This window comes from Segetibacter sp. 3557_3, from assembly GCF_004354985.1.
Classification (GTDB): Bacteria; Bacteroidota; Bacteroidia; order Chitinophagales; family Chitinophagaceae; genus Segetibacter.
This window is the reverse complement of record NZ_SMSK01000001.1, coordinates 403701-1235065: the sequence shown is the minus strand read 5'-3', so window position 1 is coordinate 1235065 and position 831365 is coordinate 403701. Positions and strand designations below refer to the sequence as shown.

The window sequence follows — 831365 nt, the reverse complement described above, 5'->3', positions numbered from 1 at the left end:
TTACTCTTCTATAGGACCTCTAACGGTCAATTTGAAACTCAAAAAGCTGTCAGAACCACACTCTTGTTTGAAGTAAGCATTCAATTTGCGTAACGGTCTTAATTGCAAAGGGTTTTTGGGTTTACAAATTACCCCAAAGTTGCAATCCAGGAAACATCAGCGTGCTTATAAGGACACTCTTGTACGATTGGGAGTAGCTGGGCAAACAAATTACAATCGGCTTAACTAAACGACATTGAATGGTGTATAGTTACCTGCGAATGCCACGGGATGCACAACTTTACCTATGCAGGCTTTTGGCTTTTCCCCAATCGATACGGCTACAGACGGGACGCTCACGGGTGGCTCAACTATTTAAGTCTTCTTCCCGGCATTAACATTTGAGAGCTGCCATAGCCCGGAGAATGCATCTGGGTAAAGAACGGTGCGTCGCCCAAGTGCCTGGAACTATCTACGGGCTATAGTTCACGCCTTCAATTTCGAAAAACTAAATTCTAGACATTGATTTACCTATCTTCAAACGGAGAACCTGTTTACAACCATAGCCTGGTAAAGCGAATTGTTTTATGCCTTGTATGAGAGACTGCTTTCGTTATTTTTTCGGCGGCCTTGTTGCAATACTATTTGCGGCATGTCGCAATCCATCGAAAAAAGAGCCCCTGTTTTCATTATTGGAAAATACCGGCATAAGCTTTTCCAATAACGTGCAGGACGGACCGAAAGAAAACAGTTTTCTTTTCCGTAATTTCTACAATGGCGGAGGTGTTGGCACAGGCGACATTAACAACGATGGACTTGCCGATGTACTGTTTACCTCTAACATGGGGGAGAACAAGTTGTACCTGAATAAGGGTGATTTTCGTTTTGATGATATTACTGCAAGTTCGGGGTTGCGACAAGATAGCCTTTGGAATACCGGGATCAGTTTCGCAGATATAAACCACGACGGTTGGCTGGACCTATACATATGTAGTTCGGGGCACATGTCTACCGGTAAAAGAAAAAACAAACTTTACATCAATAACCGGGATCTTACTTTTACAGAATCTGCTTCGCAGTATGGGCTGGATATTAGTGCATATGCAACCCAGGCTTCGTTTTTTGATTATGACCGGGACGGTGACCTCGACATGTTTTTAATTAACAACAGCCCAATACCCGTAAACCAACTTGGGTATTCCAATAGACGCGACCTTTTTGAAGCAGAATGGCCGGTTGCCGACTTCCTGAAAGGCGGAGGGGATCACCTTTACCGAAACGATGATGACCACTTTACCGAAGTCACCAAAGAGGCGGGTATTCATGGTAGTTTAATCAGTTTTGGACTAGGTGTATCAGTAGCAGATGTAAATGGCGATCACTGGCCCGACGTATATGTATCCAATGATTCTTACGAACGGGATTACCTGTACATCAACCAGCAAAACGGAACGTTTAAAGACGAAGCTGAGCAATGGATTCAGCATACCAGTTTCTCATCGATGGGAACAGATATTGTCGATGTAAACAACGACGGCTATCCCGATATGTTTACAACAGACATGTTGCCGTACGACGACTATCGACTAAAAACAACAGGCTCATTTGATAACATCGACCTATACCGGAGCAAATTCAATGCTGGCTTTTACCACCAGTTTGTGCAAAACTGCCTTCAACTCAATAACGGAAATGGTAAGTTTTCCGACATCGCTTTTTTTAGTGGTGTTCAGGCTACCGATTGGAGCTGGGGCGCGTTGATGTTTGATGCGGACAATGATGGTTGGAACGACATCCTTGTTTGCAATGGTGTTGCCCGGGACGTCACAAACCTCGACTTCATGGATTTTTTTGCAAACGAGGTAAATCAAAAAATGGTGCTTACCGGTAAAAAAGAAAGCGTTGAAGAGTTGCTCAAAAAAATACCACTTACGCCTTTGCCCAATAAAGCATACCGCAATAATAGAGACCTTAAGTTTATCTCAAGTGAGGTGGATTGGGGACTCGATAAACCGTGTTTTTCGAATGGTGCCGCTTATGCCGACCTCGACAATGATGGCGATTATGACCTTATCATCAACAACATCAATGAGCAATCATTTATTTATCGCAACAACTCGCAACAGCTCAAACAAGCCAACTACATCAGTCTTGTGCTGGAAGGGTCGGGCAAGAATACATTTGCAATTGGAAGCCAGGTAAAGGTTTATGCCGGCGAACAGCTGTTTTGTCGCGAATTAATACCATGCCGGGGTTTTCAGTCGTCTGTCGACTACAAACAGGTTATTGGGCTTGGCGCGATAAAGGATATAGATTCTGTAGTAATAACCTGGCCGGATGCAACAACATCTGTATATCCTAAAACGGGGATCAACAAAACTTTGAAAATACAGCAATCAAAAATGTCGAGCCCGGCATTCAGCACGCCCTCGAAAGCTGATCCCTTGTTTACCGCTGTAAGCAACTTTTTTGAAAAACATGTCGAAGACAACTACACCGACTTCTACGCTGAGCGTGAAATTCCGGAAGTGCTCTCAAGGGAAGGACCAAGAGCCGCCGTTGGTGACGTAGACGGAGATCAGCTTGACGATGTTTATATCTGTGGGGCTGCGGGGCAGGGTGGTACCCTATACCTGCAAAATGCAAATGGGTCATTCCGCAAAAAACCAACAACGGACTTTACAACCTACCAGGACTTTGAAGACGTGACCTCGCTTTTTTTCGACAGCGATAAAGATGGCGACCAGGATTTGTTTGTTGGCTCGGGTGGAAACAAACATAGCTCGGAAAGCAGAGAACTACAAAATCGTTTATATAAAAATGATGGCCGAGGGAACTTTAAGATTGATGTGAATGCGCTTCCAAACAGTGGTATGAACAACGGGGTTGTTGTAGCCAATGACATTGACGAAGATGGTGACCAGGACCTGTTCATTGGAAGCAGGAGTACCCCCCAGATATATGGACTGACCCCGCAGAGTTACCTGCTTATGAATAATGGTGATGGGACCTTTATCGATCAAACATTGAACATGAACAAAGAGCTGGCGTTTGCTGGCATGATCACCGGGGCATGTTTTGCAGATGTTTGGGGAAACAGTGGCAAAGAACTGGTGCTAACCGGTGAATGGATGGCACCGCGTGTATTTAGTTTTACCGGCGGCCGTTATATTGAGGTGCCCACCGCATTGGGTAAGCTTCATGGATGGTGGCAATGCGTTTCTGCAGCCGACCTCGATGGAGATGGTAAGGATGATCTTGTGTTCGGAAATATTGGTGAGAACTTTTACCTGTGCCCCAATGAATCCAATCCGGTTAAGTTGTGGATAGCCGATTTTGACCATAACGGTTCAGTTGACAAGATTATTACCAGGTCGATCAACGGAAAAGATATGCCCGTTTTTTTGAAGAGAGACATGGAGGACCAGATCCCATACCTCAAGAAGCTTGCTTTAAAGCACCAGGACTTTGCGGTGAAGTCCATCCAGCAACTATTTCCACCTGCTGATCTTGAAAAGGCTGTTGTAAAAATTTTCAACTACCCATCATCATGCGTAGCGCTAAACCGGGGAAATGCAACTTTTGAAATCAGTAAATTACCCCCGGCTGTACAGTTCTCTTCGGTTAACGCGATCCTTGTAAAAAACATCAATAACGATCAGCTTCCTGACCTCGTTATTGGAGGCAATAACTTTAACTTTCTTCCACAATTTTGCAGGCTCGATGCAAGTTTTGGAGACGTTTTAGTGAATGCCGGTAAAGGCAGGTTTGAAGTTATGCATCCGGCAGTTTCCGGGATTGAGATCAGGGGTGTAGTGCGCGAAATTAAACAGGTTGATACCCGGTCGGCCAGCTTACTCCTCATTCTGCAAAATGACAATAAACCCGTTGTTTACAAAATTCCAACATATCCCTTTTCGAATTCGCCTGCTAAACGGGTGCAAAAAAAAAGTTGATTGATGCACCTGCCCAATTTGCTGACCCTTGTGCTTTACAGCTGGTTACTTGCAGTCGTCCTTTCTTGCAATGGCTGTCGCCCCGAAACCCCTGTTCATACCATGTTCAAGGTGTTGCCCGCAGAGCGGACCGGGCTAAACTTTGTCAACAAGCTTACGCCTCATGCCGAGTTCAACATGTTTAATTACATGTATTACTACAACGGGGCTGGTGTGGGCGCCGGCGACTTTAATAATGACGGCCTGATCGACCTCTTTTTCGCTTCAAACCAGTCTGCTGATAAACTGTACCTAAACAATGGAAACCTGGTGTTCCGCGATGAGACCATTAAGGCGAAAATTCCTGCTGACTCCGGGTGGTCAACAGGTGTGTCTGTTGTTGACATCAACAACGATGGATTACTTGACATCTATGTTTGCCGGGTTGGCAACTACGAATCGCTACGCAGCAAAAACCAGCTACTTGTTTGTCAGGGCATAAGTGCAGATCATATACCCTGGTATAAAGATGAGGCTAATAGGTATGGGCTTGATTTTTCGGGATTCAGTACCCAGTCTGTTTTTCTTGACTATGATATGGATGGTGATCTCGACATGTTCCTTTTGAACCATTCTGTTCACCAGAACGGATCGTTTGCTGAGCGCAAAAACTTCATGGGCACTTACAGTCCCCTTTCAGGTGATCGTTTATACCGCAACGAGTATACGTCATCACTAAAGGCCGGAAAACTTCATGCGGCCTCTTTTACGGATGTGACAAAACAATCCGGAATCAACAGCACTGCCATCAGCTATGGGTTAGGAGCTGTAGCATCCGACATCGACCTGGATGGCTATCCCGATATGTATGTCGGCAACGATTTTCATGAAAATGATTACCTGTACATAAACCAACACGACGGTACTTTCAATGACGAGTCATCTAACCGGCTCATGCACACCAGCCAGTATAGCATGGGGGTTGATGCGGCAGACATCAACAATGATGGACATCCCGAGATCATATCGATGGATATGTTGCCTTCCGACCCTTATATACTAAAACGCTCGTTGGGAGAAGACGATTACAACATATTCAACCTTAAGCTGAGTTTTGGCTATCAATACCAGTACACCAGGAACAACCTGCAACTTAACCGTGGAAATGGTATGTTCAGCGAAGTAGGACTTTATGCCGGGGTGTATGCCACCGACTGGTCGTGGGCGCCCCTGTTTATGGATTTTGACAATGACGGCTATAAGGACCTGTTTATTTCAAACGGTATACCCAAGCGATTAAACGATATCGATTACATTAATTATTTGTCGAACGTTGAAGTCCAGGAAAAAATCCGCTCGAACCGGTTACAGGAAAAAGACATGAGCCTGATCAATAAATTTCCACAGATCAAAATACCCAATAAGTTCTACCGGAACGTCCAACACGCATCTTTCCGTGATGTTGGGGTGGAGGTAGAAGGAAACGTTGGGACTTATTCAAATGGATCGATTTACGCCGACCTGGACAACGATGGCGATCTTGATATTGTTGTAAACAACATTGATGAACCGGCGATGGTTTACGAAAACAAAACTGCTGTAAACCCGGCAAACGACTACCTCGAAATCAAGCTCAAAGGTCCACCAACAAACCTGAATGCCATTGGCGCAAAAGTGTTGGTCTATGCCGGTGGTGGTGTTCGCACCTATGAGAAGTACCCGGTGCACGGCTTTCAGTCAAGTATGGAAATACCACTTTTCATCGGACTTTCAGGAACCCGGGTTGACTCCATGCTGCTCATCTGGCCCGACAATACTTACCAGCCAATTACAACTTCAACAGAGGGGAAACGGGTAGCAATGTCATTCAAACCAGGCCTACCTGTGTTCGACTATGCGCGCGTTAAAAACTCTCATATAGTTGCACCTGTTATTGCTACAGATATTACAACAGCAACAGGGATAGATTATTTGCATACGGAAAACGCCTTCAATGAATTTGATCGTGAGCCACTGATTCCTCATATGATATCCCGTGAAGGACCTGCCCTGGCGGTTGCGGATATAAACCACGATGGTCTTGATGATGTTTTTATTGGCGCCGCTAAAACTTACAAGTCAGCCGTATTTCTCCAGGACAGCAAGAGCCGTTTTAAAAAGATAATACAACCTGAACTCGAACAGGATAGCATGTTTGAGTTTACTGATGCCATTTGGGTTGATGTAAACAAGGATACTCATCCCGACCTCGTGCTGGCTTGTGGGGGAAACGAATATTTCGGCCAGGAAGATCAGCGATCCCCATCTGTCTTTATCAACGATGGCCAGGGCAAACTTTCTAAATTACCCAACGCATTCCCTGGAATTTTTTTAACCGCTTCGTGTGTGACCGCAAACGATTTCAATAACGATGGAAGTCCTGACCTTTTTGTGGGCGGACGAAGTGTGCCCTGGAACTATGGTGAAAAACCGTATTCTTATTTGCTGCAAAATGATGGTACGGGTCACTTTATTGATGTCACCCAACAGCTTGCACCCGGCTTGGCAAACCCGGGGTTTGTTACCAGCGCTCAATGGATTGACATTGATAAAGACAAACGGGCTGATCTGCTGCTTTCCCTGGAATGGGGAGGCATAATCGCCTACCTGGATAAGGGTGGAAAATTTATTCCGGCAACAATTACGGACTTATCAGGATGGTGGAACTTCGTGCTGCCTGTTGATATTGATAAAGATGGTGATACCGATTTTGTAGCCGGTAACCTGGGTCTGAATAGCCGGCTTCATGCCGGCAAGGAAACGCCGGTACAATTGTACTTCAACGATTTTGATGACAATGGTAAAAATGATCAGCTGCTGACGTATTATCTGGATGGACGGGAAATTCCGTTTGCCGGCAAAGACGAGTTACAAAAGCAAATGCCTTTTCTTAAAAAAAGGTTCTTGTATGCTGAAGACTTTGCAAAAACATCACTGACAGATATATTTTCTTCCACCAAATTGGCGCAAGCTAAACGTCTCACTGCAAATTATTTTGCAAATGCAATACTTATAAACGATGGCAAGTTAAATTTTAACATACAGCCATTACCATGGCAGGCCCAACTCTCCACCTACCGCGACGCTGCCGTTATCGATGCTAATGGCGATGCTTACCCTGATATACTGCTCGGAGGTAATTTCTATGGCAACACGGCCCAGACAGGAAGGTATGATGCCGATTTTGGTTCCGTGCTGGTTAATGATGGTACCGGACAATTCAGGCATTCAAATTTACCGGGGCTCGCAATTAAAGGGGAGATCAGAAAAATAAGAGCACTTAATATTGGAAAGAAATCCGCTTACGTGCTGGCGCGAAACAACGATAGTACAATGGTCATTAGCATAACCAGGTAATTAAAAAAGTTTGTTACATATTTTCCTTAGCATATTAAGTCTACAACTAAGGAATATAAGGCGGGTAATAAACTTTTAATTTTACGTGCTGACTGTCCATTGCATTTCTCGGTTCAACCATAAATTTCTCGTAAGGAACGGCAACCTGCGAAATGTTATGATCCTTCATATACCTTAACATCGCCTGGTGAATGCGACCGACATGGACGTAGTCTCCCTCATATTCGCCCACAACGATGTGCGCTTTTGGCATCTTCATCATTTCAATTGGCGGCCGAACAAGAACCCTCTTCTCAATCGACAAACCTGCCATCACAAAAGTGGTATCATTTCTAGATGAATCAACATAAAACATCTTTTCGGCTTTGCCGGTGTATCCTGCTGTAGTAAGTGCCCGTTGTAGCGCACCAGATAATGCCCTTAAACAACTTGAGATTGCAGGTTTCGAACAAGCCATTCTATTTACAACTATCAGGGTGTCTTCTACCGGTACAACCCTGATGTTGTAACCATAGTATTTATCAGGATCCTCTACGTGACTTTTTAAGCTGTTTAAACAGGATTGTATACTTGTCCTAGTTCCGAAGAAAGCCCCCAGTTTTTCTCCTGCCAGGTTTCTGAATGAACTATTCACCTGCCACGAAACTGCCGTAGTAGCCTCGTTCAGCGGGTGGACGCTAATGGTATGAAGAATCCCTTGTTTATTGTTTGATAGCTGTAAACCCAGCGCTTCCTTCCGTTGCAAAACATAACGGTCTTGAATAGTCACCAATAAGGTGTTGTCGATGCTTTTAATAGCAGCGGGGTCTGGCCACCATATCCGCCAGTGATGAAGATCGTTAAGCAGGTATTGAACTTTCTCGTATGAGCCTTCTATTATAATTGAACGGGTTTGCGAGACCGGGATAGGTAAAAAGTATATGATCACAAGGATGATCAGGAAAGCAATCGGCAATTTTAATTTCATAAAAGAAAGGCGGATGTTATCCTGTACTACTGGGGCATACTATAAAGCCGGGTCATTTACAAATGTATGCATTCAGCTGTGATGCGCCGGATCTCTACTCAGGCGACAACAAAGCTGATCCGCGACAGTGAGCAGGATTAGGCCAATGTCGGCATAAACTTACCTTACCTGATCACCAGTTTTTGAACAGTAACTGCTCCATTTACGTCAATGGCTCTTAGAAAATAGCTTCCTGGAGGCAACGCGGAGATGTTCAGCTTTTGATTACCCTCCGGTTGTAATTGTAATACGAGTTTGCCGGTGTTGTCCAGTATCTGTGCTTTTTTAAGTTGCCTGCCGGTTACCCGGATAAAGTCTTTTGCGGGATTTGGACTGATTGTAAATCGTTGTTTACCGAGGCGAACGGTATTGGTAGGCGAGTAGGTTACGCTGCTATCTTTATCGGTCATTTTGAGCCGGTAGTGTACAACTGCTCCATCGGGCAACGTCGATACGGTATAATCTGTAAACTCGTACTGTGAAGACCCGCGTTGCGCAAGTACCCTTCCAAGGTCTGAAAAATTGATACCATTGGTACTTCGTTGTATGATGGTGTGCGAGGTATGCATTTCGGCCGCTGTGCTCCATTTACAATCAACATAAATCCCGTTCAAGACGCTGACAAAGTTCACAAGTACAAGTGGTAAAGCCTGCGCATCTTTGCGGAAGGCCGCTACAACAAAGTTATTTGAGCCCCAGCCGGCAGCATAGATCCGCGAACCTTGTATCCTTACGGTTTCAATCAAATCATGCTGGGCCGACATGGACATGTGTACAACACCGTTGACTCCAAAGGTGGGGTCAAGATTACCCTCCGGATGATACCTTGCCAGAACAAAATCAAACTGCGTTCCGCCATACCCGCCCGCAACTATTTTGCCGTCACTCTGTATATCGATGCTGGAGATAATTGCGTTTGCGGTTACTGCACGGGTTGTCGTTTTCCCGTCCACATCAAAACTCAGGTCAGGACTACCATCCGGGTTATATCTGGCTAAGGCAAACTCGTTTACACTATTGCCGAGGTAATTGAAGCCAGCGGCAACGATTTTTCCGTCGGCGAGAACTGCCAGGTCATTAATGTAGGCACCGCTGCCAGCAAAATCTGTAATTACAACGCCATCGTCGTCGAAACTCGAGTCAGGAACACCAGCCGTGGTATACCTAATTATTCCGAAGTTCAAAGTTTCATTTGCAGCGATGTGACCGCCAACGAGAATCTTACCGTCACTTTGTATTTCCAGGGTTCGCGCCTGATCTGTGCCCAGGGATGTTGTCGTCATTCCATTAACACCAAAGCTGGAGTCCGGGCTTCCGTTTTGATTAAATCGTGCCGTGAACATCGAGACTGTGTTAGGTGTGGTAACTCCTGCGATAACGATCTTTCCATCCGACTGTATCGCAACATCATACGCTACTCTTCCCCTCAATGTATGCGGAGGTGCAATAATTCCGTCCGAGTCAAACATTGAGTCAAGCGTTCCGTTAGGATTGTATCTTGCCAATGCGATTTCGTTTGACAGTAAGTTGTTGGAAAAACCGGCTGCAACAATTTTTCCGTCTGTTTGGATCGCGAGGCCAAGTATTACGTCGCCGTATTGAGTAATTGGGGTAGACACCGTTCCATTCCCATTAAATGTTTGATCAAGGCTTCCATCGGTATTGTACCGGGCAAGGCCAAAGTCCTCACTATTGTTAACAATAACTCGCCCTCCAACGACTAACTTACCATCCGCTTGTATAGCCATCGCATTTCCAAAAGAACCCGTTCCTATCCTGGTTTGTACAACCCCGCCAACTCCAAAGGTCGGGTCAAGGGTACCTGGTTGTGCAATAGCAGTGGTCCGGCTAAACAGGAGCACGATAGTAAATAAGTATAATTTATTCATGGGTCAGTTTTTTAATGAGTTAACCAGCGATTAAGGGCTGTAACGATAACGACAATCAGCAAAATGGCACTTTATTCTGAACTATAAATGCAGCTTTTTCTATTAGAAAGTTAACATAATCCAACACCCTACGGCCAGTATAATTACCAGTTTATTAAACTTACTGTAGCTGACTTGCCCATACAAATAATACGATCGCTAAACCTGCCTTGTATTGCATCTTGCTCTTGTACCAACTTTAATGTTCCGCCGTATTCATATGAGCTGTTGCAACTTATCAAGCAGGTACGCCCAAACCCCTAAACACAAAGATTTACATTCATACATTCCCTCTAAATGCGAGGGACTTTGATCACGACGCTTTATCTTCAATGTGATTCCCTCCGCTCCAAAAAAAACTTGCTTATGAAAAAGTTTTTTCTCCTGTTCATTATTTCAAGTAATGTAGCTGCCCAGTCGCCGGATCCCTGGAAAATCACTGCCCCAAGTATTGACGCTGCCAACTACCACGGGATCACTGCAGCAAATGGCATGATTGGTATTGTATCTTCACCCGAACCCTTGCAGGTAAAGGATGTTGTTCTTGCGGGGGCCTACGATCTTTACGGGCGTGGAAGGGTAAGTAATTTCCTCCGGAGTTTCAACTTGCTGAATGCCTGGCTTGAAATCGATGGTCAACGTATAAACCGAAGCAACACAACAAACCTGCAACAGCAACTTGATATGCGGCATGCCGCATTCACTTCCTCTTTTTCGGCGGCAAATGCCTCCGTAACTTACACCTACTACTCGCTGCGGCACCTTCCCTTTACAGTATTGATGGATGTTACGGTTGAAGCCAATAAGGCTATCACCATTACAGGTGCAAGTGTCATGGAAGCACCCGATGCGCTTAAAGAAGTTCAGAACTATTACAACGAAATCGACCGGCCACATACCACCATCAGCCTGCTGACCTCAAGTGCAAGGAGTCCAACAGGCAAATTGCTGATGTGCGCGTCCAATACATTCATGTTTTCTGAGCCGCATGGCAATGAACCCAGGATCATTCATGAGATGTGGGACAATAATATGCACCTGGTAAAGTTTACGCGTAAGCTTAAAGCAGGCGAGCGATATACCTTTTCGATTGTAGGGTCATCAATTACCTCTGCTCATCATGATGATCCCCTCAACGAAGCGGAACGTATGACCATCTACGCAAAACTCCAGGGTAGGGAAAGGCTGATCAACTTTCACAACGCCGCCTGGGACAACCTTTGGAAGAGTGATATCACCATTGATGGCGATGCGCAAACACAACACGATGTACACAGTATGTTGTATCACCTTTATTCGTTTGTACGCGAGGGTACGTCCTTGAGTCCCTCGCCTATGGGGCTTTCGGGGCTCGGCTACAATGGTCATGTATTTTGGGATACCGAATTATGGATGTATCCTGCCGTACTTGTACTTCATCCCGACATGGCTAAGAGTATGATTGAGTATCGTTACCAGCGCCTTGAAGCAGCGCGGCGTAATGCTTTCAATCGTGGTTATAAGGGCGCAATGTTCCCATGGGAGAGTGCTGAAAGCGGGGTAGAAGAAACACCCGTTTGGGCGCTGAGTGGTCCGTTCGAGCACCACATCACAGCATGTGTTGCCATTGCAGCCTGGAACTACTATTGCGTTTCGCAGGATAAAACATGGCTCCGCGAAAAGGGTTGGCCAATACTTTCTGCTACGGCTGATTTTTGGGCAAGCAGGGTCGAAAGAAATGGGCATGGTAAATACGATATCCGCAATGTTGTTGCTGCCGATGAATGGGCCGAAAATGTAGATAACAACGCATTTACAAATGCAGCGGCAAAGGCAAACCTGCAATTCGCAGCACTTGCCGCAGCAGTTCTAGGTATCGGGCCAAATGCGGATTGGGAGTTGGTGTCCAAAAACATTCCGATACTTCAACTCCCCGACGGAACAACCCGCGAGCATGCAACCTACAATGGCGAGGGTATAAAGCAGGCAGATGTAAACCTGCTTGCATACCCGTTAAAAGAAGTTATTAATCCAACCCGTATCCGGCAAGACCTTGAATATTATGAAAAAAGGGTTCCGCACGAGGGCACCCCGGCCATGACACAAGCGGTGTTTGCGCTACTTTATGCAAGACTTGGCAATGGCGAAAAAGCACTCCATTGGTTTAAAGACGGCTATTTGCCAAACCTGCTTCCCCCGTTCCGGGTAATCGCTGAAACGAGGGGTGGAACCAACCCTTATTTTGCGACCGGTGCCGGTGGAATGCTGCAAGCTATGTTAATGGGCTTTGGCGGCCTGGAGATTACACCTAAAGGTATTGTACAAGTAAAATCAAAGTTGCCCGCAGCATGGAAAAGCATTACGATAACAGGGGTAGGTATCGATAAAAAGACATTCAGCATAAAAAACTAATACAACAGAAGACGTATGCCGAACATGACCAAAAGTCTTTGGTAGCCGGCGGGATAGCCCTGATTGGACTTTGGTGGCGACGCTCCGTTCAAATATCGATCGCTCTTCAACGCGTTTCCCGATACGTTGCGTGTTTAAAATTTGAAACCAAAGTCATTTAGTTAAGCGGCTTATGAAGTCGAGGCTGCTTTAAGTAACTGCAATACTCGCATGCGAGCCGCCAGGGTGTTAGTGCGCTTGAAACGATTTGCAATAAGATTAATCCTGTTGGGTCAAAAAGAACGCACTTCAATAAACAGCCTTGATCTTAGATCATCACGACAATGTAGCGTGTGTAAACATGCTTTGAAATCCTGTTGTATTCCATAAATCATTTAAACGGTGTATCACTTCCAGGCAAAGCCGGTTGTCTGCGTGATATTTTACTTCAAACAAAATAGTCGTATATTGTATACCAATTCTAATGATTGTGCGAAAAGTCGCTCCAGCTCTACTTGCCTGCATCATGCTTTTTAATACCATAGGGTACAGGCTGTTTGTTTCCTGCCTTCAAAACCACAATGATCAACAACTGGAGATAAAATTTGACAACAGCAATTACGATGATGAGTCACTCGTTGAAATCAAAATACCAGTCAATTTACCTTACCAGATCAACCGGCCGGAATATGAACGTTTTGATGGCGAAATTGAAGTTGACGGAATCCTGTACAAGTACGTAAAGCGGAAAGTGGAAAATGATACTTTGTTCCTGCAATGTATTCCCAACACCGCAAAAATGAACCTCACTATTGCTGTAAACAAGCTATTCAAATCCACAGCGGGCCTTGACGATCCCGGTGTGCCGATGGGTGCAAAATCTGCCATTGTAGTAAAAAAATTATTTACAGAATACGACGATAGCCTCTTTAGCTACCGAAGTATTCGCCAGTCAACTCCGGCACTTGCACATGCTCTCGCGTCGTGTTCAACGGGCCTGGCTTCAAGACCGCACACCTCCCCTGAACAGCCCCCGGAACAACCCTCTGCCTGATCCGGTACTCCCCATAGGTGCACCAGCGGTGCACAATCTTCAACTTATTGTTTTATATGAGATTATTATACCTGTGCTTTACTGCACTTGTTGTGTTGTGTGCCTGCAATTCTAAATCTGACTACAAAGCCGTCTTTAGCAACCCGGAACTATATTCAAAAACTGTTCATGCGTTAAATACAGTTGTCATGGGCAATAACTTCAGCCCGATTGTAGCATCACGCAATTACCTGTACGCAAATATCGCTGCCTATGAAGTGATAGCTGCGGGCTATCCACAACAGTACAATTCGCTTGCGACAATGATACGCGAACTTCCGGATATGCCAAAAGCCCCGAAGGATGAAATCAACTATGAGTTTGCGGCGCTACTTGCATTTTGTAAGCTGGGTGAAACGGTTACGTTTCCTGAAGGCAGTATGCAACAATATACCGACACCTTGAAGATTACTGCACGCGAGCATGGCATGCCAAAAGCAGTGGTTAATGGGTCTGTTGAGTTTGCCGACAGCATTGCTGCTGTTATCCTGCGCTGGTCGAAAAAAGACAACTACGCGCAAACCAGGAGTGCCGAACGATACACCGTTACAGATGAAGAAGGCCGATGGATTCCAACCCCTCCGGCTTATACATCAGCAATGGAACCGCACTGGAACAAGATCAGGACCCTCGTTATGGATAGCGCCAGGCAATTTTTTCCACCCCCGCCGATTAAGTTCAATATCAAGGATACGAACAGCGCATACTACAAGCAGGTTATTACCTCGAAGCGTACCATAGAAAACCTTACTGAAGAGCAAAAACATATTGCCGAGTTTTGGGACGATAATCCGTTCAAGCTGAATGTATCGGGGCACCTGATGTATGGCACAAAAAAGTTTTCACCTCCGGGGCATTGGATGAGCATCGTTGGAATCGCCTCTAAAACGGCGAGGGCTGATTTCGCGACTACCGTATATGCTTATGCAAAAACGAGCATCGCCCTATTTGAGGCGTTCATCCAATGTTGGGATGCGAAATATTGCTACAACACTGCGCGCCCTGAAACGATTATCAACAAATACATCGATCCTTCGTGGCAACCATTTTTGCAGACACCCCCGTTTCCCGAATACACGTGCGGACATTCAACTTGTTCGTCGGCAGCAGCCGAAGCACTGACCAGTGTGTATGGCGACAACTTTGCCTACACTGATACTTCCGAACTTGAATTTGGAATTAAGAGCCGCTCGTTTAGTTCATTCAGGCAGGCAGCCGACGAAAACAATTGGGCGAGATTTTATGGCGGCATTCACTTCCATCCAACATGCGTGGTTAGCAGCGACTACGGCAAAAGAGTTGGCGCGCTCGTGGTAGAAAAGCTCCGCATGAAAAAATAATCCTTCATTTTCAACCTAACTAACATGCAATCAAATCTAATTACATCATTACTCATAGTATCCTTAATTGCAAGCGTACATACCGGCTATGCGCAGGGTTGTGTAGCCATCCGCAATGGAGGTAGTTCTTGTACAAATCAAGCCGGCGTCAGCCATGAAAAAGGTTGGCAGTTTTCAACAAATTACCGGTACTTCAAATCGTTCAGGCACTATCGTGAAAACCACGAAGAAAAAGAACGCGTTGAAAAGGGTAGCGATGTACGTAACTACTCCAATTTTCTGGACCTGACTTTAGTAAGAAACATCAATAGCCGCTGGGCTGTTGCGGTTAATGTGCCCATGTCTGCTACTACCCGTACTTCGTTATACGAACACGATGGCAGGACCCGCCACAGCACATCATCTGTTGGATTAGGCGACATCCGGGTTGCAGCATATCGATGGCTTGTTGACCCAACAAAGATGACCCGGTTCAATATGCAGCTTGGCCTCGGTATCAAGTTCGCCACAGGCGATTACCGCTACCAGGATCTTTTTTACCGCAACGACAGCACAAAAGTACTTGCCCCGGTCGACCAGTCGATACAGCTGGGCGACGGAGGAACAGGACTTACCACGGAAGCCAATCTTTATTATAATTTCTCAAACAAACTAAGCCTGTATGGAAACTTTTATTACCTGGTAAACCCGCGGGAACAAAATGGAACATCCACGGCCCGTGGTGCCACGCCAAGTGCAGCCAACATTGCAAACGGAAGTTTTGTAATGAGTGTTCCAGACCAGTACATGATCCGCCTTGGTGTAAATGCAAAGTTCAAGAACTTGAATGCGTCCCTTGGGGTAAGAGATGAATGTATTCCGGTGCACGACCTTATTGGTGGAAGTAACGGTTTCAGAAGACCGGGTTATATCATTTCGGCTGAACCCGGGCTGAACTACAATTTTAAAACATTTACGGCTTATGCCTATGTACCGGTTGCGCTCGTGCGCGACAGAACCCAAAGTGTACCAGATAAAATCAGGAGCAATCTAACCGGTACGCGCACTGTTGGAGATGCTGCATTTGCAGATTACAGTATAAACCTGGGACTCGCATTTCGTTTTCAATAACCCCAACAGTCAAATGAATTAGTACAGTCTGTTGAGTTGCCTTTTGCTGTTCCCAGTCTTACCGACATGAGGCAACGCTTTCTATTATAATGGCGGCAGGTATGAGCTGCCGCCATTATAATATCTTAGTCGGAAATTCGTTAACTCCGTCAACAAACCCCCAACCAATCAACTTTTCAACTTTCTTCCTTAATACCACAATACCCAATACCTTCATACCAACCCCAACCAATCAACTTATCAACCAATCAACCTTTCAACTTTCTTCCTTAATACCTTAGTACCTCAATACCACAATACCCAATACCTTCATACCAACCCCAACCAATCAACTTATCAACCGATCAACTTTTCAACTTTCTTCCTTAATACCATATACCCAATACCTCAATACCAACCCTCAACCAATCAACTTATCAACCAATCAACTTTTCAACTTTCTTCCTTAATACCTCAATACCCAAAACCCAACCTCCCTCACGACCCCTCCTGTTTCTCGTATACCAGCGCACCACCTTTACCAAATAGCCGTAAGGCGATTTCTTTGCCTGCCCCTTCCGTTTGTTTAAAGATCATCTTTTGATCGTTTACGATGTTTTTGCCGGTAGCACTGTTTACATTGATGGTAACCTCATATTTGTCACCTTTTTTCTCGAAGCTGATGTCGGCAACCGGTTGGCTAACTGCCGCATCGTCGCCCCAACGGATATTACACTTTCTTAATTCTTTAAGCACATCCTGCGTATTATCGTCGTTTACCCCGGAGGTAGTTAACAGCATGTTCATTTTTAAGCCGGAAAAGGGAAGTAGCTGAGGGTATTCTTCAAGTAAGGTATTGCTGTAAAATCCAAAGTTTTTCTTGTTTCGGCTATAGCCTTTTGCAAGACCTTCATACAGCCGGCCGAGAAACAGCTTTTCGTTACTGGTATCAAGCGTAACTTCTTTGATCATATCGTCGTAGCCTTTCATAGCATCGTCTTCATCACCATCCTGCCATTGCATCTGGTAGGTCAGTAACCGGAAATATCGGTTAAGGTTAGGGCGATTATCGTTCTTCTGATAACCCTGGTATTTTTTAATGAAGAAAGCAGGGCTGAAGTCTTTAATCAGGAAAGCTGCTTCATCGAACGTAGTGGTACTTTCGGCGCAAAAAAGATCGTATACCACACGGCCGCGCTCAGGATTAGCGGACAGTTGGTTGATCAGAACATATTGCAGCATCATCTTTTCCATCTTTAACGAAGCCAGGTTGTACAACGAAGATGGAGAATACCACCATCCTTTGTTTAAGAAGCTCACCAGTGCCATTTTACGTTCAATTACCTGCAACCGCAGCAGGTTGATGGTAAAATCGTACTGACTTTGGGTGAGTGTTGTGCCAATGTGCAACTCTTTAAATGCAGCGGCTTTATTGATGGCCATCTCTGCGCTATCGAGTTGCCCGTCGTACAGGTAGCTTCTTCCCAGCGAAATGTTGTACCAGCCAAACCCCGGGGTTGAACCTGAATATTCAATGGCATCTTTAGAGGTGGTCATGGCTTCCTTTGTACGCCCGGCATACACATCGAGCATGGGGAGGTAATAATAAGGCTCCTTTAAAAGTTTGTTGCTGCCGAACTTAAAGCGGTCCTTGTTGATAAAGTCGTAGGCAAGCGCAAAACTGCCCACTTCGTGTTTCATGTTGCCATAGTTGTTCCAGGAAACCCCGCCGCCTTCCGCCATCCGCTGGTAGTAGTATTCGCTACTGTCGTAGTTCTTGTTATAGCAATGCAGCAGGGCAAGGTAGTGGTAAACATTCTGCCTGTCAGACTCAGACTGGTCAGGACCAAACCATACGTCGTTCACAGAACGGTTGCGCTCGATTCGTGCAAACGCCTCGTAGCAGTAAGCAAAAGCCATCTGCTCATTTGCTTCGACTGAGTTCTTTAGAAAGGGAAATTTTTCGGATGTAAAAAAGCGGTTACGGTGGTATGTCCAGGCTTTTGTTGTGGTTGTAAACAGGTGATTTTTCGGAAAGTTGTAGCTGTCGATCCTGTCTAACACCCACATCACACTATCGGGCATTTCAAGGTTATCGTAGCACTCCCGAAGGCTGTTAGCAATTTGCAGCAGGTCGGCATACTTGTTTACAAACTGCATGTAAACCTGGGGCGCACTAAACAAGGTTTTCATGTCCCTGCCATAGTCTTTTTGAAAAAGTGCAAAAGCTTTCCTCAGCGGGGGTATCGCATTGCGGTAACCCAGGTAATCGCTGCTTTTATCTACTTTGTAGCTGCCTTCGAACATATAGCCTACATAATAGGTACTGTCAAGCCGTATAAACTCCCGGCTCCTTGGCAAAGCATCTTTATCAGTTGGGTTAACCCCTGCTCGTTTTGCATCGATTTCGTAGCGTTTTGCTGCATTTGGCTGGGCAACTACCGTATTGCAGAAACAGGCAACAATGGCATACACCAATGCCATTAACCTTAATGTAAGTTGATAACGCGTGCCCATGTTTATTCTTGCCTGACTTGTGTTTGTTATGGATGATTAATACGAATTGTCCATTCCGGCTAGGCGGTAATCTTCATCTTGCCAAGCCGGTCCATTTCTTTGTCGAGTATAGCATTTAGTCCTTTTGCTTTTGCGTCACGGTTCCTGAAGATCAGCCTGTGATCAAGTACAGCAGGGGTGATTAGTTGTACATCGTCTTCGGTAACAAACGTGCGACCGTTTACCAGGGCAAATGCTTTAAGGCACTTTAAAAAAGTAATCCCGCTTCTTGTTGAAGCACCCAATACAATGTCCGGATGCCGCCGGGTGTCCCAAACGATGTTGCGCACCGCTTTCACAATCTCTTCGTGAATAAAGACCTTTTCGGTTTGCGACTGAAGAAATAAGATTTCCTCCATGCTTAAAACCTGGTGTATATGTTCCAGGTTATCTGCAATACCGAGGTAGTTGTTGTAGATGGATAGTTCAGTCTCTTCGTCAACGTACCCAAATATGATCTTGATAAAAAAGCGGTCCAGCTGAGCCGCGGGCAGGGGATAGGTGCCTTCCATCTCAACCGGGTTTTGGGTAGCAATGGTAAAAAACAACTGTTCCAGTTTATAAGTCGAATCGCCCATAGTGATCTGGTGTTCGGCCATACACTCGAGCAAAGCAGACTGCACCTTCGGAGAGGCACGATTAATCTCATCAGCAAGGAGCACGTTACAAAAGAGCGGTCCTTTTTTAAAGATGAACTCTTTCTTAACATCGTCGAAAATGTGTGAGCCGATCAGGTCCATTGGCAGGAGGTCGGGGGTAAACTGGATCCGCTTAAAGTTTACGCCACCATCCTGGGTACGGCCGGCGATACTTTGGGCCAGTGTTTTCGCCATAACTGTTTTGCCCGTACCGGGGTTATCTTCCATCAGGATATGACCCTTTGCGAGCAGGGCGGTCAGTATAAATTGTATTTGTGTACGCTTACCCTTGATAACGGTCTCAATGTTATCGACCAGCCGCTGAATGTTCGTAAGTGCCTGGTCGATCTGAATCTCCTGTTCCATGCTAGGTTAGTTTTGGTTTGGTAAAGTAGTGTAGCGTATTGTATATGTTCAAGAAGCGACTCACCCTTGTTTTAAATGGTACCCTTGCTTTGATCGCGGTTATAAAGCCGGGGTAAAATTCGCGAACCAGGTTTTCTTCGGCCGGTGTTAAAGGCACCTTGCTGTACTTCAATTTTTGGTACACGTTTGAAAAACCCGCGAAGCTGGTTCCAAAACGGTTGTCCGTTTCATTGGCGTACTGTGTTGGACTTTTGTTATCGCGTGGCATTCCCAATTGGTTCAGGTAATACATTCCCGCATTGTAAATGTTGTACGCCTTATTACGGGGGTCCGCACTTGTTTTTGCCTTGGCATTCAGGTATTGCCAGATTAACCATGGCAACGAGAACAGGACCACAACGAAACCGCCGATAATCGCAAGGGATATCCAAAGCAGGCGTACCCAGTCGACCGGCTTTGATACGGAAGATGCAAGTGATGACTTCTGCTTTTTCTCCTGTTCGGTTTCCATGATCTTGATTTCGTCGATCGGTGCGGGTACAGGTATCTTTTTCAGAATTGATCCAAAACTGTCCGTCGGCTCGGGTGTCCGATCCTTGAAAATTTCAGCGTAAGAAACCGCGACGATATTGGTACCCTTTTTTATGTCGGAAAGTTTTGCTGCCCCCGTGTCTTTTGTAACTGTTGCTACCGATACATCCAACAATACTTCAGGCGGTGTTGTCGCGGGAAAATTTTGGTCGTGGTACAACACCTTGTTCACCTTCATCGTAACCCGTTTTGCAATTGTATCAACGGTAAGCGCAGTGCCGTCGGCAACCAGGTAAGCCTTTTGCGTATTCATTGGCGGGGTGCCATCCGGCTGAGGCGATTGTTGTGTGTTTGCGTCAGGAACGGTAGTGTCGAAATCTATCCATCCGTAACCCGGAAAATACAGCTGTACCCATGCATGTGCCTGGTCGGCATAAAACCAATACCATCCCGGGTTTTTGCTGCTCCGGTCGACCGTTAAGAATCCTGCTGCGATACGCGACGGGATACCTAACGCACGCAATAAAAACAAAGTTGCACCTGCATAATAGGCGCAATAGCCTTTCCGGTTTTCAAAAAGAAAATAGTTTAGCTTGTTTGCACTCGGCAGTCCGGGTATGCCGGGATTGTCGCTGTATTTAAAGAGTGGCTGGCCAAATTCGTCCTTTCCCAAAAAGTAATCCCGGATAGCGATCATCTTGTCCACTTCTGTTTTCGCGTCTTTTGTAATCTCGAGCGCAAGGTCACGAATACGGTTGTACTCGGCATCGTGCGGCATAAACGTAAAGTAATCGATAAACTTTTTATCCAGTCCATCGTAACTGCCGGCACCGCGGAGTTTCTCAAAGCGCACTTGCTGGAAATCGCTGAGCTGTTGATTTCCTGCGGGATTATAAATGAAGTAGGCGCTATTCAGATCACTAACCCACATCTTTGCCTTATAAGCGCTTTTGTAAAGGCTTTTATATTCATTTTCAACCGGGATCGGTTGGCAAAAGAAGGCTGTTGATGGTGCTATAAACTCATCGGGTGAAAGGATGACTTTGTACACGTCGGCTGTTACGACTTTTCGGTTCAGTGGCGCATTCGTGTTTTTGATTACTGTTGAATCCGACTTTGCAAAGTAGAGCGGGATACGGGAAGGATTTGGCGCAAACAAATCATTGTAAGGCATTTTGTCGTCGGTTTCGAACGTTTGTGTAAGCGTATCGAAACGGGTATAATAAGTTGAAGTAAAATAAAGCGGGTTGGGTGTTTTTCCATCCGTAAAGTAGTTGTCGAGTTTGGCGACAAAAACAAGTCGCTTATCCTTCGACAGCGAGCTTGTTAAACGGGTTTGATCTTTATTGCTTATAGAACCGTCACGGTTCTCTTTTGTCATGCTCTCTTTTCCGCCTTTATCATTATTGCTTTTGCCATTTACTCCACCCCAATCGGTTTCGATTGCTTTGAAGTCTTTCTGGAAAATCAGCAGCAGGCTAAGCAATACCAGCCCCGCGAGTAGTAGAAAACCGGCCAGCCGTTTTGTAATAAACCAGGCTACGCCCTGCTCATCTTCGTTCATATTACGGATGAGTTCCGCAGTATAGATGATGTAAAAACAATAAACCAGCACAGGTGCGAATGCAAGTATGAGCCGGGCAGCGGTGATGTCGACCATTTTACTGACCACGATAATCTGCATAGCCAGCAGGAAAACAGACCAGAAAATGGTAAAGTACCTTGATCGGGAAAATCCGTAACCTGCTATCCACGCCGTGGAAAACAGGAAAGTGAATATGAGGAACTGCACCGAAACAAAAAAGGCATCGAACTCACCCACCGTTATTCGTCCCAGTAATTTGTAAGCAATGAAGTATAATAAAAACAAGAGGGCAGCAGTGGTTACAAACCTGAACCGGTAGCTATAAAAAATAATGGCAGTAATTATGCCTGCCGCGAAATACCAGCCCTGAACAAACCATTCATTACGCAGGACTGCATAATACTGGTTTACGTTCCATAATAAATAAAAAGCGAGCGCTATTGTGGGCAATGCCAGCAAAAACAATTGCGCGATCACTTTTTTCCAGCTATGAACCTTTCCTATTTGCATTAAGTTGAAACAAGTTTAGTGTTTGCAGGTTTCGCCTGCATTTATTAATTCTCTTTTTCGGTGCATTTTTGAAGCAGAACCTCAAAAATGCAGTTTGTACGGTTTGTGCAATCGTCGCCAAACCTAATTGTTACCGGGCTTACCCCCTTTATATAACACTTAGTTCTGCACTGACCGTATCTCTTACGCTATATAATGGCGATGTTCACTATTGTGGTCTTACTTTGCCGCTATGAAAAACAACCTTTGAACCGAGCGTGGCAACGATGTAAAATCAGAGCTATACTGCCGGTCCCCAAAAAAAAACCGTGGTTGTTAAGCAGAATTTTAATAGCTGTTCGCTCGCCCCATTTGCTAAGAAACCACAGCATTCTGGTACTTGCCAATGATCTCTTCAATTACCCGCTCATTCTGCCTGACCCTGGCACGTAGTGGCGAGATGTTCCAGCCGATCCTGTACTTTTCGATATCATCTTTTTCGTGTTGAACGAAGAGCCATTGCACCCATGCAAGCGGGTTCTGGCTTTTTAAGCTATCGGTGAGTTTTACAAAAACAAAGCTGATATCGCGGCCATGCCGTTCCAGGATTTCCTGAACCTGTTGCGGGTCGCTCATTGAATGGATAACCACTACTGATGCGTCGCTTGTTTTGCAATAGGTTCGCAGTTCGTTGTTGGTTTGCCACTTGCTTGTGCTAATCCGGTATTTAACCGCCTGCTGCTCATCGGCGACATTTGGTGCCTGTTTTTCGTGGTCAGGAATAAAACGTACGTCAAATCCCCGTTTTACAAGATCCTGGTAAACGGTCCAGGTAAAAACTTTGAAATAGTTCAAAAAGGGCACTTCGGCGGCACCATTTCCATTAACGTTGAACGTGGTGAAGAAAGTAGCGTACAGGTATATGTGCGATGCATACGGATCCATAATCTCCGGGATACGTACCACAAGCTCCTTGTTTTTAGCATAAATCTTCCAAACAATCCTTCGAACATCATCGTTTCCTTCGAAGTTTTTATAGTTCAGGTATTCCCCTTCAACTTTTCTCAATTCTTCGATCCGGGTATTTGTTTCTTCCGTTTTCCTGGGAGCAACGTTAAGGTCATTCATCTTTCGGCCCGATGGCTGCGTAAAGAAGTGGCTGTTTGCCGGTAGGTCTACAGCAATCGAGAAAAACTGGAACACGTCTTCGAAGTATAATATGGCTTTTTGAACGTGGTATTCCTTTATTTGTGGCAGTGGCCAGTGATAAGTTCCTTCAAGCGTATTGTTGAAGAATTTCCTGCTGCTGTTTTCAAGAAGCGAAAACTTATCGGAAAAGTAGCTTTGGTCGTACTGCAAACGCAGTTTTATAAATCCAAATAACGGTTTAATCACCGGCTTCATAAATAGCCGGACGGTTTGTTTGTGTTGCAGTTCGCCTGCTTTATGATCGGCGCTGATTTTAAATACCACGTTGCCTTTTTTTCTGTTCCAGGTGAAATAAAAAAATGAGATCAGCACTGAAGCCAGGGCGAGCACCACAAGCACACCTGCAAACGCTAATGCAATTGTAAGCAGTAAACGGAAGATGTCGGAAAAGGCATCAGCATCTTCGCGAAGGTTACTGTTTAACCACTTATAAGCAACAAAGCCAGCTATTAGAAACAGCAGGAAATACAATGTGAAGGGGATGTAAAAACCTGACTTTCTAATTTGATTCTTCAAAGCTGGAATGCTCATCATTATTCTTTCGGGGCGTTAAGGTAAAGAAAGATGAAATGGTAGAAAAAACTGTTATACGGCCCACGGGATTTTTATAGAATTCTTTGCTTTTCTTTGTCGCCCGCATGTCTTCACATATCACCTACACCGCATGCCCGGCATGCAAGAGCAACCTGATCGCACCTGCACTCACCTGTAAGGATTTTACGGTAAGCAAAACGTTGTTCGAGGTTTGGCAATGCAACAGGTGCACCATCAGGTTTACCCAGCATGTTCCCGATTCAAATGCCATTGGCAAATACTACCAGTCTGAAGATTATGTTTCGCACAGTGAAACAAAGGAGGGCCTGGTAAATCGTTTATATCACCTTGTTCGAAACTATACCCTTAAAACGAAGCAGCAGCTGGTCAACCAGGTTAATCAGTCAGCAACCGGTTACCTGTTAGATGTAGGCGCCGGTACAGGTGCGTTTGCAAGGGTAATGAAAAAGGCAGGCTGGAGCGTAACCGGCCTGGAGCCCGATGTAAGTGCCAGAAAGAAGGCGTTGGATAATTATGGTATTACACTTGAACCACTCGATGCTTTGTATGATTTGCCATCAGCAAACGTGGATGTCATTACGATGTGGCACGTTCTTGAACACGTGCACGACCTGCATGGTTACCTGGCAAGATTTGGTGAACTGTTGCGCGAAAATGGTACACTGATCGTTGCCGTTCCGAACTATACCAGCAGCGATGGAAAACACTACGGCGAGTTTTGGGCAGCCTACGATGTTCCGCGTCACCTTTACCACTTTTCACCCGCAGGTATGAAAACACTCATGGCATCTCATGGGTTTAACGTAGTTGAAACCAGGCCAATGTGGTTCGACAGCTTTTACGTAAGTATGTTAAGTGAACGGTACAAGGGTAGGGGGAACCTGCCAGCAGCAATGTGGAACGGCCTGGTATCGAATAGCCGGGCAACCGGGGATGCCGAAAAATGCAGCTCGGTAATCTACATCATTAAAAAAGCAGGTTAATCCTTACAATGATTGCACCAACTCCCGGAGACCAGTCGCCTGAAAACCAGGATACCCCGCTTAAAACTTCATTTCAAACATTACCGGCCAGTTTTTGCCGGTAACAAGAAAGGTTTTGGTTTCGGGATTGTAAGCAATGCCATTCAGCACGTTGCCCCGGTTTGGATCCGGGGTTTCCTTTACTGCTTGTTCGAGAATACCAGAAAGGTCTACCCGACCAACAACGTTGCCCGTATTCGGATCAATCTTCACGATGTAGTTGGTGTTCCACAGGTTGGCGTAAATAAACCCGTCAACATACTCCAACTCATTAATGTTGGAAACAGGCCCGTTATTATCGGTAACGCCAACAGTTTTGATTAACCTGAACGTTGATGGGTCGCGGTAGTACAAGTTACTGCTGCCATCGGTAACAATAAGGTAGGTACTATCGGTTGTCATGCCCCAACCTTCGTTATCGTTGGTGAGGGTTTTTATTTGCTTAAAGGTCTTTGCATCGTAAACCAGTACCACTTTCTCCTGCCACGTCATCTGGTAAATGGTATCCCTCAAGACAGTTAGTCCTTCGCCGAAGTATTCATCTGCAAGCTTTAGTTCTTTTTCAGTCTTGCCTGAACCCGGATTGATTTTAAGCAGTTTACTAAAGCCCTTGTTTCCCGTGCTTTCGTATATCGATCCCTCGTACCATTGCAAACCTTCGGTAAATGAACTGGTATCATGGGGATGGGTGCCGAGCAGGTTATAGCTAATACTGGCAGGTGGGGGAGTTGGCGTATAGTTATTGTCATCTGATTGGCTGTCAACCTTATCGTTACATGAACTTATGATTAAAAGTAAAAATAAAACAGGGCTTAGCTTAAACATTGGTCGTGTGTATAAATTCAAAAATAAGGAAGTATAGGCTTGGCCGGCCGTTTAGTTAACCTTAAACAACTGTACTGCCTGTTCGGCAATAATAGGGGTTAAAGCCACACCCATGCCGTTACAGGCAACAAGTGCATGCACATTTTGTGTTAAAGAACGAACAAAAGGTTTTTTGTCGTCGGTGAAGGCCATAGTTCCGCTCCACCGATCCGTAATGGAATAAGGCTCCCTGCGAGGCAAATGGCTGTTCAGAAAGCGCTCCAGTTCATCCTGGATCACGCTGCTGATGCCTTCTGTAAGCGTGTATTCTTCCTCGAAGGATTTGTTTCTTGCACCACCAAGCAGGATACGGTTGCCCAGGTTGCGGAAGTAGTAGTAGCCATCATCAAAGTGAAAGGTTCCCTTAAGCGCTAAACCGGGAACAGGAGCAGTTACCAGTACCTGTCCCCTTGCCGGGATAATGTTTGTATTTGTGGCCAGGTCGCCGGTCAATGCATTAGTGCAAATCAGCAGTTGCCGGCACCGCAGTTCGCAGTGCTCTATATCCAGGTGCACCCAATCGCCTGTCGATGTCCACCCTTTTAACCCGGTAGAAAATAAGACTTGAACCCCGCTTGCCACAACAGCCCGGAGCAGTGCCTTCACGAGTTTACCGCTATGCAGGCTACCCTCAAGCCTATTTTCGACCATACTGTCCATTCCCCGAAACCCAAAACGTTCTAATTTTTTGTTTGACCAGGAGAAGCTTTCAGCTGATCCGGTGATTCCTTTCATCCCCTTGTTGAGCAGTTTCACGACTTCGCGCATCTTGTGTTCGGGCTGTATCACTTCAATAAAACATTCATAGCCGCCGCAATGATCGTAGTCGATTTCTGCATCGCCAAATACCTGCCGGATTTTTTGAATTCCCCTATATCGCATTTCAACAACCTGCCACATCTGATCTTCGCCCATAGAACCAATGTTGTTAAGCATCTCGGTCGGACTGCCAAAACAAGCAAAACCGGCGTTTCGGGTAGAAGCACCGCAGCTGATGTGCTCTTTCTCAAGTAGGGTAATTTTTGCGTTAGGGTAGGCTTGTCGCAGTTCCCACGCGCACCATAAACCGCACAACCCCGCGCCTGCAATTACAAAATCGGCGTCGTTGTAAAAAGCTTCACGTTCCCAGATACTGATCATGTTGCTAAATTATTAACAGGCTGTTTGGCAAGTTAAAAGTAATATTCACCGATCACCATTTTCCATGGTATAGTTTTTGGCTTCCCTTGCCAAATGATTATCATGAGATTAGCTGTAACATTCTTATTGGCGTGCGTAATGGTTGTCAGCGCAGACGCCCAGGGATTTAAAAATATTTTTAGAAAGGATAGTACAGGTAAAAGCGCAGTCGACAGGGTGCTGGGCGGCAACGGAAGCCAGGTGGGTGGATTGTCGGTGAACGAAATCGCAAACGGATTAAAGGAAGCACTTACCATTGGTGTTCAAAAAGGGTCGGGTAAACTTTCGGCGGTCGATGGTTTTTTTAAAGACGCTGCCGTAAAGATATTAATGCCTGCAGAGGCCGTGAAAGTTGAACAGAAGCTACGCGCACTTGGCCTTGGCAAGCAGGTTGACAACGCGGTTTTAACTATGAACCGGGCCGCTGAAGATGCGGCCAAAAGTGCATCACCGATATTTATCAATGCCATTAAGCAGATGACGATCCAGGATGCTGCAGGAATATTAAAGGGTGGGGACTTTGCCGCAACCGATTACCTTAAATCAAAAACAACGCTTGAGCTTACAAATGCCTTCAGGCCGGTAATTGAGAAATCCCTGGAAAAGGTGGATGCTACCAAATATTGGACGACTTTGTTCTCGACCTATAATCGTTTTAGCACAAACCAGGTAAACACCGACCTTACGGCGTACGTTACGGAAAAGGCACTTGCGGGCATATTCCACCAGGTTAGCCTCGAAGAGCAAAAGATCCGGAAAGATCCTGTTGCAAGAACAACCGACATATTAAAAAAGGTATTTTCAAAACAATAGACGTGAACATACTTTGCTTAAAAGGGAACAGGTGCCCAACCAGGCACCTGTTCTCTTTTATGTTGTCCTCTAATTCGGTCAGCATGCTTAATCTTTGCAAGACGGGTCTAACTTTTTTTGAACTAAGTCTCGACTGCTAAGTAAACGGAGCTTTTGAATTTAGGATTAGTATTCAATCACCCTGTCCGTTACTGCTTTTCCCCTTACTGTAACGATATAGATCTTATTGTAAACGCCGTCGGGCAATTGCTGGTATTTTGCTGCACCTTCCAACAGATTTACAAGTGTTGGTACCGTATTGGAATGCCCGGCAACAACAATCGTTTTGCCTCTCAGCTTTAGCAACTCCTGCGAAAAGCCTTCCTGGTTTTGTGGATTGTATTCTTTTATTTCTTTACCAGCCTTTTCGGCCCAAGGCTGTAAGGTCTGCCTTGTTCTTTTGTAAGCAGTGGAATAAAACTCATCTGGTAAATACTGTTTTAGCGTAGCCTGTAGTTGTTGTGACCGCTTTTTACCCGCGGCGGAAAGCTCAGGATCGTCTCCGCCCACCGTATCTTTTTCTGCATGCCGCACGAGTATAATCGTTGTAGGGCTGTCTGCGACTGTGCTGTCCGTACGTTGTGCATAACTGTTATTGAAACTGCCGCAGATAAACATCAGCAGCAATAGGGCAGGGTATTTTTTCATGATTGTTTCTATTGTTCCGGCAATTTACCCATTTCGGTTGTACCAGGCTTGCCTGTCATCATTTTCCCGGCCAATGCGGTAAGGTGCACGGCAACTTAGCCTGAACTGGTTGGATCAAATTCACCGTGGAACACCCGGCAGAACAGAACACCTGTGTTATATCAGGCAATGCGCTATTTTTAGCGAAATTTTCTGTTTGAAGACCATTTTTACTGAACCGCAAATTAACCTTACCATTCAGCGCCTGGCGCACCAGGTATTGGAAAATCATCCCGGGTTAGAAGACACCGTTATCATTGGTATGCAACCACGGGGAATATACCTGAGCGACAAAATTGTTGGTGAACTGAGCAGGCAGATCCTTCCAGGCAAGCTTAATTACGGCAAACTCGACATCACCTTCTATCGCGACGACGTACGTAAGCAATTGCACGTACCCAACAAAACAGATATCAACTTCAGTATAGAGAACAAACAGGTAGTGCTGATTGACGACGTATTGTATACGGGTCGTACCATCAGGGCAGCCCTCGACGCCTTACTCGATTTTGGCAGACCCGCAAAAGTTGAACTGTGTGTATTGATCGACCGCCGTTTTAGCCGTCAGCTGCCTATTCAGCCCGACTATGCCGGGAAGGTGATTGATGCGCTGATCACCCAGAAGGTCATTGTACAATGGAAAGAAAAAGATCCCCTGACGCAGGTAATCATTACGGAATAAGCGCAGCAGTTTATTCCATTTTGCCACCATTCACCAAGGTTATAACGTGTTTACCCTAATTTAGCGCCCCGAGATGAAACTTTCCACCAACCACCTCTTAGGCATCAAAGACCTCACCCCCCAGGATATCCGGTTGATATTAGATACCGCCCAACAGTTTAAAGAAGTTTTGCAACGTCCCGTAAAAAAGGTTCCCTCCCTTCGCGATGTAACCGTCGTTAACCTTTTTTTTGAAAACTCAACCCGCACCCGTATTTCTTTCGAACTTGCCGAAAAAAGGTTAAGTGCCGATGTCTTGAATTTCACGTCCAGCGCCTCTTCCGTTTCTAAGGGAGAAACCATGCTCGACACGGTGAATAACATTCTTAGCATGAAGGTGGATATGGTGGTACTTCGGCATAGTGCCAGCGGTGCACCGCATTTTTTGGCAAAGCATATTTCGGCTGCTATCATTAATGCAGGCGACGGCATCAATGAGCACCCTACACAAGCATTGCTCGATGCCCTGTCGATGGAGGAAGCCTTAGGAGGTAGTCTTAATGGCAAAAAGATTGCAATCATAGGCGACATCATGCACAGCCGGGTTGCCCTTAGCAATATATACCTGTTAACAAAATTGGGCGCCGAAGTTACCGTAGCCGGACCGCCTACCCTTATTCCTAAGTACATCAGCGAAGCATTTGGCGTAAAGGTATCGTACAATATAAAAGAAACCCTGCAGTGGTGCGATATTGCCAACGTTTTGCGTATTCAGCTCGAGCGCCAAAATCAGCCTTTGTTTTCATCACTTCGCGAGTACAACCTTGCGTACGGGATAAGCCGGAAACTGCTGGAAAGCCTTGGTAAAAAAGTCGTGATTATGCACCCTGGTCCGATTAATCGTGGGGTAGAGCTCGACAGCGATGTGGCTGATGGTCATGAAAGTATCATCTTGCAACAGGTCGAAAATGGGGTCGCGGTCCGAATGGCTGTATTATACCTGCTCGCCAATCGTGAAAGTTGACCTTCGGATTTGCCGGCGGGTCGATAGTTCTTTGCCGGTTTTCACCATTACAGCTAACTTTATTATTCATCAGCAACTCCCATCATGCGCATCTGTTTATTTCCCGGCACTTTCGATCCCGTTACCCTTGGTCATACCGACATCATCGACAGATCGCTGAGTTTGTTTGACAAGCTGGTTATCGGGATCGGCAAAAATGCAAATAAGGCACCCATGTTTTCTGATGAACAGCGCCTTGACTGGGTCAGGGAGATTTACCAGCACGAGCCAAGGGTGGATGCACTGGTCTACGAGGGGCTTACTGCCGACTGCTGTAAAACCATTGGTGCAAACTTTATCCTTCGCGGTATTCGTTACGTAAGTGATTTTGAGTACGAAAAGGCAATTGCGGATATGAACCGGAGCCTGGACCCTTCGATTGAAACCATTTTTCTTACCTGCCTGCCACAGTACACCTCCGTGGCTTCAACCCTTGTACGCGACGTTCTGCGCAATGGCGGCGATGTTAGCCAGTTTTTGCCCGATGCGGTCAACAAGTCCCTCCAGCGAAATAGCGGCCGGTCTAAACAGGCTAACCCTGCTAAGGCTTTGCACTAAGTACCATTCAACTAACCAGGACTGCTCAATCCTTTCAGCTGCAAACTATGTTCAATTTGCAAAGCTTCACACTCCTGCTGCTTTACGAGTTTTCTTTTTTTTGACGTGAGCATTCGGCCTCTGGGCAACATCGTTGTGTCACTCACTTTTACTACCAGCTCGTTACTCAACCAACCGAAGCGAGTAAACGCAAAAACCGAGGTTATTAAACGACACGCCCGCAGCATCTTGGTTGTTGGGGAGCTATCTATTGAAGTCCTAATTAATCTGGTTCTTATTATCGTAGTATCGCTCTACTATTTCAATAATGTTGTCATAAGTGTTCGAGAGGTATTCACTTAGTTCCTCCTCGCGTACCCACCGTAATTCCAGAATGTCCTCTTCTTCCTGGGGCACGAGTTGCTGATTGCCGGTAACCTCCATTGCATACCAATAGGTTTCCTTCTCAATCTGTTTGCCTTTTTCTTCGTACAAATGGTGGGTAATCCCAACTAACTCACCAAGTACAACTAATTGCAAACCTGTTTCTTCTTCAACCTCTCTTACCGCACATTCTTCTATCGACTCGCCATCATCCAGCTTTCCTTTTGGAAGATCCCATTTACCGCGCCTTAACATCAGCAAAATAGCCTTGTCTTCATTTCTTACAATACCACCTGCTGCAACAATCCTTTCTGCCATGCTTACACTTTTTTAGTAGACGGCAAAGGAACAATAATCTGGAGTAATTACCACAAAGCAAAACAGGGGAATCTTTAACGGACATATGGTGGGTGAAAGGAGTGCTCACATCCAGTGAGATGATATACTGCTGAAGCAAAGAGCAAGGGTTATTTTACAATATCCTTCCTGATCCCAAAAGAATCCATTAAGATCTAATCAACCTGTTCATCCATATTCCATAGTTTTCCCATCATCAACCATAAAATCATACTCCATGAAATCGCTGTAATTAACGTGCGGCAGTTTTAATGCAACCTCCATTATCTTCGCAAACATGACAAATGAAAAAGCTGTAGCCGAAAAGCTGCTCCAGGTGGGAGCAGTAAAACTAAGTCCTGAGAAACCATTTACCTGGGCCAGTGGCTGGAAGAGCCCGATCTATTGTGATAACCGAAAAGTATTGTCCTTTCCTTTCGTTCGCGATTTCGTTAAAAGCGAGCTTTGTAACGTGGTGTTCCAAAAATTTCCTGATGCCGATATTCTTGCAGGGGTGGCTACTGCAGGCATTGCCTGGGGAGCTATGGTAGCCGATCAGTTGAAGTTGCCGTACATCTATGTAAGGCCAAAGCCAAAAGAACATGGCCTCGGAAATCAAATCGAGGGGTTTTACGAGAAAGGACAAAAAGTAGTCGTTATCGAGGACCTGATCTCCACTGCCAAAAGTAGTTTGCAGGTGGTTGATGTGCTAAGATCTTCGGGGCTACAGGTAGAAGGTATGGTTGCTATTTTCGACTACGGTTTTGAACACGCAGCATCGGCCATTGCGGCAGCAACACTCGAATACAGTTCCTTAACAAACTACCCGACCTTGATTAGCCTTGCCATAGAAAAGGGGATAGTAGAACCTGGAAGCCAGGAGTTATTAAACGAATGGCGAGTAAATCCCGCAGAGTGGCAGGGAATTTGAAAATAGGTTTCACCTAAATACCTCAGAAAATATGAAAAGATCATTGATGATTGCTGTTGCTGTAATTTGTTTTGCGGCTGCTTCTATCGGGCAAAGCCGTAAACCTGAATGGGTAACCATTAAAACGCCGAACGTACGCTGTTGGGAGTGTAAGGTCAGGTTGGAGAGCTATATGAAGAGAGAGCTTTCACAAACCGAAGGAGGGATCATGAAAATGCAAATAAACCTCCTGAGTGGAACGACCAAGGTGCAGTTCTGGCCCGACCGGGTAAATACTAATTATATCAAAACCGCGTTTGCAAATGCAGGTTTTGATGCCGATGAAATTACCGCAGAAGAAGATAGCTATAAAAAATTGCCACCATCATGCAAGAGGGCTGAAGATGGCGGGGGACCTCAAAAGGGCAAACCTTGCCATATGCAACCGGTAAACTAAATATTCCCAAAACAAAAAAAGCCGTAGCGCACGCTACGGCTTTTTTATGCCCAAAAGTTTAGAAAAGGTCAACCTTATGTTTGCCTTCATAGTTGAATGGCATATTGATAAACAGCCCGCTTTTGCCCACCCGGGTACTGCCTTTTGCACCCACCAGAACTTCTTTATTAAAAAGCACATTCAAGGTGTTTTTGAAAACGTTTTTCATATCTACTTCCATACTTGCCGGGAGGCTGAATTCGGAATGCTTCTGAATATGCATCAGGGTATCAAGGGTAAACTTTCCTACAAAATTATTCTCCAGGTAAACGTCGCAATTCACGTTTTTAAGATCGATCTCAAAATTGTTCGGATTGAAGTAGACGAGGTCCAGTGAAACTGTTGAACGGTCAAAACCCCAATTTGAAACTTTGAAGTTCTTCATGTCCCGGTACTCAAAGGAGACAGGTTTCTTGCAGGAAGAGATTAAACCGACTGTCACCAACAGCAAAACGAGCTTGTACATTAAGAATGTGTTTTGCTGCAAAATAACAACATTACCAGACTTCGCTGAGAAATCCTGTGAGTTTAACAGCTTTTTCGTATACTAAAGAATTTGGCATAATTTCAACTTTTGCTTGCAGTTTTGAAAATGCATTGCAGTTAATATCTTTAGTACTGTTGTATTTTATAGTGTATTAGTCTTCAGCACCTTAAGAGTCTTGTTTGTAGTTTTATTTTAAAAGTTAATTTGCACTTCACCACTTTTTTTTTCATTAAGATTCCAACATTGTTAACAAATGACCTTTATTCATTAAAAAGCTTATGCAATTAATTGACAACCAATACTTGCCGTGCATTTATTTGATCAAGACTTTAATTAATGAGTCATATTTTGTTTTAGAGTACTGCGAAAACTTTCAAAAGATGAGTTTTCGCAATCGTTGTTGTATTGCCGGCAGTAATAATGAGATTGAATTAAGTATTCCCCTTCGCATGGGACGGGAGCAACATACCCCGATCCGACAAGTCGAGATGGATTACTCAGGCGGCTGGAACAAGCAGCATTGGAAGTCCATTCAATCCGCATATGCCCGTTCGCCCTATTTCGATTACTATGGTCCGCAGCTTAAGGCGCTGCTCCATTCAGAGGTGGCACTGCTGTTTGACTTCAACCTGGTTGCCCTCAACTGGGTTTTTGGCGCGCTTAAACATGATTGCGAGATCCTCCTTACGAGCAGCTATAAGCCATCATACAATGGCACATCCGTTATTGATAACCGGAACAGGTGGCGCCCAAACAACTACCGGTTAGTGCCTGATAGTGAGCTCCCTCGGTACACCCAGGTTTTCTCAAACAAACATGGGTTCAGGAAAAATCTAAGTATCATAGACCTGCTTTTCTGCGAGGGTCCTAACGCTGCTGCGATGCTGAGAGATTAAAAGTGTGGTTAACGTTTTGACTGAAAGACTGATTACTAATGCCGTATGGTGAGTGATGCGGAATTGTATTGAGTAGTTTATGAGGGGATATACCTGGGCCTAAACCCGATACATAGGCTTGCATGCAGTATTCCCTTAGTGACTGCGCTTTTTTAGGTGCATTATCGTAATTTGCTCTGCGTAATCATCCTTTCCCACCTTCATGAAAAATGGCTCACTCCTGGTTTTAATGTTTTGTTTTTTCCTTACTGGGTTTGCTCAGGATCTATCTAATAAGGGAAAGGACTTTTGGGTTGGTTATGGTTATCATGCGCAGATGGTTACCTCTAATAGCCAGCAAATGATACTATATTTTACGTCCGATCTGGCAGCTAACGTTACTGTTGAAATTCCCGCACTCAATTGGACCAGGACATACACTGTGCCGGCAAACGGAGTGGTAGAGAGTGCCCTCATGCCAAAAATTGCCACGCAGGATGCCCGGCTGGTTGCCGAAGGTGTTTATTCAACAGGTATTCACATCACCAGCGATAACCCGATTGTGGCGTATGCCCACATCTATGATGCAAACGTGTCGGGAGCAACCCTTTTGTTTCCAACAAACACGTTGGGACAGGACTACTATTCCCTAAATTTCAGGCAATCTTCAAATACGATCAATGCCAGCTCTTATGCTTTCGTGATCGCCACAGAAGATAACACAACCGTTGAAATAACACCAAGCGCTCAAACAAAAACCCATGTTGCCAACGTTCCTTTTACGGTAAACCTTAACAAGGGTCAGATTTACAACCTCCTGGGCCAGACAACGGCCAATACAGGGGTAGACCTTACCGGAACGAGGATAAGATCTGTCAGCACCGGAACAACCTCATGTAAGCGGATAGCTGTATTTTCAGGAAGTGGCCGCCTTTCTATTAGTTGCAACAATTCTCCATCAGCATCATCCGATAACCTGTTTCAACAGGTTTTTCCAAAAAACGCATGGGGTAGAAGATTCCTTACGGTACCAACAGCAACCCTTACCAATAACTTTTATAGGATAGCGGTCGGCGACCCATCAACCATTGTAACGGTGGACGGTGTCAGGCTTACCAACCTTGTCTCTAACTTTTACTACGAATTCCAGAGTACCACCCCTAAAGTAATTGCATCAGACCAACCGGTCCTGGTTGCCCAATACATTACGAGTTCAGGCACTACAGGTTGCAACAACATTACAGATGTAGGTGACCCGGAAATGATCTACCTGAGCCCGGTAGAACAAACCATAGGGAATATCACCCTCAACTCAACAGGGCGATTCAATATCTCCGAACATTATATTAATGTCGTGATCAGAACTTCCGGTGTGAGCAGCTTCAGGCTGGATAACGTTGCCCGTCCAACCAGTTTTCTACCGCACCCGGTGGATAACAGCTATTCTTACGCAAGGTTTTCTGTTGCAGCAGGTGCGCATAACCTGCGATCTGATTCTGGATTTAACGCCATTGCATATGGGTATGGAAGTGCTGAATCGTACGGATACAACGCAGGTACAAATATTCGTGACCTTAACCAATTCGTCTCCATCAAAAACGAATATGCCACCGTTAACTTCGCTGCTACCTGCAAAATAACCCCGTTTAATTTTTCCATTACACTTCCATACGAACCCAACTCAATAACCTGGGACTTCGCTAATAATCCGAATCTTTCACCAAATGTGCCGGTGAAAGACAATGCTCCGGGGGCGGATAGCGTATACCAACGTGATGGAAAAACCTTAAGGCGGTATACCTTGCCAGGTTCCTACAGCTTTGCAGCTGCAGGCACTTACCCGGTGAAAGTTTTTGTAAGTAACCCCAGCTCCGATGGTTGCCCGGGAGAGCAGGAGCTTAGCTACGACGTTGAAGTATTTGAAAAGCCTGTTGTGGACTTTTCGTTTGCCCACAACGGTTGTGTCAGCGACACTGTCTTATTTTCGGAAACGACCCTGCCCGGCGCCCGGCAAACCATCAAATGGATGTGGGACTTTGGTGACGCTACAACGGATACGGTAAAAAATCCCCGTAAGCTATATAGAAGCGCCGGCACCTATAATGTACGGTATGGTTCAGTTAACGACGTAGGTTGCTTCAGCGATATTACTAAGCCAATTACCAGATTAAATCCGCCCCTCGCAAACTTTGGGGTCGTTTCGCCTGCCTGCCTTGGCCAGGTTACAACCTTTACGGATAGTTCTACAACAAGCGCTGGAACGATTAGCAAATGGACCTGGATCTTTGGGGACGGCCGGGTAGTGTCAGCTACAAACGGAGCACCCGTTGTGCATACCTATAGCACAGCCGGTCAATTTACCGCTGCTTTAGTGGTAGAGTCTAGTTCAGGCTGCAGAAGTGATACTGCAAAGAAAACGGTTGTTATTGGAGCAACACCCATAGCTGCATTTAGCTTTCCTGCGTCAGTTTGCCTTCCCCTTGCAAACACAACATTCACTAATCAGAGTTCCATTGGCGACGGCTCTCAACAAACCCTTGCTTATTCATGGGAGTTTGGAGATGGGGCAATTTCCTCAGCAGCAACCCCAACTCATCTGTATTCATCAGCTGGTCCATTTCCCGTTAAGCTTACCGTTACAGCTCAGAATGGGTGTACAGATGATACAACCCGGCTTTTCAATACCATTCAGCCCCAACCTGTGGCGGATTTCAGTGTAAATAGTGAAACTTGCCTCAACGACAGCGTGGCTTTCACCGACAAGAGCACTTTAAGCGGTGGCAACGTTGTACGATGGCGTTGGGATTTTGGGGATGGATCAACCGATACCACCAGGAACCCGGTACACAGGTACACCAACCCCGGTACTTACACGGTCAGGCTATCATCAATATCGCCCGCCGGCTGTTCAAGTGATACGGTCACCAAGTCCGTGGTGGTAAATCCTTTACCTACACCAGCTTTTCTCACATCTGCCGCCTCTTGCGTGGGGCAACCTATCACCATTACCGATCAATCCGCCGCCAATTCGGGTTCCATTGTACAGTGGATATGGAATTTCGGCGATGGCACAACGGCAAACAACCTTAATGGAACCGCTTTTACCAAAATATATAATACCGCCGGCAGTTATGTCGTATCGCTTATCGTTGTTTCCGACAAAGGCTGCCGCAGCATAGCCCTTGCCAAAACACTGGTGGTAGGTACCGCTGCAATTCCGAATTTCAGGGTGCCACGTCTCTGTGCCACAGATGCAGTAGCCGCGTTTACCGACAGTAGTTTTCTGCCCGGGGGCAGCCAGTTGGGCCTTACTTATGCCTGGAACTTTGGGGATGCAAATGCCGGCCCGGGTAACCTGAATACTTCCAGCTTGAAAAACCCCACGCACAATTATTCATCAGCAGGAACCTATAATGTGTCTTTAACGGTTACATCTCCTACAGGTTGCGAGGCTACAGTGTCTAAACCCCTTGTTGTAAGTGGTGCGAACCCTATTGCGGACTTTTCTATACTCAACGGCGCAAGTCAATGCAGTAACCAGGTTGTACAAATTGAAAACCTGTCAACGGTAGCACCCGGGGAAATCACTCGTCTGGAAATCACCTGGGATTTTACAGGGGCACCAGGTGTGGTGATCATCGACACGAACCCGACCTTAAACAAGCGCTATTCGCACCAATACCCACCGGCAGCAACAAACATCACCTACCAGGTGAAGCTCCGTGCATTTTCGGGAGCGGCATGCGTAGGGGAAAAAATCTCAACCATAACGATCAATGCCAATCCTATTGTCAGGTTCTCGCAGGTTCCCGGTATATGCATCAATGCGTCACCACAACAACTTACCCAGGCATCGGCAAATGTTGCCGGCACTGGTGTATTCAGCGGGCCCGGTGTTACACCATCAGGTCTTTTTAACCCGGCAATATCAGGGGTTGGAACCTTTACTTTGAAATACAGGTTTACGTCAAACGCGGGTTGTACCGACTCAGCAAGCCAAACCATTACCGTATATGATCAGCCTTCGGCGCGGTGGACAACTACGCTACCCACTTGCGTAGGAAGCCCGGTATCTTTCCGGGATTCGTCTGTGGCCGGCTTTGGAAAAATCGTTCAATGGAAGTGGGATTTTGGCGATGGCACAACCGAAACGTTTTCCAACGGCAATCCTTTTACGAGAAACTTTGCTTCTACCGGCACCTACACGGCAAGTCTTCAGGTATTCACGGATAGCGGATGCCAAAGCCAGGTGTCTGCCAGAACATTGAAAGTGAATCCTCTTCCCGTTGTTGATTTTACTTTACCCGGAGTAGTATGTCTTCCAAATGGACAGGCCCGCTTTACAGATAACTCCACAATAGCCGATAGCAGTGAAAGCGCATTTACGTTCCGGTGGAATTTCGGGGATCCGGCAAATTCAGCGACCGGGTCAGGCAAGTCGCCTGTGCACAGGTATTCTACACCAGGTCCATTCAACGTAACGCTCTCCGTTACTTCAGGAGAAGGGTGTACTTCGAGCACAACTAAATCGCTTACCAAAGTTCTTCCGCAGCCCAGGGCGAACTTTTCGATAGCGCCGGCGGAGGCATGCATTGGTGCAAACTTCGTATTTGCCGATCAAAGTAGTGGCAACACCAGCAACCTGGCTACCTGGTACTGGAATTTCGGCGACGGCACTACGGCGCAAATGCAGAATACCAGTCGAACTTATACAACAGCCGGCAATTATAATGTAAGCCTGGTAGTTACAAATACGGATGGATGTAGTTCGGATACGACCATTCGTCCTGTAATTGTCTATGCTATACCAACTGTAAACGCAGGACCGGACATCGTGGTTTTGGAAGGTGGTTCAGTAACATTGGATCCTGAGATCACGGGATCAGGTTTGTCTTTTAAATGGACACCATCAACTTCTCTTAACAATGATACACTGCGTCGGCCAACGGTAACCCCGCTCGCTGATGCAACGTATAGGATAACGGCAACGTCACGTGGAGGATGTAGTGCAAGTGATGAGGCTCGGATAATCGTGCAATCCGGTCCAAAAATACCAAATGCGTTTTCCCCCAACCGCGACGGAATAAATGATACCTGGGTGATCCAGCACCTGGAAACATATCCTTCCGCAACGGTAGATGTGTTTAACCGGCACGGGCAGTTGGTTTACCATACAACAGGCTATACCCGACCCTGGGATGGCACGGTAAACAACCAGCAACTTCCTGTGGGGACTTATTATTACATTATCAACCCGAAAAATGGCAAACCACCATTCACCGGTTCGGTTACCATTCTAAGGTAATTGCCCGTTTTCACTTTGCACAATTTGGCTGAGCGGGTAAGTAATTAGCGCCTATTTAACTATTTTTAGAATATGAAATCATTTATCGGAAGCCTTGTTGTGGTGTTGTTCTTGTGCACAGGAAAAGGTTTTGCGCAGCAGCGGCCACACTATACCCAGTACATCCTGAATAACTATATCATCAATCCGGCCGTTGCTGGTATAGAAAACTATACGGATGTCAAGATCAGCCACCGTCATCAATGGGTGGGTTTGCAGGATGCGCCGGTCACTACCTACGCGACAATTCATGCTCCACTTCGGAAAACAGATTATCCCCGGGAAACTGCAACAGGCTTTGCCGCTTCCGGCGAGAATCCCCGAGGGCGCTCTTTTGTGCAGGAGTATACGGCTGCCGAGCCGCACCAGGGGATAGGTTTTACCATGCTTAATGATCGTACAGGTCCGCTCAACCGGTTTGGCGCCTCAGCCATGTTTGCTTACCATACCGGCATATCACCACAAACAAGTCTTGCTGCCGGCATTTCAGCTGGGGTTCAGAGCATAACACTCAATACCAGCAAGCTCGATTTCGGACCTGCTTTCCCGGTGGATCCTTCGGTTGCAGGAAGTGGTTACCTGAACAGGTTAAGTCCGGATGTTAGCGCAGGACTTTACCTTTACTCGCCGCAATATTTTGTTGGTCTTTCTGCACAGCAAATCATTCCGTCAAAGCTTAAGTTTTCAGAAGATACCGTAAGGCTGGCGGGCGGAAAGCTTATACCGCATATGTTTTTGACTGCAGGGGTTAGGTTGTTCCTGAGCGAAGACGTAAGTTTTATGCCTTCAACCTTAATAAGATATGTTAATCCTATACCTGTTGGGTTTGACCTGAATGCGAAGTTTCAGTACCGGGATTTGTTGTGGGTAGGGGGGAGCTACCGTTTTAAATATGGTTATGCTGCGATGCTGGGACTAAATGTGAACAGTACTTTTAACATCGGTTATTCCTACGATTATACGACTACCCGCCTCAATACGGTAAGCCAGGGAACCCACGAGATCTTGATCGGTTTCTTATTGGGCAACAGGTATGGTGATTGGTGCCCGCGGAATACTTTCTAATCTTCCATCTTATCTGGTTTTATTCTCATTAACATCCCCCTTCTTTCGTCGGGCATTGTTGCGACATGCGTTTACTTTCCCCTTTTACGGGCTGGCTAATTATTTTTGAGCTGTTCGATCCTCATATCAAATAATACCAGGTCGCGTGCTTGAAGATCAGCGATCCCGGTATATCAAAAAGCTTCACACTGATAAGCCTGACGGCGTATCACTAAACCAACTTATTGATCGTCAGTTGGCTGCATACCCAAGTGATCAATTGAATCAAGTTAGCACGTGGATAATTTTAAGCGTGGAGATGCCTTTATATTGGGGTACTCTTGCGAAATAAAAAATGGTGTAAGCTTATCACCAGGAATGTTAAGCTTACACCATTTAAAATCTTAGTTACTAAATGCGAACAATACGCAGGCGTTTCACAACCTTTTGGCGGGTAGAAGGCGGAGCTGTTAACTCGACTTCTTCAATAATCTCTTCTGTTACATGCTCGTCGCAAGTCGAGTGCGGTAAAACCTGCACTTTCGGAACTTCCTTGTATTCATAAGAGTAAGTTCTTGACGCATTGCGTACCGGCGCAGGAGGACAGTTTGCAACTGCTGGTGATATTATAATTGGTGAAGGCGGTAGTACCAAATTTGAAAACCTGAGTTGTAGTGCCTTTGCTTCTTCAGCATGAGCCTGTGCAAGCTCAGCATAGTAGAGGGCTTCCTTTTTGATGGCTTCTCTATCTTTAGTTGATTGCGCCTTAGCACTCTCCCTGGTTTTCTGACGGGTGATTACCTGGACCCTGGTTCCTTTGGTATCAAGTTTAAATTGGAGGTTTTTAAGCTGCGACAAAGCACTTTCAACCTGTTTTTCGATTTTAGCTGAATTAACGAGTGTGTTCCAGGACTGATTGTTTTTAATGTGAAGACCTTCCCTGTACAAGTCCACTTCAGCCGATAGCTCCTGCCACTTTATGTTCGACAGTTTTTCTTTAGCAAGTAGTTGCAATTCTTTGTTGAGCCGGGCAGAGTCAAGTTTAAAGTCTTTCAGGTGCTTTTCCAATTCGAAGTGAACATTTGAAGCAATAAATTCCTGGGCATGATCAACAGCAGGATCAACCACTTCAGCTACCAGGGTGCCCAAATCGTTTACTTCTAAATTCTTGCTAACCCGGTTAGATTTTAGCGGCGCCAGGCCAATTTTGGCTTTGATGGGTTCGGATAGGAAATAAACCGGGTTGAAAAGAATGTTGTCGGTTTTTACCACATCCACTTGTTGGTTAACCGCCTGGCTCACCAGGGTTGTTTTAGAAATATTTCCAGGCTTAGTCGTGCTGCGTTTTTGTGGTGTAAAGCCGGCGACCATTCCGAATATGAGCGTAATGCAAAGCAGGGCCAACACCTGGCGGCGGTAGTTCACTTGTTTTTCATTTCTCTCAATCATTCTTTTAACCCGTGTCAGCAAAGCCCTGTTGTTGTCAACTGCCGCCATTGCAAGTGAACCGTTTGAGGCAACTTTGTTAACTGCAATTTTTAGTAATGCGCGCGCGTAAGAGGCAGCGCTATATTGGTACTGCAACACCCAGTCGTCGCAGCAATTTTCGCGTTCGCGACGAATACTCTTGCTGAGCAACTGCATAAATGGGTTGAAGAACAGGGTAATTTCAATGATGGACAGCAGGAGATTAATGAGATAGTCGTGCCTTTTAATGTGTGCAAGCTCGTGTAGGAGGATGGCTTCAACCTGTTCGGTGCTGAGGTTGTTCACCACACTGATGGGCAGTAAGATCATTGGTTTAAGGAAGCCAACGGTAACAGGGCTTTCTACCAGACCTGACAGGAAAAGGCTAACCTTTCTTTTGATCCCAAACTGCGCGGCGAGCCTGCTGGTAAAGAGCCGCCAATCGATATGTGCCTTTTCGATTTCTCTTGTTCGAAGAATATGTGTTTTCCGGTAACAACGAATGGTTTTCACCGACATAAAAGTAAGCAATACCATATACGCCAGCGAGAGGTAAGGCAGGAATACCTCCGCCCGGACCATCAGCAGGTAAATTTTCTCGCTTACAGAATAACCTGGAAAGCCGGAGTCGATGTTGGCAAAAAACGGAAGGCCGTTTGTTTGTACGAAAAAGTTGTAATAGTAACAGAGGGTGCCCGAAAACCAGACGAACCCTGTTAGGTGAGAGAGTAATGCAACCTGATAAAGCCTGTGTGCTGAAAGCCTGGTTACGGATGAAACGAAATAATACAACAACCAGAGCAATGCATATTGCCATAAGCTGTTAATGATTGCGTACCCCAAAGCCTGCAGGAACGGAGATTGGGTCACCTGGAACATACCTATTGTTTTTTGAGGTTGTCGAGTAGTTGTTGAATTTCGTCCAACTCTTCTTTGTTCGGCACGTGATTACCAAGTGCCTGCATTACCAGCTGTGTGGATGATCCACCAAAAAGGCTGCTGATCATTTTGCCAACAAATTGGGTTTGCGTTTTTTCGCGGGTAACAATGGCCTGGTATACATGGGTTTTAGCGGAGTCATCTCTTTTTACGAGGCCTTTCTCAAACATGATCTGCATGAGTTTTAGAGTGGTGGTATAACCTGCCTCTTTAGATTGCAAGATCGTTTCATGTACTTCACGAACGGTGGCTTTTCCCTTATCCCAGAGCACTTGCAGGATCTCCAGTTCTCCTTCTGTTGGTTTGAAATGCTTTATATCTGTCATTTACGATTGTTTTCGTACCAATATTACAGTTTTCGCCCGTAATGAAAAAATCTTCGTACATCTTTTTTAATTTTGTTTGACGAAGATTGGGTGATGAAGGATAAAAGGTGCAAGCATCCTATCTCATTGGCTCTTAGAACCAATTCTCGCATTGATACTATGGTAAATGAGACGAAGCGGGGGAGGAAGAAGATGCGTTTTCCAATTTATAAAACCTGCTTTGCTCAATAAAGCTATGCGGTACAAGGGAGTGACACAACCGGAGCCAAAGTAAAGGTCTTCTGCCGGTCCCCAAAAAAATTACCTTGTATTCGAGCCGGAGCGTAAAAGAGCGCGCATGCATAAAAAAGCCCGGCAGAAATGCCAGGCTTTGTTCTTTTTTGATATGATCGTCTTAACAGCAATTAGCTGAGGCGTACTAATCTTCTTTAATCCGAAGCACAAAATCAGCATCCTGGCTGCCAAAATACTTGCGGTATTTTTTGGTAATACGTGCAGGCTGTTCTTTTCCGTCTACAACCATAATCCCGTCTTTATATTTTACTTCGGTTTTACTGCCCGATACAAGTCCGTCTCTTTTAAGTTCTCTTACGAGTTCATCAGTAGGCGAGTTGTCGTCTGCAGGGGTCACACTCCGGCTTGCTGCCGGTTGGGTAAGCGCCGTTGTTGGCTGTAGCCTGTGAACATTTGCAGAGGATTCGTTGCTATGTACATGGGCGAGTGTAGGTGCAATTACAAGCGAAACAATCGACATAAGCTTGATGAGGATGTTCATTGAAGGGCCGGAAGTATCTTTAAATGGATCACCTACCGTATCGCCGGTTACAGCAGCCTTATGCGGATCACTGCCTTTTTTGAATGTTTGCCCGTTGATGTCGACACCTTTTTCAAACGACTTTTTTGCATTGTCCCATGCACCGCCAGCATTATTCTGGAACATTCCCATCAATACACCACTGACGGTAGCACCGGCCAGGAATCCACCGAGCGCTTCGGGCCCCAGGAGGAAACCAATAATCAGCGGAGAAATAATTGCGATGGCACCGGGTAACATCATTTTTTTGATTGATGCCTCTGTTGAAATAGCCACACATTTATCGTATTCCGGCTTGCCCGTGCCTTCCATAATACCGGAAATTGTTCTGAACTGTCGACGCACCTCTTCCACCATTGCCATTGCGGCTTCACCGACTGCGCGAATTGCAAGTGAGGAAAATATAAAAGGGATCATCGCACCAACAAACAGGCAGGCTAATACGTCTGCTTTATAAATGTTGATGGCATCCTGGAGGTCGTAACCATTTTGTTTGACCACGCCAACGTATGCGGCGAACAATGCCAGCGCCGTGAGTGCGGCAGAAGCAATAGCAAAGCCTTTACCTGTGGCAGCTGTAGTGTTGCCGACCGCGTCGAGAATGTCGGTTTTTTCACGAACCTCTTTGGGCAGTTCACTCATCTCCGCAATACCACCAGCGTTATCGGCAATCGGTCCGAATGCATCAATAGCAAGTTGCATGGCTGTTGTTGCCATCATACCGGCGGCAGCGATAGCCACACCATATAAACCGGCAAACTGGTAGCTACCCCATATACCTGCAGCTAAAACGAGGATGGGAAGAAAAGTACTTTCCATACCTACGGCCAAACCACCAATTACATTTGTTGCATGGCCCGTACCCGACTGGCGGATAATGCTCATAACCGGGCGCTTACCCATAGCGGTGTAATATTCGGTGATCATACTCATAAGGGTACCTACCGCAAGACCAACGGCAATGGCGCCAAACACCCGCATTGGTGTAAAGGCAAAATCGCGGAGGTTCATGGTTTCGGGTAATATCCAGATTACCAGGAAGTAAGAAGCGATAGCGGTTAAAACGATTGAACCCCAGTTGCCCATGTTCAGCGCACGCTGAACGGCATCAGTACTAAGACCGGCATTGTCGGATATTTTTACAAAGAGGGTTCCTACGATTGAGAAGAGAATACCTACGCCTGCAATCATCATTGGCAGCAGGATAGGCGCCATATCGCCAAACTGGTTTAGCGCTTCAGCGGGGATAGTGGTTTCGCGGCCGAGAACCATAGTAGCCAAAACAGTGGCGACATATGAACCGAAAAGGTCGGCACCCATGCCCGCAACATCACCCACGTTATCGCCAACGTTATCAGCAATGGTGGCCGGGTTTCTTGGATCATCTTCAGGAATGCCGGCTTCTACTTTACCTACCAGGTCGGCACCTACGTCGGCCGCCTTGGTATAAATACCGCCACCTACACGGGCGAATAGCGCGATACTTTCAGCACCAAGGGAGAAACCAGTAAGCACTTCAATGGTACGCTCCATTTCCAGGCTGTCGACAGCTGCGCCGGGGGCAAATAAAGCTTTAAGAATAATAAACAAGCCGCCCAAACCAAGCACCGCAAGACCGGCAACACCAAGGCCCATTACGGAACCACCGGTGAATGAAACGGAAAGTGCTTTTTTAAGGCTGGTTCGTGCTGCCTGCGCGGTACGCACGTTGGCGCGGGTTGCAATCTGCATTCCAATGTAGCCAGCAAGGGCACTAAAAAATGCACCAAGAACAAAAGCCAGGGCAATGCTCCAATGGCTGTTTGCATTGCTATAGCCCATTATCGCCAGTAATACACCGGCAATGATCACGAAATAAGTAAGGATTTTATATTCGGCCCGCAGAAACGCCATTGCGCCCTCGGCTATATAACGGCTGATCTCCTTCATTCGGTCAGTCCCCGCATCCTGCGACGACACCCACCTAAACTTGATAAGCGTGTACAAAAGTCCAATAACACCCATCACGGGTACTGCGTAAATCAGATTATCCATAAGCGATCGTTTCTTTTTTTTGGTGGGCAAAAATAGGGTAAAATGCAGTAAAACAGGAATACATGGTATTTTAATGAAATAACACGTTAAAGTAGTGTATTTAAGTTCTTTGTGGCAAAAATTTAAGAAATCACCTGCTTTCGCCTTGGGTGTATATACGCTTGTCTGATTAAAAACTGTTTACAATGGCATGGTTGTCCGTTCCCAATAGCGCTGGTATCAGGACCCTGATGTAGCCATTTATCGCTTGTAATCGCCAGCGGTGGATCACAACGCGGCTTCGTGATAAACCACTGGTTTAAACAAGACCTTGGTTTTATCTTCAGCGATCGGCTTCATCACTAATTAAACCCGTTTATGACCTGGCAACGTAATGGCTTTACCATTGATACTAACAAAGACCAACTTGATCTTAATTATATACACGAGTTTTTAAGCACGCAATCCTATTGGGCAGAACAAATACCCTTCGACATCGTGAGGCGATCAGTGGAAGGCTCCCGTTGCTTTGGGGTATACCGCAATGAAAAACAAGTTGGTTTTGCGCGGTTGATTAGCGACGCAGCAACTTTTGCATACCTGGCGGATGTATTTATTGATGCTAGCCATCGTGGGCAGGGTCTGGGTAAGTGGCTTATGGAAGTAATCCTTGGTCATCCTGATGTGCAGGATGTGCGGGGGATCATGTTAGGTACAAAAGATGCCCATTCGTTGTACCAGAAGTTTGGATTTACAGCTATCGACGATCGGTTTATGCGACTGCATTTCCCTAATCGTTATAAACAACAACAACCGGCGAAGTAGGCCGGTTGTTGAAATTAAGTGATTTGATTTAGCCTTCGAGTTGCAGGACTTTTTCAAAAAGTTCCTCGTACATTTTATTCAACATCCCGAGTGATTGCTGCACCTGCTTGTAAGCATTCTCCAGGGCAACAAACTTCTGGCGGTCTGAAAAGTTTTCGGGTTGCGCAAGGTCGGCTTCGATTCGTTTTTTCTCTTGTTCAGCTTTGTTGATGTCTTCCTCAAGCGTAGCGAGGCGTTTTTGCTGCTTCTGCAATTCTTTCTGAAGCTCTTTGTTGATCGGTTGGTTTGGGATGGCAGGAGCCACCGGCTGCTTAGGGGTACTTACAGCAGCCCCGTTTGTATGTGGTTGGCCATTAGAATCCGGCAGGGGTTTCTTTTGATCCTTTTCCATCGCCGATATTTCGGTTTTTGCAGGTTTTACAGGCTTTGGCTGATTGTCTTGCCTTGAGTTAGCCTGCTTTTCCATACGTTCATTCCAGGCAACCCATTCATCATAACTTCCTTTGAATTCCTTGATTTCGTGGTCTACGATTTCCCAGATCTTATTGGCCGTTTTTGAAATGAAATAACGGTCGTGGCTTACCAGTATATAGCTGCCTTCATATTTATTGAGTGCTTCTGCAAGCAACTCAACCGTATGCATATCGAGGTGGTTCGTCGGCTCATCCAGTATAAGAAAGTTGGCTTTACTTACAATGGTTTTTGCAAGCGCGACCCTTGCCTTTTCGCCCCCGCTCAATACACGTATTTTTTTCTCTACATCATCACCACTGAAAAGGAAAGCACCTAAGAGCGCACGCAGCTCTACTTCTGTTTTCTGGCTGCCTGCATCTTTCATTTCATCAAGTACGGTATTGGTCAGCGTTAATGCTTCCAACTGGTGCTGGGCATAAAAGCTATCATCTACATTATGGCCCCATACGCGCTCTCCGGTAAAGGGTTCCGTACCCGCAATCATTCGAAGTACGGTCGATTTGCCTTTACCATTTGCCCCGATCAGGGCAATCTTGTCACCCCGGTCAATTTCAGCTGAGGCGTGGTCGACAATCTGGAGTTTGCCAAAATTTTTGCTGACGTCTTTCAGCGACACCAGTACCCTCCCGGGAACCTTATCTATTCTAAAATTTATGCGAAGGTCGGGACGCTCCAATTGAACATCTTCTACTACATCAAGCCGGTCGAGGCGCTTCTGTACGCTTTGTGCCTGTGCTGCTTTACTGGCCTTTGCCTTAAAACGTTCAATAAAGCGTTCCTGCTGACGGATGTAGTCTTGCTGGTTTTCAAAAGCACGTTGCTGCATTTCAATCCTGACCTCTTTTTCTTTTTCGTAGAAGTCGTAGTTACCCGTGTAAATATGCAGCTGACGCTGGTATAACTCAACGATCTTGTTAACCATCTTGTTCAGGAAGTATTTATCGTGGCTCACGATTACCACACTCCCTTTATAGTTAATCAGGTACTTTTCGAGCCACTCGATCGATGGAAGGTCAAGGTGGTTCGTCGGTTCATCCAGCAACAGAACGTCCGGTGCCTGCAGGATCATTTTTGCAAGCAATACCCGCATGCGCCATCCTCCGCTGAATTCTTTATAGGGTCTGCTGAGGTCGTCGTTGCTAAAGCCCAGTCCATGTAAAACCTCTTCAGCTTTGTAATTTACATTGTAACCATCGAGCACATCCATCTCATGCAGTGCGTCCGTATATTTTATGAGCAACTCTTCGTTGTCCGCATCTTTTTCCAACTGTTGGCCATACAGTTCAATATCTTTCTCGAGTTGCCTCACTTTCTCAAATGCTCCAAGTGCTACTTCGGTTATGGTTTCGTTGGTATCGAAACTCAGCAGGTCCTGGTGCAGGTATCCAATCGTGGTATCGCGTCCCTTTTCAACTGTGCCCACAGAAGGCTGGTATTCGCCAACCAAAACCTTTAATAAGGTCGACTTGCCCGTTCCGTTATAGCCGATGAGCCCGATGCGGTCACCGGGCTGAATATGCCAGGTTGCCTCACTTACGATAACCCGGGCGCCAAATTCAAATGTTACATTTTGTAATCCGATCAACATATACTGTCTGTTTTTACATCAACCTTAAGGGTCGATGTTTTGCTATTCGCTTCCCCGGCGCCTGTTAATGGCCCATCCCAGCAGGTGAACTACTTTTTAAGTATTACGAACTTTTATTTATGAATTAGTGTCCTGCTTAGTGTATCAAAACGCCGGTTTGAAACCCGCACGCCAAATCGCACTGAACCGGCAGGTTTATACACTTATGTTATTGTTAATTAAACCAATCTACTACCGCTTCCCGGTAATTGGATACGCCTGCAAAACTATACTAATGCTTTTGGATAGCAATTTGATTTACTTTTACAAAAACAAAAAATATGAAGCGAATCGTGCTGTTTTCACTTGTTTCTATTATGGCGGCATGTGGCGGCGAAGATAAAAAGACCGAAGTTGACAAAGATGTTCCTTTGGTGCAGTCAAAGAATACCAGTGCATTTAGCGAGTCATTCAAGTCGTTGTTGACGAGCTATTATGCATTGAAGGATCACCTGGTACAAACGAATGACAGCCTGGCGACCTCGTCGGCACAGCAGGTAGTACAGGCTGCAACCGGCTTACAGCTTAAAGACCTGAAAGCAGATAGCAGCATCGTTGCAATGACTAAGACCTATGTTGAAACTATAGTGGCCGAAGCACAAGGACTTGTTGGTGAGAAAACGATTGAGGAAAAAAGAAAGTCTTTTCAAATGATCAGCGACAATATGTATGACCTCATACGGACCGTACGTTACGACCAGGAGGTGGTTTACCACCAATATTGTCCAATGGCATTTAGTGATGCCGGTGCTTATTGGCTAAGCAATACTTCAGACATCAAAAACCCCTATTTTGGTAAAAAGATGCTTGAATGCGGTGAGGTAAAAGACTCGCTTGATTTCAGGGTACAATAATCAAAATCTCAACGTCCTTTATCAATGCTATTCTTCTGACCCAGCCTGTGTCCGGATTTTCGATCGTTGCGGGCTCTACAGCATAGCATTATAGGGTATATCAGTTGAACAAGGCGGTTTAAATAACCTAGATAATTGCTAAAGAAAAACCTCCGGCGTCCCTGGAGGTTTTTTGCTTCCGGAAGTTGCGGTTCACCAGTGCCGATTTCGACAAAATTGAACAATAGGTACGCATCTGGTGTAAATTTGCATGGCTCAATCCCCGACCCCTTATGAAATTATTGCTGACTGTTGCTTTAATGTGTTCGTTCTTCTTCCTGCGTGCACAAGATAGAGTCACTTTGAACGGGTATATTAAAGACTCGCTTACGGGTGAAACGCTCATAGGTGCAAACTTATCCATCAGGAATGCAGGCAAAGGTGTTACCTCCAATCAATACGGATATTTTTCGTTAACTGTTGCAAAAGGCAATTATGAACTGGTATGTTCGTTCATCGGCTATCAAACCCAAACCATAACACTCGCTCTAAACAGCAGTCAGCAGCTGGACGTTTTACTTGTTCCGCGAAACTTTATCATCAATGAAGAGGTAGTTGTTACCGGGCGCAGAAGAGACAACAACGTGAAAACGGCTCAAATGGGCAAAATCGATTTGAGTATGGAGACCGCCAAGTCACTGCCGGCTTTCCTTGGTGAAGTTGACATCATGAAAACCCTTCAGCTGATGCCCGGTGTACGGAATGCCGGTGAAGGAAACGCGGGTTTTTATGTCCGGGGAGGAGGACCGGATCAGAACCTTATCATCCTTGATGATGCGGTTGTTTATAATACCGGACACCTATTTGGCTTCTTCTCCGTGTTTAATTCAGACGCTATTAAAAATGTCTCTCTGATCAAAGGTGGGATGCCTGCGCAATATGGTGGACGCCTGTCGTCGGTAGTTGATGTAAGCATGAAAGAAGGTAACCTCCGCAAAACCCAGGGAGATGCAGGGATCGGTCTGATTGCTTCAAGATTCTCTATCCAGGGACCATTAAAAAAAGACAAGGCATCTTATATCCTGTCAGCCAGGCGTACTTATATTGATGCGCTGATCAAACCATTTGTTGCAAAGACGGCGAATGCTTACGGTTCAGGTTACTATTTCTACGATCTGAATGCAAAGATGAACTACATCATTTCCGACCGGGACCGGATCTATATAAGCGCATACGCGGGCAAAGATGTGTTCACTTTCAATAACCAAAAGCGATCATTCAACACCAATGTTCCATGGGGCAATGCCACCGCAACCGTAAGATGGAACCATGTTTTCAACCGTAAATTGTTCGCCAATGCCACAGTAGTATACAACGACTACAATTTTGCATTTTCCGCAAAACAAAACGATTTTCTCATCAAGCTCTCCTCAGGTATCCGCGACCTGAATGCAAAAGCCGATTTCGACTTCTTCGCCTCGACGGCCCACAAAATCAAGTTTGGCGGACAATACACTTACCACACCTTCTTTCCAAACATATTAACCGCTGAGCAGGGGAATACGAGCTTCACCCCAAATAATGTAAAGCTGAAGTACGCCAATGAATATGGAGTTTACCTCCAGGACGACTGGGACCTTAGCGAAAAGCTAAAGCTGAACTATGGGCTTCGTTACAGCCACTTTCAACAGGTTGGTCCTTACACGAGCTATATAACAGACGAGAATAGCAACAAGCTCGATAGTGTAAGCTTTAAACGCGGACAAACCGTAAAGAACTATGGTGGACTGGAGCCGCGTGCCACCATTCGCTATGCGCTCGATGAGTCTACTTCAATTAAGGCTGCGGTTACCCGAAACCTCCAGTACATCCATTTGGTAAGTAATGCCGGTTCAACTTTGCCTACCGACCTTTGGGTGCCAAGTACCTTCCGGGTTAAACCCCAGATTAGCTGGCAATATGCAGCCGGAGTTTTCAAGAACTTCAATAACAACATGTTCGAAACATCGGTTGAGTTTTATTATAAGAGTATGCTCAACCAAATTGAATATAAAGAGGGCTATGTTCCATCGTTAAAAGACCCTGAAGAAGAATTTACGTTTGGGAAAGGCTGGAGTTATGGATCGGAATGGTTCATCAACAAGGTAAAAGGAAAACTAACCGGCTGGGTTGGATATACGTTAAGCTGGACATGGAGAAGATTCGAACAACTAAATGATAATAAGAAGTACCCCAGCAAATTCGATCGCCGTCACGATTTAAGCGTTGTTGGCACCTATACATTCAACAAGCGGTGGAAAATGTCGTCGATTTTCACTTATGGAACCGGGAACGCAGTGTCAGTTCCTGAACGCTTTTACTTCTTTAATGGAATACTTACCCAGGAAAACAGCCGGATAAATTCATACCGGTTAAAGCCCTATCACCGCATGGACTTCTCCGCTACACTTACCCCGGAACATAAAAAGAAGCGCAGATACACCGACAATTGGGTGTTTAGTATTTATAACATCTACAGCAGGCTTAATCCTTATTTCATTTATTTCGATCAGCAGGGAAGTGCGTTCAACGGCGATCTAAAGATTGAGGCCCGGCAGGTTTCATTGTTCCCGATAATTCCCGCAGTTACCTGGAATGTACAATTTTAAGGTTGCTGTGAGGGTCGAAACTCAATATTTACCACAGCGTTTTTCTGCTCTGTAGAGGTAATGAAAAGTTCATATCGCTTGTTGCCGGCGGTAATAATCATTAATGCAGTATTTGGAGGAATTTGGCCCAGGTTTTCTGCGACCATTACAAATTCATGAAGGGGCTCATTTTCATTAGCCTTTATATTAAAGCTGATCGGTTTGTCGGTCAGGCGCTTCCGGGAGACAATTAATTGATTGTTGTAGTACACACTGATGGTATCGCCGTCGATATCACCGTTATCGTAAAGCTCAATTTTCAGGTCACGCTCAGCAGTGTAAATTGTTTTAACCAGTTCGTTGCTACGCTTCTTTAAGATCTCGGGCTTGGGAATTAATCTTGGTTTAACCGGTTCATCCTTTGGCTTTGCAATCTCTTCTTTCACCGAAGGTGGCGAAATGATTACTGGTGGCGTACCAGATGGTCTCGTTTCACTCCTGGTGACCGCATCTTCTGCACCTGGCTTAAGCTTCGGTTTAGCTGAAGCCAGAGGTGGTTTAGGGGAAGTTACAGGCGGCCTTCCAGGTAAGGTGCGAGGTTTTGCCGACGCAACCGGGGGTTTGGCGGTGCCAACACGTGGTTTGGCTGAGGCAACAGGAGCTTTAGCGCCCGGCTTTGTTACCGGGGTACGCGGCTGTACACGGGCCGTAGCTGTAGAGGGACGTTTCGCAGGTGGAACAGGTTTCTTTAGCGGGGTTTTTCTCGCCAAGTCCTGTTGTTTTTTAAGCAGGTCGTTTTCCTTTTTAAGCAGGAAATCTTCTTTTTCAAAATCGGTGGTCGTTTTACGTTCAAGGTAAACCCGCCCTTCCCCGCAATCGCCTCTACCATTTACATGGCGACTTGTATATGTTCCGGTTAGTGTTTCAAGTGTACCCATTTTTGCATACTCCAGGTAGCAGGTCATCAGGCATGGGGAGCTTTGCCCTTCAATCTTTAGTTCTACCAGCGCAAGCTCATTTAAAACAACGTTATTGGTTTTTGGAGTATAGATGCCCTGGAAGTTCGCTTTGCCGTAAAAAACGGTTGTTTTATAAGAATAAGTAACGCCGCGAAGGGCGTTGTTAACTGCCTGGTCGATCTGGATCTCAAACTTATATCGCTCGTCTGAGAAACCAAAGCTGCTCTGGGCAAAATGCCCACGCCAAATTCCCGTGAGCGTTTGACCGCTGGCGGTGATGGCAAGAAACACAATAAAATTGACCAGCGTAAACTTAAATCTCATGTAACAAATGTATGGTTGCGGTTAGCATTAAGTGCACAAAGAAGCGTTAAGGTTTACAGGCGGATATTGGCAGAAATGGTTGGTGAGAATATCGGAGAATAGGTCACAAAAATAAACCGCTAAGTGGTTAAACCCGCGGTTTGATTTTATAACGTTAGCATTATAAAAGTAAAGCTAATCAGGCAATGCCTTTAAGTTTTTTCACTTCTTCTGTAAGCTTTGGAACAATTTCAAATATGTCGCCTACGATGCCATAATCGGCTGCTTTAAAAAAGGGTGCTTCAGCGTCTTTATTGATTACTACAATCACCTTGCTTCTGTTCACTCCTGCCAGATGTTGAATAGCGCCGGAAATGCCAAGGGCAACGTATAAATTGGGCGATATTGCTTCGCCTGTCTGTCCTACGTGCTCATGATGTGGGCGCCAGTTGCTGTCTGCTACAGGCCGGCTACATGCCGTTGCTGCACCCATCGCTTTTGCCAGGTCTTCAACAATCCCCCAGTTTTCCGGTCCTTTTAAACCACGGCCTCCGCTAACCACCACTGTTGCCTCGGTAAGCGGAACTTCACCGGCAACTTTATCGCTCGACGTTACTTTTACTTTAGGGCTGTCGACTGTTATTGTTGTAGGGACGACCTCTGCAACACCGGTTCCCGCTACTGCTTTGTAAGCATTTGGATTAAGCGATACAATCTTGATGTCGGTATTTAGTTTAACAAAGGCATAAGCCTTGCCACTGAAAACATTTTTCTTCACTACAAATCCATTGGTGGTGTCAGGCAGCCCAACGGCACCTGCTACCAGCCCTGCTTTTAACCGGGCCGACAACCTCGGTGCAATGGCCCGGGCAGTCAGGTTATGGGCAAACACCAGCACGGTTGCGCCCGATTGTTGAACCACTTCTGCCAGTGCTTTTGTGTAAACCTGCGCATCGAGGTGGTTGAGAGCCTCATTTGCTACGTGGTAAACCTTTTTAACACCGTATTGGCCCAGCGCGCCAAGGTCGTCAGATACGCTGCCCAAAACAACTGCCTCGGCGGTGGTTCCGGTAAGCTCAGCGATCTTTGCGCCATATGATAATGCTTCGTAAGTTGCTTTCTTTATATGTCCTTCTGCCTGGTCGGCAAATATGAGAACTGCCATGTCAATTTTTTTTAAGGGATTAATTGGAAGCTGCTACTGTTGTTCAATGCTGAAACCATGGTAAAACTTACCCGGTAGAAGATCAGATTACACGAGCCTCTTCGTGTAATAAGCGAACAAGTTCACCCACATTGTCGGCACTTACCATCTTTACGCCGGCCTTTGCGGGCGGGAGTTCGTAGTTAACATAGGTTGTAAGTTTCTCTGCATCCACCGGCTCTACAACCTTAAGTGGTTTGGTACGCGCAGCCATAATGCCACGCATATTGGGTATACGCGCGTCGGCCATACCCTTCATACAACTTACCACTACAGGCAGACTTACTTCGTTTGCTTCTTCACCACCGTCAATTTCGCGGCTAAGGTTAGCGGTTGTACCATTCAGGTCGAGTTTTGACGCTGCAGAAATATATGGCAGATCAAGGAGTTCGGCAACCATGCCGCCGATAGAGGCACCATTATAATCGATGGTTTCTTTGCCTGTCATTATCAGGTCGTATCCACCCTGGCGGGCCACTTCCGCTATTTGCGATGCGATGTAAAAGCTATCAGAAGTTTCAGTGGTATTAACGCGTATGGCCTCGTCGCCACCCAGTGCCAGCGCTTTGCGGATAATGGGATCAAGGTCGGCACCACCTACACTAAGCAGGTGCAGCACAATGGTGGGGTCCTTTTCTTTAAGTTCAATTGCACGCACCAGCGCATACCATTCGTCGTATGGGTTTATGATCCATTGCACCCCTGCTTCTTCAAGTTGGGTATTCCCATTTTTGAAGGTTATTTTTGCCGTGGTGTCCGGCGTTTTGCTGAGACAAACTAAGATCTTCATTTGCTGAATTTTTTCAAAGCTTTGTACCCAACTTCAGTAAATCAATGGCAATAATCGATGTGGTAACGAAGGGTAAAAGCTCCCGTTCAAAAAAAGTTGTTTATGCAACTAAATGCAAATATAACTGACGTTTTATTTACTACAACAGCTTTAATAATTTATTTTTTTTGTGTATGGATAAGATCGGCAAGCTTCACGAATTATTAAAATTCAGCCCGGATGATAACTTTCTTCAGCATGCGCTGGGGCTCGAACTTATCAAGATAGGCGATGAAATTGCAGCAAGAAAATTGTTTGAAACCATTCTTCATCGCGACCCGGGTTATGTGGGAACATATTATCACCTGGCAAAATTGTGCGAGCGGGTGGGGGAAGACAGTCTTGCAAAGGAATGGTACGAAAAGGGTATGGTCGCTGCAAAAAAGGCAGCCGATCACCATGCCTACAATGAATTGCAATCGGCCTACGAGGACCTGATTTATTGATTTTTTTGGTTACCGGCATTTTTCCAAAGCCAGGCCCCGGTTGTGTCACTCACTTGTACCGCAATGCTTGTTTCAGCTTTTTACCGCGACTGGCAAACTGGTGTTCTGCCCCGGTTATATCGGGGTTAAAGCTGGTTGTAGCAAGATGTTAAAAGCAGCAAAACCGGGTTCGCGTGTCCTTGTGCGATCGCTTTTCAGCTTTACGGCGCATGCACAAAACCCTATATTTGCCCGTATAGATAAACATATATGAGCGAAGAAAAGAGCCTGAATTTTATTGAGGAGATTATTGAAGAAGAACTGGCATCGGGTGCGCGCAAGTCAGTTGTTACCCGTTTCCCTCCCGAGCCTAACGGCTACCTGCACATCGGTCACTCAAAAAGCATATGCCTTAATTTTGGACTAAGCGCCAAATACGGTGGTACAACCAACCTTCGCTTCGACGATACAAACCCTACCACAGAAGAAACAGAATACGTTGACAGTATAAAGGCCGATATCAAATGGCTTGGTTTCGAATGGACAAATGAACTGTACGCATCCGACTATTTTGAACAGCTTTATGCGTTTGCCGTTAAACTGATCAACAAAGGCCTCGCCTATGTTGATGATAGCACAGCAGAGGAAATAGCCGCACAAAAGGGAACACCAACCCAACCGGGCACGGGTAACGAATACCGCAACAGAACCGTCGAAGAAAACCTCGACCTTTTTGCACGCATGCGTGCGGGAGAATTTCCCGACGGCGCAAAAGTGTTACGCGCAAAAATTGATCTGGCGAGTCCGAACATGCACATGCGCGATCCACTCATGTACCGCATAAAACATGCACACCACCATCGCACTGCGGATACATGGTGCATATACCCGATGTACGACTTTGCGCATGGGCAAAGCGACAGCATTGAACACGTTACGCATTCTGTATGTACGCTTGAGTTTATTCCTCATCGCGATCTTTACAATTGGTTTATTGAGCAGCTGGAAATATACCCCAGCCGGCAATATGAATTTGCCAGGCTGAACCTCACCTACACGGTAATGAGCAAGCGGAAGCTGCTCCAGTTGGTTAACGAAAATCTGGTTGATGGTTGGGACGACCCAAGGATGCCAACCATTGCGGGTTATCGCAGGCGCGGGTACACACCCGAAAGCATTCGCGTGTTTTGCGATAAAATCGGTGTTCAAAAAAGAGAAAACATTATCGACCTCAGCCTGCTGGAATTCTGTATCCGGGAGGACCTGAATAAAACTGCCCTTCGCCGCATGGCAGTGCTCGAACCCGTAAAACTGGTCATCAATAACTATCCCGACGGACAAACAGAGGAGCTGATGGGAGAAAACAACCCGGAAGCAGTAGATGGCGGGGGTAAGCGCAAAATCCCGTTTGGCAAAGAACTCTGGATCGAACGCGAAGATTTCATGGAGGACCCACCAAAGAAGTTTTTCAGGTTGGGTGTTGGGCTAACCGTAAGGCTCAAGTATGCCTACATCGTTAAATGCACGGGTTACAAAAAGGATGAGGCGGGCAACGTAACCGAGGTATACTGCGACTACATACCTGAAAGTAAAAGCGGTAACGACACCAGCGGGATAAATGTAAAAGGCACCATCCACTGGGTTTCTGTAAAAGATGCTTATACCGCCGAAGTAAGGTTGTACGATCGCTTGTTCAGGGTCGAAGATCCAAATAAAGAAGAAGGTGATTTCAAATCTTACCTAAACCCCGATAGCCTCACGGTGCTACCAGCCGTGTATATAGAGCCATCCCTGCGCGAGGCAAAGTTTGATGAACGTTACCAATTCCTGCGAAAAGGCTATTTCTGTCTTGACCAGGATAGCTGGACGGATAAAATTGTATTTAACCGCACCGTTTCCTTAAAAGACTCGTGGGCGAAAGAAACCAAGAAAGGTTAGGTCATGCCACGAGGCACCCCGGCAATATGGATCTGTTAAAAGCATTCCACCACGAGATCAGCAAGCTTGCGCCCGGAAGTGCGCAGCCATTTTACCTGGTTGCAGTAAGCGGTGGGGTAGACAGCGTGGTACTTTGCAACCTCTTTCAACAATCGCGCATCAACTATGCAATAGCTCATTGCAATTTTCAGCTTCGTGGTGACGAAAGCGAGAGGGATGAAGCTTTTGTTCGATCACTGGCAGCAAAGTACTCTCGTGAAATATTCGTCCAGAAATTTGATACCGGGAAGTATGCATCAGAAAACCGGCTTTCTACACAGGTTGCTGCCCGCGCCCTGCGGTATGCATGGTTCAGGAGTTTACTAAGTGACAAGGGTACTCCAGGCTTTATTGTGACTGCACACCATGCCGACGATAACATTGAAACTGTGGTAATGAATTTCTTCAGGGGAACGGGGCTGAAAGGGCTTGCCGGGATGGACCGGCATTTTCAGCAGGTATTCCGCCCGATGCTCGACTTTCGAAAGAAGGATATTTTAGCCTACGCGAAAAATCATGCACTCGAGTTTGTTGAAGACTCATCAAATGCTTCAAGCAACTATACCCGTAACTATTTCAGGAATGAACTATTACCTGCTTTGCAGCAAGTGTTTCCCGAAGCAGAAGAAAACATACTCAGGAATATTCAACGTTTAAACGAGGCGCAAATGGTGTACGAGGAAGCCATCGCGCCAAAGCAACGGAAGCTTATTGAGGTCAGGGGAGACGAGGAGCATATACCAGTTTTGAAGCTGAAGCAGTTTCAGCCGCTGCGTACAATGGTGTGGGAGATCATCAAAACAAAAGGATTTTCTGCTGCGCAAACCGATGAAGTTATCCGGCTCCTCGATGCCGGCAATGGAAGTTATATCGAGTCCGATGATTATCGCATTTTGCTGAACAGGAAATGGCTTATCCTTTCGCCAAAACCTGGGCAGGACCCCGGGGCGATATTCCTGGTCGAAAGTACCGACCGCAACGTTCATTTTGAAGGAAAGCAGCTAGCCATTCAGCCAATCCATGTTGACGCATCGTTCTCAATTCCGGGCTCACAGCAGGTTGCCTGTGTAGATGCAAAGGAACTCCAGTTTCCGTTGATGCTCCGGCGTTGGAAGACCGGTGACTATTTCTATCCGCTCGGTATGAAAAAAAAGAAAAAGCTCAGCCGTTTCTTTATTGACCAGAAGCTTTCCAGGATACAAAAGGAAAATGCCTGGGTGCTCGAAAGCAATAAGCGGATCGTGTGGGTGCTCGGGTACCGGATAGACGATCGCTTTAAGCTTACTAAAGCAACCTCAAAGGCAATCCGGTTTTCGCTGGAAGACTGATGTAAACGACTTTCCCGTTGAGCGATAATCTGAATACTGCTAATAACATACAGGTTGTATAAGGGCTAACGTTTGGACTACATTTAAGGTCGCGCAGCTTGTCACCTATAATTTTCCGAAAGGTTCTGGATTAAACAGATTGTCACAGATATATTTAATTGTGACAGAAACATCATTTAACATGTTTTTTGGTAGATTAATGTTCAGCCTTATTAAGGTGTGACGAACAAACAATTCGGGTCGACGAATAAACGAGGGCGGTCAGAATTGGTGATATCCCCATTGCTAATTCAGTATAACGGATACACGCAATTGCCCTATTGATTTACACACCTGGATGAATGGAGAGCCGCTTTGAATTGAAAACTGAAGATCCGCATTGCTTTGCCGATGAAGTGATTGCGACGCAACGATGACGCTATAGAAAACCAATGCAGGTACCAAAAATGGATTAAGAAGATGTGTTCACCACGAACAGCTACTAGTTAAAGTAATTCATTACTTCCAGGTAAAAGTGGGTGAGTGGATTACGGGTCGTAAGCGCGAATGAGGCCACTATATAAATCCCGACCCCGGCAACTGCGCCAAAAATATGTGCCGAATGGTTGATGTTTCCATGACCACGTTTTGCTATGTAAGCTGAAATAATCAGGAACAGAGGGCCGAAAATAAACCCGGGAATCATAAAAGGAATAAACAGGATGCCCATTCCAGCGGTCGGCATTAACATTATTCCTGCAAATACCACTGCTGAGACCGCACCGGAAGCTCCAAGACTGCGGTAATAATGGTTGTGCTTATGTTCAACATAGGTTGGCAGAAGACAGAGGAATTGCGATATCACATAAAGGCTGATATAAACGATAGGCCCAAGACTTCCAAACACAATATTAAATCCCCGCTCGACAAATTCGCCAAAGCTGTACAGCGTAAACATGTTGAACAGCAGGTGAAAAAAGTCACCATGGATGAGCGCACACGACCAAAACCGGTACCACTGGTTGTGCTCCGAAACAGCCGGTGGATCAAAGATCATTGTTGCAGTCAGACGTTCATTTGAAAAAGCTAAGAAGGAGAAAATACAAGTAATGGCTATGATGATGACGGTAATACTAAACATAGGGTGCCAAGATACAGGTTTTATACATGGTGATACTTTTCGTTCCTGATGATGGTACAGGCACGGTATACCTGTTCAGCCAGGATGAGGCGCACGAGTTGATGAGGAAAAACAAGAAGTGAAAGTGACCAGACGAAGTTAGCCCTTTGTGCAACCGACTCGTGAACGCCAAACGCACCACCAATCAGGAAGACCAATTGCCTGACGCTGTTGTTTGCACGTTGTTCAATAAAACCTGCCAGCTGGGGCGAACTTTGTTGCTTACCGGTTTCGTCAAGCAAAACCAGGTAATCTTCCTTTTGCAGGGCACTTAAGATGTTTGCGGCTTCGAGTTTCTTAATCTCTTCGGGGGTAGAATTGGTTGTTTGTTTTGCGGCCGGTATCAACTTCCATTCGAGCGGGTAATATTTTGAAATCCGCCTGGTAAAGTCATCGACACCCGGTTTTACATATGGTTCGTGTACTTTACCCACCGCCCACAACTGAATTTTCATACTCCAAAGTTAAATGAACTGTTTTTTGATCATGAGGCATAGGGAAGAATTAAATTGCATATACAATTGTAGTTATGTATCACCTGCTGACGTGTGGCTTCCTCCTTAGCGCTCTTTGTTGCTTTGCTCAACCCGCGAATAACCGTATATTTCTCAACAATCAATTTGCCCGGGAAGTGCGTGGCGACAATACCGCCAGCTTTTACCAGAGCCCGCAAATGAACCGGTACGACCTTAAGTATCTTAAACTTGATTTTACCGTTCAGCCGCCCGGAAGGGCAATCAGCGGTAGTTGTACTTACCGGGCATTGGTTAAACAATCCCTTGATACCTTCGTTCTTGAGTTGCGGGATCATTTGACGGTGGACTCGGTTTTCGTAAACGGCACAAGGCGCGTTTTTGACCGCAGCCCCAACCACATCAATACGATTGTAAGCCCCTCCATTCCGGCTGGAGCCACTATAGAGGTAACTTATTTTTACCGCGGCAATCAACAAAATGGCATTCACAGCGGAACAAATATGGCTACCGGGCTTACTTACCTGGCAACTGTTTCAGAGTCGTTCCAGGCTAGAGAGTGGTTCCCCGCCAAGCAAGTGCTTTCCGATAAAATCGACTCTGCTGAAATCTGGATTACTACCAGCGACACCAACCTCGTCGGTTCAAATGGCTTATTGCAGTCGACGGTAAACCTACCGGGCAATATGCGGCAGTACCGGTGGGCAACTCGTTATCCTATGGCTTATTACCTGGTATCTTATGCAGCCGCCAACTACCTTTCGTATACCAATTATGCAAAACCACGTGCAATGGCGCCGGACTCGGTGCCCATTCTCCATTACCTTGGCAAAACCTCCGGCTATTTCGCGGGTGTAAAGGGGCAACTGGACAAAACACCTCCGTTCCTCGAAAAAATGAGTGAGCTGTTCGGCCTTTATCCATTCAGCCGCGAGAAGTACGGGCACTCACAGGCATTTATTGGCGGAGGTATGGAACACCAAACCATGACCACGTTGAGTAGTTTCGATGATCACCTCGTTGCTCATGAACTCGCTCACCAATGGTTCGGCGACAATGTTACCTGTGCTACCTGGAACGACATATGGCTGAATGAAAGCTTTGCCACATACGCCCAGGTTTTAATGCAGGAATACCTGCAGCCCCTTTTTTCAACCACCCCTGCAAAACAGATGAGTGATGTTCACCAACACATTATGTCGGCACCGGGTGGAAGCGTTTATATTGCCCAGCAAGACCTTTACGATGAACGGAGGATATTTGACAGCCGCCTTTCTTACAACAAGGGGTCAGCCGTACTGCATACTTTAAGGTTTGAGCTGCAAAGCGACACCCTTTTCTTTACCATACTTAAGCGCTACCAGCAGCGCTACAAAGATTCTGTTGCTACAACTGTTCATTTTAAAAAAATTGCGGAAGAAGTAAGTGGACGTGACCTTACCACTTTTTTCAACCAATGGATATACGGCGAAGGTTTTCCTGAGTACACCGTGGTATACAACCGAAAAGGAACAGACTCACTGGTAATCCGGGTGAGTCAAACCAGTTCGATGCCAGCAGTAACACCCCTGTTTCAGGGACTGGTTGAATTTAGAATTAAGTCGGATGCTGGCGATACCCTGGTTAAGCTAAACCTGACCCAGCTTAGTCAAACCTTTAAGATACCTTACCGCAAGGTGCCCTCAGGGTTAGAAGTAGATCCTTTTAACTGGATTGTGAACAAGACCGGAACCATCCAGATGGGTGAACCTGAACAAGAAGTCAATTATCTAAGTTTGCAGCTTTCGCCGAACCCGGCAAGAAACCTTGTAGTTGCGCGATTTCTGCCTTCGACGTTTAGCGAAATCGCGTTGGTTGACGCTGCAGGAAGGCGATTATACACCCGGAAAGTGGGGGCGACGGAAACAGTGTCAAGTATTCCGCTATACTTTCCTCCCGGAGTTTATTTTATTACAGCATGGTCTCAACAGGAACGGCAAACCCGTAAACTGGTAATCGTTCGATAGGATCGCGCCATAATTGAACAGAACGTAAATCGGCCGCGGAAATCCGCGGCCGATTTAGTATAGACTTAGCAATCAGGTTGTTGGGTCCTGAGAATGGGTGCCCTCAATTTCGTTACAATTGCTCGGTGTAGACCATTCCGGTAGAGCCATTAAGTACATCATTTAATAAAAAGTTCTGGTCGTTTGCCGGGCCACTTACTTTTACTGCTCCATCCAGATTCAGGTCAGCGGCTGAATAAACATTATCGATCACCTTGCCGATGGAACCACCCAGCAGGTCATTTAAGATATGGTCCTGGTCGTTTTGCGGGCCTACGTACCGAACATTACTGTTGCTGTTAGAGTTGCCGGCGCGCATGAGCCACCTTCCCCCTGCTTCAACCGTTGATGTATAAGACTGGTTTTGGAAGGCTTTTGTTGCTGCGGAGGTGAAGTCATAATTTCCTGCCCCCGAGCTGAAGTCGATTGCACCCGATGAACGAATTCCTAAATGGTTACGATGCCTGACCGCAACAAAATATTTGCTTGCGGACACACCCTCAAACCTGATTTGTGTATCTGTTCCATTTTTTTCTACCACCGTGCCGTCTTTTTTTAGCAGGGCCGCTCTCCGGGCAACAACGGATGAAGGATTAGCGCTGTCCCGAAGTTCAATCAATACCCAGTCAACAATGTCGGGGTTAGACAGGAAGAAGTTCTCCTTTACCGACTCGTTTCCGGAATAATTAAATGGTGCAGTGTTAAACGGGTGTGATTTTGCATGCGTTTCCAGGATACCCTCGCTGTTGAGAAAATTGTTCATGGTGCCGCTTGCGCTATTGTAGGCGCCCTGGAGGAAGACCTTGCCACTAAATGAAACGGCGGCTACCGGCGCTATGGAAGGCTGCTCACACTGTGCTGCGTTGAAGATGTCGACACCATATTGAACCATTGCTTTGCCATCGTAGTGTGCATAATCAAACAGACCGTAGCTGTCGGTGTCAATCAGCACAGCGTTATTTGCCGGATCCGAAGCGTACTTGATCTGTGCATTTCGAACAAAGTCACGATAAGGGAATGCCGGGCCGGGGGCATTTACTTTACCGATTACACGCTTGTACGGATTTAATGGAAGTTTGTTTTTCTCTGCGATACTCTTCCATAATGTATCAAAAGCGGAGAAGAAGCTTGACAAGGCTTCAAAGTATTGTTTGGCGCGCGACTCCGCAGTACCCTTTGAGTCATTTTCACCCCCCACCCATATGATCGCTTTAAGGTCAAGTTCGTAGCCTTTCGCAAGCGCCTGCTCAACAGCCATCGGCAACCATTGTGTCAATTGTGAAAATCTTGAACCTTCTCCACCGGTATATGGAAATACGGGTTTCCAGTCGACAACCATGGATGTATTTGCTTGTCCTTGTTTGTACAGGAATCGCTGACGGGGCTGCTGGTCCTGGAGGCATTTCATAAAAGCAACCTCGGGTCCGAATTGGGTAAGGTCAGCATAATTCTCGCACATCGTATTTACACCCGGGGTAAGTGGTTCGATCTGTGCCGAAAATGCACCCCGGCCAGGATTCCAGATATCAGTTAATGGAATTACATTGTTGTAAGTCTGTTTGTCCTGGTCCGTCATTAACGACATTGGGGTCCATCCGGCATTTGACTCTCCAAGGAGTACATAAAAGGGTACTGTAGCCATTTCAATGAATTTTGGTTTAAATGATGAGCGGGTAAAATAGGGCGCTTTATTAATGAATCAAAGCACTTCATAAATTCTATTCACCACCGGCAATTTTCTTTTCACAAATGTGGTAACGGCCGTTAACGGACTGGAATGGCAAAAATCGCTAACTAAAATTTATACAGTGAAGGGAATAAATTTATGCATTAACCCGCACTTCGTGTGGGTAGTTTTTGGTTCTTATCCCTATTACTTTCTTGCGCACTAGCCCCTTTTTCATTTTTTTTTGCACATTGGTGAGTGCTGGCTTCATCAACAGAACGGCGCAAAGAAATCTTGCTACCTGGTGCAAATTTTTTTAATCAATATCAATTTGCCGGTCATTTCTATTTCTGAAAATTAGGCGCATTAATTCGCCGTTAAAATCCATAATCAAGTGAATTAATAAACGTTTTCACAGGCTCGTCCGGAGTTAGCATCAAAGACGTTGTTGGTAATTTAATTTTAGAAAAAAATTCAACGACTTTCTTGTACCTCTTAATGGATCAGGCTTTTTCAAGCAAGTCTGCTTTAATCGCATATTGACATTGTTCAAGTGAATAAAGTTACTTGTTTATATAGAGGGCTCATTTTACCTGAATTTTATTGCTTTTTTTTTCAGGAATCAAAAAATAAGTGTGCACATTAAAAAAGTGGGGTTCAATGAGCGTGTACATTACCCAAAATCTAAGACCGTAGATGGGTTTATATCTCTCGTCGGAGAATGCAATACATTTTACTGTTTCCGCGGGTTGTCCGCCGATGGTTCAAGTGTCCAGATGTCGTTGCTATACACAAATCGGGGTTGCCCCGGCGTACCACCATATTTGCCGCCGGTAAGAAAAATTTTCCCCTGGTGAACCGTTGCAGCAATTCCGCCGCGGGGTGTCCATGGTGCCGCTTCACTCGTCCATTGTTTTCCATTTTCACTAACAAACACCTCACTTGAAAATTGCTGATTTCGATTGCATCCGAGTAGCCATATTTTATTGTCGAAAACGATAGCTGCATAACCAAAGATATTTGCACCAGCAACGATCTGGTCGGTTTCTTTCTGCCAGTCCAGGCCGTTCACAGAACTCCAGACATCGTTGTTCAACAGAAAGAGTTTGCCATCCAGTTCAACCACCTGGCTGTTACTCCGCCTGCCAAACGGCAGGCTATCTTTTACCTTCAACCAGGTAACAGCATCGGCAGAATTCCAGACGTCGGAAAATATGACACCATCTCTTTCGCCACCAATTATCCATATTTTATTTCTAAATACAAATGGGTGATAGAAATAGCGTGCAGGTAAATTACTATTGAGTGTAATTGTATCCCACTTAATATAATCTTCGGTTTTAAATATAGCCGGAATAAAGTGGTACTGCTCTATATTGCCCTTGAAGAACCCAAGACCGTAAATGGCATTCCGGAAATAAACATAGTCAAGGAAGCCATGGTTATGAATGGCATTTAATAGGGGAGATTCCTTCCATTGCATACCATCAGCCGAGTACCAGGCGCCGTCGTGATGAAAGCTCCACAGGGTGTCACGAATACTAAACAATTGAAAGTTGTACGATGGTTTCCATGGTCCGTTGTCCACAAGTCTTTTCCAGACATAGTTGCTGGAATACCCGGACGCTTCATGCCTAATATTAGTATGGTGCACCGAAGTTTCGTGGCATTGAACTACGGAAAAAAGCAGCAAAACAAAAGCATGAATTTTCAATGTTAATCAAATTACAGGTAGGAAAGATAGCTGCCTGAAGCGCAACTTTAATTAACGCATAGATGCATTAGTCGCGCCCGCTTTTGATGGTTGATCATCTGTTAACTTACAATTATAAATTGATTTTTCCATTAACCTACTTGTTAAATTAAAAAGCAATTTTGCGCATGCATGCTCCGGCGTTTGCACCAGGCAGTATAGTGCGTCCAGCACCTTGTCGGCGACTTAGGGGTTCAAGCCTTGTAGTTATTTGATCACCCCTTAATTTACGTACCTATGTACTTTAGGCGTCAACCCGTACGGCTACCGGTTCTTCTGAATGATAGTGGTACATTAACCGTAATTATTTAGTTTGCTTCAGACAGAGTACCGTTGCAACAACGGTACTCCATTTCGTTTAGGTTATCGGTAATTTGGATTATGTACGAGGCAGGACAAAGGTGTGCGCTGAACGATTGCTTCTCGTAAAGCAAGCATATTGACCAGGCGAAAGTAAATGTAACTCTTTCCCAAGCTGCTTCAACTTCATGGGTGTTTTACGAAATATTCATTTATGCTTCTTCCATAGCTTTTAGGTCCAGCTTTTTCATTTTGAGCACAACATTCATAACACGTTCTGCTCTTGCAGGGTCGCTCATTAACGCTCCGATATTTGTCGGTACAATTTGCCAGGAAACGCCAAACTTATCCTTTAACCAGCCACACCTGCTTTCCTGTCCGCCCTCCGTCAATTTCTCCCAATAATAATCTATGTCGTCCTGGGTATCACAATTCACCACAAATGAAACGGCTTCGTCGAATTTAAATTGGGGCCCACCATTTAATCCCATAAACCTGCTTCCATTTACTTCAAATATTACGACCATCGGCGTATCGGTAATAATCGTTGCGTCTTTGAAAACCGAACAGTAGAAATCGGCTGCTGCTTTTGCCTGGCCATCAAACCATAAGCACGGATAAATTTGATTTGTCATAACGTAATTTTTAGAGCGGTATCGAATAGTTATTACTGCAAGTTTACGTCGGACGACTTACGATTAAAAGGGTGTAAAAGGACGAATAAAGGGTTAAATGCGCCATGAATTCCGCCTGGCAGGGGTGCGTTGGCCAGCTTGTTAAAAACTTTGGTGGTCCTATTGGGGATTGTTAGAAGATGAGGTAGCCAGGACGCTAAGTCTTGGGCCGGTAATTGGCCTGGTATTGTCTCCCGGACGCCGACAAGTCTATCGACCCGTTTTCTGTTTTACATAGGTCTCCTGGTGACCGGCATCATAAGCATAACAGCCCGAAATAAATGTAAGTTTTTCCGCTTCAATTTTGAAGAATACCTTGTCTGCAGTTGTATCGTTGTTGTAGATGATGCGTTTTGTAAATTCTCCTTTAGGAAGTACCATGCAAACGCTGGCCTCAACCGTGGTATCTGCCACTACAGTATACTTACCACTTTTAACGAGTTGCCCGGCCTCATACATTTCAAAATCTGTTTCCGTAAACTTAAGGTTGTTGCCATTGCCGGGTGGATGTTTAGCAACACCCGGGCGCATACCACCCGAACTTTCACTCAGCGTCCATGTTCCAAAAAGCGAAGCCTGGGCAGCCTGGCTATTGGCACCATTGTGCCGGCTGCAACTTTGTAGCACAACAATCGCAACTATTACCAACACTATCGTAGAAACTCTTTTCAATGGATCAATTTTTAAACAATCGGATCACGCATTGTCAGCGAATATACCATAAGGGATTCAAGTAGCGCTAACGAAAGCAAAGTGAAGTTAGCCCAGGTTTCGTTTCAAAAACCTTCTTGCGTTTGTTAACTCGGGTCGTTCTTTGTTGCCGGGCCCAACCGTTTCAATCAATTTTTGGTAATATGCTGCGGCTTTGTCGCTTTCGCCTGATTGTTCGGCTGCAACCCCGGCACCATACAAGGCGTTAAATCGGTTTGGGTGTTTCTCCAAATCTTGTTCATAAGCTTTTAAGGCTTTGTCCGCCTTGTTCAACTGTAAGTAAAGATCGGCGCAGAGTTCCCTTGCCGGCAACACTTCGCCCGGTGTGGTGGGGTGTTTTTCTGTGCTGTCTTCCATGTCGGCTGCGAGTTCCATCAATGCAATTGCTTCGGTCCGCTTACCTTCTTTACACCGCAGCCATGCTTCAGCCGTTTTTATTTGTATCATCACCTGGTTGGCTTTATACGGATCTTTTTGTTCGATCAGCGCGGCGTGAAGGGTATGTAGATTTTGCAAACCGGCCTTTGCACGAGCAAGGTCGCCGGTGTGGATAGCACCCATTGCACGGGTGAATTGAATGATTGCATTTTGCCAGGGAAAGTTTTTCCAAACGATGTTTGCATTATGCACTTTCAATTGAGCTGCTTCTCTCCAACGTTTATTCTCGAGCAATAGCCGCGAGGGGATCGCTGCGAAGGCATAGGCCACTTTAAAAGTGACGGGCTGAACTTCGTTAATTGTTTTCAGGTATGCCAGCTGCCGTTGTGCCGCCTCGTTATCACCTTTTTGCAGGTAGCCATAAACCAGGTAGTCTAATCCATGAATTTCTTCATCCCAGTGCCCCTTCATACCGTTTGCGTCGGCATAACACTTTGCAGAGGCAACGGCTGCAAGGTTCGATTTTATACAATCTTCCCAAAGTCCCAGCCTGGTGAAAATGTGCGAGGGCATATGCAGCGCGTGCGCCGACGAAGGCGCAACAGCCGCGTATTTTCTTGCCGCCAGCAGTGCGCGTGCTGCGAGCTCAGGTGAGTCGTAGGAATGAATAATATAGTGTACCACCCCGGGATGGTTGGGTTCGATATCATAAAGTTTGTCAAGGATCGCCCCCGCTTTTCTCTGCCTGGTAAACGCCTTATCCGACGGGCTTGCAGCAGCATTCAGTGCCAGGGAATAAAACAGCGCGGCCTCTATATCATTGGGATAGGTGGTGTACAGTTTTTCCATTGCAGCCTCAAACTTTAAACAACGGCTGTAATGGTCAAGCGTTGACCAATCGTCGTAGAAGGTGCCAATGGCACTGATATAATCAGCCTCCTTTTGTGTTTTCCCCGCTATTTGCCGGGCGATTTTCAACGCCCTGGCGCCTTTTGCCAACTCATCTGCTGTTGGCGGTGCCCATATCGGATGAAAGTTAGCCATTGCCACACCCCAATACGCCATTGCGCAACCCGGCTCCATCCGGATGATAGCTGCAAATGCCTTTTCGGCTTCGTCGTATTCAAAAGAATGCAACAGTTTCAGCGCAAGTTCAAAATCTGCTTGACGCTCGCTGCAGGAGATACTAAACCGGACGGTGCCAAATTCATTGCCTCCACAGGAGATGATGTCACCCGTTTTAAGTCCAATCGCGCTCAGTTCGGCTTTGGTGGGCGCTGAAGCTTTTTGGTGGCACCCGATAACAAGCATAGTGAACAACACCATAGCCAGCCCGGGTATGTCGAGGCTCAAAATGCTGCTTGTTGTTTTAAGGTGAGTTTGTGGCATCTGCACCGGAATTTTAAGGGGTTTGAAACCTTTGGGGGCTTTAATATACGCAATGCTTTTGGGGCGTGCAATGCCGTTGTTGAACAGGGTTATCCTGTTAAAACGGAGCGTCGCAACGGCTGCCGGATATTAGCACAGAAGCTCAGTACAAAAAAAGTTCCCTCACCTGGTCTTCAGCCTCCTGAATATTCCGCAATCCCGTTTGTACAGAGCTGGTCGACTTAGCTTAATTTTCATTGCTTCAGTCGACCTGAACAGTTGCCGAAAGCTAAACCTGGCGGTTACGTAACGGTTGTCACAGGAACAACTTTTCATGCCGGTTTTTAAAAACTGGCAGCTTGACCAACAATTATTTTACCTTATTTCATAAAAATACCCCGGCTCACATACTCAAAGAAGGAAACATGATCAGGTACAGGTGCCATACCGGGCACGCTTATTCTGCCGAAAGCCTGCTCACTTCCATTACAGAGAATATTGAAGATACCCTGTGGGGGGCAATTCGTGGTGTAGAAGAAAGCGTCTTGTTATTTAATAACCTGGGGGACCATTACGCGGAAAAAAATGAGCCAAAACTTGCAGCCATGTACTTCAAAAAAGCGGCCGACGCCACCCATCGCGCAAACCCGGTACGCGATATCGTTACCAACCATGAACAACTAACAAAAGACAGCATTAGTGAACAGGCTAACGAGACCTGGTGAAGCTTGCGAAAGCAAACTTGAAGTGAATTTTTTGGCTACGGGCATTTGTTATTTGTGCACCAGTTGTTGCGTCGCATTCCGTTCATCTGAATCTTTTCATGGCGTCGGAAAACTCTTCCCACATATAGAACTGCAACAGCAACAAACCTCCTGGTTTTCCTGTTGTCCGGAGGTGAAAACAAGGGAACCAGCCGGTTTGCGAAGATGACGGTCGTTGGATAAGCAGATTTCACGGCAAGGGATTGCGTAGCGGACACCTCATTGAATTAAACCTGGTTTCGGGTATTACAAAGCACAATTGTTTTGCCGGATAGCTGAGGTAACAGTAATAAGGTTTTAAAGCGTCACAAACAGAAAGTGTAATGGACAAAATCGAGTCGTTTTTAGATGAACAGCCGGCTGGGTTCCTTTTCGTATGTATAGGAGCTTCAGCGGGGGGCATACAGGCGCTTAAAGAATTTTTTCAGCATGTTCCTACCGATTCAAGGCTTGGCTATGTTGTTATCCTGCATCTTCCTCCCGACTACGACAGCAAACTGGCGGAGGTACTCCAGGCTACCACGACAATCGGGGTTCAACAAATAACAGGCAAAGTAAAACTCGAGACCGACAATGTTTATGTGGTGCCACCAAACCAACACCTTGTATTACAGGATGGCTTTATTGTGCCTACTGAAAACGTGCGGGCAGAAGAAAGACGCGCCCCTGTAGACATTTTTTTCGGAGCCTGGCGGAAGCTTACGGTCCCCGGGCGGTTTCTGTCGTTTTATCCGGCACCGGCGCCAATGGTTCTATGGGGCTCAAACGCGTGAAAGAACTGGGAGGGGTAGTCTTTGTACAAAATCCCCGTGAAGCAGAGTATAATGAAATGCCGCGAAATGCAATCGCCACAGAACTCGTTGATGAAGTACTGCCCGTTGCCGAAATCCCCAGTGCCATTCTAACTTATCGAAACAACATTGGCACGGTCCAGCTTACGGTTGAACCAAAAAACGCTCCCGAACAGCAGCAGCAGGCGCGCTGTTGAACCCGGATTTGTGGCAATTTTAGTCTCCGACAATGGCATCGGTTTTGAGCCCGAATATGCACAAACCATTTTCGAAACATTTACAAGGCTAAATCCGGCAGACGAATATGAAGGTACGGGACTGGGTTTAGCGTTGTGTAAGAAAATTGTTGAACGGCATGGCGGCGCTATATCGGCGACCGGTGAGCCTGGTAAAGGGGCTCAGTTCAGGATAGTACTGCCTTTATCGTAAGTCTGTAATGGACAAAAGAGCTTGATCATGCTGAAGAATATTTTACTATTGGACGATGATTCGGACGATGCCGAATTATTTTGTGAGGCGTTGCAAGACGTTGCGCCGGAAACAAATTGTGTTGTATATAAAGATTGTACGAAAGCCCTGCGGCAACTGGGTAATGATGAAATTGATTTACCTGAATTTATTTTTTAGACATTAATATGCCAGGTAAGACGGGCTGGCAATGCCTTACTTTCCTAAAGGCCCATCACCGCTACCACTTATTCCGGTGATGATGTATTCCACATCTTCTCACCCTGAAGATGTTGAAAGAGCACGGGAGCTTGGCGCAGCAGGTTCTTTTCCAAAACCAGACAATTTCAACACCTTAAAAGCACTTTTAAGTTTGGTGATGCAAAGTTGGAAGGATGGACATTTTTCTAACAAAAATGATCGATCTTCCTTCGTGATTTTGCCTCAGGCTGGTGGTGGCCGGGATGTTTCCGGTGACCAGGCGGCAACCCTCGTATCCCGGGATCAATGAGGATGGCTGTTAAAGCATTCCCGGTGTTTGTACCCGGTATTCGATAGTTATTTAAAGCGCTTTAGACGTAAATAAACCAGTATTAATGATAAACATCGCAATAGCAGAAGACGATAAAGAAGACTTCTTATTGCTAAAAGAAGCCATCGAAACAGTTCTGCCTAAAATCAATATCATTCATTCAAAAGATGGACAGTTATTCTTGCAGTCGTTAGATGATCATGCAGAGCCGGACCTGATATTCCTTGATTTAAATATTCCAAAAAAGAATGGTATTCACTGTCTGGTTGCATTGCGGCAGCAGAAAAAGCTGAAGTGTACACCGGTCATTATCTATTCAACTTCATTGGATGTAGAAGACATAGATTGCTGTTATAAACATGGATGTACCCTTTACCTTGTTAAACCACCTTCTTACAAAGACCTGGTTACCCAGGTTAGAAAGATTTTCTTCCGCATTGGCCTTCCCAGGGAGAACCTTAAATTCAAAGAGATGTTTGTTGTTCAGAAACAGCTGTAACCTTCTGTCTCTCCGTGTACCCCATCGGGATTGAGAAAAACTTTGCGGGAGTTCCGAAGGGCGGATTTGTCGTTCTGACGACTGAAAGCATCCCGGGGCGACAACAACCAGTTGCATATAAGCTTGCTCCCCGCTGGTGTACGTGACCCGATACTATAGCAGCTTTGAGGCTCGCAAAGCCGTGAAAGTAAAAGCGAATTATTTGTAAGTATTCTTAGGTGAAATAAGATTTAGTCGTAAATTTCATCAGGATTCATATTGGATCCTTACAATACTGTCTCGTATGGGTCCCATCTCGTTGATAGTTTTAACGATTGCTGCAATTGTCTTTTCTGCCGGGGGAATCCTGTTGGGCAGGCTATTTAATAAGGGTAGCATCAACAAGCAAAAAGGGCAGCCCTATGAATGCGGTATCCCCGTTAAAACATCACCCTGGCACCAGTTCAATGTGGGCTACTATCTTTTCGCCCTTTTATTTCTCATCTTCGATGTTGAACTTATTTTCATGTACCCGTGGGCAGTAGTGGTTAAAAAGATCGGTATTGCCGCGCTGATCGAAATCCTCATTTTCATTTTTATATTGTTTATGGGCTTTTTATATGCGCATAAAAAAGGAGCCCTTAAATGGATGTAAGAAAAGAAATACAGGACACGAACAATGCCTTTCCCGGGCAGGTGATTCCTACCCAGGGCGGTGGAATAATTGCCTCCACTTTCCAGGACATCATCAATTGGGCACGCTCCAATTCTTTATGGCCACTCACATTTGCAACCAGCTGTTGCGGTATCGAAATGATGAGTGTTGCTTCGGCTAAATATGATTTTTCGAGGTTTGGTTTCGAGGTTGCAAGGGCAACCCCGCGACAGGCTGATGTTATCATCATCGCAGGTACCATCGTAAACAAAATGGCACCTGTGTTAAAACGATTGTACGACCAGATGGCCGACCCTAAATACGTAATAGCAATGGGGGCATGTGCAATCAGTGGGGGACCCTTTTTCTACAACACCTATTCGGTGGTCAAAGGAGCTGATCACATCATCCCTGTCGACGTTTATATCCCGGGTTGTCCGCCCCGGCCTGAAGCCCTTTTACATGCCTTGATTGCTTTGCAGGAAAAGATAAAAAGCGGGCTTACCAGGGAGCAGATAAAAGCGCAAACATCTGTCCATGACCAATGAAGAAGTAAAAGCAATCTTATCTGGAATTGAGCCTGCCGTGAGCTTCGACGAAACAGGTGAATGGATCAACATATTGGTTGATGCCAGTGCTTGGAAAGACATCGCCCTGCTCCTACGGAAGAAACATGAATTCGATTACCTTTTTTGTGTCACCTGCATCGATTGGAAAACCCATATGACGATGGTGTACCACCTTTCGTCAACGTTACATCGGTTTACAATTGTGATTAAGGCAAACCTGGTACGTGACAATGCGCAAATTGCTACAGTATCTGATATATGGAGAACTGCTGAATTTCATGAGCGCGAGGTGTACGAACTGTTTGGAGTTCAGTTTATTGGTCACCCTGATTTGCGTAGATTAATATTGACCGATGATTTTGAAGGTTTTCCCTTGCGCAAAGATTTCGAGGACCCGGTGAACATGATACGTTTGTAGGTTGGGTATTGGGTATTATGGTATAGGGGATCAAGGAAAGCCAATTTGGGTGATAGGAAAGGAGGTATTGGGTATTATGGTATTGTGTATTAAGGAGAGTTAATTTACAGAACCGCAGAGAAGGGGAGAGGCAGAGGTCACGCAGAGAAATATTTGATTAGGTAATGTGTATTGTAGTAGGGTATTTAGGAAAGCCAAATGCGGAACCGCAGAGAAGGGGAGAGGCAGAGGTCACGCAGAGAAATATTTGATTAGGTAATGGGTATTGTGGTATTGGGTATTAAGGAGAGCCAATTTGGCTAATAGGAAAGGAGGTAATGGGTATTATGGTATAGGGTATTAAGGAGAGCCAAATGCGGAACCGCAGAGAAGGGGAGCGGCAGAGGTCACGCAGAGAAATATTTAATCAGGTATTGGGTATTGTGGTATAGGGTATTAAGGTATTTAGGAAAGCCAAATTGTAAATGGTTGGAAAAGAGACTGGGTGTTGGTCGTGCTATTATCTTGAGCGCTTCTTTGAATACATTTTAGTTGGCGTGCATCCGGATCTCGTTTTTAAATTGAGTTGGTAAGCATATCGTGAACCCATTTTACATTTTGCATTTTTAATTTTGAATTTTCCCGTTGTATAGCCAAACCGAAATATTAAAAGATGAAAGGTTATTAACTCCTGACGGTAGTGAAGGTGAGCTGGTGATCAATATCGGTCCGCAGCACCCGGCAACGCATGGGGTGTTGCACCTGGTGATTACGCTTGAAGGCGAAACGGTCAAACATGTGGAACCTCACCTGGGCTATATTCACCGGTCGATTGAAAAAATGTGCGAAAGCCTGAGTTACCGACAGTTTATTTATGTGACCAGCAGGATGGATTACCTCTCTGCACACATCAATAATCACGCATGTGCGATGACGGTTGAAAAAGGTTTGCAGATCGCCATTCCTGAGCGGGCACAATACATCAGGGTAATCATGGATGAACTTACGCGTATCGCCTCGCACGAACTCTGGTGGGGTGCAATGGCAATGGATCTTGGTGCATTTACGCCCTTTTTTTATGCTTTTCGCGAGCGGGAAACGATCAACGAAATAATGGAGCAAACGTGTGGTGCACGGCTGACCATGAATTATATGGTGCCCGGCGGCGTGATGGCCGATATCCACCCGACGTTTCAGCAGAAGGTAAAAGACTTTATAAAACTGTTTAAGTCCAACATCGACGAAGTTGATGAACTCGTTACGGGTAACATCATCTTCCAGAGCAGGATGAAAGGTGTAGGTTACCTCTCCTGTGAAGACGCGATTTCCTATGGCTGTACCGGTCCTGTTGGTCGTGGCAGCGGGGTGCACTGCGATATCAGGAAGATCTATCCCTATGAGATTTATAGCCAACTGCAGTTTGACGAAATCATTGAAACTGGCGGTGATTGTTTTAGCCGCTACCTCGTTCGGGTAAAAGAAATGAAGCAGTCGATCCGCATCATTGAACAATTGATCGACAATATTCCGCCCGGTGACTACCAGGCAAAAACAAAAGCGGTACTGAAACTGCCCAAAGGAGAGTTTTATACAAGGGTGGAAACTGCGCGGGGTGAACTGGGGGTGTATATTGTTAGTGAAGGCGGAACAACACCTTACCGGATCAAGTTCAGGTCACCCGGATTTTCAAACCTGTCCGCTTTGAACCATATGGTACGCGGCAGTAAGATCGGCGACCTGATGGCTACAATGGGAACTTTGGACCTGGTCATCCCGGATATTGATAGGTGAATGCAGAATTATGAATAATGAATGCAGAATTATGAGTTTAGAGTTATGAGTTGATTATGTTGTATGTTAAATGTTGAATGGGAGGTAAGTTATGAGTGCAGAATTTTGAATTGTGAGTGTAAGGTTAAGAATTGATAATTTTGGACAATTTAAAACAATGGGGTTTTTTGGGGAGTTTTTTTGGGACCGGCTGAGGATAATAATTCGACTCCGGTTGTGTCACTCACTTGTACCGCATAATGCAATTCAACTGGTGTTTGGCGTAGTGTTGATCGGGGCTCAGGTTTACTGAAGAGCATAAACCAAGTTATTAATTTTGAATTTATCAGTGCAATTCAACTGGTGTTTGCCGGGGTATTGATTGGGGCTCAGGTTTACTGAAGAGCATAAACCACATTTTGCATTTTTAATTTGAATTATTTGCAACTCGCCCCCTTTCCTTCCGGGATGTCAATCGGAGACCAGGTTTACTGAAGAGCAAAAACCAAATTTTACATTCTGCATTTTTAATTTTGAATTATTTGCAACTCGCCCTTTTTTCTTGCGGGATGTCAATCGGAGACCAGGTTTAATATTGAGAACAAACGAGTTTTTAATTTTGCATTTTTAATTTTGACTTTTGACTTTTTAATTTTCCTTTTTGTTTAGTTTACAAGGTATAACCAATTCGATACAAACCTGGCTGGTCCGGAATTTTACCGGCACCTGGGTATTGGTAATCGAATGTGCTATTGTAATGTTGCTTGCCATAACGCTCTTCGCAGTACTCGGACTTGTACTGGTATGGATGGAAAGAAAAGTAGCCGCACACATGCAAATACGGCTGGGTCCAAACAGGGTAGGACCAATGGGCATTTTTCAAACCTCTGCCGACACGCTTAAGCTGATCTTAAAAGAGGGACTAACCCCCGATGGCGCGGACAAATTGTTGTTTAACCTCGCCCCTTTTGTGGTGATGATTGTAGCCATGCTCTTGCTTGCACCGATCGCTTTTGCGAGAGGCTTCCAGGTATGGGACATTAATATCGGGGTTTTATATATCACTGCAATATCCTCGCTTTCTGTTATTGGTATATTAATGGCCGGTTGGGCAAGCAACAACAAATATTCGCTACTTGGCGCCATGCGCAGCGGGGCGCAAATTGTGAGTTACGAACTTTCAGCAGGGCTGTCTATTCTTACTATTGTAGTACTCACAGGTAGTTTGCAAATCGGCGACATCATCAATGCGCAGCAAAACGGATGGTGGCTTTTCAAGGGGCACATCCCTGTAGTGATCGCTTTTGTAATCTTTATGATCGCTGCAACTGCCGAAACAAACCGCGCACCTTTTGACCTTGCGGAGGCGGAGTCGGAGCTTACTGCAGGTTTTCACACAGAATATTCAGGAATGAAGTTCGCCCTGTTTTTCCTCGCAGAGTACATCAATATCTTTATCGTTTGCGCGATTGGTGCAACACTCTTTCTTGGTGGGTGGATGCCCTTGCACATCGGCAGCTGGGAGGGCTTTAACCATGTCATGGATTATATTCCATCATCAGTCTGGTTTTTTGTAAAAACTTTTTTATTGATTTTCCTGATGATGTGGTTCAGGTGGACCTTCCCGAGATTACGGGTGGACCAATTGCTGAGCCTGGAGTGGAAGTATTTACTACCCATCAGTTTATTTAACCTGCTGTTGGCTACTGTAGTTGCAATTTTTGAATGGCATTTCTAACGTACTGCCAATGCTACACTGCTGTTCACCAACATAACACCGAACCGCTGAACGGTTGGAGAAAAGGGATCGCTGCGACGACCAATCAGGAACCTAATATACGCTTAGCCATGTTTTTAAAAGACTATATTGTTGATATTTTCAGGGCCACAAAGTCACTGTTAACCGGGATGAAACGTACGGGCTATTACTTTGTTCATCCGAAAGAAATCATCACGGAGCAGTATCCTGATAACAGGGACACCCTGGTAATGGCAGATCGGTTTCGGGGTGAAGTGATCATGCCACATGACGAGAATAGGGAGCATGCCTGCACCGGCTGTACCGCATGTGAACTTGCCTGTCCTAATGCCACCATTAAAATTGTCACGAAATTCGACATAACACCAGAGGGCAAAAAAAAGAAAGCCCTGGACACGTTTGTTTATCACCTTGAACTTTGCACCATGTGTGGCCTTTGTGTTGAGGCTTGTCCTACTGATGCCATCAAAATGGGACAGAAGTTTGAGCACAGCGTTTACGACCGCAGTATGCTAACCAAAAAATTGAATCTTCCGGGCTCCAAAATCAGGGAGGGAATAGAATAACCCGGTTACCTGGTCGCCTGAATGAATACGTATTGTGAACATAAACCAGTTTAGATGACTGCATCACAGGTTTTATTCTATGCCATTTCTACCGTTATATTGGGCTCAGGTATTCTTGCCGTAACGTCCCAACGGATTTTTCGATCCGCTATCTGGCTTTTACTTTGTTTGGTGGGCATTGCGGGTTTATACTTTTGGATGCAGGTTGAATTTATTGCTGCTGTTCAAATTGTCGTTTATGTCGGTGGCATTGTCGTCCTCATCATTTTTTCCATTTTCCTTACCCAGGAGTCCGGCAAAGAACTCCCAAAACCAATAATGAGGCGAACGGTGTTTGCTTTACTCGCCACTTTGTTTGGGTTTGCCTTTACGTACAACCTGGTTTATGGTCATGGCTTTGCTGCGCCAACGGGGGAAGCATTCAATGTTTCGGTGGCGGAAATTGGTACGCAAATGCTTAGCACCACCAACAATGGCTATATCCTGCCCTTTGAAGTGGTGAGCATGCTTTTGCTTTCCGCGATGATAGGTTGTATTGTAATTGCTATGAAGCCGCCTTCAAACAAAAACGCCGGGGCCGATATGCTGTTTGCGCAGGATGTACCGGGAACCCGGTTGATCACACCCGGAGTAGTTGAACCGGATCTAATAAGCGAGGAGGTTTAATATGTATGATGTTCCACTTAGCCATGTCCTTTTTGTAAGTACTGCCCTGTTCTTTATTGGTATGTACGGACTGTTTACCCGCCGCAATATGATTACTATGCTAATGGCATTAGAACTGTTGCTGAATAGTGTAAACATCAATTTCATTGCTTTCAATAAATACTTATATCCCGGTAAACTGGATGGTGTATTCTTTACCATATTCATCATTACGATCGCTGCCGCTGAGGCCGCTGTTGCAATTGCCATCATCATCAACCTTTACCGGAGTCATAAATCAATCGACATCGAATCTGCAGCCGAACTTAAATTCTAACTAATGGCAGGCTATACTTACGTCATCCTGGTACCACTAATTCCGTTGGTTACTTTTCTATTGCTGGGATTGTTCGGCCGATACCTTGGCCGTTCGTCGGGGATGATCGGCACAGCTGGTTTGCTCGCGGCTACGTTACTCTCTTTTCTAACTGCCTTCCAATACTTCTTTGGTGCCAACCACGTTAACGGAGTATATGAACCCATTTCTGCTTTTAAACATACCTGGCTCCAATTTTCGCCGGGGCTCTCCATAGACATGGGGATCATGCTTGACCCCATTTCGGTTATGATGATTGTTGTGGTAACCTTTATTGCACTAATGGTGCACCTGTTTAGCCTGGGGTACATGAAAGGTGAAGAACGATTTACCACCTATTATGCATTCCTTTCTCTTTTTACCTTTTCCATGCTGGGCCTGGTACTTTCGGTTAACATCTTCCAGGTATATATGTTTTGGGAGCTGGTTGGTGTTTCGTCGTACCTCCTGATCGGCTTTTACTTCCAAAAAGCGTCGGCAGTAGCCGCCTCAAAAAAAGCGTTTATCGTAACCCGGTTTGCGGATTTCGGATTTCTTATTGGCATCCTGATCCTTGGCTTCTATGGTGGCAGTCTCGACATTGCAACCCTCGTAGAACGATTAACCAATACGGCATCCCCGGAGTTTATTGCTATTACAGCAGCCTCCTTTTTTGGCATATCTGTACTGACCTGGGCGCTAACGCTCGTGTTCATCGGCGGGGCGGGTAAGTCGGCCATGTTTCCCCTGCATGTTTGGCTACCCGACGCAATGGAGGGACCTACCCCGGTATCGGCACTGATCCACGCTGCAACCATGGTAGTTGCCGGGGTTTACCTCGTTGCCCGGCTGTTCCCTATTTTTTCAATGAACTCCGCCGTATTAAGTCTGGTGACCTGGGTGGGTGTAGCCTCAGCCCTTATAGCAGCCATTATCGCCTGTACCCAAACCGATATCAAAAGGGTGTTGGCTTATTCAACCATGTCGCAGATTGGCTTTATGATGTTTTCGCAGGGACTTTCAAAAACGTCCGGCGAAGATGGACTGGGCTACATGGCCTCCATGTTTCACCTGTTTACCCACGCCTTTTTTAAATCGCTGCTGTTTCTTTGCGCAGGAGCGGTTATACATTATGTACACAGCAACGAAATGCGCGACATGGGTGGCCTTCGAAAGCTGATGCCGGTAACGCATGCCTGCTTTTTAATAGCCTGCCTGGCAATTGCAGGAATACCACCATTTGCGGGGTTTTTCAGCAAAGAGGAAATTTTGCTAACGGCATGGAACGAAAACCTGTTTGTGTACGGGATCGGGTTGTTCACCGCCGCGGTTACTGCGTTCTATATGTTCAGGCTTTACTTTTCTATCTTCTGGAGTCAACCTTTCCCGACACATGCAAAACAGCCGGCAACGGCACATCAACAGGAGGGAAGCTTAACCATGCAACTTCCGCTCGTGATATTGGCGCTTTGCACCATTGCCGCGGGCTTGGTGCCGTTTTCAAAATTTGTTACCGCAGATGGAAGACCCTTGGAAACCCATTTTAATCCCCTGTTTTCTGTTCCGCCGGTGCTGCTCTCAATAATTGCGATACTTGTTGCAGCAGAGCTGTTTAAACACGGAGATGGCAGGGCTGCAAACATTGCTGCAGGTCTTGGCCTGGTGTATAAAGCTGCAAGCAAGAAGTTTTACGTCGACGAACTCTACTTATTTGTTACAAAGAAGATCATATTCCCATTTGCCGGGAGACCTGCAGCATGGTTCGATAGAAATGTGGTAGATGGTTGCATAAACGGCTTAGCATACATCACCGCCTCCACCTCAAACGCGATACGTTGGGTTCAGTCGGGACGACTTCAACACTATACGCTTTATTTTTTTGGAGGTATCGCCGGTCTTGCAATCATATTTATCTACTTATGGAAGTAGCACCAGGATCAGGATCAACCCAAGGTTGTAACACCCTGCCCGATATCACCAACTATCGGGCGGACCGATATAGTAGTATCAGCCCAGTATTCAAACTTCATCTTCCATGCTTTTATCCCTGCTGATCATATTCCCTTTGCTTACTGCGCTTGCAATTCTTTTTTGCAAGGGTCTTAAACAGGTGCGCAACATCGCTTTGTCGGGTGCCGCACTGCAGGCAGGGTATGTTGTATACCTGCTATTGCTGTTTGTACAAGAGGACATAGCAGTTAAGGGGATGGCTTTTCAATACGCTTGTAGCTGGTTTGAACCACTTTCCATAAACTACCATGTGGGTGTAGATGGAATATCGATGGTCATGATATTATTAACAGCTTGTATTGTCTTGGCGGGAGTCCTTGTTTCCTGGGCAACCGAAACACTGAGTAAAGAATTTTTCTTTTTGCTCATGCTGCTTAGTCTTGGTGCTTATGGATTCTTTATTTCGCTTGACCTGTTTACCCTGTTTTTCTTTTTGGAAATTGCGGTTATCCCAAAGTTCTTGCTGATCGGCATATGGGGAAGTGGCAAAAAAGAATACAGCGCCATGAAACTTGCATTAATGCTAATGGGCGGCTCAGCACTTGTGTTTGTCGGCCTTGCCGGTATATACTTCAACACGGGAACGTTTGACCTTCTTGCGATTGCGGCAAATCCGATTGCCCGGGATGTGCAGTTAATCTTTTTCCCATTTGCGTTTTTAGGATTTGGCGTTTTTACGGCGCTCTTTCCTTTTCACACCTGGGTGCCTGATGGCCATGCTTCGGCGCCGACTGCTGCATCGATGTTTCTCGCAGGCATTTCAATGAAGTTGGGTGGCTATGGCTGCCTGCGGGTTGCAACGTTCCTCATGCCCGATGCTGCACATGCCTGGTCATGGGTGATCATCTTACTTGCAACCATTGCGATCATTTACGGCGCCTTCGCTACCATGATGCAAACCGACCTTAAATACATCAACGCTTATTCATCAGTAAGTCATTGTGGATTTGTTTTGCTAGGTATCGGTATGCTTACCAAAACTTCCATCAATGGAGCTGTATTGCAAATGGTATCGCATGGTTTGATGACGGCGCTGTTTTTCGCTGCAATCGGCATGATCTATAGCCGCACCCATACGAGAATGCTGGCGCAACTCGGCGGACTGTTAAAGGTTACACCCTTTATTTCAACCGTATTTGTGATCGCAGGTTTATGTTCGCTTGGGCTGCCGGGTTTAAGCGGCTTTGTAGCAGAAATGACCGTGTTTATGGGGGCATGGCAAAACCCCGATAAATGGTACCGGTTGGCAACCATACTTGCGTGTGCATCTATTGTTGTTACAGCGGTTTACATTTTACGCGCAACGGGTAAAACCATCATGGGTCCGATGAGCAGTACCTATGAAAACCTGGTTGATGCAAAGTGGAATGAAAGGCTTGCGGCAGCTCTTCTGATTGCAGGAATATTGTTGATTGGTCTTGCCCCGTTCTTAATTAACCAGCTGATATCACCCGGTACCGAGGTCATCATGAACCGGGTTATTGGCTTTAGTAAGTGATCCCAGATTGCCGGTCGAGTGCTTTCATCAGCAATATCCGGAATGACTGATACCTGAACTCTTAAAAGACTGTCCTTATGTGGGTTGATGTGCTTTTGTTGATGAAACAGGAATTGATGCTGGTCGCAATGATTTTCTTCATCCTCTTCCTGAAACTTGGCCGCGAACGGTCAAACGAAAGCTATATCAGCATCGTCAATGTTTTATTGTTGATCAACCTTGTGGCTGGCTTTATCGGTAGCAAGCAAGGAATGCTTTTCAATGAGATGTTTCGCACCAACGAGCTTATGGTGCTTGAAAAAAATATCCTGAGCCTTGCCATGCTCATCATTTCGATGCAGTCCTCCGTTTGGTTAAAAACACATAAACACGTTCCTGAGTTTTACGTGCTTTTGCTTTCAACGATGCTGGGTATGTTTTTTATGATCTCTGCAGGCAACTTGCTGATGTTCTATCTTGGCCTCGAGCTGTCGACCATACCACTGGCTGCTGCCGCAAATTTCGACCTGGTGAAACGACAGTCCTCTGAAGCCGCTTTGAAGTTGATCTTCTCATCGGCGTTCTCTTCGTCACTATTGTTGTTTGGAATATCGATGATCTATGGTACAACTGGCAGCCTCACCTTTTCGCAGATACCACCACTGCTGACCAATGATCCGCTCCAGATCTTTGCATTTATTCTCTTGCTGGCTGGCTTTGCATTCAAGATTTCAGTTGCCCCTTTTCACATGTGGACAGCCGATGTTTACGAAGGCGCACCTGTGGCGGTAACTTCTTTTTTGTCGGTGGTTTCAAAGGGAGCAGTTTTATTTGTTTTTATTTCTGTGCTGTACACGGTATTTAAACCGTTAGCAGCCGCCTGGTACAACATGCTGTTTATACTTTCCTTGCTCACCATTATCACGGGTAACCTGTTTGCGATCAGGCAAAACAATTTTAAACGATTCCTGGCCTTCTCTTCCATTGCCCAGGTTGGCTTTATCCTGGTTGGCATTAGCGGTAGTTCGCAATTCGGAACAGCATCGGTGGTCTATTTCGTTCTCATCTATGTTTTTTCCAACCTGGCGGCATTCGGCGTAATCGCGTTGGTAAGTGGGCTCACCGGCAAAGAAAATATTACCGATTACAAGGGCTTTTACAAAACGAACCCGTTGCTTTCCTGGATCCTTACCATAGCTTTATTTTCGCTCGCGGGGGTGCCACCCACTGCCGGGTTTTTCGGGAAATTCTTCCTGTTATTTGCGGGTGCAGGCAAGGGAAATTTCCTCTTTATCACCATAGCTGCATTGAATATGATCATTTCTTTTTACTATTATCTCCGGGTGGTCAGGGCGATATTCATGGACGAAAATCCTAAGCCCATTGAAACACTCCGTATTCCGCTGCTCCCGCGGATTGCCTTGTATACCTGTACGGTTGGGGTGTTGACAGTTGGCTTCATTCGTTTTATTTACAACTACATTCACGCTTTAAGCACGGGTTTGTAGGCATTTAACCTGGCAACATCTCACCAGGCTAAGCCTCTAACAACCTTTCTAAAACCGCAACATGGCAATCAACAAAAATCATGAAGTAGAGGAATTGGGTGGAACCAGGTGCGCAATAGTTGAGAAGAATGTCAGTCAGCAGAGGGCCGATTTTTTGGCCCATGTGCTCCGGCTAAACAAGTATACCGTTGTAGTGGAACCAAGCCCTGCGCCTAAGGCCGCGGCTGTTGCAAAGCCGGGCACCGAGGTTCCTTTACTGCAAGTGGAGGCACCGCCAGCTTTTACTGTTGCCGTAACCGACGTTACCTTCAACCCCATAAATGCGATTTTCGGCAGGTTGCTCAAAACAAGTGGCGGACAGGTGGTAACGCTTTCGTACTGGCAGCAGAAAGAAGCAACGCCAAATGATGAGGTGCCTTATTTTGATTATAAAGATTCAATTGAACAGCAGAGGTAAGTTGTAAGGAGCATACGACTCTGTTACAATCATCTCTTGCAGGTTGTACCTGGGGGCTAATGTTGTGGAATATAAATGTCGAAACGCGCGCCATGATCAGGCTCGCTGCTCGCGGTAATAAACCCGTTGTGGTTATCTACAATTTTCTTTACAATCGATAGACCGATACCTGTGCCATCGTATTCATGCCGCCCATTCAATCGCTGGAATACTTCAAAAATTTTTTGGCTGTGTTTGGGATCAAAACCAATACCATTGTCGCAGATGGTTATGTGGCAATATTGTTTATCGTTGGAAAGCCGTTCGCTCAGTGTGGTATTGCCCACCTCAATACAACTTGTAATGGTGATAACAGGGCTTACGTCGGGTCTTGAAAATTTTATTGAGTTGCCAATGATATTTTGTAACAGTTGGTTGAACTGGAAAGGGATCACCGAAGCAAGGCACAGTTTCGAAGCTTCAATTTTTCCCTGTTTCGAATGCAGTTCTTCGGCAAAATTTTGCGTTACCTCTTCAACAATGTTACCCAGGGCAATTTTCTCGAAAACCTTATCGTGCACCTTCACCTGGGTATACATGATCAGGTCTTTAATCAAGGTTTGCATCCGTTTTACCGACCTTATTAAACGGTCGAAATATTGTTTGCCGCTGCCCGAAAGATTATCGTAATCGCGTTCCAGGATGAAGTTGGAGAAAGTTTCGATCTTGCGTAGCGGCTCCTGCAGGTCGTGGCTTGCAACATGCGCGAACGACTCTAACTCAAGGTTCATCTTTTCAAGTTCGGCATTCTTCTCCTCGAGTACATCTGTACGCTCTTGCCGTTCGCGGGTAAGCGCAGATTGGCTTTCTTCAAGTTGTTCCGCCGCATCGAGGTGAAAGCTGATTAAATCTGCAAACAGGTTAAACATCCCCAGGATTTCCGGGGTATTAATCCGGGCAGGTTTCGGATCGATGGCGCAGAGGGTTCCAAAAAAACTGCCGTTTCGCTTGAAAACGGGAACAGAAATATAGCTTTGAAAGCCATATAGTTTGGGAGTATGGTGCCGGGCATAAACATTGTCATCATCCACCTGCTCAATTACTACTGCCTGGCAACTCTGCCTGATCTCATGGCATATGGTAGATTCCACCTTTAGTTCATCCCCGGGGCGTAGCCCGAAGTTAATGCGGTCAAGCACACTACAGGTGATCCAGCGATCTTCTGTAACTTTCGCGATAGCCGCAAAACCCATTCCTGTTGTTCGGCAAACTACATCAAGAATTGTTGCAGTAATAGATACTTTCTGCATCAATAGTACATCCGGGGGTAGGTTTGTTGCGCTTTGATCCAAATCCATGATCACCTGAAACTTTGCTGCAATGTACAATACCATGCACACAATATCCACCCGTAGTAAAATCATATTATAATGCCTGATGTCGATAGTAGTTACGCCAATGGCGTGCTCCACTTCTAGCTTCGTCTAAATCAAAAACGCTGGTATCCCTTTTCCATAATCGATTTTACCCCCTAGCTGATAATACAGCATGATTTTCAGCTAATTTTTTCTGAGTCATCAACAAAACCAAACCCCTATCCCTTATCCTGCATGTTTCTGTCCAGTTGATCCAGCGTTCGAAGCTTTTCGTTTACCTGTTTTAGCTTACAGCGTAAGTCGCTGAACTGCATCACCGGGCAATCCCGCAATTGTTGTTCAATGTGTTGCAGCTCTAAATTTAATTGATGTCGTTGCGCTTCACGCGCATTTGGCTCTGCCATCCTTAACCCTTTAAAGTTTATATATTAAAAAGTGGTCATGTATAAACCTGATCAAATTAGAAGCCACTGCAATCGAAAATCATGTTATAAAAAAACAAAAGTGAGTCCTGCTTTTCGTTGTTGCTGAGCCTGGTCAATTGTGCTGGTATGTAAGCACAAAATGGCTGCAATGGGTTTGGGATGTTACAGGCAACGTACGTTTCGGAACGTGGAGAAATTTTAACAACTGGTGTCATTTATGCCCGTGCATTACAACAGTTTGCGAATATTTCATAAGCTGGTTTTTTGGTGACCGGCATTTGTTTTCATGGCGACATCGTTGCCACGCTCGCTTGTACAATTTGTTCTTTGGGGAGCACCCGTTCGTGTGGCTGTCGTCTTGCTATGTTTCAGGCCACTTTAATATAACCTGAATGCCTTAATTTCCGGCATGAACAAGATCTGCAGTACGTTTATTTTCCGGCTTTCTTTACTTATATTATTGGTTCCCACAACGATGGCGGCACAGCAGAAGAATAAAGCAAGTGTATCGGGTGAGTTTTACCTGAACCCTGTTTTAGGCGGCGACTACCCCGATCCCTCAATCGTGCGCGACGGCAAAGATTATTATATGACGCATTCGTCCTTTGAATACTATCCTGGTTTGTTAATCTGGCATTCTACTGATCTGATTCATTGGAAACGGATCGCTTATGCGCTTACCAAAAATGTCGGATCGGTTTGGGCACCTGATATCATCAAACATAATGGTCTGTATTACATTTATTTTCCTGCAAACAAAACCAACTGGGTGGTAACGGCTAAAAATGCGGCGGGGCCATGGTCTGCTCCTGTGGATTTGAAACTTACTGGTTTTATTGATCCCGGGCATGTAGTGGATAAGGATGGAACACGATACTTATACCTTTCAAACGGGTTTATCATCCAGCTTTCAGCAGATGGGCTATCAACAGTTGGTGCGCCTAAGCCGGGGTATAAAGGCTGGCAGTTTCCAAAGAGCTGGAGTACCGAATGTTTCTGCCTCGAGTCTCCAAAGTCTACAGTAAAGGATGGCTGGTTTTACCAAACAGTTGCCGAAGGCGGAACGGCTGGTCCGGCAACTTCGCATATGGTGGTGTCTGGTCGTTCCCGTTCGCCCTTCGGACCCTGGGAAAATTCCCCGTACAACCCAATAGTACATACAGAGAACAGGAGCGAGCGCTGGTGGAGCCAGGGACATGGATCCCTGGTTGACGATGTAAAAGGAAATTGGTGGATGCTCTATCATAGTTACGAAAAGCATTTTCAAACACTCGGCCGTCAAACCCTGATGTTACCCGTAGAATGGACAAAAGACAACTGGTTTCGGATACCAGGAGGCATACAGAGTGGCAATCCTATTCGTAAACCAATGGGAGCATCTGCCGCATTTACCGACATCTTATCCGACGACTTCTCCACGCCAGCGCTGGGCTTACAATGGCAATCATTTAAACAGGTTCCGGCTGACCGGGTTGCTATAAAAGATGGTAAGCTTGAGTTGCAGGCAAGGGGCAACTCATTTGAAAACAGTCCGCCCCTACTGGTAAATGCAGCTGACCGCAAGTACGAGATCAGTGTTGAATATACGATTCCGCCAAATGCCACTGCAGGGCTCACCCTGTTCTACAACAACCAGGGTAACATGCGCATCGGGGTAGACTCCGGTCAATTTGTGGTTTTTAACCAGCAGAACCGCAAAATCAGTGTCAAAAACCACCTGGGTAGTCATGGCTACCTTAGGATTTTAAACGACGAAAATGAAGTTAGCTTCTACTATAGTAACGATGGCAGGCAATGGAACCGGGTAGAACGTACCATTGATGCAACCGGCTTTAACCACAACATTTTTGGTGGATTTATGAGTCTTCGTGCGGGCTTGTTTGCCTTTGGAGAAGGTGTGGTTCAGTTTGACAATTTTATATACCGGAAACTGGAGTAGCGGTATGTGGCACGCAGTACTCACCGCCAGGTGTGCCCAGGTACAATAATATTTAAGTGCACTAACAGCCAATTGAAATTGCCACCCATTATGGGTAAAAAAAAAACCGCCTGTTGATTACAGGCGGAAAAAACAGTAATATGAAAAAAGTGGTGTAAAGTTAACCTGCCAACATGTTCCGCTACGTTAGAATCACATTATAGATTTCATAATCGCCTTGCAACGAGGCGGTAAACCAGCGGAGCGTTCCGAAAACAGGTCTATTGTTTTTCCTTATTTGGGTATAGTTAATACGGCATGAAAGCGTACAATATGCAACCTATCTTGTTGTCGTAAGCCATCTGTACGCCACAATTGCTCCTATAATTATGAGTGCGAGCAGCAGATAAATCCATAGGTTACCTGAAGGCAGTCTTCTATTTGTTTCCATAAACAGGTATTAATGACTAGATGAGTAGATACAAACAAGATACCATTTCTTATGCCCATCCTATGACTCAGACCGGTTAGCTTATCGCGCAACAATTCCGGGCACTAATCAGCGAACAACAACGGGGCAAGTGCAAGCCACAGATCAAAGGTTATACCCGGCAACTGTAATGTGAGGTGGAGTTGGCTGAATATTGAACAAAATGTACAAGAGTGCGACGCAACGATGCTAAATTGTAGCACTTTGCCCGGCCCATAAAAATCGTGTGGGTACATCGTAAGTTCAATGCATTAACCAATATGAATACCAGTTGCAAGCCCTCCTGCATTTCTTTGTTCCTGCTAATTTTTTTACCGGTGTTTGCCTGGACGCAACAGCCAGTTCCTGCAGACAACGCCATCCGGATCGGTGTTGACGGCAAGCTGTCGTACAAAACGGAAGCCAATGGCGACCGTGTTCCGGACTATTCGTATTGTGGCTATATGCTTTCGGAAACTTCGATTCCGGATGTTGCGGTTAAGGTGATCGTTCCGGCAATGGGGACTGATGCTACGGCGCGTATACAAGCGGCCATTGACCAGGTAGCTTTGTTGCCGATAGATGCCCGGGGCTTTCGTGGTGCCGTGCTATTAGAAAAAGGCAGGTACCTCATTGGCGGCAGTTTGACCATCAGCGCCTCTGGTGTGGTATTGCGCGGCAGTGGGTCTGGCCCGGATGAAACCGTGCTGGTCGCCACCGGGGCCGACCGGGAAACACCTATCAGGATAACCGGTAAAGATGACCTCGCAACTGAAAAGGCGATTGCTGTTGATGACGCCTATTACCCGGTAAACACGACAAAGCTCAACTTTAAAACAGCACACGGCTTTAAACCTGGCGACCAGATTATGGTTACCCGGCCGTCGACTAAAGAATGGATCGCTAAAATAGGTGCTGATAAAATTGGCATTTACGTAGACTATCAACTCACTAAATGGGATGCCGGGGACTTTGACCAAAAATGGTATCGCACGGTAGCCGGGGTTGACCCACAATCCATTACGATTGATGTGCCGCTTACCAATTCGCTGGACCCCACATATGGTGGCGGCACGGTAGCCAGGTATACGTGGAACGGACGGATCGGAAATGTTGGGGTGGAAAACCTGCGTTGTATCTCAACGTATGATTCTACAAACAAGAAAGACGAAAACCATCGCTGGATGGCCATAACGATGGACAATGTACGTGATGCATGGGTGCGCAGGGTAGTGGCGGAACATTTTGTGAGCTCAGCAGTAGCCGTGTGGGAAAGTGCAAGCCGGGTAACGGTTGAAGATTGCAAATCGTTGGCGCCCGTGGGAGAGATCGGCAACCACCGGCGCTATTCGTTTCATACCCTTGGTCAGCAGGTGTTGTTTCAGCGCTGTTATGCGGAATACGGTTACCACGATTTTTCTGTCGGTTTTACGGCGGCAGGTCCAAATGCCTTTGTACAGTGTTACGCTTATTTGCCGCACCATTTCAGCGGTGCGATTGGGGGATGGTCGACAGGCGTATTGTTTGACAAGCTAACAATTGATGGCGGCAACCTGGAACTTGCTTACCGCGATGTTGACGGGCAGGGTGGGGGATGGAGCACCGCTAATTCTTTAAGCTGGCAAACCAGGGCGGCCCAGCTTCATTTGGATGCACCACCAGGGGCACAAAACTGGGCCTATGGCAGTTGGGCGCAGGGATATGGCAACGGGCGCCACGAAATGCCAAGAAGCTTTTTAAAGCCCGAAAGTATTTTTTACGCGCAGCTGGAAGCCCGAACTGGTAAACGGAGCCCGGAACAGGACAAGATACTTGTTTACGAGTCGGACAGGAGCACGGCATTACAGCCCGAAACTGCAGCCAGGGTAAGCGAGCGATCCAAATTCCCTGACCTCGTCATGGAAAGCTGGATCGATTCGATGATCCGGAAATACCCCGTCGGATCGGACATGTCGCAGGCAAAAACAATGGGCAATGTAACCGCAGGGAAGGCAGCCGGTGATGATTCGAAGGCATTGCCGATCTCCCTTCAAAATGGCTGGATTGTGCGTGGCGGCCAGGTATTAACGGGGCGTAAAGGGCGGACCTCACTTTGGCGTGGCACCACCCGCCCCGGCGAGTTGAGCAGGGCAGCGACAAATCTCGTGCGTTTTGTGCCCGGCAGGGTAGGTAAGGGTTTAACCGACAACCTGGATACGGTGGTTAGTGAGATGCAGCGAAACCGGGTTGTTGCCATGCAAAATTTTCCCGCTCTCTGGTACGAGCGCAGGCGCGACGATCATGCGCGTACACGGAGGGCAGACGCAGACGTTTGGGCGCCGTTTTATGAGCAGCCTTTTAGTCGCAGTGGACAGGGCGAAGCATTTGATCGCCTCAGCAAGTACGACCTGACGAAATGGAACAGTTGGTATTGGTTACGCCTGAAGCAATTTGCAAATCTCGCAGATCAGAAGGGCCTGTTGTTTATCCAGGAACACTACCTCCAGCACAACATTATAGAAGAAGGTGCTCACTGGGCCGATTACCCCTGGCGAACAGCGAACAACATCAACAATACCGGGTTTGCAGAGAACACCCCTTATGCAGGTGATAAGCGCGTGTTTATGGCCGACGAGTTTTACGATACGAGCCATCCTGTGCGCAGGCAACTACACCGGTTATACATCCGGAAGAGTTTGGATGAATTTAAAGGCAACACGAACATCATGCACCATCCCGGGCATGAATATACCGGCCCTGCACACTTTCTGCAGTTCTGGCTCGATGTGGTTGGCGAATGGGAGCGCGAGAATCACCCTGTAATGGTACTGCTCTCCGGCACGAAAGACGTGCAGGATGTTATTCTTGCTGACCCGAAAAGGTCTCACCTTGTAGACGCTATAGATGTGATACAATGGCAATACCGGAAAGACAGTAGCGCTTATGCACCAAAGGGTGGGCAGAGCCTTGCAGAGCGGCAGTATGCACGCATCATGGACGTAGGAGAAACCTCTTTTGGGCAGATCTACCGTGCTGTAGCAGCGTTTAAAAACCAGTACCCGCAAAAGGCGATTGTGTATTCGCGCGGCGGTGCCCCGTTTACCAACTGGGCGATCTTTATCGGCGGTGGATCGCTCGCAACCCTTCCCGATATTAAAGATGCCCGGTTTTTTACCGAGGCGGCGAGCATGCTTCCGGTGGTTAGGGCAAACCAGGACAGCATACAATATTTGTTGGGCAAACCAGGCCTTGGTTACGTGGTATTTAGTTTAGGTGGCAATACCATTGATCTTAGTGGTAATAAGTCAACCTATGCGCTAAACTGGATCAATCCCGGTACGGGCGAAGTTGTTCGCACCAATAAAAAGATTGTTGGCGGAAGGATAAGTGCAGTGCAGCCGCCGTTTAAAGGGGCGTGGGTGGCATGGTTAAGAAAAGGGCGGTGAGTAAGAGTGTAGAGTTATGAGTGTAGAATTATGAATTTAGAATTATGAATTTAGAGTTATGAGTGGTCGCCATTTCAAGTGTTGTCACCTGGAACAAAGACAGGCTGTCCTTGCAGGTGTTGTCACTCTCAATTGCCGGATGCTGGTGTTGTCACCTGCCGCCGTTGCATCTGTTGTCACCTGCAACTCTCAATGGCCGTTTCAGGTGTTGTCACCTGAAACAAAGATATGCCGCCGGATGCAGGTGTTGTCACCTGCAACTCCCCAGACCCACAGGTTTGCCAGCGCACAAAAGAGCAGCGACAATGGCCGCTGCTGGTACCCGGTTTAACCCGGCTGCAATATTCCCGTTACTCCACCGCTTTCACCTCAATAAAGTCGGGACCGTTATCAACCGGGTAGCCTGCGATTTTGCTGCCTTTGATGGTGACCACTTTATCAACAAAGTTGTCCAGGTTTACGGTCGAACTCTTTAGTGCGTACTTATTGCCTTCATCGGTAATAATGTGGGTGCCGTATTGCCAACTGCTCACCTCCAGTTTTTTCAGGAGCCCCTTAAATGCAAAGGGGTAATTTTCTTTGGGCACGACAACCGTATTGTTTTTACTGCAGCCTGATAAGGTAATAGCTGCAACAAAGACGAAAGAACAGATTATTGCTTTCATAGTTTTACTGTTTTGAAATGCTGACATAGCAACAAACCAGACCGTTGCATTTATAAAGCCAAAAATTGTTAAAACCCCTGGCAACGTTTATCCCATTAGCAATTAGGTGAATGGATTGGTTTCTCAGCCGCAGGCATATCACTGTTCCTTAACCGTGAAGACCTGCTCGCCATAAAGTACGTCATCGGTAGTAAGGCCCTGGATTACCACCCTGAACTTACCGGGGATATCGCCTGTATAAAACGAGATTTCTGCTTCACCGTTCTCGTTTGTCAATTGGGCATGCTTCCAATATAGAGTCGACAAAAATTCACTTGCAGGGGGATTGAATTTAGCATAGTCAGCGACGTAAAATTCCTTTGCGCGGTAGACCGCGTCAACCAGGAACAGTTTACTCCTGTTTTCCTTTTCGAGTTCAGCGCAACCTTTATAGATGACACTTGAGCTGCTTCCCTTTATGCCGTAAGACCTGCCCATAACCGGTTGAGAACCGCCGAACGGGTGATTTGGACAGTTTAGAATGTTGTACATACAGACGTAGTCGCCACATACATTGGCACCATAGGCAAAAACCCGGTTGTCTTTTTTTTTGGTCACGGTAACATCCAATAGTCGTTTGCCGCCTTCTTCCGATTTCAGCACAACGCTTTGACTGGTCTGCATAAAGTTCGGTGTGCTGAAATCATCGAACACCAGGCTTTGCGCAAGCTTTTGGTTCATTGCTTTATACGGGTCATTTGTTACTATGGTGTATTGGTCCTCCTGTTTCCCGTTTACAGATAGTTGCAGTTGTTTGTCGAACGGAGCAATCATAACGCTCTGTGGTAAGGTAAAATTGCCGCTGCTGTCGGTGCCAACCAGGTCTACCTCGGGCAATTTAACCACCAGCACATCTAATGGTAAGGGGCTTTGCCGGCGTTTTAAGACCGCCTTACCTGTGAAAGCAAGGGATTTGTTTTCGGTTAAGGTATCGGTGGCAGTCGTTGTAGAAAGGTCTTGCCAGGTATACCTTCTCCAACCTTTAACCAGGAGCAGGTTTTCAAGGTATTCCCGGGTCTCGCTGTCACTGCTTCGGAGATTGGTCTTGAAAGGAAAGGACTGGAGTTCATGCCGCAGGTAATGAAAGCTCGTGATGTCTGTCATTTTTTTTACGTCGAGCCGGTTATCCTGCACACAGGCAATTGACACCATGCTTTTTAGTGGTTGGTGGCGTGTGTCTGTTACCCGAAACTTAATATTTACTTTTTGCCGGGCAACGTATGACGAGGAGTCAGTTGAGATATTTACCTGCACGTTTTTATTGAAATGCGCATAAAACAATCGTTCTGCCCATGGTCTTCCGCCTGAGTCAACAATGGTTACGGTATTGAGTCCCTTGGGCACTTCATCAAGTGGAACTTTGATGGTCATCATTTTTCCTGATGAAATAACAGATGCGTTCAGGAACACCGACCTGTAATTATGGACCAACAGGCTCCAGTTTTGTCCGGCAACTGTATGCTTCAACTGGATAACGAGGGTGTCGTCAGTTAAGGCCGTGCCCACATGAAGCACTGGTCCCTGATCAAGGGCAGGCGGCAACGGAAATAATGCAGGAGAGTTGTTTAATTTTAGCTGGTAGTGTTTGCCGGGTTGCGGGATGAATTGAAATTTTCCCATACCAAATGCATTTGTTTGTACCGGGTGCAATTGTGCCCCGTTCTCCAGCAGAAAACCGTTTACGGGTTCCGGTTTGCCTTCTTCATTCACTACTTCAAAACCAATGTTGGCAAGGGATCCATTTACGAGGTTCCCACCTTCAGGATAACACTTTAGCCGGAATTCTTTTTTATAAACCGGCAACCTCAGATTAAAGGTTCGTATTTCATTTTTGCTGCTGATTTCTGCCTGGAGTATATTGTTCTCGCCGGTTAATGCTTTTACCGGCACTTGAATTTTAGCCTCGCCAAAGTTGTCTGTTTTGAGTTTTCCCCAAATCAATGGCTTTGACCTGTCACCTACATAATAAGTCACATCGGCACCTCTTACAAGTGAGATTTCCTGGGTATAAGATTTAAGTAGTACCACCACGCTGTCTGCACCCGGTCTCAGGCTATCAGCCAGGCTGAGGTTGCTAATAAAGCCGTTGGCTTTAGTGGTTTTAATGGTAACAGGTTGAACAAAAAGTGCGGGTGGTGCTCCATTCACGACCACATTGGTGTAGCAAATAAAACTATAGTCACCTGTAGGCAGAGAGTCTGGAAGAAAGAGATTACCGAACGCCAGCGTTTTGTTCAATACGAATTTACCTGAAGTTAGAATCGATCGGTCGTCGTTCCTGATGAGCGCAACCGAAAGGGTATGGTGCTCACCCCTCGTATTGCTGTTGAGCAGGTACCCGGTAAACCAAACGTTTTCGTTATTGGTAAAGATATTTTTGTCGAAGTGCACATACAACGTTGCCGAAGGTTTCTTTAAAGCATACCAGCCAACTCTTGTCAAAATGGAATCAATGTGCTTATTGTCGTTTTGGGCACTTGCCCTAACAACAATTAGCATCATCAAAAAGGCAACAGCAAGCGGGGTTAAGCGCATTCCGGGATGATTGATTCTTTAAGATGAATATAGGCAGCATTCGTCTATAAGCACGTAAACAAATCTAGTGAATGGTCTTATATGAGCTTTTACAAAACACGAGCAGTTAAGGTAATACGCGTACTTAGGCGGGACTACGGTTTAGGGCACGAAATGTTGACGGACGTGCATTCCGGAATTCGGCGGAATAGCTTTTGAGCAATCAACTATGTCGCGGTGAATTCGTACTCACCCACAAACCCCCAGGGACCACCAAGATATTCCCACAATTGCAAGCCAGCGGCAATGGTTTGCATGGGGGAAAAGTCTGCTAATAGCTGTTCAAGTAACGCCTTCGCTTCTGCCGGTGGTACTTTGTTTTGAATGGTAATATGCGGCCAGAGCTTTTGCTTGTCCTGCGCGGTTAACACATCTTTCCAGTGCTTTTGTAAGCGGGAATGTAGCGATTGTAGCTCGCTGCTTTCGACTTTAAACGCCACCCCTTTGCCAATGGATACGGGCGCGGTAATCCGAAGTTCAAAAGGCTTTTGTGTGGTAGCTGCCTCTTTTATCGTGTTGGTTATGGCAGGCTCATTGGGCAGGGCGTGAAACAAGGTCAGGTGCGCATCAATAAAGTTTCTTTCCGGTGGAAAATGTGCTATCCTCAGCTGGTTAAACAAAGCTGTCGCTTCTTTACCCATAGCTAACGTAACGATCAGAGGTGGATTGGTCATTTGCATGGAAAGCACAGGCTGTAAAAAAAGTATGCCCATGCTTTCAGTCATACAGTATTCGCGCGTTATGATTGTCGTTTTCGGCTTTTTTTCTGTGCTGGGTTAAGCTGAAATATGTTTTAATTTGTTTGTTGTTTCAGTTCAGTTCACCCTAACTGCATTGTTCCCCTGGATCGTTGCCGGGTTCACCCATTCGTTAGCCGGTGGAACGTTCGTTCAAAAGGCTTTCCCCGGGCAGATTAAAACTGTGCAGATCATTTGAACAAACCGCCTGACTGTACTGAATGAATCCTGATTATAGATTATTTTGCCATATGGGTAAGATCGGGGGTGGTAAAAAGATCCGGGTTTTTCTGCTGACCATTGTTTTGGCAGTACTTGTTTACGGGATTGTTTTTGTTTCGAAAGCTATTCCCATATTGAGTGGGTTTGGTGCAAAAACACTTTGTTCCTGCGTTTACCTGAGTAACCGGTCGCCATCAGATGTTATCAGTAAGGAGCTTGGGGCGATGCCGCTTTCGCTGGGAAGTTTTTCGATACACAATGGCGACTCATCAGCAACAGGAAGTGTGCTGGGAATGGCTCCAAGAAAAGCGATTTACCGCGAGGGGCTCGGCTGTACACTTGTTAGTGAACTTATTGAAGAACAAATCAGGTCGGAGTTGCCGCGATTGTTGTCTTCCGGAAATCACGGGGATACAGCTTTGGCCCCAGGTTTCCAGCTTAAGGATAGTTTGTTATCACTGGCACAAGCCGCCAAACTTAATACCGCTGTAAGCGAGGCATTTCGTGAAAAGGGAACGGATACATTAAGACGGTCGAGAGCAGTTATCGTGTTACACAAGGGAAAGATTGTAGCGGAGCGTTACGGTGACGGCTTTAATCAACAAACGCGTCATACCGGGTGGTCGATGACGAAAAGTATAAACAGTGCTTTGATTGGTATACTCGTTAAGCAAGGACGTTTGAATATCACTGATCATAATCTTTTTCCTGAGTGGAGCAACGACAAGCGAAAAAACATCACCATTGATCAATTACTACATGCGAACAGTGGTTTGAAATGGGACGAAGAATATGCAACACCAAGTCCTGCGACCAACATGCTTTTTATGCAGTCCGACATGGGCAGGTATGCAAGCAGCTACGAATTAGAATTTGAACCCGGCACCCGTTTCGAGTACTCCAGTGGAAGCGCAAACATGCTTGCTTACATCATCCGAACGAGAACAGGTTCAGCTTACTATCAATTTCCATATGATGAACTTTTCAGAAAGATAGGAATGTCGGGCGCAGTTATGGAGCCCGATGCAAGCGGTACATTCGTTGGATCTTCTTACTGTTTTGCCACTCCACGAGACTGGGCCAGATTTGGCTTATTATACCTGAACGATGGTGTCGCCAATGGCGAGCGTATTCTGCCGATGGGGTGGGTCAGTTATACCACTACACCTGCGAAGGGCGCCCTACTAGGCGAGTATGGCGCCCAGTTTTGGCTAAATGCCGGGGCGCCTGGCGATCCTGCAAGGCGTAGCTACCCATCGGTACCTGCAGATTGCTTCTGGGCCGATGGCTATGAGGGACAATCCATCTGGATCATTCCATCTAAACAATTGGTAGTGGTACGTCTTGCACTGCAACAGGGCAACAGGTTGAATGAAGATCAGTTCCTCGCAGAGATCATTGCAGCGTTAAATTGAGCCGTAGGGGGAAAGTTATTATACCCATTCGCAGCATGGTGCGATCACTTGAATGCATACATACTCGACACCATTTCGTTGATATCCGCCGAACTCCCGGTAAACGGGCCAAACGATTGAATCTTCAGCGTAGCCATTGCTGCCCCGTATATGCCTGAGTCTTCTATTGAAGCCCCGTTAATTCTTTTGAATAAATATCCGGCCATATAAGTGTCGCCGCAGCCTGTTGTATCAATCGTTGCAGTTGGTGGAAATGCAGGAATGTTAACGAAGAGGTCGTCGCTATAAACAAGGGAACCTTTACTGCCAAGGGTGATCACGACTTCTTTAACACCAAGCCCTGCCAGGTACTTTGCACCCTCTTTTACGTTACTGGTTCCTGTAAGGGTTTCGAGCTCGAATTCGTTTGCTTTTAGTATGGTCACATGTTTAAGCAATTCCTCCTTGCTGTTCCAGTCGGTATAGGACACCTTTTTATTTTTTACATGTCGTAATAGTCCCTGCACATCTAATGATATTATACCTTTTGAAGCAAGTACAGGGAATAGTGCTTCTGAAAAGTCCTGGTAAAGCAAAGGGCCAAGGTGAAAAATCCCGGCACTAACATCCGGAAGTGACGCTACCGTAAACGGATCAGCGATGTTCAGAACATTTTGATCACGATGATCAGGATTTTCACCATATATGTTCTCGAAGTATACGGTATGTGTGCTCGGTAAGCTGATCACCTCAACCCCGTCTGTTCTAAGCTTATCGATAATGTACTGCTCACCAGGAGCTACAGCGGTTACCAGGAGGTACCGTATGTTAAGGTTCCTGAGTGCCATGGACATATAAAGACCGGTGCCACCGGGCAAGTAGTTCACAGAAGCGGGTGTTTGTATTTTATCTAGTGTGATATGTCCTATTGTGCAAAGCTGGTACATCTATCCGTTTTAAAGTTGTGCAAAATACCGTTATTTCTATTTCAATAAGCCTTCTATTGTCGGGAAGAAGGTAAACCCTAAGCCGGTCCGCAATTGTTCCGGCTAACAGTACCCGGGCGGAAATGACAAAGCTCGAACCTGCAGAGCAGCATATTTACAGCGTTGAATAATTCCGGCAGGGCGAAAGCGTATCGTTGCCGTTATTGTTAATATGAGCAAATATTCCTGAAATTTGCCGCCATGATCAGAAGGAAACCGCAGAATTGGTTTAGGATGTTATTCGTGTGGAATGGTTCGGTGTTGCCACAATTGCTACCGCGGCTGGGATTGCTATTTTTGTTGTCAAGCGTTATTGTTTTCTTCAGGGGCACGGTCTACCACTATAAAATACCTTTGAATCCAACCCCGTTCACCCTGTTTGGTATCACACTGGCGATATTCCTGGGGTTTAGAAACAGCGCGAGCTACGAGCGCTTTTGGGAAGGCAGGAAACTCTGGGGCGCGCTTTTGATCGACTGTCGTTCACTTGCGCGGCAGGCAATTACACTTAGTGGTTACGAAGAGAAAAGTCCTGAGGTGTTAAGATTTATTCACCAGCTTATTGCTTTCGCATATGCCCTTAAACATCAACTCAGGCGGACTGACCCCACTGCTGATTTTGATCGGTTGCTTTCACCTGAGTTATGCGTTCACCTGCAGAACAAGCAATTTAAACCGGTTATCCTGGTAAAACACATGGCAGCATGGGTGAAGTTAGCCCGGGACCAGGGCCGTATCGAGCCGGTGGTGCAGGTGGCGTTTGATGAAAACCTGAATAAGTTATCTGAAATCATCGGGGGTTGCGAAAGGATTGATACGACACCGATACCCTATAGCTACCGCGTGCTTCTACATCGCACTGTTTACCTGTACTGTTTTCTGTTGCCATTTGGTTTTGTGGACAGCCTTGGTTGGCTCACCCCGGTAATCGTTACGTTTATAGCTTACACCTTTGTGGCACTTGAAGCCATCGCGGATGAGATTGAAAATCCTTTTGGAACTGAGCCCAATGACCTTGCACTAAATGCAATCTGCCGTACGGTGGAGTCATCGTTGTTAGAGATGGCTGACAGACCCTTGCCTTCTTTCCGGGAAGACAATCGATATGCGATAGATTAAGGAGTTGTAAAAACCTTCTCTAATACCCGAATGCTTCTGACAAGGGTGGATGTTGTATGGCTAATTTCTTCAATGGACACTGCTTTGATCCGGGGTAAGCGCGCAACCTGAGGTATTGTAGTTATTTCAAAACTAGACTTACAACAGAACATGGATATCTTCGATCAAAACAATTTTTCGAGACTGATTATCCTTATTCTCGAAAGATGTTTTTCGTTGAGAAGAGAGTGACCTCGATTGTGCCAGGTCATCCGCAACAAAAAACCCGTTTTAGACGGGTTTTTTGTTGCTGAGGGTGATAAGGAAGCTCACGAAAGTGGTGTGGGTGTAAAACCGTTAATTAAGATTCAATATCGTTTACTTAAGGTGAGTGGCAGAAATCGGTAAATAAAGCGATGCGGTACAAGGGAGTGACACCCGTCCGAACGGGGTTCATCCGGGCGGGCAACGATGGCAAATAGAATTCCCACAGCTGGTCACCAAAGATTTCTCTTAAGTAAACGACATTGAATTAAGATTGTGAATTCTGTACCTCGCTCCAAACGAAGTCTTCTATTTCATCAAAGAGGCTTCGTGTTCTTTCCTTCCCCTTGCTTTGTTCTTCATATTTGTTGGTCAGGTTTAAAGCTAGGTTATACATCTCCTGGCTGGCAGACTGATCTAACGCTTCGTAAAATCCCTGAGGTTTCTTGTGGTCTTCAAGATTTCTCATGTAAACAAGTACTTCTACTACTTCGAAGTGTGTTTTCTGCCACGATTCAAATCCATTTGGAAAATCTGGGATAGCCATGTTCAACAATTTGTAGGTTTAGTAATAATGAGAAACTTGCTGTTGTTACTGGTGATTTCGGCCTGAACAACAGCGTGAATGTATTCTATAGTTGTAACACCATTCGCTTTAAAAATGAAGGCTCGAGTTAAACTTCACAAGATCCGATGGCATAAGGGATCAAGAGCTTGCCATCCATTATAGCTGGTCCTTTTCCCACGATATATCCACTCCAGCTCTGACAGCTACCTGTGCTAAGATAAGCGGGTTTGACCAGCTTACAAACAGATACAGGTTCTTATGTACTGCCGGGTTCACTTATGCCCGGAAATTCAAGCTAGTAAGCACTGCGGTTAGTATGGTTCTATTGAGATTTCACTGCTGTTTGGGCAAACCTCAGGTGGCTTCTTTGATACTAATCCTGTGCTCAGCGACGATTCCAGGGCCGACCGCAGTTGTGATAACGGTGATTGACAATCAAGTGGCACTATGAGTAAAAACAGCGACTATGGCTGAGATTATTGCATCAATCTCGTATAGTCAGCATTTGTTTAATTGCTCGGCAGCCGTAATGCGCTGCTGCATACGCCGGGCTAAGCCATGCTGAGGGGCGATCTGCCTGAAAGTTGTTAGGGGCAATAATTTACAAAAGCAATAACCCGGTTAGAGCTAACAAACTTCTAACGCATCAGCATCAAAATAAGCAGGAGGAAAAGTTGCGAATCCCCTTGATATAATTAGGATAAGTATATGATCGTCCCAAAGAATCCAGCCTGCGAACTTTGATTTGTTGAATTTAAAGGACTTAATTGCATGAGCCCTACGGCAGCGTAAATAATCATTTAATTATTAGAAGGCTTATCGGCCGACCACATATGCGCGCAGCCCAGATAAATAAATTTTACTTGAGAATGATCAATCTTGAAACAACAACCTGTTAGCCAGCCACATCTTATTCATTCTTGAAATGACCATCTAAATCAAATTAAAGTGAGGAACAAGGTTTCTACTAATAGGAAAGGATCTCTTGCTGTGTTTGCGGCAAGCCTGTTTATGCTTAATTGTTTAAGTACGGGTGCAGAAGCCGTTGCACAGGCTGCAAACGCTGCCGCGGCACAGCCAGAAGCCGGCCAGATACCTCCACATCCACCGAGATTGCCCGAAGCTGCTATCCCTGCATTTCCGGGAGCCTGGGGGGCAGGTATGTTTACAACCGGAGGACGTGGAGGTAAAGTAATTGCCGTTACAAATCTTAACGACAGTGGCGACGGCAGTTTACGTATGGCTTTAGAAGCAGAAGGGTCACGTATAGTGGTCTTTCGTGTTGCAGGTACGGTACTACTAAAGGAAGACCTCAATGTCAACCACCCCGATATCACCATTGCTGGTCAATCTGCCCCTGGTGATGGGATCTGTATTGCCGGTACGCTGAACGTAAACACGCACAATGTAATCATCCGGCACCTGCGTGTACGCCGCGGTGTTCCAACCGGCGGACAAGGTGATGATAATATTGGTGGTAATCCGCATCATCACATCATCATCGACCATTGTTCGACCAGCTGGGGAATGGACGAAAATATTTCGCTTTACCGCCACATGAGGCCATCCTTTGATGGTAAAACTCAGGTTAAAGATCCCGCAGAAAATATAACCATCCAGTGGACAATTTCAAGTGAAGCCCTCGACGCCAGGGGACATGCTTTTGGCGGCACCTGGGGCGGCAATCCTTCAACATTCCATCACAATCTTTTCGCAAGTAATACTGCCAGGAATCCGTCTATTGGGATGTCGGGCGCATTCGATTTCCGTTACAATGTTATTTTCAACTGGGGTCATCGCTCAATTGATGGTGGAGATGAGACTTCTATGGTTAACCTCATCAACAATTACTACAAACCTGGTCCGGCGACGAGTGATAACATAAGGGCAGTGTTTGCCCGCATCGAACAGCGAAGCATGTATTCCCCGGGTAGTGCATGGTCCGAAGGTAATTGGTACCCCAAAGCAACCAACCGTCCGGGTAAATGGTATGTTGCCGGCAACACCATGCATGGCAACGATGAGCTCACCAACAACAACTGGGCTGGTATGCGCGGACCCGGGAACCTTGCACGTGTAAATACCCCGTTTGAAGGCTGGCCCGTGGCACCACACCACACAGCCCCCGTTGCTTATGCGGCTGTGCTGGATAAGGTGGGTGCAACCTTGCCTAAACGAGATGCTGTTGACACCCGTGTTACAGAAATGGTACGCAAAGCAAAACCGATGACTACAACAGGAATTATTAAAAACGTAGCAGAGGTTGGTGGATATCCTACCCTTACATACGATCGTGCCCGGGTTCCTGTTGACAGCGATGGAGATGGTATGCCTGACGAATGGGAAATCAACGCCAAACTTGATCCAAAAAATGGAAAGGATGGTGCTATGGATTCCGATGGTGATGGTTATTCCAATGTGGAAGAGTATCTTAATGGAACAAATCCACAGGAGCGGATCAATTACCGCAATTTTGGAAATAACGTAGATACAATCAGTTAAAGACCCTGTCGCCAGGGCGCATCGATCATAAAGGTTAAAGATTAACAATGGTTAAGAAAACATGGCTTACCGGGATATTTACTTTGATGGTTCTAACCACCTTTTCACAACAACAATCCACCCTTAAAACCAGACGTTTCGTTCCAGCGGAACTCGCCGATACCTCCTGGCTCGATTCCCTTCGCCACGTCCAACTGGCGAACGCCAAAGACATCGGCGTGTTTCATGATTTCACGTTCACGGACGCACTCGCCGCAACGGGCATCTCCTTCCGCGGCAACATCGTTGACGATGCAGGCAAAACATACAAGGCCGTGCACTACGACCATGGCACAGGGATCGCCGTGGCAGACGTTGACGGCGACGGATTACTCGATATCTATTTCGTCAACCAGGTGGGCGGCAACCAGCTCTGGAAGAATCTTGGCAGGGGAAAATTCAGCAATATTACGGCCCTGTCCGGCGCCGCGATGATGGGCAAGGTTTCGGTTGCGGCCTCGTTTGCCGACATCGACAATGACGGCGACGAAGACCTGTATGTCACCGCCGTTCGCGGCGGCAATAGCTTGTTCGAAAACGATGGACATGGCAAATTCCGCGACATATCGGTGAGCTCAGGATTAAACTACAAAGGCCACTCTTCAGGCGCTGTTTTCTTTGATTACAACAACGATGGCAAGCTCGATTTATTCCTCGCCAACGTCGGGAAATACACCACATCCGTATTGGGTGGAGATAAGTACACGTATTACGTAGGTTTTGAGGACGGGTTCGAAGGGCACCTGCATCCCGAGCGAAATGAGTCGAGCCTGTTGTTCCGGAATGACGGACGCAATAAGTTCACGAATGTGACCACTGCCGTAGGCTTAACCGACTACTCCTGGTCGGGCGACGCGAGTATAGTCGATGTCAACGAGGATGGCTGGCCAGACATCTACCTGCTCAACATGCAAGGCGACGACCAGTACTACGAGAACGCCGGCGGCAAAAAGTTCGTAAGGAAAAGTCGTGAAATTTTCCCACGTACGTCCTGGGGTGCAATGGGTGTCAAAGTGTTTGATGTCAACAACGATGGCAGGCTCGACATCTACATCACCGACATGCACTCGGACATGAGTCACGAGGTAGGGCCCGAACTGGAGCACATGAAGTCAATGATGATGTGGCCAAAATCCTTCCGTGGCACCGGCATGACGAGCATATGGGGCAATTCCCTTTTCATCAGGGATGGGCCCGGCAAGTTCCACGAGGCTTCGGACCAGATGAACGCCGAAAACTATTGGCCCTGGGGACCAAGCATCGGTGATCTCAATGCCGATGGCTATGACGATATCTTTGTCGCAGCTGGAATGAGCTATCCATTTCGTTACAGTGTCAACAGCGTGAAGCTGAACGATGGGGGCAAACGGTTTGCCAATGCGGAGTTCGTGCTCGGCATCGAGCCGCGGAAAGATGGAACAACAATGCCATGGTTCGAGCTCGATGCGTCAGGCAAGGACCGGAGCCATCCAGACGCAGCTGGGGCGAATGGCCGATTGTCAATCTGGGGTTCGAAGAGCACCCGATCGGCCGTAATTTTTGATGTAGACGGCGACGGCGACCTCGACATTGTCACAAATGAATTCAACAACGTCCCGATGGTCCTCGAGAGCAACCTCTCAACAAAGACCTCGATTCACTATATCAACGTAAAGCTGGTGGGTTCCACTTCCAATCGAGATGGCTTTGGTGCAGTCGTCACGGTAACAGCCGGTGGCTCCAAGTACGTTAAGGCAATGGACGGAAAGTCTGGTTATCTGTCGCAGAGTGCAATGCCACTCTACTTTGGCCTGGGGGCTGCAACCTCCGTGGATCGTATTGACATTGCCTGGCCATCTGGCAAGAAGCAGGCAGTTACGACGGGCATCAACATGAATGGCACCACGACCGTGCGGGAGCAGTAGGGGTTTGTTTTAGAATAATTGCGTACATAATTTTCTTGTGTAGCAAAAGAATGTTCTATGTTTTCCTTTATGCATAACATGCACCCGCCATGGTAATGTTTGAGGTGTAATTTATAATTCTACACGGTATTATGACGAACTGCAGTCTTCAAGTGCTTCTCACATATGATCGCTTCTTTAGTTAGAGATTTGATTTCTTTACTTAAGCAGTTAATTCGGGACCAAAATTTATTATAACGAAACGCACAGGACATCCGGTGTCGTAGAATACGAGCGCGGGCTTGTTGTTCGGAAGATTTTCACAGCTTTTTTTATGCAAGACATAGCCTTCATTCAGTGATAATAATAAGTTCTGAATTGGTCGCCTTCGGCCTCTGCAATCAAATGCTTTTATAATGCAAATAAGCTTATTGCTTCGCCCTGCGATAAATCAGCTTTTACAATGATTGCCATCACCTGAATTCCACATCAATTGTAGCACATTTGATAAAAGCTTTGCTATGCCGCCACCTTCCAGCCGACCGATATATTCCGCCACAAGACACCCTCAGGATATACACACAGCCCTGGAAGTTTAAGATTAGAAGATCAAGTGATCGTTGCAAAGACTCCTTAATTATACCCTTTGATATGCCTTTTATTTTTTTATGGTTGTCGTCCTTATTAAACAAACCTTTTGAATGTTGTTGACTATAAACCAGGCTGGCAATACGCTGAGATAAACCACTACTAATTATGTTACGCATGCTCTTTTTGTTGATCATTACACTACACGGGTTAATCCATTTCATGGGGTTTGCAAAGGCCTACCAGTACGGTAATATCACCCAGCTTACCAGGCCAATCTCAAGGCAGGCAGGTATTTTATGGCTAATTGCAGCTCTTCTTTTCCTTGCCGGCGCTTTGCTTTTTCTGTTGAAGAAAGAAAGCTGGTGGATGATATTACTACCCGCCGCCGTGATTTCACAGCTACTGATTATCGGGGTGTGGAGCGATGCAAAGTTCGGCACCATTGCCAACGTGATCATCGCAGTAGCTGCTGTTCTGACCATTGGAACCTGGATATTTGAGCGCACATACAAACGCGATGTGGCGGAAAATACTAAAGGGCTCCCAGCCACCGCAAACCTGCTGATTGAAAGAGATTTAGATCACCTTCCTCCGGCTGTACAACGCTACCTGCGATATGTAGGCGTGATTAACAAGCCAAAGGTGTACAACTATAAAATTATCTTTCGGGGCGAGATGCGCGACAAGGGTAAAGATTGGTTTCCGTTTACCTCTGAGCAATACAATTTTGTCGATCGGCCCACACGACTTTTCTTTATGAAGGGTACTATGTTTGGTGTAACGGTACCCGGCTACCATGCCTATAAAAACGGGAACGCCAGCATGCAAATTAAGTTGTTTGGTTTGTTTCCTATTGTGAATGAAACTACCGGTGTTCTGAACAAGGCTGAAACCGTTACGATCTTCAACGATATGTGTCTGATGGCGCCGGCATCGCTGATTGACCCCTCCATTAAATGGGAGCAGCTCAGTGAAAACGCTGTAAACGCAACATACACTGTAAAGGAAAATACCGTCTCAGCAACATTGTATTTTAATGATCATGGTCAACTCGTTGACTTTGTATCTGATGACCGGTATGCCATCGCCGAAAAACGGAAGTACCGGTTTTCAACACCGGTGAGCGACTACAAGACGATCAATGGATTTAATCTGCCCGGTTATGGCGAGGCAGTCTGGCATTACCCCGACGGGAAATTTACCTATGGAAAGTTCTACCTTAAGGATGTACAATATAATATTCAGTAACGCAGTCAATTTGAAAGGGCTTGTATTGTTTTCATACAATTAATTTACATGTGAATTATATTTCTCCTCTATTTTATCGGGAGTGCATCTTTGCCACAGCAAACCTCCAACTTAAGTACACCCGCCTTAAGCTCATCGGAACAGAGGTTGTAAATGTTACTAATTAATTTAAACAATTGAAGGATGTTAAACAGGTAACCTGGTGATCGTAACAACGTTAATTGATGTAATCCAATTTATTCTTTCCCCCTGCTTGTACAGAGGCAATTAAAGTGGGAGCAGCTAATTATGGAAGATGTCAAATTACATAAATTACCCAACGAGTTATCATTTGTGTGTTCACTCATGTTTAGGTGTGTATCGCAAAAAGCAGCAATTCTGTACCGCACTATGAAACAAAGTGGAATGCCTAATACATTGTTCATGCAACAGTAATGAACATTTTCCAGCCGATATACAATTTCCTGTTTCAAAAGAAATAACAAAGCCAATTCTTTTGGTACGGGCATTGGTTCATCCATTTGGCATCGTTGCGTCGCATTCCGTTCATCGGCAAATCTTTGGGGAGCGCCAGCTTCTCTGTTATAGCTGCCACCACTGGCAATAAATTGGCATTATCAAGAAAGATGAAAGCAGGGGCGGATGTTTGGCTCAACCTGCCGCGCCGGACACTCGAAGCTTCCGGGACCAGTGGAATGTCGGCAGCAATGAATGGTCATCCCGGACGGCTGGTTTCCAGAATTTGCTATAGATCGGAACAACAGCTTTGTATTGCCATCCGCTGATTGTTGCTTTCCGGATGAATTGCAGGATGATCAGGATGCAGGGGCTTTATACGATCTACTTGAATTTGAATTGCTCCCCTTGTATTACAATTATCCTGACATTTGGATGTATATGATTAGAAGCAGCATGCAGGATATTGTGCCACTGTTCGGAAGCAATTGAATGGCTTCTGCATATTATGATCACCTTTATTATCCTTGATTACAGTTAGATTTTGCTGCTTATGGGTTTTTGCCGGAGTTGACAAAGTCGAAACTACCCGCCCCGAATGCCAGGGAAACGTAAAAGCCACGGGTTGCATATGGGGGACCTGCGATACGGCTGCTTTCCATCATCCATTTTTTGGATTGAAGGCTAAAATTATATCCAGCTTTCAGCCCGGCGATCCATCCAAGGTAATACCGTTCAGCGTGGTTGAAAGGGGATAGAAGTACGTCAGTGCTGATGCCGATTGCAAATGATGGAATGGCCAGAGATTTTTCGCTCAAATTAAGCATCTTGAAGTTTTCAAAAGAGTAGGTTGAGAGCAGGAACTTGGTTGCGCCCGCTGCAAACGTCGGGTATATTAACACCTTGCTATTGTTGTTTATGATGTACCCATACTTTAGTCTTATTGAATTAAAAATCGGTTCGGCATATTGGATACCTGAATGATGCCGCTGTTGCCAGTTAAAGGTCAACTCCGTAGCATATACATCACGCCCTTTGCGGTAAAAACCTTCAATGCCAACACTTCTATAGTTGTCGGTAAATCCGTTTATTCCTTGTGGCGAAAGCTGAAGGAGATGGTTGGCGGAGGAACGGGCGTTTTGATGTCCCGCCATAACTGTGGCACCGATACCTTCAAGCTGCTGGCTATGTGCAGCATTTGCAAAAATTGCCATACACAAGAGTAGGTGTAAACTTCTTTTCATGACGCCTGGTGTTGTTTATGCTAAAGTACCGTGGAGACTATTGAAAATTACTGACTATAGTTATCGTGACGGCTGATTGTGCTCAACCCGCGGCTGCAACAATTTATAAAATATCATGAGATTTATTGTGACTTAGTGATGTGCCCGGCTGCCCGGTAAGTAAGCCCATAAAACTGCATTACCGGGCGGGCAATTCACGGATATAAGTTCGCTAACACCAATTCTATCTGGATACCTCTAAGGCGCCGATTTGGAGCAAGTGTAGCTCAATTTAACGCTGAGTTTCCGATGTTCTTATTCTTACCATTGCCCTTGTGGTTGTATAAGCCCCGTTAACACAGTCGGACGGGAATAGCCCGCCCGGACGCCCTATAATGTACCGGAGTGAACGCTGAAGAGTTTCAGGTAAACTCATGTATATGCGAGCTGCTACGCGTCAGGCATACCAGTGACGTACATCATTATATTTGAGTCCGGAGTTCAATTATTTTGACGAAAGAATCTAAAACAGGAATTGCCAGGAAGCTTCGCACTTTAAAACCGTACCCTTTTCAGGAATAACGGGTTAAATAATAAGACCGGTAGAAAATTGCCATTGCACAAAGCTTTATTGCGCGCCTGCATCCGTTTCTCAGATTATAATGTGGGAAGTTCGGCATAAGCTCGTATACATTGTCCTGTTGATGCCAGTTGGCACGCAGCCCTGGTAAGCATCATGTTCCAGACTGATCATAATCATAAACAAACCGGTTGTCCCTCATAGTGGAAATATTGTTCGCTTATTCTTGATAAAAATAGATTGATGAAAAAAGTATTGATTGTTTTTGATGGGCCAAATTATTCGGAAGGTGCACTTCGCTTTGTTGCAGGATTAAACGCATTACAGCCGGTGCTTGCAACGGCGGTTTGTATGCCCCGTGTTGATGATACAAAACAATGGTCTGCTTTTGCACTTGGGAACCCTGGTGAAGCGGGCGTTTTTTTACCCGCGCCAGACAATGATGACGAAGCCGCAATGAACGCAAACAAGCTTCGGTTTAAACAGCACTGTGAGCAAAATTTACTAAAATACCGGCTGCATAATGATTGCTCCAGTTTCCCATTTCGCGACTTGAAAAAGGAGACGCGTTTTTCGGATGTCATGGTTTTAGGGGAGCAATTGTTTCTCAATCAACTGCCGCGCCAGCAACGGTTTACTTATCTTACGGACACACTACATACGTCAGAATGCCCGGTAGTAGTTGTTCCCGAAGCATATGACTTTCCACAGTATAATATTCTGGCTTACGATGGTAGTTCTGAGTCTGCATTTGCCATCAAACAATTCGCTTACATTTTTCCTGAACTCGCCCGAAACCCGACAATGTTGGTTTATGTACAACCAGATGAAAGCAAGGAAATTCCCGAAATGGATTTTATTGAAGAACTTGCTACACAGCATTATGTTCATCTTACTTTTTTTAAGTTGAACATCGATCCCGCTTTGCATTTTGGGACATGGCTTGAAAACAGTTTGTCTTCGATTTTAGTCAGTGGTGCTTATGGTCGCTCGATAATCTCGCAATTTATAAAAAGAAGTTTTGTGACCGACCCGGTTCGGGAGCACCTGTTACCTGTTTTCATTTGTCATAGATAACTTCATCTTTTTTTACAATTCTTCGAATTCAGCATCATGAAAATACTTCTTCGGAGGTTGATTGTTATTACCGCGATAATTGGCTTAAGCTGGGGAATACTCACCTTGTGGGCCGAACGTACCGGTTCAGCCCGGTTTGTTCAACTGGGTAATCGTTCCAGTAAGACAAGGGTACTAGTTGTTTATGATCCTGATCCATTTTACGATCTGGATGCAAAGGTTTGCAGCTCTATTGCGAAAGCGCTGGCTACCCATGAATTTGCTGTCGACCTGGTGTCGGTTGCCGCAAGCCCTGACTCTTTTGACCAGTATACACTCTATGTTTTTTGCGCTAATACATATAACTGGCGACCGGATTGGTCAGTCGCGGGGCTGCTGCGCAAACATTCGCTGCACAATAAGCCCGTTGTAGCTATTACACTTGGCGCGGGGTCAACCGAAGCTTCTCAGGAGTACTTTGAACGGCTGATCGCCCGATCTGGCGGACACGTTGTTGTATCAAAAGCGTTTTGGCTTTGGCGTCCCAATAATGAGCAAAGCAGTAAGTCAAATGTTGATGTTGCGGTTTCTCAGGCATATGCATTAGGGCAGTCGATTGCAGCCGGCCATGCGAACCACGACCCTTATGTTACACCGTGAGATACATTGGTTTGGTGCACAAACGATACAGGTTGATTTGCATACATTATCACAGAGACAAGAATGTAATTATAGATACTTTCACACGTATCGCCATTGGAGCCTGTATTGGCGAAGCCCAGTTGCCACGTATGTTACTGATCAGTATCCGGCTTTATCTTAAGCTCGGGTGACCTGATAAGGTAGCCGACAAATGGAGTTTGACGAGCACGAGAAAACTACTGTGCACGTAAGGCAATCAACACCTGATTTCAGGAGCTGAAAGTCGAAAACGTTCTACTATCAATGTGGCGTTGAGGATCATTTTACCAGGTGACGCCAATCATGTAATTAGGCGGAAACTGTACCTAATTTGGCTCATTATCAAGAACGAGATTTAAAGGAATTATTTTCTATTCAGACAACGCTTATTTAAATCATTAGCATAAGACAATGAAAAAGTTTCTAGCCGTATTTGACGGATATAAAATGTGCGATTCTACGCTGCAGTATGCAATTCAATTATCAAAGGCCGTAAACGCTCATTTAGTCGGTGTTTTTCTGGATGAGTTTATATACCGGAGCTATAATGTTGCTGCTGTTATGGAATCCGGTAACGATTATGAAAAGGTAATGGCAAAGCTCGACGAGGAAGATCATCACAAAAGGGATGAAGCCGTACGGGTTTTTCAAATGGCATGTAGTAAAGCCGGAATACACTGTTCCATTCATCGGGATAAAAACATCGCCTTGCAGGAGCTCAAGGAAGAGAGCATGTTTGCCGACCTGATTTTCATCAACGAATATGAAACATTCACCAGGCACAAAGAAGAGCCTCCAACCCGGTTTATTAAGGAGCTTTTGGGCGATGTTCAGTGTCCCGTACTGGTAACGCCTAATGATTTTAAGATCATAGATAAGATCGTTTTGCTTTATGATGGTGCACCATCGTCTTTATACGCCATCAAAATGTATAATTATCTCTTCTGTGCACTCCCGCATATGCCTGTGGAGGTTTTTACCGTCAAGAATGACCTGGAAGATCTTCATCTTCCCGGCAATAGAAAGATGAGAGAATTTATCAAAAGGCAGTTTCCAGATGCCGTTTTCACCGTGACGAAAGGAGATCCGGAGGAACAGATACTTGGTCATTTAAGAAATCACGAGCAAAATGAATTGGTAGTGCTAGGCGCTTATCGGCGTACGGAGATGAGCCGATGGTTTAAGATGAGTATGGCTGATGTATTGATGAGGGAGTTGGATATGCCTATTTTCGTTGCACACAATAAGTAAATGGACGTTTAAAGACGGCTTGAGTTGCTAGTATTAAATAGGGTTTTCCACAGATATTCTCTAATTGATCAGTGTTTTGCATTAGACAGCATCCGCGTATTTTGACAGGTAACCGTATTGTAAGAAGGTCATTGTTAGAAAGCGAATCATTAATTATTCTCCTTAGTCGTTTTCTGAATCACAAATATATTAGTTATGAAAAAAATACTCGTTCCAACAGATTTTTCGCAAACGGCGGAGAAAGCTTTCCGGTTCGCAGTAAATCTTGCGTTGAAAGTTGATGGAGCAATTGTTTTGTATCACGTGTACACGCCGGTAAACAGTACATTTATTGGTGTGGAACAAGATCGGCGCATCTACAATGCTCAAATGAAGGATAAGGCATTAAAGCGTTTACAACGTTTAAAGAAGAAGGTTGCCGGAGAGCCATGTTCCATCGCAATAGAAACCATTGTTGCCCGTTCGCCTTTGACAGGAAGCATCCTGAGTTTTGCCCGACAAAACGAAATTGACCTGATTACAATGGGCACCCAAGGTGCCAGCGGACTAAAGAAGGTATTGGTGGGTTCAGAAGCTTCGCGTATCGCCGGAGAAAGCCCAGTTCCGGTGCTGCTGATACCTGAAAAGTTTGAGTGGAAGGATCCGCGCGATATCGTGTTCGCCACGAATTACGATTTTTCCGAGCTCCATGCATTGCAGCTTGCCATCGAATTTGCTAAGATATACGAAGCAGGCATAACAGTCGTCCATTTTTTTGAGCTTACTGCAACACGAGATTCCCTGAAAATAGAAATGGGATTTTTTCAAAGGTTTGCTGATCACATCAAGAAATTATTTAGTTCTTGCCAGATAGCATTCAAGCCAATACTGACCGATTCCGTGGAAGAAACAATTGAAAACCTTAGTAGAGAAGTTCCTTACGATACTATGGTGATGGTCAGAAGAAATAAAACCTATCTGCAAAAGCTATTCTCAAAGAGTTTCACAAGGGCGATGTCGTATGTTACCACCATTCCTCTGCTTATTGTTCCAGCTGCATATAAGCCCAACCAAAACCACGCCGACGGATTAACCATCATGGATAATCATCGGCAAGTTTCAAATTAAGGGGCTATAACATATATTATTGGTTGAACATGGTATAGGATGCGTCCGTATGTTGGCCTCAAAGATCGACAACATCAACCAGTTTAATTTCTTGCTGATTTTTGAGCTTAGCTTAGAACAGTTAAACTACCATTAGAATTTTTAAAGTACATCAGGCATATGGGCATGCTGATCAGAGGTGTTAATTGGGTATTCGGTGCAGCACGTTATTCGATGGTGCCCCAGACGACACTAATTTTGACTGAACCCGCGAGGTTGGGTGATGAATTGATCAGCTGTAGTATCTGTTCATGACTGTACTTCTTCACCACCTTCTCGCGTATGAGTGCATCTTTTTTTGTGGGCCGTATTTCAAGGTAAACAAGCTTCCAGGGTACTTCCTTACGGGTGTAAGTTGACTCGCCACGGTTATGTCTTTCCAATCTAAGACCAGGATCTTCGGTAAAACCTTTATAGTAGGAGAGGTCTTTTTGACTTTGTATGATATAGACGTAAAAGGACATAAAAAAAGCCACCTGTATAAGGCGGCTTAAAAGCGGACCGGACGGGACTCGAATGGGTACCCAACCCCGTTGGGGATGACAGGAGCGGCATGCTAACCAACTGACCTATCCATTGCGTTCAGCGATGAATTGATCAACTGCTCCATCTGTTCATGACTGTATTTCTTTAACACCTTCTCCCGTATAAGCGCATCTTTTTTTGAGTGCAATATTTCCAGGTAAACAAGCTTCCATGGCATCTTATGTCGGGTGTAAGCAGACTCATCACTATTATGTCTTTCCAATCTAAGACCAGGATCTTGGGTAAAACCTTTATAGTAGGAGAAATCTTTTTGACTTTGTATAATATAGACGTAAAAGGGCATAAAAAAAGCCACCTGTATAAGGCGGCTTAAAAGCGGACCGGACGGGACTCGAACCCGTCCCCAACAGGGTTGGGGATGACAGGGCGGCATTCTAATCATTGATCGAATTTAATTTCGAAGTGATCAACTGCTCAATCTGCTCATGGCTGTATTTCTTTAACACCTTCTCCCGTATAAGCGCATCTTTTTTTGTGTGCAGTATCTCAAGGTAAACAAGCTTCCATGGCATCTTATGTCGGGTGTAAGCAGACTCACCACTATTGTGTCGTTGCAATCTAAGAACAGGATCTTCTGTAAAACCTTTATAGTAGGAGAGGTCTTTTTGACTTTGTATGATATAGACGTAAAAGGGCATAAAAAAAGCCACCTGTATAAGGCGGCTTAAAAGCGGACCGGACGGGACTCGAACCCGCGACCTCCGCCGTGACAGGGCGGCATTCTAACCAACTGAACTACCGATCCATGGTAGATATTAAAACTCAAAAATGTAATAAGAACTAATGTTTCTCGAACCCGTCCCCAACCTGTTGGGGATGACAGGGCGGCATTCTAACCAACTGAACTACCGATCCATGGTAGATATAAAAACTCAAAAATGTAATAAGAACTAATGTTTCTCGAACCCGTCCCCAACCTGTTGGGGATGACAGGGCGGCATTCTAACCAACTGAACTACCGATCCATGGTAGATATAAAAACTCAAAAATGTAATAAGAACTAATTTTTCTCGAACCCGTCCCCAACCTGTTGGGGATGACAGGGCGGCATTCTAACCAACTGAACTACCGATCCAAAACCAACCAAAACCTCCGTTTTGGGATTGCAAAGATAAGGGGAAATGATTTTTTCAAACAAATCTTTTATAAAAAAAATGCAAGGCTTATTTTTACCATCTTAACAGTCGCATATGCCTGAATACCCGAACAGACAGTTCCTTGATTTCGAGAGACCGATTAAAGAGTTATACGAACAAATTGACCAAACGAAGAAACTTGCTGAAAAGAATTCAAAGGTTGACTACTCATCTACAATCCGCCAACTTTATGATACTATAGCTGACAAGCGTAAAGAAATCACCGAACGCCTTACGCCATGGCAACGTGTTCAGCTCAGTCGTCATCCGGATCGACCGTATACCATGAAGTACATCGAAAAAATGTGCACGAACTTCGTGGAACTACATGGCGACCGGAATGTAAGGGATGATAAGGCAATGATAGGGGGCTTCGCGCAGATCAATGGTGAGACCGTAATGATCATCGGGCAACAAAAAGGTACCAACACCAAGATGCGGCAAATGCGAAACTTTGGGATGGCCAACCCCGAAGGCTATCGCAAAGCATTACGCCTGATGCGGCTTGCGGAAAAGTTTGATAAACCGGTTATCGCGTTGATTGATACACCCGGTGCTTTCCCCGGCCTTGAAGCGGAAGAACGGGGTCAGGGTGAAGCCATCGCCCGAAACATCTACGAGATGATAAGGCTAAAAGTGCCCATTATTGTCGTAATCATTGGCGAAGGTGCAAGTGGTGGCGCATTGGGCATAGGAGTAGGCGATCGCGTTTTCATGCTTGAAAACAGCTGGTACACCGTGATCTCTCCCGAAAACTGTAGTACCATCTTATGGAGAAGTTGGGAAAAGAAAGAAATTGCAGCGGAACAACTTCGCTTAACGGGAACCGACATGAAAAGTTTTGGGCTGGTTGACGACATCATTCCTGAACCACTTGGCGGCGCGCATTGGGATTATAACGAAGCATCTTCGATCTTACGATCTTATCTCATACCGGTTATTCGCGAACTCAAACAAATTGATCCGCAGGACCGCATAAATCAACGGATCGAAAAATTTGGCAAAATGGGCTTTTGGGAAGAGTTACCCGAATAATCAAGTTATCATTTTTTAAGCTATACAATGAGTTTACGAGATACTTTGAAAGGTACCGGTGTTGCATTGGTTACACCTTTCACGAGCAACCAGCAGGTTGATTTTGATGCGCTGGGCAATTTGATTGAGTACGTTATACGTGGTGGTGTTGAATACGTTGTCACCATGGGTACTACCGGCGAAACGCCAACCCTATATAAACAGGAGAAGTTAGACATCATCAACTTCACTTACGATAAAGTTGGCGGAAGGTTGCCTGTGGTTGTTGGTTTAGGTGGAAACAACACCCGCGAACTGTTGAATGATTTGGAGACTTACCCGCTTGACAAGGCAACGGCTATACTAAGTGCAAGCCCATATTACAATAAACCCTCACAGGAAGGCATTTTCCAGCATTATAAAGCCCTTGCTTCCGCAACATCGAAACCGATTATACTATACAATGTACCAGGCCGCACAGGAAGTAACATCGCTGCTGAAACAACACTCCGCCTAGCAAATGAGGTAGGGAACATCAGCGGAATAAAAGAAGCGAGTGGCAACATGATACAGTGTATGCACATCCTCAGGGATCGCCCGCGTGAATTCATGGTCACGAGTGGAGATGATCATCTTGCCCTGTCGTTGATTGCGCTCGGTATGGACGGTGTGATCAGTGTTGCGGCAAACGTTTTTCCAAAAGACTTTAGTGAGCTTGTTCGCTGCTCACTAAAAGATGAATACAAGTCATCCCGCACCCTGCACAACAAAATGCTCGAAGGCTTCGACCTCATGTTCGCAGAAAATAACCCGGCTGGCATCAAAGCATTCCTTACCGAATTTGGACTTATACAAAACCATTTCAGGTTACCGGTGGTTCCATTAAGTGAACACATCCACGATAAAGTAAAACGATACCTCGCTACATTCTAAATTAGGAGCCGCCTGACAAGCGGCTTTTTTATTTCACCAATGGTGGTGCACCAACGGGTTTTCTAACGGGGGCTTGCTTGATTACATGCAATGGTTGATCCTTGCCTGGGTACGTGTTATTGATTACATTCCGGTGGTTATCATCAATTCGGTTGCGAAATTGCTTTCGGGTTTCAAAGCTCCCAGCGGGCAACGATGTTCCCAGGGGTTGCTCTTGGCGGGTACAACAAAGTCCTACATGACTAGTATATTACTTGTGTGAAACAAACTCAAAAAAACAAATAAAATAAAAATCAACTTCTTTGTTTTGTTTGATCCTATTCCACTATTTTCGCAGCGGCAAGTCTTATACGACCAGCTCCTATTGAACCCCCCAGGGCAGGAATGCAGCAAGGGTAGATGGTTGTAGCGGTGCGATGTAAGTAACTTGCCATTTTTTTTGCCCCTACCTCATCGGGTATCCGATGGTACACCTTAGCTTCAAACTCATCTTCCTACTTACAAGTTAGTTTCGCGCGATATAACTACGCGCGGATGCATTCCCATTTTATCATTGATTAAAAAAAAGATTGCAGGAACCAGGATGACTTTATACCAGGAAAACTTGTAGTAAGAATCGGTTATTGAAGGGACCTATATCAGGTCGCTAAATTCTTCTTTTTACCACGTTTAAGATCATCAAGTATTTCCTGTTCTGTTCTAAGTGCTTCAACGGTCTCTTTCCGTTTGATATAGATGGTGACTGATTTTGTCACCTGTGGATTACTCTTTAATGCAACACTGATTACAACAGAGTCAAATTTGTAGGAGGAGTCGATGATGATTGAATTGCCGTCCCACTTGCCTGCAGAACTGCTAAAGCTAACCTCATCCGACATTAATGGGAGAAAACTTCCGGTGGAAAGCTTGCCATCTACATTGATGTAGTTGTGAACTCCTTTCTTAAGGCTATCGGTATAAAGATTAAAGTAAATGCTGTCGATCTTTTGAGACCAGCCTGAACCAGCTAAAAAAACGCCAATAATGGAGAGTAGAATTTTCACTTACATCAACCTGTTTATATTAACAAAGGTATTCTACCAATAATGCAAACCACGATCCTTGTTTAACAGCAATAATGTTAAAACCCTATTCTCCGGCTATTCAGCGAGTTTACTGTTGTAATCCCAATAAGCTCATCATGTCTGCCTGCAAGCGGACGATAATACACCAGGATCGTATAATCATTTTCTGTCTCGTTGAAGTTGCCATCGGTTTGCTCCGCAAGGGCAACCGAATTTTTGTTTCTGATATCCCGGGTTACATAGGTATAACTATAAAAGCCTTGCTTTAACATCACGGTTTTCTCATAATACCCGAGCTCGGCATTGTATTTCATTGCCGATGTATCGTTTGTATTGAAGCTGTTCAATTCCCCAACTAAATAAACGTTTTTGTCCGGGTAAGGCGTATGATCGTTTGGAACAAATGTAAAGTGAACGCTGGCATAATCGCCCTGCCACCACGGATTGCCGGTATCGGTATTTTCAACAATATAGTAACCATTATAATCCCTGAAGTTTACGTATCGTTGTTGGCTTCGTTCAGGATCAGGCTGCAGGAAAATATCAAGCGACCGGTCGTTCGTAACCAGCTTTGCAATGCGCTCGCCCTTTAACCTGAAACTTCTCATATCCGCCCAGCGAAACTCTTTTCCCGCTGGAAAAACAGCATCGTTTTCAGCATTAAATTCAAGCATATTCTGCCGTATAAACGTGGGCCGGAGATTTAGTACAGCGTTATCCCACCGGTTATTTTGAAGAATCACCACTTTAATATCCTGGTTCGGATTAAGGGAATTTAGCTGGGCTTTGCTTACGGAGAATTGTACTTTCTGGTGGGTTCTGAAAAGCTGGCTGTTGAAAGGTTGTAGTATCTGCGCAGCTATATCAGCTTTCTGGTCCACAACAAGTATTCTGCGGGTAAATGCAAGCTTGTTTACGTCGCCATCGAGGAATACTTTTAACAGGTAGTTGCCGCTTTTGGTCGGTATGGAATTGCGGTCAGGTATATTGGCCTGGTAATGTATGTATCGCGTAAACGCAATTGACGAAACCCGGTATTGGTTCATCCTTACCTGCGAGAATCCTTTCAGGTAGTCAAATGTGCTGAGGTTTGCAGGGCGCCAGTCTGAATTGCACAATTCAAATGTATAAAAGTAACTTTTTACCCTTGCATCCAGGTCGTCGAAATGCAGCTCCAGTGTTTCAGCTGAATTTACATTGGTGATGGCATAACTGGTTTGGTTATTCAGTTGAAAAAGCTTTACGCCTTTTATCGAAGGCATATAAACTACATCGGGATCTACCTGTGCTTGCACAGCAAAATAGGTCATGAAAGCCAGCAGGAAGCTAAAGATTCGGCTCATCCTTGTTTATTGAAATTTAAACCTACAACAATCATTGCAATGCTAAATGCTTTTGTTGTATTGGAGGTGTAAGTGTAGTTTTGGTAAAACTAAAACCATGCCGATTGGATATTGCAGTTGCTATTGCTAAACGCATCGCCTTTAACGCATCTCAATCATTTTCAAGGTTTATCATACGCCTGGCAACTGCTGCAACGGTAGTCAGTGTTGCAGCCATGATCATCACACTTGCGTTTGTTAATGGATTCCAAAAAACCGTTAGCGAAAAGGTATTTAGTTTTTGGGGGCACATCAGGGTGCAGCAATTCGAACCAAGTAAATCACTTGTGGCCGAAGAAACTCCGCTTGAAAAAAATGCCGATGTGCTTTCAATTCTCCATCAGATACCCGATGTCGGCACCATACAATCGTTTGCAACCAAAAGTGCCGTACTGCAAAAAGGCAGCAACATCGAAGGGGTATTGTTTAAAGGTGTAGAACAAGATTATAATTTTAGTCACCTGCAAGCTTTCCTAAAGCAGGGTAGGTGGTTGCAGTACACGGATGAATTGTACAGCCGCGAAATTGTTTTGTCGCAACCCGTTGCCGAGCAATTGCAGGTTAAAATAAACGATACCGTAAACATTCATTTCATCGACGCTGCGGCAGGGAAAAGCAATTTCAGGCGCTTACGGGTTACCGGCATTTATCGTACTGGTATCGAAGAGTACGACAAACTTTTTGTTATTGGCGACTTGCGCCTCGTTCAACGATTAAACAACTGGAAAACGTCGCAGATTGGCGGATACGAGATATTCATCAACGATTACCACAAAATGGATACGGTGAACACCGTGATGTATGATCTCTTACCCGCCGAATGGATCAGTCGCTCCGTAAGAGAAATCTACCCCAACATTTTTGATTGGTTAAACATACAGGACGTTAACCGAAACGTCATTTTCGTAGTAATGTCGCTGGTTGCAATCATCAACCTGGTTACTTGCCTCCTTATCCTCGTGCTCGAGCGAACCCGTATGGTTGGTATTTTAAAAGCAGTCGGCGGTCGCAACTGGCTCATCCAGAAAATATTCCTTTACCATGCTTCATTCATCACAATCTTTGGCGTCGGGCTGGGGCTTATTGTCGGGGTTGGGCTTTGCCTCCTTCAACAGTATACCGGCTTTATCCGGCTCGATGAATCGGCATACTATGTATCGCAGGCCCCTGTACAAATTGTATGGTGGCAGGTTGTCGCTATCTGCCTGGGAACAACTGTTGTATGTTTTTTTGCTCTTATCATTCCCACATTAATTGTCCGGAGTATTCAACCGGTGAAGGCAATTCAGTTCAGGTAATTTTTTGGTGACCGGCATGGAGGCTTTGCGCAACATCGTTGTGTCACTCACTTGTACTTGCAACGCGCTATTCAGCTTTTAAAAGCAGCTCTACAAACGCCATTTGCAACGCTAAAAATAATGCAAGTACTAAGCTGTGGTATCAGCTGACATAGGGGCAAGTTAACGACCCATCATTTCAACTCCAATAACACTAAGCTTATAAACGGCTGCAAAACCACTATAAGTCAACGGCCTTCCCATTTATGGTTACATTGTTGAATTGCACCTTGCCTACATTGGTAAACTTGTAAGGTGTTTTCACACTATCTATTATTACATTGATCATTCTGAAGTTCTCAATCGGAGATTCCTTGTAGGCCTCCAACACCACGCCGGTCTTTCCACCTTTTTTCACCGTTACATCGCGCACCTCAATGTTCCTGATTACGGGCATAAAGTTGCCGGCGTCTTCATACATCATCGTCGCAATTACCACCTCTTCTTTCACTTGCCCAACCTGTATGTTGCGCATAAAGATGTTTTCTGTAACACCACCCCGGGCGGAGCTGGTCTTAATCCGGAGTGCCCGATCAAGCAAGGGACTGTTCATTGAACAATTTTCTGCAAACACGTCTCTCACTCCTCCTGATATTTCGCTGCCGATAACCACACCGCCATGCCCGTTTGCCATTGTACAACCTTGTATTACGATGTTTTCACTGGGTATATTAAGCCGGCGACCATCTGCATTTCTGCCTGACTTAATTGCAATGCAATCATCCCCGGTGTTGAAAAAACAATCTTTGATCAACACGTTTTTACACGACTCCGGATCACAGCCATCATTATTGGGTCCATGACTTTCAACAGTAACTTTTTGGATCGTAACATTAGTACAAAGCACCGGGTTTAGTATCCACATCGGCGAATTGATAAAGGTCACACCTTCAATAAGTATATTTTCACAACGATAAGGCTGTACAAATTGTGGACGTAAATAGAAGCCAGGCCCAAACTTTCTTTCTGCGACAGGTACATTTTTCTCCGCCATCAGGAAAAGCGCCGCACGTTTGTCTTTATCCGTTTGGTTTGGTGTTCCGGGTTTCCAGCCATCTTTAACGTTACCCTTCCACGGCCACCAGTTGGTCTCGTTCGACTGGCCGTCAAATACACCTTCGCCGGTAATAGCAATGTTCTTTTGCTCAAATGCATAAATAAATGGTGAGTAATTCATCAGCTCAACACCTTCCCACCGGCTAAATACCAGTGGCAGGTAATCGTCGGGGTTCGTAGAAAACTTTACGGTAGCACCTTTTGCAACGTGAAGGTTTACATTGCTTTTCAGGTGTATGGGCCCTGTCAGGTAATTGCCTGCCGGAACAACCACACGCCCGCCGCCACTTTTGTTACAAGCCGCAATGGCATCCCTGAATGCCTGGGTGTTATCTGTTGTTCCGTTGCCACTGCCGCCGAAGTCTGAGATCGGAAAATCTTTCCGTGGAAATTCCGGGGCTTTAATTTGGGCGAGGATACCTGGTAATGCTGCCCAGCTTTCGGCTCCGTCTACCTGCTTGGAAAGGGATTTGGTTTTGCAGCCATGGCCAAAGGCGGCAATCACGGCCAGCGCAAGGAGAACCAATTGTAATTTGTTTTTCATACAGCTTCTTTTTTAAACCAGGATGGTCAGCGGGTTTATGCCACAATATCTGCTTATTTAATAATGCCAATAGAAAAAGGGTGATAAAACGATGCCAATGTTTACGAAGATTAGTGGTTTTACGCAACTTAGCATGATGAAACTAATAAACTTGCTAATGCTGTTTTTTGCTTTCCAGGTATTTGCTAAAGCCCAAAACAGCCCCGCACCGATTAGACTCGTTCAGTTTGTAATTACACCAAATTCGGCAGACTGGAATTATAGGTTAAATGAAAGCGCCACAGCAAAAATTAGTGTTTTAAAATTTGGGGTGCCCATTAAAAACGTGATAGTCAGTTACGAAGTCGGGCCGGAGATGCTACCGCCCGACAAAAAGCAAACGATCACCTTAAAGGAGGGAACAGGAGAGATAGCCATTGGAACAAAAGCGGTGCCGGGGTTCCGGCAATTGGTAGTAAGAACCAACATCAATGGCCGTGCCTACTCCGACCAGGTTAAAGTTGCCTTTGAGCCGGAGCGTATACAGCCAACAATCACATTGCCGGCCGACTTTGCTGAGTATTGGGACAGTGCAAAAGCACGCGCAGCAAACATACCAATGGATGCGGATGTCACCCTGCTCCCCGAACAATCAACCACTACGGTCAATGTTTACCTTGTGAACCTCCAAAATGACCGGGTGGGTAGAAGAATTTACGGTTACCTCTGTAAGCCAAAAAAGCCGGGGAAGTACCCCGTTGTTTTTTCACCTCCCGGCGCAGGTATCAAACCTGTCACTGCTTCTACTTCGCTTGCTGAAATGGGCTTTATAACGTTCAACATCGAGATACATGGTATATCGCCCTTGGTTGACGCAGAAACTTACCGCAACATAACGAATGCTTTCGGCGAATACTGGCTTGACCAGTTGGACGATAAGGATAACTATTACTACAAAAGTGTTTACCTCGGTTGCATTCGCTCCATCGACTTTTTATGTGGTCTTCCTGAATTCGACGGCAAAAACGTAGTTGTCAGCGGCGGAAGCCAGGGAGGGGCGCTTTCAATTGTTACCGCTGCATTGGACAAACGGGTTACCTGCCTTGTGGCATTTTACCCGGCGCTGAGTGACATAACCGGTTATTTGCATGGCCGTGCAGGAGGCTGGCCACATATGCTTAACCAACGCGCCCAGGCCGTTAACAATACACCTGCAAAGCTGCGCACCATCGCCTATTATGATGTGGTGAACTTTGCCAGGCACATCAGTGTGCCCGGCTTCTACAGTTGGGGTTATAACGACAACACGGTGCCGCCCACTTCGGTGTTTGCCGCGGTGAATGTGGTTAAAGCACCAAAGACGATAGCTATTACACCGATTTCAGCACACTGGCGATTTGAAGAAACCAACCAGGAGTCCATTGACTGGATCAGGAAACAATTAAAATAATTGGTGTATAAGTGGCAGACCTGGTTTGTAGTAGTACCTGCTAACACAAGCCTTATTCATCAACAATCTTTCCTTTTGCAAGCCGCAAGGTTTTCGTTATACTCTCCGGCAACTCTTCCTGGTAATGGGTTACATAAACCAGTGTAATGTTCCGTACCCGGCAAATTGTGTCGACCAGGTTGCGAAAAAAAGTTTGTTGATAGGGTTCAAAACCCTGGCAGGGCTCGTCGAGGATAAGAAGTACCGGGCTTTTTACCAACGCTCTTGCAAGCAGGCAAAGTCGCTGTTCTACTAACGAAATCTGCCTTAGGCGTTTCTCAGCAAGGCCGGAGATACCTAATAGTTTCATCCACCTGAGGGAGATCGCTGCCGTGGATGGATTACTCGGTTTGAATAAACCTATCGTATCGTGGAAACCAGACTCTACGGCGTGCAGGCAGTTCGTTTCGCCCGGAAAATATTGGTATAGCTCCGAAGAGAAAAAGCCTATTTTCTTCTTGATGTCCCAAATACTTTCGCCTGAACCCTTTTTCCTGTCGAAGAGTATAATGTCGTTTGCAAACGCTTGCGGGTTGTCGCCATTTATGAGACTCAGAAGGGTAGACTTACCTGCGCCGTTGTGCCCCAGCAGCGCCCAGCGTTCGCCCTGCTTTATGGTCCAGCTCACCCCATCAAGAATAACGTTTTCACCATATCGGATTGACACGTTGTTCATCAACACGATTTGTTCAAACCGGGGCATCTTTTGTATAGATAGGAGGTCTGCAATCTCCTGTTCGTTCGGCGGTTCTTGGCTATTAACAGGTGCTTCGGCTTTTAGCTCACTTATTGGAATTTTAGTAATGGTATTATCCGGGTTGGCCACAACTGCCTGCCGTATACATGTAGGAAGCTCGGTTCCCGATGTAAATATTACTACGGTTATGCCTGAATTGGCGATTTCATCAATGAGCTTTAGTATCTCGGCCCTTGAGCCAACATCCAGGCCGGTTAACGGATTACTCAGCAGCAATAAAACGGGGTTGCGTAAAACTGCTGCTGCAATCATCACTCTTTTTGTCTCCCCATTAGATAGTTTGATGAGCTCTTCGTCGAGCAATGGCTCAAGGTGCAGTTTTTCAATGGTGCGCTTTACAGTCCAGTGTGCATGCTGGTCATAGTATTTAACTGTATTCAGGAATTCTGAAACCTTCAAAGCGTTTTCCGAGTCAGTTGAGTTAAAACGTTGTTGGTAGTAAAAGTCGCTGGTATTGGATAACGTGCGAAAGCTATGTTTCCCCGATACCACAGCAAACAACTTATGTGGCGACAGCAATGGGTCGGTAAGGGTGTTTGCAGTCAGGTAATCTTTGTAGAAAGGATATTTTGTTTTACCACTTACAATGTTCGCTGTTCCGGCAATTGCATCCAGCAAAGCATTTTTCAGCGGCTCGTTTTGTCCGACTACCGCAAGGTGCTCCTGATTATTTACATCGAGACTAATGTTGGTAAAAGACCTGCCACCAACCGGGCGGATGGTAACTCCGGTAAAGGACAGTAAAGTATTTTGCATGCATCACTTATTAGCGTTCAAATGTACAGTCTTAAACTTTAAAGCAACCCGTGAACGGTATCAAACAAAACAAAAAAAGCCTCCATAGCTGGAGGCCTCTTTGATGAGATTTGAGGGTTTATTGTATGTATTCAAATGGCTTTGTTTCGACCAAAACATTTGTAAGTGCATCAATTTTCTTTTGCGTTTTAATGTATCCATTGGCATCAAGTACGTATTCATATTTATAATCCGTTTTTTCGCCGTTGGGATTAAAATTAGAATGCTTGATACGCTTTGGTAGATGATTCCTGAACTTGCCATAGATACGTAGGTATGGATCAACCCAAATGTCTTCAGGATTTATCCTGTTTTTGTCGGCAATAAACGGCCCACCCACCTGATACCAGAAAATGGTTTCCATGATTAATTTGTTTTGCCAGTTGGTATATTTAATGTTGGACAAGTCGCCATTTGCATCATAAACAAAATCGTAATGACCGCTATTGCTGGAAATTTTGATTAATTGTTTCAAAGCGTTATACGTATAAGTGTCCTCCCAATAAAGTTGCCATTCACCGTTATATAACTTTTCTGCCCGGATGCTCGCCGCCAGGCCTTGAGCATTCAATTGGTATACAAATCTGCCGGTGATATTCCCCTGGTAATAAGTCGTAGCGATATGACTTGTCTTACCATTCTGGTTAACGATTGAATAAGCAGTGTGATTGTTGGCATTATAGCTAACCTGTGATAATTGTAATAATGCCGTGTAAGTTAAGGTGGTCTCGCCATGCTTGGATAACTTAGGACTAAGCGTGATAGGACCAGTGGTAATGTTTTCGGATGTACCGGTAACTAAGCTTTCATCGGATGCCCTGCCAGTATTGTTCAGATAGTCTTTTGAGCACGAAGTAAGTGCAAATGCAAAGGCGATTGTAATTAATGATGTAATTTTAAAGTTTGACTTTTTCATTTTTTTTCTTTTTCTATTTATTTGAATTTTTATTTATGATGTAAAGCTATTTCGCAGGTTATGTCGTTGCAATTCTAAACAGCAAGCGGTGAGTGTGAAAGAACAAATGGTAAATTCGAATTAAACGTATGCGCAATTGCTGTTTAATTTGAAGTAATTCAATTTAAATTGTTGCTGGATTTAACATCTGCTCGGCCTTATAATACCGGAAGAAAGTTTATTAATCATATATTTTCGAAGATTGCTTCGCTGCACTCGCAACGACGGGGACTGCGATTGCAATGACGATTGCTGAGATTGAGTTAGCGATGCTACAACATGGGATTGCTTCGCTACGCTCGCAATGACGAGGACTGCGATTGCAATGACGATTGCTGCGGTTGAGTTAGCGATGCTACAACATGGGATTGCTTCGCTGCGCTCGCAATGACGAGGATTGCTTCGCTGCGCTCGCAATGACGAGGATTGCTTCGCTGCGCTCGCAATGCTGGGGATCGCGAGCGCAATGACGGGGACTGCGATTACAATGACGATTGCTGAGATTGAGTTAGCGATGCTACAACATGGGATTGCTTCGCTACGCTCGCAATGACGAGGATTGCTTCGCTGCGCTCGCAATGACGAGGGCTGCGATTGTAATGACGATTGCTGCGGTTGAGTTAGCGATGCTACAACTAGGGATTGCTTCGCTGCGCTCGCAATGACGAACAGCATGCTGCGCGCTTAATGACGAAGTATGCAGGGTATTTCATTCATCATTCATACTTCATCATTCATCATTACTAGGGATTGCTTCGCTGCGCTCGCAATGACGAACAGCATGCTGCGCGCTTAATGACGAAGTATGCAGGGTATTTCATTCATACTTCATCATTCATCATTACTAAGGGATTGCTTCGCTGCGCTCGCAATGCTGGGGATCGCGCTCGCAATGACGAACAGCATGCTGCGCGCTTAATGACGAAGTATGCAGGGTATTTCATTCATACTTCATCATTCATCATTACTAGGGATTGCTTCGCTGCGCTCGCAATGACGAGGGCTGCGATTATAATGACGAAGTATGCAGGGTATTTCATTCATCATTCGTACTTCATCATTCATCATTACTAAGGGATTGCTTCGCTGCGCTTGCAATGACGGGGACTGCGATTGCAATGACGATTGCCGCGCAATGATGATCGTTAGATTAAAAATGCATCTTTTGTATTTGCCGGATTATATTTAACCCGTACGTAACTGCCTGTTTGAATGGCTTTGAGATCGTTCATTGAGTATAGCGACCTGATTTCAACCACAAAGTTTTTTCCTTTATCCGGCATAACCTGCACCTGAATGGTTACCTGGTACTTCATATTGATATAGCGCCCTGTTGGTGTAACCGACAACACCATCGCGTTTGATTGAAGGTATTTTTTGTTCCAGTATCTGCCTGAGAGATAGTTTAACTTCTTAACCGCCGGCAATTGTGCCAGCAGGAGCAGGAAGGTTAAACCTATGGTTAACACAATAATGTTTATGTAAAGTAATAGCGTGTGCATATGCTTGCCTTATGATGAATCGTGGCGCACTGTTATTTGCTCATTATGGATATACAGTACAAGAGTGCGACGCAACCGGGGTCGCCCAATGCCATGCTGCCGGGTCCATAAAAAGACAAATCTGTGTTCGAAGTGTAAAGCAAGCACCTGCTGCAGTAATAGTCAAAAGCAGTAATCTAATGGTTGGTTTGAAACAACGAATGGTTGCTACGACCTGAGATTGAGTTGTTGCATGACCTCCTCTTTTTTCCGGCGCGAAACCTCTACTTTACTGCCATCAGAGAGAACAAGACTCTCGTGATCACTGGTCATCCTGCTGATGTGGCGGGGATTTACCAGGTGTGATTTATGTGTGCGGATGAAATAAAATTCTTCCAGCATTTCTTCAAAATGCTTTAGGGTTTTGCTGGCCAGGAAAGGTTTTTTTGCTACTAAGTGTATGTGGGTATAACTCCGGTCGGCTTCGAGGCGCAAAATATCGTCAATCATAAAAAAGTGCACCCCTTCTGTTGAGGGTACTGCTATTTTGAAGTCCCTGATCTCTTTCTTTTCCATGTTGGTGACCAGGTTTTCGAACAGCTTTTTTTTCAGCTGAACGGACTCGTGTTTCTCCTGGTGCCGAATTACCGCAGCACGGAGTTCATCGGGGTCAACCGGCTTAAGCAGGTAGTCTAAGGCACTAAAGCGGATAGCCTGTATGGCATACTGGTTATAAGCGGTTGTAAAAATGACATCGAACTCGGGTTCTTTCAATGAGACCAATAGATCAAATCCGTTTTTGTTGGGCATTTCAACGTCGAGAAAAACAATTGATGGCTGATAGGTTTCCATCACATGCAATGCCGCATCGACCGAATCGGCTTGCCGGATTTCTGTAATTTCAGGTATAAAGTTGACCATGTAGTGGTGCAGGATGTTCCTCGCCTTCAACTCGTCGTCAACAATCAGGGCCTTTATCATAATCGTTGTTTTTAGCTTTTTAAAAAAGCAGATAGTTCAACCACCACCTTTGTTCCGGTGGGAGTTCCGTCTTCGTCGTATTTGTCGATGATTTCGAAACGCGCATGATTATTTTGTCGTTGTAATACATTGAGCCGATCCTCGGAAATCTTTAATCCTTTGGACTCATGCCGTTTTGCTTTGCTTTGTTGCTGTTTAAGCGCGTAAGATCTTTTCCTGCCTATTCCATTATCGTCGATAATACACTGGAACAGGTCCTCGTCTTTTTTAATGAAACATATACGCAACTGGCGCTCACCTTCTTTGTGCATGAGGCCGTGCCATAACGCATTTTCGACATAGGGTTGTAATAACATCGAGGGTACAAGTATATCCGTGTCGAGCTCGGGATCGATGTTGATTGCATAACTGAAGCTTTGTTCGAAACGCATTTTTTCCAATTCGAGATACAACTGCAGTACTTCAATTTCTTCCTCGACCGTTACCATGTCTTTCCCGGAATTATTGAGCACCATTCGAAACAACTTGGAGAATTTGTTCAGGTATTTACTGGCGTCAGCATATTTTTCGGTAACGATACATTCCTGTATACTGTTGAGGCAATTGAATACAAAATGGGGGTTCATCTGTGCACGTAGTGCCATCAACTGACTTTCGGCAAGCAGCTTATTAATTTCAAGCAATTTGAGCTCGTTGTGTTTTACGGAAGCTTCGGCCTGCGCCTCAGCTATTTTGTTTGCACTAATGGAAGCTATAGTGGTGAGGGCTTTCAGGTGATCCTCTGTAAAAAAATGCTTTTTACTGTGTTCCGAGTCGATGATGCCGATTACCTGCTGATCATGCATGATTGGAACAGCAAGCTCAGAGCACCGGCTTTCGTCGTCGACAATATATCTTTCATCAACCGTAGTGTCGCCGATCATCAGCGGTTTACCCGTTTCCGCAACGGTGCCAACGATGCCTTTACCAATGTCGATCATGATAGGGTTGATGATCTCATGCCCCCTAGGGTTCTTGGGCCCGTAAGCAGCTTTTTGTACTAGCTTGTTTGTTTCTTTGTCGAGCAGGTACACCACGCAATCCTCAAACTGGAGCTGGGAAATACAGTTACGGGCAATATCCCAGCAGATTTCGTTGACTGAATTTTCGCCGTAGATCGAATTTGCGAAGTAGTCGATGGTGGTATTAACATTGCGCCGGAGTTTTACTTTTTTTCGCCATTTGTAAAATTGCCAGGCCAGCACCAGCAGTAACAAAAGAACGATGCCTGCAAACCACCAGGTTTGATAGAAGGGAGGCCGTACTGTAATTGAGATGGCTGTAATCAAGGCGCCGGTGTTCCTCGTGCCCTCGCTGCTTTTTACTTTGAAGACGTACTTGCCCGCGGGTACATTGGTATAGGTGGCCGTTTGATTCCGCTCACAATAATTCCAGTCTTTGTCGAAGCCTTCCAGTTTGTACGCGTATTGCAGGTCGGGTAAATCGTTGTGATTAGGCGAGGAAAAGTCGAATGAAAAATGATTCTGCTGAAAGCTCAATTGTATCACTTTATTTTTGTCGAAAGGTTTCTCATCCTGGAATACCCGGAAACCGGAAATGAGTGGTGCTGAGGGCTGTTGATGTTGCCGGTACTTGCGGCTGTCGATTACCACGAGGTGATCCAGCATTGCAGCATACAGGGTATCACCCTGTTGAACAAGGCTGTTCCAGTGATCGTTAAACGAGAATGTGGCTTTGACATTTACCTTCGAGACGGCATTTGTTCCCAGATCGATGCAATACAAACCTTCGCGGGATACACCCCACAAGCGATTTTTACTATCTACACAAAGGTCGGAGAGCCTGTAAGGAGGCAGTCCTTCCGTTTCCGTTACCGAGTCAACAACTTTTCCGGAATAGGTGCATTTCAGCAGTTTGGAAGGGGTACTTAACCAGATGCCACCATTGTGGTCAGCCATTGAGTACACACTTATGTTTGTAAGCCTTGGGTCGACCGGCCCGCGGAAAATTTCGGTTTTCGGATCAAATATGCGTACACCATCGGAAGATCCACTTACCCAGATATGACCATCACTTGTTTCAAGGCAAGCAAAACTTCGCTTCATGTTCATGTCTCCCCATTTTGGGCTGGATCCGTTGAACTGTATACAGGTTTTGCTGGCTGGATCAAACCTGAACACGCCCGAGTTCCATATTCCGAACCATACAAAACCACGCTGGTCTTCCCGGATCCACGAAATGGGCCCGCTAAAACGCTCCATGTCGTTTTTAAAGCCAAATGCCGTAAACCGTCCTGTCGCCGGATCCAGGATCCAGATGCCATGACTACTGCCGCACCACAACTTGTTGTTGATCCACTTCAGGTCAAATAATTCGTTCCAGTAGATATTGGATGTGGGTGAAAAATGAGTGAAGGTTTTGTTAGGGGTGGCGTATTTTACGAGCCCATCCATTTTTCCGAGCCAATAATTGCCTGCCTTATCTGTTGCGAATGCATTGATGTTTCCAAATTCTACGGACAGGAAGTAGGGGTAGGTGGGCGATTTGATAATATTCAGCAGAAAGTTCTGCGGCTCAAGTTTGCTAACGCCATTAATTGTTGACAGCCAGATGTTGCCGAATTTATCCTGGAACGCATCGTAAAAAAAGCCATAGGCAATCGAATAAGGCATGTCGCGGTTATACGCTATATTTTCAAATCGGCCATCTGCCAGCCGGATAAATGAAGTATACCGGTGGGTAGATATCCACAAACGATTGTCTGAGTCGTAGAACAGGGTATTGCAACCGTCTTTTAGGTTCCAAAGGTTATTGTTGTTGATGATGGGGGTTTCTTCAAAATGATTCGTTTTGAAGTCGTAAAACAATAGTCCGTGATCGCTTAATGTGCTAACGGCTATGCTGCCACTGCGATTTAAGGCAATGGAAAGTACCTGGGCCTGAACAAATATGGGCCAGCGATAAGGATTGTTGTTTGCCGAATACAATTGTTGTTTATGCAGATCTATGCAGAACAGGCCTTTTGGCGTACCCACCCAGAGGTAATCGCGAACAGGGTCGTAAGCAATGGAACCCTGAAGAATAAGCGCGGTATCAAGTGCTTTCAGGTGAGGGTATCTTTCCGCTGCATTTACAAAAGCGCTTTGAGCGTAGATGAAGAGTCCGCGCCCGGTCGCCATCCAGGTAGTGCCTGACTTGTCTTTTAAAAGCTTTATTACGGTTGACTTTACCGGGTGGGTGGTCTTAACGGGAAGTTCGCGAAAGGCATTTTTACTCTTTGAGTATATGCCTGCGCCGGAATTCGTGCCAAACCACAATTCGTCATTGTTGTGTTCGAGGATGGTGTAAATGGCCGTACCTAGCGAGGGAGGGTACTCCGTGTGCTGGTGGTTCCAGGTTCTGAAGTGACTGCCATCGTAGCGGTTCAGGCCGTTTTCGGTTCCGATCCATACGTAACCTTCGCTGTCGGTGTAAGTGCATCTTGCTTCCCGGGAGGAAAGCCCGTCTTCCGGTTTCAGGTTAGTAAAAAGAAACTGTGCGCTCAGGAGGTTCGGCAACAGCAGAAGGTATAGTAGTCTCGTTACCATGCAGGAACCAAGATATAAAGATTTGCTGCTGATCAGAAAGAATATAAGGTTGCAATTTCCCAATGGCGACTCTCATTTGACAAGCGGGGCACGGGGCTAAAGGGGTGTCTACTTATTAGGGTAGTTTTCTTGTTTAGGTCGCGAGGTATTAAGGTCTTCGAAAAAGTTAATTGAATGGTCGGAAGATTAACCAAAGGGTTTGGGTTCAAACTTAGGAACTTTAATTGACAACATTTTTGGGGGATAAATACGATTGTGTAAGAAATGTCGTTTAATAAGCGGAAACCCTGGATGACGAGCGCGACTTAGGGCATAATGCCTGGCACTTAATAAGTTGATACCTATTGCCCTTAATCATTATAGCTGAATTGAAAATAGCTGTGGAATATAAGGATTTCTTCTTACCTTTTAAACGGAATTTAATAGGCTAATGGACAAATACGCTGTAGTTTTGTGGTACAAACCGGGGCAGTATTGTGTGCTTTTATCAAGCAAATCAGGGCCAAAGACAACCTATAGCCGGATTTTATCATCTTTATCAATCATCTCACAATCTTACATATGACAAAAGCATTTTTTTCGAAAAGTTTAGTGGCTGGCTTCTTGGTTCTTTCAGCCCTGGGGGTCTCTGCTCAAACGATGCAAGGTTCGTTGCGTAAAGGCAGTTCGCCACGTACGGTTGACATTTACCTTAAGCCTTCTGAAACGTTTTCGCAAAGGGATGAGTCTATGACCTTTGTTTTAGCTGTTCCAGCATCGGTTACCCCCGCACCAACCCTGGGTTCTGCAGGTGTAACTGCAAACACTACCGGTCCGGTTAGAGGTATCGCAGGCCTCCAGCCCTCTTTTCTCGAGGTTAATCTGGGGAGCACTTCAAGGGAAGTTGTGGTAAGCAAGCAAACAATTGATGAGGTTCCTTATTTTATATACACCTTTATTTTTGCTGGTACAGCCAACACCAAGCATAACTGGACGGCGGGCGTAGAACAAAAAATGTTCAGCATCCAGTTCAACGGCTGTACTTCAGATTGTGATCCAACAAAAGCACTTTTGGTTAACCTGCCATCTGGTGGCGCACAGGGAAGCGCTTATTGGTACTTCCAATCAAACACCCTCGGCGATATTACCAACTACAAAGCACCGTTTTACAAAAACGAACAGTCAAAATCGCCTTTAAACGGCAACAGTCCTAATGGATCTAAGCTGTCTTACGTAGGTGCTGCAGAACAGGTACAGGTAACCAAACCTGTGATAGAAGCGGTTGTTGAGAAAACAACGCCTACTGTTTACCCTACTGTTACTTCAGGACTGGTAAATGTAAGGTTGCCTCGCGGACGTGAGAACGCGACAATCGCAGTTTTTAGCGGATCAGGCGAGGAAGTAGCGGCTAATGCATCTAAAACGCTGAACCGTTCCATCAATCTTTCAAATTTGGCGAGCGGCACTTACTATGTTAAGATCCTTGACAAAGACAAAGAAGTTTCTACAACTAAGGTTGTTGTTCAGAAATAAAATTATCACCAATCATTTAAGGCTCCGATCACTTACGATCGGGGCCTTTTTTTTTGCCCATCATCAAGCCAGGCGGGTTTCTCAGCCCATATTGGTCTTATCCAGTCGGAAATAATGAAGCGGTCGCCCGTATGAGGCACTGCCGTTTGGCGGAAGGCATACGGCCGTTGAACCCTGTTAATCCCAAGTCAGATGCTTGAATTTGCCCTAGCGTGCCTATCCTATAACGAAAATCTACCAGGCAAGTCTGTTCTGAATTTCACGCGGACTCGTACATTCGAGGCCTTGGCGTGATCGAAACTGGTGCATTGGCCCACCATTATGTTATTAACGCGGGCTATTGCCAGGAAACTTCACCAGTACAGTTGTCAGATACCAGTTTGATAAGCGCCAGTGCTGTATGCACAAAAAAAGGACAGCTTGGTTAAGCATTCAAGGTCAGCCCTGTTTACAGACGACCGCCGTTATGGATACTTTACTACAAGGGTATCTTGGAGGAACAAAGTCGGGTTACATAACAGCTAATTTCCGCAAAGCCAGTGAAATCCGTCCATGGATGCGGTTTGCAACAGACTTGGCAGGGTAGGGTAGTAAATAAGCCGCTCGTATGGAAATACTCCCAACCAGTGCTGTTTGCACAACAATATCTGTTTGGTACTGTCAACAATTGTTGTTGCTGCACAGAAGAAGTAGTCTGACTATATTCCTTTGTCCATGGTTTTGGTGATCGCATGGAATAGGAGTGTTGTGTACGGCAGAAATGATTGCCCGCATTTTACCCCTGTTACGGAAGGTGCGCAAATAAAAAAGGGAGCAAATCCGTCTCCGGATAGTGCTCCCTTCTATTAAACAGCCTCTTCAGTGCGACGGCCTACTAAGTATAATTATCAGATGGCGATTTGTTTTTCGGTCATCATTTTTCTGAGGTTGATCAAACCATAGCGCATTCTTCCAAGTGAAGTATTAATGCTGCAATTGGTCATTTCGGCGATTTCTTTAAAGCTGAGGTCAGCGTAGTGGCGTAGAACGATCACTTCTCTTTGCTCATCAGGCAGTAAATCTAACATCTTTCTTACGCTATCGTGTGATTGTGATTGCATGATTTTGCTATCCGCCCCGGCTTCGGACATATTGATCACCTCGAAAATGTCCCTGTCGTCGCTGGTCTTGATAGATGGGGTACGCTTTACTTTACGAAAATGATCAACACACAGGTTGTGGGCGATACGCATTGCCCATGGTAAAAACTTGCCTTCTTCGCTGTAACGATCTTTGCGAATGGTGTCAATCACCTTAATAAATGCATCCTGGAACAAGTCTTCAGCAAGGTATTTGTCTTTAACAAGAAAAAGAATTGAAGCAAAAATCTTGTCTTTGTACCGGTTGATCAGTACTTCCAGGGCAAGGCTGTTTCCTTGTTGAAACGCATGAACCAGTTGAGTGTCGGTTGATTGTGCAAGTGTTTTCATAAGAATTGGTTTGTTTGGATGAATAAGATTTTGAATAGAATAGTTGGATTAGTTCTCGTTTTCCTGATACCTGCCGGAGTTTGTATCCGTTGCTATCATGATGTAAAACAACACCAATTTACCGGTACCCTGTAAGCAGAAGAGGTTAGCGGATAACCGGATTGGTCATATTGTAAGATTTATTGCCTGGATGCTTAAATTTTTTCGAAATCATTAGAATTCACATAATGATACGTGTTCAGCGCTCTGTAGCCGTTTACCCGCCAGCAGCCATTCGTTGTAACCTGTCAGCGAATTTGACCTTGATCCGATCAGAATGACAACGCCAAATGACAGCTTAGCCCAAGGCACTATATACAAACTGCTATAAATGAAAAAGACCAGCTATCGGGCTGGTCAATTCGTTTGTGTATGGTAAGAAGCGTTATTCTGCAGCGACCTTTGGTTTACGTCCGCGTTTTTTTGGTGCTGCCTCAACTTCACTAACCACATTTTTCGAACCTGGCTTTCTGCCTCTTCTTTTCGGAGCTGCGCCATCTGCAGCATTTGAATTTTGACTGGCATTTGCATCTTTTGAAGGATTCAAATCATACTCCACTTTTATATTCAACATCGCTTCTGTTCCAAATACTTTAATCAGTCCGTCTGCAAAATCCGGGGTAAAGTCCTGGGTTTTCAATACAATGGTTGCTTCCATGATATTAGTTTTTAAAATTGAACCGCGAAGCTAGGCGTTTAATATTTTCAGCTGCTTAAAAGGTGAACTTAAATACTACGATATATATAATATTAAAAATCCATTAACGGTAATTATTCCTTACCATCCCGTGATTACCGCCTGTAGATCCAGTTCTAAGCTTAACTAAACAAGACGTTTCATTCAGAAATGTTTTTTTAGTAACCAGCAGAGGAATATGGGTTGAGCATCGTTGCCCGCCCCGATGAACTCCGTACGCAAGGTGTCACTCACTTAATTTCACTTTTCGTCGCACGGATTGTTTTGGACCCGACCCGTTAATCTCCATCGCAAATCGTTAGCCACCTGCGACGGAATTACCGGGTTGTCCGCACACCATAATCCTTAAACCAATCATACAAGCAGATTAATCAACAATGAGTCAAGCTACCTTATTTGGGATCTGCTGAAGTTCATACCCGCTATGCTTATTGGTATCCAGGCATACATGTGTTCAATGCTGTTAATTACTTCTAGATAAGGAAATGCTCGTTTCCTGAATTCAATTCAGCATTGTTGCCGCAAGGTCCCCAACATGGCGCACTTGTATGGCGATAAACACCTGCCCCCAGCTTGTAATGATCGCCTTGCTGTTAACCTAACAGTAACCTAAGCATTAGCTAAGATTGTAGTATGTTTAAAGATATATAAACATCAATTTTGGCTATGATCAAACTAAATGAATTACGGTTGGGCAACCTGATTACCTGGAACCCTGCTTTGGTAAACCCAAAGATTACACTTACTGCTTTAATGGTCGAGATAGCTGAAATAAGAATTGATACGATCGGTTATGGATCGTCGAGAATGGAGCACCGTGTTGAACCTTTCGAGGATGACCTGATCCAATTGGAGCCTATATTCAAAAGCCTGGAAGAATTCGAACCGGTAAAATTATCCGCCAAATTGCTCGAAGCAGCCGGGTTCCAAAAACATAAACAAGGATGGGTGAAAGCGTTAATTGAGCTAGGCGGCGAAGATCATGAGTTTGTTATTTCGCTTGCAGGTAAGAAATTGCCGGTTGAAAAGATAACAACCCTGCACCAGCTTCAGAATATCTATTTCGCCTTATTCGGATACGAGCTTGACTTTGTTGCGTAAAAAGAGCCTCCTTCTAAAATAAAGCACGCTCCTTTTCGTTACAGCTTGTTACCAAACTACAACCTACATGCAAATCTATGTATCACCTCTTATTAGTAGCCGCTCATCTGGCCATCCATTATACCTGTTTGATGTCCTAACTGTCAAAAGCCTGCAACATTTCATCTAGCCCTGTATAATGAGTTCACGGTTTTTTAATTGTAGACTTTGTTAAATATGAAATACATTCGCCAGCATTTTGTTAAAAATCCGGAATCGGCTGCTGCTAATCCAAATTCTAATCCTCATCATCGTTTTATGAAGCATCTCTTTACAATTTTCTTTCTATTTGTTCTTTCTTTAATGAGTATACCGGGTGCTTTTGCACAAGCTCCTCAGATGCAGGCCTCGATCAGGCCTGGCGCTACAGTAAATTCAGTTGATGTTTATTTTAAATCTTCTACTACATTTTCTGGCAAAGATGAGCAGTTAAGTTTGACCTTATTGGTACCTGCTACAACAACGCCTCAGCCTTTTTATACCACTGGCTCTCCCGTGACCACGGCGAATGGTCTTGGCCCGGTTGCCGGGATTGGTGGTTTAATTCCTTCTTTTTTGGTGAATAACCTGGGAACCCAAAGTCGGGAGGTAAACCTTTCCACCCAAACAGTAAATGGGGTTTCTTATTATGTCTACACCTTTGTGTTTGCCGGCGCTGGAACAGTTGATCACAGTTGGACCGTAGGGGTTGAACAACAGGTTTTTAGTATACAGTTTAATGGCTGTCCGAGTAACTTTAACCGTGACAATACCATCCTGGCAAGTTTGGCCAATGGTGGAAGCACGGGAGCAAACTATTTTTATTTCCAGGTGCTTGTTTTTGGGGATGTCACTAATGAACAACAACCATTTTATCAGACTACCGGTTCAACGACACCTGTAAATGGGGGATCTTATACGCAGAACTCATTTGTCAGCATCGTTCCCAACAATCAACCTCCGGTACTTTCGGGAGGTAGCAACACCACGGCTTCGATAGCGGAGAACAGCACGGTGGTTAGAACAATTGCAGCCACCGATGCAGACAATGACCCACTTACCTACGCCATTAGTTGTGGAGCAGACGCTAGCCAGTTTAGCATTTCAAGCACCGGGGTATTATCATTTAACACTGCTCCAAACTTTGAAAGTCCAGCTGATGCTAACGGTGATAACGTATATGAAGTTGTAGTGAGGGTAAGCGATGGCAAGACCACGGCCGACCAAACACTATTGGTAACTGTTACTGATGTAAATGAAAATGCAACCGCAACCGTTACTACCAATGCACCAACTTCGGTTAGCACAACTGCTGCTACATTGAACGGTTCTGTTAATGCAAATGGTTCTTCAACCACGGTTACGTTTGAATATGGCCTTACAGCCGCTTATGGTTCTTCTGTTCCTGCTACACCTTCACCGGTTACGGGTACATCAGCAACCGCGGTTTCAGCAACAATATCATCACTTGCCCCAAATACCCAATACCACTACCGTGCTGTTGGTGTTAACGCAGGTGGAACCAGCAATGGCAACGACGTAGCGTTTTACACCCTGGCAAACACACCAGGTGCACCAACGGTAAGCAATGCTACTACCAGCACACTTGATGTATCGCTTGCCTCTTCAGCAAACGGCAATCCTGCAACAACAGTTTATGCAATTGCAGTAGGTGGACAGTATGTACAGGCAAATGGTACACTCGGAGCAACACCGGTGTTCCAGACAATTGCAGCATGGGGAACAAGAACCGTTACCGGTCTGACCCCTTCAACCAGCTATAGCTTTACCACCCAGGCAAGAAACGGCGATAACGTCCTGACAGCATTCAGTGCAGCCGGAACGGGTTCAACACTTGCTCCTCCGAATTCAGCAACCGTTATTACCAATGCACCAACTGCGGTTAGCACAACTGCTGCCACATTGAACGGTTCCGTTAATGCAAATGGTTCTTCAACCACGGTTACGTTTGAATATGGCCTTACAGCCGCTTATGGTTCTTCTGTTCCTGCTACACCTTCATCGGTTACGGGTACATCAGCAACCGCGGTTTCAGCAACAATATCATCACTTGGTCCAAATACCCAATACCACTACCGTGCTGTTGGTGTTAACGCAGGTGGAACCAGCAATGGCAACGACGTAGCGTTTTACACCCTGGCAAACACACCAGGTGCACCAACAGTAAGCAATGCTACTACCAGCACACTTGATGTATCGCTTGCCTCTTCAGCAAACGGTAATCCTGCAACAACAGTTTATGCAATTGCAGTAGGGGGACAGTATGTACAGGCAAATGGTACACTCGGAGCAACACCGGTGTTCCAGACAATTGCAGCATGGGGAACAAGAACCGTTACCGGTCTGACCCCCTCAACCAGCTACAGCTTTACGACCCAGGCAAGAAATGGCGATAACGTCCTGACAGCATTCAGTGCGGCCGGAACGGGTTCAACACTTGCTCCTCCGAATTCAGCAACCGTTACTACCAATGCACCAACTTCGGTTAGCACAACTGCTGCCACATTGAACGGTTCTGTTAATGCAAATGGTTCTTCAACCACCGTTACGTTTGAATATGGCCTTACAGCCGCTTATGGTTCTTCTGTTCCTGCTACACCTTCACCGGTTACGGGTACATCAGCAACCGCAGTTTCAGCAACAATATCGTCACTTGCACCCAATACCCAATACCATTACCGTGCTGTTGGTGTTAACGCAGGCGGAACCAGCAATGGCAACGACGTAGCGTTTTACACCCTGGCAAACACACCAGGTGCACCAACAGTAAGCAATGCTACTACCAGCACACTTGATGTATCGCTTGCCTCTTCAGCAAACGGCAATCCTGCAACAACAGTTTATGCAATTGCAGTAGGTGGACAGTATGTACAGGCAAATGGTACACTCGGAGCAACACCGGTGTTCCAGACAATTGCAGCATGGGGAACAAGAACCGTTACCGGTCTGACCCCTTCAACCAGCTACAGCTTTACCACCCAGGCAAGAAACGGCGATAACGTTCTGACAGCATTTAGTGCAGCCGGAACAGGTTCAACACTTGCTCCTCCGAATTCAGCAACCGTTACCACCAATGCACCAACTGCGGTTAGCACAACTGCTGCCACATTGAACGGTTCTGTTAATGCGAATGGTTCTTCAACCACCGTTACGTTTGAATATGGGCTTACAGCCGCTTATGGTTCTTCTGTTCCTGCTACACCTTCACCGGTTACGGGTACATCAGCAACCGCGGTTTCAGCAACAATATCATCACTTGCCCCAAATACCCAATACCACTACCGTGCTGTTGGTGTTAACGCAGGTGGAACCAGCAATGGCAACGACGTAGCGTTTTACACCCTGGCAAACACACCAGGTGCACCAACGGTAAGCAATGCTACTACCAATACACTTGATGTATCGCTTGCCTCTTCAGCAAACGGTAATCCTGCAACAACAGTTTATGCGATTGCAGTAGGTGGACAGTATGTACAGGCAAATGGTACACTTGGAGCAACACCGGTGTTCCAGACAATTGCAGCATGGGGAACAAGAACCGTTACCGGTCTGACCCCTTCAACCAGCTATAGCTTTACCGCCCAGGCAAGAAACGGCGATAACGTTCTGACAGCATCTAGTGCAGCCGGAACGGGTTCAACACTTGCTCCTCCGAATTCAGCAACCGTTACCACCAATGCACCGACTGCGGTTAGCACAACTGCTGCCACATTGAACGGTTCTGTTAATGCGAATGGTTCTTCAACCACCGTTACGTTTGAATATGGGCTTACAGCCGCTTATGGTTCTTCTGTTCCTGCTACACCTTCACCGGTTACGGGTACATCAGCAACCGCGGTTTCAGCAACAATATCATCATTTGCTCCAAATACCCAATACCACTACCGTGCTGTTGGTGTTAACGCCGGTGGAACCAGCAATGGCAACGACGTAGCGTTTTACACCCTGGCAAACACACCAGGTGCACCAACGGTAAGCAATGCTACTACCAATACACTTGATGTATCGCTTGCCTCTTCAGCAAACGGTAATCCTGCAACAACAGTTTATGCAATTGCAGTAGGTGGCCAGTATGTACAGGCAAATGGTACACTTGGAGCAACACCGGTGTTCCAGACAATTGCAGCATGGGGAACAAGAACCGTTACCGGTCTGACCCCTTCAACCAGCTATAGCTTTACCGCCCAGGCAAGAAACGGCGATAACGTTCTGACAGCATCTAGTGCAGCCGGAACGGGTTCAACACTTGCTCCTCCGAATTCAGCAACCGTTACCACCAATGCACCGACTGCGGTTAGCACAACTGCTGCCACATTGAATGGTTCTGTTAATGCAAATGGTTCTTCAACCACCGTTACGTTTGAATATGGGCTTACAGCCGCTTATGGTTCTTCTGTTCCTGCTACACCTTCACCGGTTACGGGTACATCAGCAACCGCGGTTTCAGCAACAATATCATCACTTGCCCCAAATACCCAATACCACTACCGTGCTGTTGGTGTTAACGCCGGTGGAACCAGCAATGGCAACGACGTAGCGTTTTACACCCTGGCAAACACACCAGGTGCACCAACGGTAAGCAATGCTACAACCAGCACACTTGATGTATCGCTTGCCTCTTCAGCAAACGGTAATCCTGCAACAACAGTTTATGCAATTGCAGTAGGGGGACAGTATGTACAGGCAAATGGTACACTTGGAGCAACACCGGTGTTCCAGACAATTGCAGCTTGGGGAACAAGAACCGTTACGGGTCTGACTCCATCAACCAGCTACAGCTTTACGATTCAGGCAAGAAATGGTGATAACGTCCTGACAGCATTTAGTGCAGCCGGAACGGGTTCAACTTCTGGCAGCTCTGCAGGAAGTAGTATTACTGACAACTTCCGTACACGCCAGAACGGCAATTGGGGTGATGCAAATACCTGGGAGTCATCGCCAGATAACTTCAGCACCACTGTAATTAGTCCGGCTACAATCAGCCCCGACTTCAGGGCTGGTACAATAACCGTGGGTCATGCGGTTGCTGTTGCAAGCCCTGTTACTACCGATCAAACAACAGTGTCACCTTCTGGTGCGCTAACGGTAACTACAGGTAGTCAACTCAACATCAACGACGGTACGGGCTTCGACATCACAGTTAATGGTACGCTTACTGTTACCGGTGGAGCTAATATGATCGTAAGATCAGGTGCTGCTGGTACTGCATCGGTAGGACCATCTTCCGGGACAATAAATGGCGAGGTTACAGTTGAACGTTACATTCCTGATAACGGCAGAAGAGCATGGCGCCTGTTGAGTGTACCAGTTGCGGGTTCACGCACCATCAGGGAAACCTGGCAGGAGAATGGACGCAACATTGCAGACTCTGGTACAATCATCACCTCACCACTGTTTAATGGTTCAAATGGATTTGATATGACTTCACCGGCTTCATCAATATTGATGCACAATCAGGGTGGAACGGCAGGTGCAACGTGGTCGAATGTTCCTTCCACATTGGTTCCATTGTCAACAAATCCTGGTTACATGTTATTCGTAAGGGGAGATAGGACCGCTACACCATTCAACAGCCTTCATACCCCAACAACCCTCCGTAGCATGGGAAACCTTAAAATGGGTACCCAAGCGCAGGTGGTTTCATCAACCGGCCCAGGCTATACACTTGTGGGTAATCCTTACGCGTCACCTGTCGACTTCGAAACCATAGCAACTACACCCAACCTGAACCAGCAGTACTACATTTGGGATGCAAACCTCACCGGGCGTTTTGGTGTGGGAGGCTTTAGGGTAGTAGAAAGAACAGGGGCAAATACCTACCGTCAAACTCCTGAAATTGCTGGTGGAACAACCAGTGACAATACGCTTCGTTACCTTCATTCAGGTCAGGCCTTCCTGTTGAAGGCTTCAGGTAGCGATGCTAACGTTGTATTTACCGAAGCTTCAAAAACGGATCAGGTATCTACAGTTAATCCGTTCAGAACACAGGACGCGCAGCCCCAACTCTTAACCAACCTGATGATCGTAGCTGCCGACAATAGCACAACGCTCGCAGATGGCACGAGGGTTCGGTTTGATAAATCATACTCACCGGCTGTAACTCATGAAGACGTAATCAAGATCAGCAACTTCGCAGAAAACCTTGGATTACGCAGGGAGAACAAGCTGATGATCGTTGAAAAACGCCATGAGGTTGCTGCAACAGATACGATTTACCTTGATATAACGAACATGGGTGTGAAGTCTTATCAACTGGAAGTAACCGGTAAAAACATGCCTGAAGGTTTAGTTGGATATGTTGTAGACAAATACAAAAACACGCAAATTCCAGTAAGTCTTACAACCACCACTACTGTATCCTTTGATGTTAATGCAGACCCCGGATCTTCAGCAAACGACCGGTTTATGATCGTGTTGAGTCCGGCAAATGCGCTTCCCGTAACAATGCGTTCGGTGAAAGCGTTGCAGCAGGGTAACAACATCGCCCTGGAGTGGAAAGTACAAAATGAGACAAATACCGCTAGCTACGAAGTTGAAAAATCAACCGACGGTCGTACCTTTAACGCTGTTAATTCACAAAAAGCCTTGAACAATGGTGACGCAACCTATCAATGGCTAGACAAAACTGTATCAGAAGGGTCTAACTTCTACCGGATCAAAATAGTTTCAACTGGGGGACAAGAACAGTACAGTGCTGTAGTAAACGTAGAAGTTGGTAAGAAAAGGTCGTTCTTCCAGGTCTATCCAAATCCGGTTACAAATGGAATGATCAATCTTCAGTTTGTGAACAAGCCACAGGGATTGTACACGGTGCGTTTGGTAAATGCATTAGGACAGGCAGTGTTAACCAGCCAGGTTTCTCATGAAGAGGGTAGCAGTACCGAACCGATCAATGCTGGTAACCGCTTGTTGAAAGGACAATATATACTTGAGATTATTTCAGCAGGCAACAAAAAAGAAACTATAAAAATCATCAATTAGAATCCATTATTTATATGAAGCAAGCATTAAAAACAAAAATTGTTTTTTCTCTTCTATCTGTTGCAGCCGCATTGCTGCCGATTATTACTTATGCTCAGGATCCGGGTGAGGATCCTGATGTACCCATCGACGGCGGTCTTACGGTACTCATAGCTGCGGGCGTTGGCTACGGAATTAAGAAAGTTCGCGACGAACGCAAAAAAAGGAATACCTCCGAACTTTAATACAGCGGTGATCAATTTTCAGGCTGCCTTTTCGAAGGCAGCCTTTTTGTTTTCAAAACCTCCTATCGTTCTGGTTTTAGATCCAAACTGTTGCACCAAATTGTATTGCCAACAGTACATCCGGATTTGAAACCCAACAGAACCCGGTTCGTTGGCGACAATAATGAGGGATCCATGTCCGGTTCGCCACCAGGAACATTCGTGCAGAGTTTGTATCGTTATGAACTAGCCATGCAACTGCATTCGAGCTGTTGGTTAAATATGTTCCTTCAGGACCGCAGTATGCTGCTGGCAACAGTCGTTTTTTGGATTAGGTTCAATAACAAAAACGTTGGAAATAGCTGGCTTTTACCTGGGCATAATAATTCCCCGACAGCCGGAATGATCATCAATCTCTGGAGCGTAGACAGGTGTAAATGGCAGGATTATTTGCTGATGAACTTTACAAAAGATCGCTTTGCTATCGGCAACAACGTTTCTTCAAGCGGATAGGCGAGGTCAGTGTCGATATGATACACTGCCGGGTTTGGCAGTTCTTTACGGTTTCGGATGAGTTCCGCTTTTATGCTTTCGGGTGAGTTGCTCACACTCCGCTGCCATTGCTGAATATAATGGGTATGGATACCGCGGTACTTTTCATCGTGTTTTTCAAAAATGGAAAGCCGGTAATGATACACTGTTGTTGCATTTCCCTTTACATCGCGCAACATAAGGTAACCTTCATTAGTATCGAGCGGTACAAGGCCAACCGGGGCTATGATCAGTTTGGTTTCAACATATTCATATATTTCCGCTCCATTCTGGATCGTGCCTTTGATCCTGGTTGCAGAAAATTGGATGATCTCTTCAAGTTCCTTCATCAGTTCATCGTCTTCAATCATTCGCTCGTAAACGAGTTGAAGTTTTTTGATGTTAATCTCTGTAAGCTGTTTTGGAAAGTGCTCCTGGAGAAACTTTTTGTTTTCCCTAAATGAAACAATGTTGTTGTAATGAAAGATTACATCAGCAAGTTGGGGATATAGCTTATGCTCATTGAAGTATTTTCCAACTTCCTGCAGATAGGCCAGCAATGTATATTTTTTGAGCTCGAAATCGATATAGCCTTCAGCAAACCATGTTTCAGACAATGTTTTCATACGATGTGCTTTGGTGAACTTCACATCAATTTACATCATAACACTTATTATATCATAAATAATTAGAACGGTTTAACCTGTCGATAACGATTGCCAGGCCAAAAATTCCTGAAGGGGATGTAGCGCAGGGTTACAACAAAGGAACTGAAATTGCAGTACAAAAACATTAGTCAACTGATCCGGGGCGTCTTCCCCTTTCACTTCGTGACTCATTGATGCTAAAAAGCAATGATGTTTGAAAGTAATCTTTCACCGTTCCGGCGCCGTCGGCACGGTAGTCGTATTGTCTTAGGTAGCCCGACTGCAAGGTAAAGAGTTCCGAAAACTGGTACCCTACGCCGAGAAAAAATCTATTCCGCTCGAAGTGGGGTTTCCGGTTGTTAAGGAATATTTCGTTAAAGGAATTCAGGTACACCGTATTTGTTTCTACCTCCCGTTTATTCAACGGCAGAATGGCATTAACACGGTACCGGAAACGATTTCTGAAACCGGAGCTAAAAAAACGTTGTTCCACGCGGTAGCGATGCTCAAGTTTTACCCGGTCAATATCGTTTGTTACGGTAAACTGCTGCCAGGTCCTGAATTCGCTTGTTTGTACAGTCTTGAAATTCGCATCCGGCGAATAGGTTACATACTGACCCATCGCGACCACTACCGAAAGCTGCTTTCGAAAATTGTAGCCTATGCCTCCTTTATACTCGTGGTAATGAAAGTCGTAATAAAATTTTTGGGAACGTGCTTGTGCTTCAAAAAAGGTACTCCACTTGTTATTAAAGGTAAACTTGCCGTTTATTACGTTCCAGGTTCCAAGCCCCGGGGTTTGCCCGTTAACCTGTATCGAGATGAAAAAAGCCAACAAGAAGAAGTTGGCTTTGAAAAGCTTTAATTTTTTTAACATGGCTATTTGTCGGGCAACCCGCACATTTAACTTACCGGAATTCAATAATCTGCCGAATGCTATGTTTTGCGGTTAACGTCCCAGTTTTCAAATTCTTTTGCTACTGCGGTTAAAAAGCTCGCCCCGACACTACCATCTACAACCCGGTGATCGTAGCTAAGTGAGAGGTACATCATATGCCGGATCCCGATAGCATCACCGTCCGTAGTTTCTATTACAACGGGTCTTTTCTTAATTGCACCAACCGCTAGAATCGCTACCTGGGGTTGATTAATGATTGGTGTACCCATAAGGCTCCCGAATGTACCCACGTTTGTAATGGTGAACGTGCCACCGGATATGTCATCCGACTTTAATGCATTTTTACGGGCATTATCAGCAAGAGAGTTTACCGACTTACTTAAGCCTACAAGGTTCAGGTGGTCGGCATTTTTTATGATCGGAACAATCAGGTTGCCACTAGGTAGGGCAGTGGCCATACCAATGTTGATATCCTTTTTTAAAATAATCCGTTCTCCATCGACAGAGCAATTAACAAATGGAAATTGTTTAATCACCTTTGCTACGCACTCAATAAACATTGGGGTGAACGTGATTTTCGTTCCTTCGCGATGTTCAAAGTCTTTTTTCACCTTTTCACGCCACATCACCATATTGGTCACGTCGGCTTCTGAAAAGCTGGTTACATGCGGGCTGGTATGCTTACTGTCTACCATATGTTTAGCGATCAGCTTACGCATACGGTCCATTTCGATAATTTCAACATTACCCTGTACAGGCTGAGGGGCAACATTGGTGCGATCAGGCGCTTCAGCAATCTTTGACTTCTCAACAGGTATTTCGTCCAGGCTTGCCGCTGTTTCGACAGCTTTGTTTTCGGGTGCCGGTTTTTGCTGCGGTAAATCAACCTCCTGGTCTTTGCTACTCTTCTCAGGCGCTTTCTCCTGGCCGCGCATGGGTATAGGCCTGCCGGTTCGCTTATTTTCCAGGTATAGCAGAATATCTTTTTTCGTTACCCTGCCATCAGCCCCGCTGCCTGCCATATGTTCAAGTTCACTCAGCGCTATGCCTTCACTATTCGCAATGTTCAAAACCAATGGTGAATAAAAACGGTTGGTGCCTGCAATTGGTGCTGCACTCCCCGGTGAATGTGGAACGAAAGGTATTGCGTCTGTTGTAGGTTCTGATTCCACCTGGGCGGGAGCCTGGGTTTGAGTTGCAGCGGGAGTTGGTGTTGGTTGATTGCCTAAGGTTGCGTTTACATCAGTTTCAATTCTTGCTATAACCTTACCAATGGGAACTACATCATTTACGTCATACAGTATTTCAGCGATCCTGCCCTCGGCTGTTGACGGTACTTCACTGTCCACCTTGTCGGTGGCAATGTCGAGCACCGTTTCATCAAGTTCTACGCGATCGCCTGGTTTTTTATGCCATTTCAAAACGGTGGCTTCGGTAATACTCTCGCCAAGTTTAGGCATAATCAAATCCACTGTTGCCATGCTGTAATTATTGATAGGATGATTTTGGTCCGGGCATTTGTTCTTTTCTCAACATCCTTGCGCTGTATCCCAACCTGCCTGTGGGTCGCACTACTGTACGGTAAAACAATATCCATTGGAATATCATAACTGGCAAAGCTTGTCAAGCTTGCAAAGATGTCCGTTTTGCCGCACATTAACAAAACGCGCTGTTATGGCTAAAGGTATAAAGGAGGTGTTAAGCCACGGTTTCGTGTTCCCGCATAAGTATTCTCAACATGTTAAGGGCATTAACCGCAGTGAGTTCGATATTCCGTGTACGGTCAAAGCGAAAGTTGAACTTTTGCGTAACGGTTTTACCATGCCCTGATACCCCTATCCAAACCAATCCTACAGGTTTATCAGCCGTTCCGCCGCCTGGTCCCATAATGCCGCTGACCGCAACCGAATAGTCGGTGGCCATTAACTGACGAACTCCATTAGCCATTTGCCAAACGGTTTCTTCACTCACGGCTCCGGAATTATCCAGTGTGTCGGCATTCACCCCAAGCACCTGCTCTTTTATGCTGTTATCGTAAGAAACAACTCCTCCGACATAATAGGCTGAAGAGCCCGGAACACGGGTTATCAGGTGTGAGATGTATCCGCCAGTGCAACTCTCGGCGAGAGATAGCGTTTTTCCTTGCCTGACCAGGTTTTTACCAATGGCTTCTTCAAGCGTTATGTCTTCGTTGATCACCATCACATCGGCTACTTCCTCCTGTAATATGCCGAATAACCTGTTTACTTCGGCAAGTACCGCTGCCTGGTCATCACCTCGGCCGGTTAGCCTTAGGCGAAGTAAACTGTAGTGCGGGAGGTAAGCCAGCTTTACGTAATCCGGCAGGCTCGCTTCATAATCCATTAGCCGTTCCGCCAGGAAAGACTCCCCAATGCCGGCCACCAAAAGCGTTTTATGTACTACAGACTGCAACCGGAAAATAGAGGGGAGCCGGGGCAAAACGTAATCCTGCATCATGCCCTTCATCTCAAAAGGAACCCCCGGCATACTAATAAACACGGTGCCTTCTTTTTCGAACCACATGCCTGGCGCAGTTCCATTAGCATTTTGTATTACGGTACAAACATCGGGCACCTCGGCCTGTTTTAGATTTCGCTCGAGCAAGGGCCTGTTCAGGTACTTCTGAAAAATGGTTTTTACATTCTCCAGTGCTGCTTCATCAACACGCATCTTCCCGCCAAAGTACTCGCATAATAATGGCTTGGTAATGTCGTCGGCAGTAGGCCCAAGTCCACCGGTCATCAATATAATGTCTGCCTGCTTACGTTCTTCATCAAGTGCACGCCAGATTTCATCGTACACGTCGCCAACCGCCACACGGCGTTTAACCCATATTCCAAGTTTGTTAAGTTCCTGTGCCATCCAGGCACTGTTCGTATCTATGGTCTGGCCAATCAGCAGTTCATCTCCGATGGTTATAATGGTTGCAGAAACCGGTGCTTTAGTCATACAATTGGTGAGGTTGTAAGTATCCTTTAATTTTAGCGCAATGTAGTCACAAGTATGAGAATGTGTAAACTCCTGATTTTTTCTGTTTTTTTACCTATTTCCCTTTTCGCGCAAAGCTTATCACAAAAACTCGACGCCGGTATCAGAAAGCTGTTAAGCGATAGCCAGGGTAAACATGCGATTGTGGCTTTGTACGTAGTAAACGCTGAAACAGGTAAAGTTGTTTACGACCATAATGCCCAGGTTGGGTTGGCTGCCGCAAGCAGCCAGAAGATATTGACCAGCATTGCCGCTCTTGAGTTGTTAAAACCATCATTCAGGTTTGAAACAGCCTTAGGTTACACCGGCAACATTAGTAGCGGAATATTAAATGGCAACCTGGTGCTTACCGGATCCGGTGACCCTACTTTGGGAAGCTGGCGATATCCCGCAACTAAAGAGACGGTTCTACTGGACAATTTTGCTAAGGCAGTTAAGAGTGCCGGCATAACAAGCATCAGTGGAAATATCCTTGTTGATGCGGCAAGCTGGGAAACCCAGACTATTCCTGGCGGCTGGATCTGGGATGACATCGGCAATTACTATGGTGCAGGGGTTGCTGCACTAAACTGGCGCGAAAATCAATTCGACCTTAAGTTGAAGCCTGGCAGAAAAGAAGGTGATCCTGCAAGCGTGGTTTCAACATTGCCGCCGATGTATGGGGTTCACCTGGTAAGTGAGCTCACCACGGGTAAACGGGGTAGCGGGGATAACGCCGTCATTTACCTTGCGCCAGGCAGTACATCAGGGGTTGTCCGCGGAACCATTCCCCTTGGTGAGGATCCGTTTACCATTTCCGGGGCCATGCCCGATCCTTCCGTACAATTCACCAACACCCTTTCCAGCCATCTCAATACGCTAAACGTGAGCATCGGTACATTGCGTGACAGTGCTCAGTTTACTTCCCAAACAGTTGTCACAAATAAACTATTGGTACATCAATCCCCTCCGCTTGACAGTATCAATTACTGGTTCTTAAAACGAAGCATCAACCTATATGGCGAAGCCCTGGTAAAAACAATAGCCTTTCAACATTCGGGGTTTGGAAGTGCTGATACCGGGCTCGCAACGATAAAACGTTTCTGGCGCGAGCGTGCCATTGATCCCGCGGAGATCAACATGCTTGACGGCAGCGGTTTATCTCCACAGAACAGGTTAACTGCACATGCACTCACAACGGCTATGCAATACGCCAGAAGCAAACCCTACTTTACCCAGTTCTACCAGGCACTACCTGAAATCAACAACCTGCGGATGAAAAGCGGCTCAATCGGCGGAGCAAGAAGTTTTACAGGCTATGTAAACGGAAAAACCGGTTCGTATACTTTTGCCATCATCATCAATGGCTACACCGGTTCGTCGTCGGGGATTGTGCGACAGCTATACAATATACTCGACATACTTAAATAATTATCTTCACCTAAACCAACATAAATATGAAAGAACAGAACTTCAAAAATCATAGCCAGATCGTTCCCGCTTACCACATTGTAACTTACCTGGCGGTTCTCGCTTTACTAATTGGTTCATTTGTAAACTTGGCAAACAGCAGCCACGACAATCTTTATTCGGCATCACTTATCTGCTTAATCGCCCTTATTCTTGTAAGCTTAACCATCTTTACGCGTTCATTTGCACTCAAAGCGCAGGATCGTGCCATACGAGCGGAAGAGAATTTCCGCCATTTCTACCTGACCAACACAGCACTCGACAGCAGGTTGAATATGTCGCAGGTAATTGCGCTCCGTTTTGCATCCGACGCTGAGTTTCCACCGTTGGCAAAAAAGGCTGCAGAAGAGGGAATGGCTGCAAAGGATATCAAGCAAGCCATCAAAAACTGGCGGGGAGATTATTACCGGTTGTGAGTTCAGCTGGTTGCTGACATAGCGTTGCTGCATTTGGTTGCGCCGGGTTTTGATGAATAAAATATTGCGCTACTAAGGCTAGGGTGTGTCCATAATAAGGCACATGGATAGCGCGGATTGAACGGATGGTCTTATCTCTGTTCAATTAAGAACACAAGTATTCCCATCCCTTCAACATCGGCTTCAGGTACTAACTACCTGGAAAGCTTGATGACCGACTTATGGAGCGTTGAAATAGGTGACTAACTTATCGCGAAGTGCTTCGGGCATTACGGTCTTTGCTTTATTATCTGCCCTGATAAAGTACAATACAACCCGGCCTGTCGTCAGCAGTTTTCCCGACTCGTTATATACCTCCTGGTGAAATTCAATCCGGTGATCCAGGGGCATTTCACGGAGCGTGGTTTTAACTGTTAACAGGTCATCGTAATACGCAGGGCGCACGTATTTTGTCTGCAGTTCAACAACCGGCATAATCACTCCCATTGCTTCCATGTCTTTGTAAGTGAAACCAAGCTGTCGTATGCTTTCAACTCTGCCAACTTCAAAGTACTGTGCATAGTTGCCATAGTAAACAATGTTCATCTGGTCTGTTTCAGCATAACGAACCCTTAGTTGGCAGGTACTTTCGAACATAGGTGCTTTTTATTGTTTCTACGGCAAAGATTAAAAGTATACGCAATATACGGTGATCAACTTCCGAAAGTGCACCTAATACTTCACTCACAGCATGGGTCTCATTCACTCGTGCAATCTTCGTTAGCCTCAACTCCAAAACTCTATCCTTGAATTCGCGGGAAAGATGTGCTAAATACGAAATGTTATGCATTGTTTATCCACATAAAATGGAATGGTCTTTGTTCAGCAGGGCTGTGACTATCTTTGAAATTCTTTTTGACTTTTTATTAAGAAAGCTTGAATACTAAGCGCTCTTTACCACCGTTACCTTTAATTTATGGTCAACATACATAAAAAACTTCTCCTTTCCTCAGCATTGGCTTTGGCTACGATAGGGCAGGTAAACGCCCAGGCTACCAAAACTAACAACGACCCCGATGCTGACTTTAAACTTGCAAAGGAGCTTTATCAAAAAGAGCAATACAGCCTTGCTTACCCGCTATTCAAAAACATTCTTTATGCCCCCGCTCAGCAGAGTAACCTTCCACTAACCGTTAAGGAAGAGGCAAGGTTCTATACCATCGTTACCGGCTTAAAACTAAACGAAACTGCTGCTGAATCTGCTGCGAAAGACTTCATCAACCTTGAATACAATACACCACGTAACCAGGTATTGAGTTACCATCTTGGCGAATATTATTTTCGTAAGCAGAACTTCACCGAAGCAAATGCTTATTACGAGAAAGCAGGTATCAGCAACCTGAGCAACAGGGAAATTGCAGACGTAAAGTTTCACCAGGCATACGGTTATTTTACCACGCAGGATTTTGCACAGGCTAAACCTATGTTTAACGCCATCAGGCAAATTCCTACTGATCCCAATTACCTCGACGCAAATTATTATTACGGCTTTATTTCATTTTACGACAAAAATTATAAAGAGGCACTTGCCTCTTTCAGGAAAGTTGAAAATGAACCCACTTACCAAAAGATTGTTCCCTATTATATTGCTGAAATACTCTACTTCAATGGCGAAACAGACAAGGCAATTCAATATGCGGAAGAAAGCCTGAAAAAAGGTGGTCAATATTATGATATCCAATTGCAACAGTTGTTGGGTCATGCTTACTTTCAAAAGAAGGAGTATCAGAAAGCGCAACCCTACCTGGCAAATTATGTAAGTAAAGCTGAAAAAGTACGCCGCGAAGATCTCTATGAACTCGCCTATACTTACTACGAAACAAAACAGCTGGATAAAGCAATCACCGGATTCAAAGAGCTTGGTGGAAAAGAAGACTCTCTTGCACAAAATAGTATGTACCTGCTGGCAGACTCCTATCTGAAAACAAATCAGAAAGCTAATGCGCGTAGTGCCTTTTTGTTTTCTGCGTCAAACAGCAGCAACGCTGTTCAAAAGGAGATTTCACAGTTCAACTACGCAAAGCTCTCCTTCGAGCTTGGCTTTCCAGATGTTGCAGCAACAGAATTGCAAACATTTATCGGGCAGTACCCATCGTCAACTTATAACGCTGAAGCACGTGAATTGCTGGTGAGTGTATTGGCGAGTACGAATAACTATCGCGAAGCCATCACCCTTTACGAGAGCCTCCCCGTAAAAAGCGAAACCTCAAAAAGGATATACCCCCGAATTCTTTACGGTCGTGCAGTGGAACTGGTAAATGATCAGCAGATCGAAAAGGCCGACGACTTGTTTACGCGTATCCTTACCCTTCCATACAATGAACAACAACTGCCCTTTACAAATTTTTGGAAAGGCGAAATTGCTTACCGCATCAATAACTTCGACCAGGCTATTGAGTACCTCAACCTTTACCTGAAAAACCCATCAAGCAATGGTGAAGTAAATAGCCAGCATGCGCGTTATAACCTTGCGTATGCTTACATGCAAAAAGAAAACTATACCCAGGCCCTCAGTCTTTTTGAACAAATCAGCCGCTCACTTAATACTGCTTCCACCCCTGTTGAACAGGATGCCTTTCTACGGAGTGCAGATGCTTATTTCATGACAAGGAATTACAAGAAGGCGCTTGATATGTATGATGCGGTTATCCGCAGTACACTGCCGTCTGCTGACTATGCCTTGTACCAGAAAGCCCTGATCTCAGGTGCAGCCAACCGCAGCAGCGAAAAGATCACATTGTTAAGAAGCCTCGAACAGCGCTTTCCAAATAGCGGGTTGGTGACCGATGCCAACCTCGAAATCGCAAACACTTTTCTCGGTGAAGAAAACTTCAGGGAGGCAATTACCCCATTAAACAAAATCATTGCAGTAAAAAATAGTCCATACTTGCCGCAGGCATACCTTAAGCTGGGTATTGCTTACTTCAATCTCGAAAATAACCGGGATGCTCTGGACAATTTCAAAAAGCTTATTTCCGCTTTCCCGAATTCTGCCGAAAGTGACGATGCCGTTGAGTATGTGCGTAACATCTTTATCGATGATCAAAAGCCTCAGGACTTTGTTGAGTTCATGAAACAGAGCGGCAAAAATGTTAGCTACGGCGAAGAAGACTCGCTCACCTATGCATCTGCAAACAACCGCTACGAGAATAATGATGTAACAAATGCACAGTCGGGTTTTACAGCCTACCTGTCGAAGTTTCCTGAAGGCCGGTATGCCATCGACGCCAGCTTCAACCTTGCGGAAATTTATAATGGTAAAAAAGACTTCACGAATGCACTTAAGGGTTATTCATATGTAGCATCGAAGGCACCAAATAAGTATGCCGAAAGGGGAGTGTTGCAGGCCGCAAGAATTAATTTCTTTGAGGTAAAAGATTACAGTGCCGCTGAAAACCTGTACAACCAGCTAAAGTCAATTGCTACAAGCGAGGATACCAGGCTTGAAAGCATGCGTGGGCTGCTCCGTTCTCAATATCGCCTGAACAAGTGGAACGAAGCTGTTCCAAATGCACAGGAACTGCTTACCCAAAAAAGTATAGCAACCGATGACCGCATCATGGCCAATATGGTCCTCGCCAAATCATATCATGCAAAAAAAGATATCGAAGCTGCAACAGGTAGCTATCGTACAGTAATCGGGCTGGGTAAGTCAGAATTCGCGGCCGAAGCACGCTACCAGCTTGCAGCCATCCTGTTCGACCAGGGCAAATTTGCTGATGCTGAAAAGGCTGCCTTCGATGTTGTAAATAAAGCCGGTTCTTACGAATACTGGACAACTAAAGCATACATCCTGCTGGGGGATATTTATTGGAAACAAAAAGATTACTTCAATGCCGAAGCCACTTTCAAAAGCGTTGCTGAAAACGCCACCATCAGCGAGTTGAAAGAAGAAGCACAGGCAAAACTAAAATCGGTAGTTGCCGAAAAAAGCAAAGGAAGTAAACTGGTTGAGTAATTGCACAAAAACAATACATGAAAAGAATCCTGATAATAATGGCTTTCGTTGTAGGCGCATCATCATCATATGCGCAAACAAGAAACGCAGACAGCAGTAAGAAAACGGTGGTGGTAACCTCGTCATACAAGCCGGTTTTAAAACCCGTTACCAAAATAAATTTCAACGCTACTGCTCCTGCACTCGACTCTTCGAGGCCGATATTGAATTATAATGTCCCGTCTCAAAACCTGTTCTTTTCGTATCAGCCCGTGGCCTTAAAACCACTGGCACTTGCTGTAGACTCGACATTGGATTGGGAGAACCACAATTATGTAAAAGCGGGTTACGGAAACTTCAGCACCCCTTACCTTCAGGCAAAGCTTTCATTGGGTGATGGCAAGGGTTCCATTATGAACCTCCATACAAAGCACATTTCTTCGAAAGGTAAGATCCCTTTTCAACAATATAGTCGCTCCAGCGCTGTTGTTGATGGTGTATTAAATTCTTCTGGCAATAACGAATGGCGCGGCAGTGTTGGCTTCGAAAACAGCACCCAGCACTGGTATGGCTATAGGCCCGATACACTAAAGTTTACCAAAGATCAGTTGAAGCAAACATTTAGCACTTTTCATGCGAATGCAGGATTTCGCAATCGCGAGAAAAATGCATTCGGTATCGATTACAACCCTTCACTCGGTCTGAACCTGTTCGGCGACAATCGCGGTGGTAAAGAAACCAGTCTTCTTTTAAATGCACCCATTACCAAAACCGTTGCAGAAGATTTTTCGATCAATGTTGGTTTGGTGGCCGACCTTACCAGCTACTCCAGGGGGTCAGGCGAAAACATAAAAAACAACCTCTATTATCTTAATCCATCCTTACTCATAAAAAAGCCAACCATTACGGTTAATGCAGGTGTAACACCATCGTGGGACAACAGCCAATTTAAGTTGTTGCCCAACTTTACGGGTGTGCTCAAGTTGCCTGATTATCCGTTTGCCATACAGGCAGGTTGGATTGGTTATTACAACAAAAACACTTTTCAATCGCTTGCTGCATTTAACCCTTATATCTTCCAGCCAACTGAGTTGCTAAACACGCGTATTACAGAACAGTACGCAGGCTTTAAAGGATCGGGTGGTAACCACTTTACGTACAATGTTCGGTTGTCCGCGCTACGTTATTCAAATGCTGCCTTGTTTATCAACGACTCCATCGATGGCAAAACATTCAGAACGGTATACGAGCCAAGTATGAAAGCAATCAGGTTACATGGCGAAATGGGCTATACCGTGCAGGATAAGTTTTCACTCCTTGGCGCCATCAACCTCACAAACTATCGTGCACTTGAGGTTTACGACAAAGCTTTCGGACTGCTCCCGGTTGAAGTAACGGCTGGATTGCGCTGGCAAATTCTTAAGGATCTGCAGTGGAAAAGTGACTTCTTCTTTTGGGATGGCCCTCAGTACATGGATAAGAACAAAAATAATCGTAAACAAAAGCCGGCAGTTGATTTAAGCACCGGGCTGGAGTTTACCATACTTCCGAAACTAAGTCTTTGGTTACAGTTCAACAATCTGTTGAACAACCGCTACGAGCGTTGGAACCAGTACGAAGTACTTGGCTTTAATGTGCTCGGTGGGGTAGTGTATTCTTTTTCTCAGGGAAAAAAATAGATGCATAATTTTAGGATAGCAATCCCGGTGGTCAAGACAAGTTTCCGTTCTTCACCACCGGGATTTACTTTTCAGGCACCTTGTGCAAATGTTCTCGGTTGTTCCTGAATTGTCAATTGTATATTCGCCCTCTCAAAACAGCTCACATGGTCGAATTGCTTTATAAATATTTTATCCTGCACAAGAGCCTTGCTATTCCCGGCATAGGTTTCTTCACCATGAACCAGCAACCCGCTCAGCTGGACTTTGTTCATAAAGTTGTGTTGCCGCCCGTACCACAAATCAACTTTTTACCCGGGTGCGAACAGGTTGATGAGTCAATCGTCGACTTTGTAGCTGATGAAACCCGCTCGTCGCGCGAGAAGTCGTCGCAGATCATCAGTCGTTTTTTTGACACACTTCGAAACAACCTATACTCCAATAAACAGGTACAACTGCCGTTTTTTGGCCTGTTGGAAGTTGGAGCCGATGGGCCTACTTTCCAACCTGCGGCAAGCATGGTCAGTTATTTTGCACCGGCGCATGCCGAGCGCATTGTCCGGGAAGATGCGGAACATCACATTCTTGTTGGCGACGCGGTCCGCACCAACACACAAATGCAGCAACATTTCCATGAAGGTTCACGCAGAAACACAACCGACCGATGGTGGATATATGCATTAATCATTGCAATTGTCGCCATCGCTGCTATAGCCTTTTATTACTGGAGAATGCAATCCATGCAGCAGGCATAACCAAAGCTCTACTAATCTGGGCGGGAAGGATTATGCGTTTAGCGACCCGTAAATCGCCACACTTTTGAACTTTTTTTTGTTGACCGGCAGCAAACCCCGGTTGAGCAGTTATTGTGTCACTCACTTGTACGGCATATCGCTATTCGGCGTGTCCCCCTGTTGTAAAAGCCTGCGTCTGCCGATCAGTTCCCTGTAATTTGATTTTTTACTTCACTTGTAATTTTCGTATTGCTGCGTTCACACACACCATAATCATACTCGTGCGCTCACTGCGTTTAAGTAACCCTTTTGTTCCTTAAACTAAAGCAATCTTCTACACCTGCGTTCGTCGGTCTTTTAATCCCGACTATTCAAATATGCCCTCCGACAGATTTTTGAAAGCTTCCATCGCCCCGTGGTATTCGCAGGTGCGTGCGCCGGCTTTGTTGCCATTATAGATGATGGTTCGCCAGTCTTCGGTATTCATAGCTTCAATTACCGGAAGTGAAAGCTTGCTCAACTGGTACAATACCGCACCCACAAAAGCGTCACCTGCGCCGGTGGTATCAACAGGTTTTACCGCTATGCTGGGCACCATTGTTTTTTGGCCGCGGTGCACCAGCATGGTGCCTTCTTTGCCAAGGGTAATGGCAAATGTTGCCGTAGTATGGTTGGCAAAAATTGTAGCAGCTTCGTTAATCGACGAGCTATGGGTCAGCAGCATCGCTTCTTCATCGCTGACCTTAAAAAAATGGCACTGCTTTAAAAAGTTCCAGGATTGTTGAATAAAGCCCTGGTGATCGTGTGAAAACAAGAGCTGGCGATAGTTCGGGTCGAAGCTGATGATCTTATTGGTATTCCGGGCTTTATCCAGTAGGGAAGTATACGCAGCTTGAAGTGGTCCGGGTAAAAAAGCAGTTGCCGAACCAAAGTGAATAATGAAACATTCATCCAGGTCTATACCATCGATGTCCTCAATAGAAAGCTGGCCGTCTGCACCCCGATTAAAAACAAAGTCGCGTTCGCCGTCATGCATCAGCGAAACAAAAGCGATCGTAGTAAAGTAATTACGGTCGCGAACCATCCAGACGGTGGAAACGCCAAAGTCTTTCATGACGTTTACAAGCTGGTTGCCAAAAGGATCGTCACCGACCTTAGCCGCAAGTAATACTTCCCCACCGAGCGCGGCAATAGCAGCTGCAACATTGGTTGGTGCGCCACCGGGTTTCTTTAAGAAGTGTTCACCATTTGCTAACGACGAGGCATTGTCAGTGCAGATCATGTCAATCAATGCTTCGCCGATACATAGGATTTTCATGCCTGGTTTAGTATACATATCATAGAATGGTTCGCAAAAGGTATTTAACCCAGTTGGTTACTGTTAAAAAAGGTATGAGGTACAAGAGTGCAACGCCCCCGTCCGAATGGCTTCAGCCGGCCGGGTAACCAAGGCCCAAACAGCGAATAAGTGCCCGGTCCATAGGTATTCTTCTGGTTTCGCAGGAAGAATTTTAGTTTCCCAATTCCGCATTTTTTTTTGTTTGATTTCGCAAAACATGCTGCTATTGCTTTGCTTTTGGCGCATTTCCAGCTGATCGAAACATTTGGTAAAACTTCAGGTACACCCCATTACTCCATCCAAAGCCGTCTTGCGTGGGGTATTCGCCGCCACCGCTTTCAAGATGGATATTTTCAATATTGTATTTCTCCAGCATTTTACCCGTGCCGGCATAAACAGTTTCATTTATCCTCATCCATCGTTCGGCAACTGATTGTGCGAGTTCGGTGTAACGATAATTAACAAGCCCCTGGACTGCAAGAAATTGCAGTGGCGCCCACCCATTTGGCGCATCCCATTGTTGGCCGGTATGGTAAATGGTTGTAACCAGTCCACCGTCCTTTAAAAATTTGTTTTGAATATGCGTTTGCACCAACTCTGCCTGTTTATGGGTGGCCACCTGCATAAACAGCGGAAGCACACCGGCAAGCGACCAGATATGGGTTGGAGATGCTTTAGTAAAGTTGTAGTCAAAGAAATACCCTGCCTTTTCATTCCAGCAATATTTCTGGATAGCATCGCTGCGCTTGTTTGCGCGATCGGTGAACCGGGCTGCCTGTACATCCTGTTGCGTCGCTTTGCTGGCCGAAGCCAGTATGCTTTCATATTTATAAAGCAGGCAGTTCAGGTCTACAGGAATGATGTTGGTAGTTTCAATAGCGGTAAGGTTAAAAGTGTCGGCAAACCAGCGGCTGCTAAAATCCCAACCGCTTTCCGCACCTGCCCGAAGGTGGGTGTACACCAATCGATCCGTACCCGTGTAGGCTAATCCATTCTGAACATCTTCATAATACGACTCTTCGCGTGGCGCCTTTTTGTCGTCCCAGTAGCGGTTCACAATTTCGCCTTCAGCCATCCGGACCACTCTTCGGTGTGCGCTTCCGGGCCTTAAACCCGTTTCTCCTTCCATCCACCATTTATATTCTTTCATCATTGCGGGCAGGTACTTCCGGTAAACCGCATTGCCTTTCTTTTGCTGCAGCAGTTGCACCATCATGGCAAAGTACGGTGGCTGCGACCGGCTGAGGTAATACGAACGATTGCCATTTGGTATATGACCATAACGGCTGATGAGGAAGCTAAAATTATCAAGCATGTTTTCAATGAGATCATAGCGATTGCTTACGGCTAACCCAAGCATGGTAAAATAGCTATCCCAATAGTAAATCTCGCGAAAACGGCCGCCCGGCACAACGTAAGCCTTGGGTAAAGGAAGCAGTGAACTGTACGGCTGTGTGATGTCGGCCTTCCTGGTGAGCGTTGGCCATAGTGCCTCAAGGTGTTGCTTCAGTGTTTTTGACCCTACGACTTTTGAACCAACGCTAACCGGAACCTCGAAGTTTTCAAATACGAACTTTCGTAAAGTTGCGCTGTCTGCACCCGTTTTCTTGATGGTTTGATATTTAGCAAGGATGATTGCGGGCGATGTTTTTGGCAGTGCATCTACAAAACTCTTGTTATCGCCTAAGGCCCTCTTTAGTTGTACGTCTACAAACAGGTTGCCCCAAATCTGATCCGGCGTTTGTGGCTGCTTAAATTTTTCCGTCGGCCTGCCCTGGTTGACATAGGTTTTAGCTCCGGAACGTTCAACCCCTCTCACCGACTGCGAGAAAGTGCCCGCGGCAACGAAGTAAACGATAAGGAATGTTGTGAGTTTTTTCATTCGGCAGTTTAAGGCATGTTATCTAAGGCATTACCCACCTGGTCATCAGGAAATAAATATACCATTAACTTTCGTTTATGCCCTGGCTTTAGCACAGCACGATGATAAGGAATTGCTGTTATACAAGGTTGTACTCGTAAGCTGATCATTGCGCTTTGCCAGTCGGGCAGCAATACAACATATGCAGCTGTTACCTATATTTGAGTAAACTAAACCCTATTGTACTTGCGGCTCTTTATAGCGCTGATGTTTTTGGCTATTGGTGGGCTTGCCAGCGCCCAGTCGCAACAGCCATACCTTTTTTCCCATCTCGGCTCCAGGAACGGACTTGCTGCTGATGATGTTGTCGCCGTACAACAGGATGCAAAGGGCTACCTGTGGATCGCAACCCTTAATGGTCTCCAGCGGTACGATGGTCATCGGTTTATAACCTTTCAGCACAGTAGCAGCCGCCCTTTTTCAATTGCCAGTGATGAGATCAGGGCTATGAAGTTCGATGGCCGTAACCGGCTGTGGCTGCTCGCCGGCGACAATAACATTGGCTACCTGAATACGATTGATTACACTTACCACGAAGTTCCGGTAAGATGGCGAAACGGGAAAGCGCTCCATACTGACGGGCATCTTGCAGCGGACAGTAACGGCCATATTATGCTGATCCTCGACCGGCTTGGGTTATATACATACAATGATAAACAAGGCGCTTTTACGACCGATAACCCTTTCCAGATTCCCTTTAATTGGGAAGTGCGCGAATTTGTGCACGTGAAAAAGCAGCAGGTATACTGGATAGCCTGCGACTCTGGCCTTGTAAAGTACGACGCAGCAAGACGGATGGTGATTAGCCGGCTAAACAATCCTGCAAACGATCCTGTAATCAACGCTTTTGCAGGGCTGAGGCACCTAACCCACCCGTTCCACGACAACACCGGCCGGTTTTGGATATACTCCTGGGGGCCTAGCGGACCTGGTCCATACCTGTATAGTTTTGATCCGCACACAAAGAAAGTTATGGAGTGGGAGGCTCAGTTGCTTCAGAAACTCAAATATGTTTATCACGAAGTTGCAGGCATACGCGAGATAGCCGGAAAGCTGTATGTATATGGTGGAAGCGTGTTTGCCACTTTTAATGGTAAAAAAGAAACTTTCGAAATTATCCCCGGCAATCTTTCAGGCGATTTTGCGATGCGATACAATGGTGTTCGTGACCTTTTTACCGATAGGGAGTCCAATGTTTGGGTGAGTACCGATAAAGGTCTTTACTACTTTAATCCATCAGCCCAGTTTTTTCATACCATCGTAAACAAGCGGCCAGGAAAGGACTCCGCTTTCACCCCCGACGTAACGGGTATCTTGCAAACAGGTAGCAATGAGATTTTGGTTAGTACCTGGGGCAGCGGATTATTTGCTTACGACAGTTTGTTTCAACCTGTAAAGAAAGACTTTGTACAACGCTCGCTGCAACTTGGAGAAGGGATGCCCTGGTGTATTTATAAGAACCACAATGGCGACATATGGAGGGGCAATCAGGACGGTTACTTGTTTATTTCGCGCAGCAATGGCACATCCGAAAAATTGCAACCACCAGTATTTGAGAAGCGCACAATCCGCCAAATTGCAGGTGACCTGAACGGCAACCTTTGGTTTGGAACACAGGGCGGGCATCTTGTAAAATATACGACGGCTACAAACCAATTTTCACTGGCGCACCGGTTTGGCAGCAAGATACTTCGACTTTTTACCGATAAGCAGGGCATCATGTGGGTATGTACATCTGCAAGCGGGGTGCTCAAGGTAAATCCCGTATCAGCTGAAGTAAGTGAGTCTTTTACGGTAAAAGGTCCGGAGAACAGCAGGCTGAGCAGCGCCGGCGCCACCGACATCATTCAGTTTAACGACAGCATTTATATCATTGCCGGTTCCGGACTAATTATCCTTAACGACCGGACCAACCGCACCGCAACACTAACCCGCGAGGATGGATTGCCTTCCAATAATGTTTCGAATATCATCAAAGACCGACAGGGATACATTTGGGTAACTACCGCCAACGGGCTTTGCAGCATTAAGATGGGCGATGAAATTATAGTTACGAGTTATAATGAAAAGGACGGTATCAAGCCAAATGCTTACAATCCTGGTGCAGCTGTCATGTTGAATGATGGCCGGATCGCAATAGGAACCTCTCACGACCTGGTGGTTTTTAAGCCCGGGAAAATGATGCAGGGTGGGGGCAAACCCCCCGCTGTTCATGTCACCGGCTTTTCTGTAATGGGCAAGTGGTTACCTGTAGACTCCCTATCACGCCTGCGCAACATTGAATTGCCAAACGATAAAAACGCTGTTATCGTTGAATTTTCAACCTTTAGTTACCTGAATGAATACAGCATCGAATACATGATGGAAAACCTGGACAAGGAATGGAACGTTGCGGGGGAAACTTTCCAGGCAGTGTATAATTACCTGCCTCCCGGTTCTTACACGTTTCGAATTCGGTGCAGCGACGGCGAGGGAAACTACTCGGGACAGGTAACGGCTTTGAAGATAAAGGTGAAGCCCCCATTTTGGGCGACCTACTGGTTTGTTAGCCTGCTAGCGTTAACCTTTGTCGGTGTCTTGTATTGGTTTGATAAATTCAGGATTTCGCGAATTCGGGAAACAGCGCGTGTTCGTGCCAATATTGCCAACAGCCTTACAAGGGATATGAGCAGCACGCTTACCAATATCAATATGCTTAGCGAGCTGGCAAAGGTGAAAGCCGAAACCGACCTTGTCAGAACAAAAGAATACGTAAGCCAGATCAGTGAAAGTAGCTACCGCATGATGGAAGTAATGGACGATATGGTCTGGAGCATTCACCCGGAAAATGATGAGATGAAGCATACCATCTCACGTATGAAGAAGTATGCGGGACAAATTCAATCAAAGTATCATGTGGAAGTGGCGATAAACATCGGCGATCCTGTAAAGCGGATCCGTTTAGATATGCACAGCCGCCACGAGTTATTCCTGATTTTTAAAGAGGTATTGCTTAATGCAGGGAAGCATGCCGAATGCCGGTTTGTTGATGTTGACCTGCACTGCGAAACGGGTAAACTGGTGTTGAAGATTCTTGACGACGGAAAAGGATTCGACGTTGAAATGGTGAGTTTTGGCCGGGGTCTAAATGAAATACGCAAGCGCGCAACCTCGCTAAAGGGTAAGTTGGATATTCATTCTGAAATCAACACGGGCACGGTGGTCAGGTTGGTAATTCCAATATAAGCAGGGCCACCCGCACTATTTTCCCATCCACTTTTTAAAGTCCGTGACTTTTTCGCGACTTACGAGGGCTTCTTTATCAACCGCCGGTTTCAGGTGGAGCAGGAGCCGGTTTCCAAAGTAATCGTGTATCTGGTCCACGCTGGCAATAGACACATAAAAAGAGCGGCTGATACGAAAATACTGCTCTGGGTTGAGCATCGCCTCAAGATCGTCCATGGTATAGTCTACAACAAACTTCCGGTTGTCTGTTGTTTTAAAAAAGTTTAATCTGCCATCACTATAGAAGTACGCAATTTCATCCGTTTCGATGCTGACCAGCTTTTGAGCATGTTTAACCAGGAACCTTTTGCGATATTCTTTTGGCTGAAGTTTCTGCTGTAGTTCCTTTACCAGGCTGTCTACATTAAGGGTTGCGGGCTCCGCAGGAACGCTGTAAATTTTCCGGAGGTTTCTCATTTTTTCCAATGCTGCTTGTAGGTCTTCTTTCTGCACGGGCTTGAGCAGATAATCAACGCTGTTTACCTTGAAAGCTTTTATCGCGTATTCATCATACGATGTCGTAAAAATAACGGTGCTTTTTACTTCAGTCTTGTCGAAGATTTCAAAACTCTGACCATCTCCCAATTCGATATCCATGAGTATTAAATCAGGCGCGGGATTGCTTTCCAACCACTGTACCGACGACCGGATGCTGTCTGCAATGCCTACGATTTCGGCAGTCTCATCTACGCTCGCAAGTGTTTTACTGAGCTTTTTTGCTGCAAGTTCTTCGTCTTCAATAATCAGTACTTTCATCTCCTTAGGTTGTAGGGTTTAGTAATGTGCATTTGGGATTTTGCCCACGGCGCACAAGGATTGTTACCTCTAAGATAGCCGGGTAATTGTTAATTACACGAATAAAACAGTCAAATCTCACCTCAATATATCCTTGTATTTAAAGAACAATGGCACGATTAGGTATGGCCCGGTATGACTGACTCAACTCTTCAATTCGAGACGTTGTCCGGGGCCTTTTATACGGTAAGGCAGGCTAGGGCAGCAGCGGAACAACAACAGAAAACTCCTTTCCATCATCATTCACCAGGATGTCGTCCTGTTTCATCAGCCGATACTTATTCATGATGTTGCTTAGTCCCACCTTGTTTGAAGTAACGTTCCTGAGTTTACGTTGCAGGTTATTGCTAACGATCAGCCGGCCGCTGTTTGTGGTCATAATCATGATTTGCAACGGGCTTTCTTTCAACATCATGTTGTGCTTTACCGCATTTTCTACCAGCATCTGCAGGGTCAGGGGTGGTAGCTGGTACTGGAAATACTGTTCATCAATCCGCATCTCCATATCAAGCCCTTCGCCGTACCTGGTTTTTAGCAGGTGAAAATACGATTGTACAAAAAGTACCTCAGCGTGAAGGGTTGTCAGTCCTTCTTCGTTTGTCCGTAAGAGGTAGCGGTAAACCTTGCTCATTTCGTCTAAAAACTTTTCGGCTCTTTCGGGTTCATCGCTGATCAGGGATGACAGTGAATTCAGGCTATTGAAAAGAAAGTGTGGGTTCACCTGGCCCTTTAGCCCTTCCAACTGGCTCTGGAGATTCACCTTTTTCAGGTTTTCTGCCTCATCGGCAAGGATCCGCCATTTTTCATAAAAGGACGCGCCTTCGTTAAGGCTTGTAGCCAGTAAGTTAAATATAAAGCCGGCTACGAGCGCTGAAGTATAGTCATGCCAGTTGATCTCGTAGTCCATAAAGCCCACGTAATCGTAACCCAGGAAAATGATCGTTATGCCTGCTACCATTATCCCAACATACGCGAGAAGACTTAACCCGATCCGGGTGAAAGTTTGACTGTACCGCGGAAAGCGGATTTGCATGATACCGGCTACCATACCGCATAGGGTATATACAATCAGTAATATAATAAGGGTCGGAAGAGTAGACATGAAAAAGCTCCGGAAATCTGAGAAGTAGTTCCCCTTAAACACGAAAAAGTTGATTGCAACAGCAATAGGCGGCATAATGATCAACATGATCATCCATTCTTTCTTCGAGTAAGCAAGGGGTTTTATATCGAGCGTTTGTATCATCGTAAACCTGGCGCCTTTAAGATAAACAGGCTCTGCAAAGATCAACTGAATCGCCGTATCAATCGCCCGACTATTTGATGAATTGTAACTTTCGCTGTTTCAATTGATAGGAAGCAGAACTACCCGGGTTGCCCCATGTACCAACCATTACAAAATTGCATTTTCTCCATAAACGCCTTAGACCAACGAGGTACAAATGGTGGTGCGTGCTGAAGCATACTGACGCCGAAGGAATACAGCCAAAGGTTGTTATCGAGCCGGCAGGGAGATCGGTATTCCGGATTTCATATATTTATTGTTTCAACCTTATTTTCTCCATTATGCACCTTCGTAAAACCAGCCTGAAGTTTCTTGGCGTTATCAGTAGCCTGCTCCTCATATGCTGGATAAATGCGCCGAAACCGTTAACCATCTATCTCATCGGCGACTCCACCATGGCGAACAAGCAGGAAAAGGCATACCCGGAGACTGGTTGGGGTATGGCATTGGGGCAATTTTTTGACAAGGGTGTTAGCATCGATAACCGGGCAATGAACGGGCGCAGCACTTTGTCCTTCCTGAATGAAAATCGCTGGCAGCCAATCGTTGATCAGCTTAAAAAGGGTGATTATGTTTTTATTGAGTTTGGGCATAACGATGAAAAAATAACAAAACCAGGGGTTGGCACCTCGCTTGCCGACTTCCGGAAAAACCTTTTAAAGTTTGTAACCGAAACCCGGGCTAAAAAAGCGACCCCGGTCTTATTGACACCTGTTGCCCGGCGGAGTTACAAGGATGGGGTGTTTACGGATTCACATGGGGCCTACCCGGATGTAGTCAGGAGCCTTGCTGACTCAATGAAAGTGCCAATGATCGATATGCACCAAAGGAGCGAGGCACTCATCAGGCAGCTTGGTGAAGAAAAAGCAAAGGGGTTATTCAACTATGTCGACTCTGGCCATGTGAACTATCCGACGGGTAATAAAGACGATACCCACTTTAGCCCTGTTGGCGCAAAAAAGATGGCAGCACTTGCTGTAGCAGGTTTACAGCAATTGGGTATCGACCTGGCAAAAAGAGTAGTGGCTAAGGTGGACCCAAAAACACTTGCTTACGACTTTGTTGTTGCAAAGGATGGAACCGGCCAATTTAGCACTGTACAGGAAGCAATAAATGCCGTACCGGATTTCAGAAAAAAGACTACGACCATCTTTATTAAAAATGGGGTTTATAAAGAAAAGTTGGTTTTGGCTGAATCTAAAACCATGGTTACACTCATCGGCGAGAGCCTCGACAGCACATTCATCACCTACGACGACTATAACCAAAAGAAAAACATTTTTGGCGAAGACAAGGGTACCTCTGGGTCTTCGGGATTTTACATTTACGGTCCCGACTTTAGTGCACGCAATATAACTTTCGAGAATACCGCTGGCCCGGTGGGACAGGCCGTTGCCGTATTCGTGGCCGGTGACCGGGCAAAGTTCAAAGACTGTCGCTTTCTTGGCTTCCAGGACACCCTTTACACTTTTGGCAAAGAGAGCAGGCAATATTATAAAAACTGCTACATCGAAGGAACGGTTGACTTCATCTTTGGTTCCTCAACTGCCGTTTTCGATAGTTGCACCATCTTTGGCAAGCAGGGCGGCTACTTTACGGCTGCTTCAACCCCCGAAAACAAGAAATTTGGCTACGTTTTCCTGCATTGTAACATAACCGGTAGTGCACCGCCAAATTCATTTCTCTTGGGCAGACCATGGCGGCCCTTTGCTAAAACGGTATTTCTATATTGTAGCCTGGGAAACCAGGTTGCACCCGCCGGCTGGAACAACTGGAGCAACCCGGCAAACGAGAAAACAACTTACTACGCAGAATACAAAAATGTTGGTACTGGTGCCGCAACAGCCGCCAGGGTTCCATGGGCACACCAATTAACGGCGGAAGAAGCACAACAATATACTGCCATCAATGTGCTCTCCGGTTGGGATCCGAATGCAGCAGATTAATTTAGCAGTATCCTGACCATGGTTCAACAATTTGCGCAAAATGTTGTTATGTTCCGAAGTATTGACGTTAACAATCATTTTTTTGCAGCGGGCCAATGTTTTACCTAATCATCAGCAGCACACGCCCTTAGAAATGTGAAATCTTGGTGCAAGTCACTTTTTAAGGGTGTTCCTGCATACTTTTGCTCACTTATAACTCGCCTGCAGTCGCACATCAAAAAAGGTTAACCAGTTTAAACATGACAAATCAGAAATCATTTTTAATTATTGACGATGATGTTGATGACCAGGAAATCTTTGCTGCAGCTGTTGAGGAACTGGATGATGACATTCGTTGTATAACTGCATTCGACTGTGATGAAGCTCTTGACTTCCTCAAAAAAAATATGGATGAACTTCCTGACTACATTTTCCTTGATCTGAATATGCCGCGCGTCAATGGGCGGCAGTGTTTAGTTGAGCTCAAAAAGTTACCAGGTGTTAGAGACGTGCCTATAGTTATATATTCAACTTCTTCCTTGAAAAAAGATATGGAAGAAACTCTTGAAATGGGTGCAAGTCACTTTCTTGTGAAACCCAGTAAATTTGATGAGCTCTGCGGTGCACTAAAGCAGCTTTTAGCAAGTGATTACACCATGAGCAAACTTGAAAATTAATGTTTTAAGCTGATTTTAAGCTACTTACAGATCCGTTAAATGTTTATTAAGACGGGCAGTTATCCTCCTATCCCCACAACATTGTCGTAAGTTTGTATCCGCTCAGCACTAATGATTTCTATCAGTCGCTGTCTGCAATCCCTCCTCTACCACGATCACCGTTTTTAGTCATCATCATTAATTAACGCAATAGTCACTGAATGAATATTTCAATGATCCGGAAATTCACGCTCATCGCCGTTTCAGTTTTCTTACTGCACTTCCTTTTCGTTTTTGCATCGAATACTATTTCTTCAAATACCGCGGTTGTCAATATTGATGAAAAGATAGTTGCTGCCGACCCCTCATCAGACTTAAAGAAAACAAGCCTGTATGACTCCTTAAGATTAAATGATCTTGGCTTGTCACGCAAAGCTTACGATTTTGCAATGAGTGGATACAGAACTTTACTTGCTTCAGGAAAAGTGCGCAACAAACAAGTGCTTTCTATTGCTGATTTTAGTTTGCCCTCCAGCCGCAAACGATTGTTTATTCTCGATCTGGAGAAATCAAAATTGCTTTTTCATACCTATGTTTCTCATGGACGGAACTCAGGCAGAGAAGCAGCTAATGAATTTTCTAACGAGGATGGCAGCTTCAAGAGCAGCATCGGTTTTTATACTACACAGGATACCTATTCCGGAAAACATGGGTATTCTCTTCGTTTAAATGGCGAAGAAAAGGGTTTCAACGATCGTGCACTTAGCCGCGGAATAGTAATGCATAGTGCAGCTTATGTTAACGAAAGCCTCATAAAAACCCAGGGATATATTGGTCGCAGCCAGGGTTGTCCGGCTGTAAGTGAAAACCTTCACAAGAGCATCATCTCAAAGATCAAGAGTGGCAGTTGTTTTTTCATATACGGAACAGATAAATATTATGCTTCACACTCCAGGCTCGTGAATAAACTTGTATGAGCATGCACTGAAGCGTTGCTGATAAATATTAATTAGAAAAGCCCCGATTTCGGGGCTTTTCTAATTTGACCGGGTAGGGCAGTTTCACCCCTGCTTTTCCACTCTTGGTGCAGAACTATACAACGTGTCTATACGCAACACAAACCTTTTCGGTGATCTGGATTAGCTCACTCTATAGATCATTGTAGCAATATAGCCGTTATGCGACAATTCAACCCTATGAACAGTGATACAGCAACGATAACCCGGAGTCTGCGACACGACGCTTGTTCATTAACCTGTATCAGGCACATCTTCAAACCTATTCAAACCGGTCGACACCATCCCCTAAACACATGCATCATCACGCGCGGCGATCCCTGTTACAAGTTATCCCTGCTGATGCTAAAAGTCTTATCGGGCTTTTACCCGTACAACCTAAACTAAAAACAACAGCCCCAAATTTGGGGCTGTTGTTTTAAAGAAGCTCTTTAGGGATTGCTTTGCTGCGTTCCAAACGCACAATGGCGACTCTTACTTTGTTGCCTTGCTCAGGTAAGCGGGTTTATTTTCCGATACAAACATCTTTTCCATCAGGTGCTTATCGTGTCCGTAAATATCTTCCCTGAAGTTTAATAAACCGTTATCATCAACCCAGGCGGTATAATAAGTAATAACCACCGGCACAGCATCTTTAAGCTTTACATACTTTTCCGTTTCCTGGTTCATAGCTTCATCAATCTTTTCCGGTGTCCACTCAGGGTTATTTCTCAAAAGGTAATTGGCCATTTTTACGGGATCACTCAGCCGGATACAGCCATGACTATAGGCGCGCTTGTCCTTGTTGAAAAGGCTCTTGGCAGGTGTATCATGAAAGTAAATGTCAAAGTCATTCGGGAAGAGAAACTTCACCTTACCCAACGAATTGTCGGGGCCAGGTAGCTGCCTGATTGCAGGAATACCTTCGTCATAGGTGCCCTTGATTTCCATATTGTGCTGTGCCAGGTAATTCGGATTGCGCTCGATTGCCGGTAAAATCTCCGACTTAACAATCGACTCCGGGATGTTCCAATATGGGCTAAAAACTACCTGGTTCAGGTTCCCTGTAAACATCATAGAATTATGACCTTCTTTACCAACAACTACGTTCATGTCAAAGGCCCTTTTATCTCCTTCGTATACGTGGAGAACAAATTCAGGTATATTAACAATGATGAGATTTCCTTCAGGCTGACTAGGCATCCAACGCATCCTGTCCATGTTGATCAGGAGCTGTTTTAAGCGTTCGGTCACCGGTACGTTCATTTCTTTTACAAGTGCCTCGGTGACTACCCCGGTTGGCGTATAGCCAAACCGCTGTTGAAAGGTTTTTATAGCACCAACCAGTGTATCATTAAAGATATCTGTTGTATCGCCTTTTGGCATTTCGCCTGTCACCTGCAAACGACGTTTTAGTGCAAGTACTTCAGGCGCGGCCGCGCCTTTCTTTAACTTGGGCAATTTACCCACCGGCTGCCAGCCGCCCGCTTTAGCAATATCATAATAACGCTGCAGCTCCGCTTTCAGCAATTTATAGGGTTTATTGATGTCTTCGAAATACTTGTTGTCTTTATGCTTTTTTGTAAGCAGCGAGTCGGCCAGGTACAACGCATCTTCTTTCTTGCGCGGAACAAAGCGTTCCATTTCTTTCCGCTTTACGGTTCCTGGCTCAAACGCCTTGGTTGCATATTGAATGAAGTGTTGGGTTAGCTTTAATTCAGTAGCAAGTAATGATGTATCAGATGCCTTAAGCGACAATTCTTCTTCCAGAACGAGGCTGGCCATTTTTCGCTTTAAACGTTTATCAGCAAAACTGCTGTCATTACTATAAGTGGTGTAGTGGTTGTGCAGGTTCCAGAATGCGCGTGCCTGCTCGGTTAAACCTTCGCTGGAAAACCAGGCAAACTGGTAATTGCGGGCGTTGTAAAAACTACGAACACGTCGGGATATGGTGTCGTTAAGTTGTTGCCTTTCTATAAACCTGACAACGGCCATGCTGTCTAAAAAAAGGTCATTGTAGGCATTTTCGGGGGTAATGCTCAGATCGCGTTTACTGATCTTTTTTTCGGTACTTGCGGGGCTATCCGACTCGGATTCTTCATTGTTTTTCCCGGCGTTTTTGCAGGAAAATACGATTACTGAAAACACTAATGGTAATAAAAGTTTCTTCATATGGTTCTGTCTTTTACAAAACCCATGCCTTAAAGAACAGTAGATTAATCCAAAGTTATAAAGAGCTGCACCTGTAGAGTTTATGGAAGCAAACCGTTCTATAATCAATGGATTGCTTAACGTAAACTTCACCTGTTTCCTTGCTTTGTTCCGCGGATCATTCGGAGTTCCCGGCGTAGTGCGAAGTGAAGTAGGATGATGGAGAAAGGAGCCAATATTAACAGCCGATTATTTTACAAGAGGGATAGTGTTCGTTGTAAATCTTTTTCATTGCTTTATTAACCCGGAGTTTAGTAAAGCACCCTGCAAAATTGCTATTACTATTCCCAACCAGGGACTCAACAATGATTACGGGTTAACGGGGTAACTCCTTTTACATGTAATCGGGTACCGCCAACTACCTCACAAAAACAGTTTTTCAATTTCACGTCTCATTACCTGAAAGTGCTCGTCGGCAGCAACCTGGATCTCCTGTTCGGGAGTATTGTTCAAACGTAGCTGCACGGCAGCATACTTTTCTGCTGCGCTTTTTCCACTATCGCAGATGATAAACTTATAGCCAAACTTCTTTTCATAGTCCGCCCCGGCAGTAGCCAGCATTTTCCTCATCTCCCTATCGTTTTCACTTGCTCCCTGCTGTGACTCACGATCTGCTCCCGGAATTCCTTCTCCTGACTGCTGTTCTCCGGAACCTGGCTCACACTTAAAGCCCTCTTTCCATTCTTCCGGACTGCACTCATCCCAAAGTCGCTCCGCTGCGTCCAACATATTTACCAGGTCTTCAAATGGCGGTTCTTCAACCATCTTGTCTATCCACTGTTGCGAACCGCAACAAGATTGTAACAGGGTTCGTTTCTGTTCTGCTTCCAATTGGTCATATTCGGAGATCATCATAACAAAAAGGTATTTGGTTTTAAGATGTAGTCATTTGGATCTGCCTCGGATTACACTTGCTGCTGCCGTATGCCGATCAAAAAACTATACCAGTATTGCAGATCGGTAAGCTGCCGCAGCAAACAGGTAATACATAGCTAAACCATCATTAATTGCATACAAACTCCATATCCCGCCACCTCGTGAGTGCTACCAGACGGGCAGGTTGATCCAATCAAGTATTGTTTTTTTGGGACCGGCGATTGTCCTCTGATGAAACGTCGTTGCCACGCTCGCTTGTACGGCATAACCTTTATGAGCAAGAGTGGTCCATATATCTGCAAAGCATTTGTGCCAGGGTGGTTATAGGAGGAATAGAAATCGGTCTTCTAGCACAATCCCGAAGATCCATATTAAAGGGCAAAATAGAGCTATGAAAAAGCGCGTTTCACAAACATCCTGGTTGTTGTGTAAGCCGCGCATTGCTCCAACAGTACAAGCGAGCGTGGCAAGAAAAGCCGGGTAATGATCGGCTGTTCGTCCCAAAAAAAACGCAGTGCTAACTTATGTTGCAGTCATTTTATTGGTAGCAATGGAAGACATGCTTTACGGCCGATCTGCAATGATCAACCGGGCATAACAAATACGTGCTAGCCGGTAAGTTCAACGCCTTAAAACACTATATTTAAGTTTCATTACAAGTTCCCGGGTTTACCCCTGCTTACACGGTATAAAATAAGCTGTGGCATTAGCAGAACCAATGTTATGTTCGGATAGGGGTTGTTACGGGTGCGCGGAGTTGTAACGATGTATCTACCTCTATGATAACGCGCAGCCTAACCTGGCCAAAGCCCTTTTACAGTTTAAATACCCGATTACAACCCTGGAACTTTATGTTTTCATCCATAAGAGTCATTTGCGTTCTACTATCTTTCCTGGCTTGCCAGCAGGTTTTCTCCCAGGACTTCTCCAATAAAGGAACCGATTTTTGGGTGGGTTACTCTAATCATGTTGCGATGTACTCCACCCTTAATGGCGCTGTGAACCCTTCGGGAGGTTCGCAGAACATGGTATTGTATTTTACTTCCGATCAAACTGCAAATGTGAGGGTAGAGATACCGGCTACAGGATGGTCGGCAAACTATGTGGTAACCCCAAACACGGTCACCGAATCAGCAACCATTCCAAAAACGGGAACCAACGATGCAAGATTAGCTACAGAAGGTTTATCAAACCGCGGAATTCATATCACCAGCGATAAACCGGTTGTCGCCTATGCCCACGTGTACGATGGATCCGTATCCGGTGCCACCTTGCTTTTTCCTACAAACACGCTTGGACAGGATTATACTGTTCTTGGTTTCACCCAGTCTTCCAATTCCAATTTGTCGTATCCGTTCGCCTTTGTAATTGCTACTGAAGACAGTACCGTAGTAGAGGTAACTCCCTCAGCTGCTACTTTAACCCACGCCGCCGGGGTTCCATTTACGCAAACACTAAAGAAGGGTGAGATATTAAACCTGCTTGGCCAGATTTCGGGCCAGTCGGGTGTTGACCTTACGGGCACTCGTATAAGATCGATTAGCACGGGTACAACCGGGTGCAAGCGGATTGCTGTTTTCTGCGGCTCCGGTAAGCTAAATATCAGGTGCAATGTTAACGGTAACGGGTCTGCCGATAACACCATACAACAGTGTTTTCCGGCCAATGCGTGGGGAAGAAAATATATCACCATCCCCACGCGCGATATGGCCAACAACTTTTTCAGGGTAATGGTTAGTGATCCATCTACCAGTATAAAGTTAAACGGGGCGCCGCTTACAGGATTGACTAACGGCCGTTATTACGAATTTCAGTCCGCCGCCACAAACATCATTGAGGCAGATAAGCCGGTGATGGTTGCGCAATTTATTACTACTGCAAACCAGTGTACCAATACCGCGCTCGGCAGCAGCGGCGATCCGGAAATGATTTACCTGAGCCCGGTTGAACAAACCATCAATAAGATTACCCTGAACTCAACATCGTACGCTGTCATCAATCCCAACAATCATTACATTAACGTAGTAATGAAAAGCGCTGGGGTAAATTCATTTATGCTTGATGGGGTAAACTCAGCAAGTTCTTTTGCACCGCTACCAAACGACCCGTCTTACTCCTATGCGCAGTTTAAAACAAAGGCAGGCATACATAACCTCGTAGCCGACTCGGGCTTTAATGCAATTGCTTATGGCTTTGGAAATGCAGAAAGTTATGGTTACAACGCCGGCACCAACGTGCTCGACCTTTACCAGTTTGTGTCGCTGCAAAATGAATTTGCAACCGTCAATTTTCCTGCAACATGCAGGAACACCCCATTTTTCTTTTCCATCACCCTTCCATACCTGGCAAGTAGCCTAAGCTGGCGCTTCAACAACAATCCCAATCTTACTCCGAATGCCGACATCGATAACGCTGCTCCTGCGCCTGACAGCTCGTTTGTGCGCGATGGCAGAACCCTATATGTGTACAAACTAAAAGGCGCATTTCGGTTTAGTACTGCAGGCACATATGGTATAAAAGTGCTGGCTAATAACCCCACCGCCGATGGTTGCAACGGAAAACAGGAAATCAGTTATGAAATCGTAGTTTATGATCCACCACAGGCAAACTTCAGCACCATCTTTACCGGGTGCATCAGCGATACCGTTCGTTTCAGCGAAAATGGAAACGGTTTTGGCAGAGCTTTTACCAAATGGCGTTGGGACTTTGGCGACCAGACTACCGACAGTGTTAAGAACCCTTTGAAAAAGTACAACCAGGACGGAAGTTTTCCGGTACACCTAAGAGCAATAACAGACATCGGGTGTGTTGCGGATACAACAAAATCGATCAACATTAACAACCAACCGATAGCACGTTTTGATAACCCCGCCTCGGCCTGCGTGGGCAGCAATGTTACCTTCACCGACTCGTCAGCCATAATTGCAGGCAACCTGGTTAAGTGGACCTGGAACTTTGGTGACGGAAGCAGCATTGTTAATACCACCGGTGCACCGGTAAATCACCCATTTACTACTGCAGGCAACTTCACTGTTTCGCTAGTTGTTGAAAGCAGCACCGGGTGCAAAAGCCTTGCTTATAGTAGGATCGTTAATATAAATCCTGCACCTAACGTAGATTTTAACCTGCCGGCGGTTTGCCTTCCGTTGGGAGTCGCAAGATTCCAAAATCTATCAACCATCAACGACGGGTCCGCTAACTCGCTATCTTTTCAGTGGAACTTTGGCGATAACACTATTGATACTGCCCGGAATCCCGTTCATACTTACGCAAGTGCAGGACCGTTTATGGTGGGTTTAAAGGCCTATTCAGTCGCGGGTTGTAGTACCGAATTGCAACGGCAGGTTAATAATATCTATCCCGCCCCGGTGGCAGGCTTTGATGTGGCTCGCGAAATTTGTTTTCGCGATACGGCAATTTTTTCGAATAAAAGTAATGGCAGTGGAAGTGCGATCACAAAGTGGTACTGGAACTTTGGCGATGGCTCAGTTGATAGTACCCAAAATCCTAAACACCGCTATGCTGCTCCGGGTAGCTACACCATACGATTGTATGTTGTAACAGATAAGGGTTGTGTAAGCGATACCATACCAGGAGTCATCCTGGTAAATGCCTTACCGGTAGCAGACTTTACCGTGCTGAACCCCACATGCGAAAAACAGGTGGTTGTGCTAAACAATCAATCCTCATCTGCTGCAGGGAACCTCACGCAATGGAACTGGAATTTCGGCGATGGTACACTAAGTAATATTGCAAATGGAACGCCTGTAAATCATACCTATAATCAGAGTGGTACATACAATGTACGGTTATCAGTGTTGTCCGACAAAGGTTGTAAAAGTGATACCACGGCAAAAAACCTGGCGATATATAAACAACCTGTCGCAGATTTCATTTTGCCTAAAGTTTGCCTTGCAGATGCGGCTGCGCAATTCATCGATAGTAGTTATGCAACTGACGGAAGCACTTCAACTATGACTTACCTGTGGAACTTTGGTGATGGCAACGCAACAAACGCTAACCCGAACAGCAGCACCGACAAAAATGCCGCGCATAAGTACACTGCAACCGGAAACTATACAGTGTTATTAACAACCACTTCAGCAAACGGCTGTATTGGTACCTCTTCAAAAATCTTTACGGTAAATGGCGATAAGCCCATTGCTGATTTTAACTTTATCACCGGGCAGACCAGTTGCTCCAACTTGCCGGTGCAATTACAAAATACCAGCACGGTTAATTTTGGCAGCTTAACAAAGGTGGAGATTGTTTGGGACGTAGCCGGCGCGCCTGCTGCTGTTACGACCGACAATAATCCTACAGCAGGCAAGGTCTATGCCCATCGATATCCCGCTTTTCAATCGCCGCTGGTGAAAACATTCCAGGTAACCCTGCTTGCTTATTCCGGCGGAACCTGTGTAAGCAGTAAAACGCAATCATTCACGCTGGCGGCGAGCCCTGTAGTGACGTTTGGCACCTTGTCCGGGGTGTGCCTGAATGACACCGCCTTTCAAATTACCACTGCACGCGAAACAGCAGGTTTATCGGGATCAGGGTTGTTCAGTGGAGCTGGTGTTTCCTTAAATGGTTTGTTTAACCCCGCCACGGTAGCGGCAGGAACCCATCTGATCAAATATGTTTATACCACCAATGAAGGATGTCGCGACTCCGCGATTGCTGCGATAAAGGTTTCACCTGTTCCTACACTAAACGGCGGCCCCGATCTATTCGTGTTGGAAGGGGGTAGAGCGCAACTGAATGCAACTGCAAACGGCATTGGACTAAGCTACCGATGGACCCCGGCAACATTCCTGGATGCGGATAATATACTCAGGCCATACACAAGCCCGACTACAGATATCGTGTACCGGCTCACGGCGCGATCGGTTGACGGATGTTCCGCTACGGACCAGGTTAACATAACGGTACTAAAGGCGCCAACGATACCAAATGCTTTCTCACCAAACGGTGATGGCATCAACGACACCTGGAATATTCAATACCTGGATACCTACCAGGGTGCAACGGTGCAGGTGTTCAACCGGTACGGGCAACTTGTATTTAGTAGCATCGGTTATACAGTGCCCTGGAATGGTTCCGTAAAAGGCACAGTGCTGCCAGTTGGTGTTTACTACTATATTATCGATCCTAAAAACGGACGGAAGCAGATTACCGGATCGGTAACCCTATTGAGATAAGTACTGATTGCGCCCAAGAATAACCTGAAAATGATAGGAATGGAGTTATGCTGCGCGATGCTCTGCTTTGTTGATGATTATACCAAGCCAAGCATATAACAGAAGGTGACCGTTCGAATGACCATTCTGTCAACCGGGTCTGTTAACTGATTGCAGAACGTGGTAAAGACCCCTATTTGGCAGGAGAACCATCACAGGTATTGTTGCAGGAGTTCGCCCCAATACCTGGCTTTGTGTGCCTCACCGGGTAAAAAGTCGAGCCGGTTGCGAATGCCTTTCTCCTGCAATAGGGTGCTGAGCAGGATGTTGTTTTCAAGGAAAGCGTCTTCAAGGCCAATGGCCAGTATGATCTCGATCTTCTGGAGTGACCGGATCAGTTGCTCATCATTGAAGTTTTGCAGGTACTGAACAGGGGTATTGAAATAGACGTTTTCATCCCAATAACCGTCAAACAGGTCGTCAAAGTATTGAAGCTTAAGGGTCAGATCATATCTGCCGCTCATGCCAATTACTTTTTTAAAGAGGTGGGGATACCTGAAGCAAAGGTTAACTGCATGAAACGCGCCCAGGCTACAACCCGCCGATATAAGCCCGGGGTTTTTGTTCCTTGATTTTATTAGCGGAATAACTTCGTTAAGAATGTATTTTTCGTAGCAGCTGTGACGTTTGACCCGTTCGGAGGGATGAAGATCTTTTGCATAAAAACTGTTTCCATCAACACTATCCACACAATACACCTGTATTTTGCCACGACTAATTTTATCCCTGATTGCACCGATTACTCCCCAATCTTCGTAATCATAGAAGCGCGCCATCCTGGTAGGGAAAAAAAGAATCGGTGTACCCCGGTGACCGAATATCAATAGTTCCATATCTCTTTCTAAATTCGGACTATACCATCTTTGATATTCTCTTTTCATAATGAGGGGATTAGGTTCACATATCTATTGCCGGCGGGTGTTCCGGGATCAATTTAAAAAGCTTCATTTCACCCGCTCTAACACTTTCCATAATGGTTTCTTTCCATAAGGCGTATCCTTTTTCATTAATGTGCAAACCGTCAGGGTCAAGATATTCTTTTTTTGGATAACCTGTTTTATCCGTCATTTTATCGTGAACATTTATAAAGCACATATTGCGGCCGAGCCGGTTGATTTCCGCTTCAATGAGCTTGTTTGTGTACCTGATTTTATCAACAATATCCCAGCGGGTAAAGCTGGGCTTTATGGAAATAAAGCCTAGTGGAATGTCGCCATAACGCTCGTGAATCATATCCACCAGTTCCTTAAAGAAAAGAAAGACTTCTTCTGGATGGCGGCCATCGCCAAGGTCGTTATCACCTGCATACAAAATAATTGACTTTGGATTAAGGTTGGTAAAGATGCGATTGAAAAACCAACCACACGCCGCGAGTGTAGATCCGCCAAAGCCGGTATTTACCGGTGCATAGTCCGCAAAATCTTCCTGGAGCGAATCCCATAGTCGTATTGAGGAACTGCCATAAAAGACAACCCCGTGTGGCTCTGTAACAATGGAAAGATCTTCTTCAAGTCTTTTTACCTCATCCTCATACCAAAACATGAAGTGTAAATTTAGTGGGTGAAAAATGTTTGTTGTGCCTGGTTAGTCGTTAACGGGTAAACATAAGGATAACTTAATGTGGCTTACCGTGAACAGGCATGACGTGAAAACCGGACCCCTGGTTGCTTTTTTTGCAGACGCTTATAATGAAGACTGCAGCTCCATGTGCCTAAAGTCGCGAGATTGAATTTGTCTGGTAAACAATCACCAGAGTCAACGGGTGCTTAAAAACGATTGGTTCGCAACACCACCTGGTAGCCGGGATACTGAATATCTCCATTTTCTTCAGCTGTAATAAACAGGAAAGCTGGTTTAAATGCACTTACCGTGGTTAAGGAAGCCTTTAGCGTACTCGTAAATATTCCACTTGAGGTTTTCAACTGGCCGATGTTTTTTGTTCCGTTGGCATCAGTTTCAATCCATACCACATAAGTGCTTTTAGGTGGCTCAAGTCTTTTGGGGGCAGCCAGGTTTTTGATATCTACCTCAATGCGGTAATTGTTGTTGCCATCTTTTTTGTACTTAACTACGCCTTGTGCAGCAGGCACCGCCGTCGATGTTTGAAAACTGATTTTTTTCGAACAGGAGCTTACTGCGAGCACTGCAATTAAGACCAAACTAACGAACCCGGCACGACTTAAAACAGATGTAAACTTTGCATTTTTCATAAACAATATTTTTCATTTTCTAATTCAGGGCCATATTCAATGCTGCCTGGAGGATTTTTGCTGAAGCAAAAGAGAAAATTGTGCCGGAAAACCCGCCTTCCTTAAAAAGCTATGCAGGCGCATGCCGGGATCTTAGTGTGCAAATAATTACCTAATAAAATGCTGTATCAATTGGTATTCACTCGCCTGCACTGTTCCCTGGCTTCAATTGAAAACTGGCCGCTTCGAGCACTCCTTCGATATTCTGCGCAAGTTGACGCATCCGGTATAATCGTTCGCTTGCATCATCACTCCGTTGTGGTTCAGGGCAATTGAACTCGCCTGGCTGCGAACGCACTTTAAAACCCAGCTTATGTGCCAGCACAAATGCAAAGGGACGCCAGCCCCAGCCTATGCTATCTGGTAGCCTGCTGAAATAAGGGATTAGTTCGCGCGTAAGCAGAAAGGGACCATAAGTGTAGTCGAGTTCTTGTTTAATCACCTCGGTGCAACAAAAGTTGATGGTGGTTTCTGTTTTTTGTTGAAACTCCGGGAAGGTTGAGAATGCCCCCGCAGAGCGGGATGCTAATACAATTCCGGTGTGCGCATCTGGCGAAGCATCCATTAAAAAGCCGGCGAGGGACTCTCTGAAAAATGCTTCCTTGTCCGGTTCTGTATAAAAGATAAATGTCCGTCCGGACTGAGATGCAGCCTTTAGGCTCGTATGTACTTGTCCCCATAATCCCCGTACTTTGGACTCGACGACCGTAAAATTTTCAAAGCCATTTAAGAAGTCAATAAACGCCTGGGGTGATCCACCGTCGCAGATAAATACGGGAATGTTGTGTGCCGCCAGTTGGGTTAATGCGTCTCTTAGCAGTTGTTCTTCTTCGTGATCCCGTGCCCAGGTGATGGTTGCTACGGCAACATCTGTAATTTGCATAGTGTCAAAGTGTTCTTTGCGGCAATAATAAGCGATAATTTTAGTTTTTTGTTCCGCTTCACTTTGTAGTGGCTACTTATAATCATCTATAAACCAGTACGCTGCCAGCCACAACCTGTCCGGTTGGCTTACACGCAATTTTGTTAAACACCTGATAATGGACTTCGAGCAATACATTAGTCAACTGCAGCTTCAGCCACACCCGGAAGGTGGGTATTACCGCGAAACGTACCGTTCTCCTGCAATCATTCCCTGTCCTGCAGGCTTCGATGGCCCGCGAAACTGCTCGACAGCCATTTACTACCTGTTACCGGAGAATCAGTTCTCAGCCTTCCACCGGATTAAAAGTGATGAGTGCTGGCACTTCTACGCAGGTGGCACATTGTTGATCCATATACTTGAAAGGGGAGGAGCATATACCTGTATACGCCTTGGCGCTGATCTTAGCGCTGGCGACGTATTCCAGTATGTAGTACCGGCAAATGCCTGGTTCGCCTCGGAGCCTGCCCCGGGAACCCAATATTCGCTGGTGGGCTGCACGGTGTCGCCCGGGTTTGATTTTCGCGATTTCGAGATGGCGGACCGTTCGATTTTAAATGCATTTTTCCCTGGTAATGCCACGGTAATAGACCGGCTCACCCGGTAAAACAATCCAGGCCAGTTGCAGTGAGCCCCGAATAAGGCACTGATGGCCTTTTTACCTAATCGTACCGTCTGGCCAGTCATTTCAGTCTTCCCAATTGCTGACAACCCAGGAACCAGGTGCGATTTTCTAAATGCTTGTTTTTTGTGTTTAGTCGACAAGCTTAAACAGCCCTTCAATCAGGTCCCGGTATATCAGGGTAGGGGCATTAAGAACAAATGTATCTTCACGAAAACAACCGGTACATGAACTTGAAAAGATTGCTGTTGTCCATATTTTCATCCCTGTTTTTCGTAGGTATCTATGCCCAGGTTAAGCCTTCTACTGCTCGTGTCGGCATTGCCAGGCCCAGGGCTGTTGCTGAGTTTAGGGCCGCATGGATTGCAACCGTAGCAAACATCAACTGGCCATCGCGTCCCGGATTAAGTACTGCCGAGCAACAAAAAGAAGCACTTGTCTTGCTTGACTTCCTCAAGGATCATCATTTTAACGCGGTCATTTTCCAGGTGCGTCCGCAAGCTGATGCACTCTACAATAGCAAGCTCGAACCATGGTCTTATTTTCTAACCGGCAAACAAGGCCAGGCACCTGAACCGCTATACGATCCGCTTGAATTTTGGGTTGAGGCTGCCCACGACCGTGGACTCGAACTGCATGTCTGGCTAAATCCTTATCGCGCGCACCACAAAGATGGTAATGAAATAAGTGAACAGTCGATCGTTAGAACCAACCCTGAACTTGTAGTGAAACTAAAGGAAGGCTACTACTGGATGGATCCTGCACAAAAAGGAACCCAGGAACGTACAACCAACGTTGTTTTAGACATCGTTAAGCGTTATGATATTGATGGGGTGCACTTCGATGATTACTTCTATCCTTATCCGTCATATAATCTTGGCGAAGATTTTCCGGACTCAACCAGTTGGTCGGCATATCAACTTGGTGGCGGTAAATTATCCCGGGGTGACTGGAGACGTGAAAGTGTAAACACCTTGATTAAACGATTGCATAGGGCGATCAAAAAAGAGAAACCCCATGTAAAATTTGGCATCAGTCCATTTGGAATATGGCGACCCGGCAATCCCGGGTCAATCGAGGGGTTTGACCAGTACGAGCAGTTATATGCCGATGCAAAACTTTGGCTGAACAAAGGCTGGATTGACTATTTCGCACCGCAATTGTATTGGCCCATAAACCGCATTCCACAAAGCTTTCCTGTACTACTGGGCTGGTGGCAGAAAGAGAATACCATGGCCAGGCACCTCTGGCCCGGTATAAACGTTGGTGCCGATACCGGTTACCGAACCGTAAACGAAACGGTAAACCAAATCCTGGTATCGCGCGGAATGCTGCCCCAAAGCAAGGGGGTCATCCACTGGAGTTTGTCGGCTGTTATGCGCAACGTAAACTTGTCAGCTGCATTGCTGCAGGGGGTTTACCGGCCGCAGGCGCTTGTGCCCCCGTCGCCGTGGCTCGACAGTAAGGCACCTCAACCCCCGGTCGTAAAGATGATGAGCCAGGGTGACGATTTAACCATCAATTGGGTGCCTGCCGATGTGAACGATGCGTTTGAATACGTAGTCTATTATCAATATGGCGACAAATGGAGCTACCAGGTTTGTACACGTAAAACCAGGTCGATCACAATTAAAACCATTTCCGAAAGTTCAAAGCAACCACTGACCCAGGTTGGCGTATCCGCGGTAGACCGGCTCGGTAACGAAAGCAAGTGGAATGCCTTACCAACAAACCAGTGATTGCCTGGTGAATACCGGGAACTGAAGTAGCTTTTGGAACCGGGGATGGAAGCCGATGAGAGAACTCCGTCGGAAGCCAGCCGCAACCCGGTCTGTTTAAAGCAGCAAGTGCTTAATATTATTCCCCACTTACAACGCACGTGCATCCGAGTCACAACAAACGGGCAATTCCAATTCGGTCTTTTTTTGGTGACCAGCATTGGTACCTTGATTGATCTTTTGTTGTGTCACTCCCTTGTACTTTTTGTAACGCTATTCAGCAATGACCAACATGTAACATCCCGCTTTTACTCATATAATACAGCCGAATGCAAACTGCAGATCGCAATGAGTCGACCCATCGTGTTTATCTTTTAAAATCGAAAGATAGGGGGGAACAAGATTTGTAATAACTGTACGAAAACGATGTTTTTACCCATTGGTGACGATAACAGAGACCGGAAGATTACCCCTTTTATAAACTACCTGCTGATTGCTTTAAACATATTTGTATTTATCTATTGGCAGGGTATCGGTTCAAATGTTCCGTTTACGTTTGCATATGCAGCAGTGCCGGCGGAGATACTAACGGCCTCCGATATTGTTACCCGTCCTGAAATCGTAACGGATGCACTTGGCAACCAGGTTGAACTTCCCGGATTGCAACCTACACCAATTCCCGTTTTTTTTACCCTGGTTTCTTCTATGTTTATGCACGGCGGTATAGCGCACCTTTTTGGTAACATGTTGTTTTTATGGGTATTTGGCGATAATCTCGAAAACGTATTGGGTCATCTTAAGTACCTGATGTTTTACCTGCTTTGCGGGATACTTGCCGGCCTTAGCCATGTGTTTAGTACGGTAATCCTGCCGCAAAGTATGCTTATCCCTTCGCTTGGCGCCTCAGGCGCGATATCAGGGGTAATGGGTGGCTACCTGCTTTTGTTTCCACGAAGAGGTGTGCATGTTTGGATATTCTTATTTGTAATCACCTTACCGGCATTCCTGGTTGTTGGAATTTGGTTTGTCTTTCAATTGCTCAATGGATTGGGTACGTTGGGTGGACAGGAGGGTGGGGGTATCGCCTATGCTGCTCATATAGGCGGCTTTATATTCGGGTTGCTGCTCGTAAAAAGGTTTCTAAATAAAACTCCGGCTTACCGTGGGCAACGCTCACGGAATGTCAGGAGTTGGTAGACAACCTAAAAAGCTTATTTGCAGAATCCTTAAACCCGGCTAAAGATCATCACCAATGTGTTGTAACGGCTTCGGGTTGTTTAAGATGTGTGTCCCCGACCAATGCAGAATCCTTGCAGGTGTAAGGTCAGGAGCAGGGGTGAGGTCTTTACGTTTTACACCGGCACAAGGTAGAATACTAAGCAGGATGATTTGGTAGATTGGAGGACACCGCATCAACAGCAACGGCGCTACCATCCCGAAGTTTGTATTGTTATTGGCAGATTTTACAATATCAATCTCGTTTTGTTCATCACAAGGTGCTCAGGTATAATTCTTCAACCTTCTTCCGCGCCCAGGGTGTTTTTCGTAGAAAGGTTAAACTTGACTTGATACTTGGGTTGTTTGTAAAGCAGTTGATGTTTATAATTCTACCCAAATCTTCCCAACCGAAATGTTCCACGAGGTAGGTGAGAATCATTTCGAGTGTTTTACCATGCAGGGGATCGTTTGACGTCATCATAATGTAACAGTATCAGCACTCACGATTTTTGCGCAGCAGGGTACCAATTTCTCAGTCGCACGTCAATCGAGGCATCCCCGGAATTTACAACCGTCTTAAAGGTATTTACATCTTGTCCGCGGTAATGGTAAGGGTATACCACCTTTGGCTTAAAGGCAAGAACACCGCTTGCTGCCTGGCTCACATCCATCGTATAAGGAAGGTTCATACAAACGAATGCAAAATCAATATCTTTCAAAGACCGCATCTCAGGTATATCTTCAGTGTCGCCCGAAATGTAAACATTTTTGCCACCAATCGATAACACATAGCCATTTCCCCGTCCTTTTGTGTGGAATGCATCTGCTGCTTCCGGGAGGTTATACATGGGCACGGCAGTGATGCCAATGCTTTGCTGCATTGTCTTATCGCCGTTATTTAAAATGATCACCTTTGTTTTTTCCATCGTAGCAGGAAGCTTGTCGGCAACTGCCTGCGGCACTACCAAAACAGCTTTTGAAGTGTTGATGGCTTCAATTGTTTTTGGGTCAAAATGATCCCCGTGAATATCAGTAACCAATATAATATCGGGAGCTGCAAGTCCGGTGAAAGCCGTTGCTCCACCTGTTGGGTCCACGTAGATGTTCTTTTTGTTGTAGCTTAAAACAAGGGTTGCGTGGGTGATTGGCTGAATGGTCATTTCGCCACCTCTAACGTTTTCACGATCCGGGCTAACCAATTGAGCATGTGAAAAGGTAATACCAACAGCCAGGAGCAGCGTAAAGGCAAGTTTGCGTTTCATGTTGAAGCTTTTAAACGGATTTGAAACAACCCTTTACAAACTTCTATAAGCTTTGTTTAGAAAACAAATAAATGTTTATGCGTTCCGGCGACGCTTTTGTCAGCTATCACAGTATCTCTCTGCATTTCAATTATACCTGTCGTTGCGCATCAACGTATGTTCCTGAAAGCCTTCGGGTTGAGATTGTAAGCTTCAGTTTGGGTTAACGGTCCACCATGCTTTCACCTAACGGTCCTATTTTGTTGTGAAACCGCATGGTGGTACGCAGTTTGACAAGGTACGGCATGGATAGATATATACTCTTGCTTACCTTTTTTGGCCTCGCCGCATTTGGCATGGCCTGGATGCCGGCAATAACAAAAAAGACAGGTGTATCGTATGCAATAATTTATATTCTGTTGGGGATAATCTTGTATGTTCTTTTCCCTGGTATTATGCCTGATCCTGATCCTGGAAGCAACCTGGATTTCACCGTGCATCTTACGGAACTGGTGGTCATTATCTCACTCATGGGAACCGGGATTAAAATCGACCGGGGTTTCTCAATTACTAATTGGGCCTCACCGCTTCGACTCGTTTCTGTAGCCATGTTGCTTTGCATCGGAGCAGCGGCATGGCTTGGCTATACCTTGCTCAGATTCGACATAGCGGCTGCATTGCTGCTTGGTGCAGTGCTCGCGCCTACCGATCCCGTTCTTGCTTCGGACGTGCAGGTGGGACCGCCGAATGAACGAAAGAAATCAGAGACCAAATTCGCGCTTACTGCTGAGGCTGGCATGAACGACGGGATGGCTTTTCCATTTACATGGCTCGCTATTCTGCTCGCATTGGGCAGTTCTGCTGAAGGCACCGGGGTCGGATATTGGTTTGGATTTTATCTTTTATACAAATTAATTATTGGTGCAGTAGTGGGCTATTTACTTGGCAAGGCTGCAGGCTACCTCGTTTTTCGCGTTGCTGAAAAGTCTAAGTTTTTAGAAACACGAGACGGGTTTCTCGCCATTTCACTTACACTGGCTGTATATGGTATAACAGAATTGGTTCACGGGTACGGCTTTGTTGCAGTTTTCGTTTGTGCAATCAACCTCAGGCATTTCGAAAAAACACACGATTACCATCATGATCTGCATTCATTTACCGACCAGGCCGAAAGGTTGTTTGTGGCGTTGCTCCTCATTCTTTTTGGTGGATGCCTGGTAAATGGAATTTTAAAACCGCTTACCTGGCAAATGGCGCTGTTTACCGTGTTGTTCCTCCTGGTTGTGCGGCCCGTGGCAGCATATCTCAGTATGTACGGTAAAGATGCGCATCTAAAAGAAAAACTGGCGATCAGTTTTTTCGGCATCAGGGGGATGGGCTCCGTTTTCTACCTTGCATTTGCTTTTAAAAGTGCCGACTTTGATTACAAAGATGAGCTTTGGGCAATCGTTGCATTCACCATATTGTTATCCGTAATCATTCACGGCATAACCGCAACACCAATCATGCAACATCTCAAGGAAAAGCTACCACATGAGGAGATCCCGGAATAGGAGCTGAGGTATTGGGAGTTGAGGTATAGGGTAGAAGATGCTCAGTTGCACGATTTAAAATATAGCTTGCACGGTTGGTTAGAAGCATCGGATTAGCCTTCTTTGTGCTCAGTATCTTTCTTAAACACCTGGTTTAAAAAAGGGGTGATCAGATCAATCGGTACCGGGAAGATGGTGGTAGAATTATTTTCGACCGCTATCTCGCGCAAGGTTTGCAGATACCGGAGGGTTAGTGCACTCGGTTGTTCGCTTAATACTTTTGCCGCATCCGCCAACCGCTGCGAAGCCTGGAACTCACCTTCTGCAGATATCACTTTACTGCGGCGTTCGCGTTCTGCTTCAGCCTGGCGTGCCATTGCCCTTTGCATTTCCTGTGGCAGGTCTATTTGTTTCACCTCAACGGTAGAAACTTTTATGCCCCAGGGTTCCGTTTGGTTATCGATGATTTGTTGCAGACGCTGGTTGATTTTCTCTCTTTGACCGAGCAGGTCGTCAAGTTCAGATTGTCCCAAAACGCTTCTTAGGGTCGTCTGCGAAATCTGGGATGTTGCCATCAAAAAGTTTTCAACTTCTACAATGGCTTTTTCTGGTTGAATTACCCTGAAGTAAATAACGGCGTTTACTTTTATGGAAACGTTATCCTGGGTGATAACATCCTGTGGTGGAACATCCATAACCACGGTGCGCAAACTCACCTTTACCATTTTTTCAATAAATGGAACTAACAAGATGAGACCAGGACCGCGCACACCCACCATCCTTCCCAATCTGAATACCACCCCGCGCTCGTATTCATTTAAAATTTTTATACAACTGCCAAGCAGGTAAATAATAAAAACGACAACAATGATGAGTGTGATGGGTAAATTATCCATAGTTATTACATTTCGTGACTACCTGTTGAAAGCTCAGCTTTATCACCAATCTGTTCTACAGTCAAGGTCAGGTTATCAATTCCTTTAACAATTATGCGTTGTCCCTTTTGGAGGTTTCCTGTTAGCGCATTTGCTTTCCAGATTTCTCCATGCACCCTAACTGTTCCCGATGGCACAAGATCCCGCAACACCTCACCCGTTTCACCAATGATCCCTTCCATTCCCGTAATTGGTTTTGCTTTCTGTCCCTTAACAACCATGTAAACGAGGAACAGGAAAAACAGGGCAGTTAATACGGTTGCAGATATGATTACGCCTACCGATATCCTGATGAATTCAAGCGCAGAGTCGGTCTTAATTAACATCATCGACCCGAGCGCGAGCGAAATTACACCCCCAATACCGAGTATGCCATGACTTACAATTTTTACTTCCAAAACAAACAACAAAATAGCAAAAATGATCAGCGCAAGCCCGGCATAATTTAATGGTAAGGTGTGTATCGAATAAAACGCCAGGATCAGGCAAATGCCTCCGATGACCCCGGGGGCAACGGCTCCAGGACTATATAGTTCGAATAAGAGTCCATAAAATCCAAGCATCATCAGGATGTACGCTACATTCGGATCACTTATCATGTCGAGTAAACGCTCAACGAAGCTCATCTCCAGCACCTCTGTTGTAGCCTTACCGGTTTGAAGGGTTTTTGTACCCGAGGGCAGGCTAATTGATTTTCCATTGATGCTGTCTAGCAGGGCTTCTTCAGATGGAGCAACCAGGTCCACTACCCGTTTGGAAACTGCTTCGGCTTCTGTGATGGATACACTATTACGGACCGCTTCCTCCGCCCAGTCGAGATTTCGGTTTCTTTTCTCCGCAATACTCCTGATAAAAGCCGCTGCATCATTTGTTGTTTTGTTTGCCATTGTAGAGTCCATTCCACCCTGCATATTAACCGGGTGTGCTGCGCCGATGTTTGTACCCGGAGCCATTGCTGCAATATGCGCCGCCATGGTAATAAAAACACCTGCTGAACCTGCATGGGCACCGGACGGAGAGACGTAAACAATAACGGGAATAGGTGAGCCCAGTATGTCACTCACAATCACCCGGGTCGATTTTAATAAGCCACCCGGGGTATTGAGGTGAATGATAAGACATTCTGCTTTTTCAGCAGCAGCTTTATCAATACCGTTTTTGATAAACGAGGCAGAAGCCGGATTGATAGAACCATCAACCTTGATGGATATGACCTTTTGTGCATTGGCAAACAGGAAAGCCAGGCATAAAACAATAAGTAGGTGAAGGCGCTTCATAATACAGGTTGATTAGTTCAGCAGCTTAAGCACAACGTAATTTAGTCGATTTTGCGCCTTTATTACATCGTTTTACGGATTTTGAAAACGCCCCGGTGTTAATTCCGCGCGTGTGCACCAACGTTCCTTTTACATTAAATGAAAAAGACCGGAACAAATCCGGTCTTTTTCATTTGAGCCTTATTATCAATCGTTATAGGTTACTTCCCTTTTACCAGTTTTACCTGTCTTCTTGTAGATCCCTGCATTATTTCAGCTACATAGATTCCAGATTGGTAGTCTGAACCCAGCCTAAGCACCTGTTCGAAAGGAACATTCTGCCGCTGTTCCATTATCCGGCCTTGTGCATCCATTACACGTATGCTAATTTTCTCAGCAGAGGACCCAGAAAGTCTGAGGTTGAAAGCGCCATTCGAAGGGTTTTGAAGAACATCAACCATGAATTGGTTTCCTGCAACAACTTGTTTTGCGTCAACATTCACAGCCATTGTCCGCTTGTCGTTCTTTGGTCCTCCACCTCCCTGGCCTTCAGGGTATCCATGATTGTTCAACGGGCAACCAAGGTTATTCAACATTTCGAGGTAACTCGCAAGTGCATTAGGTGAATTAAAGTTGCCGCCGCTGTATGTTTTTCCAGCCACGTTAATAGCCGGTAATGTAGCAGATCCGGTATTAAACATAGAACGTACAGCTGTAATAATCTCGGCAGTAGTATAGGGGTAAAAACCCTGGCCTGCATTCAGCAAAGCCGCAATTCCTTGTTTTGCAACCTGGTTGTAGCCTCCGCCATTTAAGTCAAGGCCGGCGTCTAGGGTAGTGCCACCCAGTGTAATCACATTGCGACCATTTGTGATGCCAAATTCTGTTGAAATGATGTCTGTACGTGCATAACCTGCATCAGTCCAGGCCTTAGTTGCTGCGTTCTTCCAATAACCATGACTACAGCCGTAATTGTCGCGGTCGGTTGGACAATCAGCAGGGCCCACCTCGATAATTACGGGAAGAGGGGTTGGACCGAGATCTTGGCCATTCGGCAAGATAATGTTCTGGTTGTACCAATCGTTCCATTTTCCGAGCGGATTAATGGGTTGGCCATGGTATAGATATGGTTCCATAATCAGGATCTGTGTATAGTCTTCACCATTGGAAACGTTTCCGCCATGATTATTCGGCTCGTCGATATTCCAGTTTCGATAATTATTACAGTTTGGCTGACCATTGGACCAGGCAAAGTTGCCTTCATTGTTGACGTCGGTAAACCCAATCCATGCATTTCTTATATCGTTCCAACCGGCGCCAGGTGCTTTTGCCTGCCCACCATATTTGGAAGCATTATAAGCAAGCATTAAGTTGGTAATGCACTCGTTTTCGGCAGCATTGGCAATTGCCGCAGCATACACATGATTGTCGGGGACAGCAGTTTTACTTTGGAAATCTGCAACTCTACCGCTGATCTGATTACCGAAGAAATAGCCCTGGGTGATATAGTAATTATGGCCGGAGCAAGATCCCAAAAAGTCGTATCCAACCACCGGCCCCTGTGCCACGGCGGCGTTTAAAAAACAGAGCATAATGAAGATTGCGAGAAGCTTACATTTCCCTGAAAAGTTCAGTACAAAGGTTTTCATAATTCTTACGTTTAAGGTTTAAGGAAAAGAATGAAAAATGTTTACGACGGTATAAAAGTTTGTACGGCGCGTGTTTTAGAACATGCATACGCGCAGGAATCTTACCGGGTCCACCCGGATAGTTCACCCGCCTGAAAGCAGGAGCTTTAAATGTTTCGGTTTTTTGCACAGGTTCCCCCTGTAAGTAATCTGGCAATTCTTAGCACTGCAGTGTACCCGGTAATTGCGATTACAATACCAGCCAATTCTCAATTACCAGGTATAAATTGTTTATGAACAACTGTTCACAGAATGTTGGATTGGACTATTGTGCCAAAGGGCGAAGAAAAGATTGGTGAAATCCAGAATATTGGTTTACGGGTTTTGAGATTTTCAGGATTACCCAGGGAACCTGATTGAAACTATTTTACAAAGAATTAAAAACAATGCACATAATTCTTGCCGTTTAATTTGTGTCGCCGCCGTAAAGTAAATATGTTTTCACAATTTATGCAAGTTTCCACATAACTTTTTCCGGGTATCTATAGTGTGTTTTTTTACACCGGATTCCAGGTGTTTTCAAGTCGGCGTCTACCACAGCATCGCAGTATAAGCTGCTTAATCCAGAAGGTTTATCAATCCTTTGAAGGATACTTATTGTTGTGTTTATTGCGGCCAACCTGGTGGGAGAAGAGCGAGCATCCGGCGGCCCACTGGTCCCATAGGTCCAACTGGTTGTAAACAGGACCCGTGCCTGGGTAGTCATCCCGATGAAGTAAAGATCAATTTAGTATCTGGTTCCATTTAGCAATTTCTCTTCTTTTCAAAAATAATTGCTGCTTCGCTTCATAGACCTTGTTCTTGATTGTTTTTCTATAGCATAGAATGTATCGTTGATAAACCCATTTGGTATTACAATTCTTGTACAATGACTATAATAAACGTGTAATTGAATTGACGGTAAACATTCAGAATTAGATTTCGCACATCTTTTAGAACCAGAATTCAGGTGTACTGATCGTTGCTGGTGAATCAGTAATTCCGTTTGCGCTGTTAACCGTTTTCATACTGATAAGTTGGTCGTAATTCTTTTAATTAAATAATTAATTGGGGTATGGATTATTGTAAATAAGCACCCTAAAATGCTTAATAATTAATTGCGTTTCGGGTGATGATTAATTCAATAAATTGTTTAGACCAGGACAACAGGTTAACCTCGCACATTAAGAAGTTTATATCCTTACTATTCCATTCTAACTGCGGTTTACCTACGCGTTTTCTTGCATCAACCCCTTTAGTTCTGCCCGGATATCAGCCTTACCACTTGTGTAGTCTTGCATTACCTACTATGCTCTGTTATATGTTTGAACAGATGGGTCATGCTAAGTTTTACATTATCACGATGTTTCACTCCGAGAGCGGGGTTTAAGACGAAACTGACCTTCCATGAGTAGCACATCAACGGCGGGAGAGGATAGATGGTATCACGCTTTAACTTAGTTGTGCCAGAAGTACGCTTAGCGTGAAATTAGTTCTTGTTGGTAGCTGAGGTCCTCTCTTGTCGCTTTAGCAGTTTCTTTCATTTAACACCGTTACTTTTGAAGTTAATTCGATTATATGCCGCACGAAGCCATATCGGTATTCGACATGTTTAAAATAGGGGTGGGGCCTTCCAGTTCTCACACCCTCGGTCCGTGGCGAGCTTCCCTGCGTTTGCTCGAAAGCATACGTGCCAAAGCAAGCCTGGATGATGTGCGGGCCGTTACCGTAATGTTATATGGTTCTCTTGCAAAAACAGGTATTGGACACGGCACTGATATCGCAGTAATTCTTGGCTTATGTGGCGATGACCCCGAAACTGTTGATGTAAGTTCGATAACCACTCGAATTCAGGAGATATCAACCGGCAAAACCTTAATGCTTGGCGGGGCAAATAGAATCAATTTCGAACCGCAAGTGAACGTTGTTTTTCTTTTCTCCGAAGCACTCGCTTTTCATCCAAACGGGATGACTTTCCTGGTTCAAATGAACAATGGTCATCAATGGAGTGAAACCTATTATTCCATCGGGGGAGGTTTTGTCGTAAAAGAAGGAGAGGACGAATCAGCGGGTACACCTGTTGATTTACCCTTCCCGATAGATACCGCAGATGACCTGCTCCACTGGTGTATAAAAACAGGTTTGCCCATTTACGAAGTAGTGCTTGAAAATGAAACGGCCTGGCGAGCCGAGCAGGCGACCCGCACTGGCCTGCGCAGGATCTGGCAAACAATGAAGGAGTGTATGTATCGGGGTTGCCATACAAAAGGTACCCTACCGGGCGGCCTGTTTGTAAAACGTCGTGCTTATGATCTTAACAAAAAATTGCTTGGCCAGGCCGTTTACCACGACTACACCACATGGATAGAGGCAATCAAAAAAGGCGGGATGGATTTTCGTTACATCCTCGATTGGGTAAGTTGTTTTGCGCTTGCTGTAAATGAAGAAAACGCTGCATTCGGTCGGGTGGTTACTGCGCCGACCAATGGGGCCGCAGGCGTTATTCCTGCCGTGTTGCAATACTTTATCTGCTTTGCGGGGGGCGAAGACGAAGAAAAGATTTTCCGCTTTTTACTAACAGCTTCTGAGATTGGCAGCATCTTCAAAAAGGGTGCAACTATCTCGGCAGCCATGGGTGGTTGCCAGGCTGAGATTGGCGTATCATCGGCAATGGCAGCTGCTGGACTTACGGAGGCCCTCGGCGGCAGCCAGCGCCAGGCGATGATGGCTGCAGAAATTGCAATGGAACATCATTTGGGCATGACCTGCGACCCTATTGGCGGATTGGTGCAAATACCCTGTATTGAAAGAAATACGATGGGTGCAATCAAGGCTATAACCGCTTCTCAGCTTGCGTTACAAAGTATGCCCGACTATGCTAAAGTTTCGCTGGATAAGGTAATTGCAACGATGTGGAACACCGCGCTTGATATGAACAGTAAATACAAGGAAACGTCTGATGGTGGCCTTGCAGTTCAGCTGCCAATAAGCCTTAGCGAATGTTGATATGGTAGGGGGGCACGTGGCTTAAGTTGAATAAAGAACCAATCGTACAAGAGTGCGACGCAACCGGGGATGCCCGTAGGTTCAAAAGCAGGGTCCCAAAAAAATGGGTCCTTATATCGTGCATTTTTGCCGGAACCAATTATGCTCGCTTACGGGGAGAAAGTGTAGATGTGGTGCAACTGCTATGGGAGGACATTGTTGTTGCTCTGCTAAATTCAACCATAAACGGGCACAAACAAAACAGCCTGCTAAATGCAGGCTGCCTATCCGATAAAATTTGTTACAGAGATTAGAAACGCTCGAGGTTGCTAAAAAAGAAGTTGCCTTCGATTGCCGCATTTTCGTCGCTGTCACTTCCGTGAACCGCGTTTTCGCCTACTGATGCTGCAAAGTTTTTTCTAATGGTGCCTTCCTCGGCCTGGGCGGGGTTGGTTGCGCCGATCAATTTTCTGAAATCAGCAACCGCGTTTTCCTTTTCCAGGATTGCCGCAACTATAGGACCGCTGCTCATGAAAGTCACCAATTCGCCGTAAAATGGTCTTTCTTTATGTACAGCATAAAATTCGCCTGCTTTTTCGTTGGTCAGCGAGGTCCATTTCATTGCTTTTATGGAGAAACCCGCTTTGATGATCTGGTCGAGAATCGCTCCGGTATGACCTTTTGAGGTTGCATCGGGCTTGATCATCGTAAATGTTCTGTTGCTCATATCTTTAAAATTTGCGACGCAAAAGTAGTAGATATAACTCCTAAACCTAAAATTTTATGAGCACGTTTGCGCTCCCTGCAAAAATGTTTTTGACGTTGTAGCACAAATAAATGATTTTTGCGCCCTTTCTATGCAAGCATTACAGGCCTTTTACGATCAGCTCACTATTCCCAGGAAGGTTGTTATCACTACTCACCAAAAGCCGGATGGGGATGCCATGGGTTCTTCCCTGGGTTTGTATCACTTTTTGATACAACTTGGGCACACGGTCACGGTGATCTCTCCTACAAACTGGGCGGGGTTTCTAAAATGGATGCCCGGCTGTAAAGGGGTGATAGATTTTGATTATGATCGTGAAAAAGCGCTTGGGGCGCTAAACGAAGCAGAACTGCTTTTCTGCCTCGACTTTAACGTACTGCATCGAACCAAAAATATGGAGCCCTACCTGGCTGCGCTTGAATGTACCCGCATTCTGATCGACCACCACGAACAACCCCAGCAAGGCGTATTCCATTACGGGATCAGCGATACCTCGAAAAGTTCTACTGCCGAGATGGTTTACGACTTCATCGTGGACAGTGGATATGCCGACCTGATTGATGTACCCATTGCTGAATGTTTGTATACGGGAGTGATGACCGATACGGGTTCATTTCGTTTTCCTGCTGCTTCGGCCAGTGTGCACAAGATGGTGGCCGTTCTTAAATCAACTGGCTTCAGACATACCCAGGTGCACGAAAATATTTATGACAACTTTCTTGAAAACAGGGTTCGTTTTACGGGTTTCGTTCTGTTAAACCGGATGGAAGTATTTTATGAATACAACACTGCTTTAATGGCCATATCGAAACAGGATCTGCTCCGGTTTCACATCAAAACAGGAGACACCGAAGGTCTTGTAAATTACCTCCTTACTATCCAGGGTATGAAGCTGGCAGCTTTAGTGATAGACAGGGATGAAGAAAGAAAATGGAGCTTCAGGAGCAAGGGGAATTTCGACGCTAACACCTTTGCCAGAACCCACTTTGAGGGTGGAGGTCATTACAATGCCGCTGGGGGTCGCAGCAGTGAATCGCTGGATCAAACTGTTCGAAAATTTAAACAGGTTATTAAAGAATACGCAATACAATTACAGTAAATTATGAAACGATTATTTAGCATTATTGGGTTGGCTGCACTTGTTGCTTCGTGCAATCCGAAATATGACAAAACACCTTCGGGTCTTGCCTATAAGATCATCAAAGGAAACGGGAAAGAAAAAATTCAACCCGGCCAAATTCTAAAAATTAATGCTGCCGTAAAAATTGCCAGCAACGACTCAGTCTTGTTTTCAACCTACGGTCGTTTGCCGGAGTACCTTCCTTTTGACACCGCTGCAAAGAACACACACGATTTTACCGAAGTGTTGAAATATTGCTCTGTTGGTGACAGCCTTATTACCATTGCGCAGGTAGATACCCTGGTTAAAAGAGGTGGGGTGCAATACAACGATTTTTTAAAACGTCGCGACCAGATTGTAACCAGCATACGTATCCTGCAGGTAATGGCATCTGATGAGGCTAAAACGAAAGACCAGCAAGCTGAACTTGAGAAAGAGAAGAGCAGGGAGATTGCAGATGTACAGGCCTACATTACCAAAAACAAAATAAAAGCGCAAAAACTTCCTAGCGGGGTTTTCGTTGAAGTTACCAATCCGGGTAATGCCAACAAAGCCTTAACCGGTAAGCAGGTTTCTGTGATGTACAAAGGATCGTTAATGACTACGGGAAAGGTTTTCGATAGCAACCTGGATACAGCTTTTCACCATACTGAACCCCTTTCACTTGTTATGGGATCGGGCCAGGTTATTCCGGCATGGGAAGAAGCACTTCCTTACTTTGGCGAAGGTGGCAGCGGACGTATACTTGTTCCTGCTCTTATGGCTTATGGTCCAGGTGGCAAAGGGCCCATACCTCCATATTCCAACCTCGTTTTCGACGTAACAGTTAAAAGCGTAACCGACGCGCCAAAGCAGCAACCACAACAACAGATGGATCCCCGTATGTTACAGCAATTGCAGGAGCAAATGCAGCAACAGCAACAACAGCAGGGTCAGCAACCGCCACAAGGGCAGGGGCAACCGCAACAACCTCCACGTTAATTGTTATCTTTTACGAATAAGAAAAAGCCACCGCAAGACGGTGGTTTTTTTATGCTTCAGAATGGTGATTTCTTGGTCGGCGGTATATGTTAATTGCCGGTCATTGTTGCCCGCCCGCTGCGCAGTCGGACGCGTATCACTCACTTGTACCTTGAGTGCTTCGGGCGGCTGTTATCCGGCAAATTAAACGATACTGCAGAACAACGAACTCAGCACCCATATAAATACAAAAGGCTGCCGTTTAAGGCAACCTTTTGTAATATTGGTATGTACCCCAGATCAGGATTTCCATTGTTTATAGGTGTTTATCAAACCGTTCGTCGACGTATCATGATTGGTCACCGGTTCGGCGCTTTGTAGTTCCGGCAGAATTTTGTTGGCCAACTGTTTGCCAAGCTCAACACCCCATTGGTCGAAGCTGAATATGTTCCATATGATACCCTGTACAAAAATTTTGTGTTCGTACATGGCAATCAGGCTGCCCAGGGTTTTAGGCGTGATCAGTTTTACAAGAAAAGAGTTGGTTGGTTTATTTCCTTCAAACACCTTGAATCGCAGTAGTTTCTTTACCTCTTCTTTTGATTTGCCGGAGCTTTCTAATTCGCTCTTTGCCTCTTCTTCCGTTTTGCCATTCATCAACGCTTCGGTTTGCGCAAAAAAGTTACTGAGTAGCTTGGCATGGTGATCGCCAATCGGGTTATGGCTTCTTGCCGGTGCAATAAAGTCGCAGGGGATCACCAGGGTTCCCTGGTGAATAAGCTGGTAGAAGGCATGTTGGCCATTTGTTCCGGGTTCTCCCCAGATTACCGGACCCGTTTCATAGTTAACTTCGTAACCGTTTCTATCTACACTCTTACCATTACTCTCCATATTTCCTTGCTGGAAATAGGCCGCAAAACGACTCATGTATTGGTCATACGGCAATATCGCTTCGCTTTGTGCGCCAAAGAAGTTGGTGTACCATATGCCCAGTACGGCCATTACCACGGGAATGTTTGTAGCAAACTTCTCAGATGCAAAATGCTCGTCAACCTGGTGGGCACCTTTCAGCAGTTCTTCAAAGTTGTCGTAACCAATGGTAAGCGCTATGGATAGACCTATTGCACTCCAAAGCGAATACCTTCCACCAACCCAGTCCCAAAAAACAAACATGTTTTCGGGAGCGATACCAAATTTAACCACCTCTGCCTGGTTGGTGCTCAGCGCAGCAAAATGTTTGGCAATGTGCGCTTCATCATGTGCATGGTGTAGGAACCAACTGCGTGCGGTATGCGCATTTGTCATGGTTTCCTGCGTCGTAAATGTTTTACTGGCGATCAGGAAAAGCGTTTCTTCGGGGTTTACTTTTTTTAGGGTTTCAGCGATGTGGGTGCCATCGATGTTGCTTACAAAATAAGTCTGGATGTTAGGTTGCCAATAAGGTTTAAGTGCTTCAGTAACCATCACCGGGCCCAGGTCACTCCCGCCAATACCGATGTTTACGATGTAACGAATAGGTTTGCCGGTGTAACCCTTCCAATTGCCACTGTGCACTTTTTCACAAATCGTACGCATCTGCTGTTGCACCTGCCGTATAGCAGGCATAACATCTTCGCCGTTTGCGAAATAAGGTTTATTGGAAAAGTTTCTTAACGCAACATGCAATACCGATCTGTCTTCTGTTTCGTTTATCTTCTCGCCATTAAACATTGCATCAATAGCGTCTTTAACCTTGCAATCTTCTGCCAATTGCAATAGCAGCTGCAAGGTTTTGTTATTGATGATGTTTTTGGAATAATCAAATAAGATGTCATCGAAACACAGTGAGAACTTTTTAAAACGGTCATCATCTCCCGCGAATAGTTTTCTTAGATGGTTACGCTGCATTTCTTCGTCGTAATGCCTGCGAAGTAATAGCCACGCCTGGGTAATGGTCGGATTGATCTTTGGGAGCATAATTGCTTGTTATTAGCTTTTTTTTTTGCCGGATATTCGATTCGCACTTTACAGATTTTTGATCACCTGTATGGTTCTTTGTACCATTTCAAAAGTAATATCTAAATGTAAAACCATCCGAACTTGTTTTTTTGAAATGGCTATCGTTACAATTTCCTGTTCCCTGAATTTATCCACAAGCTCCTGGGCAGTAAACCTGCCTTTGACTTCAAATATGAGGATATTGGTTTCTACGGGCAGGATCTCGCCGGTGAAATCTTTTTGTGCAAGTGCCGCAGCAAGCATCGCGGCATGTTTATGATCCTCTGCCAGGCGATCCACATTGTTTTCCAGGGCATAGATCCCTGCTGCAGCCAGGAAGCCTGCCTGGCGCATTCCACCACCAAATACTTTGCGTAAGCGCCGAGCTTTTTTTACCAGTTCATTGGTTCCGATGAGCACGCTGCCAACCGGTGTACCCAGGCCTTTGCTGAGGCATACGGAAATACTATCGAACACTTCGCCGTAATGACGGGGCGATTGATTACCGGCAACAATTGCGTTGTATAACCTTGCCCCATCAAGATGAAGCGCCAGTTTATGCGCAAGACAAACTTCTTTTATCCTTCTGAATTCTTCGAAGTCGTAACAACTTCCTCCGCCGCGATTTGCGGTATTTTCAAGGCTTACAAGGCTGGTTACAGGCTTATGAATGTCGTCGGGATTAATACTTTCTAAAACCTGCTCTGCAGTTATCCGGCCCCGATCGCCCTCTATCGGCCGAACGGAACTTAGCGAATTGAACGCAACCCCACCACCTTCATAAATATAAATGTGGGATAATTTATCACAGATGACCTCGTCCCCGGGTTGGGTATGGCATTTAATGGCAATCTGGTTGGTCATTGTTCCGCTGGGGCAGAAGATGGCAGCTTCCATTCCAAATAGGTCAGCTGACAATATTTCCAGCCTGTTTACGGTGGGGTCTTCACCATATACATCGTCTCCTACTTCGGCCCGGCACATTGCTTCAAGCATCCCGGGTGTAGGTTTGGTGAAAGTGTCGGAGCGAAAATCAATCATAATGGGCACGAATTTACGTGAATAGCACTTACATCCGGAGGCATAATTCCCCGATTTTTCGGGCTTAAAAATTGGGCTTGAAAGTGTTTTAACGTAAATGGTTATTTGATTACGCGATCCATTCCCGCATGTATGAGTCCCCCGTGTTAGTACGGTCGTATTATTACCAGATCAGGTGTACTTGCGCCGGAATATACGTGTGCGTTCATGAACAATAAGGAGCTGGACGGAATAATACTAAAATATTCGGTTAATTATACCCTAAAACACGTAGATATATGGGTTTTCCCTTTTAAAAACCGATGTTCCAACGTAGTTTTGCACGCATTTTGTTCCTTTTTTATAATAATGGCTCACAGTTTTGCAACATACCCGATAGGAAATGTGTCTTATTAGCGGTTTCTATTCATTAATACATATACATTATGAGGCAGCTTAAAATTGCCACTCAGATCACAAACAGAGACTCGCAGGCGGTTGAAAAATACCTGCAGGAAATCTCCAAAATTCCTATGATTACCCCTGAAGAAGAAACTATTCTTGCTCAGAAAATCAAAATGGGGGATCAGCGGGCTCTGGAAAGGTTAACAACAGCTAACCTTCGTTTTGTGGTTTCAGTAGCAAAGCAATATCAACACCAGGGATTATCTTTAAGCGATTTGATCAACGAGGGGAATCTAGGGCTTATCAAAGCAGCCCAGCGTTTTGATGAAACTAAAGGTTTCAAATTTATTTCTTATGCAGTTTGGTGGATCCGCCAATCGATCCTGCAGGCATTAGCTGAGCAAGGTCGCCTGGTAAGACTTCCACAAAACAAGATTGGAACTTACAACAAGGCGAACAAAGCCTATATGGCTTTCGAACAGGAGCATGAAAGGGAACCCAGTACAGAGGAGTTATCCGAGATACTGGAAATGAGTGAAACGGAGATAAACAACATCTTTCAAAGCAACACCCGTCATACATCATTGGATGCGCCGGTGCACGAAGCGGAAGATGTGGCGATGGGTGACCTTTTACAAGGTGGCGACGATACAGATGATGATGTAATGAAGGACAGTTTGAGAGAGGAGATACGTCGTGTATTAAAATCTTTGTCTCCCCGTGAGGCAGAGATCGTTAATGCTTACTTCGGATTGGATGGAGAAAACGGTGTAACAATCGAGCAAATTGGCCAGAAGTACGACCTGACAAAAGAGCGTATCCGGCAGATCAAAGAGCGTGCAATCAAACGCCTTCAGAAAGCGCGGTATAGTAACGCCCTAAAGGCTTACCTGGGATAGTATAATTGACTTGAAATAAAAAACCCTTCATCCAAAGATGAGGGGTTTTTTTATTTGTATTGATTATTTACTTATTCTGATTGAACAAGGCGCATTAATTCGTCAAGTTTGGGTGACAGGATGATTTCTGTACGCCTGTTTTTAGCCCTGCCATCAGCTGTTGAGTTTACGTCGACCGGCTCGTATTTGCTTCGTCCCGCAGCCTTAACCCTGATCGGATCAACCTTATAGCTGTTGGTAAGTATCCGTACGATAGCGGTAGAACGGGCCGTGCTCAGGTCCCAGTTGTCGGAGTACCGGCCTTTCATAGGAATTGAGTCGGTATGACCTTCAATTTCAATATTGATATCGGGATTGACATTCAATACTTCAGCAAGTTTCGACAGTGCCTGGGTGCCTTTTTGATTAACTACTGCGCTTCCTGAAGGAAACAAGAGGTTTTCCTGCAGGCTTACATAAACTTTCCCGTTTTTAGTAGCTACCGTCAGTTCATTGGAATTGAAACTCACCAGCGCATCTGAGATTTTTTTCCGGAGTTCCTCACGGTTTTTCTTCTGCTGATCCATTAGTTCCTGCAATTGCTCAAGGCGCTGTTGTTGATCCGCAATCTGCTTTTGGCTTAAGGTAAGTTTACTCGAAGCGTCCTGTAGCTTATTGGATGCATCCCGGTTAGCCGCGTCAAGTCGTTGATTGATCGAGTCTACCTGGCGCTGGAGCCCGTTCCGGGTTCTTTCAAGGTTCCTGATGTTTGTTTCCAAACCAAGCACGTCTTGCTCGTATTTGTTGATTCGGGTAGCCTTATTGGCACTATCACTCCTTAAATCGCTGATGGTATCCTGCGCCTGGAGGAATTTCTTTTTAGCAACACAGGAGGTAAGAGAGAACAGAAACAACAATGCAACTGTTAAGGTTGTTTTGGTCATGGTAATATTTTTCCGATGATGCGTAATTATCGTGCCATAACGACTGATTATGAAAACAGGCTGTTGATTTGCAATACCCCTGAGCATAAATACAAACTTAAGAACCATTAATTTTGCCGGCATGAAGCCATACATTGTCATTGTACTTGCGGTGTTTTTTTTGGCTTGCGAAAAAGGCATCACGATCCAACCTGAGAACCAGCCGGCGAAACTGGTAGTGGAAGCCCAGATTGAAAACGGACAGCCTCCCATAGTTCAACTTAGCAATTCGCTGAACTTTTTTAGCCTTATTACAAGAGCAATGCTGCAGGGTTCATTTGTACATGACGCGGCTGTAACCGTGTCGAATGGCACCTTGTCGCAACCATTGATAGAATATAAAGTGCCGATTGACAGCGGGTATTTTGTTTATTATTATGGCTTGCCTGCCGGAGCGCCCTTATTATTAGGAGAGGAGGGCAAGACTTACAAGTTAGATATTCGTGTTGGCGGGGCGGTGTACACTTCCAGCACAACCATACCGGTGCTGGCAAAAACGATTGACAGCCTTTGGTGGAAGCCAGCCCCAAGGGTAGAAGATACACCAAGGGTTACTCTTATGGTTAAGGTTACGGATCCACCCGGTTATGGCAATTACATCAGGTACTTTACCAGGGTGAACCGCGATCCGTTTTTTCCGGGTGCCAGTTCTGTATTTGACGACCAGATAGTTGATGGTACCACGTACGAGATACAGGTAGACAGGGGTATCAACAGGAACGATACCCTGGATGAAAAGGAATATGGGTTTTTCAGGAGGGGGGACACCGCAACCGTTAAGTTTGCCAATATTGATAAAGTGAGTTTTGAGTTTTGGCGTGGCCTTGAATACAGCTATCAAAGTGTTGGAAACCCGTTTTCAACCCCAACAAGGGTAGTAGGAAACATTAGCAACGGCGCACTGGGCGCATTTTGCGGATATGCCGTTCAATATAAAACCGTGATCATTCCTAAATAAAAGATCCTAGTTTGGCCGCTACCTGCAAGCTTTATAAAACAGCAGCATATTGCCACGATTGGTGCTATAGCAAAGCCCGCATGTAAAGCAAAGCAACACAAGGGATATATAAAATATAAAATACAAGCATGGAGAATAATACAGCAGAAAAAGTCCATTGTCTGATTATAGGTTCGGGACCGGCAGGTTATACGGCCGCCATTTACGCAGCACGCGCTAATATGAAGCCGGTGTTATACCAGGGTATTCAACCTGGCGGACAACTTACCATTACAACTGAGGTGGAGAATTATCCCGGTTACCCCGAAGGAATACAGGGTCCGGAGATGATGATCAATTTCGAAAAGCAGGCTGCCCGGATGGGAACAGATATTCGGTACGGTCTTGCCACCAAGGTAGATTTCATGGAGCATCCTTACAAAGTATGGGTGGATGACGACAAGTTAATTGAAGCTGACGCCGTTATCGTTAGTACCGGCGCCTCAGCAAAATGGCTTGGCCTCCCGAGTGAGCAGCGGCTGAATGGTTATGGGGTTAGTGCATGTGCGGTTTGTGATGGCTTCTTCTTCAAAGGCAAAGATGTGGCCATTGTAGGTGCGGGTGACACGGCTGCTGAAGAGGCACTTTATCTTTCAAAATTGTGTTCAAAGGTACATATGCTGGTGCGCAAAGACCAGATGCGCGCATCGAAGGTGATGCAGGATCGGGTATTTAAAGCACCCAACATTGAGGTGCATTGGAACTCTGAAACAGATGAGGTGTTGGGCGAGAAGAAAGTGGAAGCGATCCGGATTATTGATACCAAAACCAAAGCCTTGCGTGAGATACCGGTGAGTGCGTTTTTTGTTGCAATTGGACACCAGCCCAATACAGATATCTTTAAAGGCTGGCTCGATATGGACGACGAAGGCTATCTCAAAACAATACCCGGTACCAGTAAAACCAATGTAGAAGGTGTATTTGCAGCTGGCGACGTACAAGACAAAATTTACCGGCAGGCAATTACTGCTGCTGGTACAGGTTGTATGGCTGCACTTGATGCCGAACGCTACCTGGCGATCAAAGGGTTCATCTAAGCATTATCATTGTAAATCATTTAACAGGCTCAACTATTTACAGGCGGTCATCTTAGGGATGATCGCCTTATTTTTGACCTATATGATCACCGTTCATTTAAAAAAACTTGCTTTTTACAGCTACCATGGGGTACACGAAGAGGAAGGTATTGCAGGAGGGAATTTTGAAGTGAATGCCCTGGTGAGGTACAAGCCCAGGCAGGGAATTATCAGGCAGCTTGAGGAAACGATCAACTATGTTTCCCTTTATGAAATCATCAAAGACCGGATGAACCGGCCTTCGCCTCTTTTAGAAACAATAGCCATGGAAATTGCGGATGTTTTTTTGGAACAATTTTCGTTAATCAGGGAAGTTGAAATATCGATCACAAAATTGCAGCCTCCAATTGCTTCGTTTGTCGGAACTGTTGGCATTACTTACCAGAAAAAAAGAAACGACTAAAATGAGATTTTCCGTATTAATCTATCTGTTGCTTTTGGCTCCAATGTGTTTTGCACAGGACGTAAATGTGCTATTGAAAGAAGGTGAAAATTTTGAAAGGTCACTGAAAGTCGCTGAGGCACTTGAAAAATACAAGCAGGCTGTAGGTGCTGACGCTAACAACATCAATGCACTCATCAAGGCGGCGGAATTATCTGCTTCGATTGGGGCGCGGCAAGCAGATAAAAAAGCAAAGAAACCTTTTGTAGACGCTGCAAGGCAATATGTTGATAAGGCGCTCGCGATTGACCCTAATAATGCCGATGCAAACTATGTGATGTCGATGGTGGCCGCAAGACTTACTGAAACGGAAACCGAGAACAAAAAGATCATTGAAAATGTAAAAAACATCCAGGTGTATGCTGCAAAAGCTGTTGCACTAAACCCCAATCATGCAAGGGCGAACTTTTCGTTGGGCAAGTGGCATTTCGAAATGGTACAGCTATCATGGGTTAAACGTGTTGCGGTAAAAACATTTTTCGGCGGTATGCCGGATGCAACTATCGAAGATGCAATCAAGTACATGGAAAAAGCCCGGAGCGTTGATCAGTACTTTGTAGTCAATTACCTGGAGTTGGCAAAGGCTTATAAACACGACAACAAACCGGCAAAGGCAATCGAGGTGCTTAATAAACTCGTTCGGTTACCCAATCGTACCCCTGATGATGCCGGGTACAAAGCAGCTGGCAAAAAGCTGCTGGAGGAAATGCAATAGCTATCGTCCTCTTTTCGCTGTGCATTACGCTCTCTCCTGGCAGGGTTGATGAGGGTTGTATTGCTAACCGGTAAAAAATTAGCAGACGAAACTTTGCTTTAGCCAATCCTTCACCATCAGCAAACCAATCTACAATAAGGTTCCTCTGTTTGCATTTGCCCGCACGACTAGTGTTCCGATTTTTCTTTTATTCGCGCCACTACAAATAGCCCGGTTCAAATTCGGCCGCAAGTGCTTTGGCGCCGCTACCAGCTAATTTTTTGGTATACTTGCACCGCAATAGAAAGCAGATGGCCAACAAGATTTTTAGTATATACAGTCCACAATCACCGGGTGAAGTTTATGACGATGACCAGCTGATTCTTGAAATTGCAGACACTCATATCGCCTGCCAGGTTAAAAGTTCAAAAAGCAGGACCATCGCTTCCTTCGAATTGTTTAAGATTGCGAAATCTACCAAGTTTTTAAGAGGGGTGCTCGCCGACATTCTTCCGCATTCAAAAATTTTGCAGGAGCGATATGTAAAAACTAAGGTCTTTGTTCAGAATGCCCGAAGTGTGCTGGTGCCTGCACCATTGTTTAATAAGAATAAAGCTGCTGATTACCTAACCGCAACCAGCCAGCCCCAGGGTAATGTTATCGTCCGGCACGAACACGTTGACACATTTGGCGGTATCGTTAACGTTTACAGCCTGCCAAATTCAAGCGAGAACGACTTTCCGGAAACACTAGGTGAAATAGAAATTCATCATACCTATAGCCAGATTATACGCAGTTTCCCGAATGACCTGCCAGCTTCGAATGCTGTTTTCAAGGTTCAGTTTTACGGTAATCACTTTATTGTTGCCGTTGCTTCTAACGGGGTACTCAAATTGGTGCAATCTTACCAGTACCAGGTGCCTGCTGATGTATTGTACTACCTGCTGAATATAACGGAGCTGGTGAATGCCGATGTACAAACGCTAAAACTGGAGATCAGTGGAATGATCGATTTGAACTCGCCGCTTTATAAGGAAGTAGAAAAGTACTTTAGAAACGTGGTTGTGGAAGAAGCGGATAGCCGGTTGATCCACCTTGATGCAAGTGAATACCCAATGCATTATTTTACGCCCATCTTTAATCTTGCCCTATGAGAATAATCTCAGGTACCCTTGGCGGAAGAAAGATAAACCCGCCGGCGAACATGCCCAACACCCGGCCAACAACCGACATTGCAAAAGAAGGTCTCTTTAACATACTTAACAGCCGGATAGATTTTGAGGGCTTGAAAACACTTGACCTTTTTGGTGGAACAGGAAGCATCAGCTACGAACTGGCATCAAGAGGCGCAACAGACCTTACGATAATTGAGAAGGATACCGCGATGTACGACTTTATAAAGAAGACCGCCGCTATACTTGCAATCGAAACTTTCAAAGTGATCAGGCTCGATGTGTTTTCCTACCTGTCTACCTGTACAGAAAAGTTTGATTTTATTTTTGCCGGTCCGCCATATGCACTTGGCAGCATTGATGAATTGCCGAAAGTGATCATGCAAAAACAATTGCTTTCGCCCGCTGGTATTTTCGTGTTGGAGCATACGCCAAGAAACGAGTATACCAATTTTGATGGGTTTGATTTCCAGCGGAACTATGGCACGACTATTTTCTCCTTTTTCAAAAACAAGGAATGAACAAACCTATTTTTGTCACCGGCATTGGCACAAGTGTAGGTAAAACCCTGGTGGCGGCAGCGGTTTCGGAAGCCCTCCAGGCTGATTATTGGAAACCTATCCAGGCTGGTTTTGGAGATGATTTTGACAGTGTAACCGTAGGTAACCTTGTAAGCAACGGGATTTCAAAGGTGCACCACGAATTTTACAAACTATCCATGCGCAGTTCTCCACACCTGGCTGCGGAAAAAGACAATGTACGTATTGACCTCTCTGTATTAGAACGTTCCTTCCGGCACCTGTCGAGTGTTAACCCTCACCTCGTGATTGAAGGTGCAGGTGGCCTGATGGTGCCACTGAATGAAAAAGAGTTTGTGGCTGACCTGATTGCCAAGCTTGATGCAAGAGTGATCATTGTAAGCAGAAATTACCTTGGAAGTATCAATCACTCCCTGCTTACCGCTCAACTCTGCCGTCAACGAAATCTCAACATTCTTGGCTGGGTATTTAATGATGAAGTAATGGGATATGAGGAAGACATTGTTAAATGGTCGGGCTATCCTTCGCTGGGACGCATTCCCTTTACGCAGACCATTGATAAAGCATTCATTTCAGAACATGCCGAAAAGCTAAAGCCGCAATTAGAAAGATCATTGCAACAGGATCCCGCAAAGAAACCAAACCGGTAGAGACCAATTGTACATGACAAAAAAAGAAGTTCGTAACCTTTATAAAGCTAAGCGGTTCTCACTGTCTTCACCCGAGCGGATGAAGATGGATGACCTGATGCTGATATGGTTTCAGCGACTGGCCTTTGACACGGTTACAACGGTGCTGAGCTATTGGCCCATAGAAGAGCGTGGTGAAATGAACACGCATTTATTTGTACGCTATCTCGAATACCTGATACCCGGATTGCGTGTGTGCTACCCCGTAATCAACCCGGATACAGCTGAAATGACGGCATTTGAAGTTAATGACGACACTACATTTAAGCTGAACGAGTACAACATTGCGGAGCCGGAAAATGCTGTTGCTGTTGATCCCCACGACATTGACATGGTGTTTGTTCCATTACTGGCCTTTGATGCAGAAGGCTATCGTGTTGGATATGGAAAAGGGTTTTATGATCGCTTCCTGATGCGATGCAGCCCCGAGGTAAATAAGGTCGGGTTTTCCTATTTCGAAGCAATAGATAAAATCGATGACCGCAATCAATTTGATGTACCTTTAAATTACTGTATCACGCCACAGAGATTGTATGAATTTTAATTTTTACCTGCTGAAGTCATTCAGGATTCTACTTTTCCCCTTTTCTCTGATTTATGGCCTGATTGTAATAACCCGCAATTTCTTATTCAACAAACAATTCTTTAAATCGGCCCGCTTTAATATGCCGGTTATATGTGTCGGTAACCTTTCAACAGGGGGCACCGGTAAAACGCCAACAGTCGAGTACTTGCTGCGGCTGCTCAGGACCGACTATAAAGTTGCAACACTCAGCAGGGGCTACAAAAGAAAAACCAGGGGTTACGCCCTCGCCCATGAGTCAACTACAGCGTTGGAGATAGGCGACGAGCCTATGCAGTTTCACTATAAGTTTCCCGAAGTAGCTGTAGCAGTAGGGGAGGAAAGGATTGTTGCCATACCACAGTTGCTGCATGATCGTCCTGATACCGAGGTGATCATTTTAGATGACGCATTTCAGCATAGAAGTGTGCAGGCGGGGTTTAATATATTGCTTACCGATTGTTCAAACCTGTTTACCCGCGATTTTTTCCTGCCAACAGGCGACCTCAGGGATCAGCGTCAATCTTACAAGCGGGCACAGGTTATCATCGTCACCAAATGTCCGCCAACACTCACGGAAGGTGAAAAAAAGGTTATCCGCGACGAAATCAAACCATTAAAAGATCAGCATATCTTTTTCACCAGCATGGAATATGAAACGCCATATCATGTAATCACCCGCGAAGAACGACGCATAACCCATAATGATGAAGTGGTGCTGTTTTGCGGAATTGCCAACCCGCGGCCGTTAAAGAATCACCTTGGGGAGCAGGCAAAAACATATTCCGAACTGTTGTTTGCCGACCACCATATTTTTACAATAGATGATCTAAAGGAAATAGAGCATAAGTACCGGCAAATCCAGTCGACGGACAAGTTTATTTTAACCACGGAAAAAGATGGTGTACGATTAATGAAGTTTCAGCAACAGCTTACCCACCTTCCGGTATATGTTTTGCCTGTACGTCATCAATTCCTTTTTAATGAAGGGGAGCGGTTCAATAATCTGGTTAAGGCCTTTATCAATAATTTTCATACGCAATCAAAAACACCATGAGCAAGAAAGAACAAAAGCAACCCAGGCGTAAGGCTGGCACCGCGAATGATCCGAAGGGTATACTGGAAATTACCAGGAGTGGTTTAGGCTTTGTGGTCATGCCCGGTGACAGCGGCGATATATTGGTTAGACCAGGCAACTTCAATTCAGCGCTCAACGGCGATACGGTACGTGTTGAGGTTACTAAAGAAAACGACCGCAACGGGAAAAGAGAAGGGAGAATAGTGGAAGTTTTGACCCGTAAGCAAAACGAATTTGTTGGGCACATACAGCTTAGTACCAACTACGCCTTTTTTGTTCCCGATACCGATAAACCAATGCCCGACCTTTATATTCCACTTGAAAACCTCAACGGCGCTAAAAACAAGGAACGGGTAATTGCCAGGATTACCAATTGGGAAAACGGCAGCAAGAAACCTGAGGGCACAGTTGTGCAGGTGATTCATGCGGAGGACGAAAGTAACATCGCCATGAAAGAAATTTTAGCGGAGAATGGTTTTCCGCTGGAGTTTCCTGACGAGGTACTTGAAGAAGCCGAAAGGTTGCCCGACATTATCGGCGAAGACGAAATCAGTAAGAGAAAGGACTTTAGAGACGTGCTTACTTTTACCATCGACCCGGTTGATGCACGCGATTTCGATGATGCATTGTCAATAAAAAAACTTACTGATGATCTATACGAAATCGGGGTACACATTGCCGATGTAAGTCATTTCGTGGTTCCCGAAACAGAGCTCGACAAGGAAGGTTATCACCGGGCTACCTCAGTGTATTTGCCTGATCGGGTAAACCCAATGTTGCCCGAGCGCATTTCAAACGAGTTATGTTCGTTACGGCCACATGAAGACAAACTTACCTTTTCCGCAGTTTTCGAGATGAATACAAAGGGCGAGATTAGTCGCCAGTGGTTGGGCAGAACCGTGATACATAGCAATCACCGGTTTACTTATGAAGACGTGCAGCAGATTATTGAAACGAAGCAAGGTCCACATGAAAATGATGTTTTGCTTTTGAACACCATTGCACAAACCCTAAGGTCGGAGCGTTTTAGAAAGGGTGCAATAAACTTTTCTTCAACCGAAGTGCGGTTTAAATTAGACGAGAAAGGAAAGCCCGTTGGTATCGTTGTAAAAGAAAGCAAAGAATCGCACCAGCTTATTGAAGAGTTTATGTTGCTTGCAAATAAAGCTGTTGCAGAAACAGTATCTAAGGTTAAGGTACGTCAGAAAGATATTCCATTTTCTTATCGGGTTCACGACAGGCCCGACGAACAAAAGCTTGCGCCTTTCATTGCATTTGCCACCAAGTTTGGACATCGTTTCGATATATCCTCGCCCGAGAACATTGCGTCGAGTTTCAACGCAATGCTTGAAGCGGTTAAGGGAAAGCCAGAGCAACATGTGCTGGAACAACTGGGCATAAGAACAATGGCCAAAGCTTTTTACACCACCGAAAACATCGGCCACTATGGTCTCGGCTTCGAAAATTACTGCCACTTCACTTCGCCCATCAGGCGCTATCCCGATATACTCGTTCACCGGGTACTTGAGTCGGTTCTGCAAAAGAAGCCCGTCATCGATAAAAAGATGGAGGAGAAAAATAAACATTGCAGCGAGCAGGAACGAAATGCCATGGATGCAGAGCGTGCAGGAAATAAGTACAAGCAGGTTGAATTTCTTAAAGATCACCTCGGGGAAGAGTTTGAGGGGGTAGTTAGCGGGGTTGCAGGGTTTGGATTTTGGGTGGAAACGGTTGAACACAAATGTGAGGGACTAGTTACCGTTACCAGCCTCATCGATTACGACGACTTCAGGTTGGTGGAAGGCGACTACGCACTGGTTGGAAGGCGAAGCGGCAGAAAGTTTAGAATGGGCGATCGTGTTACAATACGGGTGGTGGCTGCGAACCTAACGAAGCGCCAGCTTGATTTTGAATGGGTGATAAAAGCAGGTCTTGACCAGGATGAGCGGCAGGCACCTGAAAGCATAAGTAAGCCAAGGGGCAGGGAGCGCACGGGGGTACCGGCAAAACCAAAAGCAGGAACACGGGAGAAATCAAAACGCAAAAAGAAAGAATAACATCCCCCCTACAGCTAAGAGGTATTTCAACGAACCCAACCTGCTTCGGATAACAAACGGGTAATTTCTTTGCAATGCTTTTTTGGGGACCAGCATGCGTACCTCGCTGATCTTTGGTTGTCCGCCCGGATGAACCAGTTCGGACGGGTGTCACTCACTTGTACTTTCAGTAATGCTATTGAGCCATGACCAACTTCCAGGAAAAGATTACGTGCACGCGTGCGGGTTGGGTGAATGACAATTTACCGGTTTGCTCACAAGGGCTATAAAAATAACAGGATTTAAGCAGTGAATCTCAGGTTGTATAATACCAAAACGCTTTGCGACACAACCCCAGGCTGAGTCGAGAACAGGCTGGTATCGTGTGCCTGTTTGGGCACATAAACAACTGCGGGTAAACGCTGTAAGTGCCGGCAAACTTTTGGGCCGATTGCAATACTTTTGCCGCCAACCATATTGTATGCATACATTCCAGGATCTGGCTGCTGATTTTTCAGCGCGTTTCAATATTGATCACTTTCCCGAGAGTCCACGTACGCTTTACGAACCCGGACAATATTTTCTGCAAATCGGGGGCAAACGTATCCGGCCTGTAATGTGCCTGATGGGCAATGAGCTTTTTGATGCCATCAAGCCGGACGCCTATCACGTAGCCACTGCAATTGAGCTGTTTCACAACTTTACGCTGATACACGACGACATTATGGACAAAGCTCCTTTGCGCAGGGGCATGAAAACCGTTCATGAACAGTACGGTGAAAATACGGCGCTGCTCAGCGGGGATGTAATGCTGATTAAAGCATACGACTACCTGAACAAAATAAACGCTACATACCTCCATAAGATCTTACACCTGTTTAATAAAACGGCAAGCCAGGTTTGTGAAGGACAGCAACTGGATATGGATTTTGAGAAACAGCAGATCGTGGCCCTGGACGAGTATATTAGAATGGTTGAACTAAAAACATCTGTTTTAATCGCCGCGAGTTTACAGATGGGCGCAATACTTGGCGGGGCAGGTGAGGGCAATGCAAAGCACCTGTACGAATTTGGTCGCAACCTGGGTATCGCTTTCCAGGTGCAGGATGATTACCTCGATGCCTTCGGTGACCCCGGGAAATTCGGGAAAAAAGTTGGTGGGGACATAGTTGCCAACAAAAAGACATTTTTGTTGATTTATGCTTTGGAAATTGCCACCGGTAACCAGGCCGAACAATTACAGGAACTTATCTCCGGTAACGAACCCGGCAAGGTGGAAAAGGTATTGGAGATTTTTAAATCATGCGGTGTGGATGCCTGGGCGAAGCAACTAAAAGACAGTTACATCAATACCGCATTCAAACACCTTGAAGATACCGCCGTACTATCCGCGCGTAAAAAGCCGCTTGAAGAGCTTGCGTCATTTCTTGTTCACCGCGATTACTAGACCTTACCATTTGCCAGGCTGATCAAACAGCAGACCGGGGCTCAGCAAAGCAACCAAAGTTTCAACTGAGCGTAGCAACGATGTCGCCACATTGCTGTGGCTGGTGCCAAAAGAATCCGTAAACTGCAACCGGCCAGCCATATCATAAATACCTATCTTAACGGCAACCAAAAAAAGAAAACTGCAGATGTCAAATTCCCTGTTCAGGAAAAAATCAATCGACACCATTTTACGGGATGCGCAGGAAGGTTATGGCGATGGGCACGGTTCATCACTGAAGAAAGTACTGGGTGTAAAAGACCTTACTGCCATGGGAATTGCTGCCGTAATTGGTGCGGGCATTTTCAGCAGTATTGGTAAGGCTTCATTTGATGGCGGACCGGGCATTATTTTCTTATACCTCTTTACCGCAGTAGCGTGTGGATTTGCTGCCTTGTGTTATGCTGAATTTGCTTCTACGGTTCCGGTGTCAGGCAGTGCGTATACCTATTCGTACGTGGCATTTGGGGAGATTTTCGCCTGGATCATCGGTTGGGACCTTTTGATGGAATATGCAATCGGCAATATCGCGGTTGCGATTTCGTGGAGCGATTATTTCACCCGCCTGATGTCGGGCTTTGGCTGGAACATACCGGAATGGTTAACCATGGATGCAACATCGGCGCAGTCGGGTTACAACGAAGTAACCGGTTTGCTGCGCTCAGGTCAGGCACTAACGGCTATTGATTCGGGACTCGTATCGAAATATATGGCCTGGCTTAATGCGCCGCTGATGGGCGGAATGCATATCATTATTGACCTGCCCGCATTGTTAATTGTTGCCCTGATCACTTATATTGTATTGCGTGGTATAAAGGAGTCGCGTACCACCAGCAATATACTGGTGCTGATAAAGCTCGCAGTAATTTTTCTAGTGATTGTTGTGGGTGGCTATTATGTTGATCCTGCAAACTGGACCCCCTTTAGCCCAAATGGTGCAACTGGTATTTTAAAAGGGGTGTCGGCAGTATTTTTTGCATACATCGGTTTTGATGCGATCTCAACCACGGCGGAAGAATGTAAGAACCCGCAAAGGGATTTGCCACGTGGAATGATCTATTCACTCATTATCTGTACCGTGTTGTATGTTGTACTTGCGCTGGTACTAACCGGAATGGTAAGCTATACCAAGTTGAATGTTGGCGATCCGCTCGCACTTGTGTTTGATGAGGTTGGCTTAAAGTGGGTGTCGGGAATAGTAGCGGTAAGTGCGGTAATTGCCACTGCAAGCGTGTTGCTGGTGTTTCAACTGGGCCAGCCTCGCATATGGATGAGCATGAGCCGCGACGGCCTGCTACCGCGTATTTTTTCGCTTATTCATCCTAAGTATAAGACCCCTTATTTTTCTACCATTCTTACCGGTTGCCTTGTAGCCATACCGGCCTTGTTTCTTAACCTTGACGTGGTAATTGCACTAACCAGTATCGGGACCCTTTTTGCATTTGTACTGGTTTGTGGTGGTGTACTGGTGCTACAGCTTAGGCCGACCAGGTCGGAAAGCCGCTTTAAGGTTCCTTATCTGAATGGTAAATACATTGTTCCCGCAATGCTGATTGTTGCTATGATACTCGTTGCGCGGGCCTTCCCGGGGTACTATTCGGGCATGTTTACCATTGAAGGTTTTCCGATGATTGCATTTTTTTTGATAGCGATTATCATGAGTGTGCTTAGCTACCTTAGGAACCTTTCGCTTATTCCTGTGTTGGGTTTACTAAGTTGTTTTTACCTGATGGCGCAGGAAAGCCATACCAATTGGTACAGGTTTCTAATCTGGCTGGGATTGGGACTGATCGTTTATTTTCTTTATGGTTATCGCCATAGTAAGCTGAGGAGGAGGGAAGTTTAGAGTGGGTGATCAGTTGATTGGTTGATATGTTGATGGTTAATATGTTGATTACCTCAATACCCAATACCTAAATACCTTAATACCCAATACCCCAATACTCAACACCCAAATCCGCCCAACTGTAGTAAATTTGCTGTTTCCGTACGGCTTGCATGCCCGGGTTAATGTTCAATTTTTTGTTATATGAAATACCAGGTTGGTGATGAGATTGTGGTGGTGCACAGCAATGACACCGGGAAGGTGATTGAAGTGATTAATGATAAGATGGTGTTGATAGAAGTTAAGGGGGTCAAGTTTCCCGCCTATATGGACCAGATAGACTTTCCCTATTTCAAACGTTTTACGGAGAAAAAACTATTTCCCGAAAAAAAGAAGGAGAAGGTGTATGTAGACCAGGTGCAAAAGGAAAAGCGTAGAGACGAGGTAAAGGTTGAAAACGGTATATGGCTTGCGTTTTTTCCAAAGTTCGACACGGATGTTTTTGGCGATGAACAGGTTGATTTATTTAAGATCTACCTGATCAATCGCACCGAACTGGCCTACGAGTTTACCTACAAACTCAATTTCTTTGGGCGGAATGATTTCGAGATTACCAGCGAGATTAACGGGTTTAAAGATTTTTACTTACACGATGTATCGTTTGAAAGTTTGAACGACAATCCCTCCTTCGAATTTGAATTTTCACTCGTGAAACCCGACAAAAACAAAGCAGAATACTGCGAAGCTTCATTTAAGATAAAGCCTAAGCAACTCTTTAAGAAAATTGAAAGCTTAAAGGAAAACAATGAGCCTTCTATCAATCACCTCTTATTAGAAAAGTATCCCCCACGTCCTGAAGAAAAGATGGATCTCGCGGCACTTTCCAACGTAGGCTTTAAAGTTTACAATGCTAAAAATGCTCGTCAACACCTTGATCCCGCACGCAGCATTGTAGACCTGCACATCGAGAAAATCACCAACGATTGGGAACGACTTTCCAACCTCGAGATCATTTCTATGCAGTTGAAGGAGTTTGAAAAATACTATGACCTGGCCATAGCACACCGGCAACCTAACCTGATTGTTATACATGGTGTAGGCAAGGGGCGGCTGAAAGAAGAGATACATGAAATATTAAAAACCCGCCACGAGGTAAAATCCTTCATAAACCAATATGACCCCCGCTTTGGCTATGGCGCCACGGAAATATTTTTCCAGTACTAAGTTCACGATTTGAAACAGCCAGGTAAACAGGCCTTTTGCCAGGTTGGTTATTGTGGGCTTATTCATGCTCTTCGGAACAGGATTATTACCTCTGCGGGCTCTCTATATATGGATGTCAAAAGCTAAGCATGATTTTGAGCCCTTGAACCTGTATCGCCGCTTTTCTTCGAAAATTAATCACCCGTTGACTTTCCCGGCTTGTAGGTGTTGCTCTTCCAGTCTTTCGGCTTTTGCGGCAGGGAATTTCTAAAGATGATGTTGCCTGATTTTTCTCCTGAAATCTTTGTTACCACCTGTTTGCCAGGCACCTTGAAAACCACCTTGTCGAAGCGGATGTCCTTTCCATCCAGTACCGTTAGCACCGCGTCTTTACTTTCAATTGTCGAATTACTAATGGTGATATCCGTTACATCCTGCAGTGTAATCAGGCCCGAACTGCGGATATCGGCATTTTCAATGCTTAAACTTGTCAGTGGAGACTCAGGTATACCGGTAACCTTAATAAACTGCTTGCATTTGTCGACAATAATATTTTGCGCAACAATTTTCCGGTAAACGGGCGTAAGCCGATTAACAGCCCTTGCAGGTAACCTGTCGGCAAGATCTCCAACATAGGCCCTTCCACCCAACATGTCCCAATTGAATGCATGATCGCGTAAAGTCATCCTGATCCGGTTATAGTACAGGTTTTCTCCACCACCACCACGGGGTCGTCTGGTCTTAAACCTGATGCCAACACCGGTATCATCAAATACACAGTCGTGCACATACAGGTTACGGATCATACCCGCAGTTTCGCTTCCACAGGTTATACCGCCATGCCCCTCCTGGGCAAGGCAATACCGTATGACCACATTTTCGGTGGGCTTATTCACCCGAAGCCCATCTTCTCCACGGCCGGCTTTTATGGTAAAGCAATCGTCACCGGAACTCAGCGTACAGTATTCGATCAGCACATTTCTGGATGACTCGATGTCAATCCCATCGCCCCTGGGTATGCCAACCGAATGCACCGTTATACCCCTGATGATCACCCCGTCGCAATAAACGGGTACAACGTTCCAAAAGGCCGTGTTTTCAAGCGATATCCCTTCTATATAAACATTTTTGCAGTTGATGGGCGAGATAAACATCGGGAGAAATATGAAATCTCCATTGTATCCTTCATAAACCCGTTCTGCAACCGGTTTATCATGCGGGACAATCTTTTCTATTACGTCGGCATTCATTACCTGTTTTCGAACAGAGCCATCGGGTGGACCGATGAGTTTTCCTTTGCCGGTGACGGCAATATTCTGTTGGTTGTTCGCATAGATACATGCGCCGAGTGACATTACTTCAATCCCTTCGTTCCGGGTAAACACCGCGGGTCGGTAATCTTCAATTTCGCCACTAAAACGTAGTTCGGCACCTTCAGCAATATGTAAGTTCACGTTGGACTTCAGACTGATCCGGCCGGTAAACCAACTGCCCTTTGGGATAACAACCCTACCACCGCCACGACTGCTCACCTCATCTATGGTTGCCTGGATAATAGTTGTAGCTTTTACATTCTCCTGTGCGCCTTTGTCGTTGATGGCAACGGTTAAAGATGGGAATTGTGGTTTTTTAAACAACGGCATCTTGAAGGGTGCAGTTACGGGGGCAATGGTATCGGGCAGCTGTGTTGCGCCAACATGGTGTTTAAAGGGCACGACTTGGTTCAGGTTTGATGGGGATTGTGCCAGCGCAGATAAGCTAAAGAAAATAAGTATGGGTACTATGTTTTTCAATTGGAGCATATGCATTCGGTGATTTACGTTAACCATTCGCCTATACAGATAAGGTACGGTGCGGAAGGGCTGAAAATACGAAGAGAACGCTTGCCGGAACACTTTATCAGGCAAACTCACCCAGTAGACCATTACCAGGGTAGGGATGATCGCCTCAGATCACAATGCCGTTCCGCCGCTTTCGCCACAGTAACTTAATGTACATTTGTGCAAATTTTTTTGATTGAAGCACTTAAAAGCTATTAATAAATACTTCTGGAAATACCGGGTCAGGTTTATCGTAGGTATCTTATTCGTTGTCACTTCAAATTACTTCGCTGTTCTTGCTCCCCAGGTTACCGGCTATATCGTCAACCAGGTACAACAACGCTTGCCCGGCGCACGCCCGGTAGTTCGCAAAGAAGTGCATGATGCGCTTGTAAACTGGTTTATCCGGCTCATGGAGCCGATGCAAAGTGACTTTTCGCTGCTGATTACCATTTGTTGCCTGGTTATCCTTTTGTTAGCGGTCCTCCGTGGTTTGCTCATGTTTTTTATGCGCCAGACGATTATCGTGATGAGCCGGCATATCGAGTTCGACCAAAAAAACGAGATATTCCAGCACTATGAATTACTGGATACCAATTTTTACAAGACCAACAGTACCGGCGACCTGATGAACAGGATGGCAGAGGACGTTAGCAGGGTTCGGATGTATACTGGTCCGGCAATCATGTACCTGATCAACCTGATTGCATTAATCACCTTTTGTGTGGTAAACATGGTCCGGAAAGATCCGATGCTTACGCTATATGTTCTTGCTCCACTACCGCTGCTGGCCTTTGCGATCTATGTGGTCAATACCATCATCCATAAAAAGAGCGAACAGATCCAGGGCTTGTTGTCCGACCTGACAACAAACGCACAGGAGAGTTATTCGGGCATAAGGGTAATCAAATCCTTTGTACAGGAGAAGGCCATGCAGGGGTTTTTTGAACGCAACAGCGAGGACTATAAAAGGAATGCAATCGGTCTTGCAAAGGTGGAAGCGGTATACTTCCCAAGTATGGCCTTAATGATCGGTCTCAGTACCCTAATAACAATCCTGATTGGTGGTATCCAGGCGATCCACGATACGTCGAGGGTTGGGATCATCGTTGAATTTGTTATCTACATCAACATGCTCACCTTTCCCGTTAGTGCAATTGGTTGGGTCGCCAGTATGATCCAGCGTGCATCGGCGTCGCAAAAACGCCTTAACGAGTTCCTGCAAACCGTTCCGGTCATTCAGGATAATGGTTCGGTGGAGGTATTGGAGGGAGATATCCTGTTTAAGGATGTGAATTTTACCTATCCGCATACAGGTATAAAAGCAGTTGAAGATTTTAACCTGCACGTTAAAAACGGTGAAAAGGTTTTGATCCTTGGAAAAACTGGTAGCGGCAAATCAACGATTGCACAATTGCTGTTGAGATTTTATGAGCCTTCAACAGGTACCATAACGATTGGGGGCAGAAAGCTGCCGGAATTTCAACTCAGGGCTTTGCGGCAGCAGGTAAGTTATGTGCCGCAGGACGTATTTCTTTTCAGCGATTCCATCGAAAACAACATCAGCTTTGGCGTTCGTGAACATACCTTCGACAAGGTGAGACAGGCTGCCCAACGAGCAAATATCGACAAAGAGATCATGCAATTTCCGGGGGAATACAATACGTTAGTAGGGGAGCGGGGGGTAACCTTGAGCGGGGGGCAAAAGCAGCGTATATCCATTGCGCGGGCACTTGTTAAAGATCCGCAGATTGTGGTATTCGACGACTGCCTGAGCGCTGTTGATACAGCAACCGAAAATATCATTATCTCGAACTTTTATGAATACCTCAGGGAGAAGACTTCTATCATTATTACCCATCGTATTTTCCCCGTATTTGAATTTGATAAAATTATCATTCTTGAAGACGGCCACATTGCGGAACAGGGAACCCACCAGGAATTGATGAAATCAAACGGATATTATGCGGAATTGTACCGTACCCAGGTAATGTCGCCCCAGCAGGAGGAAGTGGTTGAATAGGGTTGAAATGCGTTCACGCTTTTTCGTACACGCTCATGCTAGACATATCAATTTTTCAAGTGGGTCGATTTACCTTGGTTGTTTTCCGAAAAATTGAACTGCTACAAATTCTACCCGGAGTAAATCAAGCAAGAAGTTTTTTATGGCACCAGCGGTAGAAGCCAGGTGTGGCTTTGGTTGTGTCACTCACTTGTACCGCAACAATGCTATTCGGCATACCAGCCTGAATTCAGGTAAAACAAACACCATCAAATTGTAGCCGCGACTTTGTATTCAAAAGTTTGCGGAGCTCTCGCGGGTTCCTTTTTTGAAGATTTCTGTTGCTATTAAATTGGTATATACCTGGGTGTGCGATTTATATTTGATTCGAATAATATGATTTGTATCATAAAGTTCCAAAGCTTTACAGCCGGTGGTTTAATCGCTGATAATCATCACATAGCGATCGTTTTATCGCTACCTGAAAACCGATAAATAATTAATTTTGAAGTTCCAATTCAAATTTTTGTAAATCAAAAGTAATCATATATTTGTGTCAACCATTTTAGGCACGCTTAATATTAAAACTAACAACTGTGGCTTACGAAAACAACGAACAAAAGATCGAAAGTGTTTACAGCAAAAGGATAAGAGCCGGAAAAAGGAGAACTTACTTTTTTGATGTTCGAGCAACTCGTGGGAACGATTACTTTCTTACCATCACAGAAAGCAGGAAACGTTTCAATGATAATGGTTACGACAGGCACAAGATATTTCTGTACAAAGAAGACTTCAATAAATTTCTGAAGGCATTAACCGAGGCAGTTGATTATGTAAAAACAGATCTAATGCCCGATTTCGACTTCGATGCTTTCAATCATGATAATTACGATGAAAATGGTGTTTCAGCGGGGCTCCAGGGCGGTGCAGATGAGTTATCACAGGATGAGGCTCCATTAACATCTGTTACTGCTCCGGAACCGGTGGAGGAACCCGAGGAGTTTAAGCCAGTTGCGGTAGCTGCACCCGTGTTACCGGTGACTGAAAGAGCCGACCATTCTACTGAAGAAGTTGACAAGTGGTAAAAACCCAAATAAGCTTTATCAAAAGACTGCTCACAAGGCAGTCTTTTTTGTTGAAGCAAAAGCCCAGGGTATCCGTTTACATTACAGACTGCCAGCTACGTTCACAAGACTCTAGCGAATACCTATATCGAAATGATTAACATTCTCCCATTAAGCGTATATTATGCAACTACTTTCCCTGTTGTCTTTTTGTCTAATTGCATTTGCTTCCTGTGCACAGTCTAAAATAGCTGTAAGCAACACATACGGTTTTCTAAGACAAAATTCACGTGGTGCTCTTGCAGTTGACGAAAAGGGGGGACCCATCAATCCTGGTCCTGACTCACAATATATCGCATACATTGAAGTTCCGTCGGCAATTGAACCCGTTTGGACAACAGCCTGGATAAACAAGCAGTTGTATGATGTGTCCGGCGCTAAGGTAACCAGTCCTGTAATACCGGGAACCGGCCTCAATACCGCGTTGAAAATTGAACTCGCTGCAACGCCGGGAAACAATTTATGGGAGCTAAGTTTTCAGAAGGGAACCCCCCAGCCCTTGCCTGCAAAGTTTACATCTGCTGCCTCAACTCCGATGATTATAAAAGCACTTTACAACAAAAAAGAAATGTTCTTCGAAGTGAAAAGTATCTCAGAGCTTGATCCCATAATATATCCCTGACATCCGGCAGATCCAAACCGGATGTTGTTAGGAGTGTGACAACCCTCGAGACTGGACACCCTTTCTAAGTTTACCAGCCGGTTTTACGAATGATTTCGCGGAACTTTTCTTTTAAATGATTTCCCATTTTAGGAAATCCGTATATTGCTAACAAATCGTTGACGATGTCCAATATTCTAAGGAAGCCCCTTGTAATGGCTATTCTTGTGTCATTACTGTACGCCTGCCACTCAGGCGATATCCACAAAAAACATCCCGATAAGATAGCCGTACAACAAGACGAAGAAGAACACGAAGGCTATGATGAGGCTGCAGCCAGGGACAGGTTTGAATTCGAACGCATCAAAGACCCCTCACTTGGTTATGTTCCGCTTGAAAGAATGTTACAGGCTGTAGATTACACCGAAGACCTGAAGGCTAAAAGATCAGACGCTCTGAGAACATATGCACTATCCTGGACTGAAAGAGGCCCCATCTTCGATACTGTTGGCCCGAGTAATGGAAATACTAGAGGCGCCAACAGGATGGCACCTGGCACCTACACTTCGGGAAGAACACGCGCTATTCTTATTGATACCTTAAATGACCCTTCCGGCAACACAGTCTTTTGTGGTGGGATTGCCGGTGGTTTGTGGAAGTGTACCAATTTTTTGACCGGTGTTCCAAATTGGCAAAACATCAACGACCGGTTTGATAATCTCGCGATCTCGTCGATTTGCCAGGATCCCACCAATCCAGCAATAATGTACTTTTCCACCGGTGAACCCACCTCAAACGCTGACGCTGTAAATGGACTCGGACTGTGGAAATCATCAAATGGAGGCACTTCCTGGATCAGGTTGCCACAGACCGCTAATTTAGTACGCACCTTCAAGTTAATGTGTGATGCGCAGGGTAACGTATATGCCGCAGAACGGGTAATTGCAAGGAGTGCAAGTTCACCTGTGTCACAAACTCTTGGATTAGTACGTTCAAAAGACCAGGGAGCTACATGGGAAAATATCACGCCGAATAACCTTACCAGTACTAACGCAAGCTGCACCGACATTGAAATTTCAAGCACCGGAAAATTACATGCAAGTTTCGGCTATAATACGGGAGGCACCAACAGGGTACAACACCTCTACACCGCCACCCCTGCAACGGTATCACCAGGCTCCTGGAACACCAGTACCGGCTTAAGAAACAGTACTGTTGTATCATTACGCCTTGAATTAGCAGCAATCGCCGACACTTTATATGGGGTTACAGTTAACTCATCATCAAACCTCGATAGTGTATACAAGTCAATCGATGGCGGTGCTACCTGGACCAGGCAAAATGCTTCGGCTTTGCCTACCGAAATATTAAATGGACAGGGCTGGTATAACCTTACGCTCGCAATTAATCCCATCAATTCGCGTGAATTTATTGCCGGTGGTTTGGATGCTTATCGTTTTACCAATAGCGGGGTAAGCGCCCCTACAAGATTAACTTATTGGGTTGGGCCAGGTGTTCCGTACGTGCACGCAGACCACCACTTTATGCAATGGTGGATGGTTGGGAACCAAAGCAGGATCGTTATTGGTTGTGACGGTGGCGTTTATCTTTCGAACAATGCGGGAGCTACCTGGACCGACAAAAACAGGAACCTGGCCATCAAGCAATTCTACGACGCCGGAATTCACCCTGCACAAGGTTCACCTTATATCATCGCCGGAGCGCAAGATAATGGTACCCATCAATTAAAGAACCCCGGACTAAGTTACTCAACTGAGGTAACCGGTGGCGATGGTTGTTTTGTTCACATCAACCAGCAAAACCCGCAAATCCAGTTTGCAACCTATGTATATAATCAATACCGCCGTAGCGTGGACGGCGGAGCCACATGGAGCCAAGTAAATTTATCAGGCACGATGGGTGATTTCGTGAATCAATATGATTATGATGGTGGTCAAAACATACTATATGCCAGTTGGGCCGGACGCCCACAACCGAACAGGCAAATTATAAGATGGAGGAATGCGCACGCGTCGAATACAGATACTTCAATACTAACGTTGAACGAGTTGGTAACAACCAATACAAATACCGCTAACAACGCCACTGTGCTAAAGGTTTCGCCATATACTACGGACCGGGTTTTTGTAGGCGGAAACAAAGGTGCGATCGTACGCCTCGATAATGCCAGTTCTGTTTCCAATTCCAATGCCAGTGCAAACTCAAAAAATATCTCGGGGGCAAATTTTGACAGTGGTTATGTAAGCTGTGTAAACGTTGGTTCTTCTGACAGTTTCCTTGTAGCAACATTCTCCAGCTACGGGGTAAAACATGTATGGTTCAGCAACAATGCCGGAACATCATGGACGAACATCGATGGTACACCCGGTGCGGGTGGACTGCCCGATATGCCCGTACGCTGGGCCATCTTTGATCCGCAAAGCAACAGCAAATTGTTGCTGGCTACTGAAGCCGGTGTATATACTACAGGTGCCATTGAAGGGGCAAATACGGTTTGGACTCCGGAAACAAACTTCCCTACCGTGCGCACGGATATGTTGCGCTTAAGATTAAGTGACAATACCGTTGTTGCAGCCACGCATGGCAGGGGAGTGTTTACTGCGGTTTTGCCGTCGAACCCCGAGATTAGATTTAATGCTCCTTCCCTTGTTATCAATGAAGGAACGACTGCACCAACAACAGGATGTAGAAATTATCGGGACTACAATGTCGACGTTTCAATTATCTCGCCGCCGAACGGGGATGCTACTATTACCTACAACATAAAAGCCGGGAATACTGCTGTGGAGGGCATGGACTTCGACTGGACCGCAAACGGCAGTTTCACTAATTCGACGAAACAGCAGGTATTTACCAATGGGGTACTGGCGAGTAAAATTATAACCCTTAGAATTTACGACGATGCAGAAGTAGAAACACCTGAAACATTTGTCATTAGCTTCGATATCTCCGGTTCCACGAACGCAGCTGCTGGTTCTGCGGCTACTTTCACGGTTAGCATCAAAGACGATGATCTTGCTCCTGTACTGCCCACGAACATCACGCAGAATGCTACTATCGGCAGCCTACAATATTACCTGACCACTGGTAATACTTCATTTCCTATGGATCAACGGCTGTCGAGCAGAAGGTCACAATTTCTATTTACACCTGCCGAATTACTGTCAAGGGGACTTCGGGCAGGCAGAATAGAAAGTTTTACCTTGACTATGACCCATGTGGCTACCGTTAGAAGCTATAGTAATTTCATGGTTAAAATGGGATTAACAACACGAAACGTGTTATATGACTCTGGTCAGGCGTATGTTCCAGTAACGACAACTCTTGTAAAAAATCGATCTACATTTACACCCGTTGTGAATAATAGTTTCGCAAGTAATTCTATCAAGTTAGATGCGCCTTTCACCTGGGATGGAACCAGCAGTTTAGTGGTGGAGCTTTGTTACAATAATGGCAATGCAGACAGTTCCGGAACCGTAGACAGGACAATTGGTTACGCTGATGAAACAACGAGCAAGCAATCGAACTTTATCTGGCAAAACAACATCGATTGTGATGGCGCTTTCGATGCCGGGTCAGGCCAATTTGGTTATTATTCAGGACTTAAGCCGACCATTGGTTTTACTGAGGCCATCGATATTGGTACTATGGCTGCAACAACACTCAACAATTCAGATACAGAGAACTTTAGGACCGCTTCATCAACAAATGACCTGGTTTTTTATGCTCCTGCTCGTAACTATACACCCGCAAGGGAAATACTGGCGAAGTTTAAAAACACCTCAAATTCAGATTACGGCTGTACCCAGGTGGTCATCGACAGGGCAGGTACAGGGGTTTCGAAATTCTGGAGCGACACCGATACGTCTAGCTTCCTGATGAACAAAACGTACCGCGTACTTCCAACTACCAATGATCCCGCAGGAACCTACGAAGCCACGTTCTATTTTAGCCGCGAAGAAAAAGAAGGTTGGGAAGCCGCTACAAAACAAAGTTTTCAAAACATCAGGATCATCAAGCTGCCAGGACAGGTATCAGCCGTTTCTGCTTCTAACCCCGCCCCCGATGGTCCAGGTACCGTTCAGGTTATTGAACCAACCAATGTTGGCAATATCGGGCACATGTACTTTGTAACTGCAAACATCAGCGGTGGCTTCTCGGGATTTGGTTTTGGAATTCCACTAGCTCCTTTGCCGATTACCCTGTTAAACTTCGACGGCAAATTGCAAAACGACCATGCTTTACTTGACTGGAGTACTTCATCTGAGGCAAACAGCAAACAGTTTGATCTCGAGAAGTCGTATGATGGGGTCAACTACCGCAAGTTGATTACGGTTAAAGCTGCAGGTAACAGCAGCTCCAAACGCAACTACAATTACACGGACAAGGAATTTGCCGCAGCGATTAACTACTATCGCCTGAACCTGGTTGACGCCGATAATAAGTCGCGGTACAGCAATGTAGTCCTGCTGAAAAATCCAAAGACCAGCCAGGGAATGTTTGTAATCAATAATCCTTTCAGCACCTACCTCGATATTCGGTTCGGCAAAACACCAGCCGGAAGGGTTCGCTTGCAATTGACAGATGCAGCAGGTAAACTTGTTGAAAAAGTGGAATTCAACAGTTTGTCGCAGTCAGTGATCCGGTTTAACCTCACCTCCAACTTGACTAGCAAAGGCGTTTATATACTGAGTGCCGATCTAGATGGGAAACGGTATACTGCCAAAGTAATGCGACAATAACTTCATCTTAAATCACAAAAAAGGTGGCTGCTCCTAAGGCAGCCACCTTTTTTTTGCTAAGCCGATACCTTACCGGTAACCATTGTTATTTGCCAACACCCTGCTGTTGGTAAGCGCTTAACAGTTTGATTACTTCAACAGCTTCCTTAACGTCGTGAACCCTTAGGATGTTAGCACCTTTTAAAACCGCAATGGTGTTTAAGACGGATGTGCCATTCAGCGCATCTGCAGCTGTTGTCTGCAATGTTTTGTAGATGGTCGACTTGCGGGAAAGACCAACAAGCAGTGGCTTGTTGAGAATTGAAAAAGCTTCCAGTTTATGCAATAATTCAAAGTTGTGCGCAATGGTTTTTCCAAATCCAAACCCGGGATCGATGATGACATCCTTGATGCCCGCTGCGGCTGTTGACGCTATTTTATGAATAAAGAAATCCAGTAAATCAGTTACCAGGTTGTTATAAACAGGGTTTTTGTGCATTGTTTGTGGAGTGCCCAACATATGCATTGCGATATAGGGTACCCCCAGGTCAGCCACCGTTCCGATCATCCCATCGTCCATGTTACCCGCGCTGATGTCGTTAACAATACCGGCCCCAGCCTCAATTGCTGCCCTGGCAACTGCCGCATAAAAGGTGTCAACAGAAAGTATTGCTTCAGGGAAACGTTGATGTATTTGCGCTATTGCAGGTATTACCCGGTTTAGCTCATCTTCAGCAGACAAAAGTTGGCTCCCGGGCCTTGTACTTTGTCCGCCGATATCGAGGAATGTGGCCCCGGCTGAAATCATTTCTGATGCCCGCAACAGGTAGTTGTCGCTGGTATCCATTCTGCTTCCTTCATAAAATGAATCAGGGGTAATATTGATTATACCCATTACAACGGGCTGGTCAATCGTAAGCAGCCGGCCTCTACAATTCAGGGTAAACATTGCTTGCTTTCCTTTATTTTTGACAAGATACCAATATGCACAATGCTGATGCGTAATTAAGTAGGTATCAGTGCAGGGACTGTTCCGGTTTTATTTGTTACAGCCCTCAAAAAAATATTCTACCAGATGAAAATAGCTTTGAACGTTTCAAGGGTCCTTGTGGGGCTGTTGTTTATATTTTCCGGTTTAGTAAAGGCAAACGATCCTTTGGGACTCAGCTATAAGATGCAGGAGTTTTTCGAGGTATGGGGTTGGCAATCGCTCAACGACTATACCCTGTTTTTCTCGCTGATGATGAATGGCTTTGAAATCGTGGCCGGGGTAGCGGTTTTACTCGGCTGGCGAATGCGCTTATTTAGCTGGCTCTTGCTCTTGCTCATCATCTTCTTTACCTTCCTGACCGGCTATGCCGTTTTCTCGGGCAAGATACATGCATGTGGATGTTTTGGCGACTGTATACCGCTTTCGCCAATGCAATCGTTCTTAAAGGATCTTGTTCTACTTGCCCTGATAGTTTACATCTTCAGTCACCGCAACAGGATCGTGCCCGTTTTCCGTTCTGCAACTTGTGGTATCCTCATCATATTAACAGGCCTGTTTGCCGGAGTAATGCAGTGGTACGTGCTTAAGCACCTGCCAATCGTCGACTGCCTTCCATACAAGGTTGGAAACAACATTACAGAAAAAATGAAGTTACCTGCTGGTGCAGTACCCGACAGTATTGCGATGACCTTTGTATACCTGCACAATGGCAAAAAAGTTGAGTTTGATGGCGATCACTTTCCTGATGATTTTAATGACAGTACCTACAAGTTTGTTGAGCGACGCGAAGTTCTCGTACGACCTGCAAGTGCTCAACCCGCTATCACAGACTTTTACCTGTCGAGTGTATCCGGAACTGATACAACCCAGGCAATCCTTAGCCAGGAGAATCATTATGTGCTCGTTTTCGTAAAGGACCTTGCCACGGCAAAAACCCGATGGGAGGATAACCTTCCGTCGATCGTTGATGTTTGTAAAGAAAAAAATATCCCTTTATTTATTGTTACTGCGGCTCCCGACCTCATAAGGGCGCATATCAACACCCTGCCTAATGTAAAAGCCAGCGACGTTAACTTTTTGGTTTGCGACTATACGGTTATTAAAACAGCAGCACGGGAGAACCCAACCTATGTAATTATGCGGCAGGCTAATATCCTTGGTAAATACGCTGCGGCAGATCATCGTAAAGCCTATACCCACCTGAAATCATTAAAGTAACGAAGGGGTTATTTGGTACTGTTAGTTTGTCCTGGCTTCAGGCCAAACCTGTTATGCCGTACAAGAGTGCGACGCAACCGGGGCTAAATTGTTATACTTCAGCCGGGTCCACAAAAAACAACATCATTCGGGGTTGTACTTATTTTCCATCGCACTGAACCCTGTTGATCCGCGTGTAACTAGCCTTCACATGCTATAAACATAACCGGGAATTAACTTGGCCAATTATCGAAAAAGCGCAAATTTTACATTATATAGTAATATGTACCCTTAAAGCTTGCCAAATGATTAAAGTGATTGATCTACTACAAACCAAATGTCTGGAGCATACCAGCCTGGATATGCATACCCCCGTGATGGATGCCCTGACCATTATGGAATCCGAAAACCTGACACACGTTGTTGTTACTGCAAACGGTGCATATGCCGGTATATTTTCTACAAGAGATTATGCGCAGAAAGTTGTGCTAATGCGTAAGAACAGCTACACCACCACTATCGGTGAGTCGATTACTAAAAATCTCCCAACTGTAAACGTGGAAGACAGCGCCCAGATTTGCTGGATGTTGATGAAGTCGAATAATACGTCCTTCCTGCCGGTGTTCGACGAATTTCGTTTTGTGGGTATCATCACTATGGCCGATTTGCTCGATGAAACCATGAGTATGCAGGAGCCTGAGTTGAACGGAGAGAAAATTTTCTGATCGGACGGCAAAACCTGTTAATGTAAACCTCTTACAACGTGGGCGGGGTATACTTGAAGTGCGGATTTTGAATAATGCCCAGTACATTGCCGGCCGGATCGATAACTGTGCCCAGTAGTATGCCTTCGCCTACGTTTCGTATCGGTTCATTTTCGATGCAATTGTTGGCTAAAAGATACTGGTAAGTTGTTACGGCATCGGCTACTCCCCAATAGGCAACGGTATTGTTTTCGAAATATGCACCACTTACATCTGGTTGAAGTCCAAGTTCGAAACCTTCAACATTAAAGCCAACGTAAAACGACTCATCGAAGTATGGTGGTTTGCCCAGTAGCCTGGTGTACCATTCTTTGGATAAAGCCAGGTCTTTTACATGATAGATCACTGTGCGGATGCCCTGGATCATAAAGTTTGGATGTTTAAATTCCTCGGCAAATTGCCGGCTAATTGTTTCTTGCTGATTGTTTTCTTTGCGCCTGAATTGCCGATCGACTGTTGCTTGTTATTAAAGCTGTTCTTGTATTACTGAATAACTACTTCCTTAATCACTTTTTCACCAAGTGCCTCATTTACCCTTTCTATAATCTTGTCTTTCTGATAAACCAACTCCTGCTTTAATGAGCCCACATGGGTTTTAATAAAAAGGGTTTGGTTGATGATCTGAATTTTATCGGTGTATTTAGCAATGGTTTTACCCATCAGCTGCGCCCAGACTTCTTCAATTTGCAGGGCCTGGATACCCGTCTTTAGCCTGCTCTTTCTCAGGAACAATTTGATGGCATCGCCTAAAGATATCTCGCTCATGTTATAAAGATAGCAGGTGATCGTTATAAACTTAAGCTTTTTTTAAAGCGGTAGTAGGTCAACGAACAATCCTATATCAAATGCTTGCCGCCATTATTCAAGTGAAATAATCTGGTACTCAACGGCAAGTGAGCTTAACGCCGCTTCCAGCCTTGGCCGGTGCGTGTCGGTAATAAATACCTGCCCCTCATTTTCAACACACACCCGGTGCAGCAGGTTTTGCATCCGCCGGGCATCAAGTTTTTCAAAAACGTCGTCGAGCAATAGCAATGGTGCAAAGCCTTTTGCGGCTTTAAGTTCTTCAAACTCGGCAAGCTTTAATGCAAAGAGCAGGCTTTTGCGTTGCCCCTGCGATGCCACCTGCCTGAAAGTTTCGTTGCCTAAGGTAAACTCAATATCGTCTTTGTGAATACCAATGGTAGTGCGTTGCAGCAAAAGGTCTTTTTGCTTATAGGTCTGCAGCAGTTCCCGAAATCCACCGGAGCGCAACGGGCTGTAGTATTCAATCAGGAGCTTTTCCGACGTTCCGGCAATGTGGTTATAGCTTGAAGCGATCGCCGGTAAAAACTGGTTTAAAAACCGGGTTCTTTTTTCAAAAATCAGCATCCCCGGTTTGATCAATTGTTCATCAAAAATCTCCAACAGCGCTTCATCCGTATAACCGCGGTCGGCACTGGTTTTTAAAAAACTGTTGCGCTGCTGCAATACTTTGTTGTAGTCAATCAGTGCCGCCAGGTAGTCAGGGTCAAGCTGGCTCAACAGGGTATCAATAAACTTTCTCCGTATTTCGCTGCTGCCAATAATCAGTTCAACATCATCGGGCGCGATCATAACAGCCGGAAAAAGCCCGATGTGCTGACTAAATTTTTTATAGTCTTCGCCATTGCGTTGCAGCTCTTTCCGGTTGTTTTCCCGAAGTATGCACACCACCTTTTCTGCAGCGTCGTTTCGTACAAAATTGCCTTCGATACGCATACCTGCCTTGCCGTGCTGAACACTCGAAGCATCCGAACGCGTAAAGTAACTTTTGCTAAAACAAAGGAAATAGATCGTGTCGAGCAGGTTGGTTTTCCCCAGCCCATTATCGCCGCAGATACCTACCACGTTGGCATTAAAGCCAAATTGCTGTTGATCGTAATTTTTAAACTGGTATAATGCTATATTTTCAAGACGCAACATGTGGTTGTGCAAGATAGGAACATCCTGAAACAGCACCTGCCACCATTTCTCTTTTTGAAGTGGCCCAATAAGCTCCTTAAGAACTCTCCGGAACTTTAGCCTCTTTGGGGTTGGGTTTTTTTTGGACCTGGCGGTAGTCTTTTAATGTGGCTCCGGTTGCGTCGCACTCCTGTACAATTGAAACTCCGGGCAGCTTTTTCACATTCTGTAGCGATTAATTAAATGCATTTACCAGCGCTGTTTTGAAGCCCAATTTGCCTGTTTACCAGCACAAAGCACAATGATTGGCTTAGCTAAGAATCTACCGTTTGATTTGCATGTAAACACCTATATTTGCCCCCAAAATTTGACGAAAGTGGCAACCAAATTCTCCAAAGAAACTTATCTGTACTGGTACGAGCTCATGCAGCTGATCCGCCAGTTTGAATTGAAAGCCGAAGAGATGTACAAAATGGCTGGCAAGATCCGTGGCTTTTTTCATGCTTACGTTGGCCAGGAGGCCCTTGCAGCTGGTTGTATGACCGCCACCCGCCAGGATGATCCGTTTATCACCGCATACCGCGACCATGGTTGGGCCCTTGCAAAAGGGATGAGCCCAAATGGATGTATGGCTGAACTCTACGGAAAAGCAACCGGAGTAGCAAAAGGGAAGGGTGGTAGTATGCACTTCTTTGGAGTAGAACAAAAATTCTTTGGTGGTCATGGTATCGTTGGTGCCCAAATCGGAACGGGTGCAGGTTTGGCTTTTGCTGAACAATACCTTGGTACCGATAACGTAGTACTTTGTTTCTTTGGCGACGGTGCTGCAAGGCAAGGTATATTGCACGAGACCTTCAACATGGCAATGCTATGGAAGCTGCCAGTTATCTTTATTTGTGAGAACAACAATTACGCAATGGGTACGTCAGTTGAACGTACGAGTAATGTGATCGACATTTATAAACTCGCCGATGCATATGAAATGCCTGCAGACAAAGTAAACGGTATGGATCCCGAGCAGGTGCACGATGCTGTTGCAAGAGCCGTAAAAAGGGCGCGTGAAAAAGGCGGACCGACTTTGCTTGAAATGAAGACCTATCGTTACAAAGGGCATTCTATTAGCGATCCGCAGAAGTACCGGAGGAAAGAGGAACTTGACGAATACAAAATAAAGGACCCGATTACTTTCGTTACCAAGAACATTCTCGATAATAAATATGCTACACAAGAAGAGCTTAACGCAATTGATGCACGCATTGATGAAGTTGTGCAGGAAAGCGTAAGGTTTGCGGAAGAAAGCCCATGGCCGGATGACGATGAATTGTTGAAAGACGTTTATGTCGACCAGAATTATCCTTTCATTACCGATTAACATATTACAGGTTCGGGCGCAACTGCGTTAGGTGAACCAATCAACAACCCTTAAAAACAATAAATTAAAATTTGGCATGGCTGACAACAAGGTAGAGGAAGTTAAAGTGCAAGACGTTCATGTGGATCCTGTAGAACGTGCCAGGGGCTTCTGGGACAAGAATAAGAAACTTATCACCGGAGTGCTTGCTGCCGTTGTGCTTGTGCTGGTCGGCTGGCTTGTTTACAAGTCAATGTTCAAAGAGCCTGCTGAAAACAGGGCAGCCGAAGCAATATTTAAAGCCGAGGAATACTTCAGGGCTGATAGCCTTAAGCTTGCGCTACTTGGCGATGGTCAAAACAAAGGTTTCGTTTACATTGCTAAAAACTACGGCGGTACTAAAGCAGGTAACCTGGCGAATTTTTATGCTGGTGTTTGTTACCTGAAAACCGGCGACTTTAACAACGCGGTTAAATATCTTAAGGACTTTAGCACCTCTTCGAAGCAGATACAAATGCTGGCTTATGGCAAGCTTGGTGATGCTTATAGCGAACTGGGTAAAAAAGAAGATGCTGTTGACAATTACAAAAAAGCGGGCACACACTTCAAAGAAGACGAGTTTAACTCCTCAGAATTTCTCTTCCGTGCCGGTTACCTATTGGAGAGCATGGGTAAAACAAACGAAGCACTTGAAGTTTACAGGGATTTGAAAGAGAACTACCCAAAAACAGAAAAAGGCTATTCAATCGACAAATACATCTACAGGTTAAGTGTTGAAAAAAATGAATTCAGCGTAAAATAATTATGGCTACAAAAGGAAACAGTGAGCTTATCAAAGGCATCCCTCAGATAAAGGATGCCTTTGTAGTTATAGTGAAAACCGAATGGAACGCACACATCGTAAACGAGCTTGCACTTGGTTGCGAGCAGGCCTTAACCGAAGCTGGCGTAACCTACGAGACCATCACCGTACCCGGCGCTTTTGAGATCCCGTTTATCATCAGGCGACTTCACGACAGGCAAAATGGCAACAGGGCTGATGCCTTCATTGCCCTGGGAAGCGTTGTACGTGGTGATACTCCTCACTTTGATTATGTATGCAAAGGTGTTACCGATGGTATTGTTCAGCTTAACTTAACACTGGATGTACCGGTGATCTTTGGTATACTTACCGTAAACAACGAAGAACAGGCACAGGAAAGGATCGGTGGTGTTCATGGTCATAAGGGACAGGAAGCTGCATTAACAGCTATAAAAATGATCGGACTTAATCGACAAACAAGTTTTTAAAACAGCACAATTTTTAGCAGCGTTATACACATGAAAGTACACATTTTCATTCCCTGTTTCATGGACCAGTTGTACCCACAAACCGCGTTTAATATGGTTAAGGTGCTGGAAAAAGCAGGCTGCGACGTTTATTACAACCGGGAACAAACATGTTGCGGACAGCCGGCTTATAACGCCGGTTTTCGCGACGAGTCGAAAGCAGTTTGTTCAAAATTTATTAAAGATTTTGAAAACGCTGAGTATATCGTTGCACCAAGTGCAAGTTGTATTGGTTTTGTGAGAAACTATTACCATACGATGTTCGACAATTCGTCGCAACACAACAACGTACTAAAACTTGCAGAAAACTGTTATGAGTTTTCGGAGTTTATGGTAAAGGTGCTTAAGATTACCAACTTTGGTGCAATCCTGGAAGGTAAGGCGACCTACCATGATAGCTGTGCAGGACTACGGGAGTGCCGGATAAAACAGGAACCCCGCGAGTTGTTGAGCAAGGTTAAGGGCCTGGAATTACTGGAGATGAATGACGTGGAAACCTGCTGTGGCTTCGGTGGAACGTTTGCGGTGAAGTTTGAGTCCATCAGTATAGCTATGGCCGATCAAAAGGTAAATAATGCACTAGCAACCGGGGCAAAATACATCATCAGCACCGATGTTAGTTGCCTTATGCATATCGACGGCTACATAAAAAACAAAGGCTACGATTTAACCACCATGCACATTGCCGATGTTCTGGCAAGCGGTTGGGAATACTAGCACAGTGGCAAATTATCGTTAACCCTATTTGTTCGTAAAATCAACAATGTATCTATGGCGTACTGGCTGGTTAAATCTGAACCATCGAAATACAGCTGGGATCAGTTTGTGATTGACAAACAAACATCATGGGATGGTGTACGAAACTTTCGGGCGAGGAACAACCTTCGGGAGATGAAGAAAGGTGACGAGGTGTTTTTTTATCACAGCAACGAAGGACTGGAAATTGTAGGCATTGCCAAAGTTGTTAAAGAAGCTTACCAGGATCCTACAACTTCAGATCCCAACTGGGTGGTGGTAGACCTCAAGCCATCCAAAAAATTGAAAAACCCTGTGCCACTAACTGTTATCAAACAAGATGAGCGACTTTCCGAGATAGAACTCATCCGGTTGTCCCGGCTTTCAGTTGCTGCAATTACCAGCGATGAATGGAAGGTCATCCTGGAATTAAGTAAAGCAGGAAATCAGGTGCCATAGTACAAATGCATCAACAAAATCTGTCCGGCTTATGTCAAAAAAACGGCTTGTTGTACTTACGGGTGCAGGTGTAAGTGCCGAAAGTGGGTTAAAAACTTTTCGCGATAGTGGAGGCCTTTGGGAGGGTTACGACGTATACGAAGTTGCATCTCCACGTGGTTGGGCAAACAACCCAAAGTTGGTGCTCGACTTCTATAATATGCGTCGCAAAGATGTTTTGGCGGCCCGGCCAAATGCCGCCCATGTCGGCCTTGCTGATTTGCAGCATGATTTCGACGTACAAATCATCACCCAGAATGTTGACGATCTGCACGAGCGTGCCGGCAGCCATAATGTTTTACACTTACACGGCGAAATTTTAAAGATGCGAAGTGTTCTTTCCGAAACGGAGTCCTTCGATATCACCGGGGATATACACCTCGGCGACGTTGCTCCCGATGGTGGTCAACTAAGGCCGGCAATCGTATGGTTCGAAGAGATGGTTCCCATGATTGAACCGGCAATAGAGATTATGAGCACGGCTGACCTTTTTGCTGTTGTTGGAACTTCGCTGATCGTGTATCCTGCGGCAGGGCTGGTAAACTATGCACCCCCTCATATTCCTAAGTACATTATCGACAAAGAGATTCCTTATGCGCAGTCGTTGGAGAACCTCACAGCTATTGAGCAGCCGGCTACCACAGGGGTACGGGAGTTGATCAGGATTTTACGCAACGGAACGCGTTAAAGCTTTATTGGAGTCCATTACTTATATTATTTCCATCTTTTTCATCAGGAATGACGCGTTCCTGTTTTGTGCAACCCCACTCCTGATTTTATAGTCGAAATAGAGTTCCTCCTCCCTGATGGTGCTTTCGAAGCAAAAGTTCTCTATCACGCCGCTGTGGCTTGTTGCAAGTTCGCTTAATTTCAAGTCGTGCGTAGCAAATAAGGTAAGGCAATTGTAGTTAATCAACCTGAGCATAAATTGCTCGGAGCCATAATATTTGTCGTCACTATTGGTTCCCCTGAGTATCTCGTCAATCAATATCAAGCACGGTTTGCCATCGGCGATCTCCTGTTTAATTTCGTGAAGCCGTTTGAGCTCAGCCATGAAATAGGAAGTGTTTTCCTGCAGGGAGTCACTAATTCGTATAGAACTGTAGATTCGAACAGGTGTGAAACAAAAACGTGTTGCACAAACAGGAGCCCCGCATTGTGCCAGCAATGTATTCACACCAACTGTTCGCAGGAAAGTGGTTTTACCCGACATATTAGAGCCCGTAATAAGCATCATGCGACCTGTTCGACCTATTGAAAAGTCGTTGCTTACGCACTGTTCACTTCGCATTAGCGGATGCGAAACCTGCTCACCCTCGATTACTACGGAATCATGATTTAAGGTAGGATAGGTGTAAAGCGGGTTGTTAAACGCGAATGTAGCAAAGCTCGTTAGCGACTCTATTTCGCCAACTGCATATATCCAGTCAGCCAATCGATTCTTGTTTTGCTGCTTCCATTTTTCAAGTGCAAAAACACACTGTACCTCGTACATCAGAAAACTATTCAACAGAATATTTACCAGCAGGTTTAGCCTTTGATCAAGCATGTTGGCGAGATTGGAAAGCTTTGCAATCTGCGTGTGGGCATCGGAACACTTCTCTTGAAGGCGCCTTAGCACAGCGGATGAACCGATCTCTGTTTTTTCGAATGACTCCAGTATCGCGGCGTACTGCTTCAGGCTTTCTTCCTTTTTACTGATCATCAGGTGTTGCTGCTGGGTATACCGGGCGAAAAAGCCAATATGCAGCCAGGTGATAAGAACGGTTAAGGATAGAAAGTAATATTCCCCCGACAGAAAGGAGAGCACCAATACCAGCAGGTTTATGGTGGGTACAATAAACCGGGCAATATTCATGTAGCGGTTAATCAAAAGCTTCGGCAGGTGTTGCACCCAGCGTTGAAGCCCTTCAATGTTGGATGCATCTTTACTATGCAGGAGTGATTTGGCTACGATAAGTTCACGCAACCCTGCCTGGGGTGCAAATGCCTTTATTGCCTCCTGGGTCTCCAGGATGTTGACAGCATCAAGTTGTGGATTTTTCAAAGTGGCAGCTATTGCTGTTGCACCGTGCACCGTTGAGGTTCTGTTCAGCAGGTGAAAAATTGATCCGGGACCGAAAATGTCAAGGTCGGCAAAATAGCGCTCCCCGCTCTGAAATATTGATCCGTCATCAAATGCGTTTTTGCCGCCATTTATAATTGAGCATTCATTTTCATTTACAAACAATCGTTTCTGTAGCAATTGTTTTTCATAGGTGTATGAGCTGCTTGTTTTAACAAGGTACAAAAACAAGATGATCATTATGATTCCGGAAACGAGCGCTGCATTGCCACCATTCTTTACTAAATAGTAGAAACAACCTATTATGAGCACAAAGGAGATCAGCCTTGCCGCAGCTATCAGGAACAGTTTTTTCGATACCTTAGTCAGCGCTGTTTTGTAGGAGTCCACGTTAAGCTGGTAAACCGATGCCACGTCATTCATATACTGATTTTTCTGCATTGGGTCAGAATAGCTGCAAAATATGTAAAGACATTCAGCATTGGGACCTGGTACATTGTAATTGCGGCAAAACATTTGTTAAGTGCTCTCCAACGCAGATCTCGTTTTTTACGTTGTTATGAAATAGTGCTAATATTATCCTCTTAGAACATACCCATGAAGTCACGTTTGTATTTAGGATTCATCGCCGCCATAGTTTTGGTTCTGGTTGTTGGATTCAATTCCTACCTGACCTTTAAAAAACAAAACGCCGAAACTCTTAAGGTTAAGAACACTTATAAGATGCTTAACCAAATGCAAACTATTCAGCTGTTGCTGCTGGATATGGAGACAGGCCGGCGTGGTTTCCGAAGCACAAATGAGCCCCGTTTTTTAAAACCCTATGTTATTGCAATCCGGAAAATACATCCGGAACTCTACCGCCTTAAAAGGATGGCAGTTGACCAGGAGGTGAAAACACGTATACCGTTGCTGGAGAAACACATTGACGAATTACTTAAATTTTGGAACGGTCTGCCGGTAGATTTGAGCGTGTTGTCTTCCGAATACATTTCGCGGCTGATGGACTCCGAACGCCAACGCATGGAAGTAATCAGGGAGGAAATCAGCGACATTACAAACATCGAAAAAGGGTTGCTAACACAAGCCGAGCAGGAAAATAGCCAGGCCATTGCCAATGCCAGCCTGGCTTTGATTATTAGTGTAGCGCTTATCCTCATCATCGTACTTACCCTTATCTTTTTTATTTTCCGGGAATTCAGTACCCGTAAGAGAGCAGAGGAAGAGTTGAAGGACAACTTTCAGCAGCTGGAGCGCGTAAATAGAGAAAGCAATGAGAAGAACTGGTTGTTGCAGGGAGTGGCCGAGGTAAACAACAGTTTACATCGTGATACGGGATATACTAATCTAAGCCAGTCGATACTCGAAACAATCATCAGGTACCTTAACCTCGATGGAGGTGCTTTTTATATGTATAATGAGGAAGACAAGAGCCTCGTGTTAACAGCCCGCCATGCATTGCCGGAAAACCTGCAACCCGTTTACCGGCTGAATGAAGGGTTTGTAGGGCAGGCGATGTTAACCAGGCAGATCATCATTGCCCACGTTTCACCGGCATACATCACGGGCGATGCTGGTCACTCGGGTGAAAAGCCAGGCCAGGCCTTGTATTTTCCCATCTATTTCGACGATGAAGTTAAAGGTGTTATGGAGCTTGCTACTTTCGGCTTATTCGAAGGACGTCATAAAAGATTACTCGATGTTATTTGTGACAACGTTGCAGTTGCCATTAACTCCGCACAGGCAAGAGAAAATGTATTGCGCCTCCTAAAGGAACTGCAGGAGCATAAGGAGGCATTGGAACAGCAACAGGAAAAGCTTCGGAGAAGCAACGAGGAGTTAAGCCATCAAACCGAGGTACTGCAACATTCGGAGGAAGAACTTAAAGTACAGGAGGAGGAACTGCGCCAGATAAACGCCGAGCTTGAAGAGAAAAATGCCACCATTGAATCGGCACGTCGGGCACTTGAGTTAAAAGCAAGAGAGCTCGAAATCACCGGCAAGTACAAATCGGAGTTCCTGGCAAATATGTCGCACGAACTTCGAACCCCTTTGAATAGTGTGCTTATTCTTGCTAAGTTGCTGGCTGATAATAAAGACCAAAATTTGTCTGAGAAACAGGTCAATCATGCTAAGATAATCCACAAATCGGGTGCTGATCTTCTGCACCTCATCAACGACATACTTGATTTATCTAAAATTGAGGCAGGTAAGGTAGACCTGAATTTTGAGGAGCTTCCACTCAGGAGCATAACCACTGATATCGAACAACTATTTAATGTTGTAGCAGAAGAAAAGCACATCAAATTCGACATTATTGTGGATGATGATGTGCCCTTAACAATACAAACCGATAAGCAGCGACTTGGCCAGGTGTTAAAAAACCTGCTTTCCAACGCCTTTAAGTTTACTGCTCCCAACGGGTGCATAACGCTTCATTTTAGCAAGAAGTCGGAGGGAGGTTCTGATGTGATGGAAATTGCTGTTTCCGATAACGGTATCGGCATTTCTGCTTCTCAACAAATGCTCATTTTCGAAGCTTTTCAGCAGGCAGATGGTGCCACCAACAGGAAGTATGGCGGTACGGGTCTGGGACTGTCCATTTCGAAGGAACTTGTGCGAATGCTGGGTGGGAACATCAAGCTGGAAAGCACCGAAGGCAAGGGGAGCCGTTTCAAAGTTACCATCCCGATATTCAAAGGCACGTCGAAGGATACTGCAAAAACGCTGAATATTAGGAACCTTCATAGCGAAGCACCAGTAACCCCTTCAGGACTAGTTGATGACCGCTTTGACATTAAACCGGGTGACAAAGTTTTGCTGGTTATTGAAGACGATGACACATTTGCGAAAATTGTCAGGCAATTTGGGTTCAGCCATGATTTCAAAACAATTCTTGCACTTACGGGTAACGAAGGTGTTCAGCTGGCAAAAAAGTTTAAGCCGGGTGCTGTCATCCTGGATATGCACTTGCCCGACATTGACGGAGCCACGGTATTGCAGATGATTAAAAGCGACAATGAACTAAAGAACATTCCTGTTCACATCATTACCGCCCGGGATAACCCAACGATTCTGCCTGGCGCTTTTGCCTATTTACAAAAGCCCTTATCCAAAAAGGATCTCGACAATGTTTTTGTATTGATCGGTGAGATCATCCAGAATGATGTTAAACGGGTGCTGCTCATTACGGGTGAGCACCTTAAAGATAATGTATTGAATAAGCTTATTGCCGACCGTCAGCTTGACGTTCAGTGCGAAGTTGCCGTATCAGTTGAAGAAGCAATTGAAAAGACAAACAACACACGATATGACTGTGTAATCGCGGACATTGGAAAAAACGTGGGACCCGGTATTACAGCACTTAACCGGCTACACGACCATATGGCACCGGGTATACCGGTAATCATTTACCTGGATGAGGATATTACACCAGGTGATGATCTCCAACTTAAAAAGATCAGTGATGTAGTGGTTCGAAGTTCTTCCTGGTCTCCGGAAAGGCTGATGGATGAACTGGAACTCTTCCTTTACAAGGTACAGCAGGAAACAAATATGCCCGAGAAAAAGCACAAAGTAGTGGCATTAGGCGATGGCATTTTAAAGGGAAAAAAGGCATTACTGGTGGATGACGATATGCGAAACATTTTTGCCCTTACAGCAGCCCTTGAATCGGAGGAAATGGAGATTCTTACCGCTTGTGATGGTCGTGAGGCAGTGCAGCAGTTATCAGACGCATCACCGGTAGACATTGTATTGATGGATATCATGATGCCAAACATGGATGGTTACCAAGCTATGGATTATATCAGGAAGCAGATGTCTTTAACCCGGCTCCCGATTATCGCACTTACTGCAAAGGCAATGACCGAAGACAAGGAGAAGTGTATTGCTGCGGGTGCATCAGACTACATATCGAAGCCTCTGGACATGCAGAAATTAAAATCGTTGATGAAGGTGTGGCTCTCCTGATGCAATAAGAAAGATGGTGTATGCTCATTTTAATGTTAGAGGTGAGGGTCGGGGTATGATCCCAAAAACATGAATATGCGAGGTTATGTCCCGAGTTATTGAGTTAACAGATCAAGAGTTGACGGAAGTGTTGCAGCTGATCAACCAGTTATATGGCTACGACTTCACAGGTTATGCATCTGCCTCTATGCATCGAAGGGTGTACCGATTTATGCACGCATCAGGATTAAATACCTATGATGATTTACGTTACAACCTGAGCGAACAGAAAGCAACCTTTGAACACTTCCTCGAGTTTATATCCGTGAATGTCACGGAGATGTTCAGGGATCCTGAGTTTTTTAAAACGATCAAAGAAGAGGTTTTTCCAAGGCTCGCGACTTATCCGCTGATCAGGATCTGGCATGCCGGCTGTGCAACCGGTGAAGAGGTATTCTCGATGGCCATTTTGCTCAAAGAAGCGGGTCTGCTGGAACGCACGAGAATATATGCAACAGATATAAATCCTGTCAACATTGAAAAAGCGAAAAAAGGAATAATGACCCTGCAGGTGATAAAGGATTATACGGCAAACTACATCAAGTCAGGGGGCTCAAAAGACTTTTCCGGCTACTATACCGCCCTCTACAACAACGCACTTATAAGTAAAGAACTCAGGGAAAACATACTTTTTTCGCAGCACAATCTTGTTACCGACCAGGTTTTTAATGAGTTTCAACTGGTTTGTTGCCGAAACGTAATGATATACTTCAACAAGGGATTGCAAAATAAAGTGCTACATCTTTTACACGACAGTCTTGCACCGCTTGGTTACCTGGCGCTTGGCCCAAAAGAATCGCTCCTGTTTACCGATATTGCGGACCGGTTTGAAGTGATAAGCCCTGCATTTAAAATCTTTCGACGGAACCAATAACAAACCGGGGTAATATGGTGGTGGGTGCATTTTTTGCAATGGCTCTATTTCGGCATGGTTGCATTGGGCAGACTCAATACCACGGATGTTTCCCTGCAGCGTGATTTAAAGTGTTCTATGGCAAAAGCTTTTGATATCATCATCATTGGGGGGTCTGCAGGCAGTGTTCAGGTGATCAGTCAAATTATCCATGAACTTCCGGCTGTGCTTCCTGTGCCTGTTGTTATTGTGCTACACCGGCTGAAAAACGTCGCTAGTGAAATGAGCAAAATATTGTCCGCACAGACCAATAAAGTGATCGTTGAGCCTGATGACAAAGACCCGATCAAAAACAGTTTTATATACCTTGCTCCACAGAACTACCATCTTCTGATAGAAAGTGACTTTACCTTTAGTCTTGATTACAGCGAAGTTGTTCAATATAGCAGACCCTCTATCGACGTAACTTTCGAAAGTGCAGCCAAGGTATATGGCAAGAAGGCATTTGCCGTCTTGCTAAGTGGCGGTAATAAAGATGGAACCAATGGCATTGGTGCAGTGATCGTAAGGGGTGGTAAAGCTATTGTGCAACATCCCGATAGCGCATTGTACCCGGCAATGCCTTCAGCAGCAATCGCGTCGAACAAAGGGATACCGACACTGTATCCAGAACAGATTATAGAATACCTCAACAAAAATCTTAACCCAAGCCGCTGAAATGGATCAGGACAACACCCGCATATTCACGATACTTCTAGTTGACGACAGGCCTGAAAATCTTGTTTCACTTGAAGCCCTGCTTGCGGGCGAAAAACGCGTTTTTATCAAAGCCAATTCCGGGAATGAAGCCTTAAGGCTAGTGCTTAAGAACGATGAAATCGGCCTGATTATGCTTGATGTGCAAATGCCCGAGATGGACGGCTTTGAAGTGGCGAGGATACTCAAGTCAAATGCTAAAACACGTGAGATCTCGATCATCTTTGTTACGGCAATCAATACCGAAGAACAATATGTATTGCAGGGCTTTAAGGAAGGTGCTGTTGATTACCTTCAAAAGCCTCTCGATGTAAATGTTACCCAGGCTAAAGTTGACGTATTTGAGAAGCTTTACTTCTATCAGCACGATCTCAAGATGTCGATTCAAAAAGTGGCCAGCATAAACAAACAGCTTGAGCGCTTTGTTTACATCGTATCACATGATCTTAAGTCGCCTTTAGCCAGTATCATTCTGATGTTGTCAACACTCCGTCAAAATGAGACTGTTGCAAGTGACCCTGTTTTAGAGGATAAGATTGACTTATTGCATCTTTCGGCAAATCATCTTGCAGACATGATCAACTCGATACTTGAATATTCGAAGCAAAGTTTGTCGGAGCAGACCGTTGAGGAAGTTGATACCAATGAACTCGTCAGCCAGATAGCCTTTTTGTTGTTTCCACCAGATAACATCAACATAAAAATACACGAAAGTCTACCGGTGATCATGACCCGGAAATTGAAATTGCAACAGGTGTTCCAGAACCTGATCAGTAATGCCATAAAGTATATGGATAAGGAGAGAGGACTGATCGAAATAGGAGCGAAGCCAAAAGGAGAGTTCTATGAGTTCTATGTCTCAGACAATGGCCCTGGTATATCAAAAGACGACAACCAAAGAATTTTCAAACTGTTTGAAGTTACCTCCAATAAGTCGAGAATGGAGAGTAGCACGGGCATCGGGTTGAACCTTTTAAAAATGCTTGTTGAGGAGCAGGGCGGAAAGATCTGGGTTGAATCTTCACCTGGCCAGGGCAGTACTTTTTACTTTGACTGGAAAAAGTAAATCTGTTTTTCAATGTTGAGATCTATGAGAGATTGACCGTTCGTTTTAAGTTGAAACCGAAGTGTTTTTTCTGGGCAATTGAAGAGATTTACGGAACGGATTTGTAGTTGAAGTTTGTACCCGATTTAAGCCACTGAATACGATCTCATTTTTTATAAAAAAAAGTTTGGGCGAATGCATTCGGTAGCTATATTTGCACTCCAATCGAAAGGGAGCATAGCTCAGCTGGTTTAGAGCATCTGCCTTACAAGCAGAGGGTCCGCGGTTCGAACCCGTGTGCTCCCACCTAGTAAATAAAGGTTTAGAACAAAAAAAGTTCTGAACCTTTTTTTATTTCTACAAAGGCTTTTCTTAGATTATACTTTTCGCCATTTTAAAAACGCACATTCAAACTGCTTCAAGTATCACATAAGGCAGGCTGGACACACAAGTATCTGCAGCGGCTATGCTAAACCTTACTGAATATTGTGGCTCATAGCAAAGCAATACTAAAGCCTGAGGGTATTTTAACTTAGGCCTTTTCCGTGTTTCAATTTCGTGAAACAACTTGCGTAGACTCTGCAAGTATAATTTATCGCATTATCGGATGGGCTTCATTGCTATAAACCCGAACGAGCGCAAAACACAAGTAAAGCTGAATAGATAAATACATGTACAAGTGAGTGACACAACGATGTTGAATACTATTCAGCTGTTGGTGCACAAAGAAAAATCCAGAGGTGTTTAAAGAAGTATTGATTTTAGATCAGATGCTTATTGCAGTATGTCTGCAGTTCTTCGGATGGAAATAGTTCAGATCGATCACACCAAGGAACTGACCGGCTTTTGAAATGATCTGCAATTTTTGGGGGTTTGATCCCCGGCAACTTAAAGGCATATGATTTTTGATTTAATCATTAGGCCGATTTTTTTATCTGGTTGAAGGAGTCAATTGCCCTTGTACTTTGCGCATGTTATAAACTTGCATAACCACCCGTAATGGTTTGTAGTAAATTATTTGGCTTTTCTACATTCAGCAGAGTAGCAAGTTTTTGACCTGTAATGCCAACGACGATATAATGTATCTCGGTGTTAGCCGGGAACCGAATGATGGAATTGAGATCATTGGTCGTTACCTGGATGGCAGACTCATTTTTACGCGAAAACCTGAGAGAATTTTGTTCGTTGTAGACGAGGTCAAGCGGTTGTTCATTATTATAGTAGAAGATGCTTATCAGGTCATTAGGTACTTTAGTAGCATTGCGAACAATGACAAAATCTTCTTTGAGAATATAATGATGCATCAGTATCCTGAAATCCGGGCTAAATCCAATCTTACGAATATATCCCTGACCTATTGCACCAGGAAATGTGAGGAGGCCATCCCGAACAGGAAGCTTGAATTTTTCTGAAAATTCAGTTATAAAGTCAAAGTCTTTAGATGCTGTAAATTCAAAAATCATAATGGAGGTTATTACAATTCGTAGCCGTTCTGCGTAATTGATTAACATGGAATGGAAAGAGCCATTGGTATGTTCCCCATCACGTAATGAGACTGCTCACCTCCTAAAAGTACAACGCTTTCCTAGCCTTGTTGCTCTCTGGCTGCCGGATAGGAGTATTTCGTTGCTGTTTACGGTTATTTTGTTCGGGTTTGTATTTGGAGTTTTGTGTGAAAGGCTTTAAACTGGTTTCCAGAAGTAGCCTTTCTCCTAAACATTTACTATGTCAGATCTTCAATCAAAAATTCTTACCGTAAACCACAACGAAGGAAAGTCCTTGTCGATTGCGGGGAATACTTATCGCACCCTTATCTCGGGCCAACAAACAGGTGGTAGTTACGCCATAATAGACATGGTTGTTCCACCTGGAGGTGGTCCTGGCCCGCATGCTCATCCCAATATGCAGGAAAGTTTTTATATAGTAGAGGGTGAAATTGAATTCAAAATGGAAGGCGGAAGGTATATCGCAACCGAAGGTTCTTTGGTTTACATTCCTCTGGGTGGAGCAGTACATAGCTTTAAAAATCTTGGTGATAAGCCGGCTCACATGCTGTGCACAGTCACACCCTCTGGTTTAGAGGAGTTTTTTAAGGAAGTAGGTGTTCCGGTTGAAGCAGGAACGTTTTTAGAACCTCATGTTCCGGATGCTGGTGAACTGAAAAGATTGATCGCGATTGCTGATAAATATGAGCAGAAGCTATACCCGCCTGACTATTTAGATTGAAAGGGAAGAGGCTATTGTACCCGCGGTCCGAGCATTTGCGAGCAGAACAATGATTACTTTATTTGTTGCTGTAAATAGGAGAAAATGGATGTCTCCTTTTGAGATTTGAACTGCGACCAGGTACCTTCAGATCTCTTCTTGATGATCCTCCGATAAACTGCACGCATACTAAAACCAGGCGAATAAGAAATTGCTGTAAGTAACAGCCGATCCAAACAGCGCTTATCTGGATGAGCAATCCCTTTCTATAGCATGTTTCAGCCGGTGTTATGATTGCATGAAATTCGACACGATATCTACTGGAATTTGCCCCGACTCATGATTTACTTCGGAGAAGACAATTGTAACTGATCCGGCTACAGGTCGAACTTAATGCCTTGTGCCAAGGGCAAGCTCGTTGAATAATTGATGGTATTGGTTTGCCTTCGCATATATATCCGCCAGGCATCGCTGCCGCTTTCACGTCCCCCGCCTGTTTCTTTTTCACCCCCGAATGCTCCGCCAATCTCTGCTCCACTGGTGCCAATGTTCACATTAGCGATACCGCAATCACTGCCTTTTGAAGAAAGAAACAACTCAGCTTCCCTTAGGTTCAGCGTCATTATTGAAGAAGACAATCCCTGCGGAACCCCGTTCTGAATCCGGATCGCCTCGTCAAAGGTTGAATACTTAATCATGTACAAGATGGGAGCAAAAGTCTCATGCTGCACAATCGACATGTCGTTTGTTACCTCAGCAATACAGGGTTGAACATAGCAGCCGCTTTGGAACTGTTCTCCTGTAAGCACACCTCCCTCCAAAAGAAACTTTCCGCCTTGTTGCTTGCATTGGTCGATTGCATCAAGGTAGGCATGCACGGCATTTTGGTCGATTAGCGGTCCTACATGGTTGTGTTCCTCCAGCGGATTGCCAATGCGCAGTTGCTGGTAGGCTTTTACCAAACGGTTCTTGAACTCCTCGTAAATGTCTTGATGAATGATCAGCCTCCTGGTGGTCGTACACCTTTGACCCGCGGTTCCGCAGGCTCCAAACACGGCACCAACAAGGGCCATCTCCAGGTCAGCATCCTTGCTGATGATGATCGCGTTGTTGCCGCCAAGCTCAAGCAACGAACGCCCCAATCTCGCACCTACAGCTGCCCCAACCGCCTTGCCCATTCGTGTGGAACCTGTTGCAGAAACCAGTTGTACCTGGCCGTCATTTGCCATCCATTCGCCAACTTCTTTGCCGCCTTGCACAAGGCAACTTACACCTTCAGGAACGCCATTCTCCTTGAAAACAGCAGCAACAATTTCCTGGCATGCAATGCCGCAAAGGGGTGTCTTTTCGCTGGGTTTCCAGATGCAAACATCTCCACAAACCCATGCAAGCATTGCATTCCAACTCCAGACGGCAACAGGGAAATTGAAAGCGCTGATAACACCTACGATGCCCAGTGGATGCCATTGTTCATACATCCTGTGACCTGGTCTTTCACTGTGCATGGTGAGCCCATGCAGCTGCCTTGATAAGCCTACCGCAAAGTCGCAAATGTCGATCATCTCCTGCACTTCGCCATATCCTTCCTGCAGGCTTTTTCCCATTTCATAACTTACCAACCTACCCAAACCTTCCTTTTTAGTCCTGAGCGCGTCACCGATTTGCCTGACAATATCTCCGCGTTTTGGAGAGGGCCACATCTTCCATTCTTCAAATGCTTCCGCAGCTTTGCTGATTGCAAAGCGATATGAACTTTCATCAGCTGACCGCACCTTTGCAATGAGTTTTCCATCCACGGGCGAATAGGACGAAATAAGTTCACCGCCGCCATCAAGCCAGTTGTTTCCCGTGGAGACACCCGCATTCTCAGGTTTGATATTAAATTCTTTGAAGAAGTCCATAATAAGTAGAATTTCAGGTATGATTGTGGATCAACCAGAAGTATTGAACCGCATTGTTGTTGCTACCTGCTGCAAAATAATAAATCGGGTGTCATTGTTGGTCAAATTGTATAAACCAGGGGGTGGGAAGGTGGGTGCTATGCCGAAAAGCACTCCTGCAAAGCATGACTACGGCTGTCAATTGAGGAATTTAAAAGGATGGTTATATCGGAACAGATGATTTCAACAGGGAAGCGGGCCTCCTGATTATCGTTGTAGGGGTGAATAAGCGTGGTAATGAATCGATACTAATTTTCGATTCCCTTTGCTTTAAGCAGTTGTTGGTAGACTTCGGTATAGCTGCTTCCGATCGGAATTTCTTTGCCGGCAACCTTCACCTTATTACGGCCGAAGCTTTCGATTTTGTTCACGGGAACGATATAGGAACGATGTATGCGGATGAACTCTTTTGCGGGTAGTTTTTCCTGCAGGCTCTTAAGGGTCATCAGGGTAAGCACAGGTCTCGGTGCAATATGGATCCGGATATAGTCGTCAAGACCTTCAATCAGCTCAACCTCCTTCAGGTTGATCTTCATCAATTGATAATCGACCTTGATAAATATGGATGCCATTTGCATGTCCTGGCTGCTCAGGAACTCGATATATTCTTTTGCTTTGTAAACACCCTTGAGAAAACGGTCGTACTCAAATGGTTTCAAGAGATAGTCAATAGCATCCACGTTGAAGCCTTCCACAGCAAATTCGCTGTATGCTGTTGTGAAAATAACGAGGGGTTTTGCTGCAAGCGATCGATAGAATTGTAAACCGTTGATATCTGGCATTTGTATGTCGAGCAACAATAGGTCAACCTCGTTTACATTCAGCCACGCCCTTGCTTCATCAGTGTTCGTAAAGGTGTGTTCCAACTGAAGAAAAGGAATCTTAGAAGCATATTCTTCAATTAACTTCAAGGCTAAAGGTTCGTCGTCGATTGCAATTGTTCTGATCATTTTTTTAGCATTAAGTGAACATGAAAATGATTGTTCTCAGGCTTTACTTCAAGTGTGTGCCTTCCCGGGTAAAGCAGTTCCAGTCGCCTCCGGGTATTTTGAAGACCAATGCCGGTGTTTTCATTCAGTTGCTTTTCCTGGGACACTATAGGATTATCAAGATACAAATGAACTTCGTTGGAAGTCGCTTTTACCAGGATAACGATATCGGAATGTTCCTTTGTGCTGATCCCGTATTTAAAAGCGTTTTCAACAAAAGGAATGAAAATGAGCGGTGCGATTGAATGCCCGTCGATATTGCCCTCCACGTTAAAACTTACATGAACTTTATCGGTAAGCCTGACCTGTTGCAGGTTGATATAGTCTTTAATAAAAGTGATCTCTTTCTCAAGGGGAACGAGGTGCTGTTTCGTTTCGCTTAATACATACCGCATTATTGACGACAGTTTCATTACCGCACCTGCCGTGGCATCGCTTTTCGAAACTGCAAGGGAGTAAATGTTGTTCAGTGTATTAAAAAGAAAATGGGGGTTGATCTGCGACTTAAGAAAGGAAAGTTCGGTGTTTAGTTTTTCATTTTCGATTTCCTTCCTGGTTTGTTCGGCAGCTAACCATTCCTGGATCACCTTGATACACGTACTGACAGTAAACACCAGAAAGAATACCGCGGTAGAACCCGTAAATGGATATGGAAACAAAGTTCTGCGACGAAGCCCCCGCCTGAACCTTGATTTTTCCGGCAGTTCGGCAGCAATGGCATCATCAAACAAGCGCGGCAACTGGATAAAGAGAAACAGGCAGACGATAATAGCAAGCAGGTACCACAAATAGCGCTTTTTTGCAAGCAGGTTGGGGATCAACACCTGCGTATTAAGGTAGTAAAACGCAACGAGGTAAAAGTTTATAGAAATGAACATCCACCTGACAGCCTCACTCATCTGGTAGTTTGGATCCCTTGGACGCGGAAAAAAGACGAAGGGCAAGAGGAAGAAGCATGCCCAGGCGGCAATGTGAACGGTTATGGTAAGAAGCTTTCTATTCAACTATATGTTTTTGAATTAATCAACAAATCTATTGATGTACCAAGCCGCCCCGAAACAAACTGGATTAAAAAGTACATATAATCGGTGAGAGGTGAAGCAGGTAGATAACTTGTCGATGTACCATTTCTGTCTAAAATTTTTCTAAAACACCCGGATGTACAGCATTGTTCTTTTTGGGCAGGGGGCAATAGAAGCTTTTCGATGACTTATATGTCGAATAAACAAATGAGCGGCGCGTAAGCCGGGCGCCAACCTTTGGAAAAAACAGCCTAAACTTCAATAGCTTTGTTATTATGAACCGCCAGATACACTACCAGGATCTCGGAAGTGAAAAGCCCTATCAGCCCATTTGGGATTACCAGGAAAAACTTCTTCAGCAAGCTGTAGCTACTAAAACAAAGCTCCGTACGGAACCTGGCCTGGATTTACATACACAGGACCACTTACTGTTCGTAGAACACTCGCCCGTTTACACCCTTGGAAAAAGCGGGGATATTGCCCACGTACTTATTAGCGAGGAGGCACAAAAACAAAAAGGCATTCAATTTTTCAGGATTAATCGTGGAGGTGATATCACTTTTCATGGCCCCGGTCAACTCGTTGGCTACCCCATTCTCGACCTTGAACAATACCGGACTGACATCGGTTGGTACCTGAGGAGTCTTGAAGAAATAATCATACTCACTCTGGGGGATTACGGGCTTAAGGGCGACAGGAGCCAGGGGGAAACCGGAGTATGGTTAGATCCCGGCGAAAAAGGCCGGGAAAGAAAGATCTGTGCTATGGGAATACGTTGCAGCAGATGGATCACCATGCATGGCTTTGCGTTAAACGTGAATACGGACCTTTCTTTTTACGACCATATCATTCCTTGCGGCATCCGCAACAAACAGGTCACTTCTCTTCAGCGGGAACTCGGAACCAAGATTGACATGGAAGAGCTTAAAGCAAGGGTGCTATATCATTTCTCAAGTGTCTTTGGGGCGACGATTATTCCGGCAACAACCCCTGAAATGACTGCAGAAGTAAGTTAAACCCGGCAACATCGGATGGCTTAAAAGTCTTTTGAAATAAAGAACTTGTTTTTTTCTTTAAGCCGGTCATCTTCGTATAGTTCAAAAAGGAACCATCCGGCATGGAAGAAGTTTGACTTATCCAAAATCAGTTGTGGCTCCTTCACATGGGCTATGTTAAACAATGGGCTTCCATCTTCTTCAAAAAATTTCAGGCTGTATTTCCGGCTCGCGGCATTCGGCAACGAAATTGTCACACCATCGCGCATGGTATAAACGTACATGGAGGCCCTGTAATACTCCGGACCAGAATAGGGTAGCAATTGTATGGTTGTGTCGTTAAGCGCAAAAATTGTATCGCGGGTATTCTTCAGGATTGAATCCCTGAAAAAGCGGTACCCGGTCGGAGGCAAGGTTGCAAATACACTTCCGCGCAGCTGAACAGTAATATTTTTCTGATTGTTGCCGATGCTGAAGAGGCTGATGGTGCGTTCGGGTGTAAATGCGCCGCCAACCCTTTGGCTTTTGGTAAAAAAGTATGAGCCGCCCTGCAAAACGTAAAAGATGCGATAGAAGATCCGGTTAGTAGGCATCTTGGTTTCGGTAAACCCGTTTTGCGGTAGCTGCGGTGATACGGCAGAGTAAACCGTTTGAAAATAACGCAAACTATCATATGACCGTTGTACGTTTAACTGAATGCAATTTGGATATGGATTCACCCAACTTACGATTACCTTATTACCACGTTCAACAAGGGTAAAGTTTGGTAGAGTATCCTGTGCCTGGGCTGTTTGAAAAAACAGTATAGTTATGGTCAGCGCTAATAATCGATTCACCGGCAGTTTGGTTTTGAACAAAGATAATTACCGGGCTGTTACAAAAATGATAACTGGCTTTTACCCAGGGAAGCATTGCCCTGGAGTCCCCCGCTATGAATCATCAGTATCGAAGCGTTATCCTTAAAGTATTGACCATTTACAAGATCTTTGATCGCATAAAACAATTTGCCGGTATATACAAAGTCTAAGGGCAGCTGGTGTTCGTCATACACCTGTTGAATGAATTGGATAAGGTCCTCTGATTGTTTACCATATCCGCCAAAATGGTAATCGTGAATGATCCTGAACGGTCGTTGCTTTACATTCATGGGAAGCAAGTCTCTTACTTCCTGCTCGAGCGAAAAATTTCCTTTTAAACTGCTGACCCCTGTGATCCGTTGACTTTCCCTTGCTGATTGTATGATGCCTGCAAGCATCGTTCCTGTTCCTACCGATGCAACGATGTCGGTGTAATCCTGGTGGTTTGCAAGACCTAAAATTTCCGCGGCTCCTTTTGCACCCGTAGAGCCATAACCGCCTTCTCCTATCCAGTACCAGTTGAACTGGCCGAACTGTTCAGCAACTTTTTCTTTCTCGCGGAATTGTTCACGGCTTACATATAGCAGCTGCATGCCATAGCTTTCTGCCTGGTAAAGTGTGGGAGAGGCCACGTCCGACTGTTCGCCCCTGATGATACCCACACTCTGTAATCCGTAAGCTTTACATGCAAAAGCGGTTGCGACAATATGGTTTGAATACGCCCCGCCAAATGTGGCAACCGTAGGTTTTTCGAGCAGTAAGGCTTCCTCGAGGTAATACTTAAGTTTAAACCACTTATTCCCACTCACTACCGGGTGGAGTTTATCGAGGCGCAACACAGACAGGCCAATGTTTTTCTCTGAAAGCCAGCTTGCCTGGATCTCTTCTATACAAACCTTCTCGAAATCAAGTGGCAAAGTTTTTATGTCCATCTAATAATTATTTGCTGATTATACACGATCAGTTAGTTTCGCAAAGTTTAAAATTTATCTATGCAACCAACTCTGGTAATTCTAGCTGCAGGCATGGCGAGTCGCTATGGAAGTATGAAACAAACGCAATCTTTCGGCCCAAGCGGCGAAACCATTATGGATTATTCCATATATGATGCCATTCGTGCTGGTTTCGGAAAAGTTGTATTCATAATTCGGGAAGACTTTGCAGAAGCTTTCAAAGAACAGTTTGAACCAAAGCTGAAGGGAAGCATAGCTACTGACTATGTTTATCAAAAGTTGGGTGACCACCTGGGGAAACATGAGCTGCCGGCAGAGAGAACCAAGCCATGGGGAACCGCACATGCGGTACTTTGCTGCCGTGAGGCGGTTAAAGAACCATTTGCGGTGATTAATGCAGATGACTTCTATGGCACCGACGCTTTCAGGAAAGCTTACGACTTTTTAACAAGCGAAGTAAACGACAAAACCTGGTGTATTGTGGGCTATGAGTTAAAAAGGACACTTAGCGAAAATGGGAGTGTAAGCCGTGGTGTATGCGAAGTTGATGATCAGCAAAACCTGGTCTCAATCAGCGAAAGAACAAAGATATACCGCGATGAAAGCGGCAGCATTACCTATGAAGATGAAAGCGGTAAACACGAGGTGAGTGAAGACAGCAAAGTAAGCATGAACTTTTGGGGCTTTGCTCCTAATGTATTCGATATTACAGCTCAGCAGTTTGAGGAGTTTTTGGTTCAAAATGCATCAAATCCAAAATCAGAGTTCTTTATTCCTATTGTTGCAGACCATTTCAGTAAGTCTGGTCAGGGTGTGATCAAAGTTATCCCAACCCAGTCGCAATGGTTTGGCGTTACTTATAAGGAAGATGCTCCGAGTGTACAGGCAAGTCTCGACAAACTCGTAAACAGTGGCGAGTATCCACAAAATCTTTGGGCTTCCTGACTCTTACATCCAATAAACCCCACTTTCGTTCACATGTTAAGCTGCGCTTGTTAGTGAACTAAGTCTCCGCCTTTCACGGGTTAAATGAAAGCTTAACATGAACTGAGGTCCGGGAGGCAATTTGTCAAAGAAACATTTCGATAAAACAAAAGAGGGATTTGCATTGCAAATCCCTCTTTTCATAAGTGTCTCTTTGATTATCTCGTAAAACCGCGTACCATATATACACAATCTTCAATCTGTTTGATCTGTTGAACCCTGTCAAGCGACTTGATGCTTGAAGAAACCGGCATTTTTACTTTCTGATAGCTGGTGTCCTTCTTAAGGTTTTCAAGCGCCTGGTATATGTTTCTTGATTTTATAGCAAACACAACACCTTCCGCTTGAACCTGGGCGGTGCTGAGTATACCGATTACCTCGCCATTTTTGTTCAATACAGGACCTCCACTATTTCCCGGGTTTGCGCTAACAGCAATCTGGCAGTTGATGGTATCACCATTATAACCTGTTTTTGCACTTAGGTAACCTTCGTTATAAACGATTTCGTCTTTCGGAAATCCAAGCGTAAATAGTTGTTCTCCAAGATCAATATTGGTTCTTCTTATTCCGTAAGGTAAGGTTGTAAGCGGTTTAAAGTCCGCATCGTCAATCTTTAAAATAGCCAAATCTTTTTGTTCATCCAGGTAAGCAATCCTTGCTTTAAATTCCTGGCCTTTACTGTTCTGCACCAATATGGTCGAAGATCCGCTTACAACGTGCGCGTTTGTGGCCAGGTATCCTTTTCCATCAATCAGGAAGCTTGTACCGGCATTGGCAGGCATCTGGTCAGTAGGGGCTTTGCTCTTTTTTATCTCACTAATTTGATTGCCCTGCACATTCAGCGTATGATTGATTTGCTGTAATTTCCTGTTCAGGTCGCGGATCATGTTTTTGTTGGAAACAGGGGTAAAGTAGGTCACCAGTCCACTTATTACCAAAGCAGTCACGCTGGCGATGGTTGCGGCAATTGCTACAACCTTTTTATACCTCCGCCAAAGTTTAATCACCTGGTTATCGGTATTTACGTTCTCATTCCTGATTTCTCCCGACTCACTGAGATTGTTGTGAACGGTTTGTAATGTGCTGCGCATAGCGCGGTTTTCACCAAAGGCATTCATCTGGCGAACAAACAACATGTGTTCTACCACCATTTGGTCAACCTCCTGGTTATTCTTGCGCAACTCTTCGAAAAAGAGCCGTTCCTCTTTTGTCATCTCGCCGTTCAAATAGCGCTCAACGGCATCTATAAGTAAAATTTCATCCATAACATATTATATTAGTCCTCGTTCTTATAACTCGCAAAAAACAATTTCTTGAGCCTCATCAGGCATTTATACTTTTGATTCTTTGCATTATCTGCATTCGTGTAACCAAACGACCCGGCAATTTCAGCCATGTCTTTTTTCTGAAGGTAATACGCTTCAAGTAGTCCCTTACATGGCTGGCCGAGACTACCCAGTGACTGTTCCATAATTGCAAAATCTGTATTACGACGGTCGTTTGTTTCAATGTCCTCTTCTACGGGCACCGTTTCTTCAAGATTTTGCACATGAGCAACAAAACGATTATTATGTTGCAATTTTCTTAGCCACAACCTCCGGCAAACACTATACAAATAAGTGCTGATTTTACAGGTTAATATAAAAGAAGGGTTCTTGACATTTTCATAAAGCACAATCATTGCTTCCTGGAATATATCCCTTGCGTCATCATATGAACCATTGTTATTTGTTATAAAACTCTGTATCAGCCCAAAGTTCTGTTTGTATAAGATCTCCACCGTTTTGGCATCATTCTCCGCCAAACCTTTTAATAGATGTTGTTCGTTGGGTTCCGATTTCACATGTGTGATTTTTAATACCTGTTGGTGCGAAAAGTAACCCAAAGTAATCGCAAAAGAATTTTAAAAAAATTTCTGAATGGGTCGGGTTACCTTTCTCTCTCTGCTGTATCAACTACAAATTATACAAACTAAAACCTCAAGAAATGAAAAAGCTGTTAATGATTTTAGCACTTGGCGCATTCGTAGCATGTAACGATTCAGCAACTTCTACAGAAGAAACTTCTGACTCTTTGACAAACAGGGTTGATTCATCTGCTGATGCAAAGATCGATTCACTGGAGTCAAAAACAGATTCTTTGACAAACAAGATTGATTCCAGCCGCGACGCAAAGATTGACACTCTTCAGAAAAAAGACTAGTGTTACGGGGTTGAAAGTTCCTGTGAGAGCAACGGCTTGCATCACATTGTAAAGTTGATTAAATTTCATAAGGCAGGCAATCGATAGAGGCCGTCCTCATTTTGAGGGCGGCTTTTTTTTGGCACTTACTCAGGCTACCTTAAACAAGCAAACGCATCGGCATAACCAACATGCGGCATTCATCTGTAGTTTAACAGTAATTACACTGCCTCAGAAGGTCTCAGGCGGGGTTTCTGTTCATTACTTGTATGCCCGAAGTTGAATATACAGTACCTTTGCGCAAAATTTTGATAAAACATGATGACATTTGAAGGGTTGGGCATTGACGCAAGGTTAATTCAGGCAACCGATGAATTAGGCTTTGTGAACCCGACACCCATCCAGGAAAAAGCGATACCTGTGTTGTTGAGTGGTACTACCGACTTCGTAGGACTTGCTCAAACAGGAACAGGTAAAACTGCTGCCTTTGGACTTCCACTATTACAACTAATTAATATTTCCGATAAGTTTCCTCAGGCACTCATTGTTTGCCCGACACGTGAACTCTGCATGCAAATTGTTAAGGAAGTAGAACTTTTTAAAAAACACCTGAAAGGGATGAATGTTGTGGCTGTTTACGGCGGCACGTCCATCACTATGCAGATCCGCGATCTAAGGAGAGGAGTACAGATCATCGTAGCCACGCCTGGTCGCCTTATCGACCTGATTGAAAGAAAGGCCATCGATCTTGAACAAATCAAGTACGTCGTGCTCGACGAGGCTGATGAAATGCTGAATATGGGTTTCAGGGATGATATAGAATTTATCTTAAAAAACACACCTAAGCGTGAAAGCACCTGGCTTTTTAGTGCAACCATGCCACCCGAAGTAAGGCAGGTAAGTAAGCGCTACATGCAAAACCCGATTGAAGTTACCGTCGGAAAGGTCAATACCGGAAATGCCAGTATAGATCACCAGTATTATGTTACTTCTGCTCAACATAGGTATGAAACACTTAAAAGGATCATCGACTTTACACCGGGTATTTACGGGATCATCTTTACCAGAACAAAGCTTGACGCACAGGAAATAACCGAGCGCCTCACAAGGGAAGGATATGACATCGACGCCTTACACGGCGATCTTACCCAGGCCCAACGCGATAAGGTGATGGGTCAGTTCAGGGAGAGGACTTTACAACTACTTATCGCGACCGACGTAGCCGCAAGAGGAATTGATGTAAAAGACATTTCGCACGTTATCAACTACGAATTGCCCGATGACGTAGAGGTTTACACACACAGAAGCGGACGGACAGGCCGGGCTGGAAGCCAGGGTATCTGTATGTCGATTGTACATAGCCGTGAAATTTTCAAACTGAAGCAAATTGAACGAATGGTTGCACAGCCATTTCACAAACTTGATATTCCTGCTGGTAAAGATGTTTGCCGCAAGCAGTTTTTCTATTTCATGGACAAGCTGCTACAAACTGATGTGAGCCATGGTGATTACGAAACCTATGTTCCAATGCTCCAGGAGAAATTCGCAGACGTTACCAAAGAGGAGGTGCTAAAGCGGGTTGCTGCAATGGAATTTGACCGGTTCCTTAAATATTACGAAAATGCTGAGGACCTTAATGTTCGTGCAACTGTTCGGGACAGCAGGGATCGCGCGACCTTTAGCCGCGATGATCGCGAACAGGGAAGAAGAAGGGATACCCGTGGGACCGAATTCGGAGGCAGTGGAGATTATATGCGTTTGTTTGTGAACCTTGGAACTAAAGATGGTTTCTACAAAGCCAGCTTCCTGCAATTTATTCTCGATATGAGCGAACTCAAGAAAGAAGTTTTGGGGCGGATTGATATGAAGGATATGAACAGCTGGGTTGAGATTGAAAAGAGTGCTGCACCAAAGATGATTAAAGCAGTTGATGGGAAAACTTATAAAGGAAGAAGAATTCGAATGAACGATGCGAACAGCAGGGGCTAACATTTAAGACAGTCAAATAGCAGCCGGGCTACAATGTATTAATGCATTGCTTGCCCGGCTTTTTTATTGATGCTTGTATTTGAAATTCAATTGCGGCCAAAGACATACATTTGGCACATTTTTCAGGCGCAGTTTACCCGGAAAAACCGAAAACTGTTCTAATCTCCGGAAAGCTTTCTGCAATATGACCAAACGATCATACACATTTTCCTCGTCGACAGTAGACTACTTGTTTAATGCCTCCTTTGCTGACCTAAGTAAGTTGGTACCCATAGAAAAAGGCATCATCATTACAGATGAAAATATATACAAAAGTCATCGCAAAAGATTCGCTGGGTGGAAGGTAATTGTCTTGCAAGCTGGCGAGCAATACAAAGTTCAATCCACCGTCGACAACGTGATCAATCAGTTGATCGAAATGGGAGCAGATCGAAAATCGGTGATCATCGGCGTTGGTGGCGGAGTAGTTACTGATCTTGCGGGCTATGTAGCCGGAGTTTATATGCGGGGTATTAAATGTGGTTTTGTTCCCACCTCGATACTTTCAATCGTTGATGCCGCCATCGGGGGTAAAAATGGGGTAGACGTAGGTGTTTACAAAAACCTTGTGGGTTTAATACGTCAGCCGTCTTTTTTGCTCTTCGACTTTTCGTTTCTGAAAACATTACCGAAAGAAGAATGGATCAATGGTTTTGCAGAGGTGATCAAACATGCCTGTATAAAAGATGCAAAAATGTTTAAGTTGCTCCAGGAGAACAACCTGGGCAGTTTCAGGAAAGATGAAAAGCTGCTTCAAAGTCTTATTCTTAAAAACGTACTGATAAAAACCAAAGTGGTTATATCAGACGAGTTTGAAAATGGAGATAGAAAACTATTGAACTTCGGTCATACCATGGGGCATGCAATTGAGAACCTGTATAAAATACCGCATGGTCATGCAGTAAGTATCGGAATGGGTGTTGCCTGCAATGTATCAACAAAGATTACCGGGTTTCGCGATACTGACGCCGTGAAAACGGTTTTGAAAAAGTATGGTCTACCACCGGATTTCCAGTTCGACAAAGATGAAGCATTGCGCATTTTGAGATCTGATAAAAAGAAGGACAATGACGCCATAAGCTATGTTGTTTTAGACAAAATAGGTAAGGCGAGAACAGTGGTATTACAGTTTGCCGAACTCGACGAAATGGTCAGAAGTTTATAAAGAGAATATTTCAATGACAGTCTATATCGAAAACGCTGAAGTTACCGGAACCATCGACGCACCCGCAAGTAAAAGTAGTATGCAGCGCGCATGTGCAGCGGCTTTGCTGGCAGTCGGAACATCCCATATATTGAATGCTGGTGTCAGCAACGACGACTTAGCTGCCCTTGACGTAATTACGAAATTAGGAGCAACAGTCAGTCATCAGCCAGATGGTTCCTTGCTAATAACTTCAAACGGGGTAAAGCCAGTAAGTGCAGAGATCAATTGTGGTGAAAGTGGGCTTGGTATACGAATGTTTGCCCCTATAGCCGCCTTAAGCGACAAAGCTTTGACGATTACCGGCACGGGTAGCCTCTTGAATAGACCGATGGATTTCTTCGATGAAATATTTCCCTTGTTAAACATCGATGTTCAATCAAACGGGGGCAAGTTGCCCATTCACATAAAAGGACCCCTACAGCCATCTCCTGTTGAAATTGACGGCTCTCTTAGTTCACAGTTTTTAACCGGATTGCTAATGGCATTTGGTGCAGGAGTGCATGAGCCCGTGGCGATCAAAGTAAACGAACTCAAGAGCAAGCCTTACATCGATCTTACTCTAAGTGTGATGGCACACTTTGGTCGAAAGGTTACGCACGACAATTATCAAATATTTTATTTCGAACCACAGGCAGTTGGTTACTCGCCGCAGACTTACCAGGTAGAGGGTGATTGGAGTGGGGCTGCATTCCTGCTCGTAGCCGGGGCAATAGCTGGTAACAAACTTGTCATCCAGGGCCTTGATCTAAACTCAACACAGGCGGATAGAGCTGTTTTGCAGGCGGTACAAGACTCCGGCGCAAACATTAGCATAGATAACAATCAAATTATCCTCCAACCCGCTTCACTTAAGTCATTTGTCTTCGATGCAACAGATTGTCCTGACTTGTTTCCTCCACTTGTTGCATTAGCTGCTTTCTGTAACGGCACAACTGCCATACGGGGTATTTCAAGACTAACCCATAAAGAAAGCAATCGCGCGCAAACGCTGCAGGAAGAATTTGGTAAGCTCGGTGTTGAAATCAGGCTTGTTAACGACGATATGCTCATCACGGGTTCATCAGCCGTTAAAGGTAATACCGTTCACTCCCGGCATGATCACAGGATTGCTATGGCTTGTGCAGTGGCTGGCTTACGTGCAAACGGGCGGGTAGAGGTTCTGGCTGCCGATGCAATTAATAAGTCGTACCCCGACTTCTTCGACGACCTGCAGGCAATTGGTGCAAAGGTTACGATTGTAAAGGAAAGTAAGGAGTAGGCGCCAATTCCTTGAATCAGGTTTTGATTGTTGCAATTGAAAGGATGGTGTTTCAGGCCGGTGTTAGCCCTCAGTTGGATACATGTCACGGAACCACGATTTTTCTTCCAATTGGGTTAAATTTATTTCCACAGTTATCGAATACTATTATGAACACATTTGGACGCTTATTCCGGGTAAATATATTTGGTGAATCACATGGTGAGTCAGTAGGCATAAATATCGATGGTTGTCCTGCCGGCCTGCCGCTTACTGCCGAAGATTTTGAAGTAGATATCGAGCGCCGTAAAGGAGGCTCCAAAGGAACAACACCCAGGAAAGAGGAAGACAAGGTTTTCTTTAAAAGTGGTGTTTTCGAAAGCAAAACTACCGGTGCGCCGATAACCATACTTTTCGAAAACAACAATACCCGCAGTGGCGACTACCAGAAACAGCGGGATGTTCCAAGGCCCGGTCATGCAGATTTTGTCGCCAGTAAAAAGTATGGTGGTAACGAAGACTACCGCGGCGGAGGTCATTTCAGCGGTCGCCTTACTGTAGCCCTTGTTGCTGCCGGTGTCATCGCGAAACGTATCCTGGCTGCTCCACTGCCACACTCGCCCGGTATCCAGGTGAGGGCTTTCGTTACAGAAGCAGGGGGTGAAACAGATATTGAAAAAGGACTCCAAAAGGCGATTGAAGCAAAAGACAGTATTGGCGGTATCGTTGAATGTATGGTAGCAGGTTTGCCGGTTGGTTTGGGGGAGCCATTTTTCGACTCTGTTGAATCGGTTTTAAGTCATGCGGTGTTTGCTATTCCGGCCGTTCGCGGAATAGAGTTTGGTACAGGTTTCTGGTCCGCACGAATGTTTGGCAGCCAGCACAACGATCCTATCGAAAATATGGATGGACTGACTTCAACGAATCATGCTGGCGGTGTTGTAGGTGGTATCACAAACGGAAACGAACTTATCTTTCGGATCGCCATAAAACCTACCTCATCAACCCCCAAAGAACAGAACACATTGAACTGGCAAACCGGCCAGGTAGAACCGTTTGCTGTACGTGGCCGTCACGATTTATGCATAGCACTAAGGGTTCCGGTGGTATTGGAAGCAGTTACCGCAATAGTGCTTGCCGACCTGATGATGCTGGAACAAAAGATCCCAAGGGTCTATCAATCTGCATAGCTTGTGACCGAAAAGGTTTTCCATATAACCAATGAAAAAAGCTGGCTTAACAACCAGCGGGATGGCTTCTATTTACACCCGTCTTTGGAAAGTGAAGGGTTTATACATTGCTGTACCGCCACCCAGATCGAGGGCGTGTTAGCCCGCTATTTTGCAGGTGCCGGCGAACTGCTGCAACTCGAAATCAACACCAACCTACTTGAGGCTATACTAAAGTATGAATACGTGCCCGCAAGTAACGATGTGTTCCCACACCTGTATGGGCCATTAAACATCACGGCGGTTTCCAGTATTAAAGAAATCAACAACTACAAAAAGTAACTCGTGCCTGCCGCTGAATTACAACCGATGTACCTTCAGCAGTGCTCCGGTAATGTGCGGGCAGGCTTTTTTGCACCAGTAAATTGGTCTATTTACCGAACGCACTTTAACATCCTTTCCCTTGTATTTTCTTTTGCCCGGCACGGAGGACCTGGTTGCCGATAGGTGTTTCGGATTTTTTTTTGGACCAGGCTGAAGTTGGACTATTTAACATCCTTGCGTCGCACTCTTGTACTTTGGGTAATGCTATTGAGCGAACGTTTTCCGGGATTTAGTTTAACAACATCGCCTATTATTGCCAGGGTAGATTTCTTCCAATCTCACGTTCCTGCTTTGCCCGGTGGCAGGTGAAACCCATCTTCACTTATGAAGTGGTGCAGAAAGGATTTCAATAGTGCTGAACTTTTATTATACTTCATTCGTGATGTAAAAGATTATTGCGCTGCAAAGTGCCTTGAAGCTAATCCTTCATTTACATGTGGAATATTTTCATCATGTAAAATAGAACTGATTAATAATCAGTGGCATTAATTTTTCTGTTGTTGACGTAATTATTAACCAGTAAAATCTATATTATGGCAAAGCAAACTAAAAAAGCACCTCCCAAATCAAGCGGTCCGAAAGGAGCTAAAGCCGCTGCTCCAAAGGCTGCTGCTAAATCAGCTGCTCCAAAAGCATCTGCAAAGTCGGCTGCTCCTAAGGCTTCGGCAAAATCGGCTGCTCCTAAAGCATCTGCTAAATCTGCCGCTCCAAAGAAAGCAGCAAAGGCAGCTTCTTATAACAATACGGTAGACCAGGGACCATTGTTGGAAAAATTGTTTTACGACTCCCTGAAAGATATTTACTATGCTGAAAAAGCTCTTGTGAAAACACTTCCAAGACTTAGGAAAGCAGCAACAACTGACGATCTTAAAACAACATTTGAAGAGCATACTGAAGTAACAAAACAACAAGTCGCACGTTTAGAGCAAGTATTCCAAAGCATGGGTAAAAGGGCACAGGGTAAAAAGTGCGAGGCTATGGATGGGATCATTAAAGAAGCAGAAAGCATCATAGAGGATACCCAAAGCGGTACGATGACGCGTGATGTAGGTTTGATCATGGCTGCTCAAAAAGTAGAACACTACGAGATCGCAAGCTACGGTAGCCTTGCTCAACTGGCAAAAACGCTTGGACTTGAAGAAGTGAAAAACCTGTTGGGTCAAACACTTGATGAAGAAAAAAGAACAGACGAATTACTAACCCAGATTGCGGAAACAAAAATTAACATCGGTGCTGAACAGGAGGATGAAGGAACTGAAGGTGATGGCGGCGAAGAAGACGAAGAAGATGAAGAAGCATAATTTAAAGCTTGTCCAAAAAGGGTCAGCCTAACGGCTGACTTTTTTTTTATACCGCTATTCTAATCCCGCTATCCACAATGTCGTTAATACGTTAACCTAAATAAACCTAATAAAATGTACGACCAAAACTCCGCTGACCAGATTGGCGCTTACCTGAAAGAGCATGTGCTTACGATCGCCGTTGCTGAAAGCGTTACTTCAGGTCACCTGCAAGCTGCAATGTCTTTAGGAATGGATGCTTCACAATATTTCCAGGGTGGATTAACGGCGTATAACGTCGGGCAGAAGTGTCGCCATCTTAATGTCGAACCTATTCACGCACAAAAAGTCAATAGCGTCGATGAGACAGTAGCCAGGAAGCTGGCTGTTGAAGTAAGTAAACTTTTTCTAAGCGATTATGGCATCGGCATTACGGGTTACGCATCTATTGTTCCTGAGTGTGAAGAAGAGGGATTGCACGCGTTTTTTGCGCTATCTTTTAGATACGAAGTAGTTCTCGAAAAGCAAATCACATCATCCAGGCCCGACGGTTTCGAAACGCAGGTTGATTTCGCCAACCAGGTAATTGCCGAGGTGAGCCAATTCCTGGTAAGCAAAAAAAAGCGCCCTTAATCAAGGCGCTTTTTTTAGCTTGTTTTAATATAAACTACCATGTTGTTAACTAAACAACATCATCGTCATCATCATCGTCGTCATCGTCATCCAATAAATCATCATCGTCCAGATCATCGTCTGTTGGTACGACCTCTGTTACGCCTTCGTCATCATCACCCTCCACTACATCTATCTCATCCACATCCAGGTCATCATCATCATCCAGGTCGTCGTCGTCAAGATCTTCATCATCAAGGTCCTCATCATCTGCGTTATTGCCGCCGATCACAGCTGAAATTACATAATCGTTACTTTGCTGGTCGTCGCTAATAAATGCGGTTCCGGTCAAATCATTCGCGTTTTCGGGTACATCCTGGTCCAATTCTGATTGGGTAAGCTGATGGCCCATATTCCGTTTTAAAGGTGTCATCATGATAAATTTAAAAATGGAGAATTAAGGTTTGAGAAGCTATGCTGTTTAGAAGAATAGAGATAAAACCATGCCATCCAGACCAGGCAATTATACAACTGTTTCCCTGGAGCTATAGCGGTAAAAAAGTTAGATGGCATATGAATTGACTCTTTTGATAAACAATCTACTTGCTATGATAAATGAATCTTTAGAACAGAATACAACAAGTACCTCGGGCACACATTTGAGTTTTTGGATCGACAGCGTCGAAAGGCAATCTTTTACGCCGCTCGCAAACGACCTTGATACAGATGTACTAATTATCGGTGCAGGCATCTCGGGCTTAACCGCTGCATATTGCCTTGCAACTGCGGGGCGTAAAGTAGTGGTAATAGATGATGGCGAAATCGCCAGTGGCGAAACCGGCAGAACCACTGCACACATTGCCAAAGAACTTGATGATTTTTATTTCGAAATTGCCAAAATGCACGGTGAAGAAAATGCCAAACTTGCGGCAGAAAGCCAGGTTGATGCCATGCAGTTTATCGCCGACGTTGTCGCAAAGGAGTCTATCGGCTGCGAGCACGAGATCCTCGATGGATATTTGTTTTTGCATCCAACCGATGAAATAAAAACGCTGGAAGAAGAATATAACGCATCAAATAAAGCAGGAATCGAGTCGAGCTTTGTTGATGCGATTCCTGGCCTTGCCTATGAGAAAGGACCAGCCTTAAGATTTCCGGGGCAGGCGCAGTTTCACCCACTTAAATATGTAACTGGTCTTGCAAAAGCAATCACCGCACTTGGTAATACCATTTATACCAAAACACACGCTACCGAAATAAAGGAGCATGAAGTAGTGGCTAACGGATTTAGGATTACAGCAAAAGAAGTTGTGGTTGCCACCAATACGCCAGTAAACGACCGGGTGACCATTCACACCAAACAACATCCTTATAGAACTTATGTAATTGCAGCAACGATCCCGAAAGGAACTGTTCAGCATGCCCTGTGGTGGGACACGGGTGATCGTGAATCGAAATGGGTGAACCAGCCATATACTTACGCCCGGCTACAGGCTTATGATGAAACAAATGATCTTTTGATTGTAGGTGGCCAGGATCATAAAACCGGGCAACACGATGAAGAGGATCTTTCGCAGGAAGAGCGCTACCGAAATCTTGAAAACTGGGCTAAGCTGCGTTTTACTGCAATGCAGGAAGTTAAGTACCGTTGGTCGGGTCAGGTTATGGAACCCGTAGACCTCTTGCCATTTCTCGGGTTAAACCCAGGTGACAAGCACATTTATATCATTACCGGCGACTCAGGCAATGGTATGACAAACGGAACATTGGGTGGAATGCTGGTGTCTGACCTTATCCTTGGTATTGACACACCCTATGAAAAACTCTATTCCCCATCAAGAATTTCGCTCAAAGCTACAGGCGACTTCTTGAAGGAAGGCGCAAACATGGCAGCTCAGTACACAGATTTAATTAAACCAGCCAAAATCAAATCCGCTGAGGAGCTACAACCCGGTCAGGGTGCTGTAGTAGGAAAAGGACTTAACAAGGTTGCAGCATACAAAACTGAAGCAGGGATAGTACAAACATTCTCGGCAGTGTGTCCTCATCTTGGATGTATTGTACATTGGAATGACGACGAAAATTCATTTGATTGTCCTTGTCATGGCTCCAGGTTCGACTGCAACGGAGTAGTTATGAATGGACCGGCACTAAGTAACTTAAAACCAATTTCGCCACCGGCTAAGTAAACGAATTTGTCTTGCAGCGGTGTAGAGATAATTCTACGTTTAGTAATCGTGCACTGCTAACCAGGCCTCTTGGCTGATCCTGAAACGGGCACAATACTTTAGTAATTACCAGCAGCAAGCAGTTGTGCGTTTTCAATGGATTGGCTTTCAGCTACTTTGTAGCAGGCAAATGCGTTTGTTTTGATGCGGCAGCCAGGTTGTAATATTTAGAACGGGAATTCTTCACCTGGTTTACCAGGCAAAAAACCGGTATCTAATATGCTCACCATTCTTAAAACACGTTGTTATGAGACCGATTTGGACGGGTGCTATAGGGTTTGGATTGGTAAACATTCCCGTTAAAATGTATAGCGCTACGCAAAGAAGCGAACTTGATCTTGATATGCTCGACAAAAACGATATGTCGCATATCAAATATAAGCGTGTAAATGAAAGCACAGGTAAAGAGGTTACCTGGGAAAGTATTGTGAAAGGTTATAAACTGGACGATCAATACGTGATTCTTACGGATAAAGACTTTGAAAGCGCAAATGCCAAAAAGACCAAGACCATCGAAATTTCCGATTTTGTGAATGAAGATGAAATCGATAGTGTCTACTTCGAAACACCTTATTACCTGGAACCGGATAAATCTGGCGAACGTGCTTACGCTTTACTGCGCGAGGCATTGAGAAAAACGAAAAAGGTAGGTATTGCCACCTTTGTGATGCGAAGCAAAGAAGGGCTTGCTATATTAAGAGCAAACGAAAAAGTCATTGTTCTAAACCGGATACGATTTGCAGAGGAAATACGTGACCCTGAAGAATTAAAGCTACCTGAAAAGCCAGAAATCAAAAAAGCTGAACTTGAAATGGCTATCTCTTTGATTAACCAGCTTACGTCAAAGTTCGATATCTCCGCGTACAAAGACACTTATACCGAGCAACTTCTTAAACTGATACAGGACAAAGCTAAAGGTGTGAAGCCTAAGGCAACGCAAATGAAGGTGGTTCACAGCGCAAAAGAAGACCTGTTTTCTCAACTTAAGGCAAGTCTTGATGGAAAGAAAAAGAAAGCGTCATAGGGCTTAAATTATCATTTAACAGGCTTAAAGCAACCTAAACACCCGGCAACATGGGTTTATCTGAGTATAAAAACAAACGAAACTTCAAGGAGTCACCTGAACCCACGGGCGCTACCTCAAAAAGCGGCGATCAACTTATTTTTGTTATCCAGCGTCACAAGGCTTCACGATTGCATTACGATTTCAGGCTGGAGCTTGAAGGTGTTTTAAAAAGCTGGGCCGTGCCGAAAGGGCCGTCGATGAACCCCGCAGATAAGCGACTGGCCATGATGGTCGAAGATCATCCTTACGATTACAAAAATTTTGAAGGAGTGATTCCCTCCGGTTACGGTGCCGGCATTGTGGAAATTTGGGACCAGGGAACATATACCGACATCGACAATTCAGATTTTACTACGGCAGTGAAAAACCTCAAGGCAGGACTTAAAGCGGGAAACTTGAAAGTTGCCCTCAATGGAAGCAAGTTAAAAGGAGAATTTGCATTGGTCAAAATAAAAGGCAGAGAAGAAGAAAACACCTGGTTGTTGATTAAGCACAACGATAAACACGCGGTTTCCAAACCATACTCCAGCGAAGATCTCACCGATGAAGACTCTCCGATAAATGAATGGCTCAAACAACAGAAATCAGGTTCAAAAAAAAAAGCCCTCCTATAGTTCCGGAACCGGCCCCGCCAGCGAAAGCAACGAAAACAAAAGCTAAGGACTCCAGGAAATTGGATGACTATGTTCCTGCTATGCTTGCCAAGGAAACTGATCAACCATTTAGCGATGCGGATTGGTTGTTTGAAATTAAATGGGACGGCTATCGTGCTATAGCTGAACTTGGTTCGAAAGGTTTGCAACTCTATTCACGGAATGGAAATTCATTCCTTGATAAATACCCCGAAGTTGTACAGGAATTGAAAAAATGGGACGTGGAGGCGGTGGTAGACGGTGAAATTGTTGTATTTAACGAAGAAGGCAATCCCGAATTTCAGAAGCTGCAACACTTCGACGAGAACCGGCATTTGCCAATCCTTTATTACGTGTTTGATCTCTTGCGCTTAAACGGCAATGACCTTTACTCGATGCCCTTGATTCAACGGAAAGAATTGTTGCGGGATATATTTATCGAAAGCCAGGTGATTAAATATTCCGATCATGTGTTGGAAGAAGGTGAGTCTTTTTTTGAAGTAGCAAAGGAAAAAGATCTGGAAGGGGTCATTGCAAAAAAATCGGAAAGCCTCTACTATCCGGGTAAACGAACAAACGAGTGGTTAAAGATAAAACACCATAAAAGTGATGAAGCAATAATCTGCGGATTTACCGCACCCAGGGGTGGAAGAAAATATTTCGGTGCGCTCGTTTTGGGAATGATGCAGGACGGCAAACTGGAATACATCGGTCACACCGGGTCCGGCTTTGACCAGGAGAACTTGAAAATGATGTGGGACAAGCTGCAGCCGCTAATTCAGGAAGCATCTCCGTTTGCTGAGCGGGTGAAAACAAACATGCCCGTAACCTGGGTCAAGCCCGTGTTGGTTGCAGAAATGAAGTTCGCAGAAATCACGTCTGATGGAAAAATGAGGCATCCAATATTCCTGCGCTTACGGGAAGATAAATCGCCAAACGAAGCTACCATGAACGATAAGCAAGTTCCCTCAAGGCTGGTTGGTCAGCAACCTGCGAAAGCAACAAAATCAAACGATAAATCCAATGCCTCCGCAGTTGCACCAGTACCTCCCAAGAAGTTAAAAGCGGCAAAGTCAACCAGCGAAGAAACAGCAAAACCGGCTAAAAAAACAACCCCTAAGGCCACCAAACCGGTGAAAGCAGCTACAGAAGTAGCAGCGAAAACAAAAGAAAAGTCCGTTACTGAAACAGCTGATCCAGCATCTGAAAACGCCGGAAATAAGATCCCCGTTGCCGAACCACCCGACGAAAAAACGAATGATAAGATCATCACTTTCGGAAAGATAAAATTCAAAACAACAAACAGGCAAAAAATTTTCTTCCCCGATGAGGGCGTGACAAAGGGGGATGTAATTGACTATTATATAAACATGGGAGAATTTATTCTTCCCTATTTAAAAGATCGGCCTGAGTCATTGATGCGGACCCCTAACGGGATTAATTCAAAAGGTTTTTTTCATAAAGATGCGGGCAACGAAGCACCTGATTTTGTCAAGAGCATTGGCCTGTATTCTGACTCTGCAAAAAAGACCATTGATTATATACTTTGTAACAACCAGGCTACGCTCACTTATATGAATAATATGGGTTGCATCGAAATCAATCCATGGCATTCCACGGTGAAAAATCTCGATAATCCTGATTACATGATCATCGATATTGACCCTTCAGACAATAACACATTCGATCATGTAGTTGAAGCTGCATTAACGGTTAAACAGATACTAGATAAAGCTGGTGCTTACAGCATCTGTAAAACTTCGGGTGCATCAGGTTTGCACGTATACGTTCCCATGGGCAAGAAATATACATACGAACAGGTAAAGGATTTTGCTTACCTGATTTGTATGCTTGCGAGTGAAGAACTACCGGAAATAACAACGCTTGAACGTAGTTTAAGTAAGAGAAGCAAGGATAAGATCTACATGGACTATCTACAAAACCGGAAAGGGCAGACCATCGCCTGTGTATATAGTATGCGGCCTAAAAAAGGAGCCACAGTTTCTACCCCGCTGCGCTGGGAGGAAGTCAAACCAGGGTTGTCGCCTCTTGATTTTACCTTCCAAACTGTCCCTAAACGTGTGGCTGAAATTGGCGACATCTTTGGTGATATCTTTAAAAAACCAGCAGACCTTATGACATGCCTGGCCAATCTTGAACAACAATAAGAATAGCCGGACCCAGCTACGGCTATTCCTAAGTATCAAGAATTCCTTTTACAACTTTAATCTTACCTGGCAATCATTTCCTGAGTGAGTTTGATGCTTGCTTAGCTTTTTTCGTGGCAGACTTTGGAGCTGCTGATTTATCATTTGCTGCCTTCTTATGTGCTGTTTGCTTGATAGCTGGTTTCTTAGTTCCTGCCTTTTTGATCGCTCTTTCTTTGGAGCCAGGATTGGTTAGCGCAGCTTTCTTTGTTGCCGCTTTTTTTGCAACTACCTTTTTGGGAGAAGATCTAGTGGCTGCAGCTTTTTTAGTTGCAGTTTTTTTACAGTTGTTTTCTTAGGTGCAGTTTCGCTCTTGTTAGCAGGTGCTTTTTTTGGAACCTTTTCACCAGCTTCCCTTGCCTCTGAAAGCGCTATTGCAATAGCCTGTTTTCGACTGGTAACCTTCTGTCCTGATCCTGACTTTAAATTGCCAATCTTTTGCTCATGCATTACCTGTGCTACTTTTTTTGCAGCTGCTTTGGAATACTTTGCCATACTTAATTTTTGTGGGTTAGTAATCAACAAAAATAATTGTTAGGCTGCACAAGTTGTAATGTTTGCGATACCTGCTCTGTTTGTAATTATTGTTATGCTGCAGCATTACATACAACAGTACAAGAGAAAGAACTTCCGCCAAAACGGCTCGTCAGCCGTCAACGATATTGGGTAAAGCGCTACTACCTGCCACCTTATATTGTTCATGGGGCATCAGGCTTGTTTTACGTATACAATTATGGGTGTAATTAAGTTGAAAGAACAAGAACTGGCGTTGATTTCAATCACCCATTAAGCGTGCTAATGCTTTGTAAACTGCTGCTTATTTAACGGCTATAATACAGTAATCAATTTAAAAAATGTTGGCGTAAATGTTTTGGGCTCCAGCTTTCAAATAGAAGCTAAAACGTTAACCATGGCGGAAGCATACAGCTTGCTTTCATCCGATTTTTTGTATTCATTCAAACTATTGATTTACATCTATCGTAGATCGTTAGAACATCATAACCTACAGGAAAAATTACATTCATTCAAAACCATCTTTATGACAAAAGAAACACCATTGGAAACGGTAATGCCTGCTCCTAAGGGCGCACCAAACGCACAGGTGTCGCGCAGAAAATTTCTCGGCTATGCAGGTGCAACATCCGGATTAATCATGTTGGCTGCTGCATGTAAGAAAAACGATAATAACGACGGCGTTGATCTTGGCAGTGGAGACTTTGGTATACTTAACTATGCCTATGCACTTGAACAATTAGAAGCGGCTTTTTATGCCCAGGCTGTATTAACACCTTACACGAGTATTTCTGCAAATGAACTCGCATTCTTAACGGATATACGTGATCATGAAATTGCCCACCGTGAGTTCTTTAAAAGAGCACTTGGCGATAATGCTATTCCCGGCCTGGAAGTGGATTTCTCAACCATAAATTTTATGAGCAGGGATAGTGTGCTGGGCACAGCACAGGCGTTCGAGGACCTTGGCGTTACCGCATATAATGGTGCTGGCTACCTGATTAAGGATACCAATTACCTTTTGCTTGCCGGCAAAATCGTTTCAGTTGAGGCCCGGCATGCAGCGTTGATTCGCGAATTGAGGAGTCCTAATACTTTTCTTGGCGACCAGGTCGACAACAATTCTGTAAACATTTCACGCACTCCGTCAGAGGTTCTTGGAATTGCGGGTATGTATATTAAAACAAAGATCAACGCTAACAATTTACCAACTGGTTAAAAATATCATTATGAATATCGCAAACATATTAGACGAGATTGAAAAGGTTGATGGTGAAATTTACGATCGGATAAGTCCAAGAAGAAAAGCAATGAAAGACTTCTTCCGGGTTGGGTCTAAGGTGGCCATAGTAGCTGCTCCAATGGCCATCGGTTCAATGTTTAAAAAAGCATATGGCCAAACCACACCAGCGGGCATCATAAACGTGCTGCAATACGCACTTACGCTTGAGCACTTTGAATATCGTTTTTACGAACGCGGCGCAGCACTTGCACCAATAACTGCAGGCGCCGAAAGAACGGCAATAGAAGCCATAAGGGACAGTGAAAAGAAACACGTTGATTTTCTGAGAACCGTGATCACAGCAGCTGGTGCAACACCGGTGGCAGAGAAAGCTGCTTATGATTTTACTGCTGGAAACACCTTTCCTACTGTCTTCACGAGCTATCCCGTTTTTCTTGCAGTAGCACAGGTTTTGGAAGACACAGGTGTGCGTGCTTACAAGGGCAGGGCAGGAGAATTAGCCGGACAAAAAGTTTACCTCACAGCAGCACTTGGCATACATGCGGTAGAGGCACGTCACGCAGCTAAGATCAGGTATATGCGACGGACGAATGGAGCTCCCGCAACTAAGCCTTATATCACCGGTGGTAACGATACCGGAGTACCAGCAGCCAATGGCAATTATGGGGGAGCTACCCCGGAGAGTAATGTGGTGCAGGCTGGCATAACGATTACCAATATCAACGGGTTGCCGATCTCAGCTAATGCAGCAACAGAGGCTTTTGACGAACCATTAACGACAGCAGAAGTACTTGCGCTGGTAGCACCTTTTGGTGTCTCGTAAGTAACCCTGTACATACAAAATACGACCATTCAGTTTTATACTGAATGGTCGTTTCTGTTTATTTCTTCTGATGACTTAAAACTTACAAGAAGCTTGCAGGCTTAGCTAACCGGAAATATAATCCTGAATTTTGAACCAACGTTTGAAACACTTTCTGCTATAATAAGTCCGCCATGATTTTCGACAACCTTTTTACAAATGGCCAGACCAATCCCGGTACCTTCGTATTCCGATTTATTATGTAGCCGGTGAAATATGGTGAAGATTTTTTGTGCGTGTTTTTCATCAAATCCAATTCCATTATCCGTAACACTTATTTCAAGATATCGCAAGCTCCGCGATAGTCGAAGCTGCTCTTTATCATTCTCGCCAAGGTATTGGTGAGCAATATGGACTACTGGTGTTGTTTCTTTTTTGCTAAATTTAAGCGCATTGCTGATCAGGTTCTGAAACAGCTGCCTGAATTGCGACTCACTCACCCTTGCTTTTGGCAGTTCGTCATAAGTTATGCTTGCTTTACTTTCTTCTATTTTAAACTCCAGGGTTTGAAGCACCTCTTTGAGGATGTTCATCAAGCTGCAATCTGTATAATTTTTTTCGCCGGTGATCATTGAAATGGAAAGCAGATCATCAATCATGCGCTGCATCCTCCGCGAAGAATCGATCATCTTATTCAGGTAGCTAAGGCTTTCATCAGACATCGTATTCTCTTCATTCAGCATTAGCCGATCGCCAAATGTGGCTATCTTCCTGAGTGGCTCCTTTAGATCATGACTGGCAACATATGCAAACTCCTCAAGATTTGCATTGGATTGCTGCAGCTCGATCGTTTTTTCGTATAAAGCATCTTCTATTCTCTTGCGTTCCGTAATATCAAGGGCTGCACACAACAACATGGAGGGCTGCTGTAACTCATTTCGCTTGAACACAATCTCACGTACAAGCATACACTTCCATCCGTCGCCTTTTTGCCGCACCTTACATTCATATTCCCTTATGTCGGTTTCGGCACCCGGAGAACCCAGTTCACCAAACTTTTTAACATCATCCTGGTGAAACACCTGGTCAAGCACATCAGACTTCATCTGCAGAATTTCCTCCGGACTATACCCCAGGACCGGGGTGATTTCTTTGTTGACATAAACGATTGAGCGCGTGGGAAGATCAAGCAGGTAAAGGATAGTTGGCGATGCCTCTGCAATATATTGAATGAGTTGTTCCTGTTCTTTTAGCTTATCTTCTGCTTCAATCCGTTCGGTAATATCGAGGGAGACATTTAGAATGTGCTCTACTTTTTTCTGTTCATTTCTATCGAAGACAGTTCCATAAGTATGCAGCCAGCGATAGCTTCCATTACTATGGCGAACGCGATACTTAAATTCAACAACCCTTTCGTTGGCTAAAGCCGTGTCATTGTTTGCTTCTTCCATTACCCGGGTATTCAGCTCAAGCAGGGGTTGAAGATCGTCGGGATGTATACGGTCGATAAGAAATTTTGCGCCCTGGCTAAGCAGCATTTCTGATGAATAGCCCAGGATCTTCTCGAAGGCCTGGTTGATAAACAGGTACTTCCCGGTGTTGACATTATAAGCCGCGATAATTGATGGGGTGGCATCAGTTATTTTCCTGCTGAAGTTTTGACTTTCTCTCAGTCGCCTTTCATTTAGCTTTTGTTCGGTTACGTCCTGAGCAGTGCCAATGAGCTTATAAACTTTTTCATCATTACTTAGCAACACATCTGCCTTCACGTGCAGGATCCTGGTTGTTCCATCTCTGCGAACAATACGCATAAAGTAATCACCGGCACGTGAGCTCTCAAGGTGTCGTGAAACCGTTTGCAGGAAAAATTCTTGATCCCGCTGCTGAACAAACGATAGTAAAAGATCCATGTTTATCTCTACCGATTGTGGTTCAAGGCCAAATATCCGGAATAACTCATCAGTCCAGGTGATTTTGCCCGACCTTACTTCGTAGGTCCAGTTTCCAAGGTGGGTCAGCGACTGCGCCTGTTTGTAGAGCTCCTCACTTCTTTGTAGTTGACGGATCATGTGATTTCTATTCGTCACATCCATCACTGTTCCTTTCATCACGGCATCTTGTCCTTCAGCTTTGGTTACAATACCCCTGCTCCAAATTACCTTTTCCTTGTTTTTGGCCAGGAACCGGAATTCACAATCATAAAGTCCTGTGTCGTTAACCGCCTCCTGTAATGCTTTGTTTACCAGATGCCGGTCGCCGGGATGCACCATTGCCAAAAAATCTCCCAATTTTTTCTGGTTTTCCAATTCGAATATCTGCATGAGTTGTGGGGTAACGTCGGACTCTTCCGTTACCAGGTTCCAATTGAAGCTCCCGATCTCAGCAAGACTTTGTGCCTCCAATAGCTGTTCTTCCCTTTGCCGGAGTTCATCTGCCATTTTCTTTTCATTTTCAATATCGAGCGCTATTCCGATAACCTGAACCACTGATCCATTGTTATCCCTTTTAAAAACAGACTCATAATTTCTTATCCACCGATAATTACCATGGTAATCACGGCGCCTGTGTTCGTACGAAATTGTCATGCCGTCCGCCACCCCCTCGTAAAACATTTTTTTGTGATGAACGCCATTTATAGTACCGGGCCTTTCAGCTTCATCCTGGTGTGAACTGTTTTGCCTCACATCACCCGCTTCATCAAGTGGCAGGTCGTGAAATTTGTTGTTGCTGTAAATTTCTTTTTGTGCTTCAAGATCATAAACGTAGATGGTTCCAGGCGTGGTTGCCGTAATCTTCTCTACAAAATGAATATGTTCGTTAATCTTGTCTTCAAGTAGTTTGATGTAAGTGCTCGTCGCGCCTTGGTCTGCGTAGGCAACATATACATCGATTTCTTTTACAATCTTAATTACCAGGCCTGGATCAGTGGTATATGCAGGCAAACACTCCAGGAAGGCCTGTTTACGGATGTAGCTAATCTGCGTAATGTCTGCTGCCACAATGCTGTAGCGGTCGATCAACGGAATTTTGTCTGAAAGCCATTCCTGAAGAGATTCGGCAATCAGCGATGCCACATTATTCTCCTTGAAATAGTTTAGAAAAATTGTTGCATTGGTGGTTACCAGTTCCTGCAGGGCTGGTTCCGACATGCTTTCCAGGAATTTCATCACCGGTAGCTTTATTTCCCGGCTTAACCAAAGCTGGTAGCCAACATATTCCTCAAGTTTATGATCCAATAAAAACGAGGCATAACCTGGCAGGTATTTAAAATCGAGATTGAAATTGTAAGTCTTACGATCCGTCAACATTTCTATGTCGTGGTTTTTATATCCAAATCCAGTCAATGACATTGTAATTTAGTGAAACTACCAATGGTATAAGCCTATACAACAGAAATCATTGAAGTTTGAAGACTTTGCATTCTCACAAGGTCAATCAGGTAAAATTCACTAGCCAGGTGGATTGATCTTCCTTTGTCTTCTATGCATATAAGGCAAGGAGTTACATTAAGAGAAATAAGGATTGGTGGCAGTAAAATAAAGAAGCCCCCAATGGAGGCTTCTAAAGGACTTCAAGGCATAGGTATTAGAATTTTCAATAATGGTATTAAAAACGGGGCTTTTGTGTGTCACAATTTAGCCACGATCGTTCTCGCTGAAAAGAGTAAAAGTGCCCGATATACAACCATCAGGAAATACCTGAATTTTAGTAAAATTACGGGAAGTGTTACAGCGGGAATACCCTAACCAAAGTGCTCCAGTCCGGAAATTGCTTAAATGCAACTTAATCCTAAAACAACTGCCGTCATTTTGTAATCATTTGCAGGCATACCGGGGTTGGTACTTTTAGTTCCTGCCCGGTAGCTGTTACCAGCCCGGTCTGGAGGTCTCTTTTGAAAATGACGATGTTGTTAGTTGCCTGATTCGCCACAAGCAGAAAGTTGCCAGTTGGGTCTATCGTAAAGTTTCTTGGCACTTTGCCCTGTGTGGACACATGACCAACGGTTTTTAGCTTTCCGCTTTGTTGGTCAACGGCAAATATAGAGATAGTATTCTCATCACCGCGGTTGGAAGCATAGAGGAACCTGCCATCAGGTGACAGGTGAATATCAGCACTACCAATCGCTCCACTGTAACCTTCCGGGTGGGTAAGCGTTCGACCAATAAAGTGTAAACTCTTTTTGGAGTAACGGTATGCAGCTACGCTACCATTCATTTCTTCAATTAGGTAGGCAAACTTGCCACCCGGGTGAAAGGTAAAATGTCGTGGTCCGTTTCCAGCTGTTACTGCTTCAAAGGGCTTTTTCGCGGGGGTTAGGGGTTGTTTAGCGGAGGCATTAAAGTCATAGATCATTACTTTGTCTGTGCCAAGGTCAGGCACAAACAGCTGTTTATAGTCCGGGGAGAAGACCGTGCTATGCACATGCGACTTTTCCTGCCTGCTTTTATGGACGCTCTTGCCCGTGAACACAATGTTTTGCGAAAACGGCTGCAAACTCCCGTCGGAGTCAACAGGCAAAACTGACAAGCTTCCACCCGAGTAATTGCCAACGGCAATCCACTTCCCGCCCGAATGAACGGAAACATAACACGGGTTATCGCCACCGCTAAGTTGTTTGTTTATAAACGTTAGTTTACCGGAAACAGGATCAAAAGAAAAAGCGCTTACACTGCCGGCGTTTTCACGTGCGGTTTCCGTAACTGCGTAAAGGTGCCGATTGCCAGGTGCAACAGCGAGGTAAGATGGATTTACCGTTCCTTCGGTATTACTGACCCAGGTTGCTGTACCAGTAACCGAATTGAAGTCGTAGACATAGATACCTTTACTGCCACGGTCGGTATAGGTGCCCACAAACAAGTAAAAGTTCTGGCCTGATGCAATATTCGTTACCAGAATCAACAACAGAACACAGTAGAATCGCATAGCTTTTGTTTTTAACTGCTTTTGGTTGCCGTGTAAGTTCCTTAATCATGCTTTGGAAAACAAGTATTTTTTGGTGAGGAGTATTCGCAATTTAAACATTCAGCAACAAGGGCACCTTTTAGAGGCAAGTACTGTTATCAGTGTCAATCAATGCGAATTGTTAAGCTGGCAGCTCCAACTTTTTGTTATCATTTTGGGCATCCTTCAAACCTTATCTTTGATGTTTAGAAGAACGAATTTAACGCCATATGAATAAGAGAGAAGTATACATTTTGTCGGCTGTGCGTACGCCAATTGGCAGCTTTGGCGGCGCTTTAAAAGAACTTAGTGCCGTTCAACTGGGGGCCATTGCAATAAATGGAGCCATTGCCCGGGCTGGTTTGAATCCGGAACTCGTTCAGGAGCTATTAATGGGCTGTGTGATCCAGGCTAACCTTGGCCAGGCTCCAGCAAGGCAGGCCTGTCGTATATCCGGCTTACCTGATCATGTTATTTGTACAACAGTAAACAAGGTATGTGCAAGCGGGATGAAAGCAATTGCGCAGGGTGCCGCTTCAATCGCGCTGGGAGATGCTGATATAATTGTTGCAGGAGGTATGGAAAGCATGAGCAATGTTCCCTTTTATGCAGATGTTAGATGGGGCAACAAATACGGAAATATCCCAATGATCGACGGAATAGCAAAAGATGGTTTAACCGACGTTTATGATGGATTGGCAATGGGCAATGCAGCTGATATGTGTGCACGCGAGTGTGGTATCACAAGAGAGGAACAGGACTCCTTTGCGGTTGAAAGTTACAGGCGCAGCCAGGATGCATGGGCTTCCGGAAAGTTCAGCGAAGAGGTTGTGCCCGTTGAAATCCCTCAAAAAAAAGGTGATGCTCTAATCGTTGACAAAGATGAGGAACCCTTTAATGTTAAGTTCGATAAGGTTGCCGGATTACGCCCGGCTTTCAGCAAAGACGGGACGGTTACAGCAGCTAATGCTTCAACCATGAACGACGGCGCAGCTGCTGTGGTATTGATCAGCAAAGAGAAAGCCGATGAACTTGGGTTGAAGCCTATAGCAAAAATTATATCTTATGCAGACGCGGAGCAGGAACCCAAGTGGTTTACAACTACTCCTTCAATTGCGGTACCGAAAGCAGTTGAAAAAGCAGGTTTAACGATGGACGACATCGAATTTTTTGAGCTCAATGAGGCCTTCTCTGTGGTCGGTATTGAAAATACACGAAGGATGAAACTCGACCCAAGCAAAGTAAACGTACATGGTGGGGCGGTTAGCCTTGGTCATCCACTTGGTTGCAGCGGTGCCAGAATCATAGTTACCCTGATCAACGTGCTTAAACAAAATGGCGGCGTAACTGGTGCTGCCGGCATCTGTAATGGCGGGGGCGGAGCTGGAGCTATGGTAATCTCTCTTGTTTAAGTCTTAATCACTTATAGTAAATCCGCTATCTGATGTTAAATCAAGCCACATCTATACACCGTTGCTAAGATGGTGGTCCTTTATTATGCATACACCTATAATCAGACAAGCTACGGTAACCGATATTCCGCTACTCGCCCGATTTGGTTGGCAAACGTTTTTTGATACGTTCCAGGCAGACAACACCCGGGAAGACATGGAACTCTACCTGACGTCGAATTTCACTCCCGAAAAGGTCACGGCGGAGTTTGACAATAAATCAAAGACGTACTTCCTGGCTTACCTTGGGAAAGAAGCGGTTGGCTATGTTAAAGTTGCTGAAGACGCATACCCAAACGGTTTGTTGCCGGGGGAAACCAACTTTGAGATATGCCAGCTTTATGCGCAAAAACAAAAGATTGGTACAGGAGTAGGAAGTGCATTATTACAACATTGTATTGCACTTGCGCGAAGTAAAAAGAAGCGCCAGTTGTGGTTAGGTGTATGGGAACAAAACCAACGCGCGATCCAGTTTTACCGGCGCTTTGGCTTTGAAAAATTTGGAGAACACACTTTCATGCTTGGGAACGATAAGCAAACCGATTGGCTCATGAAGAAAACCCTAACCTCTCCTGTTTAGTAGATGTAAACATACATTAAGGTGTAAGAACCAAAAAGTAATTGCGGGGTGAGGTACCCCGATGAATCAGGCTCATTGCGTTAGGCAGGTCAACTAGCCCGAGTTTTAGAGATCAACGGCCACTCTCTATGAAAAAGCTGCAGAACCGGGGCATTAACCCGTTAACGAATGACACAAGCAGCTTACAGTTCGATAGGAGAGGAGGACTCAGCCACCAAGAGGTAACGCTCCCTTATGATGTTACAATGATGCAGAATATGACCGAATGTTACAAAGCAAAACGTATTTGCTGTTACCGGGTAATTATTTGCAACACTCATAACACCAAGTTGCTCCTCGTTAAGGCTTGCATATAATAAGTCAGTAGCTTTTCTGACAGCCTGAAATTCTTCCAAAAGGTTTAGCCATGACCTTGCGTCTGCATTGCTGTTCGCTGCATAACTATTCTCATCGAAACCAGGGAGTGGAGTTTGATCTTTTCTTACAAACGTGAGCACGCGATAGCAGAAAATTCTTTCCGCATCAATGATGTGCTGAAGCATTTCTTTTAGCGACCATTTACCAGGTGCATAACGAAAAGCCGCCTTGTTTTCAGGAATGAGGTTGAAGAATTCATTAATCTGCGGGGAATAAATTCGTATCGCTTCAGTGACATCCGGCGCTTCTACAAGGTTAATGTATGCTTCATGGTAAACAGCATATTCTCCAGCTGCAGGTTTGGGCATCTATTGTTTAGTTTTTAAATTTTTAAAAGTTGAAACAGGTAATCTTTCTTCCCTCTTGGTTTCCTTCTTAACTTCTTTTTTATCTGGGTCCGCACCTTCTGCCAACAGTGTAGAAGCAACCTTTACTGCATTATAAGCGTTAACCCAGCCAGCAGTTCTACATAGGTCCTGCATATTTACTTTGTTCTTGGTGCCTGGTTTGTTCACCCAAAGCGTATCAGCAGTGTTTACTGATTTCTCTATCGCATACTTAACTTGTTTTGCAGTAAGCAACGGAAAGTACGAACGGATTAAAGCTGCAACACCAGCCACTACCGGTGATGCCATACTTGTACCCTGTAGGTTTGCATAAGTGTTACCACCGTTTACGGTTGAGTATATTTTAACTCCCGGGGCAAAAACATCAACTGTTTTTTTGCCGTAGTTGCTAAAGTCTGCTACGTATTGACCCTTTATACGCGGATCACTACTCGCGCCCACGGTTATAAAGTTTGCTGCATTTGTTCCAAGCGACTTTAAATTTGGATTAGGGTAGTTTTCTGTTACATCGTTATCTTCAGCATCGTTGCCAGCTGCATGCACCAACAAAACGTCTTTTTTCTCCGCGTATTTAACAGCCTCATCTACCCACTTCTTTTCAGGACTAAAACCTTTACCAAAGCTCATGTTGATGACTTTGGCGCCGTTGTCAACTGCATAGCGGATTGCTAATGCAACATCTTTATCGTATTCGTCTCCATCGGGTACCGCCCTTAGCACCATGATGCGTACATCATCGGCAACACCGTCTACACCAATACCATTGTCGCGCTGTGCTGCGATAATTCCACTTACATGGGTTCCATGGCGGGAGTCGGGGCCCATAACGTCGTTATTACCATAAAACCGATCGTTGATGTCGTTATAATTGTCTTTAACAATATCTGCCCGGTAGTTTACAGGTGGGGTGTCCTTTGCTTCGTAGGACTGCTTTTTTCCGGAGATGTACTCATCAAGCTGCGACAAAATGCTTGCATTCGTTTCTTCGGGATCCATTTCGATAATCTTGACAAAAGTTAAAAAGCCCATTTTGGCCTGCTGACCCTGGGTTGATGTAGGTTGAAATTTCTCAAGGTCCTCACTGGTAAACTTTTCTTTACCCAACTGTTCGCGCAACAGCTTATCATGTTTTTTTGCAGCCTTTACCGCCATTTCTAAAAACATGAGCTCCACCTGCGATTGCGGGTCTACCTGTAATTCCTTATCGGCACGCTTCCATAATGCGTATTGATCCTTTTCATCATTCCGGAGACTATCAAGGTTAATGTTTTCAAAACGTGCTTTATAGCGGTGATAGATACGCGCTACTTCACCAGACTCTTTTTTCACATTTCGGCCATCTTTGCCACCAAGAAAGTTCCACCCACGTACATCATCAATATAACCATTGCCATCATCGTCAATGCCATTTCCAGGTATCTCGCCGGTATTCCTCCAAAAAACGTTCTTCAGGTCTTCGTGTGTGGTATCTACACCGCTGTCAATTACTGCTACAATAACAGGTTTGCTTTTCTTACCCTTCAAATATTCGTAAGATCTATTGATACTAATTCCATGAAAGCTGTCTCTTGTCGCATCCATCAGGTGCCAACCACGAGGTACGTCAGTCTGTGATCCCGCAGTAACCTGTTGCCTCGCTTGTTGTGCCTGAACACTTAAACCAAATAGTAAGATTGAAAGGAGCAGCCGCGATTTCCCCATATGCATAAGTGTAAAATTATTCTATACAAAGTTGCAAAGACCGGCGTGGATAAAGCAAGGCATAGCCAACTTTAGGATAACATTAAAGATGCGTGTTTTAGTGTAATCAACCTTAACTTTTCCCAGGTACGGCTAAATGAATATTCAATATGCTTACCGTGGTGATTTCAAGTGAGAAGTTGCTCAGTTTGTACCCTTTATGTCGATACACGATTAGAGAGCAGCCTTTTCCTGCATGCCGTTTCTTTGTTAGTTCATTTGTAATGCAGGTAGCCTGTACGTCTGCCCGTCGTAGAGGAATAGTTCGTCGATGTCGTACGTCCAGTAGTGATATAGGGGTGATTTCTCTAAGTACTCTTTGATCTGAGTTTTGGTTTCTCCCGTCATCATGATCCACGAACGATAACTTTCCATGCTAACCGCGTAAGAATCAATGATGCCCTTGTTAATCAGAAAATTGATATACGTACGATGAGGTTGCACAAGATTCATGAAATGCTCGTCCATGTAAAAGTTGATTGTCACAATAAACTTCTTCAGGTCTGAGTCTGTCGGTATATTCTCCATAGCTTATATTATACGGTCCAGTGAACAATTTGGTTCTCCCATTCTTGTTTGTACGGGGCGTTTATCCTGATATAGTTGTCGGTATAACCTTCCATAAGCCCGTTTTTCCTCGCACCCTCGAAAAGAACACTTCTTGTCTGCCCGATGTGTCGCCGGGTGTGCTCAGCCTGTTTTTGAAAACTAAGGTTCCGTAGTGCCTTATTCCTTTCATTCCTGGTGTGAATAGGAACTATGCCATCCATCTCGATTGCCCTGGTATTCGGGCGCTCGCTATAGGTAAAAACGTGCAGGTAAGAAACATCAAGATCCGATAAGAACTGGTACGTTTCGTTAAAAGCCTGTTCGTCTTCCCCCGGAAAGCCAACAATTACATCTACTCCAACGGAACAATCCGGCATCAGCTGCTTAATCAGGTTCACCCTTTCGGCATAAAGCTCGCGACGATATCTCCTCCGCATGAGCCCCAGTATCCTGTTGCTACCACTCTGTAATGGTATATGGAAGTGTGGCATAAACTTCATGCTTGCTGCTACAAACTCAATAATAGCCGGACTTAGCAAGTTGGGCTCGATAGATGATATCCGATAGCGTTCTACGCCATCAACGTTCTCCAGAGCTTGTATTAACTCCAAAAAGTTTGGATTCTGTATGCCCGATGTAAGTATTCCTGGTGTTTGCTTGCCGAAATCACCAAGGTTTACCCCGGTAAGTACAATTTCTTTAACCCCGTCCCTCGCAAGGGCACGTGCATTATTAACCACATTCTCAATAGTGTCGCTTCTGCTTTTGCCACGGGCCATTGGAATCGTACAAAAAGCACAGGTAAAGTCACATCCATCCTGCACCTTCAAAAACGTTCGGGTACGATCATTTACTGAAAAAGAACTATTAAAACCTGCTACGTCTGAAATATCGCAGCTGCATATTTTTGTACTATCGCCTTTGGTAAAGTCATTGAGGTGCTTTACAAGATTAAATTTCTCGGCGGCGCCAAGCACCAGGTCAACCCCTTCGATCTTTGATATTTCTTCTGCTTTAAGTTGCGCATAACACCCCGTGATTACCACAACACTCTCGGGCGCTTTCTTTTGAATCCGCCTTACCAGCATCCTACATTCTTTATCGGCGTTTTCGGTGACCGAACAGGTATTGATCACGTAAACATCTGCAGTATCTTCGAACTGACGCTTCTCGAAACCCTCATTCTCCAAAAGTCTTGATAGGGTTGATGTTTCCGAGAAATTAAGTTTACAGCCGAGCGTATGAAATGCTACTGATTTTTTTGACGACATAAGGTGCAAAGATAGGTCATCACGAATGTATTTTCTAGTTGTCGAAGCCATGGAAGATGCGCACCAGCAGCTTTAGTTGACCTTTAACTTTAACGTGATGGTAAATGACGGAGCTACGAATTTTCAGCTCAGTCATAAGTTGCGAGTGCTGATAACTCTTGGGAATCCATGTACATTCAGGTTCAAATCTCCAGTACATAACATGACGAAAAGCAGCAGAACCTCCGTATTTAAACGCTCATTACCTTTTTTGCTACTCGTGTTGATGGCAGTAATTACCATTGCCATTCGTTATCACAACCGGAACCCGGAGTCTGAAAAGGAGAAAAGCGCGCCTGATGTTTCAATTGCACCCCGTGATAATACAAAGCTGGACAGAAACTCAGCAAAGCTGTATTTCACAAAACACGCGCGATGCAGAATGAAGTGCCGCCATATAACCCAGCAGGAGATTCGCTCTGTGCTTCAAAAGGGAACCATAAACTACGGGAAGTCTAATCTGAAAGACCCAAAAGGAGCAACTTTTGCGCTGGAAGGAAAAACAACCGACGGCCAGTCTATCAGGGTGATCTTTGCCCCCAAGCAGCGCCATACAAGCGTAGTAACCGTTATAGACTTAGGTGTTGAACATGCTTGTGATTGTAACTAAGATAATCGTCAACGTGGCTGGTATACTAGAAAGGCTTGTTGCCACCGTAAGTTACCTATCCGTAAGCGGTTTCTTTGTACGACTTACCCCGGCATAAGTACGGGATGTTGGAAAATACAAAAAAGGCTGTCTTATTCAGACAGCCCCTAATGCGTTAGTTGCAATGACCAAGTGCATACCAAATGATGATGAAAACGATAACGGTACCGAAACAACCACCGCCAAGTTTCTTTGCGCCATAGCCAGCAATTAATGCTCTAAAAAGATTATTCATTGTTGTGTGTTTAGCGGTGTTTGTTTAATAATCATGCCACTAGACAAGCTAACCCAGGTGGGTAATTTACCCGTTTTCAGGCATTGATGTTGTGGATTTACCAGGTGTTTCCGGCAGGACAACTGATTGATTTACACGTTTGATGGTGAAATTACAACAACGTCCTGCCGGATTTTACTACATAGTTTTAGGATAAAGGTAAGAACAGAAACACCTGCAGGGATCATTACAATCCTCTTGGAATAGTGTCAGGACGAACGGTGTCGGGTACAGGCCTTGTTGTATCAGGGGCTGTGGTTCCACTGGTATCGGTTCCGGCTCCGGTACCGGCGCCTGTTGACATCCGGGAAGTGTCACCTACAGATTGATCAGTTTGGTTTGGTGTATTGCAACAGGTAAATACAACACCCATTGACAAAATAACAATTGCTTTTTTCATAAAACTATTTTTTGTAACCTATATAAATTACCATGCCACCCACCTCAATTTTAGGGATTTTTAATGTCTAATGCGTTCATCGTTAGCTACTCATGCTAATGAGATTTACCCTGGCCAAATTGGAACGTGATCATAGCATAATAATTTCGGCCGGCTGCGGTGTTGTAGTACCTTCCGTTGAAGCCGTTAACATCGTTGCCAAGACTGTAAGCCTGGTCTAACAGGTTGTCTGCACCTGCCGAAAACCTTACCAGCAGCTTGTTTAGCCGGGCTGTGTAACCAAGTTTAAGTGAAACAATATGAAAAGGAGATGCCCAAGCTGAACCCGCGTCGTTTAAGTAAATGCGATCGTTATACAGGTAGCTAACAAGGCCGTTAAAGCCGCTTTTCGTTTCTGCCTGTATTCCTGCCGAGATGTTGTGCAATGGCTCACCCGGCATACGATTACCTGAATAGTCATTTTCCAATTGCCGGAAATCAGCATAGTGAAAATCGTGAAGGGTATGGCTGAGCCAAACGCTTCCCTGCTTAAACCAGGTATCCTTAATTGGTATCGAATACGAGAGGTGAGACTCGATGCCTTGCTGCTTTGTTTTCCCCGCATTGATGAAATAATCCCCACCACCAGCAGTTCTACGTTGTACAATCGTGTTGGTTAAACCAAAATAGAACAGGTTGATGTCGGCATATAAATTCTTCAGCACCGTACCTTTCAGACCAAGGTCGTAATTCGTTCCATGTTCAGCACTAAGGTCGAGATTAACTGCTCCGCCGGTGGGCAAAAGTTCGGAGGTGGTGGGTGGCGAAAATCCCCGCGATACGCTGGAGTATACATTAAGTTTACCCAATTTCCTGAGAATGGCAATACGTGGCGCTATCTGGTTGCCAAAGTTCTTAACCTGCTTACCAAGGCTCGCAGGAGCAAACCGCTCAAAATTCACCCTTAGAAAATTTACGCTGGCACCTGCCGTCAACGTCCAGTTTTTTATTTCAGTAACTGCCTGTGCAAACACGAGTCCTTGCCGGTTTATGATTTCGTCGGCTGATTGCATGCTGTCTGCTCTCCCGGCAAAGTTCTTAAATATACTAACTGAAGTAAACCCCTGTTGCCATTCCGTTCCAACCTGAAGGCGAAGCTTCGAACCTTCACCCCCGGTATTCAAACTGAGTACGGTTCGACCACCTGCATGTGGTTCGGCACTGTGGGCATAATTCTGAATGGCCGGGTTCCTAAGGTCGGTAAACATGCCATAAAGGGTTGTAGTGCTTTCTAAAGCGCTGGATAGCTGCAACGAATAAGATGCACCGGCAATAAATTGCTTTTGATTGATGGATGCATTTGCTCCTTCTGCCCCTGGAAAAGCTCCTGCCCGGGGTCGGGACATTCGCGGGTTAATATTAAATTCCGTCCGGGTGAGTGCGCCTGGTGTTTCGTAAAACAGGTTGCCATACAAAAAGGTAGTTGACAGGCTCTCTTTCTCAGAAAGCTTAAACCGGCCACTCCAGCTAAATACATCTCTTTTCATCGCTGAATGATCACGAAAACCATCAGAAGATTGATGTTGAAAAGAGACTTTTCCCGTGTAGCGCTCATTGCTGGTCGCCACACTTCCAAATATATTGCTATAGCCATAACTACCTCCGCTATACTCGAGTGTTACCCCGCCAGGTTCATTTTCACTAAGGCTGCCAATCAGCATGACACCGCCGGTACCTGCACCATATACACTGCTACCCGGGCCTTTGATAATGCTGAGGGTTTCGAAATTATAAACTCCCAACTGGTTTAAGTAGGTGATACCACCAGGATCAGTTATCGGGATATTGTTATAGTATACTTTTACATTTCTCACACCGAATGGTGAACGCAACGAACTACCCCTGATGTTTACCCGGTAGCTTCCCGGCGACCTCTCTTCGATTCGCGCGCCGGGCTGTGTGTTTACAGCCGCTATTATACTTCCGGTACCAAACATCTGCAGGTTGCCGCGATTAAAGTGGTTTACTGCTGCGGGAACATCTTTTAATGGTCGGCTCGACTCGTACGCGCGAATGACTACTTCATCTAAAGAAGCTGACAAAGTATCGCTTTGTGCAATCGTGATAACAGGAACACTTAAGAGTATCCAAAGAACACTGGCCGGATAAAGCCGTTTGAAGAAGGTCAGTAACATTTGATAGTTTAAGAAAGAATTATACCATTCAATCTGGTGAGGAAACAGCATTACCTTCCTGGAACCTGGTTAACAGGGATAAACTTTGGGTGTAAATACCACGAGCTACCCGCGGGAAAGTCATTTGCAGAAAAGCTTTTATGTTTAATCAGCAATGTACATGATTGTATTTAAGCAAATTGAGCCGTTGTTGGTACGATTTTGGTCTTTCAAGAACTAATTATCTCACTAAAACATATTATCATGTATCCGAACAAAAAATTGTCTTCCGGAACTTTGCTTGTAGCTGGTCTTGCAGCCTACGCTTATTATAAGTATAACAAAATGACAGAAGAAGAAAAGCGTACTATGGTTAGCGATGTAAAGCAAAAAGGACAGAAGTTGTACGATGAATATGTTCCCGAGAATATCAAAAGCAATCTCAAAAACATATTTGCAAAAAAAGATACACAGGAGAAGAGCTTTGGAGATGAAAATAATTTTTCATTCTAATTACATCGTTCGATACAAAAGTCCCTGCACGGCACAATGCCGGATGCAGGGATTTTTTATTGAGTAATTTTCTCAACGGCTTGCAGGTTTGAAAATGTTCAGTGGCCGGGAGTAAACTACAATCAGACTTAAGGTTTCTTTCACATTCACTAACCGCTGCTGTACGTTACTTCACATATCAGAACCTGTTTGCTTACACTTAAACCGAAACACACGTAAAAGTTTTACCTATCTATTATCTCATGTTTAAATTCAAAGGTATGCGCGTGCTCGGCCGGATCCTGGTTATTGCTTCCGTTTGTATTACTACCACCACCAAAACCATTGCCCAGCAAAGGGAGTCAGGCTATGAGTTTGGGATAGGTGTTGGAACCCTGATTTACCAGGGCGACCTTGTTCCGGGCTTTCTTGGCGACTACAGAACCCTTAAGCCTGCATTAAACGTTTTTGCTGGTAAGGCTATAGACCCTTTCTTTTCTGTTCGTGGCAATCTTACGGTAGGTAAAATTCTGGCTGATGAGGCCAGGTATACAAAGCCTGAATGGCGGCAAAGCAGGAATTTCAAATTCTCTACGCCCGTAACCGAGTTGTCGGCGACGGTTGTTTTTCGACCTACGGCAAAAGGAACTGATCCTACTGACCGTAAAATCTCTCCATATGTTTTTGCCGGCGTAGGGGTATCGTTTTTAAACGTCAAGCGCGATTATAGCAGGGTCGATACTACCGTCTTTGGTGCAAAATCCGATGTGCAGTTAGGACTCGGCAGAGACACTGTAAGATCACTTCCACGCGCACTGCCCGTATTACCTGTGGGACTGGGTGTTGACATGGTTTTGTCGTCAAGCATATCGCTGAATGCAGCCTTAACTTACCGGTTCACGAAGGCTGACTATATCGACGGATTTAAATACGCGGGAAATCCCAAAAACGAAGACGCTTATTATGGTATATCTGTCGGTTTAACCTTCCGTCCTGGTGGCTATCGTTGTCCATCTGTCTGGTAGTCGCGTTATATAAAGTACCGTAGTCTACTTGTAAAGTACCGTAGTTTACTTGTGTGCTCTCGTCCGGAAGTGTTACCCTGCTGAAGGGCTGCCGGATGGACGTGGAAAACACGCTGAAGCTTTTGTGCGTTGGTGTTGTGGCGGATTTGGAACCAACAGCCGGAACCGAAGCCGGTGCTTAAACCCCTGTTGAGTGCCCCTAAGCACAAACGTATCCTGTTATTGGCAATAGCTATAGCTCAATTGATGCAGGGAACTTTAACGTAGCATATATACTGTTTTACATGCGCTGGTATGTGCTTTGAGCCATCAGGTGAAAAAAAATATGACCAGATATAACCGGGTGTTTTCGATATACATGTTGTTTGCTGCCATGCTGACCGTGGCGGCGTGTGGTGTTGCGCGGGACTCTTCGAAAACAAACAATGATAGTAGTAGGCGCACGAACATAGAGCAATTGATCAATGCACGCGACTTTAGGTTCAATGTACAAACGGCCACACCAACGGGGGGAAGGGTGATCCAGTTAACAAGTCAGTATGACCTTCGCATATCAAGAGATACCATCCAGAGCGACCTTCCATTTTTTGGCCGGGCATTTAGTGCTCCTGTAGACCCTACCCGCGGTGGTTTTCGCTTTACCTCAACTAAATTCGAATACACTGTGCAGCCAAAAAGAAAAGGTGGTTGGGACATTCTCATCAGGCCGCAAGACGCCCAGGATGTTCGCCAGTTATCATTAAGCGTAACATCAAGTGGCTACGGCACACTACAGGTAACCAGCAATAACCGGCAGGGAATATCTTATTACGGAACGATTACCCAGCGAAAGTAGTTGCCCGAAGAAATGCTTTAATGCTGTAACAACACATTCCCGCTTTCCAGGACCTGAAGCTGCGCAGCTACAGAATTTTTATGGCGCGGGCATTGGTATGTTATGGCAGCAACTGTTGCGTCGCATCTCTTGTACGGCAACGCAATATTGAGCATAACTCCCGTTAATTATTCCGCTTTGGCGAAGACCACGAGCATTGTTGCTAAGCAGTATTGTTGTGGTTGGGCCGATCGCCGGTTGCGAGGCTGTGGGCAAGTTGTTCCGCTTTCTGCCTTGCTTTCTGATCGTCTTCGGCATGTAGAATTGCCCAGATGGTATCGCCTGTATGTTCTTCTAAAAACGTGTCGTTTGTCGGGATCTCCTGTTCTGTTTCCGTTACAGACATTACCTGGTAGCGCACAAATTCAACCCTGTATTTTTTCATGGAAGTTGTTTTGGCTTAAAGTTACAAACGTTCACTTTTCGATTCATCCTGGTTGATCACACCTTTTGCGGTTTACCAGCGGGTAACAAGTTTAAGATTCAATAGTCTTGGTGTAAGGCGGTTGGGCAGCGTAAAAGTGTTGTTGGCAAAATCTTTTATCAGCAGGTAACTAATGGTATTCGGGCGGTCAATCAAATTAAAAACTTCGAGGCTTGCCCATATATTATTGATGCCCCGGAAAGGACTATGACTCCGGCGGGTAGATTTATCGCCGTCAAGCAACAATGCACTCAACCCAAGATCGATCCGGATATATGGATCGATGACCAGTGCGTTGCGGTAACGCACACTGCCTGGAATATTGTAGGGGAGGTTGCTTCCATATAATGTGTTCAGGTATACCTTAAAGTTTTTGTTGGTGCTCAGGTAATCCTGGAAAAACATACCAAACGTAAGTGTCCGGTCAGTTGGCCTACGCAAATAACCTACGTCGACCAATGTGCTGTCAACAGCAACATTCTGGTCGTTCAGCTCGTAACGTTGATATTGATCATTTGCCAGGTTCTCTTTCGTTTTCATAAAGCCTATACTGACCCAACTCTCAGCGTCTTTTACGAGTTCGCCAAACAATCGCACTTCTGCACCCGCAGCATAGGCCTTTGCAATGTTTTCACCAAAGTATCGCAGCCTGACATTATCGATGTCGTAGGGAACAACATCGTTCATGTGCTTATAATATAGCTCCGTGGTAATTCGTCCAGGCCTTTTAAGCAGGGTAAGGGCATAGTCGAACCCGGCTGAAACCTGCCAGCTTTTTTGCGCGCGTAAGTCTTCGTTAATTGTACCATCGTATCGCCGGAGTTCCCGGTAAAAAGGCGGTTGATCGTATCTGCCCGCAGCACCCCTGAAGATGATATCTTTTTTCCAGTTTCGCGGTTTGAAGGAAACACCCAAACGTGGCGATACGAGCAGCTCATTGTTTAGTGTGTTGTAGTTATAGCGTACACCCAACTGAAGCCCCAGCCCGGAAGTATCGCTAAACTGGATGTTATCCTGAATAAACCCACTTAGCCTTGTAATGTTGATAGCTGCCCGTGCATTTGTTACTTTGTTTAAGTTTATTACGTTGGGTGAATAGGGGAGAGAATAACCTGCCGAGTCGTTGTATTCCCATTCGTGCAGCTTATCGTTAATGTGTTGACGATCGATGCCTGAACCAAACTGGATAAAATGCTTACCCTTATCAATACTCCCCTTTACTGAGGCATTCCAGACAGAAATATCGAGTTTATTACGGGTGAAATTCTGGAAGATGCCGGCACCAAGTGGATTTACAATGAGTCCATAGGTGGCTTTGCTTTTATCGAAATCCCGCTCTCCGAACAGATAGGCACCTCTGATATCAATGTTTTCTGCCTCATTGTTTTCGAAACGGCTTAACATCCACTTCAGACGAACCTTTTTATTTGGCGACCAGGTTGCAGAAAGGCCCGCCATATTGGTTTGGTACTGGTCTTTTTCCTGGCCCTGGAAGGCAATGTCTAACGCCAGGTTTGCGGTAAAAAGTGGGGAGAAAACCGCAGATGATAATTTACTCTCCTCAGGATACAGGGTAAACTTACTCCTGGATGCATTTCCCAGAAATTCAATTAGCCATTTGTTGCTTAGTTGGTAAGTCAACAGCGCCTGCAGGTCGGCGGATGAAGGGATATAATTTCCTTTTGTATCCTGGCTGCTGAGCAGGTTTCGGTTGCTTCGGTTTCGCACTCCCACGAGGTACGTAAACCGCTTCGCGCGATCTGTTCCTTCAAGATGGAGCCCCTGCTCAAGGAGACCGAAGTAAGCCGAACCTGCAAACTTTGTGGGCTTACGGTAGCCAACATCGAGCACACTACTCATTTTGTCGCCATACTTTGCCTGGAAACCACCGTTGTAAAATTTGACATTGCCGGTTAGTTCAGGGTTAATGAAACTAAGTCCTTCCTGTTGCCCGCTTCGGACAAGATAGGGGCGGTAAACTTCAAAGTCGTTCACGTATACCAGGTTTTCGTCGTAACTACCTCCACGAACGTTATACTGGCTCGTTAGCTCATTATTGCTGCCGACAAAAATTTTGATCAGGCTTTCTATGTTGCCCAGGGGCGATGGATTCAGGAGTGCCTTTCCCGGATCGATATTGATCCGCCCTGCTTCGGTTCGGGCGCGGTTGTCTCTTACTAATACGTCTTCCAGCCTTGATTGGGTTGGTTCAAGTTTAATGGTTATCGTTTCCGCTTCACCTTCGGCGAGATTGAAGTTTCGTTGTACCGGGCGGTAACCTGTAAAGCTAAATACCAGCGCGAAAGGCATTCGTGGCGGTACCTGTATGATAAATCGCCCTGAGTCGTTGGAGAAGGTTCCCTTATCGCGGCCAAGAATGGCAACACTAACCCTGAACAGGGGTTTGTCATTCTCATCGAGTACAAGCCCCGAAACCTGCGAAAGCTTTTTTTGTGCAATAAGAGATGGGCTGTGCACTGCAACAAAAACAAAAAGCAATAGCGCTATCCAGCTAATTTTCATAGGATTGCTGATGGGGTTAGACAATTGTCTTTTCGGGGTTAGGAATACCAACAAAATAATATATTGCTTTCATGATTTTAAACGGGAAAGATCACCTTAGTACAGATGGATATCGTTACTTTGCTTAACAAAATCATAACGTATGAAAAAAATCTTTACACTTACCCTTTTACCGGCCTTTTTATTGTTTGCCTCGTTTACAGCAAGTGCCCAAATCTACTGGGATTTTGCCACTGCTAACCCAACGAGTAACTCTTACACAAATGTAAGCGCAGGTCCGTTAACAGTTGGTAACAACAACGGCACCACAACCCTAATCACGAACACCAGTCCATCCTCCGGATATTCCGGTGCCTCTGGTGGTAATAACGCCGGCCTTGCAGCACCAGTTGTGGGTTTCGATCCTGCACAAACGGGTTACTTCCAGGTAGTAATTACGCCAATGGGAAACAATTCTGTTGTTTTAACCGGTATTTCATTTGGTTCTAATTCAGCAGCAACCGGTCCACAGGGTGTAACCATCCGGAGTAGTGTTGATAATTTCTCTACCGATCGCCTTACTTTTATTCTTACCAATAACAATACATGGATGCGTTATGCAGGTGATCTGAACCTGACCGGTTTAGCAGGGCAGCCTGTAACACTTCGCATCTTCGGTTATAATGGCGCAGGTACAGCTACCGCCGGAACTGCCAACTGGAGAATCGACGACCTGACCATCAACCCTCAGCCATTGCCTTTGGGCCTTGTATCGTTTAAAGCATCGTTGAACGGTAAAGTAGCTCAGCTGAACTGGAATACCACCAACGAATATAATGTTAGCGGTTTCTCTGTAGAAAGAAGCCAAAACGCAGCAAGATTTTCCGAGATTGCTTTCGTAAACGCGAAAAACTCAACTGCCACTAATATTTATACCCTTGATGATGCCGGTGTTCAGGATGGTACCAATTACTATCGTTTGAGAATGGTTGATAAAGATGGTACAGCAAAATATAGCCCTGTTGTAGTGGTGAAAAATGCGAAAGTGCTTAGCGCTTCCGTGTTTCCAAATCCTACAAAAGGTAACCTCGCGATCACCCATCCAAAAGCAGAGTCCAACTCCTTTATCAGGATAATAGACCTTGAAGGCAAGCAGGTTAAATCATACGCGGTTGAAGCCGGAGCCATTCAAACAGCGCTATCGGTAAGCGAGCTAAGCCGGGGCAGTTACGTTCTTGTTTTTAACAATAATGGTAACCATTCGGCAACCCGCTTCGTTAAGCAATAGTTTATCCGTTAAGATTTGTTAAACCCCTCCACCGAGGGGTTTTTTCATTTAGGCATTCAAGCGACATTAGAGACATAAACCTCGATACTGCTTTCGGCCTATAGGGATATGAACAGCAGTATTTTTGCTGACTGCTCGTTGAGGTTCACCTGATCTTGTGCCCCCCCGTTTTTTTGCCTTTCTTAAATTGAAGGGAGACATCTACTACCAGCGTTCCCTGGGCTTCAACATAAGCTTGAATTTAAAGGATGTCCTATTTGCCCGTTTAAGCCTCCAAGGTGGAGGGGTAACAATACATTTTTACCGTTGTGGTGCCTACGTTTTCGTGATTTGTTAAACCTTTTTCTTCGGTTTATTTCCATTTTCGTCTTTCCGGTTTTTAAGCTAGTTTCGCCAGTCTTTTAAAAACCCAAAACCAATATGAATTTCAACAGGATTAACAACATTGTTGGATGGATCGTGTGTATTATAGCAAGTGGAACTTACATCCTGACGGCGGAAGCAGGCGGAAGTCTCTGGGATTGCGGCGAATTTGTGAGTAGTGCTTTTAAACTCCAGATTCCGCATCCACCCGGGGCTCCTTTATTCGTTTTACTTGGACGTTTTTTCATTATCCTCTTTGGTGATAATCCTGCCACTGCTGCCAAGGCCGTAAACATCATGAGCGCCCTTGCCAGTGGGTTTACCATTCTATTTCTTTTCTGGACCATTACTCACTTCGCAAGAAAAATCATTCAAAAAGGTACTCCGCTGGGTGATCTTACCCAAAACCAGGTATTTGCCATTATGGGTGCCGGTGTTGTGGGAGCACTTGCTTACACTTTTAGCGACTCTTTTTGGTATTCGGCAGTTGAAGGCGAGGTTTATGCATTGAGTTCTTTTTTTACTGCCCTCGTTTTTTGGGCCATCCTCAAGTGGGAGCAAGCCGTTGACCACGAAAAAGAGTCTGGGATGAACGCTGATCGCTGGATCGTGTTCATCTTTTTTATGATGGGGCTGTCTATCGGTGTTCACCTTTTGAACCTGTTGACCATTCCTGCGATCGTAATGGTGTACTATTACAAGCGTTACCGTACAACCACAACCGGTGTTTTATGGGCTTTTTTGATAGGCTGTTTAATCACGGGTATCGTTCAAAAAGTAGTTATTCAATATTCTATCAGCGGAGCCGGGTTGTTTGACCGGATTTTCGTGAACAGTTTCGGAATGCCGTTTTTCAGCGGTTTTATATTCTTCTTTCTGTTGGTTGCTGTGCTTATCTGGTACGGACTTAAAGTTGCCCGCAAAAACAACTGGAGTTTTCTTCGTCTTGGTATGTGGTCGGTCGCCTTTATCCTTATTGGTTATAGCACCTATCTTACCACCATGATCCGCAGTAGTGCAGACCCGGCAGTTGACATGTATAATGTAGACAACCCGATGAGTCTTGTGGGTTATCTTGGTCGTGAACAGTATGGTGATTTTCCACTTCTCTATGGCCAAAAGTTCACTGCAAGGCCGGTTGACTATAAAGAAACTTCTACCAAATACATAAAGGCAAACGGCCGGTATGTTGAAAATGGTAAAGATGGGCATTATGTGTACGACCCATCACAGGAGATGCTTTTCCCGAGGGTTTGGGATGCCAGTAACGACCAGGGCCATGCCGATTACTACGCACAGTTCCTTGGTATCAACCGCTTGCAGGATGGAAGTTATGAGCGCGATCCAAATTTTGGTGATAACCTGAAGTTTTTTACCGGTTACCAGTTTTACTGGATGTATTTCCGATATTTTATGTGGAACTTCTCCGGTAAACAAAACGACGTACAAGGCATATTCAACGGTAACATCCGTGATGGTAACTGGATAACAGGTATTCCTTTTATTGATAACACCATGTATGGCGATCAAAGCCTGATGCCGGACAGCAGCAAAAACAACAAGGCCCATAATACCCTGTTTTTATTGCCTTTTATCCTGGGTGTAATTGGTGTGTATTACCAGTCCAAACAAGACAAGAAAGACGCTTTTGTAACCTTCCTGATGTTTTTCTTTACCGGCTTCGCTATTGTGCTTTACCTGAACCAGGCGGGCAACCAACCAAGGGAACGTGACTACGCCTATGTTGGTTCTTTCTACGCCTTTGCAATCTGGATTGGTCTGGGTGTTTTACAGGTGAGAGACTGGCTCTCTAAAAAGCTTAGTGGTAACATTGCTACGAATCTTGCTACCCTTATTTGCCTTTTAGCAGTACCCGTTTTAATGGCGGCCCAGGAGTGGGACGACCATGATCGCAGTAAGAAACAACTTGCGCGTGACCTTGCGAAAGACTATCTCGAAAGTTGTGCACCAAATGCAATCTTGTTTACGTTCGGAGATAATGATACTTACCCGTTATGGTATGCGCAGGAAGTTGAAGGCATTCGCCGGGATATCCGCGTTATTAACTATAGCTTATTGGGTATCGACTGGTATATCAACCAACTTCGTTACAAGGTGAACGCAAGCAATCCGATCGATGTCATTTGGTCTCCTGAGCAGGTGCAGGGACGTAAACGCGACTATATTCAGTACAGGCCTGTTGAGGGCGTTGGCGATAACCAGTTTTTCGATCTTTATGACCTCATGAAAAACTATGTTGGTAGCGATGACCCTGCAAAGATGATGAGCGGTGGCGGTGGCGATATGATTAATACCTTCCCCGTAAGAAATGTGTCGGTTCCTGTAGACGTAAATGCAGTTAAACAAAACGGGACAGTAACTGCTGCCGACAGCGTTGTTACCGATATGCGGTTTAAACTTCCTGAAGGCAAAAACAACCTGATGAAAAATGACCTTGCGGTGCTGAACGTGATTGCCGCAAACAAATGGTCACGACCCATTTACTTTACATCGCCATTTGATGAGCTTGGCTTTGGTTCCTATCTCAGGAAAGACGGGCTTGCCTACCGCCTTGTGCCCGTAGTTGGCGAGCAGGTGAATACCGACTGGATGGTTGACAAACTCATGAACAAGTTTGCTTTTGGAAATGCAAATATCCCCGGTGTTTATTTCGACGAAGAAAATCGTCGCCACCTGAACTCTATTCGTAGTGCGTACACTGAACTGGCATACGATCTTTCTTCTAAGAACAGGAAAGAGGATGCGCGCAAAGCACTGGAGAAAGTTGACAAGATGATGTTGCAGGAGAATTTCCCATATGGGCACATTAGCCGTGGAAACCAGCATAACCGAAATTCGCTTGCGTTCCTGGAAGCTTGTTACCGGTCGGATGCAAAGGAGCTGGCTAAAAAGGTTACCAGCTCAGTGAAAAAAGACCTTCAACAGCAGATCAAGTTCTATAACTCACTTAATGGTTCTAAAGCCGAATGGATGGATTATGATCGCAAAACGGCTGAACAGTATCTTGGTGCGCTCGACAATATGGAGCAAATGTTTAATACTGCATCAAAGACACCTGAAACGGGGGCCAATATCAATACGTCCCCGGCTCCAGCTGCTGCAAGACCCGACCGGACAGATGCTGGAAAAACTCCATAAGAATACTGGTAAAAAATAAGCGGGCAACCGCTGTTTTCTCCCCGCCGTGTGAAAGCAAGGGCGGGGTTTTCTTTTTATAGAGGTTTGTGGTTTAGATAGGCTAATGGATTGTAATTTGGCCAGGATATCGTTATTTCTGATTAATTTTGTCTGCTGTTTTACAATACCCCGCTGCTGCATAATTTCCCTGCCTGAATGTCATTCAAAAAAGGTCAATAGTTGAGGTTGTCTCCCCGGCTGGCATATGGACAACGACTGGAACCTGAACCTTTTGAATGGCTTAAATGTTGTAACATCAAACCCAGCCGCCTTAAAATAATCTATATGTTAGGACACCGTTTTACAAAGTTTGACCCCAACCTCGAAGGCAAAACCCGTTTTGAAGAACTGCTGAACCTTTTCATGCAGCTACTCACCTATACAAGCGGCGATGTAAGTGAAGCATTGCAATGGATGAATCAACTGGACCAGCAATACAAGCTTACCGATGATGATTATGGGATGGGCGATTTTATGGACGAACTCAAAGAGAAGGGGTACCTGGACGAAGACCCTGCTACTGGTTCAATATCGATTACACCAAAAACAGAACAGGGGATCCGGAAAAGCAGCCTCGAAGAAATCTTTGGTAAGCTCAAGAAGTCGAAGCAGGGAAACCACAACACCTTTAAACCGGGGGGCGGAGACGAAACAAGTTCCGACGTAAGACCGTTCCAGTTTGGCGATACGCTGGAGCAGATTGACTTTACAGAAAGCATACGTACGGCACAGATCAACCATGGGGTGGAGAGCTTTAGTATGCATGAGGATGACCTTCACATCAGGGAGACCGATTACAAAACACAGACCTCTACGGTGCTGATGATCGACATCTCGCATTCTATGATCCTGTATGGCGAGGACCGGATTACGCCTGCAAAGAAAGTAGCCATGGCGCTCAGTGAACTGATCACTACCCGGTACCCCAAAGACACCCTGGATATCGTTGTTTTTGGAAACGATGCCTGGACCATTGAAATTAAAGACCTGCCATATCTTACGGTGGGCCCTTACCACACCAATACGGTAGCGGGGCTCGAACTTGCAATGGATCTGTTGCGGAGACGAAAAAATCCTAACAAGCAGATTTTTATGATCACCGATGGAAAACCCACCTGTTTAAAGATTGGTAAGAAGTATTACAAAAACAGCTTTGGGCTCGACCGCAAAGTCGTAAACAGGTGTATAAACCTGGCAGCGCAATGCAAGAAGCTAAAGATCACCATTACGACGTTTATGATCGCAAGTGATCCTTATTTACAGCGATTTGTCCAGGAGTTCACCGAAACCAATAATGGCAAGGCGTTTTTTGCTTCACTGGATAAACTTGGTTCATTTATTTTTAAAGATTTCGAAAGTGGCAAACGCAAAACCGTTTACTAATGCCGCGCTATAATGTATCCGCAACAAAGTACATGTGGTACAGAAACTCAGATCAAACACTTATTTACAATTTAAACAGCTGATTACTTAAACATGGACATAAAGAAAATTAAGACACTTGGTGATCTTAAGAAGAGCGGTTACAAAAGCAGGAACATAAAAGAAGAAATAAGAGAAAACCTCATCACGAAAATAAAGGCCAAAGAGAATCCATTTCCGGGTATACTAGGGTACGAAGACAGTGTAATTCCAGACACAGAGCGTGCACTTCTTAGCCGCCACAATATCCTGTTCCTGGGTTTAAGGGGACAGGCGAAAACAAGGATGGCGCGGCAGGTTATCGACTTATTAGACGAGTACATTCCAACGGTGGAAGGCAGTGAAATCAATGATGATCCGTTTAACCCGTTAAGCAGGTTTGCAAAAGACCTCATTGTTAAAGAAGGCGATAACACCCCTATTCAATGGATACACCGGGGTGAACGCTATGGTGAAAAACTTGCTACCCCCGACGTTAGTGTGGCTGATCTTATTGGTGACATTGACCCGATTAAAGCTGCAAACCTCAAGCTCAGCTTTGCTGATGAGCTGGTGATTCACTATGGTATCATTCCACGCAGTAACCGTGGAATTTTTGTGATTAATGAGTTGCCCGATTTACAAGCCAGGATACAGGTTGCCCTCTTTAATATCCTGCAGGAAGGTGATATCCAGATCCGGGGGTTCAAATTAAGAATGCCGCTTGACATTCTGTTTGTATTTACGGCAAACCCGGAGGATTACACCAATCGCGGAAGTATCGTGACTCCATTGAAAGACCGGATAGAAAGCCAGATACTCACCCACTACCCACGTACCATTGAAACCTCCCTGGCCATTACCGAGCAGGAAGCAGATGTGCTGGAAGAACAGCTAACCAGGGTTAATGTAAGCGACCTGGTAAAACGGTTGATCGAACAGGTAGCTTTCGAAGCCCGCAGCAATGAATATGTCGACAAGAAAAGCGGGGTAAGCGCCAGGTTAACAATAGCTGCGTACGAAAATGCGGTGAGCAGTGCTGAGCGACGTGCAATCATTCACAGTGAAACACAAACCCAGGTTTGGATCAGCGATCTGATGGGTATTATTCCTTCCATCACCGGAAAAATAGAACTGGTATACGAAGGTGAGCAGGAAGGACCTTACCAGGTTGCCGTTAACCTGTTGGACAAGGCAATCAGGACCCAGTTTCTGCAGTATTTTCCAAATCCTGAAGTTGCTAAAAAAAGAAAGCCTACCACAACAGGCAAAGGTAGCCAGGCCCCAAAAGCCGAGGATGAAAATCCGTATAAAGCCATTACAAGGTGGTTTGATGCCGGTAACCATCTCGATCTTACCCTTGACAGCACTGATGCGCTAAAGGTGAATGCGCTTTACCAGGTGGATGGTCTACATGCATTTGTGAAGAAGCATTTTCCACAAGCCAACCAAAAGGAGAACGCACTGTTGATGGAGTTTGTTCTACACGGACTTGCGACTTATTCGCTGATCAGTAAGCGGATGATAGAGGGCAGGATTGTGTTTAAAGATCTTATTGGCAGCATGATGAACCTCGGACAGATGCAGGAGGAAGAAGATGACCTGACCGACGACGACTTCAGGTAGGACTCCCGGATCGTGTGCTTCGCTTTGTACGGTATTAAGAAAGGCAAAATACCAGTGCTCGCATAGGAACTTCAATACTATAATAAGGCCGGAACGATTTATTCGTTGCCGGCCTTTTCTATGGTATCAGGTAAAAATTACCGTTGTATATCGCTTGAGCTTGTCACGTTTAATCTTGTATGAAAGCAGTAGCAGAATAAAATCTCACTTGCAGTCACTTAGAACTTGTAACCAAACGCAATTCCTCCGTAAAATGGGAAAAAGCCGTTGTTACCAAAAATGGGATTTACCGCAGCTCTAAAAAAGAAACCGCCATCTGCAGGTTGCAGGCGATAGCCAATGTTTAAGTGTCCGAAGGTGCCCCTGAAACGACTATCGTCGGAGTAAAACGGATCATTTTCGTTAGCGCTGACAAATGTTACCCCCGCGCCGGTTTCGAAGTAGTTTCTTTTGTCTTTGCTTACAATATAATTCACGCCAAGCGGGACCAGTAAAATGCTTGTATTATCAATAGAAAATCCACCAACACCAGCACGAAAACCAAAGCCATCTTCCCTTTTGGCAAAGCGCATGTCGTAGTTGATTGAAGCAAGGCCTGGACCGCCAAGTTCCGCGTAAACTACTTTGGCCGCTTTTTGGCCCATGATCGTACCTGAAAGCACCATCATGGTGCATAACGAAAGCAACATCTTCTTCATACTGTATCGATTGTCTCATTAAGAACACCGATGATCAAAAAACGCTGCATTAGCTATATAATATTCACTTCCCGCTCGAGTAGTACGCCAAATTTCTTTTCTACACTATGCATAATCTCGGTAGATAAAGCAAGGATGTCGGTTCCCGAAGCACCGCCATAATTTACGAGCACGAGCGCCTGTTTATCATAACATCCTGCATCATCTTTGCGGTAACCCTTCCATCCACATTGTTCGATCAGCCAACCGGCGGCAAGCTTCACGTAATTACTGCCATTTGAAAAGCCAACTATACCGGGAAAGTTTCGTTTTAACACCTCGAATTGTTCAGTTGGAACACTTGGATTTTTAAAGAAGCTTCCGGCATTACCAATAACATTCGGATCCGGGAGCTTGCTGCGGCGAATATTGATAACCGCTTGCGATACGGCACGAATACTCAGGTCGTTAATGTTCATAGCATTCAGCTCCTGCTGAATCGCGCCATAGGTGATATTAAATTTTGGTGTTTTCAGCAAGCGGAAAGTGACACTCGTGATCACAAACTGGTTTTTGTACTTTCCCTTAAACACACTGTCGCGGTATCCAAACCTGCAATCATTCAGCTTGAAATGAACCAGTTGACGATCGGCGATATGGAAGGCCTCGAGCTGATAGAAGATGTCTTTTAGTTCCATCCCATAAGCACCTATGTTTTGCATGGGACTGGCGCCAACGCTACCCGGAATAAGACTTAGGTTTTCGGCACCGGCATATCCATGATCAATGCAGTGTAATACGAACTTGTGCCAGTTTTCTCCGCCGCCCGCGGTAACGTAAAAATGGTTTTCGTCTTCACCGGTTATTGTAATTCCGGTGATTTCATTTTTCAGCACCAGGGTATCGAGGTCCCGGGTTAATAACATGTTGCTTCCTCCACCCAGTATCAGGGGACTACCTGTTCCCTTCAGGTCCAACAGCTGGTTAAGTTGATCAACATCGGCGAAAGGGGCAAAGTGTTTTGCAGTAGCGTTAATGCCAAAAGTATTGTAAGGCTTAAGTGAAATATTTTCTTGAATTTGCATGGAGTGAATTCCAACACAAAATAGCAAATTATGGTCGGACAAACGGCAGTGGTCTTAGGCGCTACGGGGTTGACCGGTGGTCATGTTTTAAAATTATTGCTGCAAGACGAGACCTTTACAATGGTACGGGTATTGGTAAGAAAGCCAATACAGATTGAGCATCCCAGGCTGCAAGTGGTAATATGTAATCTTGAGGACAAGGCGGAGCTGCAACAGAAGCTTGGGGCAGGCGACAGTTTGTTCTGTTGTATAGGAACCACCTTGAAGCAGGTAAAAGGCGACCTGGAAGCCTATCGCAGGATCGACTATGATATTCCAGTTGGTGCCGCGACGGCGGCTGCAGGGCGTGGATACAAAAACTTTTTGTTGGTGTCGTCTGTTGGTGCAAATGCAAAATCCCGAAACCATTACCTGCGCTTAAAGGGTAGTGTTGAAGAAGCAGTCAAAACATTACCGTTCCAGGCGGTACACATCTTTCAACCTTCGATGCTGCTTGGCGAACGAAACGAGTTTAGACTTGGTGAAAAGGTGGGAAAGGTGCTTATGAATGTATTCGGATTCATGATGATGGGTCCGCTACGAAAGTTCAGGGCCATTGAAGCGGCAACAGTCGCGCAAAAGATGGTTGCTGTAGCAAAATCAAGTGTATCCGGGGTTAAGGTTTACCGGTATGATGAGATAAGCGGTTAGGGCTATGTTGAATGTTGTCTGCTAAATGTTGAATGAGGAGTAGAGAGTTGAGCATTATGAGTTAAGCATTATGAGTGGGCTCTGTAATCAGGGGAAAGGTTTGGGGTTATGTTGAATGTGTATGCTAAATGTTAGATGAAGGGTATGGAGTTGAGAAATATGAGTTAAGAGTTATGAGTGGGCTTTGTAATCAGGGGAAAGGTTTGGGGTTATGTTGAATGTTGTATGCTAAATGTTGGATGAAGGGTATGGAGTTGAGAGTTATGAGTTAAGAGTTATGAGTAGGTTCTGGGATGAGGAGAAAGGGTGGGGATTCTGTAGTATGTTGTATGCTAAGTTAACGCCGGTTACTTCAAATCATTTTTTGGTGACCAGCTGCAGGAATGCTATTCTCCATCGTTGCCGGCCCGGATGAACCCCGTTCGGACGCCCGCCCGGAGGAACCGGTTCGGACGGGGGTGTCACTCACTTTTACCGCATCGCTTTATTCACCCCATTTTCGCCGACAAACTTAGTAAACGGTATTATACGCTGAATGTGGATTGTAGTTCTGCGGAACTGTTCAGACCGCGATGAGATCCCCTTTTCTTTGCAATGACACCTGAGTTGAAAACCAACCGGTGCAATGATGGAATGAGAGCTGAGACTCCTGCTGCGTCTAATAACAGTTCGCGAATAGCTCATCATTCATCGTTCAGACTTCATCATTTTTATAGAGATCCCTCCTTCGTCGGGATGACAGATACGAGCGGGATGACAGACACGAGCGGGAGGATTGACACAAGGGAAATGACAGACACGAGCGGCGGAGAACTATACGGCGTCGACGTCGGCGATGATGTGTACCTGGCGATAACGTTTGTTCGATTGGATGATGGCCTGTTGCTGCAGGATGTCCCTTTTGCACTGGTGGATCAGCGGGGCATCTTTGGGAAGCTTCAATAATAATTCCATCAGGTACTGATTGCGTACACGGCTCACTACGGGTTCTGCCGGGCCGCTCAGGTAGTTTGCATACTTTGCCAAAAGTGCCTGCGACATAATGTTTGCTGCTTCTTCTGCAACTACTTTCTCCTTATGTTTAAAGGTGATTTGAATGATTCTCGTAAACGGTGGATAGGCAAAGTTTTTCCGGTTTTCAATCTCAAACGCGTACATGGATTCATAATCATGATCCTTTACAAATTGCAGTACCGGATGCTTAACATTATTGACCTGGATGAGCACCTTGCCCTGCTGATCCCTGCGACCCGCACGCCCACTAACCTGTTCCATCAGCTGGAAGGCCCTCTCATTAACCCTGAAGTCGGTAAAGTTCAGAATGCCGTCCGCGTCAATAACGCCAACCAGGTTCACATGTTCGAAGTCTAGGCCCTTCACCACCATTTGTGTGCCTGCAAGTATATCAAGCTTTTTCTGTTCAAATAGTTTAATCAGCGCATCATGATCGTGTTTACCCTTAATGCTGTCGTAATCCATACGGGCAATCTTTGCTTGCGGAAAAGCTTCGGTTAGTGACTCTTCGATTTTTTCGGTGCCAAAATTCTTCTGCATAAAGTTGTGGCTGCCGCATGCTGCACAGGTAAGAATCACAGGATAAGTGGTACCACAGTAATGGCACTGTAGCTTATTTTTTGCCTTGTGATAGGTGAGGGTTACATCACAGTTTTCACACTGCGGTATCCAGCCGCAAGTGCCGCAGATCTGGTAAGGTGAATAACCGCGACGATTCTGAAAAAGAATGACCTGTTTTTCCTGTTGCAAGCTATCGGTAATGGCTTCTATAAGGCGGGGTGATAAAATCACTTTACTGCGGTCTTTGGTCATTACGGTTTTAACATCAACGAGCTCGATATCGGGCATCTTTACATTGCCAAAACGTTCGGTTAATGTTACCAGTCCATATTTGCCCGACTGGCAATTGTAATAGCTTTCGATTGAGGGAGTGGCGCTGCCCAGTAGTACTTTTGCATTAAACAAGGAGGCATAGTAGATGGCTGCGTCGCGTGCATGGTAGCGTGGCGCTGGTTCCTGTTGCTTAAATGAGGGATCGTGCTCTTCATCTACGATCACCAGGCCCAATTTCTTAAATGGCAGGAACAGGGAAGACCTTGCACCCAGAATGACCTTTGTTTCGCCGGTTTTTATTTTATTCCAGATTTCCACGCGTTCATTGGGGTTAAACTTTGAATGATAAATGGTGATGAAGCCCCCAAAGTGTTTTTGCAGACGCCGGATGATTTGCGCTGTTAGGGCTATTTCGGGCAGCATGTAAAGCACCTGGTCACCCGACTTGATGAATTGCTCGATGAGTTTGATGTAAATCTGCGTTTTGCCGCTTGCTGTAACCCCCTTGAGCAAGCAAACAACTTTGTCGTTAAATACATTAAGCACTTCGTCGGCGGCAAGCAATTGCGCATCGGAGAGTTCAAAGTCGATGGTTACATCTTTTGGCAGGCTTTGTATTCTGTCAGTGGAACGTTTTTGAAGAAAGAGAATGTTTTTATCTGCTAACCCCTTTAGCTGTGCCGGCGATGCATTTGATTTCTTAAGGAGTTCCGGCTGGGTTACTTCTCCCACTGTTTTCACGAGGTGCAGGTAGGCCAGTAACAGTTCCATTTGCTTTGGCGCGCGGCTCCAGTTGTTGAGGAGTTGAGATAGTTGCTCTTCGTTGTTGTATGTTGGATTAAGTACAACGTAGGTTTCCGTCTTCTCGCGGTACTTTTCCTTAAGTGCCTCCCAAACAACACACACACCTTTATCGATAAGTTTCTTGATAATGGGATATACATGGGAAATGTCCAGGATGTCCTGAACCTCGCTAAGCCGGAGTTCTTTCTTCAACAGCAGGGCTTCACTCACCAGGAATTCTTCGTCGGACATACCACTAAAATCGTCGCCAAACGCTTCGTTGAAGCTCAGTATTGTTTCACTCGAAAGCTTCAGGTGAGAAGGCAGGGCAGCCTGCATGACCTCGCCTTCGCTGCACATGTAATATTCGGCGATCCACTTCCAGAGAGCCAGCTGGTGGCCGAATACCAGCGGGTCGCTGTCGAGTACATTCAACAGTTCTTTTGGTTGGAAAGCTGCCGGCTTTCGGCCGTGGATTGTTTTTACAATTCCTGCGTATCGCTTGTGTTTTCCCAAAACGACCTCTACACGGCTACCCATTTGAATGCTTTGCCTGAATTGGGCGGGTATCGACCAGGTATAATTTCGTGGTAAAGCCAGGGGTATAATCACCTCTGCGTACAGCTGCGGCTCGCCCGGCCGTTCCTGTTCAACCAGCGGGAGCAGGGGAACTGCGGGTTCATCGGAAAACAGGCTGGGATTACTATCGGGAGCTGTCATGGGTGAACGCGAATTTAACGCCAATCCAGATAAGATATAAAGCTTTAGCTTATGATCAACTTTTTGTAGAAAAGTAATTTAAGGCATGCTGCCTTGATGGATGACGATTGTTGCTTCATTCAATCATACCTGGGGTAACCTGGTTATATTCTGGTGTTGTGGAGCGGGTTGATGCACAATGGGATGCCGTTGAACGGAGCGTCGCAACCATTGCTCCATCAGGGATCAATTGCCTGCAACCAAAAAATTCCGCTACAGAGGCTACCCTTGTTTACGGGGTTGGTTAACGGCAGCAGCATCAACATCAGGATAGTTGCGATACCTGCGAAGGCCGGCTTCCATGATATCGTAAACCTTTTTTTTGAGTTCGGGGAGGTCGTGCATGGTGCGATTTTCGATCGGAACTTCCTCGAGATAAACCACCCGGTTAGGGCCTGGTGTAAGTTCGAAAATACTGCGATAATGCAAGCGGTCGATTGCATCGATAAACAACAGCGGCTTGATAGGTGTTTGCGTTTCGATGGCAATACGAAATGCACCATCGTAGAAGTTTTTTAATGGTGCACCGGTTTCGTTAAACGTGCCTTCGGGGAAGATGAATATTGAAATGTTTTTACGAAGTGCTGCCTTAAGTTGGCGAACACTTTGTGCACGACGCTCCGAACTGCTTCGATCGACTGTGATGACCGCACATTTATAGATGTAGCCAAAGATGGGAAATTTTACCATTTCATACTTACCCAATACGCGAACGGGCTGATACATACACATGATTACTGCGGGTATGTCCATGTAGGAAGTATGGTTGGCTACAAAGATGAAATGGTCGTTGAAGTTGTGCGGTTTTTCGTAAATGTTTTTATGCCATACACCAACCAGGGCATACCATAAAATACCCCAGACTTTACAAATTTTGTAAATGAAATTTCCGCCTTTGATTGCGCCAAGAAATGATGCTATTACAACAAAGGGCAGGGCAAGAAGCATTATTGCTGCAAAGGTGATTAAAGCATAAACGCAGTAGATCCATTGTACAGGCTTCAACAAATATTTCATCAGCAGGAGTAAGGTGTAGCCATAAAGTTAATGGCTATTGTATTACGGCGAGTTGATTGACGGACCATGCCTCGGGTTTTGCCTGAAACAACTTCTTAGTTTGTTGCCAGGTCTCGTTGAAGAAATGTGAAGTGCGGTATTGCTCCAGGCTTTCAGGACGGTCCCAGATACTATAGGTGAAGAACACACGGCTGTCGGATTGATCCTGCCAAAGCTCAAGGTGATTGCAACCGGCGTAGTTCCTGATAAGGTGCTTGCGGCTTTCAAACAATTGCGTGAAGTCGCTGACCCCATCGGGCCGAAAGGTCATTTTTACAATTCGTATGAGCATTACTCGAAAAAGATTTTTACTGTTTGGTAGAACCATTTATTCTGCAAAGCAATGGACTGCTTTTGCATAGCTTCGGAGAAACCCTGTAATCCAAAGAGGCCCGCCGCATTGCCTTTGTTGATGGCTATTTCGAGGTAGCCGGCAGAATTAAAAAACGCCACCTTTTCACCTTGCATGACGTCGGCATACGACTCGCTGATGGTATCGATCACCTCATCGCGTTTGAAAACAATTTTGAACGAACGGCCATTTCTTTCCCTGTCGAAATCGTCTTTGGTGATGTTTACGATTACATTTTCGAAGTTGTCGATGTACAGGATTTGTCCCTCCATGGTTGTAGGACTGTTCACATATTTAAGCCGGAGCTTTTCCACGATTGAGGTGACTGGCTTACCGATATGTTTCAGCGTATTTCCCTGAACAATTTCCTGCACCGCGTTTGCAATAACCATGGTGCAGGTTAGCGTTGTTGGAAGCATACTTTCAGGCAAGGGTAAGGCCACTACCTCCGAAGGCGTTCCATCTGCAATCATGGTGAGCAGGCCGTTGTCGGCACAGGCGATGTATTGCTCGTTATGGCAAGCCAGCAACATACGGGTGGGTTTGTCGTCGAACATGTTCACGAGAATAACGTGGATGGTGTCGGACGGGAAATACCGGAAGGCACTGTCGCAAAAATAAGCGGCTTGTGGATAGTTAAAAGAAGAGAGTTGGTGCGATATATCGACAATAGTAAGGTTCCTGTTTGCACTGTACAATTGACCCTTTACTGCAGCGACAAGGTAGTCCTGCTGGCCAAAATCTGTTGTAAGTGTAATTATAGGCATACGTAAGTTCGATGTGAATTGATCAACGCTATTGGATACGAAGCAGCGGAGTAGGGCAGTTGCTCATTTAACCGGCATTTGTATAGCGCAACGATCCCGCTGAGTGTAAGTGGATTTAAAATGAACCGGTTAAATACAATGCAACGCGATCGCAAATTTCGACGTGCAACCGGCAACATTCAGGAAGTGTGCGTAAATAAACCGGTAATGACCTTGAATGCACATTTGACAAATGAAAATTGCTGTTCTTTGAAAATCGGCTTATTGAACCAGCTTGCCTTTTTTAAAGTAGAATTTCCTGATAAGCCGATCGGCAAGTGCCGGAAAATATTTGGCAAGCACATATGTTTGCCTGCCGATGGAGGTGAGTAAAAGTGTTCTTTTCCTTTTGGAGATGGCATCGAGTATGTGGTTGGCACATTCTGTTGCCGTCATCATCTTGCCCTCGTCCATGGGACTTTCACCCTGCGGCTGCGCGTCTTTGTTGAGGGCGGCATTACGAATATTGCTGGAAGTAAATCCCGGGTACACCCACATAACATTTACCCCATCGCCGATGAGCTCAAGCCGAAGTGACTCCAGGAAGCCGGTAACCGCAAATTTACTGGCGCTGTAGCCTGTTCGTCCGGGCAAGCCACGGAAACCTGCAACAGATGATATGCCTGCAATGGTGCCCTTGTTTTTGATGATTTCGGGAAGTGCGAACCGGGTGCAATAAACCGTTCCCCAGAAGTTTACATCCATTAGCTTGCGAATAGTTTCCAACTCGAGTTCCTTAAACAGTGCCCGCATGGAGATGCCGGCGTTGTTGATCAGGATATCGATGGTTCCAAATGTAGCTATCGTTGACTCAATGAAGTTGCGGCATTCATGTTCAATGCTTACATCGGCCGCGAAGATGTGTAACTGGCTCCGGGTGTGCAGGGTTTGCAGCAGGTAAAGCTTATCGTAGTTCCTGCCGCAGGTAGCCACCTTTGCCCCGCGCTCGAGCAACAGGTCGACCAGGGCCTTGCCAATGCCTTCACTTCCACCGGTGACGACAACAACCTTATTGGTAAAATAGGCCATAAGCTACATTTGAGGTGGTAAAAATAATTGACTTGTTCGAGATTAAGCATGTACGCGAATGGCTTGAAAATAAAATGTTTTAAAAAATTTGGGTGGAACTAATGTAGCCTGTATTTTTGCACTCCCTAATAAAAACAGGGTAGTTCTAAATAACCATAAAGAACGAGATTCGGTAGCTCAGTTGGTAGAGCAATACACTTTTAATGTATGGGTCCTGGGTTCGAGTCCCAGCCGGATCACCAAGGCACTTTTTAAGTGCCTTTTTTTTTGGCGTTACTTTATACCGGCCGCAAGACACAACTTAGTCATCCTTTTTTGCCTGCTACCACCTGATGGCAATGCTGCCACCCTTCTCAAAATACTCACTTACGCGTATGTGCAGTCTACTATGTAACGGTGTGTGCTGCTACCTACCCGGTGTTGGTTCCGATAGGTATTTTACCCGGGCTGTACGATCGCGTCTCGAATAATCAATCTTTGCTGTTGAGATTTGCTGCTGCAACATTTGCCCGTTCGAGCAGGCGGGCTTCGCCGATCTGATGTGTAAACACTTCGAAAGCTGCGGTTGGTCCCTGCCAATGCAACTCGTCGATATTCTTAAACAACGGTTCATCGGTTCGCAGCTTGGCCAGGCGTTTAAATAGTAATGCGTCTTTGCGGTGTGCACCGAGCACATTTTCGGGGAAATTTTCAATTGGTCCATATTGGTTTAACAAACGTGCTGCACCGGTTTTGCCTATGCCCGTTATACCGGGGAAGCCATCTGCCTTGTCGCCTACAAGCGCCAGGAAGTCGGGAATCAGTGGGGGTGCTACACCAAATTTTCTGATCACGGCTGTTGCATCCCGGATGGCTTCAGCTTTGCCATCAACCTGCACGATATAGTCTTCCTGTACGCATTGTGCGAGATCTTTATCGGGAGTCCAGATACATATTTTCTGCACCCGGGGATCGGTTGCAGCAAGGTGTGCGGCTGATGCAAGGGCATCGTCAGCTTCGAGATCAACCATGGGCCATACGGCAACCCCCATCAACGCCAGCGCTTCTTCCAGCGGATGGAACTGTGCCAACAGGGAAGGGTCAATGCCTTCACCTGTTTTGTAACCCGGCCAGAGCTCGTTTCGAAATGATTCGATTACATGATCCGTGGCAACCCCGAGGTGGGTCGCACCTTTTTCGATCATTGCCAAAATTCCGTTGAGTACACCAACAACAGCACCGAATGGTTTATCCTTACCCTTGTTAAAGCGACGCTGTCCATAAAAGTGCCTGAACAATTCGTAGGTGCCATCGATTAAGTGGATCATCATAGCGGGAAAATTAAAAAGTAAAAAGTCAAAAGTAAAAAGTCGAAAGACAAATTGAGAAGTTGATTTGTTAGAACGAGGATTCACTCCTTCGTCCTGATGAAGGTACGAACATGGGGATTCCGTTGGGGTGCGCGGAAATGCATTCATCATTGATAGTTCATCGTTAGGAGAGGGCTTGCGATGTTAAAACAAGGGAGCGCATCCTTCGGCGCAATGACGGTGCCGACATGGGATTGCTTGTGCGTGGAAATGCATTCATCATTCATAGTTCATCGTTAGGCAACAGTTCGCGATGCTAAAACAAGGGATTGCTTCCTTCGTCGCAATGACGGTGCCGACATGGGATTGCGGATTGTGCGCGGAAATGCATTCATCATTCATCGTTAGGCAACAGTTCACGATGCTAAAACAAGGGATTGCTTCCTTCGTCGCAATGACGATCCGCATTACGTTAGCTGACTGCTATCACAAGGGCTTGCGATGCTAAAACAAGGGATTGCTTCCTTCGGCGCAATGACGGTGCCGACATGGGATTGCGGATTGTGCGCGGAAATGCATTCATCATTCATCGTTCATCGTTAGGCCCCAATTCGCGATGCTAAAACAAGGGATTGCTTCCTTCGTCGCAATGACGATCCGCATTACGTTAGCTGACTGCTATCACAAGGGCTTGCGATGCTAAAACAAGGGATTGCTTCCTTCGTCGCAATGACGGTGTGGAAAGATGGGATTGCTTCCTTCGTCGCAATGACGATGTGCAAAGATTGGATTGCTTCCTTCGGCGCAATGACGGTGCCGAGATGGGATTGCGTATTGTGCGCGGAAATGCATTCATCATTCATAGTTCATCGTTAGGCGAGGGTTCGCGATGCTAAAACAAGGGATGGCTTCCTTCGTCGCAATGACGGTGCCGACATGGGATTGCGGATTGTGCGCGGAAATGCATTCATTGTTCATAGTTCATCGTTAGGAGAGGGCTTGCGATGTTAAAACAAGGGATTGCTTCCTTCGTCGCAATGACGGTGCCGACATGGGATTGCGGATTGTGCGCGGAAATGCATTTATCGTTCATCGTTAGGCGAGGGTTCACTATGTTAAAACAAGGGATTGCTTCCTTCATCGCAATGACGATGTGCGAAGATGGGATTGCTTCCTTCGTCGCAATGACGGTGTGGAAAGATGGGATTGCTTCCTTCGTCGCAATGGCGGTGTGCGAATACCAACACGTTTGTGGCTGATATTGCAGCGCTCATGCACTAACTTAGGCGGATTATAGACAACGATAAATCGTAATTCCACTATGATGTCGAAGATGCTTTACAGCTTACTGTTTTTTGCCTTTTCAGCAGTTGTGCATGCACAAACCAATGAGGCTGTTGTACGTAAAATTGCAGATCAGATTATTAAAGAAACAAAGCTGGGTTTTGAAGGGGTAAATGACAAAAAAGCTTACCAATCGGCCAAGGATGTTCCGGAAGGTGTACCTGTGAAATATGCCACACCTTATACCGGCTGGCATTATACCCATGGAGTATTGAATATTGCTATGCTAAACCTGGGCAACTATCTGAATGAACAAAAGTACAAGGAGTACCCGGCCAGGCATATCCAGTTTGGATTTGATAATTACAAGGTATTCGAACAGCGGTTTAAGCACGAAGTGAAACACTATACTTATCCCTATGGTGAGTTTTTTACCATGGATGAGCTGGATGATTTCGGCGCCATGAGCGCAAGCATTATCGATGTTTACAACCATGTAAAACAACCTGAATACAAAGCCTATGTAGAAAGAGCCGCTAAACACCTCACCCAGGATCGTGCACGGCTAAAAGATGGAACATTTGTAAGAGCGTTTCCCCACGAGATGACCCTGTGGGCGGATGACCTTTATATGAGTGTTCCTTTTCTTGCACGTATGGGTAAAATGACCGGAGAGGCGAAGTATTTTAGCGACGCGATCAGGCAGGTTGTAAATTTTAATAAGTACTTGTGGGACGCGGAAAAGGAAATCTACTGGCACACCTGGTACAGCGATCTTAAACGTAACGGTGTTGCGCACTGGGGCCGCTGCAATGGCTGGATCATGTTAGCGACCATCCACCTGCTCGACCATTTGCCGGCCCGGCACCAGCAAAGGCAACATCTGGTTGATTTGCTGGAGCGGCAAATTATCGGGATCGCACGTTACCAAAGTGCCGAAGGCTTGTGGCACCAGGTGCTTGACAAAACCGACTCTTACCTTGAATCTTCGTGTTCTGCAATGTTTGTTTACGGGATAGCTCATGCTGTTAACGAGGGTTGGATTGATGCGCGTTATGCTTCCATCGCGACAATCGGTTGGGAAGGTCTAAAGAAACACAAGATCAATGAGCTTGGTCAACTGAAAGACATATGCGTGGGCACGGGCATACAGGAGAACCTTGTGTTTTATTACAACAGGCCTGTAGGCTTAAATGAAAAACATGGTACGGGTCCGTTGCTTGATGCAGGGGTGGAGATATTGAAACTGGAGCGGAGTAAAAAGTAAAAAGTCAAAAGTTAAAAGGAAAAAGTCAGAAGTAAAAAGTAGAAGTCGAATTTTATCGTTTTAATGCTGGCTGGTAGCTCTTGTTTTGCGTGCATGTTGGTACCACAAAGTGGCGTCGTTGCACGGAGCGTCGCAACGATGTCTCATCCCGGTTAAAATGCAGGCCCAATAAAAGTCAATTTCAGAAGTAAAAAGTTAGCATTCAGAAGTATGCTGCCCTAATGAATTGAACTAATTGCCCTGGCGTTTTAGTTCTGTTTTACCAAACTTACGCGGGTAGTAGGATAAGGTTAACAGGAAGTATTGCTGCAAGCCATTGGTGACCCTGGTAGTGGTACCATAAGCATTCACGCTGTTTGTGATATTTTGGTATTGCTTGAGAATGTCCATTGCAGATCCTTTTAATTCGGCCTGTCGCTTCCAAAACCGATAAGTTGCAAAAGCATTCCACAACATGGTTGGCTTGTTTAAATTTGAATTATCGATCTGGTCGAGCGTGCTGCTGAAGGTAAAGTTGGTACCGGAGTTTATAACGACTCCCAGCTTTGTTATCTTATTTGCATTCTTAAAGGATGTGAGCCCAGCAGCTGTTTGCCTGCTTTTAAATTGCTGCAAAGTTTGACTTGCCGTAAAGATGAACGTAGAACCCAAAGACAGTTGAAGGTTCACCATGTTCGAAAAGTTATTCGTTTCACTGACGTTGTAAAAGCCATCGATATAGTTGGGTATTCTTCCCGTTCTGAACTGGCCATTATACATCAGCTGAATGCTGTTCTTTTTAAACCTTCTCGACACATTAAGATTGTAGTTAAGGTTATAATTCTCGCTTTCACCAGCGTTGGTATAGTAGGAGATCCTTTTACCGGATGGATCGTTGATGAGGCTGTCGGTAACGAGATTAAGTGCCTTATTATAGCCACCATTTAAGTTACTGTTAACCGAATACAACGACTTAGGGTTTTGCGTATTGAAATTCGCATTCATGTTGAGTGAATGGTTGATGGTGTTTTGCAACCCGGGATTACCGACCCTGATGTCGTAAACATTGATATCGTCAACTATGGTGTACAACTGCTCGATCGAAGGATACAGGTAGTTTTTAGCATAGTTAGCAGTTAAGAAGTACTGGTATTTTTGCTGGCGCACATATTGGTAAGTAACGTTCCCTTCCTGCCGGAAGAACTGAAACGAGCGGTCGAGATTTCTTTTTGCGAAAGTTGCTGAACCGTTTTTATCTGTTCTGAAGTCCTCCATGAACCTTGCCTGGAAGTAGACGCTCCGGTACCATTTATCGGTATACCTGAAAAAAGATTTTGACAAGCCCAGCGCGGGAACGTACTCAAGAACTTCCCTTCTGTTTTGGTACGACACTTTGTTGTTAATGACATATTGTTTTGATGTACTGTCGAAGTCGCTTACCAGGGATTCCTCTACCGTGCGGTTGAGGTTAACGGATTGGTTAAGGTTAAGGTTTATCCCGAACAGGTTGTATCGTCCGAACAAAAGTCGTTTTAGTCCGAGATAGTCGACGCTCGCCCCGATGCTTGAATTCTGGTCGTTGGAAACATATCGCCTGTTGAATGCATTGTTGCCTGCACTGCTGGTAAACGATTGAAAGTTGCTTAGAACCGAGCGCTCCGAATTGCTATTGGTGTTTCTTGCGTTGAACTGTATGGATACACCTTTTAAAGGATCCTCGTAATCGGATTTACTAAAGCTGCCGTTGAACGACTGACTGTTTGACTTCCTGGTGAAAAGGGAATTACTTGTGTTGGTGCTTTGCAGGCGGTTAACACTGTCCCGTACTTCGGTAAACCTTCCGGAATTGCCATTTTCGGTATTCTGGTTTAACGAGCCGTTGAGGTTCAGGTTATCGTTATAGCTGTTTGTTTTTACATAGTTTAAGCCAAGATCGTGTCGTTGGCTCCTGCTTCTTTGCGTGCCTTCATCGCGGATGAACTGTGGATTATCGATCGTGGTTCGGTTTTGCAGGCTGATGTCGGCCAGGTATGACTCTACACCGGATGTGTTGTAATTAACCACAACCCGGTTGTTTTGACGGCTGTTCGCAGCTTCAATAAAGCTATGTGTCAACACTCCGCCTGCAGAATAATTCCTGTTGATACCGTTGGTGCCAAAACGCCCGACATTATAAAGATTGGGGTTGTTGGTGCGATAAGTATTATTCTGGAACATCTCCTGCACGTTGCCGATCGACTTATTGATATTGTTGATACCTCCGCCGATTCCCGCACTGGTTTGTTTGTTGTACATCTGGAAAGAAAGATCGCTTTCAAACCGGTTAGTGGTTCCAAAGCCTGCCCCCGCTTTACCAAAGTAACCCCGCTTGCTGGTCTCTTTAAGTTTAATGTTCATGGTCAGCAGGGAGTCCTGCGGACGTCCCGTTTGACTGATGTTGCTTCGATCGTATTCCTGGTACAGCTGTATTTTATCAATCGCAGACTTGGGTAAATTTTGCGTTGCAACCCGTGAGTCGGATGAGCCGAGAAAAGGCTTGCCGTCTACCAGCAGGCTTTGTACCAGTTTGCCATTGAGGGTGATGGTGCCATCCGACCACATGGTAACGCCTGAAACCTGGTTAAGCAATTCTTCTACCACGGCGTCTTCCTTCATCTTAAACGCATCCGGATTTATCTCTAAAGTATCACCATTCATCCGCACGGGTGACACTGCTCTTACCACTACAGCATTGCTGTCTTTCGTATTAACCTCCAGCATTACGGTGAGGGTATCGGTTTTGCCGGCCTGGAGTTCAACCCCGGAGAAAAATGACACGTAGCCGGTGTAGGTAACGCTTACCAGTAATCGCTGCTTCAGCGGAAGCTTTGAAATCGTGAACTTCCCTTCTTTGTCTGACAACTGGTAGGCCACCAGGCTGGAGTCTTGCTTTAAAATGCTAACTGTAGCAAGTTCCAGCGGGGTTTTAGAGCCGGCATCAGATACTATACCGGTTACCTTGCCGGTTTGCGCAAGGCCGGCTGCATAATAGCTGATCAATAAACAAAAGAGTACGGTTTGCTTCACGGCTGTGTCTTGAGTTTAAATGCCACAATAACCGGCGAAGCAGGATGTGGTTTTTGTTTGATGAATGCGTCGAGTTCTTTTGGAACGGGTATATCTTTATGTTGCTCGAAAAAGGTAACCAGGTCACCGGCTTTTTGCGGCTTATACAAGCGGTCGCCTTTACGCAATGTATTGTTATCGAGTAACTGCAGGTTATACTGGCTACTGTCTGCCTTGATGCTTTTGGTCTTGTAAGTTATATTGCCCTGTTTCTGGTACACGTAAGTTTCAAAATTTGAAAAAAACCTGATTGCAAAAAACAAGAAGCGGGGTGTTTCATGAAAGTTATAAACCTGCCTGACCGCCCACCCATTGTTTCGCTCAAAGTTTTCACGTTCAGTTTTATTTTTAAACGGGGTGGTAAACAGGGAGGGGGGTACGCTGTTTTCGAGCGGTATAACGAGATGATAAACGGGTTTCATCTTATCCCGATCCAATTTGTAAATGGTATCGCAATACGGCCGGGTAATGAAGTTAACATGCGGCGAGTCAGTCCGGTGTCTGGCAACGTTTTCCTGTGTGTAGAGATATCGCGGCTCATTGATACGGTTGTACGGAAAATAGCTTTGCACCAATTTTTTGTTCTCGTAAATCTTTACTTCATGTTCCATGCTGTCTTTAAAAAGTTCGCTTGTACTTATTTCGCCCTGCCAATAATAATTGCCATAAAAGGGCTGTGCTCCAACAATATTGTTCTCATCAACCGTTCCTTTTTGAATAGTGTATGTGGTATCTTTTAAATCAATAAAATATTGTTTGAAGTATTTCTGATTTCGCGGATTTTTATAATCCAGTTTAATTTGAATCCGGTCTTTTGGAGTTAACGCATAATTTTTATTATTTCCAAAAAATGAAATTCTGTTCAGGTCTTCGTAATAGTTTGGGTAAAACCCGTCGCCGAGCTTTTTGTAGTTTATTTGGTGAATAAATTTTCCGTTCCTGTCATAAAGCAAGATGGTTTTATTGGTATAATCGAAAAGCAGGAAATTATCATTGGTTACCTCCATATAGCTGTAAGAACCCAGGCCGATACCGTCTTTTATTTCCAATGGGGTAAAACTTATGGAGTCGATGAATTTGGACTGCTTTTCAGTGCCCGGGGCTTTTGGAAGGAGATAAATCTTTTGAATTTGTGCGTTGCCCATCAGGGGATTAAACAGGCAGGCCAGTGCTATGATTATAGAATAGCGAAGGAAATGTCTCATTTTGCAGGTTGGTCAACCAAATATATGTGTCGGGATGTTAAAGAGTTCACAATGCGATCAGCTTATTTGTAACCCTCCCGCTTTAACGATCAAGCATTCTTCTGTGGTAATTAATTTGTCCCAGGTGGTAGCTAAGGTGTGTTGCCAAATGCACCAATAAATAGCCGGTAGTTGTTTTTTGCTCAAATACCATAACCGGATAGTTAGCTTGCAAATTGCTTTCATCTATTGTTGTAATTGCGGCGGTGATAGTCAAAATAACCTGGTCAATTCCATGAATCAATTCTTCTCGGGGTACTAATTGCAATGAAAATTCCTGTTCCCTGTTCCTGGTATAACCGGTATGGCCAATTTCTTTACCGATATAAGTGTTTAAGTTTCCAAGAAGGTGAAGGCAAAGATTACCGGCTGAATTGGTAATGTTGCCATCCGTTTTCCAAAGGTTTTCTTCCGATTTATAAGACATGATTTCAGTTCGCAGCCTGTCTAAATCTCTTGTAAATAAACTTTGCAGTATTTCGGTTAACATCAGTCTTCGGATTTAAGTTCTCCTTCAAAAACAACAACAGCTTCACCAAAGATCAATACTTTATCTTCCTGCAGTTCTGTCGACATCATACCTGTTCTTTGTGATGATTGAAATGCCTTTAGCCTTGTTTTATTGAGCCTTTCCACCCAAAAAGGGGTTAGAAAGGTTTGCACTCCTCCGGTTACGGGGTCTTCATTCGTTCCTGCCCAAGGCCAGAAATAGCGGTAATGAAAATCAAAATCGCTTTGATCTGATTTGGCAGTCACCAACACCCCATTGATGCCGTTATATGATTTGACTAATGCATTGAAGTCTGGCTTTAAGTCTGCCAAAAGTGCTGTACCGGCAATTTCGAGCAGTATGATCTTATTTTTTGGACTGAACCGGGTAGTTACCGTATTGCCAATACCAAGTGCAGCTAATACGCCGGATGGAACATCGATAGGCACGGTGTTGTAAACCGGGAACTGCATGGCAATTTTTTCATCGAACCTTTGAATCTTTAGTTCTACCTCTTCGCAGTTGAGAAAAGAAATCCTGTCATGGGCGTGAATGTCGAAAAGGATTTTCGATGCTGCTAACGTAGCGTGTCCGCACAAAGGGATTTCCTGTTTGGGTGTAAAAAACCTGATGTTGTAGCACTGGCCTGAAATGTGGCGGATAAATGCGGTTTCCGAAAATCCGATTTCCGTAGCAATGTCTTGCATCGTGGTATCGGGCAGGTCGGACGCTGCGATACAAACCGCAGCAGGATTACCCTTGAATCGTTTGTTCGTGAAAGCGTCTACGAAGTAAGTTTTCAATGTTGACTAATGATTTTCCCTGCAACGAGCTGGGTTGTTGTGCGCTCAAGTTAATGCAATTCAAATCTGATAGGTATGTTATGGTATCGATCACGGTTTTGCAATGGCCAACGGAAGGTAGAAATCATATCTCTGAATATTTCCACGTAAATACATTCTTCACTTTGTCTATTCGTCCCAGCCCGGGAAAATCGAAATGAAATGCATTTACCAGCATGTTTTCTTTGTAGGCTAATTCCGCCAATTTTATGCGGGTCTGTTTTGCGAGCGTATGGTCGAGGTCGTAGTTGGTTCGCCAGTCCAGCTTTTCTAAATGAAGCGGGTGTAAAAAGGCGTCGGAGATATAAAGCAGGTGCCCGTGTTCAGATTTGATGTTCAAAGCGATTTGTCCAGGGGTATGGCCGGCAGCCATCAGCGCAGTGACTCCAGAAAATATCTCCGTATTGTCGCCCCGGAATAAGTTTAAGTTACCGTTTTTCAACGGGGTGATATTCTTTTCGATAAAGTACCTGAAAAGGGCCGGCTCATGATCCGCCCGGGACGAGTGCCAGTAACTCCATTCTTCTTCATGCATATGAAAGCGGGCTTTGGGGAAACGGAGCTTTCCATCACCGGCGGATATACCTCCAATATGGTCGGGGTGAAAATGCGTAACCACTACATCGGTGATCTCCTCGCCGGTGATATGCTGTTGATCTAAGAGGTGCTCTAGCTGACCCTTGAAGGCGTAAGTAGTGCCCCTAAAAACAAGGGGTTCGTCCAGGAAGCCGATACCTGTATCAACAAGGATTTTTCTTGTCTTATTTTCCAACAGCAGCGCGATAAACGGAGATGGGATATTGTCGGGGCTAATGCGGTATTTCAGCAGCGATTGCGTCAACTCCGCTTCGGTTGCATTAATGAAAAAATCTTTTGCCAGGTATTTAAATGTAAGATCCCGGAAGATCGTACAATTATATTCACCTAGTTTGATTTTTATTACATCTGCATCCATGAAAAGAAGTTTATCAGCAGTCATGAATTTGTTCCATCCCGATAGCGGCAGCAGGGCCGTTAAAGTAGCGGTACGTTTCATAAAGTCTCGCCTTAACATAAGTAGCGTTTTAATGTTTTTCCATTGTCAATTATAAGAAAAGGGCTCCTGCTGTCAGGTGCTTTCACCGGAGCCCATGTAAATGGTCTGCAAGCGCTTTGTTTCTGGATCATGTTGAATTGTTTATTAGCCTGGACTCTCCACGGTTTGGTTTTTCAAGCCTTTGGCGATCAGCCAAACGGCAGTGGACAGGTGAATAGGGAGTAAGGGCATAGCCATTTCACCAATGGCGCGGTATCCCAGCAACATCATCATTGTTACCCCAATAAACTGTAAGCTAACCCCTAGAATACCCAAACCCCCCAATGCAATGGGGATCAATTTAAAGCGCAATAAGGCTATGTAGAAAACGAACATCCAGCCGCCAATTGCCAGCAACTGCGTAGCATGTGCTGATCGTCGGGCATAAAAAATAGCCTCGGCAACCACCTGGTACAGGTCGTTGATTGGACCACCCGAAACGGCAAATGATTTGCTTATCGCAAGCATGGACAAAATTGTACCGGCATGCACGATGTCGAGTGTACAGCTGATTGTGCAGGTGACAATGAACAGTACGGCAACCTGCTTACTGTGCAACCAAAAAACCTGGAAAGCGGTAATACCAAGATAAACGGTTAGTGCCGAACCAACAAAGGACAGCAATACCGCTGCTCGAACCTGCCAGGTATGTGCGGCAACAGCCGTGAGGTAAGCTGGTGCGCCAACGGTAATGGGCTTAGCCAATATAAACGGTAATGTGAGCGCCGTGAGCAGCTGAAGTATTAATATGATACCCAGCTTCCGACCCGGCAAATTGGCCGCCCCCGACGAAGATGAATGCGTTTGTGCCCCCATTGTACCTACATTGAAAAGCTGCATCGTTAAGGCTTTAATTGACATAGGACGAACCGTGTGTTAAACAAACCGTATGGGATCCGACCGCTATGCTACAACTATGTACAACAAAATCCCGGGGTTTCCTAACGTCCTGGGGGCAAACATTATCAAACATGGGGGCCAAAACCTTAGTGAAGCATTTTAAAGCGAAAAGGCTTGTTCGCTTTCCAAAAAGCTAAGCCCAATACCGTTCAGCAATGTGCTTCACTATAAATGGGTCAGTGTCGTTTTGGTTAAGCAATAATTTTTGGAGTAAATTGCAGTTTTTGATTAGAAATCGTTGCGCCGTGCCCCCGGTTTATTCTAAGAGCCGTCAACCTTCAACGTAGGAGAATAGGCTGTAATGCAGGAGGGGCAAGCGTTGGATTGATCGGCAAAGTCCGTGTGTCAGTTTCTTTGCCTTGAAGCAAAGAAATTCGCCCAGCCCCAATATGCCATCCGGTAGGGGCGGGCTTGTTCTGTATATCATTACTGGCAAGTTAAGCCAGCAAGGGGCTTAACTAAACGACATTGATTGATGTTGGATAGTTTGGTTTTAATGCTATTCTTGTTTTGCCTGGGTGCTTACCGCCCAATAATTACCAGCAAAATCAAAAAAAGCACCCCGGGTATCGGGATCCCCCGGTTTATTAACGGGTCTCTCTATAACCTCTCAACCCTGGGCTATGGCCCGGTTGAAAGTTTCAAAAACATCCGGTACATACATATGCAGCATCATCTTATTTGCAGCATACTGTTCTGTGCTGTTACTCATCATGATCACGCTGTCATCCAGTTTCAACTCAATATGCGCAATAGTTCCATCCCCGTGGTCATACCTTCTAAGTTCGGTAGCGTTAAAGACGGCTTTCAATAAGTCAACGAGCTTCTGCGCCTGATCAACTACCAGGTACGGCGACAACGAATTGTAATCTTTTGGTTTGTATGGAGTGTCCATTCGGCTGCAATTTGGTAATCATATCTAAGGTAATCAACTCAGCCGTTGCGGGCAATCTATATGTTGTCAAAAGATTGCTGCTGATTGCCGGTACTTTCTTTCGTTGCCATGATCCGTTGTGCGGCAAATTCCTTTTTACCTGTTGCCGGCACCAGTTCACCTGCTTTACCAAGGCCGTACCTTGGCATATTGTTGTAAATGCATTCATAATCTCCGGCCCTTACCTTGTAGGTTTCGTGCCATATGCCGACATCCCCATTGCTCCTGATCCTTGTATTGAATGCTTTCCAGGCAGGGTAGTGCGATGCCTCACGATCTTTTGCATATGCTTCCAGCTGTTCAAATGTTTTCCAGTATTGCGCAATTACCGGTGGCAGTCCACCATACATTTGAAAGCCAAGAAAACCGCTTTCAGGCTTCTGCGATAATTCGATTAGCATTTTCGGCATTGCCCTGGCTACCGGTATCCACTTGTGCAGCTTCCACGGACGGTTAATACGCATGCCGATCAGGAACACCACGAAGTCGCCTTCGATGTTTACCGTCATTCTCTGGTTGATGATTTTTGCCATTTGCTGTTGATTATTTTTTTACTGAAGCGTTCTTTAGATAAAGGGAAGTGTTTCATCTGCTATAAATTGAGCAGTGACCACGACTGACGCGAGGCCATTTGGATATGGATGTTTTTTGGGACAAGCGGATGAACCTTATTCAACATCGTTGCCGGCCCGGCTGCGCCAGTCCGACCCCCGCCCGGATGAACCGGTTCGGACGGGGGTGTCACTCCTTGTACGGCAACAATCCAATTCGGCGGCTTTGGCCGGGCTTAATCTGCGAATGGTGTAATTGCCGCCTTGCCTTTGTTGAATAAAGTTTACGCAAGGCATGCTGGCAAGTTGTTCACTTCATTTTTTTACTTTGTTTATCAAAATGTTTCTTATCCATTGAGCCCATTCTTATGCTTTATCGTCCGCGGGTTTTAGGTTTAGGTACCCGTGCTTTTCAAATAGCTGTTCGCTGATTCCTGAAATGATGTGGATGGTTCAATGTTATTTTAAACGTTCCAAAACGCCCTTTCGTTTTACGATATTTTTGTAGTCCCATTGTATTTGCCTGGCCTTGCCGAGCCATCGGTCTATATTAAGGGTGTTGATCTGTTCCGGGGAGGTGTAACGGATTTCAGCCGCCTTGAAGCTACCTTCGTTTCTAAGCAAGGGTTCATCAAAGGATTGACCACTCCAAAACATTAACCGGACCTCCATTTTCAACTTACTATATCCAACTACCGGGTTCCCGTTGATGAACCACACCGGGTGTGCATGCCATATCTTATTTTCAGCTTCGGGCAAGACGCGGCAAATCTCCTTTGCCAGCAGGCTGCAGATCTCGCGATCCGGAGGGGCTTGTTTATCGTTGTATGCTGTTATGTCCGGGTTCATGGTTACCATTAAATGTTTAAAAAGTTGTTCTGGTGTTGTTCCCTGATTGGCACACGGGTGCTGTTTTATTCGGAGAGAAACCTACAAATTTTTACTGGATTTGGGTCGCCTATTTTGTTGCGCTGCACGGCGCTTCTGTAGGTGGTATTCTGCCGCGAGGATATTAATTGGCTGGAGCAGTTTCGATTGCACAGGAGGCTCCTATGGAGCCCTCAACATCGTCGTGCGCTCCTTTCTATAAACAGGGCGCTCCTATGGAGCGGAATTCAAGGGTTCTATCAAAAACTATATTCTCTTCGTGTATTCCTGGCTTTCTCTGCTGCTCTGGGGTAACAATCTTATTTGTTGAAGGGTTTCGATTGAATAGGTGGCTCCTCATGAGCCGCTAATTATTAATGTTCGCTTCTTTTTACAAACAGGGCGCTCCTATGGAGCGGAAGTCAAGGGTTCTGTCAAAAAACTATATTCTTTTCGTGTATTCCTGGTTTTTCTGCTTCTGTGGGTAACAACCTTATTTGTTGAAGGATTTTGATTGAACAGGTGGCTCCTCTTGAGCCCTCAACATCGTCGTGCGCTTCTTTCTATAAACAGGGCGCTCTTATGAAGCAGAAGCAAAGGGTTTAGTCAATGGCATTCTGATCTCGTTTATTCCTTCCTTTCTCTGCTGCTCTGCAGTAGCCTCTTTTCAAAAAGGTTTCTAAGTTTACAAGGGGCTCCCCCCGGAGCGTAAACAAGGCTAAGCATGTCAGTAATCACATATCAACATGAAAACAAAACCAAACCCATGTATTCCTGGCCTTGTTGCGAAACGCTCCTCTTGTAAATCCTATTTATGTATGATTAGCGCTGCAACCTGTTCAATCCAGTCTTGTTGGTTGTTAAGCATAATCGCTGGTTTAATACCATAATCTTCGTACAGCAGCCGCTCCTTCGATCGTTTCATGTCTGTAGGATACACTGCGAACAGGTTGCTGGGTAACCTCAGCGTCCTTCCGAAATTGCTGCCATAAGCCAGCATCCCTTTCGTGGTTTGTCCTACGGTGGTAACGTTCTTAAGTTTACGTAATCGAAGGGTGAGGAGTTCAGCCTGGCTGATGGTTTCGTTGTTAAGCAGTACATATACCCTTTTCTTTCTCGCAAATCGTTTTACCAGGTTAAAGTAATTATTGGCCGGTTTTTTCGCTCCCCCTTCATTGTTCCTGAGATCGAGGATCATGTAAGCACCGTTTAAGGCATTCCGGACCGAATCGTAAAACTTTTTAGAAGCCTGCGCAGTCGCCGGGTTAAGTTGAAAACTCCCGACCCGCAGGTACTGGATATTACCGGCGATATTCTTTAGTACAAACCGTGGGGTGGTTGCCGGAAGGCGCACATGGTCGATCCCCGCGCTGTCTTTAGCATAGACCCCACCAAAGAGCGACCCATAAAATGAGGCGTTGAGAAGGGAATGGTTACGATATCTTTCAACAGGGTAGAGGTAGTAATTCTTTGTAATCGGGTGGCTATAGATTGCTTTGAATAATCCTGGTTCAAACTCGAACAGATTTATAGCAATCTGCCCCGCTTCCCACCAGTTAACCTTACTGGATAATACAACTCCGGTATATTCCTTAGGGCTTTTTTTGAACAGTCCGACAGTATATAAGTTGCCGTAGTAATAAATCCCTTCGATTGAATCCAGGGGTTTATTTTCAAGTTGCCGCTTTAGGGAGTCGAAATCAATAGAGAGGCTGGGAAATTCGCGGAATGCCTTTGAGGATAAGTATTGTTGAATGCTTTCCTCCGTTTTAAACTGGCTATAGTCGGGTACCTGGTAAAATCCCAGGTGATTGTCGCGAATTGGAAACAGGAGTTGCGCAAGATTATAGAAATAGCGATAATCGCCGGTATTGCTCACGGAGTCGACAACCAGTTTTTTATAAAGGGCTTCATAAGCAAGCCGTTTCCTTTTTTGTATTTGTGCCTGGTACGAAGGTGTTTTTTCAATAATGTTCCTGAGTGCATATAAGTCCGCTAAATAGGGGCTGTTCTGTGCTGGCGAGATGAAGACATGAGAAGATAAGACCAACATTATTAGTATCCTTAATTTCATCCGAGACGGTATAAAGGTTGTCGATTATTATGTATGTAGTACCGGTAGCCAGGCTGGATGTAGCTGTTTTGCCACCGCGACAATAGCGGTTGAATTTCGCGGCCTGCCAGGCCGTTGGATGTATCCATCCATATACAGACGAACAGTAGCCTCATGCTTCGCACAAAAACTTTACGAGCCCCTTAATATTTTCTCCATCTTTTTGCCTTTAGCCAATTCATCTACCAATTTGTCTAGATACCTGACCTGCTGCGTCAGGGGTGTTTCAATTTCTTCAACGCGGTAGCCGCAAATTAATCCTGTGATGAGGTTTGCATTTGGATTAAGCTTTGCCTTCTCGAACAGGGTTTTAAACGTTGCTTTCTCATCAATGAATTCCTGCAATCTCTTTTCATCGAAACCGGTAAGCCACTGTATTACCATGAGCAATTCTTGCTTAGTTCTTCCTTTACTTTCGACTTTTTTGATATAATAGGGATAAACTGAAGCGAACGTCAGCTTTGCTATTTTCTCGTCGTGTTCGGGTGTTGTTATCATGTTTTTTGTAGAGTTGTATTGCAATTGTTTATGTCGTTTGACAGTTATTCGGTGGTCGTTTCGTACTTGAGTTCCCTTCCGTTCGCAAGTTGTTCGCCCGTAAGCAATTTAGCTAACCCGGAAATTATAGCTGAAATGCCGGGTGAGCCCAGGTAGTGCCAAGCTCTTGTTAACAGCATTTTAGTTTATCTGTAATCATCGGGCTAAGCATATGTGCTCACCTTTTCTGCGTATTGATTTACATTGGTTAGTTGTATAGGAAAAACTTTCAAAGTGCCTGTCATCTCTATTTCACTCCCATGCGCTACGCCCAACATAAGTGCCGCAAATGTTTTACTTAACCAGTCACCTTCTTCTGCCAGTTGTGTCATTAACGCATCCTCGGGTACAAACGTAAGTTCAAACTTTTTGCCTTGCTTGGTTTCAAATATATTTACTACTTCCAACTGACTTAAAGCCGCAGGGCCGCCCAACTCAAAAATTCTGTTCCTGGCCGCGGGGTTATCTAGTGCAGCTACCGCAAATGACGCCACGTCTTTAATGGCTATCCAGGAAAGACGGTTTTTACCTTCACCAAATATTGTGGCTTTTCCGTTGACATAATCAAATCCTACAGCGGGACCTAGCCATATTTCCATAAAGCAAGTGGGTTGCAGAATGGTATAATTCAGCCCGCTTCGGGTCAGATGTTCTTCCACTTTACGTTTAGCTGTTTGTAGCGCAAACTCACCGGGCATTGGAGAAAACGAAATGAAAACAAAGTAATTTACGCCAGCTGCAACTGCAGCATCAATCAGGTTGATCTGTCCTTCATCATCAACTGTTTGAATGGTATCACCAGTCTGCCTTGACAGTGTAGAGGACACTGTGGAAATGACTGCATAAACACCCTGTAGCGCAGTTTGTAGTGAGGCCTTGTCTTTCAGGTCACCAAACACTGTTTTAACCCCCAATTGTTCTAGCTGACTTATTTTATTGACATCCGACGAGGTCCGCACCAATCCTTTTACCTGTTTGTTTTCTTCAATTAACTGGCGGCAAATTTCGCCACCTAGATGTCCGGTAGCGCCTGCTACAAGTACGGCAGAGGAATTCTGTGGGTTATTCATGTTATTTGTTTTGGTTGTTTGTTGAGTATCAAGCTTAAGGTGACATTTATGAGGTTTGCGGTGTTTTTAAAAAAGCTGAAGGTAACCTATGGGTGTTTGCGTAGCGGCAACAGGCTAGTGACCTGATTAAAGATATAAATTCCATTGTCTAATTGCAACTGATAGCCCGCTCTCAAATAAGTTCTCAATCTCCCTCCTATTGCGAACAGACGAAAGAGTCGCGTTCTTATCGGCTGATTGATGTTTTCTCAGATACTTGAAAATGTTATGTAAATCGTCCTGGTGGCATTCAAACATTTCAACTTTAGCTTAATAATTAAACCCCTTGGCAGAATGTTTATTGCTCCCCTTAGTCTACTTTCTGGTTTGTCAATTTTGTGTGCCTTATTAAGTGTCTTTTTTAAAATGTGGTTTAAGGAATTAGTAATTTCTATTTAAGATTGCTCCTGAGCCGGACTCACCACAAATAAAAAGGTTGGCAAGGGCTTGAAAAATGTCGTTTAATTATCGCCAGCAAGGAACTCCGCTAAATAGGGTTTCAAGAAGTACAAGGGAGTGACACCCGTCCGAACTGGTTCATCCGGGCGGACAACCGGAGCCGCATTAAACTCCACTGCCGGTTCCATAAAAAAACCTGGTAGCGTAAGGGCCTACCAGTTAGCCGGCATTATGCTGTTTTTACCTGTTGTGTGTTTTCGAATTTCGTTAATCCGGAACCCGCGAAGCGGGTTGGATATTGATTACACTATACAGTTCGACTTCTGTTTCCTTGCCGCGAAGCAATACCTTGTCTATCCTTTCCCACCGGAAGCCGTTTTTTTGTTCAAGCCGGTTCATAAGCTGTTCTGATACGAGGCAATCCCGCCCGTATTTATTACATTGATCCTGGATTCGTGAAGTCGTATTTAGCACATCTCCGTTATACACAATCTCCCGTTTTAGATCACCAATTTGAGCACTTACAACTTTACCAAAATGCAGTCCCGCTTTGAATACCGGTTTTACGCCAAAATTTCTAAGATAATGGTCGCTATTTCTGAGCAGGTTTTCCTGGAACATGAAAAACGATTTCAGGCAATTTGAGTTTTTCAGGCCATGCTCAACTTGCCATGTAAGAACCACTTCATCGCCTACATATTGATAGATTTCCGCTCCGGTTTGCAGTACGGGTTCTGAAATTTCATGGAAGATTTCGTTAAGCAGGGTATAGAAACGTACATGCCCCAGTTGCTCTGCAATGGTAGTGGATGACTTCATATCAAGGAACATAAAGATCCTTTCCTCCTCGCGGGGTTTATGATACCGGCCCATGATAAATTTCCACAAAACCCCCTGACCGAGCAGGTGGTTGATCTGCAGGAACAATACAAGTAAGCTGTAGATTGCAAGGGTATAAACGACTAAAATCAATTGTTTCGAAGACGTTACCAAAGCCAGAAGCTCACCGATTGTGCGACCTCTAAACAACCCGTCAATAGCTGCTACGGCAACTGTGACAGCATAAATAACGGTCGTGTAGAGCAGGGATTTGATGACAAGAATTCCTGTAAATGACCATTGCCGAAAGTGCGTTTTAGCTTTCGGGAACAGGAATAATTCCAGCAAGCCGAAGGCAAGGCCGAGAGGGAACCCGATCAACACGCTTTTACGATCGAGGCGATCCTGGTCGATGAGTTGATATACTACCCCGGCCAAACTTGTGAATAGGCAAATCAGGCCCAGGGTTTTGAATTTGCTTATGAAATGGGGTTGCATGTCCGGAGATTATGCCATTGGATAGTATTCTCATACACAAGGTAGATAGTATTTCAAGGAATGTCCTTTACCCAATATCTGACGTGATGTAAATAGAACATTATTTCACCTTGGATATAAGTCCGGGATATGACCAGCAGAGCAATGTCGAAAAGTCCGGTTGTGCCCGCGGGTATTCGGATAGAAATTCCAGCATTACAGACAGAATGATTGCCGGGTCACCTTCCATTGATGTTTTGCATGCAAGGTTTACCGGGTGCACATGGTTATGCGCAGGGGACAACAGCTGGCAGACTATGTGCCGATTTGTAGCGATCAGGGATGCAGGATAGGGCAGGTTAGATGCTTATCATTATTCCCCGAACTTTCCTGCTAATGTTTACAGCTGATGGTTGTGCATAGTTCATGTTAAGTCAACAGCACAATACGAATCGCCTGATTGATTCCTAGGTCAACATCGTAAAGGGATTAGTTGGTTTGTAAACGAATTGTTTTTAGGATCCCGGCTTTATCAACTGAGTAACTATTGCTGCTTTATAACGTCATATGAAAACTTACACCGTACGCATTTTCGTTTTTTTATTAACCGGATTGCTTCTTGCACAGCCTGGCCGGGCGCAAAGGGTCAAATACAATTTCAACCCGGGATGGAAGGTATTTGTTGGCGATGCAAAAGGGTTGGAACAACCGGGTGCAGACGATGCCTCCTGGAAGAAAGTAACCCTGCCATGGGCATGGAACGAAGACGAGGCTTTCAGGAAGGATATTGTTGACCTGTCAACGGGTATCGCATGGTATCGCAAATGTTTCAAATTACCTGCATCTGCAAAGGGCCAGAAAATATTTCTCGAGTTTGAAGGCATCCGGCAGGCGGGCGACTTTTACCTCAACGGTAAACACATCGGCTTACATGAAAATGGTGTCACGGCCTTTGGCTTTGATGTAACCGATGTTGTGAAGCATGGTGCTGACGAAAATATCATTGCGGTAAGAATTGACAACAGCTGGGATTACCGGGAGAAGGCTACCAACACGAAATATCAATGGGAAGATAAAAACTTCAATGCCAACTACGGTGGCATCAATAAAAATGTTTACCTGCATATCGTTCCTAAAGTTTATCAGACCCTTCCCCTCAATTTAAATTTAGGTACAACCGGGGTTTACATATATGCCGACAACTATAATATCAAGGGTAGCTCGGCAACAATACATGCCGAATCTGAAGTGAAAAACGAAAGTGGTCAGCCACAAGCAATCACCTATTCGGTAACAATTAGTGAATTGAATGGGCAAGTGGTTAAACACTTTTCCGGCGACAAAATCAGTATTGCTCCGGGTGAAACCAAAATTGTAAAAGCTGCTTCACTGGTAGCTGGTCTCCATTTCTGGAGCTGGGGTTACGGTTACTTGTACAATGTGCAAACAACACTTAGCATCAACGGTAAACCCACCGATGTGGTGCATACCAAAACCGGGTTAAGAAAAACAGCGTTCGAAAACGGGATGATTTACCTGAACGACCGGGTGCTCATGGTGCACGGCTATGCACAGCGAACATCAAATGAGTGGCCGGCAATTGGGTTATCGGTTCCGGCATGGTTAAGTGATTACAGCAACAAGCTGATGGTGGAAAGTGGGGGAAACCTGGTACGTTGGATGCACATTTCTCCTTGGAAGCAGGATGTAGAAAGTTGTGACCGGGTAGGGCTGCTGCAGGCAATGCCCGCAGGGGATGCAGAAAAAGACGTTGATGGTACAAGATGGGAGCAGCGGAAGGCAGTAATGCGCGATGCCATCATCTACAATAAAAATAACCCAAGCATCATTTTCTACGAGTGCGGCAACGAGTCGATCAGCGAAAAGCATATGCAGGAGATGAAAGCCATCCGGGATCAGTACGACCCTCATGGTGGAAGGGCGATTGGTTCCAGGGAGATGTTGGATAGCAAGGCCGCTGAATACGGCGGCGAGATGTTGTACACCAACAAAAGTGGAGACATACCGATGTGGGCCATGGAATACTCAAGGGACGAGGGCTCAAGAAAGTACTGGGACGAATACTCTCCGCCATTTCATAAGGATGGTGAAGGGCCCAAATACAATGGCCAGGATGCCTCGACCTATAACCGCAATATGGAAAGCCATGCTGTGGAGAATGTAAAGCGATGGTTTGAGTTCTGGAACGAAAGACCAGGAACCGGCAAACGCGTAAGCAGTGGTGGGGTCAACATCATATGGTCAGAGACCAATACCCATCACCGGGGTGAAGAGAACTATCGCCGTAGTGGGGAGGTAGATGCTTTGAGGATTAAAAAACAAAATTTTTATGCACACGAGGTGATGTGGGATGGCTGGGTTAGTCCTGAAAAAGCCCGTACCCACATTATCGGTCATTGGAACTACGCTGCAGGTGTTAAGAAAGACATCTTTGTTGTGTCTACTGCCGAAAGGGTTGAACTTAAAGTAAATGGTAAGTCGCAAGGCTTTGGTGAAAAAAGCAATGGCTTCCTGTTTACGTTTAAGGAGGTTGTGTACCAGGCCGGGAACATTAGTGCCGTAGGCTACGATGCACAGGGAAGGCAGCAAAGTACGGCCCGGATCCATACAGCGGGTGAACCAGCAGGGCTGCGCTTGACCGCTGTTAAACGGCCAACCCCGTTTGTTGCCGACGGGCACGACCTGGCGCTGGTGGAAGTTGAGGTTATTGATGCTAAAGGAAGTCGATGCCCCACAGCTCTAAATATGATCACTTATGATTTGAAGGGCGCCGGCGAATGGCGGGGTGGAATGGCGATGGGTCCCGGCAATTATGTGCTCGAGAAAAGCTTTCCGGTTGAAAATGGGGTAAACCGGTTCCTGGTGCGTTCAACCACTAACCCCGGTGTAATAACAATTACGGCGAATGCAGAAGGACTAAAAAGTGCATCTATAAACTTGTCGACCAAAGCATTTCCTGTAACCAACGGTTTAACACAGGTACTGCCATCGGCGGGCTTACCAACACGACTCGAAAGAGGACCAACACCCTCAACACCATCGTTCAATGTTACACGTACCCCAATCAACATCATAGGGGCAGTCGCAGGCGCCAACACCGATACAGCCGCCATGAGCTACGACGATAATGAACTTAGTGATTGGGTGAACGACGGAAAACTGTCCACTGCATGGATAGAATATGAACTCGAGAGAGCCGCAACGATTAGCGAGATATGTGTTAAGCTCAATAACTTTCGATCGCGAGTTTACCCACTGGTGATCACGGTTGACGGCAAAGAAGCTTTCAGGGGTTTAACCAAACCAAGCCTAGGATATTATACGATAAAGTGCAAGCCCCAGACCGGAAAAAGAGTGAAAATACAACTGGCCGACGTATCAAAAGTACAGGGTGAAGACCTGGGTGTGGAAGTATCCGGTAAAAAGCTGGATGATGGTGTAGCAAGAGACGACAAAGATGCAAAAGGAACTTTAAGCATAATTGAACTGGAGGTTTACGAAGCTCTAAAATAGCGTCCCGCGAATTGCCATGTACTAAGCGTGTGGCTATTTGGAAGCATGTAGGATAGTGCGTATACTTATAAGCACAAGCCCCCCGCTGAAGCCATTCGGACGGGAGCGCGACGCAAGGATACTTAACAGGTGTTCTGCAGCGGGGTCCACAAGAAAAAGCAAATGGCTGGCGATGCTTGTTTCACTAGCCGTTACTTGCTCATTGCTGCTGTAACCGTGCTGTTTTCTTTTCGCGTTACCAGTTTCCTGCTAACATACGTTCCAACTTGTCCCCCTTCTTTGATACCGTTTTCGATCGCAGGCATGTAATGAATACCTCCATAGTACCTGCTGATTGCTGCTTCCGCAGCTGCGTCTTTAAACGATTTAAATTTCCTGGCTGGTAAGCCAAACTCCATTTCCGATGAATCGGTAAAGTTGAAATGCTCACCGAACAAACGGCTCAGCATAATGGCGGCGGCAGTCGAAATTACACTGTGCCCGCTTGTATACTCCGGGAAGGGTGGGGTTTGTAGTAGAGGTTGCCAGTTCGGATCGATGTATTGGTTGATATATGTTTCCGGGCGGATAACATTGCTCCGGTACTTTTCGTCCCAGCAACTGATAAAACCATCGGCTATTGCAATGGCCACGGAGGCATATGCTTCAAGAGACTGGGCAATGCCGGCCCCGGCTTTTTTAGAACAAAGTGCCGTTATGTTTATCCAGTGGCCCCCCGGTGAAATTTTTTTTGTTGCAAAAAGTACGTGGCCCCTTACATTCATTTTAAAGGGATTGCAATCCCAGAAGTTCGCAAGTTCTTCCTGACGGGGAGTAAGCTTTAAACCAGCCTTGTACACCGATAGCGCTTCCTGGTAGAAAGGTGCACTGGTATCAGTCGAAAACTTTGTTGGCGGCGGTGGGGTAAACTGTTGCGCCGAGTCAATTACAAACGGACGGATCCTGCTCCAATGCGGCTCTATAGCTTTTATATAGGCCGGTGGGGTTGGTTTCCACGTGTCGGGTTCTTCGATGATAGAGTAACGGGGAAGGGAGCGTGTCTGCCTGTAGTTGTCTTTAGCAGCCCATGCTAGTATATGAACCGACACCATTTTGCCATACGCTATTGAGTTCTGGTAAGTTTCCTTCGGCATACCGGACTGCTCAAATTCTTTTAACAACTGTTCGTAGGCGGTAACCAATTTTTGTTCTGAAATTATCATCGTTTTGGCAACATGTACTATTGCTGTTACCGCGGACAAGCTTGCACTGAAAGCCGGCTTCTCGGAGGTTAATACAGGTAAGGGGTTTAAACCTGTGAGTTGCCCGGCAAAACTCCTATAGCCGGGATTTGCCGGTAGTGCAGCTTCGTAACCGGCAATTGTCGTATACGCATAGGTGCGACTGGCCACTGGTGGAGAATAAATGTCGAAAACGATGATGTCGGTAACGTTTTTGATCGCCCGGTGTACAAAAGCTGCGTTTTCAGTGGTATGTCTCCAGTCTTTTGTTGCAAAAACAGGTGTAGTGACTAGCACGCAGCAAAAAACAAGCAGGAAAATCATTTTCATGGCACAATCTGGCTTCGCAACAGAAAATCTGCGGCCCTCAACCAAAAGTAAAACTTTCGTTCATCTGAACCAAAGGTTGAGTAAGTGCGGTTCAGCGATGAAAATGTTTTGATTTTCGTGAAAATTGATACTTTCAATTATGCTTCGCCATTTTTTAAAGCCGATCCTGGTATTTGTGTGTAGTTCCTTGCTTCTGTTGGTGGGTCACGCCCAAAAACCGACATTGTTTAATCTGCTGCCGCAAACGCAGACAGGGGTAACCTTTAAAAACACCATTACCGAAACCGACAGCCTTAACATCCTCAATGAGGCATACATCTATAACGGGGGTGGCGTCGGCATTGGTGATTTCAATAACGATGGTCGCCCGGACATGTATTTTTCCGGTAACATGGTTTCGAACAAACTCTACCTGAATGAAGGCGGGATGAAGTTTCGCGACATCACCGCCAGCGCAGGCGTAACAGGAGAGGGACGCTGGTGTTCTGGTGTTTCTGTAGTTGACATCAATGCAGACGGCTGGCTGGACATCTATGTATGTGCCACTTTCAGAAAAGCCAAATCAAAGCGCAAAAACCTGCTGTACATCAACCAGGGGGTGAACAAGCAAGGCATACCCGTATTTAAAGAAATGGCGACCAGTTATGGTTTAGCAGATGATGGTTACAGTACCCAGGGGGTTTTCTTCGACTACGATCATGATGGTGACCTCGACATGTACCTGGTGACAAATACCCTTGATGACCCAAAAACATCCATTAAGTTCAGGCCAAAAGTAGTTGATGGCAGCGCCCTGAACACCGACCATCTCTACCGGAACAATGGCAACCAAACGTTCACCGATGTGTCGCGGGAAGCAGGGATCCTTATAGAAGGCTGGGGCCATGCCGCATCCATTTCGGATGTCAACGCCGATGGCTGGCCCGACATCTACGTCAGCAACGATTTTCATGCTAACGATATCCTGTACATCAACAATCGAAACGGAACGTTCAGCGATCGTATCACTGAATATTTTAAACATACCAGCTGGTTTACGATGGGCACCGACATTGTCGACATCAACAACGACGGGCTCGTTGATGTAATTGCGCTGGATATGTTACCCGAGAGTAACCTGCGCAAGAAAGGCATGTTAATGGGCAACGAATATTACAATTACTTCAACAGCAAAAAGTTTGGCTACCAGCACCAATACGTACGCAATGTTTTGCAGCTCAATACCGGCAATACTCCCGAGGGTCACCCCAGGTTCCAGGAAGTTGGTTATATGGCTGGTATCTATCAAACAGACTGGAGCTGGGATCCACTTGTTGCCGATTTCGACAACGACGGCTTTCGCGATCTCATCATCACGAATGGCTTACCCCGCGATGTAACCGATCTCGACTACATTTCGTTTGATAACGGGCAGGCTGCTGGCAAGGTAACTACCTCCCTCAAACTGGTAGATAAATTACCTGTAGTGAAAATATCAAACTATGCCTTCAAAAATTCAGGAGGCTTTATGTTTGAAAATGCTACGAAAGACTGGGGGTTGAGTAAACCTTCGTTTTCGAACGGTGCGGCCTATGCCGATCTCGACAACGATGGCGACCTCGATGTAGTGGTGAACAATATCAATGAAACCGCTTTTGTTTACGAGAATACATTGATCAGATCCGGCCCTAATTCAACCCATTATCTGGCGGTGTCGCTCAAAGGTACCAACAGCAACCTCACCGCGATCGGTGCAACAGTAAGGCTTTATTATGGCGGCAGGCAGCAGGTTTACGAACACCAGCCATGTCGCGGTTACTTGTCTACCGTTGACGCAAAAGCACATTTCGGCCTTGGCGAAACCGTTAAGATCGACTCGCTACGGGTTACATGGACCAGCGGGGCTACTACACTGCTAACCGGATTAGGTGTTGATCAAACCATAGCAATCAACGAAGCGACAGCTACGAAAACACCGACTTTTTCTGATGGCGTAAAACCTTCCGGCCTTTTAGCGGAGGTGTCCGCGCAGGTTGGACTTAAATTTAAACACCAGGAAAAGGAGGCAGTTGACTACAACATTCAACCAACACTGCCTCACAAACTCAGCCAGTATGGTCCTGGAATAGCTGTAGCAGATATCGACAAGAATGGTCTTGAAGACGTTTATATTGCCGGTTCGCCTGGTAGGCCCGGGGTGTTTTACATGCAGGATGCCAAGGGGCAGTTTACCCTCGATCCCGCAAGAATACTGCAGGAAAACAATACCGCTACAGAAGAGATGGGGGTATTGCTTTTTGATGCAGACAACGACGGTGACCCGGATTTATATGTAGTTGCAGGCAGCTATGAGTTTTCACCAGATCATCCGGGAAACCAGGACCGACTGTACCTTAACGATGGCAATGGGTATTTTAATTGGGCTCCAACTGCCTTGCCGAAGGAGTTGGCAAACGGATCGTGTGTGCGTGCTGCAGATTGGGACCAGGACGGCGACCTTGACCTGTTTGTTGGAGGACGCAGTGTTTCAGGTGCATACCCCGCAGCTCCAAGAAGTTTCTTGCTGCGAAATGATGGTGGAAAGTTTACGGATGTTACCGCGCAATATTGTCTGCCACTTGCAAATGCCGGGATGATAACGGATGCGCTATGGTCGGACTTTAATAACGATGGCAAACCCGACCTGGTGCTGGCGGGAGAGTGGATGCCCATAACTTTTCTCAGGAACACGGGAACTACTTTTGAAATAACGAAAAACACCGGGGTCGAGGAACATGCTGGCTGGTGGAACAGCCTGGTTGCAGGTGATTTCGACCGTGATGGCGATATTGATTACGTTGCCGGTAACCTTGGACTAAACTCAAACTTTAAGGCTACCGCACAGGAGCCAATGACCGTTTATGCAAAGGATCTTAACGAAAACGGACGGCTCGATCCAATGTTATTTTGTTATACGCTTTCGACCGACAGTTCCCGCAAGCCGTACCCTATGCATACGCGCGACGACCTGATTAGTCAACTGATTACAATCCGCAAAAAGTACCCGACCTATAAATCTTTTGGTCGTGCTTCCCTGGCTGATTTGTGGCCACCGGATTTGACCCGTGGGGCACTGGTGTTAAAGGCAACCGACATGAACAGCAGCTACTTCGAAAACAAGGGTAATGGTCAGTTTACCATTAAGGCGCTGCCACTTGAAGCGCAGACCGCACCAGTATATGGTATCATAAATAAGGACATAAACGAAGATGGTTTCGACGACTTGTTATTGGTTGGAAATGACCACGGCATGGAACCCGGAAGCGGACGGCACGATGCTTTTAACGGCTTGTACCTGCAAGGGGATGGGAAAGGGAACTTCGACCCGGTACCGTTAGCGCAGAGCGGCTTTTATGTTCCCGGGGACGCCAAGGCGTTAGCAGGAGTTCATAGTCCCCGCGGCAACCTTTTTCTCGCAACGCAAAACCAGGACAGCATGGTGGTCTTTGCAAGGTCAGCAAGTCTGCCGGCAAGCACGCCCCGGTGGATCCAATTCAAGGACCAGGAATTTACCGCGGAACTTACTTACGGGAACGGCAGTAAGCAGAAAGTAGAATGTTACTATGGCTCAACTTTCCTGTCGCAGGGCACCCGGATATTGCAAATAAATAACGATGTAAAGGAAGTTATCATCTCAGATTTCAAAGGCAACAAACGAACAGTTCCCTTGTAGTCGTACTAAAATGCTCATGACAAGCTTCTCCGTCGGGGCTTATTTGTTCAAATTAAAGAGCCTTTAATTAATCAGTCTGGTAGTGGTTGTGAGGGCTGCCAGCCACATGGATTAAAAAAACTTACTGGGGCGAATTTATCAGGTGAATTCGAAAATACGTTTAACTTACATTTGTTTCAAACCTGTTAAATCAGCGGAGAAGCTGCCAGAGAATTGTTAAAATTTCCGCAGCTATTTTTGGATTTAACGGGTATACTTTCTAACGATCAACTATGATATTGCTCTGCCCAGCCGCCCTCCCCAGGGGTCATCCATAATTGGTACTTATTACCTTGCGCCCCGGCAATCTAAAATGCAAAAGGGCCGGTATGGTTTACATGCCCTATCAAATACAACTTTATTCGTCAGTTCAGTCGGTGATGCTTAACAGCAGATCCGTGTGGGTAATTGCTCAACTGATATTCACTTACTATCAACGAGTCAGCAATGAACGACGTTGTTTGGCTGGTTATGGTAAGCGAACGCGGGGCTACAATAGGAAGCGGTAAGCAGCATCACGTCTAATGATTTGTTGAGAACGCTTTAAATACCCGGGTACACTCGTCCGCCAGGTGCAGGGTATTAGTGCGAGTCGGCAGGATGCACAAGATTTGTCAATTATAAACAAAGGGTAAAATATTTAGCATGTTGAAGAAATTCGTATTTCTCCTGAATTCGGTTTACCTGTTCTCAGGCGTCATTTTTGGCCAGGGCACCGATTGGAAAATGGTTCCCGGCAAAATCAGCAGCCCCTGGGCGGAAAAGGTGAACCCAAAAATGGTTCATGCCGAGTATCCCAGGCCACAGATGGTTCGGGGCAACTGGAAAAACCTCAACGGTTTGTGGGACTACAGCATACTTCCAAAAGACCTACCAAAACCCAATGGTCACCAGGGAAGCATACTGGTTCCGTTTGCCGTGGAGTCCGCCTTATCAGGTGTTGGTAAAACTGTTGGAAAGGACAGTATGCTGTGGTACAGAACTGAGTTTACGCTTACAGATGGTATGAAAGGCAAAAACGTTCTCCTTCACTTTGGGGCAGTTGATTGGCGTACCGAGGTATACGTTAATGGCCGGAAGGTTGGCACACACGACGGCGGCTACGATCCTTTTTCCTTCGACATCACCGACGCCCTAAAAAAGGGTACCCAGCAACTGGAAGTGAGTGTATGGGACCCATCTGATCGCGGTCCTCAGCCACGAGGTAAGCAGGTAACCAGGCCCAATGGAATATGGTATACCCCGGTAACAGGTATATGGCAAACCGTTTGGATCGAAGGAGTTCCAAAGACATATATCGCGAACTTTAAACAAACTCCCGACATTGATAAACAAACGTTGTCCGTTCAGGTGGATGCAAAAAATTTGCAGCCCGGGGACCGGGTGAGAGTTACGGCTTTAGACGGCCAGGCCAAGGCCGATGAGCAATTTGTCACTCCCGGCCAGCCGCTGGCCCTATCCGTTAAAAGCCCAAAATTGTGGGCGCCGGAAAACCCATTCCTTTACGACCTTTTGATTTCTATTGTACGCAATGGCAAAACAGTTGATGAAGTAAAGAGCTACTTCGCGATGCGAAAAATATCAATGAAGCCCGATGCCAATGGGATGCAAAGGATGTTGCTAAACGACAAATTTGTTTTCCAGTTTGGTCCGCTCGACCAGGGTTGGTGGCCCGACGGTTTGTATACTGCACCTTCTGCAGAGGCGCTTACTTATGATGTTGACAAAACCAAACAGATGGGCTTCAACATGATCCGTAAACACGTAAAGGTTGAACCCGCGATCTGGTATAACTACTGCGATAAAGTTGGTATGCTCGTTTGGCAAGACATGCCGAGCGGCGACCTGGGTGCAAAGTGGAACAACCGGCCAGGTATGGAAGGCGATGGCGATATGACGCGTTCACCGGAATCGGAAAATATTTTTAGATCGGAATGGAAGGAGATCATGGACGATCTGCACAACTTTCCCAGCATAGTGGTGTGGGTGCCATTTAATGAAGCCTGGGGTCAATTTAAGACTACCGAGATTACCAATTGGACCATGAATTATGATCCTTCAAGGCTTGTAAACAGCGCAAGTGGTGGCAATTTTCATGAAACCGGCCATATCATGGACCTGCACAATTACCCCGGCCCGGCCATGCCAAAGGCAAGCCTCTTTGGGAAAAAGCAGGCGATAGTGCTTGGTGAATATGGAGGACTCGGGCTGCCGATTGAAGAACATACCTGGCAGGATAAAAATAACTGGGGCTACCGGACCTTCAGAAACGCAGACACACTGTTTACAACCTATGCGTCGTATATCGATCAACTCGTGCCGTATATCCAAAAAGGATTATCGGCTGCAGTTTATACCCAAACAACCGATGTTGAAGTGGAAACAAACGGGCTTATGACCTACGATCGTAAAGTCATGAAAATCCCCGAAGCAAAACTCAAAGCGGCTCACGAAAAGCTCTATGCCGTAAAGGTGCAATAGGATTGCTGAAAATAGCTTTTTCACCTTTTTGAAATAGAGCACCAGTAGCATGGGCGAATTTCTTGGATTGTCTTTGTTAACAATTTAACTTTCGCCCACCCGCTTAACCGGGCCGTATCCGCCATTGCACACTTAAAACACTAACTACTCTATAACTCCTGATCTATGATGAAACGGCTTTCCCTTGTCGCCATGGCAATTGGCGCTCTCCAGCTTACCGCTGTCGCTCAAACTACAACTTTGCAAATTGATGGAGCAGCTCCCAAAAACACCATCAGCAGGCACATATATGGCCATTTTGCAGAACACCTTGGCCGTTGCATTTACGATGGCTTTTGGGTTGGCGATTCGATAAAGGTTCCCAAAAAAGATCGCATTCGCCTCGACGTAGTTGATGCGCTAAAAAAAATAAACATACCAAACCTTCGCTGGCCTGGCGGTTGTTTTGCCGACGAATACCATTGGCGTGATGGTATCGGACCACGCAAGCAACGCCCCAAGATGGTGAACACCAACTGGGGTGGGGTTACCGAAGACAACAGCTTTGGTACGCACGAGTTTATGGAGTTGTGCTCATTGCTTAAAACCGAGCCTTATATCGCCGGTAACGTAGGCAGTGGCACCGTAGAAGAAATGGCGAAGTGGGTGGAGTATTTTAATGCAGGCGGTGAAAGTTCAATGGCAGCTTTGCGCAAACAAAACGGCCGGGCCGAACCCTGGAAGGTAACTTATTGGGGCGTTGGTAACGAGAGCTGGGGATGCGGTGGTAATATGACCCCGGACTATTATGCGGATCTCTACAAGCGATATGCTACCTATGCACGGGATTACCTGGGAGCTCCCCTCAGGAAGATCGCCAGCGGTGCAAACGGTGGAGATTACAATTGGACCGAGGTGATGATGAAAAACGTGCCGCGCAACCAGATGTGGGGTATTACCCTGCATTATTACACCCTTCCTACCGGCAACTGGCGCGGTTCTAAGGGTTCCGCCACCATCTTCGACGAAAAGCTGTACTTCAATACCATGAAGAACTGTCTCCAAATGGAAGAACTTGTCAACCGGCATTCGGCGATCATGGACAAATATGATTCTGCAAAACGGGTTGCATTGGTGGTAGACGAATGGGGTATATGGACCGACGTAGAACCAGGTACGAACCCCGGCTTCTTATACCAGCAAAATAGCTTGCGCGATGCATTAATTGCAGGCACTACGCTAAACATTTTCAACAATCATTGCGATCGCGTTAAAATGGCCAACCTTGCACAAACGGTCAACGTATTGCAGGCGCTTATTTTAACCCAGCGTGAAAAAATGTTGCTGACACCAACCTACCATGTTTTCGATCTGTACAAAGTACATATGGATGCAAAACACCTACCGGTTAAATTTACCAGTCCCGATTATACCATGGGTAACGAAAAAATCCCTGCGATAAATGCATCGGCCTCCCGCGACTCAACCGGTGCAACACATATCACCCTGGTAAATCTTGATCCAAATAAAAAGCAAACCCTAAGTACCACGCTCAATGGTGTACAATGGTCGGGTGTAACCGGTCAGATCGTTACTTCGGGTAAGGTCAACGACATCAATACATTTGAAAACCCGGGTAAAATCAAGGTTCAGAATTTCACCGGGGCCAGCAAACAAGGCAATAACCTCAACATTGAGTTACCGGCACAATCGGTAGTAATGCTCGAACTGAAATAAGGCTACTGCTCACCTGGACGTTGTTTTTTTTGGTACCGGCATTTGTACATGGTGGAACTCCTGTTGCGTCGCACTCTTGTACATTCAATCAATTTGCAGCAAGAAACCAGTCAAGATATGCCTGTTGTTCATTCCAGTACAAAGCTTGTAATCCGGGTTGCCCTTATTACCATAATGGCTGGCTGTACCTTTCTAAGCTATGCGCAGCATACCGTCAAAGAAAAGGTGCAGCCGAAGAAATATGTACAGCCCCGCTACTTCGAACTGCCGGTGGGTGCCATCAGACCAAATGGATGGTTGCTGCACCAGGCGCAGATCATGGCGGCAAATTCAACTGGCCACCTTGATGAAGTGTACAACAAACTCAAAAACGATAATGGCTGGTTGGGTGGCAAAGGCGACGGATGGGAAGAAACACCCTATTGGCTTGATGGTGCAGTTCCGCTGGCCTACCAGCTGAACGACGAAAACCTGAAAAAAAAGGTATCGAAGTATGTAAACTGGTGCATCGATAACCAGCGCCCCAGTGGCTATTTTGGCCCGGTAACAAAAGCTGAAAGGGATAGCGGCAAAGTGATTACACCCATGCAATGCAATTCCGGTGAAGACTGGTGGCCAAAGATGATCATGCTTAAGGTGATGCATCAGTACTATACGGCTACGCTGGACAAGAGGGTGATCCCATTTCTCACGAACTACTTCCGTTATCAACTTAATGCGATCCGGTATTGCCCGGTAGGCAAATGGACGGAGTGGGCAACTTCACGCGGTTCGGAAAACATGCTGATTGCGCAGTGGTTATATGGGGTCACCAAAGAACGTTTCCTGCTCGAGCTGTCCGCACTGATAAAAGAACAATCCTTTCCCTGGAGCGACTTGCTCGGCAATCGTGATTGGGTGATTAATGCGGCAGCTTTTCAAAACAACGACAAGTGGATGCAACGTCACGGTGTAAACGTAGGTATGGCCATCAAAGAACCTGTGATCAATTACCAGCGCACCGGCGACCCCCTTTACCTTAAACAGGCAAAAACAGGTTTCAACGACCTGATGACCCTGCATGGGCTACCTATAGGCATTTTCTCGGCAGATGAAGACCTGCATGGAAATGATCCCGGGCAGGGTGCGGAGCTTTGCGCCGTTGTAGAGGCGATGTATTCGCTTGAACAGGCAACATCAATAACCGGCGACATTGGCTATATGGATGCGCTTGAACGTATGGCCTTTAATGCCCTTCCGTCTCAAACTACTGATGACTACAATAAAAAACAATACTTCCAGGTTGCCAACCAGGTACAGATCAGCAGGGGGGTGTTTAATTTTTCGCTTCCTTTTGAACGCAAGATGAACAATGTGCTTGGCATGCGCAGTGGGTACACCTGTTGCCTTGCAAACATGCACCAGGGCTGGCCGAAGTTCACGAGCCATCTATGGTATGGTACAGCAGGTAACGGCCTTGCAGCCCTGCACTTTGCACCAAATACCACTACCGCGAAAGTAGGCAACAAACAAGCAGAGGTGATGATCAGGGAGGTCACCGATTATCCGTTTAGTGATCAGATCAATTTTGAGATTACAACTGCTGGTGCGGTTGATTTTCCGTTTGAGCTGCGCATTCCATCCTGGTGTAAGCAGGCTACTTTGCAGATCAACGGGCAGGCGCACAGTAGCCCGGCCGGTGGGCAAATTGTTCGCATCAACCGAACCTGGAACAATAATGACCGGCTCACACTCCAGTTGCCGATGGAAATCACCACGAGCAACTGGGGTAAAAATTCGCGTGCCGTTGAGCGTGGTCCGCTAGTGTATGCCCTTAAACTTGGGGAGCGTTGGGAAGAAGGAAACGACGAAAGAGAAGGATCTTATTACAGTGTATTTGCAGAAGGAGCCTGGAATTATGGCCTATTGCAAAGTGCCATCCGCGAGCCGCAGAAAAGTCTGCAGGTAAAGCAGGTAAAGCAGCCTGACTCGTCCTTCATTTGGAACCTTGCACATGCACCGCTTGAGATCACCGCCAGCGCCAAAAAAATACCAGGCTGGAAAATCGCCAATGAAGTTGCCGCAACACCCGTAAGTGACCGCTCGGGGTTGTATAAAGGAGAAGTGGCAAATGAAGTTGAAACCATTACCCTTGTTCCGGTTGGATGTACCAAGGTGCGTATCGTAGCATTCCCCGTGGTAAGATAGGGGAACGCCGGCTGCATTTGAATACCATAACCGGAGCGAGAGATAGATTTGCGGATTACGGATTGGCGAATTGCGGATTAAAGCCAACCGCAGAGAAAGATGGATTTGCGGATTGCGGTTTAGCGAATGGCGGATTGAAGCCAACCGCAGAGAAGGAGAGACGCGGACGAAAACCGCAGAGGAGATTGTTTTTAGCGCTCCAGCGGAGCGCCCTATTTGTGATACGGGAGGAATACACGCAGGGAGGGATGGATTTGCGGATTACGGATTAGCGAATGGCGGATTGAAGCCAACCGCAGAGAAGGAGAGACGCGGACGAAAACCGCAGAGGAGATTGTTTTTAGCGCTCCAGCGGAGCGCCCTATTTGTGACACGGGAGGAATACACGCAGGGAGGAATGGATTTGCGGATTACGGATTAGCGAATGGCGGATTAAGGCCAACCGCAGAGAAGGAGAGACGCGGACGAAAACCGCAGAGGAGATTGTTTTTAGCGCTCCAGCGGAGCGCCCTATTTGTGACACGGGAGGAATACACGCAGAGAGGGATGGATTTGCGGATTGCGGATTAGCGAATGGCGGATTAAGGCTAACCGCAGAGCGGGCGAGAATTACCACTCAGACAACAATCAACGTAGAGACGGACTACCGTCGATTTTGATAAGATGAAATGTGCTTATTTGCCGCTCCAGCGAAGCGCCCTATTTGTGATACGGGAGGAATACACGCAGAGCGGGCGAGAATTACCACTCAGACAACAATCAACGTAGAAACGGACTACCGTCGATTTTGATAAGATGAAATGTGCTTATTTGCCGCCCCAGCGGAGCGCCCTATTTGTGATGCGGAGCAAATACACGCAGAGGAAATTGTTTGTACGCTCCAGCGGAGCGCCCTATTTGTGATACGGGAGGAATACACGTAAAGGAAACTGTGCTTTACGCTCCAGAGGCGCCGTGTTTATAGGGAGAATATGTTGAAGTGGAATTCCTTTCCGGTACAGGGATTTGTTGCCATGAAAAAATGCGGTACAAGTGAGTGACACAACCCAGGCTGCCCATAGATCAACTGCTGGTCACCAAAAAAAATGTTATTCTGCACAGCACTGAATTGTTGAGCAGATGATTTTGCCAGTTGCAATTGACCTACTTTTAATCAGCTGATCCATATGAAAAAATATACCTTATTCCTGCTGTTTGCAGTTGTTCAACTTACGTTAGCCGCGCAACTGACCAAGGCGCCCGCCTATCCACTCATCACGCACGACCCATACTTTAGCATATGGAGCAACTCCGATACACTGACCGCTACGGCTACAAAACACTGGACAGGAACCAACCAGTCGCTTACCGGCTGGATAAAGGTGGATGGAACCGTCTACCGCTTTCTTGGTAGTAAAGAGCCCACCTATAAAACGATCCTGCCTGCGGCGGATGAGCAATTTTATGAAACCCGGTTCCTGGAAGATGAACCTGCATCAGGATGGATGAATAGTGGTTTCGATGATGCCGCCTGGAAAAAGGGGACTGCTCCTTTTGGCGATAACAAGAGCACAGCAAAAACTCCCTGGCTGAGCAAAAACCTGTGGGTGCGCAGGACCTTTAACCTGTCGGAAGTGGACCTGAAACAGCCATTGCTAAAGATCAACCACGACGATAATATCGAAGTCTACCTGAATGGGGAAAAGATCGTTACGAAAACAGGGTGGACGAATAAATACATTTTTCTCCCGCTGGATGCAAGCAAGTTGAAGCAGGGTAACAATGTGCTTGCAATGCATGTGGCGAATACTGCGGGCGGAGCCTACCTTGACGCCGGGATTGTTGAAGAGATCGTGCAGCCTGAAACGGCTAAAACAGCTGAACAAAAGGGGCTGGTAATGACGGCTACACAAACGAAATATCAATTTACCTGTGGCAGTGCGGACTTGTCGCTGACCTTTACATCGCCGCTGCTGTTGAATGATCTTGCGCTGGTTGCAAGACCAGTCAGCTATGTTACTTACCAGGTGAAATCGAATGATAGCAAGTCGCACGACATCAGCATCTGTTTAAGTGCTTCATCGACCATTGCTGCAAATACGCCGGCCCAGGAAATTGTTGCAAAACAATACAGCAACGGGAACCTGCAATTGTTGCGTGCGGGTACAAAAGAACAACCTGTGTTAAAAAAGCGGGGTGATGACCTTCGCATCGATTGGGGTTATATGTACATTGGCGTACCAATAACCGGGGGTGCAACGCAATACATAGCCGATGCATCCGCGCCGGTTTGGTTCGACGGTAAGGCTACCGGTGGCGAGGGCGAGAGATCGGGAAGGTCGTTGCTGTTAAATACCATTACGCCAATGGGCAGGGTAGGAAGTGCCGTTAAGGAAAGCTTTGTTATGATCGGATATGACGATTTATATCCCGTTCAATATTTCGGTACCAACCTATTGCCGTGGTGGAAAACAAGCGCTGACCAGTCCCTTGAACCCCAAATGGAGTTGGCGGCCAGGGAACACAAAAAAATACTTTCCCGATGTAAAGCCTTTGACGATAAATTTTTCCGGGAGGCGAGCGCAGCAGGCGGCGACAACTACGCGAAGCTTTGTATTTTGGGGTACCGGCAAAGCATTGCTGCCCATAAGCTGGTGAAGGACCCGCTGGGTGAAATCCTCTTTTTATCAAAGGAGAATTTTAGTAACGGGTCAATCAATACGGTTGACGTTACCTATCCCTCGGCGCCTTTGTTCCTGTTGTACAACCCCGACCTTTTAAAAGGAATGCTGAACGGTATTTTTTACTATAGTGAGAGTGGCAAATGGACAAAACCTTTTGCCGCCCACGACCTTGGCACCTACCCGCTTGCTAATGGTCAAACCTATGGGGAAGACATGCCCGTTGAGGAGTCCGGCAATATGATCATCTTAACTGCAGCGATTGCAAAGGCTGAAGGGAATGCTGGTTATGCCAAACGGCACTGGAAAACACTAAGTACCTGGGCTGGTTACCTGAGCAAAGAAGGCTTTGATCCGGCAAACCAGTTGTGTACGGATGACTTTGCCGGCCACCTTGCAAGAAATGCAAACCTATCGGTAAAAGCAATAGTGGCTTTGGGCAGCTACGCGTGGCTTGCATCGCAGCTTGGCGAAAAAGATGCGGCAAATAAATACCAGGCCATGGCAAAAGAGATGGCCATTAAGTGGATGGCGCTATCTGATGATGGTGACCATTATACGTTGACCTTTGACAGGAAGGGCACCTGGAGCCAGAAGTATAACCTGGTATGGGACAAGTTGCTTGGGTTGAGTTTGTTTCCCAAACAGGTGTATGCAAAAGAAGTGAAATACTACCTGGGTAAACAAAACGCTTTCGGGCTACCACTCGACAGCAGGCGAACCTACACAAAGTCGGACTGGGTTATCTGGACTTCGGTACTTGCAGAAAACAATGCAGACTTCCGGGCGCTTTCCGATCCGATGTATAAGTTTGCAACGGAAACTTCTTCGCGGGTGCCCGTTAGCGACTGGCACGAAACAACAAATGGCCGTATGGTAGGTTTCCAGGCCAGGAGTGTTGTAGGCGGCTACTTTATAAAACTACTGGAGAAGAAGTTTTCGGCATTAAAATGAAACATTGCTTAAGTCATGAATAAAGAGGTAATCAGAAAAACAAAAATGCGGGACTCGGTTTCCCGGGGGGTGGTTAAAGTATTGCTTTCCGCCCTTACTGTGTGCCCGGCGGTGCCAACCCTGGCACAGTCTGCCGAAGCACTTACGGTAAAAGTAAACCAGGTAAAGGCTACTGTTCAACCAACGATGTGGGGAGTCTTTTTCGAGGATATCAACATGGGTGCAGACGGTGGTATCTATGCGGAATTGATCAAGAACCGATCGTTTGAATTCAGCAGGCCGATGATGGGGTGGAAGGTACTTGGAAAACCAAAAACCGAGGGTGATTTCCAGGTGCAGAACCGCCAGCAAGCCAGCGCAGCAAACCCGCGATTTTTGCGGGTGCAGTTGCACAACGCCGCAAAGGGAAGTATCGGCCTGAACAATGAAGGGTTCAGAGGTATGGGTATCAAAAATGGACTGCGGTATGATTTCTCGATTATGTACCGGCAGGAGCCATCAAATGTGAAGTTGCACCTTGAACTGATAGATGCAGCGGGAAAAAACATTGGTGGCACGGTGCTGAACACCACAGCTACTAAAGACTGGAAAAAGCAGTCGGTTAGTTTTACAGCGAATGCAACCGAACAAAAAGCTAAGCTCAACATTTGGTTTGAAGGTGATGGTGCCATCGACATGGATATGATCTCCCTGTTTCCTGAGGATACCTGGAAGAAACGACCTGGCGGTATGCGTGCCGATATGGTACAAATGCTGGCGGATATGAAGCCGGGCTTTATCCGTTTCCCGGGCGGCTGTATTGTGGAGGGTTTTGATCTATCCCAACGTTATCAATGGAAAAACACCATCGGGCCGGTCGAAGACCGCCAGTTGATCATCAACCGGTGGAACTTTGAGTTTGCGCATAAGCCAACCCCGGATTACTTCCAAACCTTTGGCCTGGGCTTTTTCGAGTACTTCCAGCTTGCAGAAGATATTGGTGCAGCGCCTTTGCCAATTTTAAACTGTGGTATGGCCTGCCAGTTTAATACGGCTGAAGTTGTGCCGCTGGACCAGCTTGATCCTTATGTGCAGGATGCGCTTGACCTGATTGAATTCGCAAATGGTGATGCATCCAGCAAATGGGGTAAGGTGCGTGCCAGCATGGGACACCCTGCACCGTTTAACCTGAAGATGATGGGTGTGGGTAATGAAAACTGGGGTCCCCAGTATATTGAGCGGTTGAAGATTTTTTCAAAAGCGATCAAAGACAAGTACCCCGACTTTCAAATCATCTCAAGTGCCGGAACCGATCCTGACGGGGAGCGATTCGAATACTCAAGCGCAGAGCTGAAAAAGATGAACGCCGACATTGTTGACGAACACTATTATCGCAGGCCGGAATGGTTTTTACAAAACGCATCGCGCTATGACAACTACGATCGCAAAGGTGCAAAAATTTTTGGTGGCGAATATGCCGCCCAGAGCGATAGAACGGTTAGCGTGAACAATAAAAACAACTGGCGCACGGCGATTTCCGAAGCAGCTTTTATGACGGGTATGGAACGGAATGCCGACGTTGTGGTGATGGCCTCATACGCTCCGCTCTTTGCGCATGTTGACGGATGGCAGTGGACACCTGACCTGATCTGGGTGGACAATCTACGGTCGTATGGTACGCCAAACTACCATACACAAAAACTGTTTGCAACCAACAAAGGAACCCATGTAGTGCCGATCTTATCTGCAGGGCAGGTGCTTGCTGGAAAAGACAGCTTGTATGCTTCCGCGGTAATTGATAAAAACAGCAATGAACTTATTGTAAAAGTGGTAAATGCATCGCCTAAAGCGGTGTCGCGCAACCTGGTATTGGATGGGGTGAAAACGTCGAATGCAAAGGGGGTACTGACTGTACTGGCCGGTAACCCGGAAGAAGTAAATTCATTTGATAAGCCCGGGGGGATTGCCCCGGTTGACAACCTGGTAACATTAAAGGGCAAAACCTATAATTTTAATCTTGCACCATTTTCGTTTAATGTGTTACGGGTAAAGATGTAAAAGACCTATTTAAGCTACTCAACATGGCGGGCCGGCAAGTAAGTTTTACTTGCCGGTTTTTTGTTTATGTAAAAGATCATAAGCTTTATCAGAGGAATTCTAAAGGTGTGTGCAAGCAAAGGGAATAGGTCGACCTGTAGATGAATATGTGTTTACAATCAATAGGAGTATACTCAGCTATATATAAACAGGAAAAGTTGATTTTTGTACCCGTTTGTTCCATCCTGGATAAACCATGTCACACATTTGCAACGACTGGCTCGTTTTGTTCGTCTTAACGGATTGGTAATGCAAGAAACGTATCTGTTGTATTCTTCAAACGAGAGAAATAGGTTCGTAGTATAAGAATAGATTAGGTCGGCAGCTGTTGAAGATGTATATTCAAGTTCAGCGGCAAGGACTGGTTTCTTGTTTTGTTTTCTTCAAATCTGCTAATCCAAACAACTTATGCCCTCTCTTAATCTCCGTACAGATTGGATCTCAGCTAAGCGTGCATGTTTTGTTGTTTTTATTCTATATTCTCTTTTTATACCTGCTTTGGTCGATGCTCAAATTGGGAGTAAAATACCTGGTGATTCGAATGAACACACTACACCTCCGGTGGTAGTACCGACTTCGACCAACACGGATCCACTACTTGCTGAAGGAACATATACGATCAATTCATCTGTGCCAACCGGTGGCTTAAATTTTCAAACTTTCAATGATGCAGTAAATGCACTCAGGTCCGGCATAACCGGTCCGGTTGTTTTTAACGTTGTGCCCGGAAGTGGACCCTATAATGAGCAAGTTACCATTAGTCCTGTTATTGGCACGTCCGCTACCAATACAATCACCTTCAACGGGAATGGCGCAACTGTAACCAATGGCGTGCAAGCTGCAAACGCGGCTGTCATAGACCTCGATGGAGCGGATCACATCATTTTAGACAACCTTACAATTATCGCCGATGCTGCTTATTATGGCGGCTTGCGACTGTTCAATCATGCGGATTCAAACATCGTCAGGAATTGTACGATAAACGAGGTGGTTCGAGGCAAATATTTTTTTACTTCGGGCATAAGTATAGGTAACGAAGTTGTCACTTTCGATCCTCCAACATGTATTCTAAATCTTGTTCAGGGGAGTACTATCTCCGGCTTTTATCATGGGATAAAGTTGACGGGTACTACTAACAATACCGTCTTGCGAAATACGATATTGGATTTAGGGGAAACTGGTATCCTCAGCAGGGGTAACACCAACCTCATAATAGCGAACAATGATGTAAGTCATCAACAAAAAACCAGCACTGCTATATTTTATGGAATATACCTCAATGGACAACATGCCAACATTTTAATCAGAAACAATCGCATTCATGATCCCTTTGAGTCGGTGCTAAGAAATTCCCAAAGTGCAGTTGGTATTTGCCTGAGCGGAGCTTCTGGTTCTGTGGGTAAGGAGATTGAAGTAAGCAATAACCTTGTTTTTAACATGTACAATTGTGTAGGCTCGGGCAACGGGATACTGCAAAGTTCAGGAGGATGGGCGAAATATTATAATAACACCATCGTTTTTGATGATACTGCTACGAACTCACCCGGCCGGGTTGTCGGCATGGTTGCTTTTATTTTCGGACCACCTTTTCCTGCCAATTTTGCCGACTTCAAAAACAATTTGGTTACCATTACGCGCCGCGGGAACGGTCCGAATTATGGGCTTCTTTTCGACACCAGCGCAAGTGGATTTTCTTCCGATTACAACGACTTTTATATTAATGGTGCGTCTGGTTTAAATTATGTTGCCAGGCATCGCGATAATCATCTAACTAACCTGGTGCAATGGCAGTCCACCAGTGGCAGGGATCCTCATTCGGTTTCCATAGATCCCATTTTCAGTGACCTTGCTTCAGGTACCTTCAAACCCCTTTCTCCTAACCTCGACAACAAGGGTACTTATGTCGGCATAGCCGCCGACATTGTTGGTAATTCACGGAGTTCTACTACCCCGGATATTGGCGCGTACGAGTTTTCGGGTGTTGTTCCAATTACATTTAGCGGAAGGGTATTCCTTCAGGGAGCCTATAATCAGGCAAGTGGTTTGATGATTAACTTTTTAAATCACAGGGGAATATTGCAGTCAAAAGCTGCCACTCAACCGTACTCGAATGCTCCATTTTATTACCCGGGCTCAGAATCTGTTTCGCCAGGTTTCTTTGAGGCGCATAACGGTATTATAGATTGGGTTTTGCTTGAGATAAGGGATGCTGTTTCACCGTCGACCATTGTAGCACGAAAAGCTGTTTTTTTGACCCAAAACGGAATGCTGGTGGACCTGGATGGTATGTCGACCAAAATATCTTTAACGGGGCTAACACCAGCAAAGTACTACATATCTGTGCGTCATCGCAATCACCTGGCAATCCGTTCTTCATCCCTTGTCGACTTTAGCAGTGGAACCGGCGATTATGATTTTACTACCTCACCGGGTAAATCATATCAAGCGCAGCCGTATGCATCCACAGTTCAAATCAACAGTGTACACGCTATGCGGGCGGGTGATGCCAATGCTAATGGAAACGTGCGCTATAGTGGTCCGGCTAACGACCAGAACCATCTGCTAAACGTAAAGCTTGGTGGATCATTAAGCCTAGTGCTTACAAATGTATATTCACCCGAGGACATGAATATGGACGGCACGATAACGTATAATGGCCCGGGCAATGACCAGAACTTTTTGCTAAATATTATTTTTTCGGGCTTTTTAGGCACGATGTACGTGGAACAACTTTAGCATGGCCAGGAAAAAACGGAGTGGTTAAAAACCCTTTAAAGCTTGTTTATAGGTGTACCTCCGCTACTAATTCCTTCCTGCTAAGCCGCCAAGTCCTGCTTAGTTGAAGTGCCTGGGGTTGACACTCCAAATATTTATTGGTAGTTCAATGTTGTTTAATCAAGCCAATAAACAGCTTTGTTTGGCCCAAGCTATTATAATTGTACAAGCCCGTCCGGGCGAACCGGTTTGGACGGGAGTGCGACCCACCCATAAGTTGGGGGCATGGCGCATAGAAATCAAATAGTATTGGTGTAGCTGGGTCCATAAGCACTTGCTCAAGTAAACGGCATTGATCCATAGTTAATCATTCATAGTTCAATGTTGTTTAGTTGAGCTACTTGTCAATTGATTTGCTCAAGAATGATATGTAGTACAAGAGTGCGACGCAACGATTTACAATTGAAATACTGTAGCCAGGCCCAAAAAGAATCTCTTAACTAAACGGCATTGACTCATAGTTCATCATTACTCTATACCATCGATGTTGTGGTCTCGAGGATACAACGTTCTTTCTTTAATATATCCATCACCGCGGCTTCATCAAACTCAACCTTTACACGGGCTTCTTCAACCCGGAAATTCCTCTTTAATTCTTTACGGCGGAATGCCTGGTAGAAACGTCGCTTCTCATCGTCGGTTCGCAAGATAAGTCCTGGCACTTCAACCGGTTTGAGTTGCTCATCCATAGCAACCATGGTGAAATAACTCGTGTTGGTATGTTTTACGGATTGTGTCTTGATGTTTTCAGAAATGGCCTTTATGCCTACAATTAGCGAGGTTCTGCCCACATAATTAACCGAAGCAAACAGGGACACCAATTCGCCCACTTCAACAGAAGCGATGAAGTCAACGGTATCGATCGACGCCGTGACGCAATAGGCTTCGGCATGTTTTGAAGCACATGCATAAGCAGCCTTATCCATAAGCGATAGAATTGTTCCCCCATGTACCTTACCGCCAAAATTCGAGTAAGATGGTATCATCAGTTCCGTAATGGTCGTTTGTGATGCAGCCACAGGTTTGTATCCTTCCATAAGCGATAATTTAGTTTTCGGACCAATATGCTTTTAAACCGATGAAGATAAGCGTTGTTGAAAGAAAATGAAAAACCGGCAGAGGCCAAAAGATATCTTCTATATAATTAAACCCGGGGCAATCGCTTTTGTCTATTCGGGCTCAATTCAAAATCTTCAAAATATTGATAATAGAACCGCCTTTTTTATTTATCGGACTTAATTATTTATGATCTGAAAACCGGAGCAATTATGAATAGCATAATGTATTTCGTCCGGATTTTTTGTGATTAAAAAAAATTTAAGATCCGCCAAAATGACGACATGTAGCAACACAATATACTCTAAACCAATACCTTCGCCGCTTTTAAAACAAATCAGCTGATTAGCTAATAACATTAGCTGGTAACGGGCTTACCGGGCAATTCCGAATTAAATTAATTTATCCAAACGCATTTACGTTCGGCTATTCCGCTCGTGTCGTTAATCTAAATCCAACTATTTATTGTCAAATGCCGTCTATATCCTGCAATCGTAAAAAAACGCTTTTAGATTAAACACCCCATGAAATCATTATTACTTGCTCTTGTTTCCGTAAGCTTTTATTTTTCTATTTCTGCGCAAACTGTACCCCACGGAATGAACTTCCAGGCTGTTGCCCGGAATTCAGCCGGTGAAATTCTTTCCAATCTCGAGCTTAATGTTAAGGTCAATCTTTTAAGTATTCGCGGCGTTTCTTCAGTAAGTTATTATACCGAAACTCATGCTGTGACCACGAATGAAATCGGCTTGTTTTCACTTGTAATCGGAAAAGGGTTGGTGCAGTCGGGCAAGTTTGATCTGATACCATGGGGTACTGAAGAAATTTCAGCCGAAGTTTCTTTTGGCGAAAAGGGGCAAACGGGTTTCTTTGCGGTTGATACCAGCAAGCTTCAGACGGTGCCTTATGCATTTTATGCAGCAAGTTCAGGCAAGGCGGGTGAAACGTCTTCTTTAAGTATTAAGGCAGGTACAAATGTATCTATAAGCGGGATAGGCACTTCAACTGATCCCTTAGTCATCAGCTCATCCGATAGTGGTAGCTCTACCCGCATTACACCAGGTTCAAATATCACCGTAGCCGGTACAGGTACAGTAGCAAACCCTTATGTTATCAACGCTACGGGTAGCCTTGCATCACCACTTTCGAGTGTAATGGCTGCAGGAAATACCACCACCAGGGGTATTGTTGTTAAGCAAAACGATGACAACTTCCTTGAGATTGAACCAACAAATTACAACGAAGCACTTAAGCAGGGTAAATTCTCCATGGCCATTAAAGAGTTCCAGGGTGTTAATGAAGGAACATCCAGGAGTAATGTTGTGGGTAGCTTTTGGGGCTACAATACTACGGCAGGTGGGGGGCAGCAGATACCGGGTGAGGCATCTTATCGCTTTGCCGGAGAGACCCATTATGTAACTACCCCATACCCTGGCGTCACCGGCCCGTCTTTTGAATTTCATATCCCTGAAATCTACACCGCCGGGGGTTTGGGTGTTCGCCCGTTTTCGATGTATATCGACAAAAATTCGGGTTTAGGATCGGCAAATTACCAGATGCATAATTTCAATTTTAAAACCGTTGCCGACGCTAAAGTAGATTGGATGACAATGAAGCTGGATGCTGACCATGTAAAGATTACCATGCTCCCTCAGTATGCCGGGGCAACATCCGCAATAAAGATGTTTGACGGGAATGGCAACTCAAGCGAGATTGTCAGCAGCAATGGTTTATCGCTGAATGTGACCTCCGGTAATTTCAACCTCAATTCAAACATGTACGTAAAGGGAGAAATATTTGCCAAAACACTTCGTGGCTTCAGTGATCGTATCGATCCAAACTTTATGGCACACCAGCTAAAAGGATTAACGATGCACCGGAGTCTTTTGACCGTAGGAGACAATGAAAACGAGGAGCGGTTTGCTATTTCGTCAAGAGCTGTTGTAAGCTACCTTCCATTGTTGCAATACAATAACCTTGAACTATCGGGCAGCATAAAATCATTGGGTAATGTTGACCTGGCTATGCAGGTTAACACAGATAACTCCAACCCTAATGCAAACTTCAACTTTGTCAACGGTGCCACTGTAGTGGGTAAAATTTCAAAAGAAGGCGTGTATGCCAATTCAGTTCAAACAGACAAGCCTGCGGGAGCCGTTTCAGCCGGCAAGTTAAAGGTTGGTAAGGTTGTGAGTGCAACCGTGACTGCGGTTTCGAATAAGTACCTGCAAATTGAAATTGACGGGGTGCCGTACAAGCTTGCACTGGTTGAATAGTGGGGGAACATCAAAGATCAATTATAGTCGCCCCTAACTTTCTTCAGAAGCCCTTACGTAACATGTACCGTCCTCTTTTAACCGCGATTTTCCTGGCATTTTCGTGTGCCACCATTGCACAGCAGATTACGCCTAAGCTAATTTCAACAGCAGGTGGCTATAATAAAAGCTCGGCTGTCTCCGTATCCTGGAGCATGGGTGAAACCTTTATCCGTTCGGTAAAGCCGGCAGCTACCAGGGTTCATGAGGGTTTCCAGGCACCTTCAACCAGTAATCCTAAATTGATCAGCCTGGTGCTAAGCAAAGGCAGCTTGTCACCGGTTTTTTCGTCTGGCCGCCGGGCGTATACTGCTGCCGTTGGTTCCGAAGTAAATAGCCTTACCATTACCCCAACTGCTTCAATGCCTTCAGCAAACATCAAGGTTAATACGGTTAATGTTGTAAGCGGATCCGCATCGCAGCCGATCAGCCTGGCTTATGGCAATAACTCCATTTCGGTGGTGGTCACCGGAAGGGACCTTACTAAAAAAGTTTATACTGTTGTGGTAACCCGCATACCAGTTGAAGCGATGCTGACATTTAGCGGTAAGGTTTACCTGCAAAGTATTCTTGATGCATCGTCGGGCCTGATGAATAACACCCTGAATACATCGGGCATTTTGCAGGCAAAAGCAACGGGCCAGCCATTTACCAATATGTTCAACTACCAGGGAGCAGAGACGGTGGGCCAAAACTTTTTCGCTGCGAACCGCGACATTGTAGACTGGGTGCTGATTGAACTTCGCGACCGGTCAACGCCTGCTACTATCGTTGGGGCAAGGGCCGTGTTCGTAAAAAGAGATGGAAACCTGGTGGAGCCCGATGGTCTCACTACGGCAATTGCATTTAGCGGCTTAGCTCCAGCCTCATATTTTGTCGTAATACGGCACCGGAACCATCTCGGTATACGGTCGGCTATATCGGTGGATTTTACAACCTCCTCAGCGAGCTATGACTTTACCAGTGGTGCCGGCAAGACCCACCAAACCCAGGCATATACATCTACCGTTCAGGTTGGGAATGTTTGGGCAATGCGGGGTGGCAACAGCAATTCGAATGGGAACGTAAAAAGCAATGGTCCCGAAAATGACCAGGACAGGATACAGAATATCAAGCTAGGCGGATCATTGTCGCTGGTTATGACCAGTCAATATGCAGCGGAAGACCTGAACATGGATGGTGTGGTAAAAACTAATGGCCCCGCTAACGACCAGAACTTTTTATGGAACTTTATCCTTGGTGGCTTGTTCTCACGGATATACGCAGAGCAACTGTAATTGTTGGTGTTACTAGTTGCTTTTAAAACAGTGCACCAGCGTAAATCTGTTTCTGGGTAAATGGATTAATGCCTACATTTGGCACCTCGCGGATCGTTAGCTCAGTTGGTTTAGAGCATTACTTTGACAGAGTAGGGGTCACTGGTTCGAGTCCAGTACGATCCACAAAGCCCACCTTGTGTGGGTTTTTTTGTGCTCGTTTCGTCGCCTGCCGCAGGTGTGGTCACCTTCATCTAATATACAAGCGAAAGTCGTTTGCTTTCCCATATTCGGTTCGTCAGACGACCCGGGAAATGGTAAAGGTGTTTCTACAACGATCCGATGGATTGAGTTAACAATAAACAATCAACCATTCGACTTTCGGTTACCAACCCCGGAATGAAAAATGCTTAGCGCAGTATCTTAAGCAGGGACAGTTAAGCACTAATAGATTTTCTTAGAAGCTGTTCAAGTGTATCTTTATGGTAACAGCAAAAGACTTTCATTGCGTCGTCGTTTCCGCGCAAATAGCGAAGCGAAGTGGCACCAATATATTGTGGTTGTGGTCTCACGAAGCTTTGTTTCATTGCGGTCATTTAAAAACATTACTTCCGAAATAATCGCTTCGTCAGCATACAATGAAAGGACTCAGGCTTTATTGTGAAGCTGTCTTTTGAACCGAGCCACTTCTAAAAGAAGTTTTACATTCGACAACTAAGACAACTTAACAAATGAAAGAGATCTGCTTTAGTGTAGCCCTTATTATTGCTACAGCCCTTAACGCTGAATGCCACGCACAACAAACATCCGCAGCCAATGTTCCAAAGCAATTCAGTTCCAAAGCTGATTTGAAAAAAGCCGGGACCAGTGCTGAAAAAATTGCAGCCATCGACTCTTTACTCCAGTCGTTTGTAGACCAAAAGAAGGTGGCAAATGTTACCGCCTTTGTAGCAAAGGGCGGCGATGTTGTTTACAAAAAGGCTTTTGGCTGGAAGGATGTGGAGAAAGGTATCCCCGCAACTCCGGAGGATTATTATATCTTATTCTCGCAAACAAAAGCAGTTACTACTGTTGCTTTTATGACACTTGTTGAAAAAGGCCTGGTTAAGATTGATGATCCGGTTTCAAAATACTTCCCTGAAATTTCTGATCAAGTGGTTACGGCTGTTCATAACGATGGAACGTATGAATCCCGCCCGGTAGCTACACCCATGACCTTTATACACCTGATGTCGCATTCTTCGGGATTGAACGCGGGACTTGTAGGCAGAATTCGCCGTGCTGAGACGCAGAAAGCTGATTCAATCCGCAGAGCTAATGGAGACACTTCTACAAGGAGAGGCATGGGTCAGCGCACAGGCGGTGCAGGCAATGCACGGTACTTGAAAGATGATATGCATGCTTTGGCAAAGTATCCGCTAGGTTTCGATCCCGGCAGCGAATGGAACTACCATATCAGTACTAACATGCTGGCGTATATGGTTGAGCGTATTTCGGGCAAGTCGTTACGCCAGTATGTGAAAGAAACAATACTGCAACCTCTTGGCATGAACAATACGGATTGGTATTTTGAACCGGCCGCACTCAGTCGTTTTGTGAAGGCATATAATTACGCTGATGGAAAGCTTGAGGCCGCGCCGAATAATTTCAGCGAAGGCACTATCAGTAAAGATCAAACCTATGCAGAAGGCGCAATAGGACTGAATGGGCCGATTGAAGACTATGCCAAATTCTGCCAGATGTTGCTTAACAGGGGAACATTCAACGGACGCAGAATTCTAAAACCCGGACTATTGATATGATGACAAAAGTGAATCGCTTACCGGAAGTAAATTCCGGTGGTAAGGGTTTTCAATTCGGTCTTGGATTTGAATTGTATAATGAGCAGAAAAAACCTGTTCCTGCTGTGTCGAATACCGCATTCGCCTGGGGTGGGTTGTACGGGACCGAATATATTATTGATCCGGAAAACAATATGATAGCCTTATTTTATTTGAATATGCCGCGCCGCGAAGCACTTTATCCTTTGTTCCTGAGCAAAGCGTATCAGCTAATTAAATAGCGGTTATGAAAGCTGCAAACGACAAGTTACGACCGGAAATAATGCAATGTCGTTTACTGAAAGCTCTTTGCCGTTGCTTCGGAATTTGCTGTCACGTGAGTGATGCCGATTTAACGCTCCACACTGGCTACAACAATGACGTCATGAGAAACAACTGTCCGTTACCATCTTCTCTACAAGGATGACATTGAATAATAATTTATTAGTTTTCATTAACAAAATGTACAAGAACTGCTTTGTGATAGCGCAAAATCAGGATCAAAACACTTGATTGTGATAAAGATAATTGGCCGCTAATAGGAGCGAGGATTGTACCAAGATCTGTTCGAAAATAGCGAAGCTTGGCCCTCGTTAGTGGTTGGACAGGAAAGATTGGTGACTACGAATATTGTATGTTTTTTGTAATACCAGCACCGGTTTTCATAACATCATCGTCGCGCTTAAGGGGTGATCACTTTGTCAGCAAACCTATGGGCGACTCAGGGCTATATTTAAAGGGGTTTTCAAATTTCTACAGCTTCTAAGATCAACCTATCCAGCAAACATATAAACCGCCATTATGAAAAAACAATGCTTTTTTACGCTAACATTATTCCTGTTGATGACTACTGCCGGTTATTCCCGGCAAAAACCAGGTCCCATTCTAACCGGGAAGGATATTGCAGTGGTTTCTACTAAGTATGGTAAGGTTCGTGGATACATCGACGACGGTATCTATGCTTTTAAGGGAATTCCATATGCAAAAGCGGAAAGATTTATGCCTCCTCAGGCACCTGACAAGTGGGAAGATGTTCGGCAAACAACCATATACGGCCCGCAGGCAGTGCAAAGCTCCTTGCTAAATTGGGGTGGACAAGGCGACTATAACTTTGGATTTCAGTTTAACAAAGAGCCCCAGGATGAAAAGAATTGCTTTGTGCTTAATGTTTGGTCACGGGGCATAAACGATGGAAAGAAAAGACCGGTATGGGTATGGATTCACGGTGGGGGCTATGCGAGTGGATCCGCTAACCAACTGCCTTTTTTTGATGGGCGGTCTTTGGCTCATAAGGGAGATATCGTAGTTGTAACTGTCAATCACCGGCTCAATGTTTTAGGCTATGCTGATTTAAGGGGTCTTGGCGGTAAATATTCGGAATCTGTTAATCTTGGTCAGCAGGATTTGGTTGCTGCCCTGCAATGGGTTCGGGACAATGTTGAAAATTTTGGAGGTGACCCTAATTCCGTGACAATCGATGGACAGTCGGGTGGAGGAGGCAAGGTTTCCACTTTGATGGCTATGCCTTCGGCTACGGGCTTGTTTCAGAGAGCCATCGTGCAGAGTGGTTCTACCCTCACGCTTGGCAAAGGTGAAGATTCTAAAGCGTATGGGATGGCATTTGCTGCAGCACTTGGTGCTACTCCGCAAAACACAGATACTTTAAGTCAGGTTACCTACCAGCAACTTGTTTCAGCAGGGCAGACAGCTTCAAATACACTTAGAACGGCTGGTAGTACTATAAGGGGTGGTTTTAGTCCAACTGTCGATGGTAAATACATTGTGCAAAGTCCATTTGATCCTGCTCCTGCTGACTTCTCGAAAAATGTTGCTATGCTCATTGGCACAAATCTGAACGAGTTTACCTATAACAATCGCGCTATTATTACCCCGCAGACCATAGAACAGGTAAAAGCGAATCTAACAAGGCGCTACAGCACGGAAAAGGTTGATCAATACATTGCATTATATAAAGAAGCTTATCCCAACGATAATCAACCACAGCATATCTTAACTTTTGATAGCCAATTTAGGGGTGGCGCAATAAAACAGGCTGCTGCAAAGAGTAAACAGGGAGGCGCACCGGCATACATTTATCTTTTTACATGGCAGTCTCCTGTGAATGACGGAAGTTTGGGAGCATCTCACGGGATGGAACTACCTTTTATGTTCAATAATATCGCGATGGGGCGCACACTTACAGGCGGGGGAAAGGAAGCATATGAACTTGCTGATAAAATCAGTTCTGCCTGGATCAATTTTGTAAAAACAGGCAATCCCAACGGCAAAGGATTACCTAAGTGGGAACCTTTCAATCCTGAAAAAGGGGCAACTATGATCTTTGATAATGCATGCAAAGTTGTATACAATCACGATAAAAAACTGTTTGATTTTATAAGTGCGAACCCTCCCGCTAATCCGCCTGGTCCAAGATAAAAAATCGAATGTCAAACAGCGGGCTTTGAAAGGATACATTCCGGCTTGCTAAATGCGATAGTATATGCTTCAATGTCGTTTACTTAAGAGAAATCTTTGGTGACCAGCTGTGGGAATTCTATTTGCCATCGTTGCCCGCCCGGATGAACCCCGTTCGGACGGGTGTCACTCCCTTGTACCGCATCCCTTTATTCACCAAATTTCTGCCACTCACCTTAAGTAAACGACATTGGTATACTATTGGAAAAAAGTAGGATATTAGTGGACACCTTCTTGAAGTTTTCTGCAATGGTTGGTTGAGATTGAACAAACCAGTGTAGAGCTTTCATACAATTTAAGTTGATATATGAAAAAATTCTTTTTCCTGGGCTTGTTTACAACTATGTGGTTTATTGCAGCTGCTCAGCCAACTTCAACACCGGAACAAAGAGCTCAGCGTTATCTTGATGGACAGACTTTAAATGCCGTGAACCTCACGTCAGAGCAGCGGGCGAAAGCATTGGTAATCCTGACCGCAGAGTATAAGTCATTAGATAGCCTCATAGCTTCTGCACAAGGCGGCGGAAATGAAGCTTTACAATCAAGAAGGAATGCTATAATGCAAGCCAGTGAGGCAAAATTTCGGGACTTGTTAACTGATGCACAGAAAACTACTTACGCTGCCATAGTACAGGCCCGCCCGCAAGGCACAGGTTTTGGACAAGCTGGTGGACAACAAGGCGGGGGTGGGGGAAACCGAACTCCTTTAACGCCTGAAATAAGGGCGCAGCAGATGATCGCCAGCTGGATGTTTGAACCGCTGAATCTCACTTTCGAGCAGAAGACAAAAGCTCAGGCTATTCTTGTTGATCAATACAAGTTGTCAGACGAAATCACCGCCACACTCCCCCAAAACCTGAGCATGGGCGAACGCCAGGCACAGGTAGCCGCTTTGGCACCTAAGCTTACTCCTTTAAGGACTGCCAGTGAAAAGAAATTTATTGCTTTACTAAATTCAACACAGAAAAAGGCGTTTGCCGACGCTGTGAAGCTGCGTCCCAAGGACAGGGGTTTTGGTGAGAATTACCCGATGCCTGTAGGCGCAGTAACAAAGAACCCGGATATCCATGATCCGGTGATGGGTAAAGACGGTGATACTTATTACGTTTTTGGCACCAATGGCGGTATTGTAACCTGGTCATCTAAAGATTTGATCAACTGGAGAAAAGAGCCACCCGTATTTACCACTACACCGGCATGGGTTCCTGATGCCGTACCGGGCTTTCGCGGCACTGGTTTCTGGGCGCCGGATGTTTACCACTACGATGGCAAATACTACCTGTATTATTCTGCCTCATCATTCGGGAAAAATTCATCTGCAATTGGTTTAACCACCAATAAAACCCTTAATCCCTCCTCACCGGATTACAAGTGGGAAGACCAGGGCATGGTTGTACAATCGATTGTCGGCCGCGACCAATGGAATGCAATTGATCCAAACGTTATACTTGACGAAACCGGCACTCCCTGGTTTAACTTCGGCTCGTTCTGGAACGGCATCAAATTGGTTAAACTCAAAAAGGATTTCAAGACCATCGCGAAACCTGAGACCTGGTCAACTATCGCAAGCCGATCTGGAGGCTCCACTGCCATAGAAGGTCCTTTCATTTTTAAAAAAGAAAACTATTACTATTTGTTTGTGTCGTGGGACAGATGCTGCCAGGGCATCAGAAGCGATTACAACATTAGGGTAGGCCGCTCTGAAAAAGTTGCCGGTCCTTACCTGGATAAAGACGGGGTGGATATGGCGAAAGGAGGTGGTACGCTTGTTCTTGGAGGCGACACTAAAGAGCCTATAGTGGTATATGCCCTGGGACACAATTCGGCTTACACCTTTGATGGCGTAGATTATCTTGTATATCACAAGTATGTAGTAGAAGGCTCTAAACTAGGGATCATGAAAATGACCTGGAGCAATGGCTGGCCTATGATTGAAAAACAATAGCCTTATTGAAATGGGGTGCTTAACCAGCGTCTAAGAATTCGATAGCGGTTGGAAAAAGCTGAATAGAACCCTATAAGTTGAAGTGAGTGACACCCCCGTCCGAAACGGTTCATCCGGGCAGGCGTCCGACTGGCGCAGCCGGGCGGGCAACGATGTTGGGTTTAGTTTTACTGCTGGTCAACAAAACAATTCTTTATGAAACTGCAGATCTGGGAGGCAGGAACAGATAGCAGCCCTTCCTGGTATCAAGTGCATGGGAGGAGGTTAACCGGCGATGTGGAAACACTGAAAGTACGTTGGGCACCAATAACACCAGTTCTGTACAAATATGATCTGACGGTGTATGATTACGTTTAAATCGACCAATGGTCAGGGCTTTTCAAAACCGAGCAAAGACTTAAGGGCTGATCAACTCAACACATTCAAATAAACCTGACTCCCTTATAGAAGACGTTTTTACGCCCTCAGTCAGCTTTGTAAGTGTTCCGAGGCCGTTATTTTCTGGGCAATGTTCTCTTTCTCTCAATTAACCTCCTAACTAGCTTCGTATAAACTTTGTAGTGGCTACGATTTGCATCTGGTTGCATGTAAATTTTGCCCGTCCCCAAGTAACTGGAGACCTCCATAACCACTTTACCATTGCCCAGAACTGCTACTTTAAGCTCAGACAGAAAAGGATTTTCCGGTGACCATAACTTTTAATTACTGATCGCAAGGGTTACTGGCGCATCACCTTTAGTTGTTTGCTTTGGAACCTGGTTTTGTCCATCCATGCTGATAAGCTTACAGCATCTCCGCGCTTAAAGTTTTGAGCTGATAAGAAATACGGAAGTTTAATCACCAATAGCAATTACATTAAAAACTTGACCAGGAGAATAAAAAAACAGCTATGATTACACCATCGTGCTTGCAGTGTAATTATAGCTGTTCCGATTCTTGTTATATGTACCAGTTAAGGCAACTCAATCCGCTTCACAGTGGTATAAATCCTTTCGGCTACACCAACCGGTTTCACGCCAAAACGCACAAAAGCATACTTTTTTCTAAGTATATCTTCCAACAATAATTTTGCTTGTGCCTGGTTTGGAGCGGTATACATTCTTGGCCGGATATCGAGGTTTAAGGTGACAGGTGCTGTTAAGGCATTCGCGGGAGGAGCAACATCTATCGAAGCAAAAGCAATTTGATTTGTCAGATCAACGATGTTGGTTGTAGAAACGTGAAATGAGATCCTTTCGATTGCCCGGGTTGTGAGCACCTGGTTGATTTTGAAGGTGCCGGAAATAGTCGAATCTGCTTTATTAAAGGCATAGGTATCGTCGCCAACAGTATAGTATGGAGTTACCGGCACATCAATGTTTGCAGAACCGTTTAATTGTATATCGATACTATCCGTTTGGTCCTGCCAGGGCCCATTAGTCCGAAGCCTGGTTAGCTTGTAACTTCCATCGAATATTTTGATGGAAAATGTTCCGTCCTGTGCAATATAAACCGGCACTTTGTTGAACAGCTGGTAGCCATACTGCCATAGTTCAAGTTGAACACCATTCGAACGAACACCAATCGGCTGACCCTGGTAAACGATCCTTCCGGTTATAGTTGACTCAGGTGCCTTGAAGTTGTCTTTTTTGCACCCAAGAAACAAGAACGTGAGTACTACACTTGCAGTTAAGTATACAAATTTCTTTTTCATATATTTTAATGTCCTGGGTTACGAATAATTAAGGGATTAGCATCTATAACGCCTTGCGCTATCGAAGAATAGTAATTATTAATCTGGAAAAAACGTGCTGCTCTAAATCTTGGAGCTACTATTTTATCGAAAACATATTTATCATGGCGTGCGGGATCGCCAGGACGGATAACGCGATAAGGATATAAGGCGAAAAGATTTGCATCTGGGTTTGCTGTGTTACCATTCCAGAGAATATGCGCAATTCTCCATCTTATCAAATCCCAAACGCGGTGGTCTTCGAAAGCTAGTTCCACCCTACGTTCATTACGAATTCTATCAATAGTTAAGGTAGTCAGACCAGTGGTGAAACCAGCTCTTTCCCTTACCTTATTAATGTAGCCTAACGCTTCTCCAGTTCGGCCTAATTCAAACGCAGCTTCACCTGCATTAAGTAGAACTTCGCCTAAACGAAATCTGATCCACCAAATATCACTTTGTTGTCCGCGATTAGAAGATCCCGGCAGTGGGTCAATGAACTTTTTTAGATTGAAGCCCGTATTAGAAATATCTAATCCTGAACGCACAGGGCCTGATGACCCTGTCCATAGTTTTCCGTCAGTGTAAAAAGTTTCAACACCCTGAGCTGAATTTTCGCTGGTCGTATAAGTATTGGTAGCGGGGTTCCATATCTTCAACCCTGCTTGCAAGCTCACTCGGGCTCCTTTAAAAGTAGTACCGGGCAACATTACTGTTCCATGCAACCGGCCATCTTTGTTAGCGAAGATGTCGTCGAGTTTATCGTAATAGATATAGTCGCTGTTATCTGCCGTTCTGTTTCTCAATACGCCAGGTGTACCATCTAAATATTCGAAGCTTTCAACGAGGTTTAAAGTAGGTGAGATTGCAGAGGAACCAAGGTTATCCTCACGAATGCCACGCGCAATATTGTCATAACTAAATGTATGGTTCCTTCCCTTTGCCTGTAAAAAATCCTGGGCTAAAATTACCTCCGTATTCGCCAGCCCTTTTTTAGTGATTGCTTCAAAGAAGTTATCGCCCGGATTGGGGTTTTTATTATATAATGTATAAGTTCCGCTGTTAATAATCTCTTTAGAAGCGTCCAAAGCTTTTTGGTAATAGTCACTTGCTTTTTCACTTGGAATACCCACTACTCCCCCTGGAAGGGTGATAGGAGCAGCAAGTAGGCTATTATACCTGGCAATCGAACCCGCGTACAACATAGCCCTGGATTTAAGGGCAAGAACAGCAAACTTATTTGCTCGTGTTTGACTTGTTCCGTTTCCTATGTTATCTTTTATCGCATCGCATTCAGCAGCAATAAAATCGTACACCGCAGCTTCTGTATCTCTTGGTCGGCGTAACGTTTCGTAATCTCCTTTGTCGGTGGTAAGCGTAGTTGTTACTATAGGTACTCCTCCCATTCTTTTCACCATATCAAAATAGGTAAAAGCTCTTAAGAACCGGAACTCTGCATTAAACTGTGATTTTTGCGGTGTTGTCAGTTTGGTACCAGCAGACTCCATATTCTCTAAGGCCAGGTTAATGTCCCTGATAAACCCGTAATTCCAACTTCTCCAGGTATCAGTAGCGTACGAAGTAAAAGAGTTTCTTATTTCATCACCGGCATTACCGCCCCCGCCCCAAATGGCATCGTCGTAAGTTGCGTGCCGCTGCCAGTTGGTTGTTAAGGAAGCATCAGCCGGTAACCTGTTGTAATAGTTAGCAAGAACTCCTGTAATTAATAAAGGATCATTAAATACCTGCTCAGGTGCCAAAAGCGTCTGTGATTGTCTTTCCAGAAAATCCTTCTTTTTACAGGAACCAGAAAGGATAACAAGACAACAAATGGTATATTTTAATAAACTTTTCATATTGTTATCGTTAAAGATTTAAATTAAAACCAAAAGTAAATAGCTTTTGTTGCGGGTACACCAATCCACCCTCGGAGGATATTTCCGGATCAGTTTGAAACTCTTTTGTATTATCTATGGAGAAGATATTAGTACCGTGAACATAGACACGAAGCCCACTGATATTGGCTTTACCAAGCCACGCTTTTGGAAAATCGTATGCCACCTCAATATTTCTTAACCGTACATAACTTACGTTTCTTCTCCAGAAATTATTTGGACGTGAATAGTTGTTATGGTTGGGCTGATCTTTCCGAACAGCGGGGTATGTGCCAGGTCTCCAGGGACTATTTGGATCGAACGGATCGGCACGTTGCCAGGCATCGCTGATAAGATATCCTACACCAGCTCCATTATTCTGAAAAGGAATTTGCAACTCAACTGAACGTGCGAAAGTTTGCATGGTAGCTCCTGAAAAATCGAGCTGAAAGGAGATCCCTTTATAGGAGTAGTTGGAGTTAATACCAAAACTCATATAGGGCTGAGCACCCTGGGCATAACCGATAGGCCGCTCATCAAGTCCGTTTATAATTTTATCTCCATTCACATCCTCATATATCAGGTCGCCGGGAAGCTGGGTACGATTTCCCTGTCCGTCATTGTTGATAGGATGATTATCGATGTCTTCCTGGGACTGAAAGCGCCCCGATACAATGTAACCGAAGTTTACATTCTGCCACCTGTCTTCTGTTGAAGTACGGTATTCATGCCATGAGTTTTCAAATCTTGGTCTGTAGGCGTATAAACTCCGGCCTCTTGCAACTGTGGCGTTTGCGCTTACAGTATACTGAAAACCTCCCCTGGTAGTATTAGCATAAGTTATTATACCTTCCACACCACGGATGGCATCAGCAGCATCAAGGTTTTGGTTGGGAAGGACATAACCAACTTCCTGCGGAAGCAATATATCAGTTCTTGGACCGGGAAGACCCGTACGTTTACGTTCAAAAACATCAACTTGTCCTGATAATTTATTCCTGAGAATTGCCCAGTCTAAACCAATATTTTTGTTGGTATTTGTTACCCAGGTTAAAAGGGTATTGGGCAATCCTGTTGGAGCAACACCAGTTGTAAGTACGCCATTAAAAACAGCATTACCTTGCGCAAAATTGTATCCCTGTAAAAAGGCAAAAGGGTTTGCTCCAATTTCAGCTCCTGTTTGGCCATAAGAAGCTCTAAATTTTAACTCATTAAAGCTCCTGCTTACACCGCTATTTCTGAAAAAGTTTTCTTCTGTTATTCTCCAGGCAACTGAAGCTCCGGGAAAGAGCCCGTACCGCTGACCCTTTGCATATAAGTACGATCCATCGTACCGCCCTAATGCTTCAACAATGTACTTTTGTTTATAGTTATAATTAACCCTGCCAACATAGCCTGCCCTTGCGATTTCGTTGAAACCATTATTATATACGTTCATGTCAGCGAAATACATCAACTCAACCGTATTGTTTTGAGGCAGACCGCGTGCCTCGGTATTCTCTGCTTTGTTTTGCTGCCTCTCGTAAGCAGCGGTAACACCAATTGAATGTTCCCCGATTTTAGTATTATAATTTAATTGAAGTTGAGAGAAATCGTTTTCTATGTTTTGCCTGATTTTACGCCTCCAGGGATTATCATTACCCTGCACAGTTCTGTAATTTTCAGGAGTAGTAGCAGTGGGAGGGTCATAAACATACGCAGGATACCTGTATTCAAACTCATCTACAACATTAATGGTGTAGTTATACTGGTATGTAGCTTTTGCGGATAGTCCAAACGGCAACGCATATTCAACGCTGAAGATTGACTTCATTGCCCTCCAGTCGTCGCGGGTATAACCGGTAACGTCCATATTGTAAGTGGCAGGATTAACATTAACACTGTGTACGGCTCCGTTTACATAAGCCGGATTGTCATTTGCATAGGGTCTTTCAGTTGGCCACATTGAAAAAACGGTGAGGAATGGATTAAAATAATCATCAAGGCCCGGCACGCCTGCCTGCCGCCGTTTCTCATACCGGCCGCTTATTTGTGTGCTTACCTTTAATCCTTTCGCCAATCCTGCTTCAATGTTTGCCTGGATATTTGTCCGGTTAAAGTTGAAGTCTTTTATCAGCGCTTGCTGGTCTATGTGACTGACAGACAGATAGTACCTACTGTTTTGTCCGCCGCCCGAAGCACTTGCATTAAGATAGGTTTGAGGAACGTTCGGACGAAACATATGTTTATGGTAATCATAACTTTGGTACCCTTTTTCGGTACCTGCCTCCCATTTGGCTATTTCTTCAGCTGTTAAGTTTGCAGGATTTTGAAGTCGAAGGTTTTGATTCGAGGTTGCCAGTCCACGTAAGTAAGTAGCCGCATCGGGTGGAGTTGGAGACCTGGTAAAATTCTGGTAACCCTGGTAGCCCGAAAGATTAATTTGTGCTTTTCCGGATTTTCCTCTTTTTGTAGTAACCAATACGACACCATTCGCTGCCTGTAACCCGTAGATTGCGGCAGAAGCATCTTTTAGTATCGATATATTTTCCACATCGGCAATACCAAGTTGGTTAAACTGGCCCGCATCGGCAGGAACCCCATCGATAACAAATAAGGGAGTTCCCATATTACGTATCTGTATGTTAACGCCAGCTCCCGGTCTTGAGTCTGGTGCACGTGCCGTGATACCCTGTACTTTACCTACAAGTGCTCCTGATGTAGTTACTGCCGGAGTTTCCAGCAGGGTTTCAGAGTTAATGCTGCTTACTGCACCCGATATCGTCGCTCTTCGTTGTGTTCCATAACCAACGACTACGACATCGTTTAGCTGCTGTCCTGAAGAGATCATTTTTACATCGATTGAAGAACGACCTTCAATTCTAATCGTTTGAGCGATAAATCCCACGTAAGAAAACACCAGTGCACCGTTGGCTGGGGCATTGATGGAATACCTTCCGTCATCGTTGGTCAGGATTGCCCTGGTTGTGCCTTCTACCTGCACAGTGACACCTGTTAATGCAGTATCTCCCGAGGTAACTCTACCCCTTATTGTGGTCGTATTTTGAGCCAGCAGGTTGGTTGAAAAAAATGCAAGTAAGAGAACAAAGAAAATTATTGGTTTTTTGAGGTAAGGCAAAGTGTCAACTTTACATGGTAAGTCTGTCCGCTGTTGTAAACAAGTGGTCATGATTAATGTTGTTTAGGAATTTAGCTGAAGCAAAGGCAACCAGGTTGTAGCGATTGTAATGGAGGAGAAAGTTGGTAAAAACTTCTAAATAACGGGAGAGGAGACCCTCGTGAAAGGAATAACAGGCAAGGCAAGTACATATAGCAAGAGTTGAGTTGTAATGTAGACAGCAAAACATTTGTTAATGCTGCCGAAATCAAAGAAATTTAACAATCGTTTTACAATCTCAAATATAAGCGTAATTTCCACACCTGATCATTCTGTTGAAATTTTTTTAGTACATTGTTACTCAGTCGCCTATGGACATGAGCTTTGGCTGATTCACCTGTAGATGGTAGGATGGCCGTTAACCTAAACACGAAAAGGGTAGCCTGCTTTCGGTTAGCCATACCAGTCAGCGTAACTTCTTAATGTTCATAGTCGGTTATCATTGGGGTAAGTCACAAGACAACAGGCACCTATCACCCTTTAACGCATCAACATTAAATGAAGATCTCAGTAATTGCCTTAATGATAATCTCCTTTGCCAGTTCCTTTGCTTCCTCCGCTCAGAAGGCAAAAACGATTACTGTTAATGCAGGAAGCAGCCTGAACGAGGCTGTTCCTTTTAACGAAATTTACCTGTATCCTGCATTCCAAAATGGAAGTGTCCATTTTAAAGACGGAACGCTCGTAACCGCAAAGTTGAATTATCACCTGTTTGACGATGAAATTAAATTTATAAACCCCAAAGGTGACACCCTGGGTATAGACAATGAAGCAACCATTCGTTTCATTTCAACAACTACGGATACATTCTATTATTTCAGGGAGGGGTACGTAAGGAGAGTGGGCGGTAATACATCATTATTATTCGCCGTTCAACAAAAAATGAAAGAAATAGGAAAGGAACAAGAGAGCAGTTACGGACAAACAACTTCCGCGGGATCTACCCAAAACACTCCTTCACTCGATAAGAATAGCGGGATGTTACATAGAATACCTGCGAACTACAATCGGATATTCACAAAAGAAAATAGGTACTTCATAGGAGACCGGTCGAACAACTTTTTAGCCTTTAATAAAAAGAACCTGTTAAAGATGTATGGTAAATCGGATAGCGGGGTGAGTAACTACTTAAAAGAAAATGAAATAGATTTCAATAAAGAGCAGGACTTACAGAAATTGATTGTTTTTCTTCAAACAAGTAAAAATTTGATAAAACCGAATTAAGGTGGTGGGAAAACTTTTGTTGGAGTATCTCAAAAAATTAGAATATCTATCTTCTCGTCTTGTCATTTCACCAGTAAGCCTGCATTTCAGCACTCCGGAGCTTCTGTAATCTTAGATGGTCCGTTGTTATTTTTATGTACCCGGCAATCCCGCCCTGATGTAGCTTTTGTTGCCCGCCCGGATGCGCCAGTCGGACGTCCGCCCGGCTGAAGCCATTCGGACGGGGGCGTCGCACTCTTGTACTATTGTATTTACAGCAACAGTTCGGTTTGCGAATTTCTTCAGTTAGTTGATCATTTCCTTGCTTGAAGAGTTGATAAGTAAACCAGCATATGTACCTGCCAGTGAGTTGCCCCTAATACCCATTCCTGCTAGACCCGAACCCTTAACCAGATACATTAATACCAAATACCTCGATATCCCAACTGCTTCTTCCTTGTTACCAGAACCTGTCTACGCTTGTTTAAAGTCGTGTATTCTTATTTCCAGAAGTTGTGTACCGTTATTTCCCGATTGACGGTGGGTTTACCAATAACGTGCGTGTTACGGAGCTCCGCCAGGTAGGAATAATGCTACAGTCTGCCACTTTCCCATCTAAACCAGTTCTAATGTTATTGCGCGCGCCGGTGGTATACCGGGTGTGATTGTATAAAAAAAGCCCTGGCATTGCCAGGGCTTTTAAATGTTTGCTAATTGCTTATTGGTTACCTCTTATAATCATTCCACCGGGACCGCCGGAACCACCGGGACCACCAAAACCACCGGGCCGCATGCCTGGCTGCCAGTTACCACGCTGTTGCTGTTGCTGTTGCTGGCCACCGCCAAAATTGCGAATGTTGTAAGTGAAAGTAAGCATGAAGTATCTTCTCAACACATCGGTCCTGGTATCTTCAATATAGTTTTGTTGAATGTCTCTCGTAATACTCCTGTTTTGGTTTAACAGGTCGTAAATGGTAAACCTGATCTCTCCTTGTTTTTTCTTGAATAGCTGCTGCGCTATACTCGCATTCCACATTGCGAAAGATTGATTGTAACCTTCTGCCTGGCCACGACTTAAATTATAGTCTACGTCTGTTGCAAGAATAAACCCGTTTTTGGTAGAATAAGTGGGCTCTATTGAGGCAACTTCGGTAAAGTAACTGTTAGTAGTGGTTGTTATAGCACCCTTTAACTGCTCTGAATATTGTGCTATATTAAAGGTAGACCTGCTGGTAAAATTAAGATCCAGGCGTTCTTTTACATTCATTGTAAACCGAACAGTTTGTCCGAGAATATAGTTGTTGGTGTAACTTGGGTCTGATGCGCCCCCGAGCCTGTTATTAAACCTGTTTACACTGGTGATCGTGTTTACAGAACGTACATAATTAACGTTCGTAGTAAGGTTAATATTCGATTTTGGATTTTTGAGCGGAAATCCATAGTTAAAAAATCCGCTCATGTTATAACCGCCATTACGATTTATTGGCCGTACAAATTGCGCGTTTGGTATAAGGCTAATGCCATTATCCAGCAAAACTGTTATTGAGTCGTTGTTTTGGAAAAGCTGGTTACCAATGCTGTTCGCAGTCATGCTCCCATTTATACTTACTACAATGTTTTTGAAGGTTAATGGGTCAAACTTGGTGAGCATCAGGTTGATGTTATGTGAAAAGGACTGCTTCAACTGGGGATTACCTGTTGTGATGTATAACGGGTTAGAGTTATCTATCACATCCTGCAATTGCGTTACGTTAGGTTGTTGCGTGTTACCCCGGTAATTCAGGCGTACGTTCATAGCCCTGCCTTTTCTATACTGCAGCATGAATGTGGGTGTAAAGTTGTAGAATGACTGCTCGATGTAAGTTTTTTTAGTTAGGTTATTACTTGTTAAATCAGATTTCTGCACGCCTAGCCCCATAGTATAATTGAATACTTCGCTTATTTGCCTGCGGTAATTAACCGAAAAGCGATTGGAAATATTGGTATTTTCAAAATTGTTGCTTAGCTGAATGTTGTTAAGATCATATTTACCAGTGAGCCGGTTAAACTGCATCGTATTTTGATCAGAAGTATTCCTGCTATTGTTATAATTATAGTTCAGTTCTACCATTCCTTTTTTCCCGATTGGTTCTGTATATGCGATTGTTCCCCCATATGTTGTACCATTTCTATCGGTATTGGCAATCTGATTTATCGTATCCCTGCGTATCACCCCACCCTGGCTGGAGTTATTATAACTTAAAGTTGACCGGTCTGACTCATTCTTATTTAATGCCTGCGTTAAGTTAAAAGAAATAGATCGGCCCCGCTTGGCAAACCTATGCCTGTAGAGTATGTTATTATTAAAGTTATAACCTTTACTTTCAGTGATGTTCGTTGTTCTTACATCGTTTACGGGACTGGCTTTTCCCCTGATTGTGGAAGATCTTGATTCGCTAAAGTTATCCGTTTGCTGCGCGGTAAAGTAAGGCCGGATAAGAATTGAATTCATCGTGTCGAACTTATGTTCTATCTCGAAGTTGAAGCGATTGTTGAAGTTCTTGTTGTCTGTTAAACTATTGGATGTTGTAAATCTAGATGAGTCGCCTGTTACATAGGTTTCTCTGAACCTGTCTGTATTCTGTACCCTGTTTTGACTATTATAGAAGTAGCTGCCGTTTACCGAAGTTTTTGGGCTCCAAACATCACTGTAATTTAAACCTCCCGCCAATGTTTTTGTAATGCCCGTTGGTCCCGTATTAAAACCCCCGCCAAAACCGCCGCCGCCAAAACCTCCACCGCCAAAACCTCCACCGCCAAACCCGCCGGCACCTCCGCCACCTCTCTGGCCTCCGCCACCGCCTCTTTGACCACCACCTGCACCCCCGCCACCGCCAAAAATATCCTGTGCAGAAAAATTCTGGTTATTATTGTTATTGGCTTGTCCGATAAAAGAAATCTGCCTGTTTCCATTCATGAAGCTAATGTTGGTATTGGCAGCATACCTGTAATCGCCTTCTAACTTTAAGTCGTTCCCACCACCTACTGTCACCTTGCCAAATACACCTTTCCGCCTGTCTTTCTTGGTAACAATGTTGATTGTCATCTGCCTGTTACCATCATCAAAGCCGCTAAAAGCACTTTGATCACTTTGTGCATCTACAATCTGTATCTTGTCGATCATGTCTGTTGGCAGGTTTCGGGTTGCAAGGGTGGGGTCATCACCAAAAAACCGTTTGCCATCTACCATAATCCGTGTTACACTTTGCCCCTGCGCTTTTATAGAACCATCTTTCTCAACTTCCAGCCCCGGCATTTTCTTGAGCAGGTCTTCAGCTGTAGAGTTTGGTTTCGTTTTAAACATATTAGCATTAAACTCGCTCGTATCGCCTTTAATTACCATGGGTGAGGCTTTTACCGTTACACCAGCGAGTTCTGCAGGCGCGGTTTCTAACAAGATGGTTCCTAGATTTAATTCAGGTTTATCTGTGCTTAAAGAAACGTTTGAGTATTTATCTCTATATCCCTGGAAACTTGCCAAAAGAAGGTGGCTGCCAAAAGGAACATTTTCTAACGTGAAAGTGCCGTCAGCTTTACTCAAAGCGTATTGAACCAGAGTAGAGTCTTTTACGTCGAGAAGTGAAATCGTTGCATCTTTAAGATTTTGCCTGGAGGTTGTATCGCTCAGTTTACCTTTAATAGTTCCCGAGGCCCTTTCCTGGGCTATCAGCTGAAGAGGATAAAAAGCGACAACAAAAAGTAATAGTGTAAGATTTTTGCTCATAAAAATTCATTGAAAGACCTGAATGTGAGCGTAAATTACTTAATCGCTTGGCTTTTCAATCCTCAAAACGGTAAACAGGCGGTATGTACAGATGAACTAGCAGAACCGCTCCATAAACACCTGTTAATTGTCCAAACATTGCCAGGTTTTTACAAGTTTAGACACCTGGGAGTTTTTAAGCTTTTTGACAAGTTTGACCTAAAATCTCAGCTGTTTAACTGTTGTATTCGGCGGAAATAACGAAGTTAATGCTCTATAAATCGTATATAAAAGTCCGTAATAAAAACCAGGGGACGTCTACTTTTACTGATGCGTGGCTTGCTGCACATTGATATGGGTGTTTGCACTTGTGGGTTTTTTGTCAATTCTTGCATTTACGCCATCACTTGAAAAAAAACTTGACGGCCTACATAAAGCCGTGGACATGCTGGATTAGACGTTATTTTTGAAGTATTAGGATTGCCGCTTATGCCGGTCATATAAGGACGCACCAGCAGATAAATTCCAATTGTACAAGAGTGCGACCGCCGTTCGACTGCCCGTCGCAATGGCTATCCAGAGGCGCAGCAGGCGCGGAACGATGTTCCAGGAATTGATTAGGCCGGGTCCAAGAGAAAGTTTTGAACAAAACGACATCGAACCAGGAAAATCCTATTTATGATCTTTTAGATTCTCCAATAACGGCCCTGGCCGTGGAATGATTTTTTGCCGGCTGTAGTAATAACGAAATGGACTTTCCTTATTTGGCTGCTTGTAACTATGCAGCTTCAATCCGGTGCAGCCTTCACAACAACAAAGCTTGTTCGTTGGTCCGGTTCTGTAAACGACAGCTTCGACATCTATGTTTCCGTACCGCCGTCTTATGACTCTGGGCAAAAATATTCAGTTGTTTACTACCTCGATGCAAACCTCCCCTCGGGCAGTGCGCTACAATTCCTCCTTTCCACAAAGGGGTATGATCATCAATTTAGTAACGTGTTGTTTGTTGGTATAGGCCACAGGTACAAAGGCAACCATAATGTGCCAAGAAAACGGGATTTTATGATGCCTGCCCTGCCGGGCGATACGCGAACAAACCGAAACAGCCACGCAGAACGCTTCTACCTCTTTGTGAAAAATGAATTAGTGCCATACGTTAATCGATCGTACCCCGTAATTAATAACAGCAGTGCTATTATCGGCCACTCTCTGGGTGGGCTGTTTGTCTTTTATTGCCTGTTTAAAAATGAAAACCTGTTCAGCCATTTTTTCGCAATTGGGCCGGCGCTATGGGTGCATCGGTATGCGATTTACAACTACGATCGCCTCGCAGATGATCAAACCCATAATAAGTACTTGTTTTTGTCAGCAGGTTCAAAGGAAGTTTTCAACAGGATTTTGCACGGTGCAAATAAAGCCAAGAAGTATTTCGATTTAAGGAAGTATCCAAAATTGAAATACGATTATGTGGTGGTCAAAGGAAAGGGTCATCACAGCCAGGTACCGGTTACGCTGGCAATTATACTGGATCGGAAGCTGAGCGCATTTTAGGAGTGCCCCTTTAAAGTATACCTATGCTCAACAACTTGCTGGCCCGCATCCCACTCGCCGCCCGCTATTGCTGGTATGCGTGCTGCCTGAAAGATCAGCACATCCGATTATGCCACGCTTGTAAATTCCACACAATGGCGAACAAGTTTTTGCTCCCATTGCTATTGCTGGTCATTTTAGCATGAATATTCCACCTTAATAGGAAGAACTACCCGGATTGTAGCAGAATACCTACAACTCGCTCCCACAAAAGTTGGAATTAAGATTGAGAGTATATGTACGTACCCGTTGCTGACAAAATTAAAATTGAAGATGAATGATGTTGAAACAAAGCCTTTATTACTGGTTTTCCCGTTTGATGTACTTGCCCATTACCTGAGGTGTCTGAAACTCGCCAATTACCTTAGTGCATATTTTGAGGTCAGATTTCTGTACTCTGAAAAGTACCAGCATTTTGTAAGGATGGAAGGCTATGCAACTTTCGAAGGCATTAACCTCGACGCTGATCACATACAGGATTGTGTCCGGCGCTTCGACTTTAGCTGGATCAACAAAAATGACCTTGAAAAAGTATACTTAAACCAGGTTGAAATTATATCAACCTTAAGGCCGGCAGCCGTACTTGCTGATATGTCGCCAACGCTCAAAATGGCTGCAGAAAGTATTGGTGTACCCTGTGTTGCACTAATGAACAGTTACCTGAGCAGGTATTATGCACAGGTACACCCAATGCCGAAGAGCCACCCATTGGCAGGCTATATAAAGTTGCTTCCTGAGAGGATGGCGAACTACTTTATTGCCCTTGGCGAACAGAAGTCATTTAAGGAAATACACCAACCGTTCAACCAGCTCAGGTCAAAATACGGGCTTTCTGAGCAGACCTCATATCAGGATGAAATGGAAGGTGACATCAATCTTTTGTGCGACCTCCCGGAGTTGTTTCCGCAGAAAACACTCCCGGCGAATTACTTTTTCGTTCCGCCCCTGTATTATGACTTTCCCGGCGACAGTTCGGAATTACTTCACCAGCTTGATCCTGAACGAAAAACCATTTTCGTGACGATGGGGAGCACCGGGAATTGGCAAAATGGAGCTTTCCTGAATGATCCACTTTTCGACAACTACAACATGATTATTGCGGGTGACCACAACAACTTTGTGACCCGGCCTGGTGTAATCAAATCAAACTTTGTAAATATCCACGACCTGTTTGGAGTCACTGACCTTGTCATTTGTCATGGAGGTAATGGGACAATTTACCAGGCATTGCTGTACGCGTTACCAGTGCTATGTAAAACAGCACATTTCGAACAGGAATGGAATGTTCGAATGCTTGAGCAAATGAAAGTTGGTAAGAGCCTGGATAATGTGACGAGTGCAAGGGCACATGTACAGCTTGTTGACGAGTGGGTAGGTAAAAAGAACTCGCCGGTGTTGATAAAGCTTCGCCATCGCTTATGTGAGTCAAACAATGGCTTTGCAGAAGCAATTAGAAAGATGGTTGTTGCGACAGGCATTGGAACCCAATTACAAGCAGAGGAGATTAAGGGTTAATTCGAAGGAACAATGGTGTTCAGCGAGGTGGTAGACCGCGAGATGTTTTAAGCTCAACTATTCGCTCTTTTTCCCGTGCAGAAAATACCTGATTGCTTTTATGTTCTGTTTTTTATCTGATCCCATATACCTCATCCATATCATTCCCGGATGGGGAAAGCACAACCTAATATATCGACACAAAAAAAGCTGCCCTGTTGGACAGCCTACTTATACCCCTATAAAATTTCTGATTACTGACCCCTGCCGGTACCGGTGCTTCCACTACCTGGAGGTGTGCCCTGCATATTACCTGACTTGGTATCGGATTTTCCTTTAGTAGGATTTCCCATTGAACCCTGGCCCTGTGCGTTTGTCTTTCTGCGGTTGGTTCGGTTAGTCCGGCCCTGTGTTGAGGATCCTCGCTGGCCTGATTGTCCGCTTCTGCCTACAGAATCCTGCATAGTTCCGCTACCATCTCCTGCACCGGTTCCGCCTGTTCCGGTAGGACTACCGGGCGTAGTATTGCGTTCGGCCTGGCTTTTTTGACCTGCTTTTTTCCCTGTCTTGCCTTTTCCCTGCTGCCCGCTACCCCCGGATGATTGACCTGTTCCTGTCTGACCTGAACCTGTTTGGCTACCTGAGCCTGAACCTGTCGTTTGTGCTGATAAGCCGAGGCCACCTAACACAAACATTCCTACAATCACTATCTTTTTCATATAACTTATGTTTAATATCTTAAGGCAAATGGCAGGCCCGAATTTGCATCAATTCAATTGTGAACAATTCTGCGATAACAAGGGAAAAAAGGGTGCAAAGATGGAAATTCGTCTACAACGACTACCCAAAGTGGAACAACAATGCCCCAACACCATATTCCACCTTTTGCCCCTGGTACCCCGCGCCCCCGTTTAGGCCAATGTTGACCTGTTTTAGAGATATCCGCTGGCTTAGATCTTGCAAGAAAAGTCGAAAATGCCAGTTATGATAACCGTAGTATATCAGCCAAATGAAACCGACGACGTGCTTGAAGAGGACTCCGATTTGGAGGCTATTCCAGGCCAAGATGATCTGGAAGAGGATGGGACCCCTGTGCTGGATGAAGAAGATCTTGAAGAAAATGACCTTACTGTGGAAGAGGCCGATGAAATTGAGTGGGATGAGCCGAAATGACGCCCAAAGCAAAAGGGGTGTGTACAAAGCATCGATACTTATAATTGCCGGCCAGCCGATCGTGGCTGATTGCCTGGATAACGGGGCACATAAGTAAATCCAAAATCGTTATCTAAGCATTTAGGTTGTTGCTGAAGTTTGCCAGCGTTGTTCCACCTGGTCGTTCAATGCACCCTGAATACGCTTTATCATAGTGCTTCTTCTAATCTCCATTAGCATTCACGCTAAAATCAATTTCATGGTATTCTGGGATCGGAATAATCATTTTCAATAGATTTACACGATCCAACTATGATAAATCAACGCCCTTTCAACTTAGGATCCTTATCCCGCTATGCCGTACAGGCGTTTCCGTCGACAATTAAGCGCCCTGATGAACCCCTGAATTTTTCACCAAACGTATTGTTTTCTTGGCTGAATACTGTTACCACGAGGTTGAGCCAGCCCCTTTTATGGAGGCTTATAAAAGCTGCTTTTACCTGCCGCCATGCTCTCGTTCGCACCAGGCGGGTACGCAGTAATGGTATTTCCACCTACAAGTGCCTTTTTGATTATAACTGCTGCACACTTCCAACAAAACGGGAGCTTTCCGGATCCGCCGGTAAGCCATCTTATTTATTCAATCCTAATGTGCCGAAGCTATGATCCTGATTGTCGATGACAAAAGAGAAAACCTCTACTCGTTAAAAACATTGCTTCAGTTACATGTTTACGAAGTCGACACTGCGAGCTCGGGTGAGGAGTCTTTGAAAAAAATTCTAAAGCAGGAATATGAATTGATCATTCTTGACGTGCAGATGCCCGGTATGGACGGATTTGAAGTTGCCGAAATCATATCGGGTTATAGCCGGTCGAAAGACATACCAATTATCTTTCTCTCTGCAGTTAACATTGACAAGCGTTTCATTACGCGGGGATACAGCTCAGGTGGAGTGGACTACATTACCAAGCCTTTCGACCCCGACGTGCTGATGATGAAAGTTAAAACGTTTACCCGCTTATATAAACAGACCAAGGAGTTAAACGACATAAAGCACCTGCTTGAACAAAAGGTGGAAGAACGGACCAGGGCGTTGGTAGATGCTAACAAAAAGCTTGAAATGAGTAATGCGGAACTCCAGCAATATGCCTCAATTGCTTCGCATGACCTACAGGAGCCCTTACGCAAGATTACCACATTTAGCAGGTTAATACTCGACCGTTTTCTCCTGGATCTTCCCACGGCTACCCAATACTTAAGAAAGGTGATTTCGTCGTCGGAACGAATGCAAAACCTGATCAACGACCTGCTGAACTATTCAAAACTTTCCATTGTACCGAAGTTTACGCTTTTTGATATTGGGCAGCTTGTGCAGGAAACCGTTGTAGACCTGGAACTATTGATCTCAGAAAAAAAAGCGGTTGTGGAAACCGGAACTTTTCCGGAGGTTGAAGTGATACCTGATCAAATCAGGCAGGTTTTCCAAAACCTCATCAGCAACGCCCTGAAATTTTCGAAAAAGGACATCGCACCTAAAATCGTATTGTCCAGCGAGCTTGTTGAAGCAAAATCGTTTAGTGCCAACGTTTCAGCCAAAGGTGACTTTTGCCGTATCACCATTTCAGATAATGGGATCGGGTTTAACGATAAATACCTGGATAAAATATTTACCATGTTTCAACGATTGCATACCCGGGAAGAATATGCAGGTACTGGTATCGGGCTTACGATCGTAAAGAAAATTGTTGAACGGCACAGCGGCATCATAACCGCCGATAGCAAGGAAGGTGAAGGTACAACCTTCATTATAGTTCTCCCTGTTAGACAGCGGCAGGCGAAAATTACGGGTATTGATAAAATCTAATTGCATGAACAGTTCTTTTAAGCGAAACCTGCTTGTTGGCTTTGGATTATCACTGGCATTACTGATCGCTAGTTCAATTGCTTCTTCCATAAGCATTCGAAATTTACTGGCAAGCAGTAAACGGGTACAACACACCAACGAAGTGCTGCGAAAGCTTGATTATGTGCTTTCAGTTATACAGGATGCCGAGAGCACGCAGCGGGGATTTCTCCTCACCAATGACCAACGCTTTCTGCAGCCCTTTAATGGTGATAACCGCAGGTATCACACCCTTCTTGATGACATTAAGGAGTTGACATCCGACAATCCCTATCAACAGGAGGATTGCATAAAGCTGGCTGGAGTGATTGGCAAACGTATGGCCATCCTTGAAGCCAATATTGAAAGGAAGAAGCAAAACCAGCCGATCTCAAACGATATGCTGCTGCACGGTACTTATTATATGGACTCTGTTCGGGTAATAATAGGTAAAATGCAATTCAGGGAAACCGTGCTGCTGGGGGAGCGGACTTCGCTGCTAAACCGTTTTTCTTCGTTAACACCCGCGTTTATACTTTTAGCGGCTCTGCTATCGATAGCAGTTACCGTGATCTCATTTTTGCGGGTACTAAAAGATTTTAAAACCCGGGTGCTTTTAGAACAGGACCTCAAGCAGAAAGACCGCGAAGTTAGTAGCAGGTTAACCATCATACAGGGAATTGCGGACAAGATTTCGGCTGGTGATTATAAAATAAGGGTAGATGATGAAGGCAAAGACATTCTTGGTTCACTGGCCTTTTCGCTAAACAAGATGGCCAGCTCGCTGGATTTCTCTTTTTCCAATCTATCGCATCGGGAATGGCTGCAGAGTGGGATAGCAAAGCTAAATGAGAAGATCATCAGTGAACGGGAACTCGACGTGCTCACTTACGTAGTAATCGAATTTATAACTGAATACACAAAGTCGCAGATTGGGGCTTTTTACCTTACTCATGAAGACCGTAAGCTCCTGCTTTCTGCAAGTGTTTCACTGAACACCGACAAAGCTGCCAGGGAAATTAAGTTTGGAGAGGGGCTTGCCGGCCAGGTTGCGATATCAGGTAAAGAAATGATTCTTGAAAACATTTCAGAAACCGAATTCGTAATAGATTATTCAGCCGGGAGTATAAAACCTGCATCGCTTATCGCAGTACCCATCTATTATGAAAGAAAGTTAAAAGGGGTAATAGAACTCGCTTCTTTAAAGCCATATGAAACCGTTACGCTCGAATTTTTGAAAGCGGCGAGCTTCAACATTGGCATGGCTATCCATAGTGCAAGAGACCAGGAGCGGTTGAAAGAATTACTGGCGGAAACGCAGAGTCAATCGGAAGAATTACAGGCACAACACAGTGAGCTTGAGAATATAAATGCCGAAATCGAGGCCCAGGCCGAAAAACTGCAAGCTTCCGAAGAAGAGTTGCGGGTGCAACAGGAAGAGTTGCAACAGTCTAACCAGGAACTCGAAGAACGCAGCCGCTTGCTCGAAGAAAAAAACGAACTGATACTTGAGCGTAACCTTGAGATCCAGTCAAAAGCTGAAGAGCTTGAACTGAGCACCCGGTACAAGTCTGAGTTCCTCGCAAACATGTCGCATGAATTGAGAACCCCGTTAAACTCCATACTGTTGCTGTCCCGTTTGCTAACCGAGAATCATGGTGGTAATTTGTCGAAGGAAGATATCGAATACGCGAGTGTGATACAGAGCTCGGGCAACGGCTTGCTTACGCTTATAGATGAGATCCTTGACCTTTCGAAAATAGAGTCTGGAAAAATGGAGCTTGAATTCACGCAGGTTAACGTGGATGATGTAAGTGATGAACTAAAGGGATTGTTTCAGCCCGTTGCAAAAGACAAGGGGATTGAGTTTAAGCTCGAAAAAAATGGTGATTTGCCGGAGGTTTTTGAAACTGACCGGCTGCGTCTTGAGCAGGTACTCAGGAACCTGATCTCCAATGCTTTGAAATTTACGCCTCGTGGTGCGGTTACACTGGAGATTAGTTCAGCTGCAGACAACGTATTTTTTGCCGTGAGAGATACCGGAATTGGTATTGCTAAAGATAAACAGGAGATTGTTTTTGAAGCATTTAAACAGGCAGACGGCTCAACACGGCGAAAATTTGGGGGTACGGGGCTTGGACTTTCCATTAGCCGGGAACTTGCACGTTTACTTGGGGGCGAGATTACACTAGAAAGTGAAGAAGGTAAAGGAAGTACGTTTACCCTATCGTTGCCAAAACAACATGTAGCAGTTGTTAACCCCGATCCGGCCGGGTTTACTCCTGTTCAGGGTCCAACTGTTAACTCAACCCGGGAAGAAGAGGTTGGAGCCAAGCCCTTGACAGATGATGAGTATATAACCGCTTTTATTCCGTCACCCGTACCGGATGATCGGGAGCATATTGAACCTGGTGACAAGCTAATCCTAATCATCGAAGATGATACTGCCTTTGCACGCTCGCTTCTCGACTTCACCCGCAAAAAGGGCTATAAAGGTATTGTGGCTGTTCGGGGAGACGAGGGCATTCAGCTGGCCAAACAATTTTTACCAACAGGTATCCTGCTTGATGTGCAGTTGCCGATAAAAAGTGGTTGGCAGGTGATGGATGAATTAAAGTCAGACCCGGTCACCAAGCCCATACCTGTTCATATGATGTCGTCGCTTGAGTTGACCAAAAAAAGTATTTCGAAAGGAGCGATTGACTTTATCAACAAACCCGTTGCTTTCGAAAAGCTTGGTGAAATCTTTGGCAAGATTGAAGACGCGCTCAGCCGCTTTCCACGAAAGGTATTGATCGTTGAAGAAAATGATAAACACGCACAGGCTCTTTCCTTATTCCTGAAAGAATTTAATGTTTCTTCAGAAATCGAGCACACTGTAGGAGGTGGTATAGAAGCCCTGAACAGGAAGGAAGTGGACTGCGTAATTTTAGATATGGGCGTGCCAGGTCAGCATTCTTATGACACACTCGAACAAATAAAAAAGACCCCCGGGTTTGAGACACTTCCAATTATCATATTCACCGGTACCAACCTTTCGTACGTGGAAGAAATGCGAATCAAGCAATATGCAGATTCAATTGTAATAAAAACGGCTCATTCATACCAGCGCATACTCGACGAAGTATCGTTGTTTTTACACCTTGTGGAAGAAAACAAAAAAGATAAGGGCAGTGGGAGGTATAAGAAGATGGGCGAAATAGGGGAGGTATTGAAAGGTAAAACGGTGTTATTGGCTGATGATGACGTACGCAACATCTTTTCACTTACCAAATCGCTTGAGTCATACGGCATGAAGGTTATTACCGCTGTGGATGGCAAAGAAGCATTAAGCCAGCTTGATTCCACACCTGGTGTAAACCTCGTACTCATGGACATGATGATGCCTGAGATGGACGGCTATGAGTCTACCCGCCGTATACGCGGGAATCCAAAGTACAGGAAACTGCCCGTGATTGCTGTTACTGCAAAAGCAATGACCGGGGATCGTGAAAAGTGTATTGAGGCTGGTGCTTCGGATTATATTACCAAGCCAGTTGACGTTGACCAGTTGATTTCACTTTTACGGGTTTGGTTATATGAGTAAGAATATAAAACCATTTATGGGTAAAACGATCCTGATAATAGACGACGACAGTCGCAACATATTTGCGCTTTCGGCGGTGCTTCGGGCAAAAGGATTCCATTGTTTAACCGCCACGGGAATAACAGAGGCTTTTAGCTGTTTAAACTCCGGTGATCCGATTGCTGTAATCCTAATGGATATGATGATGCCGGAGATGGATGGCTATGAAGCAATACCAAAGATCAGGTCTTTTGAACAATGGAAGAACATTCCGATAATCGCCGTTACTGCACAGGCGATGAGTGGAGATAAGGAAAAGTGCCTGCTTGCCGGAGCGGATGGTTATGTCTCAAAACCGGTTGACATTAATTTACTGATGGACATCATAGCTCAGTTTATATGAGTAGCACAGAGCAAAATATTATTGGCGATGAAGAAATGAACCTTCTTGTTACGGAGGTATTTAGGCTATACGGGTACGACTTCACAAATTATGCAAGGGCGTCACTTAAAAGGCGTATTAACAGGATCATCATTATCGATCGTTTTCCCAGCTTTGCAGAATTGCTTTACCGGGTTAAACATGACCCTTCCTACTTTAAGCGCCTGGTAGAAGAATTGACGGTAAACGTAACGGAAATGTTTCGTGACCCCGCCGTGTTCAAAACCATCCGCGAAGAAATTTTACCGGTGCTGGCAACTAACCCCTTCATCAGGATCTGGCATGCAGGCTGTGCCACCGGTGAAGAAGTGTATTCGATGGCGATACTTCTGGAAGAAGCGAACTTGTTGCATAAATCGTTATTGTATGCCACGGACCTTAACCCAACAGTAATCGAAAACATCAGGCGAGGTATATTCCCGTTGAGCCAGATGAAGCAGTATTCAGAAAATTATAACCTATCCGGTGGCAAAAAGGATTTTTCGCAATATTATACCGCAAACTACGACCGCGCCAAATTCGATGACCGGTTAAAAGCAAAGATGATCACGGCAACACACAACCTCGTTTCTGACCGATCCTTCAATGAGTTCAACCTTATATTTTGCCGTAATGTGCTGATTTATTTTGATAAGCAACTCCAGGATAAAGTATTCAGCCTGTTTGACGAAAGCCTGCAAAAACTGGGTTTCCTTGTTTTAGGATCGAAAGAAAACCTCAGGTTTTCAAAGGTGGCAAAAAAGTTTGCTCAACTGCATGAAAAGGAAAAGATATGGCGGAAAATCACCTGAATGAAAGTCGTGTGGTGGTAATTGGCGGTTCTGCGGGGAGCCTTGATACCGTTATGCGTATCGCCGGCGCCATTAACGAATTCACGCAGCATACGTTTATACTTGTGGTCCACCGTAAGAATACCACCGACTCAAACTTTGAAGACCTGATAACTTCTAAGACGAGATTGCTGGTTAAAGAAGTTGAGGACAAAGAGTATATCACGACCGGTACCATCTATATCGCTCCGCCAGATTACCATTTACTTGTTGAGGATCAACACATGTTTTCGCTGGACTCCTCGGAGAAGGTTCATTATAGCCGGCCCAGTATTGATGTGACATTTGAGTCGGCTGCGCTGGCTTTCGGCACAGCATTAACAGGGATCTTACTTTCAGGTGCCAATGCAGACGGGGCCGAGGGAATACGAAAAATAGCAAAAGCCGGCGGCTATACGATCGTTGAGGATCCAACAACCGCTTCAGCAGCTTATATGCCGCAACAAGCGATAAACCTGGTTACTGTAGACGCCATTGTGCCCGGCGCCAGTATGCCAGGTTACCTGGTTAAACACCTGCTGAATGCCGGTAACCGGTAGTGGTTGTTACCTTAGGGCGACCGAGAAAGTTGTAATAAGAAGTTTTCTGGTGGAAACTTGCAATCATCGGGCAAGGAAGTCGCACCAAGTTGCTTAACAGATTAGCGACTGGTAAAGGTGTAAGATACCTGGGTTCGTTTTTCGAATAGTGTACTTTACTCACGAACTGCCTGTTACTAACCTATCCCGGGTTGCGCTGTCGCCCGTTGCAATCCTAAATTGAAATGACGGTTGAATGGGCCATTGCTTATTTTAACCTGCTACTTTGTATCAGTAATACTGTTTGTTCGTCTAATTTACCTATATGAAAAAATGCCTCTTCTTTTTGGTGACCTATGTTGTTGCGTTTTCGGGTTATACACAACTATTGCGTACCGGTGCCCCCCAGGTAAAAACGACAAATGGGATGCTGGAGGGTGTGGACGTTTCCGGGGTTAAGGTGTTTAAAGGAGTGCCTTTTGCCAGCCCGCCTACCGGCGATCTGCGGTGGAAAGCTCCGCAGCCTGCAAAAAACTGGAGCGGGGTTCGAAAAGCTGTCCAGTTCGGCCCGCGGGCAATGCAATTGCCACTATTCAGCGATATGAAGTTCCGTTCGAATGGGGTAAGCGAAGACTGCCTATACCTGAACATTTGGACACCGGCAAAATCGGAAAGTGATAAACTCCCGGTACTTGTATACTTTTTTGGGGGCGGGTTTGTTGCGGGTGATGGTTCAGAACTGAGGTACGATGGTGAAAGCATGGCCAGAAATGGAGTTGTTGCGATAACAGTAAATTTCAGGTTGACCGTGTTCGGGTTTTTCGCACATCCGGAACTTACCAGCGAATCGCCAAATCATGCGTCGGGAAATTACGGCTTAATGGACCAGTCAGCTGCCCTAAAATGGGTGCAGCAAAACATAAGTGCATTTGGCGGAGATCCAAAAAGAGTAACCATCGCAGGAGAGTCGGCAGGCTCTTTTTCCGTAAGTGCACAAATGGCTTCACCGCTTTCGAAGCAACTCATTTCCGGTGCGATCGGAGAAAGCGGCTCATTACTGGGTTCAAACCCGCTGATGGCTTTAAGCGATGCCGAAAAGCTCGGACTTGAATTTGCCGACAGTGTCGGTGCACGTTCGCTGACTGAACTCAGGGCAATGCCCGCCGATAAAATATTACAGGCAACCTCGCGCCGCGGCGTTCCCCGGTTTCCGGTGACTGTTGATGGCTACTTTTTTCCTAAATCACCCGTCGAGATTTTTGAGGCAGGGCAGCAGGCACAGGTGCCGCTGTTGGTTGGCTGGAACTCTGAAGAAAGCAATTTTAGATCAGTGCTGGGCCAGGAAAAACCAACTGTAGAAAACTTTAAGCTTGCCTTGCAAAAACTGTTTGGGGAACGGTCAACTGAAGCGGCAAATGTTTACCAGGTATCGTCGGATCAAGTGGTTGAACAGGTGGCGACAGACCTGGCTTCTGACCGTTTTATGGGATTCGGGACCTGGAAGTGGGCGGACCTTCAAAGCCGTACCACCAACAAACCCGTTTACCGTTATATGTACGAACGTGCACGACCACTTACCCGAATACAATCGGCAAAAGACCTGCTTGCTGAGGCGGCCAACGACAAGAAAGAGGTTGCGATGCCATCTGCTAAAGCTGGTGCAGTGCACTCTGCTGAAATTGAATATGCTTTGGGCAACCTGCCCACCAACCGGGTTTATGACTGGCAACCTGATGATTTTAGGGTATCGGAGATCATGCAGGGATATTTTGCAAACTTTATAAAAACGGGTAACCCGAATGGCCCGGGCCTACCTGCATGGCCGGCACTTACGAAAAATGCTGCTGCTGTTATGCACATCGATGTAAATACCCGGGTTGAGCCAGATACCAGGCGCAGTCGTTACTTATTCCTTGATAAGGCTGCAGCTAAATAGTGGTACCTGAGTCTTAAAAAGGATATTGCAGGATACTGAATGATTAATACCATACATCCTGCGGTGCAAGTATTCCTGCTCAACCAGGGATCCAACCGATGAACGGAATGCGACGCAACCGGAGTCTCCACAATGGACCTATGCTGGCACCATAATTTCGTCATCAGTTTTCAGTGGCAACAAACGTTTTCCGGATCCAATCGCTGAAGCTCAGAAAGGGGCCAAACTCTTTTTGAGCGTCGTCGACGTCCTTAATCATAATCCCACCATTGGTGTTTATCCATTTGAACATGGCATAAAGGTCTTTGCCCATTACAAACCGGGTAATCAGTCCTGGTAACTTTTGGTACCTGATTTTTTTACCCAGCACTCCGGAAAATAATTCGGCAACCTGCTCATTGTCCATCTCATTTGCAGCAAGGGGAATGGTTCGCCCGCGATATTGTTCGGGTTCGCTAAAGATGGTCGTTGTGACCTGGCCAACATCGTATGAGCTAATGTATTGTTGACGAATTTCCTTGTTAATGGGGGAAACCAGCTTTCCTTTTAAGATGCGGTTTTTAACCTGGGGTAAAAGAAAGTTTTCCATTAAAGATGCCGGCCTTAAAATCGTATAGGGTATATGAAGGTCTTTGATATAAGTTTCAAGCTGGTGTTTGCTATCCCAATGGGGTACCCCCGTTTTTGTATCGGCGCCAGAATAAGAAGTATATACAAAATGATTTACCGCGTAGTGCTCTGCAAGGTCGGCAAGCACCGTTCCTTGTTTAACCTCTTTGTCGGAGCCTTCCTTGAAATTTTGCACGCTGAAGATGCCATCCACATCATCAACATGTTTGCTGAATGAGTCAGGTTTATTTAAGTCTCCATGAATAATTGAGGCACCAAGCGATTTAAGTTTCTGAGCTGCAGCAGAGGATGGATCTCTTGTCAGCACCTTGACACTGAACCCCTGGCTAAGCAAGCTTTTTGCCACTGCACCGCCCTGGTTACCGGTGCCCCCCGTTACAAAGATTTTCTTTGGCTTTTCCATTACCCTGGTTTATGCATTTATTGATACGACATCACCATGCCTGCTGTTGCATTGAATGCTGAACCGCTTAGACAAGGTAATCATTCTGTGATTGAATTGAAAGCCCCGATCATGACCAATGCTGCACACGGCGAAAAATTCCTAATGAACCTAAAAGGTTAACGAATAATATCAGTCCGGCGTAACAAACAATTTTGAAACTGGAGTGGCCTCGTATTTCTGCCGCCAAGTTTATCTGCCAACGAAAGTTGAGCTTCATTAAATCTTTAACGATGAATTTATACCACATCTTAGGCCTAATGTTCTACGCAATTGGCTTTAGGGGCTGCCAAGTTTATACAATACACACGGTCGCTCAATTGCATAATGGTTCATATCAACCATTTCACGATTACTTTAAACCATTTACTATGGAGAATAACTCATTAAAGCTCGAAGTTTCGAAAGACTTTTCCTGTTCAAAGGACCAACTGTATAAAGCGTGGACAGATCCGGAGTCGCTGAAGCAATGGTGGAAACCATTGGGGAAACACCTCGTAAACGTTGAAAATAATCTAACACCAGGTGGCACTGTTCGATACGAATTTGAAAACAACAGCCTGGTAATCGATGGCACTTACGAGAAGGCAGATCAACAGCAACTCACTTATACCTGGAACTGGAAACTTGCAGATGAACCTGTACGCGATGCTGAATATACACTTGATGTACATTTTGAAGGAGATGCTGACCACAGTAGCATTTCTGTTGTACAGAACGGGTTCGAAAACGAGGAAAGCATAACACCCCATAAGGAAGGTTGGGAGCATGGACTGGAGCAATTGAAAGAATTTGTTTCAGGTGGATCATCAGCCGGGACAGATTCATCCGGCGCGACCGGAGCAACCGCTCAAACCGGTAAACCAGAGGTGTCAGGTTATAACGAAACACCAGAACAACAGAAAGTAGCAGGAGGTTAGCACGATGATATGTTGTGTTAAGCGCATGATCCACCCGGTTATGCGGAAAACACCCATGCAGTATAGCGTGGGTGTTTTTGTTAGACGAATAACCTAACCTTTACCAATCGCGCCTGCCACTTAACGTAAGACATATTGCTAACCCGAGAATGAAAATGTTAAGCCTGCCATCAACCATCTGCCGGGCATTTGTGCGCCAAGCAGATCGCTGTATGTTTTATTAAACACGTTGTCTGCCTGAATGTAAACTCCCATTTTATCCTGGTATAAATATCCCTGAACCTTTATGTTCATAAGGAAGTAGGCCTTAGATGTTTGTGTAAACAATGCTGCGGCTGATCGCGGCTCGCGCTCTTTATATAAGCCGTTAATGCCGATGCTGTATGCCCGTGTTGTATATCGTACAGCAATATTGGTGATTAGTTTTGCGTGCGACGAAACGTAGAAACTGGGCGGTTGATTGTTGCTTTGTGTATTGATCAGGGTTAATCCAACACTTCCTGAAAGTTGTTTGTCGCCCTCAAGCATTCTATCATAAACCAGGTCGGTTTCAAAGCCTGTATTGTTAATGCCCGTGATATTTTTTGCCAGGGCGTATGTACCGGTGGCAGAAAGGTTTTCTCGTCGCGGCATCTGTGCATAGGGGGTAGGCACATAGTCGATAAGGTTTGAAAATTCCTGGCGAAAAACCGTTGCCGCGAGTTTGAAATGTTCAAATCCATAGTAGTCGGCCCCAACCTCGTAACTAAAAGAATGCTCCGGCTTTAAGTTAGCATTACCGATGCTGCCGGAAGCAACAAAAGCTTTATTGTAATTATTAAAACGTTCGGTAAAATCTGCATCCCGGGTTGTTTTGCCCGCAACAGCCCGCAACTGCCAGTCTGAAATTTTAACCGAGGTATTGAGCTGTGGTACCAATTCCCAACCAGACCGCTCATTCCAGTTGCCACGAACGGCAACGTTCAGGTTAAGGTTTCCAAAGCGCCGGTTTAACGATGAAAAGACACCAGCCTGTTGCAGGGAGTGATTGCCACGGTCGTTCGACCGAATCGATTTACCCAACCATTGCAAACCCGAAGTGAGGCTTGTTTTGGTGTCGGCCTGCCATTGGTGGGTTGCAAGTGCTTGCAGCAGTTGGCTTTTATTGGAGTTTGCAGTAGCTGAAGGACTAAACCGGTAATCATCGACAACCGATTTATAACCGAGGTGAAGATCTAACCGGTGTGCTTGCTTTGAGTAGCTTAGCCTTGCCTGGTTCCAGAATGACTGAACTTTTTCTGTTGCTGTATCGGAAGCAAAAATGGTATAAAAGTTCTGCGCGGCAAAGTTCCTTTTATCAAAAGCTGACCTGACGGCGAGGCTTAAATGATCATTGAAAAAGTGCATTGCCGAAATTGAAGCCGTGGTGTTGTGCACATACCCCTTTGTGCCTCTTTGTTGTTGGCCTTCGGCGTTATTCGTTACCACACCGCCCGAAATTGCGGTTGAGCCGGCCTGGTAATCACCGCCCAACTGGCCGTTTACGAGTCCATACCCGCCTGCGGCAACCTGGCCAGCCATTCTTTTAACGCTGTTGTTCCGGCGTGCTGCAAATGTTTTTGTGATAACATGTATAACACCACCAACAGCTTCTGAACCGTAGATTGCAGAGGCAGCACCTTTCAGTATCTCAACGCGTTCTATCTCTGAAGGCGAAATGGGTATATAGCTGCTGAAGTGCCCGGTATTTGGATCATTGATCCTTATGCCATCCAGCACAACCAATACCTGTTGAAACGTGCCACCCCTTAAAACAAAGTCGCTTTGTGCTCCCATAGGTCCACGCATTTGCACCTCCAGGCCCGGTAGGTACCGCAGGAACTCATCGATGGAGTTTACCGGTAAGTGCCTGAACTGTGCTCCCGGTACCACAATTATGTTCCGTCCACTTTGCGAAGTTTTTACCGCTACCAGCGACGAGGTCACCGTTACAGGGTCAAGCTCAACCTGGCGGGCGGATGCGCTAAGTGAGCATAACGAAGAAATAAAAAGAATTGAAAAAGAAAAGTATTGCAGGGTCGTCGGTTTCATCGTCATAAGCAGCCTTTAATGGGTGCAAATATGAGTACTTAAAGTGATCAAACTTGCTGCAGGTATTTTCTTCAAACAAAACCCTGCTAAGGTGCTACCAAAGTTGTCGATAATACCAGCGTGTATGACAGGCAGGTTGTGGACAACAGAATGGAAAACTTTAGATGTTTGCAATGGCTGGGGGTTGTTTTAGAAAACCAGTTTATCCTGCTAAGCCCAATACCAGCCTTATGTTGAACAACAAAATGCAGATGTTATGATCCGGGTAAAAGGAAACTGCCAAAAATCGCGGATTAGTACTGTAGAAAGGGTAGGAGATTATTAAAATATGCTGACACCAACTTGAAGAAGTTCACCAACCAGAACAATCCTGAGATTCAAGGCAACATGTATCCATTGAAGACAGCGGTTTCAACTACCAGGCTCATCTCGCAACAAATCTTGTAACAGGTGGCAGCTTACTTGCGTGGCCAGGTATGCATTAAACGTCTGTCGGTATTACTTGTAAATGAAACATCTTTTAAAACCCGGACGGATAAGTATCGGGTGGCTCAATCCGTTGCTGCACGCCAATTGGGTGCAGCGCAGAAGTTTTGTCGATAAATATAAAGGCGTCGTAGCGTTTTGGAATGATAGATCGAAGATAATTTCCTTGCTCGCGATCCGGATCATAAACAACCCCAATCGCCCGGTGCCCGAGTGGTTTCTGTAAAGCGGGATGATCTTTGACCTCGGCCGAGAGTATGATCTTATTTGGACTTCCGATTGTATGCAGGTATCCTTCCCAACGATTCGCGGGTGCTGGTGGTACCGGCATGTTCTTAATGGGTGCACCCCAGCTGCTTGCAGCCACTACGCTGCCCTGGTAGGAGCCAAACCCAACAGCAAATACGTTTTCAGATCCAAACGACTCTCTTGCAAGCTGGCCCAGGTTGACCATGCCCTGGTCTGCCATATCCGTGTAGCGGGCATCACCAACATGGGTGTTGTGTTCCCAAACGATAATTTTTGAATCCGGTCCGAGAAATTCAGCAAGCCGGTTAAGTGTTTGCGACATGTGCCGGTCGCGAATATTCCACGACTCTTCGTACTGGAGACCGAGGTGCGATAATACCTTTCCCCATTTAGCGCTACAAGGCTGTTTTGTTGCATCACAAACTACCGTTCCGTTTTTGCAGTGGCATTGCCGGTTATCTCCGAGATCCGGTTCCAAAGTGTTGTTGTTTGGTTACGGCAATTTGCAGAAGCATTTGCGACTGCGTACCCATACTCCTGAGCATCTGCACTAAATGGTGTAAAGCACTGTTGAACGCCTTGAGCCGCAGCAATGGTTGTTGGGTCACCAGCCTGCAGGTGGGGCATCAATTCCTGTGTTGACTTCCAAAGGCAATAAACATCAAGTCCGTAAAAGCCAACTTTATCTGCAGCAGATCTTGATTGGTTGAAACTATTCATCCAGGTGACGAGCGAAGCAATCTCGTAATTACCCCACATTTAAGTCGGCCAGCGATCATAATGTTTGAGCACATTTACCGCGCTTGCGCTGTCTTGTAACTTACCCCGTACAAAGTTGTTGACCCGGTACGAGTCTGCCCATTCACCTTCAACGGCTATGCAGTCAAAACCTTTTTCCTGGATCAGCCGCTTCGAAATGGCTGTCCGCCAGTTGTAGTATTCAGCGGTGCCATGCGAAGCTTCACCAAGCAACACAATCCGGGCATTTCCGATTTGCCGTATCAACAAATCAAGGTCTTGTTCGCTGTTGAGCGCATGGCTGGGTATTTCGCCATTTATCGCAGGCTTGCCACGGCTTTCTTTTTTACAGCTGATTGTCAACATGATCACCAGAAAAATAATCACCGGGTTTATTGCGCGTTGTTTCATACCGTATCGTTACAAGTGATTAACCTTAAGTTCTACTTTGGGAAAATAAAACAGGCGCCATTTTCAACGAAATTGGTTTTCAAACAATAGCGATTTAAGGTGTTATGGCGATACCAAAACAGATGAAAAAATTCAACATATTTGCTTTTGGATTGGTAGGTCCTTTAAGGCTTATCAGATCTGCTGAGGCATCAGAAACATTTTTAGTTTCAAGAAATCAATTATGATCTGCCAGGAAAATGCAACTGAATTTTTTTACAATAAAAAAGCCGCCTCTTGTTGAGACGGCCTTTCCTGTTAGCAATAAATGATTATAACTTAATTATTTTACCAGAGCCGGATATTTGCGATGTTACAGTTGGTAAGCCGCGGTAGTAAACTGAACCACTGCCAGAGATTCTCACATCCAGGCTTTGCCGTGGATTGACCTTTACGTCGCCTGACCCACTGATGTTTACTTTGCTCGAATTTGAGACAAACGTTTCCATATTTGTTTTGCCGCTTCCGCTTACAATAACGTCGCTGGATGCGCAGCCGCCTTTCCGGACATTGATGCTCCCTGAACCGCTGATGACACTCTCTACATTGTTTACCACATTCATTGAATCGATATTGATGTTGCCACTTCCGCTTATTGCAAGTCGCATCCGATCTGTGTTAATGGGTGTGTTTGCATCGATATTGCCGGAACCGCTCATTGCAATACTATAGATATCAGGCGAGCTAACATAGATCACCGGCCGGTCGAAACTGCGCAGCCTTACATTTTGTTTTAACCTGATGCGCAACTCACCGCTGACCTGGTTTGTTTCGATATACTCGAGCACGTTTTGCTGCGCATGCAGTTCCACTTTGTAGGTGCTTGCCTGTGTGTAAACCACATCAGAGGCAAAGGAAACTGCCAGTCCATTAAATCCGGTAATGTTTCGTGTTTCGGTTACTATCGGTCCATCGCCGTTAACCTTGCGGCATGATGAAAACCCAATTATGATTGCTGCTGCTAAAAAAAGAAATAACTGTTTCATACTATTGATTTGTTGTTTTTATAAGTGGTTTGTGTTGTTTGTTTATGTAAGATTCAATGTCGTTTAGTTAAGCCGATTATGTAATTTGTTTGCCCAGCTACTTCCAATGGTACAAGAGTGCGACGCAACGATGTCCTATAGAATTCCTGTGGCCGGGTCCATAATTTGCTTAAGTAAACGGCATTGATGTAAGATTGATGATTAAAAGAAACTTATTCCGGCATTCCAGCCTATCCATCCGTCAACATTGCGGGCTACCCTGAATGTATGATAAGTAGCTGCCGGGAGCGTTGATTTGTAACCGGGAACGGGCAGGTGTTGTTCTTTATAGTAGGCCGAAAAAGAAGGTCCCCCGAAAATGCTTAAGTGTTTACCAAGGTTGACATGCAGATCAAGATTAAACTTATTCAGCAGGTTGAACTTTCTAAATGAGCCGAGGTAAACATACTGCGCACTTACTTCAGGGTTTAACGAAAACAGGTTGCTTATTGCGATCTCTTTGCCCAGACCCGCACCAAAAGAATAAACTTTGTCATGGTTAACTGCGCTGGCCCCGGCAAGTATCATGCTGTACAATTGCTTTGTACCCGTTTTTAGTGTTGCATTTACCTGCATCACTTCGTTCGTTGTGATTGCGAGTTTATGGTAACCCCTTGGAACAATATTAATGAGCCCTATGCTATAACCATCGGATGTATCCGCAATGTTTATGAGTCCGATTTGAACACCGCGTAGTTTTTTTGTTCGGTTTACAATACCTGATACTTGAACCCCGTCCACAGCGCGTGCAAAGTTTGCTATGCCTGCTACCTGTATACCCCTCATATGTTTATTCAGGTAGTTGGAGATACCTGCGACCTGCAATCCTTCGCCACTGTTTGCATGGTTGTAGATACCGCCAACCTGTAAGCCATTAAGATCGCCGTTCACCAGGTTATGAATTCCGGCGATCTGTAACCCTGTTACGCCTGCACCAACTTTGTTGTAAAGGCCACCAATTTGTACGCCCTGGGTATAGTCGCGGGTAAGGTTAAAAAGTCCGCCTATTTGTAAGCCCCTGGTGTATCCTTTATTGAGGTTAAACAAACCTCCAAGTTCAAAACCGCTCGTTCCACCGGTTTCGCCGCCGAGAATATTAAATGAAAACGAGTTGATGATTTTTGTACTGTACCTGCCCTGTGTACTTAGTCCTGGCGTAAAGGAGATTTGAAAGGGTACACCATTCATCTTAAGTGAATCAAATAAAATGCTCATGCTGTTGAATGCCACTTCTGTTACGAGCGTCAACGGCTTAGGGCTGCCATTGTACAATCGCGGCGTAGTGGTTTGCTGAGTGGTATGCTGGTATAATGTTGTATACCTTGAGTTCTCTTGTGCGTCTGAGGTTTGGGTTGATAAAAGACCTGCTGTCAATATCGCAAGTCCGAATTTCCTATAGATCATAATTTTCGATTTTAAGTATGATCATTTCAGGGCCTTTTACCCCTACGCCCGGGAGGAAAAAAGTTTGAATACCTGATGAACGGCGAAAAAGGGTGATGAAAGAGAAATATGAATGATGTTTTAAATCCCTGCTGTTATTGCGAGTACAACGAAGCATTCCCTTGCTTTAGCATTGTGGGAATGATGGTAGTATAGTTCACCCGGTGGTCATCGTAAATCCAACGAAACAATACCCAGGTCTGGGATGGTAGGTATGATGATAGTAAGATTGGGAACATAATGTGCCCTTCCATTCGCTGAGACAGGCATGAAGAGACTTTCTTTTATTACAATCCGACCCCAATCGAATTTGCAATTACGAACCTGCACTACCAAGCAAACTGCTTAGCTAACGACATTGATTCGTGGTTTGTGATTAAAAAAAGGCCACGCCAACGTTCCATCCGATCCAGCCTTCTGCGCCACCAAAAACCGGGTAACTGCGCCTGCTTTCGCCGGGCAGTTTGAATTTGTAGCCCGGTATGGCTACAGACTGGTCAGACTGGTGTATGTTAAAAGAAGGGCCTCCAAACAGGGCAAGTCGCCTGAGGGGACGCAGGTGAAAATCGAGTTGGAACTTATGCAGCAGGTTGAAATCAAAGACACTTCCCAGGTAAAGGTATTGCGAAGAAAGCTCGGGATTAATGGAGAAGTATTTCGATAGCGTAAATTCACGACCAATACCATATCCGAGGGCAAATGCCTTCTCAAATTCAGAACGGTTGTAACCGGCTGTAAGAATACTGTAGAGCTTTTTGTTACCGGTTTTAAAGGCCGCGTTGATATTTGTTGTTTCATTGCTGCTGATGGCGAGCTTGTGATACCCTTTGAAAACAATATTCAACAAACCTATGCTATACCCATCTGAGGTATCCGCAATATTGATCAGGCCGATCTGAACCCCGCGGAGTCGCTTGGCATAGTTGAAAATACCGGCGATTTGTACCCCATCCATTTCCCTGTTTGCAAGGTTTCCTATCCCGGCAATTTGAACCCCGCCAACTTTTTCTTTTGTGAAATTGCTAACCCCTGCCACCTGTATTCCACTGACCGTATCAGACACGTGGTTGTATAGGCCTGCAACCTGCACCCCCGCAAACCGTTCGCGAACAATGTTACTAATACCCGCGACTTGTACCCCGGTTGCCGCTGCTAGCAGGGTATTATTGATCCCCCCAACCTGCACCCCTGTCATATTGCCCCCGTTGATGTTGAATAAGCCAGCAACCTGCGTGTACTTAACTTCCTGCTTATTGATGTTGAATAGACCAGCCAGTTCGAGACCTCTTACCCCACCCGTATAACCGCCCAAAATGTTTAGCGAGAAGTTGTTGCTCACCTGCGAACTTAACTTTCCCTGGGTACTCAAACCGGGTGTAAACGATACCTGGAAAGGACGGGAGGTGAAGAAGTTGCGCAGGTTAAGACTTCGAATTTTTTGGCCCGCAGTAAGCAGGAAACCCGCACGACGCGTACTTTCCACTCCTGTGGTGTCGGCATGAAGGGTAAGCGGTTCGGGAATGATTTCAGGCTTAACGAGCGGGATATCATAGTAGTCAGTCGGTTTAATAACAACGATTTCGCCACGACCGTTTTCAGGCGTTAACAGTATGGTCAGCTGTTGATTAAGTTTGGGGGAAACGGCAACCGTTGTGTCTTCGTACATGAACTTGCTGATGGTTAAAGCAGCATGTTTGTACCTGTTTTTCATCCTGATCTTAAAATAGCCATCGCTATTGGTGAGAACAGAGGCGAGTTGTTTTTTTTCGTAGATCGTGGCATCCTGCAAACGAAGATTTGTGTTTGCATCGAGAACATATCCATTTACGGCATAGTGTTTTTCTTCAGCAACGGCAGCATTGGTTACGATGGTAATTTTGGCCGGAAGCAATCTGAGGATCAGGTAATTGTTGCTTTCAATGTAGGTGTACCTGTTTTCAAGAATGGCGTCAAGCAACTGTTTTACCGTTGTGTTGCCGGCTGGTGCTGACACCTTTTTGATAGGGTTTATTATACTGCTGTTGTACGAAAAGTAGAAATTGCCTTTATTGCTGATGAGTCTTAATGCCTGCTCCACTGGCATACCGGAAATGTTTACGGCAACAACCTTGTTCAATATCTGCGCTTGTGATGCTACTGAGCATAGGAGGAAGAAAAAAATAATTAAGGGCTTAAACATGATAGCGTATCTGCCGGAAAAGTATAAATTTTGAGTAATACTATTTCAACAAAATGGTATCACCTGTTTGAACCCATGTTATGCCAAATGTTGCTGAAACGATGTTGAGGATGGTCTCCAGGCTTTGGTCATTAAAGGTAGTCGTTAACCTGAGGTCCTTGATTTGTTCGCGCCCGAATCGAAATTGAACATTATATGCCAGCGATAATTTTTCAGTAAGTTCCATCAACGGGGTGTTTCTGCAAACAAATTGCCTGGTCCGGTAATAATTATAAAGTACGTTTGTTTGCATTTGAACCCTTGCGGTAGTATCCTTTTTTGCAATGCTGACTTTTTGTTTGGGCTTAAGCGTGATGGCCTGTTTTGGGTTACTCACTACCACTGTGCCACTTTCAACAATCACAGTAGTCACTGCTTCCCTGCTGTTCACATTAAAGGACGTACCGGTAACCCTTACCGTCGCTTCATCGGTAGTAATGATAAAAGGCCTTCCCGGATCAGGCGAGACGTTAAAAAATGCCTCACCTTGCAGCGACACCAACCGCTGATCGTCGTTGAACCTGGCAGGGAATGTCAGGCTGGAGTTCTTGTTAAGGGTGATGATGGAACCATCTGGCAGGGTGTCGTGGATTACCGCGTTTGTGCTGACTAACCTGCTTTCTTTAGGGGTTCCATCATATACAAGCAGGCTCACGATAAATGTGGCTGCAACAAGAATTACTGCTGCTGCAATCGCCACACCTCTATACCGCGAAAAAGTAACCACTTTTGCCCCGGCGGGTGGCTGGATTCTTAGTTGAAGCTTTTGCCAGGCTTCTTCTTCACCAGGTGCGTTTTCCGGGCCAAGAATGCGGCTCTGTTGCCAGATCTGTCTGAACTGTTGATAATACCTGTTGTTTTCGGAGGACGCAGCAATCCAGTCCCGCACGGTTGTCTCTTCCCCGGGCGAAGCTTCTCCGAGCATTACCTTTACCAGCAAGTCATCAATCGTATCGTGGATATCTTCGCTCAAGCATTCATTTTAAAAAGTTCATAATTAGCAGGATCACGGGCATGAAATCAACTAGTTTCAGCCGGAGCAAGCGCAGCGCTTTACCCATCTGGTTTTCTACCGTTTTTACGGAAATGTTTAACTGTTCGGCAATTTCACGGTAACGCAATTCATTAAACCTGCTAAGTTGGAAGATGGTCCGGCATTGCTCAGGAAGATCGTTTAGTGCCTTCCGAAGCTGGTGTTCCAGCTCTTGTAAGCCTACCTTACTTTCGCTGTCATGTGATGTTTGCTGATGATGGTGCATGGCGTAGGTTTCGTATTTCGATTTCACCTGCTGTTGTCTAAGATGATTCAGGCTTTCGTGGTATACCGCCTTGTACAGGTAGGCTTTCAGCGATGTATCAATTGTTAACTGCTCCCGCTTTGCCCATATTTTGTAGAAAACATTTTGCACCATTTCTTCTGCCAAAACTTCATCTTTAAGAATGGTAAAGGCATAGGCATGAAGACTCTTGAAATTAGCTTTAAAGGCTGTTTCAAAAAACTTGATATCACCCCTCCTGATTGGTTCAAATTCCTCCACGCTGTTAGTTATGGTATCGCCGCAATAAGACGTATTTAATGGTAAGATGCTTTCCCGTGAGACTTACCCCTATGCCGGCGCAAAATAAATTTTGATGCTGTTCACCCATCAGGGTCACAATCATCAAAATAAATCAAAACTAAGCAGTTGGCAAAAGGTTGCTGGTCAATTCGGTTTAGCCCATCACACCACCAACTGTTAACAGAGCCAGGGAAACAGCGCTGGCGCTGCTTTTCTAAACCCGGCAGGGTGGCCTGCAAATTGTCAACAACTTTGCATGACAGAAGGCGTATATGAACTGAGGAATGGACGGAAATTGGGGTATGCACTTTATGGCCCGGGAGATGGGGAACGGGTGTTGTATTTTCACGGTACCCCCAGCTCACGACTGGAGCCATTGATCCTCGGAAGTTACCACAAGAACATAGAGGAGTTATTGCACCATTTCCATTTACAACTGGTTTCAATTGACCGCCCCGGAATGGGCCGCTCCACATTTGATCCCAGGGGTGACTTTCGTTCGTTTGCCATTGATGTGCAGGAGCTTACAACCGATTGGGAGATCAGCCGGACAAAGGTGCTTTGCTGGTCGGGTGGTGGCCCGTTTGCCCTTTCCCTGGCTTATCATTTTCCCTCACTGATCCGGCAGGTATATATCATAACCGGGTTTAGCCGGAGTTTTAGTGAACCACGGGTGTTCAGGAATATGAATGGGAATATTTATTACTTCTGGGCCGCACGTAACATTCCCTGGCTCCTGCGTCGTATTCTGAACTTTATCGGTAAGCGGGAAGCACACCGGCCAATTCCCAGGTGGCTGTCGGGCTTACCCGACGTTGATCATGCATTGCTCAGTGATCCCGCAACCATAAACCACTTTAGCAAGTGTACGTTAAACGAAGCTTGCCGGCAGGGTAGTGCCGGACTGGTTCACGATGCGGCTGGTTATTTTGGAGAGACTGGTTATCACTTGCAACAGATAGCGCAACCTGTCCATTACTGGTATGGGCTCAAAGACAATACGGTAAGCAATGTTCACCCGGCGGCAGTAGAGAAGTATGTGCCAAATGCAACCATGCATTACAAAGAAAACGAGGGGCACTTGTCTGTGTACATCAATTGGATAGAGGAGGTGCTGCAAACAATCAAAGAGAACAGTTAAGGTCATAATGCAACAAAGGCGGCGCTTGTTGCCTTGTTGCAAAATATTTAAGCTGGCACGTCGCGTTCAGTAATACAGTATTAAATACACCAGGTGTATCGCATCTATTCGCCACATGGGTTAACGCTCCGGGTGAGCTGGGTGTTCATTGTCGTCCACCTTCTTCTGCATATTCCTTCAATCATAAATTAACGCGAGTAAAGTTTCAGGTAAGACAAGATTGTACAAGGTAGCTTTTATGCCTGCCGGGTTTTTTGCTTTACTTTATCCAAAATCTTCCAATGCGGTTTATCGTTAGCTTTTTGATATCAATGGGGCTGCTATCTGTTCCTACCCTCACGTTTGCGCAACCTTACATAAAGCTGCATCGAAAAGCAGTGCTCATCGATACGCATAACGATGTTCTTGAAAAGGCAATGCCGAAAGGTCTTAGTTTCGACCACGACCTTAAAGGAAAAACACAGTCGGATTTAACCCGTTTTGGCGAGGGTGGTATGGACATCCAGATCTTTTCAATCTGGTGCGATGGCAACGACAAACTCCCTTTTGGCATTGCCAACAGGCAGATAGATACCCTGTATACCACTGCCGCCCGCAACAAGGACCGCATGTTGATGGTTACTTCCCCGGCCAGCCTTAGGCAAGCCCTACGCCAAAAGAAATTAGGGGCAATGATCGGTGTGGAAGGAGGCCATATGATTGAAAACGATCTTGCAAAATTGCAGGCCTTGTTTGACCGCGGCGCCCGCTACCTTACCCTCACCCACAATGTTTCCACACCATGGGCAACGTCCGCCTGGGAGGAGACGCACGACTCCCTATTGCACCAGCCAAAAGGATTAAACGATCTCGGCCGAAAGGTGGTTGAAAAGATGAACCAGTTGGGTATGCTTGTCGACGTGAGTCATGTTGGTGAACAGACTTTCTACGATATCATCAAACTCACTTCAAAACCAATTATCGCTTCGCATAGCAGCGTGTACCAGATTTGCCCGGTTCCACGTAACCTGAAAGACGAGCAGATTAAAGCCATTGCGAAAAATGGCGGAGTGATCCATATTAATTTTTATTCAGGCTTCCTCGACAGCACCTACGACAAAAGAAAAAACGCTTTTATTCAGTCGCATAAGGCTGAAGCAGACTCCCTTAAACTTGCAGATATGCCCGGTTATCGGATGGAGGAATACATTGCAGAAAAATATGCCGCCGAAGCAGATGCCTTACGCGCACCATTATCAGCCGTGATCGATCATATCGACTATATCGTTAAGCTGGTTGGGATCAACCATGTTGGCATTGGTTCAGATTTCGATGGCATCGAGTCTTCTCCAAGATACCTGGATGGTGTGCAGGACTTCCCGATCATAACCCGGGAGCTTCTTGCCCGTGGATACCGGAAAAAAGACATCCAAAAGATTCTGGGTGCAAATTTTATCCGGGTTTTCAAAGCAAATATGCCATGATACACAAACAACGGAATTATGGGAGCCATTTGGCAGATAACCGTTCTGTGATTCGACGCTATTCTCCGGGATGATACCTGCGTTCCCGGTGTTTCAAAACATCCGACTTATAGAAATATGCATCCTTAAATCCACCGGAGGCATACAGTGGTGCCTGGTCAAAGTAGTGTGGCGATGCAGGATCTGCGCTTTGCCCGAAATACATTATCGACTTTGCCCTTATCCGCTTACCAAAGGCTACAATTGCAGAATACGTGTTGCCGGTTACACCGTAAATTTTTTTCTGTCCGGGTTCCGATTTTGCAGTAAACGCAAACAACGATCCCATGCCTCCGGGTACCGCACCTACCGGCAAGCTGGGTTTACGATCATCAAACTTTTCCAATGTTCCACTGGTATGCACCCTTTGTAACCTGTTGATTTCTCCCCAGGCGATAAACGCGGTTCCGAAATCTTTCACAAGGGTGTCTGTAGCATCAGCAAGCAGTCCTACCGCAATGCTATCCGGTGCGGGTAGTTGTTTCCCGGCAAGCAGGTTTGCTACATAATCGCCATAAGCGGCCGACCTGCGTCGTTTTTGTGCCCAGTCTGTATAATTCAGATACCAGGCAACTGCGAGACTGGTTTCTTTGCTGGTGATTGAATATCGATGGTCCCAATTGCGCAGCAAAGCAACTACTGCCTTTAGCTTAGCTTCGAGATGAGGTTGCAGTTTTACCTGGCGGTCGTAGGCGCTGATGACCTGCGGCATCCAGTTCTCCATCATTGGCAGGTGATTGCTGACCACCAACTTTTCGAACGCATCAAAAGAGATCTTGCCTGGTTTCGACAAAAGCTGCAATGCTTCTTCTGCCCGGAAATTTTGATCTTCCGTCGCCATATACAAAGGATAGTTCTCCTTTTTCGGACTGCTTTCTCCTGCTGACAAATACGGGGTTGAATTACTATTTAGAATAAAGCCGGTTGCCGGGTTTGTTACCTGCACTATTTCGTTTAGTTCATGAATGCCGGCCCATTCGGTAGCGGGATTACTGCCATCCACAGGCAAGCGCCAGTTGAAAGTCGTGTCCCGTTTAGGTATAGCATTGCCATGCCAGTAAGCAATATTGCCGAACCGGTCGGCGTATGAGGTGTTTGGGTAACCCAGCGCACGTTCGTTCATGGCTGCGGTAAAGCTTTTTTTATCTCTCGACCGCATCAGGTTCCAGCACTGCATAATGTATCGGTCCTGGGGTGCCGTAACATTCTTGATGGTGAGCAACGTTGAGTCGCGTCGTGCAACCACGGGACCATGATGGGTTTTCGTAAAGCGAAAGATCCTGCTCTCTATAATATCGCCGCGCTTCACCCGTACAGTATCCTGCCAAAAGGTTGCTTTTCTATATGCATTGGCATACCGGTACATCGATGAGTCGGTTGGATTGAAATGTTCTACGTAAACATCTTCGAAGTCGGCCGCTGAATTGGTATGCGCCCAGCCGGTATAACGGTTAAAACCACTCCAGATATAGAAGTTGCCAAACATGGCGAACCCCGAAACGTTTAGCCCGCTTTTAGATACCAGGTGGGCCTCATAACGCTGCCCAACGCCAAAAAGTGAAACGTGTGGATTAATCAGCAACATGGTATGGCCTGTGGTGGTTTTTGAGGGCGCAAGAACCATTGTGTTCGATCCGCTTTCGCTTTGTTGCCTCACCGAAGGATTATCCGTCGGTATACCGGCGGTCACCATTTGATAAAAATTCCTGCTTTCTTGTGCAGACACGCCATGACCGCTGGGCCGAGTAGGTTCGGGCATAAGAAAAAACCAGGGTTCATAACGGGTAAGCAGGCGCTTTTCTAAAGCCGGGTAATTGTGCAGGTAAAAGTTGATTGCTGCTGCTCCTGCATCGCACAATTGCCTGATGAAAGGGCTGGCCGCCGCATAGGTCGCTTTTCCTTCTGTTACGCATTCAAACAGCCTGGTGTTTGCGTCGGCGGCTAAGAATCGTTCACCATAGATCTCTGCCGCTCTTCCCAGGTTTTGGATATAAGTATCTTCCAGTTGCCAGTAATTGTCTTCGCATTGCGCATACATAAGTCCAAATACCACGTCAGCATCTGTTTTGCCATAGATATGCGGTACCCCCCAGTTATCACGGATAATGGTTACACGGTGTGCCTGTTTTTTCCAGCTGGGAAGCCCGGGATCGGGCTGCGATTGCGCATAAAGCAGGGGTTGAATGAACAGCAAAAAGACGAAAATTGATCGCATAAAAAGGGTTTAATGCGGCGTAAACAAAGACAATAATCGAGGATCTTAGTTTTTATTTGAGAGGATGTCTAGTACGGTTCCATAGAGCACTTCGGCGCCCAGGGCCAAATCTTCGTACGAAGCGTACTCAAGCGGGTTATGGCTGATTCCATCTTTGCAGCGCACGAAAATCATCCCGTAATCGCATGCATAACTAAGCGCCAGCGCATCATGAAACGGGCCACTCATAAGTTCCGGTGCATCCAGCAAAAGCCTGGCGCATTGCTGATGAATAATCTCTTTTATCCATCCTGCACAGTAGCGCGGTTCACTGTTTGTGTCTTCTGTAATCTCGTAGGTTAATCCGTGTTTTTTGGCAATGTCGTTTATACGTGCCCTAAGCTGAGCCTCGTACCGGTTGCGCCGGCTATGGTCAATGTCGCGGAGGTCAACGGTAAAGGTTACTTCTTCAGGAATAATATTTCGGCTTGCCGGAAAAACGTTGATGGTCCCCACGGTTCCAACCGTCTCAGCACCACGTACCTGGTTTGCAATTTCATTCACGGCAACGATCACTTCAGCGGCGCCAACCAGTGCATCTTTGCGCAGGTGCATAGGTACCGAGCCCGTATGTCCCGCCATGCCTTTCATTTTCACGGTAAGCCAAAGTGGACCCGAAATGCCGGAAACAACGCCAATGGGTTTACGTGCAAGATCAAGAATGGGACCTTGCTCGATATGTAGTTCAAGAAAGCAGAAGATGCTACCCGCAGGATATTCACTTTCTTTGAATTTTGTTGGATCGCAACCAAAATCGATCAGGGCTTGTTCACGGGTGATCCCATCTTTATCCGTACGCTGAAGTTCACCATCTTCTAACCTGCCCAAAATGCCCCTGCTGCCAAACAGGCCTTTGTTAAAGCGCCACCCTTCTTCATCGGCAAACGATACGATCTCTATTGTTCTTGCAGGTTTTATCCCGTTTTCCACGAGTGTGTTCACCGCTTCAATTGCACATAGTACGCCAGCAACACCATCAAACCTTCCGCCATATGGTTGTGAGTCGAGGTGCGATCCCATCATCAGCACCGGCAACGATGGGTCGGTACCATACAGTCGTCCAATCAGGTTCCCAAAACTATCGATACGTATCGTCATATTAGCGTCGAGCATCCAGGTGGCAGCAAGTTCGAAAGCTTTCTTCTCAACGGGGGTCATCGTTGGCCTGCAGGTGCCCGTTTCACCCAGTTTACCAATCTCACTCATTTGCTCAAAGTGCTGTTGCAGTCTGGCGGAATTGATCGTCATGATGATTATAGATTAAAACTTATGCATGTAGCGTTCACTTATTAGGGTTCATTCAATGAATTGCACCTGTGAGACGAGATCCCGAAAGTTGTAACTCCGCTTGTCGGTTACATTGGTGAATGCAATTTCCTCCGGTTGTATCCGAAAAACAATCACATGGCCGCAGCTTATCATTTATTAAGCAAACGGATGGGTGTTATGCATAGCATTACACAAAGTACAACTCAACGCATTTTTTTGGGACGAGCTGTATAGCTACTATGAAGCTCCGGTTGTGTCACTCACTTTTACCACATAACACTATTCGGCAGTTTTTTTAAGCACTATTTCTCCAAGCTTACTTGTCACTCACAACTTATCACTTAAGTGTTCTAACTCTTAACTCTTAACTCTTCACTCATAACGCTCCACTCATAACGCTCAACTCCCAACGCTCAACTCAAAACGCCTACTCACAACTCAAACGCATTGCTCCCAATTCTTAATTCTCAATTCTTAACTCTGAATTCCTGGCGCTCACCTCATTGCTTTGCTTTCGTTTCCAACCACGCGGTTTTAAAAGCAGCCGTTTTTTCGGTACCGGCCCCGTCTGTTGCTACAACCTGCACAAAGTTGTTTTCAGAAAGTTCCAGCTGCGATGTGATCGTTTTATCACGGTGGCGAAAAACCACAGCGAGCTTATCGCCGGGTTTACCGGCAGATATGATCTTGTCGACCTCACCGGTTTGGGTGATGGCAGTTCCGTTGATTGAAACCAGCACGTCATCAATGTCCAACCCCGCATTATACCAGGGTGTTCCCTTTATGGTATTTGATGCCAATACTACTTCATTGTTTCTGCCGGCGGTAAAGGAGCCCGGGCCGGCCCATGCCTTGCCTTTTCCTGCTGCACGTAAGGTGAACCCTGCGGGGGCCAGGGCGGTGTTGTAGTCGAATGGTTCGTGACCATAAACATAGCGGCTGAAAAAGCCAGCTGCATATGCCTTGTTGGTGATTGCCGCAAGTGCTTCCTCCAATGCAGGCATGGTATAAGGCTTTTCTGTTTTGCCAAACCGCTTCCACAGCTCACGCATAAAATGATCGAGGGTTGTTCCCGGAAATCGTCCGCGCAGGTCAAGATCGAGTGCCAGAGCAATAGCGCCACCAAGAGTGTAGTAGGAAGCAAACATGTTCTGGTAATTTGTCCGGTCAATTGAAACTCCTGCATCCACAAAAACCGCACGCTCGCTGTTTTCATTAGGGGAGTAATCGGTGCCACCCGGCCGGTTGGACTTGGTGTTGATGAGCCCCGAAATGTTATCTATGAAGTCCTGCTCTGTTACAAAGCCGGCACGTTTTAAGATGAGTTCGCCATAGTATTGTGTAAACCCCTCGGCAACCCACAACCCCTCCGACATATTGCTTTTTTCGAAGTTAAATGGCTCCAGCTGGTAAGGTCGTATCCGTTCAACGTTCCAGCAATGAAAAAACTCGTGTGAAAAAACGCCGAGCGATCCATCGCTGCCGGTAAAGTTTCTCGGCGACGTGATCATCGTTGAATTACGGTGCTCCATGCCATCACTTTTTACATATGGGTTGATGCTTGCGAGGAAGGTATAGGTGCCATAATCATAGGCCGGCACTTCGCCAAATACAGCCTGTGCCTCAAGCACTACCTTTTCTACCTTCTTCGCAAAACTGTCGATTAGCGATGGCCGGCCGTCGGCTTCAAGTGCCAGCCTGATCTGGTATTCTTTTTTGTCTGGGTTTGCAATTGTCCACGCATTGATCTTCAGGTCGCCGATTTTAACCGGTGAGTCCATAAAGTACTGCAGCCCCGGCGCGGTAAATACGTTTGCTTTATTTCCGGGCTTTAGCTGGGTAGCAATTTTCCAGTTTGCCGGGTTAACGAATTCAACCTCGATCGGCGCTTTGTCCAAACCTTTAACCCACATAAAGGTTGCAGGCATATTAAGGTGGTAGCCCGCAGCATCAATGGCGGTATAGGTGCCGTCAGCATAATTGCCGTATAACGTATAGGTAACCCTAACTGATCCCTTGTGGGTGGGTACCCTGTAAACATCAGCATCTGCCTTTTCTACCTTCAAGGGTGCTCCTGCAGCGTCGTAAGCTTTTACGTTGTACACGTTTTTACCAAATTCATGTGTGGCATACCTGCCAGGGGACGACCTGCTCATCCGGAACAACGCGGGACCTGCGGGGAGTTTATCTACCGTCAGGCTGATCTCTGCTTCATGATGGGCCGCGTTAGGCGCGTCGAACCTATAGCGAATAGATTGGGCAAAGCCATTAACCATGAGAGTGGAAAAGGAAAACAAAAGCAGCAAAGACTTCATGCAAATAATTTGGCTAAAAATAAGGAAAGGGGAAGGTTAGTGGAGCGGTAAGATAAAAAAGTCAAAAGTCAAAGGTCAAAAATCAAAAGTAAAAAGTAAAAAGTCAAAAGTCAAAAGTCTAAAATGAAAACCTGCATCATTGGTATGGTTACCATTGCACGTTACAGACCAAACGCAGCCTTAACCGTCACGTGGCATAATTCATCTCTCATAAATCATAGACTCAAGATTGCACAACCCATATAACATTCAACATTCAACATCTAAAATAATCCATCACGTCTCATCACTCATCACTCATCAGGCATCACTCTGAATTCATAACTCTTAACTCATAACTCAGAACTCATCTCATATCCCCAAGATTGCACAACCCATATAACATGCAACATTCAACATTCAACATAATGCATTACAACTCATCTCTCTAAATTCATCACGCTAAATTCACAACTCATCTCTCATAGCCTCCAGATTGCACAACCCCATATAACATGCAAAATTCAACGTTCAAAAAAATGCATTACAACTCATCACTTTGAATTCATAACTCATCTCTCATCACTCTAAATTCATCACTCTAAATTCAATGTCGTTTAGTTAAGCCGATTATGTAATCTGTTTGCCCAGCTACTTCCAATGGTACAAGAGTGCGACGCAACGATGTCCTATAGATTTCCTGTGGCCGGGTCCATAAAAATTTGCTTAAGTAAACGGCATTGACTCTAAATTCATAACTCTTAACTCATAACTCATCTCTCACCGCAATTCTATCACCTGGCAGTCCTTAATGTCGGCACCATCGATACTGAACCGGAGCAGGGTGCGTACTTTATGCCATCCCTGCCGGCCGGCCGCACCAGGGTTCATGTGCAGGCACTTGTACGTTTTATCATAAATGACCTTTAAAATGTGGGAGTGGCCGGATATAAATAAACGGGGTTGATAGTCTGCGATCTCTTTTTTCGCAAGGGGGGTGTATTTACCGGGGTAGCCACCAATGTGGATCATCAATACTTTTACCTCTTCGCAGGTAAATCTTGTCACCTCAGGGTAAATGCTTCGTATGTCGGGTCCGTCGATATTACCATATACCCCGCGAACTGGCCGGAAGGCCCGCAGTTGTTCTGCAACGGCATCCGAACCAAAGTCGCCAGCGTGCCATACCTCGTCACAATGCTCAAAGTGTTTGAATACAGCGTCATCGAGGTAGTTATGCGTATCTGATATCAGTCCGATCCTTTTCAAGGCGTTCGTTTTTGCAAAAGTAGCTTTGAATATCGTATGAACACCGGCAACAACTGCAGATGTAAATGGTTGAGGAAATAAGTCGTATTTTCAGTATCGCAAACGATTGAAATGCCACTCTTCCGCAATTTTATGTACTGGATAGATAAGCGCAAATGGAAGTACTATTTCCTGATGCTTGCCTTGAACAAGAGCTACCTGGCTGCATAAACCTTTACCTTGGTTAAGAAAATAACCGACCTACATCCATTACTACACCTGGTTCAACGACAACTTAACTATTCCAACGCTTGAATCCTTTATTCGCGCAAGTAAGCACTAGTCGATCCGCTTTATCCGGTGGTAGAGTTGTGGCCTGAACCTATAAATGTATAACAATGCCCCATTACCATACCCTGGGAACAATCCCGCATAAACGCCACACCCAGTTTAGAAAACCTGATGGCAATCTTTATTCTGAGCAGCTTTTTTCAACTGAAGGATTTAGCAGTGATTATTCATTGCTCTACCATACCCATCCACCAACCCGTATCATCAAAACCGATGAGCCGGTAAATATGATGCCCAGGGTTGCCGAGGAGAAAATGCTCAAACACCGGAGTTTCGAAGGTTTTAAGATTAAACCTGCAAAGGATTACCTTGACAGCCGTGTACCGATTCTCGTAAACAATGACCTGCATATTTCCCTTGCTGCGCCACAACAATCATTGGATACATACTTCTATAAAAACGCAGACGCCGATGAACTGCTGTTTGTACATGAAGGTAGTGGAACACTTTACACCCAGTACGGGCAATTACCATTTGGTTATGGTGACTACCTGGTTATCCCACGCGGTTGTATTTACCAGGTAAGCTTTGATACGGGCAGCAACAGGCTATTTATCGTGGAGAGTTTTAGCCCGATCAGGTACCCGAAACGATATGTAAGTAAAAACGGGCAACTGCTTGAGCATGCACCCTTTTCCGAACGCGACATTCGAAGACCAACGGAGCTGCAGACATTAGACCAACCAGGCGACTTTGAGATCCGCACCAAAAAACGAGGGATGTTATACGGGCTCCATTATGGGCACCATCCATTTGATGTGGTCGGCTGGGATGGTTACTGTTATCCTTTTGCTTTCAGCATACACGACTTCGAACCCATTACCGGCAGGGTGCATCAGCCACCCCCGGTGCACCAAACGTTTGAGGCAAACAATTTCGTAGTCTGCAGCTTTTGCCCAAGATTATATGATTATCATCCGCTTTCTATACCGGCGCCCTATAATCACAGTAATATCGATAGCGATGAGTTACTGTACTATGTAGACGGGGACTTTATGAGCCGTAAAAATGTAACACGCGGCATGCTGACCTTACACCCTGCAGGCATTCCCCATGGACCTCACCCCGGAGCAGTTGAGAAAAGTATAGGAAAGAAAGAAACTGCCGAACTTGCTGTAATGGTAGATACCTTTCACCCGTTGCAACTTACCCAGGCTGCAATCGATATTGAAAACGAAGGTTATGTGATGAGCTGGTCGGAGTGAAAATTCGGTTAATAGCCGTGCCCGCTTGAAACGGGGCATTGCCGGCATAGAGAGGGCTCAAATCATATGAACAATGCCGGGCACAAGGATTGAAGGCCAGGAGATTACCGGGGCGCGACTTGCTGCTTTCGGATGCGCTTTACTGGTAAATCACAATGGTTTAATTAAAGCCGACGGCTTGATCTTACACTATTTTGGTCGACCGCAAAGCCGTGTAAAAATTGGTACCACATTTTTAAAAAACATGTAACTTTTCAGCAAAAATCTACGCTTATGATCAAATTCAATGAATTAAAAATTGGCGACCTTGTTATTGCCGATTTCGATGGACAAAAATGGGAAGGAGAGGTAGTTCGGTTAAACGGCGATGAAAAGCAGGTTTGTGTAAGAACGGAAGTGCAGGAATTCTGGTTTGAGCGGGAACAACTGTTTCCCATCACCCTCGACGAGGCACAGCTGTTTAAACTTGGCTTTCAAAAGCAGGAAAACGAAGACGGTTCAATAAAGTATTCCAAAGGTGCTTTCAGGGTATTACTGCACAGTGCCAATGATTTCAGCAATTTCGAAATGTGGTATAGGGAAGACCGCCGTCATATATCCGCGCCCATATTTGTGCACGAATTTCAAAACAAGTATCTCCAGATGACAAAGGTTCAGCTAACACCGGCATAAGCTCAATATAATTTACAACCAAGCGGCTGTCTCAAAAATGAGGCAGCCGCTTTTTATTGGGACCATCGCTTAGAAGCGAAATCATTTAAACGAGTGTTTCATGTCTTGGTCGTTACGGCCCTGCCGTCTCAGGGTGCCGGCCAACGAAAACATTGCTGCAGCAAGCCTGTAATTCGCCTTAAATTTTATCAATGGGCATTGTAAAAGCTTTTTAAAAGCTTAAACTTGCTGAAAATTATTTTCATGAAAACTAGCTTAATCGCGACCGGTTTGCTGATCGCCGTTTCCGGGTTTTCCCAGGACCCGGGAAAACCGTTCAGCCTGGATGGTTCGCTTAAAAATATTCCCGGTGCACAAAAAGTTTACCTGAACTATGCCGCTAATGGTGAAAGAAGACTTGACAGTGCCATGGTGGTTGATAATAAATTTCAATTCAAAGGTGTGATTGGTGAACCGGTACAGGGCAGCCTGATGGTGCGGCATAAACCCGGTGCCGATGGCAAGGTAGCACCTACCATGCGCAGAGATGTTACGGGCATTTACTTATCACCAGGCAAGATGCAGCTTACAGCTGTTGACTCGTTTAGCAACGCTTCCATCAAAGGCTCACCTGCCCAGGATGCCATGGAAAAGCTTGAAGCAAAGCTAAAGCCCATCAATGACCGCGACCAGGCTTTGTATCTGCAATATGTTGAACTTACAAAAGCGAAAGACGAAGCTGGTAAAAAACGCATTGAAGAGGCATCCCAGGCACTCGACAATGAGCGTAAAGCTGTTTACACCGCATTCTTAAATGAGAACCCGGCATCACCGATCGCGGTAAGCCTGATCAGCAGGCTTGCAGGGATAGACATCGACGCTGACAAAATACAGCCCCTGTTTGATAAACTGCCGGCAACGACGAAAGCACTGCCCTCAGCAAAAGAACTGCAGAACCGGATCGAGATTGCCCGTAAAACGGGTATTGGTCGTATGGCAATGGACTTCACGCAAAACGATACCCTTGGTAAACCTGTTAGCCTTTCCTCCATGCGCGGCAAAGTGTTGCTGGTTGATTTTTGGGCAAGCTGGTGCGGTCCCTGCCGAAGGGAAAACCCCAATGTTGTAAAAGCATTCAACGATTATAAAGACAAAGGTTTTCATGTGTTGGGTGTTAGCCTCGATCAGCCAGGCGCGAAAGACAAATGGATCAATGCCATACACGAGGATAACCTCACCTGGACCCATGTTTCCGATCTGAAATACTGGGATAATGATGTTGCAAAAGATTACGGGGTTCGTGGAATTCCATTCAACCTGTTACTGGATAAGGATGGTAAAATCATTGGCAAAAATCTTCGTGGTGAAGCCTTAGAAAAGAAGCTTGCTGAAGTTTTTAACTAAACCGCTTTACTAGAGACCCCGGGAGGATGGCATTGATGGTGCCATCCTCTTTTTTTGCCCCGACTGGTCTGGATGTCAGTATATTTAAGCAGCAAACTTCTCGCATGAATTCCAGAACCAACAAACTGCTTTTTGCGGCAATTACATTCCTATTAGTTCAGCCACTTTTTGCGCAACAGTTCGGCGGAAATCCACCATCATTAAAATGGAACCAGTTAAACACCGATACGGTTCGCGTGATCTATCCGAGAGGACTTGATTCTACCGCCAATCGCGTGGCAGCCGTTGTACATACACTTCAGCGCGAACATACCTCTATTGGCAAAACGCTGCGTAAGGTGAACATTGTATTGCAAAACCAAACGACACTTTCCAACGCCTATGTATCGCTTGCCCCGTACCGGAGCGAGTTTTATTTGATGCCCCCTCAGAACAGCTTTGAGCTTGGTAACCTTAATTGGGCCGATAACCTCGCTTTACACGAGTACAGGCATATTCAACAATACAGCAACTTCAACGTCGGACTATCCCGGATTGCAGGTTATATCCTGGGGCAGGAAGGGCAGGCATTGGCTAATGGGCTTTCTGTACCCGACTGGTTTTTTGAAGGTGATGCCGTCTTCAACGAAACCTCCTTATCCACCAATGGACGTGGACGCCTTCCCGATTTCTTCAATGGCTATAAGTCACTGGCACTGCAGGAAAAAAATTACCGTTTTATGAAACTTCGTAATGGCTCGTACAAGCACTATGTACCGGGGCATTACGAGTTGGGTTACCTGCTCGTTGCTTATGGCAGGGAGCGATTTGGTGCCGGTTTCTGGCTACAGGTTACCCATGATGCTGCAGCATTTAAACCGCTGTTATACCCACTGCAGGGATCGGTAAAAAGATATGCGGGAGTACCGTATAAACAATTCGTTACCGATGCCCTGGCGTACTATAACCAACAATGGTCGCCTCCGCAAAAAGCATCGGTAAATTATATTACCCCCGCTCAGGCCCGGAATGTTGTCAACTACAGGTATCCTTATGTCACCGGGACAGGTGAAATTGTTGCACTCAAATCGTCTTACCGTCAAATTCCTGCTTTTTACCTCCTCAGTAAAACAGGTGAACGAAAGATCGCTTTACGGGAAATTGCTTACGACGACTACTTTTCTTATAATTCTGGCAAGATTGCTTATGCTGTACTTAAGCCTGATCCGCGTTGGGGTTATAAAGAATTCAGCAACATAAAAGTACTTGACCTGGCAACAGGGAGCACCACCCGGCTAACTACCCGCAAGCGCTACTTTTCACCCGACATAGCACATAATGGTAATTTTTTAGTGGCAGCAGAAATGCGCGCTGATCAATCTTCGGCAATTGTATTGTTGGATGCTTCCGGAAAGCGACTGCGGAACATTGCCGAAACAAAAACCGGTGTATACACCTATCCTAAATTCTCTGCAAACGACCAGTGGATATATACAGCGAGCCGGAACAATCGTGGTGAAATGGCGCTCCAGAAATTCAGCGTAAATGGCGGTGACGCGGTTGACCTGATCCCGTTTGGAAACAGGGTAATCGGCTTTCCGGTGGTGCAGGGCGATACCGTTTATTTCAGCAGTTCCTTCAAGGGCAATGATGAAACCTGGGCTTATGTAGAACAATCGCAAAATGTTTTCCGGGTGCTCTCAAACCCAACGGGTATATACCAGGCCGTATTCGACAGCAGGCAAAATCGTATGGTCGCATCTGTATTCACCGCTGATGGTTACCGCCTGGCCGCGTTTCCCAGGGGTCAATGGCAACCGGTTAACCTTTCCGAAAACGCCCTGCCCGACTTGTATGTCGCAAAGGCGCTGAAGCAGGATAACGCACAGGTACTAAATAACGTACCCGCAAGAACCTTTGTTAGTTCGCGTTACCGGAAAGGAAAGGGAGCTTTGAATTTTCATAGTTGGCGGCCTTACTACGATGATCCCGAATTTTCATTTACCCTGTATAGTCAGAACGTTTTGAATACATTGAGAACTGAGTTGTTCTATGCTTACAACAGGAATGAACAAAGTAATAAAGTTGGCGCTAATGGAGTATTTGGTGCCTGGTATGTTCAGCCATTGCTGGGCGTAAACCAAACTTTTCAAAGGCGGGTGCGCTATAACGTTGACACCACCTTTTATTATAATGAATTGAATGCACTGGCTGGCCTGCAATTGCCGCTGAACCTTTCCGGCGGCAGGCAATACCGGTACCTGCAACTGAGTAGTACGATCAACAGGCAGCAGGTAAGCTGGACGGGCCTCGGCAAGCGGCTGTTGAACAACCAGACGTTCAACTTTATCGATAGTCGCATCACCTATTCAGGGCAGTTACAAAGAGCTGTCCAGCAGATTTATCCCCATTGGGCACAAACACTTCAACTCCGGTATAGGACTATCGTCAACAAGTACAAGGCTGCGCAATTCCTTGCTACGGGTAGCGTATACCTACCGGCTTTACATCCCAACCACAGCATTGTACTATCGGCAGGCTATCACACCAGGGATACTGCGAATGAGTATACGTTCAGCAATAATTTCCCGTTTTCACGCGGTTATACGGCTATTGATTTTCCCCGGATGTGGCGGATAGGAGCGAACTATCACTTTCCCCTGTTGTACCCCGACTGGGGTTTTGCAAACCTGGTATATTTCAAACGGGTAAGGCTAAACGGCTTTTACGATTATACCCAAACAAAAAGCCTTAGAACAGGCACCAAATATTTCTTCGGAACTGCGGGTGGGGAGATGTTTTTTGATACCCGTTGGTGGAACCAGCAGGATGTTACTTTTGGGGTTCGTTATAGCCGGCTGCTGGATAAGGAGTACCGGGGGATTACCAGGCCAAACCAGTGGGAGTTTATCTTACCGGTCAACCTAATTAACTAGCTTATTATCGAAGTGGCAAGGTATGCCACTAAAGCCACGTTTTCTGCAACAATGGCTCAGCGGGCTGACCTTAAAGGGGCTATTCTAAAAGAGTTTTTTCTTCAAAAAGTACCAGCCGATAATTACCGAGATCATGATGGATAAAATAACCGGAATGTAAAAAGCATGTTGCGAATGCTGGTAGGGTATGTCTACGTTCATACCGTAGATGCTCGTTACAAGGATCGGGAGGGAGAGGATGATCGTTATCGAAGTTAACCGTTTCATTACATTATTCAGGTTGTTGCTGATAATGCTTGCAAACGCATCCATGGTACTACTTAAGATGTTGGTATAGATATTTGCCATCTCCAGTGCCTGGCTGGTATCTACAATCAGGTCGTTTAAAAACTCACGCTCTTCTTCGGTTAAGCTCAGGTAATTGGTTCTTTCAAGTTTGATCATTAACAACTCGTTACTGCGTAAAGCCGTAACAAAATATACCAGGCTTTTCTGTATGCGAAGCAGGTTCAGCAACTCTTCGTTCCGGTTCGAGTCGTAGAGTTTTTGCTCAAACATGTTGCGTTTGTGGTTGATTTCTTTAAGGAACTCGAGAAAGTTCTGGACGATCTTTTCAAATACCTTCAACAACATCATGTTGCGTTTATCGGGATGTCGCTTCTGAAAAGTGTTCAGGAACTTTTTAATTGCACCGTTATTAAACGAGTTAACGGTAACAATATGGTTGTGTGTTAAAATGATGCAGATGGGAATAGTAATGTAGAATGCATCGCTGTCGTTAAAAGAGTTATTTTCCGCAGGCGTCTTAAGCACCACAAATTTTACGTTATCCTCCATTTCGTAACGTGGCCGCTCGTCAATATCCAGTGAGTCACGCAGGAATTCAATCGGTATCTCCAGGTTGTCGGCGAGTTCAAGAAATTCTTCTTCCTTGAATGGAGGCACCAGGTTAACCCAGATATTATTCTCGGGCTTATCTACTTCTACAGTTTGGCCATCTACATTTTTTAAATACTGGATCATTATCTACGTGGGAGGCATATGGTTAGGGTAAGGGTGTGCGAACGAAATTAAAGCTTATAACTCAATACCTTGTAGTAAACAAATATTTCACACAAACAATACATATGCATTATAAAAGCGGCTGTATTGCAGCTGACTTAGACATTTGGTTTAATGCTAATGTTAGTTTTATACATTCCGAAGGTTACCCCGTCCAATATACTATCCTTTCTAAGGGTCCGCAAGCCTGCTAAACCGCGTAACCTGGCGCTCAGATAATTCTTATCTCGAAACGTATCCGCAAGGAGAAGCCGGAGCGGCTCAATAACCGTTTTTTCTAAAGTATTCTTTGAAGAACAGCAGTTGGTACCGCACCGCTTTGTTCCAGTACGGCCAGTCGTGTTTGCCCGGACGTTCGATATAATCGTGGGGGATTTTCAGCTGCAACATTTTCTCGTGCGTTGCTTTAGTCATCGGATAAATAAAGTCTTCGGTTCCGCAATCAATGATGATGGCAAGTGAATCTTTTGGATAGTGTTCAACGAGGTTAACTACCGACCAGTCGTGGTAGTACTTCTGGTTAGCAATGGTGTCGCCCAAGAGTTTGTCCATTCCATAACCACGGGTTATCCGGCTCACATCCAGTGCTCCGCTCATGCTACCACAGGCGCCAAACCGGTCAGCATGCCGGAAGGCCAGAAACATTCCACCATGGCCGCCCATACTCAACCCGGTGATGGCTCTTGCTTTGCGATCCGCAATCGTGCGATAATTGGCGTCGATGTATTCCGGAATTTCGGTCCCAACATTGGTTTCATAGCGGATGGTTGAGTCAATCGGGCTGTCAAAGTACCAGCTGGTAACAAGGCCATCAGGACATACGATCATCAGGTTGTTCTGATCGGCGAGTTGTTGCAAATCCGGAACCCGGCGCGCCCAATTGTTATAGCTTCCACCCGCACCGTGCAGCAGGTAAACAACCGGGTATCGTTGATTGCCACTTTTGTAGTTTGCCGGGGTAACCACAACACACTTTACGTTTTTACGCATGCTCTTGCTGGAAACAGCTATGGTGTCGATTGATGCCTGCACCTGCACCGAGAAAAGCCAAAGTACTACTACAAACAGGAACTTTTTCATAATGGTAAAAGCCACCGGAGTGGCTTCGTTAAGTTATTGATTAATCTGGTTGACGGTTAAGGCTCCACAACAATAAACGGATTATACCGGATTACTCAGGCTTGCGTTGCTGGCCTTGCTGTTGTTGAAGCGCCCGCTGCATTGAGTTATTACCGGTACTTTGCCCTCTGCCTGACTCCTGGGCCTGTTTAAACAGTTGAAAGCGGCTCGGCAACTGCTGAACCGGCCACATTCCATTGGCCTCATTAATGTCGGCAGTTTCTTTATACGGGTCAAGACGAACCGCTGTAACCTGTTTGTCTTTGATAAACACTTTAGTAACCTTGCGCTCGTTCAGCATCCATATGGAAACCGGTACGTATTGTACCTCTTTCGTTCCATCCTCAAAGGTCCACTCCAGTACGATTGGCATCAGCATCCCGCCGCGATTTGAGAACGTGAGCTCATAGAAATTCTTGTTGATCCACCTGGAGGCATTTGCAGAGTCCCGCCGAACCGCGCTGTCGCGATAAGTTTTTTGAGCATTGTATGCAGCATCTGCACCCGGGTTGTAGTAGTAAAAATCGCGTAAAGTGGTATCCGTGTCAACACCAAACTTGATTTGCCCGCCAGCACGATTTCGCATCTTGCTGATCGACTCAAATTCGGGTTGTTTGCCCCCTACGGCGGGTGCGCCATCCATCCGGTACCATTTAAGGCTGTCGAGTGATATATCTACGGGATCGGTTCCAAAAAACCAGCCGCGCCAATACCAGTCAAGGTCTATTCCGCTGGCATCTTCCATGGTACGGAAGAAGTCGGAAGGGGTCGGATGTTTAAAGGCCCACCTGCGTGCATATTCTTTAAATGCGAAGTCAAACAGTTCACGACCCATAATGGTTTCACGCAGAATATTAAGCCCGGTAGCAGCCTTTGCGTAAGCGTTTGAACCCACGTTAGCTACTGCATCACCTTTGGTCATAATTGGCTCAAGCATTTCCTTTGGGAGCTTCATATAATCTGTGATCAGGTGAGCTGGCCCTCTACGCGATGGGTAATTGTTGTCAAACTCCTGTTCGGTAAGAAACTGGCAAAATGTATTTAGCCCTTCGTCCATCCACCAATACTGTCGTTCGTCACTGTTGACGATCATCGGGAAAAAGTTGTGGCCAACCTCATGGATGATCACTCCGATAGCGCCGTATTTAACCGCTTCGGTATACGTGCCATCTTTTTCAGCCCGGCCATAGTTCATCGCCAACATTGGATACTCCATTCCGATTGCTGCCTCCACAGACTGGGCAACAGGGTAGGGGTACGGTATGGTAAAATTGGAATAGGTTTTAAGGGTTTGCGCAACAGCTTTGGTGGAGTATTTACGATATAGCGGGTAAGCTTCTTTGCCATAAAAGCTCATACACATCACCTTTCTGCCTTCAATCATTTGCGGCATGGCGTCCCAGACCAGGCGGCGGGATGCGTTGAATGCAAAGTCGCGTACATTTTGTGCATTAAACACCCAGGTTTCTTTCGCTGTGCTTTTTTGCCTTGAAGCTTCCAGCGCTTCATTCAGGGTTACAATCTCCAGGGGCTCTTTAGCTACCTGCGACTGTTGCCAGCGCTGGTACTGCGCCCCGGTAAGCACGCTACGCAGGTTTTGGCACTCGCCGGTGGCTGCAACAATGTGGTCAGCAGGTACCGTTATTTTAACTTTGAAATTGCCAAAGGTTAACGCGAATTCGGCCCCACTGGTAAACTGCAGCAGTTGCCATCCCTGGAAGTCGCTGTAAACTGCCATTCTCGGGTAGAACTGGGCAATTGAGTAGAGGTTATTGCCATCTTCAGGAAAGTACTCGTAACCACCGCGTCCGTACCGGGTAAGCTTATCCGGGATCTTGTAATTCCAATCGATCTTAAACGCAATCCTTTCCCCCGGCTTCAAGGTTGCGGGCAGGTCCAGGCGCATCATCGTTTGGTTGATCGTGTACTTGAGTGGCTTGCCAGCTGCGTCCGTTACCCTGGTCAGGTTCATTCCATATCCTTCAAGTTTACGCCAGGGTTCCAGGTTAGTAAGTTGCTGATCCGTCATGCTGTTTTGCATGCGGCTGGTATTTGCCTGGTTATTGGCGCTTTTGGGATTATGGAAGTTCTCGTCGAGCTGCAACCAAACATATCGCAATGGGTTTGGCGAATTGTTGAAGTAGGTAATCGTTTCTGTTCCGGTAAGTATGTTGTTGGGCTCATCGAGTTCCACCGCAATGTCGTAATCGGCCTGTTGCTGCCAGTATTGTGGACCCGGTGCGCCACTTGCCGTACGATAACCGTTTGGCGCCGAAAGAAGGTAATTCAGTTCCTCAAACTTGTTTCCGTGATCTGCGCCCGGATTACTCTGGTTTTGCGCGTGTCCACAAAAAATACCTGCCACCAAAGCGGCAAAAAGAAGCGTCTGTTTTCTCATTAATGTTTTTTTATTACGGAAGCCGTTGTATCGCCATTTCAATGGCAAGCGATAAAATTCCTCCACTAACTACCAGCATGTAGGCTCTTTGGTTCACTTTCAAAAGGGTGAGCAAAATAAAGGAAATAGTCATTAAAGCAATCACGATCATCAGCTGTCCGGCTTCTAAACCGATATTAAATGAAAAAAGCTGCAGAAAGATATTGCTGTTTCTGCCAAGCAGGCTTTTGAGGTAGTTGCTAAAGCCAAGCCCATGCACCAGGCCAAAGACCAGGGCCAGCCAATAAACCAAGGGATATTGTCCTTTGGAGCTGAGATTTTTTGCGAAAAGGTTGGTGCTTGCTGTGATGATAATTGTAACCGGGATAACAAACTCTATAATGGCAGTTCTATAGCGTATGACGTTAACAACACTTAGTAATAGCGTAATCGAATGACCTATCGTAAATGCCGTAACCAGCAGCAGCAGCTTCTTCCAGTCTTTAAGCTGGTAGGGTAAACACATTGCAAGCAGAAATATTATGTGGTCAATCCCCCTGAGATCGGCTATATGCTGCCACCCAAGCTTAAAGTATAAAGCAAACTCGTGCATTCTTATTTTAACCCGAATTTTTAAAGTGGAACCGCAAAACTCGGATATTAAACAAGACTTTTGCCGATCAATTTATGGCCGATGCTTGGAATGTTTCACCTGTTTGTGGTTAATCTTATCGCCTTTCATCCTTTTTATATCAGTATGACCGAACTGAACTATGACCAAAAGCAAAAAACGCTGGAGGTAAGTGTTCGGGTGTTTACTGATGACCTTGAGAAGGCTGTTCGAAAAGATTGTGGCTGCAAAGCTGTTATTATGAGCCCCGCGGATAAACAACAATCAGGAAAACATTTGTCGGCCTATATAAGCAAACACCTTCAGTTAATAGTCGATGGTAAGCCCACAGCAATGCGCTTTGTAGGCTACCAGCAGGAAGAAGGAAGTACGTGGAGCTTTTTTGAAGTTGCAGGACTGGATGGCGTTAAGAAAATTGGGATGGTAAACAACCTGCTCTACGACGAAAATAGCCAACAGGTGAATATGCTTCGCATACAGGGTTATGGTAAGGAACGAAGCGACAAACTAGAGTATCCTGCTACGAATTATAGTTATAGCTTTTAGTCAAAGTTTAAAATCAAAAGTAAAAAGTAAAAAATCAGAAGGCGCCTTCTGAGATAATAAGACATCCTGTTATGCTATCGTAAAAACCTTCTTACGGCAAATCGTGTTAGCCTTCCTCCAGCTCTTCCTTAATTGCCTCAGAGCAGGTCACCAATATTTTATCGATACGGTGGGCATCCATATCTACTATTTCAAATTCGAAGCCTTTCCACTCAAGTTTGTCACCGGTTTTCGGGATCCGTTCAAGCATGTGTAAGATAAAACCTGCCAGGGTATTAAAATCGTGCTCCCCCTCATTCATATATTCTGTTTTGCCAAACCTGCTCAGGAAGTTGTAAAATGGTAACTGGGCCTCAATAAGGAAAGTGCCGTCCTCCCGTTCAATGATTTCGTAGTCGTCCTCCGCCTCCGGGGCAATATCTCCTACAATTGCTTCAAGAATGTTGTTGAGCGTGATCATACCCTGCAGGCTACCATATTCGTCCACGATAAAGCAGCTATTAGTAGCAGACGACCTGAATTTTTCCAGGAGTTGGTAGGCTGAATTATTCTCAGGTACATATAATCCCGGTTTCATGAGATCCCTAAGCGGGGTATTGTCTGCGGCCAGCAGAAGGTCCTTAATACTGACCACACCTTTGATGTTGTCGATGGCACCGTCGCAGAGCGGGTAAGTGCTGTGTACAACCTCGCTCATCTTTTGCTTAATGTCCACCACGAGTTCATTGATGTCCATCCAAACAATATCACTCCGGTGGGTCATCAGCGAAGTAATGTTCCGGTCGCCGAGATGAAACACCCTTTCAATGATCTCCTGTTCGGCCTCCTCTATGGCGCCATGTTCGGTACCCTCGCTGATGATTGCCTTAATTTCTTCTTCAGTAACCTGGCTATCGTTATTGCGAATGTTGAATATTTTGGAAATCAGCATGGTTGACTTGCTGAGTAACCATATAAATGGGTAGGTAAGCTTTGTGATCAGGCGCATGGGGCCGGAAACGAGTTTGGCTACGGCTTCCGGTTTGGAAAGGCCGATTCGTTTAGCAACAAGCTCCACGATCAGCGATAGATAGGTAATACCAACCACAACGATAACAGTAGCAAGCGACTTTCTGTTACTTTCTGATATCGTTAAGTCCTTAAGCAGAACTACAAGTTCATTCTTGATTTTTTCGCCGGAAAAAATACCCGTGAGGATACCCATCAGGGTAATACCTATTTGAATGGTAGATAAAAAAGTGTCGGGGTGGGCTGCAAGGTCTAAAGCGGACTTTGCTCTTGCGTCGCCTTTATTTGCCTGGACTTCAAGCCTAGCTCTCCGTGCCGACAACAGCGCGATCTCGGCCATCGCAAAAAGGCCGTTTAAGATTAGCAGGCCGAGGATAATAAAAATTTCCGTCATTACTTGAGAATTGCTGCAAAGCTACTTAAACCCGATTTTGTCCCTTTGTTTGTACAGGATCGGTGCAGGTAACGAACAGCGTATTGAATTAAAATAGTTTTGTGATGAATGAATCTAATTAGCAAATATATTTAAATACTGTGCCACCACGATGAATAATCAGTATTAGCTCGCAATGTGCTTGCTTAAGCCCCGGAACTATTGAACGTTATCAATTTAAGCCTGATCAAAAAAGGACTCTCTCTATGCAACTGAAGCGAATCCACGATAGAAATAATCCCGACCTGGTTGTTTTCAAGGAACTCTACGAGTCTGCTTTCCCGTTGCAGGAACGCCGGTATTGGCAGGACTTGCTGGCATTGGCAGATCACCCTGTCATGCAAATAGAGGTCGTTCAAGTGACAGGAGCTTTTGCCGGATTTATTGTTTATTGGCCTTTCCCGGACTTTGTTTATATCGAACATTTTGCCATAAAGCCTGAAATCCGCGGTGCGGGCGTAGGTGCAAGCCTGCTGAACCAGCTACTTGTTCAATATGACTATGTTGTACTTGAGGCGGAATATGCTTCAGACGAGGCATCTGATCGACGAATACGTTTTTACCAACGAACAGGTTTTCATGTTGCGCCATACTCATATGTCCAACCGCCCTATCGCAATGGTGGTAACGGTCTACCGATGCACCTGTTAACCAATCAGCCGGTCCTGTCTCAATCCCGATTCAACGAGATAGTCGAAATCATCCGGGAACGGGTCTACGAAGCGAACCAGGATAAATCTTTCCAGGAGTAAGCGCCCACGCCGCGGTAGTTTTCCAACTAAAGTATTCTGCGTTAACGATCTACAAAAGATTTCCGCAAGAAACATGTTTGGCTCAGGCAAAAAACCTTGCGGATCCTGGAATAGATATGTTGGGAATACGAATGTCCGTTCAGCAAGCGTGTCCTCCGGGACTTTCGGCCGCCGTTTAGCTTCCAAGAATATCTGCTGGGGTGGTAATCCGGGGTGCTTCAGTATCATCTGTTGCGGAGGCTGACTTGCGCCTAAGCTTGTCTTTCACATCATGGGCGCTTTCAACAATTTCGTCTGGTACACTATTGTCGAGTTGAAGGTCAACGTTCCTGATTTCTTCATCTGTAATCTCGTGATGTTGGTCGCTCAGGTGACGGTGTACCAATTCGCTGACCGTTTCCGCGGACTGCTTTTGTGGTGTTTGATCCTGGCTGGAGCTAAGCAACTGGTCTTGCATAAGATTTTCTGTAAACGCAAACAAAATAGTGCCAGCTTTGTCGTATCGTAAAGATTATTAGCCAGTTGTGCAAATAAGGTTACAAGAAACCCTTTTAATTGTAATGGCAGCAAAACAATCCCGAGTTGCCTATCCTAATTTTCAAGTGAATGAACAATTCTGATCATTATAACGGTAAGATATACCTGAACCCTGTTCCAACGGAGGTGATGCCCAAAGGGTCGTTCTGGAGGATTATGAGGATGTACCTGCAACGGCATGAGGGCGTTATACCTTCATCTGCCCCGGGGCCATTTAAGGTAAACCCCAACGAGTTTAAATCAACAGCGTCAAATGGATTAAAGATTACCTGGCTTGGTCATTCAGGATCGATCATCGACATCGACGGTAACCGTTTTCTTACCGACCCGCTTTGGTGTCAACGCGCATCGCCGGTGGCCAAGGTCGGGCCAAAACGGTTTTTCCAGAACCCGATTGCCCTAAACGAACTTCCCGCAATTGATCGCCTGCTGATATCGCACGACCACTACGATCATCTGGACAAGTCCGCCGTGCAGCAAATTACAAAAAAGGGAACCCGGATTGTTTGTCTGAAAGGTGTTGCCGCTATACTCCAAGCATGGGGAGTTGACGCTGGCCAGATAACTGAGCTGGATTGGTGAGAAGAAACAAACGTGGGAAACTGCACGATCACCGCTTTGCCGGCCAGGCACTTTTCGGGCAGGAGCCTGCTCAACCGATTTCATACGCTCTGGGGCTCTTATGCCATCAAAGGGCCTGATCATAATGTATACTTTGGTGCAGACTCCGGATACTACGATGGGTTTAAGAAAATTGGTGACCGGCTGGGGCCTTTTGACCTTACCATGCTTGATACCGGTGCATACAACCCCGAATGGGAACAAATTCATATGGGTCCTGAAAACGCCATCAGGGCTAACCAGGACCTCCGCGGCAAACTCCTGATGCCAATACACTGGGGCACCTTTCCCCTGGCATTTCATCCCTGGACCGAACCCGTAGAGCGCGTAATGGTGGCAGCAGAAGCAGCTGGGGTGCAGTTGTTGTTACCTGCGCCGGGCGAAACACGAGACGTTGATGCCGGGAGCTACGTTAACAAGTGGTGGCTTTAGAAACATGAGCAGCAACAGGAAGCTTTTCTGCACGTATCCCCATGTTTATTAAATCGCAAATCAAAGGATGTGCAGTTCACCGCGTTAGGGATTGGCGCGGAAAGCCCCGCAGCCCGACGGAGGAGGGCAAGGGCTTGGAGCAAAAGCCCGGCCCCCCAACCTGAGTTGGGGGGAAACGCCAAAGAATCCCCTCGTACTTAACGGGAACGCAAACCGTTGTTTCCGCAGCATCCATTTTCATCTTGAATTACTTCAACGCCTCAAGTACCGCTTTTACCATTCCATCAACCGCATTGTTTTCAATCCATCGCACAACCACAACCAGCTCGTGTTCGCGATCAACATAAATGAAATTGGTGCCATTACCAACGTGCACAAAGGCTGTTTCAGGTGCCGACGGCATGTACTTTTTAGCCGTGTTTAGAAAAAAGTTCATGTAGCCATACGTTGGCTGGGCGCTGGTAGGGGTGAGTGCCTGCCGCATCCATTGTTTGGAAAGCAGCTGCCTGCCGTTCCAGTTGCCTTCGTGCATGGTTAGTAAGCCAAACCTTGCCATATCGTAAGCATTAATAAACATACCGCCGCCCCAATGGCCACCGCCACTAACACATTGCACCAGCGCACCGTCGAGCACGATCCATGAATTTCGGTAACCTGTCCACCGCCAGGTATTAGAGGCCCCAATCGGATCCATGATCCCAGCTTTCAAAACCTGTGGCAGCGGCTTTCTCCAAACATTGGTTGCAGCGAGTGCAAGCGCGTTTACCCTTACATCATTGTATTCGTATACGGCACCCGGTTCGTTGCGTTTCCTGTTCAGCCACTTTGCAGCATCTGCGTCGGGGCGATCGGCCCAATCGGCTTTACCCCATAATACCCCTTCAAAATCGCTGGTTTGCCGCAACATCACATCCCAGGTTAACCGCCGGTTATGTGGCGTTTCAAAAGGGGAGATCAGCTCGGGTGTGCCAACACTGGCCGGACCGCGGCCAACCTGCCCGGAATGATAAACTTCAACAGGCGGAACATAGCGGGCAACCGTATCTGTAACTGACCGGATGAGCCCGCTGTCAACTGCAAGGCCGATTACTGACGACAGAAAGCTCTTGGTAACGCTGTGCGTCATATCAACCCGTGATGGCTCGCCCCATGATGCGACCAGGTAACCCTTATGCACGATAAGGCCGGTAGGCTCGCCACGATCGCTAAACGGACCGATGCCTTCTCCAAATGGTTCTTTGCCAAAGGTCATGGCCTGCGAAAGTTCCATATCACGCGGTTGCCTGCTCTCATGGCTTATTGCAAAACGGATAGCTGCGGCAAGTTTGCCCGTATCAAACGAAGTGGTTGCCGGTACCTGCTGCCACAAGTGCGGTGGTGGAAAATAAGGTTTGCCCGCTTGCACATTTGTTCGCTTTTGTGCAATTGATCCCGTTACGGCAAATAGTGAAACTGCTGCCAGCATTATGCCCCGGGCCAGGAAATTGATCATGCCTGTTGGTTGATAAGATAATGATGGAAGATACTTCAGCAGCGTAAATTAACCGGCTTATGCTGAAGGTTTGTTGGAGCCCCTGTTGATGTTCATGACACTTACAGGCAAAAAAAGGCTGTCTTTTTGCAAAGACAGCCGGAAATAAGACGATTGTTATTAATCCTGTTCAACCTTAGAAGCCTTAAGTACCTTCAGCAGGTTTTCGGCAACTTCTTCTGATGAAGCAGGATTTTGCCCCGTGATCAATTGACCGTCGACAACGGCATAAGAGGCCCACTCTTCTTTTTTGCTGTAGTCTGCTCCTTTGCTTTTCAATTCGTCTTCCAGCAGGAAAGGCACAAAGGTGGTAAGCCCGACAGCTTCTTCTTCTTCATTGGTAAATCCGGTAACCTTTTTGCCCTTTACAAACGGCTCTCCATTTGGCGACTTTACGTTTAACAGGGCTGCAGGTGCATGGCAAACTGCTGCAACCGGCTTTTGATCCCTGATAAAGCTTTCAATCAGCTTTATAGAGTCCTGGTCGGTTGCGAGGTCCCATAAAGGTCCGTGACCACCGGGAAAAAAAACGGCATCATATTCATCGGGACTTACGTCGGCAAGCTTAAGGGTAAGCGAAAGTTTTTCTTTCAACGCGTCATCACTGTCGAACCTTTTTGTTGCGGCCGTTTCATTTTCAGGCGCACTGCTCTTTGGATCTATCGGCGGTTGTCCACCTTTGGGTGAAGCAAGTGCTACGTTAACACCTGCATCTGTAAGAAAATAATACGGAGCAGCAAATTCCTCGATCCAGAAACCTGTCTTATGACCCGTATCTCCCAGTTGATCATGTGAAGTCAGTACGAATAATACGTTGAACATTGATGTTGATTTAATTTGTCGGATGGTTTATTTGAAAATAATAATCCTATTCAGCACACCAAAACCGTTCCACCGCCAACCGCCGTACATTCGACAGTTTCAGTGACGGCTCCGCTGACGAACAGCGCTGTAATGGCGCTGAATTTTGCTTTTGCAGGTAACGTAAAAAAGCCTGAACCTTGGTACAGGTGTCACGTTAAACCCTGGTACCAGGCCGATGCAACCAATCGCTGCATTTATCCATCCGGGGACAGCATAAAACCCATTTTGATGATCAATATTGATGCAGCAAAACCAAAATTGGCGGTGCAGGATTTTACAATATCTTCGGCGCTTATGAATAACAGGCGTAGGTTTTTTGGAGGACTGCTTTTTGTGGCAGCATTCATCGGTACATCGTGTGGCAGCCAGGTCGTGAGCGACAGTAAAGCTGAAGTACAAAAGTCAGATACCCCGGTTGCCAACGCCGAAGTTCCGGCAAAACCAGCCCTGGATACGGCTGCATATGACCGCATCATGAAGACCATCAGTAATGGCGATACCACGGGTCTGTGGCCCCCGAAGGCTCCGTATCCATTACCCGGGGCAGTGCTGCCTTTCAACCGTATTATTGCCTACTATGGCAACCTGTTTTCCACACGGATGGGGATCCTGGGTGAACTGCCCAAAGCACAAATGCTGAATAAACTCAAAGGCGAAGTGGCTAAATGGCAACGCGCCGACACTTCCATACCGGTCATCCCGGCACTGCATTATATTGCGGTAACCGCGCAGGGATCACCAGGCAAAGATGGCAAACACCGTTTACGAATGCCTTTTCACCAGATTGATACGATTGTAAACTGGGCTAAAGAAATAGACGCACTGGTTTTTATTGACATACAGGTAGGCCTGAGCAATGTACAAACCGAGGTGCCCCAATTTGAAAAGTACCTGCAGATGCCACAGGTGCACTTTGGTATCGACCCTGAGTTTTCGATGAAAGGTGGTGGGCGTCCCGGAAGCCGTATCGGAACATTTAGTGAGCAGGATATTAATGCAACCATCGACTATCTCGCGGGCCTGGTAAGAAAACACAACCTACCCCCGAAAATCCTGGTAGTTCATCGGTTTACCCAGGGTATGGTTACAGGCTATAACAAGATCAAGAAAACACCCGAGGTGCAGGTGGTAATGGATATGGATGGCTGGGGCAACAAAACCCTTAAACGCTCAACCTGGCTGCGCTACATCTACCGCGAGCCGGTAATGTTCGCGGGGTTCAAGTTGTTTTATAAAAACGATACTAAAACCGGGCAGGAGCAGTTGTACTCGCCAGAAGAACTGATCAGGTTTACCCCGCAACCAATGTATATCCAATACCAGTAACCGTTTTTTTCGTTTGCAGGTTTGCCTTTGTAAATGCTACCGGCATGGCATTCAATCGCCAAGTGATTGATTACGATGTCATAGTTACACCTATCCATTATTTTATGCCAAATTGGTTAACATGAAAACTGGAGTTTTAAGTTTCCTGTCCTTTTTTGTACTGAATATTGTCGTTGCGCAAACCGGCCGCGGAACCAAAAGCGATGCGTTGAAACAACAGGCGCTTTCGTCCATTCAGGCGAAATATGCCGACTACAAAACAACGGCGCTTGCCATCTGGGACTTTGCAGAAGTGGGCTACAAGGAAACAAAGAGTTCGGCACTACACCAGCAAACATTACAACAAAATGGGTTTAAAGTAGAAGCAGGGGTTGCCGGCATCCCCACCGCCTTTGTAGCTACCTACGGATCGGGCAAGCCGGTCATCGGCATCCTTGCCGAATTTGATGCACTGCCCGGTTTATCACAGGAAGCTGTTCCTGAAAAAAAACCGATCGCCGGTAAGCAGGCAGGTCATGCGTGCGGCCACCATTTGTTTGGCACCGCAAGTGTGGCAGCAGGTGTCGAACTTAAAAACCTCATCGAACAAAAGAAGCTTTCCGGTACAATAAAGGTTTATGGCACACCGGCTGAAGAAGGCGGCAGCGGAAAAGTGTACATGGTGCGTGCAGGATTGTTTAACGACGTAGATGCAGTTATTCACTGGCACCCTGGCAACGAAAACGGGGTTACCATGACCAGTGCGCTTGCCAATATTTCGGCCAAGTTCCGGTTTAGTGGCATCTCAGCCCACGCAGCCGCGTCGCCCGAGCGGGGGCGTAGTGCATTGGATGGTGTGGAGGCCATGGACCATATGGTTAACATGATGCGCGAACACGTTCCGCAGGAAACCCGCATACACTATGTCATCACCCAGGGTGGTAAGGCGCCAAACGTAATACCCGATTTTGCCGAAGTATACTATTATGTTCGCCACCCGAAAAGAGACGTTGTGAAAGCTGTTTTCGACCGGGTGGTAAAAGCAGCAAATGGTGCAGCTACCGGCACTGAAACTACCGTTGCATACGAACTCATTGGTGGAACACATGACCTCTTGTTGAACAAAACATTGGCCGGTGTAATGCAGCAAAACTTCGAACGGGTCGGCGGGGTTAGCTACAGTGCTGAAGAAGTTGATTTTGCAAAAAAATTGCAGGCAACCTTTGGTTTTCCTGCAAACGCTATCGACAGCGCAGGGGTGGTTAAAAAATTAAAAATCGAAGCCGATGCTGGTGGCGGAAGCACCGATGTGGGCGATGTAAGTTATGCTGTTCCAACGGTAGGTCTTCGTTCAGCTACCTGGGTACCGGGTACCCCTGCACACAGCTGGCAGGCGGTTGCCTGCGGTGGTACCGAAATCGGTATTAAAGGACTTGTTGTTGCCGCCAAAACAATGGCACTTACGGCCATCGACCTCTATACCAATCCCGGCACAATAGAACAGGCCCAAAAAGAATTTAAGTCAGCCCTTGGCAATTACAAATACAGTGCATTGCTAGGCGATCGTAAACCAGCACTCAACTACCGCGATTAATAATTACCTGATCGTGTCGTCGCGGTCTCTTACTATACTGTCTTTTAACTGACCAGCTTTTTTAGCAATTGTATCCGCTGCTCTTTCAACCCCTTTTTGAACCTTATCGCCCGCAGCATCCAACTTTTGCTTATCCACTTTGCCATCTGTGCAGGCCATAAAACAACAAGCGATACCCAATACTAAAGCTGTCTTTTTCATCATTTTATTTTTACCGTTAATATTCAATTTTCCTGCCATCGCCAAACACGCCCAACCCGGTTGGGTTTCTTTTTGGTGACCAGCCAATCTTTTCGTAGCAGCATCGTTGCTACGCTCAGTTTGACAGTTTGTTCATTGCTATGGCTTCAGTTTTCCCGGTAAAGCGTTTATCATCGGGGTAACAACCAAACTGGGGAGGCTTCGAACGGTAACCTGCCGGTCGGATCTGGCTACGACGATGGGGTGTAGCAAACAACAATGCGGTACGGTAGAATCCTGTCTAGGCGCTGCATATTGACTTTGCGGACAAATGTTTTTATTTTTAAAAAGCCGTATCACTGCGAAAAGGCAGCACTGAGAAACGTTGGCAAAGGAACCGGACTATTTCAATGGGTTGTTGCTCCTCGTTTTGTGACTGCTTTCTCCAGTTCGCGCTAACCTAAGTTCAAACCGAAGGGTGGTTTATACATCTTGCGCTGGTGCTGCCGGGCAAAAAGTTTGGGATTGTACCGGGTCGAAGCTATCCGGTTTGCCTGGTGACCGCAAGTGCCTTAAAACGAATTACTTTCTCGTCATCCCCGGTCGATTTTCTATTCTTCCATTATTCTCCGCAAACCAGTACGTGCAAATGGCAATTCATACAGGAGCTATTGCATCCGTGATTCTTGGTAATTATATTCGTTTCCAATTAAACCTAAACCAATGAGAAAAGTAACCATTGCACCAGTTTTACTGGCTACAATGCTGTTTATCCAGGCGCCGGTTAGCGCGCAGGGCTTCCTTAAAAAACTTAAAGACAAAGCATCCAGTGTGACCGATAAACTCCTTGAGAAAAAGGTGGAAAATGCGGTTGGCATCGACAATTCCCAAAGCAACTCATCAACAGGCAGTAGCAGTGGCAGTAGCGGTAAGCCATCCAATAAAGGTGGTGCGGGTTTAACCAATTCAACCCCTCCGGATGTAGTACAACAGATCAACGATGCCGATAAGGCACACCAGGCAGGCAGCCTTAGTGAAGCACGCTATTCCATACAACAGGCATTACTCGGCGTTGAACTACAAATCGGTCGTGCCATTCTCAAGTCTTTTCCCACCACCGTTAGCGGGCTTGAACGGGACACACTTGATGACAAGGTTGCAAGTGCACAGTGGGGTTGGAGCAACCTGACGATCCAAAGAGTTTATAAAAAAGGGGACAAACAACTCACCATCACCGTGGGTAATAACTCCATCTACTCGGGAATGATGGGTGTTGTATTTAATACTGCCTACACCCAATCGAATGGGGAAACACAAAATTATAAGCAGATAAAAGTCAAGGGGAACAATGCTGTTATAAAGTACGATAAGGACGAAGGTTATGCCGTACTTGTGCAGCTTGGCCAATCCGGCCTGATTACCTGGGAAGGGATCAACTTCGCCACCGAGCAGGAAATGCTCACGGCAGTAAACACATTTGATATTGACGGCATTAAAAAAATGCTCGGCGAAAAATAAACCTCAACTACTTATTACTAGTTATGAAACGCATATTCCTTTCAGTTCTTTTTGTAACGCTTATCACCAGCGTATACAGTCAAAATTTTAAAACTTCGATAGCTACTGCAAAAACTTCGTATGCCGCGGGTAAACTCGAAGACACGCATTTTGCCTTACAACAAATGTTGCAGGAGCTCGACGTTACCATTGGAAAAGAAGTTCTAAAATTGCTACCCCCAAAAATGGATGTTTTGGAGCAAAACACGGCTGATGACAACGTTACCGGCAATGTTGGTTTCATAGGCGCCACCATACATCGGAGTTATGGTAAAGGCGATAAAACCGCCAAAGTGGAGATCATCAACAATTCACCGCTAATATCAACGCTAAATACGTTTCTAACGTCGCCTTTGCTGGCAGGACTGGGAAGCAACGGCAATAGTAAGGTGATAAAAGTTCAGGGATATAAGGGCAGGCTTACCCGCGAAGAAGGTGAAAACGGCAAGTCAGATTACCGCTTAGAAATACCTTACAGTAATGCGCTGGTAACCGTTAATGTCAATAATACTTCGGAGTCTGAAATTGTTGCTATGGCCAACAGTATTCCACTCGAGAAAATTGGCAAGCTGATCCAGTAATAACAACCGCATAGGTATAAGCACTGGTGGTACAGATTTGAAAAATGCGCAAATCGTCTGTACTACCGGTGCTTTGTATTTTATGTTTGCGTGCCCCGAATTCATTAGTGCTCAGGTAGGCCGTTCTCCTTACCAACGGCTGACCCAGCTAAAGCACTATTGTTCTCCAAATTATTTTAGGTGAGCCGTTATATATGCAGCCGCATCTTGCGGCTTTAAAAAAGCAAATGGTTGGTAACGGTGATGAACAGATACAATCTCCTTTGCAGCATCGGCGACAAGCGGTTTATTGTTCCAGCTATTTAAGTTCCGGATTACAACTTCAAGGCAACCTTTTTTGTAAGCGATTTGCCCAAGCACATGCACAAGGGTAGAACGCACTCTTTTTGATCCATCGAACTCCAACTGCTGTAGCATAGGCAAGATATCCGCGGGATGTTTTCGTCCGCGCAGTTCTATACCATGGCATATCTCGCGCCTGATTTCCGGGTTGGAATGGTTGAGGTAACCTGATGCCCAACTCAATACCGGAACAGGGTTCACTTCTGCCATTTTCTTTATGGAACCAATTACCGCATTTCTAACGCTATGATGCTTATCAAACAATGATTGATCAAACAAGGATGCCACAGCTTCAAAATCCACTTTCCCAATTTCCCCGGCTGCGTTTACAATCGTTTGCCGAAGCTGGTACTCCGTAGCGGTTGTCTGCTGATATAGTAGTGAAAGCAGCGAAGTTCTTAATTCAGGATGGTTCTTGTATGATTTGCCAGCTGCCAGGTATGCGGCTTTCCGGGTGTAAGTATCGTCGTTATTAAACCAGGGTAGGATAGGGTCTAAGTTAAAATCTCTTACTGCATTCACCAGTTCCTGGTAAATGTTTTCAGCGAACAAGGCCCGTTCTTTTTTATCAAGGTCGTAATAGCTTATCGCGAAGTGGTTTAGACGGTTTACGGGTCGTGCTCATGCACATTGATTATGGGGTAAACTCGTGCTTCGCCTTCGAAAGTTCAGTAATGTCCTTTACCTCGAGCACACGTTTAGAGTATGTGGCCGAACATACATTGATCATCGCATGGCCAAGTTGTTTTAAGCTGAGCACATACTTTGGTGCAATCAACCGTATAACCGGGATCAGCCAACCCAGGTATTTGTACATGGCAAGGGTGTTTTTTAGTCCCGGAGTCGGGGTGATAATTCCAGGCCTGAAATTGTATACTTGCTTAAAGGCTAACTTAAGTAAATCATTCTCCGTCTTCCCTTTTACCCTCGCCCACATGCGTTTACCCTTTTCCGTACTATCGGTTCCGGCGCCGGAAATGTAACAAAAGGTCATATTGTTATTCACCGAGGCAACAGCTTTCGCGAAATTCAAGGTAAGTTCATAAGTTAACCTGTGGAATTCAGGTTCTTTCATCCCTATTGAGGATACGCCGAGACAAAAAAGACAGCTGTTATAACCTTGCAGTTCATCCCTGATTGACGCCAGGTCAAAGAAGTCTTTGTGCACCACTTCCTTCAGCTTAACATGGCGTACACCACACGATCGCCTTCCTACCACCAGCACCGAAGCTACATCACTGTGCTGCAGGCATTCGTGTAGTACTCCTTCGCCAACCATCCCGGTAGCTCCCGTTAAAATGATCCTGAGTTTTTGTGGCTGTTCAGTCATGTCGACGTTTTTTAGGTATTGTTCTTAGCAACCGGTCATCCTTCGGGAAAGTGTCGGGGATGCAACCTGCCTTCTTCTTCAAGGGCCGCAAGTTGTTTTTTGCTATAAGCAACTTTAGATATCAGTACAAAGAGCACCGGCACAATAAAGATAGCGAGCAGTGTTGCAGCAAGCATACCGCCCAGTACTGTCCAGCCGATTGTAGCACGCGCAACTGCTCCTGCGCCCGATGCAAATGCAAGTGGCAAAACTCCCAGGATAAACGCCAGGGAGGTCATCAGAATTGGTCTCAACCTGATCTTTACAGCAGTCAGGGTGGCCTCTACAATCGGAACTCCGCCGTCGACCCGCTCCTTTGCAAATTCAACAATAAGAATGGCGTTTTTAGCCGCCAGCCCAATCAGCGTGATCAACCCAATTTGTGCGTAAATGTTATTATTCAGCCTTGGAATTAGTATCAGCGTAAGGATAGCTCCGAATGCGCCAATCGGCACAGCCAGCAAAACCGAAAACGGTACTGACCAGCTTTCGTATAGGGCAGCAAGGAACAGGAACACGAATAATATCGAAAGCGCAAAAACATAGGTAGAAGTATTACCTGCGCTGATCTCTTCACGGCTAAGTCCTGCAAACTCGTAGCCGTAACCAGCCGGTAAAACCTGCGCAGCTACTTCCTGCAATGCACGTATCGCGTCCCCACTGCTATAACCTGGCGCAGGTCCGCCATTAATTTCAGCGGCCCTGAAGAGGTTGTAGTGCGAAATCAACGGTGCATTTTCTATAACCTTATGCGACACAAGAGTACTCAACGGAAGCATCTGGCCAGCCTGGTTGCGAACATAATATTGTTCCAGGTTTTTAATGTCATTGCGGTACATGGTATCTGCCTGGGCAACCACCCTGAAGTTCCTGCCATACATCGTGAAGTCATTTACATATCGGCTGCCTAAAAAAGTTTGCATAGTCGAGTACACATCAGCAATGGATACACCCAGCTTTTTACACTTTTCGCGATCTACCTCTACCTGGTAACCCGGGGTTTTTGCAGTAAAAAAGGTAAATGCACGGGTGATCTCAGGTCGTTTATTGATCTCGGCCACAAATGTTTGCACCACCCGTTCAAAGCTCTTGATGTCGTCGGTACTTTCCTGCTGTTCCAGCTGAAAACTAAAGCCACCTGTTTGTCCCAACCCCGGGATGGCCGGCGGACTAATAACAACAACATTAGCCTCCCTGATGGTAGCAAAACTCTTCTGCAGGGTAGCAATCATCGAGTCGAGCTGCAGCTTCACATCTTTGCGCTCCGACCACGGTTTCAATTGGGTAAACACTGTTCCGCCGTTTGATTTTGATGAGAAGGTTACCACGTTTAAACCACCGAGACCGGCAAAGTGACCAACACCCGGTGTTCGTTTAAGAATGCTCATGATGGTGTCGAGCACCTCAAGACTTCGGGTGGTTGATGATGCCTCAGGTAATTCGTAAGTTACAAACAGCCTTCCTTCGTCTTCGGTTGGGATAAAGCCGGTTGGTTTTGCTTTGAACATGAAAAACGTTCCAACAAATATGCACAACAGGATGATCACCACATAACGGCTTCCTTTTATCGCTTTTTGTACCCCGTTCGTGTAGCTCGCAGTAGTGCGGGCAAACCATTCGTTGAACCGGAAAAAGAACCGGTTAAGTCCGCGGGACTCCCTGGTGAGCTTCATAGGCTTAAGAAACATCGAGCACAACGCAGGGGTTAATGACAATGCTACGAAAGCCGAGATGAGCACTGATATGGCGATCGTAATGGCGAATTGCTGGTAAAGCCTACCCACGATACCCGGTATAAATCCAACCGGCACGAACACTGCTGCGAGGATCAGCGCAATGGCAACCACCGGACCTGAAATATCCTTCATCGCCTTAATTGTCGCCTCCTTTGCCGAGATGCCTTCGTGATCGATGTAGTGTTGAACCGCTTCCACTACTACAATAGCATCGTCGACTACAATACCAATGGCAAGTACAAATCCGAATAACGTCAGGGTGTTGATGGTAAAACCGAGTGGTATAAAAAAAGCAAATGTGCCGATAATGGAAACGGGTATTGCCAGGATGGGTATTAGCGTAGCACGCCAGCTTTGCAGAAACAGGAACACCACGAGTAATACAAGCACCAGTGCAATCACAAGTGTTTCTACTACTTCATCAATCGAAACCTCAACCACCGAAACCGACTCAAAAGGCACAACATAGTCCACATCTTTTGGAAATGAACGCTTCAGCCTGTCCATAGTTTCCGTGATTCCTTTGGCGGTTTCCATGGCATTACTACCAGGTGCCTGGTAACACAGTAAATAAGAAGCGCGCTTACCGTCGACAAAAGAGTTGCTGGCGTAGCTAAATTTCCCAAGCTGTATCCGGGCCACGTCGCGTAAGAAAACAATAGAACCATCGTCAGGCCGGCTGCGCACGATGATGTTCCTGAATTGCTCTTCGCTGCTGAGCCGGCTATTGGTAAACACGGTATATTCAAATGCCTGAACCGAATTTTGTGGCGGGGCACCAACCGAACCGGCGGCAAGCTGTAAGTTTTGTTCCTGCAGGGCGGCAACTACTTCGCCTGCTGAAATACCCAGGGCTGCAAGTCGGTCGGGTTGTAGCCAGATACGCATACTAAAGTCATCAGCCCGCGTAAAGATGTCGCCTACGCCTTTTACGCGCAGCAATGCATCTTTCACAAATATGTTGGTATAATTATCAAGGAAGGTTACGCTGTGGCTGCCGCCGGGCGAATAGATTGCCACCAGCATCAGGATGCTGGGATTTCGCTTGCGGGTGGTAAGTCCCAGCCGCTTTACGTCGTCGGGTAATTGCGGGGTTGCGATGCCTACCCGGTTTTGTATGTCCAATGCTGCAATGTCCACATCCGTACCTACGTTCAGGGTTACATTCACCGTTGTACGACCATCGCTTGTGCTATTGCCCTGCAATTGAACCATGCCGGGCGTTCCGTTGATCTGGGTTTCAATGGGCGTGGTCACGGTCTGCTCGACCGTTTGTGCATCCGCACCGGTAAATGAACCCGTTACCTGCACGACCGGCGGAGTGATGTTGGGGTACTGGCTTATTGGTAATCCTAACAATGCGAGCAGACCAACCACTACAATCACAATCGAAATAACAATTGCCGTAATCGGTCTCCTTATAAAAACATCTGCTATCATAGTAAGTTTTGGTTCTGTTGGTGAGCGTCCCGGGAACATTCCTTTCGGTAGTCCGCGGGGTTATCTGATCCGTTTTCGATCCTGGTATCGCATAGTTAATGGGTAAAAAGAGCATTTGCCATACTTGTAAGCGGGCGGTCAACCAGGATCAGGACATGCCCGAAAGTTGTATGTTTTCTAACGATGTCTTCGTTCAGTTAAGTAATTCAGTACGTCTATTGGCGCAGCGGGCGGGCAACGATGTTTGATAGCCTTCCTCAGCCCGGCCCAAAAAAAACTGCCGGTTTATCGTAACCAACGATCATAATCTCACTTTCCTCAGCTACTCAGCATTGCGTAATCATACAAGCATTTATTACTGCATACCACTGGGTCGGATGGTACAAACCATTACAAACGCTTTCTCGCCGTATCGGTTGTAGGCACAGCTGTAGTTGGTGGGGTAGCAGACCGCGCTGCACCAACAACAACCTTTGCTCCTTCCTTAAGTTTTTGAACCCCTTCGATCGCAACATTTTCGTTAAGTTCAAGACCACTGTTTACGATCACCTTTTCCATGATCCGGGTTCCGATGTTTACTTTTCGCTGCGTTGCGGAGTCGCCGCTGATTACATACACGAAGTATTCGCCCATCTGCTCAACCACGGCTTTGTTGGGGATCATTAACTTTTGCGTACTGCTGTTGTTCTGCACCCGGATATTGCAGCTCATTCCGGGTTTTAGCAGCTTTTTATCGTTTGGAAAAACGATTCTCACTTTTATGGTACCCGTTTGAGGATCAACCGCGCGATCGATAAAACTCAGTTTGCCAGGTACAGGATAAACAGATTGGTCGGGCAGAACAATGGTAAAAGTAGAATCGCCCTTGCCTTTTGCTGCTTGTTGTAGATTGATAAACCGGCCGATCTCTTTTTCGTCAACGGCGAAATCAACGGCCATGGGATTATCCGACGATACGGTATTCAGGATGGTTTGTCCCGGTGCAACAGCGGCCCCCAACTTTACCTGCGAAATGCCGATCGTTCCCGTTAGCGGAGATGTAATTGTAGAAAACCTCAGCGTAGAAGTGACATTCCGAACAGCGGCCTGTGCTGCCGCTACTTGCATTTTAGAGGCCTGCAAATCGGCCTGTGCATGCTCCAGTGTCTGGCGTGCGATGGCGTCCTTTTTCGCCAGGTCGGCATAACGTTCTGCGTCTTGTTGTACCCTTGCAAGGTTAGCCTTAGCCACATTCAGGTTGGCAATTTGTTGATCAACATTTGCCCGGTATTGTTGCTGGTCGATTGAATAAAGCTTCATGCCTTTCGTGACTCGCTGCCCGTCTTTGAAGTATATACCGGTGATATAGCCCGACACCTGCGGACGGATTTCTACTTCGTTTAGTGATGTGAGGGTTCCCGGATATTCGTCGTAATAGGCGGCATTCTCCTGCTGAACCGTGTAAACGGCGATCTGCACGGGTGGGGAAGGAGGAGGGCCGGCCGGCTTATCATCAGCACAACCATACGCCAGGATTGTAAAGCAGATTAGTACCGGAAGCTGAACTGGATATCTCATCTTTAAGGTAGGAGTTTAGAAGGTAACGGTTCCGGAAGCGCGCTGTAGTTCGAGTTTGGCAGTAAGCACTTCATTTAAGGCGTTGAGGTAATTTAACTGGGCGGATCGCAGGTCGGTTTCCGCAATAATAACGTCCAGGTAAGTTTTAACGCCTGCGCTGTATTGTAAACGTAGCGTTGAATAAACTTCTTCAGCAAGGGTGACATTCTCACGCAGCGCATGATATTGTGCGAGATTACCTTTATAATCGGCGAGTGCCTGCTGGTATTGCGACTTTACCTGGTTATCGAGGTCTTCAAAATCCCACTGTAAACGTGTCAATTGAAGATTGGCGTTCCTTAGGTTATAAATGCGCTTCTTACCCTGGAAAATCGGGACTGCGATCTGCAACCCGACCGCGGAACTGGGGTATACGCTTCCGTAAAGACTTAAAAACCGGTCATTTTGAAAAGTAGGGATGTAGTTTGCATAGGCTGATACTACAGGCAGATAGCTCCACTTGTTATACTGAACATTTGCCGCTAACAATTTCCGTTGTGTTTCGAGCAACTGGTACTCGATCCGGTTGTTTACCCTGACCTCCTGAGCCGTATCGACGAAGATGTCCTTTTCCATTTGCAGGCTATCGTAAGCAACACTGAGCGACCTGTTTCCGGGATAGCCCATGAGTTGTTTAAGCACCGCGTATCGCGCTTCGACCTGATCGTGAGCCCGTTTCCGGTCGGCACGGGTTGTATTCAATGCAATTTGTGCCCGTTTATAGTCCACTTTGTCAACTATTCCACCCTGGTATTGGTTATAGGCATCTCTTAAGCTCCTTTCGAGCCGAACAATGTTTTCGTCAAGTACCTTGACCTGCTGAACGGTGAGAAGCAATCCATAGTACGCTTTGCTTACTTCTACAACCACATCAATCCGGGTTGCTGAAGTGGATTGGCGGGCCTGGGTACGGACATCTGTAGCAGAGCGTTTTGCCAGCAAAAGCTCAGGATTGAATATACTCTGGTTTAAGGTAAGCTGGAAGTTTGAAGTATTGACTACCCCTATCCGCGTTTCCCTTTTTCCACCGTTACCATCAGGGAAAAAGGAAGTAGGCAAAGCAAGTGCGTGTTGGAGGTTAAAAGCCACTGCAATTTGCGGGAACCATTCTGCAAGTTTACTCTTGATATTGGTTTCAACAATGTCTTCATCCGTCTTTGCCTGTCCAATTAAAGGCTGGTGCTTAAGAGCATATTGTACGCATTGCTGCAGGGTGGCATGCTCAATCGTAGAGTCGGCTGTGCGCTGCCCGGCCGATAAAAATGGATATAATATATACGCCGTACAGAGGAGGAAGCAGTAGCTGGTCTTCATAATCGATGATGTACTTAAATGTCAGCCGGGGGACTGCATTGAAATAAAAGGCAAAGAATCGCTGGATGTGGAAGCCCCGTTAGTGTTAGGAAAACAAATTTAGAGTTAAAACATCGAGGTTAACAGATTAAGTTATCAGCGGGTGAATTATTGCGTTTTCATGACGGTTCGGGTCCTCCTTCGAACTCATGACCAGAGTTGGCAAGATCTACAAAAAGGGTGGGGATTGACAATCAATGGCCTTGCAAGCTGGTAACAACCTGCCAAATGTCAGCGGCAATTTGTTCTCTTGGCTGATCTCCGTTGATCATTACAATGTTTTCTATCGGGCCAAGCTTATCAAAAGCCTCCATATACTTCGCCCTTACTTTCAGCAGATTGTCCAGGGTCTCGTACAACTCAGGTGACTCGCGTCCGGCAACAATGCGTTGCATACATACTTCCGGAGATACATCTATAAAAATGTTAGCATCTGGTCTCAAAATGCTGGCGCTCATGCTGTTTGCTTGTATGACCCATTCCATGTCCATATGGGTTCCATGGTAAGCGTAAGAAGAAAAGTAATACCTGTCGGTCACCACCGTTTGTCCCCATTCGAGCTTTCGCACGATCCCGGTTTCATCGTTCAGGAGATGATCGAGGCGATCGGCGACAAAGAGGCCGGCAATAGTACGGTTATCCGCTTTTGCTTTATTCCGTAATATGGATCGGATAAACGTTCCTACCTGGCCATCGGTTGGTTCAAATGTGCCATATACGTCAACCCCCGACTTCCTTAGATTCTCCGTAAGCAACCTGCACTGGGTTGATTTACCACTACCGTCTATTCCTTCCAAAGCGATAAATAATGGCCGAGCTGAATTCATGGTAGTATTGGTTTGCTGCCAAAAGTAAGTGCAAAACTGATATCACCCTATGTCCACTGATCGCTCATCAATATGGTTGCGCAATTTTTGCTGGTATTATAAAAAGACACATATGAAAACCCGAACTACGTCGAAAGGTCTGGATGAAAGTGCAGCCATTTCCGAGATCATAGAACACCAGGTAAAACTGGAAAGCCTGGGCGACCTTCAGCCCCTTTTTGATGCGATTGGAGAAAAGAGGATTGTGATGTTGGGAGAAGCCTCTCACGGCACGCATGAGTATTACACCTGGCGCAGTTTTATCAGCCAGCGGCTCATTGCAGAAAAAGGCTTCAGCTTTATTGCGGTTGAAGGCGACTGGCCCGATTGCTACAAGATCAACGAATATGTAAAGGGTCGGTCGCATGCTTCAACTGCACAAGAGGTAGTAAAGACTTTTGACCGCTGGCCTACCTGGATGTGGGCAAACTGGGAGATTGCCGGGCTTGCAGAATGGCTGAAAAAGTATAATGCGGCTGCAACGAAGAAAATCGGGTTTTACGGGATTGACGTTTATAGTTTGTGGGAGTCGTTGGGTGCCATCAGGCAGTACCTGCAAGAAGTTGACCCAATTGCATTGGAGAAAGTGAGCGAGACCTTCAGGTGTTTTGAACCCTACAGCGAAGACGGGGTGTCTTATGCTTATGCGAGCCGCCTTGTTCCGGAACTCTGCGAAAATGAGGTGGTAGCCTTGCTCAAGGAATTGAAGGAGAAACTGCCTACTTACGATAGTGGCGAGGAAAGTGTTTTTTCTACGGAACAAAATGCCTTAATCGCGGTTAATGCAGAAAAGTATTATCGTGCTATGGTTAAGGGAGATGGTGCCTCCTGGAATGTTCGCGACGGGCACATGCAGGAAACGCTCGACCGCTTGCTTGAATTCAATGAACCTGGTGCAAAAACAATTGTTTGGGCTCACAACACCCACATAGGCGATGCAAGCGCAACCGATATGCAGCAGGATGGAATGATCAATATCGGGGAGCTTTCCCGGCAGAAATACGGTAACGACACTTTCCTGGTGGGTTTTGGCTCATATAAGGGATCAGTAATCGCGGGTAAACGATGGGGAGCCCCTATGCAGAAGATGGAGTTGCCACCTGCGCCTGCCCGGTCGTGGGAGCGCCTTCTGCACAAGGCGGGGGCGGGCGACAAATTATTACTCATGCACAACTTGCCAACCGACGTTTTTGACCATCATATTGGTCACCGGGCTGTCGGTGTTGTGTATAACCCGGCGTTAGAATCTTATGGCAATTACGTTCCGAGCAGGATGACCAACAGGTATGATGCTTTTATACACCTTGATCAAACCCGGGCCTTACACCCATTGCATCTTGAACCACACAACCTTGAAATCCCGGACACCTATCCATTCGGAATGTAATCCTGGGCATAAAAAAGGCTACCCTGTCCGGGCAGCCTACATAGGTATTTACTGAACTATTTATTTCAGTTTTTCGGCGTTGTTGCCAATCGCGTAGTATCCTTTGGTTACAACCGGTGTACCACCCGTTTGCAGGCGAACAGAGCGGGTTGACAGTTTACGGGCGTTTGGTTTCAACGAGAAAAAGCCTTTGCGCGGCGCATCTGTTCCGGTGACCGGGGTTATCACCTGCTGATCGCCATTCAATTTTTGTGCGTTATTTCCAATAGAGTAGTAGCCTTTTTGCACCTGCGGTACCGTTGGCTGCTGCTTTTCTGTTTCCCTGTTTTGAGCAAACACTTCACCTGCTCCGAATATTATAATAAAAAGGAGTAAAAAGATTTTAGATGATTTCATTTTGCTGGTTTTAATTGTACAAATAGTCGCTCACCGGTTGGCGAGCAAGTTCAATTCAGATTCAAGAAGCCCCTGGCTCAAATCAGCAAAACGCAATGGCGTATGAAAAGTGGAGTATTAGAAAGATCTTCCGTCGAAACAGCGGCGAAAAGATGGGGCGACGCAGGTGTCGCGGTATCATCGACAGCAAACTTGTTCGGTAACATAGACCGGAACTGCTTTTGGAGCCCGCTGTGCTGAAACGTTTTATGAACAGTAACGTGCTCAACTCCTGCATGTATACCGTGCGCACAATCGTCCAGGTTATTGGCTTCGTAAGGCGTGTGCTTGTCATTCGGCTTACACTTGGCCAGACAAATTGCCTTCTCTTCGATGTGCGTACCAGACAGCAGTACGGCCGACAGAAAAGCCAGGTAAACAACGGATAATATGACGGCTATCACCTTTTTCACGAGTGCAATTTAGTGCACGATTAAAAAAAGGATGCCCGTTTTTAGTTAATATTTTTCTATATGTAGCGAGCTTGTTTACAGTTGATCTTACTAGAATTTTTTACAATATGAGGTTTCTTGAAGGTTTAATCCACAACAACAATATTATCTTTGATCTAAATCAACTTTACGCATATGCAGGTTACACAAATCGGTCTCGATACAGATAAATCACAACAATTATCACAAAAACTGAACATCCTTCTATCGAACTTCCAGATCTTTTATATCAATGCACGAGGCTTCCATTGGAATATAAAAGGGGAAAAATTTTTTGAATTGCACGCTAAGTTTGAGGAATTGTATACGGATGCCCTTGTCAAAATCGATGAAGTGGCGGAAAGAATACTTACCCTGGGGAATATTCCACTACATTCTTTTACTGATTATGTAAAAACGGCTACAATCTCGGAGAAAACGAATATTTCTGAAGGCAAAGCCGCAGTTTACGAGGTTGTTGAGGGTTTTCAAAACCTGCTGGCGATTGAAAGGGAATTACTGGAGCTCTCGGACGATGCCCGCGATGAAGGAACAAATGCATTGATGAGCGACTACATCCGTGAGCAGGAAAAACAGGTGTGGATGTATTCAGCCTTCTTAAAATAGAACCGGCACCGCGGTATGGCTTAGAATGGGATAGCGCTCACAAGATGTTGTTTTGAAAGTAAGTTTTTTGCATAGGATATCAGTGGGGAAATGAGGGGAGATGACTATCACTTTAACGTTCGGAGCTTTTTACGAGTGAGGTAACCCAGGTGCAAGTGATCATCTGGTTGACTGGCAGCATATTCAATGAGCAGGAAATACTGCTCCTTAAAATTCTTTGGCAGCAAATCGCGAACCTGGTGCACGTCGTCTACGTCGACACCATAGTGGTCGTCGATATGCGAGGTTGCACCTTTAAACCCGGTATGCTTGTAGAAAGCTGTGGATTTTGCCTGTTGGATTGCGCCTGTTTTGTTGGTTGAAATCGCGAGCATCTTGTAATGAAACTCATCAAATTCATTCGTCTTGTATCCGCCAAGGTTTAGGAAAAACAGTTTTGCAGCCTGATCAGCGGTCTTCCGCTCCAAAGGCTCCACCTTAACAGCGTAACCATCAACATAATTGACTTCCCGCCAGGCATCAATGTGGATCTTACCTGCAGCTTCGGGCCAAAAAGACACCATAGCCGGTTCCAGGTCACGTAAAGATGGCGCCACCCCAAAAAAAATGTCGTGCTGCTCAGTGTTCCTGCCCTTTGGTGTACAACCAATTAGTACCATGTATAATTTCAGGTCTTCCATTCGCCAATGATACACCATATTTTAGTAGGCATAAACTGGTAAAATGCGGCTCCTGATGTCTAAACATCGGCCGCTCTGTTACGCCTCTTGCGATGCAATTTCCTGGAGTCTTTTCCCAATGACCGTCTGCAGCTCCGTTAAGCGTTTATCCCGTGGGTTTTCGAGGTGAAACGAAATTTTACTGCCGCGCTTATCATACAAGAGGTCGGTTGGAAATTGTTTCAGCCGCTTATCAACAAGTTGAACCTGGATAGTGTCGGCGTTTGATGGCCAATAAACTTCTGCATGCATTCGACGCCCCTCAAAGTCATAGTATAGAATCATTGACGCAATTTATAAATTGTAGATAATTGATCAACACGTCAGCTAAATCTTTAGCGAATGTTGTAAATTGACAGGCCAGCAGTAAACATTAAGTGGGAGCGAAACCTGACAATGTATTGTTCAATAAACTCCTCAATCACCCGGTATACCACCATACAGGTAAGTCGGTTTTGCTTCATCAACTGTTATTAAGATGCTCCGCACCAGGTTCAATTATATCTTACGCCGATTTACCCTTCTCACTATAGCGGTAGCATTGTCGACCAGCCTTTGGTCAACGACAATTGTAATATATATAACGCCGGAATTTGTGATGATGGCTGCCGACAGCAAGGGGGTTTTTACTACGGTATCGGGTAATAGGGAGAGTGTGGCAATGGTGTCAAAAATCTATCAGCGCAGCAACGTTTACTTCTCAATGGCAGGGGTCACCTCCAATAACTCCCAAAATTTTAACGTTGCCCGGCTGATAGACGCGGAGCTTCAAAACTTTACAACCTGGCCGGAGGTAACCAACAGAATTAAAAGGAGCGTTGAGAGGGCCTTGTTGCCTTATCTAAACTACATTAAATCGGCTAACAATAACCTTTACCGGAACAACCTGGTTGCATCGGATTATTTCACGTCTGTTTGTTTGATTGGTATAAAGAACAAAACACCGTATGCGCATCTGCTTGGCTTTAAGGTAACGGATGGTGCCACAATAAACGTTACTACCGAAGAGATATCTTATGGCAAGGGCAACCTGAAAGATGCTGTTTATTACCTTGGGCAGAAAACAGCTATCAATAAGTACATGCAGTCGGTTCAGCGGGTGACAATGACACCGGAGAAGTTTGTAGAAAAGCTGGTAAGTGTACAGGCCGCAAGTACACCAAAGCTGGTTGGAGGGCCTATTGATATATTACGCATAACACCGTCGGGTGTAAAATGGATCCGTAGAAAGAAAGGCACCCCGGTTGTTTTACCCTAGTTCATCAATCGTTCGCCATACTGCCCGCAAGGTAGTCGAGCAAAGCCTTTTTCATAGCTTCCTTAAATTCAGGAGTTAATTCAGGTGAAGACGAGTCTTCAGCCAGGGTTGACGCGCCGGAATAGCTAAAGTTGATAAAGCAGGCTGGATCGCCATTGATCTTTACAAAGTATTGCACCTGGTTTGTTTCAGGGTCTTTGGCCGACACTGCTTCTGCAATATATTCGGAACCGTTTAATTCAAAAGGAATGGTTGAAGACATAAATTGTAGTTGTGGCAAATATATGATGTAAACAGTACCTTGTTTCCTGCTGTTATTTTAGATGTTTGAATACAGACTCTTTGTAGGTTTCAAGGTCAGCTTCCGTAGTAATTTCATCAAATGGCTCCATCTTACCTCCTGTAAATTGCCTGGCAATTACCACGGCGCTTCCCTGTACAACAGTGCTCTTCGCTTTCGTGAAAATACGTTCAAGCTCGTCGCGATCGTTGATCATTTGCAACGCTTCAATATCTCCAACATTAATCAGGTATTCAGCCATATAAACAAACTTGCATTTGGGTTAAGGGATAACGCCCGCGTATTCACAGGTATGATCGCCAGTTTTGCATTGCCACGTTCCGGTACACTGTTTCTCAATCCTGCATAACAATCCTGCCAGCTGTTTCTTTCTACTATTTGTTCCGCTGGTACAACTCGGCAAACTTTAGAAAGTTCGACTGATAGGTGGCCTGTGCCTCCAGGTTGGGCGAATAAAACCGCTCCGGTGGTTCCGGCTCGTAACTTGGCGAAGAAAACAAACCCGTGCTATACCCCGCGATAATAGCTGCGCCAATGCCTGATGCATCTTCGGGGGTATTTACAACCACCGGTAAGTTCGTGATGTCGGCAAGCATCTGCACCCATTCTTCCGAACGCGTAAATCCACCACTCGCTACGATCCTGGTTACCCCGCTACTTACCTGCAGCAGGTCGTTGATAATAACTTTAAGGTTCATGGTGATGCCTTCCAGAAGAGCACGCATCCAATCTTCGCGGGTATGGTCGAATCGAAGCCCCGAGACTATTCCGCTGGCACCGGCATCCCAAACAGGCGCCCGCTCGCCCAACAGGTATGGAAGAAATAGCAGACCCTTACTTCCGGCGGGTGCTTTCATTGCAGTGTCGATGAAGTGTTCCGGATCTTCAAAACCGGAGTCGTTAAACATAGATTCAGCCATCCATTTCAGCAATATGGAACCGTTGTTGCTTGCGCCCCCACATATAAACGTGCCCGGGGTTAACAGGTAATTGAATAGGCTTTGCTTTTCAGTAAAATGCGTATGGTTACTGGTTATGCGAACGGCAGCACTTGTGCCGATCGTTACAGCGATGTCGGTTTCCTGTTGAACACCGCTGCCCACATTTGCAAGACAGCCATCGCTGCTGCCAACTACCAGCGGAATATCAGCCGGGATGTTGTACCCGGCGACGACCGGAGACAATTTGATTTGCATGAGATGGGTAACTTCAACCGGGGTTGACAGGCTCCCGGGTGTGATCCCGGCAAAGCCCAGGGCAACATCATCCCAGGTGAGCTCGTGGAGGTTAAACAAACCCGATGAGCAGGCAATAGAATGATCAACAACGTATTCGCCGGTAAGGTGGAAGATGATGTATTCCTTAATAGAGATAAACCGTCTTGCCTTTGTATACAATTCAGGTTCATTTTCTTTCCACCACATGATCCTTGTTAGCGGTAACATCGTGTGAATGGGCACACCGCACTCCCGGTATAGGTAGCCCGCCTGACCACTGTTTGTTAAGAAATCAGCCTGAGCTGTGCTCCTCGAATCGGCCCAGGTAATCAGGCTGGTCAGGGGTTTGCCGGCTTCATCGACCGCCAGGATGCTGTGCATTGCAGCACTAAATCCCATTGCACCGATGCTTGTACCCGGTGGAAGTTGTTGAAGCAGTTGTGTTAGGGCGTCGAGTACAGCTGTAAGGATTACCTCGGGGTCCTGCACCCGGTAGCCGGGCTGTGGTTCTGTAATGCCATAGGCACAATGACATGAGTCAAGTGCTTCACCCTTTTCATTAACCAGGATTGCTTTGGATGAACTGGTTCCGATATCGACGCCGATAATGTGCTTCATGAGCAAAATCCAAATATACTGTTTTGGATGCACCCCGGTTGTCGTCTTTAAACAGATGGAGTGGACAAGCCGGAATATACCCCGATCGCTGAACTCACCCCCAGCTTAATTACCGTGATTTCTTCTTTTCCTGGTTCAAGCGAAATGCACCGATTTTAGTGGAATAACTTTTTGCATCTTTTTTCAGGTAATCGCCTACATACCATATGGTTTCGTCATCACTGGGGTCAACAGCGGTTTGCGTATAGTCCTGCCAGCGCAACGTATAGGTTTGCGCGGCTTCGCCGCTCACCAGGATGGCTTCATTTAAGGTCATTATCCCAACAGCGTCGCCGGAATGTCTTCCGGCAAAACGCTGGCCTGGATATTCGTCTGCGCCACCAAAAGAGTAGCCAATTCCGATGTTTCCCCAGCGATCAATGGCCGGGCTGGCCATCCACCTGAACTGGGCAGTTGGTGCATACGTGCCTTGCTGGAAAAGTTTTACTTCGCGATTGTTGTCGAGCACAAACTCATACCAGCGAACACCACCGGCACCCGCACTGGTGTTCACGGAGTGTACCGCCACCATCGATTCCCGCTTGCCGATACGGCGATAAACCAACCTGGCCATCAGCTTGTCACCCTGGGCGTCGAGCCTTTGTTCCGTTCCAGGTTGCGGAACTGCTTTTGTTAACTGGCCACCACCCATGTAGCGATAAGGTGCAACGGTAATCTTTACGGGTCCTTCGAGCTTTGTTTTCGCCGGGTCTTTCCAGTCTACATGAAATTTCCAGGCATAGATGCCATCATCCTCCAAAATGTTTTTCAACTGCGATCCCCCGGCTGCAAGCATGATGTTTGGTGCACCCGCAGGTGGTAACTGCTTGCCATCGAGATCGGCGTTTACCAGGAAGTTTACATCTTTGATGATAAACGCTTGTTCGGTTGCATCTTCGCCTTTCAACATCTTTGTTCGGTCAACTACATAGGCGTGTTTCTCAATTACATCATCGCCGGTGCTTGTTGAAGTATAATAGCCGTCGGGCCAAACAGCAGGGCGGGGATAATCCGGGAACAATTTGCGGGTAAACTCGTAGCGGTAATAGGGGCCAAACGGGTCAGGACCGGTAGAAATCGCATAGCACATACAGTATGCACCTTCCTCCTTTGGTGGCCTGGGTTGCCGTATGGGCTGACTTGTATCTGGTTTTGTGTAAGGTGGAATGAACAAGGGTTCTGCTTTGCCTGCCCTGCCCAATACTCCGGGCACTCCGTTGATTAGCTCCGTTTCGCGCGAAGGCAGCCGCCGGAATGTTGGCATAACGATCAGCCACCGGTCGGCAAGCTGATCATAGCGTACAACAGCATCGCCATTGTTGATTTTTTCACAAGGACCCCCAAAACCCCGAAATACGTTCCTGGTTTCTACGGGGCCATACAACACCTTGCCGGTACTATCGAATTGCCGCCCCCGTTTGGTGAAGATGGCCATGCGGGAGTTTACCGTTTGAACGATATGGTTTAGTCCTACCGCAAGCGAATTATCAGATGGATTGCGAACGGTTGCGGTTCCCTGCGGGCCCTCGAAGCCTACACCAAGCCCGTCGAAACTCGCAACCAGGCGAGGTGCGTTCTTCGTTCCAAACTGGGTTTGCTCTACTGAGGGTTCGGCGATGTAATCTCCATATCCACGACGCTCGGGGCTGTTTGGCTCAACAGTGTAGTTGGGATTGCTACCTGGTTGATTGGCTGAAGGTGTATCGTGTCGGCTTATGTTTTGGATAGCGTTGCCCATGAGGGGGCCGGAACGATCGTGGCGAACTGCCGGGGCAGATGAATGCGGAACATGTTTAATTTGTGTGAATCCCTGTTGGCAAATGATGATTCCAAACCCAATTAGTGCTGCTTTTAATTTCATACGAACGATATAAATGGTGAACTGTACAACCTGCGACCTTGCAGTACAGACCCGTGTTCAGGTAAATTCAGTCCTGCGCAGGTCTCTCAAAATAGCGGTAAATATTTGCATGAGGGCGTTTCGCAATTGTCCATTCTTAACCAGTTTTGCCATGCAATGAACCAACACCATTGGTCACCGGATAGAAATTAGTGGTAATCCTACCTGGTTGAAAAAAGTACAAAAGTTAAAACGGAGCGTCGCAACCACTGTCGCCATAGGTACAAATGCCGGCGCACAAAAAAAACGCCAGGTGAGTTGAATCGTATGTCATGCACGAGGTTCCATGATTTTTTCAAGAAATGTGATTGCTGATAAATGAACGCATCCGAAGGTTATATCCATTCAGGTAAAGCCTGTGGTACCTTATGCGCAGGTGCCGGGCTGAAAAGGGGCACAAAAAAAACCCGCCTCATTAGAAGCGGGTTGGTATGATGTCGCAAACTGCGATCAGGTAATCTTAGTAGCGGTACAATTCAGGTTTGAACGGCCCGTTTTTGCTGATACCGAGGTATGCAGATTGGGCTTCAGTCAACTCCTCAAGTTCAACACCGATTTTTGCAAGGTGCAAACGAGCAACCTTTTCATCAAGGTGTTTTGGTAGTACATATACTTTGTTCTCGTATTTACCAGGGTTTGTCCAAAGTTCGATTTGAGCAAGTGTTTGGTTTGTAAACGAGTTACTCATTACAAAACTTGGGTGACCGGTTGCACAGCCAAGGTTTACCAGGCGGCCTTCAGCAAGAAGAATAACATCTTTACCATCAAGATTGTAGATGTCAACTTGTGGCTTGATGGTATCTTTTGTATGTCCGTAGTTGTCGTTTAACCAGGCAACGTCGATTTCAATATCGAAGTGACCAATGTTACAAACGATGGCTTTGTCTTTCATAAGCCTGAAGTGTTCGCCCGTGATGAGGTCGCGGCAACCTGAAGCGGTAACAATAATGTCGGCTTCTTTTACAGCGTCGATCATCTTTTTAACTTCAAAACCGTCCATAGCAGCTTGTAAAGCACAGATAGGATCGATTTCGGTTACAATAACACGTGCACCTGCACCACGAAGTGACTCTGCAGAACCTTTACCAACGTCGCCGTATCCACCAACAACAGCCACTTTACCCGCCATCATTACGTCTGTAGCGCGACGGATAGAATCCACCAGGCTTTCTTTACAACCGTATTTGTTGTCGAATTTTGATTTGGTAACACTGTCGTTAACGTTGATTGCAGGAATTGGCAAAGTACCTTTTTCCATTCTTTCGTACAAACGGTGTACACCTGTAGTCGTTTCTTCGCTAAGTCCTTTAACGTGTTGGATCAGCTCAGGATATTGATCAAAAACCATGTTGGTGAGGTCACCGCCATCGTCAAGGATCATGTTCAGCGGACGGTCGGCGCCACCAAAGAACAGGGTCTGTTCAATACACCAGTCAGCATCCTGCTGGCTCTGACCTTTCCAGGCGAAAACACCAATACCGGCAGCGGCAATTGCAGCAGCAGCATGATCTTGTGTAGAGAAAATATTACATGAGCTCCACTTTACTTCAGCACCAAGCGCAACCAGTGTTTCGATAAGCACAGCGGTTTGAATGGTCATGTGAAGACAACCCGCAATGCGTGCGCCTTTTAGCGGCTGTGCTTCGGCGTATTCGGCGCGAATGCTCATAAGGCCTGGCATTTCTGCTTCGGCAAGGCGGATTTCTTTACGGCCCCATTCTGCAAGGCTCATATCAGCAACTTTGTTCTTCAGGCTGAAGTCGAGTTGTGATTTTGTAAGTGTTGACATAGTTATGTTTTGAATTTTAAGTGAAGGCCGACAACCATGATGTGGGTTATCGACTTGATGTTTGATGATGCAAATCTATATTTTCAGTGGAATATCCTGCGCTAAATTGAAAGTTTGGAACGGAATAAGGCGTTTCGCTACATTTACAGAATAAACCTACGCTTTGCTATGAGCAAGACCCCGAAAAAAGAAGAATCTTCTGTTAACCACGACCCGTTGGATCAAAAGGACCTTGCGATACTTCGCTTATTGCAGGAAAACGCCCGGATCACGGTTAAAGAAATCTCCGACAAGATACACTTGAGTACAACCCCGGTTCACGAGCGGATCAAGCGAATGGAAGCTTCGGGAGTTATAAAACAATATGCAACACTGGTTGACCACACCAAGGTGCAGAAGGGACTGATGGTAATTTGTTATGTTTCGCTGAAACAACATAGTAAAGAGGCGGGCGATAAATTCATCAAGGCCATTCATGAATTCAACGAGGTGATTGAATGTTACAACATCTCGGGCGAATTCGACTTTATGCTAAAGGTTGTGGCAGCCGATATGAATACCTACTATAACTTTCATGTGAACCGGTTGAGCCAGATAGAAAACATCGGCAATGTGCAGAGCATATTTGTAATGGGCATTATCAAACAAACCCATATTGTGGTGGAGCCGGTTTGAGATAAATTTTGAATGATGAATGCAGAAGTATAATGCAGAAGTATAAATGATGAATGCAGAAGTATGAGTGATGAATGCAGAAGTATAAATGATGAATGCAGAAGTGTAATGCAGAAGTATAAATGATGAATGCAGAAGTATGAATGATGAATGCAGAAGTGTAATGCAGAAGTATAAATGATGAATGCAGAAGTTAGAATGATGAATGCAGAAGTATGAATTAATGCCAACCCGGTATGGCGTTTTTTTGGGGACCGGCAGATGACCACTAGTGAGGCTTCGGTTGTGTCCCTTGTACGTTCGGTAATTCTATTGAGCGTATTTTTGAAATCCTACCCTAACAAAACGACCTTGAATGCAGAATTATGGATTAATGTATTTAGGTAGCCTTTGAGTCAGTTGATTGCTCAATGATGCAATGGAGTACAAGAGTGCGACGCAACAATTTACAATTGAAAAACTTCGGCCTGGCTGAAAAAGAATCGCTTAACTGAACGACATTATAGTATGGATGCACAAGTCGGAAGCCATGGGATCTCGTTATAGCGTTTTGTGGGGACCAGCAGATGACCTTTGGTGAGCCTCTGTTTGCCCGTTCGCTGCGCAGTCGGAGCGGTGTCGCTCACTTGTACCGCACCAATTCTATTGGCATTTAACGGTTTTTTGAACCACCCTACACAATTTCTTTCTTAACCTGCTTCCATAACAATATGCAGATATCAATTGCACAGGGCCTTCACGATTGGGCTTAGGATGAAGAACAATCCATTCCGCTTTTCAGATTTTCCTAATACCTGGTGATCCGGGAGCAATATAGCAGCACTACATCAAACGGAGCAATGCATCCAATCGGATTTTTTTACCTTTCTATTTTTACATTTTACATTTTCGAATTAGGTTAATGACTCTCTTAAAATTTCACTGTAGCGGCGTGCGATGTTGGCGATGATTTCGGCCTTATCGTAACCATTGATGATGGTCCGGGCATTTTCGAAGTCTGCTTTTTCGTTGTTGATAAATTGGGAGAGTTTTTTCCCGGTGAACCAGCCTTCTTTCATGCCCTGGATCGCGATCTGGTAAGCCACAACAGGGTCCTTAGCGAGGTCGGGCTGTGTAACCAGGTCGACTCCCGTCAGCGAGCGCGCTTTAGCGTAATTTCTACGACCCGTGATTTGAACATAACCCCGCCCATGAAATAGGGCACCGTCGCCCGGTTTGGTGTTTCCAAGCATTTTACCCACACTGGTGGATGGACCATATCGCTTATTAAAATATGGATCACCACCATATTCGTCGATGGGGTGCATCGTATGGGCTGTTTCCCATTTAAACGTTGCCATACAATAAGCAAGTTGTCTCCTGTCACTTTCGGTATTGGAAAAACGATCGTCTTTTTCAATCTGGCTCAATAAAAAGCGGAAAGCGTCGGCAAGGCTATTGGTGAGTGGTCCAAAGCGGCTCACATAGCCGTTGAGCAATTTTTTTCGGTCTAGAACTAGCATACAAAGGGGTTTAGGATTAGGTGTGCTGTCCAAGATAGTGCGAAGCCTGCTCATTTGCAATGCATTAACACGAATAGTTCGGCAACCTTATTCGTTCCGGTGACAACGATATCGTTCTTTTGGTATCGGAACAGGTTCGGCGTGTTAACCTGTAACGCAAATAATGACTGCCGCTAAAAAGAGCCCGGCCGGATTTATATACCCAATAAATAACAGTAGTATGGAGTAGAAATTACTCATTTTCCAATAAATCAACGGCCATTACATAATCAAACATAAAGTAGCCATTGCCAATCGGAATGTCCTCCTCACGTACTACCTTAAAGCCATTATGCTCGTAAAATGATCTTGCGGTATTATTACGATTAACGTTCAGCAATAAACTTTTGCCGCCCATGCTGCGGGCGATTTGCATAACATTTTGTAACAGGGTTTTACCAGTCCCGGACTTTTGGATGCCTGGCAGCACATAAAGCTTCTGGAGTTTATATACCTCGTCGTGTTCATGGGAAAATGAAGCAAATCCGATCGGTTCATAATCTTTAAGCGCAAGAAAGAAGTGGTGATTGTCTTTCATTTGTTTTGACAGCGCTTCGGTGCTATAAAATAAGTCCAGCATATACATAAGCTGATCGGGGGTAAGGATCTTATCATAAGCGATGGGCCAGGTTTTATTTGCGATCTCCTGTATATACCTGATGTCGTTGAACGAAGCGGGACGCACCTGCAGTTGTGAAGAGGGAAAGTTCGAGTTACTCATTCGTGGTTGGGGAGTGGAGACAGTTGATAGGTTGAGCTTTTGCGGATTGCGAATTAGCGAATGACGGATTAAATTAAAGGTATCAGGTATTGAGGTATCTAGGTAATTACCCATTCCTTGATCAGCTACTTCTGGCTATACAAACGACTTTGAAAACGTTCTGCGGGGTTGCCGCAGAACGTTTTTGTTAACTGCGAAGCCAGTTACAGGCTTGCAAGGCTTTCTTCTATTGCCTTGATGCGTGCCTCAGCGTCGGCCTGCTTCTTACGTTCAAGTGCAACGATCTCAGGCTTTGCATTAGCCATAAACCGTTCGTTGCTTAGTTTCTTTGCAACGCTTTGAAGAAATTGTTGCTGGTGGTCAAGGTCCTTCAAAAGGTCAGTTCTTACCGCACTCGTATCCGCCTTTGTTTCTGTTTCAATAAATATACGGTCGCCCTCCACCGCAACAATTAATGTGACGGGTATGGGTTCCTGTGTATAGGCCAGCGACCCTATATTTAACTGCCGGTTTAGAATACTGCTAATCTTTTGATAGATGATTGCATCAGCCGTTTGAATGTGCACCTTGATGGGTTCCTTAGGCTTTAAGCCGTTTTTTACACGGGCGTCGCGCAGTGCTGTAATCACTTTCTTAAGCTGGTTACCATCATCAAGAATTGACTGATCGGCTTCTTTGGTTGCTGCGCTTAACTTAACACACAGGTCATCCTCCCGCTTGCGCAACTGGTGATAGATTTCTTCCGTTATAAAAGGCATGAAGGGATGAAGCAGTTGCATCAGTTCTTCGAAGAAAATCAGCGTTTGGTGATAGATATTTTGGTCGATTGGTTGCTCAAAACCGGGCTTAACCCATTCAAGGTACCAACTGCAGAAGTCGTCCCAGATCAGCGAGTAAATGGTTTTAAGTCCCTCGCTAAGCCGGAATTGGGAATAGGCACCGTCGAGTTCAACCTTCACCTGCTCCAGCCTGGCGGCAAACCACTGTACGGCAAAGTGCTCCTCACCTGGGTTCGTACGAGGTGTAGAAGCGGCGCCAATTCGCTGTTCCCACATCTTCACCAACTTCAACGCATTCCAGAGCTTGTTATTGAAATTCCTGCCTTGCTCAAGGCTGCTCTCATCAAACAACAGGTCATTACCTGCGGGTGAGGAGATCATTATGCCAAATCTTACCGCATCTGCACCATACTTGTCGATGAGCGCCAGTAGATCGGGACTGTTGCCGAGACTTTTGCTCATCTTTCTACCGAGCTTGTCGCGAACCATCCCGGTAAAGTACACATCGGCAAAGGGCCGGGTTTTGTTATAGTGCATACCCGCCATAATCATCCTTGCCACCCAAAAAAAGATGATATCCTGGCCGGTAACTAAAACTGAGGTGGGATAGTAGTACGAAACATCTTTGTTACCCGGATCAGATATGCCATTGAAGACCTCCATTGGCCAGAGCCATGAGGAAAACCAGGTGTCCAGCACGTCCTCATCCTGCTTGAGTAATTCCTTGTTTGTTAAAACACCCGGATAAACTTGGTTGAACTTCTCAACTGCTTCCTCGTGAGTGGCAGCAACAACGAATTTTCCATCAGGTGCATACCAGGCGGGTATTTGTTGGCCCCACCAAAGCTGCCGGCTGATACACCAGTCCTTTACATTTTCCAGCCAATACTTGTAGGTGGCAAGGAACTTTTCTCCCGGGTGTATTTTGATGTCGCCATCAACTACGGCATTTAGGGCGGGCTCTGCCATTTCTTTCATCTTCAGGAACCATTGTGTAGATATGCGTGGCTCAACCACGGCTCCACTCCTTTGGCTGTAACCAACCCTGGTCTGGTAGACTTCTTCTTTAACCAGGTAGCCTTTTTCCCTTAACTCAACAATGATTTTCTTTCTTGCTTCAAAGCGATCTGCACCTACAAAGATCCTGGCGGCAGGGCTCAGGGTACCATCGGGGTTTAAGGTGTCGATCACTTCCAGTCCGTGCCGGAGTCCGAGATTATAGTCATTTATGTCGTGTGCCGGAGTCACCTTCAGCGCTCCTGTACCAAACGACGGATCAACATATTCATCAAAAATAAATGGGACAGGGCGGTCGATTAATGGCACAATCGCATACTTGCCTTTTAGGTGAGCATAGCGCTCGTCGTTTGGATTTACGCAGATTGCGGTGTCACCCATGATCGTTTCAGGTCGTTGCGTGGCAATTATCACCGTGTCGCCTGAAGAACCGCCATCACCCGGTTGGTCAACAACCTTGTAGCTCAGATAATATAGTGTTCCCTGTATTTCTTTGTGCTCCACTTCTTCATCGCTCAGCGCCGTTTTGGCGGCAGGGTCCCAATTGATCATCCGGGCGCCACGATAGATAAGTCCCTTTTCGTACAGGTCGATAAATACCTTTATAACGGCTTTGTAATAATGGTCGTCCATGGTAAAGGTCACCCGGTCCCAATCTACGCTGCACCCAAGTTTTGCAATCTGGTCATATATGATCCCGCCATATTTGTCTTTCCATTCAAAGGCGTATTCAAGAAATTCCGCTCTCGAAAGGGTGCTCTTATCAATCCCCTTTTCTTTTAGCATTTGCACCACCTTCGACTCCGTTGCTATGCTGGCATGATCGCTGCCGGGAACCCAGCAAGTATTGTAGCCCTTCATCTTTGCCCTGCGGATCAGGATATCCTGCACGGTTTCGTTAAGGGTATGACCCATGTGAAGAACACCGGTAACATTTGGTGGCGGTATTACAATGGTGTAAGGAGTGCGCTCGTCCGGTACACTGGAGAAATATTTTTTTTGCAGCCAATGCGAATACCACTTTCCTTCCGTTTCTGCGGGTAAATAATTTTTGCTTAGTTCCGTCATTTCGCGCCTTTTAAAATCGATTGTTGGTGAGCATTTTCAAACAAGGACGCAAAGGTACTAAATGGGAGCAGTCCGTCGCCAGCCGAAACGTAAAATGCAGAGCGAACGTTTATAACCTGAAGGAAGAGATCTACCAAAGCAGCATCCTGGTATCCCAGCCATAAGCTGGTAATATGCTGTAGTTGTTGCTGACTGATGTGCCAGTGTTATTCTGCTGACCCTCGATGCAGAAAAACTTTATGGTGGATGTAGAAGGCTGCAGGTTTGTGCAACATGCAGCAACATTTAGAACAGCATTTGGGGAAGGAGACAGGGCCTGGCATGAAATGAAGAAAATACCTGCAAGAGATACGGGATAGAATATCTTCTTCATATCGTTAGTTTAGAAGCTAAATTTAATAATTGTTCACGGTCCGTTTACTTATGTTTTGTTAATAAACAACCGCAGAAATCGACAAAATGCAACGGTTTGCGAAAGGATAAAACAAAAAAATCCTGGTAACCAATGCAAGCAAAGGATACCAGGACTTCTACGTTAACAATTAGGTTTAGTGGCCGAGATTGCCTTTCCACTCCAGGTACGTAATCAATGCAATTGCTGCAAAAATTGCCACCCCGATAATGGTGTTCCTAACCCCTTCGCCAACGTGAATTGAAGTAGATTTTTTCATGTTAACAGATTTTAAGGTTTGATAATAATTGTTCAATGGATAAGGACAGGCAAATTACCAGACTGCTCTGATCACCTGGACTTAGTTCGCTTATTAAAGTTAAGCTTTTCACAAGAGATGAGAAATAGAATACTCACTTTTTTTAGAGATTTTAATCATGTTGAGCATTAAGCCGGGGTTTTTGAGTTTTCCTTATGGTAAATTCCCCAACATTTCAATGCAAGAACTGGTATATATACGAGCAGCCCCGTTCTGCCACAAAAAGGTTTTCGATCCGGAGAATTGGTGTGCATATTAGGATAACTTACCAAAGAATTTAGTAATCTTGTGTTTGTCTTTCAAACACTAATGATGTTCGCGATAGTAGATATAGAAACCACCGGTGGGTATGCGAGCGCAAACGGTATAACAGAAATTGCAATTGCTATCTATGATGGCGAAAAGGTGGTTGATTACTTTGATACACTGGTTAACCCTCTGGTAGCTATTCCCCCATACATTCAAGCTTTAACGGGAATCACAAATGCCATGGTGAGCCAGGCTCCTTTATTCGAGGAAGTAGCCGGGAAAATTTATGAGCTGCTGAGTGACAAAGTATTTGTTGCACACAATGTCAATTTTGATTACTCCTTTGTCAAGTATCATCTTTCCCGTTGTGGATTTGATCTGGATTGTAAAAAATTGTGCACCGTCCGGCTGGGCCGGAAAATCTTTCCCGGACAGCACAGCTATAGTCTCGGGAACCTTTGCCGGAGTCTCTCCATTGAAATCGAGCAGCGTCACCGTGCTGGTGGGGATGCACGGGCCACGGTTAAGTTATTTCAACAATTGCTCTGTAACGACCAGGCGGGAGAAATCAACCTCATGTTGAAAGGAAGGGCAAAGGACCAGCATTTACCGCCTAACCTGCAGGTAGAAAAGGTTACGGCTTTACCTTGTTGCCCCGGTGTTTATTATTTCCATAATCAAAAAGGGAAGGTTATTTACGTCGGCAAGGCAAAGGATCTTCGTAAGCGGGTTGCGAGTCATTTTTCAAACAATAAAACGGGTAAACAGAAGCAGGAATTTCTAAGAAATATCTACGACGTCACCTACCACGAATGTGGCAGCGAGTTGATGGCATTTATACTGGAAAGCATAGAAATAAAGCGGCTATGGCCATTGTATAACAGGAGCCTCAAGGGTTTTGAACAGGCATATGGGCTTTATGCTTTTGAAGACAATAAAGGGTACCAGCGCCTGGTAATTGAAAAGAAAAAAAAGCACCTTGAGCCGATCTATACTTTTAGCCAGATAACGGAAGGGCAGACACTGATCAAAAAGCTCATTGCCGATTTCGGGCTTTGTCCCCGGCTTTGTTTTATCGATGTTTCACCGGGACCTTCACTTGCCGAAGAGCAACAACTCTCTGCTGAGGAATATAACGAGCGCATTAGCAGTGCGGTAAAATTCCTGGGTGACGCTTTGCCCACATTTGCACTTTGTGAAGAACCTTCCTTTATTACAAAAGAAACAAGAAAGGGAGTGATACTTATGGAGAAGGGTCGCTTTTATGGGATGGGCTACCTGCCGCCGGAGGTTACAGTCCGGTGTGTTGACGACCTCAAACCTCATCTTACCCAGTACCCCGAAAATGGATACATACGCGGATTGCTATACCAATATTCTTCGAAGTACCCGGAAAGAAAAGTGCAGTTTTCAGCTTGATTGCTGTTTCGCTTATGTGCCTTCAAGGTATGATAGAAACACTTCGCGACTGATCATTTCTGCTCCCAGGCTTTCCAGGTGGCTGGTATAAACCTGGCAATCGATTAACCTGGTGCCGGTAGTTACAAGGTGTTTTACAAATAGGATAAACGCGTACTTGCTGGCATTACTTGCAAGGCTAAACATGCTTTCGCCACAAAATACATTATTGATCTTTACCCCGTACAAGCCACCGATAAGTGTGTCAGCCGACCAAACCTCAGCGCTGTGCGCATAGCCCAGCTTGTGTAAAGTGAGATAGGCCTCACGCATTTCATCTGTAATCCAGGTGCCGTACTGGTCTTTGCGATCAACTTTTTTGCAGGCGTTAATAACTTCCGAAAACGCCTTATTGATCGAAAAGGTAAAGGGCTGCCTGGCAAGCATGCTCTTCATGCTTTTACTTACTTTCAGATTCTCCGGGAATAATACAAACCTGGGATCGGGCGACCACCATAAGGGAACATCGCCATCAAACCAAGGAAAAATGCCCCTATGGTATGCAAGCAGTAAACGTTCTGCACTCAGGTCACCGCCTATCGCTAGTAGTCCATCATCACAGGCATCCGCTACAGGCGGAAACCAAAGTTTTTTATCCAGTGCAAAAAGCGGCATATCGGGCAGTAGTCTGTTAAACGGAAAGGTACGCCAGGAATGCATCAGACGACTGGAAACGGGGTGGAGACAATTCAGATTAGCCGAATGATCGCAAGAGCTGTTTTGAACGGAACAGGTAAATCGTTCTTGTCCCAGGTAGTAAAAAGAGGAGGTAGAATTGAGTTACTGGAGCTTGTGAGCAGGGGTGGAGGCTGTTAGTTGGTCAACACTTCAAGGGTTGCACCTATTCCGCGATCTATGATCGCTTCACATCTTGGTTTAAGGGTCGACAATTTACCTTGTTGAACAGCATATTTGCCATGCGTATGAATAATCATCGCACATTGTTCGGCTTGTTCTTCGCTATGCCCACAAATCTCAATCAACGTTTCAATCACCCATTCAAACGTATTTACTTCGTCGTTCCAAACAACGATCTGGTATGTTTTTTCGAAGTCGGTTAACACGTCCACTTCAACCTCTTCCAACGTTTGTGTTTGTACCCCTGAATAATACATGTACCCTCTTTTTTGCAAAGTTATTCGTTCTCGTCAAGATTTGGTGATCAAACAAATAATTGCCAAAGGTAGGCCTGTTGGTAGCGACCGGAAAAATATGGTTGTTCTTTTTAGTGCGATGTCTTACTTTGTTATATGAAAGTTTTGAGTGCGGCACCCGCCACCGTGAATATTATTGATCGGCTGCAATACGATGCATCGTTTGAGCCCTACCTGCAATTTCTGCGTACTAAAATGGAGAAGACGTCCGATATAAGGGCGAAGTTTTATAAATACATCCTGAGCAAATTCGAAAAAAGGCCAAAGCTCCTGGTACCGCTTACAGACTTTTCGGTACTGGACGAAGAACAGGACATCATTCAACTGATCAGGATGTCTTTGTTGCCACTCGCGTCTAACTCGGACGACTTTTCAATGGCCTTGGCTTTTATCAAACCTGAGATACTGTTCTATAAAACGGCTCCTTTTACCAGGCTGATCAGGGGAAACGAAGAACTATACCACGCAGAAACGGACCATATCGACAATCTCCGTTACATGATCAGGCTGGTAATCGAGAACTGTTATCATGTAAAACTTGAGAGTGAACACAAAAGGATCGTCCAGGTTCAAAACGAGCACAATCACCTTATCCGGCATTATCATTTGGCTATTGATAGTCGCTTTCTTGAAGTGGGTACAACGGGGCCACTGCCACCTTTAAGAGACGAATGGATAGAGATGCTTACAAGTGATACCAGCGAATTTTGCGAGTTGGTGGAAGCGTTTCCATTTGAAAACTTCCGCTTTCGGGGCTTCTGTATCCTTTTTGCGGAGGACGTGAGCAAAGAAATAGCTATCAACGAGTTGAAAAATGCAATCCTTAACATGCACAACGAAACGCTTGACCAAACATTGGAAAAGGTTGAGGTAGCGATTCGCGAACTGCTTAACGATACAAGAATAAAGATTGGCGTTACGCCTTTCTTCAAGATCAACGGGAAAGTTGTTTACGACAGGTCGTTTATTACCAAGTGCGTCGTGGTTGATTCGACTGAAGAAAAGCGAGCCCATACTATAGGGATAAATGAAATGTACAATAGCTTCTTGCAGCATCCTGAACCGTTTATCTATCCGAATGTTACGTCGGCAATGGCTCAGTCGGAACCGTTTCTTGCAGGGGTGTTAGACAAAGGGATGAAAAGTTTCATGGCATACCCGATCAGAACATCCGAAGGTTTGCTGGGGGTATTCGAAGTGAGCGCAACGGAAGAAAACGGCGTTTCGATAAAAACGGTAGAAGTGCTTCAGCGTGCTTTCCCGATCATCACAGACCTTGTGTATTTTATGATCAAGTCCTTTAACGATAGGATTGCGCAGTTGATCAAAGATGAATTTACCTCCCTTCAGCCATCTGTAGAGTGGAAGTTCAATGAAGTTGCCTGGGACTACCTGGTGAAAGACGACGTTCGCCGCTCAAAAGAAGGCATGGGCAATGTTGTATTCGAACAGGTTCACCCGGTTTATGGAGCTGTCGACATTCGTAATTCTTCTGTTGAAAGAAACGATGCTACCCGGAAAGACTACCAGTTCCAGTTATCCATCACGCGGGACCTGCTGGAACAAACGGCGTCCAAGATCTCCATACCCTTGTTTGAGAGTGCCCTATACAAGTGTGAACAATACCTGAAAAGCATATCCGATACGCTGACACCGCAGTACGAAATGAAGATAAATGAGTTTCTTGAGCAGGACGTCAAGGCATTATCGATGCATATCACTGAACGGTATCCTGACCTTCGGAAAGAAATCAGTGCCTACCGCCTGCAGGCAGATAAAGACAAAGGTGGTTTTTATCAGCATAGGCGGGCATTCGAGCGCTCACTACATTATATCAACAAAAACATCCTGAAGTATTTCGATCAGGAAGTACGAAAGCTGCAACAGGTTTACCCCTTCTTTTTCGAAAAATACCGGTCGGATGGGGTCGAGTACAACATCTATATCGGCCAATCTATTGTTCCTGACCAACGATACAATCCTATCTACCTTAAGAATATAAAGCTTTGGCAGCTACGGTCCATGGTTGATATTGCACGCCTTACCGCTAAACTGGTTGCAGACATGCCCGTAATGCTGCAGACTACCCAATTGATACTTGTACATACTAGAGCCATCGACATCAACTTCAGAAAAGATGAGAGAAGGTTTGATGTAGAAGGCTCATACAACATCAGGTACGAAGTCATCAAAAAAAGAATTGATAAGGTTCATATTAAAAACACAGCCGAACGGCTGACACAACCCGACCGGATTGCTATTGTTTATACAAATGCCAAAGACGTGGAGGAATACCTGGAGCATATCGAATACCTGAAAGGCAAGGGCATGTTAACTGATAGTCTCGAAATGTTCGATTTAGAAGATCTGCAGGGGGTTAGCGGGCTCAAGGCGCTCAGGATTGGAATCAACTATCATGAGGCTGACTAAAACCGTTTGATAATTAAGTACATGGCACGATATTTTTGTTAAAAGTTTTAACATTTTTCTTCATCTCTTAAACGCTTTTATGAAAAGAAATCTCCTCGTTTTTCTTATTATCCTGGTTACCGGAGCAAACGCATTTTCAGCTTTCGTAACTGAAAAAACTTCTACCCAGCCGGAAGTATCGCCAAATCCCAAAACAGAAACCGCTGTACCTGGTGCCGATGCCGTGAAAGCAGCCATGAAAGAATTTAAAAGTCTTTCACGCCACGACAGAAAGGAGCGCCTGCGCAATGTAAAAGCCGAACTAGCAGCACAAAAAGCCGCTAAACAAAGCGGTGCTGAGCCATCAACAAATACCTTATTGCTGGTAATCCTTGCATTGCTCCTGCCACCATTGGCGGTTTACCTCCACCAGGGCGAGATCAATACAAAATTCTGGATTAGCCTTTTACTCACTTTAGTGTTTTTTCTACCTGGAGTGATTTATGCTTTAGTTGTGGTTCTTGGAGAGGCATAGAACGAATAATCACATGATTATGTGGTCGGTTAAATATTTTGTTAAATACCATTAACAGTTATATTTGCTTCAAATAATTGTCCACCTAAACCACACTGAATTATGAAAAAAAATCTCTTTATTCTTCTCTTATCCTGTATGGTTGCCGGCCAGGGTTACAGTGCATTTGTTACTGAACCCAAAGCTGAAACTGAGGAAGTAAGTGTAAACCCAAACGCTGAAACCAATGTACCGGCTATGGATGCGGTGAAATCTGCTATGAAAGATTTCAAGGCACTATCCCGCCACGAGAGAAAAGAAAAAATTAGTGAGGCTAAAAAACAGATTAAGGCATTCAAAGAACAGAAGAAAGCGGGTGCAGAACCTAACACGAATACCCTGCTGCTCGTGTTGATCGCGCTCTTTATTCCACCATTAGCGGTTTACTTACACGAAGGTGTTATCAATAACCGTTTTTGGATCAGCCTGATCCTGACCCTTCTAGGCGGTCTTCCCGGCATTATCTATTCCTTGATTGTTGTACTTGGACCTCCAAAAGGTGACTCATAATTTACAATAACAGACATAAAAAAACCCACGAAAGTGGGTTTTTTTATGTCTGTTAGCGAACGAACTACATAAGGTCCATCGCCAAAACAAAATAAGTTACAACGAATGGCAAAATAAGCCAGAAATATTGAGTAAAGAAGATCAACATCAGGATCATTGCAGCGAGGGAGATAAAAAAGTAGAGCCAATATTTCCGGGTTGGTCTTGCTGTTTCCATTCTATAAATTTTAGACAAAAATAGGGCAAGGCCCCGTATCGAACAATAATTGTTTCCTTAATTCCCTTATCCATATACAAAATCCGTTCTATAAGATACATTGGTTTGTTTTTATCTATTTTCGCGGTCAACAAAATTGAAAATCTTGTCTGATCTACAAAATGCGCGAGAACCTGAAGGATCGAATCAGGTTTCAGAATCTGCTGAACAAGCAGAAAATACCAACGCTGGTGCAACAGCTCCTACACAAAGTTCAAAAGGCGTTTCCGGTAGAAAAAAGGCTAAATCCGTAAAGGCTGCTATTCCGGTTGAAAAGCCTGTCGCGCCACTTCCTGCTGCTGAAGAAATCATTCCCGAAACAACCAGGAAAATAACGAAGCGAACAAAGAAGAGTCCGGTGGATGTTCCCGTTGAAAATAAGGCATCGTCCGAACTGGTTCAGTCGCTATCGGTAGGCGAACCGGCACCTGTAAAACCAAAGGCCTCACGCAAGAAAGTAGCTGCTCAAAAAACGCCTACACCCGCGGCCGATGTGATCAAAGTGTCTTTACAATTACGGTATAGCACAAAGTTTGGCCAGTCTTTTTCGGTAGTCGGCAACCACCCGGTGTTGGGAGGCAACGACATTACTAAACCCCTTCCACTTGAATACGTAAACGAAGAAAGATGGCAGGCATCATTTGAGATCCCAACTGGCGACCTTGCTGCTAATCCTGTTTCTTATAAACTGCTGCTGAGGGAAGATGATGGTACCCGCACATTGGAATGGGGTGACGACAAAAAGATCGTTAGTCCATCAGCTGGTATCAATGAGCTTGTTTTAATTGATAGCTGGAACTATGCCGGTTTTTACGAAAACACTTTCTATACAGAACCTTTCAGAAATGTATTCTTTAAAAACAACCAGCTTACCCAGGAGGTAGCGGTGCCTGAAGTATTCACACATATCTTTAAAGTAAAAGCGCCATTACTCAAGCCAAACCAGGCTTTGTGTCTCTGCGGTAACGTGCCGGAACTTGGCGGATGGAGTGCTGACAACCTGCAGTTGCTAAGCAAAAAGGCGGATGAAGATTGGTGGACAATTCATGTAAATCTTGCCAATGCCACATTACCCCTCGCATATAAATATGGCGTTTACAATCTTTCCGATAAGTCGCTGTTAGAACTTGAAGGAGGAAATAACCGTGTATTACATGACCAGCCTGCGACCGATAAACAGACCATAGTAACCGACTGCTTTATTCATCTCCCTAATAATACCTTCCGGGCGGCTGGAATTGCAATACCCGTCTTTGCGCTAAGAAGTGAAAATAGTCTTGGGGTTGGCGAGTTTAACGACATAAAACTATTGGTTGATTGGGCAAAGAAAACTGGGTTAAAGCTTGTTCAATTACTACCGGTTAACGATACAATAGCTACTTTTTCCTATTACGATTCCTATCCTTATGCAGCAATTTCAGCCTTTGCACTTCACCCCCAATACCTGAATATTGCTTCAATCATCAACAAAAAGGAACAGGCATTTCTGAATTCAATAACTGAATTATCTGCACGGCTAAATGCATCTTCAACAGTAGACTATGTAGAAGTTACAACAGCTAAATTCGAGTTGATCAGGAAAATATTTGCGGGTCAGAAGAAAGCAACTTTCAAGGAACCCGGGTTTATTTCGTTCTTCGAATCCAATGCGCATTGGTTGGTGCCTTACGCAGCTTTTTCATACCTGCGTGATCAAAACAAAAGTGTCGAATACAACAATTGGCCACAGCATAGTAAGTACGATGCGGCTGCGATACATGAACTCGCTGGTAATCCGGCCAGGGCAAAAGATGAAATAGCCATATACTATTTCATTCAGTACCATTTACACCTGCAGCTTAAGTCTGCAACAGAATATGCGCATGCGAATGGGATCATTGTAAAGGGCGATATTCCAATAGGTATTTACAGGAACAGCGTTGATGCATGGCAAGAGCCTGAGCTATACAATATGGATATGCAGGCTGGCGCGCCGCCGGACGACTTTGCAGTAAAGGGCCAAAACTGGGGTTTTCCTACTTACAACTGGAACCGCATGGCCCAGGACGGCTTTACCTGGTGGAAAAGGCGTTTTGCACAAATGAGCTATTATTTCGATGCTTTCCGGATCGATCATATCCTTGGTTTCTTTAGAATATGGAGTATTCCAATGGATGCTGTTGAAGGTATACTCGGACACTTCGTTCCTGCTTTACCTGTGCCGGCGAGCGAGTTTAACCTCAACGATGCTGATGCATTTCAACGGTATACTACGCCATTTATTAATGATTACGTTCTTAATGAAGTGTTTGGCGGCGCAAAACAACAGGTAACAGAGCAATACCTCGAGCCTATGGGTGAAGGACTGTATAGGTTATTGCCTTCGTTTGATACGCAACGTAAAATAGAGGACCACTTCGGTTCGCTTGAGCAACACGAAGAAAACCAAAGGGTAAAGATTGGCCTGTTTGACCTGGTGTCCAATGTGATCCTTTTTGAAGATAAAGACAGTAATGGTACACAGTTCCACTTCCGGATCTCCATGGAAAATACCACTTCATTCAAGGCATTACCATGGGAGCAGCAAAACAAGTTGAGGGAACTTTATGTCAACTACTTCTATGTGCAACAAGACCAGTTCTGGAAACATGAAGCACTTGCTAAACTCCCTGAAATCAAACGGGGCACCAATATGCTTATTTGCGGCGAGGACCTCGGCATGGTGCCGTCAACGGTGCCTGGTGTAATGCGCGATCTCGGAATACTAAGCCTCGAAATTCAGCGCATGCCAAAAGATCCAAACCGGGAGTTTTTCCATCCCGATGATGCACCTTACCTGAGTGTTGTAACACCCAGCACACATGATATGAGTACCATTCGCGGATGGTGGGAGGAAGACAAAAATGTTATTCAGCGATTTTACAATCGCGAGCTTGGGCAATACGGCAAAGCTCCGGCCGAGTGCGAGCCATGGATAAATAAGACCATACTCTTGCAGCATTTTTATTCGCCTGCGATGTGGAGTATTTTCCAGTTACAGGATCTGTTAGGTATGAGTGAAACACTCAGAAGACCTGATCCGAACGAGGAACGCATCAACATACCTGCAAACCCAAAACATTACTGGCGTTACCGGATGCATATTACGCTTGAAGACCTGGTGAATGAGGAAGAATATAATAAACAGCTGCTCGAAATAGTCGTTGCCTCCGGCAGGTGAATGTGATTTAGTTGTCGTTCACAATAAAGGGCCGAACGCCAAATGAGTCGGCATGAGCCACTGGTTAGTGCCCGCTTTGATACTCGTGGAGAATACAACTGGTGTCACTAATTAATGCTACTGGCACGCGGTCCATTCATGATTTTGAATGGGCCGCGAGCAATCAGCAAACTGCAGTTGCACAATGGGCAACGCCGGCATGCAATAAAGATTTTTTTTTTGTACCCGGCTGTGGTATTTTAATGGGAAATCGTTGCGTCGCACTCTTGTACGGCAAACCATTGGGGAGCAAATCAATCGAACAATTACTTGCACGGCAACCTATGAAGAGCAAATTAATCAAACAAATACCTGGCTATACCACATCCTTAAATAATTGCTCATTTGAAAGTCAGCCACCGGGTAAGTAACCTGCCCTTTAAACATCCTTTTACCATCTCAAGGGGTACAAAAACGCACCAGCCTGCGCTTATTGTAGCCCTGCAATTGGGAAACTTCGTCGGCTACGGAGAAGCACCTGCCATTAATTACTACGACATTACTGTCGAACAAATGGTTGCGGATATCGAAGCCAAAAAGGGGATGGTTGAAAAGTTTGCGCTCACCGATCCCGAGCGCTATTGGCATTATTTACACCACCTTTTTCCTAAAAACCCCTTTTTAGTATGCGCACTCGACATGGCCTGTTGGGACCTGTGGGGAAAGATGAAAGGCAAACCCGTTTATCAATTATGGAATACTTCGTTCAGCGGAGCTGAACCGGTAACCGATTACACCATAGGTATCGATAGCATTGAAAAGATGGTGGAGAAAATGCAGGAAAGGCCATGGCCGGTTTACAAGATAAAGCTTGGCACAGCAAACGACATTGAAATTGTACAGGCCCTGCGAAAACACACCGATGCTACCTTAAGGGTGGATGCAAATTCAGGATGGACCACGGATGAAGCTCTGCAAAAAATCCCCGTGTTAGCCGGCCTGGGTGTAGAGATGATTGAGCAGCCGCTCGACAAGCACAATATCGAAGGCATGCAATTGCTATTTAAGCAATCTCCATTGCCGCTTTTTGCGGATGAAAGCTGCGTGTTTGAGGCAGATGTAGAAAAGTGTTTTAATAGTTTTCATGGCATTAATATCAAGCTCACAAAATGCAGTGGGCTTACCCCTGCCAGGCGGATGATCAAGAAAGCACGGGAGCTTGGAATGAAGGTGATGATGGGTAGCATGAATGAAAGCACCATTGGAAGCGCTGCCATTGCCCAGTTCTTACCTCAGCTCGATATGGTTGATGTTGATGGTCCGCTGCTTTTAGACGAAGATGTTGCTACAGGACTTCAGTTTGACAACGGCAGAGTAATCATCAGTGATACACCGGGTCTTGGCATCAGGCTTAATGGATAATGCCGGTTTCAGAAGAATTTGCTTACTGCCATTTTCGCGAAGCCTGGGAAAGGTACGATCGGGTCTGTAACGGTGATGCGGCCGCGACTAAAACTTCCTGTATGCCGGAGGCCTCCAATACTCACTTGTCGATGGTTAAGCTCCTTTTATTCTTCGTTGGCCAATCCTTCCTAAATATTAACTCCACCACAAAACAGAGGTCTTCGCACAGTACTTATTGTCAACACCTCCTTGTTCGTACAACCGCGTCATTGCTCGTTGTTCGCTTTACAAACTAGTCCAAATCGTTCCCTCTACCGATTAGAATGATAGTTATCGATTCAACTATTTGCACCTCGCACAAGTAAAAACATCGATAGGCCTTGATTCCCAATTTTGGAAAATATTCCAAACCTCGGAAACATGCCCGTTCTTTAGTGTTTGTAGTATAGTGATAACCAACCCGGTACATATTGGCTCAAATATGGCTAATTGAAAATGTCATTTTAATCATTCTATATGCAGGCTAATGCTTTAATCGTACAAACGCAGCTAATTGAAGGCTGCCTGAAAGGTGATCGCCGTAGCCAGAAATTGTTATACGATACATTCTCCCCGCGAATGTTTAAGGTTTGTTTGCGGTTTGCTAAAAACCAGGTCGATGCAGAGGACATCTTACAGGAGAGCTTTGTAAAACTGTTTAACAGCCTGAACCGCTATAGGGGAGAAGGTTCTTTTGAGGGCTGGGTTCGACGCATATTTGTAAATACAGCTATTGAACATATCCGTAAGCGTAGTTTAAATGCTGTATCGTATGAACACCTTGAAAATAGCTTGATTGATCATCAGACCACCCCCCTGGAAAAGCTATACTTAGAAGACCTGGTTAAGATTGCTGAACAGTTAAGTGATGGTTATCAAACGGTGTTCAGGCAATACGCGGTCGAAGGATATTCTCATAAAGAAATCGCTCATCGTCTTGGCATAACAGAAAGTACCAGCAAGTCTCAATATTCCCGTGGCAAAGCCATTTTAAGGGCCCTGATTATAGCAGAAAGAGCAAAAGAAGCTGGGCTAAATCGTTAGCAATTGCCAGATCCTTTCAATGAGTTTTATACAAAAGTTCCTCCCGGAAGCTGCTCAACATATCATTAACCACCAGAAGGCAGTACATCAGGTGAGATCCTCGAACAAGGGTTTATACATCCCGGATTGGTATTGGTGCAACGATATTTTATAACATCACAATTACAAGCATCGCACTTGGTTAACGCTGCCAGTGAGCGTTACAGGCCTGTTGGCCGTTCCGCATTTGAGGCATTGGCTAAAGCTTTCCTGCAATTACCCCGTTCGCCCGCAACATTAATGTACCATGTCGAAAACGTGTTGTGTTTAGCGCGGGCTTGAAGTTATACGGTGAGAATCCACGTCGTATGAATTTATCCATAAGCCTGTTGCCACGGATAAATTTTTTTTGGCTATTCACGAAAACCGTCATGCTTCCTATAACTTTAAAGCCTAAAATCAATTCTGACGATGGCACAAAACATAAACAGGCGCGTACAAACTTTAGACGAGTTTACTATTCAACAGGTGCGGGATTTCCCACATGCAACCGGTGAATTGGGTAGGTTGCTTCGGGATATCGGCCTTGCCTCCAAAAGGGTAAACGTAGAAGTAAATAAAGCAGGGCTTGTGGATATTTTGGGCGATGCAGGCAGTATCAATGTGCAGGGCGAAGACGTAAAGAAACTTGACGTATTTGCAAACAACCAGTTTATCGGTGTTCTTCGGCATGGCATAAGCTGTGCGGGAATTGGAAGCGAAGAGAATGATGATATTGTAATCTTCGACGATGAAATAAGCAACAACAGTAAGTATGTGCTGTTGATGGATCCGTTGGATGGCAGTGGCAATATCGACGTGAACGTTTCGATAGGAACAATATTTAGTATTTACAGGAGAGTAAGCGAGCTGGGCCAACCTTGTAAGCTCGAAGACTTTTTACAACCCGGCAACAGGCAGGTAGCAGCCGGGTATATCATTTATGGTTCGAGCACCATGTTGGTTTATGCAACCCGGAGAGGCGTAAACGGGTTTACACTTGACCCATCTATTGGCGAGTTCACCCTTAGTCATCCTGAGATTCAATGTCCTAAAAACGGGAAGATTTACTCCGTGAATCATGGAAATTTTCACCAGTATAACGAAGGCACCAGAAGTTACATTCATACCTGCCAACGTAAAAATAGAAATAACGGCGGGCCATATACCCAACGCTACATAGGCTCGATGGTGGCGGATGTTCATCGAAACCTCATCAAAGGTGGAATCTTTATGTACCCGGGCACTACCGATAAACCTAAAGGAAAGCTAAGATTGTTGTACGAGTGCAACCCACTGGCATTTATTGCAGAAGTTGCAGGTGGTAAAGCTACAAACGGGGAAATCAGTATTCTTGATCTTCAACCAACCGAATTGCACGAACGCAGTCCGTTTTTTATCGGGAGCATTGAGATGATGGACGAGTTGGAAAGACACCTGGCGCAAGGGTAGCATTGCAGCGACTTAGAACACACGAATGAAAAAAATAATTGAAGTTCACGACCTGGTTAAAAACTATGGCGATTTCCAGGCGGTGAAAGGAATCAGTTTTGAGGTTTGTGAGGGTGAGATATTCGGATTGCTCGGGCCCAATGGCGCAGGAAAAAGCACTACCCTCGAGATCATGGAAACGCTAAGGCAAAAAACCAGCGGCAAAGTGTTGATCGATGGATTGGACCTGGATGTTGTTCCGGACGAAATTAAAAAGATCATCGGGGTTCAACTTCAGGCTTCCGGTTATTATCCAGGGCTTAAATTAACTGAATTGATCCGCCTTTTCGCCGGGCTTTATAACCGGAGTGTAGATCCATTGGAACTGCTCGGTCGGGTCAACCTGCAAGATAAAGCCGGGGAAAAGTATAAGTCGCTTAGTGGCGGTCAAAAGCAGCGATTTTCTGTAGCTACAACACTAATCAACACTCCCAGGATAATATTTCTAGACGAACCAACCACAGGGCTTGATCCACAAGCCAGGCGTAACCTTTGGGACCTTATCCGTGAAATCAGGAACAACGGCACTACTATTATCATTACCACCCATTATATGGATGAAGCAGAGGTCCTGTGCGACAGGGTTGCCATCATCGATAGCGGCAAAGTTGTTGCCGTAAATACTCCCGATAAGTTAATAGATAATCTTGTAGCAACCGGCTTTGAGCGACCCAAGTCGGTAAAGGCAGCCTCGCTTGAAGACGTATTCATCCATCTCACCGGTCATGAACTCCGCGGAGAATGATTTAACACAAAAAATTTTTAATTACCCATATAAATCATGAAGAAACATTTTGTTGTGCCTGCTTTATTACTGGCATCTTTGAGTGCAGGAGCACAGGTTAAACCTAAACCCAAAACTGCAGCGGCGAAACCAAAATCGGCGGCAGTTAGTCCGTTAAAAACAAATAAGGATAGCCTCAGTTATGCCTTTGGTATCTCACTTGGAGAGTACCTGAAAAGCCAGGGTGTTGAAAGTTTGAATTACGCCTTGTTGAACAAAGCAATTGATCAGAGCATAAAAAAACAAAAAACCTATTTCGACTTCAACCAGGCCAACGCAGTTATCGGGAAAATGGGCCAGGCGAAAATGCAGAAAACTGCAATGGCGGAAAAAGCCAAAGGCGATAAGTTTCTGGCGGAAAACAGGAAGCGTGCTGGTGTGAAAGTTACTGAGAGTGGTATGCAGTACGAGATTCTAAAAGCAGGTACAGGACCTATGCCCAAAGCGACGGATACCATTAGTGCCCACTACGCAGGCACTCTTCTTAATGGGACCGAGTTCGACAACAGTTATAAGCGCGGACAACCACTTGAGATACCGGTTAGCGGTGTAATTAAGGGCTGGACAGAAGCACTGCAAATGATGCCTGTTGGAAGTAAATGGAAGTTGTACATTCCATCAACATCGGCTTACGGCGACTATGGTGCAGGTAATGAAATACCGGGTGGTGCTACACTTGTATTTGAAATTGAACTACTCGATATTGTAAACAAAAAAACACAATAGTCTCATGGAAGCACAGCTACAAACCGACCTTCGCTACCCGGTGGGGAAGTATGAAATAAAGCCATACAGCCCCGAGCTAAAGGAGAAATGGTTGCGGGATATCCAATTCTTGCCGACTGATCTTGAGATGGTTCTTCTGAACCTGGACGAATACCAACTGGACACTCCATACCGTGAGGGCGGATGGAGTGTAAAGCAATTGGTGCATCACGTTGCCGACAGTCATATGAATGCGTATACCCGTTTTAAGCTGGCGCTTACCGAAGACAATCCCACGATAAAGCCTTACGATGAAAAGGGCTGGGCTACTTTAGATGATGTCTATGCCGTTCCTGTAAATGTGTCCATAACCTTGTTGCATGCCCTTCACCAGAGATGGCATGCAGCAATCAGGAACCTTTCTGAAGAACGATTTGACCGGACAGTTTATCATCCCGGTAATAAAATCAAGATGTCGCTGTGGCAATTGTTGGGAATGTATGCCTGGCACGGCCGACACCATGTTGCCCATATCACTGCATTGCGTAACCGGAACAACTGGTAAATATCTTACTTGCATGAATACAGATCAGTTGACGTGGACGCTGCTTAAATCGGAATACCTGCACAACGATACCTGGTTTAAAGCCAGGAAAGACACCTGCAGAAAACCTGATGGCAAAATTGTTGACCCTTACTATGTGATGGAATATCCCACATGGGCCGCTGCGGTTGCGATAACCGAAGACGACAAAGTAGTGCTCGTAAAACAATACCGGCATGCTATTCAACAAACCATTATCGAACTTCCGGGAGGATGTATAGATGACACGGATAATGCCATTGAAGATGGGATTCGCCGCGAGTTGCTGGAAGAGACCGGGTATGCTTTTAACGATATTACCTACCTCGGCAAAACGTCGCCGAACCCAAGTACGAACTCAAACTATCTGCATATGTACCTGCTCAAAGGTGGGGTAAAGGTGCAGGAGCAGGAACTGGATCATAATGAGGAGATAGAAGTATTACTGGTTCCATTAAATGAGCTTGTAAAAATGTTGCAGACCAACAGCTTCATACAGGCAATGCACGTTACAACTATCTTTTATGCCTTGCAGGCTCTCGGCACCCTGCACCTGAGAAGTACAGGATTATAGGGATAGTTATACGGATGCGTAAACTGCAAATGCATTATGAGTATTCCTGCAGCTAAGCGATCCATTAGAAAGGTGCTGATGTTTAACGGGAAAAGGGAGTGGTGCACTTGAATTCAGATCAGAAAAGAACCCAAAAGTACAATGAGTGACACCCCCGTCCGAACCGGTTCATCCGGGCGGGCGTCCGACTGGCGCATCCGGGCGGACAACGATGTTGAAAATGGATCCTCTGCTCGTCCCAAAAAATTACGAAAATTTGAGTTCGTGTTGGTTTACCTCGCCAACAACGAATACACTGCCACAAACCAAAATCATATCATTACTATCTGCGTGGTTAAGCGCTTCCTGTAACGCCGTTTTTACATTGTCGTAGGTATTGCCTTTCAGGTGAAACTTCGAAGCCTGTAATAAGAGTGTTTCTGTGTCGAGTGCCCGTGGTATGTTTGCTTTGGTAAAGTAGTACCGCGCATGACTTGGCAGGAGACTTAAAATATTCCGGGTTTCTTTATCCCTGACCATGCCGATAACAATATGAAGATGGTGATAGTCTGAAATCTCCAATTGCTTAATCACCTGCCTGATGCCGTCTTCATTATGGGCTACATCGAGCACTATGCAAGGGGAGTGGTGAATGATCTCCCAACGGCCATGCAGGCCGGTCAGTTTTTTTACTTTGCTGAGTCCCTCTTTTACATGTTGGAGATCGATAAAGATATCACGTGATCGAAGTACCGGTATACTTTCCAAAACAGTTAGCAAGTTTTGCTTTTGATAGAGCCCCGCAAGATCAATGTGATACGTCATTCGTTCTTCGGAATTGTGACTGGCGACTGTAACAACCAGTTGCTCGTGTTCGTGGCGCCATTCCGAAATCCATCTTTGTTCCTGTGCATAGCTGACCTGTGATCCTGCTTCGGCCGCATGCTGATCAAAAACCTTTTTATTTGCGGCAGTAGCTTCGCCGATCACCACAGGAATCCCAGGCTTTATAATGCCGGCTTTTTCCAGCGCAATCTTATCAAGGCTATCGCCAAGCATATTCATATGGTCCCACCCGATGTTGGTAATAATGGATAGTTCAGGTGTAATGATGTTTGTACTATCTAAGCGCCCGCCCAATCCCACCTCTATAACGGCAAGTTCAACCCCTTGCTGGTAAAAATATTCGAAGGCCATGGCAACCGTGATCTCGAAAAAAGAGGGCTGTAGTTCTTCAATCAATGGCTTGATCCGCTCCGTAAATTCCACTACAAAGTCCTCATTGCACATTTCGCCATTGATCCTGATCCTTTCCCTGAAGTCACGCAGGTGCGGTGAAGTGTAGAGGCCGGTTTTGTAGCCTGCCGTTTGCAGGATTGAAGCCAGCATATGACTGGTTGAACCCTTGCCATTAGTACCGCCGATATGGATACACCTGAACTTTTCCTGCGGGTTGCCAAGGGCTTCGCACAGCTTAATCGTATTGGTAAGGTCTTTCTTATATGCAGAAATGCCCTCGCGACTAAACATAGGCAGCTGGGTGAACAGGTAATCAAGCGTTTGGCGGTAATCCATTGAGCGATTTTGGTGAAGGAGGATGGTTAGTTCAACGAGCAATCAAAGCAGTAAAAGTAAACCTCGGGCTGGAACAAACAAATTTTTGTGGTGGCTATGCGCCGGGGTGCTGAAGCAGAGTGGGTCGCAGGTTACAATACGCGTGACAATAGGGGTGTTTAGCCGGGCAACGATCCGTAAATGGTTGGAACCAGGATGTCGGACGTAGTTGTCGACCTTAAAAAACAAGTAAACTAAATGAAATTAAAGGGATAGAATACAGCGCACAGAAGTAGTTATCGCGATTCTTGAGCTACGGAAAAAGCTTACTTAAGTAACGGTGCCGGGACCTGCCACTCTGCTTACTCGCTAATCCGCCAATCCGCGCATCCGCAATCCGTTTATCCGCAATCCAACTATCCGCTAACCCTTAGGTCCACGATGATTGTTCCCCGTTGTTCTTCGGCACCAGCACTAAAGGGGATCTTCATTGCGGCCTGTGTTGCGATACGCCTTGTATTACCATTGGTAGTTGTAGTGCCTCTTGGATTAACCACTGCAGAAATAACCTTACCCGCAGGACTGATAACGATATCTACAGCAACTTTTGCGTTTTCATTGAAGTCGTCTTCAAACCGGGGGACCCGTAATATACTGCGTCCGCTTAAGCCACTTCTAATTCTTACCCCGCTGCTGCCACCACCTCCATTTCCTTTGTAACTATCCGAGTTTGGATTACCATTCGGGCTTCCCTGGTCACCTTGCCCGCCGGCAATCCCCTGGTTGCGCGATTTGTTATAAGAGTCTGCATTATTGCCACCTGCATCTGTACTGGTGCCACCGCGGTAAACTGCTTTTGGTGATGGAGGTTTCGGGGTTGGAACCGCCGCAGGTTGAGGTTTTTCTACGGGTTTACTTACCACTTTTGGTTCGCTTCGGGGTGGTTTTACTGCAGGCTTTTCTACCTTCCGCATGGCTGGAACGTCCTCAGGTTCGTTTTCATCTGCATCAATATCCGGTTCATCTTCAGGTTGTGACTGAGCAACGGGTGGAGGAGGTGTGAAATTGGTTTCTTCGGCAATGGTGGGTTTGCCGGGTATCATTGGTGCTTCGTCGCCGAGGCCGGTCTCACTATTGCCTAAATTCACTTCAATACCTTCTTCAACAACAGGCGGCGGGATCTGGGGCAACGTCCATTGAGCAAAAAAGAAAACAATAAACAACAATATGCATACTACAGAAGTGTATGCAAGTGCCTTTATATTCTTCTCTTTTTCAAAAGGATGGTCCATGTAAGAGTTATTCGACATACCAAATGTAGTTGATTGAAAACAGCCGCCCTTTTTTGTTGAAAATTAGTGAGATTATGATGCCGGAATGCACAGCGCGTTCTAAAACATCGTTAAGATTGATTAAGCAGACTTTGTAACGCAAAAGTAGTGGCCGGCTTTATGGCACATTTTTGCCCGTTAATGTAAACAAAATCGCTACCACAGACCAAAGCCCATCATCTTTTAAAAAACACATCGTAGGCAAACCGGACGATGGTCCCTGTAACCACAAGGAGGAAAAACACACGAATAAATTTGTTGCCTTTTTGGATGGCAAGGCGTGCACCCAAGATTCCCCCAATTGCGTTGCACACGGCCATTGGCAAAGCAACGGCCAGGATGATGCGGCCGCTTCCTGCAAAAAACAGGATTGATCCCATGTTAGTGGCTAGGTTTACCATTTTTGCATGTGCACTAGCTTTAAGGAAATCGAAGCCCAATAAGGTTATAAATGCGAGCACCAGGAAACTGCCTGCACCGGGACCAATAAATCCGTCGTAAAAACCAATAACGATACTTATGCAAACACTGTAGATTACCCGGGTTTGTTTATCGTGATCCTTTTCGGAATGGATACCAAAGTTTTTCTTGCTGTAGGTATACAGTGCTACAAAAATCAAAATAATAAGTAGCAGGGGCTTCATAAAATCATTATGCACCTGGCTAAGCAGGTAAGAACCTGTAAATGCCGCGCTACACGAAAGCAACGTCATAAGCGTGAGCATTGGCCAGTCCATCTTTACCCTTCGGATATATTGAAGCGATGCCAGGAAGGTGCCGCAGAAGGCCGGGATTTTCAGGCTGCCGATTACTGTGGCAACCGGAAACTGCGGTAAAAGCACAAGTCCAGCAGGAGTTTGGATCAAGCCGCCACCACCAACAACAGCGTCGATAAAGCCGGCTGCAAATGCGGCAAGGCAGAGCCAGGCAATTACCTCATTGCTCATATGCCGGTTTCAGTTTAACTGCTGAAGCTTTGCGGGAGTTGGCAATGATGAGTCCCAAAATCACGAGTGCACCGCTTACCAAATGAATTAAAGTGATCTTTTCGCCCAGTAACCAAACTGCTTCGAGCGTACTGAACACGGGTATCAGGTTCCCGAATAAAGCGGTACGTACCGAACCAATTCGCGCTATAGCCGCATTCCAGCAGAAGTATGAAATTACAGATGCGCCGATGCCGAGGTATAAGATACTTCCCAGGAGATGATTACTCCACACAATCGGTTTAGTCACCGCTTGTTCAACAATAAATGCCGGAAGCAGCAACAGGCTGCCGGTAATAAAGATGCAGAATAAAAATGTTATTGGAGAGATGGCAGCCGGCTTACGGCGAACCAATACGGTATAAATTGAAAATACAAATGCACTGGCCAATATCCAGGCATCGCCGGGTGAAAACCGGAAGGCCAGCAATGTTTCGAGGCTACCTTTCGACAACAGTGTTACTATGCCGGCAATGCAAAGCAAAAGCCCTAAAATGCGTAACGAGGTTATTGCTTCTTTTAAAAAGATCGCTGAAATGATAATGGCAAAAACCGGCGAGGAGGTGGTGCCGATCAACGCCAGGTTGATGGCAGAAGTATAATGCCCCGCGACGTAGATAAACGTATTAAACAGGGTGATCCCGGTGAGTGAAACCCAGAACAGGTATTTCCAGTTTTTAAATACGACTTGTTTTTCCGACCTGAATTTTTTTAAGCCCAGGAAAAAAATAATAAATGCTGCCAACGACCACCGGCAAAATGCAAGACTTACAGGGGGGATTTCCTCGAAAACGCCGCGCGCGATAATGAAATTACCTGACCAGATGATGGTGGTAATTATCGCAAGGATTACTCCCTGATAAAAATTGCGTTTAACGTCGGGGTTGCTCATTTTGAATTAAAGAGCGGCAAAGATGCATGGTTATCGATATCACAGCGTCAATGGTGCGCAAAATCTAATTCATAGTTCCCCGTCATCCTTTCCGCAGGAGGGTTGAAGTAGCCAAACTTCACATCAGGAAATTCTTCCCTTATCAGTTCAAGTAATTGTTTCACCCCAAGGAACTCACCCGTTTCATGGACACCGATTTTACCCAGGTACCAGTCGGGATCAATATTGAAGTTGCGCCACTGGATCATATTTAACCCGGTCTCGCTGATCAGCTTCCGTAGCGCCTCGTATTCTGCTACAGAGTCGGTCATACCGGGGAAAACAAAGTAATTAATGCTGACCCATCCACCATTACGCCGCACTACCTTCATGCTTTCGATGATATCTTCAAACGTATAGTTGTTGGGGCGGTAGTAAGCCTCGTAAATGTGTTTCTGCACGCTGTTGGTACTCACCCTAATGCTATTCAGGCCGGCTTCGCATAATTCCTGTACGGCATCGGGTTTCGATCCGTTTGTATTGATGTTGATGCTCCCTTTGGTGGTATGTTTACGAATCTCTGTTATTGCGGCAGCAATCGTTTGCCACATCAGCAAAGGCTCGCCTTCACATCCTTGTCCAAAGCTGATGATCGGATAAGGTGCCGTTTCAAGATGCGGAACGGTAAACTCAACAATCTCTTCAGCTGATGGCTTAAAAGTTAACCTGTCCTGGGTAGAAACAATTGTTTCTTCTTCGGGCTGGAAAGAAATACAACCATGACAATTTGCATTGCAGGCTGGTGACGTTGGAACCGGGCATTCCCACCTGCCAAGGAAGTAATTTCGTGCCGCAGGGCATTGGTAAGTAAGTGCACAATTGTTGGCCAGGTGATCGACCAGGCGGTTATGGGGGTAAACCTTTAGGAGTGCGTCAACACCAAATTCAACTTTCGACTGATCGTACCCCGCACAATCCTGGCGGATATCCTGTTCAATACGGGTTGCGGGAACATAAAATTTGTCGTTCAGCCATCCTGCTGCGGTATAACAAAACAGCGGAAGGGTAGGAGCATTGGGTTCGGTTTCGTAAGCCGACATATAGAAGCCCGTATGGGCAGGGGGAATGAACGCAGCTACACCCCAACCTTTGTCGCAAAGCCGCATTTCTCCTGTTTTTACATCGATGCCAATTCCCCTCCGGCCGGGTAGTTCATATAGCTGACCGCCCTCGGGGAGTTCTATCCATTCATCTTCAGGTATGGGCAAAGCGTCCCAACCTGTACGGCCGGTGGTATATAAGGAGGTATCTTCAAATATATTCCCGTTTCCGTCGGAATATAAAATGTAGGGAGATTGTTCGATCATAATCCGGTGAAACTTTAATGCCCGACGACCATTATGTTAATTTAATCACGGGCTGAAAACTTGTTTGCCAACTTTCATCAGCGATAACTGCTACTTCAATCAGGCAGATGCGTATTCAATTGGTACGTTATTTCGGGAACCCGGCGAATTGCATTGTTGCCGTAAAAGTGAGTGACACCCGTCCGTACGGTTCATCCGGGCGGGCAACGATGTTCAAGAGCATTTGATCAGCCGGTCCACAAAAAGAGTCGTTTATATTCAGCATTAGATGCTGGTTAATCATCGGCGCTATCCTCTTCGATAAGGGTTGGATTGGCTATTCGATTGCGACAAAATTCGTTGAATTCAACTTCCGTTTCAGGTGGCACGTCGGACTCAATTTCTTTCTGGATAATTTTGTTGTTTTTAAGGTCGATCGTAAGGACGCCTTCTTTGATCATCGCATTTCTAACTTCAGCCCAGGTGATGCGCTTCTTTAAAAGTGAGTTCATCACAATACGATCTTTTGAAAAACCAATCTCTTTGGTGAACTTGAATTCGCGTTCTGCCAGTGCGGCAAAAATGTATAAAGTGCCCAACCAAAAATTGCCGTAAGGTTGTGTAATCCAGGCCAGCGCAGCAAGTATGAGCCCGGAGGTGTAGTAAACTTTTTTATGCTGTTGTCTCCGGATGACTGCCCATATCCAGGCGCCCAAAATGCCTATCGTAAAGACCAGGTAACCCTTGTGGAGCACCCTGAATGAAAGCGCGAAAAACAAAAAGGAGCCTATCGCAATAACATACAGCAGTTGGCTGATGAAATCAATCATCCGCATTGGCTGACGCCGGAGCGTTATGATATAATTAAAAACCATATTAGCTATTGCTCTTCACCAGCAGGTTACACAGTTTAAAAAGCACCCTCGCGCCAACACTGGCGTCACCGCAACTTTCGCCAACCCCAATTTCATTCAAATCGAAGCCGATAATTGTTCTTCCGCTTTCAATTACTTTTTTGAACAAGTAGAAAACCTGTTCGGTTTCAAAGCCACCCTGAACCGGTGTTCCGGTGTTTGGGCAAAGCTTTGGGTCAAGGCCATCAATATCGAAACTAATTAAAACTTTTTCGGGTAACTGATCTACAATATCATTTACAATCTCCTTCCAGGTTTCACCTTCAAACTGCCGTTCTTTAATCGACTTATCAAAGTAAGTAACAACCCGACCTTCGCTATTGCAGATATATTCCCATTCTTCCTCACAGTAATCACGCACACCAACCTGTACCAGCTTTTTGATTTCAGGTATCTCGCTGAGTGCATTGTACATCACCGAAGCGTGGCTATACCTAAAGTCCTCGTAAGCTTTACGAAGATCGCAATGTGCGTCAATTTGCAGGATACCAAAGTCCGCATGTTGTTCAGCTATAGCCCTGAAAAAACCGAATGGTGTACTATGATCACCGCCAAGTAAGCCAACCAGTTTGCCCTTTTGCAGCAACGCCGATGTTTGCTCATAAACCCAGTTGTTCAAAAACTTACTGCCTTCATTAATCTCGCGAAGGCTTTTGCTCATGAACTTATTATCGCAAACCGCATCACCTTTTGATATGTAGTCGATGTAGAGTTCGGCTTCTTTGCGCAGGTAATCACTCTTCAGCAGGATCTTTCTGTCAATGTCTTTCATGTAGAAACCCTGTTTCCACCCGTCTTTCACATCGGGATCAAACAAGTCGACCTGGAGGCTTGCTTTGAAAACCTGTTCTGCCGCCCTTGCAGTTCCTGCATTGTAGCTCACGGTCACCTCCCAGGGTATGGGTAACAATACCACTCTTGAGTCTTCTTCAGAAAACGGGAGCCCGAATATGTTGTTGTTCGGGTTGCCTGCCTGGTTGGGATCAAAGCCTGTTATATCTGCCATATGTTGCTTTAAAAAGGGATGCAAGTTACTCCATTTGTTCTTTGCATAGGGTGCACAACGTTAAATACTAATTAATACTCAACAGCTGATAAATAGCTTTAACAATCTTTACTGATCACCATGCCCGTACTATCCACTGTTGACACTTAGCCAAGCGCATTAAGAGTAGAATTGGTTACGGACTATTTCAGCTATCACCTATCAATCTATGAACGCTAACGATTTTTCTGAACACGTATTTTGTACTTCCCCTATTTAAATCGGGGAAGTACCCATCTTAGTACTGTCCTGTGATGATCTTAAAATTGGAAGGTATCATGCACAGCAGATCCATATAGCACGGAAAACGGCTTTATTTGATGTTTAATGCATTAATCCAGCCTATGGATCTGAAATGCCAGGTTGGTACTCCTTTTTCCTATTGCCGGTTTAATCCATTTTGCTGCCCCAAGTTCACTACTTTCGATGTGTCCAATCTTAAATACCTGATCTGATATTATGAAATGCTGTATTCTCGTGCTTACGCTACTGCTTATAGGCAGTAAGGCTGTTGTTGCACAAAACGACCCCGAGTTCCCTAAGGGTTTTATCATGCACCTGAAGCTCCACGATGGACTATCTGGTAAGTTCGACAGTTCGCCGGAACTGTTTATTGGCGGTATCCAGGCTGTTCCCCAGGTTACGGTTGTCGAAAATCTGCTTCGTGCAGGGCTTGTTGCCGACGGTTTCTACACCAATAAAAAGCTTGATGGCGCCTTTGGCCCAACCATTTCGGTGAAGCTGAAAACGCTCGGGGCAGGCATATTCGGGAGTGCAGGTAATCTTCAGCTTTCCGTGGATCACCTTTGGGGTCTCTCTCACCAACGCCTTGCGGGTCTTGGTTTTGCCGCCGACCTGGGCAATCTTATTATGCTGGGCGTTTCTGCTCACCGCGACTATCATTTCGATAATTGGTGGATACAAAGTCAGCTGGGAATACGCATTAGCAAAAAGAAAAAGATAACAGAACCATTCAACCAATAAATATCTATTTATGAGCAGGGCACTTGTGATAAGTGGCGGCGGTTCCAAGGGAGCATATGCAGTTGGTGTAGTACAACAACTGGCTGCAATGTATCCGAAACTCGATTTCGACATCTATGTAGGTACAAGTGCCGGCGCATTGGTAATAACACTTGCCTCTTTAAAAGAGTTTGCCTTGCTTGAGCAACTGTATACCAGTGTTAAAACGAGTGACATTCTCCGAAAGTTCAACGTGGTAGATCGCATCAATGAACACTCCCTTTTTGATGCAAACGGTGCCTGGAATAAGATTATTACCTGGTACCCGGACACAAAATTTGCGGCATTGCAGCGTTCTGGTAAAAAGATGTTTCTTACCACAACGTGTTTGCAGACCGGCCGTTTAACGGTATTTGCAAACAACGCAAAGTCGATAAAGCCCGAAGGCTACCAGGTAAACCAATTGATCAACGCCGATCATTACAGAAGGGCGCTGATGGCGTCAATATGCGAGCCCGTGTTTATGCCCCCGGTTAAGGTTAATCTGCATGTGCCGGGCACTCCCAATCCAAATTACCAGTATGTTGATGGCGGGGTAACCAAGTACGCGGGTGTGCAAATGGCGATCGATGCAGGTGCCACGGAAATTTTTGTTATCCTGCTTTCTGCTGAGTCAACAACCGTTAATACCGAGTTCACCACCCTGTTCCCCATCCTGCAGCAAACAATCGACATACTCACCACCGACGTTGGTAAAAACGATTTGCTGTTGCCTGAACAGTACAACCAGGCGCTGTCTTATATCGATGCGGTTAAACGTAAGATGCTTGCCTCGGGGCTTAGTCAAACCCAGGTGGACTCATACTTCCGGCTGGGCCAGGGCTCAAATCTGTTTGAGGGTAAAAGTCCATTGAAGATTTTCAAGATCAGGCCTACAACCCCGCTCGGAGGCGGACCTGGCGGACTAACGTTCGATCCGGCCGAGATGAAGCAGATGCTTGCAAGAGGAAAAACAGCAGTAGGCGAGTTCATCGCGTCGCTCGACCCAAAAGATATTACCTGGGCGTAGTACAGGTTTTCAGCTTCTCCTACGGCATCTTAAGAAGTATCTAAATACAGCAGTAGATTTACAAGAACCTTTGCTCCAACCAGGTTTGTTGCTAAATAAACAAACCTGTTTTCGCATGGTCATAAAACGCAATATCCTTATTACCGAACCCTGCATGTTATGCCCTACCTGAGTACGGATGAAGACTTTTTATTGGAGTTGATAGATGCGCAATCTGAAAACATTATCTTAACGACACCTGTATACGTCGACGGGAATATTGTCGACTTCGAAGTAGTGTACGGCAACCAGGCTGCAGCAAACTACACCAGGATGAGTAAAACTGAGCTGGTGGGGGCCAGGCTCTTTTCAAATCCTGCGCTGGACCAGCCTACCAGCATGCTGATATTTTCGGAAATGCTAAAGGTTTACCAAACGGGTGAACCACTGGGCAGTACTTATTACAATCCTGTGCTAAACTCCAACCTTTTGGTAACGCGCAAAAAGTTCAGGGATGGGGTACTGAGTACAACCCGAGAATACACCCGCGAAATCAATATCTACCAGGCGAAAGAACAGCAGGAACTCTTCAACAAGCGACTTACAGATGCCTCCATTAATGGGTTATTGTCCACGGCAGCAATCCGCGACGGTGATGGAGAAATTGAAGATTTCATCATCCTTTCCATCAATCCGGCTTTCACCCGTATTCTTGGGATGACCGAGGAGCAGGTGGTCGGTAAGCGGTATTTGTCACTGTTCCCGCTTGCAAAGCAACATGGTTTGTTTGATGCAAATGTGCAGGTGGTAAATACCGGAGTGCCTGCCCGAAAACAATTCTATTATAAAGATGGCTTACTCGACGCGTGGTTCGATATATCAATTACCACCTTTGGTAAGGGCTTTCTTGCCACTTTCACCGACATCACGGAAAGTGTGCAGCACAAAAAGGCGGCAGAGGAATTTGCCAATTACCTGCAAAACATTATAAACACATCGCTAACGGGCATTACGGTGCTTGAACCGGTTTATCGCGACAATCACAACATTACAGACTTCAGGATTAAGCTAGCCAACAAGTCTTTTACACGGTATGCCAACACAACTGATGAATCCCTGGTGGGCAGCCTTTTGAGCACCTATTTCCCGGGGTATGTTGACACCCCGGTTTTTCCCCAGTACGTTGCAAGTATATTATCCGGAGTACAGCAACAAAATGAAACCCACTACCACAAAGATGGGCTGGATCTTTGGCTCGATGTACGATCCACTAAGTTTGGTGATGACCTGCTCGTTACTTTTCACGACTACACCCACCTGAAAAAGTTACAGGAAAATTTCCGGCTCTCAGCAGAACGTTTGAACGCGGTATTCAACGCATCTCAGTCGGGTATGTTCACCTTTTCGCCAATCCTGGACGCACTTGGTGAGATCACCGACTTCCGGTTTGTTATCGTTAACCGCACCTTATCATCCTATGTGGGACAGCCTCCTGAAAACCTGGAAGGCGACCTCGGCAGCAAATGGTTTCCGGGGTACCTCACAAACGGCGTTTTCGAGATGTATCGCGACTCCTACCTGACCGGCAAAACAAACCGCAGAAATTTCCACTATAATGTTGATGGCATTAACGTTTATCTCGACCTGATGAGTACAAGAGTAGGGAACGAACTGCTGGTTACTTTCACCGATTTTACACCACTGAAGAGGTTGCAATTGCAGATGGAAGAAAAGATGGAAGAGTTGGAGCGATCGAATAGGAAGCTGGAAGACTTTGCACATGCTGCTTCTCACGACTTAAAAGAACCAATCCGAAAAATCCAGTTTTTCACGGATAAGCTGCGGAAAGTATTTGGTAACATGGATGATAATGCTGCAAACACTTTTAATAAACTTGAACTTGCAAGCACAAGGATGCGTTTGTTGATAGACGATTTGCTCGAATACTCACACGTAAGTATTGTTGCCGATCTAGATGACATGGTTGACCTAAATCAGGTTGTTGCTACAGTAATCGAAGACCTTGAGCTTATGGTGCAGGAAAAACATGCAACTATTCAAGTTGATGAACTTCCGGTTATTCCCGGTCACAAAAGACAATTACAGCAATTATTTCAAAACCTGGTGAGTAACGCCCTTAAGTACCACCACAAAGCTTCACCACCACACGTTACAATCAGCTATTGCGCGGTTCAGGACAGCGTCCAGCAACCGGAAGCATTGCTACGTGAACATACACAGTATCACAAGATCTCCATTGCTGACAATGGTATCGGCTTCGAGCAAAGATATGCCGGGCAGATATTCCAGATGTTTCAGCGGCTGCACGGCAACAGCGAGTTCAAGGGCACCGGGGTTGGGCTTGCAATTGTGCAAAAAGTTGTTGAAAATCATCACGGCTATATCGAAGCCGAAGGACGGCCAGGTGAAGGTGCAACCTTTGATGTTTACCTGCCTGTAGAACTTGTATAATCAGCTCCATAATAACTATCTCTGTTTAGGATCATGGAGATTATATCTTGCGACAATTGTGTTCTTCCCCTTTGTTCGCTGAACGATTTTGTGGTGCACGTTAGTGACCCCCCATTGACTCGACGGTAAGGCAGAATCAGCGTCTAACCATGCTTGAGCGCCTCTTGCCACAAATCAACCCGGTATTGGTCGATACGCATAACTCTGGTACACTTCTCCAGCCATTCTATGAGGCATCGTTTTTTAAGTCAAGATTTGATATCAGGGCGACGGCAATTCGCACTATTCTATATCAGGCGTAAAAAAGATTGAATGGATCTAAGCAAGGCATACCAAATTATCGTGGATAAGTTGGCCTTTTGGTTGAGGGAGACCATCAGGCTTTTACCCAACATCGCACTGGCAACTTTAATTGTAGTCATTGGTTTTTTTGTTGCCGGGCGATTGAAGAACCTGGTGCGCCGTGTATTTAAACGGATCTTTCACAACGAGACCATCAGTGGCCTTTTTACCTCTGTGGTGCATATTTTTTCCCTTGGAGTGATCATCTTTATCGCGCTAAGTATTCTTAAACTCGACAAAGCAGTTACCTCAATCCTTGCCGGAGCGGGGATTATCGGATTGGCACTGGCATTTGCTTTTCAGGATATTGCCGCAAACTTTATGTCGGGTATCTTTCTTTCCTTGCGAAGACCGCTTCACATCGGGGACATCGTACAGATCAAAGATTTTATGGGCAAGGTAATCGAGATAAATCTCCGTGACACTGTAATTCAGACGTTCCAGGGGCAACTCGTAATCATTCCGAACAAAGACGTCTTTCAAAACCCTATTGAAAACTTTTCTATGTTCGGCAAACGACGAATGGATCTTACTGTTGGGGTTTCTTATGGTGAAGATCTCGAGAAAGTAAAAGCCATAACGCTGAACGCGGTCAGGGATATGGAAGGGCTCAGCGCCGACGAGCAACCAACTTTATTCTTTACCGGGTTCGATGAGAGCTCGATTAATTTTGTTATTCGGCTATGGGCAAAAAGCCCAGAACAACCGAACTATCTGCAGGTGCAAAGCGATGCGATTATTAAGATCAAAAAAGCATTTGATGACAACAATATTACCATTCCATTCCCTATACGCACACTCGACTTTGGCATAAAAGGTGGCTTACCTCCACAAAAAGTACCTGTTGAACTCGGACAAGCTGGCGGCGATAATGGTACATAGTGCCATCAAACGGTTCTTCTGCATAGGTACTCATTGCGATGTTCAGAGAAGCATTGATTAGTTACAATTCGCCATCACCAGCGTTGCAGCTCGCACATGGCTAAAAAGCTGCTGATATTTAATTGTATGTTTTGAAAGAAGCTTATTTTAGTTTTCTTATACAACGATTGCCAGTTTCGATTTTCATTCAAAAGTGTTTTTTCTACTCACTGTTCCTGATTGAAGCCCTGTCATATGAAAAAACGTCTCAACGCTTGTCTTTCCATTTGTTTTCTCCTGATCTTTTCTGTTGCTACTGCACAAACCGATTTTACTGGTGCTTACCAGCTGCCAAAGCATCCGCGCATATTGATGTTGGCAGGTGAAGAACAAGCCATTAAAAAGAATGCCTCCAACGATAAAACCTGGACAGGATTACACAAGGCTATCATTGCTGAATGTGATTCGATGCTCTTAAGGCCACCTGTTGAACGTATTCAAATTGGCCGCCGTTTACTTGATAAATCAAGGGAGGCGCTGCGCCGTCTTTTTTTTCTTTCCTATGCCTACCGGCTCACCCGGGAACAACAATATGCACAAAGGGCCGAGCAGGAAATGTTGGCGATATCAGCATTTCGCGATTGGAACCCTTCACACTTTTTAGATGTTGCCGAAATGACGATGGCAATGGCTATCGGCTACGACTGGCTTTACGACCAATTACAGGCGACGTCGCGGTCAACCATCCGGGAAGCGATTGTTAAAAAGGGTATTGAGCCATCGCTGGAAAGTAAAAACGGCAGCTTTTTACGGGCCGAACACAACTGGAACCAGGTATGCAATGCCGGTATGGCTTACGGTGCGCTTGCAGTTTACGAAGATCATCCTGAACTCGCAAAACAGGTGATCAACCGTGCCATCGAAACAATTGTTTTACCGATGAAGGACTATGCGCCGGATGGTGCCTATCCAGAAGGGTACGGCTATTGGGGTTACGGTACCAGCTTTAATGTTATGTTTATTAATGCTATCGAAAAAGCTTACGGGAATGACTTTGGCTTAAGTGATCAACCGGGGTTTTTGAAAACAGCAGGCTTTCTTGAAAATATGACTGGTCCCTCGCATAACCCCTTCAACTATTCCGATGCAGGATCACGCGGGGGGTTGCATCCTGCTATGTTCTGGTTTGCATCGAAGCTGAAAGATCCGTCATTATTGTGGGTTGAGAGAAGCCAATTGATGAACAACAAGTTTTCCGCTCACGTTAAAGACAGGTTGCTGCCCGCGATTATGCTTTGGGGTGCAGGATCCAATATGAACAGGATCACTGCACCAAAACAGTTGATGTGGGTAGGCCAGGGAAAAAACCCCGTAGCCTTGATGCGGACATCATGGACAGATCCAAACGCCATCTATGTTGCAATGAAAGGTGGATCGGTCTCTGTCAATCATGCCCATATGGACATTGGATCCTTTATTATGGAAGCAAACGGTGTGAGGTGGGCGATGGACTTTGGCATGCAGGAATACGAAACACTTGAATCCAGGGGCATTCAACTCTTTGGCAGAACACAGGATGCTCAACGGTGGACCGTGTTTCGTTATACCAACCTTGTGCACAATACGCTTACCCTTAATAACCAGCATCAACGTGTAACGGGTCATGCTCCAATTACCGGCTCCTCGGCGAAACCATTATTTATGAATGCAACGGTCGACATGACGGAAGTATATAAAGGAGCTATCGCAAAAGCCGTTCGCGGTGTAGGTATCTTAAATCAAAAGGCCGTTTTGGTACGCGATGAAGTTGAAACCCTTCATGAAGAGACAACCCTTCGCTGGACGATGTTAACTCCCGCTACCGTAAAGATCACGGGCAGTAATAGGGCAGAGCTTACAAAGGATGGTAAAAGCCTTTTACTTGAAGTGCAGGAACCCGCAACAGTCACAATGAAAACGTGGTCTACTGATCCCCCGCATGACTACGATGCACCCAACCCGGGGACCACACTCGTGGGCTTTGAAGTAAAGTTGCCGGCAAACAGCAAGTCAAACATTTCTGTTTTACTTGTGCCCGAAGGCGATACAAAAGGGTTGCCTGGACCGCAACCGCTTGCAACATGGAACAAGTAATGCACAACAAACCTTGTTGCATAATGGCAGCGAGTCTCAGCATCCTCCTTTGTAAAGCCGGAACCTTCTAAAACATCTTTGCTGATGATCAGGTTTTTCAAACTATGCAGCCTATTAATTGCCATTTCGGTTGCCGCCGCCGCTCAAAATTACGATGAGGCAAAAGTACCCGCATATGTCTTGCCTGATCCACTGGTAACGGCCTTGCAAAAAAGAATTAGCTCACAAGTTGAATGGGAGAACAGCAGGCGAACGGAATTGCTTACGCTTTTTGCTGATCATGTTTATGGCGCGATACGTAATGATTATGACTCTTTAAGTATCAGGCCGGTTCTTGTAAATGAACATGCGATGAATGGAAGGGCTAAACTGAAAATCGTTGAGGTTGCCGTATTTAAATCGGGGAAATCTGTGCGACTGGAGCTTGTATTGTTTATACCTAAGCATGTTGCGGCACCTCCGCCAGTATTTCTTCTTTTAAACAACCGGGATAAAAACAATACAGATCCAACACGAGTAGTAAAGAGCGGGTTCTGGCCGGCTGAGATGCTGATCGATAGTGGGTATGCGGTAGCTGCATTCCAGGTTAGCGATGCCGCGCCGGATAATAAAGACACTTACCACACCGGTGTCTTGCAGTTGTACCCTCAAATGCTTATTCAGCCTAATGGCATGAAAGCAATTGGTGCATGGGCCTGGGCGGCACGCAGGATTATGGATTACTTTGAAAGGGACGCTGAGGTAAATGCAAAAAAAGTTTGCATTGTCGGTCATTCCAGGGGTGGCAAAGCAGCTTTGTGGGCCGGCGCACAGGACCAGCGATTTGCAATGGTCGTATCCAATTGTTCGGGCAACACAGGTGCCGCCCTCGCCAGGAGAAAATTTGGTGAAACCATTCGCCGGATTAACGAACAATTTCCGCACTGGTTTTGCGAAAATTACAAGAAGTATAACGACAATGAACAGGCGGTTCCGGTGGATCAACACATGCTTTTATCGCTTGTAGCACCCAGGCTTTTATATGTGACCAGTGCTTCCAAAGACCTGTGGGCTGATCCAACGGGTACCTACTTGTCGTTAAAAAATGCGGCACCGGTGTACGCGCTTTACGGCATAAAGAGTACGCTTCCCGAAAAGTTGCCCTCACCAGGTTCTGCCCTGCACCAGTCCCGCATGGGTTACCACAACCGGGAAGGTGAACATAATCTTACGGCCTGGGATTGGAGGAACTTTGTCGTTTTCGCCGGTATCCATCTAAAGGGAGTGGATCGAAATAAAACAGATCGTCAACAAAAACTTACGAGAACGTTGTATGAATAAACACATTTCAAAGGGGTTATATGGTTTGTTATTGTTGATAGCCGGCACTGGTTTGCCGATGATTTCAAACTCACAGCCGCAAAGTATCCCAACAAAAAACATCAGTACGCTTAAACAGAAGACCTCCGCAGACCTGTTGAAAGTAAAAGGCCGAATCATAAAAGACCTGCTTGAGCCGGAGGTTGAAACCGACAAAATCCGTACACTGGTTAAAACGCTTAAACCCGACGGCACCTGGCCAGGTATTAACTATGTGGATACTTCCAGGACCGGGTTTCAGCATAGCGTGCACCTGGAAAATATGCTCAATCTTGCTATTGCATTTCGAAAGCCGGGCTCACCTTTCATCGGTAATGCTGATGTGAAAAAAACATTGTCGTCAGCGCTGGATTATTGGATCGATCACGATTTTATTTCCGAGAACTGGTGGTGGAATGAAATGGGTACGCCAAACTGGATGATCAATACACTGCTTGTGTTTGATACAGACCTTACCCAAAGACAACGTACCGAAGGTTTACGTATAGCTGGCCGGGCAAACCTTGAAGGTTTCGGTGCGCGACCCGGGGGTGACCTTATACCTATTGCAGGGATGTTGGGCAAGCAAGGCTTGTTTAAAGGTGACGAAGCCATCATACAAAGAGTGGCCAAAGTAATGGCCGGAGAAGTTGTTATTACTACAGGCAGGGGCCTCCAGCCCGACCAAAGTTTTCATCACCGTACCGACAATGTTATTTCCATTCATACGTACGGAACAGGCTATGCGAGTTCATTTTCGTATTGGGCAGCGAAACTTGCGGGAACATCATTCATGCTGCCTGCCGAGAAAATAAAGATCGTTATCGATTACTATATAGATGGCATTTCGAAAGCCATGAGTTATAGTACTTATCCCGACCCCGGCGCAAAAAACCGCGACATCACCCGGAAGGGGACACTTGACCCCGCGGGTACGGACATCATAAAAAATTTAATGGCGGCCTCGGACTACCGGAAAAACGAATTGCAACAGCTTATCAACATCCGGCGGGGCAAGCAACCCTCGATCTTGTCGTGGAACAGGTTTTTCTGGAACTCGGCCTATTTCGTACATCAACGAAAGCATTATTTTACTTCCATTCGAATGCATTCTTCAAGGCAGAATAATATGGAGATGCCCTATAATGAAGAAGGACTTAAGAACCATCATTATGCAGATGGGAGCAATTTCATTTCACGTACTGCTAAAGAATACGTTGATATATTTCCTGTTTGGGACTGGCAGAAGATACCTGGTACAACGGTGGTACAAAAACCTGCACTTCCCCACTGGAATGAGATTGCGAAAAAGGGACTTCGCGATTTTACCGGCGGTGTATCTGACGGAAACTTTGGTGCAGCCGCCTTTGATTTCAGCAGCCCTCATGATCCCTTGCAGGCAAAAAAAGCCTGGTTTTTATTCGACCGGGAATATGTATGCCTCGGCACCGGAATTAATTCTACATCGGAGTTCCCGGTTGCCACCACCCTCAACCAATGTTTGCTTGTAAACGATGTTGTTGCGAACGCAGGTGGAAGTACAACCTCACTAAAGAAAGGAGAACATCAACTCAACAATGTTTCGTGGGTGGTTCACGACAGCATCGCTTATATTTTTCCAAACCCCGGAAAGGTAAATGTTGGGAATAACGTAGCTAAGGGTAACTGGCGGCAGATTAACCACCATCCATGGTCAACTACCGACGAGGTTCAGAAAGATGTGTTTACACTTTGGCTTGATCACGGGCGGCAGCCACAGGCAGCGAATTATGCCTATATCGTTGTATCCGGGTTATCTTCAACTGGTGTTGATCAGTACAACAAAAAGGGTGAGGTCGTGATTTTGTCGAACACGGCTGAACTGCAGGCTGTACACCATCGAGCCCTGAACCTGACTTCCGCTGTGTTTTATAAGCAAGGCTCAATTGCACTTCCCGGCAATCAGTTGCTTAGTGTTGACCAACCTTGCCTTGTAATGGTGAAAACAACCGGAAAACAGGTCCAGTCGGTTGCAGTATCAGATCCCAAGCATAAGCTGACCCACGTAACGTTACGCTTAGCTGGTAAAATGGATGCATCCGGCGAAAGCTGGAGTAACAGCTGGGATAGCAAGAAAAATGAAACGGTACTCAGGGTTAAGTTGCCCGGTGAAGGTTATGCCGGGCAAAGTGTTGTGGTAAACGCTGGCAAGCAGATAAAATAGCGTGCGCTATTCGCTACATGCTTTACATTCTATTGCTAAAGTCTATGAGGTATAAAACAAACTCCCGGCATGTCCGGGAGTTTGTTTTATACCTGTTACAAGAACTCGACACGATCCAATTACAATGCATACCGCAGCATACTGATTACAGCACTGCCATTTGCATTTACTGAATTGAGATAAATGTAAGCACGGTATTTATTATCGGTAGTTTGGATCCAAGTACCGGCTTCAGCCCTCAGGGCTATAGCATAATTGGGTGCGTCTGCAAGATTGATCTCCTGGAAGTCGCGGTCTTCGATATAAAGGCCAACGTTTATCCTTGCCAGGTTGTAATCCTGCAGGTTGAACACTTTTCTCAATTTGGTGCTTCGGTTAACGCCTGCGGGAAGTGTTACCCCCGGCAGGTACTGCGCATCAGCTGCAGGTGAAACCAATGCGTGCAAAAAGGTTGTTGGCGTAGCCCTGAACAGGTATACCAGGTCAATCTTAGCGGCATTTGCTGGGGCTGTTGTGTTGTTGTAAACCGCCATGTCTTCGATGGAAACGTAGGCAGCGTTTCCATTGCTCACGGCCAGGTTCCTTTTGATATCCATTTTTGAAATGGTATATGGACCCATCTTGTAAGAAGCACTGCTGCCATCGCTGGCCGTGCTTGAAAAAGTAAAGGTGACCGTTTTGCCACGGGCTTCTTCAGGTATCGTGTAATAATACCGGAGTGTGGCTGCATTGGTGTCTACGTTGAAGTTCACCTTTGTTGTTAACCCGTCGTTTACTGATGGGGTACCTACCCGCACAGGCACATCCTGGCCGCTCGGATTTGTAAAGTATGAATTGTGTTCCAGGTAAGTTCCGGTTCCACCTGCAATGGAAGCTTCAACCTGTGCCGAAATTATTTTTCCTTTGCTTTTTGGAAGTGCCATGGCGTAGGCAAATTCAATGGGCATCGTTGCAATGTTAGGACCCAGTGTTCTTTTGATGCAATCGTTTGTAAGCTCCGATACCGGGTCCGGAATCGCGTATTCCTCCTTTTTACAACTCGCGATTAAGCATGTAAAGGAAATGATGAGCAGCGCATAAAATCTGTTTATTAGTAATGGGTACATAGTGTGTTTTTAAGTTGGGTTAAAATTTCACGATCACTTTGTACGGCTTTCTAACGAGCCGGTTACCCGAAACCACAGTGAAAGTTTTTGGATTCGCCAGATCGGAAAAGTCTTGCTTACCTACAATTTTGGGTTCCAGTTTGCAATCCGATGCAAGTGAAAATTGGGGGTAAACGTTTTTCAGGTCTGTCCCGAATAATACTTCAACGTTGATGGTTTGGGCCACCGTGTCGATAACAGCCGCTTTCGAACGAACCGTTACAAAGTCAGATCCCAACAACTCAAAGTTGCCAACATAACATTCTGCGCGACCTGTAATCAGCAGGCCATCTTCATCCACCGGAAGGTCTTTTTTGCAGCCGGCAAACAATACACTAATCACCAGGAAGGAGCATAGTATTTTTGAATACATTTTCATTGGTTTGTAGTAATCGATTTAGAGTTTGCCCGGCGCTATAGCCAGGGAGTGTTTTGGGTTAGATTAGGGTTGCGATCGCGTTCACCCGGCGGAATTCTAAAAATATAGTTCTGCTGGTAAGTACGATCAGATGTATTCTGGTAGTACCGTTGTTGATTGGCGCCAAATGTATCCTGCCGCCAAACACCCGCACTACCCGGAGGTCCCCAGACCCTTTCAATTGCTCTCCATCTACGAAGGTCAAAACCCCTGTGTCCCTCGGCGACAAGTTCAACTATGCGCTCTTGTTCAATAGCATCGAAAAATGCTTCTTTACTGGCCGTCTTATCAGCCTTCAACGCCGGAAGGCTGCCGCGGCGGCGAACAAGGTTAACCAACCCGATTGCGTCACCCTGTGGTCCGTAAACTTCGTTTGAGGCTTCTGCGTACATGAGGTAAACGTCGGCCAGGCGCATCACCGGCCAGGCAAAATCCCCTTCACTTCGTCCGAGCCCCTCGTAATTGCGAACAAACTTTCGAAAGATGTACCCGGAATTGTTTCCATCCGTATTATAGCTCAGGTAATTTGTTCCGTTAATATTCACATTAGAGGCCCAGGTTTGATAAATGAAAGGTGCATAGCCGGTTGATTTCAGCGAGGTAAGCCCGATGATCATTTCGTAATCCCACAGCATTGTTGCCTTCATCCGGTAATCCCTGCCGGCATAGCTGTTTGGATTTACTGCCGAGTTGAGGGTTGTTCTTGCAGCAGGGTTTGTAGAAGGGTTCATGGGTATTAGCTTCGGGGCAAAATCTCCTGTCGCAATAAGTTGATACCGGTCAGCAAGCTCGAACCGGGGATGCACCCACAATTGCGAACCCTCGATTGTTCTTCCGCCAAAATCCCGCATCAGCTCTTCGCCCTGGGAGGGATTTGCGGGTGTGCCCATATGTGTAAACGACATAATCATTTCAGGGTTACCGTTTGCTTTTGGCGTAAAAAGCTCGTAATAGTTTGGAAGGATATCTGCCTTACCCAATACATCTATCTGGCCGGGGTCCCCACCTTTAAAAAGCGTGAGCCCGTAATCATCAACAACCTTTTTAAAGTCAAGGCTCGCAGCCGTAAATGCCGCCGTGGCCTCTCCGGCATCCTGCTTAAAACCTGCAAGTTCAGGCCAGCCATTCTTTTTCCAGCTTCCCCAGTACAGGTTTAGTTTTCCGCGGAATGCAAGCGCAGCGGGTTTCGCTGACCTGCCCAGCGCGAGCGGTTTTGCCGGCAGTTTTTCGAAAGCATAAGTAAAGTCGGCAAGTATGGAGTCCCTGACCTGGCCTATTGGCATTCTTGTTATATCTGCAACCTCAGCATTTTCGTTGACGACCCGACCAATATAGGGAACATCACCCCACATCGAAATCAGCCTGAAATAGGTCATACCGCGAAGCAAGCGTGCCTCACCGATGATCGCTTCAAGGTTTGCCCTGGAAGTGCCGCTCGCCGTCGGGAGCATAAGGTTGGTTACGTTTTCAATTACGTAATTGGTTCGGTTTACGGCACCATACAGATAGCGATAGTATTTGTCGAAGCTTCCGCCATAACCTGAAGGATCGTAATTGCCATTTTGGTAAGCATCGCCTCTAAGTATCTGGTTGTTTAGTGTACTTGTTCCGCGAACACGGGTATACTCGGAGTGTCCTTCGAAGTAGTAGTCGCGATCGAATACGGCCCTGGTCGCTGCGTAGGCACCCATAAGTGCTATGGTCGCATCACCCTCGGTCTTCCAGAATGCTTCTGCTCCAAGGTCGGTAGTTGGTGCCTGGTTAAGCAGGTCCTTTTTACAGGATGACAGGGTGATTAAGCCGGTAGAAAGTATAAGAAAAAGTATAGAAGCAAGTTGTCTTTTCATTTGAAAGCATTTTAAAACGAAAGATTTACGGCAATGGAATATGACCGGTTGATAGGGTAGAGGTTGTTATCGTCAGCCTGCTTCTCCGGGTCGAGGCCGCGATAGCTGGTGATGGTTGCAATGTTTTCAGCAGAACCCACCAGACGAAGGTTATTTACGCCTATCCGCCCCAGCAGTTTTGAAGGGACACTATAACCCAGCTGGATATTTTTAACCCGTAAAAAACTCATATCGTCGAGCCAGAACCTCGTTTCTTCGCGATTGCCACCCGGGCCGCCTAAACGGGGCCATAATCCACTCCGGTTCTCAACTGACCACGGGTTGGTCCAATGTTGCCAGGTAGAAGCGTAACGCTGGCTACCGAAATTGACATTATTGAAGTTGTTGATCCAAAAGTCTTTTCTGCCGGACGAGCCCTGTAGCAACACGGACAGATCAAATCCTTTCCAGGCTATGTTGCCATTAAACGCAAAAAAGGTAGTTGGCCTGTTCGTTTGAATATTGGGATAAGCCTTACGATCATTTCCGTCGATACGGCCGTCACCATTCAGATCCCTCCTGAGCAGGTCCCCGGGTGATGCGCCCTGCGGTGTGGCATTGTAGATATCCTGCCAGGTCTGCGCTATTCCCATGTCTTCGTAGGTATACAGAAAACCAAAGGGTAATCCCAGCGCGAGTTGGTTTCCATTAAATGCAGCACCGCGGCCAATGAATTCGTTCCATTTTTCCAGTGCACTCCTGTTGTACGATACATTTACGTTTAAACCGTATTGTACCTGCCCCACCTTCTCCCGCCAGGTGAAGTCACCTTCCACACCGCGGTTTCTCATGTTCCCGATATTGGTTCTTGGAGCATTGTAAGCACCGGTCAACATGATGGACATCTGGGAAGGCCGGATCATTCCCGTGGTAAGTCTGTCGTAGTAATCCAGCACTACTGTAAGCCTGTTTCTAAGGAATCCTAGGTCAAGACCGGTATTGAAAACAGTGGTTGTTTCCCACGACAAGAATCGGTTGATCATCTTGCTGTTTACAAATCCTCTTTGCACGTTTGTACCCGTAACATAATTGAGGGCATTAAGCGTTGGCAATTGTTCATAGCGGCCAATGGAGCTATTGTTGCCGAGGCTACCATAAGATGCCCTGAACTTACCATTTGTTAAGAACTTACTGGTTACTGGCTGAAGAAATTGCTCTTCCGTAAAACGCCATCCAACGGCAACAGATGGGAAGTAACCATACCTGCTGCCTTCGAGGAACTTGGATGAACCATCTGCCCTGAAGTTTGCCTCAAACAGGTACTTGTTAAAAGCTGTATAGTTTACACGCCCGATATAAGAGCGCAGGCCTTCGGCGAACGAATTACCGCCTGTTGTTTGAATATCCGTAAGCGCCGCGTCAATTTCGGTGAGGGATGGATGCAACCGGTCATTCCTGGCACTAACCTGCGAACGGTCGTACCAATACTCCTCGCTGTAAACGAAGAGTGCGCCGAGTTCATGATTTTCGTTGAACTTCTTTGTATAGTTCAGCCTGCCGTTCAACAAGGTTTTGTAACCGGTGCGGGTTTCATTTGAAACACCTGCGTTAGCACCAACATAAACCCGGCTGCCAAAAGTGTTCGTTTGAAAGTTAAACGCCTGGTTTGGCATCGGAGCATTTAGCCGGAAATCGTTATAGTAATTCAGTGCATAGTCGACGCGGGCAGTCAAGCCCTCAAAAGGGGTCCAGTCGTAATACATGCTGGTATTGGCTTCCTGTCTTGTTCGTTTGTTCAGGCTATTGATGTACAGTGTATAGGGATTGTAAGCCTGCGGGTCCTCGCCATAGGCCATGACCCCACCAAAATTGCCCGACTTCGGATCGTATGGAAGGATTCCGGCGATTGCATATTGCATATCATTACCTGCCGTATTTACCGGATCAGGATCCGTAAATCCTTCGCTCAGCGCAAACGTAAAATTCGACCAGTTACCATTAAAACGTACACCCAGGTTCATGTTCTTTTTGACCTTGTAATCGAAGTTGAACCGGGCATTGTATTGCTTATAGTCGTTGTTGATCTGCAGGCCCTTTTCATCTTTAAGTCCCACCGATACAAAAAAGTTTGACAATTCATTTCCGCCGCTGGCTGAAAGATTATAGTTCTGGAATGTGCCGGGTCGTATGATCACGTCCCACCAATCGGTATTAGGGTAGCGAAGCGGATCGACCATACCCATTGCCATCCACTGGTCAACGGTGCCATTTTTGAACTGCTGACTTCCGGGAAGGGTATTTACCGCCGCTCTTTGCTGGTGCAGCGTCAGGGCTCTTGGATAATCGGCCATAAACGCCATTGCCTTTGTTGGATCGGTAATGGAACTGTTACTGGTAAAGTTGATTGCTGTTTTCCGTTGTCCCTTGCCGGTGCGGGTTGTAATAAGGATTACCCCGTTTGCTGCACGTGAGCCGTATACCGATGCTGAGCTGGCATCTTTTAATACGGTAACCGTCTCAATGTCGTTGATGTTTATCCTGTTGATGTCAACATCGGGCATTCCATCCACAACGATCAACGGACCGGCATTATTTACGGTGCCGAGTCCACGTATAACGAGACTTGCTTCATTATTTCCCGCCATACCCGACGACTGAACAGCAGCAAGCCCGGGTATTAACCCCGATAATCCGGATGAGATATTCGGCAGGGCTCGACTGGTAAGTTTTTCATCAACATTCAATGTAGAGACCGAACCAACAAGGTTAACCTTCTTTTGACGGCCATACCCCACAACCACAACGTCGTTCAAGGCGGTAGTAGCTTCCGCCAATTTAACGTCAATCGTGGTTCTTCCGTTTACCTCTATTTCCTGCGAGGCATGCCCCACCGAGGTAAACACCAGTGTTCCTTTGAGGTCTGGAACGTTAATAGTGTAACGGCCCTCTGCGTTTGTCCAGGTTCCGACAGATGTTCCTTTCAGTGCGACCGTGGCACCTGAGATAGCAGCACCTTTTTCATCGGTAACCGTTCCGGTCACCGGTGCGGCAATGCCGATGACTATGATCAGTAGTAGCGCGAATGTAAAGCTCAGCCGCATTATTAAGTGCTGAAAGCGCAAGCCATTAGAAGGCTCATGTGGTGAATAATTCAGGTTGTTCGTATGCGGGTAAGCATATAACCTGCAGGAGGGTCGTGTAAAAATATTCATACAGCTTATCGTTTTAGGGCCAATTAAAGAGATGGGAATACGGGTTTGCGGGGCAATCAGAAAAGTTGATCAGGTCGTAACGGATTTCGAATAAACGCACGTTTTGTGAGCCCCGGTTTCTGGAAACAGATCGTTGAACTGTTCAGCCATTGTGTTTAATGCTAAGGAGTAAGCAGAAGAGCTATAGACAGCTGAATACGGGGAGTACACGCGCAACAGGTAAGCAGCGCAAAAATGAAGTTGCGTTATTTTAGTCATATGGAGTAACCTTGGTAAGGATAAACAATCGCTGATCGTCAATTGACCTTGCACTGAACAATCCAGTCACAGCATAGGAATAATTCCGAAGCAGGATGGCGTGCATTACAAAGCGTTCAGGTGAAAAATTAAGAAAATTTTACCAATGTAAAACTTCTTGTATAACATATAAACCTTAAGTCCCTACCATGGTGTTCCTGACGGATGGCGTGACGTTCATTTAAGGTTAAGTTTCTGCCCAAATTAATCATGAAAGAACAACCAGTGCTTAAATTGATACGATCACCTCCGCAACAATTCCGCGCGAAAATAATGGCGATGCTTTTGATACCAACATCGCACTTCGAAGCGACATCGTTGCCCGCCCGGCTCCGCCAGTCGAATGGGCGACTCCGTTCAACTGTAGCATATATGGCATCACCTAAACGATATATCTTATACCATTAATTTTATCAACCTATATCCTAACTAACAATCAGCCAAAACCTTCCCGCCATCCGCAAATCACTGCTCCACAATCCATCATTGTTACCTCATTGCCCAATACCTCAATACCCAAAACCTCAATACCCAATTCCTACTAACAATCCACCATCTCTTTAAACAAAAACTCCCTGTAGCAACTAAGCCACAGGGAGCAGACCATATCGTATAAATAGCCTTTAACTAGGAGTTCAGAACCCTGGTCTGGTGGTTGATACTCTCCAGGTGGACCGCATCGAAGTAGCGGGTGATGAATTCTTTGCTTAATCCAAGTTTTTCACCTTTCCTGAATGCGCGTTCAAGAATCTCATTCCACCGGTTGGTTTGAAGGATGGTGATGTTATTTTCCTTTTTAAACTGGCCGATTTTTTCGGCAACTTTCATCCGTTGACCAAGAATTTGCATCAGTTCATCGTCGAGGTGATTGATCTGGTTACGCAACTTCTCCAGCGCGTTGTGGTATTCTTCCGATTGAACGTCCTCTTTTCTCCAGATAATATTTTCAAGCATTTCGCTCAGGCGCTCGGGGGTAATTTGTTGTTTGGCATCGCTCCATGCATTATCAGGATCGATGTGGCTTTCAACGATAAGGCCGTCGTAGTCGAGGTCTATAGCTTTTTGAGCAACTTCCTGAAGAATATCGCGGCGGCCGCAGATGTGCGACGGGTCATTGATCATCATCAGTTCGGGGTAACGGCGTTTCATCTCGATCGCCAGGTGCCACATAGGGGCATTTCTATATTCAGAGTTGCCGTATGAAGAAAATCCACGATGGATGAGCCCGATATTTTTGATACCAGCTTTTGCAACCCGCTCTACCGCACCGATCCAAAGTTCAAGATCGGGATTGATGGGATTTTTGATCAGAACAGGAACATCAACACCACGCAGGGCATCGGCAATTTCCTGAACGCTAAATGGATTAACGGTGGTTCGTGCGCCTAACCATACAATGTCTACGTCGAAGTGGAGGGCATCCTGCAATTGTTTTGAAGTAGCTACCTCAACGGCAGTTAATAAGCCCGTGGTTTTCTTCGCCTGTTGTAACCAGGGCAGTCCTTTTGTTCCAATCCCTTCAAAGTTTCCGGGACGGGTACGGGGTTTCCAAATGCCGGCACGGTATACGTCAACCTTATTGGTGGCAGCCAGCCTTTGTGCGGTTTCCATCACCTGCTGCTCTGTTTCGGCACTACATGGTCCTGAAATAATAAGTGGTCGCTTGTTCCACACCTGGTCTAAAGGTTTTACCTCCTGATGCGTGTCTGTTGCCTGCATGGTATTATATTTAGATAACGTAAAATTTAGTCAAAATTAAAAAGTCAAAAGTCAAAATTCAAAAGTCAGAATCCGCAGCTTTTGCAGCAGAAAGACTTCCCTGTTATAATAACGTTGGATAAAGGTACGTAGTACGGCTGAGTATCATGTGCAGAGCAAAAGTCAAAAGTCAAAAGGCAAAAGTCAAAAGTCAAAAATCAAAAGGCAAAAGTCAAAGGCAAAAGTCAAAACCCCTTCAACATCTGGTAATTCATCTTCAATTTCTCAACTGCTTTCGCTGGTACAAACCCTTCAACATTGAACATACAACATTCAAAATAGCTTCCTCTTCAACATCCCCAACTGCTTTCGCTGGTACAAACCCTTCAACATTGAACATACAACATTCAAAGTAGCTTCTTCTTCAACATCCCGACCTGCTTTCGCCGGTTAACATTTAACACACAACATTCAACATAGCTTCCTCTTCAACATTCCCAAGTGCTTCGTCAGTACAAACCCTATTCAACAATTAGCTTCTCATTAAACAAAGCGCGGCGTTCAGTAAAGTAACTGCAGTACAAGAGTGCGACGCAACGATGCTCTATAGAAATTCTTCAGCCGGGTCCCAAAAAAATCAATCTACTTTTTGGCCCTCCCAGGTCATCCATCATTTATAGTTCATCATTCAATGTCGTTTATTTAAGAGAAATCTTTGGTGACCAGCTGTGGGAATTCTATTTGACATCGTTGTGTCACTCCCTTGTACCGCATCCCTTTAATCACCAATTTCTGCCACTCACCTTAAGTAAACGACATTGGTTCATCATTCATCACTCCCTTTCTCACTTCAAGATCCGCTTGATCTTGTTTGCATTGGTCATCAGTTCTTCGAGGTATTCATAGTTTTCTTTCTCAAGACTGGCTTTAAACTTCCGCAACTGGCTGATGTGTTCATTTAATACATCCAACACGTTCTCCCTGTTTTCCCGGAAAACGTCGGTCCATGTAGCGGGATTGCTCTTTGCCAGACGCACGGTGCTTGCGAAACCTGCACTCGCCAGTTCAAAGATCGCATCTTCTTCTTTCTCTTTTTCCAGAACTGTATTTGCCAGCGCGAAAGACGTAATGTGGGAGATATGACTGATATAGGCGACGTGTACGTCGTGATCTTTTGCATTCATGTACAACAGGTGCATACCCAGTTGCCGGTACAAATTCTCCACCAGCGCTACAGCCTCACCGTCACTTTCTTCCCGGTTGCAAATTACGGTGGCTTTTTCGCGAAATGCCTGGTGCTGGGCGGCTTCAGGACCACTGTATTCAGTACCCCACATAGGATGCGTCGCTACAAAACGCGACCGGTTTTTGTGATTGGTTACCGCTGCTATAACCCCTTCTTTCGTGGAACCCACGTCCATTACCACCTGGTTGGTAACATGGTCGAGTACCGATGGCAAGGCCTGCATAACCTGGGTTACCGGGATGGCCAATACCACCAGTTGCGAGCTGGAAATGGCTTCGGTCAAGGTTTTAATCTCATCCACCAGGCCAAGCTCTAACGCACGTTGCGCATGATGGTTATTGCTTTCAACGCCGATCACCTTGCCTGCGAGGCCATTGTCCTTGAGCGCCAATGCCAAAGATCCGCCGATGAGGCCAACACCTATAATGGTTACGGTCATTTTGCTGTTAAGAATTTTTGTATTCGCTCTATGGACAAGTCAAACTTTTCTTCAGGGCTGCAGAGGCTGACGCGGATAAATCCGTCGCCGGCCTGGCCAAAAATACCGCCGGGAGTGATAAAGACTTTTGCGTTATAAAGTATTTCATCGCTTAGCTTGAAGCCGCTTTGGTAGCCGGCAGGGATTTTTGCCCATACAAACAAACCTGCCTGTTCTTTGGCGTAGGTACAGTTTAGTAGATCGAGCAAGGCATAAGCTTTTTGCTTTCTGTTGGCGTAAACTGCGTTCACCTGTTCGAGCCAATCCTGCTCAAGCGAAAGCGCTTTGGCGGCGGCAAGCTGAAGTGGCAAAAACATGCCGCTGTCCATATTGCTTTTAAAACGCAACACTTCTTCGATGCGTTCTTTTGCACCCACCATAACCCCCATACGCCAGCCCGCCATATTATGCGACTTGCTGAGTGAATTCAATTCTATCGCCGTTTCTTTTGCTCCCTCCACAGCCAATATGCTGATCGGATTCTTATTGAGTATAAAACTGTAAGGATTATCGTGACAGATGAGGATATCGTGTTTTTTCCCGAACGCTACCAGTGCCTCAAACTGCTGCGTATCCGGCAATTGACCGGTAGGCATTTGGGGGTAGTTGGCCCACATCAGTTTCACCCGGGAGAGATCCCTTGTTTCCAGGTTTTCAAAATCAACAAACCAGTTGTTTTCTTCGGTAAGGTCGTAAGTAATACAGGTACCACCCGCCAGCTGAACCGCGCTGCTGTAAGTAGGATATCCCGGGTTAGGAATAAGTACCTCGTCACCCTGGTTAAGATAGGTCATACAAATATGCATGATACCTTCCTTTGAACCCATCAGCGGTAGAATTTCGGTGACGGGATTTAATGATACCCCGTACCATTTATTATACCATGACGCAAAGGCATTCCGTAAGATGTCGACACCTTTATAACCCTGGTAGCCGTGCACATTTGGTTTTGCCGATTCGTCCTGCAATGTTTTAATTACATCAGGATGCGGGGGAAGGTCAGGACTTCCGATGCCCAGGTTGATGACATTGTCGCCGGCCTGGTTCATCTCCTGTATCTCCTTTAGCTTTTGGGAAAAATAATATTCACCAATGCCGTTTAAACGATCCGATAGTTTCATAGCCGCTTAAATGGTTTTACCTTTTTTGTATACGCCGTAAACTTTTACTTCTTCGGTTACCGGCTTGATTTGTTCAATGGCAACATCAAATTGTTGCATGTTTTCAAACTCCATATCGGCGTGAAAGCTATACTTCCAATCGCTGCCAGGTATAGGGAAGCTCTGCAACTTACTCAGGTTGATCCCTGCGTCGGCTATTCGCGTAAGCACTTTTGCCAGGCTGCCTTTCGAGTGATCGGTGGTAAAATTTACAGACGCCTTATTGGCCTGTGCAACCGGTTCAAACGAACCCTCGCGCTGCAGCACCAGGAAACGTGTATAGTTATTTTTCATCGTGTGAATATTCGGACTAATCACATCGAGGTTATAAAGTTCAGCGGCGAGTTTGCTGGCTACGGCAGCTATATGTTTGCTCCTGGTTTGATGTATATGTTTTGCACTAAGTGCAGTATCTTCTGTTTCAACCAGTTTCCAGTTAAACTTGTCGAGATACTCGAGGCATTGTTGTAATGCCATATGGTGGGAATGCACTTCACGGATGTCTTCAAGTTTAATACCGGGGTTTACAAGCAGGTTTTGTTTGATCTGCAGGTAAATTTCGCCGACAATCCGGAGGTTGCTTTTTTGAAGAAGGTTGTAGTTTGGTAAGATGCTTCCGGCAATCGAATTTTCGATGGCCATTATGCCACCGTCGCTTTCTTTTTTATTGCCGGCAATTTTTACCACTTCCCTGAATGTTGCACAAGTGATTACTTCTACGTCGCCAAAAAAATGTTGAGCAGCCGCCTGGTGAAAGCTGCCTTCAAAACCCTGTATCGAAATCTTAACCGCCATCAGATAAGCAAGTTGTAATTGGTACAAAAAGAAAACTCCCGGCCTTTTGAGCCGGGAGTTTTTATGTTGATTTCTTTATTCAATCAGTTTCAACAAAAGCTTCCCGGCTTCTTACTAAAGAAGTAATAATAAAAACCAAAGAAAGCGATTGTGTTGTTCATTGTGGGGCAAATATAAGTATGATTCAGAAATGGCGAAGTTTTTAACCAAATTTAATTACCGAATGCAAGAACTTTAAACGTCGTTCAATAAAAACGTATTGACATTGAGAATTAACTAACGAGGTAGTCTTTCAACATGCTGTAGTCGTTGGCCATCTGGAAACTCATTTTGGTTTTCTTCAGGATAGCCGTGACGACATCTGGTTTAGTTATCGTTTTCTCAGTAATGGGTTCAACTACATCGTAAAACTTAATGGGATGTGCTGTTTCCAGGAAGATACCCTTATCACCCGGATGTTGCTGAAGGTATTGTTCGAGTGCATAGTAGCCTACCGCACCATGAGGATCGGTGAGGTAATCATATTTCTCCAGTACCGATTTTAGGGTTTGCCGTGTAAGCTCATCGGAAACACTAATGCTGCTGAGTACATCTTTTATCTCCGGAAAACTGTGGCGAAACATTTCGAGTATTCGCGTGAAATTGCTTGGATTGCCAACATCCATTGCATTTGAGAGCGTAGAAACGGACGAACGGGTTTCATAAGTGCCGTTGTTCAGATACCGGGGTACAACGTCGTTTGCATTACATGCTGCTATAAAATGTTTCACCGGCAGCCCTGAAACGTGTGCCAGGAGGCCTGCACAAATGTTTCCAAAATTTCCGCTTGGCACACATATTACCGGCGGCTCGCTTTCCTGCCACTGACGTAATGCAAAGAAATAGTAGAACTGCTGTGGTAGCCATCTTGCCACGTTGATAGAATTGGCAGAGGTGAGAAAGACCTGCTCATTTAAACCGGTATCGGAGAATGCCTGCTTGACGAGCTGCTGGCAATCATCAAACGTGCCGTTCACTTCAATAGCACGAATGTTTTTGCCCAGTGTTGTGAGCTGTAATTCCTGCACGCTGCTCACCTTTCCTGATGGGTAAAGAATAACGACATTGACGCCATCTACATCATAGAATCCGTTTGCGACTGCACCACCGGTGTCGCCCGAAGTTGCTACCAGTACGGTTACGTTTCGGCTATTGTCTTGTACAAAATGACCCAAACACCGGCTCATGAATCGTGCGCCCACATCTTTAAAGGCTAGTGTAGGTCCGTGGTACAATTCCAGCGCAGAAATGTTTTCGTTAACAGCTACCAGTGGAAAATCAAAATTGATTGTTTCGCTGACAATTTTTTGCAACGTCGTTTTTGAGATGGTGTCGCCTACATAAGGTTCAATCACGGTGTAGGCAATCTCCTCTTTGGAATACCCGGCGAGGTTGCTGAGCATTTCAGCAGGAACAGTAGGCATATGTTCAGGAAAATACAAGCCTTTATCAGGCGCCTGGCCGTTAATGGTTGCTTCCCTGAAGTCTGCCTTTGACGATTGTTTATTGGTACTGTAGTAAAACATCTTCTTCTGATTTAATGTGGGCCATAAGTTTAATGGCCATTGTTCAACAAAGATTATTCCGGCAGTGCAACCCTCTTGATAAAATGGGGCGGTGGCAATGGCAACTTTATGTGCATGCCATGCGGGCCTGCTACACAAAGTCGGCTAGCCTGTGATCTGTTGTTCCTCCCCGTGTATCGGATTTAACTCTTTAAGGGCAACTGTTACGCCTTGTTTGTTAATGGTGGTAACATAGGTATGAAAGTCGATACCAATTGCGGTATAAATTTCCTGCATAACACCTTCAACGTTGTCTGCTGTTTGTTTGTCGCGGCTTAACATAAATATCGACGGACCTGAACCCGATATTCCGCCACCTAAAGCGCCAGCCTGGCGGCACCTGGTTTTTACGTCGTTGAAGCCCGGGATGAGAATGCTTCTAACGGGCTCAATGATTACGTCCTCCAGTGAACGGCCGATTAATTCAAGGTCGCCTTTCATAAATCCTGCAACGAGGCCGGCAATGTTCCCCCATTGCTTAATAGCATCTTTAAGTAATACCTCTTTGCGTAGTATTTGCCTCGCGTCAGCAGTACGTACTTCAATTTGGGGGTGAACCACGGTAACATACAAATCCGGTGCAGGTATGGCAATAATGTCGAGGGGGAAAATTGATCGAATAAGTGTTATTCCCCCGTAAATACAGGGTGCTACATTGTCGGCATGTTTTACACCGCTGGCCACTTTCTCGCCTGCCATAGCAAAACGAACCATTTCGGTATTCGTAAATACATTGTTCAGTAAATGGTTTGCCGCAACAACAGCACCGGCTGCGCTCGCAGCACTTGAGCCAATACCACTTCCGGGTTTAATCTGTTTTTTTATCTGAACATGAAAGCCGATCTGACGATCAAGTTCATGTAACATTTCGATGAGTGGCGCCCCGGCGGTATTTTGCTGGGGATCGGACGGAAGGGGATAGCCGTCTAAACTTTCTATTACTACCTTTCTCTCATCGAGTAAGGTAACATGCATGATATCGTGCGGTTCATTCAGGCACATGCCTAAAACATCGAAACCACATACGAGGTTTGCTACAGTGCCTGGCGCATGTACGGTTATAGATTTACCATGTGGTGATGCTTGCATGTTTAACTATTTTCAAAACTGAAGGGTATGTCGATGGAAACTCCGGAATAATTCAGGCCATCTATGATCATCGACGTTCGTTCTATGCTGTCTATGTTTCTATCATTGATTAATTTCGACCCGCCCTGATGATATCGGCGAATACACCTGAAGCCGTGACCTCTGCCCCAGCCCCTGCACCTTTTACAACAAGCGGTTGCTCCGGGTAACGATTGGTGTAAAACAGCACTACGTTGTCTTTTCCGTAAAGATGATATAAGTCGTGTTGCGGATGGATATGTTGAAGTCCAACAGAAGCCTTCCCATTTTCGTACTTCGCCACAAATTTTAGTTTATTGCCCTGTGCGTTTGCTTCCTTAAATAATTGCTTAAAGTGGGCTTCATGTTTTGGCATTTCCTCGTAAAAGTTTGCCACGGTTCCTTCCATACACGACGGCGGCATAAAAGAATTATTCGTTACGTCTTCCATTTCAATTTGTTCACCTGTTTCGCGGGCAAGGATCATGATCTTGCGAACAACATCAGTGCCGCTGAGGTCGAGTCGAGGATCGGGTTCTGTATAGCCTTCATCTTGTGCCTGCTTCACCACTTCTGCAAAGGGTTTGTCGCCATTGTAATTATTGAACACATAGTTGAGGGTGCCGCTTAAAACCGCTTCCATCCGGTTTACTTCGTCGCCACTTCTTAACAGGTCGTTTAAAGTTCCGATCACTGGTAAACCGGCCCCAACGTTTGTTTCAAACAGGAACTGTGCATTGTATTCGCGCGCAAGGTCCTTCAGCTTTTTATAGTATTCATAAGCTGATGAACACGCTATTTTATTGCAGGCAACAATCGAGATGCTCTTGCTAAGTAAGCGATCATAATAAGTGGCTATTTCACTATTCGCGGTAACGTCGGCAAATACGGCGTTGCGCATATTCTTCGATTGAATAATGTTGATGAAACGTTCTATGTTCATCGCTTCGCCCTGGTCGAGTAATGCTTTCCAGTTCGAGCCATCTATACCCTCATCGTTAAAGAACATTTTGCGGCTGTTTGCAATGCCAACAATCCTAATTTGTAACCGCATGTGTTCCTGCAGGTAAGCCTGCTGCTGAATGAGCTGCGCCAGTAATTTGCTGCCTACATTTCCGGTGCCGGCAATAAAAAGGTTTATCTGTTTATAGGTGGTTTCGAAAAATTCTTCGTGCAGAATGTTGATTGCTTTTTTTACATCAGCATTTGAGATTACTGCTGATATATTTCTTTCGGAAGAGCCTTGTGCAATTGCACGCACATTCACCCCATTTCTGCCAAGGGCGCCAAACATTTTTCCGCTGATACCAGGGTGGCTCTTCATATTGTCGCCAACCAGAGCAACAATTGATAGACCCTGTTCAATGTTCAGGGGTTCTACGCGACCTGTTTCAATCTCGTAGGAAAAAGCATTATCGATCGTTGTTTTTGCAAGCCCGGCATTTGCCTCGTCGATACCAACACAAATAGAATGTTCCGACGATCCCTGCGTGATGAGTATTACGTTTACTTTCTGGTTCGCCAAAGCTTCAAACAACCTCTTTGAAAAGCCTGGTATGCCCACCATTCCGCTACCTTCAAGGCTAAGCAATGCAATGCGGTTAACACTGGATATTCCGCGAATACTGTTGCCGTTTTTTGGTGATACCCGCTCGATAAGGGTGCCTTCGTCGGCGGGGGCAAATGTGTTTTTGATCCAAACCGGGATTCCTTTTTTCATTACCGGGTGGATGGTAGGAGGGTAGATAACCTTTGCGCCAAAATGCGAAAGTTCCATTGCTTCCTGGTAGGAGATGTGGGGGATGACTTTTGCTGTGGAAACCAACCTTGGATCGGCGGTCATCATGCCCGATACATCCGTCCATATTTCCACAAGCGATGCATCAAGTGCAGCAGCGATAATTGCTGCGGTATAATCAGAACCACCACGGCCAAGTGTTGTCGCAACACCGTTGGCATCGCCTGCAATAAAGCCCGGCACGATGGTGATATCGGCTTCGTTGCCCGTAAACCAGGCTACAACTTTTTTGTTGGTTTCTGTAAAATCAACGGCTGCAAAAGTATGGTTGCTGTCGGTTACGATGATTTCTCTCGCATCTTTCCAGCCCGCATTTACTTCCATCGTTTGTAGCCTTGCAACAATGATCTGCGAGGATAGTAATTCGCCATAACTAACAATTCTGTCCTTACTTCTTAACGAAAGTTCTTTTAACAGGTAGATGCCATTACAGATATCTTCCAGTTCGTTGCACTGTGTTTTTACAAGGCTGAGTATCCTGCTCTGGTGGGTAACTGGTATGAGTTCGCGGATGGTTTCAAGATGGCGGCTCTCAATAATCTCAAGTTTCTCTTTATATAATTCATTCCCCGACGCTGCCAGGGAACCACATTCGAGTAAAATGTCGGTGATGCCGCCTAATGCAGACACCACAACAACTTTCTTTTCGTTGGATGATTGTTGTAAAATGGAAACCACCTTTTGAATGTTGGCAGCATTTGCAACTGAACTTCCACCAAATTTTAAAACTTGCATGAACCTTTTGTTTAATGAATAAAAGTAGTACTTGAACCGCTAAGGTTTGTGCGGCTTGTGGCCCGAGGGATAATATGGAACATGTACAACCCTAACGGGTTGCAATAATAATGCGAATAGCTGAGGTAGCCACGCTGACCGTAAAAGGGATAATATATTCCGGAGTCGGTATCACGAATAGATAATGGGGTACAAGATAATTAAAAATGATAACCGTTAAACAAAATAATAAAAGAGAATACGGAATCAGGAGATATAACTATTTTCACCCGGCACTTTCTACTGCTGCCTGCCATACTTTTGTAACGATCAAAAATCCGCTCTCATGTTTCACCAGTCGAGGAGTTTGCAGCAATTCAATAATCACGTCGGGCTTAAATTTCAGCTGTACAACAGCTTATTTACTGCACTGCCTTTTCATAGAATTGAAAAGACAGGGATCCTGCTTTCCCTTTTATTAAACCACTGTGAAGAGGGTTACAAAAAGAATCAAAGCCCGGTTCAGATACTTGAAGATTTTTTCAACCGCTATGTTACGGTAAGTAATGATCGTGAAAAGGCCGATATGTTGTTCCGCTTTGTTCAGTATGTTGAACGCCAGGTTGTACTCTTCGATGCCCTCGAGGATGCTGCATTTCGCGAGGTTCACGACATCAGTGGAATGGGTACACTCAAACACCTCGCCTCGGAAATACAACAGGCCGGTGCGGAGGATAAACTCGCCAAGAAGTTAAAAGACTTTTCCATTCGCCTTGTACTCACCGCGCATCCAACCCAGTTTTATCCCGGATCAGTGCTTGGTATCATCAACGACCTTGCACGTGCCTTAAACGACGATAATACCAGCCAGGTAAATATGTACCTGAGACAACTAGGTAAAACACCATTTTATAAGAAACAAAAACCTACGCCTTACGATGAGGCGATAAGCCTTCTGTGGTATCTCGAAAACGTTTTTTATTCTGCAGCAGGAAAAATCATCTCCAATTTAAGGGGCCAGTTTCCGCATGCGCTGTCTACGCAAAACCCGGTTATTACTATGGGCTTCTGGCCGGGTGGCGACCGCGATGGCAACCCGAATGTAACAACCGAAACTACGGTTCGCGTTGCAGAGGCGCTTCGTTCAGCAATCATCAAATGTTATTACCAGGATGTACGCCGGTTGAAAAGGCGTCTCACTTTTAAAGGGCTCGAAACGATTGTGGCAGACCTGGAGGTTAAGCTCTATAACAATATTTTTGTCCCCAACCAACGGACAGATATCTCGAGCCAGGAAATTTATGAAACCCTGCAGAAGATTCGTGAGATCATCATATACGAGCACAACGGTTTGTTTGTTCACCTGGTAGATAACCTTATGAGCAAGGTTGGTGTATTTGGATTGTATTTCGCGGCGCTTGATATCAGGCAGGAAAGTTCTGTTCACAACCAGGTTTTGGAGGCAATCAGTCTACGCGAGGATCTGTTGCCAAAAAACTACAATACGCTAAACGAAGAGGAGAAGTTGGCGTTGCTGACGAATTGCTCCGGCTCGGCGAATATCGAACTTTACGAAGACGGGGTAATAAAAGATACGATGCAGTCCATGACTGCGATCAGGTCCATACAGCAACACAACGGTGAAAATGGATGCAACCGCTATATCATCAGCCAGTGCAATTCTGCACTTAATGTAATAGAAGTATTTGGCTTGTTCCTGTTGAATGGCTGGAAGACAGATGAACTTACCGTCGATATTGTTCCGCTCTTTGAAACCATCGACGACCTTCAGAATGCTTCTAAAATCATGTCAACGCTTTATACAAACCCGGTGTACCATAAGCACCTGAAGCGCCGGAAGAACAGGCAAACCATCATGGTAGGCTTTTCCGACGGTACAAAAGATGGTGGCTACCTGATGGCAAATTGGGGCATCTATAAGGCTAAAGAAGAGCTCACACGTATTTCGCGCGAGCACGGCATCGAGGTTGTTTTCTTTGATGGCCGGGGTGGTCCGCCAGCGCGCGGCGGTGGTAAAACCCACCAGTTTTATGCCTCGATGGGAAAAAATATTTCCAGCGAAGAAATTCAGCTTACCATACAAGGTCAAACCATTAGTTCCAATTTCGGAACCGACGACTCTGCTGGTTTTAACATTGAGCAGCTGCTGAATGCAGGTATTTCCAACGAGCTTTTTTCAACCAAAGAAAAGACCCTTTCTACCGAAGACGACCAGTTGATACAGGAACTTTCAAACAGTAGTTTTGAAGCCTATAAGACCTTAAAGAATCATCCTTGTTTTCTAAGCTACCTTGCTTATGTAAGTCCGCTGAATTTTTATGGCGAAACCAACATCGGTAGCAGGCCAACCCGCCGGGGTTCATCCCGCCTGACATTAAAAGATCTCAGGGCTATTCCATTTGTTGGTGCATGGAGCCAGTTGAAACAAAATGTTACTGGATACTATGGAGTAGGAACTGCCTTGAAAGCTGCTGAAAGCGGGGGTCAGCTAAACAAGTTAAAAGCGTTGTATGCCTCCTCGCTGTACTTCAAAACCCTGATTGATAACTGCGAGATGGCGATGAAGAAGTGCTTTTTTCCACTGACCGCATACCTGTCCGCGCACCCGCAATATGGTGAGATCTGGCGCATGATCTTTGATGAGTACCAGCTTACTGAAAAGTACCTGCTCAAGCTAACCGGAAACAGCAAACTCATGGAAGGTTACCCTGTTGAGTCGTTATCAATTGAAATGCGCGAGCGGATCGTGCTACCGCTTACCACCATTCAACAGTATGCCATCAGCCGGATCCGCGATATGGAAGCAAGAATGGTAAAAGACGTGATAAAGGATTCCTTCGAGCGACTGGTTGTTCGTACTTCGTTTGGTATTATCAATGCGGGTAGAAACTCAGCGTAAACCCCGATTGGCGGATTACGGATCGGCGGATTACGGATTAGCGGATTACGGATAGGTCCAAGAAGAACCGCAGAGAAGAGGATTGGCGGATTACGGATTTGCGGATAGCGGATAGCTTGAAGAATAACCGCAGAGAATCGGGGAAGCAGAGGTTTGCGCAGAGAAGAGGATTGGCGGATTACGGATTTGCGGATAGCGGATAGCTTGAAGAATAACCGCAGAGAATGGGAGAAGCAGAGGTTTGCGCAGAGAAGAGGATTGGCGAATTACGGATAGCTCGAAGAAGAACCGCAGAGAACGGGAGCAGCAGAGGTTTGCGCAGAGAAGAGGATTGGCGGATTACGGATTTGCGGATAGCGGATAGCTTGACGAATAACCGCAGAGAATGGGAGAGGCAGAGGTTTGCGCAGAGAGGAGGATTGGCGGATTACGGATTAGCGAATTGCGGATTGCTCGAAGAATAACCGCAGAGAACGGGAGCAGCAGAGGTTTGCGCAGAGAGGAGGTTAGTGGAATACGCATCGCGGATAAGAGGAATGCATTGACAGATGTTCGTTGATAAATAATGCTTGTCTCTTTATTAAAAAAAAGATTCTTCTGATTGTAAAGAATGTTTTTAAGTGAGGTTTTTTTATGGTCCCGGCTGAAGGATTTCTATTGAACATCGTTGCGTTGCACTCTTGTACTGCATAGCTTTTATCGGCCAATTAGTTGAACTAAACGACATTGATTTAAAAGTTGTATAAGCGCCAACTCGTCAAGGCCCATTTTTACATTTTACATTTTTAATTTTTAATTCAATCGAACGGACCCGGCGCGGAAAATGGTCAATCAAAAAATAAGGCCGTCCATGGAAATGGACGGCCTATAACGATTGCTTGCCATATGAAATTGGTCAACGGGTTTTCATTGTCTTAATAACCGTAAATATTTTGGGTGGCGTTAATTAGCTGGTAATTAAAAGTGGTAAACTGCTGCAAGTAAAAGGCTGCCGGTCGACTTTGTTGATGCACCACTGTTTTTTACAAATAGGCCTTGTGGCGTACTGCCATTATCCAGGCGGATCTCAGGGATTAAGGTAAGGTTGTCGATCTTGAAGTTTGCAGAAAGTGTAGTCTCGAATACATTGCCATCAAAGCCAAGTACCGACTTATCATCGCTCAGGTATTCTCCCCTTAGAGTCAAGCCAAACCAGTCAGTCGGATCGGCGTTCAGGTATAAGGCAGAACCCCACCAGGTGTTGCCGTCCAACCATTCTTTTTTGGCATTCTTACCCGATCTTGATTGCACCGTGCCATTATAGCCCATGCTGAACTTTGGAGAAAAGGCATAAGTCAATACAACATCACCCTGGTTTAACCGGGCTGAGTCGTTGTACTTTCCGCCCTGGAAGTTAACGTAAGCTTTGAATTTGTCGTCTTTACTGCCGGTTGAAAACTGGCCAATGACCATCTTCGGCATTCCCGTAGCAGTTTTCAGGTCGGTTGGATTGGTTAAGCCCACCATCAAACCAGTCTTGCCACCAAGAGCAAAATCTGCTTTAATCCCGGTGTGGAAAAATGGACCGTAAGAGAACATATAGCTCATGCTGTAGTTCCTGTTTAAATAGGCATCTACCAACTCGTATCCAATATGGGTGCCCCAACTACCGGCGGTAAACTTTACAGCAGAAGAAGGCGCATACGTAAGATAAAGTTGCTTGATCGCTACCCTTGAATTTGCATCGTTGTACGAAAATTCATCTGCGCGGCGACCAAAGCCAAGATCGGCAACCATTCCTACTTTTCCAATACTGTGTTCGGCCTTAATGGAAGCCATCCCTAATTCAAATGATCTGTGTGAATTGGTGAAACTTGTTAGATTGTTGTAAGGCGCAGACTCAGGATTATGAAAATTATAACGGTGATAAACATCCGCTGATCCTGAGAGCTTAAAGGCCGCTGTTTTGGAGCTGTCTTTTGAATCCTGCGCTTGAATGCAGCCGATTGTAGCCAGCCCGAGGGCCGTTGTGAAAATTTTTCTTAACATTGTTGACGTTTTTGTTTTTGTAAATAGAAAGAGTAGAACCGTAAGAACTTTTGCGACAAGTTTTTACAGTGTTTCTGCTCTTTCTTCTTGTTTAACTACACCATTAGAAGAAACCAGCAAGGTTCCCTGCAGGTATTTTTCGTTGTGCTGGCTTGCATCAAGACCCAATTCTTCATCAGCAGAGCTAACCCTGATTGGCTGAATTAAATTGATCAGTTTAAAGATTGCGTAAGACACTATGAAACTGTATGCGACTACAAGTCCGAGTGCTTTTAACTGTGTGAAGAAGAATGTTGCATTACCATAAAATAGCCCGTCGTTTCCTGCAGGATTAACCGTCTTTGAAGCGAAGATCCCGGTCATTAACATACCTACCATACCGCCTACACCATGGCAAGGGAAAACGTCAAGTGTATCATCCAATTTTGATTTGGATTTATAGTAAACTGCTACGTTCGAAATGATTGCGGCTACTACACCGATAAAGATACTTTGTGGGATGGCTACAAATCCTGCTGCTGGTGTTATGGCAACAAGGCCAACAACAGCACCGATACAAAAACCCAGTACAGAAGGTTTTTTACCCCTTAATACATCAAAGAACATCCAGGATAAGCCAGCTGCCGCTGCGGCTGTATTAGTTGTCGCGAAAGCAGAAACGCTGAGGGCGTTTGCACCCAGTGCTGAACCTGCGTTAAAGCCAAACCAGCCAAACCAAAGTAAACCTGTTCCAATTAACACGTAAGGAATGTTTGCTGGTGGTATTTCCTGCTTCTCAAGATGCGATTTGCGGCGCTTTAACACCAGCGCACCGGCAAGGGCGGCCATACCTGCAGAAATGTGTACCACTGTTCCGCCCGCAAAATCAAGTACCCCCATTTTAAAAAGGAAACCTTCAGGGTGCCATGTCCAGTGTGCAAGTGGCGCATACACTACCAGGCTGAATATTGCAATGAAGAGAATGTAGGAAGTAAAACGAATTCTTTCCGCTACAGCACCCACAACCAGTCCGGGCGTAATAATCGCAAACATGAGCTGGAACAATGCAAATAGCGTTAGCGGAATTGTTGGTGCAAGGCTCCATGGAGCACCTGAGTTTACGCCCTTGAAAAAGAAGTGCGTCATTGGGTTACCAATAAACCCGTGAAAGGATTCTCCGAAACAAAGACTATAACCAACAGTTACCCATAGAATACTAACCACCCCTGCTGCCACCACACTTTTGATCATGGTGGAGATCACGTTCTTACGATGAACCATACCGCCGTAAAAAAACGCGAGACCCGGAGTCATTAGAAAAACCAGCGCGGTTGCTACAATAATCCAGGCAATGTCTGCGCTGCTGTACTTGCCGGCATCATCGAAATTGGGTAGGGAAGGAATAAAAATCGCCCCGAATGCTATTGCCACTAAAACAATAAACGGAGCGGCATTTCTGAAAGTCAAAGTCCTCATACAAAAGATTTAGGTTAATGATTATAAAATATATTAATATATCTTATCAGCCTAAAAATACAGTGTAGAACTTAGATGTTTATCAAATAACTCATATTTTTATAATTCATATATGATTGGTATGATACTTTTCACCCCTTTCGAATGCCAGTAGAAGACAAATTAGTCAATAGATAACTCATTGCATTTCAATTCTTAAAAGGCGCAAAAAAAAGCACCGGCTAGTTTTGCAACTAACCGGTGCTTACAGTATTAAAATCTGCTTAAGGATCCTCTACGGCCTAATTTTCTATACTTTCAGGTACTGGTCCACTTTTTCTGCACATTCTCTACCTTCGTTTATTGCCCATACAACCAGCGACTGCCCCCTTCGCATATCACCTGCCGAAAATACCTTTTGGATATTGGTCTGGTAGCTTTTTTCGGTCGCCTTTACGTTCCCCCGTTCATCTACTTCAACACCCATATCGTTAATCAGTCCCTTGTGTTGGGGGTGTACAAAACCCATTGCAAGCAAGGCAAGCTGACACGGTATTTCCCGCTCCGAACCAGCGATTTCTACAAACTGGGCGGGCCTGCCATCGGGGCTCAGCTTCCATTCCAGGTCAACGATATTTAAAGCTCTTAAATTACCATTTTCATCTCCCAGGAAAGCCTTTGTTGCAGTAGCCCACTTGCGATCAGCACCTTCTTCATGTGATGACGTTGTTTTGAGTACCATCGGGAACGACGGCCAGGGCATGAAATCAGTTCGACTGGCTGGCGGCTTAGGTAGCAGCTCGAATTGTGTTACGGAGTTTGCACCTTGCCGGTTTGAGGTACCCACGCAATCGCTGCCAGTATCGCCACCCCCAATTACAACAACGTCTTTACCACCTGCAAGTAGTTCGCGATCTACCTGTTTGTTACTCACCCTTCGGTTTTGCTGTGTTAAAAAATCCATTGCAAAAGCAACACCATTTAGTTCTCTTCCCGGAATATTCAGGTCACGTGGTATGGTAGATCCGCCAGCAAGAACGATGGCATTAAAAGTTCTTAATAAGTCATGAATACTAACGTTAACACCTACCTCCGCGTTGCATTTAAAAACAATCCCTTCTTCAATCATCAGGTTGATTCTTCTTTCAACAACCCACTTTTCCAACTTGAAGTCCGGAATACCATAACGCAGCAAGCCGCCTGGTTCGTCATCTCTTTCGAAAACGGTTACCGAGTGTCCGGCATAATTCAGTTGCGCCGCTGCAGCAAGTCCTGCCGGACCGGAGCCAACAACAGCTACACTTTTACCAGTTCTTGTGATGGATTTAAACGGTTTGACCAGGCCCTTATCAAAGGCAACTTCAATAATATGTTTCTCAATCTCTTCAATGGTAATCGGCGGCTGGTTGATGCCCAATACGCATGCGCTTTCGCATGGTGCCGGACAAATCCTTCCGGTAAATTCCGGGAAATTGTTGGTTGCCGAAAGGATCTCATAGGCTTCTGCCCAGTTCTCCCGGTAAACAGCGTCGTTAAATTCCGGGATGATATTGCCCAGGGGGCAACCCTGGTGGCAGAAAGGAATACCGCAATCCATACACCGCGCAGCCTGCCGGTTTAACTTGTCGCTTTCGTACCGGTGAACGAATTCTTTGAAATCGTGAACGCGTTCTTCAACGGGCCGCTTGGCTGGCAGTTCTCTTGTAAATTCTAAAAATCCAGTGGGTTTACCCATTTCGTGCTATTATTTAAGCCCTGCTAGCAGGAGTTAATGGTGATTTGATATCTTACTGCGCTCTAATGCTGTTCGGTTTGACTAATCTTTCCGAACGGTTTCTTTTTCGCTCGTACGCGGTTTCGAAGCCAATACACGCTTGTAGTCTTTTGGAAAGACCTTTACAAAGTTCTTCGACTGGTTTTCGAAATCTTCCAGGATAAACTTAGCAACACTGCTATTGGTATAAGCGTAATGATCTGAAATCAACTGTTTCAACTCAACCCAATCCTGGTCCGATAACCAGTCGAGGTCTACCATTTCCATGTTACAAAGCGTAGCAAAGGTTCCTTTTACGTCGTATATATAGGCGAGTCCACCGCTCATTCCAGCTGCGAAGTTCCTGCCGGTATCACCAAGTATTACAACCCTTCCACCGGTCATGTATTCGCATCCATGGTCGCCAACTCCTTCCACTACTGCACTAACACCAGAGTTTCTTACCGCAAACCTTTCACCGGCCTTTCCCCGGATGTAGGCAGTTCCGGATGTGGCGCCATAAAACGCAACGTTACCGATGATGATATTATCCTCAGGTATAAACCCGGCATTTTGCGATGGATACACAATCAATTTGGCACCAGATAAACCCTTACCAAAGTAGTCGTTAGCGTCACCTTCAAGTTCAAGCGTGACACCACTGGTATTAAAGGCTCCGAAACTTTGGCCGGCCGTACCATAGAACTTGTAATGGATGGTATCTTCAGGCAGCCCAGTTGATTTGTAGAGTTTAGAGATCTCGTTCGACAGAATGGTCCCGGCAGTACGATCAGTATTCTTTATTGTGAATTCCGCGGTTACCTTTTGCGCATTTTTCAGGGCAGGTTGTGCTGCTTTAAGAAGTTTCCAATCAAGTAATTCAGTCAAGCCATGATCCTGTGCTTCCTGGTTGTATAAACCGGTAGATGCGTCTGCAGGCTGTTTGTATAAGATAGGTGACAAATCAAGTTTGCCATACTTCCAGTGCTTAACGTCGGTCCGTGCTTCAAGACAATCTACTTGTCCAACCATTTCATCAACGGTTCTGAAGCCGAGTTCAGCCATGATTTCCCGGAACTCTTCAGTGATGAATTTGAAAAAGTTAACCACGTGGTCAGCATCACCGGGGAAGCGTTTTCTTAATTCAGCATCCTGTGTTGCGATACCCACCGGACAAGTATTCAGGTGACATTTGCGCATCATAATACATCCCTCAACTACAAGGGCAGCGGTAGCAATACCCCATTCTTCTGCACCAAGCAAGGTTGCAACGGCTATGTCGCGACCAGTTTTCAACTGCCCGTCGGTCTGCACAACAACCCGGCTCCTGAGCCTGTTCTTAACAAGGGTCTGGTGGGTTTCGGCAAGTCCAAGCTCCCATGGTAAACCTGCGTGTTTGATTGAACTGATTGGGGAAGCACCCGTTCCTCCGTCGTTACCGGCAATAAGCACAACATCGGCTTTTGCTTTCACCACACCCGCGGCGATCGTTCCAACCCCTGCCTTTGATACCAACTTGACGTTTATCCTTGCGGCTCGATTTGCATTTTTTAAATCAAAGATTAATTGAGCAAGGTCTTCGATCGAATAGATGTCATGGTGGGGTGGGGGAGAAATCAAACCAACTCCAGGGGTTGCATGTCTGACTTTGCCAATCCAATCATCAACTTTATGACCTGGTAATTGTCCACCTTCACCCGGCTTTGCACCTTGTGCCATCTTGATTTGTAGTTCCTGCGCCATTGTAAGGTAATAGCTTGTTACGCCAAACCTTGCAGAGGCTACCTGCTTGATTGCAGATTGCATTGAGTCGCCGTTTTCAAGGCGTTCGTAACGCAGTTCGTCTTCGCCACCCTCACCGGTATTACTTTTACCGCCAAGGCGGTTCATTGCAATGGCAAGCGTTGAGTGAGCCTCGTGCGAAATGGAGCCAAAGCTCATTGCGCCGGTTGCAAAACGCTTCCATATATTTTCAGCAGGCTCTACCTCATCTATTGAGATGGACGGCCTGTTTGGTTTGAACTGGAACAGGCTCCGGATCGTACAGGCTTTTTCACCCTGGTCGTCCACCAGTTTTGTATACTTTTTAAATACCCCGTAATCGTTCATCCGGGTTGAATACTGTAAAAGGTGAATGGTTTGTGGGTTAAACAGGTGGAACTCACCTTTTCTTCTCCACTCATACACCCCTCCTTCGGGCAGGCGCTCGAAGGGACTTGCCTTCTTCGAAAAGGCAACAAGGTGTTTGGTTAGTGCTTCTCTTGCAATTTCATCAAGCCCCATGCCCTCAATCCGGGAAGTGGCTCCTGTGAAACACTTGTCCACAACACTTTTATTCAGACCGATAATTTCAAAAATCTGTGCTCCCTGGTACGATTGAAGGGTGGAGATCCCCATTTTAGAAAACACTTTCAACAAGCCATCATTTACGGCCTTGATGTAGTTTTTCTTCAACTGGCTATCATCCAAAGCAGTTTCAATCTTATTCGAGATCTTCTGATCACGTATGGTTGATAATACGAGGTAAGGATTGATTGCCGTTGCTCCAAATGCAATCAGGCAGGCAAAGTGATGAACTTCCCATACGTCTCCCGCCTCTACAATAAGCCCAACCTTTCCGCGATAACCCTTCCTGATAAGGTGATGATGCACGGTTGATACGGCAAGCAGTGAAGGGATCGGTGCGTGCTCGGAGTCGATTGCACGATCTGAAAGCACCAGCACTTCAAAACCATCGTCTACTGCATCTACTGCGTAGCGGCATAAACGGTCCAGTCCACGCTGTAATGCGCCAGGCTTCCCATTTGCGTTGAAATAGGTCTGGAGCGTTTTTGCCTGGAAAATGCCTGTATCGATACTTCGTATTTTCTCAAGCTCCCTGTTGCTTAGCACAGGGTGGTTAAGTGCAACCGTATGGCAGGCCAGTGGATCTTCAGCCAGGATGTTGCCATTGCTGCCGGCAAATGTTGCCAACGACATCACCAATCGCTCGCGAATAGGGTCGATCGGCGGGTTTGTCACCTGAGCAAACAGCTGTTTGAAATAGCTGGTCAGGTGTTGGGGCTGATCACTCAGCACGGCAAGGGGAACATCCGTTCCCATAGAGCCAATGGGTTCTTTACCGTCGATAGCCATCGGTGTGATTATTCTCTCGATGTCCTCTGATGTATAGCCAAATGCTTTCTGGTATTTTACGATCGCATCGTGTTCAAGGTGGGTAAACATAACACGGGGCTCCGGTAGTTCTTCCAACCTGATCTTATACTTGTTCAACCATTCTGCATAAGGCTTTTGAGAGCAGATGGTTTTCTTCAATTCATCATCGCTGATCACTTTGCCTTGCTCAAGGTCAACCACGAACATCTTGCCCGGTTGAAGTCTGCCTTTTTCAATAATCAGGCTGGGATCAATAGGTACAACACCGGTCTCCGATGCAAGCACAACCCTGTCGTCAGATGTTATGCAATACCTCGACGGACGTAATCCGTTCCGGTCAAGTGTGGCGCCGATGATCTTACCGTCGGTGAACGAAATGGATGCCGGTCCGTCCCATGGTTCCTGGAAGCAGGCATGGAACTCATAGAAAGCCTTCTTCACCGGGTCCATACTTTCGTTGCCATCCCATGCTTCGGGAATGAGCATCATCATGACGTGGGGTAGCGATCGGCCACTTAGTGTAAGTAGCTCAATCATATTATCAAGGCATGCAGAGTCCGACTGCCCGGGCGTGACTAGGGGTAAGATCATGTCCATTTCTTCTCTCGAGAAGAATGGAGATGAAAAGCCCTTTTCACTGGTTTTAAGCCAGTTAAGGTTACCTTGCAATGTATTTATTTCACCGTTATGAGCGATAAACCTGAACGGCTGTGCAAGCTTCCAGGAAGGAAAAGTGTTGGTAGCAAAACGCGAGTGAACCAGACCGAAAGCCGAGACTACCCTTTTATCACGTAGATCAGGGAAGTAATGGCGAAGCTGGGTACTGGTTAGTTGCCCTTTGTATATGATGATCTTGTAAGAAAGTGAAGCCAGGTAAAACCCGATTTCATCTTTTCTTACGGTATTATTAATGGTATGTGTGGCATAGTTGCGCAGTATAAACAACTTTCGTTCGAAATCTTCGCGATTGAAGATGTGATCGGGACAGCCAATAAATACCTGTTCGATTTCTGGTTCTACCGATAGGGCAGTAGCACCGATATCATCGGGATTTACAGGAACCTTTCTATAATGCAACACTTCCAGGCCGAGCTTTTCAGCAGCCCGGTTAAAGATGTCGCGGCATTCTTCACGAAGAGGAACGTCTTTCGGGAAAAAGATCATGCCGACGCCATACTTACCAAAGGCGGGCAGGTGAACACCCTGCTTAATGCACTCATCAAAGAAGAATTCATGCGGGGTCTGAATGGTCAGCCCGGCGCCATCACCTGTGTTGTTTTCACAACCACAGGCACCTCGGTGTTCCATATTTTCCAATATGGTAAGTGCATCCGAAACGATCTGGTGCGACTTGTTGCTTTTTATGTTTGCAATAAAGCCGATACCACAGGAGTCGTGTTCAAATTCTGGAGAATATAATCCGGAGCCTGTCATAGTCATAAGTTTAATAGTTCAGTAAAGCACTTGGCTTCGGCAATCGTTAAGTGTTAAACCAGGTATTCAAACAGGTTATTATTTTTATTCAGTTCTGTATAATTGATGTGCAAGCGATCCAAATTTCGCAATAAGATCTCGTAATCCTCTTTGGATTCGAGTTCAACCCCCACCAAAGCGGGGCCGGATTCTTTATTATGCTTTTGAATGTATTCAAAGCGGGTAATATCATCAGTTGGACCTAGAACATCATTTACAAATTCTTTTAATGCGCCAGGCCGTTGGGCAAAACGGATCAGGAAGTAGTGCTTTAATCCTTCGTATTGAAGCGCCCTTTCCTTAATCTCCTGCATGCGGGCAATATCGTTATTGCTACCGCTAACAATACAAACTACTGTTTTGCCTTTGATCTGGTCGGCATAATCATCTAATGCTGCAATCGAAAGTGCACCTGCAGGTTCTACTACAATGGCGTCTTCGTTGTACAGTTTTAATATGGTTGAGCACACTTTACCTTCTGCAACCAGGTGCATATCACTTAGTACATCCTTGCAAATCGAAAAGGTAAGATCGCCAACCCTTTTTACGGAAGCACCGTCTACAAAGCGCTCGATGTTATCGAGGGTTACAGGATGGCCTTGTTTTATCGCCGTTAGCATTGATGGCGCGCCCTCGGGTTCAATACCGATCAGCCGGGTTTTTGGACTAACCGTTTTAAAATAACTTCCAACCCCGGCAGCAAGGCCGCCACCACCAACCGGCAGAAAGATGTAATCTATTGGTGATAATTCCTCATGAATTTCCACCCCTACGGTTGCCTGGCCCTCTATAATCCTGTAATCATCAAAAGCGGGTATAAACGTCATGTTGTGATCGCGGGTATACTTCTTCGCGGTTGCTGCACAATCATCGTAGGTATCGCCCGTCAAAACGATCTCAATATTTTCTTCGCCAAACATCCTGGTTTGCTGAATCTTTTGGTGCGGGGTTATCGAGGGCATAAATACAACCCCTTTTACATTCAGCTTTTTACACGATAGCGCAAACCCCTGTGCATGATTGCCCGCACTCGCACAAACCACCCCACACTTCAGGCTTTCCGCAGGCAGGCTGCTAAGCATATTGTAGGCGCCTCTTATCTTATACGAACGCACTACCTGCAAATCCTCCCGTTTCAAGAAGATGTTACAAGCAAACTTCCTGGAAAGGTGGTGATGATAAGCAAGTGGTGTTTTATTCACCACTTGCTTTATTCTTTCTGCAGCTGAGGCAAAATCGAGCTCCACACCCGTAGAATTACGGGTTCTTCCTGTTCCGATATTTGGTTGCTGATTTTGCATTTATCTGGTTAGTTTTTCTTTATACAGAAACCGGATCTACTGTAACAGCTGATTTGCCTGCACTTTCCTGGGTTTCGAATGCCGGAGCCTGGTTTTCCGGGCGTAAACTCCGTACTGTTTTACCCGCTTGCCACATTTCACTGTCGCGCAGTTCCCTTAATTCTTCCTCCAGCTTTTCACGGTAATCGGTTTTACTGTTGCTTTCGATTGATTTAGCTGCTTCTTTGCCACTCGCAACGCTTTCGTATAAGTCGTTAAACACCGGCAAGGTTGCATCCCTGAATTTTTTCCACCAATCCAGTGCGCCCCTTTGTGCTGTTGTTGAGCAGTTGGCATACATCCAGTCCATACCATTCTCAGCCACCAACGGCATAAGCGATTGCGTTAGTTCTTCTACGGTTTCGTTAAATGCTTCGGAAGGAGAGTGCCCTTTTGAACGCAATACGTCGAACTGTGCTGCAAAAATACCTTGTATTGCACCCATCAACGTCCCGCGCTCTCCTGTAAGGTCGGAGAAAACCTCTTTACGGAAATCGGTCTCAAAGAGGTAGCCGCTACCGATTGCAATTCCTAAAGACACAACACGCTCGAAAGCACGGCCGGTCGCATCCTGGAAGATTGCATAGCTGCTGTTTAGCCCACGACCCTGTAAGAACATTCTTCTTAATGACGTGCCTGAACCTTTTGGCGCCACCAGGAAAACATCAACATCATCCGGGGGTACAATCCCTGTTTGTTCTTTATAAGTAATGCCAAAGCCATGAGAAAAATAAAGTGCCTTTCCTTTGGTCAAATGCTTTTTAACGGTTGGCCATAACTGAATTTGAGCGGCATCACTAAGCAGGTAACAAATGATCGTTCCCCTTTCGAGTGCTTCCTCGATATCGAAAAGCGTTTCGCCAGGTACAAATCCGTCGCGAACAGCTTTTTCCCACGATTTTGAGTTTTGACGTTGGCCAACAATAACATTAATACCATTTTCTTTCTGGTTCAATGCTTGTCCGGGTCCCTGAACACCATATCCAATCACCGCAACAACTTCGTCTTTCAATATCTCCTGTGCTTTCTCCAATGGAAATTCTTCACGTGTAACCACGTTTTCTTCAACACCACCAAAATTTAGTTTTGCCATAATGCAAGTTTTAGTTTACCCCACTCCGGGGTTTGTTTTTTTAGAGTTTAAATCAGAATGCTAAAGCATTTTTGTATGGAGAAACAGTTTTTTGCTGTACCCGTTATCACTATCCAGAAGAGAGCCCGACAACCAGGTCAAACGTTCAGAACGTTTCTTATGAATTACATGCTGAAGACTTCATCCTGTTTATTCAGGTATTCGTTTTCAACTGCTTCTTCTCCGGGTTGAGCGGCTTCGAATTCGCGTAGCTTTTCATGGAAACCACGGCTTCCTTTTATAATGGCGACCCGGGCGCTTCGAACGAATTCGATGAGGCCCACTTCACTGAGCACTTCCACCAACTTCTGCGTTTCTTCGCGATGGCCACTGGTTTCAAATACCGTGTAGTCTTTCCTGATCACCACTGCGCGGGCTCCGTATTCACGAAGTAACCGTTCTACTTTTACCTTTTCGGCTATTTCATCGGTGCTTACCTTATAAAGTGCCATCTCCTGCCATATGATCTCGTCGTTGGTATTATAATAGACTTTCAGTACCTCTACCTGCTTTTCAATCTGGCGGGCAACTTTCTTCACTACATCTTCCGTCTCATTAATCACCAACGTAAACCGTGAAATGGTATCAATTTCAGAAGGCGAGCTATTGATGCTTTCTATGTTGATTTTTCTCCGGGAAAATATGATAGCAATCCTGACCAGCAACCCGATCTGGTTTTCGGTATAGATGGTAAAGGTGAATTCCTGTTTCACGTCAGGTGCGATCCTGCTGGGTTCTGCAAGAACCGTTGCTATTTTTTGCGTGCTCATGTTTGATTAATTGTATTGTTCCGATTTCATCGCTGATGTTGCTTTGCCGTACAAGCCCGCCTGGCTGAAGCCATTCGGACAGGCGGGCGACGCAACGATGTTTAATCCATATTCTTCTGCCTGGACACAAAAATTCCTGGTTTTACTTGAGCCGTATTTCACTCACACTGCATCCCTGGGGCACCATTGGAAATACGTTGTCTTCTTTGCCAACCATAACTTCTAACAGGTAAGAACCATTATGCTCCAACATGGTTTTAAGTGCCGGAACCAGGTCTTCGCGATCGGTGATGCGGTTGCCCTCGATATGGTATCCCTTTGCCACGGTAACATAATCCGGGCTCCCGATGTCAACAAATGAATATCGCTTGTCGTGAAATAACTGCTGCCATTGGCGAACCATACCCAGGTACTCGTTATTCAGGATTATTATTTTGACATTAACCTTGGTCTGCATGATGGTTCCAAGCTCCTGGATCGTCATCTGGATACCACCGTCGCCAATAATGGCGACCGCTGTTCTTTCAGGTGCGCCAAACTTGGCTCCAATAACTGCGGGAAGGGCAAAGCCCATTGTTCCTAGTCCACCTGAAGTAACATTGCTTCGTGACTGGTTAAACTTTGCATAACGGCAAGTAACCATTTGGTGCTGCCCTACATCCGTAACCACAACGGCATCGCCATTGGTTAGTTGGTTAAGCGAGTCGATGACTTCACCCATGGTCATTTTACCGCTTGTCGGGTGTAATTCATGCTTTATAACAATATCTTCTTCCTGCCGGCGATAATCGTAAAACTTTTCAAGCCAGGCGGTATGGTTTGTTGCTTTAACCAGGTCGGTAAGTATCGGGAGGGTTTCTTTACAATCGCCCCAAACACCCACAGTCGCTTTTACATTTTTGTCGATTTCGGAAGGGTCGATATCGAGGTGGACGATTTTTGCCTGTTTCGCGTATTTATCCAGCCTGCCGGTAACCCGGTCGTCGAAGCGCATACCAATCGCGATTAGAACATCACATTCGTTGGTGAGTACGTTAGGACCATAGTTGCCGTGCATACCAAGCATGCCCACGTTCAACGGGTGATCCGTTGGAATTGCGCTAAGACCCAGGATCGTCCAGGCTGCGGGAATTCCTGTTTTTTCTATGAAAGTTTTGAACTCTTGTTCCGCTTTGCCCAGGATTACGCCCTGGCCCCAGATTACAAAAGGTTTCTTTGCATTGTTAATGAGTTCGGCTGCCTGCTCGATATATTGCCTGCGCACAATTGGCTTTGGCCGGTAGCTGCGAATATGATCGCACCGATGATAGCCATCGTAGTCGAACTTATCGAGTTGTGCATTCTTTGTGATGTCGATGAGTACAGGACCTGGACGCCCGGTTTTGGCAATGTGAAAAGCTTTGGCCAGCACAGACGGGATTTCTTTTGCATCTGTAACCTGGTAGTTCCACTTGGTTACAGGAGTTGTAATATTTAATACATCTGTCTCCTGGAAGGCGTCTGTTCCGAGTAAGTGTGCGAACACCTGTCCGGTTATACAAACAAGAGGTGTACTATCGATCATGGCATCGGCAAGGCCCGTGACGAGGTTTGTAGCGCCGGGACCGCTGGTAGCAAACACTACACCCACTTTGCCGGAGCTGCGCGCAAAACCCTGGGCGGCATGTATGGCCCCTTGTTCGTGACGTACCAAGATGTGCTTTAACCGATCATTGTAATCGTATAAGGCATCATAGATAGGCATAATGGCACCACCGGGATATCCGAATATGGTCTCAACACCTTCGGCAATAAATGCTTCAAGAACCGCTTGCGATCCCGTGAATTTGCCTGAGCCTTCTCTCGGCATTACCGGTGAGGGCTTCTTTTCCTTTACTACGATTTGTTCTTCAATGTCCAGTATGGAATTCATACGCTTGAGATTTGTGCTCGAAATCAATTAATGAGCAATATTGATTATGAGTTTATTACAAAGAATTACTCCTAATTCAGTTTATGTACTTACCCGTTATTCGCCGTCGGTTACGCAGCCTTCAGCCGCTGTGCTAACATGTTTTGCATACTTGTATAAAACGCCCTTAGTTGCTTTTAATGCCGGTTTTTGCCACCTGCTTTTTCTTTCGGCCAACACCTGTTCGTCAATCTTAAGGGTGATCGTTTTTGTTGCAACGCTTATTTCAATGATGTCGTCGTCCTCAACAAGGGCTATGAGCCCACCTTCAAAAGCTTCGGGGGTTATATGGCCCACTACAAACCCGTGGGTGCCACCACTAAACCGGCCGTCGGTAATAAGGGCTATACTGTTTCCAAGACCTGCTCCAATTAGGGCTGATGTTGGTTTAAGCATTTCGGGCATACCAGGTGCGCCTTTCGGACCAACATTGCGAATAACCACTACGTCGCCGTGGCCGATTTTGCCGGAATGAATACCAGCGATCAGTTCGAACTCACCGTCGAACACCCTGGCCGTTCCTTCAAAACGTTCACCTTCTTTACCAGTGATTTTTGCTACGCTTCCGCCCTCTGCAAGGTTTCCGTATAAAATCTGGAGGTGGCCGGTTGTTTTAATCGGCCTTTCGAGGGGAAGAATAATCTTCTGATCTTCAAAATCAAGGTCGGGTGCGCCGGCAAGATTTTCAGCTAATGTTCTGCCGGTTACCGTAAGACAATCACCATGAAGCAATCCTTCTTTTAACAGGTATTTCATTACTGCTGGTACCCCGCCGTATTTGTGCAGGTCCTGCATCAGGTATTTGCCGCTTGGTTTAAAATCAGCCAACATGGGAACACGGTCGCTGATTTTTTGAAAATCATCCTGGGTTAGGGGTACATCTACACTTTTCGCCATTGCGATGAGGTGAAGTACCGCATTTGTGCTTCCGCCCAGTACCATGATAACGGTGATTGCATTTTCAAACGCTTTGCGCGTCATGATGTCTGACGGCTTTATATCTTTTTCAAGCAACAGGCGGATAGCCTTACCTGCTGCCAGGCATTCATTTCTTTTGTCTTCGCTTAAGGCCGGATTACTGGAAGAGTAGGGGAGACTCATGCCAAGTGCTTCAATGGCGCTTGCCATTGTGTTAGCGGTATACATACCTCCGCAGGCTCCGGCACCGGGACAGGAGTTTTGCACAATACCCTTGAAGTCGACATCCGTTAGTGTTCCTGCAAGCTTTTTTCCGAGTGCCTCAAATGCCGAAACGATGTTCAGGTCTTCCCCATTATAATGCCCCGGGGCGATGGTGCCACCATAAACCATGATCGCCGGCCTGTTCAGCCGCCCCATAGCTATCAGTGATCCCGGCATATTTTTGTCGCAGCCCGGCAGCGCAATTAAAGCGTCATAATACTGTGCCCCACATACCGCTTCGATAGAGTCGGCAATAATATCGCGGCTTACCAGGGAATAACGCATTCCCTCAGTTCCATTGCTGATACCGTCGCTTACGCCAATTGTATTAAAAATGAGTCCAACAAGTTCTTCGTCCCATACACCTTGCTTCACAACTTTTGCAAGATCGTTCAGGTGCATGTTACAAGTATTGCCATCGTACCCCATGCTTACAATACCGACCTGTGCTTTGGTAAGGTCGTGATCGGTTAAGCCAATGCCATAAAGCATTGCCTGGGCTGCAGGCTGTGTTTCATCCTGGGTGATGGTTTTGCTGTATCTATTTAATTCGCTCATTGTAAGCACACCTGGTTTTAAATATGTGAAGTTTTGATAATTGTTATTTGCCGATGGGAGAAGCAACGATCAGCACATGGTCTTGGGTTTCAGAACGAGTTACGCCTTTTTCAATCCACTTAAACGGAGGCTTCAGCATAGACTTCGGCTTCGATTACCCGTGCAGCATAAGCAGCTTGCACCCGTTTACTTAGGGTTTCGCTCCAGGGCTTTGAAAAAGGTACATTGTCCAGGCTTTCCCAGCCAATTACTTCAGCAGCGGTACCACAATAAAAGGCTGCTTCAGCACCTTTCACTTCCTCAGTAGTAAAGAGTTTTTCTTCCACTTCAATGTCGAGCGTGGAACAAATCTCCAATACAGTAGCCCTTGTGATTCCTGGTAAAATGTTGCCTTTAGCAGGTGTGATCAACTTACCGTTTTGCTCAAAAAACATGTTTGCTCCCGGCCCTTCCGCTACATACCCATTCATATCGGTAAGCAGAGCCTCATCAAAACCGTTGGATTTAGCTTCCTGGCTCGCCAGTATAGAATTTACATAATGCCCATTAGCTTTTGCTTCTATTTTGAAACCTTTTGGGTTTGGTCGCTGAAACGAAGAAGTAAATACGCGCAGGAGTTTTTCACCCAAAAATGGTTGCATTTGCCAGGCCTGGATGGTAATATAAGAAGCCGTATTTACATTGAAACTCATGTTGGCAGGTGCGTAAACAAGCGGGCGTATATAAGCATCCTGTAGTTCATTTTGCCTGAGCACCTGGTAAGTTGCGTCGATCAGTTCATCTACTGACCAACGATATGGGAGATTTAAAGCTTGTGCTGAATTCCTGAGGCGCTCAAAATGCTCTTCTGCTTTAAATATCCGGGTTTCGCCAGCAGCCGTCTTGTAGGAGCGGATCCCCTCGAACACGCCATAGCCATAATGAAGTGTCTGACCAAAGAGGTCGACCTTTGCTTCTGCGGCTTTTACAAACTGGCCATTCAGGTAGATGATCGTGTTTTCGTTGTAATACATACCGAGGTTGTTGAAATAAAAAAGCCCACCTTTTTGGAGGTGGGCTTTAAGTATTTTGATTTAGATTTTAAATACTGAGTGCACCTCCGGTGAAAGCGGGAATAATTATAATGACCACCACAATAATTCGGGTGACTAGTGTAAGGCCATTATGTAATCTGCTTTTCAACATGAGGTTGAAGCAAATATAACTCCCGTGAATTAGAAAAACAAAGAACTTTTTATATAATCGTAGACTTTCTCAACTCTACGTTATGCTTGTTAATTTTTTGGTGATCCGGGTTGATAATATAATCGGTAACAAGCTCACCAATGGTAGAAGTAAAATAGAAATTGATGGGATCGATGTCCTTGGTAACCAATGAATTGCCAAGTGTCCACCCAACAGCTTCTCTTATCATTGCGGCTTCTTTAAGCATCCCAAAATAATCAAGCATCATCGCCGCGGATAGGATTGAGCCGATGGGGTTAGCAATGTCTTTTCCTGCTGCCTGCGGATAACTGCCATGAATGGGTTCGAACAGGGCGAGTTTACTTCCAACAGACGACGAGGGCAGTAAACCAAGCGACCCGGCAATTACACTTGCTTCGTCGCTGATGATATCACCAAACATATTTTCGGTGAGGATAACATCAAATTGCTTTGGATTCAGGATAATCTGCATAGCAGCATTATCAACAAACATATAATCCACCTTCACATCGGCATACTGGCTAGAAAGCTGCTGCACGACCTTTCTCCATAAACGTGAGGTCTCTAGAACGTTGGCCTTATCAACAAGAGTGAGCATCTTTCTTCGTTGGCGTGCACTTTGAAAAGCCAGGTGGGCTACCCGCTCGATTTCAGAACGGTTGTATACACAATTATCTGAAGCCTGGTTGCCGTCTTCACTCAGATTTTTATCGCCAAAGTAAATTCCACCCGTGAGCTCACGGAAGATGATAAAGTCAACTCCCTCGAGCCGAGTATTTTTTAACGGCGACAAATGGTGCAAAGATGGATAGGTAGTTACCGGCCGGATGTTGGCAAATAGACCCAGTTCTTTCCTGATCCTCAGCAAACCCTGCTCGGGCCGCACTTTGGCCGTTGGATCGTTATCGTATTTGGGATGCCCAATGGCTCCAAAAAGGATGGCGTCGCTTTTTAAACAGGTTTCAAGGGTTTCATCGGGCAGGGGATTACCGGTCTTATCTATGGCATCGGCACCCATGAGACCATATGAATATTCAAAAGTGTGTTTGAACTGGCGACCGATAGCATCAAGCACCTTAATGGATTGCTGCGTTACTTCAGGCCCAATTCCATCTCCCAATATGACTGCAATATTTTTATTCATTCGTTTGCTGCTTTGGTCGGCTACGTCATTACTTCCCGAGTAATGCGTTTGTGGTGTTGAATACCTTCCGGGAAGAAGGGGATTAGTGTGATGCAAGGTTCTCGTACTCCTGTATTTCGGCACGCACACTCAGCAGGTAGTCGATATCGTCGTAACCATTGATCAGGCAGGTCTTTTTATAGTTATTGATTTCAAAAGTTTCCTGTTCTCCTGTTTCATCGATGGTCACTGTTTGCGCGGCAACGTTTACGGTTAATGTAGCTTCGGGGCCAAGTTGTAATATTCTCGTAAGAAACTGTTCGGAAACCTGCACCGGCAATACTCCATTGTTGAGGGCATTGTTTTTAAAAATGTCGGCAAAGAAGCTTGATATGATAACCCGGAACCCAAAGTCGAGAAGGGCCCAGGCTGCGTGCTCGCGTGATGAACCGCTGCCGAAGTTTTTTCCGGCCACAAGTATCTGCCCGCTGTATTGCGGCTGGTTCAAAACAAAGTCTGGCTTTGGTGTTTGTTCATTGTCGTTTAGGTAGCGCCAGTCGCGAAAAAGGTTTTTTCCAAAACCATCGCGGGTAGTTGCTTTAAGAAAACGCGCCGGAATGATCTGGTCGGTATCCACATTTTCAGCCGGTAAAGGATAAAACCTGCTTTGAAGAACTTCTAATTTTTCCATACCTAAATACCTCGTTTAACTATTTATGTTATTAGCTGTTCACTGGTGGAAGATCACGAATATCGGTAACTACCCCGGTGATGGCAGCAGCGGCTGCAGTAAGTGGACTTGCCAGTAAGGTACGGGCGCCGGCACCTTGCCTGCCTTCGAAATTCCGGTTACTTGTTGAAATGCAGTATTCACCTGCAGGAATTTTGTCTTCGTTCATACCAAGGCATGCACTACAGCCTGCCTGGCGGATCTCAAAGCCAGCTTCGATAAAGATCTGGTCCAATCCTTCTTCGTGCGCCTGCCTGGCTACCTGCTGCGAACCGGGAACGATCATTACCTGCACATGTTCGTTTTTCTTTCTTCCTTTTACAACCCCGGCCACAAGTCTTAAATCTTCGATCCTGGCGTTGGTGCAACTACCGATAAAGATGTGCTGCACTGGCATACCAATCAGCGACTTACCGCCGGTAAGACCCATATACGCAAGTGCTTTTTCAAGATTTTTTCTTTCTCCTTCATCAGGGATCGTTTCTGCAACGGGGATAAGCGAGTTTACCGCAATTCCAAGACCCGGGTTGGTGCCGTAAGTGATCATTGGTTGGATATCCTCTGCTTTGATGAAGATTTCCTTATCAAAAACGGCGTCGTCAGCTGAAACGAGTTCTTTCCATTCAGCGACCTTCCGATCCCATTCAGCACCGACTGGTGCAAAGCGGCGACCTTTCATGTATTCAAAGGTGGTTTCATCGGGAGCGATCATTCCACCTCTTGCACCCATTTCGATACTCATATTGCAGATGGTCATACGGGCTTCCATCGAAAGCCGCCTGATGGCTGATCCGGCAAACTCTACAAAATACCCCGTAGCACCGGCGGCAGAAATCTTAGCAATAATATAAAGTACGATATCTTTCGATACAACACCGGGAGGCAACTCGCCTTCGATATTGATGCGCATCGATTTTGGTTTTGTTTGTAACACGCATTGCGAAGCAAAAACCATTTCCACTTCGCTGGTGCCAATTCCGAATGCAATGGCACCAAAAGCGCCGTGTGTGGAGGTGTGGCTATCACCGCAAACAATCGTCATCCCAGGCTGCGTAATGCCCAGTTCAGGGCCGATAATATGAACTATTCCCTGATATGGATGTCCTAAACCGTATAATTCGATGTTGTGATTTGCGCAATTTTCGGTGAGTTTCTCTACCTGCATCCGCGATAAATATTCCTTTATCGGCAGGTGCTGGTCTTTAGTAGGTACGTTATGGTCGGCTGTAGCAACAACCTGTTTGGGCCGGAATACTTTAAGACCCCTTTTCTCGATACCACTAAAAGCCTGTGGGCTGGTTACTTCGTGAATAAAATGTTTGTCGATGTACAGCACCGAAGGTCCGTCGGGAATTGACTTTACTACGTGCCTGTCCCAGATTTTATCAAAAAGTGTATTTGCCATTTAAATTGAGCAATTGTTTATAGATGAAAAAAGTACAAATAGTACAAGAGTGCGACGCAACGATGTTAAATGGCGCGATAGTGCCGGGTCCATATTTAATTTACGGGGGATACCTGTAACTGGTAGGCGTTCGCAAGTTCATACAGGTCTTCCTGCATAACCTCTTTTTTTACGTCGGCGGTCTTCAAAAAAGACTCATAAATCACGTCAATATCATTTCTGTTAAAGGTAAAACCAAGTTGTTGTAACCGGAAAGCGAGTGCGCTCCGCCCGCTGCGGGCAGTAAGCACAATCTTGCTTTCGTCTGCACCAACCTCAACAGGGTTGATGATTTCATATGTGGTTGCATCTTTAAGGAAACCATCCTGGTGGATACCTGATGAATGTGAAAAAGCATTAGAGCCAACGATAGCCTTGTTTGGTTGAACCGGCATACGCATGGTATCGGATACCAGCCTGCTCATTGGATTAAGCAGTTTGGGGTTAATGTTGGTATAAAAGCCCAGGTGTTTGTGTTGGTTGATGATCATAACAACTTCCTCAAGCGAAGTGTTGCCAGCCCTTTCGCCAAGACCATTGATCGTACATTCGATTTGGCGCGCGCCCCCGATTACACCGGCAATGGCATTTGCGGTAGCCAGTCCAAGATCGTTATGGCAATGGCAGGAAATTACCGCCTTGTCAATATTAGGCACGTTGTTTACAAGAAAGGCGATTTTTTCGCCATATTGGTGTGGAAGGCAATAACCGGTTGTATCAGGAATGTTAAGGGTAGTTGCTCCTGCGTTTACCACAGCTTCGCAGATTCTTGCCAGGTATTCGTTATCGGTACGACCAGCATCTTCAGCATAAAATTCAACATCGTCGGTAAAGTTCCTTGCCCATTTAACGCACTGCACGGCCCGCTTTAAAATGTCTTCGCGATTTGAATTAAATTTTCCTTTAATGTGAGAGTCAGATGTGCCGATACCGGTATGAATACGTGAACGTTTTGCATATTTGAGCGCCTGGGCCGCAACTTCTATGTCTTTCTGCACGGCGCGGGTAAGTCCGCACACAACAGCATGTTTAAGGGTGCGGGAGATCATGGTTACCGATTGAAAGTCGCCCGGACTGGAAACGGGAAAGCCTGCTTCAAGAATGTCGACTCCCATCTCCTCGAGCCTTACTGCGAGGTCAACTTTTTCTTCGGTATTCAGTTTACAGCCCGGAACCTGTTCACCATCCCTGAGGGTGGTGTCGAATATGTAAACCTGCTTACCACTCATAACTAATTTTTAAAGGTTGAAAATCAGCGGGGGTTTATATTTGTGAACTATGCTTACCGTTTGAAACCTCCTGCAGACGAATTTACGTACGTGCTAAAGCATATTTCATACAAAATTAATATGCTTCTACGGATTTTAAATGAGTGCTAATGCAGTGAAGTTCTTACTGGTACTGCATTTCAAAGCAAAATTATTACGATGCCCAACTCGTCGACGGATGCACTTTTTCAACTGATTTACTCACTTACAAAGGCAGAAAAGCGAAACTTCAAGCTCTATGTCACCCGCAACTCGTCGTCAGAAGACTTAAAGGTAATTCAGTTGTTTGACGCGCTCGAGAAAATGACGGAGTATGATGAAGAGCTGTTATTACGCAAAAATCCGGGCATCAAAAAACAGCAGCTTTCAAACATGAAGGCGCACCTGTACAAACAACTCCTTGCCAGCCTGCGTTTATTGAAAAGCCAGGATGCAATTGACCTGCAGTTGAATGACCAGTTGGATTATGCCCGTATTCTTTACAACAAAGGCTTATATCACCAAAGCCTGCGTATACTTGATAAGATTAAGGAGGTAGCTACCGAACACAACCAGTTAAGCTTTCTATTACAGGTGTTGTTCCTCGAAAAGAAGATCGAGGCCCTGCACATAACCCGCAGTATGGAAGACCGTGCCGACAACCTCGCCGGCCAGGCAGAATATGTGACTACCCGGCTGGCCATGATCACGCGGTTTTCTAACCTGTCATTGAAGTTGTACAGTTGGTACATTAAACACGGGCATGCACGAAACGAGCAGGATGCCGCGGCCATTAAATCGTTTTTTGAGGATCAGCTACCGGGAGGGCAGGAGAAAGCGACCAGTTTTTACGAAAAGCTGTACCTGTACCAAAGCTATTGCTGGTATGCGTTTATCCGCCAGGACTTCCTGATGTACTACCGGTATACGCAACGTTGGGTTGACCTGTTTAATAAGGAACCCATGATGATCGAACTGGAAACCGGGCATTATATTAAAGGCATGCACAACCTGATGGGCGCCCACTTTGACCTTCAGAATTACCGGAAGCTGGATGAAGAACTAACGAGGTTTGAGGCGTTTGCAGCCTCGGAACTGGTAAAGCAAAATGATAATAACCGGATACAAACTTTTGTTTACCTAAACATATCCAAACTCAACAGGCACTTTCTACAGGGCAGCTTTACCGAAGGGCTCTCGCTGGTGCCGGAGATTGAAGAGAAATTAAAAGAGTACACCCTGTACCTTGACCGACACCGGGTTCTAGTGTTTTACTACAAGATTGCTTCGCTTTATTTCGGTAGCGGCGACTATAATAAAACGATTGATTACCTGAATAAAATCATCAATTGGAAGGTTGACCTGCGCACCGACCTGCAGTGTTATGCCCGGCTATTACACCTGATCGCGCATTATGAACTGGGTAATGTAGACATACTTGAATACCTGATTAAATCCGTTTACCGCTTTATGGCCAAAATGGAAAGTCTGAGCGTTGTAGAGGTAGAGATTTTTAAGTTTATCCGGAACACCTTTCATACATCGTATCGTAAGCTTAAGCCTGAATTTGAAAAGCTGCTGAATAAGTTGAAGAGCCTTGAACAGGACCACTACGAGACCAGGGCGTTCCTGTACCTCGATATTCCTTCCTGGTTGGAAAGTAAAATCAGCGGAGAGCCGGTTGAAAATATTATCCGGAATAAATACCTACTTCGGATGCGATAGCTTATTGCATTATCCACTTATAAAAGTTAGGGAACTCTTCCCGCCATGCCCGTTCATTGTGTTTGTTCAGGGGTGATACCAGGTCCCTAACGGCAAAGCTTTGCTTACTTTGCACCAGCGTTACCATCTTCTTCATATCGGGAACCATATATGGACCTTCCTGTCCGCCCGCGTAAAAAAACAACTTTGGCCGAACGGTGGTCCAGGTGGCTTTCTGAGCTGCTTCGTAGATCGCCGGTGCTACGGCAAATGACGGGGAGAAGATGCCGGCACCGCCAAATACGTTTGGGTATTTGACAATGGCATAAAAGCTGATCAATCCACCCATACTACTGCCGGCAATATAGGTATGCACCGGCCCGGTAAGGGTGCGGTATTGCTTGTCGATAAAAGGTTTCAACGTTGCTGTCAGGAATTCAAGGTAAAGATCACCTTCTCCCTTGCCAAACTCTTTCGTGTCGTAAGGGTTGTACTCATTCATCCGCTTGTCCCCGCCATGGTCTATGCCAACAACAATGGCTTCTTTGCCGGTCTTGAGCTGTAGACTGTCCAGTGCTTCGTCAACACCCCATTCTCCAGAACCCGCCGTTTGTTCATTGAACAGGTTCTGCCCGTCGTGCATGTAGATAACGGGGTAGGACTTTTTCGAACTTGCGTAACTCCGGGGAAGGTAAATCCAAATCCGCCTGCTTCGATTCAGTTGAGGTATTTTAAAAGCACTGTCCAGCAGTTTAACCTGGGGGGTCGCGGTAAACCGCTTTGGTTTTACCGGGAAGTCGTCCTTCCAGCCTGCAACTGAAACGGCTACGGTAGTGTCGCCCGTAACCTTCACCTCACGATTTTCGATGTCGGAGCCGTTGGCTGCAGTCTCAACTTTCTCCCAACTGCCACGTGTGAACTTAAAAGTGTACGTGCCGGCAGGAATATTGCGTAGTACCACGGCTTTCCTCTTTGTACCATAAGGTTTAAGCAGGTAGGCAGGATCATTCGGCGACCAGTTATTAAAACTGCCGCTTGCATAAAAGGTTTCATTTTGCCGGGTGGCAGCCTCATTTACTACCAGGCGCAGGGTGTATTGCGCAATGGTTGGTTGTACAAAAGATATGAATAGTAGTATCAGGAAAAATCGCATGTTGAAGACATTGTTTTGTAAATCAGGAAGGAAGCTGATCGCCCGGAAAGCTGCGGCATTCGTGCACTTCGTAGGTGAATATGCCTGCCTGTACTCCGGGGTCTTCTTCCATAAGTTTTTTCGTTTCTTCAAGGCTTGCGTTGTAAACCGCAACACCCGTTAACTCGCTTCCATCCATAACCGGGCACACAATCGACAACAGGCCTTGTTCGCGTAAGCTGAAGTTACGGCGGCCATGCTCCCATACGATTGGCTTTGAGGCTTCATCGGTAAAAAGAGGGCCCGCCTTTAAAATAACGACACAGTAACTTTTTGTTTTAGCAATCATCTGCATCATGTACTCATCTGTTATGGTCATTGCCGTGGACATTAGGGTTAAGTATGTGGTTTAAATATAACAAGGCATTTCTTTATCACAACGGGTTTCACCACCTTTAGAAAACTTTTAAGGTAATCAGTTTACCACGAGCGCATCAGATACACTAGAAACCAGGGGTTCTTTCAACTATTTTGAACAGACGGTGTTTCCATGCAGGTGCTCGTACCTTTCTACCACTTATAAAAAGCGGTTAGCCCCCATCAATATGACGCAATTGCAACGGAAAATCTTTCTGACAGCCCGATGGGAAAACCTGGTCATGGTAAACTACCAGGTGCAACCTGAATTGCTCCAACCTTTTCTACCCCGGTTTACTGAGCTCGACACGTTTGAAGGTAAACACCTCATTAGCCTGGTAGGTTTTATGTTTAGGGATACCAAAGTGTTTGGCGTAAAATGGCCATGGCACACCCATTTCGAAGAAGTGAACCTGCGTTTTTATGTCAAACACTTCGATGGACAGAAATGGAAACGTGGTGTGGTCTTCATCTCTGAAATTGTTCCCAGTCCTATCATTGCCATTATGGCCAACAAACTATATCATGAGGCGTACAAAGCTATGCCTATGAAACATGGAATGGAGTTGCGGCAAGGTCTCTTATCCCTAAATTATGGCTGGAAATACAGGAACAATTGGAATACCCTTGAGGTTAGTGCATCAGCGTCGCTAAATTCTATCATAAAAGGCAGCGAAGAGGAGTTCATTTTTGAGCACTACTGGGGGTACAATCGTTACGATGCAGCTACAACTGTGGAATACGGTGTCGAGCACGATGTCTGGCAGGTACAAAAGATTACCAATTGGCGGGTTAATTGCGACTTTGCGGGGTTGTATGGGGCACAATTCAAACACCTCGCATCTGCTGAACCTTCATCTGTGTTAATGGCCAAAGGGTCACCAGTTATTATCCGAAAGCCAGTGTTCCTGCGTTCCTGAAAAGGCTCAGCCCTCCCTTATTGTTTTTTTGGTGACCAACAATTGTATTTCAAAGCATCATCGTTGCCACGTCCGCCCGGCTGACCATTTGGACAGGCTCGGTTCATCGGTGTAGCAGGTGGCATCACCTAAACTGGTCCAGGGTCTAGATTATCCGGCAGGTCACCAGTCTTTTGACTGCACCTGGCTTATGTACTTGTTGCCTAAAAAAACTACAGGGCAGCAAAACGTGCTTTCTTCCATTTGCGGCTAACCTTTATCTTCGTGACATGATTTATAGAAGAGGGACCTGGTTCCCGTTTTTCCTTTTTTTTCTTTGTAGTCAGTATTTCTTAAAAGCACAAATCCCGGTTGTTAACAGCAGCGCCGATATATACCTGCAGCTGAAGAAATTAAATGTTTTGGGAAGTGTATTGTATGTCGCCGCGCACCCCGACGACGAAAACAATGGCTTGCTTCCTTATTTTGCTAAAGAGAAGCTTTACCGTACAGGCTACCTTAGCCTAACCCGCGGCGACGGTGGACAAAACCTTATTGGCAGCGAACAAGGCATTGAACTGGGGCTGATAAGGACGGAAGAATTATTGGCAGCCCGAAGGATAGACGGTGCCGACCAGTTTTTTACCCGTGCATATGAGTTTGGCTTCAGCAAAAGTGCCGCCGAGGCGCTTAAATTCTGGGGCCATGAAAAAATCCTGAGCGACGTTGTTTGGGTAATTCGCCAATACCAGCCCGATGTTATCATAAAACGTTTTCCGCCAGATGCCCGTGCAGGTCATGGCCACCATTCGGCTTCGGCTATTTTAGCCGACGAGGCCTTTACTGCCGCAGCAGATCCAAAACGGTTTCCTGAGCAATTGAAGCTTGGAGTTACGCCCTGGCAGGCAAAACGGATTGTTTGGAACACCTTCAACTTTGGTGGTGCAAACACCACCAGCGAGGATCAGCTCAAAATCGACGTTGGTGGTTTCAACTCCTTGCTTGGTAAAAGTTACGGTGAACTCGGGGGCGAGGCAAGAAGTATGCACAAAAGCCAGGGAGAGGGGCGGCCAAGGCGAAGGGGCCCGGTGATAGAATACTTTATTACAACTGGCGGCGAACCGGCCAAAACCGATCTCATGGATGGGATTGTTTACGACTGGTCGAGGATAAAAGGTGGCGCCGCAATCAAATCAGGGGTCGCCAAAATCGTTGCTAAATACAATTTTGAGCAACCCGAACTTTCTGTGCCGGCACTCGTAAAGTTGTACCAGGCCATTAAAGCCCTGCCGGCCAGCATGTGGAGGAACAAAAAGCTGGAGGAAACCCAGGAGATTATCGAGGCATGCTCAGGTTTGTTTTCCGAAGCAACTACAGGGCAACCATCAGTTGTGCAAGGTGATACGCTCCGGGTAAGCTTCTTTCTGAATAAGCGAAAGGCTACAAATGCAACACTTAAAAACATTCGTCTCGAAGGTTTTGACAGCAGCCTTTCCCTGAGTTTGGGCATTAACCAAAATACCTCTATAAATCAACTGCTGGCAGTATCGCCGGATAAAAAGATCTCACAACCTTATTGGCTCGAAAACCCTCAAACCGAAGGTGCCTTCGAGGTAAACGATCAATCGCTTATTGGTAAAGCGCTTAGTGATCCATCGTTTATGGTAACCTACACCGTTAACATCGGGGGTGTTGATTTTATCATCAACCGACCTGTTCAGTATAAAGTGGTTGATCCTGCAAAAGGCGAATTGTACCAGCCACTCGCAATATTGCCAAAAGTGGAAGTTAATTTCGCTCGCGACAATATGGTTTCGATAAATGGTGCGCCGGTTAAGCCACAGGTACATTTCAAGTCCAACCTACGCGAACAGGCATCGTACCAATTTGCTTTGGGGCATTCGAAGCAGTGGCTTGCTGATCATTCTTCATTCAGCTTTACCACACCAGGTTTAACAGAAAGCTATGCCGCAGCAACACTAACACAACAATCTTCTTCCACCAATTTCGCAGAGCCGTTAACCATCAATTCAGCTGATGGCAGATACCAGGGATTTACGCGGCAGATACCTTATGATCATATTCCCGTTATAACTTATTTTCCAAAGGCAACGGCCAACCTTGTGAAAGCCGACCTGAAAATTGTTGGTAAAAAAGTGGGCTATATTACTGGTGCGGGCGATAAGGTGCCGGACGCACTTACGGCTATGGGTTATGAGGTGACTTTTCTTCACGACAACGACGTTAACATCGACAACCTCAAACAATTTGACGCAATTGTAATTGGAATTCGGGCGCATAATATTTACGAATACCTGAGCAATAAAAACGATATCCTGAATACCTACGTGCAGGAAGGGGGAAACCTGGTTGTGCAATACATGAAGAGTAACCAGGTAGGAACAAAAAGAATTAAGGTGGGACCTTATCCTTTTAGCATAAGTTCGGGATCGCGGGTTACTGAAGAAGATGCTAAGGTTCAGTTTCTTTTACCGGAACATCCGGCTTTGAACTACCCAAACAAAATTACCGACAAAGATTTTGAAGGATGGGTACAGGAGCGTAGCACATACCAGGTAGACCAGGCAGATGGGCGGTACGAAAAGCTCCTGGGAATGAATGATACCAATGAAAAGCAGGGTAATGGTAGCCTCGTAATCGCTAAGTATGGTAAGGGCTATTTTGCTTATGTAAGCCTTGTACTTTTCCGGCAGTTACCGGCCGGAGTTCCCGGGGCTTACCGCTTAATGGCAAACCTGGTTGCCCTACCAAAAAACGATGCCGGCGGGCAAGAGGTTACCGGGAAGGCAAAAACTTCAATGGAATGATATGCAGAAGAGACGAAAAGTTGGTTTTATCACCCTGATAATTATAGGTTTGCTTATTGGGTTCGCCATTAAACGTGTAGCGCTTGGCCTTGTGCTGGGCCTGTTGTTAGGCTTGCTCGCAAGTGGTATGGTTGCAAGCACCAAAAACAAGCATGATCAATAACAGCATCTATGCTTAAGTTATGAATACCTGCAGCCTGTGTTGCTGGTATATTGCTCATCAAGCGTTCTAAACTTTTTAAATGCCTGCACCTCCCGAAATAAGATGGAATTACTGGTACGCAGCTGTGATCATATTCCTGGTGCTTCTAATCGTGTTTTTTACATGGTTTACTAAACATTTTTCATGAGTGGGATAGACTGGGTTGTTCTTTCTTTAACCTTGCTCGGTATAATTGGCTATGGCCTGTATAAAAGCAGTTCTACCCGCAACCTTGAGGGTTACTTTTTAAGTAACCGGAGTATGCCCTGGTACCTGGTGCTTTTAAGCATCATGGGCACCCAGGCAAGTGCCATTACCTTCCTGTCAGCACCGGGCCAGGCTTTTACCGATGGTATGCGTTTCGTTCAATATTACTTCGGCCTTCCTCTCGCAATGGTTGTATTGTGTATCACGTTTGTTCCCCTGTTTGCAAAGCTGAAGGTTTTCACGGCTTACGAATACCTCGAAAAACGCTTCGATCGCAAAACCCGAACGCTGACTTCATTTCTGTTTCTCCTGCAGCGGGGTCTCTCCACAGGGATTAGTATCTACGCACCTTCAATTATCCTGTCGTCGTTATTGGGCTGGAATATTTTCCTGACCAATATTGTTATGGGTGGGTTGCTCATCATTTATACCGTAACCGGAGGAGCCAAAGCTGTTGCATATACCCAGCAGCTCCAGTTGATCATCATTTTCATCGGCATGTTTCTCGCCGGATACATGATTGTTCACCTATTGCCGCAGGACGTGGGTTTTACAGATGCGTTAAAGGTTAGTGGTGCCCTGGGCAAACTAAATGTAATCACAACAGGTGCAGAGAAGGGAAATTTCGATTGGAACGATAAATACAACATGTGGAGCGGGGTGATCGGCGGTTTTTTTCTGGCCCTTTCTTATTTTGGTACCGACCAAAGCCAGGTAGGTCGCTACCTTACGGCAAAAAATACCCGCGAAAGTAAGTTGGGCCTCCTGATCAATGGCCTGATCAAGGTTCCTATGCAATTTGCAATACTCCTGATCGGCGCGCTATTGTTTTCCTTTTACCAATTTAGCCCCGCACCGGTTTTTCACAATAAGGCAGTTGAAACGCAGGCACTCAAAACGCCATTTCGCGACTCCCTTGTTCCAATCAGCAACCAGTATAACCAGTTAAACAAAAGGCAAAATGCGCTGAGCCTTGCATATGTAACCGCGGATAAGGCTGGTGCTGAAGCGGATCGCAATACCATCAGGGACAGTCTTCAGCAGGGCAACAAACAACTCGACAGTCTTCGAACAAATTACCGCGGCTTTATCCGCAAGGCCATGCCTGTTTCCGATAACAACGATACCAATTATATTTTCCTCCGGTTTGTCGTTGATTATCTTCCCGTAGGGCTGGTTGGCCTTTTGATCGCCATCATTTTCCTGGCTGCATGGGGTTCCATTGCCGCAGCCCTTAATTCATTAGCCTCGTGCTCGGTAATTGATTTCCATCTGCGTTTCTGCAAAGAGGATATGCGTAGTGTTTCTGAGGTCGAGATAGGCCAGTATAAAATATCAAAATACTATACGCTTGCATGGGGGGTATTTTCGATTATCGTAGCCGAATTTGCCAATCGAATGGGTAGTCTCATTGAGGCGGTTAACATTCTTGGCTCTCTTTTCTATGGTGTTATCCTTGGCATTTTCCTGGTGGCTTTTTATTTAAAAAATATCAGCGCAAGACCGGTTTTCATTGCAGCAATTATATCTGAAATTGCGATTATTACCCTGTTTGTATTGAATGAATACAAGATTATCGGGCTGAGTTTCCTTTGGCTAAACGTCGCCGGAGCTTTACTGGTAATATTCATTAGCCTGCTGCTGCAAAAGCTTGTCCCATCCAGGCAGGTGAAGCCTGCAATAGCGGGTTAGACTTTGCTTAACGAATACGTTAATTATTCTGACAAAGTTCAACAAGCGCTTGGGGTGCTAATATATTTAGTAAATTGCACGGTAATTCTTTAGCATGTCTGACCGTACACTTGAAAAACTCTCCATACTGGCCGACGCCGCCAAATACGATGTTTCCTGCTCCTCCAGTGGTAGCGACCGCAAGAATAAAGACAAGGGATTGGGTAATGCCAGCAATGGCATTTGTCATGCCTACACCGAAGATGGCCGTTGTGTCTCTTTATTGAAAATCCTTTTAACCAATCACTGCATTTTCGACTGTGCTTATTGCGTGAGCCGAAAAAGCAACGACGTTAAACGAGCTGCCTTTACAGTGCAGGAGGTAGTTGACCTAACCATTAATTTCTACCGGAGAAATTATATTGAAGGTCTGTTTCTTAGTTCCGGCATTTTCAAGAACGCCGATTATACTATGGAACGGTTGGTACTTGTTGCCCGCAAGCTGAGGGAAGAGCATAATTTCAATGGGTATATACACCTGAAAACAATCCCTGGTGCAAGTGACGAACTGTTAAAAGAAGCCGGCTTGTATGCCGACAGGTTAAGCGTAAATGTTGAAATGCCGACTGAGCAAAGCCTTAAGTTGTTAGCCCCCGATAAGAAACGCGAGGACATGATCCAGCCGATGAACTATTTGAAGGGAGCAATCATAGCAAACAGGGAAGAAAAGAAGCTTTTCAAGAAAGCACCGCAGTTTGCCCCGGCCGGTCAAAGTACACAAATGGTCATCGGAGCCACACCTGAGAGCGATCTGGAAGTGTTGTTCATGGCAAGCCAGTTTTATAAGCAGATGCAGTTAAAGCGTGTTTACTATTCAGGCTACGTGCCAATCAGTAACGATAACCGCTTACCGGCAATTGGTACTCCCGTTCCGATGATCAGGGAAAACCGGCTTTACCAGGCCGACTGGCTCATGCGTTTCTACGGCTTTAAAGTTAATGAGATTGTCAGCCCAGAGAACCCACACCTCGATATCGACATTGATCCGAAACTAAGCTGGGCGCTCAGAAATCTGCAGATTTTCCCGGTAGACATTAATAAAGCAGATCTACAGGTGATTATGCGTATCCCCGGCATTGGAGTGCAGTCAGCCAAAAAAATAGTGTCAGCGCGGCAATTTAGCAAGCTTACCTGGGAACACCTGAAGAAAATTGGCATAGCAGTAAACCGGGCACGGTACTTCATTACCTGCCAAAGCAAAGAATTTGAATTGAAAGACCTTATGCCAATGCAAATCAAGCAACGGATTCTTTCGCAGGGCGCAAGCAAATACCAGCCGAATTTTTCACCGCAGATCAAATTGTTTTAATGGTTACGCTTACCTACGACGGAAGTTTCGAAGGTTTACTGACCGCGATATTCGAGATTTATGAATATCGTTTTTCAGATGTATCAATTGTACCTGCAGATAGGGCACAGGCCAATGTTTTCAACGATCACCGGCAATCAACTTCAGATCCGGTGAAAGCTGAGCGGGTTTGGCTCGGGCTTAAGAAAAAAGTCTCCACGGCAGCACTGAACCAGCTGCATCGCGCATTTCTCTCGGAGTTGCCTGGTATCGAAGACAAGCTCTATCAATACGTCCTTTACGTATTCTCCAGTAAGTTGTCGGTGGAGTATGATTATAGCAATTCATTTGTGCTCTTCATTAAACAAACCGATCAAAAAGTCCGGCGTGAAAAACACCGGATGGAAGCGTTTATTCGTTTCCAGTTAACAGGCGACGGCTTGTATTATGCTATCTGTCAACCAGATTACAACGTGCTCCCATTATTACAAAACCATTTCCGCGAGCGGTACGCCGATCAACGATGGCTGATCTATGACAGCACCCGGAAATACGGGATATATTATGACCTCAATACGGTGGAAACGGTCAGTCTATCGTTTTCTGAAGAAGCAGGGAGCGGGAAGAACCTGCAGGCAGTTTTCGACGAGAAAGAAGAATTATACCAACAATTATGGCAGCAGTATTTTACCAGCGTTAATATCGTGGCGAGAAAAAATACAAAGCTTCACCTCCAACACATGCCGCGCCGGTATTGGAAATACCTTACGGAAAAACAAGTGCAATAAAGTCCTAAGTTTGGCAGCCCCGTTAAAAGGCAACCTCTTGAGAAAACCTCTTTTTTTGGTCCGGCAATCACTTAGCCAGGTTAAGAAAAATGTTCGCCCGGCTTGAATTACCCATTTATTCGACTGGGTTCAAAGTCCTGTTTAGCAGGATTCACCTTTTCGTAATCATGTCTGTATGATTTGTTCCAACCCACTTTACCTTCATTTTAATCGTACCTGCCCAACTGCCTGTGTGCTATGCTCGAAAACTTCCGGGATTTGATAAATAGGTTGCTCTTCTTGCCTTGGTTTCATGTGAATTGTTGTAAATTATAGTGGAATTGCGGGATAAACACATGTTAATATCGGTTGACTTGTAGATAATATCTACGTATTACCGGTTCGTACTTATCGGGAACTTTAGCTGAATTATCATTGGTCCTTCTGGCTGTTCATCCTGTAATTTCTTCCAACGGTATTTAAACGATTACTTCCACCTGGGTTTAACATTGCAGAAAGCATTTGTTATTGCCAGTTTTCCAACAATCTAAAAAACCATCGCCATGAGAAAAGCCGTAGTCGTGCTCCTGATTTTGCTTACCGCTCATCTTTTTACCGGGTCACTCGCTGCCCAAACGAGGCAGGTACAGGGTAAGATACGGCAACCGGATGGCAGCCCGGTAGCAGGTGCTTCCATCAACGTCAAAGGGACCACAACTGGTGTTGTGTCCAAGGATGACGGTACCTTTACAATACCCCTTAATGGTAGAGCAACCCTTTTAATTTCTGGTGTCGGTTTCGCCGAACAACAGGTTTCTGCCGATGGTACTCAGCCCATTGATGTGGTGCTCCAAAAATCCGACAAGCAATTGGATGAAGTTGTTGTAACAGCATTTGGTATTAGAAGGGAGAAAAACACACTTCCATATGCCGCTCAAACCATCAGCGGCGAAGAAGTAAACAAAACGCGGATAAGCAACCTGGCAAGTGGCCTGTCGGGCAAAATCTCCGGACTTCAGATTACACAGGGAAATGGCATCGGTGGCTCCGTTAATGTTGTTATTCGTGGGGCAAAATCCCTCACAGGAAATAACCAGGCACTTTTTGTAGTGGATGGCGTGCCCGTAGACAACACGAACAAAAATACAAACGGTCAACGCACGGGTGCAGGTGGTTACGACTACGGGAATGCTGCAGCCGATATTAATCCCGACGATATACAAAGCATCAATGTTCTCAAAGGTGCCGCTGCTTCCGCTTTATATGGTTCGCGTGCAGCTAACGGGGTAATTATGATCACCACCAAAAAGGCCCGCTCGGGCTTAGGTGTCACTGTTAATTCAGGAACCATCATTGGCATGATCGATCCATCAACTTTCGTGAAGTACCAGAAAGAATATGGTGCAGGCCGATCGGATCCATACGACAGAAATGGTTTTTTGTTGGCCGATGTCGATGGCGACGGTACTCCCGATCCCATTGTTCCAACCTTTGCGCCCCGCTCATGGGGGCCACGCTTTGATCCCAACCTAATGGTTTATCACTGGGATGCCTTTGATCCTGCATCGCCGAACTATAAAAAGGCAAAACCCTGGGTTGCGCCTGCCAATGGGCCTGAAACGTTTTATCAAACTTCGGTTTCTACCAATAATAGTGTATACATGGACGGGATGACGGATAAAGGATCATTCAAGCTTGGCTATACCCGAAACGACGAAAGGGGAGTGGTGCCAAATAGCAGGGTACTCAAGAACATTCTCAATTTTGGCTCTACCTACAAGCTTACCGATAAACTAACCGCCAGCGCACTGGTAAACTTTTCAAAAGTGGATGGAAAGGGGCGTTATGGCACGGGCTACGACGGGGGGCGGAACGTAAATGTAACCTTGCGACAGTTTGGGCAGGTAAATGTAGACATGCAGGAGCAGAAAGACGCGTACTTCAGGAACCGTAAAAACATTACCTGGAACTGGTCGGACCCCAAAACTCCTGCAGGCATCTTTCCGGCTTTTTACAACAATATGTATTGGACCGTCTACGAGAACTACGAAACCGATACCCGTACCCGAACATTTGGGAACGTGTCTTTAAATTATACGATAACGGATTGGCTAAACATTCTGGGTCGCGTATCCGTTGACACCTACAACGAAAACCAGGAAGAGCGAACCGCGTTTGGCAGTATCGGTGTATCAGGTTATAATCGTGTTGACCGCAGTTATAGCGAGACAAACTACGACCTGCTTGCCACAGTAGACAGGGAGATCACCAAGGACCTTAAGTTCAACGGACTCGCCGGGATAAACATCCGGAGAAACTCGCTAAGGTCGGTTGCCTCTGCTACTTCCGGCGGTTTAATCGTGCCCGGGCTTTACTACATCGGAAACTCACGAGGCACCATATCAGCGCCTACCGAAGCAAACCAGCCGAAAGCAGTTGATGGCTACTTCGCCGGGGCAACCTTTAGTTACAAAAACCTCTTAACGTTAGATGGCACAATCCGGAGAGACCGCTCTTCTACGTTACCTGAGAATGCCAACGCGTACAACTATTATGCAATTTCTGGCAGTTGGGTTTTTTCGCAACACCTTACAAACGTCAATTGGCTTTCATCCGGTAAACTGCGGGCAAACTATGCCACGGTGGGTAGTGATGCACCCTGGGGTAGTGTAAAAGATGTTTATGATCAGCCGAACCCCGTCGGCAGCACCCTGCTTTTTTCTTTACCGAATACGCAGAATAATGTGAACCTTAGACCCGAGCAAACCAAAAGTAAGGAACTCGGTCTGGAAATGGCTTTCTTGCGCAACAGGATTGGCTTCGACGCTTCGTATTACCATACCAATACGGTTGACCAGATTATTGGGGTCGCCGTTTCTACAGGTACAGGCTTCTCCAACAAAAACATCAATGCCGGTAATGTTGAAAACAAAGGCATTGAATTGTCGATATATGGTTCGCCCATAAGTGGAAAAAATTTCTCCTGGAACATCAATGCAAACTTTACACGCAATCGCAACAAGGTACTTTCGTTGTACAGCGACAGTAAAAATCTTCAACTGGGATCGTTCCAGGGAGGTGTTAGCCTTAATGCCAGCCTCGGTCAGCCTTATGGTATTTTACAGAGTACCACCTTCGAAAGGTTAAATGGCCAACGACTGGTAAATGCAAACGGGCTGTATGTTTTGTCCACCACAACATCCAATGTAATCGGCGATGTAAACCCCGACTGGATCGGGGGCATTTCAAATGCTTTCCGTTATAAAAATGTATCGTTTAGTTTTCTCGTAGACGTACGCAAAGGCGGTGATTTATTCTCCCTTGATATGTACTATGGCCAGGCTTCGGGAATACTTCCCGAGTCTGTAGGCTTAAACGATCTGGGAAATCCAAAACGTAATACGGTAGCGGAAGGTGGCGGTGTCATATTGGAAGGGGTTACAGCCGACGGTAAACCAAATACCAAACGGGTACAAATCAATTCCAACAACAGTTATGTACTGCCGCAATCAGAGTTCGTATATGATGCCAGCTATGTGAAATTAAGGGAAGCATCACTGTCTTACACGGTACCCGCTAAAGCACTAAATAGCATTAGAAGATATGTAAAAGGGATCGACGTTGCCCTTATCGGTAGAAATCTTTGGCTTATACACAAAAACGTTCCGTACGCCGACCCTGAAGAGAATCTTTCTTCGGGTAATGTGCAGGGTTACCAGAGCGGGGCATATCCTACTTCCCGCAGCATTGGCATCAACGTCAAACTTAAATTTTAAAAGATCTCTATGAAACCACTATATAGCGTATTGCTGTCCTTAATTTTTTTGGCAGCCTGTACAAAAGACTTAACCCGTTTCAATAACGAAGAGAAGAGACCTTCGGTAGTTCCCGCGGGCGGCCTGTTTGCAAACGCGGTGAAAAACATTTCTGACGGTCTTGCATCCTCAAGTGTGAACGTAAATGTTTTCAGGCACGTTGTTAAACAATGGGGGCAGGCAGTAATCCAGGAAGAGGCTCAATACGATTTTGTCACCCGCTCAATCCCGCAGGCGTGGTGGACCCGCATGTACAGGGATGTTCTGAATGACCTCAATGAAGCAGCCCGTAACGTTGGCGCAGATGCAGGTTTATTGCCCGCCGTCAAAGAAAACCAGCTGGCAATCATCGATATTATGCAGGTGTATACCTACAATATCCTTGTAAATTCCTTCGGCGATATCCATTATTCAGAAGCACTCAGGAATGATAAATTGTTCCCGGTTTATGATGATGCAAAAACGGTATATGCCGATCTCCTGAAGCGCCTCGCAGCAGATATCAGCAAGCTAAACCCTGCCAGTGGCAGTTTCGCGACAACCGAAGATTTTCTTTATCAGGGAAATGTTAACCAGTGGATTGCTTTTGCAAATGCACTGTACATGAAAATGGGTATGACGATCGCCGATGTTGACAATGCTACAGCCAGGTCAATAGTGGAGGCCTCAGATGCAAAGGCAATCTCATCGCCTGCTGCAAATGCTGTCTTCAAGTACCTTGCTACCCCGCCCAACAACAATCCCTTGTACGACCAGTTGGTGCTCGCAGGCCGTACCGATTATATAGCTGCCAAAGATCTTATGGACGTGCTCAATGGAATGGCTGATCCACGGAAGCCGCAATTTTTTGGTACCAACAACGTAGGGATGTATGTTGGCGCAGTAGTTGGCCAGGCGAGTAGCTTTGCAGGTACTTCCAAACCAAGCGCAAAGGTTGCTGCCCCGGATGCACCCAACCTCCTGGCCGACTATGTGGAAACAGAATTTTTCAGGGCGGAAGCAAAGGAACGGGGGTATAATGTTGCCGGCACAGCAGAGCAGCACTATAATAATGCAATCAGGGCTTCAATCACCTGGTGGGGCGGAACAAACACCGAAGCGGATGTTTACCTTGCACGTCCCGACGTGGCTTACCAGACCGCCGCAGGAAACTGGAAGCAAAAAATCGGATTTCAAAAGTGGATAGCCTTATACAACAGGCCATTTGATGGCTGGACGGAAATGCGCAGATTGGACGCCCCCATATTGCCCCCACCGGTTGGAGCAAGATCAGGATTTCCGAACCGGCTAACTTATCCTGCAAACGAGCAACAGCTAAATGGAACCAATTATACCAACGCAGCTAAAGCCATCGGTGGCGATAAGGTCGAAACAAAATTGTTTTGGGACATCTTTTAAGAGCGTCGTCTACTTTTGATGTCGCCGATGCACCGTCTTTTTGGTTTTTTAACCTTCCTAATCTCAACCCAAATTCCTTTCAAAATAATGGTAAAATCAATCTCCTTCCTGTTGCTGGTATTCGGCTTTTTAACCACCAGGGCACAATCGAAGTACCCCGACCCGGTTGAAGGCGACTTCCTGGTAAAAAATTTTGTATTCGAGAGTAAGGAGACCCTGCCGCAGTTAAATCTGCATTATTATACTGTCGGCGAACCAAAAAAGGGAAAGGATGGGCAGGTAAACAATGCCGTACTGATGATGCACGGCACTACTGGTATTGGGCGGCCATGGATGAACAATATTTTTGGCGCAGGCGAATTATTGGACGCCACAAAGTACTACATTATCTTCCCTGATGCAATCGGTCACGGCAAGTCGGGCAAGCCAAGTGATGGGATGCACATGCGGTTTCCTAAATATACTTACAACGATATGGTGAAGGCCCAGCACCTCCTCCTTACAAAACACCTTGGTATCAACCACCTCCGCCTGGTCACAGGCACTTCTATGGGGGGCATGCACACCTGGGTGTGGGGCTATACTTACCCCGACTTCATGGATGCACTGATGCCACTGGCCAGCCTGCCGGTTGAAATAGCCGGACGCAACCGGTTGATCCGAAAAATGGCCATCGACCTGATACAAATGGATCCTGAATGGAAGGGCGGTGACTATACCAGCCAGCCCAAAGTTGGGCTAACCGGTGCAATCTCATCGCTCATCTTCATGACCAGTAGCGCCCTTCAAATGCAAAAGAATGCCCCAACCCGGGAACAATCCGAGGCAATGCTCGAAAGAACCAGGACACGTTACCTCTCGCTGCTTGACGCAAACGATATGATCTATGCTTTTGATGCTTCAAGATTTTACAATCCTGCCCCTCACCTCGATAAGATCAAGGCACCGCTTTTCGCAATTAACTCTGCTGATGACGAAGTGAACCCGCCAGAATTGGGTTTAATGGAAGAGCATTTACCTAAAGTTAAAAAAGGCCGCTACATCCTTATTCCAACTTCCATTAACACCAGCGGCCATGGTACACACTCTAATCCAGGGCTTTGGGGCGAGTACCTGAAAGAACTTTTGGCGCTTACAGAAAAGAAATAGCTAATGCGGCAAATGGGAGCTGCTCACGGACAATACCGGCCATATTGGGGTACCTACACCTGGCCCGGCATTTTGCTCATATCCATGTACAACACATTCCAGCGGTGACCGTCCGGGTCGGCAAAGCCACAACCATACATCCAGCCTTGTCGTTCCTGCGGGAGCCCGAAAACTGTACCACCGGCATCTTCTGCCTTGGTTGCCATCTCCTCAACTTCATCCCTGCTTTCAGCATCAAGCGAAAAAAGCACCTCCGATCCCTCGCTGGTGTTTACAAGTTCATTGCCTGTAAACGAACTGAAGGTATCTTCGGTAAAAAGCATTACCACAACCTGCTTATCCCCAACAAGAAAACTTGCAGATTGGTCACTGTTGCCATAACGCTCATTTAATTTAAAACCAATAGCCGTAAAAAACGCTTTCGACCGGGCAATGTCTTTAACCGGAAGGTTGATCCATATTTGCTTTGTCATAATGGGATGGTTTATAATGGTCCACAAAGCTGCTGTAAAAAATCAGGTTTAAAGGGGTGGCAATCCGCCATTTGAAGGTAAGATTACACCACTTGCAGGTAATTGTAACTCCAATGTCCGTTCCACTACTCTGGCGAGGGCCATACACGGCTTAAATTTGTTTAATAGATGGGCTCCGATTTACATTCGCCTCGTCCGGCTTTAAAGGATCGCTTATTTAATACACGTTTGTTTGTTGGATATACACCGTTTAACATTGGTCACGTGGCTTGTTTAGCAACAACCAGCCAGCAATAATATCAACGGGTGACTGTTATTTGCCCAAAAATGCTTAGTTTGTAATACAACTTATAACCATGAAGTACTGCATGCTTCTATCTTTATTGATCAGCTACACGGCCGTTCAATCACAGGAGATCAAATTGTACAAACCAGGTGGTCTTGCAGCTTTAGAAAGTAAAAAGGAGTATATCGCGCCAAAGCCACTAATGGTTAAGCCGGCTCAAATCCGGCAGCAAGCCAACGGCTCCATGCCGGTACTCAGGATGGAAAATAAAGCAAAGCTCAGTGAAAAAACCAGGGACGGATCTGAGATCTACATCATGCTCACCGATAACATGCCATGCCTCGTTCCTGCTCCTGGTGCAAACGCAAAAATGCCCGGTGTAGACAAACGTTCAAAAGAAAGTCTGCTGCAGGTTGTTCCACAGAAATAAAACAAGGCCTGTTTACCAGCAAAACGATCGCTCGAACGCGCATCCGATAACCGGGGAATTTTTTTTGGTGACCAGCGAAAAATCATTGGGCATCATCGTTGCTACGCTCAGTTCATCGGCAAACCATTGTTCATCTTTATTTCTTCCTCGAAAATGTTGCTACCCCCTCGGAACACCCAACGGATTAGTAGCTGATGTCTGTTAAACGTAGAGGAAGTTTTAACACCAACATAGACCAACATTCCTGTTCCCCAACCCATTTTTGCCCTAACTTCGCCGGCGAAACAAGCTTTATGAAGAAAACCCATATTATTTTATTGGTATTAATAGCAGTTTCGATTGCAGTGCTCATCAGTTTTATGGGCGATATCACCACTTATGATACCGTAACATCTGCAAAAGAAAAACCCGGCAAATTTGTCCACCTGATTGCCAAAATGGAGAAAAACTCCATGCAGTACGACCCCATTAAAAATCCCAATTACCTCACATTTGTCGCTGTCGACTCACTTGGAAACAGCATTAATGTGGTCTACAACAATACCAAACCCACCGATATCGAAAAAAGTGAGCGGCTGGTACTCAAGGGAAAGGTCCAGGACGGCCAGTTTGAGTGTAAGGATATCTTGTTAAAATGTCCTTCAAAATACAAAGACGATATGAACGCCGCCCAAAAACAACTTCAGCCGGCAGCGTCAATGACTAATTAGTTAATAGCAAGAAAAGATAAATAAGCGGACATGGAATTTGTTGGTGAGCATTTACTTCCGGGGCAGATTGGACATTTTTTCGTAATTCTTTCATTAGTGGCTTCATTGATAGCCACTTTTGCTTTTTTTAAGGCTACCAATGCCGAAGCAAGTCTTAAATCAGGCTGGCTAAAGTTGGCCAGGCTGGCTTTTTACGCCGAAACCATATCGGTACTGGCAGTGTTTGCTGCCTTGTATTACATCATCTCGAATCACCTCTTTGAATATAAGTATGCCTGGCAACACAGTAGTCGTGCACTACAGGTGGAGTATTTATTGAGTTGTTTTTGGGAAGGGCAGGAGGGTAGCTTTATGCTTTGGAGCTTCTGGCATTGTGTACTGGGACTAATCCTGATTGCACGGGCAAAAAGATGGGAGGCCCCGGTGATGACCGTTGTTAGTTTTGCCCAGTTTTGTCTCGCAACGATGCTTATAGGTATTTACTTTTTCGGAACGAAGGTGGGCAGCAGTCCGTTTGTACTTTTACGCAACGAAACCCCCGGACCAATTTTTTCACAACCCAATTACCTTGAATTTATTCGCGATGGCAATGGCTTAAATGCGTTGCTTCAAAACTACTGGATGGTAATCCATCCACCGGTACTCTTTCTTGGGTTTGCTTCCACATTGATCCCCTTTGCCTATGCAATGGCCGGCTTATGGACGCGCGACCATAAAGGCTGGGCGGTTCCCGCTATTCCATGGGCAGCTTTTTCAACTGCCGTCCTCGGTGTCGGTATCATGATGGGAGCAGCCTGGGCATATGAGAGTCTCACCTTTGGCGGTTATTGGGCCTGGGATCCGGTTGAAAATGCATCCCTTGTTCCATGGCTCGTTATGGTAGGCGGAATGCATACCAACCTGGTTTACCGGAGCAGTGGCTATTCGCTACGTGCCACCTACTTTTTCTACATTGTCAGCTTCCTTCTGGTGCTGTATTCAACTTTCCTTACCCGGAGCGGCGTACTGGGTGATACTTCAGTTCATGCGTTTACTGATCTCGGCATGAATTTGCAATTGGTACTGTTCATTCTTGTTTTTTTGGTTCCCGCTTTTTGGTTATTGATTGCGCGACGGAAAGAAATTCCGGCGATCCACAAGGAAGAGAATACCTACAGCAGGGAGTTTTGGATGTTTATCGGTTCCTTAGTCCTCTTTTTATCGGCACTCGTCATAATAGTATCTACCTCGCTCCCCGTCTTCAACAAGATATTCGGGACTAAGTGGGCTGTTGGCGAAGATGCTGAAGGCTTTCACAACCAGGTACAAATTTTCGTCGCCATTATACTTGGTCTGCTTACGGGTGTTACACAATACCTGAAGTATAAAGACACACCGCGTTCCTATATCCGCAAGCACCTTTATCTTCCCCTTTTCGTTTCTTTGGCAGTCTCCTTATGCATCAGTATTTGGGGCAATATTGATTATGACCAAAAAGGAATAGGTTTTCTTGCGGCGATTCACCTGGCGATATTCGCATCAGTTTATTCTGTTATCGGTAATGCAGGCTACATCCTGCTTGTGTTACGCGGACGGGTAAGGGCGGCCGGTGCATCTGTTGCTCACATTGGCTTTGGACTGGTGCTGGTTGGGATTTTAATCTCCTCTTCAACTAAGGAGATATTAAGCCATAATACAACCGGCATGTCACCGCTCAAAATTGGTGAAAAGGAAAGCCCGCTTGAAAACATTACCCTGGTAAAAGGTCTTGCAACTGACATGGGCAGGTATACAGCCACCTATGTAAAAGATACCTTAAATGAGCGCGACCGCAAAAGGTATTATGAAATCAACTTCAAAAGTAAAAACGGCAAAGAAGAGTTTAGTTTGTTTCCCGACATTATCGAAAACAATAAGGGTTCAGAAGGTGTCACACCTAATCCTGATGCCCGGCATTACTGGAACAGGGATATCTTTACTTATTTAACCTTCCTTGGAGATCCTGAAAAGATCAGAGCAAAGGATACGTCGACTTTCCGGGAGAAAGTGGTGCGGATTGGCGATACCATTTTCTATTCAAATGGCCTTATCATCATGAACAAGGTAGTTATCAACCCGCAAAGCGACAAACACCAGTTTACTGCGGCTGACACCGCATTAGCGCTTGATATGACGGTGATATCAAAAGAGGGTAACCGTTTTACAGCACAACCGCTGTTGAAAGTTGAAAACGGGATGGTTGAGGTTATTCCTGATACGGTGATGGCGCAAAGTCTTGTGCTTACTTTCAACAAGGTCCAGGATCAACAAAAAGGATTACTTGAAATGGGCATAAAAGAAACGAGTGGAGTGCTCGATTTTGTTACCCTCAAGGTTTATGAGTTTCCATTTATAAATGTGCTTTGGATAGGTGTAATCGTTATGATGATTGGACTCTTTATGAGCATTTTTCAACGTCTTAAACGGTCTTCAGCACTGCGGGCATCTTAAGCTTAGCACTTTCTAACACTTACGAAATTACCAGGCGGAAGCAACTAAACGGGCTTCCGCCTTTTTATTTAGTCGCCGGAATGGATCGGTTGCGCCGGCTGGCAAGAATAGAATCAGCTTTCGCCTTTGCAGTTGACAATAAGTTACTGTCGCAATCGTTTTTAAGCTGAACGACACCATCGTTCACCTTGCCTTCCATTTGTAAATATGCAGCCCTTTTCAGGTATTCCACATCTTGTTTCTGTTTACACGAGCAAACGCTAATGAGTAGGGTAGATAGAATCAGCTTTAACATCCTGTATTTTTATTAAAGAGTCAACCATCCCGGGTACCCGTTCGTACATAGCTTTTTCGCAATCCTGCTGAATTTGCTCGTATGCCGAGTCGATTTTTCTGCTTGCAACAGAATCCATAGATTGCTGAAAAATCGCCGGATCATACGATCCCTCAGCTGAACAGGAGATCGCAAGAGGGATGGTTAAATATATCACAACCCGGGTTACATTCATATGTTTTAAGTATTAGTGAGTAGTAGGATATATAAATTTACAACGCCTGACATCAGATGTTTTTAAAACGTAAGTTGCTACATATACTCGCCGGTTTTTCGCTGGCCTTTTTTGTGTCATCCAGCGTAGGTGCACAAGCTCAGCCGCAGGATACCCTAAAGGTTTATGCATTCATCGTAAACGGCGATACCATTCCGGGTGGCCGGCTTGCCGATGTTGCTGTTCATACCCGCATCCAGGAGAAGTGGCGGAAGTATTGGGCTGAATGGACCCGGCTTAGGAACGCTGTATATGTCACCTTTCCGTATGCCAGAGCCGCCGGTCGTATTATGAACGAGGTAAATGCAGAATTGAACGGGGTTACAGATGAGAAGCTTCGTAGAGCAATCATCCGGAAACGGGAGAAGGATCTCAAACGCGAATTCACCAGCAAGCTTACACAACTTTCCATTTACCAGGGAAAGGTACTTATGAAACTCATAAACCGCGAAACCGGCAATAATTGTTTTGAAATTATTAAAGAATATAAAGGTGGCTTCAATGCGGGGTTGTGGCAAACGATAGCAATAGTAGTCGGAAGTAACCTCAAGCAGGCCTATGATCCCAATGACCGTAGTAACAATGATCATGATATCGAACTGATCGTACGCGATGTTGAACGTATGTACGGCCTGCGTGGCTAGCCGATAATGCTTGCTTGTACAAACATATGAACAACGTGCAAACCCCTTGAATAATCGTTCATCAACTTAGCCCGATACTCATTATCCCACCCACACTGCTTCTTTCCACAGAAAGCAAGCAGGTTAATGCCGACTTTCCTATACAAACTTCTGTAGTGATTGCTCAATGTGAGAAAACGACTGGAATTCAATATTTTGAATTCTGCGCATCATTAAGATATAATTAAAACTCGGGACGAAATGATGTGCTTAGAGCTGTATTGTCACACAAGTCTCAGAAATGTGCGTAAACCAGCATTATGAGCTGATAATGAACAAAGATTGTTGGAATCTGTTAGATGCCTTAACGTTCCTCTATGACGAAAAAGTTTACCTTGCAGCCTCCTAAATGTTTCGGTGCCTATGCATGAAAAATTCTACCTGCTTGCTTTTGGTGTTCACCCCGATGATGTAGAACTTGGATGTGCAGGAACGATTTTAGCTGCTGTTGCAGAAGGCAAAAAAGTTGGTGTAGTAGATCTTACGCGCGGAGAACTTGGTACTCGGGGTTCTGCCGAAACGAGGAAACAGGAAGCTGCAGATGCTGCACTTGTCATGGGGATAGCGGTAAGAGAAAACCTTGGGATGGCCGACGGCTTTTTTGAGAATAATGAAGAGAATAAGCGCAAAATTATCCAGGTCATCAGGAAATATAGGCCGGAGATTGTATTAGCTAACGCACCAAGCGACCGTCACCCTGATCATGGAAGAAGTTCAAAGCTTTTAACCGAAGCGTCTTTTCTTTCGGGTTTAAGAAAGGTAATCACTTTAGATAACGGTCTTGAACAAGAAGCCTGGAGACCCAAATACGTTTTTTTCTACATCCAGGATCGCTACCTCGAACCGACTTTCCTGGTTGACATATCCAGGGTTCACGATAAGAAAATCGAGGCCATAGCCTGTTACAAAACACAGTTTTACAATCCTGACCTTGACGAACCCCAAACCTATCTTTCAAGTCCTGAGTTCTTAGAGGCCATTAAAGGCAGAGCGATGATATTCGGTAAAAGAATTGGCGTCGCATTTGCAGAAGGCTTCATATCAGAGAAAAGCATCGGCATTTCAAGTTTTGATATGCTGATCCAGAAAAACACCTGATTGTGGTGCACAAAGACACTAAGCAGGAATAAAAAACGCATTTACGCATTAAACAGAATAAATATGGCTACTCCCAAATTCCCAACTCAAAAATCTTTTCATGGAGAACTAAAAAGCAGGATAGGAGAATACTTTAAGCAAAAAGGTAAATCGACCACGGGTAATTCAAATCTATACATAAAAGCGATCATACTTGTTTCGGCCCTTCTTTCCGTGTATGTCCACCTGGTGTTCTTTACCCCACCTGCTTTTTGGGCAGTAATTGAGAGTGCATTTTTCGGGTGCATTATTGCAGCAATTGGTTTTAATGTAATGCATGATGGGGCACATGGTAGCTTCAGCCGTTTTCAATGGATCAACAATCTTGCGTCTAACCTTGCCAACTTTCTGGGTGCAAGTCAGCATATGTGGAAGTCTAAACACAATATTATTCACCACACTTATACAAATATCCACGGTGTTGATGACGATATTGAAGCTCGTCCACTATTGCGTCTTTGTGATGAACAGGTGCATTATAAAATACATCGCTATCAGCACGTATACTTTCCTGCAGCTTACTCACTACTATATATCTACTGGATTTTTGTTACGGACTACACAAAGTATTTCCGTGGAAAGATTGGTAATATACCCCTACGTAAGATGACTGTTAAAGAACATATCTCGTTTTGGTTTTATAAGCTGGCACATGCTTTCATATTCGTTGCACTTCCAATCTACATGGTTGGTTTCACAGCATGGATCATCGGTTTTCTTACTATGGGACTTGTTGCTGGGTTTGTATTAAGTATCGTGTTTCAGTTAGCACATACTGTTGAGCATACCCATTTTCCATTGCCAAATGAAGCTACCGGTAAAATGGAAGATGAATGGGCAATTCACCAGATTAAAACCACTGCAAACTTTGCAACCCGGAATAAAGTAATCTCATGGCTGGTCGGTGGTCTCAATTTTCAAATCGAGCACCACCTTTTTCCTAAGATTTCACACGTTCACTATCCTCAGATCAGTAAAATCATCAGGCAGGCTTGTCAGGACTTTAATATTGAATATGTAGAATATCCCAAACTGCGCCAGGCTGTTGCTTCACACGTAACTTACTTACGTCAACTCGGTAAGGCTTCGTAACTCCAGGATATCAGCGATAGATATTATAATGGAATGCGTTTTCGCATTCCATTTTTTATGGGGCAGATTTCTCGTTTAAAGTCCGGTTCAGGATACTACCCCTGAGATTTCTACCTCCGAAACGAGCCTGTGCCTTAGTGCATAAATCAGTACTCCAACAGCATTCTTAACACCCATTTTTTCCAGAATTCTTGTCCGGTAACCTTCAACAGTCCGTTTGCTTAAATACAACTGATCGGCAATTGACTGCGCTGTAAATTGGCAACAGATAAGTTTTATAATTTCGATTTCGCGATCGGAAAATGCAACGGGCTTATGTTTCTTGAAGGGATTAAAGCTGCTCTTCAATATCATAGCGGCAAGTTTCGACGACGTTTGGCTGCAGTAGTATGTTTTGTCCAGATAAACATCCTGTATCGCCTGGATCACCTCAGATTTATCGGCATTCTTCAGCAGGTATCCTTTTGCGCCGGCTTCCAGCATTTCTACAATTTGTTTTTCTTCGTCAGACATTGACAAGGCAATGATCTTCAAGTCTGGAAATTTCTGTATAATATGCCTGGTCGCTTCAATTCCATCACACCGTGGCATTTTGATGTCAGTAATTACCACCTCCGGTTGCGTTTTCTCTACCACCTCAATCAATTCTATCCCATCGCTTGCCTGACCCTCGAGGCTGAAACCCGCTTGCCTGGAGAGCATCAATGCAAGGCCATCACGAAAAATTTCATGATCATCTGCAATAACAAGTCTGATTGGGTAAGCCATAGCACAAGGTTCCTTTAAAGTTAAACCGGAATTCTGAAAATGTAAATAGTGCCCCTGCCAGGTTGTGAGTCTATGGTAAGCTTTCCATTCAACAGTTCAATTCTGCTGTTAATGCTTTTTAATCCAAGTCCCGTAGTTCCCGCCCATGCAACTTCCCGCTTGAAGCCTTTACCATTATCAGTTGTAATTATCTCCAACACCCCGTTTGCCTTAAGTATGTTGATCTTTAAAGATGTCGCCATGGCGTGTTTGATTGTGTTATGTATAACTTCCTGAAGCATTCTAAAAATATGGACACCTTCTGTGGAGGGGATTTCTACTTCCGGGCTAGCATTTAACTCGATTTTTAGCCTACTCGCCGGTAGATCTTCAATGTACCGGGTAAGTGCTTCAACCAGCCCCTTTCGTTCAAGGGCATTCGGGAGCAGATTGTAGGATATACGCCGTAAATTGGTGACTATCTCGTCGATATATACGCCAGATTTCTTAATTAGCTGCTCATCCGCAGCGGAATGGGTGTCTATGCAATTGATGTTCATTTTTACTGCTGACAGCATTGGGCCGATGCTATCGTGCAGGTCGTTAGCAATTCTTTTCCTTTCATTTTCCTGGATGGTGATTTCTGCATTGATTTGTTCGCGCTGAAGTTTGACATAACGCCGATGATATCGGACAATGGAGATAAAGAAATAGGTGAGAATAACAGCAATGAATACTGAGACGAGTACCGTTGTATACAAGATATTGTCATTCATTGTAGGGGTTGCTAACGCGAATTTGGTTCCTTGAGGTTGATCAGGCGATGGCGGGTGCGTGCCGGGGCAAACAACATTGCTAAAGCAAACACCATGTTCACTCCGGCATTTACGTAGTCGAACCATGATATAATCTGGTTACTCAACTCCTCGTAGCGCTTTACATTGATGATTTGGTAGGCCCATTCATAGATCATCTTATAAAGAAAAAAAACAATTAGTCCAAGACAAAGCAGGAACCTGGCATTCTTCAGAACATTTTTATAGTCATGTATGATCGTGTAGTTAATAACACTCACCGACATCAACACGACAACGAAGGAGTAAACTTCACGGTAGTAGGGACTGAATGTGACGATGTTTCCAAACCAAAAATTTTCTACAAACCAGGTTGCCGCAATAACACCAATCAGCAAAGCAAAGGACACCGGGTGGTTCCTGAAAATACCCCAGGCTTGAAACTGCCAGGTAATCAGGAGCCACTCAACAAGAACAAACACGTTACTAATGACCGCATTTGTATTTGCCGACGTGGCGATGTGAACATATGTTGCGATTTCCGTAATCAGCCCTATAAAAAGGTAAATCAAAAATGGCTGGAAAGACTTGTCCATTCTCCCAAATCGAAGAAGCCCAATAAAAAATGGCAAACCGATAGTAATCGCTTTCAGAAAAGAAATCAGTTTGCCTGAAAACATTGGCGAATATTTTTAGTTGCTGCCGCATCAACCCGATGCACTCGTAATGAAACAGCTTAAGCCCTTTTGATTGAGACAGGATTATGAGAACCTGCTAAAGCCAGGATTGGTACAACACGGGTGATTTTGGCTAACTATCATCCTGCTCAAAAATCCGAGCAAACCGAAGGACATCGTTGTCCGTCCTCTACACCTTCCGCCTCTTCGGTGATATTTCGTCTTTGTGTAACCTGTGCAGTCGAAACCCCGGGCCTTACTGATCCGGTCCGTTGATCGTTTACCAGCAACTTGGTTTTTATATCGTTTCCTTTTTCATCTACTGGTAAAAGCACGAATACTACGTTGCCATTAGAAGTGTCAGAACTTGTTTTTCTGCCTAAATAAATTTGGATGCCTTTTGCGCCAGGAGCATTTAATAGAGCGATAATGGCGTCCCGGTTAAACATCTCCGCATTTGGTAAGTCAAAACTGCTGTCAATATATTCCGGGTCTTTTACACGTTCGTATAATCTTGTACGCTTTATTTGAAAAGAGTCTATGTAGGCCTGAAGCACTTTGTAAGGGCGGACATGAGCCGCTGCACTCCTGGCATCAAAAGGTATTTCGGGTGATTTGGGTCTGCAACCCTTAACCATAAAGACCAACAGTGCCAGGCACACCATAGACTTCATATTGGAACTTAGTTTCATGGGGATAGATTTGGTAATCGTTCTACCAATGTATAAGAATTAATTGTGAATTAAAACCCTGCAAATAACAGACAGCGTGCTTCTGACACGCATTTCAGAGGAGATAGCGGGTAGAAGAACCCGACTGTGTGATTGCGAAATTGTATTGTAAGGGTTGAGTAGTATTAGAATTTTAATGGGGCAAACTCCCGCTTTTTTCTGTCACTACTAATGTCCTTTTAGGGTATTCAAATAATTGAATGTGCTAGATTTTTTGGAAAATCCTTCAAAAAAATACCATCGCGTAAAAATAAGTTCTGGAAGTTATGCGTTCATGTGACCATATAACCCAAAGCAATAACGGGTTATGAGATAAAACAAATCGGTAGAACAGCCCAAAGGCAGGTAATTGAAATTTTTCGTATCAATACCAATTTACGCCACCGGAAAATACGGAAATTTTGCGCTAGTTTATTGATTATTAAGTTGGTACGGATTTTATAAACATTAGAAAAATCATCATCACAATCATGAAAAAAAATTTTACCCTTCTATTTACCATGTTTTCATTTTTCCGTCTTGTTGCTCAACCAGGGTCATTGGATCTAACTTTTGGAAATGGGGGTAAAGTACTTACATCAATCGGCAGTTGGTCGGAAGCCCGGGCCATGGCAGTTCAGAACGATGGGAAAGTTGTAGTAGCCGGTTATAGCTTCAATGGAACGAAAAATAATTTTGCTGTAGCAAGGTATAATATCAACGGTTCTCTGGATTTATCTTTTAACAGCAATGGTAAGGTTACCACAGCAATTGGTAGTGGTGGCGATTATGCCACCGCAATAGGGGTACAGAAAGACGGGAAAATTCTTGTAGCAGGGTATAGCTTCAACGGTGCAAACGACGATTTTGCAATGGCGCGGTATAACATCGATGGCTCTTTAGATCAATTATTCAACGGAGTTGGATTTGTTACTTTGCCTGTGAGTAAGGACTTTGATATGGTGAATGCTTTGGCCATCCAGGATGATGGTAAAATTGTACTCGCCGGCATGGCGGGTAATGGAAGTTCTTCAGCAATTGCGGTTGCGCGCTTCAATAGCAATGGCTCCAGCGACCAGACCTTCAACGGTAATGGTAAACTGATTTTTAATATTGGTTCTTCCTACGATAATGCTAACGCTGTTGTACTGCAGGAAAATGGAAAAATTGTCATAGCCGGGTATAGTTATAAAGTTAACCGGTACGAATTCGCTCTTGCAAGACTTGATGAAACAGGAAAGCTGGATCCTACCTTCGGTGTTGATGGAATGGTAACTACAGGTTTAGGTGAAGGCAGTGCCTTTGCAAACGCCATGACATTGCAGCACAACGGCAGATTTCTGGCTACAGGCAAGTGTTACAACGGCAGCAATTACGATTTTGCAATCGCCCGTTATGATATGAATGGTAAACTTGACGAGTCTTTTGGCCAGGGAGGTAAAGTAATTTCTCCAATCGGCATTTCCAACGATGAGGCTTTTGCACCTGCAATCCAGGCTGATGGCAAAATCATTATTGCTGGTTGTAGTACAACCGGAATGTACTCCGACATCTCACTTGCAAGATATCTCGAGAATGGAACCCTTGACATGAGTTTCGGCGGAAATGGTAAAGTAACCACGCAGGTTGGCCAGGCTGCGGATTGCGGCTATGCCGTCAAACAATATCAGAACAGAATTTACATAGCTGGCGGGAGCAACAATGGCTTCAGCGCGGATTTCGCCCTTTTAGCTTACAAAAATGACCTGACCTCATTGCCTTTAAAGTTAACAGCCTTTACCGGAACACTTGTAAAGAGCTCGGTGTATTGCCAATGGAAGACTGAGCAGGAGCAGGGTACTAACTACTACCAGGTTGAAAGAAGTTTCTCCGGAACCAACTACGAGCAAGTAGGGAAGGTGGCAAGCATTAAAAACAGCCTTGAAAACGCCTATTCTTTTATCGATGAATTAGGATTTACCAGTGCTGAGCTGGTGTACTACCGTCTTAAAATGGTTGACCAGGATGGCAGGTTCACCTACTCAAAGGTGATCTCTGTGCGGCTTCCTAAGCGAATCAGCATATCGGTTTCGCCAAACCCGGCAAATGGCTTCACTCAAATAAAAGGGAACAATCTTGCAAATGTGATATTATTAAACAATGCGGGCAAGGTGGTACTTAATCGTAAAGTGATTAATGGAACAACCTGCATCATTAATACATCAACTCTGGCGAAGGGGCTTTACCTGGTGCGGGTATCAGATGAAAAAGGAAATTTAACAACAAGCAAATTAGCCGTTCACTAAACTACAAACACCTCCCAACCTTGTCGCATGGATAAGGTTGGGGTTTTTTCGAAAATGCCGTAAACCGCACTTCCACTTCCTGACATTGATGCATATAGGGCTCCTTGATCGTAGAGTGTTGTTTTGATAAGGGCTATTTCAGGGTGCCGGGAAAAAACGTAAGGCTCAAAATCGTTTTTCAATTCATCTCGCCAGGTTGCTATTGGTTGTTCCAGGATATCTATAATTGACTTGTGGGAACGTGCCGGGCGTATACTGGAAAAGGCACTGGCTGTACTTACGTGTATCCCTGGAAAAACAATGAGTATCGTAAATTGCGAAAGATCAATCTGACAAGGGCTCAAATGCTCTCCGCGCCCGGTTGCCATAGCTGGAGTGTTCAAAATGAAAAAAGGGCAATCGCTGCCCAATTCCAAAGCATAGCTTAACAGTTGATCAGTTGAAAGCGCAAGACCAAAGTTATTACTAAGGAGCTGAAGCATAAAGGCGCCATCACTGCTACCGCCACCCAATCCTGCGCCCATGGGGATTACTTTATGCAAGTATACACTTACATATGGCAGGGAGGGATAATCACGTTTTAGTAGTTGCCATGCCTTTATACAAAGGTTGCTGTCTACGGAACCTGAAATTGGGAGGCCGGATGTTACAAAGTGCATTTCACTGGCAGGGATCACTTCGAGGATATCGTTGAGGGCAACGGGATAAAAAACGCTTTCAAGATCGTGGTACCCGTCGGCACGTTTCGCAACAACATGAAGTCCTAAATTGATCTTGCAATTGGGGAAACTAACCAAGCAGCGAGGTGGATTTAATAAGGTACCGGAATTACTTATGTAGCGTTTACTATGGACAAAAGAAAGTATGCTGAGGTACTAAGACTTACTTACGTTTATTAATTTCATCCCTGATAGATATAGCGCGGATATAATCTTCCTGTTCAAGCACTTCATTTAAAAGATTGTTTAGTTCTTCTAAACTTAACGCGCTAAGATCATCTTTACTACCGGTTTCAGATACCGTAGGACTTGTAGCTGCACTCCCTTTCTTCTTTTTGCCAGGGGCATCATCCATGAGTATCCCTGCACTTTCCAATATGTGGTCGAAAGTATAGATACGGCAACCAAACCTCACTGCAAGGGCCAGAGCGTCGCTGGTTCTACTGTCGATCTCAACGGTGTCGTGTTCGTTGATACAAACAAGCTTAGAATAAAAAATGCCTTCCTGGAGATCGCTGATGATTATTTCCTGAAGTTCGACATTGAAGGCGTTCATAAAGTTTTTCAATAGGTCGTGTGTCAATGGACGGCTTGGCTGCATACGCTCAAGGGCCACAGCGATGGCCTGTGCCTCAAAGCCTCCAATTACTATTGGTAAACGACGCAGGCCATTCACTTCTCCCAAAACCACTGCATAAGAATGCGTTTGCGTAATGCTGTGGGATAATGCAACTATTTCCAGTTCTATTTTCTTCATACCTGCAATTGAATCTTCAGGGTTTTAATGCGCAAATGTAAAGATTTACGATTTGAAACATTACTTTTTGTGCTCCAATATAATCTTAAGAACTAGCGTATTTTAAAAAGTTTTACAAGAGCATTAAGTTTGAACATGGCAGCTGTTCTCTCTTCAGTTCAACCGCTATTTGTTTATTACCTTTGCACTCCTTTAAACATTTATTGCGACCCTTATTTATGATCAACGTTACCTTTCCGGACGGCGCTGTACGACAATATGAACAAGGCACTTCGGCCATGGATATTGCCAGGTCTATTAGTGAAGGCCTTGCCAGGAAATTACTTGCAGCCAAAGTAAACGACGAAGTATGGGATTTGACACGTCCTATTGATGCGGATGCAAACTTAAAATTGCTTACCTGGGACGATGCTGATGGAAAATCTACTTTTTGGCACTCCTCCGCTCACCTGATGGCCGAGGCGCTTGAAGCAATCTATCCCGGTGTAAAATTGGGAATTGGGCCGGCGATTGAGAAAGGGTTCTATTATGATATAGATCTTGGCGATCGCCAGATCTCAGAAGAAGACCTGCGTGCATTGGAGGCGAAAATGGCTGAACTCGCAAAGAAAAATAGCGAATACGTGCGTAGAGGTGTTAGTAAAGCGGAAGCTGTTGAATACTTCACAAAGAAAGATGACGAATACAAGCTTGAACTATTAGAAGGCCTGAATGATGGCGAAATAACTTTTTATAGCCAGGGCAATTTTACGGATCTCTGCCGAGGGCCACATATTCCGACTACTGCAGCCATAAAAGCGGTAAAGCTCACGAGTATTGCCGGTGCTTATTGGCGGGGCGACGAGAAACGTAAAATGTTGACCCGCATTTATGGTGTAACATTTCCCAACCAAAAGGAGCTTGAAGAATACCTTGTTTTGCTCGAAGAGGCAAAAAAGCGCGACCATCGTAAAATTGGTAAAGAGCTTGAGTTGTTTACTTTTTCAGAAAGGGTTGGTCTCGGGTTGCCACTATGGTTGCCTAAAGGTGCTATGTTGCGCGAGCGACTCCAGCAATTTCTTCAAAAGGCACAAATTGCATCGGGGTATCTGCCGGTTGTAACCCCTCATATCGGGCATAAAAATCTTTATATCACCAGCGGGCACTATGAAAAATATGGCATAGACAGTTTTCAGCCTATAAAAACCCCGCAGGAAGGAGAGGAGTTTTTTCTAAAACCAATGAACTGCCCTCATCACTGCGAAATTTATAAAGCTGCTCCGCGCAGTTACAAGGATCTTCCGCTGCGCCTTGCTGAGTTCGGGACGGTTTACCGGTACGAGCAACACGGCGAGCTCCACGGCTTAACCCGGGTTCGGGGATTTACCCAGGATGATGCACACCTGTTTTGTCGTTCAGAACAAGTGAAAGATGAATTTAAAAAGGTAATCGACCTTGTACTATACGTGTTCAGCTCGCTTGGCTTTGCTGATTTTACTGCACAGATTTCACTTCGCGACCAGGTTGATCGTAGTAAGTACATTGGAAGTGATGAGAACTGGGACATTGCCGAACAGGCTATCATAGAGTCCGCAGCCGAGAAAGGCCTACGCACGGTTATTGAATATGGTGAAGCAGCGTTCTACGGTCCGAAGCTCGACTTTATGGTTAAGGACGCCATCGGCAGAAAGTGGCAGCTGGGTACAATTCAAGTTGACTATAATCTTCCTGAACGTTTTGATCTTACTTATATCGGCGAAGACAATGCGAAACACCGCCCGGTAATGATCCACCGCGCGCCATTTGGATCATTAGAACGCTTTATTGCGGTTTTGATAGAACACTGCGCCGGTAAGTTCCCGTTGTGGTTGGCCCCTGTTCAGGGGATTGTGCTACCGATCAGCGATAAGTACATTGAATATGCAAAGGAGGTACAACAAAAATTGCAGCAATCTGAGTTGCGGATTGAAGTAGATGACCGGAATGAGAAAATCGGAAAAAAGATCCGTGAAGCCGAAATGAACAAGATACCTTACATGCTTGTAGTGGGTGAAAAGGAGATGAATGAGGGACGAATATCGCTTCGTAAACAATCGAAAGGAGATATCGGGACAAGGTCAGTTGAAGAAGTAACAGAATTCCTTAAAGAAGAAGTAGAAAGTAAAAGCACTTTTGAATAATTTGTTACTTTTACAATGATCCCAGGAAAATTTTTCCAGTCACCAAAAAAAGTATAACCAAAAAAGATTTAATGGCAGTAAACCCGGGTTTTTTTAGGGGGCGTAACCCCAATTTTAGAAGAGAGATACCACAGGAACACCGCACCAACAGGATGATCAGGATTCCTGAGGTGAGATTAGTAGGCGAGGGGATAGAACCAGGTGTCTATCCGACAGAAAAAGCATTAGCAATGGCCGAGGCACAAGGCCTCGACCTGGTTGAGATATCACCAAACGCTGCTCCACCAGTTTGCCGCATCATCGATTATAAGAAATTTCTTTACGAGAAAAAGCGTAAGGAAAAAGAGATGAAGGCAAATGCAAAGCAAAGTGAGGTAAAAGAAATTCGATTTACACCTTCTACTGACGATCACGACTTTGATTTTAAGTGTAAGCATGCTGAGAAGTTCTTGAAAGACGGGAACAAAGTAAAGGCTTATGTTCAGTTTAAGGGAAGGGCAATTATGTTTAAGGATCGTGGGGAGCTTTTGCTGCTCAAATTTGCAGAGCGCCTGGCAGAAGTAGGCGTACTTGAAGGAATGCCCAAGATGGAAGGCAAGAGGATGTTGGTTATTTTTGCGCCAAAGGGCCAGAAGAAAGCAGGAAAGCAAGCCTCTTAACAGCTTACAATCACCCGGTATGAATTCCAATTCTACAATTACCGGATCTAATATTTCAAAAGTTTACATACAGGCAGTGGTTATCCACTGCTTTTTTTATGGATATTGAAGAAATCAGGAAATATTGTTTGTCGCTGCCCCAAACCCTGGAAGATATCAAGTGGGGTGCGGACCTTTGTTTTACCATCGCAGCTAAAATGTATTGTGTTACGGGACTCGAAGGTTCATTTGGCGTTTCTTTCAAATGCACCGACGAAGATTTTCAGCAGCTTATTGAACGGGAAAACATTACACCTGCACCTTACCTTGCAAAAAATAAATGGGTACATGTTAAAAGTCCCACCGCCCTTTCCAACCAGGAGTGGGAGCACTACATTGCCACTTCATACAAGCTAATCGTCTCGAAGCTGCCGAAGAAGGCGCAAAAAGACCTGGGTATTTTGTAACCGGGAACTATGCTGCCAGTAATTCGATTAAATGATGTCATGGTGGAAGGACTAATGTCAATACTTATTACAACGTAGGTCACCAAACCCATTACCAGCAGACGTGCTGCTGCAGGCGTAAGCTGAATAGAAATATCCATGTACAAGAGTGCGACGCAACGATGTTGCCTCGATAATCAACTGTTTGGTCCATAAATATTCTTGTTCCAGTCGGAAGTTCGTTTCAAAAGCCCTACTTTTGCAGCCGTTTTGTAAGGGTCTCCCGATCCTGCGACACGTATATTACCCACAAGGCTCCATAAGTGGTCTCCCGTGAGACCCGCCAGCAGGGTGTAATCTTTATTGATTATTCAAGATGCCTAAAGTTAAAACAAACTCAAGCGCAAAAAAAAGGTTCAAGGTTACCGGCACAGGTGAAATTACTTTCCAGAAAGCCTTCAAACGCCACATCTTAACAAAGAAATCCACTAAGCGCAAGCGTGCAATGTCGTTGAAAGGTACGGTTCACCCGTCTAACATGCACTTTGTTAAACGCCTGCTTGGCTTAAAGTAGTCGAAGCAGCGGAAACGCAACCAGGAAAGTAATTATTCAATCATGTCCGGCACGAGTGTGAAATTAAACCGGACCACAAAAAAATCAGAACATGCCACGTTCAAAAAATGCGGTAGCATCCAGGGCCAGAAGAAAGAATATTCTTAAGCAGGCCAAAGGTTTTTACGGTAAGCGTAAAAACGTATATACAGTAGCTAAAAATATTGTTGAAAAGGGTATGACCTACAGCTATGTTGGTCGTAAGCTTAAAAAACGTGAGTACCGCACTTTGTGGATCGCACGTATAAACGCAGCAGTACGGGAAGAAGGGTTAACCTATAGTCAATTTATTAACGCCTTAAGCGTAAAAGGTGTTGACCTTAATCGTAAGGTACTTGCTGATCTTGCTATGAATGAGCCCGAGTCGTTTAAAGCGCTGATTGCTTCGGTGAAGTAATGCTACCAAACTTATGGTAATAACCGGGAGTAATCACTTCCCGGTTTTTTTGTTTTTTATATTATTCAATCATCTAATTTTGGTATTTAACCGGACCTACTTAAAATTTAATACTGACCCATACGAATGAATAATTCTTACACCGACCTGGTGAAGCAAACCTTCCACTTTCCACAGGAGGGTTTTCATTTAGAGAACGAATACCTGCAATACAACAACCTTGACCTTAAAGCTCTTATTGATAAGTACGGAACCCCGCTTAAGCTTAGTTATCTGCCGAAAATAGGGATGCAGATTAACAAAGCCAAGCAGATGTTTGCTAACGCTTTTAAGAAGCACAAATACGAAGGGGACTACCATTATTGTTACTGCACCAAAAGTTCTCACTTTTCATTTGTGGTGGAAGAAGCGCTCAAGAATAATATTCACCTCGAGACTTCCTATGCCTACGATATTGAGATTATAAAACGGCTTTATGCGCGGAAGAAGGTGACGAAGGACACCTACATCATTTGTAACGGTTATAAACAGAAGTCGTACACGAGAAGAATTGTAAGCCTGCTTAACAGCGGCTTTAAAAATGTTATTCCTGTGTTAGATAATGCTGAGGAGATTGAGGCTTACAAGAAGACTGTAAAGACACCCTTTAAGCTTGGTATTCGTGTTGCGGCAGAAGAAGAGCCAACATTCCCGTTTTATACTTCGCGGTTGGGTATGCGCGCAAAAGACATCCTTGAATTTTACGTTGACCATATTGAAGGTTACGAGCACAAGTTTCAACTAAAAATGCTCCACATCTTTTTGAATAAAGGTATTAAAGACGATATCTATTATTGGAGTGAGCTCAACAAGGTCATTAACCTTTATTGCCAGCTTAAGAAGATTTGCCCCGAGTTAGACAGCATCAATATCGGTGGGGGGTTCCCAATCAAACATTCGCTTGGGTTTGATTATGATTACCAGTTTATGATTAATGAGATCGTTGGTAATATTAAAAAAGCCTGTAAAAATGCCAAGGTGCCTATGCCACACATCTTTACTGAATTCGGTAGTTATACCGTAGGGGAAAGCATGGCGCATATTTACAGTGTGATAGGTCAGAAAGTACAAAACGACCGTGAAAACTGGTACATGATTGATTCGTCTTTTATTACCACGTTGCCCGACACATGGGGTATAGGCGAAAAATTCCTGATGTTACCTATCAATAAATGGAACCAGGAATATCACCGGGTGGTTCTCGGGGGGATTACCTGCGATAGCCATGACTATTACGATAGTGAGGAGCATATTAACGAAGTGTTTCTGCCTAAGATTTCCTCGGGCGAGCCGTTATATGTTGGCTTTTTTCACACAGGGGCCTACCAGGACCAGATAAGTGGATACGGAGGGATAAAGCACTGCATGATCCCAAGTCCGAAACACATTATTGTAGGGCATGATAAAAACGGAAAGTTGATCGACTGGGTTTATGCAAAGGAGCAATCTGCACAAAGTATGTTGAAAATACTTGGTTACCTATAAGCTGTTTCGCCATATATAGCATTGTTACATAGGCAAAGTTTGAATTAAAAATAGTGGCTGTCCCGTTTGGCGGGGCAGCTTTTTGTTTACCTGAAAAATTTAAAAACATGTACCGTGTTTTCGTATTATTCGTAATGCTTATTGCAGCTCAAAAAACAGGTGCTCAAAGTGCAGCTGACTCTGTGAAGGCTGCAGTAACATCGCTATTTACCGCCATGAAAACCAGTGATGGACAGCGATTACGGGCTTGTTTTACCGACAGTGGAATGCTTCAAACAATAGGTGCAAATAAACTGACAGGGGAGCCGGAAGTAAAAAGTGTGGCCATAAGCAGGTTTGCTGAACAGATCGGGAAACTGCCGAAGGACTCGGCTGATGAACGGATAACTTTTAGCTCGGTTCAGGTAGATGGCGACCTTGCTTCGGTGTGGACCCCTTACGAATTCTACTATGCCGGTAAATTCAGTCATTGTGGAGTGAATTCATTTCAGCTGGTACGTACGCAAGGCGGATGGAAGATTCACTACCTGATTGATACCCGCCGCAAAACGGGGTGTAAATAGAACTGGTCCGGCATTAATTATAATTGATTGGTTTAACCGTGAATCCTTGTTTGCGCAATAATTCGATCACCCCTGTTTTCCCACCCATATGTGCTGCTCCAAATGCAAAAAACGTAGGCATTGCTGTTGCTTCTTTAACCATAACCGGGATCCACTTTATATTCCTGGTGGTGAGCATCTGGCTCTCATACATATCAAAGTCTTTCGAGCTTGTCGTAAGCTCATAAACTTTGTTGATGTCTTTTGTTTTGTAAACTGCTATAAGCTTATTTAATTCGGTCTTTAAACTATCGAGGTTAAACAGGGAGCTGGTAAACATTTGAACCTGTTCGGCATGAGGAATACTTTCGATGACTTTCATTTGTTCCAGGATGGTTTCAAGACCCTTTATTTCTTTGTTTTGTTCGGTCGCAAGCTCCTGGAACACCTTTTCCCATCCTTCCGGTTGACATTGCATTATCGAAGGATAGATCATTGGAAGCAATAATATTGGCTTTACTTTTTTCATCATCTGTAATGGTAAACCTGCACTTTTCTGGAAAATTGTAGATACACTATCGAAAGTTCCGGCGCTCATAAACTGGTCCAGTGAGCTGTCCTTCATAAGCATGCCGGTCATCATATCCTTCATCATGCCCGGGTCATCGAGATCAATTTCCATTATGACTTGTTTAGCGGCTGTTACTTTTTGGCGAACGACATCGGGAACCGTTAAATCAGCCTTACACATGATGTGCATAGTTCCAAAGAGATATGATGGCTGTTGAAGGCCTTTGCCACTAACTTCCCATAAGAGCGACTGAGCTTGTGACTGCACGGGCGAGAAGTTGCAGAGTATAGCAAGATTAATTGCGAAAACAGTATTGAGTAGGGCTTTTAGCATACGCAAATATCATATAATGGCTTAAATCAACAACAAAAAAGCCCGGTGTAAAAACACCGGGCCTACTAATACCAACTGCTATGAAAGTAAAGTTTATTGAATTTGTATTTGTTGAGGAGCAGCTTTCACTTCTTCTTTCTTTGGAAGATAGATCTTAAGTATTCCGCTTTCATACTTCGCCTGGATGGCTTCAGTATTAATTTTGTCGTCAATGGTAAAAGAACGCTTAAAGCTTGCAAAGCTGAACTCTTTACGAACTGTTTTCAAGCCATTATTTTCGGCTTCTGATTTCTGCTCGAAAGAAATGGTTAGCAGTCCTTTGTCGAGGTTTAATTTAAAATCTTCTTTATTCCTGCCGGGCGCGTTTAGCTCAAGGTGGTATGCTTCTTCGCTTTCGAAAATGTTTACTGCAGGCGTAATACCATTGTGGATGGTTTTAGTAAATGTTTGCGGAAACGTTCCGAAGAATTCGTCAAAAACATTGTTAAGGCCTTTGTTTGCGGGATAAGATTTTGTGAGTATCATTGTTTATCGTTTTTAATTTCCTTGTTATTTTCAAATAGGATACCAGTGCGGAAATCAAGTAGTTATTACAGGATCTCGCGCTAGAATGCGACAGAGTGTCTGATGGAATTAGATTCCACTGCCATTAAAGCATAAAAAGTTTTCTTTTTGAATTCGGGTTTTCCTTATTTTTGCATTAGAAAGGACTTAAAAAGACGAATATGTACCCGAAAGAAATAGTGTTACCGATGAAAGCCGAACTCACCGAAAACGGCTTTGAAGATCTTACGACAGCTGATGAAGTGGAGAACACTTTAAGTAAAGAAGGAACTACCCTGGTGATGATTAATAGCGTTTGTGGTTGCAGTGCAGGAAGTGCACGCCCGGGGGTATTAATGGCAGTTGCAAATGCCGCTAAGAAACCTGAAAACCTCACAACTGCGTTTGCGGGTTTTGATACGGAAGCCGTTAATAAAGTACGTGAGCATCTAATGCCTTATCCGCCATCTTCACCAGCTATTGCCTTATTTAAAAATGGCGAACTCGTTCACTTTATCGAACGTCATCAAATTGAAGGAAGACCCGCGCAAATGATTGCCAGCAATCTTATTGCGGCTTTCGAAACGCATTGTTCTTAAGATATTAAAGTTTTCATCCGTGCTGTTTTCAGCTTTGTCATGGATGGGTTAGTAAATGACCCTTTCCTTTTCTAAGGAGAGGGTTTTTTTTTGGACCCAATTGAGCGAGACGGGAGCGGGAAATATTGCACAATCACTTTTATGTTGACTATCCGGCCTGTTTTTCCGGCAACGCGATGCCCTCTTTAGACTCACGATGCAGTTAGCTGTACAACCCTTTTTTTCTTTCGGGTTTGGAAGAAGAAGTGTGTATTAACGGAAATGAGGGTAGTGTTGCATGGGTTAAGCTGGGGTTGTAAATATTTGTCGTGCTTGTTTTAGGTGGCTTTTTCTGATTAACATTGCACACTTTACAGAATCAATCAACAGATACATGTATCCTAATTTATACTACGCGTTCAAAGATCTTTTCGGTGTTGAATGGAGCGGGCTGAAATTGGTGAATTCATTTGGCTTTTTTGTGGCACTTGCTTTTATGATCGCGGCCTGGACCTTAACGCTGGAACTCGCGCGCAAAAGCAAAGAGGGGCTTCTGACGTATAAAGAAGAGAAGATAATGGTCGGCCAGCCTGCTACACTGGTGGAATTGCTGTTAAATTTTGTATTGGGTTTTATCATGGGTTACAAGATAGTCGGCGCATTTATCGATCGTGATGCGCTGGCCGACACCCAAACCTATATTCTTTCTTCGCAGGGTAACGTTCCCGCAGGGATTTTTGTCGGCCTGTTGTTCGCCGGTTTGAAATGGTATGAAAAAAACAAACTTAAGCTTGCCAAACCTGAAGAAAGGACCATACGAATCTGGCCGCAGGACAGGGTAGGAGATCTTGTGATATATGCCGCTGTGTTTGGATTTCTCGGGGCCAAGATCTTTCATAATCTTGAGAACCTGGATGAGTTTGCACAGGACCCATGGGGCTCACTTATTTCTTTTAGTGGTTTGACCTTTTATGGAGGCTTGATTTGTGCAACCATTGCGATCTGGTTTTACTGCCGCAGGAACAATATGAAGCCTATCCATGTTGCTGATGCATTTGCCCCGCCAATGATGTTGGCTTATGGAATTGGAAGAATGGGGTGCCAGGTTGCCGGTGATGGTGACTGGGGCATTGTAAATAATTCACCTAAGCCATTTTCGTGGTTACCTGATTGGGCATGGTCTTACACCTATCCCAATAACGTAGTGAATGAGGGTGTACCCATTCCGGGTTGTGTGGGCCAGTATTGTAATCAACTTCCTGCAGGTGTATACCCTACACCACTTTACGAAATTCTTGCCGCTTTATTATTGTTCTTTTTTCTGTGGTCCATCAGGAAGCGGGTAACTACACCTGGAGTTCTGGCGGGCATATACCTCATTTTGAACGGGGTGGAAAGATTTTTAATAGAACTAATCCGGGTCAATACAAAGTACAACTTCGGAAGTTTTCATCCCACCCAGGCTGAACTGATCGCCGTCTGTTCTATTCTAGGCGGCATAATCCTGATCATTATTATGAAATCAAGACGGCACGACGTTGCTCCTCAGAACATCCATTAGTCACGAGACTACACTTTTCTATTACACCAGCGCCCTATCCGCTAAATTGGCGTGCGCAGGCTTATGCACTCCCGATTGGCTTTCCTGAACCGAAGATTCCTCAATCTACCTTTTGCTATGAATAACCTAGCAAGACTCAGTCGGAACCGACAGGGGAAGGTTAATTGGTACCCGAACCAATAACATCATCTTCAATCTTACCCGCTCCTGCGCTGGTGAAGCATGTACAATATCGTACAACCCTGAAGTAGGCTATAGATTAAATAATTGAAAAAATCCAGTTTCAACAGCAGCATGCCGAACTTATCCAGAGGTGCTAAAATCTTCCTTTAAATGAATTTTCCTCTTTTAGGCCTATCAGGTTCCTAATGCCAGTTATCACTGCCATTTACCGTTCATGTTAAAACATTGTACCTTGTTTTACATAGTAGCTAGTTTAGCTGTGTAATAAATGATCTCAAGTACTCTCAATACCTATAACATGAAAACTTTTCTCACCATAACACTTGCGTTATTTATCTCCCTTTATTCCTTTAGTCAACTCGAAACACGGGGACAAGTAAGCGGTACGGTCACCTCGAAGTTGATGCCTATAGAAGGTGCTACAATACAGTTGTTCCGGTTGGTTGATCAAAAGATTCTCAGGATGGTGGTAAGCAACAAGGAAGGAGCGTTCGTAGTTCCACAAGTTGATTTTGGTACCTATTCTATACTTGTAACTGCAGTTGGGTACAAGAACTTCAGTATTGACAAAATGGATTTAAGCTCTTCCACCCCCCGTATAACAAAAAGCATCATCCTGGAAGCGATCACCAAGTCCCTTAAAGACGTAACAGTATCTGTTAAGAGACCTCTTATCGAGCAAAAGCCCGGTAAAACCTTAATTAACGTGGAAGCATCCGCTACAAATGCCGGGTTAAATGCCCTGGAACTGCTCGAAAAATCACCAGGTGTATCTGTTGACAAAGATGGTAACATCAGCCTGCAGGGAAAAAGCGGGGTGATGGTGCTGATAGATGGAAAACCGACCTATTTGAGTGGTGCTGATCTTGCGAGTTTTCTTAGGAATGTGCAGAGTAACAACCTTGATCAAATTGAGATCATGACGAACCCTCCGGCACGCTATGATGCAGCCGGCAACTCCGGGATAATCAACATTAAAACAAAAAAGATCACCATAAAGGGAATGAATGGTAGCTTGTCAACCACGTATACTCAAGGTATTTACGCGCGGTTTAATAGCAGTCTGAACCTCAACTATCGAAAAGACAAGCTTAATGTTTTTGGTAGCTATGGTCATAACTATTCTGAAGGCTTTAATAATCTCGTAATCACACGAAATTTTTACAAGGCCGATAAGAAAACCATTGCCGGAACCTCTGACCAGGTGACCCGTCCACATTTTACGCGTGAAAGTCATAATGTAAAAGCCGGTTTTGATTATAACCTTTCTAAAAGAGACATCATTGGATTTGTAGTTAATGGCAGCATAAGTAATGGCGCAGAAAACCCAACGGGCAGGATCAATGTCCGCGACGCTTCGGGAAAAATTACGTACTCATTAAATACCATTAATGACAATCATTCCCGGTTCGTAAATGTTTCATCAAACGCAAATTTCAAGCACACGTTTGACTCCTCGGGAAGAGAACTGACGGCTGATTTAGATTATGCCCGTTACGAAAGAAACGACAATACACTAATGCATACCGAAACCTATAATGGTTATGGTACAAGAAGTGGGATGGATCTTGCATTGAAGGGATTGATACCGTCAGATATCAACATCTACAGTATCAAGACAGACTATGTACATCCGCTGTCGAAGACCTTTAAATTCGAAAGTGGTTTGAAAAGCAGCCTGGTAAATACCGATAACCAGGTTGACTACAGCCGCTATGACGGAACCTCCTGGAAGGTGGACGACCGATCAAACCAGTTTATCTACAAGGAAGCAATCCACGCCGGCTATGTTACTACATCAAAGTCCTGGAAACGATTAAATGTTACAGCCGGTCTGCGGCTTGAGCATACCAATTCAAATGGGATGCAGGTTCGCAACGACTCAAGCTTTACCCGCAGGTACACCAACCTCTTTCCAAACCTTGGGATTGGGATGGATTTAAATGAAAAACATCAGCTCAATTTCAGTTATAGCAGGAGGGTTGACCGTCCAAACTATGGCGATCTAAATCCTTTTGTATATTTTCTTGACTCACTTACCTACGGGCAGGGTAATCCATACCTGCAACCGCAGTTTACGAATAAAGCAGAACTAAGTCATACGTTCAGGCGTATCGTTACCACCACCCTTAACTATAGCCGTACAAACAATGTAATTACCCAGCTATTGAAGCAGGATACCGAAAAGAAAATTACCTACCAAACAACGGATAACGTTAACAGCATGGAACAGATTGGAGTGGCCGTAATGATGAACTCCCCCGTGACGAAGTGGTGGAACACCAACGTTTATCTGAACTTATACAAGAACCACTACGAAGGAAAATACCAGGCAGATCCGATTGATATACAATTCAGCACGTTTGTGGCAAACGTCACCAACAGCTTTACGCTACCAAAAGGGTGGGCTGTTGAAGTAAGTGGATTTTACCGTAGCAGGGCTGCAGAAGGCTTGCTGGTAGCAGGTCCGATGTGGGCAGTGAATTCTGGTATTTCCAAGCAGGCGTTTAAGAAAAAAGGATCCTTCAGACTAGGTGTACGGGATATTTTCTTCACCCAAAGATTTAATGGTTATGCCAGGTACAGCGACGTTGATGTTAGGATTGCTAGTTCCAGGGATAGCCGACAGGCAAGCCTGAGCTTTACTTACCGTTTTGGAAAAAACAATATTTCGCCTGCAAGAAAAAAGGCCGGTGGGGCAGGTGAGGAACAGAACAGGGTAAACAGCGGAGGAAGCAATTAGTAGTGTTTTCAGGGGTGCAAAATGTGCATTTTCACCCCGGTAAAATGGTGCAGGGGTTCCTTTCCAGTCAAACACGAAAAGTTCCACTTATCCCATTTTGGCTTAAAATATTTCTTTCACCATGTCATCTTAGTGCCTGTAAGAGACAACTACCAACCTAATGCTGATGTTTACCAAATTAGTTGCTGTGCTTAGTATTGTTGCACTGTTTAGCCAGACAGTTGCCGGTCAGGACAGGAATGGGATTCTAAGAGGTATGGTGGTGGGAGAGCATAATCATTCAATCGATGGTGCATCCATAAGCCGGCTGAGAGCAGCTGATAAAGTACTGGTGAAAGCTGCTATTCCGGATGAAGGCAAATATATGTTTGAAAAACTTGCCGTTGGAAAGTACAGGATTACGATAAGCGCTGTAGGTCTTGCATCGTACATCAGTGAGGTGGTCGACGTCGCGACAGCTAACGCATCAATTAGTCTACCTAACGTTACACTTAAAACCGCCGGGAAAACATTAGCAACGGTTCAGGTTACCAGCACCCGTCCGCTCATCGAAAACAAGATCGACAAAACGGTTGTGAATGTTGAGGCAGCGGTAACAAATGCCGGAACATAAACGATAGCCGGCAATTGATATGAATTTCACCTATCGCTTTGGCAAAAACCAAAATGCTGTTCTTCAGCCAAGAAAGCGCAACAGTGCGTCACAGGAAGAACAGAATAGGGTAGGGCAGGAAACTTAATACACTGTTTTTTCTCTCATGTGCATTATAAGGAAAACGGCCCTTGTTTCTACAAGGGCCTCTTTTTTGGCCAGGTTTGATCATGACCCTTATTGAGGGCAAGTTCAATCAGGGGTAAGCATCAGCAACCCAGGCGGGAAACTGGCGTACAACGGGTGCAACGCCTGACCGAAGGGATCCGATCGAAGTGCCTGTCTACAATGCAAAGGGTTTCCACTGGTCGCAAAAGTTTTCAATGGTAACACTTAGGGTATTCGGCCTTCATTGCTTATCACTCGTGATGTTTCAAATCAACTTTGAGATATCAGCAACCCGCAAGTATCTTTGCACTACCTAACACATTAAACCAATATTTGCTTATGCCTTCTTTTGACATTACCAGTAAAGTTGACCTGCAGACGCTTGACAATGCAGTAAATACGGTAAAGAAAGAAATTCAAAACCGGTTTGACTTCAAAAACAGCCATGTAGAAATTACCCTGAACAAGAAAGATTACAAGATTGACGTTGAGGCGGAAAGTGAAATGAAGCTCGACCAGATCCAGGACGTAATGATCAGCCGAAGCATGAAACAAGGTATTGCGGCCGAAGCTTTTGACTTTTCGAAGGAGCATTACCAAAGTGGTAAGATTGTGAAGAAAGAAGTAGAGGTTAAAAACGGTATAAAGCAGGATGATGCAAAGAAGATCGTAAAAGCAATTAAAGACAGCGGGATCAAGGTTCAGGCGCAAATTATGGATGATGTGATCCGTATAACCGGTAAAAAGATAGACGATCTTCAGGAAGTTATTGCATTATGTAAAGGTGCAAACTTCGGTTTGGCACTTCAGTATGTGAACATGAAGTCGTAGAAGGATATCTAAAATGCTATTATTCCCATTAGCGGACAGCCAGCTGGCAGGGTAAATAATTTTGGCTAAAAGCTACTGAATAGCTAATTTCGCCCCTCGACAAAAACCGGCATGGCCAAATCCATGCATTATAAATTCTAATCATAATGAAACAAGGTATCCATCCCGAAAATTACCGTTTAGTTGTTTTTAAAGACATGAGTAACGGTGTTAGCTTTTTAAGCCGCTCTACTGCCAATTCAAAGGAAATGGTTAAGTGGGAAGACGGTAACGAATATCCCGTTATAAAGCTCGAGATTTCAAATACATCCCATCCATTTTATACCGGTAAGAATATGCTGGTGGATACGGCTGGTCGTATCGACAAATTCAAAAAGCGTTACGCGAAAAAATAATTGCCCTTGCAAGCGAAGCCCCTCCGAAAAGAGGGGTTTTTTTATGCTCCGTTATAACATGCTAATGCCTGACAACGCTCTTCCCACTTTATTGATGGCGAAAAACTTGTAGAATTTACCTTCCGGGCAGGCTATAATTTAGCAGGTAAGTAATCTACTGTACCAGTAGACAATGCTTATAAAGATAAAGTCCTAATTTCGCGGCCTCTTAAAACCCGTTAATGGATACAAAAGCTACCAGTTACCCGAAAGATAAGATCAAGATTCTCCTCCTCGAAAACATTAGCGACAAGGCAGTCGAACTTTTCCGGGCAAACGGATATTCTAACATTCAGAAATTAAGTGGTGCGCTAAGTGAAGAAAACCTCGTAAAGGCCATTAAAGACGTTCACCTGCTTGGTATCAGGTCCAAGTCGATGATCACCCCGGAAGTGCTGTCGGCAGCACAAAAGCTACAGGCTATTGGATGCTTTTGTATTGGGGTTAACCAGGTAAACCTTAAAGAAGCCACCCGGCAAGGTGTTGCTGTTTTCAATGCGCCTTATAGCAATACCCGTAGCGTGGCTGAATTGGTGATTGGCGCCGCAATAATGCTTATAAGGCGTATCCCCGACAAGAATACTGCTGCCCACAAAGGCATATGGTTAAAGGAAGCCGCGGGAAGTTACGAGTTGCGGGGAAAAACCCTGGGCATCATAGGATACGGCAACATCGGTAGCCAGGTTAGCGTACTCGCAGAAGCACTTGGAATGAAAGTTTGTTTCTACGACACAGAAACCAAGATGCCACTGGGTAATGCGGTTGATAAGAAAACCTTGCACGACCTTGTTGCTTCCGCAGATGTGGTCACCTTACACGTGCCTGATCTTCCAACAACAAAAAACCTGATCAACGAATCGGTGATCAAATCTTTCAAAAAAGGTGGTATTCTCATCAATTATGCGCGGGGCGAAGTAGTCGACCTAACAGCGCTTAGTGAAGCGATTACAGCGGGTCATATATCCGGTGCTGCAATTGATGTTTTTCCTGAAGAACCTGAAAAGAATGGTGACTCGTTTGACACACCATTAAAAAATCTTTCTAATGTGATCCTCACGCCACATATTGGTGGAAGCACCCAGGAGGCTCAGCAAAATATTGGCGAAGACGTAAGTAATAAGTTATTCCAGTTCCTCGAAAAAGGCATAACCAATGGTTCGCATACTGTGCCGGCGTTAAACCTCCCGCCGCAGGAAGGAGCTCACCGCATATTACATATTCACAAGAACGTGCCGGGAGTTCTGAGTGCAATCAATACCGAGATGTCCAAACACGATATCAACATTGTCGGGCAATACCTCAAAACGAATGACGAGATCGGGTATGTGGTACTTGATATCGACAAGAAGTTGTCTAGCCACGCTGCCGAACTGCTCAGGCAGGTAAAAGGAACCATCAAGGTGAGGTTACTCTATTAAGCTGCTCAGCTTACCCCGGTTGTCTGGCTAATCTGGTTAAAGCTTACCTACTTATTCTTTATACGGGGTAAACCACAACCGGATTACTGCCATCAGGCTTGCTGAGCAGACGATATGGGAACGTTTAGGTAGATGTAAACGGCAATGATCAGGGTTAAGGCAGCGGCCAACACGAATAGTGCGGTGCTCCCAAAGGCATACCATACCAGCCCTCCAACGGTACTTGCAATTAAGGCTGCAATGCTTTGAAAACCTGAGAAGGTACCAATAGCCGCTGCCGTTTCATTTCTGGGAACAATGTTGCTGAGCCATGCTTTTGATACACCTTCGGTTGCCGCGGCATAAAGTCCATAACCCAGGAAGACAAGGACAAACATCGACAGGTTACCTGCAAATGCCATAGCTGCATAACTTATGCTGAATAGTATAAGCCCTAGCACGAGTGTTTTTTTTAAACCAAATCGATCAGCCATTATGCCGGCCGGGTAGGCAGATGCGGCATAAACTGCATTATAAAAAATGTATGTTCCTATAAGCCAGGTATCTGGTAAACCTGCTTCTTTCATCTTTAGCAATAAAAAAATATCAGAACTGTTTACCAGTGCAAAAATCAGTAGGGGAGTGGCGAGCTTTCTGTAGGTGTCCGCACTTTCGATCCAGTAGCTGTAAAAAGCACGAAGCGAAAATACCTTCTGTTGCCTGGTCGTTATACCTGTTTTCTCCTTCAAGAAAAGCGACGCAGCCACTGCAAACAGCCCGGGTAAAAAAGCAAGCAAAAATAACGGCTTGTAGGCCCCCGGATGATAGTATAGAAATAGTAGCGCGATTAATGGACCCAACGCTGCACCCGCAGTGTCCATTGACCGGTGAAATCCAAAAATGCGTGCTTTGGTTTCACTGGTTGCTTCGTTGGACAATAGTGCATCGCGGGGTCCCGAACGCAAACCTTTACCAATACGATCCAGTGAACGTACACTGAATATCCAGAGCGGATACGTTAATACGCTCATCAAAGGTTTAGATATCGCGCTCAAAAGGTACCCCAGTTGTACAAAGGGCAGCCTTTTGCCGATATCATCACTCCACTTTCCAAAGTAGCCCTTGCTTAAACCTGCAACAGCTTCAGCCAATCCTTCCAACAGGCCAATGCCAACAATAGTAAAGCCAATTGATTGCAGGTATAGTGGCATAACGGGGTAAAGCATTTCGCTTGCCGTGTCAGTCAACAGGCTCACCAAAGAAAGGATCCAAACTGTTCTTGTAATCATCCCCTTATCCCTGGATGCTAAGCTTCGTAATCATATCATCACTCACCGGTTCGCTGTAGGTGCCATATGCCGTAACAACAACTCCTTTCATGGTTCCTGATTTTTGTTCTATTGCATACACTACTGACTCATCCCCGGGATCACTTTCGCCTTCAAACCGGTAATGCTCCACAATTTCGAAATCGTTGGCGTAAAGGCATTTTCGTGTAGTGCTACATTCAAGTTTGTCGAAAGCGATATTAAAATCTGTGGTGTATCCACGGTCTTTAAGGTCCGTTAGAGCTTCTGAAACAGTATCATAAGCGTGCATAGCTGAAATTTTGAGAAAGATAATAAACATGTTACAACAAGGTGATTTTTTAGCCGGCAGTTGAACCTGGCCCAACATCGTTGTGTCACTCCCTTGTACTTCCGCCTGGATCGCGGCTTTAGTTTTATATTCATTGTCCCTGACGTGCTGGCTTAGGAGTGATAACTTTAGGGTGAATTTTTGCTGCGGATTAAGTTGTAACCGGGTGAAAGGGACAGTAAGTTTATTTAATAGATGGGATAGTATGCCTGCACATCAGCCCTATGAATCACTGTTTTTGTAACTGGTTTTGGACCCGTAAAAAACGACTACACATGAAAATGTATAAGAATCTAATTGTGCCCGGCTTCGCAAATTGTCCAATGACTGTTGATGTATTTTACCCTACAGCAGCGGCTAAGGCGATTGTAGTTTATGCCCACGGCTTTAATGGTTTTAAAGATTGGGGCAACTTCGATTTAATTGCCAGCCAGTTTGCCAACCAGGGTTTCGTTTTTGTAAAATTCAATTTTAGTCATAATGGAACTACCCCGCTACACCCGGAGGAATTTGTTGATCTTGAAGCATATGGAAACAACAATTACACGAAAGAACTTGATGATCTCGGTAATGTGCTAAACTGGATTTCAAGTGCTGACAACGCGTTGTTTAAGGAAATGGGCTCACCTGACGTTTATTTAATCGGTCACAGTATGGGTGGTGGGATTGTTATGCTGAAAGCTGCCGAGGATGCGCGGATAAAGAAAGTTGCAACATGGGCAGCAATCAGCGAGTGCAAAACGCCATGGACAAACTGGCCGGCCAACCGGATTGAAAACTGGAAACAATCAGGTGTTGAGTATTCGTTGAACAGCCGTACCAAACAGAACCTGCCGTTGTATTACCAGCTTTATGAAGACTTCCAGCATAATCACGAAAGACTTAACATAGCTGCGGCAATCCGTTCATTGAAGATACCCGTGTTATTGTGCCATGGTACATTCGACGAGGCCGTACCAGTTGAAAAGGCAAAAGAACTTCAAAGCTGGCAGCCTTTAGCAGAGCTGTTCGTGGTGCCGTCAGATCATGTTTTTGGTCGAAAGCATCCCTGGCAAGCTGATGACTTGCCCGAGCCAATGCAAGCGGTTGTAAATAAAACGATCTCTTTTTTTGGTAATACATAACGGATGACAACATGCCTGCTCCGTTCAATGCAGTTAATCTTCGAGTCCTTTACCCTCGAGAATTTGTGCTACGCATTTTTCAATTCGCGCCTCACGTGTTTTAGCTTGTTTGGGTGCCGTAAAATATAGATTATATGCGCGTTGTCGACCGGGAGTTAATTTCGCAAATGAGGTCTTCAAAGCTGGATCCTTTTCTAATCGCTTTACAAATTCTTCCGGTAGCACCAGGGCTGTGTTCTTAATATATTCCACTTTCAAACCAGCTTTTTCCACCTCGATAGCTTCGAAAATGTACGCCTTCAGTGTTGCTTTTAGGCTGTTGATTTCCTGCAAACCAGTAAACCGTATCTGGCGACCAGCCTGCACATTTTCGGTTTGTTGTATCAATAGCGCATCTGCGTCATTCAGCAGGGCACCTTTGAAAAATAGGAGTGCACAGTATTCCTTAAATGTATGGATAAGAACAATGTTTCTTTCCTTTGCTGACCCTCCTGTTAAAGGCGAAGGAAGGGTATAACAAGGTACTCCCCATTTTAGCTGCTCCGTAAGTCCGCAATCAAGAACAATAGCCCTTAACTGCTGAATTTCTTTCTGCCACTTACCGGGCTTGTCAAAATAAAAATCAACTTTAGGATTCATATACTTGGCTTTGATGATTGACTATTAAAACTCTCCGGTTAGCTGGCCGGAAAATCCATGAAACAACTGTTAATATAAGCAGGAGCATCGAAGGAAGAATTTCCGGGAGCGGATCGCCAGACGCAATATGTGAAAATATGGCTCCTGACATAACAAAGAAAAAACCTGCGTACGCCCATTCTTTTATGATGAGCAATCCGGAAGAAAGTAAGGCTACAACTCCGAGAATTTTCCATACACCAATAAGTGAGATGAAATATACAGGATAGCCCAACTTTGTAATAAAGTCAACTTCGGTGTTCAACCTAAGCAGTTGTACGATGCCACTGGACAACATGCCCAAACAGAGCCATATTGTGGCAATCCAGTAAATGATTTTATTTGACCTTTTCATAACCCTTGATTTTAAGTTGGTTTACGACTTCTTCGAGCCGGTTGTGAGCCATATTTAAGCCTTTTGCAAATGGAAGTTGGAGCATCCGGTCACGTTGTTCCACCGATCGATACACTATATGCATATTGAGTCTACTGGTATCGGTTGTAACCTTTTCAAATTCCAGGAACTCCAACTGAACACCAAAAGGAGCATTCTCCATTTCAAAAGTGCGAATGATTCTCAGGTTTGGACTAAACTCATGAATAACACCATTTGCCTCAAATACGATGTTCCCGTTAGGATCAAAGGTTTGAAAGTGCCAGCTGCCATGCCGTTTGTTTTCGAGTGTTAGTACTTTAGTTCCCATCCATTGCTCAACAATTTCAGGGTTGATGTACGCCTCGAATAACAATTCTACCGGCAAGTCAAACGATCTTGTAATAAGCAAATCGTTTTGACCGTCTTTGGCGTCGACTTTGGTTTTTAGTGCCATAAAATATTATTTAGTGGGTTTATAATTTTTCATGATGTCTTCCAGCTTATTAAAGCGATCATCCCACATCTTGCGAAAGGGCTCAATAAAATCTGCTACTTCTTTCATTTTTGTTGCATTAATGTGATAGTAAATCTCCCTGCCATTTTGTTCCGACCCGAGCAGTTCGCACTCAGAAAGTATTTGCAGGTGTTTTGAAACGGTTGGTCTTGCGGTGTCGAAGTTTGCGGCTATTGCTCCGGCTGTCATGGATTGGGTGGCGACCAACAACAATATTGCACGTCTGGTCGGATCAGCTATGGCCTGGAAAACATCGCGTCTAAGATTCATTGCGTAGCTATTTAGCTACGAATTTAATGAAGTTATTTAACTACACAATATGGTTTGATAATTTTTTTCCGGAAACAGAAACGGGACATAAAAGACGCTGGGCTCTAAGGTTTGATCAAATGAGCTGGTATGGATTGAGCGATCAATAAGCGTTAACCGTGTTAAACATTAGTCAGGCACATTATGGAATTCACCAAAAACCGGGTAATTCAACCAGCTTCCTATAATATGGTGATACAAACATTTGGCTGGTTTTCTCAGGCGGAGGCTTTCGGATGATGGTTGCTAAACTGGTTTGCAGAACTTTCCCGGATTAGATCTTAGCCTGTAAGAAAACCATACGTAAGCGCTATATCTTGCTTTCAGTCGGACTTATTAACGGCGATTAAACTTCTTTCAACAAGTCTCTTCTTTTTTCCTATAATTAATATTATGTTAAGTAGCAGCAATACTCACGACGATATTGCATGTGGATCTCCTAACCTTTCAGTTGGGTGACTATAAGACTTATCGAAAAGTAAGCAGCTTTCAGTAGTGCCATCTGGGACAATGATAGATCTGCTAAACTCTTGTAGTGATTTAGAGCTTTCTGATCGGGAATTTTTCGGCGCAAAACTAATATCTGCAACCGCACGATTTTTCGAAATGACGCTTTACGACTTGTGGTACCAAAGTAACGGCTTTTGAACCAGGTAATTTATTTGCATGTGGATCAGGTGGTAATCTGTTAGCCCGAAGAATTGTCCGAGTGCCGGCGCTGGGTTTATTGCGGTTTAATCTCCTGTATTGAAATTTTCTTTGTACCAGGCTGAAGTTCTATTATCTAACATCCTTGCGTCGCACTCTTGTACTTTGGGTAATTCTACTGAGCGAAAATCCGCTCCAACCAACAAGAAGACTTTAATGAAAATGTTCTGCTGAACGACTTGGAAAGGCTTCTCGCTTGCAGGTTATAAGTTAAGCAATATCGTGTTTTCACAGGGGTAACAAACAATAATTTTAAATTTTCAAGCCGTTACAAATAGAATCCGTTCAGGCAGCAGAACCACGACGAATAACATCCCAAATGCAATACGGCGAGCAGTGGTTGGTGAACCACAGACTCGCCGTATTGTCCTGATAATGCCTTCTATTTGCGCACGAGATTTCCCTGTGTCTTCCGTGCTTTGAACTGCAACTCTGCAAGGATCAACGAACCTTCTTCATCTGCATTGGTGGTATTGCTAACAATGTACAGGTTATGAAACTTACCATCCGTGACGGGTTCCAGGTTCAACATGATCGTTGTACGGCCAAAACCGCCTTCACCTGTCACGAATTTAGTACCTGCAGGAAGCTGGCCTTCTCCAATCTTTTTCCCATTAGGACCATCCAGACGAAGTTCAAAACTATAGCTATGCTTTGGTGGGGTTTGGCCGGCTAAGGTGAACTCCACCCCTTCTATGCCCGCAAGATCAATGCTATCCAAAGAAAATGAAGCCTGGCCTTTTGGCACCTTTACAAATTGCCGTCCGCCAAAACTTTGCAAGGTAAAGCCCTTAAGATTACGGGCTGCTGACATGCTCACCCTATTACTTCTTAAGGCAAGAGAAGCGTTGCCAATCTGGGGCTTAACGCCTGGACCACCTTTATCACCATATGTAGCGGATAACACCAGCACGCCATTTTCTGTGGGCTTCTTGTTAAGGGTAGCCTGCAGGGTTCCTTTTGCAGGAAGTGACTTTTGTTTTTGCTGTTCGTTGGCAAGCGACATGATGTATGATACCATTTGTCGCGCATCACCTTGCGACAGATTTGGATGGGCAGGCATGGCTGTTTCGCCCCATACCCCCGCGCCACCTTTAATGATTTTATTCACGAGATGGGTAGTTGCACCATTATTCTTCTGGTACCGTTGTGATACGGCTGTATAAGCCGGACCTATGGATTTTTCTGCCTCCTTGTGACAACCTTTGCAATCTAGGGATTGTATCAGGCTTCTGCCAGCCATTGCTTCAGACATTACCTGGTGCCCCATTGAGGCCCCGGCCTTATCCAGCCCTTCAACATAGTCCGCCGAAACAAAAACATTAGCCAGGTCACCCGCTACGGATGGGTCGTCTTTATCCAACACGTTAACCGCATAGGAAACAGGTGTGCCCGGGAAATAAAATGATTTGTTGCCTGCGATGGTGATGTTTACAACAGGCGCTTCGTTGCCAGCGTAAACCTGCACCGGGCTGCTTTTCGTTGTCGCACCTTTAGCATCTTTCGCAACTACGTAAATGGGGTAATCACCAATCGCGGTGAAGGTGTGCTCGAGCCTTGGTTCTTTAGTTTCCCTGGTAGCATTACCAAAATGCCACTCATAGGTAATGGCATCTTTTTCCAGGTCTTTTGCCTCCACCTGCGCAACGACTTTAAACGGCAGTGCGCCAGAAGTTTTATCTACTGTAATGCCTGCTACCAGGGGAGCACGATTTCCACCATTGTAGTCGATCCTTGATAAACCTGCGTCAGGGTTTTTGGTGAACCACCCGGTGCCGTATTCCAACAAGTATAATTTACCATCCGGACCTACTTCCATGTCGATGCAGTTGGCCAATTTGGTTTGCTGCATGAATGGTTCCATTTTATCGAAGTCGCCATTTGGTTTCATGCTCACGGCTTTGATCCAGCCGCGGATCCAATCATAAATAAATAGTTTGCCGTTGTAATAATCAGGCAACCTGCTCTCTTTGGGAAACATGTCAGTGTAATACACCGGGCCGGCCATTGCATTCCGTCCACCAGTGCCGACCTGCGGAAAATCCGGGGATACATCGTATGGATACCAGATAAATGCCGGTTGTGCCGGAGGTAGGTTTTTGAGCCCTGTATTGTTGTGGGATGCATTGATTGGCTTAGCAGGATCAAAATAGTTCCCGGCTTTACCGCTCTCAAAATCAAATTCCCGATAAGCGTAATTATCGCCAATAAAAAGTGGCCACCCGAAAAATCCGGCTTTGCGTGCCTGGTTCACTTCGTCATAACCCCGGGGTCCTCTAAGACCCAAACTGTCCCTGCTTGCATCCGGACCTACTTCGCCCCAATACAGGTAATTGGTTTTTTGGTCAATGGATATTCTGTACGGATTTCGATTGCCCTGAACATATATTTCCGGACGACTGCCTTGCTGCCCCTTAGCATACAGATTGCCTTCGGGGATTTCATAACTGCCGTCGTCCTTCACACGAATGCGGAGGATTTTCCCGCGTAGGTCGTTGGGGTTACCTGACGATCTACGGGCATCGTATTGCTGATGTCCGGGGCGGTCGTCTATGGGAGCAAACCCACTGTTGGGATGTGGCTGCTTGGGTTCATTAAACGGGGTGGAGTTATCGCCAGTTGACACATAAAGCAATCCATCTTTGTCAAAAGCAATTGAGCCCCCGGTATGACAGCAAATCTCGCGATCCGACTTTACATCCAATATCACCTTCTCCGATCCCATATCTATTTTGTCGTTGACAAATCTGAACCGCGACAAACGATTTACAGAGGAGTCGACAGGGCTATAAAAGATGAACACAAAGTTGTTTTTTGAAAAATTCGGATCTGCTTTCAGTCCGAGCACCCCTTCTTCTGCATTTACACCAGGGGTACTTGTTTTCCAATAAACATTTAAAAAACCAGCTTGCTTAAGTACCGAGTCACCTTGTTTGTAAAGCATAATCTCGCCACGTCTCTGGGCAACCAGGATATCAAGATTGGGCAGAATAGCCATTTCTGTGGGTTCGAATAACTGGCCGCTTACCAATCCAGTTTTTGCAAACCGGTTTTCCTCTGGAACCTTCCCGGTTTTAGCGTTGCTGTAATTCAATTCCTTGTTATTGCCGATAGCGTATTGTATACCGCCTAGCAGGTGCTTTAGGAAAAGATCTTCGGTAAATGTTTCTTTGGTGTGCCCCAGGTTGGTGTACCATGCACGGCCGCCATCATAATCGTGATACCAGGCCATGGGATGATTTGCACCGTTGTAGCCCCCTTTAAAGCTATTTTCATCAACTTTAAGCAGCACATTGATGCTGCTGTCCAACTTTTTAAACGAGTAAAATTCGTCGGTACGCTTCCATTGTTCCGGCAGGTCTTTGGTGGACGCATGGTCTTTGTTCACCACTTGCAGGGTTCCGGGCTGGACGTTGGGGAAAGAGTCCCGTATGCCCGGATGGGTCAGAAAATAGCCGCCCAAAAGCCGGCCATACCAGCCCCAATCGTATTCCGCGTCTGAAGCGGCATGAATCCCCACAAAACCTCCCCCAGACTGGATGTATCGTTCGAATTCTGCCTCCTGGTAGTGGTTTAGCACATCACCGGTAGTGCTCATAAAAACCACCGCCGCATATTTCTGTAAGCTGTCTTCGTTAAACCACTCTGCATTGCTGGTGGTATCCACGTCGAACTTATTTTGGCTGCCTAGCTTTTGAACTGCCGCTACACCCTCGGGAATGGATTCATGATGGTAGCCCGAAGTTTTGGTAAAAACCAGGATCCTGGGATTACCGGAACGCCTGGAACACGACATAGCGAGTAGTACAATGCCTATAAGCAAGAATCCTCTGACTGAGGTGAAGTATTGTTTCATGGTGAATGCAATTTCGCAAGGATTCAAGGTATTCGATGCGAATATTTGACAAAAAAGCTCCATTTTCTTTTTACCCGGACTTTCATTGGTGCCGTTAAGCTAAATTATTGCTTATTAGTGGCACTTACCGGGTGCTTAAGTTAGCCTATGCTTTTGTATGGATTCGCTGCTATACGAGGTGTTGTGACATGCAACCTACATTGCATCTCCCGGGGTAAGTCGAGTTTACAACAATTGTGGGTGACCTGACATCGCGATAGAAGATCAGTATGCATTAAGTACAAATGGTTCAGCGATCATGTTACGGAGTTGACCGGGCAGAGCGATTTACTTTAGTATGTTTAACAGGTCGACTGATTATGTTTCTGACCGGTCATAAGGTGAAGTTTCATGTTCATCCATGACATCGACCGTCTAATCAGTAACTGTAAGTTGACTCTTAATTCAAGCAGGACCACGCTTCGAACCGAATACTAGAAATTATTTCGCCAAACATCTCAGATCACGACAAAATTGAATTGATTAGGAGATGTTAGCACTGACTGCAGGGTTATAATTCATCAAGTTAACGCTGAACAACCACCTTCCCGACCTGCACTCCATCAGCAGTTAATATCCTGATAAAATAAGTTCCCGAAGGGTATTGGTCCAGGTTCATACGCTCAATCAGGGTTGGGGTTGAACCAGCGACGACTAAAACTTTCTGTTGAAGCACACTCCCGTTTACATTCATGACCTGCACAGTTACTAAACCCGCTATGAGGTCGCTCAGCACAATCGCGAACGCTCCGCTGGTTGGATTGGGGTACAAGATTAAATCTTTGTTTGCGACTACATTAGGCACCGTGCTCTGATCATCATTTTGAAGGGCGAGCAGGGCAAAATCAATTATAGAAGTTGCATTCTGCGCAAAACCTCCAACATAAATCCTGTTTTTGTAAAGGTTAACTGCAGTCGGTTCATCTAGCTTTGTACTAAGGGCAATGACTACCTTCCCATCCCCATCAAAGTTAAGGTCCGGGCTACCATCGGTGTTGTATCTGGCAACAACAATGTCTACGTCGTTGCTAAAAATATTATTATCGACCCTTGTTCCGCCGGTGACGATAAGTTTACCATTATTCTGAATTACTACCCCAGTTGCGTAGTCGCTGTACGCTCCTATTTTAGTCAATACGATGCCGCCGGTACCGAATGTCGGGTCGAGGCCGCCGTCGGTATTGTACCTTGTAAGTACAAATGCGTTGTGGCCCGAGGAATTTCCAACGGATACTATTTTGCCGTCGCTTTGTAATGCTATCGACTTAATCATACTGCTTCCGGGTAAGACAGTCCTTACGATGCCAGTACTACCAAAGGTCGGGTCTACACTGCCGTTAATGTTAAGTCTCACCAACGTAAACCCTTCGCGGGTTGAGCCAGCTAAAACCAGTTTACCATCGGGTTGCAGGGCAATTGACTGGATTGTAGCGGTAATTGAATTCGGGTCGATCGTTACTTTGCCATCAACATCAAAAGTGGTGTCAAGGCTGCCATTTACATTGTATCGTACTGCAACAAAAACCGATGAAGTACCACTAAAGCCATAGCCGCCAACAACGATTTTACCATCTTTTTGAACCGCGATTGATGAGGCAAAATCCTCACGTGGCCCTATGGCTGTTGTTACTATTCCATCCCCATCAAAGGTTAAGTCAAGACTGCCATTGGTATTAAATCTTACAAGGGCTATATAACTGAACATGCCGTTCCTGGTATATCCCGCTACGATGATTTTTCCATCAGCCTGAAGCGCCACACCCCGGGCATAGTCTACCGAAGAATTGATAGCGGGCATTAATATTTTGCCATCATTGTCAAAGGTAGAGTCAAGACGGCCATCTACATGATAACGGGTCACCGCAAAGCCCCCAGTACCGGTAGATAGCCCAACCATTATAACTTTCCCATCGGGCTGAATCGCCATTGCATAACTTCTGTCATCTGATGCTCCCGAACCAACGGCGGTTGTTACAATACCGCTATTGCCGAACGTGGGATCTAGTTTGCCAGGCTGGGCAATGGTATAGTTAATCATAGAAGCGAACAACAACAAGCATAAAATTGGTCTCATGAACGAGGGTTTAGTAAACAGAAGGTTTAATAGCAAAAGCAGCAATATACATGTAGGATAAATAGGTCAAACCTTGTGATTAAGCGATTTCGTTGTGATCAAACCGATGATTTGTATCGTAAAGCGGTGCTGCTAGGCTTTAGCCGGTCGGAATTGCATAGCAAGCCTTGAGTGAGCAGATGAATTGAATAAAGACCCTAATTAATCGACCTATACAGATCGAAGAACCTTTTGCCCGTAAGCAAGCTCATTGTTACTTTTTGGCCTGGGTAGAATGCTCACGTTTTGCATAGCCTGTCGGTAAAGAAAAACATAGGCTCAACTAAGGTGACTACGCAACGACTTACAAACAACAAATTAGGCTCTCTCTTTTAAAAGCAATTAATTCTCCTGCAAACTCCACTGTATAGTACAACATGTACAGAAACGGTTTCAGGAACGATTAATTGTTTTGACGTGTAGAGCAGGCTCCCGGTATGAATAATTAACTCGAGTCAGTTATAATCATGTTTGTCCTTTCAGCGCAAAAACTTCTTTCTTGTCGTGAATATGACTTTAAGCATTATTTACCTGTTAATGAAATTAACCGTTTGTTGAACAACAAACAGCAGTATTATTCACCCTATGAAAAACCCCTTTCCCGTGCTAAACTGTCGAACGCAGCACCTGCTAGTGATTACCGGTTTTCGGATTTTAATTCAGCGTTCGTGTGGCAATAATTAAAACCTCGCGTGAGGGATAGCAGCGTAAAGCCCGCAGGCCCCCCAACCCTTTGGGGGGCGAGGACTTGAAGCGAATAGCCCGGCCCCTTGCGCAGCTTGGGGACACGCCCTAAACAGAAAATTTATTTTCGAAGTGCACAGGGTGGGTGTAAGGCTTGTGCAGTAAGCCATCGATACGCCCCAGGTTTATTATGGTAGGATTAACCCCGGACATAGATGCTGTTGTTTGCGTGCCTGCCCAACCAATCACTTGCCGGCGGGCTTCGGCGTAATTCTTTTTCCTACTACCGGCCATCCATTCTTGTCCCACTCCATTGTTTCGATCACCAGTTTGGAAGCGGCATTTTCGGCTACCGAATAGCCATGATAAACCAGGTAATCAATTTTATTGAAGGTGTACGCGCTGTTATGACCAACTGCGTAAAACTCTTTTTTATCGCCTTCACGGATGATCGTGCCTCCTCCCCTTGCCATATCAACACCGTTTTTATCAAGGTAGGGGCCCTGTATTTTAGTTGAACGCCCTACTGCAATCTTGTAATCGCTTTTGACTCCGCTGCAGCAATAATCGAATGACACGAAGAGGTAGTAATATTTGCCTTTTTTGAACAGGAACGGCGCTTCTATGGCATTGCCGCCAGCATCAGCAGGATGAACACCGTTGGAGGGAGGATTAGGGGCAGACGGATCGGTCATGCGGCTTGAAACAGTGTTTAATTTTATGGAGTCATTAGGGTCAGCTAATCGTAATCCGTCTCTACTCAATTTTACCAGTTGCATGCCATGCCAAAATGAACCATATGTCATCCATGGAGATTTGGTTTTATCGTCGTAAATCACAGCAGGATCGATGGCATTGTAATTTGTTTTACCGGGATAGGTTTGAACGATTTTCCCCTGGTCGACCCACTTATAATCAGGAGATGAAGGGTTGAGGGTTTTGTTAGTGGCGACTCCGATGGCAGAAGTATTTTTACCAAAGGCAGAGTTGGAGTAGTACAGCAGCCATTGGCCGTTGTGAAAGAATATATCCGGCGCCCAGTAGCCCGGCCTGCTGAACCCGGCACCCTTTAACCAGGTGGGCGTATTGCTGGAGTCAAAAACAGGTCTTTCACGTTTCCAGGTAATCATGTCCTTCGACGACCAGATACCAGCACCCGTGTGAAATACGTAGTAAGTATCACCTTCTTTTGCCATAACAGGGTCGTGAACTCCAGGGCTTGTTGTTAATTCGCCGATAACCGGGCGGAACCGTCGGGGCGGTTGGGCTTGCTGGCTCCCTGCGCTATCCGTTGCTGTTGTTTGTTGGCCGTTTGAGAGCGTAGTTAATAACGCAAATGCAATTGTGAGCAAGTTTCTTTTCATATGGCAGTAATAATGTATGAAATAAAGTTACTGTTTCCCGATCACAGGTCGCTCAGCGTTTCAACTTATTACAACGCGCCTGATCCGGTGTCTGAAAAGAATAGAACAAGGATATATTGATAATTGCATACCAGGAGAAAAGCAACGGCGTGATTAGCCGAAGAGGCTAAACTTACCAGCCCTGCTAAAATTGAGGAGATAAGAAGATTTTAAAAGCTTTCGCGAAAGGAAAATGTCAGTAGAAGCAAATCCGCTTTAGCATAAACGTTTGTACAATATTTTGTAGTAGCCGGGATATTGAAAATAAGGCACACAATAAATGGCCGCGGGTTAATTTAACTCGATTCTACCGATGATGTCTGTGGCGACCCTAATGTATTCACCAAAAGTGGATGGTTTAATCAGGTAATCCAGTGCACCCAATTTACGGCACTTTTCAAACTCCTGGTCCGACATAGCAGATGAAAATATGACCACTTGAATATGCTTATACTTTTCCAGACCCTTAATGTTGAACAGGAACTCTTTTCCGGTTACGCCTGCAAGATGCATATCCGTGATAATGAGTTTAGGGAGAAATTCAAAAGCTACATCGGCGAGGTAGTTAAACGCCTGGTTTGCTGAGTGTACATGGCAAATGTCAATCACGCCAGTGTCTGTAAATGCCTTTGTTAATATCTCCACATCATCTTCATCATCATCAATGATTAAAATTTTACAAGGGGTCATAATAGTTAAGTTTTTGCATATAAGGCATAACCACAAAAACCCAGCGAAAGATAATGTGATGGTTACAAGAAATAGGCAGCGAGAAGATTAGTTTCAGAAAGTTAACGCTAAACGAGCAATAATATATATAATTTTTTAATTTGTTTTTTCCGTACGATGACTCTCCAGGATGAATAAGCCTGTTTAGACAACAGGAACTTAGTTGTTAAAACTTGTGCTTGCCAGCGTTCCTCGATGATAATGGTAGCGCCCAGGCTTAAAATTTCATTAAAGGCACGGCATTTGCAGAGGGCATGAAAGTTTCTAACTAAATCGAAATTATGAAGAAAGTAGTATTGTTAACTGCCCTTGCATTTTCAGCAGTTGCTTTAAAAGCACAAGACATGGGAGTTAAAACGAAAGGGAAAACAACATTTGGCATTGGTGCTAATGTCGGTACCGGAACAAAAACAAATTTATCAACTTCTTATGGAGTAGATGGGCAAGTTGAGATCCCGGCTGGTACTGGCTTTAAGGTAACCGGAAGTGCAGGTTATCAGAATTTTGGCGTAAAGGTTGGCGAGGACGTTAGTTTTATCCCGGTTTTGGCCGGCGGTAAAATCGCTATCGGAAAAGGTCTATACGGACATCCGCAGGTGGGCTATTCTTTTCTGACCAATAAAGTAGCTGGTAGTAACCAAAACAATGGCGAATTTACTTATGCTGCGAGTGTTGGTTACGGTTTTGCAAAAAACTTTGATGCTTCTGTAAAATACTTGTCGGTTGATGCAGCTAACGCGGTTCTCCTACGTTTAGCTTATAATTTCTAAAAACCTTTAGCAAATCAACTTAAAGCCCCGATTGGGGCTTTTTGTTTTTGTACAACGTATAACCAAGTTTTCGCGAGTAGGTTGCAGGAGATATAAGTTAGGAGGCTATAGTGTGGCCAACGGTCTTAACCCCTTGTTGGTTGTGCTTATGAACTTGTATCATGAATTTAAATTTTTTAAAGTAATAATGATTGCACGTGGTATTTTTCTAGTAATTGCAATTTTAGATAGCAAATTTCAGGTGAAAAACCTATCAAGGGTTCACCTCGTGCTATTTTCATGGACCGAGATTTAAAATCTATCTGGGTTCGGCTTAAAATTAATGGCTCAGCATTAAACCTTCTATTATAAAGTAATTACAGCCTTAAAAAACGTTTTAGAAATTACTCCTTTCTTTGATTGAGTGCCGGGAAATTTTTTTCCATTTAATTAAGATCCAATTTGAATCTGCATACTTGCACCTTTTTATCGAAATGTATTTCTACTTACTTTAATGCAGGATTAACAAATATGAATTTGTTGGCATGCTTTTATCTACTCGTCTGCTGGTAATCTTCCAGATGAAATTCTAATCACTTCCGCATGCAGCCATACCACACCTCAGCCAAGGCAATAGTTCGACAAATTCCGATTTCAATACCTTTTGCCCACTTAAGATTCAGGAGGTTATTTCCCATATTCTTTCTAATTGTATTGTATTTATTCGTCACCCATTCTTGCGCGACGGCTCAAACCAATGTTGCATCGGCTGCAAGTGGTGCCGTAGCTTCTTCCTCATCGAACTACCAAAACGACGCAACCCTTCCAACCCATGCTATTGACGGCAATACTATGGGAAGTACCTGGTGGTCCGATAATAACCAAAACCTTTTCCCGGATTGGATAGAGGTTCGGTTTAAAAGTCCTCAAACCATTAACCAGGTTAATGTATACTCAATCCAGGATAATTTTTCCAGCCCATCCACACCAAACAACACGATGACGTTTAATACTTACGGCCTCACGGCTTTCGATGTACAAACGTGGAACGGTAGTGCATGGGTTACTGTTCCGGGGGGAAACATCACCGGCAACAATAAGGTTTTACGCAGTGTTCAGTTTACAGCGATCACCACCACCCAAGTACGGGTGCTAATCCACGGTTCTGCCGACGGTTGGTCAAGGATAATGGAAATTGAAGCACTCTCGGCTTCAACTACCACCACGAGTACGAACTCCGGTACAACAAACACAAGTACTACAACTTCCAACACCACTCCTACTCCAACTGAAACCGGTGGTACAAGTCAACCTTCCATGAACGTTGCAGCCGCAACTAATGGCGGGGTTAGCACAACGTCTTCCAACCACAACAATTCAAATTCATACTGGGGACCATACGCCAACGATGGCGACCGGAAAGGCATTCAGTTCTGGAATGATAATACACCACAGACATTTCCTGACTGGTTGCAGGTGAACTTTTCCGGTCCAAGAAACATCAACCTTATCAATGTATTTACCATTCAGGATAATTACTCAAGTCCCGCTGAACCTACAGAAAGCATGACTTATAATAACTATGGTCTGAAAGATTTTGATGTGCAAACGTGGGATGGTACAAAATGGGTTACTGTACCAGGAGGTTCAATTCGTGGTAATAATAAAGTATGGACCAAAGTAGCTTTCCCGTCAATCTCAACTTCAAGGATTAGAGTACTGGTGCTTGCAACAGCTGACGGTAGTTCGCGGATCGCAGAAGTTGAGGCATTTACAGCCGGAACACAAACTACACCAACGGAAGATGCTGGCGGAACCACAACCGGAACAACAACGGGAACAACAACGGGAACCACAACCGAAACCACCACTACAACCACTACTGACACCACCGCGAAAGCCCCCGTTGACAACACGCCGACTTCAACTACTAATGAAACGGCAACAAACGCTGCTTTGGCTGTGAGAGGTGGTATCGCAACGGCTTCAGCCTACCTGGCTAAATACACTCCAACCAGGGCGATTAACGATGAACGAACAGGAGTTAATGGAGCAATTTGGGCCGTGGCAGTAGACAATAACAATCCTCAATGGATCCAGGTTGCATTTAATGCAACCAAAAACATCCGCCAGATAGATGTTATCACCAACCAGGATAACAATGCCAGTCCTGTTGAACCAACAGAGGCAATGACGTTTTCAAATTTGGGGATAGTTGATTTTGAAGTCCAAACCTGGAATGGCACTACCTGGGTCACTATTCCCAATGGTAAGGTAGTAGACAACAATAAGGTTTGGCGTAAGTTTACTTTTCCCGCCATCGCGACTAGCAGGGTTCGGGTAAGAGTAACCCGTACGGCCGACGGCTATGCCCGGATCGCTGAGTTGCAGGCATGGAGTGATGCTGAGGCGCCATTGAAGACAACCGGCAATACCCCATTTTACATCGTTATAGGACAATCAAATGTAGGTTGGAACCGGATTGGGTCCCTCAGTGCTGAACAACGAGCCATATACAATGTTCCGTTAAACGCACAGATATACGACACCAGACATACTACAAACAAGTGGGCACAAATGACGCCCGGCGTTAATACCGCAATAGTCAACGGCATGTACGATGACGACTTTGGCGTTCAAACGTCGTTTGTTAAAAAACTTAATGAAGAAAATAGCGGGGTACAACCTTACATTTTCCAGTATGCCGTTGCCGGAACTACCATGGCGGTCGATTGGAATCCTCTGAATGGTGGCGGTTACTCTAACAACACCTTTAAGCTTTACCTTTCACAGGCATTGGAAGCGGCAACGGAAAAAACAGTTGGCAAACCGCTCGAATTAAAAGGTATTATCATGGTAAACGGCGAAAGTGATGCGCTGAACCAAGGATATGCAAACGCCTATGCCACAAACATCAAGAATTTTTTCGACGACTTTCACAAGTGGATCACTGCCCAATGGCAACTGAATAATATAAACACACCACTGACAAACTATAAGAGAGTTGTCGCAAGAATTAACACCCCAACCTTCACCTACCGAACCACGGTACGAGCGGCCCAGGAAGCGTATGCATCTAATCCTGCAAACAACGCCATTCTGATCAATACCGACGCTTACCCGCTGTTGGGTGATCAAACGCACTATGCGCCGGGGGCCCAGATCCAATTCGGCATCGACATCTATAACGCACTTAAGGCAGCACCCTTAAACAAGTAAGCACCCGGAGGATGGGTAGGCAGTTGAATTCGTTCATATGATAGCAGCAACAAATTTGGCTCACAGGATAAGTTGGAAACCTAAACGTGCTTGAACATTCTTAAAAGTTGAGTTTGATCGCAACTGATGGCATGGGCTCATTTGTTTGTGCCTTCTCCGTCATTATGGCTACACTTTCGACTTTTAGATAAACAGCAGCAAACTTTGCACTGGCACGGTTCTCTTTTGCTTCGTTTAGAATAACAATGCTCCCGAATATTGAAATTGCGCTCAGGGATAAGGGCAATGCATAGGATCGCTTTTTAGGTGGGGTGGGCGTTCCGCCAAACATGCCTCCAATAAGATTCTGTACATCGTTCGATACCTTATTTCCCAAAGCATCGGCAGCAGTTACGACAATGGTTAATATTCCGGCACTCATAAGGGCTCCTCCAACAAAGTTTTGCGTCCGGCTTTTCTTTAGGTATTCTTCGGATGTGAATGACTTTAACCTTCGGGCTTCCGGCGCAAAACCAGACCTTGACTGGACTGCGTCATATTGTTGTGAATTGGCTAAGTTGCTTAACAGCAAGGCAAGGGCAAATATTCCTGTTTTCATTTGCTAGTTTTGATCACGATTGGGTACTTATCTGTAAAAATCCGCCGGCGATCATATTAAACTTTTATTTGCCCTGTCATCAGCAAGAACAATATATGGTGAATGATCGGCGAAATAGACTATTATCTCAGCGGCCAACAGTGTGAATAAGGTAGTGATCTTTTCTGTATTTGCCTAATCGCTACATGAGTTAGGTTCTTTGCGCTTAAGCAATAATCTCTTCCTCGTACCTGGGTGATTTAGCCTGTGGTTTTTTGTTCGTTTGCCAGGGAAGCCGACGCGCGCTTAACTCTGTGATATACATTAAGAGAATATAATAAATCATCATTTCCTCAAACTCCGAAACGTTTCCAGCCAGCGGCATCGTATCTGAACCATACGACTTGTTGAGCACTAATGCAATTTGATTGATTACGAGTAAGCTTACAGCCGTGCTGATGATAAATCGGGATGGGCTCAGGTAGTTCAGCAGCCGTGATTGTTTCTTTATGCGGTTGGGTAATAACGGAAATAATACAAAAAGGATTACGATGGTAACGTAAACAGACATCTTGATTACGTTGGTGAGGTTACCCTGGTTATGTATGTTTCTAAAGCTCTTTTGTATGTATATCTCGTGTAGCAGTTGTTTCTTAGTCTTACCAGTAAGATAGTCGTAGTAGTGGAGTCCGTAGTCAATTTCCTCCAACAAAAGAAAACCAGCCACAACTGCGATAAGGAGAAATCCATATTTTTCAACCTTATGCGTTTTTCTGCGTGCTGCTTTTACGCTATGGCTGAAGATCAGGATGATGGTGACGAGTTGAAGGTGTTCGACCAAGCCGAATTCCCTATTCACTTCGGGGGCAATCAAAGATCTTAATTCAAAAAGGTCGAAGAAATATATCAACAGGCAGGCAAGGTTAACTGCAGACGGCAGAACCCAATATATAAGGTGTTTATGGATGGTAGATGTACTCATTTTAACTCGAAAAAAGATGACGAAAAGTTAGCGATGCTACTAACGTGATTATAAGAACTGAATTGCACTTGCAATCGCAATATTTACCTGGTTGGTTAAGACGCTTCCTGATGGTAATCCGTTGCTTCGTTAGGGCTGTTCCCAGTGGTTTGCCAACGTTCGGCTCAAGGATACCGGTGCACGTCCGTTTGCACCCTGTCTGGATAGAGATCAATCACACCTATGGCACACCTACAAGACGTAAGAGAATGTTAACTGTTTAGCATAGAACATTGTTGCAGGTATGCTGTCAATGGGCAATTTGGTTGTGCCCTCTTTTGCTCCAACGTTTTCGTCCCGGAGCTACCTATAGGAAAATTTGAAGAATAATGGATTTGGTATTGCAAGTGCAAGCAGCTTTACTGAAGCTAGAGCGTATCTCAACCCGCTCGTTAGCTAAATTAAACTTTCAAAAGTTTTGTTCAAAGTACTGGTGGGTAAAAGCTTTCAGCCCGATTAAAGATTGCACAACATTCGTCGGCACACACTTGCCTAATTTCCTTTACCTGCGTTTTAAAGAAAGCTTGTAAGTGACAGCAATTCATAAGATGAATAACCGGGATAATCTAAGGCACCAGCTGCAATTGGAGATCTGCAGTTTCGTAGAAGTTTATTAGCGGTCAGACTGCTTTTTAACAAAAAATACATGAGATAATAGTAAAGCGATCTCCATTTTTGGATTACCACGGGTTTCTGATCTCAAGTTGCTGTAGATTTTTTCTACTTTTTGTACTTCGCCGATTTCAAGAGTCCTATCCTTACCGTTCTCTTTCTGATCCGCCAGAAGAATACACAATTCATAAGCCGCTGCATGATCTCAGATATCGGGTTCCGAATTCGCTGTCAGGAAAAGCAACTTGGGATTACCGTTGCTAAATTTTTCCTGCCCCGCTCTCGTTGTCGTGCACAAAAAAAGCCGTCCCGAGGATTGGGACGGCTTTATAGTTGACTTCTGATGAAGTTAGATCTTACTATTGTAAAAGGTGAACTTCTTCTCGAACTTATCGTAATCAGCAGGCGATTTACCTTTGGATTTCTGCATTTTGTCTTCGTAAAGGTTCGCAAGCATTTTTACCGCAGTCGTTAATGAATTCTTTTCAATACGGGACTTTTCAGCTTTGGCATCAAGTACAGTATATGCTTTTTCCAGCCACTCGATAGCCTTAGTTGATACTTCAGCTGATTGTTTATCGATCTCGTCACGCTTAGCTTTTAGCGCAGGAGAAGCACCCTTGTTGTTGATATACCTTTCGCGAAGGTCGTTCCACTCATTGTTGTAAACGATACCGGCGTTGTAGGCGGCAATACCATTGTTTTTATCAAGTTCATAGGCCTTCTGAAAAGCTGCCCCTGCTTTTTTCTTTGTCTCAGCTATTTGGGTGCTGTCCATGCTTTTCGCATCATCTTTATTGATGTTAAAAAACATGTTACCGTAAGTGATATAATCTTCTGCGGTGAGTTTACCTCCTGCTTCTGCCTCAGTAAACATTTTCATTTTTTCAGCAAGTGTTGAGTTGTCCTCAGCATATGCCAGCTCCATTTGCTTCCAAAGCGGTTGTTCAGGATACAATTCTTTAGCGATAGCGATGTATTTCTCAAACATCGGCTTGTTCTTGGTATTAAGGTAGTGCCGGGTGAGATAGTCGTAAACACCTTCATAAGCCTTACCACCAATTTTCAGGTCTGCAAATTTTTGGTAGATCGCAGCCGCCTCATCTGATTTCTTGGCGTTTTGCGCAGCATAGCCGGTGAATAATGTTGTAAAGGTGTCGATCACCTGCTTGTTATTCCGCCAGTTATTTTGTGTGATCAGGTCACCCATTTCGTAAGACACCTTAAAGTTTGCAAGGGAGCTGTCCCATTGTTCACGATCGAAGTAGCTTCTGCCAATGTTGAAATACGTTACATAAATCTGGTCAACAACAGAAAGATTCGCTTCATTAAGGAGCTTCTTGCTTGGTTCCAGTTCAAGATATTTCTTAAAACTTGCGAACGCATCCGGACCCACTCCCGGGTACTTTACGCGTAACGCAGAGTCAGCGAAGATGGCTCCATTGATACGCGCCCTCCAGAGCCATGCTTCAGCACTGGTTTGTGCTTTTGTATCTTTCGCGAAGACCGCATCAATCTCCTTCTTAGAGTCTTCCACCTTTTTTAGTATAAAAGAGGTTTGTACCTTTTTAAAGTCCTGGGCGGATATGGTGCCCAGGCAAAACAACAATGAAAAGGCAAGCATTACTTTTTTCATATTCATTTTAGTTGATTATCAATTATTAATTAAACACTTTCAATTGTATCATCTTCGGCTGCTTCCGCATCGTCTTCGTCGGTGTCAGCCTCATCTGCCTCCGCTTCTTCGTCAAGCTCCTGGATGTCGGCATCTAACTCGCGACCTGTATTTTCAACCAGGTCCTGGATAGTCGTTTCGATTACCTCCGCTGTTACGGTCTCATCCGGCTCATCTTCTTCAATTTTGCTGATTGCTGCTATCTCATCATTTTCATCCAGTCGGATCAATTTCACACCCTGGGTTGCACGACCCGCTTCCCTGATTTCAGCTATCGAAGTTCTTATTGTTATACCCGATTTGCAGGTGATTACAAGGTCTTCCTTTCCGTTAACATCTAAAATGCCAACAAGAACCCCCGTTTTGTCGGTAACATTGATCGTTTTTACGCCTTTTCCGCCCCTGTTAGTTATTCTGTATTCATCAACCGGGGTACGTTTTCCAAAGCCTTTTTCACTTACTACAAGAATCGTTCTTGTGGCGTCCTCCTTATTAACACAAACCATACCAACCACCTCGTCTTTTTGGTCATCAACTTCTATACCACCAACACCAATAGCTCCGCGTCCGGTTGGACGAACTTTGGCCTCGGGAAAACGGATGGCGCGGCCGCTTTTCAGCGCCATCATTACCTCGCAGCCCCCATCAGTAAGTCTTGCCTCAAGCAACTGGTCTCCTTCAATAATGTTGATGGCGTTAACACCATTGGCTCTTGGGCGACTAAAATCTTCCAGCGCTGTTTTCTTGATTATACCCTTCTTGGTACACAACAGGATATAGTGGCTATTAACATACTCCTTGTCTGCGAAATTCTTGATATCAATGATCGCTCGTACCTTATCGTCCTGTGGCAACTGCATGAGGTTTTGAATAGCGCGCCCCTTGCTGTTCTTATCACCATCCGGAATTTCATAAACCTTTAACCAATAGCACCTTCCCTTTTCTGTAAAGAACATGAGGGTGTGGTGGGTAGATGCTACAAACAGGTGCTCAACAAAATCTTCATTACGCGTTTTACTACCTACTGCTCCCCTGCCACCTCTTTTTTGCTGGCGGTACTCATCAGCCGGGGTTCTCTTGATATAACCTAAATGTGAAATAGTAATTACAACATCTTGTTCCTCAATTAGGTCTTCAATTCGCATCTCATCAGCCAGATACGAGATTTCGGTCCGTCGCTCATCACCAAACTTCTCTTTTACTTCGTTTAGTTCCGTTTTAATCAACTCATAACGCAGTTCTTCACTACCCAGTAACTCTTTCAGGCGGTTAATCAGGTTCATTAATTCGTCAAACTCTTCGCGAATTTTATCGCGTTCCATTCCGGTTAACCTTTGTAACCTTAATTCAAGGATTGCTTTCGCCTGGATCTCATCAAGCCCCCATCCGGCAGAAATCAGGTTTTCCCGTGCAACATCGGGTGTTGGAGAACTCCTGATAAGGCTGATGACCTCGTCGAGGTGATCAAGGGCGATCAGGTAACCCTGTAGTATATGTGCTCTTTCCTGCGCTTTTCTGAGTTCATATTGTGTGCGCCGCACAACCACATCCATCCTGAAGTCGATGAACTCTACGATTAGCTCTTTCAGGTTCATCGTTTTAGGACGTCCTTTTGTTAGCGCAACATTATTGATACCATAGCTGGTCTGCAGTTCTGTAAACTTAAACAGCTGGTTCATAATCACGTTCGCAACCGCATCCCGCTTGAGGTCGATTACGATCCTGGTACCTTCACGCTTATTGCTTTCGTTATTCACGTGGGCGATGCCTTCTATCGTCTTGTCGTTTACCAGCTGCCCAATCTTATCGGTAAGCATATCCCGGTTAACCTGGTAAGGCGTAGCGGTAATAATGATTTGCTCCCGGCCACTCGGTTTTGTTTCAACATGACATTTGCCACGGAGTACTACCCGTCCACGACCTGTTAGGAAACCTTGTTTAACACCCTCCATACCATAGATCTGTCCACCGGTCGGAAAGTCGGGGGCTTTTACAAACTTCATGAGCTCCTCTATGGTAATTTCCCGGTTGTCGATATAGGCAATACAGCCTTCTACAACCTCGGTGAGGTTATGGGGCAACATGTTTGTAGCCATACCGACCGCTATCCCACTACTGCCATTTACAAGCAGTTGTGGTACCCTTGTCGGGAGTACTGTAGGTTCCTTAAGGCTATCGTCGAAATTAAACTGGAAATCAACCGTATCCTTCTCCATATCTTCCAACATCATTTCGGCAAGCCGTTGCAAACGCACCTCGGTGTAACGCATTGCCGCAGGTGGGTCACCATCCTGGTTACCAAAGTTACCCTGGCCGTCAACCATCATATATCGCATGGTCCAATCCTGGGCCATACGCACCAGGGTGTCGTAAATGGATGCATCTCCATGCGGATGATACTTACCCATTACTTCTCCAACAATACGTGCTGATTTTTTATATGCCCGGTTACTATGGTTTCCGAGTTCGTTCATCGCATACAATACCCGGCGGTGAACCGGCTTAAAGCCGTCCCGCGCATCAGGAAGTGCGCGACCCACAATTACCGACATGGAGTAGTCGATATATGCGGTTTTCATTTGCTCCTCGATATTTACCTGGATGATGCGGTCGTTGTCACTGGTTTGCAGCGGTTCTATGTTTTCTTCCATGTAAGTTTTAAGCGGATTTTAAAGGAGTTAACAGGTAATTTGAAAAGTGTGCAAATGTAACTTTTTTCAGCTGTAAAGCAGGTATAAATACTGGTTTTTAAGGGCTTGCAGCTGTTAAAATTACGGCTTGAGAGCAGGTAAGATTTGGGCTTCCAGGTAATCCGCAATCATATTATATTTTGTTCCAATAATGTAATTGCAAAGCCAGTTTTTGCACATGGGTAATCAGCAGGGGTAAATGCATTACGGGACGGATAAACCGTCAGTATGAACCCGTCTTAACAAAAAGAACGGAAGAATCAAGTATGTAAACAGCCAATTGGACGGCTATATTTGTTTTATGAAGCACATCCTTTTGTTTGGTGCGGGTAAATCTGCAACAGTTCTCATTGACTACCTGAAATCGCTCTCTACTGAACGGTCGTGGCAGGTAACTGTTGCAGACAGCAATAAAGATGTCTTGATGTTAAAGGTTGGCACTCATGCTTTCGTTAGCTGGGTGGAGTTGCAAATTGAAGATGCGGAACAAAGGATCAACCTGGTTGCGAAGGCAGACGTTGTGATTTCAATGCTTCCACCCTCTTTGCATTACCATGTTGCGCTGGATTGTATTAACCACACTAAACACCTGTTAACGGCCAGCTATATCGATGACAAGGTCAGGGACCTTGAACCACAAATCAACCAAAAGCAGCTGTTGTTTCTATGTGAAATGGGGCTCGATCCGGGGATAGACCATATGAGCGCAATGGAACTGATTAACAAAATCCGCGGCAAGGGTGGTGTCATCACTTCTTTTAAGTCCCATTGTGGAGGGCTGATTGCCCCTGAAAGCGATGACAACCCATGGCACTACAAGATCAGCTGGAACCCGCGAAATGTTGTTATGGCTGGAAAAGCAGGGGCGATTTACAAAGAAGACGGCCAGGAGGTTACGCTGGACTACCAACAACTTTTTGCAATGCCTGGAGTATTGCCCGTACCCGGACTCGATACAATGGCTTTTTATCCCAACCGCAACTCTCTCGGATATATTCCGGTGTATGGTCTTGAGCAGGCAGCCACATTCATGCGTACAACAATCCGGCATCCGGACTTCTGTTTTGGCTGGAACAATATCATTTCCTTAAAACTTACGGATGAATCCGATATCTATGAAACCGATGGAATGACTTTCAGCGATTTTTTTAGAATACACTTCGAAAAGCACGGTTTTTCACAATGGATAACAGACATGTTAAGTACGCGTCTTTCGTTTGCCAAAGATTTGATGAAGAACCTGATGCAGCTGATTGACGAGCAACCAGAAGAAAATGAGGAGCCCGAAGCAGAAGAGTCGATAATGCTGGTAAATGAAAATGGTGAACTGGATACCATAGGTATCGGCGACGTGCGGGATAGAACTGCCGAGGCTGTTGCGCTAAAAATGCACGAGGCGAACCTGAGTCTTAAACAGTTGTTCTTTCTTGGCCTTGATAGCGATCAACTCATCAATAATGGCAACTGCACTGCCGCGGAAATTCTGCAACTCATCCTTCAACAAAAACTTGCCTTACAGCCCAACGATAAAGACATGATCGTGATGTTGCATGAGGTAAAATATGAATTGGAAAATAGAGCACACGTTGTACAAAGTCACCTCGTTTGCAAAGGCGAAAACAGCGAAAGAACGGCAATGGCCAAAACAGTTGGGCTGCCCCTGGGCATTGCTGCAAAGCTGATACTCGATGGTGTCATAACACAGACCGGGTTGCATATTCCTGTTGGTGAACACATTTACAAACCTGTGTTAGCCGAATTAAGAAAACACGGCATTGTGTTTACCGAAACCAAAGGAACTGCCTAAGCTACTGCACTTCCATATACCTTCATTCTCCTCATTCAAGATTCTTAATTAAGCTTGAAAGAAAACCTGGCGTACAAAACCACGGTTCATTGGTAGCTTTAACCCCGAACATCCTCTGAAACGTCGCTGAAATGTTCAGGAACTCAGGGCATGCCTGCCTTATCTTTGCCGGGTTCTAAAAATGTTACATGAAGGTTTATAAGTTTGGTGGTGCAAGCCTGGGAAGCGTTGATCGGATTAAGCAAGTGGGTTCAATTTTGCGACAGGAGCAGCAAACCATGGTAGTGGTTATTTCTGCAATGGGAAAAACTACCAATGCGCTCGAGAAAGTTGCCGACGCTTTTTATAACGGCAACCAGCAGGATGCACTTAACCTTTTTAACCTTATCAAGGAAAGTCACATTACCACTGCAAAATACCTGTTGGTTAAAACCTACAATAAAACACTTGATGAACTTGAGTCTTTGTTTACGGAAGTGGAATGGCTGTTGCATGATAAGCCCGTAAAAGAATACGATTATTACTACGACCAGGTGGTTTGTATTGGTGAACTCCTGTCCAGTGTTATTGTAAACGCCTATCTACAGGAGACAGGCTTAAACGCTCAGTGGCTCGATGTGCGTGACATCATTCGCACCGATGATCATTTCAGGGATGCGCAGGTTGATTTCGAATTTACCCGTGACCGGCTGACTCCGTTATTGATTAACGCGTCTCCAACTTTTTACGTTACCCAGGGCTTTATCGGATCCACCGACGAAAATGAAAGCACTACCCTCGGCCGCGAAGGCAGCGACTATTCCGCAGCGATATTCGCTAACCTGCTTGGTGCAGATAATCTTACCATCTGGAAAGACGTGGAAGGGGTAATGAACGCCGATCCAAACAAGTTTACCGATGCCGTATTGCTGCCTGAGCTAAGTTATGCAGAGGTGATCGAAATGTCGTACTACGGTGCACAGGTAATACATCCAAAAACCATCAAGCCACTTCAAAATAAGGGCATCCCACTTCTTGTAAAAAGCTTTATAAACCCTGCCCTACCCGGAACAGTTATCAGCAAAAAAAATGTGAAAGGCCTTCCGCCCGTTAAAGTGATAAAAGAAAACCAGGTTTTGTTGCACCTCACGAGCCTCGACTATTCTTTCGTTGGCGAGGCGCCTATGATCTTCCTGTATAACCTTTTTGCTGAACTGGGCCTTAAGCCAAACCTGATCCAAACAGGCGCGATTGGTGTTCAGGTTTGCATGGATGATAAGCCTGGTAAACTCGACCAGGTTGCGGTGTCAGCCTCAGGTGTATTTGACGTTCAAATAGAAAAGGGTCTCTCGTTGTATACAGTACGGCATTATGCCAACGGGGGCGTAAACGGGGTACTGGAAGGTAGACAGGTTTTACTGCTACAGCAAACCGTTGATACCGTCCAATACGTGTACCGCTAAAAGGTGTGTGCAACCACCAGGTCAAACTTCATTGCTTATGCATTTTTTCAGTGACGAACGGAGGGATCCCGATTAAGCATCGTTGCCCGCCCGGCTGCGCCAGTCGGACGGGTGTCACTCCCTTGTACTTTAGGTAATTCTATTCACCGGAGTTCCTGTATGCATTTCGATAAACAACGTCAATTTTTGTTGCTGATCAATTAAAAGAAAATGGCCAGTTTGGCCCGGAAAAACAACGGTGTTCCGGGTGTAAAGTTAAGTTCGTCAACCGATGCAGGCTCGTTTAGCAATCTTGATTGTGTAGCAAATTGCGCCTCGTTCCATTTCTCGTTGAGGAGGTTTTCGAATGCAAGTCCTACTTCGTATTTCGGTCTTGTATAATTGATAGCGCCGTCAAGAATAAAATAGCCTTTTGCTATAATTGAATTGTCTTCGTTTGCGGGCCGGTCTTTAATAAATCGGTAGCTTAGTCCACCGTTTAGACCTGTTTTCTTCTTATAATAAATTCCGCCTGTTGAGGTCAGGTCAGGGGCAAGTGGAATGTAATCTGCGCCTTTTGGTTCTCCTATACTTCGCCCTTTACTCAGGTTTAAATTCGCATTTGCAAATAATGCATTGGTAAACTGCCATCTCGCGATCACGTCGAGGCCATACCTGCGGGTTTTGCCACCAGGCTCAACAATTCCTTCGTCGCCAACATATATAAATTCCTGCTCGAGGTACAGGTAGTAGGCAGCTATATTTATGAAGACCTGTTTGATAGGTTTTAAGTTAATCCCGAGATCGGCACCATAAGCTGCCGGCAAAATTTCCTTACCCCTGTTTGCTACCACTACCCTGCTGTCGTTTGAGTGGAAACCCTTACCGGTTTTTACGTATAGCTGAAAGGTTGGATCAACGGTGTACTGAATATTCAGTTTCGGGCTAACTATAGTTCTGGACCTGCCCGGCGATTGAATGGAAGACAGCCTGTCGTGGTAGTTAAAATTTAGGTGGTCGATCCGTAATCCGCCATCTAACAGGAATTTGCCTAACGACAATTGTTTTTGAACATAAGCGTAAAAATTCCCCTCGTTAATATCGCCTGACTTGATGTAATTCAGAAACCTGCGTTTAACAACATTCGAAAGAAATGAATTTTTAGTAGCATCGTACCTGAAACCAATTCCATATTGCGTGCTGACCATTGTGTTTGTGTAGAACCGCTGCCTGGCCAGCTTTGAGGTATAGCCTACCAGATGCCTTTTTTCACCCTGGTTGATTTCATCCCCGTTTACAGGGTCGTTAAGGAAAAAAGTAAAGTTTGAATAAAGGTTAAATATGTTCCGGGTATAATAAAGCTGGTTGGTTAACGTGTATCCATTGCTAAGGTTAGCGGTGATCAAAAGATTAGCATTGTATCGCTCTGTGTTGCCGCCTTCAGAAGGATCAATAGAACCAAAGCGGTCGATTGTACCGTTGTTTACAGCTCTTTCAGGTATTTGGCCGGAGGCGTCCCATTTGCTTTTAAACCCGGAAACAGAAAGGCTGAGCCGGGTATTGTTGGAAATAGCCTGGTTGTATTTTGCAAAAATGTTTACCCGGTTAAAATTTTGAGGATTAATCGTTGGGCCGTCACTATAATTTGCCTCTGCTGCAATGTAGGCGCTTTGCCTGTCTTTATTTTTCTTCAACAGGTCGGCCAGAGTGAGTAGCCTAATGGTGTTGAACCTGCCTGCTTCCACCTGGATCAGGTTGTTGCTGATATTGTCGTATGTTGAAAAACCAACGTAACCAGCAGTATTCAGGTTTCCCTGCTGCGCATAATAGGGCCCAGTTCCATAGTCGATGTTTTTGATTGTCTCAGGTATAACAAAATGGGCATCGGCATATCCCTGGCCGTGCGCATGGCTCACCATATTCACCGGCATCCCATCCACCGATACGGCAATGTCGGTACCATGATCGCAATCAAAGCCGCGAAGAAAAATTTGTTCTGCTTTGCCGCCACCTGCATGTTGAGCCACAAACAACCCCGGAACAATCCGCATGAGCTCCTGTGTTGTTTTTACCGGCCTCAGGTCAAGGTCCACTTTTGCAAGTGAATTAAACTTTTGCTGCCCGATGCCCTGTGAAAGCACGACGTCTCTTAGATTAACCATATCCCCTTGCAGTGCTGCAACCAGCGGTTTTCCCGGCTGCACTTCATAGGCCATCGTTTTATAACCGATGTAAGAAACGTTGATTGTCGAGAGGCTTTCATTGGTCCTTATTTGAAAAGCACCTGCAGCATCGCTGACGGAGGATAATTCCGGCTGACCAACAACAGACACGGTTGCTCCTTGCAGAGGTTGCCTGCTTTTGGCATCGATAACAATGCCTTTCTGAATGGTTTGTGCATTTAATGCAAGGCAGGCCAGGAAGGAGATGAAAAAAGCGAGAAAACGCTTTAAGGCGGAACGGTAATAGTTGACGTTTGTTGATGGTAGATTAGGATTCATAAGCTGTTTGTTGTGAGAAATGGGAAGAATCGGTAATCAAACAGCAGCTCAATAGCAGCAATCGCGTGTAGATGGGGTACATTATACAACCAAATGATGGATGGTGCGATACCCATGGCCAGCTATCCTATTAACAATAGCTATGGCCTGACATACTTACGATTAAAGTCTAAAGTGAACGTGTTTGTTAATTTACAACAAACCTGGGAGGAGGAAAATAATCATGGGTAAATGCATCAGAAAGTTCGCCCATATACGATTGCAGATGAACTAAATTAACAAGCGGGGTTTGTGCTTCATATGCTACTGTCGATACGAGATGAGGTGTAATGTCTTTTCCAAAATTCAGCCTTGAAGCAGGGGCGGTTGGAAGGTCTTCTGATGCATCTTCAAGTTCTTTATCAACATGGTAAACGCCATTGTGTTGGTGTACAACCGAGATATGTTCAAGCCTGTAGAAAGTGTGGGCAATGAGATCGGAAAAAATAGGAAGAACGGGTTTAACCAACATAACCAGGTATGCGTAAAGCACTATATATGTCAGCAGCTTCTTCATGCAGGTGGTAACGATCTGAGTTTATATATTTCGATTAAATAGCCGTTGATAACTCATTTGTTTGGTTGGGCGAGTCAGTAAGCCCAATTGCAGCATTCCTTGGATATGATTGCTCGTCGGCTCTGCTATTCCCCTGAAAATGCACTGTGAACCCTGTTGCGTTATGGCACGACGAGATGCCTGGTTTGACCAGACTACATGCAACCTATAGCTGAGGTCAGGTAAAGAAAACACGTTCAATTGTCCAATAACAGGCAATTACAGCGATCAGTGCCGAAAGTGGGTAAACAACCCATTTGCGATAAGCCTCCTTTTTACCAAACGGAATAACCAACAGGAGGTAAACGGCTAAAATAACCGCAACCTGTCCCAACTCAACACCTACGTTAAACGATAAAATGGATGTCAGAAATTTGTTTCTGGGTAAGCCGATCTCGTTAAGCGAACTGGCAAAACCAAGCCCATGAATTAATCCAAAGAGAAAAACAAGGATGATGCGCCAGGGCTTTAACCCGGAAATCAAAATGTTTTCAACAGCAACAAATAGTATTGATAGTGCGATGATCGGTTCAACGATTTCGCCAGGTGCAACAATTACGCTCTTCATGCTTAAGGCAAGCGTAAGCGAATGCGCAACGGTAAATGCTGTTGCCTGCCATAAGATTACCTTTAGCTTGTTGCCCAATAAACACAGCCCAATTACAAAAAGGATGTGATCAAAACCCTCGGGAATAATGTGATTAAAACCCAATTTCAGGTAGAACCAAATGACGTCGTTTGTCGGCGCCTTCTCAAGCACATAGTTGATGGTGTGGGCATAAAGGTTAGAACATGCCAGTACTAAAACAAGCACCAGCAAGCAAAGTTTGTAATTCAGTTTTGAACGCATAGCTGTAGCGATTTCGTGTGTGCACTACATGCGTTGCATGGCCGTGGAAGTTTCTGTTTTCAGGTGTTGTTCAACATAGGCGTTCGAAGCTGAGGCCTGTTGAAGAATCGGTCTTGCTTTATGGATGTTACCCGATTTATAATAGATAAGCCCGGCTCTGCTTAACAGTAGGGGATTTTTTGAGTTGGTCTTTAAAGCAGCATCAATATAGGGCGCTGCTTTTGCATATTCACCCATGTTGTATAGTACCCAAGCAACTGTTTCATTAACATCAATATTGTCGGGCCGGCGATTGTATTCGAGCATTGCATGCTCAAGTGCCTTCTTAGGCTGGTTCACTTTCAGGTAAGCATAAGCAAGCTCACGATCCGAGTAGTGGCCAACTGATTCATCATCGGTCTCCGGTTTAGAATCTTTCAATAAGGCCTCAATCACCTGATTGCAAACTGCCTCTGCCTTTTTGGTTTCACCTGCGGCTTTGTAAGCGTCTACAAGTTCTTCCTTAATGCTATTGTCTGTAATCATGGAGTCTGCTTTTTCATAATAGCTGATCGCTTTGCGGTAGTCTCCCGATGCCAGGGCCAGCCTGGCCATACCTGCAAGTGCATAAGCATACTCCGGTCGAACAGTAAGCGCAACCTGGTAGATATCTTGTGCTGATTTGTAATCGGCTGTTTTCTCGTATAAACTTCCCAATTGAACCCTTGTCCATTCGGTATGCTCATCGCCTTTTCCACCGGCTTCAACAGCCATTTTCATTGCAGCAATTGCGCCGGGATAGTCACCAAAGATTTCACGGAGGTATGATATTCTTGAATAAGAGGTGAGATCGGGCCGAATGGAAACCATCTTGTCGGCATACATTACAGCAGAGTCGTAGCTACCCATTTCAACATGGCCGTCTACCATTAAACCATAAACGTAAGCATTGCTCGGATTAATCTGTTGTGCCTGCCGGGCTGTTGCAAGGCCTTCGGCAAAGTGGTGCTGCGATAAGTAAACAAGTGATTTAAAAACAAGTGCATTAAAGTTTGTTGCATCAATTGAAAGTACCTTATTTACCTGCTGCATTGCAGCAGGATCGTAGTATTGGTGATTGCCGGTTTCCCGCGCTTCCTGTATATAGAGGGCAGCAAGTTTCAGGGCTGATTTGATATCAGTAGCATCGGCTTTTACCGCTGCCATTAAATCTTTTGCGCTTTGCTGTGTTTTCTTCCATTCCTCGTCATCGGCTGCTGTTGCCTTACGGGAGAGCAATGGGTAGGTTTGATTTTCTTTTAGCTGTTCTTTTCGGTTGTAGTTGTATACAATGCCTGTAACGGCAAGCGCAAAAACAACCAGTGAAATAATGTAAATGTTATTCTTTTTCATTTGTTGGGGTTGTTGGGGGAAGTTCTTTTCAGTAATCCATTACCGGAAGCCTGGTTTTTTCCGCTCAATCTGTGGTTCAACCGATGAACGGAATGCGACGCAACAGAAGCCTCCACATTGATATTATGCCGGTACCATAATATACGGGAAAAGTCTTGTTGTCGATTGAAGATGATTTTTAAAAATACCCGGTTGCAAAGACAACCGGGTATTTGTTGTTGGGTTAGTAATAATTAGTGTTTAACCACTTTGATGGTTTCAACGCGAACACCATTTCTTTCTGCAACGATCATATACATGCCTTTTGCAAAACGTGAGATGTCGAACTGAGCCGATCCGCTGGTGATTACTTTTGAAGCCATACGCTTGCCTGAATTATCCAGCAGACTGATATTGATACCTTGTTCTTTGGTATAAACATTAAAGTAGTCTGTAGCCGGATTTGGGGCAATGGTGAGCATGCTCTTCGCAGAGAAATTAATCATGCGCAACGGAGAGTAGTTATAAGAACCATCTTTTGCTACAAGCTTAACGCGGTAGATATTTGATACTTCAGTGGAAGGTGTAGCATCGAAGAGCTCATAAGAATGGGTTGATTTTCCGCCAACCATCTTTTGTGAGCCGATGCGTACAAATCCCTGAGCTGTCTTGCGCTCAACTTCGTAACGATCGCCATTGTTCTCATTCATAGCCGACCAGCGAAGCAATACTTTCTCGCCTGATTTATCAGCGTTGAACGTGAGCATGCTTTCAGCAACACGACCCTGCTGGCTCTTCGGACCCATGTATTGCGGACCTGTAAAGCCAACCCATGGTGTTTGTACAAACGGGAAGCATGACCTGATGGTAGTATCGTTTTTGGTAACACCTGCATTAAATGCGAGTGTTCTTCCCAGTTGTGGGGTAACAGGACTTCCTGTTCCGGGATAGTCATCGTACCACAAGCCAATGGCTGCAAGTACAACTCCACCTACTGCCTGGAGTTCAATGGTAGTCACATCATCCTCAAGTCTTCTTCCGTTTGGAAAACCATCCATATTAGGAATAAACTGAAGTGAAGTACCGGCGAAACGGTTATCGGTTAAACCAAGCACTGCTGCCTGTATCAAGCCCAATGAACTGAATTCAGGGTTAGGTGCTCCATTAACCATTCTTGGCGTAACAGGTACAGCCATGTTCAGGCGCAACATGTCGCCAAATGTAGGCAGGAAGTTGTTGATGAATGGCTTACCTGCAGCAAGCGGATTGTTTGCAGGTTTACCTGTTGCAAGCTGGTAAGGCCTCAAGTTTGGAACACCTGTCTTGAAGATTGGTAACAGGTCAACCGCACGTGGGCTTGCATTGTCGGGTAACAGGTAAGCACCAAAGGCCTCTTCTGCAAGGGCTGTTCCGGTGAGTGCTGCGCTACCTTTCAATGTATAAAGACCAGGCATGCCATTGCGGAAGTCGAAACTACCAAGTGACTTTGACTGTATGCGAAGGTCAGCAAGACCCGGTACTGCAGTACCGAACTTAGAGTCGTCCATATACAAGGCAAGCTCAGGGTTTTTGAGGTACTGGTCGAATTGTGCCTCGCCTGCTGAATTTGTCATTGTAGCGTTCCAAAGATCCTTAACACCAATCGGATTTACCACTTCGTTGGTCAACGGCATACCAAGTCTTGAAACCTGTACCCAGTTGCCTGAATGGGTTTCTTTACCGGTTGTTGAGTCGAAAGTGGTTATCATCTGACGGCTTGCGGTTGCATAAACACCGATAATGAAATCGCTGTCGAGTATGCTGGTCGCATTAAGCGTTTCTTTTCCGTCTTTCTGAAGTTGCTTGATCGGAATTTCCATTACGATCGAATGGGTATTCATCTTAGCAAGTCCATCACGACCTGTCTTGCGGAAATTACCCAGATCGAATGCGCCTCCAAGATCAACAAAGAATGGATCGTCAGAAGGTCCGCAGAAGATGTTTTCGTTGGTAACCGCCCTGATAGCAAGGCTCTCGCGGTAAGTTTCATAAGAACCGGGAGCAAAGCCAAAACCTACAGCCGGATCGTAAAGTGACCTTGGTCCGACATTGTTTGCAGGAACACGACCATTGATAACTATTCTTTCAAATGGGCGACCGTTCAGGCTGCGATCTACTTCGTATTCCGTTTTCATGTTCTGGTTACGACCACGGATGTAAAACCATGTGTTCGGATCCTGGTTCACCTGGCGGAACGTAAAACGGTAAACGATATCGTCGCCGGTTGTTGAAGCGTTGTTTTTGATGTGGATCTGGTAACGAACACTCGGAGAGAAGTCGTAGTAATTCGGCCCTCCATGAGGTGCTTCAAACGGTATGTAATTGGCGATGATCACCACATTATTGGTGTCGCACGGGCTTCTGAAAGCGTAAACATCTGTATTGTCTGCTAGCGGATCATATGCGATCAACGGTGCCTCCCGGTGCGATGATGCAATTGAAGTGGTTTGGTTAAACAGTACACAAACCAAAGTGGCTGCAAACAGATTTAAAATTTTTTTCATATAAACCTTTTATTTATTTGTTAGAACTTTGGTTGCATGGTGTAGTCAAATCCTCTCCATGGTGTTTGCTCGTAAGGGAAGGATACCCTGAACGTAGTATCATTCTGTTGCGGGCCGGCGTTAAAGCTTAGTACGTTCAACAGGTTTTGTGTTACCCCGCTACCGCCATTTGGATTGTAATCGTCGTAGTAAAGACCGATTGCAGCGAGTACAACACCACCTACTGCCTGTAGCTCAATTGTAGTTACATCGTCTTCAAGTCTTCTTCCGTTGGGGAAGCCATCCATGTTTGGAATAAACTGGATTGCGGTTGAACCATACGTTGCGTCTGTAAGTCCGAGCACGGCAGCCTGAACCAGGCCAAGTGAACTGAACTTAGGATCGTTACGTGGAGTTACCGGAACAGCCATGTTTAAACGAAGCATGTCGCCAAAGGTTGGAAGGAAGTTGTTGATAAAAGGTTTACCCGCAGCGAGTGGATTATTCGCTGGTTTTCCTGTAGCCAGTTGGTATGGAGGTAGATTTGGAACCCCGGTCATAAAAATCGGTAACAGGTCTACTGCGCGTGGGCTCATAGCATCTGGTAACAGGTAAGCACCAAAGGCGGCTTCAGAAAGTGCAGTCCCGTTTAATGCAGGGGTGCCTTTCAAAGGAAATAAACCTGGTTTACCGTTCCGGAAATCGAAGCCGGTGCCTGGAGTACTTCCGAGTGAGTGCGACTGAATACGAAGCGCATTAAGTGCAGGTACTGCTGATCCCAGTTGACTATCGTCCATATAAAGGGCGAGCTCAGGATTTTTGAAGAACATACTGAATTGTGCTTCTGCAGGACTGTTAGTCTTAACGGTATTCCATTTGTCTTTCATCCCGATTGGGATAACAACCTCGTTAGTCAGTGGCATTCCAAGGCGGGAAACCTGTACGTAGTCGCCAGAGTAGTTTGTCATGCCGGTATTTGCATCACGGGTTCTGATCTGCGGACGACTTGCACTTGCCCAAACACCAATAACGAAGTCACCATCAAGAATGCTTGTCGCCTGGCTGGTCATTTTGCCATCCTTTTGCAGCATATTGATCGGAATCTTCAGAGCAATACTGTGCACATTTACCCTTGAAAGACCATCTTTAGGTGGCGCAACAGTATTGTTGTTGTTGGCATTGTAGGTCGGCCGGAAGTTACCCAGGTCAGAAGCACCGCCAATGTCAACAAAAAACGGATCATCTACTTGTCCGCAGAAAATCTTTTCGCTTGATGTCGCAGTAGCGATTGCAGCCTGCATGAGGTTATTATAGCTTGTTCCTAAACCAATACCAGCTGAGTCGATAGAACGGGGGCCGATATTGGGCGGCGGAACGATGCCGTTGGTAAGGATGGTGGTAAAGGACATACCCCCATCCATGCTTTTTTGCACGGTATAGGTGGTTTTCAGGTTTTGTTTTCCCAAACGAATATTAAAGAAAGTAGTTGGATCTTCGTTAACCTGCGAGAAAGTAAAACGATAGGTGATATCGTCGCCCGAGGTTGTGGCTTTGTTTTTAATGTGGATTTCATAGCGAACATTTGGGCCGAAATTGTAGTAGTTTGGCCCACCTTCGGGTAGCTGAAGGGGAATGAAGTTGGCAATAATCGTAACCGTAGATGTGTCGTCGGGACTCCGGAAAGCATAAACGTCGGTGTTATCAGCCAGCGGATCATGTGATATCAGGGGAGCTTCCCGGTGCGAGGAAGCGTTGGCATGATACCCAATAATCAGCGAAGACAGGAGCAGGAGGCTCAACCGTCGTGAGAGGCAGGTAATTGTTTTTCTCATAATGTTTGTTTTAAAATTGATGCCATTGAAACAATTTGATGTGGTGAAATAAAAAGGTGAACTGTCCAGTTACGTGATGCATGCAATCTTGGTTTTGAAATTTTAAAAAAATTTTAACGACACCGCTTTGATAAACGCTGAGCCTCAGGAAGTTAAAAGTGGAGTGGTTTTACTGTAGAGTTGGTAAACCGGAGATGGTCGGTTGGAACCTGTCTTTTAAAGGTATTCAAAATCTTTAACATGAAATTATATTCTGCAGGCCAAATACGTGATTGGGATAGATATACCATCGAAAACGAGCCTGTGTCTTCTATTGATCTAATGGAACGGGCGGCAGGCATGTGTACCAAGTGGATCCGCAATCAGCCGTTCGACAACAAGCGGTTCAAAATATTTTGTGGTAAAGGAAACAATGGTGGTGATGGTTTGGCAATCGCCCGGCACCTGGCATTTAATGCCATTGAAATTGCCGTTTATATCCTGGAATTCGGTGCAAAAGGATCACCAGACTTCCAGGCTAACCTTAAACGCCTTCACGATTATACCCGCAAAATCTACTTTATCCAACCCGGGGTTGATTTTCCGGAAGTTGCCATTGATGATATTGTTATCGATGCCTTATTTGGTTCAGGACTAAACAAACCACTTGAGGGACTTACCGCTAAACTGGTGGAGCACATCAACAGGTCAGGTGCAAATGTCATTAGTATCGATCTGCCATCGGGCATGTTTGCTGATGCAAGTTCAAAAGACAACCCGATCGTGCGGGCGCGCACAACCCTCACTTTTCAAACTCCGAAACTCAGTTTCTTTCTGCCCGAAAATGATGTGTTTACAGGTAATCTTCAGGTCCTCGACATTGGTTTACACCCCGGTTATTATGCCGGAACGCAAACCAATTTCCAGCAAACCGGGCGACAACTCATTGACGCGATTTACCGGCCAAGGAACAAGTTCGCGCATAAAGGCACATACGGCCATGCGCTTATGGTTGCCGGAAGTGAGGGAAAGGTAGGTGCGGCTATCCTGGCTTCACATGCGTGCCTGCGCGTGGGGGTTGGGCTGTTGTCGACTGCTTTGCCTGCTGAAGCTATCCCGATTTTACAAGTGGCCCTGCCTGAGGCGATGGCGGTGTCGGCAGAAGCGTTGGATGAAATCCATTGGCAAAGCTATGCGGCGGTAGGGATAGGTCCGGGTCTTGGCACATCAGCCTCTGCACTATCGATCATGGAAAGCGTACTGGCGAACGTTAATTACCCGGTGGTTGTGGATGCAGATGGATTAAACCTCATCGGGGCAAACCGGGGCCTTCTTGATCAACTGCCTGCCGGAAGCATACTCACCCCTCATCCAAAAGAGTTCGAGCGATTGTTTGGTAAAGCAGCGGATGGATTTGAACGGATTAGTGTATCCCTCGCTCAAGCTCAGCGGTATAACATCTACATCCTGGTTAAGGGTCATTACTCGTTCATGGCCTGTCCTGATGGTTCGGGCTACTTTAACAGTACAGGAAACCCGGGTATGGCGACAGCCGGTAGCGGGGACGTGCTCACGGGTATACTTACAGGATTACTCGCGCAGGGTTACGAACCAAAACAGGCTTTACTCTTTGGGGTATACATCCACGGGATGGCAGGCGATTTTGCAGCGGCGAATTACAGCCAGGAAGCGATGATTGCCGGTGATATTACCAGGTCTCTTCCCGAAGTATTCAAGGATTTTGCGAGAAAACAGGCTTGATCCTGTTTGGTGACCAACGAAACTTTGTCCCGAAACATTGCAGACTCTGGGCTGCGCAGTGTTTCGGCTGTTTCCGGGTTTCTTGCGCACAAAATTGCTCCAAACTTCTGCCCGGAGTAGTACAGCCGGGCACAAAAAAGCGGGTACAACTAAAGTCCGTACCCGCTCTTGAAATCATCTCGAAAAACGCATCTATCTCCTTTGATCTAATTTTTTTGGACCAAACTAAGGACGAATATTGAACATCGTTGCCAGTCCGAACTCGTCCATCCGGGCGCCGTCGCACTCCCGTCCGAACCGGTTTATCCGGGCGGGCTTGTACCTTCTACCATTATTCGGCAAATCGCCCAAAGAGCCGGCCTTACCTAAACGATATTGAACACCTGATCATTTAGCTCATAAACGGATATTCAAAGTTCACCGCTGGTGAAAATGTTTCTTTTACAGTTCTGGCACTTAACCACCGGTAGAGGTTGATCATGCTACCCGCTTTATCGTTTGTTCCGCTTGCTCTTGCCCCGCCAAATGGCTGCTGGCCAACAACGGCACCCGTAGGCTTATCGTTGATATAGAAATTACCCGCTGAATTCCGCAGCTTATCAGTTGCCACTTCAATGGCCCTCCTGTCCCTCGCGATAATTGCGCCGGTTAGTGCATACGGAGAGGTGCTGTCGAGTAATTCAAGCGTTTCTTCAAACTGCTCCGCATCATAGGTGTACACGGTAAGTACCGGCCCGAAGATCTCGTCGCACATGGTGACCGACTTGGGATCTTTTGTTTCGATTACGGTTGGCTCAATAAAGTAGCCATTTGTTTTATCGCAATTGCCGCCTGCCAGTATTGTCGCATTCGGGTCGTTCTCAATATTATCGATATACCCCTTGATCTTATCAAAACTTCTTTCGTCGATAATTGCGTTGATGAAATTTGAGAAGTCTTCTACCGAACCCATCTTCATCTTTTTAATGGTTGCCACCAGTTTGGTTTTAACCTCTTCAGCGATATTGGATGGAAGATAAGCCCGTGATGCCGCCGAACATTTTTGCCCCTGGAACTCAAATGCACCCCTGGCCAGGGCAGTAACCACGGTATCTACATCAGCCGTTTTGTGCGCAATTACAAAGTCTTTACCTCCTGTTTCGCCCACAATCCGGGGATAAGATTTATAAAGCCCGATATTCTCACCTATCGTTTTCCACATAGTATTAAATACACCTGTTGACCCGGTAAAGTGAACCCCACCAAAGTCGCGGTGCGATAAGCAAACCTTACCGAGGGTTGGTCCATCCACATAAACCAGGTTGATGACTCCGGCAGGCAGACCCGCTTCAACCAGCACACGCATAATCATTTGTGCAGAGTATACCTGGGTGTTTGCAGGTTTCCAAACCACCACATTTCCGCACATTGCTGCGCTACATGGTAAGTTGCCTGCAATCGCCGTAAAGTTGAATGGAGTAACTGCGAGTACAAATCCTTCCAAGGCACGCCATTCTGTACGATTATGCATCCCGGTACTGGATATGGGCTGCTGTTTGTAGATTTCGCTTAAGAAGTGCACATTGAACTTTAAAAAGTCGATCAATTCGCACGCACTGTCGATCTCGGCCTGGTATGCATTTTTGCTCTGCCCCAGCATCGTTGCCGCGTTGATATAATAACGGTATTTCGTTGCTAACAGGTCGGCTGCTTTTAAGAAAACGGCAGCCCTTTGTTCCCAGCTGGTGTTGCTCCAGGTGGCGTGCGCCTGCATTGCAGCATCAATAGCTTCATGCACATGATGCTCAGTTCCCGCGTGAAAATATCCGAGCGTGTGGTCCTTCTCGTGGGGTGGGTGTATCGCAACCCGATCACCTGTCTCAACCTGCTTTCCGCCGATATACATCGGTATTTCAGTTTCAGCGCTTTTTAGTTCGGCAAGCACTTTTTTAAGGGCGGCCCGTTCGGGGCTGCCGGGTGCGTATTGGAGCACCGGTTCGTTTACCGGCATGGGGTAACTGAAATATCCTTGGTTCATATCGGGTAGTTTGATTTTTGGAGAGGCAAAATTAACCATTTGCTACAACAAGCATTCTGCCAGCCCTGTTTATTTACGAGCCTTTAACCGTGGCACCTTGCCGGCAGGGAATAATGAACCGGATTAGCTATAGCATAGCTCCCCGTACTAAGGATGGTACTGTAAAGAAGCACTAGGGCATGTTGACCAATGCAATGTACATGGCTGTTTAGTACTGGTGGCACCATAGCCGGGAAGGCTAATGCTCCCCAATGGTATACCGTTAAAACGGAGCGTCGCCACTAATGATCCTTGTTGTGCTGTCGCTGGTTACCAAAAAAAATCGCAAAGTTTTGCACAACAATGCTGTTAGAAAATTCTCAGGAGAAAACCGTCCCGCTCTTACTGGAGTACTGTTACTAAAACCAGAATACCTGTGCGGTTTAATGGTGCAGGATCACATTTTTACCCTAATGTGCAGTCCCTTATATTTGAACGATCCATTCAACAGGGGTTGGTCCAGGAAACACAAGCGCATGAATTATTTGCAACTTTCTTACCGGAGCATTGAGCTTTTAACGAGTGCATGGAAGCAATCCCGTTTTACCAGGACGTTTTTAAACCCCCTGATTAACCAACACACATCGGCACTCAACTATACACTTTCGGCTTCGGAAAGAAAAAAGGTACTTTTTTATTACCCGATGTATACCATCCTGGCTTGTGCCGAAATGTATCTCGCGGTAAAAGGACGTGGGCTAAAGACAGCCGAAAGGAAACGGCTCACCCTCGTTGCCGCGATGGCAACGATTTGTGACGACCTCATTGACGAAGATAAATGGACCCGTGACCAGGTATTTAAATTGCTTGCTGCCGGACTTGATGAGGATGGTTTATCAACAAAAGCCAGGCTGCTGCTGCTGATGAATGGCGAGTTGAAGAAGATCTGGCCCCTTTCAGCAGCTTACCTGGAGCAGTTGAAAGTGGCCCTGGAATGGCAATCTTTGTCGGTCCGCCAACTGGACCCGAGCATTAGGGTTGAAGAGATCATACAGGTTTGCCGAGAGAAAAACGGGCATACGTCGCTCATGTTTTCAACCCTGCTCGATGAAACCTGGACGGATGCGGAGAGAAACTTTATCTATCAGTCCGCAATAGTAGGACAGTTAACCAATGATGCCTTCGACATTTATTTTGATGTTCAAAGCGGTTTAAGCACCTACATTAACCGGGCAACTTCGGTAGCAGATTCAAGGGCTTTTTTTATCGACGAATGCAGGAAACTGCACCAGTATGTTTTGGGTACTGACAATCGTGCCCGACACAAACGGGCATGCATTCAAAGGATGAGCTGTATGCACGCTTTTACGCTGGTAGCGTTTGATCACCTGCAAAACACCGAGCGCAAATATGGTGTGCCGGTAAACTGGAAGAAGCCATCGCGAAAAGAAATGGTGACCGATATGGCTTTCAACCGCAACCGGTTCAAGCTGTTGAAATACATTCTTCAGCTAAGTGAACTTAGATAAGAAGGTACAGTGCGCATATTCCGGCAATTTGCCGACTGTAGGGCATAAAAAATCCGCAATGTTTTAAAATTGCGGATTGGAAATATATTAATTAGCTGAGGCTTCTTCTTTCTGCATCATCAGGTATGCCTTGATAAATCCATCAAGTTCTCCGTCCATTACCGGACCAACATTACCAACTTCAAAGTCGGTGCGATGATCCTTGATCATCTTGTAAGGATGGAAAACATAGCTTCGGATCTGGCTCCCCCACTCTATTTTCTTTTTATTGGAATTTGCCGCATTTTTCAATTCTTCGCGTTTGCGCATCTCTTCTTCGTAAAGCCGGCTCTTCAGCATCTTCATTGCCTTTTCCCTGTTCTCGCCCTGGGTTCGTGCCTGCTGGCACTCTACAATGATGCCCGATGGTTTGTGGGTAAGGCGAACAGCCGTTTCAACCTTGTTCACGTTTTGGCCACCACTACCACCACTTCGGAAAAAGGCCCATTCTACATCGGCAGGGTTCACCTCGATTTCAATCGTGTCGTCGATCAGCGGGTAAACATAAACACTCGCAAATGAAGTGTGCCGGCGTGCATTGCTATCAAAGGGAGAAATTCTTACCAGGCGATGTACCCCACTTTCGGCTTTTAGAAAACCATAGGCAAAGGGCCCGTCGAATTGCAGGGTTGCGCTTTTTATGCCCGCACCATCGCCTTCCTGGAGATCCAACTCGGTTACATTCCAGCCTTGCTTCTGGCCGTACATTCTATACATACGCAAGAGCATCTCGGCCCAATCCTGGCTTTCGGTACCGCCGGCGCCACTATTAATTTGCACCACCGCGGTAAGCTCATCTTCGGGTTTGTTGAGCGTGCTTTTAAACTCTGCTTCTTCAATCGCCCGGACAGCGAACTCGTAATTTTCCTTCACCTCTTCTTCCGTTGCTTCGCCCGCTTTCCAGAACTCAAATATAACAGCAAAGTCCTCCACCGATGATTCCACCGATTGATAGAGTTTTGTCCAGTATTCATTTAATTTAATCTCTTTTAGAATACCGGTAGCCCGTTCGTTGTTATCCCAGAAGCCAGCTGAAAGAGAAAGCTGTTTATCGTCGTGTATCTTTGCAAGTCGGTTCTCGACGTCAAAGAAACCTCCTTAGGACACCTACGCGGTCCCTCATATCTCTGATTTGTTCTTGTGTCATAGGGAGCAAATGTAGGAGATTGCTGTTGAATCTGGTGTTGTTTTCATGAGCTTACAAATTTCAACAATATGCATGATCCATTAATGATTTGTTGCTTTGAAACCCTTTCCATTGTAAAAAGGTGTGCATAACTTGGTTAACAACTGGTGGAAAAACCTGAGTACAAAAGCTTGCAGTTTGCCTGTTTGCAGACGTATCTTAGTAGAGCAATTAGGAAGCAGAATATTTTAATTAGTGTTTGCGACTTAATCAAAAAGCATCAGGTAAAAGTTGAATACAGGCGCAGGCCGGTACCAACGAAATACGTGATGCTTTTTCTTTTTCTGCAACGCCTCATCCTTCCCCAGACTACCTGAACCCTCGGATTTACGTAAAATGCACGATTATTACTTTAAAGTGATTCCCCCGGATTTATTGTAATATGCCATACTCTGCTACCTTAGCTGCGTATGAGAAGTTCCGCCCTGCTATCGGTATTATTCTTTCTTATGGTTTACTCCGGCGCTGCGCAGGATAGTTCAACAGTGAATGGTAAAACAGACAGCTCCCAACAATTACAGACCACGTCACGATTGTACCTGATTGGAGAAGACTCGGTTTACTTTTCACTTACCTGCGTTGCCGACTCCGCCACACCTGTCATGTATGTGAATGTTCACGACGATGAAAACACATCCGCAGAAGCCGGCCTTGAACTGCTCCGGCAGCAAGGCGGTGCACTGGTACAATTGACTCATTATGGCAGTCGGAACCTGCACTTCAGGCTCGGTGATAAAGATTATATGGTGGATCCCAACCGGATTTACACTCCCGATGGAATAAAGGCCAGCCTGACAAGTTTTAAAACTTATACCAGGCGAGCCGCTGAAGTGGTGGGTGCTTTTGCAGATACCTTGCTTACGAACTTTATACTTGGTAAGAAGCTTGTAATAGCCTTACACAACAATAGTGAAGGTGGCTTTTCAATCCGGAGCTACACAAGGGGACAGTCGGAGGCCAAAAGTGCAGCTAAAGTATTTATCAATTCAAAGATGGACCCGGACGACTTTGTGCTGACTACGGAAAACAACGTGTTTGAATACCTAAAAACCATGAAAGTAAATACAGTCCTCCAAAATGCCAACCCCGTTGATGACGGATCCATGTCGGTGTATGCCGCAAAAAAAGGCATAGCTTATATTAACGTTGAAGCGGAACATGGCCATTTTGAAGAGCAGGTGCGCATGCTTGAGTTGTTGTCGCCATTCGTAAAAACCGCCAACTTAGCTTCGGAGTGAGCGGGGTTGAAAAGCAGTTTGCCCGGGGCGGCTTAAGCAGTTATTATTCAAGGGATGTTCAGGATTAAATCCGGGCAGACCCTGCCATTATCCGATTATTTGCTACAGGTTAGAACCCGCATAATTATCAACCCTGTGTCGGGTTTACCATTGATGGTTTATGCCAATTAAAAACCCTGCAGTTAAGCACCGCAGGGTCACTATGCGTCATAAACTCGTAAGCCGGATTTTGTTTCTAAACCATCATTTATCTGCGATGGACATTACTGTCGCACCTGTTTCTGCCTACCCTGGACCATCGGGCGGGCAGCCCTCAAGCGATCCTATACATGGCATTTCAGCATCCAAGGTTTACCCGCCGGTAGTGTTACCAATACCGGCCGTGGGCTCTTACCCCACGTTTTCACCTTTACAGGTTTTCCTTTCGAATACACCTGCAGTAATTTTCTGTGGCACTGTCTGTTCCCCCATTGCTGAAGGACCCGGCTATTCACCGGTGGATTGCCCTGCGCTGTCCGGACTTTCCTCCACGTTTACACGAGGCGATGGTTCGGCTTATGACCATACAAAGATAAGCCGCCATTGCTTCCCGGTAGCGATAATAACCTAAGGCATAAGTAGCGGTAAAACAATGTTTAACATAGATTTCGCGCAGTACCTTTACCCTGCCCCATGTGGCCACAGCTAAAATCTCTAGTTTTATTCTGTTCTAATTTATTCGCATGAAGAGTACTTTATTTATAGCAGCCCTGTTTGCAGTATTTGCGGTGTGTGCACAGGATCGCGAGTTTCCAGATTATCGCAGCAAGAACGATATTTTTACGCGTATAAGAGAAAAGGAAATCCGTGATGATGTTGCCACATTCAGCATGGGCGGGATTGAAGAAATTATTGGTAAGCTTCCGCTTAAATCGTTGCCGGTTACGGGATATGGAGCCGACTATATTTCTTTCGGCGGCAACGGCATGGAGGTTTTAATTAAGGCAGAACGCTTCGATCCTACGAAACACAAGCTTAGCTACTACGAAAACAAGCACCTTGTGCGTATTGATAACAAGGCCTATTTCGGAGATTATGGAAAGGTGCCCCGGACAGCCATTCAGTCAGTTTCTGTTATTACCGGAAGAGATACCATCCGGGTGCCGCAGGCAGCATTCGCCGACATTTTCAACCCCATTTTTACTTATAGCGAAGGCGGAGTAAACAAGTCACACAATAGTGTTTACCTCTCGGCCGATGGTCGTCGCATTTATGTGTACATGCTCAAACCCGAGTCTGGGGGTAGTTACGAGGTAACCTGGGTTATACAAGACAAAAAATACGTTCGACGCGTGGTTGATTTTGGCTTTTTGCGTTAACTCCTGATCATGCCACGGGCTAAGGCAAATAGTTGGTCACCTGTTCAGCAAAGCGTTACAGGCTGAAGTGAGTGACCCGGTCCGATCGGTTCATCCGGGCACTAATATTACATCGCGAACGGAACGCGGGTCCCCAAAAATCAGCGATCGCTAACGTACCTGTTCTGAGACGTTTTTTTGGTTACCGGCTGCTGTATTCCATGGCGGCGATGGTTGTGTCACTCCCTTGTACGGCGTATTTTCATGGCACCGGCTTACGACTGGATATAGTCTTGCAAATATGTAATCATTTCTGTTTGACTAATGATGGTTTCGGCAACTACGTCATTCATGGAAATGATGCCTGCAAGTTCCCCGTTCTGCATCACGGGCAGGTAGCGAAGGTTCCTCGACGATAGCACCTGCATACAGTGCGGAACACTGTCTTCCGGTTTTGCAATCGGGAAGTCAGACGACATGATGTCTGCCACAGTGGTAAGATCTGATGACCTTCCTCTAAGCACAACCTTTCTCGAGTAGTCGCGCTCGGTCATGATTCCGAGAAAATTTTTACCATCCATTACGACAACTGAACCTATGTTGCGATCCGCCATAATTTTAAGGGCCTCGATCACCGAAGTGTCGGGAGCGACCTGCAATACAGTTTTGCCTTTTCTCGATAGGATGTCAGCGACGGTTCTCATAAGGGCTTGTTTTACAGGTAAGGTAACCAAAATGAAGTTTTTATCCAACAAATCAATTTGATGATCTCATCAGGGGATCTGTAGTTGCTGCCTTCTCATGAATTTATCTCCCTGCTCACTGAAACCAATCCTACATAAGGGTAGGCTGGTTTAATCTCAAATGTTCATTTCTTGCCTGTTGCACTACTGCAGCAGTTATCTTTAACCATTATTAGTTAACCTGTGATCATGCACAATTCTGCTCAACCCCTGTTTATTTTTATATGCCTGTTCCTTTCAGCTTTTGGGTGTAAAAGCGAGGGCTTACGCCACGAGGAAGCTTATCCTGATGAGCTAGCCCAAACGAACTCGCGCCTCAACAGCACACCCGTTGTGCCCGTAAGATCGCTCGATAGCTTGCAAATCCTCAGCGATCTCCGCTACTTCGCGTCTGATACCTGCGAAGGGCGAAAGCCCGGTACCAGGGGGCACCAGCTGGCGAGAGAACGTATTCAGATGCGCTTCCGCCAGGCATTGCTGGATAGCTTTGGCAATTCGCTTGATCAAACATTTGTAGGCAGGGAAATCAACGGTACCACCACCGGAATAAACGTGGTCGGCTGGATTAAGGGCAGCCGGGTGCCTGATTCGTTTATTGTTGTAAGTGCACACTATGACCACCTTGGGGTAACACCTTCGGGTACTTATTATGGTGCTGACGATAATGCAAGCGGTGTTGCCTGCCTGCTTGCGCTTGCCAGGTATTTCAGGAAATCACCACCTGAGTATTCGATGGTGTTTGCTGCCTTTGACCGTGAGGAATCAGGACTGCAGGGTGCACGAAATTTTGTTCAGTCCTTTATCACTGATGCAGGTCGTAAAGTTAAGATGAACCTGAACATGGATATGATTGCCCGAAGCGACAATAACCGGATTTACGCCGTTGGGGTGCGCCATTACCCTGAGCTAAGGTACCTGGTTGAAGAAACCAGGAGCACTTCAGGGACCGAGCTGTTAATGGGCCACGACTCGGGAACGTTGCGTGAAGATTGGACCAACCAAAGTGATCATTATGCTTTTCACCTCCAGAAGATACCTTTCCTATATATCGGGGTTGAGGATCATCCCGACTACCACCGAACAACCGACACCTTTGCGCGTGTTGACCCTTCTACTTATATAGAGAATTGTAACATGGTGCTTACGATGCTGCGGAAGGTACATCGGTAACAATTGTGCACCAGCATGGTGGCAATATAATTGCAAGGGGAATTTACAAATGGGATGCTTTGATTTCCCGTATGATAAATAGTAAAACCAATCGCCATGAATGTAAGAAAAGAAGACTTTCCAGTTGTATTGCAGGCATATGAACTTGTAAATAATAAGGAAACCTTTATTGCCGAACAGGTCGTGAACAACCAGTCTGATGTAGATAACTTTAGCGCCCGCTACACCGGCAAGTTGATCAAAGCGAAGCAATGGACTAATACCGTAAATACAACTGCCACCAACAACACCGATACCACTATTCTACCTGCTAAAAGAAAGAAGAACAACGCAGTTGCCATTATTATTACAATCATTGTTCTAATCATCATCCTGTTAGCCATTGCTTATTATACCGGTTGGCTACAACAGTATATCAACGTGCCTGAATAAACAACATCTGATCATTCGTTACTTGCCATGGGTTTCTCATGGCATTGTTGTGTCTTTACCATTGCGATTCACACTTGTAATCTCCTTAATCCATGCCCTGTATTCAGCAGGTAGATGGCTTTCGTCGGGACCAACTTTTAATTACGATGGCCGCTGTTTGCCAATGGCATCTCATGGATAATGTTTTTTCAGGGCTTCTGTAGAGGAGTTTTGTGTTCTGGGTTTTCCGTTGCATGTATACTAACCGGTACAGACCCACGTTATAGTGAAATCCTGTACTCACGGGTATTGTGGAAAACCAGGTAGTTTTTATATATTGGAGTTCGGAACGGGCTGCATTCGTCAAACGGTGTTCGTCCACCCACCACTGGTTCCCGCGTCAGATTAATGCTACCGGTTGATAAATAATTGTGACACAACCGAATGCGTTAAATAATTCACAGGCAGGTTTACGAAGGCGGATTCACGAGTATCTTTACGAATATTTAAATATAAATAGCATACTAATTGCTATTGTAACAGCAATTGATTTCTTATGAAAATAGAATTTATCAAAAACATTCAGTTTACAAAGCTGATAAAGGTGGATGGGCAGTTAAGGGAATTTAATTTCAGGAAAGTCAATGCTAAAAACGAGAATAAGTTTACCGTAGATGTTAGCGACGACAGGGGACGCAGAATCATTTTTACAATGATCAAAGAAGACGCCTCCTGGAAGATTGTGTCACCAGACGATTTGCCACCCTCCGTGGCAAAAAATGAGCCTATACTTCACGACATTATTGAGGAGGAGCTAAAAACGGGCGGTAGCGCAACATAGTTGTAATTTCAAGACTTTCGCATCCATAGGCTGATTTGCGGCCTTCATTAATCATTTAAACCTTTACAAATGTCTTTACCCACCAACAACAAAAAAGGCGATAATCCTTTAAGTAAGATGCAGAAAACTGCTAGCAAAGGTTCCAAATTCTTAAAAACTACGGCCAAGCCCGCGGGAGCTGGTAAAAAAGTAAGATCCACAGGTGCCAATCGGGGTAGTTAGGCTGCACCCCAACCTAAAGCGTTGGCTTTGGCTTATTTGATCAGCAAGATGTTGTTTAGTGCTGGCAACTAAGGAGGTCTACTTACATCTAAATTAGAACTCGTCTGGCTAAACCGTTAAAAACGCTGCCTAAGTAAAACCTTGTTTCTTTATAAAGTACAACAAAAAGCCCCTGTTTTGCAGGGGTTTTTTGTTGTAAATCGAGTTGGCACCGAAGCCTAATATTGTAAATCAAGCTGTCACCTGGTCAGCTAATCGTTTCATCCTACTTTGACCAGATGACCGATCACTCTCCTACTTTTCTTTAACTCAAAGTACTTATTCCGTTGAGAGCCCAAGATCCCTGCCTTTCATAATTGCGGGCACCCCGCCAACAATCCAACGTGCAGGCTTCTCGCCCTTCAACAGCCAATCAAAGAATTGTTGTTCCCGAATAGAAATGTCTTTCCGGTTTTTTCGTTCTACGAGGTTGTGTGCTTCGCCGTTGTAGTTCAACATCCATACAGGCTTGCCCAGTCGCTTGAGGCCGGTAAATAACTCGATTCCCTGGTACCAGGGAACAGCATCATCGGCATCGTTGGCCATGATTACCAGCGGGGTTTTTACCTTAGGCAATTGAAAAAGAGGTGAGTTTTGTATATAGAGTTCCGGTTTTTCCCATAGGGTTGCGCCAATACGGCTTTGTGTTTTCTCGTATTGGAATTGCCTGTTAAGTCCGGTTCCCCACCGCATACCACCGTAAGCACTGGTCATATTTGCAACCGGGGCCCCCGCCCATGCCGCTGCATAAAGATTAGTACGGGTGATCAGATAAGCGATTTGGTAACCACCCCAGCTTTGCCCCTGAAGGCCGATTTTAGTACTATCTACAAAACCTTTCTTGATGAGTGCACGTGTGCCGCTCACAATGTAGTCGTATGCACTCTGACCCGGATAGCCCGTTTTGTACCAGATATCCGGTACAAATACTACGTATCCCCTGCTTACAAAAAACGGTATGTTCAACCGGCTTGGTGTTGGTGCGGGGGCTATATAATTACGAAGGGTTTGGTTGCTTCGCTCATAAAAATAAACCAGCATCGGGTACTTTTTGGCGGGATCGAAGTTCTCCGGTTTATATAATATCCCTTCAGTCGATTTGCCGGTGTACGCTTTCCAGGTAAAAAGTTCGGATGTTCCCCATAAGTAGTTTGCTTGCTGCGGGTTTGTTTTCGCCAATAAAGTCGACTGTGCCTGCCCCGTTTTGATGGGTTCTGTTTCCAAACCAGACGTCAACGTGTACAATGCTGTAGGCTCTTCGAACGTTTCACGCGAATAAACAATTACATCTGCAGCTTTTGCTTTCAGGATATTGGCTACGTTTGCCGGGGCTTTATAGATAATTTCCGGTAAACCTTTTTTGCTCAGCGGTAATTTGGCAATGCCGCCACTTTTGTCTTTTTCATCTGTCAACTCGAAATATAAGGTTTGCGATGGTCGCAGGAACTTTTCTTCACGATCGAGGTTAACTACTCTATAGCTGGTTTTTGTTTTCCGACCTATTCCACCGGTTATGCAAACAGGTTCAGCTTTTCCTTCCGGGTCCACCTGCCATACATCGTACCGATCATTGATTAAAACCGCTTTATCATCTTCCATCCATTTTACGATACCATATGGATTAGGATCATCCGGTACATCGTTCTCCTCGTCGTATAGCGGGGTTTTAATTTGTTTGGTAATAGGTGCGATGTTTTTAGTATTGGCATTATAAACAAAATACTGTTTTTGCCTGTCGTCGTACATCAACAGGTATTTGCCGGAGTATGAAGGGTAAACATTGCCTTTAAACTCTTTTTTGATTTCGTTTGCCCAACCTGTTGCCGGATCAATGTGAAAGACTTTTTTTACGGTAAAACCTTGCCACTGCATCGCAGCGCGCAAGCCGGAATCTGAAGCGCCATAGAAGTGGTCGCCGTCCCCCTCATTCGTGGCAAAAATCGGGTTGATCCATTCACTGGCTAGCTGCACAACCTGCTTCTTATCCCAATCCCAAAGTGCCATGTAGCTTCTTTTTTCTTCAACGTCTTTATTCTTTAATTGCTGCGGCTGCAGGTAATCGTCCTTGTAGTTCCAGATATCGAGATTTACCTTATCAATATCCGCTATGCTTGTGTCTTTTGGTGCCATTATAGGGGCGGTGCCAAACATCAGTCGCTTTCCACTTTTACTGAATGTTAAGGTGCCGTTTTCACTTATGGTCCAACCTTTCTTTATTCCAGCACTTAAACGATCAGCAAGGTGGATTGCACTGTCGGAACCTGCTTTGTAATACCATAGTTTGTAGAACTTCTGGAGCGTTTTTCCCGCACTGTCGCGTTCGGCTACAAAAGCCACCTGGGTGCCTTCATCATCAAGCGTGTAGCCTTTCGCATCATTGAAACCCGTAAGTATCCTCCTGGCGTTTTGGCCTGGCAGGTCCATCAGGTATACTGCAGTCCTCGCTGTCGAATCCTTCCGGGATACGGCCGTTTCGTAAAGAAGGGCTCTACCGTTTTTGCTAAAAAAGTATTCGGTGACGTTTGAGATAGTCTTTTCATCGCCGGTTTCGAGATTTTTCAAAATCAGGTCCGATCCCTCCTCTTTCTTGTCATCTGAGCCCGTTGGTTCATCAGCATCGCGCAATTCCAGCATCATATCGCCGTCCTTAGCTGATGCCGTGTCCTTTCTCGGGCGCTCTACAGTCTTATCAAAAGACAATGCTATCCAGCCTGGGGCATTTTCAGGTAGTTTATACGATTTCACCCTTGCATAGAGCTTTGTGGTGTTCTCGCCTAACTTTAGCAAGCCAAGGCTGTCTTTCGGCATTTCATCGGCTTTTTTCTTTTTGATTCTTGCTTCACGGGTTTCTTTAAAACGCGGTTTTATTTTGTATACCACGTACCTGTTGTTATCGGTGATGGCAGCATTATAACCGCGCGAGATTTCTGCGATCACCTTGCCGGTGGTTTCCTGGACAATCAACCTGCCATCACCTTCCTGTGGATTAATGGCGTACACGACGTACTTGCCATTGTTACTGATCCATTTCTCACCAAAACTCTCCCAACTATCATATACCGAGTGGTCAAGGGGCTTTTTCACCTGGGCAGTTAAAAACAGAGGACCGAGAAGACACAAAAACGTAATCGTTTTCTTCATCATGTGTTTATTTGAATTGATCACAAGGTATAGAACTAAACAATTCAGTCGATCAAAATGGAAAGGTGAAACGGATCTTTTAACGGTTGATGGAAGAATTGACAGCTAAAATTGTTGCGGACAGATATATTAACAAAATACGCATGTATTTACGATGGTTGTTGGCCATTCCGATTTTTACTTGCTTAGATTTATGCGCATCACCGGTTGGCTTTTATTTTACTTTAAGCTTAACCCGCCGAGCTGTTGAGAAGCGGTCAGGACAGTCGATATTCAAGTTAATGCTCACGACTTGGTAGTTAAGCTAACTTGACAGAACATTGTATCTCAATACCCACGATGGAACCCATAATCCGTATTACTGAGCTGCGAAAGAGCTACGGCCCTAAACAGGTCTTAAAAGGTATATCACTCGACATTTACCCGGGGCAGGTAATTGGCTATATTGGACCAAATGGGGCCGGGAAATCCACCACGGTGAAGATACTTTGCGGTTTAATCAGCGATTACTCCGGTGATGTATTTGTAAAAGGAATCAATCTTAAGGAGGACGTGCTTGCAGTAAAAAGTTTAATTGGGTATGTGCCTGAACTAGCGGAGTTGTACGAGGTGCTTACCCCTGTAGAATTTCTGGGGTTTATGGCGGAACTGTACAATATGCCGGAGGCGGTGGCAACTGAAAGGATCGTTCGTATGATGACGGCCTTTGGCTTAGAGCAAAACATGAACCAGCGGATGGATACGTTTAGTAAAGGGATGCGCCAAAAGGTGCTGATTACTTCAGGGCTGTTGCACAATCCGGATGTTATCATACTTGATGAACCATTGAGCGGCCTGGATGCAAACAGTGTCATCATTGTTAAGGACCTTATCAGCAAGCTTGCAAGGGATGGCAAAACCATATTTTACTGCAGCCATATGATGGATGTTGTAGAAAAGGTAAGCGACCGCATAATCCTGATTAACGATGGGGCGGTGATTGCTGACGGAAGTTTTGAAGACTTAAAGGAAAAACAGGGAAGTAAAAGCCTGGAAAAAATCTTTGCAGGCTACACCGCATCAAATACCCTCACCAATGCATCCGACGATCTAATTAATGCCCTTTCAGACAAAGCCAATTAAGAAAGGGGTGCGGCTGTCCATCACACTTATTCAATCTAAGTTGGCTCATGAACATTATAAATAAGTTTTTCCTGGTAGTTGTGCTCCTACCGACCAGATTGTACAGCCGGATGGGTATAGACACCCATCAACTAAGGAATATTCTCCGGATCAAACTGGTGATGGACGATCGCAGGCCGAATACTTTTCAACAATCCCGCCGGGAAAATGCCAGGGAAGTTTCTTCTGCTACACTTGGAACAATGGGGGTGAGCGCATTACTTGGGCTACTGTCTTTGGGAGGGTTTTTTGTCGGGTCCGATTACCTTACCCACTTAACGATTTATTATGCGTTTTACATCTTTCTTCTTTCCTCGACCCTTATATCAGATTTTACTTCTGTTTTAATTGACGTACGCGACAACTATATCCTGCTGCCCAAGCCAGTTAACGACAGAACGTTTGTTACGGCAAGATTGCTGCACATTACGGTGCACATCTGTAAGTTGATCGTTCCAATGAACCTGCCCGCTGTAATCTATATGGGTGTAAAAACAGGAATATGGTCGGCCACTGTATTTCTGCTGGTTGCGATAATGGTAACGCTCTTTACCATTTTCCTCATTAACGCGCTTTACCTTCTGATCATCAGGATAACGACTCCGCAGAAATTCCAGGGCATCATCAGCTATATCCAAATTTTCTTTGCCATATTCGTTTTTGCCGGGTATCAGTCGTTACCACGGCTTGTGGACAAGATGGATCTAGCTGCCTTCCACCTTTCTTCAAGTCCGTTGATGTGGTTTATTCCGCCATACTGGTTTGCTGGCGGCTGGCAATGCCTTACCGAGGGCGATACGAGCACAAGTGCCCTTGTGGCGGCTTTTGTTACGTTTAGCCTGCCTTTTATAAGCATTTGGCTTGTAGTGAAGTACTTTGCGCCGTCCTTCAATCGAAAATTATCCATGATCAGCGGAAGCGAAGAGGTGGCAACAGCAAAGCCTTCAATCCTTGTACCGGGTGATGGGTTTTCGATTCCGCATAGGCTTGCACGATGGGTTACAAAACCAGGCGCAGAAAGGATGGCTTTTGAATTCTGTTGGAAGATGACCGGCCGGAGCCGTGATTTTAAGATGAAGGTCTACCCGTCATTTGGCTATATTCTGGTGTATTTTGTTATGATGTTTACCAATAAACGGAACTTTAGTCTAACTGACCTTTCTGAGGAAACCCAAAGCGGAAGAATGGTAATTGTGTCGGTACTGTACTTTAGCAGTTTTATGCTGATGATGGCCATCAACCAGGTGGTCTATTCAGAAAAGTTTAAAGCCGCCTGGATTTTTTTCAGTACCCCTGTAAAGTATCCCGGAAGTATCATGAGTGGTGCGGTTAAGTCGGCTATGCTCAAGTTCTACATACCGGTGCTCGTCCTTATTACCATTCCTGCTCTGGCGCTCGTGGGGGTAAAGATTATACCCAATCTCCTCCTCGGCTTGTTTAACGAATTGCTGATTTGCTCAACGCTGGCTTACATCAGCATTCAGCATCTACCCTTTTCGCTTCAACAAGGTAATAATGGAAAAGCTGGTAACTTTTTCCGGGGAACCGCTATGTTGATAATTCCGGGAATAATTGGCTTGATACATTACTTTATCTATCCCCATTTATGGATCGTAAGTATCTTGTGTGTTTTCTCCGTTGTGGGTACCGGCTTGGCGATTAAGGCCATTGAACACAAGCGTTGGAAAGCTGTGCTGAAGAAGTATGACGAATAGCCATATGTGAGAAAGTACTTTACACCTTACCTTCAGGAACGACGTCGTTGAAACCTGCTATACTTTTGAGCGGAACACTTTTTACCCGTTTCCGGTAGTTTTTGAACAGGCTGTGCCATTGAATTTCCAGTACACCTAACACGCCTTCCTTCAGAATTCCTTTGTTCATTTTGGAGGAGCCCAGGCTACGGTCTTTGAAAGTGATGGGGACTTCTTTTATTTTGAAACCGAGTTTCCATGATGCAAATTTCATTTCAATCTGGAACGCATAACCAACGAACTTAATTTCATCGAGGTTAATGGTTTCGAGCACCTCTCGTTTATAACAAACAAAACCTGCGGTAGGGTCGTTAACAGGCATCCAGGTGATCAGTTTTGTGTAAAGCGCTCCGCCTTTTGAATAAAACCTTCTGTCCCAGGGCCAGTTTTCTACTTTTCCGCCGGGAACATACCTGCTGCCGACAGCCACTTCTGCCCCACCCGTTTTACAGGCACGATAAAGGTTTTCAAGATCAGCCGGATTATGCGAGAAGTCGGCATCCATCTCAAAAATGTATTGATATCCCTTGGCCAGGCACCATTTGAACCCGTAGATATAAGCGGTACCAAGACCTAATTTTCCTTTCCTTTCCTGTAAAAAAAACTGTTGAGGATACTGTTGCTGTAGCTCCCGCACGATTTCGGCAGTGCCGTCGGGCGAACCATCATCAATTACGAGGACATGATATCCCTGCTGAAGATTGAATATTGTGTTGAGTATCTTAGCAATATTTTCTCGTTCGTTGAAAGTGGGTATGATTACTATCTTCTCCAATAATTAGCCTTAAAATGGGTACAAACCGAAAATACGTTTTTTTATTTTTTGGTAAAAGGTGCTCTTTTCCACAGGTTGTCAATTACACTTTTTTTAACAGCGAACGGTTCAATATTTCGGTGAGTTTTTGTTTCGTATGCATCGGAAAATCTCCCTTCATCATCCAATCGTAGTATTGCGGTTCCGACTTAAGCACATCTTCAACGGGTCGTCCCTTATGCTTACCAAAGTTGAAAACTTCGATACAATTTACCCTGATAAAACGGCGCGCGAAATCAACGATGTCTTCTTCGCCGCAGAATGAGCAAATCGCATCAATGGTAAGGCCAATGTTCGGATAACGTTCGAGTTGAGCTTCAAGGATCTCGAAAGTAGCGGTAGCATCAACTTCTGCACCGTGAGCGCCTTCAAGATTTTTCTGACAATAAAACTTGTAAGCGGCACTTAAGGTTCGTTGCTCCATCATGTGGAAAATTCTTTGAACATCGATGAGCTTGCGGCCTTCTGTGCTGAAGTCCATACCGGCCCTAAGAAATTCTTCCACCAATAATGGGATATCAAAGCGATTACTGTTGTACCCCGCAAGATCGCAATGATCAATAAACTGCTTAACCTCGTTAGCTACCTGGCGGAATGTGGGTGCGTCTTTAACCATCTCATCGGTGATCCCGTGGCAGTCTGTTGAACCTTGCGGAATGGGCATTAGCGGGTTGATCAGCTTGCGTTTTATTTGCCTGCTGCCATCAGGCATTACGCGTACAATAGCCAGTTCAACAATACGATCGATGGATAAGTTGGTGCCGGTAGTCTCAAGATCTATAAATGCAATGGGCCGGGAGAGTTGTAATTTCATTTTGGGGATTTCGATGCAAATTTAGACGAAAGTTCTATAGGGCGTTCATTTACAAGCTTCGGCCTGCTGACCAGTGGTTAACGGGATTGAAACACCGCCCCAAATAGATTACTATTTCTCCTGTTTTGTTTAGGTAGCGGCCCGCGCAAACTCCTGTATGTCGAGTCCATCGTAGTTGCCGCTACTCATAAAAACAAAATTTGCATTTTGCCGGTTACATTGTCCCAACCATTCTGCGAGTTCTTCACGCGAGGTAAGCACAACGAGTGTATTTTTTTGAAAACCCTCGTGGACTGCAGTTTTCGGGAGGTCGGGCATTCGTTTCAACTCGAGTGCATGTTTAGAATAGAAAACCACGGCCTGGTCGGCTTTATCGAGCGAACCCTTGTATTCGGCCATGAACTTCGCATTAAGGCTGCTAAATGTATGAAGCTCAAGAATAGCAATAAGTTGCCGGTTGGGGTATTGCTGTTTCACCGCTTCAATGGTTGCTTTCACCTTGCTAGGTGCATGGGCAAAATCGCGGTAGACATTTGTTTGCTCATTTGAACCCATCAGCTCAAGCCGCTTTGAGGCTCCTGTGAAGTGGGCGATCGCCTGTAAAAACTGGCTTGTTCTGACCCCAAGTTCGTTACAGGCGTAGTAGGCTGCATGTAAATTGAGCAGGTTGTGATTACCAAATACTTTAATATGGGCCGACGCTCCGTTGAGGGTGATGGTTGTTTCGCCGGCTGCAATGCTGTGTTCAGGAACACTGTATGGTTGATATCGAATGTCGGTTCGCTTTGTTGAATCTACCAGCTCCATCAGAACCTCGTCAGAGGCATTGTAAATGAGCAGCCCACCCTTCTCGATCTTGTTAATGAAGATCCGAAACTGGTCGAGGTAGAATTCGAAAGTTGGAAAAACGTTGATGTGGTCCCAGGCAATGCCCGTGAGAACAGCAATGTGCGGAAATAAAAAATGAAACTTTGGCTTTTTTTGCAGTGCACTTGCAGGATATTCATCTCCTTCACAAACGATTATAGGTGCATCTGTTATGTTTACGGACTGCTCAAACCCGGTAAGTCGTGCTCCGACAAGGTAGTCAAAATCTTTTCGGCTGTACTTCAAAACATGCATAATCATACTCGTGGTGGTTGTTTTGCCATGACTTCCACCTACTACGACACGTGTTTTGTTGCTGCTTTCCTGGTATATGTATTCAGGGAACGAATAAATTTTCAGGCCGAGTTCATTTGCTTTTAGCAGTTCAGGATTGTCTTCTTTTGCATGCATGCCAAGAATAACTGCATCAAGTTCAGGAGTGATCAATGAAGGCTGCCATCCTTGCTGAACCGGAAGCAAGCCTTCCTTTTGAAGGTTGCTTTTGCTGGGTTCAAAAATCTCATCATCTGTGCCACTCACCTGGTAGCCTTTTCGTTTTAAGGCTATCGCGAGCTGGTGCATGACACTGCCTCCAATGGATATGAAGTGAACTTTCATTAAAATTGTATCTTTGAGAAATAAGTTTGCAAAGTAACCGTTTTATAGTAAACAGTCATATCATGAAAAAGACAATTGCAGCATTATTATCCCTGATATTGGTCGCGGGAATCTTCAGTTCCTGTGCATCCTCACGCCGGGGTTGCCCAAGTCACAATCCCCGCTATTTTCGCGCTTAGTGCAAGCAATCCGGCACAGTTTTTTACAGTTCTCCCTTAAATTAATCATTAACCTAGTTCTATGAATTGGATTGACTTGACCAGTGCCGATCAACTGGAGAAAATTAAGGCAGACTCAAAAACAAAACCGCAGGTGATCTTCAAGCACAGCACCCGTTGTTCGATAAGTAGTATGGCGAAGTCGAGATTGGACCGAAGCCCTGAGTTAAAGGATGCTGACTTTTATCATCTTGACCTGATTGCTTATCGCAGCATTTCGAAAAAGGTGGCGGAAGACTTCAATGTTTACCATGAAAGCCCCCAGGTGCTTGTTATTCGGGACGGGGTTTGTGTTTATGATGAGAGCCACTATGGTATCACAGTTGACCAATTAACCGAGCAGATTTCTGCTAAATAGCACCCCGTTCTTACGTGCTTCGGCGCGCTGGAATCTCCTTCGCTGCTTTTGTTGCAAAAGGAAACAATGTTTAGTGGGGGTAGAGTATGCAGGTTTTCGTTCAGCAAATATTCTGAAAATGTTAGAAAGCATCCGAAAGGATGCTTTTTTGTTTTATGACCGGCGATTGCTTAGCTTGATTTTCAACATCTATCAATGCGTTATTTTAGCAGTGCCGGTTCGGCATTGATAGCGCTAAGCCGCCATAATAAACTACAGATGAACCGAGCGTGGCAACGATGATTCATCAGGGTAAAAAAGATGGTCCCCAAAAAAAACCAGGTTAAAGAACGGTGCTTTTCTTGTGCCGGAATTCATGGTCTTTTATTCAAGTCTTTGAAGATGTGATATGCCTTAAAGCTAGCTTATGAATGGATCAGAAATCGAAGGGGTGCTGAACATTGGGCCCGGGTATTGGTTGGTATCTATATTTTAAAGTGATAATGGTTCGTATTGACCTAGGCCTGCGATTCGCAGGGTTACCGTAGATAATTGAGGTACATTGTGCGTTTGGGCGTGCAATAAACAAGTTTTGCTTGTGTGGTAAAGGGCAGGCCGCTCCTTACCAGTTACTATGTTTACATCCTTAAACAACAAATTCAATTATATGAACATCGTGATTTTCGGAGCGACCGGTATGGTGGGAAAACACCTCGTAAGAAAAGCGCTTGTAAAAGGCCATAACGTGAAAGCCTTCGGCAGAAATGTAGATCATCTCGTTGATGAAGATAATGCCAACGATAAGCTGCTTGCAATTAAGGGCTACGTGTTTGATGAGGAAAGCGTATACGACGCATTGGTGGGCTCTGATGCTGTGCTCTCGGTGCTTGGGGGATCATTTGACGGGCTAGACCACACCAGGAGTCTTGGATTGAAAAACATTGCTAAGCAGATGGAAAAGGCCGGCGTGGAACGACTTGTTGCATTGGGTGGCGCAGGGGTGCTTACGGATGAAAATGGCGTGTTGTTGATGGAAAAGCCAGGATACCCCAAAGTTTATCTGCCTGTAGGTAAAGAACATCTGCAAGCTTACCTGAACATTAAAGACTCCGTACTCAATTGGACATTTGTTTGCGCACCAGACATAAAAGATGAAGATGGTAATGGTAATTACCACACCAATGCTGAACATGTACCCTCACCAAATAACGGGCATATTTCCGCAGGCGACCTTGCCGATTTTATTTTAACATCAGCAGAAGAGAATAGTTTTAACAAGCAGCGTGTTGGTATATCGAATTGACGCAACCCTGAGCACGAGATGTTCATCTATCGGATTTGGCTTGAATATAATGGTGATGCCGGAACGATGATTAGCCTTGCTTACTGCGTACGGATTGATTTACCTTCTTTATGAATGTATTTTGTCCTTCTGGCAACATTATTGAACCCCCGGAACGTTATACTTAATCAAGCGTAATCTCGTCAACCATAATCCACCTGACACACTTAACATGAGCAAAAACAGATTTATGTTTTCAACCGGGATAGAGAACAGCTATCCTATGATTAAACTTGAAGACGGGACCAGAAAACGAATAGATGAGATGGAAAAGTGTGGTCACTATAAAAGGTGGAAAGAGGATTTTGCACTTGTCAACGAAATGGGGATTGAATTTCTTCGTTATGGTGCACCGTATTACAGGGTACACGTTGCACCAGGTAAATATGACTGGAGTTTTTCGGATGATGTGTTCGCTGAGATGGAGCGGTTAAAAATTACCCCGATAGTTGACCTTTGTCATTTTGGTGTTCCTGACTGGGTCGGCGATTTTCAAAACACCGATTGGCCGCGATACTTTGCTGAGTATGCGTCTGCATTTGCAGAACGCTATCCCCATCTTCAATTTTATACACCGGTAAATGAAATCTTTATTGCCGCAATGTTTTCGGGGCAGTATGGATGGTGGAACGAGTGTCAAAGTAGTGACAGAGCGTTTGTTACAGCATTGAAAAACCTTTCGAAGGCAAATGTATTGGCCATGCAGGCGATCATGCGTGTAAAGCCCGATGCACAGTTTATACAAAGTGAGTCTTCAGAATACTTTCATGCAGAAAACCCTAATGTACGCCCGCTTTGCGAGTTTTTGAATCAGAAAAGATTCTTATCACTTGATCTAACATACGGTCACTCTGTAGATGTTTCAGTATATAAGTACCTCATGGCGAATGGCATGAGCGATGATGAGTATACATGGTTTGGGAAACAGCAGTTAAAGGTGAAAAGTAACTGCATCATGGGAAATGATTATTATATCACAAATGAGCACCTTGTTCATTCAGATGGCAGTACAAGTCCATCTGGAGAAATCTTCGGTTACTATGTAATCACCCACCAATACTTCAGGCGTTATAAGATACCTGTAATGCATACGGAGACCAATATAACAGAACCTTTTTCTGTTCATTGGTTAAAGAAGCAATGGGCGAATCTTTGCAGACTAAAGATGGACGGGGTTCCCATTACTGGTTTTACGTGGTACAGTTTAACTGACCAGGTTGACTGGGACAGTGCACTTAGAAATGATGCGGGTAATGTAAACTCGTTGGGGTTATACGATCTAGATCGTAAAATAAGACCGGTTGGTATAGAATATAAAAATTTGATTAAACAGTGGAAGGATGTAATTGAAAAGGAAAGTTATGGAGTGCATTTGTTTTGAGTTTTTACATCAAAACATAAACGAAAGCCTGGCCCACAGCCAGGCTTTGCTATGCCGTTGAAAACCTATTTAGATGCTACTGGGAACTTTATTCCCCAAATGACCTATATTTATCGATTATCTTATGACAAATAGATTAAATATTAGAATGAATCATAGGGAGAACTTGCTTAATATTTTGGCACGTTATTGATAATATAGTTATAGCAAGCGGTAAAATTTAAAATTGAGCAAAATATATGGAGGCTATCGAAAGCAATTTAAAAAAACAAAATCTACTAAACGATGACAATGATCCAAGACTTCCCTCAACACTGATATGCTTCTCTCATTTGCGATGGAACTTTGTTTATCAAAGACCTCAACATCTGCTTACCAGGTACGCCACATTATTCAACGTTTATTTTGTCGAAGAACCTTACTTTGACGCCAAAGCTGACCCTTATCTCACGTTTACTGTTCAGGAAGATAGCTTATGGGTTGTTGCTCCTCACCTGAAGCCCGGGAACTCAAACGAGGAAAACGACAAGCAACTTAAAAAGATGCTTGACAAGTTTTTAGATGGCAAAGACTTGTCGGATATGATCTTCTGGTATTATACTCCAATGGCGTTGAGTTTTAGTCGTCAATACACACCGGCGCTCACGATTTATGATTGTATGGATGAGCTTTCGATGTTTAAGAATGCCCCTAAGCAATTGCGTGAACTGGAGGATTTACTGCTTAGCAGAGCTGATATTGTTTTTACTGGTGGTCACAGTTTGTACCAGGCGAAGAAACACCTTCATGACAACATATTTCCGTTTCCAAGTAGTATTGATAAAAAGCACTTTGAACAAGCGAGAACAAATAAAGAACAGCCCACGGACCAGGAAAGCATCGGTGGTCCGAGATTAGGTTTTTACGGTGTCATCGATGAACGATTTGACATTGACCTTATCAAAGGCATAGCAGAATTAAGACCTGAGTGGCAACTTGTTTTACTTGGACCTGTCGTAAAGATAGATCCGTCTACTTTGCCTAAACTTCCAAATATTCACTTCCTGGGTGGAAAAACTTATGACCAACTTCCATCTTATCTTTCCGGATGGGACATTGCGCTGATACCTTTTATGCTTAATGATGCAACAAGGTTCATCAGTCCTACTAAGACCCCGGAATACCTGGCGGCAGGTATACCGGTTATTTCAACCCCGATCAAAGACGTTGTTAACCCATATGGCGAACAAAATTACGTTGAGATCGCAGCCGATGCACAGGGCTTTGTAGACGCAGCTGAACGCCAATTAAGTGCTGACAGGGAGGAATGGCTAACCCGCGTAGACGAATTTTTGACACAGCAATCCTGGAGCCTGACGTTCGAGAATATGATGCAGGAATTGACCAGAACATTACAAACCAAATCATTTACATCTTAAATTATAACATATGTACGATTACCTAATTGTTGGAGCAGGATTCGCCGGAAGCGTATTAGCAGAAAGATTGGCTACTGTGGGAAACAAACGCGTTTTAATTATTGATAAGAGAAATCATATCGGTGGGAATGCTTATGATTATTATAATGAAGATGGAATATTGATACACAAATATGGCCCTCACATTTTTCATACGAACAGTGAAGAGGTTTTTAACTATTTGTCAAGGTATACCGCATGGAGAAATTACCAACATAAAGTACTGGCACACGTTGACGGACAATTGTTGCCCATCCCGATCAATCTTAACACGATCAACAAATACTACGGGATCAACATCAACAGTCTTCAAATGGAAAGCTTCCTTGAAGAGCGTGCAGAAAAGGTGTACCCTGTTAAAACTTCGGAAGATGTGGTTGTAAGTAAAGTTGGCCGCGAACTATACGAGAAATTCTTTAAAGGGTATACACGTAAGCAGTGGGCGCTCGATCCATCTCAATTGGATGCATCAGTTACTGCACGTGTCCCAACCCGCACAAACAAAGATGATCGTTATTTTACTGATACCTTCCAGGCAATGCCGTTACATGGTTATACGAAGATGTTTGAAAAAATGTTGTCACATTCAAACATCAAGATCATGTTGAACACGAACTACCAGGAAGTGATTAATGAGATCGCTTATAAAAAACTCATCTTCACCGGACCAGTTGATGAATACTTTGATTATCGTTACGGCAAACTTCCTTATCGTTCATTAAGGTTCAAATTTGAAACACTCGATAAAGAAACTTTCCAGGAAACCGGAACAATCAACTACCCTAATGATTATGCATTCACCCGGATTACAGAATTTAAACACCTTACCGGGCAGAAGCATGAGAAAACAACTTTAGTGTACGAGTTCCCTGAAGCAGCCGGCGATCCTTACTATCCTGTACCACGTCCGGAAAACGATCAATTGTACAAGAAGTATGCAGCACTTGCAAGCCAGTTAAGCAATACTTATTTTGTAGGACGACTCGCAACATACAAGTACTACAACATGGACCAGGTAGTTGCACAGGCACTCACTACTTTTAAAAAGATTATGCAAACCGACATTCCGAAACTTACTACGGATGATGAGCGTATTCTTGAGTCAAGAGGATAAACAACTTAAGCTTAATTGCTCGTTGAAGTAAGTAAAATCATTTGAGTGATTTCACTTATGGTTAATATCTGAAATTAAGTTCAATAAACCCGTTGGTGTACAATGGGGCGATATACGCCCCTTTGTACACCATTTTTTTTATTGGCATTTATTGTTTGAAGCGATGCCTTTTTGTAAAATACGCCTGCCCTCCTATTTCACGAAAAGTCTTCTAACGCCCGTTTCAGGTAGGCGTCCTCGTCGTTGAAATCTATGTCCGGATTAGTCGCGGATATTTCCTTCAATTTCGACATTGTATTTGAAAGAAAAGCACGGTGGGCCATTGTATTTGGTTGAAATGGCCGGTGTTTGCAGCCGGTGGTAACCTGTTTGATTTTTTCCATTACGGCTACACTTGCCGGATCTATAAAGTGGTCGCGAAATTGCTCAAACACATATTCTGTTCCGGCATAATTTGGATGCACAAGGTCGATATCATAAAACCTGTAGTCGCGAAGCACATCAACCATAATTTCGTAAGCAGGAAAATAATGCAGGTTGCTGTTGTTTTCAACCAGGTCGTGTACGGATTCAATCAGGCGAGCTTTACTTCGATTGTTTTCAACGACACCATCCCTGATATGTCTTACCGGGCTAACCGTCAGCAGTATATTTATAGCTGGATTTACCTTTTTAAGATTAGCGATTGTTGTTTGCAGGCATTCGGTTGTCTCACTTATCCCGATCATTTCCTTTGTAAATAATTGTGCAGGTGCCCGATGGCAATTTGCAACGCGTTTACCAGACTCTTTTAATCGATAGTGAAAAGATGAACCCAGCGTTATGATAATCCAGGAGGCTCGTGTAATAAACTTATGGGCTACTGCCCGGGTTTCATTAATGCACGCAACAACGTCCTCTTTATTTTGCCCTGAGAACGAAGAATGATGATCCCAGCTGTGCCAGAGTTCATTCAGATAATACAATTCCGAACCATCCAAAGGTTCATTTGTGAGATAAGCATTTAAGCTGGAGCAAACGCTTAACGGATCAAACAAAATACCGCTTGGATTCTGAAGCACCCTGAATTTATAGTCGAGCAACCGACCACCAATATGTTCAGTAAAGCAGGAACCTACGATCAATATGCCATCCTGGTAGTTGATCTTGTTCGATGGTTCTTTTATATTGACATCGAGCATGAATTTCATAGCTGCAGTTTTTACTTAAAAATGTCTTTTGCCAAAGTGAGGCACGCTTTAAACGCGCTCATATCCAGGTTGGGCTTAAGCTTCCGTTGTTGCAGGTAGCTGATCATCACTTCAGTGTTCATATTTCCAACCAATGGGTTGTTTGACATGGGACAGCCACCGATTCCCATTAAAGCCCCATCGAACCTGGTACAACCTGCTTCAAGAGCTGCCGCAAGTTTATCTTCGATCCCGTCGGGGGTTGAGTGCAGGTGAACACCAAAGTGTTTATTGGGCCAGGTTCCCAACACATCCTGTACGACGGTTTTTACCAACGAAGGATCTGCAATACCAACGGTGTCTGCAAGAGAAATCGTTTGTATTCCGAGTGATACAACCTCTTTGATCCATTCCAGTAATATGTGTGAACTGTAAGCATCACCGTACGGGTTACCAAAACCCATGCTCATATAAACAACAAGCTCCTTTGCATTACGATCGCAAAGTTCCTTCATGCTCTCCAACATAGCAAGGCTTTGCCTGATTGAGCTTTTTGTATTTAACTGTTGAAAGGTCTCAGAAACGGATAGCGGAAACCCGAGATAGCTGACCTCATTAACTTGAACGGCGTCTTCTGCTCCCCTAAGATTCGCTACAATGACCAATAACTTTGTTTTACTATCCCCCATGGTTAACCTCGACAACACTTCCCTGGTATCTGCCATTTGGGGTATCGCCTTTGCCGACACAAAGCTCCCGCAATCCAAAACATCGAAGCCGACTTTCAACAACGCATCTATATAAGCTACTTTCTGTTCGGTAGAAATCAAACGGGGCCAGCCTTGCATTGCATCACGTGGACATTCCACAAGGGTGATTTCAGGGCTGGACAGGGCTGTATTCATGTTGTTGGGTCTTCGGTTTTGCGTTAGGTTAGCCTACCAGGCCTCGGCTAGCAAGTTGTTTAAATGACATTGCTATGGAAGCCTTTAGATTGAATGTCCAGGAAGGTTAAGGTTCAACTACCGGATGCTGCGGTGGTAAGCCGTTGTTTGATTGATTCATACAATATCATCCCCGTAGCAACTGATACATTCAGCGACTCGAAGTCGGTCATCATAGGCACCTTAAAACGCTCATCACATGCTTTGCTAAGCGCAGGCTGAATGCCTTTATCCTCGCTGCCCATTACGATAGCTGACGGTTCGAACAGCGGAAGATCAAATACATTTTTATCTGCTTTCATTTCGCTGGCGTATACTTTGATCCCATTTAGATGAAGGTCTTCAACTGCTTTGACCAGGCTACTTACCCGGCAAACAGCGATTTGTTCAAGGGCGCCTGCTGATGTAAACACCGCGTCCTCGTTTAGTGCGCCTACACCCTTGTCTGGTATGATCAGGGCGTGGACCCCGGAGCAATATGCTGTACGTGCAATTGCCCCTATGTTACGAACATCGGTTATACCATCTAACAAAAGAAACAAAGGCACCTCTCCTTTGTCAAACACGAATGAAATAACTTGCTGAAGGTCCTGGTATTGCACTTTAGAGAGTACCGCCACACAACCTTCATGATTACTGATGTTAAAGCCATTCAGCTTAGCTACAGGCACTTTATTAATGGGTACCTGGTATTCCAATGCAAGCCGTTTAACTTCGTCAATGGTGTCTCCATGAACAGTGCTTACGAGATAGATCTTTTCGAGTTGAACCCCATTTTGAATTGCTTCAATCACCTTCAATCTTCCAATTACCAGCGTATTCTTTTTTGGCCTTGGCTTATGAGCCTGGTTGCGAAAATTCATGTTGTAAAATTAATTTTGTTTGTGGCAGGCACAAGTAGTTAGGCATTGTTTTAATTGAGCGGATATCCATTGCACCAGGCAATGATAGCAGCCTCTTCAAGGAAGCCGGAAGTGGTTTAATTTGCAACTGGGCTTTAATCGTGCTTGACTTGCTTTTGGATTGGCAGATTGCCTTGTAACATCATTATTTTTACTCTTTGTAATGCAGCAACAGCGAGGGAGTCAGTGATAATCCCGTCTTCTACCATTTTGTAAGCTTCGCCAAAAGGCACTTTTTTTACGACTAATTGTTCAGTCTCTTCGGGCATGGCTTCTTTTTGTTCTAAACCAGTCGCGAGGTAGATGATTCCTTTTTCATCAGAAACTGAGTTAGATAAGTGAAAGTCCATCAGCCTGGTCCATTGCGTTGCAACCAGTCCTGTCTCCTCCCTGAGCTCACGTTTTGCCGATTCAAGTGAGTCCTCCCCCGCCAAGCCACCGCCTTCCGGGATCTCCCAGCTGTAACTTTCAAGTGGAAACCGGTATTGCCCAACAAGGTAAGTGTTCAGTTCTTCGTCGAGGGGTATTATTGCCAGGGCGTTATTTTTAAAATGTACTTTACCATAGATGCCTTTGCCACCGGATGGATTAACTACATCGTATTCTGTAACTTTTATCCACGGGTTTTCATAAATTTCTTTTTCGCCGAGGATCGTCCATGGATTTACCGTTTCATTCATAACAATACAAATAAAAAAACCTCCAGTTGAAGCAGGAGGTTTTATAGTTATTTAAAGTAGTATTTACAGGCCGAAAGCTTTTTTTACTTTTCCAACGTAATCGAGCTTTTCCCATGTAAACAGTTCAACCTTCATGGTCTTTGGTTTCGCGTTTGGCAAAATGAAGGTCTTTTCAACAACCTCAGACTTACGCCCCATGTGACCATAAGCAGCGGTTTCACTATACATTGGTGTTCTCAGCTTAAGTCGCTGTTCAATGAAATAAGGCCTTAGATCAAAAATGGTTTCTACAATTTTTGATATCTCTCCGTCTGTCATATCAATCTTTGCAGTTCCGTAAGTATTAACGTTAACGCTGGTAGGTTGTGCAACCCCAATCGCATATGACACCTGTACAAGTACCTCATCACAAAGTCCGGCAGCCACCAGGTTCTTCGCAATATGTCTTGTTGCATAAGCAGCACTCCGATCTACTTTAGATGGGTCCTTGCCGCTGAATGCTCCACCACCATGTGCACCCTTACCGCCATAAGTATCAACAATGATCTTACGTCCCGTGAGGCCTGTGTCACCATGTGGACCACCAATTACGAACTTTCCCGTTGGGTTAATATGGTACTTAATGTTGTTATTGAAAAGCTTTGAATACTTCTTGTACTTCGACTTAACTCTTGGTATGAGTATATTGATGATGTCAGCTTTGATTTTCTCCAGCATCTTCTCTTCGCTGTCGAAATCGTCGTGTTGTGTAGAGACTACAATAGCATCAATTCTTACAGGCGTATTGTCATCATCGTATTCCAGTGTCACCTGGCTTTTTGCGTCGGGACGCAGGTATTTGATTTGTTTGTTTTCACGGCGAAGGGCGGCAAGTTCGATCAGCAGCTTATGCGCAAGATCGAGCGCAAGGGGCATGTAATCTTCGGTTTCATTCGTAGCATATCCAAACATCATTCCCTGGTCGCCGGCACCTTGCTCTTCTTTTACCTTTTTGTCAACACCCTGATTGATATCGCCAGATTGTTCGTGAATAGCAGATAGAATACCGCAGCTATTCGCTTCAAACATGTACTCACTTTTAGTGTAGCCAATCTTCCGGATCACCCCTCTTGCAATTTCCTGAACATCCAGGTAAGCCTTGCTTTTAACCTCTCCTGCTAAAACGACCTGTCCTGTTGTTACAAGGGTTTCGCAGGCAACTTTACTTTGCGGATCAAATGCTAGAAAATTGTCGATAAGTGCATCACTGATCTGGTCAGCTATCTTATCCGGATGGCCTTCTGAAACGCTTTCAGAAGTAAATAAATAAGGCATATGTGTTAGATGGTTTGAAAAAAAGTGCAAAGATAAGCTTCCAATTGAATTGATCAGAGCTTTGAATAAATAATTCTCAGTCTCATCCGGATAAGCTGATTAGGATGACTTCCACCAGCAAGTTGAACTCTTCCTGTTGCAACAGGATTTGCAATTGCGGGATTAATGTATGCAGTATTCATCTGAGGAGCCGCAGGGAACGGTGGCTTATACCAGATAGAGTCGTTAGAGGGTGCATTTAAAACGAACCTGAAGAAGGATGTATCCCTACGGGTAACAATACCTTGCACAAACCTGGTTAAATTGAAGTCGTAGGTCGCAATGGTGCTTGCGCTCGTAACAGGGTCGCGGCGCGAAACGGTAAAGCCGCCAAAAGATTGGATGTTGGGGCCTGACGATGGATCGATGATGTAATCATTAAATACGTTCCGTTTCCTGTTCCTGATGGTATCATCCAAAGCCAGCAGAAGATACCTTGGTGCCGAAAACAATCCATCAGTAGTTGGGTTATCCGGTACCTGGTACATGATCAGGTTTGCCCGATGAATTACCGCATTTTGTAACCCTCCTAAACCTGGTATCCTGAGTCTGGTAATTGTACCAGGGGATGTTTGTACAAAAGCAAGGTCATTATTGCCGTCCTTGTTAAGATATGGTGCGATCTTACTTCCTGCACGCTGCCTGGTGATTAAGTTTGCGTTACCTGATGCTGCCCTGGAGCTGGTAGTATTGTACCGAAAATAGCTTACTGCGCTCTGGCGTGCTGTTCCGCCGGTTGTATTGCTGCTGTAGTAGATTGCAAGTTTTGTGTTGGTATCAGCGAGATTGACGCGTATTAAAGCCTGACCTGCACTTCCACTCGTAGGCATTACGGCAAAGCCGGCAAACCTTTCCCTGAAAACAGAGTCTGAACTGTATGCGTCTGTAGAGTCGTAATCTTTTACCAGGCGAGAAGCAAAGGAGGGCGACAGGGCAATACGCAATTGTCGTGCAGCAGCCTCAAATGGTGCCTGAACAGAGTCATCCAAGCCGCGGAGGTCAATATTTTTTTGTCCCAACAGGCTGCCAACACTTAGCAAATCCCGTGTATTATAAGCACTATCGAATTTTAAACGACTATTCGAACTGATCTCATAAACACTTAAACCCTGGTTGGTAGTGGAGTCGCCGTATAAGCCACGAAAGCTAAGCACAAGCACAGCTGAGTCTACCTGTAGCGAGTCTTTAACACCAGGGAAAGAAAATTTAAAAAATGTCGGTTTTAACTCGAAGAAGGCCGAGGCTGTTGTTTTGCCGAAAATCGGGTCGTTGTTGATTGTGCCAATAACATGATCATCCCCTTTGTAAACCTTCGCCGGATTTTCATCTTCAAAAGTTGCAGTGGTGACAAGCAGTGAAGTATCAAACGTAGTAATCCCATCTACCGGCGGTATTAATTCACTTCCAATTTGCGTGGTTTGTATTTTTGTACAGGAATAAAAAAAAGCAGAAAAGAAGAACGCGAATAGAATAAATCTGCGCATCAATAGAGAGTTAAAGTAAGGGAAATTAGGTGCTCGCAAGGTCGCCATACAATTCTAAATACTCTGTTAAATCAGTATCCCATCCTTTGAACGGAATGACCTTTTTGCCCTTCACTTTTGAGAACTCATCCACCAGCTTTTTGTCGATATTTTCAGCACCAAATGTTATTGCATCAGCATACGTTGCGGCTCCTTTAAACAGTGCCACATTCGTTGCTTCCTTGTATAAATCAAGGTCCTTATCTTTTAAACTTGCATGTATCATTGCCTTTTTTGCGAAGTCGGCACCGAGGCTATCTTCAAAGGTTGTACTGCCTATCGTGAACACTACCTTGCTATGTGCAAATACTGGTTCCTTCTTGTAAACCGTTTTGAGATACATGGGAATTAGGGCTGTCATCCACCCGCTGCAATGAATGATGTCGGGCGGCCAGCCGAATTTCTTTACCGTTTCGAGGGCACCTTTACAGAAAAAAATCATCCGGAGGTTGTTGTCATCATACCAGCTTTCAGCTTCATCGTTAAAAACGAATTTGCGCTTGAAGAAGTCTTCATTATCGAGAAAGTAAACCTGGAGTCTTGCATTTGGAAGTGACGCAACTTTAATTTGTAATGGATAGTCGTCATTATCAACACTCACGTTGATACCCGATAATCTCACCACCTCATGTAAACGGTGCCTTCTTTCATTAACAGAGCCGAAACGCGGCATGATGCATCTTACTTCCAATCCTGCATCATTGCTTTTTATTGCTAATTTGTTGACGATCTCCGCAAACTCTGTCAGCTCTAAATAGGGTGACATCTCGTTAGCAATAAATAAAATTCTTTTCTTTGTTGACATTATTCGTGAAGGTTTTTACACTGTGCCCTATAAAAAAATGTGGGCAAAGGTAAGGAATTTAAAGTCTTAAAATCCAGACGAATGCGGATAACAACCTTTCAATCCATCATAAATGATCATATACCGGGCTGTTGCCGATCTCAAACGATTTATTAACAAAAGCAGGGCAGACAATAAGACGATAGGCTTCGTTCCGACAATGGGCGCCCTACACCAGGGTCATTTGTCCCTCATAGAACTTGCAAAACAACAATCCGATGTGGTCATCTCAAGCATCTTTGTAAATCCTACCCAGTTTAATGATCCGGCAGATTACAAGAAGTACCCGGTGACACTACCTGAGGATATCCTTAAGTTAGAAACACACCGCACGGATGTATTGTTTCTTCCATCTGTGGAAGAGATCTACCCGGCGGGACTTGAAATGAAGCAGCACTATGACCTTGGGGACCTTGAAACTGTTTTTGAAGGAAAGTATCGGCCAGGTCATTTCCAGGGAGTAAGCCAGGTTATAGAGATATTCCTCAATATTGTTGAACCGCATTTGCTGTTCCTTGGTCAAAAAGACTTCCAGCAATGCCTGGTGATCAAACGGCTTATCCAAATACTAAACCTTCCGGTGAAAGTTGTCGTAGCGGGTACCGAAAGAGAACCGTCAGGACTTGCCATGAGCAGCAGAAACCTCAGGCTAAACCAGGATGAGCGCGAAAAAGCATCAGCGATTTACCAGACTTTACGAAGCATCAAAAACAATTACACGGATACCCCAATCGATAAACTGATCGATTATTCTGAAAAATTCCTCCTCCGCGAAGGGTTTTCGAAAGTTGATTATGTTGCGCTGGCCAACGCTGAAACACTTGAACCCGTGACGGGCAATGATAGAAATGTTCCCCTTGTTGCGTTAGTAGCCGCTTTCATAAAAGACGTACGATTGATTGACAATATGCTGCTGACCTCAAAGGAAAACCTGGTTCACAGTTGATGCAGTATATTGCACGAATTAAACGGGCCTTTTGAAATGAAAAAGAAGATCCTTAATGTTTTCAAATACCTGTTTTTTCTTGGGCTCGGACTTTTTCTTGTTTGGTGGAGCCTCAATGCCATTCCAGATGAAAAATGGCCGGTCTTTAAAGAGGCACTTTTAACCGCAAGGTATTGGGTAATTGTACCCGTGTTTTTTATTCTCTCTTCCAGTCACCTGCTAAGGGCGATACGGTGGAAAATATTAATGGGGCCGCTTGGCTACCGACCCTCTCTTGTGAATACTTTTTTTGCCGTGATGATCGGTTACCTCGCCAACCTTGCCGTACCCCGATTAGGTGAGGTGCTAAAATGTACCATCTTATCGCGATACGAGAAGGTTCCGGCAGAAAAACTGGTGGGGACCATCGTTGCCGAGCGGGCGTTTGATCTTATCTCGCTTCTTATCATTTTTGTACTTGCCCTGATTTTTCAATACGAAGTCGTTTTCAGTTATTCAAGGCAACTTTTCGCCGGCCTCTTTGCCTCAGGCTCAGGAAATGTATCCGTTACTAAAGTTTCAGTCGTGCTGCTAATCATATTAGCAGCTATCTTTCTTGTGCGAAAAGCCTTGCAACGATTTGCCTACACCAGGTTCGTTATCGCCGTTAAACGTGTGCTTAGCGGCATCTGGCAGGGCCTGATCAGCATCAAGGGACTAAAGCAAAAAGGACCATTCATACTTTGTAGTGCCGGAATATGGCTGCTTTATATTGGTGGCACATGGCTTGGCTTTTATGCAACATCAGGAACAGCGCATCTCGGCCTGCCACCCGCTATTTCGAGTCTGGCTTTCGCAAGTGTGGGAATGATTGCAACACCCGGCGGTATTGGGGCATACGCTACATTCATGGCGGCTATACTGGAACGAAATGGAGTACCTTTTGAAATTGGTCTTGCAAATGGCAACCTGCAATGGCTTGCCCAGTTTATTATTGTTTTGCTTGTAGGTTTCATTTGCCTTGGGCTACTGCCAGTTTATAATAAAAAGAAAATTCATCATGAAAAAGCCAGGAATTATTCCGTTGAAAATCTATAGCCTGCCTGAACTCCTGCTGGAGCTGACCAGGCTCCGGCTAAAAAGTAAAAGCATTTCGTTCACAAACGGCTGTTTCGACATCCTTCATGAGGGACATATTGCCACGCTTTCACAGGCAGCAACAGAAGCAGATTTTCTTGTTGTCGGCATAAACAGCGATGAAAGTACAAGACGGCTCAAAGGCACCGGAAGACCTGTTAACGGGGAGAATGCCCGGGCACTGGTAATAGCAAGTCTGCTGATGGTGGATGCCGTGGTAATCTTTGAAGAAGATACGCCCTTAAACCTGATCACCGCCATCAGGCCCGACGTATTGGTGAAAGGCGGGGACTATACCCAGGCTTCCATCGTCGGGGCTGGTGAAGTTATGTCGTACGGCGGTCGGGTTGTAATCAATCCCACCCTGGACGGTTTCTCAACGACAGGGATCATCGAAAAGATCAGGCAGCGTTCAGCTGGCGGAGCCAATTAGTTATCTTTGACCCCCTAATTTTCTAATTTCCAAATTCCCGATTATGAATACATGCATCGATATGCTTCGACATACACGCAGGCATCTGCTCAGTATATTGGAAGATCTTTCAATGGACCAGCTTAACGATACGCCCTCGGGGTTTAACAACAACATCGTATGGAATGTTTCGCATATGATCGCCAGCCAGCAGGGTGTTTGTTATAAGCGGGCCGGTGTACCGCTTATTATTCCCGAGTCCTTTTTCATGGAGTATAAACCTGATACAAGACCTGAACGTTATATTGATGCGAATGAGTTTCAGCAGACAAAAGAAACTTTTCTCTCGTCACTTGACGTGCTGGAGCGGGACTACAACAATAACCTGTTTAAAAACTATATACCCTGGACTACCCGTTACGGTGTGCCGCTGGCAAATATTGATGAGACGTTACAGTTCCTGGTTTTCCACGAAGGCCTCCACTTTGGTTATGTAATGGCGCTAAGGCACCTGGTTTAAAGGTGAAATAATTTGTATAACCTACAGCTTTACGGTTGTCCCTTTTATTATGTCTAACGTGAACGAGTTTACACATAAGCTTAACATCAGGTACCCGGTAATACAGGCACCGATGCTCGGTGTAACCACTCCTGACATGGTCGCCGCAATTTCAAATGCCGGTGGGCTTGGCTCTTTACCGGTTGGCGGACTCAGCCCTGCTTTTAGTCGGGAACTCATCCGGAAGACCAGGGAGCTGACAAAAAAGCCTTTCGCCGTAAACCTCTTTGTTTACGATTTGCCGGATGCAGACCAACGCATGATTGACGAAATGGGCCTATTCCTGGAACGTTTGACCAGGCAATACAACATTAAATACAACAGGCCCGTTGCACCGGCACCATTCAACCACTATACTGATCTCCTTGATGTATTGGTAACCGAAAAAGTCGGCATAGTAAGCTTTACTTTCGGGGTGCCCAACAAGGAGTTTGTTGATCGTCTTAAGCAGGAAAAAACGTTGCTGATCGGAACGGCAACATGCTCCCTCGAGGCCGCTATTCTCGAGCAAAACGGTATTGACGTGATTGTTGCCCAGGGTGTGGAGGCAGGTGGGCATAGAGGAACTTTTCTTCATGCAGCTAACCTTCCGCTTATCGGTTCAATGTCGCTCATCCCAATGGTTGTTGATACCGTAAAACTCCCGGTTATTGCTGCAGGTGGCATAAGCGACGGAAGAGGAATCAAGGCTGCATTTGCCCTTGGAGCTTCTGCAGTACAGTTGGGCAGTGCATTCCTTACCAGCAATGAAAGTCTTGCAGGCGATGCACACAAAAAAGCCATCTTAAGTTCCAGGGATATAGACACCGTTGTAACCAATACATTTACGGGCAGGTGGGCTAGAGGAATACGAAACGAATTTGTGTCAGCACTGGAAACCTCAGGCATGCCGATGCCCCCCTACCCTTTTCAAATGAATCTAACTAACCCACTACGACTCGAGGCACAAAAAAATGAAGACACCTCTTTTTTCCCGATTTGGGCGGGCCAGTCAGCGTCCAGATCCAAACAGCTGCCTGCTGCCCGGATCTTTAAAAAACTGGTTGACGAAGCTGGCCTTGAGCCGCGATAAGCCTGCCGCTCAGCGATGCCAATAGATGCACAAAAACAGGAGCGACGATTATTGCATGTAATACTCACCATTCGTACAGCAGTGTTGCACCTGGTACTTGAACCACTGCCGTACAGTAGGTCCAATATTAGTGAACCCGTGAAAAGGGAAAACAAAGTGCAGGCATTAGCAACTAATAATTACCTTTTCAACAAAACCTCAAGTTAACGTGAAATTAGCCGCAATAGATATTGGCAGCAATGCTGCACGCCTGCTGATTACCGAAGTTGTCGAAGACAACAATGGTAAGCCTGAATTCAACAAGCTTAACCTTGTGAGGGTTCCCTTACGCCTGGGTTTTGATGTATTTGAAACGGGCACGATTTCGCCAAATCGTACGCGCATGGTGCTTCAAACGATGAAGGCTTATCACTACCTTATGAACGTTTACGAAGTGGATACGATGATTGCTTGCGCAACGAGTGCTATGCGCGATGCGGCAAACAGCCAGGAGATTATCACAAAAGTGAAAACGGAAACAGGCATTACCATAGAAGTTATAACGGGCGACTTCGAAGCTTCCTTAATTTATGAAAATCACATCGCAGAAAATATGGATACCGACCACAGTTATCTCTACATCGATGTGGGTGGTGGCAGCACTGAGCTTACCTTTTTCTGTGATGGCGTACTCATCTTTAAAAAATCGTTCAATATCGGAACCATCAGGTTGCTGAAGAACATGGTGACTGATAGTCACTGGAATGAGATGAAAGAAGTTATCAAGAATCAAACCCGTGGTTACAAGAAAATTGCCGCAATAGGAACAGGCGGAAACATCAATAAAGTGTTTTCGATGAGCAAAAGAAAGGATGGAAAACCCCTGAACCTTGAACTGTTAAGGGACTACCATAAAGAACTGGCTGCGGTACCACTGAAAGAGCGGATATCATTGTATAAACTAAGGGAAGACCGTGCTGATGTGCTTGTGCCGGCACTTCAGATATATATCAACGTTATGCGGTGGGCAGATACCGACGAAATCTATGTGCCCAAAATTGGTTTAGCCGACGGGCTGGTACAACACCTATATGCCCAACTGAAACGGCCGGAGGGATCAAAGAAATAATCGATATCGCCGGTTCGTGACCCGCAACTATCTTCGCTGGCCCGGTTGTATACCAAATTCATTTCGTATTACCAACAAACCCAGAAAATGTCAACGCACAAAGAAATAAAGAAAGTAACCACGAATACCTTACAACGGCTGAAAGCAAAAGGTGAAAAAATTTCGATGATCACTGCCTATGATTATTCTTTTGCCCGCCTGTTCGATGAGGCCGGCATCGATGTTATCCTGGTAGGCGACAGTGCGAGTAACGTTATGGCTGGTTACGATACCACCCTTCCGATTACGCTGGAGCAAATGATCTATCATGCATCTTCCGTTCTTCGCGGGGTAAATCGTTGCCTCGTTGTCGTTGATCTCCCATTTGGTTCTTACCAGTCCAACAGCGAAATCGCTCTTGCGTCCGCCATTCGCATCATGAAAGAAACCGGTGCACATGCCATAAAACTAGAGGGCGGAGAAGAGGTGGCAGAGAGCATCAGCAAAATTGTAAGGGCCGGCATTCCGGTGATGGGCCATCTCGGATTAACCCCCCAGTCGATATATAAGTTTGGTACCTATACTGTGCGTGCGAAAGAGGAAACCGAAGCAAACAAGCTTCGCGAAGACGCCCGGGTGTTGCAGGAGGCAGGATGTTTTGCCACTGTGTTAGAAAAAATTCCGGCAATGCTTGCCCTGGAAGTAACCGAAAAATTGACCATCCCGACAATAGGTATCGGGGCGGGCATGCATTGCGATGGGCAGGTATTGGTGATGCATGATCTGCTCGGCATCAATACCGAATTTAAACCGCGCTTTTTACGAACTTATCTTAATATGGCTGACCAGGTAACAGGTGCGGTGCGGCAATATATTTCCGACGTAAAGGAGAGCCAGTTTCCTAATGAACAGGAACAGTATTGATGGAGGAGGGAATGCATTTAAATACCATTGATTAAACCCCAGCTGCCAGCGTATAATTAAAACATGACCGAAGAAAACATACCTGTTGACGAAGAAAGCAGCGATGAACTTTTTGAAAAGAAAGTCATTCGTACCGACAAAGGACAGGAACCTTACCGCATAGATAAGTTCTTAATGAACCGGATTGAAAACGCAACCCGGAACAAAATACAACACGCCATTGAAGCAGGGCTCGTGACCGTAAATGGAAAGCCTGTTAAAAGTAATCACAAGATTAAAGCGTTCGACGAGATCATTGTTTATACCGATCAGTCTCCCGAAAGCCTGGATGTAGTTCCGGAGGAAATGCCATTGGAGTTTGTGTATGAAGATGATGATGTAATGGTCATCAATAAGCCCGCGGGCATGGTTGTTCACCCGGGTAGTGGCAATTATAGCGGCACGCTCTTAAACGGGATTTCATGGTATCTGCAGCAGCAGAATCCGAACATCGATGAGAAGGTGTTACCCAGGTTTGGATTGGTGCATAGGATTGATAAAAATACCAGTGGTCTCCTCGTAATGGGTAAAAATTCGCAAGCGGCGGCCCACCTGGCGAAACAATTTTTTCACCATACCGTACAAAGAAAGTATCTCGCGCTTGCCTGGGGCGATATGGAACAGGATGAGGGCACTATCGTTGCCCATGTAGGCAGGAACCAGCGCTTTAGAAAGTTATTTGAAGCTTATCCCGATGGAGAACATGGCAAAGAGGCCATCACGCATTACAAAGTACTTGAACGTTTCAATTATGTTACACTTGTAGAGTGCGTACTTGAAACCGGCCGGACCCACCAGATACGTGTTCATATGAAACTCATTGGGCACACCCTTTTTGGCGATACCACCTATGGTGGCGACAGAATACTTAAAGGCACAATTTTCACCAAGTACAAGCAATTTGTTGACAATTGCCTGGAGCTCTGTCCAAGGCAGGCGCTACACGCAAGAACACTGGGTTTTGCTCACCCCCGTACCGGTGAAAACCTCTTCTTCGAATCTCTTGTTCCAAATGATATGGAGCAGGTTATAGAAAAGTGGCGAAAGTACGTTAGTACAAAAATGAAAGAATAACAAAGAACGATCTTTGATGGTGCTTTTGCGGTTTTAGCCGACGTCTTTCTTTGAACCCAACTTCAGGAATGCTATAGTACATCGTTGCCCGCCCGCTGCGCCAGTCGGACGTCAGCCCGGCTGAAGCCATTCGGACGGGGGCGTCGCACTCTTGTACTGAATAACTTCCATGATCAGAGGTATCAGCGGCCGGAACTGTTCATATCACAAAACAACACCGGTATATTATTTTGCTTAACACGAATTCCACCATATGGAAGAAAATGATCAAACTCTTGCGTTTACGGGAATACCAGGACCAAATATATCCAATAGCGATATCCCTCAGCGTTTCAACATCAGGGTGTATGGACTTCTTGTGTGGAATGATCAATTACTGGTGAGTGATGAATACATCCGGGGTAACTACTTCACCAAGTTCCCTGGCGGAGGTCTTGAGTTTGGAGAAGGAACGCGCGACTGCCTGAGACGTGAGTTTATGGAGGAAACTGGTCTCGAGGTTGTAGTAAGGGATCATTTATATACTACCGACTTTTTCCAGATTTCGGCATTTAACCACAAAGACCAGATTATAAGCATATACTACTTTGTAGAGGCCCCAAACGCGGGAAACCTTGCTACGAAGACGGCAGTTTTCGATTTCGAGCCCCACCAGGTTGCTGATCCAAAAGGCGAAAGCGAAGTGTTCAGGTGGATACCGCTGTCAGAGATAAAGCCTGAATGTGTATCGTTGCCCATCGACAAACACGTGGTTATCCTGCTGCAACAATATTATCGGCTCCCGCGCCAGGAGTAGCCATTGCCGCCCTTTTCATTTGTATAGCCGTTTCTTTTCCAACATACTTCTCAATTCGTTTTTGCGCCAGGTAGATCAATGGCGTTAACAGGATTGCCATTGCAAACTTGTACGTATAGTTTACGAGGCAGATTGCCAGCACAAGTTGCCAGCTCCACCCTTTTCCAATTTTGAAGGCAATAAAGAGTACGATGAAGCTGTCGATAAGCTGAGATATGAGCGTGGAACCTGTTGCGCGAAGCCATATCTTTTTCTCGCCGGTGTATTTTTTTATTTTATGAAAAACGGTTACATCAACAACCTGGCTGATCAGAAATGCCGCCAGGCTGCCGAATATGATCCACATGCCCTGGCCAAATACAACGTTAAAAGCGTTGCGCATATCAGGAACGCCGTCAGTAGCGCCACTTCCGATCCAAAAGTCGGCAGGAGGAATGCTGATTGCGAGGTAGAACATGATAAAAGCATAAGCGATTAAAATCACGGCGGTATATGAAATACGCCTTACAGCCCTGGGACCATAATATTCATTTACGATGTCGGTCATAATGAACTCAAGGGGCCACAAGAGCACGCCACAGGTGAGATTGAACGATAATCCGGATTGGCCGAAGATGGTGAAGTTGGCGGGTTGCACGCCAAACACTTTCTCCAGCGAAAAGATTTTGCCACCTATACATTCTGCAATAAGTGCATTGGCGACAAAAAAAGCCGCCATGGCAATAAACAATTTGGTTGGCCTGTCTTTAAGAATGTTGTGTATCATCAATCAGAAAATATGAAATAAGCTAGTTGAAATAAGAGAAAAAAGACGTTTACAACAGTTAGCCACTGGGGTAAACCTATTGGTTGTTTTCGCAGGTTAAAAAACAAAATGGCGCTGTGCAGCACAATATTTATGATCACCGACATGATCCAGCCAACGATGATTATAAATCCATTGAGGGCTTGTGAAAGTGGCATTTCGGTGTGCCGAAGAAGAAGGCACAAAACAAAAAAAATGTTGCAGATGAATGCAACACGGGCCATAAATAAAAGCCAACGCATGGAATAATTTCGTGTAAAATAGCATTATTTTGCCAACTCCATAAAGTAACAACATGAAGAATTTCGACTGGAAAAGGATTGTCCCACATGCAATTGCAATTGGTATTTTCCTGGTGGTGGCGCTTGTTTACTGTAAACCGGCTATGCAGGGCAAGGTATTGCAACAGAGCGATATTACGCAATGGAAAGCAATGAGTAAAGACATTTATAACTATAAAGAAGTTCATGGAGAAAGCCCACTTTGGACCAACGGAATGTTTAGTGGAATGCCCGGATACCTGATTGCTACACGTTCGAATAATCAACTGCCCTATTACTTTGCACAGGCACTATCATTGTTCTTACCAAAACCTTTTCAGTTCTTTTTTCTTGCATGTGTGTGCTTTTATTTTTTATCGCAAGTGCTCAGGGTAAATACCTGGGTTGGTGTTATTGGTGCGCTCTGCTATGCATATGCAACATATAACCCCATTATCGTAGCGGAAGGACACGACACCAAGATGCTGTCCATTGCGCTGCTGCCAGGCTTTATCGCCTCAATTGTGCTGATCTACGACAAACGATACTGGTGGGGGGCAGCCGCCACGGCATTATTCTCGGGTGCTCTCATTAGTCAAAATCACTACCAGATAACTTATTACGGTCTAATCATCGCAGTGATGATGACAATCGGGTTTATCGTTTACTGTGTTCGAACAAAACAGCTGCGTCATCTGGTGGTTGCGGGTGGTGTTACATTGGCTGCAGGTCTTATTGGAACCCTGTCAAACGCTGTAGTAATTTTTCCAAACTACGAGTACACCCAGGAAACCATACGGGGAGGCAGTGAACTTGCTGACGCTAAAAGTAACATTGGTAAAGAGGGCTTGAGTAAAGACTATGCATTTAGTTATAGCATGAACAAAACCGAATTTTTCGCGCTTATGACCCCGCGAATCTTTGGTGGCAGCGGTAACCACATGGAGGTTGCCGAAGACAAGAGTAAGGCTGTGGAAGCGCTGCAGAGTATGCCGCAGGAACTTGCGCAAAATCTCCAGGGGGCATTGAGGTTCTACTGGGGCGAGGCCCATAACTCAGGTCCGCCGTATGCAGGAGCAATCATCTGTTTTCTTGCTATCATGGGCTTCGTAATTCTCGACAACCGGTATAAATGGTGGATCCTGGCAACCGTTGTTCTCACAATTATGATGAGCTGGGGAAGTTTTTTCGAAGGCTTTAATACTTTTCTGTACCAGGTGCTGCCGATGTACAATAAGTTCAGGGCACCCGGTATGATCATCGTTGTACCTACCCTGCTCCTGGGTATGATGGCTATACTTACACTTCAAAAATTATTGTTTGGCTATACCGATAGCGCCGCATTATTGAAGGACCTGAAAAAAGGACTTATTGCAACCGGCGGTGTTTTTGTTGTATTGCTAGCCGTTTACTTTAGCCTCGATTATAGCGGACAGGTAGATCAAAATATGCTGGCACAGATTGCGCAGATTCCTGATCCCGCTCAAAAAGCGGCCATCGAGCCGCAGGTTCGTTCGTTTGTAAATGGCCTGCGTGAAGACCGCCAGGGTTTGTTCATGGGCGACATCATGCGTTCATTTTTCTTTATCGCCATTGCGGCGGGAGCGCTGTGGCTTTTTCAGCGGAAGGTATTTAAGCCCGCCATTGCGTTGGTGGTGATTGGCTTGATGTCGTTCATTGACCTTATGGCAATAGATGTAAAATACCTGAATGCAGACAATTACCAGGAAAGGGAAGAATATGAGGGCACCTTTACGCCTTCTCCTGCAGACCTCCAGATTTTACAAGATAAAAGTTATTACCGGGTGTTGGATGTAGCCGGTGGCGACATCGGCAATGCGTTCAATCATGGTGCCCTTCCCTCCTACTTTCATAAATCTATCGGAGGATACCACCCTGCAAAGCTGAGCATCTACCAGGACCTTATTGAAAAGCAGTTGTACAAGTTCCCCAACTGCCAGCCTGTAATCAATATGTTGAACACAAAGTATATCATCTACGGCGAGCGGCAGAGTCCGCAAGTTCAGCTCAATCCGGGCGCTCTTGGTGCTGCCTGGTTTGTGAAAGGTATACGGGTTGTAAATACACCGCAGGAGGAAATCTCGGCCTTGGATAACCTGGACACGCGTGACTCGGCAGTAATAAACAAGACGTTTGCCGACAGGATTAAGACCGTTTTTACGCCCGATACTTCAGCTACCATTACGTTGGTTAAAAACGAAAATGATATCGTAACTTATAAAAGCAAAAGCGCCACAGAACAACCGGCTGTATTTAGTGAGATTTATTACGATAAAGGCTGGAACGTTTATGTAGATGATAAGAAAGTGGACTATGCAAAAGTAAACTATGTACTCAGGGGTATGATGGTACCTGCAGGAGAACATACCATTGTATTTAAGTTCGAGCCACGGAGCCATGCGATTGGATGGACGCTTACTACGATAGCATCTATTTTAATGCTTTTGTTATTGCTTGCCGCGATTTACTTTGACGTAAAACAAAGAAAAGCTGACGTGCAGGTAAAATAAAACTCCGCCCGGGAGTTTAAAATTTATATAGGCAATTTTTGCATAAGCCGGTGTAAAGGCACCAAAACCAGGTTAGTTTGATAAAATAGGTTAGTTGGCTACCGGAAAGTTATCCATTGGAAAGCCCTGTTTGGCTGAGGCGGCGTATTAACATTTCCATCATTACAGCCTTTACAGCTTGCTTGCTTTATGGTTTGTGGGAACCCGGCTGAGTAATGAATCTGCAGTACAAGCGAGCGTGGCAACGATGTAACATCCTGCTATACCGATGGTCACCAAAAAATGCCTTTACAGAACTTGATTGTCATCCCGGATCGTCGTTGATGGTTCCTGTGCAGGGGACTTGACAAACGTTGAAATCCATTAAATTGCAGCATGCCCCCGCCGACCATCAGCATTATCATGCCTGCTTATAATTCGGAAAAATACCTGCGGGAGGCGATCGACAGCATACTGCAACAAACCTTTGCAGGATTCGAATTGATAATTATAAACGACGGTTCTACCGACGATACGAAACAACTGATTAATGCATACACGGATCCGAGGATTGTATACCTGGAAAATGACAAAAATCGTGGCTTGATATATACGCTTAATTACGGCTTATCAAAAGCAAATGGCCGGTATATTGCCAGGATGGATGCGGATGATATTTGTTTGCCGACCCGTTTAGAAAAGCAGTTACGTTATTTTGAAAGCAGGCCCGAGGTTGCAGTAGTAGCAAGTACGGTTAATTTTATTAACGACAGCGGCAAGCCAGCGGGTATTTGGAACGCTGACCGTGACAACACTACAAGGGAGAAGATCAAACAAGGAATGGCATGGGAAAATTGTATCGCACATCCATCGGTGATGATCAGATCAAATGTGGCAAAGCAGTATAGATACCGCCCCGGGCAGTTACACGCAGAAGATTATGACTTGTGGTTGAGACTACTTGCAGATGGCTTTGTCATAGAAAAAATTACTGAACCCCTTTTATTATACAGGGTTCACGAGACATCGATAACCGGGAGTATACTTCGCAAAAGCAACCCGTTTATAAAACAATTCAGGTGTAAGCGCAACTTTTTGAAACACCGGTTTAGCCTAAAGCAATGGGGTGCTTTCGAAAACAAGGTGCTGTTAACAACCTTATACGATGGTGCAATGGGTATGGCCAAAGACCTTAAAAACGCTGTGAAATCGTGAAGTTTCCATTATACCTTGTTAAGCGACGTATTGAGGGCGTTTTTATATTCCCGTTTATCCTGATCGGACGACTGATTGCCACATTGAAGCCGCTGGGTAGGGATTATGAAACCTTCTTTTTTTTTCCCTTCTACCATACCGGTGGTGCCGAAAAGGTGCATGCTCTGGTAACCCAGGCGCTGGGCAATAAAAACTGCCTCATTTATTTTACGCGGAAGTCGCAGGACAAAACATTTTACAACGACTTTGTGCAATCGGGTTGTGTTGTGAGGGACATATCGCGGTTTACCGATAGCAAAATCTTATATGTACTGAACCTTATATACCGCGGGATCATTACGGCTTACATCAACAGGCAACAACTAAAGCCAGTTGTCTTTAACGGGCAATGTAATTTAGGATACAAGATTTCACCATGGGTAAATAGCACCGTACCACAGGTCGAACTTATCCATTCTTTCAATACCTTTTCTTGGATCAGGTTACCATTTATTCCGTTTTATGCGCAAACGGTGATGATCAGCAAAGTTCGGGTGCAGGACCACCTGCAACAGTACCGGTCCATTGGTGTTCCGGAGCACTATGCAAACCGGATTAAACACGTTGTAAACGGTGTGCCTCTGCCAATCGGCAAGGTGGCGAAAGATTACAGTGGTATGTTGGAACTGTTGTATGTTGGTCGTGGTACAGCCGAAAAGCGGGTGCACCTTGTAGCTGCCATTGCAAAAGGTTGTTTGCTGCAAAAACGGCAGGTACGTATATCGTTCATGGGCGATGTTGAAAATGCAATTCCGGATGATTTAAAAAGCTATTGTAATTTCCTTGGGCATAAATCGAACCAGGACGAGATAGAACAAGTTTATTCGCGGACACATATGTTGATTGTAACATCCGATACAGAAGGTTTTCCAATGGTGGTAGAAGAAGCCATGGCGCGGGCATGTGTGATATTGGCAACACCGGTAGGCGATTTGCCTGTGCACGTTAAACATGGTGTAAATGGTTTTTTGTTTTCCAGCGTCGCAGACGAAGATCGAATTTTAGCCGAAGGGGTCGAGTTTGTTGCTTCACTTTGCGAGCAACGATCTTTGGTGCGGCAGATGGGTGAAGCAAATGAGGCATATGCCGTTGCAAATTTTGGTATAGACAAATTTAACCAGGCGTACAAGATGATCTTTGAACAACTAAGAAATTCCGATTGAAACCAATAAGCTTCATCATCATCACTTATAACAGGGTGCACGATACACTCGAGTTACTTAAAAATGTAAGTTCCTTAAATCGTGCTGCTGAGTTGCTGCAGGACGTGATCGTTGTTAATAATGCTTCGGCAGACGATTATGGTGTTGTGAAGGCTTACATCAGCGAGACACCCGGGATACCGTTTAAATTCATCGATGCAAACGAAAATCTGGGTGTTACAAAGGGCCGCAATTATGCTTTGAAGTTTGCCCAGGGCGAAATCGTGATTTTCCTGGATGATGATGCTGTGCTGCAAAATGCCGACGCACTCGAAAATGTACTTACTGCATTTGATCAGAAGGGTTTTGAGGCCCGGCCTGTAGCAATAGTTTCGTTTAAAGTGTTGTATTACGACACCCTTGAAATGCAAAAGAATGCGCTTCCACACAAAAACTTCGAAAGGTATAAAGACCTGCCTGATTTTTTCACCTATTATTTTGCGGGAGGTGCACATGCCATTAAACGAAGCGTACTAAACGAAGTCGGCGATCTGCCTGCAGCGTTTTTCTATGGCATGGAAGAGTATGATCTCAGTTACCGGATTATTGAAAAAGGATATTGTATACGCTATGACAGCAGTATAGTAATGCTGCATAAAGAGAGCCCGCTTGGAAGAAAGCCAAAGTCGGATAAGCAGCGTATGATGTGGGTTAATAAGACAAAAGTTGCCTGGCGTTACTTGCCGAAGAGATACTTCTACTCTACTGCGATCATGTGGTCTTTTGAATACCTACGCAAGGTTGGGCTTGATCCGGCAGGATGGCTACGAGGCTGGAAGTTGGTACTGCAAGTGCCGCGAACAGAACGGCGAACACCTTTGAAGGCGCCAGCAATAAGATACCTGCGGGAAGTTGGTGCAAGATTATGGTATTAGCATCCAACAAGCGGCTTAAACAAGTGATGCCGACTCGAGGGGTGTAACGGGTTTGATAGTTTCAATTTTATCAAGGAACAGTTTAAGTCCGAGCCTTTTTGCAGGGGTAAGTTCGTAGCTGATATTCCTGGTAAAATAGGTTGTCAGGTCGTAAAGATTGTACGGGTTTTCCGCCACTACAGCGTCAATGTTTGCCAACCCGAAACGATTCGCCGCATTGAACCTGTCGATAAAGTCAGTCGGAATTTTTTTATTCGCAACCCAGGCGGCAAAAACAAAGGGCTGCCCGGTTAGATCGAGCCATGCTTCGGCCAAATCATAAATAAAGCCTGACTGCTTTCTTTGTTCAAATGCCCGGTCGCCAATTACAACTCCTGCTGTTGTTCCTTTAATATGTGTTCTGAAATCTTCACGGGCATCGATAAGTTCGGGGCTGATGTTCCAGTATTCGCGGATGAGTATTCTTGCCAGCGCTACCGAGGTTCTGCTCTGGTAGTCGAGTAAAACCGATTTAACCTGTTGAACCGGCACATCACTAAACAGGCAAACCGATCCAACCGGTCCTTCTGCCCCAATGCAATAATCAGAAACAATGTAGTGTTCCGGCAGAAAGGGTATAATGGCTACAGGTACCAGGCCAATATCGATTTTATCGTGCAACAGCATAGCAGCTACATTCGCAGGGTAATCTTCAACGAGTTGCATATCCGGCATTGAGAAACCATGCTTAAACCCATAAACCAATGGCCTTGTGTTCAGGTAACTAACCGCCCCAACCCTTATGCTATTCTTCAATTCTCCTAAATTTGGGTGCAAAGAAAATCGTTTTTAATCATCCCGGTTGTAACCCTGGTGTTAAACATTGCTGTCGTTCAGAAACATTTAGCAAAACTACTCAGGGCCTGTTGTTGCAACGCCCTTTTTAAGTAAGAGGTACACCAATTGTAACATTACGGTACATCCAAATGTTCGTTAGCGATGTTATTCGCCTTACTTTTAGGCCCGGAAAGCAGGCGTTTTGCAATTGCACCGATCAGCACGCTTAACCCTAATACTCCCCTGAAGCAGTATAGCTTAACGGGAGAGTCAACTTAACTTGAAAATGGAACTGAACCAATTAACCGCAATTACCCCAATAGATGGGCGATACCGAAAACAAGTGCAGTTTCTTGATGAATATTTTTCTGAATACGCGCTGATTAAATACCGGGTTTGGGTGGAGGTGCAGTACTTCATGTTTCTTGCGGACAATAAGTTCTTTACCCTTGCAAGCAGGATACGTAATGGTTTAAAAAAAGTTGCTGAAAACTTTAACCTGGATGATGCGGGCAAGATCAAAGAGATAGAGTCTATTACCAACCACGATGTAAAAGCGGTTGAATACTTTTTAAAGGAACAACTGGAGGCGCTTGGCGGAGGTGAGCACAAGGAATGGATACATTTCGGTTTAACATCGCAGGACATCAATAATACTTCCATCCCGCTTAGCTGGAAAGCCTGTATGGAGCATGAATACCTGCCTGCGCTTGCCAATCTGCAAGGCCTATTACACAAATTTGCAGGTGAGTGGCGGTCGGTTCCTATGCTCGCGCGAACACATGGCCAGCCTGCATCGCCAACCGTGCTTGGTAAAGAGATTATGGTATTTGTTGAAAGGCTCAGCAACCAGGTCAACCTTTTCTCTCATATACCCTATGCTGCAAAATTTGGCGGAGCTACGGGTAACTTCAATGCGCACCAGGTAGCTTATCCTGAGCGGGACTGGGTTAAATTGGGTAATAAATTTGTAGATAGCCTGCTTGGTTTACAACGTATGCAGTTTACAACCCAGATTGAACATTATGATAACCTGGCTGCCCATTTCGATTGTATCAAACGAATCAACAACATCCTGGTTGACTTTTGCCGCGACATGTGGACGTACATCAGCATGGATTATTTCAAACAGAAAACAAAGGCCGGAGAAGTTGGCAGCAGTGCGATGCCGCATAAAGTTAACCCGATCGATTTTGAAAATGCCGAAGGCAACCTCGGTATGGCCAACGCTCTATTGGAACACCTTTCAGCAAAACTTCCGGTGAGCAGGTTGCAGCGCGACCTCACGGACAGCACGGTACTCCGCAACCTTGGTTCCCCCGTAGCGCATACGCTAATCGCCATCAGGTCGTTAGAAAAAGGACTTGGCAAACTGTTGTTGAATGAACAAAAATTAAAGGAAGACCTGGAAAACAACTGGGCTGTGGTTGCCGAAGCTATTCAAACTATTCTACGGCGCGAGAACTACCCTTCGCCATACGAAGCGCTTAAAGAACTTACCCGTGGCAAAACAGCCATAGGCAAAAACGACATTCAGCAATTTATACAAGGTTTAAAAGTTAGTGCATCCGTAAAAAAAGAGCTGAAGGCAATTTCACCGGCGACATACGTCGGCATCAATCCTCCTTATTAGTCGATTAACAAGGCTGGTATATGAAGATCAACTTATAATGCCGTTCTGTAAGCCAGGCATGTAGTTGGGATAATCACGTTCTGCCTGCAGCATATCCGGCTGTGCAAACTACAAACTTTGCATCTATCGCATGACCGTGCTGCTATGACTTGTATCTATCATGAGCATTGGGGTAAACTGCACAGTCAGTTGACTTACCCCGCTAGGTCAACTGAACATCAAAGAGGTTGTTTACACTACAATCTTGCCTGCAATATTTTCAACAATCTTAACGGCATGCTCCCTGGAGTTTTCGATAAACAACCGGTGGGTATTCATCCCACCGCAGATTACCCCGGCGAGATAAATGCCCGGAACATTGGTTTCACAAGTTTCTTCGCTGTAGCTTGGTTTTCTAACCGCATCGTCAGATAAGTTAATGCCCATGTTTGCCAGAAAAGGCAGGTTGGGCTGGTAACCCGTCATGGCAATTACCCAATCATTCTTTATGGTAATCACCCCTTCGGGTGTATTTATATCGACCTCCTGATCACGAATTTCCGCGATTGTTGAGTTGAAATGCGCTTTAATTGAGCCTTCAATGATGCGGTTTTCAATATCGGGTTTCACCCAGTATTTTACCCGGTCGCTAATCTTATCCTGCTTAACCACCATAGTAACCTCTGCTCCTTTCCGCCACGTTTCCAATGCAGCGTCAACTGCAGAGTTTGCCGCCCCAACTACGATTACTTTCTGGAAAGCGTAGAAGTGGGGATCCTTGTAATAGTGTTTGACCTTGTCGAGTTGTTCTCCGGGTACATCAAGCAGGTAAGGAATATCGTAAAAGCCTGTGGCTACCACAACATTTCTTGCTTTGTAAACAGATTTCGAACTGCTCACGATAAAGCCGCTTTCCTGTTTGTCGACACGCAAAACAGCTTCAAATAAGTTGATGTTGATACCTGCAGATATCGCCACCCTTCTGTAATATTCCAATGCTTCACTGCGTACCGGCTTTGCATTATTGCTTACAAAAGGAATTCCACCGATTTCCAACCGCTCAGAAGTTGAAAAAAAGGTCATATTTACCGGGTAGTTGTATATAGAATTTACAAGCGCACCTTTTTCGAGAACCAGGTATTCCAAGCCGGCCTTTTTAGCTTCCAGTCCGCATGCTAGTCCGATTGGCCCACCTCCTATGATGATGATGTCTAATATTCCGTTTTCCATTATGCTATTGATGTCTATCGTTCGTTGCTTGCCATAATATGACTTAGCGATGCAAAGTTATCTATAAACAAAACCTCCGGGCCAATAAACAGTAACCAATGCTGGTTTGTTGGCAGTTCAAAATTTTTGGCTTTTGTTGGACCCAGCCATCGAACCCTGATTGGTCATGGTTGCCGCCCGGCTGCGCCAGTCTTCGGGGCGTCGCACTCTTGAACAGCCAACCTTTATGCGTCTGTTTATCGCTGCAACAAATGTGGTTTACAAAGCGCCAACGCTTTTGAACAAATTTTATTAGATCCAGGCAAACTTGATGAGCGAGCAATGTGCAGCCGGGGTCAGTTCAAGTAATGAAAAAGTTCGGCGACCGTTTGGGGGAACCCGGTTGCACGTTGCAAATTGTTCATCCATTTAACCAAATGCACATCAGTGCATATGATCTATCTTGCTGGTAACAAAATGTAGCGTCATGAGAATACTTTTTATGGCTGCCTTTAGCCTTGTTTTCATAACAGCTCAGGGGCAAAACCTAACCCCCGAGATGCTCTGGAAACTTGGCCGGGTAAGCGCAGTAGGAATTTCTAAGGACCGGTTAAATGTTGTTTACACAGTTAGCACACCTGCTGTTGAATTGAACAAAAGCAACAAAAAAACTTATCTTATCTCGTTGGATGGAGGTTTGGCTAAAGAAATTGCCGATAGCAATTCATATGTAACCAATGACCGGCTGTCACCGGATGGAAAGTCGTTGTTAACAATTGCAGATGTAAAACTGCGCAAAGTTTTTGGTAAGGATTATTACCCGGAGCTCAGCAAATCCGATGTGCAGATCTACGACGAACTGGGATACCGGCATTGGGATGAATGGGAGGATGGTGCATTCAGCCATGTTTTTATTACCCCGGTAAGCAGTTCAAAACCCGGGCAGGGTATTGACATTATGAGCGGTATGCCCTTTGATTGCCCGCAGAAACCACATGGCGATAATGAGGATTATATCTGGGGCCCTGATGGAAAGTCGGTAGTATATGTAACAAAAGAAAAGGTTGGAAAGGCTTATGCATTAAGTACCAACACCGACATCTTTGAATACAATTTGGCGGCAAACAAAACAGTTAACCTGAGCCAGGGAATGCAAGGTTATGATGTTAACCCAGAATTTTCATCCGAAGGAAAACTGGCATGGCTCAGCATGAAACGCGAGGGTTATGAAGCCGACAAGCAGGACATCGTCGTACGCGAAGGTAGCACCATAAAAAACCTAACACAGTTCTGGGATAATAGCGTGCAAAGCTTTAAATGGAGCAGTGATGGGCGAAGCATCTACTTTACGGCAGCTATTGATGGAACACTTCAACTCTTTAACGTAGACAACCCCGGTTTGACTGCAAAGGTGCCCGACATCAAACAGATTACCAATGGAGACTTTGACGTTAATGCAATTGTAGGCCAGGTTGGTAACAGGTTAATTGTAAGCCGCACCGACATGAACCATGCGGTTGAACTATATATCGTGGATCTGCAAAACGGCTCGATGAAACAGCTGACTCATGTAAATGATGACGCTTATCAGAAGATTTCTTCAAGTAAGTTTTCGCGCCGGTATGTAACCACCACCGATGGAAAACGAATGTTGGTATGGGTGATTTATCCACCTGGATTTGACTCCACGAAAAAGTATCCTGCACTACTGTATTGCCAGGGCGGGCCGCAGTCTCCCTTAACGCAGAGTTATAGTTTCAGGTGGAATTTTTCGCTGATGGCTGCCGGAGGCTATATTGTCATTGCACCAAATCGTCGCGGAATGTACGGCCATGGCCGTGATTGGAATGAACAAATCAGCAAGGACTGCGGCGGACAGGTGATGAAGGATTATTTAAGCGCTGTTGATGATGTGAGTAAAGCTGCGTATGTAGACAAATCCAGGATCGGGTGTGTTGGAGCAAGTTATGGGGGCTACTCCTCCTTTTATCTTGCAGGCATTCACAATAACCGCTTTAAAACCTTTATTGCACACGACGGTGTATTCGATCTTAGAAGCATGAGCGGTACAACGGAAGAACTGTGGTTTACCAACTGGGAAAACGGAGGCTACTATTGGGATAAAAACAATAAGGCGGCACAGAAAACTTTTTCTGAATTTAACCCGGCCGACCTTGTTGCCAGGTGGAACAAGCCCATCCTTGTGATACAGGGCGGAAAGGATTTTAGGGTACCGATTGAACAAGGTCTGCAGGCCTTCCAGGTTGCACAGCTTCGTGGATTGAAGAGCCGGTTGTTGTATTTTCCGGAAGAAAATCATTGGGTGTTAAAACCTCAGAATGCTATTGTTTGGCAACGCGAGTTCTACCGGTGGCTTAAAGAGACGTTATAATAGTGGAGCCGTATGGCGCTCTTTCTTCAACCTTCGGGCGCAACTATAGCTGACGTACCTGGTTACTTCCTATGTCATTGGATTGGTGCAAATCTAACCAGCCCTGGAGGTAGATTATGACAACAAGTTTAGTTGTCAACAGGTGGTTTAAACTAAACGCTGATATTGCGGTTGTATAGTTGTAGTACCGGTATGTTGATACCCGGGGAAAAAAGGTGTCGAGGTGCAGGCTGAAACCCCCTTGACGTTGACAGCAGGGAATAATATTTGAACGTAATAGCTTACAAAATCTTTCTTATGCACGAGCGAAAAGTTGTTTCGGGTTTAAACACCGAAGAAATCTGGCAACAAATCGGACAGGATCTTAATGAAGATTTACTGGAATACAATGTACTCATCCGGCAAGGTGATAAAGAGATAACCCTTGATATCGACATCGACCTTGGCGGTGGTTTCGAAGGCGGTTATGCCGAAACTGCCCTTGTTTCTCCCCTGCTCAATTCAGATGATTTTCGGTTTGCGATTCACAAAGAAGGCATCGGGGATGAAATTGGAAAGTTCTTTGGCATGCAGGATATAAAGATCGGCTATGATGAATTTGACAGGCGGTTTATCATAAAGACAAATTCACCTGAACGTGTTAAACAACTTTTTACCGACGAGCAGGTGCGTTCGACTTTGCTTTCGATGAAAGAGCCTTTTACTTTTGGCACGATCACGCACGACGATAAGAAGGTCCTTGAGTTTTCAAGTGATTCGGGGATCACTGATCCCGGGTTGTTAAAGACGATATACCAGGCTTTCTATGCCGTGCTGGTTGCACTTGATGAGCGTTCTGCAACTTGACGGACATCCCGCGGAACTTCGAAACAGTATTAATTTAGGTAGCGAATGGTTATGCGAAAAAGCACAGGGGGTTAGCTTCCTTGCTATCGCCATATGCGGCCAGTTCAAGGCAGGGTAACCCACGCATCCATCCCAGGTTGTTCAGGATCATCCGTCGCTAGAAGACGTCCGGCTTTCCCAGCTGTTTACGAAGTGTGAATACGTAGCCCCGCGTCACTCTCTAGAGCAAACTTTTTTTCCCTGGCCCGATTAGCTGGGTTCTGATGAAAGATTTATTGCCCGTCTTTCATTTTAAGTACAAGGGCTTTTAGGGCAACAAGCTGTTTTTTAATCAATTCTTTTGTTGGCTCATCGGTAAGCTGGCCTTCCGTAAATTTCTTCGAAACCTGTGTAATGGCTACTTCGGGTTTATATACGGAACGCATGTTTAAAAATTGGAAAACCGGGTGGAAGGCAACCTGCATGCGTAATGTTCCGCCAAGTCCGGGTGTGGCGCCCATTAGAGCAACAGCTTTGTTTGCCATTGGCGTGTCCTCGCCTCTTGATGCCCAATCTATCGCGTTTTTCAAACCGCCCGGTATAGAATAATTGTATTCGGGAGAAACGATTACGAATCCATCTGCCTTTGCCAGTATGTTCCGGAATGCGGTAACCGCTGCCGGGCGTTCAGTTGCCGTAGGTAAATCCTGGTCGGCGTTGTATACCGGTAAGTCTGCAATTGATGCAATCTCCAGCGAGACTTCTTCAGGCAATAAGGTTAGAGCTGCATGTAAAAGCGCAGTGTTAAAGGAGTCTTTTCTTAAACTCCCGGAAATTCCAACAAGATGAATGTGCGGCATATGATGATTATGATGTAGGGTCGTGAAGATAGGACAAAAACAAAAAAGGGTTGTTATGCGTCCGGCTGATAGCATCCCTGTTTAAGTAATGGTGTGTTGCAGTGCCTGAAAGAAAATTATAAACCGGGTTCCAGTAATGGCAAAGGGCTGATCATCCAATCAGCCCTTTGCCTTTGCATTACGAGGATAATTAATTGATAATCGTCAGTTGCTTGGTGTCGGTAAACAACAATTTGTTTTGTTTATCGGTCACCGTTATCCGGTACATCAATGAGCCGGATGATGCACCTAGTTGTGATTTTGTAAGCTGCAAGTTGTAAAAACCCGCAGGCTGCCGGGTGTTTACCACGGTTGCGATCCTCGTGCCGTTAATCGTAAAGACATCCAGGACAACATGGCCTGCCTGGGCAAGCTTATAGCTGAATGCAGTTAATTGTTTTACGGGATTGGGATAATTCTGCGCCAGCACAAACCGATCGGATTCTGAAATGGTGATCGCCACTACGTTGCTAAATGTATATGAGCCATCTTTATGTTGTATCCGCAACCGATATAGGTACTTGCCCTCAGCAAGGTTCTCGTCGTTGGCTACATACGTTGAGGAAAAGACCTGCCCTACCGGCGTGGTCGTGTTAACTGTTGTCCAGTTATTCAGCGCCACTGTTGAAGTTCTCTGGAGCTCGTATTGCAGCAGGTTGACTTCGTTAACAGTGGTCCAGGTAAGGCGGGCGTTTCTGCCGATTAGCTTGCCTGAAAAATTTGTTAATGTAACCGGTAACGGAAGTACTGCTTCGTCCGCACCCATGTATGGGCGAATGGAGTCCCTGACGTTTTCGTCGAAGTCTGTGAATATGATGAAAGGAATTCCTCTCAGACTTGTGTCTCCGACGGACGAACCTGATAGATGCAGGTCCGCTGTTGTTGGATCAAGAAAGCTAACCGGGATGACCCGGGAATTGGCATCTCCGGACGAAGCAGAGCGGAATCCTGCAATGTCCAGGGTTGCTGAACCCCAACGTACATTGGTACTACTGTTCCCGGCATAAAGGTTATTGAAATCGGATGCAGCGGGACCCCAGCCTGTCGATGGAGATTGATGGTTATTGATGATGGTATAATGCATACCTGTTCCAGCCGAGCGGATGTTGTAGAAGATGTTGTTCCTCAACTGGATGGTGCTGCTTACTCCCAAACCATTGCGAAAGAACGCAGCTGAGTTGTTGCTTCCAGCCGCAGTTCCGCCTATGAAAACGGAATTATAAACCAAGCTGACGAGGGAAACAGCGGCGTCGTTCTGTATGCCATAAACACCGATATTGTTCTGGACACCGATACCTAATGAAACCATATTGTTTTGTACAAAGATGGTATCCCTGTTAGCAACGCCTTTAAACAAGATGCCGGAGGCTGCTGAAGACAAAGAGGTGGTAGATGGAATAGATAAGTTGTAAATCCGGTTTTTAGCAATGGTAAGCAGTTCGTTTGCCGATGTTGTGGCCACAATCCCATTCACGGTGGTATTTGTATTGGTAGCGTTACTGTTGGTTAAATCGAAAATGGTATTACCGGAGATCATGGAACCAGTTACCGGCAAAGCATTCTGGTACAGGATACCTGCCACCCCGGTACCGTTTGCACCAGACACCGTCGACCGTAGATTCGATACCGTATTCCCGCTGATGTGATACTTGCCGCCAATTGCAGCTATGCCTACAATATTGTATGGCGTTGTTGGTGTAGGAACAGTCATGCTAACGTTTCGAACCACGTTGTTTGAAATGGTTGTAACGGAGTCTCTTCCCAGGTTAAGATCGATCCCCCAAAAATTGTTCGACGATCCTGAACTCAGGGAGAGCAGGCCTGTTGCCCCCGGCATACTTCCACCCACGTAATTCCCTGTGATCGTATGGCCAGAGGATGTGATGTTATTCATTGAAATTGCTCTAATTAAAGTAAAAGTGCCCCCGTCGAAATAAACATGGTTATTTGAAATTGTCCAACGGTTTCCAAGGCCATTGTTGAGAGTGATTGCTCTTGCCAAAACGTTTCTGAAGTGATTACTGTCGATAACGTTATTGTTGTTGGCATTGGCACCTGAACCATCATTTATGATCCCTTGTCGCGGCTGCGTTTCAGAGCTTGCAGGAGCAAAGAAGTTATTACTGATTATGTTGAAGCTGTTCCCTCCCGCTTTTGATGAACCACGGAACATCAGGCTACCAGACTGATTAGATGTATTCGCATTAGCGCTCAGTACTTTTGTGTAAGTAACCTTGTTATATGTGGCGCCATTCATTAGTGCGATACCCCCGGTACCTGCTGTATTTGCCGGAGATGTGTTGTCGATGATTAAACTCTTAAAGGCGCCGGTGCCCCCTGCTCTTCCATCAATGGTTACATGACTTGCCCCGTTCAGTTTAATTAAACCGTCGCCTGTCACCGTGCCTGAAAGTGTCGGAGCAGCATTCAACTCAGGACGGATGGTAAGTGTGTTGGTGACATTTGCATTTGGGTTGTCGAGAATTTCAATTGGGTAAGTTTCCGCGTTACCGGTATAAAATGAGGTCAGTTCAAAGATTACCGGCCCACCTATGCAGGTCGCGGTATTGTAATCTGCTATTGCTTCTGTTAATGACGTATAATCGCCCGACTCGCCGATCTTATAGAGACCTTCAAGGCGACGAAAAGAGATCATAACAGAGTCACTGGCTGAACATCCACCGGAAGTTGCAACAACTGTATAGTAGCCAGCCTGGCCCCATGTTGCATTGTTGATTACCGGGTTCCGGGTAGCTGAAGTAAATCCCGCCGGACCGGTCCACGTATAAGAAGCATTTTGTACCGAGCTATTTGCCGTTAAGTTAATTGTTCCATTTACACAAGCCGGGGCGAGGTAATTGGCCGTAATGTCGGGCAGGGCGCCTGCACCGATTGTGACGCTTGTGCCCTGGGTGGTTGCACAGCCATTACCGCCCGCAATCGTGACATTGTAATTACCGGTTGCCGCTGCTGTAACGTTGGTAATCTGTGGATTTTGCGCGGTGGAGGTAAAGCCATTTGGCCCGGTCCACAGGTATGGAGATATGTTGACGTAATTTCCGTTGTACCTGCCAATCGATTGTGTAATTGCCGAAGTTGTTGTCCAGTTTGAAGCGGAGTCGGTGTCAACAGCAGCTGTTCTTATGATCCCTGCCAGGTTTGTTGCGGCGGGTACATTACCAAACCAATCTGCGGCTGTAATGCCCGATGATGCGGGCCATGTATACCCATTCGTTGCAACAACGTCTATCATATTGCTGCCTGATCTTAACAGGAAGCCGGCACCTGTTGAGGATGCGATAGGGTTGAAATTACCTCCGGTGTTATAGTACCGGTTAGTTTCATCATCAGCCCCACTTCCCAGGTGTAGTACCAGCACCTCGTTGGGCGGAATGATTGCACTGGCTGGAAAACGATATGATCTGTTTAACGATGTGCCTGTCCAGAGCTCAAACAGCACCCCCGACAAGTTGATTGGGTTTGCATTATCCAGGTTGCTGATCTCAACAAAATCATCTGCGGGCGCGACTGAAACAAAAGACGGATAAGGTTCTGTAGCACCGGTTCCTCCCCTGAAATGAGTTACTTCGGTGAATTTTGCTGATGCATATTTATTTGCCTGGGCCGGTGAAGTAAATAGCTTTAAGGTGCCACCTATACAAACCGGGCCGTTGCTGCCGGTAGACGATGGGCTATTTGGTACATGAACCGTTGTTGTTGCAGTTGCCATGCAACCCTCTGCATTAGTGATGCTCACCGTATAAGAGGTTGTAGTTGCCGGGGTAGCAATTACGGTTGTACCGGTAGTTGTATTAAGTCCTGTTGCCGGTGCCCACGTATAATCGGCCGGTGTAGGTGAAGCGGCACAACCATTTAGCGTTACAATCGGCCTGTTGTTGTTGATTTGTGTTCCGGGACCGGTATAGCCGCACATTGATCCGGCATCGGATCCCGTAATAATTGAATAACCTACAAAACCCGGTGAGCCGAATTTAACGGAAGCATTCGCCGTTGCATCGTTTGCCGGCCCGCTGTCGTTATTATAACAGATCTCGACCACAAGGTTGGATATACCATCCCATACGAAAGCATTATTAAAGGTATGGGTGTTTATACCCGGCACAGGTTGGTAGTCTACAGGGTTCAAAACCGTTGCTGAATTGTAATCTGGTATTCCGGTTAACACCGAGTTCCTGGTTTGCGCAAGCTTTATGGTAAACCCCTTGATTGTTCCGCAGTTGTTTGTATTTACAACGTCAAATCCAATGGATGTTATTTTTGTTCCGGCAACCACACCCATTGCGATTAACTCGGAAGAACGCAACAGGATGTGCATTTTAGCACTTTCGAAATAATTACCATAAACATAGGGGTAACCCGTTGATGTATTTGAGTTGGTGAATGTGCCTATCGTTGCGGAAACATTGCTGCCTGTACAAGGGACTGTGCTGATGCCCGAGCGGGTGGGTTCCATTACCGTAAGCGTTGCACCTGCAGGATCACATATGGCGGTGTCAACAGGGATTAAGGTGAGTACCGGAGCCTGCTTAACTACAACCGGAAGATTTGCTGCTGTCCGGCAAACTCCATTAGAGGCCGAAACTCCCACATCTCCGCTCCGGCTACCACTCGGGTAACTTACCAGGATGGATGGTGTTCCCTGTCCGCTAAGTATGCTTGCGCGGGAAGGCACACTCCACCGGTAATTTGTTGCTCCGCTAACTTGCGGGATGCTGTAGGTTATACCGGATGTTCCCGCGCATAAAACAGAGGGGCCGCTGATTGCTGACACCGGACTTACTCCAGTGGCAGGGACCGTAGCATTAATCGCGATTGCACGTTCACTAATTGCGCCGGTGCTGATGTTTTTTGCACGTAAGGTAAACCAAAAGTTTGCGCCTGCTGAAAGTCCGGTTGCGGTATAATTGCCCGATGTAATGTCGGTGTCAAATGGTAGCCATTCGGCAGAGGCGGTATCTAACCGGTACAAGTCGTAGTGTGTAGCATTTGCAACAGGGGTCCACTCAAAGGTTAGGGTATTTGCTGTACACGAATTTTTTACCAGTCCCAGATTTTTAGGTGTTCCAAGAATTTTAAATGGCGCATCGCTTACATCAGAAATGTTGCCGCTGATTACCCTTACAAGCGCCTGCGAAGTGTTTAAACCCGCAGGAACTGTCCACGCAAGCCGGGTTGTATTTGCTGCAACCGTTGTTGAAATGTTTAACCAGGTTGAACCGTTATCGGGCGAGTACTGCACCGTTTGTGCGCCGGAAATGCCTGCGTTGTTCCAGGTGATGGTTTCTTCCGAACCCGGATCAAGTGACTCTCCCCCGTTTGGGTAGGTAAGCACTATTGACGGTAAATCGATTTGCCAGGTAAGCGAATATTCCTGTGCATTGCCCACCGGTACGGCTGCCCCAGCCACGCTTAAGATGTAGTTTCCACCCGCGGGATTATCGATTGTAACCTGTTCGATATTGCCTACACTGTCAACAGCCCTGGTTGCATTGTTTGCAGGATTTACCGGGTCGAGTGTCCATGGAAGCGTGGTGTCAGCGCCGTTGACTACAGCAAGATTTAAATTGTTCACGAGGGCCCTGCTTGAGTTGGCTGCCCCTGCAGGATCGTTCCACGTCAACATCACCTTTAGTTTAGCCGTGCCCTGGGGAACCGTGATTAAAGTAGTATTTACCAGTGCAGTTGTTATACGGTTTAATACGTAGCGGTTTTGTTCCAACGCTTCAACTGCTGCAAGCCCATCGATCCTGCCAAAGCCAAAGCGATAGTCGGGTCCGGGATTGCCGAGGTCTCTCGCGGTATTACAGGCAACGGCCTTGATCAATGATGAAGGTGGATCGGTATTGTTATTCAGTTGGCGGTAGCGCTGCACCACCAGGGCGAGTGTACCTGCAACGCCAGGAGTGGCCATCGATGTTCCGGAGATCGTGCCGTAGCTGTTTAAAGGCAGGTAAGTTGAAAGCACGTTGGAGCCAAAGGCGCTCAATTCGGGTTTGATCCTTCCATCTGCCGCAGGACCATAACTACTACTGGCAGAGATTGCCTCAGTGGTCGCGATATCACCAACAAGAATGTTATTCTTTGCTGTTTTACCAAAGCCTGTGATCGTGTACCATCCATTGGGACATGATGTTTGTGAGTTTCCCGAAGAATGAACGTGCAAATGCCCGGTATAGGTATTCAGGTTGATATCTGTGTTCCGGCTGGTTGCCGTATATCCAATCTGGTTGCTGGTTACATTACATGCAGCGGGAGCGCTGCCGCCATAGGAGTGATTGCTCACGGCAAGATTATAATCCCGGATGGCATTAAAGAGTTCATTGGTAACTGTTCCGGTGAAATCGTATGAGTAAAGTGTTGAATTAGGTGCCATTCCCCTTGCTTTGGGGTCAATCACACCTTTGCCGCCGATGATGCCTGCTACATGGGTAGTATGCGAGTTAGGTATTCCCTGCTCCATCAGGAAAAGGCGTCTTGATGCCGGGCTAAAATCGACATGGGTACTTACTTCGCCTCCATCCCATATGCCAATGTTCACGCCATCGCCTTTCAGGTTTCGTATACCATCATTTAAAACGTTTACCCTATGAAGGCTTCTGCCGAGTAAATTCTCTTCGCGATTTGGTGGATCAATCGGTTCTACCCATTGTACAAATGGAAGGTCTACGACTTCTGTTATTTTGTTTAAGGGTACCCGCAAAATAAAACTCCGGTACATCGGTAATTCCTGGAGGATGCTGGTGTTTAAACTTTCCAGCGCTGGTAACAGGCTGGCTACATTAACGGTCTCATAGGTGATGACCGTTACGTCAGCATAGCCGGCCGCCTTAATCGCATGTGCGGGAAAGCTGACTTTCAAAATCTCAGGAGTTGTTTTTTGAAATACTTCCAACCGGAAAACACTCCGGAGAGGAAGTGCCTTTAGGGTTGATACGTCGAATTGCTGCGGTATAGCCGCCGTGTAGGTGTTATTGGGTAAATAGTCGAATAATTGAATACCCTTTTGAGCAATTGTTTGTTTTACGGTTTCGCCAGGAAGTTCTGTAAACTGTAATGCAACATAATATTTAGCGCTAAACCTGCTTTTCTGAAACAGGAGGGAGTCGGGCGAAAGTGTCTTAAGGTTTTCTGGTGGTGTATACTTTCCTGAATGCAGCAAAACCGAATAGTCCCTCTTCGACTGGCTAAAGTTTACAAACGGAAATAGGATGATAATCGTCAGCACCAAAGCACTGCGTAGAATTGGGTTCATAAGTATTGAATTACAAAAGTTTAACGAGCATTTCAGCGTTTAAAATACGGATTAATCAAACACAAGTAATTATGCAAACATTAAATAATAGGTATAGCTGTTACGCTCTTGGGTTAGCGTTGTCTTGGAGCAGGTGTCCGCCAATTCCCGAGCATGTCCCCATAAACTCATGAGCACGCCTGGGAATTTGGTTGAACAGCGGTGACCATTGAAGCAAATCGATAAAGCGGGTTTAATCGGAAACTGACATAATTGTCGTCTGCAATAATTGAGTTGGCAGCCATGTGCTTTTCATCTATCCAGCTGTTGTGGCCACATGTTATCAAACCAATTGTGAGCGGCCGCCATGAAAAGATGGGGTACAAGGGAGTGACACAACCGGGGTTGCCCCGCGGTATGCTGTTGGCTCCAAAAAAATGCTATGGCTATTGAGACCGGTATATGGGTCGGTAGCTGCAATGCAGGTTTTAAAATTTGCCGTTTACCTTAAAGTGTATAATTTCCAACGTACCTCTTTGTCAATTTAAAATGTAACATGCGCAACTTACTTCCCGCTCTCCTGCTACTTGTAACGTTAACCAGCCGGGCACAGCTAACGGTAGAGAAAATCATGAAGGATCAGAAATGGATAGGCAGCTCTCCGTCAGGTTTGAACTGGGCAATGGATAGCAAGTCTGTATTGTTTAACTGGAACCCTGAGAGAAATGTTTCGGACTCCGTATATGCATATACGGTGCAAACAAAATCCATAACAAAGGCTAACTATAACCAGGCTTTGCAAACGGCGGCCACGGGAAATGGATCTTACAATACGGCCCGTACCCAGCTGGCCTATGCATATCGAAACGATATTTTCCTGCTCGATATAAAGACAAACAAAACAACCCGGATTACTCAAACGGAAGACATCGAAAACAATGCACGGTTTGCCGCCCGGGATCAATGGATTGTTTTCAACAGGAACCAAAATCTATATGCCTGGGATCTTCAAACCGGTGTCACCCGGCAACTCACAAATTTCGCGAGGTCAACCGAACCGGTTGCAACAGCAGGTGCAAGAACAGGTGCAACAGGTAACAGGACTGCTACGGCCGCAGCCGGCAGCCGTTCTGAAGGTGCCACACCAACAGTTTCCCAGGAGCAGTGGCTGAAGGAAAACCAGCTTACTACATCCGATGTTTTAAAGCAACGGCAACTTAAGCGAGCGCAACGCGACTCATTCCTGAAGTCAATGAAGATTGCGGATACTGTTAAGGCAATCGCGATTGGAGACCGCCTTGTACAAGGAGCGCAGGTAAGCCCGAACGGAAGATTTGTGACCTACCGGCTTACACAATCTGCGTCGAATGCAAAAACGATCATCGTTCCTGATTATGTTACAGAAAGCGGGTATACTACTGATATACCCGGGAGAACAAAGGTTGGCGCACCAACCGGGCGGTCGGAGTTTTTTGTGTTTGACCGTGAACAGGATAGCGTATTAGCAGTTGCCACGGATTCGCTGCCGGGCATTATGGATGTACCCGACTACATGAAGGATTACCCGCAGAAGTTTGCCGGTCGAAAGCCAACGCCAAGAGCTGTTGTGGTAACCGGGATTAACTGGAATGAAAGCGGAAGCAGGGCAATCGTCGATATCCGTTCGCAGGACAACAAAGACCGTTGGATCATGGAGCTGGATCCCGCCCGTGGTAAACTAAAGGCAGTTGACCGGCAGCGGGACGAAGCCTGGATTGGTGGTCCCGGGGTGAGCGGTTTTGCTGCAAAAATTGGTTGGATCAATGATAACGAATGCTACTTTCAGAGTGAGGCTACAGGCTATTCGCATTTGTATTCGTACAACTTTGTCACCGCATTGAAAAAGCAACTTACTACCGGAAATTACGAGGTTCAGGACCTGGTACTCTCAAAAGCTAGATCACATTTTTACCTGCTCAGCAATGAAGAACATCCCGGCAAACAGCACTGGTATCGAATTAAAACCGATGGCAGTGGTAAAGAAAAGATAACCACGATGACCGGCGGGTATGAAGTCTCGATGTCACCCGATGAAACATACATTGCTTACCGGTATTCGTATATCAACCGTCCGCCGGAGTTGTACATCCAGGAAAATGCCGCCGGTAAAAAGGCGATCCAGGTAACCGATAAAGGGCAAAGTGAAGAATTTAAAGCGTACCCATGGCGGGATACCAAAATTTTTACGATTACCGCAAGAGATGGTCAGCCCATTCATGCACGGGTTTTTGAACCGCCTGCGGGCAAAAAGAATAATGCAGCAGTGATTTTTGTGCACGGCGCCGGCTACCTGCAAAACGTTGAATATTGGTGGAGTTCCAGCTATCCGCGGGAGTATATGTTTAATAACCTGCTTGCAGATAAGGGCTATACGGTTATCGACATCGACTACCGGGGCAGCGCGGGTTATGGTCGAAACTGGAGAACGGGTATCTACCGGTACATGGGCGGCAAGGACCTGGATGATGAAGTGGATGCAGCAAGGTACCTGGTTAAAGAAATGGGGATTGACTCCAACCGGATAGGAATGTATGGTGGAAGCTATGGTGGCTTTATGGGGCTGATGGCCATGTTTACCCAACCAGGTGTTTTTAAGGCAGCTGCTGCTTTACGACCAGTAACTGACTGGGCGCATTATAATCATGGTTATACATCAAATATCCTCAACGAACCTTTTAATGACAGCATTGCTTATGCGCGTTCGTCACCAATCAATTTTGCCGCGGGCCTGAAGGATCATTTACTGATCTGTCACGGTATGGTAGATGTAAACGTGAACTTCCAGGACGCGGTTCGGTTAAACCAACGGCTCATTGAACTCGGCAAGGAAAATTGGGAACTCGCAGTTTACCCGCTGGAGGACCACGCCTTTGTAGAGCCCAGTAGCTGGACGGATGAGTATAAGCGGATACTGAAGTTGTTTGAAACGACCTTGAGGTAGGTTGGTTGATCAGTTGAGAGGTTGATCAGTTGAGAGGTTGATAAGTTGACTGGTTGATATGTTGATTTTTAAAGCCCATTAGTAGATTACGGTGCAAGCGTTCGACGCCCCCGTCCGAATGGCTTCAGCCGGGCGGACGTTCGACTGGCGCAGCCGGGCGGGAAACCATGTGCAATAGCCATCCTATTGCTGGTCCAAAAAACACATAAGTTAAATACCGAACATCTTTTCGTTTGTAATCATCTATGGCGTTTAGTAAAGCAATTATGGACCCGGCTTCAGGTATTTTGTGAGACATCGTTGCGTCGCACTCTTGTACTTTGTAGCATAATGGCAACTCGATCCAATGCAGCTGGTAAATGAAATGTACTAAGCATTTACTGTCCATTTTTCTTTAGTCATGTGAAGTTCATATCGTAAGGATCGAAGTTTCATTATTATACACCACGCTTAAAACAACAAGCCGCAGAATAGTTCCGCGGCTTGTTGTTTTAATACTTATGAACTAATGAATTTACTTATCCCACCAAACCCGGTCGGTGAGTTTTGCACTATGTTGTGGCTGGGGATTGGTATTGATCTCGGTTTGTGGATATAGGAATCTTCTTGGAACTTCAGACAAGGCATTTGGTGGTGGTGTCAACAGGGGATAGCCTGTGCGCCGCCAGTCGGTATAGTTTTCAACAGAAAGGAAATTTGATATACTTTTCTCTTCCATGATACGCTGCAAGGCATTTGCAGCCGTCAGGGTGCCTCTTGCGTTGATATAATCATTTGTTGCGGTTGCACTCACACCCAGCTTAGTCATGTGCGACCGGATGCCGTTTTGGTAGATCGGCTGTGCTGCTGCAGCACCGGATTTAATGAGTGTTGCTTCTGCACGTAAGAAAAGCGCCTCTGAGTAGGTAAGCAGGTATAGCGGCGAGTTGGCGTTACCGTATGCGGGTCCGATTACCGAAAATGTATTCAGGTTTGGTAATGGGCCAACATACCCGATCTGTCTGCCGCGGTATACATTATCCGATTTCGCGGGCGCAATTAATTGGCCGATACGCGGATCGTTGCGGGCCAGTAGTGTGTCAACAATTGTCGATGCCATAATTAGGGTCTCAACAGGTCGCATCAACAGGTTGTACCGGTTTTCAGAGTTTGCTGCTCCCGGGTATAACAGTCGCATGTCGTCCGCGTTGGCGGTCATGCCACTATCGAGTGCTGCTAGTGCAAGATCAGCCTGTTGTGCAGCAGGATACACTTTCGTGAGGTGCATATGGTAACGTGCCTTCAGGGTAAAAGCAGCCCGTTTCCATTTAGCCATGTCTCCCGCATAATACATGTCGTCAGTGCCCGGTTTAATGCCGGTGTTTTTGTTGATGTCTGCAATACCATTGTCCAGCAGCGATTGCATCTCCTTATAAATATCCTCCTGCTTATCGTAGGCGGGCAAGAAGTTCTCGCTGCCCTTGAAAGCCTGGCTGTAGGGGATATCACCCCACATATCCGTCGCTATACCAAGTGTATAGGCAGTAAGTATTTTTGAGATGCCGGCATAGTTAAGGTTGCCATTTTTTTCTGCCTGGGCCTTTAAGACCTGCAGATTTTGGAGGCAGACCACATAAACATTCAACCAGGCTTCATCAAAGTTGGTGGGTGTGTAATTGTACGTACCAAAGTTCGGGATCGGCTGGTTTAGTGCAATGTTCTGCATGACCTGGTTTAAATGCGCAAATGCCGAACCCGGTCCGCCAGCAGCAATATTATGCGTAATGGCATGTTCAATGGGCAAAAGCAACAGCTTCTCCGTTACTTCCGTTGGTTCATTCGGATTTTTGTTGACGTCGATAAACTTTTTGCAGCCGGCGCCTATAATGGTCGTGAGTATAAGTAGGGAATATATTATTTTTTTCATTCGTGTTTTTTTATTGATCGCTGGAAAGAACGGGCCTATTTAAGTGTGACACTTAGCGTTAAATTATAGGAACGGGATGTTGGTACGGAGTAGCCGTAAACACCTTGTGAACCGTTTGTGCTGCCAAAAGTGCTTACCTCCGGATCGGAACCGGTAAAATGGGGTGCATGTATCCAAAGGTTCCGCCCGGTAGCAGTCAGTGAGGCTGATGCGAACGGCGTGCGTTGCAGCAACTTCTGGTTGAAGTTGTAAGAAAGGTTTACGTTTCTCAATTTAATATAAGTTCCATCCTGTATCACCGATTCGTAAATCAGGTTTAAACGCTGGTAATAACTTCTTGCGGTCACCACCTTGGTATTTTCTTTATTATCAACAGTGCTAATTCCTGGTATCACCCGGTCTTCACGATTTTCGGTGACCTTTGGTGTGCCATAAAAGTAACCATAACGATCATCTGAATTGAGGATGTCGCCACCCTTACGCATGTCGAAAAAGAAGCTTAGCGCCAGGTTGCCATAGCGAAATGAGTTATTCAGTCCGCCAAGCCAATCCGGTTGAAGATTGCCGATTATTTTTGTTCCGCTTACAATTGGTAAACCGTCTTTGTCGATCATTATCCTTCCTTCATCATTATAGACATAACCGGTGTTGTAAAAACTACCATAAGGCTGGCCAACAAAAGCGAAGGTTTGGCCAAGTGAAATATTGGTGAGACCTGCGTTGACCTTTGTTACCTCATTTTTGATTTTCGTATAGTTCACCATAACGTCCCAGGTAAACTTGCCGGTTTTAACAGGTGTTCCACTCAATAATACTTCTACGCCTTTGTTAGTCATATTGCCCGAGTTGATGGTGGTAGAACTAAATCCAGTTGCCGCAGAAATGGGAACACTGCTGGTGAGCAGATCGTTGTGCTGGCGGCTAAAGTAACTTGCTTCTAATCCGATCCGGTTGGCTAGGAACCGCATTTCAAGCCCAGTTTCAAATTCGTTCGTCCTTTCATTTCTCAAGTCAGCGTTTCCAAGATTACTGGTCAGGCGAAATCCGGCACGCCCGTCGAAAGGGAAATTTGCCGGCCGCGAAAATGGCGTGGTGAGGCTGTAGGCACCGATGTTGTCGTTACCAACCGCAGAATAGGAAACACGTACTTTACCAAAATTGATTGCCCTGCTGGAAAACAGTTCGGAGAAGATAAAGCCCATTGAAGCCGAACCATAAGGATACCAATTATTGTCTTGCGACAGTACAGAAGATCCATCATACCTTCCGGTTAAGGACAGGTTTAACAACCTTTTGTAGTCCACGTTTGCCTGGCCATAAAAACCAACCTTCCTTGTCAGGCTATAGGTTTGATTTGCAACAATGGTTGCCGCATTGGTGACATTTGTAAATGAAGGGATGGTTAATCCGCTTCCGGTAATATCGTATAATTGGCTGTAGGTAGATAGTACGTTGTTTCCAACAAGCAAATTGACTCCAAAGTCGCCGTACGTTTTATTAGCCTGGATGATGAGGTCATGATTGAACTGGCGGAAATTATTGTTTTGGTCACGTATGGTTCCGGTTGTTCCTACCAGGGTGCTTGGCGCTTCATAGTATTTGGTCTGATCTGCATAGATGTCGGCACCAAGGCGCTCGGTTACGCTTAGCCAGTCTGTTGGCGCATAGGTAAGGGTAAAGGTTGGAATAAAACGGTTCACCCTGGTTTCGCGTTTCGCATTTTCAAGCGCCCAGTAAGGGTTGTTGCGGGAAGCCCTGAATACGCGTTGGTTGCCCTGTGCATCATAGATGGGCAACGGGTTCCAGGTAAATGGGGCCGTATAGACGGTCCAGATCGGGCTGATCAGGTCGTATCCTTCAGGAATACGATGGTTTACGGAAGATGCATAATTGAACTGGAACACACTGGTGAACTTGTCGCTTATTGCAGTAGTATATTTTGCAAAAGCCGTGTGCCGTTTTAAGTCGGTTGTTGGTACGGTACCTTTCTGATCCAGGTACGAGTAGGAGAAGAAGTAATTCGATTTACCTACCCCGCCGTTCACCGATAGCGTATTAGTTAGGGTAATGCCATTCTGGAAGAAATCCTTCATCGGGTTCCTGTTATAAACAGGTTGGCCATTAACCTTCAGGGTATCGATACGTGGTCCCCATACCGTGCTTGTTTTTACGGTTTCGCCATTGGCGTAAACCCCAAAATCACCTAGCGCATATTTATCCTGCACCTCGGGAAGGATTGGTGTTTCCAGTGAGTACTGGGTGGTAAAGTTTAATTGAGCCTTGCGGTTGCCATTACCATTTTTTGTGGTGATCATTACCACACCACGAGCTGCCTTCGCACCATAAAGTGCCGACGCTGCAGACCCTTTTAATATATTGATACTTTCAATGATGTTTGGATCAATGTCGGAGAGCCTGCTGGATCCTGAACCCGGACCAACGCCCGCCCCGGTCTCGCTGTTATTGATGGGAACACCGTCTAATACAATCAGGGCCTCGTTATCGCCCGTTAGCGAACTTGTACCCCGGATGACAATCCTCGAAGAACTACCCGGTTGTCCGGTAGATGACGTAACCTGAACACCGGACACACGGCCGGTGAGTGCATTGAGCACGTTGGGCTCTTTTGTGGCGGTTAATACATCACCTTTAACCTCCTGTGTACTGTAAGTCAGCTGGCGTTTTTCGCGACGTATGCCCAGGGCGGTCACTACTACCTCGTCCATCATTTGTGATTGCCTGTTTAAGGCGATGTCAAGCGTTTCGCCGGGTGTTGCCGATATTTCTCTTGTTGCATAACCCACTGCGCTAATTACAAGGGTACTTTTCGTTTGCAGCGGTAATGCAAATGATCCATCTTCTGTAGTAAAGGCACCGCGTGTGGAGTTTTTTACAGTAACAGAGGCGCCACTTACCGGCGAGCCATCTCCTGTGTGCACCTTACCCCTTACTGTTCCCGTCTGCGCTTTCAGCGTAAGACTGCAACAAAACAAAACACCCATGCATAACAGGTTGATAAACCTTTGAGTCATAAATTAAGTTTTAAGGTCAAAAAAGAATTCCAGGGAAAAGTCGTAAGGCAAGTGCCGGTAGATTAGCAGCTCAAAGCATAAAAATATCGTATTATTACGGCCACAGCTACGCAATTATTAACCAATATTTCCTGCTTTTTCTAACTGGTTTACCGGTGAGACATTTGTTTGTTTTAATTAGCTGCGTCATTTCTAAAGGTGTTCAGTCGGGTAAATGTGTTTAAAACGCCTGCCCGCCAACCTTTTTAATCACCCCTTGTCAGGTTTTACAACCCCATACCCAAGTTAATTTGCGGGAACAAATCATTAAGATTATACTATGTTGCTTTCTGCACACAATAGGTAATTACACTAACTTCCGCTTTTTATCTAAACTCATCCTTAACTGCTTATGTCGGAAACAACCTTTAAACCTTCCCTCAAGTTATTAGATGCAACCATGATCGTTGCCGGTTCAATGATCGGCTCGGGAATTTTTATCGTGGCGGCTGATATTACCCGAAATGTCGGCAGTGCAGGCTGGCTGGTTGCAGTTTGGTTGATTACCGGCTTTATGACCGTTTCGGCGGCACTGAGTTATGGAGAGTTAAGTGCTATGTTTCCGAGGGCGGGTGGACAATACGTATACCTTAAAGAGGCCTACAACCCCCTGATTGGGTTCCTTTACGGCTGGAGCTTCTTTTCCGTTATCCAAACGGCAACGATTGCTGCAGTTGGTGTCGCTTTTGCAAAATTTACCGCGTACCTCGTTCCGCAACTTAGCGAGGACCTTGTTGCTATAGACCTGGGGTTTATTGCCATCTCCCCTGCTCAATTGCTTTCGATTCTCGTGATTATATTACTTACCTATATTAATACCCGTGGCATTAAGAGCGGTAAGCTTATTCAAACCACTTTCACCTTAACCAAGTTGCTTAGTCTTTTTGGACTCATCATCTTTGGCTTAATTATGCTTAAGCCCGAAATCTGGGAAGCCAACTGGACAAATGCCTGGAGCATGCAGAAATTAAATCCCGACGGCAGCACCGCTAACTACACGATGATTGCAGCACTGGGTGCAATTGCCGCAGCAATGGTTGGGTCTATTTTCAGCAGCGACTCCTGGAACAATGTGACATTTATCGCCGGCGAAATCAAAAATCCTAAACGCAATATTGGACTGAGTTTATTTCTCGGTACAGCCATCGTAACGATCATTTATATTGCTACGAACATCATGTACACCGGGGTGCTTCCCCTGCAGGAAATTGCTTCGGCCGAAAAAGACCGTGTTGCTGTTGTAGCATCCAATGTCATCTTTGGTAATATCGGGACAATCATTATTGCCCTGATGATTATGATTTCCACTTTTGGTTGTAACAACGGGCTTATTCTTGCCGGTGCAAGGGTTTACTATACCATGGCAAAAGATGGTTTGTTTTTCAAAAAGGTCGGAACACTCAACAAGAATGCCGTGCCGGCTTATTCGCTTTGGATGCAATGTGTTTTCGCCTGTGCGTGGAGCCTTAGCGGCAAGTACGGCGACCTGCTCGACATGATTTCATTTGTGGTTGTTGGTTTTTATATGCTTACGATTGGGGGCATATTTATCCTGCGCAAAAAACGTCCCGATGCGGAGCGTCCATACAGGGCATTTGGTTACCCTGTTCTGCCGATCATTTATATCCTGATGGGATTAACGTTTTGCCTGTTGCTGATCGTTTACAAACCCCGCTTTACCTGGCCGGGACTCATCATCACCTTGCTGGGTATACCCATTTATTATTTGGTGGTTGCCAACCGGAACAACAAAAGCAATCCGCCAGATGAGGGCGACCAACCCAACCTGGTGTATGAACGGTCAAAGATTGAAAATTAGATTTTAAAAATAAATGAGATGGCGGCCCGTATGGCCGCCATCTCATTTATAGCCTGATCGTTTTTCTTGTGACCAGCGGGGCAACATTTTCAACATCGTTGCCCGCCCGGATGAGCCATTCGGACGGTTGTCACTCACTTACCTTTTCTTCGCTATTAAGCCTTTAAGCTAACGTTCCCCTGAAGGAGGCAGCCATAGTAAACTCCATCTCTTGAATTTTTAGAACAGCCTTACGTGGATCACCGATCCTGCTCTCTCTAACGCTGCAGGCGTCTCTTTGCTAATCAAGTATTAAAGCATTTTTCTTCCTTGCGCTCTTTTGCGTGTATTCCCTTAGGGTACTCTGCGTTAAACGGTTTCTTAAACGCCGAAGGCAGTGATTACGTTTTCTATTCACCGGAGGCTCCTATGGAGCCATAAACCATTTTCCATAAACCTCTCTATAAACAGGGCGCTCCTATGGAGCGGAAAACTCAGGCGATTATTCGAACGAGGTTGTAGAAATATGGTGGATATCAATTTCAATGGTTAAATGTTATAAACACCCACTCTGCGCCCTCTAACGCCGAAGGCGTACCTCTGCCAACTCTGCGTGAATTCCTCCGCTCCTCTCCGTCTCTGCGGTAAATAGCTTTTTACGCCGAAGGCGTCTCTTTGCCTACCTTCTGAATCGATACCGCATTTATTCTTCGTTGCGCTCTTTGCGTGTATTCCCTTAGCGTACTCTGCGTTAAGTGGTTTCTTAAACGCCGAAGGCGGTCATTACGTTTTCTATGCACGGGAGGCTCCTATGGAGCCATAAACCATTTTCCCTAAACCTTACTATAAACAGGGCGCTCCTATGCAGCGGAAAACCGATCTAGCGATCTAGATTAAAATTTAAAAGGGCTCTACGTGGATCACCCACTCTGCTCCCTCTAATGCCGAAGGCGTACCTCTGCCAACTCTGCGTGAATTCCTCCGCTCCTCTCCGTCTCTGCGGTAAATAGCTTTTTACGCCGAAGGCGTCTCTTTGCCTACCTTCTGAATCGATACCGCATTTATTCTTCGTTGCGCTCTTTGCGTGTATTCCCTTAGCGTACTCTGCGTTAAGTGGTTTCTTAAACGCCGAAGGCGTCCCTCAGTAACCTCTGCGTGTATTCCTCCGCTCCTCTGCATCTCTGCGGTAAATGGCTTTTTACGCCGCAGGCGTCTCTTTGCTAACCTTAACGCCGCAGGCGCTTGATTGCGTTTTCTATGCCCCGGAGGCTCCTATGGAGCCATAAACCATTTTCCCTAAACCGTTCTATAAACAGGGCGCTCCAATGGAGCGGAAAACGGATCTCGCGATCTAGATTAAATAATAAAAAAACATTCACGTGGATCACCCACTCTGCTCCCTCAAATGCCGAAGGCGTACCTCTGTCAACTCTGCGTGTATTCCTCCGCTCCTCCGCGTCTCTGCGGTAAATGGCTTTTTACGCCGAAGGCGTCTCTTTGCTAACCAACTAAATAAATCCTGCATCCATTCTTCCTTGCGCTCTTTGCGTGTATTCCCTTAGCGTACTCTGCGTTAGATGGTTTCTTAAACGCCGAAGGCGTACCTCCGTAAACTCTGCGTGTATTCCTCTGCTCCTCCGCGTCTCTACGGTAAACGGCTTCATTCGCCGAAGGCGTCGTCTACGTTTTCTATGCACCGGAGGCTTGTATGCAGCTGGATACCAAAGAGCCAGTTTCCTCAGCGAAAAAACAAGTTCCATTGGCAGGTTTCTGCCGAAACATCAACCCCATCCCTCACTAAGTACAATAGAGCAATTGCTTCCTGCTCAACCCTTCTCCTTACCCTAAGCGCTCCGCCACCTGCTTCAGCAATTTGATCTTTGTATCCGTTACGGCCATGTCTTTGAACTTCGCTTTGTTCGACTCCAGCGTTATAGAAATGAAGGTCGCGAGCTCGGCGATGGCGGTGAGCTTTTTGGGAGAACCTTCCACATCCTTAGCCTGCTCATAATTGTCGACGATCTGTTGCAAATGCGCAGCCGCTGCTTTGGTGTTTGTTGCCGTCAACAGCTGGTACAGGTATTGAGTGGATGGCGCAGATTTGTTCCAGAAATCGGGTTTGCGCTTATCTTCTTCAATTGCGAAATCGCTCGCCGCAGTCATCAGTTCCTCAATTTGCTCCGGCACGCTCAGCAGCGACTTCTGCTGGTTCTTTTCACCTTTAAGCAATAGGTGATCTAACAGCGCAGCAAGTATTAACCAATTATAAAAAGGATAAAAATGAACCTGTCCCCTCGTGTTCTGAAGGTGGAGGTATGCTTGCTGATAGTAGCCTGCTGCTTTTACCAGGCTGGTTATGCTTGCCTTGGAACTGGCACGGTTTACTTCTGCTTTACGCTTGTACCCACTTGCGATCATATTGTAACGCTCAGCCGTCACCACATAAGAAAGGTTTTCCAGTTGCTGTAAACATTCATCAATAACCTTGTTTGCTTCGTCCTCTCCTATTTCACCTTCCTGGAATGATTTAACCGCAACTTTGATCTTGATATTACAGTATTGCTCAATGGAACGTACGGAGAAATTGGCCTCCTCTACAGCAAACAACAACTCGTAGTAAGTAATCGCATTTTTATGATCTCCCGACTCTTTATACAATTCAGCCAACAGCTGGTTGATCTGCGCATCGTTTTTCCAGTCGGGGTGCAGGTTAATCGCGGCCAGCACAGCGTCAATCTCATCGTTAACCCGGTCCTTTTCACCACGGCTTGTTGCCGCTTCTATCCGGCTAACCAGTGATTGTAATTTGTTGATTGCTTCAACGGGGTCACAAAATTCGTAGGTCTTTGTTTTGGTATGCGACGATATCGGCCTGAGGCTGTAAAAGGGATCACCATAACACTGGTATGCGCCCCATGTATTTTTGTCGCGATACGTTTTATAAGTTGCTTCCCGCGCAAGCCGTACCGATTCGCCGAAGGGTCGCCCGGCGAGTAACTCCTGGTAAAACCTTTCTGAAAAACTTTGTGCAGCGTTGTCGTCTACTTCCCAGCCTGCAACAATCACTGCCTGTACACCCATCTCGATTAATTGGGTACCTACACCGGCGGCAACTTCATATTTCCGTTGCAATCGTTCTTCATCTTGTTTGTCGATTGTTCCAAGCGAACAACAGTTAATGAACACCAGTTCGGGCACCTGCCTGATCTGCTTAAAGTCCGAAGGGGTCAAGATGAGTTCTTCGCCAAGCACAACCCCGGTGTGGCCGGTCTTTTTATCATTAACCACCCCATGGGCGGCAATATGAATGATTTTATAACCCCGCGAATACAGGCTCAACACCAGCTCAGAACTGTCTGATTCGATAAAGTCCTGCACCGCATATCCTTTCTCTTTCAATTGCAACGCGACCTGCGAAGCTTCCACAGCTGCGCCGGGCAGGTTTGGATAATAATTGTTCAATATCGGATTTCCGATCACGAGTGCATTGTCTGCAGCTGCTTTGGTCCCGTTTTGCCGGAAAGTTGAAGTGCTCAGTTGCCGGAGAAATCCTGCTTTAGTTACAATCGGATCAGTATTGCCACTGTATGCGTTCCGCAACATTTCCCACGGATACCTGGCGGTTTCTTTGTCAACAATCAGTACGATGTTTCGAAGATCGGATCCGTAGCCTTTGAATGCATTTGGTATCAGCATCTCGTACAACGTGTCGTACAGCTGGAGGTTTTGCATCGTCTGTGAGGCGGCCTGCTTAACCAGCCGGTCGACAATGGAAATATTCGTGGCAAGAACCTCTTCTTCGGTTCGGGCCTTGTCGGTGATAGAGCTGAATTTGATGATCCTGGTTTTAATTGAATCACCATGTTCCCTTCGCTCCTCGTACACTTTTAGCCGGTGCCACCATTCCGTTTGGAACTCATCAGGTATCTCGTTTCGTGCTCCGGATACTTTCCTGATCACGTTTGGCTTAAAGCTGATCTCTTTAAACAGGGTGCTGTTCCTCAACAAACCAAAGATCAGGCGTCCGGCCTGTACGGCCTTGTGTTGGTAAAGTTCGATAACTTCTATATGGCTGATGAGTGTATAATCCTGTCGCAGGTTTTTGCGGAAGAAATCGTTCGCTTCGTTTACAGCGGTAAGTACCGCTTTGATGGAGCTGTAAATTGTTAATCCGCCAAAGCCTGTTCCAATGAGTAAGTAAGAAATTCCGAGTTCGTCGCCGGAGCCGTTGTCTTCCTTGTTTTTGATGATATAGCTTAGAAACGCCTGCTTCAATGTAGTTACCAGGTTGTTTTCGGTAAGCGACCCAAATTCACCAAGCCCGACAACGATCCCGCCTTTTGGATGCGCTTTGCTGTTGAACACAATTTCGTGTGTACCCACTTTGCCGGGGTAGTTGTTGGAGTCATACCGGATGCCGAAGTAGTTGTTCAGCTTTTGGTTCAAAACCTTTTCTGCCTCTACAATACCATCACCCTCAAAGTGTGCTGCAACAACCGGGTATTCGGCGTGGGCCATGTCGCCATGGGTTATGGAGATGCGCAGCTGTTGTGTTGGTACCACTTGTTCTTTCATGGTGATACCCATGATGTGCATCGACAACTCGTTTTCATTGGTAACGGTAACAGGCTCCATATCGGGCATCAGCTCCAGCTTATTTTCACTGCGCGTCATGGGCTGCCTCTTTGATAGCTTGTCTGTTTTACCCGTTTCCAGGATTTCCCGGTACCCGGCAAAAGATGACTCATGATCGGCAAGCTTGCCATGTTCTGCACTAATGTAGTAGGTGTTGGAGAGCAGTTCAGGAGGAATAGTGTCCCATGTTACCGCACCATCGCCACGCGGGGTAGCATAGAAATTTATCTTATTATTGTTTTGGTCAACTTCTAACCGGCTTGGTGTCTGCTCGTCTTTACCAGCAACATATCGCACAACCTGTTCATCCCATTGAAACGTCTGAAACGACGTATGCTGTAGTTCAAGGTAGTTGTCAAGATCATTAGACGAGGGAACTGGATAACCGTACCTGGATGCCTGGAGAATGCCGTTCCACAATTTTGGATCGTTAAAATCTTGTTGGCTGTTTGATGGTAAGAGCTGGAGCAACCCCGGATAGTTGACAAACTGTTCAATCAGCGTTTTTTTGCCGTTTGCAAGGTCGATTGCGGCAATGGCGTTTATGCTTTTACCAATACCTAAAAAGAGTCTCGGAATTTCGTACGAACCCTGATTTGGGGTACCCAGCAGGAGTACCCTGCAATTGCTTCTTTTCTTTAACTCTTCCCACAATCCCGCATACTTTATTGCAAAGGCTTTTAGCACAAGTCCGCCCATGGAGTGTGCAACAAACGAAATGTCGCGGTTGGTCTCCGTGAGTGTTTTCTCGATGTCGTTTTTGAGTTCATCGGCAGCCTCAAAGATGGACTTTCGCCAATCGTAGGCAAAAGGAACGACGTAATAGTAGTTGCTGAAAAAGTCTACCATGCTCTTGTAAGCGTTGCCATTTATGCCAGCTGCTTTCACATTATTTGCAGTTAGCTTTAACCGGTTGATCTGGCCGGTTGCAACCTGGTAAAAGTTAAGCCATATCCTTTCATTATCTACCTCAAGGTGACTACCCATCAGCCCAGGTATGACATAAAGTACAGGTTGGTTGGCTTTGGTTTGACCGCTTCGGCTTGTCTCCAACACCGCCTCTTTAGCGGCAGTTACTTCCAGGTCGTTACTGTTATAAAACCCGCGGCTTTGCGTTGTTTTGCCTGCGAAGGCTTCGAAGATGATGTTTTGGGTTGCTGAATTGATGAAATAGTTGAAATGGTTGACTTCACTTTTGCGTTCATCATAAATCGGGAATTGGTTTAACCGTTTGGTCCCCTTTTTCATCGAACCTGTATTTACCACGAGGTCATTATCCTCTTTGTAAAATGAGTCAACCAGGAACATCTTTATACGGCTGACAAATCCTTCACCCTGGGCGTCGCCTGCAATAACAACAAGGTCCGAATTGATCTTTGTTTCGAAGAAGTTAAGCGCTTTAATAAAATTAGAGGTTGGTCGCATACACTCGATTCCCGGCAGGGTATTAACGTCATTTTTTTCATTTACAACTGCGGTAACAAGGGCCTTAATTCCATCGACAATTGTTCCAACCGTTTCGCCGCCGATATTACTGAGCACATTAAACAATACGTTTAATATGGTATCCATCCGGTCCGACACCAGTGTGGTTCCGGCAGCAGGACATGCCACCCGAATGAACCGGTTGATCCGGATCCGCTTTGTGCTTACGGTTGCCTGTAATGTGGCAATCTCTGCAATAAGGCCGGCAGCTTCTTCATTTTTACCTAGCAGTGCAAGCTCCTTTTTGGTGAAAATACCATCCCCCGTATCTGAACCTATCCTTGCAAGCACTTCACCAACGAGACCACCTCTTGAATGACTCAACAGGTCTAGTGTAATGTCGTTGGGTAGTTGCTCGAGTAAAGCAATAACATTCCGGATCGGGCTCTCTGTAAATGTTCTATGTTCAAAGGCGATGATCCGGCCACCATACTTTTTAAACAATGCCCGGTAAACAGTTCCACCCTGCTGTTTGATCAGGCCCTCGAATGAGCCTTTGGTGGAAGATGCCGTACCGTGCAGAAGAAGCAGGTGGGTTGCGTTTGGATCTTTTGCCAACGTAGGGTCGAACGTAGCGGCAAGGTTAAATTCCGCGTCGCATTGATAGAGAATGTTTGGGTTATTCTGCTCGATCCGCTGAGCAATTGATTTCGCAATTTTTTCGCCCACAATATTCTTGAAAACGTTTAAGCCGAGCAACTTCAATGCACCTGAAATCAGGCCACGCGACTGACCGGTGTCCTGCCACTGCAAAGGAACCACAAGTGTTCCGTAAGCCTCCGCGCCACGACCAAAGGGTTGTTGTTGACGGATCTTATCCTTAAATTCGGCAGAGTCGTAAAACCACTTGATGTTGTTTTCAAATTCCAGGACAACCACATCATTTTTTTCTACTGAAACGGTATGCACCACATCGTCAACACCCCTCGATGTACCTACGCTGAAAGACTCTATGCGGGCATCCGGAAAATACAACCGGAGGGACTGGTCCTCAACATTAACCTTCCGGTTACCGGAAATAATAACTTTATCGTTATCCATTGTGGAGCAATTGTTTTGATTGCCGGATAAAGTACATAAAAGATCATTACGATTATAGCCCGGGTACTTATTTCATTGTTGCAACACAGCAGTTGTGTGCATAGTTATCGCTGTGTAGCAAGCTGTTGCTGTATAACTGAGCTACCCCACCACTGAGTTGGGGCATGGGACAACGATTGAATTGAAGGCCTGCTAAATTTTAATCAAAAACTGACCTTAAATTAAGTCGGCCTGCATCGCCTTGGCTTCGCTACCAGTGAATAACCAAACCTGGCAGCTAATGCTATCCTTCTATAAACTTCTCGAGATCAGATGGAGCACCGAACAGCAGCAATACATCTCCTACCTGGAGTTTAGTGTCGGCCGGAACGATGCCAACTACTTTCAATTCACTTTTATCGTGGCCGAAAAGCGTTTTGTTTTGTGTTCTTTTTAAAATTGTTACCAGCACCAAACAATATTTTTTAGCAAGATCCAGCTCGGTTATCGTTCGGTTAATGTAGCGTTGAGGAACCGCAACTTCTAAAAGTCGGTAATCAGGATTGATTTGGAAGGAGTCAATTACTCCAGGCAGATCAAGTTTTAGGGCCAATCGTTCAGCAGCTGTGGCTTCCGGATGAACAAATTCATGCATGTTCATTGCCTCTAATACTATTTTTTGTAAGGGAGATATAACCCGGCAAATTATTCGCCTGACACCTATTTGTTTAAGCAAAGCAGCAGTCATGACATTGGCGCCTTCGTTCTCTCCTATACCTATTATCGCCGCGTCAACATCCCTTAAGGGAAGCTGCTCAACAGCTTCTTTATTAGTGGAGTCTAGCGCTATAACCTGGGTGATTGTATGTTTATACTTATCAACTACTTCAAGCCGCTGATCGACCGCTATAACTTCATGGCCCAATGCAACCAGCTGGTGTGAAAGGGAGCCACCGAATGTACCTAACCCGAATACAATGAATTTCATAATAAAGTTTTAGAATGCAATGTCTTCTTTTGGATAGCGATGGTATAGCGGCCTGCTTTGTCGTATAAAGATGACTAATAAGGTGATCGTTCCTACCCTGCCGATGAACATGGTGATCATCAAAACAATTTTACTTACTGTACTTAATCCCGCTGTTATGCCTAACGAAAGTCCTACCGTACTGAAGGCTGAAAAAACCTCAAAGGCAATATTGATCAAACCTTTGTTGGCGTCGTTTAAGCTGATCAACAAAATAGCCACTGCTATGATCAACAGCGACGAGATCATAATGGCAAATGCCCGCCTGACAGATTGATGAGAAACTTCGGAATGAAAAAATTCCGTACGGTCCTTCCCTTTGAGAATGGCAACCATATTCAAAAAAGCAACCCCCGCAGTAGTGGTTTTGATTCCGCCCCCCGTAGAGCCGGGCGAGGCTCCTATCCACATTAGGAATAGGTAAATCAACATCATCGGCAGTCTCATTTGCGTTAAATCAACAGTATTAAAGCCGGCAGTACGGGGAGTTACAGTTCCAAAAAAGCAGGTAGCCAACTTGCCAACAATTGTCGGATGTTCTGCTAACGTGTTCTCTTGTTCAAAAAGCATATAAGCAATAAATCCAAATACCAATAATATCATATTTACAACTAATGCCAAACGGCTGTTAAGCAGAATAATATTGGGGAAGTGCTCTCGTTTTGGATTCCGTGCGACTAGCCTGACCAAATTAATTGTTCTGATTTTGATATACCTGTACAAATTGAAGACTATCGGAAAACCCATCCCTCCAAGGATCACAAGCAGAGCCAAAATGAACTGAAAATCGTAATTGTATCTTACTTCAGGTTGGTATAACCCTAAAGTAAACGTGGAAAAGCCTGCGTTGCAAAAGGCTGAGACCGAATGAAAAACAGAAAAGAAAAGTTTATCTATACTCCTTGAGAATAATTGTTCGTTCAGCGAGAAGTAAATTAAAGCCGCTCCAATGCCTTCAATGAGCAAGGTTACAAAAACCACCTGGTATACAAAGTGCATCACGTTATTAAGTCTTTTCGTACTCATCATATCTGTAAAAGCTAACTGAGATTTCAAAGATGACTGACCTGATACTGCATAAGAAAGTAATCCGGTTAAGGTCATAAAGCCCAAACCTCCTACTTGTATCAACAGCAAAATTATTAACTGACCAAATGAGGTGAATCGAGTAGCTGTGTCAACTACAATCAACCCGGTGACGCAAACTGCACTTACTGATGTGAAAAGAGTATCTAACGTTGAAACTCTGCCATTAACCGCATTCGGTACTTTGAGTAGAAATGCCCCGAGAAGGATAAGCATGGCAAAGCTACCTACGAATAAAATGCCCGGATTCAAGGTTTTTGAATATAGAAATTGAAGAAAGTGGGAAATTTCAGTCACTACGCCTAAGAGGATACCCCCATACAATACCAACTTTAATAACAAGAACTTATTCGTCTCGGTATTAGCAAGCGAAGCTTTTTGCGGCAGAACATATAACGTGAGAAATAGCGCGAAAACGACCCCAGCGATATTGAAAACCCTTGCTAACTTTTTTTTGCTGACAGCCATTTCGAGCGAAAGTCTCACAGCTGCAAGTAGAGAAACGATTAGCATAATGATCTGAAGCCAGAAGTTGATTGCGTCGTGATTGCTCCAAAATGGCTTGAACCCAAACTCATAGACTACCAGTCCCAAAGCGACGGCCAGGAGTGAAGGTACAAACGCATTAATGTATTCAATCACCTTCAGGTGCGTATTGTTGCGTACAAACGCAGATCGTGTCATTTTTTTCAAACCCCACCTTGCTACAATGTTCACTTTCATCATAAGCATACCAAAATAAGGAAAATAAAGATATGCTAATGATCGCTGAGCCCCTGTACGACAAGCACTTTTACTATCAGGAAGCTACCCATCTCGTGAGGTTTTGGCCTCGGCAGCCACCCATGTTTACCGATCTAAAAGCCTCAGAGGTTTGAATGAGAATACCAAAAGCGGTTTTGATCAATGTACAGGTAAGCCCTCGACAACTATTTTCGTCTGGTACTAAAGCGGTAGTCCTGCAACATGGAGTTCATATCTTGATGTTTCCTTTAGTCATACAACCGACCGTGTAGTTGCTGCACTGAAACACTCGTTGCTTGTAATCGTGGCCATTCACTAATATCACTCGTTGCATCTTACCTAATCAATTAGCACTCTTGCTATAATTCTACTTTGAAACTTTCCTGAATACTGCATTCCTCTTACTCCTTTATCAGAAAGATTTTGGACAATTATTTTGAATTTGAACATAAACGAGAGAATGCCTTTTTTGAAGAAAACTTGTTTATCAGGAAACAATTGTTTTAATCTCACTCGTAAACTTCCGGGTTATGAGTCTTTCTTCCAAAACAAACATAGCCGGGATCTTGCGTTGTGGCAGCCTTAATTAGTAAAACAATAACACGCTTTGATCGGCAAATAGCTGGGTGAAGCCGGTTGCAAGTACTTTTGCTGCTTATAAAGATCCATCACTTCATGTATATTCCTACGCCGCGCACCTTGCTCGGCCAATCTCACCCTATCCGAATCGCAACAGCATCGAAAGTTCAGTCTCCGAAGAAGTTAATCGCTTCAATCGCGTTTTTAATAGTATCGCTTGCGACCATCGCCCAACAACAAAACATTGTCATTAATGTGGTTGATAGCAGCCGGCAGGCAATCCCGTTTGCAACCGTGCAGGCGACTGAGGTACGCGACTCCTCCGTCAGGCTTCAACGGGTCACCGACTCTTATGGATTTGTCACCGTGTCGCTCACAAAAGGGAAGACCTACATTCTTCGTGCAACGTCGGTGTCGTATGCGGCTGCCCAAACACAACTGTCGGTCAGCACTGATGATACCTTGCGGATGGTATTGCTGCCAGTTAAATCAACCATGGGTGGGGTTGTCGTTACAACTACCCGACCCATGTTCAGGCAGGAAGACGACAAGATGATTGTTGACCCGGAGAACCTGGCGCTCTCGAGCACCAACGCCTTTGAAATACTTGAGAAAACACCAGGCTTGTTTGTGGACCAGGATGGAAATGTTTACCTCAGCAGTACTACTCCTGCCAGGATCTATATCAATGGCCGCGAACAAAAAATGAGTGCGGCCGACATATCAACCATGCTTAAAAGCCTGCCACCAAATGCTATCGCAAGTATCGAGATCCTGCGCACACCTTCTGCCAAATACGATGCTAGCGGTGGAGGTGGTATTGTTAACGTGGTTTTGAAAAAAGGGGTTCGTATCGGATTAACCGGCAGTATAAACCTCGGCCTTAACCAGGGCACTTATGGTAACCAGTTTGCGGGTGTTAACCTTAATAACAGCAATGGAAAGTCGAACAGCTATGTTAACCTTCAATTTACGCGGAGAAATACTTATGACCAGATCAATACAGACCGGTTGTTTGCGTCAGACTCCCTGCTCAGCCAACAAGCGTATTCCAGGTATCCCGGAAGCAGTTTTTACCTCGGTTATGGTGGCGGCTACCAGCTAAACAACAAATGGGAGCTTAGCTACGACGGCCGGATCAATACCAATGAAAGCCGGAACAATACCCTAAACACGTCTGATATCAGGCGACTAAGTTCGGGAAGCCTCATCAGCAGCAACCTGGCAGATGTACAAAACCGGGCAACCGGGATATCTGCTACCCAAAGCTTTTCCAGTAAATACAAGCCAGACAGCGCTGGAAGTGAGTGGACCAACGACGTTTCGTACACCTTTTCACCAAATAACAATCACCAGGACTTTTCCACCAGCTTTAAGCAAGCTGGCAGGCCGGTTGTTGGGGGTGATGGAGTGGCAAAAACAAAACTCGGGTTCCTCAGCTTTGCCTCGAACCTGTTATTGAAGCTGCCGCGAAAGGTGATTGTTGAGACGGGTTTGAAAACAACCTTTACCCGTTTCGAAAATAATGCTGATTATTACCGGGAGATCAATACCATTAGAACACCTGATGAGGGCAGAACTGCATATTTTAAATACAGGGAAAACATCAATTCGGGGTATCTCCAGGCATCCAAAAATATCGGCGGTATTATTGTAAAAGCAGGTGGGCGGGTAGAAAATACCAACATGAACGGTAACCAGTACGTTCCAAAGGATACATCGTTCAACATTCACCGGACAGACTTTTTTCCTTACGTGTCCTCAGCCGTAACCTGATGTCGATAATGGGTTATGACCTAAAGGCATACCTCGTATACCGCCGCACGATCAGCCGGCCAACCTACGACCTGCTAAACCCTTTTCTAAGATACATTGATCCGTACCTTTCTGAGACCGGCAACCCCTCCCTTCGTCCGCAGTTCACCAACAACTACGAGGCGAACATCTCCGTGGATGAACGCCCAATCTTCGCCATAGGCGTTAACGATACAAAGGACATCTTTACCAACGTGATTTACCAGGCCGACAGTAGTAAAAGTATTGCCTACCGCACTTACGATAACCTGGGGACAAACCGGGAAACTTACTTCAGGATACTCGGGGCGATACCACCCGGAAAGCGGTATTTTGTTGTTGCAGGTGCACAGTACAACCACAACTTCTACCAGGGCTTGTACGAAAACAAACCGCTCGGTTTTAAACGAGGGAGCTGGTCCATCTTTACCTACCAAACACTTAAGATTACCAAAACAACCCAGTTAACGCTAAACGGTTTTGCACGCTTTAATGGACAACTGCAGTTTTATGAGCTCAGTTCATTCGGTGCGCTGAACTTTAGCTTAAACCAGCAATTCCTGAATAAGAAGTTAACCGTATCGTTAAGTGCTAATGATGTGTTGTTCACCAATAACAACAAGTTTACCCTAAGCCAGGGAACCGTTAGTGCAAGCGGTTACCGGGAGGCAGATACGCGCCGGTTTGGATTAAACCTGCGATACAATTTTGGTTTCAAGAAAAAAGAGGAAAACAACTTTTTTAATATCGAAAGCCCGGAAAAGACCAACTAGCCACGAGGCTGCGAATTTGTTTTTTGTAAAAAGGCTAAGCTGGCTCAAAAGTCAACCCTGTTTTTCGCTGCATGTAACAAGGCATTGCCTGGTTCCATTCCGATAATTGCCTGGTTGAATGCAGCTAATCAAGGCGAAATGCCGGAGGCAGGCTGCACCAAACCCTACCCATCACGCCCTATATGAAAACGAGGGCTCCCCCCAACAAAGCTGTGGTGTGCTTAAGCTTTAGCACATGCTCCTAAATAACAGTCGGCTCATCACCTAAATTCTACAGTTCATACGCATTCGACATATTAACCTGCAGTAACCCAGGCCATCTTGCAGCCGTTTTTAAGCTTAGGTAGCAAGCAAACGAAACCTGGAAAAGGAAAGTGAAATGGTGCCGGCAGAACCAGGTGAAAACAACAATTCATACGCGGAAAACAACAATTCGGCTTCCCCCCGCGGATTGCACCAAGAACCCAACAACACACCGGATTTGGTGATGCGGACTACGCGAAAGTGCATCATTTTAGCAGCTATTCGTAACAATGGAATAAAAGATCGAAAGCCTAACCGCTATTTTGCTTTCGTTTTGTTGCGGGAATGTTTCATTTCATTGCAGGTTTATTACAGTTCATGCACCGCGCTATTTCATTCTGGGAAAATCTGTTGCAAATTTGACTTATAACAAACAACTGAAACCGCAAAATACTACTACAATGAGCAAGCTTAAATTTACATTTCATGTACTGATTGCCTTTATCATTTTACCGGTTTTTGTGTATGCCGACCTAACTGTCTTTTTTAATACTTCTACCAGCGCAGACCCTGCTGCCCAGGTTGAGAAAGTTGTGGAATATAAAGCAGCAGAACAACAGGGATCTTACGAAGAGTCCGTTTCAAAATCTACCCCACCCTCATACCCACATTTTATTAATTACTAGCTTTTCTACCTACCATCATCATGAAACATTTCATAAATGGCAGCCTTCGCATGCTAAAAGCAGCACTGCCTGTAGCAATAATCGCCTGTTCGACATTCGCGTTCCTTTCTTTCCGCGTTAAACCCGCCGGCGACTTCCTCGCACAACTTGGTATTCAGCGGGAACAAGCAAACAATAAGATCAACAGTGGATTCCTGGCGGGTTATCTCGACTATTATGGTATGAGAAACCTGAAAAACATTGCAGTCGGAGATCGTGCAGCCATAACCAGGGATGTAGCTGCCTACGCTAAAACATATGTACAATCGGAAGCTTTCAAAAAAGAATATGCGTTGCTGAAAGCCCGTAACAAACCGGAGCCATTACAAAAGATTCAAACCCCGGAAGAATTAAGGGCTGATATGATTAAACGGGCGAAAGAAACCCTGGAGTCGTCGAAAGAAAGCCAACGGAAAGCTACGGGTGATACAAAAAAGATCTTTGATCAAATGATTGAATATGCCCAGCAAAACCTGAAGATGGCTGAAAATCCTGAAAACAAAAACATAAAGGCTTATACCAAGAACTTCCCCGCCATGAAGCAGCAAATGGAACAAGGTTACCAGGCCAGGATTAAAGACTGGGAAGCCAAATATCCCGACAACTATATGCCCATGATCAAGATGCGCTTGCAGGAATTTTTGAAAACAACAGAAAACATTGACTTCAACGCAGCGCTGGTCGACAAAAAAGGGGTCAGGTACTTTGTGAATCCAGAATACGAAAGAAAGAACAACCAGTGGAAACTTGCTTTCCGTGCCGGTAAACCTGCGGTTCAGGCAGCACGCGCCTTTGTTGAAGAATGGATAAAAGAAATATAGCAGAACAGTTGAAGTAGAATAAAAAAAAGCCGGGCAACATTGCCTGGCTTTTGCTTTTATAATAACCGAGGCTGCTAAATGCGCCTTCCGGTATTGATGACATTTACACCATTAAACCTTGTTGTGGCACAACCATGTGAAACCGCACTAACCTGGGAGGGTTGTCCTTTTCCGTCAAAAAAAGAGCCACCAAGCCGGTAATCCGATTGGTCGCAAATTGCGGCAGTAGCATTCCAGAACTCCTGGGTATTCGATTGATAGGCGACATCCTTTAACAGCCCACCCACCTTTCCGTTTTTAATTTCGAAACATAGTTGTCCGCTAAACTGAAAGTTATAGCGTTGCTGGTCGATACTATAAGAATTTCTTCCAAGGATATATATGCCTTTCTCAACGTTTTTGATCATGTCAACTGCCTTTAAAGGCGCTTTCCCGGGCAGTAAGGAAACGTTTGGCATTCGTTGAAACTGCACGCTGTTCCAGTTATCAGCATAACAGCAACCTTGTGATTCGTTTAGCCCAATAATATGGGCCTGGTCGCGGATGGTTTGATAGCTTACGAGAACCCCGTCTTTTATGATGGGCCAATCCTTGCATTTTACGCCTTCATCATCGTAGCCCACCGCAGCCAGGGAACCCGGAGCAGTTTTATCAGCATGAAAGTTGACGAGCTTGTTGCCGAAATTGAAGTTGCCTGCTTTCCACTTATCCAGGGTAAGAAAGCTTGTTCCGGCATAGTTTGCTTCGTAGCCAAGTACGCGGTCAAGTTCCGTCGGGTGCCCTACCGATTCGTGGATCGTCAGGAATAAGTTGGTTGGGTCGATTACCAAATCATACTTTCCAGGCTCTACCGGTTTCGCTTTCAACTTCTGGTCTACATGGCTGGCGGCAGCACGTGCGTCTTCAAACATGTTGTACCGCTTTTTATAAAGTACAAGATGCCCCTGGATCTCTTCTGCCGGATCCGGAATAAGGTATTCGTAGCCCATGCCAACGGGTGCGCTCAGTGCATTACGCGTTTCGAACCTGCCGGACTGCTTATCCGTTTTGGTGATGGTGAACGTTGGCCAGATACGATGTATATCCTGGTCGATATAAGAACCGTCGGTTGAGGCAAAATATTTTTGTTCATTTACCTGGAACAACGAAGAGGTGGCGAATGTGGCGCCATTGCTCATGGCCACATCATTTACCCGCAACAGCAGGTCGATCTTCTCTTTTATTGGAACCTCGAACGCATTTTTTTCGATCGGTGTTTTCCAGCTTACCTCGCCGTACCCTTTTTGTGGTGCAAGTTTCAGCGGTTCAGTTAGTAAACGGGCATTCACTTTCGCTATTTGCACGGCAAGTGCTGCTGTTTTCGCAATATTTTCCTTGGTAAGGTTATCCGTTGCAGCAAAGCCCCAGCATCCATTGGCAATAACGCGAATGCCCATCCCATACGACTCCGTGTTGGAAACGTTTTCTACTTTCTTTTCCCTGGTATTGATAAACTGGTTGAGGTAACGTCCAAGGCGTACGTCTACATAGGTGGCACCTTTGCTCCTGCCTTCATTAAGCGCGATGTCGGCCATTTGTCGTTTTAGCAGGTTGTCTACGGGTGTTAGTGCCTGTTCTACCGTTATCGGCGAACCAAGTACAGGAATGGAGTGGAGTACAGAGGCCCCGATACCAAGACCTGCAAATTGTAAAAAATCTCTTCTTTTCAAACGATAGAGTTTAGTCGTAACCGTGTCTTGTTACGCCACTAAGCTACGTAAAACTGCGTGACCGGAATGCGGTTGCAAAGGCAAAATGCAAAATGTAAATTAAGCTTGGCCCCGCAGGAAATGCCGGAGTATTCGGAACGATCTTATTAACGCGGAATGTATAATGAGCTTGTCCCCTAATTGAACTCATATTTCATTTATAATACACTATTCAACATTCAACATAGTACTGCTGCGATACGCTTAAATGGAACGCCTTGCTTTTTATTGATCGATCATACATGAGAACAGCTTTCAATAAAGCAATTTTTTTGGACCCAGCTGCAGGAACATCAAGGAGACGGCCGTTGCGTCGCACTCTTGTACAATTTTATCCTTACTGGGCCCGGTTTAAGAGCGAATTCTGCTGAATAGCGACACCAAAAGTACAAGCCCGCCTGGCATCAAATGGTGCATCCAGCGCAACGATGCCCAATAAAGGTCTCTCCGCTCGTAACCAAAAAACATTAAAGAAACGACATGGATAAAGCATTCCAACAACGCAAGCAACTCGTAAATCAAATCCCGTAGCTCTTGCACTTAACTCGTCAATCTTGCCCCCCACTAATAATTCTTAAGGCATCACTCTTAATTCATAACTCATCACTCTTAATTCAAAATCGTTTACTTAAGGTGAGTGGCAGAAATTGGTGAATAAAGCGATGCGGTACAAGGGAGTGACACCCGTCCGAACGGGGTTCATCCGGGCGGGCAACGATGGCAAATAGAATTCCAACAGCTGGTCACCAAAGATTTCTCCCTTAAGTAAACGACATTGACTCTTAATTCTTAATTCATCACTCTAAATTCAACTCCTAACTCTTAATTCTTAACTCCTAACTCATAACATCCAACATACATCATTCAACATTCAACATTCAACATAAGCCCCCTACACCGCATCTGATAACGACGAAAAAGTAAAATCCCTGATCTTTAGTGGTGGTAACAGGTAATGTTGTGTCGACTCGCCACTAACAGTCCGCTCAGCGATACCCATTGCCTCAAGGTTGTTGAGCATAATTACCGGGCTCTCATTGAATCGGAAATTCTTTACCGGGAACTTGATTTGCCCGTTTTCGATATAAAACGTTCCATCCCGGGTAAGACCGGTAAACAAGAGGGTTTGCGGATCAACCGGCCGGATATACCAGAGGCGGGTAACCAATATCCCCTTTTCTGTACCTCTTATCAGCTCGTCCAGCGAGGCGGTGCCTCCTTTCATAATCATTCCGTCGGGAGCGGGGATGGCTTTCACCCCTTTCTTTTGTGCCCAGAACCGGGAATAGTACATATTCTTTACTACCCCGTTTTCTATCCAGCTTACCTTTTCCTGTGGACGCCCATCGGCACCCCATGTGCTTGTGGGAAGATCGGTGTTTTGCGGATCGGAGTAAATGTTTACCCGCTCATCAACCAGTTTCTCGCCCAACCTCGTTGTTCCACCAGGTTTGCTCAAAAAGCTCCTGCCTTCATCGGCCTGCCGGGCATCCATGGCAAAGAGCATGTTTTCGAGTAGTACGGCCACAGCTGCAGGTTCAAGTATCACGGTGTACTTGCCTGGTTCAATCGCACGTGCGGTCACCGAACCTGTGGCTTTTCGTGCAGCTACTGTTGTGGCTTTTGTGACATCCAGTTGGCGAAAATCATTATAGCCTTTGGAAGCATAACCTGATCCCTTCCCATCTTCGGTGCGAAGGGTAACATTAAATGCAACGTTGGAGTTGGTATTATATGCAAAGAGACCTTTGGAGTTCATCATGGCAGCAAAGCCTGCACTATTCTCCAGGAACCCTGCAGATACGAGTTTATTTTCTTTAGATATCCTAAGGCTTTCCGCTACCGCATCAGCACGTTCTTTCGGGGTAATGTTTGCCGTTGCTTCCACAAAGGTTTTTGACTCAAGGTATTCCTGTGGGCCAAGTACGGAAACGTATTCCGGATTCTCGGGAGCAAGTCTGGCCAGGTCCTCAGCCCTACGCACAACCTTTTCAAGCGAAGCGTCGTCGAATTCATTGATGGTAGCAACGCCCGACCTTTTACCAAAAGCAGACGAAACCACCAATGTACGCTGGCTTACCCCGCCACTGGTTGATACGGCATTTAAAGCGTAACGGATGTTGCCACCGTCGGAACCGTATACGTTTACCTCGCATTCGTCGGCTTTTGAAAAGGCGAGCACTTTTTTGAGAAGGGCCTGTGACGCTTCTTTGGTTAGAATCGGCATGTTAGATTTTTCTTGCTGTGTTAATAACGTTAACCCCGTTAAACCTTGCAGTAGATGCCCCGTGCGAAACGGCGCTTACCTGGCCGGGTTGGCCTTTGCCATCGAAGAAAGAACCGCCAAGCCGGTAATCAGCTTGCCCCGCAATGGCAGTGCACGAATTCCAGAACTCCTGGGTATTCGACTGGTAGGCAACATCTTTCAGCATGCCTGCAATTTTACCGTTTTTGATCTCGTAGTATAGCTGGCCCCCAAACTGGAAATTGTACCGTTGCTGGTCAATGGAAAAGGAGCCGTCGCCTATAATATAAATGCCCTTTTCAACATTTTTGATCAGGTCGTTTACGCTTTTGTTATCAGGGCCAGGCTGGAGCGAAATATTCGCCATGCGTTGAAACTGTACGCTTGCCCAATTGTCAGCATAACAGCATCCCTGCGACTCTTTAAGCCCGATAATATGGGCCTGGTCGCGAATGGCCTGGTAATTCACCAGCGTTCCATCCTTGATGATGTCCCATTGTTTGCACTTTACGCCCTCGTCGTCGTAGCCTACCGCACCTAATGAACCAGGCTGGGTTTTATCGGCAACGATGTTTACGAGCTTACTTCCAAAATTAAATTTTTTGCTCTGCCATTTGTCGAGTGTTAAGAAACTGGTTCCCGCATAATTTGCTTCATAACCTAAAACACGGTCGAGTTCAGACGGATGCCCTACGGACTCATGAATGGTTAGCCACAAATGGGAAGGATCAAGCACCAGGTCGTATTTGCCGGCTTCAACAGATTTTGCAGCCATTTTTTCGGTTGCTTGTTTTGCACCGGCTTTCGCATCCTCCAACATATCGTACCTGCCTTTGTAAAGCGTAGTAACCCCTGCAATTTTATCCTGTTGTCGTGGTACGAGGTATTCATATCCCATTCCCATCGGCGCACTCAACGAGTTCCGTGTTTCAAACTTGCCCGTCTTCGGGTCGATTTTGGTAATAGTAAACGTTGGCCAGATGCGGTGAATATCCTGGTCGATGTATGAGCCATCGGTGGAAGCAAAATACTTCTGTTCATTCACCACAAATAGTATCGAGTTGATATAATTGGCGCCGTTTTGCATTGCAGCCGCATTGACGGAGAGCAGCAGGTCGGCCTTTTCTTTAACAGGCACCTCAAAAGCATTTTTCTCAATGGGAGCCTTCCACGAAACTTCGCCATAACCAACCTGCGGTGCGAGCTGCACGGGTTCTTTCAACAGCCGGGCATTTTCTTTTGCAATCTGCACGGCAAGTGCAGCTGTGGCGGCAATATGGTCATCGTCAAGATTGTCGGTAGCGGCAAAACCCCAGCTCCCATTTGCAATTACGCGGATGCCCATACCATAAGATTCCGTATTGACAGTGTTCTGCACTTTGTCTTCGCGCGTTACTACAAATTGGTTCAGGTAACGGCCAAGACGTACATCGGTGTAGGTGGCTCCCTTTGAACGCGCCGCATTCAGCGCCACGTCCGACATCCGCTTCTTTAGTGCAACGTCAACAGGTGTCAGTGCTTCTTCTACCGTAATAGGGGAACCGAATACCGGGATGCTCTGCATTAGTGAAGCGCTGATGCCAATGCCCGCAAAATGAAGGAAATCTCTTCTTTTCACCTGAGTGCTTTAAGGGTTGATAATGTTTAAAAAAGGGATCGCATGGATGTTTCCCTTTCTGCCGTACAAATAAACACAATGTAAAAATTAGACTAATACCGTCTATATAAAAACAGGCACCACAAAAAAGCCCAACAGGCGAGGTATTGCGCTATTTGCTATTTTAAGCTGTTCAAACTATTTTGAACTTATAGTCACCCGGGATGATTTAAGTCCCTCTGCTTCGGCAATCAAAGTAACCGGGCCGGCCTTTCCATTGGATTGAACAATGGCGAGACAAAGTCCGTTAAATGCTTTACGCTGGCTCGCCTTAAAGGGTTCCAGGCTTGTTTGCAGGCCGTTGTCCACGCCTGCTATAAATCCGTTTCCTGCTATTTTAAATGTCACCTGGTTATCCGCATCGGGCACCATATTTCCGTTTGCATCTACGATTGTGGCTTTTACAAACGACAAATCTTTTCCATCCGATTTTATATTGGTTCGGTCTGCCGAAAGCAGGATTGCTGCGGGTTTGCCTGCGGTTACACGTTGTTGGGTCATTACAACTTTTCCGTCCTTCCTGGTAACCACTTTAAGCGTCCCCGGCTGAAAAGGCACCCGCCATTTTACATGCAGGGTATCGCCTGATTTTTTCTTAACGCCAAGTGACACGTTGTTTAAAAAAAGCTCTGCCTCATCTGCCTGGTTGTAGTAAGCCCAAACGTCTACCACCTTTCCTGCGGGCCAGTTCCAGTGCGGAAACAAATGCACCATTGGCTTGTTGGTCCATTCGCTTTTGTACATGTAGTAAACGTCTTTTGGAAAACCTGCCAGGTCGATGATCCCGTAGTACGAACTGCGCGCCGGCCAGGGATATGGCACAGGTTCGCCAAGGAAGTCGAAGCCCGACCATACATATATTCCGGACATAAAAGGGGCCTTCTTAACAGCGTTCCAGCCATCTTCGTGCGAAGAACCCCAATACGCATATACGTGATCATAAGCGGATACGGTAAGATCGGGGTTCCCAGTTGCAAAAGGCGACTTTGAGTCTGGAGGCCACAACCTGTTGCTGTCTGATGGCATATCGTAATGGCCACGTGTAGCAAGTGCAGACATCGTTTCCGCAGCAATGAACTTTTGGCCCGGAAAGCGCTTTGGCAGTTCGGGATAAGCTGCAAGCTTATAATTGAACCCAAGCAGATCAAGCGCACCCGACTGCCAGATAAAATTTTTCGGTGGTTCGTTTTCGGTAAGGGCCGATGTAACCGGGCGTGTGGTATCAAGGTCCTTGATGATCTTTGTTAGTTCACGGGTTATCGTAATGCCGGTGCTGTCGAACTGTTCGCGAATCTCGTTTCCAATGCTCCACACAAATATTGATGCGTGGTTTCGATCGCGTTTGATCATGTCCTCCAGGTCGCGCTTATGCCATTCGGCAAAATCAACAGAATAGTCCTGTCTGTTCTTGCGCTTTTGCCACATATCAAATGCTTCATCCATAACAATAAAACCCATCTTATCACAAAGCTCCAGCAACTCCGAAGCCGGTGGATTGTGCGCCGTGCGTATGCCATTGCAGCCCATGGATTTTAGTATCTCAAGTTGTCTTTCGATGGCACGGGTATTTACAGCCGCCCCAAGCGCACCAAGGTCGTGGTGATTACAAACACCCAGGATCTTGAGTGCCTGGCCATTTAGAAAAAAGCCCTTCTCCGGGTCGAAATCAAAGTAGCGTATGCCAAGGTTGGTATCATACTCGTCGAGCAGGGTATTGCCGGATCTGACTAAGGTTTTCACCTTGTACAGGTATGGGTTTGTCACCGACCAAAGTACAGGCTCTGAAACTACAACTTCCTGGTCGATCGTTGTTGAACCACTAACGGCTACACCGGTTGACACTTTGGTTGCAACAACTTTTCCGGCCCGGTCAATGATGCGCGTTTCCACGTTAACGTTCGCATTGTTGCCACCCCGGCTCGTCAGGCTTGTTTGTACGCGAACCTTTGCCAACCTGTTATTTACTTCAGGCGTGGAAACGAACGTTCCCCAATGGTCAACGGCAACCTGGTTTGTTGTAAGCAGCCAAACCTTACGGTAAATGCCGGAGCCGGTGTACCAGCGCGAATTGGGCTGTGCCGAATTGTCTACCTTAACAGAAAGCACATTTGATCGGCCGGCAACGATATACGGGGTAAGTTCATACCGGAAGGAAATGTAACCATTTGGACGTTTGCCAAGGTAATGGCCGTTGATCCATACTTCGCTGTTTCTATAAACCCCGTCGAAGTTGATGTACATCCTTTTGTTTTTAGAAGTAGCTGGTACAGTAAACGTTTTGCGATACCATCCTATACCAGCCGGTAGTCCGGCCTGGTTGGCCGTGGTGGGATGTTTGTCACTAAAGTCCCCTTCGATACTCCAGTCGTGTGGCAGGTTGAGGGTTCTCCAACTTTTGTCGTTGTACATTTTGTGGAGCGCCATGCTATCGTTTCCCAGGCTAAATCTCCAGTCCTTGTTAAAGTCTGTAATCGTTCGTGGTTGTGCAATGCCTGCTATTACAAAGAAACAAAGCAGGATGAGGTTAAATAGTTTTTTCAAAGTGGTCTTGTGGTTAAACATTAATAGATTTTATTAAAGACTCGGGTTCCTGGAGAACAGTGGCGGTGTGCTTGGACCAACAAGTGCAATAACGCCGCGGAATATCCTTTAGCAAACTTGAATGACTTTCATATTTAAAGGGTACCAGGCTTTTTTATTTTGAGCTGATAATGTCTCAAGTCCACTGCGCAATGGTGTGCGGGTCCATGGCTGTTCCAGCCATTAACAAACAACCTTGCACCTTTTAAAAACCGGTACCTGCTGTTGGTATTCCAGTATAGGTCAGACTCAGACTGGCCCTCTGCAACAAGCAGCAATCGTTGTCTATTTGCGGTTTCTGTTACTGACATTTTTACGGATATGCCCTTACCCACTGAGCCATGATAAACACCCAATGGCCGCACCTTTGTTTACCCTTCTGCAACCGCTCATCCAATTCAATTTTTTTATTGGCACAGGCGGCAGGAATTCTTGTTAGCATCGTTGCCCGCCCGGATGAACCCCCTCCAGAATGAATTATTTCGGGGTAGCAGTTCGGACGCCCGCCCGGATGTACCGAGTCGGACGGGGTGTCACTCCCTTGTACGGTTTTGCCCGTTAGTGCCAGTTATCGATGTGATAAATCCAGCTCCGATAAACAACTTGATACTCGTTCCATCGGGGCGCTAGTTGAATAAACCAAAGACTCCAACTCTTGACTTTTTACTTTTGACTTTTTCCTTTGGCCTCCACAAACTTCACCTTACTCTTACCGAGGTCCTTCGAAGTTGCTACCGCTATACCCCGTTGTTCCTGCTTATTTACGGCACAATAAAAATGATAAACCGTACCCTTATGTTGTAGCACAAACGACTTGTGTGCGTAAAGTTCGTCAAAGGGTTCAGATGATTCTACCAGGTTGTTGCCGTTCCAGTCTGTCCAGTTTACAAGATCATAAGAACATGCGAAACGATTGAAGGCACCTTTACGATCTTCCCAGAATGCGCCAAAATAAAACATCACCCATAGATCTCCCATCTTCTGAATTAGGGGATCACCCGTAATGCCAACCGGGTGGTGAACAATCGGCTCGACCCCATAGCGCTTCCAGTTGATCATGTCATGGGAAACATTCATCCCGATCCGCTCAAACCAACGCGTCTTAATATTGTTTTTTGCCGAGTCGCCATTTGCATTGAAGTACATGATAAACGGGTAACCAGTCGTTTTCTGTTTATCCCAGATAACCGTGCTCTTGAAATGTTTTTTGTTTTCCCACCAGCGCGCATCTGCATCGGTCGACATCATAATCGGTTTGTCAAACCTCTTCCATTCGTGTACCCCAGAAGGATCTTTACTGGTATGGGCCATGCCAAGTGACAACAGTCCTGCCTCGTAACCCCGGGTATTGCCACCGAAGTAACTCATCCAGTATTTACCGTTGTACTTGCTTAGCTCATACGATCCGCCCCAACGGGTATCCTGCAGGCTGTTGTAACCTGCTTTTTGGTGTGCATCCCAAATGGTGGTGTCTGCAGAAAATGACATGATCCTGCCCATGGTTTTCCAGTCGAGCAGGTTCTTGCTTTTTGCCAGCCAGGTTTCGTATCCACGGCCACTAAAGATCAGGTAAGTCATATACCAGCTATCGCCTTTTCTAAACACGGTTGGACAATCCATTTTCAGGGAGTCGTGTGTGGGCACCAATACAAGCCCGTATTTGTGCGGGGTTTTTACTTCCTGGTACACCTGCTCCATGGCTTGCTGCGGCACCGCTTTGCTTTTTTGCGCGCAAACGTGCGCAGGCATGGCACCTTCCAGAAACGCTGCTAATGCTATTGTAAAAAGTTTGGTCATATCGATTGAATGTTTTCCGGTTTCTATATGGACTGACGATGGCTATTGTTGCAGGTGACAACACCTGCAACGGCGCGGGTGACAACACCTGCAACGGCGGCCGACCTTTGTTTCAGGTGACAATACCTGCAACCGTGGCTGATCTTTGTTTCAGGTGACAACACCTGAAACGGCGCGGTGACAACACCAGAAACGGCGCGGTGACAACACCTGCAATGGCGATCATATTACCGTGAATGTATACGAGCCCGAACCTACCATCACTTTCGCCTTGCCTCTTTCATTGCCCAACATTTTTATCTCACTACCAGGGCTAATCACCTTATTTCCTTCGCGGATAATTGATCGTTGATCGGCTGGTAAGTAAATGGTTGCAGTCGTATTTGCAGGCACTTCTACTTTCATTTCATATCCGGCAGCCGTTTTCTTCCAGTCACTGACAATCTTTCCATACATGGATTGATAGCTTACCCTGGCGGATGTAACATCGCCTACAATTTGCGGATCGATGACGATGCTCTTGTATGCGACCGAGTTCTCCTGCTGATTCAGTCCACCAAGCCCATTATAAAACCACTCCATCAGGTGGCCCAGCATAAAGTGGTTGTTGGAGACGGTAGGTAGTGCCTGCCACGACTCCGTTAATGCTGTCGCTCCCTTTGCGAGTTGGTAGCCGTACCCGGGAACGTCTGAGCGATTGTTCATATCAAAGATCACGTCTGACTTACCTGCTTGTTCCAGCACTTTCAGCAGGTAACGGTAACCGATATCACCCGCCGTAAGGCCGTTGTTGCGATCCCGGATATCTTTTACAATATTGTTGATTACCGCATCCTTATCCGCGGGGTTTACCAGATCCATATAAACAGCCATCGCATTGGATGCCTGGCTACCGGTAGCATATTGCTTTGTTTGTTTATTGAAGAAGGTGTCGTTAAAAGCCTGTTTTACCTGCAGGGCTAACCGGGTATATGCATCTGCATCGGCCGGCTTATTTAACAACCGTGCAATCGACGACATCACGTTAAGGTCGTAATGATAGATGGCCGTTCCGGTTACGCCCATTGTTGTAAGCTGCGATACCCCTGGCGGCTTTGGGCCAAGGTCGTACCAGTCGCCAAGGCCTTGTGAAAGAATATGGCCCTTTGCTTTTGTTTTAAGGTACGCGACGTAGCGCTGCATCATAGGATAAGCCTCCGTAAGCACCTGCTTATCCCCATACCACTGGTACAGGTACCATGGTATCAGGATGCCGCTGCTACCCCACTCAGGAGAATCCCTGAACATATCCCCGCCCCACTCAAACTTCACGTATTCGGGTGCGATCTCAGGTATTAAACCTGTTTCTGTTTGGCTGTACATCATATCCCTTACCTGCTTACGAAGCAGGTTTGCTATGTCGTAGGTATGGCGCACCGAGTTACCCATCAGGTGTAATTGCTCAAGCCAACCCAGTTTTTCGCGGTGCGGACAATCGGTAAACAGGCTTACCATATTGCTTTTCACGGCCCAATCGATGAGGGTAAACGTTTTGTTAAAGAGCTCATTCGAGCAGGTGAAGTCTCCGGTAGTTTGCGCAGCATTGCGGATGTGTAAGCCTTTGAGTTCCTGTACCACCGGGTAGTTGGCTGTGTTTTTCTCGCCTGCGGGTACACCGCCGTTTACCTGCAGGTAGCGGTAGCCATAATACGTAAACCGCGGTTGCCATATTTCGGGCCCGTTACCCTTTAAAACATACTGAAAATAAAAGGGGCTGCCAGTTGGTCGTTGATTTACGGTGCCATCTGGCTTTAATAATTCAGCCGGGTATAGACGGATGGTGTCACCTTTTTTTCCCTGTACTTTCAGGTATGGAACACCGGATGCATTCTGGCCAAGGTCATAAACCCAGGAATGGGGTTGAACCGCTGTTACCTTTTTCGGGGTAAAGGTTTCCATCACTTTCACCGGTTCCGCCATTTGCGAGTTTAATGTTGGCGGACCATCCACCACCGTCGCAGCTTTCCATCCGGCCGCATTAAAGCCAGGTCGATCCCATCCGGCTTGCTCGAGGTTTGCATCGTGATCTTCACCACCATAGATACTTGAAAAGGTAATTGGCCCCCTGGTGGTTGTCCACGATGCATCGCTGATGATATCTGCTGAGCTGCCGTCCTGGTACTCGAGCACCAACCTGCAAATCATTTTTGGAAAACCAAAAGCCACTTTCAACTTCCGAAAACGATCGGGAACAGGTGGCACATAATAAAATCCGTTTCCGAGCAGCACACCTATAGCATTCTCGCCCCTTTTAAGTTCCCTCGTCAAGTCAAATGTTACATACAGTGCCTGCTTGTCGTATTTTGTCCATCCCGGATCCAGGAAATGATCGCCCATCTTTTTGCCATTCAGGTTCAACTCAAAATGCCCCAGCCCGCTCATAAACATGGTTGCCTTTTTCAATGGCCGCTCAACCGTAAAAGATTTTCTTAACAAGGGCAGCACATTGTTGCCACGGTACTTGTCCTGGTTGCCATCGGTGGGCAGGATGTTAACGTTTGTGTCTGCGAGTTTTTCGTAGGCGATCCAGTTTGCATGCTTCCAGTCGGCAGAAGTGAACAGGCCCATTTGCCACCTCGCCGTAGAGCTCCATTTTGAAGCGGCATTTTTGTTGTCCCAGGCCATAACTTTCCAATAGTATGTTCTTACAGGGGAAAGCGTATTGCCGGTATATTCCACGCCTATCGATGCATTAGAACTGACCTTTTTTGAGTCCCAGATATTGCCAATATTTTGCTTCAGCTTTTCGGGGGAGTCTGCTACCAACACCCTAAATGCGTTTTGAAGAACTCCCCTTTGCTTCGACTGTAGTTCCCAGCTTAACCTTGGTGCCTTTGCCTCAATGCCAAGAGGGTTTGTCTTCTGTTCGCACTTTAGATTTGTTACCGATAGCTGGGAAAAAGCCGGGAAGGTTGCTCCGCAAAAAAGCAGCGAGACTATTCTAATTATGAGTGATTTCAATGGCGTATTTTATTGGGCAAAGCCCGGATTACAAGAGTCAAGCATTGGCGTTCGGCTTGAATGGAATACCGATAAACCCGTTTTCAGATTGGAAAAGGGGCTAGTTTGATACCGGATGCGAATCGCTTGTGTTTAGCCAAGCAATCTTTACCGGCACCGATTGCAGCTTTCTTTGAAATGCCTGCTCCTACTTCAAGATCCCGGCGGGTTGTGCCCGGGTTATATTCACTTTAGCCAGGATCCCATTCCAGTTTAAATTTGGTTTCTTTATGACTGCTTTATGAAGCTACACCGCACTGGCTTTTATCAGTCCAGCTGAACCATAGCTTTAATCACTCCATTTGCAGGGTTTAGCCAGCTTTGAAACTCCGCTTTTACATCATCAAACAATACCCTGTGTGTGATATAGTTGGTAGGTTCTACCAGGCCCTTTTTCATAAAAGCTATTACGTGTTCAAAATCTTCTCGGGTAGCGTTGCGGCTGCTCATCAGGGTAGCCTCGCGTTTGTGGAATTCAGGATGGCTAAAGCTGATTTCGCCTTTTTGCAAACCCACTAAAACATACCGCGCACCATGGGCCATGTATTGGAAAGCCGTATTAATGGCTTTTAAGCTGCCGGTGGCGTCAATTACGACCGTTGGCATATCGCCATGCGTTATTTCTTTAAGTTTCTGCATTACGTCTTCATGCAACGGATTAATGGTATACGGAACCTGTAGCCGGTCTTTACAGAATGAGAGCCGTTGATCATTGATGTCCATCACGATTACGTTCCCTCCCGCGATACGTGCGAATTCTGCAATGCCTAACCCAATGGGTCCGGCTCCCACAACAAGCACGTATTCGCCTGGTTTAACCCCAGCTCTGCGCACCCCGTGTGCCCCTATGGCAAGTGGTTCAACAAGCGCAAGCTCATCATAGCTGAGTCCTTCGCCATGCAGCAAAGCATACGAAGGAACAGAAAGGTATTCAGCAAAACCCCCGTGAACGTGAACACCACAAACTTTGATATTTGCACAACAATTTGGCAGACCCGCCCTGCACGATACACATACCCCGCAATAGAAATACGGTATAAAACTTACCCTTTCTCCTGCAACAAACCCTGGGGCGCCTTCAAATTCAACCAGCTCGCCGGCAAGTTCATGTCCCAATATCCTGGGGTACTCAAAAAATGGCTGGGTGCCTTCAAATGCATGAAGGTCGGTTCCGCAAATACCGATACGTTTGATCCTGATAATTGCCTGCCCCGGTAATAACTTCGGCAGCTCACTTTCGTGGTAGTCAAATTGCCCGGGTTTTGTACAAACCAATGTTTTCATATGCTTTATTTTAACCGCCTGTAATGATTATAGGCTGGTGCTACTTTTTCCTGTTGTTACGAATGCAAATGTCGATCTGACCATTATTTGCAGGTGACGGATTCACCCTTCATGACTCTAAAATTCTACCCTAGGTATGCTACTGCACATCCAACGAATTAAAGCTTAGTCCCTTTGCATCTGCTGATGTAATACGTACCCGGTACGTACCGGCATTAATCATTGAACCTGTGGTTGTGCTAATGTAATTCGACTTACCGGGACGAGTCGGGGTAAAAGTGATCATTTCTTCTTTCATCAAAGTTCCGTCCGCAGAAAAGAACTCCAGCTTACCGGTAATATCGGTTGTTCCCGGGTTGTTATAGGCAATCGTAAGCGAATAGGTGTCGCCTACTCCCGTAAGAATTTCCCACTCAAGCCTGTTGGCTGGCGATGCTTCCCGGAATATGACACGGTCCTTACCATCAACCTGGCCCTTAACTACGCCGGGCCCGGAGAGCTGTGCACCAATCGCCTTATAGCTAATCACCGGCTTGAGATCGTAAGCCGGTTCGATTGCCGAGGCGGCCGTAACCGCAACGGTATACATCTGGCGCGCTGCACTGTTTACACCTGTCGGCTGGAGCACGACCGTTTCGCCCGCGCCATATCGCTTTTTCCATACGTTAAACTGGTCGCCCGAGTTGTTGCCCAAAAACGTATGTGTGTCTTCCCAGCCTTTAAGCCAAACCGGCTTTGTACCCGGCGGAAGCGCGACTAAAACCTCAGCATTGGCTGTAACGGTGAAGTGCGCGATGGTATCGTTAGTGGCAGTTGCTGCTGCCGGTACCTGCAGCCATTCGGCACCATGCATAGTCGCAGGGAGCGCACTGAATAGAACGTCTTTATCCAGGTATTGCTGGTCGCCGGTGTTCATCCAACTCCTGGTTACAAAAGGGGTCGCAGCCCTACCGGGCTGACGAAGATTTGAGATAATGGATGGAGCCGGTTGTGCTGGTTTTAGTTGTTTATTGAGCGAAGCGATCGCTATCGCCGAAATAATTGCCTGGCCAGATGCTACTGACGGGAAGGAGATCACCAGTTCGCCACCCTTAACTGATGCTTTGACTGTTTTTTTGAGTGCGCCATCGTGTCCTGCTTCGCGAAAGATGTCCAGTTTTCTAATGGCCGTTTTATCGTTTACAGCAACGTCGAAGAGCCGCCAGCCGGTGCAATCCATTCCCCCGCCTGTTCCAAACCAGGGCTCCACAAAATACAATTCGACCAGGTATTCGCCGTCAGGAACCGGGAAAGAGAACCGGAGTTTATCACGGCCAAATCGAAATGATTGAAACAGCTTCCAGTCCGCAGTATTATTGATGGGATCGTTTGTTGAACGCTGGCTTGCAAAAAAAGCGGGCATATTTTTAAAGTCGGCTGTCCATGATTCCGAACCCCAGCTACCTGATGTTTTTGCACGGTCAGCTAACCAGGTATTGCCCCTGGCATCGGTGTAATCCGGCCCGCCACAGTTAACCCGGTAAAGGTAATGATAGCCTTTCTGCGGTGCTGTGATGGACTGGGTTCCTTTATACAGGCGTACAAAATTGGCTGGTTTAGGCAGGTGGTTTAAAACGATATGATCCTCCGCTACAGCTTTTCCGTTTACGTAGCCTACAGCATAAAGCACGTTGTAGTTTACGGGTACCCCGTCCCATTGAAAATGGGTTCCGATGCCGCCCCGCTTTTTGCGGCCAAGCGAAATGGTTTTTACGTCGTTAAACAGTTCCACCTCGTCACAGTTGGAGTATACTTTTATGCTGTCCCTTACACCAGGTTTTATCCACCGGTCGGGCCAGGTATGTGACGCGATGTACACCATTGGCGACGTCGTTTTTGGAGCATAGTTGGCCCGGTACATATAATACACATCCAATGGCTCTTCCCAGGGTGTCAAGAGTCCCTTATAATTTACCGGCCCAAGCCTGTCAAGTTCACGGTAGCCCTCGCCACCCTGTACCCTGCCTGGATTATCGTGTGATGTAAGTAACCACATATAATGCCCGGTAGTGCTATCCTTTGCAGCTTCGGCAAGTCGCACCTTTGTTTCCATGAGTTCCGTCATGCGGTCCTCACTATAAGGGCCATTTTGCACAAAGCCACCTTCGGTGTGGAGGTCCAGTGTTCGCCATGCACCATACTCACCAATCAATATCTGCCTTTTAACATCCTCGCTATAAGTTGCGGGATCGCCACCATAAGTTCCGGTCCAGTTTTGCGGTACATCCCAGTCTGTTCCTGTTCCGCCATTGCAGGTGGTTACAAGACGTTGTGACGAGGTTGTAGGATCGAGTTTACGGATGAGTTCGGTGCATTCGCGTGCGAAGTCGTCGGGCAGTTTACTTTCGTTCTGCAATCCCCAGAGTACAACCGACGGGCTGTTCCTTCGCTCTCTGACCCATTCGGTAAGTAGTGTTTTAAAGTTGGTTCTAAACGCAGGATTGTCGAACCATACATGAGCCCCCATCTGGGTCCACCATAAAAATCCAAGATTATCCCAGTAGTCCTGGTACCGGAGATTGTGGGGGTGATGTGCGTCGCGAAAACTGTTAAAGCCGGCTGCTTTCATCTGTGCTACCCGGGTCTTTACCTGTTCGGCAGTAAACGCATGACTACCGCCAAGCAGGTGCTCGTATTCAGCAATGCCATTGATGAAAACGGGTTTACCGTTCAGCAGGAATTGATTCGACGACGGGGCCCTTCCAACAGGCCAGCTGATGGTTCGGATGCCGTAAGGTGTTTCAAGCCGGTCGGTGATACTGCCATTTACCGTTACGGATGATACCAGCTTATACAGGTAAGGATCTTCTACAGACCACAACCTGGGATCGTTAATAGTTGAAGGTTCCTGGCGGATAATTGCTGCTGCACCGGGCAGCAGTTTTGAGGAGCTTGTTTGTGTAAATACAACCTTGCCTGCTTTGTCGATCAACTGGCTTTGCAAACCTATCGTTTGCTCGGTAGTTCCATAATTTTTTAGCTCTGTTTCAATGTACAGCCTGGCGTTTCTTGCCGTTGCACTTGAGTCGTTCCACACATGCACACCAAACGGTTCTATTCTAACGGGATCGGTAATGAGCAAGTGTACGGGGCGGAATATGCCCATGGGTTGGGAGCCTTCCGAAAACCCCCGTTCATCTGAACAACCACCACAAACCCAGGGAAGATCCCTGATATTTTCAGGATGATCTGCACGTACCGCGAGCAGGTTGGTCTTATCAAACGTTATTACGTCCGTTACATCTATGGTGAAAGTTGTGCGGCCACCCGCATGATAACCTACCTGTTTACCATTGAGCCATACCGTAGCATATGAACCAACCCCTTCAAAGAAAAGAAAGTAACGTTTGCCTTCGGCTGCCTTCTTTGTATTGAAGCTTTTGCGATACCAGGCAAAGCCATGCCTGTTGCCATGACGCAACCTGCGGTAGCCTTCGTAAGCATCCCAATTGTGTGGTACGTTTACTTTTGCCCATTGGTTGTCGTCGAAGCCGGATGACTCAAAACCGGTAAAAGCATTTTTGTTGCTGTCGTTTCCCACCGTTTGCCATCCCTTATCAAGCGAAATGTCGATACGTTGTGCAGAAAGCAGAACCGGAAAAGAAAGAACAAACAACAATGGCAACAGTAATTTAAGAGCCATTTTGCCTGTAGGCTGAGTTGCCCCAATCAATCCCTGACACCGCAGGAAGAAACCAGAGTTATTCGTGGAAGTTGGATATGGCTGCCACAACGAAATACCGTACAAGCGAGCGTGGCAACGATGTCGCCGCATGGACAGATGCCGGTCCCAAAAAAAAGAAATAAGCCGTTGAGCAATCCTTGTCGTTGGTTTTTTGCTATATCGTACCGAATTCTTTCCTCTCATCATAATATCTCCAGTGCCCCGTTTAATGTATACTTTTTGCCTTTTGTAGTTTTTAACTGCAGTAGTCTATCGCCGTACCGGATCGTACAAGTGTTGCCGGCAGTTGATAATACACTTACCCGGTTCAGCTTGCCTCCGCTCCACCCTATTTCAAACAAGAATCCACCTCTTGCACGAATGCCTTTTATTTCTCCGGTGGGGAGGGCTGAAGGCAGCGCAGGCAAAAGGTCGATGAACTTCGTATGGCTTTGCAGCAGCATCTCACCGATACCTGCCGCACCCCCAAAATTGCCATCAATCTGGAATGGGGGGTGCGCATCAAACAGGTTTTGGTACGATCCTGCTCCACCTGTCCATGCCGGCGAGATCAGCATCTGGATGAGCTTGTAAGCGTGATCACCATCTTTGAACCGCGACCAGAAGTTGATTTTCCAGGCAAGGCTCCAACCTGTGGCTGCGTCCCCACGTTGAAGTAGCGACTGCATGGCTGCCTTCATCAGTTCGGGGCTTTCATCCCAGTTGATTTCATTTCCCGGGTACATGCCCCAAAGGTGAGACACGTGCCGGTGATTGTCTTTGGGATCATCTTTGTCTTCGAGCCATTCCTGTAGCTGCCCGTGTTTACCAACCTGGTTAGGAGCAATACGTTTATACCTGGCTGCAAGTGTATCGCGAAAAGCTTTGTCTACTTTTAAAATGTCGGCGGCTGCAATCACATTTTTAAACAAGTCTCGTATGATCTGGTGATCCATTGTTGGCCCGGCAACGAGTCCGCCATGCTCTGGTGAGTTTGAAGGGGTACTGATGAGCCAACCCGTTTTTGGATCTGTAACAAGGAAGCTGTTAAAAAACATCGCGGCTTGTTTCATAACCGGGTATGCCCTTGTTTGCAGGAATTGCTGGTCCTGTGTAAAGCGATAATGCTCCCAAAGGTGATGGCACATCCATGCGCCACCTGTTACCCAGATACCATGGTTTGCCGCGTTGATTGGTGCCGATCCGCGCCACAAATCGGTATTGTGGTGAAGCACCCAACCCGGAGCATTGTAGTGAACCTGCGCGGTTTTGCTACCCGTTTCTGCGAGTTCATCTATCATCTTAAAAAGTGGCTCGTGCATAGGCGAAAGGTTGAGCAACTCTGCCGGCCAGTAATTCATTTCAGCGTTGATGTTGGTGGTATACTTACTCCCCCATGGTGGTGTAAGCAGGTCGTTCCAGATACCTTGCAGGTTAGCCGGACCTGTTCCGGGACGCGAAGCTGAGATCAGGAGGTATCGCCCATATTGAAGGTAGAGCGCAACAAAGGACGGGTCCGTTGTTTTTGCAAATTGAACAATGCGTTCATTTGTTGGCAGCTGTTCATTTCCGCTTCCCAGGCTTATAGATAGCGTATTGAAGTACTGCTGGTATTCGCGGATGTGCGCGTCTTTAACCTGGCTGTAAGTTTTCGAAGCAAGGCCTTTGAGGGCGTATTTGCAGGCGACAGCCGGATCACCTGAAACATCTTTAAAGCTCTTGTAGTTGGTGCCGGCCGTAAGGTAAAGGGTTACTTCATCTGCGTTTTTAACAATGATCCTGTCACCGGTTATTGTTGCCGTTCCTTTTATGTTTTTTATGTGTAAATAACTTTCGCCTTTTAGCGCACCGTGGCGTACCTGCAGTGATAAGCCGAGTGTTTTATCATCAATCTTCCTGGTCGAATAATTTTTGTGCGGACTGTTCAACAGGGTTTCGAAACTTAAGCTGCCGGGCTTCGAAGCGGTCAGGTGAACCACAATCGCCTGGTTGGGCTGGCTTGCAAAATATTCGCGGGTATAGGTTATTCCGTTTGATGTGAAAGTTGTTCGCACCATGGCGTTCTTGAGATCGAGCTCGCGGCGGTATTGGGTGGCGCTGGGTTGTTGGGGAAAGCGCAGATAAATATCGCCGAATGGTTGATAGTCGGCTTGGTACCTTGGTACGGCTGGAGGTGCATCGTCCTGAACATGATATTTCCAGGGCCTGTTGAGTGAAATACCGTTGGCAACAGCGCCGCCCTCAGGGTATATTCCAATGTGCCGCGACGTGTCTTTATAACCCGCGATTCCGCCCTTATCGTAGTAATTGATTACCTGTATGGCAATCACGTTTTTACCCTTTACGAGGTTGGCAGCAGGTATCGTGTATTTGCGGGGATCGGTGCTATTCATTGTTCCAACCAGCTTTCCGTTTACATAGGTAAAGTCCTGGTCGCGAACACGGTTCAGGTCCAGTACGAGGGATTTACCCGACCAGTCTGCGGGCAGATCAAACGTGGTTCTAAACCAGACTGCACCATCAATTTCCATCCCTACGGTTTCCCAACCTTCGTAGGTTGGTACCTGCAGCGTTTTCCATTTGCTATCGTCGTAATCAGCCAGTGAAGGATTGCCCTGCATTCCTTCCAGGGATCGCATTTTGTTCAGCCAGGTGGTCCTGTCGCCCTCATTACTCTTGCGTCCCATAAACTTTTCTTCAGCAAGGTTTTCTGCTTCGTTTTGTTTACCCGCGGCAAGCAGTTTCCTGATGGGGTCGAGATAGGTCGCCGCCCCGGCACGTGTATAATCACGCGGCTCGCCTGTCCAGAGGGTCTCTTCGTTAAACTGGATCCTGTCCTCAACTGTTCCGCCAAAGATCATTGCACCAAGGCGGCCATTACCAACGGGCAATGCTTCGGTCCACTTTACTGCCGGCTCGCGGTACCAGAGCTTAAGCTCCTGTGCCCGGGTGCAAACGGCAGTTAACAGGATGATGGTTGTAAGAAGTGCTTTAAGGTTCATTTGTATGTGGGTACAGGGTATTGAGGTATTATTGTATTAAGGTATAGGGAGAAGGTGGCTCTATTCGACAACTACATTTTCAGCAACACTGGCGTCCTTGATCAAAGGTTTTCCTACGTGGTTGAACCTATTGCCTTTTATGGTCACGTTTTGCGTTTTATCGCCTTTGAGCGAGAGAAAAACATCGGTACCTTTTACTGCAGCGCAATTGTATATAAATAAGTCTTGCACATTTGTAAGGTCTAGTACCGGTTTACCTTGCATTGGCTTAAGTGTGTTTAGGCCATCTATTGTTAACCCGCTGATGTTCTCACCAATCAGGGACGAGCCCGTAGTTGTGTTGATGCGTACGTTATGAAATGCAATGTTCGTTGCTTCTTTAATGGTTGCCCCTGTTTTCGATTCAAACTGTATGTCGTTGAAGGTGATGTCGTCAACCGGCATTTCTGCAAGACCATTAATGAAAATGGCCTGGTTGGTTTGAGCAGTGATGTTGCTGAAATGGATGTTCCTGAAAATGGGTGTACGTTCCGACACCGGTTCTGGCTGTGTTCGCGCATACTGCAGGTCGAGTACAATAGCCTGGTCCTTTATGTTCTTCATGATGATGTTGTCTACGCGAATGTCTTCCACTACCCCACCCCGTCCACGTGCCGACTTAATGCGTATACCACGATCGGTTCCGTCGAATACACAATTGCTGATCGTAATCTTTTTTACATCGCCACTCATCTCACTACCGATAACCACCCCGCCATGTCCCGAAAGCATGGTGCAGTTAGTAATGGTATAATTCTCGGCTGGAGTGGCCATCTTTCTGCCTGCACGATCTTTCCCCGATTTAATGGTGATACAATCATCACCTACGCTGATATGGCAATTTGATATGTGCACATATTTGCAAGACTCAGGATTTATGCCATCGGTGTTGGGCGAATGCGGATTATTAATGGTAACACCGGTAATGGTTACGTTTTCACAAAACTCCGGGTTCACCGTCCAGAATGGCGAATTGATAATGGTGATACCCTCGATCAGTACGTTTTTACAATACATGGGCTGAATAAAAGGCGGACGTAGAAAACCACGTTCAACCCAGCCTTTCAAATCGGGCCTGAGAATATCTTTATTCAAACTATCAAACATCAACTCCCACTTGGATCGTGGTTTTTTCTCGTCGTAGCCTTCCGAAAAGTCCCACCATTTTTTACCGTGACCATTGATCAGGCCGCGACCACGAATGGTGATGTTTTCTGCTTTGTAAGCGTAGAAGAGTGGTGAAAAATTCACGACGTCGGTGCCTTCCCAACGGCTCTGAACCATCGGCAGGTAATTGTCGAAATTGTCGCTAAAATGGAGTTCAGCACCCGCATCAATAAAAATGGTGATGTTGCTCTTCAGGTGTATGGGACCGGTCAGGTATTTTCCAGCCGGAAAATAAACGGTTCCCCCACCTTTCTTTGAAGCAGCTGCAATGGCGGCAGCAATTGCCTTTGTGGCAATCCGGCTGCTATCATTTTTTGCACCATAGGTTATTACGTTATAAAACTGTTGTGCATTGGTGGTTATGGCAAGCAAACTAAGCAGCGATATGTAGAGGCATTTGAACATGCGGACGAAATAGTTATGAGTTATGAATTAAGAATTATGAGTTTCTGCGTTATGTTAAATGAAAATGATTAAGAGTTATGAATTAAGTGTTATGAGTGTGGTGTTATCAGTTCCCATTTTGCATTTTGCATTTTTAATTTCACATTTTCTTTGGGCCAAGCGATTGATTTTCTATTTAACTTTTCTTGCGTCGCACACTTGTACTTTTTAATCTTCTCTCAGCAAATCCGTTCTCCTGCAAATTCACGAGATTGGAACCAAAGGATATGAGAGATGAGTGATGAGACTGAATCCGATTTTAAACGTTGTGAATTTTAAATTTTCCATGTTTCATTTCTTAACGCCATCCCCCAAGCTGATGAATACCCATTTAACTCACTTTTTACTTTTTACTTCTACATCTTTGCTCTAATGGCTCCAACCGTTTTGCCCTTATAGATTTGCCTGCCATCTGCGAAAATCATAAAGCCCTTTCCCTTGTTGTATCTGGTGCCCGTTTTATCATATAAGATCGTGAGCAGCTTGCCATGATAAGGTATCTTGTCGACACAGAACCAATCCCATTTATCCCTTGGTATCAGCGGCTTTAATTCGACTATATTATCGGCCCTGGGTTTTAATCCAACAAGATCACTGATGATGAGATCGGCGAATGCAGAGTGATTGTAGTAACTGCTGCGTGGATTATCTCCTTTTAACCAATAACCTGTTTTTTCATCCTGGTATTCGCCAAGGTAGGGCAAACCGTTTTTTTGGTGCGACCATGCATATTTGTGCAGTTCGTCGTAAAAGATATTGCTGTTCATCGTTCCCTTCTGCTTGTAATTGCTCAGGAGGTTTGCCAGTCCGCGAAGCGTTTGCGTAGTAGCAAATGGCCAAACAGCACCATCCCACTCACAGCCATGCCCTGACCCATGGGTACGAAATTCCGGGTGTCTTATTTCTGCCGTTGTAAGTCCCCACGGGGCACGAAAACCTGTCGTATCCGAAAGTTGATCCCATTGCTTCGCATACTTTGCTTTATCATCTGGCAGGTTGAAATACCATGGAATAAAACCAATTGCTTCCCGTGCCTTTGCGAATTTTCCGTTTTCATGTCGTACCTCAAAAAACGCAGAGGTATCGTTCCATAGATAGTCCTGAACGATAGACTTCAACTGAGTGGCTTTGCGTTCATACTTTTGAACAAGGCTGTCGTTACCTACAAGTTTTGCCATGGCTACCATTGCACGCGCATTGCCGTACATATAACTGTTGATGGTAGGTCGAACGTTTTTTTCTTTACGTCCGCCACTGATTGACTCCTCCATGGCATCCCTGACATCGAACTGCCAGAATTTGCCATCGGGCAATTGCTTTTCCTGTTCCCACAAGTTATAGTCGGCATTTAGCTCAAGCAGGTTTTGTTCAATGAAGCCCTTGTCGCTGTTTACCAGGTAGCGGTTGTAAATAGCATCCTGCAACCAGCTGCTAAATGCATGCAGGTGGGGTTTCGGTGTTTGCTTATCAACATATAACCAAAAACGGATATAGTCATTCATGTATTTCTGATCGATCAGCCAACGTCCCTCGTAGATGTGGTGCCCTAACGCGCTGCTGATGGTATTGTGCTTACCACCATGGTTCATAGGGGTGATAAACTCTGTGAACACATATCCGTCAGGTGTTTGTTTCAGGTGTTTGCGTACCGCCCACCAGCGGTAATAATAAATTTTTGTAAGGGTGGTATCAGGACTTTCGAACAACGGGATATTTGCAGACATCCAGCTAATGGCCTGACTGTTGGGTACATGGTTCTTTACTGTTTCCGTATCGATGGCATTGAAGTAAGAAACATATTTCACGAGTTTGTCGGTGCTCAAGACCGTGCCGGCCCCCTGCGCAAACAAGCCAGATGTTATGATGATAAGAGAGGTGACCAGGATATAACCTTTCAACCATGCTTTCTGATGCAATCCTTTCATGTTTTCTAATGTTTTAAAGTCGCTGTACCCGGTAACTACTATTATTCAAAAAGCCAGTCGAGTTCTTTTTTAACGCCACCAGGTATGAGGCCCGCATCGTATGCGGCGAAATTTTGAGAACCATCAATAAAGCCGAGCACCAGGCAGGCGCCTTTACCCAGCGTTAATGTATTTGTTCCCGGTTTGAAGCTATAAGTGTGAATGTTTACCGGGGGCATTCCCGAAACCAATATTGCATTGGCAATTTTGATTTCAGCCTGCCCATAGTCGTTTGCACTGGCATCTGTTTCCAGCTGCGGTGGTTGCAAGAACAAACTGCCCTTTGCATTAAAGAAACCGACCATAACCTTCACCGGTTTTGGATTGGTGAAACGTATGGTTGTGCCTTCACTGATCTGCTTCGACTTCGAAAGTTTTAAAGCATTGAGTTCCTTTAGTTCTTCCGCAAAGTCTTTGATATATGTGGCGGTATCGCTGAACAACTCCTTACCCGCACCTACAGAAAAGTACGATTGTGGTGGAGTGAGCAACTGAACATCGGCATTTTTAAATGCTGCTTTTTTGTTAACCGTGGTACTAGTTTTCGGTGCCCTTAAAGAGTCGAGGTTTTGTTTGAAATGAGCAAGCTCCTGTTCATAAAACGGCAGTAGTTCAACCCAGGTTTTATTAGTGCCAGTGTCGCCGCCAACAGGTATTTTCCGTTGTTGGGTCTGCATACTGTTTGCATACAGGTAAGTGCCAGCCGTAAGCCTGGCCAGTGTTCGATACCAATCCAGGCTCTTCTCAAGATGTGGTAATGCCTTCTGCAGATCTGCAAGTTCGTTGGAGTATTTATAACGCAAAACATACAAGGCAGCCAAGGCTTTTTCAGCAAAATTGTTTGCAAGAGCGTTGTAACAATACATGTCGTTTTTGATGCGTTCAAACTCCTGTCTGTTCCCCTTGAAAGTTTTGCCTGCAGCTTCAATTGCATCTACTGCTTTGCGGCCGTGCTCTTTCACTTCACGGATTATCTGGACCGGTGTTTCGCCAATATGTGCTTCTTTCTTCCACTCCTTTTCAGCGTATTCCGTTAACATCTCGCCCTCAGGACCTTCGGAGTTGTAGAGTAGTGTAAATAAGCCATACCGATATGGATTAATCAGCTGGGTCATCAGCATTCCGAGGGTAAGTGTCTGGCGGTTTCCATCGGTGATGCCAAAACGCCGAAGCAGTTTTGGTGCAATCTCGCCGGACTGTTCGTAAGCTTCTAAAATGTTTGCGCCTGTTGCATCGTTGCTGCGGTAAGTACCACCGATAAGCTTGCCCCAGTAAGCCTTTTCCTGTTCGCGGTCGCGATGGCAGTTCCATGCGTATCGTGCCCATGCCTTATACCATATCCAGTCGCGTTCTACCTGCAGCAAACGCGGCGATGTTTTATCAGCGGTATATGGCCAGTCCCAGTATGAAGACTCGGGGTATAGGTGAAGTCCGTTGCCCTCGTGAACCCTGTGCATGGCCAGAACTGACTTTTGAATGAAGTCGGCAGAGCCATAACGAAATGGTTCGAGGTTGGCGAGTATATGTACATTTTCGATCTGCACGGTACCAATGCGACTAAGGCTGCGATGCAGTTCGGCCCAGGGTCCGCGTGGTGTATAGGTAGTAAGTGCCTCACCGTTGTACTTTGCTTCAGTGTATAAATTCTTGTATAAAGGAAGTGAAGCTTTCATTACGGCAGGTGCATCCGTATCGTGGGCGCGTAGTACAATCGGCGGTTCATCCGTTTCACCAAGAGCCTTAAGGCCATCTTTTACACCCGGGATAATGGTTCTGGTAAACCAGTCGATATCATCCTGGCCAACCCCTTCCATTGCCTCTCCAAGCGCAACCATCAAACCAACGTTCGGGTACTTTTGAACAAAAGCAGCAATTGATTTCCTGGTATAGTCGGCAATCAGGGGAACGATTGGCCGGTTACGGTCCTGCGTTTTGATGTTGTGGTGTTCTGCAAAAGGTTTTGATACAATGATGTTATAAAACATCTGGATAACCCAGATGCCGCGTTTGTCTGCTTCGTGGGTAAGAAAACTATAGAGCTCTTCGTTCTTTTTAAATGTGGCTTCATCCACTTCAAGTGCATAGGGATAATCCTTTAACCTGACCAATGAAGCAAAAGGATGACCGTTCCATAGATAAAGCGAATTCATGCGATTCTCCACCATTGAATCGAGGTATTGAATCCAGCGTTTTTTGTCGTAAAGCCACGGGAAAGATTCAGGAGAATAAGGGTATTCGTAAACACCACGCCCGGGCAGGTAAGTTGGTTTCTGCACACCGATACAAGCTCCGCGCAACACCATCTCCGGTTGGTCGGAAAACGATATTACAGCGGGTAACCTGCCAGAGGTTTTAACTCTATCGGCAAGTTCGAGGCAGCCATATAAAGCACCTGAGTGATCGCTCCCTGTTATGATGATATTATTGTTTTGAACAGAGGATATGGTGAAACCTTCTTTGCCCGGAAGTTTACCTGAAGCCATCATGCTGCCAGTCCAGGTTTTAAGTAGAGGTTCGTTCTTTAAGCCAATGATGATATTAGGTGCTGGTGACTTGCTATCTTTTTTTCCGGTACGCACAACATAGCCTGCCTGCTGAAGTGCAAGGGTTAGTTTTTGTACACCAAATCGAATTCGTTCCGATGCGCTATCGCCAACAACTATCGTTACAGGCAGTGGTTTTCCTTTGTTGAATTGTGCAATTGAAACTCCTTGAGCGATAAAAAAAGCGGATATAAAAAGATACAAGAATCGTGTAACAAGCATCGGCAAATGTTATTTGGTAAAATTAGGAAGCACCTACTACTATTGGCGCCCGGAATGGTAAACTCTTATTAAAAGTGAATTAGAATAAAACATGTTTACGAAACATCAACGAACACTTAGAGCTTATTTCCAGCAGGCGCCTGGAGGCAAAACGTAGGGCCTGATGCCATGAAACATTGCTGTTGAACCGAGCCCGTCCGAATGGATAGCCGGGCGGACGTGGCAACGATGTCTCCACAATGATTTTTAGCTGGCTACCAAAAGAAAAACTTAGCCCCGTGATGTAGTTGATTATTGATCTATTCTCCTGCAAGTTCGTTGAGGTAGATCTCAAGCATTGTATAGCCGTTCTTTAGTTTGTTGCGGTCTGCAGCATTGTTGATGTCGAGCCCATACTTCGATTCCCATACATCCGGCATACCGTCTTTATCGGTATCAACAGGTGCCGCAGTGCTTGTGTAAGTTGCCCAGCCACCAACAGCCATTGGACTATCGATGATACCTGGCTTACCAAACACACCCATGCCCGATGCCTTTGTTGTTCTCACTTCATCAACCACACGCTTGTCGGTTGCGTCGCGGCGCGGCATTGTGGCACCTGCTTTCTCCAGTACGCGATTGTAAGCGGTTGTAGCTGACTCAGCCGGCAAGCCCTGGCTGATTTCAAAGGAGCGGCTTGCACGTGCCTTCGATTGCAGTTGTGCGGGCACTTGATCTAAGTCGACACCTTTCCAGTTATTCTTTGTGAGTTGGCGATTACCTTCCATGATGTTGCCTTGCAGGTACCATTGGCCGACACCCCTGGAGTCTTTACCCGCATCGAGCGCCTGGATGAATTTATGAACACCCGGTGTAGCAGGACCAGGTTTATAGTAGTTGCCGACCATGTTCACTTGTGATACCCCATTCGGAATTTTTATGTCGCCACCGTAAGCTGCATTAGGATTGCCCCAATTATATATGACGTTGTTCCTATAGTCCACGAGTGCAACCGTATCATGCGCACGGCTGCCATTGAACCGTACCGCCCTGCTGTTTTGGTGAGCGATGAGGTTATGGTGATAGGAAGCGTACTGACCGCCCCAAACCCCGCCATATGAACGATGACCTTTGGCGTGGCCGGCTTCGTAAAGGCCCTCGCTGATGATGGACCATTGTACGGTAGTGTTTTTAATGTCGTACATGGCGGCACATTCTTCATTGGCCCAACTGAACGAACAGTGGTCGATAATTACTGTATGGCAATTTTCCATGTCAAAGCCATAAAGCCCGGTTTTTAGTGTGCCACCGGGACGCGAGCGTAGATAACGAATGATGATATTGCCCTTATTACCGCCTTTACCGGCACCACTTACAATAAACGAATGATCTTTCAGGCAAATGCCGTCGCCGGGAGCAGTTTGACCGGCAATAGTTACATCGGAACGCTTTAACACCAATGCAGATTTTAGCGCAATGATGCCCGATACATCGAATACAACGGTAAGGGGCTCCCCGGGATATTGCTCCAATGCAGACCTGAAGCTTCCGGGCCCGCTATCATCGAGGTTGGTAACTTTTGCCACCTGGCCACCTCTGCCGCCACTGGCATATTTGCCAAAACCTTCTGCACCGGGAAAGGCGAGTGTTTGTGCTACGGCTCCGGCTGAAATCAACAAGAGGTTTATCGCTACCATGACCGATACAAGACCGCGTGATTTAAACAATTTAATGCGTGAGAAGAGAAAAGGCTTGAGTAGCGATAAAGCGGAAGAATTAATCATATGGGCAATTGTTTATCGAGCTGTTCGCCAGCTTTTCTGCCGTAGACCAGGTCAGGATTATACTTAAAGGCCGGAATTTAGGCTGTAAACGTTGACCAACCATCATGCGCTTTCATGATAAAAAATGGGATGTTGTTTAACAGGGATAAAAAAAGCAGTGCGATTTGCCGCGATGTATTATTGGCTCAACTGTGCCAGTAATTCTAATGATGGAAACTCCGGCTGTTTTAGCGTGGGTACGAGTTTGATAATTCCTTCTTTTTTTTATCGGGAAACCGGGATGGGGATGCGAATTCGAAGTTGATTTTTATCGGTTTGTAACAGGTAGTTACCAGCACCTTACGCATCAATTTAAATTTGTTATCAAAAGATTAAAACGTTTCAAGTATCGAAAAATATAAATATATACCTTCAGCGCCCAAATACTATGAAATTACCAGCCACATATCCAGACATATTGGTAAAATCGGGTGCATGTTTTTTTCTTGCTTTGAATGAAGCGGGAGAATTGTTGTTTGCAAACGATTACTTCCGCAATATTTTTTCCCCACCTGATCTTCCTGTTAAGTTTAGCGACCTGGTTCAACAAGGTGGTGATGCATTGGTTTTAAAAGCTATTGACGAGGTATTGCATCATCCTGTAGCATCGGCGCCGTTTGAACTCGTTTTGAGGAAAAAAGACGGGACAACCGTACATACGCAATGGGAAATGCATAGGCCGACCCCGGGGAGTTTACCTGGTGAGGTGCAGGCAATCGGGACCATTCAATCAGCGCCGGCAACACACCAGCCTTTAATGTCCGACCAGGATAATAGAATCGTATCAGAGGAACGTATTACCCGTGTGTTGGAAAGTATATCTGATGGTTTTTTCAGGCTGGACGTGAACTATAACATATTATACTGGAATTATAAGGCAGAGGAAGTTTTTAGAGTAAAACGCGAGGAGATCATAGGCCGCAACTTTTGGGAACAATATAAAGAGGCATTATCATTACAATTTTACCCTGGCTTTAAAGAGGCTTTCAGCAAACATGCGTCGGTTCATTTCCAGGAATATTTTCCACCGCTACAAATATGGTTTGATGTAAATGCCTATTGGTTCGACGATGTTTTATCTGTGTTTTTTACAGATATAACGGAAAAGAAGAAGTCGGACCAGGAAGTACGCACCATCAATGAAAGGTTGAAAGTGGTGGAGAAAGCCACAAAAGATGTAATATGGGACTGGGACCTGGTGAATAACCGTGTAATCTGGAACGACAATGTGATGTCGATGTTTGGTTATGTACCAGAGAACGTAAATGGGAATACCCGTTGGTGGTTTGACAATCTACACCCGGATGATCGTAAACGTGTAATCGGCAATTTAAAGCGACACATTCGGGAACAACTTGTTAACTGGCAGAATGAATACCGCTTCAGGTGTGCAAATGGTGCGTATAAATATGTTTATGACCGTGGGTTTGCTATATACGCTCAATCCCAGCGGCCCTCGCGAATGATTGGCACCATGCAAGACCTTACAGAAAGAAAAGCAAGTGAGTTTATACTGAAAAAGCTTAATAATTCGTTGGAGAAGCGCGCCAAAGAACTGGCAGCTTCCAATGATGAGCTAGAGCGCTTCGCTTATGTGACTTCCCATGACTTACAGGAGCCGCTCAGAATGGTTACCAGCTTTCTGCAACTTTTGCAAAAAAGGTACCGCGACAAACTGGATGCGAAGGCACATGAATACATTGGGTTTGCCGTAGACGGAGCAGAAAGAATGAAGGGATTGATATTGGACCTACTTGAATATTCAAGGGTAAACACCAATAAAAGTGAGTTAGAGCAGGTAGACCTGAATGAAGTGGCTGCAAACGTTTTGCTTACTTATAAACAATTGCTTAGCGAAACAGATGGAAGCATAGATATAACATCGCTGCCGATGATTAAAGGCAATCGGACACAGCTTACGCAATTGTTACAAAATTTGATTGGGAATGCCTTGAAGTATCGCCGCGCTGAGCCACCCAGGATCCAGGTTACGGTTGAAGAACACCCGCAGGAATTTGAATTTGCGGTTATTGATAACGGTATTGGGATAGAGGAACGTTTTTACCATAAGATATTCGTCATTTTTCAACGGCTCCATCATAAAAACGAATATTCGGGTACAGGTATCGGCCTGGCCATTTGTAAAAAGATCATTGAAAAACATGGTGGAAGAATTTGGGTTGAGTCGGAACCCGGAGAAGGCAGCACCTTTTATTTCACCCTTCCAAAATAAAGCTCATGCATGAGGTAAAGATTTTACTTATTGAAGATAATGACGGAGATATTGTATTAACACTGGAAGCTTTATACGATGCGCGTTTAAAAAATGAAGTAAAGGTGATCAAAGATGGGGCGGCAGCAATTGAGTTTTTTGCAAGTGCCACAAAGGAAGAACTTCCCGACCTCATTCTGCTCGATATTAACTTACCCAAGATTGATGGTAAGGAGGTGTTGCAATATGTGAAAAGCAATCCCGAGTTGAAAAGAATACCAGTGGTAATGCTGACCACTTCTTCAGCTCAAAGCGATATTACAGACTCTTATAACGGTCATGCAAACTGTTACATTACCAAACCTGTTGATCTTAACAAATTTTTTGACCTGGTTAAAGTGATTGAAGATTTTTGGATAACCATTGTTAAGTTACCCGGAAAATAATAGCATGCAACATTCAAGTTTTCATGTTCTTGTTGTAGAAGACAATATGGGTGACTTCGTTCTTGTAAACGAGTACCTCGAAGAAACCATGCCCCAGGCGGAAGTATCGCATGCGCAAACCCTCCGGCAGGCAATTACACTAATTGAACAGCATCAGTTTAACGTAATCCTACTTGACCTTTCGTTACCGGATGGCGAAGGGATTACATCATTTCACGAAGTCCATTCAAAGGCTATACAGGTTCCCATAATTGTGCTTACCGGTCTCGGAAACATGGATCTTGCCCTTGAAACGGTAAAGCAGGGAGCACAGGATTACATTGTAAAAGACGATACCAACCCTGCCATGCTTGCCAAAAGCATACAGTACGCGGTGGAACGCAAAAAGATTTTTGAGCACCTGAAAGCGTCGGAGGAACAGTATAAATACCTGTTTCAAAGTAATCCATTGCCCATGTGGGCGCTTTGTAAGAAAACGCATCACTTCCTGATGGTGAATGATGCAGCTATTGAACAATACGGCTATACGGAATCTGAGTTTTTGAACATGCGGCTGGAAGATGTGTGCATGGCCTACGAGTGTTCGCCGGATAATGAAGGACTTTTTGAACTTAAAACCGAAGGCAATATTTTTCTGCAGGAGGCCATTCACACCAGGAAAAATGGTCAGCGACTCGATGTTGAAATGGTCCATCACAACATTGTGGTTGAACATAATGCCGCCATATTAGTCGTGGTGTACGACGTAACGGAACAAAAAAAGGCAAAGCAGTTACTTCGCGAAAGCGAGCAGATGTTCCGGACGATTTCGGAGAACTTTCCAAACGGAGCCGTGGCAATTCTGGATCGCGAGCTTAAGTATGAATACACTGCAGGCAAGGAGTTTCATGTTCCGGAAGTAGACTCCTCGTATTTTCAGAATAGCATTTATACTGCGCACTTCCCTGTTGATATCCAGGCAAATGTTCGTGAGAACCTTGAAAAGGTTTTTGATGGTGAGTCCGTTGTTTTTGAAGCAACTTACGACCACTCCAGTTATATGATCAGTGCAACCCCGTTGTTTGAGCCGGATAATTCCATCAGCAAAATCGTACTGGCGTCGCAAAACATATCGCGGCAGAAAGAGGAAGAACAGCAGCTCAGGTTGCTGGAGTCGGTTATTACCAACACCAATGATGCAATCGTGATTTCCAAGGCATCAAACGTAAGCGTAGGTCACCCGATTGTTTATGTAAACCGCGCTTTTACAAAAATGACCGGGTATACCGCCGAAGAGATCATCGGCAAATCGGCACATATCCTCAGGGGAGATGCCACCGACGACGAGCAACTGGCAAAGTTGCGCGACTCTGAAGAACGGGGAGATCCCTGTGAAGTAGAAGTGCTGAACTATAAGAAGGATGGTACCAGGTTTTGGTGCCAGTTTACCGTTGTACCCGTTTGTAATGTAAACGGAGATTGTACACACTGGATCTCTGTGCAACGTGATGTAAGTATGCGAAAGCGCAATGAACGCGAAAAGGAATTGTTGATCGAAGAATTAACCCGGACCAATATCGACCTCCGGCAGTTTTCGTATATCACGTCGCATAACCTGCGTGCACCACTCTCGAATCTGCTGGGGATAATCCGATTGCTTGATGTGTCAACCATAACGGATCCCATGACCTCACTCCTCGTTGAGAATTTTAAGCAATCAACCGTGCAGTTGAATGAGACCGTTAATGACCTCATTAACGTGCTCATCATAAAAAACAACGTTAACGTTAAGAAGGAAAAACTGGACCTCACAAAAACGTTTGAGAAGGTTGCTAAATCGGTGCAAAACATGATTGAAGAGTTTGATATCAGCATGGATATCGACTTTAGCGAGGCAAATGAACTCGACATGAACCGGACCTATCTTGAAAGTATCCTGCTGAACCTGTTGACAAATGCGATCAAGTACCGATCGCAGGAGGTTCGTCCGCGGCTGAATATCTACACCCGCAAATACGTTGACTCGGTAAGACTCTACTTTGGTGATAACGGACTTGGAATTGATCTCGACAGATACAAGGACCGGATTTTCGGACTTTACCAGCGTTTTCATGATCACTCCGACAGCAAAGGCCTTGGATTGTACATTATTAATTCTCAAATAACTGCTATGGGTGGAAGCATTGAGGTAAAAAGTAAAGTAGGCAAAGGAACCACCTTCATCCTGACCTTCAAAAGAGAAAGTTGAAAATGATAAAAAAAGTTATCTGTATTGATGATGACCAGATCACGCTGACACTTTGTGACCTGGTAATTAAAAAAGCAAAATTTGCAGACGCCGTTGCAACATCCAAACACGGCAAAGAAGGATTGAATTATTTTTCTGCTTTCTTCCAGAAGAAGGATAAAATTGAAATCAGTGAAGCACCCCAACTTATTTTTCTTGACCTTAACATGCCGGTGATGAACGGTTGGGATTTCCTGGAGGAATACCTCATGAAATACGCCGACCGGCTTCCGGATGTAAAGGTTGTAATTATCTCATCCACCGTTAATCCCGAAGACTTTTCCAGAGCCAACCGTTATGATATTGTCATCGACTTTATCAGCAAACCCCTGACGGTAGAAGGGCTTGAGGACCTGATGCAAAACGACCATTTAAGCCATTACTTTACCCCCGATCCTACCGATACAAATTAACTCAGCCTTTTTTATTAAACCTCATTTAGTCGGGGCTGAACTAGAATCCGAATGACCGCTTGAGACAAGGCCATTGAAACGGCATGTTATAGCCCGTTTGATAATTGCACAAGTATACGCGCGAAAGCGTATTTTTAACGATGTATTTCACGAGGTAAAAGCAAACTTCTTCGCCTTTATGATAACATCGCCTTTGTACAAGCTGATCTATTTTGATGAGTTCTCAGCTACCCCAAAATACCAGCAACTTGCAAATTCAATCATCAAGGCTATCGAGTCGGCAAAGTTGCAGGTTGACGACGTGCTTCCCTCGATAAACGAGTTAAGTTTCCAATTTGAAATTTCACGTGATACCGCCGAAAAAGGTTATAAATACCTGAAGAAGATTGGGATCATCGGTTCGGTTCCGGGCAAAGGTTATTACATTAAAAGCACTGATGTAGACCGGAAAATCAAAATCTTTTTGCTCTTCAACAAGCTCAGTGCGCACAAGAAGATTATCTACGACTCATTTGTGGGTACCCTCGGCGATGCCGCCACAATCGACTTCTACATCTATAACAACGACTTTTCCCTATTCAAAAAACTGCTGCTAAACTGCAAGGAGGATTACCAGTACTTCGTAATCATTCCGCATTTTATGGATGGTACGGAAAACGCACATCGGGTCATCAACACCATTCCGAAAGAAAAACTGATCCTGCTTGATAAAATGGTGCCTGGTGTTACCGGGAATTACGGTGCCGTATATGAAAATTTTGAAAAAGATATTTACAATGCACTCGAAGAAGCCCTGCCACAATTAAGTAAATACCATACCGTAAACATGATCCTTCCGGAATATACCTACCATCCGAATGAGATCATTACTGGCTTTAAACGCTTTTGCCAGGAGTATGCCTTCAATTACAAAATTGTACACAACATTAATAAAGAGGTCATCAAAAAAGGTGAAGTGTACATCAATCTTATGGAAGATGACCTGGTGATATTGATTGAGAAGATTATGGGGCACGAGTGGCAGGTAGGAAAAGATGTTGGCGTGATCTCTTATAATGAAACCGCACTTAAGAAAATTATTCTTAACGGGATCACTACTATTTCCACCGACTTCCAGATGATCGGCGAAAAAGCCGCGGAGCTGATTTTAAATAAGTCATCGGAGCATATTGAGGCGCGCTTCTACCTGACCCTCCGCAATTCTTTGTAGATGTAACCCACAAAGTTTACAACCGACCGTGACCAAAAGATTAAGCCTGCCGCAGGTCAAGGTTCATATCCTCGGAACTAAAACTGAATGGCAGTAACATACTTGCCCGTTCAATTACATGAACCTTTCCTTCACGTCCACCCAGGATTATACGTATAGGTTGCCCTGTTCTTGACTCATGTTCGGCCAACGATTGGCGGCACATTCCACATGGACAGATCGGGTGATTGCTTTTTCCATTCTGGTTGTTGTAAGTCACCGCCATTGTTGCTATCGGTTCGTTGGGGTACAACGAAGACGCAGTGGATAATAGCACTCTTTCTGCACAAATGCCCACCGGGTAGCTTGCATTTTCCTGGTTAGTTCCCCTAACCATCTTCCCATTTTGTAACAAAGCCGCGGCGCCCACCTGGAAGTTTGAATAAGGCGCATAGGCAGTTTTTGTAGCATCCATTGCAGCATTCAAAATGTCTGCATCAGCAGTATCCAGCTCACTTATGCTGTCGTATACCTTGAATGAAAATCTGTATTCCTCTTGTTTCATAAGCTCGATCGATAATGTATGTTGACGAGATGGGGGTTATTCCTAATTACCCGTTCCCACAACGTCTTCTAAAATGTGTGTTGTTCATGGTGTTCTGTCTGTCAGCCAGGAAAAGACATCCTGGTTTGTTGCAATCTTGAATTGTTTTGAACTGCGAACACCACCGTTGTTTTTTCGCTCCTGAAAAGTCCATGTATAACACCAACAGAACACAGACAAAAAATCCCTCCGGAAAAAGGGATTTGTATCTGCAATGAAATTAAGTTATTTGATGCTCTTAAACAAACGGTTCCATCTGGGTCCGTTTTGCCAGCTAAACCATATCAGTGAGGCTTTGCCCACGACATGTGTTTCAGGAACAAATCCCCAATAACGACTATCCTGGCTTCTATGCCTGTTATCTCCCATCATCCAATAATAATTATACTTAAAGGTATAAGTTGTTGTTTCCGTTCCATTGATGAAGTATTTGCCACCTTTTTCTTCCAGTTCGTTGTGTTCGTATACACTGATCAGCCTTCGGTATATCGACATGTTTTGGGGCGTAAGCTGAACCGTGCTGTTTTTTTGCGGGATCATTATTGGCCCATAATTATCTGCCGTCCAGTTATAGTTGCCACGGTCATACGGGAACAGACGGTCATCGGGCATATCCAATAAGTATGGTCGTATGCTTTTGAAGTTCGGTTGTTTTTTTACCTTCTCCACATCCTCGGGCGAAAGGTTCATAATGTAGGAGTCCTTTTGCTTATCATAAATGCCAATCGCCTGGTCATCGGGGTTGTTCACATCAATCATCAACTCATCTTTCAGATACTCTTCGGTATAAGGCTGGCCGTTTGTTTCTACGATGTAGTCGCTTTGTGAAGCGGGTGGAATGAAGCCCGGTTGGTTGTTGATAAAGAGCTGTCCACCCTTGACTTGCAACACGTCGCCACCAACGCCAACGCATCGCTTAATGTAGTTGTCTGTTTTATCCATTGGATGGACCAGGATAGGATACTCCGCCATAAGTGCTTCCCGGTTGCCGTTATACCGCACCCGCAACACATCATAATATGGATCCTTGGAACCAAATTCAGGAAGGTTAATAATCGTATCGCCAGCTGGAAAATTGAAGACCACAACATCGTTACGTTTGACATCCCCAAAACCGGGAACGCGTCTGTAATCAAGCTGTATAAGCTTCGTATAGGACGGTGTTGTTGTACTGCCCGGCATGATATTATGCACGAAAGGAAATGACAACGGGGTCTGCGGGATACGCGGACCATAGCTCATTTTATTTACAAACAGGAAGTCGTTGATCAGGAGCGTTTTTTCCATGCTTCCCGTAGGGATCGTGTACGCTTCAAACACGAATGTCCTGATAATGGTTGCGGCAACGACGGCGAATACACCGGCATCGATCCACTCCCGGGAGGCTGGTTTGATGTATCTTCTAAATCCTTCATGCCCGATGTAACGCACCTGCTTAGATGAGGCGATGTAGGGAAGATAAATGAATGGGATAAACGTTGTGGCAGCGTGATCAGGTAACGTAACCTTACCAAAATGCATAACAAAAATAATGGTGATCCAGATGGTTACGAATTGTCCGGCTATCGGGATTAATTGCAGCCAAAACCAGATTTTGCGAATGTGCGTTTTCTCAACAATGATCCAGGTATTGTAAAAAGGGATGAGTGCTTTCCAGGGTTCTATCCCAGCTTTTTTAAATAATCCATACATGCCGATGTGCCAACCGATGATATAGATTATAAAAATGATCCATCCCATAATAACTGTTTAGATGGGGGCAAATGTACCATTATAATGCATTGTGCAAAGTACTGCTAGCCAAAAGATTCATAAATTAAAAGGTTAAAAATTGGGGCTAAATATCGCAGGGAGCAACTATAAGTGTAAATTTCATTTTTCAAATTTTTACGCACGCCAATGAACCATTTCAGCATAAAAGACATCGAAAATCTTTGTGGTATTAAGGCCCATACGCTGCGTATCTGGGAGCAACGCTACCCGATGTTTACCACCAAACGCAAAGACAGCAACCATCGTATTTACGACAATGACGATCTGAAATACCTGCTCCGCATCTCCTATCTCTACCACCAGGGCCTGAAGATTTCTAAAATTGCGGCATTAAATCCTGAAGACGTTAAAGAAAAGGCGCTTGCCATACTTACACCAAAAACGAGTTACGAACACTATATCAATGCCTTTACCGAAGCATCAATTGACTTTGACTCGGAGCTATTTGACGAAACTTACCGGGCCTGCGTAAGCCTGTTGGGAATCGAGGAAACGGTTGTTAAAGTGATCTACCCCTACCTGCAGAAAATCGGGTTGCTTTGGATGACGGATCATGTGATCCCGGCCAATGAGCACTTTACCAGCAACCTCATGATGCGCAAGCTTATAGCTGCTATTGATGGGGTGAAAGTGCCTAAAAAAACAAATGCCCGCAAGATACTGTTGTTTGCACCCGCTGGTGAGCAACACGAAATTCCACTGCTCTTTATGCATTACCTATATAAGCAAAACGGGGATGATGTGGTTTATTATGGACCTAACATGAATCTTAGCGAGATAAAGTTATACATCGAACAGCGGCCCATAACCTACCTGCATTTCCATGCAATCACGCAACTCTCAGCTCTGAATGTAGATCAGGTTATCTGTTTGCTACTTCAAAATTATCCCGGTAAAAAGGTCGTGGTATCCGGCCCAAAAGCCGCTGAGGCCGGGAAACACGAAAATACTTCCCTGCTTCTGTCGCTTGAAGATCTTATGGCATTTTGCAAGGCTTGATGGTGATGGTTTGAAGTCAATAATGCTAAAGATGTTTTATTATTGTTGCAGGAGAAGGAACTCTGCAGTTTACCTGGTAGCTATCGCGGCATTACATAACTATTTACGTCTTCAACCCCGATTGATTTACCCGATAGAATTACCAGCCTTTCAACTACGTTTCTCAGTTCCCTAATATTGCCCGTCCAATCGTGCTCCTGTAAAGCCTCTATCGCCTTTTGGTCAATTGGTTTTACGGCCTGGCCATAGTCTTCCGCAATATCTTTCAGAAACTGATCGACCAGCAGCGGAATATCTTCTCTTCGGTCGTTTAAAGACGGAACATGAATTAAGATCACGCCGAGGCGATGATAAAGGTCGAGCCGAAATGATTTTTCATCCACTTCTTTCAATAGGTCCTTGTTCGTTGCTGTTACTACCCTTACGTCAACCTGTATCTCTTTGTCGCCGCCCACCCTCGTAATTTTTCCCTCCTGGAGCGCGCGTAGTACTTTCGCCTGGGCACTTAAACTCATATCGCCTATTTCATCAAGGAATAGCGTTCCGCCATTCGCCTGTTCAAATTTTCCAATTCTTTGTTTAATGGCCGAGGTAAAAGAACCCTTTTCATGTCCAAACAGTTCACTTTCGATTAGCTCACCGGGAATTGCCGCACAGTTAACTTCAACCAAAGGTCCATCAACACGGTTGCTTTTTTCGTGTATCCAACGTGCCACCAGCTCCTTACCGCTTCCATTTTCACCGGTGATCATCACCCTTGCTTCAGTTGGTGCTACCTTATCGATGGTAGCCTTTATTTTGTTGATCGCTTCGCTTGTGCCAATCATTTCCTGCACTTTGCTAACTCTTCTTTTGAGTGTCTTCGTTTCCTTGACGAGTTTCGTGCGCTCGATTGCATTTCTGATCGTTACCAGCAGGCGGTTCAAATCAGGAGGTTTTGAAATAAAATCGTAGGCACCTTTTTTCACAGCTTCAACTGCCGTTTCTATATTGCCATGCCCACTGATCATGATTATCGGAACATCAGGGTTGTGCTCGGTTGCTTTGGCTAGAAATTCAAGTCCGTCAAGCTTTGGCATTTTAATGTCGCACAACACTACATCATATGCATTTGCCTGGAACTTTTTCAATCCTTCTTCCCCATCTCCTGCCTCTTCAACTTTAAAATTTTCGTAACCAAGTATCTCAGTCAGCGTTTTCCGGATTGCCCGTTCATCATCAATTATCAGTATGGTAGCCATTGCAAATATTTAGGGCTGCTAAGTTAGGGCTAAATCACGCATATAAACTTAACCGGCTCCCGCGCCAGAGATGTCTGCTGCGGGTAAAAGTTTTCTCAGGAAATTGATAGAATCAAGTTGAGGTCAACTAATTCATACCTTTAAAATTGTTATAGAATATTATTGTTTCACAGATCGCTATAAAAAACTACTGGCGTAACATTTGCGTCCGGTTATAACTATGCTACGCCGATATTTATCCGTTTTCAAAACCCAGCTCTTCCTGATTATACTGATAATTGCGCTGGTAATCATTAGCACCCTTACAAAAGGCAAAACCGCTACCACCTTTAGTATCCTGGCCGGTATCGCAATGATTCTGGAAGGGATCGCGTTTTTTATCTGGATCATTAAAACTCCTGCACGTAAAAGCAAGGACGAGGTAAGTTAATCCGGCAGATTGCCCGGCATACATCAGCGGGACTTGGCGAAACTTGCAATGTTTGTTTTATACCCTCAGCGGTTGAGCTTTTGGGGGCCCTGACTCGCTAGTGGTTGTTGATAGGGTTCGGGCATGAACTGCTACCTGAAAGGATCGCGATTGTTATGTTTGGATAACCAGTTTCCCTAAAATGTCAGAAAACAAAAATCCCGGCTCCAGGCCGGGATCAGGTAAGCTATTACAAGCTAATTATTTTTTCAGGTACATAACTTCTTTAACGAGCTTAACGGTGCGTGGTACGTCAGGCAGGTAACCAAGTACAAGATTCGGCGCATAGTGCATTGGAGCATCTGCACTCGTGATCCGGCGTATCGGGGCATCAAGATAGTCAAATGCTTCTTTTTGTATGCGGTAGGTTATCTCTGAACTAACGGAGGCAAATGGCCATTGCTCTTCAACAATCACCAAACGATTTGTCTTTTTCACACTTTCAACTATCGTCTGCCAATCAAGTGGACGAATCGTCCTAAGGTCAATAACCTCAGCGCTGATTCCTTCTTTCTGCAACTCCTCTGCCGCACCAAGTGCAACCTTCATCATCTTATTAAACGATACAATGGTTACATCTGTGCCTGGCCTTTTTATATCTGCTTTACCAATGGGTATGTAATATTCCTCCTCAGGCACCTCACCCTTCTCACCATACATTACCTCGCTTTCCATAAACACTACAGGGTCGTTATCGATAATGGCACTTTTTAAAAGTCCCTTTGCATCGTACGGGTTGGAAACAGAGATTACTTTCAGACCAGGAATATTTGCATAAAGGCTTTCGAAAGCGGTAGAGTGTTGTGCACCCAACTGACCAGCGCTACCATTTGCACCGCGAAATACAATGGGGCAGCCTACCTGGCCACCACTCATTGCAAGCATCTTGCTCGCAGTATTCAAAATCTGGTCAAGAGCAAGCACCGCAAAGTTCCACGTCATATATTCAACGATAGGACGAAGACCGTTTTGTGCGGCCCCAACCGCAATAGCTGTAAATCCCAATTCTGCAATTGGCGTATCAATCACCCTTTTTGGACCGAACTCCGCCAACATACCCTGGCTTACCTTATAAGCTCCATTGTATTCAGCCACTTCCTCCCCCATCAAAAATACCCTGTCGTCCTTTCTCATTTCCTCGTTCATGGCTTCACGAAGCGCCTCTCTGAAAGCAATTTGTCGCATATTATTATTTGGAATTTTCAGTTTTGCAAGTGAGTGCCGGCTGGCAGAAACAGGCGCAAAAATATACGTTTATGATTTACAAAACCCAAATCAACCAAAAATCTCAAAAACTTGAAAACCCTGTTTTACATAGTTGTTAGCATGGCATTTTGCTTTAGAAAATATTGTATCCAAAACTCAGGTAATAAAGACCGCCAATTTCGGGGTTGCCGAAAGCATTTCTGTAATACTGGTTAAACAGGTTTGTGGCGCCAAGCTTAACAATTGACTTTGTTTGCGGGAACTTATAACTAACCTGTCCATCAAAAGTCATAAATGCAGGCACATAACCTGAACCAAAATCACCCTGGAAATTCACCCCGTCCTGGTAGCGCCAGGTAACATTAAAGCCTACACGTTTTTGCGCAAACATACCCGTGTTGCCAAAACTAATGTTCGAGCGGTATTTTGGCGCATTGTAGTAGGCAATGAACCCAGTGGGTACATTTTTGATTTCGTCGGAATACAGGTTGGCGTTAATCGTAAAGTTGCGGGGAAGAAGATACTCCACTGATGCTCCCCAACCCTGGGTGTTCACCTTGGATGTGCTGTTTACTGAAACAGAGAACAGGTTTGGTGTACTAAGTCCTGGTACAGTACCATCCTTCGACTGGGCCACTGCTATTCTTCCAAGAAAGTTTTCATACTTGGTACGGTAGGCGTACACGTCTATCAGCAGCTTATTCCTGATCAGGCCCTTATACCCCACTTCATACGATTGAGCAGACTCAGGTTTGTACTCCGGGAACTGCTGCACCTGCAGGTCGGCAGCGTTGCGGGTAACGGAAAAACGCGAAAAACTTTCCAGCGTGTAAACCGGGTTGCCGGCGAAATTATAGAACTCTTTCAACTGGGGTACTCCACCTATCAACCGAACACCTCCGGCAACCACCAGGTTGATCCATTGGTTTTGGGTAGACGGAAAACGATATGCGGTTTGGTACGAAAGGCGAACATTGTGGTCCTTTGCAGCAGTAATTACCGCAGAGAAACGTGGGGTAAACCGACCCTTAAAGTTGCTCTGTTTGTCGTAGCGGCCAGATGCTGAAAGCTTCATCCGCTCGTTCAGGATCCTCTTGGACACCTGTGCGTATGCGCCCACTTCGTTGATCCTTATGCGACCCGCTGTATCTGCAAACAGGGTTCCTTCGGAGTTAAGAACGTATTGTTTGTAATCTGCGCCCACCAGTACTTCTGCAGATTTTACCGCATCCGTCAGGTTATATTGGCCCTCGGTCATATAGAGGCTTGATTTATCCAGGAAGAGACCTCCACCTTGCGAAATCGGTTTGGAGCTAACTGCTTTTAATATGTCTTTGAATTGTTGTGTACCGGGCACTGGCATGCCCTGGTCAGCATTGGTCCGGGCAGCTGCAAGAATAGCACTTCGGTTTGCGGTTACCCCTGCTGGTGCAGCGGCTTGCGCAGAGGCCAGCGCTTGGGTTGGTGACTCGCCACGCCCCAAAGCGGCAGCATATGCCGCGCCAAGTGCCTGTCCATACGCTTGTGCCGCTCCCGCTGCAAGACCTTGTATGAATTGAGGATACCAGGCTGTTGCACTTGGTTTCCATGCTTCATTGAATAAACGGGTAGTTACGGTAGCGTTAAAAGACTCTCCTGCATCCTCCTGGGTAGTATAGGCTCTTACAAACCAGTTTTTGTTTGTTACTTCCAGCTTGTACTGCCCAATTTTTACCCCCTTCAACGAATAGCGGTCGCTACCGGTATAAACGGTACTTCCGTATCCGAAATAGCCGACAAGCGAAGCCTCTATACCCGGGGTTATTTTATAATGAAGTGCCGCATGCAGTTTTACGTTTAAGGTAGTTGGGTCTACCACATCTGACTCTTTGTAACCAGTCCGGGATACATCCAAACGTCCGCCGGTAAATGCTGCAAGAGCTGCTGCTGTGGGTATAGGAACATTATTACCGGGTAAGGGCACAACACCAAGAACCGGGGTTGTTGTTGGTAGATTTTGTAAGGCTGGTTGGAGGTTTGCTGTCGTCTCGTCGCCATAAACGTTCACCCCATCATAATTAGGATCGCTGTTTCGGTCGCCCTCTTTAAGCGTACCTACTGATCTGTCGGCCCCGGTCAGGTAGTTTCTATAGTCGTTGCCTACCCAGTCTTTTGTTTGTGTTAAGCTCCCGCCCACTTTAAAGGCAAACTTGTCAGAAACTTGTTTTGCCCAACGAAGCGTCCAGTCGTAAAAAGGTGAAGGTCGGCGTTGGTAGTTATCTACATGAAGTACACCTTGTTTAACCTGGAAGCTTAAACCCTGGTATTTGAAGGGATTTTTGCTGTTGATAAGAAGGGTTCCGTTCATCCCGCCGGGGCCGTACAATGCTGAAGAAGCGCCGCTGAGTAGCTCAAGGCTTTCAACGTCAAGCTCGGTTACGCCCGAAAGTGTACCCACTGCGAAGTTCAAACCAGGCGCCTGGTTGTCCATTCCATCAACAAGCTGGTTTAACCTCAGGTTTCCGCTGGTATTAAACCCGCGTGTACTCGGTGTTTTAAACAAGAGACTTGCGGTAACGAGGTCAACCCCTTTCAGGTTGCCAATTACATCGTAATAAGTCGAAGCTGGCGAATTGCGTATGGCTGCGGCGTTTACCCGTTCGATGGAGACTGGTGATTCGAGGATGCGTTCGGGAGTTCTGGAAGCAGAGACAGTTACTTCCTGCGCAAGTCCGGCAACGTCCAGCGAAACATCAATCGTTTGTGATGAGCTGCTTACTACTATGTCTTGCGAGGCATAGCCCACGTATGAAACGGTTATTGTCAACGGCAATTTCGCAGCAGTGGTTATTTTGAAATTTCCCTTTTCGTCAGAAGAGGTGCCCTGCCCTGTTCCTTTTACCAGGATTGTTACACCTGTCAGGGGCTCGTTTGTGCGGCTGCTTTTAACAGAGCCGTTGACCGTGGTGCTTTGAGCAATTGTTTGAAGGGAAAACAGAAGTGCTACGAGTAGCGCTAAATAACTGTAACTGTTTTTCATAATGGCTGTTTTTGGGTTGTTTGAGTGAACAAAATAGGCAATGTTAAATTTACCTGAAAATATATTTAAGGTGGAATAATACAACCCCTGTTACCGGGCCCTAACACCTGTATTTAAAATCAATTGCACCTCGAAGATGAAGGCACTCAAGCCTGTATCTGCACTAGCTGTCCCTTCATTATTCTTGTTATTATGCTTCAGAAAAATTCGTGGGTAGAGCATGCAAATAGTCATTGCAATTTTTGGAACATGGAAGAAGCAGCAATAAATTTCGGGTGCGCTCTTCAATAAATCCCCTGCTCTGGTATTAACCTCGAAACTTTCAACTTTATTTGCTTTCTTTTTAAAAATCCATCGCATGTCTTCTTTTACATTTCCCGGTCAGCAGCGTTTCTATAGCGGCAAAGTACGCGACGTATATTACCTGGAAAACAACATCCTGGTGATGGTCGCCAGCGACCGGATCTCGGCATTTGATGTTATTCTTCCCAGGCCAATACCCTTTAAGGGCCAGGTGCTAAACCAGGTTGCAACGTATATGCTCGAACGAACCCGCGACATTTGTCCAAACTGGCTCCTGGATACACCCGCACCGAATACTGCGGTAGGGAAAAGATGTGATCCATTTAAAATTGAAATGGTTGTCCGCGGCAACCTCACCGGTCATGCCTGGCGTACCTATAGCTCCGGTAAAAGAAGTTTATGTGGGGTTGCCATGGAAGACGGTATGCGGGAAAACGACTTTTTCGCGCAACCGATTATTACACCAAGTACCAAGGCCGACGTTGGTCACGATGAAGACATCAGCAAAAACGAGATTATCGCCAAAGGTTTAGCCTCGGCCCAGGAGTACGCACAGCTCGAAGCATATGCGCTGGAGTTGTTTACACGCGGAAGACAGTTGGCCAAAGAACGCGGACTTATACTTGTTGATACAAAATATGAATTTGGAAAAATAGGTGATACCATATACCTCATGGACGAAATACATACCCCTGACTCGTCCAGGTACTTCTATGCCGATGGATTTGAAGGCAGGCTCGCTGCGGGCGAACCTCAAAAGCAACTCAGTAAAGAGTTTGTAAGAGAATGGCTGATTGCAAATAATTTTATGGGCAAAGACGGTCAGCAAGTGCCTGAAATGACCGAGCCATGGGTGCAAACCATCAGCCGCAGGTATATTGAACTATATGAAGTGCTGATCGGCGAACCGTTTAAGCCGGAGCAGCTTAGCCAGGAGGAGACTTACAATCGTATTATCCAGTCCCTGGAACAACTATCCGGTAACGCCTGATCCCCAATCTGAGTAACACGTTTAGCTAACCCTTCCCTGCTCTGGCATTTGTTCCCTTAGAACATACGCGGGGCCAGCCGTTGTAATTACCACAAACAACAGGTACTCCGCGGGTTATATCCACAACCGTAGTGATATTTTTTTCGGAACACTTGCAAGTGTGAAAACTCTTTTTCATTTTAGCGCTGCCATGTACAATGAATGATCATGGCAGGAATTTGCTGAAATCCTTAAAAGTAGGCCCGCCAGGCAGAAAACGGTCAAGAGTATGCATCCTACAATATGAAAACGTTGAGGCACCTTTTGCTCGTCTTTACAATTGGTTTGCTTGTTAGCTGTGCCGGCCTGAAATACAGTGCGTCGGCTTACAATGATGATATTGCCATCAAGGAGATAGCGGTTGCACTTATTAAGAAGTCAAACGAACCCTATGCTATGCATGCTGCCGAAATTGATGCATTAAAAGCATCTGTAATACGTGCTGCTGAAAACGAGAAAATGCGCAAGGGCAACAGCAGCACAGTAGCCATGTGGAACCAGGTGATGACTGGGAAAGGTAACCTTTTCGACTTGCTGGACACCTGGAAATCAGGCAATCAACTTTCCCCCGAGATGGCGACCCAGGCTTCTACCCAAATTGAATTGCTGTTAAATAACATCGCAGATCTCGAAAGTAAAAAACGTAAAACGTAGTTGTAAGCCACATAACAATTAATTAAGACAGCTCACTAGTACTTCTATTACCCTCTTTAATAAACTCAGGTATGGCTAATTACACCCCAATATTAAAAGAAATGGAACTGGAAATTGCCACGCTGGCCCAGGCAATGGTCACCAAGTATAAACAAGAAGCTATCGAAGATGGCAGGAAGATGCTTTTAACCATTAAGGATGACCTGGTTAGATGGATGGCATTACTTAACCAGGGTGATTTAAAAACAGCCGAATTTGAATGGCTCATCAACAGTGATAAGGAATTGGTTAAAATGACTGCACTCAAGCGAGCAGGACTTGCGCAGATAAGGGCGGAACAGTTCGGTGTAGGGGTACTGAACGTCATCGCCAACACTGCGATCAACGCCCTTGCCAAAGAGCCTGCGGTGGCCTAAGCCATAGGTGCAAATTCGCCCCGAGTCACTTATCGAAAATATCACTGGCAGACCGGCGCGCCGGCCGGTTGCAACAGACGTTGTCTTAAATGAGAGGACTGGTATCAAAAGCAACATTTGAGTACCAAATCAGCCTGCCTGTTCAATTAAGGTTATTGCTGTCGCCTTAACAACTTACCTGGTCATACAACCAACCCGGGACTTTTTTTGTTGTAACTGTATGCAACTCTATATAAGCGTACTTATATTTTTAATGTCCCCTGTTCTGTTTAATTGTGGTACTCCCTCGCAAATCCCTGCTTCTAAAACACTTGCTGATACGGGTTATACTTACCGTAGTGGCTCACCGGATGGAATAGGTAAGTTTTATTTTGGCCGCGAAATAGCACATGTTATGGGTGCTTCAGGTGCAGCCTGGCTCGAGCGTGATGAGCGGCAGGCGGAGGAAAATACTTTAATGGCAATCGATAGCATGAAATTGCTGCCCAACACAAATGTCGCGGACATCGGGGCAGGAACGGGATACTACACGTTTAAGATGGCGGAAAGGGTACCCGCCGGATTGGTTTACGCCGTGGAGATCCAGGATGAGATGATCAGGTATCTCAGCGAAACCAGCAGCAAGCGCAAGAGCAACAATGTAAAAATCGTAAAAGGAAGTACGACGGTTACAAACCTGCCTGCCAATAGCCTCGACCTGGCCATAATGGTTGATGTCTATCATGAACTGGAATTTCCAGCTGAAGTACTGCAATCAATTTCAAACGCGCTTACCTCTAACGGCAAGCTCCTACTTATAGAATACCGGGGCGAAGACAGGTCGATACCAATAAAAGCACTTCATAAAACCAGCGTGGCGCAATTGGACAAGGAACTTGGAGCAAATGGTTTTCAGTTAGCCTACAAGGGCGACTTCCTCCCTATTCAACACTTCCTGGTTTACCAGAAAAGATCACGTAATTAATCCTGTTTTCTTAGTCAGGTTTCCATATCAGGGCTGCACCATGCGCATCTCCTTAACAAAATACCATGTGCTATACAAAGCAGTTGAATACCCCGATATGGTCAATTGCATACAAGTGTTTGAGTCGTTCTATTGTTAACGATCCCACAATCAGTCGTAATTATTGTGCCTGCTGCAAACCAGGAGATGTGGAGCCAAAACGATGTTGACCTTCAACACGCTTGCAATAATTCATGCGGCGCTAAAGGGCCACAAGGTTTAGAAAGTCGTTACAACTTTGGAACCCCATTTGCTTTTACCTTTGCACACTCAAATGAAATACGAAAAAGAAATCAACAGGCGGAAAACTTTTGCAATTATCAGCCACCCGGATGCCGGTAAAACAACCCTTACCGAAAAGTTCCTTTTGTTTGGCGGAGCCATCCAAACTGCAGGTGCTGTCAAAAGCAATAAGATAAAAAAGCACGCGACCAGCGATTTTATGGAAATCGAGCGACAAAGAGGTATCTCGGTCGCAACTTCTGTAATGAGCTTCGAGTACCGCGACATGTTGATTAACCTGCTGGATACCCCCGGGCACAAAGACTTTGCAGAAGATACCTATCGAACACTCACCGCGGTAGACAGTGTCGTGTTGGTGATCGACAGCGTAAATGGTGTAGAAGAACAAACCCGTCGGCTGATGGAAGTTTGCCGTATGCGCGATACTCCTGTTATTGTATTTGTAAATAAAATGGACCGGGATGGCAAAAATCGGTTTGACCTCCTTGAAGAGATCGAAAAGGAATTACACATATCACTTCACCCGATGACCTGGCCGATTAATAACGGTAAAGATTTCAAGGGTGTTTACAACCTGCACAATAAAAGCCTCGTGCTTTTTGCTGCAAATACCAAAGCAAGCGACGAAACAGTTGTGTCCATCGACGACCTTACAAGTGCGATACTCGACGAAAAGATTGGCCAAAGAGATGCTGAACAGTTGCGCGAAGACGTAGAACTGATCGATGGGGTTTACGGAAACCTGAACGAAGCTGATTACCTGAGTGGAAAGATAGCACCCGTATTCTTTGGGAGTGCGGTAAACAACTTCGGTGTAAAGGAATTGTTGGACACGTTCATTGAGATTGCTCCTACCCCACGCGACCGGCAAACAAGTTTACGCGCCGTAAGTGTAGCCGAACCCAAGTTCAGCGGCTTTATATTTAAAATCCACGCGAATCTCGATCCTAAGCACCGCGACAGGATAGCATTCCTTCGGGTTTGTAGCGGCAAGTTTGAGCGCAATAAATATTTTCACCACGTTCGTATCGATAAAGACGTGCGTTTCAGTGCGCCTTATTCTTTCCTTGCCCGTGAGAAAGAGGTTGTGGATGAGGCCTTTCCCGGCGATGTTGTTGGACTATTCGATACGGGCAACTTCAAAATAGGTGATACGTTAACAGAGGGCGAAGCGTTTTATTTTACCGGTATTCCTACGTTTTCACCTGAAATTTTTAAGGAGGTTGTGAACAAGGACCCGATGAAAACGAAGCAGTTGGAAAAAGGATTGATCCAATTGACTGATGAAGGCGTGGCGCAACTCTTCACCCAGTTTGGTGGCAATAAAAAGATTATCGGCTGTGTGGGTGAACTACAGTTCGAGGTCATTCAATACCGCCTGCTGCACGAATATGGTGCCTCTGTTCAATTCAACAGCCTTCCCTTCTACAAAGCATGTTGGCTCACCTCGAAGGACCAAAAGAAGCTGGAAGATTTTGCCCGGTTTAAACAGGCAAATATTGGTGAAGACAAGGATGGCAACATGGTTTACCTCGCGCAAAGCGAATGGTTCTTAAATACCGAAAAGACCAACAATCCGGATATCGAGTTCCACTACTCGAGCGAAATACACAAGTAAAGGTGAACTTGCGTTAAGATAGACTGATGTTGTTGAGGTGTGGTAGGTTCAATCCTGCTGGGGTAGTCCGGCCTCCCGGGTATGACTAATTCAACCTAAATGTTTAGCTGCAATTAGTACTTTCTTCAACGAACATTTACACGTGTTAGGTTTTTTTGTGACCAGCATGGGGACCTATATTGGACTCCGGTTGTGTCACTCCCTTGTACTTTGAGGAACGCTATTCGGCAACTTCCGTGTAAGGAGGTGAACAGTCTTAATCTTTAAAAAGCAGGAAAAGGTTATTGGTATACGATAATCCCAGCCATTGATCGTGTATTAACAAGACTAACTTAAAGTTTTAGTCCCCCCTATGCTACTGTTTTTGAAAGTCGTAAAGGGTTGCTGTAAAAAGTGCGCGTTCTTTCTTTTTAAAAACTACGTCAAAGTAGCCTTTATACCGCAGCACTTTGGGCACCCAAAGATCCTGCACTTTCTCCAGTTGAACTTCCATTTGAACGTCAAAGTCGTACACACCCGCATTGTAGCTTAAAGTATAATTTCGACCTATGATTTCATAATTTTTTGCGTTGAACCAGGTGGTCATTTCATCTATAACAACATCACCACGCTGACCCGAGCTTAAATCCTGGCGTGGTGTTATGGAAAACACATAACAAAGGTTTCCCATGTAGTCTTTGCGGTCGATCTTAAAATCGTAAAGAGCAGCTACGTCCTCATCGAACAAGGCAACCTTGTTGCCGATGAAAGGAATTCCCGGAATCCGTTTACCCGGGTTAAAAAATAATTGCTTGAGTTGTTCCTTGTGTTTTTCAATCCCACTTTTTCCCTTTGTTGAAAAACCAACCCCTTTTACGATATTGTTTTCGCCGCATACTGTGCCCCGGGTAAAAAACAGGTTAGCGTATAACTCCGCCGTGGTATAGTTATAATTTCCTCGTTTATCGTAGAAGTCACCCGTTGATTTCTCCTCCAATACCTGCATGGATCTGCAGCCATCAACATAGGTTTGCCTGGTCTTACTGTCTAATCCTGCCTGTGGCTTGCCCCTTTTATCGAGCAGCTCGATATGGTTAAGCGAGGTAAAGCTCAATACCCGAAGGTTACGAAAGGCTTTGTAAAAAGTAGTGTCGTTTTTTACGTATTCAATAAAAGAGGCAATGTTGAAGTTGTTCCGTACAACCACCTCGCTAAGTTGAAACGACTGGTTTTTATAGATAACGGTCGTGTCCTGGGCAAAAGAGCAGAGCCGAAAGCATAACAGGAAAGCTAGTACTATTACTAACTTGTTCATTTAGCGAAACTCATCTTATAGTCAACTTTGATTTTCCCTTTACTGATGTCGTTGAGTTTTCTTTGCAGCAGTTTACGCTTCAAAGGCTTGATATAGTCTATAAAAAGTTTACCATCGATATGGTCGTATTCGTGCAGTATGATACGTGCAGTTATGCCGGTGAAACGTTCGGTATAGGTGGCAAATGCTTCGTCGAGGTATTGTAACGTTACAGACTCCTGCCTGCTAACATCTTCCCTGATTTTTGGAATACTGAGGCATCCTTCATTATAAGCCCATTGCTCGCCTTCAGTCTCCAGGATGTGTGCGTTAATAAAAACTCTTTTCACCCCCGGATCATCGGGATACTTGCCCTCATCTTCCTCATCAAGGTTTTTAAAAACCTGCTCGCTATCGATTACAAATAACCGGATGTCGCGATTGATCTGCGGAGCTGCAAGACCCACACCATTACTTGCGTACATGGTCTCCCACATGTCACTAATCAGTTTTTGTAGGTTTGGGTAGTCTGGGGTGATATCCTGGCTAACCTTCCTTAATATGGGGGCACCATATGCCACTATCGGTAAAATCATGTGTTATCAGTTCTGTGCTGCAGTGAATAAAAAGCTACAAATATATAGAAAGCCAAAGTTTATAATGATGAGGGGTTGTTAAGATACTCCTGTAACATGATGGTTGCAGCAATCTCATCTACCAGATTTTTGTTTTGCCGGTCTTTTTTCTTCATCCCGCTTTGTACCATACTTTGTACCGCCATTTTCGAAGTAAATCGTTCATCTACCTTTACGATAGGTATGGTGGGAAAGACCTTTTTGAACCTGTTTATAAATGCTTGCACAAGGGGGGTCGCATGCGTATCGCTGTTATCGAAGTTCAAAGGATGCCCGATGATCACCAGTTCCACAGGCTCCTGCCTGAAGTAATTGGACAGGTAGCTTTCCAGGTCTTTTGTATGAATACCTGTTAAACCGCTGGCGATCATTTTAAACGGGTCCGTTACCGCAAGGCCGGTCCTTTTTGCGCCGTAGTCGATGGATAAGATCCTGGGCAATGATGTTGTGTTTAGATTTGTTTCGAAAACTGGTTTGCCAGATTGTAGTTCACTGCTCTGCAATTTGTCACGTGCGGATACTGTGCATCAATTGTCGGGTTGATTGAGCCTGGGCCTGAGCCTTTTTTTAGATTTGTTGAATATCATAATCCCATTTGCCTGGCCCTCCCGCAACCCTTTTTGTTCTTCTGCCGGTAAATGGTATACCGTCTGACACTCCGCGGTACAACACCCATCGAACTTATCCCTACAAGCCTTGCATTGTATAAACAGCAAGTGACAGGCATCATTCCGGCAATTGGTATGGGTGTCGGCCGGTTGCCCACACTGGTGGCATTTGGCAATTACGTGTTCGGTGATACGCTCGCCCAGCCTATCATCGAAAACGAAGTTTTTGCCGATAAACTTCGTTTCAAGCTGTTGCTCTTTCACCTGTGAAGCATAATTAATGATCCCTCCTTCAAGGTGATAAACGTTGCTAAAGCCATTATGCAGCATATAGGCACTTGCTTTCTCGCACCGGATCCCGCCTGTGCAATACATAATGATGTTCTTGTCTTTCTGGTCCTTAAGCATATTTACGGCCATTGGCAGTTGTTCCCGGAAGGTATCAGAGGGTATCTCAATGGCATTTTCAAAGTGGCCGACCTCGTATTCATAGTGGTTCCGCATATCCACCACGATTGTGGCAGGGTCAGTCATAAGGCCGTTGATCTCTGCTGCGTTAACATATTTGCCCTTGTTCTCCATATTGAAAGATGGATCGGTAATGCCATCAGCAACGATTTTATCACGGACTTTAATTTTAAGCACCCAAAACGACTTGCCATCATCGTCGACCGCTACATTGAGCCGGGTATTGTTAAGGAATTCGATGGCATACAAAGTTTCCCGGAATGCCTGGAAATTTACAGCGGGAACGCTCACCTGGGCATTTATGCCTTCATGCGCCACATAGATTCTGCCGAACACGCCAAGCGGCGAAAGTTGCTTGTATAATTCATCCCTGAAAGCAGGTGGATTCTCAATTGGATGGTACTTATAAAAACTGATCGTAGTTCGCGGTTCAGTTTCCGCCATAAGGCGTTCTTTGAGTTCCTTCTGTGAAACCCGGTTGTGAAGTAAAGCCATAAGATTGATTTCAGCTATTCGCTAAAGACCCTGACGGACCAGAGCAAATATTCCATTTAGTACGGACCCACTTGCAGGGTGGGCAAAATTGGTTGCAAAGATAATAAAGCGCCTACTGAAGAATACCTTAAAGTGCTGTTCAACTTTAAGTGAAAATTAAGAGCGATGCTGACGTGCAATTTTTGATTGCTGTTATCCGTTGTTACATTTGCCAATCTCTCTTTTCACAGCCAAATTTTTATATGAAACGGTACTTCTCTGAGAAAAATGCACTTACTGTAATGACAAGTGTATTTTGCCTGGTTATGACATTAAAGGCGATCATCTTTACGCAATCACTTTGGGAGGCTGTTGCCTTCGGTCTGGCTTTCAGTTTTTCTGTTGAAATCATTTGTCACCGCGCCAAAGAATCCAGGTAATACCTGCAGGTTCTTAACCGGTTATGCTTTCTTATTGATGCGATTTCACGCATAGCTTGATAGTTAAAAAGCAGCGTTCGTTGAAGTGGAGCGGTCTGTTAACTTCACGTATGATTAACAGGCACTTTTGCTCCTTCTTGCTAATTCTTTTTTCCGTAGTTGCCCGGGCACAGGTTTGTACAAATCTTGGCCAAAACCCAACTACAGCATTCCCCGTCTGCGGATCTTCAACTTTTACCCAAACGAATGTGCCCATTTGTGGGCAGCGCGCAATACCTACACGATGTGTAGGACCGATTTTCCAGGATAAAAATCCATACTGGTATAAGTTTACGTGTTTCAGTGCGGGAACACTTGGCTTTGTAATCACTCCCAATAACCTCAACGACGATTACGACTGGCAGCTTTTCGATGTAACGGGAAAGGACCCCAACCTGGTTTATAGTGATAACACCATGTTCGTTGCTTGTAACTGGTCAGGTGAGAGCGGGAGAACAGGCGCGTCTGCGGCTGGCAATTCACTTGTTGTTTGTGAAGGTACAGGTCGGCCACTTTTTAGTTCCATGCCTTCGTTGCAGGTGAACCACAACTACCTTCTTTTAGTAAGCCATTTCACCAACACGCAAAGCGGGTACTCACTCCAATTCTCAGGTGGTACGGCCAGCATAACGGATAGCACCACCGGGAAGCTTCAATCTGCAGTTCCAAATTGTGGTGGATCCCAACTTAGGGTACAGCTTTCGAAAAAAATGAAGTGCAATAGTCTTGCTGCGGATGGCTCTGATTTTACCATCACGACTGCTACCGGTGCTATTTTATCAGCATCCGGATTAAACTGTACTGCAGGTTTCGACATGGACTCACTCGTAATTAATTTTGCCAACCCGCTTCCTCCCGGCAATTACACCTTAGCAGTTAAAACTGGCACCGATGGAAACACGATACTCGATAATTGCAATATCGGTATAGCCCCCGGTAATTCGGTTAATTTTCTCATTACTCCGCCACAACCTACAGCATTCGATAGCATTAGAACAGTGGGTTGTGCACCTGCAGAGTTACAGGTCGTCTTTAAAAAGATGGTACGCTGTAATTCAATTGCAACGGATGGCAGCGATTTTACCCTTAGTGGCTTAAGTGGGGTAAGGGTCGTTTCAGCAAGCGTTAACTGCGCCAATAACCTTGGCAACCTGGTTACGCTAAAGTTGTCGGCGCCCATCAGTACGGCTGGCATACACAGGGTTACGCTAAATGCTGGTTCCGACGGCAATACTATTATTGATGAGTGCGGCCAACAGACCCCGGCAGGCGCTACAGTGCAAATCGTAACATCCGACACGGTTTCGGCCCGGTTCAGCTATGTTGTAAATTACGGATGCACAACCGATACCATAGCCCTCAGCCATCCGGGGCCATCCAACCTCACCTGGAAATGGAACTATTCCGGTGGAACATCGCTACAGCAAAACCTGGCTTATGTAGCACGGACGTCTTCACCACAGGTAGTCCGGTTAGCGGTTTCCAATGGTGTTTGCAGCGATAGTTCTTCTGTGACTATACCGCTTGATGTTAAACTAAAGGCTGCCATTGCAGGACCGTCATTGGCCTGCCCCGAAGACGTATCTACTTTTCGCGATACCAGTCTAGGCAAAATCCGCTCCTGGCTATGGGATTTCGGCAACGGTACCAGCAGCAATCAACAAAACCCTCCGGGCCTGCGCTTCCCCCAGGTAACCAGAAGCACAAATTACCGGGTACGACTTACTGTTCAGAACGAGCATAATTGCATAGACACCACCTCCATGATTGTTACCGTATTGAGCAACTGCTACATCGCAGTGCCTACGGCATTTTCTCCCAATGGCGACGGTTTGAATGATCATCTTTTTCCGTTAAACGCCTTTAAAGCCACAAACCTGACTTTTCGGGTATTCAACAGGTTGGGTCAGCTGCTCTTCGAAACCAGGGACTTCAACAGCAAATGGGACGGCTCTTTCCGTGGTGTACCCCAGGGAACAGGCACGTATGTTTGGACACTAACCTACACCCACCTCGATACGGGTGAGCACTTCTCTTTAAAGGGGACTTCAGTGCTTCTCCGTTGATGACGCATTTTCATTTGCCCACCACCGGACCGGATAATAAAATATATAAGCAAAGTTTTATACAACTGACTAAGCATACCCGGCCGGCGGTTATTCTTAATACATTTCGTGAATATCGTAGTCCTTCACAGCCAGCGGCTTATTTCTAAGTAAAGCAGAAAGCGCCTAAATCGCGTTTCATCTAAGCCGCAAAGTTGTGCTGGTAATTATTGCGGCAACGATAAGCTGGAGCCTCTCGGAGCTCCATATTATCTTATTTGTAAGCTGGCCATCCAAATGCGCAAAAAAACGTATTTTCAAGGTAGACTTACTTTCCAGGGTTCAGCCTTAACTAAATACCCAAATGCTGGCTTGATGAACAAATGTATTTCCGGGCTTTTCCTGCTATTTTTTATCTGCACAACTGCAAAAGCTGATCATATTACCGGTGGCGAAATGTCGTATATTTTCACAGGAGTTTCCGGGGGCTTGTACCAGTACTCCGGAACGCTTAAACTTTTTATGCGGTGTAATAGCGGACGCCGGTTTAACGATCCTACGGTGATTTCGGTTTTTAATAAATCCACAAATTCGCGCGTTGCCGACCTTAGCGTACCGCTTGCCAGAAGAGAAACGATAAGTCTCCCAAACGCTGATCCCTGTATTAGTAATCCACCGGTTGTTTGTTACGAAGTAGGCTATTTTACATTCAGGTTGTCGTTACCTGCTTCAGCTTTGGGTTATGTGCTCTCCAGCCAGGTTAATTACCGGATCAATGGCATTAGTAACCTTTCGAATGGGTATAGCCAGGTAGGGGCATTGTACACTGCTGAAATACCCGGCACCAGCCCCGTTGTCAACGGACCTGAAAACAATAGTGCGACTTTCGTTGGGAGTGACCTGGTAATTGTATGCGCAAACAACCAGTTCAGCTACAGCTTTGCTGCTACCGATAGTGATGGCGACCAGCTGCGTTATAGTTTTTGCAATGCATACCAGGGAAACGGCAACGTTGGCGGACCCGGAAACGCAGGACCGACACTTCCTCCACCGTACCAGTCTGTACCCTATGGTTCTGCATATAGCGGGTCGGCACCTTTAGGATCAAATGTGCAGGTGAATGCTACTAACGGGCTAATCACTGGCAAGGCACCGCCTAGTGGCATTTACGTGGTCACCGTTTGTGTGCAGGAGATCAGAAATGGCCAGGTGATTGCAACCCAACGGAAAGACCTCCAGATCAATATCGCACCCTGCCAGGTAGCCGCTGCCCTACTGGAGCCAGAATACCTGCTTTGTAAAAGTTCAAATACCCTGACCTTTTCAAATATATCAACCAGTCCCCTGATTACGACTACCATGTGGGAACTCGTAAATTCTGCTGGGTCCACCATTCTTAATTCGGCGTCGCTAACACCATCGTACACCTTTGCCGATACAGGCTTGTACACCATTAAGCTGGCCATAAATCGCGGACAGAAATGTAGTGACTCAGCTCAATCCATAGTCAGGGTTTATCCGGGTATGGTAACCGACTTCAATGTTAGCGGCATCTGCATAAATAAGCCAACTGTATTCACCGATATTAGCACCACACGGTATGGAACAATCAATTCCTGGAGTTGGGATTTTGGTGAACCTTCCGTATTCAATGACATTTCCGACCGGCAAAATCCCGCGTTTACTTATTTGTCGATGGGCCAGAAAAATGCAGCATTAGAAGTAACAACTTCAAAAGGTTGCCGGGACACTCTTTTTAAAACGATCTCGATTGTTGACAAGCCGCCGGTGCAGCTGCAGTTTAAAGACACGCTAATTTGCACACCTGACCAGGTGCAGTTAATTGCAGGGGGTGCCGGCAATTACACCTGGACCCCGGGTCTGAACATTACCGGTGCAAATACGGCCACACCCATAGTTGCACCCCGTGTAACCACCAAATACTATGTAACTCTGAACGACAACGGCTGTATCAACAATGACTCAGTAACGGTCCGGGTCACAGATCGGGTTAGCCTTACCGCGATGAATGATACGACGATATGCAGTTCAGACAGCATTCGTATGCAAATTATTTCGGATGGCTTTCGCTACTCGTGGACGCCAGCCTTTCAGCTTAGCGATCCTAATTCGCGGAACCCTGTTGCAATTACAAACAGTACGACTACCTACGAGGTCACCGCATCAATCGGAAGCTGCCAGGCGAGGGAACAAGTGGTTGTTACAACAGTTCCCTACCCCATCGCCAATGCTGGTGCTGATCAAACGATATGTTTTAACCAAAACACCCAGCTAAATGGTTCAACAAATGGTACCGCATTGCGATGGAGCCCGCCGGGTACTTTGAGCAACCCACAAATCAGTAATCCCGTTGCACGACCCGGCCAAACAACTGCATACGTGCTGAATGCGTTTGATAATAAAGGATGTCCTAAACCCGGTACCGACACCGTTTTCATAAAAGTGTTAGCCGACCTGAATGCATCTGCCGGTAATGACACCACCGCTATAGTTGGTCAGCCGCTACAGCTTCGGGCAAGCGGCGGTTCTCTCTATTACTGGACACCTGCAACGGGACTGAATAATCCCAATGTACCCGATCCGATTGCAAGATATGATCAGACCATGAACACGATCCGCTATAAGGTTCTTGTTTACGAAGAAGGCTGTGTCGACTCAGCATACGTTAGCGTTAATGTATATAAAACAGGACCGACCGTGTTTGTGCCGGATGCGTTTACCCCAAATGCTGACGGTACAAACGATTTGCTAAAGCCCGTAGCGGCAGGGATGAGTCAAATGGAATTTAATGTGTTTAACCGGTGGGGACAACGGGTATTTTCAAGCGCAGGAAACAGCCGGGGTTGGGATGGAACGGTTGGTGGTAGTCCTCAGGGGCCGGGTACCTTTGTGTGGATGGTAAAAGGTGTAGACTATACAGGAAAGCCTTACCATTCCAAAGGGACGGTGATCCTGATTCGTTAGACAGTCTACTTGAGGGTATTCGGATGCCTGCAGTTTGACCAGTATTCTACAATCAAGCGGAGGGTCTCCCTTGTCAGATCAATGGTTTTCCCTTTTTCAAAAAAACCCTGCACGGTAAGTGCATAAGCCTCTTCAACAACACCCTGTGCAGCAGTGGTTGACATAAAAATAAAAGGAATACTTTTTCGCCGCAAGATTTCGTTGCCCGTGATCCTCTGCCTGAACTCAATGCCATTCATCCTTGGCATATTTACGTCGCAGATAATCAGGAAGGGTGCTTCATCTGTAGTATAAAGGTAATCATAGGCATTCTGGCACAAGTCAAAAAAGCGAACCGGGTTAGTAACGTTCAGATCACGAAAAACCATCTCGTATATTTCCCAATCATCCTGGTCATCATCAACAATAACTATAGGTCCAAGTTTCGACATGGTTTGGGGTTTGATCAGCAATATTAAACTTTGTTGTTAACAGTCAATGGTTATTCTGTCAACCGTGTTCAATGGAAACCCGGTAGATCATACTTGCTAATCCCACACATTTCTAAATGACTGCTGCACTTAGAGAAAACACGTGGAAAGCATTTTATAGAACAAGATGCTAATCACATAATTTGCACCCCAATACAAGATTTGGTATTAGTATGAAATATTACCTGATAGCCGGTGAGGCCAGTGGCGATTTGCATGGCAGTAACCTCATAAAACACTTACATCAGCAGGACGCAAGTGCCAACATTCGCTGTTGGGGGGGCGACCTGATGCAGGCAGCCGGGGCAAACCTGGTGAAACACTACCGCGATCTTGCTTTCATGGGTTTTATTGAAGTCGTGGCCAACCTTACTACCATATTAAAGAACATTCGATTTTGTAAAAGAGATATTCTTGATTTTGCCCCTGATGTAATCGTTCTCATCGACTACCCTGGTTTCAATATCAAAATTGTTGAGTGGGCAAAGCAACAAGGTTTTAAAACAGTCTATTATATTTCCCCGCAGGTCTGGGCATGGAAAGAAAAACGGGTAAAAATCATCAAGGCTTATGTAGATAAGATGCTGGTAATACTTCCCTTTGAAAAAGATTACTACGGTAAATTCGATTACAAAGTTGAATATGTTGGTCACCCGCTTGTAGAAACAATCCAGGAATTCAGAGAGCAACCGACAAACGATCACCTGGCACCCGGACAAAAGATCATTGCGTTGCTACCGGGAAGCAGGAAACAGGAAATAGCAAAAAAGCTCCCGATAATGCTTGAAGTGAGTAAAGCTTTCAGCGAGTATCGTTTCGTTGTTGCACGCGCGCCGGGCTTAGACAAAAGTTTTTATGAACCTTTCATGCAGCCCTATAAAAACGTATCAGCGGTTAGTGGTGGCACTTACAACTTGTTGAACCAGGCTTCAGCCGCCCTTGTCACCAGTGGCACGGCAACGCTTGAAACAGCAATTTTCGATGTGCCGGAAGTTGTATGTTATAAAGCTAATCCCATCTCGTACGAAATTGCAAAACGGGTAATCAAGGTAAAGTATATATCACTCGTTAACCTGATTATGGATAAACTGGTGGTGAAGGAATTAATTCAACATGAGATGAATACTGCAAATTGCATCCGGGAATTGCGGGAGCTGTTGGAAAATCCAGAACGGATCAATCAATTGAAGAAGGACTATGCAGACTTGAAAAATTTATTATCGCTTGGCGGGCACGCTTCTGCAAACGCCGCACGGATCATCTTCGAATTTATCTCCGAAGCGAAACCCACCGGTGCAGCTGTAAACATCTAAACAGTTGTACTGCTATCATCTGCTGCCAATACTGGTGAGCAGAAATAACTACCGCGTTGTTGGTTTTAGCGGAAAAGAGGCAATATAATTACCTTGAACAAAATGATCAGCAGTGCTACCAGGAACATGAGGATTGAAATCCGGTTCATTCCGTGCATGTATTTCATCCAGGGTGTATGTGGTGCATTAGGATCCCTCTTCTTTAGATAGAGGTATTCGGCGACTTGTTTGAATATTCCCATAACAAAACAACACCTGTTTTAACAGATGGTTCTGTAAAAGTAAGAATACTTGTAAAACCACCCGTTGCCATATGCGTAACTTTAATATAACTTAAACGATTTACGATGAGAATGCTTTTATGCTTGTTTCTGATGGTTACGATAGCCACTTCCTGTAGCCAGGCGCAATCCAGGAGTAACCAGAAAAAGTTTGCGGTTACCCGAACCGAGGCTGAGTGGAGAAAGCTTTTAACCTCCGACCAGTACCATGTTGCCCGTGAACAGGGTACCGAACCTCCTTTTCGTAATGCCTACCATGATAATCACGAAAAAGGCACCTATTATTGTATTGGATGTGGGGTTGAATTGTTTAAAAGCGAAACGAAGTTTGAAAGTGGCACAGGATGGCCCAGCTTCTATAAACCCTCAGTGGCAAAGAATATAGAAATTTCATCCGACAACGCCTTTGGTATGGTTCGGGACGAAGTGCATTGCAAGAATTGTGGTTCACACCTGGGACATGTATTTGACGATGGTCCGAAACCAACCGGCCTTCGGTATTGTATGAACTCCGCTTCCCTGAAATTTGTGAAGAAGTAATAGGATCATGAAAGTTCAACAAGCTCATTGGTGCACAGTCATGCCTAATGCAATTAGCAATACATGAAAACGATCGTTAAGAAACATCCACTTGCAATCCGATGGTTTCACTGGATCAACTTCCCTGTGTTGGCTTGTATGATCTGGAGTGGCTTGTTAATTTACTGGGCTAACGATGTTTACAAGATTACAGTTGGCGGTAAGCTCCTCTTCAAATTTTTTCCGGAAAGTTTCTACAAAGCACTAAACGTTCCGTTCCGGTTAGCGGAAGGAATGAGTTGGCACTTTGCCATGATGTGGATCTTCGCCGTGAACGGGCTATTATATGTGCTGTACACTTTCCTGTCCGGGCAGTGGCGCTATCTTCTCCCAAACCGCAGGTCGATGAAGGAGGCCTGGCAAGTGTTGTTGCACGACCTCCGTATACGCCGGTTTGAACAACCTTTTCTAAAATACAACGGGGCACAAAGGATCGCCTATACCACCATACTCGTGATGGGAGTTGGTTCGCTAATAACAGGCCTGGCGATTTACAAACCCGTGCAATTTGGTTTTCTGACCTGGTTGTGCGGCGGTTACGAATGGGCGCGATTAGAACATTTTGCACTTACCATTGGGTATGTTCTCTTTTTCCTTGTCCATATCGTTCAGGTAGCAAAAGCAGGTTGGAATAACTTTCAATCGATAATCACCGGCTTTGAGGTTAAGAAACCTGCAGCCGATACAAAAACAACTGATAAACATTAAGGCTTGGAGGAAACTACATTTACAAAGAGGCAGGTATTAAGGAAATCGGCCATTTCATTTGCCATCTTTATACTTGTTGGCTTCATGGTTTATTTCGGCTATCAATGGGTTAAACGCCAACCCAAAATAGCGGGTGCACCACGGCCGCTCCGTGAGTCGCTAAACTTCAACGAACAGGTATCTTCAAGGCTGTTTGACTCTAGCCGGCTCGTTAAGGAGTACCCGGTAAGTGCCGCTGAAAAAAAGGTGCGTTTTAATGGCAGCGATGGTTTGCGTGACAGTGTTAATTCCGGAACATGGCGGCTAAGGGTGGTTAGAAGCGCGGGCGACACGTTGCAGATTTCTCTTTCGGAATTAAAGGCCTTGCCAAAGAAAGAAATTGTTTTCGATTTTAAGTGTATTGAAGGCTGGAGCCAGGTTACGCACTGGGGTGGTGTGCCAATGAAAACTTTCATCGATCATTACCGACTCGGTCCCGAGTCGCAATTAAAATACATGGGTCTTCAAACACCGGATAAGGGCTATTATGTTGGTATCGATATGCCGAGTGCCTTGCACCCCCAGACCCTATTGTGTTACGAAATGAATGGCCGTGCATTGCCTTTACGTGAAGGTTTTCCTGTCCGGCTGATTATACCGGTTAAGTACGGAATAAAGCACCTCAAACGTATTGGAACCATGTTTTTCAGTAATGAAAAGCCGCCAGATTTCTGGGCTGAACGTGGTTACGACTATTATGCAGGCCACTAGCGACCTGATCTATAAACCAGGGCCGCTGAACCGGGAAGGCCTTAAGCCTATACTCCTATCCGGCATTACCGGCTAAGCTTTTGCACGGACTGCTATCTGAAAGTAACCTTCAACTTCCGATGCCGGGATGTTATATGATTAACCAACTTGTTCTTCCTGGACTCTCTTATGTTCAGTTTTGGCTAAGCTTTTTTATCGCACCCGGTAGGACCGTCACTCTTCGCCCGATATACACTTCAGCTATCAACTATTTATACCTTTATTAATTGTAGTTCCGCCATTCCAGCGTTGTGCTTCTTTGATGAGATAAGGAGTTATAACCTGGGCCCTGAATGGGTATGAGCCATGAACTTTGTTTCTAATAAACAAGTCGAGCCTTTTGCACAAAAAAGTTTAGTAGCTGGCTTTACTGATTGACTTATTCTATTGCTACCCTGCTCCACGCGGTATAATTGAATTATCTATTTCTTACCTCTCCCTCTTTTTACCTGATGGTATCAATTGCCTGAACACGCGCCCAGCGGAGTCCAGGGTGTATTGCCGTAACTGCAAGGAAAGCTCCCGCAAGCAGTGTATCAAAAGCGAACAATTGTTGCATGCTAACGAACACTTTCGTAAATAAATTCAGGATTTTAAGATTGATAATCAGGTACTTGCAAAATGGCATGTTATTGTGAGTCACATGTACAGGGCAAGCTGCACCCGCCAGAACTTTGATCGGGAGGCTTCTAGTAAAGCGGTAACAGCAAAGCCACAGCATCTTATCATCCACAAAAAGGGACACCATGAAAAAACTTACTGTTTTGATCCTCTTACTTATATGCTGTATCGGCTTCACCCGCAGTAGCCGGCCTGAGTATACCGGATGTGATAAGTCCCCCTTTCAACTCAAGCATTGCAAAACCAAGAGCGCATCCCAGGTCATTGCCGAACCGGTATTCCATCCCCTCGGGCTTGTGTCGTTTTCGTTTTAATGCGAACAATACTTTAAACCCTAAAACCAACTGCTAATGATCAGAATCAAGGAACTGGAGAAAGTTTACCGAACCGAAGATGTTGAAACTGTAGCCCTGAACAAGTTGACATTTGAAGTAAAGGAAGGCGAATTTGTTGCTGTTATGGGACCTTCAGGCTGCGGCAAGTCTACCCTCCTGAATATCGTTGGGCTATTAGACGATCCTGACAGCGGAAGTTTCTTGTTCAATGATATAGAAGTTGTAGACTTCAACGAGCGCAAAAGAGCGGACCTGAGAAAGCGCAATATTGGATTTGTTTTTCAAAGCTTCAACCTGATAGACGAACTAACTGTTTTTGAAAACGTGGAACTGCCCCTAATCTATCTCGGTGTAAAAACCGACGAAAGAAAAAAGCGCGTAGAAGCTGTGCTTGACAAAATGCAGATTATGCACCGGCGCAACCATTATCCCCAGCAACTATCCGGAGGACAACAACAGCGGGTTGCAGTAGCCCGGGCAGTTGTAAACAACCCCAGGCTGATACTTGCTGATGAGCCAACTGGTAACCTTGACTCCTCCAACGGAAACGAGGTAATGCAATTACTTACCGACCTGAACGAACAAGGTACTACGATCATCATGGTGACACACTCCGAGCACGATGCAAGGTACAGCCATCGCATCATCAGGATGCTGGACGGACAGACCGTTACCGAAAACATCCTGGTTTGATCGTTAAACGTTACATCAGCCTTTATTCCAACATACGAACAATTGCTGTGACAATATCCTGGCAATGATCTTCATACACCGAACAGGGTTCTATGCACAGGAGCCTGCTTTGAAGTGTTAAATTACTTTATACGCTGTTTTGTATAGCGGGACGCCCGATGTCGGCGGAAAGTAGCATGATGAAACCGGATGTGGAATAAGGTTATGCGGTACAAGTGAGTGACACAACGATGTTGAAAGCAGAATCAATGCTTGTCTCAAAAAAAAAATTACTACTCAAGTTTATGCTGAAGAACTATTTAAAGGTAGCGTTCCGCAACTTGTTACGGAATAAAGGCTTTTCGGCGATTAATATTTTTGGCCTGGCGATCGGCATGGCGAGTGCAATGCTGATTTTGTTATGGATAAAAAACGAAGTTGGCTATGACCAGTTTCACGAAAAAAAAGAACGGATCTACAACGTTTGGAACCGCGCAGTTTTCAGCGATAAGTTGCAGTGCTGGAGTACAACGCCAAAGGTACTTGCCCGTACACTCGAAAAAGATTTTCCGGAGGTGGAACAAGCAGCCAGGGTAAACTGGGGCAGTAATATGTTGCTTACCGTTGGTGAAAAAAAGCTTACTGTCCAGGGTAACATTGTGGACTCTAACTTTCTAGAAATCTTTTCTTTTAAACTTTTGAATGGCAATCCCACCAGTGTATTGGATGATATGCATTCAATTGTGCTTACTGAAGAACTCGGCAAGAAGCTTTTTGGAACTGCGGACCCGATAGGAAAGCTGATTAAGGTAGACAACAAAGAAATTTTTACTGTTACCGGAATATTACAAACACCACCGGACAATTCGCGTTTCAAGTTTGAGTACCTGCTGCCCTGGAGCTACCTGAGATCGCAGGGGCAGGATGATGAGAACTGGGGGAATAATTCGACCGCAACATACGTATTGCTTAAACCAAATACAAACGTTGCATTGCTGAATGAGAAATTGAAGCCCTTTAAACCACGGTATGATAAGGAAGAAAAAACATGGGAGATGTTTGTTTACCCCATCAGCCGCTGGCGTTTGTATTCGAGCTTTACGAATGGTGTAGAAGACAATAATGGACGGATTGCTTTTGTTCGCCTGTTTGGCATTATTGCAGGCTTTATCTTGTTGATTGCCTGCATCAATTTTATGAATTTAAGTACGGCAAGGAGTGAAAAACGGGCTAAAGAAGTTGGCCTTCGTAAAGTTGTGGGTGCGCAGAAAAGTTCTCTCATCGGCCAGTTTATTGGCGAGTCGGTTATCATGTCGCTGATATCGGCAATCATTGCTTTTATACTTGTTTTGGTAGCGCTACCTGCGTTTAACCGCCTGATCGACGAAAAGGTGGCAATTGATTACAGCAACATAAATATCTGGATTGCTTTTGCTGTATTTATACTTTTTACCGGACTTCTTGCCGGTAGTTACCCTGCCTTTTTTCTTTCCTCTTTTCAGCCGGTTAAAGTGCTTAAGGGCACTTTCAGGAAAGCACATGCACTTGTTACCCCAAGAAAAGTGCTGGTAGTGTTGCAGTTTACTTTTGCGATTGTATTGATCATCTCCACCATCATTGTTAAGCAACAGATTGATTACGCAAAAGACCGTCAAATCGGTTACAATAAAAACAACCTTGTATACCACCTTTTTACCGGTGACATTGAAAAGCATTTTGACCTCATTAAAAATGAATTGCTCAGTACCGGTATTGCTACCGCGGTAACAAAAGCGAGTTCGCCTTTAACGCAAAGCTGGAGCGATGGCTGGGGACAGGAATGGGAAGGAAAGGACCCCAATGATAAAACGGACTTTTACCGCTATTCCGAAGACGGCGGGCTTGGTGTAACAGCAGGACTGCAGTTTATAAATGGACGTGATATTGACCTGAAACAATTTCCGACAGACTCAACTGCGATGATCATAAATGAGTCGGCGCTAAAGGTGATGAAGTTTAAAGATCCGATTGGTAAAAAAGTAAAAGACAATGGTGAAGAGTGGCACATCGTCGGCGTGATCAAAGACTTTATACTTACCTCGCCTTATGAGCCAACCAAACCAATGATTATACTCGGGCCAAAGTCAGATTGGTTTGGGGTTATACTAATTAAGTTTAATGAGCAAAATACCACTGCCGCAAACCTTGCGAAGGCTGAAACCATCTTTAAAAAGTATAACCCGGAATATCCTTTTGACTACAAGTTTGTAGACGAAGAGTATGCGAAAAAGTTTGAGGACGAAAATACCACCGGGACACTTGCAGGAATATTTGCTGGGCTAACCATCCTGATTTCGTGCCTGGGATTATTTGGCCTGGCCACCTATATGGCAGAAAACAGGATAAAAGAAATTGGTGTAAGAAAAGTTTTAGGCGCTTCGGTTACCGGTATAACTGCCCTGTTGTCGAAGGACTTTCTTAAACTGGTTTGTTTGTCGTTTACACTTGCTGCCCCGCTTGCCTGGTGGGCCATGCACAATTGGTTGGAGGACTACTCCTACCGTGTAGAAATACAATGGTGGGTGTTTATTGTAGCCGGACTTCTTTCCGTATTCATTGCAGTTTTAACCGTGAGTTACCAGGCCATAAAAGCAGCTATAGCAAATCCCGTTAAAAGCTTGCGAACCGAATAAAATTGTTGCTGGTACAGCACCAGCGACGCCCCTTAACCCACCCTTAACTGCCAGCGCCATGATCCGCAACTACTTAAAAATTGCTTTTAGAAACCTGCTTAAGTACAAGCTGATTTCTTTTATCAACTTGTTTGGATTAACCGTTGGCCTGGCCTGCTGCCTGCTTATTGCCACCTATATCATACACGAGGTTAGCTACGATAAGTACAATAAGAACGCCGATAATATTTACCGGCTCGAGCGCACCTTTCTTAACGCCGAAACTGGTGTGCAATCCTTAGAACTTGGTTCGGTGGCCCCGCCTGTTGCCCCACTACTCCTAAATGATTTTAAAGAAATAAAGAAGATTACCCGCCTCCTTCCAAATGGTACCACTTCATTCAAGTACGAAGAAAAAATTTTTAATGAAACAAACGTGTTTTTTGCTGACGAACACCTGTTTGAAGTTTTTGACGTAGCTGTAAAAAAGGGTAATCCGAAGCAGGCTCTTGTAAATCCTTTTTCCGTTATGGTTAGTGAAGAAATTGCTGAAAAGTATTTTGGAAAAGATGATCCTATGGAAAAGGTGATCAAGCTGGATGGAACGTTAACTACAAAAGTGACCGGGGTCTTCAAGAAGTTTCCTTACAACTCACATGTACACCCCGAGATACTAATCTCGTTTAACACCCTGAACGATACGGCAGTTTATGGTGCACGGCAATTAGCAACCAATTGGGGCAATAATTCCTTTTTTACCTACCTGTTATTGCCGCCCGGTTATGATCCGAAAAAACTGGAAGCACAGTTCCCCGCATTTTTAAACAGGCATATTAAAGATGAGGGACCAAAGCTGCCTTCTACCTGGTCAAAACTTAACCTGAAACCACTTACCGATATACACCTGTACTCCAAAACCGACCTCGAAGTTGAACAGAACAGCGATATCAACCGGGTATACATCTTTTCAGCCATTGCTATGTTTATCCTGATGATCGCCTCGATCAATTATATGAACCTTTCTACCGCACGCTCAGCACTTAGAGCAAAAGAAATTGGTGTGCGCAAAGTGGTAGGTGCGCGTAAACATGAGTTAATTGCGCAGTTTATAAGTGAGTCAATCGTTATATCGTACGCTGCGATGATTCTGGCCATCATTGTTACAATTGTAGCCATGCCGGCCCTCAATAAATTACTTGCACAGGAGCTATCGTTGAAAGTGCTGTTGAGTGGCAAGGCAATCGTGCTGATGTTGCTGGTGCCCGCAGTTGTGGGCGTAGTATCGGGCCTCTACCCTGCCCTGTTTTTATCTTCGTTTCAACCCATCAGGGTGTTAAAGGGGGTACTGCAAATTGGCAGTGGCAGCATCTCTTTCCGAAAGGTGCTGGTAGTGCTTCAATTTGCGGTTTCTATCGTTTTAATTGTAAGTACCGTAGTTGTGTTCAGGCAACTTGATTATATGCAGCGCAAATCACTGGGCTTTAACAGGGAGCAGGTGATCAACATGAATTATCAGAATGCATTGGCCGAGCGGTACGTTTCATTCAAAACAGAAATGTTGTCAAACCCGTCGGTAAAAAGTGTAGGCCGCTCATCGCGTATTCCAACCGGCAGACTCCTGGATGCAAGTGGCTCCCAGATCAATCTTGGAGATAGCCTCGCTCCGACCAAAGCCGACATCAAAGTAATTAGAACAGATGAAGACTTTATTCCGACTTATGGCATCAAGATGGTAGCAGGACGCAACTTTTCGTCTGCGTATGGCATGGATACCACCGCTTACCTTATCAATGAAGCCGCGGTAAAAGTACTTGGACTAAAGAAGAACGAAGACGCGATCGGCAAGCAGTTTCAATATGGATCAAGAAAAGGCGAGCTCGTGGGCGTTTTCCAGGATTTTCATTTTGAGTCGTTACACCAGCACATACTTCCTATGGTGTTCCAGATGCCCCGGAATGAAAGGGGTTATGGACAGCTATCCATAAAATTAAACGGGCAGGATGTAAAAGGCACGATAGCCCATATCGAAGATGTATGGAGAAAATTCTTGCCGGAAACACCATTTGAATACACCTTCCTGGACGAAAGTTACGACAGGTTATACGAGGCGGAACGCAGGCAGGCTACCATCTTCACCATCTTCGCATTTATTGCCATTTTCATTGGCTGTCTTGGCCTGTTTGGCTTATCGGCATTTGCCATAAGCCAGCGGGTTAAAGAGATCGGTATCAGGAAGGTTCTTGGGGCCAACGTTTCAACCATCGTGGGTTTGCTCTCACGCGACTTTTTAAAACTCGTGTTGATTGCCGGTTTGCTCGCCTTTCCGCTTGCCTATTATGGTATGCACCAATGGCTGCAGGACTTCGCTTACCGGATAGATATCCCGTGGTGGGTTTACGTACTCGCCGGGGTGACCGCTGCCGTAATCGCCTTTGTTACCATCAGCTACCAGGCCGTGCGAGCTGCTGTTGCGAACCCGGTTAAGAGTTTGAGAAATGAGTAAGGAAGTGCAGCATAACATCAGCAGTCAAATAAGTTGCCGGAGCGAAGAAGTTCAAAATCTGAAAAAATAGGTATTGTATGATCAGGCACTATATCAAGATCGCATTTAGAAACTTGTGGAAGAAGAAAACTTTTTCGCTGATCAACATCATCGGCCTGAGTATCGGGTTAACCTGCTGTTTATTGATGGCGATCTACATTCGCCACGAACTAAGCTATGACCATTTCCAGGAAAAAGGAGATCGCATTGTAAGGGTTATCATGGAGTATAGCTTTGGTGGCGCCATTCAAAAAGGAAACTTTACCAGTACTAAAGTTGCGCCCTCATTCAGCCGTAATTTTCCGGAAGTAGAGAAAGCTGTTCGAATGAGCGGCACCAGCCGGGTGATGAGGTATGAGGAGAAGTTATTTAATGAAAAGTCGTTTGTTTATGCTGACTCCACTTTCCTCGATATCTTTTCCTTTAAGCTAATACTTGGCAATCGTGCTCAGGCCCTTTCAGGTCCCAATGTTGTCGTTTTTACAAAGTCAGCTGCGGCAAAGTATTTTGGTGATGAGAACCCCGTTGGAAAAATTGTAACCGTCGGGAGCGGCTCAGTGCCTTATACGGTAACCGGAGTAATGGAAGATTGTTCATCTAACTCCCAGATAAAGTTTGACTTTATTGGTTCATTTTCCTCGCTTGGTGTTACACAGGAGAATACCTATTGGGATGCAAACTTTACGACTTACCTCCTGTTGAGATCCGCAAGCGCCATTCATACTTTACAACCAAAGATCCGGCCTTTTATGCAGCACGAAATGGCTGCTGAAGTTAGTGGAAAAGACTACGTAACTTATGAACTGGAGCCATTCAAAGACGTTCACCTGTACTCCCCTTACGATGGTTTCGAACCAAACAACAGCATTACCTATATCTATATTATCGCAGCAGTAGCTTTGTTGATTTTAGCGATCGCGTGTTTTACCTACATCAACCTAAGCACCGCACGTTCGATAGAACGGGCTAAAGAAGTGGGGATCAGGAAAGTAGCCGGTGCATTTAAAAACCAGATATTTTGGCAATTCATTGGAGAGTCGTTGGTAATCTCTGTTGCTGCACTGCTTATCAGCACCGTGCTGGCCTGCTTATTACTCCAACCATTCAATAACCTGGCTGATCGCAATCTGGCCATAGGCAGCCTGTTCTCCCCTGCTATGCTCCTGTTTGAGCTGGTAGTCATATTATGTATTACGTTATTGGCCGGCAGCTACCCGGCAGTTATTTTATCCGGATTTCAACCGATACGCGTGTTGAAAGGCGCCTTCAAAAACTCAGGAACAGGCCTGGTGTTGCGTAAATCGCTGATCGTTTTCCAGTTTATCATTTCGGTGTTCCTGATTGTAGCCTGTTTTGTGATTCAAAAACAACTGGAGTATATACGATCCAAAAACCTGGGCTTCGATCGTGATCACATAGTTGTACTCCCAATGGATCAGAAAATGAAGGCAAACATTGCAACCGTGAAAACGGTTTTTACAAATAATCCGGGGATCAGGAGCGTTGCAAGAGTAAACAATGAGCCCATCAACATCGTTGCAGGTTATAGTATGCGACGGGCCGATATGGCGGAAAATCAATCCATTATCGTTAATGCCAATGTTGTAGACGAAGATTTTGCAAAAACAACCGGTGTTCACTTTATTGCTGGTGAAGACTTTAGTGAACAGGATATGAAGGATGTGGAGTACGAGGACCAGGAGAAGAAACAATATCACTACATCCTGAATGAAACTGCTGCACGTGAGTTGGGTTGGACACCGGCACAGGCTATCGGTAAAAAGATGTTCCTTGGTACGCACCGCCCCGGAACAGTAAAAGGTGTAATCAAAGATTTTCACTTCTCATCATTTCACAACCCGATAAAGCCCCTTGTATTGTTCAACGAAAATTGGGGGAACTATTTACTGGTAAAACTTTCAGGCGAGAATATGCAACAAACGATTGAATACCTGGAAAGCTCCTGGAAAAATCTTGTACCACATCGGCCGTTTGAGTTCCACTTTCTGGACGATAATTACAACAAGCTGTACAATTCGGAACACCGGTTAGGAAAGGTACTGAATACGTTTGCTGCCATTGCTGTGCTGCTGGCTATGCTTGGCTTGTTTGGATTATCGGCATACGTAATCCAGCAACGCAATAAAGAAATTGGCATCAGGAAGGTGCTCGGCGCATCAGTGGCGAACGTGGTAGCCCTCTTATCAAAAGATTTTTTACAACTGGTTATTGCGGCATCGCTCATCGCGTTTCCACTGGCGTGGCTGGTTATGAATAAGTGGTTACAGGACTTCACTTTCCGGGTGTCCGTCGGTGTGTGGATTTTTGTTGCTGCGGCATTTTTAATTATAGCCATCGCACTTATCACGGTAAGCTTCCAGGCCATAAAAGCAGCTGTTTCAAACCCGGTTAAAAGTTTACGAACTGAATAGGTCATTGTTTTTGTTTATACACGTCGGCGGATCATTTTCAACCTTGAATTAACACCCTCTTATGCTAAAGAACTATTTTAAAACGGCACTCAGGAACCTGCTTCGGTACAAAGGTTTTACTGCAATAAACATCCTCAGTCTTTCAATTGGAATCACAGGTTGTATGTTGATTGGCTTGTTTGTTTGGGATGAATGGAAATACGATAAGTTCATCCAGGGTGGTGAAAATGTATACCGGCTTTACACCGAACGCAAAAGCACGGAAGGTAACACGAGCACGGCAAGTGTTGCACCGATGTTTGCCACTCACCTCAAGCAGCAATTTCCTGAAGTTGACAATACTTTGCGGATACTGATGGCTGGCGGCAAGTTATTGCTCGAACATGAAAACGTGAAGGCTTATGAGGAAAAGTATATGTTCACAGAAGCATCGTTCTTCAGCATATTCCCGCTTAAGTTTTTACAAGGGGATCCAAAAACCGCGCTGGCAGAGCCATCCTCCGTGGTAATCACAAGCGACCTTGCCAGCAAGTATTTTGGCAATCAAAGCGCGTTGGGTAAAACAATTAAGGTTGAACAGGAGAACTTCGTTGTCAAGGGAGTGTTGGCCGGGGTGCCTGAGCATTTTCACCTTGATTTCAACTTATTGCTTTCATTGAAGTCTGCCGGCCTTCCGGAGAGTCGCATGGAGAGTTGGGGCTGGCAACAATTTTTTACATATGTCAAAGTTAAGCCAGGAACGAACGTAGGGCAACTGCAGTCGAAGTTCCAGGCAGAAGTTAAACGTCTTGCCCACCCTAAAACTTCTCCCGGTGGGTTTACTTACCAGGCCTATTTTCAACCCCTGAAGAATATTCATCTCCAATCCTCAGAATTTTCGTACGATAATGCAAAACGAGGAAATGAAACCTATGTGAATGGACTGAGTAGTATCGCACTGTTTGTCCTGATAATTGCCTGCTTCAATTTCATCAACCTTGCAACGGCACGTTCATTCAGAAGGGCAAAAGAAATCGGGGTTCGGAAAGTAATAGGTGCCGATCGCAGGCAGTTATTACTACAGTTCACAGGGGAAACCATATTGCTTTCACTTGTATCTGTTTTGGTGGCAACAATTGCAAGTATGATAATACTACCTGCACTAAACACCTTTACCGAAAAACAAATCGCCTTTAATCCTTTTACCGATCCCATTTTAGCAGCCGGACTCATCGCTGCAGGCATGCTAATCGGCATACTGGCGGGTATTTATCCTGCGATCGTTCTATCCGGGTTTCAACCTATTAAGGTGCTCAAGGGCATAAAGTCTAGCAGCGCATCACCAGGCCATGTACAATGGCTCAGGCAGGCGCTTGTAATCATCCAGTTTTCGCTATCGGCCTTGTTGATCATATCCACCACCATTGTTTATCGCCAGGTAAGATTTCTCCACGAAACCGATATGGGTTTCAACAAGGATGAAATTTTATACTTCCCGGTCAGGGGTGAGGTTGCAAAAAACCCGGAGGCCTTTAAAGACGAACTAAAGCGATCTGCAAACGTGGTTGCCGCGACTGCCGGATACGGATTACCGGGAGACCAATATGCCGGAGATGGTGTTATTATACCTGGTAAAGAGGGTGATAAGCGCCATAGCGCTAACCTGTTTATAGTCGATCACGATTATATCAGTACGCTTGGAATAAAGATGGTGGCGGGTCGCGACTTTTCGAAAGACATGGCTACCGACGTTGATGAGGCATTCATCATTAGCGAAACTGCTGTAAGAGAGCTTGGATTTGGCACACCTCAAAAAGCTTTAGGACAGCCGATACACTGGGACAAATGGGAGAAGGACTCACTGAACCCCTTAAAAAAGGGACGTGTAATTGGTGTCATCAAAGACTTCCACTACAAAAGCCTGCACGAAAAAGTAACTACCACGGTACTACAGATTTATCCGCCTGCACTTGCTAAGATGGCTGTAAAAGTCAAGACTGCCGACCTCCCAAATACAATTGCCTATATCAAACAAGTGTGGAGCCGTTTCTCACCCGATTATCCCCTTGATTACAAATTCATGGACGAAAGTTTTGCAGCAATGTATAAGTCGGAAGATAAGCTCGGCAGCCTTTTATGGATTTTTACCATAATGGCCGTAGTGGTGGGTTGCATGGGTCTGTTTGGGTTGGCAGCATTTAGTGCTGAGCAAAGGAATAAGGAAATCAGCATCCGGAAGGTACTTGGCGCAAGTATCGGCGGCATCGTTGCTTTATTGTCGAGGAGCTTTTTAAAACCGGTATTCATCGCGTCGGTAATCGCCTTTCCGATTGCATGGTTTGCAATGAACAAGTGGCTTGAAAATTTTCCATACCGGGTTACAATCAGCTGGTGGGTATTTGGAATCGCTGCCGTTGCGGCCCTATTGATTGCGCTCATAACAGTAAGCTTTCAAACCATTAAAGCTGCCCTTTCCAACCCTGTCACAAGTTTGAGGAATGAATAGAAGTGGTAAAGCCCGCTGCTTCACTAAGAAAGAAGAAACAAGGGATTATCGCACGAAATGTATCCGTTCAACGTCAAATCTTAAAACAGGGTTTGATTGCGCTCCGGTTACGCGTAATCGCAGCCGTTCAGTTGAGTCACCTGCTTAGGGTGAAAAATATACCCACTTCAAATTACAAACAAACACATGCTCCGAAATTATTTCAAAGTTGCCGTTCGCTACCTTGCTAAACATAAAGGTTATACCCTTATCAATATCGCGGGACTTGCGGTTGGTATTGCCTGCTGTATGCTCATCATGCTGTTTGTAAAAAGTGAGCTCAGCTACGATCGTTTTCATGTTAAAGCTGATAGAATATACCGTGCATGGCTCGAAGAACATTACGAGGGTGAAGTGTTTACAAACGTGGTTACTCCTGTACCACTTGGGCCGGTTTTGCAAAATAACCTTCCCGAGGTGCAAATAACCTGTCGCGTATTCAGCTACAATGCCCTGGTAAAATACAACAACAATACGTTCAACGACGAAGTGAATATGGTGGATAGCACCTTTTACACGATGTTTGATTTTAGCTTGTTAGAAGGCGATCGCAATAATCCATTTCCAACAAGTAATTCCGTAGTCATTACCGCCAGTGCCGCAAAAAGGTTGTTCGGAAAAACACCACCCCTGAACAAAAACGTGGAACTACAATTGGGTAGCGACAAGGTATTGTTTACTGTTACGGGAGTCGCGAAAGATAATCCTTTGGAATCGAGTATCCGTTTTTCGATGTTGATACCTTTTTCCAATGCACCCCGCTTTTGGAGCGAGCAAACCCGGACCCAGTCCTGGTCTAATGTTTCCTTGGAAACCTATGTGCTGTTGAAAGAAGGGGCAAGTCCGGTTGTCGCCAATGGCAAAATAGCATCAATCATGAACCCCCTGGTGAGTAAAACCTACAAACCCGGGCAGTATAAAGTAACCCTGCAGCCGATTACCGACATACACTTAAACAATGCTTTGCCCGAAGGAAACCAACCGATCAGCAATCCGAAGTATTCTTACATTCTTGGTACCATAGGGTTACTTGTGTTACTGATTGCATGTATAAATTTCGTGACGCTTTCTGTGGGAAGGTCGGCCAAAAGGGCGCTTGAGGTGGGGGTAAGAAAGGTGTTGGGCGCCGAGCGTGGACAGCTTATCCGGCAGTTTTGGGGTGAGGCGCTGTTGCTTACATTGTGCGCACTGCTTATCGGTGTGCTCCTGGCTATACTCTTTTTAAATCCATTCAATACCCTTGCGGATCGCCAGCTTGCCCTCAAATTCGATGGCTTTACTGTGCTTTTTTGTATTGCATTGGTTGTTGTCATTGGTCTTATTGCCGGCATATACCCTGCTGTTGTATTATCCGGTTTTAAGCCTATACAGGTGTTAAAGGGGCGTTTGAAGACCGGTCAGCATATGGGATTGTTCAGGAAAGCGCTTGTTGTTGGCCAATTCGTTGCATCCATCATAATGATCATATGCACCATTACCATCGGTAAGCAATTGCACTATCTAAGAAGCAAGGATCTTGGTTACAACAAAGAGCAGCTTGTTGTTATTCCAACTAATAAGTCTTCAGCAGCGGGAAATGCGTTGGCTACGGTGTTTAAGTCAACGATCGCGCAAAATCCGCAGGTCGCATCCGCTAGCAGGTCGCTGTTTAGTTTTGCAGAATATGGTTGGATGTCGCTGGGGTATAAGGATAATGGTGGGGTATTCAGGCAGTTTCAATTTAATGTGGTAGACGAAGACTTCATAAAAACCATGAAGCTGCAATTGGTGCAGGGACGCGCTTTTGAAAAAGGCAATACTGCCGACTCAAATCATATTATCATCAATGAAGCCATGGCAAAGGCATATGGCTGGGAGAACCCGATCGGGCAAACACTTCCGGGCAAGTATACCCAGCGGATCATCGGTGTTGTCAGGGACTTTCACATCGAGTCGTTGCATACGGGCATTAAACCGGTAATGCTCGCGCTCAAGGGCGACAGCATATTTCAGGCCTCTTCCGATGTCCGCTACCAGTTCTCACCCAGGCCCCGCATTTCAGTACGATTGCTGCCCGGTGATGTGCAGAAGCAACTCGAAGGTCTGAGAACGATCTGGAAGTCTGTTGCTGGCGACCAGGAATTCGAATACCAGTTTCTTGACGATGCGCTTAATAACGCTTACCGGCAGGAACAAAGACTTGGCAATATCGTTCAATACGCCTCGTTCATATCCATCTTTATCGCTTGTATGGGATTGTTCGGTCTTGCCACACTTGTTGTTGTAAGGCGAACAAAAGAAATTGGTGTGCGCAAGGTGCTTGGTGCAGAAACTTCAAACATCCTCGGCCTTTTGTCGAAAGATTTTATCGTGTTGATATTTATCGCTGCAATCATTGCATTCCCATTGGCGTGGTGGGCACTATATACCTGGTTGCAAGACTTCAACTACCGGATAACAATACCGGTGTGGGTATTTGGTGCCGCTGCACTCATCACCCTTGTTGTTGCAATGGCCACGGTTAGCTTCCAGGCGCTAAAAGCAGCATGGGCCAACCCGGTTAAAAGTTTAAGGGCTGAGTAACCTGGACCTAAATTGGGCATGCGGTGGGGTTTGGGTGTTTGCACACGCAACGCCCATCTGTGACAGTGCCCCGAATTGTAGCTCATCAACAACCTTAAGAAATGCTATTCAAACCTATCGATGTAGCGTAACGTTTGTCCCTTTTATTACTACCCCGGCCTGTTCCAGTTTAGTTTTGTTAAGATAGTTTGATAAGGCTATGTTGAAAGACCCCTGTTCATAGAAAGGGGCCTTTCAATATTAGTCTTACCGGTCATGTCGCGTCATGAACTTTTCTCATCCCGATACATTATAAGCAAGTTAGAATGGTCCTGTTTTAAAGCCGCTACTAAACAATGCGGTAAATTCGTGTTTTATTCTTCATTTCCCTTAACAGGCAACGAAAGCAATATAAATGAAAGGATACATCATATGCCTTGTGGCTATAGCAACTTTTTGCAACGGTTGCGACATCCGGCAGAGAGAAGATCAACTTCGCCAGCGGGAAGCAGCCTTAAATCAAAAGGAACAGGACCTCGTCTTCAGGGAACAAGCGGTTAACCTCAAAGAACAGGAGTTAAATTCCATGCAGCAAAAAATCGACAGCGCATTAGTCGATACCTCTGCCATCATCAACCCCGCTCTTGCAGGCCGCTGGTCGGTTCAAATGACCTGCACCGAAACGACTTGCGCCGGTTCTGCTGTAGGCGATAAAAAATCAGAGCAATGGGATATCTCGTACCAGGGACCAAACATCCTTGCAAAGGCTATGGTCGGCAATGATGTTGTAAGGGTTTATACCGGCACCAGTACCGGTAATAATATCGAGCTTTCTGAAACTTCCGAGACAACTGTTCCGCAGGCTGCAACGCGGATGTTTGTTCGGTTGAGGATGGTTAATGAAAAAAATGTGAGCGGACAGCGGGAAATTGTACGGGTAAATGACTGCAAAGTGATTTATGCGCTTGAAATGAACAAACTATAATCACGAAAGCAGCATTATGTATTTATTAAACGAACTGGAATTTACCCTGCCCCTGACCAACCCGGTAATTATCTTTTCACTGGTATTATTCATCATATTGTTTGCACCCATTTTATTCAACAAAATAAAGGTGCCACATATTATCGGGTTAATTCTTGCGGGTGTATTAATCGGGCCATTCGGCTTAAACCTTCTGCTTAGAGACAGCAGCATTGTGCTTTTTGGTACCGTGGGACTGCTGTACATTATGTTTACCGCGGGGCTCGAGATCGATCTTGAAGAATTTAGAAAAAACCGGTTAAAGAGCTTTGTTTTTGGCCTGTACACATTTCTTGTACCCATGGTACTGGGTACAATCGCTGCCTATTACATACTCAACTTCAGTCTTCCATCTTCGTTACTTGTAGCAGGCATGTTTGCGTCCCATACCCTACTTGCTTACCCCATAACAAGCAGGTACGGTATCGCCAGGATTAGATCGGTTACACTCACAATTGGCGGAACAATCATCACCGATATACTCGCGCTGCTTGTACTTGCGGGTGTAACCGGCGTCACTAAGGGAGAAATAAACGCAATGTTTTGGGTGAAGCTTGCGATTGCCACCATTATATTCGGCCTGATCATCTTCCTGGTTTTCCCAATGATTGCCCGGTGGTTTTTTAAAACCTTTGAAGAAGCGGTTGCACAATACATCTTCGTGTTAGCTATGGTGTTTTTGGGTGCATTCCTCGCGCAGCTTGCAGGCCTTGAACCCATCATCGGCGCATTTCTGGCGGGTCTTGCATTAAACAGGTTTATCCCGCATTCTTCGGCACTAATGAACCGGATTGAGTTCGTGGGCAACGCTTTCTTCATACCATTTTTTCTTATTGGTGTAGGCATGCTGGTCGACATAAGTGTGCTTTTTAAGGGATTTGGCGCCTTAAAGGTGGCATTGGTAATGACGGTGCTTGCCGTATTATCCAAGTACCTTGCTGCATGGACAACTCAAAAAACGTTCAAATTAACCAAACAGGAACGCCAGATGATATTTGGTTTAAGCACCGCCAGGGTCGGTGCCACACTGGCCGTTGTTCTTGTAGGCTACAATATCATCGTAGGCGAAACACCAACAGGTGAGCCAATACGTTTATTGAATGAAGACGTATTAAACGGTACCATTTTAATGATCCTGGTTACCTGCACCATCAGTTCGTTTGTTGTAGAAAAAGTATCGCAACAGCTGGCGCTTAAAGAAGAGAATGTTGCAGATGCGGAACACGCAACAGAAAAGGTACTAATCGCCCTTGCCTACCCCGAAACGGTGACCGAGCTAATTGATTTCGGGCTGATGTTAAAGCCCAAAAAGAGCGGGATACCTGTTTACGCACTCAACATCGTCAGCGATGAACACGACAACAGCAAAACGATGTCGATGGCAAAAAAGATGATGGACAAAGCAGTGAGTCATGCGCTTGCAACCGGTCAATCCATCATTCCGATAACGAGGTTCGACGTCAATATCAGCAATGGAATTATTTATACGCTGAAAGAACAGAATATTACCGACCTGCTTATCGGCATTCATCACCAGGCAAACCAAAGAAATTTCCTTGGTGCAACAGCGGAGCGGATCCTCAAACACATGTCTGAAACAGTTTTCATCTACAAGTCGGTCCAGCCTTTTAATACCTTAAACAGGATTATCGTGGTCGTTACCCCTAATGCCGAACTGGAACCTGGGTTTTCACATTGGTTTGCGAAACTTTGTACCATAACCAGGGAAGCGGGTATTGGCATCGAGTTTTACGCGGCCAAATCAACCATCAAGGAATTGCAGGATCAGCAACAGGAACTGAAGGCTGAGATCAAAATGATTTTTCATGAATTCAGTAATTGGGATGACTTTCTCATTTTCAGCCGCGAGGTCCGAAAGAATGATTTGCTGGTAATTGTCTCCTCAAGAAAAGGCCATGTTTCTTACCAACAACAATTGGAGAAGATGCCATACTACCTGTCGAACTACTTTGTCTCAAACAGCTTTATCATGTTGTATCCGCAGCAAATTGAACGGGGATTAAAGATGGATAATATCGAGCACGTCGACAGCAGCCTTGCTGAGTCTATTGCCGATGCAAAAATAGTCAACAAGGCAGGTAGCTTTATATCGGGGTTATTCAAAAAGCAACCTGGTAAGGAGGGCGGATAACTCCTGCCTGCTATAAGCGAAATGCCCTGCAGCAATCAGGATAACCACGCCATGCCTGAGGTGAGTACACCCGTCACTAGTTTTTTTTTGGTAGCAGGCGGTTGATCATCTATGGGGCTCCGGTTGTGTCACTCACTTTTACGGCATCATTTCAAGCAGCAGGAAAAACATTACTGCTAACTCAAAGGCACCGGCTCAAGAACCAACACCAGGTAGTTGCCCATCCCTGGTTGACGAATCGGCCAGCACCGGATAAACTCCATCTGCACACTCCTTTCCATAATGATGAAGGGGAATGCTATCACGCACTTACCAGCATATCTCTAATCGCAGCGCTCCATCTTACCTATAGGCGCCGTATGGGATCCCGGTATTGTAATCCTTTGGACAGTAATCTAGGCCTACACGCGCAACACCAGGACAAACGGCAAAACAAAACAGTGTTATATTAGTAGGGTGCATGGCTGCAATACCGTGTTGCCAACGTTTAAATTTAATGCACAACGTTATAGACTAACCCGGAATGGTTTCATCATCAGCAAGCGACAAGGGCGGCAGATTTTCCCACTCGTAAAACTCGTTTTTAGCTTTATCGTCGCTACGGAGTTTAGGGGTCCGAATGCTAAAAACCGGCCATGCGGCAAGCGCTGAAGATGGCATTTCAAAGTCAAGTATCTCCTGGTACTGGCTCTCCGCTAAATCTTCTTCAAGCCATTGTTGTGCGCGTTCAAACGGCAAAAAAAGGGGCATCCGCCATTTGTTTTCACCGTCATTATGAATTTGCTTCATCAGCGAGTTGGCAGGACGGGTAACAATGGTGTAGGTGAATCGTTTGGTGATCTCACCCGTTTCCTTATCCACTACATCGTTGGCAGAGTAAAGTCCGGGAAGGTAAAACAGGTTTTGATCAGCGATCTTGATAAAATAGGGCACTTTGTGCTTCCAACCTTTAATGGCGCGGTGTTCATAAATTCCACTTACGGGAACAAGACAGCGACGCGTTCTGATTTTGTACCAATAACTTTTTTGATCGGTCAGTATTCGTTCACTCCGGGCATTAAGCATGCTGGCCCTTTGTTTTTTGAACGTATCGATATCTTTTACATAAAACGGAATGCAACCCCATTCCATCATTTTAACGTGCAGCTTTTTATCCTCACGGTGGCGGTAAATAATGGGGTGTTCATTATAGGCATGTCCCACAATGTGGGTAGGATCAAAATTCAACTCAATCTGCGTATCCGCAACCAGGTCAGGAAAATAGTCGGCAAGTGTTCTTACATCAATGGTAAACGAAATGTCGTAGCACATCGGCTTGGCTCAGTTTTTTCAAATTTAAGCCACGACACCCGGACTGCGTCATCAAACCCTGAGAATTAACGGGTTCCATAACCCGTCATCATTTATTAATAATTCCCCATCTGAATACCCAATACCTTAATACCTAAATACCTAAATACCCAATCCGCCAATCCGCAATCCGTCCATCCGCATACCTCAATACCCAATCCGCCAATCCGCAATCCGCCCATCCACAATACCCAATACCCAATAACTTAACACCCAATCCGCCCATCCGCAATCCGTCCATCCGCAATCCGTCCATCCGCAATCCGTCCATCCGCAATCCGTCCATCCGCAATCCGTCCATCCGCCCATCCTCAATACCCAATCTCAACCCCCACCCTACAGCCGCTCGATCTCCTCGAATTTTACCCGCATGGTTTGGTTGCCGCGTTTTAAAATGATAAACAGTTCGCCAAAAATTACCTGCATACTTGCACGGATTTGCTCATCTGCACCAATCCGCCAATTGGTGTTTGCCAATACAAACCTGCGAATATGGTCCTTATAATTAAAATCAAGGGTTTTTCGCAATAACGTCGGGTCTTCAACAACCGACCAATAGATGACGTACTTGTTACCGGCAAGCAGTTCTTTTATTTTTAACAAATGTGCTTCGTTCGCCAGGTTTAATAGGTAGGCCATGGGATCGGTTTTAATTGCATTTAAGTGGGTTTTGCCCAAGCCGGGATCATCATAGTCGGTCAACAATAGCCCTGTTGGCTTTTCGGTGCCGGGTGGGTGCGTTATCCTTTTGTAAGACTGGCTAACGAGATAGATCTTTTTCAACAGCAATAACCTGTTGATATATTCGGGTTTAAACCGTACAAATGGCTGAACCATCAACGTGTCACTTTAATGAGTTCATTGATATTGGTGCTGTATCGGTGGCTAAGCATTTCCGCCTTCAGTCGGTACTTTTTTTCGAAACCCTGGACCGCAAAGCGCACTGTTTCTTTGCCAATGTTCCGGTTAATGCTGTCTATTGCGGAATTCACACGTTTTGTTTTGCCGTCATCAACATCGCTGAACATACTGTACTGAACCTCCGATTCGGGCACGAGGCTATCGACAATTACACCACATTTCAGGTAATTGAACCCTGGTTTATAAATCAGCTCAAACCCTTTCGACACGTACTTAATCAATTCAGGTGTATTGTTCGTTGCCGACTCAAGCTTTAGTTTTATGCTCATCATGTATTGCTTGTCTTCGGTACGGTGCGGGTTGGTTTGAAGGAAAAAGATTACCTCGCGTGCACAGGAATTTTGCTGACGGAGTTTCAATGCGCAATTTGCGGTATAGTTGCAGGCCGCTTCGAGAATTAGTGCTTTATCCGTTAGCAACGACCCAAATGAGCGTGAGGTGCAGATGTTCTTTTTAGTCCTGGCTTCAAATTGCCATTTGATTGCCGGAATGCCTTTAAGCTCGTTATACAGTCTTTGTCCAACCACACTCATATTCACCCTTACCCATTCCTCAGGCGCACCAACAAAGTCAAGCGCTGTTTTAAAACCATTTGTTTTTAAAAACAATGCATATTGATGCCCGATACCCCATATGTTGCCGACCTCGGTTGCAGCGAGCATTTCATCAATAAGATCCTGGTTTGCTGCCCAATGCACCCCAACTTCGCGCCATCGCTTTTTTGCATAGCGGTTGGCCATTTTTGCCAGTGTTTTTGTTGGCGCGATACCAACACATACCGGTATGCCCGTGTTTTTGATAACTGTCCGCCTGATCTGGATCCCGAGCTTTAGCAAATTGGTATGTTCCATATTGTGCATGTCAAGGAAGGCTTCATCAATGGAATAAATTTCGAGCCTGCTTACAAAGCCCGCGAGTGTTTGCATAACCCGGTCGCTCATATCGCCATAAAGGGTATAGTTGCTGCTGAAAACCTTTACATCGTGGTTCTTTACAATTTCACGGATCATAAATGCCGGAGTTCCCATGGAAATACCCAATGCCTTCGCCTCTTCGCTCCTTGCGATTGCACAACCATCGTTGTTGCTTAAAACGATAACCGGTTTGCCCTCCAACATGGGGTTAAAAAGCCGTTCGCACGAACAGTAAAAGTTGTTGCAGTCGACTAAAGCATACATTTTCTGACATCGTTTGAATGGGTGATAATGGCAGTTACAACACCCCATACTTTAAAGTCGAGGTCAGGCGTAATTTCAATGTCCTTGTATTTATTATTGGCCGGGCACAACCAGGACCGTATCGGGTTTTTCTTTAGAAACCTGACGATAAACTCGCCATTGAGCACAGCCAGTATAATGTCACCATTTTTCGGAGTCAACGACCGGTCGATAATGAGCTTGGATTGGGGTGGAATAAAGGCGTTCACCATTGAATCGCCTACATTTTCGGCGAAAAAAGTTGCGAGCGGATGTTTAATATACTCTCTATTCAGGTCTATCCGGTCTTCCATATAGTCGAGTGCCGGCGAGGGGAAACCTGTTGGCAAGTGTGATGTTTCTCCTTTCATTTTGCTAAAGATTTTAGTAAAGTTAGCAAAGGCCAGGCCACTCTACCAAAAAATGTGCATAACAAATAAGGCAACAAACGGCTGCGAACTTTGGGGTACCCGGCGATGCAGGAACCGCGGGGGCGTCTCTCCCGTAACCAGGAAAAACATGATGATACAAACACTAAGTAAGCTGATGTTTAGGCATGTTCTGTTTTCTCTGATTGGAAAAGCCGGGTTTTCAGTTTAACCGCATGGCTCAACCAGGAAAACTGCAGCCCGACCATGCCGGGTAACAATTCCCCCTCGATATAGGACAATATGAATATTTATAAATCCAGTACATTCGTTGCAATGGCACAGGACATCAAAAGAGAAACAATCTTACAGGCCGCGCAAAAACGCTTTGCCCATTTTGGCGTTAGTAAAACAACAATGACTGAAATAGCGGATGACGTTTCCATGTCAAAGGCTTCGCTATACTATTACTTTCCCGACAAGCTGAGTTTATATGGCGCAGTTATCCAGCACATTGTGGAAACAGATGAAACTGACCCGGAGGTTTATGCAGCCGAAAAAGATCCCGTAAAAGCGATGCTTTTTTATATGGATAACAGGGCGCGGTTCCTGTTGAAAAACTACAACATTCTTGAACACCTTCGAAACCTCAGCACCACGATCCCCGATGAACTACAGGCCATCTTCAGCCTTGCACGAAACAGGGAACAAAAAATTGTGCATGGCATAATAGATCGCGGAAAAGCTGCCAAGCTGCTGAAGGTAGACGATGCAAAAAAAATCACTGAACTCCTCCTTGACAGTCTTGAAGGGCTGCGATTTAGCAACCGTCAGCATAAAACAAATTTCTTTCCTGATAAGAAACAATTGGAAACGATGTTCAGGCGGGAAAAGGAACTCGCTACGATCTTCTTTAAAGGCCTTACCTGCTGAGCCGGTATCCAGGGCTTGCAAACGATTGCCTGATTGCAGCATTCAAATATATTAACCTGCAATGACACCTTAACAGTTCATTAAAAAATTTCCCTGGCAAAATCTTGCCGGGGCTTTTTATTTCTGTACTTTTGACTTCCAAACTAAAAAAGTCAAATAGTTATAAGGTTGAAAAGTAAAAATGAGAAAAGAAGAAACGATAAAGCACGAAACAATCCTCGAAGTAGCGAGCAGGCGGTTTTCACATTTCGGCATCGATAAAACAACAGTGACTGAAATTGCTGAAGACCTTGGCATTTCAAAACAGTCGCTATTCTACTACTACCACGATAAAAACAGCCTGATTAAAGCAGTGGTAGAAAAAATCATTAACGAGTTTGAAGTTGCAACAACCCGCCTGTTCCAAACAGCACCGTCGTTAGAAGCAGCTTTGCTGGGAATGATCGAGTTAAAAAGAAGCTTCTTCAAACAATACCAGTTGATGGCGGTTCCGGGAAATAAAAGAGACCTCAATAACCTAAAGCCTGCGCTTACCGGGCTGTATAACAATGCCAGGAAAACGACTTGTTCACTGATCAGCGAAATGATTAAAAAAGGAATTCAGACCAACGAGTTGGAATGTGCCGATCCGGAAGAGACAAGTGAACTCATCATCGAAATGTTTACCGCATTTGAACATTGCAACGCACAACAAAATAAGGTACCCGACGAGCAGCAGTTTGATCAGTTGTTTGATAAACAGAAACAGGTGTTGAAACTAATTGTAAACGGTTTGAAGACAAAACATGAAACAACAAACGCATAAATACAGTATACCAGTAATGAAACACGAAGTCAAAAAACAGCTTGTAGCAAGCCTTTGCGCACCCGTTAAACCGGGAAGCGTTAAGCTGCTTTTGGCTTGCCTCTTTATTTTTTGGGGCTTCGCAAATGCGATATCACAGCCGGTTCAGCTTCAGCTAAAAGACGCATTAAATTATGCGCTAACGGCAAACCAGAATGCAAGAAAAGCAAAGCTTGATGTGGAAAACAGCCAATACCGGATTGATGAAGTTAAAGCAAGGGCATTGCCCCAGGTGAACGGATCGGGCGCATTGAACTACAATCCCCTATTGCAGCTTAGTGCATTGCCGGGAGAACTCAACATGAATAATCCGGGTCAGCCATTGCTAATTGCTTTCGGACAAAAATGGAACTCAAACCTTGGGGTATCACTTTCTCAAACCCTGTATGATCAATCGGTTTTTACGGGCTTGAAAGCTGCAAGAACAACCAGTGAGTTTTACCGCCAGAATCTTCAGCTTACCGAAGAGCAATTGATTGAGCAGGTGGCTACCAATTACTACCAGGTACTTGTACAAAGGCAGAAAATGTCGGTGCTCGACAGCACCATAAAGATCACCGCCAAAGTACAATCAATCTTGCAGGGCCAATACGAGAACGGGCTGGCAAAGAAAATCGATGTGGACCGTATTGCGGTTAATTTTTCAAACCTCAGGAGCAGTCGTCAGCAATTGATAAACGCACTGGCATTGATGGAAAACCAGCTGAAGTTCTTAATGGGCATGCCGATTGAAACACCGATCATCATCCCGGAAGTATCCTTAAATGCCATCCAGCCAAAAGCTGTTCCGGCAAGTGAAAACGCATCAATAGAAGGCCGGACTGAACTTGCTGTATTGGCTACCCAGGAAAGCCTTTTAAATTACCAGAAGGAAGCGTATAAATCAGAATATTACCCCAGCCTCGCGCTGAATGGATCTTATTCGTACCAGGGGCTTGGCAATACCTTCCCCGTATTTAAAGGTGTACAAAAAGGCGCCAACTGGTTTGATGTGGCCTCCGTTGGACTTAGTCTCAGGGTGCCCATATTCAACGGCTTTGCAACTAAGTCGAGGTTGCGCCAGGCGGATGTAAGCATTAGGAAGTTACAGGAAGATATCACATCAACCAGGCTTTCGCTAAACCTGGCCTACGAAAACGCCAAAACGCAGATCAACAACAGCATCATAACATTGAGTAGTCAAAGGACAAACGTTGAGCTGGCACAGCAAATCTTCTTTAATACACAGAACAATTATAACAATGGTTTAGCCCCGTTGACCGACCTGCTCTCAGCAGAAAATTCTTTAACGGAAGCACAAAACAACTACTCCGCTGCCTTACTCGATTACCGCATTGCCGAGATACAGCTGATTAAATCACAGGGAACCCTAAGATCATTACTAAACTAACAAACAAATAAAAATGAAAAGCAATCGCATTATCAAAACACTCACCACCATACTGATCATAGCAGCCATTGCAGGTTCTATTGGTTGGGTGCTGACCAACAACAAAAAGAAAAATGCCGAAAAAACAGCCGAGGTAGCAAAAGGCAGCAGTGAAGTTGCAGTACGGGTGCAGCAGGTAAGCAAGGAGGCTATTAATCTTGATTTTGCTGCCAATGGAAACTTTGCCCCTGCACAACAAATGGATTTCGCAGCGGAAAACTCCGGCCGTGTTGTACGGGTTTTGGTTGACGAAGGTAGCCAGGTACGTCGTGGGCAAACCCTTGCTGTAATCAACGCAAATAACCTGTCCATAGATCTTGAGAGTGCACAGGCTAATTATCAAAATGCTGTACGCGACAGGGATCGTTACGACAACGCATTTAAAACTGGCGGTGTTACCCAACAGCAGCTCGACCAGGCCAGGCTTGCAGTTGAAAATGCGCAGGCACGTGTGGCACAGGCGAGAATTCGGGTAGGCGACGCTAACATACGGGCAAGCATTAATGGCATTGTTAACAAGCGCTATATCGAGCCAGGAGCGGTTGTATCGCCTGGTGTTAAGTTGTTTGAACTGGTAGATGTGTCGAAACTGAAGCTTAACGTTACTGTTAATGAGAGCCAGGTAGCTCAACTAAAAACGGGTGATAAAGTGGAAGTAAGGGCAAGCGTGTTCCCCGACAAAAAGTTTACCGGACGGGTAAGCTTTATTGCAGCCAAGGCTGATAATACCCTCAACTTCCCGGTGGAAATTGAAGTTGCCAATACCGCCGGCAATACGATAAAGGCAGGCATGTATGGTACCGCGATGTTTAATTTTCCGGGCCAGGTACCCGTTAAGCTTGTACCCAGGAGTGCTTTCGTGGGAAGCGTAAGCAGTAACCAGGTTTTTGTACTGGAAAACGGAAGTACCGCCCGGATCAAAAAAGTTGTTGCGGGTCGTATTATGGGCGAGCAGGTGGAAATTCTGCAAGGTTTGGAAGAAACGGATACCGTAATTACCAGTGGCCAGATCAACCTGGTGGATGGAAGTACTGTGGCCCCGATAAAATAATCCTGATTGTTAAGGTGCCTGTGCCAAAATGGTTCAGGGCACCTCTATCAGCACATAAGCTATAATAAACGAAACATGAAAATTGCAGAGATATCCATAAAACGGCCGACGCTGGTAATCGTACTCTTTACGATCCTGATAGTTGGCGGCCTGTTGAGTTACTCATCGTTGAACTACGAATTGCTGCCAAAATTCAGCCCTTCAGTTGTTTCAATTACGACCATATATCCTGGTGCTTCACCCAGTGAGGTGGAAAATACCGTTTCTAAAAAGATTGAGGATGCGGTGTCATCCATGGAGAACATCAAGAAACTTGACACACGATCATTTGAAAGCGTTTCAACTGTAGTGATCACGTTTAAAAGCGGCACTGATGTCGATTACTCTTTAAACGATGCGCAACGTAAAGTGAATGCAATTTTGAAAGATCTGCCGGAAGGCATTGATCCTCCATCGCTAAACAAGTTTTCGCTCGACGACTTGCCTGTGATGACGTTGTCGGGCTCGTCAAAGCTCGACGAAGCAGCCTTTTACGACCTGATGGACAAGCGTATTGCACCCGTTCTTTCGCGCGTTGAAGGTGTGGCCCAGGTAAACCTTATCGGTGGCCAGGAGCGGGAAATACAGGTAAGCCTCGACGCAAACCGTCTTGAAGCAAATAAGTTATCGCTGATACAGGTTCAGAATGCAATCCTCTCATCAAACCTCGACTTTCCGACCGGAAGTGTGCAAACGCGTGAACGCGACATCCTTATCCGTTTAAGTGGTAAGTACAAAAACGTTGATGAGCTACGCAACCTTGTTGTTGCTACATCTCCAACGGGAGCACAGATCCGGCTTGTTGACATTGCAGATGTGCAGGATGCACAAAAAGACGTTGACAAAATAGCCCGTGTAAACCAACGGAGCGCTATTGCTGTACAGGTACTAAAGCAGTCCGATGCAAATGCCGTTGCTGTTAGTGAGCAGATCCGCGCAGGCATTACCAAACTGCAAAACGACTACAGCAGTGCGGGTTTAAAAATTGACGTTGCAAACGACAGTTCCATCTACACCTTGCAGTCTGCTGATGCGGTTATTCACGACCTTATGATAGCGATTGTACTGGTTGCTTTTGTGATGTTGTTTTTCCTGCATAGCATAAGGAACGCGTTGATCGTGATGGTAGCGATACCAGCATCGCTAATCGCAACCTTTATTGGGATGAGCCTGCTCGGTTATTCATTAAACCTGATGAGTCTTCTCGGACTGTCGCTGGTGGTAGGTATATTGGTGGATGACGCCATCGTGGTATTGGAAAATATTTACCGGCATATGGAAATGGGCAAAAACAGGGTTCGTGCAGCATATGAGGCAACCAAGGAGATCGGGTTTACCGTTACCTCCATCACACTTGTAATCGTTGTGGTGTTCGTGCCGATTGCCTTGAGTACAGGGCTTGCAGCAGACATCATCAAACAGTTTTGCGTAACCGTATCCATCGCAACACTGATGTCGCTATTGTCGTCGTTTACGATTGTGCCCTGGTTGTCCTCGCGCTTTGGTAAGCTTGAACGTATAACAGGCAAGAGTATGTTTGGTAAAGTGATCATTGCTTTCGAAAGAGGACTTAACCGTTTTACGGATTTCGTAACCGGGATATTAAAGTGGTCGCTTGCACACAAGAAAACTACACTGGCCCTGGTGTTTGGGTTGTTGATTGGTTCTTTTGCGCTGCTAGGCGCAGGTTTTATCGGTGCAGAGTTCTTTGCAAAAAGCGATCGTGGGGAGTTCCTGGTGCAGATTGAAATGCCAAAAGACGCCTCAATAGAACAAACAAACGCAATCACACAGAAGGCCGAATTGTACCTGAAAACAAAACCTGAAGTAACAAGGGTAATTACCACCGTTGGACAGTCGAGTGAAGGTATGGGTGCATCCCAGGCAACTCCATACAAATCGGAAATCAACGTTCAACTGGTACCCAGGAAAGAAAGAAAAGATGAGTCAAGCATTTATGCGGCAAAAACAAAACGTGAGCTTGCTCCCCTCCTTGTAGGTGCAAAAGTAAAAACAGTGCCGGTTAGTATTCTTGGTTCTGCGGAACAGGCTCCACTTGCGCTGGTGGTAACAGCTCCCGAACTGGACAGCGCACTGGTGTTCGCAAATGCCGCGCTTGGTGAGTTAAGAAACATTAATGGTGCTACCGAAATGCGGTTGTCGGTTGAGTCGGGTAACCCCGAGATTAATGTGCAGGTGGATCGTGATAAGATGGCCGCACTTGGTTTAAGCCTTGCAACCGTGGGTTCGACCATGCAGACCGCCTTTAGCGGCAATACGGATGGCAAGTTCAGGCAGGGTGAATATGAGTACGACATCAACATCCGCTATGGTAGTTTTAACCGCCAGAGCATACAGGATGTTAGCAACCTGCTGTTCATCAACAATACAGGCCAGCAGGTACGTTTATCCCAGTTCGCCGACATCACCGAAGGTTCAGGTCCGAGCCAGTTGGAACGTCGTGACAAAAGCACTTCCGTTACGGTACAGGCACAAACGGTTGGACGGCCAACGGGTACCGTTGCGGCTGAATGGGAAGCAGCCCTGCAAAAGGTAAGGAAGCCTACAGGCGTAGCAACCATCTGGAGTGGCGATATGGAAAACCAGAGTGAAGGATTTGGTTCTTTAGGTATTGCCCTGATGGCTGCGGTCGTTTTAGTGTACCTGATCCTCGTGGCATTGTACAACAGCTTTGTATATCCATTTGTGGTGTTGTTTTCTATTCCGCTTTCTATTATCGGTGCGTTGCTTGCATTGGCGCTGACCAACAATTCGCTCAACCTGTTTACCATCCTTGGGTTGATTATGCTGATCGGACTGGTTGCAAAAAATGCAATTATCCTGGTTGACTTCACTAACCAGCGAAAAGCAGAAGGTGCATCAACCTACCAGGCGTTGATTGATGCGAACCATGCGAGGTTGCGCCCGATATTGATGACCACAATTGCAATGGTTATTGGTATGTTGCCGATTGCCCTGGCATCCGGCGCCGGTGCAGAATGGAAAAACGGCCTTGCATGGGTGATCATCGGAGGACTTGTAAGTTCACTCTTTCTTACGCTTGTAGTGGTACCGGTGATGTACGCGATTTTCGACCGGCTGATCAACAGGTTTAGTAAGAAGAAAGATCAACCAATTGAAGAACTGATGGAAGCAGAATACACCATTCTGCCAAAGCATGAGGCTGCGTATGATCATTTGCATGCGTAAGCTTTAAATTGGCTAAAATATTTAATAGTTTTGTTATGTCTTCAGGGTACCCACGGGTGCCCTGAATGCTTTGTACAATATGAACCATGGCTGATTGTTCTATTAATCTGCTTGCCACCTGCCTCCTTTTCTATCCTTAACTAACTGCTATGTTTGGTAAATTTTTCTATACCCTTGGTGCGATTCTGCTGATGTTGAAGGACTCTTTCAGTGCACCTGAAAACCGGAAACTTTACTGGCAGCAATTTATGGTTGAATGTACCTCCATTGGTATCGGGTCCCTCCCTATTGTAGCAATTATTTCAGTCTTTCTCGGAATGGTTATGACGATCCAGACTTCGTACCAGCTGGTAAGTCCGCTCGTTCCTAAAACCATTATAGCAGGTGTTGTAAGGGACTCCGTTGTGCTGGAACTTTCGCCAACCGTGGTTTGTATTGTACTGGCTGGCGTAGTAGGTTCCAGGATCGCTTCGGAACTTGGAAATATGCGTGTTTCCGAACAGGTGGATGCTTACGAAATCATGGGTATAAACACCAAAGCATACCTGATACTGCCGAAGATCGTTGCATCTATCCTGATGTTCCCGGTGCTGATACTGATTTCGATCACGCTTTCACTCGTAGGTGGAGCCATTGCAGGTACCCTTGCAGGGATCATCAGCCTGGAAATTTACCAACAAGGTTTGGTCAACGGCTTTAAGGGTTTTACCATTGCTGTAGCGATGGTAAAGTCTGTAGCTTTTGCCACTTCCATTTCATTGATCAGCTGCTATAACGGCTACTTTGTGCGGGGTGGTTCACTTGAAATTGGAAGGGCCTCCACAAAGGCCGTAGTGGTGAGTTGTGTTGCTATCCTGGTGTTTGATTATATTATCACGGCGTTGATGTTGTAGCAACCTTGCGTCAACAATGCCGGATTCATTGATCCCGTGAAAAGAATCAGTAACCAGATGAATTAGAGGTAAATAAGCCTGAATTACCCTGCGGCGTTGAATGCACTTTGGGTTACGTTTAATCAATATACTGCACCATATAAACACATATTCATGGCTGATGAAAATCAACGGGAATTTTGGCAACGTGGCCAGGTTGAAAACATTCCGGGGCTACTGCAACCTGTTGCACATGCACTATTACAAGCCCGGCAAGAGGTTGGCGAGATGATGACGGGATTTCCTCCTGCACTCCTATGGGAGAAACCTGCGGGTGTAGCATCGCCGGCGTTTCACTTACAACACTTAACGGGTGTGCTTGACCGGCTGTTTACTTATGCCCGTGGCGAAAGCTTGAGAGAGGAACAGTTCAACTACTTGCGGCTGGAAGGAATGCCCGCTGATGTCTCGCCGGTTACACTTGTTGATACCTTCTATTTGCAGGTAGACAAAGCACTGGAAAAACTCGGCAATACAGATGCGCGGTTGCTGGAAGAGCCCAGGTTGGTTGGACGGGCACAAATTCCTTCAAATGTTTTGGGATTGTTGTTTCATGCTGCGGAACATACGATGCGGCACGTTGGCCAGTTGTCGGTTACGGTCAGGGTGCTTAAATCTGCAAGCTAGCAACATCGGTTCACTACTAAGCCGTGCTACGTAATTAACCAATAACGGGGTAAATCTCCGGCTTGAACCTGATGGTATTCTAGGTGGCTTATAGATAGCATTGGACAGCCCCATAAACAAGGTTTGGGGAAACCATCGTGCGCCCATTTGATCAATTAATTACCCGGAAAATCTGCTTCGGGTTTTGCAGCAGGCTTGACCAGTTACCCAGGCTTTTGCTAGCCGCTTTTACTCACCTGATTATGAACGCTCGATGATTTCGTTCCCGGGATATTGAAATGGTACGCAATTTGAAAAATCGTAATATGAGACCAGCTTGCCATACTCTTACCCTGGCCTCTGCTTAATACCTCCATATGCAAACAACAAACAGGGTTGCAGATCAGCTGTTACCAAAACTTCCCGGATTTCTGCCGGCAGCAAACACGAAAGTCCCCAATCAAAGTTTATACAAAAGCCTGGCGTGCCTTGTTGACTATACAAAGGCGAAGATACTTGCGCACGATTTTCCCAGTGTGAAGCAATGTTTCGATGTTGCCGAGGGCATCTACGAGCATGGCAGTCCCCCGGAAAAAAATGCGGTAGAGACGATATTTGTCTATGCCTTCTCCGCATTTATGCATGGGTATGACGATGCCACTGAACAGCAGGTGCAATCATTAATGCCCGCCTGTCTTCGAAGTGCCTATGTTCGACAAATACTTGACTCGGGGATTTAGATTGTTGGATTGGCGGATTGCGGATTATCGGATTGGCGGATTGATCAGGGCAAGTTGATTGGTGATTTGTTGAACAGTTGATAAGTTGAGAGGTTGATTGGTTGAAAAGTTAATAAGTTGAGAGGTTGATTGGTTGATAAGTTGAACAGTTTGCTGAGCAAAACACTTCAACATAGCAGTCGCTCTTCTTTTTTAATTTTTAATTTTTAATTTTTTCTCGGTTGCCTCTAGCTTCATCTGTACAAGAGTGCGACGCAACGGCAGCCAAATAGCGCTCCCATCGCCTGGTCCAAAAAAATCTTCCTGCTTTAACCCGAGTTGGTCCGTTCGGGATCTGCTTCGTGGATTATCCGGATTGCCGGGCCTTTAACTCGAGGTATTTGTTGAGTGCCTGCACGGTGAGTTGGGCGGGCGGGGTTAAGATTGAGGTGATGCCAAACTGCTCCAGTTCTTTTGCGATGAGCCTTTTTTCGTAAGCAAACTTTTCGGCGATCGTTTTGGTATACACTTCCTCGACCGTATTTGCCGGAGCGTTTAAAACCGCTTTTAGTTCGGTGTTTTCGAAAAAGACGGTTACGAGCAAATGATGTTGCGCGATTTTACGCAGGTAAGGCAATTGCCTTCGCATACCGTTCAGCGACTCGAAATTCGTAAACAACAACACCAGGCTTCGCTGGTTTACCTTTCTGCGCAGTTCCACATACAACTGTTCATAGTCGCTCTCGAGGTAGCGCGTTTTCTGGTTGTACAAAAGCTCGAGTATAAGTTGCATTTGGGTGGGCTTTTTATTCGCAGGAAGAAACGCACCCACCTTTTCGCTAAACGTAATCAGTCCTGCTTTGTCCTCCTTTAAGAGTGCAACGTTGCTCAGGACCAGGGTGGCGTTGATGGCATAATCCAGCAAACTCAAACCCTCAAACGGCATCTTCATTACACGGCCTTTGTCGATGATGCAGTACAGTTGCTGGCTTTTTTCGTCGGTAAAGTTGTTTACCATTAAGCCTCCTTTTCTTGCAGTTGCTTTCCAGTTTAAGGTACGGTAATCATCGCCCTGCACGTAATCCCTGATCTGCTCAAACTCCATGCTGTGCCCAAGCCGGCGAACCTTTTTTATGCCGATTTCGCTGAGGCGATGACTAATTGCCATCAACTGGTATTTGCGCATCTGGATATAGGAAGGATAAACGGGTACATCGGCATGTTGCCTGAATTGGTAACGGCGACTGACCAACCTGAAGAACCCCTTGATGTAAACCTGGATACTGCCGAAATTATAGACACCGCGTTTTACGGGTCGCAAGTTGTAGTCAATTACAATGGTACCACCTGCGGGGATGGTTGACCCAAACAAGACATCTCTCCGCTGAAACTGGTGGGGAATTTCATCGATTACCTGGGCCAGCACACTATGCCCATAGCGGCTACTCAGGCGGATTTGGACAGGATTTTCATCGCCATTGCTAAAACGTTCCGCATGGGATCGCCAGGCCCTAATACCATCTTTTGTAGCAAACAAAAACAAGTAATCGGCCACAACAAGGCATATGAATATTAACAGTGCAACGTACGGCAGGATGCCCAGCCAGGGAAGAAAAAAACGGAAAATGAAAAATATTGCGCAACCCACCATGCCCAGGTAAAACCGGGAGGTGAGAAAAAGAGAGCCAATATAATATGACCAGGTTCGCTTCATAATGGAGACGTTCGACAATCCAAAGCCGTAGGCGGTTATCATCGCAGAAGGGATGACGTTTATCTTGGTACTTCGATTTTCTTGATAATTGCTGCGATGACTTCGTCGGGTGTGCCGCCTTCCATTTCCTTTTCGGGGGTGAGCAATAGCCTGTGCCGGAGTACGGCCGGCAACACTTTGATAACATCATCAGGGGTAACAAAGTCGCGCCCACTCATGGCAGCCATCGCCTTTGCAGAACGCAATACGGCTACGGATGCACGCGGTGAACCCCCGAGGTAGATGGACTTATTGTTCCGGGTCTCGTGCACCAGCTCGGCGATGTATCGCATCACCTTCTGCTCGATGAAGATGCTATTAACAACGTTCCGGAATTCCTGTACTTCAGCCGCCGATAATACGGGGTTTACTTCGTTGCTAAAGTGGGTTGTTTTGCCGCTGTGACTATACTGTAATATTTGCACCTCCTGCTCAAGCGTTGGATAGTTGACCTCTACCTTAAAAAGAAAACGATCAAGTTGTGCTTCGGGTAAACGGTAGGTGCCCTCCTGCTCAACAGGGTTTTGTGTAGCCAATACCAGGAATGGTGTTGGCATGGGGTAGGTAACACCATCATAGGTGATTTGTTTCTCTTCCATCACCTCAAACAATGCAGCCTGGGTTTTTGCAGGTGACCGGTTAATTTCGTCAATTAAAACAACGCTGCTAAAGATGGGACCTTTTCTAAAGCTGAAGTTGGTGGATTGCGGGTTGAAGACAGAGGTGCCAATGACATCACTGGGCATCAGGTCTGGCGTAAACTGGATCCTGTTGAACGGAACGTCGATACATCGAGCCAGTAATTTTGCCGTAAGGGTTTTAGCCACGCCCGGAACACCTTCAATCAGCACATGCCCATCCGCGAGGATGGCTGCCAACAGCAACTCGATCATGAGTTCCTGCCCCACAATTACTTTCGCGATCTCTTCCTTTAGTCTTGCAACGGCATTGTTCAGCCTTCCAACATCCGGCCGTTGTTCAATATTTTCCTGGTCGATCATTTTACCTGTTTATAAAAATTATCAATTTGCGTGTTCAGCGTCAGCAACAAAGTATCGCTAACGGGATAGTCATAGTCGATCTCCCTCAGGCTGGCCACTAATGGTTCTACTTCGCTTAGCGCTACCCCGCTTTTTTGCGACAGTGTATTCAGAAAGGTACTATCCAGGGCGGTGGTTGGAATAAAATACCTGTTACGTACAAAATCAAGAAAGTAATTGATCTTTTTACGTGCAATTCCCTGGTTGTCTTTCTGCTGGTAGTAAAGTCCGGCAATCGTTTTTGCAAATTCAAGCGTGGTGTTTTTTAACGGTTCAATTACCGGAATGATTCGCTGCCGTCTTTTCATTTCAAAAAGCACATATAAAACCAGGGCAATTAGCCCCAAACGGAAAGCTGCCAGCAAATAAGGATTGGACAGGATAAACCTGAGCGGTGTTGTAGGTCCTGTTGGCCCCAGCTTGTAATACTCGTCCCAAAACAAGCGATTTGTATTTTGCGGAAGGTATGAAAGCACTTTTGACGTATACGATGCATTATTTCGGTAAAGCATAAAGTAATTACTAAAGCATAACGGTGCGGCGTGCACGAGGTACACTCCTGCCCCACTTTTTACGCGGATAAAGTTGGGCCTGCCACGATCGTTTATGCCAAGTACGGTACTGTTTGCGGTATCGATCTTGGAGAAATATTCATCTATTGTCATGCGACGGAAAACATAATTGCTGTTGTTGCGCAGTTGTGGATTTACGAGGTTAACGCTTGTGGAATCCATTAAGCCCAGGCTCATGCGCGACGAAGTGGTGAACCTGAGCTTACGCTGCAGCGATTTGGCAAAGTCGCTGGCGGATATCAGTGCAACATTGCCACGACGAACAAAACGGTCCAGCTCCGCCAGGTCTTCTCCGGATGGTTTGAAATCAGGCGAAATAATCAGGTATGCACCATTGCGACCTGTATAATTATTTACCTGGTTATAAACCGGTGTGCGATATGATTCAATTGCAGCTGTTGGAAGAAGCTCTTTTAAGGATTTAAATAATACATAAGCTCCATAAGGATCCTTGTCGTCCTTACTAAGGCTTATTTCCCAGTTGATCGCTTTGGGTTTGTTTAATTCCGCAACGATGTATAAGGCAAAAAGCAGGGTGAATACAACTAAAAAATTTCTGTAGCCTTTCAAAAATTATAATTGATGGTCAAGTTCAATAAATTGATTTTCCAAAACGGTAAAATGCTCCTTGTTTAATGGTAAATCGCCATACCAGGCGTATTCAAAACTAAAGGTGAGACTACGAAAAACAGGGAACCAGGTTTTACCCGATGTTTCGTTGAGGTAGTCGGTATTGGTCTTGTTTATCTGCCAGCTGATCTGGCTGGTGTCCGACATTTTTTTAAGCGCCTTCAGGTACATAAGTCTGAGTGCAAGCCGGTAGTCTCCTGATGCCTTTGCTTTGGCTATCTCTTCATCAAAAGAGATCCCGTGTATATCTTCTACCCCGGTTGTGTAACCTCCTGCACCACTATGTTTTCCAAACAAGCTGGTCTTATTCATCCCGGTAACCCGGTTAATGAAATAGATGATTATCGCTATAGCAAGCAGGGTAAAAACGGTCCAAAGCGTGGTTTTACCTTCGGGGGTACTCAGCACTTCTGCCACTTTAAGCCAGAACCACGCCCAGAAGCGATCCCACCAACTCTGCGGTGGTTCTACAAGCCGCTCATAATTAAAATCAGGATCCTGCTTGTACCGGTCGATGGTTGAGGGCTTAAAAGAACGCTCGTTAACAACACTGCTATCATAACGCAACAGCTTTTCGCTAAGTAGCTTTGGAGAATTGAAATAACCATTATGGTAGCGGTGGCCCTTGGTTGAGTCCTGCCGGGGTACAAGTTGCGCTTGCAGAACAGTGGCCAGCAAACATCCACATAACAGCAGTACTAAAGGCTTCATTAATACTGTTCTTCAATTTGATGATGGTCCGAATTTGTTCCCAGGTGATCCAGGCGCTTCAGCATACCTGTGCCATCATAACGTTCGACAAGGTTGTAATAATTAAGCACTGCCCCTACGAAATAGACGATAAAAAACAGAAAGCTGAAGATGTTTAGGATGGATGTTCCGACCGCGAGTGTTTGCCCGACATCTTTGGTGGTGAAGTACGACAATGCCCCACCTAATATGGCAACCACAAAGCCGATGATACCGGCGCTGCATGAATAAATCAGGTAACATACAAAGTACACCCCAAGCGACATCCAGAAATTGTTTTTGATCAGGTCGAAACAACGCGAAAATGCATCGGAGAATGATCGGTCCTCAACCATCAGCATGATTTCAAAGGGCACCAAAACAACCATCAGGTAAACCCCGGGAGCTATACACAGCACCGTTCCAGCAATAATCAGCAGGAGTAACGGTATAGAATAAACGAGCACTTTTAGAAAATACTTTTTAAACTCCTCCCAAACTTCAGCCATTTCCGGTACCTGCCTGCCTTTTTGGTCGTAAACTTTCATGTAGGCAATAATGGCCACTTTCATTGCTGTTAAGTTAGCCAGGGTCAATACCAGCAGTAGAAAATAGGTAGTTCCGAAAAAGGAAAGATCCATAACCTCGGTGGTTCTCCCGCTCATAAATATGTCGCGGAAGAGGTTGCCGGCGCGCGATTGATAGAAACCGTTTACTATAGTCGAGGCCAGCATAAACACCCCTGCGATTCCAAAAAAGGAAGCCAGCAAGGGTTTGAAATTTTGGGTTATGAAAATAAAAGTGTCGGTAATAATCTCACCGAAGTCCCTCACTTTTCTGAGCTCAGTTTTTGGTTCAGCCACGCGGTAAAGTTTTGGTTGCTGGTTACAGGTTTGATCTGCTTATTGGAAGAAGCGATCTGCCTGTGCAGCCATATTGGATAAAGAAAAAAATACCAGGTAATAAAGAGCAGGCTTGCACCAAGAATGCTCAAGCTCAGCCACAGCGGCATACGATCGTAACGCGTAACAAATCCTTCAAGGAATGCAGCAGTGATAAAAAACGGAATGAGACCGAAAACAATCTTCAGCCCGTCCCGGCCTCCCTTTACAAGTGAAACCCCACGCGCATAGGTACCGGGAAACAGAAGGCTGTTACCCAATATCAGCCCGGCAGCTCCTGCAATTACAATTGACCATATTTCCAGGGTACCGTGTATAAATATCACGGTAATACTTTTAAACCCAAGGCCTTTCGAAAAAAAATAATATTGAAAAGACCCCAGCATCATACCATTGCTCAATAACAGCCAAAGTGTACCAATACCAAAGGTTGCACCAAGCATGTATGCTATAAATGCTACCCTGATGTTATTAAAGGCGATCATCGAAAACATATTCAGGCTGTCACCTTTCTTGTAAACGCCAAAAGGATCGCCCCGCTCAATATTTTCGTTTGTCATATTTACATAGCCGTCTCCAAGGATTAGCCTGATAAAGTTTTCATCATATTTTGCTGACAAAGCACCGATGGCGCAGAAAACTAAAAAAAAGAGAAACGCGTAAGCAAACTGGCGCCTGTAAAATCCAAACAGGTAAGGCAATTCAAATTGCCAGAAGTTCCAGATACGCGAACGTTGTTCTTTTTTGTTTTTGTAAATTTTTTGGTGGAAGGATGCAGCCAGACCATTCAGGTATTTGCTGGTTTTGCTCTTGGGGTAAAATGTGCGGCTGTAAGCTACGTCGTCGGTAAGGTCAATAAAGTTGTCTGCAAGCCGGTCCGGGTTGTGCGGCTGCTCAAGTTCCATTTCGTATTGCTTCCACTTATCGGCATTTTCCTTTAAAAACTGCGCCTCACGCATATTGGTGTTTTTTGTTGACCGACCGCATAAGTTCGATTTATCATCCTTGCTACGTTCGCCCGGTTGGCCATTCGGTCGCGCTCAGTTCACATTGTTATTATGGCATCGGGGTAAACCACCAAGTTAAGATTTATGCAACAATTTGAATATATATGCAAACCGGTCGGTACTGCTGTAAAAATAACAGACAATTCGCATGCTTTTTCAAATAATAAGATATTAATTGCAGCAGTAACCATGAGCAGTATAAACGTTATTACCAGCCAGAATATTGAAATTGAATACGAGTTGGCGAGCCTTGGTGATCGTATCCTGGGCTATATAATTGATTGGCTGATCATCTTTGCTTATATTATATTGATTGTCGTTGTATTCAGGATATCTACAGGGCTGGATTTTTTCGGGGAGCAGTTATGGCTTCCACTCCTGTTAGGGGTTCCTGTTCTTTGTTACGACCTGCTGTCCGAACTCTTTTTTAACGGTCAGAGTGCGGGTAAAAAAGCGATGGGAATAAAAGTAATCAGTCTCACAGGAGAGCGTCCCACCTTTGGTCAATACCTTATCCGCTGGTTGTTCCGCCTGGTCGATTTCACCATTTCTTCCCATTTGGTAGGCCTGATTATGGTAGCTGCAACCGAAAGAAAGCAACGGCTTGGTGATATGGTTGCCGGCACAACGCTTATCAAAACAACACCACGCACACAGCTTGAAGATACCATGTATGTTAGTGGTACCCCGGCAGATTACGAGGTGATTTATCCCGAGGTGGTAAACCTTAAAGATGCCGATCTCGAGCTGGTTAAAGAAGTGATTGTTGCAGTAAGGCGTAGCGGAAACACCACGCTGGCACTGCAGGCCCAACAGAAAATCGAACAATTACTCCATATCCGGAGCAGGCAACACGAACCGCTTTTTTTTCTTCAAACTATTCTCACCGACTACCAGCATATCACCAGTAAATTATAAGGGTGCAGCCTGGTTACCACTCTGCATCTAAGCCGGTGCCAGCAACGTAAATGGATAAACAGGAATATTTCTCAAGACCCAAAACAGGATTACAGCAGCAAGGAAGAGTTTTACAAACAAGGGCGAGTAAAAAATCGTTTGCCGAAGCTGTATGGTTCTAAACGCATTAAGTGTGTGTACAAGCGCAGAATAAACGATGAGGGGCAGGCTTAGAACCAATAGAAGATTCAGCCGGAGTGCATGGAGAAAGTCGCCATGGAGTATTGCAGAAATGGCCCGTTGTGAACCGCAACCCGGGCATAATAAACCGGTAACCAGGTTAAAGGGACATCTTGGAAATATGGTGCTGTAACGGGCATCTATAAAAAAGTATAACAGTGCGATAAAGAGCACTGTTATACCTAAAATGATCGGCCGGGAAAGGAGTTTGATTTTATCCATTAACACCCATTACACCAAGACTGCCCAGGAAGGCCATTCCTCCAAAAAAGAAAACAAAAATAAGTGCAAAGATGAATCCGGCAATACTTACGAGGAAGCTGATCTTGGTCCATTTTGCCGCCTGTCTTGATGCTTCCAAAGCGCCCGCATGATCACCTGCGACCCACTTACTGTTTACCTGGCTGGCAAATACAATCCCCGCAATGCCAAAAGGCAGACAGCAGAAGATTGTTGCCAGTATAGACTCCACCAGCCAGTTTTTTGGTTGAACATTAGGTGTGTGTGGAATCTCTGAGCCATAAGAATTTTCCATGAAGCGTTAGTTGGTTTAGTACGATTTAAATATATCAAATTATTTAAACCGGTAACGCAATTTGAGCAACAAATCTCCCTAGTATGCGCGCGCAAAAAGCACCCGCTGCTCCGAAGGAGCCCCGGTAAGAATACAGGCACCTGCTTCCTGCGCATTGTTCAACGGTATGCACCGGATAGTCGCTTTTGATAACTCTTTAATCTTCTCTTCTGTCTCCGCCGTGCCATCCCAATGTGCAGAGATAAAGCCGCCTTTTGTTTCAAGTAAGACGAGGAACTCTTCCCAGGAGTCTGCAGGGGTAATATGTGTTTCCCTAAATGCAAATGCTTTATTGTAAATGGACTCTTGTATGGTATGCAGTAGTTTCCCGATGTTTATCGCAAGGTCTTCCAATGGCAGGGTCAGTTTCTCACGGGTATCGCGGCGGGCAACCTCCACAACGCTATTGGCGATGTCGCGTGCACCGATACCAATCCGAAGTGGAACACCTTTTAGCTCATACTCGGCAAACTTCCATCCCGGCCTGCTGTTGTCACTATCATCATACTTCACACGAATATCTGCTGCCTTAAGTTCTTTTACCAGTTTGTTTACCACTTCATCGATGGCAGCCTTCTGCTCATCGCCTTTGTAGATGGGAACAATTACCACCTGTATTGGAGCTAGTTTTGGCGGTAGCACCAGGCCATCGTCATCACTATGCGCCATCACCAACGCGCCGATCAAACGGGTACTTACACCCCAGCTCGTCGCCCATACATAATCAAGTTTGTTTTGCTTATCACTAAATTTTACATCAAAGGCCTTTGCAAAGTTCTGTCCCAGGAAATGCGAAGTTCCTGCCTGCAATGCCTTTCCGTCCTGCATCAAGGCCTCAATGCAAAAGGTATCAACTGCCCCCGCAAACCGTTCATTGGGTGTTTTCACACCTTTCACCACCGGAACCGCCATCCACTCTTCCGCAAAAGTGGCGTATACCTCCAGCATTTGTTTTGTTTCAGCAATTGCTTCATCAGCCGTTGCATGCGCTGTATGCCCTTCCTGCCATAAGAATTCAGCTGTTCGCAGGAATAGCCTTGTCCTCATCTCCCACCGCACAACATTTGCCCATTGGTTAATCAGCAAAGGCAGGTCGCGGTACGATTGGATCCAATTTTTGTAGGTGCTCCAAATAATCGCCTCACTGGTTGGGCGGATAATCAATTCTTCCTCTAGCTTACTATCCGGATCAACCATCAGGCTGCCTTTCTTTTCTTCATTAACCTTAAGCCTGTAGTGGGTTACTACTGCACACTCTTTGGCAAAACCTTCGGCATTTTCTTCTTCTTTTTCAAATAAACTCTTGGGAACAAACAAAGGAAAGTAGGCATTCTGATGCCCGGTGTCTTTAAACATCTTATCCAGCGCAGCCTGCATATTTTCCCAGAGTGCATAGCCATAGGGTTTGATAACCATGCAGCCGCGAACTGCGCTATAATCAGCAAGTCCTGCTTTAATTACCAGGTCATTGTACCACTTCGAATAATCCTGTTCCCTTGATGTAATCTCTTTACTCATGCTTGAGGTTCGTTTTAGGTTGAGGCTTACAAATTCAGGTGTACATAACCAGCAAAAAACACCCGGAATAATTTGCTATATAGTGCAATGAAGAGTGGGTCTTAAACAGCTGACAAACTTTTCGTTTATTTAACAAAAGCGGTATAAACTGTTAATATTCAGGCAAACTGTTTGCAGTTAAAAACACGAACTTGATAAGCATCGCAAAAGTAGTAACTTCGGTATTAATAATCCTTTCAAAACGGTAGCCATGAATTACAAAATTTTACTTCTCGCTTTTTCTGCGGCTGTACTCACCAGCTGCTCTACATACAAAGCAGGTCAAACGCCTGACGATGTATACTATTCCCCGGCACGTGATCTTACCGCAAAAAAAGAAGTAAGAAACGAGCCCAGACGTGATCGTTACGAAGAATATATCTCAAGCCAGGATGATCAATACCTGCGTCGTAAGATCAGGGATCGTGAAAGATGGTCAACCATCGATGATTATAGCTATTGGTACGACAGCCGTTACGATCATATGGATGGTTTGTCTTATTACCGTTATAACACCTGGAACCAACCATACCGATACAATTCATGGGCATACAATCCGTGGGCACCAAGCTATTTCGGTTACGGAGGAATGTACTCTCCCGCTTACCCTATTGTATATTACAAAAATCCACGGGTTTATACCGGTACAACCGGCAAAAGTAACCTGACCTCTTTCTCAAATAGGGCTTACAGTAACCAGAACTCCAATTCAAACAACTACAACAAGGGCCGTGGCAACGAAAACAGCAATTTTGGTTCTTTAATGAAGCGTGTATTTTCGGCACCAGAGACCGGTAATGCTAATTCGCAGAGTAACCAAAGCTGGGATCGTCCTGTACGTACCATGGATGCCGGTTCAACCCCAAGCAGCAATGCAGGTGGCCGTAGCGGCGGTTATAACAGCACAGGTACCAGCACTGGCACAGGTCGTCCTCCCCGTTAATAGGCATGGGTTGTAGTAGCGGGCTATTTCCATGCAATGGAGGAAAGCCCTCGTGCATTCCCCTTTTCTTACCCTATAACAGTACCCTTCAAAATCAAATATGAAAAAATATTTACTTTTTCTGGGAGCATGTTGTGCACTTCACGTTGCACATGCACAAACGCCGGAAGATGCCTTACGAAACAGTTTCTTCACCCAAAACGGAACAGCCCGCAATATGGCTACCGGTGGTGTCATGGGCAGCCTCGGTGGCGACATTACGGCGAACAATGTCAACCCAGCTGGTATCGGACTGTTTCGTACGAGTGAGTTTGTGTTTACCCCCGGAGTAACCCTCAATAATAATAAATTTAATTTCAGGGGCGATCCTTCAGCAAGTAATAAGGCAGGTTTTAACCTTGGCGCTTCGGGATTTATATTTGGTATTCCAAACAGGTATGGAGGCCGGTGGTCGAGTTCCGCATTTTCGATTTCAGTAAACCAGTTGGCCAACTTCAATAATCGGGTATCATACAAAGGACGCAATAACCAAAGCTCCTTTACTGAGCAATACCTTGAAGAGCTCATCAGGGACAGGGCAGACACCAATGCAGCGCTGAACAATTACATTTTTGGGTCATCGCTGGCTTTTCGCACCTACCTTATTGACAAAGAAGTGGGAGCAGATGGCGCATTTCGTGGCTATCAGAGCCTTGTTCCGGTCTCAACGGGTGTAATCCAGGAGAACGACGTTACAACAACCGGCGGTTACAACGAGATCTCACTTGCTTTTGCGAATAATATGGCTGATCAGTTGTATGTTGGTGGTAGTGTCAATTTTCCTGTTATCAATTATAACCGCGACCTCCGCTACAGGGAGACCGATGCCACAAACAACTCCAACAACGATTTCAACTACTTTGAGTTTATAGAAGTTAGTAACAGTTCTGCAATCGGAGCCAATGTAAAACTCGGAATGATCTACAAACCGGTTGAATACGTACGACTCGGTCTTGCGGTCCATACTCCTTCTTTGCTCTCGTTTAAAGATAATATTCGCTCTTCCCTCACAGCTGATACCGAAGGGTATGCTAAGGTCAGAACTGAAAGTAGCGATAACCTTAACAGTGGGAACGCTGGTGACAGAAGATACAACATGATCACTCCCTGGCGTGCAATAGCGAGTGGTAGCTACGTGTTCAGGGAAATCAATGATACCCGTATGCAAAGGGCATTTATCAGTGCCGACCTGGAATATGTCAACTATCGCGGCGCACGTTTCGCCGCCAGCGACGACCAGGATATCGAGGCTACCAATTATTACAGGGCTATCAATAATATTACCAAGAACCTTTATAAAAGTGCCCTTAACTTTCGCATTGGCGGAGAATTAAAACTTCATACCTGGATGTTCCGTGCAGGAGGTGCATTCTATGGTAATCCTTACCAGCAAAGTGATGAGCTCAAAGCAAACCGTGTGCAGGCTACAGGCGGATTAGGATATCGCAACCATGGAATCTTCATCGATCTTGCTTATGTACACAACTTTAATAAAGATGTAAACTTCCCCTACCGTTTGAATGATAAGCCAAGCACGTTTGCCGGGCAAACAGGTAGCCGTGGTAATGCCATGCTAACTGTAGGATTTAAGTTCTAAGTTAAAATATCTCCATCTATATAAGCACAGCACCCATCACGGGTGCTGTTGTTTTTTCCGATAACTATGTTTAACCTTAATCGTTGGTATCCAGCCCATGGCATAACAATTGAATTAAGATTATCGCTGAAAATCAGCCCTTACTATTTCGTGCATCGGAACCATTGTCCGGAATAGTTTAACCAATTAAATCTAGCTACTATGTTATGGAGAGGAAGACAAGGCAGTTCGAATGTTGAAGACCGTCGTGGAATGTCAGGCAAAGGCGTGGCAGTTGGTGGCGGCATAGGCGGTGTCATCATCGCCCTTCTATACATGTTCCTCGGCGGCGATCCTTCGCAGATGCCCCAAATTGGTGTGGGTGCTGGTTCGTCCCGTGAAATGAGTGCTGACGAAAAGGCTGCCGACGATACGCTGGCTCAATTTGCAAGTGTGGTTTTAAAAGAAACCGAAGATGTATGGACCAGTGCAATCCAGGGTTACCAAAAGCCCCGCCTTGTTATGTTCAGGGATGCAGTAGAGTCAGGATGTGGTGGCGCAACCTCGGCTTCCGGCCCGTTTTACTGTCCCGCTGATCAAAAGGTATACCTCGACCTCGCATTTTTCCAGGACCTGAGACAACGTTTTGGTGCGCCGGGCGATTTTGCCATGGCTTATGTTATCGCGCACGAAGTTGGCCACCATGTACAAAACCTAATGGGCACTTCCGACAAGGTGCAAAGGGCAAGAGGTCAACTCAGCCAGGCTGAATACAACAAATTATCTGTAAAGCTCGAATTGCAGGCTGATTTCTATGCCGGTGTTTGGGCACATCATGCCCAAAATACCAAGGGAATTCTTGAGGACGGAGACATTGAGGAAGCACTTACCGCCGCGAGCGCAATAGGCGACGATCGCCTTCAAAAAGAAGCCCAGGGCCGTGTATCACCCGAGTCCTTTACACACGGCACATCAGCGCAGCGCATGTATTGGTTCAAAAAGGGCTACGAAACAGGAGACATCCGGGCAGGCGACACGTTTTCGAGCACCGAGGTTCAGTAATCAACATACTTACGGCGCCGGTTTTTCAATCCTGCGGGTGCCGGCGTACAACTCATATTCCAACAACCGGCAGTCGATCTTGCTCGTATAGAACTCTATACGTCTTCGCGCCTTTAAACCGATTTTTTTGGCAAGTTCAAGGTTGCCGGTAAAAATGTAACCCGTATAACCTTTGCACTTTGTTTTCATAAAATCCCCAATTGAGGCATAGGTTTCCTGGAGGGCGATTTCTTCGCCTAAGCGGTCGCCATATTCAGGGTTAAAAAACACCACACCACCTACACCTTCCGGTACAGGGGTTTGCTGAAAGTCGCATACATCAAATGTTATCATCTGCTCAACACCTGCCGCTGCCGCGTTAATCCTGGAAATATTGATTGCATCTTCGCTGATGTCGGTGGCAATGATCGTTAATTCGGCCACTTCTCTAACCTGTTGTCTGATTTGCTGCAACTGGTTTTCGTATGTATTTTTATCGTATCCCTGCAGGTGCATAAAACCATAATTTTCACGGAATAGTCCGGGCCTGCGATTTGTGGCAATAAGCGCCGCTTCTATAGCAATGGTTGATGAACCACACATTGGATTTACAAAAGGCGAAACCCGGTCCCACCTGGTTGCGAGAATGGTTGCAGCCGCAAGTGCTTCCAGCATCGGTGCTTTTCCCGGGATCTTTCGATAGCCATGTTTGGCAAGTGTTTCACCGGAAGTGTCGATAAATATTTCTGCAGATTCCTCTTTCCAAAACAGGTGAACCACCGTTTGCTCCAGCGAGGGTCCACTGTTCGGCCGGCTCCCGGTCTCATTACGGATCCGGTCAACAATTGCATCCTTTACCTTAACATTGGCAAACATGGTATTCGTAATAGTCGGGTGGTTAACATTACTCGTAATCGAAAAATACCCGTTTAACGGCAGAATTTTTTCCCAGGCGATTTCAGATAAAACGCGATATACATCCTGTGGGCCATTGGCTTCGAAAGCCTTTATTGAATACAAAACCTGGCTTGCACACCGGAGGTTCAGGTTAAGCTTTATGCAATCTTCAATGCTTCCAAATAATTCTGCCCCTGTAGAAAAGCTGCGTACAATCGTAAAGCCAAGTTCCTCAATCTCAAGGTTGAGAAACGACGATAAGCGTTTGTTACAGGTAACTAAGATACGGCCTGCGGCCTTAAATAAGTCCATCGTGTGTAATTGTTTTAACCCTTCAAGAAGAAAATAGAACAGTTCATTCCTAAGTTAGAACTAAGCAACAGTCGCATAGTTAAGCTATTTTTTATGGAACGGTCTTTTATACCACTGGGCGACATCGTTGCCACGCTCGGTTCATCGGCAGTTTTTCATGGCATCGCTGATCCGCGACAATGCCGGTCCTTTCTGTCAATAACTTCCGGGCGCATTGCAAACGATTATTTAGGCTTTGCACGCTCGTACTGCTGCGGCCATTTTACATCTACCCCTAACTGCCGTGCCGCATGAAGTGGAAAGTATGGATTGCTCAGGAACTCTCTTGCCAGTAACACCAGGTCGGCTTTACCAGAACTGATAATTTCTTCAGCTTGCTCTGCGGTTGTAATAAGCCCAACTGCGCCGGTCGCAATACCGGACGCTTCTTTTATGCGGGCTGCAAACGGCACCTGGTAACCCGGCACCAAGGGTATCTTTACATTTGTTACATTTCCACCGGTCGAACAGTCAATAAGGTCCACTCCCCTTTTTTTTAGCTTCCCGGCAAGAACAACTGAATCTTCAATTGTCCAGCCTCCTTCTACCCAATCGGTCGCTGATATTCTCACAAAGAGCGGATATCCCGCTGGCCAAACCGTTTTTACTGCTTCCACAATGTTTAACAGTAGCCGGGTGCGATTCTCAAAAGATCCGCCATACTCGTCCGTTCGTTGATTGCTTAGCGGGGAATAGAATTCATGCAGCAGGTAACCATGAGCAGCATGAATTTCAAGCACCTTAAATCCCGCTGCAACGGCGCGCGAAGCTGCTAATCGAAAATCTTCAATAAGCTTTTCAATGTCTTCAATATCAAGTGCTCTTGGTGTGTCGTAATTTGGGTTGAAAGGTATTGCGGAGGGTGCAACCGTTTGCCATCCACCTTCTGTATCAGGCACAACTTCGTCCTTGTTCCATGGCTCACGTTTACTTGCCTTCCTTCCTGCATGCGCAATCTGGATCCCGGCTATACTTCCCTGTGAATGGATGAAACTGGTTATCCGCTGTAAAAAGGGAATGTGTTCATCCTTCCATATACCCATGTCAGCAGGGGTGATCCGGCCTTCCGGGACAACCGCTGTAGCTTCCATAATGATCAGGCCGGCACCGCCAACAGCACGACTTCCCAGGTGAACCAGGTGCCAGTCGTTGGCAAATCCATCAACTGATGAATATTCGCACATCGGTGATACGGCGATGCGGTTGGGAAGGGTAATTTCTTTTATGGTCAAGGGGGAAAAAAGCGCTGACATTTATAGGTTAGTTTATATTTTTTATAATTGAGTCTACAATATGCTTGTCCTGTTGGCCTTCAGCCTGGTACCATGTTATTGACACATCTTTTTTGAACCAGGTCATTTGGCGTTTTGCATAGTGCCTGGTGTTGGTCTTAATACTTTCGATTGCTTGTTCCAGGGTGCACTTGCCGTCTATAAAATCAAATAACTCGCGGTAGCCTACCGTTTGCAGAGCAGGCAGATCTCGAAACGGCAGGAGCTGTCTTACTTCTTCCAGTAGCCCTGAGGCGATCATGGTGTCAACTCTAGCATTTATTCTTTCGTACAGGGTTTGCCTTGCCATTTCCAATCCAATCTTAATGATATTAAAGGGCCGATGAGTTACCTCCCCTTTTCTGAAATCAACAATGGATTTGTTTGTTGCAAGCTTTACCTCGAGGGCGCGCATAAGGCGCCGGGGATTTGATTGTTCGGCAATTTGCCAAAACTTGGGATCATGTAGTTGCACTTGTTGCTGAAGCCATTGCAATCCAAATGCTTTATAGTTGCTAACTATGTTCATCCGGACTTCTCCGGGTACGCCAGGAATTTCGTCAAGACCTTCGGTAAAAGCTTTTATGTACAATCCAGTGCCACCAACCATTACAACCGATTGTCTCCGGGTAAAAATCTCGTCAACGGCACACAGCGCATATTGCCCGAAGGTGGCGGCATTTACATCGTCAACAATATGATGCGAATTAATGAAATGATGCCGGGTTAGGGCAAGTTCGTCGGTTGACGGTTTGGCGACCCCGATCGTCATTTCCCTATAGCACTGGCGGGAGTCAGCTGAGATGATCTCCGTTTTAAGAAGATCGGCCAATCTTAACGACAAGTCCGTTTTTCCAACTGCGGTAGGGCCGCAGATGATAATCACCCAATTTTTATAAGCCGACATTTACTTTCTTCGCTATGTTAAGCAAGCTTACTAAATATCTGTAGATCAAATAAATGGCATGCTCATATAAGTTGACATTCGATCACGGTACTGTACCCAAGCCTGGGAGCAAGTCACATTGGAAAAGTTCAACCTGCAACAATGTTTAGGCATACCGTGGCGGGTTATGGTAAAAAGTCTAAGGCAGGCGTGCTTGCCTGATTAGTCTTCCTGGTGTTCTTCTTCGTCTCCCCCAACGGCTTCTTCGTCTGTCTCATCCCCGTCTCCGCCTTCACGGCCAAATCCTTCAGCTCCGGCACTTAAGTCATACTTCTCTTCTATATCCACAAACTTGTCGCCCAAAAGGCTTTTGGTGCCGTACTGCGCCGGACCTATCCCCTCCACGCGGAGGGTTGACGGATAGGTGATTTTTGGATTGACTTCTTTACTTACATTAATTAACTCCACCATAAACATCCAATTCCTGGTGAAGTCGTATTGGTAAATGAATTTTTGATTAGGATCCCTGATCTCGGAACCGATGGTCGTTTCAGACATGATTAACGGTTCTGCTTTATACGACCTGGGATACTTCTCAAGACTGATCTCACGTCCTTGTTGCCAACTGTCGTTGCTGCGATAAAATGTTGCCTGGTGTTTGTTGTCAAACTCGAAAGCTTTGAGTATCGCAGCATGAAGATCAGCAAACGTTTGGGTATGCTTTATCACAATATCGCGGTACACACTGTCGTCTTCCTCGTAGTACGCTCTGAATTTTAAAACGGCCATTTGCTTCGTTAAGTTAAATGCTGGGTTTATCAGTTAGAAACAATCCTCGTAGCGGTTCTGCCATTTTCCTTTGATTTTGTCGGAAAGGCTATCCCCACTTCAACCGGATCCTAATAGCTACTAATTAATCATGCCGCACATCCATCTTCGTTGGTTTAGCAGGCTATGGAAAAAGCGCCATGGATAAAGCGGTAAAAATAATAGAAGTGTTTACGTTACAAGAAAATATTTCCAGGCGGGTTTAATCAGCTTTTTTACTTTCTTGTTTGCTTAAAGCATCAATCATTTTCCACCATAGGGGGTTTTGCCTGCGATCACCACTAGCTCAGGCATTTGGAACCAGGTTTAGCTCACTTCCTTTTCGGAGCATATAATCGTAAGCTGCATTGTAGTTATTGGGAATTTCGCCATCAAGGATTGCCTCACGAATAGCATCCTTAATGATACCTACCTGCCTGCACGGCTGCAATCCGAAGGTAGCCATGATAAGTTCTCCTGTTACGGGTGGCTGCCAATTCCTGATCCGGTCATTTTCTTCTACCTGCTGAAGACGTTCACGCACCAACTCGAAATTCTGGATGTAACGTTTTACTTTAAACTTGTTTTTGCTGGTGATGTCGGCATTGCAGAGTAGCATAAGTGCATCCAGGTCTTCTCCCGCATCAAAAAGTAACCTTCGTATGGCGCTGTCGGTGATATTTTCTTTTGTCAGGCTAATAGGGCGGAGATGGAGTTCAACAAGCTTCTGAACAAATTTCATCTTCTCGTTTAGCGGAAGTTTGAGGCGGGCAAATATTTTCGGAACCATACGGGCGCCAACAACCTCATGACCGTGAAAGGTCCAGCCATGGCCAGGTTCAAATTTTTTTGTTGCAGGCTTTGCAATATCATGAAGCAGTGCCGCCCACCTCAACCATAATTCGGTACTAACTGCAGCGATGTTGTCCAGCACCTGCATGGTATGATAAAAATTGTCTTTGTGACCCTTCCCGTCAATGTATTCTGCACCTGCAAGGTCCACCACCTGTGGAAAAATAATTTTGAGCAGACCGGTATCATATAACAGTTTCCAGCCAACTGAAGGCACCGGGCTCAACATGATTTTGTTAAGCTCATCGGTGATTCTTTCCTGGGTAATTATTTTTATCCGGTCGCGGTTATCGCTGATTGCCTGCAGGGTCGAAGGTTCTATGGTAAAACTGAGCTGGGCAGCAAAACGAATTGCCCGCATCATGCGAAGAGGATCATCGCTAAAGGTAGCAGCCGGAGCTAATGGCGTTCGGATAATTCCTGAGCTAATGTCTTCAAGACCGTTAAAGGGGTCTACAAGGGTGCCAAAATCATCAGGGTTAAGGCTTATTGCCAGTGCGTTAATGGTAAAGTCGCGCCGGTTTTGGTCGTCTTCAATAGAGCCTGGTTCAACGTTTGGATTACGACTGTCCGACTGGTAGCTTTCTTTACGGGCACCCACAAATTCGAGTTCCAGATCCGGAAGCCGGACCTGGGCAGTACCAAAAGTCTTAAAAACACTAAGGGGAGGGCGGGGATGAAAAGCGCCTGCAACGTGTTCAGCCAGGTGAATGCCATTGCCAACACAAACAAGATCAACGTCTTTGGTGTCGCGGCCGATAATTTTATCACGAACAAAACCACCGATGATATAGACCGGCATATTCAAATTCCGGGCAACACCTGACACTTTTCTAAAGACAAATCGCTCCCTATCGCTGCACGAAATATACATTGCCGCAAAGATAGGGTTGTGAAAATCAACCTGAAGCTTTGCTGAAACTATTCGTATTCGAGCTCATTCATAAAAAACTCCCAGTTGTTATACGAGTGGATAACAGCTTTGTGCATGTCTTCGGGACCGGCAGGTCTGGTATAAACTACAGGTTGCGACAGTGTTTGTACAGAAGCATTGTGGGAAAAAGAAGGAAAAGCAGTTATTGTGTCCATAGCAGGATTAAAAATAGCTTGTTGCATGGTATCGGTTTTTTTGTTAGAATACAAACGATAATTGTTCGCTGTTATTATTATTGAACAATTATATTGCCACGCATTTTCGATCTGAACAAGAGCACGTTTTCGCGTGCTCCGGTAATACCGTTACGGCCTTAGAATTTCTGGTCGGCCGTCGGCTTTCCACCTTATAATGGAGGAAGGGGCGGACTTTCCAATTTCATTTTGCCGGTATTTGGCAACATAATCTACTGATAAGAATAGCTCAGAATCTATTTGTAAAAATGTTTCCGGTGTTGGCTTTCCGTGAAAGTTGGCTGAGGTAGAAACAATGGGTTTGCGGAATCTTTTCACCAGGTGTCGACAGAACTCATCTTTTACAAGCCGGATAGCAATTGAACCATCACTTGCTAATACCGGCTCTGCGACCGAAGTTCCACCTTTATATATTACCGTGGTAGGTTTGTTCAGTTTCTCCAGGTAGTCGAACACCGCAAGGTCGGGCTGGGTAACATATTTAAGTATGTCACGTTCTGAAGCCAGCAGCACAATAAGTCCGTGCCTGCTTTTCCCCTTGATTTTAACCAATTTTGACACGGCTTCTTCGTTTGTTGCATCGCAGCCCAGGCCCCAGACCGTATCTGTTGGATATAAAATCAACCCGCCCTGGTGAAGGGCTTCTAAACATTGTTCTAGATCGGGAGTAAAATCTTCCATCAAAGGCGAAGATAAACCTGCATCACTTCTGCTGCACATTTTTCAGGCGTAAACCTGTCCGCATGTTCAAGCCCCTTACGAACCATCTCAGTAACAAGGGTCTTGTCGTTCAAAATGGTTGTAATTGCATTGGCAATTTCATCGGGCGAATACGGATTTACGTAATAGGCCGCATCACCGCCGGTTTCCGGCAAACATGACAATGACGATGTTATTACCGGCACCCTGCTCATCAGGGCTTCAAGTACCGGAATGCCAAAACCTTCAAAAACGGAAGGGTAAAGCAGCCCTGATGATAATTGGTAAATGGCAGGAAAATGTTCCCCCGACTGGAATTCAGAGGAGGATTTTGCAGCGGTGTTTTCTGAAAGAAATATGACCTGTTCCGTTAATTGCTGTGCGGCCAGGTAGGCCTTAACCTGTTGTTTGTACGGCCCACCCTCACCTATTACAACCAGGGGGATTTGCTCCTGCTTTTTTATAAGGCTCAGGGCCTTACAAACATTTAGCAGGTTTTTACGCTCGATAATTGAACCAACAGATAAGAGAAAGTTTTCAGGAAGCGAATACAGCTTTCGGATCCGTTCTTTTTCTTCCCGGGGTAAAAGCACGCCATATGCCGGATTACAGCTTTGGTAACAAACCGAAATGCTTTCTTCAGGTATATTGTAGAAATTGATGATGTCCTTTTTAGTTTGTTCGCTGATTGCTATGATGTGGTCCGCGTTTTTACAGGCATAACGAAACTTG

General features: G+C 45.4%; 616 protein-coding genes, 4 tRNA genes, 2 other RNA genes and 3 pseudogenes (1 of these 625 only partly in view). 316 read left to right on the top strand and 309 right to left on the bottom strand.

Annotation, left to right across the window (positions count from 1 at the left end; genetic code table 11):
• The first annotated feature begins 575 nt into the window (after nt 1-575).
• Together EXU57_RS04440 and EXU57_RS04435 are read left to right on the top strand one after the other, a co-directional pair.
• Entirely contained in the window at nt 576-3935 is a 3360-nt protein-coding gene (locus EXU57_RS04440; protein WP_243745498.1) for a VCBS repeat-containing protein, read from the top strand.
• 3 nt (nt 3936-3938) lie between these two features.
• The gene (locus tag EXU57_RS04435) at nt 3939-7310 is read left to right on the top strand and encodes a VCBS repeat-containing protein (protein WP_243745497.1); all 3372 of its coding nucleotides are present in this window, start codon (nt 3939-3941) and stop codon (nt 7308-7310) included.
• A 46-nt stretch (nt 7311-7356) separates the two neighbouring features.
• On the opposite strand, the gene EXU57_RS04430 is transcribed toward EXU57_RS04435, so the two are convergent.
• Complete coding sequence (locus tag EXU57_RS04430; protein ID WP_133266932.1) at nt 7357-8277, bottom strand: hypothetical protein; 921 nt, start codon at nt 8275-8277, stop codon at nt 7357-7359.
• A 164-nt stretch (nt 8278-8441) separates the two neighbouring features.
• Nucleotides 8442-10205, bottom strand: a complete 1764-nt coding sequence (locus EXU57_RS04425) for a T9SS type A sorting domain-containing protein (protein WP_133266931.1) — start codon at nt 10203-10205, stop codon at nt 8442-8444.
• Nucleotides 10206-10610: 405 nt separating this feature from the next.
• On the opposite strand from EXU57_RS04425, the gene EXU57_RS04420 reads away from it, so the two are divergent.
• The 4 genes from EXU57_RS04420 to EXU57_RS04405 all read left to right on the top strand — a co-directional run bounded on the left by EXU57_RS04420 (nt 10611) and on the right by EXU57_RS04405 (nt 16157).
• Nucleotides 10611-12635 (top strand): glycoside hydrolase family 65 protein, encoded by a 2025-nt coding sequence (locus EXU57_RS04420; RefSeq protein ID WP_133266930.1) that lies wholly within the window; start codon nt 10611-10613, stop codon nt 12633-12635.
• 463 nt (nt 12636-13098) lie between these two features.
• On the top strand, nt 13099-13668 hold the full coding sequence (locus EXU57_RS04415) for a hypothetical protein (RefSeq protein WP_133266929.1): 570 nt from the start codon (nt 13099-13101) through the stop codon (nt 13666-13668).
• 188 nt (nt 13669-13856) lie between these two features.
• A complete protein-coding gene (locus EXU57_RS04410) occupies nt 13857-15047 on the top strand; it encodes a vanadium-dependent haloperoxidase (RefSeq protein ID WP_243745496.1) in 1191 nt (396 codons plus the stop codon).
• A gap of 24 nt (nt 15048-15071) precedes the next feature.
• Nucleotides 15072-16157 carry a hypothetical protein gene (locus tag EXU57_RS04405; protein WP_133266927.1) on the top strand — a complete coding sequence of 362 codons (1086 nt, stop codon included), beginning with the start codon at nt 15072-15074 and terminating at the stop codon, nt 16155-16157.
• A 477-nt stretch (nt 16158-16634) separates the two neighbouring features.
• On the opposite strand, the gene EXU57_RS04400 is transcribed toward EXU57_RS04405, so the two are convergent.
• The 4 genes from EXU57_RS04400 to EXU57_RS04385 all read right to left on the bottom strand — a co-directional run bounded on the left by EXU57_RS04400 (nt 16635) and on the right by EXU57_RS04385 (nt 24026).
• The gene (locus EXU57_RS04400; protein WP_165958028.1) at nt 16635-18620 is read right to left on the bottom strand and encodes a hypothetical protein; all 1986 of its coding nucleotides are present in this window, start codon (nt 18618-18620) and stop codon (nt 16635-16637) included.
• Between the two features lie 92 nt (nt 18621-18712).
• Nucleotides 18713-19696, bottom strand: coding sequence for an AAA family ATPase (locus EXU57_RS04395; RefSeq protein ID WP_133266925.1), 984 nt, complete (start codon nt 19694-19696; stop codon nt 18713-18715).
• Between the two features lies 1 nt (nt 19697).
• The gene (locus EXU57_RS04390) at nt 19698-22322 is read right to left on the bottom strand and encodes a transglutaminase domain-containing protein (protein WP_133266924.1); all 2625 of its coding nucleotides are present in this window, start codon (nt 22320-22322) and stop codon (nt 19698-19700) included.
• Between the two features lie 354 nt (nt 22323-22676).
• On the bottom strand, nt 22677-24026 hold the full coding sequence (locus EXU57_RS04385; RefSeq protein ID WP_133266923.1) for a hypothetical protein: 1350 nt from the start codon (nt 24024-24026) through the stop codon (nt 22677-22679).
• 122 nt (nt 24027-24148) lie between these two features.
• Here EXU57_RS04385 and EXU57_RS04380 point away from each other — a divergent pair, with 122 nt between their 5' ends.
• Nucleotides 24149-25048 carry a class I SAM-dependent methyltransferase gene (locus tag EXU57_RS04380; RefSeq protein WP_133266922.1) on the top strand — a complete coding sequence of 300 codons (900 nt, stop codon included), beginning with the start codon at nt 24149-24151 and terminating at the stop codon, nt 25046-25048.
• Nucleotides 25049-25108: 60 nt separating this feature from the next.
• Here the strand turns inward: EXU57_RS04380 and EXU57_RS04375 are convergent, their stop codons facing one another.
• Both EXU57_RS04375 and EXU57_RS04370 read right to left on the bottom strand, forming a co-directional pair.
• Nucleotides 25109-25912, bottom strand: a complete 804-nt coding sequence (locus EXU57_RS04375) for a glutaminyl-peptide cyclotransferase (protein ID WP_133266921.1) — start codon at nt 25910-25912, stop codon at nt 25109-25111.
• Nucleotides 25913-25963: 51 nt separating this feature from the next.
• Nucleotides 25964-27091, bottom strand: coding sequence for an NAD(P)/FAD-dependent oxidoreductase (locus tag EXU57_RS04370; protein WP_133266920.1), 1128 nt, complete (start codon nt 27089-27091; stop codon nt 25964-25966).
• Nucleotides 27092-27193: 102 nt separating this feature from the next.
• On the opposite strand from EXU57_RS04370, the gene EXU57_RS04365 reads away from it, so the two are divergent.
• On the top strand, nt 27194-27943 hold the full coding sequence (locus EXU57_RS04365) for a DUF4197 domain-containing protein (RefSeq protein WP_243745495.1): 750 nt from the start codon (nt 27194-27196) through the stop codon (nt 27941-27943).
• A gap of 165 nt (nt 27944-28108) precedes the next feature.
• Here the strand turns inward: EXU57_RS04365 and EXU57_RS04360 are convergent, their stop codons facing one another.
• On the bottom strand, nt 28109-28630 hold the full coding sequence (locus tag EXU57_RS04360; protein WP_133266919.1) for a SixA phosphatase family protein: 522 nt from the start codon (nt 28628-28630) through the stop codon (nt 28109-28111).
• Nucleotides 28631-28826: 196 nt separating this feature from the next.
• Between EXU57_RS04360 and pyrR the strand changes: the two genes are divergently transcribed.
• The 3 genes from pyrR to coaD all read left to right on the top strand — a co-directional run bounded on the left by pyrR (nt 28827) and on the right by coaD (nt 30951).
• On the top strand, nt 28827-29351 hold the full coding sequence (gene pyrR, locus EXU57_RS04355; RefSeq protein WP_133266918.1) for a bifunctional pyr operon transcriptional regulator/uracil phosphoribosyltransferase PyrR: 525 nt from the start codon (nt 28827-28829) through the stop codon (nt 29349-29351).
• Nucleotides 29352-29424: 73 nt separating this feature from the next.
• Nucleotides 29425-30354 carry an aspartate carbamoyltransferase catalytic subunit gene (locus EXU57_RS04350; RefSeq protein WP_133266917.1) on the top strand — a complete coding sequence of 310 codons (930 nt, stop codon included), beginning with the start codon at nt 29425-29427 and terminating at the stop codon, nt 30352-30354.
• Nucleotides 30355-30438: 84 nt separating this feature from the next.
• Entirely contained in the window at nt 30439-30951 is a 513-nt protein-coding gene (coaD, locus tag EXU57_RS04345) for a pantetheine-phosphate adenylyltransferase (RefSeq protein WP_165958027.1), read from the top strand.
• A gap of 258 nt (nt 30952-31209) precedes the next feature.
• Here coaD and EXU57_RS04340 read toward each other — a convergent pair whose 3' ends face one another.
• Nucleotides 31210-31632 carry an NUDIX hydrolase gene (locus EXU57_RS04340; RefSeq protein WP_133266915.1) on the bottom strand — a complete coding sequence of 141 codons (423 nt, stop codon included), beginning with the start codon at nt 31630-31632 and terminating at the stop codon, nt 31210-31212.
• Nucleotides 31633-31948: 316 nt separating this feature from the next.
• Here EXU57_RS04340 and pyrE point away from each other — a divergent pair, with 316 nt between their 5' ends.
• Nucleotides 31949-32581, top strand: coding sequence for an orotate phosphoribosyltransferase (gene pyrE, locus EXU57_RS04335; RefSeq protein ID WP_133266914.1), 633 nt, complete (start codon nt 31949-31951; stop codon nt 32579-32581).
• A gap of 31 nt (nt 32582-32612) precedes the next feature.
• Nucleotides 32613-33017 (top strand): copper chaperone, encoded by a 405-nt coding sequence (locus tag EXU57_RS04330; RefSeq protein ID WP_133266913.1) that lies wholly within the window; start codon nt 32613-32615, stop codon nt 33015-33017.
• Between the two features lie 58 nt (nt 33018-33075).
• Here EXU57_RS04330 and EXU57_RS04325 read toward each other — a convergent pair whose 3' ends face one another.
• Complete coding sequence (locus EXU57_RS04325) at nt 33076-33522, bottom strand: hypothetical protein (RefSeq protein ID WP_133266912.1); 447 nt, start codon at nt 33520-33522, stop codon at nt 33076-33078.
• Nucleotides 33523-33821: 299 nt separating this feature from the next.
• On the opposite strand from EXU57_RS04325, the gene EXU57_RS04320 reads away from it, so the two are divergent.
• From EXU57_RS04320 to EXU57_RS04310, 3 genes are all read left to right on the top strand, one after another.
• On the top strand, nt 33822-34439 hold the full coding sequence (locus tag EXU57_RS04320; RefSeq protein ID WP_133266911.1) for a WbqC family protein: 618 nt from the start codon (nt 33822-33824) through the stop codon (nt 34437-34439).
• Between the two features lie 340 nt (nt 34440-34779).
• Nucleotides 34780-39723 carry a PKD domain-containing protein gene (locus tag EXU57_RS04315; RefSeq protein ID WP_165958025.1) on the top strand — a complete coding sequence of 1648 codons (4944 nt, stop codon included), beginning with the start codon at nt 34780-34782 and terminating at the stop codon, nt 39721-39723.
• A 72-nt stretch (nt 39724-39795) separates the two neighbouring features.
• Nucleotides 39796-40827, top strand: a complete 1032-nt coding sequence (locus EXU57_RS04310; protein WP_133266909.1) for a type IX secretion system membrane protein PorP/SprF — start codon at nt 39796-39798, stop codon at nt 40825-40827.
• Between the two features lie 390 nt (nt 40828-41217).
• Here the strand turns inward: EXU57_RS04310 and EXU57_RS04305 are convergent, their stop codons facing one another.
• From EXU57_RS04305 to EXU57_RS04295, 3 genes are all read right to left on the bottom strand, one after another.
• Complete coding sequence (locus EXU57_RS04305; protein WP_133266908.1) at nt 41218-43152, bottom strand: M56 family metallopeptidase; 1935 nt, start codon at nt 43150-43152, stop codon at nt 41218-41220.
• A 2-nt stretch (nt 43153-43154) separates the two neighbouring features.
• Nucleotides 43155-43538, bottom strand: coding sequence for a BlaI/MecI/CopY family transcriptional regulator (locus EXU57_RS04300; protein ID WP_133266907.1), 384 nt, complete (start codon nt 43536-43538; stop codon nt 43155-43157).
• Nucleotides 43539-43956: 418 nt separating this feature from the next.
• Nucleotides 43957-46386: a sodium-translocating pyrophosphatase gene (locus tag EXU57_RS04295; protein ID WP_133266906.1), complete on the bottom strand. Its 2430-nt coding sequence runs from the start codon at nt 46384-46386 to the stop codon at nt 43957-43959.
• A 357-nt stretch (nt 46387-46743) separates the two neighbouring features.
• Between EXU57_RS04295 and EXU57_RS04290 the strand changes: the two genes are divergently transcribed.
• Complete coding sequence (locus EXU57_RS04290; protein ID WP_133266905.1) at nt 46744-47190, top strand: GNAT family N-acetyltransferase; 447 nt, start codon at nt 46744-46746, stop codon at nt 47188-47190.
• 28 nt (nt 47191-47218) lie between these two features.
• Here the strand turns inward: EXU57_RS04290 and EXU57_RS04285 are convergent, their stop codons facing one another.
• On the bottom strand, nt 47219-49252 hold the full coding sequence (locus EXU57_RS04285; protein WP_133266904.1) for an ABC-F family ATP-binding cassette domain-containing protein: 2034 nt from the start codon (nt 49250-49252) through the stop codon (nt 47219-47221).
• 320 nt (nt 49253-49572) lie between these two features.
• Here EXU57_RS04285 and EXU57_RS04280 point away from each other — a divergent pair, with 320 nt between their 5' ends.
• Complete coding sequence (locus EXU57_RS04280; protein ID WP_133266903.1) at nt 49573-50145, top strand: DUF3347 domain-containing protein; 573 nt, start codon at nt 49573-49575, stop codon at nt 50143-50145.
• Between the two features lie 272 nt (nt 50146-50417).
• On the top strand, nt 50418-52772 hold the full coding sequence (locus tag EXU57_RS04275; protein WP_133266902.1) for a TonB-dependent receptor: 2355 nt from the start codon (nt 50418-50420) through the stop codon (nt 52770-52772).
• On the opposite strand, the gene EXU57_RS04270 is transcribed toward EXU57_RS04275, so the two are convergent.
• From EXU57_RS04270 to EXU57_RS04260, 3 genes are all read right to left on the bottom strand, one after another.
• Complete coding sequence (locus tag EXU57_RS04270) at nt 52769-54034, bottom strand: hypothetical protein (protein WP_133266901.1); 1266 nt, start codon at nt 54032-54034, stop codon at nt 52769-52771. The two genes, EXU57_RS04275 and EXU57_RS04270, sit on opposite strands and share 4 nt — an antisense overlap.
• 178 nt (nt 54035-54212) lie before the next feature.
• Complete coding sequence (locus tag EXU57_RS04265; RefSeq protein ID WP_133266900.1) at nt 54213-55178, bottom strand: electron transfer flavoprotein subunit alpha/FixB family protein; 966 nt, start codon at nt 55176-55178, stop codon at nt 54213-54215.
• 82 nt (nt 55179-55260) lie between these two features.
• Nucleotides 55261-56007 carry an electron transfer flavoprotein subunit beta/FixA family protein gene (locus tag EXU57_RS04260; protein ID WP_133266899.1) on the bottom strand — a complete coding sequence of 249 codons (747 nt, stop codon included), beginning with the start codon at nt 56005-56007 and terminating at the stop codon, nt 55261-55263.
• A 173-nt stretch (nt 56008-56180) separates the two neighbouring features.
• Here EXU57_RS04260 and EXU57_RS04255 point away from each other — a divergent pair, with 173 nt between their 5' ends.
• The 3 genes from EXU57_RS04255 to tilS all read left to right on the top strand — a co-directional run bounded on the left by EXU57_RS04255 (nt 56181) and on the right by tilS (nt 59776).
• Nucleotides 56181-56492, top strand: coding sequence for a tetratricopeptide repeat protein (locus EXU57_RS04255; protein ID WP_133266898.1), 312 nt, complete (start codon nt 56181-56183; stop codon nt 56490-56492).
• Between the two features lie 249 nt (nt 56493-56741).
• Nucleotides 56742-58409: a glutamine--tRNA ligase/YqeY domain fusion protein gene (locus EXU57_RS04250; RefSeq protein WP_133266897.1), complete on the top strand. Its 1668-nt coding sequence runs from the start codon at nt 56742-56744 to the stop codon at nt 58407-58409.
• A 26-nt stretch (nt 58410-58435) separates the two neighbouring features.
• Entirely contained in the window at nt 58436-59776 is a 1341-nt protein-coding gene (tilS, locus tag EXU57_RS04245) for a tRNA lysidine(34) synthetase TilS (RefSeq protein ID WP_133266896.1), read from the top strand.
• 481 nt (nt 59777-60257) lie between these two features.
• Here the strand turns inward: tilS and EXU57_RS04240 are convergent, their stop codons facing one another.
• Nucleotides 60258-60896, bottom strand: coding sequence for a rhomboid family intramembrane serine protease (locus tag EXU57_RS04240; RefSeq protein ID WP_133266895.1), 639 nt, complete (start codon nt 60894-60896; stop codon nt 60258-60260).
• 20 nt (nt 60897-60916) lie between these two features.
• Entirely contained in the window at nt 60917-61390 is a 474-nt protein-coding gene (locus tag EXU57_RS04235) for a 23S rRNA (pseudouridine(1915)-N(3))-methyltransferase RlmH (protein WP_133266894.1), read from the bottom strand.
• Nucleotides 61391-61464: 74 nt separating this feature from the next.
• Here EXU57_RS04235 and EXU57_RS04230 point away from each other — a divergent pair, with 74 nt between their 5' ends.
• Nucleotides 61465-63414, top strand: coding sequence for a M1 family aminopeptidase (locus EXU57_RS04230; protein WP_133266893.1), 1950 nt, complete (start codon nt 61465-61467; stop codon nt 63412-63414).
• Nucleotides 63415-63526: 112 nt separating this feature from the next.
• Here the strand turns inward: EXU57_RS04230 and EXU57_RS04225 are convergent, their stop codons facing one another.
• The 5 genes from EXU57_RS04225 to EXU57_RS04205 all read right to left on the bottom strand — a co-directional run bounded on the left by EXU57_RS04225 (nt 63527) and on the right by EXU57_RS04205 (nt 70324).
• Nucleotides 63527-65095: a sialate O-acetylesterase gene (locus tag EXU57_RS04225; RefSeq protein ID WP_133266892.1), complete on the bottom strand. Its 1569-nt coding sequence runs from the start codon at nt 65093-65095 to the stop codon at nt 63527-63529.
• Nucleotides 65096-65852: 757 nt separating this feature from the next.
• Nucleotides 65853-66833 carry a hypothetical protein gene (locus EXU57_RS04220; protein WP_133266891.1) on the bottom strand — a complete coding sequence of 327 codons (981 nt, stop codon included), beginning with the start codon at nt 66831-66833 and terminating at the stop codon, nt 65853-65855.
• Between the two features lie 551 nt (nt 66834-67384).
• Nucleotides 67385-67807: a VOC family protein gene (locus tag EXU57_RS04215; RefSeq protein ID WP_133266890.1), complete on the bottom strand. Its 423-nt coding sequence runs from the start codon at nt 67805-67807 to the stop codon at nt 67385-67387.
• Between the two features lie 249 nt (nt 67808-68056).
• Nucleotides 68057-68518 (bottom strand): hypothetical protein, encoded by a 462-nt coding sequence (locus tag EXU57_RS04210; protein WP_133266889.1) that lies wholly within the window; start codon nt 68516-68518, stop codon nt 68057-68059.
• Nucleotides 68519-68605: 87 nt separating this feature from the next.
• The gene (locus EXU57_RS04205) at nt 68606-70324 is read right to left on the bottom strand and encodes a tetratricopeptide repeat protein (protein ID WP_207955380.1); all 1719 of its coding nucleotides are present in this window, start codon (nt 70322-70324) and stop codon (nt 68606-68608) included.
• Between the two features lie 338 nt (nt 70325-70662).
• On the opposite strand from EXU57_RS04205, the gene EXU57_RS04200 reads away from it, so the two are divergent.
• The 18 genes and pseudogenes from EXU57_RS04200 (at nt 70663) to EXU57_RS04120 (ending at nt 85483) form a co-directional block, all read left to right on the top strand.
• Nucleotides 70663-71028, top strand: coding sequence for a hypothetical protein (locus EXU57_RS04200; protein ID WP_133266888.1), 366 nt, complete (start codon nt 70663-70665; stop codon nt 71026-71028).
• Between the two features lie 362 nt (nt 71029-71390).
• Nucleotides 71391-72055: pseudogene (locus tag EXU57_RS04195) on the top strand (chemotaxis protein CheB).
• A gap of 10 nt (nt 72056-72065) precedes the next feature.
• On the top strand, nt 72066-72287 hold the full coding sequence (locus EXU57_RS04190) for a sensor histidine kinase (RefSeq protein ID WP_243745493.1): 222 nt from the start codon (nt 72066-72068) through the stop codon (nt 72285-72287).
• Between the two features lie 27 nt (nt 72288-72314).
• A complete protein-coding gene (locus tag EXU57_RS24975; protein ID WP_165958024.1) occupies nt 72315-72485 on the top strand; it encodes a hypothetical protein in 171 nt (56 codons plus the stop codon).
• Nucleotides 72486-72516: 31 nt separating this feature from the next.
• Nucleotides 72517-72816, top strand: coding sequence for a hypothetical protein (locus EXU57_RS04185; RefSeq protein ID WP_133266886.1), 300 nt, complete (start codon nt 72517-72519; stop codon nt 72814-72816).
• 85 nt (nt 72817-72901) lie between these two features.
• Nucleotides 72902-73336: a response regulator gene (locus EXU57_RS04180; RefSeq protein WP_133266885.1), complete on the top strand. Its 435-nt coding sequence runs from the start codon at nt 72902-72904 to the stop codon at nt 73334-73336.
• A gap of 283 nt (nt 73337-73619) precedes the next feature.
• Entirely contained in the window at nt 73620-73970 is a 351-nt protein-coding gene (locus EXU57_RS04175; RefSeq protein WP_133266884.1) for an NADH-quinone oxidoreductase subunit A, read from the top strand.
• Nucleotides 73961-74518, top strand: a complete 558-nt coding sequence (locus EXU57_RS04170; protein WP_133266883.1) for an NADH-quinone oxidoreductase subunit B — start codon at nt 73961-73963, stop codon at nt 74516-74518. The genes EXU57_RS04175 and EXU57_RS04170 overlap by 10 nt, the downstream gene beginning before the upstream one ends.
• Entirely contained in the window at nt 74508-74957 is a 450-nt protein-coding gene (locus EXU57_RS04165; RefSeq protein ID WP_133266882.1) for an NADH-quinone oxidoreductase subunit C, read from the top strand. The genes EXU57_RS04170 and EXU57_RS04165 overlap by 11 nt, the downstream gene beginning before the upstream one ends.
• Before the next feature lie 624 nt (nt 74958-75581).
• Nucleotides 75582-76727: an NADH-quinone oxidoreductase subunit D gene (locus tag EXU57_RS04160; RefSeq protein ID WP_133266881.1), complete on the top strand. Its 1146-nt coding sequence runs from the start codon at nt 75582-75584 to the stop codon at nt 76725-76727.
• A 640-nt stretch (nt 76728-77367) separates the two neighbouring features.
• Entirely contained in the window at nt 77368-78444 is a 1077-nt protein-coding gene (gene nuoH, locus EXU57_RS04155) for an NADH-quinone oxidoreductase subunit NuoH (protein ID WP_133266880.1), read from the top strand.
• Nucleotides 78445-78554: 110 nt separating this feature from the next.
• Entirely contained in the window at nt 78555-79031 is a 477-nt protein-coding gene (locus EXU57_RS04150; RefSeq protein ID WP_133266879.1) for a 4Fe-4S binding protein, read from the top strand.
• Nucleotides 79032-79085: 54 nt separating this feature from the next.
• Complete coding sequence (locus EXU57_RS04145) at nt 79086-79697, top strand: NADH-quinone oxidoreductase subunit J (RefSeq protein ID WP_133266878.1); 612 nt, start codon at nt 79086-79088, stop codon at nt 79695-79697.
• Nucleotide 79698: 1 nt separating this feature from the next.
• Nucleotides 79699-80013: an NADH-quinone oxidoreductase subunit NuoK gene (gene nuoK / locus EXU57_RS04140; RefSeq protein WP_133266877.1), complete on the top strand. Its 315-nt coding sequence runs from the start codon at nt 79699-79701 to the stop codon at nt 80011-80013.
• A gap of 3 nt (nt 80014-80016) precedes the next feature.
• Nucleotides 80017-81960 carry an NADH-quinone oxidoreductase subunit L gene (gene nuoL / locus EXU57_RS04135; RefSeq protein WP_133266876.1) on the top strand — a complete coding sequence of 648 codons (1944 nt, stop codon included), beginning with the start codon at nt 80017-80019 and terminating at the stop codon, nt 81958-81960.
• A 106-nt stretch (nt 81961-82066) separates the two neighbouring features.
• A complete protein-coding gene (locus tag EXU57_RS04130) occupies nt 82067-83539 on the top strand; it encodes a NuoM family protein (protein ID WP_133266875.1) in 1473 nt (490 codons plus the stop codon).
• Nucleotides 83540-83616: 77 nt separating this feature from the next.
• A complete protein-coding gene (locus EXU57_RS04125; protein ID WP_207955379.1) occupies nt 83617-85026 on the top strand; it encodes an NADH-quinone oxidoreductase subunit N in 1410 nt (469 codons plus the stop codon).
• Between the two features lie 61 nt (nt 85027-85087).
• Nucleotides 85088-85483: a hypothetical protein gene (locus EXU57_RS04120; RefSeq protein ID WP_133266874.1), complete on the top strand. Its 396-nt coding sequence runs from the start codon at nt 85088-85090 to the stop codon at nt 85481-85483.
• 56 nt (nt 85484-85539) lie between these two features.
• Here EXU57_RS04120 and EXU57_RS04115 read toward each other — a convergent pair whose 3' ends face one another.
• Both EXU57_RS04115 and EXU57_RS04110 read right to left on the bottom strand, forming a co-directional pair.
• Nucleotides 85540-86934 carry an ATP-binding protein gene (locus EXU57_RS04115; protein ID WP_133266873.1) on the bottom strand — a complete coding sequence of 465 codons (1395 nt, stop codon included), beginning with the start codon at nt 86932-86934 and terminating at the stop codon, nt 85540-85542.
• A 122-nt stretch (nt 86935-87056) separates the two neighbouring features.
• Nucleotides 87057-87242, bottom strand: a complete 186-nt coding sequence (locus EXU57_RS04110) for a hypothetical protein (RefSeq protein WP_133266872.1) — start codon at nt 87240-87242, stop codon at nt 87057-87059.
• A gap of 430 nt (nt 87243-87672) precedes the next feature.
• On the opposite strand from EXU57_RS04110, the gene EXU57_RS04105 reads away from it, so the two are divergent.
• On the top strand, nt 87673-89202 hold the full coding sequence (locus EXU57_RS04105) for a family 43 glycosylhydrolase (protein ID WP_207955378.1): 1530 nt from the start codon (nt 87673-87675) through the stop codon (nt 89200-89202).
• Between the two features lie 729 nt (nt 89203-89931).
• Nucleotides 89932-93075, top strand: a complete 3144-nt coding sequence (locus EXU57_RS04100; RefSeq protein WP_207955377.1) for a DUF6298 domain-containing protein — start codon at nt 89932-89934, stop codon at nt 93073-93075.
• Nucleotides 93076-93425: 350 nt separating this feature from the next.
• On the opposite strand, the gene EXU57_RS04095 is transcribed toward EXU57_RS04100, so the two are convergent.
• The 3 genes from EXU57_RS04095 to EXU57_RS04085 all read right to left on the bottom strand — a co-directional run bounded on the left by EXU57_RS04095 (nt 93426) and on the right by EXU57_RS04085 (nt 97066).
• Complete coding sequence (locus EXU57_RS04095) at nt 93426-93740, bottom strand: hypothetical protein (RefSeq protein ID WP_133266871.1); 315 nt, start codon at nt 93738-93740, stop codon at nt 93426-93428.
• Between the two features lie 138 nt (nt 93741-93878).
• The gene (locus tag EXU57_RS04090; protein ID WP_133266870.1) at nt 93879-96314 is read right to left on the bottom strand and encodes a hypothetical protein; all 2436 of its coding nucleotides are present in this window, start codon (nt 96312-96314) and stop codon (nt 93879-93881) included.
• Nucleotides 96315-96520: 206 nt separating this feature from the next.
• On the bottom strand, nt 96521-97066 hold the full coding sequence (locus EXU57_RS04085) for a 2'-5' RNA ligase family protein (protein ID WP_207955376.1): 546 nt from the start codon (nt 97064-97066) through the stop codon (nt 96521-96523).
• A gap of 275 nt (nt 97067-97341) precedes the next feature.
• On the opposite strand from EXU57_RS04085, the gene EXU57_RS04080 reads away from it, so the two are divergent.
• The gene (locus EXU57_RS04080; RefSeq protein WP_165958023.1) at nt 97342-98727 is read left to right on the top strand and encodes a serine hydrolase domain-containing protein; all 1386 of its coding nucleotides are present in this window, start codon (nt 97342-97344) and stop codon (nt 98725-98727) included.
• A gap of 44 nt (nt 98728-98771) precedes the next feature.
• Here EXU57_RS04080 and EXU57_RS04075 read toward each other — a convergent pair whose 3' ends face one another.
• A complete protein-coding gene (locus EXU57_RS04075) occupies nt 98772-99653 on the bottom strand; it encodes a PfkB family carbohydrate kinase (RefSeq protein ID WP_133266868.1) in 882 nt (293 codons plus the stop codon).
• 240 nt (nt 99654-99893) lie between these two features.
• Here EXU57_RS04075 and EXU57_RS04070 point away from each other — a divergent pair, with 240 nt between their 5' ends.
• Nucleotides 99894-100811 carry a bestrophin family protein gene (locus EXU57_RS04070; protein WP_133266867.1) on the top strand — a complete coding sequence of 306 codons (918 nt, stop codon included), beginning with the start codon at nt 99894-99896 and terminating at the stop codon, nt 100809-100811.
• A 511-nt stretch (nt 100812-101322) separates the two neighbouring features.
• Here EXU57_RS04070 and EXU57_RS04065 read toward each other — a convergent pair.
• Nucleotides 101323-101601, bottom strand: a complete 279-nt coding sequence (locus EXU57_RS04065) for a hypothetical protein (protein ID WP_133266866.1) — start codon at nt 101599-101601, stop codon at nt 101323-101325.
• 1032 nt (nt 101602-102633) lie between these two features.
• Between EXU57_RS04065 and EXU57_RS04060 the strand changes: the two genes are divergently transcribed.
• The 3 genes from EXU57_RS04060 (at nt 102634) to EXU57_RS04050 (ending at nt 107885) form a co-directional block, all read left to right on the top strand.
• Nucleotides 102634-104124 (top strand): polysaccharide lyase family 1 protein, encoded by a 1491-nt coding sequence (locus EXU57_RS04060; protein ID WP_133266865.1) that lies wholly within the window; start codon nt 102634-102636, stop codon nt 104122-104124.
• Between the two features lie 47 nt (nt 104125-104171).
• Complete coding sequence (locus EXU57_RS04055; RefSeq protein WP_133266864.1) at nt 104172-106067, top strand: CRTAC1 family protein; 1896 nt, start codon at nt 104172-104174, stop codon at nt 106065-106067.
• 735 nt (nt 106068-106802) lie between these two features.
• Nucleotides 106803-107885: a DUF6544 family protein gene (locus tag EXU57_RS04050; protein WP_133266863.1), complete on the top strand. Its 1083-nt coding sequence runs from the start codon at nt 106803-106805 to the stop codon at nt 107883-107885.
• A gap of 1007 nt (nt 107886-108892) precedes the next feature.
• Here the strand turns inward: EXU57_RS04050 and EXU57_RS04045 are convergent.
• Nucleotides 108893-109585, bottom strand: a complete 693-nt coding sequence (locus EXU57_RS04045) for a hypothetical protein (protein ID WP_133266862.1) — start codon at nt 109583-109585, stop codon at nt 108893-108895.
• Between the two features lie 802 nt (nt 109586-110387).
• On the opposite strand from EXU57_RS04045, the gene EXU57_RS04040 reads away from it, so the two are divergent.
• From EXU57_RS04040 to EXU57_RS04025, 4 genes are all read left to right on the top strand, one after another.
• Nucleotides 110388-111221, top strand: coding sequence for a hypothetical protein (locus EXU57_RS04040; protein WP_133266861.1), 834 nt, complete (start codon nt 110388-110390; stop codon nt 111219-111221).
• 36 nt (nt 111222-111257) lie between these two features.
• Nucleotides 111258-111860 (top strand): flavodoxin family protein, encoded by a 603-nt coding sequence (locus EXU57_RS04035; protein WP_133266860.1) that lies wholly within the window; start codon nt 111258-111260, stop codon nt 111858-111860.
• Nucleotides 111861-112292: 432 nt separating this feature from the next.
• Nucleotides 112293-113132: a universal stress protein gene (locus EXU57_RS04030; RefSeq protein ID WP_133266859.1), complete on the top strand. Its 840-nt coding sequence runs from the start codon at nt 112293-112295 to the stop codon at nt 113130-113132.
• A 195-nt stretch (nt 113133-113327) separates the two neighbouring features.
• A complete protein-coding gene (locus tag EXU57_RS04025) occupies nt 113328-114239 on the top strand; it encodes a universal stress protein (protein WP_133266858.1) in 912 nt (303 codons plus the stop codon).
• 206 nt (nt 114240-114445) lie between these two features.
• Here EXU57_RS04025 and EXU57_RS04020 read toward each other — a convergent pair whose 3' ends face one another.
• The 4 genes from EXU57_RS04020 to EXU57_RS04005 form a co-directional block, all read right to left on the bottom strand.
• Nucleotides 114446-114742: a GIY-YIG nuclease family protein gene (locus tag EXU57_RS04020; protein WP_133266857.1), complete on the bottom strand. Its 297-nt coding sequence runs from the start codon at nt 114740-114742 to the stop codon at nt 114446-114448.
• Nucleotides 114743-114834: 92 nt separating this feature from the next.
• Complete coding sequence (locus EXU57_RS04015) at nt 114835-115107, bottom strand: GIY-YIG nuclease family protein (RefSeq protein WP_133266856.1); 273 nt, start codon at nt 115105-115107, stop codon at nt 114835-114837.
• Nucleotides 115108-115198: 91 nt separating this feature from the next.
• Entirely contained in the window at nt 115199-115462 is a 264-nt protein-coding gene (locus EXU57_RS04010; RefSeq protein ID WP_133266855.1) for a GIY-YIG nuclease family protein, read from the bottom strand.
• Nucleotides 115463-115495: 33 nt separating this feature from the next.
• A tRNA-Asp gene (locus tag EXU57_RS04005) sits at nt 115496-115569 on the bottom strand.
• A gap of 445 nt (nt 115570-116014) precedes the next feature.
• Here EXU57_RS04005 and EXU57_RS04000 point away from each other — a divergent pair.
• The 3 genes from EXU57_RS04000 (at nt 116015) to ffs (ending at nt 118343) form a co-directional block, all read left to right on the top strand.
• On the top strand, nt 116015-116995 hold the full coding sequence (locus tag EXU57_RS04000; RefSeq protein WP_133266854.1) for an acetyl-CoA carboxylase carboxyltransferase subunit alpha: 981 nt from the start codon (nt 116015-116017) through the stop codon (nt 116993-116995).
• Nucleotides 116996-117022: 27 nt separating this feature from the next.
• Nucleotides 117023-117907, top strand: a complete 885-nt coding sequence (gene dapA, locus EXU57_RS03995; protein ID WP_133266853.1) for a 4-hydroxy-tetrahydrodipicolinate synthase — start codon at nt 117023-117025, stop codon at nt 117905-117907.
• Between the two features lie 337 nt (nt 117908-118244).
• An RNA gene (gene ffs, locus EXU57_RS03990) (signal recognition particle sRNA small type) lies at nt 118245-118343 on the top strand.
• 202 nt (nt 118344-118545) lie between these two features.
• Here the strand turns inward: ffs and EXU57_RS03985 are convergent.
• Both EXU57_RS03985 and EXU57_RS03980 read right to left on the bottom strand, forming a co-directional pair.
• A complete protein-coding gene (locus EXU57_RS03985; RefSeq protein WP_133266852.1) occupies nt 118546-118950 on the bottom strand; it encodes a hypothetical protein in 405 nt (134 codons plus the stop codon).
• Nucleotides 118951-119027: 77 nt separating this feature from the next.
• Nucleotides 119028-120314, bottom strand: a complete 1287-nt coding sequence (locus EXU57_RS03980) for a DUF5103 domain-containing protein (protein ID WP_133266851.1) — start codon at nt 120312-120314, stop codon at nt 119028-119030.
• Nucleotides 120315-120418: 104 nt separating this feature from the next.
• Here EXU57_RS03980 and EXU57_RS03975 point away from each other — a divergent pair, with 104 nt between their 5' ends.
• Nucleotides 120419-121651: an ABC transporter permease gene (locus EXU57_RS03975; protein WP_133266850.1), complete on the top strand. Its 1233-nt coding sequence runs from the start codon at nt 120419-120421 to the stop codon at nt 121649-121651.
• A gap of 220 nt (nt 121652-121871) precedes the next feature.
• Here the strand turns inward: EXU57_RS03975 and EXU57_RS03970 are convergent, their stop codons facing one another.
• Complete coding sequence (locus EXU57_RS03970; RefSeq protein ID WP_133266849.1) at nt 121872-123290, bottom strand: glycoside hydrolase family 28 protein; 1419 nt, start codon at nt 123288-123290, stop codon at nt 121872-121874.
• Nucleotides 123291-123387: 97 nt separating this feature from the next.
• Between EXU57_RS03970 and EXU57_RS03965 the strand changes: the two genes are divergently transcribed.
• Complete coding sequence (locus EXU57_RS03965; RefSeq protein ID WP_207955375.1) at nt 123388-124719, top strand: acetylxylan esterase; 1332 nt, start codon at nt 123388-123390, stop codon at nt 124717-124719.
• 52 nt (nt 124720-124771) lie between these two features.
• Here the strand turns inward: EXU57_RS03965 and EXU57_RS03960 are convergent, their stop codons facing one another.
• The 5 genes from EXU57_RS03960 to EXU57_RS03940 form a co-directional block, all read right to left on the bottom strand.
• The gene (locus EXU57_RS03960; RefSeq protein ID WP_133266848.1) at nt 124772-126271 is read right to left on the bottom strand and encodes an ATP-binding cassette domain-containing protein; all 1500 of its coding nucleotides are present in this window, start codon (nt 126269-126271) and stop codon (nt 124772-124774) included.
• A gap of 118 nt (nt 126272-126389) precedes the next feature.
• Entirely contained in the window at nt 126390-127226 is an 837-nt protein-coding gene (locus EXU57_RS03955) for a hypothetical protein (RefSeq protein ID WP_133266847.1), read from the bottom strand.
• Nucleotides 127227-128410: 1184 nt separating this feature from the next.
• The gene (locus EXU57_RS03950) at nt 128411-128767 is read right to left on the bottom strand and encodes a hypothetical protein (RefSeq protein WP_133266846.1); all 357 of its coding nucleotides are present in this window, start codon (nt 128765-128767) and stop codon (nt 128411-128413) included.
• Nucleotides 128768-128974: 207 nt separating this feature from the next.
• Nucleotides 128975-129727 carry a LytR/AlgR family response regulator transcription factor gene (locus EXU57_RS03945; protein WP_133266845.1) on the bottom strand — a complete coding sequence of 251 codons (753 nt, stop codon included), beginning with the start codon at nt 129725-129727 and terminating at the stop codon, nt 128975-128977.
• Nucleotides 129728-129738: 11 nt separating this feature from the next.
• On the bottom strand, nt 129739-133314 hold the full coding sequence (locus EXU57_RS03940; RefSeq protein WP_133266844.1) for a histidine kinase: 3576 nt from the start codon (nt 133312-133314) through the stop codon (nt 129739-129741).
• 561 nt (nt 133315-133875) lie between these two features.
• On the opposite strand from EXU57_RS03940, the gene EXU57_RS03935 reads away from it, so the two are divergent.
• Nucleotides 133876-134826, top strand: coding sequence for a T9SS type A sorting domain-containing protein (locus EXU57_RS03935; RefSeq protein ID WP_133266843.1), 951 nt, complete (start codon nt 133876-133878; stop codon nt 134824-134826).
• An 887-nt stretch (nt 134827-135713) separates the two neighbouring features.
• Here EXU57_RS03935 and EXU57_RS03930 read toward each other — a convergent pair.
• Nucleotides 135714-136295, bottom strand: a complete 582-nt coding sequence (locus tag EXU57_RS03930; RefSeq protein WP_133266842.1) for an RNA polymerase sigma factor — start codon at nt 136293-136295, stop codon at nt 135714-135716.
• A 424-nt stretch (nt 136296-136719) separates the two neighbouring features.
• Nucleotides 136720-136992, bottom strand: coding sequence for a hypothetical protein (locus EXU57_RS03925; protein ID WP_133266841.1), 273 nt, complete (start codon nt 136990-136992; stop codon nt 136720-136722).
• A gap of 705 nt (nt 136993-137697) precedes the next feature.
• Between EXU57_RS03925 and EXU57_RS03920 the strand changes: the two genes are divergently transcribed.
• From EXU57_RS03920 to EXU57_RS03910, 3 genes are all read left to right on the top strand, one after another.
• Nucleotides 137698-138132: a hypothetical protein gene (locus tag EXU57_RS03920; protein WP_133266840.1), complete on the top strand. Its 435-nt coding sequence runs from the start codon at nt 137698-137700 to the stop codon at nt 138130-138132.
• A gap of 297 nt (nt 138133-138429) precedes the next feature.
• On the top strand, nt 138430-145152 hold the full coding sequence (locus EXU57_RS03915; protein WP_165958022.1) for a fibronectin type III domain-containing protein: 6723 nt from the start codon (nt 138430-138432) through the stop codon (nt 145150-145152).
• A gap of 14 nt (nt 145153-145166) precedes the next feature.
• A complete protein-coding gene (locus tag EXU57_RS03910) occupies nt 145167-145376 on the top strand; it encodes a PID-CTERM protein-sorting domain-containing protein (protein ID WP_133266838.1) in 210 nt (69 codons plus the stop codon).
• Nucleotides 145377-145801: 425 nt separating this feature from the next.
• Here the strand turns inward: EXU57_RS03910 and EXU57_RS03905 are convergent, their stop codons facing one another.
• The 4 genes from EXU57_RS03905 to EXU57_RS03890 form a co-directional block, all read right to left on the bottom strand.
• Nucleotides 145802-146512, bottom strand: a complete 711-nt coding sequence (locus EXU57_RS03905) for a hypothetical protein (protein WP_133266837.1) — start codon at nt 146510-146512, stop codon at nt 145802-145804.
• A gap of 166 nt (nt 146513-146678) precedes the next feature.
• Complete coding sequence (locus EXU57_RS03900; RefSeq protein WP_133266836.1) at nt 146679-147410, bottom strand: DUF2490 domain-containing protein; 732 nt, start codon at nt 147408-147410, stop codon at nt 146679-146681.
• 59 nt (nt 147411-147469) lie between these two features.
• The gene (locus EXU57_RS03895) at nt 147470-148912 is read right to left on the bottom strand and encodes a dihydrolipoamide acetyltransferase family protein (protein ID WP_133266835.1); all 1443 of its coding nucleotides are present in this window, start codon (nt 148910-148912) and stop codon (nt 147470-147472) included.
• Between the two features lie 217 nt (nt 148913-149129).
• Nucleotides 149130-150401 (bottom strand): CinA family nicotinamide mononucleotide deamidase-related protein, encoded by a 1272-nt coding sequence (locus tag EXU57_RS03890; protein ID WP_133266834.1) that lies wholly within the window; start codon nt 150399-150401, stop codon nt 149130-149132.
• A gap of 60 nt (nt 150402-150461) precedes the next feature.
• Here EXU57_RS03890 and dacB point away from each other — a divergent pair, with 60 nt between their 5' ends.
• Together dacB and EXU57_RS03880 are read left to right on the top strand one after the other, a co-directional pair.
• Nucleotides 150462-151850, top strand: coding sequence for a D-alanyl-D-alanine carboxypeptidase/D-alanyl-D-alanine-endopeptidase (gene dacB, locus EXU57_RS03885; RefSeq protein ID WP_165958021.1), 1389 nt, complete (start codon nt 150462-150464; stop codon nt 151848-151850).
• Between the two features lie 26 nt (nt 151851-151876).
• Nucleotides 151877-152305: a DUF6526 family protein gene (locus tag EXU57_RS03880; RefSeq protein WP_133266832.1), complete on the top strand. Its 429-nt coding sequence runs from the start codon at nt 151877-151879 to the stop codon at nt 152303-152305.
• Between the two features lie 219 nt (nt 152306-152524).
• Here EXU57_RS03880 and EXU57_RS03875 read toward each other — a convergent pair whose 3' ends face one another.
• Nucleotides 152525-152941, bottom strand: a complete 417-nt coding sequence (locus tag EXU57_RS03875; protein ID WP_133266831.1) for an acyl-CoA thioesterase — start codon at nt 152939-152941, stop codon at nt 152525-152527.
• A 319-nt stretch (nt 152942-153260) separates the two neighbouring features.
• Between EXU57_RS03875 and EXU57_RS03870 the strand changes: the two genes are divergently transcribed.
• From EXU57_RS03870 to EXU57_RS03860, 3 genes are all read left to right on the top strand, one after another.
• Nucleotides 153261-156302, top strand: coding sequence for a tetratricopeptide repeat protein (locus EXU57_RS03870; protein ID WP_133266830.1), 3042 nt, complete (start codon nt 153261-153263; stop codon nt 156300-156302).
• Between the two features lie 17 nt (nt 156303-156319).
• Complete coding sequence (locus EXU57_RS03865) at nt 156320-157960, top strand: hypothetical protein (protein ID WP_133266829.1); 1641 nt, start codon at nt 156320-156322, stop codon at nt 157958-157960.
• A 146-nt stretch (nt 157961-158106) separates the two neighbouring features.
• Nucleotides 158107-158694, top strand: coding sequence for an HU family DNA-binding protein (locus tag EXU57_RS03860; protein ID WP_133266828.1), 588 nt, complete (start codon nt 158107-158109; stop codon nt 158692-158694).
• Between the two features lie 346 nt (nt 158695-159040).
• On the opposite strand, the gene EXU57_RS03855 is transcribed toward EXU57_RS03860, so the two are convergent.
• A complete protein-coding gene (locus EXU57_RS03855) occupies nt 159041-159991 on the bottom strand; it encodes a carbohydrate kinase family protein (protein ID WP_165958020.1) in 951 nt (316 codons plus the stop codon).
• A 244-nt stretch (nt 159992-160235) separates the two neighbouring features.
• Nucleotides 160236-161894: an alpha,alpha-trehalase TreA gene (gene treA, locus EXU57_RS03850; protein WP_133266826.1), complete on the bottom strand. Its 1659-nt coding sequence runs from the start codon at nt 161892-161894 to the stop codon at nt 160236-160238.
• Between the two features lie 225 nt (nt 161895-162119).
• On the opposite strand from treA, the gene EXU57_RS03845 reads away from it, so the two are divergent.
• Nucleotides 162120-165158, top strand: a complete 3039-nt coding sequence (locus EXU57_RS03845) for a sensor histidine kinase (RefSeq protein ID WP_133266825.1) — start codon at nt 162120-162122, stop codon at nt 165156-165158.
• 15 nt (nt 165159-165173) lie between these two features.
• Here EXU57_RS03845 and EXU57_RS03840 read toward each other — a convergent pair whose 3' ends face one another.
• Both EXU57_RS03840 and EXU57_RS03835 read right to left on the bottom strand, forming a co-directional pair.
• Nucleotides 165174-165953, bottom strand: coding sequence for a LytR/AlgR family response regulator transcription factor (locus EXU57_RS03840; RefSeq protein WP_133266824.1), 780 nt, complete (start codon nt 165951-165953; stop codon nt 165174-165176).
• A 235-nt stretch (nt 165954-166188) separates the two neighbouring features.
• Nucleotides 166189-167238, bottom strand: a complete 1050-nt coding sequence (locus EXU57_RS03835; RefSeq protein ID WP_133266823.1) for a sensor histidine kinase — start codon at nt 167236-167238, stop codon at nt 166189-166191.
• A gap of 320 nt (nt 167239-167558) precedes the next feature.
• Here EXU57_RS03835 and EXU57_RS03830 point away from each other — a divergent pair, with 320 nt between their 5' ends.
• The 3 genes from EXU57_RS03830 to EXU57_RS03820 all read left to right on the top strand — a co-directional run bounded on the left by EXU57_RS03830 (nt 167559) and on the right by EXU57_RS03820 (nt 170835).
• Nucleotides 167559-169223, top strand: a complete 1665-nt coding sequence (locus EXU57_RS03830) for a pectinesterase family protein (protein ID WP_133266822.1) — start codon at nt 167559-167561, stop codon at nt 169221-169223.
• A 239-nt stretch (nt 169224-169462) separates the two neighbouring features.
• Nucleotides 169463-169879, top strand: coding sequence for a response regulator (locus EXU57_RS03825; RefSeq protein ID WP_133266821.1), 417 nt, complete (start codon nt 169463-169465; stop codon nt 169877-169879).
• A 200-nt stretch (nt 169880-170079) separates the two neighbouring features.
• Nucleotides 170080-170835, top strand: a complete 756-nt coding sequence (locus EXU57_RS03820) for a murein L,D-transpeptidase catalytic domain family protein (RefSeq protein ID WP_243745491.1) — start codon at nt 170080-170082, stop codon at nt 170833-170835.
• 513 nt (nt 170836-171348) lie between these two features.
• Here the strand turns inward: EXU57_RS03820 and EXU57_RS03815 are convergent.
• Nucleotides 171349-173025, bottom strand: coding sequence for a murein L,D-transpeptidase (locus tag EXU57_RS03815; RefSeq protein ID WP_133266820.1), 1677 nt, complete (start codon nt 173023-173025; stop codon nt 171349-171351).
• Between the two features lie 402 nt (nt 173026-173427).
• A complete protein-coding gene (locus tag EXU57_RS03810; RefSeq protein ID WP_133266819.1) occupies nt 173428-173919 on the bottom strand; it encodes a 2-oxo-4-hydroxy-4-carboxy-5-ureidoimidazoline decarboxylase in 492 nt (163 codons plus the stop codon).
• 872 nt (nt 173920-174791) lie between these two features.
• Between EXU57_RS03810 and EXU57_RS03805 the strand changes: the two genes are divergently transcribed.
• On the top strand, nt 174792-179138 hold the full coding sequence (locus EXU57_RS03805) for a PKD domain-containing protein (protein WP_165958019.1): 4347 nt from the start codon (nt 174792-174794) through the stop codon (nt 179136-179138).
• Between the two features lie 191 nt (nt 179139-179329).
• Here EXU57_RS03805 and EXU57_RS03800 read toward each other — a convergent pair whose 3' ends face one another.
• The 4 genes from EXU57_RS03800 to EXU57_RS03785 all read right to left on the bottom strand — a co-directional run bounded on the left by EXU57_RS03800 (nt 179330) and on the right by EXU57_RS03785 (nt 182309).
• Entirely contained in the window at nt 179330-180058 is a 729-nt protein-coding gene (locus tag EXU57_RS03800; RefSeq protein WP_133266817.1) for an esterase family protein, read from the bottom strand.
• 16 nt (nt 180059-180074) lie between these two features.
• The gene (locus EXU57_RS03795) at nt 180075-180719 is read right to left on the bottom strand and encodes a GDSL-type esterase/lipase family protein (RefSeq protein ID WP_133266816.1); all 645 of its coding nucleotides are present in this window, start codon (nt 180717-180719) and stop codon (nt 180075-180077) included.
• Between the two features lie 224 nt (nt 180720-180943).
• Nucleotides 180944-181387 carry a hypothetical protein gene (locus tag EXU57_RS03790; RefSeq protein WP_207955374.1) on the bottom strand — a complete coding sequence of 148 codons (444 nt, stop codon included), beginning with the start codon at nt 181385-181387 and terminating at the stop codon, nt 180944-180946.
• Nucleotides 181388-181565: 178 nt separating this feature from the next.
• The gene (locus EXU57_RS03785) at nt 181566-182309 is read right to left on the bottom strand and encodes a hypothetical protein (RefSeq protein ID WP_133266815.1); all 744 of its coding nucleotides are present in this window, start codon (nt 182307-182309) and stop codon (nt 181566-181568) included.
• A 157-nt stretch (nt 182310-182466) separates the two neighbouring features.
• On the opposite strand from EXU57_RS03785, the gene EXU57_RS03780 reads away from it, so the two are divergent.
• The 3 genes from EXU57_RS03780 to EXU57_RS03770 all read left to right on the top strand — a co-directional run bounded on the left by EXU57_RS03780 (nt 182467) and on the right by EXU57_RS03770 (nt 185885).
• Nucleotides 182467-182955 carry a cupin domain-containing protein gene (locus tag EXU57_RS03780; protein WP_133266814.1) on the top strand — a complete coding sequence of 163 codons (489 nt, stop codon included), beginning with the start codon at nt 182467-182469 and terminating at the stop codon, nt 182953-182955.
• 242 nt (nt 182956-183197) lie between these two features.
• Entirely contained in the window at nt 183198-184709 is a 1512-nt protein-coding gene (locus tag EXU57_RS03775; RefSeq protein WP_133266813.1) for a glycoside hydrolase family 10 protein, read from the top strand.
• A gap of 405 nt (nt 184710-185114) precedes the next feature.
• Nucleotides 185115-185885 (top strand): rhomboid family intramembrane serine protease, encoded by a 771-nt coding sequence (locus EXU57_RS03770; RefSeq protein WP_133266812.1) that lies wholly within the window; start codon nt 185115-185117, stop codon nt 185883-185885.
• A 292-nt stretch (nt 185886-186177) separates the two neighbouring features.
• On the opposite strand, the gene EXU57_RS03765 is transcribed toward EXU57_RS03770, so the two are convergent.
• Both EXU57_RS03765 and EXU57_RS03760 read right to left on the bottom strand, forming a co-directional pair.
• Entirely contained in the window at nt 186178-186387 is a 210-nt protein-coding gene (locus EXU57_RS03765) for a VF530 family DNA-binding protein (protein ID WP_243745490.1), read from the bottom strand.
• Nucleotides 186388-186406: 19 nt separating this feature from the next.
• The gene (locus EXU57_RS03760; protein WP_133266811.1) at nt 186407-187168 is read right to left on the bottom strand and encodes an MBL fold metallo-hydrolase; all 762 of its coding nucleotides are present in this window, start codon (nt 187166-187168) and stop codon (nt 186407-186409) included.
• Nucleotides 187169-187452: 284 nt separating this feature from the next.
• Between EXU57_RS03760 and EXU57_RS03755 the strand changes: the two genes are divergently transcribed.
• Complete coding sequence (locus EXU57_RS03755; RefSeq protein ID WP_165958018.1) at nt 187453-188700, top strand: cation:proton antiporter; 1248 nt, start codon at nt 187453-187455, stop codon at nt 188698-188700.
• Nucleotides 188701-188792: 92 nt separating this feature from the next.
• Here EXU57_RS03755 and EXU57_RS03750 read toward each other — a convergent pair whose 3' ends face one another.
• The 3 genes from EXU57_RS03750 to EXU57_RS03740 form a co-directional block, all read right to left on the bottom strand.
• Complete coding sequence (locus EXU57_RS03750; RefSeq protein WP_133266809.1) at nt 188793-189575, bottom strand: slipin family protein; 783 nt, start codon at nt 189573-189575, stop codon at nt 188793-188795.
• 5 nt (nt 189576-189580) lie between these two features.
• Nucleotides 189581-190891 carry an NfeD family protein gene (locus EXU57_RS03745; RefSeq protein WP_133266808.1) on the bottom strand — a complete coding sequence of 437 codons (1311 nt, stop codon included), beginning with the start codon at nt 190889-190891 and terminating at the stop codon, nt 189581-189583.
• A 200-nt stretch (nt 190892-191091) separates the two neighbouring features.
• Entirely contained in the window at nt 191092-192519 is a 1428-nt protein-coding gene (locus tag EXU57_RS03740; protein WP_133266807.1) for a T9SS type A sorting domain-containing protein, read from the bottom strand.
• A 1596-nt stretch (nt 192520-194115) separates the two neighbouring features.
• Here EXU57_RS03740 and EXU57_RS03735 point away from each other — a divergent pair.
• A complete protein-coding gene (locus EXU57_RS03735) occupies nt 194116-195543 on the top strand; it encodes an L-serine ammonia-lyase (protein ID WP_133266806.1) in 1428 nt (475 codons plus the stop codon).
• Between the two features lie 289 nt (nt 195544-195832).
• Here EXU57_RS03735 and EXU57_RS03730 read toward each other — a convergent pair whose 3' ends face one another.
• The gene (locus EXU57_RS03730) at nt 195833-196249 is read right to left on the bottom strand and encodes a nucleoside-diphosphate kinase (RefSeq protein WP_133266805.1); all 417 of its coding nucleotides are present in this window, start codon (nt 196247-196249) and stop codon (nt 195833-195835) included.
• A gap of 130 nt (nt 196250-196379) precedes the next feature.
• On the opposite strand from EXU57_RS03730, the gene EXU57_RS03725 reads away from it, so the two are divergent.
• Nucleotides 196380-197387, top strand: a complete 1008-nt coding sequence (locus tag EXU57_RS03725; RefSeq protein WP_133266804.1) for a DHH family phosphoesterase — start codon at nt 196380-196382, stop codon at nt 197385-197387.
• Nucleotides 197388-197390: 3 nt separating this feature from the next.
• Entirely contained in the window at nt 197391-198389 is a 999-nt protein-coding gene (locus EXU57_RS03720) for an FKBP-type peptidyl-prolyl cis-trans isomerase (RefSeq protein ID WP_133266803.1), read from the top strand.
• Between the two features lie 279 nt (nt 198390-198668).
• On the opposite strand, the gene pgi is transcribed toward EXU57_RS03720, so the two are convergent.
• The gene (pgi, locus tag EXU57_RS03715; protein ID WP_133266802.1) at nt 198669-200324 is read right to left on the bottom strand and encodes a glucose-6-phosphate isomerase; all 1656 of its coding nucleotides are present in this window, start codon (nt 200322-200324) and stop codon (nt 198669-198671) included.
• A 48-nt stretch (nt 200325-200372) separates the two neighbouring features.
• Nucleotides 200373-201386, bottom strand: coding sequence for a low-specificity L-threonine aldolase (ltaE, locus tag EXU57_RS03710; protein ID WP_133266801.1), 1014 nt, complete (start codon nt 201384-201386; stop codon nt 200373-200375).
• A gap of 425 nt (nt 201387-201811) precedes the next feature.
• On the opposite strand from ltaE, the gene EXU57_RS03705 reads away from it, so the two are divergent.
• Nucleotides 201812-202669 (top strand): RNA polymerase sigma factor RpoD/SigA, encoded by an 858-nt coding sequence (locus tag EXU57_RS03705; RefSeq protein WP_133266800.1) that lies wholly within the window; start codon nt 201812-201814, stop codon nt 202667-202669.
• A 71-nt stretch (nt 202670-202740) separates the two neighbouring features.
• Here the strand turns inward: EXU57_RS03705 and EXU57_RS03700 are convergent, their stop codons facing one another.
• Nucleotides 202741-203592 carry a flagellar motor protein MotB gene (locus EXU57_RS03700; RefSeq protein WP_133266799.1) on the bottom strand — a complete coding sequence of 284 codons (852 nt, stop codon included), beginning with the start codon at nt 203590-203592 and terminating at the stop codon, nt 202741-202743.
• Between the two features lie 121 nt (nt 203593-203713).
• Between EXU57_RS03700 and EXU57_RS03695 the strand changes: the two genes are divergently transcribed.
• From EXU57_RS03695 to EXU57_RS03635, 13 genes are all read left to right on the top strand, one after another.
• Complete coding sequence (locus EXU57_RS03695) at nt 203714-204589, top strand: DUF4249 domain-containing protein (RefSeq protein ID WP_133266798.1); 876 nt, start codon at nt 203714-203716, stop codon at nt 204587-204589.
• Nucleotides 204590-204717: 128 nt separating this feature from the next.
• Complete coding sequence (trxB, locus tag EXU57_RS03690) at nt 204718-205665, top strand: thioredoxin-disulfide reductase (protein WP_133266797.1); 948 nt, start codon at nt 204718-204720, stop codon at nt 205663-205665.
• Between the two features lie 58 nt (nt 205666-205723).
• Complete coding sequence (gene folB, locus EXU57_RS03685; protein ID WP_165958017.1) at nt 205724-206107, top strand: dihydroneopterin aldolase; 384 nt, start codon at nt 205724-205726, stop codon at nt 206105-206107.
• Between the two features lies 1 nt (nt 206108).
• Nucleotides 206109-206861 (top strand): tetratricopeptide repeat protein, encoded by a 753-nt coding sequence (locus tag EXU57_RS03680; protein WP_133266795.1) that lies wholly within the window; start codon nt 206109-206111, stop codon nt 206859-206861.
• A 290-nt stretch (nt 206862-207151) separates the two neighbouring features.
• Nucleotides 207152-207994 (top strand): DUF3822 family protein, encoded by an 843-nt coding sequence (locus tag EXU57_RS03675; protein WP_133266794.1) that lies wholly within the window; start codon nt 207152-207154, stop codon nt 207992-207994.
• The gene (locus EXU57_RS03670) at nt 207991-208533 is read left to right on the top strand and encodes an RsmD family RNA methyltransferase (RefSeq protein ID WP_133266793.1); all 543 of its coding nucleotides are present in this window, start codon (nt 207991-207993) and stop codon (nt 208531-208533) included. The genes EXU57_RS03675 and EXU57_RS03670 overlap by 4 nt, the downstream gene beginning before the upstream one ends.
• Entirely contained in the window at nt 208530-209201 is a 672-nt protein-coding gene (gene bioD / locus EXU57_RS03665) for a dethiobiotin synthase (protein ID WP_133266792.1), read from the top strand. Before EXU57_RS03670 ends, bioD begins: the two co-directional genes overlap by 4 nt.
• Nucleotides 209202-209214: 13 nt before the next feature.
• Nucleotides 209215-209784, top strand: a complete 570-nt coding sequence (locus EXU57_RS03660) for a 5-formyltetrahydrofolate cyclo-ligase (RefSeq protein ID WP_133266791.1) — start codon at nt 209215-209217, stop codon at nt 209782-209784.
• A complete protein-coding gene (gene lpxK / locus EXU57_RS03655) occupies nt 209774-210859 on the top strand; it encodes a tetraacyldisaccharide 4'-kinase (protein ID WP_133266790.1) in 1086 nt (361 codons plus the stop codon). Before EXU57_RS03660 ends, lpxK begins: the two co-directional genes overlap by 11 nt.
• Entirely contained in the window at nt 210856-212937 is a 2082-nt protein-coding gene (gene rnr / locus EXU57_RS03650; protein ID WP_133266789.1) for a ribonuclease R, read from the top strand. Before lpxK ends, rnr begins: the two co-directional genes overlap by 4 nt.
• A 460-nt stretch (nt 212938-213397) precedes the next feature.
• Entirely contained in the window at nt 213398-214363 is a 966-nt protein-coding gene (locus tag EXU57_RS03645; RefSeq protein WP_133266788.1) for a polyprenyl synthetase family protein, read from the top strand.
• Between the two features lie 187 nt (nt 214364-214550).
• Complete coding sequence (locus EXU57_RS03640) at nt 214551-216248, top strand: amino acid permease (protein WP_133266787.1); 1698 nt, start codon at nt 214551-214553, stop codon at nt 216246-216248.
• A gap of 183 nt (nt 216249-216431) precedes the next feature.
• Nucleotides 216432-217451: a Smr/MutS family protein gene (locus EXU57_RS03635; protein ID WP_133266786.1), complete on the top strand. Its 1020-nt coding sequence runs from the start codon at nt 216432-216434 to the stop codon at nt 217449-217451.
• Between the two features lie 173 nt (nt 217452-217624).
• Here EXU57_RS03635 and EXU57_RS03630 read toward each other — a convergent pair whose 3' ends face one another.
• Nucleotides 217625-219232 (bottom strand): glycoside hydrolase family 28 protein, encoded by a 1608-nt coding sequence (locus tag EXU57_RS03630; protein ID WP_207955373.1) that lies wholly within the window; start codon nt 219230-219232, stop codon nt 217625-217627.
• Nucleotides 219233-219446: 214 nt separating this feature from the next.
• On the opposite strand from EXU57_RS03630, the gene EXU57_RS03625 reads away from it, so the two are divergent.
• From EXU57_RS03625 to EXU57_RS03610, 4 genes are all read left to right on the top strand, one after another.
• Complete coding sequence (locus tag EXU57_RS03625; protein ID WP_133266784.1) at nt 219447-221273, top strand: ABC transporter ATP-binding protein; 1827 nt, start codon at nt 219447-219449, stop codon at nt 221271-221273.
• Between the two features lie 575 nt (nt 221274-221848).
• Complete coding sequence (locus tag EXU57_RS03620) at nt 221849-222337, top strand: DUF3276 family protein (RefSeq protein ID WP_133266783.1); 489 nt, start codon at nt 221849-221851, stop codon at nt 222335-222337.
• A gap of 163 nt (nt 222338-222500) precedes the next feature.
• Nucleotides 222501-222998, top strand: a complete 498-nt coding sequence (locus EXU57_RS03615) for a hypothetical protein (RefSeq protein WP_133266782.1) — start codon at nt 222501-222503, stop codon at nt 222996-222998.
• 164 nt (nt 222999-223162) lie between these two features.
• Nucleotides 223163-227740, top strand: a complete 4578-nt coding sequence (locus EXU57_RS03610; protein WP_133266781.1) for a T9SS type A sorting domain-containing protein — start codon at nt 223163-223165, stop codon at nt 227738-227740.
• 85 nt (nt 227741-227825) lie between these two features.
• On the opposite strand, the gene folP is transcribed toward EXU57_RS03610, so the two are convergent.
• Nucleotides 227826-228668, bottom strand: coding sequence for a dihydropteroate synthase (gene folP / locus EXU57_RS03605; protein WP_133266780.1), 843 nt, complete (start codon nt 228666-228668; stop codon nt 227826-227828).
• Nucleotides 228669-228794: 126 nt separating this feature from the next.
• Here folP and EXU57_RS03600 point away from each other — a divergent pair, with 126 nt between their 5' ends.
• Nucleotides 228795-229928, top strand: a complete 1134-nt coding sequence (locus EXU57_RS03600; RefSeq protein WP_133266779.1) for a BT_3928 family protein — start codon at nt 228795-228797, stop codon at nt 229926-229928.
• Nucleotides 229929-230212: 284 nt separating this feature from the next.
• Nucleotides 230213-230632, top strand: a complete 420-nt coding sequence (locus tag EXU57_RS03595; RefSeq protein WP_133266778.1) for a CBS domain-containing protein — start codon at nt 230213-230215, stop codon at nt 230630-230632.
• Between the two features lie 31 nt (nt 230633-230663).
• Here EXU57_RS03595 and EXU57_RS03590 read toward each other — a convergent pair whose 3' ends face one another.
• The 3 genes from EXU57_RS03590 to recF all read right to left on the bottom strand — a co-directional run bounded on the left by EXU57_RS03590 (nt 230664) and on the right by recF (nt 232615).
• Nucleotides 230664-231038: a VOC family protein gene (locus EXU57_RS03590; protein WP_133266777.1), complete on the bottom strand. Its 375-nt coding sequence runs from the start codon at nt 231036-231038 to the stop codon at nt 230664-230666.
• Between the two features lie 116 nt (nt 231039-231154).
• Complete coding sequence (locus EXU57_RS03585; RefSeq protein ID WP_133266776.1) at nt 231155-231436, bottom strand: DUF721 domain-containing protein; 282 nt, start codon at nt 231434-231436, stop codon at nt 231155-231157.
• 93 nt (nt 231437-231529) lie between these two features.
• A complete protein-coding gene (recF, locus tag EXU57_RS03580; RefSeq protein WP_133266775.1) occupies nt 231530-232615 on the bottom strand; it encodes a DNA replication/repair protein RecF in 1086 nt (361 codons plus the stop codon).
• A gap of 355 nt (nt 232616-232970) precedes the next feature.
• Here recF and pdhA point away from each other — a divergent pair, with 355 nt between their 5' ends.
• From pdhA to EXU57_RS03550, 6 genes are all read left to right on the top strand, one after another.
• On the top strand, nt 232971-233966 hold the full coding sequence (gene pdhA / locus EXU57_RS03575) for a pyruvate dehydrogenase (acetyl-transferring) E1 component subunit alpha (RefSeq protein ID WP_133266774.1): 996 nt from the start codon (nt 232971-232973) through the stop codon (nt 233964-233966).
• Between the two features lie 76 nt (nt 233967-234042).
• A complete protein-coding gene (locus EXU57_RS03570) occupies nt 234043-234747 on the top strand; it encodes a tetratricopeptide repeat protein (protein ID WP_133266773.1) in 705 nt (234 codons plus the stop codon).
• Between the two features lie 2 nt (nt 234748-234749).
• On the top strand, nt 234750-235235 hold the full coding sequence (ribH, locus tag EXU57_RS03565) for a 6,7-dimethyl-8-ribityllumazine synthase (protein ID WP_133266772.1): 486 nt from the start codon (nt 234750-234752) through the stop codon (nt 235233-235235).
• A 30-nt stretch (nt 235236-235265) separates the two neighbouring features.
• Nucleotides 235266-235991 carry a (Fe-S)-binding protein gene (locus tag EXU57_RS03560; RefSeq protein WP_133266771.1) on the top strand — a complete coding sequence of 242 codons (726 nt, stop codon included), beginning with the start codon at nt 235266-235268 and terminating at the stop codon, nt 235989-235991.
• 54 nt (nt 235992-236045) lie between these two features.
• Nucleotides 236046-236468, top strand: coding sequence for an EVE domain-containing protein (locus EXU57_RS03555; protein WP_133266770.1), 423 nt, complete (start codon nt 236046-236048; stop codon nt 236466-236468).
• 31 nt (nt 236469-236499) lie between these two features.
• Entirely contained in the window at nt 236500-237195 is a 696-nt protein-coding gene (locus EXU57_RS03550; RefSeq protein WP_133266769.1) for an SIR2 family NAD-dependent protein deacylase, read from the top strand.
• Nucleotides 237196-237216: 21 nt separating this feature from the next.
• Here EXU57_RS03550 and EXU57_RS03545 read toward each other — a convergent pair whose 3' ends face one another.
• Entirely contained in the window at nt 237217-238995 is a 1779-nt protein-coding gene (locus tag EXU57_RS03545; RefSeq protein ID WP_165958016.1) for a MutS-related protein, read from the bottom strand.
• A 174-nt stretch (nt 238996-239169) separates the two neighbouring features.
• On the opposite strand from EXU57_RS03545, the gene EXU57_RS03540 reads away from it, so the two are divergent.
• The 5 genes from EXU57_RS03540 to EXU57_RS03520 all read left to right on the top strand — a co-directional run bounded on the left by EXU57_RS03540 (nt 239170) and on the right by EXU57_RS03520 (nt 245543).
• Nucleotides 239170-242544 (top strand): response regulator, encoded by a 3375-nt coding sequence (locus tag EXU57_RS03540; RefSeq protein ID WP_133266767.1) that lies wholly within the window; start codon nt 239170-239172, stop codon nt 242542-242544.
• Nucleotides 242545-242629: 85 nt separating this feature from the next.
• Nucleotides 242630-243457 (top strand): CheR family methyltransferase, encoded by an 828-nt coding sequence (locus tag EXU57_RS03535; RefSeq protein WP_133266766.1) that lies wholly within the window; start codon nt 242630-242632, stop codon nt 243455-243457.
• A gap of 117 nt (nt 243458-243574) precedes the next feature.
• Nucleotides 243575-244153 carry a chemotaxis protein CheB gene (locus tag EXU57_RS03530; protein WP_133266765.1) on the top strand — a complete coding sequence of 193 codons (579 nt, stop codon included), beginning with the start codon at nt 243575-243577 and terminating at the stop codon, nt 244151-244153.
• Nucleotide 244154: 1 nt separating this feature from the next.
• Nucleotides 244155-245258, top strand: coding sequence for a sensor histidine kinase (locus EXU57_RS03525; RefSeq protein ID WP_133266764.1), 1104 nt, complete (start codon nt 244155-244157; stop codon nt 245256-245258).
• Between the two features lie 210 nt (nt 245259-245468).
• A tRNA-Val gene (locus EXU57_RS03520) sits at nt 245469-245543 on the top strand.
• A gap of 668 nt (nt 245544-246211) precedes the next feature.
• Here the strand turns inward: EXU57_RS03520 and EXU57_RS03515 are convergent.
• The gene (locus EXU57_RS03515) at nt 246212-246700 is read right to left on the bottom strand and encodes a hypothetical protein (protein WP_133266763.1); all 489 of its coding nucleotides are present in this window, start codon (nt 246698-246700) and stop codon (nt 246212-246214) included.
• A gap of 262 nt (nt 246701-246962) precedes the next feature.
• Between EXU57_RS03515 and EXU57_RS03510 the strand changes: the two genes are divergently transcribed.
• Complete coding sequence (locus tag EXU57_RS03510; protein ID WP_133266762.1) at nt 246963-247463, top strand: cupin domain-containing protein; 501 nt, start codon at nt 246963-246965, stop codon at nt 247461-247463.
• A gap of 356 nt (nt 247464-247819) precedes the next feature.
• Here the strand turns inward: EXU57_RS03510 and EXU57_RS03505 are convergent, their stop codons facing one another.
• The 3 genes from EXU57_RS03505 to EXU57_RS03495 all read right to left on the bottom strand — a co-directional run bounded on the left by EXU57_RS03505 (nt 247820) and on the right by EXU57_RS03495 (nt 251375).
• The gene (locus EXU57_RS03505; protein ID WP_133266761.1) at nt 247820-249343 is read right to left on the bottom strand and encodes an aldehyde dehydrogenase family protein; all 1524 of its coding nucleotides are present in this window, start codon (nt 249341-249343) and stop codon (nt 247820-247822) included.
• Nucleotides 249344-249630: 287 nt separating this feature from the next.
• Nucleotides 249631-250332: a LytR/AlgR family response regulator transcription factor gene (locus EXU57_RS03500; protein WP_133266760.1), complete on the bottom strand. Its 702-nt coding sequence runs from the start codon at nt 250330-250332 to the stop codon at nt 249631-249633.
• The gene (locus EXU57_RS03495; RefSeq protein ID WP_133266759.1) at nt 250329-251375 is read right to left on the bottom strand and encodes a sensor histidine kinase; all 1047 of its coding nucleotides are present in this window, start codon (nt 251373-251375) and stop codon (nt 250329-250331) included. Before EXU57_RS03495 ends, EXU57_RS03500 begins: the two co-directional genes overlap by 4 nt.
• 293 nt (nt 251376-251668) lie before the next feature.
• Between EXU57_RS03495 and lipB the strand changes: the two genes are divergently transcribed.
• Complete coding sequence (gene lipB / locus EXU57_RS03490; protein ID WP_133266758.1) at nt 251669-252409, top strand: lipoyl(octanoyl) transferase LipB; 741 nt, start codon at nt 251669-251671, stop codon at nt 252407-252409.
• A gap of 20 nt (nt 252410-252429) precedes the next feature.
• Here lipB and EXU57_RS03485 read toward each other — a convergent pair whose 3' ends face one another.
• Together EXU57_RS03485 and EXU57_RS03480 are read right to left on the bottom strand one after the other, a co-directional pair.
• The gene (locus tag EXU57_RS03485) at nt 252430-253224 is read right to left on the bottom strand and encodes a hypothetical protein (RefSeq protein ID WP_133266757.1); all 795 of its coding nucleotides are present in this window, start codon (nt 253222-253224) and stop codon (nt 252430-252432) included.
• Nucleotides 253225-253262: 38 nt separating this feature from the next.
• Entirely contained in the window at nt 253263-254177 is a 915-nt protein-coding gene (locus tag EXU57_RS03480; RefSeq protein WP_133266756.1) for a 1-aminocyclopropane-1-carboxylate deaminase/D-cysteine desulfhydrase, read from the bottom strand.
• A 60-nt stretch (nt 254178-254237) separates the two neighbouring features.
• On the opposite strand from EXU57_RS03480, the gene EXU57_RS03475 reads away from it, so the two are divergent.
• Entirely contained in the window at nt 254238-255143 is a 906-nt protein-coding gene (locus tag EXU57_RS03475; protein WP_133266755.1) for an NDP-sugar synthase, read from the top strand.
• Between the two features lie 197 nt (nt 255144-255340).
• Here the strand turns inward: EXU57_RS03475 and EXU57_RS03470 are convergent, their stop codons facing one another.
• Together EXU57_RS03470 and EXU57_RS03465 are read right to left on the bottom strand one after the other, a co-directional pair.
• A complete protein-coding gene (locus tag EXU57_RS03470) occupies nt 255341-256447 on the bottom strand; it encodes a S1C family serine protease (RefSeq protein ID WP_133266754.1) in 1107 nt (368 codons plus the stop codon).
• 11 nt (nt 256448-256458) lie between these two features.
• On the bottom strand, nt 256459-257025 hold the full coding sequence (locus tag EXU57_RS03465) for an RNA polymerase sigma factor (protein ID WP_133266753.1): 567 nt from the start codon (nt 257023-257025) through the stop codon (nt 256459-256461).
• Between the two features lie 143 nt (nt 257026-257168).
• On the opposite strand from EXU57_RS03465, the gene EXU57_RS03460 reads away from it, so the two are divergent.
• The 8 genes from EXU57_RS03460 to EXU57_RS03425 all read left to right on the top strand — a co-directional run bounded on the left by EXU57_RS03460 (nt 257169) and on the right by EXU57_RS03425 (nt 265301).
• On the top strand, nt 257169-257384 hold the full coding sequence (locus EXU57_RS03460; RefSeq protein WP_133266752.1) for a hypothetical protein: 216 nt from the start codon (nt 257169-257171) through the stop codon (nt 257382-257384).
• A 297-nt stretch (nt 257385-257681) separates the two neighbouring features.
• On the top strand, nt 257682-259352 hold the full coding sequence (locus tag EXU57_RS03455; protein ID WP_133266751.1) for a DEAD/DEAH box helicase: 1671 nt from the start codon (nt 257682-257684) through the stop codon (nt 259350-259352).
• 184 nt (nt 259353-259536) lie between these two features.
• On the top strand, nt 259537-260556 hold the full coding sequence (gene aroB, locus EXU57_RS03450) for a 3-dehydroquinate synthase (protein ID WP_133266750.1): 1020 nt from the start codon (nt 259537-259539) through the stop codon (nt 260554-260556).
• Between the two features lie 13 nt (nt 260557-260569).
• Nucleotides 260570-261856, top strand: coding sequence for a 3-phosphoshikimate 1-carboxyvinyltransferase (gene aroA / locus EXU57_RS03445; protein WP_133266749.1), 1287 nt, complete (start codon nt 260570-260572; stop codon nt 261854-261856).
• Nucleotides 261857-262005: 149 nt separating this feature from the next.
• Nucleotides 262006-263025 carry a chorismate synthase gene (locus EXU57_RS03440; RefSeq protein WP_133266748.1) on the top strand — a complete coding sequence of 340 codons (1020 nt, stop codon included), beginning with the start codon at nt 262006-262008 and terminating at the stop codon, nt 263023-263025.
• Nucleotides 263026-263028: 3 nt separating this feature from the next.
• Entirely contained in the window at nt 263029-263346 is a 318-nt protein-coding gene (locus tag EXU57_RS03435) for a DUF952 domain-containing protein (protein ID WP_133266747.1), read from the top strand.
• A 575-nt stretch (nt 263347-263921) separates the two neighbouring features.
• The gene (locus tag EXU57_RS03430; RefSeq protein ID WP_133266746.1) at nt 263922-264689 is read left to right on the top strand and encodes a ferritin-like domain-containing protein; all 768 of its coding nucleotides are present in this window, start codon (nt 263922-263924) and stop codon (nt 264687-264689) included.
• A gap of 114 nt (nt 264690-264803) precedes the next feature.
• A complete protein-coding gene (locus EXU57_RS03425) occupies nt 264804-265301 on the top strand; it encodes a CinA family protein (protein WP_133266745.1) in 498 nt (165 codons plus the stop codon).
• Between the two features lie 49 nt (nt 265302-265350).
• On the opposite strand, the gene EXU57_RS24970 is transcribed toward EXU57_RS03425, so the two are convergent.
• The gene (locus EXU57_RS24970) at nt 265351-265716 is read right to left on the bottom strand and encodes a hypothetical protein (RefSeq protein ID WP_165958015.1); all 366 of its coding nucleotides are present in this window, start codon (nt 265714-265716) and stop codon (nt 265351-265353) included.
• Nucleotides 265717-265888: 172 nt separating this feature from the next.
• On the opposite strand from EXU57_RS24970, the gene EXU57_RS03415 reads away from it, so the two are divergent.
• From EXU57_RS03415 to ligD, 4 genes are all read left to right on the top strand, one after another.
• Nucleotides 265889-267469 (top strand): FAD-dependent oxidoreductase, encoded by a 1581-nt coding sequence (locus EXU57_RS03415; RefSeq protein ID WP_133266744.1) that lies wholly within the window; start codon nt 265889-265891, stop codon nt 267467-267469.
• A 286-nt stretch (nt 267470-267755) separates the two neighbouring features.
• Nucleotides 267756-268532, top strand: coding sequence for a Ku protein (locus tag EXU57_RS03410; RefSeq protein ID WP_133266743.1), 777 nt, complete (start codon nt 267756-267758; stop codon nt 268530-268532).
• Nucleotides 268533-268582: 50 nt separating this feature from the next.
• Nucleotides 268583-269188, top strand: coding sequence for a DNA polymerase ligase N-terminal domain-containing protein (locus EXU57_RS03405; protein WP_133266742.1), 606 nt, complete (start codon nt 268583-268585; stop codon nt 269186-269188).
• Complete coding sequence (gene ligD, locus EXU57_RS03400) at nt 269140-271374, top strand: DNA ligase D (RefSeq protein ID WP_133266741.1); 2235 nt, start codon at nt 269140-269142, stop codon at nt 271372-271374. Before EXU57_RS03405 ends, ligD begins: the two co-directional genes overlap by 49 nt.
• 267 nt (nt 271375-271641) lie before the next feature.
• Here the strand turns inward: ligD and EXU57_RS03395 are convergent, their stop codons facing one another.
• Nucleotides 271642-271908, bottom strand: a complete 267-nt coding sequence (locus EXU57_RS03395) for a DUF6496 domain-containing protein (RefSeq protein ID WP_133266740.1) — start codon at nt 271906-271908, stop codon at nt 271642-271644.
• 544 nt (nt 271909-272452) lie between these two features.
• Here EXU57_RS03395 and EXU57_RS03390 point away from each other — a divergent pair.
• Together EXU57_RS03390 and EXU57_RS03385 are read left to right on the top strand one after the other, a co-directional pair.
• A complete protein-coding gene (locus tag EXU57_RS03390) occupies nt 272453-273145 on the top strand; it encodes a ferritin-like domain-containing protein (RefSeq protein ID WP_133266739.1) in 693 nt (230 codons plus the stop codon).
• A gap of 10 nt (nt 273146-273155) precedes the next feature.
• Nucleotides 273156-273992, top strand: a complete 837-nt coding sequence (locus EXU57_RS03385) for a ferritin-like domain-containing protein (protein WP_133266738.1) — start codon at nt 273156-273158, stop codon at nt 273990-273992.
• A gap of 101 nt (nt 273993-274093) precedes the next feature.
• Here EXU57_RS03385 and EXU57_RS03380 read toward each other — a convergent pair whose 3' ends face one another.
• The gene (locus EXU57_RS03380) at nt 274094-277321 is read right to left on the bottom strand and encodes a PAS domain-containing protein (protein WP_133266737.1); all 3228 of its coding nucleotides are present in this window, start codon (nt 277319-277321) and stop codon (nt 274094-274096) included.
• A gap of 201 nt (nt 277322-277522) precedes the next feature.
• On the opposite strand from EXU57_RS03380, the gene EXU57_RS03375 reads away from it, so the two are divergent.
• Nucleotides 277523-277717 carry a hypothetical protein gene (locus EXU57_RS03375; protein WP_133266736.1) on the top strand — a complete coding sequence of 65 codons (195 nt, stop codon included), beginning with the start codon at nt 277523-277525 and terminating at the stop codon, nt 277715-277717.
• A gap of 58 nt (nt 277718-277775) precedes the next feature.
• Here EXU57_RS03375 and EXU57_RS03370 read toward each other — a convergent pair whose 3' ends face one another.
• On the bottom strand, nt 277776-278894 hold the full coding sequence (locus EXU57_RS03370) for a lactonase family protein (RefSeq protein ID WP_133266735.1): 1119 nt from the start codon (nt 278892-278894) through the stop codon (nt 277776-277778).
• Between the two features lie 248 nt (nt 278895-279142).
• Between EXU57_RS03370 and EXU57_RS03365 the strand changes: the two genes are divergently transcribed.
• Both EXU57_RS03365 and EXU57_RS03360 read left to right on the top strand, forming a co-directional pair.
• A complete protein-coding gene (locus tag EXU57_RS03365) occupies nt 279143-280324 on the top strand; it encodes a thiolase family protein (RefSeq protein WP_133266734.1) in 1182 nt (393 codons plus the stop codon).
• Between the two features lie 85 nt (nt 280325-280409).
• Nucleotides 280410-280943, top strand: a complete 534-nt coding sequence (locus tag EXU57_RS03360; protein ID WP_133266733.1) for a GNAT family N-acetyltransferase — start codon at nt 280410-280412, stop codon at nt 280941-280943.
• A 182-nt stretch (nt 280944-281125) separates the two neighbouring features.
• Here EXU57_RS03360 and EXU57_RS03355 read toward each other — a convergent pair whose 3' ends face one another.
• From EXU57_RS03355 to mtaB, 4 genes are all read right to left on the bottom strand, one after another.
• Nucleotides 281126-281668, bottom strand: a complete 543-nt coding sequence (locus EXU57_RS03355; RefSeq protein ID WP_133266732.1) for a DinB family protein — start codon at nt 281666-281668, stop codon at nt 281126-281128.
• Nucleotides 281669-283414: a S8 family peptidase gene (locus EXU57_RS03350; protein WP_133266731.1), complete on the bottom strand. Its 1746-nt coding sequence runs from the start codon at nt 283412-283414 to the stop codon at nt 281669-281671. It lies immediately after the preceding gene.
• Between the two features lie 243 nt (nt 283415-283657).
• Complete coding sequence (locus EXU57_RS03345; protein WP_133266730.1) at nt 283658-283975, bottom strand: hypothetical protein; 318 nt, start codon at nt 283973-283975, stop codon at nt 283658-283660.
• Nucleotides 283976-283983: 8 nt separating this feature from the next.
• A complete protein-coding gene (mtaB, locus tag EXU57_RS03340; RefSeq protein WP_133266729.1) occupies nt 283984-285267 on the bottom strand; it encodes a tRNA (N(6)-L-threonylcarbamoyladenosine(37)-C(2))-methylthiotransferase MtaB in 1284 nt (427 codons plus the stop codon).
• A gap of 202 nt (nt 285268-285469) precedes the next feature.
• On the opposite strand from mtaB, the gene EXU57_RS03335 reads away from it, so the two are divergent.
• A complete protein-coding gene (locus EXU57_RS03335) occupies nt 285470-285916 on the top strand; it encodes a DUF4258 domain-containing protein (protein WP_165958014.1) in 447 nt (148 codons plus the stop codon).
• A 500-nt stretch (nt 285917-286416) separates the two neighbouring features.
• Here the strand turns inward: EXU57_RS03335 and EXU57_RS03330 are convergent, their stop codons facing one another.
• Both EXU57_RS03330 and EXU57_RS03325 read right to left on the bottom strand, forming a co-directional pair.
• Nucleotides 286417-286629, bottom strand: coding sequence for a hypothetical protein (locus EXU57_RS03330; protein WP_133266727.1), 213 nt, complete (start codon nt 286627-286629; stop codon nt 286417-286419).
• A 95-nt stretch (nt 286630-286724) separates the two neighbouring features.
• Nucleotides 286725-288803, bottom strand: coding sequence for a TonB-dependent receptor (locus EXU57_RS03325; RefSeq protein WP_165958013.1), 2079 nt, complete (start codon nt 288801-288803; stop codon nt 286725-286727).
• Nucleotides 288804-289046: 243 nt separating this feature from the next.
• Here EXU57_RS03325 and EXU57_RS03320 point away from each other — a divergent pair, with 243 nt between their 5' ends.
• The 3 genes from EXU57_RS03320 to EXU57_RS03310 all read left to right on the top strand — a co-directional run bounded on the left by EXU57_RS03320 (nt 289047) and on the right by EXU57_RS03310 (nt 291134).
• Complete coding sequence (locus EXU57_RS03320; RefSeq protein ID WP_133266725.1) at nt 289047-289295, top strand: hypothetical protein; 249 nt, start codon at nt 289047-289049, stop codon at nt 289293-289295.
• Between the two features lie 242 nt (nt 289296-289537).
• Nucleotides 289538-290299: a DUF6089 family protein gene (locus EXU57_RS03315; RefSeq protein WP_133266724.1), complete on the top strand. Its 762-nt coding sequence runs from the start codon at nt 289538-289540 to the stop codon at nt 290297-290299.
• Nucleotides 290300-290624: 325 nt separating this feature from the next.
• Nucleotides 290625-291134, top strand: coding sequence for a DUF4251 domain-containing protein (locus EXU57_RS03310; RefSeq protein WP_133266723.1), 510 nt, complete (start codon nt 290625-290627; stop codon nt 291132-291134).
• A gap of 202 nt (nt 291135-291336) precedes the next feature.
• Here the strand turns inward: EXU57_RS03310 and EXU57_RS03305 are convergent, their stop codons facing one another.
• Together EXU57_RS03305 and EXU57_RS03300 are read right to left on the bottom strand one after the other, a co-directional pair.
• Nucleotides 291337-291558, bottom strand: a complete 222-nt coding sequence (locus EXU57_RS03305; RefSeq protein ID WP_133266722.1) for a hypothetical protein — start codon at nt 291556-291558, stop codon at nt 291337-291339.
• Nucleotides 291559-291630: 72 nt separating this feature from the next.
• Entirely contained in the window at nt 291631-294120 is a 2490-nt protein-coding gene (locus EXU57_RS03300; protein ID WP_133266721.1) for a TonB-dependent receptor, read from the bottom strand.
• 142 nt (nt 294121-294262) lie between these two features.
• Between EXU57_RS03300 and EXU57_RS03295 the strand changes: the two genes are divergently transcribed.
• From EXU57_RS03295 to EXU57_RS03280, 4 genes are all read left to right on the top strand, one after another.
• The gene (locus EXU57_RS03295; protein ID WP_133266720.1) at nt 294263-295387 is read left to right on the top strand and encodes a T9SS type A sorting domain-containing protein; all 1125 of its coding nucleotides are present in this window, start codon (nt 294263-294265) and stop codon (nt 295385-295387) included.
• A 420-nt stretch (nt 295388-295807) separates the two neighbouring features.
• On the top strand, nt 295808-298909 hold the full coding sequence (locus tag EXU57_RS03290) for a DUF2723 domain-containing protein (protein WP_133266719.1): 3102 nt from the start codon (nt 295808-295810) through the stop codon (nt 298907-298909).
• Between the two features lie 324 nt (nt 298910-299233).
• Complete coding sequence (locus EXU57_RS03285) at nt 299234-300331, top strand: vWA domain-containing protein (RefSeq protein ID WP_133266718.1); 1098 nt, start codon at nt 299234-299236, stop codon at nt 300329-300331.
• Nucleotides 300332-300424: 93 nt separating this feature from the next.
• Nucleotides 300425-301975 (top strand): sigma 54-interacting transcriptional regulator, encoded by a 1551-nt coding sequence (locus EXU57_RS03280; protein WP_133266717.1) that lies wholly within the window; start codon nt 300425-300427, stop codon nt 301973-301975.
• Nucleotides 301976-302193: 218 nt separating this feature from the next.
• On the opposite strand, the gene EXU57_RS03275 is transcribed toward EXU57_RS03280, so the two are convergent.
• Both EXU57_RS03275 and murB read right to left on the bottom strand, forming a co-directional pair.
• A complete protein-coding gene (locus EXU57_RS03275; protein ID WP_133266716.1) occupies nt 302194-302673 on the bottom strand; it encodes a hypothetical protein in 480 nt (159 codons plus the stop codon).
• Between the two features lie 53 nt (nt 302674-302726).
• Nucleotides 302727-303737 carry a UDP-N-acetylmuramate dehydrogenase gene (murB, locus tag EXU57_RS03270; protein WP_133266715.1) on the bottom strand — a complete coding sequence of 337 codons (1011 nt, stop codon included), beginning with the start codon at nt 303735-303737 and terminating at the stop codon, nt 302727-302729.
• Between the two features lie 30 nt (nt 303738-303767).
• On the opposite strand from murB, the gene EXU57_RS03265 reads away from it, so the two are divergent.
• A complete protein-coding gene (locus EXU57_RS03265; RefSeq protein ID WP_133266714.1) occupies nt 303768-304427 on the top strand; it encodes an NAD(P)H-binding protein in 660 nt (219 codons plus the stop codon).
• A gap of 813 nt (nt 304428-305240) precedes the next feature.
• Here EXU57_RS03265 and priA read toward each other — a convergent pair.
• From priA to EXU57_RS03240, 5 genes are all read right to left on the bottom strand, one after another.
• Nucleotides 305241-307778, bottom strand: a complete 2538-nt coding sequence (gene priA / locus EXU57_RS03260; RefSeq protein ID WP_133266713.1) for a primosomal protein N' — start codon at nt 307776-307778, stop codon at nt 305241-305243.
• Between the two features lie 261 nt (nt 307779-308039).
• Nucleotides 308040-308834 (bottom strand): lysophospholipid acyltransferase family protein, encoded by a 795-nt coding sequence (locus tag EXU57_RS03255; protein WP_243745489.1) that lies wholly within the window; start codon nt 308832-308834, stop codon nt 308040-308042.
• A gap of 34 nt (nt 308835-308868) precedes the next feature.
• Nucleotides 308869-309165, bottom strand: coding sequence for a putative quinol monooxygenase (locus EXU57_RS03250; protein ID WP_133266712.1), 297 nt, complete (start codon nt 309163-309165; stop codon nt 308869-308871).
• Entirely contained in the window at nt 309165-309992 is an 828-nt protein-coding gene (locus tag EXU57_RS03245; RefSeq protein WP_133266711.1) for an S-adenosyl-l-methionine hydroxide adenosyltransferase family protein, read from the bottom strand. Before EXU57_RS03245 ends, EXU57_RS03250 begins: the two co-directional genes overlap by 1 nt.
• Nucleotides 309993-310253: 261 nt before the next feature.
• Nucleotides 310254-311060: an SDR family oxidoreductase gene (locus tag EXU57_RS03240; protein WP_133266710.1), complete on the bottom strand. Its 807-nt coding sequence runs from the start codon at nt 311058-311060 to the stop codon at nt 310254-310256.
• A gap of 166 nt (nt 311061-311226) precedes the next feature.
• Between EXU57_RS03240 and EXU57_RS03235 the strand changes: the two genes are divergently transcribed.
• Nucleotides 311227-311302, top strand: a tRNA-Lys gene (locus EXU57_RS03235).
• A gap of 228 nt (nt 311303-311530) precedes the next feature.
• Here the strand turns inward: EXU57_RS03235 and EXU57_RS03230 are convergent.
• Together EXU57_RS03230 and EXU57_RS24965 are read right to left on the bottom strand one after the other, a co-directional pair.
• A complete protein-coding gene (locus EXU57_RS03230) occupies nt 311531-312370 on the bottom strand; it encodes a 5'-3' exonuclease H3TH domain-containing protein (protein ID WP_133266709.1) in 840 nt (279 codons plus the stop codon).
• A 1094-nt stretch (nt 312371-313464) separates the two neighbouring features.
• Complete coding sequence (locus tag EXU57_RS24965) at nt 313465-313623, bottom strand: hypothetical protein (protein ID WP_165958012.1); 159 nt, start codon at nt 313621-313623, stop codon at nt 313465-313467.
• A gap of 47 nt (nt 313624-313670) precedes the next feature.
• Between EXU57_RS24965 and EXU57_RS03225 the strand changes: the two genes are divergently transcribed.
• Nucleotides 313671-314900, top strand: a complete 1230-nt coding sequence (locus tag EXU57_RS03225; protein WP_133266708.1) for a glycoside hydrolase family 105 protein — start codon at nt 313671-313673, stop codon at nt 314898-314900.
• Nucleotides 314901-315131: 231 nt separating this feature from the next.
• Here the strand turns inward: EXU57_RS03225 and EXU57_RS03220 are convergent, their stop codons facing one another.
• From EXU57_RS03220 to EXU57_RS03160, 13 genes are all read right to left on the bottom strand, one after another.
• Nucleotides 315132-317945 (bottom strand): TonB-dependent receptor, encoded by a 2814-nt coding sequence (locus tag EXU57_RS03220; RefSeq protein WP_133266707.1) that lies wholly within the window; start codon nt 317943-317945, stop codon nt 315132-315134.
• Nucleotides 317942-319189 carry a 6-bladed beta-propeller gene (locus tag EXU57_RS03215; RefSeq protein WP_133266706.1) on the bottom strand — a complete coding sequence of 416 codons (1248 nt, stop codon included), beginning with the start codon at nt 319187-319189 and terminating at the stop codon, nt 317942-317944. Before EXU57_RS03215 ends, EXU57_RS03220 begins: the two co-directional genes overlap by 4 nt.
• 82 nt (nt 319190-319271) lie before the next feature.
• On the bottom strand, nt 319272-319718 hold the full coding sequence (locus tag EXU57_RS03210; protein WP_133266705.1) for a DinB family protein: 447 nt from the start codon (nt 319716-319718) through the stop codon (nt 319272-319274).
• Nucleotides 319718-320521 (bottom strand): PhzF family phenazine biosynthesis protein, encoded by an 804-nt coding sequence (locus EXU57_RS03205; protein WP_133266704.1) that lies wholly within the window; start codon nt 320519-320521, stop codon nt 319718-319720. The genes EXU57_RS03210 and EXU57_RS03205 overlap by 1 nt, the downstream gene beginning before the upstream one ends.
• A gap of 124 nt (nt 320522-320645) precedes the next feature.
• Nucleotides 320646-321614 (bottom strand): MBL fold metallo-hydrolase, encoded by a 969-nt coding sequence (locus tag EXU57_RS03200; protein WP_133266703.1) that lies wholly within the window; start codon nt 321612-321614, stop codon nt 320646-320648.
• Between the two features lie 126 nt (nt 321615-321740).
• Nucleotides 321741-322475 (bottom strand): DUF4386 family protein, encoded by a 735-nt coding sequence (locus EXU57_RS03195; protein ID WP_165958011.1) that lies wholly within the window; start codon nt 322473-322475, stop codon nt 321741-321743.
• 670 nt (nt 322476-323145) lie between these two features.
• The gene (locus EXU57_RS03190) at nt 323146-323430 is read right to left on the bottom strand and encodes a hypothetical protein (RefSeq protein ID WP_207955371.1); all 285 of its coding nucleotides are present in this window, start codon (nt 323428-323430) and stop codon (nt 323146-323148) included.
• 56 nt (nt 323431-323486) lie between these two features.
• The gene (locus EXU57_RS03185) at nt 323487-324002 is read right to left on the bottom strand and encodes a DUF4188 domain-containing protein (protein WP_133266701.1); all 516 of its coding nucleotides are present in this window, start codon (nt 324000-324002) and stop codon (nt 323487-323489) included.
• A gap of 477 nt (nt 324003-324479) precedes the next feature.
• The gene (locus tag EXU57_RS03180) at nt 324480-324869 is read right to left on the bottom strand and encodes a DUF1801 domain-containing protein (protein WP_133266700.1); all 390 of its coding nucleotides are present in this window, start codon (nt 324867-324869) and stop codon (nt 324480-324482) included.
• Between the two features lie 826 nt (nt 324870-325695).
• On the bottom strand, nt 325696-326961 hold the full coding sequence (locus tag EXU57_RS03175; protein WP_133266699.1) for a S41 family peptidase: 1266 nt from the start codon (nt 326959-326961) through the stop codon (nt 325696-325698).
• Between the two features lie 171 nt (nt 326962-327132).
• The gene (locus EXU57_RS03170; RefSeq protein WP_133266698.1) at nt 327133-327498 is read right to left on the bottom strand and encodes a DUF2200 domain-containing protein; all 366 of its coding nucleotides are present in this window, start codon (nt 327496-327498) and stop codon (nt 327133-327135) included.
• Nucleotides 327499-327701: 203 nt separating this feature from the next.
• Nucleotides 327702-328607, bottom strand: coding sequence for an SDR family oxidoreductase (locus EXU57_RS03165; RefSeq protein ID WP_133266697.1), 906 nt, complete (start codon nt 328605-328607; stop codon nt 327702-327704).
• Nucleotides 328608-329312: 705 nt separating this feature from the next.
• A complete protein-coding gene (locus EXU57_RS03160; protein WP_133266696.1) occupies nt 329313-330362 on the bottom strand; it encodes an adenylate/guanylate cyclase domain-containing protein in 1050 nt (349 codons plus the stop codon).
• Between the two features lie 546 nt (nt 330363-330908).
• Between EXU57_RS03160 and EXU57_RS03155 the strand changes: the two genes are divergently transcribed.
• Nucleotides 330909-333875, top strand: a complete 2967-nt coding sequence (locus EXU57_RS03155) for a glycoside hydrolase family 2 protein (protein WP_133266695.1) — start codon at nt 330909-330911, stop codon at nt 333873-333875.
• A 191-nt stretch (nt 333876-334066) separates the two neighbouring features.
• On the opposite strand, the gene EXU57_RS03150 is transcribed toward EXU57_RS03155, so the two are convergent.
• The gene (locus tag EXU57_RS03150) at nt 334067-335425 is read right to left on the bottom strand and encodes a vanadium-dependent haloperoxidase (RefSeq protein ID WP_133266694.1); all 1359 of its coding nucleotides are present in this window, start codon (nt 335423-335425) and stop codon (nt 334067-334069) included.
• Nucleotides 335426-335648: 223 nt separating this feature from the next.
• On the opposite strand from EXU57_RS03150, the gene EXU57_RS03145 reads away from it, so the two are divergent.
• From EXU57_RS03145 to EXU57_RS03115, 7 genes are all read left to right on the top strand, one after another.
• The gene (locus tag EXU57_RS03145; RefSeq protein WP_243745487.1) at nt 335649-339116 is read left to right on the top strand and encodes a VCBS repeat-containing protein; all 3468 of its coding nucleotides are present in this window, start codon (nt 335649-335651) and stop codon (nt 339114-339116) included.
• A gap of 684 nt (nt 339117-339800) precedes the next feature.
• The gene (locus EXU57_RS03140; RefSeq protein WP_133266692.1) at nt 339801-341636 is read left to right on the top strand and encodes a glycoside hydrolase family 2 protein; all 1836 of its coding nucleotides are present in this window, start codon (nt 339801-339803) and stop codon (nt 341634-341636) included.
• A 165-nt stretch (nt 341637-341801) separates the two neighbouring features.
• Nucleotides 341802-343352, top strand: a complete 1551-nt coding sequence (locus tag EXU57_RS03135) for an alpha-N-arabinofuranosidase (protein WP_207955370.1) — start codon at nt 341802-341804, stop codon at nt 343350-343352.
• A 117-nt stretch (nt 343353-343469) separates the two neighbouring features.
• Nucleotides 343470-345539, top strand: a complete 2070-nt coding sequence (locus EXU57_RS03130) for a beta-L-arabinofuranosidase domain-containing protein (protein ID WP_243745486.1) — start codon at nt 343470-343472, stop codon at nt 345537-345539.
• 1166 nt (nt 345540-346705) lie between these two features.
• Nucleotides 346706-349153: a glutaminase family protein gene (locus EXU57_RS03125; RefSeq protein WP_133266691.1), complete on the top strand. Its 2448-nt coding sequence runs from the start codon at nt 346706-346708 to the stop codon at nt 349151-349153.
• 15 nt (nt 349154-349168) lie between these two features.
• The gene (locus tag EXU57_RS03120; RefSeq protein ID WP_243745485.1) at nt 349169-351190 is read left to right on the top strand and encodes an alpha-L-arabinofuranosidase C-terminal domain-containing protein; all 2022 of its coding nucleotides are present in this window, start codon (nt 349169-349171) and stop codon (nt 351188-351190) included.
• A 447-nt stretch (nt 351191-351637) separates the two neighbouring features.
• Nucleotides 351638-353965 (top strand): right-handed parallel beta-helix repeat-containing protein, encoded by a 2328-nt coding sequence (locus EXU57_RS03115; RefSeq protein ID WP_133266690.1) that lies wholly within the window; start codon nt 351638-351640, stop codon nt 353963-353965.
• Between the two features lie 512 nt (nt 353966-354477).
• Here the strand turns inward: EXU57_RS03115 and EXU57_RS03110 are convergent.
• Nucleotides 354478-355041 (bottom strand): acyl-CoA thioesterase, encoded by a 564-nt coding sequence (locus EXU57_RS03110; RefSeq protein WP_133266689.1) that lies wholly within the window; start codon nt 355039-355041, stop codon nt 354478-354480.
• A 543-nt stretch (nt 355042-355584) separates the two neighbouring features.
• On the opposite strand from EXU57_RS03110, the gene EXU57_RS03105 reads away from it, so the two are divergent.
• From EXU57_RS03105 to EXU57_RS24960, 8 genes are all read left to right on the top strand, one after another.
• Nucleotides 355585-357336: a hypothetical protein gene (locus EXU57_RS03105; RefSeq protein WP_133266688.1), complete on the top strand. Its 1752-nt coding sequence runs from the start codon at nt 355585-355587 to the stop codon at nt 357334-357336.
• A gap of 62 nt (nt 357337-357398) precedes the next feature.
• Nucleotides 357399-358652, top strand: coding sequence for a cadherin-like beta sandwich domain-containing protein (locus EXU57_RS03100; RefSeq protein WP_133266687.1), 1254 nt, complete (start codon nt 357399-357401; stop codon nt 358650-358652).
• Nucleotides 358653-358742: 90 nt separating this feature from the next.
• A tRNA-Val gene (locus tag EXU57_RS03095) sits at nt 358743-358817 on the top strand.
• 545 nt (nt 358818-359362) lie between these two features.
• The gene (locus EXU57_RS03090; RefSeq protein ID WP_133266686.1) at nt 359363-360433 is read left to right on the top strand and encodes a serine hydrolase domain-containing protein; all 1071 of its coding nucleotides are present in this window, start codon (nt 359363-359365) and stop codon (nt 360431-360433) included.
• Nucleotides 360430-360693, top strand: a complete 264-nt coding sequence (locus tag EXU57_RS03085; protein ID WP_133266685.1) for a serine hydrolase — start codon at nt 360430-360432, stop codon at nt 360691-360693. Before EXU57_RS03090 ends, EXU57_RS03085 begins: the two co-directional genes overlap by 4 nt.
• A gap of 559 nt (nt 360694-361252) precedes the next feature.
• A complete protein-coding gene (locus EXU57_RS03080; protein WP_133266684.1) occupies nt 361253-362887 on the top strand; it encodes a carboxylesterase/lipase family protein in 1635 nt (544 codons plus the stop codon).
• Between the two features lie 346 nt (nt 362888-363233).
• Nucleotides 363234-364871 carry an arabinan endo-1,5-alpha-L-arabinosidase gene (locus tag EXU57_RS25330; RefSeq protein WP_207955369.1) on the top strand — a complete coding sequence of 546 codons (1638 nt, stop codon included), beginning with the start codon at nt 363234-363236 and terminating at the stop codon, nt 364869-364871.
• 195 nt (nt 364872-365066) lie between these two features.
• The gene (locus EXU57_RS24960) at nt 365067-365228 is read left to right on the top strand and encodes a hypothetical protein (RefSeq protein ID WP_165958010.1); all 162 of its coding nucleotides are present in this window, start codon (nt 365067-365069) and stop codon (nt 365226-365228) included.
• A gap of 595 nt (nt 365229-365823) precedes the next feature.
• Here the strand turns inward: EXU57_RS24960 and EXU57_RS03070 are convergent.
• The 3 genes from EXU57_RS03070 to EXU57_RS03060 are packed head-to-tail and all read right to left on the bottom strand — an operon-like array spanning nt 365824 to nt 371625.
• Nucleotides 365824-366564 (bottom strand): DUF3823 domain-containing protein, encoded by a 741-nt coding sequence (locus EXU57_RS03070; protein WP_133266683.1) that lies wholly within the window; start codon nt 366562-366564, stop codon nt 365824-365826.
• Between the two features lie 5 nt (nt 366565-366569).
• Nucleotides 366570-368438 carry a RagB/SusD family nutrient uptake outer membrane protein gene (locus tag EXU57_RS03065; protein ID WP_133266682.1) on the bottom strand — a complete coding sequence of 623 codons (1869 nt, stop codon included), beginning with the start codon at nt 368436-368438 and terminating at the stop codon, nt 366570-366572.
• A gap of 10 nt (nt 368439-368448) precedes the next feature.
• Nucleotides 368449-371625 (bottom strand): SusC/RagA family TonB-linked outer membrane protein, encoded by a 3177-nt coding sequence (locus tag EXU57_RS03060; RefSeq protein ID WP_133266681.1) that lies wholly within the window; start codon nt 371623-371625, stop codon nt 368449-368451.
• 486 nt (nt 371626-372111) lie between these two features.
• Between EXU57_RS03060 and EXU57_RS03055 the strand changes: the two genes are divergently transcribed.
• Nucleotides 372112-372837 carry a hypothetical protein gene (locus EXU57_RS03055; protein WP_133266680.1) on the top strand — a complete coding sequence of 242 codons (726 nt, stop codon included), beginning with the start codon at nt 372112-372114 and terminating at the stop codon, nt 372835-372837.
• 697 nt (nt 372838-373534) lie between these two features.
• Here the strand turns inward: EXU57_RS03055 and EXU57_RS03050 are convergent.
• Nucleotides 373535-376579 (bottom strand): outer membrane beta-barrel protein, encoded by a 3045-nt coding sequence (locus tag EXU57_RS03050; RefSeq protein ID WP_133266679.1) that lies wholly within the window; start codon nt 376577-376579, stop codon nt 373535-373537.
• A gap of 759 nt (nt 376580-377338) precedes the next feature.
• On the opposite strand from EXU57_RS03050, the gene EXU57_RS03045 reads away from it, so the two are divergent.
• Both EXU57_RS03045 and EXU57_RS03040 read left to right on the top strand, forming a co-directional pair.
• The gene (locus EXU57_RS03045; RefSeq protein ID WP_133266678.1) at nt 377339-378109 is read left to right on the top strand and encodes an alpha/beta hydrolase; all 771 of its coding nucleotides are present in this window, start codon (nt 377339-377341) and stop codon (nt 378107-378109) included.
• Between the two features lie 312 nt (nt 378110-378421).
• Nucleotides 378422-379663, top strand: coding sequence for a glycosyltransferase (locus EXU57_RS03040; protein WP_133266677.1), 1242 nt, complete (start codon nt 378422-378424; stop codon nt 379661-379663).
• A gap of 233 nt (nt 379664-379896) precedes the next feature.
• On the opposite strand, the gene EXU57_RS03035 is transcribed toward EXU57_RS03040, so the two are convergent.
• On the bottom strand, nt 379897-380361 hold the full coding sequence (locus EXU57_RS03035; RefSeq protein WP_133266676.1) for a hypothetical protein: 465 nt from the start codon (nt 380359-380361) through the stop codon (nt 379897-379899).
• A gap of 265 nt (nt 380362-380626) precedes the next feature.
• Between EXU57_RS03035 and EXU57_RS03030 the strand changes: the two genes are divergently transcribed.
• Nucleotides 380627-380815: a hypothetical protein gene (locus EXU57_RS03030; RefSeq protein WP_133266675.1), complete on the top strand. Its 189-nt coding sequence runs from the start codon at nt 380627-380629 to the stop codon at nt 380813-380815.
• Between the two features lie 332 nt (nt 380816-381147).
• Here EXU57_RS03030 and EXU57_RS03025 read toward each other — a convergent pair whose 3' ends face one another.
• Nucleotides 381148-381348 carry a hypothetical protein gene (locus EXU57_RS03025; RefSeq protein ID WP_133266674.1) on the bottom strand — a complete coding sequence of 67 codons (201 nt, stop codon included), beginning with the start codon at nt 381346-381348 and terminating at the stop codon, nt 381148-381150.
• 108 nt (nt 381349-381456) lie between these two features.
• Here EXU57_RS03025 and EXU57_RS03020 point away from each other — a divergent pair, with 108 nt between their 5' ends.
• The 6 genes from EXU57_RS03020 to EXU57_RS02995 all read left to right on the top strand — a co-directional run bounded on the left by EXU57_RS03020 (nt 381457) and on the right by EXU57_RS02995 (nt 389968).
• Nucleotides 381457-382659 (top strand): ATP-binding protein, encoded by a 1203-nt coding sequence (locus EXU57_RS03020; RefSeq protein WP_133266673.1) that lies wholly within the window; start codon nt 381457-381459, stop codon nt 382657-382659.
• A 4-nt stretch (nt 382660-382663) separates the two neighbouring features.
• Complete coding sequence (locus tag EXU57_RS03015) at nt 382664-386263, top strand: response regulator (RefSeq protein ID WP_133266672.1); 3600 nt, start codon at nt 382664-382666, stop codon at nt 386261-386263.
• Nucleotides 386256-386645 carry a response regulator gene (locus EXU57_RS03010; protein WP_243745484.1) on the top strand — a complete coding sequence of 130 codons (390 nt, stop codon included), beginning with the start codon at nt 386256-386258 and terminating at the stop codon, nt 386643-386645. The genes EXU57_RS03015 and EXU57_RS03010 overlap by 8 nt, the downstream gene beginning before the upstream one ends.
• The gene (locus EXU57_RS03005) at nt 386642-387475 is read left to right on the top strand and encodes a CheR family methyltransferase (RefSeq protein WP_165958009.1); all 834 of its coding nucleotides are present in this window, start codon (nt 386642-386644) and stop codon (nt 387473-387475) included. Before EXU57_RS03010 ends, EXU57_RS03005 begins: the two co-directional genes overlap by 4 nt.
• Nucleotides 387457-388053: a chemotaxis protein CheB gene (locus tag EXU57_RS03000; RefSeq protein WP_133266671.1), complete on the top strand. Its 597-nt coding sequence runs from the start codon at nt 387457-387459 to the stop codon at nt 388051-388053. Before EXU57_RS03005 ends, EXU57_RS03000 begins: the two co-directional genes overlap by 19 nt.
• A gap of 304 nt (nt 388054-388357) precedes the next feature.
• A complete protein-coding gene (locus EXU57_RS02995) occupies nt 388358-389968 on the top strand; it encodes a carboxylesterase/lipase family protein (protein ID WP_133266670.1) in 1611 nt (536 codons plus the stop codon).
• A gap of 163 nt (nt 389969-390131) precedes the next feature.
• Here the strand turns inward: EXU57_RS02995 and EXU57_RS02990 are convergent, their stop codons facing one another.
• On the bottom strand, nt 390132-391001 hold the full coding sequence (locus EXU57_RS02990) for an NmrA/HSCARG family protein (protein WP_133266669.1): 870 nt from the start codon (nt 390999-391001) through the stop codon (nt 390132-390134).
• 410 nt (nt 391002-391411) lie between these two features.
• Between EXU57_RS02990 and EXU57_RS02985 the strand changes: the two genes are divergently transcribed.
• Nucleotides 391412-391960, top strand: a complete 549-nt coding sequence (locus EXU57_RS02985) for an SRPBCC domain-containing protein (protein WP_165958008.1) — start codon at nt 391412-391414, stop codon at nt 391958-391960.
• Between the two features lie 138 nt (nt 391961-392098).
• Here the strand turns inward: EXU57_RS02985 and EXU57_RS02980 are convergent, their stop codons facing one another.
• The 8 genes and pseudogenes from EXU57_RS02980 to EXU57_RS02950 form a co-directional block, all read right to left on the bottom strand.
• Nucleotides 392099-394036: a TonB-dependent receptor plug domain-containing protein gene (locus tag EXU57_RS02980; RefSeq protein ID WP_243745483.1), complete on the bottom strand. Its 1938-nt coding sequence runs from the start codon at nt 394034-394036 to the stop codon at nt 392099-392101.
• 514 nt (nt 394037-394550) lie between these two features.
• Nucleotides 394551-395243 carry an erythromycin esterase family protein gene (locus EXU57_RS25750; protein ID WP_207955368.1) on the bottom strand — a complete coding sequence of 231 codons (693 nt, stop codon included), beginning with the start codon at nt 395241-395243 and terminating at the stop codon, nt 394551-394553.
• Nucleotides 395189-395869: pseudogene (locus EXU57_RS25745) on the bottom strand (erythromycin esterase family protein). The gene EXU57_RS25750 and the pseudogene EXU57_RS25745 overlap by 55 nt, the downstream one beginning before the upstream one ends.
• A 356-nt stretch (nt 395870-396225) precedes the next feature.
• Nucleotides 396226-396939: a head GIN domain-containing protein gene (locus EXU57_RS02970; protein ID WP_133266667.1), complete on the bottom strand. Its 714-nt coding sequence runs from the start codon at nt 396937-396939 to the stop codon at nt 396226-396228.
• 201 nt (nt 396940-397140) lie between these two features.
• Nucleotides 397141-398382, bottom strand: a complete 1242-nt coding sequence (locus EXU57_RS02965) for a hypothetical protein (RefSeq protein ID WP_133266666.1) — start codon at nt 398380-398382, stop codon at nt 397141-397143.
• A 415-nt stretch (nt 398383-398797) separates the two neighbouring features.
• On the bottom strand, nt 398798-400537 hold the full coding sequence (locus tag EXU57_RS02960; RefSeq protein ID WP_165958007.1) for a carboxypeptidase-like regulatory domain-containing protein: 1740 nt from the start codon (nt 400535-400537) through the stop codon (nt 398798-398800).
• Nucleotides 400538-400640: 103 nt separating this feature from the next.
• Nucleotides 400641-401612, bottom strand: a complete 972-nt coding sequence (locus EXU57_RS02955) for a FecR family protein (RefSeq protein WP_133266664.1) — start codon at nt 401610-401612, stop codon at nt 400641-400643.
• A 4-nt stretch (nt 401613-401616) separates the two neighbouring features.
• The gene (locus tag EXU57_RS02950) at nt 401617-402177 is read right to left on the bottom strand and encodes an RNA polymerase sigma-70 factor (RefSeq protein WP_243745482.1); all 561 of its coding nucleotides are present in this window, start codon (nt 402175-402177) and stop codon (nt 401617-401619) included.
• 277 nt (nt 402178-402454) lie between these two features.
• Here EXU57_RS02950 and EXU57_RS02945 point away from each other — a divergent pair, with 277 nt between their 5' ends.
• Entirely contained in the window at nt 402455-403339 is an 885-nt protein-coding gene (locus EXU57_RS02945; protein ID WP_133266662.1) for an alpha/beta hydrolase, read from the top strand.
• Nucleotides 403340-403620: 281 nt separating this feature from the next.
• Nucleotides 403621-404802 carry a dipeptidase gene (locus tag EXU57_RS02940; RefSeq protein ID WP_133266661.1) on the top strand — a complete coding sequence of 394 codons (1182 nt, stop codon included), beginning with the start codon at nt 403621-403623 and terminating at the stop codon, nt 404800-404802.
• Nucleotides 404803-404860: 58 nt separating this feature from the next.
• Here EXU57_RS02940 and EXU57_RS02935 read toward each other — a convergent pair whose 3' ends face one another.
• From EXU57_RS02935 to EXU57_RS02920, 4 genes are all read right to left on the bottom strand, one after another.
• Entirely contained in the window at nt 404861-407056 is a 2196-nt protein-coding gene (locus EXU57_RS02935; RefSeq protein WP_133266660.1) for a penicillin acylase family protein, read from the bottom strand.
• Between the two features lie 45 nt (nt 407057-407101).
• The gene (locus EXU57_RS02930) at nt 407102-408343 is read right to left on the bottom strand and encodes a M20 family metallo-hydrolase (protein WP_133266659.1); all 1242 of its coding nucleotides are present in this window, start codon (nt 408341-408343) and stop codon (nt 407102-407104) included.
• Between the two features lie 521 nt (nt 408344-408864).
• Complete coding sequence (locus tag EXU57_RS02925) at nt 408865-410679, bottom strand: M61 family metallopeptidase (protein WP_133266658.1); 1815 nt, start codon at nt 410677-410679, stop codon at nt 408865-408867.
• Nucleotides 410680-411438: 759 nt separating this feature from the next.
• On the bottom strand, nt 411439-411927 hold the full coding sequence (locus tag EXU57_RS02920) for a metallophosphoesterase family protein (protein ID WP_133266657.1): 489 nt from the start codon (nt 411925-411927) through the stop codon (nt 411439-411441).
• A 377-nt stretch (nt 411928-412304) separates the two neighbouring features.
• On the opposite strand from EXU57_RS02920, the gene EXU57_RS02915 reads away from it, so the two are divergent.
• From EXU57_RS02915 to EXU57_RS02900, 5 genes are all read left to right on the top strand, one after another.
• Nucleotides 412305-413462 carry a homogentisate 1,2-dioxygenase gene (locus EXU57_RS02915; protein ID WP_133266656.1) on the top strand — a complete coding sequence of 386 codons (1158 nt, stop codon included), beginning with the start codon at nt 412305-412307 and terminating at the stop codon, nt 413460-413462.
• A gap of 73 nt (nt 413463-413535) precedes the next feature.
• Nucleotides 413536-413712, top strand: coding sequence for a hypothetical protein (locus EXU57_RS24955; RefSeq protein WP_165958006.1), 177 nt, complete (start codon nt 413536-413538; stop codon nt 413710-413712).
• 23 nt (nt 413713-413735) lie between these two features.
• Nucleotides 413736-414134, top strand: coding sequence for a hypothetical protein (locus tag EXU57_RS02910; RefSeq protein ID WP_133266655.1), 399 nt, complete (start codon nt 413736-413738; stop codon nt 414132-414134).
• Nucleotides 414135-414377: 243 nt separating this feature from the next.
• Complete coding sequence (locus EXU57_RS02905) at nt 414378-415517, top strand: TlpA disulfide reductase family protein (protein ID WP_133266654.1); 1140 nt, start codon at nt 414378-414380, stop codon at nt 415515-415517.
• A gap of 104 nt (nt 415518-415621) precedes the next feature.
• Nucleotides 415622-418432, top strand: coding sequence for a TolB family protein (locus EXU57_RS02900; RefSeq protein ID WP_133266653.1), 2811 nt, complete (start codon nt 415622-415624; stop codon nt 418430-418432).
• Between the two features lie 84 nt (nt 418433-418516).
• Here the strand turns inward: EXU57_RS02900 and EXU57_RS02895 are convergent, their stop codons facing one another.
• The 4 genes from EXU57_RS02895 to EXU57_RS02880 form a co-directional block, all read right to left on the bottom strand.
• A complete protein-coding gene (locus tag EXU57_RS02895) occupies nt 418517-419455 on the bottom strand; it encodes a magnesium transporter CorA family protein (RefSeq protein WP_133266652.1) in 939 nt (312 codons plus the stop codon).
• Between the two features lie 300 nt (nt 419456-419755).
• Nucleotides 419756-420574, bottom strand: coding sequence for an alpha/beta hydrolase (locus EXU57_RS02890; RefSeq protein WP_133266651.1), 819 nt, complete (start codon nt 420572-420574; stop codon nt 419756-419758).
• Between the two features lie 91 nt (nt 420575-420665).
• Nucleotides 420666-423011, bottom strand: coding sequence for a M1 family metallopeptidase (locus EXU57_RS02885; RefSeq protein ID WP_133266650.1), 2346 nt, complete (start codon nt 423009-423011; stop codon nt 420666-420668).
• A 13-nt stretch (nt 423012-423024) separates the two neighbouring features.
• Nucleotides 423025-423603, bottom strand: a complete 579-nt coding sequence (locus EXU57_RS02880) for a HupE/UreJ family protein (RefSeq protein ID WP_133266649.1) — start codon at nt 423601-423603, stop codon at nt 423025-423027.
• 60 nt (nt 423604-423663) lie between these two features.
• On the opposite strand from EXU57_RS02880, the gene EXU57_RS02875 reads away from it, so the two are divergent.
• Nucleotides 423664-424167, top strand: coding sequence for a DUF6702 family protein (locus tag EXU57_RS02875; RefSeq protein WP_133266648.1), 504 nt, complete (start codon nt 423664-423666; stop codon nt 424165-424167).
• Nucleotides 424168-424273: 106 nt separating this feature from the next.
• On the opposite strand, the gene EXU57_RS02870 is transcribed toward EXU57_RS02875, so the two are convergent.
• Complete coding sequence (locus EXU57_RS02870; protein ID WP_133266647.1) at nt 424274-425569, bottom strand: hemolysin family protein; 1296 nt, start codon at nt 425567-425569, stop codon at nt 424274-424276.
• Nucleotides 425570-425814: 245 nt separating this feature from the next.
• Between EXU57_RS02870 and EXU57_RS02865 the strand changes: the two genes are divergently transcribed.
• Complete coding sequence (locus tag EXU57_RS02865) at nt 425815-426360, top strand: GNAT family N-acetyltransferase (RefSeq protein ID WP_133266646.1); 546 nt, start codon at nt 425815-425817, stop codon at nt 426358-426360.
• 175 nt (nt 426361-426535) lie between these two features.
• Here EXU57_RS02865 and EXU57_RS02860 read toward each other — a convergent pair whose 3' ends face one another.
• Nucleotides 426536-426817 (bottom strand): hypothetical protein, encoded by a 282-nt coding sequence (locus EXU57_RS02860; RefSeq protein WP_133266645.1) that lies wholly within the window; start codon nt 426815-426817, stop codon nt 426536-426538.
• 149 nt (nt 426818-426966) lie between these two features.
• On the opposite strand from EXU57_RS02860, the pseudogene EXU57_RS25545 reads away from it, so the two are divergent.
• Nucleotides 426967-427950 (top strand): annotated as a pseudogene (locus EXU57_RS25545) (MBL fold metallo-hydrolase).
• A 247-nt stretch (nt 427951-428197) separates the two neighbouring features.
• On the opposite strand, the gene EXU57_RS02845 reads toward EXU57_RS25545, so the two are convergent.
• Together EXU57_RS02845 and EXU57_RS02840 are read right to left on the bottom strand one after the other, a co-directional pair.
• Nucleotides 428198-429442 carry a serine hydrolase domain-containing protein gene (locus EXU57_RS02845; RefSeq protein ID WP_207955365.1) on the bottom strand — a complete coding sequence of 415 codons (1245 nt, stop codon included), beginning with the start codon at nt 429440-429442 and terminating at the stop codon, nt 428198-428200.
• 159 nt (nt 429443-429601) lie between these two features.
• Complete coding sequence (locus EXU57_RS02840; protein WP_133266642.1) at nt 429602-430303, bottom strand: type 1 glutamine amidotransferase domain-containing protein; 702 nt, start codon at nt 430301-430303, stop codon at nt 429602-429604.
• Between the two features lie 132 nt (nt 430304-430435).
• Between EXU57_RS02840 and EXU57_RS02835 the strand changes: the two genes are divergently transcribed.
• Nucleotides 430436-431671: a hypothetical protein gene (locus EXU57_RS02835; RefSeq protein WP_207955364.1), complete on the top strand. Its 1236-nt coding sequence runs from the start codon at nt 430436-430438 to the stop codon at nt 431669-431671.
• Nucleotides 431672-431792: 121 nt separating this feature from the next.
• Entirely contained in the window at nt 431793-433244 is a 1452-nt protein-coding gene (locus tag EXU57_RS02830) for an amidohydrolase (RefSeq protein WP_133266641.1), read from the top strand.
• Nucleotides 433245-433247: 3 nt separating this feature from the next.
• On the opposite strand, the gene EXU57_RS02825 is transcribed toward EXU57_RS02830, so the two are convergent.
• Complete coding sequence (locus EXU57_RS02825; RefSeq protein WP_133266640.1) at nt 433248-433445, bottom strand: hypothetical protein; 198 nt, start codon at nt 433443-433445, stop codon at nt 433248-433250.
• Nucleotides 433446-434147: 702 nt separating this feature from the next.
• On the opposite strand from EXU57_RS02825, the gene EXU57_RS02820 reads away from it, so the two are divergent.
• Both EXU57_RS02820 and EXU57_RS02815 read left to right on the top strand, forming a co-directional pair.
• Entirely contained in the window at nt 434148-434942 is a 795-nt protein-coding gene (locus EXU57_RS02820; protein ID WP_133266639.1) for a hypothetical protein, read from the top strand.
• Between the two features lie 23 nt (nt 434943-434965).
• Complete coding sequence (locus EXU57_RS02815) at nt 434966-435562, top strand: hypothetical protein (RefSeq protein WP_133266638.1); 597 nt, start codon at nt 434966-434968, stop codon at nt 435560-435562.
• A 171-nt stretch (nt 435563-435733) separates the two neighbouring features.
• Here the strand turns inward: EXU57_RS02815 and EXU57_RS02810 are convergent, their stop codons facing one another.
• From EXU57_RS02810 to tmk, 6 genes are all read right to left on the bottom strand, one after another.
• On the bottom strand, nt 435734-436456 hold the full coding sequence (locus EXU57_RS02810; RefSeq protein WP_243745481.1) for a HEAT repeat domain-containing protein: 723 nt from the start codon (nt 436454-436456) through the stop codon (nt 435734-435736).
• Between the two features lie 82 nt (nt 436457-436538).
• Entirely contained in the window at nt 436539-437234 is a 696-nt protein-coding gene (locus tag EXU57_RS02805) for an NAD-dependent epimerase/dehydratase family protein (RefSeq protein ID WP_133266636.1), read from the bottom strand.
• A 35-nt stretch (nt 437235-437269) separates the two neighbouring features.
• Nucleotides 437270-440449, bottom strand: coding sequence for an efflux RND transporter permease subunit (locus tag EXU57_RS02800; RefSeq protein WP_133266635.1), 3180 nt, complete (start codon nt 440447-440449; stop codon nt 437270-437272).
• Nucleotides 440450-440839: 390 nt separating this feature from the next.
• A complete protein-coding gene (locus EXU57_RS02795) occupies nt 440840-442006 on the bottom strand; it encodes an efflux RND transporter periplasmic adaptor subunit (RefSeq protein WP_133266634.1) in 1167 nt (388 codons plus the stop codon).
• Between the two features lie 15 nt (nt 442007-442021).
• Nucleotides 442022-443359, bottom strand: a complete 1338-nt coding sequence (locus EXU57_RS02790; protein WP_133266633.1) for a TolC family protein — start codon at nt 443357-443359, stop codon at nt 442022-442024.
• A gap of 233 nt (nt 443360-443592) precedes the next feature.
• Nucleotides 443593-444225 carry a dTMP kinase gene (gene tmk / locus EXU57_RS02785; RefSeq protein WP_133266632.1) on the bottom strand — a complete coding sequence of 211 codons (633 nt, stop codon included), beginning with the start codon at nt 444223-444225 and terminating at the stop codon, nt 443593-443595.
• A 112-nt stretch (nt 444226-444337) separates the two neighbouring features.
• On the opposite strand from tmk, the gene EXU57_RS02780 reads away from it, so the two are divergent.
• Complete coding sequence (locus EXU57_RS02780; RefSeq protein WP_133266631.1) at nt 444338-445651, top strand: erythromycin esterase family protein; 1314 nt, start codon at nt 444338-444340, stop codon at nt 445649-445651.
• 60 nt (nt 445652-445711) lie between these two features.
• Here the strand turns inward: EXU57_RS02780 and EXU57_RS02775 are convergent, their stop codons facing one another.
• Nucleotides 445712-446047 (bottom strand): hypothetical protein, encoded by a 336-nt coding sequence (locus EXU57_RS02775; protein WP_133266630.1) that lies wholly within the window; start codon nt 446045-446047, stop codon nt 445712-445714.
• 77 nt (nt 446048-446124) lie between these two features.
• Nucleotides 446125-446499, bottom strand: coding sequence for a hypothetical protein (locus tag EXU57_RS02770; protein ID WP_133266629.1), 375 nt, complete (start codon nt 446497-446499; stop codon nt 446125-446127).
• A 174-nt stretch (nt 446500-446673) separates the two neighbouring features.
• On the opposite strand from EXU57_RS02770, the gene EXU57_RS02765 reads away from it, so the two are divergent.
• Complete coding sequence (locus EXU57_RS02765) at nt 446674-447144, top strand: Dps family protein (RefSeq protein ID WP_133266628.1); 471 nt, start codon at nt 446674-446676, stop codon at nt 447142-447144.
• Nucleotides 447145-447251: 107 nt separating this feature from the next.
• Here EXU57_RS02765 and EXU57_RS02760 read toward each other — a convergent pair whose 3' ends face one another.
• The 3 genes from EXU57_RS02760 to EXU57_RS25740 form a co-directional block, all read right to left on the bottom strand.
• Nucleotides 447252-447824 (bottom strand): DUF1543 domain-containing protein, encoded by a 573-nt coding sequence (locus tag EXU57_RS02760; RefSeq protein WP_133266627.1) that lies wholly within the window; start codon nt 447822-447824, stop codon nt 447252-447254.
• Nucleotides 447825-447902: 78 nt separating this feature from the next.
• Nucleotides 447903-448148 carry a hypothetical protein gene (locus EXU57_RS02755; RefSeq protein WP_133266626.1) on the bottom strand — a complete coding sequence of 82 codons (246 nt, stop codon included), beginning with the start codon at nt 448146-448148 and terminating at the stop codon, nt 447903-447905.
• A 50-nt stretch (nt 448149-448198) separates the two neighbouring features.
• Nucleotides 448199-448327: a hypothetical protein gene (locus tag EXU57_RS25740; RefSeq protein ID WP_262708539.1), complete on the bottom strand. Its 129-nt coding sequence runs from the start codon at nt 448325-448327 to the stop codon at nt 448199-448201.
• A gap of 14 nt (nt 448328-448341) precedes the next feature.
• On the opposite strand from EXU57_RS25740, the gene EXU57_RS02750 reads away from it, so the two are divergent.
• Entirely contained in the window at nt 448342-449121 is a 780-nt protein-coding gene (locus EXU57_RS02750) for a hypothetical protein (protein ID WP_133266625.1), read from the top strand.
• A 4-nt stretch (nt 449122-449125) separates the two neighbouring features.
• On the opposite strand, the gene EXU57_RS02745 is transcribed toward EXU57_RS02750, so the two are convergent.
• The 5 genes from EXU57_RS02745 to ahcY form a co-directional block, all read right to left on the bottom strand.
• Nucleotides 449126-449383: a hypothetical protein gene (locus EXU57_RS02745; protein ID WP_133266624.1), complete on the bottom strand. Its 258-nt coding sequence runs from the start codon at nt 449381-449383 to the stop codon at nt 449126-449128.
• A 52-nt stretch (nt 449384-449435) separates the two neighbouring features.
• Complete coding sequence (locus EXU57_RS02740) at nt 449436-449663, bottom strand: hypothetical protein (protein WP_133266623.1); 228 nt, start codon at nt 449661-449663, stop codon at nt 449436-449438.
• 133 nt (nt 449664-449796) lie between these two features.
• Nucleotides 449797-451257, bottom strand: coding sequence for a gluconokinase (locus tag EXU57_RS02735; RefSeq protein WP_133266622.1), 1461 nt, complete (start codon nt 451255-451257; stop codon nt 449797-449799).
• Nucleotides 451258-451366: 109 nt separating this feature from the next.
• Complete coding sequence (locus tag EXU57_RS02730; protein WP_133266621.1) at nt 451367-453157, bottom strand: hypothetical protein; 1791 nt, start codon at nt 453155-453157, stop codon at nt 451367-451369.
• A 499-nt stretch (nt 453158-453656) separates the two neighbouring features.
• A complete protein-coding gene (gene ahcY / locus EXU57_RS02725) occupies nt 453657-454985 on the bottom strand; it encodes an adenosylhomocysteinase (protein ID WP_133266620.1) in 1329 nt (442 codons plus the stop codon).
• A gap of 168 nt (nt 454986-455153) precedes the next feature.
• On the opposite strand from ahcY, the gene EXU57_RS02720 reads away from it, so the two are divergent.
• Complete coding sequence (locus EXU57_RS02720) at nt 455154-455660, top strand: Lrp/AsnC family transcriptional regulator (RefSeq protein ID WP_133266619.1); 507 nt, start codon at nt 455154-455156, stop codon at nt 455658-455660.
• Nucleotides 455661-456553: 893 nt separating this feature from the next.
• Here the strand turns inward: EXU57_RS02720 and EXU57_RS02715 are convergent.
• The 5 genes from EXU57_RS02715 to EXU57_RS25735 form a co-directional block, all read right to left on the bottom strand.
• The gene (locus tag EXU57_RS02715; protein ID WP_165958005.1) at nt 456554-457162 is read right to left on the bottom strand and encodes a glycoside hydrolase family 19 protein; all 609 of its coding nucleotides are present in this window, start codon (nt 457160-457162) and stop codon (nt 456554-456556) included.
• A 232-nt stretch (nt 457163-457394) separates the two neighbouring features.
• On the bottom strand, nt 457395-457922 hold the full coding sequence (locus EXU57_RS02710) for a GNAT family N-acetyltransferase (RefSeq protein ID WP_133266617.1): 528 nt from the start codon (nt 457920-457922) through the stop codon (nt 457395-457397).
• Between the two features lie 203 nt (nt 457923-458125).
• Nucleotides 458126-460786 carry a valine--tRNA ligase gene (locus tag EXU57_RS02705; protein WP_133266616.1) on the bottom strand — a complete coding sequence of 887 codons (2661 nt, stop codon included), beginning with the start codon at nt 460784-460786 and terminating at the stop codon, nt 458126-458128.
• Nucleotides 460787-460916: 130 nt separating this feature from the next.
• Nucleotides 460917-461159 (bottom strand): hypothetical protein, encoded by a 243-nt coding sequence (locus EXU57_RS02700; protein WP_133266615.1) that lies wholly within the window; start codon nt 461157-461159, stop codon nt 460917-460919.
• 175 nt (nt 461160-461334) lie between these two features.
• Complete coding sequence (locus tag EXU57_RS25735) at nt 461335-461457, bottom strand: hypothetical protein (protein ID WP_262708538.1); 123 nt, start codon at nt 461455-461457, stop codon at nt 461335-461337.
• Between the two features lie 351 nt (nt 461458-461808).
• Between EXU57_RS25735 and EXU57_RS02695 the strand changes: the two genes are divergently transcribed.
• Entirely contained in the window at nt 461809-463164 is a 1356-nt protein-coding gene (locus tag EXU57_RS02695; protein ID WP_133266614.1) for an exonuclease domain-containing protein, read from the top strand.
• Nucleotides 463165-463176: 12 nt separating this feature from the next.
• On the opposite strand, the gene aat is transcribed toward EXU57_RS02695, so the two are convergent.
• Together aat and EXU57_RS02685 are read right to left on the bottom strand one after the other, a co-directional pair.
• Nucleotides 463177-463818, bottom strand: coding sequence for a leucyl/phenylalanyl-tRNA--protein transferase (gene aat, locus EXU57_RS02690; protein WP_133266613.1), 642 nt, complete (start codon nt 463816-463818; stop codon nt 463177-463179).
• 197 nt (nt 463819-464015) lie between these two features.
• Nucleotides 464016-464318 carry an ATP-dependent Clp protease adaptor ClpS gene (locus EXU57_RS02685; protein WP_133266612.1) on the bottom strand — a complete coding sequence of 101 codons (303 nt, stop codon included), beginning with the start codon at nt 464316-464318 and terminating at the stop codon, nt 464016-464018.
• Between the two features lie 135 nt (nt 464319-464453).
• Here EXU57_RS02685 and EXU57_RS02680 point away from each other — a divergent pair, with 135 nt between their 5' ends.
• The 3 genes from EXU57_RS02680 to EXU57_RS02670 all read left to right on the top strand — a co-directional run bounded on the left by EXU57_RS02680 (nt 464454) and on the right by EXU57_RS02670 (nt 467850).
• Entirely contained in the window at nt 464454-466787 is a 2334-nt protein-coding gene (locus EXU57_RS02680) for a hypothetical protein (RefSeq protein ID WP_133266611.1), read from the top strand.
• 79 nt (nt 466788-466866) lie between these two features.
• On the top strand, nt 466867-467301 hold the full coding sequence (locus tag EXU57_RS25310) for a YqaE/Pmp3 family membrane protein (protein ID WP_207955363.1): 435 nt from the start codon (nt 466867-466869) through the stop codon (nt 467299-467301).
• A gap of 102 nt (nt 467302-467403) precedes the next feature.
• Nucleotides 467404-467850, top strand: coding sequence for a YqaE/Pmp3 family membrane protein (locus EXU57_RS02670; RefSeq protein WP_207955362.1), 447 nt, complete (start codon nt 467404-467406; stop codon nt 467848-467850).
• A 64-nt stretch (nt 467851-467914) separates the two neighbouring features.
• Here EXU57_RS02670 and EXU57_RS24950 read toward each other — a convergent pair whose 3' ends face one another.
• On the bottom strand, nt 467915-468067 hold the full coding sequence (locus tag EXU57_RS24950) for a hypothetical protein (RefSeq protein WP_165958004.1): 153 nt from the start codon (nt 468065-468067) through the stop codon (nt 467915-467917).
• 145 nt (nt 468068-468212) lie between these two features.
• Here EXU57_RS24950 and EXU57_RS02665 point away from each other — a divergent pair, with 145 nt between their 5' ends.
• From EXU57_RS02665 to EXU57_RS02630, 8 genes are all read left to right on the top strand, one after another.
• On the top strand, nt 468213-471305 hold the full coding sequence (locus tag EXU57_RS02665; RefSeq protein WP_243745480.1) for a 4-alpha-glucanotransferase: 3093 nt from the start codon (nt 468213-468215) through the stop codon (nt 471303-471305).
• 384 nt (nt 471306-471689) lie between these two features.
• On the top strand, nt 471690-472706 hold the full coding sequence (locus EXU57_RS02660) for a dipeptide epimerase (RefSeq protein ID WP_133266610.1): 1017 nt from the start codon (nt 471690-471692) through the stop codon (nt 472704-472706).
• Nucleotides 472707-473204: 498 nt separating this feature from the next.
• The gene (locus tag EXU57_RS02655; protein ID WP_133266609.1) at nt 473205-473771 is read left to right on the top strand and encodes an RNA polymerase sigma factor; all 567 of its coding nucleotides are present in this window, start codon (nt 473205-473207) and stop codon (nt 473769-473771) included.
• Nucleotides 473772-474221: 450 nt separating this feature from the next.
• Nucleotides 474222-475241 carry a class 1 fructose-bisphosphatase gene (gene fbp, locus EXU57_RS02650; RefSeq protein WP_133266608.1) on the top strand — a complete coding sequence of 340 codons (1020 nt, stop codon included), beginning with the start codon at nt 474222-474224 and terminating at the stop codon, nt 475239-475241.
• A gap of 25 nt (nt 475242-475266) precedes the next feature.
• Nucleotides 475267-476025, top strand: a complete 759-nt coding sequence (locus EXU57_RS02645; RefSeq protein ID WP_133266607.1) for an ABC transporter ATP-binding protein — start codon at nt 475267-475269, stop codon at nt 476023-476025.
• A 36-nt stretch (nt 476026-476061) separates the two neighbouring features.
• Nucleotides 476062-476790, top strand: a complete 729-nt coding sequence (locus EXU57_RS02640; RefSeq protein WP_133266606.1) for an FKBP-type peptidyl-prolyl cis-trans isomerase — start codon at nt 476062-476064, stop codon at nt 476788-476790.
• A gap of 4 nt (nt 476791-476794) precedes the next feature.
• Nucleotides 476795-477334 (top strand): YfiT family bacillithiol transferase, encoded by a 540-nt coding sequence (locus tag EXU57_RS02635; protein WP_133266605.1) that lies wholly within the window; start codon nt 476795-476797, stop codon nt 477332-477334.
• A gap of 13 nt (nt 477335-477347) precedes the next feature.
• On the top strand, nt 477348-477926 hold the full coding sequence (locus EXU57_RS02630; protein ID WP_133266604.1) for an NUDIX hydrolase: 579 nt from the start codon (nt 477348-477350) through the stop codon (nt 477924-477926).
• Nucleotides 477927-478172: 246 nt separating this feature from the next.
• Here EXU57_RS02630 and EXU57_RS02625 read toward each other — a convergent pair whose 3' ends face one another.
• The 7 genes from EXU57_RS02625 to EXU57_RS02595 all read right to left on the bottom strand — a co-directional run bounded on the left by EXU57_RS02625 (nt 478173) and on the right by EXU57_RS02595 (nt 485913).
• Complete coding sequence (locus tag EXU57_RS02625; RefSeq protein WP_133266603.1) at nt 478173-479480, bottom strand: bifunctional folylpolyglutamate synthase/dihydrofolate synthase; 1308 nt, start codon at nt 479478-479480, stop codon at nt 478173-478175.
• Nucleotides 479481-479875: 395 nt separating this feature from the next.
• On the bottom strand, nt 479876-480769 hold the full coding sequence (locus tag EXU57_RS02620; RefSeq protein WP_133266602.1) for a hypothetical protein: 894 nt from the start codon (nt 480767-480769) through the stop codon (nt 479876-479878).
• Nucleotides 480770-480966: 197 nt separating this feature from the next.
• The gene (locus EXU57_RS02615; RefSeq protein WP_133266601.1) at nt 480967-481737 is read right to left on the bottom strand and encodes a sulfite exporter TauE/SafE family protein; all 771 of its coding nucleotides are present in this window, start codon (nt 481735-481737) and stop codon (nt 480967-480969) included.
• Complete coding sequence (locus EXU57_RS02610) at nt 481727-482668, bottom strand: DMT family transporter (RefSeq protein ID WP_133266600.1); 942 nt, start codon at nt 482666-482668, stop codon at nt 481727-481729. The genes EXU57_RS02615 and EXU57_RS02610 overlap by 11 nt, the downstream gene beginning before the upstream one ends.
• A 47-nt stretch (nt 482669-482715) precedes the next feature.
• Complete coding sequence (locus EXU57_RS02605) at nt 482716-484014, bottom strand: radical SAM protein (RefSeq protein ID WP_133266599.1); 1299 nt, start codon at nt 484012-484014, stop codon at nt 482716-482718.
• 275 nt (nt 484015-484289) lie between these two features.
• Entirely contained in the window at nt 484290-484868 is a 579-nt protein-coding gene (locus tag EXU57_RS02600) for a hypothetical protein (RefSeq protein ID WP_133266598.1), read from the bottom strand.
• 1 nt (nt 484869) lies between these two features.
• Complete coding sequence (locus tag EXU57_RS02595; protein WP_133266597.1) at nt 484870-485913, bottom strand: agmatinase family protein; 1044 nt, start codon at nt 485911-485913, stop codon at nt 484870-484872.
• A gap of 498 nt (nt 485914-486411) precedes the next feature.
• Here EXU57_RS02595 and EXU57_RS02590 point away from each other — a divergent pair, with 498 nt between their 5' ends.
• The 7 genes from EXU57_RS02590 to EXU57_RS02560 all read left to right on the top strand — a co-directional run bounded on the left by EXU57_RS02590 (nt 486412) and on the right by EXU57_RS02560 (nt 497312).
• Entirely contained in the window at nt 486412-486936 is a 525-nt protein-coding gene (locus EXU57_RS02590) for a hypothetical protein (protein WP_133266596.1), read from the top strand.
• A 10-nt stretch (nt 486937-486946) separates the two neighbouring features.
• On the top strand, nt 486947-487984 hold the full coding sequence (locus EXU57_RS02585) for a patatin-like phospholipase family protein (RefSeq protein WP_133266595.1): 1038 nt from the start codon (nt 486947-486949) through the stop codon (nt 487982-487984).
• 159 nt (nt 487985-488143) lie between these two features.
• Nucleotides 488144-490435 (top strand): ATP-binding protein, encoded by a 2292-nt coding sequence (locus EXU57_RS02580; RefSeq protein WP_133266594.1) that lies wholly within the window; start codon nt 488144-488146, stop codon nt 490433-490435.
• A 312-nt stretch (nt 490436-490747) separates the two neighbouring features.
• The gene (locus EXU57_RS02575) at nt 490748-491659 is read left to right on the top strand and encodes a mechanosensitive ion channel family protein (protein WP_133266593.1); all 912 of its coding nucleotides are present in this window, start codon (nt 490748-490750) and stop codon (nt 491657-491659) included.
• 234 nt (nt 491660-491893) lie between these two features.
• Nucleotides 491894-493771, top strand: a complete 1878-nt coding sequence (locus EXU57_RS02570) for a heparinase II/III family protein (RefSeq protein WP_133266592.1) — start codon at nt 491894-491896, stop codon at nt 493769-493771.
• 84 nt (nt 493772-493855) lie between these two features.
• A complete protein-coding gene (locus EXU57_RS02565) occupies nt 493856-495091 on the top strand; it encodes a dienelactone hydrolase family protein (protein ID WP_133266591.1) in 1236 nt (411 codons plus the stop codon).
• Entirely contained in the window at nt 495084-497312 is a 2229-nt protein-coding gene (locus EXU57_RS02560; protein ID WP_133266590.1) for a polysaccharide lyase family 8 super-sandwich domain-containing protein, read from the top strand. The genes EXU57_RS02565 and EXU57_RS02560 overlap by 8 nt, the downstream gene beginning before the upstream one ends.
• Nucleotides 497313-497431: 119 nt before the next feature.
• Here EXU57_RS02560 and EXU57_RS02555 read toward each other — a convergent pair whose 3' ends face one another.
• The 11 genes from EXU57_RS02555 to thrA form a co-directional block, all read right to left on the bottom strand.
• The gene (locus EXU57_RS02555) at nt 497432-498418 is read right to left on the bottom strand and encodes a DUF4466 family protein (protein WP_133266589.1); all 987 of its coding nucleotides are present in this window, start codon (nt 498416-498418) and stop codon (nt 497432-497434) included.
• A gap of 19 nt (nt 498419-498437) precedes the next feature.
• On the bottom strand, nt 498438-498830 hold the full coding sequence (locus tag EXU57_RS02550; RefSeq protein WP_207955361.1) for a hypothetical protein: 393 nt from the start codon (nt 498828-498830) through the stop codon (nt 498438-498440).
• A gap of 41 nt (nt 498831-498871) precedes the next feature.
• Entirely contained in the window at nt 498872-500722 is a 1851-nt protein-coding gene (locus EXU57_RS02545) for a RagB/SusD family nutrient uptake outer membrane protein (RefSeq protein WP_133266587.1), read from the bottom strand.
• Nucleotides 500723-500733: 11 nt separating this feature from the next.
• A complete protein-coding gene (locus tag EXU57_RS02540; protein WP_243745479.1) occupies nt 500734-503913 on the bottom strand; it encodes a SusC/RagA family TonB-linked outer membrane protein in 3180 nt (1059 codons plus the stop codon).
• A 924-nt stretch (nt 503914-504837) separates the two neighbouring features.
• Nucleotides 504838-505929 carry a chorismate mutase gene (locus tag EXU57_RS02535; protein WP_133266586.1) on the bottom strand — a complete coding sequence of 364 codons (1092 nt, stop codon included), beginning with the start codon at nt 505927-505929 and terminating at the stop codon, nt 504838-504840.
• A gap of 824 nt (nt 505930-506753) precedes the next feature.
• Entirely contained in the window at nt 506754-507593 is an 840-nt protein-coding gene (locus EXU57_RS02530; protein WP_133266585.1) for a prephenate dehydrogenase, read from the bottom strand.
• Complete coding sequence (locus EXU57_RS02525; RefSeq protein WP_133266584.1) at nt 507590-508753, bottom strand: pyridoxal phosphate-dependent aminotransferase; 1164 nt, start codon at nt 508751-508753, stop codon at nt 507590-507592. Before EXU57_RS02525 ends, EXU57_RS02530 begins: the two co-directional genes overlap by 4 nt.
• Before the next feature lie 6 nt (nt 508754-508759).
• Complete coding sequence (locus EXU57_RS02520; RefSeq protein WP_133266583.1) at nt 508760-509587, bottom strand: prephenate dehydratase; 828 nt, start codon at nt 509585-509587, stop codon at nt 508760-508762.
• Nucleotides 509588-509859: 272 nt separating this feature from the next.
• Nucleotides 509860-511152, bottom strand: a complete 1293-nt coding sequence (gene thrC, locus EXU57_RS02515; protein ID WP_133266582.1) for a threonine synthase — start codon at nt 511150-511152, stop codon at nt 509860-509862.
• Nucleotides 511153-511296: 144 nt separating this feature from the next.
• Nucleotides 511297-512280, bottom strand: coding sequence for a homoserine kinase (locus EXU57_RS02510; RefSeq protein WP_133266581.1), 984 nt, complete (start codon nt 512278-512280; stop codon nt 511297-511299).
• Nucleotides 512281-512389: 109 nt separating this feature from the next.
• On the bottom strand, nt 512390-514831 hold the full coding sequence (gene thrA / locus EXU57_RS02505; protein WP_133266580.1) for a bifunctional aspartate kinase/homoserine dehydrogenase I: 2442 nt from the start codon (nt 514829-514831) through the stop codon (nt 512390-512392).
• Nucleotides 514832-515156: 325 nt separating this feature from the next.
• On the opposite strand from thrA, the gene EXU57_RS02500 reads away from it, so the two are divergent.
• Nucleotides 515157-517730, top strand: coding sequence for a phosphoenolpyruvate carboxylase (locus EXU57_RS02500; RefSeq protein ID WP_133266579.1), 2574 nt, complete (start codon nt 515157-515159; stop codon nt 517728-517730).
• A gap of 957 nt (nt 517731-518687) precedes the next feature.
• Here EXU57_RS02500 and EXU57_RS02495 read toward each other — a convergent pair.
• The 14 genes from EXU57_RS02495 to EXU57_RS02430 all read right to left on the bottom strand — a co-directional run bounded on the left by EXU57_RS02495 (nt 518688) and on the right by EXU57_RS02430 (nt 540239).
• A complete protein-coding gene (locus EXU57_RS02495) occupies nt 518688-519758 on the bottom strand; it encodes an outer membrane beta-barrel protein (protein WP_133266578.1) in 1071 nt (356 codons plus the stop codon).
• A gap of 63 nt (nt 519759-519821) precedes the next feature.
• Complete coding sequence (locus EXU57_RS02490) at nt 519822-521213, bottom strand: ammonium transporter (RefSeq protein ID WP_133266577.1); 1392 nt, start codon at nt 521211-521213, stop codon at nt 519822-519824.
• A gap of 289 nt (nt 521214-521502) precedes the next feature.
• The gene (locus EXU57_RS02485; protein WP_133266576.1) at nt 521503-522927 is read right to left on the bottom strand and encodes a glutamate synthase subunit beta; all 1425 of its coding nucleotides are present in this window, start codon (nt 522925-522927) and stop codon (nt 521503-521505) included.
• Between the two features lie 81 nt (nt 522928-523008).
• Nucleotides 523009-527535: a glutamate synthase large subunit gene (gene gltB, locus EXU57_RS02480; RefSeq protein ID WP_133266575.1), complete on the bottom strand. Its 4527-nt coding sequence runs from the start codon at nt 527533-527535 to the stop codon at nt 523009-523011.
• A 53-nt stretch (nt 527536-527588) separates the two neighbouring features.
• On the bottom strand, nt 527589-528875 hold the full coding sequence (ilvA, locus tag EXU57_RS02475) for a threonine ammonia-lyase (RefSeq protein ID WP_207955360.1): 1287 nt from the start codon (nt 528873-528875) through the stop codon (nt 527589-527591).
• Between the two features lie 19 nt (nt 528876-528894).
• Nucleotides 528895-530007, bottom strand: coding sequence for a ketol-acid reductoisomerase (gene ilvC, locus EXU57_RS02470; protein WP_133266574.1), 1113 nt, complete (start codon nt 530005-530007; stop codon nt 528895-528897).
• Nucleotides 530008-530171: 164 nt separating this feature from the next.
• Nucleotides 530172-530816 (bottom strand): acetolactate synthase small subunit, encoded by a 645-nt coding sequence (ilvN, locus tag EXU57_RS02465; RefSeq protein WP_133266573.1) that lies wholly within the window; start codon nt 530814-530816, stop codon nt 530172-530174.
• A gap of 142 nt (nt 530817-530958) precedes the next feature.
• Entirely contained in the window at nt 530959-532728 is a 1770-nt protein-coding gene (ilvB, locus tag EXU57_RS02460) for a biosynthetic-type acetolactate synthase large subunit (RefSeq protein ID WP_133266572.1), read from the bottom strand.
• A 96-nt stretch (nt 532729-532824) separates the two neighbouring features.
• A complete protein-coding gene (gene ilvD, locus EXU57_RS02455; protein WP_133266571.1) occupies nt 532825-534507 on the bottom strand; it encodes a dihydroxy-acid dehydratase in 1683 nt (560 codons plus the stop codon).
• Nucleotides 534508-534626: 119 nt separating this feature from the next.
• A complete protein-coding gene (locus EXU57_RS02450) occupies nt 534627-535520 on the bottom strand; it encodes a branched-chain amino acid transaminase (protein ID WP_133266570.1) in 894 nt (297 codons plus the stop codon).
• A 221-nt stretch (nt 535521-535741) separates the two neighbouring features.
• The gene (gene leuB / locus EXU57_RS02445) at nt 535742-536857 is read right to left on the bottom strand and encodes a 3-isopropylmalate dehydrogenase (RefSeq protein WP_133266569.1); all 1116 of its coding nucleotides are present in this window, start codon (nt 536855-536857) and stop codon (nt 535742-535744) included.
• An 82-nt stretch (nt 536858-536939) separates the two neighbouring features.
• Nucleotides 536940-537527, bottom strand: a complete 588-nt coding sequence (gene leuD / locus EXU57_RS02440; RefSeq protein WP_133266568.1) for a 3-isopropylmalate dehydratase small subunit — start codon at nt 537525-537527, stop codon at nt 536940-536942.
• A gap of 31 nt (nt 537528-537558) precedes the next feature.
• Nucleotides 537559-538971: a 3-isopropylmalate dehydratase large subunit gene (gene leuC / locus EXU57_RS02435; protein ID WP_133266567.1), complete on the bottom strand. Its 1413-nt coding sequence runs from the start codon at nt 538969-538971 to the stop codon at nt 537559-537561.
• A gap of 95 nt (nt 538972-539066) precedes the next feature.
• A complete protein-coding gene (locus tag EXU57_RS02430) occupies nt 539067-540239 on the bottom strand; it encodes a 2-isopropylmalate synthase (RefSeq protein ID WP_133266566.1) in 1173 nt (390 codons plus the stop codon).
• 198 nt (nt 540240-540437) lie between these two features.
• On the opposite strand from EXU57_RS02430, the gene EXU57_RS02425 reads away from it, so the two are divergent.
• A complete protein-coding gene (locus EXU57_RS02425; protein WP_133266565.1) occupies nt 540438-541982 on the top strand; it encodes a hypothetical protein in 1545 nt (514 codons plus the stop codon).
• Nucleotide 541983: 1 nt separating this feature from the next.
• Here the strand turns inward: EXU57_RS02425 and EXU57_RS02420 are convergent, their stop codons facing one another.
• Both EXU57_RS02420 and EXU57_RS02415 read right to left on the bottom strand, forming a co-directional pair.
• The gene (locus tag EXU57_RS02420) at nt 541984-543114 is read right to left on the bottom strand and encodes an alpha/beta hydrolase-fold protein (RefSeq protein ID WP_133266564.1); all 1131 of its coding nucleotides are present in this window, start codon (nt 543112-543114) and stop codon (nt 541984-541986) included.
• Nucleotides 543115-543136: 22 nt separating this feature from the next.
• Nucleotides 543137-543472, bottom strand: coding sequence for a hypothetical protein (locus EXU57_RS02415; RefSeq protein ID WP_133266563.1), 336 nt, complete (start codon nt 543470-543472; stop codon nt 543137-543139).
• A gap of 226 nt (nt 543473-543698) precedes the next feature.
• On the opposite strand from EXU57_RS02415, the gene EXU57_RS02410 reads away from it, so the two are divergent.
• The 9 genes from EXU57_RS02410 (at nt 543699) to EXU57_RS02375 (ending at nt 557794) form a co-directional block, all read left to right on the top strand.
• Nucleotides 543699-544430 (top strand): YqjF family protein, encoded by a 732-nt coding sequence (locus EXU57_RS02410; RefSeq protein ID WP_133266562.1) that lies wholly within the window; start codon nt 543699-543701, stop codon nt 544428-544430.
• Between the two features lie 269 nt (nt 544431-544699).
• On the top strand, nt 544700-547237 hold the full coding sequence (locus tag EXU57_RS02405) for a PIG-L family deacetylase (RefSeq protein WP_133266561.1): 2538 nt from the start codon (nt 544700-544702) through the stop codon (nt 547235-547237).
• 1 nt (nt 547238) lies between these two features.
• Entirely contained in the window at nt 547239-547400 is a 162-nt protein-coding gene (locus EXU57_RS24945; RefSeq protein ID WP_165958003.1) for a hypothetical protein, read from the top strand.
• Between the two features lie 183 nt (nt 547401-547583).
• Nucleotides 547584-549338, top strand: a complete 1755-nt coding sequence (locus EXU57_RS02400; RefSeq protein WP_133266560.1) for a sodium:solute symporter — start codon at nt 547584-547586, stop codon at nt 549336-549338.
• 94 nt (nt 549339-549432) lie between these two features.
• Entirely contained in the window at nt 549433-550686 is a 1254-nt protein-coding gene (locus EXU57_RS02395) for a putative DNA modification/repair radical SAM protein (protein WP_133266559.1), read from the top strand.
• The gene (locus tag EXU57_RS02390) at nt 550686-551453 is read left to right on the top strand and encodes a TIGR03915 family putative DNA repair protein (protein WP_133266558.1); all 768 of its coding nucleotides are present in this window, start codon (nt 550686-550688) and stop codon (nt 551451-551453) included. Before EXU57_RS02395 ends, EXU57_RS02390 begins: the two co-directional genes overlap by 1 nt.
• 542 nt (nt 551454-551995) lie before the next feature.
• The gene (locus tag EXU57_RS02385) at nt 551996-555208 is read left to right on the top strand and encodes a SusC/RagA family TonB-linked outer membrane protein (RefSeq protein WP_133266557.1); all 3213 of its coding nucleotides are present in this window, start codon (nt 551996-551998) and stop codon (nt 555206-555208) included.
• Nucleotides 555209-555217: 9 nt separating this feature from the next.
• Nucleotides 555218-556645: a SusD/RagB family nutrient-binding outer membrane lipoprotein gene (locus tag EXU57_RS02380; RefSeq protein ID WP_133266556.1), complete on the top strand. Its 1428-nt coding sequence runs from the start codon at nt 555218-555220 to the stop codon at nt 556643-556645.
• A gap of 87 nt (nt 556646-556732) precedes the next feature.
• Nucleotides 556733-557794 carry an alpha/beta fold hydrolase gene (locus EXU57_RS02375; RefSeq protein ID WP_133266555.1) on the top strand — a complete coding sequence of 354 codons (1062 nt, stop codon included), beginning with the start codon at nt 556733-556735 and terminating at the stop codon, nt 557792-557794.
• 53 nt (nt 557795-557847) lie between these two features.
• Here the strand turns inward: EXU57_RS02375 and EXU57_RS02370 are convergent, their stop codons facing one another.
• A complete protein-coding gene (locus EXU57_RS02370) occupies nt 557848-558267 on the bottom strand; it encodes a VOC family protein (protein ID WP_133266554.1) in 420 nt (139 codons plus the stop codon).
• Nucleotides 558268-558623: 356 nt separating this feature from the next.
• On the opposite strand from EXU57_RS02370, the gene EXU57_RS02365 reads away from it, so the two are divergent.
• The 3 genes from EXU57_RS02365 to ccsA all read left to right on the top strand — a co-directional run bounded on the left by EXU57_RS02365 (nt 558624) and on the right by ccsA (nt 562162).
• Entirely contained in the window at nt 558624-558983 is a 360-nt protein-coding gene (locus EXU57_RS02365; protein WP_133266553.1) for a hypothetical protein, read from the top strand.
• A 293-nt stretch (nt 558984-559276) separates the two neighbouring features.
• Nucleotides 559277-559693, top strand: coding sequence for a cytochrome c maturation protein CcmE (locus EXU57_RS02360; protein WP_133266552.1), 417 nt, complete (start codon nt 559277-559279; stop codon nt 559691-559693).
• Between the two features lie 30 nt (nt 559694-559723).
• Nucleotides 559724-562162, top strand: a complete 2439-nt coding sequence (gene ccsA, locus EXU57_RS02355; RefSeq protein ID WP_133266551.1) for a cytochrome c biogenesis protein CcsA — start codon at nt 559724-559726, stop codon at nt 562160-562162.
• A gap of 64 nt (nt 562163-562226) precedes the next feature.
• On the opposite strand, the gene EXU57_RS02350 is transcribed toward ccsA, so the two are convergent.
• A complete protein-coding gene (locus EXU57_RS02350) occupies nt 562227-562457 on the bottom strand; it encodes a hypothetical protein (RefSeq protein ID WP_133266550.1) in 231 nt (76 codons plus the stop codon).
• A 270-nt stretch (nt 562458-562727) separates the two neighbouring features.
• Between EXU57_RS02350 and EXU57_RS02345 the strand changes: the two genes are divergently transcribed.
• The 3 genes from EXU57_RS02345 (at nt 562728) to EXU57_RS02335 (ending at nt 565622) form a co-directional block, all read left to right on the top strand.
• Entirely contained in the window at nt 562728-563354 is a 627-nt protein-coding gene (locus tag EXU57_RS02345; protein ID WP_133266549.1) for a DUF4294 domain-containing protein, read from the top strand.
• Nucleotides 563355-563756: 402 nt separating this feature from the next.
• Entirely contained in the window at nt 563757-564491 is a 735-nt protein-coding gene (bshB1, locus tag EXU57_RS02340; protein WP_133266548.1) for a bacillithiol biosynthesis deacetylase BshB1, read from the top strand.
• 63 nt (nt 564492-564554) lie between these two features.
• Complete coding sequence (locus EXU57_RS02335; RefSeq protein ID WP_133266547.1) at nt 564555-565622, top strand: fatty acid desaturase family protein; 1068 nt, start codon at nt 564555-564557, stop codon at nt 565620-565622.
• Between the two features lie 87 nt (nt 565623-565709).
• Here the strand turns inward: EXU57_RS02335 and EXU57_RS02330 are convergent, their stop codons facing one another.
• The 4 genes from EXU57_RS02330 to EXU57_RS02315 all read right to left on the bottom strand — a co-directional run bounded on the left by EXU57_RS02330 (nt 565710) and on the right by EXU57_RS02315 (nt 568532).
• Nucleotides 565710-566390 carry a response regulator transcription factor gene (locus tag EXU57_RS02330; protein ID WP_133266546.1) on the bottom strand — a complete coding sequence of 227 codons (681 nt, stop codon included), beginning with the start codon at nt 566388-566390 and terminating at the stop codon, nt 565710-565712.
• 20 nt (nt 566391-566410) lie between these two features.
• Nucleotides 566411-567145 carry a sensor histidine kinase gene (locus EXU57_RS02325; RefSeq protein ID WP_165958002.1) on the bottom strand — a complete coding sequence of 245 codons (735 nt, stop codon included), beginning with the start codon at nt 567143-567145 and terminating at the stop codon, nt 566411-566413.
• A gap of 11 nt (nt 567146-567156) precedes the next feature.
• Nucleotides 567157-567843, bottom strand: a complete 687-nt coding sequence (locus EXU57_RS02320) for a hypothetical protein (protein ID WP_133266544.1) — start codon at nt 567841-567843, stop codon at nt 567157-567159.
• Between the two features lie 146 nt (nt 567844-567989).
• The gene (locus tag EXU57_RS02315; protein ID WP_133266543.1) at nt 567990-568532 is read right to left on the bottom strand and encodes a hypothetical protein; all 543 of its coding nucleotides are present in this window, start codon (nt 568530-568532) and stop codon (nt 567990-567992) included.
• A gap of 509 nt (nt 568533-569041) precedes the next feature.
• Here EXU57_RS02315 and EXU57_RS02310 point away from each other — a divergent pair.
• Nucleotides 569042-570835, top strand: coding sequence for a T9SS type A sorting domain-containing protein (locus EXU57_RS02310; RefSeq protein WP_133266542.1), 1794 nt, complete (start codon nt 569042-569044; stop codon nt 570833-570835).
• Here EXU57_RS02310 and ispE read toward each other — a convergent pair.
• Entirely contained in the window at nt 570832-571632 is an 801-nt protein-coding gene (ispE, locus tag EXU57_RS02305; RefSeq protein ID WP_133266541.1) for a 4-(cytidine 5'-diphospho)-2-C-methyl-D-erythritol kinase, read from the bottom strand. The two genes, EXU57_RS02310 and ispE, sit on opposite strands and share 4 nt — an antisense overlap.
• An 85-nt stretch (nt 571633-571717) precedes the next feature.
• Nucleotides 571718-572311, bottom strand: coding sequence for a bifunctional nuclease family protein (locus EXU57_RS02300; protein ID WP_133266540.1), 594 nt, complete (start codon nt 572309-572311; stop codon nt 571718-571720).
• 218 nt (nt 572312-572529) lie between these two features.
• Between EXU57_RS02300 and thrS the strand changes: the two genes are divergently transcribed.
• From thrS to EXU57_RS02265, 7 genes are all read left to right on the top strand, one after another.
• Nucleotides 572530-574470 carry a threonine--tRNA ligase gene (gene thrS / locus EXU57_RS02295; RefSeq protein ID WP_133266539.1) on the top strand — a complete coding sequence of 647 codons (1941 nt, stop codon included), beginning with the start codon at nt 572530-572532 and terminating at the stop codon, nt 574468-574470.
• 71 nt (nt 574471-574541) lie between these two features.
• Nucleotides 574542-575129 (top strand): translation initiation factor IF-3, encoded by a 588-nt coding sequence (gene infC, locus EXU57_RS02290; protein WP_133266538.1) that lies wholly within the window; start codon nt 574542-574544, stop codon nt 575127-575129.
• 98 nt (nt 575130-575227) lie between these two features.
• A complete protein-coding gene (locus EXU57_RS02285) occupies nt 575228-575575 on the top strand; it encodes an MmcQ/YjbR family DNA-binding protein (protein ID WP_133266537.1) in 348 nt (115 codons plus the stop codon).
• 355 nt (nt 575576-575930) lie between these two features.
• Nucleotides 575931-576128, top strand: coding sequence for a 50S ribosomal protein L35 (gene rpmI, locus EXU57_RS02280; RefSeq protein WP_133266536.1), 198 nt, complete (start codon nt 575931-575933; stop codon nt 576126-576128).
• A gap of 91 nt (nt 576129-576219) precedes the next feature.
• The gene (gene rplT / locus EXU57_RS02275; protein WP_133266535.1) at nt 576220-576564 is read left to right on the top strand and encodes a 50S ribosomal protein L20; all 345 of its coding nucleotides are present in this window, start codon (nt 576220-576222) and stop codon (nt 576562-576564) included.
• 126 nt (nt 576565-576690) lie between these two features.
• On the top strand, nt 576691-578088 hold the full coding sequence (locus tag EXU57_RS02270) for an arginine decarboxylase (protein ID WP_133266534.1): 1398 nt from the start codon (nt 576691-576693) through the stop codon (nt 578086-578088).
• A gap of 107 nt (nt 578089-578195) precedes the next feature.
• Nucleotides 578196-578651, top strand: coding sequence for a nuclear transport factor 2 family protein (locus EXU57_RS02265; protein ID WP_133266533.1), 456 nt, complete (start codon nt 578196-578198; stop codon nt 578649-578651).
• 13 nt (nt 578652-578664) lie between these two features.
• Here the strand turns inward: EXU57_RS02265 and EXU57_RS02260 are convergent, their stop codons facing one another.
• Together EXU57_RS02260 and EXU57_RS02255 are read right to left on the bottom strand one after the other, a co-directional pair.
• On the bottom strand, nt 578665-579534 hold the full coding sequence (locus tag EXU57_RS02260; protein ID WP_133266532.1) for a TraB/GumN family protein: 870 nt from the start codon (nt 579532-579534) through the stop codon (nt 578665-578667).
• Between the two features lie 93 nt (nt 579535-579627).
• The gene (locus EXU57_RS02255; RefSeq protein ID WP_133266531.1) at nt 579628-580059 is read right to left on the bottom strand and encodes an Hsp20/alpha crystallin family protein; all 432 of its coding nucleotides are present in this window, start codon (nt 580057-580059) and stop codon (nt 579628-579630) included.
• Between the two features lie 200 nt (nt 580060-580259).
• Between EXU57_RS02255 and EXU57_RS02250 the strand changes: the two genes are divergently transcribed.
• The 7 genes from EXU57_RS02250 to serA all read left to right on the top strand — a co-directional run bounded on the left by EXU57_RS02250 (nt 580260) and on the right by serA (nt 588585).
• Nucleotides 580260-580676 (top strand): BrxA/BrxB family bacilliredoxin, encoded by a 417-nt coding sequence (locus tag EXU57_RS02250; protein WP_133266530.1) that lies wholly within the window; start codon nt 580260-580262, stop codon nt 580674-580676.
• A gap of 373 nt (nt 580677-581049) precedes the next feature.
• Nucleotides 581050-582216: a prolipoprotein diacylglyceryl transferase gene (locus tag EXU57_RS02245; protein ID WP_133266529.1), complete on the top strand. Its 1167-nt coding sequence runs from the start codon at nt 581050-581052 to the stop codon at nt 582214-582216.
• A 481-nt stretch (nt 582217-582697) separates the two neighbouring features.
• Nucleotides 582698-585142 carry a TonB-dependent receptor gene (locus tag EXU57_RS02240; RefSeq protein ID WP_133266528.1) on the top strand — a complete coding sequence of 815 codons (2445 nt, stop codon included), beginning with the start codon at nt 582698-582700 and terminating at the stop codon, nt 585140-585142.
• 166 nt (nt 585143-585308) lie between these two features.
• Entirely contained in the window at nt 585309-585755 is a 447-nt protein-coding gene (locus EXU57_RS02235) for a carboxypeptidase-like regulatory domain-containing protein (RefSeq protein WP_165958001.1), read from the top strand.
• Between the two features lie 486 nt (nt 585756-586241).
• The gene (locus tag EXU57_RS02230) at nt 586242-586733 is read left to right on the top strand and encodes a YajQ family cyclic di-GMP-binding protein (protein ID WP_133266526.1); all 492 of its coding nucleotides are present in this window, start codon (nt 586242-586244) and stop codon (nt 586731-586733) included.
• A gap of 146 nt (nt 586734-586879) precedes the next feature.
• A complete protein-coding gene (locus EXU57_RS02225; RefSeq protein WP_133266525.1) occupies nt 586880-587128 on the top strand; it encodes a type B 50S ribosomal protein L31 in 249 nt (82 codons plus the stop codon).
• Between the two features lie 221 nt (nt 587129-587349).
• Nucleotides 587350-588585 carry a phosphoglycerate dehydrogenase gene (gene serA / locus EXU57_RS02220; RefSeq protein ID WP_133266524.1) on the top strand — a complete coding sequence of 412 codons (1236 nt, stop codon included), beginning with the start codon at nt 587350-587352 and terminating at the stop codon, nt 588583-588585.
• Between the two features lie 92 nt (nt 588586-588677).
• Here the strand turns inward: serA and EXU57_RS02215 are convergent, their stop codons facing one another.
• Together EXU57_RS02215 and EXU57_RS02210 are read right to left on the bottom strand one after the other, a co-directional pair.
• Nucleotides 588678-589853 carry an MFS transporter gene (locus tag EXU57_RS02215; protein WP_133266523.1) on the bottom strand — a complete coding sequence of 392 codons (1176 nt, stop codon included), beginning with the start codon at nt 589851-589853 and terminating at the stop codon, nt 588678-588680.
• A 4-nt stretch (nt 589854-589857) separates the two neighbouring features.
• Nucleotides 589858-590193 carry a phosphoribosylpyrophosphate synthetase gene (locus EXU57_RS02210; protein ID WP_207955359.1) on the bottom strand — a complete coding sequence of 112 codons (336 nt, stop codon included), beginning with the start codon at nt 590191-590193 and terminating at the stop codon, nt 589858-589860.
• A gap of 284 nt (nt 590194-590477) precedes the next feature.
• Here EXU57_RS02210 and EXU57_RS02205 point away from each other — a divergent pair, with 284 nt between their 5' ends.
• Nucleotides 590478-591326, top strand: a complete 849-nt coding sequence (locus EXU57_RS02205) for an alpha/beta hydrolase family protein (protein WP_133266522.1) — start codon at nt 590478-590480, stop codon at nt 591324-591326.
• A gap of 33 nt (nt 591327-591359) precedes the next feature.
• Here the strand turns inward: EXU57_RS02205 and EXU57_RS02200 are convergent, their stop codons facing one another.
• The 8 genes from EXU57_RS02200 to EXU57_RS02165 all read right to left on the bottom strand — a co-directional run bounded on the left by EXU57_RS02200 (nt 591360) and on the right by EXU57_RS02165 (nt 602696).
• Nucleotides 591360-591965, bottom strand: a complete 606-nt coding sequence (locus tag EXU57_RS02200) for a YdeI/OmpD-associated family protein (RefSeq protein WP_133266521.1) — start codon at nt 591963-591965, stop codon at nt 591360-591362.
• A complete protein-coding gene (locus EXU57_RS02195; RefSeq protein WP_133266520.1) occupies nt 591955-592359 on the bottom strand; it encodes a DoxX family protein in 405 nt (134 codons plus the stop codon). The genes EXU57_RS02200 and EXU57_RS02195 overlap by 11 nt, the downstream gene beginning before the upstream one ends.
• Nucleotides 592343-592834 carry an SRPBCC domain-containing protein gene (locus EXU57_RS02190; protein WP_133266519.1) on the bottom strand — a complete coding sequence of 164 codons (492 nt, stop codon included), beginning with the start codon at nt 592832-592834 and terminating at the stop codon, nt 592343-592345. Before EXU57_RS02190 ends, EXU57_RS02195 begins: the two co-directional genes overlap by 17 nt.
• 6 nt (nt 592835-592840) lie before the next feature.
• Complete coding sequence (locus EXU57_RS02185) at nt 592841-593164, bottom strand: metalloregulator ArsR/SmtB family transcription factor (protein WP_133266518.1); 324 nt, start codon at nt 593162-593164, stop codon at nt 592841-592843.
• A gap of 1129 nt (nt 593165-594293) precedes the next feature.
• Complete coding sequence (locus tag EXU57_RS02180; RefSeq protein WP_133266517.1) at nt 594294-597767, bottom strand: ThuA domain-containing protein; 3474 nt, start codon at nt 597765-597767, stop codon at nt 594294-594296.
• 565 nt (nt 597768-598332) lie between these two features.
• Complete coding sequence (locus tag EXU57_RS02175) at nt 598333-599880, bottom strand: T9SS type A sorting domain-containing protein (RefSeq protein ID WP_133266516.1); 1548 nt, start codon at nt 599878-599880, stop codon at nt 598333-598335.
• A gap of 968 nt (nt 599881-600848) precedes the next feature.
• The gene (locus tag EXU57_RS02170) at nt 600849-601967 is read right to left on the bottom strand and encodes a family 43 glycosylhydrolase (protein WP_133266515.1); all 1119 of its coding nucleotides are present in this window, start codon (nt 601965-601967) and stop codon (nt 600849-600851) included.
• 330 nt (nt 601968-602297) lie between these two features.
• Nucleotides 602298-602696 (bottom strand): response regulator, encoded by a 399-nt coding sequence (locus tag EXU57_RS02165; RefSeq protein WP_133266514.1) that lies wholly within the window; start codon nt 602694-602696, stop codon nt 602298-602300.
• Nucleotides 602697-603016: 320 nt separating this feature from the next.
• Here EXU57_RS02165 and EXU57_RS02160 point away from each other — a divergent pair, with 320 nt between their 5' ends.
• Both EXU57_RS02160 and EXU57_RS02155 read left to right on the top strand, forming a co-directional pair.
• A complete protein-coding gene (locus EXU57_RS02160; protein ID WP_133266513.1) occupies nt 603017-603505 on the top strand; it encodes a hypothetical protein in 489 nt (162 codons plus the stop codon).
• Nucleotides 603506-604087: 582 nt separating this feature from the next.
• On the top strand, nt 604088-606703 hold the full coding sequence (locus EXU57_RS02155) for a sialate O-acetylesterase (RefSeq protein ID WP_133266512.1): 2616 nt from the start codon (nt 604088-604090) through the stop codon (nt 606701-606703).
• A gap of 100 nt (nt 606704-606803) precedes the next feature.
• Here the strand turns inward: EXU57_RS02155 and EXU57_RS02150 are convergent, their stop codons facing one another.
• The 4 genes from EXU57_RS02150 to gyrA all read right to left on the bottom strand — a co-directional run bounded on the left by EXU57_RS02150 (nt 606804) and on the right by gyrA (nt 613239).
• Nucleotides 606804-607301, bottom strand: coding sequence for a hypothetical protein (locus tag EXU57_RS02150; protein ID WP_133266511.1), 498 nt, complete (start codon nt 607299-607301; stop codon nt 606804-606806).
• A 205-nt stretch (nt 607302-607506) separates the two neighbouring features.
• The gene (locus tag EXU57_RS02145) at nt 607507-608262 is read right to left on the bottom strand and encodes a hypothetical protein (protein ID WP_133266510.1); all 756 of its coding nucleotides are present in this window, start codon (nt 608260-608262) and stop codon (nt 607507-607509) included.
• Nucleotides 608263-609262: 1000 nt separating this feature from the next.
• A complete protein-coding gene (locus tag EXU57_RS02140; protein WP_133266509.1) occupies nt 609263-610555 on the bottom strand; it encodes a hypothetical protein in 1293 nt (430 codons plus the stop codon).
• Nucleotides 610556-610578: 23 nt separating this feature from the next.
• Nucleotides 610579-613239 carry a DNA gyrase subunit A gene (gene gyrA / locus EXU57_RS02135; RefSeq protein ID WP_133266508.1) on the bottom strand — a complete coding sequence of 887 codons (2661 nt, stop codon included), beginning with the start codon at nt 613237-613239 and terminating at the stop codon, nt 610579-610581.
• A gap of 340 nt (nt 613240-613579) precedes the next feature.
• Here gyrA and EXU57_RS02130 point away from each other — a divergent pair, with 340 nt between their 5' ends.
• On the top strand, nt 613580-615085 hold the full coding sequence (locus tag EXU57_RS02130; RefSeq protein ID WP_133266507.1) for a saccharopine dehydrogenase C-terminal domain-containing protein: 1506 nt from the start codon (nt 613580-613582) through the stop codon (nt 615083-615085).
• A gap of 188 nt (nt 615086-615273) precedes the next feature.
• Nucleotides 615274-616527, top strand: a complete 1254-nt coding sequence (locus tag EXU57_RS02125) for an aspartate kinase (RefSeq protein ID WP_133266506.1) — start codon at nt 615274-615276, stop codon at nt 616525-616527.
• Between the two features lie 200 nt (nt 616528-616727).
• On the opposite strand, the gene EXU57_RS02120 is transcribed toward EXU57_RS02125, so the two are convergent.
• The 6 genes from EXU57_RS02120 to EXU57_RS02095 form a co-directional block, all read right to left on the bottom strand.
• A complete protein-coding gene (locus EXU57_RS02120) occupies nt 616728-619007 on the bottom strand; it encodes a TonB-dependent receptor (protein WP_133266505.1) in 2280 nt (759 codons plus the stop codon).
• 187 nt (nt 619008-619194) lie between these two features.
• Entirely contained in the window at nt 619195-619563 is a 369-nt protein-coding gene (locus EXU57_RS02115) for a hypothetical protein (RefSeq protein WP_133266504.1), read from the bottom strand.
• Nucleotides 619564-619780: 217 nt separating this feature from the next.
• A complete protein-coding gene (locus tag EXU57_RS02110; RefSeq protein WP_133266503.1) occupies nt 619781-620452 on the bottom strand; it encodes a HupE/UreJ family protein in 672 nt (223 codons plus the stop codon).
• A gap of 24 nt (nt 620453-620476) precedes the next feature.
• Nucleotides 620477-621823: a tetratricopeptide repeat protein gene (locus tag EXU57_RS02105; RefSeq protein ID WP_133266502.1), complete on the bottom strand. Its 1347-nt coding sequence runs from the start codon at nt 621821-621823 to the stop codon at nt 620477-620479.
• Nucleotides 621824-622056: 233 nt separating this feature from the next.
• Nucleotides 622057-624345, bottom strand: coding sequence for a DUF4331 family protein (locus tag EXU57_RS02100; protein ID WP_133266501.1), 2289 nt, complete (start codon nt 624343-624345; stop codon nt 622057-622059).
• Between the two features lie 20 nt (nt 624346-624365).
• A complete protein-coding gene (locus EXU57_RS02095; RefSeq protein WP_133266500.1) occupies nt 624366-626156 on the bottom strand; it encodes a DUF4331 domain-containing protein in 1791 nt (596 codons plus the stop codon).
• Nucleotides 626157-626396: 240 nt separating this feature from the next.
• Here EXU57_RS02095 and EXU57_RS02090 point away from each other — a divergent pair, with 240 nt between their 5' ends.
• On the top strand, nt 626397-627896 hold the full coding sequence (locus EXU57_RS02090) for an NAD(P)H-hydrate dehydratase (RefSeq protein ID WP_133266499.1): 1500 nt from the start codon (nt 626397-626399) through the stop codon (nt 627894-627896).
• Between the two features lie 391 nt (nt 627897-628287).
• Here EXU57_RS02090 and pruA read toward each other — a convergent pair whose 3' ends face one another.
• Entirely contained in the window at nt 628288-629913 is a 1626-nt protein-coding gene (pruA, locus tag EXU57_RS02085) for an L-glutamate gamma-semialdehyde dehydrogenase (protein ID WP_133266498.1), read from the bottom strand.
• A 515-nt stretch (nt 629914-630428) separates the two neighbouring features.
• On the opposite strand from pruA, the gene EXU57_RS02080 reads away from it, so the two are divergent.
• Nucleotides 630429-631421, top strand: coding sequence for a class 1 isoprenoid biosynthesis enzyme (locus tag EXU57_RS02080; protein WP_133266497.1), 993 nt, complete (start codon nt 630429-630431; stop codon nt 631419-631421).
• An 87-nt stretch (nt 631422-631508) separates the two neighbouring features.
• Here EXU57_RS02080 and prfB read toward each other — a convergent pair.
• Nucleotides 631509-632607 (bottom strand): peptide chain release factor 2 gene (prfB, locus tag EXU57_RS02075; RefSeq protein WP_133266496.1). Its coding sequence is split into 2 segments (ribosomal slippage): nt 631509-632546 and nt 632548-632607, totalling 1098 coding nucleotides; the frame shifts between segments, so codons are not numbered across the junction.
• A 449-nt stretch (nt 632608-633056) separates the two neighbouring features.
• Between prfB and EXU57_RS02070 the strand changes: the two genes are divergently transcribed.
• Nucleotides 633057-633884 carry a hypothetical protein gene (locus EXU57_RS02070; protein WP_133266495.1) on the top strand — a complete coding sequence of 276 codons (828 nt, stop codon included), beginning with the start codon at nt 633057-633059 and terminating at the stop codon, nt 633882-633884.
• Between the two features lie 202 nt (nt 633885-634086).
• Here EXU57_RS02070 and rnpB read toward each other — a convergent pair.
• Nucleotides 634087-634446, bottom strand: an RNA gene (gene rnpB, locus EXU57_RS02065) — RNase P RNA component class A.
• Nucleotides 634447-634606: 160 nt separating this feature from the next.
• Between rnpB and EXU57_RS02060 the strand changes: the two genes are divergently transcribed.
• On the top strand, nt 634607-635242 hold the full coding sequence (locus EXU57_RS02060) for a hypothetical protein (protein WP_133266494.1): 636 nt from the start codon (nt 634607-634609) through the stop codon (nt 635240-635242).
• Nucleotides 635243-635496: 254 nt separating this feature from the next.
• Here the strand turns inward: EXU57_RS02060 and EXU57_RS02055 are convergent, their stop codons facing one another.
• The gene (locus tag EXU57_RS02055; RefSeq protein ID WP_133266493.1) at nt 635497-635925 is read right to left on the bottom strand and encodes a CBS domain-containing protein; all 429 of its coding nucleotides are present in this window, start codon (nt 635923-635925) and stop codon (nt 635497-635499) included.
• Nucleotides 635926-636153: 228 nt separating this feature from the next.
• Between EXU57_RS02055 and EXU57_RS02050 the strand changes: the two genes are divergently transcribed.
• From EXU57_RS02050 to EXU57_RS02040, 3 genes are all read left to right on the top strand, one after another.
• Entirely contained in the window at nt 636154-637134 is a 981-nt protein-coding gene (locus EXU57_RS02050; protein ID WP_133266492.1) for a M28 family peptidase, read from the top strand.
• A gap of 96 nt (nt 637135-637230) precedes the next feature.
• Nucleotides 637231-637566 (top strand): hypothetical protein, encoded by a 336-nt coding sequence (locus EXU57_RS02045; protein ID WP_133266491.1) that lies wholly within the window; start codon nt 637231-637233, stop codon nt 637564-637566.
• A gap of 535 nt (nt 637567-638101) precedes the next feature.
• Nucleotides 638102-638386 (top strand): hypothetical protein, encoded by a 285-nt coding sequence (locus EXU57_RS02040; RefSeq protein ID WP_133266490.1) that lies wholly within the window; start codon nt 638102-638104, stop codon nt 638384-638386.
• 540 nt (nt 638387-638926) lie between these two features.
• On the opposite strand, the gene EXU57_RS02035 is transcribed toward EXU57_RS02040, so the two are convergent.
• Nucleotides 638927-641791, bottom strand: a complete 2865-nt coding sequence (locus tag EXU57_RS02035) for a S9 family peptidase (RefSeq protein WP_243745478.1) — start codon at nt 641789-641791, stop codon at nt 638927-638929.
• Between the two features lie 336 nt (nt 641792-642127).
• Here EXU57_RS02035 and EXU57_RS02030 point away from each other — a divergent pair, with 336 nt between their 5' ends.
• Both EXU57_RS02030 and EXU57_RS02025 read left to right on the top strand, forming a co-directional pair.
• Nucleotides 642128-642910: an ABC transporter ATP-binding protein gene (locus EXU57_RS02030; RefSeq protein WP_133266489.1), complete on the top strand. Its 783-nt coding sequence runs from the start codon at nt 642128-642130 to the stop codon at nt 642908-642910.
• Between the two features lie 47 nt (nt 642911-642957).
• A complete protein-coding gene (locus EXU57_RS02025) occupies nt 642958-644664 on the top strand; it encodes a hypothetical protein (RefSeq protein ID WP_133266488.1) in 1707 nt (568 codons plus the stop codon).
• Between the two features lie 19 nt (nt 644665-644683).
• Here EXU57_RS02025 and EXU57_RS02020 read toward each other — a convergent pair whose 3' ends face one another.
• The 3 genes from EXU57_RS02020 to EXU57_RS02010 form a co-directional block, all read right to left on the bottom strand.
• Nucleotides 644684-645478 carry a polyprenol monophosphomannose synthase gene (locus tag EXU57_RS02020; protein WP_133266487.1) on the bottom strand — a complete coding sequence of 265 codons (795 nt, stop codon included), beginning with the start codon at nt 645476-645478 and terminating at the stop codon, nt 644684-644686.
• Nucleotides 645479-645560: 82 nt separating this feature from the next.
• The gene (locus EXU57_RS02015; RefSeq protein WP_133266486.1) at nt 645561-646331 is read right to left on the bottom strand and encodes a 3'-5' exonuclease; all 771 of its coding nucleotides are present in this window, start codon (nt 646329-646331) and stop codon (nt 645561-645563) included.
• A gap of 129 nt (nt 646332-646460) precedes the next feature.
• The gene (locus EXU57_RS02010) at nt 646461-647816 is read right to left on the bottom strand and encodes a UDP-N-acetylmuramate--L-alanine ligase (RefSeq protein ID WP_133266485.1); all 1356 of its coding nucleotides are present in this window, start codon (nt 647814-647816) and stop codon (nt 646461-646463) included.
• 240 nt (nt 647817-648056) lie between these two features.
• Here EXU57_RS02010 and ytxJ point away from each other — a divergent pair, with 240 nt between their 5' ends.
• The 5 genes from ytxJ (at nt 648057) to glf (ending at nt 653665) form a co-directional block, all read left to right on the top strand.
• Complete coding sequence (gene ytxJ / locus EXU57_RS02005; RefSeq protein WP_133266484.1) at nt 648057-648392, top strand: bacillithiol system redox-active protein YtxJ; 336 nt, start codon at nt 648057-648059, stop codon at nt 648390-648392.
• Nucleotides 648393-649038: 646 nt separating this feature from the next.
• On the top strand, nt 649039-649674 hold the full coding sequence (locus EXU57_RS02000) for an NAD(P)-dependent oxidoreductase (protein WP_165958000.1): 636 nt from the start codon (nt 649039-649041) through the stop codon (nt 649672-649674).
• Nucleotides 649675-649885: 211 nt separating this feature from the next.
• Nucleotides 649886-651094 carry a family 1 glycosylhydrolase gene (locus EXU57_RS01995; protein ID WP_133266482.1) on the top strand — a complete coding sequence of 403 codons (1209 nt, stop codon included), beginning with the start codon at nt 649886-649888 and terminating at the stop codon, nt 651092-651094.
• Between the two features lie 239 nt (nt 651095-651333).
• Nucleotides 651334-652512: a glycosyltransferase family 1 protein gene (locus tag EXU57_RS01990; protein ID WP_133266481.1), complete on the top strand. Its 1179-nt coding sequence runs from the start codon at nt 651334-651336 to the stop codon at nt 652510-652512.
• Between the two features lie 10 nt (nt 652513-652522).
• A complete protein-coding gene (glf, locus tag EXU57_RS01985) occupies nt 652523-653665 on the top strand; it encodes a UDP-galactopyranose mutase (protein ID WP_133266480.1) in 1143 nt (380 codons plus the stop codon).
• A 197-nt stretch (nt 653666-653862) separates the two neighbouring features.
• Here the strand turns inward: glf and EXU57_RS01980 are convergent, their stop codons facing one another.
• From EXU57_RS01980 to EXU57_RS01950, 7 genes are all read right to left on the bottom strand, one after another.
• Nucleotides 653863-654855 carry a GSCFA domain-containing protein gene (locus EXU57_RS01980; RefSeq protein ID WP_133266479.1) on the bottom strand — a complete coding sequence of 331 codons (993 nt, stop codon included), beginning with the start codon at nt 654853-654855 and terminating at the stop codon, nt 653863-653865.
• A gap of 11 nt (nt 654856-654866) precedes the next feature.
• Nucleotides 654867-655739 (bottom strand): hydroxymethylglutaryl-CoA lyase, encoded by an 873-nt coding sequence (locus tag EXU57_RS01975; RefSeq protein ID WP_133266478.1) that lies wholly within the window; start codon nt 655737-655739, stop codon nt 654867-654869.
• 113 nt (nt 655740-655852) lie between these two features.
• Nucleotides 655853-656641, bottom strand: a complete 789-nt coding sequence (gene rlmB, locus EXU57_RS01970) for a 23S rRNA (guanosine(2251)-2'-O)-methyltransferase RlmB (RefSeq protein WP_133266477.1) — start codon at nt 656639-656641, stop codon at nt 655853-655855.
• Between the two features lie 134 nt (nt 656642-656775).
• A complete protein-coding gene (locus tag EXU57_RS01965; RefSeq protein WP_133266476.1) occupies nt 656776-657360 on the bottom strand; it encodes an NUDIX domain-containing protein in 585 nt (194 codons plus the stop codon).
• A gap of 63 nt (nt 657361-657423) precedes the next feature.
• The gene (metK, locus tag EXU57_RS01960) at nt 657424-658674 is read right to left on the bottom strand and encodes a methionine adenosyltransferase (protein WP_133266475.1); all 1251 of its coding nucleotides are present in this window, start codon (nt 658672-658674) and stop codon (nt 657424-657426) included.
• A 53-nt stretch (nt 658675-658727) separates the two neighbouring features.
• The gene (locus tag EXU57_RS01955) at nt 658728-660197 is read right to left on the bottom strand and encodes a DUF4270 family protein (RefSeq protein ID WP_165957999.1); all 1470 of its coding nucleotides are present in this window, start codon (nt 660195-660197) and stop codon (nt 658728-658730) included.
• Nucleotides 660198-660222: 25 nt separating this feature from the next.
• Nucleotides 660223-661041, bottom strand: a complete 819-nt coding sequence (locus EXU57_RS01950) for a glycogen/starch synthase (protein WP_133266473.1) — start codon at nt 661039-661041, stop codon at nt 660223-660225.
• A gap of 112 nt (nt 661042-661153) precedes the next feature.
• Here EXU57_RS01950 and panC point away from each other — a divergent pair, with 112 nt between their 5' ends.
• From panC to EXU57_RS01905, 9 genes are all read left to right on the top strand, one after another.
• Nucleotides 661154-662026, top strand: coding sequence for a pantoate--beta-alanine ligase (gene panC / locus EXU57_RS01945; protein WP_133266472.1), 873 nt, complete (start codon nt 661154-661156; stop codon nt 662024-662026).
• A gap of 36 nt (nt 662027-662062) precedes the next feature.
• The gene (locus EXU57_RS01940) at nt 662063-663103 is read left to right on the top strand and encodes a lysylphosphatidylglycerol synthase transmembrane domain-containing protein (RefSeq protein ID WP_133266471.1); all 1041 of its coding nucleotides are present in this window, start codon (nt 662063-662065) and stop codon (nt 663101-663103) included.
• Complete coding sequence (rfaE2, locus tag EXU57_RS01935; protein ID WP_133266470.1) at nt 663066-663575, top strand: D-glycero-beta-D-manno-heptose 1-phosphate adenylyltransferase; 510 nt, start codon at nt 663066-663068, stop codon at nt 663573-663575. The genes EXU57_RS01940 and rfaE2 overlap by 38 nt, the downstream gene beginning before the upstream one ends.
• 43 nt (nt 663576-663618) lie before the next feature.
• Nucleotides 663619-664074, top strand: a complete 456-nt coding sequence (locus EXU57_RS01930; RefSeq protein ID WP_133266469.1) for a DinB family protein — start codon at nt 663619-663621, stop codon at nt 664072-664074.
• A 7-nt stretch (nt 664075-664081) separates the two neighbouring features.
• Nucleotides 664082-665185 carry a nitronate monooxygenase gene (locus tag EXU57_RS01925; RefSeq protein WP_317130021.1) on the top strand — a complete coding sequence of 368 codons (1104 nt, stop codon included), beginning with the start codon at nt 664082-664084 and terminating at the stop codon, nt 665183-665185.
• Between the two features lie 208 nt (nt 665186-665393).
• Entirely contained in the window at nt 665394-666293 is a 900-nt protein-coding gene (locus tag EXU57_RS01920) for an exopolyphosphatase (RefSeq protein WP_133266467.1), read from the top strand.
• Nucleotides 666294-666380: 87 nt separating this feature from the next.
• Nucleotides 666381-667196: a 3-methyl-2-oxobutanoate hydroxymethyltransferase gene (gene panB, locus EXU57_RS01915; protein WP_133266466.1), complete on the top strand. Its 816-nt coding sequence runs from the start codon at nt 666381-666383 to the stop codon at nt 667194-667196.
• Between the two features lie 63 nt (nt 667197-667259).
• Nucleotides 667260-668309, top strand: a complete 1050-nt coding sequence (locus EXU57_RS01910; protein WP_133266465.1) for an RluA family pseudouridine synthase — start codon at nt 667260-667262, stop codon at nt 668307-668309.
• Nucleotides 668310-668562: 253 nt separating this feature from the next.
• Entirely contained in the window at nt 668563-669105 is a 543-nt protein-coding gene (locus EXU57_RS01905; RefSeq protein WP_133266464.1) for an NUDIX domain-containing protein, read from the top strand.
• Here EXU57_RS01905 and EXU57_RS01900 read toward each other — a convergent pair.
• Nucleotides 669062-669871, bottom strand: a complete 810-nt coding sequence (locus EXU57_RS01900) for a queuosine precursor transporter (protein WP_133266463.1) — start codon at nt 669869-669871, stop codon at nt 669062-669064. The genes EXU57_RS01905 and EXU57_RS01900 overlap by 44 nt on opposite strands.
• Before the next feature lie 334 nt (nt 669872-670205).
• Between EXU57_RS01900 and EXU57_RS01895 the strand changes: the two genes are divergently transcribed.
• The 4 genes from EXU57_RS01895 to EXU57_RS01880 all read left to right on the top strand — a co-directional run bounded on the left by EXU57_RS01895 (nt 670206) and on the right by EXU57_RS01880 (nt 676011).
• A complete protein-coding gene (locus EXU57_RS01895; RefSeq protein ID WP_133266462.1) occupies nt 670206-672701 on the top strand; it encodes a YfhO family protein in 2496 nt (831 codons plus the stop codon).
• Nucleotides 672702-673076: 375 nt separating this feature from the next.
• Nucleotides 673077-673895 (top strand): glycosyltransferase family 2 protein, encoded by an 819-nt coding sequence (locus EXU57_RS01890; protein WP_133266461.1) that lies wholly within the window; start codon nt 673077-673079, stop codon nt 673893-673895.
• A complete protein-coding gene (locus tag EXU57_RS01885) occupies nt 673892-675097 on the top strand; it encodes a glycosyltransferase family 4 protein (protein WP_133266460.1) in 1206 nt (401 codons plus the stop codon). The genes EXU57_RS01890 and EXU57_RS01885 overlap by 4 nt, the downstream gene beginning before the upstream one ends.
• On the top strand, nt 675094-676011 hold the full coding sequence (locus EXU57_RS01880) for a glycosyltransferase family 2 protein (RefSeq protein ID WP_133266459.1): 918 nt from the start codon (nt 675094-675096) through the stop codon (nt 676009-676011). Before EXU57_RS01885 ends, EXU57_RS01880 begins: the two co-directional genes overlap by 4 nt.
• 15 nt (nt 676012-676026) lie before the next feature.
• Here EXU57_RS01880 and EXU57_RS01875 read toward each other — a convergent pair whose 3' ends face one another.
• Nucleotides 676027-676827, bottom strand: a complete 801-nt coding sequence (locus EXU57_RS01875; RefSeq protein ID WP_243745477.1) for a menaquinone biosynthetic enzyme MqnA/MqnD family protein — start codon at nt 676825-676827, stop codon at nt 676027-676029.
• A gap of 286 nt (nt 676828-677113) precedes the next feature.
• On the opposite strand from EXU57_RS01875, the gene purB reads away from it, so the two are divergent.
• Nucleotides 677114-678460 (top strand): adenylosuccinate lyase, encoded by a 1347-nt coding sequence (gene purB / locus EXU57_RS01870; protein ID WP_133266458.1) that lies wholly within the window; start codon nt 677114-677116, stop codon nt 678458-678460.
• 231 nt (nt 678461-678691) lie between these two features.
• Here the strand turns inward: purB and EXU57_RS01865 are convergent, their stop codons facing one another.
• Nucleotides 678692-679669, bottom strand: coding sequence for a YpdA family putative bacillithiol disulfide reductase (locus EXU57_RS01865; protein ID WP_133266457.1), 978 nt, complete (start codon nt 679667-679669; stop codon nt 678692-678694).
• 466 nt (nt 679670-680135) lie between these two features.
• On the opposite strand from EXU57_RS01865, the gene EXU57_RS01860 reads away from it, so the two are divergent.
• Nucleotides 680136-682040: a S9 family peptidase gene (locus EXU57_RS01860; protein WP_133266456.1), complete on the top strand. Its 1905-nt coding sequence runs from the start codon at nt 680136-680138 to the stop codon at nt 682038-682040.
• Between the two features lie 297 nt (nt 682041-682337).
• Nucleotides 682338-682886, top strand: a complete 549-nt coding sequence (locus EXU57_RS01855) for a hypothetical protein (protein ID WP_133266455.1) — start codon at nt 682338-682340, stop codon at nt 682884-682886.
• 272 nt (nt 682887-683158) lie between these two features.
• Here EXU57_RS01855 and EXU57_RS01850 read toward each other — a convergent pair whose 3' ends face one another.
• Together EXU57_RS01850 and EXU57_RS01845 are read right to left on the bottom strand one after the other, a co-directional pair.
• Complete coding sequence (locus EXU57_RS01850) at nt 683159-683725, bottom strand: NADPH-dependent FMN reductase (RefSeq protein WP_133266454.1); 567 nt, start codon at nt 683723-683725, stop codon at nt 683159-683161.
• Nucleotides 683726-683915: 190 nt separating this feature from the next.
• Nucleotides 683916-691037, bottom strand: a complete 7122-nt coding sequence (locus EXU57_RS01845) for a S8 family serine peptidase (RefSeq protein WP_133266453.1) — start codon at nt 691035-691037, stop codon at nt 683916-683918.
• Between the two features lie 535 nt (nt 691038-691572).
• On the opposite strand from EXU57_RS01845, the gene EXU57_RS01840 reads away from it, so the two are divergent.
• Nucleotides 691573-693996 carry a S9 family peptidase gene (locus tag EXU57_RS01840; RefSeq protein ID WP_133266452.1) on the top strand — a complete coding sequence of 808 codons (2424 nt, stop codon included), beginning with the start codon at nt 691573-691575 and terminating at the stop codon, nt 693994-693996.
• Between the two features lie 514 nt (nt 693997-694510).
• On the opposite strand, the gene EXU57_RS01835 is transcribed toward EXU57_RS01840, so the two are convergent.
• Entirely contained in the window at nt 694511-695902 is a 1392-nt protein-coding gene (locus EXU57_RS01835; RefSeq protein WP_133266451.1) for a SusD/RagB family nutrient-binding outer membrane lipoprotein, read from the bottom strand.
• Between the two features lie 35 nt (nt 695903-695937).
• Entirely contained in the window at nt 695938-698934 is a 2997-nt protein-coding gene (locus EXU57_RS01830; protein ID WP_133266450.1) for a SusC/RagA family TonB-linked outer membrane protein, read from the bottom strand.
• Nucleotides 698935-699325: 391 nt separating this feature from the next.
• On the opposite strand from EXU57_RS01830, the gene EXU57_RS01825 reads away from it, so the two are divergent.
• Nucleotides 699326-700792, top strand: a complete 1467-nt coding sequence (locus EXU57_RS01825) for an APC family permease (protein WP_133266449.1) — start codon at nt 699326-699328, stop codon at nt 700790-700792.
• A gap of 1818 nt (nt 700793-702610) precedes the next feature.
• On the opposite strand, the gene EXU57_RS01820 is transcribed toward EXU57_RS01825, so the two are convergent.
• The 3 genes from EXU57_RS01820 to EXU57_RS01810 all read right to left on the bottom strand — a co-directional run bounded on the left by EXU57_RS01820 (nt 702611) and on the right by EXU57_RS01810 (nt 710750).
• Nucleotides 702611-707932, bottom strand: coding sequence for a CHAT domain-containing protein (locus EXU57_RS01820; RefSeq protein WP_133266448.1), 5322 nt, complete (start codon nt 707930-707932; stop codon nt 702611-702613).
• Between the two features lie 283 nt (nt 707933-708215).
• Entirely contained in the window at nt 708216-708899 is a 684-nt protein-coding gene (locus EXU57_RS01815; protein WP_133266447.1) for a potassium channel family protein, read from the bottom strand.
• A gap of 9 nt (nt 708900-708908) precedes the next feature.
• Nucleotides 708909-710750: a TrkH family potassium uptake protein gene (locus EXU57_RS01810; RefSeq protein ID WP_165957998.1), complete on the bottom strand. Its 1842-nt coding sequence runs from the start codon at nt 710748-710750 to the stop codon at nt 708909-708911.
• 693 nt (nt 710751-711443) lie between these two features.
• On the opposite strand from EXU57_RS01810, the gene EXU57_RS25730 reads away from it, so the two are divergent.
• From EXU57_RS25730 to EXU57_RS01790, 4 genes are all read left to right on the top strand, one after another.
• Complete coding sequence (locus EXU57_RS25730; RefSeq protein WP_133266445.1) at nt 711444-713123, top strand: outer membrane beta-barrel protein; 1680 nt, start codon at nt 711444-711446, stop codon at nt 713121-713123.
• Nucleotides 713124-713131: 8 nt separating this feature from the next.
• Nucleotides 713132-713914, top strand: a complete 783-nt coding sequence (locus EXU57_RS25725) for an outer membrane beta-barrel family protein (RefSeq protein ID WP_165957997.1) — start codon at nt 713132-713134, stop codon at nt 713912-713914.
• Nucleotides 713915-714618: 704 nt separating this feature from the next.
• Nucleotides 714619-714843: a hypothetical protein gene (locus EXU57_RS01795; RefSeq protein ID WP_133266443.1), complete on the top strand. Its 225-nt coding sequence runs from the start codon at nt 714619-714621 to the stop codon at nt 714841-714843.
• Nucleotides 714844-714863: 20 nt separating this feature from the next.
• Nucleotides 714864-715703, top strand: coding sequence for a hypothetical protein (locus tag EXU57_RS01790; protein WP_133266442.1), 840 nt, complete (start codon nt 714864-714866; stop codon nt 715701-715703).
• Nucleotides 715704-715777: 74 nt separating this feature from the next.
• On the opposite strand, the gene EXU57_RS01785 is transcribed toward EXU57_RS01790, so the two are convergent.
• From EXU57_RS01785 to EXU57_RS01720, 14 genes are all read right to left on the bottom strand, one after another.
• On the bottom strand, nt 715778-717412 hold the full coding sequence (locus tag EXU57_RS01785) for a TldD/PmbA family protein (protein ID WP_133266441.1): 1635 nt from the start codon (nt 717410-717412) through the stop codon (nt 715778-715780).
• 931 nt (nt 717413-718343) lie between these two features.
• Nucleotides 718344-719678: a TldD/PmbA family protein gene (locus EXU57_RS01780; RefSeq protein WP_133266440.1), complete on the bottom strand. Its 1335-nt coding sequence runs from the start codon at nt 719676-719678 to the stop codon at nt 718344-718346.
• Between the two features lies 1 nt (nt 719679).
• Complete coding sequence (locus EXU57_RS01775) at nt 719680-721314, bottom strand: TldD/PmbA family protein (protein ID WP_133266439.1); 1635 nt, start codon at nt 721312-721314, stop codon at nt 719680-719682.
• A 177-nt stretch (nt 721315-721491) separates the two neighbouring features.
• A complete protein-coding gene (gene galB, locus EXU57_RS01770) occupies nt 721492-723894 on the bottom strand; it encodes a beta-galactosidase GalB (protein ID WP_243745476.1) in 2403 nt (800 codons plus the stop codon).
• A 134-nt stretch (nt 723895-724028) separates the two neighbouring features.
• Nucleotides 724029-724244 carry a hypothetical protein gene (locus EXU57_RS01765; protein ID WP_133266437.1) on the bottom strand — a complete coding sequence of 72 codons (216 nt, stop codon included), beginning with the start codon at nt 724242-724244 and terminating at the stop codon, nt 724029-724031.
• A gap of 352 nt (nt 724245-724596) precedes the next feature.
• Nucleotides 724597-725730, bottom strand: coding sequence for a glycosylase (locus tag EXU57_RS01760; RefSeq protein ID WP_165957996.1), 1134 nt, complete (start codon nt 725728-725730; stop codon nt 724597-724599).
• A gap of 222 nt (nt 725731-725952) precedes the next feature.
• Complete coding sequence (locus tag EXU57_RS01755; protein WP_243745475.1) at nt 725953-728730, bottom strand: family 78 glycoside hydrolase catalytic domain; 2778 nt, start codon at nt 728728-728730, stop codon at nt 725953-725955.
• A 306-nt stretch (nt 728731-729036) separates the two neighbouring features.
• Nucleotides 729037-730053 (bottom strand): zinc-binding alcohol dehydrogenase family protein, encoded by a 1017-nt coding sequence (locus EXU57_RS01750; RefSeq protein WP_133266436.1) that lies wholly within the window; start codon nt 730051-730053, stop codon nt 729037-729039.
• A 139-nt stretch (nt 730054-730192) separates the two neighbouring features.
• The gene (locus EXU57_RS01745; RefSeq protein ID WP_133266435.1) at nt 730193-733735 is read right to left on the bottom strand and encodes a malectin domain-containing carbohydrate-binding protein; all 3543 of its coding nucleotides are present in this window, start codon (nt 733733-733735) and stop codon (nt 730193-730195) included.
• Between the two features lie 224 nt (nt 733736-733959).
• On the bottom strand, nt 733960-736758 hold the full coding sequence (locus EXU57_RS01740) for a glycosyl hydrolase family 95 catalytic domain-containing protein (protein WP_133266434.1): 2799 nt from the start codon (nt 736756-736758) through the stop codon (nt 733960-733962).
• A 60-nt stretch (nt 736759-736818) separates the two neighbouring features.
• Nucleotides 736819-738369, bottom strand: coding sequence for a glycoside hydrolase family 28 protein (locus tag EXU57_RS01735; protein ID WP_133266433.1), 1551 nt, complete (start codon nt 738367-738369; stop codon nt 736819-736821).
• A gap of 395 nt (nt 738370-738764) precedes the next feature.
• The gene (locus EXU57_RS01730) at nt 738765-740333 is read right to left on the bottom strand and encodes an MGH1-like glycoside hydrolase domain-containing protein (protein WP_133266432.1); all 1569 of its coding nucleotides are present in this window, start codon (nt 740331-740333) and stop codon (nt 738765-738767) included.
• A 41-nt stretch (nt 740334-740374) separates the two neighbouring features.
• The gene (locus EXU57_RS01725) at nt 740375-743137 is read right to left on the bottom strand and encodes a hypothetical protein (protein WP_133266431.1); all 2763 of its coding nucleotides are present in this window, start codon (nt 743135-743137) and stop codon (nt 740375-740377) included.
• Nucleotides 743138-743436: 299 nt separating this feature from the next.
• Nucleotides 743437-744900: a polysaccharide lyase family 1 protein gene (locus tag EXU57_RS01720; RefSeq protein ID WP_133266430.1), complete on the bottom strand. Its 1464-nt coding sequence runs from the start codon at nt 744898-744900 to the stop codon at nt 743437-743439.
• A 427-nt stretch (nt 744901-745327) separates the two neighbouring features.
• Here EXU57_RS01720 and EXU57_RS01715 point away from each other — a divergent pair, with 427 nt between their 5' ends.
• The 5 genes from EXU57_RS01715 (at nt 745328) to EXU57_RS01695 (ending at nt 751486) form a co-directional block, all read left to right on the top strand.
• Nucleotides 745328-747172, top strand: coding sequence for a sensor histidine kinase (locus EXU57_RS01715; protein ID WP_133266429.1), 1845 nt, complete (start codon nt 745328-745330; stop codon nt 747170-747172).
• Nucleotides 747173-747177: 5 nt separating this feature from the next.
• A complete protein-coding gene (locus tag EXU57_RS01710) occupies nt 747178-747597 on the top strand; it encodes a response regulator (RefSeq protein WP_133266428.1) in 420 nt (139 codons plus the stop codon).
• Between the two features lie 4 nt (nt 747598-747601).
• Nucleotides 747602-749824: a PAS domain S-box protein gene (locus EXU57_RS01705; RefSeq protein ID WP_133266427.1), complete on the top strand. Its 2223-nt coding sequence runs from the start codon at nt 747602-747604 to the stop codon at nt 749822-749824.
• 2 nt (nt 749825-749826) lie between these two features.
• Nucleotides 749827-750276: a response regulator gene (locus tag EXU57_RS01700; protein WP_133266426.1), complete on the top strand. Its 450-nt coding sequence runs from the start codon at nt 749827-749829 to the stop codon at nt 750274-750276.
• Between the two features lie 178 nt (nt 750277-750454).
• A complete protein-coding gene (locus EXU57_RS01695) occupies nt 750455-751486 on the top strand; it encodes a GntR family transcriptional regulator (RefSeq protein WP_133266425.1) in 1032 nt (343 codons plus the stop codon).
• 40 nt (nt 751487-751526) lie between these two features.
• Here the strand turns inward: EXU57_RS01695 and EXU57_RS01690 are convergent, their stop codons facing one another.
• Both EXU57_RS01690 and lepB read right to left on the bottom strand, forming a co-directional pair.
• Entirely contained in the window at nt 751527-752030 is a 504-nt protein-coding gene (locus EXU57_RS01690; protein WP_133266424.1) for a cytidine deaminase, read from the bottom strand.
• A gap of 264 nt (nt 752031-752294) precedes the next feature.
• On the bottom strand, nt 752295-753809 hold the full coding sequence (gene lepB, locus EXU57_RS01685; RefSeq protein WP_133266423.1) for a signal peptidase I: 1515 nt from the start codon (nt 753807-753809) through the stop codon (nt 752295-752297).
• A gap of 159 nt (nt 753810-753968) precedes the next feature.
• Between lepB and EXU57_RS01680 the strand changes: the two genes are divergently transcribed.
• The gene (locus EXU57_RS01680; RefSeq protein WP_133266422.1) at nt 753969-754841 is read left to right on the top strand and encodes a MerR family transcriptional regulator; all 873 of its coding nucleotides are present in this window, start codon (nt 753969-753971) and stop codon (nt 754839-754841) included.
• Nucleotides 754842-754921: 80 nt separating this feature from the next.
• On the opposite strand, the gene EXU57_RS01675 is transcribed toward EXU57_RS01680, so the two are convergent.
• Nucleotides 754922-756082, bottom strand: a complete 1161-nt coding sequence (locus tag EXU57_RS01675) for a sigma-54-dependent transcriptional regulator (protein ID WP_133266421.1) — start codon at nt 756080-756082, stop codon at nt 754922-754924.
• A gap of 220 nt (nt 756083-756302) precedes the next feature.
• Here EXU57_RS01675 and EXU57_RS01670 point away from each other — a divergent pair, with 220 nt between their 5' ends.
• Nucleotides 756303-756512: a hypothetical protein gene (locus EXU57_RS01670; protein ID WP_133266420.1), complete on the top strand. Its 210-nt coding sequence runs from the start codon at nt 756303-756305 to the stop codon at nt 756510-756512.
• Nucleotides 756513-756752: 240 nt separating this feature from the next.
• Here EXU57_RS01670 and EXU57_RS01665 read toward each other — a convergent pair whose 3' ends face one another.
• Both EXU57_RS01665 and EXU57_RS01660 read right to left on the bottom strand, forming a co-directional pair.
• Complete coding sequence (locus EXU57_RS01665) at nt 756753-757751, bottom strand: pyruvate dehydrogenase complex E1 component subunit beta (RefSeq protein ID WP_262708541.1); 999 nt, start codon at nt 757749-757751, stop codon at nt 756753-756755.
• Between the two features lie 139 nt (nt 757752-757890).
• Nucleotides 757891-760776, bottom strand: a complete 2886-nt coding sequence (locus tag EXU57_RS01660; protein ID WP_133266418.1) for a TonB-dependent receptor — start codon at nt 760774-760776, stop codon at nt 757891-757893.
• Between the two features lie 358 nt (nt 760777-761134).
• On the opposite strand from EXU57_RS01660, the gene EXU57_RS01655 reads away from it, so the two are divergent.
• The 5 genes from EXU57_RS01655 to EXU57_RS01635 all read left to right on the top strand — a co-directional run bounded on the left by EXU57_RS01655 (nt 761135) and on the right by EXU57_RS01635 (nt 766043).
• Complete coding sequence (locus tag EXU57_RS01655; protein WP_133266417.1) at nt 761135-762070, top strand: phosphoribosylaminoimidazolesuccinocarboxamide synthase; 936 nt, start codon at nt 761135-761137, stop codon at nt 762068-762070.
• A 282-nt stretch (nt 762071-762352) separates the two neighbouring features.
• Nucleotides 762353-762763, top strand: a complete 411-nt coding sequence (locus EXU57_RS01650) for a hypothetical protein (protein WP_133266416.1) — start codon at nt 762353-762355, stop codon at nt 762761-762763.
• A gap of 71 nt (nt 762764-762834) precedes the next feature.
• Nucleotides 762835-763179, top strand: a complete 345-nt coding sequence (locus EXU57_RS01645) for a hypothetical protein (RefSeq protein WP_133266415.1) — start codon at nt 762835-762837, stop codon at nt 763177-763179.
• Between the two features lie 253 nt (nt 763180-763432).
• Nucleotides 763433-764143, top strand: coding sequence for a class I SAM-dependent methyltransferase (locus EXU57_RS01640; RefSeq protein ID WP_207955358.1), 711 nt, complete (start codon nt 763433-763435; stop codon nt 764141-764143).
• A 313-nt stretch (nt 764144-764456) separates the two neighbouring features.
• Nucleotides 764457-766043, top strand: coding sequence for a peptide chain release factor 3 (locus EXU57_RS01635; RefSeq protein ID WP_133266413.1), 1587 nt, complete (start codon nt 764457-764459; stop codon nt 766041-766043).
• Between the two features lie 355 nt (nt 766044-766398).
• On the opposite strand, the gene EXU57_RS01630 is transcribed toward EXU57_RS01635, so the two are convergent.
• From EXU57_RS01630 to EXU57_RS01615, 4 genes are all read right to left on the bottom strand, one after another.
• Nucleotides 766399-767337 (bottom strand): hypothetical protein, encoded by a 939-nt coding sequence (locus EXU57_RS01630; RefSeq protein WP_133266412.1) that lies wholly within the window; start codon nt 767335-767337, stop codon nt 766399-766401.
• Nucleotides 767334-767912, bottom strand: coding sequence for a peptide deformylase (gene def / locus EXU57_RS01625; protein WP_133266411.1), 579 nt, complete (start codon nt 767910-767912; stop codon nt 767334-767336). The genes EXU57_RS01630 and def overlap by 4 nt, the downstream gene beginning before the upstream one ends.
• 59 nt (nt 767913-767971) lie before the next feature.
• On the bottom strand, nt 767972-768391 hold the full coding sequence (ruvX, locus tag EXU57_RS01620) for a Holliday junction resolvase RuvX (protein WP_133266410.1): 420 nt from the start codon (nt 768389-768391) through the stop codon (nt 767972-767974).
• Nucleotides 768392-768478: 87 nt separating this feature from the next.
• Complete coding sequence (locus tag EXU57_RS01615; protein WP_133266409.1) at nt 768479-769522, bottom strand: rhodanese-related sulfurtransferase; 1044 nt, start codon at nt 769520-769522, stop codon at nt 768479-768481.
• A gap of 242 nt (nt 769523-769764) precedes the next feature.
• On the opposite strand from EXU57_RS01615, the gene EXU57_RS24940 reads away from it, so the two are divergent.
• The 3 genes from EXU57_RS24940 (at nt 769765) to EXU57_RS01605 (ending at nt 775010) form a co-directional block, all read left to right on the top strand.
• Nucleotides 769765-769941 carry a hypothetical protein gene (locus EXU57_RS24940; RefSeq protein ID WP_165957995.1) on the top strand — a complete coding sequence of 59 codons (177 nt, stop codon included), beginning with the start codon at nt 769765-769767 and terminating at the stop codon, nt 769939-769941.
• Between the two features lie 110 nt (nt 769942-770051).
• Nucleotides 770052-772046 carry a gliding motility-associated C-terminal domain-containing protein gene (locus EXU57_RS01610; RefSeq protein WP_133266408.1) on the top strand — a complete coding sequence of 665 codons (1995 nt, stop codon included), beginning with the start codon at nt 770052-770054 and terminating at the stop codon, nt 772044-772046.
• A gap of 354 nt (nt 772047-772400) precedes the next feature.
• Nucleotides 772401-775010, top strand: a complete 2610-nt coding sequence (locus tag EXU57_RS01605; protein ID WP_133266407.1) for a gliding motility-associated C-terminal domain-containing protein — start codon at nt 772401-772403, stop codon at nt 775008-775010.
• A gap of 5 nt (nt 775011-775015) precedes the next feature.
• Here the strand turns inward: EXU57_RS01605 and EXU57_RS01600 are convergent, their stop codons facing one another.
• Complete coding sequence (locus EXU57_RS01600; RefSeq protein ID WP_133266406.1) at nt 775016-775441, bottom strand: response regulator; 426 nt, start codon at nt 775439-775441, stop codon at nt 775016-775018.
• 212 nt (nt 775442-775653) lie between these two features.
• Between EXU57_RS01600 and lpxB the strand changes: the two genes are divergently transcribed.
• The gene (gene lpxB / locus EXU57_RS01595; RefSeq protein ID WP_133266405.1) at nt 775654-776793 is read left to right on the top strand and encodes a lipid-A-disaccharide synthase; all 1140 of its coding nucleotides are present in this window, start codon (nt 775654-775656) and stop codon (nt 776791-776793) included.
• A 65-nt stretch (nt 776794-776858) separates the two neighbouring features.
• Here lpxB and EXU57_RS24935 read toward each other — a convergent pair whose 3' ends face one another.
• Nucleotides 776859-777035 carry a DUF6728 family protein gene (locus EXU57_RS24935; RefSeq protein ID WP_165957994.1) on the bottom strand — a complete coding sequence of 59 codons (177 nt, stop codon included), beginning with the start codon at nt 777033-777035 and terminating at the stop codon, nt 776859-776861.
• A gap of 105 nt (nt 777036-777140) precedes the next feature.
• Between EXU57_RS24935 and msrB the strand changes: the two genes are divergently transcribed.
• The 3 genes from msrB to EXU57_RS01580 all read left to right on the top strand — a co-directional run bounded on the left by msrB (nt 777141) and on the right by EXU57_RS01580 (nt 779111).
• Entirely contained in the window at nt 777141-777614 is a 474-nt protein-coding gene (gene msrB / locus EXU57_RS01590) for a peptide-methionine (R)-S-oxide reductase MsrB (RefSeq protein ID WP_133266404.1), read from the top strand.
• A gap of 63 nt (nt 777615-777677) precedes the next feature.
• Nucleotides 777678-778361, top strand: a complete 684-nt coding sequence (locus EXU57_RS01585; RefSeq protein WP_133266403.1) for a cytochrome b/b6 domain-containing protein — start codon at nt 777678-777680, stop codon at nt 778359-778361.
• A gap of 3 nt (nt 778362-778364) precedes the next feature.
• Nucleotides 778365-779111, top strand: coding sequence for a molybdopterin-dependent oxidoreductase (locus EXU57_RS01580; RefSeq protein WP_243745474.1), 747 nt, complete (start codon nt 778365-778367; stop codon nt 779109-779111).
• 812 nt (nt 779112-779923) lie between these two features.
• Here the strand turns inward: EXU57_RS01580 and EXU57_RS25720 are convergent.
• Nucleotides 779924-780055 carry a hypothetical protein gene (locus tag EXU57_RS25720; RefSeq protein ID WP_262708536.1) on the bottom strand — a complete coding sequence of 44 codons (132 nt, stop codon included), beginning with the start codon at nt 780053-780055 and terminating at the stop codon, nt 779924-779926.
• A gap of 66 nt (nt 780056-780121) precedes the next feature.
• On the opposite strand from EXU57_RS25720, the gene EXU57_RS01575 reads away from it, so the two are divergent.
• The 8 genes from EXU57_RS01575 (at nt 780122) to EXU57_RS01540 (ending at nt 796644) form a co-directional block, all read left to right on the top strand.
• Nucleotides 780122-780799: an ABC transporter ATP-binding protein gene (locus EXU57_RS01575; RefSeq protein WP_133266402.1), complete on the top strand. Its 678-nt coding sequence runs from the start codon at nt 780122-780124 to the stop codon at nt 780797-780799.
• Between the two features lie 284 nt (nt 780800-781083).
• Nucleotides 781084-783450: an ABC transporter permease gene (locus EXU57_RS01570; RefSeq protein WP_133266401.1), complete on the top strand. Its 2367-nt coding sequence runs from the start codon at nt 781084-781086 to the stop codon at nt 783448-783450.
• 58 nt (nt 783451-783508) lie between these two features.
• Complete coding sequence (locus EXU57_RS01565; RefSeq protein WP_133266400.1) at nt 783509-785932, top strand: ABC transporter permease; 2424 nt, start codon at nt 783509-783511, stop codon at nt 785930-785932.
• 77 nt (nt 785933-786009) lie between these two features.
• A complete protein-coding gene (locus tag EXU57_RS01560) occupies nt 786010-788403 on the top strand; it encodes an ABC transporter permease (RefSeq protein ID WP_133266399.1) in 2394 nt (797 codons plus the stop codon).
• Between the two features lie 61 nt (nt 788404-788464).
• On the top strand, nt 788465-790888 hold the full coding sequence (locus tag EXU57_RS01555) for an ABC transporter permease (RefSeq protein ID WP_133266398.1): 2424 nt from the start codon (nt 788465-788467) through the stop codon (nt 790886-790888).
• Between the two features lie 186 nt (nt 790889-791074).
• Nucleotides 791075-793489 carry an ABC transporter permease gene (locus tag EXU57_RS01550; RefSeq protein WP_133266397.1) on the top strand — a complete coding sequence of 805 codons (2415 nt, stop codon included), beginning with the start codon at nt 791075-791077 and terminating at the stop codon, nt 793487-793489.
• Nucleotides 793490-793883: 394 nt separating this feature from the next.
• On the top strand, nt 793884-794453 hold the full coding sequence (locus EXU57_RS01545) for a hypothetical protein (protein ID WP_133266396.1): 570 nt from the start codon (nt 793884-793886) through the stop codon (nt 794451-794453).
• A gap of 16 nt (nt 794454-794469) precedes the next feature.
• Nucleotides 794470-796644, top strand: coding sequence for a cation:proton antiporter (locus EXU57_RS01540; protein ID WP_133266395.1), 2175 nt, complete (start codon nt 794470-794472; stop codon nt 796642-796644).
• 513 nt (nt 796645-797157) lie between these two features.
• Here the strand turns inward: EXU57_RS01540 and EXU57_RS01535 are convergent.
• From EXU57_RS01535 to EXU57_RS01520, 4 genes are all read right to left on the bottom strand, one after another.
• Nucleotides 797158-797955, bottom strand: coding sequence for an SOS response-associated peptidase (locus tag EXU57_RS01535; protein WP_133266394.1), 798 nt, complete (start codon nt 797953-797955; stop codon nt 797158-797160).
• A 375-nt stretch (nt 797956-798330) separates the two neighbouring features.
• Entirely contained in the window at nt 798331-798831 is a 501-nt protein-coding gene (locus tag EXU57_RS01530) for a hypothetical protein (protein WP_133266393.1), read from the bottom strand.
• Complete coding sequence (locus EXU57_RS01525) at nt 798831-800093, bottom strand: Y-family DNA polymerase (protein WP_133266392.1); 1263 nt, start codon at nt 800091-800093, stop codon at nt 798831-798833. Before EXU57_RS01525 ends, EXU57_RS01530 begins: the two co-directional genes overlap by 1 nt.
• On the bottom strand, nt 800081-800482 hold the full coding sequence (locus tag EXU57_RS01520; RefSeq protein WP_133266391.1) for a LexA family protein: 402 nt from the start codon (nt 800480-800482) through the stop codon (nt 800081-800083). The genes EXU57_RS01525 and EXU57_RS01520 overlap by 13 nt, the downstream gene beginning before the upstream one ends.
• Before the next feature lie 300 nt (nt 800483-800782).
• On the opposite strand from EXU57_RS01520, the gene EXU57_RS01515 reads away from it, so the two are divergent.
• The 8 genes from EXU57_RS01515 (at nt 800783) to EXU57_RS01480 (ending at nt 810263) form a co-directional block, all read left to right on the top strand.
• Complete coding sequence (locus tag EXU57_RS01515) at nt 800783-801412, top strand: TetR/AcrR family transcriptional regulator (RefSeq protein WP_207955357.1); 630 nt, start codon at nt 800783-800785, stop codon at nt 801410-801412.
• 181 nt (nt 801413-801593) lie between these two features.
• On the top strand, nt 801594-802217 hold the full coding sequence (locus EXU57_RS01510) for a TetR/AcrR family transcriptional regulator (protein WP_133266390.1): 624 nt from the start codon (nt 801594-801596) through the stop codon (nt 802215-802217).
• Nucleotides 802218-802233: 16 nt separating this feature from the next.
• Complete coding sequence (locus tag EXU57_RS01505) at nt 802234-803646, top strand: TolC family protein (RefSeq protein ID WP_133266389.1); 1413 nt, start codon at nt 802234-802236, stop codon at nt 803644-803646.
• A 13-nt stretch (nt 803647-803659) separates the two neighbouring features.
• The gene (locus tag EXU57_RS01500) at nt 803660-804736 is read left to right on the top strand and encodes an efflux RND transporter periplasmic adaptor subunit (protein WP_207955356.1); all 1077 of its coding nucleotides are present in this window, start codon (nt 803660-803662) and stop codon (nt 804734-804736) included.
• A 75-nt stretch (nt 804737-804811) separates the two neighbouring features.
• Nucleotides 804812-807985, top strand: coding sequence for an efflux RND transporter permease subunit (locus EXU57_RS01495; RefSeq protein ID WP_133266388.1), 3174 nt, complete (start codon nt 804812-804814; stop codon nt 807983-807985).
• A gap of 149 nt (nt 807986-808134) precedes the next feature.
• A complete protein-coding gene (locus EXU57_RS01490; RefSeq protein ID WP_133266387.1) occupies nt 808135-808878 on the top strand; it encodes an MlaE family ABC transporter permease in 744 nt (247 codons plus the stop codon).
• 153 nt (nt 808879-809031) lie between these two features.
• A complete protein-coding gene (locus EXU57_RS01485; protein ID WP_133266386.1) occupies nt 809032-809544 on the top strand; it encodes a DinB family protein in 513 nt (170 codons plus the stop codon).
• 356 nt (nt 809545-809900) lie between these two features.
• The gene (locus tag EXU57_RS01480) at nt 809901-810263 is read left to right on the top strand and encodes a hypothetical protein (protein WP_133266385.1); all 363 of its coding nucleotides are present in this window, start codon (nt 809901-809903) and stop codon (nt 810261-810263) included.
• A 346-nt stretch (nt 810264-810609) separates the two neighbouring features.
• On the opposite strand, the gene EXU57_RS01475 is transcribed toward EXU57_RS01480, so the two are convergent.
• The 6 genes from EXU57_RS01475 to EXU57_RS01450 are packed head-to-tail and all read right to left on the bottom strand — an operon-like array spanning nt 810610 to nt 816827.
• Entirely contained in the window at nt 810610-811998 is a 1389-nt protein-coding gene (locus tag EXU57_RS01475; RefSeq protein WP_243745473.1) for a DUF58 domain-containing protein, read from the bottom strand.
• Between the two features lie 17 nt (nt 811999-812015).
• Nucleotides 812016-812996 (bottom strand): AAA family ATPase, encoded by a 981-nt coding sequence (locus tag EXU57_RS01470; RefSeq protein WP_133266384.1) that lies wholly within the window; start codon nt 812994-812996, stop codon nt 812016-812018.
• Complete coding sequence (locus tag EXU57_RS01465) at nt 812993-814177, bottom strand: DUF4350 domain-containing protein (protein WP_133266383.1); 1185 nt, start codon at nt 814175-814177, stop codon at nt 812993-812995. Before EXU57_RS01465 ends, EXU57_RS01470 begins: the two co-directional genes overlap by 4 nt.
• Nucleotides 814178-814180: 3 nt before the next feature.
• The gene (locus EXU57_RS01460; RefSeq protein ID WP_133266382.1) at nt 814181-814948 is read right to left on the bottom strand and encodes a hypothetical protein; all 768 of its coding nucleotides are present in this window, start codon (nt 814946-814948) and stop codon (nt 814181-814183) included.
• Nucleotides 814948-815829 carry a hypothetical protein gene (locus EXU57_RS01455; protein WP_133266381.1) on the bottom strand — a complete coding sequence of 294 codons (882 nt, stop codon included), beginning with the start codon at nt 815827-815829 and terminating at the stop codon, nt 814948-814950. The genes EXU57_RS01460 and EXU57_RS01455 overlap by 1 nt, the downstream gene beginning before the upstream one ends.
• Complete coding sequence (locus tag EXU57_RS01450; RefSeq protein ID WP_133266380.1) at nt 815796-816827, bottom strand: stage II sporulation protein M; 1032 nt, start codon at nt 816825-816827, stop codon at nt 815796-815798. Before EXU57_RS01450 ends, EXU57_RS01455 begins: the two co-directional genes overlap by 34 nt.
• 132 nt (nt 816828-816959) lie before the next feature.
• On the opposite strand from EXU57_RS01450, the gene EXU57_RS01445 reads away from it, so the two are divergent.
• Nucleotides 816960-817793, top strand: a complete 834-nt coding sequence (locus EXU57_RS01445) for an RDD family protein (RefSeq protein ID WP_133266379.1) — start codon at nt 816960-816962, stop codon at nt 817791-817793.
• Between the two features lie 27 nt (nt 817794-817820).
• Here EXU57_RS01445 and EXU57_RS01440 read toward each other — a convergent pair whose 3' ends face one another.
• The 3 genes from EXU57_RS01440 to proS all read right to left on the bottom strand — a co-directional run bounded on the left by EXU57_RS01440 (nt 817821) and on the right by proS (nt 820104).
• Nucleotides 817821-818234, bottom strand: a complete 414-nt coding sequence (locus EXU57_RS01440) for a DUF2752 domain-containing protein (RefSeq protein ID WP_133266378.1) — start codon at nt 818232-818234, stop codon at nt 817821-817823.
• A complete protein-coding gene (locus tag EXU57_RS01435) occupies nt 818227-818547 on the bottom strand; it encodes a CD225/dispanin family protein (protein ID WP_133266377.1) in 321 nt (106 codons plus the stop codon). Before EXU57_RS01435 ends, EXU57_RS01440 begins: the two co-directional genes overlap by 8 nt.
• Before the next feature lie 78 nt (nt 818548-818625).
• Nucleotides 818626-820104, bottom strand: coding sequence for a proline--tRNA ligase (gene proS / locus EXU57_RS01430; RefSeq protein WP_133266376.1), 1479 nt, complete (start codon nt 820102-820104; stop codon nt 818626-818628).
• A gap of 250 nt (nt 820105-820354) precedes the next feature.
• Between proS and EXU57_RS01425 the strand changes: the two genes are divergently transcribed.
• The 3 genes from EXU57_RS01425 (at nt 820355) to EXU57_RS01415 (ending at nt 823763) form a co-directional block, all read left to right on the top strand.
• Entirely contained in the window at nt 820355-821086 is a 732-nt protein-coding gene (locus EXU57_RS01425; RefSeq protein ID WP_133266375.1) for a hypothetical protein, read from the top strand.
• 100 nt (nt 821087-821186) lie between these two features.
• Entirely contained in the window at nt 821187-822722 is a 1536-nt protein-coding gene (locus EXU57_RS01420) for an OmpP1/FadL family transporter (RefSeq protein WP_133266374.1), read from the top strand.
• Nucleotides 822723-822923: 201 nt separating this feature from the next.
• Nucleotides 822924-823763, top strand: coding sequence for a neutral zinc metallopeptidase (locus tag EXU57_RS01415; protein ID WP_133266373.1), 840 nt, complete (start codon nt 822924-822926; stop codon nt 823761-823763).
• A 9-nt stretch (nt 823764-823772) separates the two neighbouring features.
• Here EXU57_RS01415 and EXU57_RS01410 read toward each other — a convergent pair whose 3' ends face one another.
• From EXU57_RS01410 to EXU57_RS01375, 8 genes are all read right to left on the bottom strand, one after another.
• Complete coding sequence (locus tag EXU57_RS01410) at nt 823773-824951, bottom strand: class I SAM-dependent RNA methyltransferase (protein ID WP_133266372.1); 1179 nt, start codon at nt 824949-824951, stop codon at nt 823773-823775.
• 224 nt (nt 824952-825175) lie between these two features.
• Complete coding sequence (gene namA, locus EXU57_RS01405; RefSeq protein WP_133266371.1) at nt 825176-826243, bottom strand: NADPH dehydrogenase NamA; 1068 nt, start codon at nt 826241-826243, stop codon at nt 825176-825178.
• Between the two features lie 7 nt (nt 826244-826250).
• Nucleotides 826251-827168 (bottom strand): tRNA (adenosine(37)-N6)-dimethylallyltransferase MiaA, encoded by a 918-nt coding sequence (gene miaA, locus EXU57_RS01400; protein ID WP_133266370.1) that lies wholly within the window; start codon nt 827166-827168, stop codon nt 826251-826253.
• Nucleotides 827169-827369: 201 nt separating this feature from the next.
• Nucleotides 827370-827936 (bottom strand): IS1096 element passenger TnpR family protein, encoded by a 567-nt coding sequence (locus EXU57_RS01395; protein WP_133266369.1) that lies wholly within the window; start codon nt 827934-827936, stop codon nt 827370-827372.
• Nucleotides 827937-828261: 325 nt separating this feature from the next.
• Complete coding sequence (locus EXU57_RS01390) at nt 828262-829680, bottom strand: CCA tRNA nucleotidyltransferase (RefSeq protein WP_133266368.1); 1419 nt, start codon at nt 829678-829680, stop codon at nt 828262-828264.
• A 47-nt stretch (nt 829681-829727) separates the two neighbouring features.
• Complete coding sequence (locus EXU57_RS01385; protein WP_133266367.1) at nt 829728-829922, bottom strand: hypothetical protein; 195 nt, start codon at nt 829920-829922, stop codon at nt 829728-829730.
• A 123-nt stretch (nt 829923-830045) separates the two neighbouring features.
• A complete protein-coding gene (locus EXU57_RS01380) occupies nt 830046-830615 on the bottom strand; it encodes an L-threonylcarbamoyladenylate synthase (protein WP_133266366.1) in 570 nt (189 codons plus the stop codon).
• On the bottom strand, nt 830615-831365 hold the 3' portion of the coding sequence (locus EXU57_RS01375; RefSeq protein ID WP_133266365.1) for a glycosyltransferase family 4 protein. The gene runs 401 nt beyond the window's last position; the window shows 751 of its 1152 coding nt (coding positions 402-1152); its start codon lies beyond the right edge, outside the window — the gene reads right to left on this strand; its stop codon occupies nt 830615-830617. The genes EXU57_RS01380 and EXU57_RS01375 overlap by 1 nt, the downstream gene beginning before the upstream one ends.

Bases quoted from the DNA above. Each gene is read 5' to 3' on its own strand.
- EXU57_RS02115 (WP_133266504.1), bottom strand. From the start codon at position 619,563: ATGAAGAAGCTGCTGACATATATAGTGCTTTACGCATACCTGGTTATG.
- EXU57_RS04285 (WP_133266904.1), bottom strand. From the start codon at position 49,252: ATGTTGATCGGATTACAAAATGTAACATTTGAATTTGGCGCCCGGGTT.
- EXU57_RS03245 (WP_133266711.1), bottom strand. From the start codon at position 309,992: ATGCCTATAATTACACTTACAACAGATTTTGGCCAGCAGGACTACCTT.
- EXU57_RS03835 (WP_133266823.1), bottom strand. From the start codon at position 167,238: ATGATACAAACGCTCGATATAAAACCCCTTGCTTACTCGAAGAAAGAA.
- EXU57_RS01940 (WP_133266471.1), top strand. From the start codon at position 662,063: ATGAAAAAGAAGATCCTTAATGTTTTCAAATACCTGTTTTTTCTTGGG.
- fbp (WP_133266608.1), top strand. From the start codon at position 474,222: ATGGCACAAAACATAAACAGGCGCGTACAAACTTTAGACGAGTTTACT.
- EXU57_RS02385 (WP_133266557.1), top strand. From the start codon at position 551,996: ATGAGAAAAGCCGTAGTCGTGCTCCTGATTTTGCTTACCGCTCATCTT.
- EXU57_RS02350 (WP_133266550.1), bottom strand. From the start codon at position 562,457: ATGTTAAAGCTGATTCTATCTACCCTACTCATTAGCGTTTGCTCGTGT.
- EXU57_RS01710 (WP_133266428.1), top strand. From the start codon at position 747,178: ATGCATGAGGTAAAGATTTTACTTATTGAAGATAATGACGGAGATATT.
- EXU57_RS25735 (WP_262708538.1), bottom strand. From the start codon at position 461,457: ATGAAAAAATCTACTTCAATTCACGTTGGCGAAGGGGTTAGGAACACC.
- EXU57_RS02900 (WP_133266653.1), top strand. From the start codon at position 415,622: ATGAATTCCAGAACCAACAAACTGCTTTTTGCGGCAATTACATTCCTA.
- EXU57_RS03040 (WP_133266677.1), top strand. From the start codon at position 378,422: ATGAATGATGTTGAAACAAAGCCTTTATTACTGGTTTTCCCGTTTGAT.
- EXU57_RS01380 (WP_133266366.1), bottom strand. From the start codon at position 830,615: ATGGAAGATTTTACTCCCGATCTAGAACAATGTTTAGAAGCCCTTCAC.
- EXU57_RS03900 (WP_133266836.1), bottom strand. From the start codon at position 147,410: ATGTTAAAAAAATTAAAGCTTTTCAAAGCCAACTTCTTCTTGTTGGCT.
- EXU57_RS01660 (WP_133266418.1), bottom strand. From the start codon at position 760,776: ATGAAAAACAGTTACAGTTATTTAGCGCTACTCGTAGCACTTCTGTTT.
- EXU57_RS04055 (WP_133266864.1), top strand. From the start codon at position 104,172: ATGGTTAAGAAAACATGGCTTACCGGGATATTTACTTTGATGGTTCTA.
- EXU57_RS01535 (WP_133266394.1), bottom strand. From the start codon at position 797,955: ATGTGCTACGACATTTCGTTTACCATTGATGTAAGAACACTTGCCGAC.
- EXU57_RS01600 (WP_133266406.1), bottom strand. From the start codon at position 775,441: ATGTCGAAACTTGGACCTATAGTTATTGTTGATGATGACCAGGATGAT.
- EXU57_RS02890 (WP_133266651.1), bottom strand. From the start codon at position 420,574: ATGAAAAAGTTCCTGTTTGTAGTAGTACTTTGGCTTTTCTCGGTGCAG.
- EXU57_RS24970 (WP_165958015.1), bottom strand. From the start codon at position 265,716: ATGATGACACCTTTAAAACGGAATATGGGCCATCAGCTTACCCAATCA.
- EXU57_RS03440 (WP_133266748.1), top strand. From the start codon at position 262,006: ATGAACACATTTGGACGCTTATTCCGGGTAAATATATTTGGTGAATCA.
- EXU57_RS03345 (WP_133266730.1), bottom strand. From the start codon at position 283,975: ATGGAGAATATACCGACAGACTCAGACCTGAAGAAGTTTATTGTGACA.
- EXU57_RS02320 (WP_133266544.1), bottom strand. From the start codon at position 567,843: ATGTTTTCAGGCAAACTGATTTCTTTTCTGAAAGCGATTACTATCGGT.
- EXU57_RS01585 (WP_133266403.1), top strand. From the start codon at position 777,678: ATGAAAACGATCGTTAAGAAACATCCACTTGCAATCCGATGGTTTCAC.
- EXU57_RS02630 (WP_133266604.1), top strand. From the start codon at position 477,348: ATGAATACAGATCAGTTGACGTGGACGCTGCTTAAATCGGAATACCTG.
- EXU57_RS03920 (WP_133266840.1), top strand. From the start codon at position 137,698: ATGATCAAACTAAATGAATTACGGTTGGGCAACCTGATTACCTGGAAC.
- EXU57_RS02575 (WP_133266593.1), top strand. From the start codon at position 490,748: ATGGATCTAAGCAAGGCATACCAAATTATCGTGGATAAGTTGGCCTTT.
- EXU57_RS02420 (WP_133266564.1), bottom strand. From the start codon at position 543,114: ATGCGATTTTTCCTGATACTACTATTCATATCTTTTGTACAACCAACC.
- EXU57_RS03760 (WP_133266811.1), bottom strand. From the start codon at position 187,168: ATGAAACGCAAACTTGCCTTTACGCTGCTCCTGGCTGTTGGTATTACC.
- EXU57_RS02835 (WP_207955364.1), top strand. From the start codon at position 430,436: ATGGCGCTGAATTTTGCTTTTGCAGGTAACGTAAAAAAGCCTGAACCT.
- EXU57_RS04145 (WP_133266878.1), top strand. From the start codon at position 79,086: ATGACTGCATCACAGGTTTTATTCTATGCCATTTCTACCGTTATATTG.
- EXU57_RS01830 (WP_133266450.1), bottom strand. From the start codon at position 698,934: ATGACTCAAAGGTTTATCAACCTGTTATGCATGGGTGTTTTGTTTTGT.
- EXU57_RS04035 (WP_133266860.1), top strand. From the start codon at position 111,258: ATGAAAATACTTCTTCGGAGGTTGATTGTTATTACCGCGATAATTGGC.
- EXU57_RS02895 (WP_133266652.1), bottom strand. From the start codon at position 419,455: ATGATCCAGTATTTAAAAAATGTAGATGGCCAAACTGTAGAAGTAGAT.
- EXU57_RS01900 (WP_133266463.1), bottom strand. From the start codon at position 669,871: ATGATACACAACATTCTTAAAGACAGGCCAACCAAATTGTTTATTGCC.
- EXU57_RS03230 (WP_133266709.1), bottom strand. From the start codon at position 312,370: ATGATGATCCACTTAATCGATGGCACCTACGAATTGTTCAGGCACTTT.
- EXU57_RS24975 (WP_165958024.1), top strand. From the start codon at position 72,315: ATGCTGAAGAATATTTTACTATTGGACGATGATTCGGACGATGCCGAA.
- EXU57_RS04110 (WP_133266872.1), bottom strand. From the start codon at position 87,242: ATGGCAGAGCCAAATGCGCGTGAAGCGCAACGACATCAATTAAATTTA.
- EXU57_RS03750 (WP_133266809.1), bottom strand. From the start codon at position 189,575: ATGGATAATTTACCCATCACACTCATCATTGTTGTCGTTTTTATTATT.
- EXU57_RS01460 (WP_133266382.1), bottom strand. From the start codon at position 814,948: ATGAAGCCTTTAGTACTGCTGTTATGTGGATGTTTGCTGGCCACTGTT.
- EXU57_RS01410 (WP_133266372.1), bottom strand. From the start codon at position 824,951: ATGGACTTATTTAAGGCCGCAGGCCGTATCTTAGTTACCTGTAACAAA.
- EXU57_RS04235 (WP_133266894.1), bottom strand. From the start codon at position 61,390: ATGAAAATTCAGTTGTGGGCGGTGGGTAAAGTACACGAACCATATGTA.
- recF (WP_133266775.1), bottom strand. From the start codon at position 232,615: ATGTTGCGTCTTGAAAATATAGCATTATACCAGTTTAAAAATTACGAT.
- EXU57_RS03350 (WP_133266731.1), bottom strand. From the start codon at position 283,414: ATGCATATGGGGAAATCGCGGCTGCTCCTTTCAATCTTACTATTTGGT.
- glf (WP_133266480.1), top strand. From the start codon at position 652,523: ATGTACGATTACCTAATTGTTGGAGCAGGATTCGCCGGAAGCGTATTA.
- EXU57_RS03115 (WP_133266690.1), top strand. From the start codon at position 351,638: ATGCCCTCTCTTAATCTCCGTACAGATTGGATCTCAGCTAAGCGTGCA.
- EXU57_RS03110 (WP_133266689.1), bottom strand. From the start codon at position 355,041: ATGGAAGGATACAAACCTGTGGCTGCATCACAAACGACCATTACGGAA.
- EXU57_RS03630 (WP_207955373.1), bottom strand. From the start codon at position 219,232: ATGCTCCAATTGAAAAACATAGTACCCATACTTATTTTCTTTAGCTTA.
- EXU57_RS03080 (WP_133266684.1), top strand. From the start codon at position 361,253: ATGAAAAAACAATGCTTTTTTACGCTAACATTATTCCTGTTGATGACT.
- EXU57_RS04020 (WP_133266857.1), bottom strand. From the start codon at position 114,742: ATGTCCTTTTACGTCTATATCATACAAAGTCAAAAAGACCTCTCCTAC.
- EXU57_RS24940 (WP_165957995.1), top strand. From the start codon at position 769,765: ATGAAACGGTACTTCTCTGAGAAAAATGCACTTACTGTAATGACAAGT.
- EXU57_RS03700 (WP_133266799.1), bottom strand. From the start codon at position 203,592: ATGACCAAAACAACCTTAACAGTTGCATTGTTGTTTCTGTTCTCTCTT.
- EXU57_RS02635 (WP_133266605.1), top strand. From the start codon at position 476,795: ATGGAAGCACAGCTACAAACCGACCTTCGCTACCCGGTGGGGAAGTAT.
- EXU57_RS03000 (WP_133266671.1), top strand. From the start codon at position 387,457: ATGGCGGAAAATCACCTGAATGAAAGTCGTGTGGTGGTAATTGGCGGT.
- EXU57_RS25310 (WP_207955363.1), top strand. From the start codon at position 466,867: ATGAAAAGAAATCTCCTCGTTTTTCTTATTATCCTGGTTACCGGAGCA.
- EXU57_RS04250 (WP_133266897.1), top strand. From the start codon at position 56,742: ATGAGCGAAGAAAAGAGCCTGAATTTTATTGAGGAGATTATTGAAGAA.
- EXU57_RS04180 (WP_133266885.1), top strand. From the start codon at position 72,902: ATGATAAACATCGCAATAGCAGAAGACGATAAAGAAGACTTCTTATTG.
- EXU57_RS01895 (WP_133266462.1), top strand. From the start codon at position 670,206: ATGAAGAATTTCGACTGGAAAAGGATTGTCCCACATGCAATTGCAATT.
- EXU57_RS04340 (WP_133266915.1), bottom strand. From the start codon at position 31,632: ATGGCAGAAAGGATTGTTGCAGCAGGTGGTATTGTAAGAAATGAAGAC.
- EXU57_RS01670 (WP_133266420.1), top strand. From the start codon at position 756,303: ATGCTACGCCGATATTTATCCGTTTTCAAAACCCAGCTCTTCCTGATT.
- EXU57_RS02750 (WP_133266625.1), top strand. From the start codon at position 448,342: ATGCTCCGCACCAGGTTCAATTATATCTTACGCCGATTTACCCTTCTC.
- EXU57_RS03815 (WP_133266820.1), bottom strand. From the start codon at position 173,025: ATGAAGAAACTTTTATTACCATTAGTGTTTTCAGTAATCGTATTTTCC.
- EXU57_RS01525 (WP_133266392.1), bottom strand. From the start codon at position 800,093: ATGTATGCTTTAGTCGACTGCAACAACTTTTACTGTTCGTGCGAACGG.
- EXU57_RS04375 (WP_133266921.1), bottom strand. From the start codon at position 25,912: ATGTTTAAGCTAAGCCCTGTTTTATTTTTACTTTTAATCATAAGTTCA.
- EXU57_RS02670 (WP_207955362.1), top strand. From the start codon at position 467,404: ATGAAAAAAAATCTCTTTATTCTTCTCTTATCCTGTATGGTTGCCGGC.
- EXU57_RS03210 (WP_133266705.1), bottom strand. From the start codon at position 319,718: ATGTTAACCGAAATACTGCAAAGTTTATTTACAAGAGATTTAGACAGG.
- EXU57_RS01485 (WP_133266386.1), top strand. From the start codon at position 809,032: ATGGCTGATGAAAATCAACGGGAATTTTGGCAACGTGGCCAGGTTGAA.
- EXU57_RS04280 (WP_133266903.1), top strand. From the start codon at position 49,573: ATGAAGCGAATCGTGCTGTTTTCACTTGTTTCTATTATGGCGGCATGT.
- EXU57_RS03175 (WP_133266699.1), bottom strand. From the start codon at position 326,961: ATGAAATTAAGGATACTAATAATGTTGGTCTTATCTTCTCATGTCTTC.
- EXU57_RS02380 (WP_133266556.1), top strand. From the start codon at position 555,218: ATGAAACCACTATATAGCGTATTGCTGTCCTTAATTTTTTTGGCAGCC.
- EXU57_RS02760 (WP_133266627.1), bottom strand. From the start codon at position 447,824: ATGGAAGACCTGAAATTATACATGGTACTAATTGGTTGTACACCAAAG.
- EXU57_RS03640 (WP_133266787.1), top strand. From the start codon at position 214,551: ATGTCAAATTCCCTGTTCAGGAAAAAATCAATCGACACCATTTTACGG.
- EXU57_RS03380 (WP_133266737.1), bottom strand. From the start codon at position 277,321: ATGTCATTGACTGGATTTGGATATAAAAACCACGACATAGAAATGTTG.
- EXU57_RS03410 (WP_133266743.1), top strand. From the start codon at position 267,756: ATGAGACCGATTTGGACGGGTGCTATAGGGTTTGGATTGGTAAACATT.
- EXU57_RS02910 (WP_133266655.1), top strand. From the start codon at position 413,736: ATGATCAAATTCAATGAATTAAAAATTGGCGACCTTGTTATTGCCGAT.
- EXU57_RS01515 (WP_207955357.1), top strand. From the start codon at position 800,783: ATGAATATTTATAAATCCAGTACATTCGTTGCAATGGCACAGGACATC.
- EXU57_RS03925 (WP_133266841.1), bottom strand. From the start codon at position 136,992: ATGGAAGCAACCATTGTATTGAAAACCCAGGACTTTACCCCGGATTTT.
- rfaE2 (WP_133266470.1), top strand. From the start codon at position 663,066: ATGAAAAAGCCAGGAATTATTCCGTTGAAAATCTATAGCCTGCCTGAA.
- murB (WP_133266715.1), bottom strand. From the start codon at position 303,737: ATGCAAATTCAAGAAAATATTTCACTTAAGCCTTACAATACTTTTGGC.
- EXU57_RS02060 (WP_133266494.1), top strand. From the start codon at position 634,607: ATGAAGAGTACTTTATTTATAGCAGCCCTGTTTGCAGTATTTGCGGTG.
- EXU57_RS04320 (WP_133266911.1), top strand. From the start codon at position 33,822: ATGCAATTAATTGACAACCAATACTTGCCGTGCATTTATTTGATCAAG.
- EXU57_RS04070 (WP_133266867.1), top strand. From the start codon at position 99,894: ATGATCAGAAGGAAACCGCAGAATTGGTTTAGGATGTTATTCGTGTGG.
- EXU57_RS04175 (WP_133266884.1), top strand. From the start codon at position 73,620: ATGGGTCCCATCTCGTTGATAGTTTTAACGATTGCTGCAATTGTCTTT.
- EXU57_RS04230 (WP_133266893.1), top strand. From the start codon at position 61,465: ATGTATCACCTGCTGACGTGTGGCTTCCTCCTTAGCGCTCTTTGTTGC.
- EXU57_RS03765 (WP_243745490.1), bottom strand. From the start codon at position 186,387: ATGATGACGTCAAACGATCCCCTGCATGGTAAAACACTCGAAATGATT.
- dacB (WP_165958021.1), top strand. From the start codon at position 150,462: ATGTGTAAACTCCTGATTTTTTCTGTTTTTTTACCTATTTCCCTTTTC.
- gyrA (WP_133266508.1), bottom strand. From the start codon at position 613,239: ATGGAAGAAAACATAGAACCGCTGCAAACCAGTGACAACGACCGCATC.
- EXU57_RS03010 (WP_243745484.1), top strand. From the start codon at position 386,256: ATGAGTAAGAATATAAAACCATTTATGGGTAAAACGATCCTGATAATA.
- EXU57_RS03970 (WP_133266849.1), bottom strand. From the start codon at position 123,290: ATGAAAAACAAATTACAATTGGTTCTCCTTGCGCTGGCCGTGATTGCC.
- EXU57_RS02300 (WP_133266540.1), bottom strand. From the start codon at position 572,311: ATGAAGAAAATAGAACTGGAAATAGTTGCATTATCCCACAGCATTACG.
- EXU57_RS01760 (WP_165957996.1), bottom strand. From the start codon at position 725,730: ATGACCAAACTTTTTACAATAGCATTAGCAGCGTTTCTGGAAGGTGCC.
- EXU57_RS03255 (WP_243745489.1), bottom strand. From the start codon at position 308,834: ATGAAATATTTGTTGAAGCCTGTACAATGGATCTACTGCGTTTATGCT.
- EXU57_RS03190 (WP_207955371.1), bottom strand. From the start codon at position 323,430: ATGGACACTCCATACAAACCAAAAGATTACAATTCGTTGTCGCCGTAC.
- EXU57_RS03515 (WP_133266763.1), bottom strand. From the start codon at position 246,700: ATGATTTTTGAATTTACAGCATCTAAAGACTTTGACTTTATAACTGAA.
- EXU57_RS02845 (WP_207955365.1), bottom strand. From the start codon at position 429,442: ATGATCAATTTCCTGGCCCGGGGCATAATGCTGGCAGCAGTTTCACTA.
- EXU57_RS02940 (WP_133266661.1), top strand. From the start codon at position 403,621: ATGCGGTTTATCGTTAGCTTTTTGATATCAATGGGGCTGCTATCTGTT.
- EXU57_RS04240 (WP_133266895.1), bottom strand. From the start codon at position 60,896: ATGTTTAGTATTACCGTCATCATCATAGCCATTACTTGTATTTTCTCC.
- EXU57_RS02195 (WP_133266520.1), bottom strand. From the start codon at position 592,359: ATGAAAAGGTCAAATAAAATCATTTACTGGATTGCCACAATATGGCTC.
- EXU57_RS02210 (WP_207955359.1), bottom strand. From the start codon at position 590,193: ATGTTTATTATCTTTCTCAAAATTTCAGCTATGCACGCTTATGATACT.
- EXU57_RS02430 (WP_133266566.1), bottom strand. From the start codon at position 540,239: ATGAGTGGTAAGCAGGTTTACATATTCGACACCACCCTCAGGGATGGT.
- EXU57_RS04370 (WP_133266920.1), bottom strand. From the start codon at position 27,091: ATGATCAGTATCTGGGAACGTGAAGCTTTTTACAACGACGCCGATTTT.
- EXU57_RS01540 (WP_133266395.1), top strand. From the start codon at position 794,470: ATGTATTTATTAAACGAACTGGAATTTACCCTGCCCCTGACCAACCCG.
- EXU57_RS02025 (WP_133266488.1), top strand. From the start codon at position 642,958: ATGAACATTATAAATAAGTTTTTCCTGGTAGTTGTGCTCCTACCGACC.
- EXU57_RS02110 (WP_133266503.1), bottom strand. From the start codon at position 620,452: ATGCGTTCAAAACTGAATTACAAACTTTGCTTGCTGGTGCTTGTTTTA.
- EXU57_RS03830 (WP_133266822.1), top strand. From the start codon at position 167,559: ATGCACCTTCGTAAAACCAGCCTGAAGTTTCTTGGCGTTATCAGTAGC.
- EXU57_RS04025 (WP_133266858.1), top strand. From the start codon at position 113,328: ATGAAAAAAATACTCGTTCCAACAGATTTTTCGCAAACGGCGGAGAAA.
- EXU57_RS03130 (WP_243745486.1), top strand. From the start codon at position 343,470: ATGCCTGTTGTTCATTCCAGTACAAAGCTTGTAATCCGGGTTGCCCTT.
- EXU57_RS03225 (WP_133266708.1), top strand. From the start codon at position 313,671: ATGATGTCGAAGATGCTTTACAGCTTACTGTTTTTTGCCTTTTCAGCA.
- aroB (WP_133266750.1), top strand. From the start codon at position 259,537: ATGACCAAACGATCATACACATTTTCCTCGTCGACAGTAGACTACTTG.
- EXU57_RS03585 (WP_133266776.1), bottom strand. From the start codon at position 231,436: ATGAGCGAGATATCTTTAGGCGATGCCATCAAATTGTTCCTGAGAAAG.
- EXU57_RS03265 (WP_133266714.1), top strand. From the start codon at position 303,768: ATGGTCGGACAAACGGCAGTGGTCTTAGGCGCTACGGGGTTGACCGGT.
- EXU57_RS02600 (WP_133266598.1), bottom strand. From the start codon at position 484,868: ATGGTTTTTAATTATATCATAACGCTCCGGCGTCAGCCAATGCGGATG.
- EXU57_RS03020 (WP_133266673.1), top strand. From the start codon at position 381,457: ATGATCCTGATTGTCGATGACAAAAGAGAAAACCTCTACTCGTTAAAA.
- pruA (WP_133266498.1), bottom strand. From the start codon at position 629,913: ATGAACCAAGGATATTTCAGTTACCCCATGCCGGTAAACGAACCGGTG.
- EXU57_RS03305 (WP_133266722.1), bottom strand. From the start codon at position 291,558: ATGAAAAAATACAGGGTTGAATTTGTGCGCTACCAGGTAATGTCTGTA.
- EXU57_RS02680 (WP_133266611.1), top strand. From the start codon at position 464,454: ATGAAAGTTTTGAGTGCGGCACCCGCCACCGTGAATATTATTGATCGG.
- EXU57_RS01420 (WP_133266374.1), top strand. From the start codon at position 821,187: ATGAAAAAATATTTACTTTTTCTGGGAGCATGTTGTGCACTTCACGTT.
- EXU57_RS03295 (WP_133266720.1), top strand. From the start codon at position 294,263: ATGAAAAAAATCTTTACACTTACCCTTTTACCGGCCTTTTTATTGTTT.
- EXU57_RS02745 (WP_133266624.1), bottom strand. From the start codon at position 449,383: ATGTCTTCAACCATTCCTTTTGAATTAAACGGTTCCGAATATATTGCA.
- EXU57_RS04030 (WP_133266859.1), top strand. From the start codon at position 112,293: ATGAAAAAGTTTCTAGCCGTATTTGACGGATATAAAATGTGCGATTCT.
- tilS (WP_133266896.1), top strand. From the start codon at position 58,436: ATGGATCTGTTAAAAGCATTCCACCACGAGATCAGCAAGCTTGCGCCC.
- EXU57_RS01655 (WP_133266417.1), top strand. From the start codon at position 761,135: ATGTCTTCTTTTACATTTCCCGGTCAGCAGCGTTTCTATAGCGGCAAA.
- EXU57_RS04170 (WP_133266883.1), top strand. From the start codon at position 73,961: ATGGATGTAAGAAAAGAAATACAGGACACGAACAATGCCTTTCCCGGG.
- msrB (WP_133266404.1), top strand. From the start codon at position 777,141: ATGAGAATGCTTTTATGCTTGTTTCTGATGGTTACGATAGCCACTTCC.
- proS (WP_133266376.1), bottom strand. From the start codon at position 820,104: ATGAGTAAAGAGATTACATCAAGGGAACAGGATTATTCGAAGTGGTAC.
- EXU57_RS03930 (WP_133266842.1), bottom strand. From the start codon at position 136,295: ATGAAAACACTTGCACAATCAACCGACACTCAACTGGTTCATGCGTTT.
- EXU57_RS24965 (WP_165958012.1), bottom strand. From the start codon at position 313,623: ATGAGCGCTGCAATATCAGCCACAAACGTGTTGGTATTCGCACACCGC.
- EXU57_RS03375 (WP_133266736.1), top strand. From the start codon at position 277,523: ATGGAGGCTTCTAAAGGACTTCAAGGCATAGGTATTAGAATTTTCAAT.
- EXU57_RS03915 (WP_165958022.1), top strand. From the start codon at position 138,430: ATGAAGCATCTCTTTACAATTTTCTTTCTATTTGTTCTTTCTTTAATG.
- EXU57_RS04300 (WP_133266907.1), bottom strand. From the start codon at position 43,538: ATGACAGATATAAAGCATTTCAAACCAACAGAAGGAGAACTGGAGATC.
- EXU57_RS02315 (WP_133266543.1), bottom strand. From the start codon at position 568,532: ATGAAACTAAGTTCCAATATGAAGTCTATGGTGTGCCTGGCACTGTTG.
- EXU57_RS03560 (WP_133266771.1), top strand. From the start codon at position 235,266: ATGAAAGTACACATTTTCATTCCCTGTTTCATGGACCAGTTGTACCCA.
- EXU57_RS04065 (WP_133266866.1), bottom strand. From the start codon at position 101,601: ATGGCTATCCCAGATTTTCCAAATGGATTTGAATCGTGGCAGAAAACA.
- EXU57_RS02830 (WP_133266641.1), top strand. From the start codon at position 431,793: ATGAAAACTGGAGTTTTAAGTTTCCTGTCCTTTTTTGTACTGAATATT.
- EXU57_RS02800 (WP_133266635.1), bottom strand. From the start codon at position 440,449: ATGATAGCAGATGTTTTTATAAGGAGACCGATTACGGCAATTGTTATT.
- EXU57_RS01850 (WP_133266454.1), bottom strand. From the start codon at position 683,725: ATGCCGCACATTCATCTTGTTGGAATTTCCGGGAGTTTAAGAAAAGAC.
- EXU57_RS01790 (WP_133266442.1), top strand. From the start codon at position 714,864: ATGAAACATTTCATAAATGGCAGCCTTCGCATGCTAAAAGCAGCACTG.
- EXU57_RS03030 (WP_133266675.1), top strand. From the start codon at position 380,627: ATGATAACCGTAGTATATCAGCCAAATGAAACCGACGACGTGCTTGAA.
- EXU57_RS04440 (WP_243745498.1), top strand. From the start codon at position 576: ATGAGAGACTGCTTTCGTTATTTTTTCGGCGGCCTTGTTGCAATACTA.
- EXU57_RS01745 (WP_133266435.1), bottom strand. From the start codon at position 733,735: ATGGCTCTTAAATTACTGTTGCCATTGTTGTTTGTTCTTTCTTTTCCG.
- EXU57_RS02620 (WP_133266602.1), bottom strand. From the start codon at position 480,769: ATGTCGAATAACTCTTACATGGACCATCCTTTTGAAAAAGAGAAGAAT.
- EXU57_RS04120 (WP_133266874.1), top strand. From the start codon at position 85,088: ATGGCAATCAACAAAAATCATGAAGTAGAGGAATTGGGTGGAACCAGG.
- EXU57_RS02345 (WP_133266549.1), top strand. From the start codon at position 562,728: ATGTTTTTAAAACGTAAGTTGCTACATATACTCGCCGGTTTTTCGCTG.
- EXU57_RS03570 (WP_133266773.1), top strand. From the start codon at position 234,043: ATGGCTGACAACAAGGTAGAGGAAGTTAAAGTGCAAGACGTTCATGTG.
- nuoL (WP_133266876.1), top strand. From the start codon at position 80,017: ATGGCAGGCTATACTTACGTCATCCTGGTACCACTAATTCCGTTGGTT.
- EXU57_RS02000 (WP_165958000.1), top strand. From the start codon at position 649,039: ATGAACATCGTGATTTTCGGAGCGACCGGTATGGTGGGAAAACACCTC.
- EXU57_RS01735 (WP_133266433.1), bottom strand. From the start codon at position 738,369: ATGTTCAAATGCCTCTACATATCGCTGCTTAGTTTGCTTGCCATAACC.
- EXU57_RS03460 (WP_133266752.1), top strand. From the start codon at position 257,169: ATGAAAAAGCTGTTAATGATTTTAGCACTTGGCGCATTCGTAGCATGT.
- folB (WP_165958017.1), top strand. From the start codon at position 205,724: ATGATCGCCTTATTTTTGACCTATATGATCACCGTTCATTTAAAAAAA.
- EXU57_RS03880 (WP_133266832.1), top strand. From the start codon at position 151,877: ATGAAAGAACAGAACTTCAAAAATCATAGCCAGATCGTTCCCGCTTAC.
- EXU57_RS02265 (WP_133266533.1), top strand. From the start codon at position 578,196: ATGTACCGTGTTTTCGTATTATTCGTAATGCTTATTGCAGCTCAAAAA.
- EXU57_RS03810 (WP_133266819.1), bottom strand. From the start codon at position 173,919: ATGATGATCTCCGAATATGACCAATTGGAAGCAGAACAGAAACGAACC.
- EXU57_RS02640 (WP_133266606.1), top strand. From the start codon at position 476,062: ATGAAGAAACATTTTGTTGTGCCTGCTTTATTACTGGCATCTTTGAGT.
- EXU57_RS01720 (WP_133266430.1), bottom strand. From the start codon at position 744,900: ATGATTAATTCTTCCGCTTTATCGCTACTCAAGCCTTTTCTCTTCTCA.
- EXU57_RS01825 (WP_133266449.1), top strand. From the start codon at position 699,326: ATGTCGGAAACAACCTTTAAACCTTCCCTCAAGTTATTAGATGCAACC.
- EXU57_RS03425 (WP_133266745.1), top strand. From the start codon at position 264,804: ATGTACGACCAAAACTCCGCTGACCAGATTGGCGCTTACCTGAAAGAG.
- EXU57_RS03050 (WP_133266679.1), bottom strand. From the start codon at position 376,579: ATGAGCAAAAATCTTACACTATTACTTTTTGTTGTCGCTTTTTATCCT.
- EXU57_RS02990 (WP_133266669.1), bottom strand. From the start codon at position 391,001: ATGGAAAAGCCAAAGAAAATCTTTGTAACGGGGGGCACCGGTAACCAG.
- EXU57_RS02015 (WP_133266486.1), bottom strand. From the start codon at position 646,331: ATGAAATTACAACTCTCCCGGCCCATTGCATTTATAGATCTTGAGACT.
- EXU57_RS03455 (WP_133266751.1), top strand. From the start codon at position 257,682: ATGATGACATTTGAAGGGTTGGGCATTGACGCAAGGTTAATTCAGGCA.
- EXU57_RS24960 (WP_165958010.1), top strand. From the start codon at position 365,067: ATGAAACTGCAGATCTGGGAGGCAGGAACAGATAGCAGCCCTTCCTGG.
- EXU57_RS02325 (WP_165958002.1), bottom strand. From the start codon at position 567,145: ATGAATGACAATATCTTGTATACAACGGTACTCGTCTCAGTATTCATT.
- ltaE (WP_133266801.1), bottom strand. From the start codon at position 201,386: ATGATTGATTTTCGCTCCGACACTTTCACCAAACCTACACCCGGGATG.
- EXU57_RS03945 (WP_133266845.1), bottom strand. From the start codon at position 129,727: ATGATAAAGGCCCTGATTGTTGACGACGAGTTGAAGGCGAGGAACATC.
- EXU57_RS04085 (WP_207955376.1), bottom strand. From the start codon at position 97,066: ATGGGCATACTTTTTTTACAGCCTGTGCTTTCCATGCAAATGACCAAT.
- EXU57_RS02055 (WP_133266493.1), bottom strand. From the start codon at position 635,925: ATGAGAACCGTCGCTGACATCCTATCGAGAAAAGGCAAAACTGTATTG.
- EXU57_RS02610 (WP_133266600.1), bottom strand. From the start codon at position 482,668: ATGAGCAACCCCGACGTTAAACGCAATTTTTATCAGGGAGTAATCCTT.
- EXU57_RS02720 (WP_133266619.1), top strand. From the start codon at position 455,154: ATGAGCAAGACCCCGAAAAAAGAAGAATCTTCTGTTAACCACGACCCG.
- EXU57_RS03300 (WP_133266721.1), bottom strand. From the start codon at position 294,120: ATGAAAATTAGCTGGATAGCGCTATTGCTTTTTGTTTTTGTTGCAGTG.
- EXU57_RS02200 (WP_133266521.1), bottom strand. From the start codon at position 591,965: ATGAATCCTAAAGTTGATTTTTATTTTGACAAGCCCGGTAAGTGGCAG.
- EXU57_RS03775 (WP_133266813.1), top strand. From the start codon at position 183,198: ATGAACTTGAAAAGATTGCTGTTGTCCATATTTTCATCCCTGTTTTTC.
- EXU57_RS01695 (WP_133266425.1), top strand. From the start codon at position 750,455: ATGATAACATCGCCTTTGTACAAGCTGATCTATTTTGATGAGTTCTCA.
- EXU57_RS01765 (WP_133266437.1), bottom strand. From the start codon at position 724,244: ATGTCAGTAACAGAAACCGCAAATAGACAACGATTGCTGCTTGTTGCA.
- EXU57_RS03215 (WP_133266706.1), bottom strand. From the start codon at position 319,189: ATGAGACATTTCCTTCGCTATTCTATAATCATAGCACTGGCCTGCCTG.
- EXU57_RS04330 (WP_133266913.1), top strand. From the start codon at position 32,613: ATGAAAAGATCATTGATGATTGCTGTTGCTGTAATTTGTTTTGCGGCT.
- EXU57_RS01700 (WP_133266426.1), top strand. From the start codon at position 749,827: ATGATAAAAAAAGTTATCTGTATTGATGATGACCAGATCACGCTGACA.
- EXU57_RS04090 (WP_133266870.1), bottom strand. From the start codon at position 96,314: ATGCGCTTAACCCCGCTTGCTGTTGCCTTTTTGATGATGCTAATTGTT.
- bshB1 (WP_133266548.1), top strand. From the start codon at position 563,757: ATGCATGAAAAATTCTACCTGCTTGCTTTTGGTGTTCACCCCGATGAT.
- EXU57_RS02625 (WP_133266603.1), bottom strand. From the start codon at position 479,480: ATGGATTACCGCCAAACGCTTGATTACCTGTTCACCCAGCTGCCTATG.
- EXU57_RS04425 (WP_133266931.1), bottom strand. From the start codon at position 10,205: ATGAATAAATTATACTTATTTACTATCGTGCTCCTGTTTAGCCGGACC.
- EXU57_RS03200 (WP_133266703.1), bottom strand. From the start codon at position 321,614: ATGTTAAGGCGAGACTTTATGAAACGTACCGCTACTTTAACGGCCCTG.
- EXU57_RS02595 (WP_133266597.1), bottom strand. From the start codon at position 485,913: ATGGCAGATATAACAGGCTTTGATCCCAACCAGGCAGGCAACCCGAAC.
- EXU57_RS02485 (WP_133266576.1), bottom strand. From the start codon at position 522,927: ATGGGTAAACCCACTGGATTTTTAGAATTTACAAGAGAACTGCCAGCC.
- EXU57_RS02285 (WP_133266537.1), top strand. From the start codon at position 575,228: ATGGATATTGAAGAAATCAGGAAATATTGTTTGTCGCTGCCCCAAACC.
- EXU57_RS03035 (WP_133266676.1), bottom strand. From the start codon at position 380,361: ATGAAAAAGATAGTGATTGTAGGAATGTTTGTGTTAGGTGGCCTCGGC.
- EXU57_RS02540 (WP_243745479.1), bottom strand. From the start codon at position 503,913: ATGAATATTTTTACACGACCCTCCTGCAGGTTATATGCTTACCCGCAT.
- EXU57_RS02070 (WP_133266495.1), top strand. From the start codon at position 633,057: ATGAGAAGTTCCGCCCTGCTATCGGTATTATTCTTTCTTATGGTTTAC.
- purB (WP_133266458.1), top strand. From the start codon at position 677,114: ATGGAACTGAACCAATTAACCGCAATTACCCCAATAGATGGGCGATAC.
- EXU57_RS02180 (WP_133266517.1), bottom strand. From the start codon at position 597,767: ATGAAACAATACTTCACCTCAGTCAGAGGATTCTTGCTTATAGGCATT.
- EXU57_RS01480 (WP_133266385.1), top strand. From the start codon at position 809,901: ATGCAAACAACAAACAGGGTTGCAGATCAGCTGTTACCAAAACTTCCC.
- EXU57_RS03070 (WP_133266683.1), bottom strand. From the start codon at position 366,564: ATGAAAAAGAAATTTGTATACTTAACTGCAAGTGTAGTACTCACGTTC.
- EXU57_RS03805 (WP_165958019.1), top strand. From the start codon at position 174,792: ATGTTTTCATCCATAAGAGTCATTTGCGTTCTACTATCTTTCCTGGCT.
- ilvB (WP_133266572.1), bottom strand. From the start codon at position 532,728: ATGAATTCCATACTGGACATTGAAGAACAAATCGTAGTAAAGGAAAAG.
- EXU57_RS03790 (WP_207955374.1), bottom strand. From the start codon at position 181,387: ATGAAAAATGCAAAGTTTACATCTGTTTTAAGTCGTGCCGGGTTCGTT.
- EXU57_RS02010 (WP_133266485.1), bottom strand. From the start codon at position 647,816: ATGAAAGTTCACTTCATATCCATTGGAGGCAGTGTCATGCACCAGCTC.
- EXU57_RS02100 (WP_133266501.1), bottom strand. From the start codon at position 624,345: ATGAAAAAAATTTTAAATCTGTTTGCAGCCACTTTGGTTTGTGTACTG.
- rnr (WP_133266789.1), top strand. From the start codon at position 210,856: ATGAGCAAGAAAGAACAAAAGCAACCCAGGCGTAAGGCTGGCACCGCG.
- EXU57_RS03795 (WP_133266816.1), bottom strand. From the start codon at position 180,719: ATGTTTTGGTATGAGGATGAGGTAAAAAGACTTGAAGAAGATCTTTCC.
- EXU57_RS03310 (WP_133266723.1), top strand. From the start codon at position 290,625: ATGACCAGATATAACCGGGTGTTTTCGATATACATGTTGTTTGCTGCC.
- ribH (WP_133266772.1), top strand. From the start codon at position 234,750: ATGGCTACAAAAGGAAACAGTGAGCTTATCAAAGGCATCCCTCAGATA.
- EXU57_RS01505 (WP_133266389.1), top strand. From the start codon at position 802,234: ATGAAACACGAAGTCAAAAAACAGCTTGTAGCAAGCCTTTGCGCACCC.
- EXU57_RS03785 (WP_133266815.1), bottom strand. From the start codon at position 182,309: ATGCAAATTACAGATGTTGCCGTAGCAACCATCACCTGGGCACGGGAT.
- EXU57_RS03355 (WP_133266732.1), bottom strand. From the start codon at position 281,668: ATGCCCAAACCTGCAGCTGGAGAATATGCTGTTTACCATGAAGCATAC.
- gltB (WP_133266575.1), bottom strand. From the start codon at position 527,535: ATGACAGGCTCCGGATTATATTCTCCAGAATTTGAACACGACTCCTGT.
- EXU57_RS03505 (WP_133266761.1), bottom strand. From the start codon at position 249,343: ATGGACTTCTTCAAAGAATTTAATATCAAACCTGAGAATGCGGGTGTC.
- EXU57_RS03390 (WP_133266739.1), top strand. From the start codon at position 272,453: ATGACAAAAGAAACACCATTGGAAACGGTAATGCCTGCTCCTAAGGGC.
- EXU57_RS03150 (WP_133266694.1), bottom strand. From the start codon at position 335,425: ATGAAAATGATTTTCCTGCTTGTTTTTTGCTGCGTGCTAGTCACTACA.
- ilvN (WP_133266573.1), bottom strand. From the start codon at position 530,816: ATGAGCACGCAAAAAATAGCAACGGTTCTTGCAGAACCCAGCAGGATC.
- EXU57_RS01605 (WP_133266407.1), top strand. From the start codon at position 772,401: ATGAACAAATGTATTTCCGGGCTTTTCCTGCTATTTTTTATCTGCACA.
- EXU57_RS02450 (WP_133266570.1), bottom strand. From the start codon at position 535,520: ATGTATTACAACGAAAACACGATCATCTACCTGAATGGCCAGTTTGTA.
- EXU57_RS01650 (WP_133266416.1), top strand. From the start codon at position 762,353: ATGAAAACGTTGAGGCACCTTTTGCTCGTCTTTACAATTGGTTTGCTT.
- lpxB (WP_133266405.1), top strand. From the start codon at position 775,654: ATGAAATATTACCTGATAGCCGGTGAGGCCAGTGGCGATTTGCATGGC.
- EXU57_RS02945 (WP_133266662.1), top strand. From the start codon at position 402,455: ATGACAGAAGGCGTATATGAACTGAGGAATGGACGGAAATTGGGGTAT.
- EXU57_RS02570 (WP_133266592.1), top strand. From the start codon at position 491,894: ATGAAAAAACGTCTCAACGCTTGTCTTTCCATTTGTTTTCTCCTGATC.
- leuD (WP_133266568.1), bottom strand. From the start codon at position 537,527: ATGGAAAAATTAGAAGTTCTTCAAAGCAGGTTTTATCCTTTACCGGCT.
- EXU57_RS03160 (WP_133266696.1), bottom strand. From the start codon at position 330,362: ATGCAACCCCATTTCATAAGCAAATTCAAAACCCTGGGCCTGATTTGC.
- aat (WP_133266613.1), bottom strand. From the start codon at position 463,818: ATGCCGCTTTTTGCACTGGATAAAAAACTTTGGTTTCCGCCTGTAGCG.
- EXU57_RS04050 (WP_133266863.1), top strand. From the start codon at position 106,803: ATGTTACGCATGCTCTTTTTGTTGATCATTACACTACACGGGTTAATC.
- EXU57_RS03015 (WP_133266672.1), top strand. From the start codon at position 382,664: ATGAACAGTTCTTTTAAGCGAAACCTGCTTGTTGGCTTTGGATTATCA.
- EXU57_RS03090 (WP_133266686.1), top strand. From the start codon at position 359,363: ATGAAAGAGATCTGCTTTAGTGTAGCCCTTATTATTGCTACAGCCCTT.
- EXU57_RS01680 (WP_133266422.1), top strand. From the start codon at position 753,969: ATGAACCATTTCAGCATAAAAGACATCGAAAATCTTTGTGGTATTAAG.
- dapA (WP_133266853.1), top strand. From the start codon at position 117,023: ATGAGTTTACGAGATACTTTGAAAGGTACCGGTGTTGCATTGGTTACA.
- EXU57_RS03470 (WP_133266754.1), bottom strand. From the start codon at position 256,447: ATGGATGAAATTTTACTTATAGATGCCGTTGAGCGCTATTTGAACGGC.
- EXU57_RS01640 (WP_207955358.1), top strand. From the start codon at position 763,433: ATGTCCCCTGTTCTGTTTAATTGTGGTACTCCCTCGCAAATCCCTGCT.
- EXU57_RS02335 (WP_133266547.1), top strand. From the start codon at position 564,555: ATGGCTACTCCCAAATTCCCAACTCAAAAATCTTTTCATGGAGAACTA.
- EXU57_RS01610 (WP_133266408.1), top strand. From the start codon at position 770,052: ATGATTAACAGGCACTTTTGCTCCTTCTTGCTAATTCTTTTTTCCGTA.
- EXU57_RS04105 (WP_207955378.1), top strand. From the start codon at position 87,673: ATGAACAAGATCTGCAGTACGTTTATTTTCCGGCTTTCTTTACTTATA.
- EXU57_RS02500 (WP_133266579.1), top strand. From the start codon at position 515,157: ATGTTTCACCAGTCGAGGAGTTTGCAGCAATTCAATAATCACGTCGGG.
- EXU57_RS03060 (WP_133266681.1), bottom strand. From the start codon at position 371,625: ATGACCACTTGTTTACAACAGCGGACAGACTTACCATGTAAAGTTGAC.
- panB (WP_133266466.1), top strand. From the start codon at position 666,381: ATGTCAACGCACAAAGAAATAAAGAAAGTAACCACGAATACCTTACAA.
- EXU57_RS03635 (WP_133266786.1), top strand. From the start codon at position 216,432: ATGAAATACCAGGTTGGTGATGAGATTGTGGTGGTGCACAGCAATGAC.
- EXU57_RS02105 (WP_133266502.1), bottom strand. From the start codon at position 621,823: ATGAAAAAGAATAACATTTACATTATTTCACTGGTTGTTTTTGCGCTT.
- EXU57_RS03500 (WP_133266760.1), bottom strand. From the start codon at position 250,332: ATGATCAGAACAATTGCAATCGACGACGAACCTTTAGCCTTGAAGTTA.
- EXU57_RS02260 (WP_133266532.1), bottom strand. From the start codon at position 579,534: ATGCTAAAAGCCCTACTCAATACTGTTTTCGCAATTAATCTTGCTATA.
- EXU57_RS02415 (WP_133266563.1), bottom strand. From the start codon at position 543,472: ATGACCATAACAGATGAGTACATGATGCAGATGATTGCTAAAACAAAA.
- EXU57_RS02995 (WP_133266670.1), top strand. From the start codon at position 388,358: ATGAAAAAATGCCTCTTCTTTTTGGTGACCTATGTTGTTGCGTTTTCG.
- EXU57_RS02880 (WP_133266649.1), bottom strand. From the start codon at position 423,603: ATGCACGAGTTTGCTTTATACTTTAAGCTTGGGTGGCAGCATATAGCC.
- EXU57_RS01715 (WP_133266429.1), top strand. From the start codon at position 745,328: ATGAAATTACCAGCCACATATCCAGACATATTGGTAAAATCGGGTGCA.
- EXU57_RS01860 (WP_133266456.1), top strand. From the start codon at position 680,136: ATGAGAATACTTTTTATGGCTGCCTTTAGCCTTGTTTTCATAACAGCT.
- EXU57_RS02090 (WP_133266499.1), top strand. From the start codon at position 626,397: ATGAAATTATATTCTGCAGGCCAAATACGTGATTGGGATAGATATACC.
- EXU57_RS03600 (WP_133266779.1), top strand. From the start codon at position 228,795: ATGAAAATAGCTTTGAACGTTTCAAGGGTCCTTGTGGGGCTGTTGTTT.
- ccsA (WP_133266551.1), top strand. From the start codon at position 559,724: ATGGAATTTGTTGGTGAGCATTTACTTCCGGGGCAGATTGGACATTTT.
- EXU57_RS02755 (WP_133266626.1), bottom strand. From the start codon at position 448,148: ATGATTCTATACTATGACTTTGAGGGGCGTCGAATGCATGCAGAAGTT.
- EXU57_RS02985 (WP_165958008.1), top strand. From the start codon at position 391,412: ATGGAGAATAACTCATTAAAGCTCGAAGTTTCGAAAGACTTTTCCTGT.
- EXU57_RS01810 (WP_165957998.1), bottom strand. From the start codon at position 710,750: ATGATGAAAGTGAACATTGTAGCAAGGTGGGGTTTGAAAAAAATGACA.
- ilvC (WP_133266574.1), bottom strand. From the start codon at position 530,007: ATGGCAAAACTAAATTTTGGTGGTGTTGAAGAAAACGTGGTTACACGT.
- EXU57_RS01890 (WP_133266461.1), top strand. From the start codon at position 673,077: ATGCCCCCGCCGACCATCAGCATTATCATGCCTGCTTATAATTCGGAA.
- rlmB (WP_133266477.1), bottom strand. From the start codon at position 656,641: ATGAATTTTCGCAACCAGGCTCATAAGCCAAGGCCAAAAAAGAATACG.
- EXU57_RS01440 (WP_133266378.1), bottom strand. From the start codon at position 818,234: ATGGATAAAATCAAACTCCTTTCCCGGCCGATCATTTTAGGTATAACA.
- EXU57_RS04130 (WP_133266875.1), top strand. From the start codon at position 82,067: ATGCTTTTATCCCTGCTGATCATATTCCCTTTGCTTACTGCGCTTGCA.
- EXU57_RS03540 (WP_133266767.1), top strand. From the start codon at position 239,170: ATGAAGTCACGTTTGTATTTAGGATTCATCGCCGCCATAGTTTTGGTT.
- ytxJ (WP_133266484.1), top strand. From the start codon at position 648,057: ATGAATTGGATTGACTTGACCAGTGCCGATCAACTGGAGAAAATTAAG.
- EXU57_RS03550 (WP_133266769.1), top strand. From the start codon at position 236,500: ATGTCAAAAAAACGGCTTGTTGTACTTACGGGTGCAGGTGTAAGTGCC.
- ilvA (WP_207955360.1), bottom strand. From the start codon at position 528,875: ATGCAAAATCAGCAACCAAATATCGGAACAGGAAGAACCCGTAATTCT.
- EXU57_RS02795 (WP_133266634.1), bottom strand. From the start codon at position 442,006: ATGAGATATCCAGTTCAGCTTCCGGTACTAATCTGCTTTACAATCCTG.
- EXU57_RS01930 (WP_133266469.1), top strand. From the start codon at position 663,619: ATGAATACATGCATCGATATGCTTCGACATACACGCAGGCATCTGCTC.
- EXU57_RS02400 (WP_133266560.1), top strand. From the start codon at position 547,584: ATGAGTGGGATAGACTGGGTTGTTCTTTCTTTAACCTTGCTCGGTATA.
- EXU57_RS03365 (WP_133266734.1), top strand. From the start codon at position 279,143: ATGAATAAGAGAGAAGTATACATTTTGTCGGCTGTGCGTACGCCAATT.
- EXU57_RS03180 (WP_133266700.1), bottom strand. From the start codon at position 324,869: ATGAACCCGGACATAACAGCATACAACGATAAACAAGCCCCTCCGGAT.
- EXU57_RS03820 (WP_243745491.1), top strand. From the start codon at position 170,080: ATGAATATTTCAATGATCCGGAAATTCACGCTCATCGCCGTTTCAGTT.
- EXU57_RS01855 (WP_133266455.1), top strand. From the start codon at position 682,338: ATGCACGAGCGAAAAGTTGTTTCGGGTTTAAACACCGAAGAAATCTGG.
- EXU57_RS03855 (WP_165958020.1), bottom strand. From the start codon at position 159,991: ATGAAAATCCTATGTATCGGCGAAGCATTGATTGACATGATCTGCACT.
- EXU57_RS03675 (WP_133266794.1), top strand. From the start codon at position 207,152: ATGGCCAACAAGATTTTTAGTATATACAGTCCACAATCACCGGGTGAA.
- rpmI (WP_133266536.1), top strand. From the start codon at position 575,931: ATGCCTAAAGTTAAAACAAACTCAAGCGCAAAAAAAAGGTTCAAGGTT.
- EXU57_RS02695 (WP_133266614.1), top strand. From the start codon at position 461,809: ATGTTCGCGATAGTAGATATAGAAACCACCGGTGGGTATGCGAGCGCA.
- EXU57_RS04205 (WP_207955380.1), bottom strand. From the start codon at position 70,324: ATGCCACAAACTCACCTTAAAACAACAAGCAGCATTTTGAGCCTCGAC.
- EXU57_RS02155 (WP_133266512.1), top strand. From the start codon at position 604,088: ATGCAGCCATACCACACCTCAGCCAAGGCAATAGTTCGACAAATTCCG.
- EXU57_RS02095 (WP_133266500.1), bottom strand. From the start codon at position 626,156: ATGAGAAAAACAATTACCTGCCTCTCACGACGGTTGAGCCTCCTGCTC.
- EXU57_RS01415 (WP_133266373.1), top strand. From the start codon at position 822,924: ATGTTATGGAGAGGAAGACAAGGCAGTTCGAATGTTGAAGACCGTCGT.
- EXU57_RS03135 (WP_207955370.1), top strand. From the start codon at position 341,802: ATGATGAAACGGCTTTCCCTTGTCGCCATGGCAATTGGCGCTCTCCAG.
- EXU57_RS02560 (WP_133266590.1), top strand. From the start codon at position 495,084: ATGAATAAACACATTTCAAAGGGGTTATATGGTTTGTTATTGTTGATA.
- EXU57_RS02700 (WP_133266615.1), bottom strand. From the start codon at position 461,159: ATGAAGAAGATATTCTATCCCGTATCTCTTGCAGGTATTTTCTTCATT.
- EXU57_RS03165 (WP_133266697.1), bottom strand. From the start codon at position 328,607: ATGAATAACCCACAGAATTCCTCTGCCGTACTTGTAGCAGGCGCTACC.
- lipB (WP_133266758.1), top strand. From the start codon at position 251,669: ATGAACCGCCAGATACACTACCAGGATCTCGGAAGTGAAAAGCCCTAT.
- EXU57_RS24955 (WP_165958006.1), top strand. From the start codon at position 413,536: ATGCCGGGCACAAGGATTGAAGGCCAGGAGATTACCGGGGCGCGACTT.
- EXU57_RS03360 (WP_133266733.1), top strand. From the start codon at position 280,410: ATGCATACACCTATAATCAGACAAGCTACGGTAACCGATATTCCGCTA.
- EXU57_RS02870 (WP_133266647.1), bottom strand. From the start codon at position 425,569: ATGACGGAAATTTTTATTATCCTCGGCCTGCTAATCTTAAACGGCCTT.
- EXU57_RS01750 (WP_133266436.1), bottom strand. From the start codon at position 730,053: ATGAAAACATTGGTTTGTACAAAACCCGGGCAATTTGACTACCACGAA.
- EXU57_RS24945 (WP_165958003.1), top strand. From the start codon at position 547,239: ATGCAGAAGAGACGAAAAGTTGGTTTTATCACCCTGATAATTATAGGT.
- EXU57_RS25330 (WP_207955369.1), top strand. From the start codon at position 363,234: ATGAAAAAATTCTTTTTCCTGGGCTTGTTTACAACTATGTGGTTTATT.
- EXU57_RS25730 (WP_133266445.1), top strand. From the start codon at position 711,444: ATGTATATTCCTACGCCGCGCACCTTGCTCGGCCAATCTCACCCTATC.
- EXU57_RS02125 (WP_133266506.1), top strand. From the start codon at position 615,274: ATGAAGGTTTATAAGTTTGGTGGTGCAAGCCTGGGAAGCGTTGATCGG.
- EXU57_RS03510 (WP_133266762.1), top strand. From the start codon at position 246,963: ATGTCAGATCTTCAATCAAAAATTCTTACCGTAAACCACAACGAAGGA.
- EXU57_RS01725 (WP_133266431.1), bottom strand. From the start codon at position 743,137: ATGCTTGTTACACGATTCTTGTATCTTTTTATATCCGCTTTTTTTATC.
- EXU57_RS04290 (WP_133266905.1), top strand. From the start codon at position 46,744: ATGACCTGGCAACGTAATGGCTTTACCATTGATACTAACAAAGACCAA.
- EXU57_RS03475 (WP_133266755.1), top strand. From the start codon at position 254,238: ATGCAACCAACTCTGGTAATTCTAGCTGCAGGCATGGCGAGTCGCTAT.
- EXU57_RS02565 (WP_133266591.1), top strand. From the start codon at position 493,856: ATGATCAGGTTTTTCAAACTATGCAGCCTATTAATTGCCATTTCGGTT.
- EXU57_RS02120 (WP_133266505.1), bottom strand. From the start codon at position 619,007: ATGAATCCTAATCTACCATCAACAAACGTCAACTATTACCGTTCCGCC.
- EXU57_RS02190 (WP_133266519.1), bottom strand. From the start codon at position 592,834: ATGGCACTAAAAACCAAAGTCGACGCCAAAGACGGTCAAAACGATTTG.
- EXU57_RS03780 (WP_133266814.1), top strand. From the start codon at position 182,467: ATGGACTTCGAGCAATACATTAGTCAACTGCAGCTTCAGCCACACCCG.
- EXU57_RS02905 (WP_133266654.1), top strand. From the start codon at position 414,378: ATGAAAACTAGCTTAATCGCGACCGGTTTGCTGATCGCCGTTTCCGGG.
- EXU57_RS02705 (WP_133266616.1), bottom strand. From the start codon at position 460,786: ATGACGGAACTAAGCAAAAATTATTTACCCGCAGAAACGGAAGGAAAG.
- EXU57_RS01705 (WP_133266427.1), top strand. From the start codon at position 747,602: ATGCAACATTCAAGTTTTCATGTTCTTGTTGTAGAAGACAATATGGGT.
- EXU57_RS04040 (WP_133266861.1), top strand. From the start codon at position 110,388: ATGAAAAAAGTATTGATTGTTTTTGATGGGCCAAATTATTCGGAAGGT.
- EXU57_RS01560 (WP_133266399.1), top strand. From the start codon at position 786,010: ATGATCAGGCACTATATCAAGATCGCATTTAGAAACTTGTGGAAGAAG.
- EXU57_RS02145 (WP_133266510.1), bottom strand. From the start codon at position 608,262: ATGAGTACATCTACCATCCATAAACACCTTATATATTGGGTTCTGCCG.
- EXU57_RS02615 (WP_133266601.1), bottom strand. From the start codon at position 481,737: ATGAGCAATGAGGTAATTGCCTGGCTCTGCCTTGCCGCATTTGCAGCC.
- EXU57_RS02245 (WP_133266529.1), top strand. From the start codon at position 581,050: ATGTATCCTAATTTATACTACGCGTTCAAAGATCTTTTCGGTGTTGAA.
- ilvD (WP_133266571.1), bottom strand. From the start codon at position 534,507: ATGAGCGAATTAAATAGATACAGCAAAACCATCACCCAGGATGAAACA.
- EXU57_RS01645 (WP_133266415.1), top strand. From the start codon at position 762,835: ATGGCTAATTACACCCCAATATTAAAAGAAATGGAACTGGAAATTGCC.
- EXU57_RS03770 (WP_133266812.1), top strand. From the start codon at position 185,115: ATGTTTTTACCCATTGGTGACGATAACAGAGACCGGAAGATTACCCCT.
- EXU57_RS03320 (WP_133266725.1), top strand. From the start codon at position 289,047: ATGTATCCGAACAAAAAATTGTCTTCCGGAACTTTGCTTGTAGCTGGT.
- EXU57_RS04350 (WP_133266917.1), top strand. From the start codon at position 29,425: ATGAAACTTTCCACCAACCACCTCTTAGGCATCAAAGACCTCACCCCC.
- EXU57_RS02225 (WP_133266525.1), top strand. From the start codon at position 586,880: ATGAAACAAGGTATCCATCCCGAAAATTACCGTTTAGTTGTTTTTAAA.
- EXU57_RS03615 (WP_133266782.1), top strand. From the start codon at position 222,501: ATGCAACTACTTTCCCTGTTGTCTTTTTGTCTAATTGCATTTGCTTCC.
- EXU57_RS03385 (WP_133266738.1), top strand. From the start codon at position 273,156: ATGAATATCGCAAACATATTAGACGAGATTGAAAAGGTTGATGGTGAA.
- EXU57_RS02215 (WP_133266523.1), bottom strand. From the start codon at position 589,853: ATGATTACAAGAACAGTTTGGATCCTTTCTTTGGTGAGCCTGTTGACT.
- EXU57_RS03530 (WP_133266765.1), top strand. From the start codon at position 243,575: ATGGCAAAAGCTTTTGATATCATCATCATTGGGGGGTCTGCAGGCAGT.
- EXU57_RS03275 (WP_133266716.1), bottom strand. From the start codon at position 302,673: ATGAAGAAGATGTTGCTTTCGTTATGCACCATGATGGTGCTTTCAGGT.
- EXU57_RS04215 (WP_133266890.1), bottom strand. From the start codon at position 67,807: ATGACAAATCAAATTTATCCGTGCTTATGGTTTGATGGCCAGGCAAAA.
- EXU57_RS02965 (WP_133266666.1), bottom strand. From the start codon at position 398,382: ATGATCTATAGGAAATTCGGACTTGCGATATTGACAGCAGGTCTTTTA.
- EXU57_RS03430 (WP_133266746.1), top strand. From the start codon at position 263,922: ATGGCAAAGCAAACTAAAAAAGCACCTCCCAAATCAAGCGGTCCGAAA.
- EXU57_RS03905 (WP_133266837.1), bottom strand. From the start codon at position 146,512: ATGAAAACATTGTCTGAAACATGGTTTGCTGAAGGCTATATCGATTTC.
- EXU57_RS01950 (WP_133266473.1), bottom strand. From the start codon at position 661,041: ATGTCAACAAAGAAAAGAATTTTATTTATTGCTAACGAGATGTCACCC.
- EXU57_RS02525 (WP_133266584.1), bottom strand. From the start codon at position 508,753: ATGAAACTATCGGATCGTTTAAACGGCATTGGTGAATATTATTTTTCC.
- EXU57_RS01845 (WP_133266453.1), bottom strand. From the start codon at position 691,037: ATGAACCCAATTCTACGCAGTGCTTTGGTGCTGACGATTATCATCCTA.
- treA (WP_133266826.1), bottom strand. From the start codon at position 161,894: ATGAAAAAACTCACAACATTCCTTATCGTTTACTTCGTTGCCGCGGGC.
- ahcY (WP_133266620.1), bottom strand. From the start codon at position 454,985: ATGTCAACACTTACAAAATCACAACTCGACTTCAGCCTGAAGAACAAA.
- EXU57_RS04265 (WP_133266900.1), bottom strand. From the start codon at position 55,178: ATGGCAGTTCTCATATTTGCCGACCAGGCAGAAGGACATATAAAGAAA.
- EXU57_RS03660 (WP_133266791.1), top strand. From the start codon at position 209,215: ATGACAAAAAAAGAAGTTCGTAACCTTTATAAAGCTAAGCGGTTCTCA.
- EXU57_RS02780 (WP_133266631.1), top strand. From the start codon at position 444,338: ATGAAAACCCGAACTACGTCGAAAGGTCTGGATGAAAGTGCAGCCATT.
- EXU57_RS02030 (WP_133266489.1), top strand. From the start codon at position 642,128: ATGGAACCCATAATCCGTATTACTGAGCTGCGAAAGAGCTACGGCCCT.
- lepB (WP_133266423.1), bottom strand. From the start codon at position 753,809: ATGGGATGGATCATTTTTATAATCTATATCATCGGTTGGCACATCGGC.
- EXU57_RS04270 (WP_133266901.1), bottom strand. From the start codon at position 54,034: ATGAGATTTAAGTTTACGCTGGTCAATTTTATTGTGTTTCTTGCCATC.
- ligD (WP_133266741.1), top strand. From the start codon at position 269,140: ATGGCTCAAACAACAGAAATCAGGTTCAAAAAAAAAAGCCCTCCTATA.
- EXU57_RS02255 (WP_133266531.1), bottom strand. From the start codon at position 580,059: ATGATACTCACAAAATCTTATCCCGCAAACAAAGGCCTTAACAATGTT.
- EXU57_RS02605 (WP_133266599.1), bottom strand. From the start codon at position 484,014: ATGATCGAACAATCTCCCTACATTTTATATTCCGACGGAAACGGGAAT.
- EXU57_RS03535 (WP_133266766.1), top strand. From the start codon at position 242,630: ATGTCCCGAGTTATTGAGTTAACAGATCAAGAGTTGACGGAAGTGTTG.
- EXU57_RS02520 (WP_133266583.1), bottom strand. From the start codon at position 509,587: ATGGCGGTTAAGATTTCGATACAGGGTTTTGAAGGCAGCTTTCACCAG.
- EXU57_RS03395 (WP_133266740.1), bottom strand. From the start codon at position 271,908: ATGGCAAAGTATTCCAAAGCAGCTGCAAAAAAAGTAGCACAGGTAATG.
- lpxK (WP_133266790.1), top strand. From the start codon at position 209,774: ATGAATTTTAATTTTTACCTGCTGAAGTCATTCAGGATTCTACTTTTC.
- EXU57_RS02925 (WP_133266658.1), bottom strand. From the start codon at position 410,679: ATGAAGTCTTTGCTGCTTTTGTTTTCCTTTTCCACTCTCATGGTTAAT.
- thrS (WP_133266539.1), top strand. From the start codon at position 572,530: ATGATCAACGTTACCTTTCCGGACGGCGCTGTACGACAATATGAACAA.
- EXU57_RS01390 (WP_133266368.1), bottom strand. From the start codon at position 829,680: ATGTATATTTCGTGCAGCGATAGGGAGCGATTTGTCTTTAGAAAAGTG.
- EXU57_RS04275 (WP_133266902.1), top strand. From the start codon at position 50,418: ATGAAATTATTGCTGACTGTTGCTTTAATGTGTTCGTTCTTCTTCCTG.
- EXU57_RS01975 (WP_133266478.1), bottom strand. From the start codon at position 655,739: ATGAATACAGCCCTGTCCAGCCCTGAAATCACCCTTGTGGAATGTCCA.
- EXU57_RS01475 (WP_243745473.1), bottom strand. From the start codon at position 811,998: ATGATAACCGCCTACGGCTTTGGATTGTCGAACGTCTCCATTATGAAG.
- EXU57_RS03965 (WP_207955375.1), top strand. From the start codon at position 123,388: ATGTTTACGAAGATTAGTGGTTTTACGCAACTTAGCATGATGAAACTA.
- EXU57_RS01470 (WP_133266384.1), bottom strand. From the start codon at position 812,996: ATGATCGACCAGGAAAATATTGAACAACGGCCGGATGTTGGAAGGCTG.
- EXU57_RS02775 (WP_133266630.1), bottom strand. From the start codon at position 446,047: ATGAAATCATCTAAAATCTTTTTACTCCTTTTTATTATAATATTCGGA.
- leuC (WP_133266567.1), bottom strand. From the start codon at position 538,971: ATGGCAAATACACTTTTTGATAAAATCTGGGACAGGCACGTAGTAAAG.
- EXU57_RS02395 (WP_133266559.1), top strand. From the start codon at position 549,433: ATGTCTGACCGTACACTTGAAAAACTCTCCATACTGGCCGACGCCGCC.
- EXU57_RS02970 (WP_133266667.1), bottom strand. From the start codon at position 396,939: ATGAAACAGTTATTTCTTTTTTTAGCAGCAGCAATCATAATTGGGTTT.
- EXU57_RS03240 (WP_133266710.1), bottom strand. From the start codon at position 311,060: ATGGCCTATTTTACCAATAAGGTTGTTGTCGTCACCGGTGGAAGTGAA.
- EXU57_RS03890 (WP_133266834.1), bottom strand. From the start codon at position 150,401: ATGACTAAAGCACCGGTTTCTGCAACCATTATAACCATCGGAGATGAA.
- EXU57_RS02080 (WP_133266497.1), top strand. From the start codon at position 630,429: ATGAATTATTTGCAACTTTCTTACCGGAGCATTGAGCTTTTAACGAGT.
- EXU57_RS03960 (WP_133266848.1), bottom strand. From the start codon at position 126,271: ATGCAAAATACTTTACTGTCCTTTACCGGAGTTACCATCCGCCCGGTT.
- EXU57_RS02205 (WP_133266522.1), top strand. From the start codon at position 590,478: ATGAAAATGTATAAGAATCTAATTGTGCCCGGCTTCGCAAATTGTCCA.
- EXU57_RS01500 (WP_207955356.1), top strand. From the start codon at position 803,660: ATGAAAAGCAATCGCATTATCAAAACACTCACCACCATACTGATCATA.
- EXU57_RS03680 (WP_133266795.1), top strand. From the start codon at position 206,109: ATGAGATTTTCCGTATTAATCTATCTGTTGCTTTTGGCTCCAATGTGT.
- EXU57_RS02825 (WP_133266640.1), bottom strand. From the start codon at position 433,445: ATGAAAAAGACAGCTTTAGTATTGGGTATCGCTTGTTGTTTTATGGCC.
- EXU57_RS04410 (WP_243745496.1), top strand. From the start codon at position 13,857: ATGGGCAATAACTTCAGCCCGATTGTAGCATCACGCAATTACCTGTAC.
- EXU57_RS03745 (WP_133266808.1), bottom strand. From the start codon at position 190,891: ATGAAGCGCCTTCACCTACTTATTGTTTTATGCCTGGCTTTCCTGTTT.
- EXU57_RS03525 (WP_133266764.1), top strand. From the start codon at position 244,155: ATGGATCAGGACAACACCCGCATATTCACGATACTTCTAGTTGACGAC.
- EXU57_RS04405 (WP_133266927.1), top strand. From the start codon at position 15,072: ATGCAATCAAATCTAATTACATCATTACTCATAGTATCCTTAATTGCA.
- EXU57_RS02370 (WP_133266554.1), bottom strand. From the start codon at position 558,267: ATGACAAAGCAAATATGGATCAACCTTCCGGTTAAAGACATTGCCCGG.
- EXU57_RS03155 (WP_133266695.1), top strand. From the start codon at position 330,909: ATGAAAACTTACACCGTACGCATTTTCGTTTTTTTATTAACCGGATTG.
- EXU57_RS02045 (WP_133266491.1), top strand. From the start codon at position 637,231: ATGAATGTAAGAAAAGAAGACTTTCCAGTTGTATTGCAGGCATATGAA.
- EXU57_RS04045 (WP_133266862.1), bottom strand. From the start codon at position 109,585: ATGAAAAGAAGTTTACACCTACTCTTGTGTATGGCAATTTTTGCAAAT.
- EXU57_RS02730 (WP_133266621.1), bottom strand. From the start codon at position 453,157: ATGAAATTAAAAGCAGCACTAATTGGGTTTGGAATCATCATTTGCCAA.
- EXU57_RS02685 (WP_133266612.1), bottom strand. From the start codon at position 464,318: ATGTATTATTCAGGGGTACAAACACAAACGTTGGAAGAGGTTGAAGTG.
- EXU57_RS04100 (WP_207955377.1), top strand. From the start codon at position 89,932: ATGAATACCAGTTGCAAGCCCTCCTGCATTTCTTTGTTCCTGCTAATT.
- EXU57_RS01510 (WP_133266390.1), top strand. From the start codon at position 801,594: ATGAGAAAAGAAGAAACGATAAAGCACGAAACAATCCTCGAAGTAGCG.
- EXU57_RS03950 (WP_133266846.1), bottom strand. From the start codon at position 128,767: ATGCACACGCTATTACTTTACATAAACATTATTGTGTTAACCATAGGT.
- EXU57_RS02555 (WP_133266589.1), bottom strand. From the start codon at position 498,418: ATGTACCCATTACTAATAAACAGATTTTATGCGCTGCTCATCATTTCC.
- EXU57_RS02860 (WP_133266645.1), bottom strand. From the start codon at position 426,817: ATGCAAGACCAGTTGCTTAGCTCCAGCCAGGATCAAACACCACAAAAG.
- EXU57_RS03100 (WP_133266687.1), top strand. From the start codon at position 357,399: ATGTACCGTCCTCTTTTAACCGCGATTTTCCTGGCATTTTCGTGTGCC.
- pgi (WP_133266802.1), bottom strand. From the start codon at position 200,324: ATGCTCCCAAAGATCAATCCGACCATTACCCAGGCGTGGCTATTACTT.
- EXU57_RS02230 (WP_133266526.1), top strand. From the start codon at position 586,242: ATGCCTTCTTTTGACATTACCAGTAAAGTTGACCTGCAGACGCTTGAC.
- EXU57_RS25740 (WP_262708539.1), bottom strand. From the start codon at position 448,327: ATGAAGCAAAACCGACTTACCTGTATGGTGGTATACCGGGTGATTGAG.
- EXU57_RS01555 (WP_133266398.1), top strand. From the start codon at position 788,465: ATGCTAAAGAACTATTTTAAAACGGCACTCAGGAACCTGCTTCGGTAC.
- EXU57_RS03825 (WP_133266821.1), top strand. From the start codon at position 169,463: ATGACAAATCAGAAATCATTTTTAATTATTGACGATGATGTTGATGAC.
- EXU57_RS04095 (WP_133266871.1), bottom strand. From the start codon at position 93,740: ATGAAAGCAATAATCTGTTCTTTCGTCTTTGTTGCAGCTATTACCTTA.
- EXU57_RS02310 (WP_133266542.1), top strand. From the start codon at position 569,042: ATGAAAAAAAATTTTACCCTTCTATTTACCATGTTTTCATTTTTCCGT.
- EXU57_RS02050 (WP_133266492.1), top strand. From the start codon at position 636,154: ATGCACAATTCTGCTCAACCCCTGTTTATTTTTATATGCCTGTTCCTT.
- EXU57_RS01385 (WP_133266367.1), bottom strand. From the start codon at position 829,922: ATGCAACAAGCTATTTTTAATCCTGCTATGGACACAATAACTGCTTTT.
- EXU57_RS03730 (WP_133266805.1), bottom strand. From the start codon at position 196,249: ATGAGCAACAGAACATTTACGATGATCAAGCCCGATGCAACCTCAAAA.
- EXU57_RS01630 (WP_133266412.1), bottom strand. From the start codon at position 767,337: ATGAACAAGTTAGTAATAGTACTAGCTTTCCTGTTATGCTTTCGGCTC.
- EXU57_RS01545 (WP_133266396.1), top strand. From the start codon at position 793,884: ATGAAAGGATACATCATATGCCTTGTGGCTATAGCAACTTTTTGCAAC.
- EXU57_RS01910 (WP_133266465.1), top strand. From the start codon at position 667,260: ATGACCGAAGAAAACATACCTGTTGACGAAGAAAGCAGCGATGAACTT.
- EXU57_RS03120 (WP_243745485.1), top strand. From the start codon at position 349,169: ATGAATAAAGAGGTAATCAGAAAAACAAAAATGCGGGACTCGGTTTCC.
- EXU57_RS03405 (WP_133266742.1), top strand. From the start codon at position 268,583: ATGGGTTTATCTGAGTATAAAAACAAACGAAACTTCAAGGAGTCACCT.
- EXU57_RS01835 (WP_133266451.1), bottom strand. From the start codon at position 695,902: ATGAAAAAAATAATATATTCCCTACTTATACTCACGACCATTATAGGC.
- EXU57_RS01995 (WP_133266482.1), top strand. From the start codon at position 649,886: ATGAGCAAAAACAGATTTATGTTTTCAACCGGGATAGAGAACAGCTAT.
- EXU57_RS04295 (WP_133266906.1), bottom strand. From the start codon at position 46,386: ATGGATAATCTGATTTACGCAGTACCCGTGATGGGTGTTATTGGACTT.
- EXU57_RS01965 (WP_133266476.1), bottom strand. From the start codon at position 657,360: ATGAATGAAACGGTAAATCCATGGACGATCCTCGGCGAAAAAGAAATT.
- EXU57_RS02585 (WP_133266595.1), top strand. From the start codon at position 486,947: ATGAGCAGGGCACTTGTGATAAGTGGCGGCGGTTCCAAGGGAGCATAT.
- EXU57_RS03705 (WP_133266800.1), top strand. From the start codon at position 201,812: ATGAGGCAGCTTAAAATTGCCACTCAGATCACAAACAGAGACTCGCAG.
- EXU57_RS01690 (WP_133266424.1), bottom strand. From the start codon at position 752,030: ATGAAACAAGAGGAATACAGATTTTCATTCAAGGTATACGACAGCATA.
- serA (WP_133266524.1), top strand. From the start codon at position 587,350: ATGGATACAAAAGCTACCAGTTACCCGAAAGATAAGATCAAGATTCTC.
- EXU57_RS03590 (WP_133266777.1), bottom strand. From the start codon at position 231,038: ATGATCCAGGGCATCCGCACAGTGATCTATCATGTAAAAGACCTGGCT.
- EXU57_RS03280 (WP_133266717.1), top strand. From the start codon at position 300,425: ATGGACATAAAGAAAATTAAGACACTTGGTGATCTTAAGAAGAGCGGT.
- EXU57_RS02805 (WP_133266636.1), bottom strand. From the start codon at position 437,234: ATGACTGAACAGCCACAAAAACTCAGGATCATTTTAACGGGAGCTACC.
- EXU57_RS01795 (WP_133266443.1), top strand. From the start codon at position 714,619: ATGAGCAAGCTTAAATTTACATTTCATGTACTGATTGCCTTTATCATT.
- EXU57_RS01635 (WP_133266413.1), top strand. From the start codon at position 764,457: ATGAAATACGAAAAAGAAATCAACAGGCGGAAAACTTTTGCAATTATC.
- EXU57_RS04365 (WP_243745495.1), top strand. From the start codon at position 27,194: ATGAGATTAGCTGTAACATTCTTATTGGCGTGCGTAATGGTTGTCAGC.
- EXU57_RS03725 (WP_133266804.1), top strand. From the start codon at position 196,380: ATGCAAGCATTACAGGCCTTTTACGATCAGCTCACTATTCCCAGGAAG.
- EXU57_RS03865 (WP_133266829.1), top strand. From the start codon at position 156,320: ATGAAAAGAATCCTGATAATAATGGCTTTCGTTGTAGGCGCATCATCA.
- EXU57_RS02765 (WP_133266628.1), top strand. From the start codon at position 446,674: ATGCAGGTTACACAAATCGGTCTCGATACAGATAAATCACAACAATTA.
- EXU57_RS04165 (WP_133266882.1), top strand. From the start codon at position 74,508: ATGACCAATGAAGAAGTAAAAGCAATCTTATCTGGAATTGAGCCTGCC.
- EXU57_RS02530 (WP_133266585.1), bottom strand. From the start codon at position 507,593: ATGACCGTAACCATTATAGGTGTTGGCCTCATCGGCGGATCTTTGGCA.
- mtaB (WP_133266729.1), bottom strand. From the start codon at position 285,267: ATGTCGTCAAAAAAATCAGTAGCATTTCATACGCTCGGCTGTAAACTT.
- EXU57_RS04310 (WP_133266909.1), top strand. From the start codon at position 39,796: ATGAAATCATTTATCGGAAGCCTTGTTGTGGTGTTGTTCTTGTGCACA.
- folP (WP_133266780.1), bottom strand. From the start codon at position 228,668: ATGTTTACCCTGAATTGTAGAGGCCGGCTGCTTACGATTGACCAGCCC.
- EXU57_RS02270 (WP_133266534.1), top strand. From the start codon at position 576,691: ATGAATAATTCTTACACCGACCTGGTGAAGCAAACCTTCCACTTTCCA.
- EXU57_RS02375 (WP_133266555.1), top strand. From the start codon at position 556,733: ATGGTAAAATCAATCTCCTTCCTGTTGCTGGTATTCGGCTTTTTAACC.
- EXU57_RS02545 (WP_133266587.1), bottom strand. From the start codon at position 500,722: ATGAAAAGACAACTTGCTTCTATACTTTTTCTTATACTTTCTACCGGC.
- infC (WP_133266538.1), top strand. From the start codon at position 574,542: ATGGCAGTAAACCCGGGTTTTTTTAGGGGGCGTAACCCCAATTTTAGA.
- EXU57_RS04010 (WP_133266855.1), bottom strand. From the start codon at position 115,462: ATGCCCTTTTACGTCTATATCATACAAAGTCAAAAAGACCTCTCCTAC.
- EXU57_RS03055 (WP_133266680.1), top strand. From the start codon at position 372,112: ATGAAGATCTCAGTAATTGCCTTAATGATAATCTCCTTTGCCAGTTCC.
- EXU57_RS04435 (WP_243745497.1), top strand. From the start codon at position 3,939: ATGCACCTGCCCAATTTGCTGACCCTTGTGCTTTACAGCTGGTTACTT.
- EXU57_RS03325 (WP_165958013.1), bottom strand. From the start codon at position 288,803: ATGTTACTGACCTTCTTCAAACGGCTTTATCCGGCCAGTGTTCTTTGG.
- EXU57_RS03935 (WP_133266843.1), top strand. From the start codon at position 133,876: ATGACAAAAGCATTTTTTTCGAAAAGTTTAGTGGCTGGCTTCTTGGTT.
- EXU57_RS02580 (WP_133266594.1), top strand. From the start codon at position 488,144: ATGCCCTACCTGAGTACGGATGAAGACTTTTTATTGGAGTTGATAGAT.
- EXU57_RS02980 (WP_243745483.1), bottom strand. From the start codon at position 394,036: ATGACGATGAAACCGACGACCCTGCAATACTTTTCTTTTTCAATTCTT.
- aroA (WP_133266749.1), top strand. From the start codon at position 260,570: ATGACAGTCTATATCGAAAACGCTGAAGTTACCGGAACCATCGACGCA.
- EXU57_RS01565 (WP_133266400.1), top strand. From the start codon at position 783,509: ATGATCCGCAACTACTTAAAAATTGCTTTTAGAAACCTGCTTAAGTAC.
- EXU57_RS02240 (WP_133266528.1), top strand. From the start codon at position 582,698: ATGAAAACTTTTCTCACCATAACACTTGCGTTATTTATCTCCCTTTAT.
- leuB (WP_133266569.1), bottom strand. From the start codon at position 536,857: ATGAATAAAAATATTGCAGTCATATTGGGAGATGGAATTGGGCCTGAA.
- EXU57_RS02865 (WP_133266646.1), top strand. From the start codon at position 425,815: ATGCAACTGAAGCGAATCCACGATAGAAATAATCCCGACCTGGTTGTT.
- EXU57_RS01990 (WP_133266481.1), top strand. From the start codon at position 651,334: ATGGAGGCTATCGAAAGCAATTTAAAAAAACAAAATCTACTAAACGAT.
- EXU57_RS03065 (WP_133266682.1), bottom strand. From the start codon at position 368,438: ATGAAAAGTTTATTAAAATATACCATTTGTTGTCTTGTTATCCTTTCT.
- EXU57_RS04315 (WP_165958025.1), top strand. From the start codon at position 34,780: ATGATACTATATTTTACGTCCGATCTGGCAGCTAACGTTACTGTTGAA.
- EXU57_RS04015 (WP_133266856.1), bottom strand. From the start codon at position 115,107: ATGCCCTTTTACGTCTATATTATACAAAGTCAAAAAGATTTCTCCTAC.
- EXU57_RS02410 (WP_133266562.1), top strand. From the start codon at position 543,699: ATGACGCAATTGCAACGGAAAATCTTTCTGACAGCCCGATGGGAAAAC.
- EXU57_RS02165 (WP_133266514.1), bottom strand. From the start codon at position 602,696: ATGACCCCTTGTAAAATTTTAATCATTGATGATGATGAAGATGATGTG.
- panC (WP_133266472.1), top strand. From the start codon at position 661,154: ATGATCATATACCGGGCTGTTGCCGATCTCAAACGATTTATTAACAAA.
- EXU57_RS03545 (WP_165958016.1), bottom strand. From the start codon at position 238,995: ATGAATGACGTGGCATCGGTTTACCAGCTTAACGTGGACTCCTACAAA.
- EXU57_RS03740 (WP_133266807.1), bottom strand. From the start codon at position 192,519: ATGAAAACCTTTGTACTGAACTTTTCAGGGAAATGTAAGCTTCTCGCA.
- EXU57_RS04000 (WP_133266854.1), top strand. From the start codon at position 116,015: ATGCCTGAATACCCGAACAGACAGTTCCTTGATTTCGAGAGACCGATT.
- EXU57_RS02170 (WP_133266515.1), bottom strand. From the start codon at position 601,967: ATGAAAAGAAACTTGCTCACAATTGCATTTGCGTTATTAACTACGCTC.
- bioD (WP_133266792.1), top strand. From the start codon at position 208,530: ATGAACAAACCTATTTTTGTCACCGGCATTGGCACAAGTGTAGGTAAA.
- EXU57_RS02590 (WP_133266596.1), top strand. From the start codon at position 486,412: ATGAAATGCTGTATTCTCGTGCTTACGCTACTGCTTATAGGCAGTAAG.
- EXU57_RS01520 (WP_133266391.1), bottom strand. From the start codon at position 800,482: ATGAAAGGAGAAACATCACACTTGCCAACAGGTTTCCCCTCGCCGGCA.
- EXU57_RS03840 (WP_133266824.1), bottom strand. From the start codon at position 165,953: ATGAAAGTACTGATTATTGAAGACGAAGAACTTGCAGCAAAAAAGCTC.
- EXU57_RS24935 (WP_165957994.1), bottom strand. From the start codon at position 777,035: ATGGGAATATTCAAACAAGTCGCCGAATACCTCTATCTAAAGAAGAGG.
- EXU57_RS02150 (WP_133266511.1), bottom strand. From the start codon at position 607,301: ATGAAAACAGGAATATTTGCCCTTGCCTTGCTGTTAAGCAACTTAGCC.
- namA (WP_133266371.1), bottom strand. From the start codon at position 826,243: ATGTCAGCGCTTTTTTCCCCCTTGACCATAAAAGAAATTACCCTTCCC.
- EXU57_RS02390 (WP_133266558.1), top strand. From the start codon at position 550,686: ATGGTTACGCTTACCTACGACGGAAGTTTCGAAGGTTTACTGACCGCG.
- EXU57_RS02510 (WP_133266581.1), bottom strand. From the start codon at position 512,280: ATGCAAGCATCACCACATGGTAAATCTATAACCGTACATGCGCCAGGC.
- EXU57_RS02740 (WP_133266623.1), bottom strand. From the start codon at position 449,663: ATGGCTGAATACCTGATTAATGTTGGAGATATTGAAGCGTTGCAAATG.
- def (WP_133266411.1), bottom strand. From the start codon at position 767,912: ATGATTTTACCGATAGTGGCATATGGTGCCCCCATATTAAGGAAGGTT.
- priA (WP_133266713.1), bottom strand. From the start codon at position 307,778: ATGACAGCTCCCGATAGTAATCCCAGCCTGTTTTCCGATGAACCCGCA.
- EXU57_RS03125 (WP_133266691.1), top strand. From the start codon at position 346,706: ATGAAAAAATATACCTTATTCCTGCTGTTTGCAGTTGTTCAACTTACG.
- EXU57_RS01780 (WP_133266440.1), bottom strand. From the start codon at position 719,678: ATGCCGATTCTAACCAAAGAAGCGTCACAGGCCCTTCTCAAAAAAGTG.
- EXU57_RS02175 (WP_133266516.1), bottom strand. From the start codon at position 599,880: ATGAGACCAATTTTATGCTTGTTGTTGTTCGCTTCTATGATTAACTAT.
- EXU57_RS04390 (WP_133266924.1), bottom strand. From the start codon at position 22,322: ATGCAAATAGGAAAGGTTCATAGCTGGAAAAAAGTGATCGCGCAATTG.
- trxB (WP_133266797.1), top strand. From the start codon at position 204,718: ATGGAGAATAATACAGCAGAAAAAGTCCATTGTCTGATTATAGGTTCG.
- EXU57_RS02405 (WP_133266561.1), top strand. From the start codon at position 544,700: ATGATTTATAGAAGAGGGACCTGGTTCCCGTTTTTCCTTTTTTTTCTT.
- EXU57_RS03870 (WP_133266830.1), top strand. From the start codon at position 153,261: ATGGTCAACATACATAAAAAACTTCTCCTTTCCTCAGCATTGGCTTTG.
- EXU57_RS03720 (WP_133266803.1), top strand. From the start codon at position 197,391: ATGAAACGATTATTTAGCATTATTGGGTTGGCTGCACTTGTTGCTTCG.
- EXU57_RS01815 (WP_133266447.1), bottom strand. From the start codon at position 708,899: ATGAAATTCATTGTATTCGGGTTAGGTACATTCGGTGGCTCCCTTTCA.
- EXU57_RS01675 (WP_133266421.1), bottom strand. From the start codon at position 756,082: ATGGCTACCATACTGATAATTGATGATGAACGGGCAATCCGGAAAACG.
- EXU57_RS03800 (WP_133266817.1), bottom strand. From the start codon at position 180,058: ATGAAAAGAGAATATCAAAGATGGTATAGTCCGAATTTAGAAAGAGAT.
- EXU57_RS03330 (WP_133266727.1), bottom strand. From the start codon at position 286,629: ATGAAAAAAGCAATTGTTATTTTGTCAATGGGTGTTGTATTTACCTGT.
- rplT (WP_133266535.1), top strand. From the start codon at position 576,220: ATGCCACGTTCAAAAAATGCGGTAGCATCCAGGGCCAGAAGAAAGAAT.
- EXU57_RS04400 (WP_165958028.1), bottom strand. From the start codon at position 18,620: ATGGCATTGGTGTATGCCATTGTTGCCTGTTTCTGCAATACGGTAGTT.
- EXU57_RS01450 (WP_133266380.1), bottom strand. From the start codon at position 816,827: ATGCGTGAGGCGCAGTTTTTAAAGGAAAATGCCGATAAGTGGAAGCAA.
- EXU57_RS03005 (WP_165958009.1), top strand. From the start codon at position 386,642: ATGAGTAGCACAGAGCAAAATATTATTGGCGATGAAGAAATGAACCTT.
- EXU57_RS04380 (WP_133266922.1), top strand. From the start codon at position 24,149: ATGTCTTCACATATCACCTACACCGCATGCCCGGCATGCAAGAGCAAC.
- EXU57_RS03555 (WP_133266770.1), top strand. From the start codon at position 236,046: ATGGCGTACTGGCTGGTTAAATCTGAACCATCGAAATACAGCTGGGAT.
- EXU57_RS04225 (WP_133266892.1), bottom strand. From the start codon at position 65,095: ATGGCTACAGTACCCTTTTATGTACTCCTTGGAGAGTCAAATGCCGGA.
- EXU57_RS01490 (WP_133266387.1), top strand. From the start codon at position 808,135: ATGTTTGGTAAATTTTTCTATACCCTTGGTGCGATTCTGCTGATGTTG.
- EXU57_RS04075 (WP_133266868.1), bottom strand. From the start codon at position 99,653: ATGTACCAGCTTTGCACAATAGGACATATCACACTAGATAAAATACAA.
- EXU57_RS04185 (WP_133266886.1), top strand. From the start codon at position 72,517: ATGCCTTACTTTCCTAAAGGCCCATCACCGCTACCACTTATTCCGGTG.
- EXU57_RS02250 (WP_133266530.1), top strand. From the start codon at position 580,260: ATGTACCCGAAAGAAATAGTGTTACCGATGAAAGCCGAACTCACCGAA.
- EXU57_RS04150 (WP_133266879.1), top strand. From the start codon at position 78,555: ATGTTTTTAAAAGACTATATTGTTGATATTTTCAGGGCCACAAAGTCA.
- EXU57_RS03335 (WP_165958014.1), top strand. From the start codon at position 285,470: ATGACGAAAAGCAGCAGAACCTCCGTATTTAAACGCTCATTACCTTTT.
- EXU57_RS03285 (WP_133266718.1), top strand. From the start codon at position 299,234: ATGTTAGGACACCGTTTTACAAAGTTTGACCCCAACCTCGAAGGCAAA.
- EXU57_RS01395 (WP_133266369.1), bottom strand. From the start codon at position 827,936: ATGGCCGTTTTAAAATTCAGAGCGTACTACGAGGAAGACGACAGTGTG.
- EXU57_RS02040 (WP_133266490.1), top strand. From the start codon at position 638,102: ATGAAAATAGAATTTATCAAAAACATTCAGTTTACAAAGCTGATAAAG.
- EXU57_RS04305 (WP_133266908.1), bottom strand. From the start codon at position 43,152: ATGTTCCAGGTGACCCAATCTCCGTTCCTGCAGGCTTTGGGGTACGCA.
- EXU57_RS02235 (WP_165958001.1), top strand. From the start codon at position 585,309: ATGTTTACCAAATTAGTTGCTGTGCTTAGTATTGTTGCACTGTTTAGC.
- EXU57_RS03370 (WP_133266735.1), bottom strand. From the start codon at position 278,894: ATGCGATTCTACTGTGTTCTGTTGTTGATTCTGGTAACGAATATTGCA.
- EXU57_RS02820 (WP_133266639.1), top strand. From the start codon at position 434,148: ATGAGAAAAGTAACCATTGCACCAGTTTTACTGGCTACAATGCTGTTT.
- EXU57_RS04260 (WP_133266899.1), bottom strand. From the start codon at position 56,007: ATGAAGATCTTAGTTTGTCTCAGCAAAACGCCGGACACCACGGCAAAA.
- EXU57_RS02915 (WP_133266656.1), top strand. From the start codon at position 412,305: ATGCCCCATTACCATACCCTGGGAACAATCCCGCATAAACGCCACACC.
- EXU57_RS02815 (WP_133266638.1), top strand. From the start codon at position 434,966: ATGAAACGCATATTCCTTTCAGTTCTTTTTGTAACGCTTATCACCAGC.
- EXU57_RS03195 (WP_165958011.1), bottom strand. From the start codon at position 322,475: ATGCAGCTTTTCAATGTAGGTACAATGGGGGCACAAACGCATTCATCT.
- nuoK (WP_133266877.1), top strand. From the start codon at position 79,699: ATGTATGATGTTCCACTTAGCCATGTCCTTTTTGTAAGTACTGCCCTG.
- EXU57_RS03315 (WP_133266724.1), top strand. From the start codon at position 289,538: ATGTTTAAATTCAAAGGTATGCGCGTGCTCGGCCGGATCCTGGTTATT.
- pyrE (WP_133266914.1), top strand. From the start codon at position 31,949: ATGACAAATGAAAAAGCTGTAGCCGAAAAGCTGCTCCAGGTGGGAGCA.
- EXU57_RS01730 (WP_133266432.1), bottom strand. From the start codon at position 740,333: ATGAAAGGATTGCATCAGAAAGCATGGTTGAAAGGTTATATCCTGGTC.
- EXU57_RS02330 (WP_133266546.1), bottom strand. From the start codon at position 566,390: ATGGCTTACCCAATCAGACTTGTTATTGCAGATGATCATGAAATTTTT.
- EXU57_RS03250 (WP_133266712.1), bottom strand. From the start codon at position 309,165: ATGCTCATACGAATTGTAAAAATGACCTTTCGGCCCGATGGGGTCAGC.
- EXU57_RS03290 (WP_133266719.1), top strand. From the start codon at position 295,808: ATGAATTTCAACAGGATTAACAACATTGTTGGATGGATCGTGTGTATT.
- EXU57_RS03415 (WP_133266744.1), top strand. From the start codon at position 265,889: ATGATAAATGAATCTTTAGAACAGAATACAACAAGTACCTCGGGCACA.
- EXU57_RS03695 (WP_133266798.1), top strand. From the start codon at position 203,714: ATGAAGCCATACATTGTCATTGTACTTGCGGTGTTTTTTTTGGCTTGC.
- EXU57_RS02160 (WP_133266513.1), top strand. From the start codon at position 603,017: ATGAAGAAAGTAGTATTGTTAACTGCCCTTGCATTTTCAGCAGTTGCT.
- EXU57_RS04415 (WP_133266929.1), top strand. From the start codon at position 13,099: ATGATTGTGCGAAAAGTCGCTCCAGCTCTACTTGCCTGCATCATGCTT.
- EXU57_RS01615 (WP_133266409.1), bottom strand. From the start codon at position 769,522: ATGGCTTTACTTCACAACCGGGTTTCACAGAAGGAACTCAAAGAACGC.
- EXU57_RS03895 (WP_133266835.1), bottom strand. From the start codon at position 148,912: ATGGCAACAGTGGATTTGATTATGCCTAAACTTGGCGAGAGTATTACC.
- EXU57_RS01905 (WP_133266464.1), top strand. From the start codon at position 668,563: ATGGAAGAAAATGATCAAACTCTTGCGTTTACGGGAATACCAGGACCA.
- EXU57_RS01530 (WP_133266393.1), bottom strand. From the start codon at position 798,831: ATGGTTCAGCCATTTGTACGGTTTAAACCCGAATATATCAACAGGTTA.
- EXU57_RS02550 (WP_207955361.1), bottom strand. From the start codon at position 498,830: ATGTATTCAAAAATACTATGCTCCTTCCTGGTGATTAGTGTATTGTTT.
- EXU57_RS02790 (WP_133266633.1), bottom strand. From the start codon at position 443,359: ATGAAGACCAGCTACTGCTTCCTCCTCTGTACGGCGTATATATTATAT.
- tmk (WP_133266632.1), bottom strand. From the start codon at position 444,225: ATGAATTCAGCTCGGCCATTATTTATCGCTTTGGAAGGAATAGACGGT.
- EXU57_RS01740 (WP_133266434.1), bottom strand. From the start codon at position 736,758: ATGAACCTTAAAGCACTTCTTACAACCATCATCCTGTTAACTGCCGTT.
- EXU57_RS02535 (WP_133266586.1), bottom strand. From the start codon at position 505,929: ATGCAGGCAACAGACACGCATCAGGAGGTAAAACCTTTAGACCAGGTG.
- EXU57_RS01575 (WP_133266402.1), top strand. From the start codon at position 780,122: ATGATCAGAATCAAGGAACTGGAGAAAGTTTACCGAACCGAAGATGTT.
- EXU57_RS03645 (WP_133266788.1), top strand. From the start codon at position 213,398: ATGCATACATTCCAGGATCTGGCTGCTGATTTTTCAGCGCGTTTCAAT.
- EXU57_RS03185 (WP_133266701.1), bottom strand. From the start codon at position 324,002: ATGGCAAAAATCATCAACCAGAGAATGACGGTAAACATCGAAGGCGAC.
- EXU57_RS25720 (WP_262708536.1), bottom strand. From the start codon at position 780,055: ATGGAATACCGGTTCGGCAATGACCTGGGATGCGCTCTTGGTTTTGCA.
- EXU57_RS03045 (WP_133266678.1), top strand. From the start codon at position 377,339: ATGCAGCTTCAATCCGGTGCAGCCTTCACAACAACAAAGCTTGTTCGT.
- EXU57_RS02645 (WP_133266607.1), top strand. From the start codon at position 475,267: ATGAAAAAAATAATTGAAGTTCACGACCTGGTTAAAAACTATGGCGAT.
- EXU57_RS02495 (WP_133266578.1), bottom strand. From the start codon at position 519,758: ATGTTAAGAAAAATTTTCACAACGGCCCTCGGGCTGGCTACAATCGGC.
- EXU57_RS02930 (WP_133266659.1), bottom strand. From the start codon at position 408,343: ATGACGATCAATTCCGCCAGACTGCAACAGCACTTTGAGCAAATGAGT.
- EXU57_RS02185 (WP_133266518.1), bottom strand. From the start codon at position 593,164: ATGAATCTTAGACGCGATGTTTTCCAGGCCATAGCTGATCCGACCAGA.
- EXU57_RS03980 (WP_133266851.1), bottom strand. From the start codon at position 120,314: ATGAGCCGAATCTTTAGCTTCCTGCTGGCTTTCATGACCTATTTTGCT.
- EXU57_RS02490 (WP_133266577.1), bottom strand. From the start codon at position 521,213: ATGAGGACTTTGACTTTCAGAAATGCCGCTCCGTTTATTGTTTTAGTG.
- EXU57_RS03610 (WP_133266781.1), top strand. From the start codon at position 223,163: ATGTCCAATATTCTAAGGAAGCCCCTTGTAATGGCTATTCTTGTGTCA.
- EXU57_RS04420 (WP_133266930.1), top strand. From the start codon at position 10,611: ATGAAAAAGTTTTTTCTCCTGTTCATTATTTCAAGTAATGTAGCTGCC.
- EXU57_RS04360 (WP_133266919.1), bottom strand. From the start codon at position 28,630: ATGAAAAAATACCCTGCCCTATTGCTGCTGATGTTTATCTGCGGCAGT.
- EXU57_RS01445 (WP_133266379.1), top strand. From the start codon at position 816,960: ATGCAACAATTTGAATATATATGCAAACCGGTCGGTACTGCTGTAAAA.
- EXU57_RS01570 (WP_133266401.1), top strand. From the start codon at position 781,084: ATGCTGAAGAACTATTTAAAGGTAGCGTTCCGCAACTTGTTACGGAAT.
- EXU57_RS03755 (WP_165958018.1), top strand. From the start codon at position 187,453: ATGGATAGATATATACTCTTGCTTACCTTTTTTGGCCTCGCCGCATTT.
- EXU57_RS02655 (WP_133266609.1), top strand. From the start codon at position 473,205: ATGCAGGCTAATGCTTTAATCGTACAAACGCAGCTAATTGAAGGCTGC.
- EXU57_RS03105 (WP_133266688.1), top strand. From the start codon at position 355,585: ATGAAATCATTATTACTTGCTCTTGTTTCCGTAAGCTTTTATTTTTCT.
- EXU57_RS04080 (WP_165958023.1), top strand. From the start codon at position 97,342: ATGGGTAAGATCGGGGGTGGTAAAAAGATCCGGGTTTTTCTGCTGACC.
- EXU57_RS04325 (WP_133266912.1), bottom strand. From the start codon at position 33,522: ATGTACAAGCTCGTTTTGCTGTTGGTGACAGTCGGTTTAATCTCTTCC.
- EXU57_RS02885 (WP_133266650.1), bottom strand. From the start codon at position 423,011: ATGAGAAAACAGACGCTTCTTTTTGCCGCTTTGGTGGCAGGTATTTTT.
- EXU57_RS02140 (WP_133266509.1), bottom strand. From the start codon at position 610,555: ATGAATATGAAAAAAGTAATGCTTGCCTTTTCATTGTTGTTTTGCCTG.
- EXU57_RS02840 (WP_133266642.1), bottom strand. From the start codon at position 430,303: ATGTTCAACGTATTATTCGTACTGACTTCACATGATCAACTGGGAGAT.
- EXU57_RS02715 (WP_165958005.1), bottom strand. From the start codon at position 457,162: ATGCTAGTTCTAGACCGAAAAAAATTGCTCAACGGCTATGTGAGCCGC.
- EXU57_RS02130 (WP_133266507.1), top strand. From the start codon at position 613,580: ATGAAGCACATCCTTTTGTTTGGTGCGGGTAAATCTGCAACAGTTCTC.
- EXU57_RS24950 (WP_165958004.1), bottom strand. From the start codon at position 468,067: ATGGAAACAGCAAGACCAACCCGGAAATATTGGCTCTACTTTTTTATC.
- EXU57_RS02360 (WP_133266552.1), top strand. From the start codon at position 559,277: ATGAAGAAAACCCATATTATTTTATTGGTATTAATAGCAGTTTCGATT.
- EXU57_RS01865 (WP_133266457.1), bottom strand. From the start codon at position 679,669: ATGGAAAACGGAATATTAGACATCATCATCATAGGAGGTGGGCCAATC.
- EXU57_RS03940 (WP_133266844.1), bottom strand. From the start codon at position 133,314: ATGGTAACGAGACTACTATACCTTCTGCTGTTGCCGAACCTCCTGAGC.
- EXU57_RS01495 (WP_133266388.1), top strand. From the start codon at position 804,812: ATGAAAATTGCAGAGATATCCATAAAACGGCCGACGCTGGTAATCGTA.
- EXU57_RS04430 (WP_133266932.1), bottom strand. From the start codon at position 8,277: ATGAAATTAAAATTGCCGATTGCTTTCCTGATCATCCTTGTGATCATA.
- EXU57_RS03140 (WP_133266692.1), top strand. From the start codon at position 339,801: ATGTTGAAGAAATTCGTATTTCTCCTGAATTCGGTTTACCTGTTCTCA.
- EXU57_RS03955 (WP_133266847.1), bottom strand. From the start codon at position 127,226: ATGAAAAAGTCAAACTTTAAAATTACATCATTAATTACAATCGCCTTT.
- EXU57_RS04060 (WP_133266865.1), top strand. From the start codon at position 102,634: ATGCTTAATTGTTTAAGTACGGGTGCAGAAGCCGTTGCACAGGCTGCA.
- EXU57_RS01425 (WP_133266375.1), top strand. From the start codon at position 820,355: ATGAATTACAAAATTTTACTTCTCGCTTTTTCTGCGGCTGTACTCACC.
- EXU57_RS03875 (WP_133266831.1), bottom strand. From the start codon at position 152,941: ATGTTCGAAAGTACCTGCCAACTAAGGGTTCGTTATGCTGAAACAGAC.
- EXU57_RS03670 (WP_133266793.1), top strand. From the start codon at position 207,991: ATGAGAATAATCTCAGGTACCCTTGGCGGAAGAAAGATAAACCCGCCG.
- EXU57_RS04395 (WP_133266925.1), bottom strand. From the start codon at position 19,696: ATGGAACAGGAGATTCAGATCGACCAGGCACTTACGAACATTCAGCGG.
- EXU57_RS01955 (WP_165957999.1), bottom strand. From the start codon at position 660,197: ATGCGCAGATTTATTCTATTCGCGTTCTTCTTTTCTGCTTTTTTTTAT.
- EXU57_RS03595 (WP_133266778.1), top strand. From the start codon at position 230,213: ATGATTAAAGTGATTGATCTACTACAAACCAAATGTCTGGAGCATACC.
- EXU57_RS25725 (WP_165957997.1), top strand. From the start codon at position 713,132: ATGGGTTATGACCTAAAGGCATACCTCGTATACCGCCGCACGATCAGC.
- EXU57_RS01550 (WP_133266397.1), top strand. From the start codon at position 791,075: ATGCTCCGAAATTATTTCAAAGTTGCCGTTCGCTACCTTGCTAAACAT.
- EXU57_RS02035 (WP_243745478.1), bottom strand. From the start codon at position 641,791: ATGATGAAGAAAACGATTACGTTTTTGTGTCTTCTCGGTCCTCTGTTT.
- EXU57_RS02365 (WP_133266553.1), top strand. From the start codon at position 558,624: ATGAAGTACTGCATGCTTCTATCTTTATTGATCAGCTACACGGCCGTT.
- metK (WP_133266475.1), bottom strand. From the start codon at position 658,674: ATGCCTTATTTATTTACTTCTGAAAGCGTTTCAGAAGGCCATCCGGAT.
- miaA (WP_133266370.1), bottom strand. From the start codon at position 827,168: ATGTCGGCTTATAAAAATTGGGTGATTATCATCTGCGGCCCTACCGCA.
- EXU57_RS03480 (WP_133266756.1), bottom strand. From the start codon at position 254,177: ATGGACATAAAAACTTTGCCACTTGATTTCGAGAAGGTTTGTATAGAA.
- EXU57_RS03735 (WP_133266806.1), top strand. From the start codon at position 194,116: ATGCCGCACGAAGCCATATCGGTATTCGACATGTTTAAAATAGGGGTG.
- EXU57_RS04125 (WP_207955379.1), top strand. From the start codon at position 83,617: ATGTGGGTTGATGTGCTTTTGTTGATGAAACAGGAATTGATGCTGGTC.
- EXU57_RS04255 (WP_133266898.1), top strand. From the start codon at position 56,181: ATGGATAAGATCGGCAAGCTTCACGAATTATTAAAATTCAGCCCGGAT.
- EXU57_RS01820 (WP_133266448.1), bottom strand. From the start codon at position 707,932: ATGGATAACGATAAAGTTATTATTTCCGGTAACCGGAAGGTTAATGTT.
- EXU57_RS03910 (WP_133266838.1), top strand. From the start codon at position 145,167: ATGAAGCAAGCATTAAAAACAAAAATTGTTTTTTCTCTTCTATCTGTT.
- EXU57_RS01980 (WP_133266479.1), bottom strand. From the start codon at position 654,855: ATGAAATTCATGCTCGATGTCAATATAAAAGAACCATCGAACAAGATC.
- coaD (WP_165958027.1), top strand. From the start codon at position 30,439: ATGCGCATCTGTTTATTTCCCGGCACTTTCGATCCCGTTACCCTTGGT.
- EXU57_RS02710 (WP_133266617.1), bottom strand. From the start codon at position 457,922: ATGAGTAACTCGAACTTTCCCTCTTCACAACTGCAGGTGCGTCCCGCT.
- EXU57_RS03860 (WP_133266828.1), top strand. From the start codon at position 158,107: ATGGTCGAATTGCTTTATAAATATTTTATCCTGCACAAGAGCCTTGCT.
- EXU57_RS01840 (WP_133266452.1), top strand. From the start codon at position 691,573: ATGCGCAACTTACTTCCCGCTCTCCTGCTACTTGTAACGTTAACCAGC.
- EXU57_RS03085 (WP_133266685.1), top strand. From the start codon at position 360,430: ATGATGACAAAAGTGAATCGCTTACCGGAAGTAAATTCCGGTGGTAAG.
- EXU57_RS03170 (WP_133266698.1), bottom strand. From the start codon at position 327,498: ATGATAACAACACCCGAACACGACGAGAAAATAGCAAAGCTGACGTTC.
- thrC (WP_133266582.1), bottom strand. From the start codon at position 511,152: ATGTTTTACTACAGTACCAATAAACAATCGTCAAAGGCAGACTTCAGG.
- EXU57_RS02425 (WP_133266565.1), top strand. From the start codon at position 540,438: ATGCCCAACTCGTCGACGGATGCACTTTTTCAACTGATTTACTCACTT.
- EXU57_RS02935 (WP_133266660.1), bottom strand. From the start codon at position 407,056: ATGCGATCAATTTTCGTCTTTTTGCTGTTCATTCAACCCCTGCTTTAT.
- thrA (WP_133266580.1), bottom strand. From the start codon at position 514,831: ATGCAAGTTTTAAAATTTGGTGGAAGTTCAGTTGCAAATGCTGCCAAC.
- EXU57_RS02735 (WP_133266622.1), bottom strand. From the start codon at position 451,257: ATGAAGCACATTATCGGCGTCGATATCGGAACCAGTTCATCCAAAGCA.
- EXU57_RS01435 (WP_133266377.1), bottom strand. From the start codon at position 818,547: ATGGAAAATTCTTATGGCTCAGAGATTCCACACACACCTAATGTTCAA.